Here is a 922,746-nt window from a genome sequence, read left to right on the forward strand (position 1 = left end):
TCCTTGAATCTGCCCAAGTAAAGCCATACCCGCAGGCCCGGTATAAATTGCGACGACCTTAGCGATCGCAAATCCCATTGCCATTTTGGCCAAGGTTAAAATTCCGGTAGAGGCTATAACTTTTAAGAGTTTACTCATCCCATAAAACCATTTAACGCTTTTATAACTGAACTTATGTCAGCATCGGTCATTGTCGGATCCATTGGGATCGATAATACTTGTGAATGAATTTTTTCCGTAAGAGGTAAAACAAGCGATTTCATCTCTTTATAGGCGTTTTGTTTATGCGGTGGAATAGGATAATGAATTAATGATTGAATATTATGTTGCTTGAGCCAGTTTTGTAATGCTTCTCGCTTAGTTGTTTTCACTACAAATAAATGCCATACATGATTTTCCATTTTTTCAATAAATGGTAATTCAAGTAATGGGTTTTTAATTTCTGATAGATAACGTTGTGCGATTTCTTGCCTGATTTTAATATCATTATCAAGCATTGTTAGTTTAACACGTAACATAGCCGCTTGTATTTCATCAAGCCGGCTATTAACTCCCTGATATATATTTAAATATTTTTTCTCTGATCCATAGTTTCTTAACGCACTAACAACAGTAAATAGCTCCTGATCATTAGTGGTAATGGCACCAGCATCACCAAGCGCCCCTAGATTTTTACCAGGATAAAAACTAAATCCAGCTGCATCGCCCCAGCTACCTGCTCGTTTGCCTTCAATTTGGGCGCCATGTGATTGAGCGCAATCTTCAAGAACTAACAAGCCATGTTTTTTTGCAAGCGCCATGATTTCTTTCATTGGTGAAATCTGGCCATATAAATGCACTGGCAGAATGACTTTAGTTTTATCAGATATCGCAGCACGGACATTATTAATATTTAAATTAAATGTTCCCTCATCAGGTTCTACTAGCACAGGCACAAGATTATTTTCTGTAATAGCTAAAACGGAAGCAATATAGGTATTAGCCTGTACGATAACTTCATCGCCATCCTTTAATTTACCCATTTCTTTCCAGGCTCGAAGCACTAACGTAAGTGCATCCAGACCATTTGCAACACCCAGAGAGAATTTAACCTGACAGAATTTTGCAAATTCTTGCTCGAAGGCTTGTAATTCCGCTCCCATTATATACCAACCTGAATCGATCACTCGTTCGACAGCACTGATTAATTCACTTCTTTGTCGCTCGTTTATCTTTTTCAGATTCAAAAAATCAACCATTTTTTCACCATTATTTAGCTATAATAACCCAAAAGAATAACATTCCAATTATTAATGAGTTAAGGTGTTGTCGCAATTAACCTTGTTGGGCTTGTACAATCATTTTGAAGGTAGAATAATCTCTAATATAATCTGATTCTTCATACTCCATATCAGCTAAGACCATAAGTACACAATCTTCGCTGAAATCAGTCATTTCTCTCCAAACAAAGGAGTTAATTAGTAGACCTTGCGTGGGGTTATCCAATATCACATTTACTCGTTCATTCCCATCATCAAGAATAAACCGACAACTCCCTTTCACAGCAATTGCAACTTGTTTTAATTTACGGTGAGCGTGAAAACCACGAGTAACACCCTGTTTAGTATCAAAGATATAATATACTCTTCGAATATCGAAAGGGATATTTCTTTCCCTTTCAAGCGATACTAATGCGCCACGCTCGTCCCCATGTACCTGGAGCGGAATAAAATCTATTTTCATATATGATTTGCCAACTTAATTAAGTATTGACCATAATGATTTTTACTTAAATGCATGCCCATATTTAATAATTCTTCATTACTCAACCATCCATTGCGCCATGCAATTTCTTCAGGACATGCGACCATCATCCCCTGACGTTTTTGAACGGTTTCAACGAAACTGCCAGCTTCAATCAAGCTGTCATGAGTACCCGTATCCAACCATGCAAAACCTCGTCCTAACAACTCAACATTAAGGGTATTATTACTCAGGTAAACTTCATTAACCGTCGTTATTTCTAACTCCCCTCTAGCCGAAGGTTTGATATTTTTGGAAATATCAATTACGTCATTATCATAAAAGTAAAGTCCTGTCACAGCCCAATTCGATTTAGGTTTCGCAGGTTTTTCTTCAATACTTAACGCCTTAAAATTATTATCAAACTCTACAACGCCAAAACGTTCTGGATCCATGACTTGATAGCCAAAAACGGTAGCACCGCTGGCTCGACTACTTGCCATCTGTAATTTTGGTGTAAAACCTTGCCCAAAGAATATATTATCTCCAAGGACCAAACAAACTGAGTCATTACCAATGAATTTTTCGCCAATAATGAATGCTTGAGCTAATCCATCTGGACTCGGCTGAATAGCATAGTTCAAATTAATTCCAAATTGGGTTCCATCACCTAACAATCGAATAAAACCTGCCTGATCTTCTGGGGTTGTAATAATTAAAATATCTTTTATACCCGCAAGCATTAGCACTGATAATGGATAATACACCATAGGTTTGTCGTATATGGGAAGCAGCTGTTTAGATACACCCATAGTGATAGGATATAGCCTGGTACCTGACCCACCCGCAAGTATGATACCTTTCATTAGTTATTCTCTCCATATTGTTTGGACAGCCACGCGGTGTACGCTCCACTTTTCACATTGCTGACCCACGTCTCATTCGCCAAATACCAATTAACAGTTTTACGAATTCCACTCTCAAACGTTTCTAATGGTTTCCATCCCAAATCATTATTTATTTTAGTTGCATCAATGGCATAACGGCGGTCATGGCCAGGACGATCGATAACATAGGAGATTTGATCTCGGTAAGACCCCTCTTTCGGCACAATCTCATCAAGCAGATCGCAAATAGTATGGACTACATCCAGATTTTGCTTCTCGTTGTAACCCCCAATGTTATAGGTTTCACCAGGCTTGCCCTGCGTGACAACGGTATAAAGTGCACGTGCATGATCTTCAACATACAACCAGTCGCGGATTTGATCGCCTTTACCATAAATTGGTAAAGTTTTACCTTCCAGCGCGTTAAGGATAACTAATGGTATTAGTTTTTCCGGAAAATGATACGGCCCGTAGTTGTTAGAACAGTTTGTCACAATGGTCGGGAATCCATAAGTACGCAACCATGCGCGAACAAGATGATCACTGGACGCTTTCGAAGCCGAATACGGGCTGCTTGGTGCATAGGCTGTTGCTTCAGTAAATAGTGGCAATTTTGCAGCGGCAGGATGTTCGTCCGGGTGTGGCAGATCCCCATACACTTCGTCAGTGGAAATATGGTGGAAGCGGAAGTTTTTTTTCGCATCGCCTTCAAGCGTTGACCAATAGGCTCTGGCCGCTTCAAGCAGCACATAGGTGCCGACGATATTGGTTTCAATAAATGCTGCAGGCCCGGTAATGGAGCGGTCAACATGACTCTCCGCCGCCAGATGCATGACGGCATCAGGCTTATGCTCGGCAAAAATACGGTCCATCGCCGCTTTATCACAAATATCAGCATGTTCAAAAACGTAACGCTGACTGTTGCTTACTTCAGCCAGAGATTCCAGGTTACCGGCATAGGTCAATTTATCGACATTGACCACTGTATCCTGGGTATCTTGAATAATATGTCGTACAACTGCAGAGCCGATAAAGCCAGCACCACCGGTAACAAGTATTTTCACGCGTTATTTTCCGTTAAATGAATACATCAGGACATTGAAATCTGAAAATAGATCAAACAGCATTTTCAAAAATCAGACACGCTACCGCCCCTGGCTTAACAGCTACCAGTGCACTGAACGTGATCATAATAGAGGTTTTTTGCCGTCTGACCCTGGCATAGTTGTGACAGGGTAGGACGCAAATCAATTAATAATTGTCGTCTTAAATGCTGTTAGAAACAAGGGAAAAAACCAGGCTATCGATACAAAAAAGCAGCAATTAACCGACTGAAATTAAACAATATATTCAAAAACAAAAACGGCAGTGCCATTCACTGAGCCAATAAAAGCCTGGAATGATCCACTGCCGTAAGACAACGCCTAACCAACCGTTAATCGTTAGTTAATAGCTTCTTCATACTTTCACGAAACTTCTGCCCTTCTTTAAGATTACGAAGGCCATATTGCACAAAGGCTTGCATGTATCCCATCTTCTTACCGCAATCATAACTGTCGCCGGTCATCAACATCGCGTCGACAGACTGCTTCTTCGCCAGCTCTGCAATCGCATCGGTCAGCTGGATACGATCCCAGGCACCTGGCTCGGTCTGCTCCAGCTCAGTCCAGATTTCAGCGTTTAATACATAACGACCCACTGCCATCAGATCGGAGTCGAGAGTCTGCGGCTGATCGGGTTTCTCAATAAACTCAACGATACGGCTGACTTTACCTTCTGAATCAAGCGGCTCTTTGGTCTGAATAACAGAGTACTCGGACAGATCGCCTTTCATACGCTTCGCCAGCACCTGACTGCGGCCAGTCTCGTTGAAACGTGCAACCATGGCAGCAAGGTTATAGCGCAGCGGATCGGCAGATGCGCTGTCCAGAATGATATCCGGCAAAACAACTACAAATGGGTTATCTCCCACAACGGGACGCGCGCACAGAATAGAGTGACCCAGCCCAAGCGGCTGCGCCTGGCGAACGTTCATAATGGTCACACCCGGCGGGCAGATAGATTGGACTTCCGCCAGCAACTGACGCTTAACGCGCTGCTCCAGAAGGGCCTCAAGTTCGTAAGAGGTGTCGAAGTGGTTTTCCACCGCATTCTTCGAAGAATGGGTAACCAGAACGATTTCTTTGATCCCTGCAGCAACAATCTCGTCGACAATGTACTGAATCATTGGCTTGTCAACGATAGGTAGCATCTCTTTAGGGATTGCCTTTGTGGCTGGCAGCATATGCATGCCCAAACCTGCTACTGGAATGACCGCTTTCAAATTAACCATTACCTTTTCCACCTTAAGAGGATTGACGAAGTATAGACGTTTCGCAGGATAGAACCCAGACGCGAAAGCCTGAACACGTCATATGCAAATCACGTTTTGGCTGAATAGTAGTATTACTTAACCCGATCCAGAACAAAGTTAGACCCAGAATAGTCGGAATTAAGGATATTTGGCTCGTAACAGTCCTTTTTTCGACCAATCGCTCAACATCTACTCAGAAACAAACGTGATGTCGTCCTTCTTCTCATGCACAAATTCGTATTTTAAGGTACGGTCAAGCCCTTGTGATAATGTGTAAGGCGCTTTAAATCCGGAGTTATGAACTTTATGAGCATCAAACTGCGTTGTTGCACAGAATTTTTTTACACGGACCGAACTAATAGCATATTTTTTGCCCGTCACTTTGCTAAGAATATCAAAGCAATAGCCCCCTAACATGCCTAAAGGGTATGGGAGATGTACTGATGGAATTTTTTTACTCAGGCTTTTTTCCACTTCCGATACTAACTGATTCATGTTCAGATCTGGCTTATCGACATAATTATAAACCTCATAACCAGGCTGAACATTAGTGAGCTTGAACTTGATAAACTCTACGATATTCCCAACATATGCCATTGATTTATAGTTAGTTCCAGCACCTACCATAGCAAATTTACCGCCAGCTATCTGTTTGAGCAGATTGTACACGTTACCCCGGTTCCGCTCGCCAAAAATAACTGTCGGACGAATGATAGTCAGAGAACGCTCAGACGACGCTTTAGCATGCCACTCCCTGAGTACCTCTTCGGCTTGCCACTTGCTCTTACCATAGTGATTGAAAGGGTCATGAGGATGTGTTTCATTCGGGTTAACTTTGTTCAAACCGTACACGGCCACAGAACTGGTGAAAATGATGTTTTTAACACCATTTTTTTCCATAGCAGCCAGAACATTGCGTGTCCCCTGAACATTAACATCGTAATAAAGCGATGTTGGGCTCACATCATCACGATGTTCTGCAGCAAGTAAAACTACGGTGTTGAATCCGGCAAGAGCAGCGTCGAGTTGTTCCTGATTACGGACATCACCAGCCACGGTAATCTCTGGGTAAAAGTGACTTTGCTGTTTATCAAGGTTGGTGACATCAAACTCGCCCTGAGAAATCTCAATCAAACGAGTGCCCACAAAACCAGATGCACCAATAAATAATACTTTCTCGTTCATAAACCGCTCATTCTGTAATGTGTAAGTATCCCCTGACAACGTATCGTACCTTTCATGAGGAATCACGCGTTAGAAGGGATGAAGTCCGTAATTTAATGGCTCGGATTATAGTCCTTAATTGTTGTGAGTTCAGTAACAAAATTTCAAGAGTTCCAGAGGATGGCTCTTGAAATTTCATCCATTTATTGTCTGCTACCGCTTCGTCGGCAGACTAAAATTCAGCCGCTCCGTATTAATCGTATGCTGATCGATGCGGTCAATATCTACCGAACTTTGCCCCTTCTCATTAATCGCCTTAATGTTCGCCAGCGAGAGCAGCGTCTCTTCGCGAGCCATAAATTTCCCGCGCACATCCTTGCGCAGATCGAAATTCAGCTTCAGGGCCGGCCCTCTATCTGCGTCCTGCATCACGTTGATATTACGCATAAAAAGATGCTGCGGTTTATTATGTAACTCAAGGGTGGCGCGCTTCATCTCGAGATTGGTGATCGCCACAAACGAAGTGGCATTGCCGGAGGAGATCTGTATTCCGCGCAATTTTCGTGCAAGGTTATGATTGTCGAGGTGAATATTGTTCAGGCGAAAATTCTGCGGTATCGACAAATAATCGCCTTTGATCACCCCGTAGCCAATTAACATCCCCGCGCTGTCGACCATTTCAACATTATCGATGACAAAGTTATCGCAGCCATATATCGCTACCGTTGCGTTATCGATCCCGGCTTTTTTGCTGAAGTCCGGAGTGATATTTCGGGCTTTAACATTACGGATAACAAAGTGTTTACCATTCTCAACGTGCACTAACTGGCGGCAGTTGCTGCCGGTGATATTGGCCACCACAAAGTTCTTCACCGCCTGGTCTTCCGGGTAGGCATTGTCATAGGTGCTTCCGGCCAGGCCAATGCCGATCCCCCAGTTAATTTTACCGTTGGTGCAGTCGATATGGTCGATAACGTGGTCTGAGATCAGGATGTTCTGGTCGTTGATCGCCACGTTCCACTCAATGGCATCGCCCTGTAGATAGCTGAAGTGGCAGTTGGTGATTTTGGCGCCATCCACCTGGTTGTGGAACCCCTGACGCAGGATCGCATAGTTCGCCTTCGTGACCCGCAGATTGTCGATCAGCAGGTTGCGCATCACCCGCGGTTTTTTACCGCCGATGTAAATCTGGGTTACCGGGCCATAGCCGCTCATGGCCAGCCCCTGGATCACGCAGTCGGAGCCGCGAACGTCGAGGGTGATGTTTTCGCTGCGCCCCTCCCCTTCACCAATCACTTTACTGCCATCCTGCAATACCAGCCGTCCCCGTCCGTTGCCGGTCAGCGCGCCGCGGATGCGCAGGGTTTTGCCCTCGGGGATAAAGATGGCGGTGTTGATGTTGTCGCAGGTGAGCCCGGCCGGTACCACCACGGTGTCGCCGTCGGTAAAGGCCTTTTTGAAGGCTGCGATCCAATCACGACGGTTATACCGGCTGATGTCCACCGTGGCGCCGCTCGCGGCGGCACGCACGCCTGTCATGGATGCGGCGGCCAGTACGGAACAGGTAGTGACAAACGCGCGTCGCGTCATCTCTTTCGGCATATCGCCTCCCTTTTTAAAGCGTCTGTAGCAGAGTGGCTAACTGCCGGTTGATCAGGTGTTGATTAAAATCGTTCTCGACTTTCCGGCGCGCATTGTGCAGCACGGGCGAGAGCTCATGGTCATCCAGCGCGGCGAAGCGCTCCAGCTGCGTGGCCAGCGCCTCGGGGTTGTTCTCTTCCACCAGCCAGCCGGAGTGGCCGGGTTCGATCAGTTCAGGAATGCCGCTGTGTACCGTGGAAACCACCGGGATACCCACCGCCATCGCCTCCATCAGCGCCACCGGGATGCCTTCCATATCGCCATCCGTGCCGGTGACCGACGGCAGTAAGAAGACATCGGCAGCATCGAGCATGGCTTTGACCTCATGGCTGGGCTTGAACCCCGGCATCTCGACATACTCCTCCAGCTCGTACTGTTCGATCAGGGTGCGCAGGCGGCGCTCCCAGGGACCAATGCCGAGAATACGATAGCGAAAAGCTACCCCGCGCGCTTTTAGCTGCCGGCAGGCCTCGATCGCCACGTGCAGCCCTTTTTTCTCGGTCAGGCGTGCCACTGAGATAATCTCCAGCGGAGTTCCCGGGGCCTTCACCGGTCGTTGGGTAAAGCGATCCATATCCACGCCCATGCGCGAGACGGTGATTTTTTCGGGCGGGCAGCCCATGTTTTTCAGACGCCCGGCCCAGAGATCGCTTATCGGCAGCATCATATCGCCACGCTGAAACAGGCGTTGATACTCCGGGGTGTAGTGCGCCAGTACCTCCCGGCTGGAGATGTCGATCCCGTGGAAGACGGTAGCGATTTTCCCCTCGATAACCCCCAGCTCACGCAGTTTGGCCGCCGTGACGCCCGCCGGGCCGAAATGGGCGATAAAAACATCCGCGCGCCAGGGCCGTGCCGTCTGGCCGCAGATGGCGGAGAGGATCAGGTTGCGCGATTCGGCGCCATAGCGGGAAACATTCAACGCCCTCCAGGTGCCGGGGCGATGCAGCCCGCGCAGGGTCTGGCGGGCGCGGTAGCCCAGTTTTTCCAGCTTGCCCTGCGGCTCGTCCTGCAACCAGCGGGTTTTGCTGGCCAGGTCGTACTGCGTCCAGGCGGCGTGGGTATTTTGCGTATCGCCCTTTTGCAGGGCGACGATCTCCACGTCATAACCCATATCAATAAACGCGGTGATCTGGTTCAGCACAAACGTTTCTGACGAGAGCGGGAATTTCAGCAAGAAGAAACCAACCTTCATTTGCCCTCCCCGACCCGATCCAGCACCGATTTCACCATCCTGATGCCGTTATCACGTTCGGCTTTTACCGCTACCGCCAGGCGTTCGTTAATCGCTGGCAACTGGCCGAGGGTGTCGCCCACCATCGCGCCCAGGGAGCCATCCAACAGATGGCGAATATCCACCGCCATCTCCGGCATCCCCAGCTGCTGCATGATCCCGGCAGACTTGTGTTCATAGTTAATGGCAATGGCCGGGGTACCAAAGTTCATGGAGATGATCGCGGAATGCAGACGGGTGCCGACGGTCAGATCGCAGGCCCCCAGCAGTTTGCCCATCTCGAGGTCGTTCAGTTCGTCCATCACCACGTGATATCGGGACGGATCGCTGACGTGCTGGCGCAGGTTGAGCGCCACCATGCGGTCATCTTTGTTGTAGCTGTCGATCCCGGTACAGGTGGAGAGCGCCAGCACCTGATAACCACTGTCCAGTACCCGGTTGACCACCTCAGCAAAGGCCTTTTCGTAGGCCGCCTGGGTGGTGCCCAGACGTTTGTCGAACGGGGCCAGTTCGCGCAGGGTAATGGCGACGGTTTTTTGCTGCCCCACCACGTTCAGCCAGTGCTGCACGGCATAGCTCGGGGTAAAGTTCGCCTCCTGATGATCCACCAGCCAGGCGGTGTCCACACCCTGCTCCACTTTGGTGGTATCGATCTCGCTGCGCTGCATCAGATTCAGACTTACCGACTCACGCAGGATCAGGGCATCGCAGTGGCCAAACACATAGTTGGCCAGCTGGTTGAACTGCGGATCCTGGAACGGCCCGACGCTGTGGCCGACCATAAACAGCGGTTTTTTCGCCATAAAGGTACAGAGCGCATGCTCAAACTGCGGCACGCCGTAGAGGTCAACGAAGAAGGAGCCGCCCACCTGGATGATAGCGTCGTAGCCAGAGAGCAGACGAACAAAATCGGTAAAGCCCTGAGCGATAGCAATGTTGCGCAGTTTGCCGGTGTCGGTCACGCGGGACAGCAGCACCTGGTGCTGATAGCGGCGACGCAGCACCTTTTTCACGCGCCCCATCACGCCTGCGGCATTGTTATGCTGTTTCATCTGGCTGTAGAGCGGATCGCCCATCACCGGACGGTTCAGCAGCCAGGAGGAGCTCACCGGGTAGCGGCTCATCACATCGACTTCGGTCTCCGGCGACAGAGCGTAAATGGCATCCAGCAGGCCGCGCAGAATGGCGCTGTCACCACGGTTACCACAGGTATGGTTGCCCAGAATCAGTAATTTCATAATAACCTCTTAAAAGATTCCCCTCCCCAAAGGGTGAGGGGGAGGAAATAATTAGCCTGCGCGAAGCAGCGTTTTAATCTTTTCGTTGCGGCAGAACTGACGCTTGATCTCCACCACCAGCGCATTACGCGACAGCACGATCATCACCGCGAAGGCCAGCGCACCGGCTGCCACCTGCACCGCCAACAGCGCCGCCAGCGGCAGTTGGCCGTTAAGGACGATACCCAGGCCATAGCTCACCGCCAGCGTCGGCAGCGACAGGTAAAACGGCAGCCACAGGCTCAGGATGTACTGACGATAGCTGGAGCCCAGCACCGGCTTAATCATCACGAAGTAGCTCAGCACGGTATTGATTATCTGCACCAGCAGGAAGCCCAGCGTTACCCCCATCGCGCCGGCCAGATGGCCGCCGATGACGATCGCCGGGATAAACAGGAATGTTTTAAACACATTGAATTTGAAGCTGATATCGACGCGGGCTTTGGCCATTAGCAGGGAACCAATCGGGTTACCAACCGAGCGCAGCAGCCCCACCACGCACAGCAGCTGCAGGATCGGCACAATGCTGACCCACTTTTCACCGAACACCAGCGGCACCAGATTTCCGGAAACCACCATCAGCCCCAGCAGGGTCGGGAAGTTAATGATCCCCACCACCGACAGCAGCTTGTAGAAGTTGATCCGCAACTTTTCAGTGTCGTCCTGAATTTTGGCAAAGGCCGGGAACAGCACGCGGGTGATGATCGGGTTAAGCTTCATCGGCGGCACCACCGCCACGTTGTACGCCAGGTTATAGCCCCCCGCCACGCTGGCCCCGAGGATACGCGCCAGTACTAAAGTGGAAAGGTTGGTGTTGACGTAATTGATGATGCTATCAGCAGTCAGCCAGGCGCCGAAGCGCAGGTTGGACGATACCGAAGAGAGCGAAAAGTGGAAGCCAGGACGGTAAATCTTGCGGCCAAAGTAGCCGAACAGCAGGGTGCGTACGGCAGAGTTCACCAGATACCCGAGGATCGCGGTCATTGCCAGCGGCCAGAAATGGGCGCTAACCACGGTAAAGGTAAACCCGGCCAGCACCGCGCTGGTCTCGATCATGCCGATTTTGCTGAACTCCAGCTCCTTTTGCATCAGGGCGCGGAACTGCTGCCCATGGGGGATCACCACAAACGCAAACGACAGGGCGCGCATCAGCGGGGCCAGCTCCGGGTTATTCAGCGCGTCAGCAATAACATCACTGAGCAGGAAAAGTGCGACAAATACCACCACCCCAAGGCCAACGTTCAGCCAGTAGAGGGTGGTCAGCTCCAGCTGGCTGATCTCCTTACGCTGAATAATCGAGTTGGCGATGCCGAAGTCCGACAGCGTATCGGCCAGAGCGATGATCACCAGCGAGACGGTCAACAGGCCAAACTGGTGGTTATCGATAATGCGCGCCAGCACCGTCATCTGTACCAGCCCGAGGCCGATGATGATCACCGTGGCGATAGCCGACCACTTTGCCCCGCTGAGGGTTTTTTCACGTAAACTCATGTTAGTACGCCGCTTTATTCACGAAGCCCTTGAAGACGGTGAGAAAAACGATTTTGATATCGAACCAGAGGCTCCACTCACGGATGTACTCCAGATCGAACTCAATGCGTTTTTCCATCTTCTCCAGGGTGTCGGTTTCACCGCGCCAGCCGTTGATCTGCGCCCAGCCGGTGATACCCGGTTTCACTTTATGGCGCAGCATGTAGCCTTCAATCAGGGCGCGATACTGCTCGTTATGTGCCACGGCGTGCGGACGCGGGCCGACAATCGACATGCCCCCAGTTAACACATTAATAAACTGCGGCAGTTCGTCGAGGGAGGTGCGGCGCAGGAAGTTACCGACGCGGGTGACGCGCGGGTCGTTCTGCGTCGCCTGGGTCACCACCTCGTCGTTTTCCATCACCTTCATGGAGCGGAATTTCCACACCATGATCGGCTTACCGTCCATGCCGTAGCGGGTCTGGCGGAAGATCACCGGCCCTTTTGAGGTGAGTTTCACCGCCAGGGCAATGGCGCAGAGCACCGGGGAGATCAGCAGCAGGATCATCGAGGAGAGGACGATGTCCTCCGCGCGCTTCAGCACCCGGTTGAGCCCGGAGAGCGGCGTGTCATACAGCGGCACCACCGGCACGCCGTTTACCTCTTCAATGCGGGAATGCAGGATGTTAAAGGTGAAGACATCGGGTATCAGGATCACCGAGCAGGTAGTATCCGCCAGTTTACGCATCAGGGTTTTGATGCGGGCTTCGTCGCTCATCGGCATGGCGATGTAGACGTTGTGGATCTTGCCGGCTTTGGCATCGTCAATCAGCTGGGAATAATTACCGGCCCAGTCAGCAGAGACACCGCCGGGCTGCGCGTCGTGATAGACCCCGACCACGTCAAATCCCAGCCACGGCTCCTTGCGAAAACCGTCCAGCAACGCCAGTCCCGCGGGCATGCTCCCGGCCACCGCCACCCGACGGGTGTTGTAGCCGCGGTTGCGCAGCCAGCCCGCGCCGTAGCGGATAAGCGATCGGCAGACCACCATCCCCACGCTGGTGAGCAGGTACCAGGCAAAATAGGTGGCAAAGCGATTATCAAAGTCGTTGTTAAACGCCACCAGCCCGAAGCTGAAGACCAGGCTTAAGGTCCAGTTCTGCAACAGCAGCAGGAGCTCGGTGGCGATCTTGACGCCACGCCATGAACGGTAGAAGTCGGTCATCCCGCCGATCATCTGGAAGACCACCAGCGCGATCAGCGCCATCAGCAGGTGCATGTAGAGGAAAGGCAGCCCGCTGAGTTTACACACCATCCACAAGCCACCGAACATGATGGTGATATCAGAAAAACGCTGCACCATAGAGATTAACGATGCATTCGTTTTGGCTCGCTCGCGCTTTTTTAGATTTGTCATCGTTGTTCCTGTTTCAGGGTCCCCTCCCCCGTCGGGAGAGGGGCAAGGATTACTGATTCAACAGCGCCATAATGTCCTGCGTTCGCGCCGCCATCAGCGCCGCATCGGCGCGGGATTCCACGTTCAGGCGCACCACCGGCTCGGTATTCGACGAGCGTAAATTGAAGCGCCACTGGGGGAAGGTCATGCTGATGCCGTCGGTACGGTCGATCTCCAGCGCGTGCAGAGCAAAGTGGTTCTCCACCCGGGCAATCGCTTCGGCCGGGGCCGCGAGGGTGCTGTTGATCTCCCCGCTCGCCGGGAAGGCCGCCATGCGGTCACGCACCAGCTCACCCAGCGACTGGCCCTTCAGGCACAGCAGTTCGGTGACCAGCAGCCACGGGATCATCCCGCTGTCGCAGTAGGCAAAATCGCGGAAGTAGTGATGGGCGCTCATCTCGCCGCCGTAAATCGCGTCTTCTTCGCGCATCCGCTCTTTGATAAACGCATGGCCGGTCTTCGACATCACCGGTGTACCGCCCGCCGCCGCGACCACATCCACCGTATTCCAGGAGAGACGCGGGTCGTGAATAATGCGCGAGCCGGGGTTTTTCTCGAGGAAGGCTTCCGCCAGAAGGCCGACGATGTAATACCCCTCGATAAACTGCCCTTTCTCGTCGAACAGGAAGCAGCGGTCGAAATCGCCGTCAAAAGCAATGCCCATGTCCGCGCCGTGCTCAATCACCGCGTTGCGGGTGTCGGCCCGGCACTCCGGCAGCAGCGGGTTCGGAATACCGTTCGGGAAGGTACCGTCCGGGGTGTTGTGAACTTTGATAAAGGTCACCGGCGCGTTAAGCGCCTTAAAGCGGGCTTCCAGGGCATCCACCACCGGGCCTGCCGCGCCGTTACCGGAGTTGATCACAAGCGTGAGCGGCTTGAGGTTCGCCAGATTGATGTAGCCCAGCAGGTGGTCGATATAGGCCTCACGCAGATCGATAGTTTTATAGCTGCCGCGCTTCGCCTCGTTCACCGGCGGGAAATCGTTGGCTTCCGCCAGACGCTGCACGTCGCGCAGGCCGGTGTCGCCGCTGATCGGACGAGCCCCTTCGCGCACCAGCTTCATGCCGTTGTAGTCCATCGGGTTGTGGCTGGCGGTGACTTCGATACCGCCGTCGACGCCTAAATGGAAGGTGGCAAAGTAGATCTCTTCGGTACCGGACAAACCGATGTCCAGCACGTCGACGCCCGCGTCCTGCAGCCCTTTCGCCAGCGCCAGCTTCAGGGATTCGCTGGTCAGACGCACGTCGCCGCCCAGCACAATGGTTTTCGGCTTTAAGTATTCGCCGTACGCGCGGCCAATGCGCCACGCAATGTCCTCATTCAGCTCTTCACCGAGCTTGCCGCGAATATCGTAGGCTTTAAAACAGGTTAATTTTTGCATCATTACCCCTTATTCAGGCAACAGTTGGCCCGACCCGGACAGGGCCAATTAAATTTTTATCTTTTCGTAGGCCCGGTAAGCGCAGCGCCACCGGGCAAATGCGTAAGCGCTATACGCGCCCGTAACGATCCTCAAAGCGGACAATATCGTCCTCTTCCAGGTACGAGCCGGAGCGCACTTCAATCAGGTCGAGCGGGATTTTCCCCGGGTTTTCCAGGCAGTGGGTCGCGCCCAGTGGGATGTAGATCGATTCGTTTTCCCCCAGCAGCGTCACCACCTCGTCGATGGTCACTTTGGCGGTACCCGCCACCACCACCCAGTGCTCGGCGCGGTGATGGTGCATCTGCACCGACAGCCCTTCGCCCGGTTTAACGGTGATGCGTTTGACCTGGTAGCGATCGCCCTCGTCGATGGAGTCGTATTTGCCCCATGGACGGTAGACTTCGCGGTGAATGTGGTGCTCATGGCGACCATCGGCCTTAATCTGCTCCACCACTTTTTTGACGTCCTGCACCGCGTTGCGATCGGCAATCAGCACCGCGTCTTTGGTCTGCACCACCACCAGATCTTTGACGCCGACGGTAGTCACCAGCCCGGATTCGGCATAAACGTAGCTGTTCTCGGTTTTATGGCTGATCACATCCCCGTGATGGACGTTGCCTTCCGGGGTCTGGGCGCTGATCTCCCAGAGCGAGGACCAGGAGCCAACGTCGCTCCAGCCCGCATCCATCGGGACCACTACCGCATCAGCGGTACGTTCCATTACCGCATAATCCACCGACTCTTCCGGACAGGCGAGGAACGCGGCTTCATCGACGCGAATAAAGTCCAGATCCGGGTCGACGGTTGCCATGGCTTTTTCGCAGGCATCCAGGATATCCGGACGGAACTTTGCCAGCTCTTCCAGATAACGACCGGCGCGGAACAGGAACATGCCGCTGTTCCAGTAATATTCACCGCTGGCGACGTAGGCCTGGGCGGTTTCCATATTCGGCTTTTCGACAAACTGCGCCACGTCAAAGGCCAGGCTGTCGCCCTCGCCCGGCGTGACGTTGCCGCGGCGAATATAGCCATAGCCGGTTTCCGGCAGATCCGGCACGATGCCGAAGGTCACCAGCTTGCCGCTTTCGGCATAGGGAATGGCTGAACGCACGGCATCGCGGAAGGCCTCTTCCTGCTGGATCACGTGATCCGCCGCCAGCACCAGCATCAGCGGATCGCAATCCGGGCTGCTGCGTTGCGCCGCCAGCGCCGCCAGGGCGATGGCCGGGGCGGTGTTGCGCCCGGCAGGCTCAAGAATGATGTTTTCGGTCAGCTTGTTCAGTTGACGCAGCTGCTCGGCGACGATAAAGCGGTGCTGTTCATTACAGATCACCACCGGGCTTTCACAATTCACGCCATTCAGACGGTTCACCGTCGTCTGCAGCATGGTGAGTTCCCCTTTCAGGCAGAGGAACTGTTTTGGATAGAGCACGCGGGAGAGCGGCCACAACCGGCTGCCAGAGCCACCTGCCATTACCACCGGGTACAACGTATTTTTACTCATGATTTATCCCCGAATATCTGCAATAAACTGGCTCAGCACGTTCTCTTTCTCGAGCGTGCGTTCGGCATAGTCACGGGCGACCCTGTTCTCTTTGGGCATTGTCAGCGCCTGTTCGATCCCGGCCACCAGCGCGGGCACCGACTCGGGCTCCACGCACACGGCGATCCCCGGCAGGGTGTCGCACAGCTGGCCCAGCTCGGTGTGGGCTTCGGCGGTGATCACGGCGTTGCCGCCTACCGCCAGAATGTTGGTCAGCTTTGAGGGCAGAACCGCATCCGCCGCGCCGCGCTTCTGCACCACCAGATGGCAGTCGGCCATCTTCAGCAGCGCCGGTAAGGCGTCGTAAGACTGCAGCGGGAAGAACTGAACATTCTGCAGGCCGCGCTCGCGGGCCATTTTCTCCAGCCGCGCTTTACCGCCTCCCTGGCCGACAATCACAAACTGCCAGGGCTTATCGCTGAGCGCTGCGGCGGCGTCGATGACGTTCTCCAGCCCCTGCTTCTCACCGATATTGCCGGAATAGAGCACAATCTTTTGCGCTTCAGCCAGACCCAGCTGTGCGCGCAGCGCCGCCACGTCTTCAGGCGTGACGTCGCGAAAACGCGCCACTTCAGACCAGTTAGGGAAGAAGATCACCTTCTCTGCCGCCACGCCCTTCTCCTGCGCCTTGTTCATCATTGAGCGGGAGATGGTTGAGACATAATCCACGTTGTGCAGGCCGCTGCGCTCGAAGGCGCTGGCCAGTTTCGCGACTTTGCCGCCTTTGCCTTTGCCCGCCATGCCCAGACCGAGCATGGCGTCCACTTCATAATCCTGAATGTGCAGCAGGGTGCGGGCCCCGGAGAGTTTGCCCAGCAGGCGCATGCCCGGGGTGCAAAACAGGGTCGGCACCACGCCGATAATGCGATCCGGCTTCCAGCGACGTTGCGCCATCAGCGGGAAGAAACTGCTCAGGGCAAAGCTGCCCAGGTGAATCAAACGCTTTAAGGTTGAGGGCTGCTTAGGCACGTACAGCGGGCAGCGCCAGACGGTGGCAGCCCCCTCTTCACGGCGGTAGCGCCAGCTTGAATAGCGCTCGCCCACTTTCCATTCCGGGTAGTAAGGCGGGGCCGTAATGACCCGCACCTCATGACCCTGGCTGGCCATCCACTCCACCATCTCGCCGGTGTATTTGCCGATACCGGTAAGTTCGGGAGAGTAGTTAATGCCGTACACGAGGATCTTCATAGTCCCGGTACCCCAACCTGATCCAGGAAATAGGCCCGGCTGTTGTCATGAACGTTATCGCTTGCCAGCAGGGCGTCCGGTTTCAGCCAGCGGTAGTCGTCGTGTTGGGAATCAGGCAGACGCAGGTCTGCCTGATTCACCTGCAGGCGATACCCGATCACCACGTAGTGGGTGGTGAAACCGGTGCCGGAAAAGTTGTCGTCATAGAAGTGCTGCCAGACCCCGTAGAACTGCCCCGCCGTCATCGGCAGGCGCAGCCCCAGCTCCGCCTCAGTGAGACGCGCGAAAGCATTTTCCAGCGTCTCGTCTTTCTGCACCCGCCCCCCCGGCACGAACCAGTAGCCCTGCGCCGGACGGTTGGTACGCTGCCCGAGCAGGAACTCGCCCCGCTCGTTCTCCACAACCAAATCGATGGAGATCAGCGGCGTGGAACGCACCACAGTGGCAAAATCTTCCTGACTTAAAAACATATCTACCCCCGGAAGCGCTGCTGGTTTTCCAGGAACCATTGGTAAGTGCTGGCCAGCCCTGCGGCCAGCGTCACCTCATGGAACCAGCCCAGCTGATGCAGACGAGTCACATCCAGCAGCTTGCGCGGCGTGCCGTCGGGTTTGCTGGCATCGAAGGCCACGCGCCCCTTGTATCCCACCACCTGAGCGATGGTCTCGGCCAGCTCGCGAATGGTGCAGTCCACCCCGGTGCCGACGTTGATGTGCGACAGCATCGGCTCGGTGTTCTCCTGCCACACCTCGCGGGCCAGCTCCATCACGTGAATGCTGGCGGCAGCCATATCATCCACGTGCAGGAACTCGCGCATCGGCGTGCCGCTGCCCCACACCACCACTTCCGGCGCGTTGCTGACGGTCGCCTCGTGAAAACGACGCAGCAGCGCCGGGATCACGTGCGAGTTGCTCGGGTGGAAGTTATCGTTCGGGCCGTACAGGTTGGTCGGCATCACCGAGCGATAGTCGCGACCGTACTGGCGGTTATAGGATTCGCACAGCTTGATCCCGGCAATCTTGGCGATGGCGTAGGGCTCGTTGGTGGCTTCAAGGGTGCCCTGCAGCAGCTCGCTCTCGGCGATCGGCTGTTTCGCCATCTTCGGATAGATACAGGAGGATCCGAGGAACAGCAGCTTGTTCACGTTATGCAGATGCGCAGCGTGAATGATGTTGCTCTCGATCATCATGTTTTCGTAGATGAAGTCCGCCGGGTAGGTATTGTTTGCAACAATACCGCCCACTTTTGCCGCCGCCAGATAGACCTGATCGATACGCTGTTCGGCAAAGAAGGCCTGTACCGCGCCCGCATCCAGCAGGTTCAGTTCATCACGATTGCGCAGCACCAGTTCAACGTTGCCGCGCTGTTCCAGCTGGCGGACAATCGCGGAACCCACCATCCCGCGATGACCGGCAACAAAAATTCGTTGTTTGCTCATACTCAGGACTCCAGCGCGATGGCAACCTCGTAGCCATGGGACTTGAGCAGGGAGTGTTTCTTCGCCGCTTCAAGATCGTGGGCCACCATCTCTGACACCATCTCCTGGAGGGTGATTTCCGGCTTCCAGCCCAGTTTTTCGTGCGCTTTGCTTGGGTCGCCGAGCAGGGTTTCCACTTCAGCAGGACGGAAGTAGCGCGGGTCAACCTGGACAATCACATCGCCCGGCTTCACGCCCGGTGCGTCATGGCCGGTGACGGAAACGACGATACCTTTCTCTTCCACGCCGGTGCCTTCAAAGCGCAGTTTGATACCCAGCTGGGCTGCCGCCATCTCAACGAACTGACGTACGGAGTACTGCACGCCGGTGGCGATAACGAAGTCTTCTGGTTTTTCCTGCTGCAGCATCATCCACTGCATTTTCACGTAGTCTTTGGCATGGCCCCAGTCACGCAGGGAGTCCATGTTGCCGAGGTGCAGGCAGGATTCCAGACCCTGGGCAATGTTGGCGATAGCGCGGGTGATCTTACGGGTGACGAAGGTTTCGCCGCGGCGCGGGGATTCGTGGTTGAACAGAATGCCGTTACAGGCGTAGATGCCGTAGGACTCACGGTAGTTCACGGTGATCCAGTAGGCGTACATTTTAGCCACAGCATACGGCGAGCGCGGGTAGAACGGGGTCGTCTCTTTTTGCGGGATCTCCTGCACCAGGCCATACAGCTCGGAGGTGGACGCCTGGTAGAAACGGGTTTTCTTCTCCAGACCAAGGAAGCGAATGGCTTCCAGCAGACGCAGGGTACCCATCGCATCCACGTCGGCGGTGTATTCCGGGGATTCGAAGGAGACCGCTACGTGGCTCATCGCGCCCAGGTTGTAGACCTCATCCGGCTGCACTTCCTGCAGAATACGGGTCAGGTTGGAGCTGTCGGTCAGGTCACCGTAGTGCAGGTGGAATTTCGGGTTTGCTGCATGCGGATCCTGGTAGATATGATCCACGCGCTCGGTGTTAAACGAGGAGGCACGACGTTTGATTCCGTGCACTTCGTAGCCTTTTTCCAGCAGGAGTTCCGCCAGATAAGAACCATCCTGTCCGGTAACGCCGGTGATGAGAGCGACTTTAGACATGTTTATTTTCTCCAGACTTATCAGAAGTTATTCAGTTTCAACGCGTTCGCGTATCGCCACTGCGGGATTGCCACGGCAAAGCTTATTTGCCGGTAGCGATTTAAAAACACTGCTGCGCGCACCCACAACGGTGCCATCGCCGATGGAAACGCCGGGCGCGACAAAGACGTCGGTCGCCAGCCAGCATTTCTCACCCAGGGTGATGGGCTGCGCATTAATATCAAAATGTTGACTCATATAATCGTGACTGCCGGTACAGAGATAACACTTCTGCGATACCACCGAATTGGCACCAATCGAAATATCACCCAGCGTATATAACACCGCGTCATCGCCCACCCAGGCGTTATCCCCTAAGGTTAATTTCCACGGGTAGGTAATTTTTACCGACGGTCGAATCACTGCGTTTTTTCCGATTTTTGCGCCAAACAGGCGTAATAAAAAGGCGCGCCAGCGGTACATTATTTGTGGTGACCAGGCAAATAACGTTGCCTGCACTGCCCACCATAACTGCACCTTAATACCGCCTGCGCCACGAAAACCTTTTGGCACAGAGAAGCCACTTAATTCCTGCATTGTGTTTCCTTATATTCAGGCTTTGTTATATAAGGCTTTGGTTTTACCCGTCGTTTTCAGACGTAATAAATAAGATAATTCCGCGAGCACGCCCGGCATGCGCAATATCTGGCGCTGCACTTTTTTTGCATCCTGGCATAATTCAAGATTATTCGAGGTTGACACCCCGCCCATCGAAAATTCAGAGACCAGGCCCGGCAGTCGTTTAAACGGATAACCGGCTTTATACATTCTGGCGGTCAGGGCGTAATCTGACGAGACGCGATACTGCAGATCGTAGGGGTACGTTTTTAATCCACTCAGGGGAAAGAAAATCGCCTGATGGCTGGCCGGCAGGCTGTGGTAAATATACCAGCCCGGCTTCGCTGCCCTGCGGACTTTATTGCCGTCGCCAAAATCGAGTAAGGCGTCGCCCATGACCATGGCGTTACCCTGCACCCGGTTGAGCTGGCGTACAAACTGCGCCACGTCGTCATGAAAAATATCGCCGGAGTTAAGGAAGATGGCGTAACGCCCCTGGGCCATATCGATGCCTTTATTCATCGCATCGTAGATACCGCGGTCCTTCTCGCTGACGTAACGTAAGTTGAACTCCCCGTTCAGTTTTTCGAGAAACTCCGCCGTGCCGTCGTTCGAACCGCCATCTACCACAATCCATTCAAAGCTGAGGCTGGGATCGCGGGCCAGATTGCGTAGCGACCGCCAGGTTTTTACCACGCCGTCAAGGTTACGGAAGGCAACAGTAATAACGCTGAGTAACATAAACCACCTCGTTATGAATGCGTAATATTAAGCGCCTTGCGCAAAATAAACGGGCAAACAATTAAGAATGCGTACTCCGGGCTAAATATTGACCCGGTAAAAAACAGCGACACCGGCGTAAAAAGATAAAGCTGTACGCGAAAATTCTGATTATCACCAAAGGCGCTGATCGTCATTTTGAAAACTTTGAACAGATACCACGCCGTTAATAACACTGCGAACCAGGAAAAATAAATAATCAGCAGATACAAGCCATTGTCTATGGTTTTTCCGACATCCGCACCGTTAAAGATTCCGAATGATGCGACATATTCATAAAGTGAGCCAAATCTGACAACGCCATCAATATGGGTTAAAGAGTAACCCACCATCACCAGTGGACCGATAATACGGTAATAGGATGACGATCCTTCGGTTCCTAAATCACCAAGACGCTCGGAAATATACGGGAAGGCGAATACCACCCCGACCAGAAACACTGACAATGAAATGATCGCCAAAGGTAACTTTTTCCTGATGGCCTCTTTATTCAGATACTGGAACGCCCACTCCAGGAGGTAAAAAAGAATAAAGGTCATTACCCCGGAGAACGATCCAGACAGGACTATTCCTGCAAGAATCATAGCATCGCTCTTGGGCGTTTTGATACCAAACTGTTTAATGCTGAGCCAAATTGAGATTAACGCCAGAGCGAAGAATGCCGGTTCGAAATAGAGTGCCGTGGTACGCTTGCCGCCAAATTTAATGAAATTCAGTACATAGCTATTACTGTAAATAAGATATTTCGAAATTATTTCCATCAGGCTACTGCCGCCCGTCAAAATAATTTGCGCCATCTCCAGCGCCGCTATCATAACAATGATGCCGATGACCAGATAAAAGAACCTGAGGATCTTCCGATAATTGTGCGGCGAGATAGTTTTAAAACGAATACTCCACACCATACCGATAATGATCACGATATAGACAAACAGCATGGTGGAGGTGACATATTTGCTGGCGTCCAGCGACTGACCAAAGATGTAGTTAAAGGCCGTCAGCCCGACGCCCAATCCCAGCGCAATCATCAACTTTTTCACGCTGATCTTATCGACGAACAGCAACAGCAGCAGCGGTAAAAAAGTGACGATGGTGATGGGGAAGCTCTCACCCAGCTGGGCAATTTTGACGTTGACCAGCAGGTAGATCAGCGGCAGCAGCAGATAGCTACAGATTCTGATAGAACGAGACATACTCCTCCAGCATCTGTTGTCCACTGTAGGCCTGGCGGCTGCGGGTGCGGAACGATTCCAGGTCAGTGCCAAAAACCGCCTGGGCGATCTCCGCCTTCGACAGCTGCACCAGCGGCAGCACCTCGTTTTCACTGAAGGTTTTGCCCCCTGATTTTTCCAGCACTTCCCGGGCGGCGTCACTGTGGGTAGCGATCACCGGCACCCCGATGGAGAGCGCCTCGCACAGGATCAGCGGGTAGTTATCAACCCGGGAACTGAACACCAGCGCGTCCATACCGTTCAGGGCGCTCATCAGCTTGCGCTTGTCGGTTTCGAAGCCGTGGTTGATCACGTTGGCGCCGTCAAAGGGCGAAAACTTGCCGAAGGTGTGCAGTTCGACCTTATCGCCAAGGGCCATGATCTGGCGCACCAGCTGCTGGTTGGTCTTACCGTCGTAGCGCAGGTCGTGGGCCACCACCGCGATTTTCGGTTTGCCCGGCGTGACGGCGACCGGCGTCAGCTCCGCCAGAATGGCTTCCGTCGCCACGTCGATACCGTTGTTGATGATCCGGCAGCGCCCTGCCCCGTACAGGCTGTTAAAGGCGTCGGCCACATGCTGGCTGGGGGAGATAAACTGGCAGCCGAGCGCCAGCATGTCGCGGAACAGCTGGCGTTTACCCGCCACCAGCTGGTGGGCGCGATCCACCTTCACCGGGGGATAGTTGCCGAGCGTCGGGCACTTCTGGCAATTGTCTTTCCAGCCTTCGCAGCCGTCGGTAAAGGCGCAGCGACCGGTGACGCTCCAGTGATCGTGCAGGGTCCAGACGAAGGTGGTATCGGGCTTGTGCGCCTGCACCTTTTGGCAGAAGGCCACCACCTCCTCCAGCTTCAACCAGTAGCTGTGCAGCACGTGGAAATGCAGCACTACCGGGCCCGGCGTGCGGGTCACGGTGCGATACAGGTTGTTAAGGTTGCCGAAAAGATCGCGGTTAAACAGACGGAACAGCGCAATATTCGCCACCGAGGTCAGCCGCGGGGTGTGTTTCACCACCTGCGGGTAGCGGTCGTGGCTGACGCTCTTCTTGCCACCCTTGCCGTAGCCGTAGATAAAGCGCGACTGAAGCCCTTTTTGCAGCGCGCGCTGGTGCAGATCCAGCGCCACCCCTGCCGCCCCGCCCTCGGCGAGACGCACGTTAAATTGCAGAATATTCATTTGATCACCTTCACCCGGGCCTTCTCGCCCACCACCAGCGCGTTGTCCGGGATGCTGTCGAGCACCACGCTTCCCGCTCCCACGGTGACGTTATTGCCCACGGTGATATCGCCGATCATCACCACGTTGGCGCCCAGCTCAACGTTATTGCCGATCACCGGGCAGGCCAGGCTGTCCGGGCCGCGGTTGCCGAGGGTTACGCCGTGACGGATGGTAAAATCATCCCCGGCGACCACGAACTTATTGATCACCACGGCATAGCCGTGGTGAATGGTAAAGCGCCGTCCGATGGTGGCTGCGGCCTGGATTTCGTAGCCGAAGAAGCACTCGGTGATGATGCGGTACAGCACCAGCACCGGGGCCGCCCACAGATTGTTGAGGACGTTCTTTTTGCGCCAGACGGAGCAGAAATGTGCCACCCGGTAGGCCAGCACCATACAGCAGGGGCGCAGGCTCCAGCTGTTTGCGCGACAATCTTCCAGCACCATTATTTCCCCCGCAGTCCGTCAGCCAGGCGCTTGCCGTTACGCACCGAGATCAGCGTCAGCAGCGTGCGCCAGTTCATGCGCTTGTTGCGGATCTGATACAGGGTAAACAGCTGATACTTACGGCTGGCGCGGTCGAACTTGTCCCGGTGCTTGCGGTAGAAGTGGAAGTAGCCGGAGAACTTTTTCGGCGAGGAGGTGATCTGCATCTCCCCGTGGTTGATGTGCAGAATTTGCGTCGCCTCGTCCACCTTCCAGGGCTCGCCATACTCCATCACCATCCGCAGGAAGATGTCGTAGTCCTGGGCGGCCTTCAGTTCGGTATCGAACAGGCACTCCTTAAAGCGCCATGCCCAGGTAAAGACCTGATTGCCGATGATGTTGCGCTTGTAGAACAGCTGGCGCGAGTATGGCGATTTCGGGTAGAGCGGCAGGCTGGCGGGCTGGGAGTAGACCTCCCCTTCGCAGACGTAGTCGTTGGCATAGAGGAACGCATGGGTCACCAGATGGTGCTGATGCGCCAGGAAGGTCGAGAGCCGGTTCGGCGTCCATTCGTCGTCATCGTCAATGCCGGTCAGGTACTGGCCGTTGGCCTGTAGAATCGCCTGATTGCGTACCGCACAGGCGCCAGAGTTGATGGCGTTGTGGGTATAGACTACGCGCGGATCGTTGAGGTCAGTGACAAACTGCTGCAGCTGTTCCCAGGAGGAGGAGCAGTCGTCAACGATGATCAATTCCCAGTGGTCGTAATCCTGGCGCAATACCGACTTTATCGCACGGATCGCCAGCTGCTGACGGTTCCATGTCGGCATATAAATAGAAATCAAAGGGCGTGGTGTCATGGTATTCCCCGAATGGCTCATTACTTGCTGTCCGATTTATATTCGTACTCGTAATATCCGTAATCCTGATACCCGGTAGCGCGGCGGAAGATGGAGTTGAGGATCACCCCTTTCACCGCAATGCCGTTTTGCTCAAAGCGGCTGAGGCTGGTCTCGACCTCTTTCAGGGTGTTCACCGCATAACGCGCCACCATCAGAGTGGTACCCGCGTGGCGACCAACAATCGCCGCATCGGTCACCGCAAGGATTGGCGGGGTATCGATCAGCACCAGGTCATAATTCTCGCTGGCCCATTTCACCAGCTGGGTGAAACGCTCGCTCATGAGCAGTTCCGACGGGTTAGGCGGCACCTGCCCACGCGAGACGAGGTCAAAGTTAGGGATGGAGGTCGGTTTCGCGCACTGGCTGATATCCCCCTTGCCAAGCAGGATGTCCGACAGCCCGTTTACGTTGTTGGTGCCCAGCAGTTCGTGGGTGTAGCCCTTACGCATATCGCAGTCGATCAACAGCACACGCTTGTTGGTCTGACTGACCACCGCCGCCAGGTTGGCGCAGACGAAGGTTTTACCGATCGACGGGCTGACCCCCGAGAGCATCAGCACGTTGTTGCTGGCCTGCATCATGGCGAAGTGCAGGCTGGTGCGCAGGCTACGAATGGCTTCGATGGCCAGATCCGTCGGGTTACCCACCGCCAGCAGCTGGCTCTGTTTGTAACGTTTAACCCCGTTCGTGGTTTTGACGTTGTCACGGGTTTTCTGCCATTCCGACAGCGGGATGCTGGCGTAGACATTGATGCCGTGCTCTTCCAGCACCTGCGGGCTTTCGATCCCACGGTTAAACAGGGAGCGCAGCAGGACCCCAACGATAGAGAGCATCAGGCCGAGAATGATGCTGCCGAGAATAATCAGCGCCTTCTTCGGCTTCAGCACGCCGGGCTGAGTGATGGCCGGATCGACAATCCGCACGTCGCCAACGGTGCTCGCTTCGGTGATCTTCAGCTCCTGCTGTTTGTTCAGCAGCTGCATATAGACCTGCTGGCCGGACTCCACGTCGCGGGTCAGACGCAGGATCTCCTGCTGGGTTTTTGGCATCGCAGTGACGCGACCGTTGAGTTTCGCTTTTTCCTCTTCCAGCGTCTGGCGTTTTTCCAGCAGCGTGCGGTAGGCAGGGTGACGTTTGGTGTAGAGTTTGGAAATTTCCGCCTCTTTAAAGGTCAGCTCGTTGAGCTGGGCGTCGATGTTGACCATCGAATCCAGCACCGACTTCGCCTCCAGCGGCAGGTCGACGGAATCTTTATCCTGGCGGAAGGCGTTGAGCTTGTTCTCGGCCTCATCCAGATGACCGCGCACCTCCGGGAGCTGTTTGGCAAGGAAGTCGAGACTTTTTGACGCCTCTTCCGACTTGCGCTTCACGTTTTGTGCCTGGTAATTGCGGGTGATGCTGTTGAGAATGTCGCGGATCTTATCCTTGTCTTCCCCGGTAAAGTTCAGCCTCAGCACCCCGGTATCTTTCCCGGTTTCGGTGACCGTCAGGTTCCCCTGCAGGTTATTGATCATCCCCAGCATTGAGAATTTGCTGACGGTAAATTCGCTGCCGCTCTCGGCATGAATGGCGCTGACCATCATGCTCACGCCGTCTTTCGTCAACATTTCCCCCACCTTGCCGCGGGCGCTAAACCCGGCGTCGCTGGTGAGCTGATACTGATCTTTGCCCAGCACCTCGAGGGTGAAGACCTGGCTGGCCCCCCCGGCAGGCAGCGTAAAGGTGGTCACTTTGACGGTATCGTTCTGACGGCCCATCAGCCGATCCCAGCCTGCGCCAAACACCGGGAAGGTGTTTTTGCTGACGCCGATATCGAGATCCAGATCGTCCACGGTTTTACCCAACACCAGGCGGGACTGAATCAGCTCGATTTCCGCCTGCGAGGCGGGCGGCTTGTTCGCCAGCGCCGAACCAATGTCCTGCACCAGCGAACTGCCGCTGTTCTGCTCAATTTGCACCAGCGCGTCGGCGCTGTAGATCGGGGTGGCAAAGAGGGTGTAAATCACCGCCGCAACGGCAAATACCGCGGTGATCCCTATCACCCACCAGCGCGCCTCAACCACGGTGCCGATCAGACGACCAATATCAATTTCATCACTGCCCGCACTCGGGGCGGCAGAAGGTTTTACGTTTGCTGTCATTATTATCCCTGCTGAACGTTCAGTGCCTGTGCCCACTGGCGGGCAGACTGGTCGAGTAAGGTGTAAACCGCCTCAAACGCTTCATGGCTTTTGCGATACGGATCGGGGATCTCACGCTCGTTATCCCAGTGACCAAAGAGCATCACCTTGCCGCGCATCTCCGGTGCGATATCGCACAGGGCGTGGATGTGGCGTTTTTCCATGGCGAGGATCAGGTCATAGTCACGGCACAGGCTGGCTGACACCTGACGGGCGCAATGCCCGTCGAGCGAAAGCTGATGCTCTGCCGCGACCTGACTTGCGCGCTCGTCAGCACCTTTACCTACCAGTGCCCCCAGCCCGGCTGACGCGACGGTCAGCTGTGGCTGGTACTGTTTCAAAAGCCGCTCAGCGGTGGGGGAACGGCAAATATTCCCCACACAAACCACCAGAATTTTGTTAAACATCGTTATCACCAGTTGTGGTACTGATGTACCGTGTCGGTCATGGTATGGATATTGTTGATGGTCGGCATCAGCTGGTTCATCACACGGTTCCAGCGCGTTATCGGCGCGGTGGTGACGTAGACCACGTCATACGGCTGCAGGCGGAACCCGGTTGCCATCACCAGCGAGGTGGCATCAGACATATCCAGCTGGTAGACGTTGGCGATCTTGCCCTTCCCAGCGTTTCCTGTAATCGGACGGATCACGAAGATACCGCTGGCGTCGGAGGTGCTCATATCCAGCCCTTCCGCGTTGCCGAGCGCTTCGGTCAGGGTCATACCGCTCAAGTCCATCTTGAGAGTGCTCTGTTTCTTCACTTCACCCATCACGAACACTTTCAGGTCGTCATTGCGCGGCACAAACAGGATATCGCTCGGATAGAGCAGACGGTTCTGGCTCAGATCGCCGTTCTGCATCAGCGCCTGCAGGGAGATACGCTCCTCTTTGCCCTTATGGGTCAGCACCACGTTGCGCCAGTCGGCGCCATCGGTGAGCCCGCCCGCGGCGTTGATGGCGTCAAGCACCGTCAGCGGCACGTTGGTGATTGGCTGCTGGCCGGATTTATTCACCTGGCCGGAGACATAGACTTTCTGCGAACGGAACGCGGCGATATTAACGTCCACCTGCGGGTCAGCGATGTATTGCGCTAAACGGCCGGTAATATCACTACGGATCTGCGCGAGCGTTTTGCCCGCCACGCGAAGTTTGCCGACATAGGGATAGAACATGGTGCCATCCGCCTGAACCCAGTTGCCGGTATCGCTGGAGCTACGATACTGCCCCGCCGGGGTGGTCAGCTCCGGGTGATCCCAGACGGTGACGTTAATGACATCCCCGGGCCCGACGCGGTACTGGTAGTTGGCGATCTCCTGGTCGAGGCTATTGTTAGGTCGCGCCACGACCGGGCGAGGGCGTAATTGTTCAACCAGCTGCGGAGTCATTGGATAAACATTCACCATGCGGTTGATATCAAAATCAGCATCCTGCTGTTTAATCACATCCTTACCGGAAGTTGAGATATTGCTGCCGGGGAAGATTGTACAACCACTCATCAAGGTCACAGATACCAATAATGGCATCAATTTCATTTTGGATTTCATCATTGATTATTTATCACTTTGGCAGGTAATTACCCTGTGCGTTTAAATAAGCTAAAGGCGTATTAGTTTTAGCATGCAGTTAATAAAAGAGAAATATAACTGGCATCAGTCCTAAAAGAAGCTTATTCACCCTAAGGCTATTGACAGAATAATCGAGGCTGATCATCACACCTTCAGGCACGCTACCGCCCTTGGCTTTCAGTTACCAATCCACTGCATAAACAGTAAGTTAGGGATAAACACCCTCTTTGATATGGCATAACGTAAAAATATAAAAGGCAGGAAAATTCCGAACCCGATATAAGTTTTTCACGTCATTAAACCGACACAGAAATAGCATCAGGAAGCAGCGCAATTTGATGCTGAAAGAATTGTTGCAGCTAACGGAATAGCAGGCAAGGAAACATCAACGAAGGCGTGGCTTTTAAGATTAATATTAACGCCGACATTTCTGCATTTTTAGGAATAGCTTTATATTGACTTTATTCGATAGCCATCTCGACCTGCGATATTTCTTATTTTGCGAGAATACAGACTATTCACAATATTAACCTACAGAGTGCGGGGTTTATTTCCCCCATGATTCAGGAAAATCTGTGCAGATAAATGCCCGGCTGGCATTGCATTTTTCAGGCGCAGTATCCATGATCGAAATGTGACAATTGTCATATAACGAAAGGTATTACTCACACTATGGAATGGATAGCAGATCCATCAATATGGGCCGGACTCGTCACCCTGGTGGTGCTGGAACTCGTGCTCGGTATCGATAACCTGGTCTTTATCGCTATTCTCGCCGAAAAACTGCCCCCTGCTCAGCGCGACCGCGCCCGCATCACCGGCCTGTTAATGGCGATGGTGATGCGCCTGCTGCTGTTGGCCTCTATCTCCTGGCTGGTGACCCTCACCCGCCCGCTGTTTACCGTCCACGGTTTTGGCTTTAGCGCCCGCGATCTGATCATGCTGTTTGGTGGTTTTTTCCTGATTTTCAAAGCCACCGTCGAACTCAACGAAAGGCTGGAAGGCAAGGACAGCGAGAACCCCACCCAGCGGCGCGGAGCCAAATTCTGGGCCGTGGTCGCACAAATCGTGGTGCTGGACGCCGTTTTCTCACTGGATTCGGTGATCACCGCCGTGGGAATGGTCGATCACCTGGCGGTGATGATGGCTGCGGTAATTATCGCCATTGCGCTGATGGTGATGGCCAGCAAGGCGCTCACGCGCTTTGTGAATGACCATCCGACGATTGTGATTTTATGTCTGAGCTTCCTGCTGATGATCGGCTTTAGCCTGGTGGCCGACGGTTTTGGCTTCCATATTCCGAAAGGCTATCTGTATGCCGCGATTGGCTTCTCGGTGATTATCGAGGCCCTGAACCAGCTGGCGATCTTCAACCGCCGCCGCTTCCTCTCCGCTAATCAGACGCTGCGCCAGCGTACCGCCGACACGGTTATTCGTCTGCTGAGCGGTAAAAAAGAGGATGCCGAACTGGATGCGCAGGCCGCCTCGCTGCTGGCCGACCACGACGACAGCCCGATCTTTGCCCCGCAGGAGCGGCGGATGATTGAGCGGGTGCTGCATCTTAACCAGCGCTCCGTCAGCAGCATCATGACCTCGCGCCACGATATTGAGCATATCGACCTCAACACACCCGAGAGCAGCATTCGTGCGCTGCTGGATAAAAACCAGCATACCCGCATCGTGGTTACAGGTGGCGAAAAGGAAGAGGAGCTACTGGGGGTGGTACACGTTATCGACCTGCTCAATCAGCAGCTGCGCGGCGAGCCGCTTAACCTGCGGGTGCTGATCCGTCAGCCGCTGGTGTTCCCGGAGATGCTGCCGCTGCTGCAGGCGCTGGAGCAGTTCCGTAATGCGCGCACCCATTTCGCCTTCGTGGTGGATGAGTTTGGTTCCGTAGAGGGGCTCGTGACCCTCAGCGACGTGATGGAAACCATCGCCGGGAACCTGCCGAACGAAGTGGAGGAGATCGACGCCCGGCACGATATTCAGAAGAATGCTGACGGCAGCTGGACTGCCAACGGCCATATGCCGCTGGAAGATCTGGTCCAGTATGTGCCGCTGCCGCTGGACGATAAGCGGGAATATCACACCATTGCCGGTCTGTTGATGGAGTATCTGCAGCGGATCCCGCAGCCGGGCGAAGAGGTTCAGGTGGGGGATTATGCGCTGAAAACGCTGGAGGTGGAAAACCACCGGGTGCAGAAGGTGCAGCTGATCCCGCTAATGACGCAGGATGATGTGGATTACGAGTTGTGATACTTTTCACCCCGCCTTCCGGGGCGGGGTGTGAGAGAAATGAGCGCTTACTGAAGCTTCTCCAGTAACTTCTTCACATCTTTGCCGTTTTGCGAATCTTTATTCTTATCCGCCCAACCGCTCAGACGGCGTTTCGCCTCATCCTGAAGATGTTTACGCAGCAGCTGATCCACCTGCAGGCTGTAGTTCAGCGCCTGCCAGTTGCCATACACGTTCAGCGGGATCGGCGTCGTTTTCAGGAAATCGATCAGCTTACCTTCACCCAGCCAGCCCTCCAGCACGCGGATTTTGAAGCGGGTGTCGGCCGTCTCCTTGATCAGATCCAGGGTGCCGTTACCTTCGAGCGTCAGCATTGGCGAGGCGCCCTGCATATCATCCAGCGTCACCTGACCTTCATCGAGGCGCAGATCGGTGACAAAGCTATCCAGACGGGTCGCGTTATCGACGTTCTCTTTCACCTTCACATTGCTGCTGCGTTCTACGGCCTGCTGCACCAGCTGCTGGAAGTTAAGCCCTTCCATCCGGGTATTCTGCATTTCCAGATGGGCCTGACCCTGCCAGTGGTGACGGAAGGCGTCGGCGTCAATCTTGCTGCCCGAGAAATCACCCGCCATGGTCAGGCTACCGGTCAGCGAAATCGGGTAGTTAAAGGCCTTCAGGATGGTGCCGATCTCAATGTTGTCCAGACGCGGCTGGAACATCGACCGGGCAACGGCTTTACGCACATCGAGCGTACCGGGTAAGGAGATATGCCCTTCCCCCAGCTTACCGCTCAGTTCAGCAATGGTCAGAAGACCGTTTTTGTTGCTCATCTGGCTGGAGACCTGGGTAAAATCCATCCCTCGCCAGTGAACGGTATTGGCTTTCAGCAGAATATCGGCGCTAAAACCGCGCAGGCCGTTGTAATCGGGCTGCTCCAGACTGGAGGCGATCACCGGGCGCTGCGGTTTAGCCTGAGTTTGCCCCTGCTGTACCACCTCGCCGTCGGCGGCTGCGGCGTCCTGCGCCGGAAGGAGGTTTTCAAGATTGAGCTTGTCGAACTGCAGGTTCATGTTCCACTGCGGTTCCTTGCCCAGAATCACGCTCGCCTGTCCGGTGAGCGCGCTGTCATTGGCCTGTAAGCTGAGCTGGTTAAGCTCGAGCTGCTTCTGCTCTTCGCGCCACTGCGCCTGCAGCGTACCCTGCCCGTTGATGCCCTGCGCAGGCAGATCAACACCGGTCAGTTGCCAGTTCAGCTGCTGAATGTCGGCGCTGAGCAGGTGGGGATAATCAGAGGCGTTGACATTTGCTGCAAAGGAGAGGGTCAGATCACGCTGATTGCGGTTAACGCGGCCGCTAAAGTCAATCTTGCCTTTGTGATGTTCATCCTGCTCCATATGCAGGTTGATATTGCGCACCGTGACCTGCTCGTCACCCTCATGCTGAAATACCAGCAGGCTGTCTGCCACCTTCAGGCGGCCAATATCGAATGACCAGCCGGCATCATCCGCTTTATCCGGGAGCGTGTTTTCACGCGGGGCCACCGGCGCATCGGCATTACGTACCGCTTCAGACTGCGGGGTCAGCTGGATCACTGCCCCTTTGAGCATCACCTGATTGACCTGTAGCTGATGCGAAAAGAGCGGCATCAACGCCACGTCGAGGCGCATGTTGTCGGCGGCAACCAACGGCACTGTCGCCCCCGGTGCGGTCAGCGACATACGCCCGGACAGGATGCTGAGCTGCGGCCAGACGTGCCAGCGCAGCGGCCCCTCCAGCTTCAGAGCGTAACCGCTGCGCGCCTCGACCTGACGCACCATGTAGGCGCGAAAGTCATTGGGGTTGACCAGCAGAACCAACGCTGACAGGCCAGCAACCAGCACTACCAGCAAAATCATCAGCGTTGTCAGAACTCTTCTCATGGCTTCCTCAATGGACCGGGTTTAAGCTCAATCTTTATCAATACGACTGGCGACCGCACCCTGCTGGTCGCGATATTTGGCGTCCTGACGGGCGTTATACGGACGTGCCGCCGGGCCGGTTAACGGCTCAAAACTCAACGCGCCGATCATCATGCCCGGGCGCAGCGCCAGCGGCAGTTTACCGGCGTTGAAAAACTCCAGCACAATCCGTCCGGACCAGCCTGGATCGATACGGTGCGCGGTGACGTGCACCATCAGCCCCAGACGCGCCAGAGAGGAACGGCCGTCGAGCCAGCCCACCAGATCCGCCGGCAGGGTGATGGACTCAAAAGTGACCGCCAGCGCCAGTTCACCCGGGTGCAGGTAAAACGCGTCGCCGTCGTCCAGCACGATTTCATCACTCATCACCCGATCGAGCGCGGCGCTGACTTCATCTTTCGGCCCGCTGAGGTCGATAAAGGGCGCAGTATGTCCGCTGAAGGTACGAAACTTATTCCCCAGACGCACATCAACAGTGACGCCGTTAATCCGCTCGACCGGCGGGCGCGGGGTGATGGTCAGACGGCCTTCGTCCAGCCAGGCTTCAATATCTCGGTCACATAGACGCATGCCACTTTCTCCTTTCGTGCATCGCGCCCTCAGGCCAATAAAGCCGGAGGGCGAACCCGATTATCTTTGAACGGTACACAATTCGCGCGTGTTATTCAAAAAACTGGCTGATTTTCGCTTTCAGGATATCAATGGCAATGCGGTTTTTACCCCCGCGCGGCACGATGATATCGGCATACTGTTTGGAGGGCTCAATGAACTGCAGGAACATTGGGCGTACCGTTTTCTGGTACTGCGCCATCACCGAATCCATGGAGCGGCCGCGTTCGTTCACGTCGCGTTTGATGCGGCGCATCAGGCAGATATCCAGCGGCGTATCGACAAAAATCGAGAAATTCATCGACTCGCGCAGACGGGCGTCGGTCAGCAGCAGGATCCCTTCGAGGATGATGACCTTTTTCGGGGCGATGCGCACGGTTTCCTGCAGACGGGTGTGTTCGACATAGCTATAGACCGGCAGCTCAATGGCGGTGCCGTTCTTCAGGGCCTGGAGGTGCTGGAATAACAGGCTGTGATCCATCGCGCTTGGATGGTCATAATTGGTCTTAACACGCTCTTCCATCGACAGATGGCTTTGATCTTTGTAATAGCTGTCTTCTGGAATGACACCGATGTGCTCATCACCGACCTGTTCACGTAATTCACGGTAAAGTGTACTGGCAATGAGACTTTTACCTGAAGCCGATGCGCCGGCGATGCCTATAATGACGCACTGATGAGACTTATCAGTCATAAATTTTTGCGACCTGAGTAACCTGGATGTAAGGAAGGACGACGCCTGAGCGTCAAACGCGGCAATTATAGGGATTTCACGGGCCTGATACCAGTCGAATAGAAATGTTATGCGAGACGCGTTCAAAGTCCGTGCCGATCGTCCCTCTGGTAAATTTTCCCGGTTACTTTTCCAGCGTCAAAGGTGAAATTTTTGCAGGATAAGTATTTAATAACTCTGTGATGTCAAATTATGAGCACATACCATATTAATTGTAAATTGTTTGTACTAGCATGATCCAAATTAGAAAATGAACTCGTCCGGAGTTGGCTCCTGGCGGCATGGCGTCTTCGGATAAAGCGGTAATGAATAAAAAATACCAGCGCGTTTTGGTAACTACGCCACATCCTTTACTACGGCTTGTCAGTCTTGGTCTGGTTACCTTCATCTTCACTCTTTTCTCGCTCGAACTAACCCGTTTCGGAACATTTCTGGCACCTTTATGGTTCCCGACCTCCATTATGATGGTGGCGTTTTACCGCCACGCCGGGAAGATGTGGCCCGGGATCGCCTTCGCCTGCACCCTCGGTAACATCCTGGCGTCCTGGCTGATCTTCTCCTGGGCGTCGATCAACTTCTGGTATGCCGGCGTTAACATCGCGGAGGCCTTCGTTGGGGCCTTGCTGCTGCGTAAACTGCTGCCCAGCTACAATCCGCTGCAGAATCTGGCCGACTGGATCCGTCTGGCGATCGGCAGCGCCGTCCTCCCTCCCCTGCTGGGCGGGGTGCTGATTTATCTGCTGGTGCCGGGCGACGAGCCGCTGCGCAGTTTTCTGGTCTGGGTGCTGTCGGAGTCTATCGGCTCGCTGGCGCTGGTGCCTTTAGGCCTGCTGTTCAAGCCGCACTATCTTCTGCGTCACCGCAATCCGCGGTTATTGTTTGAAACCCTGCTGACCATGGCGGTAACGCTGGTTCTGAGCTGGATCTCCCTGCAGTTTCTGCCGTGGCCGTTTACGGCCATTATCGTTCTGCTGATGTGGAGCGCCGTGCGGCTGCCGCGCCTGGAAGCCTTCCTGGTCTTCCTGGTCACGGTGATGATGGTGTCGTTGATGATCGCCAAAAACCCCACCCCGCTGGCGACACAATATGCCAGCGCGATGATCAACGCCCCCTGGCTGCCGTTCCTGATGATGCTGCTCCCCGCTAACATCATGACCATGGTGATGTATGCGTTTCGCGCAGAGCGTAAGCACATCACCGAGAGCGAAGAGCGTTTCCGTAATGCGATGGAATATTCCGTTATCGGCATGGCGCTGGTCAGCACCGACGGCCAATGGCTACAGGCCAACAAGGCGCTGTGTCAGTTCCTCGGCTACAGCCAGTCAGAGCTGCGCTCCCTTAACTTCCAGCAATTAACCTGGCCGGAAGATCTTGAAAGCGATCTGGAGCAGCTTGAGCAGCTGTTGAACGGCGAAATCAACAGTTACTCGCTGGAGAAACGCTATTACACCCGTAACGGTGAGGTGGTCTGGGCGCTGCTGGCGGTGTCGCTGGTGCGTCACGCCGACGGCACGCCACTCTATTTTATCGCCCAGATCGAAGACATTAACGATCTCAAGCATACCGAATGGGTCAATAAGCGCCTGATGGAGCGTATTACCCTGGCCAACGAAGCGGGCGGTATCGGCATCTGGGAGTGGGACGTTAAACCTAACGTCATCAGCTGGGACAAACGCATGTTCGAGATGTACGAAGTGCCAGCGCACGTCAAACCTACCTGGCAGCTGTGGCACGAGTGCATGCTGCCGGAAGATCGCGCCCTGGCAGAACAGGTGGTACGTGATTCGCTGGCAGCCCGCATTCCGTTCAAGCTGGAGTTCCGCATCCGGGTGAAGGATGGCATTCGCCATATCCGCGCCCTGGCGAACCGGGTTCTCAATAAGCAGGGGGAAGTGGAACGCCTGCTCGGCATCAATATGGATATGACCGAGGTCAAAGAGCTGAATGAGGCGCTGTTTCAGGAAAAAGAGCGTCTGCATATTACTCTCGACTCCATCGGTGAAGCGGTGCTCTGTACCGATGTGAATATGAACGTCACTTTTATGAACCCGGTGGCGGAGAAAATGAGCGGCTGGCTGCAGCAGGATGCGCTGGGGCAACCGATCCTCTCGGTGCTGCATATTACCTTCGGGGATAACGGCCCGCTGATGGAGAATATTCATAGCGGGGATATGTCCCGGACGGATATTGAACAGGATGTGGTGCTGCACAGCCGCAACGGCGGCAGCTACGACATCCACTACAGCATTACCCCGCTGAGCACCCTCGACGGGCAAAACATTGGCTCAGTGCTGGTCATTCAGGACGTCACCGAGTCGCGCAAAATGCTGCGCGAGCTGAGCTATAACGCCTCTCACGATGCCCTTACCCACCTGGCGAACCGCGTCAGCTTTGAAGCCTATCTCAAGCGGATGTTACACACCGTGCAGGATACCCGTCAGCGTCATGCGCTGGTGTTTATCGATCTCGACCGCTTTAAGGCGGTCAACGACACGGCAGGCCACGCGGCGGGGGATGCGCTGCTCCGGGAGCTGTCGTCGCTGATGCTCAGTATGCTGCGCTCCACCGACATGCTGGCGCGCCTCGGCGGGGATGAGTTCGGCCTGCTGCTGCCGGACTGCAATACCGAAAGCGCGCGCTATATTGCCGGTCGCATCATTGACGCTATTAACGAGTATCACTTTATGTGGGAGGGCCGCCTGCACCGGATTGGTGCCAGCGCCGGGATCACCCAGATCGACGAGCGCAACAATCAGGCCTCAGAGGTGATGTCGCAGGCCGATATCGCCTGCTACTCCTCGAAAAACAACGGTCGCGGCGTGGTGACGGTATATGAACCGCAGCAGGAACGGATGCCTGACGCGCCGGGCACCATCTCGCTCGACGAACAGTGGCACATGATCAAAGACAACCATCTGTTGATGATCGCCCGCAGCGTCGCGTCGCCGCGGATCCCTGAAAGCAGCACCTTCTGGATGCTGGCCCTGCGACTGTGGACCAACGACGGCGAGATGCTGGAAGAGCAAGCCTTCCGGGCCGGGCTGGCAGAGCCTGAGCTGGTACACGCCCTCGACAGACGTATTTTGCAGGAGTTTTTCCGCAATTTCGCCACGCCACTGACCAGCAAAGGCACCGGGGTCGCCCTGCCGCTGTCGATGGCCGGTCTCGCCAGCGCCACGCTGGTGGATGAACTGCTGGAGATGCTGAGCGCCAGCCCGCTGCAGCCGCGTCTGCTGCATCTGGTGGTGCACGTCAGCGTGCTGACGCTGGAGGATGAGCACAGCCGCAACAACCTGGACAAGCTGCGCCAGGCCGGATGCCAGATTATCCTGAGCCACGTGGGCCGCGATATGGAGGTGTTCAACCACCTGAGCGCGCAGATGGCCGATTATCTGCTCCTCGATCCCGAGCTGGTGATTAACGTCCACGGTAATCTGATGGATGAGATGCTGGTGACCATTATTCAGGGCCATGCCCGCCGTCTGGGCATTAAGACCATTGCCGGGCCGAGCAATCAGCCGATCATGATGGATACCCTTTCCGGCATTGGTATTGACTATATCTTCGGCAATACCATCGGTGAGCCGCAGCCGCTGGAACTCCTGCTAAATACCACTTATTTCGCCATCAACTGATGGCGTCCAGCCGTCGGTATACCAGATATGCAGCAGGGCATACGAACGCCACGGCTGCCAGCGTTCGGCATAGCGGCGTATTTGCGCCGGGGTCATCCCGGCAAAGCGCTGTTTAATCGCATAATCATCCGCCAGAAAGACATCTTTGGCCTGCCAGCCGCGCAGGGCGAAGTAGTTCGCCGTCCAGCGGCCGATCCCCGGTCGGGTCTGGAGGGCTTTTATCGCGCTATCGATATCCTCCGGGGTCTCCTGGGGGAAATCCCCCGCCACCACCGACTGCGCAAGATGAATCAGCGCTTCCGCGCGCTTCAGCGGCATGCCCAGCGCTTTCAACGCCAGCGGATCGGCACCCGCCACCGCGGCAGGGGTCGGGAAACAGCGATAGCCCGGTGCCTCAGGCAGGGGTTCACCGCAGAGCGCCACCAGCTTAGCCGTCAGCTTCGCGGCCATCGCCACGCTGACCAGTTGCCCGAGGATCGCGCGCACGCCCTGCTCCCAGGTATCAACGGAGCCCGGCAGGCGCAGGCCAGGCCGTGCGGCTCCCAGAGTGCCCAGCGCAGCGGCGATCTGCTGCGGATCGCAGTGCAGATCGAACAGGCGGGTGATGCGCGCCAGGCAGAGATCGGCAATCGGCAACAGTCCGTCGCTGAGCACCACCTCCAGCGTGCCCCTGGGTTGCGGCGTCACATGGATCACCCCCCGGTAGCCTTCGCAGGCAAAACTGCGGGTGTAGTCGGTGGGGGTCACGATTTCGATCCCGGCGACCGCACGATCGCCAAGAAATTTCAACATCCATTGCCAGTCATAGGGCGGCTGCCAGGTCAGGGTAAACATCATCGCTCCTTATTTTGTCCTGTCTCAGCATAAACGGAGATGGCGGGTTGCGCCTTGCTTTCATATTCCTGTTGTCGCCAGCCTGACATTTCGCTAAAGTCTCGCCCCTTCTCAATGGCATGGGGACGTTGAAGTGTTTATCGGATTTGACTATGGCACCGCCAACTGCTCAGTTGCGGTAATGCAGAACGGGCAGCCGCAGCTGCTGAAAATGGAAAACAACAGCACGCTGCTGCCGTCGATGCTCTGCGCACCGACCCGCGAGGCGGTAAGCGAGTGGCTGTACCGCCATCACCAGGTTCCGGCCACCGGTACGGAAACCCAGGCGCTGCTGCGCCGCGCGGTCAACTTTAACCGCGAGGAAGACATCGACGTCACCCCGGGGAGCGTGCAGTTTGGCCTGTCGTCACTGAGTCACTACGTTGAAGATCCGGAGGAGGTGTACTTCGTTAAGTCACCGAAATCCTTCCTCGGGGCCAGCGGTCTGAAGCCGCAGCAGGTGGCGCTGTTTGAAGATCTGGTCTGCGCCATGATGCTGCATATTCGCCAGCAGGCGCAGTCCCAGCTGACGGAGGAGATCGCCCAGGCGGTGATTGGTCGTCCGATCAACTTCCAGGGGCTGGGGGGCGATGAAGCGAACCAGCAGGCGCAGGGGATCCTCGAGCGTGCCGCACAGCGCGCCGGGTTCCGCGACGTGGTGTTCCAGTATGAGCCGGTTGCCGCCGGTCTGGATTTTGAAGCGACCCTGAGTAGTGAAAAACGGGTGCTGGTGGTGGATATCGGCGGCGGGACCACCGACTGCTCGCTGCTGCTGATGGGCCCGCAGTGGCGCCAGCGTCGCGATCGCGAAACCAGCCTGCTCGGGCACAGCGGCTGCCGTATCGGCGGTAACGACCTTGACATCGCCCTGGCCTTCAAAAGCCTGATGCCGCTGCTCGGCATGGGCGGACAAACTGAAAAAGGCACCGCCCTGCCCATTCTGCCGTGGTGGAACGCCGTGGCGATCAACGACGTGCCGGCCCAGAGCGATTTCTACAGCGTCGCCAACGGGCGTTTTCTTAACGATCTGGTGCGCGACGCCCAGGACGGCGACAAAGTGGCGCTGCTGCATAAAGTCTGGCGCCAGCGCCTGAGCTACCGGATGGTGCGCAGCGCGGAAGAGAGCAAAATCGCGCTCTCCGGGGCCGCAGAGCACGCCGTGACGCTGCCATTTATCAGCGACGAGCTGGCGACCGCCATCAGCCAGCAGGGGCTGGAAGCCGCGCTTGCTCAGCCGTTACAGCGCATTCTGGAACAGGTGCAGCTGGCGCTGGATAACGGCAACGAAAAGCCGGACGTGATCTACCTCACCGGGGGCAGCGCCCGCTCACCGCTGATCAAAAAAGCGCTGGCGCAGCAATTGCCGGGCATCCCGATTGCCGGGGGCGATGATTTCGGCTCGGTTACCGCCGGGCTGGCACGCTGGGCGCAGGTAGTCTTTAGCTAGTGTGGAAATGCCGGGCGGCGCTGCGCTTGCCCGGCCTACAAAATTCGCACCAACACGTCGGCCGGGTAAGGCAACGCCGCCACCCGGCATGCAGACCGCACCGTCCGCGCCCCGCGCCATTCAGACAATTCCCGACAGTCTTCCATATTTCCTCCATTTTTCTGCTCCATTGCCTCACTAAACTAGTATTATTTTCCGCACAGTTTCAGGATGAGTACGTATAACGATGAAAGGCCGCAATAAATCCCGCTGGGTAATCGCCGCTGGCATCATTGTGGTGGCCCTTGCCGCCGCGTGGTACTGGCATCAACACTCTTCGGCCCCTGCCGGTGCGACCAGCCAGGCGCAGCGCCCGGCGGGCGGTGGACGCCACGGGATGCGTGGCGGTGCGCTGGCGCCGGTGCAGGCCGCGACCGCGGTCAGTAAATCCGTGCCGCGCTACCTCTCCGGGCTCGGCACCATTACCGCCGCCAATACCGTGACCGTGCGCAGCCGCGTCGACGGACAGCTGATCGCCCTGCACTTCCAGGAAGGGCAACAGGTGAAAGCTGGCGATCTGCTGGTGGAAGTCGATCCCAGCCAGTTCAAAGTGGCGCTGGCTCAGGCCCAGGGCCAGCTGGCGAAAGACACCGCCACCCTCGCCAATGCCCGCCGCGATCTGGCCCGTTATCAACAGCTGGTGAAAACCAACCTCGTCTCCCGCCAGGAGCTTGATGCCCAGCAGGCGCTGGTCAGCGAAAGCATGGGGACCATTAAAGCCGATCAGGCCGCCGTGGCCAGCGCGCAACTCCAGCTCGACTGGAGCCGCATCACCGCCCCTATCGACGGGCGCGTCGGCTTGAAGCAGGTGGATATCGGTAATCAGATCTCCAGCGGAGATACCACCGGGATCGTGGTGCTGACTCAGACCCACCCTATCGATCTGGTGTTTACCCTGCCGGAGAGCGATATCGCTACCGTGATCCAGGCGCAGAAAGCGGGTCAGAGCTTAGCCGTGGAAGCCTGGGACCGGGCCAACAAGCAGAAGCTGAGCGACGGCACCCTGCTGAGCCTCGACAACCAGATCGACACCACCACCGGCACCATCAAGCTGAAAGCGCGTTTTAACAATCAGGACGACGCCCTGTTCCCTAACCAGTTCGTTAACGCCCGGATGCTGGTTGCCACCGAAGAGAACGCGGTGGTGATCCCGACCGCGGCATTGCAGATGGGTAACGAAGGCAACTTCGTCTGGGTGCTGAACAGCGATAACAAAGTCAGCAAGCACCTGGTGAAACCGGGGATTCAGGACAGCCAGAGCGTGGTGATTGCCGCCGGATTATCGGCAGGCGACCGCGTGGTCACCGACGGCATCGACCGTCTGACCGAAGGGGCGAAAGTGGAAGTGGTGGAAGCCCACGCCGACACCCCTGCCGGGCCTGCAAAACGCGAACATAAAAAACAGGGAGAGAACGCCTGATGCAGGTGATGCCCCCAAGCTCTACAGGCGGGCCGTCACGTCTGTTTATCCTGCGCCCTGTCGCCACCACCCTGTTGATGGTGGCGATCCTGCTGGCGGGGATCATCGGCTACCGCTTTCTGCCGGTCTCCGCCCTGCCGGAAGTGGATTACCCCACCATTCAGGTGGTCACGCTCTACCCCGGCGCCAGCCCGGATGTAGTGACCTCGGCCATTACCGCCCCGCTGGAGCGCCAGTTTGGGCAGATGTCGGGCCTGAAGCAGATGTCCTCCCAGAGTTCCGGCGGCGCGTCGGTGGTGACGTTGCAGTTCCAGCTCAGCCTGTCGCTGGACGTCGCCGAGCAGGAGGTGCAGGCCGCGATCAACGCCGCCACCAACCTGCTGCCCTCCGACCTGCCTAACCCGCCGGTCTACAGCAAGGTCAACCCGGCGGATCCGCCGATCATGACCCTCGCCGTCACCTCCTCCGCCATGCCGATGACCCAGGTCGAAGACATGGTGGAAACCCGCGTGGCGCAGAAGATCTCTCAGGTCTCCGGCGTCGGGCTGGTGACCCTGTCCGGCGGCCAGCGCCCGGCGGTTCGCGTGAAGCTGAACGCCCAGGCGATCGCCTCCCTCGGGCTGACCAGCGAAACCATCCGCACCGCCATCAGCAACGCCAACGTCAACTCTGCGAAAGGCTCGCTCGATGGCCCGACCCGGGCAGTGACGCTTTCCGCCAACGACCAGATGCAGTCTGCCGACGAATATCGTCAGCTGATTGTCGCGTATCAGAACGGAGCGGCGATCCGCTTAGGGGATGTCGCCACCGTCGAACAAGGGGCTGAAAATAGCTGGCTCGGCGCATGGGCCAACAAGCAGCAGGCGATCGTGATGAACGTTCAGCGCCAGCCGGGGGCGAACATTATCGATACCGCCGACAGCATTCGCACCATGCTGCCAACGCTTATCGACAGCCTGCCGAAATCGGTCAGCGTCAAGGTGCTGTCGGATCGCACCACCAACATTCGCGCCTCGGTCAGCGACACCCAGTTTGAACTGATGCTGGCCATCGCGCTGGTGGTGATGATCATCTACCTGTTCCTGCGCAACGTTCCGGCGACCATTATTCCCGCCGTGGCGGTGCCCCTGTCGCTGGTCGGCACCTTCGCGGTGATGGTGTTCCTCGACTTCTCGATCAACAACCTGACGTTGATGGCCCTGACCATCGCCACCGGCTTTGTGGTGGATGACGCCATCGTGGTGATCGAGAACATCTCCCGCTATATCGAGAAAGGGGAAAAGCCGCTGGCGGCGGCGCTGAAAGGGGCCGGCGAGATCGGCTTCACCATCATCTCCCTCACCTTCTCGTTAATTGCGGTGCTGATCCCGCTGCTGTTTATGGGCGATATCGTCGGGCGACTGTTCCGCGAGTTTGCAGTGACCCTGGCGGTGGCGATTTTAATCTCGGCGGTGGTGTCGCTCACCCTGACGCCGATGATGTGCGCCCGCATGCTTAGCCATGAGTCCCTGCGCAAGCAGAACCGCTTCTCCCGCGCCTCGGAACGCATGTTCGAGCGCATTATTGCCGCCTACGGCCGCATGCTGACGAAAGTGCTGAACCACCCGTGGGCCACCCTCGGCGTGGCGCTGGGCACCCTGGCCCTGAGCGTGCTGCTGTGGGTGATGATCCCGAAAGGCTTCTTCCCTGTTCAGGATAACGGCATTATTCAGGGCACATTGCAGGCCCCGCAGTCGGTGTCGTTTGCCAGCATGGCCCAGCGCCAGCAGGCGGTCTCGGAAGCGATCATGAAAGATCCGGCGGTGGAGAGCCTGACGTCGTTTGTCGGCGTCGATGGCACCAACCCGTCGCTGAACAGTGCCCGCCTGCAGATCAACCTCAAGCCGCTGGACGATCGTGACGATCGGGTCAACACGGTGATCGAACGATTGCAGAGCGCGGTGGCGAAAGTGCCGGGCGTGGCGCTCTATCTGCAGCCGACTCAGGATCTGACCATCGACACTACGGTGAGCCGCACCCAGTATCAGTTCACCCTGCAAGCCACCAGCCTCGATGCCCTCAGCACCTGGGTGCCGCAGCTGGTGGATGAGCTACAGCAGCTGCCGCAGCTCTCCGACGTCAGCAGTGACTGGCAGGACAAAGGGCTGGCGGCGTACATCAACGTCGACCGCGACAGCGCCAGCCGTCTGGGGATCTCCATGGCGGATGTGGATAATGCGCTGTACAACGCCTTCGGTCAGCGCCTGATTTCCACCATCTACACCCAGGCCAACCAGTACCGGGTAGTGCTCGAGCACGACACCCGGCAGACGCCAGGCCTGGCGGCACTGGATTCGGTACGCCTGACCAGCAAAGACGGCGGGGTTGTGCCCCTGAGCGCGATTGCCAAAGTGGAGGAGCGCTATACGCCGCTGGCGGTGAACCATCTGGATCAGTTCCCATCCACCACCATCTCGTTTAACGTCCCGGATGATTACTCGCTGGGCGAAGCGGTGAAGGCGATTACCGACGCGGAGAAAAACCTCAGCTTCCCGACCGACATCCAGACTAAATTCCAGGGCAGTACCCTGGCATTCCAGGCGGCGCTCGGGAGTACCATCTGGCTGATCGTGGCCGCGGTGGTGGCGATGTACATCGTGCTGGGGGTGCTGTACGAGAGCTTTATCCATCCGATCACCATTCTCTCAACCCTGCCGACCGCGGGCGTGGGGGCCCTGCTGGCCCTGATGCTGGCGGGCAGCGAGCTGGACGTGATTGCGATTATCGGCATCATCCTGCTGATCGGTATCGTCAAGAAGAACGCCATCATGATGATCGACTTTGCTCTCGCCGCCGAGCGCGAGCAGGGCATGCCGCCGCGGGAGGCGATCTATCAGGCCTGCCTGCTGCGTTTCCGTCCGATCCTGATGACCACCCTGGCCGCGCTGCTCGGCGCCCTGCCGCTGATGCTCAGCACCGGGGTCGGGGCAGAGCTGCGTCGTCCGTTAGGCATCGGCATGGTCGGCGGTCTGCTGGTGAGCCAGGTGTTAACCCTCTTCACCACCCCGGTGATCTATCTGCTGTTTGACCGCCTGGCCTTGTGGAGCAAAAGCCGCTTCCCGAAACGTGAAGAAGAGGAGGCGTAAGTGAAGTTTTTTGCCCTCTTCATTTACCGCCCGGTGGCGACGATTTTAATTTCGCTCGCCATCACCCTCTGCGGCGTGCTCGGCTTCCGGCTGCTGCCGGTGGCCCCGCTGCCGCAGGTGGATTTCCCGGTGATTATGGTCAGCGCCTCACTCCCCGGGGCCTCGCCGGAGACCATGGCCTCATCGGTGGCGACGCCGCTGGAGCGCTCCCTGGGGCGCATTGCCGGGGTCAACGAGATGACCTCCAGCAGCTCCCTCGGCAGCACGCGCATCATTCTGGAATTCAAGTTTAACCGCGACATCAACGGCGCGGCGCGGGACGTGCAGGCGGCGATCAACGCCGCGCAAAGCCTGCTCCCGAGCGGGATGCCGAGCCGGCCGACCTACCGCAAGGCCAACCCGTCCGATGCGCCGATCATGATCCTGACGCTCACCTCGGACACCTACTCCCAGGGGCAGCTGTACGACTTCGCCTCCACCCAGCTGGCGCAAACCATCGCCCAGATCGACGGCGTGGGCGATGTCGACGTCGGCGGCAGCTCCCTGCCCGCGGTGCGCGTGGGGCTCAACCCGCAGGCGCTGTTTAACCAGGGCGTGTCGCTGGACGACGTGCGCAGCGCCATCAGCAACGCCAACGTGCGTAAACCCCAGGGGTCGGTGGAGGACGGCAGCCACCGCTGGCAGATCCAGACCAACGACGAGCTGAAAACCGCGGCGGAATATCAGCCCTTAATCATCCACTACAACAACGGCGCGGCGGTGCGCTTAAGCGACGTGGCGAGCGTCACCGACTCGGTGCAGGACGTGCGTAACGCCGGGATGACCAACGCCAAACCGGCCATTTTGCTGATGATCCGCAAGCTGCCGGAAGCCAACATTATTGAGACGGTGAACAGCATCCGCGCCCGGCTGCCGGAGCTGCAGGAGACTATTCCGGCGGCCATTGACCTGCAGATCGCCCAGGACCGCTCCCCCACCATTCGCGCCTCGCTGGAGGAGGTGGAGCAGTCGCTGATTATCTCGGTGGCGCTGGTGATCCTGGTGGTGTTCCTGTTCCTGCGCTCCGGGCGCGCGACGCTGATCCCGGCGGTGGCGGTCCCGGTGTCGCTGATCGGCACCTTCGCCGCCATGTACCTGTGCGGCTTTAGCCTCAACAACCTGTCGCTGATGGCCCTGACCATCGCCACCGGCTTTGTGGTGGATGACGCCATCGTGGTGCTGGAGAACATCTCCCGTCACCTCGAAGCGGGGATGAAACCGCTCCAGGCGGCGTTGCAGGGCAGCCGGGAGGTGGGCTTTACGGTGCTCTCCATGAGCCTGTCGCTGGTGGCGGTGTTCCTGCCGCTGCTGCTGATGGACGGCCTGCCGGGGCGTCTGCTCAGAGAGTTCGCCGTCACCCTGTCGGTGGCGATCGGTATTTCGCTGCTCGTATCCTTAACACTGACCCCGATGATGTGCGGCTGGATGCTCAAGCGCAGCCCGCCCCAGTCGCAGCCGCGCAAGAAAGGCTTTGGCCGGATGCTGATGGCGCTGCAGGCGGGCTACGGCAAATCGCTCAAATGGGTGCTGAACCACACCCGGATCGTCGGCCTGGTGCTGGTCGGTACCATTGCGCTTAACGTCTGGATGTACATCACCATCCCGAAAACCTTCTTCCCGGAGCAGGACACCGGGGTGCTGATGGGCGGCATTCAGGCCGACCAGAGCATCTCCTTCCAGGCGATGCGCGGCAAGCTGCAGGACTTCATGAAGATCATCCGCGAAGATCCGGCGGTGGATAACGTCACCGGCTTTACCGGTGGGTCGCGGGTCAACAGCGGGATGATGTTTATCACTCTCAAAGCCCGCGACGAGCGTAACGAAACCGCCCAGCAGGTGATCGACCGCCTGAGGGTTAAGCTCGCCAAAGAGCCCGGGGCGAACATGTTCCTGGTGGCGGTGCAGGATATCCGCGTCGGCGGGCGTCAGTCGAACGCCAGCTACCAGTACACCCTGCTGTCGGACGATCTCGCGGCCCTCAGGGAGTGGGAGCCGAAGATCCGCAAGGCGCTGGCGGCCCTGCCGGAGCTGGCGGACGTTAACTCCGACCAGCAGGACAACGGCGCCGAGATGGCCCTGACCTACGACCGCGAAACCATGTCCCGGCTGGGCATCGATGTCAACGCCGCCAACAGCCTGCTGAACAACGCCTTCGGCCAGCGGCAGATCTCGACCATCTATCAGCCGATGAACCAGTACAAGGTGGTGATGGAGGTCGATCCGCGCTATACCCAGGACATCAGCGCCCTGGATAAGATGTTTGTGATTAATAGCGACGGTAAGGCGATCCCGCTCTCCTACTTCGCCAGCTGGCAGCCCGCTAACGCGCCGCTGTCGGTTAATCACCAGGGGCTGTCGGCGGCGTCGACCGTGTCGTTTAACCTGCCGACCGGCAAATCACTCTCGGAAGCCAGCGAGGCCATCACCCGCGCCATGACCCAGCTCGGGGTGCCGTCAACGGTGCGCGGCAGCTTCGCCGGCACCGCCCAGGTGTTCCAGGAGACCATGAACTCGCAGGTGATCCTGATTCTGGCGGCGATCGCCACGGTCTATATCGTTCTCGGCGTGCTGTACGAGAGCTACGTTCATCCGCTGACCATCCTCTCCACCCTGCCCTCGGCGGGCGTGGGGGCGTTGCTGGCGCTGGAGCTGTTTGGCGCCCCGTTCAGCCTGATTGCACTGATTGGCATTATGCTGTTAATCGGGATCGTGAAGAAAAACGCCATCATGATGGTCGACTTTGCGCTGGAGGCACAGCGCAACGGCAACATGACTCCGCAGGAGGCGATCTTCCAGGCCTGCCTGCTGCGTTTTCGCCCGATCATGATGACTACCCTGGCGGCGCTGTTTGGCGCGCTGCCGCTGGTGATCTCCAGCGGCGATGGCGCAGAGCTGCGTCAGCCCCTGGGGATCACCATTGTCGGCGGGCTGGTGATGAGCCAGCTGCTGACCCTGTACACCACCCCGGTGGTCTATCTGTTCTTTGATCGCTTACGGGTGCGTTTTTCACGTAAACAGAAAGAGACGGTAACCGGCTAATGACTGATCTCCCCGCCAACGTTCGCTGGCAGCTATGGATTGTCGCCTTCGGCTTTTTTATGCAGGCCCTGGATACGACCATCGTTAACACCGCCCTCCCCTCAATGGCGCAGAGCTTGGGGGAGAGCCCGCTGCATATGCATATGGTGATCGTCGCCTATGTGCTGACGGTAGCGGTAATGCTGCCCGCCAGCGGCTGGCTGGCGGACAAGGTCGGGGTGCGCAATATCTTCTTTACCGCCATCGTGCTGTTTACCGCCGGGTCGCTGTTCTGCGCCCGGGCGGAAACGCTGAACGAGCTGGTGATGTCCCGGGTGTTGCAGGGCGTCGGCGGGGCGATGATGGTCCCGGTCGGCAGGCTGACGGTGATGAAGATCGTTCCGCGTGAGCAGTACATGGCGGCAATGACCTTCGTCACCCTGCCCGGCCAGGTGGGGCCGCTGCTCGGCCCGGCCCTTGGCGGGATGCTGGTGGAGTATGCTTCCTGGCACTGGATCTTCCTGATCAACCTGCCGGTGGGCATTATCGGGGCGATAGCCACCCTCTGGCTGATGCCAAACTACAAAATGCAGACCCGGCGTTTCGATCTGGTGGGGTTCTTCCTGCTGGCGGCAGGGATGGCGACCCTGACGTTAGCCCTTGACGGTCAAAAGGGGCTGGGGATCTCCACCCTGTCGCTGGCCGGGCTGGTCGCCATCGGGGTGATTTCCATTCTCTGGTATCTGTGGCATGCCCGGGATAACGATCGCGCCCTGTTCAGCCTGAGCCTGTTTCGCAATACCACTTACCGGCTGGGGCTGCTCGGCAGCTTTGTCGGGCGCATCGGCAGCGGGATGCTGCCGTTTATGACCCCGGTATTTTTACAGATTGGCCTCGGCTTCTCGCCGTTCCACGCCGGGCTGATGATGATCCCGATGGTGCTCGGCAGCATGGGGATGAAGCGCATTGTGGTCCAGGTGGTGAACGCTCTCGGCTATCGCCGGGTGCTGGTGGCCTCAACCCTCGGGCTGGCGCTGGTGAGCCTGCTGTTTATGGGCGTCGCGCTGCTCGGCTGGTACTACGTCCTGCCGCTGGTGCTGTTCTGCCAGGGGATGATCAACTCCATCCGCTTCTCCTCCATGAACACCCTGACCCTGAAGGATCTGCCCGATGAGCAGGCGAGCAGCGGCAACAGCCTGCTGTCGATGATCATGCAGCTGTCGATGAGCGTCGGCGTCACCATTGCCGGGCTGCTGCTGGGCATGTACGGCCAGCATCACCTGACGGCGGACAGCCCCGTTGTCCATCAGGTGTTCCTCTACACCTACCTGAGCATGGCGGTGATTATCGCCCTGCCGGCCTTTGTTTTCGCCCGGGTCCCGGATGATACCAGCAAGAATGTCGTCATCAGGCGGCGCAAAAGGAGTGAACCATGAAGTTCTGGCGGCCCGGCATTACCGGTAAGCTGTTTCTGGCCATCTTTGCCACCTGCATTGTGTTGCTGATCACCATGCACTGGGCGGTGCGGGTCAGCTTTGAACGCGGCTTTATCGACTACATCAAACACGGTAATGAGCAGCGTTTACAGGGCTTAAGCGATGCCCTGGCCGAGCAGTACGCCCTGCACGGCAACTGGCGTTTTTTACGCAATAATGACCGCTTTATTTTCCAGATCCTGCGCTCGCTGGAGCACGACACCGACGACGATCGCCCCGGCCCCGGCATGCCGCCCCACGGCTGGCGCACCCAGTTCTGGGTGATCGACCAGGATATGCGGGTGCTGGTCGGCCCGCGCGCCCCGGTGCCGCCGGACGGCACGAAGCGCGCCATCACCGTGAATGGCGCTGCCGTCGGCTGGGTGATCGCCTCCCCGGTAGAACGCTTGACGCGCAATACCGACATCAACTTCGACCGGCAGCAGCGCCAGACCAGCTGGCTGATTGTCGCCCTCTCAACCCTGCTGGCGGCGCTGGCGACCTTCCCGCTGGCGCGCGGCCTGCTGGCCCCGGTCAAACGGCTGGTGGACGGCACCCATCAGCTGGCGGCGGGCAATTTCTCCACACGGGTGGATACCCGCAGCGAGGACGAGCTGGGCAAGCTGGCGCAGGACTTTAACCAGCTCGCCAGCACCCTGGAGAAAAATCAGCAGATGCGCCGGGATTTTATGGCCGATATCTCCCACGAGCTGCGCACCCCGCTGGCGGTGCTGCGCGGCGAGCTGGAGGCGATCCAGGACGGCGTGCGCAAATTCACCCCTGAATCCGTCACCTCACTGCAGGCGGAAGTGGGCACCCTCACCAAGCTGGTGGAGGACCTGCATCAGCTGTCGATGTCCGACGAGGGGGCGCTGGCCTATCAGAAAGCGCCTGTCGATGTGATTAATATTCTGGAAATGGCGAGCGGCGTTTTCCGCGAACGCTTTGCCAGCCGCGACCTGCGCATCGAGCTGTCGCTGCCGGAGAACGCGGTGGTGTTTGGCGATCGCGACCGGCTGATGCAGCTCTTCAACAACCTGCTGGAAAACTGCCTGCGCTATACCGACGCGGGCGGCGCGCTGCGTATTTCCGGCAAATGCGAAGATCACCGCTTTGCGCTGACCTTTGCCGACACGGCGCCCGGCGTCTCTGACGAACAGCTCAGCAAGCTGTTTGAACGTTTTTATCGCACCGAAGGCTCACGCAACCGTGCCAGCGGCGGATCCGGCCTGGGGCTGGCAATCTGCGTGAATATCGTCGAGGCCCACGGAGGAACCCTCCGCGCCGCCCATTCGCCTTTTGGCGGGGTTAGCATTACAGTAGAGCTACCGCTGGAACGCGATTTATCGAGAGAAGCATGACTGAGTTACCCATTGACGAAAACACACCCCGCATCCTGATCGTGGAGGATGAGCCTAAGCTTGGGCAGTTATTAATCGACTATCTGCGGGCGGCGAGTTATGCCCCGTCGCTGATCAGCCACGGCGATCGGGTCCTGCCCTATGTGCGCCAGACCCCGCCGGATCTGATCCTGCTGGACCTGATGCTGCCCGGCACCGACGGCCTGACCCTGTGCCGCGAGATCCGCCGCTTCTCCGAAGTGCCGATTGTGATGGTGACCGCTAAAATCGAAGAGATCGACCGCCTGCTGGGGCTGGAGATCGGTGCTGATGATTACATCTGCAAGCCCTACAGCCCGCGCGAAGTGGTGGCGCGGGTGAAAACCATTCTGCGTCGCTGCAAGCCGCAGCGCGAGCTGCAGGCGCTGGATGCCGAAAGTCCGTTAATCATCGACGAAAGCCGTTTCCAGGCCAGCTGGCGCAGCAAGCTGCTGGACCTGACTCCCGCCGAGTTCCGCCTGCTGAAAACCCTGTCGCACGAGCCGGGCAAGGTCTTCTCCCGCGAGCAGCTGCTGAACCATCTGTATGATGACTACCGGGTAGTGACCGACCGTACTATCGACAGCCATATCAAAAACCTGCGTCGCAAGCTGGAATCCCTCGATGCGGATCAGTCGTTTATTCGTGCGGTATACGGTGTGGGTTATCGCTGGGAAGCGGATGCGTGCCGGATCGGCGCGTGACAGGTGAAAAGTGACCCGCTACGGCGGGTAATCTTTCAGGCAGCTTCGGCTGCCCCGTGGGCGGTAATGCTATAACCCTGCTTTTGCCAGTGCTCCAGTTGCAGGCGCTGTTGCGGCGTCAACGTTTGCCCGGCCCAGACGAGGATATGCTGTCCGGGGAAGAACTCCGGATGGGGTAACTCCAGTGGTTCAGCGAACACGTTTATACGCCAGCCACGCTGCGAAAGACGCCACGCCTCCAGCCAGAGGCGGGTACGATCCTCAACACTCCAGCCAATCAGCAATGCATCCCTGCCCGCTTTGGCGCGTGATTCGCTCAGGCTGGTGACCGCCTGCTCAATCAGAATACCGTCCAGCATGCTGCACATTATGCCCGCGGTATTTTGATCGAGGCTGAGGGTTTCCCGGACAGGAATAAATACCTGGTCGATCAGCGCATCCACAGGATGATGCAGGCAAAACGTCACGATCTGGGCACGGCATTTTCCCGGACTGACCTGACGCAACGTGCCCATCATCTCATCCTGCAGCGTGCCCCAGTCCCCCGGCTCGGGGGCTTTGTCCTGATCGAGCAGGGCTTTAACCTTACCGACAGGCACGCCACGTTCAATCCAGCGCTTGATCTCCTCAATGCGCAGGATGTCGTCGTCGTCGAACTGTCGATGCCCGCCTTCACTGCGCTGCGGCTTGAGCAGACCATACCGGCGCTGCCATGCGCGTAGTGTGACGGGGTTGATACCGCAGCGTTCTGCCACGTCGCCAATACTGTAAAAGGCCATCAATTCCCCATGCCTGACCGATATATTCTGTAAACAAAGTAACGAATCTCATCGGGCTGTACAACCCGTTATATTGTACAACAGAATTGTATCACTGCCTGGAGTGTATCACTTTCAGAAGGTATCGCGCGGCTCAGGCCAGCAAACTGGCGGGACCCCGGCCAGTTCAGGGTGGGCAAACAGGTGTCCCTGGAAGTGAGAAACGCCGGCCGATTCGAGCCACATCCACTCCTCGGGCTGCTCAATACCCACCGCCGAGATCAGAATTTCCAAAGCTGTACAACATTTGATGATAGCCAGCACGATAGCCTGACGCGGGCCGCTCTTGTGTACGTCGCGGATCAGGTCGCGGTTGATCTTAATCCGGTCTGGCTGGAACTGTGCCAGCAGCAGTAGCCCGGCAAACCCACCGCCGAAGTGGTCAATCGCCACGCCGATGCCCGCCGCCTTCAACTCACGCACCGCGCCGGTAAACTCATCGAGACGGGAGATAACTTCGTTCTCCGTAAACTCCACGACGATCTGCTCGGCCACCAGCCCATGGGCCTCTATCTCCTGAATCAGATAGCTCACCGCATTGGGCACCTTGACCAGGGTCATCGGGAGCAGGTTAACAGAGAGGCTCTGATCCCCCAGCCCCAGCGCGCTGGCCATTGCAAAGGCAACGCTCTTACTTTTGAGGTCGGCTTCGTAGAGTTCATCTCCCACCAGCCCCTCGAACCAGTGGCGGGACTCCTCCCCTTCCGCAGTGCGGATCAGGGCTTCCAGGGAGACAATTTCCCGTGCCAGCGGATCGATAATCGGCTGAAAGGCGAAGCTGCACACCTCGCTGTAGCGCTGCTTCAGGGAGCGAACGCTGGGGGCGTCGGTATCGGCAATAAACTCCCAGTGATCCCCTGACGGCAGCTCAAAATAGTTCTCTTTTTCACTCTCCTCGACGAAGGTTCTGAAGAACTGCAGTGCCCTGTCGTTATAGGTAAGCTGGTACCTGGTCGTGCCTTTATCCAGCACGTTTTGCAGCACCTCATGCCGAATATATTTCCGTAAATCAAAGAGTTCCATACCGCATTTGCCGAAACGCCGCGCGGGGGAATAATCACACAGCAGTTCCACTACGTTGTGATGGCGCGGGTCTTCACATATCGCGCGGTAAATGGCTCTTACGTTCTCCTCAGGTCCTTCGAGCAGCTGAAAAAAGAGCTTGCCGTTAAACAGAAGAATGCCGCTGACTTCGGCTTCGCTGTTCTTTTTGTTTGCTGCAACAACCATGTCTTCCAGCACAGTAACCGGCACGTGGTCACGAAAGTGACTACGGTAAATGATGGTAGTGAGCATAGGGGTTCCAATAGAGGAGGTGAATGAAAGTCCACAGTATCAGATGGTTGGCGCTAAGTCTTGTTAACCGACCCGGGGGCTATCGCGCCCTTTTCCTGTTTCGGGAGTAATGGCGAAAATCGCCGAAAATGTACAATATTTCTTTTCTTTTTTACCAAATTTTTTACAGTTAACACATTGATATTTATAAGTTAGCACATAATGATCAAAATATATTTGTTAAGTTGTACAATTAGTATGTACAGTATTTACCAGTTAACAAGACATTAACCATTTTTTAGCTATGCAAATTTCAGGAGTGACATATGCGCGAGAACGGGTTTGCACCGAATACAGCCAATGCCATTGCCCAATATTTTAATAAAGCAAACCAGCCTTCCCAGCAGGAGACGCTGGGACAAATTGTGGTGGAGATCCTTCGGGAAGGAAAAATCCTCAACCGGAAAGCCATCTGCACCCGACTGCTTTACCGGATGGAACAGGCATCGGATCGGGAAGAGGAGAGCCGTTACCAAACGCTGATTGGCCTGCTGTTCGATCGTTAAGAGACGTACGCCCACAGCCGCTAATTGAATTGTTTTCAAGTCAGTTTTTTCTTCAGGCCAGGTTTTTTATACTGTCGCTACAGACTGACTTAATGCCGCGATTCCCCCTGCAGGTGGACGTGGCAACAGAGACGTAGTTATGAACAGAAGTGACCATGAACGACTTACTGATGAACTTATTGGCGAAGCCACCCTTTCTCTGCTTAAGGAAAACGGCCCTATCAGCATGAAGCTCTTGCTGCAGAGGCTGCAACAGATGTTATCGGCAGAGCGAGACGGCCAGCGTCGGAATGTGCTTTCCCAAATCATTCTGGAAATTTCCAGCGACGGTAAGGGTGGCTCCCGGCGCGAACCTAAAAGTGAACAGCAGGATTGGGACACGGATGGTCGAAACAACAGTAATGTGTATCCCCTGTTTGGCAATAGCCAGCAAGCCAACAGCAAAAAACACTAGCTGTAACATTAATTCATTAACTAAACCGGTGTGACACCTATGAGCCAGGCTATGCTCCAGAAATCAGACTTTTATGAAGAACTGCCAAACGACGCGTTGTCTAACTATTTTCGCAGCGCCGGCGGTTTGTTAGCCGAAGAGTGGGCGTTGCTGGAATCTGTCATGAGCGCAATTCTGGATGCGAAGGAACCGCTGACCAACAAAGCGATTATTTTACGATTGATCCAGCAGATTGAGTCCACGCGCGACGTCGTCAAAGCCGATATCATCCGTAAAACGCTTGAAATTATTGTCGATCATACCCAGGACGATCTCTAATCGCCCCGGTGAATGAAACGCCGACGGTACTGTCCTGCCGTCGGCGTTTTGTTATCTGAAGGATTTACCTCCCTGCCCCGCAGCGTTACAATGCCCGCCCTTAAAGTATGGGATCTCCTCCCGGCGCCCACCTGGTGTGCGCATCTGACCTGTCATCAGAACGAGAACAATCATGTTTAAACCGGAACTCCTCTCCCCGGCGGGAACGCTGAAAAATATGCGTTACGCCTTCGCCTATGGCGCCGATGCCGTCTATGCGGGCCAGCCGCGTTACTCGCTGCGCGTGCGTAATAACGAATTCAACCACGAGAATCTGCAGCTCGGCATCAACGAAGCCCACGCGCAGGGGAAAAAATTCTACGTGGTGGTGAACATCGCGCCCCATAACGCCAAGCTGAAAACCTTTGTCCGCGACCTGAAACCGGTGGTGGAGATGGGGCCGGATGCGCTGATTATGTCGGATCCGGGTTTAATCATGCTGGTGCGGGAGAACTTCCCGGAGATGGACATTCACCTCTCGGTACAGGCCAACGCCGTTAACTGGGCAACGGTAAAATTCTGGCAGCAGATGGGGTTGACCCGTGTGATTTTATCCCGCGAGCTGTCGCTGGAAGAGATCGAAGAGATCCGCAGCCAGGTGCCGGAAATGGAGCTGGAGATTTTCGTCCACGGCGCGCTGTGCATGGCCTACTCCGGCCGCTGCCTGCTCTCTGGCTACATCAACAAGCGTGACCCGAATCAGGGCACCTGCACCAACGCCTGCCGCTGGGAATATAAGGTCCAGGAAGGTAAGCAGGATGAGGTGGGCAACATCGTGCATAAACACGAGCCTATCCCGGTGCAGACCATTGAGCCGACGCTGGGCATCGGTGCGCCGACCGACAGCGTGTTTATGATTGAAGAGGCCCAGCGCCCGGGCGAGTACATGACCGCGTTCGAAGACGAGCACGGCACCTACATCATGAACTCCAAAGATCTGCGCGCCATCGCCCACGTTGAGCGCCTGACCCAGATGGGCGTGCACTCCCTGAAGATTGAAGGCCGCACCAAATCCTATTACTACTGCGCACGTACCGCCCAGGTCTATCGCAAGGCGATCGACGACGCGGCGGCGGGTAAACCCTTCGACCCGACCCTGCTGGAAACGCTGGAAGGGCTGGCGCACCGCGGCTATACCGAAGGCTTCCTGCGTCGTCATACTCATGACGATTACCAGAACTACGACTACGGTCACTCGCTTTCCGAGCGCCAGCAGTTTGTCGGTGAGTTCACCGGCGAGCGCAAGGGTCCTCTTGCGGCGGTAGCGGTGAAAAACAAATTCCTCGTGGGCAACAGCCTGGAGTTAATGACCCCGCAGGGCAACGTCAATTTCACCCTCGAACATATGGAGAATGGTAAAGGGGAAGCGGTATCGGTCGCGCCGGGAGACGGACATACCGTCTGGCTGCCGGTGCCGGAAGATATCTCGCTGGACTATGCCCTGCTGATGCGTAACTTCATCGGGGAAAATACCCGTAATCCTCACGCCGGTTAAGATTAAGGGTTATTTTTTGGTATGAGATGATTCTTAGAATCCGATCACATACCGCTGCGTTTGATACGGGTATTATCTATGACGCTGAAAAACATAACCCATAAATGCTAGCTGTACCAGGAACCACCTCCTTAGCCTGTGTAATCTCCCTTACGCAGGCTAATTTTTTTGCCTGAAATTCCTCTCATCCCCCTTTCACTCTCTGCTGTCGCAATACAACCATTAGCGTCCCTAACGTAAATTTTTCTTTATTTACAACGAGAAGTAATTGAAAACATCAATTTATTAAAGGTAGGGTATTCATAGACATCCAGAATGCTATTCTTCTTATGAATGAAATTTCACTTAAGGAGAAGGAGAAATCTATGTACTGGGTGGTTGAAAACAGGATGGTGTGCCCTCGTACCGGAACAATATTCATTCACGTTCTGACTGTTAAAAATCTTAGATTGATAATCTGGTATAAAGGCGATTACTTTATCAGCACCGGCTCGGTTCTTATTACCAGTCCCTTCGGAATTGCCGTAGACGGCACATTAAGAAAGCTTCACATCCTGCGCACCTTCCCTTATAACGCTACCTTTTGGTCATCATTTGTCGCGAATTCGGGATGCCCTGGCAACGATGGCACCCTTATTACCCACTGCAAACATCACTCTGATTGTGTGTTCGCGTTATGCCCGTATGGCGCCATCGCCTTATAAAAGTCCGGTCCGAGTGGCGCACGTTTTGCCTCGCCACTCATTTAATTTTTATCCTTTCATCCTCTTCTTACCCGCTTTTGTCCGCGCTGCGATACACTTTTGAAAGATCAGCACAGGAGCAATGTGGATGGCGACCTATCCGGCAAGTTTATTAATTCTGAACGGCAAAGGGACAGGCAACGACCTGTTGCGCGAAGCCGTGACGCTTCTTCGGGAAGAAGGGGTGGTGATCCATGTCCGCGTGACATGGGAGAAAGGTGATGCAGCCCGTTATATTCAGGAAGCCTGCGACCTTGGGGTGGAGACCGTCATTGCAGGTGGCGGCGACGGCACCATAAATGAAGTGGCGACAGCGCTGATTGACTTGCCAGAGGCGCAGCGTCCGGCGCTGGGCATTCTGCCGCTGGGCACCGCCAACGATTTTGCTACCAGCGCCGGGATCCCGGAGGCGCTCGATAAAGCCCTGCAGCTGGCAATCGCCGGTAAAGCCACGGCGGTGGATATCGCCCGGGTGAACAATGAAACCTGCTTTATCAATATGGCAACGGGCGGGTTTGGCACCCGTATTACCAGCGAAACCCCGGAAAAATTGAAAGCCGCGCTGGGCGGCGTTTCGTACCTGATCCACGGTCTGGCACGCATGGATTTGCTCAAACCCGACACCTGTGAAATTCGCGGCGAGAACTTTAGCTGGCAGGGAGATGCGCTGGTGATCGGTATTGGCAATGGCCGTCAGGCGGGCGGTGGGCAGCAGCTTTGTCCGGATGCGCTGATTAACGACGGGCAACTACAGCTGCGAATTTTTTCTGCCAATGAACTGCTCCCGGCCCTGCTGACCACCCTGACTAAACCGGAGGAGAGCCCGAACGTGATTGACGGACAGTCTGCCTGGTTCGAGGTCGTCGCTCCGCACGGTATGACCTTTAACCTGGACGGCGAGCCGCTGAGCGGCGACCATTTCCGCATCGCCCTGTTACCGGGCGCGATCCGGTGCCGGCTGCCGCCGGATTGCCCGCTTCTGCGCTGAGTTTGCCCGGCGGCGCAGCGCTTGCGCGGGCCTACGGGTTTCGTAGGCCGGGTAAGGCGAAGCCGCCACCCGGCAAACAAACCACACTAATACACCGCCACCTCCCTGGCCATCTCACGTGAGTACTGCTGGCTGGCGTTGACCAGCATCCGGGTGTAATCGGTTTGCGCCTGCCCCGCCACCAGATCATCTACCGTCAGCGTTTCAAGGATTTTCCCGTACTGCATCACCGCCACCTTCTGGCACAGATGGGCGATCACGCCCAAATCGTGGGTCACCATCAGGTAGGTGAGCTTCGACTCGCGCTGCAGTTCCGCCAGCAGGTTTAAAATCTCCGCCTGCACCGAGACATCCAGCGCCGAGGTGGGTTCGTCGAGCAGCAGCACCTGCGGCTCGAGGATCAGCGCCCGGGCAATCGCCACGCGCTGGCGCTGGCCACCTGAAAGCTGATGGGGATAGCGATCGCGGAAGGCGCGGTTGAGGCCGACTTTATCCAGCAGGGCATAAATACGGCGATCCCGGTCGTTGATGCCGTGGATTTGCAGCGGCTCTTCCAGAATATCGCCGATGGTATGCCGCGGGTGCAGCGAACCGTAGGGGTCCTGAAACACCATCTGTACCAGCCGACAGCGCTGGGGGCTGATGCGCCGCTCCAGCGGCTGGCCGTTGATCGCCAGCGCCCCGTCCCAGTGGGTGAATAACCCGGCCAGGCACTTCAGCACCGTGGTTTTGCCCGAGCCCGACTCCCCCACCAGGCCGTAAATCTCCCCCGGCTGGACGTTAATATTGACGTCATACAGAACCTGGCTGCGTTTCTCGCCTTCGCCGAATGCCAGATTCAGGTTTTTTACCTCGATCATCTTCGCTCCTTATTCGGTCAGCCAGCTGGCCTGGCGCTGCAATACCGGCAGCACCGGACGGCGGTGGTTCATCTCCGGCAGGGCATTGATCAGCCCCTGCGTATAGGGATGTTTTGCGTTGTGCAGGTCACAGGCGGCAATCGACTCCACCACCCGCCCGGCGTACATCACCAGTACCCGGTCGCAGAAGCTGCGCACCAGGTTGATATCGTGGCTGATAAAGATCAGCCCCAGCCCGCGGGACTGGACTAAATCGTCCAGCAATCCCAGCACCTGCAACCGCACCGAGACGTCCAGCGCCGAGGTCGGTTCATCGGCGATCACCAGCTCCGGGTCGGTGATTAACATCATGGCGATCATGATGCGCTGCCCCTGCCCGCCGGAGATCTCATGCGGATAGAGCTGATACACCCGTTCCGGCTGGCGAATACGCACCACATCCAGCATCTCCAGCACTTTGGCTTTCGCCTCCGCCTTGCGCCCCGGATGGTGGGTCAGCCAGGCCTCGGCGATCTGATCCCCGACGCAGACCACCGGGTTCAGGGAGTACTTTGGATCCTGCATGATCATCGAGATGCGCTTGCCGCGAATGCCGCGCATCTGCGCTTCGCTGACGCTGCGCAGATCGACGTCGCCGAACTGCATCCGGGTGGCGGCGATCTGCGCCTTTGCCGGGTGCAGGCGCAGCAGCGCCCGCCCGACGGTGGATTTCCCCGAGCCCGACTCGCCGACAATCGCCAGCTTCTCGCGCCCGAGCTGAAAGGAGACGCCGCGCACCGCGTTGGTCACTGCGCGTCCGTTGATAAAGTCGACGTGCAGATCGCGCACGTCCAGCAGTGGCGCATCAGTTGCTGCGAGGATCGAGGATGTCACGTAAGCCATCTCCTAAGAAGTTGAACGCCAGGCTGTTAATCAGAATTGCCAGCCCCGGAATAGTCACTACCCACCAGCACTCCATCATGTAGGTACGCCCGCTGGAGATCATCGCCCCCCACTCCGGCTCCGGCGGCTGTGCGCCGAGACCGAGGAAGCCGAGACCGGCGGCGGTCAGGATGATCCCCGCCATGTTCATGGTGATACGGATAATCACCGACGGCAGGCACAGCGGCACAATGTGACGCCACAGCACCCGCACCGGGGAGGCCCCCTGCAGACGCACGGCGGAGATAAAATCGGCCTGGCGCAACGACAGGGTTTCGGCGCGGGCCAGGCGGGCAATCGGCGGCCAGGCGGTGATGGTAATCGCAATCACCACGTGCTCCAGCCCCGGACCGAGGGCGGCGACAAAGGCCAGCGCCAGCACCAGGCTCGGGAAGGAGATAAAGATATCGGTGACGCGCATCAGCACTGCGTCGACCTTGCCACCAAAGTACCCGGCGGTAACCCCCAGCAGCAGCCCCAGCGGACCGACGGTGACCGACACCAGCAGCACGATATAGAGCGTGATGCGCGAGCCGTACACCAGGCGGCTGAAGATATCCCGGCCAAACTCGTCGGTGCCAAACCAGTGCTGCGCGTTCGGCGCCACCAGGGCGTTATTCAGATCCTGCACCAGCGGGTTGTACGGTGCGATCCAGGGCGCGAAGGCCGCAACAATCAACAGCAGCAGGATGATGCCGCCGCCAATGGCCGTCAGCGGGTTGCGCGCCATCTGCCCGACAAAGCCGAAGCTGCGACGGGCCATCCGCGCCAGGCGCTGGCGTCCTTCGCTGCGAACGGGCTGCAGCGGTGTATCCAGAGAAACGGTCATGATTTCGTCCTCGGGTCAAAGAGTTGATACAGCATGTCGGAGAGCAGGTTGAGCATCACGAAGATCATCCCCACCAGCAGGACGCAGCCCATCACCGCGTTCATGTCCCCCAGCAGCAGGCTGCCGGTGAGATAGGAGCCAAAGCCCGGCCAGGAGAAGACGGTTTCAATCAGCACCGCCCCTTCCAGCAGCGAGCCGTAGGCCAGCGCCACCACGGTGAGCAACTGCACCAGGATGTTGCGGAACGCGTGGTTCCAGATCACCTGCCGCTCGGTTAAACCTTTCACCCGGGCAGTGATGATGAACTCCTGCGACAGCTGGGCCAGCATAAAGCTGCGGGTCATGCGGCTGATGTAGGCCAGGGAGTGGAAGCCCAGCAGCGAAGCCGGCAACACCAGATGGTTAATGGCGTTCCAGAACACCGCGCTATTGCCTGCCAGCAGGGCATCGACGGTCATCAGTCCGGTGCGACGCGGCACCAGGCCATCCAGACCCAAATCCAGCCGTCCGGCGCCGCCCACCCAGCCGAGCCAGGCGTAGAACAGCAGTAGCCCCATCATCCCGACCCAGAAGATCGGCGTGGAGTAACCGGCGAGGCTGATGATGCGCACTACATAATCTGAGACGCTGTTACGACGCGCGGCGGCCAGCACCCCCAGCGGAATGCCTAACCCGGCCCCGACAATAATCGCCATCGTCGCCAGCTCAAGGGTCGCCGGGAAGACGCGCATAATGTCGTCCAGCACCGGTTTGCCGGTCAGCAGGGCATTGCCGAAATCGCCGTGCAGCAGGTTGTTCAGGTAGATACCGAACTGGGTCAGCAACGATTTATCAAAGCCCAGCTGGTGATAAACCTGCTGATAGGTGCTGTGGTCGGCATCCGGGCCGACAATCGCCAGCACCGGATCCACCGGCATCACCCGGCCGATAAAGAAGGTCAGCACCAGCAGGCCGAACAGGGTCACCAGCACCTGGGTTAATCGTTTCGAGAAACGCCGGGTGCGGGAGCCCGGGGCGAGGATCACAACGCTCATTTTTCACCTCCGGTTTTGTACACTTCCCGCAGGAAGGTGGTGGCTGACGGGTGCGACTGGAAGTTTTTCACTTCGTTGCGCACCACCACCGAGTCGACCATCTGCGACAGCGGGAGCAGGGCCGGGATCAGCTGGTCATAACGCACCTGGATCTGCTGATAGTCGGCGATCTGTTTCTGCGGATCGCGCTCCAGCAGGGCTTTGTCGATCATCTCGTTCAGCGGCTTGTCGTAAAAACCGGTGCGCCAGCCCTGGAAGTTGGTCAGCCGGGCCTCGTCGCTGTTGTCCGGGTTGTAGACCAGCGCACGCAGGCTGGAGTGCGGATGCGGCTCCACGCCGCTGCCACCGCGCCCGACCAGCATGTCGAACTTACGCTCGCGCATCGCGCCGTAGATCTGGTTCCCGGTGCCGGTGATGATTTTGGCGTTGATGCCCGCCTGCATCAGAGTGGACTGCACGGCGATGGCGATATTAAGGAACGGCTGATCCGCCAGCACCCGCAGGGTGGTGTCGAAGCCGTCCGGGTAGCCCGCTTCCGCCAGCAGCTTTTTGGCGCGGGGGATGTCGAGCTTGTAACCGGGGTCCGGCAGGGTCGACGGCATCCCCGCCTTGATAGGCCGCTGGTGCAGCACGCCGTAGCCCGGCATCAGCGCCTTGTTGATGCCCTGATAGTCAATCAGGTAGCGCACCGCTTCGCGCACTTTCGGGTTGGCGAAGTGCGCCTCCTTCATGCTCATCGCCACGTAGTAGACCGTACCCTTCTGCACGGCTTCCACCGTCAGCTGCGGATCCTTACGCAGGGCGTTGATGTCGGCCACCGCCATATTGCTGGCGATATCCAGATCGCCCTTCTCCACCATCAGGCGCAGGGTTTGCGACTCCTGGAAATGGCGCAGGACCACGCGGTTCATCTTCGGCGCTTCGCGCCAGTATTTCGGGTTACGCTGCATGCGCAGCACGTCTTTTGCCTGCCAGGTCTCCAGCATAAACGGCCCGGAACCGGCTTCGTTGGTGGTCAGCCAGCGGTTGCCCCAGTCGCTGTTGACCTCGTGGCTGAGCACCGTTTTGCGGTCCAGCACGCCGAGGTTGCCCAGCGCGCCGAGGGAGTAGATCACCAGCTGCGGATCGTTGGCCTTCGGCAGGGTGAGCTGCACGGTGTAGTCATCGAGGGCTTTAATCTGCTGGTCGATGTTCTTTTTAGAAAACCCATAAGATTTCCACACCGAGGCCTGGGCGAGGTTCAGGTGCAGCAGGCGGCGCATCGACCAGACCACATCCTCGGCGGTGAGCGGGTTGCCGGAGTGGAAGGTCACGTTGTCGCGCAGGTGGAAGGTCAGGGTTTTGCCGTCCGGGGAAATGTCCCAGGACTTCGCCAGCGCCGGTTTGACGTTGGTGAGAGTATTGGGATCCAGTTCCACCAGCGAATCGTAGAGATTGACCACAATGCCGACCACTTCGTTACCGGTCATCGCGGCCGGATCGAGGGTCAGCAGGTTGTTCATATTCATACCGATGATGAGCTGATCGGGCGGCGTTTTCGCGTACGCCGCACCGCTCCCCATCATCAGCGAGAGCGCAAGTAAGCACGCTCCAGCCAGAGAGGTTCGTTTCATGTATATATCGCCTGTAGGGTACGTTTTTATCTGTCAGTCGTGGCTGACGGTATTGGCTTCGATATACGCAAAATTAATGTCTTCGCCGAGTCCCGGGCGCGTCGGCAGGCTGACCATGCCCTCGTCATCCATCGGGTCGATCAGGCTGTGCAGATAGGCCGCTGGTTCGTCGTAATCGAGGAACGGGTGCAGCAGGCCGCGCTCGTACCAGCGGCAGTTCTTGATGGCGCCAATCACCGCCAGGCTCGCCGCGCCGTTGCCGTGCACTTCGCAGTCCATGCCGAACGACTCCGCGAGGTTCGCCACTTTCAGGGTTGGCGAGATACCGCCGACGCCGTTCGATCCGGCGCGCAGGATGTCGCAGGCCCCGGCTTTGATCCAGTCGGCGCGGCTGTGGTGCTTACCGCCCAGGCTTTCCGGCCCGATAATCGGAATGGAGAGGTTTTCCGCCAGCCAGGCGTAGGAGGACATGCTCTCCTCTTCCATCGGCTCTTCAAACCACGCGAAGTTAAGCTTCTCCAGCTCCTTGCCGATGTACAGCGCCTCGGTGCGGCTGTACCAGTGGTAGCCGTCGATCATCAGGTCAATGTCCGGGCCGACCGCTTCACGCACTGCGGCGCAGGCTTTGACGTCCATCTTCGGGTTAGGGGCGAAGGAGACCGGCGGCATCCAGGTGTGCAGCTTGATCGCCTTATAGCCGCGGGCCACCAGCGTCTCGGCGAAGCTGGCGTACTCTTCCGGCGTCGAGAGGCCACCGGGCAGGTCATCCCCGCACATGGTGCTGCCGTAGGCCGGGACTTTGTCGCGGTAGCCGCCGAGCAGTTTCCACACCGGCATATTGAGCTTACGGCCAATCAGATCCCACAGCGCCTGCTCAACAAAACCCAGCGCGCGTTCGGTCAGCTGGTGGGCGCTGCCGCGCTGCCAGTGGGCCAGCTCCTGCCAGATCTTCTCGCGATTAAACGCGTCCTGGCCGACCATCACTTTACGAAAGAAGGTGTTGACCACAAAAGGGCGCACCACTTCCGGCGGTGCAAATGAATACCCTTTGGTGCCATCGTCTGCGGTAAGGGTCAGCATCGCCATTTTTGCCAGACCTTCCGGTCCCGGGTGGGAGTGTCCGGCGGTGTCGGAGACCCGGCGCGTGGGATACTGAAAGACGGTGACGTTTACAGATTCGATTTTCATTTTCAGTCCTTAAAACAACGTAGGTTCAGCATGTTCTGTCATTTTGAAAAGCTGTTTCGAAACTAACTGTAAGCGCAAAATTCATCCACTGCCTTAGACAAATTCCGCTAAGCGCTGACCATTTCTTGTGCATCTGCACGGGGGGAAGTGACACTTTTCACAAAAGACCGGGGAAGTGTGAAGTGGATCGGGAGGGATCTTTGAATGAAGTTTTTAGGCCGGGTAAGACGCAGTCGCCACCCGGCTTTTTTGCCGCACCGCACCAGATGCGGCAATGCCCGGCGGCTCTACGCTTGCCGGGCCTACGTATTGTGCATGCTGCGAGTACGGTTACGCGATCGTAACTTTCTTATCCAGATAAACATCCTGCACGGCGTTAATCAGCTTCACGCCGTCGGCCATCGACTTTTTAAACGCCTTGCGACCAAGGATCAGCCCCATGCCGCCCGCGCGTTTATTGATCACCGCCGTGCGCACCGCATCGGTGAGATCGGTTTCGCCGCCTGCTGCACCGCCGGAGTTGATCAACCCGGCGCGGCCCATATAGCAATTCGCCAGCTGGTAGCGCACCAGGTCGATGGGGTTATCGCTGGTCAGTTTGCTGTAGACCCGATCGTCGGTATAACCAAATTTGACCGCCTTGTAGCCGCCGTTGTTTTCGGCCATTTTCTGCTTGACGATATCCGCCCCGATGGTGGCCGCCAGATGGTTGGCCTGACCGGTGAGATCGGCGGAAACGTGGTAATCGGTGCCGTCTTTGTTGAAGGCCGGGTTACGCAGGTACGCCCACAGCACGGTCACCAGGCCCAGCTCATGGGCACGCTCGAAGGCGGCGGAGATCTCCTCTATCTGACGGCGCGACTGCTCTGAGCCGAAATAGATGGTGGCCCCTACCGCGACCGCGCCGAGATTGAAGGCCTGCTCAACGCTGGCGTACAGGGTCTGGTCATATTCGGTGGGATAGCTCAGGGTTTCGTTGTGGTTAAGCTTAACCAGGAACGGAATACGGTGCGCGTAACGGCGGGAGACCGACGCCAGCACGCCGTAGGTGGACGCCACGCAGTTACAACCCGCCTCAATCGCCAGTTCCACGATATTCTTCGGATCAAAATAGAGTGGGTTGGCGGCAAAGGAGGCACCCGCCGAGTGCTCCACACCCTGGTCCACCGGCAGGATCGACAGATAGCCGGTCCCGCCCAGACGCCCGGTGTTATACAGCGTCTGCATATTTCGCAGCACCGCCGGCGGACGGTTGTTGTCCACCATCACGCGGTCAACGTAGTCGTGGCCAGGCAGGTAGAGATGGTCGGCTGGAATGGTCATACAACGATGCTGTAACAGGCTGTCGGCGTCTTTGCCAAGCAATTGCGTAATATCAGTCATGGTTTTCCTCCCGTCAGTGCCGACAAAGCGTCGGCGTGTTTTATCCAGGCTCACAGGATTGTAAGCCCCCTAAGCCTGGTCTGCGGGTCGTCAAATTGCCAGCCGTCTACCACCATGCATGAAAATGATGTACCGGGCCAATGCCCTGCCCCACTTCCAGCGTGTCCGCCTGCGCCAGTGCGCAGGAGAGCCAGGCTTTGGCCTCGCGGACGGTATCCGCCCAGCTATCGTGCCGCGGACGCAGCGCGGCCAGCGCGGCCGACAGGGTGCAGCCGGTGCCGTGGGTATTTTTGGTATTCACCCGAGGAGCAGTAAAGCGCGTGGCCCCGTCGCGGGTAAACAGCCAGTCGGGGCTCTCGGGATCGTCCAGATGTCCGCCCTTCATCAGCACCGCCTCGCACCCCATCGCCAGCAATGCATAACCCTGCGCTTTCATCTCCTGTTCGTTACGGGCATGGGGGGCATCCAGCAACGCCGCCGCTTCGGGCAGGTTGGGGGTGATGAGCGCCACCTGCGGCAGCAGCTTTTTACGCAGCGTGTCGACAGCGGCGTGTGACAGCAGCGGGTCGCCGCTTTTCGCCAGCATTACCGTATCCAGCACCACGTTTTTCACCTGATGACGCAGGAGCTGCTCCGCCACCGCCTCGACGATATCGGTTTCGGCCAGCATGCCGATCTTGGTGGTGTCGATGCGTACATCGCTGAACACCGACTCCAGCTGCGCCGCCACGAAATCGGGTTCGATGCGGCAGACCGACTGCACCCCGCGGGTGTTCTGCGCCACCAGGGCGGTGATCACCGAGCAACCGTACGCACCGAGCGCGGAGAAGGTCTTCAGGTCGGCCTGGATCCCGGCCCCGCCGCTGGGGTCGGTGCCTGCGATGGTAAGCGCGTTAATCCGTTTCATCGTTGCGCCCCCAGTTCCCACAGTGCATCCAGAAACGCCGGGGCAAAACTGCCCGGGCCGCGACTAAGCGCCGCCGCCAGCGCGCCGGCCCGCTTCATCCAGCCGCAGGCCGCGGCGATGTTATCCAGCCGGTCCCCGGGCAGCGAGCAGCTGGCCGCCACTACCGCCGACAGGGCGCAGCCGGTGCCCACTACCCGGGTCATCAGCGGATCGCCGCCGGTAATTGTCTGGGTACGCAGTCCGTCAGTGACGTAATCCACCTCCCCGGTCACCACCACAATGGCATTGGTCTGCCGCGCCAGCGCCTGTGCCGCAGGCAGCGCGCTGGCCGCCGTGTCGGTGGTGTCCACCCCGCGCCCGCCTGCGCTCATCCCGGCAAGGGCGAGGATTTCAGAGGCGTTGCCGCGAATGGCCGCCGGTTTCAGGGCAAGGATTTGCTGGCAAAAACGGGTCCGGTACGCCAGGGCGCCCACGGCCACCGGATCGAGGGTCCAGGGTTTACCCGCCGCCACCGCGCTTTCAATCGCCCGGCGCATCGCCTGAGCGCGCGAGGAGGTCAGGGTCCCGACGTTAATCAGCAGCGCATCGGCAATAGCGGAGAACTGTTCGGCCTCTTCGGCTTCAATCACCATCGCCGGAGAGGCCCCGAGGGCCAGCAGTACGTTAGCGGTAAAGGTCTGCACCACGTCGTTGGTCATGCAGTGGGTCAGCGGGGAACGGGTTCGGAAGTGGTGTAAGGCGTGTAAATTAAGCAGGTCAGGCTGCATGGTATCGCTCCTGCCTTGCGCGAAGAAGCGATTGCCCGGAGGGCATCTGACTTCCCTACGCTGGCATTATCCAGATCAGGTGGTACGGGTATTTCTCAGCCTTCACAAGGAAGGGCACCCCGAGTCAAATTACATAAGATGATGTAATCACGGCAGCGTAGAGGATGCGTCTGGCAATAGCAAGAACCTTTCTGCTACCGCGATGCCTCACCAGGATTACGCCCATAACTTTAGCTATTCGTGCTAAATGTGATCTTCATCAACCTGAAGGCACTGGCCTTCCGGGATAGTAACCGTGCGCAATGATTGCGTTACTAATATAGAAACCGGCTACGAAATTCCAGAACAAAGATAAAGGTTAATGTATGAAAAAGATTCTGTTGGTGGGTGTGGTTGCAGCGCTTCTCGCGGGCTGCGTCTCTGAAGAACAGCGGTTAGCACAGTGTGAGGCAAAAGGCGTCAGCCGTGATGCGTGCTATATCGCCGACCAGAACCGTCAGGCCACCATCAATGCCGCCGCTGAGAAACAGGCCCTGGAGAATGCTCATGCCGCCATACAGCATGCGCAGGCAGCGCGTATTGGCGACCCGCTGCGTGAAGCCTCTTTTAGCGCCAACGGCATCAAAGCCACCATCAACAATGGTTTCACTCAGGCCACCATCAATGGCAAAAAAGCCACGGTAAAGCGTTCGAATGCGAACTTCTACGAAATTAAAGGGGCCGGTTACGTTCTGTCGATCTCCCTTGATATCGACGGCATCACCGATGCGTCATGGAATAAAACCAGGGGTCGCGATCATGGGATTCTGAACGTCGTTCAAAATACTCCTAAAGCATTCTAAAATACCCCACTTTTTTCTGCAGAGCGCTCCCCAGGAAACCTCAGTAGCCATGCGGGGTTACGGCTTACGCGCGTTGTTTCAACGCGCGTAACAAAACGATAAACAATTAACCATTGAGCCCCGCGCAAAAAGGCTCTATATTGGCCGCGATTTTTGATGCCCTTCTCATTTTCTTAATTAATTATTCAATCGTGGCCACGTGCTGAGCTGCGGTTGTAGGAGTGATATGATGACGGATAAAGTCCGTATTGATACTTTGAATGCCTCTTCTTTCAAAACCAACGAAACCTATCTGGCCCGTCAGGCCGAAATGGAATCCAATGTCAGGAGTTATCCGCGCAAGCTGCCTTTAGCCATTACTAAGGCGGATGGGGTGTGGATCACCGATGCGGATAACAAAGAGTATCTTGATTGCCTGGCCGGAGCGGGAACGCTGGCGCTGGGTCATAACCATCCTGATGTGCTGAAAAGCATCCAAAGTGTCATTACCAGCGGCTTGCCGTTACATACCCTGGATCTGACCACGCCGTTGAAAGACGCGTTCTCAGAATACCTGCTCTCCATGCTGCCAGGTCAGGGCAAAGAGTACTGCCTGCAGTTTACCGGCCCATCCGGTGCGGACGCTGTTGAAGCCGCGCTGAAGCTGGCGAAAAAAGTGACCGGCCGCAGCGGCATTATCAGCTTCTCCGGTGCCTATCACGGCATGACCCACGGCGCGCTGTCCGTGACCGGCAACCTGTCTCCGAAAGAAGCGGTTGACGGCATGATGCCGGAAGTGCAGTTCATGCCTTACCCGCACGAGTACCGCTGCCCGCTGGGTATCGGCGGTGAAGCAGGCGTGAAAGCCCTGACCTACTACTTCGAAAACCTGATCAACGACGTTGAGAGCGGCGTGCGTAAACCTGCTGCCGTGATCCTGGAAGCAGTCCAGGGCGAAGGCGGCGTGAACCCGGCACCGGTTGAGTGGCTGCAGCGCATCCGTAAAGTGACCGAAGAGCACGGCATCCTGCTGATCCTCGACGAAGTGCAGGCTGGCTTTGCCCGTACCGGTAAATTCTTCGCCTTCGAACACGCGGGTATCCAGCCAGACATCGTGGTGATGTCCAAAGCTGTCGGTGGCGGTCTGCCGCTGGCCGTTCTCGGTATCAAAAAGCAGTTCGATGCCTGGTCTCCGGGTCACCATACCGGTACTTTCCGTGGCAACCAGCTGGCGATGGCGACCGGCCTCACCACCCTGCAGATCCTCAAAGAGCAGAACATTGCCGATAAAGTTGCCGCCCAGGGCGAGTGGCTGAAGGCGAAGCTGGTTGAGCTGCAGAAACGCTATCCGGTTATTGGTCACGTGCGCGGTCTGGGCATGATGATTGGTATCGAGATTGTTAAACCGCACGAAGCTGCCGACCATATGGGCTGCTTCCCGGGCGACGGCAAGCTGTCCGCGCTGATCCAGAAGAAATGCTTCGAAGCCGGTCTGATTCTGGAGCGTGGCGGCCGTAACGGTAACGTGGTGCGTCTGCTGCCTTCCCTGCTGATCAGCGATCAGGAGCTGAACGTGTTCCTGGACAAATTTGAGCAGGCGCTGCTTGCTGCGGGCGTTCGCCCAGTCTAACCGGAGACAATGGATACAATGTCAGATTTAAACCCGATTTTGTCGTCGTCGGCGCAAAGCATCGAAGCCTATCAGCAGGCCATCGAGCAGAGCACTCAGGCGGTTATGCAGTGGCTGAAACAGCCGGAAATGTACCAGGGTAAAACGGTCGCCGAGCTGCGCGAGCGCATCAACCTGGAGTTCAGCCCGGAAGGGCTGGGCAACGAGACCGCCATCGAGCGTGCCGTTGAATATTTCCTGAAAGACAGCCTGGCGGTGCATCATCCGCAGTGTGTGGCGCACCTCCACTGCCCGAGCCTGGTGGTAAGCCAGGCGGCGGAAGTGATGATCAACGCCACTAACCAGAGCATGGACTCCTGGGATCAGAGCCCGTCTGCGACCATTATCGAGATAAAACTGATCGAGTGGCTGCGTACCCGTCTGGGTTACCAGCCTGGCGACGCCGGCGTCTTCACCAGCGGCGGCACCCAGAGCAACATGATGGGACTGATGCTGGCGCGCGATGCTTTCTTCGCGCGTCAGGGCCACTCCGTCCAGCAGGATGGTCTGGTGGGCGATCTGCGTAAGATCCGGGTGCTGTGCTCCGACAGCGCGCACTTCTCCGTGCAGAAGAACATGGCGCTGATGGGCCTCGGCTATCAGTCCGTTATTCAGGTAAAAACTGACGAATGTTCGCGTATGGATCTGACCGATCTGACGGCGAAAATCGAGCAGTGCAATGCCAACGGCGAACAGATTCTGGCGATCGTTGCCACCGCAGGGACCACCGACGCGGGCGCTATCGATCCGCTGCGTGCCATTGCGGAGCTGGCGGCGAAGCAGAATATCTGGGTTCACGTGGATGCGGCCTGGGGCGGCGCGCTGCTGATGTCTGAGAAGTATCGCGATTACCTCGACGGTATCGAGCTGGTGGATTCCGTAACCCTGGACTTCCACAAGCAGTTCTTCCAGACCATCAGCTGCGGCGCGTTCCTGCTGAAAGAGGCGCGTCACTATGAGCTGATGCGCTATCAGGCGGCGTACCTGAACTCTGAGTTTGACGAAGAGGCTGGCGTACCGAACCTGGTCTCCAAATCCCTGCAAACCACCCGTCGCTTTGACGCGCTGAAGCTGTGGATGAGCCTGGAAGCGCTGGGTCAGAAGAAATACGCTGAGATCATCGATCACGGTGTGACCATGGCGCAGCAGGTTGCCGCGTATGTTACCGAACAGCCACAGCTGGAGCTGGTGATGCCGCCGCAGCTGGCGAGCGTGCTGTTCCGCTTCCGTCCGGAACTTAATCTGGACGATGCGGGCATTGCGCTGCTCAACCAGAAAATTGGTGATGCGCTGCTGGAATCGGGGCGTGCCAACGTCGGTGTAACCGAGCATAACGGTATCACCTGCCTGAAGCTGACCCTGCTGAACCCAATCGTGACGCTGGAGGATGTCAAAGTCCTGCTGTCACTGGTGGAACGCACGGCGCACGAGCTGCTGGCGAAGTAAGTTGTTCAACCCGGCAGCGTTCGCTGCCGGGTCTTTATCCCCTCGTTATCCCGCTTTTTTCTTCGCGTTTTCGCTCTGCGCAGCGGAATAGCCATACGCATCGTAACCAAAAGCATAATAGCTGGCCGCCGACTTTACGACGTCGTTCAGGATTGCCCCTTTAATGTTGACCCCCATCTGCTGCAAGCGCCCCTGGCTGACCGCCATCTCCCGGACGCTGGTAACGTTGAACCGTGCTACCAGCAGCGTGGAAGCCGCAATCCGGCCCACCAGCGCGGCATCCGTGACCGCCAGAATAGGCGGGGTATCAACAATCACCATGTCGTACTGCTCGCTGGCCCAGGTCATAAACGCCCGAAAACGGTCATGCATCAGCAGCTCAGATGGGTTAGGTGGATATTGCCCACAGGTCACTACATCAAACTGGCCGCTGGCGTAAGTCTGAACCGCCTCAGTGAAGGACGCTTTCCCTGACAGGACGTCCGACAGACCGGCGTCATTACGCAGACCAAAAATATTGTGCACGTAGCCTTTACGCATATCGGCATCGATAAACAGCACTCGCCGATCGACCTGGGTCACCAGCGCCGCGAGCGAGGTGCTGACCAGCGTTTTGCCACAGTCCTGTGAAGGACCACTGAACATCAGAATGTTATTTTCGGCATCCATCATGGCGAAATGCAGGCTGGTACGTAACCCGCGCACCGCTTCGACAAAATTATCCAGCGGCCTGTCTATCGGTAAAAAGGGCACGTCGCGGGTTTTGTGTCGTTTGCAGTAATGGAAGAAATAGCGGTTCCCCACCCGGGTTTTAGCGTGCAGCCATTCCGAATGGGGCAAAGTGGCATAGACGCTAATCCCTTCTTTTTCCAGCTGTTCCGGAGCGTTGATGCCGTGCCGCAATGCCGATCTTGCCAGCACTCCGCCTGCCGAGACGCAGAAGCCAAACAGGGTCGTGATAATCACGATCAGCGCCTTGCGTGGTTTGATCGGCGCAGGCTGCGTCACCGCCGAATCGATAATGCGCACGTTGCCGATCGCGCTGGAGCGGGAGATGTTGAGCTCCTGCTGCCGGGTAAGAAGCTGAAGGTAAACCGCCCGGCCAGAATCGACGTCACGGCTGAGACGCAGGATCTCCTGCTGTGTGGACGGCATCGTCCCTATCCGTTTATTCAGCCGCTCCCGCTCGCTCTCTAACGTCTGGCGTTTTTCACGCAGCGCCCGATAGGTCGGGTGGTCTTTTTTAAAGTGCTGCGACACTTCTGCTTCGCGGAAGGTCAGCTCGTTCAGCTGGTTGTCGACATTGACGATCTGCTCCAGCACGGCTTTGGCCTCCAGCGATAAATCCACCGAATCGCGCTGTTTGCGATAGCTGTTCAGCCGTTCCTCTGCCTGCTCCAGTTCACCGCGCACCTGCGGCATCTGACGCTGGAGAAAGTCCAGGCTTTGTGAGTCCTGTGCAGCCTGTCGGGCAATGTTCTGATGCAGATAGCTCTCAGCAATGTGGTTCAGCGTGCTGGCGATCCGGATGGGATCGGTACCCGTCAGGCTCAACGTCAGCATGCCACTCTCTTTACCCTGCGCCGTGACGCTAAACTGACGGCTCAGGGCATTGATGGCCTCAAGCTGCGTGCGCTGTTGCACCCGGAAACGTGTTCCGGGGGGAGCCGACATTTCACTGACCCGTATCGTCACCCCGGCACGTTGTACCAACGTGCCGACCATCCCCTGGAGGCTCACCCCTGCTCCTTCCAGCAGATATTTTCCGTTGTCTTCGGCGGTGATCGTAAGCGACATCGCTTTGCCCTGCCCGGGAGGCAGCGTCAACCTGTCCAGCCTCAGGATAGCGGGTTGCTGGCCGGTCAGCCTGGCCCAGCCCTCCCCAATCAAGGGAAAACGGATCGGGGTTACCTCATCCCGCAAGCGCAACGCCTCCACGGTTTCACCGAGGATCATGCGGGATTTCAGTAGCGGAATTTCGGCGGACGAATCGGATGATAAGGTGGGCGAAAGTTGGTTTAACGATTTAAGCAGGCTGTTCTGCTGCTTATCTTCAATTTGCACCATCGCATCAGCAATATATAACGGTGAGGCAAATAACGCGTACAACACCCCACACAACGTAAAAAGTAGCGTACAGCTAAAAATACATACGCGATGATCGATTAACTCTCCCAGAAGACGCGCCAGATCCAGCTCATGATTATCCACTGAATAACCCTGTGCATTTACGCTTTTCGACGACATGTACATAATCCCTTAACTGTAAGTCGGTTGGCCCATTCCTGACTCGCTTCGCCAAGCAGGCGAAAAATATATTCAAACGCTTCCATGCTTTTACCGTACGGATCGGGAATGTCCTGCTCCCTTAGCCATTGCCCAAACAGTAAGGCTTTGCCGCGCATCTCCGGTGCAATGAGCGAGATCCGATTAATCTGTGCTGACTCCATGGCAAGGATGAGATCGTATTCCCGCATCATTGCCGCCGTCAGCGGGCGTGCAACGTGATCCGCCAGCGATACGCCATACATGGCTGCAATTTTCTGCGCATGGGCATCTGCCGGGCGTCCGGCGAGGCCGCAGATGCCCGCCGAGGCGATGGTAAAGGTGGGTAGCTTCTGCTGTAAAAGCCGCTCACCAATGGGTGAGCGGCAAATATTTCCTGTGCAAACGACCAGAATGGATTGAATCATTATTCGGGCCACGACTTAATAAAGCGCACGGTTTCCGTCAGATCGTGTACGCCGCTGATGGTCGGAACCAGCTGTGCCACCACCCGATTCCAGCGCGAGACTGGCGCCGTGGTCACGTAAACAATATCGTAGGGCTGGAGCTGAAATTCCGTGCCGAGCACCATGGCAGACGCGTCGCGGGCGTTCAGCTGCCAGATACGCGCAATTTTGCCGTCACGGCTTTTACCGGAGGTGGAGCGGATCACGAAGATGCCGGATGCATCAGCCATGTCCTGATTCAGACCGCCGGCGCTGGCTAACGCTTCTGCCAGCGTCATGCCGCTGCGATCCATCTTGAGGGTACTCTGTTTTACCACCTCGCCCATAACAAAGACTTTCAGGGCGTCGTTGCGCGGGATAAACAGAATGTCGCCCGGCCAGAGCAGCCTGTTTTGTGTCAGATCGCCGTGCTGCATCAGGGCATACAGCGAAATCCGCGTATCTTTGCCATCATGGGTCAGCACCACGTTGCGCCAGTCTGCATCTGGCGAAAGACCACCCGCCGCGTTAATGGCATCCATAATGGTCAGCGGAATATTGGTAATCGGCTGTTGTCCCGATTTCACCACTTCGCCGGTTACATACGCTTTTTGCGACCGGAACGCCGCAATAGTGACATCGACCTGCGGGCTTTCAATCACCCTGTCCAGCCGGGCGGTGATCTCTTTGCGCACCTGGGCCAGAGTTTTACCTGCAACATGGAGTTTACCGACATAGGGATAGAAGAGCGTACCGTCCGCGCCCACCCAGTTACCGGTGTCGCTGGCGCTGCGGTACTGACCTGCTGGGGTGGTCAGTTCCGGGTGATCCCAGACGGTGATCATCAGCACGTCCCCGGGGCCAATCCGGTATTCCCAGCGCTTTAATTCTTCATCCAGATTCGGATTTGCCTGAGATTTCTCGCGTTCGCCCCGCAGCTGTTCAATGACGGACGGCGTTAACGGCCAGACATCCACTTTTTTATCCAAATCAAGCGGATTGTCGGCAACAGCAACGTTATTTTTTCCAGAAGTATTTATATGTTGGCCGGGCGTAATTGTGCAACCTGCCAATAACAGGGCGACAAAAAACCCCGCTCCGGTGCGGAATGATATGGTCATTAATAAATAATACTCTATGAATTTTGTTAATAGCCCATTAATTTCTGGATAACTTCCAATAATAACCACAGGTACTCAATATTAAAAATACAGAGCAACATCAGAAAGTTATAATAAAAATAACCTGACAGAAGAAACGCACCAGCCGGGCTGAACATTGTCTGGTCACTTCTTTAAATTGGAGAAAAAAAAACAGCATCAATGAATTAAGCCGTATCATAATCATTCCCGGAAAGAAATAACATAGTCCGGATACGACTATATTAGCGGTGGAGGTTTGTTTCGGATTTTATAAAAGAAACCATCGATAATATAACGTTTAAATAATATTATATTCATGGTAAAAATAATTAAAGCCGCCCCAACAGGTGAAGGGATGTGTTGATTTGTTACATTTTTTACGCACCCAGCCAGCCGGCAAAACATAAAATATGTCTATCTGTTGCTCGGTCACGAAACAGCAGACCAAGAGTGATGGCCATGGTTAATCTGGAGAAAAAATGACGAAAGGTAAAATTCTACTTCTGGGCGTACTGATGTCACTGGCGAGCGCGGCCTTTGCTGCACCACAAGCCGCAGCGGCACCCTCTGGCATCCAGGCCTATGAGGAACAGGAGTTTGTAGCCGATTTTACGAAATTCAAGATTGGTGATTTCGCACCGGCGCAGTATCTGACACCTGAGTACACCATCAAGCAATTTAAACTGCGCAACCTGCCTGAACCGCAGGCTGGCACGCACTGGACCTATATGGGTGAGAACTACGTGCTGGTCGGCGACACCGACGGCAAGATCTACAAAGCGTATAACGGCGATATCTTCTACCACCGTTAATCGCTTGTTGTGCCGGGTAGCGTTGCGCTTACCCGGCCTACCCTACCTTCAGGCCCGCGCAAGCGAAGCGCCGCCGGGCAAGTGTTACACCGCGCGGAACGCGATGTCGGCCGGGATCACTTCCCCCTGCCAGTAAAGCTGTGCCGCGACGCGATCCGCCAGCTGGCGGTACATCTCAGCAAACTCACTTTCAGGACGGTTAACCACGGTCGGCTTCCCGCTGTCGAGATCTTCACGCAGCGTAATGTGCAGCGGCATCTGGCCCAGCAGCTGGGTGTGATATTGCGCCGCCAGCTTCTCCGCCCCGCCTGCGCCAAAGATCGCCTCGTGATGACCACAGTTGCTGCAGATGTGCATGCTCATGTTTTCGACCACGCCCAGCACCGGCACCTCAACCTTCTCGAACATCACGATGCCTTTTTTGGCGTCGATCAGCGCGATGTCCTGCGGCGTGGTGACCACTACCGCCCCGGTCACCGGGATGTTCTGCGCCAGCGTCAGCTGAATGTCACCGGTACCCGGCGGCATATCCAGCACCAGATAATCGAGATCCGGCCACATGGTCTCCTGCAACATCTGCAACAGCGCTTTGCTGGCCATCGGCCCGCGCCACACCATGGCGTTGTCATCGGTCACCAGATAACCAATCGAGTTGGTCGCCAGACCGTAAGCCATGATCGGCGCCATATGGGTGCCATCCGGCGAGGTCGGACGCTGATTTTCCGCGCCCAGCATGTTCGGGATCGACGGGCCGTAGATATCGGCATCCAGAATACCGACCTTCGCCCCTTCGGCGGCCAGCGCCAGCGCCAGGTTCACGGCGGTGGAGGATTTGCCGACTCCACCCTTGCCGGAGCTGATGGCGATAATATTCTTCACACCGTTAATGCCCGGGTGGTTCTTCACCCGCTTCAGGGTGGCGATGGCGTGGGACAATTTCCAGTCAATCGCCTTCGCCCCGGTGATGCGCAGCAACTCAGCGCTGGTTTCCTCTTTCAGCGTCTCAAACGCGTGGTTCCAGACGAACGGCATCTGCAGTTCGACATGCAGAGTGTCATCCAGCCACGCCACGTGATGTAACGCTTTCAGCGTGGTGAGATTGTGCTTCAGGGTGGGGTGCTGAAAATTAGCCAGCGTCCCGGCGACCATTGCACGCAAGGCTTCCGGTGATTTGGCCTGGGATTGAGAACTCATCCCGACTCCTTTGTAGTTGTTCTGAAAAAGACATGTAACTACAAAGTTTACCCCAGAGACAGCAATTATTCATTTACGGATTAATGCCCTTATCACTTGGCGTAGTTATTACCTTTCGGGTAACATCAAAAACCCTTTTTACAGATAAAAGAAGTAATACCTACTATGACTCAAGTCGCGAAAAAAATTCTGGTGACGTGCGCTCTGCCGTACGCTAACGGCTCAATCCACCTCGGCCACATGCTGGAGCATATCCAGGCTGATGTCTGGGTCCGTTACCAGCGAATGCGCGGCCATCAGGTAAACTTCATCTGTGCAGACGATGCACACGGCACGCCAATCATGCTGAAAGCACAGCAGCTTGGTATCAGCCCGGAGCAGATGATTGCTGATATGAGTCAGGAGCATCAGACGGACTTTGCTGGCTTCGACATCAGCTACGACAACTATCACTCCACGCACAGCGACGAGAACCGCGAGCTGTCGGAGCTGATCTACACCCGTCTGAAAGAGAACGGTTTTATTAAAAACCGCACTATCTCTCAGCTCTACGATCCAGAAAAAGGCATGTTCCTGCCGGACCGTTTTGTGAAAGGCACCTGCCCGAAATGTAAATCTCCGGATCAGTATGGCGACAACTGCGAAGTGTGCGGCGCGACCTACAGCCCGACCGAGCTGATTGAGCCGAAGTCCGTGGTATCCGGCGCAACCCCTGTGATGCGTGACTCCGAGCACTTCTTCTTCGACCTGCCGTCGTTCAGCGAAATGCTGCAGGCGTGGACCCGCAGCGGTGCGCTGCAGGAGCAGGTGGCGAACAAGATGCAGGAGTGGTTTGAGTCCGGTCTGCAGCAGTGGGATATCTCCCGCGATGCGCCGTACTTCGGCTTTGAAATTCCGAACGCGCCGGGCAAATACTTCTACGTCTGGCTGGATGCGCCTATCGGTTACATGGGCTCCTTCAAGAACCTGTGCGACAAGCGCGGCGACACCACCAGCTTCGACGAATACTGGAAAAAAGATTCCGACGCCGAGCTGTATCACTTCATCGGCAAAGACATTGTCTACTTCCACAGCCTGTTCTGGCCTGCGATGCTGGAAGGCAGCGGCTTCCGCAAGCCAACCAACCTGTTCGTGCACGGCTATGTAACGGTGAACGGCGCGAAGATGTCCAAATCACGCGGCACCTTCATCAAGGCCAGCACCTGGCTGAACCACTTTGACGCCGACAGCCTGCGCTACTACTACGCGGCGAAGCTCTCTTCCCGCATTGACGACATCGACCTGAACCTGGAAGATTTCGTCCAGCGTGTCAACGCCGACATCGTTAACAAAGTGGTGAACCTGGCCTCCCGTAACGCGGGCTTTATCGCCAAACGTTTTGACGGGGTGATGGCGGCTGAACTGGCAGATCCAGCCCTGTACAAAACCTTCACCGACGCGGCTACCGTGATTGGCGAAGCCTGGGAAAGCCGCGAGTTCGGCAAAGCGGTACGTGAGATCATGGCCCTGGCCGATCTGGCTAACCGCTACGTTGACGAGCAGGCCCCGTGGGTTGTGGCGAAACAGGAAGGCCGCGATGCCGACCTGCAGGCAATCTGCTCCATGGGTATCAACCTGTTCCGCGTACTGATGTCTTATCTGAAGCCGGTTCTGCCGCAGCTGGCCGCGCGTACCGAAGCGTTCCTGAATACCGAACTGAGCTGGGACAGCATTAACCAACCGCTGCTCGGCCATAAGCTGAACGCCTTCAAGGCGCTGTACAACCGCATCGAGATGAAGCAGGTTGAAGCTCTGGTTGACGCCTCTAAAGAAGAAGTGAAGGCCGCAGCAGCGCCGGTAACTGGCCCGCTGGCGGACGATCCGATTCAGGAGACCATCAGCTTCGACGATTTCGCTAAAGTCGACCTGCGCGTGGCGCTGATCGAAAACGCTGAGTTTGTGGAAGGCTCTGACAAGCTGCTGCGCCTGACGCTGGATCTGGGCGGCGAGAAGCGTAACGTCTTCTCCGGCATCCGTTCCGCGTATCCGGACCCGCAGGTGCTGATTGGTCGTCAGACCGTGATGGTTGCCAACCTGGCCCCGCGTAAAATGCGCTTCGGCATCTCGGAAGGGATGGTGATGGCCGCAGGCCCTGGCGGGAAGGATATCTTCCTGTTAAGCCCTGACGAAGGCGCGAAGCCGGGTCAGCAGGTGAAATAACGAAAAAGCCGGATTAAAATCCGGCTTTTTTTATGCCTTTTTGCCGGGTGGCGGCTTCGCCTTACCCGGCCTACATAACCCGTTGGCCCGTGCAAGCGCAGCGCCGCCGGGCAAACAAATCACGCTTTCGGGTGATGCACTCGATGGGTCAGCCCGCGCAGGAAGTTACGCAGGAACTGGTCCCCGCACTCGCGGTAATTTTTATGATCCGGCGCGCGCATCATGGCGGTGATTTCCGGCATCGAGACGCGGTATTTCTGCTCGGTCATAATGGCCAGAATATCATCGGTCTTCAGGGAAAAGGCGATACGCAGCTTTTTCAGCACCGTGTTGTTGTTCACCCGGCGCTCAAGCGCCAGTTCAGGCGCGGACTCATCTTTGCCGCGCTTGTCATAGATAAGACCGTTCAGGAAGCCTGACAGGATAATGTCCGGGCAGCGAACAAAACCCTCCTCATCCTCTTTGGTCATCCAGGTATCGAAACCTGCCGACGTGGATTCCATATCGGAAAGCGCCAGAATGCGCACCATGTCGTTATTGTTTGCTTTCAGGGTGTAGCGCAGGCTACGAAGAATGTCATTGCTAATCATGTGTGCCTTTAACTGTCGATGATGCTATGGCGCGCAGTGTAGCAGTTTTACAGCCCTATCGCCTCCTTCAAACTCTTCAGGTAGCGACGACTGACCGGCACCGTCTGCCCGGCCCGCAGCACCAGCTCGGCCTGACCGTTCTCTTCCAGGCGGATCTCTTTCAGGTGCGCCATGTTCACCAGATACTGGCGATGGCAGCGCAGCAGCGGCGTGCGGCTCTCCAGGGTGCGCAGCGTCAGCTCGGTAAAGCCCTCTTTGCCTTCACCGCTGGTGACAAACACCCCGCTCATCCGGCTGCTGACAAAGGCCACGTCGTCCATCTGCAGCAGATAAATGCGGCTGTGGCCGGTACAGGGGATAAACTTCAGCGGCTGCTGGTGTTCCGCCAGCAGGGACACGTCCTGCACGTTGCGCTCCTGGCGCAGGCGATTCAGTGTCTTTTCCAGCCGCTGCTCTTCGATGGGTTTCAGCAGATAGTCAAACGCATGCTCTTCAAAGGCTTTGACCGCATATTCGTCAAAGGCGGTGAGAAACACGATGTAGGGGCGATGTTCCGGGTCGAGCATCCCTACCATCTCCAGGCCGCTGATGCGCGGCATCTGAATATCCAGAAACAGCACGTCGGGGCGCAGCTTGTGCACCGCCCCGATGGCTTCGATGGCGTTGGCGCACTCCCCCACAATCTCGATATCGCTCTGCTCCTGCAGAAGAAACCGCAGGTTTTCCCGCGCCAAAGGCTCATCATCGACAATCAGCACGTTCATCATGCGGGTTCCTCCAGAGGCAGTCTTAAGGTTATGCGGGTAAAGCTGTCGGGCTCGCAGGCCACGGTGATGCCGCAGTCCTCACCGAAATGGGCGCGCAGCCGTTTATCCACCAGCCCCATCCCCAGGCCGCCGCCCTCTTTTGCCGAGGTATAAAGCCCGGCGTTGTCTTCAATATCCAGCACCAGATAGCGGTTGAAGCGGCTGGCGGTAATGGCAATTTCTCCGGTGCCCAGCAGCTGCGAGGTGCCGTGCTTGATCGCATTCTCTACGATCGGCTGCAGGGTAAAGGCCGGTAGCTGCTGCCAGGCCAGTTCGTCCGGTACCGAGAGCGTGACATGCAGGCGAGACTGGAACCGGGCCTGTTCAATTTGCAGATAGGCGTTCACATGCTCGATCTCATCGGCAAGGGTGACGATTTCCGACGGCCTTTTCAGGTTCTTGCGGAAAAAGGTCGAGAGAAACTGCACCAGCTGCGTCGCCTGCTCGCTGTCACGGCGGATCACCGCCTTCAGGGTGTTCAGCGCGTTAAACAGAAAATGCGGGTTGACCTGGGCGTGCAGGAGCTTGATCTCCGACTGGGTCAGCAGCGCCTTCTGCCGCTCGTACTGCCCGGCAAGGATCTGCGCGGAGAGCAGCTGGGCGATCCCCTCCCCCAGGGTACGGTTGATGGAGCTGAACAGGCGGTTTTTCGCTTCGTACAGTTTGATGGTGCCCATCACCCGCTGATTTTCACCGCGCAGCGGGATCACCAGCGTCGAACCCAGCTTACACTGCGGGTGCAGCGAGCAGCGGTACGGCACTTCGTTACCGTCGGCGTAGACGACCTCGCCAGTCTCAATGGCGCGAAGCGTATAGGTGGACGAAATGGGCCTGCCTGGAAGATGGTGATCGTCCCCGGTGCCGGTAAAGGCCAGCAGTTTTTCGCGATCGGTAATAGCGACAGCGCTGATATCCAGCTCCTGATGCAGCACCTGGGCCACCTTCATGCTGTTTTCTTCATTGAAGCCCTGGCGCAGGATCCCCTCCGTCGAGGCTGCGACCTTCAGCGCGGTGGCGGAAAAGGCGGAGGTGTACTTTTCAAACATGGCCCGCTTGTCGAGCAGAATGCGCATGAACAGCGCGGCACCCACGGTGTTGGTGACCATCATCGGCGCGGCAATGCTGCTGACCAGATGCAGGGCATCCTCGAACGGACGGGCGATCAGCAAAATGATCAGCATCTGCACCAGCTCGGCAACCAGGGTGACCATCCCCGCGGTGAGCGGGCTAAAGACTTTATCCGGGCGACCGCGCCTGACCATCACGCTGTGGATCAGACCGCCGAGCAGCCCTTCGACGATGGTCGAGATCATACAGCTCAGGGCCGTCATTCCCCCCATCGAGTAGCGGTGCAGCCCCCCGGTCAGCCCCACCAACCCGCCGACCACCGGGCCGCCGAGCAGGCCGCCCATCACCGCGCCAATCGCACGGGTGTTGGCGATGGAGTCTTCAATATGCAGGCCCAGATAGGTGCCGAGAATGCAGAAGATGGAGAAGGTGACGTAGCAGAGCAGCTTGTGCGGCAGGCGAACGGTGACCTGCATCAGGGGGATGAACAGACGTGTTTTACTCATCAGCCACGCGATGACCAGAAACACACACATCTGCTGAAGCAGCAGCAACACCAGATTAAATTCGTACATGCCCACAAACCACAACTGTAAAACCGCGTAACATACACCGAAGCGCGTTAACTTTCCTGGCAGCATAAGGATAAAAATGTGTTTTCGTGCCAGGCATCACACCTTTCGCCCAATGTAATCTGAAATTCACATTCACAGGGCAAAAAAAGAGGGATCCTTCCTGGTTCGGCATTCTGCGTCTACAGTTAATCTGGGTATGTGCAAGCCGGGGGATAACATGGCGCTCTACACGATTGGGGAAGTGGCACTCCTGTGTGATATCAATCCTGTAACGTTACGCGCATGGCAACGACGTTACGGATTACTCAAACCACAGCGAACCGACGGCGGACACCGGCTGTTTACCGATGCGGATATCGACCGCATCCGTGAGATCAAGGGCTGGATCGATAACGGCGTTCAGGTCGGTAAGGTTAAAACGCTACTGAGCCCGGAGGGTCAGGAGGAGCAGGACATCTGGCGCGAACAGCAGGAGGTGCTGCTGCGTTACCTGCAGTCCGGCCATCTGCATCGCCTGCGCGTCTGGCTCAAGGAGCGCGGGAGCGAATACCCTGCGCAAACGTTAATTTCGCACCTGTTTATTCCGTTACGCCGACGTTTACAGTCGCAGCAGCCTACCCTGCAGGCGCTTCTAAGTGCACTCGATGGGGTGCTGATCAACTACATCTGCATCTGTCTGGCCACCGCGCGAAAGAAGAACAGCAAGGATGCGCTGGTTGTTGGCTGGAACGTGCAGGATACCACCCGCCTTTGGCTGGAGGCGTGGATTGCCGCGCAGGATGGCTGGCGCGTCGACGTGCTGGCACACTCGCTGGTGCAGCTGCGCCCGGAGCTGTTCGACGGACAGACGCTGCTGGTCTGGTGCGGCGAGTCACCGACGGCGGCGCAGGAGCAGCAGCTCACCCAGTGGCAGGCGCATGGCTATCCCGTGTTCCCGCTAAAAGGCAATTAATGGTTCATTAACAGCCGTGCTTCACCGTATAATCGCTCTGTTAACATCAGGAGCACATTATGAAGGCAACCAAAGTCGCGGTTATCACCCTGTTCTTTCTCATGGCCGTTAGCGGTATTGGGGGCGTGATGCTGGCCGGATATTCGTTTATTGTCCGTGGCGGTGTCGGCTGAGGCTCCGCGCCAGCCGCTCAAACGCGCGATCCACCACAATCGCCGCCAGCGCCACCAGCAGCGCACCCTGGATAATATAGGCCGTATTAAAACCGCTTAAGCCGATGATGATCGGCGTCCCCAGCGTGTTGGCGCCTACCGTCGAGGCAATGGCCGCCGTCCCGATATTAATGATTACCGAGGTGCGGATCCCGGCCAGCATGACCGGCGCGGCGAGCGGCAGCTCAACGTTGCGCAGCCGCTGCCAGCCGCTCATCCCCATCCCCTCTGCCACGCTGATGGCCGCTGCGGGCACTGACGCCAGCCCCGCCAGCGTCGCCTGCAAAATCGGCAACACTCCGTAGAGGATCAGCGCGATAATCGCGGGCTGTTGTCCAAACCCCATCACCGGCACCGCAATCGCCAGCACCGCCACCGGCGGAAAGGTCTGCCCGACCGCGGCGATTGTCTCCACCAGCGGGCGAAACTCGCGGCCAGCCGGACGCGTGACGGCAATCCCGGCCCCGGCACCCAGCACGATCGCTATCAGGCTCGATATTCCCACCAGCCAGAAGTGGGACAGAGTCAGGCTAACGAAACTCTCCTGCTGATAGACCGGGCGCGGCAGTTCGGGAAACAGCGCGCTGAACAGCGGCGCGCTGTAGGGCATCACCAGCAGCAGCGCCACGAACAACAATACCAGCCACAGGAGCGGATCGCGTAATCGCCTCATGACGCCTCCCGGGCCAGCAGATCGCGAAACCAGAGCGTGCCGCAGGGCCTGTCCTGGTCGTCCACCACCGGCAGGCTTTCACTGCCGCTGCTGACAAAGGCCGAGAGCGCATCCCGCAGGCTCATGGACACCCGCAGCGGGGTTTCCTCGCCCGGTGCGATTTCCCGGCGCATCGATTCACCCACCGTGCGCAGCGACAGCAGGCGCACGCCCAGCTCGCTGCGGCCAAAAAACTCGCGCACGAACCCATTCGCGGGCTGGGTCAGCAGGGTCAGCGGTGTTCCCTGCTGCACCACCCTGCCGTGATCCATCAGCACCAACTGGTCCGCCAGCCGCAGGGCCTCGTCGATATCGTGGGTGACCAGAATAATGGTACGGCCCAGGATGCGGTGGATGCGGGTCATCTCCAGCTGCAACGCGCTGCGGGTCACCGGATCGAGGGCGCCAAAGGGTTCATCCATCAGCAGCACCTCCGGGTTAGCGGCCAGGGCGCGAGCCACCCCCACCCGCTGCTGCTGTCCGCCGGAGAGCTGATGCGGGTAGCGTTCGCGCAGCGCCGGCTCCAGCCCGAGTAGCGCCATCAGCTCATCCACCCGATCGTTGATTTTTTGCCGGGGCCATTTTTGCAGCTGCGGCACGGTGGCGATATTGCGCGCCACCGTCCAGTGCGGAAACAGTCCGATGGACTGAATGGCATAGCCCATCCGCCGACGCAGTTCCAGCACCGGCAGGCTGCGGATCTCCTGCCCGGCAAAGCGGATCAGGCCGCTGTCGTGCTCTACCAGCCGGTTGATCATCTTCAGGGTGGTCGATTTGCCCGACCCCGAGGTGCCTATCAGCACCGAAAAAGCCCCCTCGGCAAAGGTCAGGTTCAGATCGCTGACCGCGGGCTCCCCGGCAAAGGTTTTGTTTACATCATGAAATTCAATCATCGGTTCTCCTTCGCAGCAGGGCGATCCACAGGGCAAAGAGCGCATCCACCACCACTGCCAGCACGATGGTCGGGATCACGCCCAGCAGCACCAGATCCAGCGCGCTGCTCAGCAGCCCCTGGAACACCAGCGCGCCAAAGCCCCCGGCACCGATTAATGCCGCAATGACCGCCATCCCTACCGTCTGTACCGCCACCACCCGCAGGCCGCGCAGCAGCACCGGTAGCGCCAGCGGGAGCTGGATCTGCCAGAAGCGCTGCCGGGTATTCATCCCCATCGCATCGGCGCTCTCCAGCACCTCGGTGGGTACCTGGCTCAGCCCTGCCACTACCCCGCGCGCCAGCGGCAGCAAGGCATAGAGCACCAGCGCGATCAGCGCCGGAGTCATGCCGGTCCCGGCAATCCCCAGCGACGACAGCCATGGCCAGGCGCGGGTCAGCCCGGCGAGCGGGGCAATCAGCAGGCCGAACAGCGCCACGGAAGGCACGGTCTGAATGACGTTCAATACCGCAAACACCGCCCCCTGCGTCGGCGGGCGACGATAACAGAGGATCCCCAGCGGCACGCCGATCAGCAGCGCCGGAACCAGGGTACCTACCAGCAGGGTCAGATGTTGCGCAAGGGCCGCGTTAAAGACATCCTGGCGGTTGGCGTACTCTTTCAACAGGGAGAGGCTGTTGAGCTCGCCGCTGAATAACAGCAGCAGCGGCAGGATCCAGATTTGCACCTGTAGCAGCCAGCGCCAGAGTGGCTGCGGGCTGAGACGACGGATGGCATCGCTGCAGGCCAGCAGGCAGAGCGCCAGCCACAACCACAGGCCGCTGCCCACCGCAGTGCGCGCCAGCGGACTTTCGCTGCTGGCAAGGTGGGATGCCGCCAGCCCGGCGCTCCAGACCAGCGCGGCGAACAGCAGTTCGCACGCCACCAGCGTCGCCGCCAGCGCCCAGCGTCCGCGGGCAACGGTTAACCCAATCAGCAGGCACAGCGGTAACAGCAGCAGCGCAGGAGAAAACGACCACACCTGCCAGAGGGCGCGCCCCTCCCCGGACACCAGCCGGTTAGGGGCGAAGTTGACGAAAGGTAACGCGCCCGCTGCCAGGGCAATCATCGTCAGCAGCAGCAGGACGCGGTTATGGCATCTTATCGGCACAGCGCTATCCCGGGGCTACTTCACCAGCCCCTTTTGCTTCAGGTAATCTGCCGCCACTTTTTTGGCATCCAGCCCCTCCACCGCAATGCTGGCATTCAGCTGTTGCAGGGTTTTCTCATCCAGACTTGCAAATACCGGCTTCAGCCACGCGTCCAGCTCCGGGTAAGCCTTCAGCACCGCTTCGCGCACGACCGGCGTCGGCGCATAGATCGGCTGAACGCCTTTTGGATCGGTGAGGGTTTGCAGACCCAGCGCCGCTACCGGGCCGTCGGTGCCATAGGCCATCGCGGCATTCACGCCCGAGGTTTGCTGGGCTGCTGCTTTGATGGTGACCGCGGTATCGCCGCCGGCCAGCGACAGCAGCTGGCTTTGGTCAAGCTTGAAGTCGTAGGCTTTTTCAAAGGCCGGAAGCGCGTCCGGGCGCTCAATAAACTCCGCCGAGGCGGCCAGTTTGAAATCGCCCTTCTCTTTCAGGTAGCGGCTGAGATCGTCGAGGGAAGTGAGTTTACCTTTCTCCGCCACGTCCTTGCGTACCGCGATGGTCCAGGTGTTGTTGGCCGGCGCCGGGGTAAGCCATATCAGCTTGTTCTGCTCGGCGTCGAGCTTTTTGACTTTCTCATATCCGTTCTTTGCATTTTTCCACGCCGGGTCATTTTCATCTTTAAAGAAGAAGGCCCCGTTGCCGGTGTATTCCGGGTAGATATCCAGCTCGCCGGAGGTGATAGCCCCGCGAACCACCGGGGTGGTGCCCAGCTGCACTTTATTAACGGTTTTTACGCCGTGACTTTCCAGCACCTGCAAAATGATGTTGCCGAGCAGCGCGCCTTCCGTATCAATTTTTGACCCGACCTTTACCGGCTCTGCTGCCTGCAAAGGCAGGCTCAACGCCGCCAGCAGCGCCGTTGAGCCAACAATCCCCTTTAAGATAGTCATCCCACTTTCCTCATTATTTTGCCGCCGTTTTCAGTGGCTTGAGAGAAAAGCGTAGTCGATAAGCGGGGTTTTAGCGCGGTGCGAGGCGTATTAGCGTATTGCCGGGTGGAGATGTACCTTTGGGGCTTACAAAAAAAGCGGTAACCCGGAGGTTACCGCTGTGCTTTTACCTTACTGCCGGACGTTATTTACAGCAGCTCGAACTCGCCCTTGTTCACCCGGGCAGAGTCGACGCCGATAAAGACGTTGAACTTGCCTGGCTCGGCGGCGTATTTCATCTGCTGATTCCAGAACTTGAGCGCATCCACGTCAATCGGGAAGCTGACGGTTTTGGTTTCGCCGGGTTTCAGGTGCACCTTCTCGAAGCCACGCAGCTGTTTCACCGGACGGCTCATGGAGGCGGTGACATCCTGGACGTACATCTGGATCACCGTATCCCCTTCGCGTTTGCCGCTGTTGGTCACTTCGACGCTGGCGGTGACGTTACCGTCCGCTTTCATCGTCGGAGCCGACATTTTCACGTCGGAAACGGTGAAGGTGGTGTAGCTCAGGCCATAGCCAAACGGATAGAGCGGGCCATTCGCTTCGTCGAAATAGCGCGAGGTGTACTTGTTCGGTTTATCCGCATTGTACGGACGGCCAGTGTTGAGGTGGCTGTAGTACACCGGGATCTGCCCGACAGAGCGCGGGAAGGACATCGGCAGTTTGCCCGACGGGTTGTAATCGCCAAACAGCACGTCGGCAATGGCGTTACCGCCTTCGGTACCGGCGAACCAGGTCTCCAGAATCGCGTCAGCCTGCTGGTTCTCGTCAACCAGCGCCAGCGGGCGACCGTTCATCAGCACCAGCACCAGTGGTTTGCCGGTGGCTTTCAGTGCGGCAATCAGCGCCTTCTGGCTCTGCGGCAGGGTAATATCGGTGCGGCTGGAGGCCTCATGGGCCATGCCCTGGGCTTCACCCACTACGGCCACTACCACGTCGGACTGCTTCGCGGCGTTAACTGCCTCGTCGATCATCTCCTGCGCCGGGCGCGGATCGACCTTCACCGCCTCTTCATACTGGTTGAGGAAGGTGACGATGTCGTTGTCGCTGGTGACGTTAGCGCCTTTGGCGTAAATCACCTTGCCCTTGTCGCCCAGCGCGTCTTTAATGCCGGTCAACACGGTCACGGACTGATCGGCCACGCCGGCCGCTGACCAGCTGCCCATCACGTCGCGCTTGCTGTCAGCCAGCGGCCCAACCACTGCCACGGTACCGGATTTTGCCAGCGGCAGCGTGTCCAGACGGTTTTTCAACAGCACCAGGCTTTCGCGCGCCACGTCGCGGGCTTCTTTACGATGTAAACGGCTTTCGGCGTTGGTGTCTGCCGGGTCGGACTCTTTTGGCCCCAGGTGGCTGTACGGATCGTTAAACAGCCCCATGTCATACTTCACGTTCAGCACGTGGCGCGTGGCGTCGTCCAGCTCGGCCATAGTGACCTTACCGCTCTTCACCAGACCCGGCAGGTACTTGCTGTAGTACTCGTCGCTCATGCTCATGTTGATGCCGGACTTCAGCGCCACCCGCACCGCGTCTTCCGGGTCAGAGGCCGTGCCGTGCTTGATCAGCTCTTTAATCGCCCCGTGGTCGGAAACGGTGATGCCCTTAAAGCCCCACTGGTCGCGCAGCACGTCTTTCAGCAGCCAGGAATCCGAGGTCGCAGGCGTGCCGTTCAGGGAGTTCAGGGCCACCATCACCGCGCCGCTCCCGGCATCAAGACCGGCTTTGTACGGCGGCATGTAGTCGTTAAACAGGCGCTGCGGGCTCATGTCGACGGTGTTGTACTCCTTCCCGCCCTCCACTGCGCCATAGGCGGCGAAGTGCTTAACGCTGGTCATCACCGAGTAGCGATCGGCCGGGCTTTTGCCCTGCATCGCTTCAACCATGGTTTTACCCATGGTCGAGGTCAGGTAAGTATCTTCCCCGAAGCCTTCCGAGGCGCGGCCCCAGCGCGGATCGCGGGAGACGTCTACCATTGGCGCCCAGGTCATGTTCAGACCGTCGTCCGCCGCTTCATAGGCTGACACGCGGCCGACGGTTTTCACCGCCTCGAGGTTAAAGGAGGAGGCCAGGCCAAGGCTAATCGGGAAGACGGTACGCTGGCCGTGGACCACGTCATAGGCGAAGAATAACGGGATTTTCAGGTGGCTGAGTTCCATCACCTGATCCTGCATTTTGCGGATGTCCTGACGGGTGACGGTGTTGAAGATCGCCCCCACCTGCCCGTTTTTAATCATCTCGCGAATGGCTTCTTTCGGATTATCCGGCCCGACGCTGATCAGACGCAGCTGGCCGATTTTCTCATCGACCGACATCTTCGTAAGCAGATCGGTGACAAAGGCGTCGCGGGCTTCCGGCGTCAGCGGATGATTGCCAAACAGGTCGTCAGCCAGCGCGGGTTGCAGCGCCAGACTCACAGCTACACCTACAGAACAAAGCCATTTCATCTCGTTTACTCTCTCATCAATAACCGCCGGATAGTCGCGGCCAGACCGTACGAAAAGCGCAGTGTGCCATAAACCCTGTGAACCTTGCAGGGTTTATTCTCTGATTTTTCTGGTGAATACTGGTTCGCTTAAACATTAATCGCGCTATGATTTTGGACGACGTATTCGACTGACCACAAGGGGTGGATGATGTCTTTTGAACAACCGCACAATAACACCGACTTTATTAATGACCTGACGCGACTGGTGGGGCCTGCGCACCTGCTGACCGACGCCGCGAAAACCGCCCGCTACCGCAAGGGCTTTCGCTCCGGACAAGGAGACGCGCTGGCGGTGGTGTTCCCGGGCACCCTGCTGGAGCTGTGGCGGGTGCTCAGCGCCTGCGTGGCGGCGGACAAAATTATTCTGATGCAGGCGGCGAATACCGGCCTGACCGAAGGCTCCACGCCGAACGGCAACGATTACGACCGCGACATTGTGATTATCAGCACCCTGCGCCTCGACAAGCTGCATCTGCTGGACAAGGGCGAGCAGGTGCTGGCCTATCCGGGCACCACGCTCTACTCCCTGGAAAAGGCGCTGAAGCCGCTGGGCCGGGAGCCGCATTCGGTGATTGGCTCGTCCTGTATTGGCGCCTCGGTGATCGGCGGGATCTGCAACAACTCCGGCGGCTCGCTGGTACAGCGCGGCCCGGCCTACACTGAAATGTCGCTGTTCGCCCGCATTGATGAGCAGGGCAAGCTGACGTTAGTGAACCATCTGGGTATCGATCTGGGCGTCACGCCGGAGCAGATCCTCAGCAAGCTGGATGACGATCGCGTCAAGGACAGCGATGTGCTGCACGACGGACGCCACGCCCACGACCATGACTACATTACCCGCGTGCGTGAGATCGACGCCGACACCCCGGCGCGCTATAACGCCGACCCGGATCGCCTGTTTGAATCGTCCGGCTGCGCGGGCAAGCTGGCGGTTTTCGCCGTGCGCCTCGACACCTTCCCGGCCGAGAAACGCCAGCAGGTGTTCTACATCGGCACCAACCAGCCTGAAGTGCTGACCACCATCCGCCGCCACATTCTCGGGGAGTTCACCCACCTGCCGGTCGCGGGTGAGTATATGCACCGGGATATTTACGACATTGCCGAACGCTACGGCAAAGATACCTTCCTGATGATCGACAAGCTCGGCACCGACAAGATGCCTTTCTTCTTCACCATGAAGGGACGCACCGATGCGATGCTGGAGAAGGTGTCGCTGTTTAAGCCGCACTTTACCGACCGCTTTATGCAAAAGCTGGGCAACGCCTTCCCGGCGCACCTGCCGCCGCGGATGAAAAGCTGGCGGGATAAGTACGAGCATCACCTGCTGTTGAAGATGGCGGGCGACGGTATTGCCGAAGCGCAGAGCTGGCTGAGCGAATTCTTTAAAACCGCCGAGGGCGATTTCTTCGCCTGTACGCCTGAAGAGGGCAGCAAGGCCTTTTTACACCGCTTTGCCGCTGCCGGGGCCGCGATCCGCTATCAGGCGGTGCACGCCGACGAGGTGGAGGACATTCTGGCCCTGGACATCGCCCTGCGCCGCAACGACACCGACTGGTTCGAGAAGCTGCCGCCGGAGATCGACAGCCAGCTGGTGCATAAGCTCTATTACGGCCACTTTATGTGTTACGTCTTCCATCAGGATTACATCGTCAAAAAAGGGGTCGATGCCCACGCCCTGAAGGCGCAGATGCTGGCCTTGCTACAGGCGCGCGGCGCGCAATATCCGGCGGAACATAATGTCGGTCACATTTACGAAGCCCCGCCCGCATTAAAGCAGTTTTATCGCGCCAACGACCCGACAAACAGCATGAACCCGGGCATTGGCAAAACAACCAAGCATAAAAACTGGGAAGGGGAACCTGAAACAGTGAGTAATGACTTGCAAGCTACTGATCAAACCAGTTAGCCAGATTGGGCCCGCTGTTAAGCCCATACAAATCGTACTAGAGTAGCCACGGGTCGCCAGAGAAACTTTTTCTCTGGCTTTTTTTGATGAGGAGCGGACATATTATGTCGGCTGTTGAAACTTTCTCTGAAACTGACGTACAGGTTCGCGATGCTGAGGCGGAGGACGCGCATGCCATTGCTGGCATTTACGCCTGGCACGTCCTTCACGGTCGCGCATCCTTTGAAGAGGTTCCCCCTACCGTAGACGAAATGCGCCAGCGTATGAACGCGGTGACCAGCCAGGGTTTGCCGTGGCTGGTGGCGCTCTATCGGGGGATTGTGGTGGGCTACTGTTATGCCACCCACTATCGCCCCCGTCCCGGGTACCGTTACACCATTGAGGAGTCGATTTACGTCGAGGCCAGCACGCCCGGGCGCGGCTTTGGCAGCGCGTTGCTGAGCGCCCTGATTGCCCGCAGTGAAGAGGGGCCGTGGCGGCAGATGATCGCTATCGTCGGGGACGGGCCCAACAATGCCGGTTCCTTACGCCTGCATAAAAAGCACGGATTCGAAGTGGCGGGACAGCTAAGAAGCGTGGGATACAAGAAAGGTGACTGGCGCGATACGCTGATTTTGCAGCGCCCCCTCAACGACGGTGACTGGACGCTGCCGGAATAAAGCGGTATTGCCCGGCGGCGCTACGCTTGCACGGGCCTACGGGTTGAGTAGGCCGGGTAAGCGCAGCGCCACCCGGCATTTACAGACAACTCAATCGTTTTGCGCGGTCGCCATCTGGGCGGCCTTCTGCTTTTTATAGCTCAGGGCCGCGGCCGGTACCGGCTGCACCTTCCCGGTTTCAATCCAGGTACGCAGACGGCTGGCATCGGCAAAGTGGGTATATTTGCCAAAGGCATCCATCACCACCAGCGCCACCGGCTTGCCATTAAAGACCGTACGCATCACCAGACAGTGGCCTGCGGCATTGGTAAAGCCGGTTTTGGTCAGCTGGATATTCCAGTTGTCGCGGTAGACCAGATGGTTGGTATTACGAAACGGCAGGGTATACGCCGGGTTCGAGAAGGTTGCCATCTCTTCGCGGGTGGTGCTGAGCTGACCGAGCAGCGGATACTGTTTGGTGGCAATCAGCAGTCTCGTCAGATCCTGCGCCGTCGAGACGTTATGAATCGACAGGCCGGTTGGCTCCACAAAGTGCGTCTGCACCATCCCCAGCGCCTTCGCCTTCGCATTCATCGCCCGGATAAACGCGTCATAGCCGCCCGGATAGTGGTGCGCGAGGCTTGCCGCGGCGCGGTTTTCCGAGGACATCAGCGCCAGCAGCAGCATATTTTTGCGGCTGATTTCACTGTTCAGACGCACGCGGGAGTAGATCCCTTTCATCTCCGGCGTATGGCTGATATCGACGCGCAGTTTTTCATCCAGCGGCAGTCGGGCATCCAGCACCACCATCGCGGTCATTAATTTGGTAATCGAAGCGATCGGGCGCACCAGATTCGGGTGGCTGGAATAGATCACTTTGTTGGTATTCAGATCGACGATCATAGCGCTACCGGAGGCAATCTCCGGCTGTGCCGCCGTAGCCACAGCGGCAGGTTTGGCGATCGCCGGGGTCGCCACTGGCACAGCCAGCAACAGCGCAAGACTCAGTAAAGAAACGCGGAATTTCAGCATGGTGAGATTTCTGATAATTATTCATGCACGTAATAACGTACACCGCCCGGGTCATGGCGCGAACGCGGGCTGGCTAAGGCATCATAGCCGTCCGGATGCCTTGCTACCAGTAGTTAATCGTGAACAGATGCTGCATTGCTGGCAATTACGCCAGCAATGCAGTGACGTCAGAAGAGACGGTATCCATAACCCCAAAGAATAACCGTCAGCGCCAGCAGCACTTCCAGCAACAGCACGCCAATGGCGAGCGTCGAGCCGGAGAAGCTTCGGCCCTCTTCTTTGTTGATACTCAGGAAGGTAGGAATACCGATATAGAGCAGATAGCCGGTATAAAAGAGTGCCAGCGTCCCCACCAGCGCGCACAGCCAGACTATCGGATAAAGCGCCACAATCCCGCTCAGAAACAGCGGCGTCGCCACGTAACCGGCGAACACCATGCAGTGCGTCAGCGAAGGCCGCTGCGGATACCGGCGCGCCATCCAGTAAATCACCCGGCCCATCACCGCCACACCTGCCAGCATCAGGGCATAAAACACGACCGCCAGCGCCAGGCCGGTCATCCACGAGAGTTTTACAATGTTGCCGTCGTCAAAATCCCAGCCAATTTGCGTGGTACCAATAAACGCGCAAATCACCGGCACGGCGGCCATCAGCAACACGTGGTGGGTATAGTGATGACTGACCGTTTCGTTTTCGCCTCTGATCACATGCATTTCACGATCGGGATGGGAAAAGAGTCCCCAGACATGGTTCATAACGCCCCCTTGTTGTCGGCCCGCTAGCGATAACTCAAGTATAATGCAGGCCTGAGATTATTTTTTGTACAGTACAAAAATGCCGCTGAACGTTCGGGGTTCTGGTATGTTAAACAGGGTTTTACAGGAGGGAGTCTCTGATGCCGGAGTACATTTTTTTCCAAAAAGGCACCAAAATCATTGCACTTGATAAGTCCGACGTGCAGGGGGCGTCGCTGTTGTGCGAACAGGGTTATAAAAAGCAGTTTGAAGAGATTATTGCCCCGGACAGCCAGCGCGCGCTGGCCCGTTTGGCCGATATCAAAAAAGAAGAAGAGATTGCCCCTCTTGCCTGGGCGACAGGGGCTGTGTTTACGGTACTGATCGTCCCCGTTCTGGGGCTTATCGGCTATCTGTTTTTGAAATAGTGTATCCTGCGCTACGCTTAACCTATGGATATCAATACTCTCATTGCACAGTATGGCTATGCCGCGTTGGTCATTGGCAGCATAGCGGAAGGCGAAACCATCACCCTGCTGGGTGGCGTGGCGGCGCATCAGGGATTATTACGTTTTCCGCTGGTGGTGGCCGCCGTGGCGCTGGGCGGGATGATCGGTGACCAGCTGCTCTACCTGGTTGGGGTGCGGTTTGGTCCGACGATCCTGCGCCGTTTTTCCCGCCATCAGAAGAAAATCGACCGCGCCCAACAGCTGATCCAGCGTCACCCTTACCTGTTTGTCATTGGCACCCGCTTTATGTACGGTTTCCGTATCATTGGCCCGCTGCTGATCGGCGCCAGTCGCCTGCCGCCGAAAATTTTCCTGCCGCTGAACATTGTTGGCGCTATCGCCTGGGCGCTGATCTTCACCACCTTAGGCTACGTCGGTGGTGAAGTGCTGGAGCCGTGGCTGCATTCACTCAACCAGCACCTGCGCCACTGGATCTGGCTGATCCTGGTGGTGGTGCTGGTTCTCGCGATACGCTGGTGGCTCAAACGCCGGGATCGCAGCTAACTTACTCCGCCGGCTTAAACTGCGGATTGCCCAGCATAAAACCGCCATCGACGATAAAGGATTGTCCGGTGGCGTAGCTGGCGTCGCTGTCGCACAGCCAGGCCACCAGGCTGGCGATCTCTTTGGTGTGCCCGGGCCTTGCCAGCGGGATATTCGGCATGGATCCCGGCTTCACTTCGCTGTCATCCATGTCGTTCATTGGCGTAGCGATGGCCCCGGGTGCGACGGCGTTGACCAGAATATTGTGATGCACCAGCTCCATCGCCATCGACTTGGTCAGGCCGCCGAGGGCATGCTTGGCCGAAGTGTAAGCGCTGGCATCCGGCAGCGGGGTATGCTCATGTACCGAGGTGATGTTGACGATCCGTCCCCCCTCGCCCTGCTTAACCATCTGCCGGGCGGCAATCTGCGAGCAGAGAAAAGCGCCATCCACATCGACGCTAAAAATGGATCGCCACTGGTCGTACTCCATCTCCAGAAACGACGCTTTGACCATCGCCCCGGCGTTATTGACCAGCACGTCGATACGTCCGAAGCGCTCAATTAACCTCTCGATCGCCTTAGCCCCGTCCGGCAGCTGGCTGAGATCCAGCTGGATGGCCTCTGCCCGCTGCCCCCGCGCCTCGATCTCACGACAGGTTTTCATCGCCCCTTCTTCATCCGAATGCCAGGTTACGCCGATATCAAACCCACGCTCCGCCAGCATCAGCGCCGTGGTTTTGCCGATCCCCGAATCCGATGCCGTCACAATAGCCACACGATTGGTTGAACCCATACTCACCTCCTGAAACCACAAAGAGGTAAGTATAGATAATTCTCGTTTTCTACCCGTGCTGATAGCCGCCACCCAGCGCCGAGGTGAGTTGCAGGGTGGCATCGATATACTGCCCCTGCAGCGTGAGTCCGGCGAGGTGTTCCTGCAGGGCGGGTATTCTGGCCTCGCTGACGCGGGTACCGGCGATAATCCCCGCTCTGTAACGCGCCTGCGCCAGAGCTACCACCCGCGCGGCATCGGCCTCAACGCTCTGCTGATGCTGGTTTTTCGCCATTAGCGTTTCGACTTCACTTGCGGTCCGGGTCACCTGATTCACCGCCTCCACCACCGCTTTGTTGTAGTTCGCTATCGACAGATTGCTCTGCGCCTGGGCAATATCGAGGTTGGCATTCAGGCGTCCGCTGTCAAAAATCGGCAGGGTCAGGCCGGCGGTGACGCCCATCTGCTGCGCCGAGGAGCGGAACAGATCGCTTAAGTGCAGCGCATCCTGTTGCAGAAACGCCATCAGATTCACATCGGGATAGAACGCTGCTTTCGCCGCATCGACCTCATGCAGAGACGCTTCGATGTACCAGTGGGCTTCCTGCAGATCGGGGCGTCGGGCCAGCAGTTCGTAGCCCAGCGAGGCAGGCAACTTCGTCTCGACGGCGGGTAAGGCCTGCGGGGTGAGGGTTATCGACGGGGTATTAGTGAGGGCTTCCAGGCGCGCGGCAATGGCTTTCATATTGCCGCTCACCTCCGCCAGCCGCTCCTCGGTTTTACTGGCATTGATGTCGGTTTCGACCCCTTCCACGGACGAAGTGATCCCATTCTGGTACAGCTCCCGGTCGGTACGAATAATATTCCCCTGCTCCTGCTTGATGGCGATTAATACCTTCCCGACCGCAGCCTGAGTCTGCCACTCCCAGTAGAGACGCGCGACGCTGGTGGCGAGCAGCTGGCGGGTCTGTTGCAGCTCCGCCTGTTGGGCGTTGACCTTGCCGATGCGGGCCTCAACCTGGGCGCGGTTTTTGCCCCATAAATCCAGATCCCAGCCAGCGGTTAAGCCAAAGGTGCCGTTGGTATACCAGGGGCCGGTGGTACCGGCCGCCGGATCGGTAATCGCAAAGGGGCCCATCAGCCCTTCTGCGGACATTTTTTGCCGCTCGGCATCGGCAGAGAAATCCACCTCCGGGCCGTCGGCGGCCATCGCCATTTTGGCCTTGGCTTCGGCAAGGGCAATACGCTGACGGGCAATTTGCATATCCGGCGCGTCGGCCTGCGCTTTGACGATCAGGGCAGTCAGCTGCGGATCGTGAAACGCTTCCCACCATGCATTTTTTGGCCACTGGCCGGTCGCCAGTCCGGACGCTATGTTCGCGACGGGGAGCTGTTGATTAAGCGATGTCGCCGTATCGTGTTGAGGGGCGCAGGCAACCAGAAAAAGAGAAAGAGGCAGGCAGAAACAGTAAAAACGTGAAGGTTTCATCAGGTTATTCACATAAAAAAGAAGGGGGCAAAATACGCCCGCTGCGCTTCATTTTTTTAGGAATCGGTGGCAATCCACAATTTGTCATACCTTTACATATTCAGAAAAGGCGCCCGATATGCCGCCGGGCGCCCCTGCGGTCATCAGGCTTTCAGCGAAGCGCCCTTCGTCGCAATCACTTCCTGATACCAGTAAAAACTCTTCTTACGGCTGCGCGCCAGCGTGCCTGCACCGCTGTCATCACGATCGACATAGATAAAACCGTAGCGCTTGGAGAGCTCCGCTTTGGAAGCGCTCACCAGATCGATCGGGCCCCAGCTGGTGTAGCCCATCACCTCCACGCCGTCCTCAATCGCCTCGCGCACCTGCACCAGATGGTCGTTGAGGTAGCTGATGCGGTAATCATCCTGCACCACCCCGTCGGCGTCCGGCTTGTCCTTTGCTCCCAGGCCGTTCTCCACAATAAACAGCGGTTTCTGATAGCGATCCCAGAGCACGTTCAGCAGGGTGCGCAGGCCAACCGGGTCGATCTGCCAGCCCCATTCAGAGCTTGCCAGATGCGGGTTAGGCACCATGCTCAGGATGTTGCCGCGCGCCTGCTGGTTCAGCGCTTCATCGGTGGTGACACAGCCGGTCATGTAGTAGCTGAAGGAGATAAAGTCGATGGTCGATTTCAGCGCCTCGCGATCGGCGTCGGTAATTTCAAGCGTAATGCCGTTATCGCGGAAGAAGCGCAGCATATAGCCCGGGTACGCCCCGCGGCACTGCACATCGCCGAAGAACTGCCACGCGCGGTTTTCCTGCAGGGCTTCCAGCACGTCGTCCGGCTTGCAGGTCAGCGGATAGACCAGGCCGCCCAGCAGCATGTTGCCGATTTTGGCGTCCGGGATCATCGCGTGGCAGGCTTTCACCGCCAGGGCGCTCGCCACCAGCTGATGGTGGATCGCCTGATAGACCTCCGCCTTGCTGCTGGTTTCCGGCAGACCGACGCCGGTCATCGGCGCGTGCAGGGACATGTTGATCTCGTTAAAGGTGAGCCACAGCTTCACCTTGTGTTGATAGCGGGCAAAGACGGTGCGGGCATAGCGCTCGAAGAAACCGATCACCTGACGGCTGCCCCAGCCGCCGTACTGCTTCACCAGCCCCCACGGCATCTCGTAGTGCGAGAGGGTTACCAGCGGGGTGATGTTGTGGGCCGCCAGCTCGTCAAACAGCTTGTCGTAAAAGGCCAGTCCGGCCTCGTTCGGCTCCTGCTCATCGCCGTTCGGGAAGATGCGCGTCCAGGCAATGGAGACGCGCAGGCAGCTGAAGCCCATCTCGGCGAACAGTGTGATGTCCTGCGGATAACGATGATAGAAATCGATCGCCACGTCTTTGATGCCGCTGTCGCCCGCCACGCGCTCCACCACCGGGCCAAATACCCCCTGCGGCTGAACATCAGAGGTGGACAATCCTTTGCCATCGTCCAGGTAAGCGCCTTCTACCTGATTCGCGGCAACCGCGCCGCCCCATAAGAAATCGTCCGGGAAAGTTTTCATTCGGTTCTCCTGTTATTGATGGCTTACGCAAAGCAACGGCGCGCCGGCCTGAACGGCAGTCGCCGCCACGGTCGCGACATCACGGTAGTCGTCGCTATTGCTGATAATAATCGGGGTCGCCAGATCGTATCCGGCATCGAGAATCGCCTGACGATCGAACTCCAGCAGCAGATCGCCTGGCTGTACTTTGTCACCCACCTTCACGTGGGCGGTAAACGGCTTGCCGTCGAGCTTCACGGTGTCGATCCCGACGTGGATCAGCACTTCGATGCCGCTGTCGCTCAACAAGCCAATAGCATGCTTAGTGGCAAATATCGAGGCCACTTCCCCCGCAAAGGGGGCAATCACTTTGTTATCGGCAGGGACGATAGCCGCGCCCTGACCGAGCAGGCCGCTGGCAAAGGTGGCGTCCGGCACCTGGTCCAGCGCCAGTACCGTGCCGCGCATTGGGGAGAGCACCGTGTCGCCATCGGCGTTAGCGACCACCGGGGAAGCGTCGGCCGGGCTGGCAGGCATTCCGGCAATCAGGGTCAGGGCACAGCTCAGCACCAGCGCCACCACCATGCCCGCAATCCCGCCCCACAGCGTGGCGTCTACCCCGCCAGGAGGGATCATCTGCGCGATGGTGAAAATATTGCCGAAGCCAAAGGAGTAAACGTGAGTGTCAAAGAAACCGACAATCGCGCCGCCGACCGCCCCGGCCACGCAGCCGAAGATAAAGGGACGACGCAGCGGCAGGTTCACGCCATAGACCGCCGGTTCGGTGATACCGAAAATCCCGGCCGTTACCGACGAGCCCGCCAGCATCTTCAGCTTTGTGTCACGGGTACGCAGGAACACGCCGAACGCGGCCCCTACCTGCCCCATCACCGCCGGCAGTAACATCGGCAGCATCGAATCGTGACCCAACACGGCGAGGTTATTGATCATCAGCGGCACCAGCCCCCAGTGCAGACCGAAAATGACGCATATCTGCCATACCGCGCCCATCGCCGCGCCAGCCAGCCAGGGGGCAAGCACGTAGATCCACTGATAGCTGTTCGCCAGCATCTGGCTGAGCCAGGTGGCCACCGGGCCGATAACCAGAAAGGTCAGCGGCACCGTGACGCCGAGACAGATCAGCGGCGTGAAGAAATTTTTCATCGCCGACGGCAGGCGTTTGTTGCCCTGCTTCTCCAGCCAGCAGCTGACCCAGGCGGCAAGGATGATCGGAATGACCGACGAGCTGTAGTTAAACCAGGTCACCGGAATGGCGAGGAAGGCATTGGCCGCCGCGCCCGCCTGCTGACTGGCCTCAAAGGCCTGAATCATGGTCGGATGCACCAGCGCCCCGCCAATCACCATGGTGATAAACGGGTTGCCGCCAAACTTTTTACCGGCGGTGTAGCCCAGCACCAGCGGGAAGAAGAAGAACAGCGCGTCACTGGTGGCAAACCAGATTTTGTAGGTACCGCTGTCGGTGGTCAGCCAGCCGCACACCACCGCCAGCGCCAGCATCCCCTTCAGGATCCCCGAGGCGGCGAGAACGCCGATAAAGGGGGTAAAAATGCCGGAGACAATATCGATAAGCTGGCCGCCGAGGCTGGTTTTTTCGCCTTTATCCTCTGCGGCGGGTACCGCGTCATCAGCCAGCCCCGCCTCCTGACAAACGGCCTGCCAGACGTCATGAACGTGGTTGCCAATCACCACCTGGAACTGGCCGCCGCTTTCGACAACCATGATCACCCCGGGATTGATCTTCAGCCCTTCAGCATCCGCACGTTGAGAATCTTTCAGTTTGAAACGCAGCCGGGTGGCGCAATGAACCAGGCTGACGATGTTCTCTTTGCCGCCAACGTGGCCGAGAATATCCTTCGCCAGTGCTTGATATTCCATCTCTTTTTCCTTCTTCACTGCCCGCAGGCAGGGTTTGACCGAGTCGTAAAAATAAAAAAACCCGAGAACGACGCCCTTTCGGGAGCCGCGCTCAGGTTTTGCCTGCATAGTGCAGTAACAATCCGTTTGTAGCGGGGGCTTAGCGCCCCTCTTTTCTCACGCGCTCAATATGAATGGTGAGAAACATAATCTCTTCGGTGGTCAGCTCGCGCTGATAACTCTTTTGCAGATGCCGGGCAATCTTTTCGGCGCACATCCACGCCTTCGCGTAGTTATCTTTTACCGCCGAGTGCAGCGAGGCGTCATCATCCGCGACCACGGTGCGGGTCAGCATCCGCTGGGCAAAAAACTTCAGATGGGTGACGAAGCGCTGATAGCTTAGCGACTCCTCGTCATACTCCAGCTGTAAGCTGTATTTCACCAGCTGCAGGATCTCCTGCATCACCCGGGTAACGTGCATGACCTCCGGCATCTCGCTATGCAGCTGGGCGGTGACCAGATGGAGCGCGATAAATCCGGCTTCATCTTCGCCCAGCTCCACGCCCAGCCGTTGAGCGATGATGGCCCGCGCCTGCTGGCCCAGCTCAAACTCTTTCGGGTAGAGCCGCTTAATGTCCCACAGCAGCACGTTTTTGATCGCCAGCCCTTTCTTCTGCCGCTCAATCGCAAAGTAGCAGTGGTCGGTTAAGGTGATGTACAAACTCTCCTGCAGTTTCCCCAACCGCTGCGCCGCCAGCCCGATGATGCGGTCGCAGGTGGTCATCACTTCCAGCGGGATCTGGCTGAGTAACTCCCCCAGCCGCTGCACCAGCTCGTCGCTTTGCAGGGCAAACACTTTCTCGATATTCGCTTTCGGGACCACGTCGCCAGGGTGCTTTTGAAAGGCCAGCCCACGGCCCATCACGACCTGTTCGCGCCCCTGTTCATCCAGAACAACCACCACATTATTATTCAGTATTTTGGCGATTTTCATTTCATGCCCCAGAAACAAAAAAACCTGACCTCCGGCAGATGCCAGAAAATCAGGTTTTGCCTGCCGCAGCAGTAACAATCCAGTTAGCGCACTTTACCAGTTTCGTTCGATGCCACAATGCGCCCCGCTAAAAAACGTGACGCAGATCGACGTTGGCCTATTTTGACTGAATAACCCGGGCGATCTCCGCCGAGGTTTGCAGGGTGCGGATCTCCTGAAACAGGCCCAGGGCATCGTCGTACTCTTTCCGCAGGTAGCTCAGCCACTGCTTGATACGCGCTACATGGTACAGACCGGTGTCGCCCTGCTTTTCGAGGCGGGAGTACTTCTTCAGCAGCGTCACCACTTCCGGCCAGGGCATGCGCGGCTCGTTGTATTTGATCACCCGGCTGAGGTTGGGCACGTTGAGCGCTCCGCGCCCGATCATGATGGAATCGCAGCCGGTCTCTTTCATACAGGCCAGCGCGCTCTCGCGATCCCAGATCTCGCCGTTGGCCACCACCGGTATGGTCAGTCGTTGGCGGATCTCGCCGATGGCCTGCCAGTTAATGCGCTCGGCTTTATAGCCGTCCTCTTTGGTGCGGCCATGAACCACCAGCTCGCTGGCACCCGCCTGCTGCACCGCGTCGGCAATTTCAAACTGCCTGTCGCCGCTGTCCCACCCCAGACGCACCTTCACCGTGACCGGCAGATGGGAGGGCACTGCCTCGCGCATCGCTTTCGCGCCGCGGTAGATCAGCTCGGGATCTTTGAGCAGCGTGGCCCCGCCGCCGCTGCCGTTAACCATTTTCGACGGACAGCCGCAGTTCAGATCCACGCCCCAGGAGCCCAGCTCGACGGCGCGGGCGGCGTTTTCCGCCAGCCACTCCGGATATTGTCCCAGCAGCTGTACGCGCACCAGAGTGCCTGAGGGGGTGCGGCTCTGGTGATGCAGCTCCGGGCAGAGTCTGTAAAACGATTTTACCGGCAATAACATATCCACCACCCGCAGGAACTCGGTGATGCAGAGGTCATAGTCGTTAACGTCGGTCAGCAGCTCACGCACCAGCGAATCGAGCACGCCTTCCATCGGTGCCAGTAATACACGCATATCAGTACCCGTAAAAAAAGACGCGCTATAGTAGCCGCTCCCGCGAGAGGTGGGAAGCGTCAGGGAAGATATGCGTGTGGGGTTGCGGTCTTATTCAGGGAGCGTCTCTTCAGGGCGCAGGGTTAGCACCTCAAAACCGTCTGCCGTTACGGCGATAGTGTGTTCCCATTGTGCAGACAGCTTTTTGTCACGGGTCACCACCGTCCAGCCGTCCTTCTTCGTTTTGATCCGGCTGTCGCCCTGATTGATCATCGGTTCGATGGTAAAGACCATCCCCTCCTGCAACACCGGCCCTTCGCCGGGTTTGCCGTAGTGCAGGATCTGCGGCTCTTCGTGCATCTCTTTACCAATGCCGTGCCCGCAGTACTCGCGCACTACGCTGTAGCCCTGGCTTTCAACGTATGACTGAATAGCGTGGCCGATATCGCCCAGCGTCGCGCCCGGTTTAACGGCCTTAATCCCCTTCCACATCCCCTCGTAGGTCGCTTTCACCAGCCTGCGGGCCAGGGGCGAAACCTCGCCGATAAGATACATTTTACTGGAGTCGGCGATCATGCCCGCGTTTTCGAGGGTGATGTCGACGTTGACGATGGCACCCGATTTGAGATGCTCCGACTCCTTCGGGATACCGTGGCAGACCACGTCGTTGACCGAGGTGTTCAGTACGTAGGGATAATCATATTGCCCTTTGCTGGCCGGACGGGACTTAAGCTCCTCGACGATAAACGCCTCGGCGCGATTGTTGATCTCCATGGTTGATACGCCAGGCTTAATAAATTCGTCCAGCATGGTGAACACCGAGGCCAGCAGTTCACCCGCGTGGCGCTGGCGGGCCAGCTCGTCGGCGGTTTTAATGACAATTGATGGCATTGATTACCTCCAGTAAAGGTTTAGGGCCGGATTTGGGCATCATTATCTTTATCTGCCGATCGTATATTGTCAGCGCCGCGTTGTCTCCTGCGGTTTGGGGAATTGCCCAACGTTCCAGAAAGTAATGTCTGGTATGCTCAAAAGTCATGATGTGATCCGTAGCACGTTTCCGGTTTTAATTGTATGATGAATGCGTTCCATTAAGGACTTTCACCATGAAGAAATCACTGATCGTTGTCTGGCAATACCTGCGCGCCTTCATCCTGATTTATGCCTGCCTGTATGCGGGTATTTTTCTCGCCTCCCTGCTGCCGATCACCATTCCCGGCAGCATTATTGGCATGCTTATCCTGTTTGTACTGCTCGCGCTGCAAATCCTTCCGGCAAAATGGGTTAAGCCCGGCTGCTCGGTGCTGATCCGCTATATGGCGCTGCTGTTTGTGCCGATCGGCGTGGGGGTAATGCAATATTACGACCTGCTGAGCGCGCAGTTCGGCCCGATATTTGTCTCCTGCACTATCAGCACGCTGGTGGCGTTTTTAGTGGTGAGCTGGAGCACGCATCTGGTGCACGGGGAACGTAACGTGGTTGGGCAAAAAGGACAGAAAAAATGATGGCCAATATCTGGTGGTCCCTGCCGCTCACCGTGGCGGTATTCTTCGCCGCCCGCAAGCTGGCGGTGCGCCTGAAGTTCCCGCTGCTTAACCCCCTGCTGGTGGCGATGGTAGTGATTATTCCGTTCCTGCTGTTGACCGGCATCCCCTACACAAAATATTTCCAGGGCAGCAAGGTCCTCAACGATCTGCTGCAACCTGCGGTGGTGGCGCTGGCGTTTCCGCTGTATGAGCAACTGCACCAGATCCGCGCCCGCTGGAAGTCAATCATTACCATCTGCCTGGTGGGCAGCGTGGTGGCGATGATCACCGGCACCTCGGTGGCGCTGCTGATGGGGGCAACCCCGGAAATTGCGGCCTCTATATTACCTAAATCCGTCACCACACCGATCGCGATGGCGGTGGGCGGCAGCCTCGGTGGCATCCCGGCGATCAGTGCCGTGTGCGTGATTTATGTCGGTATTCTCGGGGCGGTATTAGGCCATACGCTGCTGAACGCCATGCGTATTCGCACCAAATCTGCGCGTGGTCTGGCGATGGGGACCGCATCTCACGCCCTCGGCACCGCCCGCTGCGCGGAGCTGGATTATCAGGAAGGGGCGTTCAGCTCCCTGGCGCTGGTGATCTGCGGGATCATGACCTCGCTGATTGCGCCGTTCCTGTTCCCGATTATTCTGGCGGTAATGGGCTAAAATTTGCGACGCGTCGCGCATTTTTAATTTGAGTTTCATAAGTTGCACACATAATGAGATCTGAGTCACATATAAAGCCCCGGCGGCTCCGTACACTACCGATCCATTAACCTTTATGAGGCAACGCCATGCATCCACGTTTTCAATCAGCTTTCGCTCAGCTTGCAGAGAATTTGCAGTCAGCCCTGGCCCCGGTTCTGGCGGATGCACACTTCCCCGCCCTGCTGACGGCTGAACAGGTCACCGCACTGAAACGTGCCACCGATCTGGATGATGACGCGCTGGCCTTTGCGCTTCTGCCGCTGGCGGCGGCCTGCGCCCGCGCCGACCTGTCCCATTTCAACGTGGGTGCCATTGCGCGCGGCGTAAGCGGTACCTGGTACTTCGGCGGCAATATGGAGTTTCTCGGGGCGACCATGCAGCAGACCGTGCATGCCGAACAGAGCGCCATCAGCCACGCCTGGCTGCGCGGCGAAAAATCCCTGCAGGCCATCACCGTGAACTACACGCCGTGCGGCCACTGCCGTCAGTTTATGAACGAGCTTAACAGCGGTTTGCAGCTGCGCATCAACCTGCCGGGCCGCGATCCGCATACGCTGGCGGATTACCTGCCGGACGCCTTCGGGCCGAAGGATCTGGAGATAAAATCCCTGCTGATGGATGAGCAGGATCATGGCTACGCCGTGAGCGGAGACGAGCTGGCCCAGGCCGCTATCCGCGCCGCCAACCAGTCGCACGCCCCCTACAGCAACTCCCCGAGCGGAGTGGCGCTGGAGTGTCGCGATGGCCGCATCTTCACCGGCAGCTATGCCGAGAACGCCGCCTTTAACCCGACGCTGCCGCCGCTGCAGGGCGCACTCAACCTCCTCAGCCTCAACGGTTACGACTACCCGGATATTCAGCGCGCCATTCTGGCGGAAAAAGCCGATGCTCCGCTGATCCAGTGGGATGCCACCGCGGCGACGCTACGCGCGCTGGGTTGTACCAGCATCGACCGCGTGCTGCTGGCGTAAGTCTCTGATGCGGGCAGCAATGCCCGCACAATTGATGAAAATCCCCCCAATTAAACCGCCGTTTCTTGCGCTTACCAGACGGGTAAAGTAGCCTGAGTGAAATTTCACCTTTGGTAAGAGTCATCTGTATGTTAAAGCGCGTGTTTTACAGCCTGGTTGCCCTGATCGCCATCGTGCTGTTGACTGCGCTGGGCCTCGACCGCTGGATGAGCTGGAAAACAGCCCCCTATATCTTTGATGACCTTCAGGATCTGCCCTACCGCCAGGTTGGCGTGGTGCTTGGCACCGCCAAGTATTACCGCACCGGGGTGATCAACCAGTATTACCGCTACCGCATTCAGGGGGCGCTCAACGCCTACAACAGCGGCAAGGTCAACTACCTGCTGCTGAGTGGCGACAACGCTCTGCAGAGCTATAACGAGCCGGTCACCATGCGTAAAGACTTGATTGCCGCAGGCGTGGACCCGGCGGATATCGTGCTCGACTACGCCGGTTTCAGGACCCTCGATTCCATTGTCCGCACCCGTAAGGTGTTTGATACCAACGATTTCATCATCATCACCCAGCGCTTCCACTGCGAGCGCGCGCTGTTTATTGCCCTGCATATGGGCATTCAGGCGCAGTGCTATGCCGTCCCGTCACCAAAAGACATGCTCACCGTGCGGGTGCGTGAATTTGGTGCCCGTCTGGGGGCGCTGGCCGATCTGTATGTCTTCAAACGCGAACCGCGCTTCTTAGGCCCGCTGGTGCCGATCCCGGCGATGCTCGAAGTGCCGGAAGATGCCCAGGGTTATCCGGCAGTGACGCCGGAGCAGCTGCTGGAGATGCAGAAGAAGAAATAAACCTCGCCGGGTGGCGGCTTCGCCTTACCCGGCCTACAAAACCCCGCAATACCGTAGGCCTGTGCAAGCGCAGCGCCGCCGGGCATCAGCCGCACCTCTGCCACATCGCCGGGTGGCGGCTTCGCCTTACCCGGCCTACAAAACCCCGCAATACCGTAGGCCCGTGCAAGCGCAGCGCCGCCGGGCATCAGCCGCACCGCTGCCACATCGCCGGGTGGCGGCTTCGCCTTACCCGGCCTACAAAACCCCGCAATACCGTAGGCCTGTGCAAGCGCAGCGCCGCCGGGCATCAGCCGCACCTCTGCCACATCGCCGGGTGGCGGCTTCGCCTTACCCGGCCTACAAAACCCCGCAATACCGTAGGCCCGTGCAAGCGCAGCGCCGCCGGGCATAAAAAAACCCGCATTACGCGGGTTTTTTCGTTATCAGCAATCTTATTTCTTACGCGCGTACTTCAGGGAGTCCAGCGCAACGGCGAAGATAATGATCGCGCCCTTGATGATGTACTGCCAGTACGGGTTCACGCCGATATAGGTCAGACCGTAGTTAATAACGGTGAAGATGATAACACCGGTTACCACGCCCAGTACGGTACCCACACCACCGCTGAACGACACGCCACCGACGACGCACGCGGCAATCGCATCCAGCTCATACATAAAGCCGAGGTTGTTGGTGGCAGAGCCGATACGGCCCGCTTCCAGCAGACCACCGAACGCGTAGAACACGCCGGACAGGGCATAGATCACCAGCAGGTTCAGCGCCACGTTAACACCGGAGACTTTCGCCGCTTCCGGGTTACCGCCGATAGCGAAGATGTTCTTACCGAAGCGGGTTTTGTTCCACAGCACCCAGACAAAGGCCACCGCAATCAGGGCATAGAAGGTGATGTAAGAGAGGCGGAAGCTACCCAGCGCGATAAAGCCCTGCGCAAAGGTGGAGAAGCCGCTGTCGAAACCGGAAATCGGCGATGCACCCACGAAGTCGTAGTACAGGGAGTTGATACCGTAAACGATGATCATCGTACCCAGGGTGGTGATGAACGGCGTTACGTTCAGGTAAGCGATGATGATGCCGTTAATCAGACCAATAATCGCACCGATAGCGCAGACAATCAGGACCACCAGGATAATAGGCATGGTCGCCATTTCCGGGAACACCTTGTTGGCGTTTTCCATCGATTGCAGAAGCGTTGCCGCGACAACCGCCGCCAGGCCGACCTGACGACCGGCTGACAGGTCGGTACCCTGGGTAACGATCAGGCCCGCCACGCCCAGGGCGATAATAATACGTACAGAAGACTGCGTCAGAATGTTACTTAAGTTCAGCAGACTTAAGAATGTCGGATCCTGGAAAATAATAATGGCCAGCAAGACTAAAAGAACAACGTAAATACCGCCTTCTTTCAGATAAGTAAGAAAACTTTTCTTATTTAACGCACTCATGAGGAGCCCCTAATCTTAAAGGTGCAAAGACGCAAGACGCAAAATTTCGTTTTGCGTTGTCGTTTTGGTTTCAACAATTCCGGCAACGAGACCATTGCTCATAACCAGAATACGATCTGTGATCCCTAACAATTCCGGCATTTCGGACGAAATAATAATAATCCCTTTATCTTTCTTGGCTAATTCAGCAATCAGCTGATAAATTTCAAATTTTGCACCAACGTCGATACCACGGGTTGGTTCATCCAGCATCAGAATTTCAGGCTGGGTTAATAACCAGCGTCCAATAATTACCTTTTGCTGGTTACCACCGGAGAGCGAACCAATTTGCGTGCGATGTCCTGGGGTTTTTACGCGCATCGAGTCAATTACCCACTGGGTATCGCTCTTCATGCGGGTATTATCCAACAGGCCGATTTTGTTTTTGTAATTATGAATATTAGAAATTAAGGAGTTAAAGTTAATATCCAGATAAGCGTAAATACCGGTCGAGCGACGCTCTTCCGTCACCAGCGCAAAGCCGTGGTTAATGGCTTCGTTGGCGTTATGGTTATTGATCTTTTTCCCGTGCAGGGTGATGGTCCCGCCGGATTTCTCGCGAATACCGAACAGGGTCTCCACGATATCGGTACGCTTGGCCCCCACCAGACCGGCAATCCCGAGGATCTCCCCTTTATGCAGGTCGAAGGAGATGTCGCGAATGGAGGGCTGACGCAGTGAAGTCAGGTTGCGCACCTCCAGAATCACTTCTCCGGGCTTGTTCTCTTTGTTCGGGAAACGCTGGTTCAGGGAGCGGCCCACCATCATGGCAATGATCTTGTCCATGTCCAGCCCTTCCAGCGGCTGGGTGGCGATCCACTGGCCGTCGCGCAGTACCGTAATCTCATCACACAGCTGGAAGATCTCTTCCATTTTGTGCGAGATATAAACGATGCCGCAGCCGCGATCCTTCAGCTTACGGATGATGGTGAACAGATGGTTCACCTCTTTTTCCGTTAACGAAGAGGTCGGCTCATCCATAATTACGATTTTCGCGTTATAGGAGAAGGCCTTGGCGATTTCGATCATCTGCATCTGTGAAACCGATAATGTACCGACGCGCGCACGCGGATCGATATCAATATCCAGTTCATCAAAAATTGCTTTGGTGTCGCGATACATTTTGTCCTGATCGACAAATACGCCTTTGGTCGGATAACGACCCAACCACATATTGTCCATAACAGAACGCTGAAGTACCAGGTTAAGTTCCTGGTGAACCATCGAAATACCGTTTTCCAGTGCCTCTTTGGCGGAATGGAAATCGATCTCTTTCCCCTGAAAAAGAATGCTGCCAGAATCTTTTTGATAGATCCCAAATAAGCATTTCAATAATGTTGATTTACCCGCACCGTTTTCACCCATTAAGGCGTGAATGGAGTGAGGCCGTACTTTTAAATTAACATTATCCAGTGCTTTAACCCCGGGAAACGACTTGTTGATACCGCTCATTTCCAACAAGTATTCACCGGACGACTGAGTCGTTGTGCTGACCATAATTATACCTTCTCGGCCTCGCGTCGCGTGATAAAAGGGCGCAGAAACTGCGCCCAGTGGAATGCTTTAACTTATTTACCGGTGAACTGCGCCAGGTTTTCCTGATCTACGCCAACGTACGGTACGCGAACAACTTTGTTGTCGATTTTCCAGTTGGTGCCGTCAGCTGCGCCTTTGCCTTCTGCCAGGTTTTTCGCCAGATCGAAGGTGGCTTTCGCCTGGTTGTTGGCATCGTTCAGCACGGTACCGGCCATTGCGCCAGATTTAACCAGTGCCAGCGCTTCTGGCAGAGCATCCACGCCAAATACCGGGATAGAGGATTTGTTGTGTGCTTTCAGGGCTTCTACAGCACCCATTGCCATCGCATCGTTGTTGGCGATAACCACTTCGATTTTGTTAGCGTTCGGGCCAGACAGCCATGCGTCCATCTTGTCTTTCGCCTGTGCGGTGTCCCACATGGCGGTATCTAATGCCAGCTGCTGAGTTTTCAGGCCCTTGTCGTTCAGCTCTTTGATCACGTAAGTGGTACGTGCTTCAGCATCCGGGTGGCCTGGCTCGCCTTTCAGCAGCACAAACTGAACCTGACCGTCTTTGTTCAGATCCCAGTTCGGGTTAGCAGCCCAGTGTTTAGCAATCAGGTCGCCCTGAATGATGCCGGATTCTTTGGAGTCGGTGCCCACGTAGAAGGCTTTGTCGTAGCTATCCAGCGCTTTACGGGAAGGTTCTTTGTTGAAGAACACCACTGGCACATTCTGGCCACGCGCTTTCTCAATAACGGTGCCTGCAGCCGCCGGGTCAACAAGGTTGATTGCCAGTGCTTTCACGCCTTTTGCCAGCAGTACGTCGATCTGGTCGTTCTGTTTTGACTGGTCATTCTGGGAGTCATTCATCAGCAGCTGCACTTCTGGAGCTGATTTACCCTCTTTCTCGATGGCTTTACGCACAACAGACATAAAGTTGTCGTCGTATTTATAGATAGTCACACCAATACGGCTATCTGCAGCGTGCGCGGTTGCACCAAAAAGCATGCTTGCCATAACAGCAGACAGAGTCAACACCTTCTTATTCATGATATCTCCGGTTTTTTTTATGCAGGGTAGTTCGTGTGAATAACGATCGGCGGGCAAATGTTAATGAAACGTTAATGCCGGCCGAAGTCCACTTATAAAATTTCTATCTTCCTTGGTCGGTAACGCTCCAGAATGCGTTTTTTTGGATGTTTAACGTGCCCTGGCTATAGTGAAAGTGATTATTCACCGTTACATAGCGTTTCAGTCACTAAAACGCTGACATCATAGACAGCGCATTGTTAACTTACTGTGAATTTACTCACAAATTGAAAACGGTTACATCACGGCGAATTATTAGTTAGTGATCGGTGCCACAATTTGCCGCAGGGCTACCGAGTGACGACGCACTAAAGTCGGCATAAAACAGTGTGTTGCGGTGATATCCAGTTTCCCTGCGGCCCCCTGCAACGCCAGCTCCGTGGCCAGCCGTGCCATAGAGGCAATAGGGTAGCGCACCGTGGTCAGCTGAGGGTCCGTGTAACGGGCAATCGGAATATCATCGAAACCAATCAATGACAGATGCTGTGGCACCGCAATGCCGTTGTCCTTCAGCGCCGTTAGCGCGCCTGCGGCCATGCTATCGTTGTAGGCAAAGACCGCGGTCAGCTGCAGGTTGCGCCCGAGTAGCTCCACCATGGCCGCCTCTCCGCCCTGCATGTCCGGCGCACCTGTACCAATCCAGCTGTCCGATGCGGTAATGCCCTGCTCCAGCAACGCTTTCTGCCAGCCTTCACGACGCATTTCGTCATCCTCAATGCGGTGGCTTGACGCAAGATAGCCGATGCGCTGATGTCCGTTGTTCACCAGCATCCGCGTCGCCATCATCGCTCCGCTGACGTTATCAAGGCAGACGCAGCGGTGGGCATAGCCAGGCACGATGCGGTTGATCAGCACCATGCCGGGGATCTGCTCCATCAGAGAAGACAGCTCCTCATCGCTTAAGGCTTTTGAGTGGACAATCAGGGCGTTACAGCGCTGACGGATCAACACCTCAATGGCATTACGCTCTTTTTCCGCCTCGTGATAGCTGTTGCCGATCAGCACATTTTTCTGGTGTTCCTGGGCAACCATGTCCACGGCTTTCACCAGTGCGCCAAAGAAGGCATCCGACACGTCCATCACCACCACGCCGATGGTGTCGCTGACCTGGGTCGCCAGCGCCTGGGCGTTGGCGTTCGGCCGGTAGCCGAGCGCCGTGACGGCTTTCATCACGCACTCGCGGGTCTCCGGACTGACCAGCGCGCTGTTATTGAGAACCCGGGAAACGGTGGCGACAGAAACGCCCGCCTGACGCGCGACGTCACGAATGGTGATCATATTCACCATCCTTATTTAGATTGCAGCAACTCACAGACACCCCCTGTGTTTAGCAAGGTGACTATTCTGGCAGCGAGAAAGGGAGGACTACGTGAAGAAGCTCACAAGGATGAAAACGGTTACATCCGTTTTGTTAATGATTGTGATCCAGATCGTTATCCGGATGTATTACTTAATGAAACCCCTGCAGCACGTGCGGTCAATTGCCGCCACAGCCATTCCAGCGGACCCTGGCGGAAATGGCGCAGCCAGAAAACCGAGAACAGGATGTTCACCAGCCAGACTGGCAGGACAAAACCCAGCAGCTGCAGGCGATCAAAATGCATAAACAGGCCTAACTGATAGAACAGGGTCGTGCAGATAAGGGTCTGGAGAAGATAGTTGCTAAGCGCCATCCGCCCCACGCAGGCCACCGCCATCACCAGCCGGAAACGACAGAGCTGCGGCCAGAAGCCATACATCAGCGCGGCATAGCCTATCGTCTGCAGCGGCGCGCTAAGTTCGCGCGGTGCCTGTAACAGAAACGCACACCAGCGGTAATCCCAGTTCAGATACCACTGGGCGATCACCGCCGGGAGATTAATCGCCAAACCGGCCAGCACCAACCACAGCCCGGTACGCCGATAGTGACGCAGGCTAAACTCGCCTTTCAGCCAGCCGGTACGCATCAGCGCGGCGCCGATCAGCATCATTCCCGCCAGCTGCCAGCCGTACTGCGCTCCAAGCGCCAGCAGGCTGTTGCCAATCATATCGGCCCGGTTGCTGATGGCCTCCATTCCGCCGCCCAGTTTCCAGTACTGCTCATACTGGAGACTGGCCGCATCCGGCACCCAGGAACGATTGGTAGAGCCGCCCGAGATAACCCCCAGTAGCAGCAGGATGGCAACGCCGATGAGAAAAAGCACCACCCCGGTATTAAAGAGGTTTTTGACATCGCGGGCATCGCGGATGATGCGCCAGCAGATCAGCCCCACCAGCCCGTAGGCCAGCAGAATGTCACCGTCCCAGAACAGCAGCCCGTGAATAAACCCGAGCAGCACCAGCAGCGAGAGGCGGGCCTGGATCCAGCGCTTTCCGCGCTTCAACAGTAGCTGAAGTCCGGCACCGAACAGCAGGGCAAACAGGGTGAGGAATTTGACCTGGGCGAAGAGGTCCAGCACCGCCCACGTCCAGGCGTCACTGAGGGTAATATCGCCATACCAGGCGGGATTGAGGTAAGCGGCTTTCGGCAGACCGAAGCCGCTGATATTGAGCAGCAGAATACCCAGAATAGCGACGCCACGAACGAAATCCAGCGTGACATTTCTTTCCATGTACCCTGCCCTGATGATCAGTTGTGGTGACGTACGGCGCGCAGGAACTCCTGACGGGTGTTCTGGCTTGATTTAAACAGGCCGCCTAACGAGGTGGTCGTGGTGGCGCTGGTGGCATCACGAATGCCGCGCGCTTTCACGCAGTAATGCACCGCGTCAATGGAAACCGCCACGTTGTTGGTGCCAAGCAGCGTTTGCAGCGCGATGAGGATCTGCTGGGTTAAACGCTCCTGCACCTGCGGACGCTGGGCAAAGAACTGCACGATACGGTTAATCTTCGACAGGCCAATCACCGAGTCTTTCGGAATATAGGCCACGGTCGCTTTGCCGTCGATGGTCACAAAGTGGTGTTCACAGGTGCTGGTCAGGGTGATATCACGCACCGTCACCATCTCATCTACCTTCATTTTGTTTTCGATGACGGTGATTTTCGGGAAATTAGCGTAATCAAGCCCGGAGAAAATCTCATCGACATACATTTTGGCGATGCGACGTGGGGTCTCCATCAGACTGTCATCGCTCAAATCGAGATTCAGCAGCTGCATGATTTCGGTCATATGCCCGGAAATAAGACGTTTACGCGTTTCGTTGTCCAGATCCTGAACCGGCGGACGCAACGGGGTTTCAAGACCGTGTGCGACCAGCGCTTCGTGGACGAGAGCTGCTTCTTTACTCATTGATGACATTCTTTTCTCCTGCAGGTGCGGTGCTCTTCTGCCCTCCGTGGGGCAAAATGTGCACTCATTGTGCGCGAGGCGGCGAGCATAATCCAGTATTCACCGCGATAATTATTCCAATTGCCGTTACCTTTCAACCTGACGCTGCCAGACCAGCCCACCCGCCACGAAAAGGGCGATACCAGCAAGGCCCAGGGCGGGCTCCAGCTGATGGGTAAGCCAGCTCGACAGCGCCGAGGTCATCGGGCCAATCAGCTGCCCGACCGCATAGCCGGTTGTCAGTAACCCGGCCATATAACGCGTGTGATTCGGTGCCAGTTCACGCCCGTAGAGCAACGAGAGCTGGACCGCACATAAAAATCCTCCGCCGACCAGCAGCGCACCGGTCACCAGACCGGCCATCCCCGGCATCAGCCAGGCGGCAATCACCCCCACCGCCTGCAGCCAGAGCACCAGCGCCAGCCTGCGATGGGTGGTAGAGACATGACGCAGGGCGATACTTAGCGCAATGCCCAGCACCGAGGCGACGCCGAACACCGGCCAGACAAACTGGGCAAACGCGCTGCCGGGAAAGCGCAGCGCCGCCATCTGCGATAAAAAGGTCGCCGGGAGGATGTAGCCAAACCCGGCGAGGCTGTAGCTCCAGACCAGACGACGCAGATCGCGGGTCAGCGTCAGCGGCTCCGGCGTGGTGCCCGGACGATGCAGCTGCCCGGCCCGCGGCAGGTAGCGGGCCACCAGCGCGATCAGCACCAGCGCCAGCACGCCGTAGATTTGCCACGCGGCGCCGGCTGATAACCCGTGCGCCTGGATCCACACCGCCAGCAGACCGCTGATGGTAATACCCGCTCCGGGCCCGGCGAAGACCGCAGCACTCAGGCCAGGTTTACCGAAATGGGCCAGCCGCTCGTTGGTCCAGGCGGCCACCAGCACCATTGACCAGCCGCTCATGCAGCCAATCACAAAGCGCAGCAGCCCGTGGACCAGGGCGTTATCTGCGACCGCCGAAAGTAGGGTCAGCGCCACCGCGCCAATAATCCCCAGCCACAGCCGACCTTCGACAAACCGGTGCGCGCGCATGGCATCCCACGCCCCCACCAGATAGCCGAGGTAGTTCATGGCCGCCACCAGCCCGGCGCTGGTCAGGGTGAGTTGCCCTCCCGCAATCATCAGCGGTACCTGTGGTGTAAAGGCAAAGCGCCCTATTCCCATCGCCACCACCAGAACCACAAATCCGCTGAGCGCGATACGCAGCGCCATGACCACTCCAGTTGTTAAAGTTTCGTAAATTCATGATGCAGGATATGTCGTTAATGCGGAAGTGAAAGTTACTCACTCGTTATTGAATTATCTGTATTATGACCTTCATCTCTCTATACAACCTTCCTGAAGGAGCCCTGCATGGAACTGCTCGAAGAGCACCACTGTTTTGAAGGTCGACAGCAGCGCTGGCGTCATGACTCCGCGGTGCTGAACTGTGCGATGACGTTCAGCATCTTTCTGCCCCCGTCTAACGGCGCAGCAAAACCGCCGGTGCTGTACTGGCTCTCCGGCCTGACCTGCAACGATGAGAACTTCACGACCAAAGCGGGCGCCCAGCGGGTGGCGGCGGAGCTGGGGATCGCCCTGGTGATGCCTGATACCAGCCCGCGCGGTGACGAGGTGGCGGACGATGCCGGTTACGACCTGGGCAAAGGCGCCGGATTCTACCTGAATGCCACCCAGGAACCCTGGGCGCGTCATTACCGGATGTATGATTACCTGCGCGATGAACTGCCGGCGCTGATCCAGGCGGAATTTGCGGTATCCGATCGCTGTGCAATCAGCGGCCATTCGATGGGCGGTCACGGTGCACTGGTGATGGCGCTGAAAAATCCGGGTAAATACGTCAGCGTATCGGCATTTTCGCCGATCGTGAACCCGTCCCAGGTGCCGTGGGGGCAAAAAGCGTTCACCCATTACCTGGGTGAGGATGCAGAGGCCTGGCAGGCATGGGACAGCTGTGCGCTGATGCTGGCCAGCCAGCCGGAACAGGCGATCCCGACGCTTATCGATCAGGGGGATGCCGATCAGTTCCTGGCGAGCCAGTTACAGCCGGCGGTGCTGGCGGAAGCCGCGCGCCAGAAGGCCTGGCCGCTGACGTTGCGTATCCAGCCGGGCTACGATCACAGCTATTTCTTTATTGCGTCCTTTATTGAAGATCATCTGCGCTTCCATGCGCAGCAGTTGTTGAAGTAAGTGCAGCCCTCATGCCCGGTGGCGCTTCGCTTACCGGGCCTACAAAACCCACACCAGCCCGTGGGCCAGGCAAGCGCAGCGCCGCCCGGCAAACAGACCGCACCAGCCCGTAGGCCGGGCAAGCGCAGCGCCCCCGGCAAACAGACCGCACCAGCCCGTAGGCCGGGCAAGCGCAGCGCCCCCGGCAAACAGACCGCACCAGCCCGTAGGCCGGGCAAGCGCAGCGCCCCCGGCAAACAGACCGCACCAGCCCGTAGGCCGGGCAAGCGCAGCGCCGCCCGGCAAACAGACCGCACCAGCCCGTAGGCCGGGCAAGCGCAGCGCCCCCGCAAACAGACCGCACCAGCCCGTAGGCCGGGCAAGCGCAGCGCCCCCGGCAAACAGACCGCACCAGCCCGTAGGCCGGGCAAGCGCAGCGCCCCCGGCAAACAGACCGCACCAGCCCGTAGGCCGGGCAAGCGCAGCGCCGCCCGGCAAACAGACCGCACCAGCCCGTAGGCCGGGCAAGCGCAGCGCCCCCGGCAAACAGACCGCACCAGCCCGTAGGCCGGGCAAGCGCAGCGCCGCCCGGCAAACAGACCGCACCAGCCCGTAGGCCGGGCAAGCGCAGCGCCCCCGCAAACAGACCGCACCAGCCCGTAGGCCGGGCAAGCGCAGCGCCCCCGGCAAACAGACCGCACCAGCCCGTAGGCCGGGCAAGCGCAGCGCCCCCGGCAAACAGACCGCACCAGCCCGTAGGCCGGGCAAGCGCAGCGCCGCCCGGCAAATAGACCGCACCAGCCCGTAGGCCGGGCAAGCGCAGCGCCCCCGGCAAACAGACCGCACCAGCCCGTAGGCCGGGCAAGCGCAGCGCCGCCCGGCAAACAGACCGCACCGCTCCGGCGATCCCTCGATCAGAACTGGTAATCTACCGCCATAAAGTAACGGCGACCTTCTTCGGTATAGCTGTAGTCGTCGCGGCTGAGATCTTTATCCAGCAGGTTCATGACCCCCGCACGCAGCTTGACGTTTTTGGTTGCCTGCCATGCACCACCGGTGTTCCACACCACGTAACCGCCCGGCGTTGCGGCGCCATCGGTAACGGTGCGTTTCTCACCCGTATAGTTACCCTGCACGTAGAAGGACCACGCCTGGGTTGCCTGCCAGTCCAGCGTGCCGTTCGCGGTATGGAACGGCAGCTCAGAGAGCGGCTTGTTCTCGCCGTTGCTGATATCACGCCCGTCGTTATAGGTGTAATTCAACGTCATGCGCCAGTCTTCGGCAATCGGGAACTTAACTTCCGTCTCCAGACCGCGGATACGCGCCTTATTGACGTTGTAGTAACGGAACACCGGTTCGCCATCGGCATTCAGCCCGACGTAGTTCGGGTAGCCCTGCGCCTGATTGACGTTCGCGGTACGCAGAATGCTGATGCGGTCATCAACGTCGTTCTGGAAGGCGGTAATGCTGCCCTGCACGCCCTCTAACCAGCCCTCTTCCCCGTTGTAGTAGAGACCCAGCTCGATGCTTTCGCTGGTTTCCGGCTTCAGATCCGGGCTACCGACAATTTCACAGGCACCACGGCAGGAGCCGGTGGTCCAGTCCGGGCTCAGTTGCAGCAGGGATGGCGCTTTAAATGCCGTCGCCCAGCCGCCTTTTACCGTCAGGGTATCGGTGGCGTTATAGACCAGATAAGCACGCGGGCTCCAGTGGTCGCCGTAGGTTTCGTGGTCATCCATACGCACGCCGGTGGTCAGCGCCAGCGGCTCGAAGATCCGCCATTCGTCTTCCAGGAACAGCGCATACTGGCTGGCCGAGGTATTACTGCTGCTGCCGCCGGTGATGTTAACCGGATCTTTCAGCTTGTCGTGACGCCATTCCCCGCCAAAGGTCAGGAGCTGGTTAATCTCCCCCAGCGGCAGGACGTATTTGCCGTCAATGGAGTTGCTTTCGGAGGTAATTGGGTTGCTGTTGCCCGGGTTTTTGTTATCAACCTTCTCGCCGTAGAATTTCAGCTCGCTGTTGCCCACGCCCCAGCGGCCGTTGTGGCTCAGGGAGTAGTTCTGGCGCTCAAGGCGGTTCTGATCCAGCGAGTCGGAGTCACGATCCTGACGGTCAAAACCGTAGCCCGCGGTGAAATCGTGGTTCTCGTTCGGGGTCCAGGCAAATTCCACGTTGGCATCGCGGCTGGTAAAGCCTTCAATGCGCGGGGTTTCTCCGGTAGCGCTGGTGGTTGAATCCTGCGGATCGTCTTTGTCGCGTTTAGACAGGCTGCCGAAGGCCTTCAGGCCGAGGACGCCATCCACCAGCGGGCCGCTGGTATAGAACTGGCCGCCATAGGTATCGCCACGATCGCGGTGTTCCTGAATCGTGGTGTCGGCGGTGAGGGTGCCGGTCCATTTCTGGCCGATCTTTTTGGTGATGATGTTGACCACGCCGCCCAGGGCATCGGAGCCGTAGAGGGAGGACATCGGACCGCGCACCACTTCGATGCGTTCGATGGCGTCAACCGGAACCCAGTTGAGATCGAAGTCGTTATGGCGGAAAACGGCATTGCGCGAGTTGACGCGTTTACCGTCAACCAGGATCAGCGTGTAGCTGCTGTCCAGACCGCGAATACTGACGCCCTTACGGTTGTCCCCTTCGTCAGTTAACTGCACGCCCGGCACATCCTTTAATACATCTTTCAGGTTCTGCACCGGCTTGCGCTGCAGATCCTGCTGAGTGATGACGCTGATACTGGCCGGGGCATCTTTCAGGTTTTGCTCGTTGGCCGAGGCGGTCACCACCATGGTGTCGCCAGATTCCGCCGCAACTACTGGCAGGGCCAGGGACAGAGCAGACGCGCACAGCCCTCCCCGAACGAAGGGATTCAACCTAAACATTTCCTATCTCCATGAGGTAAACACAGCAAAATCAAATATGTACTGCTCACAATTGCATTGCATGCCGCCCGCTTCTCTGGCAGGTCGGCCGGGTAATTCTTTGCAGGTGTGGGCACAACATCCTCCCCTGACCAGGGCGACGATGCTGACTCCTTCATCCCTTTGATTACTTTGCTAATGATAAAGCAAACGATAACTATTATCAATTCAATTGTTAAAAGTTATGTCAAGAGTGCATAGTGTGGAGAAATAAAAAAACCCGCTCGGGTGAGCGGGTTAAAGAGAGGCGTTGCGGTTATTTTTTAAAGCTATTCGGGAATTCCATTTCGCTATAGCTGACAAACTTCGTTCCCTTCGCCAGCTTGTAGCCAAACCAGATGATCAGGAACAGCGGAATACCGATATAGGTCGCTGCCACGCCGCCCCAGTCAATGGTGTCGGCGAGGAAGGCTTCGTAGTTCTGACCCAGAGTGATGATCAGACACAGCACAAAGGCGAAGATCGGCCCCAGCGGGAAGAACCCGGAGCGGTACGGCAGGTTGCTAATGTCATAGCCCTGCTTCACGTAGCCGCGACGGAAACGGTAGTGGCTGATGGCGATACCGAGCCAGGCGATAAAGCCCGTCATCCCGGAGGTGTTCAGCAGCCACAGGTAGACCGTCTGGTTGCCAAACATTGAGGTCAGGAAGCACAGGCAGGCAATCACGGTGGTGGCATACAGCGCGTTACGCGGCACGCCGCCCCGGGACAGCTTCGCGAAAATACGCGGCGCTTTGCCGTCGCAGGCCAGGGAGTAGAGCATACGGGTAGAGGCGTACATCCCGGAGTTACCCGCCGACAGTACCGCCGTCAGGATCACCGCATTCATCACCGCCGCCGCAGAGAGCAGACCGGCATGCTGGAATACCAGGGTGAACGGGCTGACGCTGATGTCTTTCACATCGTTACGCAGCAGGCTCGGATCGGTATACGGAATGATCAGGCTGATAATCAGGATGGCAAACACATAGAACAGCAGGATACGCCAGAAGACCTGCCGCACCGCCCGCGGAATGTTCTTCTCCGGGTTTTCGGATTCACCGGCGGCAATACCAATAAGCTCCGTTCCCTGGAAGGAGAAACCGACGATCATCGCCACGCCAATCATCGCCGAGAAGCCCCCGGCAAAGGGCGCATCGCCAATCCCCCAGTTGCTCCAGCCCGCCGGTTCGGTGCCTTTGAAGATGCCGAAGATCATCGCCACGCCCACGGCGATAAAGATGATCACCGTGGCGACTTTGATCAGCGAGAACCAGTATTCCGCTTCGCCAAAACCGCGCACGGAGATGTAGTTCAGCAGGAAGATCAGTCCGAGGAAGATGGCGCTCCAGATCCAGCCCGGCGTATCCGGGAACCACCAGGTCATCACCAGCTGCGAGGCCACGAGATCCACGGCGATGGTGACCGCCCAGTTGTACCAGTAGTTCCAGCCCAGCGCGAAGCCGAAGCCTTCTTCCACGTATTTCTGACCGTAGGTGGAGAAAGAACCGGATACCGGCATATATGCCGCCAATTCGCCCAGGCTGGTCATCAGGAAGTAGACCATCAAACCGATCAGGATATAGGAAAAGAGCGCGCCGCCAGGGCCCGCTGCAGAAATGGTCGCTCCAGAGGCGACAAACAAACCTGTACCGATAGAACCGCCAATGGCAATCATCGTCAGGTGACGCGCCTTGAGTTCGCGACGTAGCGCGGGCGCTTCTGTGGTTTTATTTTCGGAAACCATATGAAAATGCTGTCCATTCAAAAAATGAGGCGCGATTGTAGCAGACGATCGCCAGCTCTTCCGGCACAAATGCCCTGTTATAAGAGAGCTTCATGACCGGGCCGGGATTATAAGTAAAGCAGAGAATGACGCCGGTGTGCGAAACAGATCCCGGCGGGTAAATCGCCGCCGGGCGGGCTTACATTTCGCAGTAGCGCAGAAAACGCTGCAGGGAGTTGGAGAGGTGCTTCTGGCGATGATGGATGCGCCACAGGGTACGCACCAGCTTAGTCGGCAGCGGAACGGGGATCTCCACAAGCGTGCCGCTCTCCAGCTGTTCAGCAATCACCCGGCGTGACAGGCAGCTGATGCCAAGACCGTGGCGCACCGCATGTTTGATCGCCTCCGAGTTGCCCAGCTCCATGCCCATATGAAACTGCGGCAGATGCGAAAGCAGCAGATAATCGACGATCTCCCGCGTGCCCGACCCCTGCTCGCGCAAAATCCACGGTGCCTGCGCCAGCCGCTCCAGCGTCACCTCCTGCTGCAATAAAGAAGAGGCCGGCGAGGCGAAGACTACCAGCTCATCCTCCAGCCAGGGTTCGGCAATGATGTCGGCGTTGTGGCACGGCCCTTCGATAAGGCCAATATCCACCCGAAAGTCGATCACCGCGGTGATCACGTCCTGGCTGTTGCCGACGCTCATCTCCAGCGGCAAAGACGGGAAATCGCGGCGGTAGCGGGCAATCACCTCCGGCAGGATATAGTTGCCGATGGTGCTGCTGGCATAGACGCGAATGGCGCCGTTATCCTCGCGAAACAGCTGTTCGATCTCGACGGTCTGCTCCAGCAGCGCCAGCGCGCGGGGATAGAGCAAGCGCCCGTGCTCGTTAACCACCAGCCGCTTCCCTACCCTGTCAAAGAGCTGAACCCCCAGCTGGCCTTCAAGATCGGTCAGCGCGGCGCTGACCGCGGACTGGGATAGCGCCAGCATTTGGGAAGCCTGGGTAGTCGACCCGCTTTTCAGCACTTCGGCAAAGACTTCAAGCTGGCGTAACGTAATGTGCATAGTTGCCATCCGGTACGGTAAGCACTCTGCTTACCACTTATAAAGATTAATTATAAATATATAATCAATTTTATTTTTAAGCCAGCACGCCGTAACCTTTAGCCAGAGAAAAGGAGAAGGTTATGACAACACTCACCCTGCAGCATCATCGTACAGTGTGGCACTACATTCCCGGCCTGGCGCTGAGCGCGCTGGTCACCGGCGTGGCATTATGGGGCGGCAGTATTCCGGCGGTAGCCGGGGCGGGCTTCAGTGCCCTGACGCTGGCCATCCTGCTGGGGATGGTCGTCGGGAATACGGTCTATCCGCACATCTACAAGCCCTGCGATAGCGGCGTGATCTTCGCTAAGCAGCACCTGCTGCGCCTCGGGATCATCCTGTATGGCTTTCGCCTGACCTTTGCGCAGATTGCTGACATTGGGGTCAGCGGGATCGCCATCGACGTGTTAACCCTGACCAGCACCTTCTTGCTGGCCTGCTTTATCGGCCAGAAGGTGTTCGGGCTCGACAAACAGACCAGCTGGCTGATTGGCGCGGGCAGCAGCATTTGCGGTGCCGCGGCGGTACTGGCGACCGAGCCGGTAGTCAAGGCCGAGGCCAGCAAGGTGACGGTTGCCGTCGCGACGGTGGTGATCTTCGGTACCCTGGCGATCTTCCTCTATCCGGCGATGTATCCTCTGGTGGCGCACTGGTTTAGCCCGGAAACCTACGGGATTTATATTGGCTCGACGATGCATGAGGTCGCTCAGGTGGTAGCAGCCGGTCATGCCATCAGCCCGGACGCGGAGAATGCGGCGGTGATCGCCAAAATGCTGCGAGTAATGATGCTGGCGCCCTTCCTGCTGATCCTGGCGGCGCGGGTGAAACAGCTCGCCCCGGCGGGCAACGGCGAGAAGAGCAAAATCACCATTCCGTGGTTTGCGATCCTGTTTATTGTGGTGGCGGTGTTTAACTCGTTCCATCTGCTGCCCAAAGCAGCCGTCGATATGCTGGTGACGCTGGATACGGTGCTGCTGGCGATGGCGATGGCGGCGCTGGGCTTAACCACCCACGTCAGCGCCCTGAAAAAAGCCGGGGCGAAACCGCTGCTGATGGCGCTGCTGCTCTTTGTCTGGCTGATTGTTGGCGGGGGTGCCATTAACCTGGCGGTTCATAGCCTGCTGGCATAAACCACTTCAAACTTCTCCTGTTAACCCGCTATCATAAGCGTTTGCGGGTTAACAGGAGTCCCTTTATGAAATATGTTGGAGCGCACGTCAGCGCTGCTGGCGGTCTGGCGAATGCCGCCATTCGTGCCGCCGAAATTGAGGCGACCGCCTTCGCCCTGTTCACCAAAAATCAGCGCCAGTGGCGCGCCGCACCCTTAACGACTCAGGTGATTGATGAGTTCAAAGCGGCCTGCGAAAAATACCATTTCACTCCCGGCCAGATCCTGCCCCACGACAGCTACCTGATTAACCTCGGTCACCCGGTTCAGGAGGCGCTGGATAAATCCCGCGAGGCCTTCCTGGATGAGATGCAGCGCTGCGAGCAGCTCGGCCTGACGCTGCTGAACTTCCACCCAGGCAGCCATCTGACGCAGATCGACGAAGACGCCTGTCTGGCACGGATCGCCGAGTCGATCAATATCGTGCTGGAACAGACTCAAGGGGTAACAGCGGTGATTGAGAATACCGCCGGACAGGGCAGCAACCTCGGTTTCCGCTTTGAGCATCTGGCGGCCATTATCGATGGCGTGGAAGATAAAACCCGCGTCGGCGTCTGCATTGATACCTGCCATGCCTTTGCGGCGGGTTACGACCTGCGAAGCAGTGAAGAGTGTGGCAAAACCTTCGCGGAATTCGAGCGCATTGTGGGCTTCAAGTACCTGCGCGGCATGCACCTCAACGATGCGAAAAGCGCTTTTGGCAGCCGCGTTGACCGTCACCACAGCCTGGGTGAAGGCAACATCGGCCACGACGCGTTCCGCTTTATCATGCAGGACCCGCGTTTCGACGGCATTCCGATGGTGCTGGAAACCATCAACCCGGATATCTGGGCGGAAGAGATCGCCTGGCTGAAGGCACAACAGTACGCCGAGGCCACCGCATAATGATGAACGAAAGGGAAAAGCAGATCCTGAAGATCCTGCGGCGCAACCCTCTTATTCAGCAGCATGAAATCGCCCAGATCCTCGATATCAGCCGCTCGCGCGTGGCCGCGCACATCATGGATTTAATGCGTAAAGGGGCGATCAAGGGCAAGGGCTATATCCTCACCGAACAGGATTATTGCGTGGCGCTCGGCGCCATCAATATGGATATTCGCGGCGTGGCCGACATTCGCTTCCCTGAACCCTCCTCCCACCCGGGAGCAATTCAGTGCGCGGCGGGCGGCGTAGCGCGAAATATCGCCCATAACCTGGCGCTGCTGGGTCGCGAGGTGCACCTGATCTCCGCCGTCGGCAGCGATTTTTATGGCGAGACCCTGCTGGAGCAAACCCGGCTGGCGGGCGTGAACGTCCAGAGCACGATCCGCCTGCACGGGCAAAGTACGGCAACTTATCTGTCGATTGCCAACCCGCAGGACGATACCGTGCTGGCCATCAACGACACCCATATCCTGCAGGGGCTGACGCCGCAGCTGCTGAACCAGTCGCGCGAGCTGCTGGCCCATGCGGGGGTGGTGCTGGCCGACTGCAACCTTACGGCGGAATCCCTGGAGTGGGTCTTTACCCTCGCCGGGGATGTACCGGTGTTTGTCGACACGGTTTCAGAATTTAAAGCTGACAGAATTAAGCCCTGGCTGTCGCGGATCCATACCCTCAAGCCGACGCTCAAAGAGCTGCAGATTCTGGCGGAGTGCGACGAGCGTCAGGCGGCGCTGACCGCCCTGCATGAGAAAGGGGTGCAGAGGATTGTGGTGTGTCTGGAAGATGATACGGTCTTGTGCAGTGAACAGGGCGCGGAGCCGTTCCTGCTGACGCCTCCTGCGCACCCGGTTGTTGACCGTTTTGGTGCCGACGATGCCTTTATGGCGGGCCTCGTCTACGGCTTCCTCGACGGGAGCGATTTTGCTGATGCGGCCCGGTTTGCCCTCGCCTGCGCGGCCCTCTCCCGCGCCAGCGAAAGCATTAACAATCCGACCCTGTCGGTGGATAACGCCTGGTCTCTACTGGAGACCGCGCAGTAGAAAAACCGGGTAGTTTTGCTACCCGGCCTGTTCCCTCTATCCCGATAAACCGATAAAGAACCCGGCAATGGTGGCGCTCATCAGGTTAGAGAGCGTCGCCGCCACCAGCGCCCGCACGCCAAGCTGTGCAATCTCCGGGGCACGCTGGGGCGAGACCGCCGAAAACGCCCCGACCACCACGCCAATCGAGCCGAAGTTGGCGAAACCGCACAACGCGAACGAGATAATGGCGATGGTTTTCACGTCCAGCTGACCGGCGGTCTGCAGATACGGCGAGAAGTTGAGATAGGCGACGAATTCATTAATCGCCAGCTTCTGCCCGATCAGGCTGCCTGCAAGCGTCGCATCCTGCCATTCGACGCCCATGATCCACGCCAGCGGCGCGAGGGCGTAGCCAAACAACCCCTCCAGGCTCAGGCTTTCAATGCCGAACCAGCCGCCGATGCCGCCCAGCATGCCGTTCAGCAGCGCAATGATCGCCACAAAGGCCATCACCACGGTCGCCACCCCGGCGGCGATTTTCAGCCCGGTCATCGCCCCGGTCGCCGCGGCTTCGATAATGCTTTTCGGCGGGGTCTCGCTGAAAGAAAGATTCTCAAAGGTGACCTGTGACTCCTCGGTGGCCGGGCTCAGCAGGCGGGCAAAGAGGATCCCGCCGGGGATCGCCATCAACGAGGCGGCCAGCAGGTAATCAATCGGCACCCCCATGCCCGCGTAGCCAATCAGCATCGAACCGGCAATCGACGCCATCCCGCTACAAATGGCGGTAAACAGCTCGTTGCGGTTCAGCTTGTCGACAAAGGGTTTCACGATCGCCGGGATCTCGTTCTGCCCGAGGAAGATGGTGGTCACCGCCACAAAGGATTCGATTTTGCTGATGCGCAGCGCTTTCTGGAAAATGCCGCCCAGCACGCGGATCAGCAGCCCCATCACTCCGATGTAGTACAGGAGGCTGATCAGCGCGGTGACAAAGATAATGGCGGGCAGCACCCGAAAGGCAAACACGAACCCGGCCCCGTCAAACAGGGTATCCATCTTCGGCCCGACCAGCGCACCAAAGATAAAGGCGCTACCGGCATCGCTGTAGGACATGACTTTACTCACTCCGATCGCGGCCTGCTCGACCAGCCATTTGCCGGGTGGGAAATAGAGCATGATGCCGCCGATCGCCACCTGCAATACGAATGCGGCGCCGACGGTGCGCAGGCTGATACGGCGTTTATTGACCGACAGGAGGAAGGCTATCGCCAACAGTACCACCATACCCAGCAGACTTCTCATTACGTCCATAATGATTTCCTTACCTGAAAACCCGGCGACAGGCCGGGTATCCGTGATTCCACTGCGAAGACAGGCGACGGCAAACTGCCTGTGAGAGGGTTACGCGAGGCGCTGATAAGCCTTCGCGATATCGCAGGCGAGACGGGCGTTGTTAAAGACCAGCTGGATATTTGATTTCAGGCTGTCGCCGCCGGTCAATTCCGCCACGCGGGCCAGCAGGAACGGGGTGCTGGCTTTGCCGGTGACGCCCTGCTCTTCCGCCTCCCTCACCGCCTGGTCGATAGCCGCGTTGATGGTCTCTTCCGCCATTGCAAACTGTTCCGGGATGGGATTCGCCACCACCAGGCCGCCGTTAAGGCCGGTCTGCCATTTCACCGCCATGGCCCGGGCAATCGCCTCGGCGCTGTCGAGACGAATGCTGACCTCAAACGGGCTGGTGCGGCAGAAAAAGGCCGGCAGGGACTGGGTCTGATAGCCAATCAGCGGCACGCCGTTGGTTTCTAAATATTCGGTGGTTAAGCCGAGGTCGAGAATCGATTTTGCCCCTGCGCAGACGACGGCGACGTTGGTTTTTGCCAGCTCCTGTAAATCGGCGGAAATATCAAAGGTGTGCTCTGCGCCACGGTGAACGCCGCCAATCCCGCCGGTAGCAAAGACCTTAATCCCGGCCATCGCCGCAATGATCATGGTTGAGGCAACCGTCGTTGCGCCGTTGATGCCTGCCGCCACCACGAAAGGCAAATCCCGGCGGCTGACTTTGGTCACCGCATGACCTTCGCGGCCTAATAATTCAATCTCTTCTTTACTGAGCCCGACTTTCATTACGCCACGAATAATCGCAATGGTGGCCGGAATAACGCCCTGCTGGCGGATCGCATCTTCAACTTCCAGCGCCGTCTGGGCATTTTGCGGGAAAGGCATGCCGTGAGAAATAATAGTGGACTCAAGCGCCACAATCGGTTTGTTATTATTTAAAGCGTCCTGAACCTCAGGAGAAATTTGCAGGAACTCAGCAGACAATTTTAATTCAGACATGTTCTCTCTCCATTAATGCGTTAACGTTTTCAGACGATAAATCAGGGTTATTGGTAAATACGGAAGCCAGCGCCAGCGAAGAACAGCCCTGGGCAAAACGCACGGAATCTTTAAATGCGGCACCGTCCAGCCAGCAGAAAGCGAGCCCCGCCATCATTGCATCCCCCGCGCCGGTGACGTTGACCACCTGGGTTTTAAAGGGCGCTGACCAGCCGCTTTCGCCCGCCTTTTCGCTGTAATAAACGCCGTCGCCGCCCATGCTCAGCACCAGCCGGAACAGGCCATGCTGGTGAAACCAGGCCGCCACTTTCGGCGCATCCGCCGCGCAGGTCAGCGGGATACCGCTCAGGGTTTCGGCCTCCAGCCGGTTGGGCTTCAGGGTGTGGATATGGCCCAGCCAGTCGCTAATCTTGCTGCATTTCCAGGCCGAAACCGGGTCAACGAAAACCGGCGTCTGGCCTGCGTTTTCAAAGATCCATCCGAGGGCGGATTCGCTGAGGTTGCAGTCCACCACCACCGCTTTTGCAGCGCGGATAAAAGCCAGGTGATGGGCCAGATAGTGCGGATTAATGTGGTCAGAAATCGCCATATCGTTGATGGCAACCAACATCTCCCCGGTATTGTCGAGCAACGATAGATAGCTGGATGTTCCCTCTCCGGGAATAACCTGACACTTATCAACCTGCACACCGGCGGCCTGGGTTTGAGACAGCAGCGACTGACCGTAAAAATCATCGCCTACCGCGGAAAGAAGCCAGACATTTTTACCAAGTAGCGCCAGATTTTGCGCAATATTGCGGCCTACGCCGCCGGGTGTGAATTTTATTTTCCCTGGATTAGAGTCGGCATAATTGAGCGAAGCATGTGAATATCCCGCCACATCCATATTTGCAGAACCAATAACAACAATATAATCCTTTTCACGCATAGAACATCCTCTGGCGCACAGGCCATCGCAATGATAATTAAGCGATCTGGTAACGTTGATATTTATTAGAGCACATGTTTATTTATAAACACGTGCTCATGGTATGTGCAGAAGGGGGAAAGTAAAGCGAGCAAAGAGAGGATCGTTTAATGAATATGAACAAACTCACACTTATTTGTAGCGACAGTTTTCAACTCTACGAAAGAATGCGAGGCGCTGCACGTTTAAACGCAATAAAAAAGGGCAGAGTCGCCTCTGCCCTTTTCGGATAAACAATATTTATGCTGCTTTCGCGGCGATCGCTTCAGCTTCCGGGCGTTTTACCACCGCGTAAGAGAGACCTGCCACCAGCGTACCGGCGATAATCGCAAACAGGTAACCCAGCACCGGCGTAATCGCCCCCGGGATCAGCAGAACAAACAGACCGCCATGCGGCGCCATCAGTTTTGCGCCAACTGCCATGGAGATGGCACCGGTCACCGCACCGCCGACGATACAGCACGGTAGAACGCGCATCGGGTCACGGGCAGCGAACGGAATCGCCCCTTCGGTGATAAAGCACAGGCCCAGAACCAGCGCCGCTTTACCGCCTTCCTGCTGCGCCTTGTCGAACTTACGACGAGCAATGATAGTCGCCAGGCCCAGCGCCAGCGGTGGCACCATTCCTGCAGCCATAATCGCCGCCATCGGAGCATAAGTCTGGGTACTCAGCAGGCCAACGCCGAACGCATAAGCCGCTTTGTTCACCGGACCACCCATATCGGTACACATCATGGCGCCGAGGATCGCACCCAGCAGGACCGCATTGGCGGTGCCCATGGTCTGCAGCCAGTGGGTCAGGCCTTCGAGGATACCTGCGACCGGCTTACCGATCAGGTAGATCATAGCCAGACCAACAACCAGGCTGGAGAACAGCGGAATGATCAGGATCGGTTTCAGCGCTTCCATACTCTGCGGCAGTTTCAGCTTCGAGCTGATCAGCTTCGCCACGTAGCCGGCGAGGAAGCCGGCGATGATCCCGCCGATAAAGCCAGAGCCGGTGCTCACGGCCAGCATACCGCCGATCAGGCCCGGGGTCAGACCCGGACGGTCAGCGATGGAGAACGCAATGTAACCTGCCAGCACTGGCACCATCAGCGCGAACGCCGAGCCGCCGCCAATCTGCATCAATGCCGCCGCCAGGGTACCCGGCTCTTTAAAGGCCTCGATACCAAAGGCGAAGGAGAGCGCGATACAGAGACCGCCCGCCACCACCATCGGCAGCATATAGGAGACGCCCGTCAGCAGGTGACGGTAAGCCCCGGCGGACTCTTTCTTGCCTTCGGAGGCCGAGGAGGCGGTGTTGCCCGCCGGCTGGAAGGTTTTCGCTTCCGCCTGGGCTTTGTCCAGCTCCTGGGCAGTTTTCTTCAGCGCCAGACCGGTTGAGGTGCGGTACATTGGCTTACCGGCGAACTTCGCCAGATCCACTTCGATATCCGCGGCCACGATCACCAGGTCCGCTGCCGCCACCTCTTCCGGGGTGATGGCATTGCCTGCGCCCACCGAGCCGCGGGTTTCAACCTTCACCCACCAGCCGCGTTTTTTGGCTTCGGTTTCAATGGCTTCTGCGGCCATAAAGGTGTGCGCCACGCCGGTCGGGCAGGCGGTCACCGCCACCACGCGTTTCGGACCGCTGGTCACTGCCGGTGCCACAGCTGCCGCAACAGGGGCGGTATACAGCGCCGCATGGCCTTTCGCTTCGCTCAGGAACAGTTCCGGGTGAGCGACCGCGCGATTGATATCGCCCAGCCACACTTTTTTGCCGTTCAGCGAGCTGTCGGCCGGGATCTTGTCGCCCAGGACGATAACCAGTTCGGCATCGCCCGGGTTGTCGATGAAATCAAGGTGTGCTTTATGTCCCGCCGAACCCAGCAAGGTTTTCGCCATATAGGCGCGGGCCTGTCCGAGTGCAGAGTCAATAATCAGCAGCGTTTTCATTATGCCTCTCCTGCTGTCAGTTAAAGGGTTTCAAGTCAACGCGCGCCATCATCGCGGCTAACTGGGTACGATCGGTGATCCCGACATTGCTCTGGCTGACGGCCAGGGCAGCAACGGCGGTGGCAAGACGTAACGTGTGTTCACTGGATTCACGCATCAGCAGGCCGTAAATCAACCCGCCCACCATCGAATCGCCTGCACCCACGGTGCTGACCACTTCCATCGACGGCGGTTTGGCGATCCATTCGCCGGAGGCGTTAACCCACAGCGCGCCCTCTGCACCCAGCGAGATCACCACATGCGCGATACCTTGCTCACGTAAGGCATGGGCGGCATCAATGACATCCTTTAAGTCTGGCAGCTTACGGCCAGCCCAGATCTCAAGTTCGCGACGATTCGGTTTCACCAGCCACGGCGCGGCTTTCAGACCCGCTACCAGCGCATCGCGGCTGCTGTCAAAGATGATGCATGGGCACTGGCTGCGCAGGCGCGTCATCCAGTCGGTAAAGGCTTCCGGGCTGACGCCGGACGGCAGGCTGCCGCTGACGCAGACCATGTCGAACTGACCCAGCCAGGTCAGGGAGTCATTCACAAAACGCTCCCAGTCGGCCTGGGTGACTTCAAAACCGGAGAAGTTCAGGTCGGTCACTTCGCCATCTTTTTCGGTCATTTTCACGTTGATGCGGGTACGGCCCTGCACCACCTGAAAACGGTTGGCGATCCCCAGCTCGCTGAACAGCTGCTGGAAACCATCCTGGTTATCTTTGCCGAGGAAGCCGCCGACGGTGACGTCGATCCCGAGATCCTTCAGCACTTTCGCAACGTTAATCCCTTTACCTGCCGCGTGCAGGCCAGTGGTACGCACGAGGTTAACTTCGCCGCGTTCAATTTCCGGGCAAAAGCCCACGAGGTCGTAAGCCGGGTTCAGCGTAATGGTGGCAACACGTCTGCTCATTATGCGCCCTCCCCCAGACCGGCCGCGATGGCCTCGCCAATCGCTTTCAGCGCCTGTTCAGCATCTGCACCCTGCGCGGTAAAACGCAGGCGATGGCCTTTTTTCACGCCCAGCGCGACAACCTTCATCAGGCTGCGACCGTTGGCCGGTTTGCCACTGCCGTCGAGGTTGGTGACGGTGACGTCGCTGTTGAACTGCTTAATGGTATTGACCAGCATGGTGCCCGGACGAGCGTGCAGACCATGTTCGTTACGCACCACAAATTCGGCGCTCAGCAGTTCATCGGTATTCACATCGTCGCTGGTCAGCAGCGCCAGCAGGGTTGCGGCATCGGCTTTCAGCAGTTGTTCAGCTTTTTTGTTCAGCAGCAGATCGCCGAGGCGCTTCAGCACCTCAACCGGCTGGTCATCCGCCATGGCGACGGTGACCAGCAGGGCCGTGGTTTCCCCGGCGGTGTCAAAAGCGGTGGCCGCACGGCTGACCGCGATAGCGCTGCGCAGGTTGCCTTCAGCACAGTCGTTCAGCCAGACGCCCTGACCAAGGTTCAGCGGCTTATCGTTAACGGCGTGGGCCACGAAGGCGGTATCCACCGCACCGGCCTCTTTCAGGCGACCGGCGTTCAGCGCCTGCAGGGTCACCAGATCGGATGCCACTACGTCGAGGGTCAGCGTGTCGTTATCCAGCTTCAGGGCTTCGCTCTGCTTTTCACCCATCAGCAGCGCGCGCAGCTCTTCGGCAGTGGTGGCGGATTTCAGCTGTTCAGCCACCGCGTCGTCGCTCAGGACGTGCGTCAGCTGACGCAGCAGGCCGAGGTGTTCATCGCTGCTGGCGGCAATCCCGATGGCGACATAAGCCACCTGGCCTTCGCCCCAGAGTACGCCCTGCGGGAACTGATAGACCTGAACGCCGGTTTTCAGCACCTGGTCGCGGGTATCTGTGGTGCCATGCGGAATGGCGATGCCATTGCCAAGGAAGGTTGAGGTCTGTAGCTCGCGCGCCAGCATGCCGTCAACGTAGCCGTTGGCGACGTTGCCCGCCTGCACCAGCGCGGCGGCGATCTGCCGGATGGCCTCTTCTTTAGTACCGGCCTGTTCGCCGGGATGAATGTCCTGCACGGATAACTGGAACATGGTTCTCCACTCCTGCTGAAATTGAATCGTTTCAGCTAACATGAAAAAAAATACGCTATTCCGGTTGAATCAGAGGTACCCGATAGCGCTGAAACGTTTCAAGAAGTCTTGCTCTTTCTACAAAAGCTTGCAAGTAAAGTTACAATTCAGCATACAAAATTTAGATGTGCAGCACATTTTATTGCCAGACAAAGCATTTTTTCTTATCTGTTTTGAATTTCACCGCTGTGTTTCAGCTACTTCAGCAAACGCATATAACAATCTGAAAGGGGATTTTGATTTTTCGTGGGGTGAGTGGCCTTGCGCGCTGTCTATTTTCTGACAAGCGGCGTACACTCCGCCTCTCTTCATATCACTGATACAGAAACATGCACACGACCCCCGCCGCCGCCTCGCCAAAGTCATTTGATTTGACCTCATCGGCGTTTTTGATTGTTGCCTTCCTTACCGGGATTGCCGGTGCGTTACAAACGCCAACCCTGAGCCTGTTCCTTACTAACGAGGTTCATGCCCGTCCGGCCATGGTCGGTTTCTTCTTTACCGGAAGCGCCATCATCGGCATCCTGGTCAGCCAGTTTCTGGCCGGGCGTTCGGACAAGAAAGGCGACCGCAAATCTCTGATCGTCTTTTGCTGCCTGATGGGCGTGTTTGCCTGCCTGCTGTTCGCCTGGAACCGTAACTATTTCGTGTTGTTGTTTGTCGGCGTGTTTCTCAGCAGCTTCGGCTCCACCGCCAACCCCCAGCTGTTCGCCCTCGCCCGGGAGCATGCCGACCATACCGGCCGCGAGGCGGTGATGTTCAGCTCGATCCTGCGCGCCCAGGTCTCCCTGGCATGGGTGGTCGGGCCGCCGCTGGCCTACGCCCTGGCGATGGGGTTTGGTTTCACGGCGATGTATCTCAGCGCCGCCGTGGCCTTTGTGGTCTGTGGCGCGATGGTGTGGTTTTTCCTGCCGACGATGCGCAAAGAGCCGAAGCTGGCGACCGGAGTGCTGGAATCCCCTCGCCGCAACCGGCGCGATGCCCTGCTGCTGTTTACGGTTTGCACCTTAATGTGGGGCACCAACAGCCTGTACATCATCAATATGCCGCTGTTTATCATTAATGAGCTGCATCTGTCCGAGAAGCTGGCGGGGGTAATGATGGGAACCGCCGCCGGGCTGGAGATCCCTACGATGCTGATTGCGGGCTACTACGCAAAACGCTTCGGTAAACGTTTCCTGATGCGCGTTGCCGCCGTCGCGGGCCTGCTGTTTTACGTCGGAATGCTTACCGCTCACTCACCGGTGGTGCTGCTGGGATTACAGCTGCTGAACGCCATTTATATTGGCATTCTCGCCGGGATCGGCATGCTCTACTTCCAGGATCTGATGCCGGGCCAGGCGGGTGCCGCGACGACGCTGTACACCAATACCACCCGTGTGGGCTGGATTATCGCCGGTTCTGTGGCCGGGGTGGTGGCCGAGTTCTGGAGCTATCACGCAGTATTCTGGATTGCGCTGGGGATGTGCATCCTCACCACGCTCTGCCTGACGCGCATTAAGGACATTTAAGGCGCGGTGAGCGCCTCGAGTTCGAGCAGCCAGGTCATGGCCTGCCCGCGCGAGGTGCTGCACATCTCGAGCGAAGGCTGGAGCCCGGCACAGACTTTGGGCCGCAAGCTCGAGCCGAAGATTTTGCAGCGCTGCTGTGCGTCCAGCTGGACGCAAGGCGTATTGGCAGGCTTGCCGTTGGGCATCCCGGGAATGGGGCTGGAGATGGAAGGCGCAGTGCAACATGCGCCGCAGTCCGGACGGCAATCCATAAACGTACTTTACCTGAAAGAAAGCCGCTCCCGCGGGCGTGACGCGCACAGTAACACCTTTTGCGTATTGATAGCAAAAGCCACGAAATCCACTTGCCTGAAATGCCGCGCGCGAGTACTTTGACGCGATATTTTTGACCTTCCCGTAAACAGGATGACTGCAATGCCAAGAGCGAACGAAATTAAGAAAGGTATGGTGCTGAATTACAACGGCAAGCTGCTGATTGTGAAAGACATCGATATTCAGGCACCAAGCGCCCGTGGCGCAGCAACGCTGTACAAAATGCGTTTTGCTGATGTGCGTACCGGTCTGAAAGTTGAAGAGCGTTTCAAAGGCGACGATATCGTGGATACCGTTACCCTGACCCGTCGCTATGTCGATTTCTCCTACGTTGACGGCAACGAATACGTCTTTATGGATAAAGAAGACTACACCCCGTACATCTTCACCAAAGATCAGATTGAAGAAGAGCTGCTTTTTATCCCGGAAGGCGGGATGCCGGATATGCAGGTCCTGACCTGGGACGGCGTCCTGCTGGCGCTGGAGCTGCCGCAGACCGTCGATCTGGAGATCGTGGAAACGGCACCGGGCATCAAAGGTGCGTCCGCTTCCGCGCGTAACAAACCGGCGACCCTGACCACCGGTCTGGTCGTACAGGTGCCGGAATACCTCTCCGCAGGCGAGAAAATCCGCATCCATATCGAAGAAAAACGCTATATGGGTCGTGCTGACTAATGTGGCATTTGCCCGGTGGCGCTGCGCTTACCGGGCCTACAAAAAACCGGCCATTGAGCCGGTTTTTTTATTCGTGCTGTTCCAGGCCGGGTAAGGCTGAAGCCGCCACCCGGCAGCTGAACCTACAGGAGTTCTGGATACTTCGTCATCTTCAACGCCAGCTCTACGCCGCGCACTTCCGCCATCCCTTTCAGACGCCCAATCGCGGAATAACCCGGGTTGGTTTTCTTACGCAGATCGTCCAGCATCTGGTGCCCGTGATCCGGGCGGAACGGAATCGGACGCAGATCGCCCGCCCGCTTGCGACGCTGCTCTTCACCCAGAATCGCATCGACCACCGCCACCATGTTCACGTCGCCGCCAAGATGCGCCGCTTCGTGGAAGGTTTTCGGGTTATCTTCCCGGCAGGTGGCGCGCAGGTGGGTGAAGTGGATCCGGTCGCCGAAGGTCTCGATCATCTGCACCAGGTCGTTATCGGCACGCACGCCGTAGGAACCGGTACACATCGTGAAGCCGTTATAGATGCTGTCGACCGTCTCTTTCAGCCACTGCATATCCTCAATGGTGGAGACGATACGCGGCAGGCCGAGGATCGGACGCGGTGGATCGTCCGGGTGGACCGCCAGACGCACGCCCACCTCTTCCGCCACCGGCACGATAGCGCGCAGGAAGACGGCCATGTTTTCCCGCAGCTGGGCTTTATCGATGTTGCCATACTCCGCCAGACGCGCGCGGAACTGGTCGAGGGTATAACCCTCTTCCGCACCCGGCAGGCCGGCGATAATGTTGCGGGTCAGTTTTTCAATCTCGGCATCGCTGGCGTTGTTGAACCATTCCTGCGCCTGCTGCTGCTCTTGTGCGGTGTAATCTGCCGCTGCGCCTTCGCGCTTCAGGATGTGCAGCTCGAAGGCGGCAAAAGCGATCTGGTCAAAGCGCAGCGCTTTTGAGCCATCCGGCATTTCGTACTCGAGGTCGGTACGCGTCCAGTCGAGGATTGGCATAAAGTTGTAGCACACGGTATCAATACCGCAGGCCGCCAGGTTGCGGATACTCTGCTGGTAGTTGGCAATCCAGGTCTGGTAATCACCGGAGTGGGTTTTGATCTCTTCGTGAACCGGAATACTTTCGACCACCGACCAGGTCAGCCCTTTCTCTGCCAGCAGCGCCTGACGCGCTTTGATCTCTTCCACCGGCCACACCTGACCGTTGGGAATATGGTGCAGTGCGGTGACGACGCCCTTTGCGCCAGCCTGACGCACATCATCAAGAGAAACCGGGTCTTTCGGCCCATACCAACGCCAGGTTTGTTCCATTGATTCACCCTCTAAAGTTGTTATACCAATATTATCTATCGAGATGACGACTACCATACATGCCTGACCAGAGAGGTCAACGTGTCTCGCTATATTGATTGATCCATCTCACAGTTCCCGGATAATTACGGCTCACCAATTCAATTTGTTGTCATATAACTTTACACTGGCATTGTTAATTAATGGTTAATCAGGTGTGTATTTCATGAAGACAATTGCCTCCACCACGCTACCCGCTAATGTATTACAGCCGCAGTACGATCGTCAGGCGTTACGCTCCCGTATCGTCCATTTCGGCTTTGGTGCCTTTCATCGCGCCCATCAGGCGCTCCTGACCGATCGGGTGCTGAACGCCAAAGGCGGCGACTGGGGGATATGTGAGATTAGCCTGTTTAGCGGCGATACGCTGATGAGCCAGCTGCGCGCGCAGGATCATCTGTTTACGGTGCTGGAAAAAGGCGCTGAAGGTAATCAGCCGATTATCGTGGGGGCGGTGCATGAATGCCTGAACGCAAAGCTGGATTCGCTGGCGGCAATTATTGAGAAGTTTTGCGAGCCGCAGGTGGCGATTGTCTCCCTGACCATTACCGAAAAGGGCTACTGCATCGATCCGGCCACCGGCAAGCTGGATACCCGTAATGAACGCATCATTCACGATCTGGACTATCCCGATGAACCGCACTCCGCGCCGGGGATCCTGGTCGAAGCGTTGCATCGCCGTCTCGAGCGGGGTCTTTCGCCGTTCAGCGTCCTTTCCTGCGATAATATTCCCGATAACGGCCATGTGGTGAAAAACGCGGTGCTGGGCATGGCCCACAAGCGTTCGCCTGAGCTGGCGGAGTGGATCGCCGCTAACGTCAGCTTCCCGGGCACCATGGTGGACAGGATCGTGCCCGCTGCCACAGACGACTCTCTTGCAGAAATCGCCCGTGAAGTGGGTGTCGAGGATCCGTGCGCCATCAGCTGCGAGCCCTTTATCCAGTGGGTGATCGAGGACAACTTTGTCGCCGGCCGCCCGGAATGGGAAGTAGCCGGAGTACAGATGGTGCAGGACGTCCTGCCGTGGGAGCAGATGAAGCTGCGCATGCTCAACGGCAGCCATTCGTTCCTGGCGTATCTCGGCTATCTGGCCGGTTTCGCCCATATCAACGACTGCATGGCGGACAGCGCGCTGCGTGACGCTGCCCGCCGCCTGATGCTCGATGAACAGGCCCCGACGCTGCGCATCACCGGGGTGGATCTCACCGCCTACGCCGACAGCCTGATTGACCGCTTCGCCAACCCGGCGCTGCAGCACCGCACCTGGCAGATTGCGATGGACGGCAGCCAGAAACTGCCTCAGCGCATGCTGAAGAGTATTCGTCTTCACCGCCAGCGCGACACCGCCTGGCCGCTGCTGGCGCTCGGTGTGGCAGGCTGGATGCGCTATGTTAGCGGCGTGGACGATGCGGGCCATACCATTGATGTCCGCGATCCGCTGAGCGATAAAATTCGCACCATCGTCGAAACCAGCAGCGAAGAGGAGCGCGTCGTCGCCCTGCTGACGCTCACTGAAATTTTCGGCACCGACCTGCCGCAGGATCCGCAGTTCGTGGCGGCCGTCACCGCAGCTTACCAGCGCATCCGCCAGACGGGCGCGCGCCAGGCTATTATCGATACGCTCCAGTTTTAACCGGTGCGTTTCAGGCGAGCGGGAAGCCTCCCGTTCGCCCTCCCCCTTCCCATGGCTGTTCTTTTGCGTCAGGATTACTGATAATTGTTATAGCATCACATTTATCATCCCTGGAGCACCTGTGACTAAAACCAATCTCATTACTGGCTTTCTCGGCAGCGGGAAAACCACGTCGATACTGCACCTGCTGGCGAATAAAGATCCTGCTGAAAAATGGGCCGTACTGGTCAATGAGTTTGGCGAGATCGGCATTGATGGCGCGCTGCTGGCCGATAACGGGGCGCTGGTGAAGGAGATCCCGGGGGGATGCATGTGCTGCGTGAACGGCCTGCCGATGCAGGTGGGGCTGAACACCCTGCTGCGTCAGGGCAAGCCCGACCGGCTGCTGATTGAACCCACCGGGCTGGGCCATCCGAAGCAGATCCTCGACCTGCTCACCGCCCCGGTCTATGAGCCGTGGATCGATTTGCGCGCTACCCTGTGTCTGCTCGACCCGCGTCAGCTGCTGGACGAGAAATATGTCCAGAACGAGAATTTCCGCGATCAGCTTGCCGCCGCCGACGTCATCATCGCCAATAAAGAGGATCGTGCCACCGCGGAAAGCCGCGCCGCGCTGGATATCTGGTGGCAGCACTTCGGCGGTGAACGTCAGCTCGCGTATACCACTCAGGGGAATATCGACAATACCTTGCTTGACCTGCCGCGGCGTAATCTGAATGCGTTGCCCGCCAGCGCTGCCCATACCCACAGCCACGGCGAAAAACAGGGGCTGGCCGCGCTAAGCCTGCCTGCGCATCAGCGCTGGCGTCGCAGCCTGAACAGCGGCCAGGGGCATCAGGCCTGCGGCTGGGTGTTCGACGCCGACACCTGCTTTGACACTATCGGTTTGCTCGAGTGGGTGCGGCTGGCACCGGTTGAGCGCGTGAAAGGGGTAATGCGTATTCCCGAGGGGCTCTTACAGGTCAATCGTCAGGGGGCCGATTTTCACATCGAGACGCAGGGCGTGGCGCCGCCGGATAGCCGAATAGAGTTAATTAGTGCGGTTAACACCGACTGGAACGCCTTACAGTCGAGCTTGTTGAAGCTTCGTTTAAGTTCGGGCAACTAACGTTGCCCTGATTTAACTGCTGACGGCATGATAATGAAAACCCGACTATTACCCATTTTATTACTCAACCTGGCTGGCCTGGCCCTCTTTTTATCCTGGTATCTGCCGGCCAACCACGGTTTCTGGTTCCCGCTGGACAGCGGGATATTTCACTTCTTCAACCACCAGCTGGTGGAGAGTCGCGCCTTCCTGTGGCTGGTGGCGATCACCAACAACCGCGCCTTTGACGTCTGCTCCCTGCTGGCGATGGGCTACCTGATGCTCACCTTCTGGCGCAACGAAAGCGCTGCCGGACGGCGACGCATTCTGATGATCGGCCTGGTGATGCTGCTGACCGCGGTGGTTCTGAACCAGCTGGCGCAGGCCCTTATTCCGGTAAAACGCGCGAGTCCGACGCTATTTTTCCCGGATATCTACCGCGTCAGTGAATTGCTGCATATTTCGACAAAAGACGCCTCAAAGGACAGTTTCCCGGGCGATCACGGGATGATGCTGCTTATTTTCACCGCGTTTATGTGGCGCTATTTTGGTCATAAGACTTTCGCATTAGCCCTGATTATTTTTATGGTTTTCTCTTTCCCACGGGTAATGATTGGCGCGCACTGGTTCAGCGATATTGCCGTCGGATCCCTTTCGGTGGCGTTGATTGGGCTTCCATGGTGTCTGATGACCCCATTGAGTGAGCGCTTAATAACCTTTTTTGATCGCTACCTGCCCCGGGTAATTCAACAATCTTAAAACAAGTTACTCACCGAAATTAACAGTATTCATCAGGGATCATTGCCGATCCCTGATGGATTATCGGCTTGCTCTCCCCGCTCTTGTCATCTTCCTGTCATATTAATCACGTTAGAAATTAACGCGTTGTACAATCCTTAACCTAAATTACTCCCTGATATTGCTATCCCGGCAGCAAAATTTCGGTATCACATTTTCTTATAAAAAATTGGATATTTTTGCTCGCAATGGCTGGCCCGATCGGGTACTCTCAGACTCGTTTTACCTCAGCGCTACAATTATTATCGTTGTAAATAAATTTGTGCGATTCGCCACAGATTTGACCATAAAGAATTGTCTGATAGTGCGCAGGTATTTAGTCTCGTCTCGCTTGGCATTTTTTATAACGATATTTGTCGTTAAGGACTTCAAGGGATAATAAACAACATGGTCAAATCTCAACCGATTTTGAGATACTTCTCACGGGTGATCCCGGCGATTGCAGTAGCGGTTCTGCTTTCAGCTTGTAGCGCATCGAATACCGCAAAGAATATGCATCCTGAGACGCGTGTTGTGGGGTCGGAAGACGCCTCTTCACTGCAAGCTTCTCAGGATGAATTTGAAAAGATGGTCAGCAATCTGGATATTAAATCCCGATTAATGGACCAGTATGCTAGCTGGAAAGGCGTGCGCTATCGCCTTGGCGGCGAAACACGTAAAGGGATTGATTGTTCCGGTTTCGTACAGCGTACTTTCCGCGAACAGTTTGGTTTAGAACTTCCGCGTTCAACCTATGAACAACAGGAAATGGGCAAATCGATTTCGCGTAGCAGCTTACGCACCGGCGATTTAGTTCTGTTCCGTGCGGGTTCAACCGGCCGTCATGTCGGCATCTATATTGGTAACGACCAGTTTGTCCACGCGTCCACCAGCAGTGGTGTGACGATCTCCAGTATGAACGAGCCCTACTGGAAGAAGCGCTACAATGAAGCGCGTCGTGTACTGACTCGCAGTTAACCACCTGTGCTGTCCGTTTCCCTTGGCTGACAGCATGGTAAAAAAGCACTGCTTATGCAGTGCTTTTTTTTTGTACCTCAACATTGAAATCAGGTCTGGTCGTTCCAGGCTATAGTCTGATAGTTGCGTGAGTTTAGCCGTCATGATAACGCGGGCGGCACATCAGGATCCGATACCATTTATGTTTACCCGCCGTTTATCAACCCGCCGCAAAGTGCTGATGCTCAGCGTGCTTGTCGGTCTTCTTGTCGCCCTGCTCTGCGGCGGTATGCAGTTTTTTTTCAGTTATCACAAACGGGAAGTGAAATTCGATAACCTGATTACCGACCTCCATGACTACATTGCGGATTATTTCAAAGAGCTACGCGTCTCCGTTGATGAACTGCAGCCGTTGACCTTAAGCCAGTGCCACGAGGTCAGCGCCGAATTAACCTCCCGCGCCGCATTCAGCCTTAACGTCCGAGCCTTCCTGCTGGTAAAAGATAAAATCGCCTTCTGCTCGTCAGCAACCGGGCCGATGCATGTCCCGCTCAGCGATCTGGTGCCGGATATCGACGTCGATAAAGAGGTCGATATGGCCCTGCTGCCCGGTACCCCGATGATGCCGAAAAAACCGGCCATTGTGTTATGGCACCGAAATCCGCTGTTGAATAACGGCGGGGTATTTACCTCTATTAATCTCAACCTGACTCCCTATCTGTTATATACCGCCCGCCAGGATGAATTTGCCGGTATTGCCCTTATTATCGGCAAGACCGCTTTTTCGACCTATTCAAACCAGTTAATCCCTGTTTCGGACCTGAAGGAACAGCCTGCACGCGCCAGCCAGATTGAGGGGCTACCGCTCACCATTCATCTGTACGCCGAAACCTGGACGCTGGCCGATCTGCAATTTGCGCTGCTGTTTGGTCTGATGTGCGGCTCAAGCATTGGGGTGCTCTGTTTCTACGGGCTGATGAACCGCGCCAACCCGCGTAAAGAGATCCTCACCGGCATTAAGCAGAATCAGTTTTACGTCGTCTATCAGCCGGTCGTGGACGCGACTAACATGCAAATGGGCGGCGTGGAGGTGCTGATGCGCTGGCACCATCCAGGCGCTGGCGAGATCCCGCCGGATGCCTTTATTAGCTTTGCGGAAGCGCAGAAATTAATTGTGCCGCTGACCCTGCATCTCTTCGACCTGATCCTGCGCGACGCCCCGGCGCTGAAAAAACGCCTTCCCCCGGGTTCGAAGCTGGGGATTAATATCTCCCCGGGTCACCTGCACGCCGACAGCTTCAAGGACGATATGCGTAAGTTTGCCGCCTCGCTGCCACCGGATCATTTCCAGCTTGTGCTCGAAATTACCGAGCGCGATATGCTGAATCAGCGGGAAGCAACAAAGCTGTTTGAGTGGCTGCACCTGGAAGGGTTTGAAATCGCGGTGGATGACTTTGGCACCGGGCACAGCGCCCTGATCTACCTTGAGCGTTTTACCATGGACTATCTCAAAATCGATCGGGGCTTCGTTAACGCCATCGGCATGGAAACCGTCACCTCCCCGGTGCTGGATACGGTGCTGACCCTCGCCCAACGACTCAACATGGTGACCATCGCCGAAGGGGTCGAGACCCCCGAGCAGGCGAAGTGGCTGCGCGATCACGGCGTCAATATGCTGCAGGGCTACTGGATCAGCCGCCCGATGCGCCTGGAGCAGCTACAGGTCTGGCAGCCTGATGTTCACCTGGACCGCGAATAATTTCCCAACCACCGCTACGTCACTTATTATTCAGGTATCCGGCCCGGCCAGACTGTAAGAGGAAAACGTAGCGGAATGATTGTGCGCATAGTAGTGCTGCTGATGGCGATGATGAGTGGACTCGGCCAGGCGCAAACCATCAAAGAGAGCTACGCGTTCGCGGTGATTGGCGAGCCGAAATATGCCATCAATTTCGATCGCTACGACTACGTCAACCCTGCCGCGCCCAAAGGGGGCAGCGTTACTCTTGCAGCCATTGGCACCTTCGACAACTTCAACCGCTACGCCCTGCGCGGCGTGGCGGCCGAGCGCACCGACGCCCTTTACGATACCCTCTTTACCACCTCTGACGATGAGCCCGGCAGCTACTATCCGCTGGTGGCAGAACAGGCACGCTACGCCGATGATTTTTCCTGGATGGAGCTGACCATCAACCCGCTGGCGCGCTTTCATGACGGCACGCCGGTGAAGGCCAGCGACGTGGCCTTCACCTTCCATAAATTTATGACCGAAGGAGTGCCGCAGTTCCGGCTGGTCTATAAAGGGGCGACGGTGACGGCCATCGCCCCGCTGACGGTGCGCATCACGCTGCCTAAACCCAATAAAGAGGACATGCTGAGCCTGTTGACCCTGCCGGTGATGCCCGAAAAGTTCTGGAAAGACCACAAGCTCAGCGATCCGCTCGCCACCCCACCGCTGGCGGGTGGGCCGTATCGCATTACCCACTGGCGGATGGGACAGTATCTGATCTACTCCCGGGTGAAAGATTACTGGGCGGCCAATCTGCCGGTGAACCGGGGCCGCTGGAATTTTGACACCCTGCGCTACGACTACTATCTGGACGACAACGTGGCCTTCGAAGCCTTTAAAGCGGGTGCCTTTGATATGCGGGTCGAAAGCAGCGCCAAAAACTGGGCCACGCGCTACACCGGGAAAAACTTTGACCGCGGCTTTATCGTGAAAGAGGCGCTGAAAAACGACTCCGCTCAGGACACGCGCTGGCTGGCGTTTAATATTCAGCGCCCGGTATTCAGCGATCGCCGCGTCCGCGAGGCCATTACCCTCGCCTTTGATTTTGAGTGGATGAACAAGGCGCTGTTCTACGGTGCATACAGCAGGGTTAACAGCTATTTCCAGAACACGGAGTATGCGGCGAAGGGCTATCCGGATGCCGCAGAACTGACGCTTCTCGCGCCGTTGAAAAGCGCTATTCCACCGGAGGTCTTTACCCGCGTCTTCCGGCCTCCCGTCTCTGGAGGCGACGGCTACGATCGCAACAACCTGCTGAAGGCCAGCCAGCTGCTGGATGAGGCCGGATGGGAAATCAAAAATAAGCAGCGGGTCAACAAGCAAACCGGTAAACCGCTCAGCTTTGAACTGCTGTTGGCCTCCGGCGGCAATAACCAGTGGGTGCTGCCGTTCCAGCACAACCTTGAACGGCTGGGCATTACCATGAACATCCGCCAGGTGGATAATTCTCAAGCCACCAACCGGATGCGCAACCGCGATTACGATATGATGCCGCGCCTGTGGCGGGCGATGCCCTGGCCCGGGACTGACCTGCAGATCTCATGGTCCTCAGAATACATTGACTCAACCTATAATGCGCCGGGGGTGAAAAACCCGGCGGTCGATGCCCTGATTGCGCAGATCGTTGCCGCGCAGGGCGATAAAGAGAAGCTGCTACCCCTCGGGCGGGCGCTGGATCGGGTCCTGACCTGGAACTATTACATGCTGCCAATGTGGTTTATGGGCCAGGACCGGGTGGCCCGCTGGGATAAGTTCGCCCTTCCTGCCCAGCGCCCGGTCTATGCTCTCGGGTTTGAAAACTGGTGGTATGACGTTAACAGAGCGGCGAAATTACCCGCCGAACGGCGTTAAGGATACGCAATGGGCGCTTATTTACTTCGTCGTTTACTGCTGGTGATCCCCACCCTGTGGGCGATCATCACCATCAACTTTTTTATCGTGCAGATCGCCCCGGGCGGCCCGGTGGATCAGGCGATTGCCGCCATCGAATTCGGTAACAGCGGGACGATGCCCGGCGGGGGCGATGAAGGCATGCGCGCCAGCCACGCCCGCACCGGGGTCGGCAATATCAATGAGAGCCACTATCGCGGCGGGCGCGGCCTGGATCCGGAGGTGATCGCCGAGATCACCCAGCGCTACGGCTTTGATAAGCCGATCCACGAACGTTACTTCAAAATGCTGGGGGACTATCTGCGCTTTGATTTTGGCGACAGCCTGTTCCGTAGCGCCTCGGTGCTGCATCTGATTAAAGAGAGCCTGCCGGTTTCCATCACCCTGGGGCTATGGGGCACCCTGATTATCTATCTGGTCTCGATCCCGCTCGGCATCCGCAAAGCGATGGATAACGGCAGCCGGTTCGATATCTGGAGCAGCACCTTCATTATTGTTGGCTATGCGATCCCGGCGTTCCTGTTTGCCGTGCTGCTGATCGTCTTCTTTGCCGGCGGGAGCTACTTCGATATCTTCCCGCTGCGCGGGCTGGTGTCGACCGATTTCAGCAGCCTGCCGTGGTACAAGAAGATCACCGACTATCTGTGGCACATCACCCTGCCGGTGCTGGCGACGGTGATCGGCGGCTTTGCGGCCCTGACCATGTTGACCAAAAACGCTTTCCTCGACGAGATCCGCAAGCAGTACGTGGTCACCGCCCGCGCCAAAGGGGTGAGCGAGCGACGCATCCTGTGGAAACACATTTTTCGCAATGCCATGCTGCTGGTGATCGCCGGTTTTCCTGCCACCTTTATCAGCATGTTCTTTACCGGCTCCCTGCTCATTGAGGTGATGTTCTCGCTCAATGGCCTGGGGCTGCTGGGCTACGAGGCCACCGTCTCGCGGGATTATCCGGTGATGTTTGGCACGCTCTATATTTTCACCCTGATTGGCCTGCTGCTGAATATCCTCAGCGATATCTGCTATACGCTGGTCGATCCGCGTATTGATTTTGAGGGTCGCTGATGCCGCGCTTAAGCCCCATCAACCAGGCCCGCTGGGCTCGCTTTCGTGACAATCGCCGCGGCTACTGGTCGCTGTGGATTTTCGCCCTGTTTTTCGCCCTGAGCCTCTGTTCGGAACTCATTGCCAACGACAAGCCGCTGCTGGTGCACTTTAACGATCGCTGGTACGTTCCGGTGGTGAAAGAGTACAGCGAAAGCGATTTTGGCGGCCCTTTTGCCACCGCAGCGGATTATCAGGACCCGTGGTTGCAGGCGCAGCTTAGCGAGCACGGCTGGGTGCTGTGGACGCCGGTCCGCTTTGGCGCCACCAGCATTAACTTTGCCACCACCACGCCGTTCCCGTCTCCGCCCTCGGCGCAAAACTGGCTCGGCACCGATGCCAACGGTGGGGATGTGCTGGCACGCATTCTCTACGGGACGCGGATCTCCATTCTGTTTGGCCTGCTGCTGACCCTGTTTTCCAGCGTGATGGGCGTACTGGCCGGAGCGATTCAGGGTTATTACGGCGGGAAGATTGACCTCTGGGGGCAGCGGTTTATCGAAGTCTGGTCCGGGATGCCGACGCTGTTCTTAATTATTCTGCTCTCCAGCGTGGTTCAGCCCAACTTCTGGTGGCTGCTGGCTATTACGGTGCTCTTTGGCTGGATGGCGCTGGTGGGCGTCGTGCGGGCGGAATTCCTGCGCACCCGCAACTTCGACTACATCCGCGCCGCTCAGGCGCTGGGGGTGAGCGATCGCGGGATCATCTTCCGCCATATGTTGCCGAACGCTATGGTGGCAACCCTGACCTTCCTGCCGTTTATTCTGTGCAGCTCCATCACCACCCTCACCTCGCTCGATTTCCTCGGCTTCGGCCTGCCGCTGGGGTCACCGTCGCTGGGCGAGCTGCTGTTACAGGGCAAAAACAATCTTCAGGCGCCGTGGCTCGGGATCGCCGCCTTTCTCTCCGTCGCCGTGCTGCTCTCTTTGCTGATTTTCATTGGCGAAGCGGTCCGCGATGCCTTTGATCCGAATAAGGCGGTTTAAGATGACCCAGCCTCTGCTTCACATCGACGCTCTCTCCATCGCTTTTCGCCAGCAGGGCGAGCTGCGCACCGTGGTCAACGATATCTCCCTGCAAATAGATGCAGGGGAAACGCTGGCGCTGGTGGGGGAATCGGGCTCCGGGAAGAGCGTCACCGCCCTCTCGGTTCTGCGCCTTCTCCCCGCCCCGCCGGTGGTCTATCCCCAGGGCGATATCCTGTTCCATGGCCAGTCGCTGCTGCATGCCGACGAGCGTACCCTGCGCGGGGTGCGGGGCAACAAGATCGCCATGATTTTCCAGGAGCCGATGGTATCGCTTAACCCGCTGCATACCCTGGAAAAACAGCTCTATGAGGTGCTCTCCCTGCACCGCGGGATGCGTAAAGAGGCGGCGCGCGGGGAGATGCTCGACTGCCTCGAACGCACCGGGATCCGCAATGCCGCAAAACGGCTCGGTGATTTTCCGCATCAGCTCTCCGGCGGTGAACGCCAGCGGGTGATGATCGCCATGGCGCTGCTGACCCGCCCGGAATTGCTGATTGCCGATGAACCGACTACCGCGCTGGACGTCACGGTGCAGGCGCAGATCCTGCAGCTGTTACGCGAGCTGCGCGACGAGCTGAACATGAGCCTGCTGTTTATCACCCACAACCTCAGTATCGTGAAAAAGCTGGCCGACCGGGTGGCGGTGATGCAAAACGGCCGCTGCGTGGAACAGAACCGGGCCGCGACGCTGCTTGCCGCACCCCAGCACCCCTATACCCAGCGGCTGCTCAACAGCGAGCCCGCCGGGGATCCCGTTCCGCTGCCGGACGCTGCGCAACCGCTATTGAGCGTAAAAGATCTCTCGGTAGCGTTTCCGGTGCGCAAAGGCCTCCTGCGGCGGGTGGTGGACAACAAGCAGGTGCTGAACAACGTCAGCTTCACGTTACGCCCCGGCGAAACTCTGGGACTGGTGGGCGAATCCGGATCCGGCAAGAGCACCACCGGGCTGGCGCTGCTGCGCCTGATCGCCTCGAAAGGGGAGATTGTGTTTGACGACCGGCCGCTGCACCGCTGGGATCGCCGACAGATGCTGCCCGTCCGCCACCGGATGCAGGTGGTGTTTCAGGATCCGAACTCCTCCCTGAATCCACGTCTCAACGTGCAGCAAATTATTGAGGAGGGTCTGCGGGTGCATCAACCCGAGCTCAGCCTTAAGGCGCGGGAAGAGGAAGTGATTCGGGTAATGGGCGAAGTGGGGCTGGATCCACAGACCCGGCATCGCTATCCTGCCGCCTTCTCCGGTGGCCAGCGTCAGCGCATCGCCATTGCCCGCGCGCTGATCCTGCGCCCGGAGCTGATTATTCTGGATGAACCCACCTCATCGCTGGATAAAACCGTGCAGGCGCAGATTCTGGCGCTGCTGAAGGAGCTCCAGCACAAGCACCGGCTGGCCTATATCTTTATCAGCCACGATTTACAGGTGGTACGGGCGCTTTGTCACCAGGTGATTGTGTTACGGCAGGGAGAGGTGGTCGAGCAAGGAGAGTGTCAGCGCGTGTTTGCCGCGCCGACGCAGGAGTACACGCGTCAGCTATTAGCGTTACGCTGACGCTCAGACAGGATCCTGACCTGCTACGGATTCGGCAATCGCCACACCGAAGTTTTTCAGACGGCAGGTTGCCGCGAATTCGTCCTGGCTTTTCACGAACAGGCACGGCTCGCCTTCGCACTCCAGGACCGAGCTGTAAAGCTCAATATCCGTCAGCGCCTGGCTCAGCTTTTCCATCACCGGCCATGCGTTGCCCTCTTCCGGCCCCAGCAGCTTGAGCGCCACCAGACAGTTGTCACTGTTCGCAGCGTTTTGCGGAATCGGTTCAACCTTCGAGCCTGCAAAACCCGCCGACCAGCGATAGCTCTGCGGCAAGCGATGGATAATGGAGAGCTGTAATGTATTCACGTTTGTTCCCCGGAAGCAAAATATACTTCACAATCTATTTACATTTATAGTAACACATCATTAAACACTTGCTCTATTTTGAGTAAGAAAACGCTTACACCCAGTTCCCACGGGCTCTGGCGTCTTATTTCTCAGGGCTTTTTGTCAGTGTTTCAGATCGATGGCGGCGCTATATGTACCCGTTTCTGTGATCTAACACAACCTTTTTAGGTACAAAGCTGTGACTATTTACACAAATATATTTTACATAAAAGAAACAAACATGGCGTCAACGAAACCTGTTTTGGTTGACCGGCATCAAAAAAGGGCCCCGTCGGGACCCTTTTTTGTGCCTTATTTGACCGCTTTTCGTGGTCGGCTGGCGTAGAGGCAGAAAAGAATTGAACCGGTAGCGCACAGGGCAATTGACCACAGCATCGGCCAGGCGCTGGTAAAGGTCGCCAGGGAGAGCAGCGCCCCGACAATGGCCCCGATCCCGAAGCGGAAAGTCCCCGCAAGGGAAGAGGCGGTCCCGGCCATATGCGGGAACTCATCAAGGATCACCGCCATCGCGTTGGACGACACCATCGATATACAGCCGACAAAGGCCGCGATACCCACTACCAGGGTCCAGAAGCCCACGTCGAAGAAGGCGGTTACCACCATCCACATCGCCATCACGAACTGGATCCACAGCCCGATGCGGAACATGTTCAGCGCCCCTACCCGGCGAACGAAGCGGCTGTTAATCATCGTCAGCACAAAGATGAACACCACGTTCAGCGCAAAGTAGTAGCCAAAATGCTGCGGTGAGACGTGGTTAAGCTCGATGTAGACAAAAGGCCCGGCGCTGAGGAAGGAGAACATCCCGGCAAAGCTGAAGCCGCTGGCCAGCATATAGCTCAGCACGCGCTTGTGGCGAAACAGTGACGCAAAGTTGCCGAGCGTGGTGCGGATATGAAACTTCTGCCGATGCTCAGCGGGCAGGGTTTCCTTTATAAAGAAGAAGATCATCGCCGAGGCCAGCAGGGCCGCCAGCGCCAGGATCCAGAAAATCGCATGCCAGCTGAACCACACCAGCACCGCGCCCCCGACCATCGGCGCCACCAGCGGCGCAACGGTGGTGACCAGCATGACGAAGGACATCATGCGGGAGAACTCTTCTTTCGGGTAGATATCACGCATCAGGGCATTGATGACCACGCTGGCCGCCGCTGCCGCCAGGCCGTGGAAGAAACGCATCACAATCAGGTGATCGATGGACTGCGACATCGCACAGGCCGCCGCCGCGCCGGCAAACACCAGCGTCCCGCCCAGTATTACCGGTTTGCGGCCCAGGCTGTCGGCCATCGGTCCGTACAGCAGCTGGCCGAGGGCAAAGCCGAGGATATAGGTGCTGAGGGTCATCTGGGCGCTACCGGCCGGTACGCCAAATTGCTCAGCGATCACCGGCAGCGCGGGCAGATACATGTCGATGGACAGCGGCATCAGCATGGCCAGCAGGCCAAGGATAAAGACAATGCTGAACGACGAGTGTGGCCTGGTGGTCACAGTTAGCTCCTGAAATTAGCGAGAAGAGAGGCCAACGCTGGCAATTTCTTCTTCCGTCAACGGGCGGTATTCGCCTGGCTCAAGTTCCGGGTCGAGAGCAATCTCTCCGATCCGTTCGCGATGCAGACCAACAACGTGGTTTCCCACGGCAGCAAACATGCGTTTTACCTGGTGGTAGCGCCCTTCGCTGATGGTCAGACGCACTTCGGTAGGGGTGATCACTTCCAGCACGGCAGGCCTGGTCAGATCTTTTTCATTATGCAGCTGGACGCCATGGGCGAATTGTTCTGCCGTGCTGTCGCTCACCGGGGATTCCAGAGTCACCAGGTAGGTTTTCTCGCAGTGGTGGCGCGGGGAGGTAATACGATGCGACCACTGGCCGTCGTCGGTCATCAGCACCAGGCCGGTGGTGTCGATGTCCAGACGCCCGGCAGCGTGCAGCTTGTGCGCCACGGGTTCGTCGAGGAAATAGAGCACGGTCGGATGATCGGGGTCATCGGTCGAGCAGACATAGCCTTGCGGCTTATTGAGCATAAAGTAGCGCGGGCCGTTCTGCTGAGTCAGCGAATTGCCTTCATATTCTACCTGATGCTCAGGCTGGAGTTTGAACGCGCTGTCTCGCACAATGTCGTCATCCACGGTAACGTGGCTGCCGCGAATCAGACGCGCAGCAATAGCGCGGCTTACGCCGAGTTGCTGAGCGATAAACTTATCAAGTCGCATGAAATAATTTTAGCCTTAAAGGTGCCGGGAGCCGGACGGGGCGCCCGGAAAAGAAGCAGTTAACAACAGCCCAGTATAACGGGCTCTGTGCGCCACTCAAGGGAAAAAGTTTCGTGGCATACTATGTGCGGGATAACAAAGCTGAGTAACCATGACCTTTACACTTCGCCCCTATCAACAGGAAGCCGTGGACGCCACCCTCGCCCACTTTCGCCAGCATAAAGAACCGGCCGCCATCGTCCTGCCCACGGGTGCGGGAAAAAGCCTGGTGATCGCTGAACTGGCACGCCTGGCGCGCGGCCGCGTGCTGGTGCTGGCGCACGTCAAAGAGCTGGTGGCGCAGAACCATGCCAAGTATCTGGCGCTGGGCCTGGAGGCCGATATTTTTGCCGCCGGTTTACAGCGTAAAGAGAGCCACGGCAAGGTGGTGTTTGGCAGCGTGCAGTCGGTGGCGCGCAATCTGGACAAATTTCAGAGCGAGTTCTCGCTGCTGATCGTGGACGAGTGCCATCGCATCAGCGACGACGACGACAGCCAGTACCAGCAGATCCTGACTCACCTGAAGAGCGTGAATCCGCAAATCCGTCTGCTGGGTCTCACCGCCACCCCGTTCCGCCTCGGCAAAGGCTGGATCTACCGCTTTCACTATCACGGCATGGTGCGCGGCAATGAAAAGGCGCTGTTCCGCGACTGCATTTACGAGCTGCCGCTGCGCTACATGATCAAACACGGCTACCTGACGCCGCCGGAGCGGCTGGACATGCCGGTGGTGCAGTACGACTTCAGCCGTTTACAGGTGCAGAGCAACGGCCTGTTCAGCGAGGCGGATCTCAACCGCGAGCTGAAAAAGCAGGATCGCATTACCCCACACATCATCAGCCAGATTATGGAGTTTGCCGCCGAACGCAAAGGGGTGATGATTTTTGCCGCCACCCTCGAGCACGCCCGGGAAATCACCGGCCTTCTGCCCGCCAGCGAGGCCCGGCTTATCACCGGCGAAACGCCGGGCAGCGAGCGCGACCGGTTGATAGAAGATTTTAAGGCGCAGCAGTTCCGCTATCTGGTCAATGTGTCAGTGCTGACGACCGGCTTTGACGCTCCGCACGTCGATCTGATCGCTATTCTGCGTCCGACCGAATCCGTCAGCCTCTATCAGCAGATCGTGGGCCGCGGCCTGCGCTTAGCCCCCGGCAAAACCGACTGCCTGATTCTGGATTACGCCGGGAACCCTCACGACCTGTACGCCCCGGAAGTGGGCGCGCCGAAGGGAAAAAGTGACAACGTTCCCGTACAGGTATTTTGTCCCGGCTGCGGGTTTGCCAACACCTTCTGGGGCAAAACCACCGCTGACGGCACCCTGATTGAGCACTTTGGCCGCCGCTGTCAGGGCTGGTTTGAAGATGACGAGGGCCATCGCGAGCAGTGCGACTACCGCTTCCGCTTCAAAAACTGCCCGCAGTGTAACGCCGAAAACGATATTGCCGCTCGCCGCTGTCGCGCCTGCGATACGGTGCTGGTTGATCCCGACGATATGCTGAAAGCGGCCCTGAAGCTGAAGGATGCGCTGGTGCTGCGCTGCAGCGGGATGGTGCTGGCTCAGGGCGCGGATGAGAAAGGCGAATGGCTGAAAATCACCTATTACGATGAGGATGGAGCCGATGTGAGTGAGCGCTTCCGTCTGCAGACGCCCGCCCAGCGTACCGCCTTTGAGCAGCTGTTTATCCGCCCGCATACCCGCACGCCGGGGGTGCCGCTGCGCTGGATCACCGCGGCGGACATCGTCCATCAGCAGCCGTTGTTGCGCCACCCTGACTTTGTGGTTGCGCGCAAAAAAGGGCAGTTCTGGCAGGTACGCGAGAAGGTTTTCGATTATGAAGGCCGCTATCGCCGGGCCAACGAATTACGTGGATAAAGGGACTTTTCATTGATGTGCGGGCCATTTGAGTATAAAATGCCGCCCGCTTCACATCCGTGAGGCAGAACACTTACCTGCTGCTGGGTCGCCTGTAGCAGGAATAATATGTACAGAGAGAAATCAATGTTAACTATCAATGTAGAAGCACGTAAAGAGCAGGGCAAGGGTGCGAGCCGCCGCCTGCGCGTAGCAAACAAATTCCCTGCCATCATCTATGGCGGCGAAGCTGCTCCGATCGCAATCGAACTGGACCACGACAAAGTGTGGAACCTGCAGGACAAGCCTGGTTTTTACGGCGAAGTTCTGACCCTGGTTGTTGACGGTAAAGAAGAAAAAGTGAAGGTTCAGGCTGTTCAGCGTCACCCGTTCAAGCCAAAACTGTCTCACATCGACTTCGTTCGCGCGTAATCGCTAACAGGTTGAGAAAAAACCCCGCATTGCGGGGTTTTTTTATGGCCGTTATTTACCGCCGGACGTGCGACGCTGTAGCTGGTCGCGCAGGTTCGGCGGGGTGCCTTTAATGGTCAGCGTGTCGGTCGCCGGATCCCAGAAGATGCGCTCGCCCAACAGCATGGCATCAAAGTTTATGGTTAACCCACCGCCGCTGCCGGCAAACTTAGTGAGCTGACGCAGGGTGCTGCGATCCGCCGGGAAGCTCTCTTCCAGCTCGTAGCCCTTCTCCGCCGTAAAGTCCTGGAAACTCACCTCGCTGACGCCTGCCAGCTCTTTTGACAGCGACTCCAGCTCGATCTCTTCCCCTGCCTGCAGCTGCTCGTTGCAGTAGGTGTACACCTGCTGACGCACGTTCTGGCGCTCGGACTTGTCCAGCTCGGCTTCGGCAGTGAAGTCATCCACCGCCTGCAGCAGGCCTTTGTTTTGCGCTTTGGCGTTCAGACCTTCGCTGGCGCCGAGGAAATCCATAAAGAAGTCGGCAACCTTGCGCCCTACCCGCCCTTTCAGGAAGGTCAGATAGCGGGTCGATTCCGGATTGGTTTCCCATTCGGTCAAATCGATCCGCGCCACGATATCCGCGTGGTTGATGTCCAGATAGTGGGTGGAGCTGATATCCAGCTGCTCATTGACGCGCATGCTACTCAGGTTGTTCAGCACCGCCACCAGCAGATACTCCACCGCCAGGTAGCGATAGTGGCAGAACAGGACGATCCCGCCATCGGCAAACGGGTATTTAGCCAGCTCATCGCGCAGGCGACCGGTAGCGGCCCGGCTGAAGGCGAGGAAATCCTCTTCGCCCTGACGCTGCAGGCGCAGCGTCTGCGCCAGTTCACTCTCTTCGCTGAACAGGCCATAGGCTTTGTTTTTGGCGCTGTAAACCCGGTGCAGCTCCGCGATCATGTCAACCGCAGTAGGCGTAGGTTCCAGTAACGAATCGCGCAGCACCAGCTCAAGGGTTTGCTCATCACGCTTGATAAGCTGGTGCAGGGCAATCTGGTTGATATCCAGACTCATGATAAACTCTCCTTTTAGACCGGGCCGTATTCAACCACCCGCCAGTCATGTATGCAACCGAAGATAAAAAAGGGGAAAAAAAGCTGTTGCTACGGTAATATGTTGCCCTTTCCTCCACAAACAGATTTCGATTTATGCCACAACTCTCCCGCTATAGTGATGAACACGTTGAACAAATGCTCAGTGAGCTGCTCAACGTACTGGAAAAACATAAGGCGCCAACCGACCTTTCCCTGATGGTTCTGGGAAATATGGTGACGAACCTTATCAATACCAGCGTTGCGCCGGCCCAGCGCCAGGCGATCGCGAAATCTTTCGCCCAGGCCTTACAGTCCTCGGTTAACGACGACCAGGCGCACTAAGGGAAACGAACGACAGTTTATGGTGACGAATCGTCAGCGCTACCGTGAAAAAGTCTCCCAGATGGTTAGCTGGGGGCACTGGTTTGCCCTGTTCAACATTCTGTTGGCGATGGTGCTTGGCAGTCGTTATCTGTTTGTCGCCGACTGGCCAACAACGCTTGCCGGGCGTATCTACTCCTGGATGAGCGTCATTGGCCATTTCAGCTTTCTGGTGTTCTCGACCTATCTTCTGATCCTGTTCCCGCTGACGTTTGTCGTCATGTCGCAGCGGCTGATGCGGTTTGTCTCCGCCATCCTCGCCACCGCGGGCATGACGCTGTTACTGATCGACAGTGAGGTCTTTACCCGTTTCCATCTCCATCTTAATCCTGTCGTCTGGGAACTGGTGATTAACCCCGACCAGAACGAAACGGCTCGTGACTGGCAGCTGATGTTTATCAGCGTGCCGATTATCTTGCTGATTGAGATGCTGTTTGCTACCTGGAGCTGGCAAAAGCTGCGCAGCCTGACGCGCCGTCGTCGCTACGCCAAACCGGTTGCCGCGCTGTTTTTTGTGGCATTTATCGGCTCGCATTTCATGTATATCTGGGCAGATGCCAACTTCTATCGGCCGATCACCATGCAGCGCGCGAACCTGCCGCTCTCCTATCCGATGACCGCCCGTCGCTTCCTTGAGAAACACGGCCTGCTGGATGCGCAGGAGTACCAGCGCCGCCTGATTGAGCAAGGCGATCCCGAAGCGGTATCGGTGCAGTATCCGCTCAGCGATCTGCGCTACCGTGACATGGGCCAGGGACAGAACGTCCTGCTGATCACCGTCGACGGGCTGAACTACTCGCGCTTTGAGAAGCAGATGCCGACGCTGGCGGAGTTTGCCGATAAGAACATCAACTTTACCCAACATATGAGTTCCGGTAACTCCACCGATACCGGGATCTTCGGCCTGTTCTACGGTATTTCGCCGGGCTATATGGACGGCGTGCTGTCGTCGCGTATCCCGGCGGCGCTGATCACCGGCCTGAACCAGCAGGGTTATCAGCTGGGGCTGTTTTCGTCTGATGGCTTCAGCAGCCCGCTGTACCGCCAGGCGCTGCTGTCCGACTTTTCGCTGCCGACGACGCAGAGCCAGTCCGACGCGCAGACCGCCGGGCAGTGGATCAACTGGCTGAACCGCTATGCGCAGGACGATAACCGCTGGTTCTCGTGGGTTGCCCTCAACGGCACCACGCTGGATGACAGCAACCAGAAAACCTTTGCTCGCCGCTACGCTAAGGCGGCAGGTGATGTGGATGCGCAGATTGCCCGGGTACTGGATGCCCTGCGTGAGTCCGGCAAGCTGGAGAATACGGTGGTGGTGATCACTGCCGGTCACGGCGTGCCGCTGGGCAACGAGGGCAATGATGTCGACTGGTCGCGCCCTCGCCTGCACGTTCCGCTGGTGATCCACTGGCCGGGCACGCCATCGCAACGTATTAACATGCTGACCGATCATAAGGATGTGATGACCACCCTGATGCAGCGTCTGCTCCACGTCAGTACGCCTGCCAACGAGTATTCCCAGGGTCAGGATCTGTTCAGCGCCACACGTCGCCATAACTGGGTGACGGCCGCCAGCAACAATACGCTGGCCGTCACGACGCCAGCCCTGACGCTGGTACTGAACAGCAACGGCAGCTACAAAACCTATAACCCGCAGGGTGAGAAACTTAACGACCAGACGCCACAGCTCAGCCTGCTGTTACAGGTGCTGACGGATGAAAAACGGTTTATTGCTAATTGATTTAAAATTAATCAGTTAGCCTGAACTGGCCTTGCATTAAACGCGGAAATGGGTAGTATAAATTTTACGTGTCGGCACGTAGCGCAGCCTGGTAGCGCATCGTCATGGGGTGGCGAGGGTCGAGAGTTCAAATCTCTCCGTGCCGACCAAAAATCCCAAAAAAAACCAACCCGTTGCGGTTGGTTTTTTTATGCCTGAGCAACAGCCCTAAATGGGCTGTGAGGGCATTCAATTTTTCAGACTGAATCAGTGCGCGACGGTGGCGCTGGTCACCACATCAGCGTTATCGATTTTCAGGATCACCTTTTGCTTACCCTTTACCCAGGTCAAAGGCTGCGTATTTTTAAAACCATATCCCTCAAGCGCGCTGTAAGCTGCATCAACCTTTTGCCCTCGAACGCTGTCGCGCAGAAAGTTGTTCAGCTCTGCGGATTTCTGGTTCTCCGCTTTGGTTTTATGAACATCACAGCTGCCGTCCATCTCAGTCTGCTGATTACACCCGGAGCGTATAAGCTGCTCGCGGAAACTGGCGTTAATTGCCATTGCTGGCCCGGAAACTAACGAGGAAAGCACAACAGCGATCAGTAATTTTTTAACCATACCCGTACCCACCAAATATAAAGAAAGATGCTGAAAAACAGAGAGTCAGCCGCACTCTGAACAGTGCTTTACGCTGTTTAAAAACCACACAGTGTTAATTCGCGATGAAAATTAGCATTGCGTGCTGTGATTCACAAACGAAATTGTTTTAAAGGGAAACTAATAAGTTATTGATATGAATCAGGGAGAGATGCCAGGCCGTTGATGATTAAAGAGTATTTTTTGATTTCAACGCGTTTGATGGGTGTTTCAGATGAAATAAGCGTGAGCCAGTCGTATTTGTAACCGACTGAATTGAATGGCTTTTTCTTACCCTCACGACAAATGTAAGCATTTGTAAAAGAAGACAAAGCCGGCCCGTCAGCGGGCCGGCTGCTGCATGGCATCCTGCTGGTTAGATTTCCGGGGTATGTTTGTATCCGGTCAGCATCAGCAGCAGGCTCTCTTTTGAATCTGCCGGGCTGAACTGATAGTGGTTGCCCTGACGGTCGCCACCGATGTACCAGGAGATTTCCGTCTTGCCTGCGGCCAGGGCTTTACGCACCGCCTTATCGACATCCACCATCCGGTACTCACGCTTGTTGTTGAGATACAGGACAGCATCCGAGCTGTAGTTGCAGGAAGGCCGGGTTTTCCAGGTGACGGTAGCCGGATCCCAGTCGTTGCTGACCGGATAGAAGAAGATCTGATCCGCGCCGTTGGCTTCGACTTTCCCGCCATAGATGCGGATCTTGTATTTGAAGAGGGCGGGATCCTGGCCGGCCGGCAGCGCAGGGATCTTAAATTTCACCAGGCTCATGGTCTCCACGTTACGGGTACGGCCGCCGTTTTTCCAGTTATCCTGGATTAACAGGGTCTGCGCCGTCGGAACCGGCGTGGTCGGCGTCTCGCTGCTCACCCAGACGTTCGCCAGCGCCTTCGAATAGCCGTAAGGCACGTTGGTGCCGCAATCCATGCCCTGATTCATGCACATCTCGGTCATAAAGCGCGCCGCATCTTCAGTCCAGCCGTTCATAAAGTCGGCATGAGCGGTATAGAGACTGCCCCAGTGCTCCTCGCGCGCATCGCCATTCATGGTGGGATCAAGCGACAGCTGCGCTTTCGCCGTATCCAGAGAGGTGATGCCGTGCAGCACCCAGGCCACGTTCATGTTCACCGTCGGGAGCTTCACCGGGAAGCCGGAAGGACACTGCCCTTTCACATCGTAAACGGCATTGGCCATCCCGTGGTGCGGCTTCAGGTTGATGCCGTCCCAGCAGTTGGGGAACTGGATCCCGATATTAAACTGCACGGCATCATTGGCTTTTCTCAGCCCACAGACTTCACCCACTGTATTTGTGTAACCTTTACCGTTGGCGCATAAAAAGGTGATCCGCGAGTTGGGTTTCGTACCATGGTGATCGCCTGCCAGCATCTCCAGCCCGGCGGGGAATGGGCTGAGCGGATACTGATCGACGTTATTGGCCTGATAATAGGTTTTCTGATACGCCGGCTTCACCACCGTACCGTCCGGGAGACGCAGGGAGGGCACCCAGTAAGCCGAGCTGTCGGCTTTGTTATCACAGGTGGTTTCTGGCTGCTGGCGCAGCGAATCATAAGAGGAGTAAGCATCGGTGTGGGTATTACCGAAAAAGTCGTGCCACATCGCCTGATTGACTTTGCCAAACATCATGATGGCGTCATCGCCCAGGGTGTGGTTGTAAGCGCAGACGACGTGCGCCTGCGGGCCGGCATGGGCGTATAGTGACGGCAGCAGCAGGGCTGACGCCAGCGCAGTATAAAGTGTGGTCCTTTTCATAAAAATCTCCTGAAAGAAAGGACCACATTGGTAACAAAACGGTGCTAACTCGCCGAATTTTTTACTGAATACTTTTCCGCTATTGTGCGCTTTACAAGGTCGCCGGACGCCTGAGCAGGTACGCCAGCGTCACGATGCAAATCGCCGCTCCGGCATAGAAGGTGTATTCCGCGCCCCACGTCTCCCATATAATGCCCGCCCCCAGGCTGGCAATCAGCAGCGCCACGCCGCTCACCATGCTGAACAGGCCAAAGGCGGTACCGCGCAGATCGGCGGGTGCCGTTTTTGCAATCATCGCGGTCAGCAGCCCCTGAGTCATTCCCATATGGATGCCCCACAGCGCCACGCCGATGATGATCCCCGCCCAGTGGGTGCTCAGCGCCAGTACAATATCCGCCGCGATCAACACCGCCAGCCCCCACTGCAGCAAACGGGTGTGGCTCATGGCATCGGAGAGTTTGCCGAACGGATAGGCCGAAAAGGCGTAAAGCAGGTTCATGGCGACCATCACCAGCGGGATGAGCGCCAGCGGAATACCGGATTGCTGAGCCCGGAGCACCAGAAATGCCTCGCTGAAGCGGGCCAGGGTAAAGACCGCGCCCAGACCAATCACCCACCAGCAGCTGGCGCCGAGGCGCTTCAGGTTCTCTTTTTTAATCGGATTGGTGCGTTTATGGGTGACGGGAGTGGCAGGTTCATGCAGGCCAAAAAAGAGCAGCGCGACGGCCAGCACGCCGGGAATAACGGCGATCCAGAAAATAGTGCGGAAATCGTCGTTCCACAACAGCATCATGCCCACGGCCAGCAGCGGGCCAAGGAAAGCGCCGAGGGTGTCCATCGACTGCCGCAGCCCGTAGGCTGCACCGCGCAGTTCAGGCGGCGTCACGTCGGCCACCAGCGCGTCACGGGGCGCGCCGCGGATCCCCTTCCCCACCCGGTCGATTAAGCGTGCCCCGAGGATCATTCCCGACGAGGAGGCGAGCGCAAACAGCGGCTTGCTGGCAGCACCCAGCCCGTAGCCCAGCAGCGCCAGACCTTTGCGTTTCCCCAGATAGTCGCTGATGGCGCCGGAGAAGACCTTGACGATCAGCGCCGTGGCTTCCGCCAGCCCTTCGATAAGACCAATGAAGATGACGCTGGCACCCAGCGTGGTCACCATAAACAGCGGTAATAAGCTATGGATGATCTCCGAGGAGATATCCATCAACATGCTGACGCCGCCAACGACCCAGACCCCTTTTGGGATCCGGCTCAGCGTGGAAAACCGGGAGTCCATGCTCCACTCCTGCTATCGGGAAAACAGGTATTTAACCCGAAAACGGCGCAGGAGGGAATGCGAATAAATATCGTTAATATCGAAGCGGGAAAACTCAGTGCTTCTCACTGTCCCCGAGGAAAAAGATCCCCAGCGGGATAGCCAGCAGAACGGTAAAGACCGTGCTGTAGACCAGCACCATCGCCGATTGCAGAACGAACATGCTGGTGGTCCACTCCGTCAACGGAATGTTGTACTGCTCAACCACGCCGACGATCGTCACACGCCCCACCCCAATCACCGCAATCAGAAACACCGTCAGCAGTGCCAGCAGAAATTTTTTCCCCGCTGGGGTGTTAAGTTTTTGGCGTACCATGCATTTATTCCTTCACAGATGAATAACAATGATTGCCGCTCACCCTACCACGATCGGCCCTCCGGCACCAACCCAGAATTTAAAACCACAACAAAGGCAAATTATCAGTGATATACACCAGATAAAAATAAAATACAGGCAAAAAACACCAGATATGATAGTGTAGGCATGACCCGTTTGACATAAAAAGGAATGACTGTGAAAAACGCATCTAAAAGCATCGTCGCCCTGATGGCACTGGCCTGCGCCAGCGCATATGCCGCCCCTGCCGCTCAACCGCTTGAGAAAACGGCCCCGTATCCGCAGGCGGAGCATGGGATGAAGCGCCAGGTTATCGACCTGCCCGCGCAGAAAGATGAAGCGAATTATAAAGTTGAGCTGCTGATCGGCCAGACGCTGGAAGTGGACTGCAACGTGCACCGCCTCGGCGGGCAGTTAACCAGCAAGACGCTGGAAGGCTGGGGCTATGACTATTACGTCTTTGATAAGGTCACCTCGCCGGTCTCCACCATGATGGCCTGCCCGGAAGGGAAAAAGATCGCCAAATTTGTGACCGCGAATCTGGGTGAGCATAGCCTGCTGCGCTACAACAGTAAGCTGCCGATTGTGGTCTATACGCCGGACAACATTGAGGTGAAATACCGCGTCTGGCAGGCAGATGAGAAGGTCGGAAACGCCGTTGTGCGTTAAAAAAAAGCCGGGTTAGTTAACCCGGCTTTTTTGCATCAGAGCGCGATATCCGCGACCGGTTTGCTTTCCGGCTGGGATGTCGCCTGCGGCTGAGCCTGAGGCGCCGCATCCGGTGCCTGCGGCTTTTCATACTTCAGCTGCAGCACGCGGCTGGTGTACTCCAGCTCCTGCTCGGTGGCGTCAACGTTACCGTTCAGCGCCGTACCGTAAGACGGAATAATGGTCTTCAGTTTCGCCTGCCATTCCGGGCTGGCGACTTTGTCTTTGAACACTTTTTCCATCAGGTGCAGCATGATAGGCGCAGCAGTGGATGCCCCCGGGGATGCCCCCAGCAGCGCGGCTACGGTGCCCTCTTTATCGCTGACCACTTCGGTGCCCAGACGCAGCACGCCGCCTTTCTCTTCGTCACGCTTGATGATCTGCACGCGCTGACCCGCCTGCCACAGACGCCAGTCCGCTTTCTTCGCATCTGGGTAGTACTCTTTCAGCGCCTCGAAGCGATCGTCATCGGAGAGCATCACCTGGCTAATCAGGTACTTCACCAGATCGAAGTTATCCAGACCAACATCGACCATTGGCCCCACGTTCGAGGTGGTGGTTGAGCTCAGCAGATCCCACAGCGAGCCGTTCTTCAGGAACTTGGTCGAGAAGGTGGCGAACGGCCCGAACAGCACCACACGCTTGCCGTCAAGGATACGGGTATCGATGTGCGGGACCGACATCGGCGGCGCGCCCACGGAGGCCTGGCCATACACTTTCGCCAGATGGCGGTTCACCACTTCCGGGTTTTCCGACACCAGGAACTGGCCGCCAACCGGGAAGCCGGCATAGTTATCCGCTTCCGGAATACCGGTCTCCTGCAGCAGCTTCAGCGCCGCGCCGCCCGCACCGATAAAGACGAACTTCGCCTTGATGACGTGCTCTTCTTCATTGTGCTTCAGATCGGCAACGGTCACGCTCCAGGAGTTGTCCGCGTTACGCTTAAAGCCGCGCACTTCGCTGTTCAGCGACAGGTTGAAGTTCTCTTTTTTCTGCAGAGAGCCCACCAGCTGGCGGGTGATTTCGCCGTAGTTAACGTCGGTACCGATTTCGGTACGGGTCGCGGCCACTTTCTGGTTCGGGTCACGCCCTTCCATGACCAGCGGTGCCCACGCCTTGATCTGGGCGTGATCTTCGGAGTACTTCATCCCGCGGAACAGCGAGCTTTGCTGCAGGGCAGCATAACGGCCGCGCAGGAAGTTAACGTTGTCGTCGCCCCAGACAAAGCTCATGTGCGGCACGGTGTTAATAAAGCTGTGCGGATCGTGCATCACGCCGCTGTTCACCTGGTGAGACCAGAACTGACGGGAGATCTGGAACGCTTCGTTGATCTCCACGGCTTTCTCAATACTGATGGAGCCGTCTTTCTTCTGCGGGGTGTAGTTCAGCTCCATTAAGGCCGAGTGTCCGGTCCCGGCGTTATTCCAGCCGTTGGAGCTCTCCTGCGCCACGCCGTCCAGACGTTCCACCATGGTCATGGACCAGTCCGGCTGAAGCTCCTGCAGATAGGTTCCGAGCGTGGCGCTCATGATCCCGCCGCCAATTAACAGAACGTCCGTTTCCTGATCCTGCGATGCCTGAGCCTTCGCCGCCATCGGGGCAGCACTAAGGCTTGCCGCCGCAGCCAGCAACAGGGCAGTCATTTTTTTCATAATTAATGCCTTCGTAATAAGCGTATTGTTCGCTATTTATGCAGATGAAGTCGAGTGCGGCGCCACGGTAGCAATATTTAAATATTGTTTAAAGGTTAAATAATTATTGTAATTATGATAATTAATGTCGCGGTATTTGTAGGGACATGGCACGTGCTGCGCTGGAAACGCGCGCGTTTTCCCGCTACTATGCTGCCCTTTGTGATCGGCCGCACAGATCCTGCCCACCGCCACTAACCTGCGAAAAACTATGTCTCCAACACACGCTTCTCCCCATACTCTTGCCGTTCTGCGTTCTCCGTCGCTGTTGACGCGTGAAATCCTGGCCGGTGTGATCACCGCCCTGGCGCTTATTCCGGAGGTGATCTCCTTCTCCGTGGTGGCGGGCGTCGATCCGAAAGTGAGCCTGTTCGCGTCGGTGGTGCTGTGTCTGGCGCTGTCGGTAATGGGCGGACGTCCGGCGATGGTGACCGCCGCCGCGGGTTCAGTGGCGCTGGTGATTGGGCCGATGGTTCATCAGCATGGCGCGCAGTATATTCTGCCGGCGGTGCTGCTGGCGGGGCTGATCCAGATCCTGTTCGGCGCGCTGGGGATGGCGCGCCTGATGCGCTTTATTCCTCAGGCGGTGATGACCGGGTTTGTGAACGCGCTAGGGATTTTAATTTTCTTTGCCCAGGTGCCCCACTTCTGGAGCAAAAGTCCGCTGATTGTCGGCCTGTTTGTTCTGACCCTGCTGATTGTGCTGTGGGCGCCCCGCTACATTAAAAGTATTCCTTCCCCGCTGATTGCGATTGTGGTTCTGACCCTGTTTACCGTCACCAGCGGCCAGCTGCTGCCGACCGTCGGCGACGAAGGCTCTATCGGCGGCGGCCTGCCGGGGATCACCCAGATGCTGGTGCCCCTCAATCTGCAAACCCTGAGCATTATCTGGCCCTGCGCGCTAAGTATTGCTTTCGTCGGCCTGATGGAGTCGCTGCTGACGGCAAAACTGGTGGATGAGCTGACCGCTACCCCGTCCAGCAAGCGCCGCGAGAGCATGGGGCTGGGCGTGGCCAATATCATGGCCGGCTTCTTCGGCGGGATCGCCGGGTGCGCGATGATCGGTCAGACCATCGTTAACGTTGAAATGGGCAAGGGGCGCAGCCGCGTCTCCACTTTCGCCGCCGGGCTGGTGCTGCTGCTGTTGGTCACCGCCCTGAGCGACGTGATGGCTAAAATCCCGATGGCGGTGCTGGCGGGGATCATGGCGATTGTTGCCATTAAGACCTTCAACTGGCAGAGCATCCGCCCTGCCGCGGTGAAAGGCGCGCCCGTTGCGGAAACCCTGGTCATGCTGGTGACCGTTGCGGCCACCGTGTCAACCGGCAATCTGGCAATTGGCGTGCTGGGCGGGATTATCGTCATGGCGATCCTCCCTGCCCACCTGCGACGCAGCAGCGCCGCTACAGCAGAAACAGCGTCGCCAGCCCAAGAAAAATAAAGAACCCGCCGGTATCGGTGATGGCGGTGATCATCACGCTCGACCCCACTGCGGGGTCGCGCCCGAGGCGGGTCATCACCATCGGAATGATCACTCCCATCAGCGCCGCCACCAGCAGGTTTAGTACCATCGCCAGGGTCATTACCCCGCCCAGCGCCATATCGTCGTACAGCCACCAGGTGACGCCCCCCATAATCCCGCCCCACACCAGGCCGTTGATCAGCGCCACGCCCAGCTCACGCAAAATCAGGAAGGTAAAGTTGCCCGGCTGAATATGCTGCAATGCCAGGGCGCGCACGATCATGGTGATGGTCTGGTTGCCGGTATTGCCGCCAATGCCGGCCACGATGGGCATCAGGGAAGCCAGCGCCACCAGCTGCGAGATGGTGTGTTCAAAGCCGTCAATCACCCGCGAGGCGATAAAGGCGGTGCAGAGGTTGATCGCCAGCCAAGCCCAGCGGGTTTTCACCGCCTTGCTCACCGGAGCATAAACATCCTCTTCCGCGCTGAGTCCCCCGAGGGCGCGCATATCGTTATCGGTCTCTTTATAGACCACATCGACGATCTCATCGATGGTCAGTCGCCCCAACAGCTTGCCCACCGCGTCCACCACCGCGGCGCTGAGCAGGTTGTCACGCTCAAAGGTGCGGGCGGCTTTCTCGGCATCATCTTCCGGGGAGAAGAGCATCGGCTGGGGATCCATCACCTCGCTAACCTTGCTCTGGGCGCTGTTGAGCAGGATGGTCTGCAGCTCCAGCTCGCCGAGCAGGGTTTTATCCCGGGAGGTGACAAAGAGTTTGTCGGTGTTCTTCGGCATTTTGCCGAGCCGACGCAGGTAGCGCTGGACCGTGCCCAGGGTTACGTCCGGGCGCACGGTGATCACGCTGAACTCCATGATCGCCCCGACGCGATCCTGCTCATAATGCATGACCTGGTGGACGCGGGCGCGATCCTGAGGCGGCAGCGACGCCAGCAGGCGTCCGGTCAGGTTGCGCGGCAGGTGCTGAACGAGGTAAATCTGATCGTCGATATCCAGGGTACGCAGCGCGTCGAGGATCGCGTTGTCGCTCATCTCATCGATCAGATCTTCCCAGACGTTCTCGGACGCCTCCACCAGCACCTGACCGCGCTCGTGATCCTGCACCAGCCGCCACAGGGCATGGCGCTCTTCCGAGGGTAAGGCTTCGAGGGTGTCGGCCAGATCCGGCGGCGGCAAATGCGCCACCAGCGCCCCTACCTCAGCAATATCGTCGGCTAAGGTCCCGACATCATATTGCTCAGCCAGGGTCAGTTTACCCAGCAGGGTGGAGGTGAGCGCTTTGTCGGTGGTCATCAGCCAGATCAGGCGCGCACGCTCTTCATCGCGCAGCCGTGCGCTGTTTTTGCTTAATGCAGACATTAATCATAAATCCATTAAATGAGTTGGCATTAAGCATAGCGCGGGGTGGTGTAAATTTTAATAAACGAATCGGCGGGAAGAGCAAAAAATCGGCAGTTGCAGACCGGGTGGCGGCTTTGCCGCCACCCGGCATATTGACAATCAGGCGGTACGTGCCACCGCATCACGCGACGCGGCATCACGCTCGGCGCCGGTCAGCTCAGTCAGCTGTCCACTGCGCATCTCCAGCAGGCGGTCGGCATGGATGAAATAGTGATCGTCATGGCTGATGGCAAAAATGGTTTTGCCCATCTGCTGCATCAGCGGCAGCAGCACCTGGTAGAACTCGCGGCGGAAATGCGGGTCCTGATCGGCGGCCCACTCATCCAGCAGAATGATGTCGCGCTCTTCCGCCAGCGCCAGCAGCAGCGCCACGCGCTTCTTCTGCCCTTTCGACAGCTTCAGGTTGAGGATCTTACCATCCTGCAACTCCAGCTTGTGCGACATTTGCAGATGCGCCAGCCACTTCTCCACCAGCGCCGGATCGGCCTGCTTGCCTTCCGGGCCCAGCAGCTGATCGAACAGCCAGACGTCGGTAAACACCGCAGAGAACAGCTTGCGGTAATCTTCCGGTTTTTCGGCGCTCAGCGGCTTACCGTCCAGCAGGATCTCGCCCGACTGGGGCTGATACAGGCCGGTCAGCAACATTGCCAGCGTCGATTTCCCGCTGCCGTTACCGCCAATCAGGAACAGCAGCTCGCCGCGGTTAAGGGTTAAGTTCACCGGCCCGACGGAGAAGTCGTTGTCCTGATATTTGAAGGTGACGTTGCACAACTCCAGGGTCTGCCAGTCCGGGAAGGCTTCAGGTCGCGGGAACTCGGCTTTGTACGGTGCGAGAGCAAACTTGCGCAGCTTGTTAAAGGCTACCTGGGCGCTGAGCAGGGTCGGCAGCGCGCCGACGGCGGAGAGCAACGGCGTGCGCAGGAACAGAAGGGTCAGCGAGTAGGTCGCGGCGACGTTGGTATCTGCCCAGCCCAGGCTGTTGGCCATCCAGAAGACCAGGCCAATCGCCCCCAGCATCATGATATTGGACCAGTTGACCGCGCTCAGGTGGAAGGTATCGGCCCGCACAATGTGGTGGCGATATTCGCGGGCATCCGGGATATAGAGGTTATTGAAGATGTGCTCGGCGCGCTCGCGGTTAAGGGTCAGCTCTTTGCGCCCTTCCAGCACTGTCTGATAGTCGTTATAGAGCTTATCTTCGGTTTCGCGCAGCACCGCCATGTGCTTGTAGACGCGCGACACCAGCAGGTAGCCGCCCCAGATGGTGATCGCAATCCACAGAGCGGTGATCGCCAGCATTTTGGTGGAGAGCCAGGCCAGATAGGCGGCCGATCCGAAGGTCAGAATAATCCCCTGCACCAGCTCCGGCAGACGCACAAAGGCGATGGTGATTGAGCGTACATCGCTGGTCAACCCGGCCAGCAGCGAGGCGCTGCCCAGCTGCTCGACGCGTTCAACCTGGGTATCCAGAATACGCTTGATGAACTCGCTGCGCAGGCGGTAGACGAAGTGGTGGCCGAGGGTAGTGAGCGCCAGCTGCGAACCCAGGGTGACGGCCATCAGCAGCACCAGCAGGCCGAGAAATTCCGGCAGCACCATCAGGGTGGTGTCCACCGTTTCAATTAAGCGCAGGTTAATAAAGGCAATAAGCCCAATACCCAGCGCGGCGCTGAGCAGGCTGAGCGCCATCACCGCGATAAACGGCCAGCGGTATTGGCGCCAGACCAGTAACAGGAGTTCCATGCAGAGCAATCCAGACAAGAAAAATCAGCCAGCAGTGTAAACTGCTCGCCACTTACATCAAGAATAATTCTTATTTTTATTCGTTATTCGCCGCCTGGCGGAAGGTGAGGTTGTAGCGGCAGTCGCCGGTCAGAGGGTGCTCTCCGGGTTTAAGCGGCTGAATGCCATGATAAAACAGGCGGGATGGTCCACCCCACACCACCACGTCACCATGCTCCAGCAGCAGGCGCTGAAGCGGATCGTTGCGGCGTAATCCGCCAAACTGAAACACCGCGGGCAGGCCGAGCGAGACCGAGACAATCGGCGCCCGCAGGTCGGCCTCATCCTTATCCTGATGCAGCGACAGTTTAGCCCCGACGGCGTAGCGATTGATAAGACAGGCATCCGGCTGAAAGTCGGGATAACCCGCCGCGCAGGCGGCATCGTGGCACAGGGCAGCAAAAGCGTCCGGCATCGGCGGCCAGTGCGCATTTGTGATCGGATCGTCCGCTGAATAGAGGTAGCCGTGCCGGTTAGTGGTCCAGCCCAGCCCGCCGCAGTTGGTCATCGCCACCGACATGGTGTATCCCCCGGGGGTAACCATCTGGCGGAACGGCGAGGCGCTGGCGACCTGTTCGATCCCCTGCATTAAGGCGGTGGCCCGCGTCAGGGCAAAGCGGCGCAGGATCACTGCCCCCGGCGCCAGCGGCTCCTGCCAGGGCTCAGCATCTGCAAACAAATCGAGCATCACACCTCCTCTTTTTTGGCTTCGCGACGCAGCAGTGCCGCTTTACGGGCCGTACCCCAGCGGTAGCCCGACAGCCCGCCGTCGCTCCGTACCACCCGGTGACAGGGAATAATAATCGCCAGCTTGTTGGCGGCGCAGGCCCGGGCCACCGCCCGCACCGCACCGGGATGACCAATGGCGTTGGCCACCTGCTGATAGCTTGCCGTCTCTCCGCTACGTATAGCGCGCAGGGCCTGCCAGACCTGACGCTGAAAGGCGGTACCGCGAATATCCAGCGGCAGGGCGAGCGCCACGGCGTGGTTATCCACGCTGGCGATCACCTGGGCGACGCGCGCGGCGAAGGCGGCATCCGCCTGTTCTCGCCGGGCGTGAGGAAAGATCGTTTCCAGCTCGGCAATCAGGGCGCTGTCATCATCCCCGGGTAGAATCGCACAGACGCCCCGCGTGCTCTCCGCCACCAGGCAACGTCCCAGCGTGCAGTTGCTCAAAGCATAGCGCACGGTGGTTTCCTCCCCGCCGCTGCGGTACTGCTTCGCGGTCATTCCCAGGGTGGCATCGGCGTTGCGGTAATAGCTGCTGCTGTCGGGAAAACCTGCTGCCAGCACGGAGTCGGTAATACTTTCACCCTGCGTCAGGGCGTCGCGCAGCCGTTTCGCCCTGGCCGCCTGCTGCCAGGCTTTCGGCGTCATCCCGGTGAAGGATTTGAACAGACGATGAAGATGCCAGGGGCTCATCGCCACCTCCTGCGCCAGCCTCTCAAGGGTCAGGGGCTGCTCCTGCTCCAGTAACCGGCAGGCTTTTTCGATGGTGGCGATCCGCTGCGCCTGGGGATCCGGTTGATCCGGGCGGCAGCGTTTGCAGGGGCGAAAACCCGCCTGCGCTGCCTGGCGGGCATCGGGGTAAAAGCGAACGTTTTCACGTAGGGCGTGGCGCGCCCGGCAGGAGGGACGGCAGAAGATGCCGGTGGTCTGTACGGCAAACACAAACTGACCATCGGCATGGCCATCGCGGGCCAGCACCGCCAGCCAGCATTGATCGTCATTCATCAGGTTCGGCTTTTTCATGATCGGCTCCTTATATAAGCATATGCCTAGCCTGCCTGAACGCCACCCGACAAAAACCCGCAACCTTGCTTTTTAATTCGCCCCGTTGACGAGGAAGCTGGAGAACTGCGGAGACATCCAGGTTTTAAAGCCCTCCCCTTCGCGGACGATCATATAGATCGCCAGCCCCTGCTCACGTGCGATCTCTTTGGCTTTCTCAGCCCCCAGCACCATCAGACCGGTATCCCAGGCATCGGCTTCCAGCGCCGTAGGGGCGATCACCGTCACCGACACCAGATTGTGCGTAATCGGGCGACCGGTCTGGGGATCAATGACGTGGGAAATGCGTTTTCCGTCCAGCTCATAATAGTTACGGTAGCTGCCGGAGGTGCTGATGCCGTGGCCGTTGATATCGACAATGGCCTGGACGGCATTTTGCCGATCGGTGGGCTTCTGGATCGCTACGCGCCAGGGCTTATCGCTGGCGTTCATGCCGCGGCTGACCAGCGCCCCGCCAACTGACACCAGATAGCGCGAGATCCCCTCTTCGGCCATCAGCCGGGCCAGGTGATCGGCAGCATAGCCCTCACCCACCGTTGAGAGATCGACAAACAGATCGGGGATATCTTTTTCGAGGTATTGCTTGCCGGACTGATTTATCACCGTCAGATGCTGCAGGCCCGTTTGCGCCCGGGCATCGTCAATCTGCGCCTGGTCGGGGGTTTTCACCGGCTGCTTGTTCGGGCCAAAGCCCCACAGGTTAACCAGCGGGCCGACGGTGATATCCATCGCGCCGTTGGTTTTATAGCCCACCCGCAGCGACTCGGTGACAATATCCGCCATCGCTTCGCTCACCGGCCAGGGGGAGGTGCTCTGGGACTGGTTAAAACGCATCAGGGCAGAGTCATTTTTATAGGTGGACATCAGCTGGTCGTCGCCATCCAGCTGGGACTGGATCTTGCCGCGTAGCTCTTCAGCCCGGGCAGCAGAGAGATCAATCACGCTGACGCGCCAGAAGGTACCCATGGTTTTCCCTTCCAGCACCGTTGCGGCGGTGTCGGCCTTAGCCGGAGGAGCGGGGGCATCGCACGCAGACAACATAAACAGTGTCGCCAGAAAGCCGACACGCAGAAAAGTAATTTCCATTCGTTATTATCCTCAAGCCTGAGACCGGCAAGAGTACACTAAAAAGCAGGCTTTGTAAGGGGCTGATAGTAAGACCAAAAAAAGGGGCCAGTTGGCCCCTTTTGCAATACTGCGTAAGACTTAGAACTGGTAAACCAGACCCAGGGCTACGATGTCATCAGTGCTGATGCCTGCACGGTCGGTGAAGGAGTTATCATCCAGCAGGTTGATTTTGTAATCCACATAGGTGGACATGTTTTTGTTGAAGTAGTAAGTCGCACCAACATCAACATATTTCAGCAGATCCTGGTCGCCATAGTTATCGATGTCCTTACCTTTGGACTGCAGGTAAGCCACGGATGGACGCAGGCCGAAGTCGAACTGATACTGCGCAACCACTTCGAAGTTCTGGGCTTTGTTAGCAAAACCATAGATTGCATCGCTACGGCTGGACTTAGAGTCACCGAAACGGGTCGCATTGTAAGTCTGGGAGTACTGCGCGGCCAGGTAGAGGTTGTTCGCGTCATATTTCAGGCCGCCGCTGTACACGTCAGCACGGTCACCTTCGCCGTAAACGCCAAAGGCGTTCTGGTCTGCGGTACGTTTGGAAGACGCTGCTGCCGCACCGACGCTGAAGCCTTCGCCCAGATCATAGGTCAGGGAGCCGCCGAAGCCGTCACCGTTCTGTTTCAGAGTGCTACGACCGGTGTCGTTTTCACCGCTGACGCTGCCGTTTTTACCCTGGTACTGCAGAGCAAAGTTCAGGCCATCAACCAGACCGAAGAAGTCCTGGTTACGGTAGGTAGCAACACCGTTACCACGGGATTGCAGGAAGTTGTCGGAACCGTAGGTGTCGCCGCCGAATTCTGGCAGAACGTCGGTCCAGGAAGTGACGTCGTAAATCACGCCGTAGTTACGACCGTAGTCGAAAGAACCTGCTTCAGCGAATTTCAGACCTGCGAAGGCCACACGAGTCCAGGACTGGTCGTCGCTCTCGGTGGTGTTGCCCTGAATCTGGTATTCCCACTGACCGTAACCAGTGATCTGATCGTTAACCTGAGTTTCGCCTTTGAAGCCGAGACGCATGTAGGTCTGATCGCCATCAGCGCTATCGTCATCAGAGAAATAGTGCAGACCGTCTACTTTGCCGTAGAGATCTAATTTGTTGCCGTCTTTGTTATAAATTTCAGCCGCATTTGCTGCGCCTGCTACCAGCAGTGCTGGTACCAGGAGGGACAGTACTTTAACTTTCATTATTTTAACCCTCTGTTATATGTCTTTTATTACCACTGCTTACTGATTAACCCTCTTAACCAGTCGGCAAGTTCATTCTCCGCAAAAATACAGAATAATCCAACAAGAATATGATACGAAAACTTTTAAGATGTTTCATATTGCCGTATAGATGTTTCATTTTGTAAATTTGAGGGAACTTTTTTGCCGCACAATAAGTTAAAAAATAAAGCACCATAAATCAAAATGTTAAAATTACCATTTAAAATCAATAAGTTAACAAAAAATTTATTATAGCACTGATTGCCAAAACAAAAAGGCAGCCGGCTACTAAAATATCTCTCGCTATCATCATTAACTTTATTTATTACCGTCATTCAAATTTGAATGTCTGTTTATCCCGAATTGAACCGAATGCAATGCATTCGGTTTTTTTTTACCCTTCTTTACGCAAATTTAAAATATCTGTGCTACCCACCCGAAACTATAACGACTATTAATTAAATCTTAGGGTGCTATTTTTAGTCCTGAAAATTGAACGGGTAATTTAATTTCTTGTTTATTCGTGCTATTTTTCCACTATATTGTTAGTTATTTGTACAATTATGGTTTAACCGTACAGATTTAAGACAATCCTTTTCGTCTTGCGCAACAGGACGAAAAAGTCAGCCCCGGAAGTAGCGTGAGGCTGGAAATTCGATTATTACGCTTTATACTGCCCTATTCGCCTGAAGCGCAGCCATAACGGGTTAACCACATCAATGAGTCAGTCTGAAACCACAGCCGCGAACAAATTCTCCCTGCTTCCGGGCAGCATTACCCGTTTCTTTCTTCTATTGATCGTTGTGCTGTTAGTGACCATGGGCGTGATGGTGCAGAGCGCGGTGAACACCTGGTTAAAAGATAAAAGCTATCAGATTGTCGATATCAGCCACGCGCTGCATAAACGTATCGACACCTGGCGCTACGCAACCTGGCAGATTTACGACAACATCGCCGCCACGCCGACAACCGCATCCGCAGAAGGGCTGCAGGAGACGCGGCTGAAGCAGGATGTCTACTATCTGGAGAAAACGCGGCGCAAAACCGAAGCCCTGATTTTCGGTTCCCACGACAGCGCCACGCTGGAGATGACCCAGCGCATGTCGACCTATCTTGATACGCTATGGGGAGCGGAGACCGTTCCCTGGTCGATGTACTATCTCAACGGCCAGGACAACAGCATGATCCTGATCTCCACCCTGCCGCTAAAAGATCTCTCCTCCGGTTTTAAAGAGTCGTCGGTGGGCACCGTTGTCGACTCCCGTCGCGCAGAGATGCTGCAGCAGGCCAATGCCCTGGATGAGCGTGAAAGTTTCTCTTCCCTGCGCCGCCTGGCCTGGCAAAATGGCTACTACTTTACCCTGCGCACCACCTTCAATCAGCCAGGTCATCTGGCAACGGTGGTGGCCTTCGATCTGCCGATCAACGATCTGATCCCTCCGGATATGCCGCTTGAGAGCTTCCGCCTGGAACAGGATTCCTCGGGGCAAAACCTGCGCGCGCCGACGGACAAAGAGAGCCCCGAAAGCGTCTCGATCTCCTTTAACGGATCGAAAATCGAGATTGCCTCCTCGCTGAACACGACCGGTATGCGCCTGGTCTGGCAGGTCCCTTTTGGTACCCTGTTGCTGGACACCCTGCAAAATATCCTGCTGCCGCTGCTGCTTAATATCGGCCTGCTGGCGCTGGCGCTGTTTGGTTACACCACCTTCCGCTCGCAGCCAGGCCGCCAGAGCGATGCCCCCGTCGCCGCAGGTACCAGCAACGAGCTGCGCGTGCTGCGCGCGCTCAATGAAGAGATTGTCTCGGTGCTGCCGCTCGGCCTGCTGGTACACGACCAGGAAGCCAACCGCACGGTGATCAGCAACAAAATCGCCGATCACCTGCTGCCACACCTGAATCTGCAGAACATCACCAGCATGGCCGATCAGCATCAGGGCGTGATTCAGGCCACCATTAATAATGAGCTGTATGAGATCCGCCAGTTCCGCAGCCAGGTGGCGTCACGCACGCAGATCTTTATCATTCGCGATCAGGATCGCGAGGTGCTGGTGAATAAAAAGCTCAAACAGGCGCAAAGGCTGTATGAGAAGAACCAGCAGGGCCGCGCGGCCTTTATGCAGAATATTGGCGATGCCTTTAAACTGCCTCTGAAGGCGCTGGCCAGCGAAGCGGCCCAGTTAACCAGCCCGGAAAGCCTGCAGCTGTCGGGGCATGCCGATACGCTGGTGCGGCTGGTGGATGAGATCCAGCTCGCCAATATGCTGGAAAATGACAGCTGGAAGAGCACCACAACGCTGTTCTCGATTCAGGATCTGATTGATGAAGTGGTGCCGGAAGTGCTGCCGGTGATCAAGCGTAAGGGGCTGCAGCTGCTGATTAACAACCCGCTGCGGGCCAATGATGAACGCCACGGCGACCGTGACGCGCTGCGTCGTATTCTGCTGATGCTGATCCAGTACGCTGTGACCACCACCCAGATCGGCAAAATTACGCTTGAAGTGAGCAGCGATGAATCAGCCGATGACCGTCTCACCTTCCGTATCCTTGATACCGGTGAAGGGGTTACGGCCAGTGAAATCGACAACCTGCACTTCCCGTTCCTGAATGATACTCAGAGCGATAATTACGGCAAAGCCAACGCCCTCACCTTCTGGCTGTGCGATCAGCTGGCGCGTAAGCTTGGCGGCCACCTGAATATTAAAGCCCGTGAATCGCTGGGCACCCGTTATTCACTGCACGTCAAAATGCCGGCCACGCCGCAGGAAGCAGAGGATGATGAGGGCCTGCTGGACGAGGTAGTGATCATGGTGGATGTGACGTCGAATGAGATCCGCAGTATCGTGGTTCGCCAGCTGGAAAACTGGGGTGCGACCTGTATTTCCCCGGACGAAAGGCTGGCAAGTCAAGAATATGATCTCTTTTTAACGGATAATCCGTCTAATCTTACTGCCTCAGGCTTGCTTTTAAGCGATGATGAGCCTGGCGTGCGAAAAATTGGCCCCGGCCAGGTGCGCGTCAACTTTAATATGAGCAATGCGATGCAGGAAGCTGTACTACAACTAATAGAGGAGCAGCTGGCGCAGGAAACGATCCCGGAATCCCCACTGGGCGGCAATGAAAATGCCGAACTGCAGGCCAGCGGCTATTATTCTCTCTTCGTAGACACAGTACCAGATGATGTTAAGAGGTTGTATACTGAATCCGCCGCGAACGACTTCGCAGCGCTGGCTCAGACAGCACACCGGCTCAAAGGGGTGTTTGCCATGCTTAATCTGGTTCCAGGCAAGCAATTATGTGAAACGCTGGAACATCTTATTCGTGAGAAAGATGCCGCCAGCATAGAAAAATACATCAGCGACATTGACGACTATGTCAAAAGCTTGCTGTAGCAAGGTAGCCCTATACATGAACAATATGAACGTAATTATTGCCGATGACCATCCGATTGTACTGTTCGGTATTCGCAAATCACTTGAACAGATCGAGTGGGTGAATGTAGTCGGCGAATTTGAAGATTCCACAGCACTGATTAATAACCTGCCAAAACTTGATGCGCACGTGCTCATCACCGACCTTTCCATGCCTGGAGATAAATACGGTGACGGGATTACGCTTATCAAATACATCAAGCGTCACTTCCCAAGTATTTCGATCATCGTGCTGACCATGAACAACAACCCGGCAATTTTAAGTGCCGTTCTGGATCTCGATATTGAAGGGATTGTCCTGAAACAGGGCGCACCAACCGATCTGCCAAAAGCGCTGGCCGCGCTGCAGAAAGGGAAGAAATTTACCCCGGAAAGCGTCTCCCGCCTGCTGGAAAAAATCAGCGCTGGCGGCTACGGCGACAAACGTCTGTCACCGAAAGAGAGCGAAGTGTTGCGTCTGTTCGCCGAAGGTTTCCTGGTTACCGAGATTGCCAAGAAGCTGAACCGCAGCATCAAGACCATCAGTAGCCAGAAAAAATCCGCGATGATGAAACTGGGCGTAGAAAACGATATCGCCCTGCTGAACTACCTCTCTTCCGTGACGCTGAGTCCTGCTGATAAAGAGTAGTTGTGCAAAACGCCGGGTGGCGCTGACGCTTACCCGGCCTACACTGCCCGTAGGCCCGCGCAAGCGAAGCGCCGCCGGGCAATAAAAAAGCCCAGAAATGGGCTTTTTTTTTATCCCCGCGTCTTCCTCACCCGCTCCGCATACACCGACAGCGTCTGCTTGAGCACGTCCAGCGTTACCGGCTTGGAAAGACAGCTATCCATTCCCGACTCCAGGCAACGCTGCTTCTCTTCCGCCAGCGCGTTAGCGGTGACGCCCACCACCGGCAGGGTCAGGCCCAGTTGGCGAATACGCTGGGTCAGGCGATAGCCGTCCATGTTCGGCATGTTCACATCGCTCAGAACGATGTCGATGTGGTTTTTACTCAGAACGTTCAGCGCGTCCACACCATCATTGGCGGTTTTGCACTGATAGCCCAACGAGCCCAGCTGATCGGCCAGCAGACGACGGTTAATTGGATGGTCATCCACCACCAGAATCATCATGTCTTCATTCAGCGACTGCGCCGATTCCGGCGACGGCAGTGCCGCCGAGCCATCGCCTGCATCCATTTCCACGCGGTAGATCCGAGCCAGCAGCGCAATCAGTTCGTGCGGCGAGGCTACGCTGTTCACCCACTCACCATGGGCGCGCTCCTGGGCAATACCGATATGGCGACGGCAGAAGATCACCGCTGCTTTGCCCTGCCACGGCTGCTTCAGCTCATCGTCGGTGATGAGCATATCTTCCGCGTCCGGCGTTTGTCCGGCGTAGCGCGCCACGCGAATGCCGTGCGGCGTCAGAAGGGATTCCAGGTAGGCATACAGCGAGGCGTTATTGACCGCCAGCCAGCAGCGTTTGTCGCTTAATCCATCCACCAGCCCAGTGGTCGGTGACTGCGCCGCATAGAGCGGAATGCGGATGGTGAACTGGCTGCCCATACCCGGCTCAGTATCCACCGAGATATCGCCGTCCATCATGCTGATCAGTTTTTCACAAATCGCCAGCCCCAGCCCTGTACCCTGAAAGTTTCGCTGAACTCCCGTCCCCACCTGGAAGAACGGGTCGAAGAGTTTGACCACCTCTTTGGCCGGAATACCTACCCCGGTGTCACGCACGCGAATGCTCAGGTAGTCCCCTGCCCTGGAGACATGCATTACAATGCAGCCCATGTCGGTGAACTTAATGGCATTGCTGAGCAGGTTGGAGATCACCTGTTGCAGGCGCATTGGATCGCCCTGCAGCGATACCGGCACGTCCGGTTCAATAAAGCAGTACAGCCCCAGCTGCTTACGCACCACCAGCGGCAGGTAGTTGGCGCTGATATGGTTCATCACCTCGCGTGGGGAGAATTCACGCGGTTCAATTTTCAGCTGCTCGGACTCGATCTTGGAAAAGTCGAGAATATCGCTGATGATTTTCAGCAGCAGGCTGGAGGAGTTATTCATCGCCGTCACCAGACGGTCAACGCCCCGCGGCAGCTCTTTGGTCTGCAGCAGATCGAGGTTACCGATAATCCCGTATAGCGGGGTGCGCAGCTCGTGGCTGACGGTGGCGAGGAACATCGATTTCGACTGGCTGGCCTGTTCAGCCGACTGAGCCATATCCTGCAACGACTCTTCCATTTTGACGCGCGCGGAGACATCCACCAGCACGCAGATGGCGACGTTCTCATTGCGATAGCGCGAGTGCACAAAGCTGATCTGCAGGTTGGTGTTGTTGCTGGTCAGCACGTCGACGAAGTTGACCTGCTGCCCGCAGATAATTTGCGTCAGCCGTTGCCGGTCCTCATGAGTCAACATATTCAGGTAGTTATGCGCCAGCTCGTTACTGAGGATATTGGTGCCGTCCAGGGTGCGCAGAATACAGATCCCTACCGGCGCAGAGGCAACAATCTTGCGGTTAAACTGCTCATGCTCTTCGAGGCGCTGGGCGTCGATTTCCGCCGGGATAAAGATTTTGCGCTCGTACATCCGCGCGAGAGTAAACAAGGCAATCCCCACCAGCACGTTCAGCAGCACCGAGTTGAGGATCAGCATGCGGATACGCTCCAGCACCAGATCCACCGGCACGGAATAGACGATGCTCAGCGACGAAGGCGGCAGGCTCTTTTTCAGCACCAGGTCGCGGAAACCGGAGGTATAACCAAACCATGAACGCTCCTGCATCCAGCGAGGGTCAACCTTGAGGCGGGTTTCCGGCCCCGCCAGCGAGATAAGCGCATGGCCGTTTTCATCGAGAATGGTCACGCCCATTGGCAAATTGCCAGGGGTGAAAAAGTTTTCCATGCGGATAGTCTGCTCGGTGCCGAGCATCGCCTGCAGGCGGTTAGCCAGGTAGACCGGCGTCATCGCGTAGAAGTACCCTACTCCGGGACGTGGGCCCTGGCTGATCCAGAACAGATTATTGCTGCGCTCATCCTGCGGGGCATTACGGTATTTCATGATTCGCTCGTGCAGGCTTTTCAGGGCGTTGTCACGATCCACCGGCACGTCACGCAGGCCAAAGTTGGCCATACAGAGGTTTTCGCTGCCAATCAGAAAGACCCGGTTCAGATCGTAGGCTGCCGAGAAGTTGTCGCGCCAGTAGCGCATAAACCAGGCCAGCGACTCCAGCGAACCTCGCCATGCTGAACCCATCGCCGAGCAGTCAGAATCGGGGAACAGCGGCTCAAAATTGGGCACCTCGGTTTTGCTGTCGCGCCCGCGGCTGGCCAGTACGCCATTTTCTGCCGTCAGACGGTTCTCAGCGATATACTTGAGCTCCTTCATGACGTCGGCGGTGCGCTGAATATAGCGCTGGGACTGATCGTAACTGAGGTTGAACTCCTGACGGATCTCCGACTCCTTCTGGTGCAGCGCGTTGACGATGTAAAACACCGAAAACAGGGCGATCAGCACCCAGATCAGGAGCGCCAGCGCCCGAAATAGATAGCGAGAGACTTTCAGCGTGGTTCGAAAGGAGACGAGGTATTTCAAGGGGGCGAGGCTCCGCCATCAGGGTCAAAAGGAATGGCTTAAGGTAGCGGTAAACGGGCGCGGTCGCAATGTTCGGTTGTCTGCAATTGCGTGTAGCTGCAAAAGAAAAGGGCCGGAGACCGGCCCTTTATCGTCAGGAGACATTACTCTTCAGCGTCATCCGCTACATCGTCGTCGGTGTCGGCTTCGGGTGCGATCTCATCATCACCTTCCGCTACGCTGCCGTCGATAGAGTCGAGCTCTTCGTCATCCACCGGCTCAGCAACGCGCTGCAGACCCACCACGTTTTCATCTTCCGCGGTACGGATGAGGATCACGCCCTGGGTGTTACGGCCCACCACGCTGATCTCTGACACGCGGGTACGCACCAGCGTACCGGCATCGGTGATCATCATGATCTGGTCGGTATCATCAACCTGTACCGCGCCAACAACGGAGCCGTTACGCTCGGTCACTTTGATCGAGATAACGCCCTGCGTGCCGCGGGACTTGGTTGGATACTCGTCCTGGGCAGTACGTTTACCGTAGCCATTCTGCGTAACGGTCAGGATCGCTCCCTCGCCGCGCGGAACAATCAGGGAGACGACGCTGTCTTCGCCCGCCAGCTTGATGCCACGCACGCCGGTCGCGGTACGACCCATGGCGCGCACTGCGCTCTCTTTGAAGCGCACCACTTTACCGGCGGCAGAGAACAGCATCACTTCGTCGGAACCGGAGGTCAGATCCACACCAATCAGTTCGTCGCCTTCGTTCAGGTTGACGGCAATAATGCCGGCAGAACGCGGACGGCTGAACTCGGTCAGGGCGGTCTTCTTCACCGTGCCGCTGGCGGTCGCCATAAACACGTTCACGCCTTCCGCGTACTCGCGAACCGGCAGAATAGCGGTGATACGCTCGTTCTGCTCCAGCGGCAGCAGGTTGACGATTGGACGTCCACGCGCGCCACGGCTCGCTTCCGGCAGCTGATAAACCTTCATCCAGTACAGACGACCCCGGCTGGAGAAGCAGAGGATGGTGTCGTGGGTGTTGGCCACCAGCAGGCGGTCAATAAAGTCTTCTTCTTTAATACGTGCCGCTGACTTGCCTTTACCGCCACGACGCTGTGCTTCGTAGTCGGTTAACGGCTGGTACTTCACGTAGCCCTGGTGAGACAGGGTCACAACAACGTCTTCCTGGTTGATCAGGTCTTCGATGTTGATATCAGCGCTGTTCGCCGTGATTTCGGTGCGACGCTCATCGCCGAACTGATCGCGGACCAGCTCCAGCTCTTCACGGATCACTTCCATCAGACGATCGGCGCTGCCCAGGATATGCAGCAGTTCAGCAATCTGTGCCAGCAGCTCTTTGTACTCGTCGAGCAGTTTTTCGTGCTCAAGGCCGGTCAGTTTCTGCAGACGCAGATCCAGAATCGCCTGAGCCTGCTGCTCGGTCAGCCAGTATTTGCCATCGCGAATACCGTACTGCGGCTCCAGCCACTCAGGACGCGCGGCGTCGTCACCGGCACGCTCCAGCATGGAAGAGACGTTGCCCAGATCCCACGGCTGCGCGATCAGGCCCGCTTTCGCTTCGGCAGGGGTTGGTGCACGACGAATCAGCTCGATGATCGGATCGATGTTCGCCAGCGCAACTGCCAGCGCTTCAAGGATGTGCGCACGATCGCGGGCTTTACGCAGTTCGAAAATGGTACGACGGGTCACCACTTCACGGCGGTGACGCACGAACGCGCTCAGAATGTCTTTCAGGTTCATGATCTTCGGCTGACCATGGTGCAGCGCAACCATGTTGATGCCGAAGGAGACCTGAAGCTGAGTCAGGGAGTACAGGTTGTTAAGAACCACTTCCCCTACCGCGTCACGTTTGATCTCAATCACGATACGCATGCCGTCTTTGTCAGACTCATCACGCAGCGCGCTGATCCCTTCAATACGTTTCTCTTTAACCAGCTCGGCAACCTTCTCGATCAGGCGCGCTTTGTTCACCTGATACGGAATTTCGTGGACGATAATGGTCTCACGGCCGGTTTTCGCGTCGGCTTCGACTTCGGCGCGGGCACGAATATAGATCTTGCCGCGACCGGTACGGTACGCTTCTTCAATACCGCGACGGCCATTAATGATGGCGGCGGTCGGGAAGTCCGGGCCCGGGATGTGTTCCATCAGCCCTTCAACGCTGATCTCTTCATCGTCAATATAGGCCAGGCAGCCGTTGATCACTTCCGTGATGTTGTGCGGTGGAATGTTGGTGGCCATACCTACGGCGATACCGGAAGAACCGTTTACCAGCAGGTTAGGGATCTTGGTTGGCATCACATCAGGAATGCGCTCGGTGCCGTCGTAGTTATCGACGAAATCAACGGTTTCTTTTTCCAGATCGGCCATCAGCTCATGGGCGATTTTCGACATACGGATTTCCGTATAACGCATCGCCGCGGCGGAGTCGCCGTCGACAGAACCGAAGTTACCCTGACCATCAACCAGCATGTAACGCAGTGAGAATGGCTGTGCCATACGGACGATGGTGTCATAAACTGCAGTATCACCATGGGGGTGATATTTACCGATTACGTCACCAACGACACGGGCAGATTTTTTGTAGGCTTTATTCCAGTCATTGCCCAATACGTTCATGGCGTATAGTACGCGACGGTGTACCGGCTTAAGTCCATCGCGGACATCCGGCAGCGCACGGCCAACAATGACCGACATCGCATAATCCAGATAGGAGCTCTTCAGCTCTTCCTCGATGTTAACCGGTGTAATTTCTCTCGCAAGGTCGCTCATCTAACCGCTATCCCTCTACTGTATCCCGGATTCAAAGGTCGGAAATTATAACACACCCGCTCAGGTTTAAACTAATTTGCTTTGTTATCCTGATATACTTCCTCGTCTTTAAATTACGGAGTAAAAGCGTCCATGAATGCGGAAAAATCCCCGGTGGCTCCCAACGTTGACCATGAAGAGATCGCTAAATTCGAAGCCGTCGCCTCGCGCTGGTGGGATCTTGAAGGTGAGTTCAAACCCCTGCACCGCATTAACCCCCTGCGTCTGGGCTATATCGCAGAGCGTTCCGGCGGCCTGTTCGGTAAAAAGGTGCTCGATGTGGGCTGCGGCGGCGGCATTCTCGCCGAGAGCATGGCGCGCGAAGGCGCCACGGTGACCGGACTGGATATGGGCTTCGAGCCGCTGCAGGTGGCGCGACTGCATGCGCTGGAAAGCGGCATTCAGGTAGAGTATGTGCAGGAAACGGTTGAGGAGCACGCCGCAAAGCATGCCCAGCAGTATGACGTCGTCACCTGCATGGAGATGCTGGAGCACGTTCCCGACCCGCAATCGGTAGTCAAAGCCTGTGCGGCGCTGGTGAAGCCGGGCGGTCAGGTGTTCTTCTCCACTATCAACCGCAACGGTAAGGCGTGGCTGATGGCGGTGGTCGGCGCGGAGTACGTGCTGCGGATGGTGCCAAAAGGTACGCATGACGTGAAAAAATTCATCAAACCGGCGGAATTACTGAGCTGGGTTGACGGCACGTGGCTGAAAGAGCAGCACATGACCGGTCTGCATTACAATCCTCTGACCGACAAGTTCAAACTGGCGCCGGGCGTGGACGTGAACTACATGCTCCATACCACCGCAAAAAAAGACTAAGAATATCCACTCTTTTTCTAACGAATGCGCAACCCCCCGTTGCGCATTTTTGACCACCCGTTGAAGAAATCAGCAGTCGATCAAATTTTCATTTTTTTTTCTAAATTATTGACATCACGTCCAGGCCTTACGGTACGAGGACTTACGCTTTTTTACGCTTTGACAACCTCAATTTAACCTCAAAATCAACTCTTGTACTGAAAAGAATCCTTACTAGAATACTCACCATCTTGCGTTATGCTTAATGCGAAACCCCTATATATAGTATTTATCCACAACAACCTGTGGATAAGCGGGGGATATTTTCTTTTTTCACGGACAGGTAAAAACCCACATGAATCAGAGTCTGCTGGTGACAAAGCGCGACGGTGCTACCGAGCGTATCAATCTGGACAAAATCCATCGTGTTCTCGACTGGGCAGCAGAAGGACTGAACAACGTATCCATTTCTCAGGTGGAACTGCGCTCCCACATCCAGTTCTATGACGGCATCAAAACCTCTGATATCCACGAAACCATTATCAAAGCGGCGGCGGATCTCATCTCCCGCGAAGCACCGGATTATCAGTACCTCGCTGCCCGTCTGGCCATTTTCCACCTGCGTAAAAAAGCCTACGGCCAGTTTGAGCCGCCAGCGCTGTTCGATCATGTGGTGAAGATGGTTGAGCTGGGCAAATACGACACGCATCTGCTGGAAGACTACACGGAAGAAGAGTTCAAGCAGATGGACGGGTTTATCGATCACTGGCGTGATATGAACTTCTCCTACGCCGCGGTAAAACAGCTGGAAGGTAAATACCTGGTCCAGAACCGTGTGACCGGCGAAATCTACGAGAGCGCCCAGTTCCTCTACATTCTGGTCGCCGCCTGCCTGTTCTCTAACTACCCGCGTGCAACCCGTCTGGAATACGTGAAGCGTTTCTATGATGCGGTTTCCACGTTCAAGATCTCTCTGCCGACGCCAATCATGTCCGGCGTGCGCACCCCAACCCGCCAGTTCAGCTCCTGTGTGCTGATCGAGTGCGGCGACAGCCTGGACTCCATTAACGCCACCTCCAGCGCCATCGTCAAGTACGTTTCCCAGCGCGCCGGTATCGGCATCAACGCCGGTCGCATTCGCGCGCTGGGCAGCCCAATTCGCGGCGGTGAAGCATTCCACACCGGCTGTATTCCGTTCTACAAACACTTCCAGACGGCAGTGAAATCCTGCTCTCAGGGCGGCGTGCGCGGCGGTGCTGCAACCCTGTTCTACCCGATGTGGCACCTGGAAGTCGAAAGCCTGCTGGTACTGAAAAACAACCGTGGCGTGGAAGGCAACCGCGTACGTCACATGGACTACGGCGTTCAGATCAACAAGCTGATGTACACCCGTCTGCTGAAAGGCGGCGACATCACCCTGTTCAGCCCATCCGACGTCCCGGGCCTGTATGACGCCTTCTTCGCCGATCAGGACGAGTTTGAGCGCCTGTACGTCCAATACGAAAACGACGACAGCATCCGCAAGCAGCGCGTGAAGGCGGTTGAGCTGTTCTCGCTGATGATGCAGGAGCGTGCCTCCACTGGCCGTATCTACATCCAGAACGTTGACCACTGCAATACCCACAGCCCGTTCGATCCGGCCGTTGCCCCAGTGCGCCAGTCCAACCTGTGCCTGGAGATCGCCCTGCCGACCAAACCGCTGGAAGATGTGAACGACGAAAACGGCGAGATCGCCCTCTGTACGCTCTCCGCGTTCAACCTGGGTGCGATTAACAGCCTCGACGAGCTGGAAGAGCTGGCGGTGCTGGCGGTACGTGCCCTGGATGCGCTGCTGGATTATCAGGATTACCCAATCCCGGCGGCAAAACGCGGTGCAATGGGTCGTCGTACCCTCGGCATTGGCGTGATCAACTATGCCTACTGGCTGGCGAAAAACGGCAAGCGTTATTCCGACGGCAGCGCCAACAACCTGACGCACCAGACCTTCGAAGCGATTCAGTATTACCTGCTGAAGGCCTCCAACGATCTGGCTATCGAACAGGGTGCCTGCCCGTGGTTCAACGAAACCACCTACGCCAAAGGCATTCTGCCGATCGACACCTATAAGAAAGACCTGGACGCGATCGCCAACGAGCCGCTGCACCTGGACTGGGAAGCGCTCCGTGAGTCCATTAAAACCCACGGCCTGCGTAACTCCACGCTCTCTGCCCTGATGCCGTCCGAGACCTCCTCGCAGATCTCCAACGCCACCAACGGCATCGAGCCGCCGCGCGGCCACGTGAGCATCAAAGCGTCGAAAGACGGGATCCTGCGTCAGGTGGTGCCGGACTACGAGCTGCTGAAAAACAACTACGAGCTGCTGTGGGAAATGCCAAATAACGACGGCTACCTGCAGCTGGTGGGCATCATGCAGAAGTTTATCGACCAGTCGATCTCTGCGAACACCAACTACGATCCGTCACGCTTCCCGTCCGGGAAAGTGCCGATGCAGCAGCTGCTGAAAGACCTGCTTACCGCCTATAAATTCGGCGTGAAGACCCTGTACTATCAAAACACCCGTGACGGTGCGGAAGATGCGCAGGACGATCTGGCCCCGTCCATTCAGGATGATGGCTGCGAAAGCGGCGCATGTAAGATTTAATGTAAATGCCGGGTGGCGCTACGCTTACCCGGCCTACGATTTTGTTTGCCCGATCTACAAAATCTCTCACAGGACACACTCATGGCATACACCACCTTTTCACAGACGAAAAACGACCAGCTCAAAGAGCCGATGTTCTTCGGCCAGCCGGTCAACGTGGCACGCTACGATCAGCAAAAATATGACATCTTCGAAAAGCTGATTGAAAAGCAACTCTCCTTCTTCTGGCGTCCGGAAGAAGTTGACGTTTCCCGCGACCGCATCGACTTCCAGGCCCTGCCGGAACATGAAAAGCACATCTTCCTCAGCAACCTGAAGTATCAGACGCTGCTGGACTCTATCCAGGGTCGTAGCCCGAACGTGGCGCTGCTGCCGCTGATCTCTATCCCTGAGCTGGAAACCTGGGTCGAGACCTGGGCGTTCTCCGAGACGATCCACTCCCGCTCCTACACCCATATCATCCGTAATATCGTCAACGATCCGGCGATTGTGTTCGATGATATCGTTACCAACGATCAGATCCTGAAGCGCGCGCAGGGTATTGCCCACTTCTATGACGACCTGATCGAGATGACCAGCTACTGGCATCTGCTGGGTGAAGGCACCCACACCGTGAACGGTAAAACCGTCACCGTGAACCTGCGTGAGCTGAAGAAAAAGCTCTACCTGTGCCTGATGAGCGTTAACGCCCTGGAAGCGATCCGCTTCTACGTCAGCTTCGCCTGCTCCTTCGCCTTCGCGGAACGCGAGCTGATGGAAGGCAATGCCAAAATCATCCGTCTGATCGCTCGTGATGAAGCCCTGCACCTGACCGGCACCCAGCATATGCTGAACCTGCTGCGCAGCGGCGTGGACGATCCGGAGATGGCCGGGATTGCTGAAGAGTGCAAGCAGGAGAGCTATGACCTGTTTGTCCAGGCGGCACAGCAGGAAAAAGAGTGGGCGGAATACCTGTTTCAGGGCGGCTCCATGATTGGCCTGAACAAAGATATTCTCTGCCAGTACGTGGAGTACATCACCAACATCCGCATGCAGGCTGTGGGCCTCGACCTGCCGTTCCAGACCCGCTCCAACCCAATCCCGTGGATCAACACCTGGCTGGTGTCCGATAACGTTCAGGTGGCACCGCAGGAAGTGGAAGTCAGCTCCTACCTGGTCGGTCAGATTGACTCCGAAGTCAACACCGACGATTTGAGCGACTTCCAGCTCTGATGAGCCGCGTGACGCTTCGTCTTACTGGCACAGAACTCCTGTGCCAGGAAGAACACCCTTCCCTGCTCGTTGCGCTGGAATCCCACCAGATTGAGGTCGAATACCAGTGTCGTGAAGGCTATTGCGGCTCCTGCCGCTGCCGCCTGGTGACCGGTCAGGTCGACTGGATCACCGAACCGCTGGCCTTCATCAACGAAGGGGAAATTTTGCCCTGCTGCTGCCGGGCAAAAGGTGATATCGAAATCGAAATGTAACCCGGTCAGTAGCTGCTTTTACTGGCCCGGGCGCTGCCGGATCTGAACAGCGCCAGCCGCTCGTCCAGCGCTCCGGTATAGAGCATAGTATCAACCCCGACGGCAACAAAGTTCGCTCCCCACGCCAGACAACGCGTCGCCATCTCAGGCTCCACCGCCAGGAAGCCCGCGGCTTTACCCGCGTGTCGGATCCGGCGGATCGCCTGCTCGATAATGGCCTGCACCTGCGGATGACCGGCGTTGTCGGGATAGCCCAGCGAAGCCGACAGATCGGCCGGACCGATAAACACCCCGTCAATTCCTTCAACTTCCAGAATCGCATCCAGATTATCCAGTGCGGCTTTGCTCTCCACCTGAATAAGCAGGCACAGCTCGTCGTTAGCCCGGGCCATGTAGTTCTCCACCCGTCCCCAGCGCGCCGCCCGCGCCACGCCGGCCCCCACGCCGCGAACGCCCAGCGGTGGATAGCGGGTGGCGGAGACGATCTCCCGGGCCTGTTCCGCGCTGTCGACCATTGGGATCAGCAGCGTCCTGGCGCCAATATCCAGCACCTGTTTGATCAGGCTGCGGTCACCGTCAACCGGGCGTATCACCGGCTGGCTGGCATAAGGGGCAATCGCCTGCAGCTGGTGATAGAGATCCTGCACCGTGTTCGGCGCATGCTCCCCGTCGATTAACAGCCAGTCGTAGCCAGAGGTCGCCGCGATCTCCGCCATATAAGATGAGGTGGAGCTCAGCCACAGCCCGATCTGCGTTTCACCGTTACGCAGAGCCTGCTTAAAGGGGTTGGAAAGAACGTTTTGCATAATAACTCCCTGATATTAATGATGTACGCGATCGGCCTGCGGCGCGCTGCGGGTCACGCCCAGCACCAGAATCGCCAGTGCGCCGAGGATCGCAATCCCGGCCAGCGCCAGCAGCCCGGCCGCATCGCTGCCAAATACGGTCTGGGCTTTCACCCGGATAAGCGGAGCAAGAAAACCACCCACTGCGCCAAACAGATTGACGAAGCCAATCCCCGCCGCCAGCGCGGTGCCGGAGAGCAGCTGCGTCGGCATGGTCCAGAAGACCGGCTGCACGGCGATAAACCCGACCGCAGCCACGCACAGCGCCACCATCGCAAGCCACGGCGATACCAGCCCTGAGACGCCCACTCCAATACCGGCGGCCAGCAAAGTCAGCGTGGCGATGTTGCGCCTCTCGCCGGTGCGGTCGGAGTAGCGCGGGATCAGCCAGGTGCCAAACAGCGCCGCAACCCACGGAATAGCGGTCACCACCGAGGCGGTGAAGCCCACTTTGGTGCCGAGCAGGGCCGCCACCTGGGTCGGCAGGAAGAAGATCAGCCCGTAGACGGCGATCTGGATAGTCATGTAGATAAACGCCAGCTGCCAGACCCGACCGTTGCGCAGGGCATCGCTCAGCCGGGACGTGGCCTTGCTCTGTTCCTCCCCCGCCAGCTGATTAATCAGCACCTGCTTCTCCTGAGCAGTGAGGAACCGCGCCTGCTGCGGGGTATCGTCCAGCCAGAAGAAGGTAAAGACTCCTGCCCCCACGGCAATCAGCCCTTCGATAATAAACATCCAGAACCAGCCGGGATGGCCCATAAAGCCGTGCATCTCCAGCAGCGCCCCGGAGAGCGGCGATCCGAGCGACAACGCCAGCGGCGCGCCCATGTAAAACAGCCCCATGATGCTTGCGCGGTTGCGCTGGGGGAACCACTGGGAGGTGAGGTAGATCATGCCGGGGAAGAAGCCTGCCTCCGCTGCCCCCAGCAGGGTGCGGATCAGCAGAAACTTACTTTCCGTGTCGGCCCACGCCATCGCCGCGGAGAGGAACCCCCACAGCAACGTGGTGGTGCCAATCCACGTCCGTGCGCCAAACTTGCGCATCAGCAGGTTAGCGGGCACCCCCAGCAGGGCGTAAACCACAAAGAAGATCCCGGCGCCCAGGGCATAGGCTTCGTTACTGAGCCCGGTATCAATCTGGTAGCTCTCTTTGGCGAAGCCGATATTAGAGCGATCCAGAAATGCCAGCACGTAGAGCGCCAGCATGAACGGGATCAGGCGGGCGCGGTTTTTCCTGACCACGCTGTCGAGCAGAGTCATACTCATGGACAATCCTCAGTAAAAGGTGACGCCACGCCGGAGCGCGGCGCGACGGATTAGTGGCTATAAGGACGCTTCAGGGCACAATCGCGGTTCAGCTCGACGCCGAAGCCGGGTTTATCCAGCACCGATTTGTGGATGCGGCCATTCACCGGCACCGGTTCATCAAGCAGGATCGGATCAAACTGCGGACGCAGCGTCGCGCAGTCCGGGCTGGTCATCAGGAACTCGCTGAACGGCGTGTTGGTGAAAGTGATCACCGCATGGTGGGAGTAAACCGACGAGCCGTGCGGCACCACCAGCTGTCCCCGCGCTTTAGCGATAGCGGCGATCTCCACCAGGGTGGTTAAGCCGCCGCACCAGCCAACGTCCGGCTGCATGATGTCGATCCCGGTTTCGGAGAGCGTGCGGAAAGATTGCAGGGTGCCGTGGTGCTCGCCGCTGGTCACCATCATTCCCGGCGGGGCATTGCGCTTCAGTTCGCGATAGCCTTCGTACTGCTGCGGCGGGAGGCACTCCTCAATCCACTTCAGGTTATAGGGCGCGCAGGCATGGGCCAGTCTGGTGGCGTAATTCACGTCCTGGCTCATCCAGCAGTCGAGCATCAGCCAGAAGTCCGGACCGCATTTCTCGCGGTACTCCGCCACCATTGCCGCGTCCTGGCGGATCCCGGCGTCGCCATCGTGTGGCCCCCGGTGGGTCGGCATTTTGCCGCCGATAAAGCCCATCTCTTTCGCCAGGTCCGGCCGCGCGCCGGTAGCATAAAAGCGGATCTCATCCCGTACCGCACCGCCGAGCAGCTTGTAGACCGGCAAGCCGACCACCTTGCCGAACAGATCCCATAGCGCCAGGTCGATGCAGGAGATGGTGTTCAACACCAGCCCGCCGGATCCAGCGTAATACATGGTCGCCCCGAGCATCTGGTCGTGAATAAGCTTGATGTCGCTGACGCACTTGCCTTCAATAAAGCGGCTGAGGTGCTTCTCAACGATAAAGCAGCCCATCTCTCCGGCGGTGGAGACCGCAAAACCGGTCTGGCCGTTGTCGGCCTCCACTTCGACAACCAGCGTGCCGAGGACGTTAATGCCGAAGGACTGACGCGACTGTTCATACTGCGGATATTTACTCATTGGGGTGGCAATGTGGTCGTCGATCCAGTGGTTGGCCCCCTGGTCGTGATAATCGCCACCGCCTGCGCCCTTCTCTGCCGTAGCGCCGCCGGTAAACCAGGCACGGATCTGTTTAATCTTCGGTAGGGTCATGATGTTCTCCATATTATGAGGCTTGATCGAAGGGGCTTTTCCAGCCCAGTAAACGGGAAATATCTTTCGCGCAGGCAATCGCTTTACCGGCCAGGTAATCGCGGTTGTCCTCGTTGATCTGCAACCGGGTACCCACCACCGAGATTGCCGCGGTAAGGTCGTTGCTGGCGTTAAAGACCGGCGCCGCCACGCAGCGCACGTCGGGGTAGTCTTCCCCGTTGTCAAAGCTCCAGCCTCTGGCGCGAATGCGTGCCAGCTCGTCGCGCATCTGCCCGGCGCTGGTGATGGTGGTAGGGGTGACCCGCTCCCAGTCCAGGCTGGCAATAATGGCCTCCTGCACCCGTTCGGGCTGCCAGGCGAGCAGGCATTTGCCAATCCCCGAGCGGGAGAGCGACAGGCTTTTTCCCTCGTGGGAACGCACGCTGATGGTTGCGGGCGACTCGATTTTGAGGATGTAGTAAGCGCTGCCGTTATCGATAATGCCGAGATGGCACAGCAGGCCGCTCTCGTCCATCAGCTGCGTCAGGCGCGGGCGCGCCATCTCACGCAGATCCATCCGGCTGACCGCATGGCCCGCCAGCTCCACCAGCCGGGTCCACAGGCAGTAGTTGTCCTGGCTGTCGAGGCTGAGAAAACGCTGTCTTCTCAGTTCACCCAGCAACAGATAGGCAGTGCTTTTCGGGATCCCCAGCGCGTCGATAATGGTCGCGGCGCTACAGGGCCCCAGACGGGCAATGGTGTCGAGAATATCGATGGCGCGGGTCAGCGCCGGTACTTTGGTTGATTCCAACATGCTGGACTCCAGTCCTGAATACTGGAATCAGTGTTGCGGCTGAGGGCGGGTTTATTTGTGAGCGAGTTCAAATCGCCGGAGGGTTCCAGCCAGCTGGACAAACAGCAGGATAAAATTGTGACGAACAGCGCAGAAAAAAACAGAGCGAGTACAACAGGTTGGACAACAACGCGCCGGACGGTGAGCCCGGCGCGCAGAAATCACGGCAGGAACAGCGTCTCGACGACGTTGATCCAGCCATGTTCAGTGGCCACCGGCTTGCCGTTCAGCCAGCGACGCAGCATGTTCAGCGCCATCATCGCGCAGACCTCCTGACGGACTGCCAGGCTGTAGCGCGTTGTGCTCATCTTCACCCGCAGGGCGTGGGTGCCTTCCGGGGTAGCCAGGGCAAAGTTGAGATGATCTTCTTCCGCACCCGACACCGCTAACGCCAGACCGGCAAAATGTTTCACGCGCCGCTCGGCCACCCAGTGGGCAGTTTGCGCCAGGGTCTCCTCCTGGGAAGGCACCACCTCGCTTGCCAGCAGTGGAGCGCTTACCCGCGAGAGCTGTAACGCCAGCAGGCCACCGGTAAATTGCTCGCTCAGGGTCAGGCTCAGCTGGCGGGCCTGTAGATCGCGGGCGATTTGCGCCGGGAGTCCTTCGGTGCCTTCGAAGATCAGGTTCTCACCCGCCACGCGCTGCACCTCAGGCCACAGGGCCAGCATTGCGGCCTTCTCGGTGGCCGGGCCGGTTAATTTCAGTTCGATAATCGGCATGGAGGAGCGGTAGCCCATCGTCACGCCTGGCGGTAACACCAGATGATCGAGACTCTGCGCCAGGTCGCTCTCCGAGCGGCCAAAAGTGGTGAGTCGTAAACAGATCGGGGGTTCCGGTAAGGTAAAACGCTGCCGCAGACGCGGCAGGATCTCTTTTTCCACCATCACCTTAAATTCGGACGGAACGCCGGGGGTGAAGAACATCAGGCAGCGATTAAGCTGAACGGCAAAGCCGCAGGCGGTACCGACAGGGTTATCAACCAACTCCGCGCTGGCCGGAATTTCTGCCTGTTTGCGGTTGCTGGGAGCCATCACTTTGCCGCGATCGCTGAAGAAACGCTCCATATGGCTGAGCCACTCGGTATGCAGCACCAGCTCTTCGCCTTTCGCCGTGGCGGCGGCCAGCGCGCTCAGGTCATCGCTGGTGGGGCCGAGGCCCCCATTTACAATCAGCACATCCGCCTGTTCGCTACGTTCACGCAGGACGTTGACCAGCGACTCCAGCGAGTCGCCCACCGTGTTACGCCGCGTTAGGGGTAATCCTTGCTCAAAGAAAATATCCGCCAGCCAGGCCGCATTGGTATCAGTGATTTGTCCATGCAGCACTTCATCGCCAGTGGACAGCATCTCCACGTTTATCATTGTGTTCTCCCGCATTTGTGGTGAAAACACTATAGCGCAATCGGCTGTAGGGGGAAGAGAGAAACAGGCGCGGCAGAACGCCGCGCCGGGAGATCAGAAGCCTGCGCTTACGCCCACGTACGGGCCATCAGCGACGGCGTTGTCGCGGTTGCCGTCTTTGCCCGCCAGGTTAAGGTAACGGTAGCCCGCTTCAATGGTGACAGGACGCATGATGGTCCAGCGCGCACCCGCGTTGGCCTCTTCGTAGCTATCGATACCGCTGGAGAGGGAGTCCGGAGAGTAGTAGTACTCGCCAAACAGACCAAAGCTGTTGCCAATTTTCCACTGCAGACCACCGCCTACCGCTGCCGCATAGCCTTCATCGCTGTCTTTCGGGTTGGTGTAGATGCCTTTACCGCCCACGGTGGCAAGGAACGGACCGAGAGGCACGTTCAGACCCAGACCGATGCTGGCCACGTCACCCTCATCGTCGTTATTGGTCCAGTTGCCGCTCGCGGCCAGACCCGACGTTTCGGTGCCAAAACCGACGCCAACGTTGGTGTAGTCCTCACCGGCCTGGCCGCTGATGGAAATTGCGTTCGCTGCCGCAGAAACGAACATCAGGCCGCCGAGGCCCAGTAATGCCACTTTTTTCATTGTCGTGATCCCGCACAATTATTTAGATAACTTCCAAAAACGCGTGATTTTAACGTGAGTCGGCCTGCGATCAACGCTGTGGTGAGATAATAAAAAAATAAGTTTGTAACGAGTTGATACTTACAGGATTTAACAATGTTAAATCCTGAGAAACAGGTTACACCCGGTTACTTTGCGTCCGATCAATACCTGCCCTGACGCATTTCTTTAGATTAACTTTTGCTCAAAACGGAAATTTACCGACTAATACTCACACATCAGGGAGAAAATATGAGCAAGAAAGGTTTAACCACCGCATCCGGCTGCCCCGTTGTTCACAACAATAATGTTGCCACCGCGGGCCCACGCGGACCGATGCTGCTTCAGGATGTCTGGTTCCTGGAAAAACTGGCGCATTTCGACAGAGAGGTGATCCCGGAACGTCGGATGCATGCCAAAGGCTCAGGCGCCTACGGCACCTTTACCGTTACCCGGGACATCACCGCCTTTACCCGTGCGAAGCTGTTCTCCGCTGTCGGTAAAAAAACCGATCTCTTTGTGCGCTTCTCCACCGTGGCCGGTGAACGCGGCGCCGCCGATGCGGAACGTGATATCCGCGGCTTCTCCATCAAGTTTTACACCGAGGAAGGTAACTGGGATCTGGTCGGCAATAATACCCCTATTTTCTATCTGCGCGATCCGCTGAAGTTCCCGGATCTTAACCACGTGGTGAAACGCGATCCGCGTACCAACCTGCGTAACCCAACTTACAAATGGGATTTCTTCTCTCAACTGCCGGAAACGCTGCACCAGCTGACCATTGACTTCAGCGATCGCGGCCTGCCGTGCTCCTATCGCACCATGCACGGCTTTGGCAGCCATGCGTTCAGCTTTATTAACCACAACAACGAACGCTTCTGGGTGAAATTCCACCTCAAGTCCCAGCAGGGTATTGCTAACCTGCAGGACGATGAAGCCAAACGCCTGGTTGCAGAAGATCGCGAGAGCTCACAGCGGGATCTGTTTACCTCTATTGAAAAAGGCAACTTCCCGCGCTGGACGTTTTACGTGCAGATCATGCCGGAAAGCGATGCCGCGAAGGTGCCTTACAATCCGTTCGATTTGACCAAAGTCTGGCCGCACGGCGACTATCCGCTGATGGAGGTGGGTGTGCTGGAGCTGAACCGTAACCCGGATAACTACTTTGCGGAAGTTGAGCAGGTGGCGATGTCGCCTGCTAACGTGGTCCCGGGGATTGGCTTCTCGCCGGATCGCATGCTGCAGGGGCGCCTCTTCTCCTACGGCGATGCCCACCGCTACCGTTTAGGGGTAAACCATCACCAGATCCCGGTAAACGCCCCGCGCTGCCCGTTCCATAACTACCATCGCGACGGCGCGATGCGCGTGGATGGCAACAGCGGTAACGGCGCCACCTATGAGCCAAACAGCTTTGGCGTGTTCCAGGAACAGCCGGACTTTAGCGAGCCGCCATTGTCGCTTGAGGGTGCCGCAGACCACTGGAACCATCGTGAAGATGCCGACTATTTCAGCCAGCCGCGCAAGCTGTTTGAACTGCTGAGCCCGGAAGAGCACCAGCGAATGTTTGAACGTATCGCCGGGGATATGCAGGATGTACCGGCGTTTATTCAGGCACGCCAGATTGCCCTGTTCAGTGAGGTTCATCCTGACTACGGAGCGGGTGTCCAGGCGGCACTGATGCGCTTAGCCGAAGAGAAGTAAAAACAGAACGGGAGCTCAGGCTCCCGTTTTTTATTGCATGATTAATGTCTGGCCTGCTCGACAATCTCGGGTGCCAGCCCGGTCAGTTGGGTGACGGTCTCGGGCGGCAGGCCCTTTTCCAGCATAGCCTTCGCGATGCGAAGCGCCTCCTGTTCAACGCCTTCCGCTCTGCCTTCCGCTCTCCCCTGACTTAACCCCTGACTTAATCCCTGAGCCATGCCCTCTTCCCGGAGAAATTGCGCAATATTCATTAACGTCTCCTTATGCTGATGATCCTTCGTCCTGTGTGCTAATGCCTGCAAAAACGCTGCAGGATCGGCGGTATGGCCGGCCTGAAGAAGATAGTTGAGCAACGTTTTAAGCTGGGCGTTGCCAGTGTATCCCAGCGCCAAGAGCCTGACCAGTTGCTCATGGAGTTCCAGCATGTCCCGCTGCCGGACATGCTTTTGCAGCAGTTCCAGCATCGCAATCCGCCGGTGTTGCATGATGCTTTCGTCGGGTAGACAGGTGATGTCAATCAGGGGAAAGGCCCCGGTGTAGAGCGATTCCGCCTGTTCAGGCACCTGAAAGCCATCAAGCCAGCGCAGCGGCCGTGGGTAAGGCGAGATCCGGCCATGATAAAACAGCATTGGGATCACCAGCGGTAGCTCCCGGTGCCCTTTGTCGAGATGCCGCTGCATGGCGGCAATCGCATAGCGCATCAGGCGAAAGGCCATGTGCCGATCCGGGGAGCTTTGATGCTCGATCAGCACATAAATATACCCGGCGCCGGAAGCGGTTTTCACGGACCAGAGGAGATCGGCGTAGCTGAGACGAAGATCCTCTTCGACAAAGCTGCCAGACTCCAGCCGCAACGACGACAAATCACAGAGTGCGCGTAATTTTTCAGGTAGGTGAATCGCTAAAAAATCACGCGCCGTCTCTGCCTGCGACAGAATATGACGAAACACCGCGTCATGCGGTGTGGGTGTTGATGGGCTGTGCATATTTTCCCTTGCGTCAGTTCCTTTCGCCGGAAAATAGCACAGCGCGTGCTGCAGGTAAGCTTGTTGAGTTTCTTTCCCGAGCAGGCTCGCAAATCACCCTCTTAGCGACTGATGAACCCACTGTTGCAGGGCGCGTCGGGAGATCTTAATCCCGCCATTTTTGAGTTCAGCGGGAAGGACCAGCCAGTGCACCGGCTGCTGAAAGCGCGCCAGCTTATCAGCGACCCAGTGCGGCAGCTGCGCGATATCTGCCTCCGCTTCGCACTCGACGACCGCCACCGGACGCTGACCAAACTCGACATCATCGAGGGGAACCACATACACCTGGCTGACCTGAGGATGAGTGCCGATCACTCGCTCCAGTTCTTCGGGCTGGATCCCTTCTCCGCCGCTGAAAAACAGGTTATCCATGCGACCAAGGATCGTCAGGCGTCCGTCAACAATCTCACCGCGATCGCGGGTGGCGAACCAGCCCTGCGCGTTGGCGACGGTGACAAGCTGACCGTCACGCCAGTAGCCGCTGGCCATGCTGGCAGCCTTTAACCACACTTCGCCCTCCACCAGCTTCACTTCCCGGCCCGGCAGCGGATAGCCGACATCCGCCAGGCCATCCGCCTCTTTGGCGCAGACCGTGGAGGCGAACTCCGTCAGGCCGTAGCCGCACCAGCTGCGAATGCCCCGGCTGGCAGCCCGCAGGGTTAGCTCCCCCGGGATCGCCGCGCCGCCCAGCAGCACCGCTTTCAACGCCACCTCGTTCTCGCCGTTAAGCAGACGCCAGAGCTGGGTCGGTACCAGCGAGGCGTGGGTACAGCCCTGCAGCATCTGCTCCAGAGGCTGTTTTTCGCAGACGGTCAGACGGGCACCCGCCAGCAACCAGCGCCACAGGATCCCCTGTCCGGAGACATGGAACAGCGGCAGGGAGAGCAGCCAGTCGTCCTCACCGGCATAGGGCAGAAGCGCCAGCACGCCTTCGGCACTGGCAAGATGGGCGGCACAGGTATGCACTGCCGCCTTCGGCAGCCCTGTCGAGCCTGAGGTTAAGGTCATGGTCGCCAGCCGCTCAGGCTGCCAGTCCGTTCCCGTTCTCCCCTGCTGTGGATCCAGTTCCAGATCAGACAGGCCGGAATAACCACTCTTGCCGTTGAGTACCAGCGCAAAGCGCAGGGTCAGGGGCGGAAGCAGGACCTCCAGCACGGAACGCGGCAACTGCGGGTTAACCGGCAGGATCCGCGCCCCGCACTGCAGCAACGCCAGCCACGCCAGCAGCGTGTCGGGGTGATTATGCGCCTGCAGCATCACCCCCTCGCCTTCCCTTAGTCCCTGCTGCACAAAGCCGCTCGCCAGGGCATCGGTACGCTGGCAGAGTTCGCGCCAGGTCAGGCTCTCACCGTTAAGCCGCAGTGCCGGTTGTTCAGCTTTGCACACAGCCCAGTGCCGCCACGGCCAGTCGGAAAAGATCATAGCAGCGGCTCCAGCGCCTCGCGTTCCAGACACGGCAAGGTGTTGCCCGGCCAGGGCCGCAGCAGTTGCGCCTGCATCAGGTTCAGGGTATCCAGGCCGGGAACGGTATCCGGCGTGAGCTGAGCAGCAATGCGCGCCAGCTGGGTCAGACCGAGGCTCGACTCAATCGACGAGCTGATCACCGCCGTCAGCCCGAGGGCGTGGGCCGCCGTCACCTGCTCACGCACCTTCGCGATGCTGCCGGTGAGCGTGGGTTTGATCACCATCGCCCGAACGCCCGGCTCGGCAATCCATTCGAAATCGTCCTCGCGCAGGCTTTCATCCCAGGCGATGGCAATCCCCGTCTCCCGGGCAAACGCCAGCGAGTCCGCGCGCGTTTTACAGGGTTCTTCCAGAAAGGCAATACGATCCCGGTAGGCCGGGTTAACGTACTTCGCAAACTGCTGCGCTTTCAGCGGAGTCCAGGCTCGGTTAGCGTCGAGGCGCAGACGCAAATCCGGGATGGCCTCCAGCAGCAGATTCGCCACCATGCCGTCGCGCACCGCTTCATAGAGACCAACCTTAATCTTCGCCACTTTTTCGCCCGGCATGGCGGCCAGTACGGCAAAGAGTTCGTCAGGATCCCCTGTACAGAGCGGGGCCGCGCGATAGTCGGCCTCTTCCGGCAGGGAGCCGTCGAGCTCCGCCAGCGCACAGCTGATGCCAAAATCCACCGCAGGCAGGCCGGGCAACAGAGGCTCTGCCCCTTCACCCCAGGCGATACTCCACGCCCGCAGCGAGGCTTCAGCCTCCTCCAGCGATTCGCGGCTGAAGCCCGGCAGGGGGGAAACTTCTCCCCACCCGTGCCGATCGCCCTGCTGCAGATGCACGAACAGACCCTCGCGGGTTTTTAACCGCCGTTCGCGCAGCACCACACCCGCGTCCATCGGTATCTGCCAGCGGTAGATCTGTACGCTACGCATTACGGATTCCGTTTGTATTTGCTGAAGTCCGGCTGGCGCTTCTCGTTGAAGGCGTTACGTCCTTCCTGACCCTCTTCAGTCATGTAGAACAGCATGGTGGCGTTGCCCGCCAGCTCCTGCAGACCCGCCTGACCATCGCAGTCGGCGTTCAGGGCCGCCTTCAGGCAGCGCAGCGCCATCGGGCTGTTTTGCAGCATTTCACGGCACCAGCGCACGGTCTCTTTCTCCAGATCGGCAATTGGCACCACGGTGTTAACCAGGCCCATGTCCAGCGCTTCCTGGGCGTTGTACTGACGGCACAGGAACCAGATCTCACGCGCTTTTTTCTGACCGACGATGCGGGCCATGTAGGACGCACCCCAGCCGCCGTCGAAGGAGCCCACTTTCGGGCCGGTCTGGCCGAAGATGGCGTTCTCTGCGGCAATCGTCAGGTCGCACATCATGTGCAGCACGTGGCCCCCGCCGATGGAGTAACCGGCAACCATCGCCACTACCGGTTTCGGACAGGTGCGGATCTGGCGCTGGAAGTCGAGCACGTTCAGGTGGTGTACGCCAGAGTCGTCCTGGTATCCGCCGTAGTCGCCGCGCACTTTCTGATCGCCACCGGCGCAGAAGGCTTTTTCACCCTCCCCGGTCAGGACAATCACGCCGATATTATCGTCATAACGCGCATCCGCCAGGGCATTGATCATCTCCTTGACGGTAACCGGACGAAACGCGTTACGCACCTCGGGACGGTTAATGGTGATTTTGGCGATCCCGTCCGCCGATTTATGGTAACGAATGTCGGTGTAGCCTTCGGAGCAGTCCTGCCATTCCACCGGTGCGTAGAGCATGTTTTCATCAGGGTAGATCATAGAGTGTCCTTTATGGATTGACGGAGTATCTGAGCCAGACGCTCAGCCACCGCACCGGGGTTTTCCCGATGGGCGTTATGTCCGGCTTGGGGTATTTGATGGCCGATCGCGGGAAGTTCCCGGGCAATCGCCCTGAACTTGTCATCCCGCTCGCCATACAGATAGAAAAAAGGGACCACGCACGCAGCGAGCGTAGCCCGTAAATCGGGTTGTTCGGCCAGGGACGTCGCCTGCAACATTGCGGCCAGCGTTGCGCCGATATTGCGGCTGCGCAGGGCAACCAGCGCCTGACGCTGCGCTTCGGTTAACGAAGCAAATACCGGCTGTTGATACCAGTCGGCAAACACCGCCTCTAAGGGTTCATGGCGAAAACGCGCGGCCCAGTGGGCATCGGAGGCACGGCGGCTTGCGCGTTCATGGTCATCACGCAGCCCCGGATGCGCCCCCTCAACGATCAGCCCCTGCAGCCCTTCCGGGCGCTGGCAGGCGTGATACATCGCAATGCGGCCGCCGAGGGAGTACCCTATCAGCCAGTAGTTAAGTATGTTGTAACTAATAAGAGTGCGATTCAGCAAACCGCTTACGTCACTGAAATCACGCCCCGCAATATGCGCCGAGTCGCCGTGTCCCGGCAGATCGAGATACAGCCGGGGAAAATCGCCCAGCCCTTCTCCGGGCAGCTGCCATTCGCGGCGATCGCCGGAAAAGCCGTGCAGGAACACCAGCCAGGGTTTTCCTGCCGAGCCGGCGCAGTGCATCCCCTGCAGGATCACAGGTGGCTTACCTGCGCCAGCAGGTTCTGCAGCATCTGCGCCCCGTCGCTGTCGTTAACCACCACTTCGATAAGCGTTGCGCGGGGTTTGCTCCACGCCGTATTCAGAGCGCTCTCCAGCTCCGTCCAGCTGGTCGGGCGCTGATAGCGGAGGCTGAACATCGCCGCCGCATGCTCAAACTGCACGTTTTGTGGCATCAGATAGAAGCGTTCACGCTCACTCTGGGGCGTCGGCAGCAGGGAGAAAATCTGTCCGCCGTTATTGTTGATCACCAGCAGAACAAAGGGTGCAGAGGCCTGGCGTAACAGCGCCAGCGCGTTGAGATCGTACAGCGCCGAGAGATCGCCAACGATCGCCAGCGTCGGGCGGGCGTTGGCGCGCTGGACCCCGGCAGCGGTGGAGATCAGCCCGTCAATGCCGCTGGCGCCGCGATTACTGAACACCGGATAACCTGCCGGCAGGCGGGAAAAGGCATCAATCAGACGTACCACCAGACTGTTGCCGACAAACAGCTGCCCCTGCTCGGGGAGATAGTGACGAATACGGTGCGCCAGCTGCGCCTCGCCAAATTCTTCACTGTGCTGCGCCGTCAGCTCCCAGGCCTGACGGGAGAGTTCCGGGATCGCCGCGGCCCAGGGGGCGCGTTTTTCCGCCGGATGGAGTTCCAGCCAGTCGGCCACATTCGAGATCAGCCGACGACCGCGATGGTGCGCCGGATCAAGCCGTCCTTCCCGCGGATCCACCAGCCAGTACTCTTCTGGTGTGCAGGTGGTTTGCCATTGCAGCAGTCGTTTACCCGTCAGGCTGCCGCCCAGCTGGACCACAATCTGCGCCTGCTCCAGTTCGGTAACGGCTTTCGCATTGCCCAGCCACAGATCGGCGCACGGCAGCGGCTGCCCGGTCTGGGAGAGCACGTCGCCAATCAGCGGCCAGCCCATGGTTTGCGCCCACTCTGCCGCCTTTTTCCCTTCCGCTGCGCTCATTCTGCCCGCGAGCACCACCCCGCGTTTTTGCCGCCAGAAGAACCAGTCGCGCTGTTTGGGGCTTGAAAGCTCTGCGGGAGCGCTCAGCCAGGGTTTATCGCTCTGCCACCAGTCGCCCAGCGCCTGCTGCCAGTCAAGATCGGTATCATCCATTTCGCCATACAGCGGCTCGGCAAAAGGACAGTTGATGTGCAGCGCGCCCGCACGCAGCGCGCCCAGCGCGTTATCCACCGTCGACACCAGCCAGCGGGCGGGAATATCCCGGGTCGGACGCGGCAATGACAGCGTTTCCGTGGGATGAGAGGCAAAGAGCCCCGGCTGGCGAATGGCCTGGTTTGCACCACAGTCGATCAGCTCCGGGGGACGATCCGCCGTCAGCAGCACCAGTTTTTCGCCGGTCAGCCCGGCTTCAATCAGCGCCGGATAGAGGTTCGCCACCGCGGTACCGGAGGTGACAATCACCGCCACCGGGGCGTTACTGGCTTTGGCCAGCCCCAGCGCCAGATGCCCGAGACCGCGCTCATCAAAATGGGTGTGATGAATAAAGGCGCGGTTTTCCGCAGCGGCCAGGGTCAGCGGCGTCGAACGCGAGCCGGGTGCGATGCAAATGTGCCTGACGCCATGGCGGGTCAGGGCTTCAAGGATCACCGCCGCCCAGCGCCGGTTAAAAGAACTCACTGACATGGAATTGTCCGGTATCAATATTGCGACTTAGTATAAATAATAGGAAAAGATGTAATTTTGATATGAATCGGGTATGTACGACTCAGTATTAATCCTTTAGGAGCAGAGAGCGCAGCCCGGCGGCTTTATTTTCAATCTCCTGCCACTCCTGCTCGGGATCGGAACCGCTGACGATCCCCGCCCCGGCGTACAGGCGCACGCAGGTCTCCTGCACCCTGGCCGAGCGCAACGCCACGCAAAACTCGCTTTGCGCTAATGACAGATAGCCGGCGGAACCGGCATACCACTCCCGATCAAAGGGTTCATTGCGGGCGATAAACTCCCGTGCCGCCTGACGCGGCAGACCGGCGACCGCCGCGGTGGGCTGGAGCAGCATCAGGCACTGTTCATCATCCGGCTGTTGCAGCGTGGTCCAGATGCAGCGGCGCAAATGCTGAACCTTACGCAAGCGCACGACCTGCGGCGGCAGGACGTCAAGCACTCCGCCCTCGCGCTGCAGGCGCTGACAGATGTCCTCGACCACCAGCATATTTTCACGCTGGTTCTTATCGTCATTCATCAGCCAGTCGCCCAGGTGAGCGGCCTGCACCTCATCCGAATGGCTGGCGACCGTACCGGCCAGCGCTTCGGTGCGCAGCAGGGTTCCGCGCCGCCGCCACAGCCGTTCCGGCGACGAACCGAGAAAGGCATGAGTGGCATCAAGGCGCATCAAAAAGTGGTAGCACTGGAAGTTCACCCGACGGCTGGCGGCCATCAGGGCGGCAGGATTGACCGGCAGGCTGAAGTGCAGGTCCGTTGCCCGGGCCAGCACCACTTTGTCAAATTCCCCCTGAGCAATAGCGTCGGTTGCGCGGCGGACTAACGCCAGCCAGCCGGATTTCTCCGGCCGCTGGGTTTCGCTCATTACCGGCTGGACAACAGCGTCAACAGGCTGGCTCTCTTTAAGGGCGCCAATAAATTCGCGCGCGTGCCGGGCATCGTTTTTCAGCGAGGTGGCGCTGCAGAGAACCAGCCGCAGCGTCGCGGTTCCGCCGTTGCGTTGCCACAGCAGACGCGGCAGGAACAGGTCGCCCTGCACAGGCTCGAACGCATTAATGCCCACGACCCGAAGGTCAGGGAACTGCGGATAACCCTGTAAAAAATGACGGGCGGCAGAGAGAGAGGAGAAGTGTTGGGTCGCTCCCAGCGCGGCGTACTCTTCGTCGCCGTTACGCTGTTGCCAGTAGAAATGGGGGAAAAAATGCTGGGCATTCAGCCAGGCGAGCGGGTCAAACGCATCGTTGAGCGCAAAGGAGACATCGAGATGATGCAGGCCGGGTGCATCAGGAAAATCGGCGGCTAACTGGTGGCAAAGGCCTGCCAGCGCGGTGGAAATCGAGTGCACGCGAACTTCTCCCAGCTCAAAAACCTCACATTATACGGGGTAGTTGCCTGAAAAAGCAGTACCCCCTATTTGGCAGGGAGAAGCGTGCGTGTGTAGCGTTAACGGCGGGCGAGAAGAATACCGAGCACCAGACCGGCGGCGGCACCTACCCCAATACCCTGCCAGGGTTTTTCACGGACATAATCGTCTGCACGATAGACCGCTTTTTTAGCCCGATAATAGTAAGTGTCCGACGCCTGGCTGACGCGTGTTTTCACGTCGTGCAGTGCCTGTTCGGCACGCGCCTTCAGCTCAATGTACTTTTGATCGGCCGGATCGCCTGAAGAACGGAGGACCTCTTCCAGCGTTTCACTTAACAGCGTCAGATCGTCATCAACATGCGTTTCCGAAGATTGGAAGGACATAGTTTTCTCCTTGTGGTTGCATCAGTTCGCTAACTATAGACAATACCTGCCGATTCTGCCTGCTACGCTTGTTGTATCTCTTTCGCCATGCCGATATGCGGGATGCCATCTTCATCGTAGATGTCGGTCACCGGAAGAAAGCCAAAATGGGCATAAAATGCCTGCAAATGCGCCTGCGCACCCAGGTATAACGCCTTGTCAGGCCACTGTTTTTGGCAGGAACGCAGCGTCTGCTCCATCAGGGCGTATCCAAGCTTTTCGCCACGCGCCTGGCTGCTGACAATCACCCGGCCAATCACAACGGGGGAAAAATCGTCGTCGCTTTTCAGAATCCTCGCATACGCCACCAGCTGACTATCTTTCCAGCCGAGGATGTGCCGGTTTTCCCCCACCAGATCCTCGCCGTCGATGTCCTGGTAGGGACAGGTTTGTTCGACGACAAAGACGTCGCAGCGCAGCTGGAGTAACGCGTAAAGCGCGGGAACGGTCAGCTCGCTATGGTGCAGATCTTGCCACTGGATCATTGGGGTCTCCTTATCGTGTCGGTAGCCGTTATACTAATGACTTTTCGTCCCCGGCACAGAGGCTGAGTGCATTATGGAGCTGCTTTTTTTAGGAACATCCGCTGGCGTGCCCACCCGTACGCGCAACGTCACCTCAATTCTGCTGGATTTACAGCACCCGACCCGCGGCGGTTTGTGGATGTTTGACTGCGGCGAAGGCACGCAGCACCAGCTGCTGCGCACCACCAGCCATCCCGGCAAGCTGGATAAAATCTTCATTACCCACCTGCATGGCGATCACCTTTTTGGCCTGCCGGGCCTGCTGTGCAGCCGCTCGATGGCGGGCAACATCCACCCGCTGACCATTTACGGCCCGCCCGGCATTCGTGAGTTTGTTGAAACCAGCCTGCGGATCAGCGGCTCCTGGACCGATTACCCCCTAGAGATTGTCGAGATTAGCGCCGGGGTGGTGTTCAGCGATGACGCCTGGACCGTGACCGCAGCGGCGATGAATCACCCGGTAGAGTGTTACGGCTATCGCGTGGAGGAGCAGGATAAGCCCGGCGCTCTGGATGGCGCAGCGCTTGTTGCCGCCGGGGTTCCCTTCGGCCCGCTGTTCCAGCAGCTCAAGCGCGGGGAGCGCGTCACCCTGGACGATGGCCGGATAATCGATGGCGCAGACTATCTCTCCCCGCCCCGCCCCGGTAAGAAGCTGGCCATCTTCGGGGATACTGCCCCCTGCGAAAGCGCCCTCGCGCTGGCTCAGGGCGTCGATCTGCTGGTGCATGAGGCCACGCTTGAGGCGGCGATGGAGGAGAAAGCCAACAGCCGCGGCCACAGCTCAACGCGTCAGGCGGCCAGGCTTGCCTGCGATGCGCAGGTAAAAAGGCTGCTCGTCACCCACGTCAGCTCCCGCTATGACGCCGAAGGCTGCGCCATGCTGCTGGCCGAGTGCCGCGCCCTGTTTGCCAACAGCCAGCTGGCAGAAGATTTTGCTACGGTGCGCGTTTAACGCTCTATTTTTCCCCGACTCTGCCGATAACCCTACCATGCAGGTATTTTTCACTTAGGGGCAAAAATGGATAACTTCCAGAAAGACATTGATGACAGGGCAAATCTGACCCTGTCGAACCGTTTTGAGCTGCTGCTGTTTCGTCTCGGCACATCTTTGAATGAAAACAAATCTGAGCTGTTCGGCATCAACGTCTTTAAGCTTCGCGAGATTGTGCCCATGCCAGCCTTCACCAAACCGGCGGGGATGAAATCACCCCTGATGGGAATGGTCAATATTCGTGACCAGGTGATCCCGGTTATCGACCTCGCAGCCGTCGCAGGCTGCAAGCCGACGACGGGGCTGAATATTCTGCTGATCACCGAGTATGCCCGTAGCGTGCAGGCCTTTGCCGTGGAGTCGGTCGAAAACATTATGCGACTGGACTGGAAACAGGTGCACGCGGCAGAAACCGCCGTCAGCGGACGCTATATCACCAGCATTGCCTGCCTGGACGAAAAGACCGATACCAACGATCTGGCGATGGTACTGGACGTTGAGCAGATCCTGTATGACATCACCCCGGCCAACCACGACCTGCATGCTACCGACCTGAAGACCACCAAATTCAATATCAAGCCGGGTGCCGTGGCGATTGTGGCGGAAGACTCCAAAGTGGCGCGCTCGATGCTGGAGAAAGGGCTGCAGGCAATGCAGATCCCGGCGCTGATGCACATCACCGGCAAAGAGGCGTGGGAGAAGATTAACGTCCTGTCGGCCCAGGCCCAGGCGGAAGGCGTGCCGATCACCGATAAGATTGCGCTGGTGCTGACCGACCTTGAGATGCCGGAGATGGACGGCTTTACCCTGACGCGCAAGATCAAAACCGACGCCATCCTGAAGGACATTCCGGTAGTAATCCACTCTTCCCTTTCCGGCAATGCCAACGAAGATCATATCCGCAAGGTGAAAGCCGATGGCTATGTGGCGAAGTTTGAGCTGAACGAGCTGTCATCGGTGATTGAAGAGGTACTGGATCGGGCAACGAAGAAGATTGATGGGCCGTTGATTAGCCGTAAGCAGTTGGCCTGATTGGCGCTCTTTTGCCGGGTGGCGCTGCGCTTACCCGGCCTACAATACCCGTAGGCCCTGCAAGCGCAGCGCCGCTGGGCAATAAAAAAAACCCGCCGAAGCGGGTTTTTTGTTTTTACATCAGCGGCATCGCGTGCTGCACGATGGTGATCAGCGGCTGCGGATAGATACCGAAGATCAGTACCAGCAGGGCCGAGATCAGCACCACAATACCACCAGCGCTGTATTGCCAGTTGCCTGGCGCATCACGGTTGAGCTGCTGAGGCGCGCTCAGGTACAGGCTCACGGCAACGCGCAGGTAGTAGTAGAGACCAATCGCGGAGCCGATAACGACACCCGCCGTCAGCCACCACAGACCGGCCTGCACACCGACAGCCAGCACGTAGAACTTACCGATAAAGCCGAGCGTCATCGGGATACCCGCCAGCGACAGCATCATCACGGTCATGACCGCAGACAGGATCGGACGGTGCCAGAACAGACCACGGTAGGAGAACAGGGAATCTGCATCCGGGCCACGGTACGGGCTGGACATCAGGCTCACCACGCCGAACGCGCCGAGGCTGCTGAACAGGTAACCGGCCAGGTAGACACCCACGGTTTCCATCGACATGGAGCCGCTCTGCAGCGCAATCAGCGCTACCAGCAGATAGCCCAGGTGCGAGATGGAGGAGTAACCGAGCAGACGCTTGATGTTGGTCTGGCTCAGCGCCATCAGGTTACCGAAGATGATGGAGACGAAGGCAATAATACCCAGCACCACGCGCACCGCTTCGCTCTCGCCTACCGGTGCGTACAGGAACAGACGCATCACCACGCCGAAGATAGCGATTTTGCTCGCCGTCGCCAGGAAGGTGGATACCGGCGCCGGAGCACCCTGGTAAACGTCTGGCGTCCACAGATGGAACGGCACCAGAGAGAGTTTAAAGCCGAGGCCAACAATCATCATGCCCAGACCCGCCAGCAGCAGCGGCTCATGCAGCATGCCGTCGCCGAGGCTCTTGCCGAGCGCCATGAAGGAGAGGTTACCGGACTGAGCGTAGATCAGCGCAATACCAAACAGCAGGAAAGACGAAGCAGCAGCAGACAGGATCGTATACTTGATACTCGCTTCCAGAGAGCGCTTCTGACGGAAGGCATAACCAATCAGGCCGAACAGCGGCAGAGAGATCAGCTCAATGCCGAGGAACAGCGCCGCCAGATGGTTAGCATTCGCCAGCAGAATACCGCCGAGGGCAGCAATCAGAACCAGCAGGTAAAACTCTTCTCTGTTGTCGTTGTAGCCTTCCAGCCACGGGTAAGCAAAGGTACAGGTCGCCAGGCTGGCTAACAGCACCAGCCCGGTGTACAGCATGGCGAAGCCATCAACGCGCATCAGCGGAGTGACATCCATCGCACCCGCCTGGCCAACAAACCAGAGGGAGACTAACGCAGCGTTCAGACCCAGAACCGCCAGCGTGGCATTCAGGAAGTGATTGCGTCGCCACGCAATGGAGAGCATCACAACCACCACCGTCAATCCGACGATCAGCAGCGGTAGCAGCGCAATCAGTTGTTGTGGAGTTATTGTCATGGCGATTTACGGCCTTGTAGTAGAAGCAGAATTAACAAACCACTGCTGGATGTTACCCATCGCGGAGTGCGAGGTATCCAGAATCGGCTGCGGATAGAAGCCCAGCAGCACCAGCAGTACGACCAGCAGCAGGATGATGAACAGCTCGCGCAGCGACATCCCCGGCAGCTCTTTGGCAGCGATTTCGCTCTTCGCTTTACCGAAGTAGGCGCGGTGCAGCATCGCCAGCGAGTACACGGAAGCGAACACCAGACCAAAGGTGGAGATGACGGTAATCATCGGAACCACTTTGAAGCTGCCGAACAGGATCATGAATTCGCCAACGAAGTTACCGGTGCCCGGCATCCCCAGCGTAGCAACCGCGAAGAACATCGACATCGCTGGCAGCCATTTCATTTTGCCCCACAGACCACCCATCTGACGCATGTCACGGGTGTGCAGACGTTCATACAGCTGGCCACACAGGATGAAGAGACCGGCTGCGGACAGACCGTGGGCAATCATCTGGATCACCGCGCCCTGGTACGCCAGCTGGCTGCCGGTGTAGATCGCAATCAGCACGAAGCCCATGTGGGAAACGGAGGTGTAAGCAATCAGACGTTTGATGTCGTACTGCGTGAAGGCCATCCATGCACCGTAGAAGATACCGATCACACCCAGCCACATGGCAATTGGCGCGAACTCTGCGGAGGCATTCGGGAACAGCGGCAGTGCGAAACGCAGCAGACCGTAGGCCGCAGTTTTCAGCAGGATCCCCGCCAGGTCAACGGAACCCGCCGTTGGTGCCTGGGAGTGCGCATCCGGCAGCCAGCCGTGCAGTGGGACCACCGGCATTTTCACCGCAAAGGCAATGAAGAAGCCCAGCATCAGCAGGTATTCAACACCGTGGGACATCGGCGTCTTCAGCAGGTCCTGATAGTTGAAGGTCCAGACACCGGTCGCGTTGTAGTGCACGAATACCAGCGCCAGGATGGCAATCAACATCACCAGACCACTCGCCTGGGTGTAGATGAAGAACTTGGTTGCCGCCGTGATACGCGTTTTACCGTCGGACGCCTTATGGCCCCACAGCGCGATCAGGAAGTACATCGGCACCAGCATCATCTCCCAGAAGAAGAAGAATAGGAACATGTCGATGGCAAGGAACACGCCGATCACGCCGCCCAGGATCCACATCAGGTTCAGGTGGAAGAAGCCCTGGTATTTTTCGATTTCTCGCCAGGAGCACAGTACCGCCAGAACGCCGAGCAGACCGGTCAGCACCACCATCAGCAGCGACAGACCGTCAATCGCCAGGTGAATGGTAATACCGAAACGCGGGATCCACGGCAGAATGAATTCAGACTGCCACTGTGGGATCCCAGCGGACTGGGTCAGAGAGTAGCCGCCCTGCAACCAGAGTTGCAGGCCAAGCGCAAGCGTCAATCCCATGGTGATCAGCGCAATCCAGCGCGGCATCTTCACGCCAAAGCGTTCGGTCTGCCAGCACAGGAACCCACCGATAAAGGGAATTAATATTAGCCAGGGTAGTAACATGGCGATTTGCATTCCTTTTTAAGGCCCCCAGCAGGGGCCTGATTTTCAACGAATTCGAATAAAATTCACTTAACGACGATCAACGCAACACCATCAGCAGCGCCAGCACCACAACCGCACCGATGCTCATGGACGCCACGTACCAGCGCAGGTACCCGTTCTCGCTGAACAGCAGGCCTTTACCTGCAAAGCGGGAGAGGATCGCCGGGGTGTTCATCAGTGAGTTCAGCGGATCGCGTTTAATCAGCCACGCAATACCGAGGAAGGGTTTCACGAAGATCATGTCGTACAGCCAGTCGAAGCCCCACGCGTTGTACCACCATGTGCCCAGCAGACGGCCTGGCGCACTGTTGGCAACGGCAGTCACCAGCGTACGTTTGCCCAGCCACAGCCATGCAGCAATCAGGATGCCCGCAATCGCGACCACACCGGAGGTGATTTCAAGCGTCAGAACGCGACCGTGCTCAAGCTCGGTGGTGTCCGGCAGTACGCCCTGCAGCGGTGGCACAATCATCGCGCCAACGAAGGTGGAGAGTACCAGCAGCACAATCAGCGGCAGGTGGTGGGTGATCCCCTTCCCTGCGTGAGCGTGAATTTGTTCTTTACCGTGGAAGACGATGAAAATCATACGGAAGGTATACAGGGAGGTCATGAATGCACCGACCAGACCCGCAACCATCAGATTGATATGACCATTCGCCATGGCGCCCGCAAGGATTTCGTCCTTACTGAAGAAGCCAGCGGTGATCAGCGGCAGTGCCGCCAGCGCCGCGCCGCCGACCAGGAAGCAGACGTAAACCAGCGGAATGGATTTGCGCAGACCGCCCATCTTGAAGATGTTCTGCTCGTGATGGCAGGCGAGGATCACCGAACCGGACGAGAGGAACAGCAGCGCTTTAAAGAACGCGTGCGTCATCAGATGGAAAATCGCCGCGTCCCACGCCTGTACGCCCAGCGCCAGGAACATGTAGCCAATCTGGCTCATGGTGGAGTAAGCGAGAACGCGTTTGATGTCGGTTTGCACCAGTGCGGCAAAGCCTGCCAGCACCAGCGTCACCGCACCAACGATACCGACCAGGTGCAGGATTTCCGGAGTCATCAGGAACAGACCGTGGGTACGCGCAATCAGGTAAACACCGGCGGTCACCATGGTCGCGGCGTGGATCAGCGCGGAGACAGGGGTTGGACCCGCCATCGCGTCGGCAAGCCAGGTCTGCAACGGCAGCTGCGCGGATTTACCCACAGCACCACCCAGCAGCATCAGGGTTGCCCACCACAGCATGTTGTTGCCTGCTTCGAAGTGCGCCGGCGCCAGTTCCACCATTTCGCGGAAGTTCAGCGTGCCCAGTTCGTTGTAGAGAATGAACAGCGCGAAGGCGAGGAAGACGTCACCCACACGGGTCACGACGAACGCTTTCATGGCCGCTGCGCCATTCTTCGGATCGGTGTAGTAGAAACCGATCAGCAGGTAAGAACAGAGACCCACGCCTTCCCAGCCCAGATACATCAGCAGCAGGTTATCGGCCAGCACCAGAACCACCATGCTGGCGATAAACAGGTTGGTGTAGGCGAAGAAGCGGGAGTAACCCTCTTCACCGCGCAAATACCAGGAGGCGAACATGTGGATCAGGAAGCCCACACCGGTCACCACGGAGAGCATGGTCAGGGAAAGACCATCCAGCACCAGGTTGAAACCGATGTTGAAATCACCGACCGACATCCAGGTCCACAGCGGCACGCTGTAAGCCTGACGTCCGTTACTGAAGAAGTCGATACCCGCATACGCCGTAACCAGCGCAGCAAGACCGATAGAGCCCATGCCGACGGTGGCAGACAGATTCTCAGACCAGCGGCCGCGAGAAAACGCCAGCAGCAGGAAGCCGATCAGCGGAAAAATAATGGTTAAGGCAAGCATGTTCATCCACGCAACTCACTTACTGAATCGATGTTCAGGTTCTGGCGGCGACGGTGGAGCTGCAGTAACAGCGCCAGGCCAATACTCGCTTCGGCAGCCGCAAGGCTGATGGCGAGAATGTACATCACCTGACCATCGGTCTGGCCCCAGTAGCTACCGGCGACCACAAAGGCCAGCGCGGCAGCGTTGATCATGATCTCCAGGCCAATCAGCATAAAAAGCAGATTGCGGCGGATAACCAGACCGGTTAAGCCCAGCACGAATAAAATCGCTGCGAGGATCAGTCCGTGTTGTAAAGGGATCATGCGCGTTCCTCCGTTTTTCTTTTCGCGCTGTCGTCCTTGCGGTTGCTCAGCACCTCGCCGGCACGCTCTTCGCGACCGACGTGGAATGCCACGACCAGGCCTGCCAGCAGCAGCATCGAGGCCAGTTCAACCGCCAGTACGTATGGCCCAAACAGGGTGATACCCACCGCTTTGGCGCTGATTGGCGTACCGTCGATACCCTGATCGTTCACACCCAGAATGGCGTAAACGATCACCGCCAGCATGATGGCCGACAGAATCGCCGGACCAATCCACACCTGCGGCTTCAGCCACTGACGTTCCTGTTCGATTTCCGAGCCGCCCAGGTTCAGCATCATCACCACGAAGACGAACAGAACCATGATGGCCCCGGCGTAAACGATGATTTCAAGCGCACCCGCAAAGTGTGCGCCCAGCGCAAAGAACACCCCGGAAATAGCCAGCAGCGAAATGATTAAATAGAGCAGCGCATGCACCGGGTTGGTGTGCGTAATCACTCGCAGCGTAGCCAGGATGGCGATCAGGCCACAGATATAAAAAGCGAATTCCATTGCCCCTCTCCTTACGGTAACAGGCTCTTGACGTCGATAGGCTTGGCTTCGTTCTCTGCTTCGCCCTTATCTTTGCCGTCGATTGCCATACCCGCCATCCGGTAGAAGTTATATTCCGGGTATTTGCCCGGACCGGAAATCAGCAGATCCTCTTTTTCGTACACCAGGTCCTGACGCTTGTATTCGCCCAGCTCGAAGTCCGGGGTCAACTGAATCGCCGTGGTCGGGCACGCTTCTTCACACAGGCCGCAGAAGATGCAGCGTGAGAAGTTGATGCGGAAGAACTCCGGGTACCAGCGACCGTCTACCGTCTCGGCTTTTTGCAGAGAGATACAGCCTACCGGACAGGCTACCGCACACAGGTTACAGGCAACGCAGCGCTCCGAACCGTCCGGATCGCGCGTCAGCACGATACGGCCACGGTAGCGCGGCGGCAGATATACCGGCTCTTCCGGGTACATCCGGGTTTCGCGTTTGGCAAACGCGTGCAGGCCGATCATCCAGATACTGCGTACCTGGGTGCCGAAACCTACCAATAATTCTTTCAAGGTCATGATCTCAAAGCCCCTTATGGCTGCTGCCAGAGAATGACAGCCGCCGTTACCAACAAGTTGACGAGCGTCAGCGGCAGGCACACTTTCCAGCCGAAGGACATTACCTGGTCATAACGCGGACGCGGTAACGCTGCGCGAATCAAAATGAACATCATCATGAAGAACGCGGTTTTCAGCGCGAACCAGATGAACGGCGGTAAGAACGGGCCATGCCAGCCACCAAAGAACAGCGTTACCATCAACGCGGAAATGGTGACGATACCGATGTACTCGCCCACGAAGAACAGACCGAATTTCATACCGGAATATTCAATGTGGTAACCGTCGGCCAGTTCCTGTTCGGCTTCTGGCTGGTCAAACGGGTGACGGTGACACACCGCCACGCCCGCGATAGCAAAGGTAACAAAACCAAAGAACTGCGGGATCACGTTCCAGATATCGGCCTGGTTGTTGACGATGTCGGTCATGTTAAATGAACCGGCCTGCGCCACCACGCCCATCAGGGAAAGACCCAGGAACACTTCGTAGCTCAGGGTCTGCGCAGACGCACGCATCGCACCCAGCAGCGAGTATTTGTTGTTACTGGACCAGCCGGCGAACAGCACCGCGTAGACCGTGAGGCCTGCCATCATCAGGAAGAACAGGATCCCGATGTTCAGATCCGCCACAACCCAGGTCGGGCTGACCGGAACGATAGCAAACGCCAGCAGCAGCGAGGTAAAGGCGATCATCGGTGCCAGAGTAAAGATCACGCGATCCGAGAAGCGCGGGACCCAGTCCTCTTTAAAGAACATCTTGATCATGTCCGCGACCAGCTGGAGTGAACCACCCCAGCCCACGCGGTTCGGTCCGTAACGGTTCTGGAACAGACCGAGCAGACGACGTTCACCGAAGCTCATGAACGCGCCGCAGGTGACCACCACCAGCAGAATAACAACCGCTTTCAGGATGCTCAGCAGGATGTCGATAAGATCGGGCGTAAACCAACTCATGCTTTTGCCTCCTGCAGGTTATCAAGACGCGCACCCGCCAGTACCGGCGCGATGCCAGGCATACCCATCGGCAGACCCACCTGCCCTGCTGTCAGACCTTCAGAGATAATCAGCGGCAGGCTGATGGTCTGGCCTTCGTAGCTAAAGCTGATGTGCGCGCCTGCATTCACGCCAAGCTTCGCGGCATCCGCCGGGTTGAGCTTGATGTAAGGCTGCGGCATACGGGTCTGGAAGACCGGGGAACGCTGGGACATTTCGTCGCTACCGAACAGATGGTAGTACGGCGCAATACGCCAGTTGCCCTCTTCCGCCTGGAAGCTTGCCGGAACGGTGGAGAAGAACGCCAGACCGGTTTCGCTTGCTTCAATCAGACGCACGCCCGGATCGCCGTGACGCAGAGAACCGCCCACTTCGGCCTGGAACTTGTTCCATGCCTGCGGGGAGTTCCAGCCTGGCGCCCATGCAAACGGGATCTGCGAACGCGGTGCAGACGGCTGGTTGTTCCCTTCCATTGAGAAGGCGAACATGGTGTCTTTATCCTGCGGCTGACGCGGTTCGTGCACGCTGATGTTGGCACGCATTGCGGTACGACCGCTGTAGCGGTGCGGTTCACGGGCCAGTTTCTGGCCGCGAATGCGGAAGCTCGCTTCCGGTGCCGCATCTTTAATGCCTGCCAGCTGCGGCAGTTTTGCCACGGCAGCGTCGATCACGTGGTCGAGCTGGGTCCAGTCCACTTCACGGCTCAGCACGGTGCTGTGCAGGGAGTGCAGCCAGCGCCAGCTTTCCAGCATCACGATGCTGTTGTCGTAGTACGCCGGGTCATAAACCTGGAAGAAGCGCTGGGCACGGCCTTCGTTGTTCACAACGGTACCGTCGCTTTCTGCGAAGCTTGCCGCAGAGAGCACCAGATGCGCTTTGTCCATGATCGCCGTACGCTGATGGTCGATAACCATCACCAGCGGCGCTTTAGACAGGGCTGCGTCCACGCGGGCAGCGGAAGCATGACGATGGAGGTCGTTTTCCAGCACCACAACCGCGTCAGCGGAACCGGATTCCAGTTCGCTTAACGCTTCTTCCAGAGAGCCGCCGCCAATCATGCCCAGACCGATGCTGTTTACCGCACGGGCAATCATGGTCACGCCAACGTCAGCACCGCGACCTTTCAGCGCTTTAGCCACGTTGGCTGCCGCTTCAATGATCTCTGCGCTACCGGCGTTAGTACCGGAAATAATCAGGGGTTTCTTCGCACCGGCCAAAGCCTGCACGATCACGTCAACCTTGTTCTGCAGATCGCGATCCATGCCTTCAACGGCCGGGGCGCTGTTGTCCAGCGCGTGAGCGATAGCAAAACCGAGGCGCGCCTGATCTTCAACCGGGGCACGGTAGGTCCAGGCCGCGATGTCGTCCAGACGGGTGTTGTCGACGTTAGTCACAAACAGCGGATGCTTGGCGCGCTGACCGATGTTGAGGATCGCCGCGATCTGCCAGTCAGCCACTTTCTGGGCTGCGGCCATTTCACGCGCTTTCCCTTTCACCGCCTGACGAACCGCCAGGGCAGCGCGAGCGCCGGTCTGGGTTAAATCTTCACCCAATACCAGAACCGCATCATAAGATTCGATTTCGCGCAGCGCCGGAGTATGGACTCCGCCTTCGCGCAGCACTTTCAGCACCAGCTGCAGACGTTCCTGCTCGCCCTGAGCGATACCGGTGTAGAAGTTATCCGCACCCACCAGCTCACGCAGCGCGAAGTTGCTTTCGATGCTGGCGCGCGGGGAGCCGATACCGATCACTTTCTTCGACTGGCGCAGAATATCTGCTGCGCCCTGCATCGCCTGTTCAGCGTTCAGGGTGATGAAGTCGTCGCCGCGACGTTGAACCGGCTGACGCGGACGGTCTTTCAGGTTCACATAGCCATAGCCGAAACGACCGCGGTCGCAGAGGAAGTAGTGGTTAACGGTACCGTTGTAACGGTTTTCGATACGACGCAGTTCGCCATAGCGTTCACCCGGGCTGGTGTTACAGCCGAGGGAGCACTGCTGGCAGATGCTTGGCGCAAACTGCATGTCCCACTTACGGTTGTAACGCTCGGAGTGCGTTTTATCCGTGAAGACGCCGGTCGGGCAGATTTCAACCAGGTTACCGGAGAATTCGCTCTCCAGGGTGCCATCTTCCGGACGACCGAAGTAGACGTTGTCATGCGCGCCATACACGCCCAGATCTTCGCCGTCGGCGTAATCTTTGTAGTAACGCACGCAGCGGTAGCAGGCGATGCAGCGGTTCATTTCGTGAGAGATGAACGGCCCCAGATCCTGGTTACGGTGGGTACGTTTGGTGAAACGGTAACGACGGAAGCTGTGCCCGGTCATCACGGTCATATCCTGAAGGTGGCAGTTACCACCCTCTTCACAGACCGGACAATCGTGCGGGTGGTTGGTCATCAACCACTCAACCACGCTTTCGCGGAACTGTTTAGCTTCCGCGTCGTCGATAGAAATAAAGGTACCTTCGGTGGCTGGCGTCATACAGGACATCACCAGGCGACCACGCGTGTCTTCCGCGTTTTGATATTGCTTCACCGCACACTGGCGGCAAGCACCGACGCTCCCCAGCGCCGGATGCCAGCAAAAATACGGAATATCAAGGCCGAGGGACAGACAAGCTTCCAGCAGGTTGTCCGCGCCGTTGACCTCGTATTCTTTGCCGTCTACATGAATCGTAGCCATTAGCATGCTTCCAGTTGTCTCGGTCGAAACCGAGCGTTAATCAAAATTCTGTTTTTACCAGCGCGCTTTCAGCAGGTTCGGCTGAATACCATTGATTGAATGGGTATTGCTGAACGGCTGCTTGATGCCTGCTTCGAATTCTTCGCGGAAATATTTAATCGCGCTTTGCAGTGGCTCGACCGCACCTGGCGCATGCGCACAGAAGGTTTTACCTGGGCCCAGGAATCGACACAGTTGCTCAAGTGTCTCGATATCACCAGGCTGGCCTTCGCCACGCTCGATAGCACGCAGGATCTTCACGCTCCACGGGAGACCGTCACGGCACGGTGTACACCAGCCGCAGGACTCACGGGCGAAGAACTCTTCCAGGTTACGCACCAGCGGTACCATGCCGATCTCGTGGTCGACGGCCATCGCCAGCGCCGTACCCAGACGGCTGCCTGCTTTACCAATGCTTTCGAATTCCATTGGCAGATCGAGGTGGGCTTCGGTCAGGAAGTCAGTCCCTGCCCCACCCGGCTGCCAGGCTTTGAATTTCAGACCATCGCGCATGCCGCCGGCATAGTCTTCCAGAATTTCACGTGCGGTGGTGCCGAACGGCAGCTCCCAGACGCCCGGGTTCTTTACGCGACCGGAGAAGCCCATCAGCTTGGTACCGGCATCTTTGCTTGAAGAGATGCCCTGATACCACTCCACGCCGTTAGCGAGGATAGCCGGGACGTTACACAGGGTTTCGACGTTGTTTACGCAGGTCGGTTTACCCCACACGCCGGAGCTTGCCGGGAACGGTGGCTTGGAACGCGGGTTCGCACGGCGACCTTCAAGGGAGTTAATCAGCGCGGTCTCTTCACCGCAGATATAACGCCCTGCCCCGGTATGCACGAACAGTTCGAAGTCAAAACCGGTGCCGAGAATGTTTTTGCCAAGCAGGCCCGCTTCGGTGGCTTCGGCAATCGCGCGACGCAGGTTCTCTGCCGCTTCGATATACTCGCCGCGCAGGAAGATGTAGCCGCGGTAGGCTTTCAGCGCGAAGGCGGAGATCAGCATGCCTTCCACCAGCAGGTGCGGCAGCTGCTCCATCAGCAGGCGGTCTTTATAGGTGCCCGGCTCCATTTCATCGGCGTTACACAGCAGGTAACGGATGTTCATGGATTCGTCTTTCGGCATCAGGCTCCACTTCAGACCGGTGGAAAAGCCTGCGCCGCCGCGCCCTTTCAGGCCAGCGTCTTTTACCGCATTAACGATTTCATCCGGCGCCATACCGCTCAGGGCTTTACGCGCCCCGGCATAGCCGTTTTTGCTTTCGTATTCTTCAAGCCATACCGGCTGTTTGTCATCACGCAGACGCCAGGTCAGCGGATGAGTCTCAGCAGTACGAATTACAGTTTTCATTTGTACTGCTCCAGCAGGTCAGGAATGGCTTCCGGCGTCAGATAGCTGTGAGTGTCCTCATCAATCATCATGGTCGGCCCCTTGTCGCAGTTGCCCAGGCAGCAGGTTGGCAGCAGGGTAAAGCGCCCATCGAAGGTGGTCTGCCCTGGCTTGATATCGAGTTTTTTCTCGATAGCGGCCTGGATGCCCTGATAACCGGTGATGTGACAAACGACGCTGTCACAGTAGCGGATCACATGGCGGCCCACTGGCTGACGGAAGATCTGGCTGTAGAACGTCGCCACGCCTTCTACGTCACTTGCCGGGATACCCAGCACTTTTGCGATCTCATAGATCGCCCCATCCGGCACCCAACCACGCTGTTTCTGTACGATTTTCAGCGCTTCAATGGACGCCGCACGCGGGTCTTCGTAGTGGTGCATCTCGTGCTCAATAGCGGCACGCTCTGCTTCACTCAGCTCAAAAGCCTCGGTTTGTGGTTGTTGATTCTCGTGCATAATTAGCGGTCCACATCTGACATAACAAAATCGATACTACCCAGATACACAATCAGGTCGGAGACCAGACTGCCGCGAATGGCGGCCGGGATCTGCTGCAGGTGCGGGAAGCTTGGCGTACGTACACGGGTACGATAGCTCATGGTGCTGCCGTCGCTGGTCAGGTAGTAACTGTTGATACCCTTGGTCGCTTCGATCATCTGGAAGGATTCTTGCGCCGGCATGACCGGGCCCCAGGAAACCTGCAGGAAGTGCGTAATCAGGGTTTCGATATGCTGCAGCGTGCGCTCTTTCGGTGGCGGCGTGGTCAGCGGGTGATCCGCCTTGAACGGGCCTTCCGGCATGTTGTTGAGGCACTGCTCAAGGATGCGCAGGCTCTGGCGCAGCTCTTCCACTTTCAGCATCACGCGGGTATAGCAGTCGGAAACACCGCCGCCAACCGGGACCTCAAAGTCGAAGTTCTCATAGCCAGAGTAAGGACGGGCTTTACGCACGTCGAAATCAATACCGGTGGCACGCAGACCTGCACCTGTTGTACCCCACTCCAGCGCCTCTTTCGCGCCATAGGCCGCAACGCCCTTAGAACGACCAATCAGAATGGTGTTACGCAGTGCGGCTTTCTCGTAGGAGGCCAGACGTTTCGGCATCCAGTCGAGGAATTCACGCAGCAGACGGTCCCAGCCGCGCGGCAGATCGTGTGCCACACCGCCGATACGGAACCAGGCCGGGTGCATACGGAAACCGGTAATCGCTTCCACCAGATCGTAGATTTTCTGACGATCGGTAAAGGCGAAGAAGACCGGGGTCATCGCGCCGACGTCCTGAATGAACGTGGAGATGTACAGCAGGTGGCTGTTAATACGGAACAGTTCTGACAGCATAACGCGAATCACGTTAACGCGATCCGGCGTGGTGATACCTGCCAGTTTCTCAACGGCCAGCACGTATGGCATTTCGTTTACGCAGCCGCCGAGGTACTCGATACGGTCGGTATACGGAATGTAGCTGTGCCAGGACTGACGCTCGCCCATCTTCTCAGCACCACGGTGGTGGTAGCCGATGTCAGGTACGCAGTCGACAATCTCTTCGCCATCAAGCTGAAGAATAATACGGAATGCACCGTGCGCAGACGGGTGGTTTGGACCGAGGTTGAGGAACATGAAGTCCTCATTGTCGGTACCGCGTTTCATGCCCCAGTCTTCCGGCTTGAAGGTCAGCGCTTCCATCTCCAGATCCTGTTTGGCTTTGGTCAGCTCAAACGGGTCGAATTCGGTGGCGCGCGCCGGGTAGTCTTTACGCAGCGGGTGACCGGTCCAGGTTGGCGGCATCATGATGCGCGTCAGGTGCGGGTGACCGTCGAAAGTCATGCCAAACATTTCCCAGGTCTCACGCTCATACCAGTTGGCGTTCGGGAAAAGTTTAGTGATGGTCGGCAGATGCATGTCGTTTTCAGACAATGCCACCTTGAGCATGATATCCGTGTTGCGGTCTATTGAGATCAGGTGGTAGAAAACGGAAAAATCCGCAGCAGGGAGACCCTGGCGGTGAGTTCGCAGACGTTCGTCCATGCCGTGTAAGTCAAACAGCATGACGTAAGGTTTAGGCAGTTTCTTGAGGAAATCAACCACTTCCAGTAACTGCTCACGCTTCACCCAAACAACGGGTACCCCGGTGCGGGTGGCCTGAACAGTAAAGGCATCCGGCCCAAAACGGTTGCGCAGTTCGCCAATGACCGGGTCATCCAGATGATCCCGTGTTTGCCAGGCGGCGTCTTGCGCGGTTAAGTCGGTCATAGTGTTCACCATTGCAAAAGGTCCGTGGTGACTGTCGGGCGTGGCTTCGCGCTATTTGAATAGTGATATGCGAAGGTTATCTCCATGCCCACAGGCGCAAATTAAATTTCGTCTGGTGTACGCAGATTGGTCACTGCAATACGTTCGCCGCGTTTACGCTCGCGCTCGGACTGCATGTTAGCGCGGTAAACACCCTGGTCGCCCACAACCCAGGAGAGCGGACGGCGTTCTTTGCCAATCGACTCCTGCAACAGCATCAGAGCCTGCATGTAGGCTTCTGGACGCGGTGGACAGCCCGGGATGTAAACGTCCACCGGGATGAACTTATCTACACCTTGCACGACAGAATAAATGTCGTACATGCCGCCAGAGTTTGCACAAGCACCCATGGAGATAACCCATTTTGGCTCGAGCATCTGGTCGTACAGACGCTGAATGACCGGCGCCATTTTGGTAAAGCAGGTACCCGCCACCACCATCAGGTCAGCCTGACGCGGAGAGGCACGCAGTACTTCTGCACCAAAACGCGCAACGTCATGCACCGCAGTGAATGACGTCACCATTTCAACGTAGCAGCAAGAAAGGCCAAAGTTATATGGCCAGATGGAGTTCTTACGACCCCAGTTGACCATATCGTGCATGGCATTTTCGAGCTTGCCCATGTACACGCTTTTGTTGACTTCTTGCTCCAGGGGGTCGGTTACGATCTCCTGCTTTTGCAGGGGGTAACGGTCATTCTCACCGTTAGGATCTATGCGGGTGAGCGTATAATCCATCTTATTGCCTCGCTGTTACTGCTGACGATTAGAGATACTGTTTTCCGGGTTGATACGTTCACGGCGTGAACGTGCAGGTGTCCAGTCCAGCGCGCCAATACGCACCAGATAAACCAGACCGGCCAGTAACACTAAAATGAAAATTGCGGCCTCGACAAAGCCTACCCAGCCACTCTCGCGAATGGAGGTCGACCATGCGAACAGGTAAAGCGCTTCCACGTCAAAGATGACGAAGAACATGGCCACCAGATAGAACTTGGCGGACAGGCGTAAACGCGCGGTCCCTACCGAATCGATACCCGATTCAAATGGCGTGTTTTTGTGCCTTGCCCGGGCGCGACCGCCGAGGAACCAGCCGCCGACTAGCATCAGGCAGCACAGGCCAATGGCAACGATAAGAAAGATTGCGAATGCCCAGTGATGAGCGATGACTTCTGTGGATGTTGACATACTCATTGCTTACTCATCAAAAGTGATACCTGTAAACCCTGCTCTTTCTGGCAGATGGGCATCACATCGATTCATGGGGAGGAACAAATAACCGTACACTAACTGTCGAAAAATGAGACATAGACAGCAAAATGATGTGGTTTTTTACTCCTTTCTATAACCTTTTGTCAACTTTAACAAAAGTTTCTTCACATTAAATTACATCGTTCGAACTTCATTAACATTTAATGCCCTTTACCCTCAAAAACTGTGAGGCGCGTTCCTGCGTAGGGGTGTTGAATCGAGTCCGTAATGAACTAATACAAAGATTACCCGTCTATTTTGACAGGATTTGCCGCTGATTCCTCCCCCCAAAGAGGAGTATTTTCTTGATCTGTGACACGCTTTTGTTAATTCAATCAAAAAAACGGCAACATCTTTGCTGCTTTTTTAACATGCCCATTGACATTGGAAAGAAGCGCGTGAGCGGGGTAGACAGGGGAGGATTAATGACTATCAAGTTGATAAAGAAGAGGATTGTAAAACACCTAAGGTAAACTGCACCGATCCCAATGCAAAAAAAGAACCACTTTGCTGGTCATCAGCCTCCGTGGTTCTTTTTTACCGGGACGAATTTGTTATCAGATCATTAGAGATTCGTTTACTCGAAATCGCTCTCAATCACCAGGGAGTCATCCCCCCCTTCCGGAGTAACATTGTTGTACTGCCAGGGGTTGTCGTAGTTTTCCATCGCGTTAAAAATGGTCTGCGCCAGCTCATTGTTGCTGAGTGGGTTATGACACAGCATATACTCCGTATCCGGCAGGGCAGGCAAACCATCTGCTTTGCCTAGCACCCGTAAATCCGGGCTCATCATCTCAACCGGGCGTGCCGTCACGCCAAGCCCTGCTTTCACCGCTGCGCGAACCGCAGGCAGCGTGGAGGCCACATAGGCGAGTCGCCATGGCACGTTGGCGGCGTTAAGCGTGGCCAGCACGATGTCGCGGAACGGGCTGGGATCGTCCAGCAGCACCAGCGGAACCGGCTCGCCGCGCTGCAGAGAAAATTCTGCGGCGCAGTACCAGTGCGTTGGCGATGTACGCAGCGTCAGGCTCTCAAACAGGCCGGTGCGGTGGGTTGTAACCACCAGATCGACCTCCTGCTCCTGCAGCATATCGACCATAAAGGCATTGCGTTTTACCCTGACGTCCAGCGCAAGCTTCGGATAAACCGAACTAATCCGATTAAGCAGGAACGGCAGAATGGTATCGGCCGATTCATCAGACGCGCCTAAGGTTAAGACTCCCTGCAGGTTACTAAACATTAATGATGTACATGCTTCATCATTGAAGCGCAGGATTTTTCTGGCGTAACCCAGCAGCTGAATACCGTGTTCCGTTAACAGCTTATTGCGACCATGACGGGCAAAAAGCTCTTTACCCACCAGCTGCTCCAGTCGTTGCATTTGTTGACTGACCGCGGACTGGGTACGGCAAACTGCGGCCGCGGCAGCAGCAAAGGTGTTCAGATCGGCGACCGCCACAAAGGTTCTCAGCAGATCGAGGTCGAGATTCAGTATCGGACGATTTGCATTAATCATATCTTTTCACTTACAGGTTGCTCGTACGGAGCTGCCCCGGGTTTAAGCTGTGTGCGTAAAAGTAATACAGTTCCTTCTGAACAAAATCCTCTGACGTCCCGGTCTGGCAGTGTGCCTGCATAATGTAATTGTGCTGGGTATATCAGTGGTCAGAAACAACTTATCTGACGATATTTTTATTCTCAAAAGCGATCGAGATATATAGATGATTGTCGGATGATGTAAATTCCATTAAAGAAGATGCATTTCCAGCGTCAACTTTATCGCAGTACAGGTTAAGCAGCAATGGTGTCACTTAACTTCTCAAGGCAGAGATAATTCTAACAATAACAATAAACTATTAAAGGTCCAGGCATCAAGACCTCTGGTGGCCTGTTATCTTTTATCGCCAAACCCGGTGACATCTTACCCTAAAACCTTTTTATTTATAAGCCTTATCGTGTTTCCAGGCATTTAACCTGATTGATAACTCGCTAAACTAATTTTATTTATATTAACGAAAGTTGCGATTTCGCCTTTATTTGGAAATAACTAATAATTCAACCAGGACTTAATGATTAATTATACTTAACATTAATTTCACACGGGCAACCTTTATATAAAGAGGCCGGACCGCAAACGCTACTCAATTTCATTCAGCTTTTACGAAATGTTCCTCAAAGAAACTGTAGCACTACCACCGTAAGCCTCTCAACATGCGGCTTTTTTACAGCGTAAAATCCATTTTAATATGCAACAACCAAAATAAATCACCAAATAACAACATAAATATGGACCATAAAATGTAACCAAACCTTTAAAACAGTTAAAAACTTCAACTTGGCTTTTCGGGCATGAACAAAATCTTCTTCTGCCGACGCTTCAAAATTGGCCAAGCGAGGAGTACATTGTTTCGTGCTGACTTCCACGGCAGGAAGTAGCAATAACAGTGAAAAGGTTAAAGATTCATGTCACCCATCGAAAAATCCAGCAAGTTAGATAACGTTTGTTACGACATTCGTGGCCCGGTTCTTAAAGAGGCAAAGCGTCTCGAAGAAGAAGGTAATAAAGTACTTAAGCTCAATATCGGCAACCCGGCGCCATTTGGTTTTGATGCACCGGATGAAATTCTGGTTGATGTGATCCGCAACCTGCCGACGGCGCAAGGCTACAGCGACTCCAAAGGTCTCTACTCTGCCCGTAAAGCCATCATGCAGCACTATCAGGCGCAGGGCATGCGCGATGTGACCGTAGAAGATATCTATATTGGTAACGGTGTTTCCGAACTAATCGTCCAGGCGATGCAGGCCCTGCTGAACAGCGGTGACGAAATGCTGGTTCCGGCCCCGGATTACCCGCTCTGGACGGCAGCGGTATCGCTCTCCAGCGGTAAAGCGGTGCATTATCTGTGTGATGAATCGGCTGACTGGTTCCCGGATCTGGATGACATTCGCGCCAAAATTACGCCGCGCACCCGCGGGATCGTCATCATCAACCCGAACAACCCGACCGGTGCCGTCTATTCTAAAGAACTGCTGCTGGAGATTGTCGAGCTGGCCCGCCAGCATAATCTGATCATCTTCGCGGACGAGATCTACGACAAAATTCTGTACGACGCGGCGCAACACCACTCCATTGCCGCACTGGCGCCGGATCTACTGACCGTCACCTTTAACGGCCTGTCGAAAACCTACCGTGTTGCCGGTTTCCGTCAGGGCTGGATGGTGCTGAACGGGCCGAAAAAACACGCCAAAGGCTATATCGAAGGTCTGGAGATGCTGGCCTCGATGCGTCTGTGCGCCAACGTACCGGCTCAGCACGCGATCCAGACGGCGCTGGGCGGCTATCAGAGCATCAGTGAATTTATCGTGCCTGGTGGGCGTCTCTACGAGCAGCGTCAGCGCGCCTGGGAGCTGATTAACGATATTCCGGGCGTCTCCTGCGTGAAGCCAAACGGCGCGCTCTATATGTTCCCGAAAATCGATATTAAACGCTTCAACATCTTTGACGACCAGAAGATGGTGCTCGACTTCCTGCTGCAGGAAAAAGTGTTGCTGGTACAGGGTACCGCGTTTAACTGGCCGTGGCCGGACCATGTGCGTATCGTTACGCTACCGCGTGAGGATGAGCTCGAGATGGCTATCAGCCGCTTCGGGCGTTTCCTCGGCGGATACCATCAGTAACGACTTTAATGCCGGGTGGCGCTTCGCTTACCCGGCCTACAAAAACCCGCATTTGCATCTCACCGCCCCTCCCCTCACAATGAAACCTGTCGCAGTGCAAGACAAAAGGTAACTTATGAGTCAGAGTCATTTCTTCGCCCATCTTTCCCGTCTGAAACTGATTAACCGCTGGCCGCTGATGCGTAACGTCCGCACCGAGAACGTCTCCGAGCACAGCCTGCAGGTTGCCATGGTCGCCCACGCGCTGGCCGCCATCAAGAACCGCAAGTTCAACGGCCAGGTCAATGCCGAACGTATCGCCCTGCTGTCGATGTACCATGATGCCTCCGAAGTGCTGACAGGCGATCTGCCGACGCCGGTGAAGTACTTCAATTCGCAAATCGCCCAGGAGTACAAAGCGATCGAGAAAATCGCCCAGCAAAAACTGGTCGATATGGTGCCGGATGAGCTGCGGGATATCTTCGAGCCGCTGATTGACGAGCAGAGCTACAGCGAAGAGGAGCGATCGATCGTCAAGCAGGCCGACGCGCTCTGCGCCTACCTGAAGTGTCTGGAAGAGTTGTCTGCCGGTAATCACGAATTTTTACTGGCGAAAACCCGGCTGGAAAAGACGCTCGAGGCGCGCCGTAGCCAGGAGATGGACTACTTTATGGAAGTCTTTGTCCCTAGCTTCCAGCTGTCGCTGGATGAGATCAGCCAGGATTCCCCCTTGTGAGTTTTTTGCCGGGTGGCGGCTGCGCCTTACCCGGCCTACCAAACCGTAGGCCCGGCAAGCGTAGCGCCGCCGGGCAAAACTGTCAGAACGGGAACAAGACCGGGATCATCACCACGCACACCACCATCACCAGGATCGTGAAGGGCACGCCAAGCTTCACGAAGTCGCTGAAGCTGTATTTACCCGGCCCAAGCACCAGGGTATTCACCGGTGACGAGACAGGAGTCATAAAGGCGGCCGAGGCGGCCATCGCCACCATCATCGCAAACGGATAAGGCGATACGCCCATCGATTTCGCCATCGCCAGCGCAATGGGCGCCATGAGTACGGCGGTCGCGGTGTTGGAGATAAAAAGCCCGATAGTGGCGCACATGATAAACAGGCACATCAGCATCATATAGGGGCCATAGCCGCCCCCCAGCTCCATCAGCCCTTTCACCACCAGATCCACACCGCCGGTTTTTTGCAGCGCCAGCGCGAAGGGCATCATGCCGACAATTAAAATGATGCTCGGCCAGTGGATCGCTTTGTAAGCGCTTTCAGCGTCAATGCAGCGGAATTTGCCCATCAGCAGACAGGCAACGATCGCCGCCACCGGGTTCGGGATCTCGTCGGTCAGCATCAGGGCGACCATCAGCACCAGACAAAAAATGGCGTGCGGCGCCTGGCTGTGGGCGGGAGAGGCATCGCTGACCTCGATGGGTAAGTTCAGCACCACAAAGTCACGGCCTCGCTGGCCCAGCTGGGTGATCAGCTTCCAGTTGCCCACCACCAGGAAGATATCCCCCAGCTCCAGAGGTTCGTCCACCACCGAACCGTCCATCGCCACGCCGTCGCGTTTTAAGCCCACCACGTTTAAACCGTAACGGGTACGAAAACCGATTTCGCGGATGGTTTTGCCGAGCAGCTCCGACTCGGGGATCAGCGACACTTCCGCCATCCCCACGTCCAGCGCCTGATCGGAAAAATACTCGCCGCGCAGAACCATCGGCTCCAGCAGCTGCTCGCTGCAAAAGTCGCGCAGGTCGACATCCGCCGAGGACATATCGATCAGCAGCACGTCCCGGGCGCGGAACTCCGATACGCCGTTAACGTTAACGATGACCCGGCGAAAACGGCGCCAGCGCTCCACACCGATAACGTTGGCGCCGTAACGTTCACGAAGTTTCAGATCGTCCAGACGCTGCCCGATCAGCGGTGAGCCCGGGCGGATCGCCAGGCGGCGGGCCCGTCCGGTGAGACGATACTCTTTGATCAGATCGCGGAAGGTACGGCGCTTCCAGCCGTCGCGGGGTTTATCCTGCTTATCGCTCTTCAGGGCAAAGCGGGTCAGCAACATATAAACAATACCGAGCACCAGGATCACCAGCCCCAGCGGCGTGACGCTAAAGAAGCCGAAGCCCTCCAGGCCTTCTCGCAGCAGTTCACTGTTAACTACCAGGTTCGGCGGCGTCGCCACCAGCGTCATCATGCCGCTGATCAGCCCGGCGAAGCTGAGCGGCATCATCAGGCGCGAGGGCGAGATCTGCATGCGCATCGAGACGCTCAGCACCACCGGAATAAAGATCGCCACCACCCCGGTGGAGCTCATAAATGCCCCCAGCCCGGCAACGGTGAGCATTAAAAAGACCAGCATTTTGGTTTCGCTGTTGCCCGCCACGCTGACCAGCCAGGAGCCCATACTGGTCGCCACGCCGGTGCGCACCAGGCCGTCGCCGATAATAAACAGGGCGGCAATCAGGATAACGTTGGGATCGCTAAAGCCTGAAAAGGCTTCCGGGAGGGTTAAGGTGCCGCTGAGCACAAAGGCCACAATCACCAGCAGGGCCACGGCATCCATGCGGACTTTGCCGGTCGCAAACAGAATAATCGCGATAAGGAGCAGGCTTAAGACCCAAATAAGTTCACCGTTCAAAACAGATCCTTGTCAGAAGAGAGTGAAGCCGATAGTGCCATAAAAAAGCCCCAACAATGTGGGGCTATATCATGGGATTACATTTTTCGTGAGACTGTTACATTCCCGTCGGCGGTGCGGCTGACAACAACGGACTCTAGCGTGTTAAGCACCAGATCCGTCTCGTCCAGACGCGGCGAGTTGGCCGGAACATTGACGGCGATGACGTGACAGCCAGCGTTGAGGCCCGCCAGCACGCCGGCGGCAGCATCTTCCACCACCACGCACGTTTCCGGCGCCAGCCCCAGCAGCTTCGCGCCCAGTAAAAAGGCATCGGGCTCCGGCTTGCCGCGCGTCACCCGCTCCGCAGTGATAAATACCTCCGGCACCGGCAACCCTGCCGCTTTATGGCGCGCATGGGCCACAGGAACAGAGCCGGAGGTGACGATAGCCCACGGGATCCCCGCTTCATTCAGATGTCTGAGCAGCTCGAGCGCCCCCGGCAGCGCGGTGATGCCCTCGGTATCGGTGGCCTCGACCTGCTCAAGCCAGGTAAACTCGGCCTGAATATCTGCTTCGCTTCTTCCCTGGAGGAAGTGCCGTAAAGAGGTTATGGCCTGTTTGCCATGGATAAAATTCAGCACCTCCTGATGGTCAATGCCGTGCCTGTCGGCCCAGCGACACCAGGAGCGCTCCACCACCGGTAATGAATCTACCAGCGTACCGTCCAGATCAAACAGAAAACCTTTACACTGCACATCAACCTCCGTCAGGCGTTAATAATTTGTTGAATCTCATTGCTGCTAAGATGGTACTGACGCGGGCAGGCGTGCCACACGCTGAGCATGCGCTGATACTTTTCCCACATCGGGGTCTGGGCGTTAAAGCCATGGGTACCGGCATCGAAATGGGTGTAGCGCCCTTCCACATTGACCATAAAGCGGACATAGCTCAGATAACGGGATTCGGTGGCCGCATCATAGCCCAGGAAAGTGACACGACGTTCGTCGATGGTCTGGGCATCTTTCAGGTTAGTCCAGGAGACATGCAGGGCGTGGTACATCTCCATGATGTCGATAACGGTACGACAGGTCTCTTCCTTAAGTTCGCCAAACTCGCGATCCAGCTCGCGCATCTGTAAACCGAAACCACGTTCGACGATAGTCTGCAAGCGGCGATAGCGCTCGGCGTTGTCGGGATCAAGCATCGTCATCATTTTGTACTGATTGGACAAAATCAGACGCTGAGCGTGGGTCATTTCCATCTTTCGACTCCTGTTGCACATGGCAGCTTTAAAAAAAAGACACGGTAACGGTCAGTTACTGTGCCTTCTTTTAGTCATCGTTTCGATGATCAATCACAAGTCATCGAGGAATGTTTTATCAAGTTGCTTGAATGCCCGCTTCAGAGTATCTGCCAGCGCCTGATAGTCGGGTTTGCCCTCGACCGGCGCCAGCGCCTGACCGGCATCCTGCAGCTTGCCGCGAACTTCATAGAACCAGGACAACACCGACGGCGGCAACGGCGTGACCGAGCGTTTGCCCAGCCACCACAATCCCTGCATCGGCAGGCTCAGGGCAAACAGGGCGGTAGCCACCGCAGGCCCGAGTTGCCCGCCCAGCGCAATCTGCCAGCACAGGGTGAAGACCGCAATGGGCGGCATCAGACGGATCGCGTGCCGGGTGGCGCGGATCACGCGGTTTTCAATAAAGACGGGCGCCAGGCGCTTTTCCAGTGGCCACGTCTTAGAATAATGCTGTCCCCGGCGAAACAGGCTGAAAAAGCTCACGGAAGGGTTCACGGGTGTCGACATGGCTTACCTCAACTTCACATATAAAGATTAAAAAATTCGTGCAAAACCACAACTGGTCATGACAACGTTCAAAAACTTTTGTCAGCACTACCCAGTATCAGGTATCCTGTGCCGGCCTGCAAAGGCCTTAGACGAGGAACGTTCACTCGTCAAATTATCGCACATTATGCCATTGCCGGAAAAATGCGCAAAATGGCATAAAATCATATGTATTCCTTTCGTCATGCCGAAATGTACTTCGGGCATGATGTTAATCATAAATGTCAGCGATATCTTGCGCTACGATCCTTGACTCACTGACGTTTTTTTAGCCACGTATCAATAATAGGTACTTCCATGTCGAGTAAGTTAGTACTGGTTCTGAACTGCGGTAGCTCCTCACTTAAATTCGCCATCATCGATGCGATCAACGGTGAAGAGTACCTTTCTGGTTTGGCCGAATGTTTCCATCTTCCAGAAGCACGTCTTAAGTGGAAAATGGACGGCAGCAAACAGGAAGCGGCTTTAGGTGCAGGCGCCGCTCACAGCGAAGCGCTGAACTTTATCGTTAACACTATTCTGGCACAAAAACCAGAACTGTCCGCTCAGCTGACCGCTATCGGTCACCGTATCGTTCATGGTGGCGAGAAGTACACCAAGTCTGTGGTTATTGATGACTCCGTTATTCAGGGCATTAAAGACTCCGCTTCTTTTGCACCGCTGCATAACCCGGCTCACCTGATCGGTATCGCTGAAGCGCTGAAATCCTTCCCGCATCTGAAAGACAAAAACGTGGCCGTATTCGACACCGCGTTCCACCAGACCATGCCGGAAGAGTCTTACCTCTATGCCCTGCCGTACAAACTGTACAAAGAGCACGGCGTTCGCCGCTACGGCGCCCACGGCACCAGCCATTTCTACGTGACGCAAGAAGCCGCGAAAATGCTGAACAAGCCGGTTGAAGAAGTGAACATCATCACTTGCCACCTGGGCAACGGCGGTTCCGTTTCTGCTATCCGTAACGGCAAATGCGTTGATACCTCTATGGGTCTGACCCCGCTGGAAGGTCTGGTGATGGGTACTCGCTCCGGTGATATCGACCCGGCGATCATCTTCCACCTGCACGATACCCTGGGCATGAGCGTTGAAGATATCAACAAAATGCTGACCAAAGAGTCTGGCCTGCTGGGTCTGACCGAAGTCACCAGCGACTGCCGTTACGTTGAAGACAACTACGCAGAGAAAGAAGACGCTAAACGTGCAATGGACGTTTACTGCCACCGTCTGGCGAAGTACATCGGTTCTTACACTGCGCTGATGGACGGTCGTCTGGACGGCGTGGTCTTCACCGGCGGTATCGGTGAGAACGCGGCAATGGTGCGCGAACTGTCCCTGGGCAAACTGGGCGTGCTGGGCTTTGACGTTGACCATGAACGTAACCTGGCCGCGCGCTTCGGTAAGTCTGGCTTCATCAACAAAGAAGGCACCCGTCTTGCGATGGTTATCCCAACCAACGAAGAGCTGGTTATCGCACAAGACGCGAGCCGTCTGACTGCCTGATTCCACACCGCCAGCAATGCTGGCGGTGCTGTTTTGTAGCCCGCCTGATGTCGGCGGTAACGAAAGAGGATAAATCGTGTCCCGTACTATTATGCTGATCCCGACCGGAACCAGCGTAGGCCTGACCAGCGTCAGCCTCGGTGTGATCCGTGCGATGGAACGCAAAGGCGTTCGTCTGAGCGTGTTTAAGCCAATCGCTCAACCACGTGCTGGTGGCGATGCCCCAGACCAGACCACCACTATCGTTCGTGCGAACTCCAATCTGCCAGCCGCTGAACCGCTGAAGATGAGCCACGTTGAGTCTCTGCTCTCCAGCAACCAGAAAGACGTGCTGATGGAAGAGATCATCGCTAACTATCACGCTAACGCACAGGATGCGGAAGTGGTGCTGGTTGAAGGCCTGGTTCCAACGCGCAAGCATCAGTTTGCCCAGTCCCTGAACTTCGAAATCGCCAAAACGCTGAACGCGGAAATCGTGTTCGTGATGTCCCAGGGTACCGACACCCCGGAACAGCTGAAAGAGCGTATTGAGCTGACCCGCAGCAGCTTCGGCGGCGCGAAAAATGCCAACATCACCGGCGTTATCGTTAACAAACTGAACGCTCCGGTGGATGAGCAAGGCCGTACCCGCCCTGACCTGTCTGAAATTTTCGACGACTCTTCCAAAGCGAAAGTGGTGAAAATCGATCCAGCTAAGCTGCAGGAATACAGTTCTCTGCCAGTACTGGGCGCGGTGACCTGGAGCTTCGACCTGATCGCGACCCGTGCGATCGACATGGCGCGTCACCTGAACGCGACCATCGTCAACGAAGGCGATATCAACACCCGTCGCGTGAAGTCTGTGACCTTCTGTGCGCGCAGCATTCCGCACATGCTGGAGCACTTCCGTGCAGGTTCCCTGCTGGTGACCTCCGCTGACCGTCCAGACGTGCTGGTTGCAGCCTGTCTGGCGGCGATGAACGGCGTGGAAATCGGTGCGATCCTGCTGACCGGTGCCTATGAAATGGACCCACGCGTCAGCAAGCTGTGCGAACGTGCATTTGCTACCGGCCTGCCGGTCTTCATGGTGAACACCAACACCTGGCAGACCTCTCTGAGCCTGCAGAGCTTCAACCTGGAAGTACCGGTTGATGACCATCAGCGTATCGAGAAAGTGCAGGAGTACGTTGCCGGTTGCATCAATCCTGAGTGGATTGAATCCCTGACCGCAACCTCCGAGCGTAGCCGTCGCCTCTCTCCTCCAGCCTTCCGTTATCAGCTCACCGAGCTGGCGCGTAAAGCGGGCAAACGCGTTGTGCTGCCAGAAGGCGACGAACCGCGTACCGTTAAAGCCGCCGCCATCTGTGCCGAGCGCGGTATCGCGACCTGCGTGCTGCTGGGTAACCCGGATGAGATTACCCGCGTAGCGGCCTCTCAGGGCGTTGAGCTGGGTTCTGGTATCGAAATCGTTGACCCGGAAGTGGTGCGCGAAAGCTACGTTGCCCGTCTGGTCGAGCTGCGTAAGAGCAAAGGCATGACTGAAGCCGTTGCCCGCGAACAGCTGGAAGACAACGTGGTTCTCGGTACCCTGATGCTGGAGCAGGATGAAGTTGACGGTCTGGTTTCCGGTGCCGTTCACACCACCGCGAACACCATCCGTCCGCCGCTGCAGCTGATCAAAACAGCACCAGGCAGCTCCCTGGTCTCTTCTGTGTTCTTCATGCTGCTGCCGGAACAGGTTTACGTTTACGGTGACTGTGCGATCAACCCGGATCCAACCGCTGAACAGCTGGCCGAGATCGCAATCCAGTCTGCTGACTCTGCGATTGCCTTCGGTATTGAACCGCGCGTAGCGATGCTCTCCTACTCCACCGGTACCTCTGGTGCAGGTAGCGACGTAGAGAAAGTGCGTGAAGCGACCCGTATTGCCCAGGAAAAACGCCCGGATCTGGTTATCGATGGCCCGCTGCAGTATGACGCCGCAGTGATGGCTGACGTTGCTAAATCCAAAGCGCCTAACTCCCCGGTTGCCGGTCGCGCTACCGTGTTCATCTTCCCGGATCTGAACACCGGTAACACCACCTACAAAGCGGTACAGCGTTCAGCCGACCTGATCTCCATCGGGCCGATGCTGCAGGGTATGCGCAAGCCGGTGAACGACCTGTCTCGTGGCGCGCTGGTAGACGATATCGTCTACACCATCGCACTGACCGCGATCCAGTCTTCCCAGCAGTAAGCAGCACCCCAACGTAAAAAGGCGACCCTCGGGTCGCCTTTTTTTATTCGCTTCGTTACGCTTCTTCGTGCTTCGCCGGCTCGTTGCTGGCATTGCGGCTCATCCACAGGGCCAGCGCTTTCAGCGAATCTGGCGTGAAGTCGTCGCAACGGGCGGTGATCTCAGCCGGGGTCATCCAGCAGACTTCACTCACCTCTTCCTCCTGCAGCGCAAACGGACCGTGGGAGACACAGCTGAAAAGGCCTCCCCAGACGCGACAGTGGCTATCTTCGAAATAGAACTGGCCATGTTCGGCAAACGGCACGCCGGCGATCCCCAGCTCCTCTTCCGCTTCACGGCGGGCGGAATCGAGCAACAGCTCATCGGCCTGCACCACGCCACCGGCGGTCGCATCGAGCATGCCGGGCATGAAGTCTTTCGTTTCGGTACGGCGCTGAACCAGAATATTGCCCATCCCATCATGCACCACGATATAGGTCGCGCGATGACGCAGGCGCTGCGCCCGCATCTGCTCGCGGCTCGCCTGTGCGATTACCTCATTGTCTTCGTTGACAATATCCACCCATTCCGTACTTGCCAAATGACTGTGCTCCACCATCGGGAAACCTTCTCTTTAAAGCGCTCTCGCGGCGCGTTTACTGTTGAGGAGTAAATTACGGATTAATCTCTGACTGCGCAATAACCTGGCCGTCATTCAGCGTCATAACGCACAAATGGTTTCCTTCCAGCATGCCGTAACTGGGGGGAAAGCCGCCTTTGGGCAGGCTGACCGAGCCAGGATTAAAATGTATAAGGTCGCCCCGTTTCCCGGCTACCGGAATATGAGTATGACCGTAAACCAGCACATCGCCAGCATTCAGCGCGGGCAGGTTATCCGGTCCATACAGATGGCCGTGAGTCACAAACAGGCGGCTGTTCTCCAGCAGGATCTGCTGCCAGGGGGCGGTGATGGGAAAGTGCAGCAGCATCTGGTCAACTTCGCTGTCGCAGTTGCCGCGCACGGCGATAATTCGCGACGCGTAAGCGTTGAGCCGATCGGCGACCTCAGCAGGCGCATAGCCTTCGGGCAGGGCGTTGCGCGGGCCGTGGTTCAGCACATCCCCGAGGATCACCAGCCATTTTGCCCCGCTCTGGTCAAATAGCGAAAGCACCCGTTCGGTCGCCGGCAGCGAGCCGTGGATGTCCGATGCAAACATTAACTTCATCAGAGACTCCTTATGTCGAAAAGCGGCCCCATCATACCGGAATATCAGCCCGCCCGCTTCGCCGACAGCGCCACGTAGCGCTGCACGGAGGCACGCTGCCACTGGAAGTTTGCGTAATCCACCAGCTGCTGCGGCACGTCATCGCCATTGAGCACCAGACGGTTGAGCATCAGGGCCAGATCCGCATCGGCAATACACCACTCCCCGAACAGGTTTTGCTGGCCGTGGACAAGCAGCGAGGAGGCAGTATCGTAGAGCTGGTTTGCCGCCCGCTGCGCGGTTTCGCTCAGGGCCGGTTTTCTCACCCCGGCGAACACCACGTCGGTAGAGCGCTCCGTGCGGATCGGGACCAGATCGCTGCGCAGCCACGCCTGGATCTGGCGCGCGCGGGCGCGTTTTTGCAGATCCAGGGGGTAGATCCGCTCCCACTCCGGCGGCGCAAATTTCTCCTCCAGAAATTCCGTAATGGCGGAGGATTCGCTGAGTTCAAAGCCGTCGATTTCCAGCACCGGTACGCGACGGGTCAGAGCATAGCCTCGCCACTGCGGCTGCCGGTTTTCACCCCGGCTGAGATCCACAGTCTTCAGGGTAAAGGGCAATCCTTTCTCGGCCAGCGCAACATACACGCTCATGACGTAAGGGGAGTAATAATCGGCATCTGACCACAGGGTAATTGCAGGTTCGCTCATAAGATCCTCGTAACGCTTCAGGGGATGGGTTTATATCCAAAATATAACCTCCGGCCCCGGCTGTCACTTGATGAAAACTCACGATTTATCATCACCACCTATACTCGATCCTATGCCGCGATAATCGTTATGACAGGAGTTGCGATGATTGACCTTTACTACGCCCCTACCCCCAACGGGCATAAGATCACGCTTTTTCTGGAGGAGGCCCAGCTGGATTACCGCATCCTGCCGGTGGATATCAGTAAAGGCGAACAGTTTCGCCCTGAGTTTCTCGCCATTTCTCCCAACAATAAAATCCCGGCCATCGTCGATCATGAGCCGGACGATGGCGGTGCGCCGCTGAGCCTGTTTGAGTCCGGCGAGATCCTGCTCTATCTGGCGGAAAAAAGCGGCAAGCTGCTGAGCGGCGAATTACGGGAACGCCACGTCACCCTGCAGTGGCTCTTCTGGCAGGTGGGCGGGCTGGGGCCGATGATCGGTCAGAACGCCCATTTTAACCACTTTGCGCCGCAGCCGATCCCCTACGCCATCGAACGCTTCCAGGTCGAGACGCAGCGGCTCTATAACGTGCTGAACAAGCGGCTGGAAAAATCGCCGTGGCTGGGTGGCGAGCACTACAGCATCGCGGATATCGCCTGCTGGCCGTGGGTCAATACTCATGAAAACCATCGCGTCGACCTGGCGTCGTGGCCCGCAGTAAACAACTGGTTTGAGCGCATTCGTACCCGTCCGGCAACCGAGCGCGCCATGCAAAAAGCGCAGCAGCTATAAACGGTTTCCTCATGTATTATGGTGGCGATAATGACACGGAGGAAGCCTGCAATGTCCCAGCAAGACGCGATTATTCGTATTAAAAATTTACGCCTGCGCACCTATATCGGCATCAAAGAGGAGGAGCGCGCTAACCGTCAGGATATCGTGGTTAATGTGGTGATCCACTACCCGGCCGATAAGGCGCGGGACAGTGAGGATATCAATGACGCCCTGAACTATCGCACCGTCACCAAAAGCATCATTCAACATGTCGAGAGTAACCGCTTCTCTTTGCTGGAAAAATTAACTCAGGATGTGCTGGATATCGCACGCGAACATCACTGGGTCACCTATGCTGAAGTAGAGATCGATAAACTTCACGCGCTGCGCTATGCCGACTCCGTCTCAATGACGTTAAGCTGGCAACGCTAAGCGCAACCCCCGGAGGTTGTATGAAGATCCTGGTAACCGGCGGTACCGGCCTGATTGGCCGGCATCTGATCCCCCGCTTGCAGACGCTGGGCCATGAGCTGACGGTGGTGACGCGCAGTCCCGAGAAAGCGCGTCAGACACTCGGCTCCGGCATCGATATCTGGAAAGGGCTCACCGAGCATCAGGATCTCAACGGCTTTGACGCCGTAATCAATCTGGCGGGGGAACCCATCGCCGATAAACGCTGGACGGAAGAACATAAGCAGCGGCTGTGCAACAGCCGCTGGACTATCACCCAGCGGCTGGTGGATATGTTCAAGGCCAGCGACACGCCGCCGTCGGTGTTTATCTCCGGTTCAGCATCGGGCTATTACGGCGATTTAGGCGAAGTGGTGGTCACCGAAGAGGAGCCGCCGCACAACGAATTTACCCATAAGCTGTGCGCCCGCTGGGAGCAGATTGCCTGCGGAGCGCAGAGCGATCGGACCCGCGTTTGCCTGCTGCGCACCGGCGTGGTGCTGGCGCCGAAAGGCGGGATTCTGGGGAAGATGCTGCCGGTCTTTAAGCTGGGTCTCGGCGGGCCGGTCGGCAATGGCCGTCAGTATCTGGCATGGATCCATATCGACGATATGGTGAATGGCATTATCTGGCTGCTGGATAACGACCTGCGGGGCCCGTTCAACATGGTCTCTCCCTACCCGGTTCGCAACGAACAGTTCGCCCATGCCCTGGGGCATGCGGTGCATCGCCCCGCCGTGGTTCGCGCTCCGGCCACCGCAATTCGCCTGCTGATAGGAGAGTCCGCCGTGCTGGTGCTGGGCGGCCAGCGCGCGCTGCCGAAGCGTCTGGAGGCGGCCGGGTTTGCCTTCCGGTGGTACGATTTAGAAGAAGCCCTGGGAGATGTGGTAGGTTAAACCTGCCCGGTCGGCTGTGTTAAATTACTATGCCCGATCCCCGTTTAAGGCGTTACGATGGCCACAATCACCACTTTCAGGCTGACGCTCTCCCCTTTTGAGCCCTCCGACTGGCCCTTTTTTCTGCGGCTTCGCGAATCGCCCGAGATTATGCGCTATATGGCCGCTATCGCCCCGGAAAAAGAGACCCGACGCCTGTTTGCCGCCCGCCTGACGACGCCGCATACCTTTGTGATCCGCACCCACGATGATGACACCCCGCTGGGGGATATAGGGTTGCAAATCAGCGCTCAGTATCCTGAAGAGGCCGATATTGGATACACGGTGATCCCTGCCGCGCAGGGCCGGGGGATTGCCAGCGAGGCGCTGCATGCCGTGTGTGAATATGCCTTTATCCGGATGGGAATAAAGGCGGTTAATGCCTATGTGCTGGCGGATAACGGCGGTTCGGTTCGGGTATTAGAAAAAGCGGGCTTTGTGCGCACCCAGGTGCTGGAACAGGCGTATGAGATTAACGGCGTGCGGTATGACGACTGGGTGTACCGGCTGGAGTTGGGTGCGGCCTGAGTGCCGGGCGGCACTGCGTTTGCCCGGCCTACAAAACCCCCAGGCCCGGAAAGCGTAGCGCCACCGGGCAAAAAACTACTTCAATGACCCTTTCAGGAACTGCTGCAGGCGTGGGCTCTTCGGGTTCGCCAGCACCTCATCCGGGTGCCCCTGCTCTTCGATTACGCCCTGATGCAGGAAAATCACGTGGTTGGAGACGTTACGGGCGAAGCCCATCTCGTGGGTAACCACCACCATGGTTTTCCCCTCTTCGGCCAGCTGCTGCATGATGCGCAGCACTTCGCCTACCAGCTCAGGGTCGAGCGCGGAGGTAGGTTCGTCGAACAGCAGCACTTCCGGCTCCATCGCCAGCGCACGGGCGATAGAGACGCGCTGCTGCTGGCCGCCGGACAGATGCACCGGATATTTAATCTGCTGACGCGCGTCGATACCCACCTTCGCCAGGTATTTCTCCGCACGGGCGCGGGCTTCCTGCTTGCTTAAGCCCAGAACCTGCACCGGCGCTTCCATCACGTTCTCCAGTACCGTCATGTGGCTCCAGAGGTTGAAGTGCTGGAACACCATCGTCAGACGGGTACGCAACATCCGCAGCTGGTGCTTGTCCGCCACCTTGAGCTGTCCGTCTTTGTCCTGCACCAGATTGATGTTCTCGCCGCTGACCACAATCTTGCCGGCACTCGGTTTTTCGAGGAAGTTAATGCAGCGCAGGAAGGTACTTTTACCCGACCCTGACGAGCCGATAATACTGATCACATCGCCTGCATTTGCCTGCAGCGACACACCTTTCAGCACTTCATGTTCGCCGTAGCGTTTGTGCAAATCGATAACGTTTAATTTGTTCTCAGCCATCTTAATTCTCAGTGCGTCGAAGAAGGTTTTATGTGCTGCAACCAGCGTTTTTCCGCTTTGCGGAACAGGCTAATCAGGACGTAAGAAATGATTAAATAGAGCACCGCCGCGATCCCGAAGGCGGTAAACGGCTGATAGGTTGCCGAGTTGATGTCGCGGGCAATCTTCAGCAGATCCGGCACGGTGGCGGTAAAGGCCAGCGCGGTGGAGTGCAGCATTAAAATCACTTCGTTGCTGTAGGCAGGCAGCGCGATGCGCAGCGCCGACGGCAGAATAATGCAGCGGTAGAGCTTCACGGAGGAGAAGCCATAGGCCCGCGCCGCCTCAATCTCGCCATAGGGAACGGAACGGATCGCCCCCGCGAAAATCTCGGTGGTATAGGCGCAGGTGTTCAGCGTCAACGCCAGGACGGTACAGTTCAGCCCGCTGCGGAAGAAGGCGTTCAGCATCTCGGTGCCTTTCACGATCTCCAGGGTGTACATCCCGGAGTAGAAGACCAGCAGCTGCACATAGAGCGGCGTACCGCGGAAAATATAGGTAAACAGCCAGATGGGAAAGCGAATGTATTTGTTGTTCGACACGCGGCCAATGGCGAGAAATATCGCCAGAATGCCGCCCATCACCACGGATGCAATCAACAGCCAGAGGGTGATCGCCACACCGGTAAAACGGTATCCGTCGGTCCACAGCAGCGATTTCCAGTATTCCTGAATAATCTCGATCACAGGTCAGCCCTCTTCACACCCACGGAGTAGCGACGCTCGAGCAGCAGCAGCACACCATTGGAGACGGTGGTAAACACCAGATAAATGACCCCGCACACGATGGCGAAGTAGAACGGTTCCCAGGTGCTTTTGCCCGCCAGCTGCGTGGCTTTCACCACATCTTCCAGTCCCAATAACGAGACCAGCGCCGTCGCTTTGAGGATAACCTGCCAGTTGTTGCCGATGCCCGGCAGCGCAAAGCGCATCATGGCCGGAAACATAATACGGCGGAATGTTTGAGAGGAGGTAAAACCGAATGCCGTGGCCGCTTCGATATGCCCTTTCGGCACCGCGAGGTAGGCTCCGCGGAAGGTTTCAGTAAAGTAGGCACCGTAGATAAAGCCCAGGGTAATGATACCGGCCACCATAGGATCGATATCAATCTGCGCCATACCGATGGCATCCGTGACGCCATTCAGCGCGATTTGCAGACCGTAGAAAATCAGCAACATCAGCACCAGGTCAGGCACACCACGGATCAGGGTGGTATAGCCTTCAAACAGCAGAACCATTGCCCGATTGGTCGACAGCTTCGCGCCCGCGCCCGCCAGGCCTATCAACACCGCCAGCACCACCGAACTGAGAGCCAGTTCAAGGGTGACGAGTGCGCCTTGTAAAATTACGCCAGAAAATCCGTACAGCATACCGCCTGCCCTGTCGTGTCGTGAGTGGTGACGCCGTGTCTTTTCCCCTCCCGTAGCGGGAGGGGCCGCACGTTATTCAGTGGGGTATTCAGCCACCGTAGACATCAAAGTCGAAGTATTTCTTCGCCATTTTTTCGTAAGTACCGTCCGCGCGCATCTCGGCAAAGGCTTTGTTCAGCGCTTCGCGCAGTTCGTTGTCCTCTTTACGCAGCCCCATACCGGTGCCCACGCCGAAGAGTTTCTCGTCCTTAATGGACGGCCCGCCGAACTTATAATCTTTACCTACCGGCTGCTTCAGGAAGCCTTCGCTGGCTGCGACTTCGTCCTGGAAAGCGGCATCGATACGGCCTGCGGTCAGGTCAGCGTAGATATTCTCCTGGCCCTGGTAAGAGACGATTTCGATCCCCTTCGGTGCCCAGTGCTCGTTACCGAAGGTCTCCTGGGTGGTGCCCTGCAGCACGCCTACGCGTTTGCCTTTCAGTGACTCCAGGGTCGGCTGGATATCAGAGGATTTTGCTACCACCAGACGGGAATCCGCTGCATAAAGTTTGTCAGTGAAGGCAATCTCCTGCTGGCGTTTTTCGGTGATAGAGAGTGAAGACATAATAGCGTCGATTTTTTTCGCTTTCAGCGAAGGGATCAGCGCATCCAGAGGATTTTCAACGAAGGTACACTCTGTTTTGATACGTTTGCACAGTTCTTTTGCCAAATCGATATCAAATCCTACCAGTTCACCCTGTGCATTCTTCGATTCGAAGGGGGCATAAGTCGGGTCAGTACCAATACGTACTTTTTGCGGAATTGCTGCGAATGCCGCAGTAGCGCTGGAAAATGCCAGAGCCAGGGAAAGTGACAACACCAGTTTTTTCATATCTATCCTCAACAGACTGTCTTCTTACGGGATTTTAACGCCGACGGGGGTTGCCTTTAATGTGCCATTAATCGCCGCGGCAAGGCAAAAGATTATGCCCGGCTGACGCGAAAAAGTGCATTATCAGTGCTTAACTATTCACTTTATAACCAACGCGGCGCAGGATTTGCACCATCGTGGTTCGCAAAGGCAATCAGCGCACCATAACAGTGAACCATTATGGTGCGCACCGTCAGTTAGAGTTAGTCGCCGTAGACATTGAAGTCGAAATATTTCTTCGCCAGTTTGTCGTAGGTGCCGTCTTTACGCAGTTCGGTAAAGGCTTTATCAAAGGCCGCTTTCAGCTCGGCGTCGTCCTTGCGCAGGCCAATCCCGGTACCGTCGCCAAAGTATTTTTTGTCTTTAACCGACGGGCCTGCAAAGGCAAACTCTTTCCCTGCCGGCTGTTTCAGGAAGCCTTCGCTTGCCGCAACTTCATCCTGGAAAGCCGCATCCAGGCGCCCTGCCGCCAGATCGGAATAGATCAGATCCTGGTTCTGGTAAGCCACGACATCGACGCCCTTCTCGCGCCAGTTGGCATTGGCAAAGCCTTCCTGCGTGGAGCCCTGCAGGACGCCAACGTGTTTGCCTTTCAGCGAATCAATAGTGGGCTGGACAGGCGAGCCTTTCGCCGCAATCAGGCGCGAGTCTGCTGCGTACAGCTTCTCAGAGAAGGCGATCTCCTGCTGGCGTTTCTCAGTGATAGAGAGCGAAGAGATAATCGCGTCGATTTTCTTGGCTTTCAGCGATGGGATCAGCGCATCAAAGTCGCTGCCCACCCAGGTGCATTTCACGGACATGCGTTTGCACATCTCATTCCCCAGGTCGATATCAAACCCGACAAAGTCGCCCTTCGCATCTTTCGATGAGAATGGCGCATAGGTCGCGTCAGTACCGATACGTACGGTCTGTGGGAGCGCTGCATAGCTGCTTGCCGCTGCGCTTAATCCCACCAGCAAAGACAGAGCCAGAACCGTCTTCTTCATACATTACCCTCAAGTGTCGTGATTTTATTTTGTAATAGATGATGTTGTGTGTTGTTGCAGGCGATCCCTTGCAGGTCTTGTGCCAGATTATGTGTGGCGCAAAATTACGGCGTTAAATATGTTAACGAAAGGTTGCAAGATTGCCTTAATGGTGAAAGATAGCAGGTCTGCCAAACGAACCGCAGTGGGAAGAATGGAAAAAAGGAATTAAATGTTGAGGATATGATCGCGGTTGCAGAATTGCCCTGAAACAGGGCACGTTGCGCTGACCTGCTCCAGGGCAGGACACCTTTCCCGTCAGACGCCCTGCCAGCGGGCGAAGAGATCGTCCGGCAGTTCAATGTCGAACTGGTCAATAACCCGGTTTACGGTTTGATTGATGACGTCGTCCAGGCTTTGCGGACGGTGATAAAACGCCGGGACCGGCGGCATGATCACCGCGCCCAGCTCAGCAGCCTGAGTCATCAGTCGCAGGTGACCCAGATGAAGCGGGGTTTCGCGCACGCAGAGCACCAGCGGGCGGCGCTCTTTTAACACCACGTCGGCGGCGCGGGTCACCAGGGTATCGGTATAGCTGTTAACAATGCCGGAAAGGGTTTTAATGGAACAGGGCAGGATCACCATACCCGAAGTCTTAAACGACCCGGAGGAGATGCTGGCGGCGATATCGCGGGCATCATGCACCACGTCGGCCAGGGCCTGAACGTCGCGCAGGGAGTAATCAGTTTCGAGAGAGAGAGTCTGACGCGCGGCCTGGCTCATCACCAGATGGGTTTCAACGTCAGCGACGTCGCGTAATACCTGCAGCAAACGGACACCGTAAATCGCGCCGCTGGCCCCTGAGATCCCTACTATCAATCGTTTCATGATTATCGCCCTTGCTGTAACAGGGCAGACTGTGCAGGATTTTGGCGGGAGTTGCAAGCGAGGGCAGATGCCCTCGCCTGTGATAAGGATTAACCTTCGTTGTGCATCTCTAAGCTTTCGAGATCGTTCGCCATCTGCACGGCTTTCGCATCGTCGTTACGCAGAGAGTCGAGGTAGTCCAGATACTTCTGGTCCACATCTTTGGTGACGTAAATACCGTTGAACACCGAGCACTCGAACTGCTGGATATCCGGGTTCTCTGCGCGCACCGCGTCGATCAGATCGTTCAGATCCTGGAAAATCAGGCCATCGGCGCCGATGATCTGGCGGATCTCATCCACTTCACGACCGTGAGCGATCAGCTCGTTGGCGGTCGGCATGTCGATACCGTAGACGTTCGGGAAGCGAATTTCCGGTGCCGCAGAGGCCAGATAAACCTTCTTCGCACCCGCTTCACGGGCCATCTCGATAATCTGCTCAGAGGTGGTGCCACGCACGATGGAGTCATCCACCAGCAGCACGTTCTTATCGCGGAACTCAGCGCGGTTGGCGTTCAGCTTGCGGCGCACCGATTTACGGCGCAGCTGCTGGCCTGGCATGATAAAGGTGCGGCCAACATAGCGGTTCTTCACGAAGCCCTGGCGATAGGGTTTACCCAGGATGCGCGCCATCTCCAGCGCGATATCGCAGGAGGTTTCCGGGATCGGGATGACCACATCGATATCCAGATCTTCCCACTCGCGGGCAATCTTCTCGCCGAGCTTGGTGCCCATATTCACACGGGCGCTGTAGACGGAGATCTTGTCGATGAAGGAGTCCGGACGGGCAAAGTAGACGTACTCGAACAGGCACGGGTTGCTGACCGGGTTTTCCGCACACTGACGGGTAAACAGCTGGCCTTTTTCGGTGATGTAAACCGCTTCGCCCGGAGCAACGTCACGCAGGAACTCAAAGCCCAGGGTGTCCAGGGCCACGCTTTCGGAGGCCACCATATATTCGGTGCGGCCATCGCCAATATCGCGTTTACCCAGCACCAGCGGGCGAATCCCGTTCGGATCGCGGAACGCGACCATACCGTGGCCGATAATCATCGCGACGCAGGCATAGGCCCCACGAATCAGACGGTTAGTGGCCGCCACGGCAGCAAAAATGTTGTCAGCTTCCAGCGGATAGTGACGGAAGTTATCCAGTTCGCTGGCAAAGATGTTAAGCAGAATTTCAGAGTCAGAAGTGGTGTTAATGTGGCGACGCTTCTCTTCAAACAGCTTTTTACGTAACTCGTGGGCGTTGGTCAGGTTGCCGTTGTGGGCAAGCGTGATGCCATACGGGGAGTTAACGTAGAAAGGCTGCGCTTCAGAGGCGCTGGAACTGCCTGCGGTAGGGTAACGAACGTGACCAATACCCATGTTACCCTGCAGACGCTGCATATGGCGGGCTTCAAACACATCGTTTACCAGGCCGTTAGCCTTACGTAAACGGAAGCAGTTGTGTGCATCAATGGTGATGATACCCGCAGCATCCTGCCCACGGTGCTGAAGCACCGATAATGCGTCATAAATAGACTGGTTTACCGGCATGAAACCGGCGATACCGACAATACCGCACATTCGTCATTTCCTCGTTAAGCCACATCTCAGGGTTTATGCCCTGGGCAAAAAACTCGACGAGCTTTGCAGATAGTCAAAGAACCATCTGATGATGAAGCTGAACTGCGGGATCAGCTGCGATTTCTGCCAGTCTTCACTTTTTGAGAACCCGGTAAAGGTATCAAGGAAGAACAGTATCGCGGCGACAATCAACACCCCGCGCAATGCACCGAAGCAGATCCCAAGCACCCTGTCCGTTCCCGACAAACCGGTTTTCTCAACCAGCTGGCCTATCACGTAGTTAACAATGGCGCCGACAATCAGCGTCGCGATAAACAGCACCGCGATGGCGATTCCGTTTCGAACCAGTTCATCTTCAAAGCCCGTGAACCAGACAGACAGGTAAGTGTAGTAATGACTGGCAACAAAGAAGGCACAGCCCCAGGTTACCAGCGATAACGCTTCACGAACAAAGCCACGGATCAGGCTAACCAGACAGGAAAAACCTATCACCGCAATGATGGCGTAATCAATCCAGACCATATACGTCCCACGATTAAACGCCCTGTCATCCAGTTCGGGGCGAATTCTAACAGAAAAAGAAAACGTTTGCGTAGGGATTTCCTTCCCGCGCGTAAATAAAAAAGGCGCTGAAAAAATAATCAACGCCCCAGGCCGTTACGTCTCTTCGGACGCCTGCCTCGCCCTCCCCCGGCCCTCTCCTTTCAGGAAAAACGTCGGTAGGAGGAGAATAATACGTACATTAATTCACGCTGTAGTTCATCACTACGCCGCTCAGGCCGGAGAGCTGATTCAGCTCCCCAAGCGACCCCTTCAGCTTATCTTTTGATGCATCCGGGCCCACGAGAATACGGGTGATTTTACCCTGTACCGGCGTCGAAGGCGAAGTGTAAACGCGATACCCCGCGCCACGGAGTTTGGCCACCACTTCATTGACCTTATCGGCATTTTTCAACGCACCAAGCTGCACAACGTAGGCTTTACCGGTCGGGGCCGGCTTCTCTTCTGCAGCCGGTTTAGCCGGCGGGGTTTCCGTAGCCGCCGCCAGCTGCTGGCTGGTGTTGTCGCGCTGCGGTTTCGGCTGCGGTTTCTCAACCGGTTTCGGTTTTTGCACCGGTTTCGGCGCATACTGCTCGACCGGGGCTGGATCCAGCTCGTTGTTATTTCCGGCCGCCAGACGCGACGGATCTAAAGATGGCGCCGCAGCATCGCCAGCCCGCACCTCTTCAGCCGCCCCTTCAGGCGGTTGAGCAGGTAATGCCTGGGTCGCAGCCGGCAGCATGTCCGGCTCATCCCGGTCGCCGGGTTTAGGCACCAGCGGGATCGCCGCAAACTCATCCTGGTAATGCTTTTTCTGTCCATCAAGCAGCCCGGGGAGAATAATCACCCCCAGCGCCACCAGCACAATGGTGCCTGCTAAACGGTTCTGAAACTTACTTGCCACCGGTTCTCCCCGCATCCATTACGTCCATGACATGTGCCACCGTGTGGAAAGATCCACACACCAGCACGGTATCTTCTGGTCTGGCGTCCGCCATCGCCTCGCGCCATGCCTGCTCCACGCTGGCAAAGGTCTGGCCCTGGCCGAGGTGTTCCATCAGCTGTTCAGCCGTTGCCCCGCGCGGGCCTTCCAGAGGTGCACAATACCAGCTATCGACCACAGTCTCCATGCAGGCCAGCGTGCCGCCGATATCTTTATCATGAAGCATACCGATTACCGCCAGCACGCGCCCGGTTTTTGGCAATGATTTGAGACGTCCGGCGAGGTAAGCCGCGGCATGGGGGTTATGCGCCACATCCAGAATCAGACGCGGCGATTCGCTGACAATCTGGAAACGCCCGGCAAGGATCGCCTGCTGAATGCCGTCACGAATGGCCTGCTCGTCTACGGCCAGACCACTGGCGCGCAGGGCGGCCAGCGCCGTCGCCGCGTTCGGCTGCGGCACCTGCGGCAGCGGCAGGTTGTCCAGCGCGCCTTTGGCATCTTCAAAGCGCCAGCCGCTCTGGGTCACGCTGTAGCGCCAGTCGACATCGCGACGCTGCAACAGCGCCCCTTTCTCCTGCGCCACGTCAGCGATGGTGTGCGGCATCTCCGGCTCACCGACAATCGCCGGTTTACCCGCGCGGAAAATACCGGCTTTTTCACGGCCGATGCTTTCGCGATCGGGCCCCAGCCAGTCGGTATGATCCAGCGCGATGCTGGTCACCACGGCGACATCCGGATCCACAATGTTGGTGGCGTCCAGACGCCCGCCTAAGCCGACTTCAAGGATCACCACGTCCAGCTGCGCCTGCTTGAACAACCACAGCGCCGACAGGGTGCCATATTCGAAATAGGTCAGCGAAATGTCGCCGCGCGCGGCTTCGATCTCTGCGAACGAGGCAGTATGTGCTGATTCGGCTAACTCTGCGTTCTGCACCCGCACGCGCTCGGTGTAGCGCACCAGATGCGGCGAGCTGTAGACACCCACCTTGTAGCCCGCCGCCATCAGCATGGACTCCAGCGTGCGGCAGGTGGTGCCTTTGCCGTTAGTACCCGCCACGGTGAAGACAAAGGGGGCCGGTTTCAGAACGTCAAGGCGCGCCGCGACCTGGCTGACGCGCTCAAGTCCCATGTCGATGGCTTTACTGTGCAGGCTTTCCAGATAAGAAAGCCACGCGGCCAGAGGCGACGTGGCTTGGGGAAGAGTGATATTTTCCATGTTGCGCGCTTTTCAGTTACGGTTAGAAAGCAAAAGGGCAGCGCCATTGGCCCTGCCCTTTTCAGTTATCAGGCCTCGGGTTCCTGATCCGGTACTACCACGCCTTCGCGCGGTTCATCCGGGCTCGGCGACGGCAGGTTCATCAGCTTCGCCAGGATGCTTGCCAGCTTCAGGCGCATCTCCGGACGGCGAACGATCATGTCGATAGCGCCTTTCTCAATAAGGAACTCACTGCGCTGGAAGCCCGGCGGCAGTTTCTCACGTACCGTTTGTTCGATAACGCGCGGGCCGGCAAAGCCGATCAGCGCTTTCGGTTCAGCGATGTTCAGATCGCCCAGCATCGCGAAGCTCGCCGATACGCCGCCCATGGTCGGGTCGGTCAGTACGGAGATGTACGGCAGACCGCGCTCCTGCATTTTCGCCAGCGCTGCGGAGGTTTTTGCCATCTGCATCAGCGACATCAGCGCTTCCTGCATACGGGCACCGCCGGAGGCAGAGAAGCAGATCAGCGGACAGTTGTCTTCCAGCGCCTGCTCAACCGCACGCACGAAGCGCGCGCCAACCACGGAACCCATTGAGCCGCCCATAAAGGAGAACTCAAATGCCGCTGCGACAACCGGCATCTCGTGCAGGGTGCCTTTCATCACCACCAGAGCGTCTTTCTCGCCGGTCTCTTTCTGCGCAGAGGCCAGACGGTCTTTGTATTTCTTGGAGTCGCGGAACTTCAGCACATCTTTCGGCTCAAGCTCGCTGCCCAGTTCAACCAGAGAACCTTCATCCAGCAGGCTATGCAGGCGGTTACGCGCCGACATACGCATGTGGTGATCGCACTTAGGACAAACTTCCAGATTACGCTCCAGCTCGGCGCGGTACAGAACCTGGCCACAGCTGTCACATTTGGTCCATACCCCTTCAGGAATACTCGCTTTGCGGGTTGGGGTGATATTGCTTTTAATTCGTTCAATCCAGCTCATTGATAACCTTTCTGCCTGAACCAGGTTTGCTGTAAGGGGCGCATAATGCCATTTTTGCCCCCGACAGACCATGAATGTTGCACATTAAAACATAACAGCCCGAAACTTTGGATAAAAAAGTGGTCGAACCGCAGTCGTGCTTTTATTTTGCTTGTTTTGCCGCCGCGCGCCGGTGACGAATAATTTCGATCACGCCCGGCAGGATGGAGACCACAATAATCCCTACGATCAGTAGCTTGAGATTTTCCTGAATCATAGGAATGGTACCGAAGAAATATCCCGCGTAGGTAAAGCTGAGCACCCATAACAGCGCGCCCGTCACGTTATAGAGAGCGAAATGACGGTACGACATGTGTCCCATTCCCGCAACAAAGGGGGCAAAGGTTCTGACGATCGGCACGAAACGCGCGAGAATAATGGTTTTACCGCCGTGTTTATCATAAAACGCATGGGTTTTATCGAGATAGCTGCGACGGAAAATCTTCGAGTCCGGATTACTGAATAACCGCTCGCCAAACAGCCGCCCTATAGTGTAGTTCACCGCATCGCCAAGGATCGCGGCGATGAGCATCAGAACCACCATCAGGTGAACGTTGATGTCGTTGGTTTCCAGGGAGGCCAGCGCCCCCGCCACGAACAGCAGCGAATCGCCCGGTAAGAACGGGGTCACCACCAGTCCGGTTTCACAAAACAGGATCAGGAACAGAATGGCATACACCCAGACGCCATAATCAGCGACCAGCTCTGCCAGGTGAACATCAATATGCAGAATAAAATCAATCAGAAAGCGAATAAAATCCATATTGTCTAAACCTTTATTGCACGGCTATCAGTCCGCTAAAAACAGCGGGCCCATTGGCGGTTTCGGAAGGTCAAAACGATCCGGGTAATCGACCGAGACCAGATACAGCCCTTCCGCTTTCGCCGTTGCTGCTGCCAGGGTTCTGTCCTTTGCTGCCAGCAACTCTGCAATCCAGCTCTCCGGCTGGTGTCCGGCGCCCACTTCCATCAGGCTGCCAACAATATTCCGCACCATATGATGTACAAAGGCATTGGCCTTGATATCCACCACCACATACGCGCCATACCGGCTGACGGTAATGTGCATCACGTTGCGCCACGGGGTGCGCGACTGGCACTGCACCGCACGAAACGAGGTAAAGTCGTTTTCGCCAATCAGCGCCTGCGCTGCGCGATGCATGCGCCCGGCATCCAGCGGCTCGTAGAAATGCGTTACGCCCTGGCCTAACACCGCCGGCCGCAGACGCTGGTTATAGATGATGTAACGGTACCGGCGCGCGGTGGCACTGAAGCGGGCGTGAAAATCGTCCGGCACAGTTTTGACCCAACGCACTGCGATGTCACCAGGCAAATTCGCATTTACTCCCAGCGTCCAGGCCGCGTCTTTACGCACCGCGGTGGTTTCAAAATGAACCACCTGCCCCGTACCATGGACTCCGGCGTCGGTACGCCCCGCGCACAGGACATTTATGGGCTCATTCGCCACCTGAGAGAGCGCTTTCTCCAGTTTCTCCTGGACGCTGCGCACCTCGTTCTGACGCTGCCAGCCATAATATTTACTGCCATCGTACTCAATCCCGAGAGCAATTTTATGGACCGGCTTTTGTTCCACTTCTGACATCAGTACAGATACTCCTGCACCAGTTTCTCGGCAATTTTCACCGCCATCAGCGCACCGCCGAAACGAACGTTGTCGGCCACCGACCAGAACTGGATCTGCTCCGGCATGCCGTAATCGTTGCGAACGCAGCCGATGGAGAGGCGGGCGTTGCCCGTTGCGTCGCCCACCTGGGTCGGAAACTCGCTCTCTTCGGACAGTTCGATGTCCTCACCGCGGGCAAAGGCGTCGCGCGCCTCTTCCGCCGCCAGCGGGCGCATCGCTTCGAAGCTCACCATCTGGGCATGGCCGTAAAACACCGGCGACTGCACGCAGTTGGCGGAGATCATCAGCCCTTCATCCTGTAGGATCTTGCGTACCTGATCGACGATACGGCGCTCTTCACGAACGCTGCCTTCGCGATCCGGCAATAGTGGCAGCATGTTGAAGGCCAGCTGACGACCAAAGAAGTCCTCTTCGTCTACCGGAATACCGTTCAGCAACTTCGCGCTCTGTCCGGCCAGCGCATCCACCGCTTTTTTACCGTGAGCGGAGGCCGACAGCAGGCTGGTGACGGTGATACGGGATAAGCCGCCATCATCGATCAGCGGTTTCAGGGCGGTCAGCAGCTGGCTGGTCAGGCTGTCAGGGACGGCGATAACGTTACGGTTGCGGTAGTCGGCCAGCACGAACGGGTTGACGTCCGGCACCACCAGCGGCACGTCCGGCTCAAGAGCGAACAGGCCGCTGGAATCAATCACCAGACAGCCCGCATTGGTGGCGTCTTCAATATAGGTTGCGGAAGCTTCAGCACCGGCGACGAAAAAGGCCAGCTGCGCCTGGGTCCAGTCAAATTCAGCCGCATCCTGAACGCGAACCGATTTGCCCTCATAACGCAGATGCTCACCTGCGCTCTCATTACGCGCCAGGGCAAAGATCTCCCCCACCGGGAACTGACGCTCGGCAAGGGTTTCGAGCAGGGCTTCGCCCACGGCGCCCGTTGCGCCCAGTATGGCAATGTTCCAGCCTTCAGACATGGTGGTTTACTCCAGAAATAAAAAAGCGTCCCCGGCGGGTTATCCGCCAGGGAGCATTAAGAAGACATTAACGAACCGGATGATGAGTGGCGTTGAAACCCAGCTTATGCAACAGTGATGCCGCCGCTGCGTCATCACACATCACATACAGGGAAGACCATTCGCGGCGCTCCACATAGTGCTTGCGCAGCTTGTCGAACTCACCCGGCATACCCGCTACTTTTCGCAGCAGCGCGTCATCGCGGCGCACATCATACACTAAATGCACCAGCCTTTTCAGCGTTGCCTGATCCAGCGGGCCATGCAGGGTAATGCGGCCAAATTCTGGCGTCGGCAGCAGGGTATCCAGCGCCACCTGCTGCGATTTGCCAATAAAGGCGCTGTAAGCCTCAAACACCTGGGTGGTGCCGCGCGCTTTGCCTTCCAGGGTGTAGCCGGCGATGTGCGCGGTGCCAATATCCACTTTATTCAGCAGGGCCACGTTGAGATCCGGCTCCGGCTCCCAGACGTCCAGCACCACGCTGAGATCCTGACCAGCGTCCAGACGCTTCAGCAGCGCGGCGTTGTCCACCACCGGGCCACGACAGGCGTTGATCAGGATAGTGCCCGGCTTCAGGCGGCTCATCAGCGCCTCATCGGCCAAATGCAGGGATTTATACGGCCCGTCTTTAAACAGCGGAGTATGGAAGGTGAGGACGTCACATTCCGCCACCAGCTCGTCCAGGCTGCGGAAATCGCCCTCATCACCACGATCGGCACGCGGGGGATCGCACAGCAGCGTGCGGATACCTAACGCCTCGAGGCGCTTTTGCAGGCGACTGCCGACGTTACCCACTCCGACAATACCGACAGTGCGATCGGCCAGGCTAAACCCGTCACGCTCGGCCAGCATCAGCAGGGAAGAGAAAACATACTCCACGACGGCGATGGCGTTACAGCCCGGCGCGGCGGAAAAACCGATCCCCGCCTGCTTCAGCCACGCGTCATCCACATGATCGGTTCCCGCGGTTGCCGTACCGACAAACTTCACCGCTTTACCAGACAACAGCGCCTCATTCACTTTGGTCACTGAGCGCACCATCAGCGCGTCGGCATCATCCAGCTCAGCGAGCGGGATCGGGCGTCCGGGAACGGCCTTAACCTCACCCAGGCGGCTGAACAGCTCGCGGGCGTAAGGCATATTTTCATCAACGAGGATTTTCACGTCTGAGTACCTGTTTGAGAGGAAGTTAACCGGTCAAGTGTGCCATAATCTGGCCGCCAGGCATATACGTAACCTGGTTTACGCAGAGTAACGACCTTAAGGATTTTTTGACGATGCAGCCCATTTCAGGTACGCCGCCGCAACCTCCGGGTGACGGCCCGCGTCCGTCTCATGTCGCAGGCGAACAGCCCCTCTCCACACAGCAGCGCACCGTACTGGAACGCCTGATCACCCGGCTGATTGCCCTGACGTCGCAGCAAAATGCGGAAGTGTGGGCTGGGGTCAAACACGATCTGGGCCTGAAGGGCGATGCGCCCATGCTGTCGCGTCACTTCCCTGCTGCAGAGCAAAACCTGAACCAGCGCCTGAATACCGCGCAGCAAAACCACACCACCCGGCAGATGGTCTCGCAGCTGACGGAGCTGTTAAGCCAGGGGAATAACCGTCAGGCGACCAGCGATTTTATTCGTCAGCAGTACGGTCAGACGGCACTTAGCCAACTGACGCCCGAGCAGCTTAAGACGGTGCTGACGCTGCTGCAAAATAACCAGCTCGCCATTCCGCAGCCGCAACAGCGTCCGGCCACTGAGCGCCCGCTGCTGCCTGCTGAACACAATACGCTCAAGCAGATGGTGACCAAGCTGGCCGCCGCCACGGGTGAGCCGACCAAACTGATCTGGCAGTCGATGCTGGAGTTGTCCGGCGTAAAAGCGGGAGAGTTGATCCCGGCCAGACAGTTTACCCATCTTGCCACCTGGCTGCAGGCACGCCAGACCCTGAGCAGCCAGAGCGCGCCAACCCTGCACACCCTGCAGGCAGCGCTGAAACAGCCGCTGGAGCCGCAGGAGTGGGACAGCATTCAGGATTATGCCCACCAGAACTGGCAGGCGACGCCGCAGACGGTGCTGACCACCGCGCAGGTTCAGGATCTGCTTAATGCGATCTTTACCCGCCGCACCGAGCGTGAAGCTGGCGTAATTGAAGTGCGCAATATCCAGCCGATCTACAGCCCGCTGTTTGCCCCGGTGGTGGAAACCTTCAGAACGCTCTCTGCCCGTCCGGGACTGATGTTAATTGCGTTAATCATTGCGCTGGCGATTTTCTGGTTGGTCGTCTGATATTTTGCCCGGTAGCGCTACGCTTACCGGGCCTACAAAAAGACAACCTGTAGGCCGGGTAAGGCGTAGCCGCCACCCGGCAACAAACCGCTAAGATTTACGAAACGCCACCAGCGTCACCACTATTCCCACCACCGCAGAAACCGCCCCTGCCAGGAAGACCGATGGATAACCAAATGACGTCGCTAACAGGCCTGCCAGCGGCGCGGTGACCCCGTATGAGATATCCTGAAACGCGGCATAACCGCCCAGCGCCGTGCCGCGTACCTGCGGGGCAACGCGTTTAACGACCTCGACACCGAGTGCCGGGAAGATCAGCGAACAGCCGCAGCCGGTCAGGGCTGCGCCCAGCAGCGCCACCGGCGCGTTTGGGGCCTGCCAGAGCAGCACAAGGCCAAGGGTTTCAATCACCAGCGAGGCCACCGCCACCTTTACGCCACCATAACGATCCGGCATCCAGCCGAACAGCACCCGCATCAGAACAAACGCGCCGCCAAAGGCGGTAAGCGTAAACCCTGCCATCGCCCAGCCGCGGCTCATAAAGTAGAGCGAGACGAAGGTACCAATCACCGCAAAGCCGACACCCTGCAGGGCAAGGCCCAGACCCGGTTGCCAGATTTGCCCCACAACGCTCCACAGGGAAGGTCGTTCGCCTTTATGGGCCGGAACTTTACGCACCGTGCCGTTAAACGCCCATGCCAGCAGCGGCAGAGCCATGGTGGTGGCGGCCAGTGCCGCAAAGCCAAACTGGCTGTTAATCAACAGACCCAGCGGTGCGCCAGCGGCCAGCGCCCCATAGATGGCCATCCCGTTCCAGGACATCACTTTGCCGGAACGTGCGGGCCCTACCAGCCCCATCCCCCAGGTCAGAGTGCCGGTCAGCAGCTGACTTTCACCAAAACCAAGAATTAAGCGTCCCACCACCAGCAGCGCGAATTTCCAGGCAGCATCCACCGGCAGCAGCGCGGCCAGTAGCCATGCGCCGCCCGCCAGCCCGCAGGCAAACATGCCCTGCAGCGCCGAGCGTTTGGCACCATGCTGATCCGCCAGCCGTCCGGCGTAGCCGCGGGTTAACACCGTAGCTAAGAACTGAATACCCACGGCGATACCCACCATGGTATTGCCATAGCCCAGCTCCTGGTGAACAAACAGCGGGATCACCGGCAGCGGCAGGCCAACGGTCATATAGGTCAGGAATACCGCAAAGGCGATACGAAACAGCGAGACGTTTCCGGAGGAGGCGTTTTTATCTGATGTAACGTCCGTCATGCATAACTCCATGTTCAGGCATAAAAAAAGGGAGCCACAGGCTCCCTCTTACTATACATCAAACGCTTATGCTTTCAGCTTACGCATGACCAGCGTGGCGTTGGTGCCGCCGAAACCGAAGCTGTTGGACATCACGGTATTCAGCTCGCGCTCGGTTGTCGCGGTAACGATGTTCAGGCCAGCAGCCTGCTCGTCCAGCTCTTCCACGTTGATGCTTGGGGCGATGAAGCCGTGTTCCAGCATCAGCAGGGAGTAGATAGCTTCCTGCACGCCAGCCGCACCCAGAGAGTGACCGGTCATGGCTTTGGTCGCGGAGATGGCCGGGCTGTTGTCGCCAAACACTTCGCGGATAGCACCCAGCTCTTTCACGTCGCCTACCGGAGTAGAGGTGCCGTGGGAGTTCAGGTAGTCGATTGGGGTATCCAGGCCGTGCATCGCCATCTTCATGCAGCGCACTGCGCCTTCACCGGATGGAGCAACCATGTCTGCACCGTCGGAGGTTGCGCCGTAGCCCACGATCTCAGCATAGATGTGCGCGCCACGGGCCAGAGCGTGTTCCAGCTCTTCAACCACAACCATACCGCCACCGCCGGCGATAACGAAGCCGTCGCGGCTTGCATCGTAAGTACGGGAGGCTTTTTCTGGCGTTTCGTTATATTTGGTGGACAGTGCGCCCATCGCGTCGAACTCACAGGCCATTTCCCAGCCCAGCTCTTCGCCGCCGCCAGCAAACACGATGTCCTGTTTGCCCAGCTGGATCTGCTCTACCGCGTTACCGATACAGTGTGCGGAGGTGGCACATGCGGAGCTGATGGAGTAGTTTACGCCGTGAATTTTGAACGGGGTGGCGAGGCAGGCGGATACCGCTGAGCCCATCGCTTTGGTCACCACGTATGGACCCACCGCTTTCAGGCCGCGCGGGCTACGCATAGCGTCAGCACCGAAGACCTGCGCTTTTGACGAACCGCCGGAGCCAGCAATCAGACCCACGCGTGGGTTGTTCTGATAAACGTCTTCGCTCAGGCCAGCATCAGCAATGGCTTCCTGCATGGAGAGGTAAGCGTAGATAGAGGCATCGTTCATGAAACGGACCACTTTGCGATCGATCATGCCCGTGGTGTCCAGTTTGACATTACCCCAGACGTGGCTGCGCATGCCAGAATCTTTAAACTCTTCAGAGAAGGTGATCCCGGAGCGTCCTTCACGCAGAGATGCCAGGACTTCCTGCTGGTTATTACCGATGCTGGAAACGATGCCCAAGCCAGTAATCACTGCACGTTTCATTCAATACCTCTGTAAGTCGCACTATTTTAAGTTTCGAGTCGCACAATAGCGTACACTTGTACGCCGAACAAGTCCGATCAGCCAATTTCTGCGGAAATTTGCACCAACAGACGCACATCGTTAAGATCGCGGCACAGCCTGTCAGACGAGTAACTTACGTGAAACAAAACGCCATACAACCTGCCAACCTCGAATTCAACGCTGAGGGTACACCTGTTTCCCGAGATTATGATGATGTCTACTTCTCTAATGATAACGGACTGGAAGAGACACGTTATGTTTTCCTCGATGGAAATCAGCTGAACGCCCGTTTTCCGGTGCATCCCCGCGATCTGTTCGTGGTGGCGGAGAGCGGTTTTGGCACCGGCCTGAACTTTCTTACCCTCTGGCAGGCGTTCGATCGCTTCCGTGCGGCTCACCCTGACGCTACGCTGCAAAGGTTACATTTCATCAGTTTTGAGAAATTCCCGCTGGCCGCCGCCGACCTGCGTCTGGCGCATCAGCACTGGCCGGAATTAGCACCCTGGGCAGAGCAGCTCCAGGCCCAGTGGCCATTGCCCATCGCGGGCTGCCATCGCCTGCTGCTGGACGACGGGCGCGTCACCCTCGATATCTGGCTGGGTGATATCAACGAACTCACTGACAAACTGGATGATTCCCTCAACCAGCAGGTTGATGCCTGGTTCCTCGACGGCTTCGCTCCCGCTAAAAACCCGGACATGTGGAGCCCGGAGCTGTTTGCCGCGATGGCCCGCCTGGCGCGGCCCGGGGCTACGCTTGCTACCTTCACCTGCGCCGGATTTGTCCGCCGCGGCCTGCAGGAAGCCGGCTTCACGATGAAAAAAACCAAAGGCTTTGGCCGCAAGCGGGAAATGCTCGTCGGGGTGATGGAGCAGGATCTCCCCTCCCCTGCCCGCACGCCGTGGTTTGCCCGCACCGCCAGTGACGGGCGAGAAACCGCCGTGGTGGGCGGCGGGATCGCCAGCGCCCTGCTGTCGCTGGCGCTGCTGCGCCGCGGCTGGCAGGTGACGCTCTACTGCGCCGACCTGGCTCCGGCGACGGGTGCCTCCGGCAATCGCCAGGGTGCGCTCTACCCTCTGCTAAGCGCGCACGATGCGGCGCTCAGCCAGTTTTTCCCGACGGCATTTACCTTTGCCCGTCGTCTGTACGATGCCCTGCCGGTCGCGTTTGATCATGCCTGGTGCGGCGTCACCCAGCTTGGCTGGGACGAGAAGAGTCAGCAGAAAATCAACCAGATGCTTGCGCTGGGCCTGCCCGAGCAGATCGCCGTTGCGGTCAACGCCCAACAGGTGGAAGAGAGTATCGGGGTGCCGACCGGCTGCGGCGGGATCCAGTATCCGCTCGGCGGCTGGCTGTGTCCGGCGCAGCTTACCGCGGCGGTGATTGCCGAGGCGCAAACGCTCGGTCTGCAGGTGCAGTACGGTCGCAAGGTGACGTCGCTTGAGCAGACCGACGCGCGCTGGACGCTGCACTTCGCCGGGGGCGAGCACGTGCAACACGGCAGCGTGGTGCTGGCCAACGGACATGGCATCAGCCAGTTCAGCCAGACCGAACAGCTGCCGGTTTATCCGGTGGGCGGTCAGGTGAGCCATATCCCGGCCGCCCCGCAGCTGAGCCAGCTGCGTCAGGTACTCTGCTACGACGGGTATCTGACGCCGCAAAATCCGACCAACGGCCACCACTGTATCGGTGCGAGCTATCACCGTGGACAGACGGAGCCGCAGTACAGCGACGAGGATCAGCAGCATAACCGCCAGCGGTTGATCGACTGTTTACCCCAGGCGACATGGGCACAAGAGGTAGACGTCAGCGCTGGAGAGGCGCGCAACGGTATTCGCTGCGCCACCCGCGATCACCTGCCGATGACCGGGGCGGTGCCGGACTATGACGCCACCCTGGCGGCGTATCAGGATTTAGCCCACAACAAGGACCAGGCAGTGAATGCCCCGGAATTCCGCAATCTGTTTATGCTGGGCGGACTGGGTTCACGCGGGCTCTGTACGGCGCCGCTGACGGCGGAAATACTCGCCGCGCAGATGAGCCACGAGCCGATCCCGCTGGATGCGCATACGCTGGCGGCGCTGAATCCGAACCGGTTATGGGTGAGGAAGTTGTTGAAAGGGAAGATGGTGAAAGCGTAGGCCCGGTATGCGTAGCGCCACCGGGCGTCTGGCAGAGGAGCCGTTTTCACGCCGGGCGGCGCATGCGCTTGCCCGGCCTACAGGCGCTAACTTATGACGTCAGGCTGGCTTTCTGAAACAAGGTTTCCCACATCCCCAGCACCAGCGACTGGTCGCGCGGAGAGAGCTCGCCTGCCAGAATGGCTTTTTCCAGGCTGCGGGACACTTCAGCGTGCACCGCCTGTGGTGAATGGTCATCACCGGCTTCCAGCTCGGCAACGGCCAGCGTCAGGTGTCCACGTAGATAACCGCTGGCGAACAGCTCATCGTCACTGGCATGTTCTACCATGTCATCAATTAACGCCAGAATGCGTGATTCAAACTCTGCGATCATCTTCTTTCCTCTATTAAAGATCTTCCGGCCACGGGAAGCATTCCGCCGTGATCTCCGGCGTGTGGTAATAATTCTGTAAAGCCTTGATCAAGCGCGCCGGACGTTCCGGGATGCCGTTCTCAAGATAGTCCATCACCTGCGCGTGAACGCGGCGCTGGAAGACAATACGGTCTGGCTCGAAGTCCCCTTCGAGGTTGTCACAGCTGACGTTGAACGGAAATCCTGCCGCCACGCAGAACAGCCACTCCAGCGCCTGGGGTTTCACTTCCACATCTTCAAACTGCCCCTGGGTCGCTGCGTCTCGCCCGTCCGGGCAGTACCAGTAGCCAAAGTCCACCAGCTCGCGACGCGCTTTTCCGGCAATACACCAGTGCGATATTTCATGCAAACCGCTGGCATAAAATCCGTGTGCGAAAACGATCCGGTTGAACGGAAGCTCAGCATCTGCAGGAAGATAGATCGGTTCGTCGTCGCCTTTAATCAGACGGGTATTAAAATCATCGGCAAAACAGCCGTCGAAAATCGCGATCAGCTGTTCATATTTATGCGTACTGTTCATTAGTTCATCCCCAACCAGTGGAGGATCTCCTGTCCGTGGCTGTCATAAAGAAGTTTGGCGCTCATGACGGCCGAGACAATGACAATCATCGGACGGATGAGCTGTTGCCCTTTGCTTAACACCAGGCGCGATCCTACCCGTGCGCCCAGGAACTGGCCGGCCATCATCACAAAGCCGGTTGCCCAGATCACCTTCCCGCCGATGATAAACAGCAGCAGGCCGCCCAGGTTAGAGGTGGCGTTCAGCACCTTGGCGTGGGCGGTGGATTTGGCGAGGTTAAACCCGGCCAGCGTCACAAAGGCCAGGGCATAGAACGACCCGGCGCCGGGGCCGAAAAAGCCGTCATAGAAGCCGACGCAGCCGCCAGCGATCAGGGCAAACGGCAGTCCGTGCAGGCGGCGCTGACGGTCCTCTTCCCCGAGCCTGGGCATCAGCAAAAAGTAGAGACCAATACAGATCACAAGGATCGGCAAAATCTGGCGCAGTATGTCGGACTGCACGTGCTGAACCAGCAGCGCGCCGGAGGTCGACCCGATAAAGGTCATCAGAATATTGAGCTTCTGATCGGCCAGGCTCACCACCTTGCGGCGGATAAAGTAGATCGACGCCGATAACGAACCACCGCAGGCCTGTAACTTGTTGGTCGCCAGCGCCTGCGCCGGGCTCATCCCTGCCGCCAGCAGCGCCGGAACGGTCAGGAGCCCGCCGCCGCCGGCCAGAGCATCAATAAAACCGGCCAGCATGGCGATAAAAAACAGCGCCACCAGCAGCAGCGGCGACACCATAAACAACTCAGTAAATTGGTCCATCACAGGGCATGTTCATCCAGTAGCGCCTGGCAGGAAGGCGGCAACGGAGGCGGTGTCTTCTTCTCAGGCTTGGGTCCAGGTTTTGCTGGCTCAAACCAGCTTTGTAATTCCGCGCCGCAGCCATCCCCTGGCGGCGGTAACGGTTGATCTTCACACTCGAGGCTGTTCGCCGGACAGCGCAGGCGCACGTGCATATGCGCGCGATGCTGGAACCACGGTCGCACTTTGCGCAGCCAGTCGCGGTCGGTGCCGGCATCCTGGCAGAGCTGCTGCTTGATGGCCGGGTTGACGAAGATGCGCGTGACGTCGTTATCTTCCGCCGCCAGTTTGATCATGCTGGAGACATCCTGTGACCAGAGGGACGGCACGACGTTTTTACCGTCCCGCGCCACCAGATCCAGCGCCTGCGGTTTCATCAGCTGTGCTGAACTCCAGCGCGTTTTCGGCAGCTGGAGGAAGATATCGACATCCAGCCCGGTCTGATGGCTGGCGTGGCCGCCGTTGAAGCGACCGCCTGCTGGCATCCCCATATCGCCAATCAGCATCGTGCCCAGCCCCAGGTTATGCACCTGATTGCCCAGCCGCTGAATAAACAGCACCAGATCCGGATGGCCAAAATAGCGGCGCTGATCGGTACGCATCACCTGGTAGGTGCTGGACTGCTGCGGCAGCGCCTGGGCGCCGACGATGCAGCCATTGGAAAACGCACCAATCGACTGGGCGCTCCCCGCGACCGGATGAGTGATTTTCTGCCACGGCGTTGCCGCCAGCGAGGCCCCGCTGGCAAGCAGCGCCAGCAGAGCAATTGCGGTTTTTTTCATGGTTACCAGCGTGGAAGTGGGGTCGTCACATCCGCATTCTGCGCGCGCTGGCGCAGGAAGTGATCCATCAGCACGATTGCCAGCATCGCTTCTGCGATCGGCACCGCGCGGATCCCGACGCACGGATCGTGACGTCCTTTGGTGATCATCTCGACTTCCTCGCCCGCACGGTTAAGGGTGCGCCCCGGTACGGTAATGCTGGAGGTCGGTTTCAGCGCAATATGGGTGACAATCTGCTGCCCGCTGCTGATCCCGCCGAGCACGCCGCCCGCGTGGTTGCTCTGGAAGCCCTCTTTCGTAATCTCGTCGCGGTTCTGGCTGCCGCGCAGGGCCACAACGTCAAAACCGTCGCCAATCTCTACCCCTTTCACCGCGTTGATGCTCATCATTGCATGGGCGATGTCGGCGTCGAGGCGGTCAAAGACCGGCTCACCCCAGCCCGGCGGTACACCGTCAGCTACGACCGTGACTTTGGCGCCGATGGAGTCGCCCTCTTTCTTCAGGCCGCGCATCAGTTCGTCCAGCGCCTCCAGCTTTGACGCATCCGCGCAAAAGAACGGGTTCTGCTCGACCTGATCCCAGTCTGCGATCGCCAGCGGGATATCGCCCATCTGGGTCAGACAGCCGCGAATAGTGATGCCAAATTTCTGCGCCAGGTATTTTTTGGCGATAGCGCCTGCGGCAACGCGCATGGCAGTTTCACGGGCGGAGGAGCGTCCGCCGCCGCGATAGTCGCGAAAACCGTATTTTTGCTCGTAGGTGTAATCGGCATGGCCCGGACGGAACACGTCCTTGATGGCGCCGTAGTCCTGCGAACGCTGATCGGTATTCTCAATCAGCAGGCCAATGCTGGTGCCGGTGGTGCGTCCTTCAAAGACGCCTGACAGGATTTTGACTTGATCCGGCTCGCGGCGTTGGGTGGTGTAGCGCGATGTCCCTGGACGACGTCTGTCGAGATCGTGTTGTAAATCGGCTTCGGTCAGTTCGATGCCTGGCGGTACGCCATCAACGATGCAACCCAGCGCCAGACCATGCGACTCACCAAAGGTGGTCACGCGGAATAATTGTCCAATACTGTTTCCTGCCATCACGGCTCCGTTTTCGTTGTTCTGTGTTTGAGCTTTCTGTGTTTGCGCAATGTGAAACGGGCCGAAGCCCGTTGGATTAATCTTTGTAGATGCTGAAGTGTTCGCGCGCGGCGAGAAGCTGCGCTTTGGTCAGCATGAAGACGCCGTCGCCACCGTTGTCGAACTCGAGCCAGGTGAACGGCACATCCGGATATTGCTCCATCAGATGTACCATGCTGTTACCCACTTCACAAATCAGAATGCCGTTGTCGGTCAGATAATCCGGTGCACAGGCAAGGATGCGGCGGGTCAGCTTCAGGCCGTCGGAGCCGGACGCCAGACCCAGCTCAGGTTCGTGGCGATACTCGTTTGGCAGGTCGGACATATCTTCTGCGTCAACGTATGGCGGGTTGGTGACGATCAGGTCGTACTGCACTTTTGGCAGGTCACGGAACAGATCGGAACGAATCGGCGTCACGTGATGGATCATGCCGTGCTCTTCAATATTATGTTCCGCTACCGCCAGCGCATCAGGTGAGATGTCCACCGCGTCCACTTCCGCCTCCGGGAAGGAGTAGGCGCAGGCAATGGCGATGCAGCCGCTGCCGGTACACATATCCAGAATGTGCTCCGGCTGATGGTCAATCAGACCGGCGAAATGGTTGTTGATCAGCTCTCCGATCGGCGAGCGCGGCACCAGCACGCGTTCATCGACAAAGAACTCATGGCCGCAGAACCAGGCTTTATTGGTGAGGTAGGCCACCGGGATACGTTCGTTAACGCGGCGGATCACGCGCTCAACGATGCGGTGTTTCTCGCTGGAGGTCAGGCGCGCAGAGCGCATATCTTCAGGAATATCCAGCGGCAGATAGAGGGACGGCAGAACCAGCTGCACCGCCTCATCCCACGGGTTATCGGTACCGTGACCGTACCAGATATTGGCCGCGCTGAAACGGCTGACCGCCCAACGCAACATGTCCTGAATGGTTTGCAGCTCATTCACCGCTTCATCGACAAAAATTTTATCCACTATATTCTCCAGGGCATGCTCGCTAAATTTTCGGCGGCTAGTGTGCCACGAAGACGGCGATAAATCAGCACTGTCGCTAACGCCTTGCGGGTAAAAAATGCGTTTTGCCGCGCGGCGAGTCAGGTACACTGTGGGAAATAAGAGATGAGACGGACCCATGAAAAAGAAAACATCGCTGAGCGAGGAGGATCAAACGCTGTTTCGTCAGCTGATGACCGGCACGCGTAAAATCAAGCAGGACACCATCGTCCACCCTCCGTTACGCAAAAAAGTGAGTGAAGTTCCGGTAAAACGGCTGATCCAGGAACAGGCAGACGCCAGCCACTATTTTTCCGATGAGTTCCAGCCGCTGCTGAACACCGAGGGCGCGGTAAAGTATGTGCGATCGGACGTCAGCCATTTCGAGCTGAAAAAATTACGTCGTGGGGATTATTCGCCGGAACTGTTTCTCGATCTGCACGGCTTAACGCAGATGCAGGCCAAACAGGAGCTGGGCGCGCTGATTGCGGCCTGCCGCCGGGAACATGTCTTTTGCGCCTGCGTGATGCACGGCCACGGAAAGCATATCCTCAAGCAGCAAACCCCACTGTGGCTTGCCCAGCATCCGCACGTGATGGCTTTTCATCAGGCACCCAAAGAGTACGGCGGTGATGCCGCCTTGCTGGTGCTGATTGAAGTGGAAGAGTGGCAACCGCCTGAGCTGCCCTGACAGGCAGGCGGGTGGCTGAGGCTACCCGCCTGGATGTGGTTTACGTCAGATAGCTTTCGCCATCTTCAGATTGCAGGGGCTCATTTGCCAGTTGAACACGCCGACACCTTTTTCATCGAGAGTGACGTTGGCAATGGCGGAAGTGCTGAACATCGGCGGCGTTTCGCCCGGACAGAGTTCAGATACCAGGTAGCCGACTAACGGCAGATGGGAAATCACCAGCGCAGAGGCGACGCCTTCATTGCACAGCACCTGAAGATAGCCACTGACCAGACCCACATCGCCACAGGGGGTCAGCTCGGGCAGAACATCGACACCGGCAGGCAGGTTCATACACTCCCCTACCACTTCCAGTGTCTGTTCAGCACGCAGGAACGGGCTGACGAGGACACGTTCAATATCCACTTTTTGCCCTTTCAGCCAGGTTGCCATTTGACGGGACTCGTCACAGCCGCAAGGCGTAAGAGGACGAACAGAGTCACTGGCAGCATCGAGTGCCGCGTCACCGTGACGCATGATAAAAACTTGCATATTGCACCGCTTTTGTTGACCAGGATCACCGGCGTTAACACCCCGCGTGAACACATCACGAGGTAGAAAACCCGATGGCCGGGCATTGTGCCTGATCCATCCGTTGAATGAAACGCTGTTTTTTACCTCAACGGCGTAAGTATAGTCAATGTCAGTTTACAAATTAGACAGGACCAGACCCTTCAACGGCGGATTTACTCTTATTTGACCTTAATTTACCGGGTCAGTTTCCTTTGCTGGCCAAAATCGCAGCCCCTGATCCGCCATTTGCAACAATGTGTCACACGGTGTAAACCGCGGCCCATATTGCACAGCCAGTCGTTGTAAAATCGCAACAACTTCACCCGCGCCAATGCTATCCATATAGCGGAACGGGCCACCCAGGAAAGGTGGAAAACCAATGCCAAACACCGCGCCAATGTCTCCGTCGCGAGCGTTTCTGATTACCCGCTCATCAAAGCAGCGCGCCGCCTCGTTGAGCATCATCATGACGCAACGTTCTGCACACTGCTGTGCAGAGAGTTTGCCCTCGCCGGTGGGCTTAATAAGCCCATAAACCGCCGGGTCTACCTGCTTCTTGCTTTTACGCCCTTTTGGATCGTAAAGATAGAAACCGCGTCCATTTTTTCTGCCTTTGCGATCGTCATTCAAAATTGCAGAAACAATGTTTGCAGGGGCGCTAAATCGTTCCCCGTAAGCCCTTTCCAGCACAGGTATAATTTTAGTGCCGGTATCTATTCCCACCTCATCCAAAAGTTGGATTGGGCCGACCGGGAAACCAAACTTCACCAGCGCATTATCAATGTGATCCACCTTCTCCCCTTCGGTTAGCAGGCGCATGGCTTCATTGATATAGGGTGCCAGGATGCGGTTGACGTAGAACCCGGCTTTATCGGCCACCACCACCGGCGTTTTGCCCTGCATTTTTGCCAGCTTAACAGTGGTGGCAACGGTCTGCGGGCTGGTGCCAGCGTGCGGAATGACCTCCACCAGCGGCATTTTTTCAACCGGGCTAAAGAAATGCAGCCCGATCACCTGTTCAGGACGCGCAGCCTGCGCTGCAATATCGCCAATCGGCAGCGACGAGGTGTTAGAAGCAAAGATGGTGTGCGGCGCGCAGTGCGCTTCAACCTCAGCCACCATCTGCTGTTTCAGCGCCAGATCCTCAAATACCGCCTCAATCACCACATCGCGATGGCGAAAGCCGCTGTAATCGGTGGTGCCGGAGATCAGCGCCAGCTCGCGATCGCGCTCACTGGCTTTGATATGGCGGCGTTTGACCTTCTTATCAAGCAGCTGCCAGCTGTACTGCAGGGCATGGTTGATCCCCTTCGGGTTGATGTCCTTGATCCGCACCGGTAATTTGCCCTTGCTGGCGCTTACGAAGGCGATACCGCCCCCCATCAGCCCGCCACCCAGCACGCCGACGGCGTCGAGCGGGGCAGGATCTGCCTCGCTACCCGGGTCTTTTTTGACCTCGGTGCTGGCAAAAAAGAGGCTGCGTAGCGCCTGTGACTGCGGGGTCATCGCCAGCTCGCCAAAGGCTTTGGCTTCTGCGGCATAGCCGCTGCTGCTGCCCTGTGTCAGACCAGTATGGATAACTTCGAGAATGCGTTTTGCCGCCGGGTAATTCCCCTGCGTTTTTTGTTCGGTTTTGTTCGCTACCATCTTAAATAGCAGCGTGCGGCCCAGCGGGCCTGCCAGCACGCGCTCGCGCACCGGTAATTGACGACCGGCCGGTTTGTCTTTCAGAGCCAGCGCTACTGCGGCCTCCAGCAGGATGGCATGCGGGACCACCTCGTCCACCAGCCCCACCTTCAGGGCCTGACGCGGACGCAGCTGCTTGCCGGTGAGGATCATCTCCAGCGCCGTGCTGACGCCCACCAGCCGCGGCAGACGCTGGGTGCCACCTGAGCCGGGCAGTAAGCCGAGCTGCACTTCCGGCAGACCCAGCACCGTTTTGCCGTCGTCGGTACAAATTCGTCCGTGACAGGCCAGCGCCAGCTCCAGACCCCCACCGAGGCAGGCGCCGTGGATCGCCGCAATCACCGGGATCGGCAGAGCATGAATTTCGGCCATGATCTGCTGCCCCTGACGGGCAAGATCTTCCGCCTCTTGCGCGCTGTTGGCGCGGGCAATCATGTTGATATCGGCCCCGGCGATAAAGTTGTCCGGCTTGGCCGAGATAAATACCAGCCCGCGCAGGGTTTTGTTTTCCCGCACCTGCTTCAGGATCGCGCGGACCTGACCGCCAAACTCGGCTTTCAGGGTATTCATCTTTTCGTCTGGCGCATCGATGGTGACCACCGCCACGTTGTCCGGACGCACATTGAGGGTAAACGCCGTTGTCATCTCCATTATTCTGCCTCCAGAACCATTGCGGCGCCCAGGCCACCCGCCGCACAGGCGGTGACCAGGCCAAACCCGCCGCCGCGACGGCGCAACTCGTGCAGCGTCTGCGTGATCATCCTCGCCCCGGTTGCCGCAAAGGGGTGGCCGTAGGCAATGGAGCCCCCCAGCACGTTAAATTTGCTTTCATCCACCTCGCCTGTGGCATGGGCACGCCCTAACACGTCGCGGGCAAAGCGTTCGCTGGCCAGCAGCTGCAGGTTGGCCAGGGTCTGGGCGGCAAAGGCTTCATGCATGTCGATAAGCGTCAGGTCGTTCATAGTGAGCCCTGCACGCTCCAGCGCCAGCGGCGTGGACCAGGCCGGCCCCAGCAGCATGTCCTGCCAGACATCAATGGCGGTAAAGGCATAGCTGCGCAGGTAGCCGAGCGGGGTGAGGCCCAGCTCTTTGGCCCGGGATTCGGTCATCAGGATCACTGCCGCCGCGCCATCGGTTAATGGCGTGCTGTTGGCGGCGGTCACGGTGCCGTGCTTACGGTCGAATGCCGGACGCAGTTTCGCGTAATCCGCCAGCGTTGAAGTGCCCCGGATATTGTTATCTTCGCTTAAGGGCTCACGGTACGGCGGGGTGTAGGCAGTCATCACCTCTTGCGCCAGCTTGCCCTCCGCCCAGGCCTGAGCGGCGCGCTGGTGCGAGCGGTGCGCCAGCGCATCCTGCTGTTCGCGGGTAATGCCGTAGGTCTTCGCCATCTGTTCGGCGGTATCACCCATCCGCAGGCCGGTGGAGTATTCCGCGACCGCAGGCGGGACAGGAAGGAGATCGCGCAAACGCAGGCGCGAGAAGAGGGATAAGCGCTGCCCGGTGGTGCGGGCCTTATTGACGTCCACCAGCACGCGGGCAAGCTTTTTGCTGACGCCGATCGGCAGGACAGACGAGGAGTCGGCCCCCCCGGCAATTCCGGCGCGAATGGTGCCCGTTATCAGGCTTTCCGCAACGTTCGCCACCGCCTGAAAGCTGGTGGCGCAGGCGCGGCTGACGCTGTAGGCATCGGTGTGGACATTCATTCCGGTGCCCAGCACGATCTCACGGGCGATATTCGGCGCTTCTGGCATCTGCACCACCTGGCCGAAGACCAACTGTTCAATCACCTCAGGAGGTATTTCGCTGCGAGCCAGCAACTCCCCCACCACCATTTTTCCCAGATCGACGGCAGGTATGCCATGAAACGCCGTCGCCTGACGGGCAAATGGCGTACGTAATCCACTGACAATGGCAATGCGATCGCCCTGACGGGTGATTAGCGGTAATGCCTGACTCATAACGCTCCCCTGTGAATAACAAATGCGCAAAGTGGTCTGACCTGATAACAGTCTTAACCAAATTTTTACATTAGCCAATCGGGGAGAAGAAAAATTGCGAGCGAAGCCACAGAGCACAAACGAAACGCCCCCATGAATGGGGGCATTGAAGGGAAATTAACGCAGACCGAGCTGGAAAATCAGGGACTCAGCTTCGCAGCTGAACACAAAATCGATGTCCAGGCGCACCCCGCCGTTCACTTCAGTGAAGGTGGAGGTGATGTCGCACGGTTCAGACTCAACGCCGCGGGCTTTGGCAGTCAGTGCGGCCAGCGTCTCTTCGGCTTCAGCACGGCTGGCGAACTCACGGCTGTAAGAGGCGGTGCAATCCGTGTTATCCACGATGGTACCCACATCCATACAGCAGCAAACCGGGGTTTCATCAGCACTGCATTTACTCATAGTAGATTTCCTCTGTAGTCGCGCACGGCGCGAAATAGACACAATGCTGATATTTTACGCCCCGCTCGGGAGTGGCTCCAGTCGTTAATGGCCTAAACGCGGGTAAGTGAGCAATATCACACGTAAAAATGATCTAAAACAAAAATCACCCGTTTGGAGTAAGCGAACTGGTCACAATTTTGCCAACCAGATCCCGTTTCGAAAAACATATCAGTAAATATTAATAAACAGACTTGCAACATTCTATCTGGTCAGACCTATACTCTCGCCACTGGTCTGATTTCTAAGTGTTACGACAGACCCTACACTTCGCGCTCCTGTTACGGTATGTAACAAATATTGAATAAAAATAACTCAATGAGGTTATGGTCATGAGCCAGAAAACTCTGTTCAACAAAACTGCGCTGGCAGTCGCAGTGGCAATCGTCTCCACCTCCGCCTGGTCTGCGGGCTTTCAGCTTAACGAGTTTTCTTCCTCAGGCCTGGGTCGTGCCTATTCCGGGGAAGGCGCTATCGCTGATGACGCAGGAAATGCGAGCCGTAACCCTGCCCTGATCATGATGTTTGATCGTCCAACCTTCTCCGCGGGTGCCATTTTTGTTGACCCTGGCGTGGATATCACCGGACGTTCACCAACGGGCGCAAGCCTGAACGCGGATAACATCGCGCCAACAGCATGGGTTCCAAACCTGCACTTTGTCGCGCCAATCAATGAACAATTTGGCTGGGGCGCGTCCGTTACCTCTAACTACGGACTGGCAACCGAGTTCAATAACAACTACGCAGCAGGGGCATACGGCGGTAAAACCGACCTGGAAACCCTCAACCTGAACCTGAGCGGTGCTTATCGCCTGGATAATCACTGGAGTTTCGGTGTTGGCTTTGATGCTGTGTATGCGAAAGCGAAAATTGAGCGCTACGCGGGTGACCTGGGTCGAATCGTCGCAGGTTCCGGCGCATTACCTCCAGCCCTGGCAAGACCGGTCGCGGGGATCCCTGGAGATACTCAGATTGCCTACCTGAAGGGTGATGAGTGGGGCTTTGGCTGGAACGCCGGTATTCTGTATGAAATCGACAAGAACAACCGCTATGGCTTTACCTACCGTTCTGAAGTAAAAATCGATTTCGATGGCGACTATAAGAGCAGCCTGCCTTCAGCCTACAACCAGATCCTCGGCAACTTTGGTCTGCCAATGGGGACGGATGGCCGCACCACTGGCGGTTCTCTGACCCTGAACTTACCTGAGATGTGGGAACTGTCCGGTTACAACAGAGTCGCGCCGCAATGGGCCATCCACTATAGCCTGACCTACACGAGCTGGAGCCAGTTCCAGGAGCTGAAAGCGACCAACAGCGGCGGTGATACGCTGTTCTTTAAAGACGAAAGCTTCCGTGACGCTTACCGCATCGCTCTGGGTACCACCTACTATATGGATGATAACTGGACGTTCCGTACCGGTATTGCCTTCGATGACAGCCCGGTTCCGGCAGACAAACGTTCTATCTCCATTCCGGATCAGGATCGCTTCTGGCTGAGCGCCGGCGCGACCTATGCATTCAACAAAGATGCCTCAATCGATGCGGGTGTCTCTTATATGCATGGTCAGAAAGTGACGTTCCAGGAAGGTCCGTATGAGTTCTCTTCTGAAGGTAAAGCCTGGCTGTATGGCATGAACTTCAACTACGCGTTCTAATCACGTAGCGATAAAAAAAGGTGAGCTTCGCGCTCACCTTTTCTTTTTTATTCCGCATCAATCTCGGAGAGTTCATTCTCGATTGCTTTCGCGTTCGGGTTATCTTCCGGTTTCAGCTTGCCGCCGTTAGCAATAAAGTCATGGTTCTGGAAGTAGGCTTCACGCACCATGATGTACGGATCGGAAGACTGACGCAGCAGTCCGTCTGAATCCAGCAGCTGCGCGCGCGACTCCACGCCTTCCAGCGTCCATTTACCCACCGACAGTGGCCAGGTCAGCCACGACAGTACCGGATAGAGGGTATCGACCGCATCACCACCATCATCACGCAGGGTGAAGCTGCCGTAGAACGGTAAATGCACATACGGACCATAACCCACATTGTAATGACCCAGGGTACTACCAAAACGGTGGGGCTGCTCACGTTGCAGCTTCGGATTCGCCATCCCGGCAACGTCTATAAAGCCGCCCATCCCTAACAGGGTGTTCAGGAAGAAGCGGGTGAAGTGGACCATCCCCTGATAAGGATTGCCCTGCAGGAAGTAGTTCGCCATCACCGCAGGCTCTTCAAGGTTGCTGGTGAAGTTGCTCAGCCCGTTACGGGCAGGTTGTGGAACATAATCACGCCATGCTACCGCAACCGGACGCACCAGATAGGGATCCAGCACGTTATAGTTGAAGTTGTACATGGTGCGGTTAAATCCTTCCAGAGGATCGGAGCGCCCCTGCTGCTCGCCAGAGCTGGCGCAGCCCATCAGCAACGTGGTGCCCAGCGCAACCGCCGACAGCTGAAGTTTCATATCTTTCTCCCTGTTAAGTATGGCTATCTTCGAAAGCCATCCGTACTGGAGCTTTCGCGCTCCGTCTGTAGATGTGCAAGTGATTGTATCAGCACGCTTACTGATGTCTACGACCACAAATCAGGGCAATAAACACCCTCTTTATGATCTCAGAATAGCCTGGCTTTGCAGTTTCGTTTGGCTGGCAATTTTATACGGCCTTTGCCGAAGATGTATCGCCTTTATTGTCATTGCAGGAATTTAAGAGCATACCCACGGGCGTTAGGACAAAAACCGCTACGCTTAAAGGTATCAGCCACCTCTGGAGCACCATAATGGACGAACTCAAAGAAGAGAAAATAGATAACCATACCGAAGAACTGGAAGTTGAAAGCGAGGAGAAGCGCCGGGGAAAGAAGATTGAGGTCGATGAGGACCAACTCCCCTCGCGCGCGATGGCCATCCACGAACATATTCGCCAGGACGGTGAAAAAGAGCTGGAACGCGATGCCATGGCCCTGCTGTGGTCGGCTATCGCTGCCGGGTTATCAATGAGCGCCTCTTTTCTGGCCAAAGGGATTTTTCACGTTCAGTTTGAAGGTATCCCCGGCGGGATGGTACTGGAAAACCTGGGTTATACCTTTGGCTTTATTATCGTGATCATGGCGCGCCAGCAGCTGTTTACCGAGAATACCGTCACCGCGGTATTGCCGGTGATGCAGAGCCCGACATGGGGCAATTTCGGCCTGCTGATGCGCCTGTGGAGCGTGGTGTTGTTCGGGAATATTATCGGAACCGGCGTCGCAGCCTGGGCGTTTGAATATATGCCGATTTTTGACGAGGCTACCCGCGATGCCTTTGTAAAAATCGGGACGGGGGTGATGGAAAACAGCCCTATAGAAATGTTCTCCAACGCCATTATCTCCGGCTGGATCGTCGCCACCATGGTATGGATGTTCCCGGCTGCCGGTTCGGCCAAAATTGTGGTCATCATCCTGATGACCTGGCTTATCGCACTGGCCGATACCACTCATATCGTGGTGGGCACGGTGGAGATTTTATATCTGGTCTTTAACGGCACCATTCACTGGAGCGAGTTTTTCTGGCCCTTCGCCATCCCTACCCTGGCTGGTAACATCTGCGGCGGCACCTTTATATTTGCCCTGCTGAGCCATGCGCAAATCCGTAACGATATGTCGAATAAGCGCAAAGCCGAGATCAAAGCCAAAGAGCAGGCCCGGCAGGAGGAAGCGGAAGAGAATAAAAAATCGGCCTGAATGGCGACACTTTAAGCAGTCAGGCGGCGGCGTGCTTAACGCCTGGTACAAATGGCGTTATACTCGTGCCGCTTCGTCCCCTTAGTTAAATGGATATAACGAGCCCCTCCTAAGGGCTAGTTGCAGGTTCGATTCCTGCAGGGGACATTTGCCTACCTTCCTTACCAGCTTTATCTCCCCTTTCCAACCAATAGCACCCATACACACAACGTTATGTGCCGCTGTGCTGTACTCTCCCGCCGTTAAACGCATTCACGCCTCAAAAAAAAACAACGGAGAAATGGAATGAAAAGAATCCTCATCGTTATGGCATTAATCGCCCCTTGCTCAGCCTTTGCCGGGGTTATCTTTCACCCGGTTGAGCGCGCTGCCGTGGTAGCGAATTCCGATCACCCCGTTGCTGCCGCGACGGTCACCGCGCAGGCAAGAAACCACCGTGCCGCCAGAGTGGATGCCGTTAACTGCAACGATGGACGCTGCGTACAGCACGGTAACGTGATTCGATAAGATGTTTAGGGCTCCGGAATACCGGAGCTCACCCCACCAAACCAGGGCGCTGACGCCCCTGAGCAAAAACAGTTACTCTTGAGCACTGACTCACCATGCCACCAGTCCGGTTTAAAGAGAGTAATATGTCAAAAGCGCTACTCATCATCGATATGCAAAAATTTGTGTCGGAAAGAATTCAACAGGGGGTGGATTACTTCCCTCAGAACAGCATTGAAAACATGACCTCTGTAATTGAACAATTCAGAACCTCTGGCCGACCTGTCATCCACGTACGCCACCAGACGCCTGAGCAGGGTTCGCCTCTTCATCACGGTTCCCCCTCAAGCCAGCCCCTTGCCTCATTTGAGGAACGCCCGGGCGAGCCGGTATTTATCAAACACACCTCTTCTGCGTTCAGCTCAACGGGATTACTGGCTCATCTCCAGGAGGCAAATATTTCAGAGGTGGTGGTTATCGGTGCCGTTGCAGGATTTTGTGTTAACTCCACCGTCAGAATGGGTGCCGACCTTGGGTTAAAGATGACGGTGCTAAAAGATGCGGTGCTCAGCTTTGAGCTGGAAAAATCTCAGCTCAGCGCGAAGGCCATTCATGATGTCACTCTGGCGCTGCTTGAGGCTGGTTTTGCGCAGGTTACCGACGCCACCGCGTTGCAGCTGTCCTGAATACTGTGCCCTGTGCCGTCCTCCAGGGTATAATCTGCCAATCATTTGACAGATTTCAGAAACGAACATGACCAAACTCACACTACAAGAGCAGATGCTTAAAGCTGGCTTAGTCTCCAGCAAAAAAATGGCGAAAGTGCAGCGCACCGCCAAAAAATCCCGCGTGCAGGCCCGCGAGGCGCGCGAAGCGGTGGAAGTAAACAAGCAGGCGCAACTTGAACGCGATAAAGAGTTGAGCGAGCAGCAGAAGCAGGCCACGCTGGCGAAAGAGTATAAGGCGCAGATCAAGCAGTTAATTGAGATGAACCGGGTCGTAGTGGCAAAAGGCGATATCGGTTTTAACTTCACCGACAATAATCTGATTAAAAAAATCTATGTCGATAAGACCACCCAGGCGCAGCTGATCAATGGCCGTCTCGCCATTGCGCGACTGGTTGCCGAAGCGGGCCGTGAGAGCGAATATGCAATTATCCCCGCCATCGTTGCCGAGAAAATTTCCCAGCGAGATGCGAGCTATATCGTATTAAGCAGCGAGCTGACTCAGGAAGCGAAGGACGAAGACGATCCCTATGCTGATTTTGTCGTGCCTGATGATTTGATGTGGTAACCCAGACAGACCACCTCCCGGAGAGGTGGTCTTTCTCCCTTCTTAACGCTCGCGGAACGCCTCCGCTTTCGCCCGCAGGATCGGTTTCAGCAGATAGGCCATCACCGTTTTCTTGCCGGTAATGATATCCACCGAGGCCACCATCCCCGGAATAATCAGCAGCGGCTTCTCATCCGTGCCGAGATGGTTTTTGTCGGTGCGCAGACGAATGATATAAAAACTCTTCCCGTCTTTGTCGGTCACCGTATCGGGGCTGATCTGCTCCAGCGTGCCCTTCAGCCCGCCATAGATCGTATAGTCGTAGGCGGTGAACTTCACCGTCGCCTCCTGACCCGGACGCAAAAACGCGATGTCCTGAGGACGGATTTTGGCCTCCACCAGCAGCTTGTCGTCCAGCGGTACAATCTCCACCAGGTCGTTACCCGGCTGGATCACGCCGCCGATGGTGTTCACCAGCAGCTGCTGGACGACGCCGCGCACCGGAGACGTCACCAGGGTGCGATTCACCCGGTCGGTAATCGCCTTACCCGAAGCCTCTATTTTGCTGAGATCGGTTCGCGCCTCGTTGAGCTGCCCCAGCGCCTCGCTGCGGTAACGGCCCCGCGTTTCGCTGACCTTGCTCTCAATCTCCTTGATGGCCGCTTCCGCCCGGGGGATGGCAAGCAGCACCGAGTCCAGCTGCCCCTGGGTTTCCACCACGCCACGACGCAGACGGAGCACTTCTACTTTTGAGATTGCCCCTTTGGCCACCAGCGGTTCAGACATGCTGACCTCCTGCTGCTGCAACCCCAGGCTACGGCGGTACTGGCTGACCTTGCCCTGGAAGTCGAGCAGCTCCTGCTTCTTCTGTACCAGCTGTTCGTTAAGCCCGGCCAGCTCGCTCTGAATGCGTTTGTTAACGCTGGTGAACAGCTCCATCTCGCCACTGGCGATATCCGGTGCCTGCTGAACAATTTCCGGCGCCAGGGTCAGGGTGGTGGCATCGTTAAGCTGCGCGGTCAGACGCTGGATCCGCGCCTGCAGCGCCAGCCGATCGGCATCGGTTTCCCCGGCGTTGGAGCGAAACTGGGTATCATCCAGACGCAGCAGCGGCGCCCCGGCTTTCACCACCTCACCTTCATGCACAAAGACCTCGGCCACGATCCCCCCTTCGAGGTTCTGCACTTTTTGCAAACGGGAGGAGGGAATAGCCCGCCCTTCCCCGCGCGTCACCTCATCAATACTGGCCAGCGAGGCCCAGAGGATCATGGCGATAAAGAAGACGAGAATGGCCCACAGCGTCACGCGTACCACCCGCGGGGCATCATCCAACAAGGCTTTGTTCACCTCATTGGTGGTGAACGGTGCCGGCTGTTTATCTCCTGACAGCCAGCTCATCAGACGGCTAAGCGACTCAACGATTCGCATGAATTTGTCCCTTCTTCAGCGCGCTCATAACGCTCTCTTTCGGACCATCGGCAATGATTTTGCCGTTGTCGACGATAATCAGACGATCCACCAGCGTCAGCAGCGAGGCACGATGCGTCACCATCAGCAGCGTTTTGTTGCTGATGACCGGTATCAGCGCTTTTTTAATCAGATCTTCGCTGGTGTTATCCATCGAACTGGTAGGTTCATCCATCAGCAGCACCGGGGGATCGAGCAGCAGCGCGCGCGCCAGCGCCACCGCCTGCCGCTGGCCGCCGGAGAGACTCATCCCCCGCTCGCCCACCTGCATGTTGTAACCGGACGGATGGCGACGGGCGAACTCATGTACCCCGGTCAGGGTGGCGACCCGCAGCATGGTCTCGTCGTCAACGTAGCTGGCGCCGTAGACCAGATTCTCCCGCAGGGTACCGCTGAACAGGTGGATATCCTGAGGGGCATAGCCGATGTTATGGCGTAGATCGTGGACGTCTATCTGGCGGGCATCAATGCCGTCGATCAGCACGTTGCCGCTGTCCGGCTGATAAAAGCCGACCAGCAGTTTCGCCAGCGAGCTTTTGCCCGACCCACTGCGGCCGATGATCCCTACCTTCTCGCCGGGCTGGATCGTCAGCGAGACATTGCTGAGCGAGGCATACTGATTGCCCGGGTAGATAAAAGTGACGTCGCGCAGCTCAATGGCACCGGAGAGGGTTTCCCGCTTCAGCGGCACCTCGTTGTCCTGCACCTCCTGCTCGAGGCCCATCATTCGGTCAATGGTGCCTTTGGTCATTCTTGCCCGCTGATAGCGAGTGATCAGGCTACAAAGCTGGCCGATGGGCATCATGGCGCGGCGGTGCAGCAGGTAGCAGGCAATCAGCCCACCCATACTCAGGTTGCCGCCAATAATGATGTAGACCCCGGCCACGATAATGGCCACCCCGCTGAACTGCTGCAGCCAGGCGGTAAAGTTCACCGCCACATAGGAGAGCGACTTCACCCGTAACTCCAGCTTGCTGAGCTGACCGGTGAGGTGTTCCCACTGATACTGGCGCTCGCTCTGGGCGTTGTTGATCTTGATGGCATCCAGGCCAGTGAGCGTCTCCACCAGCATCGCCTGGCGTTCGTTGGAGAGCTGATAGGTTTTCTTGACCCGCGACATCAGCGGGCGCTGGATCAGCCAGTTCACCAGCAGCGCCAGCGGATAGCAGAGCAGCGGGATAAAGACCAGCGGCCCCCCGATGATGCCTATAACCAGCAGGATCAGCAGGGTAAACGGCAGGTCGATAAAGGCGGTCAGCGTCAGCGATGACAGGAAGTCTCGGATCGACTGGAACTCCTGAAAGTTCTGCGCGAAGCTCCCCACCCGCTGCGGGCGGAGCTTCATCTTCATCCCCAGCAGCCGCTCGAACAGCGCCGAGGAGACCACCAGGTCGGTCTTTTTACCCGCCAGGTCGAGGCAAATGCCCCGCAGGATCTTCAGCACAAAGTCGAACACAAACGCGATGCTGATGCCGATCGCCAGCACCCACAGGGTAGCGGTGGCCTGGTTGGGCACCACCCGATCATAGACGTTCATCACGAACAACGGGGCGGCAAGTGCCACCAGGTTAACGAGGAAGCTGGCGACCACCGCATCCAGGTAGAGGAATTTCGACAGTTTGAGCGTGTCCTGGAACCAGGCTTTGGTGCGCGGCAGCGTGGCCGTCGGTTGCGCATCAAACTCATGTTCCGGGGAGATGAAAATCACCCGGCCACTGTAGTTCTCCGCCAGCGTCTCGGGCGAGACGGTAATCTCACCGCCTTCCGTTTCACTGGGCAGCAGACGCGCGCGCTGCTGTTGATCCCAGCCAATCAACACCGCGGTCTGATTGTTTTTCAGCAGCAGAACGGCGGGCAGTGACATCGCGGTGATGTTTTCCAGCGGACGTTGCACCACCCGCGCCTTGAGCCCTGCCCGCCCGGCGGCGCGCGGAAAGCTCTCAATCGTCAGGGTGTGGGCTTCCAGCGGCAGACCGGTGGTCAGGACGTTGCGGCTGGTGGCAATGTTATGCAGTTTACAGACGATCATCAGCGCATCCAGCAGCGGATCGTCATGGCTTTGCCGCGGATCCTGTCTGCCCTGCGCCTGCGGGGTCATCTCGATGCGATCGGGGGAGTCAATGTCAGGCGTCATTCTCTGCCTCAGTGTTCTGCAGACGTCTGCCGCAGGTAAAAAAAAGAGGGTTATTACCGGTCGTTGTGTCGGCAATAACCCCGTCAGCCTTTAAGGGCGGCTTATTTTAATTCAGGCAGCTCCGTCTGTGAACGCTGTGCCTGATCGAGCGGTTGCGCTGCCGACGGCGCCTGAATATTCAGGCTCTTAAGCAGTTCGCCGGTTCGGGCGTTGATCCGGTAGGTGGTAAACATGTCCACAAACTGCAGCTCGACGTAACGGCGCTGGGCGCTGAACACTTCGTTTTCGCTGTCCAGCATATCGAGCAAGGTACGGTCGCCCAGGCTGAACTGCTCCTGATAGGCGCTCCGCACCTTCACGCTGCGATCGGCATAGTCTTTGGCGATAGGCACCTGTTGCCTGGCGTTTTTCAGGGCGTTCCAGGCCAGACGCAGCTCTTCGTTCAGCTGACGCTGGGCGTTATTTTTCACATCCTGCGCCTCTTTCATTTTGTAGGCGTAAGAGGTGAGCGTGGCCTGGTCGCTGCCGCCGTTGTACAGGTTGTAGCGCATACGCAGCATCGCCTGCCACTCCTGGCTGTGCCCGCGGGTGCCATCGATGTTGTTATCCATGGTACGACCGACTTCAACATTCACATCCGGGTAGAAGCGCGATTTTGCCGCCTCGTACTGCTGGCGGGTCGCTTCCACATCGGCATCGGCCTGCTTCAGCAGTGGGTTATTTTCCAGCATCACCGAACGCGCGGCGTCCAGCGAGGCAGGAACCACGATTTTAGTGGGCATCACCAGCGTATCAGGCTCTTTGCCGGTAATGCTCTGGTAGTTGGCACGGGAGTCTTCGAGGTTAGTTTGCTCGGTCAGCAGGTTGTTGCGCGCCTGCGCCAGGCGTGCTTCCGCTTGATCGAAGTCTGCCTGACGGCCCACGCCCTGCTCGGTACGCAGGCGGATCTGATCGAACACCCGCTCGTGATTCTTCAGGTTATCTTCTGCCAGCGCCACCATCTGCTGGCGCATCAGGACATCGAGATAGCTCTGGATCGCCTGCAGGGCGGTAGATTCGCTGGTATTCAGCACCGTCCAGGCACGCGAGTTGACCGTCGCTTTCTGGCGGCCCACTTCGCTGGTGGTCGCAAATCCATTGAAGACGTTCTGTCGCAGGTTGATGGCGGACTCGCTGCGGTGCAAATCACGCAGATGATCCCCTGCCGCACGGGTGCTGGCGTTATCGGTTTGCTCCCAGCCGGTACCGGCCGTGAGATCCAGCGTCGGCAGATAACCGCCTTTGGCGGCGCGGAGATCCTGATCTGCGGAATAGCGGCTGTTGACCGACGCGTTAACTTCCGGGTGCCATAACAGGCTATCTTTTACGGCCTGCTCCAGGGTAGTGGCCTGGCTCTGCGTGGCGCTCAACACCAGCGCCGCACCCATCACAATCTGACTATACTGTTTCATCTTGCTGTTTTTCCTTCATATCCCTTGATTGTTGGTCAATACCCACCAGAGAAAATCCCATTAGACCGAGGGAAAAAATGCATCCTGCGAGTTTATGATCGGACGGGATCCCTCGTCTGACCTGAATTCATCTCATTTTTGTTGCCGCGCAGAGCCCAACTGCACCCTGCGCGGCGGCGGATCAGACGTGCTCTTCCGGTTTCGCGATCAGATTATCCAGCATCGCGTCGTTACCGGCATCGTAACCGTCCGCTCCGGCTATCTCACCGCCTTCAGCGGGAACATGTTCGACCTCCGCCGGTCCCTCTGCCCCATCGCTCTGCGGACCGGCCTGAATCAGATTGCTGAGATCGTTATGCTCCTCGTCGTGGATGAGATCGCTGAAGTTCAGCTGCTCCTCCTGACCCGGGCTGGCGCTTTGCAGCGTGGCGAGGGACTCGCTCTGCGCATCGCCCAACAACGCATCACTGGCATGATCGGCCGATGCCGTCGACGTCTCGCTGTGCTCTGCGTTCGTGGTGTTGAGCATCAGATTGTCGTCATCGATTAACGAGGCGGCGCGATCGTCAGCATCCAGGCTGCTGGTGTGCGTCTGCTTATCGCTCTCCTCACCGTCATGATCGGGATGACTCTCCTCGACGCTGTGGCTGGCCATCAGAGAACGATCGTCGTCAACAGCGTCATCGGCATGCTCTTCCCCACCGTGGCTTTCGCTGACGAAGGTTCCGCCCTCTTTGCCGTCAACCGTGAATTCGGTTTCGTGCTGTTCGACAGCGGTAGAGTCCACTTCCAGCGTGACCTTACCAAAATCGCTGCTACCGGCCGGAAGTTCGACGCTGACCTGGCCGGTATAGTGCGAGGTATCGTTATCAAAGGTCAGGATGTAGACCCCTTTTTCCGCATCGTAAGTGACGCTGGTGTGGTTACCCGTAAAGGTCGCACCTTCAGGAATACCGTCCAGCGTGATGCTCCTCAGGTGGTCGGTGCTGTCTGAGCTTTCGAGATTCACGTCAAGGTTCAGGGTAGCCGTTGTGGTAACGGTGGTACTGCCCCCGTGCGAAGAGGATGGCCCGTCACCAAAAATAACGCCCTCAATGCCGTTGGCGTTCTGGAACGGCGACTTCCCGGTCTCATTATCAACCACATGCAGGTTATCTATGTCGTTGTTTTTGCCGTTCTGTGGATGATCGACCCCGGTGACGGTGTAGTCAGCCTCATTACCCTGAACAAAGATATAGTCCTTACCTACGCTGCTCTGCGGTAAGCCCTGGTTGCCGGTAATGCCGTTGAGCGGCCGGAAGTCATAGCGATCCTGCGGCCAGTCGCTCTGCTGGTAGTAGCCACCAGTATGGTCACCGACCACAAAGATATCGGTATGGGTCTTATCACCGTTATTGGCGTTGGCGTTACCCTGGCTGTTGTAGTAGTGGATCTGATCCGCGCTGTCAGCCTTCGGCACGAAGTCGCCCTGCACCTTGCCGTCCGGGCTATCCGGGGTCAGCCAGACGTGCACATTACTGCCGATCGCCACGATCACGCCGTTCTGAATATCGTAACCGTTCGGATCGCCGCTGCCGCCGTTAATGTGGATGATCTTGTCATCTGACGTCTCGGTCGTTTTACTGCCTGGCGTGACGGTAACGGTCAGTTTGATGTCGGAATCGGCGTCAGAATCTGCATCGGCATCGGCATCAGCATCGGCATCAGCATCGGCATCTGCGTCGGCGTCTGCGTCTGCATCTGCGTCTGCGTCTGCGTCTGCATCGGCATCGGCGTCGGCGTCAGCGTCAGAATCTGCATCTGCATCTGCATCAGCATCTGCATCAGAATCCGCGTCGGCATCCGCATCCGCATCTGCGTCCGCATCAGCATCCGCGTCGGCGTCGGCGTCGGCGTCAGAATCTGCATCCGCATCCGCATCGGCATCGGCATCTGCGTCCGCATCGGCGTCAGCATCGGCATCGGCGTCCGCATCCGCGTCGGCGTCGGCGTCGGCGTCGGCGTCAGAGTCTGCATCCGCATCCGCGTCGGCGTCGGCGTCGGCGTCAGAGTCTGCATCCGCATCCGCATCCGCGTCGGCGTCAGAATCTGCATCCGCATCGGCATCTGCATCTGCATCCGCGTCAGAATCGGCGTCCGCATCCGCATCCGCATCTGCATCTGCATCGGCATCGGCGTCCGCGTCAGAATCCGCATCAGCGTCAGAATCCGCATCGGCATCGGCATCTGCGTCAGCGTCCGCATCGGCGTCCGCATCCGCATCGGCATCAGCATCGGCGTCTGCATCAGCATCGGCGTCCGCATCAGAATCCGCATCTGCATCCGCATCTGCATCTGCATCTGCATCGGCGTCAGAATCAGCATCAGCATCGGCATCCGCGTCAGCGTCAGCGTCGGCGTCAGAATCCGCATCGGCATCGGCGTCGGCATCAGAATCGGCATCTGCATCTGCATCTGCATCAGCGTCCGCGTCGGCGTCGGCATCAGCGTCAGAATCTGCATCCGCATCTGCGTCTGCATCTGCATCTGCATCAGCATCGGCGTCGGCATCCGCATCCGCATCAGCGTCAGAATCTGCATCAGCATCAGCATCAGCATCAGCATCAGCATCAGCATCGGCATCTGCATCTGCATCTGCATCTGCATCTGCATCTGCATCCGAATCCGCGTCGGCGTCGGCGTCGGCGTCGGCATCAGCATCGGCATCAGCATCGGCATCGGCATCCGCGTCGGCATCTGCATCGGAATCTGCATCTGCATCAGCATCCGCATCGGAGTCCGCATCGGCATCTGCATCGGAATCTGCATCTGCATCAGCATCCGCATCGGAGTCCGCATCGGCATCAGCGTCAGAATCGGCATCTGCGTCTGCATCGGCGTCCGCGTCGGCATCCGCATCCGCATCCGCATCCGCATCGGCGTCGGAATCTGCATCGGCGTCGGCGTCAGCGTCAGCGTCAGCGTCAGCGTCAGAATCTGCATCTGCATCTGCATCTGCATCTGCATCAGCATCAGCATCAGCATCAGCATCTGCATCAGCATCAGAATCTGCATCTGCATCTGCATCTGCATCAGCATCAGCATCAGCATCAGCATCGGCATCCGCGTCGGCATCGGCATCAGCATCAGCGTCTGCATCCGCATCGGCGTCCGCATCGGCATCGGCATCCGCATCGGCATCGGCATCCGCATCCGCATCAGCGTCAGCGTCAGAATCGGAATCTGCATCCGCATCGGCGTCCGCATCGGAATCGGCATCGGCATCGGCATCGGCATCAGCATCGGCATCAGCATCAGCATCAGCATCAGCATCGGCATCAGCATCGGCATCGGCATCGGCGTCTGCATCCGCATCGGCGTCCGCATCCGCATCCGCATCGGAGTCCGCATCGGCATCAGCGTCAGAATCGGCATCTGCGTCTGCATCGGCGTCCGCGTCGGCATCCGCATCGGCGTCGGAATCTGCATCGGCGTCCGCATCGGAATCTGCATCTGCGTCAGCGTCCGCATCGGCATCGGCGTCCGCATCAGCGTCAGCGTCAGCGTCAGTGTCAGCGTCAGCGTCAGCGTCAGAATCTGCATCTGCATCGGCGTCGGCGTCCGCATCGGCATCGGCGTCCGCATCAGCGTCAGCGTCAGAATCTGCATCGGCGTCCGCATCCGCATCCGCATCCGCATCCGCATCCGCATCGGCATCGGCATCGGCATCGGCATCCGCATCGGCATCCGCATCTGCATCAGAGTCCGCATCCGCGTCTGCATCAGCATCGGCATCGGCATCAGAATCGGCATCTGCATCCGCATCGGCATCTGCATCCGCGTCGGCGTCAGAATCCGCATCAGCATCAGCGTCAGAATCGGCATCTGCATCTGCATCTGCATCTGCATCAGCATCAGCGTCGGCATCCGCATCTGCATCTGCATCTGCATCTGCATCTGCATCTGCATCTGCATCTGCATCTGCATCTGCATCAGCGTCGGCATCAGCGTCGGCATCCGCATCAGCATCAGCATCGGCATCAGCGTCGGCATCCGCATCCGCGTCAGCGTCAGAATCGGAATCTGCGTCCGCATCGGCGTCCGCATCGGCATCTGCGTCAGCGTCCGCATCGGCATCCGCGTCGGCATCAGCGTCAGAATCTGCATCGGCGTCGGCGTCGGCGTCGGAATCAGCATCAGCATCTGCATCCGCATCTGCATCTGCATCCGCATCTGCATCTGCATCTGCATCCGCATCGGCATCCGCATCGGCATCTGCATCAGCATCTGCATCCGCGTCAGCATCTGCATCCGCGTCGGCATCCGCGTCGGCATCCGCGTCGGCATCGGCGTCTGCATCCGCGTCAGAATCTGCATCCGCATCAGCGTCCGCATCCGAATCGGCATCGGCGTCCGCATCCGCGTCGGCATCAGCATCGGCATCAGCATCAGCGTCCGCATCTGCATCGGCGTCAGAATCCGCATCGGCATCCGCGTCAGAGTCCGCATCCGCGTCGGCATCCGCATCCGCATCCGCATCCGCATCCGCATCCGCATCCGCATCCGCATCCGCATCCGCATCCGCATCCGCATCTGCGTCCGCATCAGCGTCAGCGTCAGCGTCAGAATCGGAATCTGCATCCGCATCGGCATCCGCGTCAGCGTCGGCGTCGGCGTCGGAATCAGTGTCTGCGTCTGCATCAGAATCCGCGTCTGCATCCGCATCAGCGTCAGCGTCAGAATCGGAATCTGCGTCCGCATCGGCATCGGCATCGGCATCAGCATCTGCATCGGCATCGGCATCAGCGTCGGCATCCGCATCCGCGTCAGCGTCAGAATCGGAATCTGTGTCCGCATCGGCGTCCGCATCGGCGTCCGCATCGGCATCGGCATCGGCATCTGCATCGGCATCCGCGTCTGCATCGGCGTCTGCATCAGCATCGGCGTCCGCATCGGAATCTGCATCTGCGTCCGCATCGGCATCGGCATCGGCATCGGCATCAGAATCCGCATCCGCATCCGCATCAGCATCCGCGTCAGAATCGGCATCTGCATCTGCATCCGCATCGGCGTCGGCATCGGCGTCCGCATCCGCATCAGCGTCCGCATCCGAATCCGCGTCAGAGTCCGCATCAGCATCAGCATCAGCATCAGCGTCGGCGTCGGAATCAGCATCGGCATCCGCATCCGCATCAGCGTCCGCATCGGCATCAGCATCGGCATCTGCATCCGCGTCGGCGTCGGCATCGGCATCGGCATCGGCATCCGCATCAGCGTCAGAATCGGAATCTGCATCCGCATCGGCATCAGCGTCCGCATCGGCGTCGGCGTCGGCGTCGGCGTCAGAATCAGCATCGGCATCAGCGTCCGCATCGGCGTCGGCGTCCGCATCGGCGTCCGCATCGGCATCGGCATCGGCATCGGCATCAGCGTCAGAATCGGCATCAGCGTCCGCATCAGCATCAGCATCAGCATCAGCATCGGCATCAGCATCGGCATCGGCATCTGCGTCTGCATCGGCATCGGCGTCAGCATCTGCGTCGGAATCGGCGTCGGAATCGGCGTCGGCGTCAGCGTCAGAATCTGCATCCGCATCCGCATCCGCATCAGCGTCAGAATCTGCATCAGAATCCGCATCAGCATCAGCATCGGCATCGGCATCAGCGTCCGCATCGGCATCGGCATCGGCATCGGCGTCGGCATCGGCATCGGCATCGGCGTCGGCATCGGCATCAGCGTCAGCGTCCGCATCGGCATCGGCATCTGCGTCTGCATCGGCATCGGCGTCAGCATCTGCGTCGGAATCGGCGTCGGCGTCGGCGTCAGCGTCAGCGTCAGCGTCAGAATCTGCATCAGAATCTGCATCAGAATCCGCATCAGCATCAGCATCGGCATCGGCATCGGCATCGGCATCAGCGTCCGCATCGGCGTCGGCGTCCGCATCAGAATCCGCATCGGCATCGGCATCGGCATCGGCATCGGCATCAGCATCAGAATCCGCGTCGGCATCCGCATCTGCGTCCGCATCAGCATCCGCGTCGGCGTCGGCGTCAGAATCTGCATCCGCATCCGCATCGGCATCAGCATCGGCGTCAGAGTCTGCATCGGCATCCGCGTCAGAATCGGCATCTGCGTCGGCATCTGCATCGGCATCGGCGTCGGCGTCCGCATCTGCATCGGCATCGGCATCGGAATCGGCATCGGCATCGGCATCAGAATCAGAATCCGCATCGGCATCGGCATCCGCGTCGGCATCCGCATCCGCATCAGCATCCGCGTCGGCGTCGGCGTCGGCGTCAGAATCTGCATCCGCATCGGCATCTGCATCTGCATCCGCGTCAGAATCGGCGTCCGCATCCGCATCCGCATCTGCATCTGCATCGGCATCGGCGTCCGCGTCAGAATCCGCATCAGCGTCAGAATCCGCATCGGCATCGGCATCTGCGTCAGAATCCGCATCAGCGTCAGAATCCGCATCGGCATCGGCATCTGCGTCAGCGTCCGCATCGGCGTCCGCATCCGCATCGGCATCAGCATCGGCGTCTGCATCAGCATCGGCGTCCGCATCAGAATCCGCATCTGCATCCGCATCTGCATCTGCATCTGCATCGGCGTCAGAATCAGCATCAGCATCGGCATCCGCGTCAGCGTCAGCGTCGGCGTCAGAATCCGCATCGGCATCGGCGTCGGCATCAGAATCGGCATCTGCATCTGCATCTGCATCAGCGTCCGCGTCGGCGTCGGCATCAGCGTCAGAATCTGCATCCGCATCTGCGTCTGCATCTGCATCTGCATCAGCATCGGCGTCGGCATCCGCATCCGCATCAGCGTCAGAATCTGCATCAGCATCAGCATCAGCATCAGCATCAGCATCGGCATCTGCATCTGCATCCGCATCGGAGTCCGCATCGGCATCTGCATCGGAATCTGCATCTGCATCAGCATCCGCATCGGAGTCCGCATCGGCATCAGCGTCAGAATCGGCATCTGCGTCTGCATCGGCGTCCGCGTCGGCATCCGCATCCGCATCCGCATCCGCATCGGCGTCGGAATCTGCATCGGCGTCGGCGTCAGCGTCAGCGTCAGCGTCAGAATCTGCATCTGCATCTGCATCTGCATCAGCATCAGCATCAGCATCTGCATCAGCATCAGAATCTGCATCTGCATCTGCATCTGCATCAGCATCAGCATCAGCATCAGCATCGGCATCCGCGTCGGCATCGGCATCAGCATCAGCGTCTGCATCCGCATCGGCGTCCGCATCGGCATCGGCATCCGCATCGGCATCGGCATCCGCATCCGCATCAGCGTCAGCGTCAGCGTCAGCGTCAGCGTCAGCGTCAGCGTCAGAATCGGAATCTGCATCCGCATCGGCGTCCGCATCGGAATCGGCATCGGCATCGGCATCGGCATCAGCATCGGCATCAGCATCAGCATCAGCATCAGCATCGGCATCAGCATCGGCATCGGCATCGGCGTCTGCATCCGCATCGGCGTCCGCATCCGCATCCGCATCGGAGTCCGCATCGGCATCAGCGTCAGAATCGGCATCTGCGTCTGCATCGGCGTCCGCGTCGGCATCCGCATCGGCGTCGGAATCTGCATCGGCGTCCGCATCGGAATCTGCATCTGCGTCAGCGTCCGCATCGGCATCGGCGTCCGCATCAGCGTCAGCGTCAGCGTCAGTGTCAGCGTCAGCGTCAGCGTCAGAATCTGCATCGGCGTCGGCGTCCGCATCGGCATCGGCGTCCGCATCAGCGTCAGCGTCAGAATCTGCATCGGCGTCCGCATCCGCATCCGCATCCGCATCCGCATCCGCATCGGCATCGGCATCGGCATCGGCATCCGCATCGGCATCCGCATCTGCATCAGAGTCCGCATCCGCGTCTGCATCAGCATCGGCATCGGCATCAGAATCGGCATCTGCATCCGCATCGGCATCTGCATCCGCGTCGGCGTCAGAATCCGCATCAGCATCTGCATCTGCATCTGCATCCGCATCGGCATCGGCATCGGCATCAGCATCAGCATCAGCATCGGAATCGGAATCGGCGTCAGCGTCTGCATCCGCGTCGGCATCAGCGTCTGCGTCTGCATCTGCATCTGCATCCGAATCGTCAGTATCGAGCAGCGTTAATTCTTCCGGGGGCTCATCATCAGGAAAATCAAGGCCGATCGTCGGGTAACCTGCATTAGGGTCGACAATCTCAGCGGTTAAATCGAGCACGACGTGGGTATGCGACCCTCCGCCGCTGCCGCCTGGCTCACCCCCAGAATCACCGGGCTGAGGACCTGCGGCCGGCGCCTCCAGGGTTTGCGTCGGGTCCTGCCCGTCGGCAATGGCCTGCTGAATAGCTGCAACGTCCTGCTGCTGGGCCGCTGTGGCGTCGGTGGCCACATGCCCTGCGCTGTCCCAGTGGCTGTCACGGCCCAGATCTAACTGTTTGCCGTTCGCCAGCGATAAGGTAATCGCACCAGTTGCTCCCGTCTGGACTTGTTCCCCGTCGAGGACCCTGTCACCTTCCGTCAGCAACCGCGTGCTGCCATCAGGACTGACTGCGAATACCTGCCCTATTACTGCTTTGACGATCCCGGATACGCCGCTCATATATTTATCCCTCAATCCTTTTCACGCCCAATTCATCCATTGCTCAGGCTTAGAATGCTAAAAGAGAATTAAATCTGTATTAGTAATTTGCTGTGCAACTCTGACTACGATACGCCTTTCAGCAACAAATTTATTGATGCAGGCCCGAGTCAGGGCCTTATATTAATAGATGACATGAATGAAAAGAAATTTTAAAAGGTATGCCTATCAAAACAGGGAGCCAGACCATCGCCCCCTGGTCATTGTTGATTAATCCCTTCACGTAACGATAGGGATTAAATAAGCCCTTCATCATCCTCTGCGATTAACCCTTCCAGACCGCTCAGCGAGCGGCGCGCCTGCGCACGGCTGGTGAGTTTCGCCTGCGCAGCTGGCGGCAGATCGGTAATGGTGATCACGCCTTTGCTCATCAGCACCTCGATCAAGTCTTCAAGCACGCGCACCATTTCAAGGTCGCTCTGCCGCAGTTGATACAGCGTGGCTTCGCGGATCTCTCGCTGACGCATCCACTCGTCAATCTCGGGTGTGCACAGGTCATGCTGTTCCGTCATCGTGGAAAAAGGGGTCAGCTCCACCCGAATAATTCGTCTTTCCGTATCGCGTTCTACGTAATACATTTTCAGCCTCCGTTCAGCCTGTGAGGTTAATTTCCGCCCAGCGTACTGGCGTCAGCGAAATAGCGACCCATCGCGCCATGAAGGCCAATTTTTTCCAGAATCGTCAGTTCACCAGCTGTTTCCACACGTTCGGCAATAAGCGGCAGGTTAATCTGGCGTGTTGCCCAGTAAATTGCCTCAATAAACAGTTTTTTATCGTCCTCGCTGTCTATATCGCGAATATAACTGCCATCAACTTTAATCCAGGCCAGACCCCACTGCGGTAAATTGCCGATAAGGTGGAAACGACCACCAAAATGCTGGATCCCCAGACGACAACCCAATGCCTTCAGACGACTGACCAGCACGTTTACGCGCTCAACATCGGGAAGCTCATTTTCATCCAGCTCAAGAGTCAGCCATGTTGCCAGCTGCGGTGCACCTTTCAGCGGTTGCAGCAGAGCGTTCAGGCTCTGGTCGTCTCCGACGCTGGCGCCGCTGATACTGAGCGCCAGCGGGCGCGGCGATTTTGCCAGCTCTTGCAGGGTCTGTTGCAGCATCACGATGTCCATGCGACGGCTGAGATCGAGACGGTGGATCCACGGCATAAAGCGCCCCGCCGGCACCAGCTCACCCTCACGGGTTTTAATGCGGGCAAGGATCTTATGGTGCAGCACCACATGCGCGTTGTTGCACTCATACACCGGCTGCGAGAACAGCTCAAAGGTGCCATTGGTCAGCACGGTATCCAGGCGAGTGTACCAGCTGTGATGATCCTCTTCGCGCTCTCCGGTCGGTACGGTATCGGAGCTGGCAAAGAAGCGCATCTCGGTTTCCGCTCTCGCCAGCGCCTGGTCCGCCTGCGCCAGCACCGCCTGGGGGGTATCGCCCACGTTAAAAGGAACCAGCGCGAAGTGGGCGACCGGCGTCACGTCGCTCATGCCCGTCTCAGACAGCGCCTTCAGCTGGGTGCTGAGGGTGTTGCTCAGGTTATCGAGATCCTGCCCGAGGATCTGCGGGGAGATAATGGCGAACTCCCCGCCGCGCACGCGGGCAACAAAGCCTTCGTTGTGAAAATAGTTGCGCTGCAGGCCGGTCAGAATATCCGCCACCGCCACCAGCAGCCGATCGGATTTCGCCCCGCCCAGACGCTGGTTGAGGCCCATCAAATCCTGGACCCGCAGCAGCAGGATGTGCCCGCCGACGTTCTCTTCATCGCTCAGGCGCGACTGTAGCTGCATATCAAACGCGCGGCGGTTGCTCAGACCGGTCAGGCTGTCATGATAGGCCTCCTGACGCAGGGACTCGGTGCGCCGGGCCTGCTCGCTGAATAACGCTTTAAGCTGGGTCACCATCATGTTGGTGGCCTCAACGACCCGGCGCAGCTCCGGGGTCTTCGGCAGGGCCGGCACATTGAGGAACTCGCGGCGGCAGATGGCCATCGCCTGGTCGACAATATAGTTAAGCGGGCGCAGCCTGCGGCGTAATAGCAGGGTGGCGGCGAGCAGGAACAGTAGGCTACAGCCGGTCAGCCACAAAAAGCTGGCGACAATGCCGTTCCACAGGCGCGCCAGGGCAAACATCGGATGGCTGACCACTTCGACCCGGGCGACCTGGGTCCAGCCGCGCATCACGATGGCATCGCCTTCGCCAGGGCTAAGGTGCACCAGCCGCACGAACCACTGCGGGACGCGGGTATCCTGGGGCACATCGCTGCGCTCGATGATCGGTTTATTGGTCTTAATGTCGATCACGCGAATGCGATAGAAATAGCCGCTGTCGAAGATGGAGTTCACCATCAGCTCGGTCATGGTCGGGTCGTCGATATGGGTGGTCAGCGACAGCCCCAGCGCCGTCGCCGCATCCTGCGCGTGGGCGCTGAGCTGGTTGCGGTACTGCTCCCGTGAGCTTTCCAGGGTCACCACGAAGTTCCCGCAGAAAATGACGAACGTAAATAAACAGATGCCAATCAGTAGCTGTTTATAAAGAGACATGGCCCTATCCTATTCATTAATTACAAATCCTTCTGCACGCATTCGGGTGAGAAGATCCTGCCAGCGGGAGAGCCTTTTGCTGTCGCCCACGCGTTTGTTGCCGCCGGACTGCGGCAGCCAGAGCCCTTCGCCGTTAAACGCGTACACCGGAAGCAGGTCAGTACGCTGGGTGGCCGGCAGGATGGCGGTTTTAAGATTATCCAGAACCAGCGGGATCGCCGTGGGGGTGGAATACCATGTCACCACCATATGCGCCTGATTCAGTTCGAGTGCTTTTACATAGGTAATACGTAACTGGTTCGCAGGAACGCCCATTTCGCGCAGGGTAAAATATTTCGCCAGCGCAAAATCCTCGCAGTCCCCTGCCCCTTTACGGAGAAATTCAATCGGCGTTGCCCAGTAATCCTGCTGCTTCCAGACGACGATATCATCCCGGAAGGCCATTCTGGCGTTAAAAAACTGATTAACCTGCTTTAACTTGTCCTGGATCGTGCCCTGCGCTGGGTTGTTAAGCAAGGCCGCCCACTCATCGATCCGCTGCCGCGCGGCGGGGGTGGCCGGGCCATACAGCCGCTCGGTGCGGGTGCTGATGGCACTGAAATCCCACCCGGCGCCGAGCCCGGGGGAGATAACCAGCAATGCCACCAGCCAGAGCGACAACCAACGTCGACACTGCACTGAGATGAAGGAACGCAGAGGTCGCATGGGAGCGGCTTACTGCTCGCCTGACCGGGCGCGCCAGCGTTGACGATACGCGACATAGCCAGACAGGTAGTGCTCAACATCGTCGATCCGCACCCGGTAGCTATGGTGGCGAATAAAAAAACTGCCGACGATACGTGGCGGGTTTTTAAAGAACATCGCCAGCTCCGGCCAGAAAAAGCCATTAGCCAGGTAGCGGGCGCGGGTCTCCAGCGCCTGATTAAATACCGCCATGTCGAAGCCCGCCAGCAGGTGTTTATGCGGCGAGGTTTCAAGCCGCGCGATCATCCGTGATGCGGCCATCATCAGCTCCAGCAGCGTGGGATAGGTGGTAACCCGGTTCTGGACAAAATCGAGGTGGTCGCGCACGTTATCCAGCCCAAACTGGTAATAACGCTCCAGCGGCCGGTACAGCGTCAGCTCGTTCACGCAGTAGCTGAGCCAGTGATCGTGGGCCTGCCAGTGCTTCTGTTCGATAAAGTGATCCATTGCCCGCTCGACCATTGCCAGCCAGCGCGGCGCCTTTGTCAGCCCGTAGAGACGCATCAGCGCGAAGGCCGCTTCACCGTCGTAATAGATAATGCGGTGCGCCGCCTTCAGGGAGAGATCCTGGCCGTTCAGCACATGCACAAACCCACCCGTCTGGGGATCCTGCATAAAGCCAATCCCGTTCGCCAGCCGCGCCATCTGCTCCAGGTAGCGGGGATCGCCGGTCAGCTCGCTGTATTTCGCCATCGCCAGGATGCATACCGCGTTGCCGCCCAGCTTGATCTCATCCCCGGTATCCACCAGGAAATCGGCTTCGCTGCCATCCGGCAGGGTATAAGTGCGAATAAAGCTGGTGCAGAGATCGGCCAGCGCCCGCTCGATGGCCGCGAACTGCGCAGGCTGTCGCGTCACCTCCCAGCCTTCGAGCAGCGCATAGGTTGAGCTGGCGTGGCGCAGGGCGTTATAGGTCGGAATGGCGCGATCGAAGCAGGGGAACCAGCCGTACTGATAGCGCCCGGAAGGGGTAATCTGGCGCGCCAGATAATCAGTGGCCGAGGCGATCATCGGATCCAGCGCCGTCGCCTGCCAGTCGGGTAGCTGGCGGTAACCGCTGTTACGCCCGATCGACTCAACAGGCAACAGCTGCTCGCCATCGCAGAAAAAGGCCCGGGTGGTGAAACGCCAGAGTGCCTGGTCAGGCTGTTCGGGCCAGCTCAGCACCGCCCCGAAGCGACGACGGGTAAAATGGGCCAGGTTGTTAGCATTCGGCGTGGCGACGCCGTGATCGCCGTGATAGAGCAGCGCGTTGGCGGCAATTTCCTGCTCCAGCATGGCGTAGCGAAATGCCGGATCGAAGCTCAGGCCATAGCGAAAATAGTTACGTTTTGTTTTGGCTAACTGGGCTTGCAGCGTGTCCCAGCGCAGCGCTTTCACTTTATCGACGAGGTCAACCCGCAGCCAGCGGACGTTAGCTCCGCTCTGCTGTTGCCACTGTTGTAGCGCCCCGGCGCCCTGCTGCCAGGCCTGATCAAAGGTATCGCCATGACCCTGCACAATGTGCGCACGGTTTTGACTGTCGGAAGCACTAAAAAAGATCGCCCAGGAGGGGCAAACGGGCGGTTTAGGCGCAACGTCCAGCAATTCCATCGCCGGGCGGGTCTGCGCAAGTAAGTCGCTGAGCGGCATGTTAACTCCTGATAACGCCAGAGGAATCCTGTCAGAAAAATCCTAACCGATGATAACATTATGTGTAATGCGTTGTGTATTCTGTATGTCTATTGTTTCTGCCGGGGAGGTATTGTGAGTCGATGTTCCAGGGTAGGGTTTCTGCTGCTGATAAGCGCTTTCGCTCACGCTGAAGAGCCGCTGCTGTGGAACCAACCGGCCAGCCGACAACACTGCCCCTCCAGCAACGACGCCGCCTGGGTGCAGTACCCGAGCGGCGAGGCCTGCATGCGCTATTTCAGCGCCGGGAATCTGCGTGACGCCCCGCTGGCGCTGGTGGTGTTGAAAGGCGACCGGGTCTCACAGATAAAGCGTTCACCCGACGCCATCCCCGGCAACACTGCCGGTGCCCAGCGCCGACTGGCCCGCACCATGCTGCGCCAGACCGGGCTGCCAACGATTGTTATCGCCCGCCCCGGCACCTACGGCTCCAGCGGCAACCACTACCGTCGTCGTCAGTTGGAAGAGTTTCAGGCGATCGCGGCCGCCCTTGACGCCATCAAAGCCCGCTACGGTATTCAGCGTTTTATCCTCAGCGGTCACAGCGGCGGCTCAACCGCCGCCTCGGCGCTGCTGACCACCGGCCGTCGCGATATCGACTGCGCGGTACTTTCCTCCGGCGCCTGGGGATTGCTGGAGCGGGCGCAGCGTTTACGTCTGCGCCAGGGCAAAGCTCTGACACCGGCACTGGACACCACCGGGCTCCCGCACCCATGGGATCCGCTCGATCATCTTGACGGGATCGCCGCCGATCCTCTGCGGCTGATCATGGTGATCGGCAGCCCACAGGATCGCAATACGCCGTTCGATCTGCAGGCGCGCTTTGCCGCTGCGCTGCGGGAACATGGCCACCGGGTGGAACTGCTGGAACGCCCCGCCGCCCCGCCGATGTACCACAATCTGCTGGGTAATGCCGCGGTCAACGCCATTCGTCTTTGTCCGCAGCGCGGACATATCCCAAAATCCTGAGGATACAACCCTGCGCCCCCGCCCGTGGTAGTGATAAACGCAGGCTGACCATGAGCTTTTGTCTCATCACCCAGACTGATGGTCCTGAAATGAATAATAAAAAATCATGAGGAATAAATGTTGGCGTTGAATACATACTGACCATGTCGCCGCCTCACCGAAGCGGCGAAAATGGCGAAAATGGCGAATTTTCAGGCGATACAACTGCCTGATTTAAAATTCCCGATTACAGTTAAGGAGACATCCCTCCGCTGTGAACAGGGTCAGGACAAACTGATGAGCGTGCCACTGCAAAAAATACCCCGCTGCGGGCTGATGCTGTTAGCGCTACTCTTGGGCGTAAGCGGGTGCTCTTCCCATGAAAATGCCTCCAGCCGGGCACGGCCGGTACAAAAATACTATCGCCCTGGGTACGTTCATCCCCCGGTGATGCCCGTGCAGCGCGTGCAGGAATCGTTCAGCGAAATGCCAGAGGACGAGCCGCCACCCGTGAAAGTGAAAAAACGGCCGCAGATCAAAGCCGCAGACCAACCACAGCCCAGGGCAATGCCGGTGCTGGACAATTCGTTGCCCGAGCAGATCTGGCAACCGGCGATAACCCGTCAGACGAGTCTGGAGCTGAAATCATGACGGAACGCGTCATCGGTGAACTGAGCAGCCGCCCTGAGATCAAGCGCCCGACGCTGCCTCTCTGGCAGAACGTCCTGGTAATTATCCTCACCCTTACCTATCTCATCTGCGAGCTGGCATTCAACTCGCGCCTGCTGGATCTGGTGGGAAGTCTCTCCACGCCCGATGAAATCCACAGTATGGAACGCTACGGCCGGGCGTTAACCGCCATCGCCGCGTCCCTGCTGGTACTGCAGCTGGTGCTGGGCGGCAACGCCTGGCTGAAAAAACGTGGCATCGATTTTCCCGCGCTGTATGTGGCAAGCATGGTGTTTTCGCTCTGCCTGCTGGCAGGCGTGGTGACCTGGCAGACGGTGGAACGGGTGATTGAGCATCAGGTTGCGCAAAGCACCGGCGAATTTCGGCATAAGGCGCTGCTGGCGCAGCTCTACCAGCAATCCTTAATCGACGGGCATCAGACGCTGGAGGGGATCCCGCTGGATCCCGACGGCGGGCAGCGGCAGACCTGGACCAGCCCGTCGGGGAAAGCGTTTTTAGCTATGCTGCCGCTTCTGATGAGCTCGGTCAGCCGCTATCACGAACTGCTCGAAAGCGAGGCGGCGCAGAACCTGCGTGACAGCATCAGCGTCCAGGAGGGGGGGCTCCTCGGCTACTACAAAGCCTGGCTGGTGGCGCGCGCGGAAATTTACAGGGACTATCTCGACTACTACGATGTTTCACAGAAAGAGGTGCGTTATCAGGGGGAGATAATCCCTGCCCGGCTCGACTGGGAGGCGTTTTTCATGCTGGAGGTGGTGCAGAAAACGCTGCGTGACAAGCTGTCCCTCCCCCGCCAGAGCAGGATCCTTTCTGAGTACCCCAAAGACGACGCCCTGAAACTGTTTGCGCTTGAACTACAGGCACCCCATCTTGATTACGCTGTGCAACAGCAGATCCCGCGCCTGCAGGCCGAGCTGGCAAGCTACGGCGCGGGCGGCGCGAATGAAAAGCAGGGAGAGGATGCGGCGCGGGCGGTGATTGTCCCGCCGATTGCGTTAATGTTCTCGCTGCTCGGTGCCCTCACCCATCTGGCAAAACTGCTCTATCTGCTGCTGCTCCCCCTGAGCGCGGCCCTGCTCTATATCACCTCCTGGCGGCCGGTTCGCCTGCTCAATCGCCATCCGCTGACCTTCCCGGTGCTGTTGATTTGCCTACTGCCGGGCGTGTTTAGCATGATGAATAACAGCATCACGGCCTCTCCGGCTTATCACGCCTTACGTCATGGCTTGCAGGGGGCAGAGGTGGCGATCACCGACGAACCCTCGAGGCTGGGCGGCGGGACACTGTTACGGGTTATTCATGCGGTCAGCATCGGACAAAGTTACAGCTATCCGTTGAATCACGCCCTGCGCCAAAACCTGCTGATGGGCTTTGATTTTGGCTATGAAACACATGAAAACTAATGTCTTTTTTGGGACATTGAATCGGCCCGTTTTCGACGCCTTTTACTGCTGTTTTTTGAGCACAAAGTAGTGATAGCAGTTAAGATATATTCAGTGCTACATTACGCCGCCCAACGGCAACTCGCATTATCAGACCAGTCGACCTGTACGGTAACAGCCCGGAACCGTTAGTATTAATACGGGTCATAAAAGCAGTACGGCGTATCGCCCGTCTGGCGCTACCTCCACACTCTTCATAAAGGTTGTCTTATCTTGTCTCAATGCAAATTCACACTCACCCTTCTGCATCCCCGTTACTGGTTTACGTGGTTTGGTCTGGGTGTTCTGTGGCTGCTCGTACAACTTCCCTACCCGGTGCTGCTCTGGTTGGGTGCCACGCTCGGTAGTCTCTCGCGTCGTTTTCTGAAACGTCGGGAATCCATTGGCCGCAGAAACCTCGAGCTCTGTTTTCCGGCCTTATCGCCCGAAGAGCGCGAACATCTGATTACTGAAAACTTTAAATCCATCGGCATGGCGTTACTGGAAACGGGGATGGCCTGGTTCTGGCCGGACAAACGGGTACGCAAGTGGTTCGATGTCGAAGGTCTGGAAAATTTACAGCGTGCGCAGGCCAAAAACCGTGGAGTGATGGTGATCGGCGTGCACTTTATGTCGCTGGAACTGGGCGGTCGCGTGATGGGGCTGTGCCAGCCGATGATGGCCACCTATCGGCCGCACAACAGCGCGCTGATGGAGTGGGTACAGACCCGCGGTCGTATGCGTTCTAATAAGGCGATGATCAGCCGTAATAATTTACGCGGACTGGTCAGTGCCCTGAAAAAAGGGGAAGCGGTATGGTTTGCCCCGGACCAGGATTATGGCCGCAATGGCAGCAGCTTCGCCCCGTTCTTTGCGGTGAAAGATGTCGCGACGACTAACGGAACCTTCGTGATTTCACGCCTGTCCAAAGCCACGATGCTGACCGTCACAATGGTGAGAAAAACGGATAATAGCGGTTATCGCCTGTTTATCATGCCGGAACTGGAAAACTATCCGCAGGAAGAGGTTGCTGCCGCAGCCTGGATCAACAAGGTGATCGAGAAAGAGATCATGCGTGCGCCAGAACAGTATCTGTGGGTGCATCGCCGCTTCAAAACTCGTCCCGAGGGCGAGGCGTCCCTCTATCGTTAAGCCTCTGCCGAAGGTTAGTTTCGCCTTGAGACTAACCTTTTCAATCACCTGTAATCACCCCGCTTTATCGTTAGCACGCTATGTTGCTCAAGCGCGATTTATTACCCCACGAAATTAAACTGTCGCCGTTCCACGACACTCGTAAGTCGCGGAAATTATTTAAAAAAATGCCTCTTGTCACCCCTGAAATTTAGGCGTACATTAGCGCCGTCTGGCAGCGGGAAGCGCAGAATTCTGAGCTGGAGTTGACGCCATAACGGGGATAATTCTCATTTCCGTCCTGGCCTGACTTCACCTCTCTATACTCAGTTGGACTCTGTATTTAATGCGTATCACGATATACGCGGAGCGATGAACGTGAAATATTTCTTTATGGGTTTTTCGGTTATTGTGTTCGCCTGGGTCGGCACTTTTGCCCTGATGATGAACTGAGCGAAGAAAATGCAGTTAAAAAAACAGGAGCCACTGGCTCCTGTTTTTTTGGCGCTTACTGACCGGCCTGCTCTGGCGAGGTTTTTGTCGCCTGGGGCAACAGCCCGTCGGCACGGAACATGCTCTTGATCCCCCTCACCGCCTGACGAATACGGTCGCTATTCTCAATCAGCGCGAAACGCACGTGCGTATCGCCGTACTCGCCAAAGCCCACGCCCGGTGAGACGCAGACCTTCGCGTCCTGCAGCAGTTTCTTGGCGAACTCCAGCGAGCCCATTCCGGCGTAGGCGTCCGGGATTTTTGCCCAGACGTACATCGAGGCTTTCGGCATCTCGACCATCCAGCCCGCCTCATGCAGCCCTTTAACCAGCACATCGCGACGGCGTTTGTACTGAGCGGCGATATCCTTCACGCACTGCTGATCCCCTTCCAGGGCAGCAATGGCCGCCACCTGCAGCGGGGTAAAGGTGCCGTAGTCGTGATAGCTTTTAATGCGCGCCAGAGCGTTCACCAGCGTTTTGTTGCCGACCATAAAGCCGATACGCCAGCCCGCCATGTTGTAGCTTTTCGACAGGGTGAAGAACTCCACCGCCACGTCGCGTGCGCCGGGAACCTGCATAATCGACGGGGCTTTCCAGCCGTCATAGACGATATCGGCGTAGGCCAGGTCATGGACCACCAGCACATCGTAACGCTTCGCCAGGGCCACCACCTTTTCAAAGAAATCGAGTTCGACACACTGGGCGGTCGGGTTGGAGGGGAAACCGAGGATCATCATCTTCGGCTTCGGATAGCTTTCGCGGATAGCGCGTTCCAGCTCGTTGAAAAAGTCGACGCCTTCCACCAGCGGCACGGAGCGTACCTGCGCGCCGGCAATGACCGCGCCGTAAATGTGGATCGGGTAGCTGGGGTTCGGCACCAGCACCGTGTCGCCATGATCCAGCGTCGCCAGCATCAGGTGCGCCAGCCCCTCTTTCGAGCCGATGGTAACGATGGCTTCGCTCTCGGGATCGATATCAACCTGATAGCGGTCCTGATACCAGCGCGAGATGGCACGGCGCAAACGCGGGATCCCTTTGGAGGTGGAGTAGCCATGCGTATCCGGGCGCTGGGCGACCGTGCAGAGTTTTTCCACGATATGCGGCGGCGTGGCGCCGTCCGGGTTGCCCATACTGAAATCAATAATGTCTTCGCCGCGCCGACGCGCAGCCATTTTCAGTTCAGCGGTAATATTAAACACATACGGGGGGAGACGATCGATACGCGAAAAACGGCGTTCAGGACTGGAATCAGCCATACCTACCTCAGATAACGTTAGCGCCCGGACCGTCCGAGCGACGTCGCCACGATGTGTGGCGTGCTTAGAAAATAACCTGAAAAAAATCGACTTGTCGAGAGGCAAAAATAAAAAAAAACGTAGCGCTAAAACGGGAACACTGCTGCAGCTAAAACGGGAAGTGATAATAAAAAGAGGCATCTCTGATGCCTTTTTCTTAACATTTTAATATCAATGGATTTACGACTTTTGGGTGGTTTTTCTCACAAGTACAACTTTCAGGTGAACCTCAATTTATCCCCTTTTAACTGTATGGTTTATCCTCATTTCATAAATTCTACGGATGGCTGGTCATTGGGCGTCAGGTTTTTTATCATGGTTCTTTCCCGTTTTCCCAGGTTTACCCGTGCACGAAATATTCAATATGCTGCTGGCGGTCTTCGATCGCGCGGCATTAATGCTGATTTGCCTGTTCTTCCTGATCCGTATCCGCCTGTTCCGCGAGCTGCTGCATAAATCAGCCCACTCGCCGCGCGAGCTGCTGGCGGTCACCGTCATCTTTTCGATGTTTGCCCTGTTCAGCACCTGGTCCGGGGTGCCGGTGGAAGGCTCCCTGGTCAACGTGCGTATTATTGCCGTGATGTCAGGCGGGATCCTGTTTGGCCCCTGGGTGGGGATTATCACTGGCGTTATCGCCGGGCTTCACCGTTACCTGATCGATATCGGCGGCGTGACGGCTGTTCCCTGCCTTATCACCTGCGTCATCGCGGGCGCGATGTCGGGCTGGATCAACCGCAAATTCCCCAAAAAGCAGCACTGGCGGGCGGGCATTATCGGCGGGATGGTCTGTGAAACGATGACCATGATTCTGGTGGTGGCCTGGGCGCCGACCGCCGAACTGGGGCTGGATATTGTGTCGAAAATCGGCATCCCGATGATCCTCGGCACTGTCTGCATCGGCTTTATCGTGCTGCTGGTGCAGAGCGTGGAGGGTGAAAAAGAGGCCAGCGCCGCCCGGCAGGCCAAGCTGGCGCTGGATATTGCCAATAAAACCCTGCCGCTGTTTCGCGATATTAATGCCGAATCACTGCGTCAGGTGTGCGACATCATCCGCAGCGATATTCACGCCGATGCGGTGGCCATTACCAATATTGACCGGGTGCTGGCCTACGTGGGCGTGGGCGAGCATAACTACCGGGATAATGACGATACCGTTAGCCCCACCACCCGACAGGCCATCAGCGACGGCAAAATCATCATCAAGAATAACGATGAAGCCCACCGCACCCCGGAGATCCACTCCATGCTGGTGATCCCGCTGTGGGAGAAAGGGATCGTCACCGGCACGCTAAAAATTTACTACTGCCACGCGCACCAGATCACCTCATCCTTGCAGGAGATGGCGGTCGGGCTGTCGCAGATTATCTCCACCCAGCTGGAGGTGTCCCGTGCCGAGCAGCTGCGGGAGATGGCCAACAAAGCCGAGCTACGCGCCCTGCAGAGTAAAATTAATCCCCATTTCCTGTTCAACGCCCTGAACGCCATCTCCTCGTCGATCCGCCTGAATCCGGACACCGCCCGTCAGCTGATCTTTAATCTGTCGCGCTACCTGCGCTACAACATTGAGCTGAAGGATGATGAGCAGATCGACATCAAAAAAGAGCTCTACCAGATTAAGGATTACATCGCTATCGAGCAGGCGCGGTTTGGCGATAAGCTCACCGTCATCTACGACATCGATGAGGAAGTGAACTGTGTGATCCCGAGTTTGCTGATCCAGCCGCTGGTGGAGAACGCCATTGTCCACGGTATTCAGCCGCGTAAGGGTAAAGGCGTAGTGACGATAAGCGTGGCGGAGTGCGGTAACCGCGTGCGGGTGGCGGTACGCGACACCGGCCACGGTATCGATCCGAAAGTGATTGAGCGGGTGGAGTCGAACGAAATGCCCGGCAATAAAATTGGCCTGCTGAATGTTCACCACCGCGTGAAGTTGCTCTATGGTGAAGGGCTGCACATTCGCCGCCTTGAGCCGGGCACCGAGATCGCCTTTTATGTGCCTAATGAACGCTCCGCCGTTCATGCGCAGACGTTGTTATTGTCGTAGAGAGAGTGCCCATGAAAGTCATCATTGTGGAAGATGAAATACTCGCTCAACAGGAGCTGAGCTGGCTTATCAAAGAACATAGCCAGATGGAGATTGTCGGCACCTTTGAGGACGGGCTGGACGTGCTGAAATACCTTCAGCACAACAGGGTCGACGCCATTTTTCTGGATATCAATATTCCGTCGCTGGACGGCGTGCTGCTGGCGCAAAACATCAGCCAGTTTGCCAGTAAGCCTTTTATCGTCTTTGTTACCGCATGGAAAGAGCATGCGGTGGAGGCGTTCGAGCTGGAAGCCTTCGACTATATTCTGAAGCCGTATCAGGAGTCGCGGATCGTCAGCATGCTGCAAAAGCTTGAGCAAGCCTGGCACCAGCAGTCGGGCGCGGGACAGGTCGCAGCCTCACCGGTCACGCGTGAAAACGACACCATCAATTTGATCAAGGACGAGCGCATCATCGTGACGCCGGTGGACGATATCTATTACGCCGAAGCGCATGAGAAGATGACGTTTGTCTATACCCGTCGCGAGTCGTTCGTGATGCCGATGAACATCACCGAGTTCTGCAGCAAGCTGCCGACGAGCCATTTTTTCCGCTGCCACCGTTCGTTCTGCGTAAACCTGCACAAGATCCGCGAGATCGAGCCCTGGTTTAACAACACCTACATTTTGCGGCTGAAGGATCTGGATTTTCAGGTGCCGGTAAGTCGCAGCAAGGTGAAAGATTTTCGCCAGCTGATGCACCTGTGAAGGCGATCCCCGGTGAACGGACGTTCACCGGGGAGGAAGGATTACAGCACCTGGCCGAGGGTCTGGCGCAGATGCGCCCCGGCACCCAGCAGGCCCGGGTTGTCATGCACGATCAGGTATACCGGGATGTCCCGAACGTAGTCGCGGAAGCGGCCCTTGTCTTCAAACCCGCCGCGGAAGCCGGAGGATTTAAAGAAGTCGAGGAAGCGCGGTACGATCCCACCCGCGATGTAGACCCCGCCAAAGGTGCTCAGATTCAGCGCCAGGTTGCCGCCAAAACGCCCCATGATGACGCAGAACAGCGACAGCGCACGACGGCAGTCGGTGCAGCTATCTTCCAGCGCGCGTTCGGTTACGTCCTTCGGCTGCAGGTTTTCCGGCAGACGCCCGTCAGACTTGACGATTGCCCGGTAGAGATTCACCAGCCCCGGGCCCGAGAGCACGCGCTCCGCCGACACGTGGCCGAGCTCTGCGCGCAGCTCTTCGAGGATAATGCCCTCTTCTTCGCTGTTAGGCGCGAAATCCACGTGGCCGCCTTCGCCTGGCAGGCTGATCCAGCGCTTGTCGACGTGTACCAGATGCGAGACGCCAAGACCGGTGCCGGCACCGTAAACGGCGATCGGCTTACCTTCCACTGGCTGGGTACCGCCGAACTGGATCAGATGTTCCGGTTTTAACATCGGGATCGCCATCGACACCGCGGTAAAGTCGTTAATAATTTCCAGATGCGCAAAGCCAAGGTTGGCTTTCATCTCCGCCGTGGAAAACGCCCAGGTGTGGTTGGTCATCGCCACCCAGTCACCGGTAATCGGGCAGGCAATGGCGATACTGCCATCCTCAACGCTGACATCATGCTCGGTCAGATAGACACGAACCACCGCTTCAAGGCTGGGATAATCCAGCCCGGAATAGGTTTTGGCGCGGGAGATCTCCCCCGAGTTGACGTCACATAACGCCAGACGCGCGTTAGTGCCTCCTACATCACCTACCAAAGCATACTTTGTCATTCTTCTACTGCTCCGCTAAAGTCAAAATAACTCTTTGGCACACTCTAAATTCAAGGCCCGATAACAACAACGACCTGAATAAAAGCACCCCAGGATTATCGATCTTCGTCACAGATTCACTTTACCGTTTCAGCACCATTTGCACTATTAGCATCAGTCTGAGCGTGCAAAGTAAAGACCGCCAATTTTTACAAGGAAATCATCATGCTCCATCCGCGAGCCAGAACGATGCTGCTGTTGGCCCCTCCCGCGCTGATTATTGGCGTCGCCTCCAGCCTGATTCTGATTGTGATTATGAAAGTCGCCTCAGTATTACAGTCAATTCTGTGGACGTCACTGCCTTCCACGGTCGGCCTCAGCGCGAGCTCCCCGACCTGGGTGATTTTGACCCTGACCCTGACCGGTATCGCCGTAGGGCTGGTGATCCGCTACAGCCCGGGCCACGCCGGGCCGGACCCGGCGACAGAACCGCTGATTGGCGCGCCGGTGGACGCCGCAGCCCTGCCCGGGCTGATTATCGCCCTGATTATCGGACTCGCGGGGGGCGTCAGCCTCGGGCCAGAGCATCCGGTGATGGCGGTGAATATCGCCCTCGCCGTTGCCGTGGGTTCGCGTGTCTTTCCCCGGGTTAACGCCCTGGACTGGACCATTCTCGCCTCGGCGGGCACCATAGGCGCGCTGTTCGGCACGCCCGTCGCAGCGGCCCTGATATTCTCCCAGACCCTGAGCGGCAACGCCGAGATCCCCCTCTGGGATCGCCTGTTCGCCCCGCTGCTGTCTGCGGCCGCCGGCGCTCTGACCACCAGCCTGTTTTTCCATCCCCACTTCTCCTTGCCCCTCGCCCACTACAGCCAGATGCAGCTGGTGGATATCTTTAGCGGGGCGATTGTCGCCGCCATTGCCATCGCGCTGGGGATGGTGGCGGTCTGGTGTCTGCCGCGCCTGCACCGGCTGATGCATCGCCTGAAGCACCCGGTACTTATTCTTGGTGTGGGTGGGCTGATACTGGGGATCCTCGGTGCTATCGGGGGCAAGATTACGCTGTTCAAAGGACTGGATGAGATGCAGCAGATGGCGTTCGGCCAGCTGTTCAGCGTCTCAGATTATCTGCTCTTTGCGCTGATCAAACTGGCGGCGCTGGTGGTGGCAGCGGCCTGCGGTTTTCGCGGGGGGCGCATTTTCCCGGCGGTCTTTATCGGCGTCGCCCTGGGGTTGATGCTGCATGAGCACGTCGAGGCGGTACCGGCGGCGATCACCATCTCCTGTTCAATTCTGGGGCTGGTGCTGGTTGTTACCCGGGATGCCTGGCTGAGCCTGTTTATGGCGGCAGTGGTGGTGCCAGACACCACCCTGCTGCCATTGCTCTGTATCGTGATGCTGCCCGCCTGGCTGTTGCTGGCGGGCAGACCGATGATGATTGCCTGGCGCGAAGATAAGTAATCAGGCGCTTTTACGCGCTTCCAGCGCCTGGATGATGCCGCTCAACAGCGGCGGAACATCGGCTTTCGGCAGCATAACCTCAATCAGCGAAAGCCGTTCCGGGTGCGCCACTCTCTCCAGCACCTCTTCCAGCTGCACCGTCTCACTCACCCGCCAGCACTCGGCCTGACAATCCAGGCTGAGGGCCTGCGGGATCTGCGTCCAGTTCCACAGCGCAATGTCGTTATAGCGCTGATTCGGGCCATGAATGGCACGCTCCACCGTGTAGCCTTCGTTGTTCAGGACCATGATCACGGGGCACTGTTTATCCCGCAGCATCGAGCCCAGCTCCTGAATCGTGAGCTGCGCCGCGCCGTCGCCGGTGATGGCAATCACGCGGCGATCCGGGCAGGCCGTCTGCGCGCCATAGGCGGCGGCAAGGGTATAGCCAATCGAGCCCCAGATCGGCTGAACGATAAAATTCACGTCTTCGGGTAACCGCAGCGCGCCGGCACCAAAGGCCGAGGTGCCCTGATCGGCGAGAATAATATCCCCGGGGCGAATATAGGTTTGCAGCGTTTTCCAGAAACTATCCTGCGTCAGCGTGCCGGGATGGACCGCATGCAGCTGCCGTGCCGGACGGTTCGCCGCGGTGGCGCTGACGTACTGATGGCACAGGCTCGAGAGCACCTCAATCGCCTGGGACATTGGGATCCCGGTGTACCAGACATCCCCGATCCGCGAGGCGTGGGGCTGAACGTCAATCGTCTGCTGATGCGTAAGCTTATGGGTGAACCCGGCGGTAAGCGTATCGGTAAATCGTGTCCCCACGCAGATCACCGTATCGGCGCCTTCAATGGCCTCGTTGACGTCGCCCGCACTGGCAGAACCGCTATAGGTGCCCGCGAAGCCCGGTTTGCGCTCGTCAAAAATTCCTTTCCCCATCAGCAGGGTGGCGTGCGCCATTGGCGTCTGCTCCACCAAGCGCTGGAGCTGGTTTTTCAGACCGTAGCGCAGGACCAGGAAATCGGCCAGCAGCGCGGTGCGGTCGCTCGCAGCCAGCCGTTTCTCTGCCGCCTGGCGGAAGGCATCGAGGCGGAAGCTGTCGCTTTCATAAAGACGGTCAATGAGAGCGCTTACAGGCGGACTGGCAGGTTTTTTGGCCACATCAGCAGGTAGCATGATGTAGCCGGGACGGCGCTCCCGGAGCATTTCGGTCAATACCCGGTCGATTTCATAGCAGGCATTTTGTTCGGTGAGGTGCGCCTGCGCGACGGTCACGGGCTCACTCATTTTATAGAAGTGACGAAACTCGCCGTCACCGAGGGTATGGTGCAGCAACTCCCCTCTTTTTTGCGAGGCGCTTCCCGGCGCACCCACGATATGCAGAACCGGTACATGCTCGGCGAAACTGCCCGCGATACCGTTCATGGCGCTAAGCTCGCCCACTCCAAAGGTGGTCAGCAGCGCGGCAAACCCTTTGCAGCGCGCGTAGCCATCCGCGGCGTAGGCGGCGTTCAATTCGTTAGCACAACCCACCCAGCCAATATCCGGGCTGGCGATAACGTTATCGAGGAACTGTAAGTTGTAGTCGCCTGGCACACCAAACAGATGATCGGCACCACAATCTGTAAGGCGGTCCAGCAGGTAATCGGCGACGGTGTAGGGGGTAAGCATGACTATTATCCTTATAATGTTGACTTCACTTTGAGTATTGAAGAAGCGTGATAGCTGTCCAGGAATGGTAATAATCAGAGCGTGGAAACCATGCTTTACGTATTTTTGCGCGGTAATCTGTTTGCCTCGGTAGTGGTGTAAACGTATACACTGAATGACTTTCTGACGCAGAGGGAAAACTCATGGGTTACCAGGCAGATCAAAATCGTTATCAATCAATGGTGTATCAACGATGTGGGCAAAGTGGTCTTAAGCTGCCCGCCATCTCCCTCGGGCTGTGGCACAACTTTGGCGACGCCACCCTGATTGAAAACAGCCGTCAACTTTTACATCGTGCCTTCGATCTGGGCATTACCCATTTCGACCTTGCCAACAACTACGGTCCGCCGCCGGGATCGGCAGAGCGTAACTTCGGGCGGATCCTGCAGGAAGATTTCAGCGCCCTGCGCGATGAGCTGATCATCTCGAGCAAAGCGGGCTATACCATGTGGGACGGGCCTTACGGCGACTGGGGCTCGCGTAAATACCTGATTGCCAGCCTCGACCAAAGCCTGAAACGGATGGGACTGGAGTATGTCGACATCTTCTATCATCATCGCCCGGATCCGGAAACGCCGTTGCAGGAGACGATGAAAGCGTTGGACCACGTCGTGCGTCAGGGCAAGGCGCTGTACGTCGGGCTGTCCAACTACCCGGCAGAGCTGGCCCAACAGGCTATCGAAATCCTCGATGATTTAGGCACCCCCTGCCTGATCCACCAGCCTAAATTTTCGATGCTGGAACGCGCGCCTGAGGAGGGATTACTGGATGTGCTTAAGCAGAAAGGGGTGGGATGCATTGCATTCTCGCCGCTCGCGGGTGGCCAGCTGACCGACCGTTATCTGAACGGGATCCCGGCAGATTCCCGCGCGGCCAGCGGCAGCCGCTTCCTGAACCCGGATCAGATCACGGAAGAAAAGCTGGTGAAGGTCCGTAAACTCAATGCGCTGGCCGAACGCCGTAATCAGAAATTGTCGCAGATGGCGCTGGCCTGGGTATTACATCACGAAGCTATCACCTCAGTGCTGATTGGTGCCAGCAAAACGGCGCAAATCGACGACGCCGTAGGTATGCTGGCGAATCGTCACTTCACGCCTGAGGAACTGAACGAAATAGAATCTATCCTGTTCAGCGCGAATTAAAAGCACTTTTAGCAAAAAGTGCTATGCCTTCTGAATTAGGAGTTAAAGCGATTATCCGGGGCTTTACCGCCCCTTAATATTGCGTTAACAAGCCGATTACGGCTCCGATCGTGAAGGAGAATAATAATGTTCAGGTCCCTGATTCTGGCAGCAGTATTAATGGCTTCAGCTCCGCTGGTCGCTAATGCTGGCGAAATCACCCTGTTGCCATCAGTAAAATTACAAATTGGCGATCGCGATAATTACGGTAACTACTGGGACGGTGGCGGCTGGCGTGACCGCGGCTACTGGCATCGTAATTATGAATGGCGTGGCAAACGCTGGCACAAACATGACAACGGCTACCATCGTGGCTGGGATAAACGTAACGCCTATGAGCGCGGCTACCGCGAAGGCTGGCGGGATCGTGATGACCATCGCGGCCGCAAAGGTCACGGACACGGACATCGTCACTAATATAAAAAAGGCGCCTCGCGGCGCCTTTTTTTATAACCCCAACGCCGTGCCGATAAGCAGCCACAGATTCAGGGCTACCACCAGCACCACTATCGCCCACCCTGCCCGTTTGACCAATGCACTGTTCACCAGATCGCCCATCAACGTCTTGTCGCTGGTAAACACCAGCAGCGGCACCAGCGCCAGCGCAATACCAAAACTCAGCAGCACCTGACTCATTACCAGAATGCGGGTTGGATCCAGCCCCATCAGGATCACAATAAAGGACGGCAGCATAGTGACGGCGCGACGCACCCATAAGGGAATATGGAAGCGCACAAATCCCTGCATCACAACCTGCCCCGCCAGGGTTCCGACCACCGTCGACGAGAGTCCCGCCGCCACCAGGCTCAGGCCAAAAATGGTGGCCGCCGCGTGGCTGAGTAAAGGTTCCAGCGTCAGATAGGCCTGATCGAGATCGGCAACACCGGTATGGCCGTTGAAGTGGAATGCCGCCGCGGCGGTGGCCATCATCGCCAGGTTAACAAAACCGGCGATAGTCATGGCGATCGCCACGTCCCATTTGGTTGCAGAGTAACGTTCATGGCGCGACCCTTCGTGCAGGTTTTGGGTCAGCGAGGAGTGCAGGTAAATCACGTGCGGCATAATCGTCGCCCCCAGAACCCCGGCCGCCAGGAAGACCGCTTCGGTGGTGGGCAGGCTCGGGATCGCCATCCCTTTACCTAACTGTACGAAGTCAGGCTGGGAAAAAATCAGCTCAACAATATAGGCCGCCGCCACGAACAGCAGCAGGCCACCAATCACCTTTTCGAGCGGCTTCTGCCCGCGTCGTTGCAGCATCAGGATCAGGAAGGTGGCGATACCGGTTAAAACCGCGCCCTGCAGTAGCGATACGCCCAGAATCAGCTTAAAGCCGATCGCGGCTCCGATGAATTCTGCAAGGTCGGTCGCCATGGCGATTATCTCGGCCTGCACCCAGTAAAACCAGACCAGCGGACGCGGATAGTGGTCGCGGATCTGTTCTGCGAGGTTTTTACCGGTGGCAATGCCCAGTTTGGCCGACAGCACCTGGATCATCATCGCCATCAGGTTGGCCCACACCACCACCCACAGCAGCTTATAGCCGAAGCTGGCCCCGGCCTGGATGTTGGTCGCAAAATTACCGGGATCGATATAGCCAATGGCGGCAATAAACGCAGGTCCCATTAATGCAAACCGCATTTTGCGTGCTGCTCTGCCACTGCTACTCTCATCAACGCGACTATTGGTCATTTTTGCCTCAGAAATATAGCCTTTGCTATGTTTAATGCTATCAAAATGCGAATGATTATCAAGTTCATTTAGTTTGTTTGTATTGATTACAGTGATAGCGAAGAACAATAAGCAGGCTGGACTCGTGGATAGGCTGACGGGCAAAAAATGCACGCAACCTTTGTGAAGCGTAGCACAGAAACTTAACTTTTAATTCATTTACACAACATAACGAAAATGTATCGTATGTCACTATTTTTGAGTCTCGTCACAGGACGTGACTATAGTGTGGCTTTGATCTCGTTTTCTTTACGCTTGTTTCATAGAATGTGCAGCGAAATTAAACCTGCCTCATATTTGGAGCAAATATGGACCGCGTCCTACATTTTGTCCTGGCACTCGTTGTTGTTGCCGTGCTTGCGTTGCTGGTCAGCAGCGATCGCAAAAAGATCCGCATTCGCTATGTTGTTCAGTTACTGGTTATTGAAGTATTGCTCGCCTGGTTCTTCCTGAACTCAGACGTGGGGCTGGGCTTTGTGAAAGGCTTCTCCGAGATGTTCGAAAAACTGCTCGGATTCGCTAACGAAGGGACCAACTTCGTGTTCGGTAAAATGAACGATGAAGGTCTGGCATTCTTCTTCCTGAAGGTGCTGTGCCCTATCGTCTTCATCTCTGCCCTGATCGGTATTTTGCAGCACATTCGCATTCTGCCAATTGTGATCCGCGCTATCGGTACCGTGCTGTCTAAAGTGAACGGCATGGGCAAACTGGAATCTTTCAACGCCGTAAGTTCCCTGATCCTGGGTCAGTCTGAGAACTTCATCGCCTATAAAGATATCCTCGGCAAAATGTCCCGCAATCGCATGTACACCATGGCGGCCACGGCAATGTCCACCGTTTCCATGTCTATCGTGGGCGCGTACATGACCATGCTCGAGCCAAAATACGTGGTTGCTGCGCTGGTTCTGAACATGTTCAGCACCTTTATCGTTCTGTCACTGATCAACCCGTACCGCGTGGATGAGAGTGAAGAGAACCTGCAGATGGCTAACCTGCATGAAGGTCAGAGCTTCTTCGAAATGCTGGGTGAATACATCCTGGCAGGCTTCAAGGTAGCGGTTATCGTTGCGGCGATGCTGATCGGCTTTATCGCCCTGATCTCCGCGCTGAACGCCCTGTTTGCTGCCGTGCTGGGCATCTCCTTCCAGGGCATTCTGGGTTACATCTTCTACCCGGTAGCCTGGGTAATGGGTGTGCCGGCAAGCGAAGCGCTGCAGGTGGGCAGTATTATGGCAACCAAACTGGTTTCTAACGAATTCGTCGCGATGATGGATCTGCAGAAAATCGCCGGTTCCCTCTCCCCGCGCGCCGAAGGCATTCTCTCCGTGTTCCTGGTCTCCTTCGCCAACTTCTCTTCTATCGGTATTATCGCCGGTGCGATTAAAGGCCTGAATGAAGAGCAGGGTAACGTGGTTTCCCGCTTCGGTCTGAAACTGGTTTACGGCTCCACGCTGGTCAGCGTCCTGTCTGCGTCTATCGCTGCACTGGTTCTGTAATCAGCTAAAAAAACCGGGGACTTATCCTCCCCGGTTTTTTTACGCCTGTAATTCATTGAGCGGGCGCGGTTTGCCCACTAAATACCCCTGAAGATAATCTACCCCCGAGGCGAGCAACATCTCGCGCTGCTCCTCCGTTTCAACATACTCCGCCACCACACACAGGGACCGGGTCTTCGCCAGGTTACAGATGGACTTCACGATCATCGCATCCATACTGTCACTACAAATATCCTTCACGAAGCAGCCATCAATTTTGATGACATCCGCCTGCAGGCGCTTGAGACGTTCATAATTGGCGTAACCGGTACCGAAATCGTCGATGGCAAGCTTGAAGCCGTAGTGACGCAGCTGCTGAATGTTGGCGATACTGACTTCCGAATTAGAGAACGCCTGCTCTTCGGTCACTTCGATGATCACCGTCTGCGGCCTTATCCCGTAGCGTTCAAACAGGGCAATGATCTCCGTCGCGACCTCTTTCTGCATCAGCGTCAAGGGCATCAGGTTCACCGAGAAACGCGCACAGCAATTTTCCGAGGGGTGATCCCGCAGCCATGCCAGCAGCGCCTCCACCACGCTGATATCGAAGCGCCGACTCAGGTTAAATTGCGCCACCAGCGGCAGAAACTTATCGGGGGTCAGGATCTCCCCTTCGCTCTCCAGACGCGAAAGGATTTCGTGGTAGCCCACGCCATCGCCTCTCTGGATGGGCTGCGCATACAGGCGTAAGCCGCCCTCGTCCAGCGCCCGTTTGACCCGGCTGAGCATTAGCACGCGCTCCGTCGTCTGTCCTGAGACCGTCTCCAGGCTGTTATTCAGCGACAAAACCTGATGCGCCGGGCAGGACTTTTCGGCCAGCCAGCTGAGCTGACCCAGCGTATGGTAGAGACTTTCGCCGCATTTGTACTCCACGCCTCCCCAGGCGCCGCCAAACTCAATATCCAGCCCGGTGTTGTTCCAGTAGATTTTACGGCTATTCAGATGATCAACAATGTGCTGTAACCGCGCCCCCGTTTCCGGGCCGCTGAGCACCACCACCAGTTCATTACCGGGGATCTGGAAAACATATTCATTAGGCATCAGCAACGGCTGCAACTCACGAATGATGGCGCGTTTACACTGCACCCGCATCATCAGGCCATAATGACGACTCAGAAACTCCAGATTATCCATTCGCAAACAGCACAGGGTGATGCCCTTGTTGTCGGTCAGAAAGGACTCCAGGGCGCGCAGGTTACGCAAGCCGGTCAGCGGATCGACCAGCGCCCTCTCCTGCCAGCCACGCTTAAGCCATTCGCTGCGCTGATAAATGCGCGACATGTAAGCCAGACAGATGGCGAAGGAGATAAGTACCGACAGCACAAACGCCAGCGAGTAACCATTCTGCACGCCCTGCAAAAAATTGCTGTTATAGGTCAGCAGCATCAATGCGCTCAACGCCCAACCCAGGATTATCAGCGGATAGCGAAATCGACTGATGCCAATTGTAAATAAAATGAAAATAACAGGCACCAGATAGCCGGCAATAATATCTGACGTAAAGGGTAAGCAGAGCAGAAGAAGCCCAACAATAAGGCAAATAAGTAATGCAGATGTAAATAACTGGTTTCGGGACGAAAAGGAATTATGTATATTTCTTCGCCAGAAGGCGCGCGCATAATTCGGATTAATAATCATTCTTAACGGATAATAGAACAGCATGGTAAAGATGATAACGGCGCAAACCAGGCTCTGAACATCGACAACATGATATATTACTGAGCCCCGGTCGGTGAAATTGGCGAGGGTAACGGGAAAATCGCAAATATAGCCTGCAAGGTACATCGACAGTTTTATTGCCAGCGGCAGAACAAACCCCAGCCACGCAATGCGCGCCGCCATGAACCGGCTGGGGACATGGTAGCGCCAGCGCGACCCCACCTGCCAGCGGAGTATGGCGCATACCGCTAAAGTACTAAATACCTGGCAAAAAAGCAGGATAAGATCCTGCTTTGCCGACAGCTGTAAATTCCATTCGTTAAGGATGGCAAAGCTGATAATAATCGGCAGGATGGCCTGACGACCAAATAATAATACGATCGCCAGCATGACGCTCAGCGGCATCCAAGCAAGATAAACCTCAAAGCCATCGACAATAGATTTGGGTGAAATAAGGCGGGAAAAAGGCACGACAATCATGCATAACGCCAGAGCAAGCAGGAAGCTCTTTCCGTTAATATCAATTATGTTTTTCATTAATTTTATTTAACTGTTTACCTGGCGAAATTAAATCCATATTAATAATAGATTCTTTAAAACCGTGATTCAACATTCCAGGCCAGGAAAAGTCATTACATAAAGTAAAGTTTTTACCCAAAAAAGCGATGTATTTGTCAACGTGGTGATAGTAAAGGATTTATTGCAGGCATAAAAAAACCCCCGCCATTCGGCGAGGGTTCAAATTTTGGTGGAGCTAAGCGGGATCGAACCGCTGACCTCTTGCATGCCATGCAAGCGCTCTCCCAGCTGAGCTATAGCCCCACAATTTTGTTTACGCGCCAGACTCTGTTGGGTTCAGAGTTTGGTGGAGCTAAGCGGGATCGAACCGCTGACCTCTTGCATGCCATGCAAGCGCTCTCCCAGCTGAGCTATAGCCCCATCGCGTAAAGCGTGTCGTGTTGACGGGCGGCATAATATGAATTCCCTTGCTGAGTGTCAACGGCAAATTATCACTCTGGCGTTCAACCGCTGAAAATTCATGCAAATGAATCACATTGCGAGAATGCTCGCAGTCATGAGTTAATCTTGTCACGTTTTCCAGTAAAACGGTGTTATAAAATGAACCACTCATTACCCACACTCTTACTCAGGAAATTGCATGATCAAGGAACGAATGACGCCAGAAGAGTTGGCCCGGCTCACTGGCTATAGCCGACAGACCATCAATAAATGGGTGCGTAAAGAGGGATGGTCCACATCGCCAAAACCTGGTGTTCAGGGCGGTAAAGCGCGTCTGGTCCATGTTAATGAGAAAGTACGGGAATTTATTCGCAATGCGCGTCGAGCCCCGGATGTGGCGACCTTACTGGAAGCAACCCCGGATAACTCGCTGCAGGCCCTGCTGATCACGCTGGCCAACGAAATGACACCGACAGAACAGAAACAACTTACCTCTTTATTACTCCGGGAAGGGATCACCGGATTGTTGCAACGCTTAGGGATTCGCGATCAGAACTGATATGAAAAGATTACGTAGCAAAATGACCACCGAGGAGCTGGCGGATACGCTGGGCGTCGCCAGACAGACCGTAAACCGCTGGGTGCGCAAAAATGGCTGGAAGACGGAAGGGATCAATGGCGTAAAAGGTGGGCGGGCGCGCCTTATCTATATTGATGCGCAGGTGCGTGCGCACATCATGAATATTCCCGCCATTCGTAAACGACAGGCCCTCTACCAGCTGGCAGAGAGCACGGCCAGCTACGGTGACGCCAAGCCGGTTGCCGTGCTTCCTGGGATCATCAACGCGCTGGAGAATATGACCTTAACGGAACAGGAGCGGCTTGAAACGCTGCTTACACGGGAAGGGATACAAGGTTTTCTCGTGCGGCTGAGCATTCATCAGCCTGAGAATTAAAAAACGGCAGGGAAACCTGCCGTTTTATTTTTTTACTTCCTGATTACTGCTGGCTTTCGCGCTCAGCAATAAAGTCGAGCGCTCTGTTGATACGCGCCACGCTGCGGGTTTTACCAATCGCGTGTACCGTAACGTCCAGAGCAGGAGACTGACCGGCACCGGTAACGGCTACGCGCAGCGGCATGCCGACTTTACCCATTCCGACTTCCAGCTCATCCGCTGTCGCCTGAATAGCATGATGCACATTCTCAGCGCTCCACTCGGTAATGGCGGCCAGCTTGTCGCGAACCACTTCCAGCGGCTGACGCGCAACCGGACGCAGGTGTTTCTTCGCGGCGTCGGCATCGAACTCGTCATACTCTTCATAGAAGTAGCGGCAGTTTTCCGCGATCTCTTTCAGGGTCTTACAACGTTCACCCAGCAGTTTAATCAGGTCGGCCAGTTGAGGACCGTTGCGGGTATCGATGTTTGCCTGCTCGATGTGCCACTGCAGCTGGGTCGCAACGTACTCTGGTGGTAGAGTATTGATGTAGTGATGGTTCAGCCACAGCAGTTTATCGGTATTGAACGCACTGGCAGACTTACCCACCGCACTCAGGGTGAAGAGCTGGATCATCTCTTCACGGCTGAAGATCTCCTGATCGCCGTGGGACCAGCCCAGACGCACCAGATAGTTGAGCAGGGCTTCCGGCAGATAGCCGTCGTCACGGTACTGCATCACGCTGACTGCACCATGGCGTTTGGACAGTTTTTTACCGTCGTCGCCGTTGATCATCGACACGTGCGCGTAAACCGGAACCGGGGCATTCAGCGCTTTAAGGATGTTGATCTGACGTGGGGTGTTGTTGATATGGTCTTCGCCACGCACCACGTGGGTGATCGCCATATCCCAGTCATCGACCACGACGCAGAAGTTATAGGTTGGAGAACCGTCGGTACGGCGGATAATCAGATCGTCCAGCTCCTGGTTGCTGAATTCGATCGGGCCGCGGATCTGATCGTCAAAAATGACCGAACCTTCCTGCGGGTTTGCGAAACGCACCACGCACGGCTCGTCCGCGGCGTGATGTTGATGATCGTGGCGGCAGCGACCGTCGTAACGTGGCTTTTCATTATTTGCCATCTGCTCTTCACGCAGGGCTTCCAGACGCTCTTTCGAGCAGTAGCACTTATACGCCGTGCCTGCTTCAAGCATCTCATCAATAACCGCGTTATAGCGATCAAAACGTTTGGTCTGGAAATATGGGCCTTCATCCCACTCCAGGTTAAGCCAGTTCATACCATCCATAATGGCTTCGATTGCTTCCGGCGTGGAGCGTTCGAGATCGGTGTCTTCGATACGCAGCACAAACTCACCGCCCTGGTTGCGAGCAAACAGCCAGGAATAGAGAGCAGTACGCGCGCCGCCGACGTGCAGATAGCCGGTCGGGCTTGGCGCGAAGCGAGTTTTGATTTTCATGAAGTGGCCTTACAGTGATAAAGATGCCGACAACCGGCATATCCTGGAAACGAAAGTGGGCAATATTCTATCACTCCCGCCTGATTCCTCAATCTTGTTGCTGTCAGATCCTTATTCATAGCCGTTTTTGTTTAGAAATCATGCATCACTGGTGGTTTCGCGATCGTTTTGTTTAATTTTACGACGAACGAACAAAATCTTTAGAAAAGCCGTTGACTCATTTTCAACTCTCCCTATAATGCGACTCCACACAGCGGGGGTGATTAGCTCAGTTGGTAGAGCATCTCCTTTACACGGAGGGGGTCGGCGGTTCGAGCCCGTCATCACCCACCATCTACTTCGATAGATGCCGCAGTGTAGATAAGAATTGAGAATGGGCGATTAGCTCAGTTGGTAGAGCATCTCCTTTACACGGAGGGGGTCGGCGGTTCGAGCCCGTCATCGCCCACCATTCTCACCTTATCGATAGCAGTTCCGAAATGGGCGATTAGCTCAGTTGGTAGAGCATCTCCTTTACACGGAGGGGGTCGGCGGTTCGAGCCCGTCATCGCCCACCATTTCGGGTCGTTAGCTCAGTTGGTAGAGCAGTTGACTTTTAATCAATTGGTCGCAGGTTCGAATCCTGCACGACCCACCAATGTAAAAAAGCGCCCTAAAGGCGCTTTTTTGCTATCTGCGATATAGACAATTCGTACCTGCCAAAACTGGTAATTCCCCTCAAGCCATTCTTTACTCTGCCGATATCTCTTTCTTTGGCAGAGGAAATACGCATGACCACCATCCAGGCCTCCACACCTTCCATACAAACTCAAAGCAGTGGCAGCAGCAGTTCCGGCGGCAACGATATCGCTTCTCAGATCAGCCGCATCACGGCCCAGATAACTAAACTGACCCAGCAGCTCAAAGAACTTGCCGATGGAAGCGGTAGCGCTGAGGAAAAAAAGAAACAGCAAGAGCTTATTCAGAATCAGATCGCCATGCTGGAGGCGCAGCTGGCCCAACTGCAACATCGTCAGGCTGAAGAAGCACAACAGAAACAAGAACAAAATCAGGCCAAAGCGGAAGGCATTAATACCCCTTCTGCCGATCACCAGATTGATATCTACGTTTAATGCTCCCCGGCCGTAAACAGTGGATCCCGTATGCGGGCCTCGGTCAGCCGCTGCGCCTGCATACGAACCACCTCCCACAGTGCCTGTGCCGCCCCTGACAAAGAACGGTTCTTACGCCGTACCAGCATCAGCTTACGCTCGACGATCGGCGTGAAACGTTTGACCGTTAACCGGCTCCCCTGGGGCAACGGCAGCGCCAGTGCAGGAAGCACGCTGATGCCAATCCCGGCTTCCACCATCGGAAAGAGCGTGGCGGGATGGCCGATCTCCTGCACAATCGTCGCCTTTACCTGCTGTTCTGCAAGGGCTGCATCAATAAGGGGCCGGCTGCCAGAGGCGTAATCCTGTAACACCAGCTTTGCCCCCTGCAGCGCCTGCCAGGTGACCTGCTCATGAGCGGCAAGAGGATCGTCGTCACGACAGAGCAGTAAGAAGGGCTCCGAGAGCACCTCTTCGCACTCGAGGTCGCTGACCGGCCCCGGATCGATAACGATGCCGAAATCTACTTCCCCCTGACGGATGCTCTCCAGTACCCACTGCTGCGGTCGGTCGTGCAGCACAAAATTGATATCCGGATATTGCTGATTACTCTGCGCGATGCAGTGAGGAATGAGATGTGCCGAAATGGTCTGGCTGGCGGCGACGCGCACCGTCCCGGAGAGCTGCTGCCCTACCCGGCCCACGTCCCGCAACGTACTGGAGAGCTCATCGAGGATCCTCTCCAGCCGGGCCGCCAGCTGATGACCCGCCTCGGTCAGCATCACTTCCCGGGTGGTTCTGTCGATCAGCCGCACGCCGGTCTGCTGCTCCAGCTCTTTCACGCTGTGGCTGACCGCCGACTGGCTCAGGCCGATAATTTCCCCTGCACGGCTAAAACTTCTCGCCTGCGCGACGGTAACAAAAACACGCAACTGTCGTAACGAGTAATTCATCTGTTTTACTCATGAATTGATGCAATAAATCAATTTTATTTCTCAAAAGGAAGAAAGCACAATAGCGCTATCTGTTTTCAGGAGTGTTTATGAAACTTTTCCGCATTCTCGATCCGTTCACCATCACCCTTATCGTGGTTGTCCTGCTCGCCTCCTTCTTCCCCGCCGAGGGTGGCTTTGTGCCGTTTTTTGAAGGCCTTACCACCGCCGCCATCGCGCTGCTGTTTTTTATGCACGGGGCAAAGCTCTCCCGGGAAGCAATTATCTCCGGCGGTAGCCACTGGCGACTGCATCTGTGGGTAATGTGCAGCACCTTTGTCGTTTTCCCGGTGCTGGGCGTGCTCTTTGCCTGGTGGGCGCCGGTCAATGTCGATCCGGCACTCTATACCGGCTTCCTGTATCTCTGTATTTTGCCGGCTACGGTGCAGTCAGCCATCGCCTTTACCTCAATGGCGGGTGGCAACGTGGCGGCGGCCGTCTGCTCGGCGTCCGCCTCCAGCCTGCTGGGGATTTTCCTCTCGCCGCTGCTGGTTGGCCTGGTGATGGATATGCACGGGGCGGAAGGGAGTCTGGAGCAGGTGGGCAAAATCATGCTGCAGCTGCTGCTGCCGTTTGTGCTGGGACATCTTTCCCGTCCGTGGATCGGAGCCTTTGTGGCGAAGCATAAGAAGTGGATTGCCAAAACCGATCAGTCATCGATTCTGCTGGTGGTTTACTCCGCCTTCAGCGAAGCCGTAGTCAATGGTATCTGGCATAAAGTCGGGATCGGATCGCTGCTGTTTATCGTGGTGGTCAGCCTGGTGCTGCTGGCAATTATTATTGGTATCAACGTGTTTGCCGCGCGCCGCTTCGGGTTTAACAAAGCCGATGAGATCACTATTGTCTTCTGCGGTTCGAAAAAGAGCCTGGCGAACGGGATCCCGATGGCCAACATTCTGTTTCCAACTTCGGTGATTGGGATGATGGTGCTGCCGCTGATGATCTTCCACCAGCTGCAGCTGATGATTTGCGCGGTCATGGCGCGTCGCTACAAACGCCAGACCGACGAGTTGCAGGCCCAGGAGCAGGCCCGCACGGCAAAAGTTTAAGGACGACGCAGGGGCTGAACCAGCTGGGTCAGCCCTTCGGTTTTAATCAGCAACGTGAGCGCCATCAGCTCGCCAAGATGCCCGGCAGGAAACTCATCCTTACGGGCAAACCATAGCAGATACTCTTCCGGCACATCAATCAGTCGACGGCCTTTATACTTCCCGAAGGGCATTTCGGTATTGGCTATCTCGATAAGCTGCGCTTTATCCACGTTACTCTCCCAACAGACGCAGCATCTCTGCTTCATCAATCACGTCAATACCCAGCTCCTGAGCCTTTGCCAGCTTGGAGCCCGCCGCTTCCCCGGCAATCACCAGGTCAGTTTTCTTCGACACGCTGCCGGCCACTTTAGCCCCCAGCGCCGTCAGACGCGCTTTGGCATCATCGCGAGAAAGCTGGCTCAGGCTACCGGTTAGCACGACGGTTTTCCCGGCGAACGGGCTGTCGATCTCTTCGGCATTGATCACCTGCGGCGCCGGCCAGCGAATGCCTTCGTTAAGCAGCTGACCGATCACCTCGCGGTTGCTCTCTTCCGAGAAGAAATTAAAGACGTGAGTGGCGACCACAATGCCGACGTCCGGCACCTTTTGCAGCTCGTCAATCGTGGCCTTTTCAAGCGCCTCCAGCGTACCAAAATACGCTGCCAGCCCCGCCGCGGTCGCCTCGCCCACTTCACGGATACCCAGTGCATAGAGGAAACGGGCAAAGGTGGTTTCTTTGGATTTTTCCAACGCGTCGGCCACGTTCTGCGCGGATTTCGGCCCCATCCGATCCAGTCCGGTCAGCTTACCCGGCGTCAGGCGGAACAGGTCAGCCGGCGTATGGACGTACTCTTTCTCAACCAGCTGATCGATGATTTTGTCACCCATGCCGTCAACGTCCATCGCCCGACGAGAGACGAAGTGCTTCAGCGACTCTTTGCGCTGAGCGCCGCAGACTAAACCGCCGGTACAGCGGGCCACAGCCTCGCCTTCAACGCGTTCAACGTCTGAACCGCACACCGGACAGTGGGTTGGGAATTCAACCGCGCGCGTATCTTCAGGACGTTCTGACTCCACCACGTTCACCACCTGCGGGATCACGTCCCCGGCACGGCGGATAACCACCTTATCGCCAATACGCAGCCCCAGACGGTCGATTTCATCGGCGTTATGCAGGGTCGCGTTGCTGACCAGCACCCCTGCCACCTGAACGGGCTCCAGACGCGCAACCGGCGTTATTGCCCCGGTACGACCCACCTGGAACTCCACGTCGCGCACAAAGGTCATCTGCTCCTGCGCCGGGAACTTAAAGGCTACCGCCCAGCGCGGTGCACGGGCGACAAAGCCCAGCTGCTCCTGAAGCGCGAGGGAGTTAACTTTGATCACCACCCCGTCGATATCAAAGCCCAGCGTCGGACGATCTGCTTCGACCTGGCGATAAAACGCCAGTACCGCTTCCGGTGAGTCGCACAACTGCACACGGTTACTCACCGGCAGCCCCCACGCCTTAAACTGCAGCAGGCGGCCCAGATGGGTATCGGGCAGCTCGCCCCCCTCCAGGATACCTACGCCATAGCAGAAGAAGGTCAGCGGGCGTTTTGCGGTAATGCGCGGATCCAGCTGGCGCAACGATCCTGCCGCAGCATTGCGCGGGTTGGCGAAGATTTTGCCACCGGTGCGGCGCGCCTCTTCGTTAATTTTTTCAAAGCCCGCCTGCGGCAGGAACACTTCCCCGCGCACTTCCAGACGTGCCGGAATGTTCTCACCATGCAGCTTAAGCGGGATAGCGCGGATGGTGCGCACGTTGGTGGTAATATCCTCGCCGGTGGTGCCGTCGCCGCGAGTGGCGGCCCGGGTCATCACACCGTTTTCATACAGAATGCTGACGGCAAGACCATCCAGCTTCAGCTCGCAGCACCAGCTCAGGGCATCGGTCTGCTTCAGGCGATCCTGGACGCGTTTGTTGAAGGCGAGGAAGCTCTCTTCGTCGAACACGTTATCCAGCGACAGCATCGGTACTTCATGACGCACCTGGCTGAAAAAGGCCAGCGGCGCGGCGCCGACACGCTGAGTCGGTGAGTCCGGGGTAATTAAATCGGGACGCTGCGCTTCAAGCTCGCGCAGTTCACGCATCAAACGGTCATATTCCGCGTCCGGCACTTCGGGCGCATCCATCACATGATAAAGATATTCATGGTGGCGAAGCGTGGTTCGCAGTTCGGTAAGTTGTTGTTCGATTGAGTCCATGTGTCGCACCATTAATGAGAAAAACCCCCGACATGCGGGGGTTGAGGAGGTGTGAAACAAAACGCGGAAGTTTACGCGTTAGCTTCTTTAACTTCGCGGATGCGGTCCTGATACTCGCGCAGTTTCTGCGGCGTCATCATTCGACGCTGATCGTCGAGCACCATACCGCCGACTTCGTCCGCGATATGCTGGGCAGACTGCAGCATCAGCTTGAAGTTTTGCAGTTCATCGCCATAAGACGGCACCTGCATAAAGATGGTAATGCCCGGGGTAGTGAAATCACCGGTCATCTCCGGATCAAAGGTTCCAGGGTTAACCATATTCGCCAGGCTGAACAGCGATGGGCCGCTTCCGTCCGGGCTCAGATGGCGATGGAAGATGTTCATATCGCCATATTTGAAGCCCGCCTGGTGGATGCTGTTAAGCAGCACTTCGCCATTGATGGTCGTGCCCTGGTGGGCCGCCACGCTCATGACAATAACCGTCTCTTTGCGCTGCGGCTTTTCAACCACTGGCGCAGCTTCAACTACCGGTTCCGACTCGACAACAGGTGCAGGCGCAGGGGCCGGCTGCGGTTGCGGCGCTGGTGCGACAGGCTGAGGTGCCTGCTGCACAACCGGCTGCGGTTCAGGCTGAGCGGCATACTGAGGTTGCTGCACAGGTTGCTGGCGCACAGGCTCATGCTGCTGCGGTTGCGGCTGGTGTACCGGCTCGACCACCGGCTGCGGTGCAGCAGGACGTGGCTGAGCAGATGCGTAAGGCGGCTGGTACTGATGCTGCGGAGGCTGACGAGGCGCTTCTTGCTCCCCATGGCCTGCGCCGGGCGCAGTATTGGCCCGATGAACGCGTACTTCACCCACACCCTCGTCTTCCGTTTCTTCGATATCGTCATCGCTATCGTCGTCACGAGTAGACTTCATGCGCTTCAGTGGGCGATCGCGAAACATAGAAGAGCGCTCTTTACGGCTGGTCCAGAAACCATGTACCAGTAAAGCGATTATGGCGATCGCGCCAACAATGATTAATATCAGACGCAAATCCTGCATCATTATATTCTCTGTTGTTCTAACACCTTGCCACCACGGCAAACATTTACTCACTAAGAGTATTTGCCGATTACGTCAAGTGCAAGTGTATGGGGAGCATTCGCAGCATAAAGATGAACTAAATCGTGCTTTTTGCTGTTTTTTCGAACATTTCCGAACTGGTCAACGCGCCGCAACTGGCTAATATAGGCAGGCAATTTCACTGGTTGTGATAAAAGGAGCTCAACCTGGTTATGGTTTCATCAACATCTTCCCCTCCCCGCAGCGGCGTCTGGTACTTTTCTCAGGGCTGGAAACTGGTTTCGCTGCCGGGTATCCGGCGCTTTGTGATCCTCCCGCTGCTGATTAACATTTTGCTGATGGGGGGCGCCTTCTGGTGGCTGTTTACCCGCCTGGACACCTGGATCCCGGCTCTCATGAGCCACGTTCCCGACTGGCTGCAGTGGCTGAGCTATCTGCTGTGGCCCGTGGCGATCGTTTCGGTGCTGCTGGTGTTTGGCTACTTTTTCTCAACCCTGGCTAACTGGATAGCCGCGCCCTTTAACGGCCTGCTGGCTGAACAGCTGGAAGCGCGGCTGACGGGCGCTACGCCGCCGGACACCGGCGTTCTGGGCATCATGAAAGATCTGCCGCGCATTATGAAACGTGAATGGCAGAAGTTCGCCTGGTACCTGCCCCGCGCTATCGTGCTGCTGATCCTCTACTTTATTCCGGGGATCGGGCAGACGGTTGCCCCGGTGCTATGGTTCCTGTTCAGCGCGTGGATGCTGGCGATCCAGTATTGCGACTACCCGTTCGATAACCACAAAGTCCCGTTTAAAGAGATGCGTACCGCCCTGCGTGTCCGCAAAATGACCAATATGCAGTTTGGCGCGCTGACCAGCCTGTTCACCATGATCCCGTTCCTGAACCTGTTCATCATGCCGGTTGCGGTTTGCGGCGCAACGGCGATGTGGGTTGACTGTTACCGTGATAAACACGCGTTATGGAAATAATGCAAAAATGTGTAAACGGGGGATGGCTTATGCCATCCCTTATTCCATACTGATCCCCATTATTTCCACGCAGCATATAGATATGCGAATTCCTTACTTCCCCATACTTATTCAACAGGTATGCTGGGTCGGTATCCCAATTTCAAACAGTTAAGGACAGGCCATGAGTAAGATTTTTGAAGACAACTCGCTGACTATCGGTCACACGCCCCTGGTTCGACTGAACCGTATCGGTAATGGACGCATCCTGGCGAAGGTAGAATCTCGTAACCCAAGCTTCAGCGTAAAATGCCGTATCGGTGCCAATATGATTTGGGATGCGGAAAAGCGTGGCGTGTTGAAACCTGGCGTTGAGCTGGTTGAGCCAACCAGCGGTAACACCGGTATTGCTCTGGCCTACGTGGCCGCCGCGCGCGGTTACAAGCTGACGCTGACCATGCCGGAAACCATGAGTATTGAACGTCGCAAGCTGCTGAAGGCGCTGGGTGCGAACCTGGTGTTAACCGAAGGCGCAAAAGGGATGAAGGGCGCTATCCAGAAAGCTGAAGAGATTGTTGCCAGCGATCCGGCTAAATATCTGCTGCTCCAGCAGTTCAGCAACCCGGCTAACCCGGAAATTCACGAGAAGACCACCGGCCCGGAGATCTGGGAAGATACCGACGGTCAGGTTGATGTCTTTATTTCAGGTGTGGGTACCGGCGGTACGCTCACCGGCGTGTCTCGCTATATTAAAGGCACAAAAGGTAAAAAAGATCTGATTACCGTTGCCGTTGAGCCAACAGACTCCCCGGTGATTGCCCAGGCGCTGGCAGGTGAAGAGCTGAAACCAGGCCCGCATAAAATTCAGGGTATCGGCGCAGGCTTCATTCCGGGCAACCTGGATCTGAAACTGATTGATAAAGTGGTGGCTATCACCAACGATGAAGCCATCTCTACCGCCCGTCGTCTGATGGAAGAAGAAGGTATTCTGGCTGGTATCTCTTCCGGTGCTGCTGTAGCCGCGGCGCTGCAATTACTTGAAGATGAAACCTTTACCAATAAGAATATCGTGGTTATTCTTCCATCGTCGGGTGAGCGTTATTTAAGTACTGCACTGTTTGCCGATCTCTTCACAGAGAAAGAACTGCAACAGTAGTGCCAGAATGTAAATATCGCGTAAAAAAGCACCCATCCGGGTGCTTTTTTGTGGCCTGCTTCAAAGTTTTATCTCGTCTGGCATTGCTTCACCCTGTTAGCTCTGGTATTTAAGCTGACAATTATTTTGAAGCTCGAAATTAATCGATACACGAATTCCCGCTGCTGAATCGATTTTATGATTTGGTTCAAGTCTTGCTTTCGCGGCATAATGTTTAATGTCGAACGAGACGTCAGCAGCCTGACATGCCAGTACCGGAAATACGTTTGACACATCTGTGCCTCGTGCCGTTAAGCCGGTGCTAACAATACAGGCTAAAGTCCTGCCGCCAGGCTAGACTTTAGTTCCACAACACTAAACCAATAAGTTGGGGAAATACAATGTTCCAGCAAGAAGTTACCATTACCGCTCCGAACGGTCTGCACACCCGCCCTGCTGCTCAGTTTGTTAAAGAAGCGAAAGGCTTCACTTCTGAGATCACTGTGACTTCCAACGGCAAAAGCGCCAGCGCAAAAAGCCTGTTCAAACTGCAGACTCTGGGTCTGACTCAGGGCACTGTTGTGACCATCTCCGCTGAAGGCGAAGACGAGCAGAAAGCAGTTGAGCATCTGGTAAAACTGATGGCTGAGCTCGAGTAAGTTTCCGGGTTCTTTGTAAAAATCAGTCACAAGTAAGGTAGGGTTATGATTTCAGGCATTTTAGCATCCCCGGGTATCGCTTTCGGCAAAGCACTGCTGCTGAAAGAAGACGAGATCGTCATCGACCGGAAAAAAATTTCTGCTGATAAGGTAAATCAGGAAGTTGAGCGTTTTCTGAGTGGCCGTGCAAAAGCATCTGCGCAGCTGGAAACGATCAAAACTAAAGCTGGCGAAACTTTCGGTGAAGAAAAAGAAGCCATCTTCGAAGGGCACATCATGTTGCTCGAAGATGAGGAGCTGGAGCAGGAAATCATAGCCCTGATTAAAGATAAAGGCATGACGGCCGATGCGGCTGCACATGAAGTTATCGAAGGTCAGGCGACTGCCCTGGAAGAGCTGGACGATGAGTACCTGAAAGAACGTGCGGCTGACGTGCGTGATATCGGTAAGCGCCTGCTGCGCAACATCCTCGGCCTGGCCATCATCGATCTGAGCGCGATTCAGGATGAAGTGATCCTGGTTGCTGCTGACCTGACCCCGTCAGAAACCGCACAGCTGAACCTGAACAAGGTGCTGGGTTTCATCACTGACGCCGGCGGCCGTACCTCCCACACCTCTATTATGGCGCGTTCTCTGGAACTGCCTGCCATCGTGGGTACCGGTAGCGTGACCGCACAGGTTAAAAACGACGACTATCTGATTCTGGATGCCGTAAACAATCTGGTTTACGTCAACCCAACCAACGACCAAATTGAACAGCTGCGTGCCGTTCAGGAACAGGTTGCGACCGAGAAAGCCGAACTGGCAAAACTGAAAGATCTGCCGGCAATTACGCTGGATGGTCATCAGGTTGAAGTTTGTGCCAACATCGGCACCGTACGCGACGTTGATGGCGCAGAGCGCAACGGCGCGGAAGGTGTAGGCCTGTACCGTACCGAATTCCTGTTCATGGACCGTGACGCCCTGCCAACCGAAGAAGAGCAGTTTGCTGCTTACAAAGCGGTAGCTGAAGCCTGTGGCTCACAGGCGGTTATCGTCCGTACCATGGACATCGGTGGCGACAAAGAGCTGCCGTACATGAACTTCCCGAAAGAAGAGAACCCGTTCCTGGGCTGGCGTGCGGTGCGTATCGCCATGGATCGTAAAGAGATCCTGCGCGACCAGGTTCGCGCCATCCTGCGTGCTTCCGCTTTCGGTAAACTGCGCATCATGTTCCCAATGATCATCTCTGTTGAAGAAGTGCGTGCACTGAAGAAAGAGATCGAAATCTACAAACAGGAACTGCGCGACGAAGGTAAAGCCTTCGACGAAGCTATCGAAGTTGGCGTCATGGTGGAAACCCCAGCCGCAGCGACGATTGCCCGTCACTTAGCGAAAGAAGTCGATTTCTTTAGTATTGGTACCAACGATTTAACCCAGTACACTCTGGCAGTTGACCGTGGTAATGATATGATTTCACATCTTTACCAGCCAATGTCACCGTCCGTGCTGACGCTTATCAAGCAAGTTATTGATGCTTCTCATGCCGAAGGCAAATGGACTGGCATGTGTGGTGAGCTTGCAGGCGACGAACGTGCTACACTTCTGTTGCTGGGTATGGGTCTGGACGAGTTCTCTATGAGCGCCATTTCCATCCCGCGCATCAAGAAGATTATCCGTAACACGAACTTCGAAGATGCGAAGGTATTAGCAGAGCAGGCTCTTGCTCAACCGACAACGGACGAGTTAATGACGCTGGTTAACAAGTTCATTGAAGAAAAAACAATCTGCTAATCCACGAGATGCGGCCCAATTTACTGCTTAGGAGAGATGGCTAATGGGGTTATTTAGTAAACTGTTCGGTGACAAAGGCAACAGCGACACCGGAACTATTGAGATTGTTGCTCCGCTGTCTGGTGAAATCGTCAACATCGAAGACGTGCCGGATGTCGTGTTTGCAGAGAAAATTGTTGGTGATGGCATTGCTATCAAACCGACCGGTAACAAAATGGTTGCGCCGGTTGATGGTACCATCGGTAAGATTTTTGAAACCAACCACGCATTTTCTATCGAATCTGATAGCGGTATTGAGCTGTTCGTTCACTTCGGTATCGACACCGTCGAGCTGAAAGGCGAAGGCTTCAAGCGTATCGCTGAAGAAGGCCAGCGCGTTAAAGTTGGCGACCCGGTTATTGAATTCGATCTGCCACTGCTGGAAGAGAAAGCCAAGTCTACCCTGACTCCGGTTGTTATCTCCAACATGGACGAAATCAAAGAACTGATCAAACTGTCCGGCAGCGTTACCGTGGGTGAAACCCCGGTTATCCGCATCAAGAAGTAATTTCTTGCCGCACAGAAAAATGGCGCCTTCGGGCGCCATTTTTGTTTGTCAGGCCGGCAGAACCAGCTCGTCGTACCCTTTCTCCTGGGTGTGCTGCATCACCTGCGTTACCCGATCACCTGCCCGGCTTATCGCTGCGGCCACGCTTTCGCGCTGCACCAGGGCGCTCACCAGCTCTGAGCAGAAAAGATCCCCGGTACCTTTCAGATCGGCTTTAATGCGCGGGTGGGCGCTGACCGTCACGTTGTCGTGTGAAACCAGCACCACGTGGATGCTGTTAGCATCACCGGCAACCGGCGCACTGGTGATCGCCACCCACTGTAGCGTATCGGATAACAGGCCTTTGGCGGCGGCAATGGCGCTGGTATTGTCCCGGCACGACTTGCCGCTGAGAACTTCCAGTTCGTAGACGTTCGGCGTAATTCCCTGCGCCAGCGGTAGCAGGTGCTGGCGGTAAGCTTCCGGGATCTCTGGTTTGACGTAGGTTCCGCTGTCGGTGTCACCAATCACCGGGTCCACCAGGATCAGCAGATCGGGATGCTGCGCCTTGACCGCACCCAGCCACTCCGCCAGCAGAGCAATCTGGCTCGCGCTGCCCATATAGCCGGTAGTGACCGCTTTCAGCTCACGCAACACATCGCGCTCGCCCAGCGCTTTCAGGTAGCCGCTGAACCACTCGTCGGGTATCACCCCGCCATAAAAAGTGTCGTAGTGCGGGGTATTGCTGAACAGCACCGTCGGTATCGCCGTCACGTTGAGGTGATGCTGGCGAATATTGGGCACCGCAATGCTGTTACCGACGCTGCCGTACACCACCTGCGACTGCACCGCCACAATGTCGGTCTGCTGCGCCCGGGTTTTGTCCCGGAATAAAATCATTTCCATAGCGTTTAGATCCCTGCGCCCTGCGCATAGCTCTCCTCACCAAACACGCCGGTAGACAGATAGCGATCGCCGCGATCGCAAATAATCGCCACCACCACCGCCCCCGGCGTTGCCGCGGCTACCCGCAGAGCGCCGGCTACCGCGCCGCCAGAACTGACGCCGCAGAAAACCCCTTCGCGCACGGCCAGTTCACGCATGGTATTTTCCGCCTCGCGCTGATGAATATCCAGCACCTGGTCCACAAGCGAGGCATTAAAAATGCCCGGCATGTACTCCGCAGGCCAGCGGCGAATACCCGGAATGCTGCTGCCCTCTTCGGGCTGCAAACCAACAATGGTAACCGCCTTATCCTGCTCGCGCAGAAAGCGGGAGACGCCGGTGATGGTGCCGGTGGTGCCCATACTGGAGACGAAATGGGTGATGCGGCCCTCGGTCTGCTGCCAGATTTCCGGGCCGGTGGTGGTGTAGTGCGCATAAGGGTTATCGGGGTTGTTGAACTGATCCAGCAGCCTGCCTTCACCCCGGTTCGCCATCTCGAGGGCCAGATCGCGGGCCCCCTCCATCCCCTGCTCTTTACTGACCAGAATTAACTCGGCGCCATAGGCCAGCATTGCGGCACGGCGCTCCTGGCTCATGTTATCCGGCATCAGCAGCTTCATGCGATAGCCTTTGAGAGCAGCAATCATCGCCAGCGCAATGCCGGTGTTACCGCTGGTCGCCTCGATCAGCACATCGCCGGGTTTGATTTCGCCGCGCTTTTCCGCCTGAACGATCATCGACAGCGCGGCGCGGTCTTTGACCGATCCCGCCGGATTATTGCCTTCCAGTTTGATCCAGATTTCGCTGCCGTTGTCCGGTCCCATGCGCTGCAGTTTGATCAGAGGGGTGTTGCCGATGGTTTGTTCTAATGTATTCATGATCGCTGTCCAATAAAAAGCCCGGTGGCGCTTACGCTTACCGGGCCTACAGAGAGCATATGGTAGGCCGGGTAAGCGCAGCGCCACCCGGCAAAACTACGTGGGCTTAACCTATCAGGCAGATTCCGCCAGAGCAAGATCTCCACGCGTCTCGATACGATCCTTATCGTGATAAATGCGCGCATGTTGCAGCCCGACAAACAGACGTTCGCCGCGGTATGGCGGCTCCTCGTCGCGCATGACCACCGTCAACGGTTCGTTGTACCAGCCCAGCGGCTGCACGACCAGCTGGGTGTAGTGGCCTTTTGGACTGGCTTCCAGCACCTGTACCGGCAGCGGGGAATCCAGACTGGTGCGACGGCTGACGTCCACTTCCCACGGGCGCAGGAAGAGATCCACCGGCCCCTGATAGCCAGGCGTGTAACCCAGCGGCCAGCGATGGGCGCCAACGTGGAACTGACCGCCGCGAATATGGCCGTGCAGACGGTTCACTTCGCCCATAAACTCCAGCACAAAGCGGGTAGCCGGTTCGCGCCAGAGGTGCTCTGGCTCATCAACCTGCTCGATATTCCCCTGGCTCATCACCACCACCCGGTCGGCCACTTCCATCGCCTCTTCCTGATCGTGGGTGACGAAGACGCTGGTGAATTTCAGCTCTTCATGCAGCTGACGCAGCCAGCGACGCAGCTCTTTACGCACCTGTGCATCCAGTGCGCCGAAGGGCTCATCCAGCAGCAGGATCTGCGGCTCAACCGCCAGGGCACGGGCCAGCGCCACGCGCTGTTTCTGCCCACCGGAGAGCTGGGCCGGATAACGGTCCGCCAGGTGTGCCAACTGCACCATCTCCAACAGTTTGGTCACTTTCGCTTTGATGGTGGCGGCGTTTGGGCGTTCACGACGCGGCAGTACCGTCAGGCCGAAGGCGATGTTGTCGAACACCGTCATATGGCGGAACAGGGCGTAATGCTGGAACACGAAGCCCACCTTACGATCGCGCGCATGCAGGCGGCTGACGTCGGTACCGTGGAAGCGAATATGCCCGCTGGTCTGATGCTCCAGACCGGCAATAATACGCAGCAGCGTAGTTTTACCGGAGCCAGACGGCCCCAGCAGCGCCACCATTTGTCCGGAAGGGATATCCAGCGAGATATCGTTCAGCACCTGGGTGCGACCAAAGGACTTCTTAATATTGGCAATCTCAATGCTCATGATTTCCCTCCTGATGCTGGCGTTTGGCCTGATTCTCTAAACGCCACTGCACCATACTCTTTAAAAACAGGGTCAAAATAGCCATCAGCGTCAGCAGGGCTGCGGCGGTAAAGGAACCGACGGTGTTATAGTCCTGCTCCAGCAATTCAATTTGTAACGGCAGCGACAGGGTTTCGCCGCGGATCGAGCCGGAAACCACCGACACCGCGCCAAACTCACCAATCGCGCGGGCGTTAGTCAGCACCACGCCATACAGCAGCGCCCAGCGGATGTTGGGCAGCGTCACGCGACGGAACATCTGCCAGCCGGATGCGCCCAGCAGTACCGCCGCTTCGTCTTCATGGCTGCCCTGGCTGAGCATCACCGGCACCAGCTCGCGCACCACAAACGGACAGGTCACAAATACCGTCACCAGCACCATGCCCGGCCAGGCGAACATGATCTGTAAGTTATGTTCATCCAGCCAGCCGCCCAGCGGGCCGTTGGAGCCGTAGAACAGCAGATAGACCAGACCGGCCACCACCGGCGACACCGCAAACGGAATATCCAGCAGGGTCAGCAGCAGCTGGCGGCCCGGGAAGTTAAAGCGCGTCACCAGCCAGGCCAGCAAAACGCCGAAAACCAGGTTCACCGGCACGGTAATCAGGGCAATCATTACCGTCAGCCAGATGGCATGCAGCATGTCCGGATCGGCCAGATTTTGCAGCGCGGGCATGATCCCTTTGCTGAACGCTTGGACAAAGATGTACACCATAGGCACAACGAGAATAAAGGCGGACACCAGCACGCCCGTCCCTATCAGGAACCATTTCCCCCAGTTAATACGGGGCGCGTCGTAGCGCTTCAATTCAGTAACTTCCGCCATCAGTGACCTACCACGCGTCGACCAAAGCGACTTTGCAGAGTGTTAATTGAGAACAGCAGCAGCAGCGAGGCCGCCAGGATCACCGAGGCAATCGCGCTTGCCGCCGGGTAATCAAACTCCTGCAACCGGATAAAAATCATCAACGAGGTGACTTCCGTTTTCCACGCGATATTACCGGCGATAAAAATCACCGCGCCAAATTCACCGAGGCTGCGGGTAAACGACAGCGCTACGCCCGCCAGCAGCGCGGGAGAGAGCTCCGGCATGACCACTTTGCAGAAGCTCTGCCAGCGCGTCGCGCCGAGGGTTTCTGCCGCCTCTTCGTATTCCGGACCCAACTCCTCCAGCACCGGCTGCACGGTACGCACCACAAACGGGATGCTGGTAAAGGCCATCGCCACCGCAATGCCAAGCCAGGTATAGGTCACTTTGATATCAAACTTCGCCAGCCACTCGCCGTAAAGCCCGTTCACCGAGAACAGCGAGGCCAGGGTTAAACCGGCCACGGCGGTAGGCAGCGCAAACGGCAGATCCATCAGCGCATCCAGCAGCGTGCGGCCCGGGAAGCGGTAGCGGGTTAAGATCCACGCCATCAGCAGGCCGAACACGCCGTTGAAGATGGAGGCGACAAACGCCGACAGCAGCGTCACCTTATAGGCCGCCACCACCTGCGGGTTGCTGATCACCTCCCAGTACTGGGACCAGCTCATCTCAGAGAGCTGGACCACCAGCGCACTGAGCGGTAACAACAAAATCAGACAGACGAACAGCAGGCTGGTCCCGAGGCTTAAGGTAAAGCCCGGCAGCACACGTCTGGAGGAAACTGCAAACATTACTTACGCCCCGCCGCCAACAATTTGTCCAACTCACCGCCGCTGGCGAAGTGCGTTTTCATCACCTCAGGCCAGGAGCCAAAATGGTCTTCCACGCGGAACAGCTCGGTCTGCGGGAACTTATCTTTCAGCTTGTTCATCACGTCCGGGTTATTCACGCGATAGTAGTAATCGGTGATCACGGTCTGCGCCTGCGGGCTGTAGAGATAGTTGAGATAGGCTTTTGCCGCCTTCTCAGTGCCGTTTGCCTGCACGTTTTTATCCACCCAGGCGACCGGGAACTCCGCCAGCACGTTGGTTTTTGGGATAACCACTTCGAAGCCCTGCGCTTCATACTGTTTGCGAATGTTGTTCACTTCCGATTCAAAGCTGATCAGCACATCGCCCAGACCGCGCTCGGCGAAGGTGGTGGTCGCGCCGCGTCCGCCGGTATCAAACACTTCGACGTTTTTCAGGAACTGGGTCATGAACTGCTCGGTTTTGGCCTTATCATCACCGTCAGCTTTATCCGCAGCCCCCCAGGCGGCCAGATAGGTATAGCGGGCGTTGCCGGAGGTTTTCGGGTTCGGGAAAATCAGCTTCACGTCAGAACGCACGAGGTCGTTCCAGTCATGAATGTTCTTCGGGTTTCCCTTACGCACCAGGAAGCCCATGGTGGAGTAGAACGGCGAGCTGTTATTGGGCAGACGGCTCTGCCAGTCGGCCGGGAGCAGCTTGCCTTTGTCGTGCAGGATCTGCACGTCGGTAATCTGGTTGTAGGTCACCACATCCGCTTTCAGCCCCTGCAGGATCGCCAGCGCCTGTTTGGACGAACCGGCGTGAGACTGTTTGATGGTCAGCTTGTCGCCGTTATTATCCTTCGCCCACTGCTGTTCAAACGGCGGGTTCAGGGCGGCAAACAGCTCGCGGGAGACGTCGTAAGAGCTGTTCAGCAGCTCGGTTGCCTGCGCCTGAGCGACCAGCAACACTGAAGCTGCCAGCACCAGAGATCCTTTTTTCAGTACAGTAACGGCCATTGCGCACCCTAAGAGTTGTGATGATTTTCTTAGGGTCATCATATTTATAACGAGTACTAAAGGAGTAACGGTTTTATATACCGTTTGGTGATTTAGAAGCAGAAAAGGGAATAAGGCATTACTCCCCTCTCCCCTGTGGGGAGAGGGTCAGGCTGAGGGAATTACAGTGCAAGCAGACGCTCAACGGACGGCGCAAAGTAGTAGCCGCCGGTGACCGGCTTAGTGAAGCGCAGCATGGCGTCACGCTTGCCGTCGGTATCCCCGAACATGCTCAGCAGCTGCTGTTCGATGTTATACAGACGCGCACAGTAGGCGCAGAAGTAGAGACCGTGCGTACCGCTGGCGGTGCCGTACGGCAGGCTCTGGCGCACAATCTTCAGCCCTTTGCCGTCTTCTTTGAGATCCACACGGCTCAGGTGCGAGGTCGCCGGACGGTCATCGCCGTCGATCTCCTCGTTGGCCTCTTTGGTGCGGCCAATCATCATCTCCTGATCGTGTACGCTCATACGGTTAAGCTGTTTGAGGTTGTGCTCCCAGCGCTGGACGAACACGTAGCTGCCGCCCGCGTCCACGCCCTCTTTGATGACCGCCACGTCACGACGGACCTCATCCCCTGCCGGGTTTTCGGTGCCGTCAACGAAGCCGCTCAGATCGCGCTCTTCCACCCAGCGGAAACCGTGGATCTCTTCTTTCACTTCGACGCAATCGCCAAAGGCGGCCATCGCGGCCTGGGCAATGGAGAAGTTCACATCGTGACGCAGGGAGAGAATATGGATCAGCACGTCGTACTGGGTGGCCGGGGCCAGACCTTTGCCGTAAGGGACAAAGTCTTTCAGCTCTTCGGCCCCTTCCCCACCGCTCAGCTGACGCCAGACGTTGTGGCCGAACGCCACCACCGCGCCGCAGTGGGCATCCGGGAATTTGACCTGGAAGGTGGCCAGTTTATCGATAAAAACTTTGCTGGCCGCACGCAGGGCATCAATATCCCCTTTGACATTGGCTTCAATCCAAATCGCCGCGCGGCAATGTTCTGGCAAAATGCCACTCTGAACCTGAGACATCGCTCCTCCTGAAAAAAAGATGCCACGACGTCGTGGCATTGTTGGCGGCGATTATACCCGCTTTTTCAGCGAGGCGGCTTGTCCAGGCGCAATTTACTGCTGCCAGATAATTTTGCTGATTTTCCAGTTCTTCAGCGTGTCGTCAGACGGCATCAACCCCTCCGGGCCGCTCCAGGTTCCGCTAAACTGGTAGCTGATATGCTGGCTGCCGTCGGCCTTACACTCCACCGTTACGCTGTCATCACCCGGCACGCTGACGCAGTTGCCGTAGGCTTTCTGATACAGGTCGCTGAACGGGGTCCCGATCTTCACGCCATTGTCGGTTTCGATCTCGCTGTCCAGCACCTCCATGCGCCCGACAGTGGATTTATCACCGTTAATCACCAGCGCCAGCTGGTCATCTTTCATCGCTTCAAAGTAGTGCACGATGGTACCGTTCTGCGTTTTCATGCCGCTACGCAGACGGTAATCGCCGCCTAACGCCGATTCGATGGCGCTCTGTTCCAGCGCCGTAGCGGCACTGAGATTCCCCACGCCCTGCTCGGTCACCTCCGTGGATGAACCGAACCAGTTCCAGGGGTAGGCCGCAGACCAGTTCACGGCGGAGAGCGTTGAACAGCCCGTCAGGACAACGGGGAGCGCGCATAACAGTAAACGCAGCGATTTCATCGGGAGATCCTTTCTGGTTAATTTGACGCTTGTTGGAGTGCAGCATCGCTAAAAAGTGCCGTTTAATCTTTTTCAGGCGTAAAACAGGCGCGCAGGCGGGGATGGGTCAGCAGCCACAGCAGCGCCACGATATCGGCTACCAGCAGCGCAATGCCCGGCCCACTCACGGCCTCACCGTTGAGCCACAGCAGGGGTTGCCAGCCCAGCAGCACGCCCTGGGCGAGGATCAACAGCCAGCGCAGCGCGCGCCACAGGCGCGGCACGAGATGGCGCCGCCCGCTCAGTAAAAAGGCCAGCACCGCCGGGATCCCCGGCAGCAGCCCGAGCCAGAAGTTATCGTGGTCCGGATAAAACAGGTTCAGCAGGGTATTGCCCTGATCGCGGGAAGCCCCGGCCAGCACGAACAATACCCAGGTGCGCGCCTGAAGCAGCAGCACGCACCAGAACAGAAACGGCAGGCGAACCCGACCGTGGCTGTCATAGTCCCCGGGGTGAAAATCAATACTCTTCATCTTCTATCAGGCGTTTGCCCAGCGTCAGCACGTCGGCATGTTCATAGTTGAGACGCTCGTACATACCCAGCACCACGTCATTATCTTCACGCACCATGATCTGAATCTTCGGACAGCCCCGGGCGATCAGTTTCTTTTCCAGACGATTGAGCAGCGCGTTGGCAATGCCACGCCCGCGAAACTCCGGGTGAACCCCCAGGTAGTACGCCGAACCACGATGCCCGTCGTAGCCGCCCATCACCGTGCCCACTACTTCGCCATTCACTTCCGCGACCAGAAACAGACTGACGTCATGGTTGAGCTTGCGCTCGATGTCCATCTCCGGATCGTTCCACGGTCGCAGTAGATCGCAGCGCTCCCAAAGGGTGATCACCTCTTCGAAGTCTGCCTGGCGAAAAACGCGTATCTCCATGGTATTAACCGCCTTTTTGGGTTTAAAAACAGTGATTATGACGCGAACGCCCTCTTTCGCCAATATCCAGCGAAAAAGGTCAGGAAATTTGGCATAATGGCACTTTGTCACGTATTGAAATGAAAAGTAAAACAATTCGCCACATGGACTGTCGTAACGGAAAAGACGATACGATATAACACCAGGACCCCAATTTTTACAATTCAGGCCGCATGAGCACATTCAAACCATTAAAAGCACTCACATCGCGTCGTCAGGTTCTCAAAGCGGGGCTGGCGGCCTTAACGTTAACGGGCATTGCAAAGCAGGCTCAGGCAAAAGACGAAAGCACCCTTAAAACCAGTAACGGACACAGCAAGCCGAAAACTAAAAAGCCCGGTGCGAAGCGTCTGGTAATGCTCGATCCGGGCCATGGCGGCATCGATACCGGCGCCATAGGCCGTAACGGCTCTAAAGAAAAACATGTCGTGCTGGCGATTGCAAAAAACGTCCGGGCGATTTTACGCAGCAACGGCATTGACGCCCGCCTGACCCGCTCCGGCGACACCTTTATTCCGCTGTACGACCGGGTGGAGATTGCCCACCAGCACGGTGCCGATCTGTTTATGTCGATCCACGCTGACGGCTTTACTAACCCCTCGGCGGCGGGTGCTTCGGTATTTGCCCTTTCCAATCGTGGCGCCAGTAGCGCCATGGCAAAATACCTCTCTGACCGTGAAAACCGTGCGGATGAAGTGGCCGGAAAGAAGACCACCGACAAAGATCATCTGCTCCAGCAGGTGCTGTTTGACCTGGTGCAAACCGACACCATCAAGAATAGCCTGACCCTCGGCTCGCATATTCTGAAGAAGATTAAGCCGGTGCACCGTCTGCACAGCAAGGGTACCGAGCAGGCGGCGTTTGTGGTGCTGAAATCCCCGTCGATTCCCTCTGTGCTGGTGGAAACCTCCTTTATCACCAACCCGGAAGAAGAGCGATTGCTGGGCACCAGGGCGTTTCGCCAGAAGATCGCCAACGCCATCGCCTCCGGGATCATCAGTTACTTCAACTGGTTCGATAACCAGAAAGCGCACTCCAGGAAACGTTAATGAAACCCAATGCACAGCTGGTCAAAACCTTTCTGCTGCAGTTGCAGGATGAAATTTGCCAGAAACTGAGTGCCGTCGATGGCGGTGAATTTCAGCAGGATGAGTGGCAGCGCGAAGCCGGCGGCGGCGGGCGCAGCCGCGTGCTGCGTAACGGCGGCGTGTTCGAGCAGGCCGGGGTTAACTTTTCCCACGTTCACGGCGATGCCATGCCCGCTTCGGCCACCGCGCACCGCCCGGAGCTGGCGGGCCGCAGCTTCGAAGCGATGGGGGTCTCGCTGGTGGTGCATCCGCATAACCCCTACGTGCCCACCAGCCATGCCAACGTGCGCTTTTTTATCGCCGAAAAACCGGGTGCCGATCCGGTGTGGTGGTTTGGCGGCGGCTTCGACTTAACGCCTTTCTACGGGTTTGAGGAAGACGCAATCCACTGGCACCAGACCGCGCATGACCTGTGCCAGCCCTTTGGTGAGGACGTCTACCCGAAATACAAGAAATGGTGCGATGAGTACTTTTATCTGAAGCACCGTGACGAGCAGCGCGGCATTGGCGGGCTGTTCTTTGACGATCTGAACACCCCGGATTTTGATACCGCCTTTAGCTTTATGCAGGCGGTGGGCAACGGCTATACCGACGCTTATTTACCCATTGTCGAGCGGCGTAAAAGCCACGATTACGGCGTGCGCGAGCGCGAGTTCCAGCTCTATCGTCGGGGGCGTTACGTGGAGTTCAATCTGGTGTGGGACCGCGGCACGCTGTTCGGCCTGCAGACCGGCGGGCGCACGGAGTCGATTCTGATGTCGATGCCGCCGCTGGTGCGCTGGGAGTATAACTTTGATCCGAAAGAAGGCAGCCGCGAGGCTGCCCTGAAGGAGTTTATTAAGGTTCGGGACTGGATTTAATTGCCGGGCGGCGCATTCGCTTGCCCGGCCTACAAAACCTGTAGGTCGGATAAGCGAAAGCGCCACCCGACCCATCCCCATTACAGCGGCTGGGTCTGCGCCTCTACCACCGCCAGCGCCACCATGTTCACAATACGACGCACGGACGCAATCGGGGTTAACACATGCACCGGTTTCGCCACGCCCATCAGTACCGGCCCAACGGTCACCCCTTCCGAACTGGAGACGCGCAGCAGGTTATAGCTGATACGCGCCGCTTCGACGTTCGGCATGATCAGCACGTTGGCTGAGCCTTTCAGCGGGCTGTCCGGCATCCGCTCGTTACGAATGCTCTCCACCAGCGCGGCGTCGCCGTGCATCTCTCCGTCGATCATCAGCTCCGGCGCGCGCTCGCGCACCAGCTCCAGGGTCTGGCGCATTTTGCACGCGGCCGCCGATTTGGAGGAGCCAAAGTTGGAGTGCGACAGTAGCGCCACCTTCGGTTCGATACCGAAGCGACGCACCGTTTCCGCAGCCATCACCGTGATCTCCGCCAGCTGCTCCGGGGTAGGATCGTCGTTGACGTAGGTATCGGCAATAAAGGTGTTGCCGCTTGGCAGCAGCAGGGCATTCATCGCCCCGGCGGTATGTACCCCCTCGCGATAGCCGAAGATCTCCTGCACCACGCTGAAGTGCTCGTGATAGTCGCCAATGGTGCCGCAGATTAGCGCGTCAGCTTCACCGCGGTGAACCATGATCGCCCCGATCACCGTGGTGTTGCCGATCACCGCCCGCTGGGCCTGCTCCTGGGTGATCCCCCGGCGCTTCATGATGGCGTAGTATTCGTTCCAGTACTCCTTAAAGCGCGGATCGGACTCATTGTTGACGATCTCGAAGTCCACGCCCGGCTTAATTTGCAGCCCCAGCTTCTGGATACGCATCTCGATCACGCTCGGACGACCAATCAGGATCGGCTTCGCCAGCCCCAGGCTCACCAACTCCTGAGTGGCGTGCAGGACGCGCGCCTCCTCCCCTTCTGCCATCACCACACGTTTGGCGTCCGTGCGCGCCTGGGAGAAGATCGGCTTCATGAACAGGTTGGTTTTATAGACAAACTCGGTCAGCTTATCGACATAGGCATCGAAGTCGGTGATAGGCCGTGTCGCCACGCCGGAGTCCATCGCCGCTTTGGCGACCGCCGGGGCGATTTTGACAATCAGACGCGGATCGAACGGTTTCGGAATAATGTAGTCCGGGCCGAAGCTCAGATCCTGATCGCCATAGGCGGAAGCCACCACTTCGCTCTGCTCCGCATGTGCCAGCTCGGCAATAGCGTGAACCGCCGCCAGCTTCATCTCTTCGTTAATGGCGGTCGCGCCGACGTCCAGCGCTCCGCGGAAGATGAACGGGAAGCAGAGGACGTTGTTCACCTGGTTCGGGTAATCGGAACGGCCGGTACAGATGATCGCATCCGGGCGGACCGCTTTTGCCAGCGGCGGCAGGATCTCAGGCTCCGGGTTCGCCAGGGCGAGGATCAGCGGTGCGCGCGCCATCTTCATCACCATCTCTTCGTTCAGCACTTTCGGGCCCGAACAGCCGAGGAAGATATCCGCGCCGTCCATCACATCCGCCAGGCTGCGCTTGCCGTCGTCGTCCACGGCGTAGGCAGCTTTGGTCTCCGCCATATTGGCTTCGCGGCCTTTATAAATCACCCCTTTGGAATCGCAGACCACGATGTTGTGCTTCTGCATCCCCAGCGCCACCAGCAGGTTCATACAGGCGATGGCTGCCGCGCCCGCGCCGGAGACCACCATCCGCACGTCAGAGAGGTTCTTCTCCACCACCCGCAGGCCGTTCAGAATAGCGGCGGTGCTGATGATCGCCGTTCCGTGCTGGTCATCGTGGAACACGGGAATGTTCATCCGCTCGCGCAGCTTCTGCTCGATATAAAAACATTCCGGCGCTTTAATGTCTTCGAGGTTGATGCCGCCAAAGGTCGGCTCCAGCGCGGCCACCACGTTGATGAATTTGTCCGGGTCCAGCTCATCCACTTCAATATCAAACACGTCGATACCGGCGAATTTCTTGAACAGCACGCCCTTGCCTTCCATTACCGGTTTACCGGCCAGCGCCCCGATATTGCCCAGCCCCAGCACCGCAGTGCCGTTGGAGATCACCGCCACCAGATTGCCGCGGGCGGTGTATTTGTAGGCCGCCAGCGGATCTTTTTCGATTTCGAGACAGGGCGCGGCCACGCCCGGCGAATAGGCTAACGCCAGGTCGCGCTGGGTGGCGAGGGGTTTGGTCGGAGAGACCTGAATTTTGCCAGGTACGGGGAATTCATGAAAATCGAGGGCACTCTGTCTTAACTGCTCGTCCATTGTAAGGTTCCTTTCACGTATCGTTCAAAATGGGTGATGTTGTTATGGTCTGAGTTCACCCTGGATGGCGGATAGTATCGCTGCTGCCCGCCGCTCAAACTTTGAAGGCTGCCAAACTCTCACCATCAAAAAACAAAAATTGTTATCAATTTATAACAATCATGTTACCTGCCCATCAAAGCAAGACCATGTCCGTCTGCTATGCTTTTTTGTTAAGTACATCGCGAATTTCACAGAAGTGTGATCTAACACACTCCACCAACTCTTTTATTTTCAAGGAGTCATTACTTATGAACCAACTAGACGGCATCAAACAATTCACCACGGTCGTTGCTGACAGCGGTGATATCGAATCCATCCGCCACTACCAGCCACAGGATGCGACCACCAACCCATCGCTGCTGCTGAAAGCCGCCGGGCTCTCGCACTTCTCGCACCTGATTGACGACGCCATTGCGTACGGTAAAGGACGGGGGAAAACCAAAGAGCAACAGGTCGCTGAGGCCAGCGATAAGCTGGCGGTTAATATTGGTAGCGAAATTCTGAAAAGCATTCCGGGACGGGTCTCTACCGAAGTGGACGCACGCCTCTCCTTTGACCAGGAAAAAAGCATCGCCAAAGCGCGCCATCTGGTGAAGCTCTACGAGGAGCAGGATGTCGAAAAATCGCGCATTCTGATCAAGCTGGCCTCCACCTGGGAGGGGATCCGCGCCGCCGAAGTGCTGGAGAAAGAGGGAATTAACTGCAACCTGACGCTGCTGTTCTCCTTTGCTCAGGCACGCGCCTGCGCCGAAGCCGGGGTGTTCCTGGTGTCACCGTTCGTCGGGCGTATTTACGACTGGTATCAGGCCCGCCAGCCGATGGACCCCTACGTAGTAGAGGAAGATCCGGGCGTAAAATCCGTTCGCAATATCTACGACTACTATAAGCAGCACCGCTACGAAACCATCGTGATGGGCGCCAGCTTCCGCCGCACCGAGCAGATCCTTGCCCTTACCGGCTGCGACCGCCTGACCATCTCCCCTAACCTGCTGCAGGAGTTACAGGAGAAAGAGGAAGAGGTGGTCCGTCGCCTGGTGCCTTCTTCAACGGTGTTGCCAAAACCAAAACCAATGACCGAAGCCGAATTCCGCTGGGAGCATAATCAGGACGCCATGGCGGTCGATAAGCTGTCAGAAGGGATCCGTCTTTTCGCGGTCGACCAACGCAAACTCGAAGATCTGCTCGCCGCCAAACTGTAACCTTGCCATGGAGTGAACTATGTCCCGTAAAGAGTTAGCCAATGCCATTCGCGCCCTCAGCATGGATGCCGTGCAAAAAGCCAATTCCGGTCATCCAGGCGCACCAATGGGTATGGCCGATATCGCAGAAGTGTTGTGGAATGATTTCCTGAAGCACAACCCCAACGATCCGACGTGGTACGACCGCGACCGCTTTATTCTCTCTAACGGTCACGCGTCGATGCTGCTCTACAGCCTGCTGCACCTCTCCGGCTATAACCTGCCGCTTGAGGAGCTGAAAAACTTCCGCCAGCTGCACTCGAAAACCCCGGGTCACCCGGAGCTGGGTTACACCCCTGGGGTGGAGACCACTACCGGCCCGCTGGGTCAGGGGCTGGCGAATGCGGTCGGGCTGGCGATTGCCGAGCGCACGCTGGCGGCGCAGTTTAACCAGCCGGGACATGAGATTGTCGATCACAATACTTATGTGTTTATGGGCGACGGCTGTCTGATGGAGGGGATCTCCCACGAGGTCTGCTCCCTGGCGGGCACGCTGGGGCTGGGCAAGCTGATTGGTTTCTACGATCACAACGGTATCTCCATCGACGGCGAGACCGAGGGCTGGTTCACTGACGACACGGCAAAACGCTTTGAAGCCTACCACTGGCATGTGGTGCATGAGATTGACGGTCACGATCCTGAGGCGCTGAAGGCGGCCATCCAGGAAGCGCAAAGCGTGACCGATAAACCGTCGCTGATTATCTGTCGCACGGTCATCGGATTTGGTTCCCCGAACAAAGCCGGCAAAGAGGAGTCGCACGGCGCGGCACTGGGCGAAGAGGAAGTGGCCCTGACCCGCCAGAAGCTGGGCTGGAAATACCCGGCCTTTGAGATCCCGAAAGAGATCTACAAAGCCTGGGATGCCCGCGAAGAGGGCGAAAAAGCGCAGGCGGCCTGGAACGACAAATTTGCTGCCTACCAGAAAGCGCACCCGGAGCTGGCGGCCGAGTTTAGCCGTCGCATGAGCGGCGGGCTTCCCGAGAACTGGGAAGAGACCACCCAGGCGCTGATCGAAAACCTGCAGGCCAACCCGGCGAAGATCGCCACCCGTAAGGCCTCGCAGAATACCCTCAACGCCATTGGTCCGATCCTGCCGGAGCTGCTGGGCGGCTCGGCGGATCTGGCCCCGAGCAACCTGACCATCTGGTCGGGCTCAACCTCGCTTAAAGAAGATATCGCCGGGAACTACATCCACTACGGGGTGCGCGAGTTCGGCATGACCGCCATTGCCAACGGCATCGCCCATCACGGCGGATTTGTGCCTTACACCGCCACCTTCCTGATGTTCGTGGAGTATGCGCGTAACGCCGCGCGTATGGCGGCGCTGATGAAGGCCCGGCAGATCATGGTCTATACCCACGACTCCATCGGGCTGGGGGAAGATGGCCCGACCCACCAGGCGGTGGAGCAGCTGGCCAGCCTGCGTCTGACGCCGAACTTCAGCACCTGGCGTCCGTGCGATCAGGTTGAAGCCGCGGTGGGCTGGAAGCTGGCAATAGAGCGCCACAACGGCCCGACGGCATTGATCCTCTCCCGTCAGAACCTGGCGCAGATCGAGCGTACCCCGGAGCAGGTGAAAAATATTGCCCGCGGGGGATACATCCTGAAAGACAGCGGCGGCAAGCCGGATATTATTCTGATTGCCACCGGATCGGAGATGGAGATCACCGTCAAGGCGGCGGAGAAGCTGACCGCGGAAGGCCACGCGGTGCGGGTAGTGTCCCTGCCTTCAACGGATATTTTTGATGCTCAGGATGAGGCGTACCGCGAGTCGGTGCTGCCGTCGGACGTTACGGCGCGCGTGGCGGTCGAAGCGGGTATTGCGGACTACTGGTACAAGTATGTCGGGCTGAAAGGGAAGATTGTCGGGATGACCGGCTATGGTGAATCGGCGCCTGCCGACAAGCTGTTCCCGTTCTTCGGCTTTACGGTTGAGAACGTGGTAGAGAAGGCGCAGGCCTTACTGTAAGTGCCTTGCCCGGCGGCGCTACGCTTGCACGGGCCTACAAAACCAAAAAACGGTAACCTTATGGTTACCGTTTTGCTTTTATCTTGTGATCCACAACGTGGGCCAGGAATCGGGTCCATGCCAGTTATCGCAGCTCGGCTCTTCCGCATAACGCACCAGACGGAAACGCTGTCCGGTAAAGCGCCAGCGCGTCTGGATCCCGCAATCGGCAATGCCGCGTCCCAGCGCGAGGGTGGTCAGCTCGCGGCTCTTCTCATCGAAGCTGGCGTTCATCAACTCCATCTCGCTGCTGTCGCTCGACGGCACAAACGGCAGGCGCAGGCGCACCGCATGGGAGGCAAACGGCTTCTTACGCGACACCAGCCAGGCCAGATCGACGGTGTTATAGGCCCCAGCCTCACAGCTGATCATCAGCAGCGCTTTGTCATCGGTTAAGGCGGTGACCCGCACTTCACGACGCGCCGGGTCGAGTGAGCACTGGCTGTTGTTAATGCGCCAGGTGCCATAGTCGGTCAGATCGCTGCGCTCTTCGCGGGTTAACGGCGTGGGGGTCGGGTTGACTACGGCAACCTCTTTCAGCGCTGGCGCGGGCGGTACGCTCAGCGGCGGTTGCGCGCCTTTGTTGATCCACGCGGTTTCACTCCCGCCACGCTTTTGCTGGGCATCGATAAACTGCAGGGCCTCTTTCAGCCCATCCAGGGAGATGACCTGCTTGCCATCCGCCAGGGTGATGGCCTTTTTCTGCTGAAGCGTGGTCAACAGAGCAGTAATAGTGGCGGCATGATCGGTGGTCAGACGCCAGGGAGTCACCTGCCAGTGCGGTGGAGCAAGCTGCAGCGGCTCGCCGTCAAGCAGCAGGCGGGGCGCGATAGCGGGCTGTTTAGGGTCGGGCGTGGCCAGCCCGCCGAGATCGATGCGCAGCACCGCATCGGTTTTTGCCCCGGCGCTGCGGCTCAGCGTCATTACCAGCCCGTTATGCTCACCGGTATTGCGCGCGATACAAAAGTTCTGGTTGTTGCAGGTCACCTGCCAGTCAGTAAACGACTGCTGTGCAGGTGCCGCCTGAACCAGAGCCGCGGGCAGCACGCTGAGCATAAAGATAAGAAAAAGGCTGTGACGCATGAATAGCAGGATCCCGGAAGCAAAGACAGACAAACAGACCGTATCTTCCTGCTCAGGCCGGGGTTACTCAATCAGATTTATCGGATAGATTTATATGAAATACATCTTATTAAGAATAATAATATCAATCCATTAACCCGGAGCTGCGCAAATACTGTAAGAGTATCACCGTTTTGCCGTCCCGTATTTCACCCGATTGAACCATCAATAACGCCTCGCTGAAGGGCAGCTCCAGGACCTCGATCTCTTCGTCCTCTATCCCGCCGCCCTTGCCTGCGCGCTGGGCGTCACTGTATTCCGCCACGAAGAAATGGACGATTTCCGTCACGCCGCCGGGGGACATGTACAGCTCAAACACCTTGCGCGCGTTACCGACGACAAAACCGGTCTCTTCGATCGCCTCTTTGCGAATGCAGACTTCCGGCTCATCGTTATCCAGCAGCCCGGCGCAGGTTTCGATCAGTCGCCCGTCGGGATTGCCGTTCACCCAGGTGGCGATGCGGAACTGGCGGATCAGCACCACGCTCTGCTTCTCAGTGTTGTAGAGCAGGACAGTAGCGCCGTTACCCCGATCGTAGACTTCACGTTTGTGGCGCACCACTTCGCCGTTACGCCGCGTCAAATCGTAGGTCAGGTTGCGCAGAATGAAATAGTTATCCGAGAGGCACTTGTCTTTAATCAGTTCAATTTTCAAGTTTATACGGGCTCCGTTACGCGTCATGCTGGTCATACTACGCTGAGAAGCCCGCGTTGTCGTCCGTCAGGTTAATGCGGGGCGGGTGCCTCGACCCCAAGCCAGTCAGCGATGCCCTGGGCGGCATGCCGCCCTTCCGCCATTGCCGTGACCACCAGATCGGCGCCGCGCACCGCGTCGCCACCGGCAAAGATCTGCGGGTTGCTGGTCTGATAGCGGTAGCGCGTCTCGACGCTGGCGGCGATCCGCCCCCAGTCATCCACCTCGACCCCCTGCGCCTGTAGCCAGGGCATGGCATGCGGGTTGAAGCCAAAGGCCATGATCACCGCATCGGCAGGCATGACAAACTCGCTACCCTCGACAGGCACCGGACGGCGGCGGCCCTGGGCATCAGGCTCGCCCAGCCGGGTGCGCAGGAGGCGAATGCCGTTAACCTGCCCGGTCTCGTCGAGGGTCAGCTCCACCGGCTGCACGTTAAACTCAAAGGCGGCCCCCTCTTCCCGGGCGTTTTTGACCTCTTTTTTCGAGCCCGGCATGTTGGCTTCATCCCGGCGGTAGGCGCAGGTGACGCTGGCGGCCCCGTGACGCAGCGCGGTGTGCACGCAGTCCATCGCCGTATCGCCGCCGCCCAGCACCACCACGTTCAGCCCGGTGGTATCGACAAAGGGCTCCTCTACCGACGGGGCCAGCCCCATCAGCTGCCGGGTGTTGCCCACCAGGAACGGCAGGGCATCGTAGACCCCGGGCGCATCCTCATGGGGAATGCCCGCCTTCATCGAACGGTAAGTGCCCACGCCAACAAACAGGGCATCGTACTCGCTGAGCAGCTGCGTCAGCGGGAGATCTTTACCCACCTCGCAGTTCAGCTCGAAGCGGATGCCCATCGCCGTGAAGATCTCCCGACGGCGGGCCAGCAGCGATTTATCCAGCTTAAAGGCCGGAATGCCGAAGGTAAGCAGGCCGCCGATCTCCGGGTGGCGGTCAAAGACCGTGACGCTAACGCCGCGGCGGATTAACGCATCGGCGCAGGCCAGCCCGGCGGGCCCGGCCCCGATGATGGCGACCTGCTTATTGACGGGCGTGACCTGGCTCAGATCGGGCCGCCAGCCTTTGGCCAGCGCCTGGTCGGAGATATAGCGTTCGATGTTGCCGATGGTCACCGACCCGGCAACGTCGCGCACCGTGCACGCCCCTTCGCACAGTTTGTCCTGGGGACAGACCCGGCCGGTTATCTCTGGCAGGCAGTTGGTCTGATGGGATAACTCCACCGCAGCGTCGATATCCCCGGCCTTGACGCAGTCAATCCACTGGGGAATGTGGTTGTGCAGCGGGCAGGTCCATTCGCATACCGAATGTTCCCCGCAGGTCAGGCAGCGGTCGGCTTCACGCTGCGCCTGCGCCGGACGGAACGGCAGATAGATTTCGTCGAAATTACCTGCCCGCGCCTCGGGGGAGAGTTTATCCGGCTCGCCGCGCGCGGCCAGGGCATACATCCGCTCGCGCTTGCCGATCGTCCGGGGAGTCACCGCCGCCCCGGTCTGCCACGGCTGCGCCTCATGGCGCGCCGTGCGCACCTGCCGCGTACGGGTCAGCTGATTCAGGGTATCGGGCGTGACCCTTGATAAGGCATCCGCCGGGCAGTTCGCCACGCAGGCCGGCCCCTCGGGGCGATCCAGGCAGAGATCGCACTTCTGCGCGGTGGCCGACTGCGCCCCGGTGACCACCTCCATAGTGCCAAACGGGCAAGCCACCACGCAGGCTTTACAGCCGATACACTTCTGCTCATCAACCTGCACGCTGTCGCGCATCCGACTGATGGCGCCATTCGGGCAGCTTTGTAGACAGGGGGCGTTTTCACAGTGGTGGCAGGTAACAGCGCTGTGCTTATTGCCCTCTTTCACCACGGTGATACGGGGGGTAAAATGGCGCGCGCTGAGGGCATGCTGTTCATTATGATGCGCCATGACGCACGCCACTTCGCAGGCTCGACATCCAATGCATAACTGGCTATTAGCCATAATAAAATGATTCATCACGGTTCCCCTGCTGGCCTAAATAACCTTATTCTTTGTATGAATAATGTATTTACCCACCGCAACGGGTTGAGGCAATGTTCAATTGCCCAGGAACGCGAACTATTTCGCCTGAACCTGTGTCAGATCAATTAATTTCATTCCTGATGAAATGACGTTTCATTCCCCCTACGGAAACGTTGTTCAGGTCTGTTTCGTATTAGCTCAGGACGCGATTTGTGATAGTTAAACAACCGGTTTCACGCAGCCTTGCCCGGGCCTTTTTCGCCATCATTGCCCTGTCGCTGCTGACGAGCGCCATTGCGCTGTTTACCCTCGCCAGCAGCCAGCGCGACGCCGAAGCGATCAACCTGGCGGGGTCACTGCGGATGCAGAGCTATCGCCTGGGTTACGATATACAACGGGGCAGCGCCGATCTGCTGCCTCATCGACAGGCCTGGCAGCAAACGCTGAATGCCCCCGCCCTGCTCACCCTGAAAAGCTGGTACGTGCCGGATGAGGTTCAACAGCGTTATCACCTGCTGCAGCTGGCGTGGCAGGGTGTTAACGAGAAACTCGATCAGGGTGATTACGCCTGGTATCAGAACCATATGGATGAGTATGTGGCGCGTATCGACGCCTTTGTCCTCTCCCTGCAGCATTACGCCGAACATAAAATCCAGCTGGTGTTCGCCATCTCCTTTGCCGGCGCGATCGGCATCATTCTGCTGGCGCTCAGCACGCTGCGGCGGATCCGCCAGCAGGTGGTCGCCCCGCTCAATCGTCTGGTCGCCTCCAGCCTGCACATCGAACAGGGCCGGTTTGATACCCCGGTGCCGGATACCGATCTGCCGAACGAGCTTGGCCTGCTTTCCCGCACCTTTAACCATATGGCCGCCGAGCTGCACACCCTGTACCGCTCTCTGGAAATTTCGGTTGAAGAGAAGACGCACCATCTGCACGAGGCCCACCAGCAGCTGGAGATGCTGTTTACCTGCTCGCAGGAGATGAACACCAGCAAGATCGACAGCCACTGCTTCCGTCATATCCTGCAGACCGTGCGCGAATACACCGGGATCGCCTGGCTGGCGCTGCATACCAGCGACGGCTGGAAAATGCAGGAGGGCGAGGCCGCCGAGCACCTGGAGACGCAGGTGCTGCCGGTCATTATGCTGGAGACCCGGTTCGGTGAGCTACGCTGGCAAAGCGAGCAGCGCGCCGTGCCGATCCCGTTGATGAAAAGCGTCGCCACCATGCTCGGGCGCGGCCTCTTTTCCAACCAGGCGCAAAAGCACTACCACCAGCTGCTGCTGATGGAGGAGCGCGCCACCATCGCCCGCGAGCTGCACGACTCGCTGGCGCAGGTGCTGTCGTATCTGCGCATTCAGCTGACGCTGCTTAAACATGCGGTGCCGGAGGAAAACGAGGCAGCGCAGGCGATCATTACCGATTTCTCCCGGGCGCTGAATGCCGCATACCGCCAGCTGCGCGAGCTGCTTACCACCTTCCGCCTGACGCTGAACCAGGCCAACCTGCCCGCTGCGCTACAGGAGACGCTGGACGATCTCCAGAAGCAGACCGGCGCAACACTGCGCCTCGACTGCCAGCTCTCCTCCCTGGCGCTGGACGCCCAGATGCAGGTCCACCTGCTGCAAATTGTGCGCGAGGCGGTGCTAAACGCCATCAAGCACGCCCAGGCCAGCGACATTGAGGTCAGTTGCGTTACCGCCCCGGACGGTAGCCATAGGGTGAACATTTGCGACAACGGTATCGGGATTGGCGACGCCAGCGAGCCGCCGGGTCACTACGGTCTGAATATCATGCGCGAGCGCGCCGACAGGCTGGGGGGCACCCTGCACTTCTCGCAGCCGCCCGGCGGAGGGACGCAGGTCAGCGTCTGTTTCCGCTCGTCAGCCGCTACCGAGGGTAAATAACGGTAAAAACGGGGGGAATGTCACCAGTCAGCCATGCGGATAGACAATACTCACCGCTTCACAACGGGCAACGACGCGAATAAAGCGCATGATAATTTACATTATCTCCTTTATTTCTCCACGTTTGGCATCCGCCTTGCCGCTAGAGTTATGCGGGCAATGTACAATGACGACGCGCAGCAAAACGAGGTCTTATTTTAATGGCGAATTTTTTCATCGATCGCCCCATTTTTGCCTGGGTGCTGGCAATTTTGTTGTGCCTGACCGGCACGCTGGCCATTTTTTCCCTTCCTGTTGAGCAGTACCCGGATCTGGCCCCGCCTAACGTGCGGATCACGGCTAACTATCCGGGGGCATCCGCGCAAACTCTGGAGAACACCGTCACCCAGGTGATCGAGCAGAACATGACCGGCCTCGACAACCTGATGTACATGTCTTCCCAGAGCAGCGCCACCGGGCAGGCGACGGTCACGCTGAGCTTTACCGCGGGCGCTGACCCGGATGAAGCGGTGCAGCAGGTGCAAAACCAGCTGCAGTCCGCGCTGCGTAAGCTGCCGCAGGCGGTGCAGAATCAGGGCGTGACGGTGCGTAAAACCGGTGATACCAACATTCTGACCATCGCCTTTGTCTCCAATGACGGATCGATGGATAAGCAGGATATCGCTGACTATGTCGCCAGTAATATTCAGGATCCGCTCAGCCGCATCAACGGCGTGGGGGATATCGACGCCTACGGCTCACAATACTCGATGCGCATCTGGCTCGACCCGGCGAAGCTGAACAGTTTTCAGATGACGGCGAAAGATGTTACCGACGCCATCGAATCACAAAATGCGCAGATTGCGGTCGGCCAGCTGGGCGGGACGCCGTCCATTGATAAGCAGGCGCTGAACGCCACCATTAACTCCCAGTCGCTGTTGCAGACCCCGGAGCAGTTCCGCGATATCACCCTGCGCGTCAACCAGGATGGTTCGGAAGTGCGGCTGGGCGATGTCGCCACCGTCGAAATGGGTGCCGAGAAGTACGATTACCTGAGCCGCTTTAACGGCAAAGCGGCCTCCGGGCTGGGGGTAAAGCTGGCCTCCGGCGCCAACGAAATGGCCACGGCAGAACTGGTCATTAACCGCCTCGATGAGCTGTCGCACTATTTCCCTCACGGGCTCGAGTACAAAATCGCCTATGAAACCACCTCCTTCGTGAAGGCCTCGATTGAAGATGTGGTGAAAACCCTGCTGGAAGCCATCGCTTTGGTGTTCCTGGTGATGTACCTGTTCCTGCAAAATTTCCGCGCCACGCTGATCCCGACCATCGCCGTGCCGGTGGTACTGATGGGCACCTTTACGGTGCTCTACGCCTTTGGCTATAGCATCAACACCCTCACCATGTTTGCCATGGTGCTGGCGATAGGCCTGCTGGTGGATGACGCCATCGTGGTGGTGGAGAACGTCGAGCGTATCATGAGCGAAGAGGGGCTTTCCCCGCGCGAAGCGACACGAAAATCGATGAAACAGATTCAGGGGGCGCTGGTAGGTATTGCCATGGTGCTGTCGGCGGTATTCGTGCCGATGGCCTTCTTTGGCGGTACCACCGGCGCAATCTACCGCCAGTTCTCCATTACCATCGTCTCAGCCATGGTGCTGTCGGTACTGGTGGCGATGATCCTCACCCCGGCCCTCTGCGCCACTCTGCTTAAACCGCTGCATAAGGGCGAACAGCACGGCCAGAAAGGGTTCTTTGGCTGGTTCAACCGCATGTTTAACCGCAACGCCGCGCGCTATGAGGCGGGCGTCGGGCGGATCCTGCACCGCAGCCTGCGCTGGGTGCTGATCTACGTCCTTCTGCTGGGCGGTATGGTGTTCCTGTTCCTGCGTCTGCCGACCTCGTTCCTGCCCCTTGAAGACCGGGGCATGTTTATCACCTCGGTGCAGTTGCCCAGCGGCTCTACCCAGCAGCAGACCCTGAAGGTGGTTCAGCAGGTGGAGTCCTACTTCTTCACCAAAGAGAAAGACAACGTGCTGTCGGTGTTTGCTACCGTGGGCTCTGGCCCTGGCGGGAACGGGCAGAACGTGGCGCGTATGTTCGTGCGCCTGAAAGACTGGGATGAGCGCGATGCCAAAACCGGCAGTTCATTCGCCATCATCGAGCGCGCCACCAAAGCCTTCAGCCACATCAAAGAGGCGCGGGTCTTCGCCAGCAGCCCACCGGCCATCAGCGGGCTCGGCAGTTCGGCAGGTTTTGATATGGAGCTGCAGGATCACGCCGGAGCCGGGCATGTGGCGCTGATGGCCGCCCGCGACCGACTGCTGGAGCTGGCCGGGGAGGATCCTTCCCTCACGCGCGTGCGCCACAACGGTCTGGATGACAGCCCGCAGCTGCAGATTGATATTGATCAGCGTAAGGCGCAGGCGCTGGGCGTGGACATTGACGATATCAATGACACCCTGCAAACCGCCTGGGGCTCGAGCTACGTGAACGACTTTATGGATCGGGGCCGCGTGAAAAAGGTCTACGTGCAGGCGGCAGCCAAATACCGCATGCTGCCGGACGATATCAACATGTGGTACGTGCGCAACAAAGACGGCGGCATGGTGCCCTTCTCGGCCTTCGCCACCTCGCGCTGGGAGACCGGATCTCCGCGTATGGAACGCTACAACGGCTATTCAGCGGTAGAGATTGTCGGTGAGGCCGCGCCGGGGGTCAGTACCGGCACCGCCATGGACGTGATGGAAAATCTGGTGCAGCAGCTGCCTGCCGGGTTTGGCCTTGAGTGGACCGCGATGTCCTATCAGGAGCGCCTCTCCGGTGCCCAGGCGCCGGCGCTCTATGCGTTGTCGCTGCTGGTGGTGTTCCTCTGTCTGGCCGCCCTGTATGAGAGCTGGTCAGTGCCGTTCTCGGTCATGCTGGTGGTGCCGCTGGGGGTAATCGGTGCCCTGCTCGCCACCTGGATGCGCGGGCTGGAGAATGACGTCTACTTCCAGGTCGGGCTGTTAACGGTCATTGGCCTCTCCGCGAAGAACGCCATTCTCATCGTCGAGTTTGCTAACGAGATGAATGAGAAAGGCCAGGAGCTGATGGCTGCGACCCTTGACGCCTGTCGCCAGCGCCTGCGTCCGATCCTGATGACCTCGCTGGCGTTTGTCTTCGGCGTGCTGCCGATGGCCACCAGCTCTGGGGCGGGATCGAGCAGCCAGCACGCGGTGGGAACCGGGGTAATGGGCGGGATGATCTCCGCCACCATCCTCGCCATTTACTTTGTTCCGCTGTTCTTTGTGCTGGTCCGCCGACGTTTCCCGCTAAAGGAAAAACAGAAATAAGATATTGAAAATGAAAAAGGCGTCCTTACCGGCCGCCTTTTTTATGTGTTTATTTTCACATTATTGTTATTTAGCTAATTAAGTGCTCTTGCAGTTCTTCCTGAATGTCATTTACGAAGCATGCCTTCGATAAAATCTTTCCAGTTCCCCAGTTCACGTTCAATCATAACTACCTCTCTTATTATTATGGCCATTCTACGAGAATATATCATCATTGTGAAGACTTTTTAATCAGTGATACTGCTCTACCCCCGTTGGTACGACTGGCTTGTAGATAATATGGGTCCAGTCCGATAAATTTTATGTGACCAACTGCAATATTTTGAAATAACCTTAATTAACGACGAAAAAATTAATTAGCGGCTGTTCTTACACGACTTTTTAGCACTTGGACTTCTATGCGATAAAGGTGAAATAATATTCATGCGCTGTACATTATTTATACCACCCCTCAATATAAAATTAAGTAATAAAACAAATGTGTTATATTTTCGCAATCGCTTAAACATCGAAAATACTGAGCAATCGCTCCCTGTTAAGACAAAAGGATTCACCATGATTACCCTTTACGGCATCAAAAATTGCGACACCATCAAAAAGGCCCGCCGTTGGCTGGAGGCAAACAACGTCGATTACCGTTTTCACGACTATCGCGCCGACGGTCTTGATGCGGATTTAATGCAAAAATTCATCGCGGAACTGGGCTGGGAAGCCCTGCTGAACACCCGCGGTACCACCTGGCGCAAACTGGATGAGAGCCTGCGCGCCAGCATCGACAATGCCGACAGCGCCGCCGCCTTAATGGTTGAAATGCCAGCAATCATCAAACGCCCATTGCTCTGGGCGCCCGGTAAGCCTATGCTGCTGGGTTTCAACGAAAACCAATACCAAACCTATTTTATTGAGGTGTAGTCTATGTCATGCCCGGTCATTGAGCTGACTCAGCAGCTTATTCGCCGCCCCTCCCTGAGCCCGGACGATGCGGGTTGTCAGGCGCTGATGATCGAACGCCTGCGGGCGATTGGTTTTACCGTCGAACCTATGGATTTTGGCGATACGCAAAATTTCTGGGCCTGGCGTGGTCAGGGCGAAACGCTGGCGTTTGCCGGACATACTGATGTGGTGCCAGCCGGTGACGCTGACCGCTGGATCAATCCTCCTTTCGAACCGACGATCCGCGACGGCATGCTGTTTGGTCGCGGCGCGGCGGACATGAAAGGTTCTCTGGCAGCGATGGTGGTTGCCGCCGAACGTTTCGTGGCGCAATACCCGAATCATAAAGGCCGTCTGGCGTTTTTGATCACCTCTGATGAAGAGGCCAGTGCCAAAAACGGCACCGTGAAGGTGGTAGAAACGCTGATGGCGCGTAACGAACGCCTGGATTACTGCCTGGTGGGTGAACCGTCCAGCACCGAAGTGGTGGGTGACGTGGTCAAAAATGGCCGTCGCGGCTCCATGACCTGTAATCTCACTATTCACGGCGTTCAGGGCCACGTAGCCTATCCGCATCTGGCCGATAACCCTGTGCACCGCGCCGCCCCGATGCTCAACGAGCTGGTGGGTATCGAGTGGGACAAGGGTAACGACTATTTCCCGCCAACCAGTATGCAGATTGCCAATATCCAGGCCGGCACCGGCAGCAACAACGTCATCCCCGGCGATCTGTTTGTGCAGTTTAACTTCCGCTTCAGCACCGAGCTGACGGACGAGATGATTAAAGCCCGCGTCGCGGCACTGCTGGAGAAACACCAGCTGCGCTACAGCGTGGACTGGTGGATCTCCGGTCAGCCATTCCTCACCGGGCGCGGTAAGCTGGTGGATGCGGTGGTTAACGCTATCGCGCACTATAATGAAATTAAACCGCAACTGCTGACCACGGGCGGCACATCCGACGGACGTTTTATTGCCCGTATGGGTGCGCAGGTGGTGGAACTTGGGCCGGTAAATGCCACGATTCATAAAATCAATGAATGCGTGAATGCCGCTGATTTGCAGCTGCTGGCCCGTATGTATCAACGAATCATGGAGCAGCTCGTCGCCTGACGGTTGCCCCCAAGAAGGATAAGCGAATGGACTGGCTGGCTAAATATTGGTGGATCCTGGTACTGGTTTTTCTGGTAGGCGTGCTGCTGAACGTGATCAAGGATCTCAAGCGCGTTGACCACAAGAAATTCCTCGCCAACAAACCTGACCTCCCTCCGCATCGTGACTTTAACGACAAGTGGGACGACGAAGACGACTGGCCGAAAAAGGACCAGAAGAAGTAACGCCTTTACCCTCTCCTTGCGGGGAGAGGGTTATCCTCAGAAAAACTCGACAATACCGTCGTCGTTCGGCTTGCCGCCGCTGAGCGCTTCATCGAAATAGTGTTTCGGCACGGTAAAACGCAGATGGTCCAGCGCGAACTGGATGCTGCGGTCGTCAATGGCGTGCCCAAGATCGTCGACAATATCCAGCGTCACATCGCCGCCCGCGCGGATCAGCGCCTCCTGACCGGCAACCGCATGAGACAGCTCAATTACGCGATCTTCTCCGCCGTGGATAAGATGGATAGTGGTCTCGGTGGTCGCCCGCTCGGGCAGGGTCGCATAGCGGCCATTGAATGCAATCACCCGGGAGGCTAATCCCGCCTCGGCCTTCACGCTCTCCAGCGCCATGATCGCGCCCTGAGAAAAACCGATCAGCGCGGTGGCATTTGCCCCGACACCGCTTTGCTGCTGCCAGTAACGCACCGTGTCAACAAAGGTCGGCATGATCGCATCCACACGCTCCTGACGGTTCTCTTCGGTCACGCCCTGCACCGAAAACCACTGACGGCCATTCGGACCGCACGGCTCAACGCCGCCCACGCTCACCACCAGGGCATCGGGAAATAGAGGCGCAAACCAGCTGCCAATCTGCGCCATATTAGCCGGGTTATCGCCGACGCCATGAAACAGCAGCAACAGCTGTTTAGCCGGGCGATCGGGGCTCTGGACAACAAAATGGTCATGTTTCATGGCAGTCTCCTTGATTGATAAGCGGGATTCTACGCCTGACAGGCAGAATGAACATGCCGGTTTACTGATGAAGTCATTGAAAAAATTGCCATTGCAAAACGCGGTGCTTCAGCCTCTGACAACGTTCGTTGTCCAGCTGCGTCAGCGCCTGGCCCGTCTCGGTACGCAGATGGCTCAGCAAGGCTTTGCGCCCGCTAAGACACAACGCGCGGCTCAGGGCGCTATCGTCCAGCCCCTGCTCAATCCTGCCCCGCAGTCCTGCCAGCGGCAGATCCGTCGCCTGCAGCAGTCGCGTCAGGCTGGCCATCGCCGCAGGAAGGGGGCGATGCGCAAAGGCAAACCCGCCCAGATCCAGCCAGTCATCATCATTAAGGGTAGCCCCACCTGCTGGCACTACCGGGATCTTTTCACCGTTCCAGCGTTCAACGATCGGCGCATCACGACAGAGCCGCTGATGCTCGCGCTGGCACAGCGCCTGCCCCGCCGCGCTGAGGGGCAGGATCGCCATCGCCGTGTAGCAGCCGCTGCTGGCCTCGCGGTGGCTTCCCATGCGCACCAGCACAAAGCCACAGTGCTGCCAGAAGCGCCAGAGCTCTTCGGTGTAGCCGAAGCTGACGGAAAGGTAGTCGATGTTCACCTGCTGGCTGGCAGCGGCAACCAGCGCCCGGCCAATGCCTTCGCGCTGGCGGGCAGGATGGACAGCAACGCGGGTTACCCGTCGGGCGGTAAGGGTGGCGGCCTGCGGTGAGCCGCCGTGGGCCGCCAGCGACTGCGCCACCAGATTGCCGCGTGGGCGGCGATAGCCCGCCCACACCGCCTGGCTGAGCGCCGGGCTCAGACCGCCCTCCTCCACCAGCCACAGCGCGCCGCAGACGCGCTCGCCGGCCCGGGCCACGGAAAAATGCTGCCCGGGAGCGTCCATCATGCGCCGCAGGTCGAGGGGTGAGGTCCGGTAGTGAGCGGCGCAGAGCAATTTATAGACCGCCGCCGGCAGTTCAGGATCGCGGCTCCAGGCCTCCTGCTCCAGCGGCGTACACACGATCTCCCCCTGCGGGAGGCTGTCGTCGGGCGCATCATCAAACAGCAGCACCTCTGCGATAATGCGCTCCAGCGGACAGCCCGCCGCCCAGCGCACCGGTTCGCTGAGGGTAAAGTATCGCAGCCCGCTAAAACGGGCGCAGAATTTCAGCAGAAATCCTCTGCCGGTGCCCTCATACCCCTGCACGGTGGTGGTCAGCAGCACCCGGGGGAAGCGCGTTACCAGCCGCGCCAGCAGCGGGCCGGGGATCGCTGCCGCCTCATCGACGATCAGCCAGTCGGCGCGCTGGTCAGAGGCCAGCAGCGCGTCAGGAGCCATAAAGTGATAGCGGTCACCCCCGAAGCGGGCGATAACCTCCGTCGCCGCTCTGGCGGGGGCCGTCACAATGGCATGACCGGTAATACGTTGCAGCAGCATGCCCGCCAGCGCCGACTTTCCGCGTCCGCGCGCTGCGGTCACGGCGGCCACCCCTTCTGGCATCGTTGTCAGATAATGGAGCATCCCGGCCTGCTCGCGCTGCGGCTCACCGCTGGCCGGGTGCCAGTCGGGGGCATATGCATTGTGCAGATGAGGAAAAGGTGCGCCCTGCTGCCAGCATATAACCTGCGGATCGCGCGAAACGTGGCGGCAAAAATGTTCAATAAAGCGTGGCGTGGGGATCGGGTCTGGGCTGTCGCTCCAGCGCAGCGAATCCTGGTCGGCTTTCTCCGGCCAATGTTCCAGGGCTGGCGTAAGTAATACCAGCAGGCTTCCGGCACGCAGCGTGCCGCCTACGGCCGCAAAGGCCGAGACGTCGAAGCCGTGACGGGCATCGAAAATAACATGGAGAAACTCGCGGCCCAGCAGCTGATTCAGCGCCTGGGGCGAACATGAGGGGAGCTGTGGGGCATCGTCGCCTACCCACAGCCAGTCGCCAGGATAATTCCCCTTCAGCAGCAGCGCCTGCTGCTGTGTCCACGCCTCGTCACCGCTCAGCACCAGCAATCGCCGGTGCCCTTTTCGCGCCAGTTGTTCAGGCAATCCTGAGAAATTCATCCCTGACATTGAGAATTACATGGCCTTACCGAAGGTGTTGCATTGTGCCGGATCGCCGCCGTCAAAACCTTTTTTGAACCAGCTATAGCGCTGTTCCGAAGTTCCGTGTGTAAAGCTGTCCGGTACGACGTGCCCCTGGCTTTGCTGTTGCAAACGGTCATCGCCAATGGCGTGGGCGGCGTTGAGGGCCTCTTCCAGATCGCCTGCTTCCAGCACGCCTTCCTGCTGCATATTGTGGCCCCAGACGCCGGCAAAGCAGTCGGCCTGTAACTCCATACGCACCGACAGCGCATTGACCTCTTTCTCGCTGGCGTTCTGCTGTAGCTGACGAACTTTAGGCTCGATGCCAAGCAGTTTCTGTACGTGGTGGCCCACTTCATGGGCGATAACGTAGCCCTGAGCAAAGTCGCCATCAGCGCCCAGCTTGCGTTTCATGTCATCGTAGAAGGAGAGATCGATATAGACGGTCGAATCGGCAGGACAGTAGAACGGTCCCATTACCGACTGCCCGGTCCCGCAGCCGGTACGCGTGGCGCCGCGGTACATCACCAGCTTCGGCTGCTGGTAGGTGCGGCCCATTTTATCAAACAGCTGTCCCCAGGTATCTTCCGTGGTAGCAAGGATCACTGAGGTAAATTTCGCCGCTTCATCTTCATTCGGGCTGATGGAGCGCGGCGACTGATACTGCTGCTGCTGCATCGGTTGCCCGGTCAGCAATCCGCTCAGGTCGACGCCGTAGTAGCCGGCCACCACCACTACCAGCAGAATAATGATGCCGCCCTTGCCTCCCGGCAGGCGAAATCCCGGGCCGCCCATCGATGGACCCCCGCTACTGCGTCTGTCATCCACATTGTCACTTTCACGACGCCCTTGCCAGCGCATAACCACCTCGAAAATATCATCTTGATAATAAGTATGATCGTAGGCGGTTCGGGGCAAGATTACCACTGCAAACAGGGGTGAGATGCCAGAGGAACAGAGGTTCCCCTGGCGGTAAGGCGGGATTAATCGAGTTTGACGCCCAGACGGTGGGCTACGGCTTCGTACGCTTCGATCAGACCGCCCAGGCTTTGGCGGAAGCGGTCTTTGTCCATTTTATCCAGCGTCTCTTTGTCCCACAGGCGGCTGCCGTCCGGGGAGAATTCATCACCCAGAACCACCTCACCTTTAAACAATCCGAATTCCAGTTTGAAGTCGACCAGGATCAGGCCCGCGTCATCAAACAGCTTCTTCAGCACGTCGTTGGCTTTAAAGGTCAGCTCCTGCATACGCGCCAGGTTCTCTTTGCTCACCCAGCCAAAGGTTTCGCAGTAAGATTCGTTGACCATCGGATCGTGCATGGCGTCGTTTTTCAGGAACAGGTCGAACAGCGGCGGGTTGAGCTCGATACCCTCTTCAATACCCAGACGCTTCACCAGGGAGCCTGCGGCGCGGTTACGGACGACACATTCCACCGGCACCATATCCAGCTTTTTCACCAGACATTCGGTATCGGACAGCAACGCTTCCATCTGCGTCGGGATACCCGCTTCTTCCAGCTTGCTCATAATGAAGTGGTTGAACTTGTTGTTCACCATCCCTTTACGATCAAACTGTTCAATGCGCGCGCCATCTCCTGCTGACGTATCATTGCGGAACTCGAGCACCAACAGATCCGGGTTTTCCGTGCTGTATACGGTTTTCGCTTTGCCACGATACAACTCAGCTTGCTTCTGCATCTTCATTACTCCTGGTGTGATGATTTGTGTTCAAAACTGGAGATATTATGCCACGCACACGTTTGCGTAGCACTAAAATAAAAAGGGCTGGATTAACCAGCCCTCTTTTTTATTTGCTGAATGCTGCCTGGAAGACAGCCACCAGCGCATCGTTCTGCGACTGGGTCAGGGTGTGACCTTTCGGATCGATAAACTGCAGGCTGCTACGGTTGTCCAGGTCGCCGACCTGAAGTTTGTAGTCGCCGGAAGCCAGACCCGGGTCGCGTGCGCCCAGCTCTTCCCAGCTGCTATCAGACAGCGGCTTGTAGGTCACCGCCATGCTGCCGGTTGAGCGGGTGCTGTCGGTCACTTTCATGCCGACGCGCTCAAGCGTTGCAGGCAGGCGCTGCCAGACCTGGTTGAACGGACCACGTACGACAAGCATTGGCAGACCGGTATCGTCGGCAGCGCTCTGCACGTCGAAGGTTGCGCCATTGCGGCTCTGGGCAGCATTGGCAGCGTCGGTTGCGTTTTTGTCGAGGCCCGCAGCGATGGTGTTAAGCATCTCGGTGCTGTAACGCTGCAAGGACGCGGCATCTGAGACTGGCTTGCCCGCCTGCTCCAGGTTCAGCAGCTTAACCACGACCGCCTGCTGGTAACCCTGAGGTTTAACAGAGACTTGATAACGTCCACGGTACTGTTGATCTTCATCCAGACGGGTCCATTCGATCCAGTCTGTCGACAGCGTCTGGCTGGCGTCGTCGCGTTGCGTGATTGTGTAGTTCTTCGACTGAATCACGCTGACAACCTGCGGCCACAGCGTGGCATTACGCGCGCTCTCAACCTGCAGCGTCGCGGTATCGCCGGTGAACTGAGTACGCGCCCCGCTCACCAGCGCCAGAGGCTGTGCTGGTGGACGGATATCAAGCGCTTTGCCTACCGCGCCGCTCCCGTTGGTGACCGGAATATTGTAGTCGCCATTCTGAATCGGCAGGATCATGCCAGCGGGCGCATGAAGTTCAGCAAGCGGCGCAGCATCCAGATAGGATTCGTCACCGCTCACCTGGCGCTTGTAGCGTGAATCTGAGCTACAGGCCGCGAGCAGCATAACAAGCGAAACACCCGCAACCTTCACCAGGCGCGACTTCTGTACTGAGTAAGCCATCAAATCTCCCTAAACTTTACAGCAGACCGGCATGCTTCAGCGCGCTGGTGACCGTTTCGCGACCGTGGTCGGTAATCGGGGTCATCGGCAGACGCAGCGTATCGGTCGCTACAAGTCCCAACTCCTTACATGCCCATTTCACTGGGATCGGATTGGGTTCGACAAATAATTTGTTGTGCAGCGGCATCAGACGCTGGTTAATCACGCGCGCTTCCTGGTAGTGACCGGCAGCTGCCAGTTTACACATTTCAGCCATATCGCGGGCTGCAACGTTGGAGGTCACGGAAATTACGCCGTGGCCGCCGAGCTGCATGAAGTCCAGCGAGGTCGCATCATCACCGCTCAGCAGAATAAAGTCGTCTGAAACCAGCTCTTTGATCTGATGAACACGGCTTAAGTTCCCGGTCGCCTCTTTAATACCGATAATATTTTTTACTTTCGCGAGGCGGCCAACCGTTTCTGGCAGCATATCGCAGCCAGTGCGCGACGGCACATTATACAGGATTTGTGGCAAGTCAGTATGTTCAGCGATGGCTTTGAAATGCTGGAACAGACCTTCCTGGGTCGGACGGTTGTAGTACGGCGTTACCGTCAGGCAACCCACTACGCCGCTATCGTTAAAACGCTGGGTCAGACTGATGGCTTCCGCGGTCGCATTGGCGCCCGTACCGGCAATAACCGGGATACGCCCGTCAGCCAGTTCGAGGGTCATCATGACCACTTCACCATGCTCTTCATGGCTCAGCGTAGCAGATTCACCGGTAGTCCCTACCGAAACAATCGCCGAGGTTCCGCTGGCGACATGATAATCAATCAGTTTCTTCAGGCTTGACCGGCAGACATTACCTTTCTCATCCATCGGTGTAACAAGCGCGACAATACTTCCCGTGAACATGGGCCATCCTCTGTGCGTACAAGAGTCTCAATGGTACGTTTGGTGCTGTAATAAAAGCAAGGGACATGAGGCCTCCAGGTTATTGTATGCCGGTTTTTTTTATGCTTTCCTTAGAAAGACTAAACCACGCAAAGGAAGAACAGGTTTGACAACCTCATCACAACATTACCTGGTTATCACTGCGCTGGGTGCCGACAGGCCGGGGATCGTGAATACCATCACCCGCCACGTCAGTAGCTGCGGCTGCAACATTGAAGACAGCCGCCTGGCGATGCTCGGAGAAGAGTTCACCTTCATCATGCTGCTTTCCGGATCGTGGAATGCGATTACCTTAATTGAATCGACCCTGCCGTTAAAAGGCGCAGAGCTGGATCTGCTGATCGTGATGAAGCGCACCACCGCGCGCCCGCAGCCGGCCCTGCCGGCAACCGTCTGGGTTCAGGTGGAAGTGACTGACTCCCCGCACTTAATCGAACGCTTTACCGCCCTGTTTGATAGCCATCAGATGAACATTGCCGAACTGGTCTCCCGTACCCAGCCGGGTGAAGGCGACACCATCCCTAAACTGTTCATCCAGATCACCGCGCACAGCCCGGCCTCTCAGGATGCGTCAAATATCGAGCAAGCGTTCAAAGCCCTCTGTACAGAATTAAATGCGCAAGGCAGTATAAACGTCGTCAATTATTCCCAGCATGAACAAGACGGAGTTGAGTAATGAATCCACTGAAAGCCGGTGACATCGCACCGAAATTTAGCTTGCCCGATCAAGACGGTGAGCAAGTAAATTTAACCGACTTCCAGGGACAGCGTGTTCTGGTCTATTTCTACCCGAAAGCCATGACGCCAGGCTGTACCGTACAAGCGTGCGGTCTACGCGATAACATGGACGAGTTGAAAAACGCAGGTGTAGAAGTGCTGGGTATCAGTACCGATAAGCCTGAAAAGCTGTCTCGTTTTGCCGAAAAAGAGCTGCTCAACTTCACGTTGCTCTCCGACGAAGACCATCAGGTCTGCAGCGAGTTTGGCATCTGGGGTGAAAAAACCTTTATGGGCAAAACCTACGACGGTATCCACCGCATCAGTTTCCTGATCGATGCCGAAGGTAAGGTTGAACACGTGTTTGACGACTTCAAAACCAGCAATCACCACGACGTGGTATTGAACTGGGTGAAAGAGAACGCCTGATTCGGCTTGCCGCCCGGCGGCGCTACGCTTGCACGGGCCTACAGGATTTGTAGGCCGGGTAAGCGAAGCGCCACCCGGCGAAAACATTACTCCTCAACCGCCGGCACATCCGGCCAGGCATGCACCACCGCTTTAATCAGCGTGGCCAGCGGGATGGCAAAGAACACGCCCCAGAATCCCCATAATCCGCCAAAAATCACCACCGACAGAATAATGACGATGGGATGCAGGTTCACCGCTTCCGAAAACAGCACCGGCACCAGCAGGTTACCGTCCAGCCCCTGAATAATCAGATAGACGACGAAACAGCTCCAGAACTCGGTGCCCAGACCAAACTGGAACAGCGCCACGCACACCACCGGAATGGTGACCACAAAGGCCCCGATGTAAGGGATCAGCACCGAGAAGCCCACCAGGACCGCCAGCAGTAGCGAATAGTTCAGGCCGAAGATAAAGAAGCCAATCCAGGTGGCGACCCCGACGACGATCATCTCCAGCACTTTGCCACGGATATAGTTGGTGATCTGCTGGTTCATCTCCTTCCACACCTGCCCTGCCAGGCCACGGTTACGCGGCAGCACGCGGCGCACCGCGTTCAGCATCTGCTCTTTGTCCTTGACCAGGAAGAAGACCATCAGCGGCACCAGCACCAGATAAACCGCCAGCGTCAGCAGACCCACCAGCGATGCGAGGGAGAATTTCACCACCGTGTCCCCCATGGTCATGATGCGGGTACGCATGTTTTCCGCCATCGCATCAATAATGCCCGCATCCATCAGGGCCGGATAACGGCGCGGCAGGGTAGCGGCAAAATCAGAGAGCTTGCTGAGCATGCCGGGCATGTCGCGAATCAGGTAGATCCCCTGCTGCCAGGCGATCGGCAGCACCACAAAGGACATCACCAGCAGGATACCGACAAAAAAGACCAGCACGATGATGCTGGCCCAGCGGCGGGAACAGCCGATATTTTCCAGCCGCACCGTCGGCCACTCCAGCAGATAGGCGAGCACAATCGCCACCAGCAGCGGGGCCAGCAGCCCGCTAAAGAAGAAAAGGATGCCAAAACCGGCAACCAGAATAACCAGCAAAGCAATGGCCTCGGGATCGCTAAAGCGTCGGCGGTACCACTGCATTAATAACTCGAGCATGCAACCCTTCCCTGAAGATGATGGCTGGACGTAAAGGATGAATTGTATCGGAGAGTCAATGAAAAGACTTTCGCTTTTTCTTGCTCTGTCACAAAACGCAAAAGCCTGAAAAGAGGGATTTTCTTATCGCCCTGACGCGGCTACACTCGCAGAGCAGCCGCAGATGAACGATATGCGGGTTCTTCGGTCAAATTAGCACACTCACCAGACAGGACAGAGGTTATGTTCAGGCAGTTGAAAAAAACGTTGGTTGCGACGCTCATCGCTGCGCTGACCGCCGGCCAGATGATGCCCGCGTTCGCTGACTCTGCAGAATCATTGCCGGACATGGGCACCTCGGCAGGCAGCACGCTCTCCATTGGTCAGGAGATGCAAATGGGCGACTATTATGTGCGCCAGCTGCGCGGCAGTGCGCCGCTGATTAACGATCCGCTGCTGGTGCAGTACATCAATTCCCTGGGGATGCGTCTTGTCTCCCATGCAGATTCGGTGAAGACCCCTTTCCACTTCTTTTTAATCAATAACGATGAGATCAACGCCTTCGCCTTCTTCGGCGGCAATGTGGTGTTGCACTCGGCGTTATTCCGCTATGCCGATAACGAAAGCCAGCTTGCCTCGGTGATGGCGCACGAGATTTCTCACGTTACCCAGCGACATCTGGCGCGGGCAATGGAAGATCAGAAGCGCAGCGCCCCGCTGACCTGGGTGGGCGCACTGGGCTCCATTCTGCTGGCGATGGCCAGCCCGCAGGCGGGGATGGCGGCGCTGACCGGTACGCTGGCGGGCACGCGTCAGGGGATGATCAGCTTTACCCAGCAAAACGAACAGGAAGCCGACCGCATCGGGATTCAGGTACTGCAACGCTCCGGGTTCGACCCGCAGGCGATGCCGAACTTCCTCGAAAAGTTACTCGACCGGGCGCGCTACTCTTCGCGTCCGCCGGAAATTCTGCTGACTCACCCCCTGCCGGAAAGCCGCCTCTCGGATGCCCGCAACCGCGCCAACCAGATGCGTCCGGTGGTGGTGCAGTCCTCAGAAGATTTCTATATGGCGAAGGTCAGAACCCTCGGCATGTACAATTCCGGGCGCAACCAGCTGACCAACGATCTGCTGGACGCGCTGGCCAAAGGCAACGTGCGTGAACAGCGTGCGGCCCAGTATGGCCGGGCGTTACAGGCGATGGAGGCCAGCAACTATGATGAGGCCCGAAAAAATCTGCAGCCGCTGCTGACCGCAGAGGCGAACAATGCCTGGTATCTCGATCTGGCCACCGACATCGATTTAGGCCAGAAAAAAGGCCAGGATGCGATCAACCGTCTGAAAGGTGCCCGGGAATTGCGCACCAATCCGGTTCTGCAACTCAACCTGGCGAATGCTTACTTACAAAGTGGACAGCCGCAGGAAGCCGCCCCCATTCTCAACCGCTACACCTTTAATAATAAAGATGATCCTAACGGCTGGGATCTGCTGGCCCAGGTAGAAGCCGCGCTTGGCCATCGCGATCAGGAGCTGGCGGCCCGCGCCGAAGGCTACGCCCTGGCCGGACGCCTGGACCAGGCCATCTCCCTGCTGAGCAGCGCCAGCTCGCAGGTGAAACTCGGTAGCCTGCAGCAGGCCCGTTACGATGCCCGCATCGATCAGCTGCGCCAGCTGCAGCAGCGCTACCGCCCGTATGAAAAGATGTAAAAGGAGAAGAGATGTCTGACGCGGTTACGATCTACCATAACCCTCGCTGCTCAAAGAGCCGCGAAACCCTGACCCTGCTGAAAACCAACGGCGTTGAGCCGCAGGTGGTGCTCTATCTGGATACGCCGCCGGATGCGGACACCCTTCGCACGCTGTTAGGCCAGCTGGGAATGGCCAGCGCCAGAGAGTTAATGCGCCAGAAAGAGGAGCTTTACAAAGAATTGGGCCTGGCTGACAGCGCGCTCGGTGAAGACGCGTTAATTCAGGCGATGGTGGATAATCCGAAGCTGATCGAGCGCCCGATTGTGGTGGCAAACGGCAAAGCGCGTATTGGCCGTCCGCCTGAACAGGTGCTGGAGATTGTGAAGTAAGCATGAAGTGGCCCGGTAGTCTGCCTGTGCCGGGCCTAAAGATTAAGAATATCTTTTACAAAGGGAATGGTGAGTTTCCGCTGGGCGGTGATGGATGCCCGATCCAGCTGATCGAGAGTCATAAACAGCGTGCGCATCTCGCGATCCAGCCGCTTTAACAGAAAGCGCCCCACGTCTTCCGGCAGTTCAAACCCCCGCAACCGCGCCCGCAGCTGCAAAGCCTGGAGTTTATCTTCATCGGAAAGCGGCTGTAACTTGTAGATTTGTCCCCAGTCGAGACGTGAAGCCAGATCGGCAAGCCCCAGATTCAGCTGGCGCGGTGGACGATCGCCGGTGATCAGCAGCCGGGTTTTACCGGACTCCAGAATGCGGTTATAGAGATCAAAAATCGCCATTTCCCACAGCTCATCCCCCGCCACGCATTCGATATTGTCGATGCAGACCAACGACAGCTGTTCCATCCCATCGAGTACTTCCGGCACGAACCAGGTGCGCTTGTCCAGCGGCACATAGCCGACCGCATCCCCGCGCAGTGAGAGTTCGGCGCAGGCAGCATGGAGCAGATGGCTACGCCCCGCGCCCTCGCGTGACCAGATATAGATGTAACCGCTGTGCTCCTGGCGCAACACGTTTTGCAGTGCAGCCAGTAAAGAGGGGTTATCACCCGGCCAGAAACTCGCGAAAGTTTCGTCATCGGGAAGATAGAGTGGCAAAGAGAGCTGTGCCGGTGCGTTCAGAAATACCTCAACCAGGTCTTACTCAGAATCGGCCCAGAGTTTAACACGGAACAAGCGGGGAGAGAACCGGGCGGATCGACCGCCCGGTTGGACGATCAATGCGAGATTTTTTCGCTCTCTTCGGCGTCCAGTACAACTTCTTCCGGACGCAGGACAGAGATCAGTTTGAAGATCAGCGCCAGGCCGATACCAACGATGGTCGCCAGCGCCATGCCTTTCAGCTCTGCTGCGCCAATATGAACTTTGGCGCCGCTGACGCCGATAATCAGGATCACCGAGGTCAGGATCAGGTTCTGCGCTTTGCTGTAATCGACTTTTGATTCGATCAGGACGCGGATACCGGAAGCACCAATCACCCCGTACAGCAGCAGCGAAACGCCGCCCATCACCGGCACCGGGATGATCTGGATGGCTGCCGCCAGTTTACCGACGCAGGAGAGCAGGATAGCGATAATCGCTGCGCCGCCGATAACCCAGGTACTGTAAACGCGGGTAATCGCCATCACGCCGATGTTCTCACCGTAGGTGGTGTTTGGCGTGGAGCCAAAGAAACCGGAGATAATGGTCGAGAAGCCGTTAGCAAACATCGAGCGGTGCAGACCCGGGTCACGAATCAGGTCGCGCTTGACGATGTTCGCGGTGACGACCAGATGGCCAACGTGCTCGGCAATCACCACCAGTGCCGCAGGCAGAATGGTGAAAATCGCAAACCACTCAAAGCGCGGGGTATAGAAGGTTGGCAGGGCAAACCAGTGGGCCTGCGCGATCGGGGTAGTATCGACAACGCCCATCGCGAAGGAGAGCGCATAGCCCGCCAGCACGCCAATCAGGATCGGGATAATCGCCATAAAGCCACGGAACAGCACGGAGCCAAAGACCGTCACGCCCAGCGTTACCAGCGAGATGATAATGGTTTTGGTATCCGGCGACTGACCGTCGGCAGGCAGCAGGCCTGCCATGTTCGCCGCAACACCGGCTAACTCAAGACCGATAACGGCAACGATTGCGCCCATTGCCGCAGGCGGGAACATCACATCCAGCCAGCCGGTACCCGCTTTCTTCACAATGAAGGCCACCAGGCAGAACAGCACGCCGCACATGATAAAACCGCCCAGCGCCACTTCGTAGCCTAACGGCAGCAGCAGCAGTACCGGGGAGATAAAGGCAAAGCTTGAGCCCAGATAGGCCGGGATTTTACCTTTACAGATGAAGAGGTACAGCAGCGTCCCGATACCGTTAAACAGCAGCACGGTGGCCGGGTTAATGTGGAACAGGATTGGCACCAGCACGGTTGCGCCAAACATCGCAAACAGGTGCTGCAAACTAAGCGGGATAGTCTGTAAAAGCGGCGGTCTTTCACTCACCCCGATAGCACGGCGCGTCATAATGTTTTCCTCTGAGTATTATTGGTTGTGTGTGTTTTATTCAAAAAAAAGCCGACTATCAAAGTCGGCTTCTTTATCGTTATGCGATTACTTAGTACCAAAAATCTTATCGCCGGCATCGCCGAGGCCCGGGATGATATACCCGTGCTCGTTCAGCCCCTGATCGACAGAGGCGGTGTACAGCTCAACGTCCGGGTGCGCTTTTTCCAGCGCGGCGATGCCTTCAGGCGCGGCAACCAGTACCAGCACCTTGATGCTGCTGCAGCCGGCATTTTTCAGCAGGTCGATAGTGGCGATCATCGAACCACCGGTCGCCAGCATCGGGTCAACGACCAGCGCCATACGCTCGTCGATGTTGGACACCAGCTTCTGGAAGTACGGTACTGGCTCCAGAGTTTCTTCGTTACGGTAGATACCGACCACGCTGATACGCGCGCTCGGAACGTGCTCCAGCACGCCTTCCATCATGCCCAGACCCGCACGCAGGATTGGCACAACGGTAATTTTTTTACCTTTGATCTGCTCAACCTGTACCGGGCCGTTCCAGCCTTCGATGGTGACAGTTTCAGTTTCCAGATCGGAGGTTGCTTCATAGGTCAGTAAGCTGCCAACTTCAGAGGCAAGTTCACGAAAGCGCTTAGTGCTGATGTCATGCTCACGCATCAGGCCCAGCTTGTGTTTAACGAGTGGGTGTTTCACTTCCACAATCTTCATTCTCTTTCTCCTTCGGGTGGCAGCCACAAAAAAAATCGCCGGATTATACCGCTTTTTTCGGACAGCGCCATACCCATCTTGCTTGACCGGGATCAACCAAAGTGAATAACAGACCGTTACAGATTATAAAACAGACAAATAAATCTGGAGGGGGAGCGGCGGATTTTGTGCCCGGCGGCGCTGCGCTTGCACGGGCCTACGATTTTGTAGGCCGGGTAAGGCGAAGCCGCCACCCGGCAATAAGAAATTAAAGCGACTCGCCGTTACTGGCGATCACCTTCTGATACCAGGTGAACGACTTTTTCTTGCTGCGATTCAGCGTACCGTTGCCTTCGTTATCTTTATCAACATAGATAAAGCCATAGCGTTTTTTCATTTCGCCGGTGCCGGCAGAGACCAGATCGATACAACCCCATGGGGTGTAGCCCATCAGATCCACGCCGTCTTCCACCACCGCTTTCTTCATCTCACGGATATGGGCGCTGAGATAGTCGATGCGGTACTGGTCGTTCACCGTGCCGTCGCTCTCCTGCACGTCGATGGCGCCAAAACCGTTCTCAACAATAAACAGCGGCAGCTGATAGTGATCCCAGAACCAGTTCAGGGAGTAGCGCAGCCCAACGGGGTCAATCTGCCAGCCCCAGTCCGATTTCTGCACGTAGGGGTTGGAGACCAGGCTTTTGCTTTCGTCGTAATCCAGCTGCGGATTATCCGCCGTCGCTTTGGTGGCAAACGACATGTAGTAGCTGAAGCCGATGTAATCCACACAGCCCTGTTTCAGCGCCGCTTTATCCTCTTCGGTGATATCAAGATCAAAACCGCGACGGGCAAAGTAGTTCAGCAGGTGCTGCGGATAGGCGCCGCGGACGTGTACGTCGGTGAACCAGTAGCGGCGATGCATGGCGTTCATCGCCATCATCATGTCGTCCGGGGCGCAGGTCAGCGGGTAGATCGGGCACATGGCAATCATGCAGCCGATTCGCAGGGACGGATTAATATCACGCCCGGCTTTTACCGCCAGAGCACTGGCTACCAGCTCGTAGTGCGCCGCCTGGAACATCACCGGCTCGCGATCTTCGCCCGGCTGATATTTCAGGCCGGAGTTGGTGAACGGGGCGAAATCTTCGTGGAAGTTGGCCTGGTTGTTGATCTCGTTGAAGGTCATCCAGTACTTCACTTTGTGCTGATAACGCTTAAACACCACGCTGGCAAAGCGCACAAAGAAGTCGATCAGTTTGCGGTTACGCCAGCCGCCGTATTCGCTCACCAGGTGATAAGGCATTTCGAAATGCGAGAGGGTAATAACCGGCTCGATGCCGTGCTTCAGGCACTCGTCAAACAGATCGTCGTAAAACTGCAGGCCCGCTTCGTTGGGCTGCTGTTCGTCGCCTTTGGGGAAAATCCGCGTCCAGGCTATCGAGGTACGGAAGCATTTAAAGCCCGTTTCCGCGAACAGCTGGATATCTTCTTTGTACCGGTGATAGAAATCGATGGCTTCATGGTTGGGGTAATTTTTGCCCGGCAGCACGCCATCGGTGATTTCGCGCGGAACGCCGTGCGCGCCTGCGGTCATTACGTCTGCGACGCTCGGGCCCTTCCCGCCCTCCTGCCAGCCGCCTTCAAGTTGATGCGCCGCCACCGCGCCGCCCCACAGAAAACCCTCTTTGAATCCTGACATGCGATATCCCTCATTCAGCGTTAATTATCGGCAAAAAAGAGTACAGAAACCGGTTTCAGTAAAATGATGTGCATTCAGCGAAGGGGTTGCAAGAATAAGAATGTACCCGGTTTCATTTTCGTGAACGGGTTCAAGTTTGTGCGCCAGAGTGCGATTTTCTCTGGATTTTCAGAGGCGCTTTTTTCTGTTGCAGAATGGGCTCGCAAACGTTTGCCTGGACTGTTAGAATTGCGCCGATTTTTCTTACTATCGCAATGCAATCGCGTGGGGACTTGAGCCGTGACCAACAAAACTTCTCTCAGCTACAAAGATGCCGGTGTGGATATTGACGCAGGTAATGCGCTGGTTGACCGTATCAAAGGGGTAGTTAAAAAAACCCGCCGCCCGGAAGTCATGGGTGGGCTGGGAGGATTCGGCGCCCTGTGCGCGCTGCCGCAAAAATACCGTGAACCGGTTCTGGTCTCGGGCACTGACGGCGTGGGCACCAAGCTGCGTCTGGCAATGGATCTGAAACGCCACGACACCATCGGTGTTGACCTGGTCGCCATGTGCGTTAACGACCTGGTGGTTCAGGGCGCTGAGCCGCTGTTCTTCCTCGACTACTACGCGACCGGCAAGCTGGACGTCGACACCGCAGCCAGCGTGATCAGCGGTATCGCGGAAGGCTGCCTGCAGTCTGGCTGTGCGCTGGTCGGCGGTGAAACCGCTGAAATGCCGGGGATGTATCACGGCGAAGATTACGACGTCGCCGGCTTCTGCGTGGGCGTTGTCGAAAAATCAGAGATCATTGACGGCAGCAAAGTGACCGACGGCGACGTGCTGATTGCACTGGGTTCCAGCGGTCCGCACTCCAACGGTTATTCACTGGTGCGTAAAATTGTCGAAGTGAGCGGCTGTGACCCGCTGACAACCGAGCTGGAAGGCAAACCGCTGGCCGATCATCTGCTCGAACCGACCCGCATCTATGTGAAATCCATTCTGGAACTGATCGAGAACGTGGACGTTCACGCTATCGCCCACCTGACCGGCGGCGGTTTCTGGGAAAACATTCCGCGCGTGCTGCCGGACAACACCCAGGCCGTGATCGACGAGTCATCCTGGCAGTGGCCGGCGGTGTTCAACTGGCTGCAGGATGCCGGTAACGTCAGCGATCACGAAATGTATCGCACCTTCAACTGCGGCGTAGGGATGCTGATCGCCCTGCCGGCCAGCGAAGTGGACAATGCCCTGGCGCTGCTGCAGGCGAAAGGTGAAAACGCGTGGAAAATCGGTATCATCAAAGCTTCTGATTCCGAACAGCGTGTGGTCATTGAATGAAAAACATAGTGGTGCTCATTTCCGGTAACGGAAGTAATTTGCAGGCTATCATCGATGCCTGCAAACAGAAGAAAATCAACGGCACCCTCCGCGCAGTATTCAGTAACAAGGCCGATGCTTTCGGCCTTGAGCGTGCCCGCGAGGCGGGCATTGCCGCCCATGCGCTCAGCGCCTCCCAGTTTGCCAGCCGCGAGGCCTTTGACCGCGAGCTGGTGCAGGAGATCGACGCCTACGCCCCGGATGTGGTGGTGCTGGCGGGCTATATGCGGATCCTCAGCCCGGCGTTTGTGGCGCACTATGCCGGACGTCTGCTGAACATCCACCCTTCCCTGCTGCCAAAATATCCCGGCCTGAATACCCACCGTCAGGTGCTGGATAACGGCGACGAGGAGCACGGCACCTCGGTCCATTTCGTCACCGACGAACTGGACGGCGGCCCGGTGATCCTGCAGGCGAAAGTGCCGGTGTTTGCAGGCGACAGCGAAGATGACGTCACCGCCCGGGTTCAGGCCCAGGAGCATGCCATCTACCCGCTGGTGGTGAGCTGGTTTGTTGATGGCCGTCTGGAAATGCGCGACGGCGCCGCCTGGCTGGACGGCGCGCCGTTACCTCCGCAAGGACATGCGGCGGAAGAGTAGTTTTTTGCCCGGCGGCGCTACGCTTGCACGGGCCTACGGTACGTAGGTCGGGTAAGCGATAGCGCCACCCGACAGCCGTTGCACCATCGCTTCAACCCTCTATTATCCCTCAAGAATAAATTTAACTGTCATACTTTTCTGACACAGTTGGACATATAGTGGAAATGCTCGCCATAATAAAGGCGAGACGGATTTACCACGTCCTGTGATTGAACTGGAGTGTGAGTAGTAATGGGTCAGGAAAAGTTATACATCGAGAAAGAGCTAAGCTGGTTAGCATTCAACGAGCGCGTGCTTCAGGAAGCGGCGGATAAAAGTAACCCGCTGATTGAGCGCATGCGTTTTCTGGGGATTTACTCCAATAACCTGGACGAGTTCTATAAAGTTCGCTTTGCTGAACTGAAGCGTCGAATCATCATTAGCGAAGAGCAGGGTTTAAACTCGAATTCGCGTCATCTGCTGGGCAAGATCCAGTCCCGGGTCTTGAAAGCCGATCAGGAATTTGACAGCCTGTATAACGAACTGCTGCTGGAGATGGCGCGCAACCAAATCTTCCTGATCAACGAGCGACAGCTCTCGGTCAACCAGCAGAGCTGGCTGCGCCACTATTTCAAACAGTATCTGCGCCAGCACATCACCCCTATTCTGATTAACCGTGAAACCGATCTGGTGCAGTTCCTGAAGGACGACTACACCTATCTGGCGGTGGAGATTATCCGCGGCGACAGCATTCGCTATGCGCTGCTGGAGATCCCGTCCGACAAGGTGCCGCGCTTCGTCAACCTGCCGCCGGAAACGCCGCGCCGTCGCAAGCCGATGATCCTGCTGGATAACATCCTGCGCTACTGCCTGGACGACATCTTCAAGGGCTTCTTCGATTATGATGCCCTGAACGCCTATTCGATGAAGATGACCCGTGACGCCGAGTACGACCTGGTGCACGAGATGGAGGCCAGCCTGATGGAGCTGATGTCCTCCAGCCTTAAGCAGCGTCTGACCGCCGAGCCGGTGCGCTTTGTCTATCAGCGCGATATGCCGGACGCGATGGTCGAGATGCTGCGTGAAAAGCTGACCATCTCCCGCTACGACTCCATCGTGCCGGGCGGTCGCTATCACAACTTCAAAGACTTTATCGGCTTCCCGAACGTCGGCAAGGCCAACCTGGTGAACAAGCCGCTGCCGCGTCTGCGCCATATCTGGTTCGATAAGTTCCGCAACGGCTTCGACGCAATCCGCGAGCGCGACGTCCTGCTCTACTATCCGTACCACACCTTTGAGCACGTGCTGGAGCTGATGCGTCAGGCGTCGTTCGACCCTAACGTGCTGGCGATCAAAATCAACATCTACCGCGTGGCGAAAGACTCCCGCATCATTGATGCGATGATCCATGCCGCCCATAACGGCAAGAAAGTGACCGTGGTGGTAGAGCTGCAGGCGCGTTTCGACGAAGAGGCGAACATCCACTGGGCCCGCCGTCTGACCGAGGCGGGCGTACACGTGATCTTCTCGGCCCCGGGGCTGAAGATCCACGCCAAGCTGTTCCTCATCTCCCGTAAAGAGGGTGATGACGTGGTGCGTTATGCCCATATCGGCACCGGCAACTTCAACGAGAAGACCGCGCGAATTTACACCGACTACTCGCTGCTCACCGCCGATGCGCGCATCACCAACGAGGTGCGCCGGGTATTCAACTTCATTGAGAACCCGTACCGTCCGGTCAGCTTCGACTATCTGCTGGTGTCGCCGCAGAACTCCCGTCGCCTGCTGTATGACATGATCGACCGTGAGATCGCTAATGCGCAGAAAGGCCTGCCTTCCGGCATTACGCTGAAGCTCAACAACCTGGTCGATAAAGGGCTGGTGGATCGCCTGTATGCCGCCTCCGGCTCAGGCGTTCCGGTCAATCTGCTGATCCGCGGCATGTGCTCCCTGATCCCCGAACTGGAGGGTATCAGCGAAAATATTCGCGTCATCAGCATCGTTGACCGTTACCTCGAGCACGATCGCACCTATATTTTTGAGAACGGTGGCGATAAACAGGTCTACCTCTCTTCCGCCGACTGGATGACACGCAACATCGACTATCGCATCGAAGTAGCGACGCCGCTGCTCGATCCGCGGCTTAAGCAACAAGTACTTGATATTATTGATTTACTGTTAAACGATACCGTAAAAGCACGCTATATCGATAAAGAACTGAGTAACCGCTATGTGCCGCGCGGCAATCGCCGTAAGGTGCGGTCACAGCTGGCGATTTACGACTATATCAAATCACTCGAGCAACCCGATTAACCTATGCCGATAAACGATAAGACCCCACGACCGCAGGAGTTTGCTGCGGTCGACCTTGGTTCTAACAGCTTCCACATGGTCATTGCCCGTGAGGTTGATGGCGCAATGCAGATCATCGGTCGACTGAAACAGCGCGTCCACCTGGCTGACGGCCTGGGCGCCGACAACATGCTCAGCGAAGAGGCGATGGAGCGCGGGCTGAACTGCCTGTCGCTGTTTGCCGAACGCCTGCAGGGCTTCACCCCGTCGAGCGTCTGCATTGTCGGAACCCACACCCTTCGCCAGGCGGCGAACGCCACGGACTTTTTAAAACGTGCGGAGCAGGTGATCCCCTACCCTATCGAGATCATTTCGGGGAATGAAGAAGCCCGTCTGATCTTCATGGGTGTGGAACATACTCAGCCGGAAAAAGGCCGCAAGCTGGTGATCGATATCGGCGGTGGCTCTACCGAACTGGTGATTGGCGAAAACTTTGAGCCGCATCTGGTCGAAAGCCGCCGGATGGGCTGCGTCAGTTTCGCCCAGATCTACTTCCCGGGCGGAACAATCAGCCGGGAAAACTTCCAGCGTGCGCGCATGGCCGCGGTGCAGAAGCTGGAGTCGCTCGCCTGGCAGTACCGACTGCAGGGCTGGAACGTGGCGCTTGGCGCCTCGGGTACGATTAAAGCCGCACATGAAGTGCTGGTGGAGATGGGTGAAAAAGATGGCTTTATCACCCCGGAGCGTCTGTCGATGCTGATGGAAGAGGTGATCAAGCATAAGAGCTTTGAAGCTCTGAGCCTGCCTGGCCTGTCCGAAGAGCGCAAAGCGGTGTTTGTTCCGGGTCTGGCGATCCTGTGCGGCGTGTTCGATGCGCTGGCCATTCGCGAGCTGCGCCTGTCTGACGGTGCGCTGCGCGAAGGCGTGCTGTATGAGATGGAAGGCCGATTCCGTCACCAGGATATTCGCAGCCGTACCGCGCAGAGCCTGGCGAATCAGTACAACATCGACCGCGAGCAGGCGAAGCGGGTCCTGGAAACCACTACCCATATGTATGAGCAGTGGGAAACCCAGAACCCCAAACTGGCGCATCCGCAGCTGGCGGCCCTGCTGAAGTGGGCGGCGATGCTGCACGAAGTCGGGCTGAACATCAATCACAGCGGGATGCACCGCCATTCGGCCTACATTCTGCAAAACAGCGATCTGCCAGGCTTTAATCAGGAGCAGCAGACCATGATGGCCTCGCTGGTGCGCTATCATCGCAAAGCCGTTAAGCTGGACGAGTTGCCGCGCTTTACGCTGTTCAAGAAAAAACAGTTCCTGCCGCTGATCCAGCTGTTACGTCTGGGGGTGCTGCTTAACAACCAGCGTCAGGCGACAACCACGCCGCCAACGCTGACGCTCACCACGGACGATAACCACTGGACGCTGAGCTTCCCGCACGACTGGTTTAGCCAGAACGCGCTGGTGCTGCTGGATCTGGAAAGAGAGCAGCAGTACTGGAGTGCCGTCACTGGCTGGTGCCTGAAAATTGAGGAAGAGCACTCTCCAAACGTTGCCGCGTAATCTCCTCTTCAGGCGCTCTTCGTGAGCGCCTGAAGAGGCAGTAAAGCGTCCAGCGGTACGGGTTTACCGATTAAATAACCCTGGAAATAATCAATCCCCAGCGCCTCTGCGGCGCAACGAATCTCTTCGCTCTCGACATATTCCGCCACCACCAGCATTTTCTTCATCCGCGCCAGATGGCAAATCGAGGCCACTATCTGATAATCCAGGCTGTTACTGACGATATTACGAATAAAGCTGCCGTCGATCTTAAGGATGTCGGCATCCACGCTTTTTAAACGGGCGTAACTGGCATAGCCAGTGCCAAAATCATCAATGGCGACCCGGCATCCCATCTCCTGCAAATGGTTCATGGTCTGCATGGCCAGCCCGGCGTTGCCAAAACTGCTGCTCTCGGTGATCTCGAATATCAGCTGCCAGCTCTCAATAGCATAGGTTTGCAGCATGTGGCTCACCTCAAGCGGCAGCTGCGCACGGCAAACGGATGAGGGCGACAGGTTGATAGCAAACCGCTGTCCCGGCAGACTCTCCCGGTTGTCGGCCATAAACTGCAGCGTCTTCTCCAGCACCAGCAGATCAATACGTGAGGAGAGGCCAAACTCCTGCGCGACGGGCAGAAATTCATCGGGCGAAATCAGCTCGGCGCCATCGTTTTGCAGCCGGAGCAGTACCTCGTGATAGTCATCGCCACGGATCCCCTGCACGGGCTGCGCCAGCAGAGTAAATTCATCTTTTTCAAGCGCACGCTGCAGGCGGTTCATCATCGCGACTTTGTCTTTCAGGCCGCGTTGCAGATTGATGGCGCCCCGCTGCTGCAGGTTTTCCGGGTGATTGGTCGCCAGGGAGAGATCGGCGATGGTACTCAGCTCGCCCAGCAGCAGATAAAGATGCACTACCGGTGAGCGCACATAGCAATAGCTGACCCCCACCTGCGGCTGGAGCGGCATACCGTCCCAGAGGAAGCGAAAGCGCTTGATATGCAAATCCAGCTCGTCAATCCGGGACTGATGCGACTCGGTATTCAGACGCAGCACCAGATCGTGCCCGGACAGCTGATACACACACTCATCCGGCTGCAAATAGCCGTTAATCCACGCGGCCAGTTTCTGTTTGTACTGGATACGCAGCAAGACGCCGTAGTTACGCCCCAGCACTTCCAGCTCCGGGATACGCAGGAAACAGAGCACCGACCAGGGTTTTTTCCCCAGGGCGCGGTTGAGCGCCCGCAGGTTGGGGATATGCACCACCGGATCGAGAAATGCCAGTCGTCTGGCGCGAATATTGATCGCCCGCTGACGCGTCGCCAGCATCGACATGTAAACCACCACGAAGGTAAAGACCAGATAGCTGGAGGAGGTGATGGTGAGCTGAATGTCATAGCCCTGCGCCCGGGGGATGTAGCTGTCAAAAAAGTGAATTGAGACAATCAGCACCGGCGTCCAGATCAGGGACATCAGCTTATAGCCGAAGCGCATCGATCCCCACAGCATCACCGGCATCAACAGCGACAGCGTGTAGTTAGTGCTGAAGATGGTGCTGTTTTCGGTGATGGGCCACAGAAGCAAAGCCAGCAATGCGCTGGTTGCTACCAGCCAGATAGCCACCTCCGACGCCGTCACTTTACGGTCGATCTGGCACCGAATCTGCGACAGCAGGCTTCGTAAATAGCGGGGATGGCGGAGGGTACGGATGATCAGGTAGCAGAACGGCACGCCCGTCAGGCACCCGACCAGTAATCCCTGATAGTTAATCAGCGAGCGGATCCCGGGGATGCTGATACCCGCCAGGTCAAAGCGTGTCTTATAGACGCCAAGATAGATGGCAAACTGGAACAGCAGCAGGAAAATCGTGGCTGGACAGAACATCTGCCAGAACATCCGTTGCGCCATTAACCGTGCGTCACCATAGGAGACTTTATTGCGGCGAGGGGCAAAAACCCGATATCCGCCCCAGCTGAGGGTTATCGGGATCAAAAAATGGCCAATCGCCACGGCGGTCTCGTAACCGCCCACCGAAGGGTAGTAGCGAACAAAGAGCGCAAGCACAATGCCCGGCACCGCCGCCATGCCGTAAAAGAGCATCAGCGATAATAAAAAAGCCAGCGGCATGTAATAGAGCACCACCATATTCCCCTGAACCTGGGTGTAGGTAGTGGCAAGGCGCGCGACGGGCAGCAGAACGACCGGCAAAATCAACGGCAGCGCCCACCAGCGGTCTTTATATTTTTTGTATAACGAGAAAATAGTCATAGATGCCATGGTTAACCCGCTCATCCAGGGGCAGTTCTGACAGGCATCCAACCTGACGACGTTGCCGTGCAGACGAAATAACGTTTGCACGAAAGGAGCAAAGATTTTAGTAAGCCATGGCGAGCGAGATTTGACTTAAATCAAACAGATTAATTCCAGAAAAGAATATTCACATTTTTTAACCCTACTTTTGTGCTAATTATCAATGGCGTAAATAAACTAATTATTATATATAACATCTGTCGGCTTAATCGTTGACAGAATTTTACATTCCGAATAATTGACCCCTGTTGCCCCGTATGCCTTAATGGCACATCGCCCGCAGGGTATTTTCAGGAAAACGACAGTGAGTCAGGCTACACGTATGCGAAAACGACATCGGTTTAACACTCGGATGACGCGTATCATACTCCTTATCAGCTTATTCTTTTTTGTGGGCCGCTTCGTTTACTCCTCCATTGGTGCCTGGTATCACCACCAGGAAAAAAAGCAGGCGCAACAATCCAGCCTCTCTGGCGAATACGTCGAACGTTCCTCCACAACAATTAATTAATCCTGTTGTTTTTATGGGCTAGTTTAATTATTTCGCCGTTTGTAATAATCGAATAATTTCGCTGATGCCTTTACTCAGCACTTTATCCTGACGCATAACGATGGCCAGCTGACGCTGTAAAACCGGCGTAAGCGATCGCACGCATAACCCCTGCCTGTCTTCCGTACAATCCACCGCCATGCGGGGAATAATGCTGTACCCCAGCCCGACGCGAACCATACGTTTGATGGCTTCGATACTTCCCGACTGCATTACCGGCTCAACGTCCACACCGCTGGCCTGGAACCAGGCGTCGATCACCGCCCTGGTGCTGCTCCCGGCACCAAAGGCGATAAAGGGGTGGGCCTGTAGCGCAGTGGCGGTCAGCGTGGTAAACAGCCCCTGCCGATCCTCTGCGGCAATAAACACAAACTCTTCATCCAGCACCGGCGCGATCGCCAGCGCCGAGCCCGCAGCGGGTAAGGTCACCAGTCCCAGGTCGAGACGGTTCTCTTCTATGGCGCGAACAATTTCCAGGGTATTGCCGGTGGTGACGCCGACCCGCAGCAGGGGGTGATCCTGACGTAGCTGCTGCAACAGCGGCGGCAAAAGATGGATACAGGCCGTAGCCCCCATCCCGACAGTGATCGTTCCGCTCACCTCATGGCTGAACGCGGCCACCGCCCGGATCGTCTCGTCTACCGCCTGCTCTATCCGCTCGCCGTGGATCAACAACGCCAGCCCGGCCGGCGTGGCTTTGACGCCCCTTCCGGTACGCTCGATTAATCGCGCCTGAAGAAACTGCTCCAGCTGGCGGATCTGCAAACTTACTGCGGGCTGTGAAAGCCCAAGCACGTCCGCTGCCGCAGAAAAACTGCCCCGCTGCACGACCAGTCGAAAGGTTGCCAGCTGTCCCAGATTCAGCGTCGTCATCACAAAGTTTCTCTTATAGAAGCCATAAACGCACCGGCCTGCCAGCATCCTGATGCGCGGGATATGCTCAGGATAACTGTCTGAAGGAATGAATGATAATGAAAAACCTGGCCATGCCCCGCGCGCTCCCCCTGACTACCGGCTGTAACCAGCTTATCAACTGGGGGATCTCCTTTTATATGCCGGGCACGTTCGCCCGGGCAATCACGGCGGACAGCGGCTGGTCTTCACCGGCGATCTATTCGGGCCTGACGCTGGCCATGCTGGTGATGGCCGCCCTCTCGCCGTTTGTCGCTAAGCTGCTGGCGCGGGCGGGTGGGCAACGGGTGGTGATGCTCGGATCGCTGCTGATTTCCGCCAGCTGCGTGGTAATGGCTTATGCCCAATCGCTTGTCGTCTGGTATGCCGCATGGATGGTGACCGGCATCGGCATGCGCCTGTCGCTGTACGACGCGCTGTTCGCGGCGCTGGTCAATCTTTACGGCCAGCAGGCGCGGGGAACCATCTCCCGCGTGACGCTGGCGGGCGGGCTGGCCTCGGTGGTGTTCTGGCCGCTGGGAGAGGCGTTGCTGACGATTATGACCTGGCGGAGCGCGCTGCTGGTTTATGCTCTGTTCGGCTTGCTGAGCGCCGCGTTAACCCTGTCATTACCCAATCAAACCCTCCCGCCAGTAAAACAACCCAACCCGCCTGCCGGTGGACAGGATCGCCGCAACGGCTGGCTATATGCCGCCTTTATTGCGCTGATCACCTTTGTCTCTAACGGCACCTCCACGCACCTGCCGGAATTTATCGCCAGCGTCGGCCTGCCGGTTACCATCGGCATGCTATGGGGGATTGGGCAGACCGGGGCGCGGTTCCTGGAGGTAGTTGCCGGGGCGAGACTCACCCCGCTGCGCCTGACGCTGCTCACCGCCCTTGCCATGCCGGTGTGCTTTATGCTCGGGCTGAGCAGTTCGCTCTTCCTCTGGTCTGCCGCCGGTTTTGTGCTGGGCTACGGGGCGATAAACGGGCTGGTGACCATCGTGAAAGCCACCCTGCCCTTGCAGCTGTTTGCCCCTGAAGAGTACGCCAGGCGCACGGGGGTACTGCTGATCCCGGCCCAGCTGATGGCGGCGGCCTCCCCGCTGGCCTATGCATGGTTAAACCGGGCGTTTGGGACGTTCGGCGCGATGGGGCTGTCGTGGGGGCTGACGCTGGTGATTGCCGGGCTGGCGGTGGCTATCGTGAAGGGTCAGGCTTCGCATCACAGTCAGGGCATCCCTGCCCTTAGCGACTAAAGTACGAATCCGCCGTCAATGGTCAGGCTTGAACCCGTCATATAGCCAGACGATTCACCAGCAAGCCATGCCGCCAGCGAGGCGATCTCGTCCGGCTCGCCCATCCGCTGCAGCGGAATGCTACCGACGATCTGCTCCGCCATGCCGGCAGTCATATCGGTGGCGATGGGTCCTGGCTGAATGTTGTTAATGGTGATGCGGCGTGGCGCCAGGTCCAGCGCGAGGTTTTGCACCATCGAGGCGACTGCCGCTTTACTCATGGCATACACACTGCCAGCAGAAACAGCCCCGCGCATGCGTGGAATGTATCGCACTGTATCCACGCCGCCCTGCTTACGCAGCCATACAAAAAAGCCACCCGCAGCAAACAGACCCGATACATAAAAATGGTTTTCTGTATCTGTCGCCATTGATGACCTGAAGAGGAGATACCCGAATGATGCGTCGACATTTACTGCTCACTCTGTTCGCGCTGACATCTGGCTGCACCTGGGCCGCACCGTTAAGCGGGCTCAGTGCCGCAGATGTTAACGGCCCGGCCGCCGTTGCACCGCTCGATCAGCCTCAGCCCCCGGCCAGGCTGATTGTGGATCCGCCGCTGGCGGGCCCGCTGAGTAAAGGCGCAGTCTTTATTCAATACCGCACCGAGAACATGCGCATTGAACCCGTATTCGGGCCCGAGGCGCTCAAAGTAACGCCGCGCATCGGCCATATCCACGTCATCGTGGATGACAATCCCTGGCACTGGGCCGATGCCAGCGGCGAGCCGGTCATTCTGGTGGGGCTGCCCGCAGGCCCTCACAAAGTGACTCTTATTCTCGCCGACCCAACCCATAAACCTGTTGACCGTAAAACCATCGAATTCACCGTGCCGCCGCATGCCGCGGTTACGCACTGAACGCAGCCACTCACTTATTTTTAAGGATTTAAACCATGAGAACATTACTGATTGCTGTACTGACCTTTACTGCTGCAATGGCCTCTTCCGCTTTCGCCGCCCAGGAAGTTAACCAGCCTCAGGGGCTGCAAAAAATTGGCACCGTTTCCGACAGCAGCGGCACAAGGTCGCTCGCGGATCTGGAGGCGAAACTGCAGGCCAAAGCCGCCGAAGCGGGAGCCAGCGCGTTTCGCATTACCTCCGCTGGGGGAAATAACACCCTGTCAGGCACTGCGGATATTTATCGTTGAGGCGTAATCATGAAAAAACTGTCTATCAATACCTTAGCGGCGGGCCTGCTGCTGGCCGCCGCCAGCGGCACGGCGCTGGCGAACAGTAAAACCGTGGTACTGGTGCACGGCGCTTTTGCCGACGGCAGCAGCTGGAAACGGGTGATCGACAAACTGCAACGCCAGCATACCGAGGTTATTGCCGTTCAGCTGCCGCTCACCTCGTTAAAAGAGGATGTCGCCGTGACTCAGCGCGCCATCGCCCGGGCTCACGGGGATGTGGTGCTGGTGGGCCACTCCTGGGGCGGGACGGTGATTAGCGAAGCGGGCAACGATGCGCGGGTAAAATCGCTGGTTTACGTGGCGGCGTTTGCCCCGGACTCGGGCCAGTCGACAGGGGATCTGGCGGGGAGCTACCCTGCCCCACCGGGTAGCGCAGGCATTGCTAAAACCGCAGACGGTTTTCTCTATTTGCCATCCAAATCGGTACGCGAGGATTTTGCACCGGATATTAAGGCAGGTGAGCAAAGCACGCTGACCGTCACTCAGGGCCCGATCCGCGCCGACGCCTTTGCGCAAAAGGTGACCCATGCGGCCTGGCACGATAAGCCGAGCTGGTATGTGGTCAGCAAGAATGACCGGATGATCAACCCGGATCTTGAGCGTGCGATGGCGAAGAAGATTGGTGCCAAGTCAACAGAGGTAGCGGCAAGCCATGTGTCGATGGTGAGCCAGCCGGAGGAGATTGCCCGGGTGATTGAGCAAGCGGTGAAGTGAAACAGGCAATAAAAAGCCCGCAGGATGCGGGCTTGAATAGAGAACGATTAACGGGCGGGGATTATTCCCACTCGATCGTCGCTGGTGGCTTACCGCTGATGTCATACACCACGCGAGAAATACCGTTAACTTCGTTGATGATGCGGTTAGACACGCGGCCCAGGAAGTCATACGGCAGGTGTGCCCAGTGGGCAGTCATAAAGTCGATGGTTTCCACCGCACGCAGGGAGACAACCCAGTCGTACTTGCGGCCATCGCCCATTACGCCGACAGAGCGAACCGGCAGGAACACGGTGAACGCCTGGCTCACTTTGTTGTACAGATCCGCTTTGTGCAGCTCTTCGATGAAGATCGCATCGGCACGACGCAGCAGGTCGCAGTACTCTTTCTTCACTTCGCCCAGCACGCGTACGCCCAGACCCGGACCCGGGAACGGGTGACGGTAGAGCATATCGTACGGCAGACCCAGCTCCAGACCGATCTTACGCACTTCGTCTTTGAACAGCTCACGCAGCGGTTCAACGAGACCCATCTTCATCTCTTTCGGCAGGCCGCCCACGTTGTGGTGAGATTTGATGACGTGTGCTTTACCGGTGGCAGAAGCCGCGGACTCGATCACGTCAGGGTAGATGGTGCCCTGCGCCAGCCACTTAACGTCTTCCAGCTTCAGCGCTTCTTCATCGAAAACTTCTACGAAGACGCGGCCGATGATTTTACGTTTTGCTTCTGGATCGTTTTCGCCTTCCAGCGCCTCCAGGAAGCGCTTCTCGCCTTCCACGTGAACAATGTTCAGACCGAAGTGGTCACCGAACATGTCCATAACCTGCTGGGCTTCGTTCAGACGCAGCAGACCGTTGTCCACGAAGACACAGGTGAGGTTTTTGCCGATGGCACGGTGCAGCAGCATTGCGGTCACGGAGGAGTCCACGCCGCCGGACAGGCCGAGGATCACTTTGTCATCACCGACCTGCTGGCGAATACGCTCAACCGCATCGTCGATGATTTTTGCTGGCGTCCACAGGGCTTCACACTGGCAGATGTCGATGACAAAACGCTCCAGCATGCGCAGGCCCTGACGGGTGTGGGTCACTTCCGGGTGGAACTGCACGCCGTAGAAGCGTTTTTCTTCGTTAGCCATGATGGCGAACGGGCAGCTCTCGGTGCTGGCAACGGTCACGAAGTCGGACGGGATAGCGGTGACTTTGTCGCCATGGCTCATCCAGACGTCGAGCAGCGCTTTGCCGTCGGCGGTCAGGGAGTCTTCGATACCGCGGATCAGGGCGCTGTCGGTCTGCACTTCAACCTGCGCGTAGCCGAATTCACGCTCGTTAGAACCTTCAACGTGACCACCCAGCTGCATCGCCATGGTCTGCATGCCGTAGCAGACGCCGAACACCGGCACGCCGGCTTCGAACACGTACTGCGGTGCACGCGGGCTGTTATCTTCGGTGGTGCTTTCCGGACCACCGGAAAGGATGATACCGCTTGGGTTGAACTCGCGAATCTGAGCTTCCGTAACATCCCACGCCCACAGTTCGCAGTAAACGCCCAGCTCACGCACGCGACGCGCCACCAGCTGAGTGTATTGAGAACCGAAATCGAGGATGAGAATGCGATGTTTATGAATGTTTTCCGTCATTGACGCTAATTCCGAGGCAAGTGAAACAAAAACAGAGCGCCCGGCTCAAAGCCGGGCGCGGAAATTAATCAGGAGCCCATACGGTAGTTCGGAGACTCTTTGGTGATCGTCACGTCGTGAACGTGGCTTTCCTGGATACCTGCACCGCTGATACGCACGAATTCCGCTTTAGTACGCAGCAGGTCAATGGTACCACAGCCGGTCAGACCCATACAGGAGCGCAGGCCGCCCATCTGCTGGTGAATAATCTCTTTCAGGTAGCCTTTATAGGCCACGCGACCTTCGATACCTTCCGGCACCAGTTTGTCGGCAGCGTTATCGGTCTGGAAGTAACGGTCGGAGGAGCCTTTGGACATCGCGCCCAGAGAACCCATGCCGCGGTAAGATTTATAAGAACGGCCCTGGAACAGTTCGATTTCGCCCGGGGACTCTTCGGTACCGGCCAGCATGGAGCCAACCATTACCGCTGCCGCACCGGCCGCGATGGCTTTGGCGATGTCGCCGGAGAAGCGGATACCGCCGTCAGCGATAACCGGAATACCGGTACCTTCCAGCGCTTCTACCGCGTCGGATACCGCGGTGATCTGCGGAACACCCACGCCGGTGACGATACGGGTGGTACAGATGGAGCCTGGGCCAATGCCCACTTTCACCGCGCTGCAACCCGCTTCAGCCAGGGCACGAGCGCCTGCGCCGGTGGCCACGTTGCCACCAATAATTTGCAGATCAGGATATTTTGCACGGGTTTCGCGAATACGCTGCAGTACGCCTTCGGAGTGGCCGTGAGAGGAGTCAATCAGCAGCACGTCAACGCCGGCAGCTACCAGCGCATCAACGCGCTCTTCGTTGCCCGCGCCCGCGCCAACCGCAGCGCCGACGCGCAGACGGCCATGCTCGTCTTTACAGGCGTTCGGTTTACGTTCTGCTTTCTGGAAGTCTTTAACGGTGATCATGCCGAGCAGGTGGAAGCTGTCGTCCACAACCAGCGCTTTTTCAACGCGTTTTTCGTGCATTTTTGCGAAGACCACGTCGCGGGACTCGCCTTCACGCACGGTAACCAGACGCTCTTTCGGGGTCATGTAGACGCTGACCGGCTGGTTCAGGTCGGTGACGAAACGCACGTCACGACCGGTTATGATACCCACCAGTTCGTTATCGGAGGTCACAACCGGGTAGCCTGCAAAGCCGTTACGCTCGGTCAGCGCTTTCACTTCGTGCAGGGTGGTGGTTGGCAGAACGCTCTGTGGATCGGTAACGATGCCAGATTCATGTTTCTTCACGCGGCGAACTTCTTCCGCCTGACGCTCGATAGACATGTTTTTATGAATAAAGCCAATGCCGCCTTCCTGAGCCAGGGCGATAGCCAGGCGCGCTTCAGTCACGGTGTCCATTGCCGCGGAGAGCATAGGAATGTTCAGGCGAATGGTTTTGGTCAACTGCGTGCTGAGGTCGGCAGTATTCGGCAGAACGGTGGAATGAGCGGGAACGAGGAGGACGTCGTCAAACGTCAGTGCTTCTTTAGCGATACGTAGCATGGGCAATATCTCTGACCTGGGTGGTTAAATATTGCCGTGGCATTATACAGAGCGTAACCGATTGCATCTACACTTTTTTATAAAAAATGCTTGCGATTGCCTCTTATCAGGTTACTATCGACTGAATAACTTGCTGATTTAGAATTTGATCCCGCTCACATGTTATCCTCTCAATCCCCCTCAATTTATACCGTTAGCCGCCTGAATCAGACGGTCCGTTTGCTGCTTGAGCAGGAAATTGGCCAGGTGTGGATTAGCGGAGAGATCTCCAATTTCACCCAGCCGGCATCCGGTCACTGGTACTTCACCCTGAAGGACAATACCGCTCAGGTGCGCTGCGCGATGTTCCGCAACAGCAACCGTCGGGTGACCTTCCGGCCGCAGCACGGGCAGCAGGTGCTGGTTCGCGCCAGTATCACCCTGTACGAGCCGCGCGGTGATTATCAGATTATCGTTGAGAGCATGCAGCCAGCGGGTGAAGGGCTTCTCCAGCAGAAATATGAGCAGCTGAAAGCCACGCTTTCGGCGGAAGGACTGTTCGATCAGCAATATAAACAGCCACTCCCCTCCCCTGCCCACTGCGTAGGGGTGATTACCTCGAAAACCGGCGCCGCGCTGCATGACATTCTGCACGTCCTGAAACGCCGCGACCCTTCCCTGCCGGTCATTATCTACCCGACCGCAGTGCAGGGTGACGATGCGCCCGGGCAGATTGTCCGCGCCATTCAGCTTGCCAACGCCCGTCAGGAGTGTGATGTGCTGATCGTCGGGCGCGGAGGCGGTTCGCTGGAAGATCTCTGGAGCTTTAACGACGAACGCGTGGCGCGGGCAATTTTTGCCAGCCAGATCCCGGTGGTTAGCGCCGTCGGGCACGAAACCGACGTCACCATTGCGGATTTTGTCGCCGACCTGCGGGCGCCGACGCCGTCTGCCGCGGCAGAAGTGGTGAGCCGTAACCAGCTCGAGCTGCTGCGCCAGATGCAAAACGGCCAACAGCGCCTCGAGATGGCGATGGACTATTTCCTCGCCAACCGCACCCGTCGTTTTACCCAGCTGCATCATCGCCTGCAGCAGCAGCACCCGCAGCTGCGTCTGGCCCGTCAGCAAACCGTACTGGAACGTCTGCGCCAGCGGATGAACCTCGCGGTGGACAGTCAGCTTAAACGGGCGGTGCAGCGTCAGCAGCGCACCACTCAGCGCCTGAACCAGCACAACCCGCAGCCGCGCATCTGGCGCGCGCAAACGCGTATTCAGCAGCTGGAGTATCGCCTCGCGGAAAACCTGCGCGCGCAACTGAGCAGCACCCGCGAGCGCTTCGGTAAGGCGGTCACCCATCTGGAAGCCGTCAGTCCGCTCTCGACGCTGGCTCGCGGTTACAGCGTGACCACCGCGAACGATGGCAAAGTGCTGAAGCAGACCAAACAGGTCAAAGCCGGGGATGTGCTCACCACCCGGTTGTCAGACGGCTGGGTGGAAAGCGAAGTGAAAGGCGTGACGCCAGTGAAGAAAACCCGCGCCCGCAAAAAAGCGTGATCATGGTTTGCCGTCAGGCGTGACGGCAAGCAGCCCCCAGGACAGCCCGGAAAAAATGACCAGCGCTACCGCTGCGCCTGCCATTCCCAGTAACAGGCCAAACGCTACGGAGCCGATAACCTGTCCGGCTGCCAGCATCAGAAAAGCCATACTGACACCCACAGCAGGTGACGGATGGGTAATAACCGCGCCCTGCACCAGCAGTACGCCGGACAAAATCACGTATCCCGCCCCGCTCATCGCCACCACCGGGACCAGCCACCAGGCAAACCCTTCTATTAGCGCAAGAGCCAGCAGCGAGGCGGCCATGAAAATCTGCGAAACTCGATAAACGCCGCGCATCCCGATACGTTTTGCCGCGCTTCCGGTAAACACGGCGACGATCCCTGCCCCGCCGCTCACCAGCCACAGAACCCGCGTCACGGCGCTATCAAGCCCGGTATGGCTCGTTAGCAACTCCGGGCCAAAACTCCACCAGGCGGCGCTGGCAATGCCGCTCACGAAAGTAATCATTAACAGACGGCACATACCCGGCTTGCGAAGCAAATCGCGCCAGGAGGGTGTTTGTTCACGCTTGCGCGTAGCCCGACCCGGCAGATAACGCCACGCTGCCAGCAGGCAGAGCAGTGCCAGGAGGGCAAAGACGATACAGGCCGCACGCCAGCCGCCCGGCATAAAAAACAGAACCGGCACCGAGAGGATGATCCCGGCGCTTGTTCCGGCATTAATGACGGTATTCACCAGGGTCTGGCGATCTGGCGCAATGGTGTCATCTACGGCTCCGGCAAGCGCGGGTGAGGCCAGCCCCGAACTTAATCCGGCAATAAATAATCCTGTCGCAAGGGTGAGCGGCAGCGACGAGAATGCCAGAATAAACAGCCCGCATGCTGCCGTGACGGCTGCCAGCAAAGCCGGTACGCGGGAGCCGAAACGGTAAGTGAGGAAAGAGGCAAAGAGGACTGACAGGCAATAAGCCGCATAGCTACAGGCTGCAATCCCCCCGGCAACCTGGGGCGAGAAAGGGATGGCCTGACGAATATCGGGCAACATCAGCCCCCAAGAAAATCTCGCCATGCCGTAAGTCACCGCGATTAATGAGAACCCGGTTATACCCAGTGCAATCGGTCTGTTCATTACGCCCCTCTTTTTACCCGCAGTAAAAACCTAAACGCTGAGCAGGCGTTGTGCCAGTTTTTACCGGTACGAATACTCTGACTTCTCCCCGCTCCCGGCTTCATCATTTACACTCAAAGTGTTTCTTTTTTCGGCATTGCCATAACAGGAGAGACGCATGACCCGAACCTTTAGCGTGATCCCGCCCTATATTCTTCGTCGTATTATTGAGAGTGGCTCTGAGCCGCAGCAGCGTTGCGCCCGCCAGACGCTGACGCATGTACAAACGCTGATGGCACATATGCCAGGTAAACCCGCTGCGCCGCACGTTAATAAAGCCGGGCAGCTGGAGCGTGATATTTATGATGCAAAACAGACCCAGGAACTGCCGGGCACCCAGGTGCGTTATGAGGGACAGGCGTCAAACAGGGATATTGCTGTTGATGAAGCCTATGATTATTTAGGTATCACCCATGATTTTTTCTGGAAAAATTATCATCGCGACTCGCTGGATAATAAAGGGCTGATACTGACGGGCACCGTTCATTATGGGCGGGAATATCAGAACGCTTTCTGGAATGGTCAGCAGATGGTATTTGGTGATGGTGATGGCGAGATATTTAACCGCTTCACTATTGCCATTGACGTTGTGGCACATGAACTTAGCCATGGGGTGACCGAAACCGAAGCCGGGCTTATCTACTTTGAACAATCGGGTGCGCTGAACGAGTCTTTATCTGACGTTTTCGGCTCGCTGGTGAAACAGTATCACCTGAAGCAGACGGCCGACAAAGCCGACTGGCTGATTGGTGAAGGGCTGCTGGCTAAGGGGATTAATGGCAAAGGGCTGCGATCGATGTCAGAACCCGGAACCGCCTATGACGATCCCCTGCTCGGCAAAGATCCGCAGCCCGGGCATATGAAAGACTTTATCAAAACGCGCGAAGATAACGGCGGCGTGCATCTTAATTCGGGTATTCCTAATCGCGCGTTTTATCTTGCCGCGACGGCCATTGGTGGCCATGCCTGGGAGAAAGCCGGTTATGCCTGGTATGACACAGTTTGCGATCGACAGCTGGCGCAAGATGCAGATTTTGACGCCTTTGCGAAACTGACGGTGGCGCACGGTGAAAAGCGATCGGGTGGTGACGTCGCCGCAGCCATTGAGCAAGCCTGGAAACAGGTGGGAGTGTTGTAAATGCAGGTTCCGGAACTGACGGATGACGCGGTGGTCGAGCTGGCGCGTGAAGGCGGCGTGGCCTATATTCCCCATCTCAGCGGATTGCGGCGAATTGCGCTCTCGACGCTTAACAGCGCCCAGCGCCAGCGCGTGGTAAATATACTGGAGCAGGCTATTCCGCGGGGAGAGCCGCCCGGCCAGCGCTCGTCACCCGGCGGCGGCGACCAGCGCTATTTTCGCATCCAGATAATCTGGACCCGGCACAATCAGGCGCAATACACCGACATCATTGTACTGGTTCCCGAGCAGGAAGCGCCAGAGTCGCTGGTCGAGCTCTGGCAAAAAGGCGAGGGTTGCGTATGCGATTAAGCGTCAGTCCTGACGAACTCCACGCGCTTTTTCGAGATCAGACCGTGGCCGTTCTGGCAGAAATAGTCCACCGCACCGCAGGCTTTTAACACCTGGAGTGGCTGATGGCATTCCGGGCAGCGCGCTTCCAGGGCGATATCTTTGTGGCAATTCTCGCAGTGCGCCACACCGTTTTGCGGTTCAATCTCCGCATGGCAATCCGGGCAGGTAATCGACATGATGACTCCTTCAAAGGACATTCAGTTCTGCCCTGATTTTAACACGATGCGTTTAGTGGGGGCCACGTAGCTGTTGCTGTAACGTCAGCAGGATCTCCACCTCTTCCAGCCTGCGCTGCGTCGTGCGGCTCACCTCGTCCGGATCGCGTGTAAACAGGCTTTGCTCCCCCAGAATATGCTCCGCCAGACAGCGTTCGTAGATCGTGCCGCCAAAACGCCAGGACTGAATTTTATCGCCATCGATCAGGTCAAGCACATCCTCTGCCCCACGCCGGTCGTGGCTGATGACGCGACCGTCCCGCAGATGCAGCCGCAGCCCTTTTTGCCCGCCGGACGGCCCGGCATATTTGTTGAGCCAGATATTCACCGGCACACCGCCGATCTGCCCCTGAAGATGCGCCTCGCCTTCCGCCGTGGTCAGATCGCCTTTGGCGATATCGCGCCCCAGACGGTCTTTAGCCGTTACAACCTGCAAGGCAATATCGCCATTGCCTCCCAGGTAGCGCACCGTTTCGCGCATCATCGCCAGCACGTGCGTGCCGATATCCAGGATCACCCCGTCAGGATGACGCAGCGTTCGGGTATCGGGTTTCCCGGTGGCAAAGTTGAGCGCGATGGGCTCCCCCGCCGCGTTAAACCCGCTCGGCTCCTGTAAAAAGCCCTCAATGCGGACGATATCCGAAAAGGTCCCGACCAACCCCAGCGACACCAGGTTAATACGCGCCATCCAGTGATCGAGCGCCAGCACCCGGGCGGCCGCCTCCGGTTTCGCCAGCAGCGTTTTCAGCCTGGCGATTTGGGCAAGGGTGGCGACAATCGGCTTTTCAACCACAATGCGCGGGATGGAGGATGCCAGCGCCAGCTCAAGCACCTCAAGGTGCTGCAGCGATGCGGTGGTGATAAACAGCGTATCGAGGGGTTGGGCGAGGAGATCGGCAAGCGTTGAGCAGCGGGTAATTCCATCCAGTGTTCTTGTCGCCTGGATATCAAAGCCCAGACAGCGGAGAGAAGCGCCGAAGGTGTTTTGTAGTGCGGGTAAGTAGGCGGTTTCAACCACCGCGCCAAGTCCAACAAACCCAATCTGCATATATCACCTCTGTTTTGGCAAGGCCGGAGCGTAACGCACGCTCCGGCCAGCTCAGGCTGATATCAGGCGTTGGTTACCGGTTTCGGCTCGTTTTTCGTCTGCGTATTTTCCAGCATACGACGCACCGGAACAATGAGCACCGTCAGAACGGCGGCACAAATCAGCAGCGCGATGGAGCAGCGTGCGAAGAGATCCGGCAGCATATCCAGCTGATCGGCTTTCACATGACCGCCAATCAGACCCGCCGCCAGGTTGCCGAGAGCGCTGGCGCAGAACCACAGGCCCATCATCTGGCCGCGCATTCTTTCCGGGGCCAGCAGCGTCATGGTCGCCAGACCAATCGGGCTCAGGCACAGTTCGCCGAGGGTCAGCATCAGGATACTGCCCACCAGCCAGAACGGCGACACGCCCGCCCCGCCGTTACTCAGGACATTCTGCGCCGCCAGCATCATCAGGCCAAAGCCCCCTGCGGCACACAGAATGCCGATCACGAACTTGGTGATGCTGCTCGGGCGAATGTTGTTGCTCGCCAGCTTCGGCCAGGCCCAGCTAAAGACCGGTGCCAGCAGGATAATAAACAGGGCGTTAATTGACTGGAACCATACCGCCGGGATTTCAAAATCACCGATCATGCGGTTGGTGTAATCGTTGGCAAACAGGTTGAACGAGGTTGGCTTTTGTTCAAATGCAGACCAGAAGAAGGCCGCAGACACCAGCAGGATAAAGCAGACCAGCAGTCTGGCGCGCTCTTTGCGGTTCAGGCCGGCAAACATAAACAGCCAGATGAAGTAGAGCGCCACCGAGGCGGCAATCACGTATACCAGCACGCTGGCCACCGCGACCGGGTTAATGACGATCACGCCCTGCGCGATCAGGGTAACGATAATGGCGATACCCGCCGCCAGCGCCAGTAACCAGCCGCCGACGCCGTTTTTCTTCGCGACCGGGCTGTTCCAGGTTGAATCCAGCCCCACTTCGCTGTCATAGCGCTTCATCGACGGCACGGCAAACAGGCGGAAGATGACCAGCGCCACCAGCATCCCGATACCGCCGATACCAAAGCCCCAGTGCCAGCCGTGGGATTTAATCAGCCAGCCGGAGATCAGCGGCGCGATAAAGGACCCCATGTTGATGCCCATATAGAACAGCGAGAAGCCGCCGTCGCGACGCGCATCGCCTTTCTTATACAGCGTGCCCACCATCACCGAGATACAGGTTTTGAACAGGCCCGAGCCCAGGACGATAAACATCAGACCGATAAAGAACAGGTTGTTACCCATCACCGCCGACAGCGCAATTGACAGGTGGCCGAGTGCAATCAGAATCGAACCGTACCAGACCGCTTTCTGCTGGCCGAGCCAGTTATCCGCCAGCCAGCCACCCGGCAGCGCCGCCAGATACATAGTTCCGGCGAAGATACCAACAATAGCGGAGGCATTTTCACGCGCCAGCCCCATGCCGCCGTCATACACCGTGGCCGCCATAAACAGGATCAGGAGTGGACGAATACCGTAAAACGAGAAGCGCTCCCACATCTCCGTGAAGAACAGCGCGCCGAGTGGATAAGGATGGCCGAAGAAAGTTCGGCTTTCGTTTTTATTAACAGAGGATTGCATAATTCTCCCGAGATGATGTGTCGTCTTACTTGTAAACACCGGAAGCCCGCCGCCCGGTTAGCAATCGGGCGGCTTTTTTACATCCGGCGAAATGTTATTTAACCATTTGATAACCTGAGGCAACTTTTGTCCAGCCCCCACCCCACCACCAAAAGATGAAAGTTCGACAATCGTCTTATTTCTTAGATTTTATGTTGGATAAACATGAATAGTGATTGACATCACATCAATAATTATTCGTCCCTTTCAGGCATAAAAAAACCCGCGACAGGCGCGGGTTTTTCGGCAAAGCAGCAAAGATTATTTGCTTTTCTTAATGTGTTTAATCAAACGCTTACGCTTACGCATCTGGTTCGGCGTCAGGGTGTTACGTTTGTTGGCAAACGGGTTATCCCCTTCCTTGAACTGAATACGGATCGGCGTACCCATTACGTCCAGCGATTTGCGGAAGTAGTTCATCAGGTAGCGTTTGTAAGAATCCGGCAGATCTTTTACCTGGTTACCGTGGATAACCACGATAGGCGGGTTATAACCACCGGCGTGAGCATATTTCAGCTTCACGCGGCGACCGCGCACCAGCGGTGGCTGATGGTCTTCTGCCGCCATGGTCATGATACGGGTCAGCATTGCGGTACCGACACGACGGGTGGAGCTGTCGTAGGCTTCACGCACCGATTCAAACAGGTTGCCAACGCCGCTGCCGTGCAGGGCAGAGATGAAGTGGACGCGGGCAAAGTCGATAAAGCCCAGACGGAAGTCCAGCATCTCTTTAACCTGCTCACGCACTTCGTTGCTCAGGCCGTCCCACTTGTTGACGACGATAACCAGCGAACGCCCACTGTTAAGGATAAAGCCGAGCAGGGAGAGATCCTGATCGGAGATACCTTCGCGGGCATCGATCACCAGCATCACCACGTTGGCGTCTTCAATCGCCTGCAGAGTTTTGATTACCGAGAACTTTTCCACCACATCGGTGATTTTCCCGCGCTTGCGCACGCCCGCGGTGTCGATCAGAACGTATTCACGCTCGTCACGCTCCATCGGGATGTAAATACTGTCGCGAGTGGTGCCCGGCATGTCATACACCACCACGCGGTCTTCACCGAGGATGCGGTTAGTAAGCGTTGACTTACCGACGTTCGGACGACCGACAATGGCCAGCTTGATCGGCAGATCCTGCGGGTTAAAGTCGTCTTCCGGCTCCTCTTCACCCTCTTCGCCTTCTTCGAACTGCGCCCAGTACTCGGCGTCTTCGTCGACCTCTTCCGGCGGGTTGATCTCGTCAACGTACGGCAGCAGCGCGGTTTCCAGCAGGCTGGTCACGCCACGACCGTGAGAGGCGGCGATCGGGTAGATATCGCCCAGACCTAATGACCAGAAATCGGCCATCGCCTGATCGGGATCGATACCGTCCGTTTTGTTCGCCACCAGGAAGGTGGATTTTTCACGTGAGCGCAGGTGCTTAGCGATGGCAACGTCGGCAGGCATCAGGCCCGCGCGCGCATCAACCATAAACAGCACGATGTCCGCTTCTTCAATCGCCAGCAGAGATTGTTCCGCCATGCGAGTTTCAACGCCGTCTTCTGTCCCGTCGATACCGCCGGTATCGATACAGATAAACTCACGACCTTCCACTTCTGCACGACCGTACTTACGGTCACGCGTGAGCCCCGGGAAATCCGCAACCAGCGCATCACGGGTGCGTGTTAAACGGTTAAAAAGAGTGGATTTTCCAACGTTCGGGCGCCCGACAAGCGCGACCACAGGTACCATGTTTAAAGCCTCATAAAATTCGATATCACGTCGCGTTTGCGGCGTTTTTTAAAAAATCAAAACGGCCCCTGAAGCAACAGGAGCCGTTGAGTATACTACAACCGCGGTGATTAACGCGTGATCGCGTACAGCGTACCGTCTTTTGCCTGGATCAGCAGTTTGCCGTCAGCCACCACCGGCTCGGTCAGGAAACCGGAACCGTCGACTTTCTCCTGGGCGACAAAACGACCGTTGCTCGGGTCAATCCAGTGCATATAGCCTTCGCTATCACCTACCACCAGGCTGCCGTTATACAGCGCCGGTGCGGTCAGCAGACGGTGCAGCAGATCGCTCTGCGTCCACAGCGTCACGCCACCCTCGGTGCTCAGCGCCAGCAGGCGATCGTTCTGATCGACCAGGTAGATGCGGTTGCCGTCCACCACGAAATCATTCACGGAGCCCAGCTCGCGTTTCCACATCACCTGGCCGCTACGCAGATCCATCGCAGTCAGGTTGCCGTTATAGGCCAGAGCGTAAACCACGCCATTGACGATGACCGGCGTGGTGTCCACATCGCTCAGGCGGTCGATTTCGGTCGGACCGGTTGCCTGAGAGATACGCTGCTGCCAAATCATCTGGCCCTGCTGCATCAATACGGCACTAACGCGACCGTTATCACCGCCGACAATAGCCGCACCAAAGGCAGTGGCTGGCGCAGATTCACCGCGCAGGGAGAGCGCAGGCATATCGAGGTTAACCGTCCACTTTACCGCACCGTCAGCTTCATTCAGCGCCTGCAGCTGACCGTTGGCGGTATGCACCAGCACCATGCCGTCGCTGACCACCGGACGGGAGAGCGCTTCGCCCGCGACGCGGGTCTGCCATGCGATGGAGCCGTCGCTGGCGTTAAGGGCGTAGACCTGGGCCTTCTCGCTGCCGATATAGACATGACCACCGACAACCGTCACACCGCCTGACAGCAGAGCCGGCGTGCGTGACAGCCAGCCGCTTTTTTCTGCCAGATTAATCGACCACACCTCTTTGCCATCATCGGCGTTTACCGCTTTGACGATGCCTTTGCGGTCAGCCGCATAGACAACGCCGTCCGCAGAAGCCGGATGCAGGTTGGAGTAGAATTCGCCAATACCGTCACCGACGGAAGTGCTCCATGCGGTAGACGGCGCAAACTGGTTTTCAACCGTTGGCAGTGGAGACATGGTGACAACATCTTCTTCGCCGCTGAACAGTGAACAGCCGCTCAATAACGTAACGGAAAGCAGTCCTGGCAGAAGTAATTTACGCAATTGCATCGGGTCCCTCTCAGACGGACAAATTATTTATTTTCATCTGCATCATTTCGCTCAGCGCTGGCGAGGCGTTGCTTTTCACGCCCGCTTCCCATGCGCTGCGCGCGCCTTGTTTGTCACCTTTACTCAGCAGTGCTTCACCACGCAGGTCGGCAACAATCGAGGCAAAACCTTCACCCTTAACAGAGTCGAGGGTTTTCAACGCTTCGTCTGTTTTCTTCTGCTGCACCTGAATACGGGCAAGACGCAGATTGATGAGCGCTTTCAGGTTATCGTTGCCTGCGGCTGCCAGACCCTGCTGCAGCTGAGCTGCCGCTTTGTCCAGCTCGCCTTTATCAACGAACTGCTGAGCCACTTCCAATGACGCCAGCGCGCCATAGGTATTTTTATTGTCGGCGGCAAATTTCTCTGCTGCCGCCAGGGTTTCCGGCCGATCGGCCTGAATGGCGCTCACGGTATTTTCATACTGTAAGGAGGAGCCACGCGCGGAATCGACCTGATGATTGTTCCAGTAACGCCAGCCCACCAGGGCACCAACACCTAAAATAACCCCAACAGCCAGCGCTTTGCCGTTTTCAGCAAAGAAGCGTTTAATCGCATCGACCTGGTCGTTTTCGTTCTCGTACATTTCCACGCAGTCCTTCTCCTTAGCCCAGTAGAGTGCGCAAGTGCGCCGCAACGCCGTCCTGCGTTACTGTTGTTTGCTCACCAGAGCGCAGATCCTTCACCACCACTTCGCCGTTAGCCACTTCTGACTCGCCAAGTACCAGTGCAATACGCGCGCCCCACTTATCGGCACGGGCGAACTGTTTCTTAAAGTTGCCGCCGCCGTGGTTGGTCATCAGCTTAGCCGCTGGCAGCGCATCGCGCACGCGTTCGGCAAGCTGCATTGCCGCAGACTGCGTTTCCGCGCCTGAGGCCACCAGGTATATATCGACAACAGGATCGGCTTTAAATTCCGGATTAACTGCCTGAACTAACAAAACAAGTCGCTCAAGACCCATGGCGAAGCCTACTGCCGGTGCAGGACGACCGCCTAACTGCTCCACCAGACCGTCGTAACGACCGCCCGCACAGACCGTTCCCTGTGAACCGAGGCTGGTGGTAACCCACTCAAACACGGTGCGGTTGTAGTAGTCCAGACCGCGTACCAGGCGCTGGTTAACGGTGTAAGCAATACCGGCAGCTTCCAGCAGTTTGCACAGACCGGCAAAGTGTTCGCGGGAATCTTCGTCCAGATAATCGCCCAGGGCAGGCGCGTCGTTCAGCAGGGCCTGCACGTCCGGGTTTTTGGAATCCAGCACGCGCAGCGGGTTGCTGTACATGCGACGCTTGCAGTCTTCGTCCAGCTTCTCTTTATGCTGCTCGAGGAAGGCCACCAGCGCATCGCGGTAGTTTGCACGCGCTTCAAGAGAACCGATGGAGTTCAGCTCCAGGGAGACGTGATCGGCAATACCCAGCGCGCGCCACCAGCGGGCGGTGAGCATAATCAGCTCCGCGTCGATATCCGGGCCCTGCAGACCAAAGGCTTCGACACCCAGCTGGTTAAATTGACGGTAGCGACCTTTCTGAGGACGTTCGTGACGGAACATTGGGCCGATATACCACAGGCGCTGCTCCTGATTGTACAGGAGACCATGCTCGATGCCGGCGCGTACACATCCCGCCGTACCTTCCGGACGTAAGGTCAGGCTGTCGCCGTTACGATCCTCAAAGGTGTACATCTCTTTTTCAACCACATCGGTGACTTCACCGATAGCGCGTTTGAATAACGGGGTCTGCTCTACAATCGGCAAACGGATTTCACTGTAACCGTAGCTGCCGAGCACCTGCTTGAGGGTGCCTTCAATGCGCTGCCAGATGGCGGTCTCGGCAGGCAGATAATCGTTCATGCCGCGAATGGCTTGAATGTTCTTTGCCACGTTTGTTCTCTTTCTATAGACAAAAATGAACCCTGGGGTTCATAACCGAAGGGTTCAATCATACACAGGAAGCGAACCGCTTCCCATCTCGTTATTTTTCTACCTGTAGCACGCTAATGCGCTGCGCTTCATCCAGCATGGTGGCTTTGGCGCGGATGCGGGCTTCAAGCTGATCGATCATGTCGTTATTATCCAGACGATCTTTGCGGACGCCATCTTCATAGAGACCACTTTTCTTGTTACCACCCGTAACGCCCAGCGTCGACACCAGCGCCTCACCCGGACCGTTCACCACACAACCGATAATCGAAACGTCCATCGGGGTGATGATATCTTCCAGACGCTGCTCGAGCGCATTCACCGTACCGATGACGTCGAACTCCTGACGCGAACAGGTCGGACAGGCGATAAAGTTGATGCCGCGGGAACGAATACGCAGTGACTTCAGGATATCGAAACCGACTTTGATCTCTTCCACCGGATCGGCGGCCAGCGAGACACGCAGGGTGTCGCCAATGCCTTCGTTCAGCAGCAGGCCAAGGCCAATCGCTGATTTAACCGCACCGCTGCGCGCGCCGCCGGCTTCGGTGATCCCGAGGTGCAGCGGCTGATCGATCTGCTTCGCCAGCAGACGATAGGATTCAACGGCGAGGAAAACGTCCGAGGCTTTCACGCTGACTTTGAACTGATCGAAGTTCAGACGATCGAGATGATCCACATGACGCATGGCCGATTCGAGCAGCGCCTGCGGGGTCGGTTCACCGTATTTTTCCTGCAGATCTTTTTCCAGCGAACCGGCATTCACGCCGATACGGATGGGGATATTTTTGTCGCGGGCGCAATCAACGACCGCGCGGATGCGCTCTTCGCTACCGATGTTGCCAGGGTTGATACGCAGGCAATCGACGCCGTATTCCGCTACTTTCAGCGCGATACGGTAATCGAAGTGAATATCGGCAACCAGCGGAACGGAGACCTGCTGTTTGATGAGTTTAAACGCTTCTGCCGCGTCCATTGTCGGCACGGAAACGCGGACAATGTCTGCGCCCACACGTTCTAACGCTTTGATCTGATTGACCGTTGCCGCCACATCGGTGGTACGGGTGTTGGTCATCGACTGAACGGCGATGGGAGCACCATCGCCAATTGGCACATTCCCGACGTAAATACGTTTCGATTTTCTACGTGGAATAGGAGCCTGGTTATGCATGGAAAATCTCCCGCGTTGCCTGTCTGTTACTTACTGTGCTGCTGATTGTTCGGCATTGAGGGTCAGACGCGCAACCTGGTTAGTTCTGATAAAACGACTCAGATCGACAGGTTTACCCTGGAACTGGATCTGGACCGCTGCCGGAGCACCAATCTTGAGCTTATAGGGCGCCTGGCCTGCCAGATTTAACGTGCCGTCCTTACGCTGCAGTCCGCTGAACAGCTTCTTGCCGGTCGCATCGGTCACTTCCAGCCAGCAGTCGGCGCTGAAGTTCATCACCAGCGCGTTTGGGTCGGCCGGTGCCGCCGCGACGCCAGCCGGATCGGATGGCAGAGGCTGAACCGCGTTATCCGCGGTGGCTGCCGGGGCAGTCTCGACGTTCGCCTGGGAAGGCGAAACGACGGCACTGTCAGCCGGAGCCTGGGCTGTTTGATTAGCCACTGGCGCAGTTGCCTGCGCCGTTGCCACATCCGTGGTGCCAGCAGCAGGGGCCTGCGGTTCGCTGGCGTTTGCTGAGGCGTCGGTATTCAGTGGGATGCTCTGAGCGCCCTCGCCCGCTGAGTTATTCAGCTCGGCGGAGGACTGATCGGCCATGGTGGTGATCTCTTCCTGCTGCGCTTTGTGGTTCTGCCACCACCAGGCGCCCGTCAGGCCGATAACCACAAACAAGACCAGCCAGGTAAAGCTCATCAGCCAGCCATCACGTTTTTTACGACGTTTGCCCAGCGAAAAACTCTGCATCGGCGCGACTTTCGCCGCTCTGACCGGTGCCTGTTTTTCCATCATCGGCAGCAGTTCGTCTTCAGGGATATGCACCAGTTTCGCATAGGAGCGGATATAACCACGCAGAAACGTTGAAGCAAGATCGGCAGGTGCCTTATCTTCTTCAATATCGCGGACCGTGGAAACCTTCAGACATAAGCGTTCCGCAACGGTTTGCTGGCTTAGTCCGAGTTGTTCACGGGCGTTGCGAAGACGAACGCCAGTGGAAAGTGCTGCATTTTGGTCGTGAGTGGCTTCAGTATTCATTCGCTACAACTACTGGTACGTGAAAATTGAGGATCCTGGCGCCGGTGTCACAATGCCACCCGCACCGCGAAACTTCTGGTCAGTTAACCTTAGTAAGACAGCACAATACTGTCAGGTTTTCGTTGACAGAAGCGGCTTGTCAGTGAGGCTAAACTGTTGTTGCGTCGTTACATACTGCCTTAAAGTCATATAAAACGCACCGTAATTATTACCCATACACCGGTGCAATGACTGTTTATTCGCATCTTACGCTGCCACGGCGCAGATAATGCGCCGCGGCAGCGTAATAATTACACGGCCTTGACGTCGATAGCTTCGCCCTGCATACGTTTACGCAGCGTGCGCTTGGTGCGGTCGATAACATCACCGGCCAGCTGACCACAGGCGGCATCAATATCGTCACCGCGGGTTTTACGCACGATAGTGGTGAAGCCGTACTCCATCAGTACCTTGGAGAAACGGTCGATACGGCTGTTTGAGCTACGGCCATACGGCGCGCCCGGGAACGGGTTCCATGGGATCAGGTTAATCTTGCACGGCGTATCTTTCAGCAGTGCCGCCAGCTCGTGCGCATGCTCGGTGCCGTCGTTGACGTGATCCAGCATGACGTACTCAATGGTGACGCGTCCCTGGTTAGCGTTGGACTTCGAAATGTAGCCCCGCACCGAGTTCAGGAAGGTTTCGATATTGTACTTCTTGTTGATTGGCACGATCTCATCACGGATGGTATCGTTCGGCGCATGCAGCGAAATCGCCAGCGCAACGTCAATCATATCGCCGAGCTTGTCCAGCGCAGGTACAACACCTGAGGTGGAGAGCGTCACGCGACGTTTGGACAGGCCAAAACCGAAGTCATCGAGCATGATTTCCATCGCCGGAACCACATTAGTGAGGTTCAGCAGCGGTTCGCCCATCCCCATCATCACCACGTTAGTGATAGGACGGGTGCCGGTCACTTTTGCCGCGCCGACGATCTTCGCCGCACGCCAGACCTGGCCGATGATTTCCGACACGCGCAGGTTGCGGTTAAAGCCCTGCTGCGCCGTGGAGCAGAACTTGCACTCCAGCGCACAACCGACCTGGGAAGAGACGCACAGCGTGGCGCGGTCATCTTCCGGGATATAGACCGTTTCAACGCGCTGATCGCCTACGGCAATCGCCCATTTGATGGTGCCGTCAGCTGAACGCTGCTCTTCCACCACTTCCGGGGCGCGGATTTCGGCTACTTCTTTGAGTTTGTTGCGCAGGACCTTGTTGATGTCTGTCATGTCATCAAAGTTATCGCTGCAATAGTGATACATCCATTTCATAACCTGGTCGGCACGAAACGGCTTCTCGCCCATCTCTTTGAAGAACTCACGCATCTGCTGACGGTTCAGGTCCAGCAGGTTGATTTTTCCATTTTTATTTGGAACCGCAGGAACGGCGACTTCGGAGGTATTAACTAGTTCAGACATAATATATTCCGGCCTCGTTGTTACACGTTATGGCCCGTGGAGGGTTAAAAAGAAACGCCCCGGCAAGCAGTCTGCTCATCCGGGGCGTTGCATTGTACAAAGTCTGGCGCAGGGATGCCACGTCTGCACGCGGCATTTACGAAAATAATGTGTAAACGAAACCGTTATATTAACGGGTACGTGGACACACTTCGCCTTCAGCAAAGAAGAAAGCGATTTCGCGCGCAGCAGATTCTACGGAGTCGGAACCGTGGGTGCCGTTCTCGGTGAAGCTGTCAGCGTAATCGGCGCGCAGAGTACCTGCCAGAGCGTTGTCCGGGTTGGTTGCACCCAGCAGATCGCGGTGACGCTGAACGGCATTTTCGCCTTCCAGTACGGAAACCACGATTGGGCCAGAGGTCATGAACTCAACCAGGCCGTCGAAGAATGGGCGACCTTCGTGCTCAGCATAGAAACCGCGAGCCTGCTCAACGGTCAGATGCAGCATTTTAGTACCAACGATTTTGAACCCTGCCGCTTCAAAGCGAGCAAAGATGCTGCCAATAACGTTTTTTGCCACCGCGTTTGGTTTGATGATGGAAAAAGTACGTTCAATAGCCATGATTACCTCTGTGATTTGTTCTGTTGTTTTGCATTCATGCGAAATATATGGCGCGGATTATAATGAGCATTCACGCCATTGCCTATGGATGCATGTAACATTTTTTTAAAATAAGACGAGTTTTAACAACAGATCGTGGCTAAAACCTGTTTTATTTACTGCAACGTAAAATCTACGGTTGCCACCTGCCCCGCCTCATCCATCACCAGCAGTTGATAATCACCTGCATTTTCAAGATGCAGTTTGTACGTCCGCCCCTGCGCATTCAGCGGTTCACCATTGAGGAACCACCAGCGGGCCCCGTCGCTTGCGCTGGCCTGCAGCGGTAAGGACACGCGCGCCTCCCCCGGCAGACGCTTAATCACCGCTCCCTGGCGAATGCCTGAAAGGATCAGCGGTGCCGGGAAGGCCTGGCCGAGCGGCGGGCAGGTTGCAGATGCCGCCGGGATACGCGCAGACCGCCGTTCCGCCTGCGGTAGCCACGGCTCCAGCGGCAGCGGCCAGACGTCGAGGGTGCGTTCCTGTGCCTGCGGGCAATCCGCCGCCACGCGTTGACCGCTGTTATCCAGCCAGACAGGGAAACGAATCCCGCGGATGCCCTCTTGCTCCGGCAGCAACAGCGTCGGCGGCTGGCTCCCCTCAAGCAGCCAGGTCGCGAGGCGGCGGCGACAGTTGCTGTCCCCGTCAGGCAGGGACTGCCCGCCCGGCCAGCAAATCACGCCGCGGCTCACCGAGGCCGGACGCGGATCGCGCGGCAGGCGCGCCTCATCCAGCGCCGAGCGCGACTGCAGCAGGTTATTGACCTGATTTAACACCGGAACCGCGCTGGCAAAACCAAACTGCCCGGCCACCGGCGTGCCGTCCGGTCTGCCGGTCCAGATCCCGATCACGTAGCGCGCATTCAGCCCTATCGCCCAGGCATCGCGGTAGCCATAGCTGGTACCGGTTTTTATCGCCAGAGGCACCACCTGGGCAAGCGCGCTGTCCGGCAGCGGCTGCGCCTCGTTGGCCAGAATACGGCGGATGATCCACGCCGCACCGGGCGACAGCAGGGGCCGTTCAACCAGCGGGGCGTCCGGCTGCATGCGCAGTCTTCCTGCCCGCCCCTGACGGGCAAAGGCGCTGTATGCCGCGGCGATATCTTCCAGACGTGCCCCGGCGCCGCCCAGGATCAGGGAGAGGTTCGGCTGAGCGCCTGCGGGAAGCAGCAGCGGTAATCCGGCATTGCGCAACATTCCGGCAAACTTTTTCGGCCCGTAGGCTTCCAGCACCTGCACGGCGGGCAGGTTAAGGGATCGCACCAGCGCCTCGCTCATGCTGATAGGGCCATGAAAACCGCTGTCAAAATTCCCGGGACGATAATCGCCGGTGCGGCGCGGAACATCCTGCAGCAGCGAGGCCGGGTGGATCAGCCCATCGTCCATCGCCAGGCCGTAGATAAAAGGCTTAAGCACCGATCCCGGAGATCGGATCGCCGAGATCATATCCACATGGCTGAAACGGCTGTCGTCGGTAATGTCGACCGATCCAACCCAGCCGCGCACCTTCATATCGCTGTGATCGACAACGATCATTGCCAGCGAACTGCGGGGCGGCAGCCGGGATTTCCAGTTCAACGCCAGCTCCTCCAGCTGGCGCTGCAGCGTGGCATCAAGGGTTGTCACCACTTTGGTGTCACGGCTTTTGCCGAGCATCATGCGTGAGAACAGCGGCGCCAGCTGCGGCATCTGCCGGGGGGCCAGCCATACCGGCTCCTCCTGCGACTCGCTTACCTGACGCGCGGGCCAGACGCCCTGCGAGGCCATGCGATTAAGCACCTTGTTGCGCGCCGCCTCGGCCCGCTCCGGCCAGCGATCCGGGCGCAAACGGCTCGGGGCCTGCGGCAGGACGGCAAGCAGCGCGGCTTCGGAATAGCTCAGCTGCGCAGGGGCTTTCCCCAGGTAGGCCCAGCTGGCGGCCCCAACCCCCTGCAGCGTGCCGCCAAAGGGGGCGCGGTTCAGATAGAGGGTCAGGATTTCACGTTTGGAGAGGTGCCACTCCAGCTGGAGCGCGCGCCAGAGCTGACGCACTTTGCCGCCCAGGGTGCGGGGATGGGGATCCAGCAGGCGGGCTACCTGCATGGTCAGCGTACTGCCGCCCGACACCACCTTCCCGGCAGTCAGATCCTGCCAGGCGGCACGCAGCACCGAGAACGGGTTAACGCCAGGATGATCCCAGAACCAGCGATCTTCATACTGGATCAGGGCCTCGAGATAGCGCGGCGAGACCTCTTCGATGGTGACCGGATAGCGCCAGATCCCGTCGCGATCGGCAAATCGCCACAGCGGGATCCCCTTTTCATCCACCACCACCCGGGCGGGATTGACCTCGTGTAGCGGCAGCGGCCACAGGCGATCGGCAGCAATGACGCCGCCCCACAGCAGAAGTATCGCCCCCGCCAGCCATAGCCAGCGGGAGCCTGTCCATTTCCGATACTGCACGTTACGGAACGACGATCAGCGGGCCGCTGGCCGCACCCGTTGCCCGCCACTGCGGCACGTACATCGATTCCACCAGCGGCACGGGCACCGCATAGGTTCCCGGCGTGACGGCGCGGGCCAGATAGACCAGCGTCACCGGCTGGCCTTCATTGACCGGCACGGCGGCGACAAAGCGATCGTCGCGGAACTCCATATGCTGAATGTCGGCCTGCTGCATCTGGCTGAGCAGGTTCTGTACTTCACTCCCGCTCTCCTGCAGACTGGCGCTGCTGCTGGCCAGGTTCTGGTTTTCCAGCTCCAGCCCGGCAGGCAACAGGTCAACTACCAGGGCATCCGGCACGTTCTGGCTGGCGGTCACGTTCAGCCAGACCAGCACCAGCTCGCCGCTCTTCAGGGAGGAGAGGGATTTACTGCTGCCATCGGTCGCCAGAATCTGACGTTCGATTTTCAGCACGTTAGCAGCAGGCTGCGGCGCGTATTGTGGATAGCCGCTGCTGTCCAGGCGCACCCACAGCGGCGCAGTGCCGGTATTGGTAACCTGCAGGGCGGCCAGCCGATCGGCATCGAGGTTCTGCACCTGCGGTTTGTCACCACGGACGTTGCCTTCCGCCAGCGTGGTAGTGGCCTGCCACGCCCCGGAAAGAGTCTGCAGGGAACGACCCGCCAGGAACAGGGCATTGCTCTCCTGGGTAGAGAGCCAGCGCTGGCTGAACGCCTGCTGAGACAGGACGTTCAGCAGCGTGCTCTGCGCATCCGGCAGCAGGTTGTACTCTTCCAGCAGGCTCAGCATCATCGCGTTATCACGCAGTGGACTCCCGTAATCGGCCATCCAGCTCTGCGTTTCGCTGCGCGGTGTTTTGAGGGCCAGATCCAGCGCCTGCTGGCTGCGCGGCGCATCGCCCATCAGCTTCAGCGCCAGCCCCAGCTGCATCAGCGGCAGGCCCGATTTTGCCTGCGCACGACGCTCCCAGATTTCGCGCAATGCCCCGAGAGGGGCTTTCTGCTGACGTGCCAGCACCAGCGCAGCATAGGCCTGGATCGCAAACTTGCTGCCCTGAATATCGTCGCTGTAGCGGACCGCCATCATGCCCGGATCCTGCAGGTAGCGCAGCAGGCGGTTGTTGGCATTGTTAACGGCATCCGCCGGCACGCTGTAGCCCTGCTCACCCGCGCGCACCAGGAAATCGGTGACGTAGGCGGTGAGCCAGTACTCTTCCGGCCCCTCTTTATCCCACAGGGCGAAGCCGCCGTCGTTACGCTGCATCTGCAGCAGGCGGGAGATGCCGATCTCAATGGCTGCCCGACGCTTCTCGTCGCTGTCGCCCTTAATACCCAGCGCGTTCAGCTGTGCGGCACTGGTATAGAGCGACGGGAACAGGCCGCTGGCTGTCTGCTCCAGACAGCCATACGGATAGGCCTGCAGTTCACGAATGTAACGGGCCAGGTTGAGCGGCGGCTTACCGCTGAGCATAAGCTGCCCCTGTAACGTCACCGATGAGAAATTAGCGAGGTGCTGTTCCGGCGCGTGCCAGCTTTCACCCGGCTTGAGCATCGTACCGGTATTCACCGTTTGCGCCGGGAACGCCGGACGCACGCCGATTTTCCAGCTCTTCTGCTGTGGCGCAAAGGTTTCACCCGGGAGCGTCAGGCCGCTGACCTGGGCGGCGACTTCGCCCTCGCCGTAACCCTCCAGCGCCCGCACCGGAATAAACAGCGTCGTGCGTTCACCGGCCGCCAGCTGCACCGGCTGCGGCTGGGCGCCTTCCAGCGCCAGATTGCCGCCAGCGGTCAGCGCCACGTTCAGGGTCTGAGGGCGATCGGTAAGGTTGGTCAGATCCAGCGTCAGCCTGGCGTTATCGCCGCTGGCAAGGAAGCGCGGCGTGTTCAGCTCGGTAACCACGGGTGCGGCAACGACCACTTTGCTCTCACTGCTGCCGAAATCGTCATCGGTCCAGGCCTGGGCCATCAGACGCAGCTCGCCGTTAAAGTCGCCAATCGGCAACGAAACGGTGCCCTCGCCGTTGGCGTCCAGCTCCACCGGCTGCGCCTGCTGGGCGATGATGGTCACATGGTTGACCGGCGGTTTACCGCCACGTTTGAGCTCATCGCCATCACCGCCAAAGCGCAGCGACGCCAGCCGCCCCTGACCTTCAATCACCTGGCCGTAGATATCGTAGATGTCCGCGCCATAGCGCTTCTGACCAAAGAATGCCTGCCAGGGATCGGGCGTGACGTAATCGGTAATGTTGAGTACGCCGCTGTCCACCGCCGAGACCAGCACGTTGATTTTCTGCGGGGTCGCCCCCTCTTTCACGCTGGCTTTCACTTTGACCGCCAGGGTCTGGTTTGGCCGCATTTTTTGCGGGTTGTCCAGGGCAATACTCAGGCGACGGCTCTCATCGCCCATCGGCAGATGCAGCAGGCCCACCGCCCGTTTTGGCGTGGCCGATTTTGATTTATCACCAGGGCGAACCACCAGCGTGGAAAGATAGAGATCGTGACGTTTCCAGGCTTTATCCACCGGGATGGTCATATCCAGCCCCTCAGCCGGGACGTCGATCTCCTTCCACCACAGCGGCCCTTCGCTGGATTCGATCATCGCGTAGCCTTTACCTGCCGCCGGAGCGGCAATGTGCAGCTTGATGGTCTCCCCGGGCTGATAGGCCGGTTTATCCAGCTTCATCGTCACCCGGTCCGGACGTGCCGCCCCGGTGCCGTCACTGTTGTCCTGCCAGCTGTAGCCTGCCCAGAAGCGCACGCTGCTGACCGCCTCATCCGGGGCTTTCACCTCCAGACGATAGGAGCCCCACTCCACCGGGAAGCTCACTTTTCCGGTCTCGTCGGCGGCCAGGTCCACCGCCTGTTCGCCCTCAATCAGATCTTTTTGATCAAACTGCGACTGCCAGCCGTCGCTCTCGGACCAGTTCCAGGAGTAGTCGCGGCGCTCGCGGATCAGGCGCACCTGCAGGCCAGAGACCGCTTTTTTCGCCCCGCTGGCATCGGCATAAACAATATCGAACCCGGCCTGGCTGTTCTCCTCGACAATCGGCTGGTTGACGGTGGTATCGGTGCGGTAGTCATAGACCGCTTTGCTGGCGAACTGCGGACGGATGCCCGGCAGGGTCGCCGCTGGCCAGACGGCCTGCTCCGCCCGTCGGGTGACAGGTCGGCCGCCGGACTCCAGCAGGCTGGCCTGCAAAACCACCTGCAACGGGGAGTGAGTCTCTTTCCACTGGCTGTCGCTGCTCACCTGCCCGCGCCCCCGATCGTCGAGGGTCAGCTGCACCTCATCGAGACTGCGGCTCAGGTTCTCTTCGGCAATGTCCCCGAACTGGAAGCCCGGCAGGGCGGCCACCGCTTCCCGCAATGGACGCAGGAAGAGCTGCCCCTGCAGGCTGTTGCCGTTAGCGGGCGCACCGTACAGGTAATACCCCGTCACATCGAACGCGACAGGATCCTGCGGTGAAACCGGCGCTTTTTGTCCGGCAATATTGAGCGCCATGCGCTCTGGCATAAAGTCTTCGACGTGGAAATCCCACATCCGCTGCTGGTTATCGCCGGTGCTGGCGCGGACATGCCACATCCCGGTTTGCGCCCCGCTCTCAAGCGGGTAGTCAAAGCGGTAGAGGCCATTTGCAGGCTGGCTGACCAGGGTGCGCGCCACCTGGCCGTCCGGGCGCAGCACCTCCAGCTTCACCGGCTGGTCGGGGAGCGGTTTGCCGTCGCTGTCGCGCAGCAGGCCGTTGAGGATCACCGTTTCGCCCGGGCGGTAGAGATCCCGCGGACCAAACATAAAGAACTGTTTAGTGAAGCCTGGCGCGCCGGAGATGGCAAACTCCGCCAGATCCAGCGCCGGAAGAGTGAGATCCAGCAGCGTGGTCTGCCCGTCCTTGCGGGCGAGGAGCAGCGCCGCCTCTTTGTCGGTCTGCAGCGTCGCGTGGCCGTCAGCGTCACTGGTGGCCTGCGCCAGCGTCTGCCCTTTATCGTTCAGGAGCTGCACTTCGATTGCCGATTGCGCCGCACCGTTCTCCAGGCTCTGGGTAAAGATATCCAGCCGGTTATGGTAACGGTGTGCGGAAAGACCAATATCGCTGAGGGTAAACAGGGTGGCGGCGTTACTGTAGTTGTAATGTCCGGCCTGATTCATCACCGCGATATAGACGCCCGCCTGCTGTAAAGGCTTGATATCCGCCAGCGGCAGAAGCAGTTTTTCACGGGTATTACGCGCCGGGTTAAGGTCGAAACGGCCGGTGTAGACCAGATCCGCCATCTTCAGCAGATTATCGGACTCCCAGTTGGTGAGCGAGTTGCGGTACTCCCACTGGCTGACAAAGGCGGCTAATGATTCAGGTTTAACCCGGTAGAAATTCACATCGACGTTATTCACGTTCAGCGCCATCACCGGTAGCCCTTCCACCACCTTACCCGGCAGCAGCGAGCCGCGGCTGGCAAAACCGACGCTCGGCTCAATGTCGCGGGTGGTAATGGCTTTTTCGACGTCGCTGCCAAAGGTGTTTTTGTTCAGCGCCAGCAGATCGCGCTCGACGGTGACCACCAGGTTGCGGTTCGGCTCCAGATGGCGCAGGCGCAGCTCTTTCAGATTCGGCGCCAGCTCCCAGGCGCCATCAACCTTGCCGCTTTTTTTGTCGACCACGTGCACCGTCCGGGCGAAATCCTGCGATGGATCGAGCGGCACCGAGAAGGTCAGCACCAGGGCAGCGGCCCCGTCCAGCTGGATCTCAGACGCATCCAGCAGGGTCAGCGTTTTACCCATGCTTTGCGCGGCCAGTTTCTCCAGCGTGGCGTTGTCCGGCTTTGCCGGCGCAGAGGCAGGCGCTGGCGTAGAGGTGGAAGCGGTAGCTGTGGCGGGTGCCGCTGAAGAGGTCTTGTCGTCACTGTCATCACAGCCGACAAGCGTGATGGTGGTAAGCAGCGCTAATGACAGCGCGGCAAGGCGAAACGGTTTCATCCTTTATCCCTGGCCTTGCGGGCCTGTTGGTCGTCGTCGGGATAAGTATTATCCGCAAGTTTCATTAATACAAAAGTGTCGATTTCAATTCTGGACAGCGTCTCGCAAAGTTTTCTGCGTGGATAACATTCTGGCTGCTGGCGCGATCACAGCGTTAAAGGTTACATGTAACCTTTAACGTCATTTGTTTTTAAAACAACAAGATAGCTGGCTAAGTTCGCGTTTGCCCTGCTAATTTTAACGTTATGACGCACCCTGAGTGCGCGGTTCAATAAGAGAGAACGTCATGAAACGAGCCGTGAACGCCCTACAAAATTTCGGAAAATCACTGTACGGACCGGTACTTATCCTGCCTATTGTCGGTCTTTTCATTGCTTTTGGTAATGTGTTGGGTAACGGCGCCCTTGCCGGTTATCTGCCGTTCCTCGGCCATCCGCTGATCCAGAGCATCGGCCAGCTGATTTCAAAATCCGCCGTCTCGGTGCTGGTGAACCTGGCGCTGGTGTTTGCCGTGGGCATCCCCATCGGTCTGGCAACGCGTGACAAAGGTTACGCGGCGCTGATAGGCCTGGTGACCTTCGTGGTGTTTATTAACGCCATGAACGTGACCCTGAATTTGCAGGGCGCGCTGGCCCCGGCGGACCAGATGAAAGCGGCCGGACAGAGCATGGTGTTGGGCGTGCAGGTGCTGGAGATGGGCGTGTTTGCCGGGATCCTCACCGGGGCGCTGTCGGGCTATCTGTATAACAAATACTCCGGCGTGCAGTTTAACGGCGCGATGGCTATCTACTCGGGGCACTGCTTCGTCGCCATCATTATGCTCCCGGTCTCCATGCTGCTTGGGGTGGTGATGAGTGAGCTGTGGCCGTTTGCCCAGAACGGGATCAGCGCCATGGCCTTAGCCATTAAAGGCTCCGGGGCGTTTGGGGTAGCGATTTACGGCTTCCTTGAGCGCATCCTGGTGCCGACCGGCCTGCACCATCTGGTCTACACCCCATTCCTCTATACCGAGCTGGGCGGCACCCAGGAGGTCTGCGGCGCAACCTATCAGGGCGCGCGCAATATCTACTTTGCCGAGATGGCCTGCCCGGAGGTGAAGCAGCTCAGCAGCACTGCGGTGTGGGATGCCCGCGGCATCAGCAAGATGTTTGGCCTGCCTGCCGCCGCGCTGGCGATGTATGTCACCGCCAAACCGGAGCGTAAAGCCGCAGCGAAAGCGATTCTGATCCCGGCGGCGCTCACCTCCCTGCTGGTGGGGGTGACCGAGCCGATCGAGTTCTCCTTCCTGTTCGTCGCCCCGCTGCTGTTTGTGGTGCACGCGGTGCTGACCGGGATCGGCATGATGCTCTTTTATCTGCTGGGGGTGCACGCCATCGGGGCCAACGGCATTATCGATTTCATTCTTTATAACCTGCCGCTGGGCACCGAAAAATCCAACTGGCCGATGTACATCCTGGTCGGGCTGATCATGTTCGCCCTCTACTTCGCGATCTTCCGCTTCCTGATCCTGCATTTCCGCATGAAGACGCCGGGACGCGAAGAAGAGGATCAGGAGACCCGTCTGTACAGCAAGCAGGAGTACCAGGCGAAAGGCAGCAATGATGGTCTCGGCGAGGCGATTGTGGTCGGCCTCGGCGGACGCGAAAACATCGAGGTGGTAGACAACTGCTACACCCGCCTTCGCGTCACGGTGAAAGACGTTGCCATCATCGACGAGCCACGGCTTAAGGCGACGGGCGCGAAAGGCATTATCAAGCAAGGTAACAACGTTCAGGTGGTCTACGGGCTGCATGTCAAAAAAATGCGAGAAGCGGTCGAGACGGTTCTCTGAAGGAGATAAACATGATTACACCCCCATTTATTCTCTCTATCGCCGGTGGCGGCAGCACCTATACGCCCGGGATTGTGAAAAGCCTGATGGTACAGCTGGATAAATTCCCGCTGGCGGAAATTCGCCTCTACGACATTGATGCCGCACGGCAAAACACCATCGCGCCGGTGGTGGAGAAGGTCATTCGCGATCACAGCCAGAGCATCAAATTTACCGTTACCAGCGACCCGGAAGTGGCGTTCAGCGGGGCCCATTTCGTCTTCGCCCAGATGCGCGTCGGCCAGTATAAAATGCGCGAGCAGGATGAGAAGATCCCCCTGCGTCATGGGGTGGTCGGTCAGGAGACCTGCGGCCCGGGCGGGCTGGCCTATGGCCTGCGTACCATCCTGCCGATGGTTGAGCTGATCGACATGGTTGACCGCTATGCCCATGAGAAGGCGTGGATCGTCAACTACTCCAACCCGGCGGCCATCGTCGCCGAGGGCGTACGTCGCCTGCGTCCTGACGCCCGGGTACTGAACATTTGCGATATGCCGGTAGCGGCGATGCGTAACATGGGGGCCATTCTGGGTGTGGATCGCCACAAGCTGGAGGTGGACTACTTCGGCCTGAACCATTTCGGCTGGTTTACCCGCGTGCTGGTGGACGGCGAGGATAAACTGCCGGAGCTGCGTCGCCATGTCGCAAAATTTGGTCTGCTGACCGAAGATGCGGCCAAAACTGACCCGCAGCACTCGGATCCGTCGTGGGTGAAAACCTGGCGCAATATCAAGCCGATCATGGATAACTTCCCGGAGTATCTGCCGAACCCGTATCTGCAGTACTACCTGATGCCGAATCAGATCGTTGAGCACCAGAATCCGGACTATACCCGCGCCAACGAAGTGATGAACGGTCGCGAGAAAAAGCTGTTTGCCGCCGCACAAGAGTATAAACAGACCGGGATCCTGCCGGATGCATTCCACGTGGGGGTGCACGGCGAGTTTATCGTGGATGTGGCCCGCTCGCTGGCGTTTAACCTGCGCCAGCGCCATCTGGTGATGGTGGAAAACCGGGGGGCGATCGTCAACCTGCCGTACGACGCGATGGTTGAGGTCCCGGCTTATATCACAAGCGAAGGGCCAGAGCCGATCCGCATCGGCCGGGTGCCGCTGTTCCACCAGACTCTGCTGCAACAGCAGCTAGCCTCGGAGCAGCTGCTGGTGGAAGCCACCATAGAAGGCAGCTATGAGAAAGCCTTGCAGGCGTTCACCCTGAACCGCACCGTGCCGACGATGGAACATGCCAAAGCGATTCTGGATGAGATGATTGAGGCCAACCGGGAATACTGGCCTGCGCTGCAAAAAGCCTGGCAGGATGGGGAAGCGGTGAAAAAATAAGGGCTTGCTCGCGAGTTGAACGTGGTTCGCTTGTCGGTGTCAGAAAAAACACCGACAATCCATCAATGGATTCATTAATGGAGGCACCCATGTCCACCTCATATTTTGTCGCAGCCGACTGGCTGATTGAGCACAGTGATGACCCTGAAGTCCAGATCCTCGACGCGCGCATGGCGCCGCCTGGCCAGGAGCATCGTGACGTTTCTGCCGAATACCGCGCCGGGCATCTGCCGGGGGCGGTATTTTTTGATATCGAAGCCCTCTCCGATCATACCTCTCCCCTGCCGCACATGATGCCGCGCCCGGAAGCTTTTGCGGTGGCAATGCGCGAGCTGGGCGTCAGCCACGACAAGCATCTGGTGATTTACGATGAAGGGAATCTCTTCTCCGCTCCACGGGCGTGGTGGATGCTGAAAACCTTTGGCGTGGAAAAGGTGTCGATTCTGGCGGGCGGTCTTGCCGGCTGGCAGCGGGCCGAGTTACCTCTCCAGCAGGGCGATGTCTCCCTGCCGGACGGCGACTTTGAAGCCACCTTCGATGCCCGGGCGATCAAGCGTGTCACCGACGTGCTGCTGGCAAGCCACGAGCAGACCGCGCAGATTGTCGATGCCCGCCCGGCCCCGCGCTTTAACGCGGAAGCCGACGAGCCGCGCCCGGGCCTTAAGCGCGGCCATATCCCTGGCGCGCGTAACGTGCCCTGGGGCGATCTGGTGTTTGAGGGTGAACTGAAAACCACCGACGAGCTGCGTGAAATTTTCTCTCGCCAGGGCGTGGATCTGCATCAGCCGGTCGTTGCCAGCTGCGGCTCCGGCGTCACCGCCTGTGTCGTTATTCTGGCGCTGGCGACCCTCGGCAAAACCGACGTCACGCTGTACGACGGCGCGTGGAGTGAATGGGGTGCCCGGGACGATCTGCCGGTTGAACCGTCCCGGTAATGGATAACCGTCTGGCGACACTGTTAACGCGCGGGGAGTCTCTGACCCGCGCAGAGTATCGCGTGCTGGCCCATCTCACCGAGCATCCGCTGCTGGTGGGCCAGATCACCGTACGGGAGCTGGCGCAGGCGACCTTTGTCTCCACCGCTACTATTATGCGCCTGTGCCGCAAGCTGGGGTTCAGCGGCTTTAGCGAGTTTATCTGGCACTGCAAGCAGCTGTTAAGCGATACCCCGCACATTGCCGCCGAAACCCGGCAACCTGCGGAATTACCCGCCCTGTTTAATCAGTTTATCGCCAATTATCAGCAGACCTTTCAGTGGGCAACGGCGGAGAAACGCCGCCGGTTTGCCGAACTGCTGCGCGACAAAGAGAGCTTTTTCCTCTACGGCGCGGGCTTCTCCTATCTGTTTGCCGAGTACCTGACCAAGAAACTGCAGGTGCTGGGCAAGACGGCATTTATCTCCGGCCCTGGCGACAGCCGCAACATCTTTCTCAGCAACGCCTCGCGCTATCAGGTGTTCATCGCGGTCTCGCGCAGCGGGGAAACGGAGCAGGTGCTGGATAAGGCGCGGATCGCGCAGAACGTGGGGATGACGGTGGTGGCTTTTACCCGGGCGTCGGCGAATACCCTGGCGGGGATGGCGGATCTGCATTTTGCCTTATACGACGAAGCGGTGCATTTCGCTGCCGAGGCCGCAGGAGTGACATCGTTTGAGTCGAACCTGGTGCTGCTGATGGATTTACTGCTGCTGGAGGCAACGGGGTGAGTGTTCACCCCGCAAGGGCTCAGATAATACGGTTGTTTTTGAAATCGCGCAGGAAGCCACCCCAGCGGCGCTCATAGAAGGGCGTGATGTGCTCGGTGATAAAGTGGCTGATGCCCTTCTCGCCTTTTACGACCCGGCAGATATCGATGGGCTCGTCGCCCGGCAGGGTGTCGGTCGCCACGCTGCCCGCGGCCTGGATGATGTCGTCGATCTCGCCATCCGCCTCAATGCCAATCAGCAGTACCGGCTGTTCGTCGGCCTGCTCTTTGATCGAGCAGAGAAACGCCCGCTTCACCGGTTTGATGGTTTTGAACAGGGTGGTCAGGGAGTCGATCATCTGCGCCGGTGGTTCGGCCACTTCCGACAGCAGCAGCGACTCACCGCCCTCCAGCACCTCCTGGGTGCTGAGCGGGTTACCCTCTTCGCCAATCAGATGGCTGATTTCGCGCGGGGTGAACTCTTTCCCGGTCGGCAGTTTGGCGTTCAGAAACAGGGTTTCGCCCAGCGTCATCTCAAACAGGGTGCGCACCGGCATCACCACGAACGCCTGCTCATCTTCAACCGCTTCCTGTAAGGCTTCAAGGGAGGAGAAGAACGGGATCACCGAGGTGCCGTCATCTTTTTCCCAGTGCAGAAGATCCAGGGCGCTGTCCTCAACAACCTGCTCACCTTCCGCGGCGGTGCCAGGCACCCAGACGATGGACTCCAGCAGCGTGCGGAAAAATGCCGGACGATGGGCAGGCTCGGTGGCCGCTTTCTCCAGCAAAGTTTCTAATTCGTTTTTGGTTTCTGACATAGTTTCGTTACTTCAAAATCGCCCGGCGGCGCTATGCTTGCACGGGCCTACGGGTTTTGTAGGCCGGGTAAGCGCAGCGCCACCCGGCAAGACGGTAATCTGTAGGCCCGGCAAACGCAGCGCCGCCGGGCACGTCAATTACTCTGCGGTCAACAGGTTCGCGATGGTCCGCACACCCAGACCGGTCGCACCGGCGGACCACTGCTCAACCGCCGCTTTGCGGTAGGTAGCGGAGCAGTCGATATGCAGCCAGCCTTCACGATAGTTCTCAACGAAGTGCGACAGGAAACCGGCGGCGGTGCTCGCCCCTGCCGGGTAGGCCGCGCTGGCGGTGTTGTTCAGTTCGGCGAAGTTAGACGGCAGCTGGCTGCGGTGGAACTCGGCCAGCGGCAGACGCCAGAACGGTTCGTTCTCGGCGGCAGCGCTTGCCAGCACACGGTTCGCCAGCTTGTCGTCAAAGCTGAACAGCGCGTGGTAGTCGTTGCCCAGCGCGGTTTTCGCCGCCCCGGTCAGGGTTGCCATATCGATGATCAGCTCTGGTTTTTGCGCACAAGCGTCAATCAGGCCATCGGCCAGCACCAGACGGCCTTCGGCGTCGGTGTTCATCACTTCGACGTTCTTGCCGTTGCGGTAGCGAATGATGTCGCCCAGCTTGAAGGCGTTACCGCTGACCATGTTGTCGGCGCAGCACAGGTACAGCTTGACGCGTTTGTTCAGACCGCGGGTGATGGCAAAGGCCAGCGCGCCGGTAATGGTGGCCGCGCCGCCCATGTCGGACTTCATGGAGTCCATGAACGCGCTCTGCTTCAGGCTGTAACCGCCGGTATCGAAGGTGATACCTTTCCCGACCAGGCAGGCGAATACCGGTGCCGCTTTATCACCGGTTGGGTTGTAATCCAGCGCCAGCAGCACAGGAGGACGCTCGGAGCCGCGGCCAACGGTGTGGATGCCCATGTAGTTCTGCTCGCGCAGATCTTCGCCTTTGGTGATGCGGTAAGACATCTTGTCGCCAGCGACTTTGCTCAACAGATCCACCGCGCGCTGCGCCAGCTGTTCCGGGCCTAACTCTTCCGCCGGGGCGTTGATAGTATCGCGCACCCAGTCGATGATGGTCAGACGGCTTTCCAGCTCTGTCTTTCCTGCGTCGTCGAGGTTCGCCCACTCAATTTTACGGGTGCCTTTTGGACCTTTATAGCCCGCCCAGAATGCCCAACTGCGATCGGTGTCCCAGCCTTCGCCGTCGAGACACACATGTTTAATGCCCAGGCCGTCAATTTTCCGCGCCGCGCGCTGGATCAGACCGACATCGTCGCTGCCGTTCAGGTGCAGGGTAATACCGTCATTGTTGATGCTGTAAGTGGCTTTTTCACCCCAGCGCGCATCGGCAGGCTGAGTAGAGAGCGTAATCTTCATCGCTTCGGTCATTTTTATTTATCCTTATTAGCAACAAGCAAACGGGCCGCCTGAAGGCAGCCCGTTACGTTTTTATTCTGCTTCGTCCAGCCAGACTAACAGAATCGCCTCCAGAATTTTTTCATTGGATGCGTTGGGATCGTCGTCAAACTCTTCCAGATCGCAAATCCACTGATGCATATCGGTGAAGCGTACGGTCTTCGGATCGAGATCCGGGTTAGCGTCGTACAGCGCCTCGCCGATTTCACGGCTGTCAGTCCACTTCAGTCCCATATTAATGCTCGCGTGCGTGGTTAAGCGTATAACGCGGAAGTTCAACCACCAGATCTTCATCGGTGACGCGCGCCTGACAGCTCAGACGGCTTTCAGGCTCCAGACCCCATGCTTTATCCAGCATGTCGTCTTCATCTTCTGTGCTCTCCGCAAGAGAGTCAAAACCCTCGCGGACGATGCAGTGGCAGGTCGTGCAGGCACAGGATTTTTCACAGGCGTGTTCCACTTCGATACCGTTACGCAGGGCAACGTTAAGGATGGTTTCGCCGGTCTCAGCTTCCAGAACTGCGCCATCCGGACAGAGGTCCGCATGAGGCAAAATAACAATCTTTGGCATATTAAACCTCGTCCACGGAGTGGCCTTTCAGCGCGGTACGGACAGACTGGTCCATGCGGCGAGCGGCGAACTCCTGGGTTTGCTTATCAACGTTTTTAATCGCTTGTTCTATGGCGTCAGGGTCATTGCCAACCGCCACCGCGCTCAGTTGCGCGACGGCATCGTCAATGGCCTGACGTTCTGCGGCGCTTAACAGCGCGGCATCAGCAGTGAGTGCGCTGTTCAGGCTTTCCAGCACGCGTGCGGCTTCAACTTTCTGTTCCGCCAGCATACGCGCCTTCACATCCTGCGCAGCAAAACTCATTGAGTCCTGAATCATGGTGGCGATTTCGCCATCGGTCAGACCGTAGGACGGTTTCACCTGGATGGAGGATTCGACACCGGTCGATTTTTCCATCGCCGTGACGCTCAGCAGGCCGTCTGCATCCACCTGGAAGGTGACGCGGATATGCGCCCCGCCCGCAGGCAGTGCCGGGATCCCGCGCAGCGCGAAACGCGCCAGCGAACGGCAGTCCTGGACCAGCTCGCGCTCGCCCTGCAGCACGTGGATCGACATCGCGGTCTGGCCGTCTTTAAAGGTGGTGAACTCCTGCGCGCGCGCCACCGGAATGGTGGTGTTACGCGGGATCACTTTCTCCACCAGGCCGCCCATGGTTTCTAACCCGAGGGACAGCGGGATCACGTCCAGCAGCAGCATTTCGCTGTCCGGCTTGTTGCCGACCAGGATATCGGCCTGGATAGCGGCGCCAATGGCGACCACTTTATCCGGATCGATAGAGGTTAATGGCGTGCGGCCAAAGAATTCGCCCACGCGTTCGCGTACCAGTGGAACGCGGGTCGAACCGCCGACCATGACAACGTCCAGCACCTCTTCTGCTTCCACGCCCGCATCTTTCAGCGCGCGACGGCAGGCCAGCAGGGTGCGTTTCACCAGCGGGGCGATCAGCGCATTGAACTGTTCACGGCTGATGTCGCCTTTCCAGCCCGCGACCTCAACGGTCACGGAGGCAGCATCGCTGAGGGCGATTTTGGCGGCAATGGCCGCATCCAGCAGCTGACGTTGCAGACGCGCGTCACTGCGATCGGATATCCCCGCCTGCTCACAGATGTGATCCGCCAGCAGATGGTCAAAGTCGTCGCCACCGAGGGCAGAGTCGCCGCCGGTCGCCAGCACTTCAAACACCCCGCGGCTTAAGCGCAGAATCGAAATATCAAAGGTCCCGCCGCCGAGATCGAAGACCGCAATCACCCCTTCCTGACCGGAGTCGAGGCCGTAGGCAATGGCGGCAGCCGTCGGCTCGTTAAGCAGACGCAGCACGTGCAGGCCCGCCAGACGCGCCGCGTCTTTGGTGCCCTGACGCTGGGCGTCATCGAAATAGGCCGGAACGGTGATCACTACGCCATCCAGCTCGCCTTCAAGGGTCGCGGTTGCGCGGGCGGCCAGCGCCTTAAGGATATCGGCAGAGACGCGGATCGGGTTCAGTAAACCCGCGGCGGTGGCGATCATCGGCAGGCCATTTTCACTTGCCTGCAGCTGATACGGCAGATGCGGATAACGGCTCTGGATGTCTGCCAGCGAGCGGCCCATCATGCGTTTTACCGAGCTGATGGTGTTGGCCGGATCCTGGGCTGCGTTGGCGCGGGCATCAAAGCCCACGCTGTGGCCCTGGGGCTGATAGTGGACCACAGAGGGCAGCAGGTGTTGACCCTGCGCATCCGCCAGCGTCTCAGCCTGGCCGCTGCGCACGGTCGCCACCAGCGAGTTGGTGGTGCCTAAGTCGATGCCTACCGCCAGACGACGCTGGTGCGGTGCGGCACTTAAGCCCGGCTCACTAATTTGTAATAAGGCCATAATTGCTTCCGAAATTAAAAATCGAGCAGCTTTTCTTCGAGTTGTTCAGCACTGCTTCGCAGTTTATCGAGAAAACGCAGCTTGCGAACGCTGTCCGCCGCCACGTCCCACGTCTCGTTATTCAATTGGTCAACCATCTGCTGATGGCGGGTATCGAACATCCCTTTTACGCGCTTAATAAAGCGCTCAAGACGGGCTTCGTCTTTGGCCTGTTCGATCTCATCCAGCTCTTCACGCAGCTCCAGCTGTTCCATCAGGAAGGCGGTGTCGCGGACGGTGTGTTGCTCGCTGGAGAGATCAAACCCGTGGCGCGAAAGCAGATATTCTGCCCGACTCAGCGGATTGCGCAGGGTTTGCCACGCCTGATTGATGGTCGCAGAGTGCTGCACCGCCGCCAGCTGTTCCGCCTGCGTGCCGCTGGCGAACTTATCCGGGTGATACTGACGTTGCAGATCCTGGAAACGGGCCGCCAGCGCCTGAGTATCAATTTCATACCCGGCTGGTAACCCAAAGAGGGTGAAGTAATCCATAACAATCTCAGGGTTAGCTGATTAAAACAAACCCCACACACAGTCTGGCTGCGGTGGGGTTAGCAGGTGATACGCAATTAAACGTGGAAGCTTTCGCCGCAGCCGCACTCGTCTTTAACGTTCGGGTTAGTAAATTTAAACCCTTCGTTAAGGCCTTCTTTTACAAAGTCCAGCTGAGTGCCGTTCAGGAACTGCAGGCTTTTACCATCGACCACCACCTTCACGCCTTTGTCTTCGAATACGGTATCTTCCGCCGCAGGTTCGTCAACAAATTCCAGTACATACGCCATACCGGAACAGCCGGAGGTGCGTACACCCAGTCGCAGGCCGAAGCCTTTGCCACGGTTTGCCAGGAAGGAGCTTACTCGCGCGGCAGCGCTGTCGCTAAGGGTAATCGACATAACAACCTCAACTAATTATTTTGCTTCACGTTTGCTTTTGTAATCCGCGATTGCAGCTTTAATCGCATCTTCCGCCAGGATAGAGCAGTGAATTTTCACCGGCGGCAGTTCGAGTTCGTCAGCAATATCGGTATTTTTAATCGCCTGCGCTTCGTCCAGAGATTTGCCCTTCACCCACTCGGTGACCAGGGAGCTGGAGGCGATTGCGGAACCGCAACCGTAAGTCTTGAAGCGCGCGTCTTCAATGATACCTTCATTGTTGACTTTAATCTGCAACTTCATCACGTCGCCACAGGCCGGTGCACCCACCATGCCGCTGCCTACGCTGTCGTCGCTGTTGTCGAAGGAGCCCACGTTACGTGGATTCTCGTAATGATCGATAACTTTTTCGCTGTATGCCATGTTGAATTCTCCTTACAAACCGATTAGTGATGTGACCATTCAATGCTGTTCAGATCCACGCCTTCTTTGAACATTTCCCACAGTGGAGAGAGTTCACGCAGACGGCCAATGGAGTTGCGAACCAGTTTGATGGTGTAGTCAATCTCTTCATCGGTAGTGAAACGACCTAAAGAGAAGCGGATAGAGCTGTGTGCCAGTTCGTCGGTCATGCCCAGCGCACGCAGTACGTAGGACGGCTCCAGGCTTGCGGAAGTACACGCAGAACCGGAAGAGACGGCCAGGTCTTTCAGGGCCATGATCAGCGACTCGCCTTCAACATAGTTGAAGCTGACGTTGAGGATGTTCGGTGCGCCCTGCTCGAGATCGCCGTTCAGGTAGACCTCTTCCATATCCTTCACGCCTTCCCACAGACGGTTGCGCAGCGTACGCAGGCGCGCCATCTCGGTTTCCATCTCTTCTTTGGCGATACGGTAGGCTTCACCCATACCCACGATCTGGTGAACAGGCAGAGTACCGGAACGCATGCCGCGCTCGTGACCGCCGCCGTGCATCTGGGATTCGATACGGATACGTGGCTTACGACGCACGTACAGCGCGCCAATGCCTTTCGGGCCATAGATTTTGTGGCCGGAGAAGGACATCAGGTCCACTTTCAGCTGGCTCAGGTCGATAGGCAGTTTGCCCACGCTCTGGGTCGCATCAACGTGGTAGATGATACCGCGCGCACGGCACAGTTCGCCGATAGTGGCGATATCCTGCACCACGCCGATTTCGTTGTTGACGTGCATGATGGAGACCAGAATGGTGTCATCACGCATTGCCGCTTCGAGCTCTTTCAGGTCGATGATACCGTTGCGCTGCGGGGCGAGGTAGGTTACTTCAAACCCTTCACGCTCCAGCTGACGGCAGGTGTCCAGCACGGCTTTGTGTTCGGTTTTGCTGGTGATGATGTGCTTGCCTTTTTTCTGATAGAAATTGGCCGCACCTTTGATCGCCAGGTTATCGGATTCGGTCGCGCCTGAGGTGAAAACAATTTCACGCGGATCGGCGCCAACCAGCTCGGCAATCTGATTACGGGCGATATCTACCGCCTCTTCAGCATGCCAGCCAAAACGGTGGGAGCGGGAAGCCGGGTTACCGAAGTTTCCGTCCAGGGTCAGACACTGCATCATTTTCTCGGCAACACGCGGGTCCACCGGCGTGGTTGCGGAGTAATCGAGATAGATAGGTAATTTCATTGCTCTATAGACTCCGTACATCGCTTCAATGCAAGGAACCAGGCAACCGGCTGGATGTACGACCGGGTCATCGGGGCGCGCGAACGCCCCGGCCTGATTCTAAAATACTTATCGTTTTTTATTACGCGCGCAGTTTAACGTCGATAGCGTCTTGCGTGCGGGTATTACGATGGGACTCGTGCGAGTGCTGACGACCTGAGACGTCCAGCACTTCCTGGTTGTTAACCAGTTCACCAATGGTGATGTTATTCAGGAAGCCGGTCAGACGGTCGCTCAGATCGCGCCACAGCGCGTGAGTCAGACATTTATCGCCGCCCTGACAGCCGCCTTTACCCTGGCAACGAGTCGCGTCGACGGATTCGTCAACTGCGCTAATGACTTCGCCAACGGCAATACTGCCCGCGTCTTTACCTAACAGATATCCGCCGCCAGGACCGCGGACGCTGGAAACCAGGCCATTTTTACGCAGTCGGGAGAACAGCTGTTCCAGATAAGAGAGGGAAATTCCCTGACGTTCAGAAATATCAGCCAACGGAACCGGGCCCGATTCGGAGTTGAGCGCAACGTCCAGCATCGCGGTCACGGCATAACGCCCTTTAGATGTCAGTCTCATGTCTTACTTAACCTCAAACTCGCCCCTGCCCGGGGATTTTTATTGTAAAGTGGGGGTATTGCATAGCAGGGCCAAGTCTGACATTCCCGACTAATTTGGTCAACTATTTACTTGACTGTTTTAGTCAGGTATTTAACCTTCTGTGCGCTCATGAGTTTTGCCCGGCGGCGCTTCGCTTGCACGGGCCTACGGTCTTGTAGGCCGGGTAAGCGCAGCGCCACCCGGCAAGCAAACGGCACTACTCTTTATTCTTCTGCTCAATCGACGCCAGAATACCGCGCAGGATGTTCAGCTCCTGGCTCTCCGGACGCGCGCGGGTAAAGAGGCGGCGCAGTCGGTTCATCACCTGCCCCGGATGCCCGGCGCGGATAAAGCCGGTGGCGAGCAGGGTCTGCTCCAGATGGCCATAGAAACGCTCCAGGTCATCCACCAGCGGATACGGGGTCTCTTCCGGCGCAGCGTAAGTCTCTTTCTCCTGCGTTGCCAGCCACGCCATCCGCACTTCGTAGGCAATAACCTGCACGGCCATCGCCAGGTTCAGCGAGCTGTATTCCGGATTAGCGGCAATGGCGACGTGATAATGACACTTTTGCAGCTCGTCGTTGGTCAGCCCCACGCGCTCACGGCCAAACACCAGCGCCACCGGCGCATGCTGGCCTTCGGAAACGCTTTTCAGCCCGCATTCACGCGGATCGAGCATCGGCCACGGCAGGGTGCGCGAACGCGCGCTGGTTCCGACTACCAGACTGCAACCGGCTAAGGCTTCATCCAGGGTATCGACGATCTGCGCATTGCCAATCACGTCGCTGGCACCTGCGGCCAGCGCAATGGCCTGCGAGTCGGGTTTGACCAGCGGGTTAACCAGCCAGAGATTGGTTAAGCCCATGGTTTTCATAGCACGGGCCACGGAGCCCATATTGCCGGTATGCGATGTTTCGACCAGCACGATTCGGATATTTTGCAGCATAATTTTTCTGAGTCTGGAGAATATTCGGTGATGTTATCATAAACGGAAGACATATTCCGATCCCGCTGCTATACTCTGCGCCGTTTTCGTATCCCCGTTCTTTAACATCCAGTGAGAGTAACCGATGCAACATCCTATGTTGACCATCGCCGTGCGCGCAGCGCGCAAGGCGGGTAATGTAATTGCCAAACACTACGAGACCCCAGATTCCGTAGAAACCAGCCAGAAAGGCAGCAATGACTTTGTGACTAACGTCGATAAAGCCGCAGAAGCGATTATTATCGAAACCATTCGCAAATCTTACCCGCAGCACACCATCATCACCGAAGAAAGCGGTGAGCATGCAGGCGAAGATCAGGATGTTCAGTGGGTTATCGATCCTCTGGATGGCACCACCAACTTCGTTAAACGTCTGCCACACTTCGCTGTCTCTATCGCCGTACGCATCAAAGGCCGTACTGAAGTGGCTGTGGTTTACGATCCAATGCGTAACGAACTCTTCACCGCAACCCGTGGTCAGGGCGCACAGCTGAACGGCTACCGTCTGCGCGGCACCAACGCTCGCGACCTCGACGGCACCATTCTGGCGACCGGTTTCCCGTTCAAAGCCAAACAGCACGCACCTGCCTACATGAAAATTCTGGGCAAACTGTTCACCGAGTGCGCTGACTTCCGCCGCACCGGTTCCGCTGCGCTGGACCTGGCCTACGTTGCCGCTGGCCGCGTGGACGGTTACTTTGAAATTGGCCTGAAGCCGTGGGACTTCGCTGCTGGCGAACTGATTGCCCGTGAAGCGGGTGCCCTGGTGTGCGATTTCACCGGTGGCCACAACTACATGCTGTCCGGCAACATCGTTGCAGGTAACCCACGCGTTGTGAAAGCGATGCTGGCGAACATGCGTGACGAACTGAGCGAAGCGCTGAAGCGTTAATTCTGGTTGTCTTGCCCGGTGGCGCTCGCGCTTACCGGGCCTACAAGACCGTAGGCCGGGCAAACGAAGTGCCGCCCGGCATTTTAAAACGGCCGCATTCCCCTGCCCACCGGCACCGCACTGATCCACATCATCACCGCCGCTACCAGCAATACCACTCCACCCGCTAATGCCAGCGTTGTCCATCCGATCTGTCGCCACAGTACCGGCGCTTTGTTGCCGCTAAGCCTGACCGCCAGCTGACGAAAGCCGTGCACCAGCAGCGCCAGCGAAGAGATGGTTAATCCCGTTCCCGCCGCCATCGCCAGCGCCGAAGCCACGCCCCAGCTGAACACGCCGATCACCTTACTGAACAGCAGCACCATAATCGCCCCGGAACAGGGTCGCATGCCCATGGACAGGATAATCATCATCCGCGCCCGCCAGTCGTCAGCGCGCTGGATCTGCGTCGGGCTCGGCAGATGCTGATGGCCGCAGCCGCAGTTTGCATCGTGGACGTGATGCGGAGTAAAGGCTTTGAAGGTCGGTTTACGCAGCAGGCCGCGCAGTTTTTTCAGCGCCCGCCAGCAGAGCATCAGCCCCAGCACGCCCACCAGGGCATAGTTTCCCTTCTCCAGCCAGAAGCTGCTCATGTGCAGATCCCGCGCCGGGAGCTGCAGCAGCGTTAACACGCTTACCACCAGGGCGATCGCCACCACTCCCTGTAACAAAGAGGAGGCCAGGGTTAAGCCAATACTCGATTTCAGTTTTGAGGGATGGGTGGCAAGCCAGGTGGCGATGACAATTTTGCCGTGGCCCGGCCCCAGGGCGTGCAACACGCCGTATACAAAGCTGAATAGCAGCAGCGACCCACCCGCCGCCGTCGGATTGTCGGCCACCGCCTTCAGCAGGCCGCTCATCTGCTGGTTGACGTCCCGCTGCCAGAGAATGCTCTGGCGCATCACCTGCGGCCACGCCTGCCAGAGCCAGACAGCGCCCGCCACCGCCGCAACCAGAAACAGCCCCAGCGGCCAGAGATCCCACCCGCGTCGCGCGCGTACTACTGACATTGCAGGGTCACCGTCTGGGCAAACTGTTTGCCGAGATCCATATCCTCCGGCGGCGCATCGTCTTTATCCAGCGAGCTGGCAAAGTTCAGCGTCTCATCGCTGGGCTCCGGGGTGTCCACGCTGACGGAACAGCTTTTTTGCAGCTCAGCAGGCAGCGACACATCGTCATCCTCGGCGTAGCTCATGTCCACGTAATAGGAGGGATCGAAGGTGGAGAAGGTATATTTTTGTCCGGCCAGCGGCTGAGGCTCCGCCAGCGGCAAAATAAAGGTCAGCACCGCCTGATGCTCCTGACGGGTCATGCCGTACTGGGTGGGCCGGTTGAGGAATTTCACCTTCTGCCCGTTATGCCAGAACTCGGTAAAGTAGTGCTGACCGAGCACATTGGCCATGACTTCCGCCGCCAGCTTTTTCCAGATCTCATCCCCCGGCTTTGCGTTTCCGGCATCGTAAAGCAGATCGGCGGAGGTCAGCTCATCCATCGCCCAGCGCATCTTCAGCCCGGTAAGCTGGTTGTCTTTCACCATGATCTGCGTTTTCAGGGTGATAAAGCTGTGAGGGTGCGCGGCGGCGGTAAAAGATAAAACCGCCAAAAAAAGCGTCGTTGCGCTGCGTTTCACTGTTTGCATCTCATCCTCACGTCAAAAATTCTGTGATGTTCACCCGCATTCCTGAAGGAAAGCCCGGCAACACGTGCTACGGGGTACATCCTTTAGCTATTCTTATCAAACACACTCACTGGAACCCGACAGATGATGACGACTCTCGAAATGCCATCTGCACTTTCCAGTTCGCAGCGCCGCTGCCAGGTTCTGTTGATGCTCTATGTGCCAGGCTTTCGCGCCACCCTGCAAAGCATCGGTGAAATCAACGGTGTCGATGATGCCCTCTGCCGGCAGGATATCGACGAGATGCGCATGGAGATCCAGCGCTATCACCAGCTCGACATTGCGACACAGCATGATGGCTGCTACCTGCTGGAAGGTAGCCACCTGAACCAACGCTTGTGCCTGCTGCACTGGTTGCGCCGGGCGTTACGCCTCTGCCCCCACTTCGTCGCGCAGCAGTTTACCCCATCTCTGAAAATCGCGCTAAAGCAGCTCGGCATCGCCCGCACTTTATATGACGATACCAACCTGCGGGCGCTGATTAACTTTTGCTCCCGCCGCCTGCAGCGCCAGTTTGAATGCCGGGACACGCAGTTTTTGCAGCTCTATTTGCAGTACTGTCTGCTCCAGCACCAGCTGGGCCAGAGCCCCGAATTTTCGGTGGTTCAGCGTAACTGGACCCAGTCGCGCAGCGAATATCTGATGGCGCAGGAGATTATCCGCCACTGGCAGCGCCGCGTGGCGCAGGCGCCTCACGCCGATGAGCAACCTTTTCTGGCGCTGCTGTTTATGATGCTCCGCACGCCGGATCCCCTTCGCGATACGCACCTGGAAGATGACCGTCTGCGTCGCACCATCACCCGCATGATCGCCCGCTTTCATGGGCAAACCGGCATGCAGTTCAGCGACGAGCAGGGGCTTATCGATCAGCTCTATATTCATCTGGCGCAGGCTCTGGACCGCTCGCTGTTTGGCATCGGTATCGACAACAGCCTGCCCGAAGAGATCCATCGCCTCTATCCGCGCCTGATGCGTACCACCCGCGAGGTGCTGTTCGAGCTGGAGGCGGAGTTTGGCCTGCGGTTTTCTGAGGAGGAGTCGAGCCTGGTGGCGGTGATCTTTGGCGCCTGGCTGATGCAGGAGAACGATCTGCATGAAAAGCAGGTGGTGTTGCTGACCGGGGAGGATAAAGCCTGCGAGGAGTTGATTGAACAGCAGCTGCGGGAGCTGACCCTGCTGCCGCTGAACATTCGCTATGTGACGCTACAGGCCTTTCAGAAGGAGGGGGCCCCGCGCGAGGCCGCCCTGGTGGTCACGCCCTATACCACCGCCCTGCCCCTGTTCTCGCCGCCGCTCATCCACGCCGTCGAGGCGTTGAATGCGCAGCAGCAGGAACATATTCGCGCCATGCTGGAATCTTAGCGCGCTGCTACCCGCGGACGCAGCAGAACCGCGGGCAGCGCCACCAGCGCCATCACCCAGAATACGCCGTGACCGAGATGCTGGTACAGGAAGCCGGCGAAGACGGTCATGATCGCAATACTGCCCCCCATTGCCACCGCCGAGTAGACCGCCTGGAGGCGGATCACATCGCTGCCCTCGCGCGCCGAGATATAGCGCATCGCCGCCAGATGGCACACCGTGAAGGTGCCGCAGTGCAGGATCTGCGCCACAATCAGCCACGGCAGCTCGGTGGTCCAGCCCATGATCCCCCAGCGGGCGATACCGCAGACGGCAGAGAGCAGGAGCAGATCCCGGGCGCCAAAGCGGCGGAACAGTCGGTTGCTGAGGGCAAAGATGATCACTTCCGCCACCACGCCCAGCGACCAGAGATAGCCGACGGCCGAAGCGGAATACCCGGCGCCCTGCCAGTAGATGGCGCTGAAGCCATAGTAGGCGGCATGCGCCCCCTGCAGCAGGCAGACGCAGGCGAGGAAACGCCAGCTCTGGGCCACCAGCGAGCGCCATGCCGGCCAGCCTGCGCTCTCCTGCTGGCGGCTCTCGCCCTGCGGCATCACCGAGGGGCGAAGCAGCATCCCGAGCAGCATCGACATAATGCCCAGGCTCAACAGAGCCAGAATGGCGCGATAGTCGTACAGGCTCACCAGCTTGCCCACCAGCGCCGAGCCAATCACAAAGGCGATCGAGCCCCACAGCCGCACCCGGCCATAGTCCATGGTGATCTGCTTCTGCCAGGTATTGGCCAGCGCATCGGTCAGCGGCACCAGCGGCGAGAAGAAGAGGTTGAAGCCCACCATCACCACCACCAGCCAGGCAAACTGCTGGCTGACCCAGAATCCAGCCATAAACACCAGGGTGAGCAGGGCCAGCACGCGCACGGCTTTGATTAACAGGGAGGGATCGCTGACGCGCGGCGCAATCAGCAGGCTACCGAGAAAACGCGCCACCAGGCCCGAGCCCAGCAGGACGCCTATCATCTCCGGGGTGAGGCCGATTCCCTTGAGCCAGACGCTCCAGAAAGGCAGAAAAATACCGTAGCTAAAAAAGTAGGTGAAGTAGCTGAGCGCCAGCCAGCGTGTGGAATGCAAAACCATGAATCCCTCCCGTTTTGGAGGCGATAGTCTGGCGATAAAGCGCTAATTAAGCAAGTAGATAGCCTGCTATAAATTAACTGTTGCTTAACAAAAAAAGTGACCCGAATGGCTCATGGCAAGCGGCACAAATCTGTATTAGGGTTTAATTATCCTGCTCACATAGGTCATGCCGCTATGAACGCTATACGGTATTTCGATTTCGGTCAGTCCCGGGCGCTGATCCTGTTAATCGCCCGTCTCGCCCTTATCCTCCTGTTTATCATTTTCGGCGTGCCAAAAATGTTCGGTTTCGACGGCACGGTGCAATATATGGCGAAGCTGGGCGCCCCGATGCCGATGCTGGCGGCCATTGTGGCGGTGATCATGGAAGTGCCCGCTGCGATTCTGATCGTGCTCGGCTTTTTTACCCGCCCGCTGGCGGTGCTGTTCGTCTTTTATACTCTGGGTACGGCGGTGATTGGCCACCACTACTGGGATATGAGCGGCGATGCGGTGATGCCCAATATGATTAACTTCTTCAAGAACATCAGTATCGCTGGCGGATTTCTGCTGCTGGCGGTGGCCGGGCCGGGCGCTATCTCCATCGACCGGCGTTAGCCATAAAAAAAGGCCGCATACGCGGCCTTTTTGTTCTGCGAAGCAGACTTATGCGTAAACCGGGAAGCGCGCGCAGATATCCAGCACTTTGGCTTTCACGCGTTCGATAACGGCTTCGTCATTGATGTTGTCCAGCACGTCACACATCCAGCCAGCCAGCTCTTTCACTTCCGCTTCTTTGAAGCCGCGGCGAGTCACTGCCGGGGAACCGATACGGATACCGGAGGTAACGAACGGGCTCTTCGGATCGTTTGGTACGCTGTTTTTGTTGACGGTGATGTTGGCGCGGCCCAGGGCAGCGTCAGCTTCTTTACCGGTCAGGTTTTTATCAACCAGATCCAGCAGGAACAGGTGGTTTTCAGTCCCGCCGGAGACCACTTTGTAGCCACGGTTCAGGAACACTTCCACCATCGCTTTTGCGTTCTTAGCAACCTGCTGCTGGTAAACTTTGAACTCAGGCTCCATCGCTTCTTTCAGCGCCACGGCTTTCGCCGCGATCACGTGCATCAGCGGGCCACCCTGCGCGCTTGGGAAAACGGCAGAGTTCAGTTTTTTATACAGGTCTTCGTCACCGCCCTTCGCCAGGATCAGGCCACCGCGTGGACCCGCCAGGGTTTTGTGGGTGGTGGTGGTGACCACGTGAGCATGTGGAACCGGGTTCGGGTAAACGCCTGCGGCGATCAGACCGGCAACGTGCGCCATGTCGACGAACAGGTATGCGCCGATGCTGTCTGCGATTTCACGCATTTTTGCCCAGTCAACTACGCCGGAGTAAGCGGAGAAGCCACCGATGATCATCTTCGGCTTGTGCTCTTTGGCCTGCTTCGCCATGTCTTCGTAGTCAATTTTACCGGACTCATCAATACCGTAAGGGATGATGTTGTACAGTTTACCGGAGAAGTTAACCGGGGAGCCGTGAGTCAGGTGACCGCCCTGCGCCAGGTTCATACCCAGAACGGTATCGCCCGGCTGCAGCAGCGCGGTGTAGACCGCGAAGTTAGCCTGAGAGCCGGAGTGCGGCTGCACGTTAGCGTAGTCTGCGCCAAACAGCTCTTTGGCACGGTCGATCGCCAGCTGTTCAACGATATCTACGTACTCGCAACCGCCGTAGTAGCGCTTGCCCGGGTAACCTTCAGCGTATTTGTTGGTCAGCTGAGAGCCCTGCGCCTGCATAACGCGCGGGCTGGTATAGTTTTCGGAGGCGATCAGTTCGATGTGCTCTTCCTGACGTACTTTTTCCTGCTCCATAGCCTGCCACAGTTCGGCATCATAATCGGCAATGTTCATTTCACGCTTTAACATCCGCATCTCCTGACTCAGCTAACAAGTAAATTTTTGCCTGAAAAAGGCAGTCCAGTTGGACGACGGGCAACAGTATAACTGATTAGCAGAGTGATAACAGGTCTTGACAAACGATTTTACGCAAACGTTTACCTGCCCGCCACGCAAGGGTTTGAGGAATAACGCTCTCGCCCTGTAAAGTGGATTTCTTTTCAGGTTTGTGATGCAGTTAATTCAAGTTGCAAAGAACCATTTACAACGCAGGGTTATTTTTTATAAGATGCATATAAAATACATCATTAAAGTAACATTTGAAGGAAGCTGCTATGTTAGACGCTCAAACCATCGCTACCGTTAAAGCCACTATTCCCCTGCTGGTCGAAACCGGTCCTAAACTTACCGCCCATTTTTACGATCGCATGTTCGCGCACAACCCGGAGCTCAAAGAGATTTTCAACATGAGCAACCAGCGCAACGGCGACCAGCGCGAAGCGTTATTTAACGCCATTGCCGCGTACGCCAGCAACATCGAGAACCTGCCGGCGCTGCTGCCAGCGGTGGAAAAAATCGCCCAGAAACACACCAGCTTCCAGATCAAACCCGAGCAGTACAACATTGTTGGCAGCCATCTGCTGGCCACCCTGGATGAGATGTTCAGCCCGGGTCAGGAAGTGCTGGACGCATGGGGCAAAGCCTATGGCGTGCTGGCTAACGTCTTTATCAACCGTGAAGCGCAGATCTACAGCGAAAATGCCAGCAAGAATGGTGGATGGGAAGGTACGCGCGCGTTCCGTATCGTGGAAAAAACCCCGCGCAGCGCGCTGATTACCAGCTTTGAATTTGAGCCGGTGGACGGCCAGCCGGTGGCCGATTACCAGCCGGGCCAGTACCTGGGCGTGTGGCTGAAGCCGGAAGGCTTCCCGCATCAGGAGATCCGCCAGTACTCCCTGACCCGTAAGCCAAACGGAAAAGGCTACCGCATTGCGGTGAAACGCGAGGACGGTGGTCAGGTCTCCACATGGCTGCACGACGAAGCTAGCGTCGGTGATGTGGTGCATCTGGCCGCGCCAGCGGGCGATTTCTTTATGGCGGTGGATGCCAATACTCCGGTGACGCTGATCTCCGCCGGTGTCGGTCAGACCCCGATGCTGGCGATGCTGGATACCCTGGCGAAATCGCAGCATCAGGCGCAGGTTAACTGGTTCCACGCCGCAGAGAATGGTGAAGTGCATGCATTTTCTGATGAAGTGAAAGCCCTGGCTGCCGGTCTGCCGCACTTTACCGCCCATACCTGGTATCGCCTGCCGTCGGATGACGACCGTGCCGCAGCACGCTTCGACAGCGAAGGCCTGATGGCGTTAAGCGAGCATAAAGAGCAGTTCCACGCCTCGGAGATGCAGTTCTACGTCTGTGGCCCGGTGGCCTTTATGCAGTATGCCGCGGCGCAGCTGGTTGAGCTGGGCGTGAATAAAGACAACATTCACTACGAATGTTTTGGGCCGCATAAAGTGCTGTAATGCAAAAAGCCCCTCTCACGAGGGGCTTTTTTTTTGCCCGGCGGCGCTGCGCTTGCGCGGGCCTACGGGTTCATTGGGCAGTACTGCGTTAAATCGCGGCGTCGTCTTCTTCGCCGGTACGGATACGGATCACGCGCGACACGTCAAAGACGAAGATTTTGCCGTCACCGATTTTGCCGGTCTGCGCGGTGCGGATAATGGTATCCACGCAGGTCTCCACGATGTCGTCCGACACCACGATTTCAATTTTTACCTTCGGCAGGAAATCAACCATGTATTCCGCGCCACGGTACAGTTCAGTGTGGCCCTTCTGACGACCAAAGCCTTTCACCTCTGTCACCGTCATGCCGGTGATGCCGACTTCCGCCAGCGCTTCGCGTACATCATCCAGTTTGAAAGGTTTAATAATCGCATCAATCTTTTTCATGGTGGTCCTTAAACTTATGCCTGTCAGCTGCCTCGTAATCGGTTGCTCACAGTATCATATTCAGGCGGAATTTAGCGCATCACTCTTTAAAATCGTTTGCTTCCAGCTCATGGCGCGACAGCAGCTTATAAAACTCGGTGCGGTTGCGTCCGGCCATCCGCGCGGCGTGGGTCACGTTGCCTTTGGTGATCTGCAGTAATTTACGCAGATAGTTGAGCTCAAACTGGTTGCGGGCCTCAACGAAGGTCGGCAGAGCGGTGTTCTCCCCCTCCAGCGCCTGCTCCACCAGCGCATCGCCGATCACCGGCGAGGAGGTGAGCGCTACGCACTGCTCAATCACGTTCACCAGCTGGCGCACGTTACCGGGCCAGCTGGCGGTCATCAGCCGCTTCATGGCATCGGTGGAGAAGGCCCGCACAAACGGCTTATGCCGCTCGGCGGACTGGCGCAGCAGCTGCGTCGCCAGCAGCGGAATATCTTCCGCCCGCTCCGCCAGCGCCGGGATCTTCAGGTTGACGACGTTGAGGCGATAGAAGAGGTCTTCACGGAACTCGTTGCGCGCCATCGCCTTGGGCAGATCCCGGTGAGTGGCGGAGATAATGCGCACGTTGATGTCGATATCGCGGTTGCTGCCGAGCGGCCTGACCTTGCGCTCCTGTAGCACACGCAGCAGTTTGACCTGCAGCGGTGCCGGCATATCGCCAATTTCATCGAGGAACAGCGTCCCGCCTTCCGCAGCCTGGAACAGCCCTTCCCGGCTGCTGACCGCGCCAGTAAAGGCCCCACGCGCATGACCGAACAGCTCCGACTCCAGCAGCTGCTCGGGCAGCGCGCCGCAGTTAATAGCGATAAAGGCGTTTTTGCCGCGCGGGCTGGCGTTGTGGATCGCCTGGGCGAGGATCTCTTTCCCGGTGCCGCTCTGGCCGTTAATTAGCACGCTGACGTCGGACTGCGCCACCATCCGCGCCTGCTCCAGCAGCCGCAGCATGATCGGACTGCGGGTGACAATCGTCTCCCGCCACGTCTCATCGCCTGACGGCGCGGCGTGCTCCAGCGCATCGTCGATCGCCTTATAGAGCGCGTCTTTGTCCACCGGCTTGGTGAGGAAGCTAAAGACCCCCTGCTGGGTGGCCGCCACGGCATCCGGGATTGAGCCGTGGGCGGTGAGGATAATCACCGGCATACCGGGTTGCAGCTTCTGGATCTCGGTAAACAGCTGCATGCCGTCCATCTCATCCATCCGCAGATCGCTGATGACCAGATCGACCTTCTCGCGCCCCAGCACCTTCAGCCCTTCCTGACCGCTTTCGGCAGTCACCACGCTGTAGCCCTCGCTTACCAGACGCATGCCCAGCAGCTTCAGCAAGCCGGGGTCGTCATCCACCAGCAAAAGATGCGCAGGTTTTCGGCTTGTCATGGCTTTCCGTCCTCTTGTTTCGGGGTATCCGCCGCGTCGCCGTCAGCGGGCGGCGTCGCACTCTTTGGCGCATCCGGCAGATAGTTGCTGACCGGCTTACGGGTGGAGAGTTGCCGTTCAATATCGGTCAGGTTTTCCAGCTTCCGGGTAGTGGTGTCCAGCTGCGAGCGTAAATATTGCTGCTGCTGGCGCAGGTTATCCAGCTCACCGTCGGTCGTCTGCTGTAACTTGCCGTAGCGTGAACGCTCCTCCGCCAGCTGCAGCTGCAGCACCTGCCCGTGTCGCCATAGCTGATAGAGCGGGCGCACCTGGGCGGGGATCTGCGGGCTCAGCGCATCCAGCCGGGTGGTCAACACCCGCCGCTCCACCGGGTTAATTTTGGCATTTGCCAGCAGGAGCCCGCGTTTAAAGCTCTCCTGCCAGGTGTCATCGCTCCAGGTCCGCGCCTCTGCACGCGCCGCGGCGGGTGAGAGGCGATCCGCACAGTCCATGCCGCGCAGCCAGTAGAGCGGGTTGCTGTCGGTTTCCTGACCATGCAGCTGCCAGATATTATTGCAGTCGGTAGAAAGGAAGTCCGCCAGCTGATGTTCAGGCAATTTTTCATCCTGCTTGTCGCTGATGGCAGGCGTCGGCGCGTGGGTGACGCATCCGGCCAGCAGCAGGCAGGGAAGGCTCAGGCGGATAAAGTGGCCGGAAAATACCGCGTTAATGGCGCGGGAAAAGACGTGTGACATACTCACCAGACTTAGATTCATTTCAGTGATTTTTCCGACTCAAGCGGCAGTTCGATGCGAAAACAGACATCGGTACGGTCGTCAGTGACAAGATTAAGCTCTCCCTGCATACGACGAATACAGTCGCGGGCGATGCTCAGCCCCAGACCGCTTCCCTTAACCGCCCCTTTGCGTTGATGACTCCCCTGGAAAAAGGGTTCGAAGATCATCGTTTTTTCATCGTCGGGGATCGGGTTTCCGGTGTTGGCGACATCGATACAGACACGCGAGCCGTGCGTAAAACTGCGAATATAAATGGTACCGGATTCAATGCCATAGTGCACCGCGTTGGAATAAAGATTATCCAGCACGCTCATCAGCAGCATAGGTTCGGCTAAACAGGCGGGCGTCGAAAGTGCCAGTTCAGTATGCATCATTTTAGCCCGCGCAGGCAGGCTGTGGGCGGATAGCACCATATCCACCAGCGGTGCAAGCTCCACCCGCTCCAGCTCGGGTATCCCGTCGGCCAGTTTGCGGTTGTAGTCGAGCAGCTGCTCAATCAGCTTTTGCAGATTACGGCTGCTGGCATCGAGGATCTCAACAATTTCCCCTTGCTCAGGCGTCAGCGGCCCGGCGACCTCATCGGCCAGCAGCTCGGTCCCCTCGCGCATGCTGGCGAGCGGGGTTTTCAGTTCATGGGAGATGTGGCGTAAAAACTGATGACGCTGGGATTCGAGCCACGCCAGCCGTTCGGAGAGCCAGATGATGCGTTGTCCGACCGAGCGCAACTCGCGCGGGCCGGTAAAGACCACGGTATTGCCCAGCGAGCGCCCCTCCCCCAGCCGGTTGATCATCCGCTCAATGCCCTTCACCGGGCCGATGATCATGCGGGTGAAGAGCAGGACCAGCACCAGGCTAACCAGAAACAGCACCAGCGCCTGCCAGCCAAAGAACTGGCCGCGCTCGGCAATCTCCTGCTGGAGCTGCTGCCCGCGGGAGAAGATCACCGCCCGGGTCGCCTGGACCATTTCGGTATTGGCGTTGGCGAAGGCCTCCAGCCGGAGGGCGGACATCGCATCGGGGCCGCTGTTGAGGCACTGCAACTGCGCCAGCGCATTGATATCCTGACGCAACGCCTGATACAGCTTGTCGTCCGGCAACACCCCTGCATGGGCATCAAGCATTTCGCTGTAGCGCTTACGCTGATTTTGATACACGTTTGCCAGCGTCCTGTCGTCGAGCACGCAATACTGCCGATAGCTGCGCTCCATCTCCAGCGCGGCATTGGTCATCGCCTCGCTGCGGCGGGCATCAATCAGGGTGGTACGGTTGGTAAGCGCTGCCTGGGCGCTGAGCGCGTTCAGGCTCTGCCATGCCTGCCATGCCAGGACCAGCAAAGGCAGCAGGATCAGCAGGAATGCCATCATGACTAACTGTCGCAAGGAGCGAGGGAAAACAGACCAGCGTTTCAACGCATTACTCTTTTTTGCGAGGGGGTAAGAGGATGCTAGCTGGACAGCCCTTCAGATACAACAAAGCCGGGTTAAAAACCCGGCTTTGTTATGGAATGAGGCGGTGCCTAACTCGACGTTTCGCCCCGGGTCTGATAAAGCAGAGCTATGATCAGCAGTTGGACGGCAGGCACCTTTTTGTGCGTCATTCGAAGTTTATGTAGCGCGTCCCGAAGGGGCTGACATAAGAGGGTGAATGAGCCACTGGCTACTATTATGCAACAGATGTGCCATAATGCAAATAAAAATATTAAAGTGTTAATTTATATGATTTTTTATAGATGCCAGCGGTAATTTCGGATGGGATGATTTTCAGGCTATCTGTCGCTTATTAGCAACACCCTTGCAGGGTTATTCTGCGTCCTATAAAAATCAACAGGTTAAATGTCGTCAATTGGCGACATCACAATGTGAGGGTTGTCGCACATTTGCGACACTGGGGAATTGCCGGGCGGCACTGCGTTTGCACGGCCTACAAAACCTCACTCGGCTTTGTAGGCCCGGTAAGCGAAGCGCCACCGGGCACAACAACGATCTCTTAACCTAACTGCTTACGCGCGTTGCGGAAGATACGCATCCACGGGCTGTCCTCGCCCCAGTTCTCCGGGTGCCAGGAGTTGCTGACGGTACGGAATACGCGCTCAGGGTGCGGCATCATCACCGTAACGCGACCGCTTTCGCTGGTCACTGCGGTGATGCCATTGGCTGAACCGTTCGGGTTCGCCGGGTAGGTTTGCGTGACTTTACCGAAGTTATCGACAAAGCGCAGCGCCACCAGACCTTTGCTCTCCAGCTCCGCCAGATGCGCGGCGTTACGTACTTCCACCTGCCCTTCACCGTGAGATACCGCGATTGGCATTTGGGAACCCACCATGCCCTGCAGCAGCAGAGAAGGGCTCTGGGTCACTTCCACCAGGCTGAAACGCGCTTCGAAGCGATCGGACTGGTTACGCACAAAGCGCGGCCAGGCTTCGCTGCCCGGGATCAGCTCGCGCAGGTTCGACATCATCTGGCAGCCGTTGCAGACGCCCAGGGCCAGAGTCTGCGGACGGTGGAAGAAGGTTTCGAACTCGTCGCGAACGCGGTCGTTAAAGAGGATGGATTTCGCCCAGCCTTCGCCCGCACCCAGCACGTCACCGTAAGAGAAGCCGCCGCACGCCACCAGCGCCTGGAAATCGGCCAGACCGGTACGGCCTGCCAGCAGGTCGCTCATATGGACGTCGATGGCATCGAAGCCCGCACGGTGGAAGGCGGCCGCCATCTCCACGTGGGAGTTCACGCCCTGCTCGCGCAGAACCGCGACTTTCGGACGGGCACCCTTCGCGATATACGGCGCGGCAATGTCTTCATTGATGTCGAACGACAGCTTCACGTTCAGGCCCGGATCCTGGTCGTTAGCTTTCGCCTCGTGCTCCTGATCGGCACACGCCGGGTTGTCGCGCAGACGCTGCATCTGCCAGGTGGTTTCTGCCCACCACATGCGCAGCGTAGAGCGGCTTTCGGCAAAGACGGTCTGACCGTTGGCCTCGATAACAAAGCGATCCCCGGTCACCGCTTTACCCATGTAGTGTACGCAGTCGCCCAGACCGTGCTGGGCCAGCAGCGCTTCCACCGCTTCGCGATCGGCCGCACGTACCTGAATCACGGCACCCAGCTCTTCGTTGAACAGCGCCGCCAGACGATCGTCGCCCAGGCTGGCAATGTTGGCTTCCACGCCGCAGTGGCCGGTGAAGGTCATCTCGGCCAGGGTAACCAGCAGGCCGCCGTCGGAACGGTCGTGGTAGGCCAGCAGTTTACGTTGGGCTACCAGCGCCTGAATGGCGTCGTAGAACCCTTTCAGCTGCGCCACGTCGCGCACGTCAGCAGCCTTGTCTCCCAGCTGGCGGTAAACCTGTGCCAGCGCGGTGGCACCCAGCGCGTTATGACCTTTACCCAGGTCAATCAGCAGCAGGGCGTTGTCTTCGGTGGATAGCTGCGGGGTGATGGTGTGACGCACATCTTCCACGCGAGCGAAGGCGGTGATCACCAGCGACAGCGGCGAGGTCATCTCACGCTGCTCGCTGCCTTCCTGCCAGCGGGTTTTCATCGACATGGAGTCTTTGCCCACCGGAATGGTCAGGCCCAGCGCCGGGCAGAGTTCTTCCCCCACCGCTTTCACCGCTTCATACAGCCCGGCGTCTTCGCCCGGGTGACCGGCTGCGGCCATCCAGTTGGCGGAGAGCTTGATGCGTTTGATATCGCCAATCTGGGTGGCGGCGATGTTGGTCAGCGCTTCACCCACCGCCAGGCGGGCAGAGGCCGCGAAGTCCAGCAGCGCAACCGGGGAACGTTCGCCCAGCGCCATCGCTTCACCGTAGTAGCTGTCGAGGCTGGCGGTGGTTACCGCGCAGTTCGCCACCGGCACCTGCCACGGACCTACCATCTGATCGCGGGCAACCATGCCGGTCACGGTGCGGTCACCGATGGTAACGAGGAAAGTTTTTTCCGCCACGGCCGGCAGATGCAGAACGCGGTTAACCGCCTCGGCAACGGTCACACCCTGCAGGTCGAGGGCTTTGCCGCTGGCTTTACGGGTCCGTACGTCGCGGGTCATCTTCGGCGTTTTGCCCAGCAGCACGTCCAGCGGCAGATCGATCGGCTGGTTGTCAAAGTGGGTATCGCTTAAGGAAAGATGCATCTCTTCGGTGGCTTCACCGATCACCGCGTACGGCGCACGCTCGCGGCGGCACAGCTCATCGAACAGCGGCAGCTGATCCGGCGCAACGGCCAGCACGTAGCGCTCCTGGGATTCGTTACACCAGATCTCCAGCGGGCTCATGCCTGGCTCATCGCTCAGGATGTCGCGCAGGTTGAAGCGGCCGCCGCGGTTGCCATCGCTCACCAGCTCCGGCATGGCGTTGGAAAGACCGCCCGCGCCCACGTCGTGAATAAAGAGAATTGGGTTGGCATCGCCCAGCTGCCAGCAGCGGTCGATCACCTCCTGGCAACGACGTTCCATCTCCGGGTTGTCGCGCTGTACGGAGGCAAAATCGAGATCCGCATCAGACTGACCGGAGGCCATCGACGAAGCCGCCCCGCCGCCCAGGCCGATGTTCATCGCCGGGCCACCCAGCACGATCAGCTTCGCACCGACGACGATCTCGCCTTTCTGCACGTGATCGGCGCGGATGTTGCCGATCCCGCCCGCCAGCATGATCGGTTTGTGGTACCCGCGCAGCTCTTCGCCGTTGTGGCTGTCCACTTTCTCTTCGTAGGTACGGAAGTAACCGTTCAGGGCCGGACGACCAAATTCGTTGTTAAAGGCCGCGCCGCCCAGCGGGCCGTCGGTCATGATGTCCAGGGCGGTAACAATGCGCTCCGGCTTGCCGAAGTCCTCTTCCCACGGCTGTTCAAAGCCCGGGATACGCAGGTTGGAGACGGAGAAGCCCACCAGACCCGCTTTTGGTTTAGCCCCGCGTCCGGTGGCACCTTCGTCACGGATTTCGCCGCCGGAGCCGGTTGCGGCACCCGGCCATGGCGAGATCGCCGTCGGGTGGTTATGCGTTTCGACTTTCATCAGGATATGCGCAGGCTCCTGGTGGAAGTCATAGCGCCCTGCTTCGCGATCGGCGAAGAAGCGGCCCACCTCGGAACCTTCCATTACCGCGGCGTTGTCTTTGTATGCAGACAGCACGTGGTCAGGAGTTTTCTCCATGGTGTTTTTGATCATTTTGAACAGCGACTTCGGCTGCTGCTCGCCGTCGATAACCCAGTCAGCGTTGAAGATCTTATGGCGGCAGTGTTCAGAGTTGGCCTGCGCGAACATATAAAGTTCGATGTCGTTCGGGTTGCGGTTCAACTTAACGAACGCGTCCTGCAGGTAGTCGATTTCATCTTCGGCCAGCGCCAGGCCCAGACGCAGGTTGGCGTCAATCAGTGCCTGACGGCCCTCGCCCAGCAGGTCCACGCTCTGGACTGGCGCAGGCTGATGGTGGGAGAAGAGCTGCTGTGCGTCATCCAGAGAGGCGAACACACTCTCCATCATGCGGTCGTGCAGTTCGCTTGCCACAACGGCCCACTGGGCGTCGGTCAGAGTGGAGGCTTCAACGTAATACGCCACGCCGCGCTCCAGACGATCAATCTGGCTCAGACCACAGTTGCGGGCGATGTCGGTTGCTTTAGAAGACCAGGGGGAGATGGTGCCCGGACGAGGCGTAACCAGCAGAAGTTTACCGTTCGGGGTATGGCTGCTCAGGCTTGGGCCGTACTTCAGCAGGCGCTCAAGCCGGACTAAATCCTCTGCCGTTAAGGGAGCATTCAGGTCAGCAAAATGGACATACTCAGCGTAAATATTGCTTACCGGAAGGTCGGCCGCCTGAAAACGTGCCAGCAGTTTGTTGATACGGAAGGCAGACAGTGCAGGCGAACCACGCAGAATTTCCATCATAAGTCTCTCGTCTTCGAAGCGCCGGAGGCGCTTACAGTGTGCGCAAGGGGGGAAAACGGGCGCCATTATAGTGGATCCTGCGCGCCGACGAAACCGTTTGCGTCGTAATAAAATCGACGTTGTCATTTAGCAGGAGATGTTGCAGCTCCCGCTAATAAGTTGCCAAGTGGCGTTACTTTGCGCAAAATGCCGCGAAATCTTTGGTAATACTTGTTTTTACTATGGCCCACATAAACCAGAACAATACACAGCACATAGAATCAACTTATTGAAAAAATTAAAGATTAATTATCTGTTCATCGGCATAGTGACCTTGCTGCTGGCAACGGCCCTGTGGCCTTCAATCCCCTGGTTCAGCAAAGCCGAAAACCGCATCGCCGCTATTCAGGCGCGGGGGGAGCTGCGCGTCAGTACCTTGTCCTCACCGCTGACCTATAGCGCGATCAACAATAAAGTGATTGGCCTGGATTACGAACTGGCGCAGCACTTTGCAGACTACCTGGGCGTAAAGCTCAAAGTGACCGTACGCCAGAACATCAGTCAGCTGTTTGACGACCTGGATAATGGCGATGCCGATTTGCTGGCCGCCGGGCTGGTCTATAACAGCGAACGTAGCAAGAACTATCAGCCGGGCCCCACCTATTACTCTGTCTCACAGCAGCTGGTCTATCGCGTAGGCAGCCTGCGCCCGCGCACCCTTGCCGGTCTGACAGCAGAACAGCTCACCGTCGCACCGGGGCATGTGGTAATTGACGACCTGCGGGCGCTGAAAGAGAAGAAGTACCCTAACCTCAACTGGACGGTGGATGAGAAGCGGGGCACCACGGCGCTGCTGGAGCAGGTCACCGACGGCAAACTGCCTTACACCATCGCTGATTCGGTCGCCATTAGCCTGTTCCAGCGTGTCCACCCGGAGCTGGCGGTGGCGCTGGACGTCACTGACGAGCAGCCCGTCACCTGGTTCAGCCCCCTTGATGCCGACCAGACGCTCTCTGCCGCGATGCTCGATTTCTTCAACGGGATGAATGAGGACGGCACCCTTGCGCGGCTGGAGGAGAAATACCTCGGCCACGGGGATGACTTTGACTATGTTGATACCCGCAGCTTCCTGCGCGCCGTGGATAACGTGCTGCCGGATCTGAAGCCGCTGTTTGAGAAATATGCGCAGGAGATTGACTGGCGTCTGCTGGCCGCTATCTCGTATCAGGAGTCGCACTGGGACGCACAGGCTACCTCACCTACCGGCGTGCGCGGCCTGATGATGCTGACCAAAAACACCGCCCAGAGCCTGGGCCTGACCGACCGCACCGATGCCGAGCAGAGCATCAGCGGTGGCGCACGTTATCTGCAGGATATGATGGCTAAGGTGCCGGAGACGGTGCCGGAAGAAGAACGGATCTGGTTTGCGCTGGCGGCCTACAACATGGGATACGCCCATATGATCGATGCCCGCGCCCTGACGGCAAAAACCAAAGGCAATCCCGACAGCTGGTCTGACGTCAAACAGCGCCTGCCGCTGCTGAGTCAGAAGCCGTATTACAGCAAGTTAACCTATGGCTATGCGCGCGGCCACGAGGCGTACGCCTACGTGGAGAATATCCGCAAATACCAGATAAGCCTGGTGGGGTATCTGATGGAGAAAGAGAGAGAGGCGCAGGCGGCACAGCAGCTGGCGCAAAGTTATCCGGTAGTATCGCCGGATGAGCTTACTCGCCCGATAACTTCAATTCTGCCTTTTGTCTCTTTTTCTGCTGACGCCGCATTCGAAAGAACTCACTTAGCATCTCCGAACACGCTGGTGCCAGCACCCCTCCCAACACATTGACCTGATGGTTCATGCCGGGATGTCTGAGCACGTCCAGCAGCGAACCTGCCGCCCCGGTTTTTTCATCCCGCGCACCAAACACCACCGTGCCGATCCGGCTGTGGATCATGGCACCGGAGCACATGACGCAGGGTTCGAGGGTAACGTAGAGCGTGGTGTCCAGCAGGCGGTAGTTTTGCAGTACCAGTCCGCCCTGGCGCAGGGCCATGATTTCGGCATGGGCAGTCGGGTCGTGACGCCCAATCGGGCGGTTCCAGCCTTCGCCAATCACCTGGTTATTGTGGACCAGCACGGCGCCCACCGGGACTTCACCCTCTTCCCAGGCGCGTTTGGCAAGCTGGAGCGCATGGCGCATCCAGTATTCATGATTGAGTTCAAGGTCGGACAACGCAGCATACTCCAGTCTGAAAAGCGGGCGCATTATACACACCCGCTATGCATAATCACAAAATCATTCCAGTTGCTGCAGTTCACCAAGGGGCGTGACGCGCCAGCGGTGCTGGCAGAAGTAAAGGAGGGGGTTGTCCTGCTTGCTGTCGCTGTAGCCGCTGTAGAGCCGCAGCGGGGTGCCGATTTTTTTCTCCAGCTGCACCACCTTCTCGTGGCCGAGGCAGCGCATGGTCAGCACCCAGCCACCGTACGCGCGCCCCATCTGGGTGGCAATCAGGTTGACGCGCGGCAGCCAGGGGGTATCGAAATAGACCTGCTCGACCAGCGGCTGCGGCGAGCCGGTGATCAGCCAGATGTCAGCATCGTTGGCGTTGAGGTAGTTGGTGAGCCGCTCCTGAACCACCGGGAAGGCGGTGACATGCCCGCGAAACCAGGTGACAAACTCTTTCTCCAGCTGTTTGAGTCGCGCTTCGCTGTGACCGAAGGTGCAGCCCCACAGCAGCAGGCTCATCGGCCAGCGGGCGGCGCGGCCTTTAATCAGCAACGCGCCGCCGATGATGGGAAGCAGGGGTAACACGAGCAGGGCATTCAGGGGCTGTCGGCGCAGCAAATAGCGCATAAAGGTGCCGAACATATCCTGCTGATGCAGCGTTCCGTCCAGATCGAAAAAGACTACGCGACGCTCGTGATTGACCAAACCTTACTCCTCTGGATCGTTGAACCCTAACAGCCAGGTAAACAGGAACCCGGCGATCACCGCTACCAGATAGCCTAACAGATAGAGCATGACTTTTCCGGTCACGATGGTTAATGCCAGCGGTAATCCGGAAATACCAAAGGTGATAACGGTTGCCACTTTCCAGTAACTGATGAGCGCCCCGCCGACCGCGCCGCCAAGACAGGCGCCGATAAACGGCTTGCCCAGCGGCAGGGTGACGCCGAAGATCAGCGGTTCACCGATCCCCAGCAGCCCGACCGGCAGCGCCCCTTTGATGACCTTTTTCAGGCGTTCATTACGGGTTTTCATCAGCACCGCAATCGCCGCGCCGATCTGTCCGACACCGGCCATCGCCAGAATAGGCAACAGCGCGTTGTAACCATGGGCCTGCACCAGCTCAACGTGGATCGGCACCAGGCCCTGATGTAAGCCGGTCAATACCAGCGGCAGGAAGGTGCCCGAGAGAACCCCGCCCACCAGGAATCCTCCGCGATCGATAGCCCAGGAGGCACCGTGGGCGATGGATTCGGAGATCAGGCCCCCTAGCGGCTGCAGGGCGATAATCGCCACGCTGCCGGTGATTAAGGTGGTCAGCAGCGGATTGAAGATCAGCTCCAGCGAGCCCGGCAGGATATTGCGCAGCCGTTTCTCGATCCAGCACATCAACACCACCACCAGCAGCACGGCGATCACCCCGCCCCGCCCCGGCTGCAGCGCTTCACCAAACAGGGTGATCTGCGCCAGCTGTGGGCTGGAGAGGATCCCCGCCATCACCCCGCCCATTGCCAGCGAGCCGCCGAACACTTTGGCGGTGTTAACCCCCACCAGAATGTTCATGATGGCAAAGACCGCGCTGCCGAAAATGCCGAGGATCCCCAGCAGATTGGGATAGTGGGTCGCGAAGTCACCGACAATGTCCGGGCGTTTCAGGATATTGATGATCCCGGTGATCAGCCCCGAGGCAATAAAGGCCGGGATCAGCGGAATAAAGACGTTGGCCAGCTGGCGCAATGCGTCGCTCATCGGGGCTTTGTATTTGGCCTTCACCTGGGCTTTGGTGCGCTCGGCGTCATCCATCACCGCCCCGCCCATCAGCGAACGCATGGCATCCACCACCTGCGCAGCCTTGCCGGGGCCGACGATCAGCTGATGCTGCTCCCCCTGCTTCACATAGCCGCTGACCCCGGGCAGTTTTTTCAGCCGCGCCAGATCGAGCTTGTCATCATCCTGAACTTCCACCCGCACCCGCGTCATGCAGTTTTCCAGACGCCGGATATTGTTCTCCCCGCCAATACCCGCAAGGATATCGCTGGCGAGGGCTGCTGTTTTTTCCATGTACGCCTCTTTTAGTTCTCTAATGCCGCACGTAAGAATCCCTGATGCGCGTCGAGTCTGGCGCGCGCCGCCGCGGCATCCAGCCCGCTTAAGATCATCAGAATGGCCGGTTTGACGTCATATCCGGTCTGTTTCAAGACCTCTTCCGCCTCTTCCCGCGTGGTACCGGTGGCTTCCACCACCATGCGGCAGGCCCGGTCGATAAGCTTCACGTTGGTGGCTTTCATGTCCACCATCAGGTTCTGGTAGACCTTGCCAAACTTCACCATCGCGCCAGTGGAGATCATGTTCAGCACCAGCTTTTGCGCAGTGCCGGATTTCAGACGAGTGGAGCCGGTCAGCGCCTCCGGGCCGACAACCGGCGAGATGGCGATGGTGGCAACCTGGGCAATGGGTGAGCCCGGATTACAGGAGATCGCCACGGTGGTGCAGCCGGTCTGGTTCGCATACTCGAGGCCGCCAATCACGTACGGCGTACGTCCGGAGGCCGCCAGCCCGACCACCAGATCCTGCGCGGTCAGGTTGAGGGCTTTGAGATCCTCTTCACCGAGCTCCTTACTGTCCTCGGCCCCTTCCACCGCCTTCAGCAGCGCCCCCGGCCCCCCGGCAATCAGGCCGATGACAAGGCCATGCGGCACGCCAAAGGTCGGCGGACATTCTGAGGCGTCCAGTACCCCAAGACGCCCGCTGGTGCCCGCCCCCATGTAGATGATGCGCCCGCCCGCCTTCAGCGCGTCGGCTGCCGCATCCACGGCTTTTGCCACCTCGGGCAATGTCTCTTTCACTGCCTGCGCGACCAGCGTATCCTGTTGGTTAAAGCGATTAACCAGGTCAAGCGTGGAGAGCGCGTCGAGATCCAGGGTTTGTGGATTGCGGGATTCTGATACCAGTGAGCCGAGATTCATTTTTTTGTGCCTCAAGAATTTTTAATTCATAATAGTCGCATTATAATGGAATATAAAATTCATTCAGGCGAGCAGAATTCGCATTTGCTGCAGTCATCACATTTCGCCAGGAGTCCTTATGAACTGTTTAATTCGAATCCGCCAGCGCTACGCCGGCTTTGCCCAGAGCGATAAAAAACTGGCGGACTTTTTACTCACCCAACCCGATCGTGCCCGCCATCTCAGCTCCCAGCAGCTGGCAAGCGAGGCGGGCGTGAGCCAATCCAGCGTGGTTAAGTTCGCGCAAAAAATTGGTTTTAAAGGCTTTCCGGCGCTAAAGCTGGCGCTGAGCGAAGCCCTGGCCAGCAACCCGAATCCGCAATCCATGCCGGTGCACAACCAGATCCGCGGCGACGATCCGATGCGTCTGGTGGGCGAAAAGCTGATCAAGGAGAACGTCGCAGCGATGCACGCCACGCTGGACGTCAACAGCGAAGAGAAACTGCTGGAAAGCGTTGCCATGCTGCACGCGGCACGGCGGGTGATCCTCACCGGGATCGGCGCTTCAGGCCTGGTGGCACGTAATTTTGGCTGGAAGCTGAACAAGATCGGCCTGATCGCCATTGTCGAACAGGATATGCACGCCCTGCTGGCTACCGTGCAGGCGATGGCACCTGACGATCTGCTGCTGGCTATCTCCTATACCGGCGAGCGCCGGGAGATTAACCTGGCCGCCGATGAAGCCCTGCGCGTGGGCGGGAAAATTCTGGCTATCACCGGCTTTACCCCCAATGCCCTGCAGCAGCGGGCCACCCGCTGTCTGTACACCATTGCCGAAGAGCAGGCCACCCGCAGCGCGGCCATCTCCTCCACCAGCGCGCAGATGATGCTGACCGACCTGCTGTTTATGGCGCTGGTTCAGCAGGATCTGGAGCGGGCTCCGGAACGCATCCGCCACAGTGAGGCGCTGGTAAAAAAACTGGTTTGAGCAGGGAATGACCGAGCGTATAATGCCCGCCCTGTTTGTGTTGTTTCTGAGAATTTCCTGATGGCGCTGTTAATCACCAAAAAATGCATCAATTGCGATATGTGCGAACCTGAATGCCCGAACCAGGCGATTTCGATGGGGGACAGCATTTATGAGATTAACAGCGACCGCTGCACCGAATGCATTGGCCATTACGAGATGCCAACCTGCCAGAAGGTGTGCCCGATCCCCAATACCATCCTGAAGGATCCGGCACATTCAGAATCCGAAGAGCAGCTGTGGGACAAGTTTGTCCTGATGCACCACGCGGATAAGATTTAACTTTCGATAATCACCGTGGCGCAGGCGTAATGACGTTCATCGGCCAGCGTCACGTGTATATGCGCCACGCCCAGCTTTTCCGCCAGCGTTAACGCCTCGCCCCATAGCCTGAGGCGCGGTTTGCCCAGCTCATCGTTAAACACTTCGAACTGATTAAAGGCCAGACCGTTGCGGATCCCGGTGCCGAAGGCTTTCGCCGCAGCCTCCTTCACCGCAAAACGTTTGGCAAGAAAACGCACCGGCTGCTGGTGCGTCTCCCAGATGGCCCATTCGTTATCGCTGAGCACCCGGCGGGCAAGGCGATCGCCGCTACGGGCAATCACCGCTTCGATACGGTCAATCTCGACGATATCCGTGCCTAAGCCGAGGATGGCCATTACTTGCGGGCTTCCTGCATCAGCCGCTTCATCTCTGCCACCGCCTCTTTCAGGCCGCTCATCACCGCGCGACCGATAATCGCATGGCCGATGTTCAGCTCATGCATCTCCGGGATGGCGGCAATGGCTTTGACGTTATGGTAGGTCAGGCCGTGGCCGGCATTAACCTTGAGACCCAGACCTGCCGCATAGGTGGCCGCTTTGGCGATGCGATCCAGCTCTTTCGCCCGGGTGGCATCGTCTTCAGCATCGGCGTAGCAGCCGGTGTGGATCTCGATGTACGGCGCGCCCACGTCGGCTGCTGCTTTGATCTGCGCTTCATCGGCATCGATAAACAGCGACACCAGGATCCCGGCGTCCGCCAGGCGTTTGCAGGCGTCACGCATCTTATCCAGCTGACCGGCCACGTCCAGCCCACCCTCGGTGGTCACTTCCTGACGCTTTTCCGGTACCAGGCAGCAGAAGTGCGGTTTGGTCTCAACGGCGATCGCCAGCATCTCTTCGGTGACGGCCATCTCCAGATTCATGCGGGTGTCCAGGGTCTGACGCAGGACACGAACGTCACGATCGGTGATATGACGGCGATCTTCGCGCAAATGCACGGTAATGCCATCGGCCCCCGCCTGCTCGGCGATGAATGCCGCCTGAACCGGATCAGGATATGCCGTACCGCGCGCGTTGCGCAGGGTAGCAATGTGGTCGATGTTGATGCCTAACAGTAATTCAGCCATGACAATCCTCGGATTTCTTTTGTTCTGTGGTCTAACGTTTCGGCATAAACTGCCGGAATAATTCGCGGCTCTTTAGGGGCTTGCCACCAAGATAAGGCTTGAGTGCAATGCGGGTAAAGCGTTTTGCCGCCCGCAGGGTGCTGACGTCGGGAAACTCACGTTCCGCCAGCGCCCGCAGATCCCGTCCGGTGAAGGTGCTGTTGTCGATGACAATGCTGGCGATAAAGCCCTTCTCTTCGCGATAGCGGTAGGTCATGGAGTCTTCGACCGGCTCGCCGCTGCCCGCACAGTGCAGAAAATCGACGCCGTATCCCAGATGCCCGAGCAACGCCAGCTCAAAGCGACGCAGCGCCGGTTCCGGCGAGCCGGTTGCGCCTGCCAGCGCCTGGAGACAGTGCAGATAGTCGAAAAAGAGTTCAGAGAAGCGGGTCTCATGTTCAAGAACGCGCGTGATGAGCTCGTTCACATACAGACCGCTGTACAGCGTAATACCAGAGAGGGGGAGCGCCAGAGAGACGGCTTCGGCATTGCGCAGGGTTTTCACTTCCCCACGTCCGCTAAAGCGCACCAGCAGCGGTGTGAAGGGTTGCAGAGCGCCCTTCAGGTTAGAACGTTTGGAACGTGCGCCTTTGGCAACAAGGCGCACGCGGCCTGACTCTTCCGTGAAGACGTCCAGCATCAGGCTGGTTTCGCTCCACGGACGGCTGTGAAGGACAAAGGCTCTTTGCCATCCATCCACGGTTTAGTGACTTATACGTCGTCGCCGTAACCAAGACTGCGCAGCGCGCGTTCGTCATCGGCCCAGCCAGATTTCACTTTCACCCACAGTTCCAGGTGAACCGGAGCTTCAAACATCTCCTGCATGTCCTTACGGGCTTCAATACCGATGGTTTTGATTTTGGCGCCTTTATTGCCAATCACCATCTTCTTCTGCCCTTCGCGCTCAACGAGGATCAGCCCGTTGATGTCATATCCGCCGCGCTCGTTGGTCTGGAAACGCTCGATTTCCACGGTCACGGAGTACGGCAGTTCAGCGCCGAGGAAACGCATCAATTTCTCACGGATAATTTCAGACGCCATAAAGCGCTGAGAACGGTCAGTGATGTAATCTTCCGGGAAGTGATGAATCGCTTCCGGCAGATGCTTACGCACGATGCCCGCGATGGTATCCACGTTCAGACCGGTCTCGGCAGAGAGCGGGACGATATCGAGGAAGTTCATCTGGCTACCCAGCCACTGCAGATGCGGCAGCAGATCGGCTTTTTCCTGCACGTTATCAACTTTGTTGACCGCGAGGATCACCGGCACTTTGCCGTCGCGCAGCTTGTTCAGCACCATCTCGTCGTCGGCAGTCCAGCGGGTGCCTTCGACAACGAAAATCACCAGCTCAACGTCACCGATAGAGCTGCTCGCCGCCTTGTTCATCAGGCGGTTAATGGCGCGTTTCTCTTCCATATGCAGACCCGGGGTATCGACATAAATAGCCTGATACGCCCCTTCGGTATGGATACCGACGATGCGGTGACGAGTGGTCTGCGCCTTACGGGAGGTGATGGAAATCTTCTGACCCAGCAGATTATTCAGCAGGGTCGATTTGCCAACGTTCGGACGTCCGACGATGGCAATAAAACCGCAGTAACTCTTTTCTTCGCTCATTCCAGCTCCAGCATTTTTAACGCCTGTTCGGCGGCAGCCTGTTCCGCCTTGCGACGGCTTGAACCTGTGCCAACCACCGGTTCACTCAGGCCACTGACCTGGCAATGGATGGTAAATTCCTGATCGTGTGCTTCGCCACGAACCTGTACCACCAGATAGGATGGCAGCGGCAGATGGCGACCCTGCAGGTACTCCTGCAAACGGGTTTTTGGATCTTTCTGTTTATCACCCGGGCTGATTTCATCCAGACGCGACTGATACCAGTTCAGGATCAGCTGCTCAACCGTCTGGATATCGCTGTCGAGGAAAACGCCACCGATTAACGCTTCGACGGTATCCGCGAGAATAGATTCACGACGGAAGCCGCCGCTTTTCAGTTCCCCAGGCCCGAGTCGCAGGCACTCACCCAGTTCAAATTCACGGGCAATTTCGGCAAGCGTATTGCCACGTACCAGCGTTGCGCGCATGCGGCTCATATCACCTTCGTCCACGCGCGGGAAACGGTGATAAAGCGCATTCGCAATAACAAAACTTAAAATGGAGTCGCCCAGAAATTCGAGTCGCTCATTGTGTTTGCTGCTGGCACTGCGATGGGTTAATGCCTGTTGCAACAACTCCTGATGCTGAAAAGTGTAGCCCAGCTTCCGTTGAAGCCGATTAATTACGATGGGGTTCATGCGATACCAATAGAATAAATGCGTCAAAAATGCAGCACACGAAACCGTCCTGAGGGAGCCAACGCGGTTTCGTGTGCCGTGGCACTGAATCAGCGCCAACCTTAAACTTCGGGGGAATATTCTATACGCAACGACAGGGGTTGTCGTTAGTCAGAAGAGATTTATCCCTTAAATAATTCACGTAGCCTCTGATTAAAGAGACTACGTGCTCATTTATCAGGAATTAATGGATGCCGCCAATACGATTTAACCGTACGCCGGTCGGCCACTCGCCTTCCTGTTTCTCAAAGCTCATCCAGATAGTGGTCGCTTTGCCAACCAGATTCGCTTCCGGCACAAAGCCCCAGTAACGGCTGTCCGCGCTGTTGTCGCGGTTATCACCCATCATGAAGTAGTGTCCCGGCGGCACAATCCAGGTTGCCAGCTGCTGCCCCTGCTGCTGATAGTACATCCCCAGCTGATCCTGAGCGATGGAGACAGTGAGGATACGGTGCGTAACATCCCCCAGCGTCTCTTTGCGCTCGTTCAGACGAATACCGTTCTCTTTGGTCTCGCCTTTCGGCAGCTGGAAGAATCCGCTGGTGGCTTCGCCGCCGTTACGACGGGCAAAGGTCTGCACAAAGTCGCTTGGCTCAACGCCGGAATAGGTTACCGCCAGCGCACTTCCGCAGGCCGTACCGGAACTGCATCCAGGCTGAACCGTCACCTCTTTGGAGACCGGGTTATAGGTTACCTTATCGCCCGGTACGCCAACGGTGCGTTTGATGTAATCCAGACGCGGATCGTCCGGATATTTAAACACCACGATATCGCCACGTTTTGGATGACCGGTTTCGATCAGCGTTTTCTGGTAGATTGGATCTTTAATGCCGTAAGCAAACTTCTCCACCAAAATAAAATCACCGATCAGCAGCGTTGGCATCATCGAACCGGATGGGATCTGGAAAGGTTCATAGATAAACGAACGCACCACCAGCACAATCGCCAGCACCGGAAAGACCGAAGCGCCCGTTTCCAGCCAGCCCGGCTTCGGGCTGACTTTTTTCAGGGTTTTCGCATCCAACTGGTCGCCCGTGGCAGCCTGTGCGGCAGCCTGACGTTCGTGACGTTTCGGGGCAAAGATAAACTTATCCAGACACCACAACAGCCCCGTCACCAGGGTGGCAATCACCAGGATCAGGGCAAACATGTTCGCCATGCCAACTCCTTATAGGATTATTTTCCGTCTTTACCCACGTGCAGAATGGCGAGGAACGCTTCCTGCGGCAGCTCGACGTTACCGACCTGCTTCATACGCTTCTTACCTTCTTTCTGCTTCTGGAGCAGCTTTTTCTTACGGCTGACGTCGCCGCCATAGCATTTTGCCAGAACGTTTTTACGCAACTGTTTCACCGTCGAACGGGCGATGATGTGGTTGCCAATGGCCGCCTGAATCGCAATATCGAACTGCTGGCGAGGGATGAGCTCTTTCATCTTCTCGACCAGTTCGCGACCGCGATACGGAGCATTGTCATTGTGGGTGATCAGCGCCAGCGCATCGACGCGCTCGCTGTTGATCAGCACGTCCACACGAACCATGTTGGAGGCCTGGAAGCGTTTGAAGTTGTAGTCCAGCGACGCATAGCCGCGGGAGGTTGACTTCAGGCGGTCGAAGAAGTCGAGCACCACTTCCGCCATCGGAATTTCATAGGTCAGCGCAACCTGGTTACCGTGATAAACCATGTTGGTCTGCACGCCGCGTTTTTCGATGCACAGCGTGATGACGTTACCCAGGAACTCCTGCGGCAGCAGCATGTGACACTCTGCAATCGGCTCACGCAGCTCATGAATATTGTTCAGCGGCGGGAGCTTGGACGGGCTGTCGACGTAGATAACCTCTTTCGAGGTGGTCTCAACTTCGTAAACTACCGTCGGTGCAGTGGTGATCAGATCCAGATCGTATTCACGCTCCAGACGCTCCTGAATGATCTCCATGTGCAGCAGGCCGAGGAAGCCACAGCGGAAGCCGAAGCCGAGCGCCGTTGAGCTTTCTGGCTCATAGAACAGGGAAGCATCGTTGAGGCTCAGCTTGCCGAGCGCGTCACGGAAGTTCTCGTAATCATCGGAGCTGACCGGGAACAGACCCGCGTAAACCTGCGGTTTCACCTTTTTGAAGCCTGGCAGCGCTTTATCTGCCGGGTTACGTGCCTGGGTCAGAGTATCGCCAACCGGCGCGCCGAGGATGTCTTTGATGGCACAAACCAGCCAGCCTACTTCGCCGCATTTCAGCTCGGTACGGTCAACCTGTTTTGGCGTGAAGATCCCCAGACGGTCGGCGTTATAGACCTGTCCGGTGCTCATCACTTTAATCTTGTCGCCTTTACGCATGGTGCCGTTTTTAATACGCACCAGCGAGACAACGCCGAGATAGTTATCGAACCAGGAGTCGATGATCAGCGCCTGCAGCGGCGCATCAGCGTCACCTTCCGGGGCCGGAATGTCACGCACCAGACGTTCCAGCACGTCGGTTACACCTACGCCGGTTTTGGCGGAGCAGCGCACTGCGTCCGTCGCGTCGATACCGACGATATCTTCAATCTCTTCCGCTACGCGCTCAGGATCGGCGGCTGGCAGGTCGATTTTGTTCAGTACCGGCACCACTTCGAGATCCATTTCCATCGCGGTATAGCAGTTGGCCAGCGTCTGGGCTTCTACGCCCTGCCCGGCATCAACCACCAGCAGCGCGCCTTCACAGGCGGCCAGCGAACGGGAAACTTCATAGGAGAAGTCTACGTGGCCTGGGGTGTCGATAAAGTTAAGTTGGTAGGTTTCGCCATCAGACGCTTTATAGTCGAGCGTCACGCTCTGCGCTTTAATGGTGATACCGCGTTCGCGTTCCAGGTCCATGGAGTCCAGAACCTGGGCTGCCATTTCACGATCAGACAGGCCACCGCAAATCTGGATAATACGGTCAGACAGCGTCGACTTACCGTGGTCAATGTGAGCAATGATCGAAAAGTTACGTATGTTCTTCATATAGTTAAATAATTATGCCTTACGAATTCCTGGAGGCCGCTGTTCTTAGCCTGACGTTTTTCAGTGCGAAAACGCAGCATTCTACACTACATCTCCTTAACCGGGAAATGCTCTTCCAGCAAGCTTAGCGTGAAGATTCAGCGTTTTCTTTTATGAGATGTAAATAAAGCAAAGCCCGGTGACATCACCGGGCTTCAGAAGAGAGCATTTCAACGCGAAGCTCATCGGGGGGCAACCCGACGCTGAGAATAACAGGCTGCCACTCCTCGCGAACGGCAAGCCTCGATGAAAAGCCGCGGGCCAGTAAAAAGCCACCCACGCCACCCAGGGCTGCGCCGCACATCGCGGCCAGATCGGTGCCGAACAGCACCTGGAATACGCCGCCCAGAGCAAACAGCCCCACCAGCGGAGAGAGATAGACCAGCATCGCCGAGCCCAGCAGGCTGCCTTCAGCGATCCCTAACTCGACTTTTTGTCCTGTCACCAGCGGCTCTGCACTGGGGACGCTGATGGTGTGCGACGTCTGCGGCCCGAGTTTGTTAAGCACCCGGCTTCCGCAACCGGCGCGGGAGGCGCAGCTGTTACAGGACGCTTTCACGTCACAGCTAACCAGCGCAACGCCCTCCTGCCATGAAACGACAGTTGCCCACTCTTTGATCATTGTCCGGCCCTGAATTTAATGCTGTCTGCGATGCGTTTAGCCGTTTGCGGCGGCAGCTCGCCCACGACGGTGATCTCGGCGCTATCACGCACGGTGGTACTCACGGTCCGGCGTCCGGTACGCAGCATCTGATCGGCGCTCACCGGCGTTGCACGGTTGATGTTAACCGAGAAGCTGAACAAACCGTCGGAATAAAGTCGGGATTCGACCGGGGTATCAATCGTCGGTAGCTGGCGTCGGCTGCTGGAGACTTCGCTGAAGCCCTGCGGGATCCAGTTTGGCGCCCAGTTGAAGCTGACAGGATCGCCCGCCGGTACAGAGAGCAGCGGCGGCAGGTTAGCTTTTGCCAGATTCTGCATGCTGTTGCCGACCTGATCGTCAATGGTAAAAGAGATCACCCGGAACTGTTCCAGCGTCTCGCCATCACGATCGAGCAGATCGACCCGCATAGGCAGCTTGGTCTCCGCATCCATCCAGACGATATAGCTGTAACGCGTCCCGTCTCTTGCGACCACGCGCAGCACTTCACAGAGCCGGTCGGCGATGCGGGTACGCCCTACGGAGATAAAGTCATAGTAAGGCGCAAGCCGTTTGAAGTCGGTATAGATGAGCGAAGGCAGCGAATCAACGATGTAATCGCCGTTCAGCGTAAAGGGTTCGAGACCCGGCTCAAAGTAGCTGATTTCATTGCCACGCTGCACGACTTCGCGGCGCGGACCATCCATCTGCAAAAGCTGGGCAAGCGGCTGTTTATCAAGACGGGCATGGCGATAGCGTAACGACTCTACACCCTGCTTATTGATACTGATAAAAGCCAGCTCGTAGTTGAGTGACTGGCTGGCCTGGTTCATTTGCTGTAACAACGCCCCGGACGATACATCAGCCGAGGCGTTGACAGTGAACAACAGGCTACCCGCCATCAGAGACATGGCGCACCAAAGTTGCTTCATTACTGCGATTGCGTTCCTAAAGTTTGGTTTCCGGGCACTTGCACAGCAGCCTGCTGGGTTTGCGCCTGCTCAAACTGAAGCTGTTCGGAATGCAGACGACGCTGCAATTCGTAGTCCTGCAACATCGCATTGATACGACGGCGTTGCTCTTGTACCTGCTGCTGCTGACCGGCGCCTGCCGATGCGTCAGAAGGAATACCCAGGCTTACCGGGCTGGCTTTGCCCATCATCGGCAGCGTATTGAACACTGGCGCTTCTGGCTGCTGGTTGACTTCAGATTGGGTGTTATAGTGCTGGACGCCAACAATAACTGCAAGCGATACGCAAGCAGCGACGCCCATTTGCGTCAGTTGACTCGCCCAGGGACGCACTTTTTTCCAGAAAGGCATCTTCTGCCACAGGTGCGGCGCCGGTTGGGCTTCAGGAATCAGCGGAGTGGCCTGAGAAACAGGTTCATTCTCGATGGCAGCCATTACGCGAGATGAGATATCAAAATGGAGGAGCTCGCCGGTATCGCCGCGCAGGGTATCGCGGATGAGATGATAACTCTCCCAGGTTTTTTGCATCTCAGGAGAGCGAGAGAGCTCGTTGAGCATCTCACTGTCCAGCGTTTCACCATCCATTAAAGCGGAAAGTTGTTCTTTCTGCATGCCTAATACCTTTTCCAGTATCCCGCTATCGTCAACGCCTGATTAGCGGTTGAACTTTATTATCAATAGCTTCTCGCGCACGAAAAATTCGTGAGCGAACCGTACCGACCGGGCAATCCATGATAGCGGCTATCTCTTCATAGCTCAGGCCATCTAACTCCCGTAACGTAATTGCCATGCGTAAATCTTCCGGGAGCGACTCGATGGTGCGAAAAACTATTTGTCTCAGTTCTTCTGACAACATTAAGTTCTCAGGGTTCGAAATTTCTTTTAACGCACCGCCGCTTTCAAAATTTTCGGCGTCGATTGCGTCAACATCGCTTGAAGGCGGACGACGCCCCTGAGCGACGAGGTAGTTCTTGGCAGTATTGACAGCAATACGATACAGCCAGGTATAAAAAGCACTATCTCCCCGGAAAGATTCCAGCGCGCGATAGGCCTTGATAAAAGACTCCTGCACCACATCAGGAACATCCCCTGACGGTACATAGCGGGACACCAGACTCGCCACTTTATGCTGGTAGCGCACCACCAGTAAGTTAAAGGCTTTCTGATCTCCCTTCTGGACCCGTTCAACCAGAATCTGGTCCGTTAACTGCTCGCTCATCCGAGGTAATGTCTCCCCAAACCTAAAATCCACGCGTTATCGAAACGCCACTCCAAACACTGCACTGTGAGCAAGCAGTTGCTTTGAGGGTCTTTTTTTCAAAAAGTTCCGTCACGCCTTTGTTTTTGTTAATCGCGTCGCAGACTGTTCATTTTCTATCATTATAAGTCTGATACTGAAACGCACCCAGTTTCTGATAAGAATTGGCATTTTACCGCTTGCAGGGTACCGCAAGACGGGCTTTATTTCACCACAAAATCTGAAGCTAACGACCTGCTTCGCAAAATATTTTCGCCCTTTTTATGTTTCTTCTCCGCCACGCTGGCTGTTTAGTCATTGCAACAAGCCGCAAAAAAAACGTGCGATTCATCGCATTCGGGTGCTATGCTGACCAAACACTGTTTAGTAAATTAAACACACATCATGAACGCAATTTCTGAACTCTCCTGTGACGTACTGATTATCGGTAGCGGTGCCGCCGGCCTTTCACTGGCGCTGCGACTCGCCCCACACCAGAAAGTGATTGTCCTCAGCAAAGGTCCCATCAGCGAAGGCTCAACCTTCTATGCACAGGGCGGGATTGCCGCTGTGTTTGATGAAACGGACAGTATCGACTCGCATGTAGAAGATACCCTGATTGCCGGTGGCGGTATCGTGGATAAACACGCCGCGGAGTTTGTCGCCAGTAATGCTCGCCACTGCGTACAGTGGCTTATCGATCAGGGTGTGTTGTTTGATACGCATGTGCAGGCCAACGGTGAAGAGAGCTATCACCTGACGCGGGAAGGCGGGCATAGTCATCGCCGCATCCTGCACGCTGCGGATGCCACCGGTAAAGAGGTGGAAACGACGCTGGTCAGCCAGGCGTTGAGCCATCCGAATATCCAGGTGCTGGAACGCAGCAATGCGGTGGACCTGATCATTTCCGACAAGATTGGCCTGCCTGGCACGCGCCGCGTTGTGGGTGCCTGGGTCTGGAACCGGAATAAAGAGACGGTTGAAACCTGCCGGGCCAAATCCGTGGTGCTGGCAACAGGCGGTGCCTCCAAGGTGTATCAGTACACCACCAACCCGGATATCTCCTCAGGCGACGGGATTGCCATGGCCTGGCGTGCGGGCTGTCGCGTGGCCAACCTGGAATTTAACCAGTTCCACCCCACCGCCCTGTTCCATCCTCAGGCCCGCAATTTTTTACTGACCGAAGCCCTGCGCGGTGAAGGTGCGCACCTGAAACGCCCGGACGGCACGCGCTTTATGCCGGACTTCGACGAGCGCGGCGAACTGGCTCCGCGCGATGTCGTGGCCCGCGCTATCGATCATGAAATGAAGCGCCTGGGCGTGGACTGCATGTATCTGGATATCAGCCACAAACCGGCAGAATTTGTGCGTCAGCACTTCCCGACTATCTATGAAAAACTGTTGGGGCTAGGCATCGATATCACTAAAGAGCCGATGCCTGTAGTGCCCGCAGCGCACTATACCTGCGGCGGGGTGATGGTGGACGATCATGGCCGGACCGATGTCGACGGCCTGTATGCCATCGGAGAGGTGAGCTATACCGGCCTGCATGGCGCCAACCGTATGGCTTCGAACTCCCTGCTGGAGTGTCTGGTTTACGGCTGGTCGGCAGCGGAAGATATTACCAAACGCATGCCTTATGCCCGCCAGGCAGAAAACCTGCCTGCCTGGGATGAGAGCCGCGTGGAAAACCCGGATGAGCTGGTGGTGATCCAGCATAACTGGCACGAGCTGCGCCTCTTTATGTGGGATTACGTTGGGATTGTGCGCACCACCAAGCGGCTGGAGCGCGCCCTGCGCCGCATTACCATGCTACAGCAGGAGATTGACGAGTATTACGCCCACTTCCGCGTCTCGAACAACCTGCTGGAGTTACGTAATCTGGTTCAGGTAGCCGAGCTGATTGTGCGCTGCGCCATGATGCGTAAAGAGAGCCGCGGGCTGCACTATACGCTCGACTACCCGGAACAACTTGAGTACTCCGGGCCGTCGGTGCTCTCTCCGCTGACTCACATAAACAGATAGAACGGATGGGTCAGCGCCGTGTAATCCTCGGAATAACGCTGATCCGGCCCACGGATCACCATCCTGTCGCTGAAGCACTCCCCTTCTTTCGGCGACAGCGCCACCAGCACCCGGTGCGGAAGCCTGCCGTCCGTGTCAGCAATATCGGTGCGCAGACGTAAATACCAGCCCATCTCCAGTGCGTTATTGATAAGCGCACTGCCCGCGCTTTCCGGTAATACCACGCAGAAAAAACCCTCTTCGGTGATCAACGCTGCCGCACAGGCTAACAGTGCGCTGTGATCGAGCGAGCCGGTTGAACGTGCTTGCTCGCGCTCGGGCGTTGCGCATCCGACGCCGGGTTCATAATAGGGAGGATTGCTGACAATTAAGTCATAGCGAGCCGTTTGCTCTGGCGCCCAGGTGAGAACATCCGCACAATGGAGAGTAATACGAGAAGCCCAGGGTGATTCAGCCACGTTTTCCGCCGCCTGTTCGGCCGCCTGCGGATCCAGCTCCACCGCATCCAGGGTAACAGATTCCCCGGTACGCTGCGCCAGCATCAGGGCTAATAACCCGCTGCCGCTGCCAATGTCGAGGATACGTTTAACGCCTGCAACCGGTGCCCATGCCCCCAGTAAAATGCCATCAGTGCCGACTTTCATCGCACAGCGATCGTGAGCGACAAAGAACTGCTTAAAGGTAAAACCATCGCGGCGCAGCTGCGCTTTGAGTTGAGACATGTCAGAGCAACCTTCAAAATGAAACGGGAGTAGCATAGGTGAAAGCGCAACGAGGGAAAAGGGATATCCACACAAACAGATGAAGATCGCAGCCATAACGTCTATAATCAGCGCCCCACACAGAGGTAGAACATGACTGTAACGACTTTTTCCGAACTTGAACTCGACGAAAGCCTTCTGGAAGCACTCCAGAATAAAGGCTTCACACGCCCGACTGCCATCCAGGCGGCAGCCATTCCGCCTGCGTTAGAAGGCCGCGACGTACTCGGTTCAGCGCCGACAGGCACCGGTAAAACAGCGGCGTACCTGCTGCCCGTCTTGCAGCACCTTATTGATTTCCCACGTAAGAAATCCGGGCCGCCGCGCATCCTTATTCTGACCCCGACACGTGAGTTAGCCGTTCAGGTTGCGGAGCATGCGCGTGAACTGGCCGCCAATACCCATCTGGATATTGCGACAATCACCGGTGGCGTAGCCTACATGAACCACGCCGAAGTGTTCAGCGAGAACCAGGATATCGTGGTCGCCACGACCGGGCGATTAATGCAGTACATCAAAGAAGAAAACTTTGACTGTCGTGCTGTTGAAACGCTGATTCTGGATGAAGCGGACCGCATGCTGGAACTGGGCTTCGCGCAGGATATTGAACATATCGCGGGCGAAACACGCTGGCGCAAACAGACAATGCTGTTTTCCGCGACGCTTGAAGGCGATGCTATTAAGGACTTCGCTGAGCGTCTGCTTGACGATCCGGCAGAGGTCTCTGCCACGCCGTCCACGCGCGAGCGCAAAAAAATTCACCAGTGGTATTATCGTGCCGATAACTACGAGCATAAGCTCGAGTTACTTAAGCACCTGTTAAAACAAGATGATACGACGCGTACCATCGTCTTTGTACGTAAACGCGAGCGTGTGCATGAGCTGGCTGAACAACTCCGTGCCGCAGGGATTAACAACTGTTATCTCGAAGGCGAGATGGCGCAGGTTAAACGTACCGAAGGGATTAAACGCCTGACCGAAGGTCGCGTAAACGTGCTGGTTGCTACCGACGTGGCAGCGCGTGGTATCGATATTCCTGAAGTGAGCCATGTGATTAACTTCGACATGCCGCGCAGCGGGGATGTCTACCTCCACCGTATCGGTCGTACCGGACGTGCCGGCCTTAAAGGCACGGCGATCTCTCTGGTAGAGGCGCATGACTATCTGCTGCTGCAGAAAGTGGGCCGCTACATCGACGAGCCGGTGAAAGCGCGCGTGATTGATGAACTACGCCCGACTACACGTCCACCAAGTGAAAAAATGACGGGTAAACCGTCCAAGAAAGTGCTCGCCAAACGCGCAGAGAAAAAAGCGAAAGAAAAAGAGAAACCGCGCGTTAAGGAACGCCACCGTGATTCCAAAAACGTGGGCAAGCGCCGTAAGCCGAGCGGAAGCGCACCGGCTTCACAGAAAGAAGAGTAAAAAAAACGCCGGGGTTAACCCGGCGTTTTGTTATCTGCGTACTGACTACGATTACAGGCTGGCAGTAAAGGTACGCGCAATAACGTCACGCTGCTGTTCTGCAGTCAGTGAGTTGAAACGAACGGCATAGCCAGAAACACGGATGGTCAGCTGCGGATATTTTTCCGGGTGCTTGACGGCATCTTCCAGCGTTTCGCGACGCAGTACGTTAACGTTCAGATGCTGACCGCCTTCCACACGGACTTCCGGTTTTATTTCCATTGGGATTTCGCGATATTCGAATTCACCCAGGGCATTAACCTGGACAACTTCGTCTTCAGCAAAGCCTGCTTTTGCACATACGCAGCGCGCTTCGCCTTTTTCGCTGTCCAGCAGCCAGAAAGAGTTCAGCAGGTCGTCGTTTGCAGCTTTAGTAATCTGGATACCAGTAATCATGTGATGCCTCCCTTAAACTACACTATTGGGTGTCGCCCATTGTTTAGGGCAATTGGTAAAACCATTGTTGCTTGAGTGTATATATATCAGTCAACCCCCCGTCATTCATTGACTTAAATCAATAAAAACCATACCAGCAAAAGGGTGATAGAGGGAGATTATTGTTTTATATCAATTTTCCTCAAAAGCAGACTTCAAAAAATCTCGCAATTTTTAAATATTTTTCAATTAGATGACCTTTTTCCCCCGGCAATTTTGCTCCCTCGTCATAAGCAGTTAAGCTAGAGGCAGAGAAAATTCGCAGGAGAGCGAGATGACAACACCTTTAACCTGGCACGATGTACTGGCCGATGAGAAAAAACAGCCCTACTTCGTCAACACCCTGAACACGGTAGCCGCCGAACGTCAGGATGGCGTCACCATCTATCCGCCACAGAAAGACGTTTTTAACGCCTTTCGTTTTACCGAACTGGCCGATGTCAAAGTGGTGATCCTGGGCCAGGATCCCTATCACGGGCCGGGTCAGGCGCACGGTCTGGCCTTTTCCGTGCGTCCGGGCGTTGCGACCCCTCCTTCCCTGCTGAATATGTATAAGGAGCTGGAAGCCTCGGTTCCTGGCTTTACCCGGCCTGCACATGGCTATCTGGAAAGCTGGGCGCGTCAGGGGGTCCTGCTGCTGAACACCGTGCTGACGGTTCGAGCCGGACAGGCGCACTCCCATGCCAGCCTCGGCTGGGAGACCTTTACGGATAAAGTTATCAGCCTGATTAACCAGCATCGGGAAGGGGTGGTGTTTTTACTGTGGGGCTCGCACGCGCAGAAGAAAGGGGCGATCATTGATACCCAGCGCCATCATGTGCTGAAAGCACCGCACCCGTCACCGCTGTCAGCGCATCGCGGCTTTTTTGGATGCAATCATTTCGTGCTGGCGAATGAGTGGCTGGAGAAACAGGGCGAAACGCCGATTGACTGGATGCCAGAGTTACCGGCTGAAAGTGAATAGATAAAATATGTAGGCCCGGTAAGCGTAGCGCCACCGGGCATATTGCCGGGTGGCGGCTTCGCCTTACCCGGCCTACAGGCAAAGCGGGATTACGCTTTGTTCTGACGCCACCACTCCGCCAGCAGAACGCCGGTCGCAACGGATACGTTGAGGCTTTCTACGTTGCCGGTGCCATCGATTGAGACGCTCAGATCGGCGCTCGACAGTGCCGCATCGGTCAGACCATCACGCTCCTGACCCAAAACCAGCACCATTTTACGCGGCAGTGTCGCTTTAAATAGCGGCGTGGTGCCCTTGTGGCTGGAGGTGGTTACAATGGCGTAGCCCGCTTTACGGAACTGCTCAATCGCTTCCAGAACGCTGTCGCCGGTGATCGGCTGAATGTGCTCTGCGCCGCCTTCCGCCGTACGGATTGCCGCACCGGACTCCAGCAGAGCCGCATCCTGCAACAGTACCCCTTTCACGCCGAAATGGGCGCAGCTGCGCATCATCGCGCCGAGGTTGTGCGGGTTACCCACGTCTTCCAGGGCCAGTACGCAGTCATCTTCACCCGCCTGGCTAACCCACTGCTTAACGGTAGTCCCGTTACGTTTCTTAATCAGGAAGCAAACGCCACCGTGGTGTTCGGTGCCAGAGGCTTTGGTGATCTCAGCATCGTCTACAACGTGGTAGGCTTTGCGGTTAGCCGCCATCCAGCGCAGCGCTTCTTTGAAACGCGGCGTAACGCTCTGGATAAACCAGGCGCGAACGATGCAATCAGGGCGGCTCTGGAACAGGGCCTGACAGGCGTTCTCACCGTAGACGCGGGTCTCTTCCGCGCGCTGACGACGGATCACTGCTGGATCAATAACCGTTTTACCGGCCATGCTGCCGTGATCGACCGGAGCCTTTGACTCATCGCCCGGCGCGCGGGAAACGGTGCGCCACGGGGAAGCGTCGCGGTTAAAATCGTCGCGTTTGAAATCGTCACGCTTACGGTCGTCACGTTTGCGGTCATCACCGCGGCTGTTTCTCTCATCGCGGGCGGGGCGACGGCCACCGTCTGCACGAGATGGCCCTGGACGCCCGCCACCTTTTCCGGTACGCGGATTTTCGGTGCGTTTATCAGAGTCATCATCACTGCGGACATACATCACTTTGACCTTGCCGCTTTTGTTTTTCAGTTCGTCGTTCATGCTTTTCTCCACCAGCGCTGCGCGAAGCGCGCAGATTACCCGATGTACCCGCGCATAGCCATTACTTCGTATAAAAGCCTGTGACTATTGTTCTCATTGAATAAAACGCATTGTCGTTTCAAACAGGGTCGTTGATAATATGTAACATATTGGAAACATAACCGGCATAGTGCCGCTTTGTCCCCCTGCTCTACCTGAGGTTAGTTATGAATACCGTATGTGCCAACTGCCAGGCTCTTAACCGCATTCCGGATGATCGAATTGATGATGGAGCAAAATGCGGACGCTGCGGTCATGAATTGTTCGATGGTGATGTCATTAATGCTACCGGTGCAACTCTGGATAAACTGCTGAAGGACGATCTGCCGGTAGTGGTCGATTTCTGGGCGCCGTGGTGCGGTCCGTGCCGTAACTTTGCGCCGATCTTTGAAGATGTCGCAGAAGAGCGTAGCGGTAAAATGCGTTTCGTGAAAGTGAACACTGAGGCCGAACGCGAGCTAAGCGCCCGCTTCCGCATCCGCAGTATCCCGACCATCATGATTTTCAAGAATGGTGAAGTTGTCGATATGCTGAACGGTGCCGTTCCAAAAGCTCCGTTTGACAGCTGGCTGAACGAATCCCTCTGATATTCCGGGGCATGTAACTTGTGCCCCGTTCTCCCCTCTGCGAGAATGGCGTTTTTTCTGCGCACTCCCCCATGACTGATAACGCCGTACTGCAATTGCGCGCCGAACGCCTGGCGCGTGCGACCCGCCCCTTTCTTGCCCGTGGTAACCGTATTCGTCGCTGTCAGCGCTGCCTGCTGCCGCTTAAGCAGTGCCTGTGCGCGACCCTGGCCCCCAGCCATGCCCACAGCCGTTTCTGTCTGGTGATGTTTGATACCGAACCGATGAAACCCAGCAATACCGGGCGGCTGATTGCCGATATTTTACCGGATACCGCCGCCTTCCAGTGGTCACGCACTGAGCCGCCGCAGGCGCTGCTCGATCTGGTCGCCAGCCCCGACTATCAACCGATGGTGGTATTCCCTGCCTCCTATGCGGGAGATACCCGTCCGGTTCTTGCCGCCCCACCATCCGGTAAGCCGCCGCTGTTTATCATGCTGGATGGCACCTGGACCGAGGCGCGCAAAATGTTTCGCAAGAGTCCTTACCTGGATGCCCTGCCGGTTATCTCCGTCGATTTGTCGCGCGTTTCCGCTTACCGCCTCCGCGAAGCCCACGCGGAAGGCCAGTACTGCACCGCCGAAGTGGCGATTGCCCTGCTGGATCTGGCGGGAGATGTTCAGGCGGCAAGTGCGCTGGGCGATCACTTCACCCGTTTTCGCGAACGCTATCTGGCCGGAAAAACCATTCATAAGGGAAGCATCACAGCAGCGGAGCCGGAAAGCGTTTAAAATCATCAGGTCACTCGCCTTTTCAGGAGACTTGTATGAGCCAGCGCGGGTTAGAAGCCTTACTCCGCCCTAAATCCATCGCCGTGATTGGCGCGTCGATGAAACCCGAACGCGCCGGTTACCTGATGATGCGAAACCTGCTCGCAGGCGGTTTTAACGGCCCGATCCTGCCGGTAACACCTGCTTATAAAGCGGTGCTGGGCGTCCTGGCCTGGCCAGACGTGGACAGTCTGCCCTTTATCCCCGATCTCGCGGTGTTGTGTACTCACGCCCGACGCAATATTGCCCTACTTGAGGCGCTGGGGAAAAAAGGCTGTAAAACCTGCATTATTCTCTCCTCGCCGCCGGAACAGCAGGCAGAGCTGCTGGCCTGCGCGGCGCGATACCAGATGCGGCTGCTGGGGCCAAACAGCCTTGGCCTGCTGGCACCCTGGCAGGGGCTGAATGCCAGTTTCTCCCCCGTTCCGATACGGAAAGGCAAACTTGCCTTCATCTCCCAGTCGGCAGCGGTCTCCAATACGATCCTCGACTGGGCCCAGCAGCGCGAGATGGGGTTCTCCTACTTTATCGCGCTGGGTGATGGGCTGGACATCGATGTCGACGAGCTGCTGGATTTCCTGGCGCGTGACACCAAAACCAGCGCTATTCTGCTCTATCTTGAACATCTCAGCGACGCGCGACGCTTTGTGTCGGCGGCCCGTAGCGCCTCGCGTAATAAACCGATTCTGGTGATCAAAAGCGGACGCAGCCCTGCCGCCCAGCGTCTTTTGCACTCGCATTCCGGGATGGATCCGGCATGGGATGCCGCCATCCAGCGCGCCGGTTTACTGCGCGTTCAGGACACCCACGAACTCTTTTCCGCTGTCGAAACGTTGAGCCATATGCGCCCGCTGCGGGGTGAGCGGCTGATGATTATCAGCAACGGCGCCGCCCCGGCCGCGCTGGCTCTGGACGAACTCTGGCTGCGCAACGGGAAGCTGGCCGCGCTCAGCGAAGAGACGCTTCAGCGCCTGCGTGATGCGCTACCGCCTGGCGTGGAGCCGGGTAATCCCCTTGATTTGCGCGATGATGCCAGCAGCGATCGCTATATCAGCGCCCTCAACATCCTGCTGGAAAGCCAGGATTTTGATGCCCTGATGGTCATTCACTCTCCGAGCGCCGCGGCACCGGGTAGCGAAAGCGCCCGTTCGCTGATTGAGGCCGTGAAAAAGCATCCGCGGGGGAAATACGTGTCGCTTCTGACTAACTGGTGCGGGGAGTTTTCTTCGCAGGAGGCGCGGCGCCTGTTCAGCGAGGCAGGTTTGCCGACATACCGCACGCCGGAAGGCACAATCACCGCCTTTATGCATATGGTGGAGTACCGGCGTAACCAGAAACAGCTGCGGGAAACACCGGCGCTCCCCGGTAATCTGACGGCCAATACCGGACATGCCCGGGCCCTGCTGCAACGCGCCATTGATGAGGGCGCGCGCTCGCTGGATACCCATGAGGTGCAGCCGATCCTGAATGCCTTCGGCATGCATACCCTGCCGACCTGGATCGCCAGCGACAGCGCGGAAGCGGTACATATCGCAGAGCAAATTGGTTATCCGGTGGCGCTGAAACTGCGCTCCCCCGATATCCCGCATAAGTCAGAAGTTCAGGGGGTAATGCTGTACCTGCGCACCGCGGCGGAAGTGCAGCAGGCGGCGGAAGCAATTATCGATCGCGTCAAAATGACCTGGCCCCAGGCGCGCATTCACGGCCTGCTGGTGCAAAGCATGGCCAACCGCGCAGGGGCGCAGGAGTTACGGGTTGTAGTCGAACACGATCCGGTCTTCGGCCCGCTGATCATGCTGGGTGAAGGGGGCGTGGAGTGGCGCCCTGAAGATCAGGCGGTGGTGGCCCTGCCTCCCTTGAACATGAACCTCGCACGTTATCTCGTGATCCAGGCGATCAAGAGTAAGAAGATCCGCGGGCGCAGCGCCCTGCGACCACTGGATATCGCCGCCCTGAGCCAGTTCCTGGTCCAGGTATCGAACCTGATTGTCGACAGCCCGGAAATCCAGCGTCTGGATATTCATCCTCTGCTGGCATCCGGCAGCGAGCTGACGGCGCTGGATGTGACAATGGATGTGGCTGCCTTTACCGGCGATCGCGAAAGCCTTCTCGCGATCCGCCCTTATCCCCATCAGCTTGAAGAGTGGGTGGAGATGAAAAACGGCGAGCAGTCGCTGTTTCGCCCCATCCTTCCGGAAGATGAACCCCAGCTGCAGCGCTTTATCGATCAGGTAACAAAAGAAGATCTGTACTACCGCTACTTTAGTGAAATCAACGAATTTACCCACGAAGATTTAGCCAATATGACGCAGATCGACTACGATCGGGAAATGGCTTTTGTTGCCGTCCGCCGCACGGATGAGGGCGATGAGATCCTTGGCGTCACGCGTGCGATCTCCGATCCCGATAACGTCGATGCGGAGTTTGCGGTGCTGGTTCGCTCCGATCTAAAAGGCCTGGGGTTAGGAAGACGGTTAATGGAAAAGCTGATCGGTTATACGCGCGATCACGGACTTATCCGCCTCAATGGGATTACTATGCCCAACAACCGTGGCATGATCGCCCTGGCGCGAAAATTAGGCTTTACCGTTGATGTTCAGCTGGAAGACGGCATTGTCGGGTTGACGCTGGCGCTGATGTCGGCAGGTAAACAAGAGTAAGGTACTGGAAATGTTGACCACATTAAACGGCACTGATGGTATGATTGCCCGCTTCTGTTGTCTGCATAGTCCATATAATCCTTCAATGAACAGAGAAGAAACGCACTGTGATGTTGTCCAAATTTAAGCGTAATAAACATCAACAACACCTTGCTCAACTACCGAAGATTTCTCAGTCAGTTGATGATGTAGAGTTCTTTTATGCTCCCGCCGATTTTCGGGAGACGCTACTGGAAAAAATTGCCAGCGCAACGCATCGTATCTGCATTATCGCGCTTTATCTGGAACAGGATGAAGGCGGCAGCGCCATTTTACGTGCGGTATACGAGGCCAAACGTCAGCGCCCGGAACTGGATGTACGCATCCTGGTTGACTGGCACCGCGCCCAGCGCGGCCGTATTGGTGCGGCCGCATCCAACACCAATGCCGACTGGTATTGCCGCATGGCGCAGGAGAACCCTGGCGTAGAAGTCGCGGTTTATGGTGTTCCGGTTAACACCCGCGAAGCACTCGGTGTCCTCCATTTCAAAGGCTTCATTATTGATGACAGCGTGCTGTATAGCGGCGCGAGTCTGAATGACGTTTATCTGCATCAGCTCGATAAATACCGTTACGATCGCTATCACCTGGTGCGTAATGCCCGCATGGCAGACGTTATGTTCGAGTGGGTGGATCAGCATCTGGTGCACGGTCGCGGCGTGAATCGCCTTGACGATCCTCATCGTCCAAAAAGCCCGGAGATTAAAAATGATATTCGCCTTTTCCGTCAGGAACTGCGCGATGCCATGTTCCATTTCCAGGGCGATGCAGATAACGAACAGCTTGCGGTGACCCCGCTGGTGGGTCTGGGCAAATCAAGCCTGCTCAACAAAACCATCTTTCATCTTATGCCGTGCACCGAGCATAAGCTGACCATCTGTACGCCGTACTTCAACCTGCCGGCCGTGCTGGTGCGTAATATCATTCAGCTTTTACGCGACGGTAAAAAGGTTGAGATTATCGTCGGCGATAAAACCGCGAACGATTTCTTCATCCCGGAAGATCAGCCGTTTAAGATTATCGGCGCCCTGCCTTATCTGTATGAGATCAACCTTCGCCGCTTCCTCAGTCGCCTGCAGTATTATGTAAATACCGATCAGCTGGTGGTGCGTCTCTGGAAAGATGAAGACAACAGCTATCACCTGAAAGGGATGTGGGTTGATGATGAGTGGATGCTGCTGACGGGGAATAACCTCAACCCGCGCGCATGGCGACTGGATCTGGAGAATGCCATTCTGATCCACGACCCTCGTCACGAGCTGGCCGCTCAGCGCGATCGCGAGCTGGAGCTGATCCGCACCCACACCACTGTGGTTAACCACTACCGCGATCTGCAGAGCATTGCTGATTACCCGGTCAAGGTCAGAAAGTTGATCCGCCGCCTGCGCAGGATCCGAATCGATCGCCTGATTAGCCGCATTTTGTAATCTTCAGCCCTGTCTTCGACGGGGCTTTTTTATGGAGGTCGTTGTGCGTTATTTCCTGTTAATGGGCTGTCTGGTACTGTCTGGCTGCAGCCATATGGCTCAGGATAGCTGGTCTGGTCAGGATAAAGCGCAACACTTTTTAGCCTCGGCGATGCTATCGGCGGCGGGCAATGAATACGCTCAACGCCAGGGTTTTAGTCGCGATCGCAGCGCGGCATACGGCCTGATGTTTTCGGTAAGCCTGGGAGCATCGAAGGAGCTGTGGGACAGCCGCCCGGCGGGGAGCGGCTGGAGCTGGAAAGATTTTGCCTGGGATATCGCCGGGGCTACGACCGGCTATACCCTGTGGCAACTGGCAGAGCACTAAAGGCGGACCCCTTTCCCTTTTCGGTGCAGCATCAACGAGACAATAAATGCCAGCGCACCCATCAGCGTGACGTACCAGAAGAAGACCGTCTCACTGCCTGCCGATTTTAGTGACAGCGCGACGTACTCCGCTGAGCCGCCAAACAGGGCATTAGCCACCGCATAAGACAACCCAACGCCCAATGCACGTACCTGCGCCGGAAACATCTCTGCCTTAAGAATGCCGCTGATAGAGGTGTAAAAACTGGCAATGACCAGCGCTACCATCACCAGAGCAAAAGCGGCATAAGGAGAGGAGACATGCTGAAGTGCCGTGAGAATGGGCACAGTGCACAACGTCGACAACCCGCCAAAAATTAGCATAGAGCTACGCCGTCCGATTTTATCCGACAGCGCGCCGATGATGGGCTGAATGAGCATAAAGATAAATAGCGCCACCGTCATGACCATACTCGCTACGTTAGCATGCATACCCGTGGTATTAACCAGATACTTCTGCATGTAGGTCGTGAAGGTATAGAAGGTGAGTGACCCCCCTGCCGTAAAGCCGAGCACCATCAAAAATGCCTTTCGGTTACGCCACAAACCTTTAAATGAACCTGCCTCTTTTAACGCTCTCACCTCTTTTCGGGAGGTTTCATCCAGCTGGCGGCGTAACCACAACGCCACCACGGCAAGTACCGCGCCGAGCGCGAAAGGAATACGCCATCCCCATGCACGGAGATCTTCATCACTCAATACCTGCTGCAGGATCACCACCGCCAGGATAGCCAACAGCTGACCGCCTATCAGCGTCACGTACTGAAATGAGGCATAAAAGCCTTTACGCCCTTCCACTGCAACTTCACTCATATAGGTCGCGCTTGTGCCATATTCTCCACCGACTGAGAGCCCCTGGAACAAACGCGCCAGCAACAGTAAGGCCGGTGCCCATGTGCCAATCGCGTCATAGCCGGGCAGACATGCGATTACCAAAGAGCCGAAACACATCATGCAGACGGAGATCAACATGGAGGCTTTTCGCCCTTTTCGATCGGCAATGCGGCCAAACAGCCAGCCGCCAATCGGACGCATTAAAAAGCCAGCGGCGAAGACACCTGCGGTTTGCAGCAGTTGAGTAGTAGTGTTGCCGGATGGGAAGAAGATATGGGCAAAATAGAGTGAGCAAAACGAGTAAACGTAAAAGTCGAACCACTCAACCAGATTACCTGAAGAGGCGCCGACGATTGCCCAGATCCTGCGGCGAGTATCGCCGTCTGCTGCTTTTTTACTATCCGTATCTGTACTTGCTACGGTTTCTGTCATTTTAAATCCCCTGTCTTACATTGCGGGCCATTGCACCCATTCCAGTAAAACCAGATTTAAAATTTAACGTTAGGTAAAAAAATTGTTTCTTTTATGTTTCATTTCATTTTGTGAGACACATCATAAAACGGGCGCTGTCGCGAGTTATATCATTATCCCCACTTTTTTTGATGCGCTTGTTTTCTTTGCAAATAATCTCCGTCGGCGCGAATTTTATCCCACCATCCTTTAAAGATTTTTGCCGCTTCGGCTTTAACAGGATCGTGATCTAACGGACGAACATTGCGTTCATCATCGTACTTTTTCCCGCCTTTGTGGTTGGCGTAGCGCCTGGCGCGGGTATATCCCATTTGAATAAATTTTCTTGCCATATCCATCCCGACGAAATCATTTTGCGCGCGGTATTCCTCAAACAGCGCGTAAATCTCCTGAGCAGATTTGGTCGCAACTTCAGCATTTTTGTATCGCCAGTGGGGCAGGATTTCACTTTTGTAAGGTTCAACCAGCAGAACACCCTGCTCTCCCCGTCCTACCTGATAAAGTTCGGGGTGGTCACGAAAGTTGGTGTTGGCAAAATCTTGGTCGTAGTTAAAGGGGGGGTTCGGCAAAATAACCTCGCTGACAATGCGTATCTTGTTATTTTAGCCAGAGATTGTTGATTTTGCCCGGACCGAGGGAAAAGCAAAAAACCCCGTACCTTGCGGTACGGGGTTTCTTTAATTGATGCCTGGCAGTTCCCTACTCTCGCATGGGGAGGCCCCACACTACCATCGGCGCTACGGCGTTTCACTTCTGAGTTCGGCATGGGGTCAGGTGGGACCACCGCGCTACAGCCGCCAGGCAAATTCTGTTAAATCTGTATCAAAGCTGAAAGTTGAGTGTCTGTCTCTTCGCCGAAACAGCTTCGGCGTTGTAAGGTTAAGCCTCACGGTTCATTAGTATCGGTTAGCTCAACGCATCGCTGCGCTTACACACCCGACCTATCAACGTCGTCGTCTTCAACGTTCCTTCAGGAGCCTTAAAGGCTCAGGGAGAACTCATCTCGGGGCAAGTTTCGTGCTTAGATGCTTTCAGCACTTATCTCTTCCGCATTTAGCTACCGGGCAGTGCCATTGGCATGACAACCCGAACACCAGTGATGCGTCCACTCCGGTCCTCTCGTACTAGGAGCAGCCCCCCTCAATTCTCCAGCGCCCACGGCAGATAGGGACCGAACTGTCTCACGACGTTCTAAACCCAGCTCGCGTACCACTTTAAACGGCGAACAGCCGTACCCTTGGGACCTACTTCAGCCCCAGGATGTGATGAGCCGACATCGAGGTGCCAAACACCGCCGTCGATATGAACTCTTGGGCGGTATCAGCCTGTTATCCCCGGAGTACCTTTTATCCGTTGAGCGATGGCCCTTCCATACAGAACCACCGGATCACTATGACCTGCTTTCGCACCTGCTCGAGCCGTCACTCTCGCAGTCAAGCTAGCTTATGCCATTGCACTAACCTCCTGATGTCCGACCAGGATTAGCTAACCTTCGTGCTCCTCCGTTACTCTTTAGGAGGAGACCGCCCCAGTCAAACTACCCACCAGACACTGTCCGCAACCCGGATTACGGGTCTACGTTAGAACACCAGCCATTAAAGGGTGGTATTTCAAGGATGGCTCCACGCAGACTGGCGTCCACGCTTCAAAGCCTCCCACCTATCCTACACATCAAGGACCAGTGTTCAGTGTCAAGCTATAGTAAAGGTTCACGGGGTCTTTCCGTCTTGCCGCGGGTACACTGCATCTTCACAGCGATTTCAATTTCACTGAGTCTCGGGTGGAGACAGCCTGGCCATCATTACGCCATTCGTGCAGGTCGGAACTTACCCGACAAGGAATTTCGCTACCTTAGGACCGTTATAGTTACGGCCGCCGTTTACCGGGGCTTCGATCAAGAGCTTCGCGTTGCCGCTAACCCCATCAATTAACCTTCCGGCACCGGGCAGGCGTCACACCGTATACGTCCACTTTCGTGTTTGCACAGTGCTGTGTTTTTAATAAACAGTTGCAGCCAGCTGGTATCTTCGACTGATTTCAGCTCCACCCGCAGGGGCTTCACCTACACATCAGCGTGCCTTCTCCCGAAGTTACGGCACCATTTTGCCTAGTTCCTTCACCCGAGTTCTCTCAAGCGCCTTGGTATTCTCTACCTGACCACCTGTGTCGGTTTGGGGTACGATTTGATGTTACCTGATGCTTAGAGGCTTTTCCTGGAAGCAGGGCATTTGTTGCTTCAGCACCGTAGTGCCTCGTCATCACACCTCAGCGTTAACAAGGTTCCGGATTTACCTGGAACCTCCGCCTACATGCTTAAACCGGGACAACCGTCGCCCGGCCAACATAGCCTTCTCCGTCCCCCCTTCGCAGTAACACCGAGTACAGGAATATTAACCTGTTTCCCATCGACTACGCCTTTCGGCCTCGCCTTAGGGGTCGACTCACCCTGCCCCGATTAACGTTGGACAGGAACCCTTGGTCTTCCGGCGAGCGGGTTTTTCACCCGCTTTATCGTTACTTATGTCAGCATTCGCACTTCTGATACCTCCAGCATGCCTCACAGCACACCTTCAACGGCTTACAGAACGCTCCCCTACCCAACAACACATAGTGTCGCTGCCGCAGCTTCGGTGCATGGTTTAGCCCCGTTACATCTTCCGCGCAGGCCGACTCGACCAGTGAGCTATTACGCTTTCTTTAAATGATGGCTGCTTCTAAGCCAACATCCTGGCTGTCTGTGCCTTCCCACATCGTTTCCCACTTAACCATGACTTTGGGACCTTAGCTGGCGGTCTGGGTTGTTTCCCTCTTCACGACGGACGTTAGCACCCGCCGTGTGTCTCCCGTGATAACATTCTCCGGTATTCGCAGTTTGCATCGGGTTGGTAAGCCGGGATGGCCCCCTAGCCGAAACAGTGCTCTACCCCCGGAGATGAATTCACGAGGCGCTACCTAAATAGCTTTCGGGGAGAACCAGCTATCTCCCGGTTTGATTGGCCTTTCACCCCCAGCCACAGGTCATCCGCTAATTTTTCAACATTAGTCGGTTCGGTCCTCCAGTTAGTGTTACCCAACCTTCAACCTGCCCATGGCTAGATCACCGGGTTTCGGGTCTATACCCTGCAACTTAACGCCCAGTTAAGACTCGGTTTCCCTTCGGCTCCCCTATACGGTTAACCTTGCTACAGAATATAAGTCGCTGACCCATTATACAAAAGGTACGCAGTCACACCCCAAAGGGTGCTCCCACTGCTTGTACGTACACGGTTTCAGGTTCTTTTTCACTCCCCTCGCCGGGGTTCTTTTCGCCTTTCCCTCACGGTACTGGTTCACTATCGGTCAGTCAGGAGTATTTAGCCTTGGAGGATGGTCCCCCCATATTCAGACAGGATACCACGTGTCCCGCCCTACTCTTCGAGTTCACAGCAGGTGTATCTTCGTGTACGGGAGTATCACCCTGTACCCTGCGACTTTCCAGACGCTTCCACTGACACACATGCTGATTCAGACTCCGGGCTGCTCCCCGTTCGCTCGCCGCTACTGGGGGAATCTCGGTTGATTTCTTTTCCTCAGGGTACTTAGATGTTTCAGTTCCCCTGGTTCGCTTCGTTAAGCTATGTATTCACTTAACGATAGTGTGTCGAAACACACTGGGTTTCCCCATTCGGAAATCGTCGGTTATAACGGTTCATATCACCTTACCGACGCTTATCGCAGATTAGCACGTCCTTCATCGCCTCTGACTGCCTAGGCATCCACCGTGTACGCTTGGTCGCTTAACCTCACAACCCGAAGATGTTTCACTTCATGATTGCGAAAATTTGAGAGACTCTGACACACCGCTCATCTGCTCTTATTACGGAGAACAGACAGGGCATGTCGTTTCAATTTTCAGCTTGATCCAGATTTTTAAAGAGCAAATATCTCAAACATGACTTAACAGTCAGTTTTGAGATACTGATTGGTTGTGCCTTTCACTCACACCCAGCAAGTGGCGTCCCCTAGGGGATTCGAACCCCTGTTGCCGCCGTGAAAGGGCGGAGTCCTAACCGCTAGACGAAGGGGACACGATGTGTCGCGACTTCGCAGCCGTCTTGCTCGTTACTTTTCATCAGACAATCTGTGTGAGCACTGCAAAGGCAGGTTCTTTAAGGTAAGGAGGTGATCCAACCGCAGGTTCCCCTACGGTTACCTTGTTACGACTTCACCCCAGTCATGAATCACAAAGTGGTAAGCGCCCTCCCGAAGGTTAAGCTACCTACTTCTTTTGCAACCCACTCCCATGGTGTGACGGGCGGTGTGTACAAGGCCCGGGAACGTATTCACCGTAGCATTCTGATCTACGATTACTAGCGATTCCGACTTCATGGAGTCGAGTTGCAGACTCCAATCCGGACTACGACGCACTTTATGAGGTCCGCTTGCTCTCGCGAGGTCGCTTCTCTTTGTATGCGCCATTGTAGCACGTGTGTAGCCCTACTCGTAAGGGCCATGATGACTTGACGTCATCCCCACCTTCCTCCAGTTTATCACTGGCAGTCTCCTTTGAGTTCCCGGCCGGACCGCTGGCAACAAAGGATAAGGGTTGCGCTCGTTGCGGGACTTAACCCAACATTTCACAACACGAGCTGACGACAGCCATGCAGCACCTGTCTCAGAGTTCCCGAAGGCACCAAAGCATCTCTGCTAAGTTCTCTGGATGTCAAGAGTAGGTAAGGTTCTTCGCGTTGCATCGAATTAAACCACATGCTCCACCGCTTGTGCGGGCCCCCGTCAATTCATTTGAGTTTTAACCTTGCGGCCGTACTCCCCAGGCGGTCGACTTAACGCGTTAGCTCCGGAAGCCACTCCTCAAGGGAACAACCTCCAAGTCGACATCGTTTACGGCGTGGACTACCAGGGTATCTAATCCTGTTTGCTCCCCACGCTTTCGCACCTGAGCGTCAGTCTTTGTCCAGGGGGCCGCCTTCGCCACCGGTATTCCTCCAGATCTCTACGCATTTCACCGCTACACCTGGAATTCTACCCCCCTCTACAAGACTCTAGCCTGCCAGTTTCGAATGCAGTTCCCAGGTTGAGCCCGGGGATTTCACATCCGACTTGACAGACCGCCTGCGTGCGCTTTACGCCCAGTAATTCCGATTAACGCTTGCACCCTCCGTATTACCGCGGCTGCTGGCACGGAGTTAGCCGGTGCTTCTTCTGCGAGTAACGTCAATCGATGAGGTTATTAACCTCACCGCCTTCCTCCTCGCTGAAAGTACTTTACAACCCGAAGGCCTTCTTCATACACGCGGCATGGCTGCATCAGGCTTGCGCCCATTGTGCAATATTCCCCACTGCTGCCTCCCGTAGGAGTCTGGACCGTGTCTCAGTTCCAGTGTGGCTGGTCATCCTCTCAGACCAGCTAGGGATCGTCGCCTAGGTGAGCCGTTACCCCACCTACTAGCTAATCCCATCTGGGCACATCTGATGGCAAGAGGCCCGAAGGTCCCCCTCTTTGGTCTTGCGACGTTATGCGGTATTAGCTACCGTTTCCAGTAGTTATCCCCCTCCATCAGGCAGTTTCCCAGACATTACTCACCCGTCCGCCGCTCGTCACCCAGGGAGCAAGCTCCCCCGTGCTACCGCTCGACTTGCATGTGTTAGGCCTGCCGCCAGCGTTCAATCTGAGCCATGATCAAACTCTTCAATTTAAGTTTGATGCTCGTGAATTAAACTTCGTAATGAATTACGTATGTTCACTCAGAGACTTTGGTATTCATTTATCGTCTTGCGACGTTAAGAATCCATGTCACTTTGAGTGCCCACACAGATTGTCTGATAAATTGTTAAAGAGCAGTGCCGCTTCGTTTTTCGCTGCGGCGCGGGTTGTGCATACTACGCTTTCCCGCTTCAGAGTCAAGCGATAATTTCACGCTTTTCTCTGCTGACCCGGCGGCTTGTTTGCCGTTGTTCCGTGTCAGTGGAGGCGCATTATAGGCAGTTCTTCTGGGCTGGCAAGTATAAAGTGAAAATTATTTACTGACCGCTCACTTTCCAGGCAACTCTGTATCCAGACCTGTATTCTTGCCTGGTTTTTAAACAAAAACGAGCCCCTGGGGGCTCGTTTTTGCCTTTTTGTGACTTACTGCACTGCCACAATCTGGTCGTCTTTTTTCATCAGCTGTATCGTTTTGCCCGGGATTAGCTTCCCGGAAAGGATTTGCTGAGCCAGCGGGTTTTCTATCTGTTGCTGAATAGCGCGTTTTAAAGGACGAGCGCCGTACACCGGATCGTACCCGTTCGCACTCAGCAGCTGCAGCGCGTCATCCGCAATTTGCATTTCATATCCACGCTCTTCCAGACGTTTATACAAACGTTGCAGCTGAATACGGGCAATCGAGGCAATGTGTTTCTCACCCAGCGGATGGAAGACCACCACTTCATCGATACGGTTGATGAACTCAGGACGGAAGCTGTGGCTCACCACGCCCAGCACCAGATCCTTCATATGACCATAATCCAGCTCACCAAAGCGTTCCTGAATCAGATCGGAACCGAGGTTCGAGGTCATAATGACGACCGTATTACGGAAATCGACCGTTCTCCCCTGCCCGTCCGTCAGGCGACCATCATCCAGCACCTGCAGCAGGATGTTGAACACATCCGGATGCGCCTTTTCAACTTCATCCAGCAGGATAACGGAATACGGACGACGGCGAACCGCTTCTGTCAGATACCCGCCCTCTTCATAACCAACATAGCCCGGAGGTGCCCCTACGAGACGCGACACGGAATGTTTTTCCATAAACTCGGACATGTCAATGCGCACCATTGCATCATCACTGTCGAACATGAAGTTTGCCAGCGCCTTACAAAGCTCCGTCTTACCTACCCCGGTCGGCCCGAGGAACAGGAAGGAGCCAATCGGACGGTTAGGATCGGACAAACCCGCACGGCTACGGCGAATGGCGTTCGATACCGCTTCCACCGCTTCATCCTGGCCAATAACCCGATGGTGAAGGTCTTCCTCCATACGCAGTAATTTGTCGCGCTCGCTCTCCATCATTCTGGCGACCGGAATACCGGTCCAGCGCGCCAGCACGTCGGCGATTTCTGTTTCCGTCACTTTATTACGTAACAGACGCATGGTTTTGCCTTCCAGCTGGGTCGCCGCCGCCAGCTGTTTTTCCAGCTCCGGAATTTTGCCGTACTGGAGCTCAGACATCTGCGCCAGATCGCCCACGCGACGCGCCTGCTCGATGGCAATCTTCGCCTGCTCAAGCTCGGCTTTAATCGTCTGAGTACCGGAAAGGGAGGCTTTCTCCGCCTTCCACTCCTCTTCTAAGCCAGAATATTGACGCTCTTTGTCTTCCAGCTCTTCATTAAGCATATCCAGGCGCTTCTTACTCGCCTCATCAGACTCTTTCTTCAGCGCCTGCTGTTCAAGCTTGAGCTGAATGATACGCCGATCGAGCCTGTCCAGCTCTTCCGGTTTCGAGTCAATCTGCATACGAATGCTGGAAGCGGCTTCGTCAATAAGGTCGATCGCTTTGTCCGGTAGCTGTCGGTCAGCAATATAACGATGTGACAAGGTCGCTGCCGCCACGATGGCCGGATCGGTGATCTGCACGTGGTGATGCAGCTCATAGCGTTCTTTCAGACCACGCAGAATGGCGATGGTGTCTTCCACTGTCGGTTCAGCCACAAACACTTTCTGGAAGCGGCGTTCCAGTGCGGCATCTTTTTCAATGTACTGACGATACTCATCGAGCGTGGTGGCCCCGACACAGTGCAGCTCACCGCGTGCCAGCGCTGGTTTCAGCATGTTCCCGGCATCCATGGCGCCGTCCGCTTTACCGGCACCGACCATGGTGTGCAGCTCGTCAATAAACAGAATGACGTTGCCTTCCTGTTTCGCCAGGTCGTTGAGTACACCTTTTAAGCGCTCTTCGAATTCGCCCCTGTATTTTGCCCCCGCCACCAGCGCGCCCATATCCAGCGCGAGCACGCGACGGCCTTTCAAACCTTCCGGGACTTCACCATTAACGATGCGCTGCGCCAGCCCTTCAACAATGGCGGTTTTACCGACACCCGGCTCACCGATCAGTACAGGGTTATTTTTGGTCCGGCGCTGCAGGACCTGAATCGTACGGCGGATCTCTTCGTCACGGCCAATGACCGGGTCAAGCTTGCCCTGCTCGGCGCGCTCGGTCAGGTCGACCGTATATTTCTTCAATGCCTGACGCTGGTCTTCAGCACCCTGGTCGTTCACGTTTTCCCCTCCGCGCATCTGTGCAATCGCCTGCGTCACGTTGGCGGTAGTTGCGCCGGCCGTTTTCAGCAGGTCAGTCAAGGTGCCGCGTGATTCAAGCGCCGCCAGAACAAAGAGCTCTGACGAAATAAAGTTGTCGCCGCGTTTCTGCGCCAGTTTGTCACAAAGGTTTAATACGCGAACCAGATCCTGGGACGGTTGTACATCCCCGCCCGTGCCCTCTACCTGGGGTAAACGGCTTAATGCCTGATCGATGGCGGTACGTAACTGGCCCGCATTAACGCCGGCAGACGTGAGTAAAGGACGAACCGATCCCCCTTCCTGATTCAGTAAGGCGCTCATGAGATGAAGAGGTTCGATAAATTGGTTGTCGTGCCCCAGTGCGAGTGACTGGGCATCAGCGAGAGCAAGCTGGAATTTATTAGTAAGACGATCCAGACGCATAACTCCTCCCATAACAGGTCAAAATTGCTACTGGAGATTAAATGAGGTCATCCCTCAATTATTCAAGGTGAATGACCTGAATTATGCGAAAAGAAAACGGCGCGTACCGGATCGTCTTGATTCTATAGGTTATATCAGCCAAATGAAACTTGCCATACGCCCGGTCGTCTTGTCGCGGCGCCAGGAAAAGAAATCACCCTTTTCGGTGAAAGTGCAGCGATCGCCGCCATAGATCTGGCTGATACCGAGATGGGTCAGGCGTTGACGGGCAAGCTGATAAATATCCGCCATGTACTTCTCCCCCGCCGGACAAAAAGCACTCTCCGCCTGCGGGTCATGCGCCATAAAGGCCTCACGAACTTCCGGACCCACTTCAAAGGCCTGCGGGCCAATCGCCGGGCCGAGCCAGGCGAGAATGTTATCCGCGCTGTCAGCAAAACAGGCAACGGTCTCTTCCAGCACGCCGGCACACAATCCACGCCAGCCCGCATGGGCGGCAGCCACTTCGGTGCCTGCACGGTTGCAGAAAAGTACCGGCAGGCAATCGGCGGTCATAACGGCGCAGACTGTACCCGGAGTATTGCTGTAAGAGGCATCGGCGCGTTTCGAGGCATAGGGTTCGCCGGTAAGACCGAGAACAGCCGTACCATGAACCTGCTCAAGCCAGACCGGTTTCGACGGCAACTGCCCTGCTGCAAACAACCGCTTACGATTCTCTTCCACATGATTGAGATTATCGCCACAGTGCGCGCCCAGGTTTAATGACTCCCAGGCTCCCTCACTCACGCCACCTATGCGGGTGGAACTGCAGGCCGCTACGCCTTCTGGCGCTGGCCACTCCGGGACAATCAGTTTGGTCATAACCAGTCCACGTCGTCCTTATGCTCTTCAAAATCGGCGCGCATGGCGTCGATAAGATCCACCATGTCCTGTGGGATTGGCGCATGCCACTCCATCTCAATGCCGGTGATCGGATGATAGAGACGCAGCATGGTCGCATGCAGAGCCTGACGATCGAATTTACGCAGCATGGCGATAAATTCCTCGGATGCCCCTTTCGGGGGACGCGGACGGCCACCGTACAGCTGATCGCCCACCAGCGGATGGGTGATGTGCGACATATGCACACGGATCTGGTGAGTACGGCCGGTTTCCAGACGCAGACGCAGGCGCGTATGAATGCGGAAATGTTCCATGATGCGATAGTGCGTGACCGCCGGTTTGCCCATCGGATGAACGGACATATGGGTACGCTTGGTTGGATGGCGGCTGATAGGCTGTTCTACCGTGCCGCCAGAGGTCATATGACCAATCGCGACTGCTTCGTACTCACGGGTAATTTCACGCAGCTGCAGTGACTCAACCAGACGCGTTTGCGCCGGAATGGTCTTCGCAACGACCATCAGACCGGTGGTGTCTTTATCCAGACGGTGAACAATCCCGGCACGCGGGACGTCAGCGATTGGCGGATAATAGTGCAGCAGCGCATTCAGCACTGTGCCATCAGGGTTGCCTGCGCCAGGGTGTACAACAAAGTCACGTGGCTTGTTGATCACCAGAATGTCGTCATCTTCGTAGACGATATTCAGCGGGATATCCTGAGGTTCGAAACGGACTTCTTCTTCGATGTCAGCATTGATGGCGACCACTTCCCCACCCAACACTTTCTCTTTTGGCTTGTCCCAGATCTTGCCGTTTACCAGCACGCGCTGGTCAAGAATCCATTCTTTTATACGTGAACGCGAATAATCAGGGAACATTTCGGCCAAAGCCTGATCTAAGCGTTGTCCGAGCTGTTTTTCGGAGACTGTTGCGGTGAGTTCTACTCGTTGTGCCATAGACTGCTTCTTCGTTTAACGTTGGGTTTTACGGCTTTGCCGTTTAATATAGTGTGCTATTGTAGCTGGTCTTAATCGGGAGCAGGAAAGAGATTCTCCCGGACAAACATTTGAGGAAAGTCAAAACGTCATGACGCGCATGAAATATCTGGTGGCAGCGGCCACGTTGAGCCTGGCTTTGGTGGGCTGCTCCGGTTCGAATGAACAGGTCCCTGACAATCCGCCGAATGAAATCTATGCGACTGCTCAGCAAAAGCTGCAGGACGGTAACTGGAAACAGGCGATAACGCAACTGGAAGCGCTGGATAATCGTTATCCATTTGGCCCGTATTCCCAGCAGGTACAGTTGGATCTGATCTACGCCTACTATAAAAATGCCGATCTGCCACTGGCCCAGGCGACGATTGATCGCTTCATGCGTCTGAACCCGACTCATCCCAATATTGATTACGTCATGTATATGCGCGGCCTGACCAACATGGCGCTGGACGACAGCGCTCTGCAGGGCTTCTTTGGGGTTGACCGTTCAGACCGCGATCCTCAGCACGCCCGCGATGCGTTCAATGACTTCTCCAAACTGGTACGCGGCTATCCGAACAGCCAGTACGTGACGGATGCCAGCAAGCGTCTGGTGTTCCTGAAAGACCGTCTGGCGAAATACGAATACTCTGTTGCGGAATACTATACCCGCCGTGGCGCATACGTTGCCGTAGTGAACCGTGTTGAAGGCATGCTGCGTGATTATCCTGATACTCAGGCAACGCGTGATGGCCTGAAGCTGATGGAAAATGCTTATCGTGAACTGCAGATGAATTCCCAGGCTGACAAAGTCGCGAAGATCATTGCCGCTAACAGCAGCAGCTCCTGATCCTTCAGTAAGATGCAAAACGGCAGCCCAGGGGCTGCCGTTTTTTTATCCATTTTCGGACTAAGCTGAAGCGGTTTAGCCCGCACCAATCCTATCAACTATGGCCGCAATTTCTTCCGGCGACAAGGTAAAACTTACTTCTTCCTGTCCTGCCTCACAAAAAGAATCCGTTGACAAAAATGGACATTAAAATGTGATTTGGATCACACAAATTGACATTGAGAACGGTATGCTGGAATCACCAAGACGGGAAAGACAAGAGGTAAAATTTATGACAATGAACATTACCAGTAAACAAATGGAAATTACTCCGGCAATCCGCCAGCACGTCGCAGACCGTCTCGCCAAACTGGATAAATGGCAAACACACTTGATTAACCCGCATATCATTCTCTCTAAGGAGCCACAAGGTTTCATCGCTGACGCAACTATCAATACTCCAAACGGCCACCTGGTCGCCAGCGCGAAACATGAGGATATGTACACCGCAATCAACGATTTGATTAACAAGCTGGAACGGCAGCTCAATAAAGTGCAACACAAAGGTGAAGCCCGTCGCGCCACAACATCGGTGAAAGACGCTAGCTTCGCAGAAGAAGTTGAAGCTGAAGATGAATAATCCTTTACATTGAGTCTATCGCCAACGCGCCTTCGGGCGCGTTTTTTGTTTTTTATTGACAGGGTGAAAACAGTACGGGTACTTTAAGTCTGTCTTCTGAAGGAATCATTCATGACCGTTAAGCCGTTTTTCTTCGCATTCTTTTTTACCTTCCCCTGATTGGGAGGCGTTTCGTCGTGTGATAAAGAATGCGAAGACGAACAACAAGGCCTCCCATACCGGGGGGCCTTTTTTATTGATAACGATAATATGATTAAGGCAACGCTATGACACCGGAAAACCCATTACTGGATCTGCGAGACAAGATCAGCGCTCTGGATGAAAAGTTACTTTCATTGCTGGCCGAACGCCGTGCGCTGGCCGTTGAGGTAGGAAAGGCAAAGCTGGCGTCGCATCGTCCGGTACGCGATATCGATCGGGAGCGCGATCTGCTGGAACGCCTGATTAACCTTGGCAAAACGCACCATCTGGATGCGCATTACATCACCCGCCTGTTCCAGCTGATCATTGAAGATTCCGTTCTGACGCAGCAGGCATTGCTGCAACAGCACCTGAACAAGACCAACCCGCACTCGGCGCGAATTGCCTTCCTGGGGCCGAAAGGGTCCTATTCCCACCTCGCCGCACGTCAGTATGCGGCCCGTCACTTCGAAGAGTTTATTGAGAGCGGCTGCGCGAAGTTCGCGGATATCTTCAACCAGGTGGAAACCGGACAAGCGGATTACGCCGTCGTGCCGATCGAGAATACCAGTTCCGGCGCGATCAATGACGTTTACGATTTGCTCCAGCACACGACCCTGTCGCTGGTTGGCGAGATGACGATCCCTATCGACCACTGCGTGCTGGTTTCCGGCACCACCGACCTCGACAAAATCGAGACGGTCTATAGCCACCCGCAACCTTTCCAGCAGTGCAGTCAGTTCCTGAACCGTTATCCGGGCTGGAAAATTGAGTATACCGAGAGCACCTCGGCGGCCATGGAAAAGGTCGCGCAGGCCAACTCCCATACAGTGGCCGCGCTGGGCAGCGAAGCGGGCGGCGCGCTGTATGGTTTACAGGTGCTGGAGCGTAACCTGGCAAACCAGACGCAAAACATTACCCGCTTCATCGTGCTGGCGCGTAAGGCGATAAACGTCTCCGATCAGGTTCCGGCCAAAACCACTCTGCTGATGGCGACCGGTCAGCAGGCCGGTGCGCTGGTAGAAGCCCTGCTGGTGCTGCGCAATCACAATCTGATCATGACCAAACTGGAATCGCGCCCGATTCACGGCAACCCGTGGGAAGAGATGTTTTATCTCGATATCCAGGCCAACCTGGAATCTGCATCCCTGCAGAAAGCCCTGCGTGAATTGGGTGAGATCACCCGTTCGATGAAGGTGCTGGGCTGCTATCCGAGCGAAAACGTGGTCCCGGTTGATCCGGTTTAACGCGCAATAAATGGCCCTTTCTTCACCCCTGCCACGCTGACGGGCAGGGTGAAAATGGCGCCCGACAAAGGATATGCCGCCACTTCCTGCGGCTCCATGTTCTCACGGGTGGTGGTGATAAACAGCGTCTGCATATCATCACCACCGAAACAGACCATCGTTGGACAGCGCACCGGCAACCGATACTCTTCCAGCTGTTCACCCTGCGGTGAAAAGCGTGCGATACGCCAGCCGTCAAACAGTGCGCTCCAGTAACAGCCTTCCACATCCACTGCCGCACCATCCGGGATCCCCTCCCCCGGCTGGAACCGACGAAAAACTTCCCGTTTACCCGGCTCGCCCTGCTCATCCAGCGGCGTGCGGTAGATCACCGCATTAGGGGTATCGGAGGTATACATCCAGCGCTTGTCGTCACTGAAGGCCAGACCGTTATGCCCGTGGATATCACACTGGATGACCTCCGGCGTCAGGTCATTGTCGATCCGCATCAGCAGGGCGCCGTTGTAGTCCCCCGGTGCCCAGAAGGTGCCCGCGTAGAAGCGGCCAAAATGATCGGTTCCCCCGTCATTAAAACGCGCCAGCTGCGGGTTCGACGGATTATCACAGACTTTCCGTTGCAGCAGGCCATGCTTGTCCGCCAGCCAGATGCCCGTGCGCATGGCGACGATAAATCCCCCGCCCTCGCGCAATGCGAAGCAACCTACCTCTTCGTGGAAGGATAAAACCGTATGTTCACCCGTGGAGAGGTGATAGCGATGGATCTCACCTTCCAGAATATCCGCCCAGTAAAGGGCGCTTTCCACTTCGCTCCAGGTCGGGCACTCCGGTAAGTGCCCCGTATAGTCAAACAAAACGCGTGGTTCAGCCATGACAGATCCCCAAAATAAAAAAAGCCAGCAGTGCTGGCTTTCAGTATATACATCATCAGATTACTGGCGACTGTCATTCGCCTGCCGCAGCAGAATGCGACTCTCGCTCTGGAAGCGCTGGGCATAATCGCCAAACCAGTGTTCAACCTTACGGAAGCTGTCGATAAACGCCTGTTTATCGCCGTGCTCCAGCAGAGTGATCGCCTCACCAAAACGCTGGTAGTAACGCTTGATCAGTGCCAGGTTATTGCCCGAAGACATAATAATATCTGCATACAGCTGCGGATCCTGGGCAAACAGTCGACCGACCATCGCCAGTTCGAGGCGATAGATAGGTGAAGACAGCGACAGCAACTGCTCAAGCTGAACATTCTCTTCCGCCAGATGCAGGCCATACGCGAAGGTCGCGAAGTGGCGCAGCGCCTGGATAAAGGCCATGTTCTGGTCATGTTCGACGGCGCTGATCCGGTGCAACCGCGCGCCCCACACCTGTATCTGCTCCAGGAACCACTGGTAGGCTTCAGGCTGACGACCATCGCAGTAGACGACTACCTGCTTCGCCAGACTGCCGCTGTCCGGGCCGAACATCGGGTGGAGCCCGAGCACCGGGCCATTATGCGCGGCCAGCATCGCCTGCAGTGGGCCATTCTTCACCGAGGCCAGATCGACCAGAATGCAGTCTTCCGGCAGCGGTGGCAGTTTGGCAATAATCTCTTCGGTGACGTGGATCGGCACGCTGACAATGACCATACCCGCATCGGCAACCATCGTCTGCGCCCGCGCCCAGTCCTCTTTTTCGAGGATGCGCACCTGGTAGCCAGAGAGCGTCAGCATCTTCTCAAACAGACGCCCCATCTGCCCACCGCCCCCAACAATCACCACCGGGCGCAGCGTCGGACAAAGGGTTTTAAAGCCTTTGTCGTTTTCGCTTGAGTAGGACTCTCGCATCACGCGGCGCAGCACATCCTCAATCAGATCCGGCGAGACACCCAGCGCCTGGGCCTCTTTGCGTCGGGATGCCAGCATGGAGGCTTCACGCTCCGGTACGTAAATCGGTAAACCGTATTTACTTTTCACTTCGCCAACTTCAGCAACCAGTGCCATGCGGCGCGCCAGCAAATCCAGCAGCGCCTTATCCACCTCGTCAATTTGATCGCGCAAAGCGGTCAATTCAGCAACCATAACAAACCTCTTAAGCCAGACGCGTCGCCAGCTGGCCATTCAAATCTTTGTGGATCTCACGCAGCAGCGCGTCGGTGGTTTCCCAGCTAATGCAGGCATCGGTGACGGAAACTCCATGCTTCATGGCGCTGCGCGGCTGTTCGGATGACTGATTGCCTTCATGGATATTGCTTTCAATCATCAGGCCAATAATCGAACGGTTGCCATCTTTAATCTGCGCGACGACGGATTCCGCCACCGCCGGCTGACGACGGTAATCTTTATTCGAATTACCATGACTGCAATCTACCATCAGTGCCGGGCGCAGTCCTGCCTGTTCCATCTCTTTTTCACACTGGGCCACATCTGCCGGGCTGTAGTTTGGCGCCTTGCCGCCGCGCAGAATGACATGGCCATCCGGGTTGCCCTGGGTCTGCAGCAGACAGACCTGGCCGGCCTGGTTGATGCCGACAAAACGGTGCGGCATCGCTGCGGCACGCATGGCGTTGATAGCTGTTGCCAGGCTACCGTCGGTACCGTTTTTGAAGCCGACCGGCATGGAGAGGCCTGAGGCCATCTCACGGTGCGTCTGCGATTCAGTGGTACGCGCGCCAATGGCGGACCAGCTGAACAGATCGCCCAGATATTGCGGGCTGTTCGGATCCAGCGCTTCAGTTGCCAGCGGCAGCCCCATGTTAACCAGCTCCACCAGAAGATTACGCGCAATCTTCAGGCCAGCTTCCACATCAAACGAGCCATCCATGTGCGGATCGTTAATTAACCCTTTCCAGCCGACGGTGGTGCGAGGTTTTTCAAAATAGACGCGCATGACCAGGTAGAGGCTATCGCTGACCTCCTCGGCCAGGGCTTTAAAACGGTGCGCATATTCGATGGCAGTTTCTGGATCATGGATGGAGCACGGACCACATACCACCAGCAGACGCGGATCGCGCCCGGCAATAATGTCGGAGATGGTCTGGCGGGAGTGCGCAATTTGCGCCTCTTGCTCAACGCTCAGCGGGAATTCCGCTTTCAGTTGATCCGGGGTGATCAGAACATGTTCATCACTAATATGTACGTTATTCAGCGCGTCTTTTTGCATGATTGCGATCCTGGAAGCTCGTTTGCGATAGTTGTTTCCTCGATGAGGAAGCCCAACGATACCACACCAAGTAAAGATTTCAATCCAAAATACGTAAATAATACTTTACATCACCCACTTTAAAGCAAAAAACATTCAATTATCATGTAACGTAAAAATTACAGTCTGCATTCTTGCCGCCAGGCTATGCTCAATGAAAAAGGGAGAATGTCTTATGCGCCTGATTGTCACCCCGCTACTGTGCCTGTTTTTAACCGCCTGTCAGATCGATCCTTATACCCATCAGCCCCACTGGACGGGAACCGACTGGTATGATGCCGGTAAAGAAGACGCCATGAATGGCGTGGGGGTAAAATCCAATGAAACCCTTGCCGCTAATTTTAACGACCCTAAAGTGGATCGCCCTGACTATCTCAGCGGATATAAAGACGGCCAACAGAAAATATGTCAGGAAAATTTTGTTTACGCCTGGGGATTAGCTGGCCGAATATTCCCCGCCAGCTGTGACACCGCGGAAAACGCGACCACCCTTCGCACCGCCTGGCAACAGGGAATGAATGAAGGAACAAAAGCCAACCGTTTAAATTAATTCTGTCAACGCCATTTCTGTTAATTAAGAGCGTGAGATTTTACTTAAGTACCTGAATATGCTTTTGGCATAATGACTGTACGGGCAAAAAATGGTAATCTGCCAGCGAAACTCAAGGACTACTATTTCCAGAGTGGTATGGCGGATTCTGGTGTGTAACTTTTTTCTTATCTCGTGGCACCGTGCGGCATTAGTACTGATGTTATCAATGCCCTGTGGACTCGCTATTGGCGGAACCTTATCCGAAACGGATAAATCGGTACGTTCTATTGTCTCCGGGATCGTCAGTTACACCCGTTGGCCTGCGCTTTCCGGCAAGCCGAACCTGTGTATTTTCGCCTCCTCCCATTATGTTGAGGCGCTCAGTGCCGATGGTCCGGACGCGCTGCCCTACACCCCGGTCATTATTCATGACGACCAGGAAGCATTGAGTGCAGAATGTCACGCGCTCTATTTTGGCAGCGAATCCCCGACCCACCAGCTTGAATTAAGTCAGGCGTTTCATGCCAGACCGTTACTATTAATTGCGGAGCAAAACCCGCAGTGCCTTATAGGTAGTGCTTTCTGCCTGATAATAGACAGCGCCAGAGTAAGATTTTCCGTCAATCTGGATATGCTGTCGCGCAGCGGAGTCAGAGTTAATCCTGATGTGTTAATGCTCGCACGGAATACTAAGCATGAATAAGGAAATTACTTCAGCGCCGCGTCCAACTTTCAAAAGGACTCTGCGGCGCATCAGTATAATTAGCGTCCTAATTACTATGACGCTCATCTGGTTATTATTGTGCATTGCTTCTGTGGTGACGCTGAAACAGTATGCGCAACGCAACCTTGAATTAACCAGCGCCACCATGAGCCGCAGTCTGGAGGCAGCGCTGGTCTTCAATGATGCTACCGCTGCTAACGAAGCGCTGGCCTCTCTTGGCAAGCAAGGGCAGTTCTCAGCAGCGGAACTGCTGGATCGCTACGATCATCGCTTTGCCAGCTGGTCGATGGGGCCGAACGACAAAGCGGATCCGCTCAGCCAGTTGGCCAGCCAGTGGTTATTCCCCCATCCCATCAGACAGCGCATCTGGCACAACAACTTACCGATCGGCGAGTTACATCTCACCGCACGGGATAGCCTGATCGGCCACTTTCTCTGGACCTCGCTGGCGGTATTAACCGGCTGTCTTCTGTTTGCCTCCCTGGTGGCAATAACCATCACCCGTGCACTGCACAATGGCGTGGTGACCGCCCTGCAAAACATTACCGATGTGGTGCATGACGTACGTACAAACCGGAACTTCTCCCGCCGGGTATCCGAGGAGCGCATTGATGAATTTCATCGCTTCGGTCAGGACTTCAACAGCCTGCTGGATGAAATGGAAGAGTGGCAGCTAAAGTTGCAGGCTAAAAACGCCCAGCTGATGCGCACCGCCATGCACGATCCGCTCACCGGACTGGCTAACCGGGCCGCTTTTCGCACCCGCATCGCCGCGCTGATGAGTGATTCCTCCGCGCGGACCAACTCCGCTCTGCTCTTCCTGGACGGAGATGACTTTAAGCGTATTAACGATACCTGGGGCCATGCCGCAGGCGATTGTGTACTGATTGAAGTAGCCCGCAGAATGGTCGAGTTTGGCGGCGAACAACATCAATCTTACCGTCTGGGTGGGGATGAGTTTGCCATCATTCTGTATGGCGTCCATTCAGAACACGAAGTGCTGCGTCTCTGCGCCGCGCTGACGCAACAATTTAGCCCGTCCTATGACCTGCACAACGGGTTCTCCTCCCGAATGTCGCTCAGTATTGGCTTCGCGCTGAGCTGGCAGCATCACTCCGTTGAAGCCTTACTGGAGCAAGCCGACCGGAATATGTATCTGGTGAAGCATCAACGTTCAAAAAATCACACCGTAGAAAGGAACACATTATGTTAAGGCGATACGTCGCACCGCTCTTTATGGCATCAATGCTGCTGGCTGGATGCCAGACGCCACAGGGCAAATTTACCGCTGAGCAGGTCGCCACCATGAAGTCTTACGGCTTTAATGAGATAAACGGGGACTGGTCGCTTGGTCTTTCGGCAAAGATCCTGTTTGGTAAAAACGAGTATAAGCTGCAGCCTGAAAGCGAGCAGCAGATTAAAAGCATGGCAGCGCGCCTTGCCGCGACAGGCCTGAAACACGCCCGGATGGACGGCCATACCGATAACTACGGTGAAGAGAGCTACAACAAAGCGTTATCCCTGAAGCGGGCCAATGTGGTTGCCGATGCCTGGGCGCAGGGTGCCACTATTCCACGCAGTAATCTGACGACCCAGGGCCTGGGTCAGCAATATCCTGTCGCGGATAATAAAACCGGCCAGGGACGTGCCGAAAACCGCCGCGTGGCGGTGGTGATCAGCACGCCCTGAAGCGTTATTCCCGCGATTCGGTCAGAGACACACGCACTGCCGCGCGCCAGCGCAGCCAGTCAATAACCACAAACAGCGCCAGGCTACAGCCCATTACCGGCATTATGAGCCCCAGTACTACGCTGATGGTTAAAGAGACCACGCGTCCCCCCAGCGGCAACGCCAGCCAGCTCTGACACAGAGTCTGCGCAGGATCCGTTGCCGTCTGCCGGGGCCGACGCATCCACCACATCCGGTAGCCCCACACAATCATGACGCACAGCGCGATACCAAAGGCGATCAGCACCAGCTGATTTGGCAGGCCAAACAGCACGCCCATATGGAAATCCACGCCCCAGCGGGTCAGTTTAGCCATCAGCGGGTAATCCCCAAACCGGGTGCGATCAATAACCTTCAGGGTAGTGGGATCAACGGCAACCGCATCGACCTGAGTAGGCCAACTGCGATCGATCTCCGTCACCGTCCACGCCGTTGAGGCACTCTTCGCCGGACGTATCTCCAGCTTCGTGGCATTAATCCCCGCCGCATTTGCCGCCCGCAGCACGCCGTCATACAGGGACAGGTCAGGTTTCATCTCCGGCATCGGCATGGTCATGTGATGACCGTGGTGCTCAGCATGCGGATCGGCGGCTTCCGCCGGGCCATGCAGCTGCGTATTCACCTGCGGCGTGAGCCAGTTCATCTCTGCCCGCAGTTTATCCACATTACCGCCCGCCCACTGGGACCAGGTCAGGCCGGTCGCAGAGAAGAGCAGCATACCCAGCAACAGGCTCCAGCCGAGGGAAACGTGCAGACGACGGCGGTTCTGGAAGCGGTTATTGATGCGCCGTTTTGGCCGGGTATAGAACCACAGGGCAATCCCTCCCAGCGCGGCGATCCACATCCAGGACGCGGCCAGCTCGCTGTAAATTCGCCCCACATCCCCCAGCAGCAAAGACTGGTGCAGATAATCAATTTTCTGGCGTAACGGCAGGATACCGCTGGTGCCGTAGACGGTCATATCCCCGCGCACCTCCAGACTGACCGGATCGATGAAGATGGCCCGGTTCTCCGAGGCTTTCAGCCCTGGGTCAATGTACATCACCCGGGTGGTTTCTCCTGATGTCAGGCCCGGACGTACCGCCTGTAGCCGTAGCTCCCCGCCGGTGACCTTTTCCGCTACCGCAATTTGCTCAGCAAGAGGACGTATCGCGCCCCCGGTCTCGCTGAACAGCGCATGATGATAAAGCGCGTTTTCCAGCTGCGGCGTGGCGACGTACAACGTCCCGGAGAGCGCGGCGATAAAGATAAACGGCCCGACAAACAGACCAATATAGAAGTGAAGACGACGCAGCAGGTGGCCCCATGCTGCGCGCGGAGTGCAGGTAGTCATGCTTTCCCTTTTTAAGGCAAAAAGTTATCGGTACACCGGGGTGCACGTTTTTTTACATGGATTAAGCAGACAGGTGCGGCGGCGCGCGGGTATCGGGACAGAGCCAGGGGAAGAAATGCCAGTGGTGTACGGCGGGTCGCGGCGGCGTGAGGCGCTGTCTGAGTAAGACTGCGCATAACAGCAGCACCAGCGCCAGGATGACGCCCGGAACGTGGGCCAGCAGGACGCAGTAACCGCAGGCTTCGGCATGGTCGACAGGCACACTTTCAGACGGTGCGTGGTGGTGCTCCGCCATCATGCTCATGTCATGATGCATGCCGGGCATCGCGCTCATGGGATCTTTTTGCAACGAGACAGAGACCAGCGGCGCGAAGACGATCATCAGGATCGCAAATAACGCGAGACCTGCCGCGATACGTTGCCACTGTGCCTGATGCTGTTTAGTCGTCACTTCCCCTCCGTCAGAGCGGGGCATTGTAAACGATTTATGACGGATACGTTAACGTGCAGAGCACAGAGAGATAAAAAAAGGGCCAGCCTTTCGGCCAGCCCTTTTTACAGGATGTCGCTTAAGCGAATCTTAGTTCAGACGCTCTTTAATACGAGCAGACTTACCAGTACGCTCACGCAGGTAGTACAGTTTAGCTTTACGTACAGCACCACGACGTTTAACAGCAATGCTGTCAACTACCGGAGAGTGAGTCTGGAAGACACGCTCAACGCCTTCGCCGTTGGAAATTTTACGAACAGTGAATGCAGAGTGCAGACCGCGGTTACGAATAGCGATAACCACGCCCTCGAATGCCTGCAGACGTTTTTTGGAACCTTCAACAACCCATACTTTCACTTCCACGGTATCACCCGGACGGAAGGAAGGTACGTCCTGCTTCATCTGCTCTTGTTCAAGTTGCTTAATAATGTTGCTCATAATTTAATCTCTTATCCTGGGTAAACTGATATTCGGGGGCCTCAGGCCATCCCATCATGTTTCTGCTGCTGGTGCGCGTGTTCTTTTTTGAACTCGGCCAGCAACTTTGCTTGCTCTTCAGTCAGAGCCAGGTTTTCCAGAAGTTCAGGTCTTCTAAGCCAGGTACGGCCCAGCGACTGCTTCAGGCGCCAGCGACGAATCTCGGCATGGTTTCCCGACAGTAATACCGGCGGAACCTCCATCCCTTCTAACACTTCAGGACGGGTATAGTGTGGGCAGTCCAGCAGTCCATCAGCAAAAGAGTCTTCTGTTGCTGATGCTTCATGGCCCAGTACCCCCGGAATGAACCGGGAAACGGAGTCAATCAGCGTCATTGCCGGTAACTCACCACCGCTGAGAACGTAATCGCCGATAGACCATTCTTCGTCAATCTCGGTTTGAATTACGCGCTCATCTATCCCTTCGTAGCGACCGCACACCAGAATCAATTTCTGATTCGTTGCCAGTTCGCTGACGCCCACTTGATCAAGCTTGCGTCCCTGAGGTGACAGATAAATCACCTTTGCGCCTTCACCTGCCGCGGCTTTTGCTGCTGCAATGGCATCCCGTAAGGGTTGTACCATCATAAGCATCCCCGGTCCGCCGCCGTAAGGACGTTCGTCCACGGTACGGTGCCGGTCATGAGTGAAGTCACGTGGACTCCAGCTCTCGATGCTCAGCAGGCCATTTTTTACTGCCCGGCCAGTTACCCCGTAATCAGTAATCGCGCGGAACATTTCAGGAAACAGGCTAATAATGCCAATCCACATAGCGCCGTCTTTTACCGTTTTCAGGAGAATTTAAAAACCAGGATCCCAATCTACTTCGATAGTACGAGTAGCGAGATCGACTTTCTTGATAACCTGCCCATCGAGGAACGGAACCAGCCGCTCCTTGATGCCAAACGCATCTTTCAGGTTTGCCTTAATGACGAGAACGTCATTGGATCCGGTTTCCATCATATCGATGACTTTCCCCAGACCGTAACCTTCAGTAGTCACTACCTGGCAACCAATAAGGTCTTTCCAGTAGTAGCCCTCTTCCAGTTCAGGCAACTGCGACGAATCCACGACAATTTCACAATTAGTCAGTGCATTCGCGGCATCGCGATCGTCAATGCCTTTCAGCTTGATAACGATGTCCTGATTGTGGTGACGCCAGCTTTCCAGCTCGACCTCTTGCCACTGACCCGCCTTCTGGATAAACCAGGGCTGATAGTCAAAAATGCTTTCGGCGTCTTCGGTGGAGGAAAACACTCTGAGCCAACCACGGATACCGTAGCAAGAACCCATTTTGCCCAATACGATCGGTTCAACAGGTGCTTTTTTGCTCATCATGACCACCGTGACAGATTAAGCTGCTTTGTTTGCTGCTTTGATCAGCGTAGCAACGCGATCGGAAACGGTAGCGCCCTGGCCAACCCAGTGAGCGATACGATCCAGATCCAGACGGGTTTCTTCTTCTGCGCCAGCGGCCAGTGGGTTGAAGAAACCAACGCGCTCAATGAAGCGACCGTTGCGTGCATTACGGCTGTCAGTAACAACAACCTGGTAGAACGGACGCTTTTTCGCGCCGTGACGTGCTAAACGAATAGTTACCATAACATCCTCTTGTGTGAATAAAACACCGGGCCCCATCGAGGGAAGGAGCCCGGTGTCATATTAAAAGCCCGAAAATTTTACTGATTTCTGGGGAAAATGCAATCAGCATCTTGATGCTGAGCATTAAACACGATTTATCTGCCAGGGAATCCCGGTGGCATCATGCCTTTCATCCCACGCATCATTTTGGCCATCCCGCCCTTCTTCATCTTCTTCATCATGCGCTGCATGTCGTCGAACTGCTTCAGAAGGCGGTTAACGTCCTGAACCTGCATCCCGCAGCCTGCCGCGATACGGCGCTTACGGGAGCCTTTAATGATTTCCGGCTTGGCACGCTCTTTCAGCGTCATCGAGTTGATGATCGCTTCCATACGCACCAGCACTTTGTCATCCATTTGCGATTTGACGTTGTCCGGGATTTGACCCATGCCCGGCAGCTTGCCCATCAGGCTCGCCATACCGCCCATGTTCTTCATCTGGCGCAGCTGCTCCAGGAAGTCGGTCAGATCGAAACCGTCGCCTTTTTTCAGTTTGGTGGCGAGCTTCTCGGCCTGCGCGCGGTCAACCTTGCTCTCGATATCTTCGATCAGCGACAGCACGTCGCCCATGCCGAGAATACGGGAAGCGATACGATCCGGGTGGAACGGCTCCAGCGCTTCGGTCTTCTCGCCGACGCCGAGGAACTTGATTGGCTTGCCGGTGATATGACGAATAGAGAGTGCCGCACCGCCGCGGGCGTCACCGTCCACTTTGGTCAGTACCACACCGGTTAACGGCAGCGCTTCATTAAACGCTTTCGCGGTGTTTGCCGCATCCTGACCGGTCATGGCATCGACGACGAACAGGGTTTCTACCGGATTGATCGCGGCATGAACCTGTTTGATTTCGTCCATCATCGCTTCGTCAACGTGCAGACGACCGGCGGTATCCACCAGCAGCACGTCGAAAAACTTCAGCTTCGCTTCTTTCAGCGCCGCGTTAACGATATCGATCGGCTTCTGCGACACGTCAGACGGGAAGAAGTCGACGCTAACCTGTTCAGCCAGGGTCTCCAGCTGTCTGATCGCCGCCGGGCGATAGACGTCGGCAGAGACGACCAGCACTTTCTTCTTGTGCTTTTCGCGCAGGAATTTACCCAGCTTAGCGACGCTGGTGGTTTTACCCGCACCCTGCAGACCGGCCATCAGCACTACCGCTGGCGGTTGCGCCGCCAGGTTCAGGCTCTGGTTCTCTTCGCCCATCGCCGAAACCAGTTCGTTCCGAACGATTTTGACGAACTCCTGACCCGGGGTCAGGCTCTTGTTGACTTCATGACCAACCGCTTTTTCTTTAACGCGGTTGATAAAGTCACGCACGACCGGCAACGCAACGTCTGCTTCAAGCAGCGCCATGCGCACTTCACGCAGCGTCTCTTTAATATTGTCTTCAGTAAGGCGTCCACGGCCGCTGATGTTGCGCAGCGTGCGCGACAAACGATCGGTTAAATTATCAAACATTGTCTCTCGCCTGGGGTAGAAACGTTAGGTCGCTGGCGCGACACGTACACAGAATTTTGCCGCAGTATAACATGAAGGCGCCTTTGTTGTTATGCAACGGTTGGAGCACGCCTCACGTAACGTTATACTGCCTCTCTTTCTCATCAGGACAACTGTCGACACCTATATGCCTGTTTTCGCACTGATCGCTCTTGTGGCGTACTCTGTCAGCCTCGCGCTGATTATCCCTGGCCTGCTACAAAAAAACAGCGGCTGGCGGCGAATGGCTATTTTGTCGGCTGTCATCGCGTTGATAAGTCACGCCTTTGCGCTCGAAGCGCGCATTCTGCCGGGCGACGGCAGCGGACAAAACCTGAGCCTGCTCAACGTCGGGTCGCTGGTCAGCCTGATGATCTGTACGGTAATGACCATCGTGGCCTCGAAAAACCGCGGCTGGCTGTTGTTGCCGATTGTCTACGCTTTTGCGCTGATCAACCTCGCCTTTGCCACTTTCGTGCCGAATGAGTTCATCACCCATCTGGAAACCACGCCGGGTATGATGGTGCATATTGGCCTGTCGCTGTTCTCGTATGCGACGCTGATCATTGCCGCACTGTACGCGCTCCAGCTGGCCTGGATTGACTACCAGCTCAAAAACAAAAAGCTGGTCTTCAGTAACGAGATGCCGCCGCTGATGACCATCGAACGCAAGATGTTTCACATCACCCAGGTCGGGGTTGTGCTGCTGACGCTGACGCTGAGTACCGGCCTGTTTTACATGCACAATCTCTTCAGCATGGAGAATATCGATAAGGCCGTACTCTCCATCATCGCGTGGTTTGTCTATATTGTCCTGTTATGGGGCCATTATCATGAAGGCTGGCGCGGTCGCCGCGTGGTCTGGTTCAACGTTGCGGGAGCAGGCCTCCTGACAATGGCTTATTTTGGTAGCCGCGTCATCCAGCAACTCGCCGGCTAAGTAACCAAGGAGTTCCCCCTGGAACACATCTCCACCACCACGCTGATCGTCACCCTGATCGTCATGGTGGTTATCTCTGCCTATTTCTCCGGCTCGGAAACCGGCATGATGACGCTGAACCGCTACCGGTTACGTCATCGCGCCAAACAGGGTAACCGGGCCGCACGTCGCGTGGAAAAACTGCTGCGTAAACCGGATCGCCTGATAAGCCTGGTGCTTATCGGCAATAACCTGGTCAACATTCTCGCTTCCGCGCTGGGAACCATTGTCGGCATGCGCCTGTACGGCAACGCCGGGGTCGCTATCGCCACCGGGGTGCTGACCTTTGTAGTACTGGTCTTTGCCGAAGTGTTGCCGAAGACCGTTGCCGCGCTTTACCCCGAGAAGGTCGCCTATCCCAGCAGCTTCCTGCTGGCGCCGTTACTCATTCTGATGATGCCGCTGGTCTGGCTGTTAAACGGCGTGACGCGAGTGCTGATGCGTATGATGGGCATTAAAGCGGATGTGGTGATCAGCAGCGCGCTGAGCAAAGATGAACTGCGCACCATCGTGCATGAGTCGCGCTCGCAAATCTCCCGCCGCAATCAGGATATGCTGCTGTCGGTGCTGGACCTGGAAAAGGTCAGCGTCGACGACATCATGGTGCCGCGCAATGAGATCGTCGGTATTGACATCAATGATGACTGGAAAGCCATTGTTCGCCAGCTGACCCACTCCCCGCATGGCCGCATCGTTCTGTACCGTGATTCCCTGGATGACACCATCAGCATGCTGCGCGTGCGCGAAGCCTATCGGCTGATGACCGAGAAGAAAGAGTTCACCAAAGAGGTGATGCTGCGCGCAGCGGATGAGATTTACTACATCCCGGAAGGCACCCCGCTCAGCACCCAGCTGATCAAGTTTCAGCGCAATAAAAAGAAAGTGGGGCTGGTGGTCGATGAGTATGGCGATATCCAGGGTCTGGTGACGGTCGAGGATATTCTGGAAGAGATTGTGGGCGACTTCACCACCTCCATGTCCCCTTCCCTCGCTGAAGAGGTCACGCCGCAAAATGACGGCTCGGTGCTGATTGACGGCAGCGCGAACGTCCGTGAACTCAACAAAGCCTTTAACTGGCAGATGCCGGAAGACGAGGCTCGTACCATTAACGGCATGATTCTGGAAGCGCTGGAGGAGATCCCGGCAGCAGGTACGCGGGTGCGTATTGGCCAGTACGATATTGATATCCTGGACGTGCAGGACAATATGATTAAGCAGGTAAAAGTATTGCCGGTGAAACCGCTCAGGGAGAGCGTCGCGGAGTAAGCTGTTGTAGGCCGGGTGAGGCGAAGCCGCCGCCCGGCACTACGGGAGGCAAATTACGCCTTTGCTTTCGCTACGGAGACCATCGCCGCGCGAATAGTACGACCGTTCAGGGTATAGCCTTTTTGCATTACCATCAGCACGTTACCGGCAGCAACGTCCTCAGACTCTACCATCGCAATCGCCTGGTGCACGTTCGGATCCATCGGCACGTTGGTATCAGCAACCACTTCGACGCCAAACTTCTTCACCACGTCGAGCATGGATTTCAGCGTCAGTTCGATCCCTTCAACCATTGGAGCCATGTCCGGGTTCGCTTTATCCGCTACTTCCAGCGCGCGATCCAGGCTGTCGATCACCGGCAGCAGTTCGTTGACGAATTTCTCCAGCGCAAATTTATGCGCCTTTTCAACGTCCAGCTCGGTACGGCGACGCAGGTTTTCCATTTCCGCTTTGATACGCAGGATGCCATCGCGCTCGCGATTCTGGGCTTCAGTGACCTGAGCTTCCAGATTCGCAATTTTTTCATCGCGCGGATCCACCTGCTCAGCACCAGCCTCAGGCTCTGCAGCCTCAACCTCTTCGTGCTGCTCCGTGATAATTTCTTCCGGGGCTTGCCCCTCAGGCGTTTTCTGTTCTTTACTACTCATGAATTTCTCCGCGTTTTTCTGCATTCAACTCCCTAACTTCGCTTATTATGGGGATCAGTTTCCGGGATTCAAGGGAACAAGCCACATTGTCATCATTCAATCGCACAAGGACCTTCAGAAAATGAGCAACCATTTCAAGTGTATTGGGATTGTCGGTCATCCACGTCACCCTACAGCGTTGACGACACATGAAATGCTCTATCGCTGGCTGTGTGCGAAAAATTACGATGTGATTGTTGAACAACAGATTGCCCAGGAACTGCAGCTAACAAACGTAAAAACCGGCACGCTGGCGGAAATCGGTCAGCAGGCTGACCTGGCAGTGGTGGTCGGGGGCGACGGGAATATGCTTGGTGCCGCGCGAACCCTCGCCCGTTACGACATTAAAGTCATCGGCATCAACCGTGGCAACCTGGGCTTTTTGACCGACCTTGACCCGGATAACGCCCAGCAGCAGCTCGCAGACGTGCTGGAAGGCCACTACATCAGTGAAAAACGCTTTTTGCTGGAAGCCCAGGTGTGCCAGCAGGATTGCCAGAAACGGATCAGCACCGCCATTAACGAAGTGGTACTGCACCCGGGAAAAGTGGCGCATATGATTGAGTTCGAGGTCTATATCGACGAAATCTTCGCCTTCTCGCAGCGCTCCGATGGCCTGATTATCTCTACCCCTACCGGCTCCACGGCCTACTCGCTCTCGGCGGGCGGCCCGATCCTGACTCCGTCGCTGGATGCCATCACGTTGGTGCCAATGTTCCCGCATACCCTCTCGGCTCGCCCTCTGGTGATCAACAGCAGCAGCACCATTCGTCTGCGCTTCTCTCACCGCCGTAACGACCTGGAGATCAGCTGCGACAGCCAAATCGCGCTGCCGATCCAGGAAGGGGAAGACGTGCTGATCCGCCGCTGCGATTATCACCTCAATTTAATTCACCCGAAAGACTACAGCTATTTCAACACATTAAGCTCCAAGCTCGGCTGGTCGAAAAAATTGTTCTGAAATAGCATCCAGCACTTTACTGGATAAAAAACCAGTTTATACTGTACACAAACACAGTTATGGTTTTTCATACAGGAAAACGTTTATGCTGGCACAACTGACCATCAGCAACTTCGCCATCGTTCGTGAGCTCGAAATTGATTTCAACAGCGGCATGACGGCTATCACCGGGGAAACCGGGGCCGGTAAATCTATTGCGATTGATGCGCTCGGGCTGTGCCTTGGCGGTCGTGCTGATGGCAACATGGTTCGCGCTGGCGCCAGCCGCGCCGATCTCTGCGCCCGTTTCTCCCTGAAAGATACGCCTGCCGCCCTGCGCTGGCTTGAACAGAACCAGCTCGAAGATGGACGTGAGTGCTTACTTCGCCGGGTTCTTAGTAGCGACGGCCGCTCCCGCGGCTTTATCAACGGCACCGCGGTACCGCTCTCCCAGCTGCGCGAGCTGGGTCAGCTGTTAATTCAGATCCACGGGCAGCACGCTCATCAGCAGCTGATCAAGCCTGAGCAGCAGAAGTCATTACTCGACGGCTATGCCGGTGAGTCTGACCTTATGCAGCTGATGGCAGCGCACTATCGTCAGTGGCATCAAAGTTGCCGTGAGCTGGCGCTGCATCAACAGCAGAGCCAGGAGCGGGCGGCTCGCGCCGAACTGCTGGCCTATCAGTTGAAAGAGCTGAACGAATTTAGCCCGCAGCCGGGCGAGTTTGAGCAGATCGACGAAGAGTACAAACGCCTCGCCAACAGCGGTCAGCTGCTCTCCACCAGCCAGCAGGCGCTGAACTTAATGGCAGACGGCGAGGATGTGAATCTGCAAAGCCAGCTCTACACCGTGCGCCAGCTCGTGACCGAACTGGCGGGTATGGACAGCAAAGTGTCCGGCATGCTGGATATGCTGGAAGAGGCGGCGATTCAGATCTCCGAAGCCAGCGACGAGCTGCGCCACTACTGCGAGCGGCTGGATCTCGATCCAAACCGCCTGTTTGAGCTGGAACAGCGCATTTCGCGTCAAATTTCCCTGGCGCGTAAGCACCACGTTTCGCCGGAAGAACTGCCTGCCTTCCACCAGTCCCTGCTTGATGAGCAGCATCAACTCGACGATCAGGCCGACTCGCTGGAGACCCTCTCTCTGGCCGTTAGCGTGCATCATCAGCAGGCGATGCAAACCGCCACGCAGCTGCACAATGTTCGTCAGCGTTACGCTCAGGAACTCAGCCAGCACATCACGGAGAGCATGCATCTGCTGTCGATGCCGCACGGCGTTTTCACCATTGATGTGAAGTTTGAAGCCAACCATCTGACGGCAGAGGGCGCAGACCGCATTGAATTCCGCGTGACCACCAACCCGGGCCAGCCGCTGCAGGCGATCTCCCGCGTTGCGTCCGGCGGTGAGCTGTCGCGTATCGCCCTGGCGATTCAGGTGATCACCGCGAAGAAAATGGAAACCCCGGCGCTGATCTTCGATGAAGTGGATGTCGGTATCAGCGGCCCGACCGCGGCGGTAGTGGGTAAACTGCTGCGTCAGCTTGGCGAGTCCACCCAGGTCATGTGTGTGACCCACCTGCCGCAGGTTGCTGGTTGCGGCCACCATCACTTCTTTGTCAGCAAAGAAACCGACGGTGAGATGACCGAAACGCACATGCAGCCGCTGGACAAACGCGCCCGTCTGCAGGAGCTGGCCCGTCTGCTGGGCGGCAGCGAAGTCACCCGCAACACGCTGGCGAATGCGAAAGAACTGCTTGCTGCCTAAACTTTTTCGGTATCTCAGGGTCATACAGAACAATAAAAACGCCGACAGACCGGACGCCAGAGGTTTTAATGTGGTGAAAGGTCTATTATCATCGGCATATTACATATGAGCCGTCGCGTATTGCCCGGGCCCGAAAAGGAATCAAATCACTATGCGCTGTAAAACGCTGACCGCTGCCGCAGCGGTTCTTCTGATGATGACCGCAGGCTGCTCCACTCTGGAAAAAGTGGTTTACCGCCCTGACATCAACCAGGGGAACTATCTCGCTCCTAACGATGTGTCTAAAATCCGTGTCGGTATGACGCAGCAGCAGGTTGCCTATGCCCTGGGCACGCCGATGATGTCCGATCCGTTCGGCACTAACACCTGGTTCTACGTGTTCCGCCAGAAGCCTGGCCATGAAGACGTGTCACAGCAGACTCTTACGCTGACCTTCAACAGCAGCGGCGTGCTGACCAACATCGACAACAAACCGGCGCTCACCAAAGAGTAAGGTTTCAGAAACGCAAAAAGGTGCTCATTGAGCACCTTTTTTGTTTTATCAGTAACCAGTTTATTTTGCGGACTTCTCCGCACGCTGGCGACGCAGCTCTTTCGGGTCGGCAATCAGCGGGCGATAGATCTCAACCCGATCGCCGTCCTTGACGCTGTCTCCCAGTTTGACCGGACGACTGTAAATCCCGACTTTGTTTTTCGCCAGATCGATATCGCTGCGCAGCGTCAGCAGGCCAGAGGCACGGATCGCCTCTTCAACGGTGGCGCCCTCTTCCAGGGTTACGCGCTGCAGATACTGCTTTTCCGGCAGCGCGTAGGCTACTTCCACCACGATGTTAGCCGGCACTGTAGACCTCTTTAGCGCGCACCGTGAAGGCCTGAACCATATTCGCCGCCAGCTCTTTAAATACGCGTCCAAACGCCAGCTCAATCAGGGCATTGGTAAACTCAAAGTCGAGATGAAACTCGATCCGGCAGGCATCGGCACTGAGCGGGACAAACTTCCATCCGCCCATCAGTTTCTTGAAGGGCCCATCCACCAGATGCATCAGAATACTCTGGTTATCGGTCAGCGTATTGCGGGTGGTAAAGGTTTTGCTGATCCCGGCTTTGGAGACATCCACCGCTGCCGTCATTTGCGTCGGGCCTGAGTCCAGCACGCGGCTCCCGGTACATCCCGGGATAAACTGCGGATATGACTGAACGTCATTCACTAACTGGTACATCTGTTCCACACTGTAGGGGACAAGCGCAGTACGACTAATCTGAGGCATAACATTTTTCCTGATCAAACAACCAACAAATAATAACATTTATCACCTGTTAAAAAAACGCTGAGCCTCATCTCGTGCTAATATAGCGCGTTAGACCTCACAGGACGCAATGAGGTGACTTTTTGACATCAGATTACCTACGGCTTCACGACACTTATGACGAAGAAAAAAGCACATAAACCTGGCTCGGCAACCATTGCGCTCAACAAGCGTGCCCGCCACGAGTATTTCATTGAAGAAGAATTCGAAGCTGGCCTTGCGCTGCAGGGCTGGGAAGTTAAATCGCTGCGTGCGGGAAAAGCCAACATCGGTGATAGCTACGTGATCTTCAAAGACGGCGAAGCCTTTTTGTTTGGCGCAAACTTTCAGCCGCTGACGGTCGCCTCTTCTCACTACGTTTGCGATCCTACCCGCACCCGTAAGCTACTGCTGAACAAGCGCGAGCTGGATTCCCTCTTCGGACGAATCAATCGCGAAGGTTATACCGTGCTCGCCCTGTCGCTGTACTGGAAGAACGCCTGGTGCAAAGTGAAAATCGGCGTGGCGAAAGGTAAGAAGCAGCACGACAAACGTAACGATGCCAAGGATCGCGAGTGGCAGGTCGATAAAGCGCGCATCATGAAGCACGCAGGCCGTTAATTTCCGGATACTTATTGAGCGATTCAATAAGTTAGCGTTCCGGACTGGTATCCGGGCTGATAATTCTGGTATACTTGCTGTAACACTATTGGGGCTGATTCTGGATTCGACGGGATTTGCGAAACCCAAGGTGCATGCCGAGGGGCGGTTTGCCTCGTAAAAAGCCGCAAAAAAATAGTCGCAAACGACGAAAACTACGCTTTAGCAGCTTAATAACCTGCTAAGAGCCCTCTCTCCCTAGCTTCCGCTCTTAAGACGGGGATCAAAGAGAGGTCAAACCCAAAAGAGATCGCATGGATGTCCTGCCTGGGGCTGAAGTGTTAAAACTAATCAGGCTAGTTCGTTAGTGGCGTGTCTGTCCGCAGCTGGCGTGCGAATGTAAAGACTGACTAAGCATGTAGTACCGAGGATGTAGAAATTTCGGACGCGGGTTCAACTCCCGCCAGCTCCACCACTTTTGATAGGACTGCACCCGGACAGCGGCAATAAAAACAGCCACTTACGGACACTGACCAGACAGCAGGCAGACCGAGAAAAGACAAAAATATACACGTGAAATGCACGTGCACTTTAAAAAAACCCCAGATCTCACAGTCTGGGTTTTTTCTATTTGTAACTAAGGGTAACAAAAAACTTTCATCTTTTTGCTCGCAATTCGTCTTAAGGCTTTTTTTTTCGCAGCGAACACTGTATGCAATCACAGTAATATTTCATCGACGATCGATGACTGTATTACTAAAGATGCACAATCTGGTTGACAAAGTATGGACCAGACGTTGACATTCTCATTACTGATAACAGAGATTTTTGCTTCAACGGAAGTTTTATTAACCCTCCTCCACAAACCGACACGACATGCCCTGCCGCCAACAATTCATTTAAGGTTATATAAATAGTCGATATAAGCCTTATTTAATCATTATTAAAATACCCTAATCGCCTAACTTAATTACCTTACCACCTAACCATTCTTGCTTATACATTAACTGTCTAACAAATTCATATATCATGTTTCTAGAAGTATTACTTTTATCAGATACAGGATCCATTAAATTAACAAACTCTACAATAGCGTGTTTTTTGCATATTGTTGTAGTTATTTTATGTAAGGCATCCAGTCTGCGCCTGCTTGACTTTGCTTTTATGCCGTCAATTTTCTTTTTAGTTTTTAGCCAGTTACTACTGTATTTTACTTTTCTTCCTAGTATATTATTCAGATTCCTTAGCTTTTTATTACCTTCCATGTTGGTAAATTGCTCGGCCTGATTCTCATTCAATGAGAGTTGCTTTAAGCATTCATCATTTAACAAAATTTTGGTTTTACTTGCTGATGGATGTACAGGCTCAGGAACAACTGTTTCTGTATTAAAGCTTATATACCATTTATCAAACTTTCTCGAAATAGTAACATTCTTTAATACTCCCGTTATTTCTCGGCTTTTACGATACTTAACCCAACCTAGTTTCGGCAATGATACTAAATGCTTTTCTTGGTCCAGCCTTACTCTTTGGCAGGGTACTCTAAAAGAATCATTACGTCCTTTCTTTTTAAATCGAGGATATTGTGACTTTCCCGAAAAGAAGTTTTTAAAAGCTCTGTCCAGATCTCTTAATGATTGCTGTAGGCACTGAGATGGAGCCATTTTCAGCCATGCGAGGCATTCTTCATTTTTCCAATTAACTAATTCTGATGCTAGTTGATTGTAGTTCATGAACTTCTTGCCCGACTCATAATTCTCATTAATAAGAGCAAGTCCTTTATTGTATACAAATCGACAGGAACCTGCGAAAACCAAAAAGTCATTAATATGATTTTTATTTGGTTCAAGCAAAAATTTAAACGCCTGTTTCTTAATCACAATAGAACCTATATACGCTCATTTTGAGAAGAACTAGTTTAAATGATGATTAGTTTTTTATTGAATGAATATACCCGCTATGTTCAGCTATATTCATTCGATAAAAAAGCCCTGCATGTGCAGGGCCTTGCGTTTCAGTAGTGCTACATCAGCCCTGCAGCAGAGACAGAACCTGCTGAGGAACCTGGTTAGCTTTAGCCAACACGGAGTTACCGGCCTGCTGGATGATCTGCGCTTTAGACATATTTGACACTTCGGTCGCATAGTCGGCGTCCTGAATACGGGACTGCGCTTCAGACAGGTTGGTGGTGGTGTTGTTCAGGTTGGTTACTGCAGAATCCAGACGGTTCTGGATAGCACCCAGTGAAGAACGGAATTTGTCGATGGAGCTCAGAGCGTCATCCAGTGCTTTCAGTGGGTCAGTAGTGGTTGCGGCTTTGGTAGCTGCATCTGATGTAAACGTGCCGTCTTTTGTTACATAAACTGCTTTACCAGAACCATTTGTAATGGAGCCATCTTTCTGCAGGAAAATATCCTGTTCATTGCTGGTAGTCAGTTTGCCATCAGTTTTAGTGAAAGCTGAGGTATAAGCAGTACCGTCAGTAGTAGTTTTAACAGCACCGTTTGCGTCAATCTGAATATCGCCTGCTTCAGAAGCAGTACCATCACCGTCAGCATCAATTGTAGTAGCAATACCTTTAGTAGCAGATTGCAGAGAATCAGCGCTGATTCGTGCGTTAGTTACAGTGATAGCGCCACCAACTCCAGTTGCAGGCCCACCTGCTGCAGCAACGTCACCATCCATATGGATTTTAGCACCGTCTTCGGTAGTGATATCAACAGCAACAGCAACAGCAGCACCAGCACCAGCAGGAGCACTGTGGTTTTTAGTCAGGCCATCGAGAGTGGCCAGGTTTGCAGCGCCCAGACCAGCACTGTTCTGAGTAAGATTACCTGTAGTATCGATGTAAAGTGCAGAACCATCTTTCGCGGTAATCTTACCATCGCTCGCCAGAACAACATCTACAGAAGTATTGCCAATCTTAACGCTCAGATTCGCGGTATCGCCTGCTTTAGGCGTTAGAAAAGCTTGAAGTTTAGCGCTATTACTTGGATTTGTTGCTGCGTCACCTGCACCAATGTTTCCAGTATAAGTGAAATCATTAGTATCTTTATGGTAGGTGTAGTTATTTCCTGTAACTGAGTCGAAACCGCTCGTAATAGCAGATTTTACAATTGCTTTGTCGCCTAAACCAGCAAGCACGTCAGCTGCTGTAGACTCTTTCAAACCCGCACTTACCGTATACTTAGTTACGCCATTAGCATCTGCAGCAGGGGCAGCAATAATAGCGCCAGCAGCTGTTTTAGTAAGCTGAGCCGCTGCCAGATCTGATTTAGTAGCTGCAGCATTGGCAACTGAACCTTCGCCGTTAACGTTGAAGCCTGTCAGACCCAAAGTTTTAGAGTCGATTTGTTTCAGGTCGATAGTAATGGTCTGACCATCGTTCGCACCAACCTGGATTTTCATGGAACCGTCTTTTGCCAACACGTTCACGCCGTTGAACTGGGTCTGACCAGATACGCGGTCAATTTCGTCCAGACGGGATTTGATTTCGTCTTGGATAGAGTCCTGGTCCTGCTGGGAGTTAGTACCGTTCTGAGACTGAACAGTCAGCTCACGGATACGCTGCAGGTTGTTGTTGATTTCAGACAATGCGCCTTCAGTGGTCTGTGCAACGGAGATACCGTCGTTGGCGTTGCGGGCTGCCTGAGTCAGACCTTTGATGTTAGAGGTGAAGCGGTTGGCAATCGCCTGGCCAGCAGCGTCATCTTTTGCGCTGTTGATGCGCAGACCAGAAGACAGACGCTCAATGGCAGTAGACATTGAAGACTGGTTTTTGTTGATGTTGTTCTGAGTGATCAGCGAGAGGCTGTTGGTATTAATAACTTGTGCCATGATTACAATTCCTGTTTGACTGGTCGTAATTTAAGTTTACGGCTTCCACCTTTAGGCTCCTGCGCCGTTGAATTTACTATCGGCAAGCCCTCCTGAACCTTTAGAAGAAAATGGCAAAGTTAAACGAAAAAATTTACCTGCTGTATTTCTTGAAAAAAATTTAAAAACACAGAGCAATTTGCACTATAACCCTCCGTTCGGGTTGTAGATCATGAAGGTCCGCGGCTGGCTCTCGTTGGGTGAGATGCCTTTAAAAGCCGTTACGTGGCATTCGATCTACTCATTAGCCTCCTTTAACGACCAATCCCAGTTGACCATTACCAGCTGCATAACAAGGTCCTGCGTCGAGACCGTTTGGCATCCACTGGGCTTTCGTTTAATGGCGGCGCGAAAGGCACCTTCAGTATCGCTTCTGCGTGGCATAAATCCTCCTTATTATTTGGCTGTGCACCTACACAGTGGTTATAGAAGAGCCAGCGAAAAGTGACTGTGCCTATTGATAATTACTGCTGAACATCTGGTTGTACTGCCGAATTAACCAAGCGAGTGCATAGAATTTTTTCGGAGACAGAGGTTAAGCCGATGCCGGGCATGCTTGAAGAGGTTTACGAAGAAGCCAATATGTGGCTGGTTTCGGAATGAGCTATGTAAACCCCTAAGGACTGCACCGATCATTACAAGCCGCTTCGTGTCCCAAATGATTAAACCACTTGTTTAGGCCAGCGCCTTTTGCGCGGCGTGGGAAGGATTGAGCGCGTAGTCAGCCGGGTTCCGCATACGGAACATAACGCACCGTGTGGCAGGTTTAGCACAGGATTAAAGGAGGTGAAAAAGAACCGGTTACTTCTGCAAACAGGACAGATGAATTTCATAACGAGTATGACGCCTCCGGACCATTGGCTGAACCAGCATCATACACCGCTTCGTTATAACTAAAGGAGCAATGGTTAACATTTCTTAATGTTCCTGTAGCCGCTCTTACAAGCACTAATTAACTAACATGACCAGGTGCAATGAGCCAGCATAGCTCGCAACTGATGGCGTTCATAAATCACGTAAGCGATTCTCGCCCGATACCACGCGGTTACGGATAGTTATAGTCGTGCCTGGCGTCACCCTGAATGGTTTTAATGGCGCTCCGGATCGCACCAGATATTCAATAACGCACTCAAAAGACTGATAAGACCTGACACGATAAGCACAAGCCAAACGGCTAACAACGCAACATTTGCCATCCGAGACTCCCCATCAAGTCTGAAAAAAAGCCTGCCGAATAGGCAGGCAAATGAAATCAGCACAAACAAACAGCTTACTCTGATACAGGTGCCGGGTGCCTCCCGGTGACTCGTTACCAGTTATACGAGCCGCAAGCATATTTACATCTACACAACTGGACTGCCCCGCCGCACAGGGGGATTCACCTTCATTAACTTTAGATGCTTTTGAACGAAGCGCTAATGCTTCCTGCCTAAAGTAATGGCTAATGCTGCCGATATGTTAATGACCTGTGTCCTGAACGCGGGGTTGATAACAAAGCTAAGGGAGTCATGCCCGCTCCCGTGCGGGCTTTTTTTCTCTTCAGCGATATCGAAAATACGGCTGATGATGATTACTGCTGAACATCATGATGCTGTTACGATTTCAGCGCCTGAACCTCAGCCTGTAGCTGCGCGACCATCGCTGTGAGGCTATCGACAGTATCCATAAGAGCAAGAATCGCTTCATGGTGAAGCGCAGCTGACAGGCCGAACGTGTCGACCGTTTTCGCGTCCTCAACAACAGAGTCATCGTTCAGCTTAATATCACCCGCTACCGTTACGGCTTGTGGAAACATGACCTCAACTTCCTGAGCAATGAACCCATAGCCGTGCAACCCGTTATCCAGGCGGTCCCATTCGCAACCTGATATGGAGCGCATTGCAGCTAACGGATCGGCGATACGTTTGATATTGTCTTTGATTCGACGATCGGATGCTGGTTGCCAGTTACCCACGGCCTGACCATTCCGGTTGAACGCCCAGGAGACGCTTCCGCCAGGGCCATCCATACCAATAGTTACGGAGGCAACCTCATAATCTGATGTAGAGTATTGACTGAGCACGTAACCCTGCGAGTTCGGCCTCTTCATCACCATTCCGCCGAAATGAGTTCCAGCAGAGCCGGGGTTATACGTCATTAGTTGCGTCGTATGCCCGTAGGTATTATCGAGCACAATGTAATCACCTTTTACTTTACCGCCTGTTTTACCGTCGATCGTATTTAGCCGCGAATCGTCACCTGCGGCCACCTTCCCTGGAGTTGCCCCGACGTCTCTGGTGGCGCTGTTCCCTAAACCAGAAACGTCCGCTGCCTTAATGGTTATGCTATCAATTCTGTTTGACATGTAATTTCCTTATGCCCAGACGCGAGCAGGCGTTTTTGGAGTCACGATGAATTCATCCAGAGGTGATAAATCAAGCCCGTCATTCATTACCCTGATATTGGCGTGATAGCCGGGTTCGTTGGCATATTTTATTAATTCGTTTTCCTGACTAGGATTTTCAATATCGCTGACGATGGTAATAGCGCCGATGATATCCAGACTGATATCCGGGTGGTATAAATACCCCTGCTGTTCATCATCAATAAATCCCGCCGCGATTAATTGTGTATGCATTTCATCGGCATCAGCAAAGCGCAGATAGATGTCTTTCAGATAGAGGTCTTTCATTAACGGAGTCCTTTGATTTGATTAGCCGTCAACAAGCGGTGCCAGATACGGAAATTACGAATGTGGTAAACCAGTGAATTCGTTGTGGCGAAAACAAGCGAAGTGGGACTGCCCGCTGGTGTTGGCGGGGGCCCGGTTCTGGTGCCAGCTTGCCCCCCAAAATAAGCTGTGAGTTTGTTTGCCGTGTCGATTGTTTGCACAAATATCTGTTTATAGAATGGATACGTTACGTTTATCGTTGGAAGTATTCCGCTACTACTTCTGAGTGAGTTTAAAGATGTCGAAACAGCTCTTAATGCAACGTCATAGGATACCCCGGCAGTATTGAGTACATTAAAGTAACCGGCCCCAATTGGAGAGAAAGAATCGACAGATATCTCGAATGCTAATGTCCTGTTAAACGAGTCTCCAACAATTTTATAACCAACATTACATGCCGCTTGAATAGTTAATGATTCCCCGGCTCTGGTAACTGCTGATGCAAATGTGGGTATATAACTGGTTGTATGGACTATTTCAAACTGAGCCCCCCAGATATAAATCCCTTTAACACCATCACCAGTAAATGTGGTTGTATTCTGATCCATGACCCAGATGTTTGCGTTAACCGTGCCGTTTGCTGCTATTGTTTCAGTTCTCGCTGAAATACGATACCAGCCATCCCCCAATGCTGTAATTGTAGGTATGCCGTCCGATGTGACACCCGTAGCCGTTCCCGCAATCAAGTCGAAATCGCAGCTCATATTGTTGGTCACGGCTGACCCAGAGAAGTTAAGTCTGCATTTTGTATACTCGCCCGCTTTAACAAAAATACTCCAACCGTGAGCATTGCCAGCTGTCACATTAAATGGCTTACTAATATAGTGAGACGATGCTTCTTCCGCAGTTGGTATTAACTTAACCGCATTCGCACTATTGTCAGGCGCTGTAAATCCAGGCGTGGTTGTTACCCGGGCCTTTGGCCAATACGCGTTGCCAAAGTCAGCAGAGTTCAACGCAAGGTTGGTGGCAGTACCTTCCATTAATAAACCGTCACGCTCGAAACGCGGCTCGTTAATATCAGCGGTCTGCAATACGCCGGATTTATCGATATATGTCGCCGTGGTTGATCTGGTAAAACCCGCTGATCTTGTTGCCAGTTCCAGCGCCTGCCCCGAGATGGTCAGCTTGTCATAAGGCGCAAAGCCAGCTTCCAGGCGCAGATCGTCGTTGAGCGGTGCCCATACGTCAGGGAACGGCGCTGCCTCATAGGGTACAGACGTCAGCTGCTGCGCGGCGGCCAGCGATGCTGCGGCACTACTGGCGCTGGCAGCGGAGTTAGTTTCTGAAGTCTTCGAGTTGGTTTCAGAGGTTTTCGCGGCGCCCTTTGAATTACTGGCGCTGATTGCATCGGCCGCCGCCTGGGCTGCATTCGCCTGGGTGGCGCTAGCCAGCAACTGAATCGCGTTCAAATCGGAAGCGTTAATGAGGTCAGTAATTTTTTTCCAGGATGGTCCCGCTATCGGACGCCCCGCGGGTGAACCATCTGGGAGCGTAACCGTGATATCACCAGTACCAGTGTAGAAAGCCTGCCAGTTAGCGTTCTCCTGCAGCACCCGGCGTACTGACTCGGCAGTTTGAGCAGCCAGTGCGGCGGTAATGCGGTTGAGCGTCAGCTGCGGAACGGCAACCCAGGCCAGCCCTGACATTGTCGGCCCGGTGAATGGGTCGGTTAGTGTAAGGGCAGTATTACTCGTCACGGCGTCGACAAATAGCGTGAAGAAGATCCCCCCGACCGTTGCGGTAATAACGTCTCCCGATTTCAGATCTGAGGTGAATGCAGTGCCGGTACCGACTACTGCAGTAGAGCCGTTAGTAAGCCTGATTGTGCCTGCGGACATATTTGCTCCATAAAAAAACCCAGCCTGAGCTGGGTTATGTAAATTGAGGGAGGGGACTACTTTTTAAGGGATTGTCTGTAGTAGCTGTCGTAGGGATCGCAGTCTATATACATAATTCGTGTTCCCACGACCCATGGTTTTACTGTCAGGCTTATGCTTCCAAGCGTTGACTGATAAACCTCCGTACTGTTCGTTCTCCATTTACCATTACTGGCGATGCCAGCACCTGAGCAGGTGTAATTTGAAAATCCATAGCTTGGGTTTGCCGGGTCCTGGGGGATATACATAAAACTCGTTATCCCCGTGGTCACTGCCAGCGGTCGGTCTGACTCCATATAAGACTGAGTTATGAATTTTGCGTCCAGCGGCAGGCAGTTGTTGTGCCACACCATTACCCCGTCGCGGTACATATAGAACCCCGCCGCAGGAACGGGAGGTAGCACCTTTGAAAATATATAAGCTCTGGTCGGGTACTGATTCTGCCCGGCATTAGCAAACTGCAGCTGATATGTCCCGCCACTTTCAATCTGGTTAAATAAAGATCGGCTGAGTGCCCCCCCTTCGTTATTGCGGTTCCGCATGAAAACCATAATCCCTGCCCCTACAGGAACGCCGGTATCAACTGTTCTGGCGCCAGCCTCAATATCAATGACGTTCACCAGAACATAAGGCGTGAAGTCCGGAGCCAGCTTTACAGTTTTCACACCGGCTGGATACTCGTAAAGAGCAAACCCGGCGTATCCCGTATCAGCGCCTGTCTTCGCTGTGGCTGTCACCATCAGTCGCAACGGGACAGTGGTGTTCCATGACAACGTGTTGCCTGAAACTGAAGCGGTTATTGTGTTATTTTGCTCATTGTTTGCCAGGGTGTTATTCATTGCGGTCACGTCGAGATTAAACCCTGACGTGGAATATGTTTTCGAACCGGCCCCAGTCACGACAATATGATCTATCACATAAGTGAATCCCATAGCGTTTGTCGCGTCGAAGCTGGTTCCCTCAATAAACATTTGCATCATAACGGTTTACCCATTACCACCAGGGGTCTGTTAGAGGCGTCATAAAATACAATTCTGTCCGAATTAACCTTAAGCTGACCGCCGACCGTACTCCCGTTCATTTCAAGTGTGCCAGCCTTATCCAGCCGCCAGCCAGCCGATCCGGGTACGTAGTTGGTTGACTGGATATAGCCAGCAATCATGGCACTTGTGATTGTTCCCTCCTGGATGAATGCACTGTTCAGGAAGACCTGCCCCCCCACGATAGCGAACGGCGAGTACATATTTGCGGTTCCGTTGCCGGACAGCATCACAAACTCGTTGGCATTGATCGCCACACGGGTAGAAATGGCATTTCCGTTTGCAATGACTGCAACGCTTATACCGGCGTCATAGTAATTGCCGTTATATTTCACTCCGGCCTTGAGGGTATAAATTGCATTGGCAGTGGCTGCATCAGCATACGCCGTCATCTTCTGGTTGATGGCTGACTGCTGATCCGAAAACTTAGCCGTCACCTGCTGCTGGTATTGCGCGAAAGCCTGGTCAGCGCTGGCCTGCGCCTGCTGAAGGGTGGTGATGCTGCTGTTCACGCCCCTGAAGTCAGCGGCCACAGTGAGCTGATATTCAGCAAACGCTTCATCAGCCGTTGCCTGCGCAGTTTTAACCTCATTAATCTCTGCGGCATTATCGGCAAACTGAACGGCAACCAGCTCCCGGAACTGCGCAAACGCCTGGTTAGCATCAGCAATCATGATCTGCGCATTTGAGATTTCTGCATACGCCGCGCCGAACTGCTGGAAGGTGATTTTCGCCCCCTGGATGCCAGCCAGGGTGTTCTGCAGGACGCCTGCGATGTTAAAGTCGATCTGTTCCGTTAATGCTTTGCCGTCCTGCGCCAGCAGCACTTCGTCTTTAATGGCATCCAGGTAATCACTGGCCTGATCGCTCGACATTCCGCGCACCCAGTCGGTGTAGCCCGATTCGTTCCCGGTCCGATCAACCAGCTGCGCGCGGTACCAGAATATCTGTCCCGCCCTGAGCCCCATCTGCTGGTATCTGTGCTGGGGATATGGCACATCGGCCAGCAACAACGCATTATCCGCGCTCCCGGTGGGGCTGTACTGGATTTCAGTTTTTAATGTATCGTCGGTATTGGCCGGGAAACCCCAGTTCAGCTCAATACCGAAAAGAACATTGTCAGAGGCTGCAAACCCCACTGGCTTCGGCGGATTGCCGACTTTGCCCGTCAGCGTCTTCTCTGCTGAATAACCCCACCCGGAGGAAATCTCGGCGGCGTTAATGGCGCGCACGCGCACCAGGTAGCGCCCGGCATAAATACCCGGTACGTCGAAAGATGTGGTGGAGCTGCGCGGCACGTTGACCCAGTTACCATCGTTGCGTCGCCACTGGGCTTCATAGGCGATGGCGTTCTGCGCCTGGTCCCAGCTCACGCGCATGGTTTCAACACTGATATTCTGCTGAACCACTGAAAACGAGCTGATCACGATGTTAGCTGGCGGCGACTGGTTACCTGGCGGTATGACACTCACCGGGCGCTGGTCGATAATGGCCCCCGTATCGATGCGGGCATACTTATCCGGATCGTGAGCCGCCCCGGTAACAGTAAACGTTCCGTCGTTATTGTCGCTGATGCTGATCACCCGGTACTGCTGGGCATACAGCTCATCGGATTCCGCCACCCAGACGCTTTCTGCCTGCGGCGTTTCACTGTAGGCGGTGCTGACCGTTACTGCTTTTCCGTTCACAGCCTGGATTGTACGGGCCTGCGATGCGCCGGACGGCAGGTTGAGAATGAGGCGGTGACCTGCCTTCGCATCCGGCGCACGGTCCAGGGTGATCACCCGGCCATTCACCGCGCTGATACGCCCGCCGGTGACCTTGCCGGAGAGCATTTCATCAGCGACGGCGATGATGTACCCGGGCTGAGGTATGTTGCCATCCAGACCAACGTCAAACGAAACGACGCGATCCTTGTTGTTGGTGAGAATGCTCCAGCGGCCTTTGCGGTTCGCCTCTGACTGCCGGGTGCAGCCGATGGCCGTCATTTCCAGCTGGTTAAACCCGTAGCGCGCCACCAGAGCCTGCTCAAATACGGGTTCCATCGCGTCAGCGTAGGCATTAGCTGGATCGGACCAGGACACCAGCGCCGTGGTATAGCGCGTTTTGGTGGTGCTGCTGGCGTAGGTAAAGCGGCCGTCAATCACGTTAGCGCGGGTGTAGCTGTAATCCACATCGCGCGGCATATCCGCCAGGGCAACAATCTGATCGCCGCCCCAGTACGTCATGCCCCGGAAAATGGCCGCAAAGTCACGAAGAACGGTATAGGCGTCGTTCCGGTCCTGAATGTATACGTTGCAGATGTAACGCGGCTCGGTACCGCTGCCGCCCTTGCCGTCCGGTACAGGCTGATCGCAATACTGGGCCACCTGGTAGAGCGTCCATTTGTCGATATTCGCCGCGGTGAGCCGGTGCCCCAGGCCGAACCGGTCAGAAACCACCAGGTCGTAAAAAATCCACGCCGGGTTATCGGTCCACGCCCACTTAAACGCCCCGGTCCAGGTACCGGTGTAGGTACGGGTTTCCGGGTTGTAGGTGTCAGGTACGCGGATCACGCGCCCGCGCGGCTCGCAGGAGATCTGCGGGATAGAGCCGTTGAACTGGCTTGAGTCGAATTCGATATACAGCAGCGCGGTGTTCGGGTAACGCAGCTTGGCATCAATCACCTCGGTAAAGCTCTGCAGCGTCATCGTGTCGCCGATCTTCGCGCTGTTAGCATCAGCGGTAAGTTTGCGCAGGCGAATGGTCCAGGTGCTGCCCGCCTGCGGGAGATCGATACGGTGACTGCGCTCATAACCGGATGTCGTTTTCCCGGTCACGCTGGTATTCAGCACCGTCTGCCAGGTGCCGCCGTCGGTCTGCAGGTCAATCGCGTAGTTAACCGAGTTCCCGACCAGATCGCCGTCGTCCTCCTGTTTGAACAGCGAGGGCCATTTCAGGCGAAGTCTAACGGCTGACAGTTGGGTGTTGGTAAACGTGCGCGTCCAGGCGGTGGTGCTGGAAACTTCGGTGCCCACGCTGATTTCGTTTTCAGTTCCGGGTATGCCCTGAATGTATTTCTGCGCCTGAGTACCGGGACGAAACTCCCACGTCACGCCGCTAAAGTTTTGCGACCCGTCGGCGTTCTCCAGCGCCGTGCCATCGAGATAAATATTTTTGCCGGTGAGCTGGCCGGAAAACTCGCCCTCTCCCAGCGCTATCAGGATTTTGGCCTTCGCTACAGACTGCAGATCGTCTGGCTGCTCGGTGGGAGTGCGGGAACTGGAGCCGCCACCTTTGCGGCCCCGGATAGCTGTTGCGTTTGCCATATTGCGCCCATAAAAAAACCACCCGAAGGTGGCCGAATGAAAGGTTTATTTTTACTGCTGATCTTCGACGTAAATTCCGGCAGAAATAATCGCCCCGCCGATTCGCCGACGCCCGTAAAGCAGCGGAACCGGGTAACCCTGTGCCGCAGTGTTTGTTACGCCGCCGAATGCATAAGAGGCCCGGTTATCGGCATCCTGTTTGCTGGCTAGGCCTGTAGGTTGAGGGGAAAGCATTTGGACTACTCCACCCAAAATCATTGCAGCCCCTGCCTGATAAAAAAATGGTGAAGCCGCAGCGGCCGGAGTAAATGTTAAGACGAAACCAATCGCTACTAAAACTGAGCCTAAAATAGTCTGCAATACCCCTGCTTTTTTACTACCAATAACTACTGGAACAATACGAACAACGTCTTCTGTCAAAGGAAAGCCTAAGTCATCAACCCCAATATTTTTCTTTCCTCGAAATATGGCAAAAGTTAACCCTCGCTGCTTACTTGTATTCAAATAGTTTTCAAGACCTCGGATTGTACAGCATAAGGCTTTAATTACTTCGGAGGTTGTAGAGACTAAACGTTTATGTTGTTTGCCGAAGTTTTTCCCAAGAACGCCGCACAGCTCTATATTAGCCATTATTTCTTTCATTCTTCTCACCAATAAAAAACCACCCAAAGGTGGTTTTATTTTATTTTAAGGTTGTTGGTAAGATATCTACGTTTGCATGCTGGTCAGTAAATACCCGGAGAATCGTTGATTCTCCGGTAGTAACGTTAAAATATCTTTCTTTACGTTCAGGGCCATTGCAAAGTCCTGACCCAATAAAACCAGCTCCAACAACAATGTTTCCGGGCTGGACATATGCAACAACTTTTTCACCAGTATCGAGATTTGCTATCTGATCCCCGTTAATATACGTGGTTATTGCGCATGCTGATGCGATGATGCCTTTATCCCTTATGATAGTGACTGGTATTAATCCCTGTTGTTTCTGATATTTAATGATCGGAGCCACTTCTTTAGCTTCATGTGGAGAAACTGGTGTTGTTGAACATCCAACCAACCCAAAGGCTAAAAGCGCTAAAAAAATATTTTTCATGTCCCTATCCTCTTGTTAAGTTGAGCAAAAGGTTAGCATAGAGATTTATAGCGTAGAACCTTCATCGTCCTGTCTTGCCAGTAGCCGCCGTATGGCACGCGCTGGCTCAGGTGTCCGTATAGATGGTGCAGAAGCATATTGCCTTCCAGCAGAATACCCGCGTGATTCCACTTATTGGCCTGAACCTGCATGATTACCATATCACCAGGCTGCGGCGCGCCGTCGAACTCGCGGAACCCGCATTCATACCAGCATTCCTGGTAGAAATTATCCGGGTACTCGTCCTCCCACCAGGGATAATTCACCCTGTAGTCATGCAGCTCGATGCCGTGCGTCTGCCTGAAATAGCTCATCACCAGCCCCCAGCAATCGTACACGCCCAGGACGAAAGGCCGCTCTATGAGGGGGATCTCTCCCCGCGGTAAGATGGTACGTAAGTCACCTTCCGGCCAGCTGACGATGTGCCAGGGTAGCCCGTTGAGATCACACTGTGCCTTATCCATTTCGCTAGGCTGGGTGGTTGCATCGGGGTGGCTGTGAACGATGGCGGTCACGGGTGCCCATTCTTCGGCGGTGGCGTAGTCTTCCGGGCAAAGGACAAAATTGTCCTCTGGAGCCGTGGCCAGATTACGGCAGGGAAAATATCGCTCTACCCTGCTCTTCTGCGCTACCACGCCGCAGCACTCGCGCGGATATTCTTCCGCAGCGTGCGCCATGATGGCCGTGACAGTCTTTTTACGCATGTTAACTCCTGATCAATGATGTGCCCGGGAAACCGCCGAATGAGAGTTCGTTATTTTCACCGAACCGAAGTTTGCAGGCAGAAAGAGTGCCGTTGCATTCGTCCAGAGAAGGATCACTGACCGGATTGTTGTTTTTATCGAAATAGCGGGCCCCGGCGTAATCGCAACCATCCCCAGTACGGTATTTATTACGAATGCACCAGGTGCAAAGAGAATGGAGCTGGCGTGTCGGTATCATCAGGCCCTGCAGATCCATCGGGCTGGATAACACGAACTCCACCACTTCGTTTGTTTCAGACGTTTTTGCGTCGATATACCAGACCTGCAGCTTTTCCTGCGTGGCGTCAGCCGCCGGGTTTCCATCGGCGAAATTACGTGCATCAAGGTACTGCGCCAGTGTGTCGTGAATCGTCACTTTAGCCTGAAGCAGGTCGTCATACGCCAGGCATAGTGCGGTGATTGAACCGTCGAGGTTAGCTACCGATAATTTCGGTTGTGCGCTGCTGCCGCTGGTTGACGCTTCGACCCCGTCAATCTGGCACGGCCATGCTTTGTATTCCTGCCCCTGCCACCAGATGCTTTTGGCGGGTAGTTTCGATTCATCACCACCAGCGGTCACAATCTCTGCTTCTGTATGCGGAACGTTGTAGCTGTGGAAACGCAGCACTTCTCCGGTGCCGAACGCCGTGCCATCTACAGAAAAAAGCCGTACCTCATTGCCCGGCTCAAGTTTCTGGTAATCACTGTTTAAGCTCATGGTTTATAAGCCTGCTCAAAAGTTGCGGAAAGGTTGAAGAGTCCGGCGCCCAGCGAAGTCGGAGTGTAGGTGTTGCAACGATATAACCCCACTGGCTCAAGTGGCGGGTGCCACTGAAATGCCTTCACACCCTGATGGCGATCGAGAAAGGCTTTAATCGCCGCGATGTACGCTTCGGTACCGGTGAACTGAAGATTCCACTTTTGCGACCGGGGATTAATCCCGTCCCCGGACACCTGCTGGTACCCGTCACCAAACTGCGCGGTACGACGGCGAAAATTTACCTCCTGTTCCGCATTGATTCGTGGACACCAGCTGAACGTTTCAAGAGCCATCAGCGACCTCCTTTTGCCAGATTCCAGAGCGCGCCACCCGGGGACATATCACGGCTAATCAGCTCGCGGTAACGCCGATCGACAAAGTTGCCCACTTCACGCCCGAACTGCTCATAACCCCCGCTCGCCTGCGTCTGGGTGTTGCCGTTGCCATCAATATGGATATTGACCTGCGGCGCGCCACCGCGGCCCGGCGTAATGCCGCCATTTCCGACAGCACGTACGCCCAGGGAACCATCGGCTGCGCGGGTAAGCGGCATGATGGCTTCCGGCCCAGCCTCCCCCATCAGTCCGGCACCTTTGGCAAACGCAAACATTGTGGGGGAACTCACGACAGAATTACTGTACTGGCTGAGATCTGCTGAAGAGTAAACACCACCTTTGGCGTTGAACTGCAGATTTGCCCCGTATGACTGAAGCGCAGTGCCGCTGCCTGCGGAAGACGAGGCAGCGCCGCCAAACAGCGAACCGATGGAGCTGGCCGCGTTGGCGATCATCATGTTCACCATTACCTGTTCAATGACTTTCATGACACTGATGCCCCAGTCTTTCCAGCTCGCTTTGTTGCCGTTGAGCATGTCAACAATGTTGCTGCTGATACCTGATAGCGCGCTTTGCATGGCGTCGGCCGCCAGCGCTGCATAGTTCGTGGAATCATCAACCCAGTCGGCAAGGCCGTCCCGCGCACCGGTTATCCAGTCAGCCTGTAGCGCATCAATTTGTTTGTAGTAATCCTCCTGGATTTCCAGCCTTTCAGCCTGCGCATCCTTTAAAGCCTGCGTTTCCCGGTCATAAACCGTCAGGCTGATATCACCAGCCTGATACTGCTTTTGAAGCTCCCGCTGCTGGTCGAGATAGTCTCGCTCGATACCCAGTCGTTCCCTGAGCCGTTCACGCTGTTTATTGCCGATTCCGGCCCCCTGAATATCCACGCTCAAATCCGCGCGGGCATTATCGTTCTGCGCCTGCAGGCCTGCGATGAACGCCGCCACTTTCGCGTTTTCTTCATTGGCTTTTTTAAGCTGATTCAGACGGTCCACTTCCTGAGCCAGCTGCTGCAGCCGGACTTTTTGGGCGTCGTTAATATCGGTAAGCTTTCCCTCCGCCAGATCAAACTGAAGTTTCTGCTGCTCGGTCACCTCTGCTGTTTTCTGGCCGGTGGTGTCGAACAGTGCAATCTGGCGCAGGTAGCCCAGCTCCATGGATTTGAAGGCGCTTTCCAGCTTTTTGGCACCCGTGTCAGGGGTCACTTTTCCGTTGGACTCGCCTGGTGCGAGGGTGTAATTACCCGAGGCGGTAACAGGAGATGTTGCGGAGGAAATAACAGGCGCCGCTGCAGCAATCGACTTTAGGCGCGTACGCTGCGCCAGTAGTTCGCTCAGCTCCTTCTGCTTCCCTTCCGTATCCATGCCGAGGCGATTAACACCCGCCAGGAAACCTTCGTCATTCAGATCGGCTTCAAGGTTTCTGATCCGCCGTTCAACTTCAAACAACGAGGCGTTCGCGGATAATTTTTGCCCGCCCTGATAATTATCAATAAGGCTACCCAGCGAAGACGCGGCTTTGCCCAGCCAGCCGACAAGGGAAGCAATTCCTCCTACCATATCTGCCAGGCCCTGAAGGACTTTAGGATCGGTAAATACTGCCCGCAAATCACTCAGTCCGGCCTGTAAGGGTGAAAGGTCCACACGCGCCAGACCTGTTGCTATTTCGAGTTTTAATCCCTGCGCCTGGGTCTCCATATCCTCAAAAAGTGAGTTTACTTTGACCAGATCATCAATGGACTGGGGATCCGGCGCTACGCCGTATTGCCGTGACAGCTTAAGAAACTGCTGAAGCTTCTGGCTGTTGTTATCGAAAAGCGGCAACAGTTTTGAGAGGTCGTTGCCCAGGCTTTCGAGTATGGTGATCTTTTCGGCGTTAGTACCTACCTTTTCCAGCGCCCCGGCGATTGCCAGCAGTTGTCGGTCGGGCGTTTCCGTGGACAACTTCTTCGCTGACAGGCCGAGAGCATTCAGCGCATCGACGGCCTCACCCGACTGGTTAAGAACCGCATCACCAATCTTGTCGCCGATATCCTTGAAGATGTCGGCCATTTGTTCGCCTGACACGCCAGCTTTCTGAGAGGCGAACTGCCAGGCCAGTAAGTCCTGTGTGGACATACGCAGGGATTTGGCGAGCCTGTCAGTTTCAGCGATCTGCTTTGATGTGGTTTTTAACAGGTTGATACCTGCCACGCCTGCAGATACCGCTGCTGCGGCCGCGATGGTTGCCATCGACCCCAGTGCGGCACCGGCAAGACGGACATCCTCCTGTACCTGACGGCGCCATTTTTGAGACTGCCGCTCCGCCCGGTTAAGGCCCGCCGCGAAGCCCCCGATATTGGCAATCAGGTCAATAGTCAGGGTTCCAAGTGATCTGGCTGCCATACCGTCTCCGTGAGTGTTTAAGACCAGGTCCGCTTAGCCTCATCAAGCGTGACGGGGTCTGTGGTGGCCGTTGTTTTGGTAAAGTGAAGGGTGAAATCAGTGACGCTGAAAGGCGGTGCGTCTTTACCACGGTTCACGTTGGCGATAGTGCTGGAGATCATCCCGCCAGCCCATTCCGTGCGAAGCATCGGATTGAGGCTCCCGTAACGCTCACGGTATTTCACCCATATCTGAAATTCCCGGAAACTGAGAACTTCCTGAGCCTGGGCGATGGTATGCCCGCCTATACCATTCAGGACGAGTTCGCACCAGAATTCATCGTCGGCGTTGAGTTCATCTTTCCCAGATCGTTAACCTCCTGGATGGCTAACAGCAGAGCGATAGTGAGCGCACCATCCAGCGCACCGCGTTCCGGGTCTGCCTCGCCGGTAATGTCCGCCGGGGTGAATACCGGTTTCCCGTTCTCATCGCAGACGGACGCGGCGATCCGTCCTGCCACGCCATCCACGCGCCCGTTTGCCGCCATCACATCCGTCATCGCCGAGTGATAGCCCAGTGGGCGAACAAAGACAGTAGCGCTGAACTCCTCCTCGCCCTGGCGCCAGGTGATCTGCTTTTCTACCGGGCGGCCGGTGAATGCCCCGGCCTGTTTAAGTGCATCGAGAGTCAGTTTCATTAATCACCCGCCTTAGGTACCCAGACCGATCCGCCTGAACGCTGAATGGTTGCTGAAGTGGTCACCACCGTATTGGCGGAGAAGTCAAACGGGAAGTCAGAGACATAGCCGCGAAAAATAAACCAGGTGCGGCTTTCCGGTAGCGTCAGGCCATCCACTGAACCTGCTGCGCCCTGGGCGGCTGCCGTCGGAGATGCAGTGCCGTCAGACCAGCCCACCGCAAACGTCAGTTCTTCGTGGTCGTCCGAGTTCGCCAGGTTGTGCAGCATAATGTGGCTGGCGTTTTCCGGGTCAGCGTTCAGACCCACCGTCGCCTGGCCGGGCGTACGCAGACCGACCTTATAGGTGCGGCTGTTTCGCTCAGAAAGACAGGTGTCTTCAATCTGATCCGCCGGGTTGCCGCCCGGTGAAAAACTGGTGATGCATTCGATTTCACTTACCGCGCCCTGGGCGAGCACAAAAAACTGAGTGCCTTGAGTCAGTACAGACATGGTTTTCTCCGTGCATAAAAAAACCGGCGCCGGGCCGGTGTATTGAGGGGTTATCGCTTCACTATCCAGTCAACATCGAAGGAATAGCGATAGCGCTTTGTTTCGGGGTCTCGTTCCTGCCCGCCCCAGCGGGTTATATGTGCGTGGGGTTCAATGGCATCACGCAGCGCGGCGGCCACAGCAATCACCTCATCCGGGGTATCCGCCCAGGCATCAACCTGAAGTGACCAGGTATCTGCATCCGGGCGCTGGCCGAAATAGTTCTCAGGTGCGCCGTTTACGTTCTGCCAGACGACATAGGGATAAATCACGCTATTGTCCTGCTGTCCGAACGGGTAAAGCCGCACGGGCGAATCGCCAATCAGCGCCCGCACTGCCGGACTGGCCGCGCACACAGAAAACAGGGGAGCAATCACGATCCGCCTCCTTTTCGGCGCGCTCGTCGCAACGCCCGGTCAATGCTTTTTTCATACTCGGTGGCGAACGTGGCGATCACCTCTTGGGTGCGGGATGTTGCCGCTGCGCGAACAAGGGGTTTCGGTGTCATTTTTTCCGTACCAAACTCCAGCAGACGCCAGTGCGGGGTGGGTGCATCTGCGGCCAGGCTGGGATCTTTTTTGAGCTTTGCCCCCTGCAGAATGCCAATCCGAAAGCCGAGGTTGCCGGTTTGCTTAAACAGCCTCCCGTTCCAGCGCTGCGCCGCATTATCTGCAATACTGCGCGCCGTTTTCGGATCGTCCAGACGCAGTGCATTCGCCTTAATCTGGTTCACAATAACGTTGCCTGCTTTGCGCAGCGCAGCGCGCCCGCCCTTTCGCTTCAGGTCGTCATTCACCTCGTTGAGTTTCTGCTTCAGCGACTCAATGCCGGTGATCTGAACATCAATGCCATCAGCCATCGTTAACCCCCCGGGAGCATGGAAGCGTTAAATATTCCAGACCACTTTTATCGTCTTCCAGCACACCCTGAATGTCGTAGACTCGTCCGCGGTAAAGAATACGGTGTTTATCGGTGACATCTTCACGCCAGCGGATGGTGATCCGGGTCGTGATCTCATTTTGCCCCGCCTGTGCGGCCACAAAATCGCGCGCGGAAAGGTCTGTAACGTTAGCCCAGAGTTCAGCAACATCAGCCCAGCCATTAACCACCGCGCCGGTGGCCGGACTCTGCGTTTTCACAGGCTTCTGCAGCTTCACACGCTTGTTCAGTTTGCCTGCCTGCATGTTTAACCCCTGGGTTTACCGCTCAGATAGGTCTGCGGTGGTAACCCGTCGTCGTCCTCATCAGAGACCATCGACTGGTAAATCACGGCAGCCAGGGCTTCACTGGATTCCGCCAGGCGGTTTATCGCAGCGGTCTGGTCTTTCTGCGCTTTTGTCTGTAGCTCCAGCGCTTTCAGCAGTTCGTTTACCTGTTGCTCGTTCATAGGCAATCTCCATCCATTTTTTCAGCCACTCTCGTCGAGCAGCGCAACCCCGACAAGCCATTCCGCCACCTATACCCCATAAATCCGATATGGCTGAAGTAGCGACTCAACCGCCAGGTCAACAGCGGATGAAGTGCCATTAGTGATTACCGCCTCCCGGTTTGCGTACCAGTGTGCGATAAGCATTAACATAGCAATTTCGATATCTTCGCCATAAAGCAACGCGTCGGGATCGGCCATATAAAGCGGGTCATCAGCCTTTTCATAAATCCGGCGGCGGGTCCATCTCTGCACATACCGCACCGCGGCTTTTATGCTGGTTTCAATCCAGGCATCTTCTGCAGTGTTTTCGGCATCGATGCGACAGTGCGTCTTAACCTGCTCTTTAGTCAGCATGCGCGCCCCTTACTTACCTTTGCCTTTTCCTTTTGGATCGGGGTCTTTATCCGGTCCCGGTTTTTTGGCGCCGGGTTCTGCGGCATAACCGCGTGCCACCAGCTCGCGACCATGCTGCTCCAGCGTCTCGAACTCGGTGCCTTCAGTAAGCACGCTGCCTTCAAAGTAAATGGGCTTGATAGCGATCAGCTTCATGGCTGTCTCCTTAAAGGAAAAGAAAAGCGGCCCGCAGGCCGCCGTTAAGGATTACGCACCGCCACCTGCAGCAGGCGCAGTGAAGGCTCCGTAAATAAACGCTTCCGGCCGTTTCACCGCCAGCGCCAGGCGCTCTTCGCAACGAATCGAGATCATGTTTTTCTCGAAGTCGTCGGCGTTCTCAGTGGAGATCACCACATTGGCATCTTCACGGTCGAACAGCTGGGCCGCGGCGTTGAATGCTCCGGTCAGGAACTTGCCCTGGAATGCTGCGGCTTCGGTCGCAACCACCGGCAGGCCCCACAGGGTTGGCCCGGTCAGGGCCGCCGGGTTCGCCAGGATATAGCGGCCCAGCGTGTCCTTGGTGAGTTCAATCTTCGCCCAGTCGATGAAGTGCAGGACGTGGCCGGAAGCCGGGAAGCGCGCCAGCTGCGCCTGCAGCATTGCGAGGCGCAGATCGTCGATGCCGTTCTGCTGTTCAACGGTGAACGCAGCGTCATACGCCGAGGCCTGCGGTACGATGCCTTTCAGGTGCGCGCCGGTACCATCGCCGAAGAGAATTTCCTGCTCTTCTACATACTTCAGACCGTAACGCATCTCGGCGTCGATAGTGGACTGCAGCTGCGCGAAGTCATCCAGGATCTGTTTGGACGCCTTGAACATGTGCGCGATGGTGGTGACCGGAGTGATCTGCGTGGCGAACTGGATATCGCTGTACGGTTTGGCAGTACCTTCCGGCACGACTTTCGCCGCATTGGTGAATCCGGTCTGCTGCACCCAGAAGATGGCTGGCGCCGAGGTGCGGCCCGGAGCAATCAGATCGCGGATGAAAAGACGCTGTTTCGGTGCGGTGTCGATACCCGGCAGGCGCTGCGGTTCAACCACGCCAGTGGCGACATCCGTGGAAATCAACGCGGCGTTCACAGGCACGCTGACGCGCTTACCGCCTTCCACGCTTGCCGCGAATGCTTTCAGTGCTTCGCTGCTGATGACGGTCTGACCAACGGTCTCGATCACCTTTGCAGCGTTGGCCAGCGGCATCTGAGCAACCTGCTGCTCAAGTTCGCCGAGCGCCGCCTTAAGCGTTTTTTCAGCATCTTTCAGGGCATTAAATTCCACTGCCATTTTGTCGACGGTGTCTTTGGTTTCCGCTGACAGCTCGCCGTTTTTCTTTGCTTCTTTCAGCGCTTCTTCTGCCTTGGCATTAAATTTGCCGGTCGCCTCTTCAATGCTGGCGCTAACTTTTTTCAGGATCTCATTTACATCAGACATAACATCTCCGTTTTTACTGGGCAGCCGCTTTCAGGCCGCTGAGTGCGGCTTCCAGTCGGTCTATTGTTTCGTTTTCGATGGTGGCAGCGCTCGGCGTACCGTCAGGGGTGACAGCAGCGCCCGGCGTGCTCCCTGATAAGGCTTTAAGAAGTTTTCTCCGCTCAGAGCGGGGGGTGTTTGCTTTCGCCAGCAACGCATCGAGCTTACGCAGCGCTGCAGCTGGGCTTTCGTCGTCGTCCGCGATTTCGTCGGCAGAAAGCAGGCTGTCAGCAAAACCTTTCTCCACCGCTTCGCTGCCGCCGATATAAGTTTCGCCGTCCATCATCCTGTTGACCGTAGTGGCATCGAGGCCACTGCGCGCCTGATAGATATCGCTCATGGCGTTATCAAACGGCGCCATATCAGCAGCGATCTGCGCCAGGTCGTGACGGTTACCCATGGCATAGACCCAACAGTTGTGGATCATCAGGAATGCACCGCGCCCGATCTGCACGTCGTCACCGGCCATCGCGATGACCGACGCCGCCGACGCTGCCAGGCCCAGCACCTTCACAGTGACCCTGCCTTCGTACTCGCGCAGCAGGTTATAAATCGCAAGCCCCTCGAACATGTCGCCGCCGGGGCTGTTGATGTTAACCGTCACGTCAGCGCCATTAAGGGAGCGAAGCGCTCCGGCAATGCGGCTGGCCGTCACCCCGTCGCCCCAGTAGTCCGCGCCGATCACGTCGAAGATAGAAATGCTGTTGTCACCGTCCCGGGCGGCGCGGATGCCGCCGTTCCAGCGCTCCATTGCCGCTGCCGGCAGGTCAGGTTTTTCGCGCGCAAAAGGTCGCCCCTCCGGCGCCGCCGGAAGGCTTTTAATTGTCATGGATGCTCCTAAGCCGCCTGTTTCAGCGGGGACTGTTCGAAGGGGATATCGGGGAATACGTGGTTATGGACCTGACGCAGCGCGAAAGCCTGTGCTGCCTGGCTGTTTTGCTTCAGGTCTTCAAGCGGCGTCAGGTTGAGCTGTACCGTATAAAGATCGCCGCCCTCAATCGGTGGCATGTTCTCCAGGCGACGCACGTCGTTACGGGACATCCAGCCGTTCTGCAGCGCACTGGTATAGTACGCTGCCCGGCCAGCACTGTCGGCGCGCAGCAAGCCTTCTACCGAGAACTCGGCAAAGAGTTCCTCTTCACCATTCAGCAGACAGCGGGAAATCTCCTGTTCAATATTCACCAGCAGCGGGCGCAGCGTGTGGGTCAGGAACTGGAGATTCATCCCCTCCAGGCTAGATGCCCAGCTGCTTTGCTTCGAGGTATGCCCGACCATAAACGGCGGCACGCGGAACCAGCGGCAGATTTCCTCAATGCCAAAAGAGCGACTTTCCAGCATCTGCGCCGCTTCCGGGTTCATGGTGACGTTCTGATATTTCAGTCCGCCCTCAAGCACCATGATTTTCCCGGCGTTCCGGGAACTGGTGAACTTAGCCATGTACTGACGAAGCCGATCACGCTGATCATCATCCAGAGCCATATCAGCAGAGAGAAAGCCGGAACTCTGAAGCCCGTTTTCAAAAATTTTTGCTGCCGACTCTTCTACCGCCATCGCCGCACCAATTACATCCCGGCCGGAACTCAGTGGCATCATGCCGCAAACACCATCGAGGCCGAACCCACGGATGTGCATCAGATTCTTTTCGGGAATTACGCGCTGCCTGCCATCCTCGGTGTACGTGTATTCCAGCCGCCCGGTATCAAGCCGCTTCACCACCATGTTCTGGGGCAGCAGTGGCACCAGCGACACCAGCTTATTGCCGATAAACAGCTTCTCGACAAAGGCATTACCGCGCAGGCAGATGCTGGCCACCACCATCAACATAAAGCGCGACGGCGTCATTTCCAGATTGGGACGGCGACAAAGCACCTGGTATACCGGATGGTTCTGCGCCAGCTTGCGCGAGCCATCAGCCTGTCGGGTGTAAATCTTAACCGGCAGCGTGGACACCGACTCGCTCAGAAGCCGGACGCAGGCCCAGACGGCCGAAAGCTGGATCGCCCGATCTGCCGTGACAACCTTGCCGCTGCTGCTCGTGCCGTACCACTCCTGCCAGAACGTTCCGGTAGTCAGGCTGATGGGCACGCCCAGCCAGTTGAGCAGGGCACTTTTTACCTTGCCCGGCTGCTTACTTTTCTTCATCAGAAACCTACCATGATTGGATTTTCAAAGAAGCCGCTCAGATCCTGAGCATCATTACCACCATTGACCAGCATCCGGCTTTTAGCCGTAAACAGTGCAACCGGTCCGTCAATTTTGTTTTCAGGTGTGGACTTGTTCGGGAAGATGTTGTCGTTTTTGTCCGGCTTAACCGTGACGTTTGACATCATCCACCGCATTACAGGGTTGTCGTCATGGTGGAACTTGTTGCCGTAAATCTCCGCCTGCACTGATTTCATGGACTCAGAAAGGTTTTTGACCGTCTGTGCGACTTCCACCAGCGGCAAGCCTTCCTCCGCAAGTGACAGGCTGAACTGCACCGCGCTCCAGGGGTCGAAAGCAATCTCCTTTATGTTCTCGCCCTTCACCCACTCCACAATGTCGGCTTTAATCATGCCGTGATCGATAACGTCCCCGTCAGTCAGCTCGAGATATCCGGCGTCGGCCCACTTCCTGTAAAGTTCTGCAATATGGGCTGGCGCTGTTTCCAGTCGCCCTTCCGGGATCCAGAAGCGTGGCTGCATATGAGTTTCACCTGCAGGATCGCGCCAGGCTTTCACCGCTGCACAAATATCGATTTTGTTGGCGAGGTCGACCCCCACCCACAGTGGCCACGCCTTACGCTCAGCTTCCGAAGCAATGCCCGGCATTTTTGCCCAACGGTCCATGTCCATCCAGGCGCTCTCGGCAGTTACCCAGATGTTCAGGTGCTTGGTAAAGAAGTTCGGCCGCGCCGCGACCTGCTCCTTTGCCTTTTTGGCAAGGCGGCGCATGTCGTCCCAGCGCTTACAGATACCGAGGCCGGGGTTAGCTTTCGGCCAGTTGGCCTCGTCAAAGGGATCGTCGCCTTCGTCGAGGGTATAAATCAGGGCAAAATAGGTGTCATCCTCCACCACGCCGCGCAGCACCTTGATGGCGTAATCCCGCTGCTCGTAACAGATGCCCTCTTTATTGGTACCCGCCGTCGTTATTGCGAAAAGCAGGGACTGAAGGCGCGCACCGGTAGCTGTTTCCAGAACGTCCCAGACATCACGGGTACGGTGAGCGTGCAGCTCGTCAACAATGCCGCAATGTATATTCAGGCCGTCGAGGTTATTGGCATCGCTGGAGAGCGGTTCAAACTTAGAGGCCGAACGCTCCTGGTGAATGTTGAGCTTAACGTGACCAAAAAGACGGCCCAGCGTGCGGGGGGCTTTCTTGATCATGTTCTTGGCATCATCAAAAACAATCCGCGCCTGGTCGCGGGTCGTGGCGGCTGAGTAAACCTCAGCGCCTCCCTCGCCGTCGGCACCGGTCATGTACAACCCAATGCCAGACGAAAGCGTGGATTTGGCGTTTTTACGCGCCACCTCGTCATAAGCCGTACGGAAGCGGCGTACCATGACCGTGTCACCGTCATCATCGATCACAGCCAGGCCTGTCATCTCATCAATCAGCGGAACGACGAAACCAAAAATGTTGATCAGGATAAAAACGTGCCAGGCCATCAGCGTGATCGGCTTGCCTGCCAGCGCCCCTTTAACGTGTGGGACGAAATTATAAAAATCGAGGATGTGCTGGGCGCGTTCCTCACTGAAGTAGATGCCGCGCCCAGGCCCATGCTCTAAATCATTAAGAAATCGCTGGCACGCCAGGCGCACCAGTTCGCCAGCAACAATCTCGCCAGACAGCACGCGCTCGGCGTACTGAATACCTTCCGAAACCGTTGCCATTCATCATTTGCGCTTTTTAAGAAATTCATCCAGTGGATCGGCCTCAGCCGGGCCTTTAGCGCCAACCTTGGACCGGCTGGCCGGGGTCATGCCGAATTCAGCGAGCATTGCCCTGATGCGCTTCCACGCATCGGCTTTCATCACTGCCGCCGGGTGCGGCTTAATCATCCTGATTTCCCGCTCTTTCCCTTCGTCCGGCTCATCCTCGCTGTAGACGGCGTAGGTGTAACCTTCCCGCTCTAACGTCTCGCAGTGATTCCGGTACTCTGTGTAAGCCTCGATCAGCAGTTCAAGTGCTTTACCGTCCAGAGTGGTCATCACCCCGACAGCATCAAGCTCTTCGCCAATTCGCTTAAACCAGTACTTCCCCATCTTGTCGAAATGCTTCGGAACTGGGGGTACCCCAGAAGCGGGTTTAGGCTCGTCTTTGTTGACAGCTCGTTTTGATGGGTTCCCCTTCACCAAAGCCAGATGTGTCGGGGTTTTCGGTGGTCCTGGCATAATCGAAAACTCCTATTAATCGATGGTGGGGATCCCCATAAAAAAGTTTTCTAACCTGCGGCGGTGTGAAAAAAAGTTAGGCGGCGGTCCTCAGCAGGCAGGTGCCTGAACTTTTGACCCGCCCTCCCCCGGTAGTGAGAATTGCTATCATTCATATCAAGATGATTACATTTGAAATCATTTTGCATTACATCAGTCGAGATGGAAGTCATCACTGAGGTTGCGTCGCCGCGCGCTACTGGCATTGTGCGGACAGGCGCTGGAGTTATGGCCTGACTGACCGCAGTAACCGCAGCGCAGGTTCGCACGGCGGGCTGAGCCACCCCATGTCTTTGGGCAATTCGCTACGGTGTGCAGCGTCGAGCCGCAGTAGGTGCAACGCGTATAGCTCATCGGGTTCTCTCCGTCGCGGTCTTGCGTTTATGGCATGGCCAGCACAGCGATTCGAGATTGCTGTCTTCGTCTGTGCCGCCGTGAGCTTTCGGAATGATGTGGTCGACCGTTTCCGCAGGGCGTGGCCTGCCGTTGCGCAGGCACTGCTGGCAGATGTGTCGATCACGCTTAAGGATGCGGACGCGAATGATATCCCACTTACTGCCGTAGCCACGCTGGTGGCGGCTCAGGCCGCGCTGATGCTGCTGCCATCCTTCGTTACGGTGCGCCTCGCAGTAGCCGGAACGGTCAGTGGTAGTGCCAGAGCATCCACGCTTACGGCAGGCACGAGGGATAGCTGCAGGCATATTGTTGGCTCCAATAAAAAAGCCCCGCGTGAGCGAGGCTGTGTTTTATCCCCTGAAGGGTATATTTTCGATTTATCCGCCAGAGGGGATATCCATTATCAAGCCCACCATCAGATGGGCTTTGTAATGGCTAGCCGTCGAGTTGCAATACACCATGTTCCAGTGAGTCGGAGTATGCAATCAGTCCAGTATATTCAGGGATAATCTCGCCATCATCCGCTTCGAACTCCGGGATTGTCACAGTAGTGATTGTGTATTGTGGCTGACCGTCTTCTTTGGCGAAGGCTGCCAGGTCCTCAATCTGTTTTGCTGTAAGAATTACTGTCATGCTTATTCCTCGGTGTTTAAAGAGCCTCTCGATTTCGAGGCTAAGAATTCTCTATGCTTACAGTCCAGAAGAGAGACGGTGTTAGAGCCTCAGAGTTAAGGCTTTAATCAAGCATATGACCCTATATCAGGACGTTTGCTTTTATGTATTGAGAATCATCCTGGTGTTACCGCTTCCGCTTGTTAAATCAGAACCACGTACCATATTTATAACTCCCTGCAAGGCTCCTACCTACACTAGGGAATCCCATGGAACTGTCTCATGACCCGCATGAGCACACTCAGAAACATCCGTCCATAGCATGTGTTGCCCTCTCTCCAGGGGGCTTTTTTTTGCCAAAAAAAGACCAGCTCGGACAGAACTGGTCAGGGTCATGCAGCAATGTAGATAGCTTTTGCACAAAGTTCGACGTTATACCTGTTCCTTCAGTCTTCCCCTCAAACCCCGGGTGCCTCCCGGTGAACTTACTCCAGTAAGCAAATTCGCATACGTCCAGCATTTACTGGTTGCCCCACCGCTTAGGGGGATTGGCTTAAATGGCAAAGATGTCGAATCACTCATGCCCTTTGAATGTAGTTGATGGCGAAATTTTTAATGTGAGTTGTATAAAACTTTTTGCTTAGTCAAAACAATAAATACTCAGAAGGTATTAGCCCAATCTGGAAAACGCCTGATTTACATTTTTATTTTAATACTTCGGCTTTTTGTTGAGTCATGCACTACATTCATATCCTCCTTGTACTGTTGACCCTATTGGTCTCCCTTCCGAACTGTAGGATTTCATTTCGGAAGGGATATTTTTTCAAGGCAAGCAAGGCCACCAGCAGATCAGCTTTGCCCGGTATTCACTTCACAGCTTTATACCATGCCTGCCAGCGGTACTTATCGAGGCGCAGCTGACGTAGGCATTCAGCAGTCTCGATATCGGCATGAAGGTCTTCGTCGCTATTAGTCCCGGCATCACTTCCCTTGCAGGGTTCCTGCATCAAATCCGCTGATGGAGTTGGCAGCGTCGATAGCCTCTCGGCGCAGCCGGACAGACTCATCATCAAAATCACAAACGGTACGATTTGGATCCTGGACATATTTCACCACGTCGCGGGTTATGGTTCGGTAGATAATACGGCCTTCGTCTCTGGCCTGAGCGGCCTTCAGTTCGACAGGCTGAATAGCCTTTTCTGCTTTGGCCCGCCTATCAGCAGCCAGCACGTTGATATGGTCGGCATGGGCGTACCAGCCATTCCGGTAACGTAGCTCGCCATAGCCACCTGCCAGCAGAACGGCTGCGAGAGTAATCAGCAGAATCGTTCGAAGGCTAAAGGTCATGTTTGCTCTCCGCCAGGCACATGCTGCGCTCCATCTCGCGGCGGTTCTGGAGGCCTTTCCACTTCATGCCACCAGCGTAAACCCAACGGCGCATTTCTTCGCACGCACCGTCGTGATCACCTTTGTTCAGCTTGCGCAGAAGCGTGGACTTAGAGAACGCGTCAGAACCAACGTTGAAGACAAAGCTGTAAAGCGCGGCGCGCTGATACTCGCCCAGCGGCACCCTGACCAGATTGTCTACGGTGCGTTTTGCTGGCTGGAGGTCTTTCCAGAGCAACTGGTCACACTCGCGATCGGAATACTTCTTCCCTCTCACAATATCCCGACCAGTATGGCCGTCGCACACAGTCCACACCCCGGCGACGTCTTTATAGGCTTCGTACTTCCGCCCTTCTACGCCATCCTGCCCACCGAGGAACAGCGAGGCAATCAGCATTGCGCCGCCACCCGCTGCGGCGATCAGTTTATTGCGAAGGCTGCTTGTCATTGGCATATCAGTCTTCTCCAACTTTCACTGCCGGGCCGTATTTCTCCAGCGCCTTGACCTGCGCATTGGCGACCTTGCGTTTGAAATACCAGTTAATGAGTCCGGTAACGATTATCCCGGCAATACCTGCCAGTACGCCGATGGCGCTCCATTCGTCAGGACTCAGTTTTGTGAGGACGCCGTTCAGGATGGTTCCTCCTGAGGTGCCGAGGGCGACTCCGGTGACAAGTTTGCTCATACGGGACATTTCTCTCACCTCGCTGTTCGCGGGTGTTATATGTGAAGGATCAGGCTCACCGGATGAATTAACGACAAGACGAGTGATGGGGGTTCCGGGAGCCTGAAATAGAAAAGGCCGCCAATCGGCAGCCTTAGAAATAGATGATATTGAGGTTGTGGTGCCGGGTGCCTCCCGGTGGCTCTGCGCCAGACCACAGAACCGCGCTACTCACCTGCCTGTCTGGACGCCCCACCGCATAGGGGGATTCACCACTGACATAGCCTAATCGCTTTCCATTAAGGAGGCTAACCTTATCTGATTATTTCTGGTTGAGCCCTCCGGATGTATTAACGACAAAACGAGTGATAGGGATTCCGGGAGCCTGAAAAAGAAAAGGCCACCAAACGGCAGCCCTCAGTTAAATCTATAAGCAAGATATGGTTATCTTTTTTGCATGGAGATAAAATGAACGGTCCACTATCGAATGGAGCGGTTCATGATTTTTGTACGCACAGCATCAGGTAGCCAGCGGGTCGAACTCTGGGAAGAAATCACAAATCGGCCAAACTTCTCTAACAAAATATCAAAGTCAGAACACAAACTTTCCGAAATAATCGGATTCTATCGTTTTAAAGATAAAATTCACTGCGGCCTGAAAGGTTGCAATCAGCCTCATCAATTGGGGTATATCGTGCGTACCGATGATGGCATTGAAACCAATATTGGTAACATTTGTGGGGCTGATGAATTCGGTGTGAAATTTAAGGAACTGACTGAGCAGTTCGATAATTTCATGAGGCTTGAAACGAATAAGATGATTGTTTCTGAAGCCAAGAAAAAATGCGATGTCTGGGCTTCCACTATCGAAGGGTTCAGGAAAGTTAAGCCTTCAATTGATAGCTGCGCCTCGAACATTGAAAAGATACAAAATGCCAACCACTCTGGCCGTTTAGCGTCAACGGAGATCAGACTCTTAGCAAAGAATCAGGATGGTACAGTTATCCTTACCGAAGTTGAGACGGCGAAGTGGGCGAGATCTCTTCTGTTCACAGCGAACAGACATATGCGTGAATCTGGTGAAGCCACTAGCGATTACATTATGGGTAAAGTATCTTTCGTTCATGTATTGTTACCCGAAAATAACTTAAAGAATCGCTTTGTTTCTATTGCTGAGGATATTAAATCAATCCGCCAGGTCGATTTAAGCAAGGCCGGTAGCCCCGTGATTTCAGATCTGGCTCAACGCGCTAATAACATTGATGAGCGTATAAAGCAGCTCAAATCACTCCTGCACGAAGCAGGAAAATTTCTCACCAAAAAAAATCTTTCGGCCATTAGCGCTAAATTGAAAAACTCCTCTACCGCCCCAGAAGGTGAGTTTGCGCATTTCGAATCTTTTCTGCGTAGCCTCGGACGCTAAGCGACCCTACAGCCCGCCTCATGGCGGGCTAAACATGTGCAAGTTGCCCATAAAAAAACCCGCACTGTGGCGGGTTTAATTGCGTGCAGGCGTTATATCCCACGATTTGAAGCTTACACGACAACTTCGGACAAAAGCAAGTTTTTTGTAGATAAAATGCTAAATTTTGTAGGCTTCTTCGCAAAGTGTGGTTGCAGCCTGAAATTCTCTGGCAGCCCTCCCTTCTTCCTGCTGGCAAATGTCCACCAGCGCCTCCAGAAAAGGTTTCCAGTTGCGCGTCCATGTCCTTACATGCAGATCTGGCAAACGTTTAAGAATCGCTTTATGCGCAGCTGTAGAGGGCACCGATGAAAATCCGTTTCCAGAACAACGCTCACAGGTTTTAAACACCGGGGCACCTTTCTTCTTAGTCTCTGCACGGTCGAGCACTTCGCCTTTACCTCCGCAACGACAGCGGGCATGGATCACTCCCTTACCGCCGCATGTTCCGCATGTACGTTTCACCAGCTCACGCTTAATCTTCGGGGCCACAACTTCAGCACCGTCTGCATCGAAAATTCCAGGGTGCTTGATTACATCCTCAGGCTGGTCCGTAAAGCCGGTGCCGCCGCAGCTGTTACACGGCGCGCTGGTGGCCGCCGAACGGGAATACTCTGCAAAGGCAAATTGCGCCAGAAGCTGCATACACCAACCGAACTCTGCACCCGCTGCTTTACGCACGTTCTTTGGTGCGGTATCCATTGCATGACGGGCCAGCGCCTGAACCGCCATCTGCTCATCCGTTTTGCTGATCCCGGCTTTGCCGAAGAATGCCGCCAGGCCGAAACGTGCCCGGCTGCTGGTGGTACCTATGGCCGCCATAACATCAGTGCCAGTGAGCCGATCCGGTGATGTACCTTTCACGCTGTCGCTGATGTGCATTCCCTGAGGGCTGAAATGTTTGAGTGATGCTTCCAGTTTCATGCGGCCACCTGCTGTTTTTTATAGAAAACCATTTCACGGACCTGATCGCCGTTCGTGAGCATGTCGTTGAAGTCTCCGTTATCCGGCCAGTAGATACTGACCTTCTCCAGATCGTTTTTTGCCAGCAAATTGGCATGGGCACATTCCATAGCAGCAGCTAAACCAGTCGCGCTGTTGATGTCACGGTCTGCGAAGATGATGAAATTCTTCACGCCCGCGGGTACCCGGAATTTCTTCATAAATCCGCTGGTCATGGTTGCCCAAGTATTTACGCCGTAGAGCTGGTGCGCTGACAGGGCTGTTTCGATGCCCTCGGCGATGCCCAGCGTGGTGGATACGGGGAACATACGGATCGCCACCGACCGCGCGTGATCCAGGTAACTTTCTTCCTGCAGTGATTTTTGACGCTTCGCCCTGGATGAATCCTTCAACTGGGCCTTCCGGTTTCCGTCCAACAAGGTTCTGTGCAGATAGCAAAGCTCGCCCTTGTCATCTGTTGCGAGTGAATACAGGCTCTGGAAAACCTTGCCGCCGTAGCGCTCATGGTCGTTGAATCTGATAGCGTCCTGCGGGAGCTGGTAGACGCCACGGGAGCTGAGATATTCAGCGCCGGATGTGCCGCGCAGCGGTGCAAGCTTCGAAAACTTGCTGATCACCCTTTTACGAAGGCTGCCAGCGTTGCTGGTGACCGGTATTTTTTCGCGAGCAAAGGTATTGCCGATCAACTCGTCGATTTCACGGCAGATCTCATTGAAGGGTTTGCCCTGGGTTTGCGTAACCAGTTTCAACCCATCGCCGCTGCCGCAGGTGCAGATCCACGTTCCCGCACCATCACGGTCATCGATGCGGAATTTGCCAGTTGAGTCACATAGCGGGCATTTCCCTCTGAAGTGGTTTTTGCCGGTGATCGGCGGAAGCCCATAATGTTCAAAAATCATGGCCCACTGGCCTTTAGCCGCTGCTGCCGTCTTCATGCTTATTTCCCTAACTGCTGCCTGATTTCGTTAATCGTGTTATGCGCGTGGCGAATGCGGGAAGTCGCAGGTTCTGCTGCTACATCCTGCTGGTGTTTAGCCTTCCCTTTCACAAAGGCGATTTGTTTGTGCCTGATGAAGTTCGATACCGTAGGGGTGATGTCCATCGGGTAGTCGCTCAGGCCGTTGGGCCACTCTCCGAAGCGATCATGGAATGTGTGCTTACACCACCCATCGCTTACCGGCTTTTTGCCCAGAGATTCGCGCTGACGCTGGTAAAACTTGATCTGGCTCCACCAGGCCTGTTTCTCGGCCTTTGTGGGCTGACGCTGCTCGTTGCCCAGCTTTTTGAGTTTCCGCCCGGTGTCGGTATCGATATCTTCACCGGCCAGCGGCTTGTGGCCGCATTTCGGGCAGACGTAGACGCCAGCTGGTTTCATGTAGTGGCATTGCGAGCATTCGTGCGGCAGCTTCTCTTCGCGCTCTTCAGCAGCCCGGCGCGTGCTTTCATCCATTCCGTCAGATTTGCCCGGAAGGTCGTCATACTCGATAGAGTCCGGGTAACCCAGGCGATGTACGGTGCCGCTGTGATCGAAGATGAGGCAGGATTCTTTACCCGGCGCGGTGCGCAGACCGCGACCCAACGCCTGCAGCCAGCGAATTTCGCTTTTGGTTGGTCTGGCGTAGATGATGCAGCGAACGTCGCTGTCGAACCCGGCCACAAGAACGCCGACGCTCACGATGATTTTCGTGGCACCAGTCTCGAAGCGGTGAATGATGGTCTGGCGATCCTCCACCGGGGTGTCAGCGGTCATCACCTCGGCATTAACGCCAGCCTGGTTAAACTGAATGGTGAGGAAATTGGCGTGGGCTACGTTCACGCAGAACGCGATTGTCGGCAGGTCACGGCCATTCTCCAGCCAGTTCTGGACGATATCGCCCACCAGCGTGGAACCGCACATGATCTCCGCCAGCTGAGCCTCGTTGTAGTCGCTGCCGAACTCCAGTGATGAGGCCGTTCTAACGCCTTTTAGATCCGGTTTAGTCGGTGCGTAAAACTCGTATTTGCTCAAATCGCCGCGCTGGATCAGCTCGCCGATGGTGGTCGGTTTAATGAGGCGGTCATAGTATTTACCGAGGAACGGCGAAAACGGTGTACCTGACAGGCCAATCACTTTCACACCGTTGGCGCGCAGGCGTTCGATGTTCTGCAGGATGCGCTTTTTACGCAGGTGCGCTTCGTCGATGATCAGCAGATCGATGTTGTCAGGGAACACGCGGCGAATAAGCGTATCGGCGCTGGCAATCTGGATTTTCAGTGACGGATCGTAGTTTGGATGATCTGCCCATATGTACCCGATTTCGTCACCCGGTAATCCATATTCAACAAAGCGGTTTGCCGTCTGACCGATCAGGATGGTGTATGGCGCGCAGAACAGAACGCGCTTGCCACGGCTGACGAACCCGGCAACGATGAATGCGGCCAGCCCCGTTTTGCCGCTACCGGTCGGCGAGTACACCATGAAGGTGTGGTTTGCCTTCCAGTCCCGACGCAGCATGTTAAGCGCGCGTTCCTGTGCAAAATTCGGTGTGATCGTCAGCTGCATTGTGCTGCCCCCGCGGTGATGAGATAATAATTCTGTGATGTGGTTTTCATGGATTCCCCTCACATGGCTGGCGGCCTCCCCAAAGGCTGCCAGCCTCCCTTCTGAATCAGCTCCCCTGAAATTCACTCTTCCAGGAAGAACCTTCCTCGTTTCTGTGCGCTTTCAGCTTGCGTACTACCTTGCTGATACAGCGCTTTTTGTGGTTCAGCCCTTAAGACTGAGATCTACCTAACCTATGGATCTCTCCTGTTGGAAAAGGACCTATTCCTTCCCCTGCACCCAATCCCCCCCTTACCCCCCTTTCCCTCTTCCCCATAAAAACGCACTACTTCCCTAGTACAAATGGGGATGAGGTTCTGGTGGTTGCCAACCTGAGCAGACACCTTTAAGCCTGCATCTGTCCGGGTACCTTTAAACCCGAAACAATCAAAAACGCGCTTGCGTTCCAGCCAGGGGAGGTTCGGCGGTATACCCCTGTAAAGCTCTACCGTGATTTCTAACGAACAGGCGAAGCCGTGTGTTTGCTTCATGCCTTGCCCGGTTCTCCTTGCGGTAAGAAACCGGCTCGGCTTCATACGATTCCTGGTACACAGCTGCATAACGCTGCATTGCTTTTTGTCGTGCGGATGGTGCCAGGGTTAATAGTTGCTGTTTAATCCATTCCGAATCTGCCTGGCTATGGTTGTCAGGCATAACCAGGTGCTCATTACGGTTGATATCCATCAGAGCTAAACCTTTCGGGATAGAGGATCTGAATTTCTGTCAATTCTGCGTCGAACAACTTGGCCAGCTTCTCAGCAACTTCTGGAGAAGGCCTCTGTATACCTCGCTCCATTCGACTAAGATTACCGGGGTCGCACTTAATGGATGATGCAACCTCCTGAATGGTCATCTTTGCTTTGAGGCGAGCTTTGCGTAGCGGTGTGAACATGCGCATAACTCCATTTGTGTTTTAGACATAATATGCGTCAAAAACATATTATGCAAGTTGAGTTGTGTGAGTTGCAAAATTATGTATAAAATACAAATTAAATAACATTTGGCGGGGGTGCTTCGATGAACGTAGGGCAACGGATTAGAGAGCTGCGAAAAGCAAAGAAAATGACTATAAACCAGCTGGCGTCCCTGACTGATTGGGATGTCGGCAACATTTCACGGCTCGAAAGAGGTATGCAGGGCTACAGTGAAGCCAGCCTCAAAAAAATTGCCGAGGCGTTAGAAGTTCCACTCTCCGAACTATTTTCTTTCCAAGATAAAAAAGATACTGTAGAAACATACAGTATCAATTCACTTTCGTCGGAAAGGAGAAGGGACGTGTATCGGGTTGATGTTATGGACGTTTCTGCAAGCGCTGGCAATGGGAACTCTACCCGCGACTTCATCGAAGTTATTAGTTCGATCGAGTATGTTACCGAAGAAGCAAGAAACCTCTTTGGCCACAGGCCAGCAAATCAGGTCAAGCTCATTAACGTTCGCGGCGATAGCATGCAGGGCACCATCGAGCCTGGTGATCTCATTTTTGTTGATGTCGGTGTCAACCATTTCGACGGTGACGGTATATATGTTTTTGATTTTAGCGGCGATCTCTTTGTAAAACGGCTTCAGAAAATCAAAACTCAACTTCACGTGCTGTCTGACAACCCGCTCTATAGAGAATGGCAGATCACTGATGAAGAGATGGATATGCTCCACGTTTGCGGAAAGGTACTTTTAAGCCAATCACAACAGTTCCGACGCCACGCATAACCCATCATCCCCGCACATACTAAAGAGCCTTCCGGCTCTTTTTTTTGCTTTTGAAACATATCTTTTAAAGTCATGAAAACAGTTGATTACACCTAAAATATGTTTACCACGCATAAATATGTTTGACAGACAATTATGGTGATCGTATGCTTATTTCATCGGCAAACAATGGAGCCAATAAAATGACAGCTAAACCGACCACCAATAAGTTTTATCAGTTAGTAGATATCAAGGGTTTTCGGAGTGAAGGTAATTGCTCTGATATTGGATATGCTGATCTCGCCTCTGATTGCGATACCAAAACTATCAGTTTGCTTGATGCTATTAATCATATCAGCTTGAATATTTTCTCTTTAACTGAGGATGATGAAACTGATAAAGAAAAAATCAGCAATCTTTCCACTATTATTTCATCTCTCGCTGAATTGGCGATTGCTACAAATAAAATATCACAAACCGCGGCTTATCTATCCGGCGTAAAGGATGGGAACCATGGCGCATGAAATTTCTTTAGAGCAGGTAACTGAACGCGCGCATCAAGCGGAAATTATTTGTCGTATGATGGAGTCTTATCCTGACAGAATGGCTGATTCCGAAGTGATAGCTATTGCCTCGTTACTGCGCAGACTCACAGGTGATGTATGTACTTGGTTAATCGAAGAACAGGCTGTAAAAGTCAACAACAAATAACCACACCGTAAACTAATCTGGAATAAATACAGCTTTATCGCTGGGTAATATTACATCCTTTTAATGGGTATTTATTATGAAAAATAAAGTTGCTTATAAAACAGCGATGCTGTACGCATCACTCGGGCAGTGGTTAATTGCAAATTTATATCTGCGAAAAGCCTACGGGTGTTAACAATGAAAAACAACGTTATTGCAATCTATCGTCGCCGCATTGCTATAGCAGCACTGCACAGAATGAAACGCAAAACAGGTGGCTATTGTCTGGTGATCAATCTGCCAAATAAGGAAATAGAGACAATTGCCCTCGATGAAGATGTGTTTCAGAAACTACTAATCAGATTCGAAAAGCAATCCGCATCTGAATTCGGAAAGGAATCGCCAGAATTCATCCGGAAAACCTATTTAAACAGTCCCGATATAAATGGACACACTGAATATTTAACCGAGACAGGAAAGCTAATTATAGATGAATTGCTTGCTGAGCTGGAAGCATACGCCAGGCAGCAATATAAACGAGGCATGGTGAAATGGCTGGACAGCAAATGATTTTATGCCGAGGGGTTCAAATCCCCTCCCCTGTTTTAAATATCGACCTGCATGTTCTGCCTGACTTCACTGGCCGCGTCGTTCTCTACATCGAAAACGGCCAGGTGAAATGTGATCGGCGGTTATTTCCCGATGAACATATCTGTTCTTTGGACACGTTTATTGAAATGGCTCGTGATATGGAGCTGCGTATTCAGGAGACATCAAATGGCTGATGTTAATTATTCAGTAGAGCACGGTCCGATTGACGTGGTGCTCACCATCGAGAACGGGAAGGTCATTCATTCGCGCCCAGTCCAAGGAGGCGAAGTAACAGCGACTCTGGAAACCTTTTTATGGATGGCAGAACGCGCCGGCTACACCGTCATTCCACCAGCGGGAGATAAGGACAATGGCCCTGACAGCAATACGCATTCCTGAATGGGTTCATTCACAGGCAATTCAGGTGCTCAGGCAATACAGAGCCAGACGTATTCATCCTTGCCGTATGCACGGATCGGGGAATCTGAGCCTGAGGGTAAATCTTCGCTGGCGCCTGTTGTCCCGTGACGGGGGCCAGAACTGGGAAGTAATGAGCCATGAGCGATACAGCAAATTGAAGGACAGAAAATGAATACCGTCTGCCGGGGTGAAAAACAGGCCCAACATAAAGCCGATTACCAGCCAGCGATCGACTTCTTACGTGATAGAGCTGCGCGCGAACTTGACGGCGGTTTTCGGGCTCATCACAACGCACTTATCTATGCGGCAAATGAACTGGAAAATGCCTAGGCATTTGGGCGGGAGGTCGGCCATGAGTCTTGATTGCGTACCACTTTCAACCTACTGCCGGGACGCAGGAGAAACGGTAGAAGCCGTTAACAAACGGATACAAAGGGGGTTATGGAAAGAGGGTGTCCATGTATTAAAAGTCGATGGCGTTAAAGAACGCTGGATAGACTTAACGGAGGTTTCAAAATGGGCAAGAAAGAACAAGGATCATTATCTCTCCCAAGAGGAGTAACCATTCGCCAGCATAAAACTGGCGATACTCTGGTGATCACATTCACCTGCAAGGGGGTTCTCTGCCGGGAGCCCCTTTCCAGAATGGAAGCAAACGCGCGCGGTGTGAAGTATGCCGAGCGCCTGCTGGGGGAAATACAGAACCAGATCGCCGGCGGCACATTCGATTATGCGAAATACTTCCCCAACTCCAAAAAACTGGAGCTGTTCGGGGTAGTGAAGAAAACCAAAAATATTAAGTCCTATCTCGACGAATACCTGAAAATTTGCGGGAATCGCAACCTTTCGCCGTCCACTATTGGCGGTTATGAAAAATGCCTTTCGGCGCTGTCTTCCCTGCATAAACTGCATGTCTCGGAGCTGACGCCAGCCGTCCTGAAAAACTGGATAGCCAGCCGGAAAACAAAGCTGAAAACGATCCGAAATAACCTCTCATTCCTGCGCAGTGCCATTGATGAGGCTGTGACGGATGGTCTGCTGACGATTAACCCGGTGACTCTGGTCAGCGCCAGCCGGTACCACGTGATCGACAACAGCCCGAATGCCGACGATTACGAGGTTGATCCGTTCACGCCAGCAGAAACCACCGCCATTTATCAGCACTGCAAATTCCAGGAGTGGGAGAACCTTTTCCGGTTCGCATTCAATACCGGGCTGCGCAGCTCTGAGTTGTGCGCGCTGCGCTGGTCTGACATCGATTTTATCGAGAGCACCGCTCACGTGCAGGCGGCCAGTGTCGTGGGTGTGCTGAAGGGCACCAAAACAAAAGCCGGTACTCGTAAAGTTGAGCTGAATAGTGAGGCGCTGACGGCACTGCAGACACAAAAGCAATTCACTTTCATGAAAAGTGAGTTCATCTTCAGCGATCCAAAAACGGGTATGCCATGGGCGAACGCTGACGCCATTCGTAAGAAAGCATGGGTACCTACCCTTAAAAAGGCCGGTGTACGCTATCGGAACCCTTACCAGACCCGACATACTTTTGCCACGCGACACATCAGCCAGGGCGTTAACCTATTCTGGCTGGCTGGTCAGATGGGCCATAAAGGGCCGGAGATGCTGTTTCGCCACTATGGCTCATACCTGGCTGAGTATGACGGTAAAACTGCGATGTCAGCAGCTCTGTAGTGGAGTAAATATTTCAAAATGTTGGACAGAATCAGGACGTTAAGAAGACAACGATATGCACCTAAAATGCACTCAAGGTATTTTGAGATTAATAAATCATTAATATTCAATATCTTAAGTGAATTTCGGATACGGGTTCAACTCCCGCCAGCTCCACCAAAATTCTTTGTAGATGGTCACCAGAGCCTGATACGAAGTCATGAAAGCCCGCATGGTGCAAGCCTGCGGGCTTTTTTGTATCCTCAATTTATCCAGCGAAAGCCATTAGCCCCGTCAGAACCCTTCCAGCACAATCTTCCCAACCGCACGTCCGGTCTCTAACTGCGCATGGGCCTTCTGCACATTCGCCGCCGTGATCGTCCCGTAGTGTTCACCCAGCGTGGTAGCGATCACCTGCTCATCAATCAGCGTTGCGACGCGGGTCAAAAGCTGGTGCTGAGCGATCATATCCCGGGTTTCAAACATCGAGCGGGTGAACATAAACTCCCAGTGCAGGGAGATGCTCTTCGCCTTCAGCGGGCGGGCATCCAGCGTTTCGGGATCGTCAATCAGCGCCAGTTTGCCCTGCGGCGCCAGGGCCTTAATAATTTCCGCATAGTGCGCGGCAGTGTGGTTCAGGCTGGCGACGTGAGTCACCTCGTTGATCCCCTGCGCGGCAAGCTCTTCCGACAGCGGCTTGCTGTGGTCGATAACATAATGCGCCCCCGCCTCCCGTACCCATTGCTGACTTTCCGGGCGCGACGCCGTGCCGATCACGGTCATCTTTGTCAGCTTGCGTGCCAGCTGAACGAGGATCGACCCCACCCCGCCTGCGGCGCCGACGATCAGCAGCGTATCGCCTTCGTTGCCCTGCTCCTGAACGGCCAGCCGATCGAACAGCATTTCCCAGGCGGTGATCGCCGTTAACGGCATCGCGGCGGCGGCGGCGTTGTCCAGCGTTTTTGGCTTCAGGGCCACAATGCGCTCATCCACCAGCTGATACTCGCTGTTGCTGCCCGCCCGGCCCAGCGCCCCGGCATACCAGACCTCGTCACCCGGCGAGAAAAGGGTCACCGCCTCACCGACGGCGGTAACAGTTCCTACCGCATCCCAGCCGAGAACCCGCGGCGTATCCCCGCTAAACCCGGCGCGGACCTTGGTATCCACCGGGTTGACGGAGATAGCTTTCACTTCAATCAGCAGGTCATGCCCTGTTGCCGTCGGCTGCGGCAGCTCAATCTCGTGCAGGAAATCGATGTTGTCTGGTGCAGAACGGGTAATAGCAATGGCTTTCATAATCTCTCCGGCATTTTATCCACTGTGTCGCAATAATTTGATGGTAAAGCGAAGCAGTGACGGGAAAAATAGCCTCGCAGAGACAAGACTTATACTCGGGAGATGAAAATGGTGCGGCTTGAGGATCTGATACTGTTCGTACGCGTCGCTGCCCTGAGCAGCTTCAGCGATGCGGCACGAGAGGCGGGCGTCCAGCCAGCGCAGGTCAGCGCCGCTATCAAACGGCTGGAGTCGTCGCTGGCTATCCGGCTGTTTGCGCGCTCCACCCGCAGCCTGCGCTTAACGCCGGAGGGCGAGGCCTGGCTTCCCTACGCGCGACAGATGCTGGATGCCATGTACGCCGGGATGCAAAAAATCCAGGCCCCGGAACAGGAGATCTCCGGCACCCTGCAGATCGCCGTCCCGTCGGATTTAGGCCGCAATTTGCTGCTGCCGGTGTTTCAGGCGTTCGACGAACGCTATCCCGCATTACGGCTGCGCATTTTTTTCTCCGACCAGGTGGCGGATGTTTTTAAGGATCCGGTCGATATCGCCTTTCGCTACGGCACACCGGAAGATGCCTCCTATATCGCCCTCCCCGTCGCTCCCGACAACCGCCGCGTGCTGGTGGCGTCGCCCGGGTGGGTCGCCCGCCACGGCGATCTGCCGCATCCCGAGGCGTTAAGCCGGGTCAACGCCCTCACCTTTGTCCTGCGCGGACGCCTGCACGATCGCTGGACGTTTTTCCGTGACGGCGAGACGCACAGCGTGAACGTCAGCGGCAGCATGATGAGTGATGATGCCGAGGTGATCCGCCGCCTGGCGGTCGCCGGAGCGGGGGTAGCGTACAAATCCTGGCTGGATGTCGCAGAGGATGTCCACGCCGGTCGGCTGCGGGTTTTAATGAAAGACTATGAGGGCGAAAGCGTGCCGCTGAACATGATCTGCCCGCATCGCCAACAGCTCTCCACAGGCGTCAGGTTACTGTATGAGGCGGTCAAAGCCTGCTGTGAGGGGCAGGCAACACGTTAATCCTCTGGAAGACGATATTTGCCTGCTTTTTTGATACGAAAAGCGGCAAAAATGCGCTATAAAAGCCGCATGAAAATCCCAAACAGACTCCAGCCCCTGGTCGATGACGGCCTGATAGACAACGTGCTTCAACGCCTGAAAAGCGGCAAAGAGGCTGACGTTTACACCGTGCTATGCGGGGACCAAATCCAGTGTGCCAAAGTGTACAAGGAAGCGTCACAGCGCAGCTTTAAGCAGGCCGTACAGTATCAGGAAGGCCGCAAGGTGCGGAATACGCGTGATGCCCGCGCCATGCAAAAAGGCTCTAAATTTGGCCGTAAACAGCAAGAAGAGGTCTGGCACACGGCAGAGGTTGATGCGTTATTCCGCCTGGCGAACGCCGGGGTACGCGTGCCGCAGCCCTATATGTGTCTGGACGGCGTGCTGCTGATGGAGCTGGTCACGGACGGTGATGGCGCCGTTGCGCCACGCCTGAGCGATGTGTCCTTAACTGAAGCAGAAGCCGTAAAAGATTTCGACACCATGATCCGCAACATCGTGCGCATGCTGTGTGCCGGTATTGTCCACGGTGACCTGTCAGAGTTTAACGTGCTGCTTGATGCCCAGGGGCCGGTCATTATCGACCTGCCGCAGGCGGTGGATGCCGCCGCGAACAACCACGCCCAGTCCATGTTTGAACGCGATGTGAATAACATCACCGAGTATTACGGTCAGTTCGCCCCGCAGCTGTTGAAAACGCGCTACGGAAAAGAGATCTGGATGCTCTATGAAGACGGGAAATTAACCCCGGAAACCCCGCTCACCGGGCTGTTTGTCGAAGACGTTCATGATGTGGATATGGATTCTCTGCTGGATGAGATCGTTTCGGCAGAAGATGAGTATTACGAACGCCAGCGCGCCATCAAAGAGCGCGAAGAGGATTAACGTCCAGCAAGCCCGCACGGTATTCCCGGCGGGCTTTGTGTTCAAGCGCTTAAAGCACCACGCTGCGATGCACCTTAATCACCGCTTTTTTGACCATGCCCGAACGGGTGCGATAGCAGCCGGGTTTATGCGGCTCTCCCGGCATAAAGACGGCAAACATCCCCGGCTTTAACGTCACGGATTGTTCATTCTCTATGTGCTGGCAGAGCTGATAATCCTCCTCCTCGTGCCACGCATCACACTCCCGGGCGCTCCCCGCCAGGCCGTAATAAATATGCTCTTCCCCTTCCAGCAGGATCTGGATGTCAATGTAGCCGCGGTGCAGTTCGGCGCGTTTCTCCTCCGCGCGTTGCGTCGCAAACGCCATCACGTTGACGAACACCTTATCCCCCTGCAGCGGATAGCTTCCCGGTGCCAGATTCGCAATCCCGGCGCTCAGCGCCTGGTCGATCGCCTGACAAAACGCCGCTGGCAGGCCTGCGGCCTGAAGTTGCCTGATATTACCCACAATCATGACAAAGTTCCTTGTGCCCATAATGCCGCGCCCAGCAGCCCGGCATTACTCTTATGGCTGGCTGAACAGAGTTCGGTCTGGTACGCAGAGGGTTCCTGCGCCAGGTAGTGTTGCACCTGCGGGAGATAGCCGTCGGCCAGGCCGATGCTGCCGCCAATCACCACACGCTGGCAGTCGGTCAGGGCTTTCAGATCCGCAATTAACCTCGCCAGCGTTCTGGCGGAACGCGCAACCAGCGCTACCGCCTGTTCATGGCCCTGGGTGGCGTGAGCGAATATGGCTTTTGCATCCAGCCCGGCCAGCTCTCCTTCCGCCGCCGCGGCGATCCCCCGCCCCGAGGCGATCGCCTCCACGCAGCCGATTCGTCCGCAGCCGCAGCGCGGCCCGTTCGGGTCGGCCAGGGTGTGGCCGCAGTGGCCGGACAGCCCACCGGATCCGGTCACCAGCCTGCCGTTAAGGATCACGCCTCCCCCTACCCCAGTCGAGACGGTGATAAACACCATGTCTCGGATGGCGCGCGGCACCTGCTGATACTCGGCCAGCGCCGCGGCCTGGGCATCGTTTAAGGCCACGCCGGGGAGCCCGGTCAGGGCAGATAAAGAGTCCACCAGCGGAAAGTGCGAAAGCCCCCCGAGGTTGGACGGGTTGATCGAGGTTAATACCCCGTTTTGAATAATCCCGGTCGAGGCGATGGCAAAGCGCTGCGCCCGTGAAAAGAGCGGCGTCACCAGGTCGCGCAGCGCGGCCTCCAGCGCATCCGGCGTCTGGCTGGCGGGAGTGGGGATCTCCCGGCGGGCGATAATTTGCAGGGCGCTGTCCACCAGCGCCGCGGCGAGCTTGGTCCCGCCGATATCTATCGCCAGGACGATCATTTTGTCGCTCCCAGTAAGGCATCCCGATACCACTGGCAGATATGCTCCAGCCGGGTGATCGCCGAGCCGACCGTGACGGTCCATGCCCCCTGCCCGATGGCCTGTGCCGCCAGGGCCGGCGAGTTATAGCGCCCCTCGGCCACCACCCGACAACCGGCCTGACTCAGCGAGGCCACCAGAGCCAGATCCGGCTCATCAGGCGTCTCCGATGAGGTGTAACCCGACAGCGTGGTGCCAATCAGCTGCGTCCCCAGCTGGTGACAATACAGCCCCTCTTCCTGCGAGGAGCAGTCGGCCATGGCGATCAGCTGATGGTGCTGAATGCGCGCCAGCAGTGCCTCAACGGGTACCGGGCGCGGGCGTTGCGTACCGTCAAAGGCGATGATGCTGGCCCCCGCTTCGGCTAAAGCATCCACGTCCTCCAGCCAGGGGGTGATACGCACCCGGGAGTCGGGCAGATCGCGTTTCACAATGCCGATAATCGGGATTGTCACCACGGCGCGTACGGCACGCAGGTTCTCAACCCCTTCGATGCGCAGCGCCACGGCCCCCGCCTGTTCGGCCGCCAGCGCCATCGCCGCGATAATCTCCGGTTTATCCAGCGGGCTATCCGGCACCGGCTGGCAGGAGACAATCAGCCCGCCCTGGGCTTTCACTTTTGCATCCAACTCGTCAAGGAATGACATAACACCTCCATTAAGAAATTCAGCTTCAGCCTTTATTTTTGACAAACTGGCTGGCCCTTTCGCCAGCAATCAGAGCGCCGCTAAAAGGTTTACCGTCGATAGCATCATGGGTACGCAGGGCCTCCGGATGGAGCCAGCGCTGTACGCGGGACGGCATATCAAAGCCAATCAGCAGGATGACGACAAAGGTCAGGCCAAACGAGAGCGAACAGAGCGCGGTACCCAGATCCAGACGCTGGGCAATAAACGCCCCCAGCACCGGGGCTAACGCGCCACCTAATGCGCCCACGTTGTAGGTAAAGCCGAGCCCGGCCGCGCGCTGCTCGGTATCAAAATAGCCTCCGATCAGTTTAGGCAGGATCCCGGAGATCCCCTGACCGAACATCTGCTGGAAGAAGAGCAGCAGGCCCAGCACCCAGACGCTGCTGCCGCCGATGGTGAATACCGGAATTATCAGCAGCTGCGAGGCCAGCAGGCTCCAGACATAGGCTTTCCGCGTGCCTAACCAGTCCCCGAGGAAGCCGCCGGCACAGCAGCCTGCCGCAGATCCAAAGCCGCTGAAGAACAGCACCTGGGCGACGGTGGCGGGATCGTAAGCCAGATCGGTTTTCAGATACGTGGGTAACAGCGCCTGGATAGGCCAGGAGTATAAGAAAGCAAACAGCACCACCACCATCAGGGTGACGCCGGTCGGCCAGCGTTTGCCATTGCTCTGCACCATAAAGCTGATAAAGATCCCCGCGCACAGCAGGCCGAGCACGGCGACAATGGCGGCGCTGTCCAGCTGGCCGGCGAAGCAGAACCACAGCGAGACAGCCGCCACCAGCGTCATGGCGATATTAATGACCCGATGTTCGCCGCGATAAAGAATATCCACCATGGTTTTGACCGGGGTTTTGCTCTGCTGTTTCTCCTTCCAGTCTTCCGCTTCCGGGATGTTTTTACGCAGCCACAGGGCAAAGATAATCGGCAGAATGCCGATGAAGAACAGCGCCCGCCAGCCCCACTCCGGCACCACCAGGCTGTAAACCTGGGCCGCCACTACCGCCCCGACGGAGAAGCCAGAAATCAAAAAACCGCTGGCTTTATTGCGCAGGTGCTTTGGCCAGCTTTCGATCACGTAGGTCGCGCTGGAGCCGTACTCCCCCGCCATCCCCATGCCGATCACCAGACGGGCAATGAACATGGTGGTGTACCCTTGGGCCAGGCCGCACGCCAGAGTGCCCACGGAAAAGAGGACGATACTGCTCACCATCGCCAGGCGGCGACCGTAGCGATCCCCCATCGCGCCCAGCATCAGACCGCCGAACCAGCGGGAGATAAAGGCGGCGGAGATCAGGCTCGCGGCGTGCAGGGTGGTCAGGCCGAATTCGGTTTTTATATCGGTGAGGACGAGGGCGATCAGAACAAAATCAAAACCATCCAGAACATAGCCAACCCAGGCGGCAGAAAAGGCACGCCACTGTTGACGGTTGAGGCAACGATACCACGGGACATTTTGTGTCATTGTATTCATGTCAGTCTCCGCAATGGGTAAACCCATACGCTGTTTTTGTAGGGTACAGCTTCAGTGATGCCGGACAGGCCCGGCATCAGGCGTTGTCTTAACCTTGTTCTTTTTCTTGTTGAAGTTGTTGCGCTAATGTCCGCAGCGCGGGCAGATATTTTTCATCAACCGGCGCAAACGGCTTGCGGCACAGCGGAACTTCAATCACGCCCATGTAGTGCAGAACGGTTTTCAGGCCGCGGAACACGCCGACCTTGATCAGTAGGTCGATAACCTCATTACATTTTGTCTGCAGCGCCTGGGCGGTGGCGATATCCCCCTCTTTCAGGGCTTTCACGATCCCCTGATAACGCCAGCCCATGATGTTATAGGTGCTGCCGATCCCGCCGTCTGCCCCCGCCAGCAGGCCGGATGCGAAGATCTCATCGTAACCGTTGTAGAGCACCAGATCCGGGTGTGCCCGGCGGATCTGCTCCATCTGGAAAAGATCGCCGGAGGTCTGCTTCAGGGCGCCCACGCCCGGCAGAGTGACCAGGGTGTTGATCTGATCCAGAGAGAGCTTCACCCCGCTGAGGGCCGGAATGTTGTACACCACCATCGGCAGCCCTTCCGCAGAATCAACGATCCCGCGGTAGTGATCGCAGTGCTCTTCAAAGCTGAACGGATAGTAGAACGGCGTCACGGCGGAGACGGCGTCATAGCCAAAACGGCTGGCGGCCTGGGCGAGCTGCTGGCTTTCATGGGTGCTGACGGTGCCGACGTGAGCAATCAGGGTAATTTTCCCTTTCGCCTCTTCGGCCACGATTTCAAGCACCTCCTGACGTTCCGCAATGCTCTGCACAAAGGCTTCGCCGGTGGAACCCCCGACGTAGAGACCGTCCATCCCCTGGGCAATATTGAACCGCACCAGCTGGCGCAGGCTTTGGGTATCCAGCTGCTGCTGGTCATTAAACGGTGTAAGAAGCGCGGGCATAACCCCTTTCAGCGTAACTGACATACAAACCTCGAGTGTGTGGTGATGATGTTATGACTGTAGACCTTTATACCTGTTATACCAGCAAGACCGAAACAAAGATCATCGAAATGCGCAGAACGCGATCCAGTTCACTAAACGATCGTGGGGATTACTTGCGACGCTTCTTGTTCTGATCGAAGGCGTGCCAGGTGGCGAAAACGCTGGTGAGGTGCGCCTGCAGGGCCTGTTCAGCCGCATCGGGATCCTGGCTGCGGATCGCCTTAAAAATGGCGATATGTTGCTGATAGCTGGTGTTATTATGCTCGCGCAGCGCCTGCTCAGGCACCGCAGGACGGGCGGCGATCAGCCAGTCGATCAGGGCCACGTGGATGGCCATAAAGATAGGGTTATTGGGGATCTCCGCCAGCACGCGGTGAAACTCGACGTCAGAGCGGATAAAGAGCGTGTTGTCATCCAGCGACTGGCTGTTCAGCTCCAGCGCTTTTTCCAGCAGGGCGATCTGCGCCTCGCTGGCATGCTGGGCGGCATGGCGCACCAGGCTGGATTCAAAGAACAGGCGCAGCTGCTCGAAGTGGGCAATTCCGCCCGGATGGGCCAGAAAATCCTTCGCCATGCCAGAAAGTTCGCTGATGATGGTATCCGCAGACGGCCGCGAAATGCGGGCGCGCTCGCCGTTCTGGATCTGCACCAGCCCTTTGCGTTTTAACGCTGCCAGCGCTTCGCGGACCGAGGGCCGACCCACGTTAAAAAAGGCCATCAGCTCGCGCTCGGAAGGAAGCTGCTCCCCTTCGGCGAACTCCCGGCGACGGATCATCTGCTCCAGCTCTTCTTCCACCATCTCGGACAATTTCTTGCGCGCCAGCGGACGACGGCGTAATGCACGCCCAATGGTTTCCGGGGAGGTTTCTGCCTGTTTTTCGCGGGACAAAGTCATAGACGTTACATCGTAAGAAGTTGAGTTAAAGAGTTCTTTATCATAACACAGGCCTTCCTGCCAGGTGATAGGCGAACGGAAGCAATACACCCTGAACAATTATCAATTACAGAAACGATTAAATATTCACTGGCTATTATTAAATTTGACCAACCGTTCAAATATTCCTTCGCAGGGTAATATTGTTGTTACCGCCCCAGGAATTTAAAAAAATAAATTCGCCTGCTAAATAACTTTAACATTTCACAGAAATAGCCGGGAAAATAATTTCGAAAATATAGACAGCGTCATTCAATTTGTACAACTCTGCAAAAATGGCGTAGAAAAAATAATAACCGCGCCTCTGAGTGCTCATAAAAAAGTATTATTGTGGGAAGATAAAGACCCTTCATAGTTATCTCAATAGCGAGACAGTAACATGTGATAACACTTTTAAACATTCGTTAAGCCCCGCTAAAACCTTGTCATGCCTGTGGCCCTAACCTTTTGAATGTGTTTGCACATTCGAAGCGTCGAGTCCGTCAGTGATTTTATTTATCTCTCCACAGGAGGGATAAATAAACTTACCCAAAATTTACCCCTGCAACCCCGGTAATAACGGGGAAAGGGCACTGTCATTAACGACTTAACACGGAGCGCATTAATGCAATCACCGACCCTGGATTAATCCCGCACGACCCGGCACGTTCTTTTCGCATAATTTTTAAACAGCGAAAAGCAATGATGATAGCGATTCAAGATTGAGGTAATTAATTATGGCCGAACAATATGATTTTACTGTCACGCTGCATGACCTCGAATTTATTCTCAAGCAGATCAAGATCTCCGAATCCGCCACGAATGCCGACGGCACCGTCAACGGCGACGCGCTGCGTGATGCGGTAGGTGACCCGCTGCTCCCGTACGGCATACGTACCGTGGACGGCTCCTGGAACAACCTGTTACCGGGTCAGGAGATGTACGGTTCTGCCGACCAGACCATGCCAAGGCTGGTGCCGCTGGATCTGGAAGCCATTCAGAACAATCCAGAGCTGGCTAAATATCTGAGCACCTCCGGCCCTAACGGCGTGGTGACCGATTCCGACCCGCGCACCATCAGTAATATTATTTCCGACCAGACCGCCAATAACCCGGCGGCAGTGGATGCGGCGGAAGGACTCAAAGACGCCCCGGGGGGCGGCACCAGCGAGAACGGCAGTCTGTCCATCCCTAACCTCTCCCCGGATGTCGGGTTGTCGCCCGCCTTCAACGGCTGGATGACCTTCTTCGGCCAGTTCTTTGACCACGGTCTGGATCTGATCCCCAAAGAGGGCAACGGGATCGTGTTTATTCCGCTGATGCCTGACGATCCGCTGTACAAAGAGGGCTCCCCGACGAACTTCATGATCCTCACCCGGGCCAAAGTGGATGCCACCCATAATACGGTGAACACCACCACCCCGTGGATCGATCAGAACCAGACCTACACCTCCCATCCGTCGCACCAGATCTTCCTGCGCGAATTCACCATCATTGATGGCAAGCCTGAGCCCACCGGTAATCTGCTGGATGGCGCGCACGGGATCGCCACCTGGGGGGAGGTCAAAGCTCATGCCCTGCAGTTCCTTGGTATTCAGCTGACCGATGCGGATATTTTCAACGTGCCTCTGCTGGCGACCGACCGCTACGGCAACCTGATGTTAAGCGCCAACGGCAAGGTGCAGATTGTTACCCTCCACGGGCTGGTTGAGGCCAACGGCGGCTTGCTGCCTTCTGACACCCTGCGTACAGGCCATGCCTTCCTCGATGACATCGCCCACACCGCCGTGCCGAAAGTTGACGCCAACGGCGTCCTGCTGGCCGATGCCAACGATGTGATTGGCGGCGCACCGGAAGCCGGCACCTACGACAACGAACTGCTCGATCGCCACTTCATTACCGGTGACGGTCGCGGCAACGAGAACATCGGCTTAACCGCGGTGCACTCGGTGTTCCACGACGAACATAACCGTCTGGTGGAGCAGTACAAAGCCACCATTCTGGGCTCCGGCGATATCAGCGTGATCAACCAGTGGCTGATGCCGAACCACCAGATCACCGAGATCCCGGCGGATACCAGCACCCTGGTGTGGAACGGCGAATACCTGTTCCAGGCCGGTCGCTTCACGACCGAGATGGAATACCAGCACCTGGTATTTGAAGAGTTTGCCCGCGCCGTCCAACCGGCGGTCGACCCCTTTGTCTTCTCGAACACCGCCGACATCAACCCGGCGATCTTCGCCGAGTTCGCCCACGTGGTCTACCGCTTCGGCCACTCGATGCTCACCGAGAGCGTCGATCGTATCGGCATGGATATGGCAAGTGACGACCTCGGGCTCATTCAGGCCTTCCTTAACCCACTGGCCTTCGATAACGACGGCTCGATGGAAAGTCATGCCGCCATCGGCGCGATTGTCAGGGGGATGACCCGTCAGGTGGGGAATGAGATCGATGAGTTCCTGACCGGTGCCCTGCGCAATAACCTGGTCGGTCTGCCGCTGGATCTCGGCGCACTTAACATCGCCCGCGGCCGCGACACCTTTATGCCCACCCTCAATCAGGCCCGTGCACAGTTCTTCGAACTGACGGGCAACAGCGAATTGAAACCCTACGAGAGCTGGGCTGACTTTGCTGTTTACCTGAAAAATACCGCCTCGATCCTCAACTTTATGGCCGCCTACGGACAGCATCAGTTGATCCTGGATGCACAGACCATCGAAGGTAAACGCGCAGCGGTAGATTTCCTGCTGTTTGGTGATGCCAACGATCCACGGCGCGCCGATGCGTTTGACTTCTTCAACAGCACGGGCGCATGGGCTAACAAAGAAACGGGCCTGAACATGGTCGACTTCTGGATTGGCGGCCTGGCAGAGCGGAAAAATGAGTTCGGCGGCATGCTCGGATCCACCTTCAACTTCGTCTTTGAGACGCAGATGGAGATGCTGCAGGACGGGGACCGCTTCTACTACCTGAGCCGTACCCAGGGCCTGAACATGCTGACCCAGCTGGAGGCCAACTCCTTTGCCGCCCTGGTGATGCGTAACAGCGACCTCGGCAATGAAGGCTCCTCTCACGTGCATGCGAAACTGTTCATGACCCCGGATCATATTCTGGAAGTGAACACCGGGGTACAGATTGGCGCCGATCCTAAATGGGGTAATGCGCTGAAAGACCTGCTCACCCCGCTGGTGGTACGCAAAGCGGCCGGGGCGGACGTTGACGGCGATGGCAAGGCGGATGGCGCTTACCTGAAATACATCGGCGACGGGCACGTAGTACTGGGGGGCTCTGCCGGTAACGACACCTTAATCGGCGGTAAAGGGATCGACAGCCTGTGGGGCGACGGCGGCAACGACCGTCTCGACGGCGGCGATGAAGCCGATACCGTGCACGGCGGCGACGGGGACGACATCATCACCGACACCGGTACGCCGGTTGGCGGAGCGGACTTCCTGCACGGCGATGCCGGAAACGACGTCATCTTCTCCGGCAACGGTAACGACCTGAGCTTCGGCGGCAGCGGCCAGGACTTTATTGTGGTGGGCGAGGATGCGCAGGAGGTGTTTGGCGGTCTGGGCAATGACTTCATCATGGGTGGCTCCGGTGCCGACGCGCTGCTGGGGAACGAAGGTGATGACTGGCTTGAAGGCGGCGACGGCTTTGACTCCCTGACGGGTGAAAACTCCGAGCTGTTCTTCAACAGTACCATTGTCGGTCACGACGTGCTGAACGGTCAGGGGAACGACACTGACTACGACGGCGAAGCGGGTGATGACATCATGGTTCAGGGGGCCGGCATCCAGCGTAACAACGGGATGGCGGGCTTCGACTGGGCAATCCATAAAGGCGACGTTGTCGGCGCCAACTCTGACCTTGGTATTCCGATCTTCGTTAACCAGCAGGAGTTTATCCTGCGGGACCGCTTCGACCTGGTAGAAGGGCTGTCGGGCTGGAAATTTGACGACGTGCTCACCGGCACCGATCAGCCGCTTGGTACCGCCCCGGTTCAGGGAACGCCGCTCTCCAACAACCTCACCCTGGAAGGGGTGGCGCGGATCAACGGCCTCGATAAGGTGGTCGGCAGCAGCCTGATCAACGGCGCCGTGGATGGCGTGGTGCTGAACCCGGACAACGGCGCGGACATTATTCTCGGCGGCGGCGGCAGCGACCGCATCATGGGTAAAGCGGGGAATGACATCATTGATGGCGACGCCTGGCTGAACGTGCGGATCGAAGTGCGTGACGCACAGGGCGGGGTCATCAAGAGCGTCGACAGCATGAAAGAACTCAATGCCGACATGCTGAACCGCGTGATCAACCCGGGGCAGCTGCACATCGTGCGTGAGATCCTCAATGACGGTAACAATGGCGAAACCGACGTTGCGCTCTACCGCGACGTTAACGGTAACTACAACTTTACCCGCAACGCCGACGGCAGCCTGACGGTCAACCACGCCACCGTCTCCGCCAACCTGCCTTTAGGTGACGGCACCGACCGCCTGCTGAATATCGAAAAACTGGAGTTTGGCGACAACACCCAGCTGTGGGTGACGGCGCAAAAGGCCAGCGGCGACGTCAATATCAGCAATAAGGCGCCTGGGGTGGGCGATCTGCTGCGGGTCAGCACCGCTAACCTGGCGGATGGCAACGGCCTGGCGGACAACCTGCCGATCACCTACACCTGGCAGGCGCTGATTGGCGGCCAGTGGCTCGACCAGGCCACCGGCACCGAGTTCCGGGTGGGCAATAACCTCTTTGGGTCGCAGCTGCGGGTGACCGCCAGCTTCACCGACCGGATGGGCGATGCCGAATCTCTGGTGTCGGCGATCACTGGCACGGTAGGACCACGGGATCAACCGACTCGCGGCGTGCCGGTGGTCAGCGACCTGACGCCGACCCGCACCCTGGCTCTGACGGCTGACGTCTCGGGCATTACCGATGGCGATGGCCTGACCAACGGCAACAACTTCCGTTACCAGTGGCAGATGAGTGCCGGTCTGGGCTTCGTCAACATTGCCGGGGCCACGGCGGCCACCTTTATTCCGACCCAGGCGACGGTAGAGCGGCAGCTGCGGGTGATCGTCACCGTGACCGACGATGAGGGCAACCCGTCGGTGACCCTGACCTCAGCCCCGACCCAGCTGGTCGGTAATCTGCTGACCGGTAACAACGGGGCGAACACCCTGTTCGGGACATCCGGCAGTGACTACATCGACGGCGGCGCGGGTAACGATACCCTGCTCGGCCTGGCGGGGGACGACGTGCTGATCGGCGGGACGGGCAATGACGATCTGGACGGCGGCGAGGGTGCTGACCAGATGGCGGGCGGCGTCGGCAACGACACCTATCACGTGGATAACGCAGGCGACGTTATCACGGAGGGGGCCAACGCCGGGACCGATCTGGTCGAGGTCACCGCCGCCAGCTACGTGATGGCCGATAACCTTGAAAACCTGACCTATAGCGGAACAGGCAACTTCAACGGTACCGGCAACGCGCTGGCCAACACCATGACCGGCGGCAGAGGGAACGACACCCTGAACGGGATGGATGGCGACGATACCCTGTTCGGTCTGGCCGGGAACGACACCCTGATCGGTGGGAACGGTAACGACAGCCTTGACGGCGGCCAGGGCGCCGACGCCATGACCGGCGGACTCGGAAACGATCTCTATACCGTGGATAACGCGGGCGATACGGTGGTGGAAGGGGTCAATGGCGGGACCGATACCGTCCGGGTCAGTCTCAACACCTTTACCCTGAGCCAGGACGTCGAAGTGTTGACCTTTACCGGCAACGGTGGCTTCACCGGGACCGGTAACGCCCTGGCGAACACTATCACCGGCGGTACGGGCGTGGATCGGCTGAACGGCGCGGGCGGAAATGACACCCTCACCGGCGCAGGCGGCAACGATGTCTTTATCTTCGGCGCCTCTTTCGGGCAGGACATCATTACCGATTTCGACAGTAACGCGGCCGGGGGCCAGGACGTCATTAACCTGGCAGGCAGGGGTCTTACTGCGGGCAATTACCTTAACAGCATCTCGGTAACGGCCAATGGGACGTCGACGGTTCTGAGCTTCGCGAGTGGTGAACGAATCACCTTACTGAATACGGCGGTGAGCTCAATAACAGGAACTGATTTCCAGTTCAGTTAACTCACGACGTCAATAAATAGCAGACAGACCTCATTGATTTAATAAGGAGCACCCTATGCCGCGCCAGTATAAGTCAACAGAACTGAAAAAAGCCCTCAAGGGGACCAGGCCTGCATTTATTACCCTGCTGTTTTTTGGCAGCGTGATAAATATGCTTATGCTGGCGCCGGCAATTTATATGCTACAGGTGTACGACCGGGTTCTGGCCAGCCAGAACACCACCACCCTGCTGATGCTCACGTTACTGATTATCGGATTATATACCGTCATCGGAATGATTGAGTTCGCCCGTTCCAGCGTGATGACCCGGCTGGGCAACCGTCTCGACGTGAAGTTAAATCAGCTGGTCTTTAATGCCGCCTTTAAGCGCAAAATTGCGACGGGCGATAATAACCCGGCGCAGGCGCTGAACGAGCTGGCGCAGATCCGCCAGATCCTCTCCGGCAACAGTCTGTTTGCCCTGCTCGATATTCCCTGGACGCCCTTCTATTTATTAGTGGCGTTCCTGGTCCATCCCCTGCTGGGTTATTTGTCCCTCGGCGGGATCCTGATTTTACTCTGCCTGACGCTGCTCACGGAGCTCTCCACCAAAACGCCGATTCAACAGGCGCAGATGCTGAGCGTCAGCAGTTCCATCATCCTTAACAAGCAGCTGCAGAACTCAGACACCATCGAAGCGATGGGGATGCTCGCCACCCTGAAAAAGCACTGGCTGGAAGGCCATACCAAAGTGATGGTGATCCAGACCCATATTGCCGATAAATCGGCGGTCTACAGCAGCCTGAGCCGGTTTGTCCGCGTGCTGCTACAGTCCGTGTCGCTGGGAGCCGGTGCCCTGCTGGTGATCGCCGGTGAAATCACCCCCGGGCTGATGATTGCCGCCTCGATCATCCTCGGACGCGTGCTGAGCCCGGTGGAGCAGATCATCGGCAGCTGGAAGCAGTTTGTGCAGTTCCGCAGCAGCTGGAAGCAGCTCACCCGCCTGCTGGAAGAGTACCCGGCGCCGAAAGCGATCCTCACCCTGCCGACCCCGAAAGGCGTCATCAGCGTCGAAGCGGTGTTTGCCGCCCCTCCGGGACAGAAAGTCGCCACCCTGCGCAACGTCTCGTTCCAGCTCGAACAGGGCGAAGTGCTGGGGATCATCGGCCCTTCCGCCTCCGGCAAAAGCTCGCTGGCGAAGCTGCTGGTGGGGGTGTGGCAGCCCATGGCCGGTAAAGTGCGGCTGGATGGCGCCGACATCTGCCAGTGGGATAAAACCCTGCTCGGCCCGTCGATGGGCTATCTGCCGCAGGACGTGGAGCTGTTTGACGGCAGTATCGCCCAGAACATCGCCCGCTTTGGCGAGGCCAACAGCGAGCTTATCGTGGCCGCGGCGCAGCTGGCCGGGGTTCACGAGATGATATTGCGGCTGCCGCAGGGCTACGACACCCCGCTTGGCGCCAGCGGCCATCAGCTCTCCGGCGGGCAGCGTCAGCGCATCGGCCTGGCGCGGGCGGTGTACAACAACCCCGCTTTTATCGTCCTCGATGAGCCCAACGCCAACCTCGACGACGCCGGAGAGATGGCCCTGATCAAGGCCATCAATGCCCTGCGCGCTCAGGGGCAGACGGTGGTGCTGATTTCCCATCGTCCGACTCTGCTGGGGGTAGTGAATAAAGTGCTGCTGATTAATGAAGGTGCCGTTCAGGCCTTCGGCCCGCGGGAGCAGGTGTTTGCCAACCTGCGCCAGGCCAACATGCTGAAATCGGTCCCCGTCGCACCCGCAGCCGAAAGCCCGGCACCTGTTGAAACCCAACCATCCCCACGTGAGGCATTATCATGAACAACAAGAATAAAGGCCCTGAGATGCCAGACGCCGACCTCGTCGATATCAATATCTGGCCGCCGTTGATTCGCGGCCTGGCGGTGATCCTCATTGCCGTCGGCGGTTTCTTACTCTGGGCAGTGAAAGCGCCGCTGGATGCCGGGGTGGTGGCCGACGGCACGGTGACGGTCTCCAGCAACCGCAAAACCATCCAGCACTTAAGCGGCGGCCGGGTGACCGATATCTTTATGAAAGAAGGGGAAGCGGTGAAAAAGAACCAGGTGTTAATGCGCCTCGACACCCTGCAGCTGGATATGCGCTACAGCGCGTTAAGTGCCCAGTATATCTCCGCCAAAACCAGCGAAGACCGGCTGCTGGCAGAGCGAAACGGCGCAGAGACCATCACCTTCAGCGAAACCCTGCTCAAAAACTTCGCCAACAATAAACGCCTGACGGAGAGCCAGCAGCTCCAGGCCAAACTCTTTGAGACCCGGCGGAAAAATATTCAGGATGAGCTGTCGATGATCGACGAGTCCCTCGACGGGCTGGTCGGGCAGACGGAGAACCTCAATAAGATTAAAGGCTACCGCGAGCATCAGTTCACGCTGATCAACAGAGAGCTGGGGGCCATCCGGGCGCTGAGCGAGAAGAACTACTATCCCAAAGCCCAGCTGATGGTGCTGGAGCGTGAGGCGGCGGAGATCTCCAGCACCGTCTCGGAGGATATTCTCAACATCGCCAAACTCAAGTCGCAGCAGAACGAACTGCGGATCAAAGCGTACCAGGTGCAGCACCAGTACCAGCGGGAGGTGGAGTCCGAGTTAACGGATAAGCAAAAAGAGGTGGCGATGCTGGAGGATGAGTTACAGTCGACCCGCCACGAGCTGGATAACACCGTGATCCGCTCGCCCATCGACGGCATTGTGCTGGATGTCAAAGTCAGCACCGTGGGCGGGGTGATCCAGCCCGGGGAACACCTGATGGATATCGTGGCCGCCGGACAGCCGCTGCAAATCGACGCCAAAATTCCGGTGCAGGCCATCGATAAAATGGCCCCGGGGCTGACCGTGGACGTGATGTTCCCGGCCCTGAACCACGCCCTGCTACCGTCGGTCCCTGCCCGGGTGCTCACCGTCTCGGCAGATCGTCTGACCGACAAAGTGACCCAGCAGCCCTATTACCTGGCCGAAGTGCAGGTCTCCCCCGAGGGGGTGCGTTTGCTGCGCGATCACAAGATTAAAGCCGGGATGCCCGCCAGCGTGACCATCAAAACCGGGGAGCGCACCTTCCTGAGCTACCTGTTCAAACCGCTGATGGCCCGTCTTGAGCTGGCGTTTAAAGAGATTTGATAAGGTCACATGCCGGTGTTGCCACCGCGGTGCGGCCTTTCTGCCCGGCGGCGCTTCGCTTGCCGGGCCTACTGTTCGTAGGCCGGGTCAGGCGTAGCCGCCACCCGGCGTTGCAATACCTCACAGCACCTCAACCACCACAAACTCCTCAGCCACCAGCTCCATATCATCCGCATAAACCCCTTCCCGGGTGAAAAACGCCTTATGCTCCTCGCGCCAGTAGTCCAGACTCAAATCCCCTTCCCCCTCTTTCCGGGCAAAGGCCTCTGTCACCTCTGAGAAACGCACCAGACGCAGAGACACGATTCTGATGACGCATACCGGCGCGCCCTGCCCATTAAGAATAATATGGTAACTCCCGGGGCCAGGGGCGGCGTCATCGGCATTAAAAGAGGCCAGCGAGCAGCAGGAGGCGGTCTTTACTCCTTTGACGACCAGGGCTGCCAGTGCGTTTGCCATCTCAGGACTATCCCCGAAGGCCCATGCCTGAGCGCCCGGATATTTCTTGTTTAAGCCATCGATCAAATCCATCGTATACCCTTGTCAGCTCACATTTTAATACCTCACTGTAGCACGCCTCCTTGCCGATGCGTTTTCGCCTTTCTACGCTTATCTCACTCTATGAAAGGAAGATCATATGCTGCGCCTTCTTCTCCTGCTGGTGGTCACGCTGGTTTGCCCGCCGCTTTTTGCCGTGCCGGTCGCCCATACCATCGACACGGACAAAACCGCGATCAAGCTGTCGTGGCGCGCCTTTGGAGGTATACCGTCGTGGGCGCATCTGAAGGGGGTAACGGGAACGGTCACGCTGAACCCGGACAATGAATTTGATGACCGCATCAACGTCACCGTTCCGGTGGCGACACTACAGGCCTCTAATAACCTGCTCACCTGGCAGCTGAAAAGCGATATGTTTTTTGACGCCGCCCGCTACCCGACCATCACCTTTTCCAGCACCCGGGTGGTGAAGCTCGGCCCGGATCGCTACCGCGCTTTCGGTACGCTCACCGTCCGGGATCTCAGCCGTCCGGTGATCCTCGATGCCCGGCTCGATCGTCTGACGGGAGAAACGATCGCCCTGCATGCCACCACCGCCATCTCCCGGTCGGCCTATAAAATGGATCGCTTTGCGCTGGTGGTGGACGATCGGATCGCCATTGCCATTGAGATCCAGGCGAAGCCCTCCCCCACAGGATAATATGTCCTGCAGAAAATAGTACCTGTGTCGTAGCGCTATTTACGGATCGGCCATTTATAAAGCTAAAAAATCATGCTTTTGTATTATTCTCATTCACACCATCTGAACTAATAAACCCCACAACAAAAAATACAATCCCGAAAATAATAAATATTCATATTTCATAATACGCAGTTAATAAACATCACCCGGCAGCACTTTTATCGCGATAAATTGTGACAGACCTCAATTTCCATAACCTTTACCCAGCCATAATAAACAGGCCCAGCAGGTCGCCATCCCGCATACCATAAGGCCCTGACTCGAACCACCTCCTGCCAGGCACTTTTAATCAGACTACAAGCCCGTTATTTCTCGCTTATAATTCATTTCACCGCTTCGTCATTTGCGCTTATAGTGCTTTCTGGCTATATCATTTTTAAGCATTAATGAGACGATCGTAATATTAATAACAGGGATGGCAAACATCACGCCTGGCATGAGCCGCTTTAAAAACATTTCAGCAGGTCACTATTTCTGACAAATAGTGCCTCTTTCGGGGCGCTTAAAATCTGCTGATAACAAATGAATTTAAACACACAGCATTTCTTTCACTCTGTTGGGAGTAATACACATGAGTAAATTCACTGTCATCTCCAGACTGACGCATAAAGAAACGGTAGCCGAAGGAAACCAGATCATACTGGGCGAAGATTCCGTCGTGAAGCTTCAGGCCGGCCGGGGTGATATCGCCAGCTATTCCCGCAGCAACAGCGATCTGCTGGTCAGGATGACCAACGGCGAAACCGTGACGCTGAAAAACTACTTCGCCAACAACCACCAGCTGGTGCTGGATGAAAACGGCGCGCTGTGGTGGATTGACGATCCGCTCGCGGTTGAGCGTTATCAGTCGATCCCCTCAACCGATGCCCTGATTGCGGGCAACGTCAGTAATTCATCCGGGGATACCCCAATCTGGCCGTGGGTGCTGGGTGGCGTGGCGGCGGCAGGCGGCATTGCCCTGGCGGCTGGCGGTGGCGGCGGTGGCGGCGGCGGGGGTAGCGACCGTATCGATCCCGGCCCGGTACCGCTCGATACCACGCCACCAGCCGCCCCAACCAATCTGCGCTTCTCCTCAGACAGTACTCAGCTGCTCGGTAATGCCGAGGCCAACAGCACGGTTACCATTACCGATGCCAGCGGTAACGTGGTGGGCAAGGCGAAAACCAACGGCAATGGCGACTTTACCGTTGAGCTGGGCATTCCCTATACCAACGGCGAGACCCTGACGGCTGTCGCCAACGACAGCTCCGGCAACGTCAGCCCGTCGAATAGCATTACCGCCGCGGATACCACCGCGCCGGATACGCCGATGATTATTCTCGCGGACGATGTTGTCGGCAGCCTGACCGGCGCGCTCAACAGCGACCAGACCACCGACGATCCCCGCCCGGTCTTCAGCGGCAGCGGCGAGGCCGGGACCACCGTCACTCTTTACGACAACGGTAAGTCCATCGGCACCACGGTGGTGAACAGCGACGGCAGCTGGACCTTCACCCCCAGCGCCAATCTCGCTGACGGCTTCCACCAGTTCACCGCCACCTCCACCGACGCCGCGGGCAACATCAGCCCGGACTCGGAGGAGTTTAACCTCACTATTGACACCCTCGCCCCGAATGCGCCGGTGCTGGAAGTGACGGACGACGAGGGCACCCTTCAGGGTCTGCTCACTAACGGTGGCTTTACCGATGATAACCAACCTGAGCTTGGCGGCTCGGGCGATCCGGGCAGCACCATCGCGATCTATGACAACGGCCTGCTGGTGACGGAAGTGGTCGTCGACGACAAAGGCACCTGGAGCTACACCCCGCCAGTGGCCCTGACGGATGGGCTGCACAGCATCACCCTGACGGAGACCGATCTGGCGGGTAACCTGAGCGCCGTCTCCGCGCCGTTTGAATTTACCATCGACCGTACGCCACCGCCTGCCCCCACCGGTCTGGTGCTCAATACCGAAGGGACCCTCCTCACCGGTACGGCGGAAGCCAACTCGACCGTCACGGTCAGCAACGATCTGGGCATCACCTTAGGCACGGCAGTCGCGGATGCCAGTGGGGCGTTTTCCGTTACCCTGAACGCGGCTCAGCTTAACGGCGAGACGCTGAGCGCGGCGGCCACCGACAGAGCGGGTAACGAAGGCCCTGCGGCCGAAGTGATTGCCCGGGACGTCACCGCACCGGCAGCACCCACCGACCTTGTGGTGGCCACAACGGGCGACAGCGTGAGCGGTACAGCCGAAGCCGGGGCGCAAATCACCGTTTTAGACGCTACGGGTGCGACTCTCGGCACCGGGACCGTGGGCCTCGACGGTAAGTTTACCGCCAGCATCACTCCCAACCAGCTCAACGGTGAAGTGCTGACGGTATATGCCACCGACGCAGACCAGAACCGAAGCGAGCCAGGCCAGGCCACCGCCACGGACTCCACGCCTCCGGACGCCCCTGCGGAACTGGCGATCGCGGCTGATAACGTGACGCTCACCGGCGCTGCGGAAGTGGGCAGCACCGTGGTCCTTATGGAAGGCACCACCAAGCTCGATCAAGTGGTGGTTGGCGAATCAGGCCGCTTCTCCTTCACGATGGCCACCGCCAGGCTGAACGGTGAGCTCATGAGCCTGACCGCCACCGATCACGCGGGCAACACCAGCGATGTCAGTTCGATAGAAGCCAGGGATGTTACTCCTCCGGCCATACCGATCATTACCGACGTGAGGGATGACGTCCCCTCCACTCTCGGCACTATCGCCAGCGGGTCGCTCACCGACGACCGCACCCCGCTGATCTCCGGCACCGGTGAACTGGACACGACCATCTTTATCTACAGCCAGAATATCCAGATCGGGATGACGCAGGTCGATTCTACGGGCCATTGGTCGTTCCAGGTTCCGGCCAGTCTGACGGACGGACCTCACACCCTGACCGCAGACGCCGTTGACCGTCGCAACAATCACAGTGATAAGTCCGATATCTGGTCAATTAACGTCGACCCGGCTGCCCCGAACCCGCCGCCCGCAACGGTGGCAACCGCGGCATTCGCCCAGAGCGAGGAGCCGGTAGTCAGCACCCTGAGCGCCAGTACCACGGGCGAAACCTTGATCTATAACGTGCTCAGTGAAACCGGCGGCGACCACGTCAGCAACTTCTCGCTGACGGCGGGAGATAAAATCGACATCAGCGAACTGCTGGTGGGCTGGAACGGCGATCGCGCCACGCTGGGGGATTATATCCAGGTCAGCAGCAGTGATGGCAACACGGTGATCGGCATCGACCGGGACGGGGTCGGCACCGGTTATACGCCAGCGACCCTGGTGACGCTGGATGACGTTCAGACCACCTGGGAGGAGCTGGTAAACCAGAACCACATCATTACCGGTTAGCCAGGCACGGCCTTTGACCTTGTAGGCCCGGCAAGCGTAGCGCCGCCGGGCAATCAGACCGCACGCCTGCAACATCGCCGGGTGGCGGCTACGCCTTACCCGGCCTACAACGTCAAAATACCTGAAATAACCCCAAACTTAATGCCATTAATATTGTGACCTTCCCGCCATAATATTTTTTCTACCAAATACCATTATTGCCTTAACTTAAACGATGCTCTAAATAGCAGATGATTTTAATAATGCAAACCAGCATATTAATATTAAAAATCAGCAAGAAATATATCATATTCAATATCTCTTTTACTGTGACTTAATTATTTACACAGCTCCGCTAAAATATAAATCCGCCCGTTTTGCACATCCAGATTATTCCTAACCCATTAAATTAACGCTAAAATAAACGCCTGTACCCCGCGCTTCACCACCCCTGCCAGCCCGCACCCCGCCTGGACCCACGAACAACACCCGTACAGAAATAACCTCTTCAACAACGCTAACCCTTTATTAACCGGTGCTTAATTTGCACTTTTAGTACTTTCTGGCTATATCAAATTTAGTCAATCCGAAATTGTTACCAATATTAAAGACAAGAATTTTACCGCCGAGAAATATATTCCCTATCGCCTTACCCCCCTGAATACCAAGGGCAAAATGTCGCTGCCACCATCGCTTTATCGGCAGCTATTAATAACTTTTAAATAATTACCCTGGGTCATTGTTGTAAATAAACAGTTTCCCTACGGGTGGCGCTCAATCCGCTCAATAGAAATGGCCTGAATAGCTCGCCATTTCATTGCACTCTGCCGGGAGTAATACACATGAGTAAAATCACTGTCATCTCCAAACTGACGCACAAGGAAACGGTAACAGACGGGTCTCAGGTTACGCTGAATGACTCCTCCATCGTTAAGATCAACGCCGAACGCGCCGACATTCTCGACTATGAACGCAGCGGTAACGACCTGATCGTTAAGCTGGCCGACGGCGAAACCCTGATACTCAAAAATTTCTTCGTCAGCGGTGAGCAGGGTATCAGCCAGCTGGTGCTGCAGGAGGATAACGGCGCCTTGTGGTGGATTGCCGATCCCATCGCGGCAGAGAGCTACCAGTCAATCGCCTCACTTGATGTCCTGCTGGCAGGCACCACTACCGCGTCGGCAGGTGAGGCGGCGATCTGGCCGTGGGCCCTGGGTGGCGTGGCGGTGGCAGGCGGCATTGCGCTGGCCGCAGGTGGCGGCGGTGGCGGTGGCGGTGGCGGGAGCGACGGGGACAGCAGCAATGGCGGTGGTGGTGACGGGGGCGGTAACGGCGGCAGTGACGGCGGCAATGGTACTAACCCGCCGCTGCCGGGCACCGACCCGAACGACACCACTCCTCCGGGCGCGCCCGGCAACCTCAAATTCTCAGCAGATGGCACGCAACTTAGCGGGAGCGCCGAAGCCAACAGCAGCATCACCATCACCGATGCCAACGGCAACGTGGTCGGCAGAGGCCAGACCAATAGCAACGGTGAGTTCACCGTCGATTTGGACAAGCCGTACACTAACGGTGAAACCCTGACCGCGACACCCACCGACGGTGCCGGCAACGTCGGTCCAGGCACCCCGGTGACCGCCGCCGATACCACCCCGCCGGAGGCCCCGGTCATCAACACCGTTGCCGACGATGTGGGCAGCGTAACCGGGTCGCTCACCAGCGGCCAGACGACCGATGACGCCCGCCCAACCTTTAGCGGCAGCGGCGAGGCAGGCAGCACCATCACGATTTACGACAACGGCACCGCCATTGGCACCGCGCAGGTCAACGGCGACGGCAGCTGGAGCTTCACCCCGGCCACCGCGCTGGGCGAAGGGGCGCACCAAATCACCACCCGGGCCACCGACGGCACGGGCAACACCGGACCGGCATCCCCGGCATTCAGCATCACCGTCGATACCACTGCTCCGAACGCCCCTTCCGGCGTGACGGTCAGTGACACCACCGGCACGCAACAGGGCGTGGTGACCGCCGGGCAAAGCACCGATGACAACCGCCCTGCCCTCAGCGGCACGGGCGAAGTGGGCAGCACCATCACGATTTATGACAACGGCCAGCCCGTGGGCCAGGCAACCGTCGGCACCGACGGCAAATGGTCCTTTACGCCAGAGACGCCGCTTGCCGATGGCGCACACGCCATCACCCTGACGGAGACCGATCTGGCGGGCAACACCAGCGCGCCTTCCGCCTCATTTGACTTTACCATTGACCGCACGCCGCCGGACCAGCCGACCATCACTCAAATCCCTAACGGCAACCAGGTCATCGGCACCGCCGAGCCAGGCAGCACCATCACCATCTTCAACTCGCTCGGCACGGTGATTGGCAGCGGCACGGCCGACGCTCGCGGCCAGTTCAGCGTTGACCTCAAGGAAGCGCAAGCCGTGGGGGATACCTTCACCGTGGTCGCCTCTGATGCTGCCGGGAACCCGAGCCAGCCAGCAACCGCCGTGGTGAGTGATATCACCCCGCCTGATGCGCCAACCGATCTTCAGATCTCTGCGGACGGCGCCACCGTCACCGGGAAGGCGGAAGCGGGCAGCACCGTTACCGTTCGCGATGGCGACGACGTGATCGGCGGAGGCGTCGCCGGCCCTGACGGCAGCTTCGAAATTATCCTCACCACCCCGCGCCGGAACGGGGAAGACCTGGCGGTTACCGCCACCGACCCAGCGGGCAATACCGGGCCGGAAGCCAACGTTATCGCTCCGGACGTGACCCCGCCGCAGGCCCCGGTCATCACCAGCATGGTGGATGACGTGGAGGCTGGCACCGGCGCGATCCTTGACGGGCAGGTTACCAATGACACCCGGCCGCTAATCACCGGTACCGGCGAGCCGGGTGCGACCATTAATATCTACAACGGCGAGATCCTGGTGGGTTCCGCCGAAGTGGATGCCGACGGCAACTGGTCCACCGAAGTGGAACTGAGCGGCGACGGCGGCTATGTCCTGACGGCACAAGCCGTGGACGGCAAAGGCAACCTCAGCGAATCTTCCAACAGCTGGAGCTTCATTCTTGATGCCACCCCACCGGCCACCCCGGCGATCGTCCAGGCGATCAACGATCTACCTGAGACCGCGGTAGTCATCGCTGACAACGGCACCACCAATGACAACCGCCCGACCCTGTACGGCACGGGTGAAGCAGGTTCGACCATCAGCATTCTGGTGGATGGCGTGGAGGTCGGCACCGCGCAGGTCGGCATCGGCGGGGAGTGGATCTTCACGCCTGACGCCGCCCTCGAGGATGGTTTGCATGAGATCACCACGGTGGCGAAGGATGCAGCCGGTAACAGCAGCCTCGCCTCCGGAACCTTTACCCTGACCATTGATACCGTGGCACCGGATGTCCCGGTGATTACCCGGGTCGTGGACAACACCGGCAGCATCACAGGCGACGTCACCAGCAATGTGCCAACCGATGAAACCCGGCCGGTGATCGAGGGGACGGGTCCGGCGAATTCGCAGATCAGCATCTACGAAGGCACCACCCTGCTCGGCACCACCATCAGCAATGGGGATGGCGCCTGGAGCCTTCAGCTCGGCACCCCGCTCGGTAACGGCACCCATGTCCTGACCGCCTCCGTCAGCGATGCGGTGGGCAACATCGCCACCTCTGACAGCTTTAATCTGGTGGTCGATACCCTGGCCCCGGGCACGCCGGGCATCCCGGCCATCACCGTTAATCCTGAGGGGGGCACGGAAGAGACCCTCACTTCCGGGGGCAGCACCCGCGACACCACCCCAACCCTGAGCGGTACCGGTACGGAAGGCGATATCGTCACCATCTACGACGGCACCACCAAAATCGGGGAAACCACTATTCCGCCGGGCGGCAACTGGACCTGGACCCCGCCAGCAGGTCTGCCAAATGGCACCTACGATCTCAGCCTGACCGTGACCAACAAAGACGGCGCGGGCAACGAAAGCGCCCCATCGCAACCGGTGTCCATCACCATTGATACCGAAGCGCCGGATCAACCTGACGTGCCGGTGGTCACCGATAACGTGAGCGAAATCACCGGCCCGGTGGGCAACAACGGTGCCACCAACGACACCCGTCCGGTGCTGAGCGGCACCGGCACGCCGGATGACGTGATCGGCATCTACGACCAGACCGCGACCGGTAACGTGCTGGTGGGCGAAGTGGTGGTCGACATCAACGGCAACTGGACCTGGCGCGCCGATGAGCCGCTGGCCCAGGGGACGCACGGCTTTACCGTTGTCGCCACCGACCCGGCGGGCAACGCCTCGGTGGTCTCGGACACCATCACCGTGACCGTTGATAGCCAGGCGCCGGAGATCCCGACGATCGCCAGCGTGAATGACACCCTTGCCGCGGGCAGCAGCACCAACGACACCACCCCAACCGTCACCGGGACCGGCGAAAACGGCACTACGGTGATCCTCTACAGCAACGGCGTCGAGGTGGGACGCGGCCTGGTCACCAACGGCAGCTGGTCCATCACCACGCCAGCGCTGAATGACGGCCCGACCACCCTGACGGTGGCGGCGCTGGATGCCGCCGGGAACGTCAGCGGCACCGGCAGCGACTTTGCCCTCACCATCGATACCGTGCCGCCGGGCAACCCGCAGCTGCTGGGGATCTCTGACAGCACCTTCGCCAACGGCACGCTGTACGCCAACAGCAGCACCCCGATCCTGAGCGGCACCGGGGAGCCGCTGAGCACCATCACCGTCTCCGTTGACGGCAATTCTCTCGGCCAGGTGCAGGTCGACGAGCAGGGGCAGTGGACCTTCCCGCTGCCGGCCGGCACTGAACTGCCGGATGACACCCACACCATCACCCTGGTGGCGAGCGACGCGGCGGGTAACACCAGCGAAAGCAGCCCGGTTAGCGTGGTGATCGACACTGACGCACCGGATGCGCCACTGGTCACCGGGATCGTCTCCGGCGGCACGCCGCTGAACGGCACCGCCGAACCGGGCTCCACCATTACGGTCCGTGGCCCGGGTGACGTGGTGCTGGGGACCGGCGTGACCAACGCCCAGGGGCAGTTCTCCATCGCCCTGACCCCGCCGCAAAGCGATGCGGTCACCCTCACACTGACCGCCAGCGATCCGGCGGGCAACGCCAGCGACCCGGCGACGACGTACGAGGTTCCGCAGACGCCTGCGCTGCCAGCCGTGCCGACAATCGACGCCATCCTTGATGACAACGGCACCGACGGCAACGTCAACGTCAAAGGCGGCAGCTCTAACGACACCACCCCGACCCTCACCGGTACGGCAATCCCGGGCAGTCTGGTCACGATTTACCTGGACGGCAGCACCACGGCGCTGGGCAACGTCACCGCCGACGCCACGACCGGTGCCTGGTCGTACCCGGTAGCCGCCCTGGCTGAAGGCAGCCACAGCTTCAGCGTGACCGCCACCTTCCAGGACCAGACCAGCGGCCAGTCACCGGCGGCGACGGTCAATATCGATCTCACCCCGCCGCAGGCTCCGGCCTTTGGTGCCGTGGTGGACGACGTGGGCCCGCTGACCGGTACGGTGGTCAGCGGTAGCCCGACCAACGATGGCCAGCCAACCTTCAGCGGCACGGCCACGCCGGGAGATGTGATCCGCCTTTACGCGGACGATACCCTGATCGGCACCGCCACGGTGGGCAACACCGGGGCCTGGAGCATTACCCTGACCGAACCGCTGGATGATGGCACCTACGCCCTGACCCTCAGCGCCACCGATCCGGCCGGGAACGAAAGCCCGCGTTCGGCGCCGTTCTCTCTGGTGGTGGATACCACCGCGGGCGAAGCGGTCATCACCGGGGCCAACGATGATGCGGGCCCGGTCACCGGCAACGTCGCCAACGGCGGCAGCACCAACGACAACACCCCGACCCTGTCGGGCACCGCAGAAGCCAACAGCAGCGTCGCTATCTACGACGGCATTAAGCTGATTGGCACCGTCACCGCCAGCGACACGGGTGCATGGAGCTTCACCCCGACCACCGTGCTGGCGGAAGGTCAGCACGTCTTTACCGCCGTCGCCACCGATAGCGCGGGCAACGTCAGCCCGATCTCCGGGGCGTATATCCTGACCGTCGACATGACCCCACCGGCCATCCCGGTGATCAGCAGCATCAACGACGACGTGGCGGGCAATACCGGCCCGCTGACTAACGGGCAAGTGACTAACGATGTGCGTCCGGAACTGACCGGTACCGGGGTGGCGGGTAGCACTGTCCACATCCTGGATAACGGTATCGAGATCGGCACCGCGCTGGTCAGCGCCAGCGGCAGCTGGAGCTTTATCCCGACCAGCGATCTGGCTCAGGGGCCGCACGATCTGCGCGTCAGCGCCACCGATGCCGCGGGCAACGTCTCCGGCACCTCGCCAGCGTTCTCGCTGAATATCGACACCACCGCCCCGCAGGCACCGATCCTGCTTACTGCGGTGGATGATGTCGGCACCGCGACTACCACCCTGAACAGCGGCGATACCACCAACGACGCGCAGCCAACCCTGACCGGCAGCGGCGAAGTTGGGGCCACCATCCACATCATTGTCGACGAGCTGGAGATCGGCACCGCGGTGGTTAACGCCTCGGGCAGCTGGACCTTCACCCCGGAAACGGCGCTGGATGAAGGCACCCGCAGCATCCGCTTTACCGCCACCGACACCGCCGGGAACACCGGGCCTGCCAGCGATCCGTTTATCCTGACGGTGGATACCCTGGCCCCGGCGGCACCAACGCTGACCGCCATCAGTGATAACGTGGGCCCCCTTCAGGATCCGATCACCACCTCCGGCCAGGCTACCGATGACGCCACACCAACGCTGACCGGCCAGGCCGAAGCCAACGCCACGGTGGCGATTTACGACAACGGAGCCCTCGTCGGCACCGTACAGGCCACCGAAACCGGCAGCTGGAGCTGGACGCCGGACAACGCCCTGACCGGCGGCAGCCACACCTTCACCACCACCGCCCTTGATGCGGCGGGCAACCTCAGCGAAACCTCGCCGGGCTTCACCCTGATCGTCGATACCCTGAAACCAACCCCGCCAACGATCGCCCTGGCGATTGACGACGTCGGCCCGGTGACCGGCCCGCTCACCAGCGGCCGCACCACCAACGACCCGCAGCCGGTGCTCACCGGCACCAGCGAACCGAACGCCCTTGTGCGGATTTTTGAAGGTGAGACCCTGCTTGGCGAAGGCCAGGCAGACAGCAACGGTAACTGGTCGATCGAGCTGGACACGCAGCTCAGCGATGCCCTGCACAGCTTCACGGCCGTGGCGATCGATGCCGCAGGCAACGCCAGCGATCCGTCCGCCACCTTCACCCTGACGGTGGATACGCTGGTACCTGTCGCCCCGGTGCTGGTCTCGGTTCTTGACGATGTCGGCACCGAAGTGGCCCTCACCAGCGGCCAGCTGACCAACGACGCCAGGCCGACCCTCAGCGGCACGGCGGAAGCGGGCACCACGGTGAACGTGTACGACGGCACTACCCTGCTGGGCAGCGCCACCGTCGGGGCGAACAACGCCTGGACCTTTACCCCGCAGAGCCCGCTGGCCGACGGGGAACATACCCTGACGGTGACCACTACCGACGCGGCGGGCAACGTCAGCCCGGCAACCAGCGGTTTCGTGATCAACGTCGATGCCACCGCCCCGGTCGCGCCAGCCATCACCTCGGTGGTGGATGACACCGGTTCGGTGCAGGGGCCAGTGCTCAACGGCAACCCGACCAACGACACCCGTCCAACCCTTAACGGTACCGCCGAAGCAGGCGCAACTGTTCGCATCTACGACGGCGAGACCCTGGTGGGCGAGACAACCGCTAACGCCGAGGGCCAGTGGACGCTGGATCAAACCAGCATCGCCCTCGAAGACGGGGAGCATAACTTCACCGCTACCGCCACCGATGCGGCGGGCAACCTCAGCGCGGCGTCGCCGGTGACCTCGATTACCGTCGACACTATCGCCCCGGGGGCCCCGGACAGCTTCACTATCCTCAATAACGGCAACACCCTCACCGGCCGCGGGGAAGCGGGCAGCACCATCACCGTGCGCGATGGCAACACGGTGATCGGCACCGGGGTCGTCAATGACACCGGTAGCTTCTCCATTACCCTCACCACGCCGAAAGCGAACGGGGAACTGCTGACGGCCACCGCTACCGACAGCGCCGGGAATAGTGGCGCAGAAGGCCAGTTCGTGGCGCCTGACACCACGCCTCCGGCCGTTCCGGTCATTACCGACGTGGTGGATAACGTGACCGCCGTCACCGGCACCATTACCGACGGACAGACCACCAACGATGCGACCCCGCTGATCCGCGGCACCGGCCCTGCCAATGCCACTATCCAGCTTTACAGCGGCTCGGATCTGGTCGGCACCACGCAGGTCAGCGCAGAAGGCACCTGGGAGATCCAGCTCACCACCGCCCTGCCTGACGGCGGCCACGTCCTGACGGCACAATCCGTGGACACCGCAGGCAATAACAGCGCCGCGTCCAACAGCTGGAGCATCGTGGTCGATGCCACCGCCCCGGACGCCCCGACGATCGTCAACGCGATCAACGATCTCTCCGGCAGCCCGGTAGCCATCGCTAACAACACCGCCACCAACGACAGCCGTCCGACCTTGAACGGCACCGGGGAAGCGGGCGCCACCCTCAGCATTCGGGTGGATGGCGTGGAAGTGGGCACCGCCGTGGTGGGCGCGGGTGGCGCGTGGACCTTCACGCCAGAGACCGCCCTCGCCGAAGGGCTACGCGCCATCACCGTGGTGGCGACGGATGCCGCCGGTAATACCGGCCTGCCGTCTGCGGCCTTTAACATCACCATTGATACCGTACCGCCGGCCGCCCCGGTCATCACCCTGGCCGTGGACAACACCGGCACCGTCACAGGCGACGTGGTCAGCAACCAGCCGACAGACGAAACCTTGCCGCTGATCCAGGGGACAGGCCCGGCCAACGCGCAGATTAGCCTCTATGAAGGCACCACCCTGCTCGGCACCGCCACCACCAGCCCGACGGGGGCATGGAGCGTGCAGCTGACGACTCCGCTGGGTAACGGCACGCACGCCCTGACCGCGACGGTCAGCGATGCGGCAGGCAACACCGCTACCTCCGGCACCTTTAACCTGGTGGTGGATAACGTTCCTCCTGCCACACCGGCTATCCCGGACATCACCGTCAACCCTGACGGCGAGGGAGAGACGGCCCTCACCGGCGGGGACAGCACCCGCGATACCCGGCCAACCCTGAGCGGCACCGGGAATGAGGGCGATCTTGTCACCATCTACGACGGCACCACCCCAATCGGCGAAACCACCGTTCAGCCTGGCGGAACCTGGACCTGGACGCCGCCAGCGGATCTGCCGAATGGGACCTATAACCTCGTCCTGATCGTGACCAGCAGCGACGGCGCGGGCAACGAGAGCGCCCCGTCGAATCCCGTAACCATCATCATCGATACCGAGGCCCCGGACGCACCGGGGCTGCCGGTGGTGACCGATAACGTCAGCGACATTACCGGCCCGGTGGGCAACGACGGTGCCACCAACGACACCCGTCCGGTACTGACGGGTACAGGCACCCCGGATGACACCATCAGCATCTACGACCAGACCACCACCGGTAACGTGCTGGTAGGCGAAGCGGTAGTGGACATCAACGGCAACTGGACGTGGCGTTCAGAGACGCCGCTGGCGGAGGGGTCGCACAGCTTTACCCTCACCGCCACCGACCGGGCCGGCAACGTCTCGGACGTGTCGGACGCCATGACCGTGACCGTCGACAGCCTGGTGCCGGCGATCCCGGTTATCAGTAGCGTGAATGACAACGTCGGGCCGGTCACCGGCAACATCGCAGCGGGCGGCAGCACCAACGATACCACCCCGACCGTCACCGGCACCGGGGAGAACGGCACCACCGTGATCCTCTACAGCAACGGCATCGAAGTGGGCCGCGGCCTCGTCAGCAACGGCAGCTGGACCATCACCACGCCGGTACTGAGGGATGGCGCGACCACCCTGACCGTGGCGGCGATGGATGCCGCCGGGAACGTCAGCGAGGCGGGCAGTAACTTTGCCTTCACTATCGATACTGTGCCGCCAGCGATCCCGCAGCTGCTGGATATCTCCAACAGTACCCTGGCCGGGGGCCAGCTCTACGCCAACAGCAGCACCCCGACCCTGAGCGGCTCCGGCGAGCCGCTGAGCACCATCACCGTCCTGGTCGACGGCCAGTCTCTGGGTCAGGTACAGACCAACGCCCAGGGACAGTGGACGCTGCCGATCCCGGGCGGTACGCCGCTGTCCGATAGCCCGCACACCGTCACCCTGGTGGCGAACGATGCCGCGGGCAATACCAGCCAAAGCGCGCCGGTGAACCTGATCGTTGATACCCAGGCGCCGGGTACGCCAGCGGTGACCGACATCGTCTCCGGCGGTACGCCACTGACCGGCACCGCCGAGGCGGGCTCCATCATCACCGTGACCGGCCCGGACAACGTGGTGCTGGGTACCGGCGTCACCAACGCCCAGGGGCAGTTCTCCGTGGCCCTGACCCCGCCGCAAAGCAGCGAGGTGACCCTCAGCCTGACCGCCAGCGACGTGGCGGGCAACACCAGTCTCCCGGCTACCTTTGAGGTTCCGGCGACGCCTGCGCTGCCGGACGTGCCGGTTATCGTCGCCATCCTTGATGACAACGGCACCGGCGGCAGCGTCAACGTCAAAGGCGGCAGCTCCAACGATGCCACCCCAACCCTGACCGGGACGGCGATCCCGGGCAGCCTGGTCACGATTTATCTGGACGGCAGCACCACGGCGCTGGGCAGCGTCACCGCCGATGCCACCACCGGCGCCTGGTCGTTCCCGGTCTCCGCCCTCGGGGAAGGCAGCCACAGCTTCAGCGTGACCGCCACCGTCGACGGCCAGACCAGCGGCCAGTCGCCAGAGGCGACGGTAAATATCGATCTCACGCCACCGGCTGCGCCTGTATTTGGCACCCTGGTGGATGACGTGGGTACCGTCACCGGGGCCGTGGTCAGCGGCAGACCAACCAATGACAGCCAGCCGGTCCTGAACGGCACGGCAACGCCGGGGGATGTGATTAATGTGTATTCCGGCGATACCCTGCTGGGGAACGTCACGGTAAGCGCCACCGGGGCCTGGAGCTTTACCCTGCCTCAGGCGCTGGATGACGGCACTTACACCCTGACCCTCAGCGCCACCGATCCGGCCGGCAACGAAAGCCTGCGCTCGGATCCGTTCTCGCTGGTGGTGGATACCGTGGCCGCTGCGCCGGTTATCACCGGGGCCAACGATGACGTGGGCCCGGTCACCGGCAACGTGGTCAGCGGCGGCGTCACCAACGACAACACCCCGACCCTGTCGGGCAGCGCGGAAGCAGGCAGCAGCGTCGCCATCTATGAAGGCAGCAGACTGCTCGGCACCGTGCTGGCCAACGCCAGCGGGATCTGGAGCTTCACCCCAACGGTGGTACTGGCAGAGGGCGAACACAGCTTTACCGCTATCGCCACCGACACCGCAGGCAACCTCAGCCAGGCCTCCGGGGCGTACACCCTGACCGTCGACATGACGCCACCGGCCACCCCGGTGCTGGTCAGCGTTAATGACGACGTGGCGGGCAATACCGGCCCGCTGACCAGCGGCCAGCTCACCAACGATGCCCGTCCGGAACTGACCGGTACCGGCGTGGCGGGCAGCACCGTGCATATCCTGGACAACGGCCAGGAGATCGGCACCGCGCGGGTGGACGACAGCGGTAACTGGCGCTTTACTCCGACCGGCGATCTGGCCCAGGGGCCGCACGAACTGCGCATCAGCGCCACCGATGCCGCAGGTAACGTCTCGGGCACCTCCCCGGCCTTCTCGCTGAATGTTGATACCGTCGCCCCGCTGGCTCCGGTACTGACAGGCGTGGTGGATGATGTCGGGACCCTCACCGGTGCGGTGAACAACGGTGGCGTCACCGACGACAACCGCCCAACCTTTAACGGCACCGGCGAAGCAGGCTCCACGGTTCGCATCCTCGTTGACGGACAGGAGATCGGCACCGCGGTGGTCAACGCCACGGGCAGCTGGACCTTCACGCCGGAAACCGCCCTTGAGGACGGGCTGCGCAGCGTGACCCTGACCGCCACCGATCTCGCCGGAAATACCGGCCCTGTCAGCGGGGCCTTTACCCTGACGGTGGATACCCAGGCACCAGCCGTACCGACCATCCTCGCGGCCGCCGACAACGTGGGCCCGATCCAGACCCCGCTCACCGTCTCCGGCCAGGTCACCGACGACACCACCCCAACCCTGTCGGGCAGCGCTGCCGCCAACGCCACGGTCACCGTCTATGACAATGGCGTCTTCCTCGGCAGCGTGCAGGCCAGCGCCGCTGGCGAGTGGAGCTTCACGCCGGAAAACGCGCTGAGCAACGGCAGCCACATCTTCACCGCCAGCGCCAGCGATGCGGCAGGCAACCTCAGCGAGGTCTCGGCGGGCTTCACGGTGATTGTCGATAGCCTCAAACCGCTCGCCCCGGTCATCACCCTGGCCCAGGACGACGCTGGCACCCTCACCGGCGCCCTGACCAGCGGTCAGCGCACCGATGACACCCTGCCGGTGCTCACCGGCACCAGCGAACCGAATGCCCGGGTGCAGATCTTTGAAGGCGAGACGCTGCTGGGCACCGCCACCGCAGACAGCAGCGGCAACTGGTCGATTCCGCTGACCACGCCGCTCACCAACGCCACCCACAACTTCACCGCGGTGGCGACGGATGCGGCAGGCAACATCAGCGATCCGTCCGCCACCTTCACCCTGACGGTGGATACCCTGCCGCCAGCGGTACCGGTGCTGGTCTCGGTGGTGGATGATGTCGGCACCGTGGTGTCTCTCACCAGCGGCCAGCTGACCAACGACGCCAGACCGACCCTCAACGGCACGGCGAAAGCAGGCTCGACGGTGAACATCTATGACGGCAATCTGCTGCTGGGCAGCGTGGTAGCCGACGCCAACAGCGCCTGGAGCTTTACCCCAACCACGCCGTTGGCCGACGGTCAGCACGCCCTGACGGTGACCGCCACCGACGCGGTGGGCAACGTCAGTCTGTCGACTGCGGCCTTTAACCTTAACCTCGATGCCACCGCTCCGGGCGCGCCGGTCATCACCTCGGTGGTGGATGACATCGGCACGATCCAGGGCCCGGTGATCGGCGGCAATCCGACCAACGACAACCGTCTGACCCTCAACGGCACCGCCGAAGCCAACGCCGTGGTGCGCATCTACGACGGTACCACCCTCGTGGGCCAGGTGACGGCCAACGCCCAGGGTCAGTGGACCCTGCCGCAGACCACCACCGTTCTTACCGACGGGGTGCATAACTTCACCGCTACCGCCACCGATGCGGCGGGCAACCTCAGCGCGGCCTCACCGGTCGCGTCGGTCACCGTGGATACCGTCGCCCCGGGGGCGCCTGGCGCCTTCACCGTGCTCGAGAGCGGCGGCCGGGTCAACGGCACCGCCGAGGCGGGCAGCACCGTGACCATTCTCGGCACCGACAACGTGACGGTGCTGGGTACCGGCATCGCCGACGCCAGCGGGAGGTTCAGCATTGCGCTCTCCACGCCGCAGGTTAACGCTGAGCTGCTGCACGTCTTTGCCACCGACCGGGCCGGAAACGCAGGTCTGGCGGTGGATCTGAGAATGCCGTACTCGCTGGTGCCGAACCCACCGGTCATCGCCAGCGTCAACGACAACGCGGGCAGCATCATCGGCAACCTGCTGAACGGGCAAGTCACGGACGACACCACCCCAACCCTGACCGGGACCGCGCAGCCGCTCTCCACCATCACCCTGTATGACAACAACGTGCTGTTAGCCACGGTGACCACCAACAGCGCGGGGATCTGGACGTATACCCCAACCGTGCCGCTGGGTAATGGCAATCACGCCTTTACCGCCACCGCGGGCAACGCGGTCGGCACCAGCCCGGCCACGCCGCTGAGCTCGATTGTGGTGGATACCGTCGCCCCGGGCACGCCGCAGGGGACCTTTAACGCCGACGGCAGCGTGCTGAGCGGGACCGCCGAAGCGGGCAGCACCATCACCCTGCTCCTGAGCGATAACAGCGTGGTGACTACCACCGCCAACGCCCAGGGCAACTGGAGCTACACCTTCCTCGACAAGCAGTCCGAAGGGGAGCGGATCACCCTCTCTGCCACCGATGCGGCGGGTAACACCTCCGCCACCGGGACGGTGATTGCGCCAAACCTGCCGCTGTCGGCCAGCGACAACGTGGTGGGGCTGGATCTGACCACTAACGCCACCGTCAGCACTGCCCAGTACAGCGACTATGGCGTCCAGCTGGTAGGCGGCGTCGGCAACGTGCTGTCGCTGCTGGGGGATAACTCCGCCCAGGTGACCTTCACCGTACCTACCGGCGGCAGCGCGGATATGGAGATCAACGCCAGCGCCACCGGTATTGTGCTCTCCCTGCTCAACACCCTGGAGATCGTTGTTCAACGCTGGAACGGCACCACCTGGACCACTGAGGTAGATACCGGCCTGCCGCAGTTCGCTAACCTGCTGACCCTCGGCGCCAGCGGCGTGACCCTGAACCTGACCGGCCTGCCGGGCGGGCAGTATCGCGTCCTGAGCTACAACACCAACCTGCTGGCGACCGGGTCGTACACCAGCCTTGATGTGGACGTCACGCAAACCACCGCGGGCACCCTGACCGGTACCCTGGTGCAAAACGGCAACGTCATCACCGATACCGATCCGGTAAGCGGCAGCGACAGCGCCCCGAACGGCACGGTAGTCACCAGCGTCACCAACGCCAACGGCATCACCACCAACGTGGCGTCGGGCGCGGCGGGCACTACCATCAACGGGCTGTACGGCACCCTGACCCTGCACGCTGACGGGAGCTACACCTACACCCTGACCGACACCCGCGCCACGGTGCTGGGCCGGACCGATACCTTCACCTACAACATCGCCGGGAAAGGGGCCACGGACGACGCCCGACTGATCATCACCCTCGGTGAAAACACGGTGCGAAACAGCGTCACGGCGGTGGACGATACCGCCTCGCTGACCTTCAACACGCAGGTACAGGCCATCGACTACGGTCCATCGAGCCAGAGCGGCTTTACCGTGGTAGGCGTCAACCTGGGTAACGTGCTGAACCTCAACCTGCTGGACGATCGCAGCGAAACCATGAAGTACAGCGTGGAGGAGGGCACCACCCGCACCATGACCATCCAGGGAAGCGTTGGTGGGGTCGCGCTGGCCTCGGTGTTTGACCTGTATATCTACAAGTTCAACCCGGCGACCCAGAGCTACGAACGGATGCGCACCGAGGCAGGCTGGCTGCGGGCGCCGCTGCTGGGCGGCACCTCGGCACCGCTGACGCTGACCCTGCCGGCGGGTGAATATCTCTTCCTGATGAACACCGCGGCGGGGATCACGGTGCTGACCGGCTACAGTATCAACATCCTGGAAGATCATGTTTATGCCGTTTCCAGCATCGCCGCCGCCACGACCGGCGACGTGTTGCAGAGTGACGTGGTGCCGGCCGGCACGCTCGTCACCCAGGTGAACGGTATTAACGTTAACGCCACCGGCACCACGCGTATCGAAGGGCAGTACGGCGACCTGGAGATCGACGCACAGGGGAAATACACCTATACCCTGCGCAACGGGGTGGGCGCCGACCTGATCAGCACGCCGGACACCTTCGTCTATACCGTGACGGCACCGAATGGCGATAAGGACACCGCCTCGCTGAACATCACCCCAACGCCGGTGCCGCTGGATGCGGTCAGTGACGTCAGCGATGCGCTGGTCTTCGAAACCACCTCGCAGGTCGCAGCCTATCGTGATGATTCGGTGGGTAGCGCGAACTGGAACGCGGCCCTGCTGGCCTCTACCTCGGGCAGAGGGAGCGGCGAGTTTGTGGTGGCGGCCAACACCGCCCTGCATGACGTCGTGCTCCACTTCAACGTCGCCTCGCTGCTGTCGCTGGGCGGCCTGAGCGTGAACTGGACCATTACCGGGGCAGGGGTGACCAGAACCGGCTCCTTCAACGGCGGCCTGCTGCTGGGGGGCACAGCCACCATTAACCTCCCGGATCTGGATCTGAATGCCGGGACCTACACCCTGAGCTTTACCGGGTCTATGGGCCCGCTGGGGTTAGGCCAGATCTCCATCACCCCTTACGTCACCGGTACCACCGTGTTCCTGAACAGTGAGCTCACCACTGCGGGCCACACCGTCACCGGCAATATCTTTGACGGCTCGGATTCGGGCGGCGTGCTGGATCAGCTCCATTCGGTGGACAGCCGTCTGAGCATCACCAGCTATACCGGCACCGTCACCACCCTGGATCCGTACACCACCGCCACGGCCACCGCCAACATTCAGGGGCATTACGGCGTGCTGAACATCGGGGTGGATGGGCATTACACCTACACCCTCAACAGCGGCGTCTCGCTGGCCTCGATGACCACGAAGGAGACCTTTACCTACAAACTGACCGGCGACAACGGCACCACCGATACCGCGACCCTGACCATCGACATGGCACCGAAGTTTGTCAGCTCCGAGCATAGCGATACCTTCACCGGTAGCGCCTATGGCGACACGCTGATTTACGAGGTGCTGAACAACACGGCGGGTAACGGTACGGCGGGCAACGGCAGCAACGACCACTGGACCAACTTCTCCCTGGCGCAGGGAGACAAGATCGACATCAGCGATCTGCTGGTGGGCTGGAACGGCAGCAGCGCAACGCTGGGTAACTATCTGCATGTCACTAACAGCAATGGCAATACCGTGATCTCCGTCGACCGAGACGGAGCGGCAAATATTTACACCAATACTACACTGGTAACATTGGATAACGTTCAGACAACCTACGAGGAGCTGGTTAACCAACAACACATCATCACCGGATAGCGCTAATAACAAGACCCGGGCGCACGTCGCCCGGGCTTAACATTATAAAGTTGTTCAGTTTTTTAGGGATAATGCCATGAACAAAGTACCTTGCTGGTGGCTGGGGTGCTGCCTGTTGTCCGGGCACGCCCTGGCGGCCGACTCGCCTGCGGTCATTAATTTTGGGCAATTAAGCGAAAACCAGGAGCTGCCCTCTCTGAATGGACGGGTCGCCCTGCCGACAAGCCAGGCCGCGCCCGGCACCTTAACCCTGGGCGATGCGGTGACACGCGCCGTTAACTGGCACCCCACCATTCGCGAAGCGGTGGGCAAACTCTACGAACAGATCCAGCAGGTCGACGTCGCCAAATCGAAGTACTACCCGCAGATCAGCGCCGGCATCAACAACGGCTACAGCAATAACTCCAGCGACACCGGTTTTACCCCCTCCGTGGTGCTCTCCCTCTCCCAGATGCTCTATGACTTCGGCAAGGTCGCCAGCCAGGTGCGGGCCGAAGACGCGGGCGTGGTCCAGCAGCAGGCCAACGTGCTGCTGAGCATTGATACCATCGCCCGGGATACCGCCACCGCGCTGGTGCAGGTGCAGATGTGGCAGCAGATGGTGGAGACCGCCGAAGAGCAGCTTGAGGCGCTGAGCAGCATCGGCACGCTGACGCGCCAGCGCAATGACGAAGGGGCCACCTCGCTCTCCGACGTGGTGCAGACCGACGCCCGTATCGAAGGGGCGCGCTCGCAGCTGATGCAGTATCAGGCGAATCTCGACAGCGCCCGCGCCACGCTGATGAGCAACCTCGGCTGGAGCAACCTCAACGCGGTCAGCAACGCCTTCCCGGCTAAACTGGCCCAAAGCTGCGACATCAAGGAGCCGGATGACCGGCTGGTGCCCGCGGTGCTTTCTTCCTGGGCACAGGCCAACGTGGCCCAGGCGAATCTCGACTACGCCAACGCCCAGATGACCCCCACCGTCTCGCTGGAGCCGGAGGTTCGCCACTACATAAACAATCGCTACCCCGGTCACGACACCCTGGATAAAACCCAGTACAACGTGTCGGTCAACGTCGAGATGCCCATCTACCAGGGCGGCGGCCTGAGCGCCCGGCGCAACGCCGCCAGCCACGCGGTGGAGGCGGCCCAGTCCAACGTGCAGCGCACCCGGCTGGATGTGCGGCAGAAACTGCTGGAGTCCAAAAGCCAGGTGATGAGCCTGATGAGCACCCTGCAAATTCAGTCCCGCCAGGAGACCCTCAGCCAGCGCACCCGCGAACTCTATCAGCAGCAGTATCTGGATCTCGGCTCCCGCCCGCTGCTGGACGTGCTGAACGCCGAGCAGGAGGTCTTCCAGACTCGCTTTACCCAGTGGCAAACCGCCGGACAGCTGCATCAGCTGCAGATCAACTGCCTGTATAACACCGGGCGGATGCGCAACGCCTTCGACCTTGAAAACCACACCATTCAGTCAGTGGAGATCCAGCCATGACGCGAGACGATATCCTTCACGAGGAGCCACTGACGCAGGAGGCGCTGGAGCACTGGGCGCAGGCGTTTGGCTATGTCGCCACCCGCTACCGGGTGGCCTGCTCCCCGGGCGCGCTGGTGGCCGGTGCCCCCTGGCTGCAGGGGAAAAGCAAAACCCCGGCCCTCACCGGGCTGGCCCGCGAGGCAGGGCTCTCCTTTCGGCTGCTGAGCAACGGCGAAGAGTCCATCAACAGTTGGCGTCTGCCGGTGGTGGTGGAGCTAAACGACGGCAAGATCGGGGTGATTGAACATTTCGACGGCGAAGACATGCTCGACGTCTGCTTCTTTGACGGCAAGGCGCAGACCAACCGCATCTCGCTGGCGAAGCTGCTGCCGGCCATTCATCAGGTGGTGGCCCTGCGCCCGCTGGCGGCGTTGAAAGACAGCCGCGTGGATGCCTATATCTCAAAGTACCGCCCGGACTGGCTCTACCGCCTGGTGATGCGCGACCTGCGCCCCTACACCTACGTAATGCTGGCGGCGCTGTTCATCAACCTGCTGTCGCTGGCCGGAATTTTGTTCTCGATGCAGGTCTATGACCGGGTGATCCCGGCTCAGTCCTACCCTACCCTGTACGTGCTGACCATCGGGGTGCTCATCGCCACCCTGTTCGGCTTTATCCTGCGTCTCGCCCGCAGCCACATTATGGACCTGCTGGGAAAACGCGCTGACCTGCGCGTGTCGGACCGGGTGTTCGGCCATGCCCTGCGCCTGCGCAACAGCGCGGTGCCCCGCTCCACCGGCAGCTTTATCTCCCAGCTGCGCGAGCTGGAGCAGATCCGCGAGATGGTGACCTCCTCGACCATCTCCACCATTGTCGACCTGCCCTTCTTCTTCCTCTTTGTGGGGGTGCTGGCGATCATTGCCCCGTCGCTGGCGTGGATCGCCCCGGTGGCGGCGGTGCTGATGGTGCTCCCGGGCCTGCTGCTGCAGAAAAAGCTGGCGGCGCTGGCAAAGCAGGCGGCTCATGAATCGACCCTGCGCAACGCCGTGCTGGTGGAGAGCGTGCAGGGGCTGGAGGACATCAAGCTGATGCAGGCGGAGAACCGCTTCCTGCAACAGTGGAACAGCTACGTTCAGATCACCGCCGAGTCGGGCCTGAAGACCCGCGAGCTGACCCAGGGCCTGATCAGCTGGGGGATGACCATTCAGAGTCTGGTCTACACCGCGGTGATTGTGGTGGGCGCCCCGATGGTGATCGAAGGCGAGATGACCACCGGTGCGGTGGTGGCCGCCTCGATGCTGGCCTCGCGGATGATCGCCCCGATGGCAACCCTGTGCGGTGTGCTGGCCCGCTGGCAGCAGGTCAAGGCCGCCAAAGAGGGGCTGGACAACATCATGCAGCTGCCGACCGAGAACCAGCGTGAAGAGACGCCGATCCGCCAGGACGTGCTGCGCGGCCACTACCTGTTCGATCAGGCGCAGTTCGCCTACGCGGGCGACGCGCAAAACCCGGCCCTGCGCATCAACCGGCTGGAGATCAAACCCGGCGAGCACGTGGCGATCCTGGGCCGTAACGGCGCGGGCAAATCGACCCTGCTGCAGGCGATGGTGGGCGGTATGGATCTGGTCGGCGGCGAGCTGCGGCTCGACAACCTCAGCCTGCCCCATCTCGACATGGCGGACGTGCGCCGCAACGTCGGCCTGATGAGCCAGAACGCGCGGCTGTTTTACGGCACCCTGCGCGAAAACATCACCCTCGGGATGCCGCGCGCCACCGACGAAGAGATTTTTGCCGTGCTGGAGATGTGCGGCGCGGCCACCTTTGTGCAGAAGCTGGCGAAGGGGCTGGACCATCCGATCATGGAGAACGGCGTCGGGCTCTCTGGCGGCCAGCGCCAGTCGATTTTGCTGGCACGTATGTTCCTGCGCGATCCCAACGTCGTCCTGCTGGACGAACCTACCGCCTCGCTGGATGAGCATACCGAACGCGAGTTTATCCAGCGCCTGAGCCAGTGGCTGGGCAACCGGACCCTGATCGTCGCCACCCACCGGGTGCCGATGCTGGAGCTGGTGGAGCGCGTGGTGGTGCTGAAAGAGGGAATGCTGGTGATGGATGCGCCGAAAGCCCAGGCGCTGAGCAACAGCCGGATGCAGCAGCAACAGCAGGCGAATGGCCGGGAGTGGAAAAATGAAAATCAATCAGCATGATGCCGCCGCGATGGACGACCTGGATAACGCCCTCGGCTCCGAGAGCGGCTATACCGGGGCCAGAAGCATTGTGATCTTCAGCCTGCTGCTGTTTGTCGTCGCCGGGGTGTGGGCGTGGTACAGCATTCTCGACGAGGTCTCCACCGGCACCGGGAAGGTGATCCCCAGCTCCCGCGAGCAGGTGTTACAGTCCCTCGACGGCGGGATCCTCGCCGAGCTGAAGGTCCACGAGGGGGATCAGGTGCAGGCCGGCCAGGTGCTGGCGCGCCTCGACCCGACCCGCTCCGAATCCAACGTCGGTGAAAGCGCCGCCCGCTACCGGGCGTCGCTGGCCTCCAGCGCCCGTCTGCATGCGGAGGTGAACGATCTGCCGCTCACTTTCCCACCCGAGCTGGCGAAATGGACCGACCTGATCGCCGCCGAAACCCGGCTCTACAACTCCCGCCGCCAGCAGCTGGAAGACTCGCGCCGCGAGCTGCGCCAGGCGCTGGAGCTGGTTAACGCGGAACTCGCCATCACCCAGCGACTGGTGAAAACCGGCGCCGCCAGCCACGTCGAAGCCCTGCGCCTGCAGCGTCAGAAGAGCGATCTGGAGCTGAAACTCACCGACCTGCGCTCGCAGTATTACGTCCAGGCCCGGGAGGCGCTGTCCAAATCCAATGCCGAAGTGGATATGGTCTCGGCGGTGCTGAAAGGGCGTGAGGACTCGGTCACCCGCCTGACGGTAACCTCTCCGGTGCGCGGTATCGTGAAGAACATCAAGGTGACCACCATCGGCGGCGTGATCCCGCCGAACGGCGAGATGATGGAGATTGTGCCGGTGGACGACCACCTGCTGATTGAGACTCGCCTGTCGCCGCGCGATATCGCCTTTATCCACCCCGGCCAGAAGGCGCTGGTGAAGATCACCGCTTACGATTACGCCATCTACGGCGGGCTGGACGGCGTGGTGGAGACCATCTCGCCGGATACCATCCAGGATGAGGCCAAACCGGAAGTGTTCTATTACCGGGTATTTATCCGCACCAGCCAGGATTACCTGGTCAACAAAGCGGGCCGGCACTTCTCCATCGTCCCGGGGATGATTGCCACGGTGGATATCAAGACCGGCGAGAAATCGGTGATGGATTATATGATTAAGCCGTTCAACCGGGCGAAAGAGGCGCTGAGGGAAAGATAGTGTTTACCCTCTCCTTTTGAGAGAGGGCTGGTGTGAACCGGAAGTATTGCCGGGTGGCGGCTACGCCTCACCCGGCCTGAAACAACACCGTCCAACGCTTCACGGTATCAGCTATGTGCGTCAGGATGGATCTGCATGCTCAATCAGTCGCGTAAGCGCTTTGAAAACATCCTGTCCTGCGCCAAATCAAGGGTCGAACTGTAGCGAATCCTGGGTGCATTTGCGCTGGATAGCTTCAGGTAAGTAGAGACGAAAGAATTAATGGGTTTGCCGCAGGAGATAGAATGCCGGGTCATACTTATTAGCGGATAAACTTATCCCGATAATAGCGGCGAGCAACATAAACCGCGATATTCCCGTATATGAAGCCGCCCAACCCGCCTGATATTATCAGGCCCGGCGTACCATAATAAGAAGAGCCTGCCCCCACGCACAGACCACAGATCAGCAGTCCACACCATGTTTGCCAGTGACGAAAAATGAGTTTATACGCGCTTCGCCAGCGCTTGCCGCGCTCCTGAAACGTAAGATGTGAAAGTTCAGGAATGCTTTTTAACGTCCAGTAGATTTTCATCCGCGCCTCCATGTCGAGGAAAGCATTGAGTCTTGCTTAATCCGCTATCAGGCTCATGCATACTCTATGAATCAAAAAAAGGACGCCATCCGGTGAAGTAGCGTCCCTGAGCGTCCAGGATATAAAGGCTAACCTTCATATTTATCCTTTCATAGTATCTATCGTTGTTCACCTGCCAAATATGGTACCGAAGCGCTGATATTCTGCGGTGAAGCGTTCAGAGCCAAAGCGACGCGGCAAATCGGGTCGTTAACCTTTGATGAGTTTCGGGGTTGCACGGTCGATGCCCTCGCCCACCGGGGCGTAGGATCCCCGGTAAGCTGTTCACCAGCCTGCATCCCTGCAGGCTATGCCCTCCCGGCGCGTCCCTGCGCTTCGCCCCGGCCTTCCGAATACGCTTTGGCGAGGTTCAGCCGAACCAGGGCGCCGCTGTAGGCCATTTATTATCAGTGAGTTATTCCATTGCGTTAAAGGCAATAAAATTACCGGGGATAATTCAGCCCTTGGGGTATGTGAACGGCATTATTCAGGCAATGCGTACACCACCACCTGATCGCCCACCTGATCCTTCAGGATAGTATTCCCGCCTGCGACGAACGCCACATACTGACGGCCTTTGTACTCATAGACCGACGGGTTCGCTACCGCAGGGGCTTCAACCTGATCGGCCCACAGCTCTTCACCGCTCTCAACAGAGTAGGCGCGCACTTTGGCATCCATCGAGGCACCGATAAAGATCACGCCCCCCGCCGTCACCGCCGGGCCGCCAATGGTCGGTGAACCCCAGCTTTCCGGCATAAAGAAGCCATACTGCTGCGATGCGCCAACAGGACGACGCCACTTCACATCACCGGTATGCATATCCAGCGCCACGATTTCACCAAACGGCGGCTTCCAGCACGGCATACCCAGCCAGTTATTCGCCACCATCAGGCGCAGACCATAAGGTGCCCCTTCCTGAGGCGCAAAACCGCTCTCATTCCCGGCGCTTTTATCCGCTTTATCGTAATCTTCACGGCTGTAGAGCTTCACGTACTGCACGATATGGGAAGTGTTAACGATAGCAATCTGCTTGTGTGGATCGAACGCCACCCCGCCCCACTGTACGCCGCCGGCGCTGTCCGGATAGGTGAGCGTGCCTTCGCCTTTGGTGACAGGCGGCGTGTACATGCCGTCATAGGTGAGATTGTCCCACAGGCGAGTACACTGCCCGGCACCGACGACATCCGCCAGCTTCCAGATCTCTGGTTTTTTCGACTGATCGAGCAGCGGCGCAGGTTTCGTCGGGAAAGGTTGCGTTGGCGAGAGAACTTCGCCCTGCACCGAACCATCGCCCTGCGGTACCGGACGCTCTTCGATAGGCCAGACGTCTTCGCCCGTCAGACGGTTAACCACAAACAAAAAGCCCTGCTTGGTGGCCTGAATCAGCGCCGGGATCTGCTTACCGTTTACGGTGATATCCATCAGCGTCGGCGCAGAGTTGATATCGTAATCCCACACGTCGTGGTGCACCCACTGACGAGACCAGACGACTTTACCGGTGTTGATGTCCAGCGCGGTGGTAGAGGTGCCGAGTGGAATAGGATCGACGCGGTTGCCACCCCAGTAGTTGGGGGACGGAGATGAAACCGGGAGATAGACCAGGCCGTTGGCCTCATCGGCGGACATGTGCGTCCAGACGTTGGCCGTCCCGGTACGTTGGCGGATCTCAGCCGGGATCGCATCAAAGGTCCATTCGCGCTCGCCGGTGCGGGCATTGATGGAAAATACGCTGCCCGGAGGCGCTTCGGCATAGGCCCAGTCTTTACCGGCCCAGCCCACAATCAGATGGTCGCCCACGACGGTCGGCGGCTGCAGGATAGATAGCGGGTACTTGGCATTAACCGTGTTCCACTGATTGATGTCCAGCACGCCATTGTCCGCAAAGCCGCTGCACGGCTTGCCGGAATCGGCATCCAGCGCGAAGAGCTTACCGTCAACGGTGCCCATATAAACCATCTTCTGACACGCCTCTCCGGCGACCGGATCTTTTGCCTGCCAGTAAGAGACGCCGCGGTTTTTCAGCACCGGCTGGGTCAGCGCCTTGCGTGACGATTTGGTGTCATAGTGCCACTTCTCTTTACCCGTGCCCGGATCCAGCGCAATCAGGCGATCGAAAGGGGTACCGATGTAGAGCGTCTCATTTGCGAAGATGGGCGTGGCGGACCAGACGGTAGCCGGGGTGTCGCCTTTGCCATCCGAGACGTCGCCGGTATGGAACTCCCAGACTTTTGTTAATTTACCGACGTTATCCGCCGTAATCTGCGTCAGCGGACTGTATTTCTGCGCGTTAAGCTGCCCATGGAAACTGTCCCAGGTGGCCGCAGAGGGCACCAGCGGGGACGCAGGTTGCTTGACCGACGCGGCTTTCTCTCCGCCTTCCTGACCGGTTGATGCCTCGTCAGTGGTTTTTGTGGTGCCCGGCGCCTGCTGATCGGCCGCGTCCACATTAAGCTCTTCCTGAGTCCCCTGAGAGGCTTCAGCGGCTTTATCCTGCGCCTGCAGCGAGAGTGGAGTAACCAGCAGCGCCAGCGCTGTCATGCTGACCTTAAAGACGGAATAGTGTTTATCGTTATGCACGGGTGGCTCCTCAGGCTCTGACGCGGGGATTGTGACGAACGGAATTGCTGCTCAGCATAATCAGACCAATCAGGCCGACCACCATAGCTGCCGTAATGATGTACTGGTGCAGCAGCGCGGCTGCAAAACCAATCCCAAACAAGAACACGAGGGTGACAATAATCAGGAAAATGCGCCCGCCGCGACGGGTTGCGGCACGCAAAATAAAGCTCAGTATTGCCAGAAATACGCAGGCGATGGCCACGCCCAGCGCACCAATAGTGCCGGTGACGCCTGTAAGCGGTGTCAGCCAGGCATATAACGCCACCGCGAAGCCAATGACCGCGGCCAGCAACAGCAATATGCTGCCGACGCGGGAGGGTTGAGAGTGCAACATACCAGGAAGTCCCCTTATAAAATAAACAAGTCACTCAAACGGCGTTTTCATGGGCAGTTGCAGCTATTTTCATTCTCGTACACGCTAAAAAAACAGCGCAGTATGAAGAACAGCGGCATATTCCACTAAACGTATCAGAGTATAGAAGATGATTTATTTAAGGGGGCTGAACCGTCTGCCGTGTTTAACTTTTTGCCCGCAGCAAATTTTCAGACACGCGTCGATTCGCCTGTTTGAACGCCTCAGCGTTATGGCCGAGGGACTTCAGCTGTCCCCGGCTCTCTTCTAACGCCGTTTCAAGTTTATCCACTTCATTGGAGAGACGGGAAACCATAATGAAGAGTATCGCGACCCCTGTAACGACAGGAACAATTAACCACCATGACACAAACATGTGCGTAACCCTGGAAGATAATGAACGTAGTTACAGTCTTATTAGCTCCATGAGTAAAAACAATAATAACAATTGATGAGTTTTGTAGGCCGGGCAAGGCGTAGCCGCCACCCGGCGTTGTCGCACAAGCGCTACGTACCCGAAACCTTCGGGAAAATCTCCAGATATTTCTCCGAGCCATAAAACGGGATCACCAGAAACGCCATGCCCGCCGTTCCGCTGGCTAACTGCACCGCCATATCGCCGTTGCGGGTAATAAACAGCGTCCGGTCCTGCCAGCGGCAACCGACGCTCATATCCGGGGTGCAATTTTTAAACTTCGTTAACAGCACGCCCTCTTTGCTCAGGAAGAAGTACCGGCTTTCGGCATCGGACGGTTTTGCCGCCGACTCATCCAGCAGCGCGTAGGTCTCCTCCCGCAGCGTTCTGTTTTGCGCATCCAGCGATTTCACCTGCAGCGATCTGCCAGGATAGTTGAAGCGTAACTCCACCATCGCCGCGTTGTCGGCTCTGACATACAGAGTCTCGGCCAGATCGTTTGCGCCGTAGTATTTTCCCCCGCCCGGCTGAAGCGGTTTCGTCATAAAGCGGTACACCGTGTGGCTGCGAATATCCTGGCGGTTCGGATACTCCGCATTAAATTGCGCTTTCTGCGGCGAGTTGACGACGCAGCCGGTGAGTAACAGCAGACAGAGCAGGACAGACAGTTGACGCATTACTATTCCCCATGCAGGTATTCAGAGTATGTTGACGGTGCGCGCTAACCAGCCAGGAAGATGCTCTCTGTACCAGCTGAGGTAGGCCTGAAAATCGCTTTTCTGCCGCGCATGCAGCAGTAAAACCACCTCCGTCACAATCCAGGCTTTCGCTATGGCGATCTCTTTGGCTAAGTCACGCGCGTCGGAATAACAGGCAATAAGACTATAACGATCGGCCAGCGTATTGAATGCCTGAAGGGTGCCCATCCCCTTAATCAGGGGGGCGAGGTCGATAGCCGGGCTTCCCGTGCCAAACCGTTCCCAGTCAAAAAGCACCCACTCGCCGTTATCTCTTTGGCCCCAGTTACCCGCATTACTGTCGCCGGAAATTAAACCCGGATGCCGAAACAGCGCCTCGCTGTGCTGATGAAAACGGCGCATCTGCTGTGCTGCGCTTTCTGGTAAGGCCAACAGCGCGAGGGAGGCCTCAAGCGCGGCAGCTGACCAGCCGTGGGGATGATAAGTCCATGAAGGATCCGGCGGATGATCGTGCAGGCGGGCCAGCATCGACAGCACCTCATCGCCTGCTACAGCGTCCTGATCCACCGGGTGGGGAATATATTCCAGCCTTATTTTGCGCCGGGAGGCATCAGCGAACAGCAGCGCAGGAGAAGCGATCCCCGCATGGCGAAGTCGCGGCGCAGCGGAGTGATAAAACGCAAACTCCACCTCACTGACGGGATATTTTTCGATGACCTGGTGGCCCTCTTCCTCGCCGATCAGCGTGACGTTCGCCGCACCCATTCTGGATAAATTCTGTTCAGACATGCTTGATTCCTGTTATGCCCCCTTCGCCCCAGACTGCCAGTAAAGCGGCGACCCAAACGCTTCCACGTAGTAATCAATGACCGCCCGCACGTTCAGCGGCGGGTGGCGCGTATGGGGGTAGATCGCCGCAATGTTTAGGGGCTCGGTATTAATGGAGGTCTCGTGGTCCGGCAGCAGCTTCACCAGCTCACCGCTGTGGAACCGGTCGCCAATCAGCCAGTCCGGAAACAGCACAATCCCCATCCCGCCCAGCGCCGCGATAAGCAGGGTTTCGGCGTTATTGGAGGACATCAGCGGCGTAACGGGATAGTGGATCCACGCCTCGCCGGGCCGACGCAGCAGCCAGCGGTTGGGGCCGGACGAGCCGCGGTAGACCAGGCATTTGTGCCCCATAATGTCGTCCGGCGTTTTCGGCGTGCCGTATTTGCGCAGGTACGCCGGAGCGGCGGCGAGGTGATAAAACTGCTGGCCTAGCACCCGGGCGTGAAAAGAGGAGTCGGTCAGCGCACCGATGCGAAAGATCACGTCGGCGGCATCCCGATGGGGGTCAATAAAGTCATCGGTCAGCGTCAGTTCGATGCTGAGACGGGGATAACGCTCCGTCAGGCCGGGCAGCCAGGGGGCGATATGCCGCTGGCCGAAAAAGACCGGGGTGTTGATGCGGATAACGCCAGAAGGCTCCCGCTTGCGTTCGTCCAGCTCCCGGCGCGCCTCGTCAAGATTGCCGAGCATCTGGCGGGCAAAACGAATAAACAGATGGCCGCTCTCGGTCGGGATAATCGCCCGCGTATTGCGGTAGAACAGCTGCTGGCCGAGGGCATCTTCCAGCTGGTGGATAACGCGGGAAACCTGCGACGCCGAAATCCCCTCCCGACGCGCCACCACGGAAAAGTTCTGGGTTTCATAAACCGCAATAAAGATCTGCAGCCAGCGAACACTGATATTTGCGACATCGTCCATTAATGCATTTCCTGCACAGGTGTTTATTGCATTATGGCATTTTTCTCACGGATGTTCAGGCGTACGCTTCCCGGCCTCAACAACGGAGAGACGACGTGGTATGCAACTTATATTGATTTTATTGGTGATCGCGGGCGGCATGGGGCTGTCCGTCGAGGCAGGACTGCTGGGCCCGCTCGGCGGTGAAGTGGGCGATCTGTGGGCCACCTTTAGCGTGTTCGGCGTCGGTGCCGCCCTGACGTTTTTGCTGATGCTGTTTTTCAGCCCGCGCAACAGCCCGTCGTTTTTTGCCCAGCCCTCATGGCAGCTGCTGGGTGGGGTGCTCGGCCCGGTGTACGTCATTATTCTGACCATCGCCACCCCGGCGATCGGCATCGCCATGACCATGATTGGCATCCTGGCGGGCCAGGTCTTTAAAAGCCTGATCATCGACCACTACGGCCTGCTGGGCACGCCGCACCGCAAAATTGACAGTAAACGCATCATCGCGCTGGGGTTCATCATCGCCGCGCTGGTTCTGGTTGCACAGGGGTAACAGTATGACATTTATCATGATTATTCTGGCGGTTATCGGGGGTGCGACGCTGAGCATTCAGGCCGCCATCAACGGCCAGCTGGGCAGCAAAGTAGGCGTCTTCAAAAGTGCGTTCCTGACCTTTTCCGTCGGCGCGCTGATCACCGCCCTGCTGATCTTCTTCTTTGAACCGAAACAGGCCGTGACCCTGCTGGACGTGCCGAAATGGCAGCTGCTGGGCGCAATGTTTGGCGTGCCCTACATCGTGATCATGGTGCTGGCCGTGCAGCGTATCGGTACGGCGGTCGCTACCGTGGCGGTGATTTTCGGTCAGCTGACCATGAGCATGCTGATCGACAATTTCGGCTGGCTGGGTAATGCGGCGATTCCGTTTTCGATGAGCCGTCTGGGGGCTGTCGTCTGTCTGGGGATCGCCCTGTTCTTTATCTATTCCAGCAGCCGAACGCCGGAAACGAAAGAAGAACCTGCGCAGGCAACATAATGCCCGGCGGCGCTGCGCTTGCACGGGCCTACGAGGGTGTTGTAGGCCGGGTAAGCGTAGCGCCACCCGGCAAATAGAGCCGATTCGCCAGCCCGCGGCAAATTGGTTATTATCCTCGCCTCTTTTATCCGCCGGTCAGCCTGATGTCTGCCATTATCGATACCTTTATTGCCCCGCCGTGCCACGACCCGATAGAGACGCTGTGGCAGGACGATCATCTGGTGCTGATCAATAAACCCAGCGGGCTGCTCAGCCTGTCGGGGAAGAATCCGCAAAATCTCGATTCCGTGCATTACCGGCTGGTGCAGACCTTCCCCGGCTGCACCCTGGTGCATCGCCTGGATTTCGGCACCTCCGGGCTGATGGTGATTGCCCGCAACAAGGCGATCAATGCCGCCCTGTGCCAGCAGTTCAGCCAGCGCAGCGTGACCAAGATCTACACCGCCCTGCTCTGCGGCCATCTGGCCGATGACGAAGGGGTGATAGATGCGCCCATTGCGAAAGATCCGGCGCTGTTTCCGCTGATGTCGATTTGCGCTATCAACGGCAAACCTGCCCGCTCCCGCTATCGTGTGGTGGAGCGTTTTTATCACGAAGGGACGGTGCCGGTGACGCGGGTTGCGCTTACCCCGGAGACCGGGCGCACCCACCAGCTGCGCATTCACTGCCAGCAGCTGGGCCACCCGATCCTGGGCTGCGATCTGTATGGCGGGCTCCTGCCGCCCGGCACCGAACGGACGCCGCGGCTTATGCTGCACGCCAGCGAGCTGCATTTTGCCCATCCCGTCAGCGGGGAGCCGATCGTCGCCCGCCATGCCAGCCCGTTCTGAAGGTGATAAGCCCTGCGTCAAATCACCATGCCCGGTTCTGCAAAACGACCCGGTAGCCATCGTGATCCACGAACGTCCGTCCGTTAACGTCCCAGTAGGGGTTAAAGGAATCCACGCCAGTAAAACCTGCGTCGATCATCCGGGCGCAGGCCTGCTCCCACTCCGCTTTATCGGGATAATAGAGAACGAACAGGTCCTCTTCGGTATGGGAGGGCTGGACCGGATGATGGTGACACACCGTAAACTCGAGGTGCCAGGGCAACGCTTCCTTGCCTGCCATAATCCCGCTGAATCCCTGATGATCCTGGAAGTCAGCAATCTTTTGCAGGCCCAGTCCCTGGCTGTACATCTGGAACGATCGTTCGGGGTCGGTAACGGGTCTGGCAATTCGCATATGGGTGAACATCCGGCGCTCTCCTGTGGAAGGTTCGTCAATGCGCCTTAGTCTATCTGCCCTGACGTTTTTCATTTCCCCGTGAGTGTCTTTGTTAATTTGCATGCTAAGGAAGTACCATCCATGGATTGCTTTTAATCACTTCATTCAGGACAGTAAATGAAAAGACGTTATGTTGTGGCTGATGTTTTTACTGATACCCCCTTTCAGGGCAATCCCGTCGCCGTCGTTTTAGACGCAGAGGATCTGAGCACGGAGCAAATGCAGCGGATTGCCGTTGAGTTTGGCTACAGTGAAACAACCTTTGTGCTTCCGCCGGACGATGCTGCCCATACCGCGCGGGTGCGGATTTTTACCCCCTCGCGTGAAATTCCGTTCGCGGGCCATCCCAACGTCGGCACCGCTTACGTGCTGGCAATCTATGCGGCGATGAATGACACGCCTCTGCCTGAGACGCTGCTGTTCGAGGAAATCGCCGGGCTGGTTCCTGTCAGGCTGTTAAAAGACAATGGCACGGTGACCGGTGGCGAACTGGTCACGCCGGAAGCCTTATCCTGTCGCTCGGAAGTCAGCCCGGAACAGGTTGCCGCCTGCCTGTCGCTGACTGCAGAAGATATTCGCACCGAGGTGCATAACCCGCTTGTCGCCTCGGTTGGCCTGCCGTTTCTGGTGGTGGAACTCGCCTCCCGGGACGCGCTTCGCCGCTGCGTGCCGAATTTGCAGGGGTTCCGCGCGGTGCTGCCGCTGGATGGCGCGGTCTCTGTGTATGCCTATACCCTTGATAAAGATGCCGGTGAACAGGGCGATCTCCAGGCGCGGATGTTGACCCCGCGCATGACGGAAGATCCGGCGACCGGTAGCGCCACCGCCGCGGTAACCGCCCTGCTGGCCCTGCTTCAGGATCAAACCACGCTGTCGCTACAGGTGAGCCAGGGCGTTGATATGGGGCGGGCAAGTTTGCTTTATTCGGGGTATGACGCCTCGTCAGGAAAACCCGTGGTTCGGGTGGGCGGCAGCTGTGTCATTACCATGGAAGGGGTGTTTACGCTTTAACGCTGCAACATCGCCGGGTGGCGGCTACGCCTTACCCGGCCTACGCACTTCCCCTTTTCTGAAGACGCCTCGCAAACCTTACATTCTCCCCAGCGCTACGCTTCCCCACGCTAAAACTCCAGGTTAATTTGCCATTACAGAACATGTAAACAAACGCACTTGCGCACAGTGCATAAGTGCATTAAACTGACCTACGTTCACCAGGATGGAGAATGACCACACCACTTACGTTAAGGAGCATCTCTGACTTTCGCGATACCTGGCTTGAGGACTTTTTTCTATATGGACGTCCACATGGAAAAATCCCGGCAGAGATAGCGTCAGCTCTGATGCGAAAACTCGACATCATCAACGCAGCGACCTCGTATCGGGATCTGCGTAGCCCACCCGGCAACAAGCTTGAAGCGTTGAGCTCGCCGCTTCTGGGTTGTTATTCGATACGCGTGAACAGGCAATACCGACTGATTTTCATCTGGTCAGGCGGTAAGGCGAAAGGGATTTATCTTGATCCTCATACCTACAATGCTCACCGATGAGCGATGCGTATGGGGACATCCGCTAAACAAGGCAGGTCATAAAATGGCATTCACAAACAGCACCCGTAAACCGACCACACCCGGCGATATTCTGCTTCACGAGTTTCTTGAGCCGCTGCATTTAAAAATTGCCGATCTGGCCGAGATGCTTAACGTGCACAGAAACAGCGTCAGCGCGCTGGTCAATAACAACCGAAAACTGACCACGGACATGGCCGTACGGCTAGCCCGGGCTTTTGATACCACCATTGAGTTTTGGCTGAACTTGCAGCTGAACGTGGATATCTGGGAAATTCAGCACGACGAGCGCATGCAGGCAGAACATCAGCAGATCATTACTGCGGCGGAGATGGTTGAGAGGAAGAAAGCGCAGCAGTCTGTAGCGTAATTCTAAGAGAGCATAAACTTATGAATGCGGGCCCTGTATTGGCCCGCAATGGAATACTCGTTTTTTCGGCCGCGGTTAGACCAACGCCAGTTCCCGCTCTAACACTTCAACGATTAACTGGTTTTTAGAGATTGAATGCTGTTTAGCAACTGCCGTCAGGCGGGCACCCAGGCGTCCAGATACCCGAACAGTCAGCCGTTCCTGTTGTTCTTCACGAAACGGCTGAATACCTTCTTCACGACAATCCTGTAAATATTCTGCCAAAGAGATTTCTCCCTCTTTATGCAGACCGGCGATACTGTCCGCGACAAAATCACAGTAACCAGCGACATTCAGGAACTTACCGCGAAACGCACCGATTTCAGCTTCAAAGGTAATGATGGCCGGTTGCCCTTCAATCATCATGATGTTGCTGATATATACCATTTTCCTCTCCTGTGAAGTGTATCGACCCTAATTATCTCTGATCCTTACAGAGACGAAGTGTGACAAGAGCACCGCGAACAACAAACCAGGATAATGACGTGCAACATCATTGTTGAGCTCCTTCTTCCCGCTGAACTGCAACAATTCATCGCATTCACATCTTTTCCTGAAGACGCCTCGCAGGAATGAAATCTGCCTTATATCCCTGCTTTAACAATGGCTATTTGCGGCGTAGGGTGTCTGTACGTCAGCAACATCTGGCGTCGGGATTGGCATCCTGCATAACATACTGGTAGCGCGAGGCTTTTTTTGCGCTATGCGTCCGGCTACACTCTAGGGTGGGCCGGGCGAGGGCGCTGAAAAGCGCGCCGGTTATCAGTATGTCCGGTTATGCCAACCTCGTCCGGCTCCGCCACCAATGGAAATTGGCATTTCCTGTGGCGGCGATAAACACATACTGAGGTTATTTATATGGCTACTATCAACCCGCTCATTACCGCCCCCTTCGACCACAACACCGACTTCACTGAACTGGCCGATAACTGCGAACGCTTCTGCGAAGCGATGCTGTGCGAAGAGGATCCGACAATGAAAATCGCCCTGTGCGGCCGCCTCGCTGCCTGCCTGGCACTGCTGAAACCGACGCTGCATGAGCCCATTCCCCGGGATCTTGAGGCATATCTCACCGTTGATTCCCTGCCCCTGCATCAGCCGGAGTTCGCACCGGAATCCGATGCGCTTTGCGGTTATTGTGAAGCGATCGCCCGGTTGTTAATCAGCAATACGCTGGCACCGGATACCGCCCGCACCATGAGCGATCTGCTGGCAGAGTTAACCGGCTATTTTGCCGATCGCCTGAAGGCGCCACGCTGGCTGACAACCGATGCGGGAGTGGAGTGGATTAACTAATGTGAATGTTTCCCCTCACGATAGCGTGAGGGGAAGATGACAGCTAAGGATGGCTGATGACATGAGCAATTTATCGCTCCAGGAAATACATGAACACTGCCTTCATACTACTCAAAAAATCATTCAGAGCTTCGGTTGGGATAGCATCATCGTAGGTTCGTTAAGCGAGGAAGACAAAACTTACCTTTGAGTACGAAGGGATATGATTATGCTGTCCTGCATGCAGCAATACTTTGCAAATATGATGCTCGCAGGAAGGAGTTCGCCATTTGCATGCTGGAAAATCTGAGAGCTCACAAAAAGAGTGCGCTTACAGGTAACGTCTTTATTATTGCTCTGATCTATTCGACAACATTTTGCAGCATGATGGAACTTGATGATGTGGTGATACATGACCCCCTGGAGGAGATGAAACCACGCTATCGATCGTATGGATTCTCACAAGTGTTTTACGCCCCCAACAAAATGTCCTCTGCAGTCGCTGATATTCAGACAACGATTCGACGCAAAGTGATGGGTATCCACTGAGATAAAAATCGACTGTTTGTCAGGCAAACGCGACCGCTGTAAACTCTGATGAAATGGTTAAAAACCAACCGGGAGACGTTATGATCAAGCAAAACAAAAAAATCGATTCTGTTAAAGCGACTGCTGCTGCCAAACGCGCCGCAGACTTCTGGGCAACTATTGACGGCAACAAACTTGCACAAGTGGGCCAGCGGGAAAAAGAGATGGACCTCGTTGGGCCAACAAAGAAAGCTGAACTTGTTAACGTCGGCTAACGGAGTATCCCATTACGCGGCACGTTCATCCCAGCCCTCTTCCTCCAGGGAGAGGGGATCCCTCTCACCCCACTTCCCGCATCTCCGCCGCCAGATACACCCGCACATAGCGCACAAACTTGCCGACAAACACCCCGGCGAACAGCCCGCCGGTGATGATGGCGAACGCACTCACTCCGGGGCGCAGCAGCACATCAGGCGCGATGGCGCTCATCACCCCCAGCACATACTTCACCGCAAAGGCGAGCATCATAAAAGGCAGGGCCGAATAGTCCGCCTCACGATAGATGCTGCGCGGCGCGGCGGCGCGGGCCACCGCCGTGCGTTTGATCAGGATGTAGCCCATCGCCGCGCCGCTGAGTAATCCCACCAGCCACAGGGAGCCGGTCGCCAGCGTCAGCTTGCGGAAAACCAGCAGATCGTAGATATCCCAGAGCAGAAAAATAGCCGGGATGATGGCCAGCTTCTCCAGCGCCACGGTCGCGGGCCTGCGCGCCTTGATGCCCCGGCTTATCAGAAACAGCAGGATGAGATAGACCCAGAAGGGAGTGTGGATCAGGACACCCGAAACGAAATCAATCATATGGCTCACCGTTGCAGCTAGCAGGATGACACCGCGTCACCGCTCCGGCTCAGTATTGACCAACGTACCCGATTCACCATCATACTTTATCAGGGTATTTAATCCTGCCCTTCGTTTACTCTTTATGAAGTAGCATTTTCCATGAATCACTGTAATCCATGCATAATATACTCAACCGCTTCGCTAGATTATTTTTTAGTCACTCTTACGCGCTGCGAATAATATAGGAAATCAATTAAGACTAATCCCACGTATTTTTATTTTTTATGCGCTATGCATCGCTTACCCTAATTGTAAACTTCAGTAAAGAGCCCCGCCACGCCTGGCATCGCGCGTTTCAACGAGACAGAGAAAAACGCGTTAAGCCGTTATCCCGGAAGGTCGTTTGATAACATCACCTTGAAGGAAAATATTCTAAAAACAAGCGAACCGATATTTCCTCCAACTCATCAGATGGACTGGAAATTATTTCAAAATTCTCGTTTGACTCTTCAAAAATAGCGGCTAAATTTAATTCTGAACGACAACGGATACGAATGAAAACGTATCTTACTGACATAAACGATGTATATGAGGAAACATAATATGGCAGAGCAACGTGGTGGTTCAGGTAATTTCGCACAGGATCGTGAAAAGGCTTCTGAAGCAGGGAAAAAAGGTGGACAGCAAAGCGGCGGTAATTTCAAAAATGATCCGCAGCGCGCTTCTGAAGCAGGCAAAAAGGGGGGTCAGCATAGCCATGGTGGCGGACGTAAATCTGACAACTCTTAATTCATCTCATTATTAAAGCCTGTTATTCACTTTAATCGGTACTCTGCGGGTCCGCGGGCTCGCAGAATTTTTATGTCACTGGAGAAAAGCGTATGAATATGAAAAGCATAGAAGATGTGTTTATTCACTTGCTATCTGACACCTACAGTGCAGAAAAACAGCTAACCCGTGCGCTGGCAAAGTTGTCCCGCGAAGCCTCCAGCCCGGATCTGAGCGCTGCGTTTAAAGCGCACCTGGAAGAGACCCACGGCCAGATTGAGCGTATCGATCAGATCGTGGAGAAAACGCCCAATATTAAACTGAAAAGAATGAAGTGCGTGGCAATGGAAGGCTTAATTGAAGAAGCCAATGAAGTCCTTGAAAGCACAGAAAAAAATGAAGTACGCGATGCAGCCTTGATCGCGGCGGCGCAAAAAGTCGAGCACTACGAAATTGCCAGCTATGGCACGCTCGCCACACTGGCCGAGCAATTAGGCTATACCCAGGCGGTAAAATTATTAGCCGAGACGCTGGAAGAAGAGAAATCCACCGATCTTAAACTCACCGATTTGGCCGTCGGTAATATTAATCAGAAAGCGGAAAAGTAAGCCTGAATTAACCGAACCCGAGGAAGAAAATATGAATCACGTAGAACACTACCATGACTGGCTACGCGATGCTCACGCCATGGAAAAGCAAGCCGAATCAATGCTCGAATCAATGGCCAGCCGCATCGATAATTACCCTGATGTACGCGCCCGAATTGAACAGCATATTTCTGAAACCAAGCACCAGATTACCCTGCTGGAAGAGATCCTCGATCGTAACGATATTTCCCGCTCGGTTTTAAAAGACTCCATGAGCAAAATGATGGCGTTCGGCCAATCGATGGGTGGCATGGCCGCATCGGATGAGATCGTGAAAGGTTCGATTAGCGGCTACGTTTTCGAGCAGTTCGAAATCGCCTGCTATACCTCCCTGCTGGCCGCGGCGAAAAAAGCCGGAGACGTGGCTTCGATCCCTGCCATCGAATCTATCCTCGCGGAAGAGCAGCGCATGGCCGACTGGCTTATCCAGCATATCCCGGATACCACGGAACAATTCCTCCTGCGCTCTGACGCCGAAGGCGTTGAAGCGAAAAAATAACCCAGGAGTGAGCCTATGTTTCGACACGTAAAACAGTTGCAATACACCGTTCGCGTCGCTGAGCCAAATCCCGGCCTCGCGAACCTGCTGCTTGAGCAGTTTGGCGGCCCTCAGGGCGAGCTGGCTGCCGCCTGCCGTTACTTCACCCAGGGTCTGGGCGATGACGATGCAGGCCGCAGAGAGATGCTGATGGATATCGCTACCGAAGAGCTGAGCCACCTCGAAATCATCGGGACGCTGGTCGGTATGCTGAATAAAGGTGCTAAAGGCGAGCTGGCAGAAGGCACCGAACAGGAAGCGGAGCTCTATCGCTCCCTGACGGCCAACGGTAACGACAGCCATATCACCTCCCTGCTGTACGGGGGTGGGCCACCGCTGACCAACTCCGGCGGCGTACCCTGGACCGCGGCCTATATCGACACCATTGGCGAACCTACCGCTGACCTGCGCTCGAATATCGCAGCGGAAGCGCGCGCCAAGATCATCTATGAACGCCTGATTAACGTCACTGACGATGTCGGGGTAAAAGATGCCCTCGCGTTCCTGATGACCCGTGAAGCCGCGCACCAGCTCTCGTTTGAGAAGGCGCTGCAGTCGATTCGCAATAATTTCCCACCGGGGAAACTGCCGCCTATCGAACAATATTCAACCACCTACTACAATATGTCTGCGGGTGACGATCTTCGCGGTAGCTGGAACAGCGACGAAAACTTCGAGTACGTTGCCGATCCGCAACCTGCCGTTGACGGTGGCGACGGGAGCGCTCAGGTCTCGCTTTCGAAAGAGCAGGCCGCTCTGTTGAAAGCGATGGCATCGCGCACCGAGTCGGATCCGAAGGCCAATCCGTTGACTGGCGCGGAGCTGGGGGCCGGTAAGAAAAAACCGTAACCCCGCGCCGAAGTAAATGCTGTACCACGATGCCCCGTTTCTTACGGGGCATTTCGCTGACAGGGGTAGAGTACGATGTTCGAACTCGATGCATTCCATCTCGCCAGGCTTCAGTTCGCCTTCACAGTGTCGTTTCACATTATCTTCCCGGCCTTAACCATCGGCCTCGCCAGCTATCTGGTGGTGCTCGAGGGCATGTGGCTGAAGACGAAGAATGACGTCTGGCGCTCGCTGTATCACTTCTGGTTAAAAATCTTCGCCGTTAACTTCGGCATGGGCGTGGTCTCCGGTCTGGTGATGGCCTACCAGTTCGGCACCAACTGGAGCGGCTTTTCCCAGTTTGCCGGGAGCATCACCGGCCCGCTGCTCACCTATGAAGTGTTAACCGCCTTCTTCCTCGAAGCGGGTTTCCTCGGCGTGATGCTGTTTGGCTGGAACAAGGTCGGGCCCGGCCTGCACTTTTTTGCCACCTGCATGGTGGCGCTCGGCACCCTGATGTCCACCTTCTGGATCCTCGCTTCCAACAGCTGGATGCACACCCCGCAGGGCTTCAGCATCGAGAACGGCCAGGTGATCCCCGAGGACTGGTTCGCCATTATCTTTAACCCCTCCTTCCCCTACCGCCTGATCCATATGTCCATCGCTGCCTTCCTGAGTAGCGCCCTGTTTGTGGGCGCATCGGGAGCCTGGCATCTGCTGCGCGGTAACGACAGCCCGGCGGTGCGCAAAATGTTCTCGATGGCGCTGTGGATGGCGCTGCTGGTCGCACCGATTCAGGCCTTTGTCGGGGATATGCACGGCCTGAACACCCTGGAACATCAGCCGGCGAAAATTGCCGCCATTGAAGGCCACTGGGAAAATCCACCCGGTGAAGCCACGCCGCTGCTGCTGTTTGGCGTACCGGATATGGAAGAGGAACGCACCAAATACGGGCTGGAGATCCCGGCGCTCGGTAGCCTGATCCTTACCCACAGCCTGGATAAGCAGGTTCCGGCGCTGAAAGATTTTCCGAAAGATGAGCGACCCAACTCGCTGATCGTCTTCTGGTCGTTCCGCGTGATGGTGGGCCTCGGGCTGCTGATGATCCTGATGGGCGTTATCAGCCTGTGGCTGCGCCACCGACACCGCCTGTACCACTCCCGTCCGTTCCACTGGTTCGCCCTGAGCATGGGCCCCGCCGGTCTGGTGGCGATCCTCGCGGGCTGGATCACTACCGAGGTGGGCCGCCAGCCGTGGGTGGTATATGGCTATCTGCGCACCATTGACGCGGTGTCGCTGCACAGCACCCTGCAGATGAGCATCAGCCTGCTGGCGTTTATCGTTGTCTACTGCTCGGTGTTTGGCGTGGGGTATGTCTATCTGGTGCGGTTGATTAAGAAGGGACCGCAGCCGACCGACAATCTCTCGTTGAATACCGACGGCAGGCCCGCGCGTCCGCTCTCAGCGGCTGAACCGGTACCGGAAGAGGAGAAACCATAATGGGCGTCGATATCTCAGTGATCTGGTTTGCCATCATCGTCTTCGCCACCCTGATGTACATCATTATGGATGGGTTCGATTTAGGTATCGGGATGCTCTTCTACTTTGAGCGTGACCCGCAGGCGCGGGACGTGATGGTCAACAGCGTCGCCCCGGTGTGGGATGGGAACGAAACCTGGCTGGTGCTGGGAGGCGCGGGGCTGTTCGGCGCCTTCCCGCTGGCCTATGCGGTCATTATCGACGCCCTGACGATCCCGCTGACCGCCATGCTGATCGGCCTGATCTTCCGCGGCGTGGCCTTTGAATTTCGCTTCAAAGCCACGCCGTCCCACCGCGCCTTCTGGGACTACTCCTTCGCCGGCGGTTCGCTGCTGGCGACCTTCAGCCAGGGCATTGTGGTGGGGGCGATGATTAACGGTTTCGACGTGGAGGGCCGTCGCTTTGCCGGTTCCGCGCTGGACTGGCTGACGCCCTTCAACCTCTTCTGCGGTCTGGGGCTGATGGTGGCTTATACCCTGCTGGGCACCACCTGGCTTATCATGAAAAGTGAAGGGGCGTTACAGCGTCATATGCGGGAACTGACCCGCCATGTGCTGCTGGCGCTGCTGGGGGTCGTGGCGGTGGTCAGTATCTGGACGCCCCTCGGCTGGCAGTATGTTTCCGAACGCTGGTTCTCGTTGCCTAACTTCTTTTACTTCATGCCGGTGCCGCTGCTGGTGGCGGTATTTGGGATCTGGATCTGGCGGCTCACCCGCAACCCGCACAGCCACGCCCGGCCTTTCCTTCTCACCCTAGGGCTGATTTTCCTTGGTTTTAGCGGGCTGGGTATCAGCCTGTGGCCCAACATTATCCCGCCACGCATCACCATCTGGGACGCGGCCGCCCCGCCTTCCAGCCAGCTGTTTATGCTGGTGGGCACGCTGCTGATCATCCCGCTGATCCTGGTCTACACCGCCTGGAGCTATTACGTGTTCCGCGGCAAGGTGACGGATACCGAGGGTTACCACTAAGCTGCAACATCGCCGGGTGGCGGCTACGCCTTACCCGGCCTACCACACCCGCACCATGCACCATCCGTAGGCCCGGCAAGCACAGCGCCGCCGGGCGTTGTCGCATAAGGCCCGTTGCGCGATAAAAAAGCCGGGTGGCGGCTACGCCTTACCCGGCCTACCACACCCGCACCATGCACGAGCCGTAGGCCCGGCAAGCACGGGCGTTGCCGCATAAGGCCCGGTGCGCAATAAAAAGCCGGGTGGCGGCTACGCCTTACCCGGCCTACCACACCCGCAGCATGCACGAGCCGTAGGCCCGGCAAGCACAGCGCCGCCGGGCGTTGTCGCATAAGGCCCGGTGCGCGATAAAAAAGCCGGGTGGCGGCTACGCCTTACCAGGCCTACCACACCCGCACCATGCACCATCCGTAGGCCCGGCAAGCACAGCGCCGCCGGGCATTGTCGCATAAGGCCCGGTGCGCAATAAAAAGCCGGGTGGCGGCTACGCCCTACCCGGCCTACGAACTACTTCCGGCGTCCGAGGCATTTTCCAATCAGCAGCAGCCCCGCCAGCGCGACGGTGCCGAGCAGGGCTTTGCCCGGCACGCCGGAGGTCATCGCCGCAGCGCGGGGTTTAGCCTCCGGGGAAAAACGCCCGTGTATCCGGTGTTCGCCGCCGACCGGTTCGGTCAGGTTGTCCCGCCGTTCAGGTGGGTTGAGCGCCTCGTCCATCTGCCCTTCCCAGGCTTTTTTCACCATCATCCGGTCGAGAAAACCGGGGAACAGGAACTGGCCAACAATCGCTCCGATGGTGCTGCGCCCCACCCACAGCTCGCGCACCGGTCTCTGCGCCACGCCAAAGATGGCCTCGGCGGCGACCTCCGGCTGAAATACCGGCGCCACCGGGCGCATGCTGTAAGCGAACTTATTCCGCGCCCAGTCAAACTGCGGGGTGTTGAGTCCCGGCATCTGCACCATCGCCAGATGCACGCCGCTGCGCTCATGCATCAGCTCGGTACGCAGCGCATCGGTAAAGCCGCGGATCGCCGCCTTGGCGCCGCAGTAGGCCGATTGCAGTGGAATGGAGCGGTAGGCCAGCGCGGAACCGACCTGGATAATCACCCCACTGTCGCGGGGTATCATCTGCTCCAGCGCGGCCCGGGTGCCGTTGACGCAGCCCAGATAGGTCACCTCCGTCACCCGACGAAACTCATCGTCGGTGATGCTGTAAAACGGGGCCAGGGTGGTACACATGGCGTTGTTTATCCACACGTCGATAGCGCCCAGCCGGTCGGCCAGCGTCTGCGCTGCCCCGCTTAAGGCCGCGGCATCGGCCACATCCAGGCTCACCGCATGGCAGTTGACGCCATAGTTCGCCACCTCCGCCCGCGTGGCTTCCAGGCTGTGGTTATCCCGGGCGATCAGGCCCACGTCGTAGCCTGCCGCTGCAAAACGCAGCGCCGTGGCCTTGCCTACCCCAGCCGTTGCGCCGGTAATTACCACCACACTCATAGCCTCTCCTTAATGCAGCTGCTTTTTCCAGTGCGGGATCTGCCGCAACAGTTCAGAAAGCGCGTAGCGAACCGCTTTCTCAATCACGTCTTCACACTCGCCGGTGAAGTGCTGCACGGCGGTGGTCACCTCGCCGCGGAAGCACCAGCCAAACCAGACGGTACCCGCCGGGGTGCCATCCTCGCCGCCGTCCGGCCCGGCGTAGCCGCTGATGGCGATGCTGACATCCGCATCGGCCAGCTTCAGCGCCCCTTCGGCCATCTCGCCCACCGTCTGGCTACTGACGGCGGTGTACTTTTCCAGGGTGGCATTACTGACCCCCAGCACCTTGTGCTTGGCTTCATTGTTGAAGGTCACCACGCCGGTGCCAAAGAACGAGGCGGTATCCTTTTCTGCACAGAGCGCAGAGGCCACATTGCCGCCGGTACAGGACTCGGCCGTGGTGAGCAGCCAGCCTAAATCGATTAACACCGTCGACACCTGACTGGTAAGTTCCTTGGTGGTTTTGGCCTGGTTCCAGATATTTTCTTTCATGATTCACTCTCTTCGGGAATAATCGAAATATGCCCATTGCGTTCAAGGATTGCGTATTTAATTTTTTCCAGCTGATATATTCCGTGGTTTTGTCGGGCCGACACCAGAATGTCATCGCAGGAGACATCCACCTTTTTTAATTTTTCGTTCTGTAATTCACCGTGCACTACCAGAATAACCGGGGAGCCATCAAGCATCGATTCCGCGCCAGAAATATATTTTTTTGCCACGCCGAAAAGCATATCAATCACCACCAGCGTAATAATGGTGAGCATGGCCCCGGTTACCGAAAAATCTTCCCCCAGCAGCGCCTGCTGGGTGGCCTCACTAATAATCAATAACAGGATCAAATCAAAGCTGGTCATTTGCAGCAGCGCCCGCCTTCCGGCGATTTTAAAGACCACCAGCAAAATCAGATAAATCGCCGCCGCCCTGAGTATCATTTCCATACTGGTCCCCTACGGATAGATAAATTGCCAGAAAGAGAGACCCGGCTGATTATTTAACGTGACAGTGGTGACGGTTTTACCGGGTTGATCCGGCGTGCTATAGAGCCAGACGGTAAAATCCTGACGTGGTTTCGCCTCCTGATAAACCAGCACCAGCTCCCCGCCCTCGCTGTGCATTTCGTCAGGCTGCGGCCAGATATTATCGGTTTGCGTCCGCGCCATATATTCCCCGCCAATACGCACTGTCACAGGGGCATTACTTTGCCCCGGCAGGGTAATTTTCAACTCCAGGGGAGATTGCAGACGGCCAAAACGCTGGTATTCCACCTGCACGCTTTTGGCGGCGTTGGTTTTTGTCGCTTCGCTAAAATAACCGCCCGAAAAAAGCCCCAACAGCGCAGCGGCAATAATCAGCAATAACAGAACGAAACCGAAGCGGTGGGCGTCGTATTCAAACTGCAGTGCGGCATGGCTTTGTTTCACGCCGGGTAAAGGAGGGGAATTTTCTTTTACTTTCGCCATATATCACCTCACCGCTTCGTTTATTAAGATTATACAGCCAGATGATTTTTATAGATAAATTTGATTAAGACTGTTCCTGTTTGCAAAATAAAAAATAGCAACCAGGCTTAATCTGTCAAGCAGGTTAAACCAAGGAGGCAGTATGAAATTAACCGTCGCACCCTTATTGTGTTGTCTTTTAATCTCAGCGGCATATGCCGATGATAATGGTGGACTGAAGAAAGATGCTGCCCCGCCACCACCGCATTCGCTGGATGAGGGTTACCGCGGTACCGAGGATGCCCGAACCATGACCGTGGAGCAGGCCAAAGAGATGCACGATGGCGCGACCATCTCCCTGCGCGGGAATTTAATTGATGGCTCCGGCGGCGATAAATTTAAATTCCGCGATAAAACCGGCACAATCGATACCATTATTCCTCAGGCTGTATTTGATGGGCGTGAAGTCAAGCCTGACAATATGATCAGCATTAACGGCAGTCTGGATAAAAAGATGAACCCGCCAGTCGTTCGCGTCGACCGCATTCAGAAATAGCGTGTAATTTCACTTAAGTTTCGCGTGGATATTTCCTGACATCCACGTGAAACGCCCCGATATATTCTTTCCCGATACTAACCTACCAGAATTAAGGAGCCCAAAACTCGGATAATTCCGGGCTTTAGGATTAATCCCTCTTTCCTTCCCCTCGCAATACTTAAACAATTTTACACAAATTCACATTGTATTCATTTTGCTTACACAGCACGGATCTGCCGATGAAAGCCCCACACAATATCGCCCTGATAATAACGTCAGCCGCTGGCCTGTCCTTAATGTTCCCTGCCCAGGCGGCAGAGCCGGATAATCAATTTATTATTCAGCAGCAGCGCCAGAGAGCACTGGAGCAGCAATTAACCCCGCCCGTTCCCGATGTGCGTCTTTCTGAGCCCTCATCCGGCTTTGGCAAAATTGCTTTCCCGACGGAATCCCCCTGCTTCCCGATTAACCGCGTCGAGCTGAGCGGCGAGGAGGCTCTGCCCCACTGGCTACCGCTCCAGCGTATTGCGGACCAGGCCCAGGGGCGCTGTCTGGGCGGAAAAGGGATCAACCTGCTGATGAGTACAATGCAGAACCGCATCGTCGACCACGGCTGGATCACCACCCGCGTGCTGGCCCCGTCTCAGGATCTGAAGAGCGGGACGCTGAAACTCGCCATCGTACCGGGCACCATCCGCCACGTGAAGCTGACCGAAGAGAGTGACGACTATATCCAGCTCTACAGCGCCTTTCCGGCCCACGAGGGGAACCTGCTGGATCTGCGCGATATTGAACAGGGGCTGGAAAACCTGCAACGTCTGCCGACGGTGGAGGCCAGCATGGAGCTGTTGCCGGGGGAAAACCCGGGCGAGAGCGATGTGGTGATCGCCCGTAAGCAGAGCAAAATGTGGCGTATCGGCCTGTCGCTGGACGATGCCGGGACCGAAACCACCGGGCGCTACCAGGGCGGCGTCACGCTGTCGCTGGATAACCCCTTCTCCCTGAGCGACCTGCTGTATGTCTCTGCCAGCCACGATCTGAACGACAAGGGCGGCAAAGGCAGCAAAAACTACACCGCCCACTACTCGGTGCCCTTTGGCTACTGGATGCTGGGCATCACCGGCAGCGACTACGACTACCACCAGACCGTCGCCGGCCTGAACGAGGATTATCGCTACAGCGGTAAAAGCAAAAACCTCGACATTCAGCTCAGCCGCGTGCTGCACCGCAGCGGCTCGCAAAAAACCACCTTCAGCTACGACGTGCTGGCGCGGGAGACCCGCAACTTTATCGACGATACGGAAGTGGGCGTCCAGCGCCGTCAGACCGCGGGCTGGCGCATCGGGCTGGATCACCGCCACTACATCGGCCAGGCGACGCTGGATGCAGGCATCAGCTATCAGCGCGGCACGCGCTGGTTTGGTGCCCAGCCTGCGCCGGAAGAGTACTGGGGCGATGCTACTGCCCTGAGCAAAATTACCCAGCTCAGCGCTCAGTTCGACCTGCCGTTTGCCATCGGCACGCAGAACTTCCGCTACAACGTGCAGTACCTGCGCCAGATCAGCAACACGCCGCTGACGCCGCAGGATCAGTTTGCCATCGGCAACCGCTGGACGGTGCGCGGCTTTGACGGCGAGCGCACCCTGAGCGCCAGCCACGGCTGGTACGTGCGTAACGATCTGGCCTGGCGCACGCCGCTGCCAAATCAGGAGTTCTATCTGGGTGCCGACTACGGCGAAGTGGGCGGCTACAGCTCGGATCTGCAGGTGGGTAAACACCTGGCGGGCGGCGTGGCGGGCCTGCGCGGCAACGCCTTTAACACCGGCTACGACCTGTTCGCCGGAACGCCGTTCTCGAAGCCGGACGGCTTTGAAACCAGCGATCTCACGCTCGGCTTTAACCTGAACTGGAGCTGGTGATGCGCGTCGGAGATCTGGATATCAAAGCGCCGCTGATCCTCGGCGGGCAGGAGAGCGAGGCCGAAGTGCTGGGGGCCACCGTCTGGCTGTGGATGCACTCCCCGATGCACCGGGATGCCCCGTTGCACGCCCTCCCCACCCTGCTGCTGCCCATCATTAAGCGCCAGCAGTACGTGCTGGTGAGCGAAAACGACCGGCCGATCTTTTTCCTCAGCTGGGCCTGGCTGAACGAGGAGGCGGAAGCCCGCTACCTCACCCGCCCGGCCATCGAGATGAGAGAAGAGGACTGGGACAGCGGGGAGCGGATCTGGTTCTGCGACTGGATCGCCCCCTTCGGCCATACCCCCGCGATGTACAACCTGATGCGCCGCGATATCTTCCCCGACCACGTCTGCCGCGCGCTTTATCACCGCGGCGCGCAGCGTGGCAAGCGCGTGATGCTGTTCCACGGCAGCCACGTCAGCCGTCAACACGCCAGAGAGTGGCAACAGAATCACCCGCTCACCGTAAGCCTGCCGGAAGCGTTTAAAGGAACGAACCATGAATAAGAACCTGTACCGAATTGTCTTTAACAAAGCGCGCGGCATGCTGATGGTGGTGGCGGATATCGCCCGCTCCGGCCGCGCCGGTTCGTCCCGTTCTTCCGGCATCGGCCATACCCACGGCCAGCTTATCGGCAAGGTGAGCGCCATCAGCCTGAGCCTGTGGCTGGCGATGGGGGCCGTGCAGACGGCGCAGGCCACTATCGTGGCGGACGCTGGTGCGCCAAAAAACCAGCAGCCCACGGTCATCAACAGCGCCAACGGCACGCCGCAGGTCAATATCCAGACCCCGTCCGCAGCCGGGGTGTCACGTAACAACTACACCCAGTTTGACGTGGACAACAAAGGGGCGATCCTCAACAACTCGCACAAAAACGTGCAGACCAATATCGGCGGCATGGTGGCGGGCAACCCGTGGCTGGCGAAAGGCGAAGCCAAAGTGATCCTCAACGAGGTCAGCTCCCGCGACCCGAGCAAGCTGAACGGCATGATCGAAGTGGCGGGGAAAAAAGCCCAGGTGGTGATCGCCAACCCGTCGGGCATCACCTGTAGCGGCTGCGGCTTTATTAACGCCAACCGCGCCACCCTCACCACCGGCCAGCCGCAGATGAAAGATGGCGCGCTGACCGGGTTTAACGTCGAGCGCGGCGAAGTGGTGGTGGACGGCGCGGGGATGGACACCTCCGGCGCGGATTACACCGACATCATCGCCCGCTCGGTGAAAGTTAACGCCGGGCTGTGGGCCAACGATCTGAAAGTCACCACCGGGCGCAACAAGGTGGATGCCGCCCACGAGGTGATTGAGAAAGGCAGTGACGATCCGGCCACCCGCCCGCAGCTGGCGGTGGACGTGGCCAGCCTCGGCGGCATGTACGCAGGCAAGATCCGCATGGTCGGCACCGAGACCGGCGTCGGGGTGCGTAACGCCGGGGCTATCGGCGCCCAGGCGGGCAGCGTGACCCTTTCTGCCGACGGGCGCATCGAGAACAGCGGTACCCTGCGCGCGGGCGACGATGCCCACCTGCAAACCGCCAGCGAGCTGAACAACAGCGGGGTAATTACCGCCGCGAACAATGTCCGGGTCAGCGCGGCAAGCCTCACCGGGAGCCAGCAGAGCGTGCTGGCCGCCGGGGTGAAAAGCGACGGCAAGCTCGCCGACGCGGGGGATCTGGAAATCAGCACCAGCGGCCAGCTGAGCGCTCACGGGCAAACCCTGGCGGGGGGGACGCTCAGCGCGCGCGGCCAGGGCGTAGACGTCAGCGGCAGCCAGACCCAGGCGAAACGCGTTCTGCTGGATGGCGGCGCGGGGGATGTCAGCACCGCCAGCGCGAGGGTCAACGCCAGCAAACTGACTATCCGCAGCGGGAAAATGCTCAACAATAGCGCGGGCACGCTGAGCGCGGAGACAGTTAACCTTAGCGCTCACGACCTCAACAACCAGCAAGGCAAAATCGCCCACAGCGGTAGCAGCCCCCTGGCGGTGGATCTGGCGGGCAAACTCGATAACCAGCAGGGGCAGATTGGCGCGGCCAACGGCGTGCAGCTTAAGGCTGAAAAAATCGACAACACCGCCGGGCAGATCGTGGCGGTGGCGGGCAACACCCGGCTTGAGGCCGGCAGTGTAAACAATCAGCAGGGGCTAATCTCTGCCGCTGCGGGCGACGGCGAGATCGCCAGCCAGCAGGCGGTGAACAACGCTAAAGGCCGCATCGAGGCGGCGAAAACCCAGCGCATCAGTGCCGGGAGCCTCGACAACCAGCAGGGGGTGATTGTTGCCGACGGCGCGACCCTGGCCCTGAATGCCTTTGATAACCGTGCCGGCTTCCTGCTCTCTCAGGGTTCCCTGAACCTCGAGAGCGGTACGCTGAACAACCAGAGTGGCTTCCTGGCAAGCGACGGCGACTTTAGCCTCAACGCGGGTGCTATCAACAACACCGACGGCCAGATCGGTGCGAACCGAACGTTGACTGCCGGTTTCGACACGCTCAGCAATAACGGCGGCGCGCTGAAATCGGTCGGGGTCATGACCCTGAGCGGCGGCCTGCTGGATAACAGCCAGGGCACCACCTTCTCCGGCGACAGCCTCGCCTTTAACGGCGACACGCTGAACAACACCGCCGGGCAACTGGCGGCGGCGAAGAGCCTCTCGCTGGCAATCACCGGCCTGAATAACCAGAGCGGCGTACTGCAGGGCGACGGCGTGAATATCACCTCCGGCACCCTCGATAATGGCTCAGGCACCCTCAACAGCCTGGGTGCGCTGAACCTCTCGGCAGAGAGCATCAATAACCAGGCCGGTACCCTGGCGGCCAGCGGTACGGCGGATATTGCGGCCACGAATCTGGATAACCGCAGCGGCGGGCGGGTCATTGGCGAGGCCGATACCGCCCTGCACAGCCAGAACCTGCAAAACGGCGGCGGGCAGATCCAGTCGGTGGGCGATCTGCTCCTCGACAGTGCCCGGGGTGCGGTGGATAACGTCTCCGGGCTGATCCGCAGCGGCAAAAGCGTGACCCTCAACGCCCTGCGCTTTGTTAACCAGGATACCCTCGGTGCAAACCAGGGGCTGGAGGGCCAGAGCCTGACGCTGAACACCGGTGCGCTGGATAACCAGCGCGGCAGCATCCTTGCAAATAATACGCTGGATATTGATAACAGCGGCATGCTGAACAACAGCGCCGGGGCGCTGGCCTCGGGCGGCACGCTGGATCTCAGCGGCAACGGGCTGGATCTGGTGAATGCGGGCGGCACCCTGAAAGCGGGTAAAACCCTGAGCGTGGACGCAACGTCCCTCGATGCCAGCGGCCAGCTGCTGTCGCTGGGGGATATGGATCTTCACAGCACCAGCGGCGTGAACAATACCGGTTCCACCATCGCTAACGGCAACCTCACGTTCACTACCGACGGGGACCTCACCAACAGCGGCCAGCTGATGGCGGGCAGCGCGCTCGACGTGCAGAGCGCCAACCTGACCAACCTCGCCAGCGGCGAAATCAACGCGGGCAGCACTACCCTGACCGCCACCGGCACGGTACGCAATACCGGTCTGATTGACGGCATTGCCACCCGCATCAACGCCAATACCCTGACCAACATCGGCACCGGACGGATCTACGGCGATGCGGTGGGGGTAAATGTGGATACCTTTAATAACCTCGCCGAAAACGGCACCGCGGCGACGCTGGCGGGACGCGAGCGCGTGAACCTCGGCGTGCAGACCCTGAATAATGCCGATCACGGTCTGATGTACAGCGCCGGCAGCATGACCATTGGCGGCGCGCTGGACGACAATGCCGCCGTCACGGGCCGCGCCGGTACCATTAATAACCACAGCTCGACCATTGAATCCGCCGGGGATATGGCAATTGCCGCCGGGCAGATCAACAACATCAACGACCACTTCTCCACCGAGGTGGTGCGGGTGTCACAGGAAGATCTGACCGACTATCAGCACACGGGTTCCACCAACCGCTGGAGTTCGACAGAGGACGGCGTCTGGGTGGACGGCAACTCCTCTGACGGGCTGCGTAACCTGAATACGCCAGACAATACCGGTGCCAATAACGATAACTTCAACCAGTACGACTACACCCGTACGATTGACGAAACGCGCATCAAAGAGAGCGACCCGGCGAAGATCCTCGCCGGGGGCAACCTGCTCATGACCGGCGACAAACTGTTTAACGACAAGAGCCAGGTGATTGCGGGCGGCACCCTGGCGATTGACCAGATGGGCAGCGTGAAGAACGAGGACGTGCCCGGCCAGCGCTTCACCACCGATGAAGGCACCGTTACCCACTACTACCGTATTCGCCACAAAGGCGACGATGAGCAGGGTCGCGATCGCACGGCCTACACCCCGCCAACCACCATTCAGGATATCGCCCTCAAACCGGGCCAGTTGGTCAGCAACGGCAGCGTCGAGGGGAGTCATCTCAGTATCACTCCGCTGGTGTTGCAGGGAACGGACGTCACCATTGGACAGGCCGCGGGGGTGAAACCCGCGCCGCAGCAGACCGTTTCGCCGGGCGAGCCGGTGACCCCGCCGGCCGGACAGCAGTTTGAAGTGACCCCGGCCGACGGCGCGATCCGCATTATCGGCCCGAATACCACCCTGCCGGACAACAGCCTGTTCAAGGTGAACCCATCGGCGGACGTGCCGTACCTGGTGGAGACCGACCCGCGCTTTACCAACGAGCGCCAGTGGCTCGGCAGCGACTATATGCAGGACGCCTTTACCGCCAATGGCGACAACACCCAGAAACGGCTGGGGGATGGCTATTACGAGCAGCGCCTGATCCGCGAGCAGGTGATTGGCATTACCGGCCAGCGCTATCTGGACGGCTACAACAACGACGAAGAGCAGTACAAGGCGCTGATGGATCGCGGCATTACCTTCGGCAAGCAGTACGACCTGAAGATCGGCGTGGCGCTGACGCCAGAGCAGATGGCGCTCCTGACCGGGGATATCGTCTGGCTGGTTAACACCCGGGTGAAGATGCCGGACGGCTCGATGGAGAACGTGCTGGTGCCGCAGGTCTACGCCAAAGTGAAACAGGGAGATATCGACGGCTCCGGGGCGCTGATTGCCGGCAACAATGTCTCCATCAAGCTTAACGGGGACCTGTTTAACCGCGGGACGATTGCCGGGCACAAAGTCCTGCAGCTGGATGCCGACAACATCACCAACCAGACCGGCACCCTTCAGGGGGCGGACGTCAACCTGAACGCCCGCACCGATATCAACAACCTTGGCGGTGCCATCGTGGGCGACGGCAGCGTGCTGGCCAGCGCCGGACGCGACATCAATCTCATCAGCACCACCACCAGCGCCGACAGCGTTAACGGCGAGAACAGCTTCGCCCGCACCACCATCGACAGCGTCTCCGGCATTTACGTGCAGGGCGACGACGGTAAGCTGGCGTTGCAGTCCGGGCGGGATATGACCCTGACCGGGGCGCAGGTGATCGCCAGCGGCGAGAACGGCAAAGCGCAGCTGGTGGCCGGGCGGGATATGACCCTGAACACGGTGGAAACCGCCAGCCGCGATAACCTGGTGTGGGATGCCGACAACAGCCTGAAGCAGGGGCAGACCCAGAGCGTGGGCAGCGAAGTGACCGGTAAAGGCGACGTCACCCTGGCCGCCGGTAACGATCTCAACGCCCGTGCCGCCGCCCTCTCCGCCGGAGAGGCGCTTAACGTCAGCGCCGGGAATAACCTGACCCTGACGGCAGGCGAAAACACGCAGGATCTGGACGAACGGCATAAAGTAGTGGGCGGTAACGGCTTCCTGTCGAAAACCACCACCACCACCCGCGACCAGATTGACCGTCAGACGGTGCAGAGCAGCGAGCTGAACGGCAATACCGTTAACCTCACCGCCGGAAACGATCTCACCGTGCGCGGCAGCAACGTGGCGGGCACCGGGGACGTATCCCTGCTGGCAGGCAACAACCTGACCGTGGAGACCCAGGCCGAGCGCAATAACGAGCTGCACCAGAAGCAGGAGAAAAAATCGGGGCTGTTAAGCTCGGGCGGGATCGGCTTTAGCGTCGGCACCCAGAGTATCAAAACCACCGACACCGGCGCGGACGCCACCCAGGCGGGCAGTACCGTCGGCAGCGTTGACGGCGACCTGACCCTGCGGGCGGGAGATCGCCTGACGGTGAGCGGCTCGGATCTGGTGGCCGGTCAGGACATGGCCCTCAGCGGTAAAAACGTTGACATCACGGCGGTGAACAACCGCAGCCAGCAGACCCACGAGGTGGAGCAGAAAACCTCCGGGCTGACGCTGGCGCTCTCCGGTACCGTTGGCAGCGCGTTGAACAGCGCCGTCGAGGCCTCGCAGCAGGCGAAATCCTCCGGCAGCGGCCGCCTGCAGGCATTGCAGGGCGTGAAGGCGGCGCTCTCCGGCGTGCAGGCCGCCCAGGCCGCACGGATGGACCAGGCGCTGGGCGCAGACGAATCAAACACCAACACGGTGGGCATTAGCCTCTCTTACGGCAGCCAGTCGTCGAAATCGACCCAGTACAGCGAGCAGAACACCGCTCAGGGCAGCACCCTCAACGCCGGGCGCGATCTCAGCGTGATCGCCACCGGCAGCGGCGCGCGCGGCGCGGATGGGGATCTGACCGTGGAAGGCAGCCAGCTGAAGGCGGGCAACGATATCACGCTTGCCGCCAACCGCGATCTGTACCTGCGCTCGGCGCAAAACACCCAGCTGCTGGACGGTAAAAACGAGAGCAAGGGCGGCAGCGTCGGGGTTGGCATCGGATACGGCTCCGGCGGCGCGGGCATCAACATCTCCGCCAGCGTCAACCGCGGCAAAGGCAACGAGAGCGGCAACGGCACCACCCACAGCGAGACCACCGTGGATGCGGGCCGCCAGGTGAATCTTCTGACCGGACGTGATGCCACCCTGACCGGGGCGCAGGTGAGCGGCGAAACCGTGAAAGCGGACATTGGCCGCAACCTGACGCTCACCTCCGAGCAGGACAGCGATCGCTACGACTCAAAACAGCAGAACGCCAGCGCAGGCGGGAGCTTCAGCATCGGCACCATGACCGGCTCGGCCAGCGTCAACCTCAGCCGCGACAAGATGCACAGCAACTACGACTCGGTGGTGGAACAGACCGGGATCTTCGCGGGCAAAGGCGGCTATGACGTGACCGTGGGCGAGCATACCCAGCTCAACGGGGCGGTGATTGGCTCGACGGCGACCGCCGATAAAAACCGTCTCGATACCGGCACCATTGGCTTCAGCGATATTGAAAACCGCGCCGATTTCGAAGTGGAACACCAGAGCGTGGGCATGAGCACCGGGGGCAGCATCGGCAGCCAGTTTGCCGGCAACATGGCTAACGGCCTGCTGGTGGGCGCCAACCGCGACGGACATGACAGCAGCACCACGCACGCAGCGGTATCGGACGGTACGCTGATCGTCCGCGACCCGACTCGTCAGGTGCAGGATATTAACCAGCTCAGCCGCGACGTGGAGCACGCCAACCAGACGCTCTCTCCTATCTTCGACAAAGAGAAAGAGCAGGAGCGACTCCAGCAGGCACAGCTGATCGGCGAGATCGGCAATCAGGTGGCGGATATTGCCCGCACCGAGGGCAGCATCCGCGCCACCAACGTGGCGAAAGAGAAGCTTAAAAACGTCAACGCGCAGGACCTGCAGGAGGCGAAAGCGGCGTGGGAGAAAGCCAACCCGGGCAAAACCGCGACGCTGGAAGATATTAACGGCCAGATCTACCAGACGGCGTACAACGATGCGATGAATGCCTCCGGCTTTGGCACCGGCGGGGAGTATCAGCGGGCGATTCAGGCGGCGACGGCGGCGGTTCAGGGGCTGGCCGGGAGCGATCTCAGCGCCGCTCTCGCGGGCGGTGCTGCACCGTACCTGGCGTATGTCATTGGTCACCGCAGCGGGTTGAGCAACGAGGGCAAAGTTGCCGCCCACGCGGTGGTCAACGCCGCGCTGGCCGCCGCCCAGGGGCAAAACGCGCTGGCGGGTGCCGCCGGCGCCACCACGGGCGAGCTGGTGGGGATGATCGCCCTCGAGATGTACGGCAAATCTGCCGATAAGCTGGATGAAACGCAGAAGCAGACGGTTTCTGCGCTGGCGACGCTGGCGGCAGGCTTATCCGGTGGGCTGGTGGGCGACAGCTCAGCTTCCATTGTTGCCGGGGCGCAGGCGGGTAAAACGACGGTTGAGAATAACTCCGTTGGCGACATCGTCGCGGCACTGCAGGAGGGTAAAACCACCGCGCAGGTGGCCGAAGAGCAGGTGAAGGCCGAAAATGAACGCTATAAGCGCGAAAACTGTGCCGGGATGAGCGCCGAAGCCTGCGCGGTTAAAATGTATACCGAGCGTCGGGAAGCGCTGAAGGATATGGCGTTGTTTGGCGTAGATTTTGTCCCGGTCGTGGGTGATATCAAGAGCTTTGCGGAAGCGCACAGTGCGCTTGATTATCTGGCTGCAACGATTGGCATCATTCCTGGCGCAGGGGATGTTGCGGGCAAAGCCATTAAGGGTGCGGAAAAGGCGCTTAAAGCAGGCGATCTGGAAGCGGCGTCTAAGCTGATTAACCAGGCCAGTGATGAGATTACCTACGTTGCGGGCAGTAAAGGTAACTGGAGCAAAGAGCTAAATAATCCAAAACCAAATGAAGTTTACAAGTTTGGTGATGCTCATACCTTTAAAACAGATGCGCAAGGAAGGACAGTGAGCGTCGAAAGCACACTCTCCTTGTCTAAAAGCGATCGTAATACTTATCAACAATGTAAGGCTGGTAAATGTGGCCTCGAAGGTGATGAGGGTGGTCATTTAATTGCCAGTATCTTTAATGGCCCAGGTGAGAAGCTCAATCTAGTTCCTATGGATGGCAGCCTTAACAAACGTGAATGGAAAAAGATGGAAAATCTATGGGCTAATGAACTGAGAAATGGTAAAAAAGTACAAGTTAAAATCGAGCCGGTATACACAGGAACGAATAACCGCCCTGACAGCTTTAACGTAATTTACTCTATTGATGGAGGTCGTCCTGTTATCAAAGATATCAGCAACTCACCTGGAGGGATAAAATGAAAGAACTAGACGATCTGCATAATAAAATTGGCCAGTTACTGTCTGATGCAGGGCCAGCTAATGCTAAGAAGATTATCACTCGCGCTAAATTAGCGCTGGATGGCGAATCCTGCGAGTATGAATATGATTATATTGATCAAGACGATCATGAAGACTGGTTTGTTCCTGACAAGTTAGCCAGTTACGATCTGAGATTGCTGTTAGTGAGAATGCGGGATTTTCACCTGCAAAATAATATGACTAATGGTAAGCCTGCATGGACAAACTGTGAGATAATCATTGACATACCTGAAGGGAAAATAAATATTAACTTCTCCTATAATGATTAATTTACCTTCAATGAATGGGCGATTAAATTGTCCATTCATTTCACAAAACACTAAATTTATATAAAAACCTTAGTTTTTCATTAAAAGTAGTCGAAGAAAGGATCTGATATTTACATAGATTGTCTGATTCGGGTTATCGCTGATATGGTTATTTCCCTTGAATTCACTGGCGAGACTTCCATCTGTCCCGATGGCGCAACCGGGATGATGAAAAGTTTTGCCGCTCCCTGAAAAAAATATTGCCAGATGGAACGAAACGATTATCTATAGTGAAGACAGGAGGCTTTAATTTTAATGACAAACAAATCACTTGGCCAACTACGGGCAGGATTAGATTGTTACCAATCAAATGGCTATGTCGAATCCAATTCATTTAACGATCCGAATGATGATGCTCTGGAATATCTGGGCATGCTGCTCGTGGATGATCAACCCACAGCGCTAAAGTATTGCCAGAGTTTTTTGCAGCAGTCCCAGGTCAATGATGAACTAAAATCAGCCGCACTTGATTTCTTACTACTGTCTAGTGAATGGAATTTCGCGTATCAGTATCTTTATAGCCAGGCGGAAAGACTTTCTATCCCGGAACTTGAAAAGTCGTTTTTTTATTTTTGTTGTGATAAAAACGAAGCCACACCTTATCCCGTTCCCGAAGGGCTATTCACTAAATTGTTAGCACGATTCGAGGTTGTTAAAAATGAGCCCGATGCTTATTTTTATCATCTTCATGAAGCCTATAATGACTTTGTTAAAACACTTTCCGATACGCAGAATTGACTTTATTGTGGGGGAAAAATCTGCAGTATCTATGTTATGAACTTAAAAGCTCTGAAAATACGGAGATTAAGACGGTAAAGTGACTATCGAGAAAACGACTCTAATCGTAGATAAAATGCAACGTATGGCTACTCTATTAGAATTAGGTGGTTATGCCGAATGGTCAGCTAGTATTTTTAAACTGGCTAAAAAATATGAGCTTGATCCTGATGATACCAAACACATTTTTCTAAATTTCTATGGTGGCATGGGCTCTCTGAACGATCTCGTACTGTACAGAAACGGAAAGGTTTTGATGGATGAAAACGATGAACTCGCTCAGCTCAGGCGCGACCTGTTTAACCTTCTTTCCTGAACAAAAATCCCGCTTTCGTAAGTAGTTTCTATGAATTTATTCTTTAACAACCAGGTTATATTATTGTTGAGAAGTACACGCCTGACAGGAGTGATAAAATGACAGTGAAATGTGCTCATTTTATAGATGTTCTTTGTAAAAAGGTAAATTCTGTTGAAGTTATCAACCTGTGTCAGGCTATCGGTGAAACCCCGGTTATATCAGCTGATGCTGGCGAAGGCAAAGTCGACATGCTCCCTGGATGGATCAATGGATGGTCAAAGTATGATTACGGCAACCACTCAGTGCATCTTCAGTACACAGAGCATAATCATCTGTGTCACGAAACGTTGATTAAAAATTAGAACGTCCTGATTTATAATCTTTTTTCAAATTTTAGTCCGGATCGATGTAAAGCGATTACGGGCTTAAATATTGGTAGTAGTCTTTATCCTGCTATACTGCCGTATTCCATAAAGGGAGCAAATATCCTTGGGTAAAGGGAAATAATGATGGGTTACTGGTTCTATAACAAGATGGAAAAATTGGGGGCCGGGGAGCAGCGAGCAAACAATTTTAACAGGTGACGGTATGGCTAATAGCCTGAATGACGTTATTGAAGAGTTAAAGGTAGTGTCCGGGAACGAGAGAAGTAATATTCCTTTACCGGATGATGATATTATTTCTAAATATGAAGGAGAAACAGGCTTTTCTTTTTCACCTGACTACAAGAAACTTCTTAAGGAAGTTGGCAATATCTATTATGGAACAATCGAACTATTATCTGTCACAGAAGACAAAAAATTCTATGGCGAGTTGTTAACGGCTATAAATGATGCGAAAGAACTTGGCGTGCCTGAATCGTGGCTACCCATATGTGAAGATAACGGTAGTTATTATTGTTTAGACCAACAAGGTCGTGTCCAATATTGGATTGGCGATGGTGCTAGTGAAGAGCAATGGCCTGATTTAGCCGCCTGGGTGAAAGATGTCTGGATCGATGGCAACTAAGGTAAGTCAAGGTAAATATTTATCTGGAAAACCCCGTAGCCATAAAAGATGATTTTTGGAGCACCTGTAGAAGCGGTGCTCCAAAAACGCCAGGGTCCTGGTATTGCCCTCATACCCTGGACATTACCTGAAAAACGCGTCGACTGTGATGAAATAAAATACATTTTTCTAAGTTTCTATGGCGGCATGGGATCTCTGAACGATCTCGTATTGTACAGAAACGGAAAGGTTTTGATGGATGAAAACGATGAACTCGCTCAGCTCAGACGCGACCTGTTTAACCTTCTTTCCTGAATAAAAATCCCGCTTTCGTAGGTGGTTTCTATGAATTTGTTCTTTAACAACCAGGTTATATTATTGTTGAGAAGTACACGCCAGACAGGAGTTACAAAATGACAGTGGAATGGGCTCATTTTATAGATGTTCTTGGTAAAAGGGAAAATTCTGTTGAAGTTATCAACCTGTGTCATGCTATCGGTGAATCCCCGGTTATATCAGCTGATGCTGGCGAATATAACGATCCCGATGGAAAAACGAAGCACTATAAATTTTATCAGTCTGGTATCGAGATGGGGTTTCGGAAAGACTGCTTAAATCATATTCATTTTTACTTTGGCAATGAAGATGGATATTCACCCTTTACAGGCAATTTTATCCCCGGAATTAAAGGAGGGATGGACAGGGCATTTATTACAAAATTGTCTGGAAAACCCACTTTGTCTGGCGAAGGCAAAGTCGACATGCTCCTTGGGTGGATCAATGGCTGGTCAAAGTATGATTACGGCAACCACTCAGTACATCTTCAGTACACGGAGCATAATCACCTGTGTCACGCAACGTTGATTAAAAATTAAAAAACCATTATTTGTAACGGTTTTTATCAAACTTTAGCCCGGATTGGTGTATAGAGATTACGGGCATAAATATTGCCTCATTTGAGTTAATTTATCTTTCAGGAGGAATGATGCGTCAATCCCAGGATATTTATAATGACATTGGTTCAGGATTGCTCTCGATCGCGCCTGATACTGCGGTGAGTTTACTTATGACTATGTCGATAAACAGGGTCACCAGCATTGGGTCACTGAAACAGCAAATGCCAGTGCAAGACTTTTAGATCTTTTGGTCGAACTGAGGAATTTTTTTGTTGATAACGTTCAATCACTCGAAAGCCCTTCTGGCGGGGCTGTGAGGTAACAGTAAACGTTGAAACACTCAGGATTAACATTGACTTTAAATATGAGAACTAAAATGACTATGTATTTGGAAAAACTCTTATCCGTTTGCAGTGGTGATATTTCATCATGCAAGGGGCATAAACTAACCTCAGGCTTTCATAATTACCCGCTGATTGATGATTTAACGACTTTATTAAACAACAGAAACGGCTTTTATGGTTTTGAGTCAGCCTTGCATGTTTTCCCTTTAGAGACAAATGGGGAAGAGATCGGCGTAATTGACTGGAATGACCATAGGTTATGGATTGATTGTTACGATGATCTTGCTCATAACGCCATTTTCTTTGCTGAAGATGTTTTTGGCGGTCAATTTTGTATAAAACAAGATGGCATATACACGTTCGATCCAGAGACAGGCTCTTTTGATTACCTTGCGCCTGATATCAATGAATGGTGTAAACAAATACTTGAAGACTATGAGATATTAACGGGCTACCCACTGGCAAACGCATGGCAGAAAAAGTATGGTTCAATACCTGCGGGTTATCGCCTGGTTCCCAAAATTCCGTTTGTTGCGGGTGGCGAGTATGAGCCTGATAACCTTTACTTAGAAAAATCGGCAGTAGCAATGAAAGCAAGAGCCAATATTGCACTGCAAATAAGAGATGTTCCCGATGGTAGCAACATCCAGCTAAGGTTAATTGACAGGGATTAATACCGGGAATTGCAAATGGGACGTCTTATTCCTGGCATCGTTTTTTTACTGAGTGGCTGCGTGGTGGCCGATATGGACTCTACCAACCACACCGCCTTTCCCTACTCCTGGACGTTCCAGAAGCCTGCAACAATGGGCCATACCGATCGGGTACAGCGTAAAGCCGATCTTTATGCCTGCGGCGTCGATAAAAATATCGATGTAGACAGTCCAGCATGGGGCAGAGGCAGTATCTGTCCGGGGAAGACCACAAAGCAATATTTGCCCGGGTAGAAAAAGTGGAAGCCTGCATGCAGGATAAAGGATATGTGGTGCTGGGCTTCGATGAGTGCGGGCCGCTCAAAGCCCCCACGGGAAAATGTAATTAAGTGTTCAACTATGACGAAGTAAGGGCGAGAAAATATGCGCGAATCCCAGGCTATTTATAATGATATTGGCTCGGTCTTAATAGCCGCAGCGCCCGATAACGCCGCAAAAATCATCGCGCGCGCTGAGCTGTCGCCCGAAGATGACCACTGCAAATGTGAGTTTGATTATGTGGACAGCACCTCAGGTGAGACAAACTGGTTTACTGCAGGCGCACAGGCCAATGCTGATTTGCTGGACCTTCTGGTTGAGCTGAGGAAATTTTTTATTGATAACATCTCATCACAACAGCCCGCGTTCTGGCACGCCTGTGAAATAACGGTCGATGTTGAAACGCTCAGAATCACGATTGATTTTAAATACGGCGATTAGTAGACAATAAAATATGACGACTAAGCGCAACACCCTACCAATATAGGGGAGGCAAATCCCAGGACTATTCTGGCCTTTAAGATTATTCCCTATTTCATCGCCTGCCAAAACAACCAACAATTTTATCGCCTTAATTTGCAGTGGAATATCTCCAGCCTGATGGCTGGGGATATATGGCATTACACATAAAAAATGACAACAAGGATTACGGAAAATGAAAAAAATTACCCTGGCGGTATGCGTTGCGGCGAGTCTGGCAAGCGGCGCTGCTCTGGCGGATAATCACACCGTTTCGGTGGGTTATGCGCAGAGTAACGTTGAAGACTTTAAAAATATCCGCGGCGTGAACGTTCAGTATCGCTACGAGTGGGATTCCCCGGTAAGCCTGGTGGGTTCATTTACCTATATGAGCGGCGATCAGGACGAGCATTATTATCTCGCTTCCGACTCCATTAAAAATCACATCGAAGTGAAATATTACTCCCTGATGGCAGGCCCGGCGTATCGCCTTAATGAATTCGTTTCCCTGTATGCGCTGGGCGGCGTTGCTCGCGTGAAAGCAGACGGCCACACCACCTGGGTGAACGGCGGCGACAACTATACCGAGCGCAACGGCATCGATGAGAAATCGACCTCTTTCGCCTACGGCGCGGGCGTACAGTTCAACGCAACGCCTGATCTGGCGATCCACGTCGGTTACGAAGGTACCACTGCCGACCTGGGCGATGACTACGGGATCAACGGCTGGAACCTGGGTGTGGGTTACAGCTTCTGATTGGTGCGCCCTGATGCCGGGTGGCGGCTACGCCTTACCCGGCCTACGGTCCGAGGGTTTTGTAGGCCCGGCAAGCGCAGCGCCGCCGGGCATTACAGACCGCACTATTCCCCGGCCTGCATAATATGGGCGATAAACTGGGTTAACTTCGGCAGCGGCCGCAGATCCTGACGCCATAAAAGATGCACCGGTCGGGGTTGTGGCGTGTAACTTTCCAAAACACGTATCAGCCGACCATTCGCCAGCTCGTCCGCCACCAGCACCTCCGGTTGTAACAGCAATCCCGCCCCGGCAATCGCCGCCATCCGCAGCCCATACCCGTCGTTACAGCGCAAGATCGCATCGCGCTTCCAGCGCACTTCCCCCTCCACACCCGGCAGCCGCCACTCGTTGCGCGCGGTCCAGACGGTGTGGGAGAGACAAAGATGCTCCACCAGATCGTCCGGCGTTTGCGGTGTGCCGTGACGGGCTAAATAGTCCGGCGCGGCGCAGATCACCATCCGGTAAGGACAGAGGTATTTCGCTACCAGATCCCCGGTGTGGATATCGCCAATGCGGATAGCCAGATCCACCCCCTCCTCCACCAGATCGACCATCCGGTTAGTAAGATCCAGCTCGACGCGCACCTCCGGGAAACGCTGCAAAAAGGTGGCGGTCAGCGGGGCAATCACGCACCCGCCGAATGAGGTGGGCGCGGTCACCCGCAGCGTGCCCGCGGGTGCGGTACGCAGACGCTCCACCGAACGTTCGGCGATGGCGACCTGCTCGATAACCCGCTTTGCCTCCTCAAACCAGACCCGCCCGGCGTCGGTCAGGCTCTGGCGGCGGGTATTGCGCTCCAGCAGCCGGGTGCCGAGCTGCGCCTCCAGCCAGGCGATATACTTCCCGACCATCACCGCCGACATCTCCAGCCGGGCGGCGGCACCGGTAAAGCTGCCGCTCTCCACCACCGCGATAAAGGTTTCCATGCCGCGAAGCTTATCCATATTACAAACCTCTGGTTAATAATGATCTAACTTTAGCCCAGTTTATCCGCTCTGCGGTTTGTTAAACAATCAAGGCTCACAACACAGAGGAGTCGGCTATGAAAATCGTCATTATTGGTGCCAGTGGTACGGTCGGTCAGGCCGTTACAGAAGAGCTGAGTCGTCGTCATGAAGTCATTCGCGTGGGCCGCACAAAAGGCGATCATCAGGTGGATATCACCTCGCAGGCCAGCGTGCAGGCGCTGTTCGAAAAGATCGGCCCGGTGGATGCGATTGTCTCCGCCAGCGGCGGGCTGTACTTTGGCCCGCTGTCGACTATGACCGACGGCCAGTTCAACCAGGGGCTACAGGATAAATTGCTGGGCCAGGTGCGGCTGGCGCTGACCGGGCAGCACTATCTGAATGAAGGCGGGTCGATAACCCTGATCAGCGGCATTGTGGCTCACGAGCCGATTGCCCAGGGGGTGAATGCCACCACGGTCAATGCCGCGCTGGAGGGCTTTGTCCGCGCCGCAGCGTGCGAACTGTCGCGTGGAATTCGGATCAACCTGATTAGCCCGACGGTGCTTACCGAATCGGCCGAAGCCTACGACGGTTTCTTCCCGGGCTTCGAAAGCGTGCCCGCCGCCACCGTTGCCCAGGCCTATCGCCGCAGCGTGGAAGGGGTGCAGAGCGGGCGGGTCTACAAGGTGGGTTATTGAGTCGTTTGCAATTGCCGGGTGGCGCTTCGCTTACCCGGCCTACAAAAATCGCGAACCCCAGGCCGGGTAAGGCGTAGCCGCCAGCCGGCACAACATCAGCCCACCGTGCCCCACATCAGGTTGCCGTTATGGAAGGTCGCGGTGCGCGGGGAAATGCGCGCCACCGCTTCGGCGGAGCAGGAGGCGTCCACCAGCACAAAGCTGGCGGCATCCTGCGCTTTCGGCCATACCCGCTCGCCTTTGTCGTTCAGCGGCAGCACGTCGCCGGTAGCAATACCTAACGCGCGGGACAGCGTCTGCTCGTTCGGGCGGATATAGAGCTGGGCATAGAGATTGGCTTTTTCCAGCATGTCCCCCAGGCCATACGGCGACCAGTGGTCGATCACGCTGTCGGTGCCGGTAATCACAAACACCCCTTTATCGCGCAGCTGCTTGAGCGGCATATGCAGGGTGCCGATCGGCACGGTAGAGGCGATAGTGATCTGCTGCGCCGCCATGCGCGGGGCCAGGGCGTCCACTTCCTGCTCGCTGAGCGTCGCCAGGGCAAAGGCGTGGCTGATGGTCAGCTTGCCCTTCAGCTCCGGCGTTTTCTCCACGGTTTGCACCATGTAGTTCACCGCCGCCACCCCCGCCGGGCTGGTTTCGTGCAGGTGGATATCCACCCCTTTGTCGTAATCCAGTGCAATCTGGAACATCAGGTCGAGGGATTTCTCCATCGCGCCGTCGACGCTGGTGGGGTCCAGCCCGCCGACATAGTGCGCCCCGGCCTGCATCGCCTCACGCATCAGCTTCTCCGAGTTCGAGAGCAACAGGCCGTGCTGCGGAAAAGCGACAATCTCGCAGTCGAATCCAGGCTTCCGCCGCGCCAGTACCGCCTGTAAATTCTCGAGGTTCTTCAGCCCGGAGGTGGGCTCGATATTGCAGTGGCTGCGAGCGATGGTGGAGCCCTTCGACTGGATCAGGTCGATCAGCTTTTCTGCGCGCTCCTGAGTGTAAGGTTGCAGCTCCGGAAGCAGCTTTTGCTCGAGGCGGATCATGTCCTGAATGGTGGTCCCCGCCGGGCGATTCAGCGAGCGCCACGGGCCGCCGTAAAAGGTCTTATCCAGATGGATGTGCATGTCGCGCATCGTCGGGAGCAGCAGCTTGCCGCCGCCATCGTAGTGCGGCAGCGTGGCGTCGGCGTGGCTGTTGTTATCCAGCAGGGCGGCGATTTTGCCGTCCTTGATCTCCAGCGTTTTCAGCTCGGTGCGGGTGCTGACGACCACGTCGCCGTCGACGTTAAATCCGGCCTCCAGCAGCACGTTGTCCAGATAGTAGTGTGTCGCGGTGATGTTCATCGGTTTGCCCGTCTCGCAGGTCGGTTTTGCTGTGTCAGCAGCATACGCGACGGAGCCGGTGGCGCCAAACAGCGCACAGGCGGTTGCAGCGGTGGCGATTTTGCCGCTCTGGCTGAGAAACTCCCGGCGGCTTTTATTTTCACTCATTGTCTTGTCCTTTTACTGTCTCGCGGCGGGCAGGAAGCCCGCCGGGGTTAAGCCACAATATGGGTACCGGTTTCGCCACGCAGCGCCGCAGGCAGGCAGTCCGGCGAGGTGATGATCACCCGCGTGCCGCCGTGGTGCAGGAATTCCAGGCTGGCAACGATTTTTGGCAGCATGCTTCCCGCCGGGAAGTGGCCCTCTTCCATGTAGCGCGTCATCTGCGCCACGCTCACCGTCTCCAGCGCCTGCTGGTTGGGCTTGCCGAAGTGGATGCACACTTTCTCCACGCCGGTAGTGATCACCAGCACGTTGGCGTGGATCTCGCGGGCCAGCAGCGCGGTGGAGAGATCTTTGTCGATCACCGCATCCACGCTCTGGTAGTCGCCCTGTGCGGTACGCACCACCGGAATGCCGCCGCCGCCCGCGCCAATCACCACGAAGCCTTTTTGCGTCAGCGCCTTGATGGCGTCGGCTTCGACGATGCGCACCGGCTGCGGCGAGGCCACCACGCGGCGGTATCCGCGGCCAGAATCCTCAACGAAATGCCAGTCGGGATGGGCGCGCTGTAGCTCATCACGCTGGGCCTCGCTGAAGAAAGCGCCAATCGGTTTAGTGGGATGGGTAAAGCCCGGGTCGTTCTGGTCCACTTCAACCTGAGTCACCACCGTCACCGCCTTCTGCTCGCCGCGGGCGGCGAGACGGTTGTTCAGCGCCTGCTGGATCAGGTAGCCGATCCCGCCCTGAGTGTCGGCCACACAGTTCGCCAGCGGGGTCAGGGGCAGCCCTTCCCGCTCGTGGGCGATCTCCGCCCGGCGCAGATCCAGCCCCACCTGGGGGCCGTTGCCGTGGGTGAGGACGATGTCATAGTCGGAGGCCAGCATCTCCAGCACCGAGTCCGCGACCGCTTTCACCGCCTGCGCCTGGTGCTCAATCGACTGGCTGGCGTTATCTTTGATAATGCTGTTGCCACCGATGGCGACGACCATGAGTTCTTTCATACGTTTTCCTTCGCAACAGGGGCTGGTTCAACGCTCGCGGCTTCGCGGCTATCGAGAAAATGCTTCACCACAAACATGCCGCTCATCATCAGGTAGGCCAGCACGAAGGTCAGCGAGCTGCCCTCGGCGAAGCCAACCACCGGGGCGTGGATCACCCCGAACAGGGCCAGCAGCGCCCCGACGGCGGCAGCGACCGCACCGCGCAGCGGTTTATTGATGATGGCGAAGATGGCGATACAGCCCCACAGCATGCTGGCGAGCGGTGCGCCGTTGCCGAGGTGCATCAGCCCTTCGTAGTAAATCCCTTTGCTGTGCAGCACGTCGGTACCGATTTTCGCCGCGTTGGTTCCCGCCGCCCCCATCACGCTGTTCATCATGGTCAGCGCCCAGTTGGCGATCCACGGGAACAGGCAGATAAAGATGACGGGCACCTCCACTTTGGGCGTTTCCCTCACCACCTGGTTGGCGGTGACCACGCCGATAAAGACCAGAATCGGCACGATGGCGGTCATTGGAATGATGGCGAGCATAAAGGCCCCCAGCCCGAACAGCGGCACGATGAACATGGTTACGCCGGAGGCCAGCGTGTAGCCGATGCTCGCCCCCATCGCTTTCCAGCCCGCGTGGCCGACGTAGACCGTCACCGGGAACGGGTTGCCCATCAGGCAGCCGAGCATCGAGGCCAGACCGTTAGCCAGCATCACCTTGCGGGTCGGGTACTCATCCCCCGCCGCGTGGGCGCTTTCGATGTTCTCAAGGTCAAAGATGTAGTTCGCCAGCCCCAGCGGAACCGCCGACGCCAGATACGGCAACGCGTGCGGCAGACCCTGCATAAAGCTGTCGATATGCACTTCCGGCGGGTTGAAACCGAAGGAGGACATCGAGGCTTTGATCGCTTCCGGGCTTTGCAGGCCGGAGATCCACGCCAGCGCGGTACCGGCGATCAGCAGCAGCAGACCGGTCGGGATGCGGGCGAAGATCGGCTTTTTACCAAACCAGTTGATGAAGATCAGCAGCAGCACGATGAAGGAGACCGTCGGCGCTTCGAAGGCCTGGAGCATCGGGTTCATTGCCAGCAGCAGCAGACCCAGACCGGACAGGCACGACAGCAGCACGGTACGCGGGATCATCTTGCGGATGGTTTCGCCGAGGAAGGAACCGCCCGCGAGGATCATCGCCTCCACGAAGCACCACACCAGACCAATCTGGATGGCAAAATCCGCATCGCCGGTCTGCTGATAGACCGGCATCAGCACCAGGAAGGTCACGGTGAAGATCGACGGCGCGCTCGGCCCCGACGGCAGTGCGGTCACGTCGTTACGCCCGGTCTGGCGCGCCATCTGTAAACCGAACCACGCGTAGCAGACGCTCGCCACCAGTACCGCCAGCCCGAAGGCCGGCGCAATACGTCCATAAACAATCTCTTTCGGGATGCCGACGACAAAAATGAGCAGCCCCATCATGGTCAGCAGGTTCGTCAGGTTGTTGGTCATCAACCCGAAGTACGCCGCCCAGTCACCTCTTTTCCACTCCAGTTTCATGCTTTTCATGGATGCTTACCTTATAAGAAGTAGCGATCGCGGAAGGTCAACAGCGCCTTTTCAAAACAGCTAAACGGCGGGTGAACGATGCCCGCCCCAATCATGCCGATCCCGGCGTCTTTGTGGGCAATCGCCGTGTTGATCACCGGCAGGATGCCGCTGCCCGCCACGCGGGTAATGTCGATGGCGGTCGGGATGCCCATGAACGACAGCAGCGGAATGGTAACGTTCGGGTTTTCACCGAGGGTGATCTCGCGCATCTGGCGGGAGAAGTCGATAGCTTCCTCCACCGTGCCGCCTACCAGGGCGACAATCGCCGGGGCCGTCGCCATCGCAAAGCCGCCGATGCCGTAGGTTTCGGTGATGGCGCTGTCGCCGATATCCAGCCCGGAGTCTTCCGGCTTGTAGCCCGCGAACATCGGGCCAATCACCTGCTGCGCCGGGCCGGTGAACCACTGCCCCGGCAGGCCGGAGATGCGCAGGCCAAACTCGTAGCCGTTGCGCGCCATGGTGGTGACCACGGTGCTGTACTCGATGCCGTGGGCGGCATCCAGCGCGGCTTTGCACATCGCCATCCACGTCGGGCCGGAGAAGTAGTCGCTGCTGGCGACAAACTCAAACACCTGGCGCTGCTGCTCCACCGGATAGCCCGCCTGGATCAGCCCCGGGGTCAGGGCCTGAATCAGCAGCGTGGTACCGGCATTGTTGCGGTTGTGGCACTCGTCGCCCATGTGCAGGGCCTGAGCCAGCATTAAGCGCAGGTCGATTTCGCCGATGATTTTCATGGCATCGCGCAGCATCGGGCCAAGCACGTCGCGCATCCAGTTCAGACGGTCGATCACGCTCTGGTCGTTGGCACCCATGCGCAGGATCTTCGCCATCTGCTCGCTGAGGTTGGTGAAGGCGCGGTTGCCCCAGGTTTTGTTCTCGACGATGTGCATAAACATCGACGCGGAGGTAACGCCCGCCATCGAGCCCACGCAGTCGTGCTCGTGACACGGCGAGAAGGTGATCTCCCCGGAGGCCGCCAGCCGTGCCGCGTCCTCGAGATCTGTTGCCAGCCCTTCAAACACCAGCGCCCCGGTAACGGCCCCTTTCATCGCTCCGCACATGTTTTCCCAGGCCACCGGCGGACCGGCGTGCAGGATGGTGGTGCGGGTCATCCCCGGCACCACGTTAATGGCCTGGTCGTAGCCCACCAGCACCGGGTGAGACTGGATAATGCGCTCCAGCGCGATTTTGTTGGCAGCGGCAATTTTCTCCGCCAGCGGTTTATCCGCCAGCTGATCCAGCGCTTCCACCACCTGCATATTGCCCTGCCCCGGCGGGGTCCAGTCGAGGTGGGTAACCGGGACGTGCTGCTTCTTCAGGTCGTCGCTGAACAGGGCGATGCCGACGTTAATGACGTTAAGCGGCTGGTTAAATAAGGTGGTCATCAGGCTTTCTCCCCTTTGCAGACAAATTCACGTGCCAGTAATCCGGTATTGGTACTGCTGCTGGCCCAGATGACGCCCGCATCGGTCAGCAGCTGGCACTGCTGGCTGAGAGACGGGGTATCCTGGTCGGTGCCGAGCACATAGCCGAGGATCTCCAGCGGACGGTTGTCGGCTCTGGCGATCGCCTGCGCCTCCTTGATCGCCTCGATCATCACCCCCACCGGATCTTCGTGCGATCCGAACCCGAGGACGAAATCCATGACGATCACCCCCACTTCCGGATCGCGGGCCTCCTGCAGCAGGCGGCTGATGCGGTTGGTCGGGTCGATCATCGGGTGCGGTTTGCCGTTGGTGAAGTCGTCGTCACCAAAGTCGAGGAAGGTGTGGGCCTGGCTGACGTTGATATCTGCCAGACGTTTGGTCGGATCCGGCTGAATGTTGCTGTAGACATCATCGTATTTTTCCAGCGCGGCGAACATGGCTTCGTCGCACAGGGTGCCGCCGCAGAACAGGCCGCGAATGTACTTCTGCTGCGGGGTCAGACGGGCGCGCACCTCTTCGATCAGCGGCCAGTTGAGCGGGTGCAGGTCCAGTGACTCTTTTTTAATCCCGGTGAGCAGGACCGCTTTCAGCGCCGCCTCTTTGGTGCCGCGGGCAAACTGTAATCCGTCTTCATCGGCCGGCGGTTCATTGCGACCGAGGAAGCAGACCACCACAGGTTTACGGCAGGCGCGGGCGCGGGCCAGCACTTTCTCGGCCACCGCAGGCGCAGGCGGTTTGGAGATCAGCGCGATGACCTGGGTGGCGTCGTCGGCTTCCAGCATGCCGATGGCGTCGAGCATCATCAGCCCGCCGATTTTTTCGCTCAGATCGCGGCCGCCGGTGCCGATCAGCTGGGAGATCCCGCCGCCGAACTCGTGGATGCGCGCGCTCAGCTCCTGGCTGCCGGTACCGGAGGCACCGACGATACCGATCGAGCCACGACGCATCGCGTTGGCAAAGCACAGCCCTGCCCCGTTAATGATGGCGGTGCCGCAGTCCGGCCCCATCATCAACAGCCCTTTCTCGTGGGCCAGCTGCTTGAGCGCCAGCTCGTCGTCGAGCGAGACGTTATCAGAGAACAGCATCACGTTGAGGCCGTTCTCCAGCGCCTGGCGCGCCTCGCGGGCGGCAAAGGTGCCGTTGACGGAGATCACCGCCAGATTGCTCTCCGGGCGATGGGTTTTGGCGCTGGCGAGGGTGGCGTAGCGCGCTTCGTGACTGCCGCCGCTCTCTTTGCGGGTGAACAGGGCTTCGATGGCGGCCAGGGTGTCGTCGTTGGCGGCCTCGCCTTTAATGACGATCATCAGGTCGCCGTTTTTGGCGTCTTCTAATTCCGGCGTCAGCAGGCCGAGATTTTTTAATACGCCTTTATTCATTTCAGTGGCCATGGCGACAAAGGCCTGTTCCACGCCGGGCAATTTATTGGCTTTGGTGGAAACCGACATCAGCGATACAGAATCAAAATAAGTATTCTTTTTTATTACGATTTTGGTGGGCATTACGTCCTCCTGGATGCGGGCAAAAGGGGGCCACATCACGCCCGAAGGCATGATGGAAAAACGGTCCGGTTTTAATTTCAGGCCAGCCCGAAACGGCTGGCCGGGGGTATTACGCGCCGGCGGCGATCAGCAGGTCGGCGATCTCGTTGAAGCCTTTTTCCCGCGCCAGTTCGAGGGGGGATTTGCCGTACTTGTCGGTCATGTGCGGGTTGGCGCCGTGGTCGAGCAGCAGCTTCACAATCGCCTGCTGGCGGGCACCGCCATCATTGAGAACGATGGCTTCGAGCAGCGGCGTCCAGCCTACGAAGTTGGTGTGGTTAACGTTGATGTCGGTGTGGGTCAGCAGCTCCTGCACCACTTCCAGATGCCCCTTCTCGCTGGCCGGGGTGATGCCCACGCCGCCAAAGCGGGTCAGCCTGTCGAGATCCGGGTTGGCCGGCAGCACCAGGCGTAGCAGAGTGAGATCGTTGGTCAGGCAGCTGATGAGGAACGGGTTGAAACAGGTCTGATCCTGCTGGTCGATATTGGCCCCGGCGGCAATCAGTAATTCCACGCAGGGATAATGTTTATTCAGGCTGGCAATAATAATGGCGGTTCTTTTCTGCCGGTTGGTGGCGTTAATATCCACCCCTTTTTCCAGACAGGCTTTTAATGCGTCGGCATTTCCCTGTTCGGCGGCTAGCAGAAATTCAGTAACAAGCTCATTGCTGGACATATCCACACTCCTGGTTTTCCTTTCTGATGGACTGAGCATAGCAACGGCCTGGTCAGAAAAGAATCCGCTTAAAAAGGATTCATCGACAGCGAATTCATTGTTGAGTTAAATTTAACAGTGGAGTCAAAATGTGCGTCTGTGCAACCTTTTCCTTATGTTTTACCGCTTTTTAAGCCCCTAAGCTGCATTCTGCTTATGTTTACGCAGCCCTTGTGCCGTGCGGCTCGCAGCAAATTAGCAGAACTGTGACCGGCGTCAAATGCGTTGTAACCACTTTGTTAAAATATGTTCAAAACTGATGGGTGCCGGGAGCCATAATATGAATTCCATCTTTACCGAAGAGAACCTGCTGGCCTTCACCACCGCGGCGCGTTTTGGCAGCTTCAGCAAAGCCGCCGCAGAACTGGGGGTGACCACCTCAGCCATCAGCTACACCATCAAGCGGATGGAGACCGGCCTCGACGTGGTGCTGTTTGTGCGTAACACCCGCAGCATCGAGCTGACCGAGTCGGGGTTCTACTTCTACCGCAAATCCATAGACCTGCTGAACGACTTCCACGCCATCAAGCGTGGGATCGACACTATTTCGCAGGGCATTGAGACCCGGGTGCGGATCTGCATCAACCAGCTGCTCTACACCCCGCGCCACACCGCTCGCCTGTTACAGGTGCTGAAAAAGCAGTTCCCCACCTGTCAGATCACGGTCACGACCGAGGTGTACAACGGGGTCTGGGATTCGATCATCAATAACCAGGCGAATATCGCCATTGGCGCTCCGGATACCCTGCTCGACGGCGGCGGGATTGATTACACCGAGATTGGCGCCATCCGCTGGGTGTTCGCCATCGCCCCGGACCATCCGCTGGCGCTGGCCCCGGAGCCGCTGGCCGAGAGCCAGCTGCGCCTGTATCCCAACATCATGGTTGAAGACACGGCGCACACCATCAATAAAAAAGTGGGCTGGCTGCTGCACGGCCAGGAGGCGATCCTGGTTCCGGATTTCAATACCAAGTGCCAGTGTCAGATCCTCGGAGAAGGAATTGGTTTTTTACCGGAGCATATGGCGAGAGAGGCGGTGGATGCAGGACTGCTGGTGACGCGACGTATTAATAACCCGCGCCAGGATTCGCGCATGCTGCTCGCCACGCAGCATGCGGCTACCGGTCAGGTCACCCGTTGGATCAAACAGCAGTTTGCGCCTCAGGGGGTGCTGACCGGGATCTACAGCGATTTACTGTGGCGGGATTAGCTGCGGCTCTGCACCCAGAACGCGTGGATAAGGCCGGGGATGTAACCCAACAGGGTCAGGATGATGTTCAGAATAAACGCCCAGCCGAAGCCCTTACCCAGCAGCACGCCAAGGGGCGGTAAAATGATGGTAATTACGATACGCCAGAAACCCATAGATTCTCCATGCAAGCAGTCAGGTCATTGTAAAAGAAGAGCTTTTACCTTAAGCGTAGTGAGTCTACGCCCAGCCGCCAGCGTTCGCGTGAAGTTTTACCCTCTTTTACCCTCTTTACACAGGTTTAGTCTGGCGATTAAGGGGTAATCCGCGCGGGATGCTGTACCCGGGCCTGCGCCTGGGCTAAGCTCAGGGACACATCAATCCTGAAGGAGGTAATTATGTTTTCTGTTGGCGATCTCGTACAACCGCGCATGGGCGGGCCGAAACTTAAAGTCATCGAAGTGCATGAAGATCAGATTGTGGCTGTGCAGGCAAGTAACGAGCAAGGGGAGAAATTCACCCTGAAGGCAGCGGACGTAACGCTGTATAAAGAAGACGGTGATTTTGGGGTCTGCTAAGCAGACGCTACCGGGCGGTATTACTCCGCCCGATATGCACAGTTTAAATCAGGAAATCATCCAGTGATTTTCCTTCTGCCAGTGCAAGGGCAATAGGCTTCGGCGTACGGCCCTGACCGGTCCAGGTTTTTTCCTGACCGTCGACATCGGTAAAGCGATATTTTGCCGCGCGCGCCTGACGTTTTTTCGGCTGTGCCGGGGCGTTCAGCAGATCGGAACTCAGCAGATCTTCTGCCGAAATACCGTCGGCTTTCATCATCTCCAGCAGGGCGTTAATTTTCTGACTCTGTTCGGCACGCTGCTGTTCAACTTCAGCCTGTTCATTACGTTTCTCTTCCGTGACAATGCGCAGCTTTTCGAGCATATCTTCCAGCACGTCCAGCGAGAATTCACGCGCCGTTGCGCGCAGGGTACGAATATTATTAAGATTCTGTAACAGCGAAGTCATATAAAATGAAAACCTTTTCAAGTCGATAAAATAAACAATAGCGGCCATGGTAATTCATTTGTTTATGAACATCCAGACAACAGCGCACGAAAATATAATTTATCTCAAATTAAATGAAATAAAGAAAATAGTCAGTGCGATGCTTCTCTTTTTGTATGATTTATCCTGATAACCTGTTTAATGATTATTTAATTCCTGAACCTTTCCAGGGTAATTGCCTGGGCCTTTTCTCTTGTCGGCATAACGACTATTTATTCACTTCTGGCGCATAAAACAAAAACTCATTTTCCGGAGTTTCACTCCAACCAATCTCAAACTGACAGCATGAGCAGCAAGCAAAGCACGGGATTTTTCGCCCCGGGACACAGCAGATGCCAGCCGCTGAAAATAAAAAATACAACCCATTGTTTATCAAAAAGAAAAACAAAGAACGAAGAGAAAATGCCGCCGCGCTGGCAAAACCGATTGGCTTAGAGAATTTTACGGACAAAACGCCTTTAAATAAAAATTTATCGCTAATTGTAGGTTTCAATGCAGAGAGATACTCTATACACGAAAAATAATGCAAACTAAAGCACTAACCTACCCTGCTTTAGCCTCTCTGTTATACAACCTTTAAGGAGTCAGGACATGTTCTCTCGGCAGTCTCGCCTGCGTCACGCGGTAGCGGATACCTTTGCCATGGTGGTCTACTGTTCGGTGGTGAACATGCTGATTGAAATATTCCTCTCCGGAATGACCTTCGAGCAGTCGCTTTCCTCCCGCCTGGTGGCCGTCCCGGTGAATATCCTTATTGCATGGCCATACGGTTTCTATCGCGATGCGGTGATGCGCGTTGCCCGTCGCTACTCGCCCACCGGCTGGATGAAAAATCTGGCGGACGTGGTGGCCTACGTCACCTTTCAGTCGCCGGTGTATGTCGCGATCCTGTTAACGGTGGGAGCCGACTGGCACCAGATTGCCGCGGCGGTGAGTTCAAATATCGTGGTGTCGATGATGATGGGTGCGGTCTACGGCTATTTCCTCGATTACTGCCGACGTCTGTTCAAAGTCAGCCAGTATCAACAGGTCAAAGCGTAAAGCACGGCGACTGGCGCAAGCCAGTCGCGTCATTATTGCGCGTCGCCAAACAGGCCCTTCAGAAAGCGTTCCAGCGCCATGCGGGAACTGAAGCCATGCGGAATACCATAATGTTCCTGGTTATTGCCCCCTAAATAGAGCGGGAACTGCTCATAATGGTCGCTGGTTTTCATCTCTGAAGCAGGGTCCGCAAAGGAAAGGCTTTTCTCTTTCAGCGTCGGGTGAATGATCAGCGCCGTGCGCCCCATACGGGCTTCCCGGTTCACATAAACATAATTATCGCCACGACGGTACCCGTATGCTTTTTGGGTTACCACATCCACGGTAAATCCCGCTTTTTCAAGTTCGCGCGCAACCTCATCGGGTCGTAAATACATATTCTTTCCTCGTTATCATTTCCTGCCGGGCAACCTTACCGTATTCAGCAATAGCAGCGCTTTCAGAAAAATCCATAAACGGCCTGATAAGCCGTGACCGGCTTCAGATATTAAAAAGGTGGTCTAAACTATTAATTACCGCAAATACAAGGGAGAAGCATATGTTTAACCGTTCGAACCGAAACGATGTTGACGACGATGTTCAGGATATCCATAACGATGTCAGGAAATTAGCGGATTCGCTGGAAAGCGTTTTGAAATCCTGGGGATCGGATGCGAAGGGCGAAGCGGACGACGCCAGACGTAAAGCCAAATCGCTGCTGCGTGAAACCCGCGCGCGTCTGCAGGGTCGCTCGACCGGCAAGCAGGCCGCTTGCGATGCCATTGGCTGCGCTAACACCTTTATCCGTGAACGTCCGATGTGTGCGGTAGGGACCGTCGCCGCGGTGGGGATCTTTATCGGCGCGCTGCTTGCTCTGCGCAAATAATCTCCGATCCGGCTCTATCCTCCTTTGCCCCCATGCCCTGCGGTGTGGGGGTTTTTCTTTTTTAAGCCCGAGCGTCTCCCTCTCCCGCTGAACGCATCACCGACAGTGAACCCCTGACATTTTCCCATATCTTGTATGGTTGAAACTTACGATAACTACATCTAGTATTCTCTTTAGCAAGACAGACTCCTGGTGACGCACTAACTGGCGTCGGAATCCTATTCTAGATGGAAATACGAATCATGCGCATTATTATTTACACTCGAAACGACTGTGTGCAGTGCCATGCTACCAAACGCGCCATGGAGAGCCGCGGCGTGACCTTTGAAATGGTGAATGTTGACCTGGTTCCTGACGCGGCAGAGACGCTCAAAGCCCAGGGGTTCCGCCAGCTGCCGGTGGTGATCGCCGGGGAAACCCGTTGGTCCGGCTTCCGCCCGGATCTGATTAACCGTCTGCCCCAGCCTGCCCAGGCCGCCCGGGCATGAGCCTGCTCGTCTACTTCTCCAGCAGTTCGGAGAACACGCACCGCTTTATCGCGCGCGTCGGGCTGCCCGCCGTGCGGATCCCGCTTAAAGAGCGGGAGCGGCTCCAGGTAGACGAGCCCTTTATTCTGGTGGTGCCCAGCTACGGCGGGGGTGGAACGGCCGGGGCGGTGCCGCGGCAGGCGATCCGCTTTCTCAACGATCCACATAACCGGGCGCTTATCCGCGGGGTGATTGCCGCCGGCAACCGTAATTTCGGTGAGGCCTTCTGCCGCGCCGGGGACGTCATCTCACAAAAATGCGGCGTGCCGTACCTCTATCGCTTCGAGCTGATGGGGACCCAGCAGGACGTCGACAACGTGCGTAAAGGAGTGAACGAATTTTGGCAACGACAACCGCAGAGCGCGTGATGCAGAGATCAACCGATTTCCATGCGCTGAACGCCATGCTGAACCTGTACGATCGGGACGGGAAGATCCAGTTCAGCAAAGATCATGAGGCGGTGGACGCCTTTTTTAACGCCCACGTCTACCCCAACAGCATGACCTTTACCAGCCCGCAGGCGCGTCTCGATTATCTGGTCAGCGAGAATTACTACGATCCGAGGGTGCTGGCACGCTTCGATCGTGCCTTCGTGCTGGGGCTGTTTGCCCACGCTCACGCCAGCGGTTTTCGTTTTCAGACCTTCCTCGGCGCATGGAAGTTTTATACCAGCTATACGCTGAAAACCTTCGACGGTAAGCAGTACCTCGAACACTTCGAGGATCGGGTGGTGATGGTGGCCCTGACCCTGTCCCAGGGGGATGAAACCCTCGCCCGCCAGCTCACCGACGAAATGCTCGCCGGACGCTTCCAGCCCGCGACGCCCACCTTCCTCAACTGCGGCAAGGCCCAGCGCGGGGAGCTGGTCTCCTGCTTCCTGCTGCGTATCGAAGACAATATGGAGTCCATTGGCCGGGCGGTGAACTCAGCGTTGCAGCTCTCCAAACGCGGCGGCGGCGTGGCGTTTTTACTCTCGAACCTGCGGGAAGCGGGGGCGCCGATCAAGCGCATTGAGAACCAGTCCTCGGGGGTGATCCCGGTGATGAAAATGCTGGAAGATGCGTTCTCCTACGCCAACCAGCTGGGCGCGCGCCAGGGGGCAGGGGCGGTCTATCTGCATGCCCATCACCCGGATATCCTGCGGTTTCTCGACACCAAACGGGAAAATGCCGACGAAAAAATTCGTATCAAAACCCTGTCGCTGGGGGTGGTGATCCCGGATATTACCTTCCGGCTGGCGAAGGAGAACGCCGATATGGCGCTGTTCTCACCCTATGACGTGGAGCGGATTTACGGCAAGCCGTTTGGCGATGTGGCGGTCAGCGAGCTGTACGACGAGATGGTGGCGGATCCGCGCATTCGTAAGACTACCCTCAACGCCCGCGACTTCTTCCAGCGGCTGGCGGAGATCCAGTTTGAGTCCGGCTATCCGTACATCATGTATGAAGATACCGTTAACCGCGCCAACCCCATTGCCGGGCGCATCAACATGAGCAACCTGTGCTCGGAGATTTTGCAGGTCAACAGCGCCTCAACCTATGACGAAGATCTGGATTACACCCGGATCGGGCACGATATCTCCTGCAATCTGGGCTCGCTGAACATTGCCCACACCATGGACTCCCCCAACTTTGGCCGTACCGTCGAAACTGCGGTGCGCGGCCTGTCGGCGGTGTCGGACATGAGCCACATCCGCAGCGTGCCGTCGGTGGAGGCCGGGAACGCCGCCTCGCACGCCATCGGCCTCGGGCAGATGAACCTGCACGGCTATCTGGCGCGGGAGGGGATCGCCTACGGCAGCCCGGAGGGGCTGGATTTCACCAACCTCTATTTCTACACCATCACCTGGCACGCCCTGAACACCTCGATGATGCTGGCCCGCGAAAAGGGGCGGCGTTTCGCGGGCTTCGAACAGTCGCGCTACGCCAGCGGGGAGTATTTTAGTCAGTATCTGGAAAACGACTGGCAGCCTAAAACGGAGAAGGTGCGCGCACTCTTTGCCCGGGCCGGCATTACCCTGCCGACGCGGGAGATGTGGCAGCAGCTGCGGGACGACGTGATGCAGTTCGGCATCTACAACCAGAATTTGCAGGCGGTGCCGCCTACCGGGTCGATCTCGTACATCAACCATGCCACCTCGAGCATTCACCCTATCGTCTCGAAAATCGAGATCCGCAAAGAGGGCAAAACCGGGCGCGTTTACTACCCTGCCCCCTTTATGACCAACGAGAACCTGGCCCTGTATCAGGACGCCTACGAGATTGGGCCGGAAAAGATTATCGATACCTATGCCGAGGCGACGAAGCACGTCGACCAGGGGCTGTCGCTGACGCTGTTCTTCCCGGACACCGCCACCACCCGCGACATCAACAGAGCGCAGATTTACGCGTGGAAGAAAGGGATCAAAACCCTGTACTACATTCGCCTGCGCCAGCTTGCGCTGGAAGGCACCGAAACAGAAGGCTGCGTGTCCTGCGCGCTTTAAGGAGAGAGGATGAAACTGTCACGGGTTCACGCCGTTAACTGGAACAAGATTGAAGATGATAAGGATCTGGAGGTGTGGAACCGCCTGACCAGCAACTTCTGGCTGCCGGAAAAGGTGCCCCTGTCGAATGACGTCCAGGCCTGGGCCACCCTGAGCCACGCCGAGCAGCAGCTGACCATTCGCGTCTTTACCGGCCTGACCCTGCTCGACACGGTGCAGAACACGGTGGGCGCTCCGGCCCTGATCGCCGATGCGCTGACGCCGCACGAAGAGGCGGTGATGTCGAACATCAGCTTTATGGAGGCGGTGCATGCCCGCTCCTACAGCTCGATCTTCTCCACTCTCTGTCAGACCCGGGACGTGGATGCCGCCTACCGCTGGAGCGAGGAGAGCGACGCGTTGCAGCGCAAAGCCCAGCGGGTGCTGGAACAGTATCGCGCCGACGAGCCGCTGAAGAAGAAGATCGCCAGCGTGTTTCTGGAATCGTTCCTCTTCTACTCCGGCTTCTGGCTGCCGATGTACTGGTCCAGCCGGGGCAAGCTGACCAATACCGCGGATCTGATCCGGCTCATCATCCGCGATGAGGCGGTACACGGGTACTACATTGGCTATAAGTACCAGAAGGGGCTGGAGAAAGTGAGCGCGGCAGAGCGCGAGGATTTAAAAGGCTTTGCGCTGGATCTGCTGATGGATCTGTATGACAACGAGCTGGCCTATACCGAAGAGCTGTACGCCGGAACCGGCTGGGAGGAGGATGTGAAGGCCTTCCTCTGCTATAACGCCAACAAGGCGCTGATGAACCTCGGCTACGAGGCGCTGTTCCCGCCGGAGATGGCCGAGGTCAACCCGGCCATCCTCGCCGCACTTTCGCCGAATGCCGACGAAAACCACGACTTCTTCTCGGGCTCGGGGTCGTCGTATGTGATGGGTAAAGCGGTGGAGACCGAAGACGAGGATTGGAATTTCTAATAATTTCACCCCGAAAAGGGGTGAAAGAGTGGCGCAACGGCTCAGTCGTGAATGTTGACGCCCACGCAAGCGCGAACAAACTCAGGGTTAAAGTGCTTCACGGCATCCCCGACGTAGCCCAAATCGAGGGCGTCGATCTGCGCCATTTCGCTCTCAGTCAGGGAGAAATCCCAGATAGCAACGTTCTCTTCGATACGTTCCTGATGGGTCGATTTTGGAATGACGATCACGCCGCGCTGGACGTTCCAGCGCAGGACCACCTGAGCAACGCTCTTTTTATGGGCATCTGCAATGCCCTGCAGCATCGCATTTTCATACGGCTTGTGTCGCCCGCCGCCCAAGGGCGCCCAGGCTTCAGGCTGCACGTTGTAATAGCGCATGGTTTCCAGGGCGGCAGGTTGGGCAAAGTACGGATGCAGTTCAACCTGATTGACCATCGGCCTGATTCGGACGGTTTCACAGAAGTTGGCTAAGACGTGAGGATAAAAATTGGACACCCCAATCGCTCTCAGTTTACCGGCTTCATAGGCCTCTTCCATCGCCCGCCACGCGCTGAAATAGTCCCGCATGGCCTGATGCAGCAAGTAGAGATCAAAGTACTCCAGCCCCGATTTTTCTAACGACGCGTCGATACCCGCTTTGGCCGTCTCGTCGCTGGCCATGTCCTGCACCCACAGTTTCGAGGTAATGAACAGCTCTTCCCGGGTGCACAGGCCCCCGGCAATGGCTTCCCGAACGGCGTCGCCCACGGCATCTTCATTGCCATAGACCGCAGCCGTATCGATCAGACGATAGCCTGCCCGAATCGCGCTCAGCACGGACTGTTTACACTCTTCTTTGTCGGTAACCTGAAAAACACCGAAACCGGCCATCGGCATTTTCATGCCGTTGCTTAATTCTGCATATTCCACGATTGAACTCCTCTGCGCTGTCAAACAGCCATTCTAAAGGACAAAGACGGTGGCGATTAAGAGGCAGAGCCTGACAGGAGTTATGCAAATAATTCATTAATGCCCTTCTCAGATAGCGTTTCTGCTCGCAAGCCCCTCTTTAAAAACAGGCAATGCCGGGCCGGCAACGATGAGGGTGGGCCGCCTGGAGCGTTCAGGCCGCTGTGAGCGCAAAGCGGGCATCAGGATACAGAACAAAAAAAATCGCCAGATGAGTGAGTAAAAGCTACAGTCAATACAGCTCCAACTGGTATGACCACACAAAAAAAGGCTCACCTGATGAATTCGATAATAATACCGGTCACTGAAGGCGGATTTCTGGCTGCCACGTTATGGGAAAAAAACGATGCCAGAGCACTGGTTATCCTTCATCCTGCTACGGCGGTTGTGCAGGCGTTTTACAAAGGCTTCGCAGAGTATCTTAACAACATGGGATTCAGCGTTCTGACTTACGACTACCGTGGGACGGGTCGCTCGAAGTCGGGAATGCTCCGTCACTACAGCGTCTCCATGTCAGACTGGATCGAGCACGATGTAGGCTGCATAACGGCCTGGGCTAAGGCGCGTTTCCCCGGGCTTAGCCTGCTGGCAGTGGGTCACAGCATTGGTGGGCACGCCGTTCTTCTTTCGACGGCCACCCACTCCCTGAAGGCGGCGGTCATTGTGGCATCACACGCCGGGGTGACCAGTACCATCAAACATACGGCAGAAAAGGTACGCGTATGGTGCTTACTGCGTATTCTCGCGCCAGCGCTATGCCGTATCTTTGGGTATATGCCTGCCAGGCGCCTCGGGCTGGGAGAAGATTTACCCGCGCCTGTGATGCTACAGTGGGGACGCTGGAGCGCAATGCCGGGTTACTTTTACGACGATCCAGACTGGGATGCGCGCCAACGGGCAAGCGAGATAAGGTTACCCTTACTGGTGATGGGTTTTGATGACGATCCCTGGGCTAACCCCGAAGCCATTACACGCCTGCTGGAGCCGGTACAGCACGCAAAAATTGAACGCCAGGAGATACGGCACGCGGAATTCGGTCTCTCAGGCGTCGGCCACATGGGCTTTTTTCGTACGCGATGTGCAGAGAAATTATGGCCTGTCGTCGGTGAGTGGCTGGAGAGTCAGTGCCCGGGATGATAACGACCCTGTCGACTACGAGCCAGAAACAGATTTACGGCCTGCAGCAGAAAGGGAAATACCGTCCGGATTAAACGTAGCAATGCCGTTATTAAGCCAGGCGGCAAAATAAGCGAACCGCTGTCATGCGAAATTAAGTTAATAAAAAACCCGCTCAGGGCGGGTTTATTTTATTATCAGCAATTATTAACTGCTCAGGCTATTACCTTCATCGCTATCGTAATAACTACTGATAATTAACGCAGATTACAGGACTGTGACGTTTCCGGCAGCAGGACCTTTAGCGCCATTTTCAATGGTGAAGGAGACTTTCTGGCCTTCTTCAAGGGTTTTGAAGCTATCGCTCTGGATAGCAGAGAAGTGTACGAAGACATCTTTGCTGCCGTCATCAGGGGTGATAAAGCCAAAACCTTTATCTGCGTTAAACCATTTTACTAAACCAGTCATTTTATTAGACATAGATAATTCCTTAATGATGAGCCACTTAAACGCGGCGATGATGGCCTGTATTGCGAGAGTTACTTACCTGGCACTTAGGAGGAGACTCATGAAGAAGGGTATCTGTGGATAACACTTGAACTGAGGACTGCTTTACTAAAACTGCTTTCGTAAGGTCTGTTTTCCAAACCGATGGCGCTATTAAGACATATAAAAATGAGCTAAGCAATGTTTATATTATTTATTTTACCCGTTTAAACACCCGGATGGCTGAATGGCTGATATATCCTCTGTCCTTTTAAATTTCCACATTTTCCGATCGGAGGAATATATTCCCAAATAAAGTATGAGCGCAAAAAAAGCAGCCCTTGGGGGCTGCTGATTATGATGACAAAGTGCCCGCATTTTTGCCGGGTGGCGCTGCGCTTACCCGGCCTACCGTTTCTGTAGGCCCGTGCAAGCAAAGCGCCGCCGGGCGGCCCTTCGGGGCTGCTTTTTACACTTTAGCCAGTTCCCTTAAGTGCTTTTTCAGCTTGTGATATTCATCAATCACATACTGTTCCGCCCTCTGCTGGTCGGCAATCGGCTCCACGCGCACGGCGCAATACTTATACTCCGGCGTTTTGGTAATCGGGCTCAGGTTCTCCGTCACCAGCTCGTTGCAGGCCCCAATCCACCACTGGTAGGTCATGTACACCGCCCCGATATTCGGACGATCGCTGACCTGGGCACGGGTAATGACCTTGCCTTTGCGCGATGTGACCCACACCAGCGCTTCGTCTTCAATACCGAGGCGCTTCGCGTCGGCGGTATTGATCTGCGCATAGCCAGGTTCATCGGCCAGGGCAGCCAGCGCCGCACAGTTACCGGTCATCGAGCGGCAGGAGTAGTGGCCGACTTCGCGCACCGTTGACAGCACCAGCGGGTACTCTTCGGTGAGCTTGTCGATTGGCGCTACCCAGTCACAGGTATAGAGCTGCCCCAGCCCGTTCGGAGTGGAGAACTCTTTTTCGAACAGGTAATCCGTCCCCTGATCGGCCTCTGACTCGTCGCGGCACGGCCACTGGATATAACCCAGCTCGCCCATCTTCTCGTAGGTAGCACCGTAGAAATCCGGACACAGATGACGCAGTTCGTCCCAGATCTGCTGGGTATTGTCATAGTGCATCGGATAGCCCATCCGGGTGGCGATCTCGCTGATGATCTGCCAGTCCGTTTTCAGATCCCACTTCGGCTCTACCGCTTTGAAGAAGCGCTGGAATCCGCGGTCGGCGGCGGTGTAAACCCCTTCGTGCTCACCCCAGGAGGTGGACGGCAGGATCACATCGGCAGCGGCGGCGGTCTTGGTCATAAAGATGTCCTGCACAATGACCAGTTCCAGCTCCTCAAAGGCCTTACGCACCGCAGACAGCTCGGCGTCGGTCTGGAGTGGATCTTCCCCCATGATGTACGCGGCGCGCACTTCGCCGTGAGCGGCCCGGTGAGGCAGCTCGCTGATGCGATAGCCGGTATGCGCAGGCAGAGATTCCACGCCCCAGGCTTTGGCGAACTTGGCCCGGTTTTCCGGATTGTTGATGTACTGATAGCCCGGATAGGTATCCGGCAGTGCACCCATGTCGCACGCGCCCTGCACGTTGTTCTGACCGCGCACCGGGTTAACCCCCGCGGACGGCTTGCCGAGGTTACCCGTCAGCAGCGCCAGGCTGGTGAGGGAACGCACGGTTTCCACGCCCTGGTAGAACTGGGTCACGCCCATGCCCCAGAGAATGGCCGCGTTTTCTGCCGCAGCGTACATCCGCGCCGCCTGGCGGATCTCCTGGGCGCTAACCCCGGTGATTTCTTCGACGGACTCCGGCGTATAGCCTTCGACAATTTTGCGATACTCTTCGAAGCCTTCAGTACGCGACGCCACAAACGCGCGGTCGTACAGCTCTTCTTCGATAATCACGTGCCCCATCGCATTCAGCAGCGCGATGTTGGAGCCGTTTTTCAAAGCGATATGCATATCAGCGATGCGCGCAGTTTCAATTTTGCGCGGATCGCAGACGATAATCTTCGCCCCTTTGCGTTTGGCTTTAATCACCCGGTTCGCCACGATAGGGTGCGAATCCGCCGGGTTGTAGCCGAAAATAAAGACCATATCGGCATTCTCAATGCCAACAATGGAGTTACTCATTGCGCCGTTACCGACCGACTGGTGCAGACCTGCAACCGATGGGCCGTGTCAGACGCGCGCGCAGCAGTCGACGTTATTGGTGCCGACTGCCGCGCGGGCAAATTTTTGCATTACATAGTTAGTTTCATTCCCGGTACCGCGCGATGACCCGGTGGTCATGATCGCATCCGGGCCGTGGGCAGCTTTGATGGCGCTGAGTTTAGTGGCAACGTAATCCAGCGCTTCGTCCCAGGAGACGGCCTCCAGCTTGCCGCCGCGCTCGCGACGGATCATGGGGGATTTCAGGCGCGGGGTCAGGATCTGCGTATCGTTGATAAAATCCCAGCCGTAATAGCCTTTCAGGCAGAGATCGCCCTGATTGGTCTTACCCTGTGCCGCTTCAGCCTTGACGACTTTGCCGTTATTGACCACCAGGTTGATTTTGCAACCCGATGCGCAATAGGGGCAAACCGTGACGACTTTCTTCATCGGTAGTTACTCCGTTAGTAATATGTCCTCAGTGGTATGCATTAAGTGTGCCAGCATGGGATTACCATTTAAATGACTGAATTATTTGGAAAATATGAGGAGAGCTTTGCGAGGAAGCGTCCGTTCGTCATAAATGTCATGACGAACGGACAGCGATGACGTTAGCGTACGACCAGCGCGTCGTAGCCTTTGAAGCGATAGTTAATCAGAGAGGCGATCCAGCAGAGGATAAACAGCCCGACCACGACGAACCCGGCGTTGCCCAGGTTGTCATTGAGCGCCGCCACGCCGTTCCACAGCCCACCCGTCAGGCCAAACTTATCGGCCAGCAGGCCCAGCGCTTCCAGGCCGCCGATAAACAGCGCCACGACGACCGAGGTACCGGTGATGGTCATGTTGTAGTAGAGCTTGCGCTGCGGCTTGTTGAAGGCCCAGCCGTAAGCACCCACCATGATCAGATTATCGAGGGTGTCGATCAGCGCCATGCCGCTGGTGAACAGCAGCGGGAAGACCATGATCGCCCACACCGACATGCCGCTGGAGGCCCCGGCGGCGGAGATCCCCAGCACGCCAATCTCGGTGGCGGTATCAAAGCCGAGACCAAACAGGAAGCCCACCAGATACATATGCCAGCTGCGGGTTACCAGGCGAAACGCCGAGCGGAACAGCCAGTTCATCACCCCGCCGCGGGCAAAGGAGACCTCTTCCGGCACCTTCTCGCCGCGCTTCATTTTGTTAAAGCTGCCCCAGACGTCGCGCAGGATCGCGAGGTTGACCAGCGCCATCGCCAGCAGGAAAAAGGCCGACACCGCCGTGCCGATGGTGCCGCCGGTCTCGTGGAACCACTCCATGTTGCGGCTGAACGCGGTGGCGGTTGCAGCGATGGCAATGGAGGCCAGCACCACAATGGAGGAGTGCCCCAGCGAGAACCAGGCCCCCACGCCGCACGGGCGTTTGCCCTGCTGCATCATCTTGCGGGTGACGTTATCAATGGCGGCGATATGGTCCGCATCCACCGCGTGGCGCAGGCCGTAACACCAGGCCAGCAGGCTGGCGGCCATCAGCGACGGGGTGTTGTGAAAGAGGTAAAACGCCGTCCCCCAGGCGAGAATATTGGTGGCGATCAAGGCCAGCATCAGCGCCATGGCTTTGGGGTGGTTGTTGAAATATTTGATAAACATCGTGATATCCCGATTCAAGAAAATGTCGCGGCAGCAATGACTGCCTGCCCAAATGCAATCGCGCCATCCCCGGCGGGCAGCCGCCCGGGAAACAGCACGGTAAAATCGCCTAGCCAGAACTGCAGGCGCTCCCGCAGAAGCCGGTTGTGCACCACTCCGCCGCTGCACAGGATGGTGCCGAGGTTCTGCGCCCGGGCATGCTCCGCTGCCAGCGTCGCCAGCCCGTGGGCCAGCACGTCGTGAAACGCCCAGGCGCGTTGCTCAGCCGGGGCCTGCCAGTCCAGCCACTGCTGCCAGAAGGTGGTCATATCCAGCTCGCCGTCGCGCACCGGCAGCGTCACCGGGTGGCTGACCGGCCCGCTACGCAGCGCCAGCGCCTCCAGCTGACAGGCGGCCTCCCCTTCGTAGCTGAGCTGCGCCGGGGCACAGCCTGTTGCCGCGGCCACCGCATCAAACAACCGCCCGGCGGACGAAGCCGGCGGGCAGTTCACCCCGCGGGCGATCGCCTGAGCCAGCGGCGGCCAGGGTTTATCCAGCAGTACCTGCGCCTCGGGGCGGGTTTGCCACCCGGGGACGAACGCCTGCCACTGGGCCAGCAGATTGCGCCACGGCTGGCGTGCCGCAAGATCACCGCCGGGCAGCGCTACCGCGGGCAGGCCGCCGAGCCGGTCGCAGCGGCGGTAGTTGACCCGCAGACACTCCCCACCCCATAACTCGCCGTTCTCCCCCTGGCCGATACCGTCCAGCACCAGGGCGATGACATCCCCGCCGTCACGCGGCCAGCCGTGTTCCGCCAGGCAGGCCGCGGCGTGGGCATGGTGATGCAGCACGCGATGGTGCGGATACGGCATCTGCTCCCCCAGCCGGGTGGAGCGATAGCCGGGATGGGCATCGGTCACCACCCCTTCGGGGCTAAACTGCCAGAGCTCCTGAAGCGCGGTCAGGGCCTGCTGCCACTGGGCCAGCGCGTCGTCATCGCCCAGATCGCCCAGATGCTGGCTCAACACCGCCTGCCCGCCGCGCACCAGGCAGAAGGTGTTTTTCATATCCGCCCCCAGACACAACAGGGACGGCACATGGTCAAAACCGGGCGGCAGCGGCAGCGCATCCGGGACAAAGCCCCGGGAGCGGCGCAGCATGTCACCGCTGGCACGCAGCACCGAGTCGTCCATGCGCTGGACGATGTCGCGGTTATGCAGCAGCCAGCCGTCGGCAATCCCGTCCAGATCCTGTATGGCCCGCTCGTTGGTCAGCGCTGGCGGAGAGCCGTTAAGGTTGCCGGAGGTCATCACCAGGGGGCGATCCAGATCCTGCATCAGCAGGTGCTGAAGCGGGTTGGCCGGGAGCATCACCCCCACCTCGTTCAGCCCCGGGGCGATGGCCTCATCAAAGGAGAAGAGCCGTTTATCCACCAGCACAATCGGTGCTGCCGTCGAACGCAGCAGCGCCTGAGCTTCTGCGGGAAGTGCAGCGGCTAATCGTGGCGGGATCATCACCGCCAGCGGTTTCGCCGGACGCCGCTTGCGCGCGCGCAGTCGGTTAACCACCTGCGCGTTGCCGGCATCGCAGGCCAGATGGAACCCACCGAGCCCCTTTATCGCCACGATCCCGCCCTGCGTCAGCGCCGCTACCGCGGCCCGCAGGGCGTTATCTTTCTCTTCACGCACCTCGCCGCACACCCAGCTCAGCTGCGGCCCGCAGTCCGGGCAGGCCACCGGCTGGGCGTGAAAGCGCCGGTCGGCGGGGTTGCGGTACTCCGCCTCACAGGCCGGACACAGGGCAAACTCCGCCATGGTGGTGGCCGGGCGGTCATACGGCATCGCCCGGATAATGGTGAAGCGCGGCCCGCAGTGGGTGCAGTTAATAAACGGATAACGGTAGCGACGCTCGCCCGGGTCGTTCATCTCGGCCAGACATTGCGGGCAGGTCGCGGCATCCGGCACCACCTGGGTGGCCATCTGCCCCTGCCCGCTTGGCAGAATGGTGAACGCTTCCGGCAACGAGGCCCAGTGCCACGGCTGCTCGCTGATGTCGTCGATACGCGCCAGCGGCGGGCCACCGGCCGCCAGCCGGGTAATGAAATCCTGCGTCTCGGCGACAAGGCGTACGACCACGCCTGCCCCGTCGTTGCAGACGTCGCCTTTCAGTCCCAGCTGCCGGGCCAGTTGCCAGACCCAGGGGCGAAAACCCACCCCCTGGACTTTGCCGCGGATGCGCAGCAGCGTGCCGTTTGTACTCATTAATTAACTCTCTACCGCCTCACGAAGGCGTTGTTTCATCGCGCTGTAGGTGGTCTGGGCATAATTTTCTGCCCAGTGTTGATCGGCAATCGCGTCGATCTTCACCGCGCAGTATTTGGTTTCCGGCGTTTTGGAGACCGGATCGAGGTTGTCCTGGGTCAGCTCGTTGCAGGCCCCAATCCACCACTGATAGGTCATGTAGACCGCCCCTTCATTGATGCGATCGTTGACGTCGGCGCGGCTGATCACCTTCCCGCGACGGGAGCTGACCCACACCAGCTGGCGATCGCGGACACCGAGCTTCTCTGCGTCCCGTGGATGCATCTGCACAAAGCCCGGCTCATCCGCCAGGGTTTGCAGCGCCGCGCAGTTGCCGGTCATCGAGCGGCAGGAGTAGTGCCCCACCTCGCGCACGGTGCAGAGTACCAGCGGATAGTCGGCGTCCGGCATCTCTGCCGGTTTACGCCACGGCGCGGCAAACAGCTGGCCTTTGCCGCTCGGGGTGTCGAAGCGGTTGTCCGCATAGAGCCACGGCGTGCCCGGGTGATCGAGGGTCGGACAGGGCCACTGGATATGGCCCATGTCGCCCATTTTTTCGTACGTCACGCCGTAGAACAGCGGGCAGAGCGCACGCATTTCGTCCCAGATCTGCTGGTTGTCGCGATACGCCATCGGGTAGCCCATCGCGGTGGCAATCAGGCTAATGATCTCCCAGTCGCGCTTGACGTTGCCCTTCGGCGCAACGGCTTTTTCAAAGCGCTGGAAGCCGCGGTCGGCGCAGGTAAAGACCCCGCCGTGCTCGCCCCAGGAGGTGGCCGGAAGCAGCACGTCCGCCGCCTCGGCGGTTTTGGTCATAAAGATGTCCTGCACCACCACGAAGTCGAGGGCGTCAAACCCTTTGCGCACCAGCCCCAGATCGGCTTCGGTCTGGAGCGGATCTTCCCCCATGATGTAATAGGCTTTGACCTTGCCTTCCAGCGCAAGGTGCGGCACTTCGGTGATGCGCACGCCGACCTGGTCATCCATCAATGCGGGATCGACGCCCCACGCCCGGGCAAATTTCTCCCGCACCTGCGGGTCGGTCACGTCCTGATAGCCAGGGAACTGGTTGGGGATCACCCCCATGTCGCACGCGCCCTGGACGTTGTTCTGCCCGCGCACCGGACCAACGCCGCAGTGCTCGCGGCCGAGGTTGCCGGTGAGCAGCGCCAGGGTAGAAAGCCCTTTCACCACGTCCACCGCCTGCCCGAACTGGGTCACGCCCATCCCCCACATTACGGTGGCGGACGGGGCGGCGGCGTAGATGCGCATCGCCTCGCGGATCTGCCGGGCGGTGAGGCCAGTTATCTCCTCGACGTTTTCCGGGGCGTATGCGCTGACCGTTTCGCGCAGCGCCTCCAGCCCTTCGGTGTAGCGGGCGACGTAGTCGCTGTTGTAGAGGCTCTCGTCCAGCAGGGTATAAATAAAGGCATTCACCAGCGCCATATTGCAGCCGTTTTTAAGCTGCAGATGCCGGTCGGCGATGCGCGCGGTTTCAATTTTGCGCGGATCGCAGACGATCACCCGGGCACCGTTCTGTTTGGCTTTGATCACCCGGCGGGCGACGATCGGGTGCGAGTCGGCGCAGTTGTAGCCGAAGATCAGCAGGCATTTTGAGTTTTCGATATCGCTGATGGAGTTGCTCATCGCCCCGTTGCCCAGCGTCTCCTGCAGTCCGGCCACGCTCGGGCCGTGGCAGACCCGGGCGCAGCAGTCGACGTTGTTGGTGTTGAGCACTCCGCGGGCAAACTTCTGCATCACATAGTTGGTTTCATTCCCGGTGCCGCGGGACGATCCGGTGGTCATGATGGCGCGCGGGCCATAGTTAGCCTTGATGTCACTCAGGCGTTGGGCGGTGTAGCGAATCGCCTCCTCCCAGGAGACCGGCACAAACTTGCCGCCCTTCTGGTAGCGGATCATCGGCTGGGTGAGGCGCGGCGTCAGCAGCCGGGTGTCGTTGAGAAAATCCCAGCCGTAATAGCCTTTCAGGCACAGCTGATTCTGGTTGGTGACGCCCTGCGCGCCCTCCGCACGAACGATTTTATTGTTGTCGACAACGAGTTTTAATTTACAGCCCGCACCGCAGTACGGGCAGACGCTGGTGATTTTTTTCATCAGTAACAGACCTGCTAAAAGTGAAAAGAGAGGCAGAGGCTTACAGCATCTGCGAGGAAACGGAGTCCAGCGCCGCGCGGCGGCGTTTCTCGAGACTCAACTGCTCAAGCTTCTGCCTGTCGATGCAGACAATGGCATTGGTCGGGCAGGCCTGAATGCAGGCGGGGCCGTCCGGCTGGTGGTAGCAGAGGTCGCACTTGTTGGCCTCGGCCTTCTCTGACATCACATTCAGCCCGGCGCCAATGCTGCGCACAACCGGACGCAGCACCACTTCCATCGCGCCGTACGGGCAAGCAACCACGCAGGTTTTGCACCCGATGCAGCGCTCCTGGTGGACGTGAACAAAGTCGTTATCGCGGGTGATGGCCCCGTTCGGGCAGACGCTGGCGCAAGGGGCGTCTTCACACTGGCGGCACATGGTGGCCGTGGAGACGTTGACGCCTTTGATGACGTGAATGCGCGGCAGGAAGTTCTGCGGGGTCAGCGAGGCGCAGTCCTGGGTGTCGTGGTGCGACACCACGCAGGCTACTTCACAGGTACGACAGCCGATGCATTTGCTGGCATCGGCGATGATGAAACGGTTCATCCTTAATCTCCGGGAATGATGGTTAGCTTGCCGGAGGTATGCATAAAATGGGCCAGAAATTAATATTTTGAAATTAAAGGAATTTATTTGGTGAAGTGGCTGTCATCGTCATAAGTGACGATGACAGGATTGACGTATTCGCTTTGAATGATGAACACACGTGAGTGGAATTTTTTGCGAAGCGATAACATCAGCAGAAAGATATAACCAGGTCCTGTTACAAGAGAACGCCGGAAACAGGCTGCTGGTGCAGCCTGTTACTCTTTCCCTTCATCCACAACATCGATCGTTCCATGCGTCACGGTAGATAATATTCCCATCCGTGTATTTCCAGGTGATCGCCTCATAACGTAACTCCAGCGTTTCAAGATGAGTGCTACTCATTCCATTCGGAGCCAGATAAGGTGCAACCGTAGTAAATTTCACATTCTCCAGAAGGATATTAAAATACTCAGCCTCTATACCTGAATCGAGGATTCGGTACATCTTAATTATGGCTTTCTTCATCGTTCTTCCTTCACATACCGCACGATAAAGAAGAGGCGTGGTTCGGTCGAACTCTTTTACTATAGTGATGGGACGATGGATACGTGTCCCGGTAAGCTTTCCCAGGTTCGGATCCACCGGAATAGTGACGCCGTGGGAAAACGACTTAAGCTCAATTGAACCTAACCGTAGCGGCATAATGCAGCCACCTACAACTGGAGATCCATTTTCATCCTCAAGCCATAAATGAGCGGGTGTAGACATATAACGTCCTTATTATTTCAAAAAAAGATGGGCTTACCATTTAATGAAAATCAAAACAACTAAAAAAAAGACAGGAACAGGCCATAAAGGACCGTTTGGAAAAAAATGTAACAGCACGAATGCGAATAATATTGTTAATATACCCGGACCGTAGTCGGCGAGCAAAGACCTAAATATTCGCCTGAATATTCTATATATAATATTCATGATTATCTAATCATCTTAGTGATGATATCGGCTATATCGCTATCCGATGTTGAATGAGAGAATGCTCCGGCTCGTTCAAATAATGGCTCTATCAGGAAATACATCATTTCAAGCTCCCGTGAGTACAACGCTGCGTAATAGGCTGGATATAGATATTTCAGACGTTGCGCACTGTCAGCCGCTTTCTGAACGGCGCCATACATACCCGCAACGGCAACAACCCCTCTGGCCTTACCACCTACCAGGGCACTCATTTCGAGACGTAAGTTCATTCCAATAGCGACACAGTAAGCGACCGCTAGCGCGAATCCGGCGTTGGTGAGAGAACTTGCGGCAATATGAATGTTAACCGCCATTAACTTACGCTTGATATACTCTAGCTGTTCTGACGTTTTGTACTGAAATATATCATCAAAATAAATACGAAGCATTTCATAAGCAATATCGTTGTTCTGAAAGACATGAACAACGCCATTTGCAAAACGAATATCTTCACTCTTTTGGTTTCTACAAACATCCTGATAATCATCAGTAAAACAGGAGGTGTAATAAAGTGCACGTTTAGCACCTGCGCCTATGGTTTCTATCTGCCTGGAAACCATTTCTTTAACGCCTGTTAGTGCACGATCGAGCTTTAACGCAAGAATATTGTTTGCTTGTAAATAGCTAATAACGTCATTGTTATAATTCATAGCCGCCCCTGGCAATTTAGCTTAAGTTATCATGGCGAGTATAAGAACTAAAATCTGATGAGTAAATAAGCAAATAACATTTTGCAAGTAATACGCTTATAACAGAACTTTTAAACGATCCGCATAATAGCTATAGCATTTATAGGTGCTGTCATGGACATAAGTCACGATGATAGTTCTGGTATTTTCGCTGTGGGTGCTAAAGGTGCGGGAAATATCATTTTCATGAGAAGCAGCAGTGTTAACATTCCATGCCAGGCAAGCGAAGCGCCCCCGGTAAGGCCTTTCTGGAAGGAGCCTCGCAAACCTTAAAGTAACCTTATGTAATTCAGGGTTAAGGCTTTTAATCCCGAAAACAGGCTCGTAAAGTGACTGCGTTGCGGCACATCCGCAATCGGGTGTAGGAACCCGTATTCTACAGAGCGATATTTGTATGTCGCGACAGTGCATATCCCGTAAAATCATGGTGGCACTGGCGGAGCAGTCGTGAGACTGGCCGTTTTCCTCTGTAGGCGGCATTCCTACCTCCGTCAGTGCTGCCTCCTTTGAGCGTAGGAACTCTTAGGATGGTTAAATCAATTAATACAGAGAGGATGTCATGATGACTACTATCCCAACCCTGCCTTACCCGCAATCTGAAGAACAGGTTATTCCCCCTTCCCTGACTACGCCACTTTCTGCTGCTGCGGATCTCTTTGAGGTCGCCGATCGCTGCGCCGCGCTGGTGAGCGTGTTGATCGAAACGGACGACAGAGCATCCCGCACTGCGCTCTGCGAAGGTCTACTGCACGCGCTGCGCCAGCTGCGTGAACGCTGTGATGCCGAACTCCCGCCGCATCTTGTCGTGCAGTTGATCCAGGGGGAAAAGCTCACCTCCTGTATGCCGGACTGCTGGCAGGAAACCGCTCCCCAGGTGGACTACGCCCTGGCACTGACGCACGCCATTCTGGGCGGCACCCTGCCCGCCAGCGTCGAGAAAGAACTGGCGGGGCTGCTGCATGATCTGGTCTGGCTGCTGAATGAGTTTGTAAAGGAGCCGTATATTACGGTGCATTGAGTGCGGCTGTTAGTCGGTGAAGGTTTTTTGAATTCAGATTTGGAAAGGGGCTGTGGTGGGCCCCTTAATACGTTTGAGGGATGAGGTTAGTAGTGGGGTCTAATATTCGGTTTTATTATACACTGGCAATATTAATTGTTTTGTATGAGACAACGAGTGTCTGTTAAGAGCAAGAAGCTGACGTTAACTGCTGTAATTATATTTGGCAAAAGCCCACCAATAATGACGCATGATAATTAACGAGTCGAAGGTTATAAACAATCAAGATGCACCAAGTAACCTACCTGGGCATCTCAAAGGACATCAAATATTATTAGATCTTACATCTAATGTTTTATGTAGCATTTTATGTATTTTAAGCTGATTAGCTCTTTCAGCCTCGCCTGCCGATATTGCGCTTTTATTTCTATAAGACCAGATGAAAGAGTTATTAGTTTCAAGCTTTATACCAATAGCTCCTACTTTGTAGAGGCATGCCAATATAGTACTAAGAATTTCATCTTCAGAGGAGCCATTAACCTCAAAATAACTTCTTGCAGTAATTACGCAAGGATCCTCATTTTGTTTGGTTGAAAGTTTGGTGATGACCGCTTCAAACTGAGAATTTTTAAAATCGCTAAAGTCAAAAGTGGATTTTCTGCCCCTTAAGATTTCGATTGTATCTTCGAAAGATGGATAAGTTTCACCCCACTCTTCCTTTAAAGATCTTAATCTTTTTTCTGAATAAGTTTTTTCAGCCTCATGAATCAAAGTCCAAGTTATTTTATCTTTATCGAATCCAGCTTTAAAAGTTTCATTAATAAATTGAAGAATGTCTCTTGGTCGAAGCAATGTTCGCTCTAACATGTATTCCATTGCGGTTTTACCATGAGCAACTTTTCTAGCCTCTGGAAATATATCAGAGATAGCTACCTGATCTTTTGTGTAAACTCTCCTAAATGTTTCTCTTACTCTTTTTTCAACAAGATCAACTAGTTCTTCATGACCCCAATGGATTTGCAAAATGTAAGATTCGTATTTTTCCTCCTGAAAACCCGCCCCCCGGGTTTTATCAAATACCATATCGATCAAATCTTTTCTAAGCGCAACCAATATTTTCACATGCCTTACTTTCCGAAAACCTTTTACCTCCTCGATTAAAGCTCTAATAAATTTGCAGCGGGTGGCAGTATCAGCCCAATCTTCATCAAGTTGATCTATCAATAAATAATAATGCTTTTGCGGATCTTTAAAAGAGTACTCTGCCAGCATGTCTAACATTTCATTCAATTGCTTTATTTGTAGACTACTAACTACTTGGCTTGCTCTTTGAGTAATTTCAGTTTTTTGCTCGTCACTTAATTTACTTGCTCCGCTTAAAGAAACATCAACTCCAGAATATTTAACTCCTAAATTAGCTTTTGTCTCATCTTCAAGTTTTCTTGTGATTTGTTTCAATTGCTCATCTGTATCCAACCAGAACTTATCACCCCACTCTCTAAAGTAAGAGATGGCCTTTTGTTTAATTTCATCCCTATTAAATCTTTCAATTAACCCTCTAAAAAAATTATCATTTTCTTCTTCGTTTTTGATTTTATATCTCAGGCGGACTAATTCTATTATTAAAATATGCCGCCATAGCATTTTGTAAAACAAATCTAAGTTAACGCCTAATTTGTCCATGAACTGGATTATGTCAGAGTGCTCTAGAAACTTTACAGATATATCATTAGGATCGATTTTCTTATAATTATCTATAGAGGTACTAACTTTATAGAGGAGAGCACTTTTTCCAGCACCAGTTCTACCAACAATAATCGAGCAGGGGTTTTTAACATCTAACAAATCTTCAAGATATCCTTTATCGACAAAGCAGGTATCTAAGAATTCATTATCAGTTTCGGCATCAAGATCGCCTATGCTCAGATTTCTTTTTATCTTTACCGGATTATATTCCATATTTAATACCACTAAAAAATAATTCAGGGAAATCAATAACTCACATTCACTTATCTACTTCAAACCTTCTTCAATTCATCTCGATGGTTGTAACTATCTGTCTTACTTTATAAATACCATGTATTACGAATTGACAGCAAAGTATGGTTTTTGAACAAGACTGCAATTGCGTTCCGTAGTTAAGGCAAATGAGCAGTGCGTAAATACAGTTAGTCTTGACAGTACAAACTACGCCATCCCTTGTACCAGACATTAAGCTGAAGTGCTTTCTTTTAACATAAAAAGCTTCTGAATCTTTGATATGAACTGGATTAATGCCGTCCACTTATGACACAAAGCCGCCCCTTCAACAATAGTCCCCCACCTACCCCCGCATATCAAACCCAACCTTCTGAAAATCCCTAAACACCTCTGGATTGTTAAACGCCGGGAACTTCGCTTTTTGAGCCGCCAGTTTCACCGCCTCGCAATACTCTTTGTTGCCATTACTGGTTGATACCTTCAACGCCGTACCATCCTGCGCAAATTCCATATGCAGCCTGCATTTTTTGCCCTTCCAGCGTTGTGGCTCGGCAATGTTATCTTCTATTGCAGCCTTAATACCCCGCGCCTGCGCCCCCCATTCATCCTGATCGTCCCAGCGGCCCGAACTGCAACTCCCTGTTGCCGAGGTTTTGTGGCATCCCGAAGGCTGTAACGGCGCGCAACCTGCGACCAGGCTGACCACGACGGCAAGCATAAACATCTTCCCTGCTCTTTCATGCGATCTCACGCCTTAAACTCCTGTGCTCGTATACCCGTTAAAATTAATTTCGGTTTGCCCCTTCACGAAGATCGGAACGAATAAAAAACACAGGTACAGGTCTGGTAAGACGTAAACCGCCACCGGGCAATTCCAGAGAGGTACACGTAATCAGCAACCTGGTTTAAATATTGTGCTCGCTTATGCCGGGCGGCGGCTGACGCCTTGCACGGCCTACAAAACCCAGGATGTTAACAAATGACGCATTTTTCGTAGGCCCGGTAAGGCGCTAGCCGCCACCGGGCATTTCCAGAGAGGTACCTTCGTGATTACGCGTTATAACTCCCCAAATCCCAGCGGCCCATCCCTCTCCGCCAGGCTTTCATAAACAATTTCCACCGCCTCTTTAACCTTCTCCGTCATCGGATAATAAAACCCCACAATATCCGGCTGTACCCCGAGGAAAACCACCTCCCCCACATCCTCCTTGAGCTGATCCACCAGGTAGTTCAGCGGCATATTGTGCGTCGTCATCATAAACATCTCGGCGATGTCGTCCGGGTCGATACGGCGGATTTCACCCGGGTTTAATCCCATATCCGTCGCATCGACAATCAGCAGTCGCGCCGGGCGCAGCTCGCGGATCGCGACCACGTCGTTTTCCGGGGCGCTGCCGCCGTCGAACACTACCCAGTCGCCGCGCGGCGCTTCGCGGCACATCTCGGCCAGCAGCGGACCGGCGCCGTCGTCGCCCATCATGCTGTTGCCGACGCAGAGTAAAACATCAGTCACGTTGCCTCCGAACCATCAGATAGATGGCGTTTTCCTGGTGAATGGCGTGGAGCATGCCAAGCATCGCTTCGCTCCATTCCTGCTGTTGCGCCGTCTGCCGCGCCATCGCGGCGTCAAAGGCGCTGGCCAGCATCACAATATGGTTAGCGTCGATCACAATCTCCCCGTAGCGCGGCACGCCCTCCATTTTGCGCCGCGCCTCGCTCCCCGTTTCCAGAGTGGCGATCCACGCCAGGTACTCCTCCCACGGACAGGTCAGCGCCGCCTCCAGGCAGTCGATGACCCCCAGATGGTGGCCGATGGCCAGCCCATAGTAGATCACCTGCTGGGCGTCGTCGGGAGTGTTGTCATTTTCGTCAATGAACTTGCGGCTGAGCTGGCTGAAGACCACGGTTTCGCTCATCAGATACGCTCCTGCCCGACCACCTCAAGGAGATTGCCGACGATCTCATTCAGGCGCGGATCGTTCTCCCGGGCCAGCCAGGCCGCCACGCTTTTATCCCCTTCAAGCAGATGGCGCATAAAGTCGTCGGCGATCTGGCGGCCGTAGCGGTAGCCCGCCAGGCGGCGCGCGGCGCGATCGATGCGGACCCGCAGGGGCTGAACCATCTCCGGATGCAGGATCTCGGCGGGCTGGTTGTCCAGCGCCCCCGGCTCGCGGGCGTGGATCTTCTGCTCCAGCAGCCCCAGCGCCATGGCAAAACCGTACAGGGTGGCGGCAGGCGACGGCGGGCAGCCGGGAATGTACACATCCACCGGGACGATTTTGTCGGTGCCGCCCCAGACGCAGTACAGATCGTGGAAGATACCGCCGGAGTTGCCGCAGGCGCCGTAGGAGATACAGATTTTCGGATCCGGTGCCGATTCCCACGCGCGCAGCGCCGGGGAGCGCATCGCGCGGGTGACTGCGCCGGTAAACAGCAGAATGTCGGCGTGGCGCGGGGATGGCACCACCTTGATGCCGAAGCGCTCGGTGTCGAAGATCGGCGACAGGGTAGCGAAGATCTCAATCTCGCAGCCGTTGCAGCCGCCGCAGTCCACGCGGTAGACATAGGCGGAGCGCTTGATTTTTTTCAGCAGCGAGGCCTTCATGCGGGCGATGGACTCATCCACCGTCACCGGCACCGGGATCCCCTGTTCGTTACGTGGGCCTAAGAGTTCGCTCATCGTGTCGCTTCCTTCATCTCGCGGGTCAGATGGATTTTGTCCGAGGGGGTCAGCCCCTGCAGGCGCTTGCAGTCCGGGCAGGTTTCAAAGCTCTCCCGGTGATGTTCCGCGCGTTTGTCGCCGTTGTGGCGCAGCAGTTCGATGACGTAGTCGATCTCTTTTTGCACCGCGTACGGGCGCTGACACACCCGGCAGTGGCAGACGTCAAAGCGTGACTGCTGAAGGAAATCGGCCTTGCTCCACACCGCCAGCTCATACTCCTGGGAGAGTTTGATGGCGGTGGTCGGGCAGACCTCTTCGCAGCGCCCGCAGAAGATGCAGCGCCCCAGATTGAACTGCCAGGCAAGCTGACCGTACTGCACATCCGTCTCTACCGTCAGAGCGTTCGACGGACAGGCGTTCACGCAGGCCGCGCAGCCGATACACTGCTTAGGGTCGTGCTCCGGCTTGCCGCGCATATTTTTGTCGACCGCAATCGGCTGAAGGGGATACGACTCGGTCACCGTGCCGGTTTTGATGACTTTTTTGATAAAGGTAAACATGAATGCTCCGGGTTATTTCAGCGGCGAGTTCTTGCGTTCAATGCTGTAGCGTTCCAGCTCTTTGTACGGCACCACCTTGCTCTTCTTCTTGCGCACGTCCACCACCGTCATGCGGTCGGTGCAGGAGTAGCACGGATCGAGGCTGCCGATAATCAGCGGCGCGTCGGAGACGGTGTTGCCGCGCAGCATATAGCGCAGCGTCGGCCAGTTGGCGTAGGTGGCCGCCCGGCAGCGCCAGCGCCACAGCTTCTGGTTGTCGCCGGTCATGCTCCAGTGGATGTCATCCCCGCGCGGCGCTTCGCTGAAGCCCAGCGCAAAGCGGTTCGGGATATAGGTAAAGCCTTCCACCATCAGCTCGCCGCCCGGCAGGTTGTCGAGGCCGAAGTCGATCATGTTCAGGGCGGTGTAGACCTCGTTGATGCGCACCTTCAGGCGGGAAATCACGTCGCAGCCCTGCTCGGTGTGAACTTCCATCGGCAGCAGGCCGTAGCCAACAAACGGGTGGTCGGCGCGGGTGTCGCGGGCGTGACCGCTGGCGCGGACCATCGGGCCGACGTTGCTGAAGTCGCGGGCGATCTGCGGGTCGAGACGACCCACGCCGACGGTACGCTGGTCGATGTTCGGCGTGCTCAGCAGGATATCCACCAGGTCCTGCACCTCGCGGCGCATCTGCTGGGCCAGCAGGCGGGTCTGGATCATGTCGTCTTTCAGCAGGTCGCGACGGATGCCGCCGATCAGGTTCAGGCCGTAGGTTTTACGCGCCCCGGTGAGGATCTCCGCCATCTTCATGGAGGTTTCACGCACGCGGAAGAACTGCATAAAGCCGGAGTCGAAGCCGACGAAGTGGCAGGCCAGGCCGAGGTTCAGCAGGTGCGAGTGCAGGCGTTCCACCTCCAGCAGAATGGCGCGGATCATCTGGGCGCGTTCCGGCACCACAATCCCCATCGCATTCTCCACCGAGGTGGTGTAGGCCGTGCTGTGGGCAAAGCCGCAGATACCGCAGACGCGATCCGACAGGAAGGTCACTTCGTTATAGCCCATCCGCGTTTCGGCCAGCTTTTCCATCCCGCGATGGACGTAGAACAGGCGGTAGTCGGCGTCGATAATGTTCTCGCCGTCGACGAACAGGCGGAAGTGGCCCGGCTCATCTGAGGTGACGTGCAGGGGGCCAATCGGCACCACGTTGTTCTTCTTATCCCCGAGTTCGTTGATGAACGCATAGGTCTCTTTGTCGGTGGTCGGGGCCGGGCGCTGACGGTAATCCATGCTGTCTTTACGCAGCGGATAGAGTTCGTCCGGCCAGTCATCCGGCAGCACCAGACGGCGCTCGTCCGGCAGGCCCACCGGCACCAGGCCGTACATGTCGCGCACTTCGCGCTCGCCCCACACCGCCGCGGGCACGCGCGGGGTGACGGACGGGAACTCCGGTTTGTCGGCGTCCACCTCCACGCGCACGGTGAGCCAGCAGCGGGTGCCCTGCTCCATCGACAGCACGTAGTAGACGGCATAGCTGCCGCAGAGCTGGCGTTCGTCGTTGCCAAACAGCACCGACAGCCAGCCGCCCTGCTGGTAGTACAGGAACTCGACCACTTCCGGCAGGTAGTTGATTTTCACCGTCACGGTGATTTGATCTTTGGTCTGCCAGGCTTCATCCAGCACTACGCCAGGGAAGGCCTGATGCAGTGCGGCGAGATAGTGTTGACCTACTTTTTCTTCAGACATGGGTATTCTCTACAGTCACGCCGCCAGCAAGGAGACGAAAGCTAAAAATGCCAGACCGAAACCGGTCCAGGTAATCCGTGAGGTGGCGTTAAAGCGCAGGCGCGCCATGCTGTTCTCAAACAGGGCAATCACCAGTACGCCCACGACCAGCTTGACCACCGCGATGACCAGCGCCAGCAGCAGGCCGCCTGCGGAGAAGTGGGTCATCTGTCCCCAGGGGATAAACACCCCGACAAACATCTGCATCACCACCAGCTGTTTCAGGCTGATGCCCCACTTGAGCACGGCAAAGCCCGCGCCGCTGTATTCCGACAGCGGGCCTTCCTGTAGCTCCTGCTCGGCCTCGGCAAGGTCAAACGGCAGCTTGCCCATCTCAATGAAGGTGGCGAAGGCGCAGGCGCACATCGCCAGTAACAGCGTCAGGGTGTGGGCCACCGGCCAGTGGTAGATGGTCGCAGTCACCGCGCTGATGTGGGTGGTGCCCGCCACCTGCGCGGCAACCCACAGACCCAGGAGCAGGATCGGCTCCACCAGCACGCCGAGCATCGCTTCACGGCTGGCGCCAATCCCGGTGAACGGGCTGCCGGTATCCAGCCCGGCGATGGCGAAGAAGAAGCGTGCGATAGCGAAGAGGTAGATCAGGGTGATCAGATCCCCCAGCGCAGGCACTGGAGAGGCAACGGTGATCACCGGCAGTGCGGTAGCAATGGCGAACATCACCGCCACCATCACAAACGGCATCAGACGGAACACCCAGCCGGACGCCGCCGGGGCCACGCTCTGGCGGCCCAGGAGTTTGATTAGATCCCGGTACTCCTGGAAGATATCCGGCCCGCGACGGGTATGCAGACGGGCACGCGCCACGCGGGTAATGCCCGCCAGCAGCGGCGCAGCGGCAAACAGCACCAGCGCCTGAATCAAAGCGAAGATGAGGGTCATGCTCAGGCTCCTCGGGAGATAACGACAACCACCAGCACCGCCAGCTCAATCAGGGCGATACGGTGGAATAACACGGCGGTGCTGTCGCACTGCCAGCCGGGGATAAAGCGCACCGGGTTGAGCCATTTGCGCAGCTTCAGCACTGGCGCGAAGGACTCTTTCACCGGCATTGCAAAGCCGTGGGCGGTGATGACCATCGAGGCTTCGTGATCGTAGCCGCAGACCCAGGCAAAGCCGCGGGAGCGGTTCGCCAGGCGGTCGCCCTTGAACAGCACCATCAGGATAAACGGCAGCAGCAGACCGGCGATCAGCAGCAGGGTAATCATCGGCTGCGAGACGGTAGACATCTCCCCGCCGCTGACCGGGAACAGGCCGCTGATAATCGGCAGGAACCACGGGGCCGCCACGCCGCCCGCCACGCAGAACAGCGCCGCCAGCACGGTGCTGACGGTCATCAGCCACGGGGCGCAGCAGGCGTTTTCCGCCTCTTCGGTGCGCGGTGCGCCGAGGAAGGTGACGCCATAGACTTTCGCCATACACATTACCGCCAGCGCGCCGGTAATCGCCAGGCCGGTTGCCAGCAGCGGCCCCAGCAGGCGGGCAACAAAGGCGTCATGGGTGCCGAGATTAAAGAAGGACTGATAGATCACCCACTCCCCGGCAAAGCCGTTCAGCGGCGGCAGGGCCGCCATCGCCATCAGCCCCACCAGCATGGCCAGCGAGATCAGCGGCATTTTTTTGCCGATGCCGCCCAGCTTCTCGATGTCGCGATGGCCGGTGCGATACCACACCGCGCCCGCGCCGAGGAACAGCGTGGTTTTAAATAGCCCGTGGCTAATCAGATGGTAAAGGCCGCCGGTAAAGCCCAGCGCAATCAGCAGGTTGCTGTGCAGCGCAATACCGGTGACGCCCGCCCCGAGGCCGAGCAGGATAATGCCGATGTTTTCCAGGGTGTGGTACGCCAGCAGGCGCTGGATGTTGTGCTCCATCAGGGCGTACAGCCCGCCGATAAAGGCGGTGAGCATGCCCATCACCAGCAGCAACACCCCGAGCCACAGCGGCGGTAGTGCCCCGCTCAGCGCAACGGTGAGCATGCCGTACAGGCCAACCTTCATGACGACCGTGGAGAACAGCGCGGCAGCCGGGGCGCTGGCATTAGCATGCGCCTGCGGGGCCCAGCCGTGCAGCGGGATCACCCCCGCCAGCAGGCCAAAGCCCGCCAGGCCCGGCAGCCAGATGCTGGCCCCCGGTGCCTGGGCGGTAGCCAGAGCATTCATCGCCCCGAAGTTCAGGGTGCCGTAGAAGCTCCACGCCTGCCAGCAGGCGATGGCCAGCAGGAGGGTCCCCAGACGACCCAGCACAAACCACAGCTTGCCGGACTGGGCGCAGCCGGTGAGAAACGCGCCACACAGGGCCATCACTTCCGCCATCACCACCAGCCAGCCGAGGTTATCGACCATGATGGCGGCCACGGCGGCAGCCATCAGCAGGTTGGTCAGCAGGCCGTTAGCTTTCGCCTGCGGGTGGCGGTGCCAGGCAATGGTAAACAGGCTGATAAGAAACGCCGGCAGGCCGATGGCGATAAGCCATACCGCGCGGATGCCGGTCATCTGCATGCCGAGGTGCAGCCAGGTTATCTCTGCGTGCAGCGGCCCGGTTTGCGAGGAGAGCAGCGCGATCGCCCCTGCCCCCACCGTCATGGCGCTGGCGATGGCGCCGCCGATCCCGGCGATGGCACCGCTGATTGGCCGGTTGGCGCAAAAAATGAGGGCCAGCACCGCGCTGATGACATACCACGCCAGCGCCTGGTTAATTAACGATAAGGCGTTCATCAAAGCTCTCCTTGTTGCGACTGGAACAGCGACAGATCGCCCAGATCCGTATGCAGGGTGAGTTCGCGCTTGTTCCGGCTGGCGCGCGCGATGTCCTCGTTATTAATCAGACGCAGGGATTTGGTCGGACAGGTGCGGACGCACGCCGGGCCGTCCGGGTCGAAGTAGCAGAGGTCGCACTTCACCGCGATGGCGCGCACGCCAGGCACCCAGTCGAGGAATGGGCTGACGCGGGCGGGTGCCGGGGCGGCCATCGGCGCCTTGCTGGTATTACAGTTGGCAGGAATGGCCCGCGGGCGGCTCCCGGCAAACTCAACGGCGCCAAACGGGCAGGCAATACCGCACAGCTTGCAGCTGACGCACAGGCTTTCATTAAGCTGGATGGCACCGTCAATGCGGGTGATGGCATTGACCGGGCACACCTGGGCGCAGGGGGCATCTTCGCAGTGATGGCAAAGCTGCGGCGCAGAGTCCTGGCTGTTGCGCATCACTTTCAGTCGCGGCTGGCTTTGCAGGCCATGCTGGCGATGGTTTTCTGAGCAGGCTGCCTCACAGGTGTGGCACCCGATACACAGCGTGGGATCGGCAATTACAAAACGATTCACCTGGTTTCCTCTGGTGATAGTCATTTTTGACGAAAAATGGCGGAAGTGTCATTTTCGACACCTGACGACATCGAATTCAGGCGGCGGCGTGGTGCTGCGCGAGCGCCGCCAGGGTCAGCGATTCGCCGCGTTCGGTGGCCTCAAACAGCGCGGCATAGACGCCGTTGATTTTCCCAAGGAAATGGTTGAATACCGCTTCGCGCTGGTCGATGTGAATGCTGCCGTCCAGCATCCCGTCGTCGCTCAGCCGGGCGCGACCAATCAGCACGCTCTCGTCGTTGTCACGCGCTTCGATGGTGTAATTGAAGATATGCCCGTTGAACGCCTGTTCAGGCGTCACGCGGATAAGGAAGTGGTCGAACAGCCAGAAACCGAGCCCGGTGTCGTTATTGCAGCCCACACTCAGGTGCAGACTGGCTTTAGAGAGGGTAATGGCCTGAACCAGTGAATTACCGTAGTGGTTCCAGTGGGCGCGGAGCACGCGCTGTTGCCCGGCTATAAAATTGGCTTTTTCGCTCAATTCTGAAAGTGTCATGGTGATGTACCTGATGCGTCATATGTAAAGAGTTCGCTTCACTAAGCACATTTCATGCCATTTTTTAACGCATTGATTTTATGCATTTTTATTTTTTAAAGCCTGCCCGATCACAAAAAATGACATGTCATTTCGTCATCTTTGTCAGGGTTCAGTCTTCCCCCGCACTTTCTCCTCACTAAAAGCTGGCATCAATATTGCTTTACCCCGCAAGACTTCACCGGGAATAGCACAATGCACGAAATCACCCTCTGCCAGCAGGCGCTGGAATTGATCGAACAACAGGCCCATCAGCATCACGCGAAGCGGGTGACGGATGTCTGGCTACGCGTCGGCGCTTTTTCCTGCGTGGAAAGCAGCGCGCTGGAATTTTGCTTTGAGCTGGTCTGCCGCGGCACCCTGGCCGAAGGCTGCGGGCTGCATCTCGAAGAACAGCAGGCGGAATGCTGGTGTCAGGACTGCCAGGAATATGTCCAGCTGCTAACCCATCGCGTGCGACGCTGCCCGCAATGCGGCGGCGCGAGTCTGAATATCGTCGCTGACGACGGACTGCACATCACGCGTCTGGAAATTGAACAGGAGTAAATCATGTGTACCACCTGCGGTTGCGCCCACGGCAACCTCTATATAGAAGGCGACGAGCGGAATGCCCATTCCGCTTTTCGCAGCGCCCCCTTCTCTCCGGCACCCCGCCAGACGTTTCACCTCACGCGGATCGGCGGCGGCGATTTTGCGCCCACAGAACAGCAGCCAGGCCAGCTTGATTACGGCCAGGGGGCCGCAGGCACTCACGCGCCGGGCCTGAGCCAGCGCAAGATGGTCGAGATTGAGATCGACGTGCTGAGCAAAAATAATCAGGTTGCCGAAGGTAACCGCCAGCGGTTCCGTGCCCGGCAGCAGCTGGCGCTGAATCTGGTTTCCAGCCCCGGCTCCGGTAAAACCACCCTGCTGACCGAGACCTTAACGCGCTTACAGCAGCGCGTCTCCTGCGCGGTGATCGAAGGCGATCAGCAGACCGTGAATGACGCCGAGCGGATCCGCGCCACCGGCACCCCGGCGATCCAGGTTAATACCGGCAAAGGCTGCCACCTGGACGCGCAGATGATCTCTGACGCGATGCAGCGCCTGCCCCTGGACGAGGGCGGGATTATGTTTATCGAGAACGTCGGCAACCTGGTCTGCCCGGCGAGCTTCGATCTCGGGGAGCGCCATAAGGTGGCGGTGCTCTCCGTTACCGAGGGCGAGGACAAGCCGCTGAAATATCCGCACATGTTCGCCGCCGCCTCCATCATGCTGCTCAACAAGGTCGATCTGCTGCCGTACCTCAACTTTGACGTGGAGAAATGCCTCGCCGCCGCCCGGGAAGTGAACCCGGATATCGCGATCCTGCTGGTCTCCGCCACGCGGGGTGACGGGATGGACGCCTGGCTTGACTGGCTGGAGGCGCAGCGATGTGCATAGGCGTTCCAGGTAAAATCACCGCCATTGCGGACGGTATGCAGGCCAAAGTCGAGGTCTGCGGCGTGCTGCGCGATGTGGATCTGACCCTGGTCGGCGCTCACGACGACGACGGCAACAGCCGTCTCGGCCAGTGGGTACTGGTCCACGTCGGCTTCGCGATGAGCGTGATTAATGAAGAGGAGGCGCTGGACACCCTCGCCGCGCTGCAGAATATGTTCGACGTTGAGCCGGACGTGGGCCCGCTGCTGTTTGGCGAGGAGCCCCGCTGATGCGCTTTGTAGACGAATACCGCGACCCGCAAAAGGTGATGCGTCTGATTGAGACGCTGAAAACCCGCGCCGCGTCGTTGCCCTACACCCCGGCCCGCCCGCTGCGGATTATGGAGGTGTGCGGCGGCCATACCCATGCCATCTTTAAGTTCGGCCTCGATCGGCTCCTGCCGGAGAATATTGAGTTTATCCACGGCCCCGGCTGCCCGGTGTGCGTCCTGCCGATGGGGCGGATCGATACCTGCATTGAGATCGCCAGCCACCCGGAGGTAATTTTCTGCACCTTCGGCGACGCGATGCGGGTCCCGGGTAAAAACGGCTCCCTGCTGGATGCGCGGATGCGCGGCGCGGATGTGCGGATCATCTACTCCCCCGCCGACGCGCTGAAGCTGGCCCGGCAGAACCCGGATCGGAAAGTGGTGTTCTTCGGCCTGGGGTTCGAAACCACCATGCCGGCCACCGCCCTGACCCTGCGTCAGGCGAAGGCCGCTAACGTACAGAACTTCTTCTTTTTCTGTCAGCACATCACGCTAATCCCGGTGCTGAAAAGCCTGCTGGAACAGCCGGAAAACGGCATCGACGCTTTCCTGGCACCGGGGCACGTCAGCATGGTGATTGGCACCCACGCCTACGATTTTATCGCGGCGGAACATCAGCGCCCGCTGACGGTCGCCGGTTTTGAACCGGTCGATCTGCTGCAGGGGGTGTTGATGATCGTGGAGCAGAAGATCGCGGGCGTAAGCCAGGTCGAAAATCAATATCGCCGCATCGTGCCTGAAAACGGCAACGCCGTGGCCCAGGCCGCCATCGCAGAGGTGTTTGGTATAGAAGGCGACAGCGAATGGCGCGGGCTGGGGGTGATTGAACACTCCGGCGTGCATCTCACCGACGCGTATCGCCAGTTCGACGCCGAGCGCCACTTCAGCACCCGTGCGCAAGACATCTGTGACGATCCTGAGGCACGCTGCGGCGCGGTCCTGACCGGGCGCTGTAAACCGGCCCAGTGTCCGCTGTTTGGTAACAAATGCACGCCGCAAAGCGCCTTTGGCGCGCTGATGGTGTCATCGGAAGGGGCGTGTAGCGCCTGGTATCAGTACCGTTCTCAGGAGTGTGAAAGTTGAAACAGATAACCCTCGCCCACGGGAGCGGCGGACAGGCCATGCAACAGCTGATCGGCGAGCTTTTTATGCGCGCCTTCGCCAACCCGCTGCTGAACGAGCAGGAAGATCAGGCCCGTATTCCCCTGCATGAACTCACCGCTCACGGCGACAGGCTGGCCTTTTCCACCGACAGCTACGTGATTGACCCGCTGTTCTTCCCGGGGGGCGATATCGGCAAGCTGGCTGTCTGCGGTACGGCTAACGACGTGGCGGTAAGCGGGGCGATCCCGCGCTGGCTCTCCTGCGGCTTTATCCTCGAGGAGGGGCTGGAGATGGCGACGCTGGAGCGCATCGTTACCAGCATGGCCGCAACAGCGGCGGCGGCGGGTATCACCATCGTCACCGGCGATACCAAAGTGGTCCCGCGCGGCGCGGCGGATAAAGTGTTTATTAACACCGCCGGTATCGGTTCGATTCCCGAGGGGGTAAACTGGGGGATGCGCCAGATTGCGCCAGGCGATGTGCTGCTGGTCAGCGGCACGCTGGGCGATCACGGCGCGACTATCCTGAACCTGCGCGAAGGCTTAGGTCTGGATGGCGACCTGCAAAGCGACTGCGCCGTCCTGACACCGCTCATTCAGGCGCTGCGGGCAGAGCCCGGCATCAAAGCCCTGCGCGACGCCACCCGCGGCGGCGTAAATGCCGTTGCCCACGAGTTTGCCGCCAGCAGCGGCTGTGGGATTGAATTACAGGAGGGGGCGCTCCCCGTGAAGCCCGCCGTGCGCGGCGCATGCGAACTGCTGGGGCTGGACCCGCTTAACTTTGCCAACGAAGGCAAACTGGTGATTGCGGTCGGACGCCATGAAGCGGAGCGCGTGCTAGGCTTAGTACGCCAGCATCCTCTGGGCCAGGACGCGGCCATCATCGGCGAGGTGGTCGAGCGCAAAGGTGTCAGGCTCACCGGACTGTACGGCGTGAAGCGAACCCTGAATTTGCCACATGCCGAACCGCTACCGCGTATTTGCTGATCCCGGCAGCACTCATTAGCTTCTCATTTTTCTGGATATAACGCATGTCGTATACACCCACGAACGATCCCATCGATCAAGGATTGTTCGATATTACCCGTAGCCTGCTGCAACAGCCCGATCTCTGCGCCCTGGCGCAGGCGCTGACCTGGCATGCACGGCAGATGAACCTGGCCGATCGCGCCAATATTCTGCTCTGGCAGTCAGAGCAGCGTCGCGTTTATCTGTACAGCACCGACGAGCAGGATCGGGATATCCGCTATGAAAATGAGCCGCTGCTGGCGAACGGACCTTTTCGCCGCATGCTGTCGCGCCCGGACGTGCTGCACTGTCCGGCGGACACCTTTAAAGAGACCTGGCCGGCGCTGGCCGGGCTGGATCTCTATGCGCCTTTTGCCCATTACTGCCTGACCCCGCTGGCGGCCGACGGCCGGATCTTCGGCGGCTGCGAGTTCCTGCGCAGTGAGGATCGCCCCTGGAGCGACAGCGATTTTTCCCGGCTGCAAACCCTGACCCAGGCGGCCGGTCTGGCGGTGGAGCAGATCCTGGCCCGGCAGAATAACAGCGACAGCTATGACGTGCTGTGCCGTGAACGTAACGATTTCCGCCTGCTGGTCGCCATCACCAACGCGGTGCTGTCCAAACTCGATCTCGACGAGCTGGTGACAGAGGTTTCCCGCGAGATCCAGCGCAACTTCGGCATTGATTCCATCAGCATGGTGTTGCGCAGCGAGCGCAAGGGCAAGCTCCTCGTCTACTCCACCCATTACCTGGATAAAAACGCCCCGCTCTACGATCAGAGCGAGGTGGACGAGAAGGGCACGCTGTCAGAAAAAGTCATGCGTAACAAAAAGATGCTGATGCTTAATCTGCACAGTCGCGATCAACACGCCCCGTACGAACGCATGCTGTTTGATATGTGGGGCGAACAGGATCAGACCCTGTGCCTCTTCCCGTTGATTTTCCGCGATCGGATCCTCGGCACCCTGAAGCTGGCCCAGTGCCAGGCCCAGGTCTTTACCGCCTCGAATCTGGAGCTGCTGAACCAGATTGCCGAACGCATCGCCATTGCCGTAGATAACGCCCTCTCCTACCGCGAAATCAGCCACCTCAAGGAGCGGCTGATCGACGAAAACCTCGCCCTGACCGAGCAGATCAACAACGTCGCTACTGATTTTGGCGAAATCATTGGCCGCAGCTCGCCGATGATGACGGTGATGAAGCAGGTGGAGATGGTCGCCCACAGCAACAGCACGGTGCTGATCCTCGGCGAGACCGGGACCGGTAAAGAGCTGATTGCCCGCGCCATTCATAACCTCAGCGGACGCAGCGACCGCCGGATGGTGAAGATGAACTGCGCGGCAATGCCCGCCGGTCTGCTGGAAAGCGACCTCTTCGGCCACGAGCGCGGGGCCTTTACCGGCGCCAGCGCCCAGCATATTGGCCGCTTTGAGCTGGCGGACAAAAGCACGCTGTTCCTCGATGAAGTGGGTGATATGCCTGTTGAGCTCCAGCCCAAGCTGCTGCGCGTGCTCCAGGAGCAGGAATTCGAACGGCTCGGCAGCAACCGCACCATCCACACTGACGTGCGCCTGATCGCCGCCACCAACCGCGACTTAACGCAAATGGTCGCCGATCGTGAGTTTCGCAGCGACCTTTACTACCGGCTCAACGTGTTTCCGATCTTCCTCCCGCCGCTGCGGGAACGCCCGGAAGATATCCCCCTGCTGGTGAAGTCGTTCACCTTCAAGATTGCCCACCGGCTGGGGCGCAATATCGACAGTATCCCGGCGGAGACACTGCGTCAGCTCAGTAAGATGGAGTGGCCGGGCAACGTGCGCGAGCTGGAAAACGTGATTGAGCGGGCGGTGCTCCTGACCCGCGGCAACGTCCTGCAACTGTCGCTCCCGGATATCGATTATCCACGCTTTGTCAGCGCCGCAGTGCCGGAGACGCCCGTCAGTCCGATCCGCGAAGGCGAGGAGGAGTATCAACACATTATGCGGGTGCTGAAAGAGACCAACGGCGTGATCGCCGGGCCAAAAGGCGCTGCCAAACGCCTGGGCCTGAAGCGCACCACGCTCCTGTCGCGCATGAAGCGCCTGGGAATCGATAAGAACGCTATTTTGTAGGACGCAGGAGGGAAATATCATCCGCATGAGTGGAATATAATTCTCATGTTTTCGGGGTGCTATTTCCCTGCCCTTACCGGCGTCATTCCCCTGTCATATTCCTGTGCATTTTTGTTTTCGCTCCGCGAATTTCTCCATAATAAGACATTTCTCAAGAAAAATTCATATCGCGCTCAGCCCTTATCTCATGGGAAATTGCGCCGATTCGCGCGCGGCAAAAATCATGCCACAAGCCAATCCAGGGTTGTCTCAGATTCTGAGTATGTTAGGGTATGGCCGGTTAATTATATTCACTGGTAATGATATCGACATAAATAAATAACGGGACATTCTTTATTGCATGGCAATTAAATTAGAAGTTAAAAATCTTTATAAGGTATTTGGCGAGCACCCGCAGCGCGCATTCAAATATATTGAAAAAGGACTTTCAAAAGAACATATTCTGGAAAAAACCGGGCTGTCGCTTGGCGTTAAAGACGCCAGTCTGGCCATTGAAGAAGGCGAGATTTTCGTCATCATGGGGTTATCCGGTTCGGGTAAATCCACTATGGTTCGCCTTCTCAATCGCCTGATTGAACCCACCCGCGGACAGGTGCTGATTGATGGCGTGGATATCGCCAAAATATCGGACGCCGAGCTCCGCGAGGTGCGCAGAAAAAAGATCGCGATGGTGTTTCAGTCGTTCGCTCTGATGCCGCATATGACGGTATTAGATAACACCGCCTTTGGTATGGAATTAGCCGGCGTTGCGGCCAATGAGCGCCAGGAAAAAGCGCTGGATGCGCTGCGTCAGGTGGGGCTGGAAAATTACGCTCACGCCTACCCGGATGAACTTTCCGGCGGGATGCGTCAGCGCGTAGGATTAGCCCGCGCATTAGCGATCAACCCCGATATATTATTAATGGACGAAGCCTTCTCGGCGCTCGATCCCTTAATTCGTACCGAGATGCAGGATGAGCTGGTAAAACTGCAGTCGCGGCATCAGCGCACCATTGTCTTTATTTCCCATGACCTCGATGAAGCCATGCGAATTGGCGATCGTATTGCCATTATGCAAAACGGCGAAGTGGTGCAGGTGGGAACCCCGGATGAAATTCTCAATAATCCGGCGAATGATTATGTGCGTACCTTCTTCCGCGGCGTGGATATTAGCCAGGTGTTCAGCGCCAAAGATATTGCCCGCCGAACGCCGAACGGCATTATCCGTAAAACGCCAGGCTTCGGCCCGCGATCGGCGCTCAAACTGCTTCAGGATGAAGACCGCGAATACGGTTATCTGGTTGAACGCGGTAATAAATTTGTAGGTGTTGTCTCCATCGACTCCCTGAAAACCGCGCTTAGCGAAAACGCAGGAATCGATGCGGCGTTAATTGACGCTCCGCTTGCTGTGGATGCCGAAACGCCGCTCAGCGAGCTGCTCTCCCATGTCGGTCAGGCGCCCTGCGCGGTACCGGTAGTCGGAGAGGAACAACAGTACGTCGGCATCATCTCAAAACGCATGTTGCTGCAGGCTTTAGATCGCGAGGGGGCAAACAATGGCTGATCAATCTAACCCGTGGGGCACCACTGAGGCCGCCGACAGCGCGGCACAATCCGCCGACGCGTGGGGTACCGCTCCGGCGACGGCTCCTGCGGACGGCGGCAGTGCCGACTGGCTGACCAGCGCCCCGGCGCCGGCGCCAGAACATTTCAATATTATGGATCCGTTCCATAAAACCCTGATCCCGCTCGACAGCTGGGTGACAGAGGGGATCGACTGGGTGGTGACGCACTTCCGCCCGGTGTTTCAGGGGATCCGCGTCCCGGTGGATTACATCCTTAACGGCTTCCAGCAGCTGATGCTGGGCATGCCGGCCCCGGTCGCCATCGTGCTGTTCTCGCTGATTGCCTGGCAGTTTGGCAGCGCAGGGATGGGCATCGCGACCCTGATCTCGCTGATCCTGATCGGCGCGATCGGTGCCTGGTCGCAGGCGATGATCACCCTGGCGCTGGTGCTGACCGCCCTGCTCTTCTGCGTGGTGATTGGCCTGCCGATGGGGATCTGGCTGGCGCGCAGTCCGCGGGCGGCCAAAATTATCCGGCCGCTTTTGGATGCGATGCAGACCACCCCGGCGTTTGTCTATCTGGTGCCTATCGTGATGCTGTTTGGCATCGGTAACGTGCCGGGCGTGGTTGTGACCATTATCTTCGCCCTGCCGCCGATTGTGCGTCTGACCATTCTGGGGATCAACCAGGTACCCGCCGACCTGATCGAAGCCTCGCGCTCGTTTGGCGCCAGCCCGCGCCAGATGCTGTTCAAAGTGCAGCTGCCGCTGGCGATGCCGACCATTATGGCCGGTGTGAACCAGACCCTGATGCTGGCCCTGTCGATGGTGGTGATCGCCTCGATGATCGCCGTAGGGGGTCTTGGTCAGATGGTGCTGCGCGGGATTGGTCGTCTCGATATGGGACTCGCCACCGTGGGCGGCGTCGGGATCGTGATCCTCGCCATTATTCTTGACCGCCTGACCCAGGCTGTCGGTCGTGATTCACGCAGTCGCGGCAACCGTCGCTGGTACACCACCGGCCCTGTCGGGTTAATCACCCGTCCCTTCTCAAAAGCAAAATAAGGAACAACGATGCGACATAGCGTAATTTTTGCCACAGCGTTTGCCACCCTTGCCTCCACCAGCGCATTTGCTGCCGACCTGCCGGGCAAAGGCATTACCGTGCAACCGGTACAGAGCACCATCTCCGAAGAGTCGTTCCAGACCGGGCTGGTCAGCCGGGCGCTGGAAAAGCTGGGGTATACCGTCAGTAAGCCCAGCGAAGTGGATTACAACGTGGGCTATACCTCTATTGCCTCCGGCGATGCCACCTTTACGGCCGTAAACTGGCAGCCGCTGCATGACGACATGTACAGCGCGGCGGGCGGCGACAAGAAGTTCTACCGCGAAGGCACCTTTGTCTCGGGCGCGGCGCAGGGTTATCTGATCGACAAGAAAACTGCCGACCAGTACCACATCACCAATATCGAACAGCTGAAGGATCCGAAGATCGCCAAACTGTTTGATACCAACGGTGACGGCAAAGCCGACATGATGGGCTGCTCCCCGGGCTGGGGCTGCGAAGCGGTGATTAACCACCAGAACAAAGCCTTCGATCTGGCGAAAACCGTGGACGTCAGCCACGGCAACTACTCCGCAATGATGGCCGACACCATCGCCCGCTTTAAGGAAGGCAAGCCGGTTATCTATTACACCTGGACGCCGTACTGGGTGAGCGACGTGCTGAAGCCGGGTAAAGATGTGGTCTGGTTGCAGGTGCCGTTCTCCTCCCTGCCGGGCGAGCAGAAGGATATCGACACCAAGCTGCCGAACGGCATGAACTATGGCTTCCCGGTGAACACCATGCACATCGTCGCCAACAAAGCCTGGGCTGAGAAAAACCCGGCGGCGGCGAAGCTGTTCTCGGTAATGAAGCTCCCGCTGGCGGACATCAACGCCCAGAACGCGATGATGCACGCGGGCAAATCCTCTGAAGCCGATGTCCAGGGTCACGTTGACGGCTGGATCAAAGCCCACCAGCAGCAGTTTGATGCGTGGGTGAATGAGGCGCTGGCCGCGCAGAAGTAAGAGCACGCAGTGTCCCCTCATCCCGGCCGGGGTGAGGGGCCTGGATCGCACGATCCATCACTCAACATCTCCCCGCCTCCCTTATTCATCCGTTATTATGGTTCTTGAAAAAATAATCACTCAACTAATGATTTCAAAAACCTGATGACAAAACCTAATCAAGGGCTTAGCCCCGCACTTATTCTGCTGATGTCAGTGGCAACCGGCCTGGCGGTCGCCAGTAACTATTACGCCCAGCCGCTGCTGGAAACCATCGCCCGCAATTTTTCGCTCTCGGCCAGCTCGGCCGGTTTTATCGTCACCGCCGCCCAGTTGGGGTACGCCGTGGGTCTGCTGTTCCTCGTGCCGCTGGGGGATATGTTTGAACGTCGGGCGATGATTGTCTCCATGACCCTGCTGGCTGCCGGAGGGATGCTGATCACCGCCTCCAGCCAGTCGCTGGCAATGATGATCCTCGGCACCGCCCTGACGGGCCTGTTCTCGGTAGTGGCCCAGATTCTGGTCCCGCTCGCTGCCACCCTCGCCTCGCCGGAAAAACGCGGTAAGGTGGTGGGGACCATTATGAGCGGCCTGCTGCTGGGGATTTTGCTGGCGCGCACCGTCGCGGGTCTGCTGGCGGGCATCGGCGGCTGGCGCACCGTGTACTGGGTGGCGTCGGTGCTGATGGTCGTGATGGCTCTCGCCCTGTGGCGCGGCCTGCCGAAGGTGAAGTCAGAAACCCATCTTAACTACCCTCAGCTGCTGGGGTCCGTTTTCAGCCTGTTCACGCACGATAAACTGCTGCGTACCCGGGCGCTGCTGGGCTGTTTCACCTTTGCTAACTTCAGCATCCTCTGGACCTCAATGGCCTTCCTGCTGGCCTCCCCGCCGTTTAACTATTCTGAGGGGATGATCGGCCTGTTCGGCCTGGCCGGTGCCGCAGGCGCGCTGGGCGCACGACCTGCGGGTGGCCTGGCGGATAAGGGTAAATCGCATCTCACCACCACCGTCGGGCTGGTGATGCTCCTGCTCTCCTGGGCAGCGATCTGGTACGGGCATGTCTCGGTGCTGGCGCTGATTGTCGGCATTCTGGTGCTCGACCTTACCGTGCAGGGGGTGCATATCACCAATCAGACCGTGATCTACCGCGTTAAGCCGGACGCCCGTAACCGTCTGACGGCCGGGTACATGACCAGCTACTTTATCGGCGGTGCCGCCGGGTCACTGATCTCGGCCTACGCGTGGCAGCATGCCGGCTGGGCAGGCGTGTGTGCGGTTGGGACGGTGATGGCGCTGGTTAACCTGCTGGTCTGGTGGCGCGGCTACCATCGCCAGGAGGCAATTCAATAAGGTTTACATAAGTTTGGGGCTCCTCAGGGTGTTAAGGAGCCCCTCAGTCTGTTATGGTGGCGTAATCATTTATTCCGGAAATTTTTATGTGGGTAATATATTAGAATACCGCATGAATAGCTTACGCCCGAAGACCCATCCCCGTTTTGCCAGTGCCATCCCCTCTTTTCTGTGCTTACCGGGTCACGGATCTACCCGGCTCTTGATGACGGTGAAATTTGTCTAATGGATTTTAGCCGCACAAATAATTCATTTACATTATTTGTCACTGTCGTTACTATATCGGCTGTAATTAATGAGGTTATGCCCAAATGGATAGTTCGTTTACGCCCATTGAACAAATGCTTAAATTTCGCGCCAGTCGCTATGCAGATTTCCCGTATCAGGAGATCCTGCTGACCCGTCTCTGCATGCATATGCAGGGCAAGCTGCTGGAAAATCGCAATAAAATGCTGAAAGCTCAAGGGATTAACGAGACGTTATTTATGGCGTTGATTACGCTGGAGTCTCAGGAGAATCACAGCATCCAGCCTTCCGAGCTGAGCTGCGCCCTGGGTTCGTCTCGTACCAATGCAACCCGTATTGCCGATGAGCTGGAAAAACGCGGCTGGATCGAACGCCGTGAAAGCGATAACGACCGCCGTTGTCTGCATCTGCAACTGACCGAGAAAGGTCACGAATTCCTGCGCGAGGTACTTCCACCTCAGCACAACTGTCTGCATCAACTCTGGTCGTCTTTAAGCGGTACCGAGAAAGAGCAGCTCGAGCATATCACCCGCAAGCTTCTCACCCGTCTGGACCAGATGGATGAAGACGGCGCTGTTCTTGAGGCGCTGCGCTAACGCGACGACACGCTCCAAAAATCCAGATTCATAAGAAAACCGACAGGCCAGCACATCATAGTGCTGGCCTTTCTGATAACAGGTCGGCTCAGCCGATGTGAAATAATAAGATCGTGGAGAAAATCATGAGCGCAAATGCGGAGAACACAACCCCGCAGCAACCGGTCAACAACAAGAAAGGCAAACGCAAGCGCGCCCTTCTGCTGCTGACCTTGCTCTTTATTATCATTGCCGTGGCATATGGGATCTATTGGTTTTTAGTACTGCGTCATAGTGAAGAGACGGATGATGCGTACGTGGCAGGGAACCAGGTTCAGATTATGGCGCAGGTGTCGGGCAGCGTGACGAAAGTCTGGGCTGACAATACCGACTTTGTGCAAAAAGGCGACGTGCTGGTGACGCTGGATCCGACCGATGCCCAGCAGGCGTTTGAAAAAGCGCAGACCGGGCTGGCCTCGAGCGTACGTCAGACCCGCCAGCAGATGATCAACAGCAAGCAGCTGCAGGCCAACATCACCGTGCAGAAGACCGCCCTCGCCCAGGCGCAGAGCGACTTTAATCGCCGCGTTCCGCTCGGCACCGCCAATCTGATTGGCCGTGAAGAGCTGCAACATGCCCGCGATGCGGTGGCCAGCGCGCAGGCCCAGCTTGATGTCGCCATCCAGCAGTATAACGCCAACCAGGCGGTGGTGCTGGACACGACCCTCGATCAACAACCTGCGGTGAAACAGGCGGCGACCGAAGTACGCAACGCCTGGCTGGCCCTGGAGCGAACCAAAATTGTCAGCCCGATGACCGGTTACGTATCCCGTCGCTCGGTGCAGCCTGGCGCGCAGATCAGCTCCTCAACCCCGCTGATGGCGGTGGTGCCAGCAACTAACCTGTGGGTGGATGCTAACTTCAAAGAGACGCAGCTGGCGCATATGCGTATCGGCCAGAGCGCGACGGTGGTCAGTGATATCTACGGCGACGAGGTGAAATACACCGGTAAAGTTGTCGGCCTGGATATGGGTACCGGTAGCGCCTTCTCCCTGCTGCCTGCCCAGAACGCCACCGGGAACTGGATCAAAGTGGTTCAGCGTCTGCCGGTGCGTATTGAGCTGGATGAGAAACAGCTGGCGGACCATCCGCTGCGTATTGGCCTCTCCACGCTGGTGACGGTCGATACCGCCAACCGCGACGGTCAGATGCTGGCAAACCAGGCGCGTTCTAACCCGGCCTACGAAAGTAATGCCCGCGAGATCAGCCTTGAGCCGGTGAATAAGCTGATCGATGAGATCGTGAAGGCAAACGCCGGTTAATCCGAAGGTGAGCGTTATGCAGCAGCAAAAACCGCAAAAACCGTTGGAAGGCGCGCAGCTGGTCATCATGACCATTGCGCTATCGCTGGCGACATTCATGCAGGTGCTGGATTCCACCATCGCGAACGTGGCGATCCCGACCATCGCCGGGAACCTTGGCTCATCCCTGAGCCAGGGGACATGGGTGATCACCTCGTTTGGGGTGGCGAATGCCATCTCCATCCCGATTACCGGCTGGCTGGCAAAGCGCGTCGGGGAAGTAAAACTCTTCCTCTGGTCGACCATCGCCTTTGTTATTGCCTCCTGGGCGTGCGGGATGTCCAGCAGCCTGACCATGCTGATCTTCTTCCGCGTGATCCAGGGGATTGTCGCCGGACCGCTGATCCCGCTGTCGCAAAGTCTGCTCCTCAACAACTACCCGCCGGCCAAACGCTCCATCGCGCTGGCGCTGTGGTCGATGACGGTGATCGTCGCCCCGATCTGCGGCCCGATTCTGGGCGGCTATATCAGCGATAACTACCACTGGGGCTGGATCTTCTTTATCAACGTGCCGATTGGCGCGGTGGTGGTATTGCTGACCCTGCAGTCGCTGCGCGGTCGCGAAACCCGCACCGAACAACGGCGTATTGATGGCGTGGGGCTGGCGCTGCTGGTGCTGGGCATCGGCAGCCTGCAGATCATGCTCGACCGCGGGAAAGAGCTGGACTGGTTCGCCTCGCAGGAGATCATCGTCCTGACGGTCGTGGCGGTGGTGGCGCTAAGCTTCCTGATTGTCTGGGAGCTGACGGATGACAACCCGATAGTCGATTTATCGCTGTTTAAGTCGCGCAACTTCACCATAGGCTGTTTGTGTATCAGCCTTGCCTACATGCTCTACTTCGGCGCTATCGTTCTGCTGCCGCAGCTGTTGCAGGAGGTATATGGCTATACCGCCACCTGGGCGGGGCTGGCGTCAGCGCCGGTCGGGGTGATCCCGGTCCTGCTGTCGCCGATCATCGGCCGCTTTGCCCATAAGCTGGATATGCGTCGGCTGGTGACCTTCAGCTTCATTATGTATGCGGTGTGCTTCTACTGGCGCGCCTATACCTTTGAGCCGGGCATGGACTTTGGTGCCTCCGCGTGGCCGCAGTTCATTCAGGGCTTTGCGGTAGCCTGCTTCTTTATGCCACTGACCACCATCACCCTCTCCGGCCTGCCGCCGGAACGGATGGCGGCGGCCTCCAGTCTGTCGAACTTTATGCGTACCCTGGCGGGCTCCATCGGTACCTCGATGACCACCACCATGTGGACCAACCGCGAGTCGCTGCACCATGCGCAGCTGACTGAATCGGTGAACGTGTTCAATCCGCAGGCGCAGGAGGTGTACAGCCAGCTGCAGGGGATGGGCATGACCGAGCAGCAGGCTTCGGGCTGGATAGCGCAGCAGATCACCGCGCAGGGGCTGATCATCTCGGCTAACGAGATTTTCTGGCTATCGGCGGGCGTGTTCATTGTGCTATTAGGGCTAATATGGTTCGCCAAACCGCCATTCGGCGCGGGCGGCGGAGGCGGTGGCGCGCACTAAACGGCTGAAAAGAAAAACGGATCTGCATGCAGATCCGTTTTTTTATGGGAGCGATTAAGCTTACTTAATGCCGATAATTTTAATCGTAATGATCGAGACCGTGCCTGGCGGTACAAAACCGGGAACGCCCGCTTCACCGTAGGCCTGCTTCGCAGGAATATGCAGTTTTGCCTCCCCGCCCAGCCCGAGCTTTTTCACTACCGTCTGGAACAGCGGCGGTAAGTCTTTAACCCGGCTGGCGCGAACCTCTTTACTGGACATCACTTTTCCGGTGCCCAGCACCTCATCAATTTCGGTAATGATCTCATTCTTGCCCGTAACCAGAGGTGCCTCACCCTGCTGAATCACCCGGTAGATGGCGCCATCCGGCAGTCGCTTGGCCCCCTTCTCATTCGCCGCCTTAGTCATGATCGCTTTACTCTGCTTTTCATTTTCGCTTTGCGTCGCGACAAACTGCTTTTTCTGTACCTGGTCCAGCGCGGCCAGCTCCTTCGAAAGCGCAGCGGGTGTCAGCTGGAGCTTATTATTTACCTTATCGTCAAAGCCCTGCATAAAGGCGTTGAGATCGAGTTTTTTGTTCAGCCCGTCGAGCTTGCTCTTCTCACGCCCTGCCGCATCGCCATACCAGGTGCCAATGGCGTAGCTGGTCAGGGTATCTTTTGCCGCAGCTTTATCGATCTTCATCCGCTGCTTATCCGCGCCCTCTTTTGCAGGTGCAGACTGGCTCTCTTTCAGCTTCTGGTTTTCGGCTGTCAGCGTTGCCAGAGAGGCGCTTTGCGTTTTCTGCTGCTCCTCAAGCGAGGCTTTTTGCGTCTGGAGCAGAGCCAGCTGCTTTTTCAGCTCCGCCGTCTCTTTCCCGGCGGTAGCCAGCTGGGTGACCAGCGCACCGCTTTTGTCTTTCTCGCTGCCCACGTTATTTTTCTGAAGCGCCAAGAGGGATTCCTGTGAAGCGATGACTTTTTTGGCGTCCTCCAGCTGGTTCTGGGCAATATCGACCTTGAACTTCTCGCTTTTAAGCTGTTTTTCCTGCTCAGCCATCCGGGTTTCCAGAGTGGCTTTTTGCAGGTTTAGCGCCGACAGCTGGGATTTTAAGGCATCAACCTCTTTCACCGCGCCGCTGCTCTTGTCACTGCTGGTTTTGAGGGTGGCGAGCTGTGCGTCCAGCGCATTCTTTTGCGTTTGCAGATCGGCCAGCGCTTTGGTCAGGGTGATGTTTTTCTCGCGGGTCTCTTGCAGCCCCGCCAGCTCTGTTTCCAGCGCCTTTTTCTGCGTCTGCAGGTCAGCCATCTCCTTCGCCAGCGAGTCGCTTTTCTCATTGGCCGCTTTCAGCGCGGCCAGCTGGGTATCCAGCACCTTCTTCTGGGCCTGCAGGTCGGTCAGCTCTTTGGTCAGAGCCGCGTTTTTCGCACTGGCCTCTTTCAGGGAGGCCAACTGAGTATCCAGCGCTTTCTTCTGCGTCTGCAGGCCGGTCAGCTCCTGAAGCAGCTTCTCTTTGTCGCTTCCGGCGCTGCTTTTCTGCGCGGCCAGCTGGGACTCCTGCGAAGCGATGACTTTTTTGGCGTCCTCAAGCTGGTTCTGGGCAATCTCAGACTTTGTCTTTTCGCTGCTGAACACTTTTTCCTGTTCGGCCAGCCGGGTTTCCAGGGTGGCTTTTTGCAGATTCAGCGCTGACAGCTGGGCTTTTAAGGCGTCGAGCTCTTTCGCCACGTCGATGGCCTGGGCGTTGTTCGCCTTGAGAGCGCTCAACTGCGTATCCAGCGCATTTTTCTGTACCTGCAGCTCGCTCAGGGCTTTAGTCAGTTCGGCGCGTTGTACGTTGGCGTTACGCAGTTGCTCTGCCAGTTCGGCATATTTTTGTTGATCGACGCCAGCTGGCTTCGGCAACGTCGCGATAAGGCTTTCGACAGCAAGTTTTTGTGCGCTGCCTTCCGGCTGTGATTTAAGTCGGGCGATTGCCTGCTCCTTTTCCGCGACGCGCTCCTTCTCGTGGGCAACAGCCTGTTCCAGTAACGACTTTTCGCTTTCTACCGCGCTCAGCTGTTTATCTAATCCGGTAATGGTGGCATTAGCCTGGCGAAGCGCCTCGGTGAGGCGGGAAAGTTTGGCCTGGTCTACTGCAATGGCTTTGTCTTTTTTATCGGGCACGGCACGCGCCGACGGGCGGGCGGGCTCTGCTTTCGGCGGCGCCGCGTCCGGGGGATTCGTGTTGGCTTCTGAGGCAATGAAAGGATTGGTTGAACCGTTGCCGATAATTTTTTCGTTATTTAAACGTTCCAACAAATCCGTTCCGGCTGAAAATGCTTTTCCACCCGATAATAACAATCCGCAGTACAATGCTGCGCTAAAGTATTTATTCATAACTTATTCATTTCATTGGCACGGTTCATCATGTTGGTATAAACCGTATTACGAATCCTTACGCATACCAGCGACAGTTTTTTATTAATTTCGGTCAGCATAACTTCTGAAGCGTTATCATCAACCAGAGATTTATTCGATTCGTAAATTTTATAGTTTTTATTAATATTATCAAATTGCTTACGATAGGACTCATATGCCGCCGGATCGAGCTTTTGCAGCGCGGAGAACTCCTGGTAGCACTGCACCTCCTGCTTGCGCTCAGCGGGCGCTTTGGCGATCGGCGTTGTAACGGGTTTAGAGCTGCAGGCAGACAGGAGAAGAGCGGAAAAAAGAATCGCGGTGCCAGTCAAATAAACTTTCATAAATCCCTCTGAATTATTATCTATTCCATGAAATATTAACGCATCTATAATTACAGTGAATGAGCGCCAACATATCATCCATAGATATAATATATATAAATAACTATCATGCGTTGATTGCAATAATAGAGAGAAAGAGAAGGATGCACAACGAGAGATAGGCTTTTAGGAATTTATAAAGAAACTAATATTACCCGGCACACTCCTTGCTGAGGGCCGGGTAATTTTCTAGATGTGCAGTTCCTGCAGTTTATCTTTAGGCAGCGCCAGCTCTTCGTTGCTGTTAACGCGAACGTCACGCTCAAGAATATGACGAGCAATCTCCTGGGCTTCTTCCAGAGAGTGCATCTGGTATGTACCGCACTGGTAAACGTTCAGCTCAGGGATCTGGTTCTGCTCTTTTACCTTGAGCACGTCTTCCATCGCAGCTTTCCACGCATCTGCGACGCGTTTCTCTTCAGGCACGCCAATCAGGCTCATGTAGAAACCGGTACGGCAACCCATTGGGGAGATATCAATGATCTCAACGCCGTTGCCGTTCAGGTGATCGCGCATGAAACCGGCAAACAGGTGCTCCAGAGTGTGAATACCTTTTTCCGGCATCACTTCTTTGTTAGGTACGCAGAAACGCAGGTCGAAAACGGTGATCGTGTCGCCGTGCGGGGTATGCATGGTCTTCGCAACGCGTACAGCTGGTGCTTCCATACGGGTATGGTCGACAGTAAAGCTATCTAATAACGGCATACGTCACCTCCGATAGTGATTTTTTTTTAAAAAAAATGAACTCTTCTTTTCAACGCGAGTCTGAGTATATGAAAGACGCGCATTTGTTATCATCATCCCTGTTCTTCAGAGATGTTATTTTGGCCACAGAGATGTGGCCTTTTTCTTTTCTGTCAGGCCTGTTTCGCCAGGAAATCGGCAAACGACTCGGTATCCGCCGCTTCAATCTCTCTCTGACGCACCACTGACGCGTCGCGCTCCGCCGCAAAATCGGCTTCGCTTAACACCTCCAGCGGCTCCTGCTGCAGCATATCGCGATACTCTGCCGCCAGCGCACGACCTGTACCGCCAATCCCCTGATCAATCATAGAACGCAGAATGCGCGCCGAGAATGTCAGCTCAGGATTATCAAAGCTTTCGACCAGCCGATCGCAAACCTGCTGATACTCTTCCCCACCGTAAACGCTGTCCAGCGTGTGGGCGACGCGCTTCAGATCGCGGAACAGATCTTTACCCACCTGCTGTAACGGGAACTGCGCCGTCTGGCAACCGATGCCCAGCGTCAGGCCAGGTTTGCGCCCTTCGATGATCACCCGGTTCCAGTTGGTGCGGGTGCAGAGCAGTTCGTCAGCGCTCATTTCTGGCGCATCCGCCAGTACGCACCAGACCATAAACAGATCGAGGAAGCGTACCTGCTGCTCATCCACACCAATCGGTGAGAACGGGTTGATATCCAGGGAGCGCACTTCGATGTACTCAATACCGCCGCGTTGCAGAGCATCTGACGGCGTCTCGCCGCTGCGGGTGACACGTTTTGGACGGATCGGCGCGTAAAGTTCGTTCTCAATCTGCAAAACGTTAGTGTTGATTTGCAGCCGCTTACCGTCTTTCTCGAGCCCGATTTCGTCGTACGCTTCCGACGGCGTTTTGATCGCCCGCTTCAATCCTGCCACATACTCGTGCAATTCGTTAAAGGTAATTCCGAGATTGCTTTGCGACTTATTGGTATAACCCAGATCGCTGAGGCGCAGGGAGGTCGCGTACGGCAGGTAATACATGCCGCAATCGGTCTTCTCGAACGGCAACGTGGTCGGTTTGCCCTGCAGGAATGAGGAGCAAATCGCCGGCGATGCGCCGAACAGATACGGAATGACCCAGCCAAAGCGATAATAGTTACGGATCAGGCGGAAGTAGCCCGCAGAGATCGCCTCTTTGTCCGTCTCGCCGCACTTCGCCTGCCAGAATGCCATCGGCAGTGAGAAGTTATAATGCACGCCAGAAATCGTCTGCATCAGCGCGCCGTAGCGGTTTTTCAGCCCTTCGCGATAGAGCGTTTTCAGACGACCAATATTTGACGTGCCGTACTGCGCAAGTTCAATGTCCTGGCCCTGCTCAATATAGCAAGGCATGCTGAGTGGCCACATACGCTCATCACCCAGATTGCGGGCGCTGTAGCGGTGAATATCACGCATAATCTTCAGCATGTGGTCAATATCGCCATCGACCGGGGTGATGAACTCAAGCAGCGCTTCAGCGAAATCAGTCGTGATCCACTTATGGGTCAGCGCTGAACCCAACGCCTCTGGATGGCCCGTCGTTGCAAGACTGCCATCCGCGTTAACGCGCAGCGTTTCGCGCTCAAGACCACGCTGAATACCCTTCAGAGCCTGAGGGTGGTTTTCCAGCCAGGCCAGTGCCTGTGATACGTCCGGGATCAATTCGACCTCCCGCCTGTCAAAATCATTTTATTTAGCATAATTGTAATGGTTCATGGTCACAAACAGTCCAATTAGTGCCACCACGTCATGCCCTGTAAAGTCACAACCGCCACGAGAACGTAGCGCAGCGCCTTGCCGAGGCATAAAAAAAAGAGCACGGGCCCCCAGGAGATGCGCATCCATCCCGCCAGCAGGCACAGTAAATCACCGATTACCGGCATCCAGCTTAGTAAAAGCGTGGCAGCCCCATAGCGTTTTAGCCAGCCGACTGCCTTTTCCTGCCAGCGCGATGTTTTGCGTAGCGGAAAGAATCGCCCAAGAATAACGTTAGTCAGCCCTCCAAAGCTATTACCCATTGTTGCTATTAACACGAGCAACCAGGGCTGACTTACGTCGGACAACAGCATCGCCACTAGTACCACTTCCGAATTTCCCGGCAGGAGAGTGGCGCTTAAAAAACTGCTGGCGAAGAGTGAGGTCAGTGACAGCAGGTCACTCACAGTAAGCGAACGTCCACCGCATCCATGCCGGCAGCGTGCGCTGCCTGAATGCCGAAGTCGGCATCTTCAAATACGACGCACCTGGCAGCGGGCACACCCATAAGCTCTGCGCACAGCAGAAAGGTGTCCGGGGCGGGCTTGTGGTTTTTAACATGATCGGCGGCGACAACGGCAGAAAAATAGTGGCGCAGGCCAAGATGGTTGAGCAGTGCCTCTGCGATCGCGCTCTCACTGCCCGTCCCGACCGACATCGGACGACGTCCGTGCCACTCTTTTACCACTTCAATTAATGGCAAAGGGCGCACGGTGTCTAACAGCATCGCTTTTACCGCATCGGTTTTTTCACGCGCGAGCAGATGGGGGTCGAGATCGGCCTGATTCAGTTCAATCACGGCCTGCGCAATACGCCAGGTGGGGGATCCGTTGAGGGCAATCATCGCCTGTAAGTCGAAACGCATTCCGTAACGGCCGAGGACATCAGTCCAGGCTTTACGATGCGTTGGCTCGGTGTCCAGGATGGTGCCATCCATATCGAAGATCAAACCGTCATACTGTGCGTACATCGTGCTCTCGCAGAAGGATTACAAAACGTTACTTTATCGTAAACAAGGAGTTTTGTCGCTGACAGAGAAGATGATTGCTGACGGAACGTCGAAGGAATAAACAATGAGGGAGAAGATGGTGCATCCGGGAGGATTCGAACCTCCGACCGCTCGGTTCGTAGCCGAGTACTCTATCCAGCTGAGCTACGGATGCATCAGGGCACTTCTTTAGAAAATAGTAAATGGTGCATCCGGGAGGATTCGAACCTCCGACCGCTCGGTTCGTAGCCGAGTACTCTATCCAGCTGAGCTACGGATGCATCGGGATTTACTGCTGTTACTGCTGATACTCAGTATTGCTTCATAAGCAACACAAAGTAAAAGATGGTGCATCCGGGAGGATTCGAACCTCCGACCGCTCGGTTCGTAGCCGAGTACTCTATCCAGCTGAGCTACGGATGCATCAGGATTTACTACTGTACTACTCGATACTCATATCACTTCTAAAGCAATATGAAGTAATAGATGGTGCATCCGGGAGTATTACTCGGCTGCGCCTCGCCCTACGGGTCGTTGCTAAAGCAACGCTATCCTCCCTGGTGCTCGCGATTATCTCGCAGAACATGAAACAACAGTTTAACTGCTATCTCGGAGAATATGGTGCATCCGGGAGGATTCGAACCTCCGACCGCTCGGTTCGTAGCCGAGTACTCTATCCAGCTGAGCTACGGATGCAAAATGGCGGTGAGGCGGGGATTCGAACCCCGGATGCAGCTTTTGACCGCATACTCCCTTAGCAGGGGAGCGCCTTCAGCCTCTCGGCCACCTCACCACACAACGCCTCTTTCGAGTGCTTCGAGTAACTCGTTAAGAGCTTCTCGTCGCTGCGTGGCGCATATATTACTTTCTGGGACTTATAAGTCAAACAATTTTCCACAAGCTTTTATCGTTTGCACAAATCACAGGCAATTCGCATGTAAAACCCGCAAAGAGGGTGTTTTATAAACGGATTTTGCAGGCCTGCTGGCAGTTATGTAGGGGTATAAAAGGGATGTCGGACAGAGAAAGGGTGTGACAGAAGGTTAAAAAGAGAGCAATTGAAATCGAACGGTAACTTTTGACAAGGAATATATCAGGAGGGTTGCGTCTCGCCAGACAGCGAGACGCGATAATATCAGTAACTGGACTGCTGGGATTTTTCAGCCTGGATACGCTGGTAGATCTCTTCACGATGAACAGAGACTTCTTTAGGGGCGTTCACACCAATACGTACCTGGTTGCCCTTTACCCCTAAAACTGTCACGGTGACCTCATCCCCAATCATGAGGGTCTCACCAACTCGACGAGTCAGAATCAGCATTCTTTGCTCCTTGAAAGATTAAAAGAGTCGGGTCTCTTGTATCCCGGCATTATCCATCATATAACGCCAAAAAGTAAGCGATGACAAACACGTAATGTGTAGGTAGTCACGGCATCACAATCTGTTAAACGTAAGTTTAGCCGATATACACAAACTCAACCTGACTTTATCATTATCGATAGCGTAGAGCGCAGTACGCCATAACGTTGTCGTTATGGCGTCTGTGTACGCTTTGTAATTATTACAGTTTAGAACTTACCCAGCTTTCAACACTGGCCAGCGCCGCTGGAAGGGCTGCTGCGTCTGTACCACCGGCTTGCGCCATGTCCGGACGACCACCGCCTTTACCGCCCACTTGCTGAGCGACCATACCAATCAGTTCCCCTGCTTTCACACGATCGATCACGTCCTTAGATACGCCCGCAATCAGAGAAACCTTACCTTCCGCTACCGTTGCCAGAACGATGATGGTTGAACCGAGCTGGTTCTTCAGATCGTCGACCATGGTACGAAGCATTTTCGGCTCAACACCAGCCAGTTCGCTGACCAGCAGTTTGACGCCGTTAATCTCAACCGCTTTGCTGGAGAGGTTTGCGCTCTCGGCAACGGCGGCCTGTTCTTTCAGCTGCTGCAGCTCTTTTTCCAGCTGACGGGTACGTTCCATCACGCTGCGCACTTTCTCGCCCAGGTTCTGGCTGTCGCCCTTCAGCAGCTGCGCGATGTCGTGCAACTGATCGCTCTCTGCATGCAGGAGCGCAATCGCGCCTTCGCCGGTGACCGCTTCGATACGACGCACGCCTGCCGCCGTACCGGATTCGGACACAATGCGGAACAGACCGATGTCACCCGTACGGCTGGCGTGCGTACCGCCACAGAGTTCGGTGGAGAAATCGCCCATGCTCAGTACGCGTACACGTTCGTCATACTTCTCACCGAACAGGGCCATTGCGCCTTTGTTCTTCGCCGCGTCGAGATCCATGATGTTGGTTTCGATCGGCAGGTTACGACGGATCTGGGCATTCACCAGATCTTCCACCGCACGGATTTCCGCCGGTTTCATCGCTTCGAAATGGGAGAAGTCAAAGCGCAGCACTTTGTCGTTTACCAGCGAGCCTTTCTGCGCAACGTGCGTGCCCAGAACCTGGCGCAGCGCGGCGTGCATCAGGTGCGTCGCGGAGTGGTTCAGACGGATACGTGCGCGGCGTGCTTCGTCAACGATAGCCTGAACGCCCTCGCCCACTTTCAGCATGCCGGATGCCAGCGTACCCTGGTGGCCGATCGCCTGACCGTATTTCTGCGTGTCGTTCACGGTAAAGCTGAAATCACTGCCCTTCAGCTCGCCTTTATCGCCAACCTGGCCGCCTGATTCTGCGTAGAACGGGGTTTTGTCCAGAACCACAACCGCAGCCTGGCCTGCGCTGATGCTGTCCACGGCTTTGCCGTCAACAAACAGGGCAGTCACTTTGCCGTTGGTTTCGAGATGCTCGTAACCTTCGAATTCGCTGCTGCCATCAACGCGGATCATCGCGTTGTAGTCGGCACCAAAACCGCTGGACTCACGCGCGCGGCGGCGCTGCTCTTCCATGGCGGCTTCGAAGCCCGCTTCGTCAACTTTAATGTTGCGCTCGCGGCAGACGTCAGCCGTCAGGTCAACCGGGAAGCCATAGGTGTCGTACAGACGGAAGGCGGTTTCGCCATCCAGGGTATCGCCTTTCAGCTTCGACAGTTCGTCGTCCAGCAGGGCAAGACCACGTTCCAGAGTACGGGCAAACTGCTCTTCTTCGGTTTTCAGAACCTGTTCAACCTGCGCCTGCTGACGTTTCAGTTCGTCGCCAGCTGCGCCCATCACGCCAACCAGTGGCCCAACGAGTTTGTAGAAGAAGGTGTCCTTCGCGCCCAGCATGTTGCCGTGACGGATAGCACGACGAATGATACGGCGCAGCACGTAGCCACGGTTTTCATTCGACGGGATCACGCCGTCAGCAATCAGGAAGGCACAGGAACGGATGTGGTCGGCAATAACGCGCAGGGATTTGTTGCTCAGGTCGGTTGCGCCGGTCACTTCGGCAACAGACTTAATCAGGGTGCTGAACAGATCGATGTCGTAGTTGGAGTTGACGTGTTGCAGTACTGCGGCAATACGCTCCAGACCCATACCGGTATCCACGGATGGCTTAGGCAGCGGCTCCATGGTGCCGTCGATCTGACGGTTGAACTGCATGAAGACGATGTTCCAGATCTCAATGTAACGGTCGCCGTCTTCTTCTGCACTGCCCGGAGGGCCGCCCCAGATGTGATCGCCATGATCGTAGAAGATTTCGGTACACGGACCGCATGGGCCGGTGTCACCCATCTGCCAGAAGTTGTCAGACGCGTACGGAGCGCCTTTGTTATCGCCGATGCGAATAATACGTTCGCGCGGGATACCCACTTCTTTTTCCCAGATCTCATAGGCTTCGTCATCGGTTTCGTAGACGGTAACCCACAGACGCTCTTTCGGCAGGTTGAACCAGTTTTCACCGGTCAGCAGTTCCCATGCGTACTGGATAGCGTCATGTTTGAAATAGTCGCCGAAGCTGAAGTTACCCAGCATTTCGAAGAAGGTGTGGTGACGTGCGGTGTAACCGACGTTTTCCAGATCGTTATGTTTACCGCCCGCACGCACGCAGCGCTGCGAGGTGGTTGCGCGAGAATAATTACGCTTGTCGAGACCCAGGAAGACATCCTTGAACTGGTTCATCCCGGCGTTGGTAAACAGTAAAGTTGGATCGTTGTTCGGTACCAGGGAGCTGCTGGCAACAACCTGGTGTCCCTTACTATGGAAAAAATCGAGAAACGCCTGTCGGATCTCAGCGGTGCTCTTGCTCATAATTATCCTGAAATCAAGCTAACGAAATGTCACAGCCGGTCACTACACAACATTTGTTGGACGGACCAGCTACTGAAAAAAGTGGGAATAAGATAAGTTTTCTTTAAAGGGAAGTAAAATCCCGCATGCGTTCAATCGGTAAAATTACGCCAGATATCCTGAATATCCTCCATCAGGAAGCCGCGATAAAGCAAAAAGCGCTGGATTTTGACTTTTTCTGAAAAATCACGCGGCAAAGGTTCCCCATACTTCCGCACGGCCTGTTCCCGCGCCAGCTCGCACCAGTCAATCTCGCATTCACGCATCGCCTTTTCGCTGGTTTCACGCGGGATACCTTTTTGATTAAGCTCCTGGCGGATGCGCGCCGGACCGTAGCCTTTCCGGCTGCGGCTGGCGATGAAGCGTGAGACAAAACGGGTATCGTCCAGATAGCTGTGCTCATAGCACCAGGCAACGACCCGATCGTAATCTTCTGCCGTGGCATCGATAGCCTCTGGCCCGTTTTTGCTCATTACCGGCGCGGCGAGTTTGCGGCGCAGTTCCTGCTCGCTGTGGTCACGAACAGCAAGAATGCGTACCGCCCGATCCAGCAGACGGTTATAAGCCGGACGACGTGCTGTGGATTCATTCATAGATAAACCTGCTGCAATAAAAGCAAAAATTAAAAAGCAAAAAGGGCCGCACTAAGCGACCCTTGTTTATTACATCTGTTTATCAGAAATCTTCGTTGGTTTCTTCAACACCTTCGCCATCAACAGCGAACTGCGGTTTAGAATCCTGGTTGCTGAGCAGAAGCTCACGCACCTTCTTCTCGATCTCTTTAGCTGCCGCCGGGTTCTCTTTCAGCCAGGAGATAGCATTCGCTTTACCCTGACCAATCTTGTCGCCGTTGTAGCTGTACCAGGCGCCCGCTTTTTCAATCAGCTTCTCTTTCACGCCCAGGTCAACCAGTTCGCCGTAGAAGTTGATACCTTCGCCGTAGAGGATCTGGAATTCAGCCTGTTTAAACGGTGCAGCAATCTTGTTCTTCACAACCTTCACGCGGGTTTCGCTACCCACCACGTTCTCACCGTCTTTCACGGCACCGATACGGCGGATATCCAGACGCACGGAGGCGTAGAACTTCAGCGCGTTACCACCGGTGGTGGTTTCCGGGTTACCGAACATCACACCAATCTTCATACGGATCTGGTTGATGAAGATCAGCAGCGTGTTGGACTGCTTCAGGTTACCGGCCAGCTTACGCATCGCCTGGCTCATCATACGTGCCGCGAGGCCCATGTGAGAGTCACCGATTTCACCTTCGATTTCTGCTTTTGGCGTCAGTGCTGCAACGGAGTCGACGATGATTACGTCTACTGCGCCAGAGCGCGCCAGCGCGTCACAGATTTCTAGTGCCTGCTCACCGGTATCCGGCTGGGAGCAGAGCAGGTTGTCGATATCAACACCCAGTTTACGTGCGTAGACCGGATCCAGCGCGTGCTCAGCATCGATAAAGGCACAGGTTTTTCCTTCGCGCTGTGCAGCCGCCACAACCTGTAAGGTCAGGGTGGTTTTACCGGAGGATTCTGGCCCGTAGATCTCTACGATACGACCCATAGGCAGGCCGCCAGCACCCAGTGCAATATCCAGAGAAAGCGAACCGGTGGAGATAGTTTCTACATCCATGGAACGATCTTCACCCAGGCGCATGATGGAACCTTTACCGAATTGCTTTTCGATCTGGCCCAGTGCTGCCGCCAACGCTTTCTGTTTGTTTTCGTCGATAGCCATTTTTTCCTCTCATGCCGGGTGAAACAACTGCGCTTCACCTTGGATTTCTGTTCTGTTGCAGCAATTATACTGTATGCTCATACAGTATCAAGTGTTTTGTAGAAATTGTTGCCAGAGCGTTTTTAACGCATAAACGGTAGCCTGACGACGCACGCTTTCGCGGTCGCCGCTGAAGCATTCCCGACGGGTAACGCCCTCGCCCTGCGCCGTCGCAAAGCCAAACCAGACCGTCCCGACAGGCTTTTCCGCGCTGCCGCCGTCCGGCCCGGCGATGCCACTAATAGAGATAGCATAGTCCGCCCGGGCGGCACGCAGGGCGCCAATCGCCATCTCAATGACGACCGGTTCGCTGACCGCGCCATGTTCGATGAGGGTGGGTTCACGCACGCCAATCATCTGCGCTTTTGCTTCATTACTGTAGGTGACAAACCCGCGTTCAAACCAGGCGGAACTGCCGGCAATATCGGTGATGGCTTTTGCCACCCACCCGCCGGTACAGGACTCCGCCGTAGTGACCGTCGCACCGCGCTGTTTCAGCGCCTGCCCTACCCTCTCACTGAGCTGCATCAATTCATGGTCAGTCATAGCGTTTTGACTCCTTAAAAACGTGCAGCACAAGATAGCACTTTAGTCGGTAGATATGAGGGTGAGGTGAAGGTTTTACGAGGGCGCTTCAGAAAAAAAATTAAGCAGGCCGAGCGGTTAAGAATAAAAAGTGAGTGGAACAACGCCACTCACTTTTTCGGCAGGAAGAGACAGTATTAACTGAACGGCGATGCCGCCCGCGCCTGCGCCACGGCCAGCCCCAGCTGCCAGACCGCCATCGCATAGTGCGTGCTGTGGTTGTAGCGGGTGATGGTGTAGAAGTTCGGCAAACCGTACCAGTACTGATAGCCAGTGCCGATATCCAGACGCAGCAGGCTGACCTTTTGGTTACCGCTCAGCGGCTGCTGCGGCGTTAACCCTACGGCCGTCAGCTGTGCCGGGGTATAGCTGGTTTTAAAGCCGTTCTCCAGCCCTGGCGCCTGGCCGTTAGCCATTACAGCCACCGGCTGACCTGGCGTCCAGCCATGCTCTTTGAAGTAGTTGGCGACGCTGCCAATCGCATCTTCCGGATCCCACAGGTTGATGTGCCCGTCCCCGTTGAAATCAACCGCATATTGCTTATAGGAGGACGGCATAAACTGGCCGTAGCCCATGGCACCGGCAAAGGAGCCCTTCAGATCCAGCGGGTCGTCCTGCTCGTCGCGCGCCATCAGCAGGAACGTTTCCAGCTCGGAGGAGAAGTACTCCGCCCGGCGCGGGTAGTTAAAGGAGAGGGTCGCCAGCGCATCCAGAATGCGGGTTTTGCCCATCACGCGGCCCCAGCGTGTTTCTACCCCGATAATCCCGATGATAATCTCCGGCGGCACGCCGTAAACCTGCTGGGCGCGGGTCAGCGCATCCTGATACTGGTTCCAGAACGCCACGCCATTCTGCACGTTGTCCGGGGTAATAAACTGGTTGCGATAGCGTAACCATGCCCCGTTCGGCCCGGCCGGTGGCTGGGTGGTCGGGGCCTGACGATCCATCAGTCGCAGCACGTAATCCAGACGTTTCGCCTGGGAGAGGATCTCCTGCAGCTGGGCTTTATTAAAGCCGTGCTTGCTCACCATTTTGTCGATGAACTGTTCCGCCGCGGGATTGTTGGCAAAGTCGCCCCCCATCTGCATCACATTATGCTGGGGTTCCAGCAGGAAGCCGCCGGACGGTACGCCCGCCGTTTGTTGCTGGACCTCTTCGGTCTTAGGTTTGCTGCTGCAGGCAGAGAGCAGGATAAGCGCAGGCAGTATGGCTGCGTAACGACGCTTGAGCATGAGACATCCATTCAACGAATTCGATAAGTGGCAAGTATGGTAAAGCATCCGGGACACCTCAAGGAAGAGATGCGAACCCGCAGGGCAAAATCTTTACGCTGCCTAAAGACAAATTCGTCCTCTTCTCAACCGCGCTGCCCTCGCCTTGCTCATTATCTTTCAAAATAATACATTTTTCTTTCATTGTGAGATCTGTTTAACACTTTAATACCTTTCAAAGTGATTATTATTGGCCCGTCAGAGATGAACTCACCCTACAGGAGAAAACAATGATAGAAACCATCACCCACGGCGCCGAGTGGTTTATCGGGCTGTTTCAGAAAGGTGGCGAGGTCTTTACCAGCATGGTCACCGGGATCCTGCCGCTGCTGATCAGCCTGCTGGTGATCATGAATGCATTGATCAACTTTATTGGTCAGCATCGGATCGAAAAACTGGCCCAGCGCTGCGCCGGTAATCCGGTCTCCCGCTATTTGCTGCTGCCCTGCATCGGCACCTTCGTGTTTTGTAACCCGATGACCCTGAGCCTCGGGCGCTTTATGCCCGAGCGCTACAAGCCGAGCTACTACGCCGCGGCGTCCTACAGCTGCCACTCGATGAACGGCCTGTTTCCGCACATCAATCCCGGCGAGCTGTTCGTCTATCTGGGGATCGCCAGCGGGCTGACTACTCTCGGCCTGCCGCTCGGCCCGCTGGCGGTGAGTTACCTGCTGGTCGGCCTGGTGACCAACTTCTTCCGCGGCTGGGTGACCGATCTCACCACCGCCATTTTCGAAAAGAAAATGGGCATCCACCTTGAACAGAAAGTCCAGCTTGCAGGAGCCACAGCATGACCCGTATCCGGATTGAAAAAGGCGTGGGCGGCTGGGGCGGCCCGCTGGAGCTCGACGCGACCACTGAGAAGAAGATCGTCTATATCACCGCAGGCACCCGTCCGGCGATTGTCGACAAGCTGCGCGAACTCACCGGCTGGGACGCGGTGGATGGCTTTAAGGAGGGCGAGCCGCCGGAAGCAGAGATCGGCGTGGCGGTGATCGACTGCGGCGGCACCCTGCGCTGCGGCATTTACCCGAAACGGCGCATTCCCACCGTCAATATCCATTCAACGGGCAAATCCGGCCCGCTGGCGCAGTACATCGTGGAGGACATTTACGTCTCCGGGGTGAAAGAGGAGAACATCACCCTGGCAGAGGGTGCCGCCCCGGCGAAGAAGAGCGCGCCGCGCGAGTATGACACCAGCAAAAAGATCACCGAGCAGAGCGACGGCCTGCTGGCGAAAGTCGGGATGGGGATGGGCTCTGCGGTGGCGGTACTGTTCCAGTCCGGGCGCGACACCATCGACACGGTGCTGAAAACCATCCTGCCGTTTATGGCCTTCGTCTCGGCGCTGATCGGCATCATCATGGCCTCCGGCCTGGGAGACTGGATCGCCCACGGCCTCGCCCCGCTGGCCAGCCATCCGCTCGGGCTGGTGACCCTGGCGCTGATTTGCTCCTTCCCGCTGCTGTCGCCGTTCCTCGGCCCAGGGGCGGTGATCGCCCAGGTGATCGGCGTGCTGATTGGCGTGCAGATTGGGCTCGGCAATATTCCCCCGCACCTCGCCCTGCCCGCGCTGTTTGCCATTAATGCCCAGGCCGCCTGCGACTTTATCCCGGTGGGGCTGTCGCTGGCCGAAGCGCGCCAGGATACCGTGCGCGTCGGCGTTCCTTCCGTGCTGGTGAGCCGCTTCCTGACCGGCGCGCCAACCGTACTGATTGCCTGGTTCGTCTCTGGCTTTATTTATCAATAAGAGGACTTCGTGATGACCGTGATTTACCAGACCACCATTACCCGCATTGGCCAGAGCGCCGCGGATGCCCTGAGCGACCAGATGCTGATCACCTTCCGTGAAGGGGCTCCAGCGGATATCGAGGAGTTCTGTTTTATCCACTGCCACGGCGAGCTGAGCGGCGAGCTCCGGCCGGGCAGCCAGCTCACGCTGGGCGACGCGCGCTATCCGGTGACGGCGGTAGGTGATGTCGCAGAGCAAAACCTGCGCGAGCTGGGGCATATCACCCTGCGTTTTGATGGCCAGACCGCAGCGGAATACCCGGGCACCGTGCACGTTGCCGGGCCGGTTCCGCAGGCGGTGGCAGCCGGTTGTGTACTGAAATTTGTGGCGTAATTAAAGGAGAGAAACATGGAACAGGTTGCAGTTGTCATTGGCGGGGGACAAACCTTAGGGGAATATCTCTGCCGCGGGCTGGCCGCAGAAGGGTATCGCGTGGCGGTGGTGGACATTCAGAGCGAAAAAGCCGCCCGGGTCGCCAGCGAGATCAACCAGGAATTTGGTGAAGGCAAGGCGTACGGCTTTGGCGCCGACGCCACCAGCGAGCAGAGCGTAATGGCGCTGTCGCACGGGGTGAATGAGATCTTTGGCCGCGTCGATCTGCTGGTGTACAGCGCCGGGATCGCCAAAGCGGCGTTTATCAGCGACGTGGAGCTGGGGGATTTCGATCGCTCATTGCAGGTAAACCTGGTGGGCTACTTCCTCTGCGCCCGGGAGTTCTCGCGTCTGATGATCCGCGACGGCATCGCCGGGCGCATCATTCAGATCAACTCTAAATCCGGCAAGGTGGGCAGCAAGCACAACTCCGGCTACAGCGCGGCCAAGTTCGGCGGCGTGGGGCTGACCCAGTCTCTGGCGCTGGATCTGGCGGAGTACGGCATTACCGTGCACTCGCTGATGCTGGGCAACCTGCTGAAGTCGCCGATGTTCCAGTCCCTGCTGCCACAATATGCCACCAAGCTGGGCATCGAGGCGGATCAAGTGGAGCAGTATTACATTGACAAAGTGCCCCTGAAGCGCGGGTGTGACTATCAGGACGTGCTGAATATGCTGCTGTTTTATGCCAGCCCGAAAGCCTCCTACTGCACCGGACAGTCGATTAACATCACCGGCGGGCAGGTGATGTTCTGAGTTTATTCCCCTCTCCCACAGGGAGAGGAAGATTAATCGTAGGCCGGGCAAGCGAAGCGCCGCCCGGCAATTAAGGAGCTGATATGGTCACCACTCTCATCACCGTCGCCGTTATCGCCTGGCTGTGCCAGCTGGCGCTCGGCGGCTGGCAAATCCACCGCTTTAACCGCGCCTTCGACGCCCTCTGCCAGAAAGGCCGCGTGGGCGTGGGCCGCTCCGGCGGGCGCTTTAAACCGCGGGTGATTGTCGCCATTGCGCTGGACGATAATCACCGGGTCTGTGACTCATTGATGATGCGTGGGCTGACGGTCTTTGCCCGACCGGTGAAAATTGCAGCGATTAACGGCACGGCGCTGCAGGAATTAGAGCCTGATGTGATCTTTCCCAATGATTCACTCTGTCAGGATGCACTATCATTAGCGCTTAAATTGAAACATGGATAATTTCGTTCTGAACGCTATAAGCTTGCGAAATTATCATTTCGCAACCTGAGGAACTCAACGCCTATGAAACCCCGTCAGCGGCAGGCGGCCATTCTTGACCATCTGCAAAAGCAGGGAAAGTGTTCGGTTGAGGATCTGGCCCACTACTTTGACACCACCGGCACCACGATCCGCAAAGATCTGGTGATCCTGGAGAACTCCGGGGCGGTGATCCGCACCTATGGCGGCGTGGTGCTGAATAAGGACGAGGCCGATCCGCCTATCGATCATAAAACCCTGATCAACACCCACCAGAAGGCGTTAATCGCTGACGCGGCGGTAAAGTATATCCATGACGGTGACTCCATTATCCTCGATGCGGGCAGTACGGTGCTGCAGATGGTGCCGATGCTGAGCCGCTTTAATAACATCACGGTAATGACCAACAGCCTGCATATCGTCAACGCCCTGTCCGAATTCGACAACGAACAAACCATCCTGATGCCCGGCGGCACCTTCCGTAAAAAATCTGCCTCCTTTCACGGCCAGCTGGCGGAGAACGCCTTCGACCATTTCAGCTTTGACAGGCTGTTTATGGGCACCGACGGTATCGACCTCAACGCGGGTGTTACCACCTTCAACGAGGTGTTCAGCGTCAGCAAAGCGATGTGCAACGCCGCCCGGGAAGTGATCCTGATGGCCGACTCGTCGAAGTTTGGCCGTAAAAGTCCGAATATTGTCTGTAGCCTTGAGAGCGTCGATAAGCTGATCACCGACGCGGGTATCGATCCGGCGTTCAAAAAAGCGCTGGAAGAGAAAGGAATCGAAGTGATTGTAACCGGAGAGAGAGATGAGTGATTTTCTGTTAAACGCGGGTCGTCAAACCCTGATGCTGGAACTGCAGGAGGCCAGCCGCCTGCCGGAACGTCTGGGTGAGGATTTCGTTCGTGCGGCAAACACCATTATTCAGTGCGAAGGTAAAGTGATCGTCGCGGGCATCGGCAAGTCCGGGCATATCGGCAAGAAGATTGCCGCGACCCTGGCCAGCACCGGCACCCCGGCCTTTTTCGTCCATCCGGCCGAGGCCCTGCACGGAGACCTGGGGATGATAGAAAGCCGCGACGTGCTGCTGTTTATCTCCTACTCCGGCTCGGCGAAAGAGCTGGATCTGATCCTGCCCCGCCTGCAGGAAAAATCGGTTGCACTGCTGGCGATGACCGGAAAATCCCGCTCGCCGCTGGCGCTGGCCGCCACAGCCACGCTGGATATTTCGGTGGAGCGCGAAGCCTGCCCGATGCATCTGGCCCCGACCTCCAGCACCGTCAACACCCTGATGATGGGCGATGCGCTGGCGATGGCAGTAATGCAGGCCCGCGGCTTTAACGAAGAAGATTTTGCCCGCTCTCATCCGGCAGGTGCGTTGGGCGCGCGTCTGCTGAATAAAGTGCATCACCTGATGCGCACTAATGAGGCGATCCCGCAGGTGAAGCTGAATACCAGCGTGATGGATGCGATGCTGGAGCTGAGCCGTACCGGGCTCGGCCTGGTGGCGGTTTGCGATGACGACAACCAGGTGAAAGGCGTCTTTACCGACGGCGACCTGCGTCGCTGGCTGGTGGGCGGTGGCCAACTGGAAGTGAACGTCAGCAGCGCCATGACCCGCGGCGGCCTGACGCTGAATGCCCAAAGCCGCGCCATCGAAGCCAAAGAGCTGCTGATGAAGCGCAAAATCACCGCCGCCCCGGTGGTGGATGAAGCGGGCCGCCTGTGCGGCGCCATCAACCTGCAGGATTTCTACCAGGCAGGCATCCTCTAACCCTTCAGACCCAGACGTTTCGCCAGCCGGTGCAGGTTGGCGACGTCGGTCTCCAGCGCCCTCGCGCTCGCCGCCCAGCTGCGGCTGTTCTGCTCCAGCGCCCGGCTAATCATCTGGCGCTGGAACGCTTCCGTCGCCTCACGCAGGTTCTGATTCACCACCAGCGGGGTTTCCGGCGTCACCGCAGGGGCGCTTTCATCATGCAGGGCAAAATGCTGCGCGTGGATCACCACGTCATCCCCGAGCCGCGCGGCCCGGGCCAGCACTACCGCCCGGTGAATGGCATGTTCCAACTCGCGCACATTGCCCGGCCAGCCGTAGCTCAGCAGGTGCGCCCGGGCGCCGGGGCTGAGCACCACCCGGGATAATCCCATCCGTAGCCGACACTGTTCGCAGAAATAGCCCGCCAGCAGCACCACATCCTCGCCCCGCTCGCGCAGCGGCGGCACCGAAAGCGGGAACACGCTCAGGCGATGGAACAGGTCGGCGCGGAAATTCCCGGCCAGCACCTCTTCGCGCAGATCGCGGTTGGTGGCTGCCAGCACCCGCACGTCAACCCGCAGGCTGCGGTCGTCGCCCACCCGCTGGATATCCCCGTACTGCAACACCCGCAGCAGCTTGGCCTGCAGCGCCAGCGACAGCTCGCCAATCTCATCGAGGAACAGGGTGCCGTTATCGGCCATCTCAAACTTGCCGCTGCGGTTGCTGATGGCCCCGGTAAAGGCCCCTTTGACGTGACCGAACAGCTCGCTCTCCGCCACGCTCTCCGGCAGGGCGGCGCAGTTGAGGTAGACCAGCGGATTGACCGCCCGCGGTGAGGCCTCATGGATGGCTTTCGCCACCAGCTCTTTCCCGGTCCCGGTTTCGCCCTCGATCAGCACGTTCAGGTCGGAGGCGGCGACAATCTCAATCTCTTTTTTCAGACTCATCATGCCCGGCGACAGGCCGATCATCTCGGTGTTTTTCACCTGCTCAAACACCGCCGGGCCCGCGGGCAGGCTGTTCTGGCTCTCCAGCTGCTCAATGAGCAGGGCATTGTTCAATGCCCCGGCGGCGAGGGCGGCGATCAGCCTCAGCTCTTCGTCGCTGAAGGTATCAAACTGATCCGGCGACATGCCGTCAAGGGTCAGAGCGCCAATCAGGTTCTGCCCGGCAAACAGCGGCAGGCCGATACAGGCATGCACCTTCAGGCTCTCCTGGCCGGGGATCAGCCCGTCGTAGGGATCGGGCAGGTCGCTATCGGCCGGGAAGCGCACCACATCCCCGGCGCGGGCGATGGTCTCCAGCCGCGGGTGGCCCTCCAGGGTAAAGCGCCTTCCCAGCACGTCCTGCGCCAGGCCGTCGATCGCCAGCGGGATAAATTGCCGCCCTTCGTAGCGCAGCAGCGCCGAGGCATCGCAATCCAGGACGTGACGCAGGGTGGAGATCAGCCGCTGAAAACGATCCTGATGCCCGATGCCGCTCTGCAATTCAATGGCGATTTTCGCCAGCACCTCTACAGAAAAACTCATTCTCGCCTCGCTGTCATTTTGACAATACATCTTGTCATATTGACTATATCAATGACAGTCAAATTGACTACCCATCAGGAGTTATTATTTTATAAACCATTTAAATTCAATAAGTTAAAAAGTTGGCACGCAACCTGCAATTACCATTACATCTTTCGTTTAATTTCGCTGTATTAAGTTGAGGTTGCTATGTCTATTCTGGTTAAAAACAATATTCATTGGGTTGGTCAACGTGACTGGGAAGTACGTGATTTTCACGGAACGGAATACAAAACGCTGCGCGGCAGCAGCTATAACAGCTATCTCATCCGGGAAGAAAAAAACGTGCTGATCGACACCGTCGATAATAAATTCAGCCGTGAGTTCGTGCAAAACCTGCGCAGTGAAATTGACCTGGCCGATATCGACTACATCATCATTAACCATGCTGAAGAAGATCACGCCGGTGCCCTGACCGAGCTGATGTCCTGCATCCCGGACACCCCAATCTACTGCACCAATAACGCCATCGACTCCATCAATGGTCATCACCACCATCCGGAGTGGAATTTCAACGTGGTGAAAACCGGTGATTCACTGGATATCGGCAACGGCAAACAGCTTATCTTCGTTGAAACCCCGATGCTGCACTGGCCGGACAGCATGATGACCTACATGACCGGCGACGCCGTGCTGTTCAGTAACGACGCCTTCGGCCAGCACTACTGCGACGAACGTCTGTTCAACGACGAAGTGGATCAGGCCGAGCTGTACGAGCAGTGTCAGCGCTACTACGCCAACATCCTGACCCCGTTCAGCCGTCTGGTTACGCCAAAAATTACCGAAATCCTCGGCTTCAACCTGCCGGTGGATATGATTGCGACCTCCCACGGTGTGGTATGGCGTGAGAACCCAACCCAGATCGTCGAGCAGTACCTGAAGTGGGCGGCGGACTATCAGGAAGATCGCATCACCATTTTCTACGACACCATGTCCAACAACACCCGCATGATGGCCGACGCGATTGCTCAGGGCATCAATGAAGTGGATCCGAACGTGGCGGTGAAAATCTTTAACGTGGCGCGCAGCGACAAGAACGACATTCTGACCAACGTCTTCCGCTCCAAAGGCGTGCTGGTGGGCACCTCCACCATGAACAACGTGATGATGCCGAAAATTGCCGGCCTGGTGGAAGAGATGACCGGCCTGCGCTTCCGCAACAAACGCGCCAGCGCCTTCGGCTCCCACGGCTGGAGCGGCGGTGCGGTTGACCGTCTCTCTACCCGTCTGCAGGACGCGGGCTTTGAAATGTCGATGAGCCTGAAGGCGAAATGGCGTCCGGATCTGGATGCGCTGGAAATCTGCCGCCAGCACGGCCGCGACATTGCACGTCAGTGGGCGCTCGCTCCTCTGCCAGAAGCGACCGCTAAAGCCACCCCAGAGCAGGAAGCCTGCGCCTGTGCCGCCGCAGCCGACCTCGGCCCTTGCATGCAGTGCAGCGTCTGCCAGTGGATCTACGATCCGGCCCTCGGCGAACCGCTGCAGGATGTCCAGCCGGGCACACCGTGGAGCGACGTGCCGGATAACTTCCTGTGCCCGGAATGTTCCCTCGGTAAAGACGTCTTTGACGAACTGGCATCGGAGGCAAAATGAGCCACGGCATTGTGATTATCGGCTCGGGCTTCGCCGCCCGCCAGCTGGTAAAAAATATCCGTAAACAGGATGCGAACGTCCCGCTGACGCTGATTGCCGCGGACAGCATGGATGAGTACAACAAGCCTGACTTAAGCCACGTGATCAGCCAGAGTCAGCATGCCGACGACCTCACCCGCCAGACGGCGGGGGAGTTTGCCGAACAGTTTAACCTGCGCCTGTTCCCTTACACCTGGGTCACCGACATTGATGCCGCAGCGCACGTGGTTAAAGGGAAAGACCAGCAGTGGTCATATGACAAACTGGTTCTGGCCACCGGGGCCGCGGCCTTTGTGCCGCCGGTTCCGGGCCGCGAGCTGATGCTGACCCTCAACAGCCAGATGGAGTACCGGGCCTGCGAAACCACGCTGCGTGACGCCCAGCGGGTGATGATTGTCGGCGCGGGGCTTATCGGCAGCGAACTGGCGATGGATTTTTGCCGCGCCGGGAAAGCGGTCACCCTGGTTGACCATTCCGCCAGCATTCTGTCGGCGCTGATGCCAGCCGAAGTAAGCAGTCGCTTACAACACCGGCTGACCGATATGGGCGTGCATTTGCAGCTGAAATCCCAGCTACAAAGCCTGACCAAAACCGATACCGGCATCTGCGCCCTGCTGGATCGTGACCGCTGTATCGAAGTGGATGTGGTGATTGCCGCCACCGGCCTGCGTCCGGAGATCGGACTGGCTCAGCGGGCGGGGGCAGAAACCCACCGCGGCGTGAAGGTCGACAGCTATCTGCAAACCACCCAGCCGGATATCTATGCCCTGGGTGACTGCGCCGAAATTAACGGTCAGGTGCTGCCCTTCCTGCAGCCGATCCAGTTAAGCGCCATGTATCTGGCGAAGAACCTGCTCGGAGCCAACACGCCATTGAAACTGCCTGCGATGCTGGTGAAGGTGAAAACGCCGGAACTGCCGCTGCATCTGGCAGGCGAAACCCAGCGCCAGGACCTGAACTGGCAGATCGCCATCGAACCCCAGGGGATGGTGGCGAAAGGGGCGGACAGCGAAGGCAATTTGCGCGCCTTCGTGGTCAGTGAAGATCGCATGAAGGAGGCCTTTGCCCTGCTGAAATCATTATCTGTTTAACCCTCAAACTCTTGCTCTACTCGTTGTATGCTTGTCCGATTTTGCCTTTCGCAGCCCCGGTGCCCCGGGGCTTTTTTAATGCGGAACAGCTGTCAAACCCTGTCCTGTTTTAATCCCTGTTTACGGCCTACTCTGTTGCGGTACTCGTCAGCCGGAGACCGCCAATGAAAAACTTCACCCAGGAACTTAACTATCTTGCTGCCTGGTTCAGACAGGCAAAGAAACATGAACGTATTCTCTTTCGCTGGCTCTATCTCAGCCCGGAAGCGCGCATCGAGCGGTTGCGCGAATTGATGCTGCCAGTCAGTCAGATCAAGCACTGATTGCCCGGCGGCGCTACGCTTGCACGGGCCTACAGGGTCCCGTAGGCCGGGTAAGCGAAGCACCACCCGGCAAAGCAGCCAGCACCCGTCCCGTAGGCCGGGTAAGCGAAGCGCCACCCGGCAAAGCAGCCAGCACCCGTCCCGTAGGCCGGGTAAGCGAAGCGCCACCCGGCAAAGCAGCCAGCACCCGTCCCGTAGGCCGGGTAAGCGAAGCACCACCCGGCAAAGCAGCCGGCACCCGTCCCGTAGGCCGGGTAAGCGAAGCACCACCCGGCAAAGCAGCCAGCACCCGTCCCGTAGGTCGGGTAAGCGAAGCGCCACCCGGCAAAGCAGCCAGTACCCGTCCCGTAGGCCGGGTAAGCGAAGCGCCACCCGGCAAAGCAGCCAGCACCCGTCCCGTAGGCCGGGCAAGCGAAGCGCCACCCGGCAAAGCAGCCAGCACCCGTCCCGTAGGCCGGGTAAGCGAAGCACCACCCGGCAAAGCAGCCGGCACCCGTCCCGTAGGCCGGGTAAGCGAAGCGCCACCCGGCAAAGCAGCCAGCACCCGTCCCGTAGGCCGGGTAAGCGAAGCGCCACCCGGCAAAGCAGCCAGCACCCGTCCCGTAGGCCGGGTAAGCGAAGCGCCACCCGGCAAAACGTTTATTATCGCGCAAAAAGCCCTACACTCTTCGCAACGCCTTTGTCAGGGATGCCGCCATGCGCCAGATCCAGAAAATCCGCCAGTACCAGCGGCTCGCCGTGCATTACGGTTTAAGCGCCAGACTCACCACTATCGCCGAGGTGGCGGAAGTCGCCCTGTGCAGCGAACGCCACGCCCGCACGCTGCTACGCCAGCTGGCGGAAAGCGGCTGGTTAAGCTGGAAGGCGCAGCCGGGGCGCGGGCATCGCGCCACCCTGCACTGCCTGGTGACCACCAGTGAACTCAGCGCCCCGCTGATGCACGCCTGCCTGGAGAAAGGCGATTATCAGAGCGCCCTCCAGCTGGCGGACGGCGATCCGGCCAGCCTGCATCACATCATCACTCCGTTTCTCGGCGGCAAATGGCTCAAGCATCAGCCAACGCTGCGCATTCCCTGGTATCGCCCGCTCACCTCCCTGCATCCGGCGCTGCATCGTCGGCGCGCCGAGCAGCATATTATCTGCGCGGTCCACGCCGGGTTAACCCGTTATGAACCGGGCCAGGCGCAGCCGGTGGCCGATCTGGCGCACCACTGGGCCTGCTCTGAGGACGGACTGCGTTGGCATTTTTACCTGCGCAGCGGCGCTCACTGGCACAACGGTCAGCCGCTGAGCGACGACGATATTCTGAGTGCGATGCAGCTGCTGCTGGCCGATCCGGCGCGCAATAGCGGGCTGATGCATATCGACACGGTCACCCTCGTCGCTCCCTGGTGCCTGGCGGTGTATCTGCATGCCCCGGATGCGCTGCTGGCCCATCGCCTCGCCCATCCGATCTGCCGTCTGCCGCACCCCCGGCAACCGGAGGTCGGCGCCGGGCCGTTCGCCATTGCCCGTCATCACTCGCATTTTCTGCGCCTCGAGCGCCAGCCCTGGTACTTTGCCGCCCATCCGCTGCTGCACGCCATTGAGTTCTGGCGCACCGGCACGGTAACCGATAAACCGGCATGGATCACGGTAGGGAAAGGCAGCGCCCCGCAGGAAGCGGTGACCTCAACCAGCGGCGGTTTTGCATGGCTGATGGTGAATGCAACATTGCCCAAAGCGCTGGCCGCGTATCTGCGCCAGACCGCCCTGACCCTCAACCAGCAGCGCTTTGGCCGACGTGAAGATCTGCAGATCCACACTGAAATCCTCCCCGGGCTACAGGTGCCCAGCCTGCCCGCGCCCGCTGATATCGACCTGCCGCCCCGGCTGAAACTGGTGTGCTACAACACGCCTGAACTGCGCGAACTGGCTGAAAGCTGGCGGCACCAGTTACAGCCGCACGGCTGTGAGCTGCACACCGAGTGGAAAGATCGTGATGGCTGGTATGCCCCCGATACGCTGGCGGACGCCGATCTGCTGCTGGGGGATCATCTGGCAACCGGAATGGCAGCCTTTGCGCTGGCAGAATGGTTTATCTATGAACCCGCCTGGGCGACGGCGCTGGGCGAGGCGGGCTGGGCGATCGCGAAACAGCAGCTGATGCAAAACAGCGACAGCGAAGCGCATTTTCACGCCCATCTGACGCCCTTTTTCCAGCGCCTGCTGGCGGAGGGCCGATGCACGCCATTGTTCCATTATCGCTACCGGATCAACGCCCTGGAAAACGTGCAGGATATGGTGCTGACCGCAGGCGGCTGGCTCGATTTTACCCGCGCCTGGCTGCCTCCGGCGGCGGCATTATGATCGGCGGTGCGGGCCGGGGATCACCGAGTCACGCAGGATCAGCTCCCCGGCAAATGTCTGCTGGAAGGTGAACTCCCCGCCGTCGAGCATAAAGATCAGGCGGCTGATGGTCTCTTTCACCATCTCCGTCACCGGCACGCGCACGCTGGAGAGCGCAGGCACCACGTAAGGGGCCATCGCAATGTCATCGAAACCGACCACCGAAACCACCCCCGGCGCGGCGATGCCGCTGTCGTGGAGCTGCTTAATGGCGCCGATCGCCATGTCGTCGTTGCTCGCCACCAGCGCGGTAAAACTCTCCCCGCGCGCCAGCAGCGTCGCCACCCCTGCCGCCCCGCTGGCCGGGGTCCATTTGCCCTCGACAATCAGCGATTTGCGTAGCGGAATGCGGTGTGCAGCAAGCGCGTCCTTGTAGCCGGAAAGACGTTCAATCCCGGTGGGAGAATCCAGCGATCCGGTGATAAACGCGATATCGCGGTGGCCCTGTTCGATGAGGGTCGATACCGCCGCCTGGCTGGAGGCTTTATGATCCGACCAGACGCAGTGGCTGCTGTTTTTGCGCAGGCGACGGTTGAGCACCATCACCGGCTGCTCGTGCTTCTGGATGATCTCATCCATCTCATCGACGCTGAGAAAACGCGGGTAGATAATGATCGCATCACAGCGCATATCGAGCAGATACTGAATCGCCTCCCGCTCTTCATCGGCGCTGTGCTTGCCATCGGCAAGGATCAGCTGACGCCCTCTCTCCTCGGTCATTCTGGCGGCGTGGAACAGCAGCTCGCTGAAATAGACCCCGTGATAAAGGGTGTTAGTCACTACCAGCCCGAGGGTTTGCGTGCGTTTGGTGGCCAGGTTGCGCGCCAGTAAATTGGGGCGGTAGCCACTCTCTTCAATCGCCTGAAAAACCCGGTCTTTTGTCTCCTGGCTCACGTAGCCATTGCCTGAAAGCACCCGGGAAACCGTCGCCTTCGAGACCCCTGCCCGCTTCGCCACTTCCAGCATCGTGGTCATCAATCTGTTCCGTCTTAATCCAGTGAGCGGCAGTGTACTGCACCGCGTAAAAATTGTCGCAGCGTGGATCGCACGCTTTTTATGGCGTTAGGTGATCGTCATCACGAATATAAAAAATGGTCGAAACGTGATCTTGTTTGATCTCAGGAAACTCTTCATGATTTTGTGGAACCGGTTTCCTATATAAGTTTCATCGTTGCACACGGTGAAGACGTACCTTACTGATAAAACAGGATACAACCCGATGGCCAAAAATTATGCTGCGCTGGCGAATGCCGTTGTCAGCGCGCTCGGCGGCAAAGATAACATCGTCGCCGTCACCCACTGTATGACCCGACTGCGCTTTGTGGCGAAAGACGAGAGCCTGATCGACAGCGCCACGCTTAAGAGCATCAGCGGCGTGCTGGGGGTAGTGCGCAACGACAACCAGTGCCAGGTGATCATCGGCAATACCGTTTCCCAGGCGTATCGCGAGGTGGTCAATCTGCTGCCCGCCGACATGCAGCCTGCCGCGCCGCAGGGGCCGCAAAAGCTGACCCTGAAACGCATTGGCGCCGGGATCCTCGACGCGCTGATCGGCACCATGTCACCGCTGATCCCGGCGATCATCGGCGGATCGATGGTCAAACTGCTGGCGATGATCCTCGAGATGACCGGCGTGCTGACCAAAGGCGAACCGACGCTGACCATTCTGACGGTGATCGGTGACGGGGCGTTCTTCTTCCTGCCGCTGATGGTGGCTGCCTCTGCCGCGGTAAAATTCAAAACCAACATGTCGCTGGCGATTGCCATTGCCGGCGTGCTGGTGCACCCGAGCTTTATCGAGCTGATGGCCAAAGCGGCGCAGGGCGAGCACGTCGAGTTCGCGTTCATTCCGGTCACCGCGGTGAAGTACACCTACACGGTGATCCCGGCGCTGGTGATGACCTGGTGCCTGTCGTATATCGAACGCTGGGTGGACAGAATTACCCCGGCGGTCACCAAAAACTTCCTAAAACCAATGCTGATCGTGCTGATTGCCGCCCCGCTCGCCATCGTCCTGATTGGGCCGCTGGGGATCTGGATCGGTAGCGGCATCTCTTCCCTGGTTTACACCATTCACGGCTATCTGGGCTGGTTGTCCGTTGCCATCATGGGCGCGCTGTGGCCGCTGCTGGTGATGACCGGGATGCACCGCGTCTTTACCCCAACCATCATTCAGACCATTGCCGAAACCGGCAAAGAAGGGATGGTGATGCCGTCTGAAATCGGCGCCAACCTGTCACTCGGCGGTTCATCGCTGGCGGTGGCGTGGAAAACCAAAAACCCGGAACTGCGTCAGACGGCGCTGGCCGCAGCGGCTTCTGCCATCATGGCGGGGATCTCTGAACCGGCGCTGTACGGCGTGGCGGTTCGCCTGAAACGCCCGTTGATTGCGAGCCTGATCAGCGGCTTTATTTGCGGCGCCGTCGCCGGGATTGCCGGACTGGCCAGCCACTCAATGGCGGCGCCGGGTCTGTTTACCAGCGTCCAGTTCTTCGACCCGGCTAACCCGATGTCTATCGTCTGGGTATTCGGGGTGATGGCCCTGGCCGTGGTGCTCTCTTTCGTGCTGACCCTGATCCTGGGCTTTGAAGATATCCCGGTAGAAGAGGAAGCGGAAAAAGCGCGCGCGCTGCAAACCGCACCGGTTCAGGCCAAAGCAGCACAAGCATAAATGTATAGCGAGGTAACAATGTCAGTTTTTCCACAAAGATTTTTATGGGGCGGCGCACTGGCCGCTAACCAGAGCGAAGGCGCATACCGTGAAGGCGGCAAGGGCCTGACCACCGTCGATATGATCCCCCACGGCGCTAACCGCCTGGCGGTAAAAGTCGGCAAGGAAAAACGCTTTTCGCTGCGTGACGACGAGTTCTATCCCAGCCACAACGCGATCGATTTTTACCATCGCTATAAAGAAGATATCGCCTTAATGGCCGAGATGGGCTTCACGGTATTCCGTACCTCGATTGCCTGGAGCCGTCTCTACCCGAACGGCGACGAGCCGCTGCCTAATAAAGAGGGAATTGCCTTTTACCGGGCGGTGTTCGAAGAGTGCAAAAAGTACAACATCGAGCCGCTGGTGACCCTGTGCCACTTCGACGTGCCGATGCATCTGGTGACCGAGTACGGCTCCTGGCGCAACCGCAAGATGGTCGACTTCTTCGCCCGCTATGCCCGCACCTGCTTCGAGGAGTTCAACGGGCTGGTGAAGTACTGGCTGACCTTCAACGAGATCAACATCATGCTGCACAGCCCCTTCTCCGGCGCCGGGCTGGTGTTTGAGGAAGGCGAAAACGAAGATCAGGTCAAGTACCAGGCGGCGCACCACGAGCTGGTGGCGAGCGCGCTGGCGACCAAAATTGCCCACGAGGTGAACCCGGAAAACCAGGTCGGTTGCATGCTGGCGGGGGGTAACTTCTACCCGTACTCCTGCAAACCGGAAGACGTGTGGATGGCGCTGGAGAAAGACCGCGAGAACCTGTTCTTTATCGACGTGCAGGCCCGCGGCAGCTATCCGGCCTACTCTGCCCGCGTGTTCCGCGAAAAAGGGGTGGTGATTGTCAAAGATCCCGGCGATGACGATCTGCTGAAACACACCGTCGATTTTGTGTCGTTCAGCTATTACGCCTCGCGCTGCGCCTCGGCTGATATGAACGCGGGCAACACCAGCGCGGCCAACATCGTTAAGTCCCTGCGCAACCCGCACATCGAGGTGAGCGAATGGGGCTGGGGCATCGACCCGCTGGGCCTGCGCATCACCATGAACATGATGTACGATCGCTACCAGAAGCCGCTGTTCCTGGTAGAGAACGGCCTCGGGGCGAAAGATGAGATTGACGCTAACGGCGAGATCAACGACGACTACCGCATCAGCTACCTGCGGGAGCACATCCGCGCCATGGGCGATGCGATTGAAGACGGCATCCCGCTGATCGGCTACACCAGCTGGGGCTGCATCGATCTGGTGGCCGCCTCAACGGGCGAGATGAGCAAGCGCTACGGCTTTATCTATGTCGATCGCGATGACGCCGGGAACGGCACCCTCGATCGCAAACGCAAAAAATCGTTCTGGTGGTATAAGAAAGTGATCGCCAGCAACGGTGCAGATTTAGATTAATCCCCCTTCGCCGGGCGGCGCTGCGCTTGCCCGGCCCACAAACGTCCTCTCAAACCAATAGTTTCATGGCGTTATTATCGTTCATTGACACCATGAATATATCATTGTATAAAACTCCGCCGAAATAAATGATATTCATTCTCAGCCAGGTGCCCGGGCTGCCATAACTACATTAATGAAGGATAGCGTTCCATGAAAAAGGTCATCAGCGCATTAGGATTGCTGATCGCAACAGCAGGCTCGGCTTTTGCGACCACGTATCCTCTGACGATTGAGAATTGCGGATATAAAGAAACCTTCACCAAAGCGCCGGAACGCGTCGTGGCGCTGGGACAAAATACCGTTGAAATTCTGCTGCTGTTGGGCCTTGAAGATAAGGTAGCCGCCAGCGCCTTCTGGCCAACCAAAGTGCTGCCGCAGCTGGCTGAACAGAACAAAAAAGTCAAAACGCTGACCGTCGAGATCCCCACTCTGGAGTCTATCCTGGCGCAAAACCCGGACTTCGTTCCGGCGCAGCTGCCGCTGCTGCTGGGCCCGGAGAGTAAAGTCGCCAAACGCGAAGATCTGGCGACCGTGGGCGTGAACAGCTATATGTCGCCGGGCATGTGCGCCACCAAAAAAGATATTGGCGATATGTACGGCAGCCGCCAGAAGCTGTGGGATATGACCTTCCTGTACAAAGAGATCGAAGATTTCGCCAAAATCTTTAACGTGGAAGATCGCGGCCAGGCGCTGATTGCCGACTTCAAAAAGCGCGAAGCCGATCTGCGCAGCGAATTCAGCAAAAACAAAAAAGACCTCTCCTTCGTCTTCTGGTTCTCCAGCTCTTCCCCCTCTTCTGACGCCTACGTCGGCGGGAAAAACAGCGCCTCCGGCTTTATTGCCAACGTGCTGGGTGGCCACAACGCCATCACCTCCGAAACCGAATGGCCGACCGTCGGCTGGGAAAGCATTATTGCCGCCAACCCGGACGTGATCGTGGTCTCCAGCCTCGACCGTAATCGCTGGGCGCTGGACGATGCCCAGGAGAAAATCAAATTCCTGAAGAGCGATCCGGCCGTCAGCCAGCTGGAAGCCGTTAAAAAAGGTCACATTGTAATCATGGACGGCCAGGCGATGAACCCAACCATCCGCACTATCTACGGCGCGGAACAGGTCGGTGAACAGCTCAGAAAGATGGGACTTAATTAATGACCGCAGTGGTTCAACAGACCCGACATAGCTGGCTGCTGCCGGCATCGGGTTTTCTGGCGATAGTGGCGTTACTGCTGGTGATCGCCATCGGCGTCAGCGTGGGGGAGCTGTCGATCCCCCTGCAGAGCGTGTTCTATGCCATTACCAATAAAATCGGCTTAACCGAGGTTCCGCTCAACCGCATCTACGAGAGCGTGATCTGGGACTTCCGCCTGAGCCGGGCGCTGGTGGCGGCCTGCTGCGGCGCGGGGCTGGCGATTTGCGGCGCGGTACTGCAAAGCCTGCTGAAAAACGCCCTCGCTGAGCCCTACGTGCTGGGCGTGTCTGCCGGGGCGTCCACCGGCGCGGTCGCCGTGGTGGTGCTGGGCGTTGGCAGCGGCACCATCACCCTCTCCGCCGGGGCCTTTGCCGGAGCCTTTGCCGCCTTTGCGTTTGTGGCCCTGCTGACCAACGGCGCGCGCGGCGGTAGTGAACGCACCATTCTTGCCGGGGTGGCCGCCTCGCAGCTGTTTAACGCCATCACCGCCTGGACCGTCAGCACCTCGGCCAGCGCCCAGCAGGCGCGCGACGTGATGTTCTGGCTGCTGGGCAGCTTTAGCGGCGTGAGATGGCCCGAGTTCCAGCTGGTCCTGGTAATGGTGCTGGTAGGTCTGGCGATCTGCCTCTATTACGCCCGCGCGCTCGACGCCTTCACCTTTGGCGACGATGCCGCCGCCTCGCTGGGGATCGCCGTGCCCTGGGTGCGCCTGATCCTGTTTATCGTCACCGCGTTAATGACCGCGACCATCGTCAGCATGGCGGGCTCCATTGGCTTTGTCGGCCTGGTGGTACCGCACGTGATGCGCTTCTTCTTTGGCCCGTTGCACCGCACGCTGCTTATCGCCAGCGCGCTGGCCGGCGCGATCCTGATGGTGCTGGCGGATATCGCCTCCCGACTTCTGATCGCCCCGCAAAGCCTGCCGGTTGGCGTGGTCACCGCGCTGGTGGGCGTCCCGTTCTTTGCCATGATTATCTATCGTTCAAGGAATAAGTGATGAGCATCACTGCTGAAAATATCACCTGGAAGGTGGGTAAAAAGGTCATCGTCGATAATGTCTCGCTGGCGGTATCGCAGGGGCAGACCGTCGGTCTGCTGGGGCCAAACGGCTCCGGCAAATCGTCGCTGCTGCGGATCCTTGCCGGTTTGCGTCGCCCGCATACCGGCACCGTCGCGCTGGATGGCAAAAGCATTGCCGGGATCGCCAAAAAGCAGCTCGCCCGTCGGGTGGCTTTTGTGGAACAGCACGGTATGACCGATGCCAACATGCGCGTGCGGGACGTGGTGAAGCTGGGGCGTATTCCGCACCACTCCCCGTTTTCCGGCTGGACGGCGCAGGATGACGAGACCGTCAATTCGGCGCTGAAGACGGTGGATATGCTGCATAACAGCGATCAGGGCTGGCAGAGCCTCTCCGGTGGTGAACGCCAGCGCGTGCATATCGCCCGGGCGCTGGCCCAGATGCCGACCGAGATCCTGCTGGATGAACCCACCAACCACCTGGATATCCATCATCAGATGCAGCTGATGCAGCTGATCAGCCAGCTGCCGGTCACCAGCATCGTCGCCATCCACGACCTTAATCACGCCTCGATGTTCTGCGATGCGCTGATTGTGATGCAGAAAGGGCGCATTGTTGCTACCGGCACGCCGCAGGAAATTCTTACCGAAGAGCTGCTGTGGGAGGTGTTCCGGGTGAAAACCCGCATTGAGCTGTCGCCTTATCACGGCAAAAAACATATTCACTACCTCGTCTGAGGCGAGGTAAGCCGTGTTCCCGATCCGTCCCGCAACACAACTCTGGCCGCCCGTCTTACTGGGCAGCCAGTTTGTTTTCAACATCGGTTTTTATGCCGTTGTCCCCTTTCTGGCGATCTTTTTACGCGACGATATGCTGCTCTCGGGCGGGCTTATCGGGCTGGTGCTCGGGCTGAGAACCTTCTCCCAGCAGGGGATGTTTATCGTCGGCGGTGCCCTCTCCGACCGCTACGGCGCGCGCGTGATTATTCTCTGCGGCTGCGTGGTGCGGGTGGTGGGCTACCTGCTGTTGGCCTTTGGCTACAGTCTGCCCGTTATCATCGCCGGAGCGTGCCTCACCGGGATCGGCGGCGCGCTATTTTCCCCCTCCATTGAAGCCTTACTGGCAAAAGCCGGAACCCGCAGCGAGGCGCAGGGCAAACGCAGCCGCGCCGAGTGGTTCGCGCTGTTTGCGGTGTGCGGCGAGCTGGGGGCAGTGCTTGGGCCGGTGGCGGGCGCCCTGCTCACTGGCCTGGGCTTTCGCCAGGTGGCGCTGGCAGGGGCCGCGGTCTTCGTGGTGGCGCTGATCGTGCTGTTCTTCTGCCTGCCGGCCGGGTCGGCAAGAAACCAGCCGCTGCAGATAACCCCGTGGTGGACCACCTTTCGCCAGCCGCGGTTCGTGGCGTTCATCATCGCCTGGAGCAGCTGGCTGTTAAGCTATAACCAGCTCTATCTGGCGCTGCCGGTCGAGATCCAGCGTGCCGGAGGCAGCGAAAAAGATCTCGGCCCGCTGTTTATGCTGGCGTCGGGGCTGGTGATCCTTTTTCAGCTGCCGCTGGCGCGCTTTGCCCGACGGGTGGGCGCAGTGCGGATCCTGCCGGTGGGCTTTCTGCTGATTGCCGTATCGTTCCTGAGCGTCGCGCTCTTTGCGCCATCAGAACCAGCGGCCGGCTGGCTGCGTCTGCTACCTGCGGCCTGCTTCGTCACGCTGCTGACTACCGGGCAGATGCTGCTGGTGCCGGCGGGCAAAGACGTGGTGCCGTGGTTTGCCAGCGAAGCGACCTTAGGCGCGCATTACGGCGCGCTGGCGACCGCAGGCGGCTGCGCGGTGCTGGCGGGGAATTTATTGCTGGGTGATCTGCTCGATCGGGCGCTGACACCCTCTGTCGGGGCGATGTACCCGTGGCTGGTGCTGGCGGTGTTTCCGTTTTGCAGCGCCCTCGCCATGGTCGTTATCTGTCGGCCAATGCGCAGGCCACGCGCCTGAGCGTTATTTTTTCGGACGGTATTTTTCCGGCAGCTCCGGCACCGGGCGGCGATCGTCTATCAGGTGGCGAACCGTTAAAATCGGGTGTCGCCAGAGCATCCGCGGCCCCGCCCAGCGCATCACCTGTTTCATCTCTTCCCGTTTAGCCGGCTGATAACAGTGAACAGGGCACTGTTTGCAGGCCGGTTTTTCCTCGCCAAACACGCATTTATCCAGCCGCTTGTCGGCATAATCATTCAGTGCCGGATAGTGCCCAGCTTCTTTCGATGCCTGCGGGCACTGCTTTTCATAGAGCGCGATCATCTTGCGGATGGTCTCTTTTTCGCGCGCGATACGTTTTCCTGACATAGCCTGATACCCACTGATAAGTTGCATTTATAATACATTTTTCAGACCGGATATTCAGCCAGATTTCATATTTTACATTTCGTTTTCTGAAGGCGCTTCGCAGTTATGCGTTTGTCTCCGCCTCTTTTTACTGGCATTTTATACAGGTGTTTATTTCACCGGATCCTTCCCTGAGAAAAAGGAGTTTCTATGTCGGATATGTGTATTTCCAGACCCAGCCGTCATCTCACCGTGGGCTATTTCAGAAAACGTCACGAGGATCGCAAGACCAAGATCCCAACGCGCTACAGCGTGCACGCCGCGCTAAGTCTAAAAGGCGACTGGCTGGAAGAGGCGGGTTTTAAAACCCATTCCCGGGTACGGGTGCTGGTAGAACAGGGAAAATTAGTGATCGAACTGGTTGTGGAAGAGGCCTCGTAAAGTCGCGACATTTTGCTGCGCCGGGTCTTTTTTTCATGCGACAATAGCGGCAATACACGACGCTAACGTCGCCTGAACAGCACTATTTTCAAAGAAATGGACATCATCACTCCATGACCACTACTGATAATTTCGACGCGCACACCCCCATGATGCAGCAGTACCTGAAGCTGAAAGCTCAGCATCCGGAAATCCTGCTGTTTTACCGTATGGGTGACTTTTACGAGCTATTTTATGACGATGCGAAACGCGCGTCACAGCTGCTCGACATCTCGCTGACCAAACGCGGCGCCTCCGCCGGGGAACCGATCCCGATGGCCGGGATCCCGCATCACGCGGTTGAGAACTACCTGGCAAAGCTGGTTAATCAGGGAGAGTCGGTTGCCATCTGCGAACAGATTGGCGATCCGGCCACTTCGAAAGGCCCGGTCGAGCGTAAAGTAGTGCGCATCGTGACGCCCGGCACCATCAGCGATGAAGCGTTGCTGCAGGAGCGTCAGGATAATCTGCTCGCCGCCATCTGGCAGGACAGCAAAGGTTTCGGCTATGCCACCCTGGATATCAGCTCCGGACGCTTTCGCCTGAGCGAACCGGCCGATCGGGAAACCATGGCCGCCGAGCTGCAACGCACCAACCCGGCGGAGCTGCTGTATGCCGAAGATTTTGCGGAGATGGCGCTGCTCGAAGGCCGTCGCGGCCTGCGTCGCCGTCCGCTGTGGGAGTTTGAGATCGATACCGCGCGCCAGCAGCTCAACCTGCAGTTTGGCACCCGCGATCTGACCGGCTTTGGGGTTGAAAACGCCCCGCGTGGCCTTTGCGCTGCCGGCTGTTTGCTGCAGTACGTGAAAGACACCCAGCGCACTGCCCTGCCGCATATCCGCTCCATTACCATTGAACGCCAGCAGGACAGCATCATCATGGATGCCGCCACCCGTCGCAATCTGGAGATCACCCAGAACCTGGCCGGCGGCGTGGAAAACACCCTCGCCTCGGTGCTCGACAGCACCGTCACCCCAATGGGTAGCCGGATGCTGAAGCGCTGGCTGCACATGCCGGTTCGCGACACCGCTACGCTCACCGGACGCCAGCAGACCATCGGCGCTCTGCAGGATCGGTACAGCGATCTACAGCCGGTGTTACGCCAGGTGGGCGATCTGGAGCGTATTCTGGCACGTCTGGCGCTGCGCACCGCACGCCCGCGCGATTTGGCCCGGATGCGTCACGCGTTCCAGCAACTGCCAGAACTGCGCAGCCAGCTGGCAGAGATCGACAGCGCGCCGGTGCAGAAGCTGCGCGAGGCGATGGGCGAATTCAGCGAACTGCGTGAACTACTGGAAAACGCCATTATCGAAGCCCCGCCGGTGCTGGTGCGTGACGGCGGCGTTATCGCCCCGGGCTATAACGAAGAGCTGGACGAGTGGCGCGCGCTGGCCGATGGCGCAACGGACTATCTCGATAAGCTGGAGATCCGCGAACGCGAGCGTCTCGGGCTGGATACCCTGAAGGTTGGCTATAACGCCGTACACGGCTACTTTATTCAGATCAGCCGCGGGCAGAGCCACCTGGCACCCATTCACTACGTGCGCCGTCAGACGCTGAAAAACGCCGAGCGTTATATTATCCCTGAGCTGAAAGAGTACGAAGACAAGGTCCTCACCTCAAAAGGCAAAGCGCTGGCGCTGGAAAAACAGCTGTATGACGCCCTGTTCGATATGCTGATGCCGCATCTGGCGGATCTGCAACAGAGCGCCACCGCGCTGGCCGAGCTGGATGTGCTGGTCAACCTGGCGGAACGCGCCGAGACGCTGAACTACTGCTGCCCGACCTTTAGCGATAAGCCCGGCGTGCGCATTACCGAAGGCCGTCATCCGGTGGTGGAGCAGGTGCTGAACGAACCGTTCATCGCTAACCCGCTGAACCTGTCGCCGCAGCGGCGGATGCTGATCATTACCGGGCCGAATATGGGTGGTAAAAGTACCTATATGCGACAGACGGCGCTGATTGCCCTGCTGGCCTATATCGGCAGCTACGTTCCGGCGCAAAAGGTGGAGCTCGGTCCCATCGATCGTATCTTTACCCGCGTGGGCGCGGCGGACGATCTGGCGAGCGGTCGTTCGACCTTTATGGTGGAGATGACCGAAACCGCCAACATACTGCACAACGCCACGGAATACAGCCTGGTGCTGATGGATGAGATTGGCCGCGGAACCTCCACCTATGACGGGCTCTCGCTGGCGTGGGCATGCGCCGAAAGCCTGGCTAATAAAATCAAAGCGCTGACCCTGTTTGCCACCCACTACTTTGAGCTGACCCAACTGCCAGAGAAGATGGAGGGCGTGGCGAACGTGCATCTGGATGCGCTGGAGCACGGGGATACCATTGCCTTTATGCACAGCGTGCAGGATGGCGCGGCGAGCAAAAGCTACGGTCTGGCCGTGGCGGCGCTGGCGGGGGTGCCGAAAGAGGTAATCAAGCGTGCGCGTCAAAAACTGCGCGAGCTGGAAAGCCTCGCGCCTAACGCGGCGGCCACTCAGGTGGACGGGACGCAGATGTCGTTGCTGATGCCAGCCGAAGAGACCTCACCGGCGCTGGAGGCCCTGGAGAACCTCGATCCGGATTCCCTGTCGCCACGTCAGGCGCTGGAGTGGATTTATCGCTTAAAGAATCTGGTGTAGATCGCTGCGGCTTGTATCGCCCGGCGGCGCTGCGCTTGCCGGGCCTACTGGAACCGCGTAGGCCGGGTAAGGCGTAGCCGCCGCCCGGCTTTTTTTACAATAGCGGCGGAATGGTGGGCACCTGCGGGGCATCGTCGATATCTTTCTGCGTCATGCGAAACGCGTCAGGATAGTGCTCGCGGCTGGTGCGGCGCAGCGGCTCGGTATCTCGCCATGTGTACAGGCAGTGCTGACACTGGTACACCGTCCAGACATCTTTAACCGGCGACGTCGCCATCACTTCAATATGTTCATCGGCACAACGTGGACAAATCATTTTTCCCTCCTTATTTACGTGCGGCCAGCATCGCGGTCAGTTTTTCAGCCCAGGCTTTGGTTTCAGGCAGATCCTGCACCGGCTGGCTGTAATGTCCACGGAGATCCGGGGCAACCGGCGTGGTGGCGTCGATAATCAGTTTGTCGGTGATCCCCGCCGGGCTTGAACCCGGATCCAGCTCCAGCACCGACATGTTCGGCAACTGCACCAGATCCCCTGCAGCGTTCACTTTCGACGACAGCGCCCACATCACCTGCGGCAGGTTGAACGGATCAACATCCTCATCCACCATGATCACCATCTTCACGTAGCCCAGCCCGTGCGGCGTGGTCATCGCCCGCAGGCCAACGGCACGGGCAAAGCCGCCGTAGCGTTTTTTGGTGGAGATAATCGCCAGCAGACCGTGGGTGTACATCGCATTTACCGCCTGCACTTCCGGAAACTCGGCTTTCAGCTGCTGATAGAGCGGCACGCAGGTTGCCGGCCCCATCAGGTAGTCGATTTCGGTCCACGGCATGCCAAGATAGAGCGACTCAAAAATCGGTTTGGTGCGGTATGAGACTTTGTCGATACGCACTACGGTCATGTTGCGGCCACCGGAGTAGTGTCCGGTAAACTCCCCGAACGGCCCTTCGATTTCGCGTTTGCGGCCCTCAATCACCCCTTCGAGGATCACTTCCGAGCCCCAGGGCACATCAAAACCGGTCAGCGGCGCGGTGGCGATCGGGTACGGACTTTCACGCAGCGCGCCCGCCATCTCATATTCCGACTGATCGTACTTCAGCGGCGTGGCCCCCATCAGGGTGATGATCGGATCGTTGCCAAGGGTAATAGCAATCGGCAAATCCTGTCCGCGCTCTTCCGCTTTATGCAGATGCAGGGCGATATCGTGCATCGGCACCGGCTGCAGGCCGAGTTTGCGTTTGCCCTTCACCTCCATCCGGTAGATGCCGACGTTCTGCTTGCCAAAATGATCCGGATCGAGCGGATCGCGGGAGACCACGCAGGCTTTATCCAGATAGAACCCACCGTCACCGTCGTTCAGGCGAAATAGCGGCAGAATATCGAACAGGTTGATTGCCTCGCCGTCGACGGTATTCTCTGCCCATGCCGGGTTGTCGCGGCGCTCCGGCGCGACCGGGAATTTATCCCAGCGGCGAATAAACTCGTCGATCTGCTTTTTAACTGGCGTATTCGGCGGCAGGCCCATTGAGATGGCGTGGTTCTGCCAGGAGCCGATAGTGTTCATGGTCACGCGGGCGTCGGTAAAGCCGCGAATATTGTCAAACCATAGCGCAGGCGCACCGTCGCCAATGCGCCCGGTGGCGTTGGCTGCCGCCGCCAGATCCGGCTCCGCATCGACCTGCTCCGTGATTTTCAGCAATTGCCCTTGCTCATCAAGCGCCTGCAAAAAGCTCCTCAAATCATCAAATGCCATGTTCATTCTCCTGTAAAAAATTTCTGGCCGCCTGTAAGCCTTTCCAGCGACGGGCTTTGTTATGCTCCAGACCAAACTGGTCGAGCACCCGGGTCACAATGTGTTGGGTGATGTCATCGGCGGTTTGCGGGTGGTTGTAATAAGCGGGCATCGGCGGCACCATCGCCACCCCCATGCGGGAAAGAGCCAGCATGTTCTCCAGATGAATAGTGCTGAGCGGCGTTTCCCGCGGAACCAGCACCAGCTTGCGGCCCTCTTTCAGCACCACGTCGGCGGCACGCCCCACCAGCCCTTCTGCATAGCCTGCACGGATACCCGCCAGCGTTTTCATGCTGCAGGGGATGACGATCATGCCGTCGGTACGAAAGGATCCGGATGAGATGGTTGCGGCCTGATCGGCCGGGCTATGGACCACATCGGCCAGCGCGGCTACATCCTGAGCGGTGTAGGGCGTTTCCAGCTCAATCGTCGTTTTGGCCCACTTCGACATCACCAGATGGGTTTCCACTTCCGGCATTTCGCGCAGCGCCTGTAGCAGTGCCACCCCGAGCGGCGCGCCGGTCGCTCCTGTCATCCCAACAATCAATCGCATTCAGTACCTCATCTCATTTGTTCGTATACGAACGTGTTGTTTACCCTACGCCTGGATACGCCACCTCGCAATATCGTTCGTATACGATCACACGTAATGCTAAAAAGGGTCGCGTTAAATTCCCGGCTGATAACGGCTATCATAGAGAGGTGATTTTTACGCCGGAGAGTTCATGGAACTGAGACAAGAAGCGTTCCACCTGTTACGTCAGCTTTTTCAGCAGCATACCGCGCACTGGCAGCAGGCCTTGCCCGAGCTGACCAAGCCGCAATATGCGGTGCTGCGTTCCATCGCCGAACATCCCGGTATCGAGCAGGTGGCGCTGACCGAAGCCGCTGTCAGTACCAAAGCCACCCTTGCGGAAATGCTGAGCCGTATGGAATCACGCGGGCTGGTGACGCGCGAAGCCGATCCGGCCGATAAGCGCCGACGGTTTGTCTTCTTAACGCCGGAAGGTGAAGCGCTGCTCGGGAGCTGCAAGCCGGTAGGGAATAACGTCGATGAGGCTTTTCTGGGGCGTTTAACCGCCGAGGAGCGTCGCCAGTTTACGGATTTGGTCCGCAAAATGATGGTAAAGGAGAGAGAATGACCCGCTATGAAACAGAAATTATTGATGCTCACATTGCATTAGAAAACTGGTTAGGCCAGGGTGAAGGCGATTTTGCCGCCCTGCTCGCCCGTTTTCGCGAGGACTTTCTGATGATTGCTCCCAGCGGCGCACATCTGGATCACCCCGCGCTGGCGCGTTTTTTGGAGACTCAGCGCGGCAGCCGTCCTGGACTGAAGATCGTGATTGATGAATTAACGACGTTGCAGACCTGGGATAACGGCGCGGTGCTTCACTATCGCGAGACACAAACCCGCCCCGATCAGCCGGTCAACGTGCGCTGGTCCAGCGCGGTACTCAATCAGGAAGGCGATACGATAACCTGGCGTCTGCTGCACGAAACCACGCAGCCTTAAGACAAAAGAAAAAGGCCCGTCTCTCGACGGGCCTTTTTTTGACGAAAAGTTGCTTATTCGCGGAACAGCGCTTCGATATTCAGCCCTTGCCCCTGCAGGATTTCACGCAGGCGACGCAGACCTTCTACCTGAATCTGACGAACACGTTCACGGGTCAGGCCGATTTCACGACCGACGTCTTCCAGTGTTGCAGCCTCATACCCCAGCAGACCGAAACGACGTGCCAGCACTTCACGCTGTTTAGCGTTCAGTTCGAACAGCCATTTGACGATGCTCTGTTTCATATCATCGTCCTGCGTGGTGTCTTCCGGGCCGTTATCTTTTTCATCGGCCAGGATGTCCAGCAGCGCTTTCTCGGAATCGCCACCCAGCGGGGTGTCGACGGAGGTAATACGCTCGTTGAGACGCAGCATACGGCTTACGTCATCAACCGGTTTATCAAGCTGCTCGGCAATCTCTTCCGCGCTTGGCTCGTGGTCCAGCTTATGGGACAACTCGCGTGCGGTACGCAGATAGACGTTCAGCTCTTTCACGATGTGAATAGGCAGTCGGATCGTACGGGTTTGGTTCATGATTGCCCGTTCGATAGTCTGTCGGATCCACCACGTCGCGTATGTTGAGAAACGGAACCCACGTTCAGGGTCAAATTTCTCTACCGCGCGGATAAGCCCCAGGTTGCCCTCTTCAATCAGATCCAGCAGAGCCAGACCACGATTGCTGTAACGACGGGCAATCTTGACCACCAGACGCAGGTTACTTTCAATCATACGGCGGCGTGATGCCACATCACCACGCAATGCCCGACGCGCGAAGTAAACTTCCTCTTCTGCTGTTAACAGTGGAGAGTATCCAATCTCTCCAAGGTAAAGCTGAGTCGCGTCCAGCACACGTTGAGTGGCGCCCTGCGATAACAGCTCTTCTTCAGCTAAATCGTTATCACTGGGTTCCTCTTCTACTAAGGCTTTTTCGTCAAAAACCTCAGCTCCGTTCTCATCAAATTCCGCGTCTTCATTTAAATCATGAACTTTCAGCGTATTCTGACTCATAAAGGTGGCTCCTACCCGTGATCCCTGAACGAGACACCCGAAGTGGTATGTCCCGCCAAATTATCGCTGCGGTAAATATTGCAGCGGGTTTACGGATTTCCCCTTGTAACGAATTTCAAAATGCAAGCGTGTAGAACTGGTTCCGGTGCTACCCATAGTAGCTATTTTTTGCCCCGCCTTAACTTCTTGTTGTTCCCGGACCAGCATCGTATCGTTATGGGCGTAGGCACTCAGGTAATCATCGTTGTGTTTTATGATAATAAGATTACCGTAACCGCGCAGAGCGTTACCGGCATATACCACGCGTCCATCTCCGGTCGCGATAATAGCCTGTCCCTTACTTCCTGCGATATCGACCCCTTTATTTCCCCCCTCGGAGGAAGAAAAGTTCTCGATAACCTTGCCTTCAGTCGGCCAGCGCCACGAAGAGATTGGCGAGCTGGACGTCTGACTACTGGCAACGGGCACGGTAGAGCTAACGACAGGTGCCGTAACGGGCGCTGTGACCACAGCCGCAGACCCTTTATTATTCGGCAACATCTTGTTAGCACTCTGTTCACCTGAGTCCTCAGAATACGTAATTGTCGGTTGCGACGCAACCACTGTGCTTGATTTTTGCGCAGGCGTCACACTGTTATTTTGCGCCGTCACGTCAGCAACCGACACGGTATTGCCTGGCGTAAGCGGTTTGCCCGTTGCGTTACCTACCTGCAGCGTTTGGCCAACTTCCAGTCCATACGGGGCCTGAACGTTATTTCGTTGTGCAAGGTCACGGAAATCGTTCCCGGTGATCCAGGCGATATAGAACAATGTATCGCCACGTTTTACGGTGTAGGTGCTGCCGCCGGTATAGCTCCCTTTCGGAATGTTCCCATACTTACGGTTATACACAATGCGGCCATTTTCCGTCTGGACAGGCTGATCCACTGGCTGAATCTGCGTTGGCTGGGTTACCGGTGCCTGAACAGGCTGAATCTGAGGTATTTGTTGTGCTGTAGTGCCCATCTTAGGCGGAGGAGTGATCAGCATGCCGCCGGATGAATTGCCGGTGCTGGTACCGCTGTTGCCGCCAACTGAACTCACCGGCGCAGGGGCGTTATTCGAGGATGTACAACCTGCCAGCCACAGTGAAACCAGTGACAGTGCCGCAACACGGCTGATGGTGAATTTTGGGCTTCCCGCGCTCATTTATCCCCCAGGAATATTATTAGTTACCAGTGACTTAAAATTAACCGTAATGTCACGCGCTTTTGCGCCACACCATACGCTGAATTGGCCTGAATAACCCTGGAAAAATCCGAGTCTCAGGCCAGCTCTCCTTTTACCAGAGGCACAAAACGTACGGCTTCTACGGTATCGATGATGAACTCGTCGCCCCGTCGACGAACACGCTTCAACAGCTGATGTTCATCGCCCACCGGTAAAACGAGGATCCCGCCGTCGTCCAGTTGCGCCATAAGCGCAGCCGGGATTTCCGGCGGTGCGGCCGTCACGATAATGGCATCAAACGGGCCGCGAGCCTTCCAGCCCTGCCAGCCATCGCCGTGACGGGTAGAAACATTATGTAGGTCAAGCTGCTTCAGGCGCCGACGCGCCTGCCACTGCAAGCCTTTAATACGTTCAACCGAGCAGACATGATGCACCAGGTGCGCCAGAATGGCGGTCTGGTATCCTGACCCGGTGCCGATCTCCAGCACCCGCGAGTCCGGAGTCAGCTCCAGCAGCTCGGTCATTCGCGCCACCATATAAGGCTGGGAAATGGTCTGCCCCTGGCCTATTGGCAAGGCGACGTTTTCCCACGCACTGTGCTCAAACGCCTCATCGACGAACTTTTCACGCGGCACCAGCGAAATGGCATTAAGCACATGCTCATCAGCGATACCCTGAGTGCGTAATTGATTCAGGAGTGTTTGTACACGTTTACTTACCATTGGGAGCTCACTCCGGCGCGATCCAGCCAGCCTGACACCACATCTTGCGCGTTATGCGCGGTCAAATCTACATGCAGCGGCGTGACGGAAACGTACCCTTCGTCCACCGCGGCGAAGTCGGTATCCGGGCCGGCATCATGTTTTTCACCCGGCGGGCCAATCCAGTACAGGGTATTGCCGCGCGGATCTTCCTGCGGAATCACTTTATCCGCCGGATGACGGCTACCGCAGCGCGTCACGCGAATGCCTTTAATTTGATCCAGCGGCAGGTCCGGGACGTTGATATTGAGTATCCGCCCGGTGCGCAGCGGCTCGCGGCTCAGCGCGCGCAGAATGGAGCAGGTCACCGCGGCAGCGGTGTCGTAATGCTGATGCCCGTTGAGCGAGACGGCCAGCGCAGGGAAACCGAGATGTCGCCCTTCCATGGCGGCCGCCACGGTGCCGGAGTAGATCACATCATCGCCCAGATTGGGCCCGGCATTAATGCCGGAGACCACCACGTCCGGACGCGGACGCATCAGGGCGTTAACGCCGAGAAAAACACAGTCCGTCGGGGTGCCCATCTGAACGGCGATATCGCCATTGTCGAAGGTAAAGGTGCGAAGGGACGACTCGAGGGTTAACGAGTTAGAGGCACCGCTGCGGTTACGATCGGGAGCCACAACCTGCACCTCAGCGAACTCACGTAGCGCCTTAGCCAGCGTCTGAATGCCCGGCGCGTGGATCCCGTCATCGTTACTCAGCAATATTCGCATAGTCACCCGAAGTGTTGATAAGTTCCCTGACAACACTGGTGGCAAAGCTACCTGCCGGTAGCCAAAAACGTAACTCAACGGTTACGTCATCCCACCAGTTCCAGCTCAGCTGTTGCGGATAGAGCAGCATCGCCCGGCGTGCCGCTTCGACTTTTTCCCGCACCAGCAGAGAGCATAATTCTGTTTCACCGGCGACGGCTGCCTGCTCCGCCTGCAGCGCCTCGCCCTGCGGACCCCATTCGCCGGTACCCGGCAGGGCCGCGGTGATCAGCAGCGTTTTCGCATTGACGCGCGCCTGCAAATCACCCATTTCTTCGTCGGTGGCGACGAACCAGCTGCCGCGCCCCGCTAATTGTAGCGCATCGCCAACAACAACTTGATTCGCGTCCGTTTTTTTCAGACGCTCGCTCACGATTTGATTAAACAACGCACTGCGGGCTGCCGACAACCAAAAACTGCGTTTATTGCGGTCACGTACCGGGGCATTGCTTTGCGCCCAGCGCAGCGCACCCTGTAAGTTACTGCCGCCAATACCAAAACGCTGGGCACCGAAGTAGTTCGGCACGCCCTCCCCGGTGATGGCAGTAAGACGTTTTTCGACCTCGTCGCGGTTGCTTACCTCACGCAGCACCAGCGTAAAGGCGTTGCCCTTTAACGCGCCGAGGCGCAGTTTGCGCTTGTGACGGGCGTATTCGAGCACCTTACAGCCTTCAAGCTGGAACTGGCTTAAATCAGGCATTGCATTACCGGGCACCCGGGCGCAGAGCCACTGTTCGGTGACAGCGTGTTTGTCCTTCTGCCCGGCGAAACTCACTTCGCGGGCGTGAATTTTCAGAAACTTAGCCAGCGCCTCGGCCACAAAACGGGTGTTGCAGCCATTTTTCAGGATCCGCACCAGAATGTGTTCGCCCTCGCCGTCCGGCTCAAAGCCCAGATCTTCGATCACCACGAAATCTTCCGGATTGGCCTTCAGCAGGCCCGTGCCCTGCGGTCTACCGTGCAGGTACGTCAGGTTATCGAAATCCGTCATTTGGCCGCCTTCACCAGCAGCGCCACGGCTTCACAGGCGATACCTTCACCGCGACCGGTAAAGCCGAGCTTTTCGGTGGTGGTGGCTTTGACGTTGACGTCATCCATGTGGCAGCCAAGATCTTCGGCAATAAACACCCGCATCTGCGGGATATGCGGCAGCATTTTTGGTGCCTGAGCAATAATGGTCACGTCCACGTTACCGAGGGTAAAACCTTTGGCCTGAATACGACGCCAGGCTTCGCGCAGCAGTTCGCGGCTGTCGGCCCCTTTGAAGGCCGGATCGGTGTCCGGGAACAGCTTGCCGATATCGCCCAGCGCCGCCGCACCCAGCAGCGCGTCGGTTAACGCGTGCAGGGCAACATCGCCATCAGAATGCGCGAGCAGTCCTTTTTCATAAGGGATGCGTACGCCGCCAATGATAATTGGGCCCTCGCCGCCAAAGGCGTGTACGTCAAAACCATGTCCAATTCGCATTATGCCTTCTCCTGATGGGTCGAACGGGTAAGATAAAATTCTGCCAGCTGTAAATCTTCGGGGCGCGTCACTTTTATATTATCTGCGCGCCCTTCAATCAGTTCCGGGTGGAAACCGCAGTACTCCAGCGCTGAGGCTTCGTCGGTGATGGTTGCGCCTTCATTCAGCGCACGGGTTAAGCAGGCCTGCAGCAGCTCGCGGGGGAAAAATTGCGGCGTCAGCGCATGCCAGAGGTCAACACGATCTACCGTATGGGCAATGGCCGGAATTCCCGGCTCGCCGCGCTTCATGGTATCGCGTACCGGCGTTGCCAGTATGCCGCCGACGCGGCTGGTTTCGCTGATGGCCAGCAGACGCGCCAGGTCGTCCTGATGCAGACACGGACGCGCCGCGTCATGCACCAGCACCCACTGCGCTTCACCGGCGGCCTGGAGACCTGCCAGTACCGAGTCGGCGCGCTCCGTGCCGCCGTCTACAACGGTGACCTGCGGATGGCGGGCAAGCGGCAGCGCGGCAAAGCGGGCGTCGCCCGGGCTGATGGCGATAACGACCCGCGTCACGCGTGGGTTCGCCAGCAGCGCCGCTACGGCGTGCTCAAGGATCGTTTTATCACCAATTGAAAGGTACTGCTTAGGACATTCTGTCTGCATGCGCCGGCCAAACCCGGCGGCTGGCACAACGGCGCATACGTTTGAAAAAGTGACTGCCATGGCTAATAATCCTGGGCCTGATTATCGGGTGTTTTGTACTGAGCCCTGGTTGCGTTTAGACGCATCCGGCACCAGACGATAGAAGGTTTCGCCCGGCTTAGTCATGCTGAGTTCGTTGCGCGCGCGCTCTTCAATGGCTTCTTGTCCGCCATTGAGATCGTCAATTTCCGCAAACAGCTGATCGTTTCGCGCTTTAAGTTTGCCGTTTGTTGCCTGCTGCGCCGTCACGTCATCGCTGACGCGACTGTAATCGTGAAGGCCGTTCTTACCGAACCACAGTGAATACTGAAGCCAGACCAGCAATGCCAGCAACAGCAGCGTAAGTTTACCCATCCTGCCCCCTGAAAAACGGCATCATCATCCCATAACTTTCCCCACGACTCTACATCGGGGCTACAGAGATGCCGCACCATTGCGGGCAAATGTACCACATTTTTTTTGCAGATTCGCGCAGCCTTCAACGTGACACAGTTAGTGACGGTTTGAATTATGGCTGAACTTATCCCATGAGCCATAAAAATAACAGTCCGACCATTGCCACCACCGTCATTACGGTGGTGAATGAACTGTAGAGCAGCTTGCCGTTGAGCAGAGAGTGCAGCGCAATCCCCACCACGACGGCAACGGGCATCAGCGCCAGGAAGAAAGGCCAGGTATAGAGGAAAAAGAACAGGGTATTACTGCCGTAAAACAGGAAAGGGATACCCAGTGCCATCAGCCATGACGCGAAGCCGACAATCGCCCCAGGGAAAGACCAGGTCGTGTCGTCATTTGTCGATACCCTGTCCGCCCCGGTGATAATGTAGTTCTCACTGTTTCGCATAGCTGATCCTGTGACCATGACATATCGATGGGGTTAATCACCCCATCAATACCATCTCAGGATCTGATAATATCGCCCTGTCTGAGCAGGTCTAATAATTGGCTCACTAAATTTGTTACCAATTGTTGACCTTCCAGATGGATGTCGGGCGCATCGGGGGTTTCATAAACTGCGTCAATACCGGTGAAATTTTTCAGTTCACCCGCGCGGGCTTTTTTATACAGCCCCTTCGGATCGCGCTGCTCGCAGATCTCCAGCGGGGTATCGACGAAGACTTCAATAAAGCGGTTCTGGCCGACGCGCTCGCGCACGAACTGCCGCTCGGCGCGGTGCGGCGAAATAAAGGCCGTTAACACCACCAGCCCGGCATCGGCCATCAGGCTGGCCACTTCACCCACCCGACGGATGTTCTCTTTGCGATCCGCATCGCTAAAGCCGAGATCGCTGCACAGCCCGTGACGCACGTTGTCGCCATCCAGCAGATAGGTGCTGACACCCGCTTTATGCAGCGCCTCCTCCAGCGCGCCCGCCACGGTGGACTTACCGGAGCCCGAGAGCCCGGTAAACCACAGCACAACCCCACGGTGACCGTGGAGTTGTTCGCGATCGGCTACAGTGACCGGATGAGGATGCCAGACGACGTTCTCATCATGCTGGGCCATTACTTGCCTCCCAGCAGATCGCGTGCGCCCCAGTGCGGGAAGTGTTTGCGTACCAGCGCGTTCAGCTCCAGCTCAAAGGCGCTGAACTCTGACGGCACCGCGTTCGCCTGCGATTTGGGCTCACGCACCATCCCGGCGCCCACGGTGACGTTGGTCAGGCGATCGATAATGATTAAGCCCCCGGTTACCGGGTTCTGCTGATACTGATCCAGCACCAGCGGTTCGTCGAAGGTGAAATCGACCAGGCCGATGCCGTTCAGCGGCAGTTCAGTGACGCTGTGCTGCGCCAGATTGTTGATATCCACCTGATACTGAATGCCGTCCACGCGGGCGCGAGTTTTCTTGCCAGCGATTTTGATGTCATAGCTCTGGCCCGGGCTCAGCGGCTGCTCGGCCATCCACACCACATCAATAGAGGCGCTTTGCACCGCAGGCAGCGTTTCTGCGGCATCCACCAGCAGGTCGCCACGGCTGATATCGATTTCGTCTTTCAGCACCAGAGTAACGGCTTCGCCTGCCCCGGCTTCCTGCAGATCGCCATCAAAGGTGACGATACGGATAATCGCAGATTCTACGCCTGAGGGCAGCACCTTCACGCGCTGCCCCACCTGCACGCTGCCGGAGGCAATGGTGCCGGAGAAGCCGCGGAAATCGAGGTTCGGGCGGTTAACGTACTGCACCGGGAAGCGCATCGGCTGCGTTTCCACACTGCGCTGGATCTCGACGGTCTCTAACACCTCCAGCAGCGTCGGGCCGCTGTACCACGGCATGCTTACGCTCTGGGAAGCCACGTTATCCCCTTCCAGCGCCGAGAGCGGCACGAAGCGGATATCGAGGTTGCCCGGCAGCTGTTCGGCAAAGGTCAGGTAGCTTTCGCGGATCTCGTTAAACTTCTCTTCGCTGAAGTTGACCAGGTCCATCTTGTTGACCGCCACCACCAGGTGCTTGATCCCCAGCAACGTGGAGATAAAGCTGTGACGGCGGGTCTGATCCAGCACCCCTTTACGGGCGTCGATCAGCAGGATCGCCAGGTCGCAGGTAGACGCGCCTGTTGCCATGTTGCGGGTGTACTGCTCGTGCCCCGGGGTGTCGGCAATAATAAATTTGCGCTTCTCGGTGGAGAAGTAGCGATAGGCCACGTCGATGGTGATGCCCTGCTCGCGCTCCGCCTGCAGGCCATCCACCAGCAGGGCCAGATCGAGCTTCTCACCCTGGGTGCCGTGACGTTTGCTGTCGTTATGCAGGGAGGAGAGCTGATCTTCATAGATCTGACGGGTATCGTGCAGCAGACGGCCAATCAGCGTACTTTTACCGTCATCAACGCTGCCGCAGGTCAGAAAACGCAGCAGGCTTTTGTGCTGTTGTGCGTGCAGGTAGGCTTCAACGCCGCCTTCATCCGCAATCTGTTGAGCAATAGTGGTATTCATGGCGGCTCCTTAGAAATAACCCTGACGTTTCTTCAGCTCCATCGAGCCTGCCTGGTCGCGGTCAATCACGCGCCCTTGTCGCTCGCTGGTGGTCGACACCAGCATCTCTTCGATGATCTCCGGCAGCGTCTGTGCGTTGGATTCCACCGCGCCGGTCAGCGGCCAGCAGCCGAGGGTACGGAAGCGCACCATCTGCTGTTTGATCTCTTCGCCAGGCTGGAGATCGATACGATCGTCATCCACCATCATCAGCATGCCGTCGCGCTCCAGTACCGGACGTTCAGCCGCCAGATACAGAGGAACGATCTCAATATTTTCCAGATAGATGTACTGCCAGATATCCAGCTCGGTCCAGTTGGAGAGCGGGAAGACGCGAATACTTTCGCCTTTATTGATCTGGCCGTTGTAGTTGTGCCACAGCTCCGGGCGCTGGTTCTTCGGATCCCAGCGATGGAAGCGATCGCGGAAGGAGTAGATACGCTCCTTGGCGCGGGATTTCTCTTCATCGCGACGGGCGCCACCAAAGGCCGCATCAAAGCCGTATTTGTTCAGCGCCTGCTTCAGCCCTTCAGTCTTCATGATGTCGGTGTGTTTGCCGCTGCCGTGCACGAACGGGTTGATACCCATCGCCACCCCTTCCGGGTTTTTATGCACCAGCAGTTCGCAGCCATACGCTTTGGCGGTACGGTCACGGAACTCATACATCTCGCGGAATTTCCAGCCGGTATCCACGTGCAGCAGCGGGAACGGCAGCGTGCCCGGATAAAACGCTTTACGCGCCAGATGCAGCATCACGCTGGAGTCTTTCCCGATGGAGTACATCATTACCGGGTTAGCGAACTCGGCGGCCACTTCGCGGATGATATGAATACTCTCCGCTTCAAGCTGCCGCAGGTGAGTCAGTCGTTTTTGATCCATAACCGTTCCTTATAAGGCCTGGTGCAACAGGCGTTATTGTTGCAGCCAGTTTTGTCACGGCCTGCGCACAGCAACCGGAGCGTACTCAAGTACGTGAGGATTGCGAGCACAGTCCGGGGCAAAAATGGCAAATAAAATAGCCTGTTGCTCCAGGGCTAAGCCAAATTTACGACAGAAGAGCCAAACCCTTCTGTGTCGGTAGTGTGTTGAAACCAGGCGAGCGTGCTGTGCAGCTGCACCACTTCACCCACCACAATCAGGGCGGGCATTGGGGCGTCTTTCGCCAGGCTTGCAAGGTGTTGTAGTGTGCCGGTCACCACGCGCTGATCGACGCGCGTGCCGCGGGATATCACCGCCACGGGCGTGTTTGCATCACGCCCGTGGTGAATAAGTTGTTCACTGATTTCCGCCGCCTTCATGGTGCCCATATAGATCGCCAGCGTCTGACGACTCTGGGCCAGATGGGTCCAGTCGAACGGGGTGCTGTCGGCCTTGTAGTGACCGGTGACAAAGGTGACGCTCTGGGCGTAATCCCGGTGCGTCAGCGGAATACCGGCATAGGCCGTTACCGCGGAGGCCGCGGTGATCCCCGGCACCACCTGGAAGGGTACGCCCGCTTCGGCGGCTGCCTGTAGCTCTTCGCCGCCGCGGCCAAAGATAAAGGGATCGCCGCCTTTGAGACGCACCACGGTCTTGCCCGCTTTCGCTGCGGCAATCAGCATCTGATTAGTGTCGTGCTGCGGTACGGCGTGTCCGCCCGCGCGTTTGCCGACGCAGATCTGCTCGGCGTCGCGACGAATAAGCTCGCGTATACCCTCGGTCACCAGATGGTCGTAGAACACCACGTCCGCATCCTGGAGTACCTGCAGGCCGCGAAGCGTCAGTAGCCCGGCATCGCCCGGCCCCGCTCCGACGAGGATGATCTCCCCGCTGGTGCTGCCCGGGTTATCCAGTTCGTCCTCAAGAAGCTGCTGCGCCGCCGTCTCATTACCGGCCTGCATCAGGCTGGCAAAGCGGCCGCGGAACACCCGCTCCCAGAAGCGACGGCGTTCCGCCACGCTGGTCAGGCGGGTTTTCAGGTGGTTGCGCCAGAAGCTGGCTTTCTCTGCCATCCGGCCAAGGCTGGTTGGCAGCAACGCTTCAATTTTTTCCCGCAGGACGCGCGCCAGCACCGGTGCGGTGCCGCCGGAGGAGATCGCCACCAACAGCGGCGAGCGGTCGACAATCGACGGGAAGATAAACGAGCACAGCGGCTGATCGTCCACCACGTTCACCAGACGGTGACGGGCGTGGGCGGCATCAGAGATGCGCTGGTTGAGCGCACGGTTTTCGGTTGCGGCAATGACCAATACCACATTGTCGATTTGCGCTTCATCAAAGTCCGCTTCGGCAATCACCTGCACGCGCGCGCCTGCCCGATGTAAAAAGGCAATTTTGCGCTCGGCAATTTCACCGCTGCCGATCACCAGTACCGGACGGTCTTTTATGTCAGCAAATAAAGGAAGGTAATCCACAATGCTACAACTCGCTAACAACCAGGAATAGTGGGACTATAGGGGGCTGCTCATAGCGAATGAAATTACGAATTGGAATGAGTAGTTACTCAATGGAATAACGCTCTGGAAAAGCAAATATCAAAAAGTGCTTAACATGCGTAATTACGGGCATTTAAGAGCAATTCAAATTGTGTAAGCGCGGTCACAGTTTCATACTAAGCGCGGTAAAATTTTGCTCTATTTTTTAAGGACTCACTATGTTTTCCGCAATGCGCCACCGTATCGCTGCCCTGGCGATCGGCGTTTGCTTGATCGGAACGGTTCAGGCTAAAACCCCTCTTCCGGGTGAGATCGCCGCGACGCAGGCGCGTCATATAGCGACCTTTTTCCCGGGCCGTATGACCGGCACCCCCGCCGAGATGCTCTCCGCTGACTATGTGCGCCAGCAGTTCGCCGAAATGGGTTACCAGAGCGATATCCGCACCTTCCAGAGCCGCTATATCTACACTTCGCGTAACCAGAGCAAAAACTGGCACAACGTGACCGGCAGCACCGTGATTGCTGCCCATGAAGGTAAAGCCGCGCAGCAAATTATTATCCTGGCGCATCTGGATACCTACGCTCCGATGAGCGACAGCGATGCCGATAACAACCTCGGCGGCCTCACGTTACAGGGCATTGATGATAATGCCGCTGGCGTCGGGGTGATGCTGGAGCTGGCGGAGCAGCTGAAAAATATCCCAACGCAGTACAGCATCCGATTTATCGCCACCAGCGGTGAAGAAGAGGGACGTCTGGGCGCCGAGAACGTGCTTAACCGCATGAGCGCGGCCGAGAAGAAAAACACGCTGCTGGTGATCAACCTCGATAACCTTATCGTGGGCGATAAGCTCTATTTTAACAGCGGCAAAACCACCCCTGCCCCGGTGCGCAAATTAACCCGCGACCGCGCGCTGGCGATTGCCCGCACCCAGGGTATCTTCGCCGCCACCAATCCGGGCGGCAACGCCAACTACCCGAAAGGGACCGGCTGCTGCAATGACGGTGAGGTTTTCGACAAAGCCGGGATCCCGGTGCTGTATGTCGAGGCGACCAACTGGTCATTAGGTAAGAAAGACGGTTATCAGCAGCGGGCGAAATCGAAAGCCTTCCCGCAGGGAACCAGCTGGCATAACGTCAGGCTGGATAATCTGCAGTACATTGACGAGGCGCTGCCAAAACGGATCGAGCACCGCAGCCGGGACGTGGTGCGCGTAATGCTGCCGCTGGTGAAAGAGCTGGCGAAGGCAGGAAAGGCATAAGGTCATTCCCGGTGGCGGCTACGCCTTACCGGGCCTACAAAACGGCACGAACCGTAGGCCCGGTAAGCACAGCGCCCCCGGGCACAAAACTTACCCTTCGTGCAATCCGCACTCGCGCTTAAGGCCAAAGAAACGGGTCTCTTCTTCTGCCATACCCGGCTCCCATTTGCGGGTGGTGTGGGTATCCCCCACCGACAGATAGCCCTGATCCCACAGCGGGTGGTATTTCAGGCCATGCTGCTGCAGGTACTGGTAAACGGTCCGGTTATCCCAGTCGATGATCGGCAGCACCTTGAACACCCCGCGCTGAATGGCCAGCACCGGTAGTGATGCCCGGCTACCGGACTGATCCCGGCGCAGACCGGCAAACCAGGTTTTAGCGTTGAGGTCGGACAGCGCCCGGTTCATCGGCTCGACTTTGTTGATGGCATTGTATTTCTCAATGCCCTCCACGCCCTGCTCCCACAGCTTGCCGTAACGCGCCTCCTGCCAGGCCGCGCTCTGCTCCGCGCGGTAGACCTTCAGATTCAGCTTGAGCTTGTCCGTCAGCTCGTCAATAAACTGGTAGGTTTCCGGGAACAGGTATCCGGTATCGGTGAGGATCACCGGGATGTCCGGGCGGATCTTATTCACCAGATGCAGGCTGACCGCCGCCTGGATACCAAAGCTCGACGAGAGCACGTATTCACCTGGCAGATTTTCCAGCGCCCAGGCGATGCGGCCTTCGGCATCCAGCTTCTCCAGCTGGGCGTTGGTTTCTGCCAGGGCCAGAATACGTTCGACTTTCGGCAGTTCGTTAAGGGCGTTTAGATCGAGTACGGACATAAGAACCTCGTTTGCCTGTTTTGCCGGGCGGCACTGCGTTTGCCCGGCCTACAACTGATAAACCCGTGGGATGTTACTCCCAGAAATCCCTTGCGGGATCGAGCACCGGGCGAATGATGCCCGCACGCACCGTAAAGTCGCCGAAGCCTTCACCCGCTTCGCGCTCTTTCGCCCAGCGCCCGACAAGCAGGTCTATGGAGTCTAGAATTTCTGGTTCCGTAATGTTCTCGCGATACATACGCGGAATGCGCGTCCCGCTGCGATTCCCGCCCAGGTGCAGGTTATAACGCCCGGGCGCTTTGCCCACCAGACCCAGCTCTGCCAGCATCGCACGGCCACAGCCGTTCGGGCAGCCGGTTACGCGCATCACGATATGCTCATCAGGAATGCCGTGTTTTTCCAGCACCGCTTCCACTTTATCGGTGAACGACGGCAGGAAGCGCTCGGCTTCAGCCATCGCCAGCGGACAGGTCGGGAAGGAGACGCAGGCCATCGAGTTTTCACGCTGCGGTTTGACCGCGTCCATCAGAGCGTGATCCCGCGCCAGCTTCTCGATCTTCGCTTTCTCGCTTTCCGGCACCCCGGCAATGATCAGGTTCTGGTTGGCGGTAATGCGGAACTCGCCCTTGTGGATCTTCGAAATTTCCAGCAGGCCGGTTTTCAGCGGACGGCCCGGATAATCGAGAATACGACCGTTCTCAATAAACAGCGTCAGGTGCCATTTATTGTCGATACCCTTTACCCAACCGATGCGATCGCCGCGACCGGTAAATTCGTAAGGGCGGATCGGCTCAAACTTGATGCCGGCCCGACGCTCCACTTCTTCTTTAAAGGTCTCAACGCCCACGCGTTCCAGCGTGTATTTGGTCTTGGCGTTTTTACGATCGGTACGGTTACCCCAGTCACGCTGGGTGGTCACTACCGCTTCGGCCACCGCCAGGGTGTGCTCCAGCGGCAGATAGCCGAACTCGCTCGCGGTGCGGGCGTAGGTTTTCTTGTTACCATGCTCAATCGACAGACCACCGCCCACCAGCAGGTTAAAGCCCACCAGCTTGCCGTTCTCGGCAATCGCCACGAAGTTCATGTCGTTGGCGTGCAGATCGATATCGTTCTGCGGCGGGATCACCACCGTAGTTTTAAACTTACGCGGCAGATAGGTCTGACCGAGGATCGGCTCTTCGTCGGTGGTCGCAACCTTCTCCTGATCCAGCCAAATCTCGGCATAGGCGCGGGTGCGTGGCAGCAGATGTTCGGAGATCTTCTTCGCCCACTCGTAGGCTTCGGCATGCAGCTCGGACTCGTACGGGTTGGAGGTACACAACACGTTACGGTTCATGTCGTTGGCGGTCGCCAGCGCGTCCAGCCCGACGGAGTGCAGCATCTGGTGTACCGGCTTCACGTTCTTCTTCAGAATACCGTGGAACTGGAAGGTCTGACGGTTGGTCAGACGGATGCTGCCGTAAATGGTGTTGTCATGGGCGAACTTGTCGATCGCCTGCCACTGTTTGGTGGTGATGATGCCGCCCGGCAGACGGCAGCGCAGCAGCATCGCGTGACGCGGCTCCAGCTTCTGCTCAGCACGCTCGGCACGGATATCGCGATCGTCCTGCTGGTACATGCCGTGGAAACGGATCAGCAGGAAGTTGTCGCCTTTGAAACCGCCGGTCAGACCGTCGTTTAAATCTTCAGCAATGGTGCCGCGCAGGTAGTTGCTCTCAACCTTCATGCGCTCGGCATCAGACAGTTTGCCTTCGACCACCAGAGGGCCAGGATGTTTTTCGCTCATTAGTAGACATCTCGCTGATAACGGCGCTCGACGCGCAGCTCACTTAAAAATTCATCCGCCGATTCAGTATCCATGCCACCGAATTCAGCAATCACTTCCAGCAACGCCTGCTCAACGTCTTTCGCCATGCGATTGGCGTCGCCGCAGACATAAATGTGGGCACCGTCATTGATCCAGCGCCACAGCTCTGCGCCCTGTTCGCGCAGTTTGTCTTGTACGTATATTTTTTGTTTTTGATCCCGGGACCAGGCCAGATCGATGCGGCTCAGAACCCCTTCTTTCACGTAGCGCTGCCACTCCACCTGGTAGAGGAAATCCTCGGTGAAGTGTGGGTTGCCGAAGAACAGCCAGTTTTTGCCCGGCGCTTCGTCGGCGGCACGCTGCTGCATAAAGGCGCGGAACGGCGCAATGCCGGTGCCCGGGCCAATCATAATTACCGGCGTTTCCGGGTTGGCTGGCAAACGGAAGTTGTCGTTGTGCTCGATAAAGACCCGCACCTCGCCCTCTTCTTCCACGCGATCCGCCAGGAAACTGGAGGCACCACCGGCACGGGCACGGCCTTCGATGTCATAACGCACGACACCCACGGTGACGTGGACTTCGCTCTCCACCTCGGCTTGCGCAGAGGCAATAGAATACAGACGCGGCGTCAGCGGGCGCAGCAGGCCAATCAGCGCGTCGGCGTCCAGCTGTGCCGGGGCAAAACGCACCATATCGACGATTGGGGTGGTAGCGGCATATTGTTGCAGTTTGGCTTTGTCACCCACCAACGGCAGCAGGGATTCACTGCGGGTCAGGGTGGCGTAGTTTTCCACAATGTTGGCGGTGTTGACGGTCAACTCGAAATGCCACTGCAGCGCTTCAGAGAGCGGCAGGGTTTTGCCGTCTACGCTGACCGGCTCATCGCCCTTCAGCCACAGCAGCTCAACCAGCTCTTTGACCAGCGCCGGATCGTTCTGATACCAGACGCCAAGGGCATCGCCCGGCTGGTAGCGCAGGCCGGAGTCGCCCAAATCGATTTCGATATGGCGCACGTCTTTTTCAGAGTCGCGACCGGTGATTTTCTGGTTAACCGAGAGGCTCGCCGTCAGCGGGGCTTCTTTGGTGTACGGGCTGGTGTGAATATCGTTGACCACGCCCGTCGCGGTGAGGGTTGCCTGCGCAGGCGTCTCTTTCGGCACGCGGGCTTTCAGCACATCGACAATGCGCGCGCGCCATTCGGCAGCCGCGGCCTGGTATTCGACATCAGTATCTACGCGGTCCAGCAGGCGCTCACCGCCCAGCTCGGCCAGCTTGCTGTCAAAATCTTTGCCCGACTGGCAGAAGAATTCATAGGAGGAGTCGCCAAGGCCGAAGACCGCAAAGGCGGTGCCCGCCAGTTTTGGCGCTTTTTTCGAGAACAGGAACTTATGCAGCGCAACCGCTTCTTCAGGCGGCTCACCTTCACCCTGGGTAGAGGTCACGACAACGACCAGCTTCTCTGACGCGATTTGCTTAAATTTATAATCCCCGGCGTTCACCAGGTTCACGTTCAGTTTGGCCGCGAGCAGATCGTCCCGCAGGGCTTCCGCCACGCGACGGGCATTGCCGGTTTGCGAAGCGGAGATAAGCGTAATTGCCGGGATCTCAACGGCTGCAGCCGGTGCACTCACCACAGCACCCGGCTGTTGATTGAGCATTCCCCAGAAATAACCGGAGACCCAGGCAAGCTGGGTAGGCGAAAAATCAGTGGTGGCCGCCTGCAGGCGTGCCAGTTGCTCCGGGTTCAGGGGAAGCAAATTTGAAGGTGGGGCCTGTGTTGTCATGCGTCGTTATGTTCCAGTAGCAAAGCTGAATTTTTATCTGAAAGACAGAACAGAGTGTAAGGTTAACGGCGCGGATCATAACAATTAAAGACGGGATGGAAATAATAAATAACCAAATGGACTAACCTGTTTTTGCTATCGTTCTTAACGATAAAAGCGATTAATTAACCAGTTGAAAATTATAGGAAAAAACCGAGTTAGTGGTCTCGAAAAACCAGCCGGTTATGAATGGCCGTTTTAGGTAATGATAAAAAATGTCCTTTCCGGTATTATGCGGCGGTTTTTTCCGCATTTTTGAGAGTTCATGATGTCCACCACACTGTTTAAAGATTTCATCTTCGAAGCCGCCCACCATCTCCCTCACGTCCCGGAAGGGCATAAATGTGGTCGCCTCCACGGGCACTCCTTTATGGTGCGCCTGGAGATCACGGGTGAAGTCGATCCGCATACCGGTTGGATCATGGATTTTGCCGAGCTGAAGGCCGCGTTTAAGCCAACCTATAACCGCCTCGATCACTACTATCTGAATGATATTCCAGGACTGGAGAATCCGACCAGCGAAGTGCTGGCGAAGTGGATCTGGGATGAGATTAAGCCGCTGGTGCCCCTGCTGAGCGCAGTGATGATCAAAGAGACCTGCACGGCAGGCTGTGTGTATCGCGGGTAATCAGACCGGCAAGCGTTATAAGCCCGGTAAGCGTTCGCGCCACCGGGCTTTTTATCAGGCAATGTTCAGGTATTTGTGAGTCTGCATCGACAGTCGCCAGTTACGCGCAATACAGGTCTCAATGCACAGACGCGTGGCGTCCTCTTTCTGACTGATCGGCTGTAAAGCAATCACCCGCTGTTTGTCATCGGTCAGCGTCGCCAGCAGTTCATCCAGCGCTTCAATATCACGAACGCGCCCTACCGGGTGCTTAATCTCGTCGGCACGCTCCAGCGCCTGGGACAACACTTCGTAACCGCCACGCATATTCACTTTTGGCGATACCGTCACCCAGGTGGTGTGGGAGCAGCGCACTTCGTGCGTTCCGCTGGTCTCAATCTGGCAGCTAAAGCCATTTTTTTCGAGCAGTGTGGTCAGCGGCAAGAGATCGTGAATGCAGGGTTCCCCGCCGGTGATCACCACATGGCGCGCCGTCCAGCCCTGACGACCAATAATCGCCAGCAGATCTTCCGGGTTCGCCGCGCCCCATTTATCACTCTCTTTGGTTTTGGCCAGGATGCTGAACAGTGACACTTCCCGATCGCTAAGCGTTTCCCAGGTATGTTTGGTATCACACCAGGCACAGCCAACCGGGCATCCCTGCAAACGAATGAAGATAGCGGGAACGCCGGTGAAGTAACCCTCGCCTTGCAGGGTCTGGAACATCTCATTAATCGGGTACTGCATAGTTATCTCTGGTCAGATTTACAGGTGGGCATTATTGCAGATCGCACATAATCAGGCAAAACAACCCTGGCCACGATTTTATTCCTGTCAGTTTAAGGATAGCCAGGTTAACAGCCTTAAGGTGGAAAGCCGTCGTCGGAAGGCAATGTTAAAAACATGAAAACTTACGCTACGCTTTTAAGATATCGCCCACCCGGCTCGCGTCGATGTTAACCCCCTTGACTGAGTAGCCATCAGAATACTGGACAAGCAGAATGAGCCATTTTGCGGTAATAACGCTACCGTTATACAGCCATATGCACGCTATGGAAGCACTGGCAAAACACCTTATCGTGCGCGGCCATCGGGTCACTTTTTTTCAGCAGGAAGAGGCTCGCACCTTGCTTAGGGAACCGCAGGCAAACTTCATCGCAGTGGGTCACCCAACGTCGTCAGCGATGAACGAGCCGGGGTTTTTTCGCCTGATATCAGGTATGGCAAGCGTTACCGATATGCTGTGCCGTGAACTGCCCCTCGCCTTCCAACGGCACAATATTGACGCCGTGATTGTCGATCAGATGGAGCCGGCAGGAGGGCTGGTTGCTCAAGCGCTCAACCTGCCCTTTATCTCCATCTGCTGCGCCCTGCCGGTAAACCGGGATAACACCATCCCCTTGCCGGTGATGCCTTTTCGCTATGGCACCAGCGATCGCAGCCGGAAATTATACGCCTCCAGCGCGGATGTTTATGACTGGCTGATGTCGAGACAGGGGCGGGTCATTGCCCGTCATGCCCGGGCATTTGGCCTGGCCTCGCGCACCAGGCTGGATCAATGCCTGTCTCCGTTGGCGCAAATCAGCCAGACCATCCCAGGCTTTGATTTTCCACGCACCTTGCCCGCCTGCTTCCATGCGGTAGGCCCGCTACGCTACGATCCGCCAAGGGTTTCTTCCGGCAATAAAAAGCCGTTTGTTTTTGCGTCATTAGGCACGCTCCAGGGCTATCGCTATGGGCTGTTCCGCAAGATTGCCCGCGCCTGCCGACAGGCTGGAGTGCCCTTGCTTATTGCCCACTGTGACGGACTAAATGCCAGTCAAACCGCCCGGCTGGCACATGCGGGGGCGCATACCATAGGATTTACCGATCAGCTGGCGGTATTGCGCGATGCCAGCGCCGTCATCACCCACGCAGGGCTGAATACGGTTATGGATGCCATCGCCACCGCCACGCCGATCCTCGCCGTGCCTCTGGCGTTTGATCAGCCAGGCGTCGCCGCCCGAGTCGTCTTCAGCGGCATTGGCCTTAAGGCTTGCCGTTTTTCGCCGAGCCGCACGCTCAGCCAGCATCTTCTCGACCTGCTGGAAAATAAGCAGTACACGCAGCGCATCACCGCTCTCCAGACTCAACTGATAAACGCCGGAGGGGCAGCACGGGCTGCCGATATTATTGAACAGGCGGTATGTACACGTCATCGCGTACCGACGGTGTCATGATAAAAAAAAACCCGCCGAAGCGGGTTTTTTCTAAAGATGAAGGTTCAGAATGAATTACTGACCTTTGATCTCTTTACGACCGTTGTATGGTGCTTTTTCGCCCAGCGCTTCTTCGATACGAATCAGCTGGTTGTATTTAGCAACACGGTCAGAACGGCTCATAGAACCCGTTTTGATCTGGCCAGCAGCGGTACCAACAGCCAGGTCAGCGATGGTCGCGTCTTCAGTTTCGCCTGAACGGTGAGAGATAACGGCAGTGTAGCCAGCGTCTTTCGCCATTTTGATCGCAGCCAGAGTTTCGGTCAGAGAACCGATCTGGTTGAATTTGATCAGGATGGAGTTAACGATGCCTTTCTCGATACCTTCTTTCAGGATCTTGGTGTTGGTTACGAACAGATCGTCACCAACCAGCTGGATTTTGTCGCCCAGTACTTTAGTCTGGTATGCGAAGCCATCCCAGTCAGATTCGTCCAGACCGTCTTCGATAGAGACGATTGGGTACTGTTTGGTCAGGTCTTCCAGGAAGTGAGTGAACTCTTCAGAGGTGAAGGCTTTGTTGCCTTCGCCAGCCAGAACGTATTTACCGTCTTTGTAGAATTCAGATGCTGCACAGTCCATCGCCAGGGTGATGTCGGTGCCCAGCTCGTAGCCTGCTGCTTTAACCGCTTCAGCGATTACAGCCAGTGCTTCGGCGTTGGAACCCAGGTTAGGTGCATAACCACCTTCGTCACCTACAGCAGTGTTCATACCTTTAGCTTTCAGAACTTTAGCCAGGTTGTGGAACACTTCAGAACCCATACGTACTGCTTCTTTCAGGGTTTTCGCGCCAACTGGCTGAATCATGAACTCCTGAATATCAACGTTGTTGTCTGCGTGCTCGCCGCCGTTGATGATGTTCATCATCGGAACTGGCATAGAGTATTTGCCTGGAGTGCCGTTCAGTTCAGCGATGTGTTCGAACAGTGGCTGACCTTTAGAAGCAGCAGCTGCTTTGGCGTTCGCCAGGGAAACAGCCAGGATTGCGTTCGCACCGAAGTTAGATTTGTTTTCAGTACCGTCCAGATCGATCATGATTTTATCGATGCCAGCCTGGTCTTTGGCGTCTTTGCCAAGGATTGCCTGTGCGATTGGGCCATTAACCGCGCCAACAGCTTTGGTTACGCCTTTGCCCAGGAAACGGGATTTGTCGCCATCGCGCAGTTCCAGCGCTTCGCGGGAACCAGTAGATGCACCTGACGGCGCAGCTGCCATACCGACGAAACCACCTTCCAGGTGTACTTCGGCTTCAACAGTCGGGTTACCACGGGAGTCGATGATTTCACGACCGATGACTTTAACGATTTTGGACATTAGATTTTCCTCAGTACAAGTTAAACTAAAACTCCAGACAAACAACGCGTACCCCTGGTACGCGCTGCCGTTCTAACTTTTCTTACTTCGCCTGACGCTTCTGGAACTCATTGGCGGCTTTCACAAAGCCAGCAAACAGCGGATGTCCATCACGCGGCGTAGAAGTAAATTCCGGGTGGAACTGACAGGCGACGAACCATGGGTGGTTCGGCACTTCGATGATCTCGACCAACTGATCATCCCCGGAGCGGCCCGCAATACGCAGGCCCGCAGCTTCAATTTGTTTCAACAGCAGGTTGTTGACTTCATAACGGTGACGATGGCGTTCAGTGATTGTCGGCGCACCGTACATCTGGCGTACCAGGCTGTCGTCGGAAAGCTGACAGGCCTGAGAGCCCAGACGCATTGTGCCACCCAGATCGCTCTTCTCGGTACGGACTTCGACATTACCTTCTTCGTCGCGCCATTCGGTAATAAGCGCCACAACAGGGTACTTACAGTCTGGCACAAATTCCGTAGAGTTCGCGTTTTCCATCCCCACCACGTTGCGGGCAAATTCAATCAGCGCAACCTGCATACCCAGGCAAATGCCGAGGTAAGGAATATTGTTTTCACGCGCATAGCGTGCGGTAGCGATCTTGCCTTCAACGCCACGGTAGCCGAAGCCGCCAGGGATCAGAATAGCATCCAGATCTTTCAGAATTTCGACACCGCGGGTTTCAACATCCTGCGAATCAATCAGCTTGATGTTGACGGTTACGCGGTTCTTCAGGCCACCGTGTTTCAGCGCTTCGATAACTGACTTATAGGCGTCCGGCAGTTCAATGTACTTGCCGACCATACCGATAGTCACTTCGCCTGCCGGGTTCGCTTCTTCATAAATAACCTGTTCCCATTCAGACAGGTTAGCTTCCGGACAGTTCAAGCTGAATCGTTTACAAATATAATCGTCCAGACCCTGTGATTTCAACAGGCCCGGGATTTTATAAATGGAATCGACATCTTTCATTGAAATAACGGCTTTTTCTGGCACGTTACAGAACAATGCAATTTTCGCACGTTCGTTGGCCGGAACGGCACGATCGGAACGGCAAACCAGGATGTCAGGCTGAATACCGATGGAGAGCAGCTCTTTCACGGAGTGCTGAGTCGGTTTGGTTTTCACTTCACCTGCGGCAGCCATGTACGGCACCAGGGTCAGGTGCATGAAGAGCGCGTGTTCACGACCAATATCTACCGCCAGCTGGCGAATCGCTTCAAGGAACGGCAGGGATTCGATATCACCTACAGTACCGCCGATTTCGACCAGCACCACGTCGTGGCCTTCGCCACCTGCCAGAACACGCTCTTTAATGGCGTTGGTGATGTGCGGGATAACCTGAACGGTAGCGCCCAGATAGTCGCCACGGCGCTCTTTGCGCAGAACGTCGGAGTAGATACGGCCAGTCGTGAAGTTGTTACGACGGGTCATTTTGGTGCGAATGAAACGCTCGTAGTGACCCAGGTCCAGGTCGGTTTCAGCGCCGTCTTCAGTAACGAACACTTCCCCGTGTTGGATCGGGCTCATGGTACCTGGATCGACGTTGATGTACGGATCCAGCTTCATCATGGTCACATTGAGGCCACGGGCTTCAAGAATGGCTGCGAGGGAGGCTGCGGCAATGCCTTTACCCAGAGAGGATACAACCCCGCCGGTCACAAAAATATAGTTCGTTGTCATGCTGAACCTGAGAAGTTAGGGTGAAACGATGGAATAACCAGGACGGGAAAGTAGTATACCCGAACACGGCGAGCGCCACAAACTTTCATTCTCCGTCTCCTGTCTCAGGCTTTGACTCATATTGGGAGTGAGAAAATAGCCCCTTTTGGGTAAATGTTTTTGACGCAAATCAAGCGCTTGTCATTTAAAAAATCACACAAATTGCGCTTGATCGCAAAAACTCGTTAGAGATCAGATTCCTGGCGTTTTACTTCCTGCCATACTTCTTCCATCGCCTCAAGGTCCACGCCGGTCATTTTCAGGCCGCGGGCAGCGATAATGCGCTCCACTTCCCGGAAACGGCGTTCGAATTTGAGGTTGGCTTTTTGCAGCGCCACTTCGGCTTTGACGCCCAAATGACGTGAAAGGTTGACGGTAGCAAACAGCAGATCGCCCATCTCCTCTTCGACCTTCTCCTGATCCACTACCGCCTGCTGCGCTTCGTGCATCACCTCGTCGATCTCTTCATGGACTTTATCGAGCACCGGGCCTAATGAGGTCCAGTCAAACCCGACCGTCGAGCAGCGTTTCTGGATCTTGTGCGCGCGCATTAGCGCCGGCAGGCTTAACGGGATATCGTCCAGCGCTGAATGCTGCGATTTTTCAGCGCGCTCTGCGCTTTTGATCTGCTCCCAGCGGGCCAGCACTTCAGTACTGTTTTCAGCGGTGGCATCGCCAAAAATGTGCGGGTGGCGACGCTCCAGCTTATCGCTGATGGCGGCACAGATATCATTGAAATCAAAGCGACCCTCTTCCTGGGCCATCTGGGCGTAGAACACGACCTGGAACAGCAGGTCGCCCAGCTCGCCGCGCAGATCGTCAAAATCCTCCCGGGAGATGGCATCCAGCACCTCGTAGGTCTCTTCCAGGGTGTAGGGGGCGATGGTGGCGAAAGTCTGCTCTTTATCCCACGGACAGCCGGTTTCCGGGTCGCGCAGACGTTGCATAATGCTGAGCAGGCGGTCGATTTGGGTCATGTCTTATCCTGTGAAATCGGTAACGCCGGGTGGCGGCTGCGCCTTACCCGGCCTACGTGAAAGCGTAGCCCCGGCAAGCAACACGCCGCCGGAGAGAAGAATGTGCGATGGATTACCCGCCGTGCAGACGACGGGCGTCGATCACATCCGGCACCTGGTTCAGCTTGCCGAGCACCCGGCCCAGCACCTGCAGGTTATAGATTTCGATGGTCATATCGATGGTGGCGAGCTGCTGACGGGTGTCGCTGCGGCTGGCGACGCCCAGCACGTTCACCTTTTCGTTCGCCAGAATGGTGGTAATGTCGCGCAGCAGGCCGCTGCGATCGTTGGCCGAGACCCGCACTACCAGCGAATAGCCCGCAGAGTAACTCTCGCCCCACACCGCATCAACGATACGTTCCGGCGCGTGAGACTGTAAATCCTCGAGCTGATCGCAGTCCGCACGGTGGATAGAGATCCCGCGCCCCTGGGTAATAAAGCCGACGATCTCGTCACCCGGGATCGGCTGGCAGCAGCGGGCAATGTGGTGCATCAGGTTACCGACGCCTTCCACCACGACCCTGCCGTTGTCTTTTTCTTTGCTGCGGTGCTGCGGAGTGTAGCTCTTCTGCTGCAGCTGCTTCAGCGCCGCCGCATCCTGCTCCGCCGCGCTCGGTTTGTTGAACTGCGCCTGCAGGAAATTCACCATCTGGTTAAGACGAATATCCCCGCCGCCGATGGCGGCCAGCAGCTCATCCAGCTCGTTGAAGTTGTAGCGCGGCAGCAGCTGCTTTTCCGCCTCTTTCAGGTGGATGCCCAGATGCTCCAGCTCGTCGTCAAGGATCTGACGACCGGCAAGGATGTTCTTGTCACGATCCTGCTTGCGGAACCAGGCGTGGATCTTGGAGCGTCCGCGGCTGGTGGTGATATAGCCCAGGTTCGGGTTCAGCCAGTCGCGGCTCGGGTTCGGCTGTTTCTGGGTGATGATGTCCACCTGATCGCCCATCTGCAGCTGATAGGTGAACGGCACGATGCGCCCGCCAATTTTGGCGCCGATGCAGCGGTGCCCCACGTCGCTATGGATATGGTAGGCGAAGTCGAGCGGCGTTGAGCCTGCCGGCAGGTCAACCACGTCGCCTTTCGGCGTAAAGACGTAGACCCGGTCGTCAAAGACCTGGCTGCGCACTTCGTCGAGCATCTCGCCGGAGTCGGCCATCTCTTCCTGCCACGCAATCAGCTTACGCAGCCAGGCGATGCGATCCTCGTGGCCGGAGCGCGCCCCGCCTGAGGTGCCCTCTTTGTACTTCCAGTGCGCGGCAACGCCCAGCTCGGACTCTTCGTGCATCTGTTTGGTGCGGATCTGGATTTCGACCGGTTTACCGCCCGGCCCCAGCACCACGGTATGGATCGACTGGTAGCCGTTCGGTTTCGGATTGGCGACGTAGTCGTCAAACTCATCCGGCATGTGGCGGAAGTGGGTATGAACAATCCCCAGCGCGGCGTAGCAGTCCTGCAAACGCTCGGCCACGATGCGCACGGCGCGCACATCAAACAGCTCATCAAAGGCGAGATGCTTTTTCTGCATTTTGCGCCAGATGCTGTAGATATGCTTCGGCCGGCCGTAGACTTCGGCCTTCACGCCCTCTTCTTTCATCGACTGACGTAAGCCGCCGACAAACTCCTCGATATAGTGTTCGCGATCGATACGGCGCTCGTGCAGCAGTTTAGCGATACGTTTATATTCCGCCGGGTGCAGATAGCGGAAGCAGTAATCTTCCAGCTCCCATTTCAGCTGCCCGATCCCCAGCCGGTTCGCCAGCGGGGCATAGATATTGGTGCACTCTTTCGCCGCCAGCACGCGTTCGTCTTCCGGCGCGTCCTTCACTTCCCGCAGATGGGCGACGCGTTCGGCAAGCTTAATAACCACGCAGCGGAAGTCATCCACCATCGCCAGCAGCATACGGCGAACGTTGTCGACCTGTTCTGAGGAGACGGAGTCGGTGTGGGTGGCCTTCAGCTGGCGGATCGCCGCCATGTCGCGCACGCCGTGGATCAGCGACACGATCGATTTACCGACGCTTTCGCGCAGCACCTCTTCGGAGACGACCTCGGCATCGGCCAGCGGGAACAGCATGGCGGCGAGCAGGGTGTCGATATCCATGCTCAGCATGGAGAGGATTTCCACCATCTCCACCCCGCGCCACAGCAGCAGCTCCGCATCGGGATGCCCCTTCGTGGTGCGCAGACAATAGGCCCAGGTTTCGGTTAAGCGTTCACACGACTGCTGGCTGGCAATCCCCAGACTTGCGATCCATTTTTGTGGGTCAAACTCACCAGCTTTATTGAGATGTGCACTTCTTACCGCAACCATTGTCCTCTCCTTTAGGGACCCTTGCCTGTCGAATTCGACAAGCCGAAATTCATCAGTTGTGTACAAACAACGCCATTGATTCCAGATGTCCAGTGTGCGGGAACATATCAAGCATAGCCAGACGCTGAATCTGGTAACCCGCCGCCAGTAATGCTTCGCTGTCCCGGGCAAGCGTCGCCGGGTTACAGGAAACATAGACCACACGTTCAGGGGCGAGTTTAATAATATGCTGCATCACGCCTGGCGCGCCTGCACGTGCCGGATCCAACAGAATCTTGTCGAAGCCGTGCGCCGCCCAGGGCTGCCGGGTGACATCCTCTTCCAGATTCTCGTGAAAAAATGTCACGTTTTGCAGCGCATTGTGAATCGCGTTGTCGCGTCCTTTCTCTACAAGCGCCGCTACACCTTCCACGCCGACCACGCTATGCGCCCGTTTTGCCAGCGGCAAAGTAAAATTGCCCATCCCGCAAAACAGATCGAGCACCCGATCTTCCGGCTGAATATCCAGCCAGGCCAGCGCTGTCGCCACCATCTGCTGGTTAACACCATCATTGACCTGAATGAAATCGCGCGGGCTGAACGTTAAGCGTAGCCCGTCTGAATCATACCAGGGCGTTTCACCGCTCAGTTGCTCAAGTATCTCGCTTTGTGGGGCGAGATAAAGGTCAAGCTCATGGGAATGCGAAAAGCGTTCCAGTTTTTCGCGATCTTTGGCCGAAAGCGGTGCAGTATGACGTAGTACCATCAGCGGGCCGCTGTTTGCCAGCACCAGTTCGACGTGGCCCAGGTGGCGAATACCCTGCAGATCAGAGAGGCATTTGCGCACTTCTGGCAGCAATGCCTCAAGACGGGGCACCAGAATGGGGCACTGTTTCACATCGACGATATCGCTGGAGTTGGCTTTGCGAAAGCCCATCTCCAGACGCGCGGTTTTCGGCTGATAGTTCAGGCTCAGGCGCGCCCGGCGGCGGTAGCCCCACGGCTTATCGGCAATCACCTCGTTGACGTCGTGCTTCAGCAAGCGCGCCAGGGCGTTGCTTTTGCTGCGCTCCTGCAACGCGATGCTGGCATGCTGCTGCTGGCAGCCGCCGCAGACCCCAAAATGCGGACAGCGCGGCGTCTCGCGTTGCGGGCTGTCGTTGAGGCGGCGTTTTACCTGCCCGCGCGCGTACTGACGTTTCTCTTCCGTCAGGGCGATCTCCGCACGTTCGTCGGGCAGCAGGCCGGGAATAAACAAGGCCTTACCATCATGGCGCGCCACCCCCTGACCGAAGGGGTCGAGGTCTGTCACATCAACAGTTATGATCTGACGCGTCGTCACGCGCCGCTTTGCAGAGTAGAATTGCGCCATTGCCGGGTATTTTCTCAAATGAACATATTGACTCTAATTGTCCCATAACGGAACTCCATGACCAACTACAGCCTGCGTGCGCGCATGATGATTTTGATCCTCGCCCCTACCGTACTCATTGGTTTACTGCTGAGTACCTTCTTTGTGGTGCACCGTTATAACGACCTGCAGCGCCAGCTTGAGGATGCCGGAGCCAGCATTATTGAACCGCTGGCGGTGTCCAGCGAGTACGGTATGACCCTGCAAAATCGCGAGTCTATTGGCCAGCTCATTAGCATCCTGCACCGCCGTCATTCGGATATTGTGCGGGCGATCTCGGTCTATGACCAACATAATCGCCTGTTTGTGACCTCCAATATCCAGCAGGACCCCGGTACGCTGAAGCTCCCGGCCGGTATGCCCTTCCCGGCGCGGCTGAGCGTGATCCGCCAGGACGAGAAGATGATCCTGCGCACGCCGATCATCTCGGAAAGCTATTCACCGGATGAATCTGCCGGGTCGGATGCCAAGCCCAATAACAACATGCTGGGATATGTGGCGCTGGAGCTGGATCTCAAGTCCGTGCGGCTGCAGCAGTACAGGGAAATTTTTATCTCCACGGTGATGATGCTGTTTTGTATCGGCATTGCGCTTATCTTCGGCTGGCGTCTGATGCGCGACGTGACCAGTCCGATCCGCAACATGGTAAATACTGTTGACCGTATCCGTCGGGGCCAGCTCGACAGCCGCGTCGAAGGCTTTATGCTGGGCGAGCTGGATATGCTGAAAAATGGCATCAACTCGATGGCCATGTCGCTGGCGGCCTACCATGAGGAGATGCAGCATAACGTCGATCAGGCCACCTCCGACCTGCGTGAAACCCTTGAGCAGATGGAGATCCAGAACGTCGAGCTGGATCTGGCCAAAAAGCGCGCCCAGGAAGCGGCCCGCATTAAATCGGAGTTTCTGGCCAACATGTCCCATGAGCTGCGCACCCCGCTCAACGGCGTGATTGGCTTTACCCGCCTGACCCTGAAGACCGAACTCAACCCGACCCAGCGCGACCACCTGCATACCATTGAACGTTCGGCCAACAACCTGCTGGCGATCATCAATGACGTGTTGGACTTCTCCAAGCTCGAGGCGGGTAAACTGATTCTGGAGAGCATCCCGTTCCCGCTGCGTAACACGCTGGATGAGGTAGTCACCCTGCTGGCGCACTCCTCCCACGACAAGGGGCTGGAGCTGACGCTGAACATTAAGAATGATGTGCCGGATAACGTGATTGGCGACCCGCTGCGCCTGCAGCAGGTGATCACCAACCTGGTGGGCAACGCCATCAAGTTCACCGAGAGCGGCAACATTGACGTGCTGGTCGAAAAACGCGCCATCAGCAATACCAAGGTACAGCTTGAAGTGCAGATCCGTGATACCGGTATCGGGATCCCGGAACGCGATCAGTCCCGGCTGTTCCAGGCCTTCCGTCAGGCCGACGCCAGCATTTCCCGACGCCATGGCGGCACCGGTCTGGGGCTGGTGATCACCCAGAAACTGGTTAACGAGATGGGGGGCGATATCTCCTTCCATAGCCAGCCTAACCGGGGATCGACCTTCTGGTTCCATATCAACCTCGACCTGAATCCGAATGTCCTGACCGATCGATCGGCGATGGATTGTCTGCAGGGTAAACGGCTGGCGTACGTGGAGGCCAATACCGCCGCCGCGCAAAGTACGCTGGACGTGTTAAGCACCACCCCGCTGGAGGTGATCTACAGTCCGGCGTTCTCCGCGCTGCCGTTTGACCATTACGACATTCTGCTGATGGGCATCCCGGTGACCTTTACCGGCGAGCTGACCATGCAGCAGGAGCGGCTGGCAAAAGCGGCCTCGATGACCGATTACCTGCTGCTGGCCCTGCCGTGCCATGCGCAGATCAACGCCGAAGAGCTTAAACATGACGGGGCGGCCGCCTGTCTGCTGAAACCGCTCACCGCCACGCGCCTGCTGCCAACCCTGACCGAATACTGCCGTCTGAACCATTACGCCGCACCAATCGTTAGCGATGAGAGCAAGCTGCCGATGACCGTGATGGCGGTGGATGACAACCCAGCCAACCTGAAGCTGATTGGCGCCCTGCTGGAGGATCAGGTCCAGCATGTCGAACTTTGCGAGAGTGGCCTACAGGCCGTTGAGCGGGCGAGGCAGATGCAGTTTGATCTGATCATGATGGATATTCAGATGCCTGGCATGGACGGGATCCGCGCCTGCGAGCTGATTCGCCAGCTGCCCCATCAGCAGCTAACCCCGGTGATCGCCGTGACTGCGCATGCGATGGCGGGCCAGAAAGAGAAGTTATTAAGCGCCGGGATGAACGACTATCTGGCAAAACCGATAGAAGAAGAGAAGCTGCACAGCCTGCTGCTGCGTTACAAGCCTGGCCCGGCGACAGGCAACTGGATCGCCCCTCCGGAAGCCGCCGGGAGCCAGGTTAACGTCAGTGCCACCCTCGACTGGCAGCTGGCGCTGCGTCAGGCGGCGGGCAAAAATGACCTCGCGCGGGAGATGCTGCAGATGCTGGTGGCCTTCCTGCCGGAGATCCGCAATAAGGTGGAAGAGCAGCTGGTAGGTGAAAACCCGGAAGATCTTGTCGAGGCGATCCATAAGCTGCACGGCAGCTGCGGATACAGTGGCGTGCCGCGCCTGAAAAATCTGTGTCATTTACTGGAGCAGCAGCTGCGCTCCGGGACGCCGGAAAGCGAGCTTGAGCCGGAGTTTCTGGAGCTGCTGGATGAGATGGATAACGTCACACGGGAAGCGATGAAGGTGCTGGGGTCGTAAGTCCCCCCTCACTCTAACCCTCTCCCTAAAGGGGAGAGGGAATAAACATCAGAGGCTACACATTCATCCCCACCTTCAACACCGCCGCTATATTCCTCGCTGCCATCCGCACGTTTTCTGCGGCGTCTTCCAGCGCCTCTTCAAGCGTGCAGATGGTGTAGATCACGCTGAACACCGCGTCTATACCATGATCGTGCACCACGCCGACATCCGCCGTGAGGCTACCTGCCAGACCAATCACCGGTTTATTGTGGCGTTTCGCAATCTTTGCCACTCCCACCGGGACTTTGCCATGAATGGTCTGACTGTCGATTCGCCCTTCCCCGGTGATCACCAGATCGGCGTCGGCCACCTGGCTGTCGAGGTTGAGCGCATCGGTTACGATCTCAATGCCCTGGCGCAGCTGTGCGCCGCAAAAAGCGTATAACGCCGCGCCCATACCGCCTGCGGCACCGCCGCCGGCCAGGCCGAGCACGTCAACGTCGAGGTCGCGGGCGATGATGCGGGCATACTGCGTCAGCGCGCCGTCGAGGCGCGTAATCATCTCCGGCGTTGCCCCTTTCTGCGGGCCAAACACGGCACTTGCGCCATTGTTTCCGGTCAGCGGGTTAGTAACGTCGCAGGCCACTTCAATGCGGCACGCTGCCAGCCGCTTATCCAGACCGCTGATGTCGATGCGCGCCAGCTTTTCCAGCTCGCCGCCGCCAGCACCAATGGCGTTCCCCTGCTCGTCCAGCAGCTTCGCGCCCAGCGCCTGCACCATCCCTGCCCCACCATCGTTAGTGGCGCTGCCGCCAATGCCGATAATGATATGTTTTACACCCGCATCCAGCGCATGGCGGATCAGCTCCCCGGTTCCCCAGGAGGTGGTTTTCAGCGGATTACGCTGGGCCGGAGGCACCAGCTCCAGACCACTGGCTGCCGCCATCTCGATAAACGCGCTTTTACCATCACCGGAGCGGCCATAAAAACCGTCAACATGCCCGCCGAGCGGCCCCGTTACCCGCACCTGAATAATGTCTCCCTGTGTGGCAGCAACCATTGCTTCCACGGTGCCTTCACCGCCATCGGCGACCGGCAGTTTGACGTACTCTGCCGTGGGGAAAATCTCGCAAAATCCCTGCTCTATTGCCGTCGCCACAGCCAGGGCACTCAGGCTCTCTTTATAAGAGTCCGGTGCGATAACTATTTTCATAAGCCGTCCTTACGCATGTTGACTACCATAAGCATACACCCGTCACGCAAGAGAAAATGCCGACTCCCGCAGGAACCGGCACCGGACTTAACGCACCATGCAAGGGCGTTTGTTGTTGAAGGTCCACTCCGGGATCAGGTACTGCATCGCCATCGCGTCGTCGCGCGCGCCAAGACCGTGTTGCAGATACAGCTCGTGCGCCTTCATCACCTGATCCATGTCCAGTTCAACGCCCAGACCTGGCGTGGTCGGCACCTGCACCATCCCGCCCTTGATTTCGAACGGCTGTTTGGTCAGGCGCTGGTTGCCCTCCTGCCAGATCCAGTGGGTGTCGATAGCGGTGATATTGCCCGGCGCGGCCGCAGCCACATGGGTGAACATCGCCAGTGAGATATCGAAATGGTTGTTTGAGTGCGAGCCCCAGGTCAGGCCAAACTCGTGGCACATCTGGGCCACACGTACCGAACCCTGCATGGTCCAGAAGTGCGGATCCGCCAGCGGAATGTCGACCGACTGCAGGGAGAGGGTATGACCCATCTGACGCCAGTCGGTGGCGATCATATTGGTGGCGGTTGGCAGACCGGTGGCGCGGCGGAACTCGGCCATCACTTCACGACCGGAGAAGCCCTGCTCGGCGCCGCACGGATCTTCCGCATAGGCCAGCACGCCCTTCAGGCGCTTACCGATGCGGATCGCCTCCTCCAGCGACCAGGCCCCGTTTGGATCGAGGGTGACGCGCGCCTGCGGGAAGCGTTTCGCCAGGGCGATGATAGATTCAGCTTCCTCTTCACCAGCCAGCACGCCGCCTTTCAGTTTGAAATCGTTAAAGCCGTACTTCTCATAGGCCGCTTCTGCAAGACGGACAACCGCGTCCGGGGTCATTGCTTCTTCATGGCGCAGACGATACCAGTCGCACTGCTCATCCGGCTGGCTCTGGTACGGCAGCGGGGTCAGTTTGCGGTTGCCGACGAAGAACAGGTAGCCCAGCATCTCGACTTCAGTACGCTGCTGCCCGTCACCCAGCAGTGACGCCACGTTGACGCCAAGGTGCTGGCCCAGCAGGTCGAGCATTGCGGCTTCAATGCCGGTGACCACATGAATAGTGGTACGCAGGTCAAAGGTCTGCAGGCCGCGACCGCTCGCATCACGGTCGGCAAACTCATTACGTACGGCATTGAGAATGTTTTTGTAGGCCCCCAGGGTTTTGCCTACCACCAGCGGGATCGCATCCTCCAGCGTTTTGCGGATCTTTTCGCCGCCCGGGATTTCACCCACGCCGGTATGGCCTGAGTTGTCTTTGATAATCACAATATTACGGGTGAAGAACGGGGCATGGGCCCCACTCAGGTTCATCAGCATACTGTCATGGCCGGCAACCGGAATGATCTGCATGGAAGTGACAACAGGCGTAGTAAATGTGCTCATAATTCAATCCTTTAATCAGTGGCGACCAAACGCCGGGCGTTTACGGTCAAATGTCCAGCCGGGGATAAGGTACTGCATCGGGCCTGCGTCATTACGCGCGCCGCCGGGCAGTTTCTTATAGGCTTCGTGGGCTTTGTGGATCTGATCCCAGTCAAGCTCCACGCCAAGCCCCGGTGCATCCGGTACGGCAATCTTGCCGTGTTTAATTTCCAGTGGATTTTTGGTCAGGCGCGCTTCGCCTTCCTGCCAGATCCAGTGGGTGTCGATAGCCGTTGGCGTGCCAGGTGCGGCGGCGCCGACATGGGTAAACATCGCCAGCGAGATATCGAAGTGGTTATTAGAGTGGCAACCCCAGGTTAAGCCCCAGTCGTCGCACAGCTGAGCCACACGAACCGCGCCGGAGAGGGTCCAGAAGTGCGGATCGGCCAGCGGGATATCCACCGAATTCAGCATCACCGCATGGCCCATTTCGCGCCAGTTGGTGGCGATCATATTGGTGGCGACCGGCAGGCCGGTGGCGCGGCGAAACTCCGCCATCACCTCACGGCCGGAGAAGCCCTGCTCGGCGCCGCACGGATCTTCGGCGTAGGTCAGGACATCGCCCAGGCCTTTGCACAACGCGATGGCCTCATCCAGCAGCCAGGCGCCGTTGGGGTCGACGGTAATACGCGCATCCGGGAAGCGTTTTTTCAGAGCACGGGCGCTCTCGATCTCCTGCTCGCCCGGCAGCACGCCGCCTTTCAGTTTGAAATCTTTAAAGCCGTAGCGATCCTGGGCCGCTTCCGCCAGACGCACCACCGCCTCGCTGGAGAGCGCCTCCTGATGGCGCAGGTGATACCAGTCGTGGCTACCCGGCGAACGTTCCAGATAGGGCAGATCGGTTTTGGTGCGATCGCCCAGGTAGAAGAGATAGCCCAGCACGGTGACCGCATCGCGCTGTTTGCCCGGGCCGAGCAGTTCGCACACCGGCACGTTCAACGCTTTGCCGAGCAGATCCAGCAGCGCCGCTTCCAGCGCCGCCACGGCATTCACCCGCAGTTCAAATGTCCAGGCGCCTTTGCCAAAGGTATCGAAATCGGCAGACTGGTTGCCCTTGTGCACGCGCTGGACCACTTTATTCAGCCGCGCCACCTCCTGACCCACCACCTGCGGGATGGCATCCACCAGGGTCTGGTAGATCACCTCGCCACCGGGGGCTTCCCCGACGCCGGTATTCCCGGCGTTATCGGTCAGCACCACGATATTGCGGGTAAACCAGGCGTTATGCGCGCCGCCGATGTTCAGCAGCATGCTGTCCTGACCGGCAACCGGGATAACCTTCATTTCGGTTACAACAGGGCTTGATTGCATACTCATTATGAACGCTCCGCGACAGGTTTCAGTTCGATACGTTTGATATCACCCACCAGCACCAGGTAGCTCAGTACCGCCACCAGGGCGTGGACACCTACGTAGATCAGCGCTCCGTTGAACGACCCGGTGGTGCCGACGATATAACCAATGGCAATCGGAGTGACGATCCCGGAGATGTTGCCGAACATGTTGAACAGACCGCCGCTCAGGCCGCTGATCTCTTTCGGCGCTGTATCCGCCATCACCGCCCAGCCCAGCGCTCCGATCCCTTTACCGAAGAAGGCCATCGCCATAAAGCCGATAATCATCCATTCGGCATCCACGTAGTTACACACCACCATCGACATAGAGAGCAGCATACCCAGCACGATCGGCGTTTTACGGGCAATATTCAGAGAGCCGGTACGACGCATCAGCCAGTCGGAAATCACCCCACCCAACACGCCGCCGACAAAGCCGCAGATCGCCGGAACAGAGGCCACAAACCCGGCTTTCAGAATCGACATGCCGCGCGCCTGAACCAGATAGACCGGGAACCAGGTGATAAAGAAGTAGGTTAAGGCGTTGATGCAGTACTGACCGAGGTAGATCCCCACCATCATACGGGAGCCAACCAGCTGTTTAATCTGGCCCCACTTGTGGCTGAACGGTACTTTCTCTTTACTTTTGGCCTGATCCATGTTGATCAGCGCGCCGCCTGCGGCGATGTAATCCAGCTCTTTCTGGTTTACGCCCGGATGCTGGTTCGGCTCATGGATCACTTTCAGCCAGACAAAGCTAATTACGATACCCAGCCCGCCCATAAAGAAGAACACGTGTGACCAGCCCACTTCGTGGGTCAGCCAGCCCATGATTGGGGCGAAGATGACGGTCGCGAAGTATTGCGCGGAGTTAAAAATGGACACCGCCGTTCCCCTCTCCTGCGCCGGGAACCAGGCTGCCACTATGCGGCTATTACCCGGGAAGGAAGGCGCCTCTGCCAGCCCGACCAGGAAGCGCAGGGTAAAGAGCGCGACAATGATGCCAAAGCCGTTAAAGATATCGACGAAGCCCTGTAACAGGGTAAACATAGACCAGATAAAGATGGACCAGAAGTAGACGCGTTTTGAACCGAAGCGATCGAGCAACCAACCGCCAGGGATTTGGCCGATAACATAGGCCCATGAAAATGCCGAGAAAACATACCCCATACCGACCGGATCCAGACCGATATCTTTTGCCATTTCGGAACCGGCAATCGACAGCGTGGCGCGGTCGCCATAGTTAAAGGATGTGACGATAAACAGCATCACCACTATCCAATAGCGAGCATTGGTGCGCTTTTCAGCGCTGCTCGCCGCCTGGCTTAATGTACTCATTCTTGCACTCCTGAATCATAGCGTTTCGCTACGTTCATTCTGAACAGCACAACCGTAGGGTAATCAGAATGACGTGTATGTGTTTTGCAGTTTTGAACGTTGAGGTCTTTTGCCTTACTGACTGCATTTTTATTAACTGGCGGAAAAAGTATAAGAAAGGATCAAGACCCCTCTCACCGTGCAACAACACAACATTGGTACACCGCTGTGCGGTTGTTTGTGGCAAAAGCCCAGGAGAATGGAAGAGACTTCACGGAAATGAAAACTGCACGCTGGTAAACGGCACGCTGGCGGCAGGGATTGACGGGAGTGTGAAACAGGTCGCTTGACGCAGTGAAAATGCCTGCCAATACCCGCTATTAATATACGGAATTACGGGCGATTGCCCAATGCTTACTCGATTCAGTGACCTTACACTGGCTGTAAGGTCGCTTTGTTAACTGGCAACGGGTTCTGGCCCTCCGCAGCAGGGAGGGCAGGAACTTATTTTAACAATGTACCCCACTGTTCAACCCAGGGGTTGGCTTCGCTTTCGGGCTCAGGATGTTCAGAGGCATCGATCATCAGCATTTCCCCCACGCGCTGAGCACTTTGCTCCTGTAACAGGGCGTCGAACTGCTTGCCGCCACCACAGAAGTTCGCATACGTGCTGTCACCCAGCGCGATGATGCCGTAGCGCATCTCCGGTTGATAACCCAGCTTGTCTTTGATGCCCTGGAACAGCGGTACGATACTGTCCGGCAGATCGCCCTGCCCGGTTGTCGAGGTGACCACCAGCGTATACTGGCCCTGGTATTTTTCCCAGTCGGCAAGTTCGGGATCTTCATAGACCGTGGCTTTATGGCCCATTCCCGCAAGAATAGCTTCGGCCTCTTCGGCCACCAGCAGCGAATTGCCATACATCGTGCCGACAAAAATTCCGACTACAGCCATGGTTTACTCCCTCAATGAATGCAATTAACGCTCATCCTGAACGTTGGCGGGATCAAACTCAACCCTTTCATTTTCGGGGAGTTGCCCGCACCAGCCAAAGTGTGACAGCGCCTGCATCCAAACCGGATCAAGCCCGGCCCGGATTGTCAGCGGCTCGCAGGTAAACGGATGCACCAGGCTCAGCTGGCTGGCGTGCAACATCAGACGGTTGCAGCCAAAATGCTCCGCCGCGCTGCGGTTCTGCCGCAGATCGCCGTGCTTGCTGTCGCCGATAATCGGATGGCGCAGATGGGAAAGGTGACGTCGAAGCTGGTGCTTCCGCCCGGTTTTTGGCTCCAGTTCGACCAGGCTGTAGCGCGTGGTCGGGAATTTGCTGATGGCGACAGGCAGTTCGGTGGTCGCCAGACCACGATAGTCCGTCACCGCGGGCTGTGGGCCTTTATCATCGCGGGCATATTTATCGGCGATTTTATCCAGCTCTTCGACCAGCGGATAATCGAGCGTCGCGGCCTCGGTCAGCCAGCCCCGGACAATCGCATGGTAGCGTTTCTGGATCTGATGCTGCTCGAACTGCTGCGACAGGCGTCGTCCGGCCTCGCTGGAGAGCCCCATTAGCAGCACGCCTGAGGTCGGTCTGTCGAGACGGTGGGCGGTAAAGACATGCTGACCAATCTGATCGCGCACCGTCTGCATCACCACCACTTTTTCATCGCGATCGAGCCAGCTCCGGTGCACCAGCCAGCCGGAAGGTTTATTGACCGCAACCAGCCACTCATCCTGGTAAAGGATCTCAATCATGCTTCGTCGCCAAAGAGCGTGTCCAACGCCAGCAATGCCGCCAGCACCGCGTCGCGTGACGGATGGGCAGCGTCCAGCGCCATTTCATAATAAGGCGCGACGGCAAAGTTTTGCGGCAGCGGATGTCCACCCTCAATCAGGGCATGCATGCGGGGAATAAGCACCCATTGCAGCCACTCAAACGGCTCCAGGGTGTCCATGCAGAAAGGTTGCGTGCTCTCAAACGCGTCAGGCTGCGGCGCCGCCTCCTGCCACAGTTGATGATCGCGCATTAAAGCTTCGATGGCGTGCAGCTGCGCGCGCACATGGTCGTGATGCGTCATGAAAACCTCAACTGAAAATCTGAACGGCGGGCAGCATAGCAAAGACCACGCAGAAATAAAAAAAGGGAGCACTGTAAAAACAGTGCTCCCGGTTCGTTTCGCAGCAATCCAGCTACTTTTAGTGCTCCCTGCTCATCCGTGACAACTTTTCCTCTGACCCGAAGGTCTGGTCTTCCCTCGACCACTGCATCCTGCGCACATCATCCTGATGTGACGGTTTCATCCTGAAACGTCCTGGCCTTCCTGACCCACCGGACATCCTTACCGGCTCTCATTCTCCGTCCTGGAGGTGTCCTTCACGCATCCTGCGTTATCCTTTTGCTTCGTCCTGAAGCCTTCCCTGTAACGCCTTCCTGACGTGTCCTACGTTAAGAAACGCCATCATCCTGATGTTCGTTTCTCGTGTCGGCTTCCTGTCGACGGACATAGAATCCCCTATTCCGCTTCGTCTTACAAGGCACTCCGTAAGCTAAATCAAACAGATGTTACATCTTATTACTGCCAGATTCTTACTCAACAAGCTGATAATTAATGAGTTATCTGACAGCATAATATGTTGCGCGTATCGGTTATTACGGTGATCTCTTACAAGCTTTGTAAGAGATCTCTCACACGCGCAGTAGTATTCAGGATTACACGACGGGATGCAGTTGCTTGAGGAAATCCGTAAGGGAAGCAGAGAGGAACTGGCGTTTCTGCGTGCCCAGCGTCTCTTTTACCACGTTCCCCGTGAGGTTGCAGACAGAGAGGATATCCATTTCGCTGTCGAGGGTGGCGATAAAGAGCGTTGGCGATAGCTTCAGGCGCTTCTGGGTCACAAGATGCTCAATCAGGTTCTCCTGCACGCGCAGCAAATCCTCTTCACTCCAGGTTTGCAGCAGAGTCAGCATCTCGTTATCAAAGCGAGCGCACATATCCCCGGCAAACTGTGTGGTATAGAACGCGTGGACCGCAGGTTGTACCACAATGTCCATTGCGCGTTCAATCGCCTTTACATTCTGCTCTGCGGTAAACGGCTGGGGCTGCCAGATCACGGTATCCCCGGAAGAGGTGATAATACAGGGCGAAGGGACGCCATACAGCGCCTCGCTTTGCGGCCATGTCCCTTTCTGTTCATGCCAGGCGTCACAGTAACGCGCCGTAAACGCGGTTAAGGCAGCAGCAGTCTCTTTATCCACCGGTTTCTCTCTTCATATAAGCCAGGATACACTCAGCTGCATAGTTTACCTTTAAAGTGACAACGAAACATGTCTTACGAAAATCATGATGCCTTATCAGGCTTAACCCTGGGCAAAACCACCGCCTATCGCGACACCTACGACGCCAGCCTGTTACAGGGGGTACCTCGCAGTCTTAACCGCGATCCGCTGGGGCTGAAGGCCGATAGCCTGCCCTTTCACGGCGGTGATATCTGGACGCTGTATGAGCTCTCCTGGCTTAACGCCCGCGGCTTACCGCAGGTGGCGGTGGGCCACGTTGAGCTGGATTACACCAGCGTCAATCTGGTGGAGTCTAAAAGCTTCAAGCTCTACCTCAACAGCTTCAACCAGACGCGCTTTGAGAGCTGGGAAGCGGTGCAGCGCACGCTGGAACGCGACCTGAGCGCCTGCGCGCAGGGGAAAGTAACCGTTGCCCTCTACCGCATTGACGAGCTGGAAGGTCAGCCGATCGCCCACTTCCACGGCACCTGCATTGACGATCAGGAGATCGAAATCGACAACTACCAGTTTGATACCGCCTGGCTGGAAAACGCCGCCAGCGGCAACCTGGTAGAAGAGACGCTGGTCAGCCACCTGCTGAAATCCAACTGCCTTATCACCCATCAGCCTGACTGGGGTTCGGTACAGATCCAGTATCGCGGCGCGAAAATCGATCGCGAGAAGCTGCTACGCTACCTGGTCTCCTTCCGTAACCACAATGAGTTCCACGAGCAGTGCGTGGAGCGCATCTTTAACGACATTCTGCATTTCTGCCAGCCAGAGACGCTGAGCGTTTACGCCCGCTATACCCGCCGTGGCGGACTGGATATCAATCCGTGGCGCAGCAACGGCGATTTTGTTCCGGCGATCGGTCGTTTAGTCCGTCAGTAAGATAAATAAATTCACAATATGCGCGGTCCGTTCCGCGCTTTGGGTTGTGAAAGGTCATAAGCCAGGGCTATTGTAATCAGCAGGGAAAGACGATAAACGTCCCGTAAGGAGCTCACTTGATTACACATATAAGCCCGCTTGGCTCAATGGATATGTTGTCGCAGCTGGAAGTGGACATGCTCAAGAGCACGGCCAGCAGCGATCTTTATCAATTGTTTCGCAACTGTTCACTTGCCGTTCTGAACTCCGGTAGCCTCACCGACAACAGCAAAGAGCTGCTGTCCCGTTTTGAAAGCTTTGATATTAACGTTCTGCGCCGCGAACGTGGCGTGAAGCTGGAGCTGATTAACCCACCGGAAGATGCCTTTGTTGACGGGCGCATTATTCGCGCGTTGCAGGCCAACCTGTTTGCCGTACTGCGCGATATCCTGTTTGTGAATGGCCAGATCAGTAACGCCGGTCGTTTTCAGCATCTGAACCTGGAAAGCTCGGCCCATATCACCAACCTGGTGTTCTCTATTCTGCGCAACGCCCGCGCCCTGCACGTGGGCGAAGCCCCAAGCATGGTGGTGTGCTGGGGCGGTCACTCCATTAACGAAACCGAATACCTCTACGCCCGTCGCGTGGGCACCCAGCTGGGGCTGCGCGAGCTAAACATCTGCACCGGCTGTGGTCCGGGCGCGATGGAAGCGCCGATGAAGGGTGCGGCGGTGGGTCATGCCCAGCAGCGCTATAAAGAGGGCCGTTTCATCGGCATGACTGAGCCGTCAATCATTGCCGCTGAGCCGCCGAATCCGCTGGTTAACGAACTGATCATCATGCCGGACATTGAGAAACGTCTGGAGGCGTTTGTGCGTATCGCACACGGGATCATCATCTTCCCGGGCGGGGTGGGTACGGCAGAAGAGCTGCTCTATCTGCTGGGTATTCTGATGCATCCGGCCAACCAGGATCAGGTCCTGCCGCTGATCCTGACCGGGCCGAAAGAGAGCGCAGATTACTTCCGCGTGCTGGATGAATTCATCGTGCATACCCTGGGCGAGACGGCACGCCGTCACTATCGCATCATCATCGACGATGCCGCGGAAGTGGCGCGCCTGATGAAAAAGGCCATGCCGCTGGTAAAAGAGAACCGCCGCGATACCGGGGATGCCTACAGCTTTAACTGGTCGATCCGCATTTCACCGGATCTGCAGATCCCGTTTGAGCCGTCGCACGAAAACATGGCCAACCTGAAACTCTATCCCGATCAGCCAGTTGAAGTGCTGGCCGCCGATCTGCGTCGCGCCTTCTCGGGCATCGTCGCCGGTAATGTGAAAGAGGTGGGCATCCAGGCCATTGAAGAGTTTGGCCCGTATAAAATCCATGGCGATCGCGAAATGATGCGCCGCATGGACGATCTGCTGCAGGGCTTTGTCGCCCAGCACCGTATGAAACTTCCCGGCTCTGCCTATATCCCCTGTTACGAGATTTCTGCGTAACGACCCGCCCGGCTCGCATGCCGGGCACTCTCCCCCGCCGGGAATGGCCCTTCGCCTCCCGGCTTTTTTATTACCTTCAGCCACATGGCTTGGTTTGCAACATCACTATTACTTATCTTTTTGCTATTTTATAACGCCACGCAAACGATTACGTTGTTTCCCGGAGCGTGATTTATTAGCCACAAATGCCATAAAGCATGAAAAAATCCTATAAACCGACGCTTTTACAGCGTATGCCTCCTATCTTTCAGGCGGATCTATCTCGCCACATATCGTTAATGGTAGCCTTCGCGCCCAGAAATTCGTCCTGACGTTTTCTTAGCAGACAAATGGTCTAAAGATACCCACATCATAAGTGGATTATCGCATTTGAGATCGGGATCACTGATAGATCCATTACTAAAATGTATCTTTCCGCCCGCCAATAGTTACGGAGAAAAATTATATAAAAACCGTCGCTGAGCGAATTTCATATTACGATTAGCCCTTTTTGCATCGAATTTGACCAGAAACCTGACATTAGCTACTTCCTGGAGACACAATGGAAACCACTCAAACCAGCACCGTTGCTTCGATTGAAACCCGAAGCGGATGGCGTAAAACAGATACCATGTGGATGCTCGGCCTGTACGGCACAGCAATCGGCGCTGGTGTTCTTTTCCTTCCTATTAACGCAGGTGTGGGCGGCTTAATTCCGCTGATCATCATGGCGATCATTGCCTTCCCGATGACCTACTTTGCACACCGCGGCCTGACCCGTTTTGTGCTTTCTGGTAAAAACCCGGGCGAAGACATCACCGAAGTCGTTGAAGAACATTTCGGTGTTGGCGCCGGTAAACTGATTACCCTGCTCTACTTCTTTGCTATCTATCCAATCCTGCTGGTTTATAGCGTGGCGATCACCAACACCGTTGACAGCTTCATGACCCACCAGCTGGGCATGACCCCGCCGCCGCGCGCAATTCTGTCGCTGATCCTGATTGTCGGCATGATGACCATCGTGCGCTTCGGTGAGCAGATGATTGTGAAGGCGATGAGCGTGCTGGTGTTCCCGTTCGTTATCGCTCTGATGGTGCTGGCCTGCTACCTGATCCCACAGTGGAACGGCGCGGCGCTGGAAACCCTCTCCCTGAGCAGCGCATCTGCGACCGGCAACGGCCTGTGGATGACCCTGTGGCTGGCAATCCCGGTAATGGTCTTCTCCTTCAACCACTCCCCGATCATCTCCTCCTTCGCGGTTGCGAAGCGTGAAGAGTACGGTCAGGGTGCCGAGAAGAAGTGTTCCAGCATCCTGGCTCGCGCTCACGTGATGATGGTGCTGACCGTGATGTTCTTCGTCTTCAGCTGCGTACTGAGCCTTGCTCCGGCGGATCTGGCGGCAGCGAAAGAGCAGAACATCTCTATCCTGTCTTACCTGGCGAACCACTTTAACGCACCGGTCATTGCCTGGATGGCGCCAATCATCGCCATTATCGCGATTACCAAATCCTTCCTCGGCCACTACCTGGGCGCACGTGAAGGCTTTAACGGCATGGTGATTAAATCTCTGCGCGGTAAAGGCAAGAGCATTGAAATCAACAAGCTGAACAAGATCACTGCTCTGTTCATGCTGCTGACCACCTGGGCGGTTGCCACCCTGAACCCGAGCATCCTCGGGATGATCGAAACCCTGGGCGGCCCGGTTATCGCGATGATCCTGTTCCTGATGCCGATGTACGCGATTCAGAAAGTGCCAGCGATGCGTAAATACAGCGGCCAGATCAGCAACGTCTTCGTTGTGATTATGGGTCTGATTGCTATCTCCGCTATCTTCTTCTCGCTGTTCGCTTAATTCCTCCCGCGCCGTCTTCGGACGGCGCACTCTTCTCCCAAGACGTAAAGCAACGGACGCATCATGATTAGCGTTTTCGATATTTTCAAAATTGGTATTGGTCCATCCAGCTCGCACACCGTCGGGCCGATGAAAGCCGGTAAACAGTTCACGGACGATCTTATTGCACGCGGAATGCTGCACGACACAACCCGCGTGGTGGTGGATGTTTACGGCTCCCTGTCGCTGACCGGCAAAGGTCACCATACCGATATCGCCATTATTATGGGCCTGGCGGGCAACCTGCCGGATAGCGTCGATATTGATGCCATCCCGGGCTTTATCCAGGACGTTAACACCCACAGCCGCTTGCTGCTGGCGAAGGGTGAACATGAAGTTGAATTCCCGGTTGATCGCTGCATGAATTTCCATGCCGACAACCTGTCGCTGCACGAAAACGGCATGCGGATCACCGCGCTGGCAGGCGACAAGGTGATTTACAGCCAAACTTATTACTCCATCGGCGGCGGTTTTATCGTCGACGAAGACCACTTTGGGCAGAGCGACAGCGCACCTGTTGCGGTCCCTTATCCGTATAAATCGGCGGCCGATCTCCAGCGCCATTGCCAGGAGAGCGGTCTGTCACTCTCCGGCCTGATGATGCAAAACGAGCTGGCATTACACAGCAAAGCAGAGCTGGAACAGCACTTTGCTAACGTCTGGGAGGTGATGCGCGGCGGTATTGAACGCGGGATCACTACCGAGGGCGTTCTGCCGGGCAAACTGCGCGTTCCGCGTCGTGCTGCGGCTCTGCGCCGCATGCTGGTCAGCAGCGATAAAACCACCTGCGACCCGATGGCGGTGGTGGACTGGATCAACATGTTCGCGCTGGCAGTAAACGAAGAGAACGCCGCGGGTGGCCGCGTGGTTACCGCACCAACCAACGGTGCCTGCGGCATCGTTCCGGCGGTGCTGGCCTATTACGACAAGTTCATCCGCGAAGTGAATGCTAACTCGCTGGCCCGCTATCTGCTGGTCACCAGCGCTATTGGCTCGCTGTACAAGATGAACGCCTCTATCTCCGGCGCGGAAGTGGGCTGCCAGGGCGAAGTAGGCGTGGCCTGCTCCATGGCGGCGGCGGGTCTGGCGGAGCTGCTGGGCGGTAGCCCTGCGCAAGTCTGCATTGCCGCAGAGATTGGGATGGAGCATAACCTCGGTCTGACCTGCGATCCGGTAGCCGGTCAGGTACAGGTGCCGTGCATCGAGCGTAACGCCATTGCCTCCGTCAAGGCGGTCAACGCCGCGCGTATGGCGCTGCGCCGTACCAGCGAGCCGCGCGTCTGCCTCGATAAAGTGATCGAAACCATGTATGAGACCGGGAAAGACATGAACGCCAAATACCGCGAAACCTCCCGCGGTGGTCTGGCGATGAAGATTGTCACCTGCGACTAAGTGCAAAAAAGGAGCCTTGTTTTGCGAGGCTCCTTCCCGAACGCCCCGCCACACATAGTTTCCCCCCGCCGACAGTGTTACCCTTATTTGACTGAACAGAAGGGAGAAAATCTGTGGCCGTTCATTTGCTTATTGTCGACGCGCTGAACCTTATCCGGCGCATCCACGCGGTTCAGGGCACGCCCTGCAAGGATACCTGCCTGCATGCGCTGGAGCAGCTTATTCGCCACAGCCAGCCCAGTCACGTGGTCGCCGTGTTTGACGATGAAGCCCGTAACAGCGGCTGGCGACACCAGCGCCTGCCGGATTACAAAGCCGGGCGCGCGCCCATGCCGGACGATCTGCACGCCGAAATGCCCGCCATTCGCGCCGCTTTTGAACAGCGCGGGGTTCCCTGCTGGGGGGCCCAGGGCAACGAAGCCGACGATCTGGCCGCCACGCTGGCGGTAAAAGTTGCCAGCGCCGGGCATCAGGCCACCATTGTCTCGACCGACAAGGGCTACTGCCAGCTGCTTTCTCCCAACATTCGCATCCGCGACTATTTCCAGAAACGCTGGCTCGACGCCCCCTTTATCGCCAGTGAGTTTGGCGTCTCGCCGCAGCAGCTGCCGGATTACTGGGGGCTGGCGGGGATCAGCAGCTCTAAAGTACCAGGCGTTGCCGGGATTGGCCCGAAAAGCGCGGCCCAACTGCTGACCGATTTTCAGGATCTGGAAGGGATTTACGCCCGTCTGGATGCGGTGCCGGAGAAGTGGCGCAAAAAACTGGAAGCGCACAAAGAGATGGCGTTTATCTGCCGGGACGTGGCGCGGTTGCAGACCGATTTACAGTTAGACGGGAATTTGCAGCAGCTCAGGTTAGAGCGTTAACGTTCCCTCTCCCCTATGGGGAGAGGGTCAGGGTGAGGGGAACTATCTCTCGTCGCGACGACCGCCCACGGCAGCCCACCAGCGGCGGATATGCACGGTGACTTCTTCGCGATCGTGGTACAGCTGGCGCGCCTGAATCACCACGTTAATACCGTGCTCATCCATCTGCTCCTGAATGTAGGCCAGGTTCTGCGAGACCTCCTCATAGCGCTTTTTCATTGGCAGCTTGAGGTTAAAAATGGTCTCACGACACCAGCCGTTGACCAGCCAGGAGGCCATTAGGGCCGCCACTTTCGCTGGTTTCTCTACCATATCGCACACCATCCAGGAGATGTTGTTGCGGGTTGGGCGGTAGCGGAAACCATCTTCACGTAGCCAGGTCACCTGTCCGGTATCCATCAGGCTTTGTGCCATCGGGCCGTTGTCGACGGAGGAAACCCACATGTTGCGTTTCACCAGCTGATAGGTCCAGCCGCCCGGACAGGCGCCAAGATCGACCGCATACATACCGTTTGCCAGGCGTTCGTCCCACTCATCAGCGGGAATAAAGACGTGAAACGCCTCTTCAAGTTTCAGCGTTGAACGGCTTGGGGCATCAGACGGGAACTTCAGACGTGGAATGCCCATAAAGAACGGCGAGTTATTGGTGGTGTACGAATAACCGGTATAGCAGCAGCCTGGGGCGATAAAGAAGATATGCACCACGGGACGTTTTGGTGTCTCGTAGTTGGTCAACACGCCCGCATCACGCAATGCCGCGCGCAGCGGCACGGTGAATTTGCGACAGAACTTCATCAGCTCTTTGCTTTCGTTGGTGTCGGCAACTTCAACGCGCAGCTCACCACCCTTCTCCACCACGCCCTGCAGCATGCCAACAATCGGCGTAATGCGATCTTCAGGCGGAAGATCTTTCAGAAGTTCACCCGCGACAAACATCTGACGGGCAAAAATCAGCGAGCTGAACGGCAGATCGCGCACCAGTTTTTCCGCATCATCTGCCTGATAGCATTCGAAAACAACATAGCCCGCGTTCTCTTTCACGCGGGCAAAACCAAACACTTCGCGCTTCGCGGCTTTATCAGTGATCTCCGCAGCACACTCTTTTTCAAAGCCCGGGCGACAATATAAGACAACTTTATTCATGAACAACGCCCTTGCGTTTCAGACGGAACGAACCGATTAACATTAATACCCACCCGACCAGGAAGCTGACGCCGCCGACCGGGGTAACAAACGCCCACAGGCGTAAATGCGACAGCGCAAGGCAGTACAGGCTACCGCTGAAGAGCACGGTGCCCAGCGCCATAAATACGCTGCTCCAGTAAAACCAGATACTGATCCGGCGCTGCATCGCCACGGCTAATCCGAAGATCGCCAGGGTATGGAACGCCTGATATTCCAGACCGGTGTGGATCCAGCCCATCTCCACCACACCCAATGATTTGCGTAAGACATGTGCGCCAAAGGCGCCCAGGGCAACAAAAATAAAGCCACTCACCGCGGCAAAAATCAGCATAAAACGGCTGGTCATGTTTCTGTCCTGAAGTTATGCGCGTCCTGCGCGCAAAAGAAAGTGTTACTCGTACCGAAAGCGGAATTTTTCTTGCTCGTTGGCCGCCTTTGCCAGGATCCACTGGCGAAACGCGGCTATTTTACCCAGTTCTGCCTGACTGTCATGACAAACCAGATAAAAAGCGTTCTTACTGACCAGAACATCATTAAAGGGGCAGACCAGGCGGCCGGCCTCAATTTCGGACTGCGCCATGACGTTGTTAGCCAACGCCACGCCCTGTCCGTGGATGGCAGCCTGTAACACCATCGCACTGTGGCTGAAGATGGGGCCCTGCTGCACGTTTATATGGTTAAGACCAAGCTGGCGGGTATAAGTTTGCCAGTCGCGGCGAGATGCATCATGTAAAAGCGTATGCTGCGCCAGATTTTCCGGTGCCTTTAACGCTTTTTCGCCCGTTAAGAGTAGTGGCGAGCAGACCGGCAGCAAATACTCCGCGTACAATTTTTCGACACGCAGCCCTGGCCAGTTGCCGCGACCATAGAAAATCGCTACGTCAACGTCGTCGGCCAGCTTGTCCTCCTGACGGTCGACGGCCTGGATTCGGACGTCAATTCCCGGATAAGCTGAGTTAAAGCTTGAGAGCCTCGGCACCAGCCACTGAATGGCAAAACTGGGCAATAAACTGACCGTCAGCGCCCCTTTGGCACTGCGCGCCTGTAACTTACGCGTCGCTTCCGTCAGCTGGGAAAATATCTCTTTAATATCCTGAAAATAGCTCTGCCCCTCTTCCGTCAGAAGCAGGGAACGATTGCGGCGGCGGAACAGCTTGAGGCCCAGAAAATCCTCAAGGGACTTGATTTGATGACTTACTGCGGCCTGAGTCACAAAAAGCTCATCGGCCGCGCGCGTGAAGCTTAAATGGCGGGCGGCAGCATCAAATACACGTAATGCATTAAGAGGTGGTAATCGCTTGGACATGGTTATCTGGCTTAGATGTTAACGGCTTTTAACAAACAGGAAACAACGTTTAACCTATTAGTTTTTTTTATCTGAGCCATTATAAATTGTCCGTTGAGGAACTACCAGCAAATACCTATAGTGGCGGCACTTCCTGAGCCGGAACGAAAAGCTTTTTTTGGAATGCGTGTTCTGAAGGGCTTTTGGCTTACGGTTGTGATGTTGTGTTGTTGTGTTTGCAATTGGTCTGCGATTCAGACCTCGGTAGCGACGCTACCAATTTTTCACTTCCTGTACATTTACCCTGTCTGTCCATAGTGATTAATGTAGCACCGCCCAATTGCGGTGCTTTTTTTTGTCTGCAATTCCGTTAGTGGTCCAGCTCAACCATCTCTTTCACGTCGCTGCGGTTGATCTGCTGTTTATTCCCGTTCGCATCCTTATACGAGATCATGCCGGTATCATTATCGGTTTGTGGCTTACCTTCAGAGACGATAGAGCGGCCATCGTTGGTGTGCATCACATAGTTATTACCGGAACAGGCGCTCAGGGCAAAAGTCAGCATACAGGCAGAGGCAATTGCGATAGTCTTTTTCATCTTCTTCTCCTTTAGCAATTAATGCTATTAAAAGCGTGTTTCATAACAGGCTAAAACATTCTCCTGACACTATTTCAGCATAACCTGCTTCGTCTGTTACGCCAGGATAAACAGACAATTCCGATAGAGATCAACCTCCTTGCCCTGCCGCTGAATTTGCGCGACGATCTATTCACGATGAAGAGGAATTCCATGAACGCATTCAGCCCTGCCCATTTTCGCGCGCAGTTCCCGGCGCTGGCCGATGCCGGCGTCTATCTTGATAGCGCCGCGACAGCCCTCAAGCCTCAGGCGGTGATCGAGGCCACGAACCAGTTTTACAGCCTGAGCGCAGGCAATGTGCATCGCAGCCAGTTTGCCGAGGCGCAACGCTTAACCGCGCGCTATGAAGCTGCCCGCGATCAGGTCGCGCAGCTGCTTAATGCCGAAAGCGGTAAAAATATTGTCTGGACGCGGGGCACCACCGAAGCCATCAATATGGTGGCGCAATGTTATGCCCGTCCACGCCTCCAGCCAGGCGACGAAATCATCGTCAGCGAGGCGGAACATCACGCCAATCTGGTGCCGTGGCTGATGGTGGCCGAGCAGACCGGCGCGCGGGTAGTGAAGCTTCCCCTGGGGGCCGATTTATTAGCAGATGTCGCCCGCTTGCCCGAATTTATCACTCCGCGCAGCCGTATCCTCGCGCTGGGGCAGATGTCCAACGTTACCGGCGGCTGCCCGGACCTGGCCCGCGCCATTCAGCTCGCCCATGCCAGCGGCATGGTGGTGGTAGTCGATGGCGCACAGGGAGTGGTGCATTTTCCGGCGGACGTGCAGCAGCTGGATATCGACTTCTATGCCTTCTCCGGACATAAGCTGTACGGGCCGACCGGGATTGGCGCGCTGTATGGTAAAGCGGAGCTGCTGGAGCAGATGACCCCGTGGCTCGGCGGCGGCAAGATGATCACCGAGGTGAGCTTCGACGGCTTCAAAACTCAGGCGGTGCCGTATCGCCTGGAAGCCGGGACGCCCAACGTCGCCGGGGTGATTGGCCTGAGCGCGGCGCTGGAGTGGCTGGCGGAGGTCGATCTGCAGCAGGCGGAGAGCTGGAGCCGCGGGCTGGCAACGCTGGCCGAAGAAGCGCTAAAAAAGCGTCCCGGTTTTCGCTCTTTCCGCGTCCAGGATTCGAGCCTGCTGGCGTTCGATTTTGCCGGAGTGCATCACAGCGACATGGTAACGCTGCTGGCGGGATACGGTATTGCTCTGCGCGCCGGGCAGCACTGCGCCCAGCCGCTGCTGGCGGCGCTCGGCGTTAACGGCACGCTGCGCGTCTCGTTTGCCCCCTATAACACCCAAAGCGACGTCGACGCGCTGGTTGCCGCCGTCGATCGCGCCCTTGCTTTACTGGTGGATGAATGACAAGCCCAACTCTCGCCGGACATCCGTTCGGCACCGTCATCACTGAAGAGACGTTAAAACAGACCTTCGCCCCGCTGACCCAGTGGGAAGACAAGTATCGCCAGCTAATCCTGCTGGGTAAGCAGCTGCCCGCGCTGTCCGATGAACTGAAGGCGCAGGCGAAGGAGATCCCCGGCTGTGAGAACCGCGTCTGGCTTGGGATGACGCCCGTCGGGGATAAGCTGCACTTTTATGGCGACAGCGAAGGCCGCATTGTGCGCGGATTGCTGGCCGTGCTGCTGACGGCGATAGAGGGAAAAAGCGCCGCGCAGATCCTTAGCGAAAGCCCGCTGGCGCTGTTTGATGCACTTGGGTTACGCGGCCAGCTGAGCGCCTCGCGCAGCCAGGGGCTGACTGCGCTGAGTGAGGCGGTGCTGGAGGCGGCGCGTCAGGCCTGACGTTCCGCCTTTGCCATCATCTTTTTCAGGGCGTGAGAAACAGCGATAAAACCAAAGGTAGCGGTCACCATAGTGGCCGCGCCAAACCCGGAGGCACAATCCATCCGTTTTGGCCCTTCCGCGGTGCTCTTCATGGCGCAGACTGAGCCGTCCGCCTGCGGATAAACCAGCGCTTCCGTGGAGAATACGCAGTCAATCCCCAGCTTGCCTTTGCTGTTTTTCACCACCCCAAAATCGCTTTTCAGGCGCTCGCGCAGCTTGGCCGCCAGCGGATCCTGAATGGTTTTCGCCAGGTCGGTCACCTGGATCTGCGTCGGGTCGATCTGGCCGCCCGCCCCGCCGGTAGTCACCAGCGGCACTTTATTGCGACGACACCAGGCGATTAGCGCCGCTTTCGGGCGCACGCTGTCGATGGCGTCAATCACGTAGCTGTAGCCGGCTCCCATGTACTGGGCAACGTTATCGGCCGTCACGAAATCATCGATCACGGTGACGCGGCATTCCGGGTTTATCTGGCGAATGCGATCCGCCATCACCTCGGATTTCGCCAGCCCGACGCTGTCGCGCAGGGCGTGGATCTGCCGGTTGGTGTTGGTGACGCAGACATCATCCATGTCGATAAGCGTAATGGCGCCGATCCCGGTTCGTGCCAGCGCTTCCGCCGCCCATGAGCCGACGCCACCAATCCCGACCACGCAGACGTGCGCATCGGCAAACAGTTGCAGGGCTTTTTCACCATATAAACGCGCGGTGCCACCAAAACGCTGGCGCCAGGCTTCGCTCATTACCACAGACATAGGACCTCAGATGTAAAAAGGGTGAGAGTTGCCCCTCACCCCGGAAAACATAGCGTCAATATTACCACACTCAGCCGCTAAACACGTTGCCTGCGCCTGCTGCGCTTTTCAGCACCCACACGCGTCCGTAATGGTTATACCAGCCTGCACGGTGGCCGGCATCGGGGCCAATCCCCTGATAGATGTCGAAGTGCTGGCCTTTGATAGCTCCGCCCACGTCCAGCGCCACCATCAGACGCAATTCATACTGACCGGAGAATTTCCCGTTGTGATCCAGCGTCGGCACTTCTGCCAGCAGCGTGGTGCCCGGCGGGATCACCGTCTTGTCAGAGGCCACCGAGGCGCGGCCAATCAGCGGTACCGCGCTCGCGCCTTTCACCGGGGCAAAGTTTTGCGGCTTAAAGAAGACAAATGAGGGGTTCTGCTCGAGCAGTTCGCGCACTTCATATTCGCTGTGCTTCTCGCCCCACTCGCGGATCGCCTGCATCGACATATCTTCGCGTTTCACTTCCCCGCGATCGATCAGCACCTTACCGATACTGCGGTAAGCATGGCCATTTTTACCGGAATAGCTGAAGAAGTTAAGCGGGCTGCCGTCGCCAAAGTCGATATAACCGCTACCCTGCACATCCATGATGAAGTTATCCATCAGCGAATTACTGTAGGCCAGAATGTAGTTGTCGCTCAATGCACCGGAATAGATCTCAGCGCGGGACGGCAGGCGGCCACGTTTTGGCGGCATGCGGTAAATAGGGTATTTAAACTCACCCTGCGCGGTATGGCGCGCCTGCACCACCGGGGTGTAGTAGCCGGTAAACTGGACGTTACCGTAGTTATCGGTGCCCTCCATCTGCCAGGCGTCGAGGCCGTACTGGCGCATGGTGCGGGTATCGCCCCCGGCGCGTAACCAGTCCTGCACCGCGTTATACACGGCGTTCTGCGAACCGTACAATCGCGGTGATGCGGTACGGATCTGGCTCACCTGTTCTGCGAAGTCACCGCCGTTGATGGGCGCGCCCACGGCGTCCGGCTGATTCACTAAAGAGAAAGGCTGGGTCAGTTTCCCGTCTTTATATTGCTGACCGCGATCGGTCGGTTTGGAGGAGCAGGCAGCAAGGATTGCTACCATCGCGCCCGTCATCAGATACTTCGCCCAACGTCCTTTCATTATATCCCGTCTTCAAGTTGCCCGATTCTGCGCAATGAAGATAACAAACCGGCAGGGGTATTGAAATGCGATTACCTCCCCTCACGCAAATTTTGCGCAAAAAACAGTCGAACTGTCGGCAGAGCGTACAATCAACACCTAATTTGGTGATTTTTACGAAAAAGGGTTGCAACAAAAAGTCAGCAGAGTATAGTGCGCTTCCACGGACGCGGGGTGGAGCAGCCTGGTAGCTCGTCGGGCTCATAACCCGAAGGTCGTCGGTTCAAATCCGGCCCCCGCAACCAATTAAAATTTGATGAAGTATCTTCTACAACTGTAGAAGTTTTTGCGAAGTAGTTCGAAGCACAGCAAGGCGGCGACGCAGTGAATCCTTAGGAGCTTACTCCAGTAAGTGACTGAGGTGAACGAGGAAAGCCAACGCAGATGTGGTTTGAAATACGAAGCAAAAAGACGGACGCGGGGTGGAGCAGCCTGGTAGCTCGTCGGGCTCATAACCCGAAGGTCGTCGGTTCAAATCCGGCCCCCGCAACCAATCAAATTTAAAGAAGTAAGATTCTACAAAGTAGAATGACGGACGCGGGGTGGAGCAGCCTGGTAGCTCGTCGGGCTCATAACCCGAAGGTCGTCGGTTCAAATCCGGCCCCCGCAACCAACACTTCTGAAAACAATAAACACCCATTCGGGTGTTTTTTTGTATCTGCAGTTTGCCCTTTTGCCGGGCATAAACCCGGCATCCCTGATTATCCTCGTCTGGCGAGCGTCGCCCCATCCGAGAAATAGGCCTTAATCCCCGCCAGTATCGACTCCGCTACCTCCTGCTGGAAGGCGGCCGTTTTGAGCTTACGCTCCTCTTCCACGTTACTGATAAACGCGGTTTCCACCAGAATCGACGGGATATCCGGCGCCTTCAGTACCGCGAACCCGGCCTGTTCGACGCTGTTTTTATGCAGCTTATTAACCCTACCCAGTCTACCCAGCACCGCTTTACCAAACTTCAGGCTGTCGGTGATGGTCAGCGACTGCACCATATCAAACATCGTATGGTCGACGTAGCGATCGCCGCTCTTACTGACGCCGCCGATCAGGTCAGAGGCGTTTTGCGAATCTGCCAGAAGCTTTGCAGCCGTACTGGTTGCCCCTTTGGTCGACAGCGCAAACACCGATGAACCGCTCGGTTGACGGCTGGTAAAGGCATCCGCATGGATCGAGATAAACAGATCCGCGCGCTGCTTTTGCGCTTTCGCCACGCGAACTTTCAGCGGAATAAAGACGTCCTCATTACGCGTCATGTAAGCGCGCATGTTGCCTTCTCTGTCGATCAACGCCTTCAGGCGGCGGGCGATCTGCAACACTACGTCCTTTTCCCGCGTGCGGTATTTGCCCACCGCGCCGGAGTCTTCCCCGCCATGGCCCGGATCGAGCATGATCACAATCGGGCGGTCGCGCCCGGCTTTGCCCGGCTGCGGACCACTTTGCGCAGGCGGAACCTGCTTCTCAAGATCGCCTTTGTTGTAATCCTCCAGCAACGCCAGCAGAGGATCCTGGATGTCCGTCGCGTTGGCCGGATAGAGATCCATCACCAGACGCTCTTTAAATCCGGCCACCGGCGCCAGGGCAAACAGCTGCGGCTTTACGTTCTGCTTAAGCTCAAACACCATGCGCACGGTTTTCGGATCAAACTGCCCTACCCGTGCGGACTTGATAAAAGGATCGTCGCCACGGATCTGAGCGCTCATCCCTTTGAGGACTGAATTGAGGTTCACCCCTTCGATATCCACCACCACCCGCTCCGGATTACTCAGGGCGAATTGCTTATAGTTCAGCACCCGGTTGGACTCGACCGTCACGCGTGTATAGGTCGACGCTGGCCAGACACGTACCGCCACCACCTGACTGACGGCGGCAAGCCCTACCTGACTTACGCTAAGCAACCACATTGCCCCGGCCCCTTGTAACAGGCGGCGACGACTTAATGCTTTACTGGATCCCGACATGCTTCTCCCGAGCAAAGATATCGAATAACTTCTCATAACGTCCAAATTGACCGAAAACTTTAGCGAATGATGCATAACCTGTCATCCTTAAAAGGGTAAACAATCATGCGTTAACGATTACTTCCCTGAATGTTTTCTTTGCTTCGCCGAAAATTTTGGCTTGCGCGCAGGGGCATATTCGAATAAAAATACAAAAATTGCGAATAAACATTCATTGAGGGGTTGTGCCGTGGTGAAGGAACGTAGAATCGAACTGGTCCAGGGATTCCGTCATTCTGTTCCCTATATCAACACCCACCGGGGAAAGACGTTCGTCATTATGCTCGGCGGCGAAGCCATTGAGCATGAGAACTTCTCCAGCATAGTCAATGACATCGGCCTGCTGCACAGCCTGGGTATTCGCCTTGTTGTCGTTTATGGTGCCCGCCCGCAGATTGAAGCCAATCTGGCCGCGCATCATCACGAGCCGATCTACCATAAACATACCCGCGTTACCGACGCCAAAACGCTGGAGCTGGTGAAGCAGGCCGCCGGTCTGCTGCAGCTGGACATTACCGCGCGGCTGTCAATGAGCCTCAACAACACTCCGCTGCAGGGAGCGCACATCAACGTGGTGAGTGGCAATTTTATTATCGCTCAGCCGCTTGGCGTGGATGACGGGGTGGATTATTGCCACAGCGGACGTATTCGCCGTATCGATGAAGAGGCGATCCACCGCCAGCTCGACGGCGGTGCGATTGTGCTGACCGGCCCGGTCGCCGTCTCCGTGACCGGCGAAAGCTTTAACCTCACCTCAGAAGAGATTGCCACCCAGCTGGCGATCAAGTTGAAAGCCGAAAAAATGATCGGTTTCTGCTCTTCACAGGGCGTCACTAACGAGCTGGGGAATATCGTCTCTGAGCTGTTTCCTAACGAAGCCCAGGCGCGGGTCGAAGCGCTTGAGGAACAGGGGGATTACTACTCTGGCACCGTGCGTTTCCTGCGCGGCGCCATCAAAGCCTGCCGCAGCGGCGTGCGCCGCAGCCACCTGATCAGCTACCAGGAAGACGGTGCCCTGTTGCAGGAGCTGTTCTCCCGCGACGGTATCGGGACGCAGATTGTGATGGAGAGCGCCGAGCAGATCCGTCGCGCCACCATCAACGACATCGGCGGCATTCTGGAGCTGATTCGCCCCCTGGAGCAGCAGGGGATCCTGGTGCGTCGCTCCCGTGAGCAGCTGGAGATGGAGATCGACAAGTTCACCATTATTCAGCGCGACAACCTCACCATCGCCTGTGCGGCGCTCTATCCCTTCCCGGAAGAGAAGATTGGTGAAATGGCCTGCGTGGCGGTGCATCCTGACTACCGCAGCTCGTCGCGCGGCGAGGTGTTGCTGGAGCGGATTGCCGTTCAGGCCCGGCAGCAGGGGCTGAGTAAGCTCTTTGTGCTGACTACCCGCAGCATTCACTGGTTCCAGGAACGCGGCTTTACGCCGGTGGACATTGATTCCCTGCCGGAAACCAAGAAAGAGATGTACAACTATCAGCGTCGCTCGAAGGTGCTGATGGCGGATTTAGGTTAAGCCCCCTGACCCTCTCCCCATGGGGAGAGGGAATAAATTACAAGGCTTCAAAAATCGCACTCAGGCCACTGCGCCGTTCCGTACGGGTAGTAACGGCCTGCACCAGCACACCGTCATCCGCATACAGCGACAACCGCCGACGGGCACGGGTAATGGCCGTATAGACCAGCTCCCGGGTAACTACCGGGGACATCTGGGTAGGCAGGATCAGCGCCGCATGATCGAACTCAGAGCCCTGAGATTTATGCACCGTCATCGCCCACGCGGTTTCATGCTCCGGCAGTCGGCTCGGCTGTACGGACTTCAGGCTGCCATCCGGCATCTGGAACCAGACGCGCAGCCCCTGCCCCCGATCCAGCGCAATCCCGATATCCCCGTTAAACAGGCCCAGCGCACTGTCGTTGCGCGAAATCATTACCGGGCGTCCTTCATACCAGCGCGAATGCGGCTGACGGCTGATGCGGCGCTTTTGCATCAGCACCTGCTCCAGCCTTTCGTTGAGCCCGGCCACGCCAAAGGGGCCGTCCCGTAAGGCACACAGCAGCTGGTAGCCGCCAAAGGCCGCCAGAATCTCCTCTTCGGAGGCCTGGTGTTGCACCCGATCGAGAAAATGGTGATATCCCTGCAGGGCATCCTCCAGCATCACCAGATACTCTTCCCCACTCTGGAGCTGCTTTTTCTCGATATCGCTGAACGTGCCGTCAAACACTGAGCGGAGCGCGTGACGATCGCCACGGTTGACCGCTGCCGCCAGCTGCCCGATGCCGGAGTCGCTGCCGAAACGGTAGCTTTTTTGCAGCAGGCACAGGCTGTCGCGCAGGGCGCCCGCCACCGGGCTGACGTTGCCTTCCATCTGGCATCCGGTCATGCCGGCCAGCTCCTGGGCACGCTGCACGGTAAAACCGGCGCTGGCCCAGGTGCAAATATCGCCCAGCACGGCGCCCGCTTCGACGGAGGCCAGCTGATCGCGATCGCCGAGGAAGATCACCCTGGCATGAGGCGGCAGGGCATCAATCAGACGAGACATCATGGTCAGGTCAATCATCGAGGCTTCATCCACCACCAGCACATCCAGATGCAGCGGGTTACCGGCATGGTAACGCAGACGCTGGCTGCCCGGCTGGGCGCCGAGCAAACGGTGCAGGGTACTGGCTTCGGTCGGGAAGCGCTTACGCTGAATGTCGGTCAGCGGAAGCTGTTGCAGCGCGCCGCCCAGCGACTCGGTGAGACGGGCGGCGGCTTTACCGGTCGGGGCCGCCAGCCGGATACGGCACTTCTCCTCTCCCGCCATCTGGATCAGCGCCGCCAGCAGGCGGGCGACGGTGGTGGTTTTACCGGTGCCCGGGCCGCCGGAAATCACCGAGATACGCCGCGTTAACGCCACCGCCGCCGCCACCTTTTGCCAGTTAACGGCTTCGTCAGAGGTGAACAATGCGTTCAGGGTACGCTGAACGTCGGCACTGTCATGGGGCAAAGGCTGATTGGCTTCGCTAAAGAAACCGGCCACGGCCCGCTCGTAGCGCCACATCCGGTTAAGGTAGAGGCGATCGCCCACCAGCACCAGCGGCGTTGGCTCGTCCCCTGCGCTCACTGCGCGCGAACGCATCAGCGTGGCGGACCAGTCCAGGGTTTCATCATGCAGGGCAAAACAGGCCTGCAGCGCGGCGGTTTTCGCCTCTGCCTGCAGGCGCGACAGCGGCAGACAGACATGCCCCTCTCCGGTATCCCGGCTTAAGATCGCCGTCGCCAGCATCACCGAGGGTTCATCGTTCCCGGCCACCATCATCGCAAACTGTACATCCAGACGACGCAATACGCGCTGTTCCACGGCCTCCAGCAATAATTCCTGCATCGTCATGACACAAGCTCCTCTTGGCTTGCAGAAAACAAGCTATCCATTTGATTGATTAAAATTTCACTCGGGCGGGTGGCGAAGCAACCGGCCCCCGGCGAACTGCCGTCTACGCCGCGTAAAAACAGGTAGATCACCCCACCGAAATGCTGCTGATAGTCATAATTGGCAATACGGTGGCGCAGATAACGGTGCAGCGCCAGGGTGTAGAGCTGGTACTGCAGATCGTAGCGGTGGGACTGCATCGCACGGGCCATTGCCTGCGGCGTATAGGCCTCGCCGTTTTCCCCCAGCCAGTTGGACTTATAGTCGAGCAGGTAGTAGCGGCCATTATGGCGGAATACCAGGTCAATAAAGCCTTTCAGCATGCCGCGCACCTGGCGAAAGTCGAGCGGCGGGCAGTCACGCGACAGCGGATCGTGCTCGCGGATCAGCGCATCCAGCGCATCGGCGGTAAGCGGCCCGGCGATCGGCAGATAAAACTCCATCTCAACCTGTTTATCGGCGGCTGAAAGCTGGCTCAGGGAGATCCCCTCTTCATTGAGCGGCGTCTGCAGTACCTGGTTGATCCAGTGGGTAAGGACCGGCTCCCAGCGGGCGTCATACCCGCCTTTCTGCAGCATCTCCAGCGTCCACTCCGGGGAGACGGGTTGGGTAAAATCGAGCGCTTCAAACAGGCTGTGTAAAAAGGTGCCTGGCGAGGCACCGCGCGGGAACTGGTGTGGCGTCAGCTCCGGCTCCTGTACCACCTCGCCTGTGCCTGCGGCATCAACGTCGAGGCGCGGCATCAGATCCTGGGCGATACTGTGCCCGCGCTGCTGCAGCCCGGAGTAGCTGGTGACCCGCCAGTCGTCAAACAGCACGCGAGCCACCTGCCGCGCCTGCAGATCCGGCATCGCCGACTCCGGCATATGCCAGCGGGCGGTATCGGCCACCCCGGCCACCTGCAGCGCAATGTGGTCATTGCACAGGGTTTCCAGGCACTGGCGCAGCCCGGCCGCGTCTTTTGGCTCGCCGCGCTGGATCAAGCGTCCGAGCGCGCTGAGGTGGAAATCGCTGTCACCGGACTTGTCGCCACGACGACGGAACAGCGGCGCGACGCCCAGGCTGCAGTGCCAGACCGAGCGGGTCAGGGCCACATACAGCAGGCGTAAATCTTCCGCCAGCCGCTCGGCTTCGGCCAGCTCGACGCTGTCCTCCGCCTTGCTGAGATCAAGTACGGCTTCAAAGGTGTTGCGATCGTGGTAAAACGCCTGATCCTGCACCCGGTAGTTGGCAATAAAAGGCAGCCAGACCAGGGGGTATTCCAGCCCTTTCGATTTGTGAATGGTGACGATTTTGACCAGATGTTTGTCGCTTTCGAGGCGCATCTGCTGGCTTGAGGCATTGCTGTTGGGTTCGGCAATATGCTGCGCCAGCCAGCGCACCAGAGCGTGCTCGCTCTCAAGCTGCGTTCCCGCCTCCTGGAGCAACTCGCTGATGTGCAAAATATCGGTCAGACGGCGTTCGCCCCCCGCGGTGGCCAGCATATTTTCGGCAATATTGCGCTGCGCCATGATGTCGCGCAGCATCGCCATCACGCCCCGCTTCTGCCAGCGTTCGCGATAGCGGGTAAACTCTTCCACCGCCTCATCCCAGAGGATTTCACTGTTATTCAGCATGTCGATGTCCCGGGCGTTAAGACCGAGCATTGAGCTTGCCAGCGCGCTGCGCAGGATGCTTTCACGCTCGGGCGCCAGCACCGCCTGCAGCAGCCAGAGCATCTCCTGGGCTTCCAGGGTTTCAAACACGCTGTCGCGGTTGGAGAGATAGACCGAGGGGATGGTCAGCATCGTCAGCGCGTCGCGTACGAGCGCCGCCTCCTGACGACTGCGCACCAGCACCGTAATGTCCGATGCTCTCACCGGTCGGGCCTCGTCGCCCCGGTGCAGAATGGCTTCACCGCGCACCCCGGCGCTCAGCCAGTCGCGGATTTGCGCCGCGCAGTGCTGGGCCATAAAGGCCTGGTAATCCCCGACGCCGCACCCCTCGCCCTCCATCAGCCAGACGTTCATCGCTGGCTGGAACTCCCCCCGTAGCTCAAAGCGCAGCCCGGCGTTTCTCGGGGCGGATTTGACCGGCAGGAAGGGGATTTCACGGAACATGAAGGCGTCGTTCATCTGTGAAAAGAGGGTATTGACGCTTTCTACCATACCGGGCGCCGAGCGCCAGTTGGTATCCAGCGTATAGTGCGCGGCAACTTCGCCACGGGCCTTCATATAGGTAAAGATATCCGCCCCACGGAACGCGTAGATCGCCTGCTTCGGGTCGCCAATCAGCAGCAGCGCGGTGTCAGGCTGCTGACGCCAGATCCGCCGGAAAATCCGGTACTGCTGGGGGTCGGTATCCTGGAATTCATCGATCATCGCCACCGGAAAACGGCCGCGGATGGCCGCGGCCAGCGCGTCGCCATTGTCGCTGTTCAGCGCCTCATCGAGGCGGCTGAGCATATCGTCAAAACCCAGCTCGCCGCGACGGCGCTTTTCGCGCGCGACTGCTGCGCGGATCTCTGCCAGCGCGCGGGTGATCATCAGATCGTTCAGGGTCAATGGCTCAGCCAGCAGAGTATCGATGGCGACAAACAGCGGGTGTTCCGGCACCTCGCCGCCCGCTTTTGTGCGCTCCGCCAGGAACGTTTGTGAGAACTTTTCCAGCGCGTCAGGGAGCTGGTAGCTGTGCTTCTCTTCCTGGGCCCAGGCCGTGACGCGCTCAATATATTTTGCCTGGTTGCCGCGGTTGAACTTGCGCCGATCGATACCGGAACGTTCAATAATCGCGTCGATTTCCCCCACACTGCTGGACCACTGCTGCTTCATGGTGGCGATGAGGCCGACGATCTTCTCATGGCGAGAGGCCAGGGTTTCGTCCGCAGGCGGGGGGGATTTGATTACCGGGGCTTCACCCTGCAGGTAACGATCAATGGACCGGAGTAACTCTTCCGGGCCTTTCCAGAGAGCGTGTACCGCTTCGGCAATATCGCGAGGCAGAGGATAACAGTGACGACGCCAGAAGTCGGCGCACGCCTGGTAGCGCAACAGGGATTCATCTTCGATGAGTTGCTGCTCGAAGAGCATGCCGGATTCAAAGGCATTCAGGCTGAGCATGCGCTGACAGAAGCCGTGGATAGTGAACACGGCGGCCTCGTCCATCTGCCGTTCCGCCAGCAGCAGCCACTGGGCCGCCTGCTGTGTGTCGTCAATCTCGTCCAGCAGACTGGCATACAGCGGGTTGTCCGTGCTCTGTCTCAGGCAGGCGATCCGCAGCTCGTGAATGTTGGCGCGGATACGGCCGCGCAGCTCTTCCGTCGCGGCTTCGGTGAAGGTCACCACCAGCAGCTCTTCCACGCTGAGCGGGCGACTGAAGGCTGCGCTGCCGCCCAGCCCGAGCAGCAGGCGCAGATAGAGTGCGGCGATGGTAAAGGTTTTTCCGGTTCCCGCTGAGGCCTCTATCAGTCGTTCCCCCTGTAACGGTAAACCCAGGGGATCAAGGGACTCGGCGGTATCGGTCATTCGTTCTTACTCCTGGGCAAAGATTGCTGCAATGCGCTCACGCTCTTCCAGACCGTCCAGCCTGCAGGCGGGGCAACGTCAGCTTTTTTACTCTGACTACCCGATACCTGGGACAGGATCGCCATCCCCTGCGGGGCAACCACCGCCTGGTGGAAGAAGTCGGCGACTTTCTGCGGCGTGAGCTGTTTTATCTCGGCCACTACTTTATCATGCGAATCGAAGCGCATATTACCCCGATCAAAATCTTTGCTGATCTTTGACGCCTCTTCGGCCAGGGTTTGCGGCGGCTGCGTAATCTGGGCGATCACCGCCTGCTGGATCTGAGCAAACTCTTCTGGCTTCATGGCGCGCAGCTTAGCTTCCGCCTGCGGGAAGAAGGCCTGGAAACGCTGCCAGAGATAATCCGGCTGTTTATCACTGCTTTGCAGCAGGAAGCCCATCCCCCACTGGCGGCCCACGTTCATCGAGAAAGCAAACACGGCATAGCCCAGCTGCTCTTCGGTACGTAACTGGGTGTAGAACCAGGGCTGGACGATCTGTCCGAGCATGGCGCTGTAGGCCGAGCTGGCGTATTCGTCATAGCCGGTTGGGACAAACACCGCCGCCAGCGCGGAGTCGGTGCTGCTGCCGGGTTTCTCGAAAATCACGTTCTGCTGTTTATCCACCAGCACATCCTGGTTGCGACACCATTCGGTTCCCTTCGCCCCCAGCTGAGTACGGACGTCCTGCGCCAGGGTTTTCGCCTGATCTTCGCTCATATTGCCGACCACCAGAAACTCCGGTCTGGCGTTGGTTTTCAGCGCCGCACGATAGGCCATCACCTCGTCAAGGGTGATGGACGGCAGCAGCGCCCGACGCTCTTCGCGCTGGAAATAAGGCACCTGCGACAGCATCTGCACCGGCATAATGGCCTGATCGAAGGCCTTACCCTTTTCGGCGGAGTCCATCATCTGGGCATACCAGGATTTGGCCTGCGCCAGCTGATCCTCGGTAGCGGTGTAGCTAAAGTAACCCTCCAGCAACGCCTTGAACAGCTGCGGCAGACGCTGGGTGTAGCCGTTGGCGTTAAGCATCAGGCCATTGTTGGCGTTAGTTGAGAAACCGATCCCGCCCACGGCGGCCTGGTTGCTGAGCTGATCCAGCGCAATGCCGGCCAGATAATCATTCAGGGCAAACATCACCTGGTTTTTGGCGCTGTCCATTGCTGCAGGGTTACGCAGTACCATGCTGACGTTGGCTTTCGGCTCGCTGGCGAAATAGCGGCTCGGGGTATAGACCACGCGCAGGTCAGACTCATCCACAATCAGCTGCGGTTTTGCATACTCTTTAGTGGGTTTGATCAGCGCGAAATCGTCCGGGATATAGGGGTTCACCTCCGGCAGCTTGAGCGCAATCGCGGCGGATCGCTTCTGCCAGTCGGCAAAAGTTTGCTCGCTGATTTTGTCCACCTGATATTCAGCGTTTACAAAGTAGGCGGTTTTGTTGTGCGGCTCGTCCGGGCTGATATACCAGATACGGGCGTTCTGCGGGGTCATCATTGCCAGACGGGCTTTGACGGCGTCAGCATCGTACCGATCCGCGATATTGACCGCATCCAGCGTATGCTCGACCGGCACACGGATCATGGTGTCGGCCAGCCACTCAACGTAGTCCATATCGCGGGTAATGGAGGGATAACGGAAGTCGAGATCCAGCACGTGGGCCAGCTCGTCGAAATAGCGTTTATCAACGCCTTTGTCACGCAGCAGCGACAGGTAGCTGAAAATGGCGGCAACCACCTCATCACGATGGGCCAGACCTTTATCAGTTAAGGTGGCGGAGATGGCCAGCACGCCGCTGTTGCCGTTGACGATCGGATCGGAATCCGCGCGGATCCCTTCCACCAGCCCCTGCTTTTGCAGCCAGTCGGACAGCGTGTCCGGGCTACGGTTACCAATCAGGTAGTTAACCAGTTCGTCGGTTTTGCTGCGAAACTGCGCGGTGTTGTTATCAATGCGGAATTCAACGCGCAGCACCTTACGCGGCATCGCGGGAACATAGTGAATGATTAAGCCTTTCTGCGCATCGGTGACGACCGGCACGGTGACTTCCGGGCGGGTAATATCTTTATTCGGAACGCGGCCGTAGGTATCGGCGGCGAGTTTCGCCAGCTCTGGCAGGGGTTTGTTGCTGTACACCACCGCTTTCATCAGATTGGCGGAGTAGTATTTATCGCGGAAGGCGTGCAGCGCATCAAGCACCGGGCTGCCCGGCTTGTCGCTCAGGGTTTCAAGATTACCGCCGGAAAAGCGGGAGCCAGGGTGCGCGGGGTTAATGGTTTCGGCGCTGACCTGTGCCATACGCATCCCGTCCCGGGTACGGGCCATCGTCAGCTCGGCATTAACGGCGTTGCGTTCGCGATCGGCATATTTTTTATCCAGCAGCGGAGCGGCAATGGCATCCGCAAGGCGATCGACCGCCCCTTCCAGCGCATCGTTTTCAACTTCAAGATAAAAGGCAGTACGGTACGGCGCGGTGCTGGCGTTATGGCTACCACCGTGCATTTTTAAAAATTCGGCCAGGCTGTCAGGCTGCGGGTACTTGGTTGAGCCCATCAGGGTCATATGTTCAAGATAGTGCGCAAGCCCCGGGTGGGATTCAGGATCTTCCAGCGAGCCCACCGGCACTACCAGCGCCGACAGTGACTTTACGGCCTGCGGATCGGAAACCAGCAGCACGACCATCCCGTTATCAAGGCGGATCGCCTGATATTCGCGGGTATCTTTATCGCTTTTGCGGATCGTTTCCTGAACGGGTTGCCAACCGGTATTTGCCTGACTGAGGGGGGCCCAAAGAGCGACGAACAAAACTAACGATTTCAACAAGGTGCTGCCTGGCATTCACTACCTCTTCATCACGGACATCATCATTAACACGCTTTGTGCCGGGCAGGCCAGCATCTCTTTGTGGCGTACATCAGTCCATGACAAGATGGGCATCATAAATGAATGCCCAAACCTGTGCAATTTTTACACAGGGCCAGGACTAATTAAATTTATACAGCGGCAACAGGTAGCGTCGGGCCTCGTCGGTGATGGCCTCAAAGTACTCGGGCTCAAGGGTTCGCCACAGGCGTTGATACCAGACGTCGTCCCCTTCCCCACGCACGATCATGTTGCCTTCATAAGCCTGCAAAAATTTGCTGCGCGCTTTTTGCAGGGTCGCATCATCCGTTAACATCGCATCATTTGTGGCGTCGTAACAGGTTTTAATCCATGCCCCCCCACTTTCTGGCAGCAGCAGCAGCGGCTTATTCATCCCCTGCCGGTAGCCTTCAACCAGCTGCGACAGATACTCCATGGCCTGGGCGGCAGGCAGCGCCGGGAAGCGCCATTCGCCGTCTTTACGTACAAATAACCGGCTCTCACCTTCGCCACCGCTCGCACAATAGACAAGGTGTTCCAGCCAAAGTTGCAAACCTTGCGAAACGCTGAGCATTGACGGACGCCAGCGCAGCAGTCCGTCAGGCTGTACGTGCTGCAGCCATCCCGTCAGATTGATACCGTTGCAGTTAAGATCGATCTCCATGTTCGTGCCGGGCTGGCGACACTCAATCACCCGGCCAGCGAGGGCCTGCATCTCTTCACACTGGGCATCCCAGGTAATTTCCCCGAAGGCGCCATATGGCAGCTGACCCGCCGCACGATAGCGACGGAACAGCTTCTGGGCATCCTCCTGCTCCACCAGCGCGTTCAGCAACTGCTGGTTTAACTGGTAGCGGCTTAACCCATCCAGGATAAACGGCTCCGCATCCGGGATCTCGCTCTCTTCGGAGCGGAAATGGACCTGCAACCGCATCTGGAAAAAGGCCCGCACCGGGTGGGCCCAAAAGCGCTGAAGTTGTTCAAACGCGACCGTATCCAACGGGAGCGGATCCAGCGTCTGGATAAAGTCGCCATGGGCCACCCCTTCCCGCTTCGCGGCCGGCAGCCACTCCCGGGCGTAGCTCTGCTGCTCGTTGTCCTTGTAGTTAACGGCATCAAACGGCATACGGCTGTGGCAGCAGGTGATATGCGCCTTCACGCGCTGTTCGCTTTCATCACAATTGAGGTGCTCATCCCCCGGCAGGTAGTGGCTTTGTCCGATGTAGTCCACCAGCTCCTGAACCAGCACCGAAGGGAAACGTTCGCTGTTGTCCTGAATTGAGCGGCCGATGTAGCTGATATAGAGCTGCTGTTGGGCGGAGATCAGCGCCTCGAGGAACAGGTAGCGGTCGTCATCGCGACGGCTACGGTCGCCGCGCTGGGACTGTTGGCTCATTAAATCAAACCCCAGCGGCGCCAGCGCGCGCGGGTAGACGCCGTCGTTCATGCCCAGCAGGCAGACTACTTTAAATGGAATGGAGCGCATCGGCATCAGAGTGCAGATATTCACCGGCCCGGCGAGGAAGCGCTGGCTGATACGCTCCTGATCGAGACGCAGCGTTAATTCATCGCGTAACAGCGAAAGAGGTATCGCTTCGCCATAGTGCGAGGAGATCCCCTCATCAATGATAGCCTGCCACTGCTGCTCGATTAGCGCCATCGCCGCTTCGGTTTCCTGATCCGGCAGGAAGAAATCATTGAGCATCTCCCGGCATACCGGCATCCACTCCTCGAGCGAGCGCGACTTCATCAGCTCCCGCCGCCAGCGGTTAAGCTGCATCAGCAGCGAAGCCAGATGACCCACCAGCTCGGCAATTAAGCCACTGGATTCGTCATACGGCAGGACGGCATTCCACTCTCCCTGGCTGCTCTCCATGGCGTAGCCGAGCAGCATACGCGTCAGGCCAAACTGCCAGGTATGCTGGCCTGTGACCGGCAGCTCAAACTCCTGCACGTTGTCATCGTCCATCCCCCAGCGAACGCCCGATTCGTTGACCCACTGACGCAGGTAGCGCAGCGCGTCCTCATCAATATCAAAACGAGCCGCCAGTACCGGCACGTCCAGCAGGGCCAGCACATCTTCCGGCACGAAGCGGCTGTCCGGCAGGGAAAGCAGGCTGACAAACGCCTGCAGGGCAGGATGCGACTGACGCGCCCGGCGGTCCGATATGGCAAACGGCAGGTAGCGATCGCCCGTCGCGCTGCCAAACACCGCCTGGATATAGGGGCTGTAGCTGTCGATATCGGCCACCATCACTACGATGTCGCGCGGCGTCAGCTGCGGATCGTCCTCCAGCATCGCCAGCAGTTTGTCATGCAGCACCTCCACCTCACGCTGCGGGCTATGGCACAGGTGAATGGTCACGCTGCGATCGTCAGGATCGAGCAGGCGCTTGTTGGCGCTGTTGGCAAACTCGGCGGCGGTGATGCCTGCCACCGCGCGGTTGTCCAGATCCAGAATATCCCGCTGCACGTTATGCAGCAGGCTGTCCGGGGTGATATCCGCAAAGGCATCGACATCCCCTTCTCCGGAAGCGGTAAGCTCGGAGAGCATGTAGATATAGTCGCGCCCCAGTTTTCCCCAGGAGGCCAGCAGCGGATTCGGCAGGTTCTGAATGCCCTGTTCGTCAAAGAGGTCAGCCGCCGTCTCGCTGTCTTTAAACAGCGGCACCGCGCGTTCGTCAAACAGGCGACGACGCTGGCGCGTGACGATGCGGGCCAGCCAGCGGGCATCCTGAATGTCTCCCCAGTAATGCCGGCAGGGATTGGTGAAAAGAATATGAATATCGATATGCCGGCCCAGCGCATTCAGCGCTCTCAGATAAACCGGCGGCAAGGCGGAGATCCCGCAGATAAAGACCCGGGATGGCAATCCGGCAGGCGGCGCAGAGGCCGACTCCAGCGTCGCGATAAAACGTTCATAGAGGTTGGCACGGTGCCACTGCGGCTGACCCAGCTTTTCAGTGTGTTCCACCAGCGCTTTCCACAGCGGCGCCTGCCAGACCTGCGCCTGGTCAAGGCCGTCAATCAGTTCTCCTGCTTCCCAGCGCGTTAACCACTCGGGGCGATAGACCAGATACTGGTCATAGAGATCGGCAGTACGCGACGCCAGCTGAAACAGCTTTCGTTTATCGGTATCGTCGTTCAGGTAGTGGCGCAGCATGGCGAACTCATCATGCGTCAGCATCTCCGGCAGCAGCGTCATCAGCTTCCAGCTCATGCTCTGTTTGTTGAACGCGCTCTGTTTGGGGATCTCCGGCAGTACGCGAACAAACATATCCCAGATAAAACTGGCGGGCAGCGGGAAATCAATGTTGGCGGCAATGCCAAACTTTTGCGACAGGGACATCTGCAGCCACTGGGCCATACCGGTGCTTTGAACCAGGATCATCTCCGGTTCAAAGGGATCGTCGAGCCGCTGCTGCTCGACGATAAATTCCATCAGTGCTTCCAGCACATCAAGACGGTTTGAGTGGTAGACCCTTAACATTGCTGCTCCCAACTACTGGCTAACCGGGCAGTGCAGGCGCGTCATCTGACCCTGCCGACCCAATGGAGAAATAAGTGAGACCGAGATGCTGACACATCCGGCCGGTGTTGTCTGCACCCTGTTTACCTGCCAGCCTGGAGGGTTCTCCCTGGCGGCCAGCTGTGACTGAGACCAGACATGACGCCAGAGCTGACGATACTGCTCAAGGGTGACAAACCGGCTGGCTAACACACGATGGTAACCCGCCAGCCCGGTGACGACCATTACCATCAGCATCATGGCCAGTAAGACCTCAACGATGCTGAACCCCTTCTGTTTCGCTACGGTTGCTGACATAACGCCCTCTCCATCAGGGGACAGAAATCGCTCCAGCCCTGCGGCGAGAAATGTACGCCGCTGGCCGTCACCTCGCCCAGCCGCCACAGCGTCGCGCTACCGCTGCTGGCGATAAGCAGCGCGCGTTCCTCCAGAATGCGTAAGCAGACGCGCCAGGGCTGCTGCGGATGCTGACGGCATGCATATTCAGCCTGGGTTTGCCAGGAGAGCATTCTTCCCCATTCCAGCGCGGACTGGGCTATCGCCTGATGCTGTATCGCCTGACGTTCCGTACTAACGATGCGCATCAGGGCAGCCAACTGCTGGTTGAGCCCGGCCAGCATCAGGCTGCCAAGAATCAGCAGCAGGAGCACCAGCGCCAGCGACGACATCCCTTGCTGACGGTTCACAGATTAAACCCGGTCACGACGTGGCGCGCCTCGGCCACGCCATCGCGCTGTCCGTTGACGGAGGCCACCAGCGTCAGGCTCAGCTCCGGGGCGAAGCCCGCACGTAAAATGCGTTGCACCTGAAAACGCTGAACCCTGATCCTGTCAGGGTCGGTCATTCTCTCCCAACCCTTACCCTCGCACTGCGTCGCACCTCGCAAAGTTTCCAGTGCGCCGCCGTTCAGACGAAAGCCGGTCTGCTCGGCGGCGGCTGAGGGTAAGGTTTCCCAGCGGCCGTTGCTGTTTTCATCCCACTGGACAATAACGCATTCGCCGCGCAGACCAATTTTCAGCGCCTCGCCTTCGCACTTGCCCGCGCAATACCCCGCCCGTTGCAGGTGCTTACCGATGCCGTTTATGCGCAGCCAGAGCTCCTCTTGCAGCTCCTGCTGCTTCGTCAGCACCATTATCGACCGCTGTAGCGCGGGCAAGAATCGCGCCGCGCTCATCAGCAGCACGCTGCTTATCGCCATCGCGATCAGCACTTCGGTCAGGGAAAATCCCTGCTGCTTTACCGGCATGCGAACTCCCCCTTTCCGTTGCACATGCGGATACGCCCCCATGCGGAAATGAGGATCAGCCACTCTCCGGCCTGGCTTTGCAGACGTACTCTTCCGGCCCAGGCGGTATCCCGTAAACCGTAAAACCCCAGCGCAGGCGTTAGCTCGGTGACCTGAATGTCAGACCACTGCGGCATGAGTACAAAAGCATTATCCGCCAGGCACGCCGGGATGCCGGTCTTTAACAGACACCACTGTTTGCCCGCCCGTTTCAGGGTCACAATATGGTCCCGGTTATTCCGCCAGGCATCATTTCGCAGCACCACCAGGTAATCCCGTACCTGGCGCGCCGTCTGCCACAGCTGCTGTTGCTGCTGCCAGCGCCGCCAGCCGTACAGCCCTGCCGCACTGAGCGTCACGATCAGCGAGAGGGCGATCAGCATTTCCATGAGGGTAAAGCCCTTTTCCTTTTTCATGGCGGCAGTGTGCCGTGAAGAAAAAAACAGTTCGAGGGGCAGATGTGCAGATTACGAGGCGGCTTCAGCACTTTCGAGGGAGTTTCAGCGCGTTGCAATTCACGCGGACGCAGGCTCGCAAAACCATCACGAGGGCATAAAAAAACCGGCGCGAAAGGCGCCGGTTGTGTCAGGATTGCAGCCTCAGATGGCTACAGGGGCTTTAATCCCCGGATGCGGGTCGTAGCCCTCAATTTCGAAATCTTCGAAGCGATAGTCGAAAATGGAGTCCGGTTTACGTTTGATGACCAGCTTCGGCAGCGCACGCGGCTCACGGGTCAGCTGCAGGTGGGTCTGCTCCATATGGTTGCTGTACAGGTGGGTATCCCCACCGGTCCAGACAAAATCCCCCACTTCCAGGTCACACTGCTGGGCCATCATATGCACCAGCAGCGCATAGCTGGCGATGTTGAACGGCAGGCCGAGGAACACGTCGCAGGAGCGCTGGTAGAGCTGGCAGGAGAGCTTGCCATCCGCTACGTAGAACTGGAAAAACGCGTGGCACGGGGCCAGCGCCATCTTATCCAGTTCGCCAACGTTCCAGGCCGACACGATGATACGGCGCGAGTCTGGATCGTTTTTCAGCTGGTTCATCACGGTAGTGATCTGGTCAATATGGCGGCCATCCGGCGTCGGCCAGGCGCGCCACTGCTTGCCGTAGACCGGGCCCAGATCGCCGTTTTCATCCGCCCACTCGTCCCAGATGGAGACGTTGTTCTCGCGCAGATAGGCGATATTGGTGTCGCCCTGCAGGAACCAGAGCAGTTCATGAATGATCGAGCGTAAATGGCAGCGCTTGGTCGTGACCAGCGGAAAGCCTTCCTGCAGGTTGAAGCGCATCTGGTGGCCAAAAATGGAGATCGTACCGGTGCCGGTGCGATCGTTCTTTGGCGTGCCCTCATCGAGCACTTTTTGCATCAGTTCAAGATACTGTTTCATGATTCCTCAGGAGACCTGTTGCTGTGGACGACGATACGCCCAGACCATCATCAAGATGCCTGCCACAATCATTGGCACAGAGAGGATCTGTCCCATGCTGATGTACTGCACCCACGCACCGGTAAACTGCGCATCCGGCTGGCGGAAGAACTCAACGATGATGCGGAACGCACCATAACCGATCAGGAACAGGCCCGATACGGAGCCCGTCGGGCGCGGCTTGCGGATGAACAGGTTCAGAATGATAAACAGCACCACACCTTCCAGCGCCATCTCGTACAGCTGGGACATATGGCGCGGCAGAACGCCGTAGGTATCGAAAATCGACTGCCACTCCGGATGCGACGGCAGCAGCGCGATATCTTCGGCACGGGACTGCGGGAACAGCATGGTGAATGATACGCTCGGATCGACGCGGCCCCAGAGTTCGCCGTTGATAAAGTTACCGAGACGACCTGCGCCCAGACCAAACGGGATCAGGGGTGCAATAAAATCAGCCACCTGGAAAAAGCTGCGTTTGGTACGTTTGGCGAAGATGACCATTACCAGGATGACGCCGATCAGGCCACCGTGGAAGGACATGCCGCCATCCCAGACGCGGAACAGGTAGAGCGGATCGGCCAGGAAGACCGGGAAGTTATAGAACAGCACATAGCCGATACGTCCACCGAGGAAAACGCCGAGGAAACCGGCATACAGCAGGTTTTCCACTTCGTCTTTGGTCCAGCCGCTGCCAGGGCGTTTGGCACGACGGCCAGCCAGCCACATGGCAAAGACGAAACCGACCAGATACATCAGACCGTACCAGTGAAGCGCAACGGGTCCTACTGAGAAAATGACCGGATCAAACTCCGGAAAATGCAGATAGCCACTGTTCATCTGTCACCACAAGATGTTGTTATTCCGCTGAAAGTGGACAGCGGCAGAGATGCGCGCAGAGGTGTACCCTGCGCTCCAAAGTTGCGAATCATAGCACAAGCGAGCGTGGAGGTTGCGCCCGAGATGTAAAAGATGTGTATAGAGACTTCGCGCAGTTTGTATCCCTCCCCGAGGAGGAAGGGATACCCGGTGCTTAACGCCCGCCGCGGATCAGGCCGCCCATGCCGCGACGCTCCATAAAGGCCGCCACCTGATGGCGTACTTCCGTTGCCAGCTGTGCTTCAAGACTGCGTTTCGCCAGCAGCTGCGCCTCTTCGAAGTCGATATGGCGCAGGAGATACTTCACGCGGGCGACGGAGCGTCCGTTCATGGATAAGTGACGGAAGCCAAGGCCAATCAGGATCGCCACACACATTGAGTCACCGGCCATCTCGCCGCACAAACGCAGGTCAAGCCCCTGCTCTTGTGCCTCGCGGGCAATCATCGCCAGCACGCGCAGCATTGCCGGGTGCAGGCTATCGTAAATACTCGCCACCCGCGTGTTGTTGCGATCCACCGCCAGCATGTACTGGGTCAGGTCGTTGGTACCCACCGAGATGAAATCAACCCGGCTCGCCAGCTGCGGCAGCATAAAGACCATTGAGGGGACTTCGAGCATCACCCCAATACGCGGTTTCGGAATTTCGTAGCCGATCATCTCTTCGACTTCACGCCCGGCGCGTTCGATCAGACGGCGGGCCTCATCGATCTCGTCAATGCTGGTGACCATCGGCAGCAAAATGCTGAGGTTACCGGTGGCGGCATTGGCGCGCAGCATGGCGCGCACCTGGATCAGGAAGATCTCCGGCTGATCGAGGGTAATGCGGATCCCGCGCCAGCCCAGGCAGGGGTTCTCTTCGCTGATCGGCATGTACGGCAGTTGCTTATCCGCGCCAACGTCCAGAGTGCGCAACGTCACCGGTTTGTCGTTGAACATCTGCAACATGCCCTGATACTGCGCGACCTGCTCCTCCTCAGAAGGGAAGCCGCTTTGCAGCATAAACGGGATTTCTGTGCGATAGAGACCAATGCCATCGATGCGGCTGCCGAGCTTCTCTTCGTGTTCCGGGCTTAACCCGGCATTGAGCATCACTTTGATTCGCTCACCGCTTTTCAGCGCCGCAGGCTGATTAACATCATCTTCGGCAAGACGGCTCAGCTCATTCTCTTCGCTGATAAGCTTTTGATATTCCTGCAACAGCACCGGTTCAGGATCGACCAGCAGTTCGCCGCGATAGCCGTCGACCACCAGCGTGCGTCGGTGCAGTGCCGAGGGCTGAATGTCCGCGCCCATCACCGTCGGGATCCCCAGCGCACGCACCATAATGGCGGCATGGGAGTTGGCGGCACCATCGCGTACCACGATCCCGGCCAGCCGATCCTGCGGCAGTTCCGCGAGGGTGGTTGCAGATAGCTCATCCGCCACCAGCACAAAGCGCGGCGGCCAGGTGTTGGCCCCCTGGATGGTGTCATCGAGATGGAACAGCAGACGCTGGCCTAAGGTGCGCAGATCCCCGGCACGCTCTTTCAGATAGCCGTCGGTTAAGGCGGCAAACTGTTCGGCGAATTTTTCGATGATCTTTTTGACCGCCCACTCCGCGACCGAGCCGCTGTCGACCTCGTCAAACAGCTCCCGACGCAGCCGGGCATCGGACAGCAGGTGCGAATAAAGATCGAAGATCGCCGCCGTCTCTTTCTGCGCCCCGGCAGCAAAACGCTTGCTGTAGCGGCGAAACTCGTTGGCGGCCTCTTCCAGCGCGCCGGTAAGACGTTCGCGCTCAAGGGCGGTATCCAGCGTCGAGGCTTCGTAAACCTGCTCCATTAACGGCAGCGTGGCGTCCATCCAGCCTTCTGCAATCGCGACGCCCGGCGAGGCCGGTAAAGCGCGAATGCGCGTCTGCCGGTACTGACCAAAGAGCGCTGCCAGCTGGGACTGGGAGAGGATGGCGGCCATTTGCGTGGCAAGCGTAACGAGGAACGACTCTTCGCTTTCATCGTACTGGCGCAGCTCACGCTGCTGTACTACCAGCACGCCAAGGAGCTGACGGCGCTGAATAATGGGTACGCCGAGGAATGCGCGGAAGCGCTCCTCTTTTACGGAGGGGATGTATTTAAAGCTGGGGTGTTTCTGCGCATCGGCAAGGTTGATGGGTTCCGCCAGTCGCCCGACCAGACCCACAACACCTTCATCAAATGCCAGCGCAACGGTACGACCACGCGGTTTTTTTAATCCGCGCGTGGCCATAAGGTAGTAACACCTGCGGTCGTGGTCGGCCAGATAGACCGAACACACCTCGGTTTCCATCGCAAGGCAGATATCCGTGACCAGAATATCCAGCGCCTCGTTGAGCCGTGGGGCACTGGCCACCTTCTCGACTATTTCGCGCAGGCGGGTGAGCATAATGTGCGTAGCTTAACCTCTTTTACGTCGCCAGGCAGGTGCGCTCTGCGGCTTAGGAGGGGTCTCCTGCAGCAACATCACAGCACTTGCGAACTCTTTCATCACCCTACGGTAAACGTCGCGCTTAAACGACACGACCTGACGAACGGGATACCAGTAGCTGACCCAGCGCCAGCCATCAAATTCGGGCGTGCTGCTGGTTTGCATATTGATATCCGCATCGCTGCTCACCAATTGCAGAAGAAACCATTTCTGTTTCTGGCCGATACATACCGGCTTTGTGTCCCAACGCACCAAACGCTTCGGTAACTTGTAACGCAACCAGTTGCGGGTCGAAGCCAGAATGCGAACATCCTTGCGGCTTAAGCCAACTTCTTCGAACAGCTCCCGATACATCGCTTGCTCTGCGGACTCTCCTGGATTGATCCCACCTTGGGGAAATTGCCAGGAGTGCTGACCATATCGCCGGGCCCACATAACCTGACCCTGGCGATTACAAATTACGATACCTACATTCGGGCGGTAGCCATCGTCATCAATCACCGGACTACCCCAAACTAAACCTTATATATAAATGATTGTTTCACACTCCAGTGAGGCGGTAAACCACTCTCTTTCTGGCCTGGAGCCTAATAACATTTGAATAACTCACAATTATCAGCTGAGTTATAAACAGATGACCGGTCTGAAGGGCAATTTTATTCACTTTTTCTGTGGATAGAGTTGTGAAGAAGTGTGGAATTACCGATGGACAACCCAGATCACTCTGAATATTACAGAGATGAGTGATTTTTACAAATCACTATAATTCATGGAGTTAAATTATAAATTACCTGAATTACACGGCATAGTGTGATGTACATCACCTTAAAGATCCTGGCACTGATGAAAGATCGAACAACGTCGGTTTTATCCACAGATTGTGCCAATAAGTTAGGCACATTTTGTCTGATTTTTCGATTTTCGTCCCACGTCAAGGCTGTAAATGGAAACAGTAGTGGGGGTTATTCCCAGTTATCCCATTTTTCTGTGGATAACAGGGTGTAAGATCCTGTTTATTGTCAGTGACCAGATTTGAACAACCGGGAGAGCTCCCTTAGCGAAACGGAATTACAGGTGATAAAAAGGCTGATAAATCATCCACCTGGCACCAGCAAAAAGAAAAAGATAAACTCAGACCGTGCGGTGGAAAACTGCTGTTCACTTTTTAACCAGAAGGCAACGATCATGCTTCCCCTTGTTCCCCTGACGTCTCCCCCCGCAACGGAAGCGGCATTACTGCAACAAGCGCAACGCCTGGCGGGATACTCGCTGGGAGAACTCGCCGCCCTGGCCGGTCTGCCCATTCCACCCGATCTTAAGCGTGATAAGGGATGGACGGGCATTCTGCTGGAGCTGTGGCTGGGGGCCAGCGCGGGCAGCAAACCTGAACAGGATTTTGCCGCGCTGGGGGTGGAGCTGAAGACCATTCCGATCGACAGCCTGGGCCGTCCGCTGGAAACCACCTTTGTCTGCGTGGCGCCGTTAACCGGCAATACCGGGATCACCTGGGAGAGCAGCCACGTGCGGCATAAGCTAAAGCGCGTGCTGTGGATCCCGGTGGAGGGCGATCGGGCGATCCCGCTGGCGGCACGGCGCGTCGGTGCGCCGTTGATCTGGAGCCCGGATGAGGAGGAAGATCGTCAGCTGCGCCTGGACTGGGAGGAGTTGATGGACATGATCGTGCTGGGTCAGGTTGAGCGTATCACCGCCCGCCACGGTGAAGTGCTCCAGCTGCGGCCCAAAGCGGCAAACAGTAAAGCCCTCACCGAGGCCATCGGCGCGCGCGGGGAACCGATCCTGACCCTGCCCCGCGGCTTTTATTTGAAAAAGAACTTCACGGGTGCGCTGTTAGCCCGTCACTTTCTACTGAATACCTGATTTTTTAGCCAGAATTATGCCGTTTATCACATATTTGCCTGTTTTTTCAGATTTCACCGCTTTGTGAAAACCAATGCCCGGGTTATTACTACAATAAGATGTGATACGAGCCAGGTGGAGGTAATAAGAATGAAAAAATGGGCAGTGATAATCTCGGCTGTTGGTTTAGCGTTTGCCGTTTCAGGTTGTAGCAGCGATTACGTCATGGCGACGAAAGATGGCCGCATGATCCTGACCGACGGCAAACCCGAAGTCGACGATGATACCGGTCTGGTCAGCTACCGCGATCAGCAGGGTAATAATATGCAGATTAACCGCGACGACGTTTCGCAGATTATCGAAAGATAGTATTGAAGGTCAGCAACTTGCTGGCCTTTTGATTTTTCTCTTCCCCTTTCGCTTCCCCTCTGCCATGTTTATTGTCCTTCGTCGGGAATTTCCTGACACGCTTAACATGTCAACTAAGGAAGCCGGCTATGCAATATCACCGTATCCCCCATAGCGCTCTTGAGATAAGCCAACTGGGGTTGGGCACGATGACATTTGGTGAACAAAATAGCGAAGCCGATGCCCATGCACAACTCGATTATGCCGTCAGCCAGGGCATTAACCTGATTGACGTTGCTGAAATGTACCCGGTTCCGCCACGCCCGGAAACCCAGGGCTTAACCGAAACCTACGTCGGCAACTGGCTGGCAAAACGCGGCAACCGCGAAAAGCTGATTGTTGCCTCCAAGGTCAGCGGCCCGTCGCGCAATAACGACAGCGGCATTCGCCCGAATCAGATCCTCGATCGTAAGAACATCCGCGCCGCGCTGGACGCCAGTCTGACGCGTCTGCAGACGGATTACCTCGACCTGTATCAGGTTCACTGGCCTCAGCGTCCGACCAACTGCTTCGGCAAGCTCGGCTACAGCTGGAGCGACAGCGCACCGGTCGTCACGCTGCTGGAAACCCTGGAAGCCTTAACCGAATGCCAGCGCGCGGGGAAAATCCGCTACATCGGCGTCTCTAACGAAACGGCCTTCGGCGTGATGCGCTATCTGCATCTGGCGGATAAGCACGACCTGCCGCGCATCGTCACCATCCAGAACCCCTACAGCCTGCTGAACCGCAGCTACGAAGTGGGTCTGGCGGAAGTGAGCCAGTATGAAGGCGTTGAGCTGCTGGCCTACTCCTGCCTCGGTTTCGGCACGCTGACCGGTAAGTATCTCAACGGTGCAAAACCGGCGGGGGCGCGTAATACGCTGTTCAGCCGCTTTACCCGTTACAGCGGCGAGCAGACGCAGAAAGCGGTGGCGGCCTATGTGGATATCGCCAGACGTCACGGGCTCGATCCGGCGCAGATGGCGCTGGCCTTTGTGCGCCGTCAACCGTTTGTAGCCAGCACCCTGCTGGGCGCAACCACCATGGAACAGCTGAAAACTAACGTTGAAAGCATCCATCTGGAGCTGAGCGAAGAGGTGTTAGCGGAGATTGAAGCGGTGCATCAGGTGTATACCTACCCGGCACCCTGACAAAAGCAAAAAGGCAACGTAAGTTGCCTTTTTAATAGGTGCGCCCTCTTCTCGTGGGCTAAGGGATCCCCACCAAAAATATTCACACGGACTATCCCCTCTCCCTTGAGGGAGAGGGTTAGGGTGAGGGGGAGCATGCGACTCAGGAGGTGGTTCCGTTCACCTCAGGTTCCTTGCTTCTCTGCCAGGCCTGAACCGGTGAACGTGCCAGGGGGGCTCGCCGCCTCGCCCCGGCCTTCCGGAAACGCTTCGGCGATTTTCAGCCGGACCAGGGAGTCGCTGTAAGCCCTTTATTATCAGGTGATTATTTCATTGCTTTAAAGGCAATAAAATTACTGAGGATTCCTCTGCCTCGTGGAAGAGGGCATCAAATCGCTCCGGCGCCGCCTGATTGCCCGGCGGCGCTGCGCTTGCCGGGCCTACAAAGTCAAAGGCAAGGTTTGTAGGTCGGGTAAGGCGAAGCCGCCACCCGACACATCCGCCAGGTCAAAGGCAGGGTTTGTAGATCAGGTAAGGCGTAGCCGCCACCCTATCACCGCCGACGCTGCCAGATCCACAGCGCCGCAATCGCCAGCGCAAACAGGCCACCAAAGCCGACCCCAATGCCCACCACCGGCACACCCACCTTAACGGCCAGCGAGTAAAGTCCGAGCATCAGCAGCATGGCGGCATTTTCGCCGAGATTTTGCACCGCGATGGCGTTGCCTGCCCCGACGGTCTGCTTCCCGCGCTCCTGCAGCAGCGCATTCAGCGGCACCACGAAGAAACCACCGCAGATCCCCATCAGGAACAGCAGCGCATAGGCTGGCAACAGCGCATGCTGCAGCGCGAAGATCAGCACCACAACGCCGATCAGGATCCCGGCGGGCATGCAGCGTGCGACGGTTTGCAGCGTTACCAGCTTCGCTGCGGCCCCCGCACCCAGCACAATGCCCACTGCCACCATCGCATTGAGATAGGTCGGCGTGGCGTTATCGGTAATGCCCAGCGCCGTCGGCACCCACAGCACCAGCAGGAAGCGCAGCGTCACCCCCGCGCCCCAGAACATGCTGGTTCCCAGCAGCGAGAAGCGGGTTTCGCCGTTCCGCCACAGCACGCGGCAGGCGTTGAAGAAGCTGGCGGTCATCGGGGTAAAGCGCCAGGATTGACCCGGACGGGCCGCCGGCAGTTTCGGGATAAACAGGTTGGCGATCACCGCCCCGGCATACATCACCGCGCAGATCCCCAGCGCCGCCAGCACGTGCCAGTCTGCCAGCACCCCACCCGCCATCGAGCCCAGCAGGATCGCCGCTATGGTCGAGGCCTCCATCAGCCCGTTGGCTTTGACCAGCTTATCGCCCGTCGTCAGTTCACCGAGGATACCGTACTTGGCGGGGGAGTAGGCTGCCGCCCCGATCCCCACCAGCGTATAGCCAATAAATGGATTCACGCCAAAGCAGATGCTGGCGGCACCCAGCAGCTTCAGGCTGTTGGCGAACATCATCACCCGCCCTTTGGCGAAGCTGTCCGCCACCTGACCGACAAAGGGGGCGAAAAGGATGTAAGCGCCCACAAACACCATCTGCAGGATCGGCTGGCTCCAGTCCGGGTAAAACTGGGATTTGAGCAGCGCCAGGGTGGCAAACAGCAGCGCGTTATCACCAAAGGCAGAGAGGAACTGGGCGGCAGTAACCGCCATCATCCCCTTCGACCAGATGGAGGTGTTAGTGGGTACTGACTCACTCATTATGCGACTCCGCCTGGTCAACCATGCCTTTGAGGGTGACAAAATCCGGTTTGCCGCTACCCAGCACCGGGAGTTGTTTCAGATAACGAATATCGCGTGGAACGGCCAGTTCCGGGATACCATGTTCACGCGCATGCTGAAGAAGCTGCTCGCGCTTCAGCTCGCTGTCAGTGGTGAAGAGCACCAGCGCCTCACCTTTGCTGGCATCGGCTTTCACCGCCGTGGCGTGCATTTTGTCTGCCGATACGGCCAGCGCCAGCTGTTCCACCATCTCCAGCGACACCATTTCTCCGGCAATTTTGGCAAAGCGTTTTGCGCGACCCTGGATCTGCACATAGCCCTGCTCGTCAAAGCGCACAATGTCCCCTGTGTCGTACCAGCCGGTCTCCACTTCACCGTTAACGTTTTCCGCCGTCGGCACTTCCAGCACGCCCGGATTTTCTACCCGCAGGTAGCCGTTCATCACGTTCGGCCCTTTCAGCTGCAGGCGTCCGCCCTCTTCGATACCCGGAACGGCGAGCAGACGCGCGTCCATCCCCGGTAAAATGCGCCCGACGGTGCCGGGTTTCGCCGCCATCGGCACGTTAATGGAGACCACCGGCGCGCACTCGGTCACGCCATAGCCTTCCAGAATGCGCAGGCCAAATTTGTCCTGCCACAGCTGGCGGGTGCTCTCCTGCAGTTTTTCCGCCCCGGCTACCACATAACGCACGCGGTGGAAATCATAGGGATTGGCAAAACGGGCGTAGTTGCCGAGGAAGGTCGAGGTGCCGAAAATCACCGTACAGTTACGGTCGTAGGTCAGCTCCGGCACGATGCGGTAGTGCAGCGGACTCGGGTAGAGGAATACTTCGGCCCCGGTCAGCAAGGGCGTGAACAGCCCCACCGTCAGGCCAAAGGAGTGGAACAGCGGCAGCGCCGACATAAAGCGATCCCGGGCGGTGAAGTCGGCGATGGTTTTGATCTGCTCGACGTTAGCCAGCAGGCTTTTATGGCTGTGAACCACCCCTTTCGGGCTCCCTTCCGAACCGGAGGTAAAGAGGATCACCGCGGCATCTTCCGGCTGCTGTTTAACCTGCGCCAGGTGCGGCATCAGCAGGTGAGCAAAAATCCACAGCTTGTCGCCAGCGGTAACTTCCGCTTTCAGATCTTCGAGGAAGACCCAGCGCACCTGGGTGAGCTGCTCCGGCAGATGCCAGAGTTTACCTTTATCGAGGAAGGTACGTGAGGTGAACACGGTGTTGATCTGCGCGGCGGTGATGGCGCTACCGAGCCCCTTCACGCCGGCGGTGTAGTTCAGCATTGCCGGGATACGCCCGCGAGAAACGGCACCAAAGATCACCGCGGCGCTGATCCCGGCGTTGGGCAGCATCAGGCCGATCTTTTCCCCCTGCTTGCTGTATTTTTCGAGAATACGGCCCACAAACAAGGTCTTGGTCAGCAGCTTGTGATAGCTATCAGGGGCGAAATTGATATCGTCGATACAGTTTTTCTTCGCGCCATAGCGGTACATCGCCGTCAGCAGCGACTCATACAGGGTCTCCCGCGGGCGCACCGCCATCCGGGCTTCCATCATGACCTGATGCAGCATCTCACCGGCGATTTTACGTCGATCCCGGGCACGGGGCGCGTCGGGCATTGGCAAGGAGGTCGGCGGCAGCAGATGCAGGGTGATGCGCGGGAACAAGCGCTGTTTCACCAGCCCTTTCAGGCGGCTGAAAAAGGTCAGTTCTGCCCCTTCAATGCGCACCGGCACCACAGTGGCACCGGATTTCGCTGCCACAAAGCCCGCGCCGTCATAGATTTTCATCAGCGAGCCGGTAATGGAGATACGCCCTTCCGGGAAGATCACCACCGGACGCCCCTGCTCAATCAGACGCACCAGGTGTTTGATCATCATCGGTTTGGTCGGGTCGAGCGGGACAAAATCAATCAGCTTCGTCAGCCAGCGCATGTACCACTGCTTGCTGACGGAGGTGTAGACCGCAAATACCGGACGCACGGGTAAAAACAGCGCCAGCAGGATACCGTCAATAAAGGAGACGTGGTTGGGGGTAATAAGAACGCGATCGGCGTGCAATGCCCGGGTGTCGCCCGTCAGACGGACGCGAAAAAGAATACGGAACAGCGTGCGGAAGAACCCAAATAGCATTTCAACTCCCTTTGCCTTTCAATTAGCCGGGTTACGGTAAATTGTGGCAGATTACACGAGAAGTGCAGCAGGAGCGACAGCCGGATAAAGACAAAAAAAAACCTGCGCATCTGCGCAGGCTGGTGCAAGAGATGAGTACGCAGTACGTACTAAGAATTCTCACCAATCAATACCTCTGGGATCTTGATTGTGGATCCAGGCCATCGACTTCACCAGCGCAAAAAAGCAAGGGAATGAGCCGAAGTGCAACCAGGTGTGAATTTCTTCGGCGGCTGTTACATGTTGAACAACAAGCAAAAAAAACCTGCGTAAGAACGCAGGCTGGTGTAAAGCGTGTCAGTTAACCGCGGGTCAACTTCACCTATCAATACCTCTGGGATCTCAAATGTAGCAACGGCGACTAAATCCCTGCCAGCAGACAATCGCAACAGCCTGAGGCAAAGTGTAACCAAAGATTCAAATTCACCCGCTTCTGTCACGCTTCGCTGTGTAACGATTACACAATTTCCGCAGCCACGTGTCACCTTTGTGAATTGCCTCACCGCCCTGCGCTTGAATACGCCTGACTTTTCCGCAACACTATTTAGTGTGTAAACGCTTACCCCAATGAGAAGGTAGAGAATGGCGACAATTAAGGATGTGGCCCGACTGGCGGGTGTTTCTGTCGCCACGGTTTCACGCGTCATCAATAATTCCCCCAAAGCCAGCGAAACCTCCCGCCAGGCGGTGCTGACCGCCATGGAGTCACTGAACTATCACCCGAACGCCAACGCCCGGGCGCTGGCTCAGCAGTCCACCGATACCGTCGGGCTGGTGGTGGGCGATGTGTCGGATCCCTTTTTCGGCGCGATGGTGAAAGCCGTCGAGCAGGTCGCCTACCACACCGGCAATTTTCTGCTGATCGGCAACGGTTACCACAATGAGCAGAAAGAGCGTCAGGCGATTGAGCAGCTGATCCGCCATCGCTGCGCGGCACTGGTGGTGCATGCCAAAAAGCTGTCGGATGAAGAGCTAGTTCATCTGATGAAGCAGATCCCCGGCATGGTAATTGTGAACCGTATTATTCCCGGCTATGAGCAGCGCTGTGTGTCGCTGGACGATCGCTACGGCGCCTGGCTTGCCACCCGCCACCTGATCCAGCAGGGACATACCCGCATCGGCTACCTCTGCTCCAATCACGCCATATCTGACGCCGAAGATCGGCTGCAGGGCTACTACGATGCACTGCGCGAGAACGACCTGCCCTGCAACGATCGTCTGGTCACTTACGGTGAACCCGATGAGCGCGGCGGTGAGCAGGCGATGACGGAGCTGCTTGGACGGGGGCGTAACTTTACGGCGATCGCCTGTTACAACGACTCTATGGCCGCCGGAGCAATGGGGGTGCTGAACGATAACGGGATTGACGTGCCGGGAGATATTTCGCTGATCGGCTTCGATGACATCCTGATCTCGCGCTATGTACGGCCGCGGCTGACTACGGTGCGCTACCCAATCGTCACCATGGCGACCCAGGCGGCGGAGCTGGCGCTGTCACTGGCGGACAAACGTCAGCCGCCGGAGATTACGCATGTCTTCAGCCCGACGCTGGTGCGTCGTCACTCGGTCACACCACCGGCAGAGTCCGCCAGCGAATAGCGGTAGAGATGCACGGTTTTGTCCGGGTACTCCAGACCGTCACCCATGTAGTGCCAGCCGTAGCGTTCATAGAAATCGCGGCAGGCGGACCAGAGATGCAGTTCGCGATAGCCGATCCCGGCTGCATATTTCTGCACGTGCTGCTGTAATTTCCCCGCCAGCCCCTGCCCGCGCGCGGCTTCATCCACGTACAGCGCCGCCAGCCACGGATAGAGATCCTGGCGGGTGATCAGGTCGCAGCGCCATAGCCCCACCGTGCCGAGTAGCTGTTCACCCTGAGTGGCAATAAAGGTCAGCGGCAGCGCGCCCGGCGTTTGACTGTAAGTCACTACGCTGGCAAAAAAGTCGCGCGGCAGCCCGTCGCCAAAGGCCTGCCATAGCCAGTCGATCACCTGCTCCGCATGCTGTGGGGCGGCGTACAGCGGTTGAATAATCACACCAGCTTCCCCTGGAAAATGGGCACCGACTCAAACAGATAGCCGTCAAAGTCCGGGGCATCTTCATCGGAGAGTTCCAGCAGGCTCTTTTTGACATTTTCCAGATGCTGGAACATCGCCTGCCAGGCCCCCATCACGTCGCGGCGACGCAGGGCGGCCAGAATAGTCTGCCTGTCGCCCAGCCACTTCAGGCGATACGCCCTGCTGGCGATATGAACGTTAAACTGCTGCCACAGTGGACTGCTGTCCATGTGGTGCCAGACGCTTTCGACGGTCGCCAGCAGCATCTGGTTCTGCGTGGCGCCCGCCAGCACCAGATGGAACATCTTGCTGTTGTCCTGGCTGTTGTCGTTGGCGGCGATCGCCCGCTGCTCCTGCTCAATGATGCGACGCAGGTTGTCGATGTCCGCCCGGGTCGCCATTTTGGCGGCAAAGGCGGCGATGTTGCTTTCGAGCAGCTGGCGCGCCTGCAAAATCTCAAACGGGCCAACGTCGCTTTTTAACAGACGCTCTTCCTCGTTCTCATGCTCTTCGGGAATGCGCATCACGTAGACGCCGGAGCCCTGACGGATATCCACGGTACCCTGTAACTCCAGCATCAGCAGCGCTTCCCGCACGATGGTGCGGCTGACGCCGTAGGTTTCCGCAATATTGCGCTCCGGCGGCAGACGCGAGCCCACGGGATAGTGCCCCTGGATGATCTGGGCGCGTAAATCCTCGCCAATCTCCTGGTACTGCTTCTTTTCCGCCGGGACGACAGCCTTATCCACGTTATCACCTGTACTCTGAGTTAATGCGGCCAGTTTGCGCACTATGTTACCAGAAGCGTCGCGATCTGCGCCTACTTCCATTCGTCATCGAGGGTCAGGGTCAGGACGCGCTCATCACGCAGTTGCCGGAACCAGCTGGCCGACTTTTTGGCGCGTCGGGCGCGGTTATCCGCCAGATCGATCTCAATCAGGCCGTAGCGGTTTTTAAAGGCGTTCATCGGCGAGACGTTGTCGGTGAAGGCCCACAGCATGTAGCCGTGGCAGTTCGCCCCCTCCTCCCGCGCCAGCAGGGTGTAATAAAGATGCTCGCTGATAAAGTTGATGCGGTAGTTGTCCTCGATGATGCCGTCGTGGTTACGGTACTGGGCCTCGTTTTCAACTCCCATCCCGCTTTCGGCCACGAACCAGTCGATGTTGCGGTAGTCGTTTTTGATCCGCATCGCCATGTCGTAAATGATGCGCGGGGCGATCTCCCACCCGCGAGAAGGGTTCATCCGCCGCCCCGGCAGTTCAAACGGCTCGTAGTAGTACGCCGGGTGGAACGGCGTCTCGGGGTGCCAGGCCCGGGACGGAGCCTTTACCCGGTGCGGGTAATAGAGGTTGATGCCCAGCTCGTCAACGGTGTTGTCGGCAATCAGCGCCAGCTCTTCGGGGCTGTACTCCCACTGCACCTGATGTTTCTCCAGCAGGGTGAACAGTTCCTGCGGGTAGTGCCCGTGCACCAGCGGATCGAGGAATACCCGGTTGTAGAACAGATCGTAGATCTCCGCCGCTTTTACGTCATGGGCCGCACGTGAGCGTGGATAGGTCACTTCCGGGTTAAGAATGCAGCCCACGCTGCCGCTGTAGCCCTTCTCGCGGAACAGCTTCACTACCTTCGCCGTCGCCAGCACCTTGTGGTGATTCCACTGCATCCAGGTGCTGGTGTTCTGTTCGTAGGGCCAGCGCAGCGCGTCGAGGTAAACCCGGGTCTGCACCACAATCGGCTCGTTGAAGCTAAACCAGCGCTTCACCAGATGGTGATAGCGGGCAAAGACCTTTTCTGCATAGCGGACAAACAGCTCCACCACATGCTTCGACGCCCAGCCGCCGTAGGTTTCCAGCAAGGTGCCCGGCAGCTCGTAATGCTCGAGGCAGATCATCGGCTCAATGCCCTGGCGATGCATCTCGGCAAACAGGGCGTCGTAATATGCGGCGTACTCCTCATCGACGGTGGCGTTTTCATAGTCGGTGAGAAAACGCGACCAGTTGATGGAGGTGCGGTAGTGGGTCAGCCCGACCTGCTTCATCAGCGCGACGTCTTCGCGGAAACGGTTAATGAAATCGGTAGCGACTGCCGGACCGTAGCCGTTATGCCACACCTGACGATCGTTTTTGTACCAGAGATCGATCCACGAATCCTGCCCCGCTTTCTTGCCGCTCCAGCCCTCGGTCTGCCAGGCGGAGGCCGCAGCCCCAAGGATAAAGTCCCCGGGGATTTTCATCTGTTTAATGCTCATGCGTTATTCGTTGCCTCCTGGTTAGCGGCCTGAATCGCGGCCTGCTCGGCACGGCGTGAAGCGATCTTCACAAACGGCAGGTAGATCAGCACCGCAGTAATAATGCAGACACCCTGCGTAACCACTGCGCCCATCGAACCGGCGGTGGAGAGCCAGGCGTTGATCAGCGGCGGCGTGGTCCAGGGCACCATCACCACGGCTTTACCGGCAAAGCCGGTGACGGTGGCGAAGTAGCCGATGGAGCCGGTCACTAATGGGGTGATGATGAACGGGATCGCCAGAATCGGGTTGAGCATGATTGGCATACCGAAGATCACCGGTTCGTTGATGTTAAAGATCCCCGGGCCGATGGAGAGCTTGGCGATCTCCTTCATCTCTTTACGTTTGGTGCCAATCATCACCGCGATCAGCAGGCCGATGGTCAGACCCGAGCCGCCGATGCTCATGTAGACGTCCCAGAACGGCATGGTGATGATGTTCGGGATCTCTTTGCCCTGCTCAAAGGCGCTCATGTTGACGGTGATCGCCCCCAGCAGCAGCGGCTCGCGGATCGGTTTGATCATCTGGTTACCGTGGATACCGATCACCCAGAACAGCTGGGCGACAAACATCAGCAGCAGGATCCCCGGCAGGCTTTGCACCACCCGCTCCAGCGGCTGTTGCACCACCTGGTAGACCGCATCGTAGAGGTACATGCCGGTCACCTGATGGAACACAAAGCCGAAGGTGGCGATGAGGGTGGTGGTAATGATCGCCGGGATCAGCGCCGAGAACGAGGCCGACACGTTCGGCGGCACGGTGTCAGGCATCCTGATCTTCAGCCCCGGCCGGCCTTCCAGCCAGCAGTAGATCTCTACCGACAGGATGGCGATGAACATGCCGAGGAACAGGCTGCGGGTATCGGAGAACTGGCGCAGGAGCACATCTTTTACCATGTGCATTTCGCCGTCGACCATCATCTCAACGGTAGTTGGCGTGACGCAGATAAAGCAGATCACCGCCAGCAGCCCCGGGAAGAGGGATTTAATGCCGTTGATACGCCCCAGTTCGATGCCGATCAGGAACACGGCCCCGATATTGAGGAAGTTCAGCGTGGCATAGTTCAGGGCGCTGGTGATCGGCTTCAGCGTGGCGAGAAACGAGAGCGACTGAAAGCTGGCTAAGCCGTTTTTCGGATCCAGCACCATATTGGAGATCAGCACCGAAAATGCGCCCACGATGATGACCGGCATTAAGGTGATGAAGGCGGACTTTATCGCCATGATATAGCGATAACTGTTGAACTTTGTGGCGAAACTGCCCAGAGAGTTGATCAGTTTTTCCTGTAATGCCATGGGGTAATACCTCAGTAAAAGGGCCTTTATTGGGATAAGGTGTACAGCCGGCTTCTATTGGCATACCAAAAATAGCTTCCAGTCACGATTTGTTCTGTGATTAAGCTCTCAACGCGGCAAGAGGTATCCCAGAGTGTGATTTATAATCACTTTGGTATGCCACTTTTGCCTGACCCCACACCCGTTGCCAGAAAGCGTGATCCTGATGAGGGTTTTGCCCCTCCCGCCCGGCTTATGCCGCTGAACGTCTGTGATAAACTTGCGTGCATAACGTGGAAGCAGGAAGAGCAAATGGCAACAATGCTGGATGTCTCACTGCGCGCGGGCGTGTCGAAAGCCACGGTGTCGCGCGTACTGAACGGCACAGGTCAGGTCAAAGAGAGTACCCGTCAGCAGGTGTTTAACGCGATGGAAGAGCTGGGCTACCGCCCCAATTTTCTGGCGCGATCGCTGGCGAACCGGACCAGCAACAGCATTGGTCTGGTGGTTTCGACCTTTGACGGTTTTTACTTTGGGCGCCTGCTGCAGCAGGCCTCACGTCAGACCGAAACGCACGGCAAGCAGCTGATTGTCACCGACGGTCACGATACCCCGGAGCGGGAAGAGGAAGCGGTGCAGATGCTGGCCGATCGCCAGTGCGATGCTATCGTGCTCTACACCCGCTACATGAGCGAAAAAGCGATCATGAAGCTCATCAACAGCGTCAAGATGCCGCTGGTGGTAATTAACCGCGACGTCAGCCAGGCCCGGGAGCGCTGCGTGTTCTTCGAGCAGCAGGCAGCCGCCTTCAGCGCCGTGGAGTACCTGATAAGCCAGGGGCACCGGGAGATTGCCTGCATGACGGTACCGATCCACACCCCCACCGGCAAGGCGCGTCTGACCGGCTATCGCAAGGCGCTGGAAAAGCACGGCATTCCCTGGGATGAGAGCCGGGTGAAGTATGGCGATTCGGGAATGACCCGCGGATATGAACTGTGCCAGGAGTTACTGAACGACAAGGTGCCCTTCAGCGCCCTGTTTGCCTGTAATGACGATATGGCGCTGGGGGCCTCGAAGGCACTGCACCAGGCCGGGCTGCATATTCCGCAGGATGTGTCGTTATTTGGTTTTGATGACGCGCCCTGCGCCAGGTGGCTGGAGCCCGCGTTATCTACCGTCTATCTGCCGATCGATAACATGATCACCACCGCCATCGATCAGGCGATCCGGCTGGCGAAAAGCGAGCCGATCGAAGCGATCCCGCCCTTTACCGGCACGCTGGTGTTACGTGATTCGGTAGCGGCGGGACCCTGGTTCGATCAGAACAGTTCGAGGGCGAGCAGTTCCTGAATGGTCTGACGACGACGGATCAGCCGCGCCTCACCTTTATCAAACAGCACTTCCGGCAGCAGCGGACGGCTGTTGTAGTTCGAGGACATGGACGCGCCGTAGGCACCGGTATCGTGCAGCACCAGGTAATCCCCGGGCACAACCTGCGGCAGCGCGCGGGTTTCCACTTTCCCGCCCTCCTGCTGGGTGAAGACATCCCCGGATTCGCACAGCGGGCCTGCCACTACCGTCTCTACCACTGGCGCCTGGGTTAAATCCCGGCCGTCGGCCGCGAGGGCCGTAATGTGGTGATAGCTGCCGTACATAGATGGACGCATCAGATCGTTAAAGCCCGCGTCGATCAGCACGAAGTGACGGCTGCCCATCGCCTTCACGCTGCGCACCTGGGACACCAGCACGCCGGATTCCGCCACCAGGAAACGCCCCGGCTCGATCTCCAGCTTCACCGCATGCCCCAGATGAGCGGCAATTTTGTCGCGCGCGCCGTTCCACAGGCCATAGTAGTGATCGGTATCGATCGCCTCTTCCCCTTCGCGATAGGGAATAGATAAGCCACCGCCTGCGGAGATCGCCTCCAGATCCTGACCGAATTCGATCACCTGACGCACCATCGCGCCGCACACCTGCTCAAGGTGACCGTAGTCCACGCCGGAGCCAATGTGCATATGGATCCCCACCAGCTTCAGGTTATAGCGCTGCAGTACGGTCAGTGCCGCAGGCAGATCGCTATACCAGATGCCGTGTTTGCTGTTTTCGCCGCCGGTGTTGGTCTTCTGGCTGTGGCCGTGACCAAAGCCCGGGTTGACGCGCAGCCAGACTCGATGGCCCGGCGACACCTGCCCCAGCTGCTCCAGCATATCCACCGAACCGGCGTTGACCGGGATCTGCAGCTCATGCACTCGGGCCAGGGTGGCGCTGTCGATTAGGTCGGCGGTAAAGACGATGGCGTCGCGGTCGATCTTTGGATCGTAGCCTGCCGCCAGCGCGCGCTCGATTTCACCCAGCGATACGGAGTCAACCTTGACGCCCTGCTCGCGCATCAGGCGCAGAATATGGATGTTGGAGCAGGCTTTCTGGGCAAAACGCACCACGTCAAACTGATGCAGGGCGGCAATTTTGTCGCGGATAATCTGCGCGTCATAAACCCAGACCGGGCAACCAAACTCCGCAGGCAGTCGCAGCAAATTGTCGGCATTCAGATCGGTATCGGTGTTGTGCAGCGGGCGTGGCATGGTGCTCTCCGGGAAGTCGATTTTTTATGATTACGCCACAGCGCGAAGAGAATAAAAAATATCGTTTTATCGCCAGTCTATGCAAAAATGATATGGATTACGCGCAACCAGGTCGCCTCCCATGCCCGCTGTAAATTTACGCCATATTGAAATTTTCCACGCGGTGATGACCGCCGGAAACCTGACCGAAGCCGCCCGCCTGCTGCACACCTCCCAGCCGACGGTGAGCCGCGAGCTGGCTCGCTTCGAGAAGGTGATCGGCCTGACGCTGTTCGAGCGTACCCGCGGGCGGTTGCACCCCACGGTGCAGGGGCTGCGGCTGTTCGAGGAGGTGCAGCGCTCCTGGTACGGGCTGGACCGCATCGTCAGCGCCGCCGACAGCCTGCGCGAGTTTCGCCAGGGCGAGCTGTCCATCGTCTGCCTGCCGGTCTTCTCCCAGTCGTTTTTGCCCGCCCTGCTGCAGCCGTTTCTCGCCCGCTACCCGGACGTGAACCTGACCATCGTCCCGCAGGAGTCGCCGTTGCTGGAGGAGTGGCTCTCGGCCCAGCGCCACGATCTTGGGCTGACCGAAACCCTCGCCACCCCGGCGGGTACCGCCCGCCATGAGCTGCTCTCATTAGATGAGGTGTGCGTCCTGCCTGCCGGACATCGGCTTGCTGAAAAAGCGGTGCTGACCCCGGCGGATTTTCAGGGCGAGAACTACATCAGCCTGTCGCGCACCGACAGTTACCGGCAGCTGCTGGACACGCTCTTTGCCGAGCATCAGGTGAAACGACGGATGGTGGTGGAGACCCACAGCGCCGCCTCGATCTGCGCCATGGTGCGGGCGGGGGTGGGGATTTCGGTGGTGAACCCGCTGACGGCGCTGGACTATGCCGACAGCGGGATTGCGATCCGCCGCTTCAGTATTTCGGTGCCCTTTACGGTGAGCCTGATCAGGCCGCTGCACCGCCCGGCCTCGGCGCTGGTGGATACCTTTAGCGCCCATCTGCAGCAGGGGCTGGATACCATTATTGATCCGCTGGAGCGGCTGTTAACCTCGCACGCTACGAAAGCATAAACGCCACCGCATCGGCGGCGTGGATCGCGGCGGTATCAAACACCGGGATCGGGCTTTCATCCGCCGGGATCAGCAGGCCAATCTCGGTGCAGCCGAAGATCACCCCCTGCGCCCCTCGATCGGCGAGCGTCTGGATCACGCTCAGATAGTACTGGCGTGAGTCCTCGCTAAAGGTACCGAGGCAAAGCTCTTCAAAGATGATCTGATTGATGCGGGCCCGATCTGCCTCGTCCGGGATCAGGCTTTCGATGCCGTACTGCGCCGTCAGCCGCCCGCGGTAGAAATCCTGCTCCATGGTGTAGCGGGTGCCGAGCAGCGCCACGCGGTTCATGCCCGCCGCGGTGATGGCCCGCCCGGTAGCATCGGCGATATGCAGGAACGGCAGAGAGCAGCGCGCTTCAATCTGCGAGGCGACTTTGTGCATGGTGTTGGTGCACAGCAGAATGGCCTCCGCCCCTGCCCCCTGCAATCCCAGCGCTGCCTCAGCGAGGATCTCTCCGGCCTTCTCCCAGTCGCCGCTGGACTGGCAGGCTTCTATCTCATGAAAATCGACGCTGTGCAGCAGCAGGCTGGCCGAGTGCAATCCTCCCAGGCGCTGTTTCACCCCCTCGTTAATCAGACGATAATACGGAATGGTGGATTCCCAGCTCATTCCTCCCAACAGGCCAATCGTTTTCATCGTGCTCTCCTTTCCGGTTTCACCCAGTGAAGCAAACTTGTGATCGAGTTTCCAGTTCTCTGGTTCCACATTTCCTTTTACCCGGCACTGGGATAAATTAAATGAAACGATGTTTCACTATATAACAGGACATGAGCATGTTTATTTTCCACAAAGAAACTCAACTTGAAGATCTGGGTAACGGCGTCTCCCGCCGTATTCTGGCGCACGACGGCAAAATGATGGCGGTAGAGGTCAATTTCGAACAGGGTGCCGTAGGCCCGATGCACAACCACCCGCACGAGCAGTTGACCTATGTGTTATCCGGCGAATTCGAATTCACCATCGGTGAAGAGAAGCATGTCGTTACCGCCGGGGATACGCTGTATAAGCAACCGCACATTATGCACGGCTGCGTTTGCCTGAAGCCGGGCACCCTGCTGGATACCTTTACCCCGGTTCGTGAAGATTTCCTGAAATAATGAAGAGGGCGATGCAACCGCATCGCCCTTTTTTCTGCTTAAGTGCAATTAGCTTTATCTCAGCAAAGTAATCATTCAACAAGTTAACTATATCCTCGCTACCTTAATTCCCATGTTACATTTTTGCTACAAATATTAGTAGTTTGTATCTACTGGCGATAATTCCCAGAATATGTGAGCAAAGTCCTCTGTTTAGCTGGTTTTTTCTCATCGCCTTTCCGCGCAAGTCGATAAAAATGCCATCCATCTCACCTTATTGAAACGCTGTTTCGACCGCGATCACATTTCCACTATTTATTGAATGACGTGGATTTAAATCACAATAAAATAAATTAAAACGTCGTTTTACAAATTGAAAACGGTGGTTCATAAGTTTTAAAAAATTGAAACAACGGCCAGCAGCACCCGTACAGATTCCGTTTTAAACCATTAATTACCAGGTAGGTATGTATGAATGAAAACAAGATGTTGGGGCTGGCGTGGATATCACCCTACATAATTGGGTTGATACTTTTCACCGCCTTCCCCTTTGTTTCATCTTTCTTCCTCAGTTTTACTGAGTACGATTTGATGAGCCCGCCGGTATTTAACGGCATAGAGAACTATCGCTACATGTTTACGGAAGACACCCTCTTCTGGAAATCCATGGGCGTGACCTTTGCCTATGTCTTTTTAACTATCCCACTGAAACTGGCCTTTGCGCTGGGTATTGCGTTTGTTCTGAACTTTAAACTGCGCGGCATCGGCTTCTTCCGTACCGCTTACTATATTCCATCGATCCTCGGCAGCTCCGTGGCCATTGCCGTTCTGTGGCGCGCTCTGTTTGCCATTGATGGCCTGCTTAACAGCTTTATCGGCGTGTTTGGTTTTGACGCGGTGAACTGGCTTGGCGAACCTTCTCTGGCGCTGATGTCCGTGACCCTGCTGCGCGTATGGCAGTTCGGCTCCGCGATGGTGATCTTCCTCGCCGCCCTGCAGAACGTCCCGCAGTCGCAGTATGAAGCGGCGATGATCGACGGCGCGTCCAAGTGGCAGATGTTCATGAAAGTGACCGTGCCGCTGATTACACCGGTGATCTTCTTCAACTTCATCATGCAGACCACCCAGGCGTTCCAGGAATTTACCGGTCCGTATGTTATTACCGGCGGTGGACCAACCTACTCCACCTACCTGTTCTCACTGTACATCTACGACACCGCATTCAAGTACTTTGACATGGGTTACGGCGCGGCACTGGCCTGGGTCCTGTTCCTGGTAGTCGCTGTCTTCGCCGCTATCGCCTTTAAGTCTTCGAAATACTGGGTGTTCTACTCCGCCGATAAGGGAGGCAAAAATGGCTGATATTCAACAACTCTCCACGGCGAGAAGCATCGCAGAACGTGAAGTGGCGCGGACGCTGCGTCGTGAAAAAATTAGCGCCAGCATTCGCTATGTGATCCTGCTGTTTGTTGGCCTGCTGATGCTCTACCCGCTGGTGTGGATGTTCTCGGCGTCGTTCAAACCGAACCACGAGATCTTCACCACCCTGAGCCTGTGGCCGGCACACGCTACCTGGGACGGCTTCATTAACGGCTGGAAAACCGGTACCGAGTACAACTTCGGTCATTACATGCTGAACACTTTCAAGTATGTGATCCCGAAAGTGATCCTGACCATTATCTCCTCCACCATCGTGGCGTACGGCTTTGCCCGCTTCGAGATCCCGTGGAAGAAGTTCTGGTTCGCAACGCTGATCACCACCATGTTGCTGCCAAGCACCGTGCTGCTGATCCCTCAGTACCTGATGTTCCGTGAAATGGGCATGCTGAACAGCTACATGCCGCTGTACCTGCCGCTGGCCTTCGCTACGCAAGGGTTCTTCGTCTTCATGCTGATCCAGTTCCTGCGCGGCGTACCGCGTGACATGGAAGAGGCGGCGCAGATTGACGGTTGTAACTCCATTCAGGTGCTGTGGTACGTGGTGGTACCTATCCTGAAGCCGGCCATCATCTCCGTGGCACTGTTCCAGTTCATGTGGTCAATGAACGACTTTATCGGGCCGCTGATTTACGTCTACAGCGTGGACAAATACCCGATTGCACTGGCTCTGAAAATGTCCATCGACGTCACCGAAGGTGCGCCGTGGAACGAAATTCTGGCAATGGCGAGCATCTCCATTCTGCCATCCATCATTGTCTTCTTCCTGGCACAGCGCTACTTCGTACAGGGCGTAACCAGCAGCGGAATTAAAGGTTAAGAGGGAAATATCATGGCTGAAGTTATTTTCAACAAACTGGAAAAGGTTTACTCCAACGGCTTCAAAGCGGTACATGCTATCGACCTGAAAATCGCTGAAGGTGAATTCATGGTGATCGTCGGCCCGTCCGGCTGCGCGAAGTCCACCACCCTGCGTATGCTGGCCGGTCTGGAGACCATCAGCGGCGGCGAAGTGCGCATCGGCGACAAGATCGTCAACAACCTGGCGCCAAAAGAGCGAGGGATTGCGATGGTGTTCCAGAACTATGCGCTCTATCCACATATGACCGTGCGTGAAAACCTGGCCTTTGGCCTGAAGCTGAGCAAGCTGCCAAAAGCGCAGATTGAGGCTCAGGTTAACGAAGCGGCCAAAATCCTCGAGCTGGATGAGCTGCTCGACCGCTTGCCGCGCCAGCTCTCCGGCGGTCAGGCCCAGCGTGTGGCCGTAGGCCGTGCGATTGTGAAAAAGCCGGACGTGTTCCTGTTCGACGAACCGCTCTCTAACCTCGACGCCAAACTGCGTGCCTCGATGCGTATCCGTATTTCGGATCTGCACAAGCAGCTGAAGGCCTCCGGCAAACCGGCGACCACCGTCTACGTGACGCACGACCAGACCGAAGCGATGACCATGGGCGACCGCATCTGCGTGATGAAGCTTGGCCATATCATGCAGGTGGATACCCCGGACAACCTGTACCACAAACCGAAAAACATGTTCGTGGCCGGCTTTATTGGCTCACCGGAGATGAACATCCGCGCCAGCAAACTGGTGCAGCAGGACGGCCAACTCTCCCTGACCATCGGCAACCAGACCATGCCGTTAAGCCCGGAGCTGAAAGAGAAAGTCGCCGCGCATGTTGATCAGGACATTTTCTACGGTATCCGCCCTGATTTTGTCTCAATTTCCGATGAGCCCTTCGCCCAGGGCAGCTGCAGCGGCGAAATGGTCCGCGCCGAAAACATGGGACATGAATTCTTCGTTTACCTGAAAGTTGGCGAGTACGAACTGACTGCCCGAATTCCTTCCGATGAAGCTAAGCCGATGATTAACAAAGGCCTTCACCGTAAGGTGTACTTTAAGTTCGACATGAATAAGTGTCATATCTTTGACGCGAAAACTGAACAGAACATCTCTCTCTAATGGAGTTATAAAAATGAAAAAAGTGCTTTTAAGCGCCGTTATCTCCGCTACTTTTGGAATGAGTGCCCTACCCACTTTTGCTGCGGACAGCACCGATCTGCGTATGTCCTGGTGGGGCGGCAATGGCCGTCACCAGGTCACGTTGAAAGCTCTGGAAGAGTTCCACAAACAGAACCCGGATATTAACGTTAAGTCGGAATACACCGGCTGGGATGGTCACCTGTCACGTCTGACCACGCAGATTGCGGGCGGCACCGAGCCGGACGTGATGCAGACCAACTGGAACTGGCTGCCGATCTTCTCCAAAACCGGCGACGGCTTCTACGACCTGAACAAAATGAAGGACGTGATCGATCTGACGCAGTTCGATCCTAAAGAGCTGCAGTCCACCACGGTGAACGGCAAGCTGAACGGGATCCCGATCTCCGTGACCGCGCGCGTCTTCTACTTCAACGATGAGACCTGGAAAAAAGCGGGCGTTGAATACCCGAAAACCTGGGATGAGCTGATGGCGGCGGGTAAAGCTTTTGAGAGCAAACTGGGCAAACAGTACTACCCGGTCATTCTGGAGCACCAGGATACCCTGGCGCTGCTGAACTCTTACATGATCCAGAAGTACAACATCCCGGCGGTTGACGAGAAGACGAAGAAATTCTCCTACAGCAAAGAGCAGTGGGTTGAGTTCTTCCAGACCTATAAGAAGCTCATCGACAGCCACGTGATGCCTGACACCAAGTACTACGCGTCCTTCGGTAAGAGCAACATGTATGAGATGAAGCCGTGGATCGAGGGCGAATGGGGCGGCACCTATATGTGGAACTCCACCATCAAAAAATATTCCGACAACCTGAAGCCACCAGCGAAGCTGGAGCTGGGCAGCTACCCGATGCTGCCGGGTGCAACCGATGCCGGTCTGTTCTTTAAACCGGCCCAGATGCTCTCTATTGGTAAATCCACCAAAAACCCGGAAGCGGCCGCGAAGGTGATTAACTTCCTGCTCAACAGCAAAGAGGGTGTGGAGACGCTGGGCCTGGAGCGTGGCGTGCCGCTGAGCAAAGTAGCGGTAAAATACCTGACTGAAAACGGCGACATTAAAGAGAACGATCCGGCGGTTGCGGGTCTGCGCCTGGCGCAGTCTCTGCCAGCCAAACTCTCCGTATCGCCATACTTTGACGATCCGCAGATCGTGGCTCAGTTCGGCACCTCCCTGCAGTACATCGACTATGGTCAGAAAACGGTAGAAGAGACTGCTGCTGACTTCCAGCGCCAGGCTGAACGTATCCTGAAACGCGCAATGCGTTAATTATCTTAGATTATCAATGCCCTACCGCTACGCGGTGGGGGATTTTTTTATCTGAAGGAACATACCATGAAAGGAAAAATCATCCCCCTGAATTTCCGTGCCCGTCAGGACAGCCAGACCGGCCACGACGTGATACGGCTGACGCCTCCGCACATCATCTGTCACCGTAACTACTTCTATCAGAAATGCTTTACCCGCGATGGCAGCAAGCTGATCTTTGGCGGCGCCTTTGAGGGCCACTGGAACTACTACCTGCTGGACATTGAGCAGCAAAAAGCGACCCAGCTGACCGACGGCGCCGGAGACAACACCTTCGGTGGTTTCCTTTCAACGGACGATAAATCTCTGTGGTACGTGAAAAATAGCCGCGAACTCAGGCGCGTCGATCTCGACAGTCTTGAAGAGTATGTGGTGTATGAGGTCGATAACGACTGGGTGGCCTACGGCACCTGGGTGGCGAACTCTGACTGTACGAAGCTGGTGGGCATCGAGATTAAGAAAAGCGACTGGCAGCCGCTCACCGACTGGAGCAAATTCCGCGCGTTCTACTTTACCAACCCGGAATGCCGCCTGATCAACATCGATCTGCAAACCGGTGAACGGCGGGTGATTTTGCAGGAAAAACGCTGGCTCGGACATCCGATTTACCGTCCGTTCGACGACAGCACCGTGGCATTTTGTCATGAAGGCCCGCGCGACGCGATCGATGCCCGCATGTGGCTGATCGGCGAAGATGGCCGCAATCTGCGCAAGGTGCGCCAGCATGCCGCGGGCGAGAGCTTTACCCACGAGTTCTGGGTGCCGGACGGCTCAGCGCTCTATTACGTGGCGCACAAGGAGAACGATCCGCAGCGCTACCTGTTCAGCGCCGATCCGCAAACGCTGGAGAATCGCCAGCTGATGGCGATCCCGCCCTGCTCTCACCTGATGAGTAACCACGACGGCTCGCTGATCGTCGGTGACGGCGCGCCGCACAATACCGGCGATATCAGCCTCAACGATCCCTTTATCTGGGTATTCGATATTGAACAAGGCACGCAAACCGCCATCTGCCAGCACAACACCAGCTGGAAAGTGCTGGACGGCGATCGCCAGGTGACCCACCCGCATCCGTCGTTTTCACCGGACAATAAGTGGGTGCTGTACACCTCGGACGAAGAAGGGATGCCGGCGCTCTATCTCGCCCGGGTGTGAAAAAAGCCGGGTGGCGGCTACGCCTTACCCGGCTTACGGTTTTGTAGGCCCGGCAAGCAAAGCGCCGCCGGGCATTACCCTCACACGCCGATGTTTCTTAACTTCTCCCCTGACATCAGCTTGCGCTCAATATGCTCCAGGGTGACACCTTTGGTTTCCGGAATCAGCCAGAAGGTGATACCAATAAAGGCCACGTTCAGCACCGTATAAAGCCAGAAGGTCCCTGCCGCGCCGATAGAATCCAGCAGGGTCAGGAAGGTGGCGCCAATGATCATGTTCGACACCCAGTTAGTGGTGGTGGAACAGGTGATCCCGAAATCGCGGCATTTCAGGGGCTGAATTTCGGAGCACAGGATCCACACCACCGGCGCGGCGCTCATCGCGTATCCCGCGATGCACATCATCGTCATCCCCACAGAGAGCCAGGATAAGCTGCTGGACGCCGTACCGTTATCAAACTGCATCAGGCAGTAGCCGAGGATCAGTGTTCCCAGCGCCATCACGCTAAAACCAATTTTCAGGGCCGGCTTACGGCCCGCTTTATCGACGGTAAACACCGCAATAAAGGTGGCAAACATAAAGGTCAGCCCCACTACCAGCGTGGCGATCATCTGCTGTTCGGTAGTGGTGAACCCGGCCATTTTGAAAATACGTGGCGCGTAATACATGATGATATTCATGCCGGTAAACTGCTGCATCGCCTGCAGGAGCATGCCGAGAAATACCGCGCGACGGACGTTGCGGTTTATTTTGAACAACGACCAGCCACCCTGTTTCAGCTTGAGGCTTTCGCGGATCTCGTTCAGCTCTTCCCGCGCTTTCTCAGAGGTATCGCGCAGCATCCGCAGCACTTCTTCCGCCTCGACGTGACGCCCTTTTTGCGCCAGCCAGCGTGGACTGTTAGGCAAAAAGATCACCAGCACAATCAGCAATACCGCCGGTAATGCCAGTACACCCAGCATCGCGCGCCAGTTGCCGCTGTAGCTGAAATACGTATCAGAAAGAAAGGCCAGCACGATCCCGAGCGTTACCATCAGCTGGTACATGCTGATCATTTTGCCGCGAACGTTTTCGCTCGCCATCTCCGAGAGATACAGGGGGGCGGTGTAGGAGGCAATCCCCACGGCCACGCCGAGCAGCACGCGGGAGAGCAGCAGCACCTCCACGTTTGAGGCGAACGCAGAGCCAATCGAACCAGCGACAAACAAAACCGCCCCGACCATCAGGCTGTATTTTCGCCCCAGGCGGAACGAGAGCCAGCCGTTGAACAAGGCACCCACTGCTGCGCCCAGCATCATGCTGCTCACCACCCACTCCTGCAGGCGATTGCTGAGCGTAAAGTGATCGGTGATAAAAGGTAGCGCACCGGCAATAACGCCGATATCCAGACCAAACAGCAGACCGGCCACCGCGGCGGAAACAGAGACAAACAGGTTCATCCTTCGGGTATCACGAAGGGCACGGGGCATAAAGGTAGAGTCATTAATAGATGTCATATTTTCCTGCCTGAACAGCGTAAGACGTTAAACGAAATTACGAGAAACCCGGAAAAAGTGTCAGGTCGTATAACGTGAAAATATGGATTTATCGGCTGGTAGGGTGCGATCTGTGATGGACATTACACTTTAAAACAGAGGTTAATATTCACCACTTTTTGTTAAAAACATGATTTATAAACAATAAATATGTGACACCTGTCATTTTCGTAAAATGCTTATGGATTTTCCTCTTTTATTCATATGGACAATGGCTAATTCAGGGCAAAAAAAACCTCCGCCCAAGGCAGAGGTTTTTCGGCAGTGGCGAGAATTAACGCGCCAGCCAGCCGCCATCAACCGCGACGGTGTAGCCGTTGATGTAGTCAGACGCGCTGGAAGCCAGGAACACAACCGGCCCCATCAGATCGCTCGGCAGACCCCAACGACCCGCCGGGATACGCTCAAGGATCGCCGCGCTGCGCTCTTCATCAGCACGCAGCTGCTGGGTGTTGTTGGTAGCCATGTAGCCCGGAGCGATGGCGTTCACGTTGATGTTGTGCTGCGCCCATTCATTCGCCAGCAGACGGGTAACGCCCATTACGCCGCTTTTGGAGGCGGTGTAAGAAGGCACACGGATGCCACCCTGGAAGGAGAGCATGGAAGCGATGTTGATGATTTTGCCGCCGTTGCCCTGCGCGATAAAGTGCTTCGCTGCCGCCTGAGACATGAAGAACACGCTCTTGATGTTCAGGTTCATAACGTCGTCCCAGTCCTGCTCGCTGAAGTTGATCGCGTCTTCGCGACGGATCAGACCGGCGTTGTTGACCAGAATGTCGATTTTACCGAATTCAGCCACAGCACGATCCAGCAGCTCAGGAATGGCGTCGATTTTGCGCAGGTCAGCGGTCAGGCTCAGGAAACGACGGCCCAGCGCGGTCACACGCTCGATGGTCTCCTGCGGCTCAACGATGTTGATCCCGACGATGTCACAGCCCGCTTCCGCCAGGCCGACCGCCATACCCTGGCCCAGACCGGTATCACAACCGGTAACGACCGCAACTTTACCTTGCAGAGAAAATGCATCAAGAATCATTTTTTATCCTTTATCTTTCAGCGCCTGAACGAACAGGCAAGTTTGTGCTTAACTGTCCGCGACTAGCGCAGATCCTTAACGGCTACGTGGTCCATATCATCGAAGACCTGGTTTTCACCCACCATGCCCCAGATGAAGGTATAGGCACGCGTACCTACGCCAGAGTGAATAGACCAGCTTGGAGAAATGACGGCCTGCTCGTTATGCATCACGATATGGCGCGTCTCCTGCGGCTGACCCATCATATGGAATACACAGGCGTCTTCTTCCATATTGAAGTAGAAGTACACTTCCATGCGGCGCTCGTGGGTATGGCACGGCATGGTGTTCCACAGGTTGCCCGGCTCAAGCTCGGTCAGACCCATGCTGAGCTGGCAGGTCTCCAGCACATCAGGAACGAAATATTTATTGATGGTGCGGCGGTTGCTGGTGAGGTTGTCACCCAGGGTGACCGGTGAGACTTCCGCCGGGGTCACTTTTTTGGTCGGATAGGTCGTGTGTGCCGGGGCGCAGTTGTAGTAAAACTTCGCCGGTTTGCCGCTATCGACGCTGGCGAAGACCACTTCCTGCGCGCCTTTCCCGACGTACAGCGCGTCGCGATGGCCGATCTCATAGCACTGACCGTCAACGGTGATGGTGCCCGGGCCGCCGATGTTAATCACGCCCAGCTCACGACGCTCGAGGAAGAAGCTGACGCCGAGCTGCTTGCCCACTTCACCACCGACGGAGACCGTTTTGGCCACCGGCATGATGCCGCCAACGATGATGCGATCAATGTGGCTGTACACCATGGTGTATTGATCAGCGACAAATACTTTCTCAACTAAAAACTCATCGCGCAGACCCTGGGTATCCAGCGTTTTTGCATGCGCGCTGTGGATGCTTTGTCTGACTTCCACATTAACCTCCAGAATTTATCGGCCCCGAAGGCCAGGATAATTAACAAAACGGTGTTCCGTTTTCGTGATGGGCACATATTATCTGCTGTGAAATGGGTTTTCAATTACATTTAAAACGATGTTTCACTTTTTCTGTTAGTTAATCTCAAAATTGCAGTTGCGATCACGATTGTCAGGGAGTTGACATCGCTTTCTTAAAACTAATTTTTAAAATTCACACTCTAATTTTTAAATTAAACAATAACTTATAAAGGAATAAAAAATTGACGGCGGGATGATAAAAATCTGAACAGATGTAAAGAGAATGATGAATTCGCGGGCTTTTCCTTCAGAAGTGCGCCACCAGTCACACACACTGAAACGATGTTTTGATATTTTAACACCCAGTTTTTAAACTCATATTTTACCGATCGGACTGCAGGTAAAACCCTGTCGTCGAATTCAAGGAGTGCATCATGGCAAAAGGCATGCGGGTCAAACTGAACTATGAGGTCAGTCGCGATCCGGATACAGGCGTGGAAGTCACCCGCCTGACCCCCCCTGAAGTTACCTGTCATCGTAACTACTTCTATCAAAAGTGTTTTTTCAACGACGGTAGTCATCTGCTGTTTGCTGGTGAATTCGATGGCCACTGGAACTACTATCTGCTGGATCTGAAAAAGGCCGAAGCGGTGCAGTTAACCGAAGGCGCGGGCGACAACACCTTTGGCGGCTTCCTGTCGCCGGATGATAAATCCCTCTATTACGTTAAGAATGATCGCACCCTGCTGGAAGTCAATCTGACGACGCTGGTTGAGCGCGAAGTGTATCGCGTGAGCGACGACTGGGTCGGCTACGGCACCTGGGTGGCCAACTCTGACTGCACCAAACTGGTGGGTATCGAAATTGCGAAGAGCGACTGGACCCCGCTGAACGACTGGAAAATCTTCCACGACTTCTTCCATAAAGGGCCGCACTGCCGCCTGCTGCGCGTCGATCTGCAGACCGGCGAAAGCAGCGTGATCCACGAAGAGAAAAACTGGCTCGGTCACCCGATCTACCGTCCGTTTGATGACAACACCGTCGCGTTCTGCCATGAAGGCCCGCACGATCTGGTGGATGCCCGCATGTGGCTGGTTAACGAAGACGGCAGCAACGTGCGTAAGGTTAAAGAGCATGCTGAAGGCGAAAGCTGCACCCACGAGTTCTGGGTACCGAACGGCTCGGCGCTGGTGTATGTCTCTTACCTGAAAGGCCAACAAGGCCGTACGGTGTATAGCTTCAATCCGGATACCGGCGAGAACAGCGCAGTGATGCAGATGCCGGCCTGTTCGCACCTGATGAGTAACTTTGACGGCACGCTGTTGGTGGGTGATGGTTCCGGCACGCCGGTTGATGTGAAAGACACCAGCGGCTATACCATCGATAACGATCCTTACCTGTATGCGTTTGACGTGGCGAAAAAAGCTTACTTCCGCGTTGCGCGTCACGATACCTCCTGGGCAACCGTGGCCAACAGCCGCCAGGTGACCCATCCGCATCCATCCTTTACCCCAGATGATAAAGCGGTCCTGTTTAGTTCCGATAAAGACGGCAAACCTGCTCTTTATATTGCGAAGCTTCCTGAGCAACCTGAACTGTTGCGTGAATAAAAGTTTGTGTTTGTGTTCCTGTAACTGGCCTTGCCCTTCTTTATGGAGGGCTTTTTTTTATCTGTCGATCGGTGAAGTTATAAATTGCAGGCATAAAAAAACCGGCTCGTTCGAGCCGGTTAATCCCGGAGGTACTGCTTGTTATTAGAACGAATATGCTACACCGACACGGAGACGGGTCTGACGCTCATCGGTCTCTTTCACACCGACGTTACCCACTTCACCATATGGGGCCCAGTTTTTATCAATTTTGTACGCCAGCTTGACGTTATATTCCTGGGAGTAATCTTTGTTGTTATTACGGATAGTGCCTTCGGAGCTTTTCGCGTATACGTAATTGAGCTCGGTACGCCAGTCGCCCATCACCCAGCCAACCCACGCATCGCCACGGTTAACTTTATCGTCGTCTTTATTCGAGCTTGACGGATAACGGGTGTAGTCATAACGGTAACGTGCGGCAACGTAGAAGCCATTATCAAAACTATATTGCGCATGCAGATACGGTTTATAAATGGTGAAGCTGTCTTTACTTTCAACGGTAAAGCCTGGTGTTAACGCAATATTCGGGGTTGCTTTCCAGCGCCAGCTAATCTGGTCTTCGTGACCATTACCTACCACATCGGAAAACGGCTGGTCAGCTTTATCGCCGCCGGATTTCCATTTCGCTTCTACTGAAAAACCAAAACCATTTTCGAAACGGTGTGAAACTGCCACGCGGTCTGCGTTGGTACCAGTATCAATGTATTCGTGACGCAGATCCACGGTGACAGCCTGAGCTGCGAAAGAAGCGCCAATAAGTGAAGCAAGGACCAGAGATTTCTTAAACATGGACAAACCCTCGTTTAAAATGATGTTTCGTTTTTATGGAATTGCATTTTATTTTTTTAAATACGTAATTTTAGTGATCATGATCGTAATTATTTGTTTCATTTTTTTTGGCAAAGCCAGGCGTGAGCAATATCAACAAAAGAGGGGTTTTAAGCGGAATTTAACGGATCGGGATCACACTAAAGTTTTATTAGCGACTCAGAGAATGCGGTAAATATTTCGAGGAAGTTTGAGAATCTACTTACAAGGGTAAAAATATGATGGAGCTCACAAACGAATAAGCCTCCGTGACGGGAGGCTTATTTGGGTTGATATATATCAAAGCGAATTAGCGTTCTATGGCGAGTGCCACGCCCTGCCCGCCGCCAATGCACAGCGTTGCCAGCCCTTTGCGGGCATCACGTTTCACCATCTCATGCACCAGCGAGACCAGAATACGGCAGCCAGACGCGCCAATGGGGTGGCCCAGCGCTATCGCCCCGCCGTTGACATTAACCCGGCGCTCATCCCACTCCAGCATTTTCCCTACCGAAAGCGCCTGGGCAGCAAAGGCTTCATTGACTTCGATCAGATCGACATCCGCCAGTTGCCACCCTGCCCGCTCCAGGCAGCGGCGCGTCGCATGCACCGGGGCTATCCCCATTAAGGCGGGATCCACGCCGACGCTGGCAAAGGCTTTAATGCGCGCCAGCACCGGCAGATTCAGCGCTTCGGCTTTGCTCTCGCTCATCATCATCACGGCGGCGGCGCCGTCGTTGATAGAGGAGGCATTCCCGGCGGTGACCGAACCGGTGAGTTCAAAGGCAGGATTGAGCAACGCCAGCCCTTCTGCGCTGGCATCGGTACGCGGCTGTTCATCGGTATCCACCAGCAGATGTTCACCGTTCTGCTTCTGCGCGTTGACCGGGACAATCTCATCCCGGAAACGGCCTGCGTCAATGGCGGCCCGGGCCTTATGTTGTGAGCTGAGGGCGTAGGCGTCCTGTCGTTCACGGGAGATACCATATTCCCGCGCCAGGTTTTCCGCCGTAACGCCCATATGGTAATCGTTGAAGGCATCCCACAGCCCGTCGTGCACCAGGCTGTCGATAAGCTGGCTGTTCCCCAGCTGAGCGCCCGTGCGGCTGTCGGTCAGAACGTGCGGCGCGCGGCTCATGTTCTCCTGACCACCGGCGATCACCACGTCGGCTTCACCGCACTGGATCGCCTGGGTTGCCAGGTGCAGCGCCTTAAGCCCGGAGCCACAGACGTCGTTGATGGTAATGGCAGAGACGGTGTTGGGTAATCCCCCTTTCAGCGCGGCCTGACGGGCAGGGTTTTGCCCGGCCCCTGCGGTCAGCACCTGACCGAGGATCACCTCGTCGATCTCGTGGGCCTCAATGCCACTGCGCTCCACCAGCGCGCGGACCACCACGCTGCCCAGATCTACCGCCGAGTGGCGTGAGAGCGCTCCCTGGAAACAGCCAATTGCTGTGCGCAACGCACCCACTATCACGACGTCTTTCATCTCAACCTCTGCGCAAAATGACACCGCACATAGTAGAGTATTGTTATCAACTAATGATGTAATTGTTTAAAAAAAGTGAGTTTTATCACAAAGGATCGCGCACTCATTTTGCAGGCCCGGATGTAAAGCCCTGCATGTATTCACACAACTTATAATTTCCGCGCTAATTATAAGAGAACGCATTTGCATTATGACGGCACGACGATAAGTTAGGAGTGGCAAACACGCGTTTACACTGGAGTAACAAATGTCCGACTGTATCATTCCAGAAATAAAAGAATCAGAAGAAGAAATCATCGCCATCCGCCGTCATTTACATGCCAATCCCGAATTAAGTCTCGAAGAGTTTAATACCAGCAATCTGGTGGCTCGCCAGCTGGAAGGCTGGGGCTATCAGGTGACGCGGGAGATCGGAAAAACCGGCGTGGTCGGCTCGCTCAGCAAAGGCCAGGGCAGCAAATCCATCGGCCTGCGCGCCGATATGGATGCCTTACCGATCTTTGAAGCCACCGATTTGCCGTGGGCCAGTACCGTACCGGGCAAAATGCACGCCTGCGGCCACGACGGCCACACCGCGATTTTACTGGCCGCGGCGAAATATATTGCCTCAGATGCCTGCCAGTTTAACGGCACGGTACACCTTATTTTCCAGCCTGCCGAAGAGGCGATTGGCGGCGCGGATTTAATGATTAAAGACGGGCTGTTTGACCGCTTCCCCTGCGACCGTATTTTCGCCCTGCACAATATGCCTTATCTGCCGACCGGTAAGTTTGGTTTCTATGAAGGCAACTTTATGGCCTCCGCCGACACCGTGAAAATTACCCTGCAAGGGTACGGCGGTCACGGTGCGCACCCGGAACGCACCGTGGATCCGATTGTGACCGGGGCCGCCCTGATCATGTCCCTGCAGAGCATTGTGGCGCGTAACGTGCCGCCGGGTGAAACCGCGGTGGTGACCGTCGGCACCTTCCAGGCGGGCATTGCCTCTAACGTGATCCCGGACAGCGCGGTGATGGAGCTGACGGTGCGTTCGATGAAGCCGGAGATCCGCGACCTGCTGATCCGCCGGATTCAGGAGCTCACCGACTTCACCGCCCGCAGCTACGGCGCCACCAGCGAAGTGGAGATCTATGACTCCTACCCGGTGCTGGTGAACGATGCGGAACAGACCGCCTTCGCCCGCCAGCTGGCCGTCGAATTCTTTGGCGAGGATGCGGTACTCGAGAGCGTCTCCCCGTCCAACGGCAGTGAAGATTTCGCTTTTATGCTCCAGCAACGTCCGGGCAGCTATTTCCTGCTCGGCAACGGCGAGAAAGGGGAAAAAGGCGGCTGCATGGTGCATAACCCGGGCTACGACTTTAATGATGAGATCATTACCACCGGGGCCTCCTTCTTTGCCCGTTTGGTTGAAAACTATTGCCGTTAAGACAGTGACAGATAATGAAAAAATACCTTTTACCGCTGGTGGCACTGCTGGCAACGTCGTCTGCCCTGGCAGCAGAGACCAAAGAGCTGCGTTTTGGCGTGGATCCGACCTTTGCCCCCTTTGAATCGAAAAACCCGCAGGGCGAAGTGGTCGGTTTTGATATCGATCTGGGCAATGCCATCTGTAAGCAACTGCAGGCGAAATGCGTCTGGGTTGAAAGCAACTTCGACGGCATCATTCCGTCCCTGAAGGCGCGTAAATTTGATGCCATCCTCTCCGGGATGTACATCACCGACAAGCGTAAAGAGCAGATTGCCTTCAGCGACAAGATCTACAGCGGCCCGGCTTTCCTGGTGGCACGTAAAAACAGCCTCGCCAGCAACAGCGTGGATCAGCTGAAGGGGAAAACCATTGGCGTTGAGCAGGGTTCCGCCCAGGAAACTTATGCCAATGAGCAGTGGCGCGGCAAGGGCGTTAACGTGGTGGCCTACCAGGGTGCCGATCAGGTGATCCGCGACCTCGAGTCCGGGCGTATTGATGGCGCCGTGCTCTCCGGGGTGATGGCGGAATACAGCTTCCTCAATAAGCCGCAGGGTAAAGAGTTTGCCTTTGTCGGCAATGCGCTGCAGGACGATGCCCTGTTTGGCGCCGGGGCGGCCATTGGACTGCGCAAAGAGGATGACCAGCTGCGCCAGGAGTTGAACGGCGCTATCGCGGCGATCCTGGCGGACGGGACCTACAAAAAGCTCGCCTCACAATACTTCAGCTTCGATATTTACACCGGCAAGTAATGGTGTACCGCCCTTCAGCCACTGAAGGGCGGAGATTTCCAGTACTGGGTTAAGGCAGGCTCGTTACCATTAATTGGATCCGACTCAGGAAACGGCAGCGCCACGATACGCGCCAGTATTGCCGGCGTCGCCGCCTGCTTACACAGATCGAACTCCATCCCCGGCGGATACGCCCCTACTACCTGAAAATCGAGCGTTGCAGATAAGCGGCAGTGCCCGGTTCCCGCAGGCAATAACAGGGCGTCCCCGGCTTCGACCTCCATCTCTTCACCCCCAGGACCGCCAATCACCAGGCGCGCCGTTCCCCGGGCAACACCCAACACTTCATGAGCAGTCGAGTGGTAATGGTGATAGTCGAAAATCCCATCGCGCCACTGGGGCGGCCATCCGTTGTCGGCAAACCGTTGTTCAAACTGGCTGGCAAAATCGCCTTCCGATATTACCCCTTTATAGATCAGCACCGGCAGATGAGGATTATTAGGCACCCAGTCTCTGGCTGAGAGCAGCAGCACCCGGGGCGTAATGGTATTTTTAGCGGCCATGTCTCTTCTCGACGGTTAATTCACCCCATCAAGTGTAGTCCTTTTAGATTTCGGTACCGATCAGGGGAATGTCGTATTCATCACACAGGATCCGCCTGGTGCTGGAGCCAGTGCCGCAGCCAGTTTCCCGCCGTCCCCGGCGGAGAGCGCTTATTCCACACCAGATCGATCGCTACCGAACGCGGCCAGCCCGGCACGTTCAGCTGCACCAGGGCTTTCGCAGGGGAAAACTCTGCCACCAGCGCACAGGGCAGCGCGCACCAGCCGAAGCCCTGCACTGCCATGCTGAGCAACATCAGGTAGTTGGGCGCAGACCACACCGGCCCTTGGGCCAGCACCGGTTCGCGCTCCAGATAGGTGTTCAGGCGCAGCTCCCGCCAGCCGTGCAGTTCATCAGCTTCAGTGCGCTTTTGCGCGGCGAGGGGATGCGTGGCGGAGGTATAGATCGCCATGTGGGTCTGCATCGGCAGGCGAACGGCGGCAATGTCGGTGGGATAGCTCTCCCGCGCCTCCGTGAGGCCGATGTGCGCCCGCCCTTTTTGCAGCAGGTCGATGACATCTTCTTCTTCACCGATGAGGCATTCGAATTCGGTATGGGGAAAACGCTCGTCAAAACGAAACAGCATCTCCTCCAGCACGTCCGGGTGCAGGGTGTCTGAGAGCACAAAGGCCAGCCGCGCTTCGGTCTCTTCACTGAGGGAGACCGCCAGCTCGTCAAGCCGCGCGCTGGCGGCGAGGATCGACTGAACGTAGCCCAGCACCTGTTTACCCTGGGCGGTGAGCACCGGCTGACGGGCGCTGCGATCGAACAGCGCGAAGCCGAGGTCATCTTCCAGATGGGCGATGGCGGTGCTGATGGTGGACTGACTTTTGCGCAGGCGGCGGGCGGCAGCGGAGAACGAGCCGGCGGCAACCGTCTCGACAAACGCCGTTAAGGCTTCGGGGGAGTAGCGCATGATGTATCTACTTTATCGATGGAATCCAACTTTTATATATCAGTTTTAGCGATAAAAATAGCGGCCTGATTCTGCCCATCCTGGCAGGTTAATGAGGTATCAGGTTATGCAGCACAACGATATTCAACACCGAAAACTGCCGGAGCGTATCTTCCACGCCGTCTGTTTCGAGGGCATCGCCACGGCGATCCTCGCCCCGACCACCGCCTGGCTGATGCAGCGTCCGGTGCTGGAGATGGGCGGATTGACTATTCTGCTCGCCACCACTGCGATGATCTGGAATATCATCTATAACGCCGGTTTTGACAGGCTGTGGCCGCGGCATATCGTTACCCGCACCGCCAAAGTTCGCGCCCTCCACGCCCTCGGCTTTGAGGTCGGGTTTATTTTTATCGGCGTCGGCATTGTGTCGCTGGTGCTGGGCGTAAGCCTGTTGCAGGCGTTTACCTTAGAGATTGGCTTCTTTATTTTCTTCCTGCCGTACACCATGGTCTATAACTGGGCGTACGACACCCTGCGCGATCGCGTCATGAAGCGACGCCAGCAGCGACAGCCTGCAACCTGGTAATCCCTCCGGCTGGAAATGCTTTCCGGCCTGCTTAAACCCGCCTCAGCCACCACGCCAACTGATGATTATGGTAAAATAGTCTCCTTTTTGTTGGTTTTATAGTTGATACTTTTCTCTCATGTCGAAAATCTGGTCTAAAGAAGAGACCCTCTGGAGCTTTGCCCTGTACGGCACGGCCGTGGGCGCAGGAACCCTGTTTCTGCCCATCCAGCTGGGATCAGCGGGCGCTGTCGTCCTGTTTATCACCGCCCTTGTGGCATATCCATTCACCTACTGGCCCCACAAAGCGCTATGCCAGTTCATCCTCTCGGCGAAAACAAAAGGCAGCGAAGGGATCACCGGTGCAGTCACCCACTACTACGGTAAAAAGATCGGCAATCTGATCACCACGCTCTACTTTGTCGCCTTTTTTGTGGTGGTGCAGATCTACGCTGTGGCGATCACCAACTCGCTGACCGAACAGCTGGCGAAGCATATAACGGTGGACACCACCGTGCGAGTGCTGGTCAGCCTGGGCGTCGTGCTGGCGTTGAATCTGATCTTTCTGATGGGGCGTCATGTCACCATCCGAGTGATGGGCTTTCTGGTCTTTCCGCTGATAGCTTACTTCCTGCTGGTGTCGCTGTACCTCACCCACAGCTGGCAGCCCTCGCTGCTCACCAGCCAGATGACGGTGGATAAGCACACCCTGCACCAGGTATGGATCTCTATTCCGGTGATGGTGTTCGCCTTCAGCCATACCCCGATTATTTCGACCTTTGCCGTCGACCGGCAGGAGAAATATGGCGACGCCGCGATGGGCAAATGCACCCGCATCATGAAGGTGGCGTACCTGATCATCTGCCTGAGCGTGCTGTTCTTTGTCTTCAGCTGCCTGCTGTCGATCCCGCCGTCCTATATCGTCGCCGCCAAAGAGGAAGGGGTCACTATTCTCTCCGCGCTCTCGATGATGCCCTCCTCCCCTTCCTGGCTTGGGATTTCCGGGATTGTGGTGGCTATTATCGCGATGTCGAAGTCGTTTCTCGGCACCTATTTTGGCGTGATTGAGGGGGCAACGGAGATAGTGAAATCAGGATTAAATCAGGTTGGGGTGAAGAAAAGCCGGGCCTTTAACCGGGCCGTGTCGGTGATGGGCGTCTCGCTGATCACCTTTGCGGTGTGCTGCATTAACCCTAATGCTATCTCGATGATCTACGCTATCAGCGGGCCGCTTATCGCCATGATCCTGTTTATCATGCCGACCCTGTCGACCTTCCTGATCCCGGCCCTGAAGCCCTACCGCTCCGTCGGTAATGTGCTGACGCTGATTGTCGGGGTGTTGTGCGTGTCGGTAATGTTTATTGCTTAAAGCGGGGATGAGTGTGATAACGCTGCCGGGAAAGGCCATACAGCACGTGAGTGGCAAGCCGGTGATCGGCCGGCAGCGACGGGTGCAGAAAGTGCCCCTGTTTAATCATTCCCAGGCGTTGCATTAACGACTCAGAAGAGACGTTGTGGATGGAGGTAAAAGAAACCACCTCGTCCAGCTCCAGCACCTCAAAGGCATACGCCAGGCAGGCCATTGCGGCTTCACAGGCAAACCCCTTGTGCCAGAACGGTTTTGCCAGTCGCCAGCCAATTTCAGTGCAGGGTGAAAATGAAAAACGGTCAGGCTGATGATGCAGGCCGACCATGCCGAGAAAGGTCCCGCTGGCCTTCTCCTCCACCGCCCAGAATCCCCAGCCGTTGAGGTCAATGAGCGCGTGAAAGCGCTCTGCCAGCGCATCGCTCTCTTCCCGGCTCAGGAGCGCGGGGAAGCAGCCCATCACCTCCGGGTCACTGTTCAGCGCGGCAAATGGCGCCAGATCCTCTGGTCGCCATTGCCGGAGCCGTACCCGTGCGGTCTCAGGCGCGGATATCGTCATACTCGCGGGTGTTATCAAATTCGTGTTTCGCAAACGGGCACAGAGGGATGATTTTGCGGTTCTCTGCGCGCATCTTTTCTACCACCTTCGCCACCAGCTGTTTGCCCACGCCCTGCCCTTTCAGGCTGGGATCGACATCGGTATGCTCAATAATGCTGAGGTGTTCGCCGGTGGGAACAAAGACAATTTCCGCGACCTGGTTGCCATCGGCATCATTCACATAAAACTTGTTATGGCCTTCCTGAATTTCCATGGGTTCTCGCTTATTTGTGGCGGTATTTGAGTGCGCCGCTTGGGCAGGTGTCGATCACACGCACAACCGTATCAACATCCACTTCATCAGGGATGATCCACGGCTTACGTTTCAGGTTGAAGAGTCTGGCGCTGCCACGCACGCAGTTTCCCGCGTGCTGACAAATACCGGTATTGAAGTAGACATCAATTTTCTCACCGGTATAGGCCCGGTATCCCGCTTGCAGGAGATCGTTATCCATGACATTGCCTCTGTAATTATTATGAGTTTGGGAACAAGCATAGCGTTGGCGTGCAGCTTCAAAAAGTTAACATTTATTTAATGTATGAATCCAGCACCTTCAGCACGACATCAAGATCCGCTTCCCGCTTCACTTCATCGCCTTCATGAACGATATGCTCAGTGAGATGGCCCTTAATCACTTCCCGCATTAAGCCGTTTACCGCCCCGCGGATCGCCGCGATCTGCTGCAGCACCGCAGCACATTCGTGCGGCTCGTCCAGCATCTTTTTCAGCGCCGCGACCTGACCCTGAATTTTATTGGTACGGGCTTTAAGCTTCTGTTTATCACGGATGGTATGCGACACGTGGCACCTCGTTAACCGAAAAATCAACGCTGATTGTAACATCGACGATCTACTGGGGGGTAGTATACTGTACTGGGGGGGAGTAGAATCCAGGCACCAACAACTCACAAACAACGCTTCTCATGAACGAATTTACCGCTCTTCTTCAGCAAGGTAATGCCTGGTTTTTTATTCCCAGCGCCATCTTATTAGGTGCTTTACACGGCCTGGAGCCCGGCCATTCCAAAACCATGATGGCGGCTTTTATCATCGCCATTAAAGGCACGGTGCGGCAGGCCGTGATGCTTGGGCTGGCCGCGACGATTTCCCATACCGCCATCGTCTGGCTGATTGCCTTTGGCGGGATGTACCTCAGCAACAGGTTCACCGCGGAATCGGCTGAACCCTGGCTACAGGTGATCTCTGCGATCGTTATTCTGAGCACCGCGGTGTGGATGTTCTGGCGCACATGGCAAGGGGAAAAGAGCTGGCTGGCGGAGATGCAGGGGCATGATGACCACCACCACCATGATCACCACCATGACCATGACCATGACCATGACCATGACCACCATGATCATCATCACGATCACGATCGTGCCGAGCTGGAAGGGCTGGAGGTCAATTCGAAGGCGTATCAGGATGCCCACGAGCGCGCTCATGCCCATGATATTCAGCGCCGCTTCGCCGGCAGAGAGGTAACTAACGGGCAGATCCTGCTGTTCGGCCTCACCGGAGGTCTGATCCCCTGCCCGGCCGCCATCACCGTACTGCTTATCTGTATCCAGCTGAAAGCCTTAGCCCTGGGCGCAACGCTGGTGGTCAGTTTCAGCATGGGGCTGGCCCTTACCCTGGTGACCGTTGGCGTAGGGGCCGCGGTGAGCGTACGTCAGGTGGCAAAACGCTGGAGCGGGTTTAATACAATGGCCAGGAGAGCCCCCTACTTCTCCAGCGTGCTGATTGGGCTGGTGGGGATTTATATGGGGATCCATGGTTTTTTGGGCGTAATGCGATAAACCGCTGATAACCATGTTTATTGTATTGTCTTTAGGGTAGTCTGTTTTCTTTATCAGCAGACTGCCCGGAGCGCCTGAATGACGATGGATAACCCCCTCTATTTGAAAGGATTAGTTGTTATATTGCTTGCCTTTTGGGCATGGGACGCAATCAAAACAAAGCGAAAAAAACGATCTGCTGACCCAGCCATTGCACACGCTGATGCCAGGGAACGCAACGCATGGCGCTATGTCAGATGGGGGTTTCGGGTAATACAGATCGCCTGTGCGCTCTATTTTGTACAGATGCTGATTCAGATCTTACTGGCGTAGGTTTGCAGGGAGTAAGGGAACAGACAAAGGAATTATGGAGCGGGCGAAGGGAATCGAACCCTCGTATAGAGCTTGGGAAGCTCTCGTTCTACCATTGAACTACGCCCGCTTTGAGGTGCGTAAAGCATTATAGACCTTACGCCTCTTCTGACAAGACTCCCGTACGCTAACCGGCGATTTAATAACCACTTAGCACTTCGGTTTGCCGCCCGGCGCCGGTAAATAGCGTACCGGATCGATCGCCGTCGCCTTATAACGGATCTGGAAATGCAGCGCCACGGTATTGGAGCCGGTGCTGCCCATGGTGGCGATCTTCTGCCCGGCCTTCACGTTTTGTCCGTTATTCACCAGCAGAGTGTCGTTATGGGCATAGGCGGTGATGTAGTCCTCGCCATGCTTAATCATGATCAGGTTGCCATAACCGCGCAGCTGGTTGCCGACATAGACCACCTTGCCCGCATCAGAAGCATACACAGGCGACCCGCGGGTACCGGCGATATCAATCCCTTTGTTTCCCCCTTCTGCGGTGGAGTAGGGTATCACCACTTTTCCGCTGGCAGGCCAGACCCAGCAGCGCTGCCCGACGGGCGGCCAGGAGGACTTAGGTACGGCGTAAGAAGGCGTGACCGCGGCGGTTTTACCTTTACTCTTTGAAGAGGATTTTTTGGCCGTGGCGCTGCTGCCGTTTACCTTCAGCTTTTGTCCCACTTCAATGGTGTAAGGTGGCGAAATATTATTCAGACGCGCCAGATCCCTCACGCTGGTGCCGGTCGTACGCGAGATGCGGTACAGCGTATCGCCGCGTTTAACGGTATACACAGGACCAGAATCCGATGCCTGATTGCCCGCGCATCCCGCCAGCAACAGGGCCAGGATCAGGCAAAACAGAGCAGAAACGGGTTTTTTCATCGGGCTTCCTGCAAACAAAACAGTTCCTCGGTCAACGTGAATGGCCGCGCTATGATAGCAGCCCCGACTGATATGGGTCAGCCCTTTTCCGCTCTGGGCGACAAACCGTTCGTATAAGAATGCAGTATAATAATGCCGCTGATGGTGCTGAACCATCTGGCATGTTTGGTACTGGAGCACGAATGAGTATTCAAGAACACGTTATTTTGGTAAACGACCAGGGAATGGTGATTGGCACTCAGGAAAAATATGCCGCACACACCTCTTATACCCCACTGCACCTGGCATTCTCCTCCTGGCTCTTTAACGCCAACGATGAATGCCTGATTACCCGACGCGCACTGAGCAAAAAAGCCTGGCCCGGCGTCTGGACGAACTCGGTCTGCGGCCATCCGCAGTCTGGCGAAGAGACAGAACAGGCAATAATCCGCCGCTGCCGTTTTGAAGTGGGTGCCGAAATTGCCAATATCACCCCCGTTGCGCCTGAGTTTCGCTACCGTAAAATTGACCCTTCCGGGATTGTTGAAAACGAAATTTGCCCGGTATTTGCCGCTCGCATCACGAATGAAATAACAATAAATGATGATGAAGTGATGGACTTTCAGTGGGTTGAGCTGGAGGCGTTATTCCGCGCGCTGGATGCCACGCCCTGGGCCTTTAGCCCGTGGATGGTCATGGAAGCGAGTACGGCTCGCGAGGCACTCAGAGCCTTCGCGGCGCAATAAAAAAGCCCCTTTCGGGGCTTTTTTTACATCTTAACGGCTTACTTCACCGGACGCATCGCCGGGAACAGGATCACGTCGCGGATGGTGTGGCTGTTGGTGAACAGCATAACCATACGGTCGATACCAATACCCAGGCCCGCTGTTGGCGGCAGGCCGTGCTCCAGCGCGGTCACGTAGTCTTCGTCGAAGAACATCGCTTCGTCGTCGCCTGCGGCTTTGGCATCAACCTGATCCTGGAAGCGCTGCGCCTGATCTTCTGCATCGTTCAGCTCGCTAAAGCCGTTGCCGATTTCGCGGCCACCGATGAAGAATTCAAAGCGGTCGGTGATCTCCGGGTTCTCGTCATTACGACGCGCCAGCGGAGAAACCTCTGCCGGGTACTCGGTGATGAAGGTCGGCTGGATCAGGTGCGCTTCGGCCACTTCTTCGAAGATCTCGGTTACGATACGGCCCAGACCCCAGCTCTTCTCAACCTTGATGCCGATGCTTTCGGCGATCGCTTTCGCAGAATCGAAGTTATCCAGATCGGCCATCTCGGTTTCCGGACGGTACTTCTTGATCGCTTCGCGCATGGTCAGCTTAACGAACGGCTTGCCGAAGTCGAAGACCTCTTCGCCGTAAGGCACTTCAGTGGTGCCCAGAATATCCTGCGCCAGGGTGCGGAACAGGGATTCGGTCAGCTCGATCAGATCTTTGTAATCCGCATACGCCATATAGAGTTCCATCATGGTGAACTCTGGGTTATGACGTACGGAGATGCCTTCGTTACGGAAGTTACGGTTGATCTCGAATACGCGATCGAAACCACCAACCACCAGACGCTTCAGGTACAGTTCCGGCGCGATACGCAGGTACATGTCGAGGTCCAGGGCGTTGTGATGGGTGATGAATGGACGCGCGGACGCACCGCCCGGGATCACCTGCATCATTGGGGTTTCCACTTCCATAAAGTCGCGGGCTACCATGAACTGACGAATGCCAGCCATAATCTGGGAGCGAATTTTGAAGGTGTTGCGGGATTCATCGTTAGAGATGAGATCCAGGTAGCGCTGACGGTAGCGCGCTTCCTGATCCTGCAGGCCGTGGAACTTGTCCGGCAACGGGCGCAGGGCTTTTGTCAGCAGACGCAGCTCGGTGCAGTGAATGGACAGCTCGCCGGTCTTGGTTTTGAACAGCTTGCCTTTAGCGCCGAGGATATCGCCCAGGTCCCATTTCTTGAACTGCTCGTTGTAGATCCCTTCCGGCAGATCGTCGCGGGAAACGTACAGCTGGATGCGGCCACCCACGTCCTGCAGCGTGATAAAGGAGGCTTTACCCATGATACGACGGGTCATCATGCGGCCTGCAACAGCCACTTCGATGTTCAGCGCTTCCAGCTCTTCGTTCTCTTTAGCGTCGAAGTCAGCGTGCAGTTGGTCTGAGGTACGATCGCGACGGAAATCGTTCGGGAACGGCACGCCCTGCTCGCGCAGTGCAGCCAGCTTCTCGCGGCGGGTTTTCAGTTCATTGTTAAGATCGACGACCGCGTCAGCGCCCTGTGCTTGTTGTTCAGACATGTTGGTTCCTCATAACCCTGCTTTCAGACTTGCTTCGATAAATTGGTCCAGGCTGCCATCCAGCACCGCCTGCGTGTTACGGGTTTCGACACCGGTACGCAGGTCTTTGATGCGGGAGTCATCAAGGACGTAAGAACGGATCTGGCTGCCCCAGCCGATGTCAGATTTGTTATCTTCCATCGCCTGCTTCTCAGCATTTTTCTTTTGCATCTCCAGTTCATAAAGCTTCGCTTTCATCTGCTTCATGGCCTGGTCTTTGTTTTTATGCTGGGAACGGTCGTTCTGGCACTGTGTTACCAGCCCGGTCGGCAGGTGAGTAATACGCACCGCGGATTCCGTACGGTTAACGTGCTGACCGCCCGCACCGGAGGCGCGGTAAACGTCGATACGCAGATCCGCCGGGTTGATTTCGATATCGATATCGTCCTTCACTTCCGGATAGACAAACGCGGAACTGAAAGAGGTGTGACGACGGCCGCCGGAGTCGAACGGGCTCTTACGCACCAGGCGGTGAACGCCGGTTTCGGTACGCAGCCAGCCGTAGGCGTAATCGCCAATAATTTTAACGGTGACAGATTTCAGGCCTGCCACTTCGCCTTCAGACTCTTCAATGATCTCGGTCTTAAAGCCGCGGGCTTCAGCCCAGCGCAGGTACATACGGGTCAGCATGCTGGCCCAGTCCTGTGCTTCTGTGCCGCCGGAACCGGCCTGGATATCCAGGTAGCAGTCGGCGCTGTCGTATTCACCGGAGAACATGCGACGGAATTCCAGCTGGGCCAGCTTCTCTTCCAGCACGTCGAGTTCTGCCACGGCTTCGTTGAAGGTCTCTTCGTCGTCGGCCTCAACGGCCAGCTCCAGCAGGCCGGACACGTCATCCAGACCCTGCGCCATCTGATCAAGCGTATCGACGATAGCTTCCAGAGAGGAACGCTCTTTACCCAGCGCCTGTGCGCGTTCAGGTTCGTTCCAGACGTCCGGCTGTTCCAGCTCGGCGTTTACTTCTTCGAGACGCTCTTTCTTGGCATCGTAGTCAAAGATACCCCCTAAGAACGTCGGAGCGCTCCGTGAGGTCCTGAATGCGGTTTTTTACCGGATTAATTTCAAACATGGTCTGTTTTCTTTTATGGACTAGTCAAAATGCGGAGATAAGGGCGGAATTGTACCGGATTCACGCCCTGTTTTATAGCGGAATAGTGATGCTAAAGTGGCCAGATATGGTCGATGATGATTTGCAGCGTGCGGTTGCCACGAAACTCGTTGATATCCAGTTTGTAGGCCAGTTCGACTTCGCGCACGCCGTTGTCCGGCCAGATAGTGGTATCGACGTTAAAGGCGATCCCGTCCAGCAGCGGGCCGCCGCCGACCGGTTCTACCATCACTTTCAAATGGCGTTCACCCACCAGCCGCTGTTGCAGCAGACGGAAGCGGCCATCAAACAGCGGCTCCGGGAACATCTGCCCCCACGGACCGGCATCACGCAGCATCTGCGCCACTTCCATGGTCATTTCAGCGGGGGTTAACGGACCGTCGGAGACCACCTCGCCCTGCAACAGGGCCGGATCCAGCCAGTCGGTGACCAGCTCGCTGAAGAGCTGCTGGAACCGATCGAATTTCGCCTCTTCCAGCGACAAGCCCGCCGCCATCGCGTGGCCGCCAAACTTGATCATCAGATCCGGGTGCAGCGTATGCAGGCGCTCCAGCGCATCGCGCATATGCAGCCCCTGAATGGATCGGCCCGATCCTTTCAGCGTGCCGTCTCCGGCCGGAGCAAAGGCAATAACCGGACGGTGAAAACGCTCTTTGATGCGCGAGGCCAGGATCCCAACCACTCCCTGGTGCCACTCGGGGTGATACATCGCCAGCCCACCGGGCAGCGTTTCGCCGCTGCGCTCCAGCTTTTCGCACAGGGTCAGGGCTTCGGCCTGCATCCCCTGCTCGATCTCTTTGCGGGTCTGGTTCAGGGCGTCCAGCTCGTTGGCCAGCACGCGCGCTTCGCCGATGTTGTCGCACAGCAACAGCGCCACGCCCACCGACATATCATCCAGACGCCCGGCGGCGTTGAGACGCGGGCCGAGGGCAAAGCCCAGATCGCTGGCCGCCAGCCGCTGCTGATCCCGGTTGGAGATCTCCAGCAGCGCCTTAATGCCCGGACGGCATTTGCCGGCCCGAATGCGGTTTAAGCCCTGCCAGGTGAGAATACGGTTATTGGCATCCAGCGGCACCACGTCCGCCACGGTGCCCAGCGCCACCAGATCGAGGAATTCCGCCAGATTCGGTGCGGCAATGCCCTGCGCCTCAAACCAGCCTTTATCCCGCAGCTTCGTACGCAGCGCCAGCATCAGGTAGAAGGCCACGCCCACACCCGCCAGCGATTTTGACGGGAAGTCGCAGTCGCGCAGGTTGGGGTTGATGATCGCTTCCGCCGCCGGCAGCGTGTCGCCAGGCAGGTGGTGATCGGTGACCAGCACCGGGATCCCCAGCTTGTGCGCACGATCGACACCGGCATGGGACGAGATCCCATTGTCGACGGTGAGGATCATTTGCGCGCCGCGGGCATGGGCCTGATCGACCACTTCCGGGCTCAGGCCGTAGCCATCCTCAAAGCGGTTAGGCACCAGGTAGGAGACGTTATCGCACCCCATCGCCCGCAGGCTGAGCACGCTCAGCGCGGTACTGGTGGCGCCATCGGCATCGAAATCCCCCACCACGATGATGCGCGTTCCTTCACGAAAGGCGTTGTACAGCAGCTCCGTGGCCGTATCGACGCCACTCAGCTGCTGCCAGGGCAGCATATTTTTTACGCCTTTCTCAAGATCGTCTGCATGTTTCACGCCACGGCTGGCGTACAGTCGACGCAACAGAGGCGACAGATCCGCGGGTAAGACGGCGCTGTCGTCCACTTCACGACGACGGAGTTGTATCGAAGATTTCACGCGAATTATTTACCGCCAAACTGTTTCTGGTGCGCATCAAGGAACGCTTTCATCTCTTTCGGTCCCTGGTAGCCCGGCACGACATACCCGTTGCTCAGCACGATGGCTGGCGTACCGGTCACGCCAAACTGCACGCCCAGCGCGTAGTGATTGGCAATGTCGATATCGCAGGAAGCGGCCTGAATGCCTTTGCCGTTCATGGCGTCATCAAAGGCTTTGTTGCGATCTTTCGCACACCAGATGGCCTTCATGTCCTGCTCAGGCTGGCTCTGCACGCCCGCACGCGGGAAAGCGAGATAACGCACGGTGATGCCCAGCGCGTTGTAGTCTTTCATCTCTTCATGCAGCTTGTGGCAGTAGCCGCAGGTGATGTCGGTGAACACGGTGATGACGTGCTTTTCCTGCGCCGCTTTGTAGACAATCATCTCTTTTTCCAGCGCGTTCAGGTTTTTCATCAGCATCTGGTTAGTGACGTTGACCGGCTGGGCGCCGCTCACATCGTACAGCGGCCCCTGCAGAAAGTGCTTACCGTCTTCGGTGACGTACAGCACGCCGCCGCTGGTCATCACGGTTTTCATTCCGGCGATCGGCGCAGGCTGAATATCGCTACCGGTAACGCCAAGCTTCGCCAGAGACTGTTTGATGGCCGCATCGTCAGCGTGCGCCAGACCAGATAATGAGGTTGCCAGCAGAGAGAACAGCACTAAAGACTTTTTCATATTGGTTCCTGTTACGAGTCATCACGCACGTGGGTGATGCTGTTGGTGTAGCTGCCGCAGGCGTTCCGTCGCGACATGCGTGTAGATTTGCGTCGTTGAAAGGTCACTGTGCCCAAGCAGCATCTGGACCACGCGCAGGTCGGCGCCATGATTCAGAAGGTGGGTCGCAAAAGCGTGACGCAGAACGTGCGGCGAAAGTTTTTCACTGTCTATACCCGCCAGTGTGGCGTAATGTTTGATGCGATGCCAGAAGGTTTGACGCGTCATCTGTTGCGCACGTTGACTCGGGAATAACACATCAATGGAGACACCGTTGAGCAACCACGGACGTCCATGCTGGAGATAACTCTCCAGCCAGTACACCGCCTCTTCACCCAGCGGCACAAGACGCTCTTTGTTGCCTTTACCGATCACCCGCACCACGCCCTGACGCAGGCTGATATCGCTCATCGTCAGCCCGACCAGCTCAGAGACGCGCAGCCCCGTCGCATACAAGACCTCAAGCATCGCTTTATCGCGCAACTCCAGCGGTTGGTCAACCACCGGCGACTGTAATAATCTCTCAACTTGTGCTTCGCTGAGATCCTTCGGCAGACGCTGCGGCAGCTTGGGCGAGGCCAGCGCGGCGCTGGGATCGTCGGCGCGCAATTTCTCACGATACAAGTGCTGAAACAGACGCCGCATGGCGCTCAGCAGCCGCGCGGAACTGGTAGCCTTATAGCCCCCCTCCATGCGCTCGGCAAGCAGCGCCTGCAAATGGTCACTTTGGGCCGTAGTAAGAGAGAGGTCATGATGATGCAACCAGGCCACCAGCATCGCCAGATCGCGTCGGTAGGCGCTGAGGGTATTTTCGGCAAGATTCTTCTCCAGCCACAGCGCATCGAGAAACTGCTCGATGAGTGCGAGATCCTTTTCCACGTCAGCCTCTTTCGTTCTGCAATGGGGGCATTATGCCTGAATGCGGGTTGTTTCTGGTACACTACTCGCAAAGTCATAGCAAGTATTGAGACATTTTAGCGATGAATATTGGTCTGTTTTATGGTTCCAGCACCTGCTACACCGAGATGGCCGCAGAGAAAATTCGCGACATTATCGGTCCGGAACTGGTCACCCTGCATAATCTCAAAGACGACGCCCCGACGATGATGGAACAGTATGACGTGCTAATCCTGGGTATCCCGACCTGGGATTTTGGTGAACTGCAGGAAGACTGGGAAGCCATCTGGGAACAGCTTGATTCCCTGAAGCTGGAAGGCAAAATTATCGCGCTGTACGGCATGGGCGATCAGTTAGGCTATGGCGAGTGGTTCCTCGACGCGCTGGGGATGCTGCATGACAAGCTGGCGCCGAAAGGGGTGACCTTCATCGGTTACTGGCCGACCGAAGGCTATGAGTTTACCAGCAAGAAACCGATCATTGCCGACGGCCAGCTGTTTGTCGGGCTGGCCCTTGATGAGACTAATCAATACGATCTGAGCGAAGAGCGCCTGCAAAACTGGTGCGAGCAGATCCTCGGCGAAATGGCGGAGCAGTTTAGTTAACCGCTATCGCCCCTGCGTCGGTTGCTGCGACAGCATCCGGCGCAGATCCCGCCACTCCCCTTCGTCCATGCTGTCTGCCGCAAGCCACAAATGCTGGTAGCGTTTCCCGTCGCCTTTGCGTAAGCGAAGCATCATGCCGGCATTTAGCATCCACGGCGTGCCGACAATCTCCCACTCGCTGCCCTGCCAGTGCAGTCGGGAATCCATGAACAGTTTGATTTCGCCCTGACGGGAATTAATGCGTCGTTGACTGCGCACGCTGTCGAACACCACCAGCGACAGTAAGATTAACCATAATGGGGTGTAGCTCAGCGGCCATGGCATCAACAGAATGCAAGCCGCAACCAGGCCGTGGAGCAAAAGAGACATCCACTGGGCGCGCCACGAGACGCGTAAATCAGATTGCCACAGGACCACGTTCCCGATTCCGTGTTTGAATTAAAAGCACCATCCGTTGCAGTTCGGCGTCGGCAGGTTCGCCGTGATTCATCAACCAGTTAAATAAATCAGGATCGTCGTTCTCCAGCAGACGGATGAAGAGCTGTTTGTCCTCATCGCTCAGGGTGTCGTATTCGTATTCGAAGAACGGCATGATGGAGATATCGAGTTCGCGCATGCCGCGACGGCATGCCCAATGAATGCGGGCTTTGTTAGTAATGTCCATGTGCATTTTTCCTGCATAACGTTGAGTTCAGGCAGTGTTTCGTTCGTATCGGTTAAGAAAGAGAATCTACCGGGAAGAAACGGCTCTTAGTGTAACGTGTTTTTTGCTGTTTCATTACTGGAATATTACGTTCCTGCCGCACTCTTCCAGAAAAAACCACAACAAAAAAGCGTGTTCATCCGTTTTGCGTCGTGCTACGCAGAACAGCGCGAGGGCACGAATAGCCTGTTGAAACCGCTTGCATTGGCTACAGTCTCTTTTACCATTAGGCATTAACAAAGCGTTATGCAATTCAGGACCTCACTATGGCATTTACACCTTTCTCCCCGCGCCAGCCTGTCGCCTCTGCGCGTCTGCCGCTGACGCTTATGACCCTTGATGACTGGGCGCTGGCAACCCTCGTCGGCCTGGACAGCGAAAAGTACCTGCAGGGCCAGGTGACCGCTGATGTCAGTCAGATGACCGAACACCAACACCTGCTGGCCGCGCACTGCGATCCAAAAGGCAAGATGTGGAGCAACCTGCGCCTCTTCCGCCGTCAGGACGGGTTTGCCCTGATCGAACGCCGCAGCCTGCGCGACGCGCAGCTCGCGGAGCTGAAAAAGTATGCGGTGTTCTCAAAAGTGACCATCGCTGCCGATGACGAGCTGGTGCTGCTGGGCGTAGCCGGGTTCCAGGCGCGCGCGGCGTTGAAAAATCTGTTCAGCGAACTGCCGGATGCCGAAAAACAGGTGACTCACGACGGAGCCACCTCGCTGCTGTGGTTTGAACACCCGGCGGAACGCTTCCTGCTGGTAACCGATGTTGCTACCGCAGAGCGCGTGACCCAGGCCCTGCGTGGCGAAGCCCAGCTGAATAACAGCCAGCAGTGGCTGGCGCTGAACATTGAAGCGGGCATCCCGGTAATCGATGCCGCCAACAGCGGGCAGTTTATTCCTCAGGCGACCAACCTGCAGGCACTCGGCGGGATCAGCTTTAAAAAAGGCTGCTATACCGGCCAGGAGATGGTGGCCCGGGCGAAGTTCCGCGGCGCCAACAAACGCGCGCTGTGGTATCTGGCGGGCCAGGCCAGCCGTGTACCGGAAGCCGGTGAAGATCTGGAGCTGAAAATGGGTGAGAACTGGCGCCGGACCGGCACCGTGCTCGCCGCCGTTCAGCTCGATGATGGTCGTCTGCTGGTGCAGGCCGTCATGAACAATGACATGGAGCCCGACAGCGTGTTCCGCGTGCGCGAAGATGTGAATACCCTGAGCATCGAGCCGCTGCCGTATTCGCTGGAAGAGTGATGGTGTTAGTGCCGGGTGGCGGCTTCGCCTTACCCGGCCTACGAAACCCGTAGGCCCGTGCAAGCGTAGCGCCGCCGGGCAAAAACAATCTTAATTAAACCTGCCCTACATACAAATAAATCGCCAGGAAATGGCACACGCTGCCGCCCAGCACAAAACCGTGCCATATCGCGTGGTTATAGGGAATGCGCTTGCAGACGTAAAAAATCACCCCCAGCGAATAGACAATTCCGCCCACCGCCAGCAACGTCACCCCGCCCGCCGACAGTTTTACCGCCAGCTGATAGACCACAATTAGCGACAGCCAGCCCATCGTCAGATAGGTCACCAGCGACAGCACCTTAAAACGGTGCGCAATGGTCAGCTTAAACAGGATCCCCAGCAGCGCCAGGCTCCAGATAACGATCATTAGTCCGCGCGCCAGCGGCGAATTCAGCCCCACCAGCAAAAACGGCGTATAGGTCCCGGCAATCAGCAGATAGATGGCGCAGTGGTCGAATTTTTTCAGCCAGATCTTGGCCCGCTGATGCGGAATGGCATGGTAAAGGGTGGAGGCCAGGAACAGCAGAATCATGCTTCCGCCATACAGGCTGTAACTGGTGATCGCCAGCGCGCTGGCGTTGGTGTCGACGGCCTGGACCAGCAGCAATACCAGCCCGACGATGCCAAACACCAGACCGACCCCGTGACTAATACTGTTGGCTATTTCCTCAGCCAGCGAATATCCCTGTGCGGTTAATGGCTTGCTAACCATAGAGAACTCCGGGAAAACATAAGTGAATACTGCATCGCTGACTATGCTAACTGAGAATGATTCCAGTGAACACCTGTTAGCTAAAATAAATATCATATAAACATTTATTTAATATAATCATATATTTGAGTGATATTTTCAGCTAACACCTGTTCAGGTTAAAAATCAAAGACATTTAAAATCAATGACATAAAACTGAGTCTGATTCGGATAGATCTCCGCGATGACCCGCTTAAGTTCTCCCAGGGTCATGTTCTCTTGCTGAGCATGTTTTTCGGTCAGCGTTTCCAGCGTCACGGTCGAGGTATTCGTTACCTCAATGGTACAAAAGTAGCCGTCGTCTTCGTAACGCCCCACGCGCAGAACATCACCCGCTTTAAAGTGCGCCTCGCTCTCATCACGGATGGTGATGGTCTTACGTCCGGCCAGAATGTCATCCTGAAAGCGCTGAAAAAAAGTAATGTCGTTTGGCTGCATGTTATTATTCCCTGAAGATGAAGTTGATGAGTGAGTTTAGCCACTGTGAGCATGTTCTCCCATTCCGCCATTGCCAGTCTCAATAATCTGGAGATGATGGTCTACAACACCGTCATTAAAAACCGCGATCGGGTGATGTACATGACCATCCGCGAACTGGCGGATGCGGCAGGGGTTTCCACCACCACCGTGCTGCGCTTTTGCCGCAAACTCAATTGCGATGGCTATTCTGAATTCCGCGTGCGGTTTAAATTATATCTCGAACAAAACGAACCGCAGCAGGCCAATTTTGGTGCCAGTGAGATTATCAGTTTTTTCAAAAGCGTAAACAACGATGAATTTGATACGCTTTTAAATAACGCCGTGGATATTATCTTATCGTCGGAGCGTATTATATTTGTCGGCGCAGGCACTTCTGGCTCGCTGGCAAAATACGGTGCGCGGTTCTTTTCCAATATTGGTAAATTCAGCAACCATATCGACGATCCTTATTTCCCGGTCACCAACGATATGGCGAAAAACGCCCTGGCGATTGTCCTCTCGGTCTCGGGCGAAACCGAAGAGATCCTGCGCTTCGCCAGCCAGTTCAGCCTGCATCACTGCAAGGTTCTGTCGATCACCAGCCACGAACATTCGCGGCTGGCGAAACTGGCGGACTTTAATCTCTCCTGGCATGTACCCCAAACGCGTATCGCAGGCGTCTACGATATTACGACGCAAATCCCGGTGATTTATATTCTTGAATCACTGGGACGCAAACTGGCGAAGAAATTAACAGAATAAAACACCCTGTTTTTTAGAAGTGACAAATTACAATTTCTGCAAATTGTTATATCGTGACTTTTTATTCCCCTTTGTTAGACTCAAAATAAGACAATAAATGAGATTAGCAAAGATGAAAAAACTCACTTTACCAAAAGACTTTTTATGGGGCGGCGCGGTCGCGGCGCATCAGGTTGAAGGCGGCTGGAACAAAGGCGGCAAAGGCCCAAGCATTTGTGACGTGCTGACCGGTGGCGCACACGGCGTACCGCGTGAGATCACCCAGGAAGTGGTTGAGGGCAAATACTACCCGAACCATGAAGCCATCGACTTCCATGGTCACTATAAAGAAGACATCAAGCTGTTTGCCGAGATGGGTTTCAAATGCTTCCGCACCTCCATTGCCTGGACCCGTATCTTTCCGAAAGGTGACGAAACCCAGCCGAACGAAGAGGGGCTGAAGTTCTACGACGACATGTTCGATGAGCTGCTGAAGTACAACATCGAGCCGGTGATCACCCTCTCCCACTTCGAAATGCCGCTGCACCTGGTGCAGGAGTACGGCGGCTGGACCAACCGTAAGGTGGTGGACTTCTTCGTTAATTTCGCTGAAGTGGTGTTTGAGCGCTACAAGAGCAAGGTCAAATACTGGATGACCTTCAACGAGATCAACAACCAGCGTAACTGGCGCGCCCCGCTGTTCGGCTACTGCTGCTCCGGCGTGGTCTATACCGAGCATCAGAACCCGGAAGAGACCATGTACCAGGTGCTGCATCACCAGTTCGTGGCCAGCGCCCTGGCGGTGAAAGCCGCCCGCCGTATCAACCCGGAAATGAAAGTCGGCTGCATGCTGGCGATGGTGGCGCTCTATCCGTTCTCCTGCAAGCCAGAAGACGTGATGTTTGCTCAGGAATCGATGCGTGAACGCTATGTCTTTACCGACGTGCAGCTGCGTGGCTACTACCCGTCTTACGTCCTGAACGAGTGGGAGCGTCGCGGTTTTACCATCAATATGGAAGCGGGCGATGAGCAGATCCTGCGTGAAGGCACCTGCGACTATCTGGGCTTCAGCTACTACATGACCAACGCGGTGAAAGCGGAAGGCGGCACCGGCGATGCAATCTCCGGCTTCGAAGGCAGCGTTCCGAACCCGCACGTGAAAGCCTCGGACTGGGGTTGGCAGATCGACCCGGTGGGTCTGCGCTACGCCCTGTGCGAGCTGTATGAGCGCTATCAGAAGCCGCTGTTTATCGTGGAAAACGGCTTCGGCGCTTACGACAAAGTGGAAGAGGACGGCAGCATCAACGATGACTATCGTATCGACTACCTGCGCGCCCACGTCGAAGAGATGATAAAAGCCGTGACCCATGATGGCGTGGATCTGATGGGCTACACCCCGTGGGGCTGCATCGACTGCGTGTCCTTCACCACCGGCCAGTACAGCAAACGCTACGGCTTTATCTACGTGAACAAGCACGACGACGGCACCGGCGACATGTCCCGTTCGCGTAAGAAGAGCTTTGAGTGGTACAAAGCGGTGATCGCCAGCAACGGCGAGGAACTTTAATTCTGTAACGCCGGGTGGCGGCTTCGCCTTACCCGGCCTACAAATGATGCGGGTGGGATTTACTTCCCGCCCGCTAACTCAATAAAGCTGCCCGTCACGTACGACGCCTTCTCGCTCAGCAGCCAGACAATCGCCTGCGCCACCTCTTCAGGCTGGCCGCCGCGCTGCATCGGCAGCATCGACTTCACCCGATCCACACGTCCTGGCTCCCCGCCGGAAGCGTGAATTTCGGTATAAATCAGCCCCGGACGGACGCAGTTAACCCGAATGCCCTGTGCCGCCACCTCCAGCGCTAGCCCGGTAGTGAGGGAGTCCACGGCCCCTTTCGATGCCGCGTAATCCACATACTCCCCCGGCGCGCCGAGTCGTGAGGCCGCGGACGAGACGTTCACAATCGCCCCGCCTTTCCCGCCATGCTTTAGCGCCATGCGTTTCACCGCCTCACGGCAGCAGAGGAAATACCCGGTCACGTTGGTGGCCAGCACGCGGTTAATACGTTCGGCAGAGAGATTTTCGATGGTGCTCTGCTCAAACAGAATGCCGGCGTTGTTAACCAGCGCGGTGAGGGGCTCGCCTTCACGATCGAGGCTGTCAAACATCGCCATGACCTGCGCTTCATCGCTGATGTCCGCACGTAGGGCAAAGGCCCGGCCGCCCTCTTTCACAATCTGCGCGATCACGTCGGTGGCGGCTTTGATGTTGTGGTGATAGTTCACCGCCACGGTATAGCCTTCGCTCGCCAGCTGCAGCGCCGTAGCTTTGCCAATTCCGCGGCTGGCGCCGGTTACAAGTGCAATTGCCATAAGACTCTCCAGAAACAAAAAAAGCCGGGTGGCGCTTGCGCTTACCCGGCCTACAGTATGGCAGAAAGGTTACTGGTATTCGCTCATTGGCACGCAGGAGCAGAACAGGTTACGGTCGCCGTAGACGTCATCAAGACGCTTCACGGTCGGCCAGTACTTGTTGGCAACGCCTGCCGGGAAGACCGCCAGCTCGCGGGAGTAAGCGTGATTCCACTCCGCCACCATCTCGTGCTGGGTGTGCGGGGCGTTGACCAGCGGGTTATCTTCCAGCGTCCATTCGCCATCCTGAACGCGATCGATCTCCATGCGGATCGCCAGCATCGCGTCGATAAAGCGGTCCAGTTCGGCTTTGCTTTCGGATTCGGTTGGCTCAACCATCAGCGTGCCCGCGACCGGGAACGACATGGTTGGGGCATGGAAGCCGTAGTCGATCAGACGCTTGGCAATGTCCAGCTCGCTGATACCGGTCTGTTCCTTCAGCGGACGAATATCCAGAATACATTCGTGCGCCACGCGGCCATCGCGACCGGTGTAGAGCACCGGGAAGGCAGACTTCAGACGCGTCGCGATGTAGTTGGCATTCAGGATCGCTACCTGGCTGGCCTGCTTCAGCCCTTCCGCGCCCATCATGCGGATATACATCCAGCTGATTGGCAGAATGGAGGCGCTGCCGAACGGTGCCGCAGAGACCGCGCCCTGACGGGTCAGCATGCCTTCGATCTGCACCACGCTGTGACCCGGTACGAACGGGGCCAGGTGCGCTTTCACGCCAATCGGACCCATACCCGGGCCGCCACCGCCGTGCGGAATGCAGAAGGTTTTGTGCAGGTTCAGGTGCGACACGTCCGCGCCGATAAAGCCTGGCGTGGTGATCCCTACCTGGGCGTTCATGTTGGCGCCATCGAGGTAAACCTGGCCGCCGTGCTGGTGCACGATCTCGCACACTTCACGGATGGTCTCTTCGTATACCCCGTGGGTGGACGGATAGGTCACCATGATGCAGGAGAGCTTATCGCTGGTCTGTTCTGCTTTGGCACGCAGGTCAGCCAGATCGATGTTGCCGTTCTTATCACAGGCGACAACCACCACTTCCATCCCCGCCATCTGGGCAGAGGCCGGGTTGGTACCGTGGGCAGAGCTTGGGATCAGGCAGATATCACGATGACCTTCGTTGCGGCTCTCGTGATAGTGACGGATTGCCAGCAGACCCGCGTACTCCCCCTGGGCGCCGGAGTTCGGCTGAATGCAGAGGGCGTCGTAGCCGGTCAGTTTTACCAGCCAGTCGGAAAGCTGGTTAATCATCATATGGTAGCCTTCCGCCTGATCTGCCGGGCAGAACGGGTGCAGCTCGGCGAATTCCGGCCAGGTGATCGGGATCATCTCGGCGGCGGCGTTCAGCTTCATGGTGCAGGAGCCCAGCGGGATCATCGCCTGATTCAGCGCCAGATCCTTGCGCTCCAGGGAGTGCATGTAGCGCATCATCTCGGTTTCGCTGTGGTAGCGGTTAAACACCGGATGGGCGAGGATCGCGTCGTCGCGCAGCATGGTCGCCTGGATAGAGCGGCTGTCATGCGCCACCTCTTTGTCGAGAGTATCCACATTCAGGCCGTGGTCGTCACCCAGCAGGACGTTGAACAGGATCTGAATATCTTCACGAGTAGTGGTCTCATCCAGGGTAATGCTCACCGCATTGAGGATGTCGCTGCGCAGGTTAATCTCTGCGGCTTCGGCGCGCGCCAGCACCGCCGCTTTGTCGGCCACTTCGACACACAGGGTATCGAAGAAGTGCGCGTGGCGCAGTTTTTGACCTTTCTGCTGCAGGCCGCAGGCCAGGATATCGGCCAGACGATGAATACGGCTGGCGATACGCTTCAGGCCCACCGGGCCGTGGAAGACGGCATACAGGCTGGCAATGTTGGCCAGCAGCACCTGCGAGGTACAGATGTTGGAGTTCGCTTTCTCGCGACGAATGTGCTGCTCGCGAGTCTGCATCGCCATGCGCAGGGCGGTGTTACCGGCGGCATCTTTTGATACGCCGATAATACGGCCTGGCATGGAGCGTTTGAATTCATCTTTCGCGGCGAAGAAGGCCGCGTGTGGGCCGCCGTAGCCCATCGGCACGCCGAAGCGCTGCGCAGAGCCAAAGACGATGTCTGCGCCCTGTTTGCCCGGGGCGGTTAACAGCACCAGCGCCATAAAATCGGCCGCCACGCTGACGACGATTTTGCGCGCTTTCAGTTCGGTAATCAGGGTGCCGTAGTCATGGACCTCACCGCTGGTGCCCACCTGCTGCAGCAGCACGCCGAACACATCCTGGTGATCCAGCACTTTGTCAGCGTCATCAACAATCACCTCAAAACCAAAGGTCTCAGCACGGGTACGCACCACGTCGAGGGTTTGCGGGTGAACGTCGGCGGCAACGAAGAAGCGGTTTGCGCCCTTCAGTTTGCTGACGCGTTTTGCCATTGCCATCGCTTCTGCGGCGGCGGTGGCTTCATCCAGCAGCGATGCCGAGGCGATGTCCAGACCGGTCAGATCCAGGGTGACCTGCTGGAAATTGAGCAGCGCTTCCAGACGGCCCTGAGACACTTCCGGCTGATATGGGGTATAGGCGGTATACCAGCCCGGGTTTTCCAGCATGTTGCGCAGAATAACCGGCGGCAACTGCACGTTGGTGTAGCCCATGCCAATGTAAGACTTAAAGCGCTTGTTAAGGCTGGCAATGCCTTTCAGTTCCGCCAGCGCAGCGTATTCAGTGGTCGATTCACCCACCTGCGGCGGGGTGGCGAGCTGAATATCCTTTGGCACGATCTGGCCGATCAGTGCGTTGAGCGAATCCGCGCCAACCGTCTTCAGCATCTCCTGCTGTTGTTGAGCATCCGGCCCAATGTGACGTTCAATGAAGGCGCCACGGTTTTCAAGCTGGCTTAAAGTCTGTGTCATGAGCGATGGTTCCTGAAACGTGCAGTGAATCGTAGTTGTTTGTAACTCTGTTGCCCGGTGGTGCTAACGCTTACCGGGCCTACGTTGACTCTCCTCTCCCCATAGGGGAGAGGGAAAGGTTTACTCGTCTTCCAGTAAGGCTTCGTACGCAGTAGCATCCAGCAGAGCGGCAACTTCCGCTTCGTCGCTGGCTTTAATTTTGAAGATCCAGCCTTCGCCGTATGGCTCGCTGTTAACCAGCTCCGGGGAGTCGCTCAGGGCGTCGTTAACCGCCACGATTTCGCCGCCCACTGGCGCATAGATATCAGAAGCCGCTTTTACCGACTCGGCCACGGCGCAGTCGTCGCCCGCGGTGACGGTCGCGCCCACTTCCGGCAGATCCACGAAGACCATGTCACCTAACAGCTCCTGAGCATGTTCGGTGATCCCGACGGTGTAAGTGCCGTCGGCTTCTTTGCGCAGCCACTCGTGTTCTTTGCTGTATTTCAGTTCTGCTGGCACATTGCTCATTGAATTTCTCCTGATAAAAATAATTAGGCGACCGGCTTACCGGCGCGAACAAAAATCGGTTTGGTCACGCGGACCGGCATTTCGCGGTTGCGGATCTGCACCACGGCAGTCTCGCCAATACCCGCCGGCACGCGTGCCAGAGCAATACTGTAACCCAGCGTCGGGGAGAAGGTGCCGCTGGTGATAATGCCTTCGCAGTGGTTGCCATTGGCATCGGTGAAACGCACCGGCAGCTCGCCGCGCAGCACGCCCTTCTCGGTCATGACCAGGCCAACCAGCTGTTCGGTGCCCTTCTCACGCTGCTGTTCCAGCACTTCACGACCGATAAAGTCGCGATCGGCCGGTTCCCACGCAATGGTCCAGCCCATGTTGGCTGCCAGCGGAGAGACGCCTTCGTCCATCTCCTGGCCGTACAAATTCATCCCGGCTTCCAGACGCAGCGTATCGCGCGCGCCCAGACCTGCCGGCTTAACGCCCGCTTCCACCAGCGCACGCCAGAAATCGGCCGCTTTTTCGTTTGGCATCGCAATTTCATAGCCCGCTTCACCGGTATAGCCGGTGGTGGCGACAAACAGATCGCCCGCCTGCACGCCAAAGAACGGCTTCATGCCGTCGGTGGCCTGACGCTGCTCATCAGTGAACAGAGATGCGGCTTTCGCCTGCGCGTTCGGCCCCTGCACCGCAATCAGCGACAGGTCATCACGCACGGTGATGTCGATGGCGTAAGGTTCAGCGTGCTGGGTGATCCAGGCGAGGTCTTTTTCACGGGTGGCGGAGTTAACAACGAGGCGGAAGAAATCTTCGGTGAGGTAATACACAATCAGGTCGTCAATCACGCCGCCAGAGGCATTCAGCATGCCGGAATAGAGCGCTTTGCCGGGCTTCGTGAGTTTCGCCACGTCGTTTGCCAGCAGATAACGCAAAAACTCCCGGGTGCGGCTGCCGTGCAGATCGACAATGGTCATATGCGAGACGTCGAACATACCGGCATCGGTGCGCACTGCATGATGCTCATCAATCTGCGAACCATAATGCAGCGGCATCATCCAGCCGTGGAAATCGACCATGCGCGCACCGCATAAGGTGTGTTGTTCGTATAAAGGCGTCTGTTGAGCCATCTTTTCCTCGTTGAATAAGCTGGGCTGTCTTGCGTTTTATGCTGAAAAATCCACCATAAAACCCGGCATCGGCATCGCTCCCGGACGCCGACGCAAACGTTCTCTTTTACCTGAACTTACCACCGAAAACGGTGGTTAACCATAAGGCACAATGGGCCATCACATTAGCTTATGGTCAAAAATGCCAGCAAAGCGTACAGAGTTATTCACTATAAAAATGCGAATCGTTCCGCACAAAAGCAAAGTAGATAAGATGGGATTTAGCACAGGCTGATATTTACTGCGGAAAAATGCGCGAAATTTCCGTAACATAAAAACAGCCAGATTAGTTAATCTAATGCGAAAAAGTCGGTGAAATTAGATTATTTCAAACGAGGGAATTCTGCCGACCCACAGGCCGACAGAATAAAGTGTGACGGGGGTCAATACACAAAGTCATTCAAGTTGCATCAAGGCGGCAAGTCTGAGAGTCCCCAGGAGCTTACACAAGTAAGTGACTGGGGTGAGCAGACGCAGCCAACGCAGAGGCAGCTTGAAGGATGCAGTGTATTTTAACGGAGCCAGTCCGGGAGATCGTTAAGCCCCATCGCCTGACGCAGGAGTTGCGGTTTGACGCCCGGGAGGGTATCAGCCAGCTTCAGGCCGAGATCGCGCAGCAGTTTTTTCGCCGGGTTGGCACCGGCAAAGAGTTCGCGGAACCCCTGCATGCCCGCCAGCATCATGGCGGCACTGTGCTTACGGCTGCGTTCGTATCGGCGCAGATAAAGATGCTGCCCGATATCTTTGCCGTCACGATGCAGACGACGCAATTCATTCACCAGCTCGGCAGCGTCCATAAAGCCCAGATTCACTCCCTGCCCGGCCAGCGGATGAATGGTGTGCGCCGCGTCGCCCACCAGCGCCAGACGATGCGCCGCAAACTGGCGCGCATAGCGACCGGTTAACGGGAATACCTGACGCTCGCTTTCGACGGTGCAGAGCCCCAGCCGGTTATCAAAGGCCACGCACAGGGCCTGATTGAACTCGTCGGCGGACGCCTCCTGCATCTGCTGGGCCTTCTCGGGGGAAAGCGACCAGACAATCGAGCAGAGATGCGGATCGCTGAGAGGCAGGAAGGCGAGGATGCCATCGTTATGGAAAATCTGTCGGGCCACGGCCTGATGCGGCTCCGCAGTGCGGATGGTGGCGACCAGCGCATGATGGCGGTAGTCCCAGTACGTCAGCGGAATGTCGGCTTTGTTGCGCAACCAGGAGTTCGCCCCATCGGCCCCCACCACCAGGCGCGCGGTCAGCATGTCGCCGCTTTGCAGGGTGATAAAGGCGTCGTTTTCGCCCCAGGCCACCTGCTGCAGCTGCGCGGGGGCAATCAGCGTGACGTCGCTACACTGCTGCGCTTTCTGCCACAGCGCATGGTGAATCACCGCATTTTCGATGATATGGCCGAGATGGCTGTAGCCCATGCTCTCATCATCAAAAGCGATATGCCCGAAGCTGTCTTTATCCCACACTTCCATCCCGTGGTAGCAGCTCGCACGCTGGGCGACAATTTCTGACCAGACGCCGATGCGGGTCAGCAGCTTTTCACTGGCGGCATTAATCGCAGAGACCCGGAGTTCTGGCGGCGCATCGGAAGCGACAGGCTCAGGTTGTTTCTGCTCCAGTACCGCCACGCGCAGACCGCTGCCCTGCAAACCGCAGGCCAGCGCCAGTCCTACCATTCCGCCACCGACAATGGCAACATCAACATTCTGCACTTTGTTTACTCCTTAGCGAGCGACCCAACCGAGAGTCCTCTGCGCCAGCACATCACGTGCCGGAATGAATAATTCCATCGCCATCAACCCCAGGTTACGCCCTGCAACCAGCGGCGCCCAGCGATTGGCAAACAGATGTACCAGCCCGTCGGTCACACCGATGGTGGCCTCTTTATCTGCCTGACGTCGTTTCTGATACTGGCCCAGCACCGAATACGCGCCGCAATCCTGCTGTTGGGCAAAGGCCTGCGCCAGCGTTTCGGCAAGGCTCATCACGTCCCGCAGCCCGAGATTAAAGCCCTGTCCGGCAATGGGGTGTAACGTCTGGGCCGCATTGCCCACCAGCGCGACGCGATGGGAGACAGACTGCGACGCCGTGGTTAATGCCAGCGGATAGACCGAACGCTTCCCGGCATGGGTGATGCGCCCAAGTCGCCAGCCAAAGGCTTTTTGCAGCTCGACGCAGAAGCGTTCGTCAGACCAGCCCTGCACCTCCTCCGCCTTTTCCAGCGGATGACACCAGACCAGCGAGCTGCGCCCCTGCGACATCGGTAACATGGCCAGCGGGCCATGCTGAGTAAAACGTTCAAAAGCGCGGCCACGGTGCGGCTCGGCGGTAGCAACGTTGGCGATCACCGCCAGCTGATGGTAAGGCTGCTGCTGCCACTGGATCCCGCACTGCTGGCCAAGCGCCGAACGTGAGCCGTCGGCCGCCACCAGCAGTTGTCCCTCGAGCTTACTGCCGTCATCCAGCGTAACGCTGACCGAGGTTTCGCTGCGGGTAAAGTGCTCCACGCGCGCCGGGCAATGCAGCGTCACGCCGGGAGCATCCTGCAACAGGCGGAACAGGCGCAGACCCACGTCGTGCAGCTCGACGACCTGCCCCAGCGCATCAATGCGATAGTCCTGCGCTTCGAGGGTGACAAACCCGGCGTGTCCCCGATCGCTGACATGAACGGTTTCGATAGCGGTGGCGCAATCGGCTATCGCCTGCCAGATACCGCTGCGGGCCAGCTGCTGGCAGGTGCCCGCAGCCAGGGCGATGGCGCGGCCATCGAACCCCGGATGACCACTCGACTGCGGCGCCACGGCCTCAACCAGGTGGACCGGAAGCTTGCCCTGGGTCAGGGTGGAGATCGCCAGCGCCAGGGTGGCGCCCGTCATGCCTCCGCCAACGATGATGATGCTCATGGGCGCGCTGCCGCCATCAGGGCTTCGATCTCGTCGGCGTTTTTTACCACCGAAGCCGTCAGGTTTTCGTTACCGGATTTGGTGATCACGATATCATCTTCGATACGGATGCCGATCCCGCGATACTCGGCGGGCACATCGGCATCCGGGGCGATATAGAGCCCCGGTTCAACGGTCAGCACCATTCCCGGCTCGAGCACACGCGAACGTTCCGGGCCGTAGACGCCCACGTCGTGCACGTCCAGCCCCAGCCAGTGGCTCAGGCCATGCATAAAGAAGGGACGGTGCGCGTTCTCCGCGATCAGCTGATCGACGTCGCCGTTAAGAATCCCCAGATCCACCAGCCCGCTAACCATAATGCGCACCACCTCGCCGGTAACCTCCTGGATGGAGGTGCCGGGGCGGAACAGCATCAGCGCGGTGTCCAGCGAATGCAGGACGATGTCGTAGATGGCGCGTTGCGCCGGGGTGAATTTGCCGTTCACCGGGAAGGTGCGGGTGATATCCCCGGCATAGCCTTTAAATTCGCAACCGGCGTCAATCAGCACCAGATCGCCATCCCGCAGTTCAGACTCGTTTTCGGTGTAATGCAGGATGCAGCCGTTTTCACCCCCGCCGACGATGGTGTTGTAGGCCGGGAAGCGCGCGCCGTGGCGGGTAAATTCATGCTGAATTTCGCCTTCCAGCTGATATTCGAACATCCCTGGACGACATTTTTGCATCGCCCGGGTATGGGCCAGGGCGCTGATCTCCCCCGCTTTACGCATGACATCCAGCTCTTCATCCGATTTAAACAGGCGCAGCTCGTGGACGGCAGGACGCCAGTCGGTGAGGGTTGCGGGCGCTTTCAGGTTTTGCCGGGAGCCTTTGCGTAGCTTATCCAGCGCGGCAAAGACAATCTCATCGGCATACGCGTATTCACCCTGCGCGTGGTAGACCGTATCCAGACCATTGAGCAACTGGTAGAGCTGATCGTTGATTTCGCTGAACGCCAGAGCGCGATCCACGCCCAGCTTTTCCGGCGCGGCCTGCTGGCCCAGACGGCGGCCAAACCAGATCTCGGCGGTGAGATCGCGAACGCGGTTAAACAGCACGCTGTGGTTGTGGGTATCGTGACTTTTAATCAGCACCAGCACCGACTCCGGCTCGTTGAAGCCGGTGAAGTACCAGAAATCGCTGCTCTGGCGGTACGGATATTCGCTATCGTTGCTGCGCGTGGCTTCCGGTGCGGCAAAAATCAATGCGGCGCTGCCCGGCTGCATAGTGGCCAGCAATGCCTGACGGCGGCGAAGATACTCTTGCTGAGTCATGACACCCTCCTGGAATTTTTATTAATGTAAGGTTGGTTTGCGCACTTCCGGCGCGGTCGGTTTTGCGCGCGTAAAGGTATCGTGGCAGAGCAGAGACGCCACGCGCACATACTCAATGATCTCTTCGAGTGACATCTCCAGCTCTTCCTGGTCTTCGTCTTCATCGTAGCCCAGCTGAGCGATGTTACGCAGATCGTCGATAGCTTCTCCCGCCTCGCCCGTCACTTTTTCCAGCTTAGGCTGCGTTACGCCCAGACCTAACAGGTAGTGGTTGACCCAGCCTGCCAGCGCATCGGCGCGATCGAACACGCTGACGTCGTCGCCATCAGGCAGATAAAGCTGAAAAAGGAAGCCATCATCCTCCAGCGCATCGCTGGTTGCGCCATGCATATTGCGCAACGCCTGAGCGAGATCGTGACCGAACGCCAGACCCTCGTTCGTCAGGTCGTGAACCAGCGGCAGCCATGAGCTGTCGTTGTTTCCACCACACAGCATCCCGCTGATCAGACCGTGCATTTCAGCCGGGGTTAAACCCACGCCCTGCTGGTTCAGTAACTGGCTGACTTCGTTGTAACCAGGCATTTCGTTCTGTATAGACATGAGCATTCATCATCAATGGGAGGAATATTCATGATATGCTACCACTTTGGACCCTGGTGAACCAGAATAGGGCTTGTTTCTACGCGCCAGGGTAGCTATAGTGTCGCCCCTTCGCAGCCCCCGGAAGCGGATGTGAAGGCAGCGCAGTCAAACAGCAGGAAGGTGGCATGTCTGCACAACCCGTCGATATCCAAATTTTTGGCCGTTCGCTGCGAGTGAATTGTCCGCCTGAACAAAGGGATGCTTTGAATCAGGCTGCGGATGATTTGAATCAGCGGTTGCAAGATTTAAAAGAACGCACTAGAGTCACAAATACTGAGCAGCTGGTCTTCATCGCCGCGTTGAACATCAGTTATGAACTGACTCAGGAAAAAGCGAAGACCCGCGATTACGCGGCGAGCATGGAACAACGTATTAAAATGCTCCAGCAGACCATTGAACAGGCATTGCTTGATCAGGGTCGCATAACAGACAGACCGGGGCAAAACTTTGAATAACACTTCGTGGTCTACTATGGTAGAGTGACCCTGAAGGAAAAATTTCTCTGAGATGTTCGCATGCGGGCCAGTCCCCTGAGCCGATATTTCATACCACAAGAATGTGGCGCTCCATGGTTGGTGAGCATGCTCGGTTCGTCCGAGAAGCCTTAAAACTATGACGACACATTCACCTTGAACCAAGGGTTCAAGGGTTACAGCCTGCGGCGGCATCTCGGAGATTCCCTCACCTTTCTACCCAGCGACTACCATGACGCAACTTCCTGAAGTCCCTGCCTCACGCCAACACATTCGTCAGTTTATCCGTCAGCAACGCAGAGCCTTAACGCCTCAACAGCAAGCCCATTTCGCCCAGCAAGCCGCGGCCCGCATGATGGCTTATCCGCCCGTCGTAATGGCGCATACCGTTGCCCTGTTCCTCTCTTTTGATGGCGAACTTGATACCCAACCGCTGATCGATGAACTCTGGCGCACAGGGAAAAAGGTCTATCTGCCGGTACTCCACCCCTTCAGTCCCGGGAACCTGCTGTTCCTGCACTACCATCCTCACAGCGAGCTGGTGGTGAATCGTCTGAAAATCACCGAACCGAAGCTGGACGTGCGCGACGTGCTGCCGCTTGAGCAGCTGGACGTGCTGGTGACGCCGCTGGTGGCCTTTGATGAGAGTGGTCAACGTCTGGGGATGGGCGGCGGTTTTTACGATCGCACGCTGCAGAACTGGCAGCAGCATGGCTTACAGCCCGTAGGCTACGCGCATGATTGTCAGGGCGTTGAAAAGCTACCGGTGGAGAAATGGGATATTCCGCTGCCGGCGGTGGTGACGCCGTCGAAGCTTTGGGAATGGTGAAAAAGCCGGGTGGCGGCTACGCCTTACCCGGCCTACATAAACCCTCGGACTTTGTAGGTCGGGTAAGCGCAAGCGCCACCCGACACCACAAACCGCAGGATCAGTAAAGCAGACGCGCGCGAATGGTGCCTGGGATGGCCTTCATTCCCTGCAGCGCTTTCTCGGCAACATCTTCATCCGCTTCGATATCGATAACCACATAACCCATCTGCGCGTTAGTTTGCAGATACTGTGCGGCGATGTTCACGCCCTGCTCAGCGAAGATCTGGTTAATGGCCGTCAGCACGCCCGGACGGTTTTCGTGGATGTGCAGCAGACGACGTCCACCGTGCAGCGGCAGAGACACTTCCGGGAAGTTGACCGCAGAAAGTGTTGAACCGTTGTCGGAATATTTGCTCAGCTTACCGGCCACTTCGAGACCGATATTTTCCTGCGCTTCCTGAGTGGAGCCGCCGATGTGCGGAGTCAGGATCACGTTGTCGAACTCACACAGCGGCGAGTTGAACGGATCGCTGTTGGTCGCCGGCTCGGTCGGGAAGACGTCAATGGCCGCCCCTGCCAGATGTTTGCTTTTCAGGGCTTCGCACAGCGCAGGGATATCCACTACCGTACCGCGCGCGGCGTTGATCAGCAGCGAGCCCGGCTTCATCAGCGCCAGCTCTTCCGCACCCATCATGTTCCTGGTGGAGGCATTTTCCGGCACGTGCAGGCTCACCACGTCGCTCATGTTGAGCAGGTCGGAGAGATGTTGAACCTGGGTAGCGTTACCCAGCGGCAGCTTGCTTTCGATGTCGTAGAAAAAGACGTGCATCCCCAGCGATTCCGCCAGAATGCCCAGCTGCGTGCCGATGTGGCCGTAACCAATAATGCCCAGTTTTTTACCACGCGCCTCAAAAGAGCCGGATGCCAGTTTATTCCAGATCCCACGGTGGGCCTTGGCGTTAGCTTCAGGGATGCCACGCAGCAGCAGCAGGAGTTCCCCAATCACCAGCTCCGCCACGGAACGGGTATTGGAGAATGGCGCGTTGAACACCGGAATACCGCGCTTCGCGGCAGCATTGAGATCAACCTGGTTGGTACCGATACAGAAGCAGCCAATCGCGACCAGTTTTTCTGCTGCGGCAATCACATCTTCGGTCAGGTGGGTACGGGATCGCAGGCCAATGAAGTGGGCATCACGGATCGACTCTTTTAGCTGTTCGGTATCCAGCGCGCCTTTGTGAAATTCGATGTTGGTGTAACCTGCCGCACGAAGGTTATCCAGTGCTTTCTGATGCACCCCTTCGACCAGCAGAAATTTAATCTTGTCTTTCTCCAGTGATACCTTTGCCATTTCCCCGACCCTGTCTGATTGTCTGAACTGTTGTTGTGCTGGATTGAAATCCGCTCCAGCCAACATATCAAAAAAAACTATTGCAGCAATATGAACGTTTGCGTCGGCACTCTGAAGAAATGTCATACAGCGTCAATTGGCAGTGAATAATGCTGCAGAGCATTAAGAAAGCGGCAGGATCGTCAGAAGAGGGTTAGAAATGTGACACAAGTCACCGAATATCGCTTTTGCAAAAAAAGTTAGCGGGGGGAGGCTCCCCCCGTCAGATCATTTCACGATGGTTTTAACGCCATCGGCGGTGCCGATCAGGGCGACATCCGCGCCACGGTTGGCGAATAACCCTACAGTTACCACGCCCGGCAGGCCGTTGATGGCATTCTCCAGCGCCACGGCGTCGAGGATCTCCAGACCATGAACATCCAGAATCACGTTACCGTTGTCCGTCACTACGCCCTGGCGGTATTCCGGGCGGCCACCCAGTTTCACCAGCTCACGGGCAACCGCGCTGCGCGCCATCGGGATCACTTCAACCGGCAGCGGGAAGTTGCCGAGAATATCCACCTGCTTGGAGGCATCGGCGATACAGATAAACTTATCCGCCACGGAGGCGATGATTTTCTCGCGCGTCAGCGCCGCGCCACCGCCCTTGATCATCTGCATATGGCCGTTGATCTCATCCGCGCCGTCGACATAAATTCCCAGACGGTCAACTTCGTTCAGATCGAAAACGGTGATCCCCAGACTTTTCAGCTTTTCCGTGGATGCATCGGAGCTCGACACTGCGCCCTCGATCTGGCCTTTCATCGTGCCCAGCGCATCAATAAAGTGTGCTGCCGTTGACCCTGTGCCCACGCCGACAATGGTACCCGGCTGTACATACTGGAGAGCGGCCCATCCTACTGCTTTTTTCAGTTCATCCTGCGTCATGATCTCTTGCCCGTGGTGATTTTGCGTGACGCGCATTATAGAGCATTCGCCTGTGGCATGTGATCTGCGAGGTCACCAATTTCGTCTGTATCAAACATAAATTTATGTCATAGTGCGAAGTATTGAATTTTTTGGGAGTCAGCCAGAGCAATGAAACGTCCGGACTACAGAACATTACAGGCGCTTGATGCCGTTATTCGTGAACGCGGATTCGAACGCGCAGCCCAAAAGCTGTGCATTACCCAATCCGCGGTTTCACAACGAATCAAACAGCTTGAGAACATGTTCGGGCAGCCGCTGCTGGTTCGTACCGTGCCGCCGCGTCCAACCGAACAGGGGCAAAAGCTGCTGGCGCTGCTGCGGCAGGTTGAGCTGCTGGAAGATGAGTGGCTGGGGGATGAACAGACCGGCTCCACGCCGCTGCTGCTCTCTCTGGCGGTCAACGCCGACAGCCTGGCAACCTGGCTCCTCCCTGCCCTCGCCCCGGTGCTGGCCGATTCGCCTATCCGTCTGAATTTACAGGTAGAAGATGAAACCCGTACCCAGGAGCGTCTGCGCCGCGGTGAAGTGGTGGGCGCAGTCAGTATCCAGCCTCAGGCGCTGCCTAGCTGTCTGGTGGATCAGCTGGGGGCGCTGGATTATCTTTTCGTCGGCTCGAAAGCCTTTGCCGAGCGTTACTTCCCGAACGGCGTCACCCGCGCGGCACTGCTGAAAGCGCCTGCCGTGGCCTTTGACCATCTGGATGATATGCATCAGGCGTTTTTACAGCAGAACTTCGACCTGCCGCCCGGTAGCGTACCCTGCCATATCGTTAACTCCTCCGAAGCCTTCGTGCAGCTGGCACGTCAGGGCACCACCTGCTGCATGATCCCGCATCTGCAGATCGAGAAAGAGCTGAACAGCGGCGAGCTGATCGACCTGACGCCGGGCTTACACCAGCGCCGTATGCTCTACTGGCATCGCTTTGCGCCGGAAAGCCGGATGATGCGCAACGTCACCGATGCGCTGCTGGCTCATGGACATAAAGTCCTGCGCCAGGATTAATAAAAAAGCCGGGTCGCATTCACGCTGACCCGGCCTGTTATCGGTGCTGACAAACAAAACTTACGGTGCTTTGGTCGCCGTATCCTGTTGCTGATTCTGCTGTACCGGCTGGTTCTGCTGAGCCTGCTCATTCTGCTGCTGACCCTGCGCTGGCTCCAGCTGGAACACCACGTCAACCTGATCGTCAAACTGAATCGTTGGCTGTTCGTAAGTATCCTGCGCGGAGACCGGTGCCGCTTCCGCTTTCATCATGCGCACCATCGGGCTCGGCTGATAGTTAGAGACGTGGTAACGCACGCTGTAAACCGGACCCAGCTTGCTGTTAAAGCCAGAAGCCAGCTGCTGCGCCTGACGCACCGCATCATCGATCGCCGCTTTACGCGCTTCATCTTTATACTTCTCAGGTTGCGAAACGCCCAGGGAGACAGAACGGATTTCGTTCAGACCCGCTTTCAGCGCGCCATCCAGCAGGGAGTTGAGCTTATCAAGCTGACGCAACGTGACTTCCACGCTACGCACCGCGCGGTAACCTTTCAGGATGCTTTTGCCATCCTTATAGTCATAATCCGGCTGGGTACGCAGGTTGGCAGAGTTGATATCTTTTTTAGCAACGCCGTTCTGCTCCAGGAAAGAGAGATATTGCGCAACGCGATCGTCGGCCTGTTTCTTGGCAGTGGCCGCATCTTTTGCCGCCACGTTCACCTCGATGGCTAAGGTCGCGATATCCGGTGCCGCATCCACGCTTGCGGTGCCGGAGGTGACAATGTGCGGACTGTCAGGCAGCTCACTGGCCTGAACGGATGTTGCGCCTAAACCCATTAATGCCGCCAGGGCGATTACATTCAACTTCACTTTTATTCCTCCATGTTGCGAAGAGTGCCCATGTAGCAGGGCGCATGCCAGCAAGCTTAGCGGCTGCTGGTCGAATGTCCATAAGACAACGCTTAGTAGAATAGTTCACGAATGTGATGAATCCCCTCTTTCGCCAGCTGGAAAGCGATAAACCACATCACTACGCCGACCAGGCCGTTGATAATCCGCTGGGCTTTGGCGGTGCGCAGGCGGGGAGCCAGCCAGGCGGCGAGCAGCGCCAGGCCAAAGAACCACAGGAAAGAGGCGCTCACGGTACCCAGCGCAAACCAGCGCCTCGGTTCGGCATCCAGCTGTCCTCCCAGGCTACCCAGCACCACGAAGGTATCCAGATAGACGTGCGGATTGAGCCAGGTTACCGCCAGCATGGTAACGATAATCTTCCAGCGCCCCTGCTTCATCACTTCGGCACTGGCCAGCTCAATATTGCTGCCCATTGCCGTTTTCAGGGCACCAAAGCCGTACCACAGCAGAAACGCGACGCCGCCCCAGGTGACCAGCGCCAGCAGCCAGGGGGATTGCATCAGCAGCGCGCTGCCGCCGAAAATCCCGGCGCAGATCAGGAGCATATCGCTCATCGCGCAGAGCAGCGCAATCATCAGATGATACTGGCGACGAATCCCCTGATTCATGACGAACGCATTTTGCGGGCCGAGGGGCAGGATCATTGCCGCGCCAATCATAAGGCCTTGAATATAAAAAGAGAACATGGAAATTAATCTCAGAAAGCTGTCTTGAAGGCAGACTATACTGCGGCAGGATAATTAGAGGAAATGGATAATATTAATTGGCAATTAGCTAAGCTAATTAGAACCCGGCAGCGTTGCGCCTGCCGGGTCGTTGAGAAGCGGTTATTCCTCTGATTCTTTCACGCGCTTAAAGTTCACGTCCATCTGCGGATACGGGAAGCTAATACCGTTGGCATCGAAGTCACGCTTGATGCGCTCCAGTACGTCCCAGTAGACATTCTGCAAATCGCTGCTGTTGCTCCAGACGCGCACCACAAAGTTGATCGATGAAGCGCCCAATTCGTTCAGACGGACAATCATGTCACGATCCTTCAGAATCCGATCGTCAGACTCGATAATGTTGGTGAGCAACTGCTTTACCTTATCGATATCAGAGTCATAGGCCACCCCGATAATAAACTCGTTACGACGCACCGGCTCACGGGAGAAGTTGATAATGTTGTTGGCGATGATCTTACCGTTCGGGATCACCACGATGCGGCCATCGATGGTACGCAGGGTAGTAGAGAAGATCTGCACCTGCAGCACGGTACCGGCCACGCCGCCCAGATCGACATACTCACCGGAGCGGAACGGACGGAAGGTCACCAGCAGTACCCCGGCCGCCAGGTTCGACAGCGACCCCTGCAGCGCCAGACCAATGGCCAGACCGGCGGCACCCAGTACAGCGATAACCGACGCAGTTTGTACCCCGACCCGGCCAAGCGCCGCAATCAGCGTAAACGCGATAACGCCGTAGCGTACCAGGGCGGAGAGGAAATCCGCCACCGTGGCATCAATATGACGCGCCCGCATCACGCGGTTAACCGCATTAGAGATGATGCGCGCCACGATCATACCGACGACGATAATGGCGATGGCCGCCACAATGTTAACGGCGTAACTCAACAACAATGCCTGGTTACGCACCAGCCAGGAGCCCGCGTTATTGATGCTATCTACAACACCGAGATCTTCCATTCAATATTCCTTATCTAAGCCAGACCATAAAAATGCATCCCCCATCGAGGCAGGCAAGTTAGTAAAGGGTAAACAAAAGCGGGGAGTTTTGCCAAACAGATCACATAAATAGTGCCTGTAGCCAGTTGAAAAAGCATAAAAAAAGCCCGCGATTAACGCGGGCTTTCTGAGGCTTTTAGCAGCACAAATTACAGAACGTCAACCGCGTTCAGCTCTTTGAATGCCTGCTCCAGACGCGTCACCATAGAGGACTGGGCTGAACGCAGCCACACGCGCGGATCGTAGTATTTCTTGTTCGGCTGGTCTTCGCCTTTCGGGTTGCCCAGCTGGCCCTGCAGGTAAGCTTCGTTGGTTTTGTAGTACTGCAGGATACCGTCCCAGGTTGCCCATTGGGTGTCGGTATCGATGTTCATTTTGATAACACCGTAGCTTACGGAGTCTTTGATTTCCTGAGCAGAAGAACCGGAACCGCCGTGGAAGACGAAGTTCAGGCTGTTGTGCGGCAGGTTGTGTTTCTTAGAAACGTATTCCTGAGAATCACGCAGAATGGTTGGGGTCAGCACCACGTTGCCTGGTTTGTACACGCCGTGTACGTTACCGAAGGAGGCAGCGATGGTGAAACGCGGGCTGATTTTGCTCAGCTCGGTGTAAGCGTAATCAACGTCTTCTGGCTGAGTGTACAGGGCAGAAGCGTCCATGTGGCTGTTGTCCACGCCGTCTTCTTCGCCACCGGTGCAACCCAGTTCGATTTCCAGAGTCATGTCCATTTTGGCCATGCGCGCCAGGTATTTGGAGCAGATCTCGATGTTCTCTTCCAGAGACTCTTCAGACAGGTCGATCATGTGAGAAGAGAACAGTGGTTTACCGGTTGCTGCGAAATGTTTTTCACCCGCGTCCAGCAGACCGTCGATCCACGGCAGCAGTTTCTTCGCGCAGTGGTCGGTGTGCAGGATAACCGGAACACCGTAGTGTTCAGCCATCTGGTGTACGTGATGTGCGCCAGAGATTGCGCCCAGGATTGCCGCGCCCTGAGGAACGTCAGTTTTCACGCCTTTACCTGCGATAAACGCAGCGCCGCCGTTGGAGAACTGAACGATTACCGGTGCTTTAACTTTTGCTGCGGCTTCCAGTACGGCGTTGATTGAGTCGGTACCGACGCAGTTAACAGCTGGCAGAGCAAAGTTGTTTTCTTTTGCTACCTGGAACACCTTCTGAACGTCATCACCAGTGATCACGCCAGGTTTTACGAAATCAAAAATTTTAGACATGTTGCGAGTCCTGTATCTTCGGCCTTGGAAAGGGGCGTGCTCTTAAAAGCGCGCTGAAAATTGGGCAGGTTCCCCTGCCCTAAAATGGCTTACTTCTTAGCGCGCTCTTCGAGCATGGCTACTGCTGGTAGAACTTTGCCTTCCACGAATTCGAGGAATGCGCCGCCGCCAGTGGAGATGTAGGAGATCTTGTCGGAAATACCGAACAGATCGATTGCTGCCAGGGTATCACCGCCGCCAGCAATGGAGAATGCTTCGCTGTCTGCAATCGCGTTAGCCACGATTTCAGTACCTTTACGGAAGTTCGGGAATTCAAACACGCCAACCGGGCCGTTCCACAGAATGGTTTTCGCATTCTTCAGGATTTCAGCCAGTTTCTCTGCAGAGGCGTCGCCCAGGTCCAGAATCTGCTCTTCATTTTTGATGTCAGAGACGGATTTCAGTTCAGCGGTTGCGGTTTCAGAGAACTCAGTCGCTACGCGAACGTCAGTCGGAACAGGGATATCACAGGTAGTCAGCAGGCGTTTTGCTTCGTCAACCAGGTCTGCTTCGTACAGGGATTTACCTACGTTGTGGCCCTGAGCGGCAACGAAGGTGTTGGCGATACCGCCACCGACGATCAGCTGGTCAGCGATTTTGGACAGAGAGTCCAGAACGGTCAGTTTGGTAGACACTTTAGAACCGCCAACGATAGCCACCATTGGACGAGCTGGTTCTTTCAGGGCTTTGCCCAGCGCTTCCAGTTCGTCAGCCAGCAGTGGACCTGCACAGGCGACATCAGCGTATTTACCGATACCGTGAGTAGAAGCCTGTGCACGGTGAGCAGTACCGAAAGCATCCATTACGAACACGTCGCACAGGGCAGCGTATTTTTTGGACAGGGTTTCGTCGTCCTTCTTCTCGCCTTTGTTAAAGCGAACGTTTTCCAGAACAACCAGCTCACCTTCAGCAACTTCAACGCCGTCCAGGTAGTCTTTAACCAGACGTACCGGGCTGGACAGTTTGTCTTTCAGGTAATTAACAACCGGCAGCAGAGAGAATTCTTCGTTGTACTCGCCTTCGGTCGGACGACCCAGGTGGGAGGTTACCATCACTTTCGCACCCTGCTTCAGTGCCAGTTCGATGGTTGGCAGAGATGCACGGATACGCGCGTCGCTGGTCACTTTCCCATCTTTAACCGGTACGTTCAGATCCGCACGGATGAAAACGCGTTTACCTGCCAGATCCAGATCGGTCATCTTAATTACAGACATGGTGAATCCTCTCGTTGATTCTTAAAGTTTTGCAGACGCAATACGCGCCTTACCTGAAACCTTGTGCGGCCATGGCTAACGTGGTGTCGAGCATCCTGTTAGCAAAGCCCCATTCATTATCACACCAGACCAGCGTTTTGATCAGATGCGCCCCACTCACGCGCGTTTGGGTGCCATCAACAATGGCGCTATGCGGATCGTGGTTAAAATCTACTGAGACCAACGGTAATTCCGTATAGTCAACTATACCATGAAATGCTTGCTGTGCCGCTTTTTGCAGCAACAGGTTGACCTCACAGGCTTTTACCGGTTTTTTCACGGTCACGCTGAGGTCGATCGCCGTCACGTTGATGGTAGGAACACGCACGGCGATAGCTTCAAAACGGTCTTCAAACTGGGGGAAAATTCGGGTAATACCGGCCGCCAGTTTGGTGTCCACCGGGATAATGGACTGACTCGCCGCGCGAGTGCGTCGCAGATCCGGGTGGTATGCGTCAATGACCTGCTGATCGTGCATGGCGGAATGAATCGTGGTCACGGTGCCCGATTCAATGCCATAGGCATCGTCCAGCAGTTTGATGACCGGAATAATACAGTTGGTGGTGCAGGAGGCATTGGAGACGATGCGGTGTTCCGCTTGCAGCTCATGATGGTTAACGCCGTAAACCACCGTGGCATCGAGATCGTTACTGCCGGGATGTGAGAAGAGCACTTTCTTCGCGCCAGCCGCCAGATGGGCTTCGCCATGTCCGCGATTGCCGTAGACGCCGGTACAGTCGAGCACCACATCCACGCCCAGCTCACGCCAGGGTAAGGCGTCGATCGTCTGCTCGTGCAGCACACGAATCACGTCATCACCAACGAACAGCTGCTCTCTCTCCTGACGAACGTCCCAGGCAAAGCGCCCATGGCTGGTGTCATACTTCAATAAATGCGCCATGCCTGCGGCATCCGCCAGTTCATTGATGGCCACCACGGTCATTTCCGCCCGACGCCCGGATTCATATAAAGCACGAACCACGTTGCGTCCGATGCGACCGAAACCATTAATCGCTACGCGTACGGTCATAAGTCTCCTGCAAAGCTTTCCCTGATTCGAGGTGGCTGACAGAGTAATCCAGCAACGCTCTGAGGGGAATCCTCGCCTGTCACAAACTCCAACTGATTGGTCATTTGTCGAACGTTTAATCGACTGAAACGCTTCAGCTAGAATAAGCGAAACATGGAATAAAGGAAATCTCTGTCCAGACCAATAAGCCAGCTATATGACGCACGTCACATTTAGCGTGCAATTATCGCCGGTTTTATTCCATATTCCAGAATCGTGAATAAGCGTAGCAAGATCTTTTCGTTGTCGCGGCGTAAATCCTGATTTATATCAGAAAGCACATCCCCCGGCGCCGATACTATGTGCGGCACGTCCGAGTCTCGGAGTCCTGCAAATTATGACTATGCTTCACGCCTCTTCATCAGAAGCCCGCTTTTATGCCCTTCGTCTGCTTCCCGGCCAGGAGGTGTTTTCGCAGTTGCACGCCTTTGTGCAACAGCATCAACTACTCGCCGCCTGGATTGCCGGCTGTACCGGTAGCCTGACCGACGTCGCGCTGCGCTATGCCGGACAGGAGGCCACCACCCTGCTAACCGGTACCTGGGAAATTATCTCCCTCAATGGCACGCTCGAGCTGACCGGTGAACATCTGCACCTCAGCGTTTCAGATCCGCAAGGGAGAATGCTCGGAGGCCATATGATGCCGGGCTGTACCGTGCGCACCACCCTTGAGTTAGTGATCGGCGAGCTGAAAGAGCTGGCATTCAGCCGCCAGCCCTGCCCGCTTTCCGGCTATGACGAACTGCATATCTCCCCCCGTTAATTGACCACTCAGCAAGAGGTTTCTCTATGTCCCGTCGCCCGTTTTCCAGCCAGGCTCTGGTCCTGATTGTGATCGCTATTGCCATCAACATGATCGGCGGTCAGCTGATCAGCATGCTTAAGCTACCTATTTTTCTCGACTCCATCGGCACCTTGATCAGCGCCGTGCTGCTCGGCCCGGTTATCGGCATGTTGACCGGTCTGCTGACCAACCTGCTGTGGGGGCTGTTAACCGATCCTATTGCCGCCGCCTTTGCGCCTGTGGCTATGGTGATCGGCCTGGTTGCCGGCTGGCTGGCGCGGGCAGGCTGGTTTCGCACCCTGCCGAAAGTGGTGGTCAGCGGGATTGTTATTACCCTCGCCGTCACGCTGGTAGCGGTGCCGTTACGCACCGCTCTCTTTGGCGGCGTAACCGGTGGCGGTGCCGACCTGTTTGTCGCCTGGTTGCAGGCCGTCGGGCAAAAGCTGGTGGAGTCTGTCGCCATCACCGTGCTGGGTGCCAATCTGGTTGATAAAGTGCTGACCGCAGTGCTGGTGTGGATCCTGCTGCGCCAGCTGCCTCTACGCACCACGCGCCATTTCCCGACAATGGCAGCCGTGCGTTAGATGCATCCGTTTACCTCGTTAACCCTATGGGCACTGGCGGCTTGCAGCACCTTGCTGCTGCCACCCCAGACCCTGCTGCCCGTGTACAGCGGGGCCACTTTTCTCTGCCTGGTGGGGCTTAAACTCACCCGACGGCGGGCAAAATATGTTGCCTTACTGATGATCCCTTTTGGAATGGGTTTATGGCTGGTACATGGCGGCATGCTGGTGGAGTGGGTCAGCGGCGAGCCTCGCGATCCGCAGCGCTGGGCGCACGCCATCACGCTGTGGCTGCGCATTCTGGCCATTGTCTCGACGTCGCAGCTGTGGATGGCATACGTGCCGGTTCAACGATTTATCCGGGCGCTGTTTGCCTCCCGTCTGCCGCCTGGCGTGGCCTACCTGTTTGCCGGCCCGCTGCTGGTGGTTGAACAGCTTAAACGCCAGCTGACGATAATCCATGAGGCCCAGCGAGCGCGCGGCGTACCGCTGGACGAAGCCTGGTATCAGCGTCTTGCCGCAATCCCCGCCCTGATTGTGCCGCTCACCCACAATGCACTCAATGATTTAGCCGTACGCGGTGCCGCGCTGGATATGCGGGGCTTTCGCCTGCATCGCACGCGCACCACGCTGTGGGCTCCGCATGACAGTACCCTACAGCGCCTGGCGCGCTACGGCATGGTTCTGCTGATGGTGACGGAAACGGGGGTCTGGTTATGGTTACGCTAAAGCAGTTTCGCTTTCTCCCCCTCCATGCTACCCACTCGCCTTCATGCCTGGATTTCCACTGTTCCGGGCCGGGAATGGTGGCAGTTTTGGGTGATAACGGCAGCGGAAAAAGCACTCTGGCGCAGCTTATGGCAGGCTGGTATCCGGACTTTCTGCCCGGCAAGATTGAAGGCAAGGGGCTGCTGCTGGGAACCCCGGTCGGAGAGTTATCCCTCGTGGAGCGTTCATCCGCCATCCAGCTGGTGCAGCAGTCGCCTTATCTGCAGCTTTCCGGCTGTACTTTCAGCGTTGAGGAGGAGGTGGCGTTTGGCCCGGAAAACCTCTGCCTCGACGAAGCGGAAATTTTGCAGCGCATTGACGCAGCGCTCACCCTGACCGACTGTCAGCCTTTGCGCCATCGTCATCCCGGCACGCTCTCCGGCGGCGAAACCCAGCGCGTGGTGATCGCCAGCGCGCTCGCCATGCAGCCCAGACTGTTAATTCTCGATGAAGCCTTCAGCCGCCTGACCTCGCAAGCCGCCGACAGGCTGCTGGAACGGCTGCGCCACTGGGCGCTGGAACACCGCTCTCTGATTGTGCTTTTCGAGCGCAATCCTTCCCCTTTTATTATCCACTGTCAGCAGGTCTGGCAGCTGCGCAACGGAGCTTTACATCCTTTATGTTAATCCTGAATCAGGTCAAGTATCGCTGGCCAGGTGCGGCAGATGAGTGCCTCCGCGACATCTCGCTTACGCTCAGGGAGGGCGAATGGCTGGCGCTAACGGGTGATAATGGCGCGGGAAAATCCACGCTGTTGCGCATTATGGCCGGGCTTCTCATCCCCTCCTCTGGCGCGGTGACCTTTAAAGCTGACCCGATAGCGCAGCTGAAAAACCGCCAGCGCGCCCGTCATATTGGCGTGCTGTTTCAGGAGGCGGAAAACCAGATTTTCCACAGCAGGGTTGCCGAAGAGGTGGCGTTTGGCCTGAAGCTGCAAAAATTACCGGCGGCTGACATTGCGCGCCGTACTCAGGACGCCTTACAGCTGTGCCGGCTAGAGGAGGTTGCCGACGCCCATCCGCTTGATCTACACACGGCACAACGGCGGATGGTGGCCGTCGCCAGTCTCGAGGCGATGGCGCCAGAGGTTCTACTGCTGGATGAACCCAGCCGGGATTTTGATTCCCACTGGCTGGCGGTATTTGAAAACTGGCTGGCGGTGTGTCGTCAGCGCGGAACCAGCGTCGTGGCGATCAGCCATGACGCGGCCTTTACCCGACGTCATTTTTCGCGCGTGGTTCGTCTGGAGGCGGGTCGGTTATTGCCATAAAAAAGGGCCGCTTTCGCGACCCTTCATGTGCTCTGCTTATGTAATTACAGCAGTTCTTTCGCTTTCGCGACCACGTTCTCAACGGTGAAGCCGAACTCTTCGAACAGCTGCTCAGCCGGAGCAGACTCACCGAAAGTGGTCATGCCGACGATAGCGCCGTTCAGGCCCACGTATTTGAACCAGTAGTCAGCGATACCCGCTTCGACAGCAACACGGGCAGAAACGGCTTTCGGCAGCACGGATTCACGGTAAGCCGCGTCCTGCTTGTCGAAGGTGTCGGTAGACGGCATGGAAACCACGCGAGCTTTCACGCCTTCGCCTGCCAGCTGATCCCAGGCCGCAACGGCCAGTTCAACTTCAGAACCGGTCGCGATGAAGATCACCTGTGGCTGACCGTCGCAGTCTTTCAGCACGTAACCGCCGCGGGCGACGTTCGCCAGCTGCTCTTCGGTACGATCCTGCTGAGCCAGGTTCTGACGGGAGAGGATCAGTGCGGTCGGGCCGTCCTGACGCTCAACGCCATATTTCCACGCTACCGCGGATTCAACCTGGTCACATGGACGCCATGTAGACATGTTTGGGGTAACACGCAGGGAAGCGACCTGCTCAACCGGCTGGTGAGTCGGGCCATCTTCGCCCAGACCGATAGAGTCGTGGGTGTAGACCATCACCTGACGCTGTTTCATCAGCGCAGCCATACGCACCGCGTTACGGGCATATTCCACGAACATCAGGAAGGTGGAGGTGTACGGCAGGAAACCGCCGTGCAGGGAGATACCGTTGGCAATCGCGGTCATGCCGAATTCACGTACACCGTAATGGATGTAGTTACCGGCAGCATCTTCATTGATCGCTTTAGAACCAGACCAGATAGTCAGATTAGAAGGCGCCAGGTCAGCGGAGCCGCCGAGGAACTCTGGCAGCCACGGGCCGAAAGCTTCGATCGCATTCTGGGACGCTTTACGGCTGGCGATTTTGGACGGGTTCGCCTGCAGTTTAGCGATGAACTCGTTCGCTTTCGCGTCGAAGTCAGACGGCATGTCGCCTTTCATACGACGGGTGTATTCAGCCGCTTCCTGCGGGAAGGCTTTCGCGTAGGCAGCAAATTTCTCGTTCCAGGCCGCTTCTTTGGCCTGACCGGCTTCTTTTGCATCCCACTGCGCGTAGATCTCAGACGGGATCTCAAACGCGGCGTGTTTCCAGCCCAGCTGTTCGCGGGTCAGAACGATCTCAGCGTCACCCAGCGGGGCACCGTGTGAGTCGTGGGTACCGGCTTTGTTCGGGGAACCGAAACCGATGATGGTTTTGCACATCAGCAGGGACGGTTTGTCGGTCACAGCACGGGCTTCTTCTACTGCGCGTTTAATCGCTTCAGCATCGTGGCCGTCAACGCCACGCACCACGTGCCAGCCGTAGGCTTCGAAACGTGCTGCGGTATCGTCGGTGAACCAGCCTTCAACGTGGCCGTCGATGGAGATGCCGTTGTCGTCATAGAACGCAACCAGTTTGCCCAGCTTCAGGGTACCGGCCAGGGAGCATACCTCGTGAGAGATACCTTCCATCATGCAGCCGTCGCCGAGGAATGCATAGGTGAAGTGGTCAACAATGTCGTGACCCGGACGGTTGAACTGCGCCGCCAGCGTCTTCTCAGCAATCGCCATGCCCACTGCGTTAGCAATACCCTGGCCCAGCGGACCGGTAGTGGTTTCAACACCTGCGGTGTAACCCACTTCCGGGTGACCCGGGGTTTTGGAGTGCAGCTGACGGAAGTTTTTCAGCTCTTCGATTGGCAGGTCATAGCCGGTGAGGTGCAGCAGGCTGTAGATCAGCATGGAGCCGTGGCCGTTGGACAGCACGAAGCGGTCGCGGTCAGCCCAGGCCGGGTTCTGCGGGTTGTGGTTCAGGAAATCACGCCACAGCACTTCGGCAATGTCAGCCATACCCATCGGGGCACCCGGGTGACCGGATTTAGCTTTTTGTACAGCATCCATGCTCAGCGCACGAATAGCATTGGCAAGCTCTTTACGTGAGGACATTTTGACTCCAGATCGGATGTTGAAGGCCATACCCGTTTCGGCTTGACGACAGCGCGTTTTGGGCTACGCCAGAAAAAAGTGCCAACAATGTAACCCAAGCGACAAAGCATGTACATGGACCATTCTTTTGCCGGTTAAGAAATCTCTGGAACAGGCTCGCACGTTGCGCAATCTTCTCGCCCGCCTCCGTTTATATTCTTTATACTTAGCCATACTCCGGCTTCGCTGCCGTGATGTACTTTCAGAATTTATCGTGTTTAACGAGTGCGGAAGCAACCTAATGAAAATGCGTGCAATAGTGCTGGCTCTGGGAACGACGCTCCTGCTGAGCGGGTGTCAGAATATGGACTCTGGCGGTCTGATGAGCTCCGGGGCAGAGGCTTTTCAGGCCTACTCCCTGAGCGATGCTCAGGTTAAAACATTAAGCGATGAGGCCTGTAAGGAGATGGACGGTAAAGCCACCATCGCGCCGGCAGGCAGCACTTACGCTCAGCGTCTGGATAAGATTGCTTCTGCTCTTGGTGACAACATCAATGGCCAGCCGGTGAACTATAAGGTCTACATGGCTAAAGACGTCAACGCCTTCGCCATGGCCAACGGTTGCATCCGCGTCTACAGCGGGCTGATGGACATGATGAACGACAACGAAGTCGAAGCGGTTATCGGGCATGAAATGGGTCACGTTGCGCTTGGCCACGTGAAGAAAGGGATGCAGGTTGCGCTTGGCACCAACGCCGTTCGCGTGGCGGCAGCGTCTGCCGGCGGCATTGTCGGGAGCCTCTCCCAGTCGCAGCTTGGCGATCTCGGTGAAAAACTGGTCAACTCCCAGTTCTCCCAGCGTCAGGAATCTGAAGCCGATGACTACTCTTACGATCTGTTGCGCAAACGCGGCATCAATCCGTCAGGTTTAGCCACCAGCTTCGAAAAACTGGCCCAGCAGGAAGCGGGGCGTCAAAGCTCAATGTTTGACGATCACCCTGCCTCTGCAGCGCGTGCGCAGCATATTCGCGATCGCATGTCCGCAGACGGCATTAAGTAACCTCGATAAAAAGGCCGGGCAACATGTCCCGGCCTCTCTATTATTCGCCTTTTTTCGCCGCCTGAATGTAGAGCATTTCCAGTGCCAGGGTCGCCGCGGCCAGCGCGGTGATCTCGGACTGGTCGTAAGCAGGCGCCACTTCTACCACGTCCATGCCAACGATGTTCAGATCCTTCAGGCCGCGTACCAGCTTAATGGCGCGATCGGAGGTCAGGCCGCCGATCACCGGGGTACCGGTGCCCGGAGCAAAGGCCGGATCCAGGCAGTCGATGTCGAAGGTCAGGTACACCGGCATGTCGCCAACGATCTGCTTCACCTGCGCGATGATGTCATCCACACCGCGATCGTTCACCTGGCCGGCGTCCAGCACGGTGAAGCCATTGTCTTTATCGAACTCGGTACGAATCCCGATCTGCACCGAGTGATTAGGATCGATCAGGCCTTCGTTCGGCGCGGTGAAGAACATGGTGCCGTGGTCGAATTCGCAGCCGTTCGCGTAGGTGTCGGTATGGGCATCGAAATGCACCAGCGCCATCTTACCGAAGTGCTTCGCGTGGGCGCGCAGCAGCGGCAGGGTCACGAAGTGGTCACCGCCGAAGGAGAGCATACGCTTGCCGGCAGCCAGCAGCTTCTCGGCGTGGGCCTGCAGTTTTTCACTCATTTCACGCGCGTCACCGAAGGCATACACCAGGTCGCCGCAGTCAACCACGTTCAGGCGCTCGCGCATGTCGAAGTTCCACGGGAAACGGTTGTGCTCCCAGGCGAGGTTGGTAGAGACCTGACGAATCGCCGCCGGGCCATGACGGCCACCGGCACGACCGGATGTCGCCATATCAAATGGCACCCCGGTGATCACCCAGTCCGCATCGCTGTCGTACGGCTGGAAGTTCATCGGAAGGCGTAAAAAACCAAAAGCGTTAGATACCAGAGAGTTATCGTACTGATGCCCTAAAGTGCTCATGTCCTGACCTCTTTATAACGTCGGTGCATTGAAAAAAGATGAAAAAAAATCCCCTCCGCGTCGTTAAACCCGACGAGGAAGGGATTGATTCGAATAGTGCCTGTTGCGGCGGATTATCGCCGCTATTTCATACGGGTTCAAGTGAGTATAAGGCATCGCGCGGTCTTTGCCCCTCACCCTGCCCCTCTCCCCTTTGGGGACAGGGCTGGGGTGAGGGGAAAGGCGGATGTCTTACTCGTCTTCCAGATACGTGTAGCCGTACAGACCTGCTTCGAACTCTTCCAGGAACTGTTTCTGCAGGGTATCGTCCAGATCGGTCTTTTTCACCTGATCGCGGAACTGGGTCAGCAGCTTGTTCGGATCGAGCTGCACGTACTGCAGCATATCCGCCACGGTGTCACCCTCGTCAGAGAGCTCCACTTCCACGTTGCCGTCAGGGAAGACAAACACGTCTACCGCTTCGGTATCCCCGAACAGGTTGTGCATGTTACCCAGAATCTCCTGATATGCCCCGACCATAAAGAAGCCCAGCATTGGCGGGTTCTCCGGATCGTACTCCGGCATTGGCATGGTGGTGGCGATACCGTCACCGTCAATATAGTGATCGATAGCCCCGTCGGAGTCACAGGTGATATCCAGCAGCACCGCGCGGCGCTCAGGTACCTGATTCAACCCTTCCAGCGGCAGTACCGGGAAGAGCTGATCGATACCCCAGGCATCCGGCATCGACTGGAACAGCGAGAAGTTGACGTACATCTTGTCCGCCATACGCTCCTGCAGCTCGTCGATAATCGGACGGTGTGCGCGGTTGCTTGGGTCGAGCTGTTTCTGCACTTCGTGGCACATGTTCAGATACAGCTGCTCGGCCCAGGCACGCTCCTGCAGGCTGTATGTGCCGGAGGAGTAGCCGGTATGGATATCGTGCAGGTCCATCTGGCTGTCGTGCAGCCACTCACGCAGGGAACGGCGGGTGCCCGGCTCGTGCATCTCAATCCAGGTTTCCCACATGCTTTGCAGCGCGCGCGGTGCATCGTCTTCCGGCGGGGTCGCTTCGGTGTATTCGTTGCGCTCAACGCCAATGATGTTAGACACCAGTACCGTGTGGTGCGCGGTAACCGCACGACCGGACTCGGTGATCACCGTCGGGTGCGGCAGACCGTTCTCTTCACAGGCATCGCCAATCGCCCAGATGATGTTGTTGGCATATTCGTTCAGGCCGTAGTTCACCGAGCAGTCGGACTTCGAGCGGGTCCCTTCATAGTCCACGCCCAGGCCGCCACCTACGTCGAAGCACTGGATGTTCACGCCCAGCTTGTGCAGCTCCACGTAGAACCGGGCCGACTCACGCACGCCGGTAGCGATATCGCGGATGTTGGCCATCTGGGAACCGAGGTGGAAGTGCAGGAGCTGAATGCTGTCCAGACGACCACGCTCACGCATGATTTCGACCAGCTGCAGAACCTGGTTCGCCGCGAGGCCGAATTTGGATTTTTCGCCGCCGGAGGACTGCCATTTACCGGAACCCTGCGAGGCCAGACGAGCACGCACGCCAAGGCGTGGCACCACGTTCAGACGCTCGGCCTCTTCCAGCACGATATTAATTTCGGACATCTTCTCGATGACCAGATAGACCTTGTGGCCCATCTTCTCGCCGATCAGCGCCAGACGAATGTATTCACGGTCTTTATAGCCGTTACAGACGATCACCGAGCGGGTCATGCCGGCATGGGCCAGTACCGCCATCAGCTCTGCTTTGGAGCCAGCTTCCAGCCCCAGCGGTTCACCGGAGTGAATTAAGGATTCGATAACGCGACGATGCTGGTTCACCTTGATCGGATAGACCAGGAAATAGTCGCCGTTGTAGCCGTAAGATTCTCGCGCGCGTTTGAAGGCGGCGTTGATGGAACGCAGACGGTGTTGCAGGATCTGCGGGAAGCAGAACAGTGCAGGCAGACGCTGCCCCTGCGCTTCACGCGCTTTCACCAGTTTGGCGAGATCGACGCGCGCTTCCGGTACGTCAGGATCCGGGCAAACGCTGATGTGGCCCAGTTCGTTGACGTCGTAGTAGTTATTGCCCCACCAGGCAATATTGTAAGTGCGCAGCATCTTGCTGGCTTCCTGGGAGCTCATCGCAACCTCCTGCATAGAACGTAGTACACCCTGTTCGCCTGCTGACGAAGGCGAAAACGAAGACATGTCGTCAGACATAGCGAACCTCAACTCTTACTATTCAGTGTAAAACAGTTGACTACTATCGCAGCGTCAATCTGCGATAACAACCCATTATCCGACCGGATTTCCAGCACAGAATGCTGAAAGCCGGGGCGTGCGACCGGTTTCTTATTCATATCATTGTAAAACACGTATCCGAACTCTGTATGACAAGGTCCGGCGAAACCACGAGAAAACTCTTGTATTTACAAGAGCGCCCTTGTTCAGACTTCACAAAGCGTAGTGCCTGCCCTGGAATCCTGAGAAGCGCCGAGATGGGTATAACATCGGCAGGTTTGCAGATTAGAAATGCGAATGGCGGGGAACATGTTCCGGCCTGAAAGGCAGAACTGACTAAGCGGAAAACGACGGTTCATTATCTCGTATCACCTCCACGCAAGCTTAAGCAAACCCGCGACAAGTTAAAGCTAAAAGTTCACTGCTTTACCCGGCTGGAAGTGGCGACACGAAGAATCGTCGTGTGCTTTTTTGTATGAGCCGCGCGCCGCGTTTTATACCGACAAGACAGGGAAAATGCAAAATATAAATGTGCGCATTGCCGGGACCGTCAGCAAAAATTTCCAGTCGGGTTTTCAATGGCGTGCGCATGGATTCAAAAAAAACTGGAAATGGGGCTAAGAAGTGACCTAAAATAGCCATCCAGATGTTAATCCATCCATACTGATTAACACTCAGACTGCCAGTGTCATCATCTGCAAGTCCTGGTGGAAAAACCTGCCACGGCTATCCCACACGACAGTTTGAGCTAAACAAATTCTCCTTAGGTAAATTAAAACATGGCAAAACACCTGTTTACGTCCGAGTCCGTATCAGAAGGACATCCTGATAAAATTGCTGACCAAATCTCTGATGCGGTGCTGGATGCGATCCTCGAGCAGGATCCAAAAGCGCGCGTCGCCTGTGAGACCTATGTCAAAACCGGCATGGTGATGGTTGGCGGTGAAATCACCACCAGTGCATGGGTTGATATCGAAGAGATCACCCGTAACACCGTGCGTGAAATCGGCTATGTGCATTCTGATATGGGCTTTGATGCCAACTCGTGCGCCGTACTGAGCGCCATCGGCAAACAGTCCCCGGACATCAACCAGGGCGTTGACCGTGCCGATCCGCTTGAGCAGGGCGCGGGCGATCAGGGCCTGATGTTTGGCTACGCCACCAACGAAACCGACGTGCTGATGCCAGCGCCAATCACCTATGCTCACCGTCTGGTGCAGCGTCAGGCTGAAGTGCGTAAAAACGGCACCCTGCCGTGGCTGCGTCCGGATGCGAAAAGCCAGGTGACCTTCCAGTACGACGACGGCAAAATTGTCGGCATCGACGCGGTGGTTCTGTCCACGCAGCACGCTGAAGATATCGACCAGAAATCCCTGCAGGAAGCGGTGATGGAAGAGATCATCAAGCCGGTTCTGCCGACCGAGTGGCTGAACGCCTCTACCAAATACTTCATCAACCCAACGGGCCGCTTTGTTATCGGTGGACCAATGGGCGACTGCGGTCTGACCGGTCGTAAGATCATCGTTGATACCTACGGCGGCATGGCGCGTCATGGTGGCGGCGCCTTCTCCGGTAAGGATCCATCTAAAGTAGACCGTTCCGCAGCCTATGCAGCACGTTATGTTGCGAAAAACATCGTTGCTGCGGGTCTGGCTGACCGCTGTGAGATCCAGGTCTCCTACGCCATCGGCGTGGCGGAACCTACCTCCATCATGGTTGAAACCTTTGGTACCGAAAAAGTGCCTTCAGAGCAGCTGACCCTGCTGGTGCGCGAGTTCTTCGACCTGCGTCCATACGGCCTGATCCAGATGCTGGATCTGCTGCACCCAATCTACAAAGAAACCGCCGCTTACGGTCACTTTGGTCGCGAACATTTCCCATGGGAAAAAACCGACAAAGCCGCTCTGCTGCGTGAAGCTGCCGGTCTGAAATAATCGACTGACCGCGCTCCTGAAAGGCCAGCCCCGTGCTGGCCTTTTTGTTTTCTGCTGCATAACGCCCTCCATGAAATCGCTTACATCCAGATAAAATCAGCCTTCTTTCGGAATACTCTCTTTGTCACCCCTCCCCCTCTGACATACTTTTACTGTTTCCTAATCAAATCTTTACATTGATGAAACAGCTAAGCCAAATGGAGGGCAAAATGCCTGACAATAAAAAACAGGGGCGGACGTCCAACAAGACGATGACGTTCTTCGTCTGCTTCCTTGCCGCCCTGGCAGGATTACTTTTCGGTCTTGATATCGGCGTCATTGCCGGGGCCTTACCGTTTATCACAGATGAATTCCAGATCAGCTCTCACACTCAGGAGTGGGTGGTCAGCTCGATGATGTTCGGTGCGGCGGTCGGCGCGGTCGGCAGCGGCTGGCTCTCCTTCAAACTCGGGCGTAAAAAGAGCCTGATGATTGGTGCCATTCTTTTTGTCGCCGGTTCTCTCTTCTCCGCAGCAGCCCCTAACGTGGAAGTGCTGATTGTCTCCCGCGTGCTGCTCGGCCTGGCGGTGGGTGTTGCCTCTTACACCGCGCCGCTTTACCTGTCAGAGATCGCGCCGGAGAAAATTCGCGGCAGCATGATCTCCATGTATCAGCTGATGATCACCATCGGTATTCTCGGTGCCTATCTTTCCGACACCGCATTCAGCTACAGCGGAGCATGGCGCTGGATGCTGGGGGTGATTATTATCCCGGCGATCCTGCTGCTGATTGGCGTCTTCTTCCTGCCCGATAGCCCGCGCTGGTTTGCCGCCAAACGACGCTTTAACGATGCGGAACGCGTGCTGCTGCGCCTGCGCGACACCAGTGCAGAAGCGAAACGCGAGCTGGAAGAGATCCGCGAAAGCCTGAAGGTTAAACAGAGCGGCTGGGCACTGTTTAAAGAGAACAGCAACTTCCGCCGGGCGGTGTTCCTGGGCGTGCTGCTGCAGGTGATGCAGCAGTTCACCGGGATGAACGTCATCATGTATTACGCGCCAAAAATCTTTGAGCTGGCGGGTTACAGCAACACTACCGAGCAGATGTGGGGCACGGTGATTGTCGGTATGACCAACGTGCTGGCGACCTTTATCGCTATCGGCCTGGTGGATCGCTGGGGTCGTAAACCGACGCTGACGCTGGGCTTCCTGGTCATGGCTGTCGGTATGGGCGTGCTGGGTACGATGCTGCATGTCGGTATCGAATCCCCTGCCATGCAGTACGTGGCCGTCGGGATGCTGCTGATGTTTATCGTTGGTTTTGCGATGAGCGCAGGCCCGCTGATCTGGGTGCTGTGTTCCGAGATCCAGCCGCTGAAAGGACGCGATTTCGGGATCACCTGCTCTACCGCTACCAACTGGATCGCCAACATGATCGTCGGTGCAACCTTCCTGACCATGCTCGATACGTTTGGCAATGCCAACACCTTCTGGGTGTACGGCGGTCTGAACGTGGTGTTTATCGTACTGACGCTGTGGCTGGTTCCTGAAACCAAACATGTGTCGCTGGAACGTATTGAACGTAACCTGATGAAAGGTCGTCCGCTGCGCGAAATCGGCGCTCACGACTGATCCTTCCGGCTTCCTCCCGTCCGGGAGGAAGCCGCTTGCACCGCCCCGCTACAGGCTCTATGCTCTGCCGTTATGAAAACACCCCGTCTCCCCATTGCGCTCCAGCAAGCCGCCATGCGCAGCCTGCGTGATAACCTGGCGCAGGCCAACCTGAAGCTCTCCCGGAACTACCCTGAACCGACACTGGTCTGGCAGCAGCGCGGCACCGCAGCAGGCACCGCCTGGCTGGACGCGTATGAGATCCGCCTCAACCCGGTCCTGATGCTGGAAAACCAGCAGGCTTTTATCGACGAAGTGATCCCGCATGAGCTGGCGCATCTGCTGGTGTGGAAGCACTTTGGCCGCGTGGCGCCCCACGGTAAAGAGTGGAAATGGATGATGGAAGCGGTGCTGGGCGTTCCAGCTCGCCGCACGCACCAGTTCGAGCTTGATTCAGTACGGCGCAATACCTTCCCTTACCGCTGCCAGTGCCAGCAGCACCAGCTCACCGTGCGTCGCCATAACCGGGTGGTGCGCGGCGAAGCCACCTACCGCTGCGTGAAGTGCGGCGAACCCCTTATTGCGGAGTAAGCGGCAGAATTATCAGGAACATTCCTGATCTACCTGATTGCATACAGGAACAACTTTCGTTACGTTGCGGGCTCGTTTTGACACGGAGTTCACGATGTCCCGTAATTTCTCTCTCGCGGTCGCGTTTCTGACGACCGCGTTCTCAGGCCATGCGCTGGCCGAAGGTATCCACAGCTTCTCTCAGGCAAAAGCCGCAGGCGTGAAGGTCAATGCTGACGTCGCGGGCGATTTTTACTGTGGCTGCAAAATTAACTGGCAGGGCAAAAAAGGGGTCGTGGATCTGGCCTCCTGCGGCTACAAAGTGCGTAAAAATGAGAACCGCGCCAGCCGTATCGAATGGGAACATGTGGTCCCAGCCTGGCAGTTTGGCCACCAGCGTCAGTGCTGGCAGGATGGCGGGCGTAAAAACTGCGCCAAAGACCCGGTCTATCGCCAGATAGAGAGCGATATGCATAACTTGCAACCCGCCGTGGGCGAAGTGAATGGCGATCGCGGCAACTTTATGTACAGCCAGTGGAACGGCGGTGAAGGCCAGTATGGTCAGTGTGCGATGAAGGTGGATTTCAAAGAGAAGCTCGCCGAACCGCCAGCCCGCGCCCGGGGCAGCATCGCCCGCACCTACTTCTATATGCGCGATCGCTATGACCTCAATCTCTCCCGCCAGCAAACCCAGCTCTTTAACGCCTGGGATAAACTCTATCTGGTGACCGCCTGGGAGTGCCAGCGCGACGAGCGCATTGCCAAAGTGCAGGGGAATCACAACCCGTACGTCCAGCGCGCTTGCCAGGCGCAAAAGAGCTAACCTACACTAGCGGCAATTGTTTCTTTGCGTCCCCCTCACTCTCCCCCTCTTCCCACAGGAAAGAGGGGGCAGAATGTGCAAGGGGCTCAGCTCTTGATGGACTTCTTAACTATGCGTGTTCCTCGTATTTATCATCCCGAAATGATTGCCGCAGGCAGTGAAATTGCCCTCTCTGAAGAGGCGGCCAACCACGTTGGCCGCGTGCTGCGCATGGGTGCAGGTCAGGCGATTCAGCTGTTTGATGGTTCAAACCAGGTGTTTGACGCAGAAATCACCCGCGCCGATAAAAAAAGCGTGCAGGTGAGTATCTTGCGTGGCGAAATCGACGATCGTGAATCGCCGCTGCATATTCACTTAGGCCAGGTGATGTCGCGCGGCGAAAAAATGGAATTCACTATCCAGAAATCGATCGAACTGGGTGTAAGCCTCATTACGCCACTTTTTTCTGAACGCTGCGGCGTTAAACTGGATGCTGAACGTCTGAATAAGAAGCTCCAGCAGTGGCAGAAGATCGCCGTTGCCGCCTGTGAACAGTGTGGCCGCAATCGCGTCCCGGAGATCCGCCCGGCAATGGATCTTGAAGCCTGGTGTGCGGAAGAGGAACAGGGTCTGAAGCTCAACCTGCATCCTCGCGCCAGCGCCAGCATCAACACCCTGCCGCTGCCGGTTGAACGCGTGCGGCTGTTGATTGGCCCGGAAGGAGGCCTGTCGGCGGATGAGATCGCCATGACCGCACACTACCAGTTTACTGATATTCTGTTGGGACCCCGCGTTCTGCGTACTGAGACCACCGCGCTAACCGCCATTACGGCCCTGCAGGTGCGTTTTGGCGATTTAGGTTGAAGCATTAACGGAGAAGACAATGATTAAGCTCGGCATCGTGATGGATCCCATCACAAGCATCAATATCAAGAAAGATTCCAGCTTCGCTATGCTGCTGGAAGCGCAACGTCGCGGCTATCAGCTCCACTATATGGAGATGAGCGACCTGTATCTGATTAACGGCGAAGCCCGTGCGCGCACCCGCATCGTCAACGTCGAGCAGAATTACGATAAATGGTACGAATTCGGCTCCGAGCAGGATCTGCCCCTCGCCGAACTCGACGTCATCCTGATGCGTAAAGATCCGCCGTTCGACACCGAATACATCTACTGCACCTATATCCTTGAGCGTGCAGAAGAGAAAGGGACGCTGATCGTCAACAAACCGCAGAGCCTGCGCGACTGCAACGAGAAGCTCTACACCGCCTGGTTCTCCGACCTGACGCCAGAGACGCTGGTGACGCGCAGCAAAACGCAGCTGAAAGCCTTCTGGCAGAAACACGGCGATATCATCCTGAAACCGCTGGACGGCATGGGCGGTGCGTCTATCTTCCGCGTTAAAGAGGGCGACCCGAACCTCGGCGTGATCGCCGAAACCCTGACCGAGCATGGCTCCCGCTACTGCATGGCGCAGAACTATATCCCGGCGATTGTCGACGGCGACAAGCGCGTGCTGGTGGTGGATGGTGAGCCGGTGCCGTACTGCCTGGCGCGTATCCCTCAGGGCGGCGAAACCCGTGGTAACCTGGCGGCCGGTGGCCGTGGCGAACCGCGTCCGCTGACCGAAAGCGACTGGGAAATTGCCCGCCGCGTCGGCCCGATGTTAAAAGCCAAAGGGCTGATCTTTGTTGGCCTCGACATCATTGGCGATCGCCTGACGGAAGTGAACGTTACCAGCCCGACCTGTATTCGCGAAATCGAAGCCGCGTTCCCGGTATCCATTACCGGCATGCTGATGGATGCGATCGAAAAACGTCTGAAGCAGTAATAACCCAGCCAATACTGTTAGTGACAGCATTCAGGTTTGTACGCATACTGGGTGCTGTCGCTTTTTAAACCAGGAAACAGAACCTCTGACAATGAATTTACAGCATCACTTTCTTATTGCCATGCCTGCTCTCCAGGATCCGATTTTCCGTCGTGCGGTCGTTTACATCTGCGAGTACAGCGAAGATGGCGCGATGGGTATTATCATCAATAAACCGCTGGAAAATCTGTCTGTTGAAGGCATTCTGGACAAATTAAAAATTTCCCAGGACGAACGAGTTCCAGAAATTCGTCTCGACAAACCGGTGATGCTGGGCGGCCCGCTGGCGGAAGATCGCGGCTTTATTCTGCATACGCCGCCAGGTTTTTCCTCCAGTATCCGTATCTCTGACAACACCGTGATCACCACCTCCCGCGACGTGCTGGAAACCCTGGGCACGGAAAAGCAGCCTGCCGATGTGCTGGTGGCGCTTGGCTACTCCTCATGGGAAAAAGGCCAGCTTGAGCAGGAGATCCTGGATAACGCCTGGCTGACGGCCCCGGCAGATTTAAACATCCTGTTTAAAACGCCTATCGCCGATCGCTGGCGTGATGCGGCTAAGCTGATTGGCATTGATATCCAGACCATGCCTGGCGTAGCGGGGCATGCCTGATGAGCGGCACGCTTCTCGCGTTTGATTTCGGCACCAAAAGTATCGGCGTGGCGATCGGCCAGCGCATCACCGGCACCGCCCGTCCGCTGACGGCGCTGAAGGCGCAAAACGGCACGCCGGACTGGAACCTGATTGAGCGTCTGCTGAAAGAGTGGCAGCCGGAGGTAGTGATTGTCGGGCTGCCGCTGAATATGGATGGCACCGAACAGCCATTGACTGCACGCGCACGCAATTTTGCCAATAAAATTCATGGCCGTTTTGGCGTGGCGATTAAGCTGCACGATGAACGACTGAGCACGGTAGAAGCCCGCGCCGGCCTGTTTGAGCACGGCGGTTTTCGCGCGCTCACTAAAGGCAGCGTCGATTCCGCCTCGGCGGTGATTATCCTCGAAAGCTTCTTCGAGCAGGGTTACTGATCCCCTTCCCTTTGCCCGCTACGCCGGGCAAATATCCCTTACTCTTCCAGCAACGTGGCGTTGAGCGCCGTCAGCTCAGCCAGACGCGTGCGGACATGCTCATCCTCAACATTCCACATACCGGCAAAGGCCAGCGCGGCATGATGCACGCCCACGGGTATAGCCATCGACACTTCGCCGTCATCATGGTGCCAGACCACATGCCCCTGCTGACGCTGCTGCGCCACATGCGGGGCAAGGTTTTGCCACTGCTCGGACGTAAAGCGCGGTATCAGCGCCTCGTCCGTCTCACTCGCCAGCAGCGACATGCCTATCACTGATTGCCAGGCAGGCAGCATGTGGAAACCGGCCAGCGCCTGGGTGGTCTGGCTGCCGGGCACGGAGTGCCAGATATAGATCACCTGATCCTCCCACAGCACGCCCAGCGCCACCACGATATCGCGTGGCGCATTGCGTTCCAGCCGGGGCAAGGCGCGGGAGAAAAGCTCGGAGCCGCGTATTGACTGAGCCGCCAGGGCATGAATGCCGGGACCAGGCAGGTAGCGTCGGTGCTCGTCTTGCATGGTCAGGCCAATAGAGGCCATGGTCATCAACAAACGGTTCACACGGGTGGTGTTGATCCCCATTAGCCGCGCAAGTTCACGACAGCCGATGGCGCGGCCGCTGGAAACCAGATATTGCAGACAGCGAATGCCGTCGATAAGACTTTGGTTCGGTTGTGATGACATAGCCGCTTTCAAGGTGTGCAATCAGAGGCTCGATTTTACCGCCCATGCAGAAGGATACAAGGCCGCGAAATTCATTCTCTGCCGTATTAAAGCCGCCCCTGTGCCCTGCGTTCAGCACGGCTCTGCTCAAAGTTCTGCATCCCTGCCTGCAACCCGGTCTGGATCACGCCGGGCAGTTGCCAGGTTTTACCTTCGCGGATCAAATTGGCCGCCGCAGGAGTGTTAACCAGGAGCTCGAACAGCGCGACGCGTCCCTGCTGGTTATCCCTTTCGAGCTTTTGCGCCAGCACCGCCCGCAGGCTGCCGGCCAGCTGCTTACGTACCGGCTCTTTCTCCTCGGCCGGGAAGGCATCCACCAGCCGCTCTATCGCCTGGGCGGCCCCCCGGGTATGCAGGGTCGCCAGCACCAGATGTCCGGTCTCTGCGGCGGTGAGCGCAAGGCGGATCGTTTCGCTGTCGCGCAGTTCACCTAACAGGATCACGTCAGGATCTTCACGCAGCGCAGCCCGAAGCCCATCGGCAAAAGAGGGGCAATGCAGGCCAATCTCCCGCTGCTGCACCAGACAACGCTTGCTCTGATGGATAAACTCCACCGGATCTTCCAGGGTCAGGATATGCCCGTCGCTGTGGTGATTGAGAAAGTCGACCATGGCCGCAAGCGTGGTGGATTTACCGCTGCCGGTGGCCCCGGTTACCAGAATCAGCCCGTTATCGCTGGTGAGCAGCTCGGGGATCGCTCGCGGCGTGTCCAGGGTACACAGCTGAGGGCACTTTTCGGGCAACAGCCGGAGCGCCAGCGAACACCCTTGCGTATGGGCGAAGGCGCTGGCCCGCAGCCGGTGGTACTCCAGTGTAACGGCAAAGTCCACCTGCCCCTGGGCGCACCATGCCCCCTGCTGTTCGTCGCTGAGCCAGCGTTTGAGCAGCATCACCACATCCGGCCCCGGAAAAGGGGCGAATTCCATTTCTCCTCGCCGCCGCCAGCGCGGTGGTGCGTTACTGCACAGGTGTAGATCCGACACATTATGCTTTACACTAAGGGCCACAATTTCTTCCATATCCATTTAATGATCCTCGGAAAATGAACGACATTGCGCATAACCTGGCACAGGTCAGGGACAAAATCTCAGCCGCGGCAACAGTTTGCGGCCGTAGTTCAGAAGAAGTTACGTTGCTTGCAGTCAGTAAAACCAAGCCTGCGAGCGCCATCGCAGAAGCGATCGATGCAGGCCAGCGCATGTTCGGTGAAAACTACGTGCAGGAAGGGGTGGAAAAAATCCGCCATTTCCGGGAAAAAGGCACCGCGGATCTGCAGTGGCACTTTATCGGGCCATTACAGTCGAACAAAAGCAGGCTGGTGGCGGAGCATTTTGACTGGTGTCATACGGTGGATCGTCTGCGTATCGCCAGCCGTCTGAGCGAGCAGCGCCCGGCAGAGATGCCACCGCTTAACGTGCTGATTCAAATCAACATTAGCGATGAAAACAGCAAGTCAGGTATTGCTCTGGAGGAACTGGAACAACTGGCGGATCAGGTGGCGGTACTGCCTGGCCTCAGGCTTCGCGGGTTAATGGCGATCCCGGCCCCGGAGTCAGATTACGACAGGCAGTTTGCCGTCGCCCGGCAAATGGCTGTAGCATTTGAGGCGCTTAAAACACGCTTCCCAACGGTCGACACGCTTTCACTGGGCATGACGGACGATATGGCTGCCGCGATTGCGGCTGGCAGCACCATGGTGCGCATCGGCACAGCAATTTTCGGTGCGCGCGATTACACCCAATAATAAGGAAACCTGAGGAACGCCATGAAGACGTTGACCTTCCTGCTCTCAACCGTCATTGAACTGTATACGATGGTGCTTTTGTTGCGCGTCTGGATGCAGTGGGCCCGTTGTGATTTTTACAACCCCTTCTCACAGTTTGTCGTCAAAGTGACCCAGCCGATTATCGGGCCGCTGCGCCGGGTGATCCCGCCGATGGGCCCGATTGACAGCGCCTCTCTGCTGGTGGCGCTGATTTTGTGCGTGGTAAAAGCGATCGTGCTGTTTATGGTCATCACCTTCCAGCCGATCATCTGGATCGCGGCGGTGTTGATCCTGCTAAAAACGATCGGCCTGCTGGTGTTCTGGGTGCTAATGGTGATGGCGATCATGAGCTGGGTCAGCCGTGGTCGTAGCCCGGTAGAATATTCCCTTATTCAGCTTACCGAGCCGCTGCTGCGCCCGATCCGTAACCTGCTGCCTGCCATGGGCGGGATCGACTTCTCCCCGATGATCCTCGTGCTGCTGCTGTACGTGATCAACATGGGTATCGCTGAACTGCTGCAGTCCACGGGCAACATCCTGCTGCCGGGGCTGTGGATGGCGTTATGAGTGCTGTCAGCACCTGCGCCGACGGGCTGGTTTTACGGCTGTATATTCAGCCGAAAGCCAGCCGCGACACTATCATCGGGCTGCATGGCGACGAAGTAAAAGTCGCCATCACCGCCCCTCCTGTGGATGGCCAGGCCAATGCCCATCTGGTGAAGTATCTGGCAAAACAGTTTCGCGTCGCGAAAAGCCAGGTGCTGATCGAGAAGGGGGAACTGGGCCGCCACAAGCAGGTCAAAATTCTTAATCCGCAACAAATCCCGACGGAAGTCGCGGCTCTGATACAACAGGATTAACACATGCAAAAAGTTGTTCTCGCTACCGGTAATGCCGGTAAGGTGCGCGAGCTGGCCTCGCTGTTAAATGATTTCGGTCTGGATGTGGTCGCGCAGACCGAGCTGGGCGTGGACTCGGCCGAAGAGACCGGCCTGACCTTTATCGAAAATGCCATTCTGAAGGCGCGCCATGCGGCGCAGGTGACCGGTCTGCCGGCCATTGCCGATGACTCCGGTCTGGCGGTGGACGTGCTTGGCGGTGCGCCAGGGATCTACTCCGCCCGCTATTCCGGCGTCGATGCCAGCGATCGGCAGAACCTCGAAAAGCTGCTGGACGCGCTCAAGGATGTACCGGATGAGCAGCGCCAGGCGCAGTTCCACTGCGTGCTGGTCTATATGCGTCATGCCGAGGATCCTACCCCGATTGTCTGCCACGGCAGCTGGCCGGGTGTCATCGCCCGCGAGGCGGCAGGCAACGGCGGTTTTGGCTACGACCCTATTTTCTTTGTCCCGACCGAGGGCAAAACCGCTGCGGAACTGACCCGCGACGAAAAAAGCGCGATTTCCCATCGTGGGCGCGCACTGAAACTGTTACTGGAAGCGTTACGTAATGGCTAATTTGCCACCTCTGAGTCTTTATATTCACATCCCGTGGTGCGTGCAGAAATGCCCGTACTGCGATTTCAATTCGCATGCGCTGAAAGGCGAAGTGCCTCATGACGATTACGTTCAGCATCTGCTTGCCGATCTGGACGCCGACGTAGCTTACGCGCAGGGACGTGAAGTTAAGACTATCTTCATTGGTGGCGGTACGCCGAGCCTGCTCTCAGGCCCGGCGATGCAGACGCTGCTGGATGGCGTGCGTGCGCGCCTCAATCTGGCAGCGGATGCAGAAATTACCATGGAGGCCAATCCGGGTACGGTAGAGGCCGATCGTTTTGTCGAGTATCAGCGTGCCGGTGTAAATCGGATCTCCATTGGCGTACAGAGCTTCAGCGAGCCGAAGTTAAAGCGTCTGGGGCGTATTCATGGCCCGGGTGAGGCAAAGCGCGCTGCACATCTGGCGACCGGGCTGGGCCTGCGCAGCTTTAACCTCGACCTGATGCACGGCCTGCCGGATCAGTCCCTGGAAGAAGCGCTGGACGATCTACGCCAGGCCATCGAACTGAACCCGCCGCATCTCTCCTGGTATCAGCTGACCATTGAGCCGAACACGCTGTTTGGTTCGCGCCCGCCGGTGCTGCCTGATGATGACGCGCTGTGGGATATTTTCGAGCAGGGCCATAGGCTTTTGACTGCCGCCGGGTATCAGCAGTACGAAACCTCGGCCTACGCAAAGCCGGGCTACCAGTGTCAGCACAACCTGAACTACTGGCGTTTTGGCGACTACCTGGGGATTGGCTGCGGTGCCCACGGCAAAGTAACCTTCCCGGACGGGCGTATTCTGCGAACCGCCAAAACGCGCCATCCGCGTGGCTATATGGAAGGGCGCTATCTGGAGCGCAGCCATGACGTCGAGGCCGAAGATAAGCCGTTTGAGTTCTTTATGAACCGCTTCCGTCTGCTGGAAGCCGCGCCGCGCGCGGAGTTTGCGTTGTATACCGGGTTACCTGAAACGGTGATTCGTCCTCAGCTGGATGAAGCCATCGCCAAAGGTTATCTGACCGAGTGCGAACACGACTGGCAGATCACTCAGCAGGGTAAATTGTTTCTCAATTCCCTGCTGGAGCTGTTCCTCGCCGAGTAATTTTCGATGCGCCTTCGGGCGCATTATCCATATATATCGGTAAAACCGACTATCCTGCACGATATTTTAATCATAACCGGGCGCCTGCCGGATATTATTACTAAAACCATTAATCTCTCTCGTTTTATTTCTCCAATCCAGCGCACATTTTAATAATAAAGCACTCCCCAGCTGAAAATTGTGATTATGATTGCGGCAGATGTACGACAACTTTGTAAATCTGTCATACAAATAAGAGCATCGCGTAACGGAATTCATTCTGACATCTTTTAGCATGGAGCTTAATAATGGAAAAAAGAACGCATCTATTTTTAGTGTTATGGGCCTTTCTGATGACCTTATTCACTTTTCCTGCCAGCGCAGCAGAGAGAGTGACCCTTAAACTCGCACATAACCTTGAACGCAGCCACGTCGTCCATCGCGCATTCGAAGCCCTGGCGAAAGATGTACACCAGTTATCCGGCGGCAAAATGACCGTGCGGATATATCCCAGCAGTCAAATGGGGAATGCCCGTGAAACAATGGAGCTCCTACAAAATGGCGCGCTGGATATGACCAAAGGATCGGCCAGTGATTTGGAATCCTTTGACAATATTTATGCTATTTATAATTTACCTTTCTTATTTAACGATCAGCAGCATTTTAATTCCGTTGTATTTGGCGAGATCGGCAAATATATTATGGAATCCACTAAAGAGAGAGGCTTCTTTGCTTTATCCGCTTATGTCGCGGGTACCCGAAGTTTCTATGCTAAAAAACCCATTACTAAACCGGCGGATCTGAAGGGGCTCAAAATTCGTGTTCAGCCAAGCCCAACCACGATCAAAATGGTGGAGCTAATGGGCGGCTCGCCAACCCCGGTCTCCTTCGGCGAAGTCTATACCGCCATGCAGCAGGGTGTGGTTGATGGGGCGGAAAATAACGTTCCGTCATGGGTACAAACGCGCCATATTGAAATCGCTAAGGTGTTCTCTGAGGATGAACATGCAGCTATCCCGGACTTTCTGGTTATCGCCACCAAAACCTGGAATGCCCTGACAGCTGAACAACAACACATTCTGGCGACAGCCGCCCTTAACTCTCAGACCTATCAGCAAAAACTGTGGGAGCAGATTGATGCTGATACCCGCGATCAGGCAAAAGCGATGGGTGGTGAAATCGTTAAAGTGGATAAAGCCCCTTTCCGCGCCGCAGTTCAGCCGCTGTTCGATGATTTCAAAAAAGATCCCAAACAAGCCGCCCTGCTGGCGAAGTTTGAAAACGCTGCGAAGCAGTAATTTTTCACAGGGTCTGTTCAGACCCTGTTTTAACGGGATATTCGCCATGATATTAAACCGCCTTAAGGCTGCGGTAGACCGCGTCATTGCTGCTTTTTGCGTGATAGTAATGGTTGCACTGGTCGTCTGTGTCGTGTGGCAGGTAATCAGCCGCTACGTCCTTAACCAGCCCAGCACACTCACCGATGAGCTGGCACGGTTTTTAATGATATGGGTTGGGTTGCTCGGCGCGGCCTATACCGTTGGCGCTCAGCGACACCTCTCAATCGATCTTCTCGCGTTATCACTCAGCCGTCCTAAGCAGGCCCTGTTGAACCTGTTTGTGAATGTGATGATTTTTGTTTTTGCCGGCCTGGTCATCGTGACGGGAGGCATCAGGCTGATAAGTAAAACCTTTGAGACGGCACAGGTCTCCGCAGCGATGCAGATCCCGATGGGTTACGTGTATCTCATACTGCCGCTTAGCGGCCTGGTCATGATGTTTTATGCCCTGAACTTCGTGTGTCAGAGCTTTCTACATTTTAAGAGTACATCTCCGGGGACGATATAATGGAAAACGCAGTAGCGCTGATGCTTTTTGGCAGCTTTTTTGTGCTGGTTTTCATCGGGATACCGATCTCTTTTTCAATCGGTATCGCCACCGTGGCCTCCATGCTGCTGATGTTTCCATGGGAGATCGCCGTCATTACGGTTTCCCAGCGCCTGGCGAACGGTTTAGATAATTTCTCGCTGCTGGCGATCCCCTTTTTTATTTTTGCGGGCACGCTGATGAACAGCGGCGGGATCGCCATACGGCTGATCAGGCTGGCGCAGGTGATGGTGGGTCGGGTGCCCGGCTCGCTCGGCCATGTGAACGTGCTGGCGAATATGATGTTTGGCTCTATCTCAGGTTCTGCGGTTGCGGCGGCCGCGGCCGTTGGCGGTACGCTTCATCCCATCCAGACAAAGCAGGGTTACGATCCCGCCTTCACCACCGCGGTAAACGTCTCATCCTGTATCACCGGCCTGCTCATTCCGCCTTCCAATGTGCTGATTGTTTTCTCCCTCACCGCAGGCGGCGTCTCGATAGCCTCTTTATTTATGGCGGGCTACCTGCCGGGGATCCTGATGGGGCTGGCGATTATGCTCGTTTGCGCGGTCATTGCTAAGCGCCGCGGCTGGCCACTGGCTGAGCGTCCCACCTGCGCACAGGCGCTAAAAGCGTTGCTCGATGCTCGATGCTCTGCCGAGCCTGCTGCTGGTGATCATCGTTATGGGGGGTATTCTTGGCGGCATCTTTACGGCTACCGAAGCCTCAGCCATTGCCGTGATCTACACCTTCATCCTGTCGGTGCTGATTTATCGTGAAGTGAAATGGCGAGATTTAGCCAGGCTTATTCTGGAGTCGGTGGTGATGACATCCATAGTCCTGCTGCTGATCGGCTTTTCCGTGGGCATGTCATGGGCAATGACCAACGCGGATATCCCTTACTTAATCAGCGATACCCTTATGGGCATTTCTGATAATCCGCTGATTATTCTGCTGTTGATAAACATCGTGCTGCTGATTGTGGGGATCTTTATGGACATGACCCCTGCGGTCCTGATCTTCACGCCCATCTTCTTGCCTATAGCCCAGGATTTGGGGATGGATCCGGTGCATTTTGGCATCATGATGGTGGCCAATCTCTGTATTGGCCTGCTGACACCGCCTGTGGGAAGTGCGCTGTTTGTCGGCTGTTCAATTTCAGGGGTAAATATACAACAGCTGATCAAACCGTTGTTGCCGTTCTACGCGGCCCTGTTGATAGCGCTAATGCTTATCGCCTATGTCCCGGCAATTTCGTTGTGTATCCCGCAACTGTTGGGATTGATGTAGTTCAGACCAGCAAAGGGAGATCCCCTTTGCTGGATAATGTGGCTTATTTCAGGCCGCTGACCAGCCCCTTGCGGCTCTCTTCCAGCGATACCACGCGTTTACACACGTCTTTGCCAAATTCCTTGAAATCCGCTTCCTGGTTCTTCCACTCGTTCTGAATGGAAGTTTGCAGCCCGCCCAGACTACCCAGCACGCCCTGCAGCGGGTTGCCGCCGCCTTTCAGCACTGCTTTAGCGCCCATCTCGTTGATACTGTCCTGCAGAATGCCGCCCATCGCCTGATTTACCAGCTGCTGGCCGTCGGCACGTACCTGATCGATCGCCTGATAGTGGAACGTCAGGCCATCGGTACGATGTTCAATAATCCGGTTCATCTGCTCTTTTAACTGCGCGTCCAGTTTGGTCAGGCGCGAGCGCATATTGCTGCTCTCTCCTACCTCTTTAGCAATGATCTTATCCAGCGCGACACGGCCTTTTTCCACACGGGTCAGAGCGCCTTCGTCGATCCACGGCAGCGCGCTGCGCAGATCGGCCTGGTAATCTTTGGCCTGTTCACGTTGGGCTGCGCTCAGCGTGTATTGCTTGCCGTTAAACATGACGTTGCCATCCGGAGTGATCACCAGATTGCCGTTCTCACCTTTTACCTGCACGGTTTGCGGGCTCAGGATCACGTCGTCACGCGGCGTAACTTCGCATTTATAGTCTGCGTGAGCGGTCAGAGCCGTAGTCATTAAAGCCGTAGCGAGCAGCGTTTTGCGCATCATATATTCTCCCTCATACAAAACGGGCCAGCAATTGCTGGCCCCTGATGCTCTATTAGTCCCACCAAATATCGAAAAGTTCGCTGATGCGCACGTCTTCGAATTTGTGGTCTTCCAGCCACTTACGTACGATAGCCTGATGCTCTTCGGTGCACTGGCCGATCTCTTGTTTGCAGATCAAACCTTCCCACGCCAGGTAGCCGCTGCCGTCAAATGCCAGCTTGTTCGGCTCGATAACTTCATTGATGAAGGCATCCACGTCTTCATCAATTTTTTCTACACTGGTGCCTTCCGGGAAACGCCATGCAACCGAAAACCCAATTTCCTGGAATTCTTCGATATGCATTTTCTTACGCAGACGACGGCTACGGTTCTTTGCCATTATTTCACCCTCTCGAACATTAAGTCCCATACGCCGTGACCAAGACGATGGCCACGCTGTTCAAATTTCGTTACCGGACGTGAGTCAGGACGCGGCACATAATCATTGCTCGCCGACTGGTTTTTATACCCGTCGAGCGTCGACATCACTTCCAGCATATGCTCCGCATACTGTTCCCAGTCGGTGGCCATGTGGAAAACGCCACCCAGCTTCAATTTACTTTTGACCAGTTCGGCAAACGGTGCCTGAACGATACGGCGTTTATTATGACGTGCTTTGTGCCATGGGTCAGGGAAAAAGAGCTGAACCATGTTCAGAGAATTGTCAGGGATCATCTTGTGCAGCACTTCTACCGCGTCATGACACATCACCCGCAGATTCTCGACGCCCTCTTCATGGGCCGTCGCCAGGCAAGCACCCACGCCCGGTGAGTGAACCTCGATACCGAGGAAGTTCTGCTCCGGACGCGCTTTTGCCATGGTCACCAGCGAAGCGCCCATGCCGAAACCGATCTCCAGCGTAATCGGCGCGTCGCGGCCAAACAGCTCAACAAAGTCGAGCGGCTGTTCGGTGAACTCTACGCCCATCACCGGCCAGTAGTTATCCAGCGCATGTTGCTGCCCCTTTGTCAGGCGCCCCTGACGGCGGACAAAGCTGCGAATACGGCGTAGCGGGCGGCCGTTTTCATCAAATTCCGGTGATATGACGTCGTTTTTCATAAAAGAGTAGTCTGCTTGTGAGAATGTTCGGGAAACGGGCATTATCCAAAGTTAATGATGGGATGCAAGCATGGGAAAGATCCGGTTTACAGCCGCATGCCGCTGTGCTGCAATCTGCGTCCCTGATATCGCGAAGCGAAGACCATGCAAGCCTCTCAATTTTCAGCCCAGGTGCTGGACTGGTACGACAAATACGGGCGTAAAACCCTGCCCTGGCAAACTGAAAAAACACCCTACAAAGTATGGCTCTCCGAGGTGATGTTGCAACAAACGCAGGTCGCTACCGTTATCCCCTACTTTGAGCGCTTTATGGCGCGTTTTCCTACCGTGACCGATCTGGCAAACGCCCCGCTCGATGAGGTGCTGCATTTGTGGACCGGGCTCGGCTACTACGCCCGCGCCCGCAATCTGCATAAAGCCGCCCAGCAGGTGGTGTCGCTGCACGGGGGTAAATTCCCGGAAACCTTCGATGAAGTGGCTGCCCTGCCGGGCGTCGGCCGCTCTACCGCCGGAGCCGTTCTCTCCCTTTCGCTGGGGAAACACTTCCCCATTCTCGACGGCAACGTGAAGCGCGTGCTGGCACGCTGCTATGCCGTTGGCGGCTGGCCGGGCAAGAAGGAGGTGGAAAAGCGGCTGTGGGAAATCAGCGAGGCGGTCACTCCCGCTCACGGCGTTGAACGCTTTAACCAGGCGATGATGGATCTGGGGGCGATGGTCTGCACCCGCTCGAAGCCCAAATGCGAACTCTGCCCGCTGAATAATCTGTGTGTGGCCTATGCCAACCACAGCTGGGCGCAGTATCCCGGTAAAAAGCCGAAGCAGACGCTGCCCGAGCGCACCGGCTATTTTCTGCTGATGCAGCACGAGGAGACGGTCTGGCTCGCCCAGCGTCCACCAAGCGGTTTATGGGGCGGCTTATTCTGCTTCCCGCAGTTTGAAGATGAGGATGGGCTTCGCGACTGGCTGGCGCAACGCGGCATCCCTGCCGATACTCTTGTGCAGCTCAACGCGTTTCGCCATACCTTTAGCCACTTCCATCTGGATATTGTTCCAATGTGGCTTCCCGTGTCCTCATTCACCTCGTGCATGGATGAAGGCACCGCTCTCTGGTATAACTTAGCGCAACCGCCGTCAGTGGGGCTGGCAGCTCCCGTAGAGCGCCTGTTACAGCAATTACGTGTCGGGGCAACGGTTTAGCTCCGGGCGACAAAGAGGAATCAGTATGGCCAGAACAATTTTTTGTACCTTCCTGCAACGCGACGCAGAAGGCCAGGACTTCCAGCTCTATCCGGGCGACCTGGGTAAGCGCATCTATAACGAGATCTCAAAAGAGGCGTGGGCGCAGTGGCAGCACAAGCAAACCATGCTGATTAACGAGCGCAAGCTCAACATGATGAACGTTGAACACCGCAAGCAGCTGGAAGAGGAGATGGTGAATTTCCTGTTTGAAGGCAAAGACGTCCACATCGAAGGCTACACGCCACCGGAAAAATAATATCGTGCAGGCTGATGCCCGGCGGCGCTACGCTTGCACGGGCCCACGATAACCAGGCCGGGTAAGCGAAGCGCCACCCGGCAAAACAGCCCCAAAAACAACACAACACGCACTCCCGGAATGATGAAAAAATTTTTAGCGCTTGCTCTTGTTGCACCGTTACTTGTTTCGTGTTCCTCCAGTAATAAAGGCGATAGCTATAACGAAGCCTGGGTGAAGGACACCAACGGTTTTGACATTCTGATGGGGCAGTTTGCCCACAACATCGAAAACATATGGGGATTTAACGAAGTTCTGATCGCCGGACCGAAAGACTACGTTAAGTACACCGACGCTTACCAGACCCGAAGCCACATCAACTTTGACGAGGGTACCATCACCGTCGAGACCATCGCCGGAACCGATCCTGCGGCACGTTTACGTGAGGCGATCGTCAAAACCCTGCTGATGGGTGACGATCCGGGCTCTATCGACCTTTACTCCGACGCCGACGACATCACCATCTCGAAAGAGCCGTTCCTGTACGGCCAGGTGGTGGATCAAACCGGTCAGTCCATTCGCTGGGAAGGTCGTGCCAACAACTTTGCCAACTATCTGCTACAAACCCGCCTGAAAAGCCGCAGCAACGGCCTGCGCGTTATCTACAGCGTGACCATTAACCTGGTGCCAAACCACCTCGATAAACGTGCGCACAAATATGTGGGGATGGTCCGTCAGGCATCGCGTAAATACGGTGTCGATGAGTCGCTGATCCTGGCGATTATGCAGACCGAATCGTCGTTTAACCCGTATGCGGTGAGCCGCTCCGACGCCCTGGGCCTGATGCAGGTTGTTCAGCACAGCGCCGGAAAAGATGTGTTCCGCGCGCAGGGGAAATCTGGCATGCCAGGCCGCAGTTATCTCTTTGATCCCGCCAGCAATATTGATACCGGTACCGCCTATCTGGCGATGCTGAACAACGTCTACCTGAGCGGCATTGATAACCCGACCTCGCGTCGCTATGCGGTCATCACCGCCTATAACGGCGGTGCGGGCAGCGTGCTGCGGGTCTTCTCCAGCGATAAACTGAAGGCGGCGAGCATTATCAACAGCATGTCGCCAGGGGATGTTTACCAGACCCTGACCACCCGTCACCCCGCCGCCGAGTCACGCCGCTATCTTTATAAGGTCAATACGGCGCAAAAGAACTATCGTAGAAAGTAGCCTTCTCTCTTTTACCCTCTCCTCCCCGGAGAGGGTAAAGATCCTCTCCAGCAGTGCAGGCCTCATCCATAGGAAAGTGTTATTTGCATCACAATCCAAACTGCAAATTAATGTTGATTGCATTTTTTTGCGGGAGGTAACAAAACATCACGCCACTCGCTGATAGAATTGCATCAAATACAAAACCCAAATGTTTCTACACCAACATACAGCCCGCTCTCTTGTGAGGAAAGTAACATGAACCTTAAGCTGCAGCTTAAAATCTTGTCGTTTCTGCAGTTCTGTCTGTGGGGGAGCTGGCTAACCACGCTCGGCTCCTACATGTTTGTCACGCTCAAATTCGACGGTGCCTCTATCGGCGCGGTCTATAGCTCTTTGGGTATCGCTGCCGTCTTTATGCCGACCCTGCTCGGGATCGTGGCGGATAAATGGATAAGCGCCAAGTGGGTGTATGCGCTTTGCCATCTGGTGGGGGCGGGTACGCTGTTTATGGCGGCCGAGGTCACCACGCCAGGGGCGATGTTTATGGTGATCCTGCTTAACTCGCTGGCCTATATGCCAACGCTGGGCCTGATTAACACCATCTCCTACTACCGTCTGAAAGACGCCGGTATGGATATCGTCACCGATTTCCCACCGATCCGTATCTGGGGCACCATCGGCTTTATCATGGCGATGTGGGGCGTGAGCTTCGCGGGCTTCGAACTGAGCCACATGCAGCTCTATATCGGGGCGGTACTCTCCGTGGTGCTGGCGCTGTTTACCCTGACCCTGCCGCACATTCCGGTCTCTAACCAGCAGAAAAACCAGAGCTGGAGCACCATGCTCGGCCTGGATGCTTTCGCGCTGTTTAAAAACAAACGCATGGCGATCTTCTTTATCTTCTCCATGCTGCTGGGTGCGGAGCTGCAGATCACCAACATGTTCGGCAATACCTTCCTGCACAGCTTCGATAACGACCCGCTGTTCTCTGGGAGCTTTATCGTAGAGCATGCGTCGGTGATGATGTCGATTTCCCAGATCTCCGAAACGCTGTTCATCCTGACCATCCCGTTCTTCCTGAGCCGCTACGGCATTAAGAACGTTATGATGATCAGTATCTTCGCGTGGATGCTGCGCTTCGGTCTGTTTGCCTACGGCGACCCGTCAGCCTTCGGTACCGTGCTGCTGGTGCTGTCGATGATTGTCTACGGCTGCGCCTTCGACTTCTTCAATATCTCCGGCTCCGTGTTTGTGGAGAAAGAGGTTCGTCCGGAAATCCGCGCCAGCGCCCAGGGCATGTTCCTGATGATGACCAACGGCTTCGGCTGTATTCTCGGCGGCGTGGTGAGCGGTAAGGTTGTGGAGATGTATACCACTAACGGTATTACTGACTGGCAGCCGGTGTGGCTGATCTTCGCAGGCTACTCTTTGGTGCTGGCCTTCGCCTTCATGGCGCTGTTCAAGTACAAACATGTTCGTACTCCAACAGGTGCGCAGACCGTCGCGCATTAATCTGTTAGGTTCCCCCCTCCTGCGAGGGGGGAATTTTTTTACTTCAGTACATACCCGTACAACCGCTTAATCCCGTCCGCATCCTTCTCGCTGTAAACGCCCTGCAGTTCCGGTGAAAAACCGGGCAGCAAATTGACGCCCTCTTCCAGCGCCAGGAAGTAACGCTGCACCGCCCCACCCCAGAGTTCGCCCGGCACCACGCACAGCACGCCCGGCGGGTATGGCAGCGCCCCCTCCGCCGCGATACGCCCTTCGGCTTCGCTGATGCGCACCAGCTCGACGTTACCGCGAATAAAGGCCTGGTTAGCATCCTGCGGGTTCATCGCCACGGTGGGCAGGCTCTCTTTACGGAACATCGCTTTCTGCAAATCCTTCACGTCAAAGCTGACGTACAGATCGTGCATCTCCTGGCAGAGCTGACGCAGGGTATAGTCGCGATAGCGCACCGGGTATTTCTTCCAGATGGTCGGCAGGACATCCGCAAGCGGGGTGTCGTCCTCAATGTGCTGTTCAAACTGGCCCAGCATCGCCACCAGTTGCGCCATCTTCTCTGCGCTCTCCGCGGGAGTGAGCAGGAACAGAATGGAGTTAAGATCGCACTTCTCCGGAACGATGCCTTTCTCACGCAGGTAGTGCGCCAGAATGGTCGCCGGGATGCCAAAGTCAGTATACTCCCCGCTTTCAGCATCGATACCCGGCGTGGTCAGCAGCAGCTTGCACGGGTCGACAAAGTATTGCTCCTCGGCATAGCCCTCAAAGCCGTGCCATTTGGCCCCCGGCTCAAAGCTGAAGAAACGCAGCTCGCTGGCAATCGCATGGGTAGGATGATCCTGCCACGGACGCCCGGCCACCACCGGCGGGATAAACGGCTTAATCATCTTGCAGTTGGCGATAATCGCCTTGCGCGCCTCGATACCCAGCTCAACGCACTCGGCCCAAAGCCGACGTCCGCTCTCCCCTTCATGGATCTTGGCGTTAACGTCGAGAGCTGCAAACAGCGGATAGAACGGGCTGGTGGAAGCGTGAAGCATAAAGGCGTTGTTGAGGCGCTTATGCGGGCAGAAACGCGCCTGACCGCGGATATGGTTATCCTTTTTGTGGATCTGCGAGGTCTGGGAGAACCCGGCCTGCTGTTTGTGCACCGACTGGGTGACAAAAATCCCCGGATCCTTCTCATTGAGATCCAGCAACAGCGGCGAGCTATCCGCCATCATCGGAATAAACTGCTCGTAACCCACCCACGCGGAGTCAAACAGGATGTAGTCACACAGCTGGCCGATCTTGTCGATCACCTGGCGGGCGTTATAGATGGTGCCGTCATAGGTGCCGAGCTGGATCACCGCCAGACGGAACGGACGCGCTTCACGGGCTTTTTCCGGCGCCACTTCGCGGATCAGCTCCCGCAGATAGGTCTCGTCAAAGCAGCGGTCATCAATGCCGCCAATAAAGCCAAACGGGTTACGCGCCGCTTCGAGATAAACCGGGGTCGCTCCGGCCTGGATCAGCGCGCCATGGTGGTTGGATTTATGGTTGTTGCGGTCAAACAGCACCAGATCGCCACGGGTGAGCAGCGCATTGGTCACCACCTTATTGGCGGCCGAGGTGCCGTTGAGGACGAAATAGGTTTTGTCGGCGTTAAACACCTTTGCGGCGAACTTTTGCGCATGCTTGGCAGAACCTTCATGGATCAGCAGATCGCCCAGCTTCACGTCGGCGTTGCACATATCGGCACGAAAGACATTCTCACCAAAGAAATCGAAGAACTGGCGGCCTGCCGGGTGTTTCTTAAAGAATGCCCCGTGCTGATGCCCCGGGCAGGCAAAGGTGCTGTTGTCCATCGCCACGTACTGGCTGAGAGTGTCGAAAAACGGCGGCAGCAGGTTCTCTTCATAGCGACAGGCCGCGGCTTCCAGCTCTAACCACTCCTGCGCTTTGCCATCGATCACAGCATCGACACCCGCAGGGGTTTCAACAGGCTGTGGCGAGAACATAAATACAGGCAGGTTAAAACCGGTTCGTTTCAGTAATGCGAGGATGCCGCTGTGACTTTCAGCGACGGTAATGACGACTGCCGCCACATCCGTAAAATCTGTGTTATCCAGCGTCACCACTTCCCGGTGTGTGGATAAGGCGGACGCCAGCTCGCGGCTGACGGCAATTTTCATTGATTTCATAAGCGCAAATACCCGTGCAAGGCGTGAAAAAGCCCCGGACAGGGAGTCCCCCTGCCCAACGAATGTGTCTGACCGGAGTTCAGCTCCGACCGCCAGACATCAGTAAAAGCAGAACGCGTCTGGTTTTACTGTTGTCCTGCAGTGAGCCTGCGTTACCCTCACCGCATGGTGAGCGTAGAATAAGATGTGTCGATACGGCCAGCCATTTGAGCGAGAGAGAGTCTGTGCATTGGCGGCCTCGTATCTGAGAGGAGAAAATTCGCGCAATAATGTCACCTTTCGCCAGGGGGCGCAAGAAGGAATCATTATGCAAAAAATGGGATTAACTTGGCGATTACTCACTGAAAAGAGTAATAATAATGCAATATCAATGAGTAAATAACAGGAGTTCACAGTGGTTATTGGACCGTTCATTAATGCGGGAGCCGTGCTGCTGGGCGGCGTACTTGGCGCCGTGCTAAGCCAGCGACTACCGGAGCGTATTCGCTCCTCGATGCCTTCAATCTTTGGCCTCGCCTCACTGGGGATTGGTATTCTGCTGGTCATCAAGTGCGCCAACCTGCCGGTGATGGTGCTGGCAACGCTGCTCGGAGCGTTGATTGGAGAGTTCTGCTATCTGGAGAAGGGGATTAACGGCGCCGTCAGCAAAGCGAAAAATCTGCTTTCCCGTGGGAAACAGAAAGGCGGTGGTCACGACGCGTTTATTCAGAACTATGTCGCCATCATCATTCTGTTTTGCGCCAGCGGCACGGGGATTTTTGGCTCGATGCAGGAGGGGATGACCGGCGACCCCAGCATTCTTATCGCTAAAGCCTTCCTGGATTTCTTTACTGCCACCATTTTTGCGACCACCCTGGGTATCGCGGTTGCCGCGATTTGCGTGCCGATGCTGCTTATCCAGCTCGCCCTCGCGACCTGCGCCACATTAATCTTACCGCTGACCACGCCAGCAATGATGGCGGACTTTACCGCCGTTGGTGGTCTGCTGCTGCTGGCAACCGGGCTGCGGATCTGCGGAATTAAGATGTTTGCGGTAGTCAATATGCTGCCTGCGCTGGTGATCGCTATGCCGCTTTCCGCCCTGTGGACCGCGTTTTTTGCCTGAGATCGCAGCAAACTGGCGACAGAGTGTGCGGTCAGTAGCGAAATCAACAAATTCCATTGACGGCACGAGGCGGATCGGGTTTAATTCGCCCCGTTGCCCGGATAGCTCAGTCGGTAGAGCAGGGGATTGAAAATCCCCGTGTCCTTGGTTCGATTCCGAGTCCGGGCACCACTATTTAAAGAAACCAGCCTACGGGCTGGTTTTTTGCTTTTGGAGAAACAGAATCTTATAACTTCTTCAGCTTCCCTATCACCGCATCTGCCAGCGCTTCAGGGCATGCAAACCCCGACCGAACCCGATGCGTCAGCAGCGTTGAGCCATACTGACGGGTAATTTGCGGCAGACAGGCGTCGTGAAAGGCTTTAACGTCCTCAAAGTAGTCCAGCGTGTATTTATCCTCCCCAGGCCGTGCTCGCGCCATACAGTCGTTAAAACAGGCCGTGGCGTCGCGATCGATATAGACCACCAAATCGATATGCGGATAGCGCCGCAGGTTATCCTTAATCTGGTAGAAATAGGACATATAGCGGGCCGATGGCTGTTCAGTCATCAGGAAATTCACATGGCAGAACACGATGTCGCTGAACAGGGAACGTTCTATAACGTAGTTGCCTTCCGGGATGTTGTTTAACAGACGCTGGCGGGAAGCGGTGATATAGAGCTGAAAGGCCACTCTGGCGTCAGCGTCGTGCGGGTTCTCAACGAACACCTGAAGCAGCTCAAGAAATACCGGATCTTCATCCACGGGCTCCTTTATTACACTCCAGTTTGCGCCTGTTTTTTCTGTTAACGCCGCCGCCAGAGGTACCAGCAGGGTGCTTTTCCCCGCAGCAATATTGGCCTCAATAGCAACGATCTTCACAGCGATCCTCCTGAAAATGGATCCGCTGAAGCAGGATCGGCCAGTCGATCGTGATTTATGGTCGGGCAAAATGGGGCTTCACAGGAGAGATATTCCTGGTATTCAGCCACGTGCAGCAGAAGTTGCTCCCCACAGGATTCCTGTTCGCCGTAGTCGACCCGCGTTGAAGAGTGTCTGAAGAAAGTGATCATAACGCTTTCACACCGTATGAAGGGGCTCCCTTATTAAGGATAAGGGAGCATCGGGATTATGCCTTTTTCGCGCTGTAAACTTCTTCACCTGAGAACGCCGGTTCAGCCCAGAAATTGATATTAAACTGCGCATCATCGGTCATCTCAATACGGTGCCAGTACTGCGGTGGGCTGGTCGCAAAGGTGCCTGCTTTAATCACGACTTTTACTTCTGGCTCCGTCGCCTCTTCATTGGCGAAGCCGTAGTAGGTTACAGTCCCTTCCATTACACAAAGCTGGCCAAAAATTCCGGCTGCAGTGTTGTGGTGGCTCAGAAGCGCTGCGGGGACATTGTCTTTAGTAAAGAAGGGAGTGGAACGTTTGATGGTCCAGTTTTTGGGAATTCTGTGATGGCTCATAAGTACCTCCGGCTTTAAACATGTATTTAAAATACATCTTTATGTTTCGCCTGTAAAGTATTATTGATAATAAATCTCATTTACATGGAAGGTAACTCTACTGCAGAAAGGATAATAGCTTGTAGGCCGGGTAAGGCGCAGCCACCCGGCGGGTTTTTCCCGCCGCAACGCAAAAAGCCCATCCGTGAGGATGGGCTTTCGCGTAATTTGATGCCTGGCAGTTCCCTACTCTCGCATGGGGAGGCCCCACACTACCATCGGCGCTACGGCGTTTCACTTCTGAGTTCGGCATGGGGTCAGGTGGGACCACCGCGCTACAGCCGCCAGGCAAATTCTGTTAAATCTGTATCAAAGCTGAAAGTTGAGTGTCTGTCTCTTCGCCGAAACAGCTTCGGCGTTGTAAGGTTAAGCCTCACGGTTCATTAGTATCGGTTAGCTCAACGCATCGCTGCGCTTACACACCCGACCTATCAACGTCGTCGTCTTCAACGTTCCTTCAGGACTCTCAAGGAGTCAGGGAGAACTCATCTCGGGGCAAGTTTCGTGCTTAGATGCTTTCAGCACTTATCTCTTCCGCATTTAGCTACCGGGCAGTGCCATTGGCATGACAACCCGAACACCAGTGATGCGTCCACTCCGGTCCTCTCGTACTAGGAGCAGCCCCCCTCAATTCTCCAGCGCCCACGGCAGATAGGGACCGAACTGTCTCACGACGTTCTAAACCCAGCTCGCGTACCACTTTAAACGGCGAACAGCCGTACCCTTGGGACCTACTTCAGCCCCAGGATGTGATGAGCCGACATCGAGGTGCCAAACACCGCCGTCGATATGAACTCTTGGGCGGTATCAGCCTGTTATCCCCGGAGTACCTTTTATCCGTTGAGCGATGGCCCTTCCATACAGAACCACCGGATCACTATGACCTGCTTTCGCACCTGCTCGAGCCGTCACTCTCGCAGTCAAGCTAGCTTATGCCATTGCACTAACCTCCTGATGTCCGACCAGGATTAGCTAACCTTCGTGCTCCTCCGTTACTCTTTAGGAGGAGACCGCCCCAGTCAAACTACCCACCAGACACTGTCCGCAACCCGGGTAACGGGTCTACGTTAGAACACCAGCCATTAAAGGGTGGTATTTCAAGGATGGCTCCACGCAGACTGGCGTCCACGCTTCAAAGCCTCCCACCTATCCTACACATCAAGGACCAGTGTTCAGTGTCAAGCTATAGTAAAGGTTCACGGGGTCTTTCCGTCTTGCCGCGGGTACACTGCATCTTCACAGCGATTTCAATTTCACTGAGTCTCGGGTGGAGACAGCCTGGCCATCATTACGCCATTCGTGCAGGTCGGAACTTACCCGACAAGGAATTTCGCTACCTTAGGACCGTTATAGTTACGGCCGCCGTTTACCGGGGCTTCGATCAAGAGCTTCGCGTTGCCGCTAACCCCATCAATTAACCTTCCGGCACCGGGCAGGCGTCACACCGTATACGTCCACTTTCGTGTTTGCACAGTGCTGTGTTTTTAATAAACAGTTGCAGCCAGCTGGTATCTTCGACTGATTTCAGCTCCACCCGCAGGGGCTTCACCTACACATCAGCGTGCCTTCTCCCGAAGTTACGGCACCATTTTGCCTAGTTCCTTCACCCGAGTTCTCTCAAGCGCCTTGGTATTCTCTACCTGACCACCTGTGTCGGTTTGGGGTACGATTTGATGTTACCTGATGCTTAGAGGCTTTTCCTGGAAGCAGGGCATTTGTTGCTTCAGCACCGTAGTGCCTCGTCATCACACCTCAGCGTTAACAAGGCTCCGGATTTACCTGGAACCTCCGCCTACATGCTTAAACCGGGACAACCGTCGCCCGGCCAACATAGCCTTCTCCGTCCCCCCTTCGCAGTAACACCGAGTACAGGAATATTAACCTGTTTCCCATCGACTACGCCTTTCGGCCTCGCCTTAGGGGTCGACTCACCCTGCCCCGATTAACGTTGGACAGGAACCCTTGGTCTTCCGGCGAGCGGGTTTTTCACCCGCTTTATCGTTACTTATGTCAGCATTCGCACTTCTGATACCTCCAGCATGCCTCACAGCACACCTTCGACGGCTTACAGAACGCTCCCCTACCCAACAACGCATAAGCGTCGCTGCCGCAGCTTCGGTGCATGGTTTAGCCCCGTTACATCTTCCGCGCAGGCCGACTCGACCAGTGAGCTATTACGCTTTCTTTAAATGATGGCTGCTTCTAAGCCAACATCCTGGCTGTCTGTGCCTTCCCACATCGTTTCCCACTTAACCATGACTTTGGGACCTTAGCTGGCGGTCTGGGTTGTTTCCCTCTTCACGACGGACGTTAGCACCCGCCGTGTGTCTCCCGTGATAACATTCTCCGGTATTCGCAGTTTGCATCGGGTTGGTAAGCCGGGATGGCCCCCTAGCCGAAACAGTGCTCTACCCCCGGAGATGAATTCACGAGGCGCTACCTAAATAGCTTTCGGGGAGAACCAGCTATCTCCCGGTTTGATTGGCCTTTCACCCCCAGCCACAGGTCATCCGCTAATTTTTCAACATTAGTCGGTTCGGTCCTCCAGTTAGTGTTACCCAACCTTCAACCTGCCCATGGCTAGATCACCGGGTTTCGGGTCTATACCCTGCAACTTAACGCCCAGTTAAGACTCGGTTTCCCTTCGGCTCCCCTATACGGTTAACCTTGCTACAGAATATAAGTCGCTGACCCATTATACAAAAGGTACGCAGTCACACCACAAGGGTGCTCCCACTGCTTGTACGTACACGGTTTCAGGTTCTTTTTCACTCCCCTCGCCGGGGTTCTTTTCGCCTTTCCCTCACGGTACTGGTTCACTATCGGTCAGTCAGGAGTATTTAGCCTTGGAGGATGGTCCCCCCATATTCAGACAGGATACCACGTGTCCCGCCCTACTCTTCGAGTTCACAGCAAGTGTATCTTCGTGTACGGGAGTATCACCCTGTACCCTGCGACTTTCCAGACGCTTCCACTGACACACATGCTGATTCAGACTCCGGGCTGCTCCCCGTTCGCTCGCCGCTACTGGGGGAATCTCGGTTGATTTCTTTTCCTCAGGGTACTTAGATGTTTCAGTTCCCCTGGTTCGCTTCGTTAAGCTATGTATTCACTTAACGATAGTGTGACGAGTCACACTGGGTTTCCCCATTCGGAAATCGTCGGTTATAACGGTTCATATCACCTTACCGACGCTTATCGCAGATTAGCACGTCCTTCATCGCCTCTGACTGCCTAGGCATCCACCGTGTACGCTTGGTCGCTTAACCTCACAACCCGAAGATGTTTCTTTCGATTCATCATCGACTTGCGAAAATTTGAGAGACTCTGACACACCGCTTATCTGCTCTTATTACGGAGAACAGACAGGGCATGTCGTTTCAATTTTCAGCTTGATCCAGATTTTTAAAGAGCAAAACTTCTCAATGCACTCGGAAGTACATTTAGAAGTTCATCATTCATCAGACAATCTGTGTGAGCACTGCAAAGGCAGGTTCTTTAAGGTAAGGAGGTGATCCAACCGCAGGTTCCCCTACGGTTACCTTGTTACGACTTCACCCCAGTCATGAATCACAAAGTGGTAAGCGCCCTCCCGAAGGTTAAGCTACCTACTTCTTTTGCAACCCACTCCCATGGTGTGACGGGCGGTGTGTACAAGGCCCGGGAACGTATTCACCGTAGCATTCTGATCTACGATTACTAGCGATTCCGACTTCATGGAGTCGAGTTGCAGACTCCAATCCGGACTACGACGCACTTTATGAGGTCCGCTTGCTCTCGCGAGGTCGCTTCTCTTTGTATGCGCCATTGTAGCACGTGTGTAGCCCTACTCGTAAGGGCCATGATGACTTGACGTCATCCCCACCTTCCTCCAGTTTATCACTGGCAGTCTCCTTTGAGTTCCCGGCCGGACCGCTGGCAACAAAGGATAAGGGTTGCGCTCGTTGCGGGACTTAACCCAACATTTCACAACACGAGCTGACGACAGCCATGCAGCACCTGTCTCAGAGTTCCCGAAGGCACCAAAGCATCTCTGCTAAGTTCTCTGGATGTCAAGAGTAGGTAAGGTTCTTCGCGTTGCATCGAATTAAACCACATGCTCCACCGCTTGTGCGGGCCCCCGTCAATTCATTTGAGTTTTAACCTTGCGGCCGTACTCCCCAGGCGGTCGACTTAACGCGTTAGCTCCGGAAGCCACTCCTCAAGGGAACAACCTCCAAGTCGACATCGTTTACGGCGTGGACTACCAGGGTATCTAATCCTGTTTGCTCCCCACGCTTTCGCACCTGAGCGTCAGTCTTTGTCCAGGGGGCCGCCTTCGCCACCGGTATTCCTCCAGATCTCTACGCATTTCACCGCTACACCTGGAATTCTACCCCCCTCTACAAGACTCTAGCCTGCCAGTTTCGAATGCAGTTCCCAGGTTGAGCCCGGGGATTTCACATCCGACTTGACAGACCGCCTGCGTGCGCTTTACGCCCAGTAATTCCGATTAACGCTTGCACCCTCCGTATTACCGCGGCTGCTGGCACGGAGTTAGCCGGTGCTTCTTCTGCGAGTAACGTCAATCGATGAGGTTATTAACCTCACCGCCTTCCTCCTCGCTGAAAGTACTTTACAACCCGAAGGCCTTCTTCATACACGCGGCATGGCTGCATCAGGCTTGCGCCCATTGTGCAATATTCCCCACTGCTGCCTCCCGTAGGAGTCTGGACCGTGTCTCAGTTCCAGTGTGGCTGGTCATCCTCTCAGACCAGCTAGGGATCGTCGCCTAGGTGAGCCGTTACCCCACCTACTAGCTAATCCCATCTGGGCACATCTGATGGCAAGAGGCCCGAAGGTCCCCCTCTTTGGTCTTGCGACGTTATGCGGTATTAGCTACCGTTTCCAGTAGTTATCCCCCTCCATCAGGCAGTTTCCCAGACATTACTCACCCGTCCGCCGCTCGTCACCCGGGAGCAAGCTCCCTGTGTTACCGCTCGACTTGCATGTGTTAGGCCTGCCGCCAGCGTTCAATCTGAGCCATGATCAAACTCTTCAATTTAAGTTTGATGCTCGTGAATTAAACTTCGTAATGAATTACGTATGTTCACTCAGAGACTTTGGTATTCATTTATTGTCCGGAGACATTAAGAATCCATGTCACTTTGAGTGCCCACACAGATTGTCTGATAAATTGTTAAAGAGCAGTGCAACGCGGCTTTCGCTCACCGTTGCGAGGTGGCGTATATTACGCTTTCCTCTTTCAGAGTCAAGCGATAATCTCACGCTTTTCTCTGCTGACCCGGCGGCTTGTTTGCCGTTGTTCCGTGTCGATGGAGGCGCATTATAGGGAGTTCTCCCGGGGCCGCAACCCTTAAATGACAGAAAAATGACTGACTGCTGCATTCCCCAGCAAAACCCCGCCTTATACGCATTTGCCCACAGAGTTATCCACAAACGCGCTGATATTCCCTGCGACACATACGCTAAAACGGGTTCTGAATCACGCTGCGGCTTGCTCTTTCTTCACCAGAATGGTGGTTAACATAAAGGAGAGAACCAAAGATATCGCCACGCCTGCCAAAGCAAAGACAAAGTACGGACCTATATAAGCAGGCAAACTGAAGATGCTCGACAGAATGTAGCCATAAAGACGCACGCCGAAGAAGGCAATAAAGGCTGATGCCAGCGAGCTGGCCACCGTGGCGGCAATAAAGGCTTTCTTGTAGCGCGTCAGGACACCAAAGAGTGCCGGTTCGGTAATCCCCAGCAGCGCAGAGATGGCTGCCGACAGCGTAACGGTCTTCTCCTGACGATCCCGGCTCAGACGCCAGATAGCGAATGTCGCCCCGGCAATCGCCATATTGGCCATAAACATCATCGGCATCAGCATGTCGTAGCCGCGGTCACTAAAGTTCTGCAGGGCAATCGGCGTCATAGCGTGATGCATACCGGTCAGGATCGCCACCGGACGGATGGCCCCGACGATAAGTCCGGCGAAGCTGGCCGACACGCCAAACAGCCCTTCTATAAAGAAGGCGAGTCCTTTACCCAGCCAGATGCCAATCGGACCGATCACCACCAGCGCCGCCAAAGCGCCTATAAAGAGAGTAAGCGTCGGCGTGAACACGGTTTTCAATACATCCGGCATGATGCTGTCTACCCAGCGATGGATATAGCTCAATGCCAGCACTGAGAAGATCACCGGAATGACGCTCGAGGCATAGTTAAAGACGGATACCGGGATCGCATTCATTAACCAGAGGGCGCTGACCGCCCCTTCCTGATGCGTCGCCAGCGCTTTCGCTGCTTCTATTAAGGAGGGATACATCAGACAGGCGGCAACCGCCGCGGCAAGATACTCATTGGTCTTGAAGATCTTCGCCGCCGACACGGCGAGGAAGAACGGCAGGAAATAGAAGACGCCGCTGGCAATCAGGTCGATAACCATGACGGTATCGCTTTTCGCCGACACCACCTTCAGCGCGATCAGCCCGGCCAGCAAGCCTTTTATCATCCCGGCACCGGCAATGGCCGGGACAATCGGACCAAACACCCCCGAGACGGTATCCATAAAGAGGGAAACCAGACTTTTACGCCCCTTTGTCGCCGTCGGCGCTGTATCAGCTCCCTGACCGAGCACATTAAGCATTTGCTCGTACCAGCTGTTCACCTTCGGCCCAATGATCACCTGAAACTGATCGCTCTGCAGCTGCGCGCCCAGCACCCCCGGCAGATTTTTGATCGCGGTCTGGTCGACTTTATTATCGTCGATGAGATCAAACCGTAGCCGCGTCATACAGTGCCAGACTTTATTAATATTCCCCTGGCCGCCGACCAGACGAATAATATTGTTGATGGCTTCTTGCGTCCCCATAAAGACTCCTGCCGGTATGGTTGTTGTTTTATTGATGCCACGAGAATAGATAAACCAACCAGGCAAAACAAACCAATAAAAGTTGATATCGCTCACATTTAACCATGCAAAGAGCTATAAAACCGCCATCAATCCAAAATTGGTATGGTTTTTAATTAAAATAGAATCAAATAACTGACCAAAATAAATAATAAAAAAACGGTTTACCGGCAAACATTTTTAGGGCGATGATATTCCCATTCCATATTTCCACAGAGCCGCAAAGGAGTTTCTCGTGACGCCTGTGATTATCAAAAATATCGAGTGTTTTATTACCCGTCCGGACCGTCATAATCTGGTCACCGTTCGCGTTACCACGGAGCATGGCCCCGTCGGACACGGCTGTGCCACCTTCCAGCAGCGCCCGCTGGCGGTTAAAACCCTGGTGGATGAGTATCTCAAACCGCTGCTGATTGGCCGGGATGCCAATAACATCGAAGATCTGTGGCAAATGATGAACGTGAACGCCTACTGGCGTAACGGTCCGGCGATGAACAACGCGATCTCCGGCGTGGATATGGCCCTGTGGGATATTAAAGGGCAACAGGCCGGCATGCCGCTGTATCAGCTGCTGGGCGGAAAATCCCGCGATGCGATCCCGGCTTACAGCCACGCCAGCGGCGAGACGCTGGAGGAACTCTTTGCCTCCGTTGATAAGTTTGTAGCGCAAGGCTATCGCCATATCCGCTGTCAGCTCGGTTTTTATGGCGGCACGCCATCGGCGCTGCATGCTCCGGAGAACCCGACGCCGGGTGCCTGGTTCGATCAGCATGAGTACATGGCAAATACCGTGGAGATGTTCCGCGCCCTGCGCGAAAAATATGGCCGGAAGCTCCATTTCTTACACGATGTCCACGAGCGTTTATTCCCGCAGCAGGCAGTGCAGCTGGCAAAACAGCTTGAGCCTTACCAGCCCTACTTTATTGAGGATATCCTGCCGCCACAGCAGAGCGCCTGGCTGGAACAGGTTCGCCAGCAGAGCTGTGTGCCGCTGGCGATGGGCGAGCTCTTCAATAATCCGGCTGAATGGCACGACCTGATCGTCAATCGCCGTATCGACTTTATTCGCTGCCACATCTCGCAGATCGGCGGCATCACCCCGGCACTGAAGCTGGCGCATCTGTGTCAGGCCTTTGGCGTGCGTCTCGCCTGGCATGGCCCCGGCGATATGACGCCTATCGGCGTGGCGGTGAATACGCACCTGAACATTCACCTGCATAATGCGGCTATTCAGGAATTTATTCCGCGTTCCAGGTCCACCGACAGCGTCTTCCCTGGCGCGCCTGAGGTGAAGGACGGGTTTGTCTATCCGCCGACAGCGCCCGGCATCGGCACCGGCTTTAATGAAGAGCTGGCCCTGGCGTATCCGGTGGTCTATCGCCCGCACGAGTGGACGCAAAGCCGCCTGCCGGACGGCACCCTTCATACGCCCTGATTTTGTCGCCAGGCGAAATTATCGCGGTTATAGGGGCTGACCCAGGTGCAGGTGTAGTTGATATCGATAATATCGCTTACCTCAAATACCCGGCCCCCCTCCAGGATCCCGCGATTATTAATATGCATTGCCGGGCTGCCTTTTTTGCAGCCCAGGATCACCGCCTGCTCGCGGCTGACGCTGACCGCCCGGTAGGTGGTCAACATATGGGAAATGTTCATCCCTTTATTTAATACGTACTGCTGAATGGAACGCTCAATCGCCTGCTGATTGAGATCGGGAAAATCGGCGGCCGGCATGCTGGACACTTCCAGCTGTACGGGCTGGTCATCGACGTAGCGCAGGCGGCAAAAGTGCCAGATAAAACTCTCTTCATCGATGCCAAAGATCTGCTGCGCCGCGCGATCTGGCCTCGTCTTATGCAGGCTGATCATCCGGTAGCGCATCTGATCGAATCGCTTTTCCGTGATCGAGTTGTAGATCAGTGGATTATTGCGCGCGTGCTCGTTGATCCAGATCCCCGATCCCTGCACGATCCGCACCACGCCAATACTGACCAGTTTTTCCAGCGCCTGGCGGATGGTGAAACGCGAGACGCCATACTCTTCGGCCAGCTGCCGTTCAGGGGGGAGTTTGCGTGGCCCCGCCGTGGTGTCCTGATAGATTTTGCTCAGCAGATCCTGGGTCACAAACTCTTTCTTTTTCATTGTTCGTCCTGAAGTCATTCAACTTTGATCACACATCAGCAGTCCGGCAAACCTTGCGCCAGCAGTCGCGGCCAGATGGCCGCCCAGTCCGAACCATGCTTCATCCCGCTGACTACCTCCGTTTGCACACATCTTCCCCCCACCGCCTGTTGAAAACGTCGGGCGACGGCGGGTGGCACGGTGGTATCGGCTTCGCCGCTGTAGTGGATCTGCGGCAGGGCGCGAAGCGCGGAAGCACGATCGATGGCGCTCTCGGCTGCGGGCATCGGGGTGACACGATGCAGGGCATTGACATACGCCACGTCGAGATTGCCAGCCACCGTGCGCAGGGAGCGCACATCATCCCGGCGTTCCGCCAGCAGGGCGGCGATATTGCCGCCCCCGGAGTAGCCAACCACATCGAGCTGCACGCCCGGATAGCGCAGGACCATCTGGTTGAGCGCCTCGTTCATCGCATCTATTACCGCAGGCGAGAAACGATCCTGCGTCCAGATATTTACGCGGCAGTTAGCCGGCAGCGGCGGCCCGATGAACTGGCAGGGCCGGGCAAGATAAAACACATTTGCCTGACTGTCCGCCGCGGCCAGCATCAGGCCGATCGGATGACGCGGCGTCGGATTATCAGAGGGCGTTGTGCGGCTCTTCCAGGCAAAGCCATCTCCTTCGATGTAGACCCGCAGGGATTGCACTGGTGGCGTAATCCGGTGCCAGGTAACAACAGGGAATGGATCTGTGTCAAATTTCTCACTGATCAGACCACTTTCATTGGCTATTTTATGCGCAGCACTGAGCGGATCGGCGGTAATACACCCTGAAAATAATAAAGATAAACTAATCAATATCGTTCCCTGCAAAATGTGAGGATATATCCTCATACCGCACCAGCCTTAACTCAAATTATCAACATGACCAAATATGTGGAAAGAATTCAACCGGAAATAATTAAGCGGTGCTTATTGTTTTCGGCAACAAATTGTATATTCTGCGCCCGAAGATATCGGATTAATCCGAAGAAATCACAATTGCATTTTGCACAAACATCGCAACTTTATGATGGTACACCATGGAAAAGAAACGTCTTAGCCAGCTGATCTCTCTGCTGGTGGCATCAACGACCGCGCAGGCCTACGCCACATCTCATGAATTAATTATCGACACACCGGCAAGCAGCGTTCAGATCGCTGACGCAAAAGAGTTAATGCATATCACCCAGACGGGGAGCGTAACGGGCGCCCCGGATTCGGCCTTAACCGTTAATTCGGGAGTGACTGTCACAACACTTACCAATGACGGCACCATCAGCGACGTTGTCAGTGTTCCATTATTTTTGAGCAGCAGTGTTGTGCAGATTGATGGAACCGTGGGTGAGCTTAACAATAACGGAACCATTTCCAGCCTCAATCAGTACCAGAATGGCAAAGTGGTTGCGGTAAGCGCATCGGGGGTGATTAACACCCTCACCAACAGCGGCACCATGAAGGGCGTTCAGAATACTTACAACAATAACTACGACTTCAATTCATATAACAATGGCACGATAGACAATGCCGGGACCATTAATACCTTAATCAATACCGCAGAAGGTAAGATCTCTGGTTCCCGCGCCATCAGTAACCAGGGAACCATTGATACCTTAGCCAATGCGGGTGTGATCTCCTTCACCCCAGCCGAAAATAACGTCAACAGCGGCCAAAACAGCGCCATTTTTAATAACGGTACGATTGGCACGTTGCACAACACCGGTACGATTGACGGTGGTGCGACCGATAATTACGGCAGTTCCGGGATAGATAACCAGAGCACCATTAATTCCATCGTCAATGATAATAAAATTAATGGCAGCTTCGCCGGTATTAATACCTATGGCACTATCGACACCATTGAAAATAACGGCCAAATCACCGGCAATTTTACCGCTATCTATAGCAACGGCGCCCTTGGTTCAATCATCAACAACGGTGAGCTGTCAGGCAACTCGAGCGGGATCTATATCTGGAACTACTACAACCAGAGCGCAACGACGCAGATTGTTAACAATGGCCTGTTAACGGGCGGCTATTATGCGCTGCTGGTCGGTAGCAATAGCAGCGATGGCGTGACCCTGACCAACAGTGGCGTTATTGCTGGTGAGATTTACGCCTTAAACGCGACAACATTAAACATTAACGGTGGCACCACCACCATGGGCACGCTGACCGGCCTCGAGGGCGCGACAGGGACCATTAAGGGTTCCGACGTGATATTCGGCACCGGCTCGCTGCTGCTGAACGATAATATCGTTACCAGCACGCCTGAATTCGGCCTGATGTCACTCCAGATGAGCGATGAGCAGCCTGTATCAAACGGCACCGTGGTGAACGAAGCGGCTTCCCTGCAGGTAAACAACAGCATCAACATCGCTGGCGATTACCATCAGAAAGCCGCCGCGACGCTGATTTCCGGTGTCTCCGATCTGGCGGATGCTCGCGGCGATCTGCTGGCCGATACCGGCTATGGCCGCCTCAACGTCACCGGCAATGCTATTATCGATGCGGGTTCCAGCGTTAATCTGCTGCGCACCGGCAGCACTTACCAGTTCGCCGAAGGCCAGCGTTATGTGGTCATCAATGCCGCAGGCGCAGAGACCGACTACCACGCCGATCGGCTGAATTACAAAGCCCTCGGCTATCGCGGTACGGTCAACGGCAGCGTCGCTGAACTGGATGAAAGCAAGGCCCTGGTGTTAACCCTGGGTGCAGAGCCGGTCATCACCGAGCCGGTAGAGCCTCAGCCAGAGCCAACACCCGAAGTCACCCCGCCGGTCGTGACAGAGCCCGACGTCACTGCCCCGGTCGTCACGGTGCCAACGCCGCCGACGCAGCCTGCGCCAGCGGAACCTGCACCTGCTCAGCCGACCAAACGGGGTTATGCCACTATTCCGAGCGCCACGGCGGCACTCGGCGGGCTGGCGAACTACTCCGGTATCGCCTCCCCACAGCTGCTGAATCTGTACAACGCCTCCCTGGCGATTGAAGGTAAACAGGAAGCGAACCGCGTCGGGGAGCGTCTTTCTACCAGCCAGAACCTGAACACCAGCTCCGCAGCCACCGTTGCGACCTCAACTGCTCAGGCCGTAGTGGGTGCTCACATCGATGCCGTACGTAACCCGCAGGCCTCCGGCGCCAGCGGCGTGGCAACCGGTGATGACTACGCCAACAACTGGATCGTCTGGGGTCAGCCGTTCGGCGGTTACGCTCGCCAGGACAGCACCGACAACGTCAGCGGCTACACCGCGAAGTTTGGCGGCCTGATCATCGGTGCCGACCGCGCGCTGGGTGACGACTGGCGTCTGGGCGCAGCCCTGAACTACAGCAACACCTCCGTGCACGGTAAAGACAACCTGAGCGGCAACAACTCTACCGCCGATAACTATGGGGTAATTGCTTACGCGGGTTACACCGGCAATCCGTGGTACCTGAACCTCTCCGCAGGTCTGAACCGTCAGAACTACAGCTCCGTGCGTCGCGCTGATTTCACCGGCTTCTCCGGCGCTGCCCACGGCAAGTTCAACGGTCAGTCCATCACCCTGCAAAGCGAGCTTGGCTATCCAATTGCCCTGCCGGCTGACGTGGTCCTGACCCCGCTGGCGGGCCTGACCTATGGCTATCAGCATGTGGATGGTTACAGCGAAACCGGCGGCAACGGCATGGCGCTGGATGTCAGCAGCACCCACGCGCAGTCCGTGGTGAGCGATATCGGTGCCCGCATCGGGAAGACCTTCGCCACCGGCCTGGGTAACCTGACGCCGTTCGCCCAGGTCTCCTGGATCCACCAGTACGATAACCGTCAGGTCAGCAGCCATGCGACCTACGCCGCCGATGCTATCGGTGAAACCAGCTTTATCACCAAAGGGGCCTCTCCGGTGGAAGATATGGCGGGCGTAGCCGTGGGCACCACCCTGTATGACGCCAACGATCTGAGCCTCGACGCGCGTTACGATCTGCAGGCCGGCGACCGCTACCAGGCGCACACCTTCAGTCTGCGTTTACGCAAGTCGTTCTGATTGTTATGAACGATCAACGGGGCCACGAATGGCCCCGTTTTTTTATGCTCAGCTGCCAGACATTGTATTTTTCGCCGCGTCGGTCGATAGTGTCTGTTTTTACTCAACAGTTAACTCACATGACGCAAACTGCACTCTCCTCTGGATTAAAGGTCGGCGCGCTGCTTTTACTGCTGATCCTGATTTATACCGGCCTGATGACCGCGGACCGCACCACCTGGCTGATGGAGGTGACGCCGGTTATCATCATTGTGCCGCTGCTGCTCGCCACCCAACGGCGCTACCCGCTGACTCCCCTGCTCTACACGCTGATCTTCTGGCATGCCATCATCCTGATGGTGGGCGGGATGTACACCTACGCCAAAGTCCCCATCGGCTTTGACGTTCAGGAGATGTTCCACCTGAGCCGCAACCCGTACGACAAGCTGGGGCACTTTTTCCAGGGGCTGGTGCCTGCCCTGGCGGCCCGGGAGATCCTGGTGCGCGGCGGCTACGTCACCGGCCGCAAGATGACGGCCTTTCTGGTGTGCTGTATTGCGCTGGCGATCAGCGCCACCTACGAGCTGATCGAGTGGTGGGCGGCGCTGGCGATGGGCCAGGGCGCGGATGATTTCCTCGGCACCCAGGGCGATCCCTGGGATACGCAGTCCGATATGTTCTGCGCCCTGCTCGGCGCGCTCACCACGGTACTGCTCCTCGGACGATGGCATCAGCGGCAGATTACGCTTTCAGGCTGATCCCGCTCTCAGCCAGTACCCCCATCTGGCAATACATCGCTCCGGCGGCGCTGACGATCGACATCGCCAGCGCTGCCCCGCTCCCCTCGCCCAGACGCAGATCCAGGTACAAATAAGGGGTCAAGCCAAGGTGGTCTAACGCCCGTCGGGACCCTTTTTCCGCCGAGCAATGCGATGGGATGCAGTAGCTTGTCACCTCAGGCGCAAGCTGGCAGGCGGCCATCGCCGCGGCATAGGAGAGAAAACCGTCCAGCACCACCGGCAGCCCGCACGCTCCCGCGCCGAGAATGACCCCGGTCATCCCCACCAGATCGTAGCCGCCCACTTTCGCCAGTACATCGATGGCATCGCCGGGATCGGGCTGATTGACCGCAATCGCCTGACGGACAATCACCTCTTTATGCTGGATCCGATCCGCCGGCAGGTTAGCGCCAATCCCCACCACCTCTTGCGGATCGCAGCCGCTGAGCACGCTGATAATCGCCGAGGCCGGCGTGGTGTTGGCGATACCCAGCTCGCCGGTGCCAAACACCGCGATCCCCTCTGCGGCACGCTGTTGCACCAGCCGGGCGCTGCGCAGCAGCAGCTGTTCGGCGTCATCACGACTCATCGCCGGGCCGCGGGCGATGTTACCGCTGCCACGCCCCACCTTCAGGCTCAGCATCGTCTCGATCGGCTCGCAGTCGATGCCGATATCTACCGGCAGCACAGTCGCGCCACTGTTTTTCGCCAGCACGCAGACGCCGGAGGTGCCTTTCAACATATTCAGCGCCTGCAGATACGTTACCTGCTGCGGGCTGATGGCGACCCCCTCCTCGTAGACGCCGTGATCGGCGCACATCACAACGATCTCTTTTTGCAGATCGTCGAGCCGGGTTAAGCCCCGCATCCCCGCCAGCTGGATAGCCAGGGTTTCCAGCCGTCCCAGGCTGTTGAGCGGTTTCACCAGACCATCGATATGCTGTGCCGCCTGCGCCTGTTTGTTCTTATCCAGCG

At 56.9% G+C, this 922,746-nt stretch carries 822 protein-coding genes, 19 tRNA genes, 6 rRNA genes, 2 other RNA genes, 3 pseudogenes, 1 riboswitch and 1 other annotated feature (2 of these 854 cut by a window edge); of the genes and pseudogenes, 333 read left to right on the forward strand and 519 right to left on the reverse strand.

Translation table 11 applies throughout. The annotated features are described in order from the left end of the window. From ACP4QI_RS14385 to ACP4QI_RS14515, 27 genes are all read right to left on the reverse strand, one after another. A protein-coding gene (locus ACP4QI_RS14385) for an O-antigen translocase (RefSeq protein WP_426495268.1) crosses the window boundary here: on the reverse strand, positions 1-138 show its 5' end (the start). The gene continues 1,113 nt to the left of window position 1, outside the view; the window shows 138 of its 1,251 coding nt (coding positions 1-138); it begins with the start codon at positions 136-138; its stop codon lies beyond the left edge, outside the window. Then, positions 135-1,238: a DegT/DnrJ/EryC1/StrS family aminotransferase gene (locus ACP4QI_RS14390; protein ID WP_156264193.1), complete on the reverse strand. Its 1,104-nt coding sequence runs from the start codon at positions 1,236-1,238 to the stop codon at positions 135-137. The genes ACP4QI_RS14385 and ACP4QI_RS14390 overlap by 4 nt, the downstream gene beginning before the upstream one ends. A 76-nt stretch (positions 1,239-1,314) precedes the next feature. After that, positions 1,315-1,722 carry a sugar 3,4-ketoisomerase gene (locus tag ACP4QI_RS14395; protein WP_156264194.1) on the reverse strand — a complete coding sequence of 136 codons (408 nt, stop codon included), beginning with the start codon at positions 1,720-1,722 and terminating at the stop codon, positions 1,315-1,317. Next, the gene (gene rfbA / locus ACP4QI_RS14400) at positions 1,719-2,588 is read right to left on the reverse strand and encodes a glucose-1-phosphate thymidylyltransferase RfbA (RefSeq protein ID WP_156264195.1); all 870 of its coding nucleotides are present in this window, start codon (positions 2,586-2,588) and stop codon (positions 1,719-1,721) included. Before rfbA ends, ACP4QI_RS14395 begins: the two co-directional genes overlap by 4 nt. Then, positions 2,588-3,673, reverse strand: coding sequence for a dTDP-glucose 4,6-dehydratase (gene rfbB / locus ACP4QI_RS14405; RefSeq protein WP_156264196.1), 1,086 nt, complete (start codon positions 3,671-3,673; stop codon positions 2,588-2,590). Before rfbB ends, rfbA begins: the two co-directional genes overlap by 1 nt. Before the next feature lie 371 nt (positions 3,674-4,044). Continuing rightward, positions 4,045-4,941 carry a GalU regulator GalF gene (gene galF, locus ACP4QI_RS14410; RefSeq protein ID WP_156264197.1) on the reverse strand — a complete coding sequence of 299 codons (897 nt, stop codon included), beginning with the start codon at positions 4,939-4,941 and terminating at the stop codon, positions 4,045-4,047. Between the two features lie 210 nt (positions 4,942-5,151). Further along, entirely contained in the window at positions 5,152-6,147 is a 996-nt protein-coding gene (locus tag ACP4QI_RS14415) for an NAD-dependent epimerase/dehydratase family protein (RefSeq protein ID WP_156264198.1), read from the reverse strand. A 192-nt stretch (positions 6,148-6,339) separates the two neighbouring features. After that, entirely contained in the window at positions 6,340-7,728 is a 1,389-nt protein-coding gene (wcaM, locus tag ACP4QI_RS14420) for a colanic acid biosynthesis protein WcaM (RefSeq protein WP_426495267.1), read from the reverse strand. 13 nt (positions 7,729-7,741) lie between these two features. Next, positions 7,742-8,962 (reverse strand): colanic acid biosynthesis glycosyltransferase WcaL, encoded by a 1,221-nt coding sequence (gene wcaL, locus ACP4QI_RS14425; protein WP_426495266.1) that lies wholly within the window; start codon positions 8,960-8,962, stop codon positions 7,742-7,744. Continuing rightward, positions 8,959-10,239, reverse strand: a complete 1,281-nt coding sequence (wcaK, locus tag ACP4QI_RS14430) for a colanic acid biosynthesis pyruvyl transferase WcaK (protein ID WP_426495265.1) — start codon at positions 10,237-10,239, stop codon at positions 8,959-8,961. The genes wcaL and wcaK overlap by 4 nt, the downstream gene beginning before the upstream one ends. Before the next feature lie 51 nt (positions 10,240-10,290). After that, complete coding sequence (gene wzxC / locus ACP4QI_RS14435; RefSeq protein WP_426495264.1) at positions 10,291-11,769, reverse strand: colanic acid undecaprenyl disphosphate flippase WzxC; 1,479 nt, start codon at positions 11,767-11,769, stop codon at positions 10,291-10,293. A gap of 1 nt (position 11,770) precedes the next feature. Further along, on the reverse strand, positions 11,771-13,165 hold the full coding sequence (wcaJ, locus tag ACP4QI_RS14440; protein WP_142486375.1) for an undecaprenyl-phosphate glucose phosphotransferase: 1,395 nt from the start codon (positions 13,163-13,165) through the stop codon (positions 11,771-11,773). Between the two features lie 49 nt (positions 13,166-13,214). Beyond that, positions 13,215-14,585 (reverse strand): colanic acid biosynthesis phosphomannomutase CpsG, encoded by a 1,371-nt coding sequence (gene cpsG / locus ACP4QI_RS14445; RefSeq protein WP_426495263.1) that lies wholly within the window; start codon positions 14,583-14,585, stop codon positions 13,215-13,217. Positions 14,586-14,694: 109 nt separating this feature from the next. Then, positions 14,695-16,131, reverse strand: a complete 1,437-nt coding sequence (gene cpsB / locus ACP4QI_RS14450; protein ID WP_231311921.1) for a mannose-1-phosphate guanyltransferase — start codon at positions 16,129-16,131, stop codon at positions 14,695-14,697. A 3-nt stretch (positions 16,132-16,134) separates the two neighbouring features. Beyond that, a complete protein-coding gene (wcaI, locus tag ACP4QI_RS14455; RefSeq protein WP_156264205.1) occupies positions 16,135-17,358 on the reverse strand; it encodes a colanic acid biosynthesis fucosyltransferase WcaI in 1,224 nt (407 codons plus the stop codon). After that, on the reverse strand, positions 17,355-17,828 hold the full coding sequence (locus ACP4QI_RS14460; protein ID WP_142486379.1) for a GDP-mannose mannosyl hydrolase: 474 nt from the start codon (positions 17,826-17,828) through the stop codon (positions 17,355-17,357). The genes wcaI and ACP4QI_RS14460 overlap by 4 nt, the downstream gene beginning before the upstream one ends. Positions 17,829-17,830: 2 nt before the next feature. Next, positions 17,831-18,796 (reverse strand): GDP-L-fucose synthase, encoded by a 966-nt coding sequence (gene fcl, locus ACP4QI_RS14465; protein ID WP_142486380.1) that lies wholly within the window; start codon positions 18,794-18,796, stop codon positions 17,831-17,833. Positions 18,797-18,798: 2 nt separating this feature from the next. Beyond that, complete coding sequence (gene gmd / locus ACP4QI_RS14470; protein WP_106993498.1) at positions 18,799-19,920, reverse strand: GDP-mannose 4,6-dehydratase; 1,122 nt, start codon at positions 19,918-19,920, stop codon at positions 18,799-18,801. Positions 19,921-19,947: 27 nt separating this feature from the next. Next, positions 19,948-20,496, reverse strand: coding sequence for a colanic acid biosynthesis acetyltransferase WcaF (gene wcaF, locus ACP4QI_RS14475; RefSeq protein WP_156264207.1), 549 nt, complete (start codon positions 20,494-20,496; stop codon positions 19,948-19,950). Positions 20,497-20,511: 15 nt separating this feature from the next. Beyond that, the gene (gene wcaE, locus ACP4QI_RS14480) at positions 20,512-21,258 is read right to left on the reverse strand and encodes a colanic acid biosynthesis glycosyltransferase WcaE (protein ID WP_142486382.1); all 747 of its coding nucleotides are present in this window, start codon (positions 21,256-21,258) and stop codon (positions 20,512-20,514) included. Between the two features lie 11 nt (positions 21,259-21,269). Then, on the reverse strand, positions 21,270-22,490 hold the full coding sequence (wcaD, locus tag ACP4QI_RS14485; RefSeq protein WP_426495262.1) for a colanic acid polymerase WcaD: 1,221 nt from the start codon (positions 22,488-22,490) through the stop codon (positions 21,270-21,272). After that, on the reverse strand, positions 22,465-23,682 hold the full coding sequence (gene wcaC, locus ACP4QI_RS14490; protein ID WP_156264208.1) for a colanic acid biosynthesis glycosyltransferase WcaC: 1,218 nt from the start codon (positions 23,680-23,682) through the stop codon (positions 22,465-22,467). Before wcaC ends, wcaD begins: the two co-directional genes overlap by 26 nt. After that, on the reverse strand, positions 23,679-24,167 hold the full coding sequence (wcaB, locus tag ACP4QI_RS14495; protein ID WP_142490002.1) for a colanic acid biosynthesis acetyltransferase WcaB: 489 nt from the start codon (positions 24,165-24,167) through the stop codon (positions 23,679-23,681). The genes wcaC and wcaB overlap by 4 nt, the downstream gene beginning before the upstream one ends. 2 nt (positions 24,168-24,169) lie before the next feature. Further along, positions 24,170-25,009, reverse strand: a complete 840-nt coding sequence (gene wcaA / locus ACP4QI_RS14500; protein WP_142486385.1) for a colanic acid biosynthesis glycosyltransferase WcaA — start codon at positions 25,007-25,009, stop codon at positions 24,170-24,172. A 20-nt stretch (positions 25,010-25,029) separates the two neighbouring features. Continuing rightward, complete coding sequence (wzc, locus tag ACP4QI_RS14505) at positions 25,030-27,192, reverse strand: tyrosine-protein kinase Wzc (RefSeq protein WP_285111198.1); 2,163 nt, start codon at positions 27,190-27,192, stop codon at positions 25,030-25,032. Between the two features lie 2 nt (positions 27,193-27,194). Then, positions 27,195-27,638: a low molecular weight protein-tyrosine-phosphatase Wzb gene (gene wzb / locus ACP4QI_RS14510; protein ID WP_142486387.1), complete on the reverse strand. Its 444-nt coding sequence runs from the start codon at positions 27,636-27,638 to the stop codon at positions 27,195-27,197. Between the two features lie 5 nt (positions 27,639-27,643). After that, the gene (locus ACP4QI_RS14515; protein WP_156264210.1) at positions 27,644-28,780 is read right to left on the reverse strand and encodes a polysaccharide export protein; all 1,137 of its coding nucleotides are present in this window, start codon (positions 28,778-28,780) and stop codon (positions 27,644-27,646) included. Between the two features lie 690 nt (positions 28,781-29,470). Between ACP4QI_RS14515 and ACP4QI_RS14520 the strand changes: the two genes are divergently transcribed. Further along, positions 29,471-31,054 carry a TerC family protein gene (locus tag ACP4QI_RS14520; protein ID WP_142486389.1) on the forward strand — a complete coding sequence of 528 codons (1,584 nt, stop codon included), beginning with the start codon at positions 29,471-29,473 and terminating at the stop codon, positions 31,052-31,054. 47 nt (positions 31,055-31,101) lie between these two features. Here ACP4QI_RS14520 and asmA read toward each other — a convergent pair whose 3' ends face one another. From asmA to udk, 3 genes are all read right to left on the reverse strand, one after another. Next, positions 31,102-32,955: an outer membrane assembly protein AsmA gene (gene asmA, locus ACP4QI_RS14525; RefSeq protein WP_426495261.1), complete on the reverse strand. Its 1,854-nt coding sequence runs from the start codon at positions 32,953-32,955 to the stop codon at positions 31,102-31,104. A gap of 27 nt (positions 32,956-32,982) precedes the next feature. Further along, positions 32,983-33,564, reverse strand: coding sequence for a dCTP deaminase (dcd, locus tag ACP4QI_RS14530; protein ID WP_142486391.1), 582 nt, complete (start codon positions 33,562-33,564; stop codon positions 32,983-32,985). Positions 33,565-33,655: 91 nt separating this feature from the next. After that, positions 33,656-34,297 (reverse strand): uridine kinase, encoded by a 642-nt coding sequence (udk, locus tag ACP4QI_RS14535; RefSeq protein WP_032612454.1) that lies wholly within the window; start codon positions 34,295-34,297, stop codon positions 33,656-33,658. A 344-nt stretch (positions 34,298-34,641) separates the two neighbouring features. Here udk and ACP4QI_RS14540 point away from each other — a divergent pair, with 344 nt between their 5' ends. Then, positions 34,642-37,971 (forward strand): diguanylate cyclase, encoded by a 3,330-nt coding sequence (locus ACP4QI_RS14540; RefSeq protein ID WP_426495260.1) that lies wholly within the window; start codon positions 34,642-34,644, stop codon positions 37,969-37,971. Here the strand turns inward: ACP4QI_RS14540 and alkA are convergent. Beyond that, positions 37,942-38,805, reverse strand: a complete 864-nt coding sequence (gene alkA / locus ACP4QI_RS14545; RefSeq protein WP_156264212.1) for a DNA-3-methyladenine glycosylase 2 — start codon at positions 38,803-38,805, stop codon at positions 37,942-37,944. The genes ACP4QI_RS14540 and alkA overlap by 30 nt on opposite strands. A 133-nt stretch (positions 38,806-38,938) precedes the next feature. Here alkA and yegD point away from each other — a divergent pair, with 133 nt between their 5' ends. The 7 genes from yegD (at position 38,939) to baeR (ending at position 51,490) form a co-directional block, all read left to right on the forward strand. Beyond that, positions 38,939-40,291 (forward strand): molecular chaperone, encoded by a 1,353-nt coding sequence (gene yegD, locus ACP4QI_RS14550; protein ID WP_142486394.1) that lies wholly within the window; start codon positions 38,939-38,941, stop codon positions 40,289-40,291. Positions 40,292-40,517: 226 nt separating this feature from the next. Beyond that, the gene (locus ACP4QI_RS14555; RefSeq protein ID WP_426495259.1) at positions 40,518-41,750 is read left to right on the forward strand and encodes an MdtA/MuxA family multidrug efflux RND transporter periplasmic adaptor subunit; all 1,233 of its coding nucleotides are present in this window, start codon (positions 40,518-40,520) and stop codon (positions 41,748-41,750) included. After that, a complete protein-coding gene (locus ACP4QI_RS14560) occupies positions 41,750-44,875 on the forward strand; it encodes an MdtB/MuxB family multidrug efflux RND transporter permease subunit (RefSeq protein ID WP_426495258.1) in 3,126 nt (1,041 codons plus the stop codon). Before ACP4QI_RS14555 ends, ACP4QI_RS14560 begins: the two co-directional genes overlap by 1 nt. Continuing rightward, complete coding sequence (gene mdtC, locus ACP4QI_RS14565) at positions 44,876-47,953, forward strand: multidrug efflux RND transporter permease subunit MdtC (protein ID WP_426495257.1); 3,078 nt, start codon at positions 44,876-44,878, stop codon at positions 47,951-47,953. It abuts the gene before it with no gap. Beyond that, positions 47,953-49,368 carry an MFS transporter gene (locus ACP4QI_RS14570; protein ID WP_142486398.1) on the forward strand — a complete coding sequence of 472 codons (1,416 nt, stop codon included), beginning with the start codon at positions 47,953-47,955 and terminating at the stop codon, positions 49,366-49,368. The genes mdtC and ACP4QI_RS14570 overlap by 1 nt, the downstream gene beginning before the upstream one ends. Continuing rightward, complete coding sequence (gene baeS, locus ACP4QI_RS14575) at positions 49,365-50,768, forward strand: two-component system sensor histidine kinase BaeS (protein WP_426495256.1); 1,404 nt, start codon at positions 49,365-49,367, stop codon at positions 50,766-50,768. Before ACP4QI_RS14570 ends, baeS begins: the two co-directional genes overlap by 4 nt. After that, positions 50,765-51,490, forward strand: coding sequence for a two-component system response regulator BaeR (baeR, locus tag ACP4QI_RS14580; RefSeq protein WP_142486400.1), 726 nt, complete (start codon positions 50,765-50,767; stop codon positions 51,488-51,490). Before baeS ends, baeR begins: the two co-directional genes overlap by 4 nt. Positions 51,491-51,525: 35 nt before the next feature. Here baeR and ACP4QI_RS14585 read toward each other — a convergent pair whose 3' ends face one another. Next, a complete protein-coding gene (locus ACP4QI_RS14585) occupies positions 51,526-52,269 on the reverse strand; it encodes a MerR family transcriptional regulator (RefSeq protein WP_285128098.1) in 744 nt (247 codons plus the stop codon). 114 nt (positions 52,270-52,383) lie between these two features. Further along, the gene (locus ACP4QI_RS14590; protein WP_285128099.1) at positions 52,384-53,604 is read right to left on the reverse strand and encodes a diguanylate phosphodiesterase; all 1,221 of its coding nucleotides are present in this window, start codon (positions 53,602-53,604) and stop codon (positions 52,384-52,386) included. 305 nt (positions 53,605-53,909) lie between these two features. On the opposite strand from ACP4QI_RS14590, the gene ycgZ reads away from it, so the two are divergent. From ycgZ to yegS, 6 genes are all read left to right on the forward strand, one after another. Next, positions 53,910-54,149: a regulatory protein YcgZ gene (gene ycgZ / locus ACP4QI_RS14595; RefSeq protein WP_142486404.1), complete on the forward strand. Its 240-nt coding sequence runs from the start codon at positions 53,910-53,912 to the stop codon at positions 54,147-54,149. A 139-nt stretch (positions 54,150-54,288) separates the two neighbouring features. Further along, the gene (locus ACP4QI_RS14600) at positions 54,289-54,603 is read left to right on the forward strand and encodes a hypothetical protein (RefSeq protein ID WP_142486406.1); all 315 of its coding nucleotides are present in this window, start codon (positions 54,289-54,291) and stop codon (positions 54,601-54,603) included. 39 nt (positions 54,604-54,642) lie between these two features. Further along, on the forward strand, positions 54,643-54,921 hold the full coding sequence (locus ACP4QI_RS14605) for a biofilm development regulator YmgB/AriR family protein (RefSeq protein ID WP_185902374.1): 279 nt from the start codon (positions 54,643-54,645) through the stop codon (positions 54,919-54,921). Positions 54,922-55,093: 172 nt separating this feature from the next. Beyond that, on the forward strand, positions 55,094-56,455 hold the full coding sequence (gene trhP, locus ACP4QI_RS14610) for a prephenate-dependent tRNA uridine(34) hydroxylase TrhP (protein WP_426495255.1): 1,362 nt from the start codon (positions 55,094-55,096) through the stop codon (positions 56,453-56,455). Positions 56,456-56,820: 365 nt separating this feature from the next. Then, positions 56,821-57,159, forward strand: a complete 339-nt coding sequence (locus ACP4QI_RS14615) for an anti-adapter protein iraM (protein ID WP_285128100.1) — start codon at positions 56,821-56,823, stop codon at positions 57,157-57,159. Positions 57,160-57,286: 127 nt separating this feature from the next. Further along, a complete protein-coding gene (gene yegS / locus ACP4QI_RS14620) occupies positions 57,287-58,186 on the forward strand; it encodes a lipid kinase YegS (protein ID WP_426495254.1) in 900 nt (299 codons plus the stop codon). A gap of 86 nt (positions 58,187-58,272) precedes the next feature. On the opposite strand, the gene ACP4QI_RS14625 is transcribed toward yegS, so the two are convergent. From ACP4QI_RS14625 to thiM, 9 genes are all read right to left on the reverse strand, one after another. Further along, positions 58,273-59,046, reverse strand: a complete 774-nt coding sequence (locus tag ACP4QI_RS14625) for an ABC transporter ATP-binding protein (RefSeq protein ID WP_142486411.1) — start codon at positions 59,044-59,046, stop codon at positions 58,273-58,275. A gap of 9 nt (positions 59,047-59,055) precedes the next feature. Beyond that, positions 59,056-59,919 carry an ABC transporter ATP-binding protein gene (locus ACP4QI_RS14630; protein ID WP_156265157.1) on the reverse strand — a complete coding sequence of 288 codons (864 nt, stop codon included), beginning with the start codon at positions 59,917-59,919 and terminating at the stop codon, positions 59,056-59,058. Further along, positions 59,891-60,796, reverse strand: coding sequence for an ABC transporter permease (locus ACP4QI_RS14635; RefSeq protein ID WP_142486412.1), 906 nt, complete (start codon positions 60,794-60,796; stop codon positions 59,891-59,893). Before ACP4QI_RS14635 ends, ACP4QI_RS14630 begins: the two co-directional genes overlap by 29 nt. Then, a complete protein-coding gene (locus tag ACP4QI_RS14640) occupies positions 60,793-61,830 on the reverse strand; it encodes an ABC transporter permease (protein WP_426495253.1) in 1,038 nt (345 codons plus the stop codon). Before ACP4QI_RS14640 ends, ACP4QI_RS14635 begins: the two co-directional genes overlap by 4 nt. Then, complete coding sequence (locus ACP4QI_RS14645) at positions 61,827-63,443, reverse strand: ABC transporter substrate-binding protein (protein WP_426495252.1); 1,617 nt, start codon at positions 63,441-63,443, stop codon at positions 61,827-61,829. The genes ACP4QI_RS14640 and ACP4QI_RS14645 overlap by 4 nt, the downstream gene beginning before the upstream one ends. Before the next feature lie 33 nt (positions 63,444-63,476). After that, positions 63,477-64,631 carry a mandelate racemase family protein gene (locus tag ACP4QI_RS14650; protein ID WP_156264223.1) on the reverse strand — a complete coding sequence of 385 codons (1,155 nt, stop codon included), beginning with the start codon at positions 64,629-64,631 and terminating at the stop codon, positions 63,477-63,479. Between the two features lie 330 nt (positions 64,632-64,961). Beyond that, positions 64,962-66,014 carry a class I fructose-bisphosphate aldolase gene (gene fbaB / locus ACP4QI_RS14655; RefSeq protein ID WP_156264224.1) on the reverse strand — a complete coding sequence of 351 codons (1,053 nt, stop codon included), beginning with the start codon at positions 66,012-66,014 and terminating at the stop codon, positions 64,962-64,964. Positions 66,015-66,120: 106 nt separating this feature from the next. Further along, complete coding sequence (gene thiD, locus ACP4QI_RS14660) at positions 66,121-66,921, reverse strand: bifunctional hydroxymethylpyrimidine kinase/phosphomethylpyrimidine kinase (protein WP_426495251.1); 801 nt, start codon at positions 66,919-66,921, stop codon at positions 66,121-66,123. Next, entirely contained in the window at positions 66,918-67,688 is a 771-nt protein-coding gene (gene thiM, locus ACP4QI_RS14665; RefSeq protein ID WP_426495250.1) for a hydroxyethylthiazole kinase, read from the reverse strand. Before thiM ends, thiD begins: the two co-directional genes overlap by 4 nt. 35 nt (positions 67,689-67,723) lie before the next feature. After that, positions 67,724-67,820, reverse strand: a riboswitch (TPP riboswitch). Positions 67,821-68,053: 233 nt separating this feature from the next. Here thiM and ACP4QI_RS14670 point away from each other — a divergent pair. From ACP4QI_RS14670 to ACP4QI_RS14680, 3 genes are all read left to right on the forward strand, one after another. After that, a complete protein-coding gene (locus ACP4QI_RS14670; RefSeq protein ID WP_426495249.1) occupies positions 68,054-68,530 on the forward strand; it encodes a hypothetical protein in 477 nt (158 codons plus the stop codon). A 226-nt stretch (positions 68,531-68,756) separates the two neighbouring features. Next, the gene (locus tag ACP4QI_RS14675; RefSeq protein ID WP_426495248.1) at positions 68,757-70,139 is read left to right on the forward strand and encodes a diaminobutyrate--2-oxoglutarate transaminase; all 1,383 of its coding nucleotides are present in this window, start codon (positions 68,757-68,759) and stop codon (positions 70,137-70,139) included. Positions 70,140-70,157: 18 nt separating this feature from the next. After that, a complete protein-coding gene (locus ACP4QI_RS14680; RefSeq protein WP_426495247.1) occupies positions 70,158-71,624 on the forward strand; it encodes a pyridoxal phosphate-dependent decarboxylase family protein in 1,467 nt (488 codons plus the stop codon). A gap of 45 nt (positions 71,625-71,669) precedes the next feature. Here the strand turns inward: ACP4QI_RS14680 and ACP4QI_RS14685 are convergent, their stop codons facing one another. Genes ACP4QI_RS14685 through ACP4QI_RS14695 form a run of 3 tightly spaced genes read right to left on the reverse strand, consistent with a single transcriptional unit; the run spans position 71,670 to position 75,456 of the window. Continuing rightward, the gene (locus ACP4QI_RS14685) at positions 71,670-73,871 is read right to left on the reverse strand and encodes a polysaccharide biosynthesis tyrosine autokinase (protein WP_426495246.1); all 2,202 of its coding nucleotides are present in this window, start codon (positions 73,869-73,871) and stop codon (positions 71,670-71,672) included. After that, positions 73,853-74,317: an arsenate reductase/protein-tyrosine-phosphatase family protein gene (locus ACP4QI_RS14690; RefSeq protein WP_426495245.1), complete on the reverse strand. Its 465-nt coding sequence runs from the start codon at positions 74,315-74,317 to the stop codon at positions 73,853-73,855. Before ACP4QI_RS14690 ends, ACP4QI_RS14685 begins: the two co-directional genes overlap by 19 nt. After that, the gene (locus tag ACP4QI_RS14695) at positions 74,317-75,456 is read right to left on the reverse strand and encodes a polysaccharide export protein (RefSeq protein WP_156264230.1); all 1,140 of its coding nucleotides are present in this window, start codon (positions 75,454-75,456) and stop codon (positions 74,317-74,319) included. The genes ACP4QI_RS14690 and ACP4QI_RS14695 overlap by 1 nt, the downstream gene beginning before the upstream one ends. A 500-nt stretch (positions 75,457-75,956) precedes the next feature. Between ACP4QI_RS14695 and ACP4QI_RS14700 the strand changes: the two genes are divergently transcribed. Further along, positions 75,957-76,289: an RcnB family protein gene (locus tag ACP4QI_RS14700; protein ID WP_142486441.1), complete on the forward strand. Its 333-nt coding sequence runs from the start codon at positions 75,957-75,959 to the stop codon at positions 76,287-76,289. A gap of 84 nt (positions 76,290-76,373) precedes the next feature. Here ACP4QI_RS14700 and apbC read toward each other — a convergent pair whose 3' ends face one another. Continuing rightward, a complete protein-coding gene (apbC, locus tag ACP4QI_RS14705) occupies positions 76,374-77,483 on the reverse strand; it encodes an iron-sulfur cluster carrier protein ApbC (protein WP_285128107.1) in 1,110 nt (369 codons plus the stop codon). A gap of 165 nt (positions 77,484-77,648) precedes the next feature. Here apbC and metG point away from each other — a divergent pair, with 165 nt between their 5' ends. Further along, complete coding sequence (metG, locus tag ACP4QI_RS14710; protein ID WP_142486444.1) at positions 77,649-79,682, forward strand: methionine--tRNA ligase; 2,034 nt, start codon at positions 77,649-77,651, stop codon at positions 79,680-79,682. Positions 79,683-79,801: 119 nt separating this feature from the next. Here metG and ACP4QI_RS14715 read toward each other — a convergent pair whose 3' ends face one another. The 3 genes from ACP4QI_RS14715 to ACP4QI_RS14725 are packed head-to-tail and all read right to left on the reverse strand — an operon-like array spanning position 79,802 to position 82,721. Continuing rightward, complete coding sequence (locus tag ACP4QI_RS14715) at positions 79,802-80,272, reverse strand: YehS family protein (protein ID WP_231311888.1); 471 nt, start codon at positions 80,270-80,272, stop codon at positions 79,802-79,804. Positions 80,273-80,319: 47 nt separating this feature from the next. Further along, on the reverse strand, positions 80,320-81,039 hold the full coding sequence (btsR, locus tag ACP4QI_RS14720; protein WP_106995315.1) for a two-component system response regulator BtsR: 720 nt from the start codon (positions 81,037-81,039) through the stop codon (positions 80,320-80,322). Then, positions 81,036-82,721 carry a sensor histidine kinase gene (locus ACP4QI_RS14725; protein WP_142486448.1) on the reverse strand — a complete coding sequence of 562 codons (1,686 nt, stop codon included), beginning with the start codon at positions 82,719-82,721 and terminating at the stop codon, positions 81,036-81,038. Before ACP4QI_RS14725 ends, btsR begins: the two co-directional genes overlap by 4 nt. A gap of 217 nt (positions 82,722-82,938) precedes the next feature. On the opposite strand from ACP4QI_RS14725, the gene mlrA reads away from it, so the two are divergent. Both mlrA and ACP4QI_RS14735 read left to right on the forward strand, forming a co-directional pair. After that, the gene (gene mlrA, locus ACP4QI_RS14730) at positions 82,939-83,673 is read left to right on the forward strand and encodes an HTH-type transcriptional regulator MlrA (protein WP_156264232.1); all 735 of its coding nucleotides are present in this window, start codon (positions 82,939-82,941) and stop codon (positions 83,671-83,673) included. 59 nt (positions 83,674-83,732) lie between these two features. Beyond that, positions 83,733-83,846: a protein YohO gene (locus ACP4QI_RS14735; protein ID WP_072036698.1), complete on the forward strand. Its 114-nt coding sequence runs from the start codon at positions 83,733-83,735 to the stop codon at positions 83,844-83,846. Here the strand turns inward: ACP4QI_RS14735 and ACP4QI_RS14740 are convergent. From ACP4QI_RS14740 to bglX, 5 genes are all read right to left on the reverse strand, one after another. Then, positions 83,821-84,558: an ABC transporter permease gene (locus ACP4QI_RS14740; RefSeq protein ID WP_156264233.1), complete on the reverse strand. Its 738-nt coding sequence runs from the start codon at positions 84,556-84,558 to the stop codon at positions 83,821-83,823. The two genes, ACP4QI_RS14735 and ACP4QI_RS14740, sit on opposite strands and share 26 nt — an antisense overlap. Further along, positions 84,555-85,490, reverse strand: a complete 936-nt coding sequence (locus tag ACP4QI_RS14745; protein ID WP_426495244.1) for an ABC transporter ATP-binding protein — start codon at positions 85,488-85,490, stop codon at positions 84,555-84,557. Before ACP4QI_RS14745 ends, ACP4QI_RS14740 begins: the two co-directional genes overlap by 4 nt. Beyond that, positions 85,483-86,640, reverse strand: a complete 1,158-nt coding sequence (locus tag ACP4QI_RS14750; RefSeq protein ID WP_304599202.1) for an ABC transporter permease — start codon at positions 86,638-86,640, stop codon at positions 85,483-85,485. The genes ACP4QI_RS14745 and ACP4QI_RS14750 overlap by 8 nt, the downstream gene beginning before the upstream one ends. A gap of 15 nt (positions 86,641-86,655) precedes the next feature. Continuing rightward, positions 86,656-87,573, reverse strand: a complete 918-nt coding sequence (osmF, locus tag ACP4QI_RS14755) for a glycine betaine ABC transporter substrate-binding protein OsmF (RefSeq protein ID WP_142486455.1) — start codon at positions 87,571-87,573, stop codon at positions 86,656-86,658. A 188-nt stretch (positions 87,574-87,761) separates the two neighbouring features. Then, positions 87,762-90,059 carry a beta-glucosidase BglX gene (gene bglX / locus ACP4QI_RS14760; RefSeq protein WP_231311884.1) on the reverse strand — a complete coding sequence of 766 codons (2,298 nt, stop codon included), beginning with the start codon at positions 90,057-90,059 and terminating at the stop codon, positions 87,762-87,764. Between the two features lie 189 nt (positions 90,060-90,248). Here bglX and dld point away from each other — a divergent pair, with 189 nt between their 5' ends. Both dld and ACP4QI_RS14770 read left to right on the forward strand, forming a co-directional pair. Beyond that, on the forward strand, positions 90,249-92,006 hold the full coding sequence (gene dld / locus ACP4QI_RS14765) for a D-lactate dehydrogenase (RefSeq protein WP_426495243.1): 1,758 nt from the start codon (positions 90,249-90,251) through the stop codon (positions 92,004-92,006). A 104-nt stretch (positions 92,007-92,110) separates the two neighbouring features. Continuing rightward, positions 92,111-92,665 (forward strand): GNAT family N-acetyltransferase, encoded by a 555-nt coding sequence (locus ACP4QI_RS14770; protein WP_142486462.1) that lies wholly within the window; start codon positions 92,111-92,113, stop codon positions 92,663-92,665. Positions 92,666-92,755: 90 nt separating this feature from the next. On the opposite strand, the gene pbpG is transcribed toward ACP4QI_RS14770, so the two are convergent. Both pbpG and ACP4QI_RS14780 read right to left on the reverse strand, forming a co-directional pair. Continuing rightward, positions 92,756-93,676 carry a D-alanyl-D-alanine endopeptidase gene (gene pbpG / locus ACP4QI_RS14775; protein ID WP_142486463.1) on the reverse strand — a complete coding sequence of 307 codons (921 nt, stop codon included), beginning with the start codon at positions 93,674-93,676 and terminating at the stop codon, positions 92,756-92,758. 167 nt (positions 93,677-93,843) lie between these two features. Next, positions 93,844-94,431: a Yip1 family protein gene (locus ACP4QI_RS14780; RefSeq protein WP_142486465.1), complete on the reverse strand. Its 588-nt coding sequence runs from the start codon at positions 94,429-94,431 to the stop codon at positions 93,844-93,846. A 140-nt stretch (positions 94,432-94,571) separates the two neighbouring features. On the opposite strand from ACP4QI_RS14780, the gene ACP4QI_RS14785 reads away from it, so the two are divergent. Beyond that, positions 94,572-94,838, forward strand: coding sequence for a hypothetical protein (locus ACP4QI_RS14785; RefSeq protein ID WP_156264236.1), 267 nt, complete (start codon positions 94,572-94,574; stop codon positions 94,836-94,838). A 24-nt stretch (positions 94,839-94,862) separates the two neighbouring features. After that, entirely contained in the window at positions 94,863-95,423 is a 561-nt protein-coding gene (locus ACP4QI_RS14790; protein WP_426495242.1) for a DedA family protein, read from the forward strand. A gap of 1 nt (position 95,424) precedes the next feature. Here the strand turns inward: ACP4QI_RS14790 and ACP4QI_RS14795 are convergent, their stop codons facing one another. From ACP4QI_RS14795 to map, 7 genes are all read right to left on the reverse strand, one after another. Continuing rightward, positions 95,425-96,198: an SDR family oxidoreductase gene (locus tag ACP4QI_RS14795; protein WP_426495241.1), complete on the reverse strand. Its 774-nt coding sequence runs from the start codon at positions 96,196-96,198 to the stop codon at positions 95,425-95,427. A 49-nt stretch (positions 96,199-96,247) separates the two neighbouring features. Then, positions 96,248-97,666 carry a multidrug resistance outer membrane protein MdtQ gene (gene mdtQ / locus ACP4QI_RS14800; protein WP_426495240.1) on the reverse strand — a complete coding sequence of 473 codons (1,419 nt, stop codon included), beginning with the start codon at positions 97,664-97,666 and terminating at the stop codon, positions 96,248-96,250. A gap of 143 nt (positions 97,667-97,809) precedes the next feature. Further along, the gene (locus tag ACP4QI_RS14805) at positions 97,810-99,204 is read right to left on the reverse strand and encodes a glycoside hydrolase family 1 protein (RefSeq protein WP_285128114.1); all 1,395 of its coding nucleotides are present in this window, start codon (positions 99,202-99,204) and stop codon (positions 97,810-97,812) included. A gap of 12 nt (positions 99,205-99,216) precedes the next feature. Continuing rightward, positions 99,217-101,079: a PTS beta-glucoside transporter subunit IIABC gene (bglF, locus tag ACP4QI_RS14810; RefSeq protein WP_426495239.1), complete on the reverse strand. Its 1,863-nt coding sequence runs from the start codon at positions 101,077-101,079 to the stop codon at positions 99,217-99,219. A gap of 139 nt (positions 101,080-101,218) precedes the next feature. Continuing rightward, positions 101,219-102,052 carry a BglG family transcription antiterminator LicT gene (gene licT / locus ACP4QI_RS14815; protein WP_142486471.1) on the reverse strand — a complete coding sequence of 278 codons (834 nt, stop codon included), beginning with the start codon at positions 102,050-102,052 and terminating at the stop codon, positions 101,219-101,221. A 157-nt stretch (positions 102,053-102,209) separates the two neighbouring features. After that, positions 102,210-103,142, reverse strand: coding sequence for a tRNA dihydrouridine(16) synthase DusC (gene dusC, locus ACP4QI_RS14820; RefSeq protein ID WP_142486472.1), 933 nt, complete (start codon positions 103,140-103,142; stop codon positions 102,210-102,212). Between the two features lie 90 nt (positions 103,143-103,232). Next, positions 103,233-104,012 (reverse strand): type I methionyl aminopeptidase, encoded by a 780-nt coding sequence (map, locus tag ACP4QI_RS14825; protein WP_156264241.1) that lies wholly within the window; start codon positions 104,010-104,012, stop codon positions 103,233-103,235. Between the two features lie 215 nt (positions 104,013-104,227). Here map and ACP4QI_RS14830 point away from each other — a divergent pair, with 215 nt between their 5' ends. From ACP4QI_RS14830 to sanA, 4 genes are all read left to right on the forward strand, one after another. After that, complete coding sequence (locus ACP4QI_RS14830; protein ID WP_142486474.1) at positions 104,228-104,626, forward strand: CidA/LrgA family protein; 399 nt, start codon at positions 104,228-104,230, stop codon at positions 104,624-104,626. Then, positions 104,623-105,318, forward strand: a complete 696-nt coding sequence (locus ACP4QI_RS14835) for a CidB/LrgB family autolysis modulator (protein ID WP_426495238.1) — start codon at positions 104,623-104,625, stop codon at positions 105,316-105,318. The genes ACP4QI_RS14830 and ACP4QI_RS14835 overlap by 4 nt, the downstream gene beginning before the upstream one ends. 128 nt (positions 105,319-105,446) lie before the next feature. Beyond that, on the forward strand, positions 105,447-106,331 hold the full coding sequence (gene cdd, locus ACP4QI_RS14840; RefSeq protein ID WP_142486476.1) for a cytidine deaminase: 885 nt from the start codon (positions 105,447-105,449) through the stop codon (positions 106,329-106,331). A gap of 128 nt (positions 106,332-106,459) precedes the next feature. Further along, on the forward strand, positions 106,460-107,173 hold the full coding sequence (sanA, locus tag ACP4QI_RS14845; protein ID WP_142486477.1) for an outer membrane permeability protein SanA: 714 nt from the start codon (positions 106,460-106,462) through the stop codon (positions 107,171-107,173). A 434-nt stretch (positions 107,174-107,607) separates the two neighbouring features. On the opposite strand, the gene mglC is transcribed toward sanA, so the two are convergent. The 7 genes from mglC to ACP4QI_RS14880 all read right to left on the reverse strand — a co-directional run bounded on the left by mglC (position 107,608) and on the right by ACP4QI_RS14880 (position 115,791). Beyond that, positions 107,608-108,618 carry a galactose/methyl galactoside ABC transporter permease MglC gene (gene mglC, locus ACP4QI_RS14850; RefSeq protein ID WP_142486478.1) on the reverse strand — a complete coding sequence of 337 codons (1,011 nt, stop codon included), beginning with the start codon at positions 108,616-108,618 and terminating at the stop codon, positions 107,608-107,610. 15 nt (positions 108,619-108,633) lie between these two features. Beyond that, entirely contained in the window at positions 108,634-110,154 is a 1,521-nt protein-coding gene (mglA, locus tag ACP4QI_RS14855) for a galactose/methyl galactoside ABC transporter ATP-binding protein MglA (RefSeq protein ID WP_426495237.1), read from the reverse strand. 71 nt (positions 110,155-110,225) lie between these two features. Continuing rightward, positions 110,226-111,224 (reverse strand): galactose/glucose ABC transporter substrate-binding protein MglB, encoded by a 999-nt coding sequence (gene mglB / locus ACP4QI_RS14860; protein WP_142486480.1) that lies wholly within the window; start codon positions 111,222-111,224, stop codon positions 110,226-110,228. Positions 111,225-111,518: 294 nt separating this feature from the next. Beyond that, entirely contained in the window at positions 111,519-112,541 is a 1,023-nt protein-coding gene (gene galS, locus ACP4QI_RS14865) for an HTH-type transcriptional regulator GalS (protein ID WP_142486481.1), read from the reverse strand. Between the two features lie 155 nt (positions 112,542-112,696). Continuing rightward, positions 112,697-113,854 carry a DUF418 domain-containing protein YeiB gene (gene yeiB / locus ACP4QI_RS14870; protein ID WP_426495236.1) on the reverse strand — a complete coding sequence of 386 codons (1,158 nt, stop codon included), beginning with the start codon at positions 113,852-113,854 and terminating at the stop codon, positions 112,697-112,699. A gap of 17 nt (positions 113,855-113,871) precedes the next feature. Continuing rightward, positions 113,872-114,540 carry a GTP cyclohydrolase I FolE gene (gene folE / locus ACP4QI_RS14875; protein ID WP_032612616.1) on the reverse strand — a complete coding sequence of 223 codons (669 nt, stop codon included), beginning with the start codon at positions 114,538-114,540 and terminating at the stop codon, positions 113,872-113,874. Between the two features lie 117 nt (positions 114,541-114,657). Beyond that, positions 114,658-115,791 (reverse strand): YbfB/YjiJ family MFS transporter, encoded by a 1,134-nt coding sequence (locus ACP4QI_RS14880; protein ID WP_426495235.1) that lies wholly within the window; start codon positions 115,789-115,791, stop codon positions 114,658-114,660. 141 nt (positions 115,792-115,932) lie between these two features. Here ACP4QI_RS14880 and fghA point away from each other — a divergent pair, with 141 nt between their 5' ends. Beyond that, positions 115,933-116,769 (forward strand): S-formylglutathione hydrolase, encoded by an 837-nt coding sequence (fghA, locus tag ACP4QI_RS14885; RefSeq protein WP_142486484.1) that lies wholly within the window; start codon positions 115,933-115,935, stop codon positions 116,767-116,769. A gap of 39 nt (positions 116,770-116,808) precedes the next feature. Here the strand turns inward: fghA and ACP4QI_RS14890 are convergent, their stop codons facing one another. The 4 genes from ACP4QI_RS14890 to yieE all read right to left on the reverse strand — a co-directional run bounded on the left by ACP4QI_RS14890 (position 116,809) and on the right by yieE (position 122,446). Next, the gene (locus tag ACP4QI_RS14890; protein ID WP_445730295.1) at positions 116,809-117,354 is read right to left on the reverse strand and encodes a hypothetical protein; all 546 of its coding nucleotides are present in this window, start codon (positions 117,352-117,354) and stop codon (positions 116,809-116,811) included. Between the two features lie 308 nt (positions 117,355-117,662). After that, the gene (gene cirA / locus ACP4QI_RS14895; RefSeq protein ID WP_142486485.1) at positions 117,663-119,633 is read right to left on the reverse strand and encodes a catecholate siderophore receptor CirA; all 1,971 of its coding nucleotides are present in this window, start codon (positions 119,631-119,633) and stop codon (positions 117,663-117,665) included. Between the two features lie 295 nt (positions 119,634-119,928). After that, positions 119,929-121,398, reverse strand: coding sequence for an amino acid permease (locus ACP4QI_RS14900; RefSeq protein ID WP_142486486.1), 1,470 nt, complete (start codon positions 121,396-121,398; stop codon positions 119,929-119,931). A gap of 178 nt (positions 121,399-121,576) precedes the next feature. Continuing rightward, positions 121,577-122,446 carry a DNA-binding transcriptional regulator YeiE gene (yieE, locus tag ACP4QI_RS14905; protein ID WP_142486487.1) on the reverse strand — a complete coding sequence of 290 codons (870 nt, stop codon included), beginning with the start codon at positions 122,444-122,446 and terminating at the stop codon, positions 121,577-121,579. A 122-nt stretch (positions 122,447-122,568) separates the two neighbouring features. Here yieE and ACP4QI_RS14910 point away from each other — a divergent pair, with 122 nt between their 5' ends. From ACP4QI_RS14910 to ACP4QI_RS14920, 3 genes are all read left to right on the forward strand, one after another. Then, positions 122,569-123,615, forward strand: a complete 1,047-nt coding sequence (locus tag ACP4QI_RS14910) for a YeiH family protein (RefSeq protein ID WP_426495234.1) — start codon at positions 122,569-122,571, stop codon at positions 123,613-123,615. 65 nt (positions 123,616-123,680) lie between these two features. Beyond that, complete coding sequence (nfo, locus tag ACP4QI_RS14915; protein WP_426495233.1) at positions 123,681-124,538, forward strand: deoxyribonuclease IV; 858 nt, start codon at positions 123,681-123,683, stop codon at positions 124,536-124,538. Positions 124,539-124,540: 2 nt separating this feature from the next. Then, on the forward strand, positions 124,541-125,617 hold the full coding sequence (locus tag ACP4QI_RS14920; protein WP_426495386.1) for a sugar kinase: 1,077 nt from the start codon (positions 124,541-124,543) through the stop codon (positions 125,615-125,617). 36 nt (positions 125,618-125,653) lie between these two features. Here ACP4QI_RS14920 and ACP4QI_RS14925 read toward each other — a convergent pair whose 3' ends face one another. From ACP4QI_RS14925 to fruB, 6 genes are all read right to left on the reverse strand, one after another. Continuing rightward, entirely contained in the window at positions 125,654-126,907 is a 1,254-nt protein-coding gene (locus ACP4QI_RS14925; protein WP_426495232.1) for a NupC/NupG family nucleoside CNT transporter, read from the reverse strand. A gap of 90 nt (positions 126,908-126,997) precedes the next feature. Next, entirely contained in the window at positions 126,998-127,933 is a 936-nt protein-coding gene (locus tag ACP4QI_RS14930) for a pseudouridine-5'-phosphate glycosidase (protein WP_156264250.1), read from the reverse strand. Next, on the reverse strand, positions 127,926-128,861 hold the full coding sequence (locus tag ACP4QI_RS14935; RefSeq protein WP_156264251.1) for a pseudouridine kinase: 936 nt from the start codon (positions 128,859-128,861) through the stop codon (positions 127,926-127,928). Before ACP4QI_RS14935 ends, ACP4QI_RS14930 begins: the two co-directional genes overlap by 8 nt. Positions 128,862-129,140: 279 nt before the next feature. Then, a complete protein-coding gene (gene fruA, locus ACP4QI_RS14940; protein ID WP_426495231.1) occupies positions 129,141-130,838 on the reverse strand; it encodes a PTS fructose transporter subunit IIBC in 1,698 nt (565 codons plus the stop codon). A gap of 16 nt (positions 130,839-130,854) precedes the next feature. Further along, complete coding sequence (fruK, locus tag ACP4QI_RS14945; RefSeq protein ID WP_142486491.1) at positions 130,855-131,793, reverse strand: 1-phosphofructokinase; 939 nt, start codon at positions 131,791-131,793, stop codon at positions 130,855-130,857. Continuing rightward, entirely contained in the window at positions 131,793-132,923 is a 1,131-nt protein-coding gene (gene fruB, locus ACP4QI_RS14950; RefSeq protein WP_142486492.1) for a fused PTS fructose transporter subunit IIA/HPr protein, read from the reverse strand. Before fruB ends, fruK begins: the two co-directional genes overlap by 1 nt. A gap of 368 nt (positions 132,924-133,291) precedes the next feature. Between fruB and setB the strand changes: the two genes are divergently transcribed. Then, a complete protein-coding gene (setB, locus tag ACP4QI_RS14955) occupies positions 133,292-134,473 on the forward strand; it encodes a sugar efflux transporter SetB (RefSeq protein ID WP_156264252.1) in 1,182 nt (393 codons plus the stop codon). Here setB and ACP4QI_RS14960 read toward each other — a convergent pair. Then, the gene (locus tag ACP4QI_RS14960; protein WP_142486493.1) at positions 134,470-134,724 is read right to left on the reverse strand and encodes a YkgJ family cysteine cluster protein; all 255 of its coding nucleotides are present in this window, start codon (positions 134,722-134,724) and stop codon (positions 134,470-134,472) included. The genes setB and ACP4QI_RS14960 overlap by 4 nt on opposite strands. A gap of 163 nt (positions 134,725-134,887) precedes the next feature. On the opposite strand from ACP4QI_RS14960, the gene yeiP reads away from it, so the two are divergent. Beyond that, positions 134,888-135,460, forward strand: coding sequence for an elongation factor P-like protein YeiP (gene yeiP / locus ACP4QI_RS14965; RefSeq protein ID WP_014884579.1), 573 nt, complete (start codon positions 134,888-134,890; stop codon positions 135,458-135,460). 122 nt (positions 135,461-135,582) lie between these two features. Here yeiP and uxuA read toward each other — a convergent pair whose 3' ends face one another. Next, positions 135,583-136,773, reverse strand: coding sequence for a mannonate dehydratase (uxuA, locus tag ACP4QI_RS14970; protein WP_426495230.1), 1,191 nt, complete (start codon positions 136,771-136,773; stop codon positions 135,583-135,585). A gap of 205 nt (positions 136,774-136,978) precedes the next feature. Between uxuA and ACP4QI_RS14975 the strand changes: the two genes are divergently transcribed. The 9 genes from ACP4QI_RS14975 to yejF all read left to right on the forward strand — a co-directional run bounded on the left by ACP4QI_RS14975 (position 136,979) and on the right by yejF (position 148,626). Then, complete coding sequence (locus tag ACP4QI_RS14975) at positions 136,979-138,445, forward strand: mannitol dehydrogenase family protein (RefSeq protein ID WP_426495229.1); 1,467 nt, start codon at positions 136,979-136,981, stop codon at positions 138,443-138,445. Between the two features lie 121 nt (positions 138,446-138,566). After that, positions 138,567-139,553: a CobW family GTP-binding protein gene (locus ACP4QI_RS14980; protein WP_142486496.1), complete on the forward strand. Its 987-nt coding sequence runs from the start codon at positions 138,567-138,569 to the stop codon at positions 139,551-139,553. 33 nt (positions 139,554-139,586) lie between these two features. Continuing rightward, the gene (locus ACP4QI_RS14985; RefSeq protein WP_231600404.1) at positions 139,587-140,291 is read left to right on the forward strand and encodes a phosphatase PAP2 family protein; all 705 of its coding nucleotides are present in this window, start codon (positions 139,587-139,589) and stop codon (positions 140,289-140,291) included. 426 nt (positions 140,292-140,717) lie between these two features. Further along, positions 140,718-141,287: a bifunctional murein DD-endopeptidase/murein LD-carboxypeptidase gene (gene mepS, locus ACP4QI_RS14990; RefSeq protein ID WP_039031038.1), complete on the forward strand. Its 570-nt coding sequence runs from the start codon at positions 140,718-140,720 to the stop codon at positions 141,285-141,287. A gap of 181 nt (positions 141,288-141,468) precedes the next feature. Beyond that, the gene (locus ACP4QI_RS14995) at positions 141,469-143,025 is read left to right on the forward strand and encodes a cyclic di-GMP phosphodiesterase (RefSeq protein WP_426495228.1); all 1,557 of its coding nucleotides are present in this window, start codon (positions 141,469-141,471) and stop codon (positions 143,023-143,025) included. A 75-nt stretch (positions 143,026-143,100) separates the two neighbouring features. Beyond that, positions 143,101-144,906 carry an extracellular solute-binding protein gene (locus ACP4QI_RS15000; RefSeq protein WP_156264259.1) on the forward strand — a complete coding sequence of 602 codons (1,806 nt, stop codon included), beginning with the start codon at positions 143,101-143,103 and terminating at the stop codon, positions 144,904-144,906. Between the two features lie 9 nt (positions 144,907-144,915). Then, the gene (locus ACP4QI_RS15005) at positions 144,916-146,010 is read left to right on the forward strand and encodes a microcin C ABC transporter permease YejB (RefSeq protein WP_156264260.1); all 1,095 of its coding nucleotides are present in this window, start codon (positions 144,916-144,918) and stop codon (positions 146,008-146,010) included. After that, the gene (locus tag ACP4QI_RS15010) at positions 146,010-147,035 is read left to right on the forward strand and encodes an ABC transporter permease (RefSeq protein WP_426495227.1); all 1,026 of its coding nucleotides are present in this window, start codon (positions 146,010-146,012) and stop codon (positions 147,033-147,035) included. The genes ACP4QI_RS15005 and ACP4QI_RS15010 overlap by 1 nt, the downstream gene beginning before the upstream one ends. A 1-nt stretch (position 147,036) precedes the next feature. After that, a complete protein-coding gene (gene yejF, locus ACP4QI_RS15015) occupies positions 147,037-148,626 on the forward strand; it encodes a microcin C ABC transporter ATP-binding protein YejF (RefSeq protein WP_426495226.1) in 1,590 nt (529 codons plus the stop codon). 3 nt (positions 148,627-148,629) lie between these two features. On the opposite strand, the gene ACP4QI_RS15020 is transcribed toward yejF, so the two are convergent. The 3 genes from ACP4QI_RS15020 to rsuA form a co-directional block, all read right to left on the reverse strand. Continuing rightward, positions 148,630-148,974, reverse strand: a complete 345-nt coding sequence (locus ACP4QI_RS15020; RefSeq protein WP_142486503.1) for a YejG family protein — start codon at positions 148,972-148,974, stop codon at positions 148,630-148,632. Positions 148,975-149,307: 333 nt separating this feature from the next. Continuing rightward, positions 149,308-150,504, reverse strand: coding sequence for a Bcr/CflA family multidrug efflux MFS transporter (locus ACP4QI_RS15025; protein WP_142486504.1), 1,197 nt, complete (start codon positions 150,502-150,504; stop codon positions 149,308-149,310). Positions 150,505-150,519: 15 nt separating this feature from the next. Beyond that, a complete protein-coding gene (gene rsuA / locus ACP4QI_RS15030) occupies positions 150,520-151,227 on the reverse strand; it encodes a 16S rRNA pseudouridine(516) synthase RsuA (RefSeq protein WP_142486505.1) in 708 nt (235 codons plus the stop codon). A 151-nt stretch (positions 151,228-151,378) separates the two neighbouring features. Between rsuA and ACP4QI_RS15035 the strand changes: the two genes are divergently transcribed. Beyond that, the gene (locus ACP4QI_RS15035) at positions 151,379-153,139 is read left to right on the forward strand and encodes a DEAD/DEAH box helicase (protein WP_426495225.1); all 1,761 of its coding nucleotides are present in this window, start codon (positions 151,379-151,381) and stop codon (positions 153,137-153,139) included. 126 nt (positions 153,140-153,265) lie between these two features. Continuing rightward, on the forward strand, positions 153,266-153,550 hold the full coding sequence (gene rplY, locus ACP4QI_RS15040; RefSeq protein WP_106995380.1) for a 50S ribosomal protein L25: 285 nt from the start codon (positions 153,266-153,268) through the stop codon (positions 153,548-153,550). A 51-nt stretch (positions 153,551-153,601) separates the two neighbouring features. On the opposite strand, the gene yejK is transcribed toward rplY, so the two are convergent. After that, positions 153,602-154,609 (reverse strand): nucleoid-associated protein YejK, encoded by a 1,008-nt coding sequence (gene yejK / locus ACP4QI_RS15045; RefSeq protein ID WP_156264263.1) that lies wholly within the window; start codon positions 154,607-154,609, stop codon positions 153,602-153,604. A 134-nt stretch (positions 154,610-154,743) separates the two neighbouring features. Between yejK and ACP4QI_RS15050 the strand changes: the two genes are divergently transcribed. The 3 genes from ACP4QI_RS15050 to ACP4QI_RS15060 all read left to right on the forward strand — a co-directional run bounded on the left by ACP4QI_RS15050 (position 154,744) and on the right by ACP4QI_RS15060 (position 156,900). Then, entirely contained in the window at positions 154,744-154,971 is a 228-nt protein-coding gene (locus ACP4QI_RS15050) for a YejL family protein (RefSeq protein ID WP_032612681.1), read from the forward strand. Positions 154,972-154,990: 19 nt separating this feature from the next. Further along, a complete protein-coding gene (yejM, locus tag ACP4QI_RS15055) occupies positions 154,991-156,751 on the forward strand; it encodes an LPS biosynthesis-modulating metalloenzyme YejM (RefSeq protein ID WP_156264264.1) in 1,761 nt (586 codons plus the stop codon). Positions 156,752-156,823: 72 nt separating this feature from the next. Further along, positions 156,824-156,900: transfer RNA gene (locus ACP4QI_RS15060), tRNA-Pro, on the forward strand. Positions 156,901-156,997: 97 nt separating this feature from the next. Here ACP4QI_RS15060 and ACP4QI_RS15065 read toward each other — a convergent pair. The 4 genes from ACP4QI_RS15065 to ACP4QI_RS15080 form a co-directional block, all read right to left on the reverse strand. After that, positions 156,998-157,351, reverse strand: coding sequence for a hypothetical protein (locus ACP4QI_RS15065; RefSeq protein WP_231311861.1), 354 nt, complete (start codon positions 157,349-157,351; stop codon positions 156,998-157,000). 394 nt (positions 157,352-157,745) lie between these two features. Next, a complete protein-coding gene (locus ACP4QI_RS15070; RefSeq protein WP_426495224.1) occupies positions 157,746-159,149 on the reverse strand; it encodes a DUF1996 domain-containing protein in 1,404 nt (467 codons plus the stop codon). Between the two features lie 91 nt (positions 159,150-159,240). Then, the gene (locus ACP4QI_RS15075; protein WP_426495223.1) at positions 159,241-160,425 is read right to left on the reverse strand and encodes an MFS transporter; all 1,185 of its coding nucleotides are present in this window, start codon (positions 160,423-160,425) and stop codon (positions 159,241-159,243) included. 94 nt (positions 160,426-160,519) lie between these two features. Then, a complete protein-coding gene (locus ACP4QI_RS15080; protein WP_142486511.1) occupies positions 160,520-160,780 on the reverse strand; it encodes a DUF2534 family protein in 261 nt (86 codons plus the stop codon). Between the two features lie 231 nt (positions 160,781-161,011). Between ACP4QI_RS15080 and eco the strand changes: the two genes are divergently transcribed. Further along, on the forward strand, positions 161,012-161,470 hold the full coding sequence (gene eco, locus ACP4QI_RS15085) for a serine protease inhibitor ecotin (RefSeq protein WP_445730321.1): 459 nt from the start codon (positions 161,012-161,014) through the stop codon (positions 161,468-161,470). 35 nt (positions 161,471-161,505) lie between these two features. On the opposite strand, the gene mqo is transcribed toward eco, so the two are convergent. Beyond that, the gene (gene mqo, locus ACP4QI_RS15090) at positions 161,506-163,161 is read right to left on the reverse strand and encodes a malate dehydrogenase (quinone) (protein ID WP_231311858.1); all 1,656 of its coding nucleotides are present in this window, start codon (positions 163,159-163,161) and stop codon (positions 161,506-161,508) included. Positions 163,162-163,350: 189 nt separating this feature from the next. Between mqo and ACP4QI_RS15095 the strand changes: the two are divergent. Continuing rightward, positions 163,351-164,641, forward strand: a pseudogene (locus tag ACP4QI_RS15095) (SulP family inorganic anion transporter). Here ACP4QI_RS15095 and mgtE read toward each other — a convergent pair. The 6 genes from mgtE to ACP4QI_RS15125 all read right to left on the reverse strand — a co-directional run bounded on the left by mgtE (position 164,604) and on the right by ACP4QI_RS15125 (position 171,974). Then, a complete protein-coding gene (gene mgtE, locus ACP4QI_RS15100; RefSeq protein WP_426495221.1) occupies positions 164,604-166,040 on the reverse strand; it encodes a magnesium transporter in 1,437 nt (478 codons plus the stop codon). The pseudogene ACP4QI_RS15095 and the gene mgtE overlap by 38 nt on opposite strands. A gap of 141 nt (positions 166,041-166,181) precedes the next feature. Next, positions 166,182-167,825 carry a multidrug ABC transporter permease/ATP-binding protein gene (locus ACP4QI_RS15105; protein WP_426495220.1) on the reverse strand — a complete coding sequence of 548 codons (1,644 nt, stop codon included), beginning with the start codon at positions 167,823-167,825 and terminating at the stop codon, positions 166,182-166,184. A 76-nt stretch (positions 167,826-167,901) separates the two neighbouring features. After that, the gene (gene alkB, locus ACP4QI_RS15110; RefSeq protein ID WP_231311855.1) at positions 167,902-168,552 is read right to left on the reverse strand and encodes a DNA oxidative demethylase AlkB; all 651 of its coding nucleotides are present in this window, start codon (positions 168,550-168,552) and stop codon (positions 167,902-167,904) included. Further along, positions 168,552-169,616 (reverse strand): bifunctional DNA-binding transcriptional regulator/O6-methylguanine-DNA methyltransferase Ada, encoded by a 1,065-nt coding sequence (gene ada / locus ACP4QI_RS15115; RefSeq protein WP_426495219.1) that lies wholly within the window; start codon positions 169,614-169,616, stop codon positions 168,552-168,554. The genes alkB and ada overlap by 1 nt, the downstream gene beginning before the upstream one ends. Positions 169,617-169,688: 72 nt before the next feature. Continuing rightward, positions 169,689-170,741, reverse strand: coding sequence for an FAD:protein FMN transferase ApbE (gene apbE / locus ACP4QI_RS15120; RefSeq protein WP_142486519.1), 1,053 nt, complete (start codon positions 170,739-170,741; stop codon positions 169,689-169,691). Positions 170,742-170,861: 120 nt separating this feature from the next. Then, positions 170,862-171,974: a porin OmpC gene (locus ACP4QI_RS15125; protein WP_426495218.1), complete on the reverse strand. Its 1,113-nt coding sequence runs from the start codon at positions 171,972-171,974 to the stop codon at positions 170,862-170,864. A 740-nt stretch (positions 171,975-172,714) separates the two neighbouring features. On the opposite strand from ACP4QI_RS15125, the gene rcsD reads away from it, so the two are divergent. Then, positions 172,715-175,387 carry a phosphotransferase RcsD gene (rcsD, locus tag ACP4QI_RS15130; RefSeq protein ID WP_231311852.1) on the forward strand — a complete coding sequence of 891 codons (2,673 nt, stop codon included), beginning with the start codon at positions 172,715-172,717 and terminating at the stop codon, positions 175,385-175,387. A 16-nt stretch (positions 175,388-175,403) separates the two neighbouring features. Next, on the forward strand, positions 175,404-176,054 hold the full coding sequence (gene rcsB / locus ACP4QI_RS15135) for a response regulator transcription factor RcsB (protein WP_032612710.1): 651 nt from the start codon (positions 175,404-175,406) through the stop codon (positions 176,052-176,054). Positions 176,055-176,164: 110 nt separating this feature from the next. On the opposite strand, the gene rcsC is transcribed toward rcsB, so the two are convergent. Next, positions 176,165-179,011 carry a two-component system sensor histidine kinase RcsC gene (gene rcsC / locus ACP4QI_RS15140; protein ID WP_156264269.1) on the reverse strand — a complete coding sequence of 949 codons (2,847 nt, stop codon included), beginning with the start codon at positions 179,009-179,011 and terminating at the stop codon, positions 176,165-176,167. A gap of 143 nt (positions 179,012-179,154) precedes the next feature. Further along, positions 179,155-181,791: a DNA topoisomerase (ATP-hydrolyzing) subunit A gene (gyrA, locus tag ACP4QI_RS15145; protein ID WP_142486523.1), complete on the reverse strand. Its 2,637-nt coding sequence runs from the start codon at positions 181,789-181,791 to the stop codon at positions 179,155-179,157. Positions 181,792-181,923: 132 nt separating this feature from the next. Between gyrA and ubiG the strand changes: the two genes are divergently transcribed. The 4 genes from ubiG to yfaE all read left to right on the forward strand — a co-directional run bounded on the left by ubiG (position 181,924) and on the right by yfaE (position 186,738). Then, positions 181,924-182,652: a bifunctional 2-polyprenyl-6-hydroxyphenol methylase/3-demethylubiquinol 3-O-methyltransferase UbiG gene (gene ubiG, locus ACP4QI_RS15150; protein WP_285128133.1), complete on the forward strand. Its 729-nt coding sequence runs from the start codon at positions 181,924-181,926 to the stop codon at positions 182,650-182,652. 334 nt (positions 182,653-182,986) lie between these two features. Continuing rightward, positions 182,987-185,272, forward strand: coding sequence for a class 1a ribonucleoside-diphosphate reductase subunit alpha (gene nrdA / locus ACP4QI_RS15155; protein ID WP_285128134.1), 2,286 nt, complete (start codon positions 182,987-182,989; stop codon positions 185,270-185,272). An 81-nt stretch (positions 185,273-185,353) separates the two neighbouring features. Further along, positions 185,354-186,484 (forward strand): class Ia ribonucleoside-diphosphate reductase subunit beta, encoded by a 1,131-nt coding sequence (gene nrdB / locus ACP4QI_RS15160; RefSeq protein ID WP_307761867.1) that lies wholly within the window; start codon positions 185,354-185,356, stop codon positions 186,482-186,484. Beyond that, positions 186,484-186,738: a class I ribonucleotide reductase maintenance protein YfaE gene (gene yfaE, locus ACP4QI_RS15165; protein ID WP_142486527.1), complete on the forward strand. Its 255-nt coding sequence runs from the start codon at positions 186,484-186,486 to the stop codon at positions 186,736-186,738. Before nrdB ends, yfaE begins: the two co-directional genes overlap by 1 nt. A gap of 5 nt (positions 186,739-186,743) precedes the next feature. Here yfaE and yfaU read toward each other — a convergent pair whose 3' ends face one another. The 6 genes from yfaU to ACP4QI_RS15195 all read right to left on the reverse strand — a co-directional run bounded on the left by yfaU (position 186,744) and on the right by ACP4QI_RS15195 (position 192,934). Further along, positions 186,744-187,544, reverse strand: coding sequence for a 2-keto-3-deoxy-L-rhamnonate aldolase (yfaU, locus tag ACP4QI_RS15170; protein ID WP_156264273.1), 801 nt, complete (start codon positions 187,542-187,544; stop codon positions 186,744-186,746). A gap of 15 nt (positions 187,545-187,559) precedes the next feature. Beyond that, positions 187,560-188,849: an MFS transporter gene (locus tag ACP4QI_RS15175; RefSeq protein ID WP_426495217.1), complete on the reverse strand. Its 1,290-nt coding sequence runs from the start codon at positions 188,847-188,849 to the stop codon at positions 187,560-187,562. A gap of 50 nt (positions 188,850-188,899) precedes the next feature. Further along, the gene (rhmD, locus tag ACP4QI_RS15180) at positions 188,900-190,105 is read right to left on the reverse strand and encodes an L-rhamnonate dehydratase (protein WP_142486530.1); all 1,206 of its coding nucleotides are present in this window, start codon (positions 190,103-190,105) and stop codon (positions 188,900-188,902) included. A 13-nt stretch (positions 190,106-190,118) separates the two neighbouring features. Then, positions 190,119-190,898: an IclR family transcriptional regulator gene (locus ACP4QI_RS15185; protein ID WP_156264276.1), complete on the reverse strand. Its 780-nt coding sequence runs from the start codon at positions 190,896-190,898 to the stop codon at positions 190,119-190,121. Positions 190,899-191,098: 200 nt separating this feature from the next. Next, complete coding sequence (locus ACP4QI_RS15190) at positions 191,099-192,298, reverse strand: nicotinamide mononucleotide deamidase-related protein YfaY (protein WP_285128137.1); 1,200 nt, start codon at positions 192,296-192,298, stop codon at positions 191,099-191,101. 93 nt (positions 192,299-192,391) lie between these two features. After that, positions 192,392-192,934, reverse strand: coding sequence for a YfaZ family outer membrane protein (locus ACP4QI_RS15195; protein WP_142486533.1), 543 nt, complete (start codon positions 192,932-192,934; stop codon positions 192,392-192,394). Positions 192,935-193,204: 270 nt separating this feature from the next. Between ACP4QI_RS15195 and ACP4QI_RS15200 the strand changes: the two genes are divergently transcribed. Further along, positions 193,205-194,653, forward strand: coding sequence for a catalase (locus ACP4QI_RS15200; RefSeq protein WP_142486534.1), 1,449 nt, complete (start codon positions 193,205-193,207; stop codon positions 194,651-194,653). A 41-nt stretch (positions 194,654-194,694) separates the two neighbouring features. On the opposite strand, the gene ACP4QI_RS15205 is transcribed toward ACP4QI_RS15200, so the two are convergent. From ACP4QI_RS15205 to ACP4QI_RS15245, 9 genes are all read right to left on the reverse strand, one after another. Continuing rightward, the gene (locus ACP4QI_RS15205) at positions 194,695-195,639 is read right to left on the reverse strand and encodes an Rpn family recombination-promoting nuclease/putative transposase (protein ID WP_426495216.1); all 945 of its coding nucleotides are present in this window, start codon (positions 195,637-195,639) and stop codon (positions 194,695-194,697) included. Positions 195,640-195,732: 93 nt separating this feature from the next. After that, positions 195,733-197,100 carry an o-succinylbenzoate--CoA ligase gene (gene menE / locus ACP4QI_RS15210; RefSeq protein ID WP_426495215.1) on the reverse strand — a complete coding sequence of 456 codons (1,368 nt, stop codon included), beginning with the start codon at positions 197,098-197,100 and terminating at the stop codon, positions 195,733-195,735. Continuing rightward, entirely contained in the window at positions 197,097-198,062 is a 966-nt protein-coding gene (gene menC / locus ACP4QI_RS15215) for an o-succinylbenzoate synthase (protein WP_426495214.1), read from the reverse strand. The genes menE and menC overlap by 4 nt, the downstream gene beginning before the upstream one ends. Continuing rightward, positions 198,062-198,919, reverse strand: a complete 858-nt coding sequence (gene menB / locus ACP4QI_RS15220; protein ID WP_142486538.1) for a 1,4-dihydroxy-2-naphthoyl-CoA synthase — start codon at positions 198,917-198,919, stop codon at positions 198,062-198,064. The genes menC and menB overlap by 1 nt, the downstream gene beginning before the upstream one ends. Next, positions 198,916-199,692: a 2-succinyl-6-hydroxy-2,4-cyclohexadiene-1-carboxylate synthase gene (gene menH, locus ACP4QI_RS15225; protein ID WP_426495213.1), complete on the reverse strand. Its 777-nt coding sequence runs from the start codon at positions 199,690-199,692 to the stop codon at positions 198,916-198,918. The genes menB and menH overlap by 4 nt, the downstream gene beginning before the upstream one ends. Beyond that, positions 199,689-201,359, reverse strand: coding sequence for a 2-succinyl-5-enolpyruvyl-6-hydroxy-3-cyclohexene-1-carboxylic-acid synthase (menD, locus tag ACP4QI_RS15230; protein WP_426495212.1), 1,671 nt, complete (start codon positions 201,357-201,359; stop codon positions 199,689-199,691). Before menD ends, menH begins: the two co-directional genes overlap by 4 nt. A gap of 88 nt (positions 201,360-201,447) precedes the next feature. Further along, positions 201,448-202,743 (reverse strand): isochorismate synthase MenF, encoded by a 1,296-nt coding sequence (menF, locus tag ACP4QI_RS15235; RefSeq protein WP_426495211.1) that lies wholly within the window; start codon positions 202,741-202,743, stop codon positions 201,448-201,450. A gap of 98 nt (positions 202,744-202,841) precedes the next feature. Beyond that, on the reverse strand, positions 202,842-203,147 hold the full coding sequence (elaB, locus tag ACP4QI_RS15240; RefSeq protein WP_142486542.1) for a stress response protein ElaB: 306 nt from the start codon (positions 203,145-203,147) through the stop codon (positions 202,842-202,844). Between the two features lie 62 nt (positions 203,148-203,209). Next, positions 203,210-203,671, reverse strand: a complete 462-nt coding sequence (locus ACP4QI_RS15245) for a GNAT family N-acetyltransferase (RefSeq protein ID WP_142486543.1) — start codon at positions 203,669-203,671, stop codon at positions 203,210-203,212. 73 nt (positions 203,672-203,744) lie between these two features. Between ACP4QI_RS15245 and rnz the strand changes: the two genes are divergently transcribed. Together rnz and ACP4QI_RS15255 are read left to right on the forward strand one after the other, a co-directional pair. After that, complete coding sequence (rnz, locus tag ACP4QI_RS15250; protein ID WP_285111419.1) at positions 203,745-204,662, forward strand: ribonuclease Z; 918 nt, start codon at positions 203,745-203,747, stop codon at positions 204,660-204,662. 66 nt (positions 204,663-204,728) lie between these two features. Then, on the forward strand, positions 204,729-205,733 hold the full coding sequence (locus ACP4QI_RS15255) for a chemotaxis protein (RefSeq protein ID WP_156264287.1): 1,005 nt from the start codon (positions 204,729-204,731) through the stop codon (positions 205,731-205,733). A 115-nt stretch (positions 205,734-205,848) separates the two neighbouring features. Here the strand turns inward: ACP4QI_RS15255 and nuoN are convergent, their stop codons facing one another. The 14 genes from nuoN to lrhA form a co-directional block, all read right to left on the reverse strand. Then, positions 205,849-207,306 (reverse strand): NADH-quinone oxidoreductase subunit NuoN, encoded by a 1,458-nt coding sequence (gene nuoN / locus ACP4QI_RS15260; RefSeq protein WP_106996019.1) that lies wholly within the window; start codon positions 207,304-207,306, stop codon positions 205,849-205,851. A 6-nt stretch (positions 207,307-207,312) separates the two neighbouring features. After that, entirely contained in the window at positions 207,313-208,842 is a 1,530-nt protein-coding gene (gene nuoM / locus ACP4QI_RS15265) for an NADH-quinone oxidoreductase subunit M (protein WP_032612768.1), read from the reverse strand. A 79-nt stretch (positions 208,843-208,921) separates the two neighbouring features. Beyond that, entirely contained in the window at positions 208,922-210,763 is a 1,842-nt protein-coding gene (nuoL, locus tag ACP4QI_RS15270) for an NADH-quinone oxidoreductase subunit L (protein ID WP_426495210.1), read from the reverse strand. Further along, positions 210,760-211,062, reverse strand: a complete 303-nt coding sequence (gene nuoK / locus ACP4QI_RS15275; protein WP_032612773.1) for an NADH-quinone oxidoreductase subunit NuoK — start codon at positions 211,060-211,062, stop codon at positions 210,760-210,762. The genes nuoL and nuoK overlap by 4 nt, the downstream gene beginning before the upstream one ends. Then, entirely contained in the window at positions 211,059-211,613 is a 555-nt protein-coding gene (nuoJ, locus tag ACP4QI_RS15280; protein WP_106996022.1) for an NADH-quinone oxidoreductase subunit J, read from the reverse strand. Before nuoJ ends, nuoK begins: the two co-directional genes overlap by 4 nt. Before the next feature lie 11 nt (positions 211,614-211,624). Further along, positions 211,625-212,167 (reverse strand): NADH-quinone oxidoreductase subunit NuoI, encoded by a 543-nt coding sequence (nuoI, locus tag ACP4QI_RS15285; protein WP_003861491.1) that lies wholly within the window; start codon positions 212,165-212,167, stop codon positions 211,625-211,627. Between the two features lie 14 nt (positions 212,168-212,181). Further along, positions 212,182-213,159 (reverse strand): NADH-quinone oxidoreductase subunit NuoH, encoded by a 978-nt coding sequence (gene nuoH / locus ACP4QI_RS15290; RefSeq protein ID WP_426495209.1) that lies wholly within the window; start codon positions 213,157-213,159, stop codon positions 212,182-212,184. Further along, positions 213,156-215,882 (reverse strand): NADH-quinone oxidoreductase subunit NuoG, encoded by a 2,727-nt coding sequence (gene nuoG / locus ACP4QI_RS15295; RefSeq protein WP_426495208.1) that lies wholly within the window; start codon positions 215,880-215,882, stop codon positions 213,156-213,158. Before nuoG ends, nuoH begins: the two co-directional genes overlap by 4 nt. Positions 215,883-215,936: 54 nt before the next feature. After that, the gene (gene nuoF / locus ACP4QI_RS15300) at positions 215,937-217,274 is read right to left on the reverse strand and encodes an NADH-quinone oxidoreductase subunit NuoF (RefSeq protein WP_142486549.1); all 1,338 of its coding nucleotides are present in this window, start codon (positions 217,272-217,274) and stop codon (positions 215,937-215,939) included. Further along, positions 217,271-217,771, reverse strand: coding sequence for an NADH-quinone oxidoreductase subunit NuoE (gene nuoE / locus ACP4QI_RS15305; RefSeq protein ID WP_142486550.1), 501 nt, complete (start codon positions 217,769-217,771; stop codon positions 217,271-217,273). The genes nuoF and nuoE overlap by 4 nt, the downstream gene beginning before the upstream one ends. A gap of 2 nt (positions 217,772-217,773) precedes the next feature. After that, on the reverse strand, positions 217,774-219,576 hold the full coding sequence (nuoC, locus tag ACP4QI_RS15310; RefSeq protein WP_142486551.1) for an NADH-quinone oxidoreductase subunit C/D: 1,803 nt from the start codon (positions 219,574-219,576) through the stop codon (positions 217,774-217,776). An 89-nt stretch (positions 219,577-219,665) separates the two neighbouring features. After that, positions 219,666-220,340, reverse strand: a complete 675-nt coding sequence (nuoB, locus tag ACP4QI_RS15315) for an NADH-quinone oxidoreductase subunit NuoB (protein WP_032612787.1) — start codon at positions 220,338-220,340, stop codon at positions 219,666-219,668. A 15-nt stretch (positions 220,341-220,355) separates the two neighbouring features. Further along, on the reverse strand, positions 220,356-220,796 hold the full coding sequence (gene nuoA / locus ACP4QI_RS15320; RefSeq protein WP_032612789.1) for an NADH-quinone oxidoreductase subunit NuoA: 441 nt from the start codon (positions 220,794-220,796) through the stop codon (positions 220,356-220,358). Positions 220,797-221,430: 634 nt separating this feature from the next. Continuing rightward, positions 221,431-222,369: a transcriptional regulator LrhA gene (lrhA, locus tag ACP4QI_RS15325; RefSeq protein WP_142486552.1), complete on the reverse strand. Its 939-nt coding sequence runs from the start codon at positions 222,367-222,369 to the stop codon at positions 221,431-221,433. A gap of 947 nt (positions 222,370-223,316) precedes the next feature. Between lrhA and ACP4QI_RS15330 the strand changes: the two genes are divergently transcribed. Then, a complete protein-coding gene (locus tag ACP4QI_RS15330) occupies positions 223,317-224,531 on the forward strand; it encodes a pyridoxal phosphate-dependent aminotransferase (RefSeq protein ID WP_032612793.1) in 1,215 nt (404 codons plus the stop codon). A gap of 115 nt (positions 224,532-224,646) precedes the next feature. Then, entirely contained in the window at positions 224,647-225,246 is a 600-nt protein-coding gene (gene yfbR, locus ACP4QI_RS15335) for a 5'-deoxynucleotidase (RefSeq protein ID WP_142486553.1), read from the forward strand. 82 nt (positions 225,247-225,328) lie between these two features. Here yfbR and ACP4QI_RS15340 read toward each other — a convergent pair whose 3' ends face one another. The 4 genes from ACP4QI_RS15340 to yfbV all read right to left on the reverse strand — a co-directional run bounded on the left by ACP4QI_RS15340 (position 225,329) and on the right by yfbV (position 228,953). After that, a complete protein-coding gene (locus ACP4QI_RS15340) occupies positions 225,329-227,161 on the reverse strand; it encodes an SLC13 family permease (RefSeq protein WP_142486554.1) in 1,833 nt (610 codons plus the stop codon). A 77-nt stretch (positions 227,162-227,238) separates the two neighbouring features. Beyond that, positions 227,239-227,898 carry a sugar phosphatase gene (locus ACP4QI_RS15345; RefSeq protein WP_426495207.1) on the reverse strand — a complete coding sequence of 220 codons (660 nt, stop codon included), beginning with the start codon at positions 227,896-227,898 and terminating at the stop codon, positions 227,239-227,241. A gap of 11 nt (positions 227,899-227,909) precedes the next feature. Next, positions 227,910-228,404 carry a YfbU family protein gene (locus ACP4QI_RS15350; protein WP_142486556.1) on the reverse strand — a complete coding sequence of 165 codons (495 nt, stop codon included), beginning with the start codon at positions 228,402-228,404 and terminating at the stop codon, positions 227,910-227,912. A gap of 93 nt (positions 228,405-228,497) precedes the next feature. Continuing rightward, a complete protein-coding gene (yfbV, locus tag ACP4QI_RS15355; RefSeq protein ID WP_032612804.1) occupies positions 228,498-228,953 on the reverse strand; it encodes a terminus macrodomain insulation protein YfbV in 456 nt (151 codons plus the stop codon). Positions 228,954-229,289: 336 nt separating this feature from the next. Between yfbV and ackA the strand changes: the two genes are divergently transcribed. Together ackA and pta are read left to right on the forward strand one after the other, a co-directional pair. Beyond that, entirely contained in the window at positions 229,290-230,492 is a 1,203-nt protein-coding gene (gene ackA / locus ACP4QI_RS15360) for an acetate kinase (protein ID WP_142486557.1), read from the forward strand. A gap of 76 nt (positions 230,493-230,568) precedes the next feature. After that, positions 230,569-232,707, forward strand: a complete 2,139-nt coding sequence (gene pta / locus ACP4QI_RS15365) for a phosphate acetyltransferase (RefSeq protein ID WP_142486558.1) — start codon at positions 230,569-230,571, stop codon at positions 232,705-232,707. Positions 232,708-232,762: 55 nt separating this feature from the next. Here pta and yfcD read toward each other — a convergent pair whose 3' ends face one another. Genes yfcD through yfcF form a run of 3 tightly spaced genes read right to left on the reverse strand, consistent with a single transcriptional unit; the run spans position 232,763 to position 234,601 of the window. Beyond that, a complete protein-coding gene (gene yfcD / locus ACP4QI_RS15370; RefSeq protein WP_142486559.1) occupies positions 232,763-233,305 on the reverse strand; it encodes an NUDIX hydrolase YfcD in 543 nt (180 codons plus the stop codon). A 55-nt stretch (positions 233,306-233,360) separates the two neighbouring features. Beyond that, a complete protein-coding gene (gene yfcE / locus ACP4QI_RS15375) occupies positions 233,361-233,912 on the reverse strand; it encodes a phosphodiesterase (protein WP_307761851.1) in 552 nt (183 codons plus the stop codon). Between the two features lie 44 nt (positions 233,913-233,956). Then, positions 233,957-234,601 (reverse strand): glutathione transferase, encoded by a 645-nt coding sequence (gene yfcF / locus ACP4QI_RS15380; RefSeq protein ID WP_156264294.1) that lies wholly within the window; start codon positions 234,599-234,601, stop codon positions 233,957-233,959. 144 nt (positions 234,602-234,745) lie between these two features. Between yfcF and yfcG the strand changes: the two genes are divergently transcribed. Genes yfcG through ACP4QI_RS15400 form a run of 4 tightly spaced genes read left to right on the forward strand, consistent with a single transcriptional unit; the run spans position 234,746 to position 237,270 of the window. Continuing rightward, positions 234,746-235,375, forward strand: a complete 630-nt coding sequence (gene yfcG, locus ACP4QI_RS15385) for a GSH-dependent disulfide bond oxidoreductase (RefSeq protein WP_426495206.1) — start codon at positions 234,746-234,748, stop codon at positions 235,373-235,375. Between the two features lie 51 nt (positions 235,376-235,426). Continuing rightward, positions 235,427-235,789, forward strand: a complete 363-nt coding sequence (folX, locus tag ACP4QI_RS15390) for a dihydroneopterin triphosphate 2'-epimerase (RefSeq protein WP_142486563.1) — start codon at positions 235,427-235,429, stop codon at positions 235,787-235,789. Positions 235,790-235,809: 20 nt separating this feature from the next. Beyond that, positions 235,810-236,703, forward strand: coding sequence for a TIGR01777 family oxidoreductase (locus ACP4QI_RS15395; protein WP_426495205.1), 894 nt, complete (start codon positions 235,810-235,812; stop codon positions 236,701-236,703). A 57-nt stretch (positions 236,704-236,760) separates the two neighbouring features. Further along, positions 236,761-237,270 carry a GNAT family N-acetyltransferase gene (locus ACP4QI_RS15400; RefSeq protein ID WP_426495204.1) on the forward strand — a complete coding sequence of 170 codons (510 nt, stop codon included), beginning with the start codon at positions 236,761-236,763 and terminating at the stop codon, positions 237,268-237,270. 75 nt (positions 237,271-237,345) lie between these two features. Here ACP4QI_RS15400 and hisP read toward each other — a convergent pair whose 3' ends face one another. The 15 genes from hisP to pdxB form a co-directional block, all read right to left on the reverse strand. Further along, a complete protein-coding gene (gene hisP, locus ACP4QI_RS15405) occupies positions 237,346-238,119 on the reverse strand; it encodes a histidine ABC transporter ATP-binding protein HisP (protein ID WP_106994731.1) in 774 nt (257 codons plus the stop codon). Between the two features lie 8 nt (positions 238,120-238,127). Further along, positions 238,128-238,844 (reverse strand): ABC transporter permease, encoded by a 717-nt coding sequence (locus ACP4QI_RS15410; RefSeq protein ID WP_032612827.1) that lies wholly within the window; start codon positions 238,842-238,844, stop codon positions 238,128-238,130. Further along, positions 238,841-239,527: a histidine ABC transporter permease HisQ gene (locus tag ACP4QI_RS15415; RefSeq protein ID WP_142486566.1), complete on the reverse strand. Its 687-nt coding sequence runs from the start codon at positions 239,525-239,527 to the stop codon at positions 238,841-238,843. Before ACP4QI_RS15415 ends, ACP4QI_RS15410 begins: the two co-directional genes overlap by 4 nt. A gap of 88 nt (positions 239,528-239,615) precedes the next feature. Next, positions 239,616-240,398, reverse strand: a complete 783-nt coding sequence (gene hisJ, locus ACP4QI_RS15420; protein WP_142486567.1) for a histidine ABC transporter substrate-binding protein HisJ — start codon at positions 240,396-240,398, stop codon at positions 239,616-239,618. A 242-nt stretch (positions 240,399-240,640) separates the two neighbouring features. Then, complete coding sequence (argT, locus tag ACP4QI_RS15425) at positions 240,641-241,423, reverse strand: lysine/arginine/ornithine ABC transporter substrate-binding protein ArgT (protein ID WP_142486568.1); 783 nt, start codon at positions 241,421-241,423, stop codon at positions 240,641-240,643. Positions 241,424-241,720: 297 nt separating this feature from the next. Then, the gene (locus ACP4QI_RS15430; RefSeq protein ID WP_142486569.1) at positions 241,721-242,290 is read right to left on the reverse strand and encodes a UbiX family flavin prenyltransferase; all 570 of its coding nucleotides are present in this window, start codon (positions 242,288-242,290) and stop codon (positions 241,721-241,723) included. Positions 242,291-242,379: 89 nt separating this feature from the next. Further along, positions 242,380-243,897, reverse strand: a complete 1,518-nt coding sequence (purF, locus tag ACP4QI_RS15435) for an amidophosphoribosyltransferase (protein ID WP_142486570.1) — start codon at positions 243,895-243,897, stop codon at positions 242,380-242,382. Positions 243,898-243,930: 33 nt separating this feature from the next. Continuing rightward, entirely contained in the window at positions 243,931-244,419 is a 489-nt protein-coding gene (gene cvpA / locus ACP4QI_RS15440; RefSeq protein WP_032612840.1) for a colicin V production protein, read from the reverse strand. 220 nt (positions 244,420-244,639) lie between these two features. After that, positions 244,640-245,341, reverse strand: a complete 702-nt coding sequence (dedD, locus tag ACP4QI_RS15445) for a cell division protein DedD (protein WP_142486571.1) — start codon at positions 245,339-245,341, stop codon at positions 244,640-244,642. Continuing rightward, positions 245,331-246,599, reverse strand: a complete 1,269-nt coding sequence (gene folC, locus ACP4QI_RS15450; protein ID WP_285128151.1) for a bifunctional tetrahydrofolate synthase/dihydrofolate synthase — start codon at positions 246,597-246,599, stop codon at positions 245,331-245,333. Before folC ends, dedD begins: the two co-directional genes overlap by 11 nt. Before the next feature lie 68 nt (positions 246,600-246,667). Beyond that, on the reverse strand, positions 246,668-247,573 hold the full coding sequence (accD, locus tag ACP4QI_RS15455; RefSeq protein WP_103825166.1) for an acetyl-CoA carboxylase, carboxyltransferase subunit beta: 906 nt from the start codon (positions 247,571-247,573) through the stop codon (positions 246,668-246,670). Between the two features lie 142 nt (positions 247,574-247,715). Continuing rightward, positions 247,716-248,375: a DedA family protein gene (locus ACP4QI_RS15460; RefSeq protein WP_285128152.1), complete on the reverse strand. Its 660-nt coding sequence runs from the start codon at positions 248,373-248,375 to the stop codon at positions 247,716-247,718. A gap of 27 nt (positions 248,376-248,402) precedes the next feature. Beyond that, a complete protein-coding gene (truA, locus tag ACP4QI_RS15465; protein ID WP_285128153.1) occupies positions 248,403-249,215 on the reverse strand; it encodes a tRNA pseudouridine(38-40) synthase TruA in 813 nt (270 codons plus the stop codon). Continuing rightward, positions 249,215-250,228, reverse strand: coding sequence for an aspartate-semialdehyde dehydrogenase (locus ACP4QI_RS15470; RefSeq protein ID WP_156264296.1), 1,014 nt, complete (start codon positions 250,226-250,228; stop codon positions 249,215-249,217). Before ACP4QI_RS15470 ends, truA begins: the two co-directional genes overlap by 1 nt. Positions 250,229-250,295: 67 nt before the next feature. Continuing rightward, positions 250,296-251,432 (reverse strand): 4-phosphoerythronate dehydrogenase PdxB, encoded by a 1,137-nt coding sequence (gene pdxB, locus ACP4QI_RS15475; protein ID WP_142486575.1) that lies wholly within the window; start codon positions 251,430-251,432, stop codon positions 250,296-250,298. Between the two features lie 113 nt (positions 251,433-251,545). Here pdxB and flk point away from each other — a divergent pair, with 113 nt between their 5' ends. Continuing rightward, on the forward strand, positions 251,546-252,550 hold the full coding sequence (flk, locus tag ACP4QI_RS15480; protein ID WP_142486576.1) for a flagella biosynthesis regulator Flk: 1,005 nt from the start codon (positions 251,546-251,548) through the stop codon (positions 252,548-252,550). A 90-nt stretch (positions 252,551-252,640) separates the two neighbouring features. Here flk and ACP4QI_RS15485 read toward each other — a convergent pair whose 3' ends face one another. Next, on the reverse strand, positions 252,641-253,819 hold the full coding sequence (locus ACP4QI_RS15485; protein ID WP_285128155.1) for an MFS transporter: 1,179 nt from the start codon (positions 253,817-253,819) through the stop codon (positions 252,641-252,643). A gap of 66 nt (positions 253,820-253,885) precedes the next feature. Then, positions 253,886-255,103, reverse strand: a complete 1,218-nt coding sequence (gene fabB / locus ACP4QI_RS15490; protein ID WP_142486578.1) for a beta-ketoacyl-ACP synthase I — start codon at positions 255,101-255,103, stop codon at positions 253,886-253,888. A 158-nt stretch (positions 255,104-255,261) separates the two neighbouring features. On the opposite strand from fabB, the gene mnmC reads away from it, so the two are divergent. After that, the gene (gene mnmC, locus ACP4QI_RS15495) at positions 255,262-257,265 is read left to right on the forward strand and encodes a bifunctional tRNA (5-methylaminomethyl-2-thiouridine)(34)-methyltransferase MnmD/FAD-dependent 5-carboxymethylaminomethyl-2-thiouridine(34) oxidoreductase MnmC (RefSeq protein ID WP_426495203.1); all 2,004 of its coding nucleotides are present in this window, start codon (positions 255,262-255,264) and stop codon (positions 257,263-257,265) included. Positions 257,266-257,356: 91 nt separating this feature from the next. Here mnmC and ACP4QI_RS15500 read toward each other — a convergent pair whose 3' ends face one another. The 6 genes from ACP4QI_RS15500 to prmB form a co-directional block, all read right to left on the reverse strand. Then, positions 257,357-257,638, reverse strand: a complete 282-nt coding sequence (locus ACP4QI_RS15500; protein ID WP_142486580.1) for a YfcL family protein — start codon at positions 257,636-257,638, stop codon at positions 257,357-257,359. A gap of 13 nt (positions 257,639-257,651) precedes the next feature. Further along, entirely contained in the window at positions 257,652-258,197 is a 546-nt protein-coding gene (locus ACP4QI_RS15505; RefSeq protein WP_142486581.1) for an elongation factor P hydroxylase, read from the reverse strand. Further along, a complete protein-coding gene (locus tag ACP4QI_RS15510; RefSeq protein ID WP_156264299.1) occupies positions 258,197-259,006 on the reverse strand; it encodes a sulfite exporter TauE/SafE family protein in 810 nt (269 codons plus the stop codon). The genes ACP4QI_RS15505 and ACP4QI_RS15510 overlap by 1 nt, the downstream gene beginning before the upstream one ends. Beyond that, positions 259,006-259,827: a penicillin-insensitive murein endopeptidase gene (gene mepA / locus ACP4QI_RS15515; protein ID WP_142486583.1), complete on the reverse strand. Its 822-nt coding sequence runs from the start codon at positions 259,825-259,827 to the stop codon at positions 259,006-259,008. The genes ACP4QI_RS15510 and mepA overlap by 1 nt, the downstream gene beginning before the upstream one ends. 2 nt (positions 259,828-259,829) lie before the next feature. Continuing rightward, on the reverse strand, positions 259,830-260,915 hold the full coding sequence (gene aroC / locus ACP4QI_RS15520; protein WP_142486584.1) for a chorismate synthase: 1,086 nt from the start codon (positions 260,913-260,915) through the stop codon (positions 259,830-259,832). Positions 260,916-260,991: 76 nt separating this feature from the next. Beyond that, the gene (gene prmB / locus ACP4QI_RS15525) at positions 260,992-261,924 is read right to left on the reverse strand and encodes a 50S ribosomal protein L3 N(5)-glutamine methyltransferase (RefSeq protein WP_285128157.1); all 933 of its coding nucleotides are present in this window, start codon (positions 261,922-261,924) and stop codon (positions 260,992-260,994) included. Positions 261,925-262,081: 157 nt separating this feature from the next. On the opposite strand from prmB, the gene smrB reads away from it, so the two are divergent. Continuing rightward, a complete protein-coding gene (smrB, locus tag ACP4QI_RS15530) occupies positions 262,082-262,633 on the forward strand; it encodes an endonuclease SmrB (protein ID WP_032612873.1) in 552 nt (183 codons plus the stop codon). Positions 262,634-262,678: 45 nt separating this feature from the next. On the opposite strand, the gene sixA is transcribed toward smrB, so the two are convergent. The 4 genes from sixA to ACP4QI_RS15550 form a co-directional block, all read right to left on the reverse strand. Then, positions 262,679-263,164 carry a phosphohistidine phosphatase SixA gene (sixA, locus tag ACP4QI_RS15535; protein ID WP_142486586.1) on the reverse strand — a complete coding sequence of 162 codons (486 nt, stop codon included), beginning with the start codon at positions 263,162-263,164 and terminating at the stop codon, positions 262,679-262,681. A gap of 210 nt (positions 263,165-263,374) precedes the next feature. After that, positions 263,375-265,522 (reverse strand): fatty acid oxidation complex subunit alpha FadJ, encoded by a 2,148-nt coding sequence (gene fadJ / locus ACP4QI_RS15540; RefSeq protein ID WP_142486587.1) that lies wholly within the window; start codon positions 265,520-265,522, stop codon positions 263,375-263,377. Further along, the gene (gene fadI, locus ACP4QI_RS15545) at positions 265,522-266,832 is read right to left on the reverse strand and encodes an acetyl-CoA C-acyltransferase FadI (RefSeq protein WP_156264301.1); all 1,311 of its coding nucleotides are present in this window, start codon (positions 266,830-266,832) and stop codon (positions 265,522-265,524) included. The genes fadJ and fadI overlap by 1 nt, the downstream gene beginning before the upstream one ends. A gap of 156 nt (positions 266,833-266,988) precedes the next feature. After that, on the reverse strand, positions 266,989-267,273 hold the full coding sequence (locus tag ACP4QI_RS15550; protein ID WP_142486589.1) for a YfcZ/YiiS family protein: 285 nt from the start codon (positions 267,271-267,273) through the stop codon (positions 266,989-266,991). Positions 267,274-267,644: 371 nt separating this feature from the next. On the opposite strand from ACP4QI_RS15550, the gene fadL reads away from it, so the two are divergent. Continuing rightward, the gene (gene fadL / locus ACP4QI_RS15555) at positions 267,645-268,967 is read left to right on the forward strand and encodes a long-chain fatty acid transporter FadL (RefSeq protein WP_197090533.1); all 1,323 of its coding nucleotides are present in this window, start codon (positions 267,645-267,647) and stop codon (positions 268,965-268,967) included. Positions 268,968-269,014: 47 nt separating this feature from the next. Here the strand turns inward: fadL and mlaA are convergent, their stop codons facing one another. Next, positions 269,015-269,767, reverse strand: a complete 753-nt coding sequence (mlaA, locus tag ACP4QI_RS15560) for a phospholipid-binding lipoprotein MlaA (protein ID WP_142486591.1) — start codon at positions 269,765-269,767, stop codon at positions 269,015-269,017. 314 nt (positions 269,768-270,081) lie between these two features. Between mlaA and ACP4QI_RS15565 the strand changes: the two genes are divergently transcribed. The 5 genes from ACP4QI_RS15565 to ACP4QI_RS15585 all read left to right on the forward strand — a co-directional run bounded on the left by ACP4QI_RS15565 (position 270,082) and on the right by ACP4QI_RS15585 (position 272,802). Beyond that, on the forward strand, positions 270,082-271,023 hold the full coding sequence (locus ACP4QI_RS15565; RefSeq protein ID WP_426495202.1) for a formate/nitrite transporter family protein: 942 nt from the start codon (positions 270,082-270,084) through the stop codon (positions 271,021-271,023). A 75-nt stretch (positions 271,024-271,098) separates the two neighbouring features. Beyond that, positions 271,099-271,170: transfer RNA gene (locus ACP4QI_RS15570), tRNA-Arg, on the forward strand. A 138-nt stretch (positions 271,171-271,308) separates the two neighbouring features. Continuing rightward, the gene (locus ACP4QI_RS15575) at positions 271,309-271,530 is read left to right on the forward strand and encodes a hypothetical protein (RefSeq protein ID WP_142486605.1); all 222 of its coding nucleotides are present in this window, start codon (positions 271,309-271,311) and stop codon (positions 271,528-271,530) included. 125 nt (positions 271,531-271,655) lie between these two features. Beyond that, positions 271,656-272,195 (forward strand): isochorismatase family protein, encoded by a 540-nt coding sequence (locus ACP4QI_RS15580; RefSeq protein WP_156264305.1) that lies wholly within the window; start codon positions 271,656-271,658, stop codon positions 272,193-272,195. Between the two features lie 67 nt (positions 272,196-272,262). Then, complete coding sequence (locus ACP4QI_RS15585) at positions 272,263-272,802, forward strand: DUF2058 domain-containing protein (RefSeq protein WP_142486608.1); 540 nt, start codon at positions 272,263-272,265, stop codon at positions 272,800-272,802. Between the two features lie 42 nt (positions 272,803-272,844). On the opposite strand, the gene ACP4QI_RS15590 is transcribed toward ACP4QI_RS15585, so the two are convergent. The 9 genes from ACP4QI_RS15590 to ACP4QI_RS15630 all read right to left on the reverse strand — a co-directional run bounded on the left by ACP4QI_RS15590 (position 272,845) and on the right by ACP4QI_RS15630 (position 291,386). After that, positions 272,845-274,209, reverse strand: coding sequence for an HlyD family type I secretion periplasmic adaptor subunit (locus ACP4QI_RS15590; protein WP_142486609.1), 1,365 nt, complete (start codon positions 274,207-274,209; stop codon positions 272,845-272,847). Beyond that, on the reverse strand, positions 274,196-276,382 hold the full coding sequence (locus ACP4QI_RS15595) for a type I secretion system permease/ATPase (RefSeq protein ID WP_142486610.1): 2,187 nt from the start codon (positions 276,380-276,382) through the stop codon (positions 274,196-274,198). The genes ACP4QI_RS15590 and ACP4QI_RS15595 overlap by 14 nt, the downstream gene beginning before the upstream one ends. Positions 276,383-276,483: 101 nt before the next feature. Further along, complete coding sequence (locus tag ACP4QI_RS15600; protein WP_142486611.1) at positions 276,484-277,833, reverse strand: TolC family outer membrane protein; 1,350 nt, start codon at positions 277,831-277,833, stop codon at positions 276,484-276,486. A 181-nt stretch (positions 277,834-278,014) separates the two neighbouring features. Beyond that, entirely contained in the window at positions 278,015-279,364 is a 1,350-nt protein-coding gene (locus ACP4QI_RS15605) for a hypothetical protein (protein ID WP_445730296.1), read from the reverse strand. Positions 279,365-279,477: 113 nt separating this feature from the next. Beyond that, positions 279,478-285,921: a hypothetical protein gene (locus tag ACP4QI_RS15610; protein ID WP_445730297.1), complete on the reverse strand. Its 6,444-nt coding sequence runs from the start codon at positions 285,919-285,921 to the stop codon at positions 279,478-279,480. 774 nt (positions 285,922-286,695) lie between these two features. Continuing rightward, the gene (locus tag ACP4QI_RS15615; protein ID WP_142486613.1) at positions 286,696-287,037 is read right to left on the reverse strand and encodes a tryptophan synthase subunit beta; all 342 of its coding nucleotides are present in this window, start codon (positions 287,035-287,037) and stop codon (positions 286,696-286,698) included. A 26-nt stretch (positions 287,038-287,063) separates the two neighbouring features. Continuing rightward, positions 287,064-289,010: a cyclic di-GMP receptor LapD gene (gene lapD / locus ACP4QI_RS15620; protein WP_426495810.1), complete on the reverse strand. Its 1,947-nt coding sequence runs from the start codon at positions 289,008-289,010 to the stop codon at positions 287,064-287,066. Between the two features lie 9 nt (positions 289,011-289,019). Next, on the reverse strand, positions 289,020-289,715 hold the full coding sequence (lapG, locus tag ACP4QI_RS15625; RefSeq protein WP_156264307.1) for a cysteine protease LapG: 696 nt from the start codon (positions 289,713-289,715) through the stop codon (positions 289,020-289,022). A 9-nt stretch (positions 289,716-289,724) separates the two neighbouring features. Continuing rightward, complete coding sequence (locus ACP4QI_RS15630) at positions 289,725-291,386, reverse strand: Mur ligase (protein ID WP_426495811.1); 1,662 nt, start codon at positions 291,384-291,386, stop codon at positions 289,725-289,727. Positions 291,387-291,500: 114 nt separating this feature from the next. On the opposite strand from ACP4QI_RS15630, the gene ACP4QI_RS15635 reads away from it, so the two are divergent. From ACP4QI_RS15635 to ACP4QI_RS15655, 5 genes are all read left to right on the forward strand, one after another. Next, complete coding sequence (locus ACP4QI_RS15635) at positions 291,501-292,394, forward strand: alpha/beta hydrolase family protein (protein ID WP_260609657.1); 894 nt, start codon at positions 291,501-291,503, stop codon at positions 292,392-292,394. A 171-nt stretch (positions 292,395-292,565) separates the two neighbouring features. After that, complete coding sequence (locus ACP4QI_RS15640; protein ID WP_426495812.1) at positions 292,566-293,024, forward strand: hypothetical protein; 459 nt, start codon at positions 292,566-292,568, stop codon at positions 293,022-293,024. Beyond that, positions 293,021-294,466 carry a hypothetical protein gene (locus tag ACP4QI_RS15645; protein WP_426495813.1) on the forward strand — a complete coding sequence of 482 codons (1,446 nt, stop codon included), beginning with the start codon at positions 293,021-293,023 and terminating at the stop codon, positions 294,464-294,466. Before ACP4QI_RS15640 ends, ACP4QI_RS15645 begins: the two co-directional genes overlap by 4 nt. Before the next feature lie 249 nt (positions 294,467-294,715). Further along, on the forward strand, positions 294,716-295,636 hold the full coding sequence (gene lpxP / locus ACP4QI_RS15650; protein WP_142486619.1) for a kdo(2)-lipid IV(A) palmitoleoyltransferase: 921 nt from the start codon (positions 294,716-294,718) through the stop codon (positions 295,634-295,636). A gap of 372 nt (positions 295,637-296,008) precedes the next feature. Then, complete coding sequence (locus tag ACP4QI_RS15655; RefSeq protein WP_223610505.1) at positions 296,009-296,068, forward strand: hypothetical protein; 60 nt, start codon at positions 296,009-296,011, stop codon at positions 296,066-296,068. Between the two features lie 55 nt (positions 296,069-296,123). Here the strand turns inward: ACP4QI_RS15655 and alaC are convergent, their stop codons facing one another. Then, on the reverse strand, positions 296,124-297,365 hold the full coding sequence (gene alaC, locus ACP4QI_RS15660) for an alanine transaminase (RefSeq protein ID WP_142486620.1): 1,242 nt from the start codon (positions 297,363-297,365) through the stop codon (positions 296,124-296,126). Positions 297,366-297,750: 385 nt separating this feature from the next. Here alaC and ACP4QI_RS15665 point away from each other — a divergent pair, with 385 nt between their 5' ends. Together ACP4QI_RS15665 and ACP4QI_RS15670 are read left to right on the forward strand one after the other, a co-directional pair. Continuing rightward, positions 297,751-299,448, forward strand: coding sequence for a sensor histidine kinase (locus tag ACP4QI_RS15665; protein ID WP_142486621.1), 1,698 nt, complete (start codon positions 297,751-297,753; stop codon positions 299,446-299,448). An 11-nt stretch (positions 299,449-299,459) separates the two neighbouring features. Next, entirely contained in the window at positions 299,460-300,197 is a 738-nt protein-coding gene (locus ACP4QI_RS15670; protein WP_142486622.1) for a LytR/AlgR family response regulator transcription factor, read from the forward strand. Positions 300,198-300,238: 41 nt separating this feature from the next. Here ACP4QI_RS15670 and glk read toward each other — a convergent pair whose 3' ends face one another. After that, positions 300,239-301,204: a glucokinase gene (gene glk / locus ACP4QI_RS15675; RefSeq protein WP_142486623.1), complete on the reverse strand. Its 966-nt coding sequence runs from the start codon at positions 301,202-301,204 to the stop codon at positions 300,239-300,241. A 204-nt stretch (positions 301,205-301,408) separates the two neighbouring features. Between glk and ACP4QI_RS15680 the strand changes: the two genes are divergently transcribed. Then, entirely contained in the window at positions 301,409-302,644 is a 1,236-nt protein-coding gene (locus ACP4QI_RS15680) for an ion channel protein (protein WP_426495814.1), read from the forward strand. Here the strand turns inward: ACP4QI_RS15680 and ipdC are convergent, their stop codons facing one another. After that, positions 302,645-304,300: an indolepyruvate decarboxylase gene (gene ipdC / locus ACP4QI_RS15685; RefSeq protein WP_426495815.1), complete on the reverse strand. Its 1,656-nt coding sequence runs from the start codon at positions 304,298-304,300 to the stop codon at positions 302,645-302,647. 182 nt (positions 304,301-304,482) lie between these two features. On the opposite strand from ipdC, the gene mgrA reads away from it, so the two are divergent. Then, positions 304,483-305,481 (forward strand): L-glyceraldehyde 3-phosphate reductase, encoded by a 999-nt coding sequence (gene mgrA / locus ACP4QI_RS15690; protein WP_231311808.1) that lies wholly within the window; start codon positions 304,483-304,485, stop codon positions 305,479-305,481. Between the two features lie 126 nt (positions 305,482-305,607). Then, on the forward strand, positions 305,608-305,937 hold the full coding sequence (gene ypeC, locus ACP4QI_RS15695) for a DUF2502 domain-containing protein YpeC (protein ID WP_142486627.1): 330 nt from the start codon (positions 305,608-305,610) through the stop codon (positions 305,935-305,937). A 30-nt stretch (positions 305,938-305,967) separates the two neighbouring features. On the opposite strand, the gene ACP4QI_RS15700 is transcribed toward ypeC, so the two are convergent. Further along, complete coding sequence (locus tag ACP4QI_RS15700; protein ID WP_142486628.1) at positions 305,968-307,209, reverse strand: Nramp family divalent metal transporter; 1,242 nt, start codon at positions 307,207-307,209, stop codon at positions 305,968-305,970. A gap of 347 nt (positions 307,210-307,556) precedes the next feature. Between ACP4QI_RS15700 and ACP4QI_RS15705 the strand changes: the two genes are divergently transcribed. After that, positions 307,557-308,744 carry a NupC/NupG family nucleoside CNT transporter gene (locus ACP4QI_RS15705; protein WP_039032602.1) on the forward strand — a complete coding sequence of 396 codons (1,188 nt, stop codon included), beginning with the start codon at positions 307,557-307,559 and terminating at the stop codon, positions 308,742-308,744. A gap of 39 nt (positions 308,745-308,783) precedes the next feature. On the opposite strand, the gene ACP4QI_RS15710 is transcribed toward ACP4QI_RS15705, so the two are convergent. From ACP4QI_RS15710 to ACP4QI_RS15720, 3 genes are all read right to left on the reverse strand, one after another. Then, a complete protein-coding gene (locus ACP4QI_RS15710) occupies positions 308,784-310,979 on the reverse strand; it encodes an EAL domain-containing protein (protein WP_426495816.1) in 2,196 nt (731 codons plus the stop codon). 209 nt (positions 310,980-311,188) lie between these two features. Then, positions 311,189-311,264 (reverse strand) — tRNA-Ala (locus tag ACP4QI_RS15715). Between the two features lie 41 nt (positions 311,265-311,305). Continuing rightward, positions 311,306-311,381: transfer RNA gene (locus ACP4QI_RS15720), tRNA-Ala, on the reverse strand. Between the two features lie 220 nt (positions 311,382-311,601). On the opposite strand from ACP4QI_RS15720, the gene ACP4QI_RS15725 reads away from it, so the two are divergent. Together ACP4QI_RS15725 and ACP4QI_RS15730 are read left to right on the forward strand one after the other, a co-directional pair. After that, positions 311,602-311,961: a YfeC-like transcriptional regulator gene (locus ACP4QI_RS15725; RefSeq protein WP_142486630.1), complete on the forward strand. Its 360-nt coding sequence runs from the start codon at positions 311,602-311,604 to the stop codon at positions 311,959-311,961. A 1-nt stretch (position 311,962) separates the two neighbouring features. Then, positions 311,963-312,358, forward strand: coding sequence for a YfeC-like transcriptional regulator (locus tag ACP4QI_RS15730; protein ID WP_156264312.1), 396 nt, complete (start codon positions 311,963-311,965; stop codon positions 312,356-312,358). 43 nt (positions 312,359-312,401) lie between these two features. Here the strand turns inward: ACP4QI_RS15730 and gltX are convergent, their stop codons facing one another. Then, positions 312,402-313,817 (reverse strand): glutamate--tRNA ligase, encoded by a 1,416-nt coding sequence (gene gltX / locus ACP4QI_RS15735; RefSeq protein WP_285129015.1) that lies wholly within the window; start codon positions 313,815-313,817, stop codon positions 312,402-312,404. A gap of 257 nt (positions 313,818-314,074) precedes the next feature. Between gltX and ACP4QI_RS15740 the strand changes: the two genes are divergently transcribed. The 5 genes from ACP4QI_RS15740 (at position 314,075) to ACP4QI_RS15760 (ending at position 314,929) form a co-directional block, all read left to right on the forward strand. Further along, positions 314,075-314,150: transfer RNA gene (locus ACP4QI_RS15740), tRNA-Val, on the forward strand. Between the two features lie 42 nt (positions 314,151-314,192). Then, a tRNA-Val gene (locus ACP4QI_RS15745) sits at positions 314,193-314,268 on the forward strand. A 30-nt stretch (positions 314,269-314,298) separates the two neighbouring features. Next, a tRNA-Val gene (locus tag ACP4QI_RS15750) sits at positions 314,299-314,374 on the forward strand. A gap of 4 nt (positions 314,375-314,378) precedes the next feature. Continuing rightward, positions 314,379-314,454, forward strand: a tRNA-Lys gene (locus ACP4QI_RS15755). A gap of 133 nt (positions 314,455-314,587) precedes the next feature. Next, the gene (locus ACP4QI_RS15760; RefSeq protein WP_142486632.1) at positions 314,588-314,929 is read left to right on the forward strand and encodes a FlxA-like family protein; all 342 of its coding nucleotides are present in this window, start codon (positions 314,588-314,590) and stop codon (positions 314,927-314,929) included. On the opposite strand, the gene ACP4QI_RS15765 is transcribed toward ACP4QI_RS15760, so the two are convergent. After that, on the reverse strand, positions 314,926-315,861 hold the full coding sequence (locus tag ACP4QI_RS15765) for a LysR family transcriptional regulator (RefSeq protein WP_426495817.1): 936 nt from the start codon (positions 315,859-315,861) through the stop codon (positions 314,926-314,928). The genes ACP4QI_RS15760 and ACP4QI_RS15765 overlap by 4 nt on opposite strands. Before the next feature lie 89 nt (positions 315,862-315,950). On the opposite strand from ACP4QI_RS15765, the gene ACP4QI_RS15770 reads away from it, so the two are divergent. Next, complete coding sequence (locus ACP4QI_RS15770; RefSeq protein ID WP_142486634.1) at positions 315,951-316,949, forward strand: bile acid:sodium symporter family protein; 999 nt, start codon at positions 315,951-315,953, stop codon at positions 316,947-316,949. Here ACP4QI_RS15770 and ACP4QI_RS15775 read toward each other — a convergent pair. The 3 genes from ACP4QI_RS15775 to zipA form a co-directional block, all read right to left on the reverse strand. Next, complete coding sequence (locus tag ACP4QI_RS15775) at positions 316,946-317,161, reverse strand: DUF3820 family protein (RefSeq protein ID WP_032612964.1); 216 nt, start codon at positions 317,159-317,161, stop codon at positions 316,946-316,948. The genes ACP4QI_RS15770 and ACP4QI_RS15775 overlap by 4 nt on opposite strands. 1 nt (position 317,162) lies before the next feature. Beyond that, the gene (gene ligA, locus ACP4QI_RS15780) at positions 317,163-319,178 is read right to left on the reverse strand and encodes an NAD-dependent DNA ligase LigA (RefSeq protein WP_156264314.1); all 2,016 of its coding nucleotides are present in this window, start codon (positions 319,176-319,178) and stop codon (positions 317,163-317,165) included. 71 nt (positions 319,179-319,249) lie between these two features. After that, entirely contained in the window at positions 319,250-320,227 is a 978-nt protein-coding gene (gene zipA, locus ACP4QI_RS15785; RefSeq protein WP_426495818.1) for a cell division protein ZipA, read from the reverse strand. 230 nt (positions 320,228-320,457) lie between these two features. On the opposite strand from zipA, the gene cysZ reads away from it, so the two are divergent. The 5 genes from cysZ (at position 320,458) to crr (ending at position 325,312) form a co-directional block, all read left to right on the forward strand. Further along, on the forward strand, positions 320,458-321,219 hold the full coding sequence (cysZ, locus tag ACP4QI_RS15790) for a sulfate transporter CysZ (protein WP_426495819.1): 762 nt from the start codon (positions 320,458-320,460) through the stop codon (positions 321,217-321,219). Between the two features lie 163 nt (positions 321,220-321,382). Beyond that, a complete protein-coding gene (gene cysK / locus ACP4QI_RS15795) occupies positions 321,383-322,354 on the forward strand; it encodes a cysteine synthase A (protein ID WP_106994669.1) in 972 nt (323 codons plus the stop codon). A 380-nt stretch (positions 322,355-322,734) separates the two neighbouring features. Continuing rightward, positions 322,735-322,992 carry a phosphocarrier protein Hpr gene (gene ptsH / locus ACP4QI_RS15800; RefSeq protein WP_000487600.1) on the forward strand — a complete coding sequence of 86 codons (258 nt, stop codon included), beginning with the start codon at positions 322,735-322,737 and terminating at the stop codon, positions 322,990-322,992. 45 nt (positions 322,993-323,037) lie between these two features. Next, complete coding sequence (gene ptsI / locus ACP4QI_RS15805) at positions 323,038-324,765, forward strand: phosphoenolpyruvate-protein phosphotransferase PtsI (RefSeq protein WP_142486637.1); 1,728 nt, start codon at positions 323,038-323,040, stop codon at positions 324,763-324,765. 43 nt (positions 324,766-324,808) lie between these two features. After that, positions 324,809-325,312, forward strand: coding sequence for a PTS glucose transporter subunit IIA (crr, locus tag ACP4QI_RS15810; protein WP_032612978.1), 504 nt, complete (start codon positions 324,809-324,811; stop codon positions 325,310-325,312). Between the two features lie 48 nt (positions 325,313-325,360). On the opposite strand, the gene pdxK is transcribed toward crr, so the two are convergent. From pdxK to ACP4QI_RS15860, 10 genes are all read right to left on the reverse strand, one after another. Beyond that, entirely contained in the window at positions 325,361-326,197 is an 837-nt protein-coding gene (gene pdxK / locus ACP4QI_RS15815; protein ID WP_426495820.1) for a pyridoxine/pyridoxal/pyridoxamine kinase, read from the reverse strand. A 5-nt stretch (positions 326,198-326,202) separates the two neighbouring features. Then, complete coding sequence (gene cysM, locus ACP4QI_RS15820) at positions 326,203-327,114, reverse strand: cysteine synthase CysM (RefSeq protein ID WP_426495821.1); 912 nt, start codon at positions 327,112-327,114, stop codon at positions 326,203-326,205. 114 nt (positions 327,115-327,228) lie between these two features. After that, the gene (gene cysA / locus ACP4QI_RS15825) at positions 327,229-328,323 is read right to left on the reverse strand and encodes a sulfate/thiosulfate ABC transporter ATP-binding protein CysA (protein ID WP_142486640.1); all 1,095 of its coding nucleotides are present in this window, start codon (positions 328,321-328,323) and stop codon (positions 327,229-327,231) included. After that, positions 328,313-329,188, reverse strand: a complete 876-nt coding sequence (gene cysW, locus ACP4QI_RS15830; RefSeq protein WP_142486641.1) for a sulfate/thiosulfate ABC transporter permease CysW — start codon at positions 329,186-329,188, stop codon at positions 328,313-328,315. Before cysW ends, cysA begins: the two co-directional genes overlap by 11 nt. Next, a complete protein-coding gene (gene cysT / locus ACP4QI_RS15835) occupies positions 329,188-330,021 on the reverse strand; it encodes a sulfate/thiosulfate ABC transporter permease CysT (RefSeq protein WP_142486642.1) in 834 nt (277 codons plus the stop codon). Before cysT ends, cysW begins: the two co-directional genes overlap by 1 nt. After that, positions 330,021-331,037: a sulfate ABC transporter substrate-binding protein gene (locus ACP4QI_RS15840; protein ID WP_142486643.1), complete on the reverse strand. Its 1,017-nt coding sequence runs from the start codon at positions 331,035-331,037 to the stop codon at positions 330,021-330,023. Before ACP4QI_RS15840 ends, cysT begins: the two co-directional genes overlap by 1 nt. A gap of 161 nt (positions 331,038-331,198) precedes the next feature. Then, on the reverse strand, positions 331,199-332,098 hold the full coding sequence (locus tag ACP4QI_RS15845) for a Dyp-type peroxidase (RefSeq protein ID WP_142486644.1): 900 nt from the start codon (positions 332,096-332,098) through the stop codon (positions 331,199-331,201). Positions 332,099-332,191: 93 nt separating this feature from the next. After that, positions 332,192-332,767, reverse strand: a complete 576-nt coding sequence (locus tag ACP4QI_RS15850) for an RpoE-regulated lipoprotein (RefSeq protein WP_426495822.1) — start codon at positions 332,765-332,767, stop codon at positions 332,192-332,194. A 62-nt stretch (positions 332,768-332,829) separates the two neighbouring features. Then, a complete protein-coding gene (locus tag ACP4QI_RS15855) occupies positions 332,830-333,279 on the reverse strand; it encodes a DUF2919 domain-containing protein (protein ID WP_142486646.1) in 450 nt (149 codons plus the stop codon). After that, positions 333,266-333,691, reverse strand: a complete 426-nt coding sequence (locus tag ACP4QI_RS15860; protein ID WP_142486647.1) for a GNAT family acetyltransferase — start codon at positions 333,689-333,691, stop codon at positions 333,266-333,268. Before ACP4QI_RS15860 ends, ACP4QI_RS15855 begins: the two co-directional genes overlap by 14 nt. A 212-nt stretch (positions 333,692-333,903) precedes the next feature. Between ACP4QI_RS15860 and amiA the strand changes: the two genes are divergently transcribed. Next, complete coding sequence (amiA, locus tag ACP4QI_RS15865; RefSeq protein ID WP_142486648.1) at positions 333,904-334,779, forward strand: N-acetylmuramoyl-L-alanine amidase AmiA; 876 nt, start codon at positions 333,904-333,906, stop codon at positions 334,777-334,779. After that, on the forward strand, positions 334,779-335,678 hold the full coding sequence (hemF, locus tag ACP4QI_RS15870) for an oxygen-dependent coproporphyrinogen oxidase (RefSeq protein WP_285111388.1): 900 nt from the start codon (positions 334,779-334,781) through the stop codon (positions 335,676-335,678). Before amiA ends, hemF begins: the two co-directional genes overlap by 1 nt. A gap of 80 nt (positions 335,679-335,758) precedes the next feature. Here hemF and maeB read toward each other — a convergent pair whose 3' ends face one another. After that, entirely contained in the window at positions 335,759-338,038 is a 2,280-nt protein-coding gene (gene maeB, locus ACP4QI_RS15875) for an NADP-dependent oxaloacetate-decarboxylating malate dehydrogenase (RefSeq protein WP_231311794.1), read from the reverse strand. Positions 338,039-338,328: 290 nt separating this feature from the next. On the opposite strand from maeB, the gene tal reads away from it, so the two are divergent. Together tal and tkt (ACP4QI_RS15885) are read left to right on the forward strand one after the other, a co-directional pair. After that, positions 338,329-339,279 carry a transaldolase gene (gene tal / locus ACP4QI_RS15880; RefSeq protein WP_156264321.1) on the forward strand — a complete coding sequence of 317 codons (951 nt, stop codon included), beginning with the start codon at positions 338,329-338,331 and terminating at the stop codon, positions 339,277-339,279. 19 nt (positions 339,280-339,298) lie between these two features. Further along, positions 339,299-341,287 carry a transketolase gene (tkt, locus tag ACP4QI_RS15885; protein ID WP_285131102.1) on the forward strand — a complete coding sequence of 663 codons (1,989 nt, stop codon included), beginning with the start codon at positions 339,299-339,301 and terminating at the stop codon, positions 341,285-341,287. 78 nt (positions 341,288-341,365) lie between these two features. On the opposite strand, the gene ACP4QI_RS15890 is transcribed toward tkt (ACP4QI_RS15885), so the two are convergent. The 3 genes from ACP4QI_RS15890 to aegA all read right to left on the reverse strand — a co-directional run bounded on the left by ACP4QI_RS15890 (position 341,366) and on the right by aegA (position 345,136). Next, positions 341,366-342,409 (reverse strand): DUF1176 domain-containing protein, encoded by a 1,044-nt coding sequence (locus ACP4QI_RS15890; RefSeq protein ID WP_156264322.1) that lies wholly within the window; start codon positions 342,407-342,409, stop codon positions 341,366-341,368. Between the two features lie 124 nt (positions 342,410-342,533). Next, positions 342,534-343,109 (reverse strand): GDP-mannose pyrophosphatase NudK, encoded by a 576-nt coding sequence (gene nudK, locus ACP4QI_RS15895; RefSeq protein ID WP_142490011.1) that lies wholly within the window; start codon positions 343,107-343,109, stop codon positions 342,534-342,536. A 65-nt stretch (positions 343,110-343,174) separates the two neighbouring features. After that, positions 343,175-345,136: a formate-dependent uric acid utilization protein AegA gene (gene aegA, locus ACP4QI_RS15900; protein ID WP_426495823.1), complete on the reverse strand. Its 1,962-nt coding sequence runs from the start codon at positions 345,134-345,136 to the stop codon at positions 343,175-343,177. Between the two features lie 218 nt (positions 345,137-345,354). On the opposite strand from aegA, the gene narQ reads away from it, so the two are divergent. Beyond that, a complete protein-coding gene (gene narQ / locus ACP4QI_RS15905) occupies positions 345,355-347,049 on the forward strand; it encodes a nitrate/nitrite two-component system sensor histidine kinase NarQ (RefSeq protein WP_426495824.1) in 1,695 nt (564 codons plus the stop codon). Positions 347,050-347,249: 200 nt separating this feature from the next. After that, positions 347,250-350,363 carry a multidrug efflux RND transporter permease AcrD gene (acrD, locus tag ACP4QI_RS15910; RefSeq protein ID WP_426495825.1) on the forward strand — a complete coding sequence of 1,038 codons (3,114 nt, stop codon included), beginning with the start codon at positions 347,250-347,252 and terminating at the stop codon, positions 350,361-350,363. Between the two features lie 107 nt (positions 350,364-350,470). Here acrD and ypfM read toward each other — a convergent pair whose 3' ends face one another. Continuing rightward, positions 350,471-350,530, reverse strand: coding sequence for a protein YpfM (ypfM, locus tag ACP4QI_RS15915; protein WP_015572204.1), 60 nt, complete (start codon positions 350,528-350,530; stop codon positions 350,471-350,473). Positions 350,531-350,918: 388 nt separating this feature from the next. Here ypfM and ACP4QI_RS15920 point away from each other — a divergent pair, with 388 nt between their 5' ends. From ACP4QI_RS15920 to ACP4QI_RS15930, 3 genes are read left to right on the forward strand one after another with little or no spacing between them, the layout of a single operon-like run. Further along, positions 350,919-351,275 (forward strand): ArsC family reductase, encoded by a 357-nt coding sequence (locus tag ACP4QI_RS15920; protein ID WP_156264326.1) that lies wholly within the window; start codon positions 350,919-350,921, stop codon positions 351,273-351,275. A 3-nt stretch (positions 351,276-351,278) separates the two neighbouring features. Beyond that, complete coding sequence (gene dapE, locus ACP4QI_RS15925; RefSeq protein ID WP_142486658.1) at positions 351,279-352,406, forward strand: succinyl-diaminopimelate desuccinylase; 1,128 nt, start codon at positions 351,279-351,281, stop codon at positions 352,404-352,406. Positions 352,407-352,432: 26 nt separating this feature from the next. Next, the gene (locus tag ACP4QI_RS15930) at positions 352,433-352,630 is read left to right on the forward strand and encodes a YpfN family protein (RefSeq protein ID WP_095453344.1); all 198 of its coding nucleotides are present in this window, start codon (positions 352,433-352,435) and stop codon (positions 352,628-352,630) included. Between the two features lie 36 nt (positions 352,631-352,666). Here ACP4QI_RS15930 and ypfH read toward each other — a convergent pair whose 3' ends face one another. From ypfH to dapA, 6 genes are all read right to left on the reverse strand, one after another. Then, complete coding sequence (gene ypfH, locus ACP4QI_RS15935) at positions 352,667-353,362, reverse strand: esterase (RefSeq protein WP_142486659.1); 696 nt, start codon at positions 353,360-353,362, stop codon at positions 352,667-352,669. 73 nt (positions 353,363-353,435) lie between these two features. Next, positions 353,436-355,436 carry a tRNA(Met) cytidine acetyltransferase TmcA gene (locus tag ACP4QI_RS15940; RefSeq protein ID WP_426495849.1) on the reverse strand — a complete coding sequence of 667 codons (2,001 nt, stop codon included), beginning with the start codon at positions 355,434-355,436 and terminating at the stop codon, positions 353,436-353,438. 15 nt (positions 355,437-355,451) lie between these two features. Beyond that, the gene (gene ypfJ / locus ACP4QI_RS15945) at positions 355,452-356,318 is read right to left on the reverse strand and encodes a KPN_02809 family neutral zinc metallopeptidase (protein WP_142486661.1); all 867 of its coding nucleotides are present in this window, start codon (positions 356,316-356,318) and stop codon (positions 355,452-355,454) included. Between the two features lie 122 nt (positions 356,319-356,440). Further along, complete coding sequence (gene purC / locus ACP4QI_RS15950; protein ID WP_142486662.1) at positions 356,441-357,154, reverse strand: phosphoribosylaminoimidazolesuccinocarboxamide synthase; 714 nt, start codon at positions 357,152-357,154, stop codon at positions 356,441-356,443. 109 nt (positions 357,155-357,263) lie between these two features. Then, entirely contained in the window at positions 357,264-358,298 is a 1,035-nt protein-coding gene (gene bamC, locus ACP4QI_RS15955) for an outer membrane protein assembly factor BamC (RefSeq protein WP_142486663.1), read from the reverse strand. Between the two features lie 16 nt (positions 358,299-358,314). Continuing rightward, the gene (dapA, locus tag ACP4QI_RS15960; RefSeq protein ID WP_142486664.1) at positions 358,315-359,193 is read right to left on the reverse strand and encodes a 4-hydroxy-tetrahydrodipicolinate synthase; all 879 of its coding nucleotides are present in this window, start codon (positions 359,191-359,193) and stop codon (positions 358,315-358,317) included. Between the two features lie 145 nt (positions 359,194-359,338). Between dapA and ACP4QI_RS15965 the strand changes: the two genes are divergently transcribed. Together ACP4QI_RS15965 and bcp are read left to right on the forward strand one after the other, a co-directional pair. Continuing rightward, positions 359,339-359,908 (forward strand): glycine cleavage system transcriptional repressor, encoded by a 570-nt coding sequence (locus ACP4QI_RS15965; protein ID WP_032613050.1) that lies wholly within the window; start codon positions 359,339-359,341, stop codon positions 359,906-359,908. Continuing rightward, on the forward strand, positions 359,908-360,378 hold the full coding sequence (gene bcp / locus ACP4QI_RS15970; protein ID WP_142486666.1) for a thioredoxin-dependent thiol peroxidase: 471 nt from the start codon (positions 359,908-359,910) through the stop codon (positions 360,376-360,378). Before ACP4QI_RS15965 ends, bcp begins: the two co-directional genes overlap by 1 nt. A gap of 86 nt (positions 360,379-360,464) precedes the next feature. Here bcp and ACP4QI_RS15975 read toward each other — a convergent pair whose 3' ends face one another. Then, entirely contained in the window at positions 360,465-361,526 is a 1,062-nt protein-coding gene (locus tag ACP4QI_RS15975; RefSeq protein WP_032613054.1) for an AI-2E family transporter, read from the reverse strand. 222 nt (positions 361,527-361,748) lie between these two features. Between ACP4QI_RS15975 and bepA the strand changes: the two genes are divergently transcribed. After that, positions 361,749-363,212: a beta-barrel assembly-enhancing protease gene (gene bepA / locus ACP4QI_RS15980; protein WP_142486667.1), complete on the forward strand. Its 1,464-nt coding sequence runs from the start codon at positions 361,749-361,751 to the stop codon at positions 363,210-363,212. Positions 363,213-363,223: 11 nt separating this feature from the next. Beyond that, positions 363,224-363,583, forward strand: coding sequence for an arsenate reductase (glutaredoxin) (arsC, locus tag ACP4QI_RS15985; RefSeq protein WP_285111380.1), 360 nt, complete (start codon positions 363,224-363,226; stop codon positions 363,581-363,583). A 35-nt stretch (positions 363,584-363,618) separates the two neighbouring features. Here the strand turns inward: arsC and ACP4QI_RS15990 are convergent, their stop codons facing one another. The 4 genes from ACP4QI_RS15990 to ACP4QI_RS16005 form a co-directional block, all read right to left on the reverse strand. Further along, complete coding sequence (locus ACP4QI_RS15990) at positions 363,619-364,320, reverse strand: DnaA inactivator Hda (protein ID WP_221888536.1); 702 nt, start codon at positions 364,318-364,320, stop codon at positions 363,619-363,621. Between the two features lie 95 nt (positions 364,321-364,415). Further along, positions 364,416-365,705 (reverse strand): uracil permease, encoded by a 1,290-nt coding sequence (gene uraA, locus ACP4QI_RS15995; RefSeq protein WP_142486670.1) that lies wholly within the window; start codon positions 365,703-365,705, stop codon positions 364,416-364,418. A gap of 87 nt (positions 365,706-365,792) precedes the next feature. Then, positions 365,793-366,419 (reverse strand): uracil phosphoribosyltransferase, encoded by a 627-nt coding sequence (gene upp, locus ACP4QI_RS16000; protein ID WP_032613066.1) that lies wholly within the window; start codon positions 366,417-366,419, stop codon positions 365,793-365,795. A 247-nt stretch (positions 366,420-366,666) separates the two neighbouring features. Beyond that, positions 366,667-368,097: a 6-phospho-beta-glucosidase gene (locus ACP4QI_RS16005; protein WP_426495826.1), complete on the reverse strand. Its 1,431-nt coding sequence runs from the start codon at positions 368,095-368,097 to the stop codon at positions 366,667-366,669. A gap of 279 nt (positions 368,098-368,376) precedes the next feature. Between ACP4QI_RS16005 and purM the strand changes: the two genes are divergently transcribed. The 4 genes from purM to ppx all read left to right on the forward strand — a co-directional run bounded on the left by purM (position 368,377) and on the right by ppx (position 373,889). Further along, the gene (purM, locus tag ACP4QI_RS16010) at positions 368,377-369,414 is read left to right on the forward strand and encodes a phosphoribosylformylglycinamidine cyclo-ligase (protein WP_106994629.1); all 1,038 of its coding nucleotides are present in this window, start codon (positions 368,377-368,379) and stop codon (positions 369,412-369,414) included. Further along, positions 369,411-370,052: a phosphoribosylglycinamide formyltransferase gene (gene purN / locus ACP4QI_RS16015; RefSeq protein ID WP_142486672.1), complete on the forward strand. Its 642-nt coding sequence runs from the start codon at positions 369,411-369,413 to the stop codon at positions 370,050-370,052. Before purM ends, purN begins: the two co-directional genes overlap by 4 nt. 231 nt (positions 370,053-370,283) lie before the next feature. Further along, complete coding sequence (gene ppk1 / locus ACP4QI_RS16020; RefSeq protein WP_142486673.1) at positions 370,284-372,344, forward strand: polyphosphate kinase 1; 2,061 nt, start codon at positions 370,284-370,286, stop codon at positions 372,342-372,344. Between the two features lie 3 nt (positions 372,345-372,347). Beyond that, entirely contained in the window at positions 372,348-373,889 is a 1,542-nt protein-coding gene (gene ppx, locus ACP4QI_RS16025; protein WP_142486674.1) for an exopolyphosphatase, read from the forward strand. An 8-nt stretch (positions 373,890-373,897) separates the two neighbouring features. On the opposite strand, the gene ACP4QI_RS16030 is transcribed toward ppx, so the two are convergent. Continuing rightward, the gene (locus ACP4QI_RS16030) at positions 373,898-376,138 is read right to left on the reverse strand and encodes a sensor domain-containing phosphodiesterase (protein WP_285129024.1); all 2,241 of its coding nucleotides are present in this window, start codon (positions 376,136-376,138) and stop codon (positions 373,898-373,900) included. Between the two features lie 346 nt (positions 376,139-376,484). On the opposite strand from ACP4QI_RS16030, the gene ACP4QI_RS16035 reads away from it, so the two are divergent. After that, complete coding sequence (locus tag ACP4QI_RS16035; RefSeq protein ID WP_142486675.1) at positions 376,485-376,691, forward strand: YfgG family protein; 207 nt, start codon at positions 376,485-376,487, stop codon at positions 376,689-376,691. A 27-nt stretch (positions 376,692-376,718) separates the two neighbouring features. Here the strand turns inward: ACP4QI_RS16035 and ACP4QI_RS16040 are convergent, their stop codons facing one another. Beyond that, entirely contained in the window at positions 376,719-377,603 is an 885-nt protein-coding gene (locus ACP4QI_RS16040) for a LysR family transcriptional regulator (protein ID WP_426495827.1), read from the reverse strand. Between the two features lie 98 nt (positions 377,604-377,701). Here ACP4QI_RS16040 and ACP4QI_RS16045 point away from each other — a divergent pair, with 98 nt between their 5' ends. Further along, a complete protein-coding gene (locus ACP4QI_RS16045) occupies positions 377,702-378,883 on the forward strand; it encodes an MFS transporter (protein ID WP_156264337.1) in 1,182 nt (393 codons plus the stop codon). On the opposite strand, the gene ACP4QI_RS16050 is transcribed toward ACP4QI_RS16045, so the two are convergent. Next, entirely contained in the window at positions 378,880-379,293 is a 414-nt protein-coding gene (locus ACP4QI_RS16050; protein WP_231311780.1) for an SDR family oxidoreductase, read from the reverse strand. The two genes, ACP4QI_RS16045 and ACP4QI_RS16050, sit on opposite strands and share 4 nt — an antisense overlap. A gap of 26 nt (positions 379,294-379,319) precedes the next feature. Here ACP4QI_RS16050 and ACP4QI_RS16055 point away from each other — a divergent pair, with 26 nt between their 5' ends. The 3 genes from ACP4QI_RS16055 to ACP4QI_RS16065 are packed head-to-tail and all read left to right on the forward strand — an operon-like array spanning position 379,320 to position 380,827. Then, positions 379,320-379,781 (forward strand): DUF6130 family protein, encoded by a 462-nt coding sequence (locus ACP4QI_RS16055; protein ID WP_142486680.1) that lies wholly within the window; start codon positions 379,320-379,322, stop codon positions 379,779-379,781. Positions 379,782-379,816: 35 nt separating this feature from the next. Beyond that, the gene (locus ACP4QI_RS16060) at positions 379,817-380,071 is read left to right on the forward strand and encodes a YdgH/BhsA/McbA-like domain containing protein (protein ID WP_142486681.1); all 255 of its coding nucleotides are present in this window, start codon (positions 379,817-379,819) and stop codon (positions 380,069-380,071) included. A 9-nt stretch (positions 380,072-380,080) separates the two neighbouring features. Continuing rightward, positions 380,081-380,827: an alpha/beta fold hydrolase gene (locus ACP4QI_RS16065; RefSeq protein ID WP_426495828.1), complete on the forward strand. Its 747-nt coding sequence runs from the start codon at positions 380,081-380,083 to the stop codon at positions 380,825-380,827. Positions 380,828-380,888: 61 nt separating this feature from the next. Here the strand turns inward: ACP4QI_RS16065 and guaA are convergent, their stop codons facing one another. Together guaA and guaB are read right to left on the reverse strand one after the other, a co-directional pair. Further along, positions 380,889-382,466 (reverse strand): glutamine-hydrolyzing GMP synthase, encoded by a 1,578-nt coding sequence (guaA, locus tag ACP4QI_RS16070; protein WP_426495829.1) that lies wholly within the window; start codon positions 382,464-382,466, stop codon positions 380,889-380,891. Positions 382,467-382,534: 68 nt separating this feature from the next. Beyond that, positions 382,535-384,001: an IMP dehydrogenase gene (gene guaB / locus ACP4QI_RS16075; RefSeq protein WP_142486684.1), complete on the reverse strand. Its 1,467-nt coding sequence runs from the start codon at positions 383,999-384,001 to the stop codon at positions 382,535-382,537. A gap of 159 nt (positions 384,002-384,160) precedes the next feature. Here guaB and xseA point away from each other — a divergent pair, with 159 nt between their 5' ends. Next, positions 384,161-385,534, forward strand: a complete 1,374-nt coding sequence (gene xseA, locus ACP4QI_RS16080) for an exodeoxyribonuclease VII large subunit (protein ID WP_142486685.1) — start codon at positions 384,161-384,163, stop codon at positions 385,532-385,534. On the opposite strand, the gene ACP4QI_RS16085 is transcribed toward xseA, so the two are convergent. Next, on the reverse strand, positions 385,535-386,608 hold the full coding sequence (locus tag ACP4QI_RS16085; protein ID WP_445730298.1) for an MFS transporter: 1,074 nt from the start codon (positions 386,606-386,608) through the stop codon (positions 385,535-385,537). A 217-nt stretch (positions 386,609-386,825) separates the two neighbouring features. On the opposite strand from ACP4QI_RS16085, the gene ACP4QI_RS16090 reads away from it, so the two are divergent. Both ACP4QI_RS16090 and ACP4QI_RS16095 read left to right on the forward strand, forming a co-directional pair. Then, a complete protein-coding gene (locus ACP4QI_RS16090) occupies positions 386,826-387,845 on the forward strand; it encodes a M4 family metallopeptidase (RefSeq protein WP_142486687.1) in 1,020 nt (339 codons plus the stop codon). Continuing rightward, entirely contained in the window at positions 387,846-388,196 is a 351-nt protein-coding gene (locus ACP4QI_RS16095) for a protealysin inhibitor emfourin (RefSeq protein WP_142486688.1), read from the forward strand. Here ACP4QI_RS16095 and ACP4QI_RS16100 read toward each other — a convergent pair. From ACP4QI_RS16100 to ACP4QI_RS16160, 13 genes are all read right to left on the reverse strand, one after another. Further along, positions 388,193-388,414 (reverse strand): zinc ribbon domain-containing protein, encoded by a 222-nt coding sequence (locus tag ACP4QI_RS16100; protein WP_142486689.1) that lies wholly within the window; start codon positions 388,412-388,414, stop codon positions 388,193-388,195. The genes ACP4QI_RS16095 and ACP4QI_RS16100 overlap by 4 nt on opposite strands. A gap of 52 nt (positions 388,415-388,466) precedes the next feature. Further along, entirely contained in the window at positions 388,467-389,501 is a 1,035-nt protein-coding gene (locus tag ACP4QI_RS16105) for a Gfo/Idh/MocA family oxidoreductase (RefSeq protein ID WP_426495831.1), read from the reverse strand. 62 nt (positions 389,502-389,563) lie between these two features. Next, positions 389,564-391,117 carry a peptide MFS transporter gene (locus tag ACP4QI_RS16110; RefSeq protein WP_231311773.1) on the reverse strand — a complete coding sequence of 518 codons (1,554 nt, stop codon included), beginning with the start codon at positions 391,115-391,117 and terminating at the stop codon, positions 389,564-389,566. Between the two features lie 300 nt (positions 391,118-391,417). Continuing rightward, the gene (der, locus tag ACP4QI_RS16115) at positions 391,418-392,890 is read right to left on the reverse strand and encodes a ribosome biogenesis GTPase Der (RefSeq protein ID WP_156264344.1); all 1,473 of its coding nucleotides are present in this window, start codon (positions 392,888-392,890) and stop codon (positions 391,418-391,420) included. 110 nt (positions 392,891-393,000) lie between these two features. After that, positions 393,001-394,179, reverse strand: coding sequence for an outer membrane protein assembly factor BamB (gene bamB / locus ACP4QI_RS16120; RefSeq protein WP_426495832.1), 1,179 nt, complete (start codon positions 394,177-394,179; stop codon positions 393,001-393,003). Between the two features lie 10 nt (positions 394,180-394,189). Further along, a complete protein-coding gene (locus tag ACP4QI_RS16125; protein WP_142486694.1) occupies positions 394,190-394,810 on the reverse strand; it encodes a YfgM family protein in 621 nt (206 codons plus the stop codon). 13 nt (positions 394,811-394,823) lie between these two features. Beyond that, positions 394,824-396,098 (reverse strand): histidine--tRNA ligase, encoded by a 1,275-nt coding sequence (gene hisS / locus ACP4QI_RS16130; protein WP_142486695.1) that lies wholly within the window; start codon positions 396,096-396,098, stop codon positions 394,824-394,826. Between the two features lie 91 nt (positions 396,099-396,189). Beyond that, on the reverse strand, positions 396,190-397,308 hold the full coding sequence (gene ispG, locus ACP4QI_RS16135; RefSeq protein ID WP_106994607.1) for a flavodoxin-dependent (E)-4-hydroxy-3-methylbut-2-enyl-diphosphate synthase: 1,119 nt from the start codon (positions 397,306-397,308) through the stop codon (positions 396,190-396,192). A gap of 30 nt (positions 397,309-397,338) precedes the next feature. Then, a complete protein-coding gene (gene rodZ / locus ACP4QI_RS16140) occupies positions 397,339-398,337 on the reverse strand; it encodes a cytoskeleton protein RodZ (protein WP_156264347.1) in 999 nt (332 codons plus the stop codon). Between the two features lie 290 nt (positions 398,338-398,627). Beyond that, complete coding sequence (locus ACP4QI_RS16145) at positions 398,628-399,794, reverse strand: bifunctional tRNA (adenosine(37)-C2)-methyltransferase TrmG/ribosomal RNA large subunit methyltransferase RlmN (protein ID WP_285128994.1); 1,167 nt, start codon at positions 399,792-399,794, stop codon at positions 398,628-398,630. 169 nt (positions 399,795-399,963) lie between these two features. Further along, positions 399,964-400,395 (reverse strand): nucleoside-diphosphate kinase, encoded by a 432-nt coding sequence (gene ndk, locus ACP4QI_RS16150; protein WP_032613104.1) that lies wholly within the window; start codon positions 400,393-400,395, stop codon positions 399,964-399,966. 155 nt (positions 400,396-400,550) lie between these two features. After that, positions 400,551-402,875 carry a peptidoglycan glycosyltransferase PbpC gene (gene pbpC / locus ACP4QI_RS16155; RefSeq protein ID WP_426495833.1) on the reverse strand — a complete coding sequence of 775 codons (2,325 nt, stop codon included), beginning with the start codon at positions 402,873-402,875 and terminating at the stop codon, positions 400,551-400,553. 1 nt (position 402,876) lies between these two features. Then, positions 402,877-407,844, reverse strand: coding sequence for an alpha-2-macroglobulin family protein (locus tag ACP4QI_RS16160; protein WP_426495834.1), 4,968 nt, complete (start codon positions 407,842-407,844; stop codon positions 402,877-402,879). A 286-nt stretch (positions 407,845-408,130) separates the two neighbouring features. On the opposite strand from ACP4QI_RS16160, the gene ACP4QI_RS16165 reads away from it, so the two are divergent. The 4 genes from ACP4QI_RS16165 to ACP4QI_RS16180 all read left to right on the forward strand — a co-directional run bounded on the left by ACP4QI_RS16165 (position 408,131) and on the right by ACP4QI_RS16180 (position 412,759). Continuing rightward, positions 408,131-409,675 carry a PTS transporter subunit EIIC gene (locus ACP4QI_RS16165; protein WP_142486700.1) on the forward strand — a complete coding sequence of 515 codons (1,545 nt, stop codon included), beginning with the start codon at positions 408,131-408,133 and terminating at the stop codon, positions 409,673-409,675. A gap of 11 nt (positions 409,676-409,686) precedes the next feature. Continuing rightward, the gene (locus ACP4QI_RS16170; RefSeq protein WP_285131073.1) at positions 409,687-411,054 is read left to right on the forward strand and encodes a 6-phospho-alpha-glucosidase; all 1,368 of its coding nucleotides are present in this window, start codon (positions 409,687-409,689) and stop codon (positions 411,052-411,054) included. An 89-nt stretch (positions 411,055-411,143) separates the two neighbouring features. Next, positions 411,144-411,989: a 3-mercaptopyruvate sulfurtransferase gene (gene sseA / locus ACP4QI_RS16175; protein ID WP_426495835.1), complete on the forward strand. Its 846-nt coding sequence runs from the start codon at positions 411,144-411,146 to the stop codon at positions 411,987-411,989. Further along, the gene (locus tag ACP4QI_RS16180) at positions 411,989-412,759 is read left to right on the forward strand and encodes a MurR/RpiR family transcriptional regulator (RefSeq protein WP_285128990.1); all 771 of its coding nucleotides are present in this window, start codon (positions 411,989-411,991) and stop codon (positions 412,757-412,759) included. The genes sseA and ACP4QI_RS16180 overlap by 1 nt, the downstream gene beginning before the upstream one ends. A 19-nt stretch (positions 412,760-412,778) precedes the next feature. On the opposite strand, the gene sseB is transcribed toward ACP4QI_RS16180, so the two are convergent. The 11 genes from sseB to trmJ all read right to left on the reverse strand — a co-directional run bounded on the left by sseB (position 412,779) and on the right by trmJ (position 421,581). After that, complete coding sequence (sseB, locus tag ACP4QI_RS16185; protein WP_426495836.1) at positions 412,779-413,555, reverse strand: enhanced serine sensitivity protein SseB; 777 nt, start codon at positions 413,553-413,555, stop codon at positions 412,779-412,781. 138 nt (positions 413,556-413,693) lie between these two features. Then, complete coding sequence (pepB, locus tag ACP4QI_RS16190; RefSeq protein ID WP_142486705.1) at positions 413,694-414,980, reverse strand: aminopeptidase PepB; 1,287 nt, start codon at positions 414,978-414,980, stop codon at positions 413,694-413,696. A 60-nt stretch (positions 414,981-415,040) separates the two neighbouring features. Beyond that, positions 415,041-415,241, reverse strand: a complete 201-nt coding sequence (gene iscX / locus ACP4QI_RS16195) for a Fe-S cluster assembly protein IscX (RefSeq protein WP_032613119.1) — start codon at positions 415,239-415,241, stop codon at positions 415,041-415,043. 1 nt (position 415,242) lies between these two features. Continuing rightward, positions 415,243-415,578: an ISC system 2Fe-2S type ferredoxin gene (fdx, locus tag ACP4QI_RS16200; RefSeq protein ID WP_106994594.1), complete on the reverse strand. Its 336-nt coding sequence runs from the start codon at positions 415,576-415,578 to the stop codon at positions 415,243-415,245. Between the two features lies 1 nt (position 415,579). Further along, positions 415,580-417,430, reverse strand: coding sequence for a Fe-S protein assembly chaperone HscA (hscA, locus tag ACP4QI_RS16205; RefSeq protein ID WP_426495837.1), 1,851 nt, complete (start codon positions 417,428-417,430; stop codon positions 415,580-415,582). Positions 417,431-417,444: 14 nt separating this feature from the next. Beyond that, positions 417,445-417,960: a co-chaperone HscB gene (hscB, locus tag ACP4QI_RS16210; RefSeq protein WP_039029730.1), complete on the reverse strand. Its 516-nt coding sequence runs from the start codon at positions 417,958-417,960 to the stop codon at positions 417,445-417,447. Between the two features lie 77 nt (positions 417,961-418,037). Continuing rightward, positions 418,038-418,361 (reverse strand): iron-sulfur cluster assembly protein IscA, encoded by a 324-nt coding sequence (iscA, locus tag ACP4QI_RS16215; protein ID WP_039029731.1) that lies wholly within the window; start codon positions 418,359-418,361, stop codon positions 418,038-418,040. A gap of 15 nt (positions 418,362-418,376) precedes the next feature. After that, positions 418,377-418,763 carry a Fe-S cluster assembly scaffold IscU gene (gene iscU, locus ACP4QI_RS16220; protein ID WP_004866383.1) on the reverse strand — a complete coding sequence of 129 codons (387 nt, stop codon included), beginning with the start codon at positions 418,761-418,763 and terminating at the stop codon, positions 418,377-418,379. A gap of 23 nt (positions 418,764-418,786) precedes the next feature. Beyond that, positions 418,787-420,001: an IscS subfamily cysteine desulfurase gene (locus ACP4QI_RS16225; protein WP_142486707.1), complete on the reverse strand. Its 1,215-nt coding sequence runs from the start codon at positions 419,999-420,001 to the stop codon at positions 418,787-418,789. A 121-nt stretch (positions 420,002-420,122) separates the two neighbouring features. Beyond that, positions 420,123-420,614: a Fe-S cluster assembly transcriptional regulator IscR gene (gene iscR / locus ACP4QI_RS16230; protein WP_142486708.1), complete on the reverse strand. Its 492-nt coding sequence runs from the start codon at positions 420,612-420,614 to the stop codon at positions 420,123-420,125. 238 nt (positions 420,615-420,852) lie between these two features. After that, a complete protein-coding gene (gene trmJ / locus ACP4QI_RS16235; RefSeq protein WP_142486709.1) occupies positions 420,853-421,581 on the reverse strand; it encodes a tRNA (cytosine(32)/uridine(32)-2'-O)-methyltransferase TrmJ in 729 nt (242 codons plus the stop codon). Between the two features lie 124 nt (positions 421,582-421,705). Between trmJ and suhB the strand changes: the two genes are divergently transcribed. Next, on the forward strand, positions 421,706-422,512 hold the full coding sequence (suhB, locus tag ACP4QI_RS16240) for an inositol-1-monophosphatase (RefSeq protein ID WP_142486710.1): 807 nt from the start codon (positions 421,706-421,708) through the stop codon (positions 422,510-422,512). Between the two features lie 83 nt (positions 422,513-422,595). On the opposite strand, the gene ACP4QI_RS16245 is transcribed toward suhB, so the two are convergent. Both ACP4QI_RS16245 and ACP4QI_RS16250 read right to left on the reverse strand, forming a co-directional pair. Beyond that, positions 422,596-423,561, reverse strand: coding sequence for a nickel/cobalt transporter (locus ACP4QI_RS16245; protein WP_426495838.1), 966 nt, complete (start codon positions 423,559-423,561; stop codon positions 422,596-422,598). Next, the gene (locus ACP4QI_RS16250) at positions 423,552-424,190 is read right to left on the reverse strand and encodes a DUF1007 family protein (protein ID WP_142486712.1); all 639 of its coding nucleotides are present in this window, start codon (positions 424,188-424,190) and stop codon (positions 423,552-423,554) included. The genes ACP4QI_RS16245 and ACP4QI_RS16250 overlap by 10 nt, the downstream gene beginning before the upstream one ends. Positions 424,191-424,313: 123 nt before the next feature. Here ACP4QI_RS16250 and csiE point away from each other — a divergent pair, with 123 nt between their 5' ends. Beyond that, positions 424,314-425,591, forward strand: coding sequence for a stationary phase inducible protein CsiE (csiE, locus tag ACP4QI_RS16255; RefSeq protein ID WP_142486713.1), 1,278 nt, complete (start codon positions 424,314-424,316; stop codon positions 425,589-425,591). Here the strand turns inward: csiE and ACP4QI_RS16260 are convergent. Beyond that, the gene (locus ACP4QI_RS16260) at positions 425,588-426,724 is read right to left on the reverse strand and encodes a 3-phenylpropionate MFS transporter (RefSeq protein ID WP_142486714.1); all 1,137 of its coding nucleotides are present in this window, start codon (positions 426,722-426,724) and stop codon (positions 425,588-425,590) included. The two genes, csiE and ACP4QI_RS16260, sit on opposite strands and share 4 nt — an antisense overlap. A gap of 174 nt (positions 426,725-426,898) precedes the next feature. On the opposite strand from ACP4QI_RS16260, the gene ACP4QI_RS16265 reads away from it, so the two are divergent. Next, complete coding sequence (locus ACP4QI_RS16265) at positions 426,899-427,321, forward strand: DoxX family protein (protein WP_156264357.1); 423 nt, start codon at positions 426,899-426,901, stop codon at positions 427,319-427,321. A gap of 48 nt (positions 427,322-427,369) precedes the next feature. Here ACP4QI_RS16265 and glyA read toward each other — a convergent pair whose 3' ends face one another. Next, a complete protein-coding gene (gene glyA / locus ACP4QI_RS16270; RefSeq protein ID WP_142486720.1) occupies positions 427,370-428,623 on the reverse strand; it encodes a serine hydroxymethyltransferase in 1,254 nt (417 codons plus the stop codon). A gap of 305 nt (positions 428,624-428,928) precedes the next feature. Here glyA and hmpA point away from each other — a divergent pair, with 305 nt between their 5' ends. Then, the gene (hmpA, locus tag ACP4QI_RS16275; RefSeq protein WP_426495839.1) at positions 428,929-430,119 is read left to right on the forward strand and encodes an NO-inducible flavohemoprotein; all 1,191 of its coding nucleotides are present in this window, start codon (positions 428,929-428,931) and stop codon (positions 430,117-430,119) included. 88 nt (positions 430,120-430,207) lie between these two features. Here the strand turns inward: hmpA and glnB are convergent, their stop codons facing one another. From glnB to purL, 5 genes are all read right to left on the reverse strand, one after another. Then, a complete protein-coding gene (gene glnB, locus ACP4QI_RS16280; RefSeq protein ID WP_039029746.1) occupies positions 430,208-430,546 on the reverse strand; it encodes a nitrogen regulatory protein P-II in 339 nt (112 codons plus the stop codon). Positions 430,547-430,625: 79 nt separating this feature from the next. Beyond that, positions 430,626-431,963 (reverse strand): two-component system response regulator GlrR, encoded by a 1,338-nt coding sequence (gene glrR, locus ACP4QI_RS16285; RefSeq protein WP_426495840.1) that lies wholly within the window; start codon positions 431,961-431,963, stop codon positions 430,626-430,628. Continuing rightward, positions 431,960-432,718 (reverse strand): two-component system QseEF-associated lipoprotein QseG, encoded by a 759-nt coding sequence (gene qseG / locus ACP4QI_RS16290; protein WP_156264361.1) that lies wholly within the window; start codon positions 432,716-432,718, stop codon positions 431,960-431,962. The genes glrR and qseG overlap by 4 nt, the downstream gene beginning before the upstream one ends. Next, positions 432,715-434,148: a two component system sensor histidine kinase QseE/GlrK gene (gene qseE / locus ACP4QI_RS16295; protein ID WP_197090536.1), complete on the reverse strand. Its 1,434-nt coding sequence runs from the start codon at positions 434,146-434,148 to the stop codon at positions 432,715-432,717. Before qseE ends, qseG begins: the two co-directional genes overlap by 4 nt. A 577-nt stretch (positions 434,149-434,725) precedes the next feature. Continuing rightward, positions 434,726-438,613 (reverse strand): phosphoribosylformylglycinamidine synthase, encoded by a 3,888-nt coding sequence (gene purL, locus ACP4QI_RS16300; protein WP_426495841.1) that lies wholly within the window; start codon positions 438,611-438,613, stop codon positions 434,726-434,728. A 268-nt stretch (positions 438,614-438,881) separates the two neighbouring features. Between purL and mltF the strand changes: the two genes are divergently transcribed. After that, a complete protein-coding gene (mltF, locus tag ACP4QI_RS16305) occupies positions 438,882-440,438 on the forward strand; it encodes a membrane-bound lytic murein transglycosylase MltF (RefSeq protein ID WP_426495842.1) in 1,557 nt (518 codons plus the stop codon). On the opposite strand, the gene tadA is transcribed toward mltF, so the two are convergent. The 4 genes from tadA to murQ are packed head-to-tail and all read right to left on the reverse strand — an operon-like array spanning position 440,320 to position 443,786. Beyond that, positions 440,320-440,859: a tRNA adenosine(34) deaminase TadA gene (tadA, locus tag ACP4QI_RS16310; protein WP_156264365.1), complete on the reverse strand. Its 540-nt coding sequence runs from the start codon at positions 440,857-440,859 to the stop codon at positions 440,320-440,322. The genes mltF and tadA overlap by 119 nt on opposite strands. A gap of 30 nt (positions 440,860-440,889) precedes the next feature. Next, positions 440,890-441,525, reverse strand: a complete 636-nt coding sequence (gene yfhb / locus ACP4QI_RS16315) for a phosphatidylglycerophosphatase C (RefSeq protein WP_142486728.1) — start codon at positions 441,523-441,525, stop codon at positions 440,890-440,892. A gap of 3 nt (positions 441,526-441,528) precedes the next feature. Further along, a complete protein-coding gene (locus tag ACP4QI_RS16320) occupies positions 441,529-442,881 on the reverse strand; it encodes a PTS transporter subunit EIIC (protein ID WP_426495843.1) in 1,353 nt (450 codons plus the stop codon). An 11-nt stretch (positions 442,882-442,892) separates the two neighbouring features. Next, on the reverse strand, positions 442,893-443,786 hold the full coding sequence (gene murQ, locus ACP4QI_RS16325; protein WP_142486730.1) for an N-acetylmuramic acid 6-phosphate etherase: 894 nt from the start codon (positions 443,784-443,786) through the stop codon (positions 442,893-442,895). Between the two features lie 118 nt (positions 443,787-443,904). Between murQ and ACP4QI_RS16330 the strand changes: the two genes are divergently transcribed. Together ACP4QI_RS16330 and ACP4QI_RS16335 are read left to right on the forward strand one after the other, a co-directional pair. After that, on the forward strand, positions 443,905-444,753 hold the full coding sequence (locus tag ACP4QI_RS16330; RefSeq protein ID WP_142486731.1) for a MurR/RpiR family transcriptional regulator: 849 nt from the start codon (positions 443,905-443,907) through the stop codon (positions 444,751-444,753). A gap of 60 nt (positions 444,754-444,813) precedes the next feature. Further along, entirely contained in the window at positions 444,814-445,074 is a 261-nt protein-coding gene (locus ACP4QI_RS16335; RefSeq protein ID WP_426495844.1) for a YfhL family 4Fe-4S dicluster ferredoxin, read from the forward strand. On the opposite strand, the gene acpS is transcribed toward ACP4QI_RS16335, so the two are convergent. The 12 genes from acpS to rseD all read right to left on the reverse strand — a co-directional run bounded on the left by acpS (position 445,071) and on the right by rseD (position 454,463). Continuing rightward, positions 445,071-445,451, reverse strand: coding sequence for a holo-ACP synthase (acpS, locus tag ACP4QI_RS16340; RefSeq protein WP_426495845.1), 381 nt, complete (start codon positions 445,449-445,451; stop codon positions 445,071-445,073). The two genes, ACP4QI_RS16335 and acpS, sit on opposite strands and share 4 nt — an antisense overlap. Further along, positions 445,451-446,182: a pyridoxine 5'-phosphate synthase gene (gene pdxJ / locus ACP4QI_RS16345; protein ID WP_142486733.1), complete on the reverse strand. Its 732-nt coding sequence runs from the start codon at positions 446,180-446,182 to the stop codon at positions 445,451-445,453. Before pdxJ ends, acpS begins: the two co-directional genes overlap by 1 nt. Before the next feature lie 31 nt (positions 446,183-446,213). Then, positions 446,214-446,921 (reverse strand): DNA repair protein RecO, encoded by a 708-nt coding sequence (gene recO, locus ACP4QI_RS16350; RefSeq protein ID WP_142486734.1) that lies wholly within the window; start codon positions 446,919-446,921, stop codon positions 446,214-446,216. An 11-nt stretch (positions 446,922-446,932) separates the two neighbouring features. Continuing rightward, the gene (gene era, locus ACP4QI_RS16355; protein WP_142486735.1) at positions 446,933-447,838 is read right to left on the reverse strand and encodes a GTPase Era; all 906 of its coding nucleotides are present in this window, start codon (positions 447,836-447,838) and stop codon (positions 446,933-446,935) included. Next, complete coding sequence (gene rnc, locus ACP4QI_RS16360; RefSeq protein ID WP_032613175.1) at positions 447,835-448,515, reverse strand: ribonuclease III; 681 nt, start codon at positions 448,513-448,515, stop codon at positions 447,835-447,837. The genes era and rnc overlap by 4 nt, the downstream gene beginning before the upstream one ends. A 223-nt stretch (positions 448,516-448,738) precedes the next feature. Continuing rightward, positions 448,739-449,713, reverse strand: coding sequence for a signal peptidase I (gene lepB / locus ACP4QI_RS16365; protein WP_142486736.1), 975 nt, complete (start codon positions 449,711-449,713; stop codon positions 448,739-448,741). A gap of 17 nt (positions 449,714-449,730) precedes the next feature. Continuing rightward, entirely contained in the window at positions 449,731-451,530 is a 1,800-nt protein-coding gene (lepA, locus tag ACP4QI_RS16370) for a translation elongation factor 4 (RefSeq protein WP_032613179.1), read from the reverse strand. Between the two features lie 184 nt (positions 451,531-451,714). Further along, complete coding sequence (gene rseC, locus ACP4QI_RS16375) at positions 451,715-452,191, reverse strand: SoxR-reducing system protein RseC (protein ID WP_142486737.1); 477 nt, start codon at positions 452,189-452,191, stop codon at positions 451,715-451,717. Beyond that, positions 452,188-453,141 carry a sigma-E factor regulatory protein RseB gene (gene rseB, locus ACP4QI_RS16380; protein WP_142486738.1) on the reverse strand — a complete coding sequence of 318 codons (954 nt, stop codon included), beginning with the start codon at positions 453,139-453,141 and terminating at the stop codon, positions 452,188-452,190. The genes rseC and rseB overlap by 4 nt, the downstream gene beginning before the upstream one ends. Continuing rightward, positions 453,141-453,791 carry an anti-sigma-E factor RseA gene (gene rseA / locus ACP4QI_RS16385; RefSeq protein WP_142486739.1) on the reverse strand — a complete coding sequence of 217 codons (651 nt, stop codon included), beginning with the start codon at positions 453,789-453,791 and terminating at the stop codon, positions 453,141-453,143. Before rseA ends, rseB begins: the two co-directional genes overlap by 1 nt. Positions 453,792-453,822: 31 nt before the next feature. Further along, a complete protein-coding gene (rpoE, locus tag ACP4QI_RS16390) occupies positions 453,823-454,398 on the reverse strand; it encodes an RNA polymerase sigma factor RpoE (protein ID WP_032613187.1) in 576 nt (191 codons plus the stop codon). Continuing rightward, positions 454,395-454,463 (reverse strand): rpoE leader peptide RseD, encoded by a 69-nt coding sequence (rseD, locus tag ACP4QI_RS16395; RefSeq protein WP_231313890.1) that lies wholly within the window; start codon positions 454,461-454,463, stop codon positions 454,395-454,397. The genes rpoE and rseD overlap by 4 nt, the downstream gene beginning before the upstream one ends. A gap of 358 nt (positions 454,464-454,821) precedes the next feature. On the opposite strand from rseD, the gene nadB reads away from it, so the two are divergent. Further along, positions 454,822-456,441 (forward strand): L-aspartate oxidase, encoded by a 1,620-nt coding sequence (gene nadB, locus ACP4QI_RS16400; RefSeq protein WP_426495846.1) that lies wholly within the window; start codon positions 454,822-454,824, stop codon positions 456,439-456,441. Here nadB and trmN read toward each other — a convergent pair. Further along, complete coding sequence (gene trmN / locus ACP4QI_RS16405) at positions 456,426-457,163, reverse strand: tRNA(1)(Val) (adenine(37)-N(6))-methyltransferase TrmN (protein ID WP_142486742.1); 738 nt, start codon at positions 457,161-457,163, stop codon at positions 456,426-456,428. The genes nadB and trmN overlap by 16 nt on opposite strands. Positions 457,164-457,295: 132 nt before the next feature. Here trmN and srmB point away from each other — a divergent pair, with 132 nt between their 5' ends. Next, complete coding sequence (gene srmB / locus ACP4QI_RS16410; protein ID WP_142486743.1) at positions 457,296-458,624, forward strand: ATP-dependent RNA helicase SrmB; 1,329 nt, start codon at positions 457,296-457,298, stop codon at positions 458,622-458,624. Between the two features lie 51 nt (positions 458,625-458,675). Here the strand turns inward: srmB and grcA are convergent, their stop codons facing one another. Then, on the reverse strand, positions 458,676-459,059 hold the full coding sequence (grcA, locus tag ACP4QI_RS16415; protein ID WP_103180763.1) for an autonomous glycyl radical cofactor GrcA: 384 nt from the start codon (positions 459,057-459,059) through the stop codon (positions 458,676-458,678). Between the two features lie 313 nt (positions 459,060-459,372). Between grcA and ung the strand changes: the two genes are divergently transcribed. Continuing rightward, positions 459,373-460,062: a uracil-DNA glycosylase gene (ung, locus tag ACP4QI_RS16420; RefSeq protein WP_142486744.1), complete on the forward strand. Its 690-nt coding sequence runs from the start codon at positions 459,373-459,375 to the stop codon at positions 460,060-460,062. A gap of 89 nt (positions 460,063-460,151) precedes the next feature. Here ung and ACP4QI_RS16425 read toward each other — a convergent pair whose 3' ends face one another. Beyond that, positions 460,152-461,237 carry a tRNA/rRNA methyltransferase gene (locus ACP4QI_RS16425; protein ID WP_142486745.1) on the reverse strand — a complete coding sequence of 362 codons (1,086 nt, stop codon included), beginning with the start codon at positions 461,235-461,237 and terminating at the stop codon, positions 460,152-460,154. A 206-nt stretch (positions 461,238-461,443) separates the two neighbouring features. On the opposite strand from ACP4QI_RS16425, the gene trxC reads away from it, so the two are divergent. From trxC to ACP4QI_RS16450, 5 genes are all read left to right on the forward strand, one after another. Then, complete coding sequence (gene trxC, locus ACP4QI_RS16430) at positions 461,444-461,863, forward strand: thioredoxin TrxC (protein ID WP_142486746.1); 420 nt, start codon at positions 461,444-461,446, stop codon at positions 461,861-461,863. 71 nt (positions 461,864-461,934) lie between these two features. Continuing rightward, on the forward strand, positions 461,935-462,633 hold the full coding sequence (gene tapT, locus ACP4QI_RS16435) for a tRNA-uridine aminocarboxypropyltransferase (RefSeq protein ID WP_142486747.1): 699 nt from the start codon (positions 461,935-461,937) through the stop codon (positions 462,631-462,633). 35 nt (positions 462,634-462,668) lie between these two features. Beyond that, positions 462,669-465,332, forward strand: a complete 2,664-nt coding sequence (locus tag ACP4QI_RS16440; RefSeq protein WP_426495847.1) for a bifunctional acetate--CoA ligase family protein/GNAT family N-acetyltransferase — start codon at positions 462,669-462,671, stop codon at positions 465,330-465,332. Between the two features lie 110 nt (positions 465,333-465,442). Next, positions 465,443-466,798 carry a CDP-diacylglycerol--serine O-phosphatidyltransferase gene (gene pssA, locus ACP4QI_RS16445; protein ID WP_142486749.1) on the forward strand — a complete coding sequence of 452 codons (1,356 nt, stop codon included), beginning with the start codon at positions 465,443-465,445 and terminating at the stop codon, positions 466,796-466,798. A gap of 61 nt (positions 466,799-466,859) precedes the next feature. Next, a complete protein-coding gene (locus tag ACP4QI_RS16450) occupies positions 466,860-467,165 on the forward strand; it encodes a YfiM family lipoprotein (protein ID WP_409518829.1) in 306 nt (101 codons plus the stop codon). Here ACP4QI_RS16450 and ACP4QI_RS16455 read toward each other — a convergent pair. From ACP4QI_RS16455 to rluD, 9 genes are all read right to left on the reverse strand, one after another. Further along, positions 467,162-468,469 carry an MFS transporter gene (locus ACP4QI_RS16455; protein ID WP_142486750.1) on the reverse strand — a complete coding sequence of 436 codons (1,308 nt, stop codon included), beginning with the start codon at positions 468,467-468,469 and terminating at the stop codon, positions 467,162-467,164. The two genes, ACP4QI_RS16450 and ACP4QI_RS16455, sit on opposite strands and share 4 nt — an antisense overlap. Before the next feature lie 152 nt (positions 468,470-468,621). Then, positions 468,622-469,077, reverse strand: a complete 456-nt coding sequence (locus ACP4QI_RS16460; protein ID WP_426495848.1) for a DUF4385 domain-containing protein — start codon at positions 469,075-469,077, stop codon at positions 468,622-468,624. Between the two features lie 117 nt (positions 469,078-469,194). Next, positions 469,195-469,310: ribosomal RNA gene (rrf, locus tag ACP4QI_RS16465) — 5S ribosomal RNA — on the reverse strand. Positions 469,311-469,383: 73 nt separating this feature from the next. Beyond that, positions 469,384-472,290: ribosomal RNA gene (locus ACP4QI_RS16470) — 23S ribosomal RNA — on the reverse strand. 210 nt (positions 472,291-472,500) lie between these two features. Continuing rightward, positions 472,501-472,575 (reverse strand) — tRNA-Glu (locus ACP4QI_RS16475). Positions 472,576-472,662: 87 nt separating this feature from the next. After that, positions 472,663-474,204 (reverse strand): 16S ribosomal RNA (locus ACP4QI_RS16480). Together the 16S, 23S and 5S rRNA genes with 1 tRNA gene alongside form the textbook arrangement of a ribosomal RNA operon. A 431-nt stretch (positions 474,205-474,635) precedes the next feature. Beyond that, positions 474,636-477,209, reverse strand: a complete 2,574-nt coding sequence (gene clpB / locus ACP4QI_RS16485) for an ATP-dependent chaperone ClpB (protein ID WP_426495592.1) — start codon at positions 477,207-477,209, stop codon at positions 474,636-474,638. A gap of 129 nt (positions 477,210-477,338) precedes the next feature. Further along, the gene (gene yfiH / locus ACP4QI_RS16490) at positions 477,339-478,070 is read right to left on the reverse strand and encodes a purine nucleoside phosphorylase YfiH (RefSeq protein ID WP_307763998.1); all 732 of its coding nucleotides are present in this window, start codon (positions 478,068-478,070) and stop codon (positions 477,339-477,341) included. After that, positions 478,067-479,047, reverse strand: a complete 981-nt coding sequence (gene rluD, locus ACP4QI_RS16495; RefSeq protein ID WP_231313846.1) for a 23S rRNA pseudouridine(1911/1915/1917) synthase RluD — start codon at positions 479,045-479,047, stop codon at positions 478,067-478,069. Before rluD ends, yfiH begins: the two co-directional genes overlap by 4 nt. 130 nt (positions 479,048-479,177) lie before the next feature. On the opposite strand from rluD, the gene bamD reads away from it, so the two are divergent. The 4 genes from bamD to pheA all read left to right on the forward strand — a co-directional run bounded on the left by bamD (position 479,178) and on the right by pheA (position 481,961). After that, the gene (gene bamD / locus ACP4QI_RS16500; protein WP_142486755.1) at positions 479,178-479,915 is read left to right on the forward strand and encodes an outer membrane protein assembly factor BamD; all 738 of its coding nucleotides are present in this window, start codon (positions 479,178-479,180) and stop codon (positions 479,913-479,915) included. Between the two features lie 271 nt (positions 479,916-480,186). Continuing rightward, positions 480,187-480,534: a ribosome-associated translation inhibitor RaiA gene (gene raiA, locus ACP4QI_RS16505; RefSeq protein WP_142486756.1), complete on the forward strand. Its 348-nt coding sequence runs from the start codon at positions 480,187-480,189 to the stop codon at positions 480,532-480,534. Positions 480,535-480,644: 110 nt separating this feature from the next. Beyond that, positions 480,645-480,770, forward strand: a sequence feature (Phe leader region). Continuing rightward, positions 480,646-480,693 (forward strand): hypothetical protein, encoded by a 48-nt coding sequence (locus ACP4QI_RS16510; protein WP_193767862.1) that lies wholly within the window; start codon positions 480,646-480,648, stop codon positions 480,691-480,693. (Overlaps the previous feature by 48 nt.) A gap of 30 nt (positions 480,771-480,800) precedes the next feature. After that, a complete protein-coding gene (gene pheA / locus ACP4QI_RS16515; protein WP_426495593.1) occupies positions 480,801-481,961 on the forward strand; it encodes a bifunctional chorismate mutase/prephenate dehydratase in 1,161 nt (386 codons plus the stop codon). On the opposite strand, the gene ACP4QI_RS16520 is transcribed toward pheA, so the two are convergent. Genes ACP4QI_RS16520 through aroF form a run of 3 tightly spaced genes read right to left on the reverse strand, consistent with a single transcriptional unit; the run spans position 481,958 to position 485,093 of the window. Continuing rightward, positions 481,958-482,830, reverse strand: coding sequence for an SMP-30/gluconolactonase/LRE family protein (locus ACP4QI_RS16520; RefSeq protein WP_285128375.1), 873 nt, complete (start codon positions 482,828-482,830; stop codon positions 481,958-481,960). The two genes, pheA and ACP4QI_RS16520, sit on opposite strands and share 4 nt — an antisense overlap. Positions 482,831-482,890: 60 nt before the next feature. Beyond that, a complete protein-coding gene (gene tyrA / locus ACP4QI_RS16525; RefSeq protein WP_142486759.1) occupies positions 482,891-484,012 on the reverse strand; it encodes a bifunctional chorismate mutase/prephenate dehydrogenase in 1,122 nt (373 codons plus the stop codon). 10 nt (positions 484,013-484,022) lie between these two features. Beyond that, positions 484,023-485,093, reverse strand: coding sequence for a 3-deoxy-7-phosphoheptulonate synthase AroF (gene aroF / locus ACP4QI_RS16530; RefSeq protein ID WP_142486760.1), 1,071 nt, complete (start codon positions 485,091-485,093; stop codon positions 484,023-484,025). A gap of 214 nt (positions 485,094-485,307) precedes the next feature. On the opposite strand from aroF, the gene ACP4QI_RS16535 reads away from it, so the two are divergent. The 4 genes from ACP4QI_RS16535 to ACP4QI_RS16550 all read left to right on the forward strand — a co-directional run bounded on the left by ACP4QI_RS16535 (position 485,308) and on the right by ACP4QI_RS16550 (position 488,077). Further along, positions 485,308-485,682: a DUF2799 domain-containing protein gene (locus tag ACP4QI_RS16535; protein WP_142486761.1), complete on the forward strand. Its 375-nt coding sequence runs from the start codon at positions 485,308-485,310 to the stop codon at positions 485,680-485,682. A 199-nt stretch (positions 485,683-485,881) separates the two neighbouring features. After that, positions 485,882-486,367: a YfiR family protein gene (locus ACP4QI_RS16540; protein ID WP_426495726.1), complete on the forward strand. Its 486-nt coding sequence runs from the start codon at positions 485,882-485,884 to the stop codon at positions 486,365-486,367. After that, positions 486,360-487,601: a diguanylate cyclase DgcN gene (gene dgcN / locus ACP4QI_RS16545; RefSeq protein WP_142486763.1), complete on the forward strand. Its 1,242-nt coding sequence runs from the start codon at positions 486,360-486,362 to the stop codon at positions 487,599-487,601. Before ACP4QI_RS16540 ends, dgcN begins: the two co-directional genes overlap by 8 nt. Continuing rightward, a complete protein-coding gene (locus tag ACP4QI_RS16550) occupies positions 487,595-488,077 on the forward strand; it encodes an OmpA family protein (protein ID WP_142486764.1) in 483 nt (160 codons plus the stop codon). The genes dgcN and ACP4QI_RS16550 overlap by 7 nt, the downstream gene beginning before the upstream one ends. A 4-nt stretch (positions 488,078-488,081) precedes the next feature. Here the strand turns inward: ACP4QI_RS16550 and ACP4QI_RS16555 are convergent, their stop codons facing one another. The 7 genes from ACP4QI_RS16555 to ffh form a co-directional block, all read right to left on the reverse strand. After that, on the reverse strand, positions 488,082-489,449 hold the full coding sequence (locus tag ACP4QI_RS16555) for a PepSY-associated TM helix domain-containing protein (RefSeq protein ID WP_426495594.1): 1,368 nt from the start codon (positions 489,447-489,449) through the stop codon (positions 488,082-488,084). 61 nt (positions 489,450-489,510) lie between these two features. Continuing rightward, positions 489,511-489,924, reverse strand: coding sequence for a DUF2946 domain-containing protein (locus tag ACP4QI_RS16560; RefSeq protein ID WP_426495595.1), 414 nt, complete (start codon positions 489,922-489,924; stop codon positions 489,511-489,513). A 105-nt stretch (positions 489,925-490,029) separates the two neighbouring features. Next, a complete protein-coding gene (gene rplS / locus ACP4QI_RS16565; RefSeq protein ID WP_002914145.1) occupies positions 490,030-490,377 on the reverse strand; it encodes a 50S ribosomal protein L19 in 348 nt (115 codons plus the stop codon). A 41-nt stretch (positions 490,378-490,418) separates the two neighbouring features. Further along, positions 490,419-491,186 (reverse strand): tRNA (guanosine(37)-N1)-methyltransferase TrmD, encoded by a 768-nt coding sequence (gene trmD / locus ACP4QI_RS16570; protein WP_142486767.1) that lies wholly within the window; start codon positions 491,184-491,186, stop codon positions 490,419-490,421. Positions 491,187-491,216: 30 nt separating this feature from the next. Beyond that, positions 491,217-491,753, reverse strand: a complete 537-nt coding sequence (gene rimM / locus ACP4QI_RS16575; protein ID WP_370462877.1) for a ribosome maturation factor RimM — start codon at positions 491,751-491,753, stop codon at positions 491,217-491,219. Positions 491,754-491,768: 15 nt separating this feature from the next. Beyond that, positions 491,769-492,017, reverse strand: coding sequence for a 30S ribosomal protein S16 (gene rpsP / locus ACP4QI_RS16580; protein WP_003863133.1), 249 nt, complete (start codon positions 492,015-492,017; stop codon positions 491,769-491,771). A gap of 134 nt (positions 492,018-492,151) precedes the next feature. Then, positions 492,152-493,513, reverse strand: a complete 1,362-nt coding sequence (gene ffh, locus ACP4QI_RS16585) for a signal recognition particle protein (protein ID WP_106994995.1) — start codon at positions 493,511-493,513, stop codon at positions 492,152-492,154. Positions 493,514-493,679: 166 nt separating this feature from the next. Here ffh and ACP4QI_RS16590 point away from each other — a divergent pair, with 166 nt between their 5' ends. Together ACP4QI_RS16590 and ACP4QI_RS16595 are read left to right on the forward strand one after the other, a co-directional pair. Further along, on the forward strand, positions 493,680-494,471 hold the full coding sequence (locus ACP4QI_RS16590) for a cytochrome C assembly family protein (protein WP_142486768.1): 792 nt from the start codon (positions 493,680-493,682) through the stop codon (positions 494,469-494,471). Between the two features lie 18 nt (positions 494,472-494,489). Then, positions 494,490-495,776 (forward strand): HlyC/CorC family transporter, encoded by a 1,287-nt coding sequence (locus ACP4QI_RS16595; protein WP_142486769.1) that lies wholly within the window; start codon positions 494,490-494,492, stop codon positions 495,774-495,776. Positions 495,777-495,829: 53 nt separating this feature from the next. Here ACP4QI_RS16595 and grpE read toward each other — a convergent pair whose 3' ends face one another. Beyond that, the gene (gene grpE / locus ACP4QI_RS16600) at positions 495,830-496,423 is read right to left on the reverse strand and encodes a nucleotide exchange factor GrpE (RefSeq protein WP_156264382.1); all 594 of its coding nucleotides are present in this window, start codon (positions 496,421-496,423) and stop codon (positions 495,830-495,832) included. Between the two features lie 121 nt (positions 496,424-496,544). On the opposite strand from grpE, the gene nadK reads away from it, so the two are divergent. From nadK to bamE, 3 genes are all read left to right on the forward strand, one after another. Continuing rightward, the gene (gene nadK / locus ACP4QI_RS16605) at positions 496,545-497,423 is read left to right on the forward strand and encodes an NAD(+) kinase (protein WP_077227861.1); all 879 of its coding nucleotides are present in this window, start codon (positions 496,545-496,547) and stop codon (positions 497,421-497,423) included. An 85-nt stretch (positions 497,424-497,508) separates the two neighbouring features. Next, positions 497,509-499,170, forward strand: coding sequence for a DNA repair protein RecN (recN, locus tag ACP4QI_RS16610; protein ID WP_142486771.1), 1,662 nt, complete (start codon positions 497,509-497,511; stop codon positions 499,168-499,170). Between the two features lie 151 nt (positions 499,171-499,321). Continuing rightward, entirely contained in the window at positions 499,322-499,663 is a 342-nt protein-coding gene (bamE, locus tag ACP4QI_RS16615) for an outer membrane protein assembly factor BamE (RefSeq protein ID WP_039030087.1), read from the forward strand. 60 nt (positions 499,664-499,723) lie between these two features. Here the strand turns inward: bamE and ACP4QI_RS16620 are convergent, their stop codons facing one another. Together ACP4QI_RS16620 and ACP4QI_RS16625 are read right to left on the reverse strand one after the other, a co-directional pair. Beyond that, the gene (locus tag ACP4QI_RS16620; RefSeq protein WP_156264383.1) at positions 499,724-500,011 is read right to left on the reverse strand and encodes an RnfH family protein; all 288 of its coding nucleotides are present in this window, start codon (positions 500,009-500,011) and stop codon (positions 499,724-499,726) included. Further along, entirely contained in the window at positions 500,001-500,438 is a 438-nt protein-coding gene (locus ACP4QI_RS16625) for a type II toxin-antitoxin system RatA family toxin (protein ID WP_197090537.1), read from the reverse strand. The genes ACP4QI_RS16620 and ACP4QI_RS16625 overlap by 11 nt, the downstream gene beginning before the upstream one ends. 156 nt (positions 500,439-500,594) lie before the next feature. On the opposite strand from ACP4QI_RS16625, the gene smpB reads away from it, so the two are divergent. Next, the gene (smpB, locus tag ACP4QI_RS16630) at positions 500,595-501,077 is read left to right on the forward strand and encodes an SsrA-binding protein SmpB (protein ID WP_039030084.1); all 483 of its coding nucleotides are present in this window, start codon (positions 500,595-500,597) and stop codon (positions 501,075-501,077) included. A 90-nt stretch (positions 501,078-501,167) separates the two neighbouring features. Beyond that, positions 501,168-501,531, forward strand: a transfer-messenger RNA (tmRNA) gene (ssrA, locus tag ACP4QI_RS16635). 478 nt (positions 501,532-502,009) lie between these two features. On the opposite strand, the gene ACP4QI_RS16640 is transcribed toward ssrA, so the two are convergent. The 33 genes and pseudogenes from ACP4QI_RS16640 to ACP4QI_RS16800 all read right to left on the reverse strand — a co-directional run bounded on the left by ACP4QI_RS16640 (position 502,010) and on the right by ACP4QI_RS16800 (position 531,214). Next, positions 502,010-502,936, reverse strand: coding sequence for an RNA-guided endonuclease InsQ/TnpB family protein (locus ACP4QI_RS16640; protein WP_426495596.1), 927 nt, complete (start codon positions 502,934-502,936; stop codon positions 502,010-502,012). A 148-nt stretch (positions 502,937-503,084) separates the two neighbouring features. Next, positions 503,085-504,893 carry a FliC/FljB family flagellin gene (locus tag ACP4QI_RS16645; protein WP_426495597.1) on the reverse strand — a complete coding sequence of 603 codons (1,809 nt, stop codon included), beginning with the start codon at positions 504,891-504,893 and terminating at the stop codon, positions 503,085-503,087. Between the two features lie 1,633 nt (positions 504,894-506,526). Next, the gene (locus ACP4QI_RS16650; protein WP_426495598.1) at positions 506,527-507,276 is read right to left on the reverse strand and encodes a tail fiber domain-containing protein; all 750 of its coding nucleotides are present in this window, start codon (positions 507,274-507,276) and stop codon (positions 506,527-506,529) included. 9 nt (positions 507,277-507,285) lie between these two features. Further along, positions 507,286-507,603 (reverse strand): hypothetical protein, encoded by a 318-nt coding sequence (locus ACP4QI_RS16655; RefSeq protein WP_426495599.1) that lies wholly within the window; start codon positions 507,601-507,603, stop codon positions 507,286-507,288. After that, positions 507,603-509,483, reverse strand: coding sequence for a phage head spike fiber domain-containing protein (locus ACP4QI_RS16660; protein WP_426495600.1), 1,881 nt, complete (start codon positions 509,481-509,483; stop codon positions 507,603-507,605). Before ACP4QI_RS16660 ends, ACP4QI_RS16655 begins: the two co-directional genes overlap by 1 nt. A 56-nt stretch (positions 509,484-509,539) precedes the next feature. Further along, entirely contained in the window at positions 509,540-510,502 is a 963-nt protein-coding gene (locus ACP4QI_RS16665) for a hypothetical protein (RefSeq protein WP_164540824.1), read from the reverse strand. A gap of 59 nt (positions 510,503-510,561) precedes the next feature. Then, a pseudogene (locus tag ACP4QI_RS16670) lies at positions 510,562-513,870 on the reverse strand (host specificity protein J); the annotation flags it as partial. A gap of 51 nt (positions 513,871-513,921) precedes the next feature. After that, positions 513,922-514,512, reverse strand: coding sequence for a tail assembly protein (locus ACP4QI_RS16675; RefSeq protein ID WP_164540828.1), 591 nt, complete (start codon positions 514,510-514,512; stop codon positions 513,922-513,924). 40 nt (positions 514,513-514,552) lie between these two features. Then, positions 514,553-514,963: a hypothetical protein gene (locus tag ACP4QI_RS16680; RefSeq protein WP_164540830.1), complete on the reverse strand. Its 411-nt coding sequence runs from the start codon at positions 514,961-514,963 to the stop codon at positions 514,553-514,555. A gap of 32 nt (positions 514,964-514,995) precedes the next feature. Continuing rightward, positions 514,996-515,706 carry a C40 family peptidase gene (locus tag ACP4QI_RS16685; protein ID WP_426495601.1) on the reverse strand — a complete coding sequence of 237 codons (711 nt, stop codon included), beginning with the start codon at positions 515,704-515,706 and terminating at the stop codon, positions 514,996-514,998. A 1-nt stretch (position 515,707) separates the two neighbouring features. Continuing rightward, positions 515,708-516,463, reverse strand: a complete 756-nt coding sequence (locus ACP4QI_RS16690; protein WP_426495602.1) for a phage minor tail protein L — start codon at positions 516,461-516,463, stop codon at positions 515,708-515,710. Beyond that, on the reverse strand, positions 516,460-516,798 hold the full coding sequence (locus ACP4QI_RS16695; protein ID WP_426495603.1) for a phage tail protein: 339 nt from the start codon (positions 516,796-516,798) through the stop codon (positions 516,460-516,462). The genes ACP4QI_RS16690 and ACP4QI_RS16695 overlap by 4 nt, the downstream gene beginning before the upstream one ends. Then, a complete protein-coding gene (locus tag ACP4QI_RS16700) occupies positions 516,798-519,227 on the reverse strand; it encodes a phage tail tape measure protein (RefSeq protein ID WP_426495604.1) in 2,430 nt (809 codons plus the stop codon). The genes ACP4QI_RS16695 and ACP4QI_RS16700 overlap by 1 nt, the downstream gene beginning before the upstream one ends. A 17-nt stretch (positions 519,228-519,244) precedes the next feature. Then, the gene (locus ACP4QI_RS16705) at positions 519,245-519,415 is read right to left on the reverse strand and encodes a hypothetical protein (protein WP_325940919.1); all 171 of its coding nucleotides are present in this window, start codon (positions 519,413-519,415) and stop codon (positions 519,245-519,247) included. A 104-nt stretch (positions 519,416-519,519) separates the two neighbouring features. After that, the gene (locus ACP4QI_RS16710; RefSeq protein ID WP_426495605.1) at positions 519,520-519,903 is read right to left on the reverse strand and encodes a phage tail assembly chaperone family protein, TAC; all 384 of its coding nucleotides are present in this window, start codon (positions 519,901-519,903) and stop codon (positions 519,520-519,522) included. After that, positions 519,903-520,394: a phage tail tube protein gene (locus ACP4QI_RS16715; RefSeq protein ID WP_204231717.1), complete on the reverse strand. Its 492-nt coding sequence runs from the start codon at positions 520,392-520,394 to the stop codon at positions 519,903-519,905. The genes ACP4QI_RS16710 and ACP4QI_RS16715 overlap by 1 nt, the downstream gene beginning before the upstream one ends. A 50-nt stretch (positions 520,395-520,444) precedes the next feature. Beyond that, the gene (locus ACP4QI_RS16720; RefSeq protein ID WP_336657753.1) at positions 520,445-520,810 is read right to left on the reverse strand and encodes a DUF3168 domain-containing protein; all 366 of its coding nucleotides are present in this window, start codon (positions 520,808-520,810) and stop codon (positions 520,445-520,447) included. After that, the gene (locus ACP4QI_RS16725; protein ID WP_336657754.1) at positions 520,807-521,292 is read right to left on the reverse strand and encodes an HK97-gp10 family putative phage morphogenesis protein; all 486 of its coding nucleotides are present in this window, start codon (positions 521,290-521,292) and stop codon (positions 520,807-520,809) included. The genes ACP4QI_RS16720 and ACP4QI_RS16725 overlap by 4 nt, the downstream gene beginning before the upstream one ends. Further along, complete coding sequence (locus tag ACP4QI_RS16730; RefSeq protein WP_336657755.1) at positions 521,285-521,617, reverse strand: phage head closure protein; 333 nt, start codon at positions 521,615-521,617, stop codon at positions 521,285-521,287. The genes ACP4QI_RS16725 and ACP4QI_RS16730 overlap by 8 nt, the downstream gene beginning before the upstream one ends. A gap of 2 nt (positions 521,618-521,619) precedes the next feature. Then, the gene (locus ACP4QI_RS16735; protein WP_426495606.1) at positions 521,620-521,820 is read right to left on the reverse strand and encodes a hypothetical protein; all 201 of its coding nucleotides are present in this window, start codon (positions 521,818-521,820) and stop codon (positions 521,620-521,622) included. 69 nt (positions 521,821-521,889) lie between these two features. Then, entirely contained in the window at positions 521,890-522,216 is a 327-nt protein-coding gene (locus ACP4QI_RS16740) for a head-tail connector protein (RefSeq protein WP_426495607.1), read from the reverse strand. A 9-nt stretch (positions 522,217-522,225) separates the two neighbouring features. After that, positions 522,226-522,411, reverse strand: a complete 186-nt coding sequence (locus tag ACP4QI_RS16745; RefSeq protein ID WP_426495608.1) for a DUF7210 family protein — start codon at positions 522,409-522,411, stop codon at positions 522,226-522,228. A gap of 51 nt (positions 522,412-522,462) precedes the next feature. Further along, positions 522,463-523,683, reverse strand: a complete 1,221-nt coding sequence (locus ACP4QI_RS16750) for a phage major capsid protein (RefSeq protein WP_063160065.1) — start codon at positions 523,681-523,683, stop codon at positions 522,463-522,465. Positions 523,684-523,696: 13 nt separating this feature from the next. Next, positions 523,697-524,551: a head maturation protease, ClpP-related gene (locus ACP4QI_RS16755; protein WP_103826534.1), complete on the reverse strand. Its 855-nt coding sequence runs from the start codon at positions 524,549-524,551 to the stop codon at positions 523,697-523,699. Between the two features lie 8 nt (positions 524,552-524,559). Further along, the gene (locus ACP4QI_RS16760) at positions 524,560-525,864 is read right to left on the reverse strand and encodes a phage portal protein (protein WP_200142290.1); all 1,305 of its coding nucleotides are present in this window, start codon (positions 525,862-525,864) and stop codon (positions 524,560-524,562) included. Beyond that, positions 525,864-527,594, reverse strand: coding sequence for a terminase large subunit (locus ACP4QI_RS16765; RefSeq protein WP_117385360.1), 1,731 nt, complete (start codon positions 527,592-527,594; stop codon positions 525,864-525,866). Before ACP4QI_RS16765 ends, ACP4QI_RS16760 begins: the two co-directional genes overlap by 1 nt. A gap of 3 nt (positions 527,595-527,597) precedes the next feature. Continuing rightward, entirely contained in the window at positions 527,598-528,095 is a 498-nt protein-coding gene (locus tag ACP4QI_RS16770; RefSeq protein ID WP_113456686.1) for a phage terminase small subunit P27 family, read from the reverse strand. A 192-nt stretch (positions 528,096-528,287) separates the two neighbouring features. After that, complete coding sequence (locus tag ACP4QI_RS16775; RefSeq protein ID WP_032617619.1) at positions 528,288-528,488, reverse strand: hypothetical protein; 201 nt, start codon at positions 528,486-528,488, stop codon at positions 528,288-528,290. Then, complete coding sequence (locus ACP4QI_RS16780; protein ID WP_117385358.1) at positions 528,485-528,835, reverse strand: HNH endonuclease; 351 nt, start codon at positions 528,833-528,835, stop codon at positions 528,485-528,487. The genes ACP4QI_RS16775 and ACP4QI_RS16780 overlap by 4 nt, the downstream gene beginning before the upstream one ends. 130 nt (positions 528,836-528,965) lie before the next feature. Then, positions 528,966-529,163 carry a hypothetical protein gene (locus ACP4QI_RS16785; RefSeq protein ID WP_426495609.1) on the reverse strand — a complete coding sequence of 66 codons (198 nt, stop codon included), beginning with the start codon at positions 529,161-529,163 and terminating at the stop codon, positions 528,966-528,968. 960 nt (positions 529,164-530,123) lie between these two features. After that, a complete protein-coding gene (locus ACP4QI_RS16790; protein ID WP_144837586.1) occupies positions 530,124-530,489 on the reverse strand; it encodes a hypothetical protein in 366 nt (121 codons plus the stop codon). Beyond that, the gene (locus tag ACP4QI_RS16795; protein WP_426495727.1) at positions 530,479-530,976 is read right to left on the reverse strand and encodes a lysozyme; all 498 of its coding nucleotides are present in this window, start codon (positions 530,974-530,976) and stop codon (positions 530,479-530,481) included. Before ACP4QI_RS16795 ends, ACP4QI_RS16790 begins: the two co-directional genes overlap by 11 nt. A 7-nt stretch (positions 530,977-530,983) precedes the next feature. Then, positions 530,984-531,214, reverse strand: coding sequence for a class II holin family protein (locus ACP4QI_RS16800; protein ID WP_051916132.1), 231 nt, complete (start codon positions 531,212-531,214; stop codon positions 530,984-530,986). Between the two features lie 478 nt (positions 531,215-531,692). On the opposite strand from ACP4QI_RS16800, the gene ACP4QI_RS16805 reads away from it, so the two are divergent. Then, on the forward strand, positions 531,693-532,616 hold the full coding sequence (locus ACP4QI_RS16805; protein ID WP_426495610.1) for a hypothetical protein: 924 nt from the start codon (positions 531,693-531,695) through the stop codon (positions 532,614-532,616). Between the two features lie 159 nt (positions 532,617-532,775). Here ACP4QI_RS16805 and ACP4QI_RS16810 read toward each other — a convergent pair whose 3' ends face one another. From ACP4QI_RS16810 to ACP4QI_RS16830, 5 genes are all read right to left on the reverse strand, one after another. Further along, entirely contained in the window at positions 532,776-533,579 is an 804-nt protein-coding gene (locus ACP4QI_RS16810) for an antitermination protein (RefSeq protein ID WP_426495611.1), read from the reverse strand. Next, a complete protein-coding gene (locus ACP4QI_RS16815; protein ID WP_426495612.1) occupies positions 533,576-534,553 on the reverse strand; it encodes a toprim domain-containing protein in 978 nt (325 codons plus the stop codon). Before ACP4QI_RS16815 ends, ACP4QI_RS16810 begins: the two co-directional genes overlap by 4 nt. A gap of 2 nt (positions 534,554-534,555) precedes the next feature. After that, positions 534,556-536,160, reverse strand: coding sequence for a DEAD/DEAH box helicase (locus ACP4QI_RS16820; protein WP_426495613.1), 1,605 nt, complete (start codon positions 536,158-536,160; stop codon positions 534,556-534,558). Between the two features lie 426 nt (positions 536,161-536,586). Further along, positions 536,587-536,883: a hypothetical protein gene (locus ACP4QI_RS16825; protein WP_164540878.1), complete on the reverse strand. Its 297-nt coding sequence runs from the start codon at positions 536,881-536,883 to the stop codon at positions 536,587-536,589. Next, positions 536,867-537,097 carry a helix-turn-helix domain-containing protein gene (locus ACP4QI_RS16830; protein ID WP_139563119.1) on the reverse strand — a complete coding sequence of 77 codons (231 nt, stop codon included), beginning with the start codon at positions 537,095-537,097 and terminating at the stop codon, positions 536,867-536,869. Before ACP4QI_RS16830 ends, ACP4QI_RS16825 begins: the two co-directional genes overlap by 17 nt. Positions 537,098-537,216: 119 nt before the next feature. On the opposite strand from ACP4QI_RS16830, the gene ACP4QI_RS16835 reads away from it, so the two are divergent. The 10 genes from ACP4QI_RS16835 (at position 537,217) to ACP4QI_RS16880 (ending at position 541,275) form a co-directional block, all read left to right on the forward strand. After that, positions 537,217-537,906, forward strand: coding sequence for an XRE family transcriptional regulator (locus ACP4QI_RS16835; RefSeq protein WP_139563120.1), 690 nt, complete (start codon positions 537,217-537,219; stop codon positions 537,904-537,906). A 146-nt stretch (positions 537,907-538,052) separates the two neighbouring features. Then, a complete protein-coding gene (locus ACP4QI_RS16840; RefSeq protein WP_206535030.1) occupies positions 538,053-538,409 on the forward strand; it encodes a hypothetical protein in 357 nt (118 codons plus the stop codon). Next, complete coding sequence (locus ACP4QI_RS16845; protein ID WP_164540880.1) at positions 538,399-538,596, forward strand: hypothetical protein; 198 nt, start codon at positions 538,399-538,401, stop codon at positions 538,594-538,596. The genes ACP4QI_RS16840 and ACP4QI_RS16845 overlap by 11 nt, the downstream gene beginning before the upstream one ends. Positions 538,597-538,773: 177 nt before the next feature. Then, a complete protein-coding gene (locus ACP4QI_RS16850; RefSeq protein WP_426495614.1) occupies positions 538,774-539,145 on the forward strand; it encodes a hypothetical protein in 372 nt (123 codons plus the stop codon). After that, complete coding sequence (locus ACP4QI_RS16855; RefSeq protein ID WP_426495615.1) at positions 539,127-539,360, forward strand: hypothetical protein; 234 nt, start codon at positions 539,127-539,129, stop codon at positions 539,358-539,360. Before ACP4QI_RS16850 ends, ACP4QI_RS16855 begins: the two co-directional genes overlap by 19 nt. Further along, complete coding sequence (locus ACP4QI_RS16860) at positions 539,353-539,565, forward strand: hypothetical protein (RefSeq protein ID WP_426495616.1); 213 nt, start codon at positions 539,353-539,355, stop codon at positions 539,563-539,565. The genes ACP4QI_RS16855 and ACP4QI_RS16860 overlap by 8 nt, the downstream gene beginning before the upstream one ends. Next, positions 539,537-539,758, forward strand: coding sequence for a ParE family toxin-like protein (locus tag ACP4QI_RS16865; RefSeq protein ID WP_241258640.1), 222 nt, complete (start codon positions 539,537-539,539; stop codon positions 539,756-539,758). Before ACP4QI_RS16860 ends, ACP4QI_RS16865 begins: the two co-directional genes overlap by 29 nt. Continuing rightward, complete coding sequence (locus tag ACP4QI_RS16870) at positions 539,755-539,916, forward strand: hypothetical protein (protein ID WP_426495617.1); 162 nt, start codon at positions 539,755-539,757, stop codon at positions 539,914-539,916. The genes ACP4QI_RS16865 and ACP4QI_RS16870 overlap by 4 nt, the downstream gene beginning before the upstream one ends. A 22-nt stretch (positions 539,917-539,938) precedes the next feature. Next, complete coding sequence (locus ACP4QI_RS16875) at positions 539,939-540,148, forward strand: hypothetical protein (protein WP_000050710.1); 210 nt, start codon at positions 539,939-539,941, stop codon at positions 540,146-540,148. After that, complete coding sequence (locus ACP4QI_RS16880; protein WP_426495618.1) at positions 540,103-541,275, forward strand: Arm DNA-binding domain-containing protein; 1,173 nt, start codon at positions 540,103-540,105, stop codon at positions 541,273-541,275. The genes ACP4QI_RS16875 and ACP4QI_RS16880 overlap by 46 nt, the downstream gene beginning before the upstream one ends. Before the next feature lie 273 nt (positions 541,276-541,548). On the opposite strand, the gene ACP4QI_RS16885 is transcribed toward ACP4QI_RS16880, so the two are convergent. Beyond that, a complete protein-coding gene (locus ACP4QI_RS16885) occupies positions 541,549-542,550 on the reverse strand; it encodes a zinc-binding alcohol dehydrogenase family protein (protein ID WP_426495619.1) in 1,002 nt (333 codons plus the stop codon). Positions 542,551-542,658: 108 nt separating this feature from the next. On the opposite strand from ACP4QI_RS16885, the gene ACP4QI_RS16890 reads away from it, so the two are divergent. Both ACP4QI_RS16890 and ACP4QI_RS16895 read left to right on the forward strand, forming a co-directional pair. After that, positions 542,659-543,561: a LysR family transcriptional regulator gene (locus tag ACP4QI_RS16890; RefSeq protein ID WP_142486776.1), complete on the forward strand. Its 903-nt coding sequence runs from the start codon at positions 542,659-542,661 to the stop codon at positions 543,559-543,561. A gap of 69 nt (positions 543,562-543,630) precedes the next feature. Next, positions 543,631-544,485, forward strand: a complete 855-nt coding sequence (locus ACP4QI_RS16895; RefSeq protein WP_426495620.1) for a PA4780 family RIO1-like protein kinase — start codon at positions 543,631-543,633, stop codon at positions 544,483-544,485. Between the two features lie 49 nt (positions 544,486-544,534). Here ACP4QI_RS16895 and nanQ read toward each other — a convergent pair whose 3' ends face one another. The 6 genes from nanQ to nanR form a co-directional block, all read right to left on the reverse strand. Further along, entirely contained in the window at positions 544,535-544,999 is a 465-nt protein-coding gene (gene nanQ, locus ACP4QI_RS16900) for an N-acetylneuraminate anomerase (RefSeq protein WP_426495621.1), read from the reverse strand. Next, positions 544,996-545,871, reverse strand: coding sequence for an N-acetylmannosamine kinase (gene nanK / locus ACP4QI_RS16905; RefSeq protein WP_426495622.1), 876 nt, complete (start codon positions 545,869-545,871; stop codon positions 544,996-544,998). The genes nanQ and nanK overlap by 4 nt, the downstream gene beginning before the upstream one ends. Then, entirely contained in the window at positions 545,868-546,557 is a 690-nt protein-coding gene (locus ACP4QI_RS16910) for an N-acetylmannosamine-6-phosphate 2-epimerase (protein WP_426495623.1), read from the reverse strand. Before ACP4QI_RS16910 ends, nanK begins: the two co-directional genes overlap by 4 nt. Positions 546,558-546,582: 25 nt before the next feature. Continuing rightward, on the reverse strand, positions 546,583-548,073 hold the full coding sequence (locus tag ACP4QI_RS16915; RefSeq protein WP_285128385.1) for an MFS transporter: 1,491 nt from the start codon (positions 548,071-548,073) through the stop codon (positions 546,583-546,585). Positions 548,074-548,161: 88 nt separating this feature from the next. Then, entirely contained in the window at positions 548,162-549,061 is a 900-nt protein-coding gene (nanA, locus tag ACP4QI_RS16920) for an N-acetylneuraminate lyase (protein ID WP_156264433.1), read from the reverse strand. Positions 549,062-549,188: 127 nt separating this feature from the next. Continuing rightward, positions 549,189-549,974, reverse strand: a complete 786-nt coding sequence (gene nanR, locus ACP4QI_RS16925) for a transcriptional regulator NanR (protein WP_426495624.1) — start codon at positions 549,972-549,974, stop codon at positions 549,189-549,191. 755 nt (positions 549,975-550,729) lie between these two features. On the opposite strand from nanR, the gene ACP4QI_RS16930 reads away from it, so the two are divergent. Genes ACP4QI_RS16930 through ACP4QI_RS16940 form a run of 3 tightly spaced genes read left to right on the forward strand, consistent with a single transcriptional unit; the run spans position 550,730 to position 559,303 of the window. Next, positions 550,730-556,150, forward strand: coding sequence for a peroxidase family protein (locus tag ACP4QI_RS16930; protein WP_426495625.1), 5,421 nt, complete (start codon positions 550,730-550,732; stop codon positions 556,148-556,150). Between the two features lie 55 nt (positions 556,151-556,205). Next, positions 556,206-557,972 carry a type I secretion system permease/ATPase gene (locus ACP4QI_RS16935; RefSeq protein ID WP_426495626.1) on the forward strand — a complete coding sequence of 589 codons (1,767 nt, stop codon included), beginning with the start codon at positions 556,206-556,208 and terminating at the stop codon, positions 557,970-557,972. After that, a complete protein-coding gene (locus ACP4QI_RS16940) occupies positions 557,969-559,303 on the forward strand; it encodes an HlyD family type I secretion periplasmic adaptor subunit (RefSeq protein WP_426495627.1) in 1,335 nt (444 codons plus the stop codon). The genes ACP4QI_RS16935 and ACP4QI_RS16940 overlap by 4 nt, the downstream gene beginning before the upstream one ends. Positions 559,304-559,423: 120 nt before the next feature. Here ACP4QI_RS16940 and ACP4QI_RS16945 read toward each other — a convergent pair whose 3' ends face one another. Continuing rightward, on the reverse strand, positions 559,424-559,834 hold the full coding sequence (locus ACP4QI_RS16945; protein ID WP_426495628.1) for an ASCH domain-containing protein: 411 nt from the start codon (positions 559,832-559,834) through the stop codon (positions 559,424-559,426). 106 nt (positions 559,835-559,940) lie between these two features. Between ACP4QI_RS16945 and ACP4QI_RS16950 the strand changes: the two genes are divergently transcribed. The 6 genes from ACP4QI_RS16950 (at position 559,941) to ACP4QI_RS16975 (ending at position 585,759) form a co-directional block, all read left to right on the forward strand. Further along, positions 559,941-560,501 (forward strand): YceI family protein, encoded by a 561-nt coding sequence (locus ACP4QI_RS16950; RefSeq protein WP_426495629.1) that lies wholly within the window; start codon positions 559,941-559,943, stop codon positions 560,499-560,501. 613 nt (positions 560,502-561,114) lie between these two features. After that, positions 561,115-563,916 (forward strand): Ig-like domain-containing protein, encoded by a 2,802-nt coding sequence (locus tag ACP4QI_RS16955; RefSeq protein ID WP_426495630.1) that lies wholly within the window; start codon positions 561,115-561,117, stop codon positions 563,914-563,916. Between the two features lie 821 nt (positions 563,917-564,737). Continuing rightward, the gene (locus ACP4QI_RS16960) at positions 564,738-580,913 is read left to right on the forward strand and encodes a BapA/Bap/LapF family large adhesin (protein ID WP_426495631.1); all 16,176 of its coding nucleotides are present in this window, start codon (positions 564,738-564,740) and stop codon (positions 580,911-580,913) included. A 76-nt stretch (positions 580,914-580,989) separates the two neighbouring features. Then, entirely contained in the window at positions 580,990-582,390 is a 1,401-nt protein-coding gene (locus ACP4QI_RS16965; protein ID WP_142486792.1) for a TolC family outer membrane protein, read from the forward strand. Then, entirely contained in the window at positions 582,387-584,579 is a 2,193-nt protein-coding gene (locus tag ACP4QI_RS16970) for a type I secretion system permease/ATPase (RefSeq protein ID WP_142486793.1), read from the forward strand. Before ACP4QI_RS16965 ends, ACP4QI_RS16970 begins: the two co-directional genes overlap by 4 nt. Positions 584,580-584,589: 10 nt before the next feature. Then, the gene (locus ACP4QI_RS16975; protein ID WP_142490014.1) at positions 584,590-585,759 is read left to right on the forward strand and encodes an HlyD family efflux transporter periplasmic adaptor subunit; all 1,170 of its coding nucleotides are present in this window, start codon (positions 584,590-584,592) and stop codon (positions 585,757-585,759) included. A gap of 301 nt (positions 585,760-586,060) precedes the next feature. Here the strand turns inward: ACP4QI_RS16975 and ACP4QI_RS16980 are convergent, their stop codons facing one another. The 7 genes from ACP4QI_RS16980 to ACP4QI_RS17010 form a co-directional block, all read right to left on the reverse strand. Beyond that, a complete protein-coding gene (locus ACP4QI_RS16980; protein WP_231313814.1) occupies positions 586,061-586,333 on the reverse strand; it encodes a hypothetical protein in 273 nt (90 codons plus the stop codon). Between the two features lie 522 nt (positions 586,334-586,855). Then, positions 586,856-588,952 (reverse strand): pyrroloquinoline quinone-dependent dehydrogenase, encoded by a 2,097-nt coding sequence (locus tag ACP4QI_RS16985; protein WP_426495632.1) that lies wholly within the window; start codon positions 588,950-588,952, stop codon positions 586,856-586,858. Positions 588,953-588,962: 10 nt separating this feature from the next. Further along, the gene (locus ACP4QI_RS16990; RefSeq protein ID WP_142486796.1) at positions 588,963-589,328 is read right to left on the reverse strand and encodes a hypothetical protein; all 366 of its coding nucleotides are present in this window, start codon (positions 589,326-589,328) and stop codon (positions 588,963-588,965) included. A 184-nt stretch (positions 589,329-589,512) separates the two neighbouring features. Continuing rightward, on the reverse strand, positions 589,513-589,722 hold the full coding sequence (locus ACP4QI_RS16995; protein WP_142486797.1) for a hypothetical protein: 210 nt from the start codon (positions 589,720-589,722) through the stop codon (positions 589,513-589,515). A 131-nt stretch (positions 589,723-589,853) separates the two neighbouring features. Next, positions 589,854-590,438 carry a hypothetical protein gene (locus ACP4QI_RS17000; RefSeq protein WP_285128395.1) on the reverse strand — a complete coding sequence of 195 codons (585 nt, stop codon included), beginning with the start codon at positions 590,436-590,438 and terminating at the stop codon, positions 589,854-589,856. A gap of 21 nt (positions 590,439-590,459) precedes the next feature. Continuing rightward, positions 590,460-591,248 carry a phosphotransferase family protein gene (locus tag ACP4QI_RS17005; RefSeq protein ID WP_426495633.1) on the reverse strand — a complete coding sequence of 263 codons (789 nt, stop codon included), beginning with the start codon at positions 591,246-591,248 and terminating at the stop codon, positions 590,460-590,462. 12 nt (positions 591,249-591,260) lie between these two features. After that, a complete protein-coding gene (locus ACP4QI_RS17010; protein WP_426495634.1) occupies positions 591,261-592,208 on the reverse strand; it encodes a LysR family transcriptional regulator in 948 nt (315 codons plus the stop codon). Between the two features lie 100 nt (positions 592,209-592,308). Between ACP4QI_RS17010 and ACP4QI_RS17015 the strand changes: the two genes are divergently transcribed. The 3 genes from ACP4QI_RS17015 to ACP4QI_RS17025 all read left to right on the forward strand — a co-directional run bounded on the left by ACP4QI_RS17015 (position 592,309) and on the right by ACP4QI_RS17025 (position 594,054). Then, the gene (locus ACP4QI_RS17015; RefSeq protein WP_426495635.1) at positions 592,309-592,743 is read left to right on the forward strand and encodes a DMT family transporter; all 435 of its coding nucleotides are present in this window, start codon (positions 592,309-592,311) and stop codon (positions 592,741-592,743) included. A 4-nt stretch (positions 592,744-592,747) separates the two neighbouring features. After that, positions 592,748-593,224 carry a DMT family transporter gene (locus tag ACP4QI_RS17020; protein ID WP_285128398.1) on the forward strand — a complete coding sequence of 159 codons (477 nt, stop codon included), beginning with the start codon at positions 592,748-592,750 and terminating at the stop codon, positions 593,222-593,224. 143 nt (positions 593,225-593,367) lie between these two features. Further along, positions 593,368-594,054, forward strand: a complete 687-nt coding sequence (locus ACP4QI_RS17025; protein WP_285128399.1) for an RluA family pseudouridine synthase — start codon at positions 593,368-593,370, stop codon at positions 594,052-594,054. Between the two features lie 22 nt (positions 594,055-594,076). Here the strand turns inward: ACP4QI_RS17025 and ACP4QI_RS17030 are convergent, their stop codons facing one another. Beyond that, the gene (locus ACP4QI_RS17030; RefSeq protein WP_285128400.1) at positions 594,077-594,460 is read right to left on the reverse strand and encodes a VOC family protein; all 384 of its coding nucleotides are present in this window, start codon (positions 594,458-594,460) and stop codon (positions 594,077-594,079) included. Between the two features lie 147 nt (positions 594,461-594,607). Between ACP4QI_RS17030 and ACP4QI_RS17035 the strand changes: the two genes are divergently transcribed. From ACP4QI_RS17035 to ACP4QI_RS17045, 3 genes are all read left to right on the forward strand, one after another. After that, on the forward strand, positions 594,608-595,501 hold the full coding sequence (locus tag ACP4QI_RS17035) for a PhzF family phenazine biosynthesis protein (protein WP_426495636.1): 894 nt from the start codon (positions 594,608-594,610) through the stop codon (positions 595,499-595,501). A gap of 212 nt (positions 595,502-595,713) precedes the next feature. After that, the gene (locus tag ACP4QI_RS17040) at positions 595,714-596,037 is read left to right on the forward strand and encodes a type II toxin-antitoxin system RelE/ParE family toxin (protein ID WP_156264453.1); all 324 of its coding nucleotides are present in this window, start codon (positions 595,714-595,716) and stop codon (positions 596,035-596,037) included. Positions 596,038-596,080: 43 nt separating this feature from the next. Continuing rightward, positions 596,081-596,425 (forward strand): HigA family addiction module antitoxin, encoded by a 345-nt coding sequence (locus tag ACP4QI_RS17045; RefSeq protein ID WP_142486806.1) that lies wholly within the window; start codon positions 596,081-596,083, stop codon positions 596,423-596,425. A 75-nt stretch (positions 596,426-596,500) separates the two neighbouring features. Here the strand turns inward: ACP4QI_RS17045 and ACP4QI_RS17050 are convergent, their stop codons facing one another. After that, positions 596,501-596,851, reverse strand: coding sequence for a type II toxin-antitoxin system HicB family antitoxin (locus ACP4QI_RS17050; RefSeq protein ID WP_106994957.1), 351 nt, complete (start codon positions 596,849-596,851; stop codon positions 596,501-596,503). Positions 596,852-597,322: 471 nt separating this feature from the next. On the opposite strand from ACP4QI_RS17050, the gene ACP4QI_RS17055 reads away from it, so the two are divergent. The 3 genes from ACP4QI_RS17055 to ACP4QI_RS17065 all read left to right on the forward strand — a co-directional run bounded on the left by ACP4QI_RS17055 (position 597,323) and on the right by ACP4QI_RS17065 (position 598,542). Beyond that, positions 597,323-597,760, forward strand: coding sequence for a hypothetical protein (locus ACP4QI_RS17055; protein WP_285126181.1), 438 nt, complete (start codon positions 597,323-597,325; stop codon positions 597,758-597,760). A 273-nt stretch (positions 597,761-598,033) separates the two neighbouring features. Beyond that, positions 598,034-598,288 (forward strand): hypothetical protein, encoded by a 255-nt coding sequence (locus tag ACP4QI_RS17060; protein WP_426495637.1) that lies wholly within the window; start codon positions 598,034-598,036, stop codon positions 598,286-598,288. Positions 598,289-598,368: 80 nt separating this feature from the next. Beyond that, a complete protein-coding gene (locus tag ACP4QI_RS17065; protein ID WP_166183533.1) occupies positions 598,369-598,542 on the forward strand; it encodes a hypothetical protein in 174 nt (57 codons plus the stop codon). 64 nt (positions 598,543-598,606) lie between these two features. On the opposite strand, the gene ACP4QI_RS17070 is transcribed toward ACP4QI_RS17065, so the two are convergent. Further along, positions 598,607-599,125 (reverse strand): hypothetical protein, encoded by a 519-nt coding sequence (locus ACP4QI_RS17070; RefSeq protein ID WP_231313802.1) that lies wholly within the window; start codon positions 599,123-599,125, stop codon positions 598,607-598,609. Between the two features lie 585 nt (positions 599,126-599,710). Here ACP4QI_RS17070 and ACP4QI_RS17075 point away from each other — a divergent pair. The 6 genes from ACP4QI_RS17075 (at position 599,711) to cydB (ending at position 604,398) form a co-directional block, all read left to right on the forward strand. Continuing rightward, the gene (locus ACP4QI_RS17075; protein ID WP_103180815.1) at positions 599,711-599,896 is read left to right on the forward strand and encodes a con-10 family general stress protein; all 186 of its coding nucleotides are present in this window, start codon (positions 599,711-599,713) and stop codon (positions 599,894-599,896) included. A gap of 92 nt (positions 599,897-599,988) precedes the next feature. Continuing rightward, entirely contained in the window at positions 599,989-600,483 is a 495-nt protein-coding gene (locus tag ACP4QI_RS17080; RefSeq protein WP_106994953.1) for a YciE/YciF ferroxidase family protein, read from the forward strand. A 31-nt stretch (positions 600,484-600,514) separates the two neighbouring features. Then, the gene (locus ACP4QI_RS17085; RefSeq protein WP_142486811.1) at positions 600,515-601,021 is read left to right on the forward strand and encodes a ferritin-like domain-containing protein; all 507 of its coding nucleotides are present in this window, start codon (positions 600,515-600,517) and stop codon (positions 601,019-601,021) included. A gap of 15 nt (positions 601,022-601,036) precedes the next feature. Beyond that, positions 601,037-601,909, forward strand: coding sequence for a manganese catalase family protein (locus ACP4QI_RS17090; RefSeq protein WP_231313801.1), 873 nt, complete (start codon positions 601,037-601,039; stop codon positions 601,907-601,909). 75 nt (positions 601,910-601,984) lie between these two features. Next, the gene (locus ACP4QI_RS17095; protein ID WP_142486813.1) at positions 601,985-603,388 is read left to right on the forward strand and encodes a cytochrome ubiquinol oxidase subunit I; all 1,404 of its coding nucleotides are present in this window, start codon (positions 601,985-601,987) and stop codon (positions 603,386-603,388) included. After that, complete coding sequence (gene cydB / locus ACP4QI_RS17100; protein ID WP_156264460.1) at positions 603,388-604,398, forward strand: cytochrome d ubiquinol oxidase subunit II; 1,011 nt, start codon at positions 603,388-603,390, stop codon at positions 604,396-604,398. The genes ACP4QI_RS17095 and cydB overlap by 1 nt, the downstream gene beginning before the upstream one ends. 507 nt (positions 604,399-604,905) lie before the next feature. Here the strand turns inward: cydB and ACP4QI_RS17105 are convergent. Genes ACP4QI_RS17105 through ACP4QI_RS17120 form a run of 4 tightly spaced genes read right to left on the reverse strand, consistent with a single transcriptional unit; the run spans position 604,906 to position 607,397 of the window. After that, positions 604,906-605,892, reverse strand: a complete 987-nt coding sequence (locus ACP4QI_RS17105) for an SDR family oxidoreductase (RefSeq protein ID WP_285128406.1) — start codon at positions 605,890-605,892, stop codon at positions 604,906-604,908. A gap of 9 nt (positions 605,893-605,901) precedes the next feature. Further along, positions 605,902-606,426, reverse strand: coding sequence for a 2-oxo-tetronate isomerase (locus ACP4QI_RS17110; protein WP_142486816.1), 525 nt, complete (start codon positions 606,424-606,426; stop codon positions 605,902-605,904). Beyond that, on the reverse strand, positions 606,423-606,875 hold the full coding sequence (locus tag ACP4QI_RS17115) for a DUF421 domain-containing protein (protein ID WP_142486817.1): 453 nt from the start codon (positions 606,873-606,875) through the stop codon (positions 606,423-606,425). The genes ACP4QI_RS17110 and ACP4QI_RS17115 overlap by 4 nt, the downstream gene beginning before the upstream one ends. A 9-nt stretch (positions 606,876-606,884) precedes the next feature. After that, positions 606,885-607,397, reverse strand: a complete 513-nt coding sequence (locus tag ACP4QI_RS17120; RefSeq protein WP_142486818.1) for a hypothetical protein — start codon at positions 607,395-607,397, stop codon at positions 606,885-606,887. 142 nt (positions 607,398-607,539) lie between these two features. Here ACP4QI_RS17120 and ACP4QI_RS17125 point away from each other — a divergent pair, with 142 nt between their 5' ends. From ACP4QI_RS17125 to ACP4QI_RS17195, 15 genes are all read left to right on the forward strand, one after another. Continuing rightward, positions 607,540-607,932: a YdeI family stress tolerance OB fold protein gene (locus ACP4QI_RS17125; protein ID WP_142486819.1), complete on the forward strand. Its 393-nt coding sequence runs from the start codon at positions 607,540-607,542 to the stop codon at positions 607,930-607,932. A 278-nt stretch (positions 607,933-608,210) separates the two neighbouring features. After that, a complete protein-coding gene (locus tag ACP4QI_RS17130) occupies positions 608,211-609,833 on the forward strand; it encodes a ShlB/FhaC/HecB family hemolysin secretion/activation protein (protein ID WP_285128523.1) in 1,623 nt (540 codons plus the stop codon). After that, positions 609,833-610,381, forward strand: a complete 549-nt coding sequence (locus ACP4QI_RS17135; protein WP_426495638.1) for a toxin-activating lysine-acyltransferase — start codon at positions 609,833-609,835, stop codon at positions 610,379-610,381. Before ACP4QI_RS17130 ends, ACP4QI_RS17135 begins: the two co-directional genes overlap by 1 nt. Then, positions 610,374-618,965 carry a two-partner secretion domain-containing protein gene (locus tag ACP4QI_RS17140; RefSeq protein ID WP_426495639.1) on the forward strand — a complete coding sequence of 2,864 codons (8,592 nt, stop codon included), beginning with the start codon at positions 610,374-610,376 and terminating at the stop codon, positions 618,963-618,965. Before ACP4QI_RS17135 ends, ACP4QI_RS17140 begins: the two co-directional genes overlap by 8 nt. After that, positions 618,962-619,294, forward strand: coding sequence for an immunity protein YezG family protein (locus ACP4QI_RS17145; protein ID WP_142486823.1), 333 nt, complete (start codon positions 618,962-618,964; stop codon positions 619,292-619,294). Before ACP4QI_RS17140 ends, ACP4QI_RS17145 begins: the two co-directional genes overlap by 4 nt. 294 nt (positions 619,295-619,588) lie before the next feature. Continuing rightward, complete coding sequence (locus ACP4QI_RS17150) at positions 619,589-620,071, forward strand: hypothetical protein (RefSeq protein ID WP_426495640.1); 483 nt, start codon at positions 619,589-619,591, stop codon at positions 620,069-620,071. Positions 620,072-620,150: 79 nt separating this feature from the next. After that, positions 620,151-620,426, forward strand: coding sequence for a DUF6966 domain-containing protein (locus tag ACP4QI_RS17155; protein ID WP_156264466.1), 276 nt, complete (start codon positions 620,151-620,153; stop codon positions 620,424-620,426). A gap of 98 nt (positions 620,427-620,524) precedes the next feature. Further along, positions 620,525-620,770, forward strand: a complete 246-nt coding sequence (locus tag ACP4QI_RS17160) for a hypothetical protein (RefSeq protein ID WP_285128414.1) — start codon at positions 620,525-620,527, stop codon at positions 620,768-620,770. Between the two features lie 226 nt (positions 620,771-620,996). Beyond that, complete coding sequence (locus tag ACP4QI_RS17165; protein WP_426495641.1) at positions 620,997-621,416, forward strand: SMI1/KNR4 family protein; 420 nt, start codon at positions 620,997-620,999, stop codon at positions 621,414-621,416. A 186-nt stretch (positions 621,417-621,602) separates the two neighbouring features. Continuing rightward, complete coding sequence (locus ACP4QI_RS17170) at positions 621,603-621,710, forward strand: hypothetical protein (protein ID WP_445730322.1); 108 nt, start codon at positions 621,603-621,605, stop codon at positions 621,708-621,710. A gap of 98 nt (positions 621,711-621,808) precedes the next feature. Next, positions 621,809-622,270, forward strand: coding sequence for a hypothetical protein (locus ACP4QI_RS17175; protein WP_156264469.1), 462 nt, complete (start codon positions 621,809-621,811; stop codon positions 622,268-622,270). 373 nt (positions 622,271-622,643) lie between these two features. Beyond that, positions 622,644-623,309: an SMI1/KNR4 family protein gene (locus ACP4QI_RS17180; RefSeq protein WP_285128416.1), complete on the forward strand. Its 666-nt coding sequence runs from the start codon at positions 622,644-622,646 to the stop codon at positions 623,307-623,309. Positions 623,310-623,324: 15 nt separating this feature from the next. Next, on the forward strand, positions 623,325-623,582 hold the full coding sequence (locus tag ACP4QI_RS17185) for a hypothetical protein (RefSeq protein WP_426495643.1): 258 nt from the start codon (positions 623,325-623,327) through the stop codon (positions 623,580-623,582). 129 nt (positions 623,583-623,711) lie between these two features. Then, positions 623,712-624,047: a hypothetical protein gene (locus tag ACP4QI_RS17190; RefSeq protein WP_426495644.1), complete on the forward strand. Its 336-nt coding sequence runs from the start codon at positions 623,712-623,714 to the stop codon at positions 624,045-624,047. 214 nt (positions 624,048-624,261) lie between these two features. Further along, complete coding sequence (locus ACP4QI_RS17195) at positions 624,262-624,822, forward strand: Ail/Lom family outer membrane beta-barrel protein (protein ID WP_142486830.1); 561 nt, start codon at positions 624,262-624,264, stop codon at positions 624,820-624,822. Between the two features lie 104 nt (positions 624,823-624,926). On the opposite strand, the gene ACP4QI_RS17200 is transcribed toward ACP4QI_RS17195, so the two are convergent. Further along, positions 624,927-625,808, reverse strand: coding sequence for a LysR family transcriptional regulator (locus ACP4QI_RS17200; protein ID WP_142486831.1), 882 nt, complete (start codon positions 625,806-625,808; stop codon positions 624,927-624,929). 98 nt (positions 625,809-625,906) lie between these two features. On the opposite strand from ACP4QI_RS17200, the gene ACP4QI_RS17205 reads away from it, so the two are divergent. Next, entirely contained in the window at positions 625,907-626,509 is a 603-nt protein-coding gene (locus tag ACP4QI_RS17205) for a short chain dehydrogenase (protein WP_426495645.1), read from the forward strand. Positions 626,510-626,604: 95 nt separating this feature from the next. Here the strand turns inward: ACP4QI_RS17205 and ACP4QI_RS17210 are convergent, their stop codons facing one another. The 6 genes from ACP4QI_RS17210 to ACP4QI_RS17235 all read right to left on the reverse strand — a co-directional run bounded on the left by ACP4QI_RS17210 (position 626,605) and on the right by ACP4QI_RS17235 (position 634,221). Beyond that, the gene (locus ACP4QI_RS17210) at positions 626,605-627,993 is read right to left on the reverse strand and encodes an amidohydrolase family protein (RefSeq protein WP_426495646.1); all 1,389 of its coding nucleotides are present in this window, start codon (positions 627,991-627,993) and stop codon (positions 626,605-626,607) included. Positions 627,994-628,040: 47 nt separating this feature from the next. After that, on the reverse strand, positions 628,041-628,988 hold the full coding sequence (locus ACP4QI_RS17215; RefSeq protein ID WP_142486834.1) for a carbamate kinase family protein: 948 nt from the start codon (positions 628,986-628,988) through the stop codon (positions 628,041-628,043). Then, entirely contained in the window at positions 628,985-630,538 is a 1,554-nt protein-coding gene (locus tag ACP4QI_RS17220) for a xanthine permease (protein ID WP_142486835.1), read from the reverse strand. Before ACP4QI_RS17220 ends, ACP4QI_RS17215 begins: the two co-directional genes overlap by 4 nt. Positions 630,539-630,549: 11 nt before the next feature. After that, the gene (locus tag ACP4QI_RS17225; RefSeq protein ID WP_231313789.1) at positions 630,550-631,965 is read right to left on the reverse strand and encodes a YlbE family protein; all 1,416 of its coding nucleotides are present in this window, start codon (positions 631,963-631,965) and stop codon (positions 630,550-630,552) included. After that, entirely contained in the window at positions 631,965-633,506 is a 1,542-nt protein-coding gene (gene fdrA / locus ACP4QI_RS17230; RefSeq protein ID WP_426495647.1) for an acyl-CoA synthetase FdrA, read from the reverse strand. The genes ACP4QI_RS17225 and fdrA overlap by 1 nt, the downstream gene beginning before the upstream one ends. Positions 633,507-633,615: 109 nt before the next feature. Further along, entirely contained in the window at positions 633,616-634,221 is a 606-nt protein-coding gene (locus ACP4QI_RS17235) for an ankyrin repeat domain-containing protein (RefSeq protein ID WP_142486838.1), read from the reverse strand. Positions 634,222-634,540: 319 nt separating this feature from the next. Between ACP4QI_RS17235 and ACP4QI_RS17240 the strand changes: the two genes are divergently transcribed. Then, on the forward strand, positions 634,541-635,470 hold the full coding sequence (locus ACP4QI_RS17240; RefSeq protein WP_142486839.1) for a LysR substrate-binding domain-containing protein: 930 nt from the start codon (positions 634,541-634,543) through the stop codon (positions 635,468-635,470). Here ACP4QI_RS17240 and ACP4QI_RS17245 read toward each other — a convergent pair. After that, a complete protein-coding gene (locus ACP4QI_RS17245) occupies positions 635,467-635,625 on the reverse strand; it encodes a YqaE/Pmp3 family membrane protein (RefSeq protein WP_032613478.1) in 159 nt (52 codons plus the stop codon). The two genes, ACP4QI_RS17240 and ACP4QI_RS17245, sit on opposite strands and share 4 nt — an antisense overlap. 222 nt (positions 635,626-635,847) lie before the next feature. Here ACP4QI_RS17245 and ACP4QI_RS17250 point away from each other — a divergent pair, with 222 nt between their 5' ends. Continuing rightward, positions 635,848-636,027 (forward strand): hypothetical protein, encoded by a 180-nt coding sequence (locus ACP4QI_RS17250; RefSeq protein WP_142486840.1) that lies wholly within the window; start codon positions 635,848-635,850, stop codon positions 636,025-636,027. Positions 636,028-636,070: 43 nt separating this feature from the next. Here the strand turns inward: ACP4QI_RS17250 and stpA are convergent, their stop codons facing one another. Further along, a complete protein-coding gene (stpA, locus tag ACP4QI_RS17255; RefSeq protein ID WP_142486841.1) occupies positions 636,071-636,475 on the reverse strand; it encodes a DNA-binding protein StpA in 405 nt (134 codons plus the stop codon). A 371-nt stretch (positions 636,476-636,846) separates the two neighbouring features. On the opposite strand from stpA, the gene ACP4QI_RS17260 reads away from it, so the two are divergent. Both ACP4QI_RS17260 and alaE read left to right on the forward strand, forming a co-directional pair. Next, the gene (locus tag ACP4QI_RS17260; protein WP_142486842.1) at positions 636,847-637,038 is read left to right on the forward strand and encodes a hypothetical protein; all 192 of its coding nucleotides are present in this window, start codon (positions 636,847-636,849) and stop codon (positions 637,036-637,038) included. Positions 637,039-637,105: 67 nt separating this feature from the next. Then, positions 637,106-637,555, forward strand: a complete 450-nt coding sequence (gene alaE / locus ACP4QI_RS17265; protein WP_142486843.1) for an L-alanine exporter AlaE — start codon at positions 637,106-637,108, stop codon at positions 637,553-637,555. A gap of 32 nt (positions 637,556-637,587) precedes the next feature. On the opposite strand, the gene ACP4QI_RS17270 is transcribed toward alaE, so the two are convergent. Beyond that, complete coding sequence (locus ACP4QI_RS17270) at positions 637,588-637,932, reverse strand: DUF2002 family protein (protein ID WP_142486844.1); 345 nt, start codon at positions 637,930-637,932, stop codon at positions 637,588-637,590. A gap of 161 nt (positions 637,933-638,093) precedes the next feature. Between ACP4QI_RS17270 and ACP4QI_RS17275 the strand changes: the two genes are divergently transcribed. The 5 genes from ACP4QI_RS17275 to nrdF all read left to right on the forward strand — a co-directional run bounded on the left by ACP4QI_RS17275 (position 638,094) and on the right by nrdF (position 642,401). Further along, positions 638,094-638,420, forward strand: coding sequence for a DUF883 family protein (locus tag ACP4QI_RS17275; RefSeq protein ID WP_032613488.1), 327 nt, complete (start codon positions 638,094-638,096; stop codon positions 638,418-638,420). 227 nt (positions 638,421-638,647) lie between these two features. Next, the gene (gene nrdH / locus ACP4QI_RS17280) at positions 638,648-638,908 is read left to right on the forward strand and encodes a glutaredoxin-like protein NrdH (protein ID WP_156264479.1); all 261 of its coding nucleotides are present in this window, start codon (positions 638,648-638,650) and stop codon (positions 638,906-638,908) included. Beyond that, complete coding sequence (gene nrdI, locus ACP4QI_RS17285; RefSeq protein ID WP_426495648.1) at positions 638,905-639,315, forward strand: class Ib ribonucleoside-diphosphate reductase assembly flavoprotein NrdI; 411 nt, start codon at positions 638,905-638,907, stop codon at positions 639,313-639,315. Before nrdH ends, nrdI begins: the two co-directional genes overlap by 4 nt. Further along, positions 639,288-641,432 (forward strand): class 1b ribonucleoside-diphosphate reductase subunit alpha, encoded by a 2,145-nt coding sequence (gene nrdE, locus ACP4QI_RS17290; protein ID WP_426495649.1) that lies wholly within the window; start codon positions 639,288-639,290, stop codon positions 641,430-641,432. The genes nrdI and nrdE overlap by 28 nt, the downstream gene beginning before the upstream one ends. Before the next feature lie 9 nt (positions 641,433-641,441). Next, positions 641,442-642,401 (forward strand): class 1b ribonucleoside-diphosphate reductase subunit beta, encoded by a 960-nt coding sequence (nrdF, locus tag ACP4QI_RS17295; RefSeq protein ID WP_156264482.1) that lies wholly within the window; start codon positions 641,442-641,444, stop codon positions 642,399-642,401. A 41-nt stretch (positions 642,402-642,442) separates the two neighbouring features. Here the strand turns inward: nrdF and ACP4QI_RS17300 are convergent, their stop codons facing one another. Continuing rightward, positions 642,443-643,312 (reverse strand): aldo/keto reductase, encoded by an 870-nt coding sequence (locus ACP4QI_RS17300; protein WP_426495650.1) that lies wholly within the window; start codon positions 643,310-643,312, stop codon positions 642,443-642,445. A gap of 318 nt (positions 643,313-643,630) precedes the next feature. On the opposite strand from ACP4QI_RS17300, the gene ACP4QI_RS17305 reads away from it, so the two are divergent. Beyond that, positions 643,631-644,488, forward strand: coding sequence for an alpha/beta hydrolase family protein (locus ACP4QI_RS17305; RefSeq protein ID WP_426495651.1), 858 nt, complete (start codon positions 643,631-643,633; stop codon positions 644,486-644,488). Positions 644,489-644,734: 246 nt separating this feature from the next. Here ACP4QI_RS17305 and cspE read toward each other — a convergent pair whose 3' ends face one another. The 8 genes from cspE to ACP4QI_RS17345 all read right to left on the reverse strand — a co-directional run bounded on the left by cspE (position 644,735) and on the right by ACP4QI_RS17345 (position 655,380). Next, complete coding sequence (gene cspE / locus ACP4QI_RS17310) at positions 644,735-644,947, reverse strand: transcription antiterminator/RNA stability regulator CspE (protein WP_106994905.1); 213 nt, start codon at positions 644,945-644,947, stop codon at positions 644,735-644,737. A gap of 475 nt (positions 644,948-645,422) precedes the next feature. After that, the gene (fdhF, locus tag ACP4QI_RS17315) at positions 645,423-647,570 is read right to left on the reverse strand and encodes a formate dehydrogenase subunit alpha (RefSeq protein WP_426495652.1); all 2,148 of its coding nucleotides are present in this window, start codon (positions 647,568-647,570) and stop codon (positions 645,423-645,425) included. 161 nt (positions 647,571-647,731) lie between these two features. Continuing rightward, on the reverse strand, positions 647,732-648,751 hold the full coding sequence (locus ACP4QI_RS17320) for a HoxN/HupN/NixA family nickel/cobalt transporter (protein WP_426495653.1): 1,020 nt from the start codon (positions 648,749-648,751) through the stop codon (positions 647,732-647,734). 14 nt (positions 648,752-648,765) lie between these two features. Next, positions 648,766-650,991 carry a carbamoyltransferase HypF gene (hypF, locus tag ACP4QI_RS17325; protein WP_426495654.1) on the reverse strand — a complete coding sequence of 742 codons (2,226 nt, stop codon included), beginning with the start codon at positions 650,989-650,991 and terminating at the stop codon, positions 648,766-648,768. A gap of 3 nt (positions 650,992-650,994) precedes the next feature. Continuing rightward, positions 650,995-653,145: a formate dehydrogenase subunit alpha gene (gene fdhF / locus ACP4QI_RS17330; protein ID WP_426495655.1), complete on the reverse strand. Its 2,151-nt coding sequence runs from the start codon at positions 653,143-653,145 to the stop codon at positions 650,995-650,997. Between the two features lie 40 nt (positions 653,146-653,185). Continuing rightward, a complete protein-coding gene (gene hydN / locus ACP4QI_RS17335) occupies positions 653,186-653,731 on the reverse strand; it encodes an electron transport protein HydN (protein ID WP_142486855.1) in 546 nt (181 codons plus the stop codon). Between the two features lie 270 nt (positions 653,732-654,001). Beyond that, positions 654,002-654,481, reverse strand: a complete 480-nt coding sequence (locus ACP4QI_RS17340) for an Hcp family type VI secretion system effector (protein WP_426495656.1) — start codon at positions 654,479-654,481, stop codon at positions 654,002-654,004. Between the two features lie 209 nt (positions 654,482-654,690). After that, a complete protein-coding gene (locus ACP4QI_RS17345; RefSeq protein WP_426495657.1) occupies positions 654,691-655,380 on the reverse strand; it encodes a hypothetical protein in 690 nt (229 codons plus the stop codon). 601 nt (positions 655,381-655,981) lie between these two features. On the opposite strand from ACP4QI_RS17345, the gene ACP4QI_RS17350 reads away from it, so the two are divergent. Then, entirely contained in the window at positions 655,982-656,437 is a 456-nt protein-coding gene (locus ACP4QI_RS17350; protein ID WP_426495728.1) for a hypothetical protein, read from the forward strand. A gap of 303 nt (positions 656,438-656,740) precedes the next feature. Here ACP4QI_RS17350 and ACP4QI_RS17355 read toward each other — a convergent pair whose 3' ends face one another. From ACP4QI_RS17355 to ACP4QI_RS17405, 11 genes are all read right to left on the reverse strand, one after another. Next, entirely contained in the window at positions 656,741-658,375 is a 1,635-nt protein-coding gene (locus ACP4QI_RS17355; protein ID WP_426495658.1) for a P-loop ATPase, Sll1717 family, read from the reverse strand. A gap of 364 nt (positions 658,376-658,739) precedes the next feature. Next, complete coding sequence (locus ACP4QI_RS17360) at positions 658,740-659,120, reverse strand: cell envelope integrity TolA C-terminal domain-containing protein (protein WP_426495659.1); 381 nt, start codon at positions 659,118-659,120, stop codon at positions 658,740-658,742. Positions 659,121-659,453: 333 nt separating this feature from the next. Continuing rightward, positions 659,454-659,909, reverse strand: a complete 456-nt coding sequence (gene hycI, locus ACP4QI_RS17365; protein WP_426495660.1) for a hydrogenase maturation peptidase HycI — start codon at positions 659,907-659,909, stop codon at positions 659,454-659,456. After that, entirely contained in the window at positions 659,902-660,312 is a 411-nt protein-coding gene (locus tag ACP4QI_RS17370; protein WP_285112085.1) for a formate hydrogenlyase maturation HycH family protein, read from the reverse strand. Before ACP4QI_RS17370 ends, hycI begins: the two co-directional genes overlap by 8 nt. Continuing rightward, positions 660,312-661,076, reverse strand: a complete 765-nt coding sequence (nuoB, locus tag ACP4QI_RS17375) for an NADH-quinone oxidoreductase subunit B family protein (RefSeq protein WP_142486862.1) — start codon at positions 661,074-661,076, stop codon at positions 660,312-660,314. The genes ACP4QI_RS17370 and nuoB (ACP4QI_RS17375) overlap by 1 nt, the downstream gene beginning before the upstream one ends. Further along, positions 661,073-661,618 carry a formate hydrogenlyase complex iron-sulfur subunit gene (locus ACP4QI_RS17380; RefSeq protein WP_156264496.1) on the reverse strand — a complete coding sequence of 182 codons (546 nt, stop codon included), beginning with the start codon at positions 661,616-661,618 and terminating at the stop codon, positions 661,073-661,075. Before ACP4QI_RS17380 ends, nuoB (ACP4QI_RS17375) begins: the two co-directional genes overlap by 4 nt. 12 nt (positions 661,619-661,630) lie before the next feature. Further along, complete coding sequence (hycE, locus tag ACP4QI_RS17385; RefSeq protein WP_426495661.1) at positions 661,631-663,340, reverse strand: formate hydrogenlyase subunit HycE; 1,710 nt, start codon at positions 663,338-663,340, stop codon at positions 661,631-661,633. A gap of 15 nt (positions 663,341-663,355) precedes the next feature. Then, complete coding sequence (locus tag ACP4QI_RS17390) at positions 663,356-664,279, reverse strand: respiratory chain complex I subunit 1 family protein (protein WP_426495662.1); 924 nt, start codon at positions 664,277-664,279, stop codon at positions 663,356-663,358. Positions 664,280-664,281: 2 nt separating this feature from the next. Next, the gene (gene hycC, locus ACP4QI_RS17395; protein ID WP_426495663.1) at positions 664,282-666,111 is read right to left on the reverse strand and encodes a formate hydrogenlyase subunit 3; all 1,830 of its coding nucleotides are present in this window, start codon (positions 666,109-666,111) and stop codon (positions 664,282-664,284) included. Continuing rightward, positions 666,111-666,716, reverse strand: coding sequence for a 4Fe-4S dicluster domain-containing protein (locus ACP4QI_RS17400; RefSeq protein ID WP_142486867.1), 606 nt, complete (start codon positions 666,714-666,716; stop codon positions 666,111-666,113). The genes hycC and ACP4QI_RS17400 overlap by 1 nt, the downstream gene beginning before the upstream one ends. A gap of 76 nt (positions 666,717-666,792) precedes the next feature. Continuing rightward, positions 666,793-667,251 (reverse strand): transcriptional regulator, encoded by a 459-nt coding sequence (locus ACP4QI_RS17405; RefSeq protein WP_142486868.1) that lies wholly within the window; start codon positions 667,249-667,251, stop codon positions 666,793-666,795. A gap of 234 nt (positions 667,252-667,485) precedes the next feature. On the opposite strand from ACP4QI_RS17405, the gene hypA reads away from it, so the two are divergent. The 13 genes from hypA (at position 667,486) to emrB (ending at position 681,891) form a co-directional block, all read left to right on the forward strand. Further along, entirely contained in the window at positions 667,486-667,836 is a 351-nt protein-coding gene (gene hypA / locus ACP4QI_RS17410) for a hydrogenase maturation nickel metallochaperone HypA (RefSeq protein ID WP_142486869.1), read from the forward strand. A 3-nt stretch (positions 667,837-667,839) separates the two neighbouring features. Further along, positions 667,840-668,712 carry a hydrogenase nickel incorporation protein HypB gene (hypB, locus tag ACP4QI_RS17415; RefSeq protein WP_426495664.1) on the forward strand — a complete coding sequence of 291 codons (873 nt, stop codon included), beginning with the start codon at positions 667,840-667,842 and terminating at the stop codon, positions 668,710-668,712. Beyond that, on the forward strand, positions 668,703-668,981 hold the full coding sequence (locus tag ACP4QI_RS17420) for a HypC/HybG/HupF family hydrogenase formation chaperone (RefSeq protein WP_285128443.1): 279 nt from the start codon (positions 668,703-668,705) through the stop codon (positions 668,979-668,981). Before hypB ends, ACP4QI_RS17420 begins: the two co-directional genes overlap by 10 nt. Beyond that, positions 668,981-670,102 carry a hydrogenase formation protein HypD gene (gene hypD / locus ACP4QI_RS17425; RefSeq protein WP_426495665.1) on the forward strand — a complete coding sequence of 374 codons (1,122 nt, stop codon included), beginning with the start codon at positions 668,981-668,983 and terminating at the stop codon, positions 670,100-670,102. Before ACP4QI_RS17420 ends, hypD begins: the two co-directional genes overlap by 1 nt. Continuing rightward, positions 670,099-671,109, forward strand: a complete 1,011-nt coding sequence (gene hypE, locus ACP4QI_RS17430; protein ID WP_426495666.1) for a hydrogenase expression/formation protein HypE — start codon at positions 670,099-670,101, stop codon at positions 671,107-671,109. Before hypD ends, hypE begins: the two co-directional genes overlap by 4 nt. A 44-nt stretch (positions 671,110-671,153) precedes the next feature. Then, a complete protein-coding gene (gene flhA / locus ACP4QI_RS17435) occupies positions 671,154-673,241 on the forward strand; it encodes a formate hydrogenlyase transcriptional activator FlhA (protein WP_156264503.1) in 2,088 nt (695 codons plus the stop codon). A 340-nt stretch (positions 673,242-673,581) separates the two neighbouring features. Next, entirely contained in the window at positions 673,582-674,784 is a 1,203-nt protein-coding gene (proV, locus tag ACP4QI_RS17440) for a glycine betaine/L-proline ABC transporter ATP-binding protein ProV (RefSeq protein ID WP_142486875.1), read from the forward strand. Next, positions 674,777-675,850 carry a glycine betaine/L-proline ABC transporter permease ProW gene (proW, locus tag ACP4QI_RS17445; RefSeq protein ID WP_142486876.1) on the forward strand — a complete coding sequence of 358 codons (1,074 nt, stop codon included), beginning with the start codon at positions 674,777-674,779 and terminating at the stop codon, positions 675,848-675,850. Before proV ends, proW begins: the two co-directional genes overlap by 8 nt. A gap of 9 nt (positions 675,851-675,859) precedes the next feature. Further along, on the forward strand, positions 675,860-676,855 hold the full coding sequence (proX, locus tag ACP4QI_RS17450; protein ID WP_106994523.1) for a glycine betaine/L-proline ABC transporter substrate-binding protein ProX: 996 nt from the start codon (positions 675,860-675,862) through the stop codon (positions 676,853-676,855). A 144-nt stretch (positions 676,856-676,999) separates the two neighbouring features. Further along, positions 677,000-678,184: an MFS transporter gene (locus tag ACP4QI_RS17455; protein ID WP_426495667.1), complete on the forward strand. Its 1,185-nt coding sequence runs from the start codon at positions 677,000-677,002 to the stop codon at positions 678,182-678,184. A 311-nt stretch (positions 678,185-678,495) separates the two neighbouring features. Next, positions 678,496-679,026 (forward strand): transcriptional repressor MprA, encoded by a 531-nt coding sequence (gene mprA / locus ACP4QI_RS17460; protein WP_032613564.1) that lies wholly within the window; start codon positions 678,496-678,498, stop codon positions 679,024-679,026. Between the two features lie 125 nt (positions 679,027-679,151). Beyond that, a complete protein-coding gene (emrA, locus tag ACP4QI_RS17465; RefSeq protein WP_156264505.1) occupies positions 679,152-680,327 on the forward strand; it encodes a multidrug efflux MFS transporter periplasmic adaptor subunit EmrA in 1,176 nt (391 codons plus the stop codon). Positions 680,328-680,343: 16 nt separating this feature from the next. Then, the gene (gene emrB, locus ACP4QI_RS17470) at positions 680,344-681,891 is read left to right on the forward strand and encodes a multidrug efflux MFS transporter permease subunit EmrB (protein WP_142486879.1); all 1,548 of its coding nucleotides are present in this window, start codon (positions 680,344-680,346) and stop codon (positions 681,889-681,891) included. 60 nt (positions 681,892-681,951) lie between these two features. On the opposite strand, the gene ACP4QI_RS17475 is transcribed toward emrB, so the two are convergent. The 17 genes from ACP4QI_RS17475 to mltB all read right to left on the reverse strand — a co-directional run bounded on the left by ACP4QI_RS17475 (position 681,952) and on the right by mltB (position 695,955). Further along, positions 681,952-684,171, reverse strand: a complete 2,220-nt coding sequence (locus ACP4QI_RS17475) for an FKBP-type peptidyl-prolyl cis-trans isomerase N-terminal domain-containing protein (protein ID WP_426495668.1) — start codon at positions 684,169-684,171, stop codon at positions 681,952-681,954. A 74-nt stretch (positions 684,172-684,245) separates the two neighbouring features. Continuing rightward, positions 684,246-684,614, reverse strand: coding sequence for a hypothetical protein (locus ACP4QI_RS17480; protein WP_142486881.1), 369 nt, complete (start codon positions 684,612-684,614; stop codon positions 684,246-684,248). A 228-nt stretch (positions 684,615-684,842) separates the two neighbouring features. Then, positions 684,843-685,358: an S-ribosylhomocysteine lyase gene (gene luxS / locus ACP4QI_RS17485; RefSeq protein ID WP_142486882.1), complete on the reverse strand. Its 516-nt coding sequence runs from the start codon at positions 685,356-685,358 to the stop codon at positions 684,843-684,845. A gap of 152 nt (positions 685,359-685,510) precedes the next feature. Continuing rightward, positions 685,511-687,055 (reverse strand): glutamate--cysteine ligase, encoded by a 1,545-nt coding sequence (gene gshA, locus ACP4QI_RS17490; protein ID WP_426495669.1) that lies wholly within the window; start codon positions 687,053-687,055, stop codon positions 685,511-685,513. A gap of 71 nt (positions 687,056-687,126) precedes the next feature. Next, the gene (locus ACP4QI_RS17495; protein ID WP_142486884.1) at positions 687,127-687,555 is read right to left on the reverse strand and encodes a YqaA family protein; all 429 of its coding nucleotides are present in this window, start codon (positions 687,553-687,555) and stop codon (positions 687,127-687,129) included. Beyond that, on the reverse strand, positions 687,552-688,118 hold the full coding sequence (gene yqaB / locus ACP4QI_RS17500) for a fructose-1-phosphate/6-phosphogluconate phosphatase (RefSeq protein WP_156264508.1): 567 nt from the start codon (positions 688,116-688,118) through the stop codon (positions 687,552-687,554). The genes ACP4QI_RS17495 and yqaB overlap by 4 nt, the downstream gene beginning before the upstream one ends. Positions 688,119-688,234: 116 nt before the next feature. Continuing rightward, positions 688,235-688,311 (reverse strand) — tRNA-Arg (locus tag ACP4QI_RS17505). 29 nt (positions 688,312-688,340) lie between these two features. Then, positions 688,341-688,417, reverse strand: a tRNA-Arg gene (locus ACP4QI_RS17510). A gap of 65 nt (positions 688,418-688,482) precedes the next feature. Beyond that, positions 688,483-688,559, reverse strand: a tRNA-Arg gene (locus ACP4QI_RS17515). Positions 688,560-688,755: 196 nt separating this feature from the next. After that, positions 688,756-688,832: transfer RNA gene (locus ACP4QI_RS17520), tRNA-Arg, on the reverse strand. 4 nt (positions 688,833-688,836) lie between these two features. Beyond that, positions 688,837-688,929: transfer RNA gene (locus tag ACP4QI_RS17525), tRNA-Ser, on the reverse strand. A gap of 342 nt (positions 688,930-689,271) precedes the next feature. After that, entirely contained in the window at positions 689,272-689,457 is a 186-nt protein-coding gene (csrA, locus tag ACP4QI_RS17530) for a carbon storage regulator CsrA (RefSeq protein ID WP_000906486.1), read from the reverse strand. 241 nt (positions 689,458-689,698) lie between these two features. Continuing rightward, complete coding sequence (gene alaS, locus ACP4QI_RS17535; RefSeq protein WP_142486886.1) at positions 689,699-692,326, reverse strand: alanine--tRNA ligase; 2,628 nt, start codon at positions 692,324-692,326, stop codon at positions 689,699-689,701. Between the two features lie 131 nt (positions 692,327-692,457). Then, positions 692,458-692,958 carry a recombination regulator RecX gene (gene recX, locus ACP4QI_RS17540; protein ID WP_285128449.1) on the reverse strand — a complete coding sequence of 167 codons (501 nt, stop codon included), beginning with the start codon at positions 692,956-692,958 and terminating at the stop codon, positions 692,458-692,460. Positions 692,959-693,040: 82 nt separating this feature from the next. Further along, positions 693,041-694,099 (reverse strand): recombinase RecA, encoded by a 1,059-nt coding sequence (gene recA, locus ACP4QI_RS17545; protein ID WP_142486888.1) that lies wholly within the window; start codon positions 694,097-694,099, stop codon positions 693,041-693,043. A gap of 87 nt (positions 694,100-694,186) precedes the next feature. Then, complete coding sequence (pncC, locus tag ACP4QI_RS17550; RefSeq protein WP_142486889.1) at positions 694,187-694,684, reverse strand: nicotinamide-nucleotide amidase; 498 nt, start codon at positions 694,682-694,684, stop codon at positions 694,187-694,189. Between the two features lie 176 nt (positions 694,685-694,860). Then, positions 694,861-695,955 (reverse strand): lytic murein transglycosylase B, encoded by a 1,095-nt coding sequence (mltB, locus tag ACP4QI_RS17555; protein ID WP_185902385.1) that lies wholly within the window; start codon positions 695,953-695,955, stop codon positions 694,861-694,863. Between the two features lie 269 nt (positions 695,956-696,224). Here mltB and srlA point away from each other — a divergent pair, with 269 nt between their 5' ends. The 7 genes from srlA (at position 696,225) to gutQ (ending at position 701,152) form a co-directional block, all read left to right on the forward strand. Continuing rightward, a complete protein-coding gene (srlA, locus tag ACP4QI_RS17560; protein ID WP_142486891.1) occupies positions 696,225-696,788 on the forward strand; it encodes a PTS glucitol/sorbitol transporter subunit IIC in 564 nt (187 codons plus the stop codon). After that, on the forward strand, positions 696,785-697,744 hold the full coding sequence (gene srlE, locus ACP4QI_RS17565) for a PTS glucitol/sorbitol transporter subunit IIB (RefSeq protein ID WP_231313771.1): 960 nt from the start codon (positions 696,785-696,787) through the stop codon (positions 697,742-697,744). Before srlA ends, srlE begins: the two co-directional genes overlap by 4 nt. Before the next feature lie 12 nt (positions 697,745-697,756). Continuing rightward, the gene (srlB, locus tag ACP4QI_RS17570) at positions 697,757-698,119 is read left to right on the forward strand and encodes a PTS glucitol/sorbitol transporter subunit IIA (protein ID WP_285128452.1); all 363 of its coding nucleotides are present in this window, start codon (positions 697,757-697,759) and stop codon (positions 698,117-698,119) included. 15 nt (positions 698,120-698,134) lie between these two features. Next, positions 698,135-698,914 carry a sorbitol-6-phosphate dehydrogenase gene (gene srlD / locus ACP4QI_RS17575; protein WP_142486894.1) on the forward strand — a complete coding sequence of 260 codons (780 nt, stop codon included), beginning with the start codon at positions 698,135-698,137 and terminating at the stop codon, positions 698,912-698,914. A gap of 83 nt (positions 698,915-698,997) precedes the next feature. After that, complete coding sequence (gene gutM / locus ACP4QI_RS17580) at positions 698,998-699,357, forward strand: transcriptional regulator GutM (RefSeq protein WP_103180888.1); 360 nt, start codon at positions 698,998-699,000, stop codon at positions 699,355-699,357. A gap of 63 nt (positions 699,358-699,420) precedes the next feature. After that, entirely contained in the window at positions 699,421-700,194 is a 774-nt protein-coding gene (srlR, locus tag ACP4QI_RS17585) for a glucitol operon DNA-binding transcriptional repressor SrlR (protein ID WP_156264513.1), read from the forward strand. Beyond that, a complete protein-coding gene (gutQ, locus tag ACP4QI_RS17590; protein ID WP_426495670.1) occupies positions 700,187-701,152 on the forward strand; it encodes an arabinose-5-phosphate isomerase GutQ in 966 nt (321 codons plus the stop codon). The genes srlR and gutQ overlap by 8 nt, the downstream gene beginning before the upstream one ends. On the opposite strand, the gene norR is transcribed toward gutQ, so the two are convergent. Next, the gene (gene norR, locus ACP4QI_RS17595; RefSeq protein ID WP_142486898.1) at positions 701,149-702,663 is read right to left on the reverse strand and encodes a nitric oxide reductase transcriptional regulator NorR; all 1,515 of its coding nucleotides are present in this window, start codon (positions 702,661-702,663) and stop codon (positions 701,149-701,151) included. The genes gutQ and norR overlap by 4 nt on opposite strands. A gap of 189 nt (positions 702,664-702,852) precedes the next feature. On the opposite strand from norR, the gene norV reads away from it, so the two are divergent. The 3 genes from norV to ACP4QI_RS17610 all read left to right on the forward strand — a co-directional run bounded on the left by norV (position 702,853) and on the right by ACP4QI_RS17610 (position 705,748). Next, the gene (gene norV / locus ACP4QI_RS17600; RefSeq protein WP_426495671.1) at positions 702,853-704,295 is read left to right on the forward strand and encodes an anaerobic nitric oxide reductase flavorubredoxin; all 1,443 of its coding nucleotides are present in this window, start codon (positions 702,853-702,855) and stop codon (positions 704,293-704,295) included. Then, the gene (gene norW / locus ACP4QI_RS17605) at positions 704,292-705,425 is read left to right on the forward strand and encodes an NADH:flavorubredoxin reductase NorW (RefSeq protein WP_142486900.1); all 1,134 of its coding nucleotides are present in this window, start codon (positions 704,292-704,294) and stop codon (positions 705,423-705,425) included. Before norV ends, norW begins: the two co-directional genes overlap by 4 nt. Positions 705,426-705,589: 164 nt before the next feature. Then, a complete protein-coding gene (locus tag ACP4QI_RS17610) occupies positions 705,590-705,748 on the forward strand; it encodes a hypothetical protein (RefSeq protein WP_185902386.1) in 159 nt (52 codons plus the stop codon). Between the two features lie 29 nt (positions 705,749-705,777). Here ACP4QI_RS17610 and ACP4QI_RS17615 read toward each other — a convergent pair whose 3' ends face one another. Beyond that, positions 705,778-706,401 (reverse strand): hypothetical protein, encoded by a 624-nt coding sequence (locus tag ACP4QI_RS17615; RefSeq protein WP_445730299.1) that lies wholly within the window; start codon positions 706,399-706,401, stop codon positions 705,778-705,780. Positions 706,402-706,444: 43 nt separating this feature from the next. On the opposite strand from ACP4QI_RS17615, the gene ACP4QI_RS17620 reads away from it, so the two are divergent. Beyond that, positions 706,445-708,097 carry an SgrR family transcriptional regulator gene (locus tag ACP4QI_RS17620; RefSeq protein ID WP_426495673.1) on the forward strand — a complete coding sequence of 551 codons (1,653 nt, stop codon included), beginning with the start codon at positions 706,445-706,447 and terminating at the stop codon, positions 708,095-708,097. On the opposite strand, the gene ACP4QI_RS17625 is transcribed toward ACP4QI_RS17620, so the two are convergent. Continuing rightward, positions 708,092-709,111, reverse strand: a complete 1,020-nt coding sequence (locus tag ACP4QI_RS17625) for a LacI family DNA-binding transcriptional regulator (protein ID WP_426495674.1) — start codon at positions 709,109-709,111, stop codon at positions 708,092-708,094. The two genes, ACP4QI_RS17620 and ACP4QI_RS17625, sit on opposite strands and share 6 nt — an antisense overlap. A 244-nt stretch (positions 709,112-709,355) precedes the next feature. Between ACP4QI_RS17625 and ascF the strand changes: the two genes are divergently transcribed. The 6 genes from ascF (at position 709,356) to ACP4QI_RS17655 (ending at position 716,485) form a co-directional block, all read left to right on the forward strand. Next, positions 709,356-710,807 carry a PTS cellobiose/arbutin/salicin transporter subunit IIBC gene (ascF, locus tag ACP4QI_RS17630; RefSeq protein ID WP_231313766.1) on the forward strand — a complete coding sequence of 484 codons (1,452 nt, stop codon included), beginning with the start codon at positions 709,356-709,358 and terminating at the stop codon, positions 710,805-710,807. 18 nt (positions 710,808-710,825) lie between these two features. Next, positions 710,826-712,250, forward strand: a complete 1,425-nt coding sequence (locus tag ACP4QI_RS17635) for a 6-phospho-beta-glucosidase (RefSeq protein ID WP_426495675.1) — start codon at positions 710,826-710,828, stop codon at positions 712,248-712,250. 192 nt (positions 712,251-712,442) lie between these two features. Beyond that, on the forward strand, positions 712,443-713,441 hold the full coding sequence (locus ACP4QI_RS17640) for an ABC transporter substrate-binding protein (protein ID WP_285111887.1): 999 nt from the start codon (positions 712,443-712,445) through the stop codon (positions 713,439-713,441). Next, positions 713,441-714,478: a FecCD family ABC transporter permease gene (locus ACP4QI_RS17645; RefSeq protein WP_426495676.1), complete on the forward strand. Its 1,038-nt coding sequence runs from the start codon at positions 713,441-713,443 to the stop codon at positions 714,476-714,478. The genes ACP4QI_RS17640 and ACP4QI_RS17645 overlap by 1 nt, the downstream gene beginning before the upstream one ends. After that, complete coding sequence (locus ACP4QI_RS17650) at positions 714,478-715,239, forward strand: ABC transporter ATP-binding protein (RefSeq protein ID WP_142486907.1); 762 nt, start codon at positions 714,478-714,480, stop codon at positions 715,237-715,239. The genes ACP4QI_RS17645 and ACP4QI_RS17650 overlap by 1 nt, the downstream gene beginning before the upstream one ends. A 13-nt stretch (positions 715,240-715,252) precedes the next feature. Further along, positions 715,253-716,485: an MFS transporter gene (locus ACP4QI_RS17655; protein WP_307763909.1), complete on the forward strand. Its 1,233-nt coding sequence runs from the start codon at positions 715,253-715,255 to the stop codon at positions 716,483-716,485. Positions 716,486-716,488: 3 nt separating this feature from the next. On the opposite strand, the gene ACP4QI_RS17660 is transcribed toward ACP4QI_RS17655, so the two are convergent. Next, complete coding sequence (locus tag ACP4QI_RS17660; RefSeq protein ID WP_185902388.1) at positions 716,489-716,833, reverse strand: nitrous oxide-stimulated promoter family protein; 345 nt, start codon at positions 716,831-716,833, stop codon at positions 716,489-716,491. A 189-nt stretch (positions 716,834-717,022) separates the two neighbouring features. On the opposite strand from ACP4QI_RS17660, the gene ACP4QI_RS17665 reads away from it, so the two are divergent. Next, entirely contained in the window at positions 717,023-717,253 is a 231-nt protein-coding gene (locus ACP4QI_RS17665; protein ID WP_142486910.1) for a SymE family type I addiction module toxin, read from the forward strand. A 113-nt stretch (positions 717,254-717,366) separates the two neighbouring features. Next, entirely contained in the window at positions 717,367-719,928 is a 2,562-nt protein-coding gene (gene mutS / locus ACP4QI_RS17670) for a DNA mismatch repair protein MutS (RefSeq protein WP_426495677.1), read from the forward strand. A 94-nt stretch (positions 719,929-720,022) separates the two neighbouring features. Here the strand turns inward: mutS and ACP4QI_RS17675 are convergent, their stop codons facing one another. Genes ACP4QI_RS17675 through ACP4QI_RS17685 form a run of 3 tightly spaced genes read right to left on the reverse strand, consistent with a single transcriptional unit; the run spans position 720,023 to position 722,274 of the window. Next, positions 720,023-720,244, reverse strand: a complete 222-nt coding sequence (locus ACP4QI_RS17675) for a non-oxidative hydroxyarylic acid decarboxylases subunit D (protein ID WP_426495678.1) — start codon at positions 720,242-720,244, stop codon at positions 720,023-720,025. A gap of 10 nt (positions 720,245-720,254) precedes the next feature. Continuing rightward, positions 720,255-721,682, reverse strand: coding sequence for a non-oxidative hydroxyarylic acid decarboxylases subunit C (locus tag ACP4QI_RS17680; protein WP_426495679.1), 1,428 nt, complete (start codon positions 721,680-721,682; stop codon positions 720,255-720,257). Beyond that, entirely contained in the window at positions 721,672-722,274 is a 603-nt protein-coding gene (locus ACP4QI_RS17685) for a non-oxidative hydroxyarylic acid decarboxylases subunit B (protein WP_426495680.1), read from the reverse strand. The genes ACP4QI_RS17680 and ACP4QI_RS17685 overlap by 11 nt, the downstream gene beginning before the upstream one ends. A 172-nt stretch (positions 722,275-722,446) precedes the next feature. Between ACP4QI_RS17685 and ACP4QI_RS17690 the strand changes: the two genes are divergently transcribed. Beyond that, positions 722,447-722,863 carry a MarR family winged helix-turn-helix transcriptional regulator gene (locus tag ACP4QI_RS17690; RefSeq protein WP_142486915.1) on the forward strand — a complete coding sequence of 139 codons (417 nt, stop codon included), beginning with the start codon at positions 722,447-722,449 and terminating at the stop codon, positions 722,861-722,863. Further along, positions 722,860-723,237 carry a DUF4440 domain-containing protein gene (locus ACP4QI_RS17695; RefSeq protein WP_231313751.1) on the forward strand — a complete coding sequence of 126 codons (378 nt, stop codon included), beginning with the start codon at positions 722,860-722,862 and terminating at the stop codon, positions 723,235-723,237. Before ACP4QI_RS17690 ends, ACP4QI_RS17695 begins: the two co-directional genes overlap by 4 nt. A 53-nt stretch (positions 723,238-723,290) precedes the next feature. On the opposite strand, the gene rpoS is transcribed toward ACP4QI_RS17695, so the two are convergent. The 13 genes from rpoS to cysG form a co-directional block, all read right to left on the reverse strand. Further along, positions 723,291-724,283: an RNA polymerase sigma factor RpoS gene (gene rpoS / locus ACP4QI_RS17700; protein WP_032613624.1), complete on the reverse strand. Its 993-nt coding sequence runs from the start codon at positions 724,281-724,283 to the stop codon at positions 723,291-723,293. Positions 724,284-724,343: 60 nt separating this feature from the next. Further along, the gene (gene nlpD, locus ACP4QI_RS17705; protein ID WP_426495681.1) at positions 724,344-725,471 is read right to left on the reverse strand and encodes a murein hydrolase activator NlpD; all 1,128 of its coding nucleotides are present in this window, start codon (positions 725,469-725,471) and stop codon (positions 724,344-724,346) included. 116 nt (positions 725,472-725,587) lie between these two features. Next, the gene (locus ACP4QI_RS17710) at positions 725,588-726,214 is read right to left on the reverse strand and encodes a protein-L-isoaspartate(D-aspartate) O-methyltransferase (protein WP_156264532.1); all 627 of its coding nucleotides are present in this window, start codon (positions 726,212-726,214) and stop codon (positions 725,588-725,590) included. Beyond that, positions 726,208-726,969: a 5'/3'-nucleotidase SurE gene (surE, locus tag ACP4QI_RS17715; protein WP_032613629.1), complete on the reverse strand. Its 762-nt coding sequence runs from the start codon at positions 726,967-726,969 to the stop codon at positions 726,208-726,210. The genes ACP4QI_RS17710 and surE overlap by 7 nt, the downstream gene beginning before the upstream one ends. Beyond that, entirely contained in the window at positions 726,950-727,999 is a 1,050-nt protein-coding gene (gene truD, locus ACP4QI_RS17720; protein WP_426495682.1) for a tRNA pseudouridine(13) synthase TruD, read from the reverse strand. Before truD ends, surE begins: the two co-directional genes overlap by 20 nt. Continuing rightward, positions 727,996-728,475 (reverse strand): 2-C-methyl-D-erythritol 2,4-cyclodiphosphate synthase, encoded by a 480-nt coding sequence (gene ispF, locus ACP4QI_RS17725; RefSeq protein ID WP_040074259.1) that lies wholly within the window; start codon positions 728,473-728,475, stop codon positions 727,996-727,998. The genes truD and ispF overlap by 4 nt, the downstream gene beginning before the upstream one ends. Then, on the reverse strand, positions 728,475-729,185 hold the full coding sequence (ispD, locus tag ACP4QI_RS17730; RefSeq protein WP_285128461.1) for a 2-C-methyl-D-erythritol 4-phosphate cytidylyltransferase: 711 nt from the start codon (positions 729,183-729,185) through the stop codon (positions 728,475-728,477). The genes ispF and ispD overlap by 1 nt, the downstream gene beginning before the upstream one ends. A gap of 21 nt (positions 729,186-729,206) precedes the next feature. Next, entirely contained in the window at positions 729,207-729,518 is a 312-nt protein-coding gene (gene ftsB / locus ACP4QI_RS17735; RefSeq protein ID WP_039029953.1) for a cell division protein FtsB, read from the reverse strand. Positions 729,519-729,684: 166 nt separating this feature from the next. Beyond that, positions 729,685-730,008 carry a DUF3561 family protein gene (locus ACP4QI_RS17740; protein ID WP_142486922.1) on the reverse strand — a complete coding sequence of 108 codons (324 nt, stop codon included), beginning with the start codon at positions 730,006-730,008 and terminating at the stop codon, positions 729,685-729,687. A gap of 56 nt (positions 730,009-730,064) precedes the next feature. Further along, positions 730,065-730,670, reverse strand: coding sequence for an adenylyl-sulfate kinase (gene cysC, locus ACP4QI_RS17745; RefSeq protein WP_142486923.1), 606 nt, complete (start codon positions 730,668-730,670; stop codon positions 730,065-730,067). Beyond that, positions 730,670-732,097, reverse strand: a complete 1,428-nt coding sequence (gene cysN, locus ACP4QI_RS17750; protein WP_426495683.1) for a sulfate adenylyltransferase subunit CysN — start codon at positions 732,095-732,097, stop codon at positions 730,670-730,672. Before cysN ends, cysC begins: the two co-directional genes overlap by 1 nt. Positions 732,098-732,106: 9 nt before the next feature. Next, a complete protein-coding gene (gene cysD, locus ACP4QI_RS17755; protein WP_426495684.1) occupies positions 732,107-733,015 on the reverse strand; it encodes a sulfate adenylyltransferase subunit CysD in 909 nt (302 codons plus the stop codon). Between the two features lie 155 nt (positions 733,016-733,170). Continuing rightward, positions 733,171-734,529 carry a siroheme synthase CysG gene (cysG, locus tag ACP4QI_RS17760; protein ID WP_142486926.1) on the reverse strand — a complete coding sequence of 453 codons (1,359 nt, stop codon included), beginning with the start codon at positions 734,527-734,529 and terminating at the stop codon, positions 733,171-733,173. A 239-nt stretch (positions 734,530-734,768) separates the two neighbouring features. On the opposite strand from cysG, the gene ACP4QI_RS17765 reads away from it, so the two are divergent. After that, positions 734,769-735,812, forward strand: coding sequence for an aminopeptidase (locus tag ACP4QI_RS17765; RefSeq protein ID WP_156264536.1), 1,044 nt, complete (start codon positions 734,769-734,771; stop codon positions 735,810-735,812). 90 nt (positions 735,813-735,902) lie between these two features. Here the strand turns inward: ACP4QI_RS17765 and cysH are convergent, their stop codons facing one another. The 3 genes from cysH to cysJ all read right to left on the reverse strand — a co-directional run bounded on the left by cysH (position 735,903) and on the right by cysJ (position 740,228). Next, on the reverse strand, positions 735,903-736,637 hold the full coding sequence (gene cysH / locus ACP4QI_RS17770; RefSeq protein WP_142486928.1) for a phosphoadenosine phosphosulfate reductase: 735 nt from the start codon (positions 736,635-736,637) through the stop codon (positions 735,903-735,905). Positions 736,638-736,710: 73 nt separating this feature from the next. Next, complete coding sequence (gene cysI / locus ACP4QI_RS17775) at positions 736,711-738,423, reverse strand: assimilatory sulfite reductase (NADPH) hemoprotein subunit (protein WP_285128465.1); 1,713 nt, start codon at positions 738,421-738,423, stop codon at positions 736,711-736,713. After that, positions 738,423-740,228, reverse strand: coding sequence for an NADPH-dependent assimilatory sulfite reductase flavoprotein subunit (gene cysJ, locus ACP4QI_RS17780; protein ID WP_307763900.1), 1,806 nt, complete (start codon positions 740,226-740,228; stop codon positions 738,423-738,425). The genes cysI and cysJ overlap by 1 nt, the downstream gene beginning before the upstream one ends. A 304-nt stretch (positions 740,229-740,532) precedes the next feature. Here cysJ and queD point away from each other — a divergent pair, with 304 nt between their 5' ends. Then, a complete protein-coding gene (gene queD, locus ACP4QI_RS17785) occupies positions 740,533-740,895 on the forward strand; it encodes a 6-carboxytetrahydropterin synthase QueD (RefSeq protein WP_285128468.1) in 363 nt (120 codons plus the stop codon). A gap of 54 nt (positions 740,896-740,949) precedes the next feature. On the opposite strand, the gene queE is transcribed toward queD, so the two are convergent. Continuing rightward, positions 740,950-741,621, reverse strand: coding sequence for a 7-carboxy-7-deazaguanine synthase QueE (gene queE, locus ACP4QI_RS17790; protein WP_142486931.1), 672 nt, complete (start codon positions 741,619-741,621; stop codon positions 740,950-740,952). Between the two features lie 254 nt (positions 741,622-741,875). Between queE and ACP4QI_RS17795 the strand changes: the two genes are divergently transcribed. Further along, on the forward strand, positions 741,876-743,093 hold the full coding sequence (locus tag ACP4QI_RS17795) for a glycosyltransferase (protein WP_285128469.1): 1,218 nt from the start codon (positions 741,876-741,878) through the stop codon (positions 743,091-743,093). A 54-nt stretch (positions 743,094-743,147) separates the two neighbouring features. Here ACP4QI_RS17795 and eno read toward each other — a convergent pair whose 3' ends face one another. The 5 genes from eno to rlmD form a co-directional block, all read right to left on the reverse strand. Then, entirely contained in the window at positions 743,148-744,443 is a 1,296-nt protein-coding gene (gene eno / locus ACP4QI_RS17800) for a phosphopyruvate hydratase (protein ID WP_032613680.1), read from the reverse strand. A gap of 82 nt (positions 744,444-744,525) precedes the next feature. Then, on the reverse strand, positions 744,526-746,163 hold the full coding sequence (pyrG, locus tag ACP4QI_RS17805) for a glutamine hydrolyzing CTP synthase (protein ID WP_142486933.1): 1,638 nt from the start codon (positions 746,161-746,163) through the stop codon (positions 744,526-744,528). 224 nt (positions 746,164-746,387) lie between these two features. Beyond that, positions 746,388-747,179, reverse strand: a complete 792-nt coding sequence (gene mazG, locus ACP4QI_RS17810; RefSeq protein ID WP_426495685.1) for a nucleoside triphosphate pyrophosphohydrolase — start codon at positions 747,177-747,179, stop codon at positions 746,388-746,390. Between the two features lie 112 nt (positions 747,180-747,291). Continuing rightward, on the reverse strand, positions 747,292-749,529 hold the full coding sequence (gene relA, locus ACP4QI_RS17815) for a GTP diphosphokinase (RefSeq protein ID WP_142486935.1): 2,238 nt from the start codon (positions 749,527-749,529) through the stop codon (positions 747,292-747,294). A gap of 52 nt (positions 749,530-749,581) precedes the next feature. Next, positions 749,582-750,880: a 23S rRNA (uracil(1939)-C(5))-methyltransferase RlmD gene (gene rlmD, locus ACP4QI_RS17820; RefSeq protein WP_142486936.1), complete on the reverse strand. Its 1,299-nt coding sequence runs from the start codon at positions 750,878-750,880 to the stop codon at positions 749,582-749,584. A gap of 57 nt (positions 750,881-750,937) precedes the next feature. Between rlmD and barA the strand changes: the two genes are divergently transcribed. Then, entirely contained in the window at positions 750,938-753,697 is a 2,760-nt protein-coding gene (gene barA / locus ACP4QI_RS17825) for a two-component sensor histidine kinase BarA (protein ID WP_285111902.1), read from the forward strand. Between the two features lie 55 nt (positions 753,698-753,752). On the opposite strand, the gene ACP4QI_RS17830 is transcribed toward barA, so the two are convergent. From ACP4QI_RS17830 to syd, 8 genes are all read right to left on the reverse strand, one after another. Further along, positions 753,753-754,892, reverse strand: a complete 1,140-nt coding sequence (locus ACP4QI_RS17830) for a glycerate kinase (RefSeq protein ID WP_156264544.1) — start codon at positions 754,890-754,892, stop codon at positions 753,753-753,755. Positions 754,893-754,979: 87 nt separating this feature from the next. After that, the gene (gene gudD / locus ACP4QI_RS17835; protein ID WP_185902412.1) at positions 754,980-756,320 is read right to left on the reverse strand and encodes a glucarate dehydratase; all 1,341 of its coding nucleotides are present in this window, start codon (positions 756,318-756,320) and stop codon (positions 754,980-754,982) included. 12 nt (positions 756,321-756,332) lie between these two features. After that, complete coding sequence (locus tag ACP4QI_RS17840) at positions 756,333-757,673, reverse strand: enolase C-terminal domain-like protein (protein ID WP_142486940.1); 1,341 nt, start codon at positions 757,671-757,673, stop codon at positions 756,333-756,335. Next, positions 757,673-759,028: a galactarate/glucarate/glycerate transporter GudP gene (gudP, locus tag ACP4QI_RS17845; protein ID WP_142486941.1), complete on the reverse strand. Its 1,356-nt coding sequence runs from the start codon at positions 759,026-759,028 to the stop codon at positions 757,673-757,675. Before gudP ends, ACP4QI_RS17840 begins: the two co-directional genes overlap by 1 nt. 483 nt (positions 759,029-759,511) lie before the next feature. Next, entirely contained in the window at positions 759,512-759,961 is a 450-nt protein-coding gene (locus ACP4QI_RS17850; RefSeq protein ID WP_156264547.1) for a flavodoxin, read from the reverse strand. A 24-nt stretch (positions 759,962-759,985) separates the two neighbouring features. Next, a complete protein-coding gene (gene truC / locus ACP4QI_RS17855) occupies positions 759,986-760,759 on the reverse strand; it encodes a tRNA pseudouridine(65) synthase TruC (RefSeq protein WP_426495686.1) in 774 nt (257 codons plus the stop codon). Then, positions 760,756-761,082, reverse strand: coding sequence for a YqcC family protein (locus ACP4QI_RS17860; protein ID WP_142486944.1), 327 nt, complete (start codon positions 761,080-761,082; stop codon positions 760,756-760,758). Before ACP4QI_RS17860 ends, truC begins: the two co-directional genes overlap by 4 nt. A 632-nt stretch (positions 761,083-761,714) precedes the next feature. Then, positions 761,715-762,260: a SecY-interacting protein gene (syd, locus tag ACP4QI_RS17865; protein WP_426495687.1), complete on the reverse strand. Its 546-nt coding sequence runs from the start codon at positions 762,258-762,260 to the stop codon at positions 761,715-761,717. Positions 762,261-762,329: 69 nt separating this feature from the next. Here syd and queF point away from each other — a divergent pair, with 69 nt between their 5' ends. The 5 genes from queF (at position 762,330) to xni (ending at position 768,784) form a co-directional block, all read left to right on the forward strand. Further along, complete coding sequence (queF, locus tag ACP4QI_RS17870; protein ID WP_156264550.1) at positions 762,330-763,172, forward strand: NADPH-dependent 7-cyano-7-deazaguanine reductase QueF; 843 nt, start codon at positions 762,330-762,332, stop codon at positions 763,170-763,172. A 116-nt stretch (positions 763,173-763,288) separates the two neighbouring features. Next, positions 763,289-764,653, forward strand: a complete 1,365-nt coding sequence (ppnN, locus tag ACP4QI_RS17875) for a nucleotide 5'-monophosphate nucleosidase PpnN (RefSeq protein WP_142486947.1) — start codon at positions 763,289-763,291, stop codon at positions 764,651-764,653. Between the two features lie 541 nt (positions 764,654-765,194). Beyond that, positions 765,195-766,484, forward strand: a complete 1,290-nt coding sequence (locus ACP4QI_RS17880; protein ID WP_142486948.1) for an HAAAP family serine/threonine permease — start codon at positions 765,195-765,197, stop codon at positions 766,482-766,484. Between the two features lie 63 nt (positions 766,485-766,547). After that, positions 766,548-767,915 carry an L-serine ammonia-lyase gene (locus tag ACP4QI_RS17885; protein WP_426495688.1) on the forward strand — a complete coding sequence of 456 codons (1,368 nt, stop codon included), beginning with the start codon at positions 766,548-766,550 and terminating at the stop codon, positions 767,913-767,915. A gap of 113 nt (positions 767,916-768,028) precedes the next feature. Further along, a complete protein-coding gene (gene xni, locus ACP4QI_RS17890; RefSeq protein WP_285128473.1) occupies positions 768,029-768,784 on the forward strand; it encodes a flap endonuclease Xni in 756 nt (251 codons plus the stop codon). A 42-nt stretch (positions 768,785-768,826) separates the two neighbouring features. Here xni and rlmM read toward each other — a convergent pair whose 3' ends face one another. From rlmM to ACP4QI_RS17910, 4 genes are all read right to left on the reverse strand, one after another. After that, positions 768,827-769,927 (reverse strand): 23S rRNA (cytidine(2498)-2'-O)-methyltransferase RlmM, encoded by a 1,101-nt coding sequence (gene rlmM, locus ACP4QI_RS17895; protein ID WP_285111906.1) that lies wholly within the window; start codon positions 769,925-769,927, stop codon positions 768,827-768,829. Continuing rightward, on the reverse strand, positions 769,920-770,315 hold the full coding sequence (locus ACP4QI_RS17900; RefSeq protein WP_039029918.1) for a DUF423 domain-containing protein: 396 nt from the start codon (positions 770,313-770,315) through the stop codon (positions 769,920-769,922). The genes rlmM and ACP4QI_RS17900 overlap by 8 nt, the downstream gene beginning before the upstream one ends. A 45-nt stretch (positions 770,316-770,360) precedes the next feature. Beyond that, positions 770,361-771,275, reverse strand: coding sequence for a glycine cleavage system transcriptional regulator GcvA (gcvA, locus tag ACP4QI_RS17905; RefSeq protein WP_039029917.1), 915 nt, complete (start codon positions 771,273-771,275; stop codon positions 770,361-770,363). A gap of 349 nt (positions 771,276-771,624) precedes the next feature. Then, positions 771,625-771,852 carry a YgdI/YgdR family lipoprotein gene (locus tag ACP4QI_RS17910; RefSeq protein WP_032613722.1) on the reverse strand — a complete coding sequence of 76 codons (228 nt, stop codon included), beginning with the start codon at positions 771,850-771,852 and terminating at the stop codon, positions 771,625-771,627. Positions 771,853-772,044: 192 nt separating this feature from the next. On the opposite strand from ACP4QI_RS17910, the gene csdA reads away from it, so the two are divergent. Both csdA and csdE read left to right on the forward strand, forming a co-directional pair. After that, positions 772,045-773,253, forward strand: a complete 1,209-nt coding sequence (gene csdA / locus ACP4QI_RS17915) for a cysteine desulfurase CsdA (RefSeq protein WP_142486952.1) — start codon at positions 772,045-772,047, stop codon at positions 773,251-773,253. Further along, entirely contained in the window at positions 773,250-773,690 is a 441-nt protein-coding gene (csdE, locus tag ACP4QI_RS17920; RefSeq protein ID WP_142486953.1) for a cysteine desulfurase sulfur acceptor subunit CsdE, read from the forward strand. The genes csdA and csdE overlap by 4 nt, the downstream gene beginning before the upstream one ends. Here the strand turns inward: csdE and tcdA are convergent. Both tcdA and mltA read right to left on the reverse strand, forming a co-directional pair. Further along, on the reverse strand, positions 773,681-774,487 hold the full coding sequence (gene tcdA, locus ACP4QI_RS17925; RefSeq protein ID WP_106994438.1) for a tRNA cyclic N6-threonylcarbamoyladenosine(37) synthase TcdA: 807 nt from the start codon (positions 774,485-774,487) through the stop codon (positions 773,681-773,683). The genes csdE and tcdA overlap by 10 nt on opposite strands. Positions 774,488-774,557: 70 nt before the next feature. Beyond that, entirely contained in the window at positions 774,558-775,655 is a 1,098-nt protein-coding gene (gene mltA, locus ACP4QI_RS17930; protein WP_231313737.1) for a murein transglycosylase A, read from the reverse strand. Positions 775,656-775,862: 207 nt separating this feature from the next. Here mltA and ACP4QI_RS17935 point away from each other — a divergent pair. The 3 genes from ACP4QI_RS17935 to ACP4QI_RS17945 all read left to right on the forward strand — a co-directional run bounded on the left by ACP4QI_RS17935 (position 775,863) and on the right by ACP4QI_RS17945 (position 776,307). Next, a tRNA-Met gene (locus tag ACP4QI_RS17935) sits at positions 775,863-775,939 on the forward strand. A gap of 171 nt (positions 775,940-776,110) precedes the next feature. Further along, positions 776,111-776,187 (forward strand) — tRNA-Met (locus ACP4QI_RS17940). 43 nt (positions 776,188-776,230) lie between these two features. Continuing rightward, positions 776,231-776,307, forward strand: a tRNA-Met gene (locus tag ACP4QI_RS17945). 88 nt (positions 776,308-776,395) lie between these two features. On the opposite strand, the gene amiC is transcribed toward ACP4QI_RS17945, so the two are convergent. Continuing rightward, a complete protein-coding gene (gene amiC, locus ACP4QI_RS17950; RefSeq protein ID WP_142486955.1) occupies positions 776,396-777,649 on the reverse strand; it encodes an N-acetylmuramoyl-L-alanine amidase AmiC in 1,254 nt (417 codons plus the stop codon). A 229-nt stretch (positions 777,650-777,878) separates the two neighbouring features. Between amiC and argA the strand changes: the two genes are divergently transcribed. Beyond that, entirely contained in the window at positions 777,879-779,210 is a 1,332-nt protein-coding gene (argA, locus tag ACP4QI_RS17955; RefSeq protein WP_142486956.1) for an amino-acid N-acetyltransferase, read from the forward strand. Positions 779,211-779,247: 37 nt separating this feature from the next. On the opposite strand, the gene recD is transcribed toward argA, so the two are convergent. The 12 genes from recD to rppH form a co-directional block, all read right to left on the reverse strand. After that, a complete protein-coding gene (gene recD / locus ACP4QI_RS17960; protein ID WP_426495689.1) occupies positions 779,248-781,068 on the reverse strand; it encodes an exodeoxyribonuclease V subunit alpha in 1,821 nt (606 codons plus the stop codon). Further along, entirely contained in the window at positions 781,065-784,610 is a 3,546-nt protein-coding gene (gene recB, locus ACP4QI_RS17965) for an exodeoxyribonuclease V subunit beta (protein WP_426495690.1), read from the reverse strand. Before recB ends, recD begins: the two co-directional genes overlap by 4 nt. Continuing rightward, complete coding sequence (ptrA, locus tag ACP4QI_RS17970; RefSeq protein ID WP_156264554.1) at positions 784,607-787,489, reverse strand: pitrilysin; 2,883 nt, start codon at positions 787,487-787,489, stop codon at positions 784,607-784,609. Before ptrA ends, recB begins: the two co-directional genes overlap by 4 nt. A 145-nt stretch (positions 787,490-787,634) precedes the next feature. Beyond that, positions 787,635-791,003 (reverse strand): exodeoxyribonuclease V subunit gamma, encoded by a 3,369-nt coding sequence (gene recC / locus ACP4QI_RS17975; RefSeq protein WP_426495691.1) that lies wholly within the window; start codon positions 791,001-791,003, stop codon positions 787,635-787,637. A gap of 12 nt (positions 791,004-791,015) precedes the next feature. Beyond that, positions 791,016-791,339, reverse strand: coding sequence for a prepilin-type N-terminal cleavage/methylation domain-containing protein (locus ACP4QI_RS17980; RefSeq protein ID WP_426495692.1), 324 nt, complete (start codon positions 791,337-791,339; stop codon positions 791,016-791,018). Next, complete coding sequence (locus tag ACP4QI_RS17985; protein ID WP_426495693.1) at positions 791,324-791,728, reverse strand: DUF2509 family protein; 405 nt, start codon at positions 791,726-791,728, stop codon at positions 791,324-791,326. The genes ACP4QI_RS17980 and ACP4QI_RS17985 overlap by 16 nt, the downstream gene beginning before the upstream one ends. Next, entirely contained in the window at positions 791,725-792,288 is a 564-nt protein-coding gene (locus ACP4QI_RS17990; protein WP_285128479.1) for a prepilin peptidase-dependent protein, read from the reverse strand. The genes ACP4QI_RS17985 and ACP4QI_RS17990 overlap by 4 nt, the downstream gene beginning before the upstream one ends. Further along, positions 792,279-792,743, reverse strand: a complete 465-nt coding sequence (locus ACP4QI_RS17995) for a prepilin peptidase-dependent protein (protein WP_426495694.1) — start codon at positions 792,741-792,743, stop codon at positions 792,279-792,281. The genes ACP4QI_RS17990 and ACP4QI_RS17995 overlap by 10 nt, the downstream gene beginning before the upstream one ends. Positions 792,744-792,926: 183 nt before the next feature. Further along, on the reverse strand, positions 792,927-793,721 hold the full coding sequence (gene thyA / locus ACP4QI_RS18000; RefSeq protein ID WP_285128480.1) for a thymidylate synthase: 795 nt from the start codon (positions 793,719-793,721) through the stop codon (positions 792,927-792,929). 6 nt (positions 793,722-793,727) lie between these two features. After that, on the reverse strand, positions 793,728-794,600 hold the full coding sequence (gene lgt, locus ACP4QI_RS18005) for a prolipoprotein diacylglyceryl transferase (protein ID WP_156264560.1): 873 nt from the start codon (positions 794,598-794,600) through the stop codon (positions 793,728-793,730). Positions 794,601-794,793: 193 nt separating this feature from the next. Beyond that, complete coding sequence (gene ptsP, locus ACP4QI_RS18010) at positions 794,794-797,040, reverse strand: phosphoenolpyruvate--protein phosphotransferase (RefSeq protein WP_142486967.1); 2,247 nt, start codon at positions 797,038-797,040, stop codon at positions 794,794-794,796. Positions 797,041-797,052: 12 nt separating this feature from the next. After that, a complete protein-coding gene (gene rppH, locus ACP4QI_RS18015) occupies positions 797,053-797,583 on the reverse strand; it encodes an RNA pyrophosphohydrolase (RefSeq protein ID WP_142486968.1) in 531 nt (176 codons plus the stop codon). Between the two features lie 684 nt (positions 797,584-798,267). Between rppH and mutH the strand changes: the two genes are divergently transcribed. The 3 genes from mutH (at position 798,268) to ACP4QI_RS18030 (ending at position 800,477) form a co-directional block, all read left to right on the forward strand. Further along, complete coding sequence (gene mutH, locus ACP4QI_RS18020; protein WP_285128483.1) at positions 798,268-798,960, forward strand: DNA mismatch repair endonuclease MutH; 693 nt, start codon at positions 798,268-798,270, stop codon at positions 798,958-798,960. A 129-nt stretch (positions 798,961-799,089) separates the two neighbouring features. After that, positions 799,090-799,308: a lipoprotein YgdR gene (gene ygdR, locus ACP4QI_RS18025; protein WP_032613767.1), complete on the forward strand. Its 219-nt coding sequence runs from the start codon at positions 799,090-799,092 to the stop codon at positions 799,306-799,308. A 128-nt stretch (positions 799,309-799,436) separates the two neighbouring features. Continuing rightward, positions 799,437-800,477, forward strand: a complete 1,041-nt coding sequence (locus tag ACP4QI_RS18030; protein ID WP_426495695.1) for an NADP(H)-dependent aldo-keto reductase — start codon at positions 799,437-799,439, stop codon at positions 800,475-800,477. Positions 800,478-801,009: 532 nt separating this feature from the next. On the opposite strand, the gene lplT is transcribed toward ACP4QI_RS18030, so the two are convergent. Both lplT and aas read right to left on the reverse strand, forming a co-directional pair. After that, positions 801,010-802,203: a lysophospholipid transporter LplT gene (gene lplT / locus ACP4QI_RS18035; protein ID WP_285111924.1), complete on the reverse strand. Its 1,194-nt coding sequence runs from the start codon at positions 802,201-802,203 to the stop codon at positions 801,010-801,012. Continuing rightward, a complete protein-coding gene (gene aas, locus ACP4QI_RS18040) occupies positions 802,196-804,355 on the reverse strand; it encodes a bifunctional acyl-ACP--phospholipid O-acyltransferase/long-chain-fatty-acid--ACP ligase (RefSeq protein ID WP_426495696.1) in 2,160 nt (719 codons plus the stop codon). Before aas ends, lplT begins: the two co-directional genes overlap by 8 nt. Positions 804,356-804,976: 621 nt before the next feature. Here aas and galR point away from each other — a divergent pair. Next, positions 804,977-805,993, forward strand: a complete 1,017-nt coding sequence (gene galR / locus ACP4QI_RS18045) for an HTH-type transcriptional regulator GalR (RefSeq protein WP_142486973.1) — start codon at positions 804,977-804,979, stop codon at positions 805,991-805,993. Here the strand turns inward: galR and ACP4QI_RS18050 are convergent. The 4 genes from ACP4QI_RS18050 to ACP4QI_RS18065 all read right to left on the reverse strand — a co-directional run bounded on the left by ACP4QI_RS18050 (position 805,954) and on the right by ACP4QI_RS18065 (position 810,033). After that, positions 805,954-806,430, reverse strand: coding sequence for a GNAT family N-acetyltransferase (locus ACP4QI_RS18050; RefSeq protein ID WP_142486974.1), 477 nt, complete (start codon positions 806,428-806,430; stop codon positions 805,954-805,956). The two genes, galR and ACP4QI_RS18050, sit on opposite strands and share 40 nt — an antisense overlap. Beyond that, on the reverse strand, positions 806,427-807,200 hold the full coding sequence (locus ACP4QI_RS18055; protein ID WP_142486975.1) for a GntR family transcriptional regulator: 774 nt from the start codon (positions 807,198-807,200) through the stop codon (positions 806,427-806,429). The genes ACP4QI_RS18050 and ACP4QI_RS18055 overlap by 4 nt, the downstream gene beginning before the upstream one ends. Positions 807,201-807,271: 71 nt before the next feature. After that, positions 807,272-808,699: a glycoside hydrolase family 1 protein gene (locus ACP4QI_RS18060; RefSeq protein ID WP_426495697.1), complete on the reverse strand. Its 1,428-nt coding sequence runs from the start codon at positions 808,697-808,699 to the stop codon at positions 807,272-807,274. Next, positions 808,696-810,033, reverse strand: coding sequence for a PTS sugar transporter subunit IIC (locus ACP4QI_RS18065; protein WP_142486977.1), 1,338 nt, complete (start codon positions 810,031-810,033; stop codon positions 808,696-808,698). The genes ACP4QI_RS18060 and ACP4QI_RS18065 overlap by 4 nt, the downstream gene beginning before the upstream one ends. Before the next feature lie 291 nt (positions 810,034-810,324). Here ACP4QI_RS18065 and ACP4QI_RS18070 point away from each other — a divergent pair, with 291 nt between their 5' ends. Continuing rightward, complete coding sequence (locus ACP4QI_RS18070; protein ID WP_231313724.1) at positions 810,325-811,362, forward strand: LacI family DNA-binding transcriptional regulator; 1,038 nt, start codon at positions 810,325-810,327, stop codon at positions 811,360-811,362. On the opposite strand, the gene lysA is transcribed toward ACP4QI_RS18070, so the two are convergent. Then, a complete protein-coding gene (lysA, locus tag ACP4QI_RS18075) occupies positions 811,332-812,594 on the reverse strand; it encodes a diaminopimelate decarboxylase (protein WP_426495698.1) in 1,263 nt (420 codons plus the stop codon). The genes ACP4QI_RS18070 and lysA overlap by 31 nt on opposite strands. Positions 812,595-812,715: 121 nt before the next feature. Here lysA and ACP4QI_RS18080 point away from each other — a divergent pair, with 121 nt between their 5' ends. Then, on the forward strand, positions 812,716-813,654 hold the full coding sequence (locus tag ACP4QI_RS18080; protein WP_231313723.1) for a LysR family transcriptional regulator: 939 nt from the start codon (positions 812,716-812,718) through the stop codon (positions 813,652-813,654). On the opposite strand, the gene ACP4QI_RS18085 is transcribed toward ACP4QI_RS18080, so the two are convergent. Next, positions 813,641-814,333 (reverse strand): aspartate/glutamate racemase, encoded by a 693-nt coding sequence (locus ACP4QI_RS18085; RefSeq protein WP_426495699.1) that lies wholly within the window; start codon positions 814,331-814,333, stop codon positions 813,641-813,643. The two genes, ACP4QI_RS18080 and ACP4QI_RS18085, sit on opposite strands and share 14 nt — an antisense overlap. 137 nt (positions 814,334-814,470) lie before the next feature. Here ACP4QI_RS18085 and ACP4QI_RS18090 point away from each other — a divergent pair, with 137 nt between their 5' ends. The 6 genes from ACP4QI_RS18090 (at position 814,471) to ACP4QI_RS18115 (ending at position 820,667) form a co-directional block, all read left to right on the forward strand. Beyond that, positions 814,471-814,794: a cupin domain-containing protein gene (locus ACP4QI_RS18090; protein ID WP_142486982.1), complete on the forward strand. Its 324-nt coding sequence runs from the start codon at positions 814,471-814,473 to the stop codon at positions 814,792-814,794. Between the two features lie 450 nt (positions 814,795-815,244). Beyond that, a complete protein-coding gene (locus tag ACP4QI_RS18095) occupies positions 815,245-816,135 on the forward strand; it encodes a carbohydrate ABC transporter permease (RefSeq protein ID WP_032613798.1) in 891 nt (296 codons plus the stop codon). Next, complete coding sequence (locus tag ACP4QI_RS18100) at positions 816,128-817,030, forward strand: carbohydrate ABC transporter permease (protein WP_032613800.1); 903 nt, start codon at positions 816,128-816,130, stop codon at positions 817,028-817,030. The genes ACP4QI_RS18095 and ACP4QI_RS18100 overlap by 8 nt, the downstream gene beginning before the upstream one ends. A 12-nt stretch (positions 817,031-817,042) precedes the next feature. Continuing rightward, entirely contained in the window at positions 817,043-818,170 is a 1,128-nt protein-coding gene (locus ACP4QI_RS18105) for an ABC transporter ATP-binding protein (RefSeq protein WP_142486983.1), read from the forward strand. Positions 818,171-818,183: 13 nt separating this feature from the next. Beyond that, a complete protein-coding gene (locus tag ACP4QI_RS18110) occupies positions 818,184-819,473 on the forward strand; it encodes an ABC transporter substrate-binding protein (protein WP_426495700.1) in 1,290 nt (429 codons plus the stop codon). A 66-nt stretch (positions 819,474-819,539) separates the two neighbouring features. After that, entirely contained in the window at positions 819,540-820,667 is a 1,128-nt protein-coding gene (locus ACP4QI_RS18115) for an oligogalacturonate lyase family protein (protein WP_426495701.1), read from the forward strand. An 80-nt stretch (positions 820,668-820,747) separates the two neighbouring features. Here the strand turns inward: ACP4QI_RS18115 and araE are convergent, their stop codons facing one another. The 3 genes from araE to kduI all read right to left on the reverse strand — a co-directional run bounded on the left by araE (position 820,748) and on the right by kduI (position 824,137). Further along, positions 820,748-822,163, reverse strand: a complete 1,416-nt coding sequence (gene araE / locus ACP4QI_RS18120; RefSeq protein WP_142486986.1) for an arabinose-proton symporter AraE — start codon at positions 822,161-822,163, stop codon at positions 820,748-820,750. A gap of 313 nt (positions 822,164-822,476) precedes the next feature. Further along, positions 822,477-823,238, reverse strand: a complete 762-nt coding sequence (kduD, locus tag ACP4QI_RS18125; RefSeq protein WP_032613810.1) for a 2-dehydro-3-deoxy-D-gluconate 5-dehydrogenase KduD — start codon at positions 823,236-823,238, stop codon at positions 822,477-822,479. 62 nt (positions 823,239-823,300) lie between these two features. Then, entirely contained in the window at positions 823,301-824,137 is an 837-nt protein-coding gene (gene kduI / locus ACP4QI_RS18130; RefSeq protein ID WP_142486987.1) for a 5-dehydro-4-deoxy-D-glucuronate isomerase, read from the reverse strand. A gap of 455 nt (positions 824,138-824,592) precedes the next feature. Between kduI and ACP4QI_RS18135 the strand changes: the two genes are divergently transcribed. Continuing rightward, positions 824,593-825,768, forward strand: a complete 1,176-nt coding sequence (locus ACP4QI_RS18135; protein WP_142486988.1) for an oligogalacturonate lyase family protein — start codon at positions 824,593-824,595, stop codon at positions 825,766-825,768. Positions 825,769-825,912: 144 nt separating this feature from the next. Here ACP4QI_RS18135 and ACP4QI_RS18140 read toward each other — a convergent pair whose 3' ends face one another. Then, complete coding sequence (locus tag ACP4QI_RS18140) at positions 825,913-826,596, reverse strand: porin (protein ID WP_142486989.1); 684 nt, start codon at positions 826,594-826,596, stop codon at positions 825,913-825,915. Between the two features lie 328 nt (positions 826,597-826,924). Beyond that, a complete protein-coding gene (locus ACP4QI_RS18145) occupies positions 826,925-828,103 on the reverse strand; it encodes an acetyl-CoA C-acetyltransferase (protein ID WP_156264574.1) in 1,179 nt (392 codons plus the stop codon). A gap of 247 nt (positions 828,104-828,350) precedes the next feature. Between ACP4QI_RS18145 and ACP4QI_RS18150 the strand changes: the two genes are divergently transcribed. Continuing rightward, positions 828,351-829,529 (forward strand): M20 aminoacylase family protein, encoded by a 1,179-nt coding sequence (locus ACP4QI_RS18150; protein WP_307763603.1) that lies wholly within the window; start codon positions 828,351-828,353, stop codon positions 829,527-829,529. A gap of 14 nt (positions 829,530-829,543) precedes the next feature. Then, positions 829,544-830,320 (forward strand): ABC transporter substrate-binding protein, encoded by a 777-nt coding sequence (locus ACP4QI_RS18155; protein WP_142486993.1) that lies wholly within the window; start codon positions 829,544-829,546, stop codon positions 830,318-830,320. Between the two features lie 14 nt (positions 830,321-830,334). Here ACP4QI_RS18155 and ACP4QI_RS18160 read toward each other — a convergent pair whose 3' ends face one another. Together ACP4QI_RS18160 and ACP4QI_RS18165 are read right to left on the reverse strand one after the other, a co-directional pair. Continuing rightward, complete coding sequence (locus tag ACP4QI_RS18160) at positions 830,335-830,862, reverse strand: cupin domain-containing protein (RefSeq protein WP_426495702.1); 528 nt, start codon at positions 830,860-830,862, stop codon at positions 830,335-830,337. Between the two features lie 80 nt (positions 830,863-830,942). Continuing rightward, a complete protein-coding gene (locus tag ACP4QI_RS18165) occupies positions 830,943-831,818 on the reverse strand; it encodes a LysR family transcriptional regulator (RefSeq protein ID WP_142486995.1) in 876 nt (291 codons plus the stop codon). Between the two features lie 106 nt (positions 831,819-831,924). Between ACP4QI_RS18165 and ACP4QI_RS18170 the strand changes: the two genes are divergently transcribed. Together ACP4QI_RS18170 and ACP4QI_RS18175 are read left to right on the forward strand one after the other, a co-directional pair. Continuing rightward, on the forward strand, positions 831,925-832,386 hold the full coding sequence (locus ACP4QI_RS18170) for a multidrug/biocide efflux PACE transporter (RefSeq protein ID WP_285128497.1): 462 nt from the start codon (positions 831,925-831,927) through the stop codon (positions 832,384-832,386). Between the two features lie 118 nt (positions 832,387-832,504). Further along, complete coding sequence (locus ACP4QI_RS18175; protein WP_142486996.1) at positions 832,505-833,734, forward strand: amino acid permease; 1,230 nt, start codon at positions 832,505-832,507, stop codon at positions 833,732-833,734. On the opposite strand, the gene ACP4QI_RS18180 is transcribed toward ACP4QI_RS18175, so the two are convergent. The 4 genes from ACP4QI_RS18180 to rcnR form a co-directional block, all read right to left on the reverse strand. Beyond that, positions 833,724-834,290 carry a GNAT family N-acetyltransferase gene (locus tag ACP4QI_RS18180; protein WP_426495703.1) on the reverse strand — a complete coding sequence of 189 codons (567 nt, stop codon included), beginning with the start codon at positions 834,288-834,290 and terminating at the stop codon, positions 833,724-833,726. The two genes, ACP4QI_RS18175 and ACP4QI_RS18180, sit on opposite strands and share 11 nt — an antisense overlap. Beyond that, positions 834,271-834,543 carry a GNAT family N-acetyltransferase gene (locus tag ACP4QI_RS18185; RefSeq protein ID WP_142486998.1) on the reverse strand — a complete coding sequence of 91 codons (273 nt, stop codon included), beginning with the start codon at positions 834,541-834,543 and terminating at the stop codon, positions 834,271-834,273. Before ACP4QI_RS18185 ends, ACP4QI_RS18180 begins: the two co-directional genes overlap by 20 nt. A gap of 10 nt (positions 834,544-834,553) precedes the next feature. After that, a complete protein-coding gene (gene yjdI, locus ACP4QI_RS18190) occupies positions 834,554-834,784 on the reverse strand; it encodes a 4Fe-4S mono-cluster protein YjdI (RefSeq protein WP_103792598.1) in 231 nt (76 codons plus the stop codon). A gap of 73 nt (positions 834,785-834,857) precedes the next feature. After that, positions 834,858-835,130, reverse strand: coding sequence for a Ni(II)/Co(II)-binding transcriptional repressor RcnR (gene rcnR, locus ACP4QI_RS18195; RefSeq protein ID WP_426495704.1), 273 nt, complete (start codon positions 835,128-835,130; stop codon positions 834,858-834,860). Positions 835,131-835,252: 122 nt separating this feature from the next. Between rcnR and ACP4QI_RS18200 the strand changes: the two genes are divergently transcribed. After that, entirely contained in the window at positions 835,253-836,125 is an 873-nt protein-coding gene (locus ACP4QI_RS18200; RefSeq protein WP_426495705.1) for a nickel/cobalt efflux protein RcnA, read from the forward strand. A gap of 78 nt (positions 836,126-836,203) precedes the next feature. Continuing rightward, a complete protein-coding gene (locus ACP4QI_RS18205; protein WP_231313711.1) occupies positions 836,204-836,437 on the forward strand; it encodes a hypothetical protein in 234 nt (77 codons plus the stop codon). Between the two features lie 35 nt (positions 836,438-836,472). Here the strand turns inward: ACP4QI_RS18205 and ACP4QI_RS18210 are convergent. After that, positions 836,473-836,546, reverse strand: a tRNA-Gly gene (locus ACP4QI_RS18210). Positions 836,547-836,626: 80 nt separating this feature from the next. Next, positions 836,627-837,364, reverse strand: coding sequence for an amidase activator ActS (gene actS, locus ACP4QI_RS18215; RefSeq protein ID WP_409518823.1), 738 nt, complete (start codon positions 837,362-837,364; stop codon positions 836,627-836,629). Between the two features lie 164 nt (positions 837,365-837,528). Between actS and idi the strand changes: the two genes are divergently transcribed. Further along, complete coding sequence (gene idi / locus ACP4QI_RS18220) at positions 837,529-838,071, forward strand: isopentenyl-diphosphate Delta-isomerase (protein WP_426495706.1); 543 nt, start codon at positions 837,529-837,531, stop codon at positions 838,069-838,071. A gap of 38 nt (positions 838,072-838,109) precedes the next feature. Here idi and lysS read toward each other — a convergent pair whose 3' ends face one another. The 5 genes from lysS to xerD all read right to left on the reverse strand — a co-directional run bounded on the left by lysS (position 838,110) and on the right by xerD (position 844,197). Continuing rightward, positions 838,110-839,627: a lysine--tRNA ligase gene (lysS, locus tag ACP4QI_RS18225; RefSeq protein WP_285128501.1), complete on the reverse strand. Its 1,518-nt coding sequence runs from the start codon at positions 839,625-839,627 to the stop codon at positions 838,110-838,112. A gap of 9 nt (positions 839,628-839,636) precedes the next feature. After that, a protein-coding gene (gene prfB / locus ACP4QI_RS18230) for a peptide chain release factor 2 (RefSeq protein ID WP_142487004.1) occupies positions 839,637-840,735 on the reverse strand; the annotation gives its coding sequence in 2 pieces (ribosomal slippage) (positions 839,637-840,659 and positions 840,661-840,735; 1,098 coding nt in all). Between the two features lie 91 nt (positions 840,736-840,826). Continuing rightward, positions 840,827-842,560: a single-stranded-DNA-specific exonuclease RecJ gene (gene recJ, locus ACP4QI_RS18235; protein WP_426495707.1), complete on the reverse strand. Its 1,734-nt coding sequence runs from the start codon at positions 842,558-842,560 to the stop codon at positions 840,827-840,829. Positions 842,561-842,565: 5 nt separating this feature from the next. Beyond that, a complete protein-coding gene (dsbC, locus tag ACP4QI_RS18240; protein WP_426495708.1) occupies positions 842,566-843,279 on the reverse strand; it encodes a bifunctional protein-disulfide isomerase/oxidoreductase DsbC in 714 nt (237 codons plus the stop codon). A gap of 21 nt (positions 843,280-843,300) precedes the next feature. Further along, a complete protein-coding gene (gene xerD / locus ACP4QI_RS18245; RefSeq protein WP_142487007.1) occupies positions 843,301-844,197 on the reverse strand; it encodes a site-specific tyrosine recombinase XerD in 897 nt (298 codons plus the stop codon). A gap of 101 nt (positions 844,198-844,298) precedes the next feature. On the opposite strand from xerD, the gene fldB reads away from it, so the two are divergent. Next, positions 844,299-844,820: a flavodoxin FldB gene (gene fldB, locus ACP4QI_RS18250; RefSeq protein WP_142487008.1), complete on the forward strand. Its 522-nt coding sequence runs from the start codon at positions 844,299-844,301 to the stop codon at positions 844,818-844,820. A gap of 3 nt (positions 844,821-844,823) precedes the next feature. Here fldB and ACP4QI_RS18255 read toward each other — a convergent pair whose 3' ends face one another. Next, the gene (locus tag ACP4QI_RS18255) at positions 844,824-845,237 is read right to left on the reverse strand and encodes a protein YgfX (protein WP_142487009.1); all 414 of its coding nucleotides are present in this window, start codon (positions 845,235-845,237) and stop codon (positions 844,824-844,826) included. After that, on the reverse strand, positions 845,218-845,484 hold the full coding sequence (sdhE, locus tag ACP4QI_RS18260) for an FAD assembly factor SdhE (RefSeq protein ID WP_142487010.1): 267 nt from the start codon (positions 845,482-845,484) through the stop codon (positions 845,218-845,220). The genes ACP4QI_RS18255 and sdhE overlap by 20 nt, the downstream gene beginning before the upstream one ends. Positions 845,485-845,789: 305 nt before the next feature. Here sdhE and ygfZ point away from each other — a divergent pair, with 305 nt between their 5' ends. After that, entirely contained in the window at positions 845,790-846,770 is a 981-nt protein-coding gene (gene ygfZ / locus ACP4QI_RS18265) for a tRNA-modifying protein YgfZ (RefSeq protein WP_142487011.1), read from the forward strand. 94 nt (positions 846,771-846,864) lie between these two features. On the opposite strand, the gene trhA is transcribed toward ygfZ, so the two are convergent. Continuing rightward, positions 846,865-847,524 carry a PAQR family membrane homeostasis protein TrhA gene (trhA, locus tag ACP4QI_RS18270; RefSeq protein WP_142487012.1) on the reverse strand — a complete coding sequence of 220 codons (660 nt, stop codon included), beginning with the start codon at positions 847,522-847,524 and terminating at the stop codon, positions 846,865-846,867. 165 nt (positions 847,525-847,689) lie between these two features. Further along, on the reverse strand, positions 847,690-848,001 hold the full coding sequence (gene yqfB, locus ACP4QI_RS18275; protein ID WP_156264583.1) for a N(4)-acetylcytidine aminohydrolase: 312 nt from the start codon (positions 847,999-848,001) through the stop codon (positions 847,690-847,692). 51 nt (positions 848,002-848,052) lie between these two features. Between yqfB and ACP4QI_RS18280 the strand changes: the two genes are divergently transcribed. After that, positions 848,053-848,784 (forward strand): MurR/RpiR family transcriptional regulator, encoded by a 732-nt coding sequence (locus ACP4QI_RS18280; protein ID WP_142490021.1) that lies wholly within the window; start codon positions 848,053-848,055, stop codon positions 848,782-848,784. A gap of 112 nt (positions 848,785-848,896) precedes the next feature. Beyond that, positions 848,897-850,330 carry a 6-phospho-beta-glucosidase gene (locus ACP4QI_RS18285; protein ID WP_142487014.1) on the forward strand — a complete coding sequence of 478 codons (1,434 nt, stop codon included), beginning with the start codon at positions 848,897-848,899 and terminating at the stop codon, positions 850,328-850,330. 59 nt (positions 850,331-850,389) lie between these two features. Here ACP4QI_RS18285 and ACP4QI_RS18290 read toward each other — a convergent pair whose 3' ends face one another. The 8 genes from ACP4QI_RS18290 to ACP4QI_RS18325 all read right to left on the reverse strand — a co-directional run bounded on the left by ACP4QI_RS18290 (position 850,390) and on the right by ACP4QI_RS18325 (position 860,559). Beyond that, the gene (locus tag ACP4QI_RS18290; protein ID WP_142487015.1) at positions 850,390-851,133 is read right to left on the reverse strand and encodes an SDR family oxidoreductase; all 744 of its coding nucleotides are present in this window, start codon (positions 851,131-851,133) and stop codon (positions 850,390-850,392) included. A 69-nt stretch (positions 851,134-851,202) separates the two neighbouring features. Further along, positions 851,203-854,076, reverse strand: coding sequence for an aminomethyl-transferring glycine dehydrogenase (gcvP, locus tag ACP4QI_RS18295; protein WP_426495709.1), 2,874 nt, complete (start codon positions 854,074-854,076; stop codon positions 851,203-851,205). Between the two features lie 120 nt (positions 854,077-854,196). Beyond that, positions 854,197-854,586 (reverse strand): glycine cleavage system protein GcvH, encoded by a 390-nt coding sequence (gene gcvH / locus ACP4QI_RS18300; RefSeq protein ID WP_039029826.1) that lies wholly within the window; start codon positions 854,584-854,586, stop codon positions 854,197-854,199. A gap of 23 nt (positions 854,587-854,609) precedes the next feature. Then, positions 854,610-855,704: a glycine cleavage system aminomethyltransferase GcvT gene (gene gcvT, locus ACP4QI_RS18305; protein WP_142487017.1), complete on the reverse strand. Its 1,095-nt coding sequence runs from the start codon at positions 855,702-855,704 to the stop codon at positions 854,610-854,612. A gap of 551 nt (positions 855,705-856,255) precedes the next feature. Further along, positions 856,256-857,458, reverse strand: a complete 1,203-nt coding sequence (gene ubiI, locus ACP4QI_RS18310; RefSeq protein WP_142487018.1) for an FAD-dependent 2-octaprenylphenol hydroxylase — start codon at positions 857,456-857,458, stop codon at positions 856,256-856,258. A 12-nt stretch (positions 857,459-857,470) separates the two neighbouring features. Then, entirely contained in the window at positions 857,471-858,649 is a 1,179-nt protein-coding gene (gene ubiH, locus ACP4QI_RS18315) for a 2-octaprenyl-6-methoxyphenyl hydroxylase (RefSeq protein WP_285128506.1), read from the reverse strand. Next, positions 858,646-859,959: a Xaa-Pro aminopeptidase gene (gene pepP, locus ACP4QI_RS18320; protein ID WP_142487020.1), complete on the reverse strand. Its 1,314-nt coding sequence runs from the start codon at positions 859,957-859,959 to the stop codon at positions 858,646-858,648. The genes ubiH and pepP overlap by 4 nt, the downstream gene beginning before the upstream one ends. Positions 859,960-859,980: 21 nt before the next feature. Then, on the reverse strand, positions 859,981-860,559 hold the full coding sequence (locus ACP4QI_RS18325) for a YecA/YgfB family protein (RefSeq protein ID WP_156264587.1): 579 nt from the start codon (positions 860,557-860,559) through the stop codon (positions 859,981-859,983). Positions 860,560-860,726: 167 nt separating this feature from the next. Between ACP4QI_RS18325 and zapA the strand changes: the two genes are divergently transcribed. The 3 genes from zapA to ACP4QI_RS18340 all read left to right on the forward strand — a co-directional run bounded on the left by zapA (position 860,727) and on the right by ACP4QI_RS18340 (position 861,903). Continuing rightward, positions 860,727-861,056 (forward strand): cell division protein ZapA, encoded by a 330-nt coding sequence (gene zapA, locus ACP4QI_RS18330; RefSeq protein ID WP_142487022.1) that lies wholly within the window; start codon positions 860,727-860,729, stop codon positions 861,054-861,056. A gap of 41 nt (positions 861,057-861,097) precedes the next feature. Further along, positions 861,098-861,281: non-coding RNA, 6S RNA (ssrS, locus tag ACP4QI_RS18335), on the forward strand. A gap of 25 nt (positions 861,282-861,306) precedes the next feature. Then, entirely contained in the window at positions 861,307-861,903 is a 597-nt protein-coding gene (locus ACP4QI_RS18340) for a 5-formyltetrahydrofolate cyclo-ligase (RefSeq protein ID WP_142487023.1), read from the forward strand. Positions 861,904-862,003: 100 nt separating this feature from the next. Here the strand turns inward: ACP4QI_RS18340 and serA are convergent, their stop codons facing one another. Both serA and rpiA read right to left on the reverse strand, forming a co-directional pair. Continuing rightward, entirely contained in the window at positions 862,004-863,236 is a 1,233-nt protein-coding gene (serA, locus tag ACP4QI_RS18345) for a phosphoglycerate dehydrogenase (RefSeq protein ID WP_156264589.1), read from the reverse strand. Positions 863,237-863,503: 267 nt separating this feature from the next. Further along, positions 863,504-864,163 carry a ribose-5-phosphate isomerase RpiA gene (gene rpiA / locus ACP4QI_RS18350; protein ID WP_032613951.1) on the reverse strand — a complete coding sequence of 220 codons (660 nt, stop codon included), beginning with the start codon at positions 864,161-864,163 and terminating at the stop codon, positions 863,504-863,506. A 150-nt stretch (positions 864,164-864,313) separates the two neighbouring features. Here rpiA and argP point away from each other — a divergent pair, with 150 nt between their 5' ends. Further along, on the forward strand, positions 864,314-865,207 hold the full coding sequence (gene argP / locus ACP4QI_RS18355; protein ID WP_106994367.1) for a DNA-binding transcriptional regulator ArgP: 894 nt from the start codon (positions 864,314-864,316) through the stop codon (positions 865,205-865,207). A 60-nt stretch (positions 865,208-865,267) separates the two neighbouring features. Here the strand turns inward: argP and ACP4QI_RS18360 are convergent, their stop codons facing one another. The 6 genes from ACP4QI_RS18360 to epd all read right to left on the reverse strand — a co-directional run bounded on the left by ACP4QI_RS18360 (position 865,268) and on the right by epd (position 871,376). Next, complete coding sequence (locus tag ACP4QI_RS18360; protein WP_426495710.1) at positions 865,268-866,059, reverse strand: oxidative stress defense protein; 792 nt, start codon at positions 866,057-866,059, stop codon at positions 865,268-865,270. Positions 866,060-866,151: 92 nt separating this feature from the next. Then, the gene (argO, locus tag ACP4QI_RS18365; RefSeq protein WP_142487025.1) at positions 866,152-866,787 is read right to left on the reverse strand and encodes an arginine exporter ArgO; all 636 of its coding nucleotides are present in this window, start codon (positions 866,785-866,787) and stop codon (positions 866,152-866,154) included. Positions 866,788-866,928: 141 nt separating this feature from the next. Beyond that, positions 866,929-867,786, reverse strand: a complete 858-nt coding sequence (locus ACP4QI_RS18370; protein ID WP_142487026.1) for a small-conductance mechanosensitive channel MscS — start codon at positions 867,784-867,786, stop codon at positions 866,929-866,931. A 188-nt stretch (positions 867,787-867,974) separates the two neighbouring features. Next, complete coding sequence (fbaA, locus tag ACP4QI_RS18375; RefSeq protein WP_142487027.1) at positions 867,975-869,054, reverse strand: class II fructose-bisphosphate aldolase; 1,080 nt, start codon at positions 869,052-869,054, stop codon at positions 867,975-867,977. Between the two features lie 89 nt (positions 869,055-869,143). Then, complete coding sequence (gene pgk, locus ACP4QI_RS18380; RefSeq protein ID WP_285128509.1) at positions 869,144-870,307, reverse strand: phosphoglycerate kinase; 1,164 nt, start codon at positions 870,305-870,307, stop codon at positions 869,144-869,146. A gap of 49 nt (positions 870,308-870,356) precedes the next feature. Further along, positions 870,357-871,376 (reverse strand): erythrose-4-phosphate dehydrogenase, encoded by a 1,020-nt coding sequence (gene epd / locus ACP4QI_RS18385; protein ID WP_142487028.1) that lies wholly within the window; start codon positions 871,374-871,376, stop codon positions 870,357-870,359. Positions 871,377-871,752: 376 nt separating this feature from the next. Here epd and ACP4QI_RS18390 point away from each other — a divergent pair, with 376 nt between their 5' ends. From ACP4QI_RS18390 to ACP4QI_RS18410, 5 genes are read left to right on the forward strand one after another with little or no spacing between them, the layout of a single operon-like run. Next, positions 871,753-872,178: a PPC domain-containing DNA-binding protein gene (locus ACP4QI_RS18390; protein WP_285111951.1), complete on the forward strand. Its 426-nt coding sequence runs from the start codon at positions 871,753-871,755 to the stop codon at positions 872,176-872,178. A gap of 26 nt (positions 872,179-872,204) precedes the next feature. After that, the gene (locus ACP4QI_RS18395) at positions 872,205-872,783 is read left to right on the forward strand and encodes an ECF transporter S component (protein ID WP_426495711.1); all 579 of its coding nucleotides are present in this window, start codon (positions 872,205-872,207) and stop codon (positions 872,781-872,783) included. Continuing rightward, positions 872,784-873,491, forward strand: a complete 708-nt coding sequence (locus ACP4QI_RS18400; protein WP_142487031.1) for an energy-coupling factor transporter transmembrane component T family protein — start codon at positions 872,784-872,786, stop codon at positions 873,489-873,491. It abuts the gene before it with no gap. Further along, the gene (locus ACP4QI_RS18405) at positions 873,479-874,156 is read left to right on the forward strand and encodes an ABC transporter ATP-binding protein (protein WP_285128512.1); all 678 of its coding nucleotides are present in this window, start codon (positions 873,479-873,481) and stop codon (positions 874,154-874,156) included. Before ACP4QI_RS18400 ends, ACP4QI_RS18405 begins: the two co-directional genes overlap by 13 nt. After that, the gene (locus ACP4QI_RS18410) at positions 874,150-874,800 is read left to right on the forward strand and encodes an ABC transporter ATP-binding protein (RefSeq protein WP_426495712.1); all 651 of its coding nucleotides are present in this window, start codon (positions 874,150-874,152) and stop codon (positions 874,798-874,800) included. The genes ACP4QI_RS18405 and ACP4QI_RS18410 overlap by 7 nt, the downstream gene beginning before the upstream one ends. A 44-nt stretch (positions 874,801-874,844) precedes the next feature. On the opposite strand, the gene tkt (ACP4QI_RS18415) is transcribed toward ACP4QI_RS18410, so the two are convergent. Next, complete coding sequence (gene tkt, locus ACP4QI_RS18415; RefSeq protein WP_142487034.1) at positions 874,845-876,836, reverse strand: transketolase; 1,992 nt, start codon at positions 876,834-876,836, stop codon at positions 874,845-874,847. A gap of 280 nt (positions 876,837-877,116) precedes the next feature. Between tkt (ACP4QI_RS18415) and ACP4QI_RS18420 the strand changes: the two genes are divergently transcribed. Then, a complete protein-coding gene (locus tag ACP4QI_RS18420) occupies positions 877,117-877,875 on the forward strand; it encodes a M48 family metallopeptidase (RefSeq protein WP_142487035.1) in 759 nt (252 codons plus the stop codon). Positions 877,876-877,915: 40 nt separating this feature from the next. On the opposite strand, the gene speB is transcribed toward ACP4QI_RS18420, so the two are convergent. The 4 genes from speB to ACP4QI_RS18440 form a co-directional block, all read right to left on the reverse strand. After that, the gene (gene speB / locus ACP4QI_RS18425; protein WP_014071686.1) at positions 877,916-878,836 is read right to left on the reverse strand and encodes an agmatinase; all 921 of its coding nucleotides are present in this window, start codon (positions 878,834-878,836) and stop codon (positions 877,916-877,918) included. Positions 878,837-879,067: 231 nt separating this feature from the next. After that, positions 879,068-881,044 carry a biosynthetic arginine decarboxylase gene (speA, locus tag ACP4QI_RS18430; RefSeq protein WP_142487037.1) on the reverse strand — a complete coding sequence of 659 codons (1,977 nt, stop codon included), beginning with the start codon at positions 881,042-881,044 and terminating at the stop codon, positions 879,068-879,070. A gap of 8 nt (positions 881,045-881,052) precedes the next feature. Then, a complete protein-coding gene (gene yqgB / locus ACP4QI_RS18435; RefSeq protein ID WP_127472193.1) occupies positions 881,053-881,184 on the reverse strand; it encodes an acid stress response protein YqgB in 132 nt (43 codons plus the stop codon). Between the two features lie 87 nt (positions 881,185-881,271). Further along, positions 881,272-881,424 (reverse strand): hypothetical protein, encoded by a 153-nt coding sequence (locus tag ACP4QI_RS18440; RefSeq protein ID WP_426495713.1) that lies wholly within the window; start codon positions 881,422-881,424, stop codon positions 881,272-881,274. A 420-nt stretch (positions 881,425-881,844) separates the two neighbouring features. Here ACP4QI_RS18440 and metK point away from each other — a divergent pair, with 420 nt between their 5' ends. The 8 genes from metK to ruvX all read left to right on the forward strand — a co-directional run bounded on the left by metK (position 881,845) and on the right by ruvX (position 888,856). Then, on the forward strand, positions 881,845-882,999 hold the full coding sequence (gene metK / locus ACP4QI_RS18445) for a methionine adenosyltransferase (protein ID WP_426495714.1): 1,155 nt from the start codon (positions 881,845-881,847) through the stop codon (positions 882,997-882,999). Between the two features lie 209 nt (positions 883,000-883,208). Beyond that, the gene (locus ACP4QI_RS18450; RefSeq protein WP_426495715.1) at positions 883,209-884,606 is read left to right on the forward strand and encodes a sugar porter family MFS transporter; all 1,398 of its coding nucleotides are present in this window, start codon (positions 883,209-883,211) and stop codon (positions 884,604-884,606) included. A 72-nt stretch (positions 884,607-884,678) separates the two neighbouring features. After that, the gene (locus tag ACP4QI_RS18455) at positions 884,679-885,176 is read left to right on the forward strand and encodes a SprT family zinc-dependent metalloprotease (protein ID WP_426495716.1); all 498 of its coding nucleotides are present in this window, start codon (positions 884,679-884,681) and stop codon (positions 885,174-885,176) included. Between the two features lie 94 nt (positions 885,177-885,270). Further along, a complete protein-coding gene (gene endA / locus ACP4QI_RS18460) occupies positions 885,271-885,978 on the forward strand; it encodes a deoxyribonuclease I (protein ID WP_426495717.1) in 708 nt (235 codons plus the stop codon). A 111-nt stretch (positions 885,979-886,089) separates the two neighbouring features. Next, on the forward strand, positions 886,090-886,821 hold the full coding sequence (rsmE, locus tag ACP4QI_RS18465; RefSeq protein ID WP_426495729.1) for a 16S rRNA (uracil(1498)-N(3))-methyltransferase: 732 nt from the start codon (positions 886,090-886,092) through the stop codon (positions 886,819-886,821). 19 nt (positions 886,822-886,840) lie between these two features. Continuing rightward, positions 886,841-887,788 carry a glutathione synthase gene (gene gshB / locus ACP4QI_RS18470; RefSeq protein ID WP_059307231.1) on the forward strand — a complete coding sequence of 316 codons (948 nt, stop codon included), beginning with the start codon at positions 886,841-886,843 and terminating at the stop codon, positions 887,786-887,788. 91 nt (positions 887,789-887,879) lie between these two features. Next, on the forward strand, positions 887,880-888,440 hold the full coding sequence (locus ACP4QI_RS18475) for a YqgE/AlgH family protein (RefSeq protein WP_142487043.1): 561 nt from the start codon (positions 887,880-887,882) through the stop codon (positions 888,438-888,440). Then, positions 888,440-888,856, forward strand: a complete 417-nt coding sequence (gene ruvX / locus ACP4QI_RS18480; protein ID WP_142487044.1) for a Holliday junction resolvase RuvX — start codon at positions 888,440-888,442, stop codon at positions 888,854-888,856. The genes ACP4QI_RS18475 and ruvX overlap by 1 nt, the downstream gene beginning before the upstream one ends. 38 nt (positions 888,857-888,894) lie before the next feature. Here ruvX and ACP4QI_RS18485 read toward each other — a convergent pair whose 3' ends face one another. Then, positions 888,895-889,584 (reverse strand): IclR family transcriptional regulator, encoded by a 690-nt coding sequence (locus ACP4QI_RS18485; protein ID WP_426495718.1) that lies wholly within the window; start codon positions 889,582-889,584, stop codon positions 888,895-888,897. A gap of 86 nt (positions 889,585-889,670) precedes the next feature. Then, positions 889,671-890,648, reverse strand: coding sequence for a type IV pilus twitching motility protein PilT (locus ACP4QI_RS18490; protein ID WP_426495719.1), 978 nt, complete (start codon positions 890,646-890,648; stop codon positions 889,671-889,673). A gap of 17 nt (positions 890,649-890,665) precedes the next feature. Here ACP4QI_RS18490 and ACP4QI_RS18495 point away from each other — a divergent pair, with 17 nt between their 5' ends. The 8 genes and pseudogenes from ACP4QI_RS18495 to ACP4QI_RS18530 all read left to right on the forward strand — a co-directional run bounded on the left by ACP4QI_RS18495 (position 890,666) and on the right by ACP4QI_RS18530 (position 897,109). Then, the gene (locus ACP4QI_RS18495; protein WP_426495720.1) at positions 890,666-891,367 is read left to right on the forward strand and encodes a YggS family pyridoxal phosphate-dependent enzyme; all 702 of its coding nucleotides are present in this window, start codon (positions 890,666-890,668) and stop codon (positions 891,365-891,367) included. Between the two features lie 21 nt (positions 891,368-891,388). Further along, complete coding sequence (locus ACP4QI_RS18500) at positions 891,389-891,955, forward strand: YggT family protein (RefSeq protein WP_142487048.1); 567 nt, start codon at positions 891,389-891,391, stop codon at positions 891,953-891,955. Continuing rightward, entirely contained in the window at positions 891,952-892,248 is a 297-nt protein-coding gene (gene yggU / locus ACP4QI_RS18505) for a DUF167 family protein YggU (RefSeq protein ID WP_103822821.1), read from the forward strand. The genes ACP4QI_RS18500 and yggU overlap by 4 nt, the downstream gene beginning before the upstream one ends. A 3-nt stretch (positions 892,249-892,251) precedes the next feature. Then, complete coding sequence (locus ACP4QI_RS18510) at positions 892,252-892,845, forward strand: XTP/dITP diphosphatase (RefSeq protein ID WP_426495721.1); 594 nt, start codon at positions 892,252-892,254, stop codon at positions 892,843-892,845. Continuing rightward, complete coding sequence (hemW, locus tag ACP4QI_RS18515; RefSeq protein ID WP_142487050.1) at positions 892,838-893,974, forward strand: radical SAM family heme chaperone HemW; 1,137 nt, start codon at positions 892,838-892,840, stop codon at positions 893,972-893,974. Before ACP4QI_RS18510 ends, hemW begins: the two co-directional genes overlap by 8 nt. Before the next feature lie 332 nt (positions 893,975-894,306). After that, entirely contained in the window at positions 894,307-895,251 is a 945-nt protein-coding gene (locus ACP4QI_RS18520; RefSeq protein ID WP_426495730.1) for a TRAP transporter substrate-binding protein, read from the forward strand. Positions 895,252-895,297: 46 nt separating this feature from the next. Then, the gene (locus tag ACP4QI_RS18525; RefSeq protein WP_426495722.1) at positions 895,298-895,801 is read left to right on the forward strand and encodes a TRAP transporter small permease; all 504 of its coding nucleotides are present in this window, start codon (positions 895,298-895,300) and stop codon (positions 895,799-895,801) included. Then, positions 895,801-897,109 (forward strand): annotated as a pseudogene (locus tag ACP4QI_RS18530) (TRAP transporter large permease). The gene ACP4QI_RS18525 and the pseudogene ACP4QI_RS18530 overlap by 1 nt, the downstream one beginning before the upstream one ends. A gap of 43 nt (positions 897,110-897,152) precedes the next feature. Here ACP4QI_RS18530 and ACP4QI_RS18535 read toward each other — a convergent pair. Genes ACP4QI_RS18535 through trmB form a run of 3 tightly spaced genes read right to left on the reverse strand, consistent with a single transcriptional unit; the run spans position 897,153 to position 898,970 of the window. Beyond that, positions 897,153-897,872: a YggN family protein gene (locus ACP4QI_RS18535; RefSeq protein ID WP_142487054.1), complete on the reverse strand. Its 720-nt coding sequence runs from the start codon at positions 897,870-897,872 to the stop codon at positions 897,153-897,155. Between the two features lie 52 nt (positions 897,873-897,924). Continuing rightward, positions 897,925-898,251, reverse strand: coding sequence for a YggL family protein (locus tag ACP4QI_RS18540; protein WP_142487055.1), 327 nt, complete (start codon positions 898,249-898,251; stop codon positions 897,925-897,927). Beyond that, on the reverse strand, positions 898,251-898,970 hold the full coding sequence (gene trmB / locus ACP4QI_RS18545) for a tRNA (guanosine(46)-N7)-methyltransferase TrmB (protein WP_142487056.1): 720 nt from the start codon (positions 898,968-898,970) through the stop codon (positions 898,251-898,253). Before trmB ends, ACP4QI_RS18540 begins: the two co-directional genes overlap by 1 nt. 144 nt (positions 898,971-899,114) lie before the next feature. On the opposite strand from trmB, the gene mutY reads away from it, so the two are divergent. The 4 genes from mutY (at position 899,115) to ACP4QI_RS18565 (ending at position 903,162) form a co-directional block, all read left to right on the forward strand. Beyond that, a complete protein-coding gene (gene mutY, locus ACP4QI_RS18550) occupies positions 899,115-900,167 on the forward strand; it encodes an A/G-specific adenine glycosylase (RefSeq protein ID WP_285128520.1) in 1,053 nt (350 codons plus the stop codon). Between the two features lie 25 nt (positions 900,168-900,192). Then, on the forward strand, positions 900,193-900,465 hold the full coding sequence (locus ACP4QI_RS18555) for an oxidative damage protection protein (protein ID WP_142487058.1): 273 nt from the start codon (positions 900,193-900,195) through the stop codon (positions 900,463-900,465). A 123-nt stretch (positions 900,466-900,588) separates the two neighbouring features. Further along, positions 900,589-901,668, forward strand: coding sequence for a membrane-bound lytic murein transglycosylase MltC (gene mltC / locus ACP4QI_RS18560; RefSeq protein ID WP_142487059.1), 1,080 nt, complete (start codon positions 900,589-900,591; stop codon positions 901,666-901,668). 237 nt (positions 901,669-901,905) lie between these two features. Then, positions 901,906-903,162, forward strand: coding sequence for a nucleoside permease (locus tag ACP4QI_RS18565; RefSeq protein ID WP_142487060.1), 1,257 nt, complete (start codon positions 901,906-901,908; stop codon positions 903,160-903,162). 38 nt (positions 903,163-903,200) lie between these two features. Here ACP4QI_RS18565 and ACP4QI_RS18570 read toward each other — a convergent pair whose 3' ends face one another. Further along, entirely contained in the window at positions 903,201-905,336 is a 2,136-nt protein-coding gene (locus tag ACP4QI_RS18570) for an ornithine decarboxylase (RefSeq protein ID WP_426495723.1), read from the reverse strand. A gap of 394 nt (positions 905,337-905,730) precedes the next feature. Between ACP4QI_RS18570 and ACP4QI_RS18575 the strand changes: the two genes are divergently transcribed. Together ACP4QI_RS18575 and ACP4QI_RS18580 are read left to right on the forward strand one after the other, a co-directional pair. Then, on the forward strand, positions 905,731-906,441 hold the full coding sequence (locus ACP4QI_RS18575; RefSeq protein WP_142487062.1) for a DUF554 domain-containing protein: 711 nt from the start codon (positions 905,731-905,733) through the stop codon (positions 906,439-906,441). Positions 906,442-906,536: 95 nt separating this feature from the next. Then, positions 906,537-906,612, forward strand: a tRNA-Phe gene (locus tag ACP4QI_RS18580). A 55-nt stretch (positions 906,613-906,667) separates the two neighbouring features. Here the strand turns inward: ACP4QI_RS18580 and ACP4QI_RS18585 are convergent. The 6 genes from ACP4QI_RS18585 to ACP4QI_RS18610 form a co-directional block, all read right to left on the reverse strand. Then, positions 906,668-907,303, reverse strand: coding sequence for a deoxynucleoside kinase (locus tag ACP4QI_RS18585; protein WP_426495724.1), 636 nt, complete (start codon positions 907,301-907,303; stop codon positions 906,668-906,670). 247 nt (positions 907,304-907,550) lie between these two features. Continuing rightward, the gene (locus ACP4QI_RS18590; protein WP_426495725.1) at positions 907,551-907,892 is read right to left on the reverse strand and encodes a DUF1971 domain-containing protein; all 342 of its coding nucleotides are present in this window, start codon (positions 907,890-907,892) and stop codon (positions 907,551-907,553) included. A 212-nt stretch (positions 907,893-908,104) separates the two neighbouring features. After that, positions 908,105-908,220, reverse strand: a 5S ribosomal RNA gene (gene rrf / locus ACP4QI_RS18595). 73 nt (positions 908,221-908,293) lie between these two features. Beyond that, positions 908,294-911,200 (reverse strand): 23S ribosomal RNA (locus ACP4QI_RS18600). A gap of 235 nt (positions 911,201-911,435) precedes the next feature. Continuing rightward, a 16S ribosomal RNA gene (locus tag ACP4QI_RS18605) occupies positions 911,436-912,975 on the reverse strand. Between the two features lie 441 nt (positions 912,976-913,416). Next, a complete protein-coding gene (locus ACP4QI_RS18610; RefSeq protein ID WP_156264612.1) occupies positions 913,417-914,790 on the reverse strand; it encodes a PTS transporter subunit EIIC in 1,374 nt (457 codons plus the stop codon). Between the two features lie 274 nt (positions 914,791-915,064). Between ACP4QI_RS18610 and ACP4QI_RS18615 the strand changes: the two genes are divergently transcribed. Continuing rightward, positions 915,065-916,264 (forward strand): enolase C-terminal domain-like protein, encoded by a 1,200-nt coding sequence (locus ACP4QI_RS18615; RefSeq protein ID WP_426495804.1) that lies wholly within the window; start codon positions 915,065-915,067, stop codon positions 916,262-916,264. Here ACP4QI_RS18615 and ACP4QI_RS18620 read toward each other — a convergent pair. Next, positions 916,252-916,971, reverse strand: a complete 720-nt coding sequence (locus tag ACP4QI_RS18620; RefSeq protein ID WP_142487068.1) for a GntR family transcriptional regulator — start codon at positions 916,969-916,971, stop codon at positions 916,252-916,254. The two genes, ACP4QI_RS18615 and ACP4QI_RS18620, sit on opposite strands and share 13 nt — an antisense overlap. A 35-nt stretch (positions 916,972-917,006) precedes the next feature. Beyond that, on the reverse strand, positions 917,007-917,660 hold the full coding sequence (locus ACP4QI_RS18625; protein ID WP_426495803.1) for an alpha/beta hydrolase: 654 nt from the start codon (positions 917,658-917,660) through the stop codon (positions 917,007-917,009). A gap of 374 nt (positions 917,661-918,034) precedes the next feature. Between ACP4QI_RS18625 and ACP4QI_RS18630 the strand changes: the two genes are divergently transcribed. Beyond that, positions 918,035-921,013 (forward strand): autotransporter family protein, encoded by a 2,979-nt coding sequence (locus ACP4QI_RS18630; RefSeq protein WP_426495802.1) that lies wholly within the window; start codon positions 918,035-918,037, stop codon positions 921,011-921,013. A 119-nt stretch (positions 921,014-921,132) separates the two neighbouring features. Continuing rightward, entirely contained in the window at positions 921,133-921,750 is a 618-nt protein-coding gene (locus tag ACP4QI_RS18635) for a DUF2238 domain-containing protein (protein WP_426495801.1), read from the forward strand. Here the strand turns inward: ACP4QI_RS18635 and cobT are convergent. Next, on the reverse strand, positions 921,734-922,746 hold the 3' portion of the coding sequence (cobT, locus tag ACP4QI_RS18640; protein WP_426495800.1) for a nicotinate-nucleotide--dimethylbenzimidazole phosphoribosyltransferase. It continues 37 nt past the right edge of the window; 1,013 of the gene's 1,050 nt are visible here — the last part of the coding sequence; its start codon lies off the right edge, out of view; its stop codon occupies positions 921,734-921,736. The two genes, ACP4QI_RS18635 and cobT, sit on opposite strands and share 17 nt — an antisense overlap.

The organism is Leclercia sp. TB492, from assembly GCF_049974505.2.
Taxonomy (GTDB): domain Bacteria; phylum Pseudomonadota; class Gammaproteobacteria; order Enterobacterales; family Enterobacteriaceae; genus Enterobacter; species Enterobacter adecarboxylatus_C.

Bases quoted from the DNA above. Each gene is read 5' to 3' on its own strand.
- ACP4QI_RS14390 (WP_156264193.1), bottom strand. From the start codon at position 1,238: ATGGTTGATTTTTTGAATCTGAAAAAGATAAACGAGCGACAAAGAAGT.
- ACP4QI_RS14395 (WP_156264194.1), bottom strand. From the start codon at position 1,722: ATGAAAATAGATTTTATTCCGCTCCAGGTACATGGGGACGAGCGTGGC.
- rfbA (WP_156264195.1), bottom strand. From the start codon at position 2,588: ATGAAAGGTATCATACTTGCGGGTGGGTCAGGTACCAGGCTATATCCT.
- galF (WP_156264197.1), bottom strand. From the start codon at position 4,941: ATGGTTAATTTGAAAGCGGTCATTCCAGTAGCAGGTTTGGGCATGCAT.
- ACP4QI_RS14415 (WP_156264198.1), bottom strand. From the start codon at position 6,147: ATGAACGAGAAAGTATTATTTATTGGTGCATCTGGTTTTGTGGGCACT.
- wcaM (WP_426495267.1), bottom strand. From the start codon at position 7,728: ATGCCGAAAGAGATGACGCGACGCGCGTTTGTCACTACCTGTTCCGTA.
- wcaL (WP_426495266.1), bottom strand. From the start codon at position 8,962: ATGAAGGTTGGTTTCTTCTTGCTGAAATTCCCGCTCTCGTCAGAAACG.
- wcaK (WP_426495265.1), bottom strand. From the start codon at position 10,239: ATGAAATTACTGATTCTGGGCAACCATACCTGTGGTAACCGTGGTGAC.
- wzxC (WP_426495264.1), bottom strand. From the start codon at position 11,769: ATGAGTTTACGTGAAAAAACCCTCAGCGGGGCAAAGTGGTCGGCTATC.
- wcaJ (WP_142486375.1), bottom strand. From the start codon at position 13,165: ATGACAAATCTAAAAAAGCGCGAGCGAGCCAAAACGAATGCATCGTTA.
- cpsG (WP_426495263.1), bottom strand. From the start codon at position 14,585: ATGCAAAAATTAACCTGTTTTAAAGCCTACGATATTCGCGGCAAGCTC.
- cpsB (WP_231311921.1), bottom strand. From the start codon at position 16,131: ATGAGTAAAAATACGTTGTACCCGGTGGTAATGGCAGGTGGCTCTGGC.
- wcaI (WP_156264205.1), bottom strand. From the start codon at position 17,358: ATGAAGATCCTCGTGTACGGCATTAACTACTCTCCCGAACTTACCGGT.
- ACP4QI_RS14460 (WP_142486379.1), bottom strand. From the start codon at position 17,828: ATGTTTTTAAGTCAGGAAGATTTTGCCACTGTGGTGCGTTCCACGCCG.
- fcl (WP_142486380.1), bottom strand. From the start codon at position 18,796: ATGAGCAAACAACGAATTTTTGTTGCCGGTCATCGCGGGATGGTGGGT.
- gmd (WP_106993498.1), bottom strand. From the start codon at position 19,920: ATGTCTAAAGTCGCTCTCATCACCGGCGTTACCGGACAGGATGGTTCT.
- wcaF (WP_156264207.1), bottom strand. From the start codon at position 20,496: ATGCAGGAATTAAGTGGCTTCTCTGTGCCAAAAGGTTTTCGTGGCGCA.
- wcaE (WP_142486382.1), bottom strand. From the start codon at position 21,258: ATGTTACTCAGCGTTATTACTGTTGCCTTCCGTAACCTTGACGGCGTG.
- wcaD (WP_426495262.1), bottom strand. From the start codon at position 22,490: ATGTCTCGTTCTATCAGAATCTGTAGCTATCTGCTGCTGCCGCTGATC.
- wcaC (WP_156264208.1), bottom strand. From the start codon at position 23,682: ATGAATATTCTGCAATTTAACGTGCGTCTCGCCGAGGGCGGGGCGGCA.
- wcaA (WP_142486385.1), bottom strand. From the start codon at position 25,009: ATGACACCACGCCCTTTGATTTCTATTTATATGCCGACATGGAACCGT.
- wzc (WP_285111198.1), bottom strand. From the start codon at position 27,192: ATGACAGCAAACGTAAAACCTTCTGCCGCCCCGAGTGCGGGCAGTGAT.
- wzb (WP_142486387.1), bottom strand. From the start codon at position 27,638: ATGTTTAACAAAATTCTGGTGGTTTGTGTGGGGAATATTTGCCGTTCC.
- ACP4QI_RS14515 (WP_156264210.1), bottom strand. From the start codon at position 28,780: ATGATGAAATCCAAAATGAAATTGATGCCATTATTGGTATCTGTGACC.
- ACP4QI_RS14520 (WP_142486389.1), top strand. From the start codon at position 29,471: ATGGAATGGATAGCAGATCCATCAATATGGGCCGGACTCGTCACCCTG.
- asmA (WP_426495261.1), bottom strand. From the start codon at position 32,955: ATGAGAAGAGTTCTGACAACGCTGATGATTTTGCTGGTAGTGCTGGTT.
- dcd (WP_142486391.1), bottom strand. From the start codon at position 33,564: ATGCGTCTATGTGACCGAGATATTGAAGCCTGGCTGGACGAAGGCCGT.
- udk (WP_032612454.1), bottom strand. From the start codon at position 34,297: ATGACTGATAAGTCTCATCAGTGCGTCATTATAGGCATCGCCGGCGCA.
- ACP4QI_RS14540 (WP_426495260.1), top strand. From the start codon at position 34,642: ATGAATAAAAAATACCAGCGCGTTTTGGTAACTACGCCACATCCTTTA.
- alkA (WP_156264212.1), bottom strand. From the start codon at position 38,805: ATGTTTACCCTGACCTGGCAGCCGCCCTATGACTGGCAATGGATGTTG.
- ACP4QI_RS14555 (WP_426495259.1), top strand. From the start codon at position 40,518: ATGAAAGGCCGCAATAAATCCCGCTGGGTAATCGCCGCTGGCATCATT.
- ACP4QI_RS14560 (WP_426495258.1), top strand. From the start codon at position 41,750: ATGCAGGTGATGCCCCCAAGCTCTACAGGCGGGCCGTCACGTCTGTTT.
- ACP4QI_RS14570 (WP_142486398.1), top strand. From the start codon at position 47,953: ATGACTGATCTCCCCGCCAACGTTCGCTGGCAGCTATGGATTGTCGCC.
- baeS (WP_426495256.1), top strand. From the start codon at position 49,365: ATGAAGTTCTGGCGGCCCGGCATTACCGGTAAGCTGTTTCTGGCCATC.
- baeR (WP_142486400.1), top strand. From the start codon at position 50,765: ATGACTGAGTTACCCATTGACGAAAACACACCCCGCATCCTGATCGTG.
- ACP4QI_RS14585 (WP_285128098.1), bottom strand. From the start codon at position 52,269: ATGGCCTTTTACAGTATTGGCGACGTGGCAGAACGCTGCGGTATCAAC.
- ACP4QI_RS14590 (WP_285128099.1), bottom strand. From the start codon at position 53,604: ATGCTCACTACCATCATTTACCGTAGTCACTTTCGTGACCACGTGCCG.
- ycgZ (WP_142486404.1), top strand. From the start codon at position 53,910: ATGCGCGAGAACGGGTTTGCACCGAATACAGCCAATGCCATTGCCCAA.
- ACP4QI_RS14600 (WP_142486406.1), top strand. From the start codon at position 54,289: ATGAACAGAAGTGACCATGAACGACTTACTGATGAACTTATTGGCGAA.
- ACP4QI_RS14605 (WP_185902374.1), top strand. From the start codon at position 54,643: ATGAGCCAGGCTATGCTCCAGAAATCAGACTTTTATGAAGAACTGCCA.
- trhP (WP_426495255.1), top strand. From the start codon at position 55,094: ATGTTTAAACCGGAACTCCTCTCCCCGGCGGGAACGCTGAAAAATATG.
- ACP4QI_RS14615 (WP_285128100.1), top strand. From the start codon at position 56,821: ATGTACTGGGTGGTTGAAAACAGGATGGTGTGCCCTCGTACCGGAACA.
- yegS (WP_426495254.1), top strand. From the start codon at position 57,287: ATGGCGACCTATCCGGCAAGTTTATTAATTCTGAACGGCAAAGGGACA.
- ACP4QI_RS14625 (WP_142486411.1), bottom strand. From the start codon at position 59,046: ATGATCGAGGTAAAAAACCTGAATCTGGCATTCGGCGAAGGCGAGAAA.
- ACP4QI_RS14635 (WP_142486412.1), bottom strand. From the start codon at position 60,796: ATGACCGTTTCTCTGGATACACCGCTGCAGCCCGTTCGCAGCGAAGGA.
- ACP4QI_RS14640 (WP_426495253.1), bottom strand. From the start codon at position 61,830: ATGAGCGTTGTGATCCTCGCCCCGGGCTCCCGCACCCGGCGTTTCTCG.
- ACP4QI_RS14645 (WP_426495252.1), bottom strand. From the start codon at position 63,443: ATGAAACGAACCTCTCTGGCTGGAGCGTGCTTACTTGCGCTCTCGCTG.
- ACP4QI_RS14650 (WP_156264223.1), bottom strand. From the start codon at position 64,631: ATGAAAATCGAATCTGTAAACGTCACCGTCTTTCAGTATCCCACGCGC.
- fbaB (WP_156264224.1), bottom strand. From the start codon at position 66,014: ATGACTGATATTACGCAATTGCTTGGCAAAGACGCCGACAGCCTGTTA.
- thiD (WP_426495251.1), bottom strand. From the start codon at position 66,921: ATGAAACGGATTAACGCGCTTACCATCGCAGGCACCGACCCCAGCGGC.
- thiM (WP_426495250.1), bottom strand. From the start codon at position 67,688: ATGCAGCCTGACCTGCTTAATTTACACGCCTTACACCACTTCCGAACC.
- ACP4QI_RS14670 (WP_426495249.1), top strand. From the start codon at position 68,054: ATGAAAAAGATTCTGTTGGTGGGTGTGGTTGCAGCGCTTCTCGCGGGC.
- ACP4QI_RS14675 (WP_426495248.1), top strand. From the start codon at position 68,757: ATGATGACGGATAAAGTCCGTATTGATACTTTGAATGCCTCTTCTTTC.
- ACP4QI_RS14680 (WP_426495247.1), top strand. From the start codon at position 70,158: ATGTCAGATTTAAACCCGATTTTGTCGTCGTCGGCGCAAAGCATCGAA.
- ACP4QI_RS14685 (WP_426495246.1), bottom strand. From the start codon at position 73,871: ATGTCGTCGAAAAGCGTAAATGCACAGGGTTATTCAGTGGATAATCAT.
- ACP4QI_RS14690 (WP_426495245.1), bottom strand. From the start codon at position 74,317: ATGATTCAATCCATTCTGGTCGTTTGCACAGGAAATATTTGCCGCTCA.
- ACP4QI_RS14695 (WP_156264230.1), bottom strand. From the start codon at position 75,456: ATGACCATATCATTCCGCACCGGAGCGGGGTTTTTTGTCGCCCTGTTA.
- ACP4QI_RS14700 (WP_142486441.1), top strand. From the start codon at position 75,957: ATGACGAAAGGTAAAATTCTACTTCTGGGCGTACTGATGTCACTGGCG.
- apbC (WP_285128107.1), bottom strand. From the start codon at position 77,483: ATGAGTTCTCAATCCCAGGCCAAATCACCGGAAGCCTTGCGTGCAATG.
- metG (WP_142486444.1), top strand. From the start codon at position 77,649: ATGACTCAAGTCGCGAAAAAAATTCTGGTGACGTGCGCTCTGCCGTAC.
- ACP4QI_RS14715 (WP_231311888.1), bottom strand. From the start codon at position 80,272: ATGATTAGCAATGACATTCTTCGTAGCCTGCGCTACACCCTGAAAGCA.
- btsR (WP_106995315.1), bottom strand. From the start codon at position 81,039: ATGATGAACGTGCTGATTGTCGATGATGAGCCTTTGGCGCGGGAAAAC.
- ACP4QI_RS14725 (WP_142486448.1), bottom strand. From the start codon at position 82,721: ATGTACGAATTTAATCTGGTGTTGCTGCTGCTTCAGCAGATGTGTGTG.
- mlrA (WP_156264232.1), top strand. From the start codon at position 82,939: ATGGCGCTCTACACGATTGGGGAAGTGGCACTCCTGTGTGATATCAAT.
- ACP4QI_RS14735 (WP_072036698.1), top strand. From the start codon at position 83,733: ATGAAGGCAACCAAAGTCGCGGTTATCACCCTGTTCTTTCTCATGGCC.
- ACP4QI_RS14740 (WP_156264233.1), bottom strand. From the start codon at position 84,558: ATGAGGCGATTACGCGATCCGCTCCTGTGGCTGGTATTGTTGTTCGTG.
- ACP4QI_RS14745 (WP_426495244.1), bottom strand. From the start codon at position 85,490: ATGATTGAATTTCATGATGTAAACAAAACCTTTGCCGGGGAGCCCGCG.
- osmF (WP_142486455.1), bottom strand. From the start codon at position 87,573: ATGACTATCTTAAAGGGGATTGTTGGCTCAACGGCGCTGCTGGCGGCG.
- bglX (WP_231311884.1), bottom strand. From the start codon at position 90,059: ATGAAATGGCTTTGTTCTGTAGGTGTAGCTGTGAGTCTGGCGCTGCAA.
- dld (WP_426495243.1), top strand. From the start codon at position 90,249: ATGTCTTTTGAACAACCGCACAATAACACCGACTTTATTAATGACCTG.
- ACP4QI_RS14770 (WP_142486462.1), top strand. From the start codon at position 92,111: ATGTCGGCTGTTGAAACTTTCTCTGAAACTGACGTACAGGTTCGCGAT.
- pbpG (WP_142486463.1), bottom strand. From the start codon at position 93,676: ATGCTGAAATTCCGCGTTTCTTTACTGAGTCTTGCGCTGTTGCTGGCT.
- ACP4QI_RS14780 (WP_142486465.1), bottom strand. From the start codon at position 94,431: ATGAACCATGTCTGGGGACTCTTTTCCCATCCCGATCGTGAAATGCAT.
- ACP4QI_RS14785 (WP_156264236.1), top strand. From the start codon at position 94,572: ATGCCGGAGTACATTTTTTTCCAAAAAGGCACCAAAATCATTGCACTT.
- ACP4QI_RS14790 (WP_426495242.1), top strand. From the start codon at position 94,863: ATGGATATCAATACTCTCATTGCACAGTATGGCTATGCCGCGTTGGTC.
- ACP4QI_RS14795 (WP_426495241.1), bottom strand. From the start codon at position 96,198: ATGGGTTCAACCAATCGTGTGGCTATTGTGACGGCATCGGATTCGGGG.
- mdtQ (WP_426495240.1), bottom strand. From the start codon at position 97,666: ATGAAACCTTCACGTTTTTACTGTTTCTGCCTGCCTCTTTCTCTTTTT.
- ACP4QI_RS14805 (WP_285128114.1), bottom strand. From the start codon at position 99,204: ATGAAAACTTTCCCGGACGATTTCTTATGGGGCGGCGCGGTTGCCGCG.
- bglF (WP_426495239.1), bottom strand. From the start codon at position 101,079: ATGGAATATCAAGCACTGGCGAAGGATATTCTCGGCCACGTTGGCGGC.
- licT (WP_142486471.1), bottom strand. From the start codon at position 102,052: ATGAAAATCGCCAAAATACTGAATAATAATGTGGTGGTTGTTCTGGAT.
- dusC (WP_142486472.1), bottom strand. From the start codon at position 103,142: ATGCGTGTATTACTGGCACCGATGGAAGGCGTGCTCGATTCGCTGGTG.
- map (WP_156264241.1), bottom strand. From the start codon at position 104,012: ATGCCATCAATTGTCATTAAAACCGCCGACGAGCTGGCCCGCCAGCGC.
- ACP4QI_RS14830 (WP_142486474.1), top strand. From the start codon at position 104,228: ATGAAGAAATCACTGATCGTTGTCTGGCAATACCTGCGCGCCTTCATC.
- ACP4QI_RS14835 (WP_426495238.1), top strand. From the start codon at position 104,623: ATGATGGCCAATATCTGGTGGTCCCTGCCGCTCACCGTGGCGGTATTC.
- cdd (WP_142486476.1), top strand. From the start codon at position 105,447: ATGCATCCACGTTTTCAATCAGCTTTCGCTCAGCTTGCAGAGAATTTG.
- sanA (WP_142486477.1), top strand. From the start codon at position 106,460: ATGTTAAAGCGCGTGTTTTACAGCCTGGTTGCCCTGATCGCCATCGTG.
- mglC (WP_142486478.1), bottom strand. From the start codon at position 108,618: ATGAGTGCGTTAAATAAGAAAAGTTTTCTTACTTATCTGAAAGAAGGC.
- mglA (WP_426495237.1), bottom strand. From the start codon at position 110,154: ATGGTCAGCACAACGACTCAGTCGTCCGGTGAATACTTGTTGGAAATG.
- mglB (WP_142486480.1), bottom strand. From the start codon at position 111,224: ATGAATAAGAAGGTGTTGACTCTGTCTGCTGTTATGGCAAGCATGCTT.
- galS (WP_142486481.1), bottom strand. From the start codon at position 112,541: ATGATCACCATTCGTGACGTCGCGCGTCAGGCGGGCGTTTCTGTCGCC.
- yeiB (WP_426495236.1), bottom strand. From the start codon at position 113,854: ATGGAAAGAAATGTCACGCTGGATTTCGTTCGTGGCGTCGCTATTCTG.
- folE (WP_032612616.1), bottom strand. From the start codon at position 114,540: ATGTCATCAATGAGTAAAGAAGCAGCTCTCGTCCACGAAGCGCTGGTC.
- ACP4QI_RS14880 (WP_426495235.1), bottom strand. From the start codon at position 115,791: ATGGCGCTGCGTATCGCGCTCAGCGGATTTGTGGTTCTGGTGGTGGCG.
- fghA (WP_142486484.1), top strand. From the start codon at position 115,933: ATGGAACTGCTCGAAGAGCACCACTGTTTTGAAGGTCGACAGCAGCGC.
- cirA (WP_142486485.1), bottom strand. From the start codon at position 119,633: ATGTTTAGGTTGAATCCCTTCGTTCGGGGAGGGCTGTGCGCGTCTGCT.
- ACP4QI_RS14900 (WP_142486486.1), bottom strand. From the start codon at position 121,398: ATGGTTTCCGAAAATAAAACCACAGAAGCGCCCGCGCTACGTCGCGAA.
- yieE (WP_142486487.1), bottom strand. From the start codon at position 122,446: ATGCACATTACGTTACGCCAGCTTGAAGTCTTTGCCGAAGTGCTGAAA.
- ACP4QI_RS14910 (WP_426495234.1), top strand. From the start codon at position 122,569: ATGACAACACTCACCCTGCAGCATCATCGTACAGTGTGGCACTACATT.
- nfo (WP_426495233.1), top strand. From the start codon at position 123,681: ATGAAATATGTTGGAGCGCACGTCAGCGCTGCTGGCGGTCTGGCGAAT.
- ACP4QI_RS14920 (WP_426495386.1), top strand. From the start codon at position 124,541: ATGAACGAAAGGGAAAAGCAGATCCTGAAGATCCTGCGGCGCAACCCT.
- ACP4QI_RS14925 (WP_426495232.1), bottom strand. From the start codon at position 126,907: ATGGACGTAATGAGAAGTCTGCTGGGTATGGTGGTACTGTTGGCGATA.
- ACP4QI_RS14930 (WP_156264250.1), bottom strand. From the start codon at position 127,933: ATGTCTGAATTAAAATTGTCTGCTGAGTTCCTGCAAATTTCTCCTGAG.
- ACP4QI_RS14935 (WP_156264251.1), bottom strand. From the start codon at position 128,861: ATGCGTGAAAAGGATTATATTGTTGTTATTGGTTCTGCAAATATGGAT.
- fruA (WP_426495231.1), bottom strand. From the start codon at position 130,838: ATGAAAACGCTGCTGATTATTGACTCTGCACTCGGACAGGCCCGCGCC.
- fruK (WP_142486491.1), bottom strand. From the start codon at position 131,793: ATGAGCAGACGTGTTGCCACCATTACGCTGAACCCGGCTTACGACCTC.
- fruB (WP_142486492.1), bottom strand. From the start codon at position 132,923: ATGTTCCAGTTATCCGTGCAGGACATTCATCCCGGCGAACAGGCCGGT.
- setB (WP_156264252.1), top strand. From the start codon at position 133,292: ATGCACACGACCCCCGCCGCCGCCTCGCCAAAGTCATTTGATTTGACC.
- ACP4QI_RS14960 (WP_142486493.1), bottom strand. From the start codon at position 134,724: ATGGATTGCCGTCCGGACTGCGGCGCATGTTGCACTGCGCCTTCCATC.
- yeiP (WP_014884579.1), top strand. From the start codon at position 134,888: ATGCCAAGAGCGAACGAAATTAAGAAAGGTATGGTGCTGAATTACAAC.
- uxuA (WP_426495230.1), bottom strand. From the start codon at position 136,773: ATGGAACAAACCTGGCGTTGGTATGGGCCGAAAGACCCGGTTTCTCTT.
- ACP4QI_RS14975 (WP_426495229.1), top strand. From the start codon at position 136,979: ATGAAGACAATTGCCTCCACCACGCTACCCGCTAATGTATTACAGCCG.
- ACP4QI_RS14985 (WP_231600404.1), top strand. From the start codon at position 139,587: ATGAAAACCCGACTATTACCCATTTTATTACTCAACCTGGCTGGCCTG.
- mepS (WP_039031038.1), top strand. From the start codon at position 140,718: ATGGTCAAATCTCAACCGATTTTGAGATACTTCTCACGGGTGATCCCG.
- ACP4QI_RS14995 (WP_426495228.1), top strand. From the start codon at position 141,469: ATGTTTACCCGCCGTTTATCAACCCGCCGCAAAGTGCTGATGCTCAGC.
- ACP4QI_RS15000 (WP_156264259.1), top strand. From the start codon at position 143,101: ATGATTGTGCGCATAGTAGTGCTGCTGATGGCGATGATGAGTGGACTC.
- ACP4QI_RS15005 (WP_156264260.1), top strand. From the start codon at position 144,916: ATGGGCGCTTATTTACTTCGTCGTTTACTGCTGGTGATCCCCACCCTG.
- ACP4QI_RS15010 (WP_426495227.1), top strand. From the start codon at position 146,010: ATGCCGCGCTTAAGCCCCATCAACCAGGCCCGCTGGGCTCGCTTTCGT.
- yejF (WP_426495226.1), top strand. From the start codon at position 147,037: ATGACCCAGCCTCTGCTTCACATCGACGCTCTCTCCATCGCTTTTCGC.
- rsuA (WP_142486505.1), bottom strand. From the start codon at position 151,227: ATGCGACTTGATAAGTTTATCGCTCAGCAACTCGGCGTAAGCCGCGCT.
- ACP4QI_RS15035 (WP_426495225.1), top strand. From the start codon at position 151,379: ATGACCTTTACACTTCGCCCCTATCAACAGGAAGCCGTGGACGCCACC.
- rplY (WP_106995380.1), top strand. From the start codon at position 153,266: ATGTTAACTATCAATGTAGAAGCACGTAAAGAGCAGGGCAAGGGTGCG.
- yejK (WP_156264263.1), bottom strand. From the start codon at position 154,609: ATGAGTCTGGATATCAACCAGATTGCCCTGCACCAGCTTATCAAGCGT.
- ACP4QI_RS15050 (WP_032612681.1), top strand. From the start codon at position 154,744: ATGCCACAACTCTCCCGCTATAGTGATGAACACGTTGAACAAATGCTC.
- yejM (WP_156264264.1), top strand. From the start codon at position 154,991: ATGGTGACGAATCGTCAGCGCTACCGTGAAAAAGTCTCCCAGATGGTT.
- ACP4QI_RS15065 (WP_231311861.1), bottom strand. From the start codon at position 157,351: ATGGTTAAAAAATTACTGATCGCTGTTGTGCTTTCCTCGTTAGTTTCC.
- ACP4QI_RS15070 (WP_426495224.1), bottom strand. From the start codon at position 159,149: ATGAAAAGGACCACACTTTATACTGCGCTGGCGTCAGCCCTGCTGCTG.
- ACP4QI_RS15075 (WP_426495223.1), bottom strand. From the start codon at position 160,425: ATGGACTCCCGGTTTTCCACGCTGAGCCGGATCCCAAAAGGGGTCTGG.
- ACP4QI_RS15080 (WP_142486511.1), bottom strand. From the start codon at position 160,780: ATGGTACGCCAAAAACTTAACACCCCAGCGGGGAAAAAATTTCTGCTG.
- eco (WP_445730321.1), top strand. From the start codon at position 161,012: ATGGCACTGGCCTGCGCCAGCGCATATGCCGCCCCTGCCGCTCAACCG.
- mqo (WP_231311858.1), bottom strand. From the start codon at position 163,161: ATGAAAAAAATGACTGCCCTGTTGCTGGCTGCGGCGGCAAGCCTTAGT.
- mgtE (WP_426495221.1), bottom strand. From the start codon at position 166,040: ATGTCTGCATTAAGCAAAAACAGCGCACGGCTGCGCGATGAAGAGCGT.
- ACP4QI_RS15105 (WP_426495220.1), bottom strand. From the start codon at position 167,825: ATGGAACTCCTGTTACTGGTCTGGCGCCAATACCGCTGGCCGTTTATC.
- alkB (WP_231311855.1), bottom strand. From the start codon at position 168,552: ATGCTCGATTTGTTTGCAGATGCTGAGCCCTGGCAGGAGCCGCTGGCG.
- ada (WP_426495219.1), bottom strand. From the start codon at position 169,616: ATGAAAAAGCCGAACCTGATGAATGACGATCAATGCTGGCTGGCGGTG.
- apbE (WP_142486519.1), bottom strand. From the start codon at position 170,741: ATGGAAATTACTTTTCTGCGTGTCGGCTTTCTGGCGACACTGTTTATG.
- ACP4QI_RS15125 (WP_426495218.1), bottom strand. From the start codon at position 171,974: ATGAAAGTTAAAGTACTGTCCCTCCTGGTACCAGCACTGCTGGTAGCA.
- rcsD (WP_231311852.1), top strand. From the start codon at position 172,715: ATGAGTCAGTCTGAAACCACAGCCGCGAACAAATTCTCCCTGCTTCCG.
- rcsB (WP_032612710.1), top strand. From the start codon at position 175,404: ATGAACAATATGAACGTAATTATTGCCGATGACCATCCGATTGTACTG.
- gyrA (WP_142486523.1), bottom strand. From the start codon at position 181,791: ATGAGCGACCTTGCGAGAGAAATTACACCGGTTAACATCGAGGAAGAG.
- ubiG (WP_285128133.1), top strand. From the start codon at position 181,924: ATGAATGCGGAAAAATCCCCGGTGGCTCCCAACGTTGACCATGAAGAG.
- nrdA (WP_285128134.1), top strand. From the start codon at position 182,987: ATGAATCAGAGTCTGCTGGTGACAAAGCGCGACGGTGCTACCGAGCGT.
- nrdB (WP_307761867.1), top strand. From the start codon at position 185,354: ATGGCATACACCACCTTTTCACAGACGAAAAACGACCAGCTCAAAGAG.
- yfaE (WP_142486527.1), top strand. From the start codon at position 186,484: ATGAGCCGCGTGACGCTTCGTCTTACTGGCACAGAACTCCTGTGCCAG.
- yfaU (WP_156264273.1), bottom strand. From the start codon at position 187,544: ATGCAAAACGTTCTTTCCAACCCCTTTAAGCAGGCTCTGCGTAACGGT.
- ACP4QI_RS15175 (WP_426495217.1), bottom strand. From the start codon at position 188,849: ATGAGTATGACTCTGCTCGACAGCGTGGTCAGGAAAAACCGCGCCCGC.
- rhmD (WP_142486530.1), bottom strand. From the start codon at position 190,105: ATGACCCTACCGAAGATTAAACAGATCCGTGCCTGGTTTACCGGCGGC.
- ACP4QI_RS15185 (WP_156264276.1), bottom strand. From the start codon at position 190,898: ATGTTGGAATCAACCAAAGTACCGGCGCTGACCCGCGCCATCGATATT.
- ACP4QI_RS15190 (WP_285128137.1), bottom strand. From the start codon at position 192,298: ATGATAAACGTGGAGATGCTGTCCACTGGCGATGAAGTGCTGCATGGA.
- ACP4QI_RS15195 (WP_142486533.1), bottom strand. From the start codon at position 192,934: ATGAAAAAAGTGGCATTACTGGGCCTCGGCGGCCTGATGTTCGTTTCT.
- ACP4QI_RS15200 (WP_142486534.1), top strand. From the start codon at position 193,205: ATGAGCAAGAAAGGTTTAACCACCGCATCCGGCTGCCCCGTTGTTCAC.
- ACP4QI_RS15205 (WP_426495216.1), bottom strand. From the start codon at position 195,639: ATGCACAGCCCATCAACACCCACACCGCATGACGCGGTGTTTCGTCAT.
- menE (WP_426495215.1), bottom strand. From the start codon at position 197,100: ATGATCTTTTCCGACTGGCCGTGGCGGCACTGGGCTGTGTGCAAAGCT.
- menC (WP_426495214.1), bottom strand. From the start codon at position 198,062: ATGCGTAGCGTACAGATCTACCGCTGGCAGATACCGATGGACGCGGGT.
- menB (WP_142486538.1), bottom strand. From the start codon at position 198,919: ATGATCTACCCTGATGAAAACATGCTCTACGCACCGGTGGAATGGCAG.
- menD (WP_426495212.1), bottom strand. From the start codon at position 201,359: ATGTCAGTGAGTTCTTTTAACCGGCGCTGGGCGGCGGTGATCCTTGAA.
- elaB (WP_142486542.1), bottom strand. From the start codon at position 203,147: ATGTCCTTCCAATCTTCGGAAACGCATGTTGATGACGATCTGACGCTG.
- ACP4QI_RS15245 (WP_142486543.1), bottom strand. From the start codon at position 203,671: ATGATCCAGTGGCAAGATCTGCACCATAGCGAGCTGACCGTTCCCGCG.
- rnz (WP_285111419.1), top strand. From the start codon at position 203,745: ATGGAGCTGCTTTTTTTAGGAACATCCGCTGGCGTGCCCACCCGTACG.
- ACP4QI_RS15255 (WP_156264287.1), top strand. From the start codon at position 204,729: ATGGATAACTTCCAGAAAGACATTGATGACAGGGCAAATCTGACCCTG.
- nuoN (WP_106996019.1), bottom strand. From the start codon at position 207,306: ATGACAATAACTCCACAACAACTGATTGCGCTGCTACCGCTGCTGATC.
- nuoM (WP_032612768.1), bottom strand. From the start codon at position 208,842: ATGTTACTACCCTGGCTAATATTAATTCCCTTTATCGGTGGGTTCCTG.
- nuoL (WP_426495210.1), bottom strand. From the start codon at position 210,763: ATGAACATGCTTGCCTTAACCATTATTTTTCCGCTGATCGGCTTCCTG.
- nuoK (WP_032612773.1), bottom strand. From the start codon at position 211,062: ATGATCCCTTTACAACACGGACTGATCCTCGCAGCGATTTTATTCGTG.
- nuoJ (WP_106996022.1), bottom strand. From the start codon at position 211,613: ATGGAATTCGCTTTTTATATCTGTGGCCTGATCGCCATCCTGGCTACG.
- nuoI (WP_003861491.1), bottom strand. From the start codon at position 212,167: ATGACCTTGAAAGAATTATTGGTAGGTTTCGGCACCCAGGTACGCAGT.
- nuoH (WP_426495209.1), bottom strand. From the start codon at position 213,159: ATGAGTTGGTTTACGCCCGATCTTATCGACATCCTGCTGAGCATCCTG.
- nuoG (WP_426495208.1), bottom strand. From the start codon at position 215,882: ATGGCTACGATTCATGTAGACGGCAAAGAATACGAGGTCAACGGCGCG.
- nuoF (WP_142486549.1), bottom strand. From the start codon at position 217,274: ATGAAAACTGTAATTCGTACTGCTGAGACTCATCCGCTGACCTGGCGT.
- nuoE (WP_142486550.1), bottom strand. From the start codon at position 217,771: ATGCACGAGAATCAACAACCACAAACCGAGGCTTTTGAGCTGAGTGAA.
- nuoC (WP_142486551.1), bottom strand. From the start codon at position 219,576: ATGGTGAACACTATGACCGACTTAACCGCGCAAGACGCCGCCTGGCAA.
- nuoB (WP_032612787.1), bottom strand. From the start codon at position 220,340: ATGGATTATACGCTCACCCGCATAGATCCTAACGGTGAGAATGACCGT.
- nuoA (WP_032612789.1), bottom strand. From the start codon at position 220,796: ATGAGTATGTCAACATCCACAGAAGTCATCGCTCATCACTGGGCATTC.
- lrhA (WP_142486552.1), bottom strand. From the start codon at position 222,369: ATGATTAATGCAAATCGTCCGATACTGAATCTCGACCTCGATCTGCTG.
- ACP4QI_RS15330 (WP_032612793.1), top strand. From the start codon at position 223,317: ATGTCACCCATCGAAAAATCCAGCAAGTTAGATAACGTTTGTTACGAC.
- yfbR (WP_142486553.1), top strand. From the start codon at position 224,647: ATGAGTCAGAGTCATTTCTTCGCCCATCTTTCCCGTCTGAAACTGATT.
- ACP4QI_RS15350 (WP_142486556.1), bottom strand. From the start codon at position 228,404: ATGGAAATGACCCACGCTCAGCGTCTGATTTTGTCCAATCAGTACAAA.
- yfbV (WP_032612804.1), bottom strand. From the start codon at position 228,953: ATGTCGACACCCGTGAACCCTTCCGTGAGCTTTTTCAGCCTGTTTCGC.
- ackA (WP_142486557.1), top strand. From the start codon at position 229,290: ATGTCGAGTAAGTTAGTACTGGTTCTGAACTGCGGTAGCTCCTCACTT.
- yfcD (WP_142486559.1), bottom strand. From the start codon at position 233,305: ATGGTGGAGCACAGTCATTTGGCAAGTACGGAATGGGTGGATATTGTC.
- yfcE (WP_307761851.1), bottom strand. From the start codon at position 233,912: ATGAAGTTAATGTTTGCATCGGACATCCACGGCTCGCTGCCGGCGACC.
- yfcF (WP_156264294.1), bottom strand. From the start codon at position 234,601: ATGAGCGAACCTGCAATTACCCTGTGGTCAGATGCCGATTATTACTCC.
- yfcG (WP_426495206.1), top strand. From the start codon at position 234,746: ATGATTGACCTTTACTACGCCCCTACCCCCAACGGGCATAAGATCACG.
- folX (WP_142486563.1), top strand. From the start codon at position 235,427: ATGTCCCAGCAAGACGCGATTATTCGTATTAAAAATTTACGCCTGCGC.
- ACP4QI_RS15395 (WP_426495205.1), top strand. From the start codon at position 235,810: ATGAAGATCCTGGTAACCGGCGGTACCGGCCTGATTGGCCGGCATCTG.
- ACP4QI_RS15400 (WP_426495204.1), top strand. From the start codon at position 236,761: ATGGCCACAATCACCACTTTCAGGCTGACGCTCTCCCCTTTTGAGCCC.
- hisP (WP_106994731.1), bottom strand. From the start codon at position 238,119: ATGGCTGAGAACAAATTAAACGTTATCGATTTGCACAAACGCTACGGC.
- ACP4QI_RS15415 (WP_142486566.1), bottom strand. From the start codon at position 239,527: ATGCTGTACGGATTTTCTGGCGTAATTTTACAAGGCGCACTCGTCACC.
- hisJ (WP_142486567.1), bottom strand. From the start codon at position 240,398: ATGAAAAAACTGGTGTTGTCACTTTCCCTGGCTCTGGCATTTTCCAGC.
- argT (WP_142486568.1), bottom strand. From the start codon at position 241,423: ATGAAGAAGACGGTTCTGGCTCTGTCTTTGCTGGTGGGATTAAGCGCA.
- ACP4QI_RS15430 (WP_142486569.1), bottom strand. From the start codon at position 242,290: ATGAAACGATTGATAGTAGGGATCTCAGGGGCCAGCGGCGCGATTTAC.
- purF (WP_142486570.1), bottom strand. From the start codon at position 243,897: ATGTGCGGTATTGTCGGTATCGCCGGTTTCATGCCGGTAAACCAGTCT.
- cvpA (WP_032612840.1), bottom strand. From the start codon at position 244,419: ATGGTCTGGATTGATTACGCCATCATTGCGGTGATAGGTTTTTCCTGT.
- folC (WP_285128151.1), bottom strand. From the start codon at position 246,599: ATGGAAAATATCACTCTTCCCCAAGCCACGTCGCCTCTGGCCGCGTGG.
- accD (WP_103825166.1), bottom strand. From the start codon at position 247,573: ATGAGCTGGATTGAACGAATTAAAAGCAATATCACCCCAACCCGCAAA.
- ACP4QI_RS15460 (WP_285128152.1), bottom strand. From the start codon at position 248,375: ATGGATTTTATTCGCTTTCTGATTGATTTTATTCTGCATATTGATGTT.
- truA (WP_285128153.1), bottom strand. From the start codon at position 249,215: ATGTCAGAAGTGGAACAAAAGCCGGTCCATAAAATTGCTCTCGGGATT.
- ACP4QI_RS15470 (WP_156264296.1), bottom strand. From the start codon at position 250,228: ATGTCTGAAGGCTGGAACATTGCCATACTGGGCGCAACGGGCGCCGTG.
- flk (WP_142486576.1), top strand. From the start codon at position 251,546: ATGCAGCCCATTTCAGGTACGCCGCCGCAACCTCCGGGTGACGGCCCG.
- ACP4QI_RS15485 (WP_285128155.1), bottom strand. From the start codon at position 253,819: ATGACGGACGTTACATCAGATAAAAACGCCTCCTCCGGAAACGTCTCG.
- fabB (WP_142486578.1), bottom strand. From the start codon at position 255,103: ATGAAACGTGCAGTGATTACTGGCTTGGGCATCGTTTCCAGCATCGGT.
- ACP4QI_RS15500 (WP_142486580.1), bottom strand. From the start codon at position 257,638: ATGATCGCAGAGTTTGAATCACGCATTCTGGCGTTAATTGATGACATG.
- ACP4QI_RS15505 (WP_142486581.1), bottom strand. From the start codon at position 258,197: ATGAACAGTACGCATAAATATGAACAGCTGATCGCGATTTTCGACGGC.
- ACP4QI_RS15510 (WP_156264299.1), bottom strand. From the start codon at position 259,006: ATGGACCAATTTACTGAGTTGTTTATGGTGTCGCCGCTGCTGCTGGTG.
- mepA (WP_142486583.1), bottom strand. From the start codon at position 259,827: ATGAAAAAAACCGCAATTGCTCTGCTGGCGCTGCTTGCCAGCGGGGCC.
- aroC (WP_142486584.1), bottom strand. From the start codon at position 260,915: ATGGCAGGAAACAGTATTGGACAATTATTCCGCGTGACCACCTTTGGT.
- smrB (WP_032612873.1), top strand. From the start codon at position 262,082: ATGAAAAAGAAAACATCGCTGAGCGAGGAGGATCAAACGCTGTTTCGT.
- sixA (WP_142486586.1), bottom strand. From the start codon at position 263,164: ATGCAAGTTTTTATCATGCGTCACGGTGACGCGGCACTCGATGCTGCC.
- fadJ (WP_142486587.1), bottom strand. From the start codon at position 265,522: ATGGAGATGACAACGGCGTTTACCCTCAATGTGCGTCCGGACAACGTG.
- fadI (WP_156264301.1), bottom strand. From the start codon at position 266,832: ATGAGTCAGGCATTACCGCTAATCACCCGTCAGGGCGATCGCATTGCC.
- ACP4QI_RS15550 (WP_142486589.1), bottom strand. From the start codon at position 267,273: ATGAGTAAATGCAGTGCTGATGAAACCCCGGTTTGCTGCTGTATGGAT.
- fadL (WP_197090533.1), top strand. From the start codon at position 267,645: ATGAGCCAGAAAACTCTGTTCAACAAAACTGCGCTGGCAGTCGCAGTG.
- mlaA (WP_142486591.1), bottom strand. From the start codon at position 269,767: ATGAAACTTCAGCTGTCGGCGGTTGCGCTGGGCACCACGTTGCTGATG.
- ACP4QI_RS15565 (WP_426495202.1), top strand. From the start codon at position 270,082: ATGGACGAACTCAAAGAAGAGAAAATAGATAACCATACCGAAGAACTG.
- ACP4QI_RS15575 (WP_142486605.1), top strand. From the start codon at position 271,309: ATGAAAAGAATCCTCATCGTTATGGCATTAATCGCCCCTTGCTCAGCC.
- ACP4QI_RS15580 (WP_156264305.1), top strand. From the start codon at position 271,656: ATGTCAAAAGCGCTACTCATCATCGATATGCAAAAATTTGTGTCGGAA.
- ACP4QI_RS15585 (WP_142486608.1), top strand. From the start codon at position 272,263: ATGACCAAACTCACACTACAAGAGCAGATGCTTAAAGCTGGCTTAGTC.
- ACP4QI_RS15590 (WP_142486609.1), bottom strand. From the start codon at position 274,209: ATGCGAATCGTTGAGTCGCTTAGCCGTCTGATGAGCTGGCTGTCAGGA.
- ACP4QI_RS15595 (WP_142486610.1), bottom strand. From the start codon at position 276,382: ATGACGCCTGACATTGACTCCCCCGATCGCATCGAGATGACCCCGCAG.
- ACP4QI_RS15600 (WP_142486611.1), bottom strand. From the start codon at position 277,833: ATGAAACAGTATAGTCAGATTGTGATGGGTGCGGCGCTGGTGTTGAGC.
- ACP4QI_RS15610 (WP_445730297.1), bottom strand. From the start codon at position 285,921: ATGCAGATGCAGATGCAGACGCAGACGCTGATGCCGACGCGGATGCAG.
- ACP4QI_RS15615 (WP_142486613.1), bottom strand. From the start codon at position 287,037: ATGTATTACGTAGAACGCGATACGGAAAGACGAATTATTCGGGTGGAG.
- lapD (WP_426495810.1), bottom strand. From the start codon at position 289,010: ATGTCTCTTTATAAACAGCTACTGATTGGCATCTGTTTATTTACGTTC.
- lapG (WP_156264307.1), bottom strand. From the start codon at position 289,715: ATGCGACCTCTGCGTTCCTTCATCTCAGTGCAGTGTCGACGTTGGTTG.
- ACP4QI_RS15630 (WP_426495811.1), bottom strand. From the start codon at position 291,386: ATGCCGCTCAGCGACTTACTTGCGCAGACCCGCCCGGCGATGGAATTG.
- ACP4QI_RS15640 (WP_426495812.1), top strand. From the start codon at position 292,566: ATGGCGAAAATGGCGAATTTTCAGGCGATACAACTGCCTGATTTAAAA.
- ACP4QI_RS15645 (WP_426495813.1), top strand. From the start codon at position 293,021: ATGACGGAACGCGTCATCGGTGAACTGAGCAGCCGCCCTGAGATCAAG.
- alaC (WP_142486620.1), bottom strand. From the start codon at position 297,365: ATGGCTGATTCCAGTCCTGAACGCCGTTTTTCGCGTATCGATCGTCTC.
- ACP4QI_RS15670 (WP_142486622.1), top strand. From the start codon at position 299,460: ATGAAAGTCATCATTGTGGAAGATGAAATACTCGCTCAACAGGAGCTG.
- glk (WP_142486623.1), bottom strand. From the start codon at position 301,204: ATGACAAAGTATGCTTTGGTAGGTGATGTAGGAGGCACTAACGCGCGT.
- ACP4QI_RS15680 (WP_426495814.1), top strand. From the start codon at position 301,409: ATGCTCCATCCGCGAGCCAGAACGATGCTGCTGTTGGCCCCTCCCGCG.
- ipdC (WP_426495815.1), bottom strand. From the start codon at position 304,300: ATGCTTACCCCCTACACCGTCGCCGATTACCTGCTGGACCGCCTTACA.
- mgrA (WP_231311808.1), top strand. From the start codon at position 304,483: ATGGGTTACCAGGCAGATCAAAATCGTTATCAATCAATGGTGTATCAA.
- ypeC (WP_142486627.1), top strand. From the start codon at position 305,608: ATGTTCAGGTCCCTGATTCTGGCAGCAGTATTAATGGCTTCAGCTCCG.
- ACP4QI_RS15700 (WP_142486628.1), bottom strand. From the start codon at position 307,209: ATGACCAATAGTCGCGTTGATGAGAGTAGCAGTGGCAGAGCAGCACGC.
- ACP4QI_RS15705 (WP_039032602.1), top strand. From the start codon at position 307,557: ATGGACCGCGTCCTACATTTTGTCCTGGCACTCGTTGTTGTTGCCGTG.
- ACP4QI_RS15710 (WP_426495816.1), bottom strand. From the start codon at position 310,979: ATGAAAAACATAATTGATATTAACGGAAAGAGCTTCCTGCTTGCTCTG.
- ACP4QI_RS15725 (WP_142486630.1), top strand. From the start codon at position 311,602: ATGATCAAGGAACGAATGACGCCAGAAGAGTTGGCCCGGCTCACTGGC.
- ACP4QI_RS15730 (WP_156264312.1), top strand. From the start codon at position 311,963: ATGAAAAGATTACGTAGCAAAATGACCACCGAGGAGCTGGCGGATACG.
- gltX (WP_285129015.1), bottom strand. From the start codon at position 313,817: ATGAAAATCAAAACTCGCTTCGCGCCAAGCCCGACCGGCTATCTGCAC.
- ACP4QI_RS15760 (WP_142486632.1), top strand. From the start codon at position 314,588: ATGACCACCATCCAGGCCTCCACACCTTCCATACAAACTCAAAGCAGT.
- ACP4QI_RS15765 (WP_426495817.1), bottom strand. From the start codon at position 315,861: ATGAATTACTCGTTACGACAGTTGCGTGTTTTTGTTACCGTCGCGCAG.
- ACP4QI_RS15770 (WP_142486634.1), top strand. From the start codon at position 315,951: ATGAAACTTTTCCGCATTCTCGATCCGTTCACCATCACCCTTATCGTG.
- ligA (WP_156264314.1), bottom strand. From the start codon at position 319,178: ATGGACTCAATCGAACAACAACTTACCGAACTGCGAACCACGCTTCGC.
- zipA (WP_426495818.1), bottom strand. From the start codon at position 320,227: ATGATGCAGGATTTGCGTCTGATATTAATCATTGTTGGCGCGATCGCC.
- cysZ (WP_426495819.1), top strand. From the start codon at position 320,458: ATGGTTTCATCAACATCTTCCCCTCCCCGCAGCGGCGTCTGGTACTTT.
- cysK (WP_106994669.1), top strand. From the start codon at position 321,383: ATGAGTAAGATTTTTGAAGACAACTCGCTGACTATCGGTCACACGCCC.
- ptsH (WP_000487600.1), top strand. From the start codon at position 322,735: ATGTTCCAGCAAGAAGTTACCATTACCGCTCCGAACGGTCTGCACACC.
- ptsI (WP_142486637.1), top strand. From the start codon at position 323,038: ATGATTTCAGGCATTTTAGCATCCCCGGGTATCGCTTTCGGCAAAGCA.
- crr (WP_032612978.1), top strand. From the start codon at position 324,809: ATGGGGTTATTTAGTAAACTGTTCGGTGACAAAGGCAACAGCGACACC.
- pdxK (WP_426495820.1), bottom strand. From the start codon at position 326,197: ATGGAAATGATTTTATTCCGGGACAAAACCCGGGCGCAGCAGACCGAC.
- cysM (WP_426495821.1), bottom strand. From the start codon at position 327,114: ATGAATACATTAGAACAAACCATCGGCAACACCCCTCTGATCAAACTG.
- cysA (WP_142486640.1), bottom strand. From the start codon at position 328,323: ATGAGCATTGAGATTGCCAATATTAAGAAGTCCTTTGGTCGCACCCAG.
- cysW (WP_142486641.1), bottom strand. From the start codon at position 329,188: ATGGCGGAAGTTACTGAATTGAAGCGCTACGACGCGCCCCGTATTAAC.
- cysT (WP_142486642.1), bottom strand. From the start codon at position 330,021: ATGTTTGCAGTTTCCTCCAGACGTGTGCTGCCGGGCTTTACCTTAAGC.
- ACP4QI_RS15840 (WP_142486643.1), bottom strand. From the start codon at position 331,037: ATGGCCGTTACTGTACTGAAAAAAGGATCTCTGGTGCTGGCAGCTTCA.
- ACP4QI_RS15845 (WP_142486644.1), bottom strand. From the start codon at position 332,098: ATGTCTCAGGTTCAGAGTGGCATTTTGCCAGAACATTGCCGCGCGGCG.
- ACP4QI_RS15850 (WP_426495822.1), bottom strand. From the start codon at position 332,767: ATGAAATCGCTGCGTTTACTGTTATGCGCGCTCCCCGTTGTCCTGACG.
- ACP4QI_RS15855 (WP_142486646.1), bottom strand. From the start codon at position 333,279: ATGAAGAGTATTGATTTTCACCCCGGGGACTATGACAGCCACGGTCGG.
- ACP4QI_RS15860 (WP_142486647.1), bottom strand. From the start codon at position 333,691: ATGGAGATACGCGTTTTTCGCCAGGCAGACTTCGAAGAGGTGATCACC.
- amiA (WP_142486648.1), top strand. From the start codon at position 333,904: ATGAGCACATTCAAACCATTAAAAGCACTCACATCGCGTCGTCAGGTT.
- hemF (WP_285111388.1), top strand. From the start codon at position 334,779: ATGAAACCCAATGCACAGCTGGTCAAAACCTTTCTGCTGCAGTTGCAG.
- maeB (WP_231311794.1), bottom strand. From the start codon at position 338,038: ATGGACGAGCAGTTAAGACAGAGTGCCCTCGATTTTCATGAATTCCCC.
- tal (WP_156264321.1), top strand. From the start codon at position 338,329: ATGAACCAACTAGACGGCATCAAACAATTCACCACGGTCGTTGCTGAC.
- tkt (WP_285131102.1), top strand. From the start codon at position 339,299: ATGTCCCGTAAAGAGTTAGCCAATGCCATTCGCGCCCTCAGCATGGAT.
- ACP4QI_RS15890 (WP_156264322.1), bottom strand. From the start codon at position 342,409: ATGCGTCACAGCCTTTTTCTTATCTTTATGCTCAGCGTGCTGCCCGCG.
- aegA (WP_426495823.1), bottom strand. From the start codon at position 345,136: ATGAATCATTTTATTATGGCTAATAGCCAGTTATGCATTGGATGTCGA.
- acrD (WP_426495825.1), top strand. From the start codon at position 347,250: ATGGCGAATTTTTTCATCGATCGCCCCATTTTTGCCTGGGTGCTGGCA.
- ACP4QI_RS15920 (WP_156264326.1), top strand. From the start codon at position 350,919: ATGATTACCCTTTACGGCATCAAAAATTGCGACACCATCAAAAAGGCC.
- dapE (WP_142486658.1), top strand. From the start codon at position 351,279: ATGTCATGCCCGGTCATTGAGCTGACTCAGCAGCTTATTCGCCGCCCC.
- ACP4QI_RS15930 (WP_095453344.1), top strand. From the start codon at position 352,433: ATGGACTGGCTGGCTAAATATTGGTGGATCCTGGTACTGGTTTTTCTG.
- ypfH (WP_142486659.1), bottom strand. From the start codon at position 353,362: ATGAAACATGACCATTTTGTTGTCCAGAGCCCCGATCGCCCGGCTAAA.
- ACP4QI_RS15940 (WP_426495849.1), bottom strand. From the start codon at position 355,436: ATGAATTTCTCAGGATTGCCTGAACAACTGGCGCGAAAAGGGCACCGG.
- ypfJ (WP_142486661.1), bottom strand. From the start codon at position 356,318: ATGCGCTGGCAAGGGCGTCGTGAAAGTGACAATGTGGATGACAGACGC.
- purC (WP_142486662.1), bottom strand. From the start codon at position 357,154: ATGCAGAAGCAAGCTGAGTTGTATCGTGGCAAAGCGAAAACCGTATAC.
- bamC (WP_142486663.1), bottom strand. From the start codon at position 358,298: ATGGCTTACTCAGTACAGAAGTCGCGCCTGGTGAAGGTTGCGGGTGTT.
- dapA (WP_142486664.1), bottom strand. From the start codon at position 359,193: ATGTTCACGGGAAGTATTGTCGCGCTTGTTACACCGATGGATGAGAAA.
- bcp (WP_142486666.1), top strand. From the start codon at position 359,908: ATGAATCCACTGAAAGCCGGTGACATCGCACCGAAATTTAGCTTGCCC.
- ACP4QI_RS15975 (WP_032613054.1), bottom strand. From the start codon at position 361,526: ATGCTCGAGTTATTAATGCAGTGGTACCGCCGACGCTTTAGCGATCCC.
- bepA (WP_142486667.1), top strand. From the start codon at position 361,749: ATGTTCAGGCAGTTGAAAAAAACGTTGGTTGCGACGCTCATCGCTGCG.
- arsC (WP_285111380.1), top strand. From the start codon at position 363,224: ATGTCTGACGCGGTTACGATCTACCATAACCCTCGCTGCTCAAAGAGC.
- uraA (WP_142486670.1), bottom strand. From the start codon at position 365,705: ATGACGCGCCGTGCTATCGGGGTGAGTGAAAGACCGCCGCTTTTACAG.
- upp (WP_032613066.1), bottom strand. From the start codon at position 366,419: ATGAAGATTGTGGAAGTGAAACACCCACTCGTTAAACACAAGCTGGGC.
- ACP4QI_RS16005 (WP_426495826.1), bottom strand. From the start codon at position 368,097: ATGTCAGGATTCAAAGAGGGTTTTCTGTGGGGCGGCGCGGTGGCGGCG.
- purN (WP_142486672.1), top strand. From the start codon at position 369,411: ATGAAAAACATAGTGGTGCTCATTTCCGGTAACGGAAGTAATTTGCAG.
- ppk1 (WP_142486673.1), top strand. From the start codon at position 370,284: ATGGGTCAGGAAAAGTTATACATCGAGAAAGAGCTAAGCTGGTTAGCA.
- ppx (WP_142486674.1), top strand. From the start codon at position 372,348: ATGCCGATAAACGATAAGACCCCACGACCGCAGGAGTTTGCTGCGGTC.
- ACP4QI_RS16030 (WP_285129024.1), bottom strand. From the start codon at position 376,138: ATGACTATTTTCTCGTTATACAAAAAATATAAAGACCGCTGGTGGGCG.
- ACP4QI_RS16040 (WP_426495827.1), bottom strand. From the start codon at position 377,603: ATGACGACGCTGAATCTGGGACAGCTGGCAACCTTTCGACTGGTCGTG.
- ACP4QI_RS16045 (WP_156264337.1), top strand. From the start codon at position 377,702: ATGAAAAACCTGGCCATGCCCCGCGCGCTCCCCCTGACTACCGGCTGT.
- ACP4QI_RS16050 (WP_231311780.1), bottom strand. From the start codon at position 379,293: ATGGCGACAGATACAGAAAACCATTTTTATGTATCGGGTCTGTTTGCT.
- ACP4QI_RS16055 (WP_142486680.1), top strand. From the start codon at position 379,320: ATGATGCGTCGACATTTACTGCTCACTCTGTTCGCGCTGACATCTGGC.
- ACP4QI_RS16060 (WP_142486681.1), top strand. From the start codon at position 379,817: ATGAGAACATTACTGATTGCTGTACTGACCTTTACTGCTGCAATGGCC.
- ACP4QI_RS16065 (WP_426495828.1), top strand. From the start codon at position 380,081: ATGAAAAAACTGTCTATCAATACCTTAGCGGCGGGCCTGCTGCTGGCC.
- guaA (WP_426495829.1), bottom strand. From the start codon at position 382,466: ATGACGGAAAACATTCATAAACATCGCATTCTCATCCTCGATTTCGGT.
- guaB (WP_142486684.1), bottom strand. From the start codon at position 384,001: ATGCTACGTATCGCTAAAGAAGCACTGACGTTTGACGACGTCCTCCTC.
- xseA (WP_142486685.1), top strand. From the start codon at position 384,161: ATGTTATCCTCTCAATCCCCCTCAATTTATACCGTTAGCCGCCTGAAT.
- ACP4QI_RS16085 (WP_445730298.1), bottom strand. From the start codon at position 386,608: ATGGCGAGATTTTCTTGGGGGCTGATGTTGCCCGATATTCGTCAGGCC.
- ACP4QI_RS16090 (WP_142486687.1), top strand. From the start codon at position 386,826: ATGACCCGAACCTTTAGCGTGATCCCGCCCTATATTCTTCGTCGTATT.
- ACP4QI_RS16095 (WP_142486688.1), top strand. From the start codon at position 387,846: ATGCAGGTTCCGGAACTGACGGATGACGCGGTGGTCGAGCTGGCGCGT.
- ACP4QI_RS16100 (WP_142486689.1), bottom strand. From the start codon at position 388,414: ATGTCGATTACCTGCCCGGATTGCCATGCGGAGATTGAACCGCAAAAC.
- ACP4QI_RS16105 (WP_426495831.1), bottom strand. From the start codon at position 389,501: ATGCAGATTGGGTTTGTTGGACTTGGCGCGGTGGTTGAAACCGCCTAC.
- ACP4QI_RS16110 (WP_231311773.1), bottom strand. From the start codon at position 391,117: ATGCAATCCTCTGTTAATAAAAACGAAAGCCGAACTTTCTTCGGCCAT.
- der (WP_156264344.1), bottom strand. From the start codon at position 392,890: ATGGTACCTGTGGTCGCGCTTGTCGGGCGCCCGAACGTTGGAAAATCC.
- bamB (WP_426495832.1), bottom strand. From the start codon at position 394,179: ATGCAATTGCGTAAATTACTTCTGCCAGGACTGCTTTCCGTTACGTTA.
- ispG (WP_106994607.1), bottom strand. From the start codon at position 397,308: ATGCATAACCAGGCTCCTATTCCACGTAGAAAATCGAAACGTATTTAC.
- rodZ (WP_156264347.1), bottom strand. From the start codon at position 398,337: ATGAATACTGAAGCCACTCACGACCAAAATGCAGCACTTTCCACTGGC.
- ACP4QI_RS16145 (WP_285128994.1), bottom strand. From the start codon at position 399,794: ATGTCTGAACTAGTTAATACCTCCGAAGTCGCCGTTCCTGCGGTTCCA.
- ndk (WP_032613104.1), bottom strand. From the start codon at position 400,395: ATGGCTATTGAACGTACTTTTTCCATCATCAAACCAAACGCGGTGGCA.
- ACP4QI_RS16160 (WP_426495834.1), bottom strand. From the start codon at position 407,844: ATGAAACCGTTTCGCCTTGCCGCGCTGTCATTAGCGCTGCTTACCACC.
- ACP4QI_RS16165 (WP_142486700.1), top strand. From the start codon at position 408,131: ATGAAACGAGCCGTGAACGCCCTACAAAATTTCGGAAAATCACTGTAC.
- ACP4QI_RS16170 (WP_285131073.1), top strand. From the start codon at position 409,687: ATGATTACACCCCCATTTATTCTCTCTATCGCCGGTGGCGGCAGCACC.
- sseA (WP_426495835.1), top strand. From the start codon at position 411,144: ATGTCCACCTCATATTTTGTCGCAGCCGACTGGCTGATTGAGCACAGT.
- ACP4QI_RS16180 (WP_285128990.1), top strand. From the start codon at position 411,989: ATGGATAACCGTCTGGCGACACTGTTAACGCGCGGGGAGTCTCTGACC.
- sseB (WP_426495836.1), bottom strand. From the start codon at position 413,555: ATGTCAGAAACCAAAAACGAATTAGAAACTTTGCTGGAGAAAGCGGCC.
- pepB (WP_142486705.1), bottom strand. From the start codon at position 414,980: ATGACCGAAGCGATGAAGATTACGCTCTCTACTCAGCCTGCCGATGCG.
- iscX (WP_032613119.1), bottom strand. From the start codon at position 415,241: ATGGGACTGAAGTGGACTGACAGCCGTGAAATCGGCGAGGCGCTGTAC.
- fdx (WP_106994594.1), bottom strand. From the start codon at position 415,578: ATGCCAAAGATTGTTATTTTGCCTCATGCGGACCTCTGTCCGGATGGC.
- hscA (WP_426495837.1), bottom strand. From the start codon at position 417,430: ATGGCCTTATTACAAATTAGTGAGCCGGGCTTAAGTGCCGCACCGCAC.
- hscB (WP_039029730.1), bottom strand. From the start codon at position 417,960: ATGGATTACTTCACCCTCTTTGGGTTACCAGCCGGGTATGAAATTGAT.
- iscA (WP_039029731.1), bottom strand. From the start codon at position 418,361: ATGTCGATTACCCTTAGCGACAGCGCTGCCGCGCGAGTAAGCTCCTTC.
- iscU (WP_004866383.1), bottom strand. From the start codon at position 418,763: ATGGCATACAGCGAAAAAGTTATCGATCATTACGAGAATCCACGTAAC.
- ACP4QI_RS16225 (WP_142486707.1), bottom strand. From the start codon at position 420,001: ATGAAATTACCTATCTATCTCGATTACTCCGCAACCACGCCGGTGGAC.
- iscR (WP_142486708.1), bottom strand. From the start codon at position 420,614: ATGAGACTGACATCTAAAGGGCGTTATGCCGTGACCGCGATGCTGGAC.
- trmJ (WP_142486709.1), bottom strand. From the start codon at position 421,581: ATGCTGCAAAATATCCGAATCGTGCTGGTCGAAACATCGCATACCGGC.
- suhB (WP_142486710.1), top strand. From the start codon at position 421,706: ATGCAACATCCTATGTTGACCATCGCCGTGCGCGCAGCGCGCAAGGCG.
- ACP4QI_RS16245 (WP_426495838.1), bottom strand. From the start codon at position 423,561: ATGTCAGTAGTACGCGCGCGACGCGGGTGGGATCTCTGGCCGCTGGGG.
- ACP4QI_RS16250 (WP_142486712.1), bottom strand. From the start codon at position 424,190: ATGCAAACAGTGAAACGCAGCGCAACGACGCTTTTTTTGGCGGTTTTA.
- csiE (WP_142486713.1), top strand. From the start codon at position 424,314: ATGATGACGACTCTCGAAATGCCATCTGCACTTTCCAGTTCGCAGCGC.
- ACP4QI_RS16260 (WP_142486714.1), bottom strand. From the start codon at position 426,724: ATGGTTTTGCATTCCACACGCTGGCTGGCGCTCAGCTACTTCACCTAC.
- ACP4QI_RS16265 (WP_156264357.1), top strand. From the start codon at position 426,899: ATGAACGCTATACGGTATTTCGATTTCGGTCAGTCCCGGGCGCTGATC.
- glyA (WP_142486720.1), bottom strand. From the start codon at position 428,623: ATGTTAAAGCGTGAAATGAACATTGCCGATTATGATGCCGAACTGTGG.
- hmpA (WP_426495839.1), top strand. From the start codon at position 428,929: ATGTTAGACGCTCAAACCATCGCTACCGTTAAAGCCACTATTCCCCTG.
- glnB (WP_039029746.1), bottom strand. From the start codon at position 430,546: ATGAAAAAGATTGATGCGATTATTAAACCTTTCAAACTGGATGATGTA.
- glrR (WP_426495840.1), bottom strand. From the start codon at position 431,963: ATGACAAGCCGAAAACCTGCGCATCTTTTGCTGGTGGATGACGACCCC.
- qseG (WP_156264361.1), bottom strand. From the start codon at position 432,718: ATGAATCTAAGTCTGGTGAGTATGTCACACGTCTTTTCCCGCGCCATT.
- purL (WP_426495841.1), bottom strand. From the start codon at position 438,613: ATGATGGAAATTCTGCGTGGTTCGCCTGCACTGTCTGCCTTCCGTATC.
- tadA (WP_156264365.1), bottom strand. From the start codon at position 440,859: ATGCGCCCGCTTTTCAGACTGGAGTATGCTGCGTTGTCCGACCTTGAA.
- ACP4QI_RS16320 (WP_426495843.1), bottom strand. From the start codon at position 442,881: ATGGAAAAAACAGCAGCCCTCGCCAGCGATATCCTTGCGGGTATTGGC.
- murQ (WP_142486730.1), bottom strand. From the start codon at position 443,786: ATGAATCTCGGCTCACTGGTATCAGAATCCCGCAATCCACAAACCCTG.
- ACP4QI_RS16330 (WP_142486731.1), top strand. From the start codon at position 443,905: ATGAACTGTTTAATTCGAATCCGCCAGCGCTACGCCGGCTTTGCCCAG.
- ACP4QI_RS16335 (WP_426495844.1), top strand. From the start codon at position 444,814: ATGGCGCTGTTAATCACCAAAAAATGCATCAATTGCGATATGTGCGAA.
- acpS (WP_426495845.1), bottom strand. From the start codon at position 445,451: ATGGCCATCCTCGGCTTAGGCACGGATATCGTCGAGATTGACCGTATC.
- pdxJ (WP_142486733.1), bottom strand. From the start codon at position 446,182: ATGGCTGAATTACTGTTAGGCATCAACATCGACCACATTGCTACCCTG.
- era (WP_142486735.1), bottom strand. From the start codon at position 447,838: ATGAGCGAAGAAAAGAGTTACTGCGGTTTTATTGCCATCGTCGGACGT.
- rnc (WP_032613175.1), bottom strand. From the start codon at position 448,515: ATGAACCCCATCGTAATTAATCGGCTTCAACGGAAGCTGGGCTACACT.
- lepB (WP_142486736.1), bottom strand. From the start codon at position 449,713: ATGGCGAACATGTTTGCCCTGATCCTGGTGATTGCCACCCTGGTGACG.
- lepA (WP_032613179.1), bottom strand. From the start codon at position 451,530: ATGAAGAACATACGTAACTTTTCGATCATTGCTCACATTGACCACGGT.
- rseC (WP_142486737.1), bottom strand. From the start codon at position 452,191: ATGATCAAAGAGTGGGCAACTGTCGTTTCATGGCAGGAGGGCGTTGCG.
- rseB (WP_142486738.1), bottom strand. From the start codon at position 453,141: ATGAAGCAACTTTGGTGCGCCATGTCTCTGATGGCGGGTAGCCTGTTG.
- rseA (WP_142486739.1), bottom strand. From the start codon at position 453,791: ATGCAGAAAGAACAACTTTCCGCTTTAATGGATGGTGAAACGCTGGAC.
- rpoE (WP_032613187.1), bottom strand. From the start codon at position 454,398: ATGAGCGAGCAGTTAACGGACCAGATTCTGGTTGAACGGGTCCAGAAG.
- nadB (WP_426495846.1), top strand. From the start codon at position 454,822: ATGAACGCAATTTCTGAACTCTCCTGTGACGTACTGATTATCGGTAGC.
- trmN (WP_142486742.1), bottom strand. From the start codon at position 457,163: ATGTCTCAACTCAAAGCGCAGCTGCGCCGCGATGGTTTTACCTTTAAG.
- srmB (WP_142486743.1), top strand. From the start codon at position 457,296: ATGACTGTAACGACTTTTTCCGAACTTGAACTCGACGAAAGCCTTCTG.
- grcA (WP_103180763.1), bottom strand. From the start codon at position 459,059: ATGATTACTGGTATCCAGATTACTAAAGCTGCAAACGACGACCTGCTG.
- ung (WP_142486744.1), top strand. From the start codon at position 459,373: ATGACAACACCTTTAACCTGGCACGATGTACTGGCCGATGAGAAAAAA.
- ACP4QI_RS16425 (WP_142486745.1), bottom strand. From the start codon at position 461,237: ATGAACGACGAACTGAAAAACAAAAGCGGCAAGGTCAAAGTGATGTAT.
- trxC (WP_142486746.1), top strand. From the start codon at position 461,444: ATGAATACCGTATGTGCCAACTGCCAGGCTCTTAACCGCATTCCGGAT.
- tapT (WP_142486747.1), top strand. From the start codon at position 461,935: ATGACTGATAACGCCGTACTGCAATTGCGCGCCGAACGCCTGGCGCGT.
- ACP4QI_RS16440 (WP_426495847.1), top strand. From the start codon at position 462,669: ATGAGCCAGCGCGGGTTAGAAGCCTTACTCCGCCCTAAATCCATCGCC.
- pssA (WP_142486749.1), top strand. From the start codon at position 465,443: ATGTTGTCCAAATTTAAGCGTAATAAACATCAACAACACCTTGCTCAA.
- ACP4QI_RS16450 (WP_409518829.1), top strand. From the start codon at position 466,860: ATGGGCTGTCTGGTACTGTCTGGCTGCAGCCATATGGCTCAGGATAGC.
- ACP4QI_RS16455 (WP_142486750.1), bottom strand. From the start codon at position 468,469: ATGACAGAAACCGTAGCAAGTACAGATACGGATAGTAAAAAAGCAGCA.
- clpB (WP_426495592.1), bottom strand. From the start codon at position 477,209: ATGCGTCTGGATCGTCTTACTAATAAATTCCAGCTTGCTCTCGCTGAT.
- yfiH (WP_307763998.1), bottom strand. From the start codon at position 478,070: ATGACCAAACTGATTGTCCCGGAGTGGCCAGCGCCAGAAGGCGTAGCG.
- rluD (WP_231313846.1), bottom strand. From the start codon at position 479,047: ATGGCACAACGAGTAGAACTCACCGCAACAGTCTCCGAAAAACAGCTC.
- bamD (WP_142486755.1), top strand. From the start codon at position 479,178: ATGACGCGCATGAAATATCTGGTGGCAGCGGCCACGTTGAGCCTGGCT.
- raiA (WP_142486756.1), top strand. From the start codon at position 480,187: ATGACAATGAACATTACCAGTAAACAAATGGAAATTACTCCGGCAATC.
- pheA (WP_426495593.1), top strand. From the start codon at position 480,801: ATGACACCGGAAAACCCATTACTGGATCTGCGAGACAAGATCAGCGCT.
- ACP4QI_RS16520 (WP_285128375.1), bottom strand. From the start codon at position 482,830: ATGGCTGAACCACGCGTTTTGTTTGACTATACGGGGCACTTACCGGAG.
- tyrA (WP_142486759.1), bottom strand. From the start codon at position 484,012: ATGGTTGCTGAATTGACCGCTTTGCGCGATCAAATTGACGAGGTGGAT.
- aroF (WP_142486760.1), bottom strand. From the start codon at position 485,093: ATGCAAAAAGACGCGCTGAATAACGTACATATTAGTGATGAACATGTT.
- ACP4QI_RS16535 (WP_142486761.1), top strand. From the start codon at position 485,308: ATGCGCCTGATTGTCACCCCGCTACTGTGCCTGTTTTTAACCGCCTGT.
- ACP4QI_RS16540 (WP_426495726.1), top strand. From the start codon at position 485,882: ATGTTATCAATGCCCTGTGGACTCGCTATTGGCGGAACCTTATCCGAA.
- dgcN (WP_142486763.1), top strand. From the start codon at position 486,360: ATGAATAAGGAAATTACTTCAGCGCCGCGTCCAACTTTCAAAAGGACT.
- ACP4QI_RS16550 (WP_142486764.1), top strand. From the start codon at position 487,595: ATGTTAAGGCGATACGTCGCACCGCTCTTTATGGCATCAATGCTGCTG.
- ACP4QI_RS16555 (WP_426495594.1), bottom strand. From the start codon at position 489,449: ATGACTACCTGCACTCCGCGCGCAGCATGGGGCCACCTGCTGCGTCGT.
- ACP4QI_RS16560 (WP_426495595.1), bottom strand. From the start codon at position 489,924: ATGCCCCGCTCTGACGGAGGGGAAGTGACGACTAAACAGCATCAGGCA.
- rplS (WP_002914145.1), bottom strand. From the start codon at position 490,377: ATGAGCAACATTATTAAGCAACTTGAACAAGAGCAGATGAAGCAGGAC.
- trmD (WP_142486767.1), bottom strand. From the start codon at position 491,186: ATGTGGATTGGCATTATTAGCCTGTTTCCTGAAATGTTCCGCGCGATT.
- rimM (WP_370462877.1), bottom strand. From the start codon at position 491,753: ATGATGAGCAAAAAAGCACCTGTTGAACCGATCGTATTGGGCAAAATG.
- rpsP (WP_003863133.1), bottom strand. From the start codon at position 492,017: ATGGTAACTATTCGTTTAGCACGTCACGGCGCGAAAAAGCGTCCGTTC.
- ffh (WP_106994995.1), bottom strand. From the start codon at position 493,513: ATGTTTGATAATTTAACCGATCGTTTGTCGCGCACGCTGCGCAACATC.
- ACP4QI_RS16590 (WP_142486768.1), top strand. From the start codon at position 493,680: ATGCCTGTTTTCGCACTGATCGCTCTTGTGGCGTACTCTGTCAGCCTC.
- grpE (WP_156264382.1), bottom strand. From the start codon at position 496,423: ATGAGTAGTAAAGAACAGAAAACGCCTGAGGGGCAAGCCCCGGAAGAA.
- nadK (WP_077227861.1), top strand. From the start codon at position 496,545: ATGAGCAACCATTTCAAGTGTATTGGGATTGTCGGTCATCCACGTCAC.
- recN (WP_142486771.1), top strand. From the start codon at position 497,509: ATGCTGGCACAACTGACCATCAGCAACTTCGCCATCGTTCGTGAGCTC.
- bamE (WP_039030087.1), top strand. From the start codon at position 499,322: ATGCGCTGTAAAACGCTGACCGCTGCCGCAGCGGTTCTTCTGATGATG.
- ACP4QI_RS16625 (WP_197090537.1), bottom strand. From the start codon at position 500,438: ATGCCTCAGATTAGTCGTACTGCGCTTGTCCCCTACAGTGTGGAACAG.
- smpB (WP_039030084.1), top strand. From the start codon at position 500,595: ATGACGAAGAAAAAAGCACATAAACCTGGCTCGGCAACCATTGCGCTC.
- ACP4QI_RS16645 (WP_426495597.1), bottom strand. From the start codon at position 504,893: ATGGCACAAGTTATTAATACCAACAGCCTCTCGCTGATCACTCAGAAC.
- ACP4QI_RS16650 (WP_426495598.1), bottom strand. From the start codon at position 507,276: ATGTCAAACAGAATTGATAGCATAACCATTAAGGCAGCGGACGTTTCT.
- ACP4QI_RS16655 (WP_426495599.1), bottom strand. From the start codon at position 507,603: ATGAAAGACCTCTATCTGAAAGACATCTATCTGCGCTTTGCTGATGCC.
- ACP4QI_RS16660 (WP_426495600.1), bottom strand. From the start codon at position 509,483: ATGTCCGCAGGCACAATCAGGCTTACTAACGGCTCTACTGCAGTAGTC.
- ACP4QI_RS16665 (WP_164540824.1), bottom strand. From the start codon at position 510,502: ATGATGCAAATGTTTATTGAGGGAACCAGCTTCGACGCGACAAACGCT.
- ACP4QI_RS16675 (WP_164540828.1), bottom strand. From the start codon at position 514,512: ATGAAAGAAATAATGGCTAATATAGAGCTGTGCGGCGTTCTTGGGAAA.
- ACP4QI_RS16680 (WP_164540830.1), bottom strand. From the start codon at position 514,963: ATGAAAAATATTTTTTTAGCGCTTTTAGCCTTTGGGTTGGTTGGATGT.
- ACP4QI_RS16685 (WP_426495601.1), bottom strand. From the start codon at position 515,706: ATGCGTAAAAAGACTGTCACGGCCATCATGGCGCACGCTGCGGAAGAA.
- ACP4QI_RS16690 (WP_426495602.1), bottom strand. From the start codon at position 516,463: ATGAGCTTAAACAGTGATTACCAGAAACTTGAGCCGGGCAATGAGGTA.
- ACP4QI_RS16695 (WP_426495603.1), bottom strand. From the start codon at position 516,798: ATGGCTCTTGAAACGTTCAGCTGGTGTCCACGAATCAATGCGGAACAG.
- ACP4QI_RS16700 (WP_426495604.1), bottom strand. From the start codon at position 519,227: ATGGCAGCCAGATCACTTGGAACCCTGACTATTGACCTGATTGCCAAT.
- ACP4QI_RS16705 (WP_325940919.1), bottom strand. From the start codon at position 519,415: ATGCTTCGCACGGAATGGGCTGGCGGGATGATCTCCAGCACTATCGCC.
- ACP4QI_RS16710 (WP_426495605.1), bottom strand. From the start codon at position 519,903: ATGAAACTGACTCTCGATGCACTTAAACAGGCCGGGGCATTCACCGGC.
- ACP4QI_RS16715 (WP_204231717.1), bottom strand. From the start codon at position 520,394: ATGTCTGTACTGACTCAAGGCACTCAGTTTTTTGTGCTCGCCCAGGGC.
- ACP4QI_RS16725 (WP_336657754.1), bottom strand. From the start codon at position 521,292: ATGGCTGATGGCATTGATGTTCAGATCACCGGCATTGAGTCGCTGAAG.
- ACP4QI_RS16730 (WP_336657755.1), bottom strand. From the start codon at position 521,617: ATGCAGGCAGGCAAACTGAACAAGCGTGTGAAGCTGCAGAAGCCTGTG.
- ACP4QI_RS16735 (WP_426495606.1), bottom strand. From the start codon at position 521,820: ATGAACGAGCAACAGGTAAACGAACTGCTGAAAGCGCTGGAGCTACAG.
- ACP4QI_RS16740 (WP_426495607.1), bottom strand. From the start codon at position 522,216: ATGCTGACTAAAGAGCAGGTTAAGACGCACTGTCGCATCGATGCCGAA.
- ACP4QI_RS16745 (WP_426495608.1), bottom strand. From the start codon at position 522,411: ATGAAGCTGATCGCTATCAAGCCCATTTACTTTGAAGGCAGCGTGCTT.
- ACP4QI_RS16750 (WP_063160065.1), bottom strand. From the start codon at position 523,683: ATGTCTGATGTAAATGAGATCCTGAAAAAAGTTAGCGCCAGCATTGAA.
- ACP4QI_RS16755 (WP_103826534.1), bottom strand. From the start codon at position 524,551: ATGACAATTAAAAGCCTTCCGGCGGCGCCGGAGGGGCGACCTTTTGCG.
- ACP4QI_RS16760 (WP_200142290.1), bottom strand. From the start codon at position 525,864: ATGAAGAAAAGTAAGCAGCCGGGCAAGGTAAAAAGTGCCCTGCTCAAC.
- ACP4QI_RS16765 (WP_117385360.1), bottom strand. From the start codon at position 527,594: ATGGCAACGGTTTCGGAAGGTATTCAGTACGCCGAGCGCGTGCTGTCT.
- ACP4QI_RS16770 (WP_113456686.1), bottom strand. From the start codon at position 528,095: ATGCCAGGACCACCGAAAACCCCGACACATCTGGCTTTGGTGAAGGGG.
- ACP4QI_RS16775 (WP_032617619.1), bottom strand. From the start codon at position 528,488: ATGAGCTATACGCGTTGCACCTACTGCGGCTCGACGCTGCACACCGTA.
- ACP4QI_RS16780 (WP_117385358.1), bottom strand. From the start codon at position 528,835: ATGCCTGCAGCTATCCCTCGTGCCTGCCGTAAGCGTGGATGCTCTGGC.
- ACP4QI_RS16785 (WP_426495609.1), bottom strand. From the start codon at position 529,163: ATGACAGTAATTCTTACAGCAAAACAGATTGAGGACCTGGCAGCCTTC.
- ACP4QI_RS16790 (WP_144837586.1), bottom strand. From the start codon at position 530,489: ATGACCTTTAGCCTTCGAACGATTCTGCTGATTACTCTCGCAGCCGTT.
- ACP4QI_RS16795 (WP_426495727.1), bottom strand. From the start codon at position 530,976: ATGACAAGCAGCCTTCGCAATAAACTGATCGCCGCAGCGGGTGGCGGC.
- ACP4QI_RS16800 (WP_051916132.1), bottom strand. From the start codon at position 531,214: ATGAGCAAACTTGTCACCGGAGTCGCCCTCGGCACCTCAGGAGGAACC.
- ACP4QI_RS16805 (WP_426495610.1), top strand. From the start codon at position 531,693: ATGATTTTTGTACGCACAGCATCAGGTAGCCAGCGGGTCGAACTCTGG.
- ACP4QI_RS16810 (WP_426495611.1), bottom strand. From the start codon at position 533,579: ATGAAACTGGAAGCATCACTCAAACATTTCAGCCCTCAGGGAATGCAC.
- ACP4QI_RS16815 (WP_426495612.1), bottom strand. From the start codon at position 534,553: ATGAAGACGGCAGCAGCGGCTAAAGGCCAGTGGGCCATGATTTTTGAA.
- ACP4QI_RS16820 (WP_426495613.1), bottom strand. From the start codon at position 536,160: ATGCAGCTGACGATCACACCGAATTTTGCACAGGAACGCGCGCTTAAC.
- ACP4QI_RS16825 (WP_164540878.1), bottom strand. From the start codon at position 536,883: ATGGATATCAACCGTAATGAGCACCTGGTTATGCCTGACAACCATAGC.
- ACP4QI_RS16830 (WP_139563119.1), bottom strand. From the start codon at position 537,097: ATGCGCATGTTCACACCGCTACGCAAAGCTCGCCTCAAAGCAAAGATG.
- ACP4QI_RS16835 (WP_139563120.1), top strand. From the start codon at position 537,217: ATGAACGTAGGGCAACGGATTAGAGAGCTGCGAAAAGCAAAGAAAATG.
- ACP4QI_RS16840 (WP_206535030.1), top strand. From the start codon at position 538,053: ATGCTTATTTCATCGGCAAACAATGGAGCCAATAAAATGACAGCTAAA.
- ACP4QI_RS16845 (WP_164540880.1), top strand. From the start codon at position 538,399: ATGGCGCATGAAATTTCTTTAGAGCAGGTAACTGAACGCGCGCATCAA.
- ACP4QI_RS16850 (WP_426495614.1), top strand. From the start codon at position 538,774: ATGAAAAACAACGTTATTGCAATCTATCGTCGCCGCATTGCTATAGCA.
- ACP4QI_RS16855 (WP_426495615.1), top strand. From the start codon at position 539,127: ATGGCTGGACAGCAAATGATTTTATGCCGAGGGGTTCAAATCCCCTCC.
- ACP4QI_RS16860 (WP_426495616.1), top strand. From the start codon at position 539,353: ATGGCTGATGTTAATTATTCAGTAGAGCACGGTCCGATTGACGTGGTG.
- ACP4QI_RS16865 (WP_241258640.1), top strand. From the start codon at position 539,537: ATGGCCCTGACAGCAATACGCATTCCTGAATGGGTTCATTCACAGGCA.
- ACP4QI_RS16870 (WP_426495617.1), top strand. From the start codon at position 539,755: ATGAATACCGTCTGCCGGGGTGAAAAACAGGCCCAACATAAAGCCGAT.
- ACP4QI_RS16875 (WP_000050710.1), top strand. From the start codon at position 539,939: ATGAGTCTTGATTGCGTACCACTTTCAACCTACTGCCGGGACGCAGGA.
- ACP4QI_RS16880 (WP_426495618.1), top strand. From the start codon at position 540,103: ATGGGCAAGAAAGAACAAGGATCATTATCTCTCCCAAGAGGAGTAACC.
- ACP4QI_RS16885 (WP_426495619.1), bottom strand. From the start codon at position 542,550: ATGAAAGCCATTGCTATTACCCGTTCTGCACCAGACAACATCGATTTC.
- ACP4QI_RS16890 (WP_142486776.1), top strand. From the start codon at position 542,659: ATGGTGCGGCTTGAGGATCTGATACTGTTCGTACGCGTCGCTGCCCTG.
- ACP4QI_RS16895 (WP_426495620.1), top strand. From the start codon at position 543,631: ATGAAAATCCCAAACAGACTCCAGCCCCTGGTCGATGACGGCCTGATA.
- nanQ (WP_426495621.1), bottom strand. From the start codon at position 544,999: ATGATTGTGGGTAATATCAGGCAACTTCAGGCCGCAGGCCTGCCAGCG.
- nanK (WP_426495622.1), bottom strand. From the start codon at position 545,871: ATGATCGTCCTGGCGATAGATATCGGCGGGACCAAGCTCGCCGCGGCG.
- ACP4QI_RS16910 (WP_426495623.1), bottom strand. From the start codon at position 546,557: ATGTCATTCCTTGACGAGTTGGATGCAAAAGTGAAAGCCCAGGGCGGG.
- ACP4QI_RS16915 (WP_285128385.1), bottom strand. From the start codon at position 548,073: ATGAATACAATGACACAAAATGTCCCGTGGTATCGTTGCCTCAACCGT.
- nanA (WP_156264433.1), bottom strand. From the start codon at position 549,061: ATGTCAGTTACGCTGAAAGGGGTTATGCCCGCGCTTCTTACACCGTTT.
- nanR (WP_426495624.1), bottom strand. From the start codon at position 549,974: ATGACTTTGTCCCGCGAAAAACAGGCAGAAACCTCCCCGGAAACCATT.
- ACP4QI_RS16930 (WP_426495625.1), top strand. From the start codon at position 550,730: ATGGCCGAACAATATGATTTTACTGTCACGCTGCATGACCTCGAATTT.
- ACP4QI_RS16935 (WP_426495626.1), top strand. From the start codon at position 556,206: ATGCCGCGCCAGTATAAGTCAACAGAACTGAAAAAAGCCCTCAAGGGG.
- ACP4QI_RS16940 (WP_426495627.1), top strand. From the start codon at position 557,969: ATGAACAACAAGAATAAAGGCCCTGAGATGCCAGACGCCGACCTCGTC.
- ACP4QI_RS16945 (WP_426495628.1), bottom strand. From the start codon at position 559,834: ATGGATTTGATCGATGGCTTAAACAAGAAATATCCGGGCGCTCAGGCA.
- ACP4QI_RS16950 (WP_426495629.1), top strand. From the start codon at position 559,941: ATGCTGCGCCTTCTTCTCCTGCTGGTGGTCACGCTGGTTTGCCCGCCG.
- ACP4QI_RS16955 (WP_426495630.1), top strand. From the start codon at position 561,115: ATGAGTAAATTCACTGTCATCTCCAGACTGACGCATAAAGAAACGGTA.
- ACP4QI_RS16960 (WP_426495631.1), top strand. From the start codon at position 564,738: ATGAGTAAAATCACTGTCATCTCCAAACTGACGCACAAGGAAACGGTA.
- ACP4QI_RS16965 (WP_142486792.1), top strand. From the start codon at position 580,990: ATGAACAAAGTACCTTGCTGGTGGCTGGGGTGCTGCCTGTTGTCCGGG.
- ACP4QI_RS16970 (WP_142486793.1), top strand. From the start codon at position 582,387: ATGACGCGAGACGATATCCTTCACGAGGAGCCACTGACGCAGGAGGCG.
- ACP4QI_RS16975 (WP_142490014.1), top strand. From the start codon at position 584,590: ATGGACGACCTGGATAACGCCCTCGGCTCCGAGAGCGGCTATACCGGG.
- ACP4QI_RS16980 (WP_231313814.1), bottom strand. From the start codon at position 586,333: ATGAAAATCTACTGGACGTTAAAAAGCATTCCTGAACTTTCACATCTT.
- ACP4QI_RS16990 (WP_142486796.1), bottom strand. From the start codon at position 589,328: ATGTTGCACTCTCAACCCTCCCGCGTCGGCAGCATATTGCTGTTGCTG.
- ACP4QI_RS16995 (WP_142486797.1), bottom strand. From the start codon at position 589,722: ATGTTTGTGTCATGGTGGTTAATTGTTCCTGTCGTTACAGGGGTCGCG.
- ACP4QI_RS17000 (WP_285128395.1), bottom strand. From the start codon at position 590,438: ATGCGTCAACTGTCTGTCCTGCTCTGTCTGCTGTTACTCACCGGCTGC.
- ACP4QI_RS17005 (WP_426495633.1), bottom strand. From the start codon at position 591,248: ATGTCTGAACAGAATTTATCCAGAATGGGTGCGGCGAACGTCACGCTG.
- ACP4QI_RS17010 (WP_426495634.1), bottom strand. From the start codon at position 592,208: ATGGACGATGTCGCAAATATCAGTGTTCGCTGGCTGCAGATCTTTATT.
- ACP4QI_RS17015 (WP_426495635.1), top strand. From the start codon at position 592,309: ATGCAACTTATATTGATTTTATTGGTGATCGCGGGCGGCATGGGGCTG.
- ACP4QI_RS17020 (WP_285128398.1), top strand. From the start codon at position 592,748: ATGACATTTATCATGATTATTCTGGCGGTTATCGGGGGTGCGACGCTG.
- ACP4QI_RS17025 (WP_285128399.1), top strand. From the start codon at position 593,368: ATGTCTGCCATTATCGATACCTTTATTGCCCCGCCGTGCCACGACCCG.
- ACP4QI_RS17030 (WP_285128400.1), bottom strand. From the start codon at position 594,460: ATGTTCACCCATATGCGAATTGCCAGACCCGTTACCGACCCCGAACGA.
- ACP4QI_RS17035 (WP_426495636.1), top strand. From the start codon at position 594,608: ATGAAAAGACGTTATGTTGTGGCTGATGTTTTTACTGATACCCCCTTT.
- ACP4QI_RS17040 (WP_156264453.1), top strand. From the start codon at position 595,714: ATGACCACACCACTTACGTTAAGGAGCATCTCTGACTTTCGCGATACC.
- ACP4QI_RS17045 (WP_142486806.1), top strand. From the start codon at position 596,081: ATGGCATTCACAAACAGCACCCGTAAACCGACCACACCCGGCGATATT.
- ACP4QI_RS17050 (WP_106994957.1), bottom strand. From the start codon at position 596,851: ATGGTATATATCAGCAACATCATGATGATTGAAGGGCAACCGGCCATC.
- ACP4QI_RS17055 (WP_285126181.1), top strand. From the start codon at position 597,323: ATGGCTACTATCAACCCGCTCATTACCGCCCCCTTCGACCACAACACC.
- ACP4QI_RS17060 (WP_426495637.1), top strand. From the start codon at position 598,034: ATGCTGGAAAATCTGAGAGCTCACAAAAAGAGTGCGCTTACAGGTAAC.
- ACP4QI_RS17065 (WP_166183533.1), top strand. From the start codon at position 598,369: ATGATCAAGCAAAACAAAAAAATCGATTCTGTTAAAGCGACTGCTGCT.
- ACP4QI_RS17070 (WP_231313802.1), bottom strand. From the start codon at position 599,125: ATGATTGATTTCGTTTCGGGTGTCCTGATCCACACTCCCTTCTGGGTC.
- ACP4QI_RS17075 (WP_103180815.1), top strand. From the start codon at position 599,711: ATGGCAGAGCAACGTGGTGGTTCAGGTAATTTCGCACAGGATCGTGAA.
- ACP4QI_RS17080 (WP_106994953.1), top strand. From the start codon at position 599,989: ATGAATATGAAAAGCATAGAAGATGTGTTTATTCACTTGCTATCTGAC.
- ACP4QI_RS17085 (WP_142486811.1), top strand. From the start codon at position 600,515: ATGAATCACGTAGAACACTACCATGACTGGCTACGCGATGCTCACGCC.
- ACP4QI_RS17090 (WP_231313801.1), top strand. From the start codon at position 601,037: ATGTTTCGACACGTAAAACAGTTGCAATACACCGTTCGCGTCGCTGAG.
- ACP4QI_RS17095 (WP_142486813.1), top strand. From the start codon at position 601,985: ATGTTCGAACTCGATGCATTCCATCTCGCCAGGCTTCAGTTCGCCTTC.
- cydB (WP_156264460.1), top strand. From the start codon at position 603,388: ATGGGCGTCGATATCTCAGTGATCTGGTTTGCCATCATCGTCTTCGCC.
- ACP4QI_RS17105 (WP_285128406.1), bottom strand. From the start codon at position 605,892: ATGAGTGTGGTGGTAATTACCGGCGCAACGGCTGGGGTAGGCAAGGCC.
- ACP4QI_RS17110 (WP_142486816.1), bottom strand. From the start codon at position 606,426: ATGAAAGAAAATATCTGGAACCAGGCCAAAACCACCAAGGAACTTACC.
- ACP4QI_RS17115 (WP_142486817.1), bottom strand. From the start codon at position 606,875: ATGGAAATGATACTCAGGGCGGCGGCGATTTATCTGATTTTGCTGGTG.
- ACP4QI_RS17120 (WP_142486818.1), bottom strand. From the start codon at position 607,397: ATGGCGAAAGTAAAAGAAAATTCCCCTCCTTTACCCGGCGTGAAACAA.
- ACP4QI_RS17125 (WP_142486819.1), top strand. From the start codon at position 607,540: ATGAAATTAACCGTCGCACCCTTATTGTGTTGTCTTTTAATCTCAGCG.
- ACP4QI_RS17130 (WP_285128523.1), top strand. From the start codon at position 608,211: ATGTTCCCTGCCCAGGCGGCAGAGCCGGATAATCAATTTATTATTCAG.
- ACP4QI_RS17135 (WP_426495638.1), top strand. From the start codon at position 609,833: ATGCGCGTCGGAGATCTGGATATCAAAGCGCCGCTGATCCTCGGCGGG.
- ACP4QI_RS17140 (WP_426495639.1), top strand. From the start codon at position 610,374: ATGAATAAGAACCTGTACCGAATTGTCTTTAACAAAGCGCGCGGCATG.
- ACP4QI_RS17145 (WP_142486823.1), top strand. From the start codon at position 618,962: ATGAAAGAACTAGACGATCTGCATAATAAAATTGGCCAGTTACTGTCT.
- ACP4QI_RS17150 (WP_426495640.1), top strand. From the start codon at position 619,589: ATGACAAACAAATCACTTGGCCAACTACGGGCAGGATTAGATTGTTAC.
- ACP4QI_RS17160 (WP_285128414.1), top strand. From the start codon at position 620,525: ATGACAGTGAAATGTGCTCATTTTATAGATGTTCTTTGTAAAAAGGTA.
- ACP4QI_RS17165 (WP_426495641.1), top strand. From the start codon at position 620,997: ATGGCTAATAGCCTGAATGACGTTATTGAAGAGTTAAAGGTAGTGTCC.
- ACP4QI_RS17170 (WP_445730322.1), top strand. From the start codon at position 621,603: ATGGGATCTCTGAACGATCTCGTATTGTACAGAAACGGAAAGGTTTTG.
- ACP4QI_RS17175 (WP_156264469.1), top strand. From the start codon at position 621,809: ATGACAGTGGAATGGGCTCATTTTATAGATGTTCTTGGTAAAAGGGAA.
- ACP4QI_RS17185 (WP_426495643.1), top strand. From the start codon at position 623,325: ATGGGACGTCTTATTCCTGGCATCGTTTTTTTACTGAGTGGCTGCGTG.
- ACP4QI_RS17190 (WP_426495644.1), top strand. From the start codon at position 623,712: ATGCGCGAATCCCAGGCTATTTATAATGATATTGGCTCGGTCTTAATA.
- ACP4QI_RS17195 (WP_142486830.1), top strand. From the start codon at position 624,262: ATGAAAAAAATTACCCTGGCGGTATGCGTTGCGGCGAGTCTGGCAAGC.
- ACP4QI_RS17200 (WP_142486831.1), bottom strand. From the start codon at position 625,808: ATGGATAAGCTTCGCGGCATGGAAACCTTTATCGCGGTGGTGGAGAGC.
- ACP4QI_RS17205 (WP_426495645.1), top strand. From the start codon at position 625,907: ATGAAAATCGTCATTATTGGTGCCAGTGGTACGGTCGGTCAGGCCGTT.
- ACP4QI_RS17210 (WP_426495646.1), bottom strand. From the start codon at position 627,993: ATGAGTGAAAATAAAAGCCGCCGGGAGTTTCTCAGCCAGAGCGGCAAA.
- ACP4QI_RS17215 (WP_142486834.1), bottom strand. From the start codon at position 628,988: ATGAAAGAACTCATGGTCGTCGCCATCGGTGGCAACAGCATTATCAAA.
- ACP4QI_RS17220 (WP_142486835.1), bottom strand. From the start codon at position 630,538: ATGAAAAGCATGAAACTGGAGTGGAAAAGAGGTGACTGGGCGGCGTAC.
- ACP4QI_RS17225 (WP_231313789.1), bottom strand. From the start codon at position 631,965: ATGACCACCTTATTTAACCAGCCGCTTAACGTCATTAACGTCGGCATC.
- fdrA (WP_426495647.1), bottom strand. From the start codon at position 633,506: ATGCCCACCAAAATCGTAATAAAAAAGAATACTTATTTTGATTCTGTA.
- ACP4QI_RS17235 (WP_142486838.1), bottom strand. From the start codon at position 634,221: ATGTCCAGCAATGAGCTTGTTACTGAATTTCTGCTAGCCGCCGAACAG.
- ACP4QI_RS17240 (WP_142486839.1), top strand. From the start codon at position 634,541: ATGAATTCCATCTTTACCGAAGAGAACCTGCTGGCCTTCACCACCGCG.
- ACP4QI_RS17245 (WP_032613478.1), bottom strand. From the start codon at position 635,625: ATGGGTTTCTGGCGTATCGTAATTACCATCATTTTACCGCCCCTTGGC.
- ACP4QI_RS17250 (WP_142486840.1), top strand. From the start codon at position 635,848: ATGTTTTCTGTTGGCGATCTCGTACAACCGCGCATGGGCGGGCCGAAA.
- stpA (WP_142486841.1), bottom strand. From the start codon at position 636,475: ATGACTTCGCTGTTACAGAATCTTAATAATATTCGTACCCTGCGCGCA.
- ACP4QI_RS17260 (WP_142486842.1), top strand. From the start codon at position 636,847: ATGCCAGCCGCTGAAAATAAAAAATACAACCCATTGTTTATCAAAAAG.
- alaE (WP_142486843.1), top strand. From the start codon at position 637,106: ATGTTCTCTCGGCAGTCTCGCCTGCGTCACGCGGTAGCGGATACCTTT.
- ACP4QI_RS17270 (WP_142486844.1), bottom strand. From the start codon at position 637,932: ATGTATTTACGACCCGATGAGGTTGCGCGCGAACTTGAAAAAGCGGGA.
- ACP4QI_RS17275 (WP_032613488.1), top strand. From the start codon at position 638,094: ATGTTTAACCGTTCGAACCGAAACGATGTTGACGACGATGTTCAGGAT.
- nrdH (WP_156264479.1), top strand. From the start codon at position 638,648: ATGGAAATACGAATCATGCGCATTATTATTTACACTCGAAACGACTGT.
- nrdI (WP_426495648.1), top strand. From the start codon at position 638,905: ATGAGCCTGCTCGTCTACTTCTCCAGCAGTTCGGAGAACACGCACCGC.
- nrdF (WP_156264482.1), top strand. From the start codon at position 641,442: ATGAAACTGTCACGGGTTCACGCCGTTAACTGGAACAAGATTGAAGAT.
- ACP4QI_RS17305 (WP_426495651.1), top strand. From the start codon at position 643,631: ATGAATTCGATAATAATACCGGTCACTGAAGGCGGATTTCTGGCTGCC.
- cspE (WP_106994905.1), bottom strand. From the start codon at position 644,947: ATGTCTAATAAAATGACTGGTTTAGTAAAATGGTTTAACGCAGATAAA.
- ACP4QI_RS17320 (WP_426495653.1), bottom strand. From the start codon at position 648,751: ATGTTTATCAAATATTTCAACAACCACCCCAAAGCCATGGCGCTGATG.
- hypF (WP_426495654.1), bottom strand. From the start codon at position 650,991: ATGAGTACAAACGGCACGCTGCTGCGCATCCGCGGCAAAGTCCAGGGG.
- fdhF (WP_426495655.1), bottom strand. From the start codon at position 653,145: ATGAAAAAAATCACCAGCGTCTGCCCGTACTGCGGTGCGGGCTGTAAA.
- hydN (WP_142486855.1), bottom strand. From the start codon at position 653,731: ATGAACCGTTTCATCATCGCCGATGCCAGCAAATGCATCGGCTGTCGT.
- ACP4QI_RS17340 (WP_426495656.1), bottom strand. From the start codon at position 654,481: ATGTCTACACCCGCTCATTTATGGCTTGAGGATGAAAATGGATCTCCA.
- ACP4QI_RS17345 (WP_426495657.1), bottom strand. From the start codon at position 655,380: ATGAATTATAACAATGACGTTATTAGCTATTTACAAGCAAACAATATT.
- ACP4QI_RS17350 (WP_426495728.1), top strand. From the start codon at position 655,982: ATGACTACTATCCCAACCCTGCCTTACCCGCAATCTGAAGAACAGGTT.
- ACP4QI_RS17355 (WP_426495658.1), bottom strand. From the start codon at position 658,375: ATGGAATATAATCCGGTAAAGATAAAAAGAAATCTGAGCATAGGCGAT.
- ACP4QI_RS17360 (WP_426495659.1), bottom strand. From the start codon at position 659,120: ATGTTTATGCTTGCCGTCGTGGTCAGCCTGGTCGCAGGTTGCGCGCCG.
- ACP4QI_RS17370 (WP_285112085.1), bottom strand. From the start codon at position 660,312: ATGAGCGAAACCGTGGTCTTCAGCCAGCTCAGCCGCAAGTTCATTGAC.
- nuoB (WP_142486862.1), bottom strand. From the start codon at position 661,076: ATGAGCGAACTCTTAGGCCCACGTAACGAACAGGGGATCCCGGTGCCG.
- ACP4QI_RS17380 (WP_156264496.1), bottom strand. From the start codon at position 661,618: ATGTTTACCTTTATCAAAAAAGTCATCAAAACCGGCACGGTGACCGAG.
- hycE (WP_426495661.1), bottom strand. From the start codon at position 663,340: ATGTCTGAAGAAAAAGTAGGTCAACACTATCTCGCCGCACTGCATCAG.
- ACP4QI_RS17390 (WP_426495662.1), bottom strand. From the start codon at position 664,279: ATGACCCTCATCTTCGCTTTGATTCAGGCGCTGGTGCTGTTTGCCGCT.
- hycC (WP_426495663.1), bottom strand. From the start codon at position 666,111: ATGAACGCCTTATCGTTAATTAACCAGGCGCTGGCGTGGTATGTCATC.
- ACP4QI_RS17405 (WP_142486868.1), bottom strand. From the start codon at position 667,251: ATGACACTTTCAGAATTGAGCGAAAAAGCCAATTTTATAGCCGGGCAA.
- hypA (WP_142486869.1), top strand. From the start codon at position 667,486: ATGCACGAAATCACCCTCTGCCAGCAGGCGCTGGAATTGATCGAACAA.
- hypB (WP_426495664.1), top strand. From the start codon at position 667,840: ATGTGTACCACCTGCGGTTGCGCCCACGGCAACCTCTATATAGAAGGC.
- ACP4QI_RS17420 (WP_285128443.1), top strand. From the start codon at position 668,703: ATGTGCATAGGCGTTCCAGGTAAAATCACCGCCATTGCGGACGGTATG.
- hypD (WP_426495665.1), top strand. From the start codon at position 668,981: ATGCGCTTTGTAGACGAATACCGCGACCCGCAAAAGGTGATGCGTCTG.
- flhA (WP_156264503.1), top strand. From the start codon at position 671,154: ATGTCGTATACACCCACGAACGATCCCATCGATCAAGGATTGTTCGAT.
- proV (WP_142486875.1), top strand. From the start codon at position 673,582: ATGGCAATTAAATTAGAAGTTAAAAATCTTTATAAGGTATTTGGCGAG.
- proW (WP_142486876.1), top strand. From the start codon at position 674,777: ATGGCTGATCAATCTAACCCGTGGGGCACCACTGAGGCCGCCGACAGC.
- proX (WP_106994523.1), top strand. From the start codon at position 675,860: ATGCGACATAGCGTAATTTTTGCCACAGCGTTTGCCACCCTTGCCTCC.
- ACP4QI_RS17455 (WP_426495667.1), top strand. From the start codon at position 677,000: ATGACAAAACCTAATCAAGGGCTTAGCCCCGCACTTATTCTGCTGATG.
- mprA (WP_032613564.1), top strand. From the start codon at position 678,496: ATGGATAGTTCGTTTACGCCCATTGAACAAATGCTTAAATTTCGCGCC.
- emrA (WP_156264505.1), top strand. From the start codon at position 679,152: ATGAGCGCAAATGCGGAGAACACAACCCCGCAGCAACCGGTCAACAAC.
- emrB (WP_142486879.1), top strand. From the start codon at position 680,344: ATGCAGCAGCAAAAACCGCAAAAACCGTTGGAAGGCGCGCAGCTGGTC.
- ACP4QI_RS17480 (WP_142486881.1), bottom strand. From the start codon at position 684,614: ATGAAAGTTTATTTGACTGGCACCGCGATTCTTTTTTCCGCTCTTCTC.
- luxS (WP_142486882.1), bottom strand. From the start codon at position 685,358: ATGCCGTTATTAGATAGCTTTACTGTCGACCATACCCGTATGGAAGCA.
- yqaB (WP_156264508.1), bottom strand. From the start codon at position 688,118: ATGTACGCACAGTATGACGGTTTGATCTTCGATATGGATGGCACCATC.
- csrA (WP_000906486.1), bottom strand. From the start codon at position 689,457: ATGCTGATTCTGACTCGTCGAGTTGGTGAGACCCTCATGATTGGGGAT.
- alaS (WP_142486886.1), bottom strand. From the start codon at position 692,326: ATGAGCAAGAGCACCGCTGAGATCCGACAGGCGTTTCTCGATTTTTTC.
- recX (WP_285128449.1), bottom strand. From the start codon at position 692,958: ATGAATGAATCCACAGCACGTCGTCCGGCTTATAACCGTCTGCTGGAT.
- recA (WP_142486888.1), bottom strand. From the start codon at position 694,099: ATGGCTATCGACGAAAACAAACAGAAAGCGTTGGCGGCAGCACTGGGC.
- pncC (WP_142486889.1), bottom strand. From the start codon at position 694,684: ATGACTGACCATGAATTGATGCAGCTCAGTGAGAGGGTAGGGCAGGCG.
- mltB (WP_185902385.1), bottom strand. From the start codon at position 695,955: ATGCTCAAGCGTCGTTACGCAGCCATACTGCCTGCGCTTATCCTGCTC.
- srlA (WP_142486891.1), top strand. From the start codon at position 696,225: ATGATAGAAACCATCACCCACGGCGCCGAGTGGTTTATCGGGCTGTTT.
- srlE (WP_231313771.1), top strand. From the start codon at position 696,785: ATGACCCGTATCCGGATTGAAAAAGGCGTGGGCGGCTGGGGCGGCCCG.
- srlB (WP_285128452.1), top strand. From the start codon at position 697,757: ATGACCGTGATTTACCAGACCACCATTACCCGCATTGGCCAGAGCGCC.
- srlD (WP_142486894.1), top strand. From the start codon at position 698,135: ATGGAACAGGTTGCAGTTGTCATTGGCGGGGGACAAACCTTAGGGGAA.
- gutM (WP_103180888.1), top strand. From the start codon at position 698,998: ATGGTCACCACTCTCATCACCGTCGCCGTTATCGCCTGGCTGTGCCAG.
- srlR (WP_156264513.1), top strand. From the start codon at position 699,421: ATGAAACCCCGTCAGCGGCAGGCGGCCATTCTTGACCATCTGCAAAAG.
- gutQ (WP_426495670.1), top strand. From the start codon at position 700,187: ATGAGTGATTTTCTGTTAAACGCGGGTCGTCAAACCCTGATGCTGGAA.
- norR (WP_142486898.1), bottom strand. From the start codon at position 702,663: ATGAGTTTTTCTGTAGAGGTGCTGGCGAAAATCGCCATTGAATTGCAG.
- norV (WP_426495671.1), top strand. From the start codon at position 702,853: ATGTCTATTCTGGTTAAAAACAATATTCATTGGGTTGGTCAACGTGAC.
- norW (WP_142486900.1), top strand. From the start codon at position 704,292: ATGAGCCACGGCATTGTGATTATCGGCTCGGGCTTCGCCGCCCGCCAG.
- ACP4QI_RS17610 (WP_185902386.1), top strand. From the start codon at position 705,590: ATGAAAAACTTCACCCAGGAACTTAACTATCTTGCTGCCTGGTTCAGA.
- ACP4QI_RS17620 (WP_426495673.1), top strand. From the start codon at position 706,445: ATGCGCCAGATCCAGAAAATCCGCCAGTACCAGCGGCTCGCCGTGCAT.
- ACP4QI_RS17625 (WP_426495674.1), bottom strand. From the start codon at position 709,111: ATGACCACGATGCTGGAAGTGGCGAAGCGGGCAGGGGTCTCGAAGGCG.
- ascF (WP_231313766.1), top strand. From the start codon at position 709,356: ATGGCCAAAAATTATGCTGCGCTGGCGAATGCCGTTGTCAGCGCGCTC.
- ACP4QI_RS17635 (WP_426495675.1), top strand. From the start codon at position 710,826: ATGTCAGTTTTTCCACAAAGATTTTTATGGGGCGGCGCACTGGCCGCT.
- ACP4QI_RS17640 (WP_285111887.1), top strand. From the start codon at position 712,443: ATGAAAAAGGTCATCAGCGCATTAGGATTGCTGATCGCAACAGCAGGC.
- ACP4QI_RS17645 (WP_426495676.1), top strand. From the start codon at position 713,441: ATGACCGCAGTGGTTCAACAGACCCGACATAGCTGGCTGCTGCCGGCA.
- ACP4QI_RS17650 (WP_142486907.1), top strand. From the start codon at position 714,478: ATGAGCATCACTGCTGAAAATATCACCTGGAAGGTGGGTAAAAAGGTC.
- ACP4QI_RS17660 (WP_185902388.1), bottom strand. From the start codon at position 716,833: ATGTCAGGAAAACGTATCGCGCGCGAAAAAGAGACCATCCGCAAGATG.
- ACP4QI_RS17665 (WP_142486910.1), top strand. From the start codon at position 717,023: ATGTCGGATATGTGTATTTCCAGACCCAGCCGTCATCTCACCGTGGGC.
- mutS (WP_426495677.1), top strand. From the start codon at position 717,367: ATGACCACTACTGATAATTTCGACGCGCACACCCCCATGATGCAGCAG.
- ACP4QI_RS17675 (WP_426495678.1), bottom strand. From the start codon at position 720,244: ATGATTTGTCCACGTTGTGCCGATGAACATATTGAAGTGATGGCGACG.
- ACP4QI_RS17680 (WP_426495679.1), bottom strand. From the start codon at position 721,682: ATGGCATTTGATGATTTGAGGAGCTTTTTGCAGGCGCTTGATGAGCAA.
- ACP4QI_RS17685 (WP_426495680.1), bottom strand. From the start codon at position 722,274: ATGCGATTGATTGTTGGGATGACAGGAGCGACCGGCGCGCCGCTCGGG.
- ACP4QI_RS17690 (WP_142486915.1), top strand. From the start codon at position 722,447: ATGGAACTGAGACAAGAAGCGTTCCACCTGTTACGTCAGCTTTTTCAG.
- ACP4QI_RS17695 (WP_231313751.1), top strand. From the start codon at position 722,860: ATGACCCGCTATGAAACAGAAATTATTGATGCTCACATTGCATTAGAA.
- rpoS (WP_032613624.1), bottom strand. From the start codon at position 724,283: ATGAGTCAGAATACGCTGAAAGTTCATGATTTAAATGAAGACGCGGAA.
- nlpD (WP_426495681.1), bottom strand. From the start codon at position 725,471: ATGAGCGCGGGAAGCCCAAAATTCACCATCAGCCGTGTTGCGGCACTG.
- ACP4QI_RS17710 (WP_156264532.1), bottom strand. From the start codon at position 726,214: ATGGTAAGTAAACGTGTACAAACACTCCTGAATCAATTACGCACTCAG.
- surE (WP_032613629.1), bottom strand. From the start codon at position 726,969: ATGCGAATATTGCTGAGTAACGATGACGGGATCCACGCGCCGGGCATT.
- truD (WP_426495682.1), bottom strand. From the start codon at position 727,999: ATGACGGATTTCGATAACCTGACGTACCTGCACGGTAGACCGCAGGGC.
- ispF (WP_040074259.1), bottom strand. From the start codon at position 728,475: ATGCGAATTGGACATGGTTTTGACGTACACGCCTTTGGCGGCGAGGGC.
- ispD (WP_285128461.1), bottom strand. From the start codon at position 729,185: ATGGCAGTCACTTTTTCAAACGTATGCGCCGTTGTGCCAGCCGCCGGG.
- ftsB (WP_039029953.1), bottom strand. From the start codon at position 729,518: ATGGGTAAACTTACGCTGCTGTTGCTGGCATTGCTGGTCTGGCTTCAG.
- ACP4QI_RS17740 (WP_142486922.1), bottom strand. From the start codon at position 730,008: ATGCGAAACAGTGAGAACTACATTATCACCGGGGCGGACAGGGTATCG.
- cysC (WP_142486923.1), bottom strand. From the start codon at position 730,670: ATGGCCCAGCATGATGAGAACGTCGTCTGGCATCCTCATCCGGTCACT.
- cysN (WP_426495683.1), bottom strand. From the start codon at position 732,097: ATGAATACCACTATTGCTCAACAGATTGCGGATGAAGGCGGCGTTGAA.
- cysD (WP_426495684.1), bottom strand. From the start codon at position 733,015: ATGGATCAAAAACGACTGACTCACCTGCGGCAGCTTGAAGCGGAGAGT.
- ACP4QI_RS17765 (WP_156264536.1), top strand. From the start codon at position 734,769: ATGTTTTCCGCAATGCGCCACCGTATCGCTGCCCTGGCGATCGGCGTT.
- cysH (WP_142486928.1), bottom strand. From the start codon at position 736,637: ATGTCCGTACTCGATCTAAACGCCCTTAACGAACTGCCGAAAGTCGAA.
- cysI (WP_285128465.1), bottom strand. From the start codon at position 738,423: ATGAGCGAAAAACATCCTGGCCCTCTGGTGGTCGAAGGCAAACTGTCT.
- cysJ (WP_307763900.1), bottom strand. From the start codon at position 740,228: ATGACAACACAGGCCCCACCTTCAAATTTGCTTCCCCTGAACCCGGAG.
- queD (WP_285128468.1), top strand. From the start codon at position 740,533: ATGATGTCCACCACACTGTTTAAAGATTTCATCTTCGAAGCCGCCCAC.
- queE (WP_142486931.1), bottom strand. From the start codon at position 741,621: ATGCAGTACCCGATTAATGAGATGTTCCAGACCCTGCAAGGCGAGGGT.
- ACP4QI_RS17795 (WP_285128469.1), top strand. From the start codon at position 741,876: ATGAGCCATTTTGCGGTAATAACGCTACCGTTATACAGCCATATGCAC.
- eno (WP_032613680.1), bottom strand. From the start codon at position 744,443: ATGTCCAAAATCGTTAAAGTCATCGGTCGTGAAATCATCGACTCCCGT.
- pyrG (WP_142486933.1), bottom strand. From the start codon at position 746,163: ATGACAACGAACTATATTTTTGTGACCGGCGGGGTTGTATCCTCTCTG.
- mazG (WP_426495685.1), bottom strand. From the start codon at position 747,179: ATGACCCAAATCGACCGCCTGCTCAGCATTATGCAACGTCTGCGCGAC.
- relA (WP_142486935.1), bottom strand. From the start codon at position 749,529: ATGGTTGCGGTAAGAAGTGCACATCTCAATAAAGCTGGTGAGTTTGAC.
- rlmD (WP_142486936.1), bottom strand. From the start codon at position 750,880: ATGGCGCAATTCTACTCTGCAAAGCGGCGCGTGACGACGCGTCAGATC.
- barA (WP_285111902.1), top strand. From the start codon at position 750,938: ATGACCAACTACAGCCTGCGTGCGCGCATGATGATTTTGATCCTCGCC.
- ACP4QI_RS17830 (WP_156264544.1), bottom strand. From the start codon at position 754,892: ATGAAAATAGTTATCGCACCGGACTCTTATAAAGAGAGCCTGAGTGCC.
- ACP4QI_RS17840 (WP_142486940.1), bottom strand. From the start codon at position 757,673: ATGAGTATGCAATCAAGCCCTGTTGTAACCGAAATGAAGGTTATCCCG.
- gudP (WP_142486941.1), bottom strand. From the start codon at position 759,028: ATGAGTACATTAAGCCAGGCGGCGAGCAGCGCTGAAAAGCGCACCAAT.
- ACP4QI_RS17850 (WP_156264547.1), bottom strand. From the start codon at position 759,961: ATGGCTGTAGTCGGAATTTTTGTCGGCACGATGTATGGCAATTCGCTG.
- truC (WP_426495686.1), bottom strand. From the start codon at position 760,759: ATGATTGAGATCCTTTACCAGGATGAGTGGCTGGTTGCGGTCAATAAA.
- ACP4QI_RS17860 (WP_142486944.1), bottom strand. From the start codon at position 761,082: ATGACGCATCACGACCATGTGCGCGCGCAGCTGCACGCCATCGAAGCT.
- queF (WP_156264550.1), top strand. From the start codon at position 762,330: ATGTCTTACGAAAATCATGATGCCTTATCAGGCTTAACCCTGGGCAAA.
- ACP4QI_RS17880 (WP_142486948.1), top strand. From the start codon at position 765,195: ATGGAAACCACTCAAACCAGCACCGTTGCTTCGATTGAAACCCGAAGC.
- ACP4QI_RS17885 (WP_426495688.1), top strand. From the start codon at position 766,548: ATGATTAGCGTTTTCGATATTTTCAAAATTGGTATTGGTCCATCCAGC.
- rlmM (WP_285111906.1), bottom strand. From the start codon at position 769,927: ATGAATAAAGTTGTCTTATATTGTCGCCCGGGCTTTGAAAAAGAGTGT.
- ACP4QI_RS17900 (WP_039029918.1), bottom strand. From the start codon at position 770,315: ATGACCAGCCGTTTTATGCTGATTTTTGCCGCGGTGAGTGGCTTTATT.
- gcvA (WP_039029917.1), bottom strand. From the start codon at position 771,275: ATGTCCAAGCGATTACCACCTCTTAATGCATTACGTGTATTTGATGCT.
- ACP4QI_RS17910 (WP_032613722.1), bottom strand. From the start codon at position 771,852: ATGAAAAAGACTATCGCAATTGCCTCTGCCTGTATGCTGACTTTTGCC.
- csdA (WP_142486952.1), top strand. From the start codon at position 772,045: ATGAACGCATTCAGCCCTGCCCATTTTCGCGCGCAGTTCCCGGCGCTG.
- csdE (WP_142486953.1), top strand. From the start codon at position 773,250: ATGACAAGCCCAACTCTCGCCGGACATCCGTTCGGCACCGTCATCACT.
- tcdA (WP_106994438.1), bottom strand. From the start codon at position 774,487: ATGTCTGTGGTAATGAGCGAAGCCTGGCGCCAGCGTTTTGGTGGCACC.
- mltA (WP_231313737.1), bottom strand. From the start codon at position 775,655: ATGAAAGGACGTTGGGCGAAGTATCTGATGACGGGCGCGATGGTAGCA.
- amiC (WP_142486955.1), bottom strand. From the start codon at position 777,649: ATGTCGGGATCCAGTAAAGCATTAAGTCGTCGCCGCCTGTTACAAGGG.
- recD (WP_426495689.1), bottom strand. From the start codon at position 781,068: ATGACGATGCAGGAATTATTGCTGGAGGCCGTGGAACAGCGCGTATTG.
- recB (WP_426495690.1), bottom strand. From the start codon at position 784,610: ATGACCGATACCGCCGAGTCCCTTGATCCCCTGGGTTTACCGTTACAG.
- ptrA (WP_156264554.1), bottom strand. From the start codon at position 787,489: ATGCCAGGCAGCACCTTGTTGAAATCGTTAGTTTTGTTCGTCGCTCTT.
- recC (WP_426495691.1), bottom strand. From the start codon at position 791,003: ATGTTAAGGGTCTACCACTCAAACCGTCTTGATGTGCTGGAAGCACTG.
- ACP4QI_RS17980 (WP_426495692.1), bottom strand. From the start codon at position 791,339: ATGTCAGCAACCGTAGCGAAACAGAAGGGGTTCAGCATCGTTGAGGTC.
- ACP4QI_RS17990 (WP_285128479.1), bottom strand. From the start codon at position 792,288: ATGCCGGTAAAGCAGCAGGGATTTTCCCTGACCGAAGTGCTGATCGCG.
- ACP4QI_RS17995 (WP_426495694.1), bottom strand. From the start codon at position 792,743: ATGAAAAAGGAAAAGGGCTTTACCCTCATGGAAATGCTGATCGCCCTC.
- thyA (WP_285128480.1), bottom strand. From the start codon at position 793,721: ATGAAACAGTATCTTGAACTGATGCAAAAAGTGCTCGATGAGGGCACG.
- lgt (WP_156264560.1), bottom strand. From the start codon at position 794,600: ATGAACAGTGGCTATCTGCATTTTCCGGAGTTTGATCCGGTCATTTTC.
- ptsP (WP_142486967.1), bottom strand. From the start codon at position 797,040: ATGCTCACCCGCCTGCGCGAAATAGTCGAGAAGGTGGCCAGTGCCCCA.
- mutH (WP_285128483.1), top strand. From the start codon at position 798,268: ATGCTTCCCCTTGTTCCCCTGACGTCTCCCCCCGCAACGGAAGCGGCA.
- ygdR (WP_032613767.1), top strand. From the start codon at position 799,090: ATGAAAAAATGGGCAGTGATAATCTCGGCTGTTGGTTTAGCGTTTGCC.
- ACP4QI_RS18030 (WP_426495695.1), top strand. From the start codon at position 799,437: ATGCAATATCACCGTATCCCCCATAGCGCTCTTGAGATAAGCCAACTG.
- lplT (WP_285111924.1), bottom strand. From the start codon at position 802,203: ATGAGTGAGTCAGTACCCACTAACACCTCCATCTGGTCGAAGGGGATG.
- aas (WP_426495696.1), bottom strand. From the start codon at position 804,355: ATGCTATTTGGGTTCTTCCGCACGCTGTTCCGTATTCTTTTTCGCGTC.
- galR (WP_142486973.1), top strand. From the start codon at position 804,977: ATGGCGACAATTAAGGATGTGGCCCGACTGGCGGGTGTTTCTGTCGCC.
- ACP4QI_RS18060 (WP_426495697.1), bottom strand. From the start codon at position 808,699: ATGAGCATTAAACAGATGAAAATCCCCGGGGACTTTATCCTTGGGGCT.
- ACP4QI_RS18065 (WP_142486977.1), bottom strand. From the start codon at position 810,033: ATGGCATTACAGGAAAAACTGATCAACTCTCTGGGCAGTTTCGCCACA.
- ACP4QI_RS18070 (WP_231313724.1), top strand. From the start codon at position 810,325: ATGGCAACAATGCTGGATGTCTCACTGCGCGCGGGCGTGTCGAAAGCC.
- lysA (WP_426495698.1), bottom strand. From the start codon at position 812,594: ATGCCACGCCCGCTGCACAACACCGATACCGATCTGAATGCCGACAAT.
- ACP4QI_RS18080 (WP_231313723.1), top strand. From the start codon at position 812,716: ATGCCCGCTGTAAATTTACGCCATATTGAAATTTTCCACGCGGTGATG.
- ACP4QI_RS18085 (WP_426495699.1), bottom strand. From the start codon at position 814,333: ATGAAAACGATTGGCCTGTTGGGAGGAATGAGCTGGGAATCCACCATT.
- ACP4QI_RS18090 (WP_142486982.1), top strand. From the start codon at position 814,471: ATGTTTATTTTCCACAAAGAAACTCAACTTGAAGATCTGGGTAACGGC.
- ACP4QI_RS18095 (WP_032613798.1), top strand. From the start codon at position 815,245: ATGAATGAAAACAAGATGTTGGGGCTGGCGTGGATATCACCCTACATA.
- ACP4QI_RS18100 (WP_032613800.1), top strand. From the start codon at position 816,128: ATGGCTGATATTCAACAACTCTCCACGGCGAGAAGCATCGCAGAACGT.
- ACP4QI_RS18105 (WP_142486983.1), top strand. From the start codon at position 817,043: ATGGCTGAAGTTATTTTCAACAAACTGGAAAAGGTTTACTCCAACGGC.
- ACP4QI_RS18110 (WP_426495700.1), top strand. From the start codon at position 818,184: ATGAAAAAAGTGCTTTTAAGCGCCGTTATCTCCGCTACTTTTGGAATG.
- ACP4QI_RS18115 (WP_426495701.1), top strand. From the start codon at position 819,540: ATGAAAGGAAAAATCATCCCCCTGAATTTCCGTGCCCGTCAGGACAGC.
- araE (WP_142486986.1), bottom strand. From the start codon at position 822,163: ATGACATCTATTAATGACTCTACCTTTATGCCCCGTGCCCTTCGTGAT.
- kduD (WP_032613810.1), bottom strand. From the start codon at position 823,238: ATGATTCTTGATGCATTTTCTCTGCAAGGTAAAGTTGCGGTCGTTACC.
- ACP4QI_RS18135 (WP_142486988.1), top strand. From the start codon at position 824,593: ATGGCAAAAGGCATGCGGGTCAAACTGAACTATGAGGTCAGTCGCGAT.
- ACP4QI_RS18140 (WP_142486989.1), bottom strand. From the start codon at position 826,596: ATGTTTAAGAAATCTCTGGTCCTTGCTTCACTTATTGGCGCTTCTTTC.
- ACP4QI_RS18145 (WP_156264574.1), bottom strand. From the start codon at position 828,103: ATGAAAGACGTCGTGATAGTGGGTGCGTTGCGCACAGCAATTGGCTGT.
- ACP4QI_RS18150 (WP_307763603.1), top strand. From the start codon at position 828,351: ATGTCCGACTGTATCATTCCAGAAATAAAAGAATCAGAAGAAGAAATC.
- ACP4QI_RS18155 (WP_142486993.1), top strand. From the start codon at position 829,544: ATGAAAAAATACCTTTTACCGCTGGTGGCACTGCTGGCAACGTCGTCT.
- ACP4QI_RS18160 (WP_426495702.1), bottom strand. From the start codon at position 830,862: ATGGCCGCTAAAAATACCATTACGCCCCGGGTGCTGCTGCTCTCAGCC.
- ACP4QI_RS18165 (WP_142486995.1), bottom strand. From the start codon at position 831,818: ATGCGCTACTCCCCCGAAGCCTTAACGGCGTTTGTCGAGACGGTTGCC.
- ACP4QI_RS18170 (WP_285128497.1), top strand. From the start codon at position 831,925: ATGCAGCACAACGATATTCAACACCGAAAACTGCCGGAGCGTATCTTC.
- ACP4QI_RS18175 (WP_142486996.1), top strand. From the start codon at position 832,505: ATGTCGAAAATCTGGTCTAAAGAAGAGACCCTCTGGAGCTTTGCCCTG.
- ACP4QI_RS18180 (WP_426495703.1), bottom strand. From the start codon at position 834,290: ATGACGATATCCGCGCCTGAGACCGCACGGGTACGGCTCCGGCAATGG.
- ACP4QI_RS18185 (WP_142486998.1), bottom strand. From the start codon at position 834,543: ATGGAAATTCAGGAAGGCCATAACAAGTTTTATGTGAATGATGCCGAT.
- yjdI (WP_103792598.1), bottom strand. From the start codon at position 834,784: ATGGATAACGATCTCCTGCAAGCGGGATACCGGGCCTATACCGGTGAG.
- ACP4QI_RS18200 (WP_426495705.1), top strand. From the start codon at position 835,253: ATGAACGAATTTACCGCTCTTCTTCAGCAAGGTAATGCCTGGTTTTTT.
- ACP4QI_RS18205 (WP_231313711.1), top strand. From the start codon at position 836,204: ATGACGATGGATAACCCCCTCTATTTGAAAGGATTAGTTGTTATATTG.
- idi (WP_426495706.1), top strand. From the start codon at position 837,529: ATGAGTATTCAAGAACACGTTATTTTGGTAAACGACCAGGGAATGGTG.
- lysS (WP_285128501.1), bottom strand. From the start codon at position 839,627: ATGTCTGAACAACAAGCACAGGGCGCTGACGCGGTCGTCGATCTTAAC.
- dsbC (WP_426495708.1), bottom strand. From the start codon at position 843,279: ATGAAAAAGTCTTTAGTGCTGTTCTCTCTGCTGGCAACCTCATTATCT.
- fldB (WP_142487008.1), top strand. From the start codon at position 844,299: ATGAATATTGGTCTGTTTTATGGTTCCAGCACCTGCTACACCGAGATG.
- sdhE (WP_142487010.1), bottom strand. From the start codon at position 845,484: ATGGACATTACTAACAAAGCCCGCATTCATTGGGCATGCCGTCGCGGC.
- ygfZ (WP_142487011.1), top strand. From the start codon at position 845,790: ATGGCATTTACACCTTTCTCCCCGCGCCAGCCTGTCGCCTCTGCGCGT.
- trhA (WP_142487012.1), bottom strand. From the start codon at position 847,524: ATGGTTAGCAAGCCATTAACCGCACAGGGATATTCGCTGGCTGAGGAA.
- yqfB (WP_156264583.1), bottom strand. From the start codon at position 848,001: ATGCAGCCAAACGACATTACTTTTTTTCAGCGCTTTCAGGATGACATT.
- ACP4QI_RS18280 (WP_142490021.1), top strand. From the start codon at position 848,053: ATGTTCTCCCATTCCGCCATTGCCAGTCTCAATAATCTGGAGATGATG.
- ACP4QI_RS18285 (WP_142487014.1), top strand. From the start codon at position 848,897: ATGAAAAAACTCACTTTACCAAAAGACTTTTTATGGGGCGGCGCGGTC.
- ACP4QI_RS18290 (WP_142487015.1), bottom strand. From the start codon at position 851,133: ATGGCAATTGCACTTGTAACCGGCGCCAGCCGCGGAATTGGCAAAGCT.
- gcvP (WP_426495709.1), bottom strand. From the start codon at position 854,076: ATGACACAGACTTTAAGCCAGCTTGAAAACCGTGGCGCCTTCATTGAA.
- gcvH (WP_039029826.1), bottom strand. From the start codon at position 854,586: ATGAGCAATGTGCCAGCAGAACTGAAATACAGCAAAGAACACGAGTGG.
- gcvT (WP_142487017.1), bottom strand. From the start codon at position 855,704: ATGGCTCAACAGACGCCTTTATACGAACAACACACCTTATGCGGTGCG.
- ubiH (WP_285128506.1), bottom strand. From the start codon at position 858,649: ATGAGCATCATCATCGTTGGCGGAGGCATGACGGGCGCCACCCTGGCG.
- pepP (WP_142487020.1), bottom strand. From the start codon at position 859,959: ATGACTCAGCAAGAGTATCTTCGCCGCCGTCAGGCATTGCTGGCCACT.
- ACP4QI_RS18325 (WP_156264587.1), bottom strand. From the start codon at position 860,559: ATGTCTATACAGAACGAAATGCCTGGTTACAACGAAGTCAGCCAGTTA.
- zapA (WP_142487022.1), top strand. From the start codon at position 860,727: ATGTCTGCACAACCCGTCGATATCCAAATTTTTGGCCGTTCGCTGCGA.
- ACP4QI_RS18340 (WP_142487023.1), top strand. From the start codon at position 861,307: ATGACGCAACTTCCTGAAGTCCCTGCCTCACGCCAACACATTCGTCAG.
- serA (WP_156264589.1), bottom strand. From the start codon at position 863,236: ATGGCAAAGGTATCACTGGAGAAAGACAAGATTAAATTTCTGCTGGTC.
- rpiA (WP_032613951.1), bottom strand. From the start codon at position 864,163: ATGACGCAGGATGAACTGAAAAAAGCAGTAGGATGGGCCGCTCTCCAG.
- argP (WP_106994367.1), top strand. From the start codon at position 864,314: ATGAAACGTCCGGACTACAGAACATTACAGGCGCTTGATGCCGTTATT.
- argO (WP_142487025.1), bottom strand. From the start codon at position 866,787: ATGTTCTCTTTTTATATTCAAGGCCTTATGATTGGCGCGGCAATGATC.
- ACP4QI_RS18370 (WP_142487026.1), bottom strand. From the start codon at position 867,786: ATGGAAGATCTCGGTGTTGTAGATAGCATCAATAACGCGGGCTCCTGG.
- fbaA (WP_142487027.1), bottom strand. From the start codon at position 869,054: ATGTCTAAAATTTTTGATTTCGTAAAACCTGGCGTGATCACTGGTGAT.
- pgk (WP_285128509.1), bottom strand. From the start codon at position 870,307: ATGTCTGTAATTAAGATGACCGATCTGGATCTGGCAGGTAAACGCGTT.
- epd (WP_142487028.1), bottom strand. From the start codon at position 871,376: ATGACCGTACGCGTAGCGATTAATGGTTTCGGTCGCATCGGACGCAAC.
- ACP4QI_RS18390 (WP_285111951.1), top strand. From the start codon at position 871,753: ATGACTATGCTTCACGCCTCTTCATCAGAAGCCCGCTTTTATGCCCTT.
- ACP4QI_RS18395 (WP_426495711.1), top strand. From the start codon at position 872,205: ATGTCCCGTCGCCCGTTTTCCAGCCAGGCTCTGGTCCTGATTGTGATC.
- ACP4QI_RS18400 (WP_142487031.1), top strand. From the start codon at position 872,784: ATGCATCCGTTTACCTCGTTAACCCTATGGGCACTGGCGGCTTGCAGC.
- ACP4QI_RS18405 (WP_285128512.1), top strand. From the start codon at position 873,479: ATGGTTACGCTAAAGCAGTTTCGCTTTCTCCCCCTCCATGCTACCCAC.
- ACP4QI_RS18410 (WP_426495712.1), top strand. From the start codon at position 874,150: ATGTTAATCCTGAATCAGGTCAAGTATCGCTGGCCAGGTGCGGCAGAT.
- tkt (WP_142487034.1), bottom strand. From the start codon at position 876,836: ATGTCCTCACGTAAAGAGCTTGCCAATGCTATTCGTGCGCTGAGCATG.
- ACP4QI_RS18420 (WP_142487035.1), top strand. From the start codon at position 877,117: ATGAAAATGCGTGCAATAGTGCTGGCTCTGGGAACGACGCTCCTGCTG.
- speB (WP_014071686.1), bottom strand. From the start codon at position 878,836: ATGAGCACTTTAGGGCATCAGTACGATAACTCTCTGGTATCTAACGCT.
- speA (WP_142487037.1), bottom strand. From the start codon at position 881,044: ATGTCTGACGACATGTCTTCGTTTTCGCCTTCGTCAGCAGGCGAACAG.
- yqgB (WP_127472193.1), bottom strand. From the start codon at position 881,184: ATGAATAAGAAACCGGTCGCACGCCCCGGCTTTCAGCATTCTGTGCTG.
- ACP4QI_RS18440 (WP_426495713.1), bottom strand. From the start codon at position 881,424: ATGAACCGTCGTTTTCCGCTTAGTCAGTTCTGCCTTTCAGGCCGGAAC.
- metK (WP_426495714.1), top strand. From the start codon at position 881,845: ATGGCAAAACACCTGTTTACGTCCGAGTCCGTATCAGAAGGACATCCT.
- ACP4QI_RS18450 (WP_426495715.1), top strand. From the start codon at position 883,209: ATGCCTGACAATAAAAAACAGGGGCGGACGTCCAACAAGACGATGACG.
- ACP4QI_RS18455 (WP_426495716.1), top strand. From the start codon at position 884,679: ATGAAAACACCCCGTCTCCCCATTGCGCTCCAGCAAGCCGCCATGCGC.
- endA (WP_426495717.1), top strand. From the start codon at position 885,271: ATGTCCCGTAATTTCTCTCTCGCGGTCGCGTTTCTGACGACCGCGTTC.
- rsmE (WP_426495729.1), top strand. From the start codon at position 886,090: ATGCGTGTTCCTCGTATTTATCATCCCGAAATGATTGCCGCAGGCAGT.
- gshB (WP_059307231.1), top strand. From the start codon at position 886,841: ATGATTAAGCTCGGCATCGTGATGGATCCCATCACAAGCATCAATATC.
- ACP4QI_RS18475 (WP_142487043.1), top strand. From the start codon at position 887,880: ATGAATTTACAGCATCACTTTCTTATTGCCATGCCTGCTCTCCAGGAT.
- ruvX (WP_142487044.1), top strand. From the start codon at position 888,440: ATGAGCGGCACGCTTCTCGCGTTTGATTTCGGCACCAAAAGTATCGGC.
- ACP4QI_RS18485 (WP_426495718.1), bottom strand. From the start codon at position 889,584: ATGTCATCACAACCGAACCAAAGTCTTATCGACGGCATTCGCTGTCTG.
- ACP4QI_RS18490 (WP_426495719.1), bottom strand. From the start codon at position 890,648: ATGGATATGGAAGAAATTGTGGCCCTTAGTGTAAAGCATAATGTGTCG.
- ACP4QI_RS18495 (WP_426495720.1), top strand. From the start codon at position 890,666: ATGAACGACATTGCGCATAACCTGGCACAGGTCAGGGACAAAATCTCA.
- ACP4QI_RS18500 (WP_142487048.1), top strand. From the start codon at position 891,389: ATGAAGACGTTGACCTTCCTGCTCTCAACCGTCATTGAACTGTATACG.
- yggU (WP_103822821.1), top strand. From the start codon at position 891,952: ATGAGTGCTGTCAGCACCTGCGCCGACGGGCTGGTTTTACGGCTGTAT.
- ACP4QI_RS18510 (WP_426495721.1), top strand. From the start codon at position 892,252: ATGCAAAAAGTTGTTCTCGCTACCGGTAATGCCGGTAAGGTGCGCGAG.
- hemW (WP_142487050.1), top strand. From the start codon at position 892,838: ATGGCTAATTTGCCACCTCTGAGTCTTTATATTCACATCCCGTGGTGC.
- ACP4QI_RS18520 (WP_426495730.1), top strand. From the start codon at position 894,307: ATGACCTTATTCACTTTTCCTGCCAGCGCAGCAGAGAGAGTGACCCTT.
- ACP4QI_RS18525 (WP_426495722.1), top strand. From the start codon at position 895,298: ATGATATTAAACCGCCTTAAGGCTGCGGTAGACCGCGTCATTGCTGCT.
- ACP4QI_RS18535 (WP_142487054.1), bottom strand. From the start codon at position 897,872: ATGATGCGCAAAACGCTGCTCGCTACGGCTTTAATGACTACGGCTCTG.
- ACP4QI_RS18540 (WP_142487055.1), bottom strand. From the start codon at position 898,251: ATGGCAAAGAACCGTAGCCGTCGTCTGCGTAAGAAAATGCATATCGAA.
- trmB (WP_142487056.1), bottom strand. From the start codon at position 898,970: ATGAAAAACGACGTCATATCACCGGAATTTGATGAAAACGGCCGCCCG.
- mutY (WP_285128520.1), top strand. From the start codon at position 899,115: ATGCAAGCCTCTCAATTTTCAGCCCAGGTGCTGGACTGGTACGACAAA.
- ACP4QI_RS18555 (WP_142487058.1), top strand. From the start codon at position 900,193: ATGGCCAGAACAATTTTTTGTACCTTCCTGCAACGCGACGCAGAAGGC.
- mltC (WP_142487059.1), top strand. From the start codon at position 900,589: ATGAAAAAATTTTTAGCGCTTGCTCTTGTTGCACCGTTACTTGTTTCG.
- ACP4QI_RS18565 (WP_142487060.1), top strand. From the start codon at position 901,906: ATGAACCTTAAGCTGCAGCTTAAAATCTTGTCGTTTCTGCAGTTCTGT.
- ACP4QI_RS18570 (WP_426495723.1), bottom strand. From the start codon at position 905,336: ATGAAATCAATGAAAATTGCCGTCAGCCGCGAGCTGGCGTCCGCCTTA.
- ACP4QI_RS18590 (WP_426495725.1), bottom strand. From the start codon at position 907,892: ATGAGCCATCACAGAATTCCCAAAAACTGGACCATCAAACGTTCCACT.
- ACP4QI_RS18610 (WP_156264612.1), bottom strand. From the start codon at position 914,790: ATGGGGACGCAAGAAGCCATCAACAATATTATTCGTCTGGTCGGCGGC.
- ACP4QI_RS18620 (WP_142487068.1), bottom strand. From the start codon at position 916,971: ATGAAAAAGAAAGAGTTTGTGACCCAGGATCTGCTGAGCAAAATCTAT.
- ACP4QI_RS18630 (WP_426495802.1), top strand. From the start codon at position 918,035: ATGGAAAAGAAACGTCTTAGCCAGCTGATCTCTCTGCTGGTGGCATCA.
- ACP4QI_RS18635 (WP_426495801.1), top strand. From the start codon at position 921,133: ATGACGCAAACTGCACTCTCCTCTGGATTAAAGGTCGGCGCGCTGCTT.